850 protein-coding genes, 15 tRNA genes, 1 other RNA gene, 57 pseudogenes and 1 riboswitch (1 of these 924 only partly in view) are annotated in these 897,932 nt (G+C 60.9%); of the genes and pseudogenes, 433 read left to right on the forward strand and 490 right to left on the reverse strand.

All coding sequences use genetic code 11. From position 1 onward, the window contains the following. The 11 genes and pseudogenes from ACERZ8_RS13690 to ACERZ8_RS13740 all read right to left on the reverse strand — a co-directional run. Nucleotides 1-482, reverse strand: the 5' portion of a protein-coding gene (locus ACERZ8_RS13690) for a DNA repair protein (RefSeq protein WP_407592721.1). 271 nt of this gene lie to the left of the window's left edge; only the first 482 of its 753 coding nucleotides appear in the window; it begins with the start codon at nucleotides 480-482; its stop codon lies beyond the left edge, outside the window. 135 nt (nucleotides 483-617) lie between these two features. Continuing rightward, nucleotides 618-1,082 (reverse strand): paraquat-inducible protein A, encoded by a 465-nt coding sequence (locus ACERZ8_RS13695; protein ID WP_407592722.1) that lies wholly within the window; start codon nucleotides 1,080-1,082, stop codon nucleotides 618-620. 84 nt (nucleotides 1,083-1,166) lie between these two features. Continuing rightward, on the reverse strand, nucleotides 1,167-1,913 hold the full coding sequence (locus ACERZ8_RS13700; protein ID WP_407592723.1) for an ABC transporter ATP-binding protein: 747 nt from the start codon (nucleotides 1,911-1,913) through the stop codon (nucleotides 1,167-1,169). Nucleotides 1,914-1,982: 69 nt separating this feature from the next. After that, nucleotides 1,983-2,755: pseudogene (locus ACERZ8_RS13705) on the reverse strand (MlaE family ABC transporter permease). Next, nucleotides 2,752-3,785 (reverse strand): annotated as a pseudogene (gene alr / locus ACERZ8_RS13710) (alanine racemase). Before alr ends, ACERZ8_RS13705 begins: the two co-directional pseudogenes overlap by 4 nt. Before the next feature lie 78 nt (nucleotides 3,786-3,863). Further along, complete coding sequence (locus tag ACERZ8_RS13715; RefSeq protein WP_407592724.1) at nucleotides 3,864-4,661, reverse strand: DUF1194 domain-containing protein; 798 nt, start codon at nucleotides 4,659-4,661, stop codon at nucleotides 3,864-3,866. Nucleotides 4,662-4,802: 141 nt separating this feature from the next. Then, on the reverse strand, nucleotides 4,803-6,296 hold the full coding sequence (locus ACERZ8_RS13720) for a replicative DNA helicase (protein ID WP_407592725.1): 1,494 nt from the start codon (nucleotides 6,294-6,296) through the stop codon (nucleotides 4,803-4,805). Nucleotides 6,297-6,608: 312 nt separating this feature from the next. Beyond that, complete coding sequence (locus tag ACERZ8_RS13725; protein WP_407592726.1) at nucleotides 6,609-7,283, reverse strand: orotate phosphoribosyltransferase; 675 nt, start codon at nucleotides 7,281-7,283, stop codon at nucleotides 6,609-6,611. 81 nt (nucleotides 7,284-7,364) lie between these two features. Then, nucleotides 7,365-8,396: a dihydroorotase gene (gene pyrC, locus ACERZ8_RS13730; RefSeq protein WP_407592727.1), complete on the reverse strand. Its 1,032-nt coding sequence runs from the start codon at nucleotides 8,394-8,396 to the stop codon at nucleotides 7,365-7,367. 34 nt (nucleotides 8,397-8,430) lie between these two features. Further along, a complete protein-coding gene (locus tag ACERZ8_RS13735) occupies nucleotides 8,431-9,405 on the reverse strand; it encodes a phosphoadenosine phosphosulfate reductase (RefSeq protein WP_407592728.1) in 975 nt (324 codons plus the stop codon). 111 nt (nucleotides 9,406-9,516) lie between these two features. Further along, the gene (locus ACERZ8_RS13740; protein WP_407592729.1) at nucleotides 9,517-10,563 is read right to left on the reverse strand and encodes a glycosyltransferase family 2 protein; all 1,047 of its coding nucleotides are present in this window, start codon (nucleotides 10,561-10,563) and stop codon (nucleotides 9,517-9,519) included. A gap of 218 nt (nucleotides 10,564-10,781) precedes the next feature. Between ACERZ8_RS13740 and ACERZ8_RS13745 the strand changes: the two genes are divergently transcribed. Both ACERZ8_RS13745 and ACERZ8_RS13750 read left to right on the forward strand, forming a co-directional pair. Beyond that, a complete protein-coding gene (locus ACERZ8_RS13745) occupies nucleotides 10,782-11,690 on the forward strand; it encodes an AAA family ATPase (protein WP_407592730.1) in 909 nt (302 codons plus the stop codon). Between the two features lie 60 nt (nucleotides 11,691-11,750). Further along, nucleotides 11,751-13,004 carry a vWA domain-containing protein gene (locus ACERZ8_RS13750; protein ID WP_407592731.1) on the forward strand — a complete coding sequence of 418 codons (1,254 nt, stop codon included), beginning with the start codon at nucleotides 11,751-11,753 and terminating at the stop codon, nucleotides 13,002-13,004. Between the two features lie 57 nt (nucleotides 13,005-13,061). Here ACERZ8_RS13750 and purL read toward each other — a convergent pair whose 3' ends face one another. The 3 genes from purL to ACERZ8_RS13765 form a co-directional block, all read right to left on the reverse strand. Further along, nucleotides 13,062-15,221 carry a phosphoribosylformylglycinamidine synthase subunit PurL gene (purL, locus tag ACERZ8_RS13755; protein WP_407592732.1) on the reverse strand — a complete coding sequence of 720 codons (2,160 nt, stop codon included), beginning with the start codon at nucleotides 15,219-15,221 and terminating at the stop codon, nucleotides 13,062-13,064. A 232-nt stretch (nucleotides 15,222-15,453) separates the two neighbouring features. Then, nucleotides 15,454-15,855, reverse strand: coding sequence for a hypothetical protein (locus ACERZ8_RS13760; RefSeq protein WP_407592733.1), 402 nt, complete (start codon nucleotides 15,853-15,855; stop codon nucleotides 15,454-15,456). Between the two features lie 375 nt (nucleotides 15,856-16,230). Next, the gene (locus ACERZ8_RS13765; protein WP_407592734.1) at nucleotides 16,231-17,136 is read right to left on the reverse strand and encodes a LysR family transcriptional regulator; all 906 of its coding nucleotides are present in this window, start codon (nucleotides 17,134-17,136) and stop codon (nucleotides 16,231-16,233) included. A 170-nt stretch (nucleotides 17,137-17,306) separates the two neighbouring features. On the opposite strand from ACERZ8_RS13765, the gene ACERZ8_RS13770 reads away from it, so the two are divergent. The 10 genes and pseudogenes from ACERZ8_RS13770 (at nucleotide 17,307) to ACERZ8_RS13815 (ending at nucleotide 28,760) form a co-directional block, all read left to right on the forward strand. Further along, a complete protein-coding gene (locus ACERZ8_RS13770) occupies nucleotides 17,307-20,726 on the forward strand; it encodes an indolepyruvate ferredoxin oxidoreductase family protein (protein WP_407592735.1) in 3,420 nt (1,139 codons plus the stop codon). Between the two features lie 89 nt (nucleotides 20,727-20,815). Beyond that, nucleotides 20,816-21,697 carry a lysophospholipid acyltransferase family protein gene (locus ACERZ8_RS13775; protein WP_407592736.1) on the forward strand — a complete coding sequence of 294 codons (882 nt, stop codon included), beginning with the start codon at nucleotides 20,816-20,818 and terminating at the stop codon, nucleotides 21,695-21,697. An 18-nt stretch (nucleotides 21,698-21,715) separates the two neighbouring features. Continuing rightward, a pseudogene (locus tag ACERZ8_RS13780) lies at nucleotides 21,716-22,524 on the forward strand (glutamate racemase). Between the two features lie 27 nt (nucleotides 22,525-22,551). Further along, the gene (argC, locus tag ACERZ8_RS13785; RefSeq protein ID WP_407592737.1) at nucleotides 22,552-23,580 is read left to right on the forward strand and encodes an N-acetyl-gamma-glutamyl-phosphate reductase; all 1,029 of its coding nucleotides are present in this window, start codon (nucleotides 22,552-22,554) and stop codon (nucleotides 23,578-23,580) included. A 4-nt stretch (nucleotides 23,581-23,584) separates the two neighbouring features. Next, the gene (gene ccmE / locus ACERZ8_RS13790; protein WP_407592738.1) at nucleotides 23,585-24,028 is read left to right on the forward strand and encodes a cytochrome c maturation protein CcmE; all 444 of its coding nucleotides are present in this window, start codon (nucleotides 23,585-23,587) and stop codon (nucleotides 24,026-24,028) included. A gap of 81 nt (nucleotides 24,029-24,109) precedes the next feature. Next, nucleotides 24,110-24,721 (forward strand): holin-associated N-acetylmuramidase, encoded by a 612-nt coding sequence (locus ACERZ8_RS13795; RefSeq protein WP_407592739.1) that lies wholly within the window; start codon nucleotides 24,110-24,112, stop codon nucleotides 24,719-24,721. After that, nucleotides 24,712-25,284, forward strand: coding sequence for a holin family protein (locus tag ACERZ8_RS13800; protein WP_407592740.1), 573 nt, complete (start codon nucleotides 24,712-24,714; stop codon nucleotides 25,282-25,284). Before ACERZ8_RS13795 ends, ACERZ8_RS13800 begins: the two co-directional genes overlap by 10 nt. A 212-nt stretch (nucleotides 25,285-25,496) precedes the next feature. Beyond that, nucleotides 25,497-27,459, forward strand: a pseudogene (locus ACERZ8_RS13805) (heme lyase CcmF/NrfE family subunit). Continuing rightward, nucleotides 27,456-27,911 (forward strand): cytochrome c-type biogenesis protein, encoded by a 456-nt coding sequence (locus ACERZ8_RS13810; RefSeq protein ID WP_407592741.1) that lies wholly within the window; start codon nucleotides 27,456-27,458, stop codon nucleotides 27,909-27,911. The pseudogene ACERZ8_RS13805 and the gene ACERZ8_RS13810 overlap by 4 nt, the downstream one beginning before the upstream one ends. Nucleotides 27,912-27,983: 72 nt before the next feature. After that, entirely contained in the window at nucleotides 27,984-28,760 is a 777-nt protein-coding gene (locus ACERZ8_RS13815) for an enoyl-CoA hydratase-related protein (protein WP_407592742.1), read from the forward strand. Nucleotides 28,761-28,823: 63 nt separating this feature from the next. Here ACERZ8_RS13815 and ACERZ8_RS13820 read toward each other — a convergent pair whose 3' ends face one another. The 3 genes from ACERZ8_RS13820 to gltX form a co-directional block, all read right to left on the reverse strand. Next, nucleotides 28,824-30,689 carry a calcium-binding protein gene (locus ACERZ8_RS13820; protein WP_407592743.1) on the reverse strand — a complete coding sequence of 622 codons (1,866 nt, stop codon included), beginning with the start codon at nucleotides 30,687-30,689 and terminating at the stop codon, nucleotides 28,824-28,826. 177 nt (nucleotides 30,690-30,866) lie between these two features. After that, nucleotides 30,867-32,162: a citrate synthase gene (gene gltA, locus ACERZ8_RS13825; protein ID WP_407592744.1), complete on the reverse strand. Its 1,296-nt coding sequence runs from the start codon at nucleotides 32,160-32,162 to the stop codon at nucleotides 30,867-30,869. Between the two features lie 96 nt (nucleotides 32,163-32,258). Further along, complete coding sequence (gltX, locus tag ACERZ8_RS13830) at nucleotides 32,259-33,659, reverse strand: glutamate--tRNA ligase (protein WP_407592745.1); 1,401 nt, start codon at nucleotides 33,657-33,659, stop codon at nucleotides 32,259-32,261. A 210-nt stretch (nucleotides 33,660-33,869) separates the two neighbouring features. On the opposite strand from gltX, the pseudogene ACERZ8_RS13835 reads away from it, so the two are divergent. Further along, a pseudogene (locus tag ACERZ8_RS13835) lies at nucleotides 33,870-35,222 on the forward strand (ComEC/Rec2 family competence protein); the annotation flags it as partial. A gap of 654 nt (nucleotides 35,223-35,876) precedes the next feature. On the opposite strand, the pseudogene lexA reads toward ACERZ8_RS13835, so the two are convergent. From lexA to ACERZ8_RS13865, 6 genes and pseudogenes are all read right to left on the reverse strand, one after another. Next, nucleotides 35,877-36,577, reverse strand: a pseudogene (gene lexA / locus ACERZ8_RS13840) (transcriptional repressor LexA). An 81-nt stretch (nucleotides 36,578-36,658) separates the two neighbouring features. Next, complete coding sequence (locus tag ACERZ8_RS13845) at nucleotides 36,659-37,834, reverse strand: molybdopterin molybdotransferase MoeA (protein WP_407592746.1); 1,176 nt, start codon at nucleotides 37,832-37,834, stop codon at nucleotides 36,659-36,661. Next, the gene (moaC, locus tag ACERZ8_RS13850; protein ID WP_407592747.1) at nucleotides 37,831-38,304 is read right to left on the reverse strand and encodes a cyclic pyranopterin monophosphate synthase MoaC; all 474 of its coding nucleotides are present in this window, start codon (nucleotides 38,302-38,304) and stop codon (nucleotides 37,831-37,833) included. Before moaC ends, ACERZ8_RS13845 begins: the two co-directional genes overlap by 4 nt. Beyond that, entirely contained in the window at nucleotides 38,305-39,120 is an 816-nt protein-coding gene (trpC, locus tag ACERZ8_RS13855; RefSeq protein ID WP_407592748.1) for an indole-3-glycerol phosphate synthase TrpC, read from the reverse strand. A gap of 112 nt (nucleotides 39,121-39,232) precedes the next feature. Beyond that, on the reverse strand, nucleotides 39,233-40,252 hold the full coding sequence (gene trpD / locus ACERZ8_RS13860) for an anthranilate phosphoribosyltransferase (protein WP_407592749.1): 1,020 nt from the start codon (nucleotides 40,250-40,252) through the stop codon (nucleotides 39,233-39,235). After that, nucleotides 40,249-40,830: an anthranilate synthase component II gene (locus tag ACERZ8_RS13865; protein ID WP_407592750.1), complete on the reverse strand. Its 582-nt coding sequence runs from the start codon at nucleotides 40,828-40,830 to the stop codon at nucleotides 40,249-40,251. The genes trpD and ACERZ8_RS13865 overlap by 4 nt, the downstream gene beginning before the upstream one ends. Nucleotides 40,831-41,005: 175 nt before the next feature. Between ACERZ8_RS13865 and ACERZ8_RS13870 the strand changes: the two genes are divergently transcribed. Then, a complete protein-coding gene (locus ACERZ8_RS13870) occupies nucleotides 41,006-42,514 on the forward strand; it encodes a divergent polysaccharide deacetylase family protein (protein WP_407592751.1) in 1,509 nt (502 codons plus the stop codon). Nucleotides 42,515-42,517: 3 nt separating this feature from the next. On the opposite strand, the pseudogene ACERZ8_RS13875 reads toward ACERZ8_RS13870, so the two are convergent. The 6 genes and pseudogenes from ACERZ8_RS13875 to ACERZ8_RS13900 all read right to left on the reverse strand — a co-directional run bounded on the left by ACERZ8_RS13875 (nucleotide 42,518) and on the right by ACERZ8_RS13900 (nucleotide 49,495). Next, nucleotides 42,518-43,553 (reverse strand): annotated as a pseudogene (locus ACERZ8_RS13875) (succinylglutamate desuccinylase/aspartoacylase family protein). 111 nt (nucleotides 43,554-43,664) lie between these two features. Next, nucleotides 43,665-45,173, reverse strand: a complete 1,509-nt coding sequence (gene trpE, locus ACERZ8_RS13880; RefSeq protein WP_407592752.1) for an anthranilate synthase component I — start codon at nucleotides 45,171-45,173, stop codon at nucleotides 43,665-43,667. After that, the gene (locus ACERZ8_RS13885; RefSeq protein WP_407592753.1) at nucleotides 45,173-47,020 is read right to left on the reverse strand and encodes a peptidylprolyl isomerase; all 1,848 of its coding nucleotides are present in this window, start codon (nucleotides 47,018-47,020) and stop codon (nucleotides 45,173-45,175) included. Before ACERZ8_RS13885 ends, trpE begins: the two co-directional genes overlap by 1 nt. A gap of 80 nt (nucleotides 47,021-47,100) precedes the next feature. Then, a pseudogene (locus ACERZ8_RS13890) lies at nucleotides 47,101-48,275 on the reverse strand (aminotransferase). 78 nt (nucleotides 48,276-48,353) lie between these two features. After that, nucleotides 48,354-48,884 carry a xanthine phosphoribosyltransferase gene (gpt, locus tag ACERZ8_RS13895; RefSeq protein WP_407592754.1) on the reverse strand — a complete coding sequence of 177 codons (531 nt, stop codon included), beginning with the start codon at nucleotides 48,882-48,884 and terminating at the stop codon, nucleotides 48,354-48,356. Nucleotides 48,885-48,886: 2 nt separating this feature from the next. Beyond that, the gene (locus tag ACERZ8_RS13900; RefSeq protein ID WP_407592755.1) at nucleotides 48,887-49,495 is read right to left on the reverse strand and encodes a LysE family transporter; all 609 of its coding nucleotides are present in this window, start codon (nucleotides 49,493-49,495) and stop codon (nucleotides 48,887-48,889) included. A gap of 141 nt (nucleotides 49,496-49,636) precedes the next feature. Between ACERZ8_RS13900 and ACERZ8_RS13905 the strand changes: the two genes are divergently transcribed. Beyond that, nucleotides 49,637-50,341 (forward strand): hypothetical protein, encoded by a 705-nt coding sequence (locus tag ACERZ8_RS13905; protein ID WP_407592756.1) that lies wholly within the window; start codon nucleotides 49,637-49,639, stop codon nucleotides 50,339-50,341. Between the two features lie 25 nt (nucleotides 50,342-50,366). Here ACERZ8_RS13905 and fabI read toward each other — a convergent pair whose 3' ends face one another. Continuing rightward, nucleotides 50,367-51,173, reverse strand: coding sequence for an enoyl-ACP reductase FabI (gene fabI / locus ACERZ8_RS13910; protein ID WP_407592757.1), 807 nt, complete (start codon nucleotides 51,171-51,173; stop codon nucleotides 50,367-50,369). Nucleotides 51,174-51,310: 137 nt separating this feature from the next. Between fabI and pdxH the strand changes: the two genes are divergently transcribed. The 4 genes from pdxH to ACERZ8_RS13930 all read left to right on the forward strand — a co-directional run bounded on the left by pdxH (nucleotide 51,311) and on the right by ACERZ8_RS13930 (nucleotide 53,263). Continuing rightward, a complete protein-coding gene (pdxH, locus tag ACERZ8_RS13915) occupies nucleotides 51,311-51,916 on the forward strand; it encodes a pyridoxamine 5'-phosphate oxidase (RefSeq protein ID WP_407592758.1) in 606 nt (201 codons plus the stop codon). A gap of 117 nt (nucleotides 51,917-52,033) precedes the next feature. After that, on the forward strand, nucleotides 52,034-52,573 hold the full coding sequence (locus ACERZ8_RS13920; RefSeq protein WP_407592759.1) for a cold-shock protein: 540 nt from the start codon (nucleotides 52,034-52,036) through the stop codon (nucleotides 52,571-52,573). Next, nucleotides 52,566-53,063, forward strand: coding sequence for a DUF192 domain-containing protein (locus ACERZ8_RS13925; protein ID WP_407592760.1), 498 nt, complete (start codon nucleotides 52,566-52,568; stop codon nucleotides 53,061-53,063). The genes ACERZ8_RS13920 and ACERZ8_RS13925 overlap by 8 nt, the downstream gene beginning before the upstream one ends. A gap of 122 nt (nucleotides 53,064-53,185) precedes the next feature. Then, a tRNA-Pro gene (locus tag ACERZ8_RS13930) sits at nucleotides 53,186-53,263 on the forward strand. Nucleotides 53,264-53,312: 49 nt separating this feature from the next. Here the strand turns inward: ACERZ8_RS13930 and ACERZ8_RS13935 are convergent. Both ACERZ8_RS13935 and ACERZ8_RS13940 read right to left on the reverse strand, forming a co-directional pair. Then, nucleotides 53,313-53,624 carry a cupin domain-containing protein gene (locus tag ACERZ8_RS13935; RefSeq protein WP_407592761.1) on the reverse strand — a complete coding sequence of 104 codons (312 nt, stop codon included), beginning with the start codon at nucleotides 53,622-53,624 and terminating at the stop codon, nucleotides 53,313-53,315. Between the two features lie 19 nt (nucleotides 53,625-53,643). Continuing rightward, nucleotides 53,644-54,387, reverse strand: a complete 744-nt coding sequence (locus ACERZ8_RS13940) for an SDR family NAD(P)-dependent oxidoreductase (RefSeq protein ID WP_407592762.1) — start codon at nucleotides 54,385-54,387, stop codon at nucleotides 53,644-53,646. Nucleotides 54,388-54,570: 183 nt separating this feature from the next. On the opposite strand from ACERZ8_RS13940, the gene ACERZ8_RS13945 reads away from it, so the two are divergent. From ACERZ8_RS13945 to ACERZ8_RS13970, 6 genes are all read left to right on the forward strand, one after another. Further along, on the forward strand, nucleotides 54,571-55,020 hold the full coding sequence (locus ACERZ8_RS13945) for a GntR family transcriptional regulator (protein ID WP_407592763.1): 450 nt from the start codon (nucleotides 54,571-54,573) through the stop codon (nucleotides 55,018-55,020). Nucleotides 55,021-55,039: 19 nt separating this feature from the next. Further along, nucleotides 55,040-55,276 carry an FCD domain-containing protein gene (locus ACERZ8_RS13950; protein WP_407592765.1) on the forward strand — a complete coding sequence of 79 codons (237 nt, stop codon included), beginning with the start codon at nucleotides 55,040-55,042 and terminating at the stop codon, nucleotides 55,274-55,276. After that, a complete protein-coding gene (locus tag ACERZ8_RS13955; RefSeq protein ID WP_407592766.1) occupies nucleotides 55,273-55,788 on the forward strand; it encodes a redoxin domain-containing protein in 516 nt (171 codons plus the stop codon). The genes ACERZ8_RS13950 and ACERZ8_RS13955 overlap by 4 nt, the downstream gene beginning before the upstream one ends. A gap of 201 nt (nucleotides 55,789-55,989) precedes the next feature. Further along, the gene (locus ACERZ8_RS13960; protein ID WP_407592767.1) at nucleotides 55,990-56,970 is read left to right on the forward strand and encodes a TRAP transporter substrate-binding protein; all 981 of its coding nucleotides are present in this window, start codon (nucleotides 55,990-55,992) and stop codon (nucleotides 56,968-56,970) included. Between the two features lie 77 nt (nucleotides 56,971-57,047). After that, nucleotides 57,048-57,575 (forward strand): TRAP transporter small permease, encoded by a 528-nt coding sequence (locus ACERZ8_RS13965; protein WP_407592768.1) that lies wholly within the window; start codon nucleotides 57,048-57,050, stop codon nucleotides 57,573-57,575. A 9-nt stretch (nucleotides 57,576-57,584) separates the two neighbouring features. Beyond that, complete coding sequence (locus ACERZ8_RS13970) at nucleotides 57,585-58,868, forward strand: TRAP transporter large permease (RefSeq protein ID WP_407592769.1); 1,284 nt, start codon at nucleotides 57,585-57,587, stop codon at nucleotides 58,866-58,868. Between the two features lie 4 nt (nucleotides 58,869-58,872). Here the strand turns inward: ACERZ8_RS13970 and ACERZ8_RS13975 are convergent, their stop codons facing one another. Then, nucleotides 58,873-59,334: a hypothetical protein gene (locus ACERZ8_RS13975; protein WP_407592770.1), complete on the reverse strand. Its 462-nt coding sequence runs from the start codon at nucleotides 59,332-59,334 to the stop codon at nucleotides 58,873-58,875. A 542-nt stretch (nucleotides 59,335-59,876) separates the two neighbouring features. Here ACERZ8_RS13975 and ACERZ8_RS13980 point away from each other — a divergent pair. Continuing rightward, complete coding sequence (locus tag ACERZ8_RS13980; RefSeq protein WP_407592771.1) at nucleotides 59,877-63,545, forward strand: vitamin B12-dependent ribonucleotide reductase; 3,669 nt, start codon at nucleotides 59,877-59,879, stop codon at nucleotides 63,543-63,545. Nucleotides 63,546-63,948: 403 nt separating this feature from the next. Here the strand turns inward: ACERZ8_RS13980 and ACERZ8_RS13985 are convergent, their stop codons facing one another. Together ACERZ8_RS13985 and ACERZ8_RS13990 are read right to left on the reverse strand one after the other, a co-directional pair. Further along, the gene (locus tag ACERZ8_RS13985) at nucleotides 63,949-64,473 is read right to left on the reverse strand and encodes a hypothetical protein (RefSeq protein WP_407592772.1); all 525 of its coding nucleotides are present in this window, start codon (nucleotides 64,471-64,473) and stop codon (nucleotides 63,949-63,951) included. 70 nt (nucleotides 64,474-64,543) lie between these two features. Then, the gene (locus ACERZ8_RS13990; RefSeq protein ID WP_407592773.1) at nucleotides 64,544-65,197 is read right to left on the reverse strand and encodes an RNA polymerase sigma factor; all 654 of its coding nucleotides are present in this window, start codon (nucleotides 65,195-65,197) and stop codon (nucleotides 64,544-64,546) included. 58 nt (nucleotides 65,198-65,255) lie between these two features. Here ACERZ8_RS13990 and ACERZ8_RS13995 point away from each other — a divergent pair, with 58 nt between their 5' ends. Continuing rightward, a complete protein-coding gene (locus tag ACERZ8_RS13995; protein WP_407592774.1) occupies nucleotides 65,256-65,504 on the forward strand; it encodes an EF-hand domain-containing protein in 249 nt (82 codons plus the stop codon). Nucleotides 65,505-65,626: 122 nt separating this feature from the next. Here the strand turns inward: ACERZ8_RS13995 and ACERZ8_RS14000 are convergent. After that, nucleotides 65,627-67,175: pseudogene (locus ACERZ8_RS14000) on the reverse strand (trimethylamine methyltransferase family protein). Between the two features lie 384 nt (nucleotides 67,176-67,559). On the opposite strand from ACERZ8_RS14000, the gene ACERZ8_RS14005 reads away from it, so the two are divergent. Further along, nucleotides 67,560-68,156: an outer membrane protein gene (locus ACERZ8_RS14005; protein WP_407592775.1), complete on the forward strand. Its 597-nt coding sequence runs from the start codon at nucleotides 67,560-67,562 to the stop codon at nucleotides 68,154-68,156. A gap of 30 nt (nucleotides 68,157-68,186) precedes the next feature. On the opposite strand, the gene ACERZ8_RS14010 is transcribed toward ACERZ8_RS14005, so the two are convergent. From ACERZ8_RS14010 to ACERZ8_RS14020, 3 genes are all read right to left on the reverse strand, one after another. After that, nucleotides 68,187-68,996 (reverse strand): TPM domain-containing protein, encoded by an 810-nt coding sequence (locus tag ACERZ8_RS14010; protein ID WP_407592776.1) that lies wholly within the window; start codon nucleotides 68,994-68,996, stop codon nucleotides 68,187-68,189. Between the two features lie 90 nt (nucleotides 68,997-69,086). Beyond that, nucleotides 69,087-70,259, reverse strand: coding sequence for a pyridoxal phosphate-dependent aminotransferase (locus tag ACERZ8_RS14015; RefSeq protein ID WP_407592777.1), 1,173 nt, complete (start codon nucleotides 70,257-70,259; stop codon nucleotides 69,087-69,089). 119 nt (nucleotides 70,260-70,378) lie between these two features. Further along, on the reverse strand, nucleotides 70,379-70,735 hold the full coding sequence (locus ACERZ8_RS14020) for an MmcQ/YjbR family DNA-binding protein (protein WP_407592778.1): 357 nt from the start codon (nucleotides 70,733-70,735) through the stop codon (nucleotides 70,379-70,381). A gap of 201 nt (nucleotides 70,736-70,936) precedes the next feature. Between ACERZ8_RS14020 and cysS the strand changes: the two genes are divergently transcribed. From cysS to ACERZ8_RS14040, 4 genes are all read left to right on the forward strand, one after another. Beyond that, on the forward strand, nucleotides 70,937-72,379 hold the full coding sequence (gene cysS, locus ACERZ8_RS14025; RefSeq protein ID WP_407592779.1) for a cysteine--tRNA ligase: 1,443 nt from the start codon (nucleotides 70,937-70,939) through the stop codon (nucleotides 72,377-72,379). A gap of 270 nt (nucleotides 72,380-72,649) precedes the next feature. Then, nucleotides 72,650-74,266: a citramalate synthase gene (cimA, locus tag ACERZ8_RS14030; RefSeq protein ID WP_407592780.1), complete on the forward strand. Its 1,617-nt coding sequence runs from the start codon at nucleotides 72,650-72,652 to the stop codon at nucleotides 74,264-74,266. Then, nucleotides 74,263-74,991, forward strand: a complete 729-nt coding sequence (locus tag ACERZ8_RS14035) for a class I SAM-dependent methyltransferase (protein WP_407592781.1) — start codon at nucleotides 74,263-74,265, stop codon at nucleotides 74,989-74,991. Before cimA ends, ACERZ8_RS14035 begins: the two co-directional genes overlap by 4 nt. Next, nucleotides 74,988-75,755 carry a squalene/phytoene synthase family protein gene (locus ACERZ8_RS14040; protein WP_407592782.1) on the forward strand — a complete coding sequence of 256 codons (768 nt, stop codon included), beginning with the start codon at nucleotides 74,988-74,990 and terminating at the stop codon, nucleotides 75,753-75,755. Before ACERZ8_RS14035 ends, ACERZ8_RS14040 begins: the two co-directional genes overlap by 4 nt. On the opposite strand, the gene ACERZ8_RS14045 is transcribed toward ACERZ8_RS14040, so the two are convergent. Beyond that, a complete protein-coding gene (locus ACERZ8_RS14045; RefSeq protein ID WP_407592783.1) occupies nucleotides 75,752-76,975 on the reverse strand; it encodes an MFS transporter in 1,224 nt (407 codons plus the stop codon). The two genes, ACERZ8_RS14040 and ACERZ8_RS14045, sit on opposite strands and share 4 nt — an antisense overlap. 100 nt (nucleotides 76,976-77,075) lie before the next feature. Here ACERZ8_RS14045 and ACERZ8_RS14050 point away from each other — a divergent pair, with 100 nt between their 5' ends. The 5 genes and pseudogenes from ACERZ8_RS14050 (at nucleotide 77,076) to ACERZ8_RS14070 (ending at nucleotide 80,114) form a co-directional block, all read left to right on the forward strand. Continuing rightward, entirely contained in the window at nucleotides 77,076-77,768 is a 693-nt protein-coding gene (locus ACERZ8_RS14050; protein WP_407592784.1) for a precorrin-6A/cobalt-precorrin-6A reductase, read from the forward strand. Next, entirely contained in the window at nucleotides 77,765-78,397 is a 633-nt protein-coding gene (locus ACERZ8_RS14055; RefSeq protein ID WP_407592785.1) for a DNA-3-methyladenine glycosylase family protein, read from the forward strand. The genes ACERZ8_RS14050 and ACERZ8_RS14055 overlap by 4 nt, the downstream gene beginning before the upstream one ends. Then, nucleotides 78,394-78,798: a hypothetical protein gene (locus tag ACERZ8_RS14060; RefSeq protein ID WP_407592786.1), complete on the forward strand. Its 405-nt coding sequence runs from the start codon at nucleotides 78,394-78,396 to the stop codon at nucleotides 78,796-78,798. Before ACERZ8_RS14055 ends, ACERZ8_RS14060 begins: the two co-directional genes overlap by 4 nt. A 26-nt stretch (nucleotides 78,799-78,824) precedes the next feature. Then, nucleotides 78,825-79,489, forward strand: a pseudogene (locus ACERZ8_RS14065) (alpha/beta hydrolase). Between the two features lie 4 nt (nucleotides 79,490-79,493). Next, nucleotides 79,494-80,114 carry a hypothetical protein gene (locus ACERZ8_RS14070; RefSeq protein ID WP_407592787.1) on the forward strand — a complete coding sequence of 207 codons (621 nt, stop codon included), beginning with the start codon at nucleotides 79,494-79,496 and terminating at the stop codon, nucleotides 80,112-80,114. 21 nt (nucleotides 80,115-80,135) lie between these two features. On the opposite strand, the gene ACERZ8_RS14075 is transcribed toward ACERZ8_RS14070, so the two are convergent. Continuing rightward, nucleotides 80,136-80,801, reverse strand: coding sequence for a hypothetical protein (locus tag ACERZ8_RS14075; RefSeq protein WP_407592788.1), 666 nt, complete (start codon nucleotides 80,799-80,801; stop codon nucleotides 80,136-80,138). A 342-nt stretch (nucleotides 80,802-81,143) separates the two neighbouring features. On the opposite strand from ACERZ8_RS14075, the gene ACERZ8_RS14080 reads away from it, so the two are divergent. Further along, nucleotides 81,144-81,728 (forward strand): HNH endonuclease, encoded by a 585-nt coding sequence (locus ACERZ8_RS14080; protein ID WP_407594277.1) that lies wholly within the window; start codon nucleotides 81,144-81,146, stop codon nucleotides 81,726-81,728. Nucleotides 81,729-81,845: 117 nt separating this feature from the next. On the opposite strand, the gene ACERZ8_RS14085 is transcribed toward ACERZ8_RS14080, so the two are convergent. Together ACERZ8_RS14085 and xth are read right to left on the reverse strand one after the other, a co-directional pair. Next, nucleotides 81,846-82,307: a YHS domain-containing (seleno)protein gene (locus tag ACERZ8_RS14085; RefSeq protein WP_407592789.1), complete on the reverse strand. Its 462-nt coding sequence runs from the start codon at nucleotides 82,305-82,307 to the stop codon at nucleotides 81,846-81,848. 107 nt (nucleotides 82,308-82,414) lie between these two features. Beyond that, nucleotides 82,415-83,197 (reverse strand): exodeoxyribonuclease III, encoded by a 783-nt coding sequence (gene xth / locus ACERZ8_RS14090; protein WP_407592790.1) that lies wholly within the window; start codon nucleotides 83,195-83,197, stop codon nucleotides 82,415-82,417. Between the two features lie 350 nt (nucleotides 83,198-83,547). Between xth and ACERZ8_RS14095 the strand changes: the two genes are divergently transcribed. Continuing rightward, nucleotides 83,548-83,949, forward strand: a complete 402-nt coding sequence (locus ACERZ8_RS14095; RefSeq protein WP_407592791.1) for a hypothetical protein — start codon at nucleotides 83,548-83,550, stop codon at nucleotides 83,947-83,949. 49 nt (nucleotides 83,950-83,998) lie between these two features. Continuing rightward, complete coding sequence (locus ACERZ8_RS14100; protein ID WP_407592792.1) at nucleotides 83,999-85,063, forward strand: DUF6902 family protein; 1,065 nt, start codon at nucleotides 83,999-84,001, stop codon at nucleotides 85,061-85,063. A gap of 22 nt (nucleotides 85,064-85,085) precedes the next feature. On the opposite strand, the gene ACERZ8_RS14105 is transcribed toward ACERZ8_RS14100, so the two are convergent. Continuing rightward, nucleotides 85,086-85,409, reverse strand: a complete 324-nt coding sequence (locus ACERZ8_RS14105) for a HesB/IscA family protein (protein WP_407592793.1) — start codon at nucleotides 85,407-85,409, stop codon at nucleotides 85,086-85,088. 84 nt (nucleotides 85,410-85,493) lie between these two features. On the opposite strand from ACERZ8_RS14105, the gene ACERZ8_RS14110 reads away from it, so the two are divergent. The 8 genes from ACERZ8_RS14110 to ACERZ8_RS14145 all read left to right on the forward strand — a co-directional run bounded on the left by ACERZ8_RS14110 (nucleotide 85,494) and on the right by ACERZ8_RS14145 (nucleotide 93,724). Next, a complete protein-coding gene (locus tag ACERZ8_RS14110) occupies nucleotides 85,494-86,645 on the forward strand; it encodes a deoxyguanosinetriphosphate triphosphohydrolase (RefSeq protein ID WP_407592794.1) in 1,152 nt (383 codons plus the stop codon). Between the two features lie 54 nt (nucleotides 86,646-86,699). Continuing rightward, nucleotides 86,700-88,442 (forward strand): arginine--tRNA ligase, encoded by a 1,743-nt coding sequence (argS, locus tag ACERZ8_RS14115; RefSeq protein WP_407592795.1) that lies wholly within the window; start codon nucleotides 86,700-86,702, stop codon nucleotides 88,440-88,442. A gap of 206 nt (nucleotides 88,443-88,648) precedes the next feature. After that, on the forward strand, nucleotides 88,649-89,542 hold the full coding sequence (locus tag ACERZ8_RS14120; RefSeq protein WP_407592796.1) for an SPOR domain-containing protein: 894 nt from the start codon (nucleotides 88,649-88,651) through the stop codon (nucleotides 89,540-89,542). After that, nucleotides 89,539-90,543: a beta-N-acetylhexosaminidase gene (nagZ, locus tag ACERZ8_RS14125; RefSeq protein WP_407592797.1), complete on the forward strand. Its 1,005-nt coding sequence runs from the start codon at nucleotides 89,539-89,541 to the stop codon at nucleotides 90,541-90,543. The genes ACERZ8_RS14120 and nagZ overlap by 4 nt, the downstream gene beginning before the upstream one ends. Beyond that, a complete protein-coding gene (locus ACERZ8_RS14130; RefSeq protein WP_407592798.1) occupies nucleotides 90,536-91,339 on the forward strand; it encodes a segregation and condensation protein A in 804 nt (267 codons plus the stop codon). Before nagZ ends, ACERZ8_RS14130 begins: the two co-directional genes overlap by 8 nt. Then, the gene (gene scpB, locus ACERZ8_RS14135; protein ID WP_407592799.1) at nucleotides 91,314-91,979 is read left to right on the forward strand and encodes an SMC-Scp complex subunit ScpB; all 666 of its coding nucleotides are present in this window, start codon (nucleotides 91,314-91,316) and stop codon (nucleotides 91,977-91,979) included. The genes ACERZ8_RS14130 and scpB overlap by 26 nt, the downstream gene beginning before the upstream one ends. A gap of 60 nt (nucleotides 91,980-92,039) precedes the next feature. Next, entirely contained in the window at nucleotides 92,040-92,330 is a 291-nt protein-coding gene (locus ACERZ8_RS14140) for a hypothetical protein (RefSeq protein ID WP_407592800.1), read from the forward strand. A gap of 149 nt (nucleotides 92,331-92,479) precedes the next feature. After that, entirely contained in the window at nucleotides 92,480-93,724 is a 1,245-nt protein-coding gene (locus ACERZ8_RS14145; RefSeq protein ID WP_407592802.1) for a hypothetical protein, read from the forward strand. 1 nt (nucleotide 93,725) lies between these two features. On the opposite strand, the gene ACERZ8_RS14150 is transcribed toward ACERZ8_RS14145, so the two are convergent. From ACERZ8_RS14150 to ACERZ8_RS14185, 8 genes are all read right to left on the reverse strand, one after another. After that, complete coding sequence (locus ACERZ8_RS14150; protein ID WP_407592803.1) at nucleotides 93,726-94,805, reverse strand: 2'-deoxycytidine 5'-triphosphate deaminase; 1,080 nt, start codon at nucleotides 94,803-94,805, stop codon at nucleotides 93,726-93,728. Nucleotides 94,806-94,878: 73 nt separating this feature from the next. Next, a tRNA-Pro gene (locus tag ACERZ8_RS14155) sits at nucleotides 94,879-94,955 on the reverse strand. 67 nt (nucleotides 94,956-95,022) lie between these two features. Further along, nucleotides 95,023-96,105, reverse strand: coding sequence for a MerR family transcriptional regulator (locus tag ACERZ8_RS14160; protein ID WP_407592804.1), 1,083 nt, complete (start codon nucleotides 96,103-96,105; stop codon nucleotides 95,023-95,025). Between the two features lie 5 nt (nucleotides 96,106-96,110). Beyond that, on the reverse strand, nucleotides 96,111-96,413 hold the full coding sequence (ihfA, locus tag ACERZ8_RS14165; RefSeq protein ID WP_407592805.1) for an integration host factor subunit alpha: 303 nt from the start codon (nucleotides 96,411-96,413) through the stop codon (nucleotides 96,111-96,113). A gap of 132 nt (nucleotides 96,414-96,545) precedes the next feature. Then, a complete protein-coding gene (locus tag ACERZ8_RS14170; protein ID WP_407592806.1) occupies nucleotides 96,546-97,517 on the reverse strand; it encodes a beta-ketoacyl-ACP synthase III in 972 nt (323 codons plus the stop codon). Further along, nucleotides 97,514-98,605 carry a phosphate acyltransferase PlsX gene (gene plsX, locus ACERZ8_RS14175; RefSeq protein ID WP_407592807.1) on the reverse strand — a complete coding sequence of 364 codons (1,092 nt, stop codon included), beginning with the start codon at nucleotides 98,603-98,605 and terminating at the stop codon, nucleotides 97,514-97,516. The genes ACERZ8_RS14170 and plsX overlap by 4 nt, the downstream gene beginning before the upstream one ends. Nucleotides 98,606-98,644: 39 nt before the next feature. Then, complete coding sequence (gene rpmF, locus ACERZ8_RS14180; RefSeq protein ID WP_407592808.1) at nucleotides 98,645-98,851, reverse strand: 50S ribosomal protein L32; 207 nt, start codon at nucleotides 98,849-98,851, stop codon at nucleotides 98,645-98,647. A gap of 212 nt (nucleotides 98,852-99,063) precedes the next feature. Beyond that, the gene (locus ACERZ8_RS14185; protein WP_407592809.1) at nucleotides 99,064-99,621 is read right to left on the reverse strand and encodes a YceD family protein; all 558 of its coding nucleotides are present in this window, start codon (nucleotides 99,619-99,621) and stop codon (nucleotides 99,064-99,066) included. Between the two features lie 102 nt (nucleotides 99,622-99,723). Here ACERZ8_RS14185 and ACERZ8_RS14190 point away from each other — a divergent pair, with 102 nt between their 5' ends. The 4 genes from ACERZ8_RS14190 (at nucleotide 99,724) to ACERZ8_RS14205 (ending at nucleotide 103,855) form a co-directional block, all read left to right on the forward strand. Beyond that, entirely contained in the window at nucleotides 99,724-100,167 is a 444-nt protein-coding gene (locus ACERZ8_RS14190; protein WP_407592810.1) for an outer membrane protein assembly factor BamE, read from the forward strand. A gap of 67 nt (nucleotides 100,168-100,234) precedes the next feature. Next, a complete protein-coding gene (locus ACERZ8_RS14195; protein ID WP_407592811.1) occupies nucleotides 100,235-100,957 on the forward strand; it encodes a GNAT family N-acetyltransferase in 723 nt (240 codons plus the stop codon). A 133-nt stretch (nucleotides 100,958-101,090) separates the two neighbouring features. Further along, nucleotides 101,091-102,899: an ABC-F family ATP-binding cassette domain-containing protein gene (locus tag ACERZ8_RS14200; RefSeq protein WP_407592812.1), complete on the forward strand. Its 1,809-nt coding sequence runs from the start codon at nucleotides 101,091-101,093 to the stop codon at nucleotides 102,897-102,899. A gap of 35 nt (nucleotides 102,900-102,934) precedes the next feature. Continuing rightward, complete coding sequence (locus ACERZ8_RS14205; RefSeq protein ID WP_407592813.1) at nucleotides 102,935-103,855, forward strand: DUF5996 family protein; 921 nt, start codon at nucleotides 102,935-102,937, stop codon at nucleotides 103,853-103,855. On the opposite strand, the gene ACERZ8_RS14210 is transcribed toward ACERZ8_RS14205, so the two are convergent. The 4 genes from ACERZ8_RS14210 to mnmA all read right to left on the reverse strand — a co-directional run bounded on the left by ACERZ8_RS14210 (nucleotide 103,852) and on the right by mnmA (nucleotide 106,829). Continuing rightward, nucleotides 103,852-104,397, reverse strand: a complete 546-nt coding sequence (locus ACERZ8_RS14210; protein WP_407592814.1) for a sugar O-acetyltransferase — start codon at nucleotides 104,395-104,397, stop codon at nucleotides 103,852-103,854. The genes ACERZ8_RS14205 and ACERZ8_RS14210 overlap by 4 nt on opposite strands. Beyond that, nucleotides 104,394-104,843, reverse strand: a complete 450-nt coding sequence (locus ACERZ8_RS14215; RefSeq protein WP_407592816.1) for an MOSC domain-containing protein — start codon at nucleotides 104,841-104,843, stop codon at nucleotides 104,394-104,396. Before ACERZ8_RS14215 ends, ACERZ8_RS14210 begins: the two co-directional genes overlap by 4 nt. Before the next feature lie 19 nt (nucleotides 104,844-104,862). Then, the gene (locus ACERZ8_RS14220) at nucleotides 104,863-105,618 is read right to left on the reverse strand and encodes an SDR family NAD(P)-dependent oxidoreductase (protein WP_407592817.1); all 756 of its coding nucleotides are present in this window, start codon (nucleotides 105,616-105,618) and stop codon (nucleotides 104,863-104,865) included. 71 nt (nucleotides 105,619-105,689) lie between these two features. Further along, nucleotides 105,690-106,829, reverse strand: a complete 1,140-nt coding sequence (gene mnmA, locus ACERZ8_RS14225) for a tRNA 2-thiouridine(34) synthase MnmA (protein ID WP_407592819.1) — start codon at nucleotides 106,827-106,829, stop codon at nucleotides 105,690-105,692. A 124-nt stretch (nucleotides 106,830-106,953) separates the two neighbouring features. Between mnmA and sciP the strand changes: the two genes are divergently transcribed. From sciP to ACERZ8_RS14250, 5 genes are all read left to right on the forward strand, one after another. Then, on the forward strand, nucleotides 106,954-107,232 hold the full coding sequence (sciP, locus tag ACERZ8_RS14230) for a CtrA inhibitor SciP (protein ID WP_407594278.1): 279 nt from the start codon (nucleotides 106,954-106,956) through the stop codon (nucleotides 107,230-107,232). A gap of 95 nt (nucleotides 107,233-107,327) precedes the next feature. Next, entirely contained in the window at nucleotides 107,328-108,047 is a 720-nt protein-coding gene (gene ctrA / locus ACERZ8_RS14235) for a response regulator transcription factor CtrA (protein WP_407592820.1), read from the forward strand. 156 nt (nucleotides 108,048-108,203) lie between these two features. Beyond that, on the forward strand, nucleotides 108,204-110,453 hold the full coding sequence (gene ligA, locus ACERZ8_RS14240; protein WP_407592821.1) for an NAD-dependent DNA ligase LigA: 2,250 nt from the start codon (nucleotides 108,204-108,206) through the stop codon (nucleotides 110,451-110,453). After that, nucleotides 110,450-112,537, forward strand: a complete 2,088-nt coding sequence (gene recG / locus ACERZ8_RS14245; RefSeq protein WP_407592822.1) for an ATP-dependent DNA helicase RecG — start codon at nucleotides 110,450-110,452, stop codon at nucleotides 112,535-112,537. The genes ligA and recG overlap by 4 nt, the downstream gene beginning before the upstream one ends. Nucleotides 112,538-112,640: 103 nt before the next feature. After that, on the forward strand, nucleotides 112,641-112,769 hold the full coding sequence (locus tag ACERZ8_RS14250) for a hypothetical protein (RefSeq protein WP_407592823.1): 129 nt from the start codon (nucleotides 112,641-112,643) through the stop codon (nucleotides 112,767-112,769). A 190-nt stretch (nucleotides 112,770-112,959) separates the two neighbouring features. Here ACERZ8_RS14250 and ACERZ8_RS14255 read toward each other — a convergent pair whose 3' ends face one another. Further along, nucleotides 112,960-113,412, reverse strand: a complete 453-nt coding sequence (locus ACERZ8_RS14255; RefSeq protein WP_407592824.1) for an iron-sulfur cluster assembly scaffold protein — start codon at nucleotides 113,410-113,412, stop codon at nucleotides 112,960-112,962. A gap of 60 nt (nucleotides 113,413-113,472) precedes the next feature. Between ACERZ8_RS14255 and hisI the strand changes: the two genes are divergently transcribed. Further along, nucleotides 113,473-113,853, forward strand: a complete 381-nt coding sequence (gene hisI / locus ACERZ8_RS14260; protein ID WP_407592825.1) for a phosphoribosyl-AMP cyclohydrolase — start codon at nucleotides 113,473-113,475, stop codon at nucleotides 113,851-113,853. A 41-nt stretch (nucleotides 113,854-113,894) separates the two neighbouring features. Here hisI and gluQRS read toward each other — a convergent pair whose 3' ends face one another. Genes gluQRS through trmFO form a run of 3 tightly spaced genes read right to left on the reverse strand, consistent with a single transcriptional unit; the run spans nucleotide 113,895 to nucleotide 116,752 of the window. Beyond that, nucleotides 113,895-114,755, reverse strand: a complete 861-nt coding sequence (gene gluQRS, locus ACERZ8_RS14265; RefSeq protein WP_407592826.1) for a tRNA glutamyl-Q(34) synthetase GluQRS — start codon at nucleotides 114,753-114,755, stop codon at nucleotides 113,895-113,897. After that, the gene (locus ACERZ8_RS14270) at nucleotides 114,752-115,357 is read right to left on the reverse strand and encodes a class I SAM-dependent DNA methyltransferase (RefSeq protein WP_407592827.1); all 606 of its coding nucleotides are present in this window, start codon (nucleotides 115,355-115,357) and stop codon (nucleotides 114,752-114,754) included. Before ACERZ8_RS14270 ends, gluQRS begins: the two co-directional genes overlap by 4 nt. A 42-nt stretch (nucleotides 115,358-115,399) precedes the next feature. Continuing rightward, nucleotides 115,400-116,752, reverse strand: coding sequence for a methylenetetrahydrofolate--tRNA-(uracil(54)-C(5))-methyltransferase (FADH(2)-oxidizing) TrmFO (trmFO, locus tag ACERZ8_RS14275; RefSeq protein WP_407592828.1), 1,353 nt, complete (start codon nucleotides 116,750-116,752; stop codon nucleotides 115,400-115,402). A gap of 117 nt (nucleotides 116,753-116,869) precedes the next feature. Between trmFO and ACERZ8_RS14280 the strand changes: the two genes are divergently transcribed. Next, on the forward strand, nucleotides 116,870-117,025 hold the full coding sequence (locus ACERZ8_RS14280; protein ID WP_407592829.1) for a hypothetical protein: 156 nt from the start codon (nucleotides 116,870-116,872) through the stop codon (nucleotides 117,023-117,025). Nucleotides 117,026-117,258: 233 nt separating this feature from the next. Here ACERZ8_RS14280 and ACERZ8_RS14285 read toward each other — a convergent pair whose 3' ends face one another. Further along, a complete protein-coding gene (locus ACERZ8_RS14285; protein ID WP_407592830.1) occupies nucleotides 117,259-118,044 on the reverse strand; it encodes an enoyl-CoA hydratase in 786 nt (261 codons plus the stop codon). A gap of 57 nt (nucleotides 118,045-118,101) precedes the next feature. On the opposite strand from ACERZ8_RS14285, the gene ACERZ8_RS14290 reads away from it, so the two are divergent. Next, complete coding sequence (locus ACERZ8_RS14290; RefSeq protein ID WP_407592831.1) at nucleotides 118,102-118,539, forward strand: PaaI family thioesterase; 438 nt, start codon at nucleotides 118,102-118,104, stop codon at nucleotides 118,537-118,539. A gap of 60 nt (nucleotides 118,540-118,599) precedes the next feature. Here ACERZ8_RS14290 and ACERZ8_RS14295 read toward each other — a convergent pair whose 3' ends face one another. Next, nucleotides 118,600-118,833, reverse strand: a complete 234-nt coding sequence (locus ACERZ8_RS14295) for a DUF1127 domain-containing protein (RefSeq protein ID WP_407592832.1) — start codon at nucleotides 118,831-118,833, stop codon at nucleotides 118,600-118,602. A gap of 95 nt (nucleotides 118,834-118,928) precedes the next feature. Here ACERZ8_RS14295 and ACERZ8_RS14300 point away from each other — a divergent pair, with 95 nt between their 5' ends. Beyond that, a complete protein-coding gene (locus ACERZ8_RS14300) occupies nucleotides 118,929-120,344 on the forward strand; it encodes an aminotransferase-like domain-containing protein (RefSeq protein WP_407592833.1) in 1,416 nt (471 codons plus the stop codon). Here the strand turns inward: ACERZ8_RS14300 and ACERZ8_RS14305 are convergent. Together ACERZ8_RS14305 and ACERZ8_RS14310 are read right to left on the reverse strand one after the other, a co-directional pair. Then, nucleotides 120,341-121,387 carry a hypothetical protein gene (locus ACERZ8_RS14305; protein WP_407592834.1) on the reverse strand — a complete coding sequence of 349 codons (1,047 nt, stop codon included), beginning with the start codon at nucleotides 121,385-121,387 and terminating at the stop codon, nucleotides 120,341-120,343. The genes ACERZ8_RS14300 and ACERZ8_RS14305 overlap by 4 nt on opposite strands. After that, nucleotides 121,384-121,704 carry a hypothetical protein gene (locus ACERZ8_RS14310; RefSeq protein ID WP_407592835.1) on the reverse strand — a complete coding sequence of 107 codons (321 nt, stop codon included), beginning with the start codon at nucleotides 121,702-121,704 and terminating at the stop codon, nucleotides 121,384-121,386. Before ACERZ8_RS14310 ends, ACERZ8_RS14305 begins: the two co-directional genes overlap by 4 nt. Before the next feature lie 225 nt (nucleotides 121,705-121,929). Here ACERZ8_RS14310 and rplM point away from each other — a divergent pair, with 225 nt between their 5' ends. From rplM to ACERZ8_RS14325, 3 genes are all read left to right on the forward strand, one after another. Then, nucleotides 121,930-122,391 carry a 50S ribosomal protein L13 gene (rplM, locus tag ACERZ8_RS14315; RefSeq protein ID WP_407592836.1) on the forward strand — a complete coding sequence of 154 codons (462 nt, stop codon included), beginning with the start codon at nucleotides 121,930-121,932 and terminating at the stop codon, nucleotides 122,389-122,391. A 2-nt stretch (nucleotides 122,392-122,393) separates the two neighbouring features. After that, entirely contained in the window at nucleotides 122,394-122,882 is a 489-nt protein-coding gene (gene rpsI / locus ACERZ8_RS14320; RefSeq protein ID WP_407592837.1) for a 30S ribosomal protein S9, read from the forward strand. Between the two features lie 275 nt (nucleotides 122,883-123,157). After that, the gene (locus tag ACERZ8_RS14325; protein ID WP_407592838.1) at nucleotides 123,158-124,486 is read left to right on the forward strand and encodes a hypothetical protein; all 1,329 of its coding nucleotides are present in this window, start codon (nucleotides 123,158-123,160) and stop codon (nucleotides 124,484-124,486) included. A gap of 72 nt (nucleotides 124,487-124,558) precedes the next feature. Here the strand turns inward: ACERZ8_RS14325 and ACERZ8_RS14330 are convergent, their stop codons facing one another. From ACERZ8_RS14330 to ACERZ8_RS14380, 11 genes are all read right to left on the reverse strand, one after another. Further along, on the reverse strand, nucleotides 124,559-125,143 hold the full coding sequence (locus ACERZ8_RS14330; protein ID WP_407592839.1) for a hypothetical protein: 585 nt from the start codon (nucleotides 125,141-125,143) through the stop codon (nucleotides 124,559-124,561). 221 nt (nucleotides 125,144-125,364) lie between these two features. Continuing rightward, nucleotides 125,365-126,048 carry a hypothetical protein gene (locus ACERZ8_RS14335; RefSeq protein WP_407592840.1) on the reverse strand — a complete coding sequence of 228 codons (684 nt, stop codon included), beginning with the start codon at nucleotides 126,046-126,048 and terminating at the stop codon, nucleotides 125,365-125,367. A gap of 211 nt (nucleotides 126,049-126,259) precedes the next feature. Continuing rightward, nucleotides 126,260-126,877, reverse strand: a complete 618-nt coding sequence (locus ACERZ8_RS14340) for a TetR/AcrR family transcriptional regulator (RefSeq protein ID WP_407592841.1) — start codon at nucleotides 126,875-126,877, stop codon at nucleotides 126,260-126,262. After that, nucleotides 126,870-127,739, reverse strand: a complete 870-nt coding sequence (ppk2, locus tag ACERZ8_RS14345) for a polyphosphate kinase 2 (RefSeq protein ID WP_407592842.1) — start codon at nucleotides 127,737-127,739, stop codon at nucleotides 126,870-126,872. The genes ACERZ8_RS14340 and ppk2 (ACERZ8_RS14345) overlap by 8 nt, the downstream gene beginning before the upstream one ends. A 54-nt stretch (nucleotides 127,740-127,793) precedes the next feature. Further along, nucleotides 127,794-128,765 (reverse strand): alpha/beta fold hydrolase, encoded by a 972-nt coding sequence (locus tag ACERZ8_RS14350; RefSeq protein WP_407592843.1) that lies wholly within the window; start codon nucleotides 128,763-128,765, stop codon nucleotides 127,794-127,796. A 3-nt stretch (nucleotides 128,766-128,768) separates the two neighbouring features. Further along, nucleotides 128,769-129,716 (reverse strand): homoserine O-succinyltransferase, encoded by a 948-nt coding sequence (locus ACERZ8_RS14355; RefSeq protein ID WP_407592844.1) that lies wholly within the window; start codon nucleotides 129,714-129,716, stop codon nucleotides 128,769-128,771. Between the two features lie 44 nt (nucleotides 129,717-129,760). Further along, nucleotides 129,761-130,624, reverse strand: coding sequence for an ATPase (locus ACERZ8_RS14360; RefSeq protein ID WP_407592845.1), 864 nt, complete (start codon nucleotides 130,622-130,624; stop codon nucleotides 129,761-129,763). Nucleotides 130,625-130,682: 58 nt separating this feature from the next. Then, entirely contained in the window at nucleotides 130,683-131,594 is a 912-nt protein-coding gene (locus tag ACERZ8_RS14365; protein WP_407592846.1) for a DMT family transporter, read from the reverse strand. Nucleotides 131,595-131,705: 111 nt separating this feature from the next. Beyond that, complete coding sequence (locus ACERZ8_RS14370) at nucleotides 131,706-132,830, reverse strand: OmpP1/FadL family transporter (protein WP_407592847.1); 1,125 nt, start codon at nucleotides 132,828-132,830, stop codon at nucleotides 131,706-131,708. A 153-nt stretch (nucleotides 132,831-132,983) separates the two neighbouring features. Continuing rightward, nucleotides 132,984-133,877, reverse strand: coding sequence for a DMT family transporter (locus ACERZ8_RS14375; protein WP_407592848.1), 894 nt, complete (start codon nucleotides 133,875-133,877; stop codon nucleotides 132,984-132,986). Nucleotides 133,878-133,944: 67 nt separating this feature from the next. Beyond that, complete coding sequence (locus tag ACERZ8_RS14380; protein WP_407592849.1) at nucleotides 133,945-134,070, reverse strand: hypothetical protein; 126 nt, start codon at nucleotides 134,068-134,070, stop codon at nucleotides 133,945-133,947. Here ACERZ8_RS14380 and ACERZ8_RS14385 point away from each other — a divergent pair. Continuing rightward, nucleotides 134,069-134,257 (forward strand): hypothetical protein, encoded by a 189-nt coding sequence (locus tag ACERZ8_RS14385; RefSeq protein ID WP_407592850.1) that lies wholly within the window; start codon nucleotides 134,069-134,071, stop codon nucleotides 134,255-134,257. The genes ACERZ8_RS14380 and ACERZ8_RS14385 overlap by 2 nt on opposite strands. Nucleotides 134,258-134,292: 35 nt before the next feature. On the opposite strand, the gene guaA is transcribed toward ACERZ8_RS14385, so the two are convergent. Beyond that, nucleotides 134,293-135,867 (reverse strand): glutamine-hydrolyzing GMP synthase, encoded by a 1,575-nt coding sequence (gene guaA / locus ACERZ8_RS14390; protein ID WP_407592851.1) that lies wholly within the window; start codon nucleotides 135,865-135,867, stop codon nucleotides 134,293-134,295. 192 nt (nucleotides 135,868-136,059) lie between these two features. Here guaA and ACERZ8_RS14395 point away from each other — a divergent pair, with 192 nt between their 5' ends. Next, entirely contained in the window at nucleotides 136,060-137,607 is a 1,548-nt protein-coding gene (locus ACERZ8_RS14395; RefSeq protein ID WP_407592852.1) for a trimethylamine methyltransferase family protein, read from the forward strand. A 20-nt stretch (nucleotides 137,608-137,627) separates the two neighbouring features. Here ACERZ8_RS14395 and ACERZ8_RS14400 read toward each other — a convergent pair whose 3' ends face one another. Further along, a complete protein-coding gene (locus tag ACERZ8_RS14400) occupies nucleotides 137,628-137,696 on the reverse strand; it encodes a hypothetical protein (protein WP_407594279.1) in 69 nt (22 codons plus the stop codon). After that, entirely contained in the window at nucleotides 137,674-137,931 is a 258-nt protein-coding gene (locus tag ACERZ8_RS14405) for a DUF6477 family protein (protein WP_407592853.1), read from the reverse strand. The genes ACERZ8_RS14400 and ACERZ8_RS14405 overlap by 23 nt, the downstream gene beginning before the upstream one ends. A gap of 330 nt (nucleotides 137,932-138,261) precedes the next feature. On the opposite strand from ACERZ8_RS14405, the gene ACERZ8_RS14410 reads away from it, so the two are divergent. The 3 genes from ACERZ8_RS14410 (at nucleotide 138,262) to lipA (ending at nucleotide 141,113) form a co-directional block, all read left to right on the forward strand. Next, nucleotides 138,262-139,332 carry a DUF6456 domain-containing protein gene (locus tag ACERZ8_RS14410; protein WP_407594280.1) on the forward strand — a complete coding sequence of 357 codons (1,071 nt, stop codon included), beginning with the start codon at nucleotides 138,262-138,264 and terminating at the stop codon, nucleotides 139,330-139,332. A 270-nt stretch (nucleotides 139,333-139,602) separates the two neighbouring features. Then, nucleotides 139,603-140,064 carry a hypothetical protein gene (locus ACERZ8_RS14415; RefSeq protein ID WP_407592854.1) on the forward strand — a complete coding sequence of 154 codons (462 nt, stop codon included), beginning with the start codon at nucleotides 139,603-139,605 and terminating at the stop codon, nucleotides 140,062-140,064. A gap of 101 nt (nucleotides 140,065-140,165) precedes the next feature. Beyond that, nucleotides 140,166-141,113: a lipoyl synthase gene (lipA, locus tag ACERZ8_RS14420; protein ID WP_407592855.1), complete on the forward strand. Its 948-nt coding sequence runs from the start codon at nucleotides 140,166-140,168 to the stop codon at nucleotides 141,111-141,113. 4 nt (nucleotides 141,114-141,117) lie between these two features. Here the strand turns inward: lipA and ACERZ8_RS14425 are convergent, their stop codons facing one another. The 3 genes from ACERZ8_RS14425 to hpt all read right to left on the reverse strand — a co-directional run bounded on the left by ACERZ8_RS14425 (nucleotide 141,118) and on the right by hpt (nucleotide 143,118). Next, entirely contained in the window at nucleotides 141,118-141,843 is a 726-nt protein-coding gene (locus tag ACERZ8_RS14425) for a c-type cytochrome (protein WP_407592856.1), read from the reverse strand. A gap of 167 nt (nucleotides 141,844-142,010) precedes the next feature. Then, entirely contained in the window at nucleotides 142,011-142,484 is a 474-nt protein-coding gene (locus tag ACERZ8_RS14430; RefSeq protein ID WP_407592857.1) for a c-type cytochrome, read from the reverse strand. A 97-nt stretch (nucleotides 142,485-142,581) separates the two neighbouring features. Beyond that, nucleotides 142,582-143,118 (reverse strand): hypoxanthine phosphoribosyltransferase, encoded by a 537-nt coding sequence (hpt, locus tag ACERZ8_RS14435; protein ID WP_407592858.1) that lies wholly within the window; start codon nucleotides 143,116-143,118, stop codon nucleotides 142,582-142,584. 76 nt (nucleotides 143,119-143,194) lie between these two features. On the opposite strand from hpt, the gene ACERZ8_RS14440 reads away from it, so the two are divergent. After that, complete coding sequence (locus ACERZ8_RS14440) at nucleotides 143,195-143,638, forward strand: type II toxin-antitoxin system RatA family toxin (RefSeq protein ID WP_407592859.1); 444 nt, start codon at nucleotides 143,195-143,197, stop codon at nucleotides 143,636-143,638. Nucleotides 143,639-143,686: 48 nt separating this feature from the next. Beyond that, nucleotides 143,687-144,937 (forward strand): MmgE/PrpD family protein, encoded by a 1,251-nt coding sequence (locus ACERZ8_RS14445; protein WP_407594281.1) that lies wholly within the window; start codon nucleotides 143,687-143,689, stop codon nucleotides 144,935-144,937. Here the strand turns inward: ACERZ8_RS14445 and ACERZ8_RS14450 are convergent. Genes ACERZ8_RS14450 through ispD form a run of 4 tightly spaced genes read right to left on the reverse strand, consistent with a single transcriptional unit; the run spans nucleotide 144,911 to nucleotide 147,006 of the window. Then, the gene (locus tag ACERZ8_RS14450) at nucleotides 144,911-145,384 is read right to left on the reverse strand and encodes a CinA family protein (protein WP_407592860.1); all 474 of its coding nucleotides are present in this window, start codon (nucleotides 145,382-145,384) and stop codon (nucleotides 144,911-144,913) included. The two genes, ACERZ8_RS14445 and ACERZ8_RS14450, sit on opposite strands and share 27 nt — an antisense overlap. Further along, on the reverse strand, nucleotides 145,381-145,863 hold the full coding sequence (locus ACERZ8_RS14455) for a phosphatidylglycerophosphatase A family protein (RefSeq protein WP_407592861.1): 483 nt from the start codon (nucleotides 145,861-145,863) through the stop codon (nucleotides 145,381-145,383). The genes ACERZ8_RS14450 and ACERZ8_RS14455 overlap by 4 nt, the downstream gene beginning before the upstream one ends. A gap of 8 nt (nucleotides 145,864-145,871) precedes the next feature. Then, nucleotides 145,872-146,351: a 2-C-methyl-D-erythritol 2,4-cyclodiphosphate synthase gene (gene ispF, locus ACERZ8_RS14460; RefSeq protein WP_407592862.1), complete on the reverse strand. Its 480-nt coding sequence runs from the start codon at nucleotides 146,349-146,351 to the stop codon at nucleotides 145,872-145,874. Then, nucleotides 146,341-147,006: a 2-C-methyl-D-erythritol 4-phosphate cytidylyltransferase gene (ispD, locus tag ACERZ8_RS14465; protein ID WP_407592863.1), complete on the reverse strand. Its 666-nt coding sequence runs from the start codon at nucleotides 147,004-147,006 to the stop codon at nucleotides 146,341-146,343. Before ispD ends, ispF begins: the two co-directional genes overlap by 11 nt. A 179-nt stretch (nucleotides 147,007-147,185) precedes the next feature. Between ispD and dusB the strand changes: the two genes are divergently transcribed. The 5 genes and pseudogenes from dusB (at nucleotide 147,186) to ntrX (ending at nucleotide 154,372) form a co-directional block, all read left to right on the forward strand. Continuing rightward, nucleotides 147,186-148,172, forward strand: a complete 987-nt coding sequence (dusB, locus tag ACERZ8_RS14470) for a tRNA dihydrouridine synthase DusB (RefSeq protein WP_407592864.1) — start codon at nucleotides 147,186-147,188, stop codon at nucleotides 148,170-148,172. Continuing rightward, on the forward strand, nucleotides 148,169-149,254 hold the full coding sequence (locus ACERZ8_RS14475; RefSeq protein WP_407592865.1) for a two-component system sensor histidine kinase NtrB: 1,086 nt from the start codon (nucleotides 148,169-148,171) through the stop codon (nucleotides 149,252-149,254). The genes dusB and ACERZ8_RS14475 overlap by 4 nt, the downstream gene beginning before the upstream one ends. A 3-nt stretch (nucleotides 149,255-149,257) precedes the next feature. Next, nucleotides 149,258-150,618: pseudogene (locus ACERZ8_RS14480) on the forward strand (response regulator). 131 nt (nucleotides 150,619-150,749) lie between these two features. Next, a complete protein-coding gene (locus ACERZ8_RS14485; protein ID WP_407594282.1) occupies nucleotides 150,750-152,960 on the forward strand; it encodes a sensor histidine kinase NtrY-like in 2,211 nt (736 codons plus the stop codon). Continuing rightward, nucleotides 152,957-154,372 (forward strand): nitrogen assimilation response regulator NtrX, encoded by a 1,416-nt coding sequence (gene ntrX, locus ACERZ8_RS14490; RefSeq protein WP_407592866.1) that lies wholly within the window; start codon nucleotides 152,957-152,959, stop codon nucleotides 154,370-154,372. The genes ACERZ8_RS14485 and ntrX overlap by 4 nt, the downstream gene beginning before the upstream one ends. 13 nt (nucleotides 154,373-154,385) lie before the next feature. Here ntrX and ACERZ8_RS14495 read toward each other — a convergent pair whose 3' ends face one another. Both ACERZ8_RS14495 and ACERZ8_RS14500 read right to left on the reverse strand, forming a co-directional pair. Next, nucleotides 154,386-155,393, reverse strand: coding sequence for a nuclear transport factor 2 family protein (locus ACERZ8_RS14495; RefSeq protein WP_407592867.1), 1,008 nt, complete (start codon nucleotides 155,391-155,393; stop codon nucleotides 154,386-154,388). Between the two features lie 15 nt (nucleotides 155,394-155,408). After that, nucleotides 155,409-155,858 carry a hypothetical protein gene (locus ACERZ8_RS14500; protein WP_407592868.1) on the reverse strand — a complete coding sequence of 150 codons (450 nt, stop codon included), beginning with the start codon at nucleotides 155,856-155,858 and terminating at the stop codon, nucleotides 155,409-155,411. Nucleotides 155,859-156,007: 149 nt separating this feature from the next. Here ACERZ8_RS14500 and trkA point away from each other — a divergent pair, with 149 nt between their 5' ends. The 5 genes from trkA to ACERZ8_RS14525 all read left to right on the forward strand — a co-directional run bounded on the left by trkA (nucleotide 156,008) and on the right by ACERZ8_RS14525 (nucleotide 160,889). Next, nucleotides 156,008-157,384 (forward strand): Trk system potassium transporter TrkA, encoded by a 1,377-nt coding sequence (gene trkA / locus ACERZ8_RS14505; protein WP_407592869.1) that lies wholly within the window; start codon nucleotides 156,008-156,010, stop codon nucleotides 157,382-157,384. Beyond that, on the forward strand, nucleotides 157,384-158,931 hold the full coding sequence (locus ACERZ8_RS14510; RefSeq protein WP_407592870.1) for a TrkH family potassium uptake protein: 1,548 nt from the start codon (nucleotides 157,384-157,386) through the stop codon (nucleotides 158,929-158,931). Before trkA ends, ACERZ8_RS14510 begins: the two co-directional genes overlap by 1 nt. Before the next feature lie 127 nt (nucleotides 158,932-159,058). Then, nucleotides 159,059-159,298, forward strand: a complete 240-nt coding sequence (gene hfq / locus ACERZ8_RS14515) for an RNA chaperone Hfq (RefSeq protein WP_007119530.1) — start codon at nucleotides 159,059-159,061, stop codon at nucleotides 159,296-159,298. Then, nucleotides 159,295-160,569: a GTPase HflX gene (hflX, locus tag ACERZ8_RS14520; protein WP_407592871.1), complete on the forward strand. Its 1,275-nt coding sequence runs from the start codon at nucleotides 159,295-159,297 to the stop codon at nucleotides 160,567-160,569. The genes hfq and hflX overlap by 4 nt, the downstream gene beginning before the upstream one ends. 101 nt (nucleotides 160,570-160,670) lie before the next feature. Then, nucleotides 160,671-160,889, forward strand: coding sequence for a hypothetical protein (locus tag ACERZ8_RS14525; RefSeq protein ID WP_407592872.1), 219 nt, complete (start codon nucleotides 160,671-160,673; stop codon nucleotides 160,887-160,889). Nucleotides 160,890-160,923: 34 nt separating this feature from the next. On the opposite strand, the gene ACERZ8_RS14530 is transcribed toward ACERZ8_RS14525, so the two are convergent. Continuing rightward, complete coding sequence (locus tag ACERZ8_RS14530; protein WP_407592873.1) at nucleotides 160,924-161,469, reverse strand: rRNA large subunit pseudouridine synthase E; 546 nt, start codon at nucleotides 161,467-161,469, stop codon at nucleotides 160,924-160,926. Next, nucleotides 161,469-163,934: a penicillin acylase family protein gene (locus tag ACERZ8_RS14535; protein WP_407592874.1), complete on the reverse strand. Its 2,466-nt coding sequence runs from the start codon at nucleotides 163,932-163,934 to the stop codon at nucleotides 161,469-161,471. The genes ACERZ8_RS14530 and ACERZ8_RS14535 overlap by 1 nt, the downstream gene beginning before the upstream one ends. Before the next feature lie 98 nt (nucleotides 163,935-164,032). Here ACERZ8_RS14535 and ACERZ8_RS14540 point away from each other — a divergent pair. Further along, nucleotides 164,033-164,908, forward strand: a pseudogene (locus ACERZ8_RS14540) (NAD(P)-dependent oxidoreductase); the annotation flags it as partial. A 129-nt stretch (nucleotides 164,909-165,037) separates the two neighbouring features. Here ACERZ8_RS14540 and ACERZ8_RS14545 read toward each other — a convergent pair. The 3 genes from ACERZ8_RS14545 to hemB all read right to left on the reverse strand — a co-directional run bounded on the left by ACERZ8_RS14545 (nucleotide 165,038) and on the right by hemB (nucleotide 167,194). Further along, nucleotides 165,038-165,604, reverse strand: coding sequence for a lipid-binding SYLF domain-containing protein (locus ACERZ8_RS14545; RefSeq protein WP_407592875.1), 567 nt, complete (start codon nucleotides 165,602-165,604; stop codon nucleotides 165,038-165,040). 202 nt (nucleotides 165,605-165,806) lie between these two features. After that, complete coding sequence (locus ACERZ8_RS14550; RefSeq protein ID WP_407592876.1) at nucleotides 165,807-166,196, reverse strand: GFA family protein; 390 nt, start codon at nucleotides 166,194-166,196, stop codon at nucleotides 165,807-165,809. Continuing rightward, the gene (hemB, locus tag ACERZ8_RS14555) at nucleotides 166,193-167,194 is read right to left on the reverse strand and encodes a porphobilinogen synthase (protein ID WP_407592877.1); all 1,002 of its coding nucleotides are present in this window, start codon (nucleotides 167,192-167,194) and stop codon (nucleotides 166,193-166,195) included. Before hemB ends, ACERZ8_RS14550 begins: the two co-directional genes overlap by 4 nt. A gap of 140 nt (nucleotides 167,195-167,334) precedes the next feature. Here hemB and ACERZ8_RS14560 point away from each other — a divergent pair, with 140 nt between their 5' ends. Together ACERZ8_RS14560 and mfd are read left to right on the forward strand one after the other, a co-directional pair. Further along, nucleotides 167,335-167,862, forward strand: a complete 528-nt coding sequence (locus ACERZ8_RS14560; protein WP_407592878.1) for a component of SufBCD complex — start codon at nucleotides 167,335-167,337, stop codon at nucleotides 167,860-167,862. 59 nt (nucleotides 167,863-167,921) lie between these two features. Continuing rightward, a pseudogene (gene mfd / locus ACERZ8_RS14565) lies at nucleotides 167,922-171,379 on the forward strand (transcription-repair coupling factor). On the opposite strand, the gene ACERZ8_RS14570 reads toward mfd, so the two are convergent. The 3 genes and pseudogenes from ACERZ8_RS14570 to ACERZ8_RS14580 all read right to left on the reverse strand — a co-directional run bounded on the left by ACERZ8_RS14570 (nucleotide 171,376) and on the right by ACERZ8_RS14580 (nucleotide 174,896). Continuing rightward, nucleotides 171,376-172,590 (reverse strand): multidrug effflux MFS transporter, encoded by a 1,215-nt coding sequence (locus ACERZ8_RS14570; protein ID WP_407592879.1) that lies wholly within the window; start codon nucleotides 172,588-172,590, stop codon nucleotides 171,376-171,378. The pseudogene mfd and the gene ACERZ8_RS14570 overlap by 4 nt on opposite strands. A 125-nt stretch (nucleotides 172,591-172,715) precedes the next feature. After that, nucleotides 172,716-173,360: a DsbA family oxidoreductase gene (locus ACERZ8_RS14575; RefSeq protein ID WP_407594283.1), complete on the reverse strand. Its 645-nt coding sequence runs from the start codon at nucleotides 173,358-173,360 to the stop codon at nucleotides 172,716-172,718. A gap of 13 nt (nucleotides 173,361-173,373) precedes the next feature. Next, nucleotides 173,374-174,896 (reverse strand): annotated as a pseudogene (locus tag ACERZ8_RS14580) (class I adenylate-forming enzyme family protein). Nucleotides 174,897-174,961: 65 nt separating this feature from the next. Here ACERZ8_RS14580 and ACERZ8_RS14585 point away from each other — a divergent pair. Then, a complete protein-coding gene (locus ACERZ8_RS14585; protein WP_407592880.1) occupies nucleotides 174,962-175,585 on the forward strand; it encodes a helix-turn-helix domain-containing protein in 624 nt (207 codons plus the stop codon). A 4-nt stretch (nucleotides 175,586-175,589) separates the two neighbouring features. Here ACERZ8_RS14585 and ACERZ8_RS14590 read toward each other — a convergent pair whose 3' ends face one another. From ACERZ8_RS14590 to ACERZ8_RS14620, 7 genes are all read right to left on the reverse strand, one after another. Continuing rightward, on the reverse strand, nucleotides 175,590-175,811 hold the full coding sequence (locus tag ACERZ8_RS14590; protein ID WP_407592881.1) for a hypothetical protein: 222 nt from the start codon (nucleotides 175,809-175,811) through the stop codon (nucleotides 175,590-175,592). A gap of 125 nt (nucleotides 175,812-175,936) precedes the next feature. Then, nucleotides 175,937-176,587: an aquaporin gene (locus tag ACERZ8_RS14595; RefSeq protein ID WP_407592882.1), complete on the reverse strand. Its 651-nt coding sequence runs from the start codon at nucleotides 176,585-176,587 to the stop codon at nucleotides 175,937-175,939. A gap of 4 nt (nucleotides 176,588-176,591) precedes the next feature. Next, nucleotides 176,592-178,304, reverse strand: a complete 1,713-nt coding sequence (locus tag ACERZ8_RS14600; protein ID WP_407592883.1) for an extracellular solute-binding protein — start codon at nucleotides 178,302-178,304, stop codon at nucleotides 176,592-176,594. A gap of 454 nt (nucleotides 178,305-178,758) precedes the next feature. Then, a complete protein-coding gene (locus ACERZ8_RS14605; RefSeq protein WP_407592884.1) occupies nucleotides 178,759-179,508 on the reverse strand; it encodes a DUF502 domain-containing protein in 750 nt (249 codons plus the stop codon). An 84-nt stretch (nucleotides 179,509-179,592) separates the two neighbouring features. Continuing rightward, the gene (locus tag ACERZ8_RS14610) at nucleotides 179,593-180,513 is read right to left on the reverse strand and encodes a pseudouridine-5'-phosphate glycosidase (protein WP_407592885.1); all 921 of its coding nucleotides are present in this window, start codon (nucleotides 180,511-180,513) and stop codon (nucleotides 179,593-179,595) included. Further along, nucleotides 180,510-181,403 carry a PfkB family carbohydrate kinase gene (locus ACERZ8_RS14615; protein WP_407592886.1) on the reverse strand — a complete coding sequence of 298 codons (894 nt, stop codon included), beginning with the start codon at nucleotides 181,401-181,403 and terminating at the stop codon, nucleotides 180,510-180,512. Before ACERZ8_RS14615 ends, ACERZ8_RS14610 begins: the two co-directional genes overlap by 4 nt. Nucleotides 181,404-181,453: 50 nt before the next feature. Further along, entirely contained in the window at nucleotides 181,454-182,257 is an 804-nt protein-coding gene (locus tag ACERZ8_RS14620) for a DUF4198 domain-containing protein (protein WP_407592888.1), read from the reverse strand. Here ACERZ8_RS14620 and ACERZ8_RS14625 point away from each other — a divergent pair. Further along, nucleotides 182,256-183,449, forward strand: coding sequence for a HupE/UreJ family protein (locus ACERZ8_RS14625; protein ID WP_407592889.1), 1,194 nt, complete (start codon nucleotides 182,256-182,258; stop codon nucleotides 183,447-183,449). The two genes, ACERZ8_RS14620 and ACERZ8_RS14625, sit on opposite strands and share 2 nt — an antisense overlap. Nucleotides 183,450-183,454: 5 nt before the next feature. Here ACERZ8_RS14625 and ACERZ8_RS14630 read toward each other — a convergent pair whose 3' ends face one another. Further along, the gene (locus ACERZ8_RS14630) at nucleotides 183,455-184,081 is read right to left on the reverse strand and encodes a thiamine phosphate synthase (RefSeq protein WP_407592890.1); all 627 of its coding nucleotides are present in this window, start codon (nucleotides 184,079-184,081) and stop codon (nucleotides 183,455-183,457) included. Nucleotides 184,082-184,189: 108 nt separating this feature from the next. Here ACERZ8_RS14630 and ACERZ8_RS14635 point away from each other — a divergent pair, with 108 nt between their 5' ends. The 3 genes from ACERZ8_RS14635 to ACERZ8_RS14645 all read left to right on the forward strand — a co-directional run bounded on the left by ACERZ8_RS14635 (nucleotide 184,190) and on the right by ACERZ8_RS14645 (nucleotide 187,601). Continuing rightward, complete coding sequence (locus ACERZ8_RS14635; RefSeq protein ID WP_407592891.1) at nucleotides 184,190-184,918, forward strand: RNA methyltransferase; 729 nt, start codon at nucleotides 184,190-184,192, stop codon at nucleotides 184,916-184,918. Between the two features lie 62 nt (nucleotides 184,919-184,980). Then, on the forward strand, nucleotides 184,981-186,129 hold the full coding sequence (ctaA, locus tag ACERZ8_RS14640) for a heme A synthase (protein WP_407592892.1): 1,149 nt from the start codon (nucleotides 184,981-184,983) through the stop codon (nucleotides 186,127-186,129). Further along, nucleotides 186,126-187,601 (forward strand): carboxypeptidase M32, encoded by a 1,476-nt coding sequence (locus ACERZ8_RS14645; protein ID WP_407592893.1) that lies wholly within the window; start codon nucleotides 186,126-186,128, stop codon nucleotides 187,599-187,601. Before ctaA ends, ACERZ8_RS14645 begins: the two co-directional genes overlap by 4 nt. 68 nt (nucleotides 187,602-187,669) lie before the next feature. Here ACERZ8_RS14645 and gyrA read toward each other — a convergent pair. Beyond that, nucleotides 187,670-190,413, reverse strand: a pseudogene (gene gyrA, locus ACERZ8_RS14650) (DNA gyrase subunit A). A 190-nt stretch (nucleotides 190,414-190,603) separates the two neighbouring features. On the opposite strand from gyrA, the gene ACERZ8_RS14655 reads away from it, so the two are divergent. Next, on the forward strand, nucleotides 190,604-190,873 hold the full coding sequence (locus tag ACERZ8_RS14655) for an usg protein (protein ID WP_407592894.1): 270 nt from the start codon (nucleotides 190,604-190,606) through the stop codon (nucleotides 190,871-190,873). 24 nt (nucleotides 190,874-190,897) lie between these two features. Here the strand turns inward: ACERZ8_RS14655 and ACERZ8_RS14660 are convergent, their stop codons facing one another. Further along, a complete protein-coding gene (locus tag ACERZ8_RS14660; protein ID WP_407592895.1) occupies nucleotides 190,898-191,839 on the reverse strand; it encodes a radical SAM protein in 942 nt (313 codons plus the stop codon). A gap of 194 nt (nucleotides 191,840-192,033) precedes the next feature. On the opposite strand from ACERZ8_RS14660, the gene zwf reads away from it, so the two are divergent. The 6 genes from zwf (at nucleotide 192,034) to ACERZ8_RS14690 (ending at nucleotide 199,606) form a co-directional block, all read left to right on the forward strand. After that, nucleotides 192,034-193,485 (forward strand): glucose-6-phosphate dehydrogenase, encoded by a 1,452-nt coding sequence (gene zwf, locus ACERZ8_RS14665; protein WP_407592896.1) that lies wholly within the window; start codon nucleotides 192,034-192,036, stop codon nucleotides 193,483-193,485. Further along, complete coding sequence (gene pgl, locus ACERZ8_RS14670) at nucleotides 193,482-194,150, forward strand: 6-phosphogluconolactonase (protein ID WP_407592897.1); 669 nt, start codon at nucleotides 193,482-193,484, stop codon at nucleotides 194,148-194,150. Before zwf ends, pgl begins: the two co-directional genes overlap by 4 nt. 5 nt (nucleotides 194,151-194,155) lie before the next feature. Next, on the forward strand, nucleotides 194,156-195,727 hold the full coding sequence (pgi, locus tag ACERZ8_RS14675; RefSeq protein ID WP_407592898.1) for a glucose-6-phosphate isomerase: 1,572 nt from the start codon (nucleotides 194,156-194,158) through the stop codon (nucleotides 195,725-195,727). 292 nt (nucleotides 195,728-196,019) lie between these two features. Further along, nucleotides 196,020-197,402: a peroxidase family protein gene (locus ACERZ8_RS14680; protein ID WP_407592899.1), complete on the forward strand. Its 1,383-nt coding sequence runs from the start codon at nucleotides 196,020-196,022 to the stop codon at nucleotides 197,400-197,402. A gap of 152 nt (nucleotides 197,403-197,554) precedes the next feature. Further along, the gene (locus tag ACERZ8_RS14685; RefSeq protein ID WP_407592900.1) at nucleotides 197,555-199,174 is read left to right on the forward strand and encodes a long-chain-fatty-acid--CoA ligase; all 1,620 of its coding nucleotides are present in this window, start codon (nucleotides 197,555-197,557) and stop codon (nucleotides 199,172-199,174) included. Between the two features lie 51 nt (nucleotides 199,175-199,225). Beyond that, on the forward strand, nucleotides 199,226-199,606 hold the full coding sequence (locus tag ACERZ8_RS14690) for a VOC family protein (protein ID WP_407592901.1): 381 nt from the start codon (nucleotides 199,226-199,228) through the stop codon (nucleotides 199,604-199,606). A gap of 21 nt (nucleotides 199,607-199,627) precedes the next feature. Here the strand turns inward: ACERZ8_RS14690 and ACERZ8_RS14695 are convergent, their stop codons facing one another. From ACERZ8_RS14695 to speB (ACERZ8_RS14725), 7 genes are all read right to left on the reverse strand, one after another. Further along, a complete protein-coding gene (locus ACERZ8_RS14695) occupies nucleotides 199,628-199,864 on the reverse strand; it encodes a YdcH family protein (protein ID WP_407592902.1) in 237 nt (78 codons plus the stop codon). A gap of 9 nt (nucleotides 199,865-199,873) precedes the next feature. After that, on the reverse strand, nucleotides 199,874-200,770 hold the full coding sequence (ppk2, locus tag ACERZ8_RS14700) for a polyphosphate kinase 2 (protein WP_407592903.1): 897 nt from the start codon (nucleotides 200,768-200,770) through the stop codon (nucleotides 199,874-199,876). A gap of 146 nt (nucleotides 200,771-200,916) precedes the next feature. Continuing rightward, entirely contained in the window at nucleotides 200,917-202,827 is a 1,911-nt protein-coding gene (locus ACERZ8_RS14705; protein WP_407592904.1) for a PhoX family protein, read from the reverse strand. Between the two features lie 191 nt (nucleotides 202,828-203,018). Beyond that, nucleotides 203,019-203,092 (reverse strand) — tRNA-Gly (locus ACERZ8_RS14710). A 56-nt stretch (nucleotides 203,093-203,148) separates the two neighbouring features. Beyond that, nucleotides 203,149-203,991, reverse strand: a complete 843-nt coding sequence (locus ACERZ8_RS14715) for a class I SAM-dependent methyltransferase (RefSeq protein ID WP_407592905.1) — start codon at nucleotides 203,989-203,991, stop codon at nucleotides 203,149-203,151. Next, nucleotides 203,988-206,024: an ASKHA domain-containing protein gene (locus ACERZ8_RS14720; RefSeq protein WP_407592906.1), complete on the reverse strand. Its 2,037-nt coding sequence runs from the start codon at nucleotides 206,022-206,024 to the stop codon at nucleotides 203,988-203,990. Before ACERZ8_RS14720 ends, ACERZ8_RS14715 begins: the two co-directional genes overlap by 4 nt. A 249-nt stretch (nucleotides 206,025-206,273) precedes the next feature. Further along, on the reverse strand, nucleotides 206,274-207,227 hold the full coding sequence (gene speB, locus ACERZ8_RS14725) for an agmatinase (protein ID WP_407592907.1): 954 nt from the start codon (nucleotides 207,225-207,227) through the stop codon (nucleotides 206,274-206,276). A 192-nt stretch (nucleotides 207,228-207,419) separates the two neighbouring features. On the opposite strand from speB (ACERZ8_RS14725), the gene guaB reads away from it, so the two are divergent. The 3 genes and pseudogenes from guaB (at nucleotide 207,420) to ACERZ8_RS14740 (ending at nucleotide 212,540) form a co-directional block, all read left to right on the forward strand. After that, nucleotides 207,420-208,868 carry an IMP dehydrogenase gene (guaB, locus tag ACERZ8_RS14730; RefSeq protein ID WP_407592908.1) on the forward strand — a complete coding sequence of 483 codons (1,449 nt, stop codon included), beginning with the start codon at nucleotides 207,420-207,422 and terminating at the stop codon, nucleotides 208,866-208,868. 44 nt (nucleotides 208,869-208,912) lie between these two features. Then, nucleotides 208,913-210,067, forward strand: coding sequence for an RsmB/NOP family class I SAM-dependent RNA methyltransferase (locus tag ACERZ8_RS14735; protein ID WP_407592909.1), 1,155 nt, complete (start codon nucleotides 208,913-208,915; stop codon nucleotides 210,065-210,067). A 149-nt stretch (nucleotides 210,068-210,216) separates the two neighbouring features. Then, nucleotides 210,217-212,540, forward strand: a pseudogene (locus ACERZ8_RS14740) (ATP-binding protein). Nucleotides 212,541-212,559: 19 nt separating this feature from the next. Here the strand turns inward: ACERZ8_RS14740 and ACERZ8_RS14745 are convergent. Then, a complete protein-coding gene (locus ACERZ8_RS14745) occupies nucleotides 212,560-213,159 on the reverse strand; it encodes a gamma-glutamyl kinase (protein WP_407592910.1) in 600 nt (199 codons plus the stop codon). Nucleotides 213,160-213,357: 198 nt separating this feature from the next. On the opposite strand from ACERZ8_RS14745, the pseudogene recA reads away from it, so the two are divergent. From recA to ACERZ8_RS14760, 3 genes and pseudogenes are all read left to right on the forward strand, one after another. After that, nucleotides 213,358-214,444 (forward strand): annotated as a pseudogene (gene recA, locus ACERZ8_RS14750) (recombinase RecA). A gap of 164 nt (nucleotides 214,445-214,608) precedes the next feature. Beyond that, nucleotides 214,609-217,262 (forward strand): annotated as a pseudogene (gene alaS, locus ACERZ8_RS14755) (alanine--tRNA ligase). 1 nt (nucleotide 217,263) lies between these two features. Continuing rightward, nucleotides 217,264-217,551, forward strand: coding sequence for a DUF1330 domain-containing protein (locus ACERZ8_RS14760; RefSeq protein ID WP_407592911.1), 288 nt, complete (start codon nucleotides 217,264-217,266; stop codon nucleotides 217,549-217,551). A 43-nt stretch (nucleotides 217,552-217,594) separates the two neighbouring features. Here ACERZ8_RS14760 and typA read toward each other — a convergent pair whose 3' ends face one another. The 3 genes from typA to ACERZ8_RS14775 form a co-directional block, all read right to left on the reverse strand. Next, complete coding sequence (gene typA / locus ACERZ8_RS14765) at nucleotides 217,595-219,412, reverse strand: translational GTPase TypA (protein WP_407592912.1); 1,818 nt, start codon at nucleotides 219,410-219,412, stop codon at nucleotides 217,595-217,597. Nucleotides 219,413-219,519: 107 nt separating this feature from the next. Next, nucleotides 219,520-219,855 carry a DMT family transporter gene (locus ACERZ8_RS14770; RefSeq protein WP_407592913.1) on the reverse strand — a complete coding sequence of 112 codons (336 nt, stop codon included), beginning with the start codon at nucleotides 219,853-219,855 and terminating at the stop codon, nucleotides 219,520-219,522. Nucleotides 219,856-219,867: 12 nt separating this feature from the next. Next, complete coding sequence (locus ACERZ8_RS14775; RefSeq protein WP_407592914.1) at nucleotides 219,868-220,326, reverse strand: Lrp/AsnC family transcriptional regulator; 459 nt, start codon at nucleotides 220,324-220,326, stop codon at nucleotides 219,868-219,870. 118 nt (nucleotides 220,327-220,444) lie between these two features. On the opposite strand from ACERZ8_RS14775, the gene ACERZ8_RS14780 reads away from it, so the two are divergent. Beyond that, nucleotides 220,445-220,648, forward strand: a complete 204-nt coding sequence (locus ACERZ8_RS14780; RefSeq protein WP_407592915.1) for a DUF6356 family protein — start codon at nucleotides 220,445-220,447, stop codon at nucleotides 220,646-220,648. 37 nt (nucleotides 220,649-220,685) lie between these two features. Here ACERZ8_RS14780 and ACERZ8_RS14785 read toward each other — a convergent pair whose 3' ends face one another. Both ACERZ8_RS14785 and ACERZ8_RS14790 read right to left on the reverse strand, forming a co-directional pair. After that, nucleotides 220,686-221,462 (reverse strand): bestrophin-like domain, encoded by a 777-nt coding sequence (locus ACERZ8_RS14785; protein ID WP_407592916.1) that lies wholly within the window; start codon nucleotides 221,460-221,462, stop codon nucleotides 220,686-220,688. Nucleotides 221,463-221,566: 104 nt separating this feature from the next. Then, nucleotides 221,567-222,781, reverse strand: a complete 1,215-nt coding sequence (locus ACERZ8_RS14790; protein WP_407592917.1) for an NADP-dependent isocitrate dehydrogenase — start codon at nucleotides 222,779-222,781, stop codon at nucleotides 221,567-221,569. Nucleotides 222,782-223,270: 489 nt separating this feature from the next. Here ACERZ8_RS14790 and ACERZ8_RS14795 point away from each other — a divergent pair, with 489 nt between their 5' ends. Further along, entirely contained in the window at nucleotides 223,271-223,903 is a 633-nt protein-coding gene (locus ACERZ8_RS14795) for a VPLPA-CTERM sorting domain-containing protein (RefSeq protein ID WP_407592918.1), read from the forward strand. Between the two features lie 71 nt (nucleotides 223,904-223,974). Here the strand turns inward: ACERZ8_RS14795 and ACERZ8_RS14800 are convergent, their stop codons facing one another. After that, complete coding sequence (locus tag ACERZ8_RS14800; protein ID WP_407592919.1) at nucleotides 223,975-224,214, reverse strand: hypothetical protein; 240 nt, start codon at nucleotides 224,212-224,214, stop codon at nucleotides 223,975-223,977. Further along, on the reverse strand, nucleotides 224,214-224,867 hold the full coding sequence (locus tag ACERZ8_RS14805; protein ID WP_407592920.1) for an alpha/beta hydrolase: 654 nt from the start codon (nucleotides 224,865-224,867) through the stop codon (nucleotides 224,214-224,216). The genes ACERZ8_RS14800 and ACERZ8_RS14805 overlap by 1 nt, the downstream gene beginning before the upstream one ends. 161 nt (nucleotides 224,868-225,028) lie before the next feature. Here ACERZ8_RS14805 and iscR point away from each other — a divergent pair, with 161 nt between their 5' ends. The 11 genes from iscR (at nucleotide 225,029) to ACERZ8_RS14860 (ending at nucleotide 233,641) form a co-directional block, all read left to right on the forward strand. Then, nucleotides 225,029-225,490 (forward strand): Fe-S cluster assembly transcriptional regulator IscR, encoded by a 462-nt coding sequence (gene iscR, locus ACERZ8_RS14810; RefSeq protein ID WP_407592921.1) that lies wholly within the window; start codon nucleotides 225,029-225,031, stop codon nucleotides 225,488-225,490. Between the two features lie 63 nt (nucleotides 225,491-225,553). After that, nucleotides 225,554-226,732 carry a cysteine desulfurase family protein gene (locus tag ACERZ8_RS14815; protein ID WP_407592922.1) on the forward strand — a complete coding sequence of 393 codons (1,179 nt, stop codon included), beginning with the start codon at nucleotides 225,554-225,556 and terminating at the stop codon, nucleotides 226,730-226,732. A gap of 29 nt (nucleotides 226,733-226,761) precedes the next feature. Further along, complete coding sequence (gene sufB / locus ACERZ8_RS14820; protein ID WP_407592923.1) at nucleotides 226,762-228,288, forward strand: Fe-S cluster assembly protein SufB; 1,527 nt, start codon at nucleotides 226,762-226,764, stop codon at nucleotides 228,286-228,288. A gap of 3 nt (nucleotides 228,289-228,291) precedes the next feature. Continuing rightward, nucleotides 228,292-228,630 (forward strand): hypothetical protein, encoded by a 339-nt coding sequence (locus ACERZ8_RS14825; RefSeq protein ID WP_407592924.1) that lies wholly within the window; start codon nucleotides 228,292-228,294, stop codon nucleotides 228,628-228,630. Next, complete coding sequence (locus ACERZ8_RS14830) at nucleotides 228,627-228,905, forward strand: hypothetical protein (RefSeq protein WP_407592925.1); 279 nt, start codon at nucleotides 228,627-228,629, stop codon at nucleotides 228,903-228,905. Before ACERZ8_RS14825 ends, ACERZ8_RS14830 begins: the two co-directional genes overlap by 4 nt. Beyond that, on the forward strand, nucleotides 228,902-229,216 hold the full coding sequence (locus tag ACERZ8_RS14835; RefSeq protein ID WP_407592926.1) for a heavy metal-binding domain-containing protein: 315 nt from the start codon (nucleotides 228,902-228,904) through the stop codon (nucleotides 229,214-229,216). Before ACERZ8_RS14830 ends, ACERZ8_RS14835 begins: the two co-directional genes overlap by 4 nt. Nucleotides 229,217-229,286: 70 nt before the next feature. Continuing rightward, complete coding sequence (gene sufC, locus ACERZ8_RS14840; protein WP_407592927.1) at nucleotides 229,287-230,042, forward strand: Fe-S cluster assembly ATPase SufC; 756 nt, start codon at nucleotides 229,287-229,289, stop codon at nucleotides 230,040-230,042. Continuing rightward, nucleotides 230,042-231,322 carry a Fe-S cluster assembly protein SufD gene (gene sufD / locus ACERZ8_RS14845; RefSeq protein ID WP_407592928.1) on the forward strand — a complete coding sequence of 427 codons (1,281 nt, stop codon included), beginning with the start codon at nucleotides 230,042-230,044 and terminating at the stop codon, nucleotides 231,320-231,322. Before sufC ends, sufD begins: the two co-directional genes overlap by 1 nt. Before the next feature lie 6 nt (nucleotides 231,323-231,328). Continuing rightward, nucleotides 231,329-231,826: a YIP1 family protein gene (locus ACERZ8_RS14850; RefSeq protein WP_407592930.1), complete on the forward strand. Its 498-nt coding sequence runs from the start codon at nucleotides 231,329-231,331 to the stop codon at nucleotides 231,824-231,826. Continuing rightward, entirely contained in the window at nucleotides 231,823-232,428 is a 606-nt protein-coding gene (locus ACERZ8_RS14855) for a Yip1 family protein (RefSeq protein WP_407592931.1), read from the forward strand. The genes ACERZ8_RS14850 and ACERZ8_RS14855 overlap by 4 nt, the downstream gene beginning before the upstream one ends. Beyond that, nucleotides 232,421-233,641 carry a cysteine desulfurase gene (locus tag ACERZ8_RS14860; RefSeq protein WP_407592932.1) on the forward strand — a complete coding sequence of 407 codons (1,221 nt, stop codon included), beginning with the start codon at nucleotides 232,421-232,423 and terminating at the stop codon, nucleotides 233,639-233,641. Before ACERZ8_RS14855 ends, ACERZ8_RS14860 begins: the two co-directional genes overlap by 8 nt. 79 nt (nucleotides 233,642-233,720) lie before the next feature. On the opposite strand, the gene ACERZ8_RS14865 is transcribed toward ACERZ8_RS14860, so the two are convergent. From ACERZ8_RS14865 to ACERZ8_RS14880, 4 genes are all read right to left on the reverse strand, one after another. Continuing rightward, nucleotides 233,721-234,911, reverse strand: a complete 1,191-nt coding sequence (locus ACERZ8_RS14865) for a CaiB/BaiF CoA transferase family protein (protein WP_407592933.1) — start codon at nucleotides 234,909-234,911, stop codon at nucleotides 233,721-233,723. After that, nucleotides 234,911-236,419 (reverse strand): tripartite tricarboxylate transporter permease, encoded by a 1,509-nt coding sequence (locus ACERZ8_RS14870; protein WP_407592934.1) that lies wholly within the window; start codon nucleotides 236,417-236,419, stop codon nucleotides 234,911-234,913. The genes ACERZ8_RS14865 and ACERZ8_RS14870 overlap by 1 nt, the downstream gene beginning before the upstream one ends. A 17-nt stretch (nucleotides 236,420-236,436) precedes the next feature. Then, a complete protein-coding gene (locus ACERZ8_RS14875) occupies nucleotides 236,437-236,760 on the reverse strand; it encodes a tripartite tricarboxylate transporter TctB family protein (protein ID WP_407592935.1) in 324 nt (107 codons plus the stop codon). Nucleotides 236,761-236,894: 134 nt separating this feature from the next. After that, nucleotides 236,895-237,857 carry a Bug family tripartite tricarboxylate transporter substrate binding protein gene (locus ACERZ8_RS14880; protein ID WP_407592937.1) on the reverse strand — a complete coding sequence of 321 codons (963 nt, stop codon included), beginning with the start codon at nucleotides 237,855-237,857 and terminating at the stop codon, nucleotides 236,895-236,897. Nucleotides 237,858-237,982: 125 nt separating this feature from the next. Here ACERZ8_RS14880 and ACERZ8_RS14885 point away from each other — a divergent pair, with 125 nt between their 5' ends. Continuing rightward, nucleotides 237,983-238,864, forward strand: coding sequence for a LysR family transcriptional regulator (locus ACERZ8_RS14885; protein ID WP_407592938.1), 882 nt, complete (start codon nucleotides 237,983-237,985; stop codon nucleotides 238,862-238,864). Nucleotides 238,865-238,983: 119 nt separating this feature from the next. Here ACERZ8_RS14885 and ACERZ8_RS14890 read toward each other — a convergent pair whose 3' ends face one another. Next, nucleotides 238,984-239,799: a universal stress protein gene (locus tag ACERZ8_RS14890; protein WP_407592939.1), complete on the reverse strand. Its 816-nt coding sequence runs from the start codon at nucleotides 239,797-239,799 to the stop codon at nucleotides 238,984-238,986. 182 nt (nucleotides 239,800-239,981) lie between these two features. Here ACERZ8_RS14890 and ACERZ8_RS14895 point away from each other — a divergent pair, with 182 nt between their 5' ends. Further along, nucleotides 239,982-240,902: a DnaJ C-terminal domain-containing protein gene (locus ACERZ8_RS14895; RefSeq protein WP_407592940.1), complete on the forward strand. Its 921-nt coding sequence runs from the start codon at nucleotides 239,982-239,984 to the stop codon at nucleotides 240,900-240,902. A 3-nt stretch (nucleotides 240,903-240,905) separates the two neighbouring features. Beyond that, nucleotides 240,906-241,208 (forward strand): chaperone modulator CbpM, encoded by a 303-nt coding sequence (locus ACERZ8_RS14900; protein ID WP_407592941.1) that lies wholly within the window; start codon nucleotides 240,906-240,908, stop codon nucleotides 241,206-241,208. A gap of 49 nt (nucleotides 241,209-241,257) precedes the next feature. On the opposite strand, the gene arcC is transcribed toward ACERZ8_RS14900, so the two are convergent. Further along, the gene (gene arcC, locus ACERZ8_RS14905; protein WP_407592942.1) at nucleotides 241,258-242,163 is read right to left on the reverse strand and encodes a carbamate kinase; all 906 of its coding nucleotides are present in this window, start codon (nucleotides 242,161-242,163) and stop codon (nucleotides 241,258-241,260) included. Nucleotides 242,164-242,365: 202 nt separating this feature from the next. Next, complete coding sequence (locus tag ACERZ8_RS14910) at nucleotides 242,366-243,019, reverse strand: hypothetical protein (protein ID WP_407592943.1); 654 nt, start codon at nucleotides 243,017-243,019, stop codon at nucleotides 242,366-242,368. A 53-nt stretch (nucleotides 243,020-243,072) separates the two neighbouring features. Between ACERZ8_RS14910 and ACERZ8_RS14915 the strand changes: the two genes are divergently transcribed. After that, entirely contained in the window at nucleotides 243,073-243,780 is a 708-nt protein-coding gene (locus ACERZ8_RS14915) for an endonuclease/exonuclease/phosphatase family protein (RefSeq protein WP_407592944.1), read from the forward strand. Here the strand turns inward: ACERZ8_RS14915 and ACERZ8_RS14920 are convergent. Both ACERZ8_RS14920 and ACERZ8_RS14925 read right to left on the reverse strand, forming a co-directional pair. Further along, a complete protein-coding gene (locus tag ACERZ8_RS14920; RefSeq protein ID WP_407592945.1) occupies nucleotides 243,770-244,609 on the reverse strand; it encodes a universal stress protein in 840 nt (279 codons plus the stop codon). The two genes, ACERZ8_RS14915 and ACERZ8_RS14920, sit on opposite strands and share 11 nt — an antisense overlap. A 73-nt stretch (nucleotides 244,610-244,682) precedes the next feature. Further along, nucleotides 244,683-245,168 (reverse strand): Hsp20/alpha crystallin family protein, encoded by a 486-nt coding sequence (locus ACERZ8_RS14925; RefSeq protein WP_407592946.1) that lies wholly within the window; start codon nucleotides 245,166-245,168, stop codon nucleotides 244,683-244,685. Between the two features lie 146 nt (nucleotides 245,169-245,314). Here ACERZ8_RS14925 and ACERZ8_RS14930 point away from each other — a divergent pair, with 146 nt between their 5' ends. Both ACERZ8_RS14930 and ACERZ8_RS14935 read left to right on the forward strand, forming a co-directional pair. Then, complete coding sequence (locus ACERZ8_RS14930) at nucleotides 245,315-246,496, forward strand: bactofilin family protein (RefSeq protein ID WP_407592947.1); 1,182 nt, start codon at nucleotides 245,315-245,317, stop codon at nucleotides 246,494-246,496. Nucleotides 246,497-246,515: 19 nt separating this feature from the next. Beyond that, nucleotides 246,516-246,947, forward strand: a complete 432-nt coding sequence (locus ACERZ8_RS14935) for a DUF2267 domain-containing protein (RefSeq protein ID WP_407592948.1) — start codon at nucleotides 246,516-246,518, stop codon at nucleotides 246,945-246,947. A gap of 60 nt (nucleotides 246,948-247,007) precedes the next feature. Here the strand turns inward: ACERZ8_RS14935 and ACERZ8_RS14940 are convergent, their stop codons facing one another. Beyond that, nucleotides 247,008-247,682, reverse strand: coding sequence for a helix-turn-helix domain-containing protein (locus tag ACERZ8_RS14940; protein WP_407592949.1), 675 nt, complete (start codon nucleotides 247,680-247,682; stop codon nucleotides 247,008-247,010). A gap of 170 nt (nucleotides 247,683-247,852) precedes the next feature. On the opposite strand from ACERZ8_RS14940, the gene ACERZ8_RS14945 reads away from it, so the two are divergent. Both ACERZ8_RS14945 and ACERZ8_RS14950 read left to right on the forward strand, forming a co-directional pair. Continuing rightward, the gene (locus tag ACERZ8_RS14945; protein ID WP_407592950.1) at nucleotides 247,853-248,539 is read left to right on the forward strand and encodes a response regulator transcription factor; all 687 of its coding nucleotides are present in this window, start codon (nucleotides 247,853-247,855) and stop codon (nucleotides 248,537-248,539) included. Then, nucleotides 248,509-248,625, forward strand: coding sequence for a hypothetical protein (locus tag ACERZ8_RS14950; protein ID WP_407594284.1), 117 nt, complete (start codon nucleotides 248,509-248,511; stop codon nucleotides 248,623-248,625). The genes ACERZ8_RS14945 and ACERZ8_RS14950 overlap by 31 nt, the downstream gene beginning before the upstream one ends. Here the strand turns inward: ACERZ8_RS14950 and ACERZ8_RS14955 are convergent. Continuing rightward, nucleotides 248,592-249,308 carry a response regulator gene (locus ACERZ8_RS14955; protein ID WP_407592951.1) on the reverse strand — a complete coding sequence of 239 codons (717 nt, stop codon included), beginning with the start codon at nucleotides 249,306-249,308 and terminating at the stop codon, nucleotides 248,592-248,594. The two genes, ACERZ8_RS14950 and ACERZ8_RS14955, sit on opposite strands and share 34 nt — an antisense overlap. Beyond that, nucleotides 249,305-250,141 (reverse strand): two-component system sensor histidine kinase NtrB, encoded by an 837-nt coding sequence (locus ACERZ8_RS14960; protein ID WP_407592952.1) that lies wholly within the window; start codon nucleotides 250,139-250,141, stop codon nucleotides 249,305-249,307. The genes ACERZ8_RS14955 and ACERZ8_RS14960 overlap by 4 nt, the downstream gene beginning before the upstream one ends. Before the next feature lie 140 nt (nucleotides 250,142-250,281). Here ACERZ8_RS14960 and ACERZ8_RS14965 point away from each other — a divergent pair, with 140 nt between their 5' ends. Beyond that, nucleotides 250,282-250,938 (forward strand): universal stress protein, encoded by a 657-nt coding sequence (locus ACERZ8_RS14965; RefSeq protein WP_407592953.1) that lies wholly within the window; start codon nucleotides 250,282-250,284, stop codon nucleotides 250,936-250,938. 115 nt (nucleotides 250,939-251,053) lie between these two features. On the opposite strand, the gene ACERZ8_RS14970 is transcribed toward ACERZ8_RS14965, so the two are convergent. Both ACERZ8_RS14970 and ACERZ8_RS14975 read right to left on the reverse strand, forming a co-directional pair. Beyond that, nucleotides 251,054-252,205: a site-2 protease family protein gene (locus tag ACERZ8_RS14970; protein ID WP_407592954.1), complete on the reverse strand. Its 1,152-nt coding sequence runs from the start codon at nucleotides 252,203-252,205 to the stop codon at nucleotides 251,054-251,056. A gap of 68 nt (nucleotides 252,206-252,273) precedes the next feature. Further along, complete coding sequence (locus tag ACERZ8_RS14975) at nucleotides 252,274-252,990, reverse strand: VIT1/CCC1 transporter family protein (RefSeq protein WP_407592955.1); 717 nt, start codon at nucleotides 252,988-252,990, stop codon at nucleotides 252,274-252,276. A gap of 80 nt (nucleotides 252,991-253,070) precedes the next feature. On the opposite strand from ACERZ8_RS14975, the gene ACERZ8_RS14980 reads away from it, so the two are divergent. Next, the gene (locus ACERZ8_RS14980; RefSeq protein ID WP_407592956.1) at nucleotides 253,071-254,108 is read left to right on the forward strand and encodes a sodium:calcium antiporter; all 1,038 of its coding nucleotides are present in this window, start codon (nucleotides 253,071-253,073) and stop codon (nucleotides 254,106-254,108) included. On the opposite strand, the gene ACERZ8_RS14985 is transcribed toward ACERZ8_RS14980, so the two are convergent. After that, entirely contained in the window at nucleotides 254,093-256,729 is a 2,637-nt protein-coding gene (locus tag ACERZ8_RS14985) for a cation-translocating P-type ATPase (protein ID WP_407592957.1), read from the reverse strand. The genes ACERZ8_RS14980 and ACERZ8_RS14985 overlap by 16 nt on opposite strands. A gap of 73 nt (nucleotides 256,730-256,802) precedes the next feature. On the opposite strand from ACERZ8_RS14985, the gene ACERZ8_RS14990 reads away from it, so the two are divergent. Further along, a complete protein-coding gene (locus ACERZ8_RS14990; protein WP_407592958.1) occupies nucleotides 256,803-257,156 on the forward strand; it encodes a phasin family protein in 354 nt (117 codons plus the stop codon). Nucleotides 257,157-257,158: 2 nt separating this feature from the next. Here the strand turns inward: ACERZ8_RS14990 and ACERZ8_RS14995 are convergent, their stop codons facing one another. The 5 genes from ACERZ8_RS14995 to ACERZ8_RS15015 are packed head-to-tail and all read right to left on the reverse strand — an operon-like array spanning nucleotide 257,159 to nucleotide 263,660. Beyond that, nucleotides 257,159-258,802, reverse strand: a complete 1,644-nt coding sequence (locus ACERZ8_RS14995; RefSeq protein WP_407592959.1) for a PHA/PHB synthase family protein — start codon at nucleotides 258,800-258,802, stop codon at nucleotides 257,159-257,161. Next, nucleotides 258,799-260,010 (reverse strand): efflux RND transporter periplasmic adaptor subunit, encoded by a 1,212-nt coding sequence (locus ACERZ8_RS15000; RefSeq protein ID WP_407592960.1) that lies wholly within the window; start codon nucleotides 260,008-260,010, stop codon nucleotides 258,799-258,801. The genes ACERZ8_RS14995 and ACERZ8_RS15000 overlap by 4 nt, the downstream gene beginning before the upstream one ends. Nucleotides 260,011-260,013: 3 nt before the next feature. After that, nucleotides 260,014-262,377 (reverse strand): ABC transporter permease, encoded by a 2,364-nt coding sequence (locus tag ACERZ8_RS15005; protein ID WP_407592961.1) that lies wholly within the window; start codon nucleotides 262,375-262,377, stop codon nucleotides 260,014-260,016. A 5-nt stretch (nucleotides 262,378-262,382) separates the two neighbouring features. Next, on the reverse strand, nucleotides 262,383-263,090 hold the full coding sequence (locus tag ACERZ8_RS15010; protein WP_407592962.1) for an ABC transporter ATP-binding protein: 708 nt from the start codon (nucleotides 263,088-263,090) through the stop codon (nucleotides 262,383-262,385). Between the two features lie 57 nt (nucleotides 263,091-263,147). Next, nucleotides 263,148-263,660 carry a flavodoxin family protein gene (locus ACERZ8_RS15015; RefSeq protein ID WP_407592963.1) on the reverse strand — a complete coding sequence of 171 codons (513 nt, stop codon included), beginning with the start codon at nucleotides 263,658-263,660 and terminating at the stop codon, nucleotides 263,148-263,150. A gap of 113 nt (nucleotides 263,661-263,773) precedes the next feature. On the opposite strand from ACERZ8_RS15015, the gene ACERZ8_RS15020 reads away from it, so the two are divergent. The 4 genes from ACERZ8_RS15020 to ACERZ8_RS15035 all read left to right on the forward strand — a co-directional run bounded on the left by ACERZ8_RS15020 (nucleotide 263,774) and on the right by ACERZ8_RS15035 (nucleotide 265,625). After that, nucleotides 263,774-264,442, forward strand: a complete 669-nt coding sequence (locus ACERZ8_RS15020) for a Crp/Fnr family transcriptional regulator (protein WP_407592964.1) — start codon at nucleotides 263,774-263,776, stop codon at nucleotides 264,440-264,442. A gap of 85 nt (nucleotides 264,443-264,527) precedes the next feature. Beyond that, nucleotides 264,528-264,740 (forward strand): YgaP family membrane protein, encoded by a 213-nt coding sequence (locus tag ACERZ8_RS15025; protein ID WP_407592965.1) that lies wholly within the window; start codon nucleotides 264,528-264,530, stop codon nucleotides 264,738-264,740. A gap of 3 nt (nucleotides 264,741-264,743) precedes the next feature. Further along, complete coding sequence (locus tag ACERZ8_RS15030) at nucleotides 264,744-265,148, forward strand: YeeE/YedE family protein (RefSeq protein ID WP_407592966.1); 405 nt, start codon at nucleotides 264,744-264,746, stop codon at nucleotides 265,146-265,148. 30 nt (nucleotides 265,149-265,178) lie between these two features. Beyond that, nucleotides 265,179-265,625, forward strand: coding sequence for a DUF6691 family protein (locus ACERZ8_RS15035; protein ID WP_407592967.1), 447 nt, complete (start codon nucleotides 265,179-265,181; stop codon nucleotides 265,623-265,625). 91 nt (nucleotides 265,626-265,716) lie between these two features. On the opposite strand, the gene ACERZ8_RS15040 is transcribed toward ACERZ8_RS15035, so the two are convergent. The 4 genes from ACERZ8_RS15040 to ACERZ8_RS15055 all read right to left on the reverse strand — a co-directional run bounded on the left by ACERZ8_RS15040 (nucleotide 265,717) and on the right by ACERZ8_RS15055 (nucleotide 267,513). Beyond that, complete coding sequence (locus ACERZ8_RS15040) at nucleotides 265,717-266,130, reverse strand: c-type cytochrome (protein WP_407592968.1); 414 nt, start codon at nucleotides 266,128-266,130, stop codon at nucleotides 265,717-265,719. A 416-nt stretch (nucleotides 266,131-266,546) separates the two neighbouring features. Then, nucleotides 266,547-266,624, reverse strand: a tRNA-Arg gene (locus tag ACERZ8_RS15045). A 96-nt stretch (nucleotides 266,625-266,720) separates the two neighbouring features. After that, a complete protein-coding gene (locus ACERZ8_RS15050; protein ID WP_407592969.1) occupies nucleotides 266,721-267,290 on the reverse strand; it encodes a YcbK family protein in 570 nt (189 codons plus the stop codon). 1 nt (nucleotide 267,291) lies between these two features. Further along, nucleotides 267,292-267,513, reverse strand: a complete 222-nt coding sequence (locus ACERZ8_RS15055; protein WP_407592970.1) for a hypothetical protein — start codon at nucleotides 267,511-267,513, stop codon at nucleotides 267,292-267,294. A gap of 100 nt (nucleotides 267,514-267,613) precedes the next feature. On the opposite strand from ACERZ8_RS15055, the gene ACERZ8_RS15060 reads away from it, so the two are divergent. Genes ACERZ8_RS15060 through ACERZ8_RS15075 form a run of 4 tightly spaced genes read left to right on the forward strand, consistent with a single transcriptional unit; the run spans nucleotide 267,614 to nucleotide 271,852 of the window. Then, complete coding sequence (locus ACERZ8_RS15060) at nucleotides 267,614-269,221, forward strand: L,D-transpeptidase family protein (protein ID WP_407592971.1); 1,608 nt, start codon at nucleotides 267,614-267,616, stop codon at nucleotides 269,219-269,221. Between the two features lie 37 nt (nucleotides 269,222-269,258). Beyond that, nucleotides 269,259-270,350 carry a UDP-3-O-(3-hydroxymyristoyl)glucosamine N-acyltransferase gene (lpxD, locus tag ACERZ8_RS15065; protein ID WP_407592973.1) on the forward strand — a complete coding sequence of 364 codons (1,092 nt, stop codon included), beginning with the start codon at nucleotides 269,259-269,261 and terminating at the stop codon, nucleotides 270,348-270,350. Nucleotides 270,351-270,383: 33 nt separating this feature from the next. Next, entirely contained in the window at nucleotides 270,384-270,644 is a 261-nt protein-coding gene (locus tag ACERZ8_RS15070) for an acyl carrier protein (protein ID WP_407592974.1), read from the forward strand. Continuing rightward, nucleotides 270,644-271,852, forward strand: coding sequence for a beta-ketoacyl-[acyl-carrier-protein] synthase family protein (locus ACERZ8_RS15075; RefSeq protein ID WP_407592975.1), 1,209 nt, complete (start codon nucleotides 270,644-270,646; stop codon nucleotides 271,850-271,852). The genes ACERZ8_RS15070 and ACERZ8_RS15075 overlap by 1 nt, the downstream gene beginning before the upstream one ends. Before the next feature lie 59 nt (nucleotides 271,853-271,911). On the opposite strand, the gene ACERZ8_RS15080 is transcribed toward ACERZ8_RS15075, so the two are convergent. Together ACERZ8_RS15080 and ACERZ8_RS15085 are read right to left on the reverse strand one after the other, a co-directional pair. Next, nucleotides 271,912-272,520, reverse strand: coding sequence for an invasion associated locus B family protein (locus tag ACERZ8_RS15080; protein WP_407592976.1), 609 nt, complete (start codon nucleotides 272,518-272,520; stop codon nucleotides 271,912-271,914). An 82-nt stretch (nucleotides 272,521-272,602) separates the two neighbouring features. Beyond that, nucleotides 272,603-272,749 carry a hypothetical protein gene (locus tag ACERZ8_RS15085; protein ID WP_407592977.1) on the reverse strand — a complete coding sequence of 49 codons (147 nt, stop codon included), beginning with the start codon at nucleotides 272,747-272,749 and terminating at the stop codon, nucleotides 272,603-272,605. Between the two features lie 195 nt (nucleotides 272,750-272,944). Between ACERZ8_RS15085 and ACERZ8_RS15090 the strand changes: the two are divergent. The 4 genes and pseudogenes from ACERZ8_RS15090 (at nucleotide 272,945) to ACERZ8_RS15105 (ending at nucleotide 276,845) form a co-directional block, all read left to right on the forward strand. Continuing rightward, nucleotides 272,945-274,490 (forward strand): annotated as a pseudogene (locus tag ACERZ8_RS15090) (helicase HerA-like domain-containing protein). 263 nt (nucleotides 274,491-274,753) lie between these two features. Further along, nucleotides 274,754-275,122: an effector-associated constant component EACC1 gene (locus ACERZ8_RS15095; RefSeq protein WP_407592978.1), complete on the forward strand. Its 369-nt coding sequence runs from the start codon at nucleotides 274,754-274,756 to the stop codon at nucleotides 275,120-275,122. Then, nucleotides 275,122-276,429, forward strand: a complete 1,308-nt coding sequence (locus tag ACERZ8_RS15100) for a caspase family protein (protein WP_407592979.1) — start codon at nucleotides 275,122-275,124, stop codon at nucleotides 276,427-276,429. The genes ACERZ8_RS15095 and ACERZ8_RS15100 overlap by 1 nt, the downstream gene beginning before the upstream one ends. Further along, nucleotides 276,414-276,845: a hypothetical protein gene (locus ACERZ8_RS15105; RefSeq protein ID WP_407592980.1), complete on the forward strand. Its 432-nt coding sequence runs from the start codon at nucleotides 276,414-276,416 to the stop codon at nucleotides 276,843-276,845. The genes ACERZ8_RS15100 and ACERZ8_RS15105 overlap by 16 nt, the downstream gene beginning before the upstream one ends. Nucleotides 276,846-276,863: 18 nt before the next feature. Here the strand turns inward: ACERZ8_RS15105 and ACERZ8_RS15110 are convergent, their stop codons facing one another. The 5 genes from ACERZ8_RS15110 to ACERZ8_RS15130 form a co-directional block, all read right to left on the reverse strand. Continuing rightward, nucleotides 276,864-278,168 (reverse strand): ABC transporter permease subunit, encoded by a 1,305-nt coding sequence (locus tag ACERZ8_RS15110; RefSeq protein ID WP_407592981.1) that lies wholly within the window; start codon nucleotides 278,166-278,168, stop codon nucleotides 276,864-276,866. Further along, nucleotides 278,165-279,175 (reverse strand): branched-chain amino acid ABC transporter permease, encoded by a 1,011-nt coding sequence (locus ACERZ8_RS15115; RefSeq protein WP_407592982.1) that lies wholly within the window; start codon nucleotides 279,173-279,175, stop codon nucleotides 278,165-278,167. The genes ACERZ8_RS15110 and ACERZ8_RS15115 overlap by 4 nt, the downstream gene beginning before the upstream one ends. A 234-nt stretch (nucleotides 279,176-279,409) precedes the next feature. Then, nucleotides 279,410-280,297: an ABC transporter ATP-binding protein gene (locus ACERZ8_RS15120; RefSeq protein ID WP_407592983.1), complete on the reverse strand. Its 888-nt coding sequence runs from the start codon at nucleotides 280,295-280,297 to the stop codon at nucleotides 279,410-279,412. A gap of 96 nt (nucleotides 280,298-280,393) precedes the next feature. After that, entirely contained in the window at nucleotides 280,394-281,176 is a 783-nt protein-coding gene (locus ACERZ8_RS15125; protein WP_407592984.1) for an ABC transporter ATP-binding protein, read from the reverse strand. Between the two features lie 92 nt (nucleotides 281,177-281,268). Beyond that, on the reverse strand, nucleotides 281,269-282,468 hold the full coding sequence (locus ACERZ8_RS15130; RefSeq protein WP_407592985.1) for an ABC transporter substrate-binding protein: 1,200 nt from the start codon (nucleotides 282,466-282,468) through the stop codon (nucleotides 281,269-281,271). Nucleotides 282,469-282,643: 175 nt separating this feature from the next. On the opposite strand from ACERZ8_RS15130, the gene ACERZ8_RS15135 reads away from it, so the two are divergent. Further along, nucleotides 282,644-283,732 (forward strand): PQQ-dependent sugar dehydrogenase, encoded by a 1,089-nt coding sequence (locus tag ACERZ8_RS15135; protein ID WP_407592986.1) that lies wholly within the window; start codon nucleotides 282,644-282,646, stop codon nucleotides 283,730-283,732. Here ACERZ8_RS15135 and ACERZ8_RS15140 read toward each other — a convergent pair. From ACERZ8_RS15140 to ACERZ8_RS15160, 5 genes are all read right to left on the reverse strand, one after another. After that, nucleotides 283,729-285,396 (reverse strand): Dyp-type peroxidase, encoded by a 1,668-nt coding sequence (locus tag ACERZ8_RS15140; RefSeq protein WP_407592987.1) that lies wholly within the window; start codon nucleotides 285,394-285,396, stop codon nucleotides 283,729-283,731. The genes ACERZ8_RS15135 and ACERZ8_RS15140 overlap by 4 nt on opposite strands. 16 nt (nucleotides 285,397-285,412) lie before the next feature. Next, on the reverse strand, nucleotides 285,413-286,294 hold the full coding sequence (locus ACERZ8_RS15145) for a hypothetical protein (protein ID WP_407592988.1): 882 nt from the start codon (nucleotides 286,292-286,294) through the stop codon (nucleotides 285,413-285,415). A gap of 130 nt (nucleotides 286,295-286,424) precedes the next feature. After that, the gene (locus ACERZ8_RS15150; protein ID WP_407592989.1) at nucleotides 286,425-287,072 is read right to left on the reverse strand and encodes a CYTH domain-containing protein; all 648 of its coding nucleotides are present in this window, start codon (nucleotides 287,070-287,072) and stop codon (nucleotides 286,425-286,427) included. 143 nt (nucleotides 287,073-287,215) lie between these two features. After that, nucleotides 287,216-287,653 carry a potassium channel family protein gene (locus tag ACERZ8_RS15155; protein ID WP_407592990.1) on the reverse strand — a complete coding sequence of 146 codons (438 nt, stop codon included), beginning with the start codon at nucleotides 287,651-287,653 and terminating at the stop codon, nucleotides 287,216-287,218. Between the two features lie 195 nt (nucleotides 287,654-287,848). Beyond that, nucleotides 287,849-287,938, reverse strand: a tRNA-Ser gene (locus tag ACERZ8_RS15160). A 174-nt stretch (nucleotides 287,939-288,112) separates the two neighbouring features. Between ACERZ8_RS15160 and ACERZ8_RS15165 the strand changes: the two genes are divergently transcribed. From ACERZ8_RS15165 to ACERZ8_RS15210, 10 genes are all read left to right on the forward strand, one after another. Then, nucleotides 288,113-288,943, forward strand: coding sequence for a DUF2059 domain-containing protein (locus ACERZ8_RS15165; protein ID WP_407592991.1), 831 nt, complete (start codon nucleotides 288,113-288,115; stop codon nucleotides 288,941-288,943). Continuing rightward, nucleotides 288,943-289,719: a DUF2059 domain-containing protein gene (locus tag ACERZ8_RS15170; RefSeq protein ID WP_407592992.1), complete on the forward strand. Its 777-nt coding sequence runs from the start codon at nucleotides 288,943-288,945 to the stop codon at nucleotides 289,717-289,719. Before ACERZ8_RS15165 ends, ACERZ8_RS15170 begins: the two co-directional genes overlap by 1 nt. Before the next feature lie 196 nt (nucleotides 289,720-289,915). Beyond that, a complete protein-coding gene (locus ACERZ8_RS15175) occupies nucleotides 289,916-290,617 on the forward strand; it encodes a 50S ribosomal protein L21 (RefSeq protein ID WP_407592993.1) in 702 nt (233 codons plus the stop codon). 12 nt (nucleotides 290,618-290,629) lie between these two features. Beyond that, nucleotides 290,630-290,899, forward strand: a complete 270-nt coding sequence (rpmA, locus tag ACERZ8_RS15180) for a 50S ribosomal protein L27 (protein ID WP_025046312.1) — start codon at nucleotides 290,630-290,632, stop codon at nucleotides 290,897-290,899. Between the two features lie 86 nt (nucleotides 290,900-290,985). Next, nucleotides 290,986-291,531 carry a GNAT family N-acetyltransferase gene (locus ACERZ8_RS15185; protein WP_407592994.1) on the forward strand — a complete coding sequence of 182 codons (546 nt, stop codon included), beginning with the start codon at nucleotides 290,986-290,988 and terminating at the stop codon, nucleotides 291,529-291,531. After that, complete coding sequence (locus ACERZ8_RS15190) at nucleotides 291,528-292,130, forward strand: LysE family translocator (RefSeq protein ID WP_407592995.1); 603 nt, start codon at nucleotides 291,528-291,530, stop codon at nucleotides 292,128-292,130. Before ACERZ8_RS15185 ends, ACERZ8_RS15190 begins: the two co-directional genes overlap by 4 nt. A gap of 1 nt (nucleotide 292,131) precedes the next feature. Next, entirely contained in the window at nucleotides 292,132-292,668 is a 537-nt protein-coding gene (locus ACERZ8_RS15195) for a GNAT family N-acetyltransferase (RefSeq protein WP_407592997.1), read from the forward strand. Between the two features lie 40 nt (nucleotides 292,669-292,708). Then, on the forward strand, nucleotides 292,709-293,743 hold the full coding sequence (obgE, locus tag ACERZ8_RS15200) for a GTPase ObgE (RefSeq protein ID WP_407592998.1): 1,035 nt from the start codon (nucleotides 292,709-292,711) through the stop codon (nucleotides 293,741-293,743). Beyond that, entirely contained in the window at nucleotides 293,731-294,837 is a 1,107-nt protein-coding gene (proB, locus tag ACERZ8_RS15205) for a glutamate 5-kinase (RefSeq protein WP_407592999.1), read from the forward strand. The genes obgE and proB overlap by 13 nt, the downstream gene beginning before the upstream one ends. A gap of 72 nt (nucleotides 294,838-294,909) precedes the next feature. Next, nucleotides 294,910-296,175, forward strand: a complete 1,266-nt coding sequence (locus ACERZ8_RS15210; RefSeq protein ID WP_407593000.1) for a glutamate-5-semialdehyde dehydrogenase — start codon at nucleotides 294,910-294,912, stop codon at nucleotides 296,173-296,175. A gap of 59 nt (nucleotides 296,176-296,234) precedes the next feature. Here the strand turns inward: ACERZ8_RS15210 and ACERZ8_RS15215 are convergent, their stop codons facing one another. Further along, nucleotides 296,235-296,828 carry a histidine phosphotransferase family protein gene (locus tag ACERZ8_RS15215; RefSeq protein WP_407593001.1) on the reverse strand — a complete coding sequence of 198 codons (594 nt, stop codon included), beginning with the start codon at nucleotides 296,826-296,828 and terminating at the stop codon, nucleotides 296,235-296,237. A gap of 38 nt (nucleotides 296,829-296,866) precedes the next feature. Here ACERZ8_RS15215 and ACERZ8_RS15220 point away from each other — a divergent pair, with 38 nt between their 5' ends. From ACERZ8_RS15220 to pip, 7 genes are all read left to right on the forward strand, one after another. After that, nucleotides 296,867-297,049 (forward strand): DUF3553 domain-containing protein, encoded by a 183-nt coding sequence (locus ACERZ8_RS15220; RefSeq protein ID WP_407593002.1) that lies wholly within the window; start codon nucleotides 296,867-296,869, stop codon nucleotides 297,047-297,049. Between the two features lie 93 nt (nucleotides 297,050-297,142). Next, nucleotides 297,143-297,907, forward strand: coding sequence for a GNAT family N-acetyltransferase (locus ACERZ8_RS15225; protein ID WP_407593003.1), 765 nt, complete (start codon nucleotides 297,143-297,145; stop codon nucleotides 297,905-297,907). Then, nucleotides 297,904-298,725 carry a lysophospholipid acyltransferase family protein gene (locus ACERZ8_RS15230; RefSeq protein WP_407593004.1) on the forward strand — a complete coding sequence of 274 codons (822 nt, stop codon included), beginning with the start codon at nucleotides 297,904-297,906 and terminating at the stop codon, nucleotides 298,723-298,725. Before ACERZ8_RS15225 ends, ACERZ8_RS15230 begins: the two co-directional genes overlap by 4 nt. Before the next feature lie 142 nt (nucleotides 298,726-298,867). After that, nucleotides 298,868-300,001, forward strand: a complete 1,134-nt coding sequence (locus tag ACERZ8_RS15235; protein WP_407593005.1) for a carboxylate-amine ligase — start codon at nucleotides 298,868-298,870, stop codon at nucleotides 299,999-300,001. Nucleotides 300,002-300,218: 217 nt separating this feature from the next. Further along, a complete protein-coding gene (gene rpsB, locus ACERZ8_RS15240) occupies nucleotides 300,219-301,094 on the forward strand; it encodes a 30S ribosomal protein S2 (protein WP_407593006.1) in 876 nt (291 codons plus the stop codon). 80 nt (nucleotides 301,095-301,174) lie between these two features. Next, the gene (gene tsf / locus ACERZ8_RS15245) at nucleotides 301,175-302,050 is read left to right on the forward strand and encodes a translation elongation factor Ts (protein ID WP_407593008.1); all 876 of its coding nucleotides are present in this window, start codon (nucleotides 301,175-301,177) and stop codon (nucleotides 302,048-302,050) included. Between the two features lie 73 nt (nucleotides 302,051-302,123). Then, nucleotides 302,124-303,035 carry a prolyl aminopeptidase gene (gene pip / locus ACERZ8_RS15250; protein ID WP_407593009.1) on the forward strand — a complete coding sequence of 304 codons (912 nt, stop codon included), beginning with the start codon at nucleotides 302,124-302,126 and terminating at the stop codon, nucleotides 303,033-303,035. Between the two features lie 398 nt (nucleotides 303,036-303,433). Here the strand turns inward: pip and ACERZ8_RS15255 are convergent, their stop codons facing one another. The 5 genes and pseudogenes from ACERZ8_RS15255 to ACERZ8_RS15275 all read right to left on the reverse strand — a co-directional run bounded on the left by ACERZ8_RS15255 (nucleotide 303,434) and on the right by ACERZ8_RS15275 (nucleotide 306,776). Continuing rightward, a complete protein-coding gene (locus ACERZ8_RS15255; RefSeq protein ID WP_407593010.1) occupies nucleotides 303,434-304,045 on the reverse strand; it encodes a histidine phosphatase family protein in 612 nt (203 codons plus the stop codon). A gap of 3 nt (nucleotides 304,046-304,048) precedes the next feature. Next, nucleotides 304,049-304,777 carry a LuxR family transcriptional regulator gene (locus ACERZ8_RS15260; RefSeq protein ID WP_407594285.1) on the reverse strand — a complete coding sequence of 243 codons (729 nt, stop codon included), beginning with the start codon at nucleotides 304,775-304,777 and terminating at the stop codon, nucleotides 304,049-304,051. A gap of 17 nt (nucleotides 304,778-304,794) precedes the next feature. Beyond that, a pseudogene (aroQ, locus tag ACERZ8_RS15265) lies at nucleotides 304,795-305,239 on the reverse strand (type II 3-dehydroquinate dehydratase). Between the two features lie 62 nt (nucleotides 305,240-305,301). Then, nucleotides 305,302-305,775 (reverse strand): MaoC family dehydratase, encoded by a 474-nt coding sequence (locus ACERZ8_RS15270; protein WP_407593011.1) that lies wholly within the window; start codon nucleotides 305,773-305,775, stop codon nucleotides 305,302-305,304. Next, complete coding sequence (locus tag ACERZ8_RS15275; protein WP_407593012.1) at nucleotides 305,772-306,776, reverse strand: NADP-dependent oxidoreductase; 1,005 nt, start codon at nucleotides 306,774-306,776, stop codon at nucleotides 305,772-305,774. Before ACERZ8_RS15275 ends, ACERZ8_RS15270 begins: the two co-directional genes overlap by 4 nt. Before the next feature lie 25 nt (nucleotides 306,777-306,801). On the opposite strand from ACERZ8_RS15275, the gene ACERZ8_RS15280 reads away from it, so the two are divergent. Continuing rightward, nucleotides 306,802-307,464 carry a histidine phosphatase family protein gene (locus ACERZ8_RS15280; RefSeq protein WP_407593013.1) on the forward strand — a complete coding sequence of 221 codons (663 nt, stop codon included), beginning with the start codon at nucleotides 306,802-306,804 and terminating at the stop codon, nucleotides 307,462-307,464. Here the strand turns inward: ACERZ8_RS15280 and ACERZ8_RS15285 are convergent. After that, complete coding sequence (locus ACERZ8_RS15285) at nucleotides 307,461-308,456, reverse strand: NADPH:quinone oxidoreductase family protein (protein WP_407593014.1); 996 nt, start codon at nucleotides 308,454-308,456, stop codon at nucleotides 307,461-307,463. The two genes, ACERZ8_RS15280 and ACERZ8_RS15285, sit on opposite strands and share 4 nt — an antisense overlap. 138 nt (nucleotides 308,457-308,594) lie before the next feature. On the opposite strand from ACERZ8_RS15285, the gene ACERZ8_RS15290 reads away from it, so the two are divergent. From ACERZ8_RS15290 to ACERZ8_RS15320, 7 genes and pseudogenes are all read left to right on the forward strand, one after another. Continuing rightward, on the forward strand, nucleotides 308,595-309,419 hold the full coding sequence (locus tag ACERZ8_RS15290) for an SDR family NAD(P)-dependent oxidoreductase (protein ID WP_407593015.1): 825 nt from the start codon (nucleotides 308,595-308,597) through the stop codon (nucleotides 309,417-309,419). A gap of 4 nt (nucleotides 309,420-309,423) precedes the next feature. Next, complete coding sequence (locus ACERZ8_RS15295) at nucleotides 309,424-310,311, forward strand: SDR family NAD(P)-dependent oxidoreductase (protein WP_407593016.1); 888 nt, start codon at nucleotides 309,424-309,426, stop codon at nucleotides 310,309-310,311. Between the two features lie 92 nt (nucleotides 310,312-310,403). Beyond that, nucleotides 310,404-311,600 (forward strand): acetyl-CoA C-acyltransferase, encoded by a 1,197-nt coding sequence (locus ACERZ8_RS15300; protein WP_407593017.1) that lies wholly within the window; start codon nucleotides 310,404-310,406, stop codon nucleotides 311,598-311,600. Nucleotides 311,601-311,730: 130 nt separating this feature from the next. Beyond that, nucleotides 311,731-312,681 (forward strand): NAD(P)H-dependent flavin oxidoreductase, encoded by a 951-nt coding sequence (locus tag ACERZ8_RS15305; protein WP_407594286.1) that lies wholly within the window; start codon nucleotides 311,731-311,733, stop codon nucleotides 312,679-312,681. Beyond that, a pseudogene (locus ACERZ8_RS15310) lies at nucleotides 312,674-313,695 on the forward strand (phosphotransferase family protein). Before ACERZ8_RS15305 ends, ACERZ8_RS15310 begins: the two are co-directional and overlap by 8 nt. Nucleotides 313,696-313,704: 9 nt before the next feature. Continuing rightward, nucleotides 313,705-314,907: a serine hydrolase domain-containing protein gene (locus ACERZ8_RS15315; RefSeq protein WP_407594287.1), complete on the forward strand. Its 1,203-nt coding sequence runs from the start codon at nucleotides 313,705-313,707 to the stop codon at nucleotides 314,905-314,907. Between the two features lie 34 nt (nucleotides 314,908-314,941). Continuing rightward, the gene (locus ACERZ8_RS15320; RefSeq protein WP_407593018.1) at nucleotides 314,942-315,811 is read left to right on the forward strand and encodes an acyl-CoA thioesterase; all 870 of its coding nucleotides are present in this window, start codon (nucleotides 314,942-314,944) and stop codon (nucleotides 315,809-315,811) included. 52 nt (nucleotides 315,812-315,863) lie between these two features. Here the strand turns inward: ACERZ8_RS15320 and ACERZ8_RS15325 are convergent, their stop codons facing one another. Beyond that, the gene (locus ACERZ8_RS15325) at nucleotides 315,864-316,637 is read right to left on the reverse strand and encodes an SDR family oxidoreductase (protein ID WP_407593019.1); all 774 of its coding nucleotides are present in this window, start codon (nucleotides 316,635-316,637) and stop codon (nucleotides 315,864-315,866) included. A 94-nt stretch (nucleotides 316,638-316,731) separates the two neighbouring features. On the opposite strand from ACERZ8_RS15325, the gene ACERZ8_RS15330 reads away from it, so the two are divergent. Together ACERZ8_RS15330 and kynU are read left to right on the forward strand one after the other, a co-directional pair. Continuing rightward, nucleotides 316,732-317,571: a tryptophan 2,3-dioxygenase gene (locus ACERZ8_RS15330; protein WP_407594288.1), complete on the forward strand. Its 840-nt coding sequence runs from the start codon at nucleotides 316,732-316,734 to the stop codon at nucleotides 317,569-317,571. A 2-nt stretch (nucleotides 317,572-317,573) separates the two neighbouring features. Then, a complete protein-coding gene (gene kynU, locus ACERZ8_RS15335; protein WP_407593020.1) occupies nucleotides 317,574-318,767 on the forward strand; it encodes a kynureninase in 1,194 nt (397 codons plus the stop codon). 179 nt (nucleotides 318,768-318,946) lie between these two features. Here the strand turns inward: kynU and phoB are convergent, their stop codons facing one another. From phoB to ACERZ8_RS15395, 12 genes and pseudogenes are all read right to left on the reverse strand, one after another. After that, the gene (phoB, locus tag ACERZ8_RS15340) at nucleotides 318,947-319,636 is read right to left on the reverse strand and encodes a phosphate regulon transcriptional regulator PhoB (RefSeq protein ID WP_407593021.1); all 690 of its coding nucleotides are present in this window, start codon (nucleotides 319,634-319,636) and stop codon (nucleotides 318,947-318,949) included. A gap of 13 nt (nucleotides 319,637-319,649) precedes the next feature. Continuing rightward, on the reverse strand, nucleotides 319,650-320,351 hold the full coding sequence (phoU, locus tag ACERZ8_RS15345; RefSeq protein ID WP_407593022.1) for a phosphate signaling complex protein PhoU: 702 nt from the start codon (nucleotides 320,349-320,351) through the stop codon (nucleotides 319,650-319,652). Between the two features lie 11 nt (nucleotides 320,352-320,362). Then, the gene (gene pstB, locus ACERZ8_RS15350) at nucleotides 320,363-321,160 is read right to left on the reverse strand and encodes a phosphate ABC transporter ATP-binding protein PstB (RefSeq protein WP_407593023.1); all 798 of its coding nucleotides are present in this window, start codon (nucleotides 321,158-321,160) and stop codon (nucleotides 320,363-320,365) included. Nucleotides 321,161-321,171: 11 nt separating this feature from the next. Continuing rightward, nucleotides 321,172-322,497 (reverse strand): phosphate ABC transporter permease PstA, encoded by a 1,326-nt coding sequence (gene pstA, locus ACERZ8_RS15355; RefSeq protein WP_407593024.1) that lies wholly within the window; start codon nucleotides 322,495-322,497, stop codon nucleotides 321,172-321,174. Continuing rightward, nucleotides 322,497-323,969 (reverse strand): phosphate ABC transporter permease subunit PstC, encoded by a 1,473-nt coding sequence (pstC, locus tag ACERZ8_RS15360; protein WP_407593025.1) that lies wholly within the window; start codon nucleotides 323,967-323,969, stop codon nucleotides 322,497-322,499. Before pstC ends, pstA begins: the two co-directional genes overlap by 1 nt. A 109-nt stretch (nucleotides 323,970-324,078) precedes the next feature. Continuing rightward, on the reverse strand, nucleotides 324,079-325,119 hold the full coding sequence (locus ACERZ8_RS15365) for a substrate-binding domain-containing protein (RefSeq protein WP_407593026.1): 1,041 nt from the start codon (nucleotides 325,117-325,119) through the stop codon (nucleotides 324,079-324,081). Between the two features lie 130 nt (nucleotides 325,120-325,249). After that, the gene (locus tag ACERZ8_RS15370; protein ID WP_407593027.1) at nucleotides 325,250-326,311 is read right to left on the reverse strand and encodes a sensor histidine kinase; all 1,062 of its coding nucleotides are present in this window, start codon (nucleotides 326,309-326,311) and stop codon (nucleotides 325,250-325,252) included. A gap of 11 nt (nucleotides 326,312-326,322) precedes the next feature. Beyond that, nucleotides 326,323-327,482, reverse strand: a pseudogene (locus ACERZ8_RS15375) (trans-sulfuration enzyme family protein). Between the two features lie 23 nt (nucleotides 327,483-327,505). Next, the gene (locus ACERZ8_RS15380; RefSeq protein WP_407593028.1) at nucleotides 327,506-327,829 is read right to left on the reverse strand and encodes a hypothetical protein; all 324 of its coding nucleotides are present in this window, start codon (nucleotides 327,827-327,829) and stop codon (nucleotides 327,506-327,508) included. Beyond that, nucleotides 327,829-328,356, reverse strand: a complete 528-nt coding sequence (locus tag ACERZ8_RS15385) for a gamma carbonic anhydrase family protein (protein WP_407593029.1) — start codon at nucleotides 328,354-328,356, stop codon at nucleotides 327,829-327,831. The genes ACERZ8_RS15380 and ACERZ8_RS15385 overlap by 1 nt, the downstream gene beginning before the upstream one ends. Further along, a pseudogene (gene gmk, locus ACERZ8_RS15390) lies at nucleotides 328,353-329,005 on the reverse strand (guanylate kinase). Before gmk ends, ACERZ8_RS15385 begins: the two are co-directional and overlap by 4 nt. Nucleotides 329,006-329,008: 3 nt before the next feature. Further along, complete coding sequence (locus ACERZ8_RS15395) at nucleotides 329,009-329,887, reverse strand: YicC/YloC family endoribonuclease (protein WP_407594289.1); 879 nt, start codon at nucleotides 329,885-329,887, stop codon at nucleotides 329,009-329,011. A 245-nt stretch (nucleotides 329,888-330,132) separates the two neighbouring features. Here ACERZ8_RS15395 and ACERZ8_RS15400 point away from each other — a divergent pair, with 245 nt between their 5' ends. Continuing rightward, on the forward strand, nucleotides 330,133-330,834 hold the full coding sequence (locus ACERZ8_RS15400; protein ID WP_407593030.1) for a PAS domain-containing protein: 702 nt from the start codon (nucleotides 330,133-330,135) through the stop codon (nucleotides 330,832-330,834). A gap of 81 nt (nucleotides 330,835-330,915) precedes the next feature. Here the strand turns inward: ACERZ8_RS15400 and ACERZ8_RS15405 are convergent, their stop codons facing one another. Next, on the reverse strand, nucleotides 330,916-332,289 hold the full coding sequence (locus tag ACERZ8_RS15405) for a class II 3-deoxy-7-phosphoheptulonate synthase (protein ID WP_407593031.1): 1,374 nt from the start codon (nucleotides 332,287-332,289) through the stop codon (nucleotides 330,916-330,918). A gap of 183 nt (nucleotides 332,290-332,472) precedes the next feature. Here ACERZ8_RS15405 and ACERZ8_RS15410 point away from each other — a divergent pair, with 183 nt between their 5' ends. Together ACERZ8_RS15410 and ACERZ8_RS15415 are read left to right on the forward strand one after the other, a co-directional pair. After that, entirely contained in the window at nucleotides 332,473-333,477 is a 1,005-nt protein-coding gene (locus tag ACERZ8_RS15410) for a GlxA family transcriptional regulator (RefSeq protein WP_407593032.1), read from the forward strand. A 54-nt stretch (nucleotides 333,478-333,531) separates the two neighbouring features. Continuing rightward, nucleotides 333,532-333,732: a hypothetical protein gene (locus ACERZ8_RS15415; RefSeq protein ID WP_407593033.1), complete on the forward strand. Its 201-nt coding sequence runs from the start codon at nucleotides 333,532-333,534 to the stop codon at nucleotides 333,730-333,732. On the opposite strand, the gene ACERZ8_RS15420 is transcribed toward ACERZ8_RS15415, so the two are convergent. Together ACERZ8_RS15420 and ACERZ8_RS15425 are read right to left on the reverse strand one after the other, a co-directional pair. Continuing rightward, a complete protein-coding gene (locus ACERZ8_RS15420) occupies nucleotides 333,710-334,438 on the reverse strand; it encodes an RlmE family RNA methyltransferase (RefSeq protein ID WP_407594291.1) in 729 nt (242 codons plus the stop codon). The genes ACERZ8_RS15415 and ACERZ8_RS15420 overlap by 23 nt on opposite strands. A gap of 66 nt (nucleotides 334,439-334,504) precedes the next feature. Then, nucleotides 334,505-335,628, reverse strand: a pseudogene (locus tag ACERZ8_RS15425) (Ppx/GppA phosphatase family protein). A gap of 274 nt (nucleotides 335,629-335,902) precedes the next feature. Between ACERZ8_RS15425 and ACERZ8_RS15430 the strand changes: the two are divergent. From ACERZ8_RS15430 to ACERZ8_RS15475, 10 genes and pseudogenes are all read left to right on the forward strand, one after another. Further along, nucleotides 335,903-336,199, forward strand: a complete 297-nt coding sequence (locus ACERZ8_RS15430) for a virulence factor (protein WP_407593034.1) — start codon at nucleotides 335,903-335,905, stop codon at nucleotides 336,197-336,199. Between the two features lie 49 nt (nucleotides 336,200-336,248). Then, nucleotides 336,249-337,172, forward strand: coding sequence for a methylenetetrahydrofolate reductase (locus ACERZ8_RS15435; RefSeq protein WP_407593035.1), 924 nt, complete (start codon nucleotides 336,249-336,251; stop codon nucleotides 337,170-337,172). A gap of 255 nt (nucleotides 337,173-337,427) precedes the next feature. Beyond that, a complete protein-coding gene (locus tag ACERZ8_RS15440; protein ID WP_407593036.1) occupies nucleotides 337,428-338,507 on the forward strand; it encodes a methyltetrahydrofolate cobalamin methyltransferase in 1,080 nt (359 codons plus the stop codon). Nucleotides 338,508-338,710: 203 nt separating this feature from the next. Further along, entirely contained in the window at nucleotides 338,711-338,989 is a 279-nt protein-coding gene (locus ACERZ8_RS15445) for an STAS domain-containing protein (RefSeq protein WP_407593037.1), read from the forward strand. Next, the gene (locus ACERZ8_RS15450; RefSeq protein WP_407593038.1) at nucleotides 338,986-339,351 is read left to right on the forward strand and encodes a response regulator; all 366 of its coding nucleotides are present in this window, start codon (nucleotides 338,986-338,988) and stop codon (nucleotides 339,349-339,351) included. Before ACERZ8_RS15445 ends, ACERZ8_RS15450 begins: the two co-directional genes overlap by 4 nt. A 9-nt stretch (nucleotides 339,352-339,360) precedes the next feature. Then, nucleotides 339,361-341,517, forward strand: a complete 2,157-nt coding sequence (locus tag ACERZ8_RS15455) for a chemotaxis protein CheA (protein WP_407593039.1) — start codon at nucleotides 339,361-339,363, stop codon at nucleotides 341,515-341,517. 1 nt (nucleotide 341,518) lies between these two features. Beyond that, the gene (locus ACERZ8_RS15460) at nucleotides 341,519-341,983 is read left to right on the forward strand and encodes a chemotaxis protein CheW (protein ID WP_407594293.1); all 465 of its coding nucleotides are present in this window, start codon (nucleotides 341,519-341,521) and stop codon (nucleotides 341,981-341,983) included. Continuing rightward, the gene (locus ACERZ8_RS15465; protein WP_407593040.1) at nucleotides 341,983-342,867 is read left to right on the forward strand and encodes a CheR family methyltransferase; all 885 of its coding nucleotides are present in this window, start codon (nucleotides 341,983-341,985) and stop codon (nucleotides 342,865-342,867) included. The genes ACERZ8_RS15460 and ACERZ8_RS15465 overlap by 1 nt, the downstream gene beginning before the upstream one ends. Next, nucleotides 342,851-343,238: pseudogene (locus tag ACERZ8_RS15470) on the forward strand (response regulator). Before ACERZ8_RS15465 ends, ACERZ8_RS15470 begins: the two are co-directional and overlap by 17 nt. Further along, nucleotides 343,238-343,585, forward strand: coding sequence for a hypothetical protein (locus tag ACERZ8_RS15475; RefSeq protein ID WP_407593041.1), 348 nt, complete (start codon nucleotides 343,238-343,240; stop codon nucleotides 343,583-343,585). Before ACERZ8_RS15470 ends, ACERZ8_RS15475 begins: the two are co-directional and overlap by 1 nt. A gap of 36 nt (nucleotides 343,586-343,621) precedes the next feature. Here the strand turns inward: ACERZ8_RS15475 and ACERZ8_RS15480 are convergent, their stop codons facing one another. From ACERZ8_RS15480 to ACERZ8_RS15495, 4 genes are all read right to left on the reverse strand, one after another. Continuing rightward, nucleotides 343,622-344,134 (reverse strand): chemotaxis protein CheD, encoded by a 513-nt coding sequence (locus tag ACERZ8_RS15480; RefSeq protein WP_407593042.1) that lies wholly within the window; start codon nucleotides 344,132-344,134, stop codon nucleotides 343,622-343,624. Beyond that, nucleotides 344,131-345,174, reverse strand: a complete 1,044-nt coding sequence (gene cheB / locus ACERZ8_RS15485; RefSeq protein ID WP_407593043.1) for a chemotaxis-specific protein-glutamate methyltransferase CheB — start codon at nucleotides 345,172-345,174, stop codon at nucleotides 344,131-344,133. Before cheB ends, ACERZ8_RS15480 begins: the two co-directional genes overlap by 4 nt. Nucleotides 345,175-345,482: 308 nt before the next feature. Then, nucleotides 345,483-346,331 (reverse strand): hypothetical protein, encoded by an 849-nt coding sequence (locus ACERZ8_RS15490; RefSeq protein WP_407593044.1) that lies wholly within the window; start codon nucleotides 346,329-346,331, stop codon nucleotides 345,483-345,485. Nucleotides 346,332-346,501: 170 nt separating this feature from the next. Continuing rightward, nucleotides 346,502-347,314, reverse strand: coding sequence for a class I SAM-dependent methyltransferase (locus ACERZ8_RS15495; RefSeq protein ID WP_407593045.1), 813 nt, complete (start codon nucleotides 347,312-347,314; stop codon nucleotides 346,502-346,504). A 215-nt stretch (nucleotides 347,315-347,529) separates the two neighbouring features. Between ACERZ8_RS15495 and ACERZ8_RS15500 the strand changes: the two genes are divergently transcribed. Next, a complete protein-coding gene (locus ACERZ8_RS15500; protein WP_407593046.1) occupies nucleotides 347,530-349,329 on the forward strand; it encodes an NAD(P)-binding domain-containing protein in 1,800 nt (599 codons plus the stop codon). 100 nt (nucleotides 349,330-349,429) lie between these two features. Here the strand turns inward: ACERZ8_RS15500 and ACERZ8_RS15505 are convergent, their stop codons facing one another. After that, nucleotides 349,430-349,966: an AAA family ATPase gene (locus tag ACERZ8_RS15505; protein ID WP_407593047.1), complete on the reverse strand. Its 537-nt coding sequence runs from the start codon at nucleotides 349,964-349,966 to the stop codon at nucleotides 349,430-349,432. Then, entirely contained in the window at nucleotides 349,945-350,133 is a 189-nt protein-coding gene (locus ACERZ8_RS15510) for a hypothetical protein (RefSeq protein WP_407593048.1), read from the reverse strand. The genes ACERZ8_RS15505 and ACERZ8_RS15510 overlap by 22 nt, the downstream gene beginning before the upstream one ends. Between ACERZ8_RS15510 and ACERZ8_RS15515 the strand changes: the two genes are divergently transcribed. The 3 genes from ACERZ8_RS15515 (at nucleotide 350,132) to ACERZ8_RS15525 (ending at nucleotide 354,918) form a co-directional block, all read left to right on the forward strand. Continuing rightward, nucleotides 350,132-351,991: a putative bifunctional diguanylate cyclase/phosphodiesterase gene (locus ACERZ8_RS15515; RefSeq protein WP_407593049.1), complete on the forward strand. Its 1,860-nt coding sequence runs from the start codon at nucleotides 350,132-350,134 to the stop codon at nucleotides 351,989-351,991. The two genes, ACERZ8_RS15510 and ACERZ8_RS15515, sit on opposite strands and share 2 nt — an antisense overlap. 940 nt (nucleotides 351,992-352,931) lie before the next feature. Beyond that, nucleotides 352,932-353,720 carry a hypothetical protein gene (locus ACERZ8_RS15520; protein ID WP_407593050.1) on the forward strand — a complete coding sequence of 263 codons (789 nt, stop codon included), beginning with the start codon at nucleotides 352,932-352,934 and terminating at the stop codon, nucleotides 353,718-353,720. A gap of 16 nt (nucleotides 353,721-353,736) precedes the next feature. Next, nucleotides 353,737-354,918 carry an MFS transporter gene (locus ACERZ8_RS15525; protein ID WP_407593051.1) on the forward strand — a complete coding sequence of 394 codons (1,182 nt, stop codon included), beginning with the start codon at nucleotides 353,737-353,739 and terminating at the stop codon, nucleotides 354,916-354,918. Between the two features lie 56 nt (nucleotides 354,919-354,974). On the opposite strand, the gene ACERZ8_RS15530 is transcribed toward ACERZ8_RS15525, so the two are convergent. Then, a tRNA-Ser gene (locus ACERZ8_RS15530) sits at nucleotides 354,975-355,064 on the reverse strand. Nucleotides 355,065-355,236: 172 nt separating this feature from the next. Between ACERZ8_RS15530 and ACERZ8_RS15535 the strand changes: the two genes are divergently transcribed. Next, nucleotides 355,237-356,166, forward strand: a complete 930-nt coding sequence (locus tag ACERZ8_RS15535; RefSeq protein WP_407593053.1) for an MBL fold metallo-hydrolase — start codon at nucleotides 355,237-355,239, stop codon at nucleotides 356,164-356,166. Here the strand turns inward: ACERZ8_RS15535 and ACERZ8_RS15540 are convergent. The 11 genes from ACERZ8_RS15540 to ACERZ8_RS15590 all read right to left on the reverse strand — a co-directional run bounded on the left by ACERZ8_RS15540 (nucleotide 356,163) and on the right by ACERZ8_RS15590 (nucleotide 369,174). Then, nucleotides 356,163-356,882, reverse strand: coding sequence for an alanyl-tRNA editing protein (locus ACERZ8_RS15540; RefSeq protein ID WP_407593054.1), 720 nt, complete (start codon nucleotides 356,880-356,882; stop codon nucleotides 356,163-356,165). The two genes, ACERZ8_RS15535 and ACERZ8_RS15540, sit on opposite strands and share 4 nt — an antisense overlap. After that, nucleotides 356,879-359,296 carry a DUF3772 domain-containing protein gene (locus ACERZ8_RS15545; protein ID WP_407593055.1) on the reverse strand — a complete coding sequence of 806 codons (2,418 nt, stop codon included), beginning with the start codon at nucleotides 359,294-359,296 and terminating at the stop codon, nucleotides 356,879-356,881. Before ACERZ8_RS15545 ends, ACERZ8_RS15540 begins: the two co-directional genes overlap by 4 nt. Beyond that, nucleotides 359,296-360,324, reverse strand: coding sequence for a cysteine synthase A (locus ACERZ8_RS15550; protein ID WP_407593056.1), 1,029 nt, complete (start codon nucleotides 360,322-360,324; stop codon nucleotides 359,296-359,298). The genes ACERZ8_RS15545 and ACERZ8_RS15550 overlap by 1 nt, the downstream gene beginning before the upstream one ends. A 57-nt stretch (nucleotides 360,325-360,381) precedes the next feature. Beyond that, on the reverse strand, nucleotides 360,382-361,497 hold the full coding sequence (locus ACERZ8_RS15555) for an NUDIX domain-containing protein (protein WP_407593057.1): 1,116 nt from the start codon (nucleotides 361,495-361,497) through the stop codon (nucleotides 360,382-360,384). Between the two features lie 4 nt (nucleotides 361,498-361,501). Further along, on the reverse strand, nucleotides 361,502-361,942 hold the full coding sequence (locus tag ACERZ8_RS15560; RefSeq protein WP_407593058.1) for a TrgA family protein: 441 nt from the start codon (nucleotides 361,940-361,942) through the stop codon (nucleotides 361,502-361,504). Between the two features lie 20 nt (nucleotides 361,943-361,962). Then, nucleotides 361,963-363,171, reverse strand: a complete 1,209-nt coding sequence (locus ACERZ8_RS15565) for a class I SAM-dependent methyltransferase (RefSeq protein WP_407593059.1) — start codon at nucleotides 363,169-363,171, stop codon at nucleotides 361,963-361,965. Between the two features lie 177 nt (nucleotides 363,172-363,348). Then, the gene (locus ACERZ8_RS15570; protein ID WP_407593060.1) at nucleotides 363,349-364,767 is read right to left on the reverse strand and encodes a cryptochrome/photolyase family protein; all 1,419 of its coding nucleotides are present in this window, start codon (nucleotides 364,765-364,767) and stop codon (nucleotides 363,349-363,351) included. A gap of 77 nt (nucleotides 364,768-364,844) precedes the next feature. Then, on the reverse strand, nucleotides 364,845-366,071 hold the full coding sequence (locus ACERZ8_RS15575; protein ID WP_407593061.1) for an aminotransferase class V-fold PLP-dependent enzyme: 1,227 nt from the start codon (nucleotides 366,069-366,071) through the stop codon (nucleotides 364,845-364,847). 161 nt (nucleotides 366,072-366,232) lie between these two features. Then, nucleotides 366,233-366,541 (reverse strand): hypothetical protein, encoded by a 309-nt coding sequence (locus tag ACERZ8_RS15580; RefSeq protein WP_407593062.1) that lies wholly within the window; start codon nucleotides 366,539-366,541, stop codon nucleotides 366,233-366,235. Nucleotides 366,542-366,792: 251 nt separating this feature from the next. Next, nucleotides 366,793-368,487 carry a BCCT family transporter gene (locus ACERZ8_RS15585; RefSeq protein ID WP_407593064.1) on the reverse strand — a complete coding sequence of 565 codons (1,695 nt, stop codon included), beginning with the start codon at nucleotides 368,485-368,487 and terminating at the stop codon, nucleotides 366,793-366,795. Nucleotides 368,488-368,754: 267 nt separating this feature from the next. Then, entirely contained in the window at nucleotides 368,755-369,174 is a 420-nt protein-coding gene (locus ACERZ8_RS15590; protein ID WP_407593065.1) for an HIT family protein, read from the reverse strand. A 420-nt stretch (nucleotides 369,175-369,594) separates the two neighbouring features. On the opposite strand from ACERZ8_RS15590, the gene ACERZ8_RS15595 reads away from it, so the two are divergent. Further along, a complete protein-coding gene (locus tag ACERZ8_RS15595) occupies nucleotides 369,595-370,038 on the forward strand; it encodes a VPLPA-CTERM sorting domain-containing protein (RefSeq protein ID WP_407593066.1) in 444 nt (147 codons plus the stop codon). A gap of 30 nt (nucleotides 370,039-370,068) precedes the next feature. Here the strand turns inward: ACERZ8_RS15595 and acuI are convergent, their stop codons facing one another. The 5 genes and pseudogenes from acuI to ACERZ8_RS15620 all read right to left on the reverse strand — a co-directional run bounded on the left by acuI (nucleotide 370,069) and on the right by ACERZ8_RS15620 (nucleotide 374,244). Continuing rightward, complete coding sequence (gene acuI, locus ACERZ8_RS15600) at nucleotides 370,069-371,055, reverse strand: acryloyl-CoA reductase (protein WP_407593067.1); 987 nt, start codon at nucleotides 371,053-371,055, stop codon at nucleotides 370,069-370,071. Nucleotides 371,056-371,139: 84 nt separating this feature from the next. After that, nucleotides 371,140-372,242, reverse strand: a pseudogene (locus ACERZ8_RS15605) (dimethylsulfoniopropionate demethylase). After that, nucleotides 372,242-372,751: a DinB family protein gene (locus ACERZ8_RS15610; protein WP_407593068.1), complete on the reverse strand. Its 510-nt coding sequence runs from the start codon at nucleotides 372,749-372,751 to the stop codon at nucleotides 372,242-372,244. The pseudogene ACERZ8_RS15605 and the gene ACERZ8_RS15610 overlap by 1 nt, the downstream one beginning before the upstream one ends. Then, a pseudogene (locus tag ACERZ8_RS15615) lies at nucleotides 372,748-373,454 on the reverse strand (DUF1326 domain-containing protein). Before ACERZ8_RS15615 ends, ACERZ8_RS15610 begins: the two are co-directional and overlap by 4 nt. 1 nt (nucleotide 373,455) lies before the next feature. After that, entirely contained in the window at nucleotides 373,456-374,244 is a 789-nt protein-coding gene (locus ACERZ8_RS15620) for a DUF2182 domain-containing protein (RefSeq protein ID WP_407593069.1), read from the reverse strand. Nucleotides 374,245-374,313: 69 nt separating this feature from the next. On the opposite strand from ACERZ8_RS15620, the pseudogene ACERZ8_RS15625 reads away from it, so the two are divergent. The 3 genes and pseudogenes from ACERZ8_RS15625 (at nucleotide 374,314) to ACERZ8_RS15635 (ending at nucleotide 377,200) form a co-directional block, all read left to right on the forward strand. After that, nucleotides 374,314-375,068, forward strand: a pseudogene (locus ACERZ8_RS15625) (FadR/GntR family transcriptional regulator). 76 nt (nucleotides 375,069-375,144) lie between these two features. Continuing rightward, entirely contained in the window at nucleotides 375,145-376,545 is a 1,401-nt protein-coding gene (locus tag ACERZ8_RS15630) for a selenium-binding protein SBP56-related protein (RefSeq protein WP_407593070.1), read from the forward strand. Nucleotides 376,546-376,654: 109 nt separating this feature from the next. Next, nucleotides 376,655-377,200: a hypothetical protein gene (locus tag ACERZ8_RS15635; protein WP_407593071.1), complete on the forward strand. Its 546-nt coding sequence runs from the start codon at nucleotides 376,655-376,657 to the stop codon at nucleotides 377,198-377,200. A gap of 50 nt (nucleotides 377,201-377,250) precedes the next feature. On the opposite strand, the gene ACERZ8_RS15640 is transcribed toward ACERZ8_RS15635, so the two are convergent. Continuing rightward, the gene (locus ACERZ8_RS15640) at nucleotides 377,251-378,087 is read right to left on the reverse strand and encodes a nucleotidyltransferase domain-containing protein (protein WP_407593072.1); all 837 of its coding nucleotides are present in this window, start codon (nucleotides 378,085-378,087) and stop codon (nucleotides 377,251-377,253) included. Between the two features lie 134 nt (nucleotides 378,088-378,221). Between ACERZ8_RS15640 and ACERZ8_RS15645 the strand changes: the two genes are divergently transcribed. The 8 genes from ACERZ8_RS15645 (at nucleotide 378,222) to ACERZ8_RS15680 (ending at nucleotide 383,847) form a co-directional block, all read left to right on the forward strand. After that, nucleotides 378,222-378,671, forward strand: coding sequence for a universal stress protein (locus ACERZ8_RS15645; RefSeq protein ID WP_407593073.1), 450 nt, complete (start codon nucleotides 378,222-378,224; stop codon nucleotides 378,669-378,671). 92 nt (nucleotides 378,672-378,763) lie between these two features. Next, entirely contained in the window at nucleotides 378,764-379,114 is a 351-nt protein-coding gene (locus tag ACERZ8_RS15650; RefSeq protein WP_407593074.1) for a DUF4345 family protein, read from the forward strand. Nucleotides 379,115-379,257: 143 nt separating this feature from the next. Continuing rightward, nucleotides 379,258-379,608, forward strand: a transfer-messenger RNA (tmRNA) gene (ssrA, locus tag ACERZ8_RS15655). Between the two features lie 76 nt (nucleotides 379,609-379,684). Next, nucleotides 379,685-380,113, forward strand: a complete 429-nt coding sequence (locus ACERZ8_RS15660; RefSeq protein WP_407593075.1) for an ester cyclase — start codon at nucleotides 379,685-379,687, stop codon at nucleotides 380,111-380,113. A 219-nt stretch (nucleotides 380,114-380,332) separates the two neighbouring features. After that, a complete protein-coding gene (locus ACERZ8_RS15665; protein ID WP_407593076.1) occupies nucleotides 380,333-380,944 on the forward strand; it encodes a VPLPA-CTERM sorting domain-containing protein in 612 nt (203 codons plus the stop codon). Nucleotides 380,945-381,197: 253 nt separating this feature from the next. Then, nucleotides 381,198-382,013 carry a chromate resistance protein ChrB domain-containing protein gene (locus ACERZ8_RS15670; RefSeq protein ID WP_407593077.1) on the forward strand — a complete coding sequence of 272 codons (816 nt, stop codon included), beginning with the start codon at nucleotides 381,198-381,200 and terminating at the stop codon, nucleotides 382,011-382,013. After that, a complete protein-coding gene (gene chrA, locus ACERZ8_RS15675; protein WP_407593078.1) occupies nucleotides 382,010-383,263 on the forward strand; it encodes a chromate efflux transporter in 1,254 nt (417 codons plus the stop codon). The genes ACERZ8_RS15670 and chrA overlap by 4 nt, the downstream gene beginning before the upstream one ends. A 77-nt stretch (nucleotides 383,264-383,340) precedes the next feature. Further along, on the forward strand, nucleotides 383,341-383,847 hold the full coding sequence (locus ACERZ8_RS15680) for an SspB family protein (RefSeq protein ID WP_407593079.1): 507 nt from the start codon (nucleotides 383,341-383,343) through the stop codon (nucleotides 383,845-383,847). 18 nt (nucleotides 383,848-383,865) lie between these two features. Here the strand turns inward: ACERZ8_RS15680 and ACERZ8_RS15685 are convergent, their stop codons facing one another. Then, nucleotides 383,866-384,435 carry a hypothetical protein gene (locus ACERZ8_RS15685; RefSeq protein WP_407593080.1) on the reverse strand — a complete coding sequence of 190 codons (570 nt, stop codon included), beginning with the start codon at nucleotides 384,433-384,435 and terminating at the stop codon, nucleotides 383,866-383,868. A gap of 181 nt (nucleotides 384,436-384,616) precedes the next feature. Here ACERZ8_RS15685 and fumC point away from each other — a divergent pair, with 181 nt between their 5' ends. From fumC to ACERZ8_RS15700, 3 genes are read left to right on the forward strand one after another with little or no spacing between them, the layout of a single operon-like run. Continuing rightward, entirely contained in the window at nucleotides 384,617-386,008 is a 1,392-nt protein-coding gene (gene fumC / locus ACERZ8_RS15690) for a class II fumarate hydratase (protein WP_407593081.1), read from the forward strand. Further along, nucleotides 386,005-386,202, forward strand: a complete 198-nt coding sequence (locus ACERZ8_RS15695) for a DUF4169 family protein (protein WP_407593083.1) — start codon at nucleotides 386,005-386,007, stop codon at nucleotides 386,200-386,202. Before fumC ends, ACERZ8_RS15695 begins: the two co-directional genes overlap by 4 nt. Further along, on the forward strand, nucleotides 386,199-386,426 hold the full coding sequence (locus ACERZ8_RS15700; protein WP_407593084.1) for a ribbon-helix-helix domain-containing protein: 228 nt from the start codon (nucleotides 386,199-386,201) through the stop codon (nucleotides 386,424-386,426). Before ACERZ8_RS15695 ends, ACERZ8_RS15700 begins: the two co-directional genes overlap by 4 nt. Here the strand turns inward: ACERZ8_RS15700 and ACERZ8_RS15705 are convergent. Next, a complete protein-coding gene (locus ACERZ8_RS15705) occupies nucleotides 386,423-387,175 on the reverse strand; it encodes a cytochrome c biogenesis CcdA family protein (RefSeq protein WP_407593085.1) in 753 nt (250 codons plus the stop codon). The two genes, ACERZ8_RS15700 and ACERZ8_RS15705, sit on opposite strands and share 4 nt — an antisense overlap. Before the next feature lie 94 nt (nucleotides 387,176-387,269). Between ACERZ8_RS15705 and ACERZ8_RS15710 the strand changes: the two genes are divergently transcribed. Continuing rightward, nucleotides 387,270-387,497: a sulfurtransferase TusA family protein gene (locus ACERZ8_RS15710; RefSeq protein ID WP_407593086.1), complete on the forward strand. Its 228-nt coding sequence runs from the start codon at nucleotides 387,270-387,272 to the stop codon at nucleotides 387,495-387,497. Between the two features lie 42 nt (nucleotides 387,498-387,539). Here ACERZ8_RS15710 and ACERZ8_RS15715 read toward each other — a convergent pair whose 3' ends face one another. The 7 genes from ACERZ8_RS15715 to purC form a co-directional block, all read right to left on the reverse strand. Then, the gene (locus ACERZ8_RS15715; protein WP_407593087.1) at nucleotides 387,540-390,182 is read right to left on the reverse strand and encodes an Rne/Rng family ribonuclease; all 2,643 of its coding nucleotides are present in this window, start codon (nucleotides 390,180-390,182) and stop codon (nucleotides 387,540-387,542) included. A gap of 733 nt (nucleotides 390,183-390,915) precedes the next feature. Beyond that, nucleotides 390,916-391,722, reverse strand: a complete 807-nt coding sequence (locus tag ACERZ8_RS15720) for a hypothetical protein (protein ID WP_407593088.1) — start codon at nucleotides 391,720-391,722, stop codon at nucleotides 390,916-390,918. A gap of 3 nt (nucleotides 391,723-391,725) precedes the next feature. Then, nucleotides 391,726-393,060 (reverse strand): sigma-54-dependent transcriptional regulator, encoded by a 1,335-nt coding sequence (locus ACERZ8_RS15725; protein WP_407593089.1) that lies wholly within the window; start codon nucleotides 393,058-393,060, stop codon nucleotides 391,726-391,728. Between the two features lie 6 nt (nucleotides 393,061-393,066). Beyond that, complete coding sequence (locus ACERZ8_RS15730) at nucleotides 393,067-394,857, reverse strand: sensor histidine kinase (protein WP_407593090.1); 1,791 nt, start codon at nucleotides 394,855-394,857, stop codon at nucleotides 393,067-393,069. A gap of 36 nt (nucleotides 394,858-394,893) precedes the next feature. Then, on the reverse strand, nucleotides 394,894-395,562 hold the full coding sequence (gene purQ, locus ACERZ8_RS15735; RefSeq protein ID WP_407593092.1) for a phosphoribosylformylglycinamidine synthase subunit PurQ: 669 nt from the start codon (nucleotides 395,560-395,562) through the stop codon (nucleotides 394,894-394,896). Next, entirely contained in the window at nucleotides 395,559-395,789 is a 231-nt protein-coding gene (gene purS / locus ACERZ8_RS15740; protein ID WP_407593093.1) for a phosphoribosylformylglycinamidine synthase subunit PurS, read from the reverse strand. Before purS ends, purQ begins: the two co-directional genes overlap by 4 nt. 23 nt (nucleotides 395,790-395,812) lie before the next feature. Further along, on the reverse strand, nucleotides 395,813-396,574 hold the full coding sequence (gene purC, locus ACERZ8_RS15745; RefSeq protein ID WP_407593094.1) for a phosphoribosylaminoimidazolesuccinocarboxamide synthase: 762 nt from the start codon (nucleotides 396,572-396,574) through the stop codon (nucleotides 395,813-395,815). Between the two features lie 150 nt (nucleotides 396,575-396,724). On the opposite strand from purC, the gene ACERZ8_RS15750 reads away from it, so the two are divergent. Then, nucleotides 396,725-397,045, forward strand: coding sequence for a DUF1476 domain-containing protein (locus ACERZ8_RS15750; protein ID WP_407593096.1), 321 nt, complete (start codon nucleotides 396,725-396,727; stop codon nucleotides 397,043-397,045). A 222-nt stretch (nucleotides 397,046-397,267) separates the two neighbouring features. Beyond that, entirely contained in the window at nucleotides 397,268-398,284 is a 1,017-nt protein-coding gene (bmt, locus tag ACERZ8_RS15755; RefSeq protein WP_407593097.1) for a betaine--homocysteine S-methyltransferase, read from the forward strand. 4 nt (nucleotides 398,285-398,288) lie between these two features. Here the strand turns inward: bmt and ACERZ8_RS15760 are convergent, their stop codons facing one another. Further along, a complete protein-coding gene (locus ACERZ8_RS15760) occupies nucleotides 398,289-399,365 on the reverse strand; it encodes a PA0069 family radical SAM protein (RefSeq protein WP_407593098.1) in 1,077 nt (358 codons plus the stop codon). A gap of 200 nt (nucleotides 399,366-399,565) precedes the next feature. Here ACERZ8_RS15760 and ACERZ8_RS15765 point away from each other — a divergent pair, with 200 nt between their 5' ends. The 3 genes from ACERZ8_RS15765 to ACERZ8_RS15775 are packed head-to-tail and all read left to right on the forward strand — an operon-like array spanning nucleotide 399,566 to nucleotide 401,469. After that, nucleotides 399,566-400,267, forward strand: a complete 702-nt coding sequence (locus ACERZ8_RS15765) for a corrinoid protein (protein ID WP_407593099.1) — start codon at nucleotides 399,566-399,568, stop codon at nucleotides 400,265-400,267. Nucleotides 400,268-400,300: 33 nt separating this feature from the next. Continuing rightward, a complete protein-coding gene (locus tag ACERZ8_RS15770; RefSeq protein ID WP_407593101.1) occupies nucleotides 400,301-400,846 on the forward strand; it encodes a thioredoxin family protein in 546 nt (181 codons plus the stop codon). After that, nucleotides 400,837-401,469, forward strand: coding sequence for a DUF1638 domain-containing protein (locus ACERZ8_RS15775; protein WP_407593102.1), 633 nt, complete (start codon nucleotides 400,837-400,839; stop codon nucleotides 401,467-401,469). Before ACERZ8_RS15770 ends, ACERZ8_RS15775 begins: the two co-directional genes overlap by 10 nt. A gap of 78 nt (nucleotides 401,470-401,547) precedes the next feature. Here ACERZ8_RS15775 and ACERZ8_RS15780 read toward each other — a convergent pair whose 3' ends face one another. Continuing rightward, the gene (locus ACERZ8_RS15780) at nucleotides 401,548-401,952 is read right to left on the reverse strand and encodes a SufE family protein (protein ID WP_407593103.1); all 405 of its coding nucleotides are present in this window, start codon (nucleotides 401,950-401,952) and stop codon (nucleotides 401,548-401,550) included. 133 nt (nucleotides 401,953-402,085) lie between these two features. On the opposite strand from ACERZ8_RS15780, the gene ACERZ8_RS15785 reads away from it, so the two are divergent. Beyond that, nucleotides 402,086-402,619: a hypothetical protein gene (locus ACERZ8_RS15785; protein WP_407593104.1), complete on the forward strand. Its 534-nt coding sequence runs from the start codon at nucleotides 402,086-402,088 to the stop codon at nucleotides 402,617-402,619. A 15-nt stretch (nucleotides 402,620-402,634) separates the two neighbouring features. Here the strand turns inward: ACERZ8_RS15785 and rnd are convergent, their stop codons facing one another. The 4 genes from rnd to ACERZ8_RS15805 form a co-directional block, all read right to left on the reverse strand. Then, nucleotides 402,635-403,795 carry a ribonuclease D gene (rnd, locus tag ACERZ8_RS15790; protein ID WP_407593105.1) on the reverse strand — a complete coding sequence of 387 codons (1,161 nt, stop codon included), beginning with the start codon at nucleotides 403,793-403,795 and terminating at the stop codon, nucleotides 402,635-402,637. 75 nt (nucleotides 403,796-403,870) lie between these two features. Then, nucleotides 403,871-404,461, reverse strand: a complete 591-nt coding sequence (purN, locus tag ACERZ8_RS15795; RefSeq protein WP_407593106.1) for a phosphoribosylglycinamide formyltransferase — start codon at nucleotides 404,459-404,461, stop codon at nucleotides 403,871-403,873. Continuing rightward, entirely contained in the window at nucleotides 404,458-405,522 is a 1,065-nt protein-coding gene (gene purM, locus ACERZ8_RS15800; RefSeq protein WP_407593107.1) for a phosphoribosylformylglycinamidine cyclo-ligase, read from the reverse strand. Before purM ends, purN begins: the two co-directional genes overlap by 4 nt. Before the next feature lie 51 nt (nucleotides 405,523-405,573). Then, entirely contained in the window at nucleotides 405,574-406,014 is a 441-nt protein-coding gene (locus ACERZ8_RS15805; RefSeq protein WP_407593108.1) for an ABZJ_00895 family protein, read from the reverse strand. 112 nt (nucleotides 406,015-406,126) lie between these two features. On the opposite strand from ACERZ8_RS15805, the gene ACERZ8_RS15810 reads away from it, so the two are divergent. Then, a tRNA-Ile gene (locus ACERZ8_RS15810) sits at nucleotides 406,127-406,203 on the forward strand. A gap of 10 nt (nucleotides 406,204-406,213) precedes the next feature. On the opposite strand, the gene ACERZ8_RS15815 is transcribed toward ACERZ8_RS15810, so the two are convergent. The 3 genes and pseudogenes from ACERZ8_RS15815 to ACERZ8_RS15825 form a co-directional block, all read right to left on the reverse strand. Beyond that, entirely contained in the window at nucleotides 406,214-406,582 is a 369-nt protein-coding gene (locus tag ACERZ8_RS15815) for a GFA family protein (RefSeq protein ID WP_407593109.1), read from the reverse strand. Between the two features lie 8 nt (nucleotides 406,583-406,590). After that, a complete protein-coding gene (locus ACERZ8_RS15820) occupies nucleotides 406,591-407,040 on the reverse strand; it encodes a DUF4442 domain-containing protein (RefSeq protein ID WP_407593111.1) in 450 nt (149 codons plus the stop codon). Nucleotides 407,041-407,121: 81 nt separating this feature from the next. Next, nucleotides 407,122-408,440: pseudogene (locus ACERZ8_RS15825) on the reverse strand (ATP-binding protein). 56 nt (nucleotides 408,441-408,496) lie between these two features. Here ACERZ8_RS15825 and ACERZ8_RS15830 point away from each other — a divergent pair. Continuing rightward, a complete protein-coding gene (locus tag ACERZ8_RS15830; RefSeq protein WP_407593112.1) occupies nucleotides 408,497-409,399 on the forward strand; it encodes an MBL fold metallo-hydrolase in 903 nt (300 codons plus the stop codon). 81 nt (nucleotides 409,400-409,480) lie between these two features. After that, a tRNA-Asn gene (locus tag ACERZ8_RS15835) sits at nucleotides 409,481-409,555 on the forward strand. A 70-nt stretch (nucleotides 409,556-409,625) separates the two neighbouring features. Here ACERZ8_RS15835 and ACERZ8_RS15840 read toward each other — a convergent pair. Genes ACERZ8_RS15840 through ACERZ8_RS15865 form a run of 6 tightly spaced genes read right to left on the reverse strand, consistent with a single transcriptional unit; the run spans nucleotide 409,626 to nucleotide 414,555 of the window. Beyond that, nucleotides 409,626-409,874, reverse strand: a complete 249-nt coding sequence (locus ACERZ8_RS15840; protein ID WP_407593114.1) for an NnrT protein — start codon at nucleotides 409,872-409,874, stop codon at nucleotides 409,626-409,628. Continuing rightward, on the reverse strand, nucleotides 409,871-410,047 hold the full coding sequence (locus ACERZ8_RS15845) for a protein NnrT (protein WP_407593115.1): 177 nt from the start codon (nucleotides 410,045-410,047) through the stop codon (nucleotides 409,871-409,873). Before ACERZ8_RS15845 ends, ACERZ8_RS15840 begins: the two co-directional genes overlap by 4 nt. 1 nt (nucleotide 410,048) lies before the next feature. After that, nucleotides 410,049-411,938: a nitric oxide reductase activation protein NorD gene (locus ACERZ8_RS15850; RefSeq protein WP_407593116.1), complete on the reverse strand. Its 1,890-nt coding sequence runs from the start codon at nucleotides 411,936-411,938 to the stop codon at nucleotides 410,049-410,051. Between the two features lie 4 nt (nucleotides 411,939-411,942). Beyond that, a complete protein-coding gene (locus tag ACERZ8_RS15855; RefSeq protein WP_407593118.1) occupies nucleotides 411,943-412,737 on the reverse strand; it encodes a CbbQ/NirQ/NorQ/GpvN family protein in 795 nt (264 codons plus the stop codon). Nucleotides 412,738-412,740: 3 nt separating this feature from the next. After that, nucleotides 412,741-414,090 carry a cbb3-type cytochrome c oxidase subunit I gene (locus ACERZ8_RS15860; RefSeq protein ID WP_407593120.1) on the reverse strand — a complete coding sequence of 450 codons (1,350 nt, stop codon included), beginning with the start codon at nucleotides 414,088-414,090 and terminating at the stop codon, nucleotides 412,741-412,743. Between the two features lie 12 nt (nucleotides 414,091-414,102). Then, the gene (locus ACERZ8_RS15865; protein ID WP_407593121.1) at nucleotides 414,103-414,555 is read right to left on the reverse strand and encodes a c-type cytochrome; all 453 of its coding nucleotides are present in this window, start codon (nucleotides 414,553-414,555) and stop codon (nucleotides 414,103-414,105) included. A 124-nt stretch (nucleotides 414,556-414,679) separates the two neighbouring features. On the opposite strand from ACERZ8_RS15865, the gene ACERZ8_RS15870 reads away from it, so the two are divergent. After that, nucleotides 414,680-414,892 (forward strand): DUF1858 domain-containing protein, encoded by a 213-nt coding sequence (locus tag ACERZ8_RS15870; RefSeq protein WP_407593122.1) that lies wholly within the window; start codon nucleotides 414,680-414,682, stop codon nucleotides 414,890-414,892. A 6-nt stretch (nucleotides 414,893-414,898) separates the two neighbouring features. Here ACERZ8_RS15870 and ACERZ8_RS15875 read toward each other — a convergent pair whose 3' ends face one another. Beyond that, nucleotides 414,899-415,615, reverse strand: a complete 717-nt coding sequence (locus ACERZ8_RS15875) for a Crp/Fnr family transcriptional regulator (protein ID WP_407593123.1) — start codon at nucleotides 415,613-415,615, stop codon at nucleotides 414,899-414,901. Between the two features lie 158 nt (nucleotides 415,616-415,773). Here ACERZ8_RS15875 and ACERZ8_RS15880 point away from each other — a divergent pair, with 158 nt between their 5' ends. Genes ACERZ8_RS15880 through ACERZ8_RS15890 form a run of 3 tightly spaced genes read left to right on the forward strand, consistent with a single transcriptional unit; the run spans nucleotide 415,774 to nucleotide 418,250 of the window. Then, the gene (locus ACERZ8_RS15880; protein ID WP_407593124.1) at nucleotides 415,774-416,205 is read left to right on the forward strand and encodes a pseudoazurin; all 432 of its coding nucleotides are present in this window, start codon (nucleotides 415,774-415,776) and stop codon (nucleotides 416,203-416,205) included. Nucleotides 416,206-416,264: 59 nt separating this feature from the next. Then, entirely contained in the window at nucleotides 416,265-417,488 is a 1,224-nt protein-coding gene (gene nirK, locus ACERZ8_RS15885) for a copper-containing nitrite reductase (protein WP_407593125.1), read from the forward strand. An 18-nt stretch (nucleotides 417,489-417,506) separates the two neighbouring features. Further along, nucleotides 417,507-418,250: a formylglycine-generating enzyme family protein gene (locus ACERZ8_RS15890; RefSeq protein ID WP_407593126.1), complete on the forward strand. Its 744-nt coding sequence runs from the start codon at nucleotides 417,507-417,509 to the stop codon at nucleotides 418,248-418,250. 6 nt (nucleotides 418,251-418,256) lie between these two features. Here the strand turns inward: ACERZ8_RS15890 and ACERZ8_RS15895 are convergent, their stop codons facing one another. The 3 genes from ACERZ8_RS15895 to ACERZ8_RS15905 all read right to left on the reverse strand — a co-directional run bounded on the left by ACERZ8_RS15895 (nucleotide 418,257) and on the right by ACERZ8_RS15905 (nucleotide 422,560). After that, nucleotides 418,257-420,392 carry a TRAP transporter permease gene (locus ACERZ8_RS15895; RefSeq protein ID WP_407593127.1) on the reverse strand — a complete coding sequence of 712 codons (2,136 nt, stop codon included), beginning with the start codon at nucleotides 420,390-420,392 and terminating at the stop codon, nucleotides 418,257-418,259. A 94-nt stretch (nucleotides 420,393-420,486) separates the two neighbouring features. Further along, entirely contained in the window at nucleotides 420,487-421,479 is a 993-nt protein-coding gene (locus ACERZ8_RS15900) for a TAXI family TRAP transporter solute-binding subunit (RefSeq protein ID WP_407593128.1), read from the reverse strand. Between the two features lie 142 nt (nucleotides 421,480-421,621). Continuing rightward, a complete protein-coding gene (locus ACERZ8_RS15905; protein WP_407593129.1) occupies nucleotides 421,622-422,560 on the reverse strand; it encodes a hydrogen peroxide-inducible genes activator in 939 nt (312 codons plus the stop codon). Between the two features lie 117 nt (nucleotides 422,561-422,677). On the opposite strand from ACERZ8_RS15905, the gene ACERZ8_RS15910 reads away from it, so the two are divergent. From ACERZ8_RS15910 to ACERZ8_RS15925, 4 genes are all read left to right on the forward strand, one after another. Beyond that, the gene (locus ACERZ8_RS15910; protein ID WP_407593130.1) at nucleotides 422,678-424,192 is read left to right on the forward strand and encodes an isocitrate/isopropylmalate family dehydrogenase; all 1,515 of its coding nucleotides are present in this window, start codon (nucleotides 422,678-422,680) and stop codon (nucleotides 424,190-424,192) included. 2 nt (nucleotides 424,193-424,194) lie between these two features. After that, on the forward strand, nucleotides 424,195-424,428 hold the full coding sequence (locus ACERZ8_RS15915; RefSeq protein ID WP_407593131.1) for a DUF465 domain-containing protein: 234 nt from the start codon (nucleotides 424,195-424,197) through the stop codon (nucleotides 424,426-424,428). A 102-nt stretch (nucleotides 424,429-424,530) separates the two neighbouring features. After that, nucleotides 424,531-425,313 (forward strand): universal stress protein, encoded by a 783-nt coding sequence (locus tag ACERZ8_RS15920; protein ID WP_407593132.1) that lies wholly within the window; start codon nucleotides 424,531-424,533, stop codon nucleotides 425,311-425,313. 219 nt (nucleotides 425,314-425,532) lie between these two features. After that, nucleotides 425,533-426,165, forward strand: coding sequence for a VPLPA-CTERM sorting domain-containing protein (locus ACERZ8_RS15925; protein WP_407593133.1), 633 nt, complete (start codon nucleotides 425,533-425,535; stop codon nucleotides 426,163-426,165). Here the strand turns inward: ACERZ8_RS15925 and ACERZ8_RS15930 are convergent. Next, nucleotides 426,162-427,085, reverse strand: coding sequence for an aminotransferase class IV (locus ACERZ8_RS15930; RefSeq protein ID WP_407593134.1), 924 nt, complete (start codon nucleotides 427,083-427,085; stop codon nucleotides 426,162-426,164). The two genes, ACERZ8_RS15925 and ACERZ8_RS15930, sit on opposite strands and share 4 nt — an antisense overlap. Before the next feature lie 101 nt (nucleotides 427,086-427,186). Between ACERZ8_RS15930 and ACERZ8_RS15935 the strand changes: the two genes are divergently transcribed. From ACERZ8_RS15935 to ACERZ8_RS15945, 3 genes are all read left to right on the forward strand, one after another. Then, the gene (locus ACERZ8_RS15935) at nucleotides 427,187-428,113 is read left to right on the forward strand and encodes an aldose epimerase family protein (protein WP_407593135.1); all 927 of its coding nucleotides are present in this window, start codon (nucleotides 427,187-427,189) and stop codon (nucleotides 428,111-428,113) included. Between the two features lie 221 nt (nucleotides 428,114-428,334). Then, nucleotides 428,335-428,670 carry a TfoX/Sxy family protein gene (locus tag ACERZ8_RS15940; RefSeq protein WP_407593136.1) on the forward strand — a complete coding sequence of 112 codons (336 nt, stop codon included), beginning with the start codon at nucleotides 428,335-428,337 and terminating at the stop codon, nucleotides 428,668-428,670. A gap of 41 nt (nucleotides 428,671-428,711) precedes the next feature. Next, the gene (locus tag ACERZ8_RS15945; RefSeq protein WP_407593137.1) at nucleotides 428,712-428,891 is read left to right on the forward strand and encodes a YqaE/Pmp3 family membrane protein; all 180 of its coding nucleotides are present in this window, start codon (nucleotides 428,712-428,714) and stop codon (nucleotides 428,889-428,891) included. A gap of 76 nt (nucleotides 428,892-428,967) precedes the next feature. Here the strand turns inward: ACERZ8_RS15945 and ndk are convergent, their stop codons facing one another. Further along, entirely contained in the window at nucleotides 428,968-429,390 is a 423-nt protein-coding gene (gene ndk / locus ACERZ8_RS15950; RefSeq protein ID WP_407593138.1) for a nucleoside-diphosphate kinase, read from the reverse strand. 90 nt (nucleotides 429,391-429,480) lie between these two features. Continuing rightward, on the reverse strand, nucleotides 429,481-430,647 hold the full coding sequence (locus ACERZ8_RS15955) for a Bcr/CflA family efflux MFS transporter (protein ID WP_407593139.1): 1,167 nt from the start codon (nucleotides 430,645-430,647) through the stop codon (nucleotides 429,481-429,483). A gap of 42 nt (nucleotides 430,648-430,689) precedes the next feature. On the opposite strand from ACERZ8_RS15955, the pseudogene ACERZ8_RS15960 reads away from it, so the two are divergent. The 3 genes and pseudogenes from ACERZ8_RS15960 to ACERZ8_RS15970 all read left to right on the forward strand — a co-directional run bounded on the left by ACERZ8_RS15960 (nucleotide 430,690) and on the right by ACERZ8_RS15970 (nucleotide 433,857). Beyond that, nucleotides 430,690-432,533: pseudogene (locus tag ACERZ8_RS15960) on the forward strand (ABC-F family ATP-binding cassette domain-containing protein). Nucleotides 432,534-432,624: 91 nt separating this feature from the next. Beyond that, nucleotides 432,625-433,245 carry a MarC family protein gene (locus tag ACERZ8_RS15965; protein ID WP_407593140.1) on the forward strand — a complete coding sequence of 207 codons (621 nt, stop codon included), beginning with the start codon at nucleotides 432,625-432,627 and terminating at the stop codon, nucleotides 433,243-433,245. Nucleotides 433,246-433,275: 30 nt separating this feature from the next. Further along, entirely contained in the window at nucleotides 433,276-433,857 is a 582-nt protein-coding gene (locus ACERZ8_RS15970) for a retropepsin-like aspartic protease family protein (RefSeq protein ID WP_407593141.1), read from the forward strand. Nucleotides 433,858-433,885: 28 nt separating this feature from the next. Here the strand turns inward: ACERZ8_RS15970 and ACERZ8_RS15975 are convergent, their stop codons facing one another. Both ACERZ8_RS15975 and ACERZ8_RS15980 read right to left on the reverse strand, forming a co-directional pair. Next, nucleotides 433,886-434,341: a DNA polymerase III subunit chi gene (locus ACERZ8_RS15975; RefSeq protein WP_407593142.1), complete on the reverse strand. Its 456-nt coding sequence runs from the start codon at nucleotides 434,339-434,341 to the stop codon at nucleotides 433,886-433,888. 3 nt (nucleotides 434,342-434,344) lie between these two features. After that, nucleotides 434,345-435,813, reverse strand: a pseudogene (locus ACERZ8_RS15980) (leucyl aminopeptidase). A 165-nt stretch (nucleotides 435,814-435,978) separates the two neighbouring features. Here ACERZ8_RS15980 and lptF point away from each other — a divergent pair. Genes lptF through rsmA form a run of 7 tightly spaced genes read left to right on the forward strand, consistent with a single transcriptional unit; the run spans nucleotide 435,979 to nucleotide 443,413 of the window. Continuing rightward, nucleotides 435,979-437,103, forward strand: a complete 1,125-nt coding sequence (gene lptF / locus ACERZ8_RS15985) for an LPS export ABC transporter permease LptF (RefSeq protein WP_407593143.1) — start codon at nucleotides 435,979-435,981, stop codon at nucleotides 437,101-437,103. Next, on the forward strand, nucleotides 437,100-438,197 hold the full coding sequence (gene lptG, locus ACERZ8_RS15990; RefSeq protein WP_407593144.1) for an LPS export ABC transporter permease LptG: 1,098 nt from the start codon (nucleotides 437,100-437,102) through the stop codon (nucleotides 438,195-438,197). The genes lptF and lptG overlap by 4 nt, the downstream gene beginning before the upstream one ends. Nucleotides 438,198-438,251: 54 nt before the next feature. After that, nucleotides 438,252-440,372 (forward strand): LPS-assembly protein LptD, encoded by a 2,121-nt coding sequence (locus tag ACERZ8_RS15995; protein ID WP_407593145.1) that lies wholly within the window; start codon nucleotides 438,252-438,254, stop codon nucleotides 440,370-440,372. 59 nt (nucleotides 440,373-440,431) lie between these two features. Then, nucleotides 440,432-441,427: a peptidylprolyl isomerase gene (locus ACERZ8_RS16000; RefSeq protein WP_407593146.1), complete on the forward strand. Its 996-nt coding sequence runs from the start codon at nucleotides 440,432-440,434 to the stop codon at nucleotides 441,425-441,427. Next, nucleotides 441,382-441,612 (forward strand): hypothetical protein, encoded by a 231-nt coding sequence (locus ACERZ8_RS16005; RefSeq protein ID WP_407593147.1) that lies wholly within the window; start codon nucleotides 441,382-441,384, stop codon nucleotides 441,610-441,612. The genes ACERZ8_RS16000 and ACERZ8_RS16005 overlap by 46 nt, the downstream gene beginning before the upstream one ends. After that, on the forward strand, nucleotides 441,609-442,574 hold the full coding sequence (pdxA, locus tag ACERZ8_RS16010; RefSeq protein ID WP_407593149.1) for a 4-hydroxythreonine-4-phosphate dehydrogenase PdxA: 966 nt from the start codon (nucleotides 441,609-441,611) through the stop codon (nucleotides 442,572-442,574). The genes ACERZ8_RS16005 and pdxA overlap by 4 nt, the downstream gene beginning before the upstream one ends. Further along, complete coding sequence (gene rsmA / locus ACERZ8_RS16015) at nucleotides 442,571-443,413, forward strand: 16S rRNA (adenine(1518)-N(6)/adenine(1519)-N(6))-dimethyltransferase RsmA (protein ID WP_407593150.1); 843 nt, start codon at nucleotides 442,571-442,573, stop codon at nucleotides 443,411-443,413. Before pdxA ends, rsmA begins: the two co-directional genes overlap by 4 nt. A gap of 4 nt (nucleotides 443,414-443,417) precedes the next feature. Here the strand turns inward: rsmA and ACERZ8_RS16020 are convergent, their stop codons facing one another. From ACERZ8_RS16020 to prfA, 3 genes are all read right to left on the reverse strand, one after another. Next, nucleotides 443,418-443,996 carry a DUF4167 domain-containing protein gene (locus ACERZ8_RS16020; RefSeq protein ID WP_407593151.1) on the reverse strand — a complete coding sequence of 193 codons (579 nt, stop codon included), beginning with the start codon at nucleotides 443,994-443,996 and terminating at the stop codon, nucleotides 443,418-443,420. 200 nt (nucleotides 443,997-444,196) lie between these two features. Then, complete coding sequence (prmC, locus tag ACERZ8_RS16025) at nucleotides 444,197-445,030, reverse strand: peptide chain release factor N(5)-glutamine methyltransferase (protein WP_407593152.1); 834 nt, start codon at nucleotides 445,028-445,030, stop codon at nucleotides 444,197-444,199. Beyond that, on the reverse strand, nucleotides 445,027-446,076 hold the full coding sequence (gene prfA, locus ACERZ8_RS16030; protein WP_407593153.1) for a peptide chain release factor 1: 1,050 nt from the start codon (nucleotides 446,074-446,076) through the stop codon (nucleotides 445,027-445,029). The genes prmC and prfA overlap by 4 nt, the downstream gene beginning before the upstream one ends. Nucleotides 446,077-446,137: 61 nt before the next feature. Here prfA and ACERZ8_RS16035 point away from each other — a divergent pair, with 61 nt between their 5' ends. Continuing rightward, on the forward strand, nucleotides 446,138-446,425 hold the full coding sequence (locus tag ACERZ8_RS16035; protein WP_407593154.1) for a hypothetical protein: 288 nt from the start codon (nucleotides 446,138-446,140) through the stop codon (nucleotides 446,423-446,425). Here ACERZ8_RS16035 and ACERZ8_RS16040 read toward each other — a convergent pair. From ACERZ8_RS16040 to ACERZ8_RS16055, 4 genes and pseudogenes are all read right to left on the reverse strand, one after another. Further along, entirely contained in the window at nucleotides 446,366-446,779 is a 414-nt protein-coding gene (locus ACERZ8_RS16040; protein ID WP_407593155.1) for a DUF1499 domain-containing protein, read from the reverse strand. The two genes, ACERZ8_RS16035 and ACERZ8_RS16040, sit on opposite strands and share 60 nt — an antisense overlap. 33 nt (nucleotides 446,780-446,812) lie before the next feature. After that, nucleotides 446,813-447,759 (reverse strand): annotated as a pseudogene (gene speB, locus ACERZ8_RS16045) (agmatinase). Then, on the reverse strand, nucleotides 447,756-448,718 hold the full coding sequence (gene speB, locus ACERZ8_RS16050) for an agmatinase (RefSeq protein WP_407593156.1): 963 nt from the start codon (nucleotides 448,716-448,718) through the stop codon (nucleotides 447,756-447,758). Before speB (ACERZ8_RS16050) ends, speB (ACERZ8_RS16045) begins: the two are co-directional and overlap by 4 nt. 71 nt (nucleotides 448,719-448,789) lie before the next feature. Continuing rightward, nucleotides 448,790-449,953 (reverse strand): M20 aminoacylase family protein, encoded by a 1,164-nt coding sequence (locus ACERZ8_RS16055; RefSeq protein ID WP_407593157.1) that lies wholly within the window; start codon nucleotides 449,951-449,953, stop codon nucleotides 448,790-448,792. 63 nt (nucleotides 449,954-450,016) lie between these two features. Here ACERZ8_RS16055 and mazG point away from each other — a divergent pair, with 63 nt between their 5' ends. From mazG to ACERZ8_RS16080, 5 genes are all read left to right on the forward strand, one after another. Then, nucleotides 450,017-450,838, forward strand: a complete 822-nt coding sequence (gene mazG / locus ACERZ8_RS16060) for a nucleoside triphosphate pyrophosphohydrolase (RefSeq protein WP_407593158.1) — start codon at nucleotides 450,017-450,019, stop codon at nucleotides 450,836-450,838. A gap of 70 nt (nucleotides 450,839-450,908) precedes the next feature. Then, nucleotides 450,909-451,850, forward strand: a complete 942-nt coding sequence (locus tag ACERZ8_RS16065) for a nucleoside hydrolase (protein ID WP_407593159.1) — start codon at nucleotides 450,909-450,911, stop codon at nucleotides 451,848-451,850. Beyond that, nucleotides 451,847-452,356: a GrpB family protein gene (locus tag ACERZ8_RS16070; RefSeq protein WP_407593160.1), complete on the forward strand. Its 510-nt coding sequence runs from the start codon at nucleotides 451,847-451,849 to the stop codon at nucleotides 452,354-452,356. The genes ACERZ8_RS16065 and ACERZ8_RS16070 overlap by 4 nt, the downstream gene beginning before the upstream one ends. Next, on the forward strand, nucleotides 452,353-452,802 hold the full coding sequence (locus ACERZ8_RS16075; RefSeq protein WP_407593161.1) for a GNAT family N-acetyltransferase: 450 nt from the start codon (nucleotides 452,353-452,355) through the stop codon (nucleotides 452,800-452,802). Before ACERZ8_RS16070 ends, ACERZ8_RS16075 begins: the two co-directional genes overlap by 4 nt. A gap of 32 nt (nucleotides 452,803-452,834) precedes the next feature. Continuing rightward, nucleotides 452,835-454,226: a protein adenylyltransferase SelO gene (locus ACERZ8_RS16080; protein ID WP_407593162.1), complete on the forward strand. Its 1,392-nt coding sequence runs from the start codon at nucleotides 452,835-452,837 to the stop codon at nucleotides 454,224-454,226. On the opposite strand, the gene ACERZ8_RS16085 is transcribed toward ACERZ8_RS16080, so the two are convergent. Then, nucleotides 454,223-455,098, reverse strand: coding sequence for a DMT family transporter (locus ACERZ8_RS16085; RefSeq protein WP_407593163.1), 876 nt, complete (start codon nucleotides 455,096-455,098; stop codon nucleotides 454,223-454,225). The genes ACERZ8_RS16080 and ACERZ8_RS16085 overlap by 4 nt on opposite strands. 246 nt (nucleotides 455,099-455,344) lie before the next feature. On the opposite strand from ACERZ8_RS16085, the gene ACERZ8_RS16090 reads away from it, so the two are divergent. Next, on the forward strand, nucleotides 455,345-456,034 hold the full coding sequence (locus tag ACERZ8_RS16090) for a DUF533 domain-containing protein (protein WP_407593164.1): 690 nt from the start codon (nucleotides 455,345-455,347) through the stop codon (nucleotides 456,032-456,034). A 249-nt stretch (nucleotides 456,035-456,283) separates the two neighbouring features. Continuing rightward, nucleotides 456,284-456,874: a hypothetical protein gene (locus ACERZ8_RS16095; RefSeq protein WP_407593165.1), complete on the forward strand. Its 591-nt coding sequence runs from the start codon at nucleotides 456,284-456,286 to the stop codon at nucleotides 456,872-456,874. Between the two features lie 51 nt (nucleotides 456,875-456,925). Here the strand turns inward: ACERZ8_RS16095 and ACERZ8_RS16100 are convergent, their stop codons facing one another. Further along, on the reverse strand, nucleotides 456,926-458,212 hold the full coding sequence (locus tag ACERZ8_RS16100) for a DEAD/DEAH box helicase (protein WP_407593166.1): 1,287 nt from the start codon (nucleotides 458,210-458,212) through the stop codon (nucleotides 456,926-456,928). A gap of 90 nt (nucleotides 458,213-458,302) precedes the next feature. Here ACERZ8_RS16100 and ACERZ8_RS16105 point away from each other — a divergent pair, with 90 nt between their 5' ends. From ACERZ8_RS16105 to ACERZ8_RS16135, 7 genes are all read left to right on the forward strand, one after another. Next, nucleotides 458,303-458,722, forward strand: coding sequence for a Fur family transcriptional regulator (locus ACERZ8_RS16105; protein ID WP_407593167.1), 420 nt, complete (start codon nucleotides 458,303-458,305; stop codon nucleotides 458,720-458,722). 24 nt (nucleotides 458,723-458,746) lie between these two features. After that, nucleotides 458,747-459,439 carry an NYN domain-containing protein gene (locus ACERZ8_RS16110; protein WP_407593168.1) on the forward strand — a complete coding sequence of 231 codons (693 nt, stop codon included), beginning with the start codon at nucleotides 458,747-458,749 and terminating at the stop codon, nucleotides 459,437-459,439. Nucleotides 459,440-459,628: 189 nt separating this feature from the next. Next, nucleotides 459,629-460,903, forward strand: coding sequence for a phosphopyruvate hydratase (eno, locus tag ACERZ8_RS16115; protein ID WP_407593169.1), 1,275 nt, complete (start codon nucleotides 459,629-459,631; stop codon nucleotides 460,901-460,903). Further along, nucleotides 460,903-461,208: a hypothetical protein gene (locus ACERZ8_RS16120; protein WP_407593171.1), complete on the forward strand. Its 306-nt coding sequence runs from the start codon at nucleotides 460,903-460,905 to the stop codon at nucleotides 461,206-461,208. Before eno ends, ACERZ8_RS16120 begins: the two co-directional genes overlap by 1 nt. Next, complete coding sequence (locus ACERZ8_RS16125) at nucleotides 461,205-461,714, forward strand: GNAT family N-acetyltransferase (protein ID WP_407593172.1); 510 nt, start codon at nucleotides 461,205-461,207, stop codon at nucleotides 461,712-461,714. The genes ACERZ8_RS16120 and ACERZ8_RS16125 overlap by 4 nt, the downstream gene beginning before the upstream one ends. A 46-nt stretch (nucleotides 461,715-461,760) precedes the next feature. Next, nucleotides 461,761-462,177, forward strand: coding sequence for a cupin domain-containing protein (locus tag ACERZ8_RS16130; protein ID WP_407593173.1), 417 nt, complete (start codon nucleotides 461,761-461,763; stop codon nucleotides 462,175-462,177). Next, nucleotides 462,174-463,064, forward strand: a complete 891-nt coding sequence (locus tag ACERZ8_RS16135) for a fatty acid desaturase (protein WP_407593174.1) — start codon at nucleotides 462,174-462,176, stop codon at nucleotides 463,062-463,064. The genes ACERZ8_RS16130 and ACERZ8_RS16135 overlap by 4 nt, the downstream gene beginning before the upstream one ends. Here the strand turns inward: ACERZ8_RS16135 and ACERZ8_RS16140 are convergent. Next, a pseudogene (locus ACERZ8_RS16140) lies at nucleotides 463,030-464,153 on the reverse strand (anhydro-N-acetylmuramic acid kinase). The gene ACERZ8_RS16135 and the pseudogene ACERZ8_RS16140 overlap by 35 nt on opposite strands. Nucleotides 464,154-464,248: 95 nt before the next feature. Between ACERZ8_RS16140 and tyrS the strand changes: the two are divergent. Continuing rightward, complete coding sequence (tyrS, locus tag ACERZ8_RS16145) at nucleotides 464,249-465,490, forward strand: tyrosine--tRNA ligase (protein WP_407593175.1); 1,242 nt, start codon at nucleotides 464,249-464,251, stop codon at nucleotides 465,488-465,490. Nucleotides 465,491-465,562: 72 nt separating this feature from the next. Here tyrS and lpxB read toward each other — a convergent pair whose 3' ends face one another. The 13 genes and pseudogenes from lpxB to pyrH form a co-directional block, all read right to left on the reverse strand. Beyond that, nucleotides 465,563-466,717 (reverse strand): lipid-A-disaccharide synthase, encoded by a 1,155-nt coding sequence (lpxB, locus tag ACERZ8_RS16150; RefSeq protein WP_407594294.1) that lies wholly within the window; start codon nucleotides 466,715-466,717, stop codon nucleotides 465,563-465,565. Next, nucleotides 466,714-467,610: an LpxI family protein gene (locus tag ACERZ8_RS16155; RefSeq protein ID WP_407593176.1), complete on the reverse strand. Its 897-nt coding sequence runs from the start codon at nucleotides 467,608-467,610 to the stop codon at nucleotides 466,714-466,716. The genes lpxB and ACERZ8_RS16155 overlap by 4 nt, the downstream gene beginning before the upstream one ends. After that, nucleotides 467,610-468,397: pseudogene (gene lpxA, locus ACERZ8_RS16160) on the reverse strand (acyl-ACP--UDP-N-acetylglucosamine O-acyltransferase). Before lpxA ends, ACERZ8_RS16155 begins: the two are co-directional and overlap by 1 nt. After that, a complete protein-coding gene (fabZ, locus tag ACERZ8_RS16165) occupies nucleotides 468,394-468,858 on the reverse strand; it encodes a 3-hydroxyacyl-ACP dehydratase FabZ (protein ID WP_407593177.1) in 465 nt (154 codons plus the stop codon). Before fabZ ends, lpxA begins: the two are co-directional and overlap by 4 nt. Before the next feature lie 72 nt (nucleotides 468,859-468,930). Continuing rightward, a complete protein-coding gene (locus tag ACERZ8_RS16170; protein ID WP_407593178.1) occupies nucleotides 468,931-469,179 on the reverse strand; it encodes a hypothetical protein in 249 nt (82 codons plus the stop codon). Nucleotides 469,180-469,477: 298 nt separating this feature from the next. After that, a pseudogene (bamA, locus tag ACERZ8_RS16175) lies at nucleotides 469,478-471,816 on the reverse strand (outer membrane protein assembly factor BamA). Nucleotides 471,817-471,955: 139 nt separating this feature from the next. Continuing rightward, a complete protein-coding gene (locus ACERZ8_RS16180; protein WP_407593179.1) occupies nucleotides 471,956-472,081 on the reverse strand; it encodes a hypothetical protein in 126 nt (41 codons plus the stop codon). 97 nt (nucleotides 472,082-472,178) lie between these two features. Beyond that, nucleotides 472,179-473,528 carry an RIP metalloprotease RseP gene (rseP, locus tag ACERZ8_RS16185; protein ID WP_407593180.1) on the reverse strand — a complete coding sequence of 450 codons (1,350 nt, stop codon included), beginning with the start codon at nucleotides 473,526-473,528 and terminating at the stop codon, nucleotides 472,179-472,181. Between the two features lie 5 nt (nucleotides 473,529-473,533). Beyond that, a complete protein-coding gene (dxr, locus tag ACERZ8_RS16190; protein WP_407593181.1) occupies nucleotides 473,534-474,715 on the reverse strand; it encodes a 1-deoxy-D-xylulose-5-phosphate reductoisomerase in 1,182 nt (393 codons plus the stop codon). Beyond that, on the reverse strand, nucleotides 474,700-475,485 hold the full coding sequence (locus tag ACERZ8_RS16195) for a phosphatidate cytidylyltransferase (RefSeq protein ID WP_407593182.1): 786 nt from the start codon (nucleotides 475,483-475,485) through the stop codon (nucleotides 474,700-474,702). The genes dxr and ACERZ8_RS16195 overlap by 16 nt, the downstream gene beginning before the upstream one ends. Then, nucleotides 475,482-476,237, reverse strand: a complete 756-nt coding sequence (gene uppS, locus ACERZ8_RS16200) for a polyprenyl diphosphate synthase (RefSeq protein WP_407593183.1) — start codon at nucleotides 476,235-476,237, stop codon at nucleotides 475,482-475,484. The genes ACERZ8_RS16195 and uppS overlap by 4 nt, the downstream gene beginning before the upstream one ends. A gap of 107 nt (nucleotides 476,238-476,344) precedes the next feature. After that, nucleotides 476,345-476,908, reverse strand: coding sequence for a ribosome recycling factor (gene frr, locus ACERZ8_RS16205; protein WP_407593184.1), 564 nt, complete (start codon nucleotides 476,906-476,908; stop codon nucleotides 476,345-476,347). Between the two features lie 94 nt (nucleotides 476,909-477,002). Further along, entirely contained in the window at nucleotides 477,003-477,734 is a 732-nt protein-coding gene (pyrH, locus tag ACERZ8_RS16210; RefSeq protein ID WP_407593185.1) for a UMP kinase, read from the reverse strand. A 58-nt stretch (nucleotides 477,735-477,792) separates the two neighbouring features. On the opposite strand from pyrH, the gene miaA reads away from it, so the two are divergent. From miaA to ACERZ8_RS16245, 7 genes and pseudogenes are all read left to right on the forward strand, one after another. Further along, nucleotides 477,793-478,689, forward strand: coding sequence for a tRNA (adenosine(37)-N6)-dimethylallyltransferase MiaA (gene miaA / locus ACERZ8_RS16215; protein WP_407593186.1), 897 nt, complete (start codon nucleotides 477,793-477,795; stop codon nucleotides 478,687-478,689). Nucleotides 478,690-478,767: 78 nt separating this feature from the next. Continuing rightward, a complete protein-coding gene (locus ACERZ8_RS16220) occupies nucleotides 478,768-479,559 on the forward strand; it encodes a helix-turn-helix transcriptional regulator (protein ID WP_407593187.1) in 792 nt (263 codons plus the stop codon). Between the two features lie 356 nt (nucleotides 479,560-479,915). Next, entirely contained in the window at nucleotides 479,916-480,962 is a 1,047-nt protein-coding gene (locus tag ACERZ8_RS16225; RefSeq protein WP_407593188.1) for an ABC transporter permease, read from the forward strand. A 15-nt stretch (nucleotides 480,963-480,977) separates the two neighbouring features. Next, nucleotides 480,978-482,430: pseudogene (locus tag ACERZ8_RS16230) on the forward strand (ABC transporter permease). A 90-nt stretch (nucleotides 482,431-482,520) separates the two neighbouring features. Then, nucleotides 482,521-483,513: an ABC transporter ATP-binding protein gene (locus ACERZ8_RS16235; RefSeq protein ID WP_407593189.1), complete on the forward strand. Its 993-nt coding sequence runs from the start codon at nucleotides 482,521-482,523 to the stop codon at nucleotides 483,511-483,513. Beyond that, nucleotides 483,468-484,406: an ABC transporter ATP-binding protein gene (locus ACERZ8_RS16240; RefSeq protein WP_407593191.1), complete on the forward strand. Its 939-nt coding sequence runs from the start codon at nucleotides 483,468-483,470 to the stop codon at nucleotides 484,404-484,406. The genes ACERZ8_RS16235 and ACERZ8_RS16240 overlap by 46 nt, the downstream gene beginning before the upstream one ends. Then, nucleotides 484,399-484,611 (forward strand): oligopeptide/dipeptide ABC transporter ATP-binding protein, encoded by a 213-nt coding sequence (locus ACERZ8_RS16245; protein WP_407593192.1) that lies wholly within the window; start codon nucleotides 484,399-484,401, stop codon nucleotides 484,609-484,611. Before ACERZ8_RS16240 ends, ACERZ8_RS16245 begins: the two co-directional genes overlap by 8 nt. Before the next feature lie 12 nt (nucleotides 484,612-484,623). On the opposite strand, the gene ACERZ8_RS16250 is transcribed toward ACERZ8_RS16245, so the two are convergent. After that, entirely contained in the window at nucleotides 484,624-485,067 is a 444-nt protein-coding gene (locus ACERZ8_RS16250) for a hypothetical protein (protein WP_407593193.1), read from the reverse strand. Nucleotides 485,068-485,174: 107 nt separating this feature from the next. Beyond that, a complete protein-coding gene (locus tag ACERZ8_RS16255) occupies nucleotides 485,175-485,765 on the reverse strand; it encodes a lytic transglycosylase domain-containing protein (protein ID WP_455771652.1) in 591 nt (196 codons plus the stop codon). Nucleotides 485,766-485,934: 169 nt separating this feature from the next. Here ACERZ8_RS16255 and ssb point away from each other — a divergent pair, with 169 nt between their 5' ends. Next, nucleotides 485,935-486,426, forward strand: a complete 492-nt coding sequence (gene ssb / locus ACERZ8_RS16260; RefSeq protein WP_407593194.1) for a single-stranded DNA-binding protein — start codon at nucleotides 485,935-485,937, stop codon at nucleotides 486,424-486,426. Between the two features lie 84 nt (nucleotides 486,427-486,510). Here ssb and aroB read toward each other — a convergent pair whose 3' ends face one another. Continuing rightward, the gene (gene aroB, locus ACERZ8_RS16265) at nucleotides 486,511-487,623 is read right to left on the reverse strand and encodes a 3-dehydroquinate synthase (protein ID WP_407593195.1); all 1,113 of its coding nucleotides are present in this window, start codon (nucleotides 487,621-487,623) and stop codon (nucleotides 486,511-486,513) included. Further along, the gene (locus ACERZ8_RS16270; protein WP_407593196.1) at nucleotides 487,616-488,212 is read right to left on the reverse strand and encodes a shikimate kinase; all 597 of its coding nucleotides are present in this window, start codon (nucleotides 488,210-488,212) and stop codon (nucleotides 487,616-487,618) included. The genes aroB and ACERZ8_RS16270 overlap by 8 nt, the downstream gene beginning before the upstream one ends. Nucleotides 488,213-488,304: 92 nt before the next feature. Here ACERZ8_RS16270 and ACERZ8_RS16275 point away from each other — a divergent pair, with 92 nt between their 5' ends. From ACERZ8_RS16275 to ACERZ8_RS16290, 4 genes are all read left to right on the forward strand, one after another. Beyond that, the gene (locus ACERZ8_RS16275) at nucleotides 488,305-488,454 is read left to right on the forward strand and encodes a hypothetical protein (RefSeq protein ID WP_407593197.1); all 150 of its coding nucleotides are present in this window, start codon (nucleotides 488,305-488,307) and stop codon (nucleotides 488,452-488,454) included. Further along, nucleotides 488,444-489,982, forward strand: a complete 1,539-nt coding sequence (locus ACERZ8_RS16280; RefSeq protein WP_407593198.1) for a hypothetical protein — start codon at nucleotides 488,444-488,446, stop codon at nucleotides 489,980-489,982. Before ACERZ8_RS16275 ends, ACERZ8_RS16280 begins: the two co-directional genes overlap by 11 nt. Continuing rightward, on the forward strand, nucleotides 489,979-490,944 hold the full coding sequence (locus tag ACERZ8_RS16285; protein ID WP_407593199.1) for a site-specific tyrosine recombinase XerD: 966 nt from the start codon (nucleotides 489,979-489,981) through the stop codon (nucleotides 490,942-490,944). Before ACERZ8_RS16280 ends, ACERZ8_RS16285 begins: the two co-directional genes overlap by 4 nt. A 229-nt stretch (nucleotides 490,945-491,173) precedes the next feature. Beyond that, nucleotides 491,174-492,484, forward strand: coding sequence for an HlyC/CorC family transporter (locus tag ACERZ8_RS16290; protein WP_407593200.1), 1,311 nt, complete (start codon nucleotides 491,174-491,176; stop codon nucleotides 492,482-492,484). A gap of 4 nt (nucleotides 492,485-492,488) precedes the next feature. Here ACERZ8_RS16290 and ACERZ8_RS16295 read toward each other — a convergent pair whose 3' ends face one another. From ACERZ8_RS16295 to ACERZ8_RS16305, 3 genes are all read right to left on the reverse strand, one after another. Next, on the reverse strand, nucleotides 492,489-493,319 hold the full coding sequence (locus tag ACERZ8_RS16295; RefSeq protein WP_407593201.1) for a LytTR family DNA-binding domain-containing protein: 831 nt from the start codon (nucleotides 493,317-493,319) through the stop codon (nucleotides 492,489-492,491). A 138-nt stretch (nucleotides 493,320-493,457) separates the two neighbouring features. Then, nucleotides 493,458-495,878 carry a GcvT family protein gene (locus ACERZ8_RS16300; RefSeq protein WP_407593202.1) on the reverse strand — a complete coding sequence of 807 codons (2,421 nt, stop codon included), beginning with the start codon at nucleotides 495,876-495,878 and terminating at the stop codon, nucleotides 493,458-493,460. Between the two features lie 110 nt (nucleotides 495,879-495,988). Beyond that, nucleotides 495,989-497,275 (reverse strand): DUF2254 domain-containing protein, encoded by a 1,287-nt coding sequence (locus ACERZ8_RS16305; protein WP_407593204.1) that lies wholly within the window; start codon nucleotides 497,273-497,275, stop codon nucleotides 495,989-495,991. A 135-nt stretch (nucleotides 497,276-497,410) separates the two neighbouring features. Here ACERZ8_RS16305 and ACERZ8_RS16310 point away from each other — a divergent pair. Both ACERZ8_RS16310 and ACERZ8_RS16315 read left to right on the forward strand, forming a co-directional pair. Then, nucleotides 497,411-499,844: pseudogene (locus tag ACERZ8_RS16310) on the forward strand (GcvT family protein). Next, the gene (locus ACERZ8_RS16315) at nucleotides 499,841-500,443 is read left to right on the forward strand and encodes a nucleotidyltransferase family protein (RefSeq protein ID WP_407593205.1); all 603 of its coding nucleotides are present in this window, start codon (nucleotides 499,841-499,843) and stop codon (nucleotides 500,441-500,443) included. Before ACERZ8_RS16310 ends, ACERZ8_RS16315 begins: the two are co-directional and overlap by 4 nt. Here ACERZ8_RS16315 and ACERZ8_RS16320 read toward each other — a convergent pair. The 3 genes from ACERZ8_RS16320 to ACERZ8_RS16330 form a co-directional block, all read right to left on the reverse strand. Further along, complete coding sequence (locus tag ACERZ8_RS16320) at nucleotides 500,440-502,302, reverse strand: Hint domain-containing protein (protein WP_407593206.1); 1,863 nt, start codon at nucleotides 502,300-502,302, stop codon at nucleotides 500,440-500,442. The two genes, ACERZ8_RS16315 and ACERZ8_RS16320, sit on opposite strands and share 4 nt — an antisense overlap. Nucleotides 502,303-502,619: 317 nt before the next feature. Continuing rightward, a complete protein-coding gene (locus ACERZ8_RS16325) occupies nucleotides 502,620-505,643 on the reverse strand; it encodes a Hint domain-containing protein (protein ID WP_407593207.1) in 3,024 nt (1,007 codons plus the stop codon). Between the two features lie 925 nt (nucleotides 505,644-506,568). Beyond that, nucleotides 506,569-506,654 (reverse strand) — tRNA-Leu (locus ACERZ8_RS16330). A gap of 78 nt (nucleotides 506,655-506,732) precedes the next feature. Between ACERZ8_RS16330 and ACERZ8_RS16335 the strand changes: the two genes are divergently transcribed. Both ACERZ8_RS16335 and ACERZ8_RS16340 read left to right on the forward strand, forming a co-directional pair. Next, on the forward strand, nucleotides 506,733-507,413 hold the full coding sequence (locus tag ACERZ8_RS16335; protein ID WP_407593208.1) for an exopolysaccharide biosynthesis protein: 681 nt from the start codon (nucleotides 506,733-506,735) through the stop codon (nucleotides 507,411-507,413). Then, nucleotides 507,410-507,874: a disulfide bond formation protein B gene (locus ACERZ8_RS16340; RefSeq protein ID WP_407593209.1), complete on the forward strand. Its 465-nt coding sequence runs from the start codon at nucleotides 507,410-507,412 to the stop codon at nucleotides 507,872-507,874. Before ACERZ8_RS16335 ends, ACERZ8_RS16340 begins: the two co-directional genes overlap by 4 nt. On the opposite strand, the gene ACERZ8_RS16345 is transcribed toward ACERZ8_RS16340, so the two are convergent. After that, a complete protein-coding gene (locus ACERZ8_RS16345; RefSeq protein ID WP_407593210.1) occupies nucleotides 507,871-508,296 on the reverse strand; it encodes an Lrp/AsnC family transcriptional regulator in 426 nt (141 codons plus the stop codon). The two genes, ACERZ8_RS16340 and ACERZ8_RS16345, sit on opposite strands and share 4 nt — an antisense overlap. Nucleotides 508,297-508,400: 104 nt before the next feature. Here ACERZ8_RS16345 and rocF point away from each other — a divergent pair, with 104 nt between their 5' ends. Next, nucleotides 508,401-509,324 carry an arginase gene (gene rocF, locus ACERZ8_RS16350; protein WP_407593211.1) on the forward strand — a complete coding sequence of 308 codons (924 nt, stop codon included), beginning with the start codon at nucleotides 508,401-508,403 and terminating at the stop codon, nucleotides 509,322-509,324. A gap of 24 nt (nucleotides 509,325-509,348) precedes the next feature. Beyond that, entirely contained in the window at nucleotides 509,349-510,401 is a 1,053-nt protein-coding gene (locus ACERZ8_RS16355; RefSeq protein WP_407593212.1) for an ornithine cyclodeaminase, read from the forward strand. 141 nt (nucleotides 510,402-510,542) lie between these two features. Here the strand turns inward: ACERZ8_RS16355 and dksA are convergent, their stop codons facing one another. Further along, nucleotides 510,543-510,965 (reverse strand): RNA polymerase-binding protein DksA, encoded by a 423-nt coding sequence (dksA, locus tag ACERZ8_RS16360; RefSeq protein WP_407593214.1) that lies wholly within the window; start codon nucleotides 510,963-510,965, stop codon nucleotides 510,543-510,545. Nucleotides 510,966-511,148: 183 nt separating this feature from the next. Here dksA and ACERZ8_RS16365 point away from each other — a divergent pair, with 183 nt between their 5' ends. From ACERZ8_RS16365 to ACERZ8_RS16400, 8 genes are all read left to right on the forward strand, one after another. After that, a complete protein-coding gene (locus ACERZ8_RS16365; RefSeq protein ID WP_407593215.1) occupies nucleotides 511,149-511,988 on the forward strand; it encodes an AAA family ATPase in 840 nt (279 codons plus the stop codon). 95 nt (nucleotides 511,989-512,083) lie between these two features. Then, nucleotides 512,084-513,121 carry a Hint domain-containing protein gene (locus tag ACERZ8_RS16370; RefSeq protein WP_407593216.1) on the forward strand — a complete coding sequence of 346 codons (1,038 nt, stop codon included), beginning with the start codon at nucleotides 512,084-512,086 and terminating at the stop codon, nucleotides 513,119-513,121. A 187-nt stretch (nucleotides 513,122-513,308) separates the two neighbouring features. Next, the gene (locus ACERZ8_RS16375; RefSeq protein ID WP_407593218.1) at nucleotides 513,309-513,764 is read left to right on the forward strand and encodes a GNAT family N-acetyltransferase; all 456 of its coding nucleotides are present in this window, start codon (nucleotides 513,309-513,311) and stop codon (nucleotides 513,762-513,764) included. 5 nt (nucleotides 513,765-513,769) lie between these two features. Then, on the forward strand, nucleotides 513,770-515,128 hold the full coding sequence (locus ACERZ8_RS16380) for a DUF2927 domain-containing protein (protein WP_407593219.1): 1,359 nt from the start codon (nucleotides 513,770-513,772) through the stop codon (nucleotides 515,126-515,128). Nucleotides 515,129-515,162: 34 nt separating this feature from the next. Continuing rightward, entirely contained in the window at nucleotides 515,163-515,333 is a 171-nt protein-coding gene (locus ACERZ8_RS16385) for an apolipoprotein acyltransferase (RefSeq protein WP_407593220.1), read from the forward strand. Between the two features lies 1 nt (nucleotide 515,334). Next, nucleotides 515,335-516,522: a vWA domain-containing protein gene (locus ACERZ8_RS16390; RefSeq protein ID WP_407593221.1), complete on the forward strand. Its 1,188-nt coding sequence runs from the start codon at nucleotides 515,335-515,337 to the stop codon at nucleotides 516,520-516,522. A 39-nt stretch (nucleotides 516,523-516,561) separates the two neighbouring features. Next, nucleotides 516,562-517,725, forward strand: a complete 1,164-nt coding sequence (locus ACERZ8_RS16395) for a cytochrome P450 (RefSeq protein WP_407593222.1) — start codon at nucleotides 516,562-516,564, stop codon at nucleotides 517,723-517,725. A 24-nt stretch (nucleotides 517,726-517,749) separates the two neighbouring features. Continuing rightward, nucleotides 517,750-518,439, forward strand: coding sequence for a M48 family metalloprotease (locus tag ACERZ8_RS16400; protein WP_407593223.1), 690 nt, complete (start codon nucleotides 517,750-517,752; stop codon nucleotides 518,437-518,439). Here ACERZ8_RS16400 and ACERZ8_RS16405 read toward each other — a convergent pair. From ACERZ8_RS16405 to ACERZ8_RS16425, 5 genes are all read right to left on the reverse strand, one after another. Continuing rightward, on the reverse strand, nucleotides 518,436-518,984 hold the full coding sequence (locus ACERZ8_RS16405) for an RSP_2648 family PIN domain-containing protein (protein WP_407593224.1): 549 nt from the start codon (nucleotides 518,982-518,984) through the stop codon (nucleotides 518,436-518,438). The genes ACERZ8_RS16400 and ACERZ8_RS16405 overlap by 4 nt on opposite strands. Next, nucleotides 518,981-520,189, reverse strand: coding sequence for an RSP_2647 family RNA methyltransferase (locus ACERZ8_RS16410; protein WP_407593225.1), 1,209 nt, complete (start codon nucleotides 520,187-520,189; stop codon nucleotides 518,981-518,983). Before ACERZ8_RS16410 ends, ACERZ8_RS16405 begins: the two co-directional genes overlap by 4 nt. Before the next feature lie 39 nt (nucleotides 520,190-520,228). Next, entirely contained in the window at nucleotides 520,229-520,903 is a 675-nt protein-coding gene (locus tag ACERZ8_RS16415) for a DUF6778 family protein (RefSeq protein WP_407593226.1), read from the reverse strand. Between the two features lie 124 nt (nucleotides 520,904-521,027). Beyond that, nucleotides 521,028-521,306, reverse strand: coding sequence for a hypothetical protein (locus ACERZ8_RS16420; RefSeq protein WP_407593227.1), 279 nt, complete (start codon nucleotides 521,304-521,306; stop codon nucleotides 521,028-521,030). After that, complete coding sequence (locus ACERZ8_RS16425) at nucleotides 521,303-524,071, reverse strand: [protein-PII] uridylyltransferase family protein (RefSeq protein ID WP_407593228.1); 2,769 nt, start codon at nucleotides 524,069-524,071, stop codon at nucleotides 521,303-521,305. Before ACERZ8_RS16425 ends, ACERZ8_RS16420 begins: the two co-directional genes overlap by 4 nt. Before the next feature lie 78 nt (nucleotides 524,072-524,149). Between ACERZ8_RS16425 and ACERZ8_RS16430 the strand changes: the two genes are divergently transcribed. From ACERZ8_RS16430 to ACERZ8_RS16445, 4 genes are all read left to right on the forward strand, one after another. Further along, complete coding sequence (locus ACERZ8_RS16430; protein ID WP_407593229.1) at nucleotides 524,150-524,617, forward strand: YbaK/EbsC family protein; 468 nt, start codon at nucleotides 524,150-524,152, stop codon at nucleotides 524,615-524,617. A 137-nt stretch (nucleotides 524,618-524,754) separates the two neighbouring features. Next, nucleotides 524,755-525,162 (forward strand): DUF2852 domain-containing protein, encoded by a 408-nt coding sequence (locus tag ACERZ8_RS16435; protein WP_407593230.1) that lies wholly within the window; start codon nucleotides 524,755-524,757, stop codon nucleotides 525,160-525,162. A gap of 70 nt (nucleotides 525,163-525,232) precedes the next feature. Beyond that, nucleotides 525,233-525,667 carry an RDD family protein gene (locus ACERZ8_RS16440; protein WP_407593231.1) on the forward strand — a complete coding sequence of 145 codons (435 nt, stop codon included), beginning with the start codon at nucleotides 525,233-525,235 and terminating at the stop codon, nucleotides 525,665-525,667. 66 nt (nucleotides 525,668-525,733) lie between these two features. Then, entirely contained in the window at nucleotides 525,734-526,552 is an 819-nt protein-coding gene (locus ACERZ8_RS16445) for an arginyltransferase (RefSeq protein ID WP_407593232.1), read from the forward strand. A 463-nt stretch (nucleotides 526,553-527,015) separates the two neighbouring features. Here ACERZ8_RS16445 and ACERZ8_RS16450 read toward each other — a convergent pair whose 3' ends face one another. The 5 genes from ACERZ8_RS16450 to ACERZ8_RS16470 all read right to left on the reverse strand — a co-directional run bounded on the left by ACERZ8_RS16450 (nucleotide 527,016) and on the right by ACERZ8_RS16470 (nucleotide 532,663). Then, the gene (locus ACERZ8_RS16450) at nucleotides 527,016-527,168 is read right to left on the reverse strand and encodes a hypothetical protein (protein WP_407593233.1); all 153 of its coding nucleotides are present in this window, start codon (nucleotides 527,166-527,168) and stop codon (nucleotides 527,016-527,018) included. A gap of 135 nt (nucleotides 527,169-527,303) precedes the next feature. Beyond that, complete coding sequence (locus ACERZ8_RS16455) at nucleotides 527,304-527,807, reverse strand: CREC-EF hand family protein (RefSeq protein ID WP_407593234.1); 504 nt, start codon at nucleotides 527,805-527,807, stop codon at nucleotides 527,304-527,306. Between the two features lie 280 nt (nucleotides 527,808-528,087). Beyond that, complete coding sequence (locus tag ACERZ8_RS16460) at nucleotides 528,088-530,442, reverse strand: TRAP transporter large permease subunit (protein WP_407593235.1); 2,355 nt, start codon at nucleotides 530,440-530,442, stop codon at nucleotides 528,088-528,090. Between the two features lie 65 nt (nucleotides 530,443-530,507). After that, the gene (locus tag ACERZ8_RS16465) at nucleotides 530,508-531,464 is read right to left on the reverse strand and encodes a TRAP transporter small permease subunit (RefSeq protein WP_407593236.1); all 957 of its coding nucleotides are present in this window, start codon (nucleotides 531,462-531,464) and stop codon (nucleotides 530,508-530,510) included. Between the two features lie 113 nt (nucleotides 531,465-531,577). Continuing rightward, the gene (locus ACERZ8_RS16470) at nucleotides 531,578-532,663 is read right to left on the reverse strand and encodes a TRAP transporter substrate-binding protein (protein WP_407593237.1); all 1,086 of its coding nucleotides are present in this window, start codon (nucleotides 532,661-532,663) and stop codon (nucleotides 531,578-531,580) included. Nucleotides 532,664-532,916: 253 nt separating this feature from the next. On the opposite strand from ACERZ8_RS16470, the pseudogene ACERZ8_RS16475 reads away from it, so the two are divergent. The 6 genes and pseudogenes from ACERZ8_RS16475 to ilvN all read left to right on the forward strand — a co-directional run. Next, a pseudogene (locus ACERZ8_RS16475) lies at nucleotides 532,917-534,312 on the forward strand (cache domain-containing protein); the annotation flags it as partial. A 49-nt stretch (nucleotides 534,313-534,361) separates the two neighbouring features. Beyond that, a complete protein-coding gene (locus tag ACERZ8_RS16480) occupies nucleotides 534,362-535,021 on the forward strand; it encodes a response regulator transcription factor (RefSeq protein ID WP_407593238.1) in 660 nt (219 codons plus the stop codon). Nucleotides 535,022-535,079: 58 nt separating this feature from the next. Further along, entirely contained in the window at nucleotides 535,080-535,829 is a 750-nt protein-coding gene (locus ACERZ8_RS16485) for a methyl-accepting chemotaxis protein (protein WP_407593239.1), read from the forward strand. Nucleotides 535,830-536,137: 308 nt separating this feature from the next. Continuing rightward, a pseudogene (locus ACERZ8_RS16490) lies at nucleotides 536,138-537,888 on the forward strand (acetolactate synthase 3 large subunit). Beyond that, entirely contained in the window at nucleotides 537,885-538,484 is a 600-nt protein-coding gene (locus ACERZ8_RS16495; protein WP_407593240.1) for a hypothetical protein, read from the forward strand. The pseudogene ACERZ8_RS16490 and the gene ACERZ8_RS16495 overlap by 4 nt, the downstream one beginning before the upstream one ends. Beyond that, nucleotides 538,484-539,044 (forward strand): acetolactate synthase small subunit, encoded by a 561-nt coding sequence (gene ilvN / locus ACERZ8_RS16500; RefSeq protein ID WP_407593241.1) that lies wholly within the window; start codon nucleotides 538,484-538,486, stop codon nucleotides 539,042-539,044. Before ACERZ8_RS16495 ends, ilvN begins: the two co-directional genes overlap by 1 nt. On the opposite strand, the gene ACERZ8_RS16505 is transcribed toward ilvN, so the two are convergent. Beyond that, the gene (locus ACERZ8_RS16505; RefSeq protein ID WP_407593242.1) at nucleotides 539,041-539,838 is read right to left on the reverse strand and encodes a helix-turn-helix domain-containing protein; all 798 of its coding nucleotides are present in this window, start codon (nucleotides 539,836-539,838) and stop codon (nucleotides 539,041-539,043) included. The two genes, ilvN and ACERZ8_RS16505, sit on opposite strands and share 4 nt — an antisense overlap. A 300-nt stretch (nucleotides 539,839-540,138) precedes the next feature. Here ACERZ8_RS16505 and ACERZ8_RS16510 point away from each other — a divergent pair, with 300 nt between their 5' ends. From ACERZ8_RS16510 to ACERZ8_RS16520, 3 genes are all read left to right on the forward strand, one after another. Next, nucleotides 540,139-540,426 (forward strand): hypothetical protein, encoded by a 288-nt coding sequence (locus ACERZ8_RS16510; RefSeq protein ID WP_407593243.1) that lies wholly within the window; start codon nucleotides 540,139-540,141, stop codon nucleotides 540,424-540,426. Nucleotides 540,427-540,539: 113 nt separating this feature from the next. Next, nucleotides 540,540-541,694, forward strand: a complete 1,155-nt coding sequence (locus ACERZ8_RS16515) for an aromatic ring-hydroxylating oxygenase subunit alpha (protein ID WP_407593244.1) — start codon at nucleotides 540,540-540,542, stop codon at nucleotides 541,692-541,694. Beyond that, a complete protein-coding gene (locus ACERZ8_RS16520; RefSeq protein ID WP_407593245.1) occupies nucleotides 541,691-541,909 on the forward strand; it encodes a hypothetical protein in 219 nt (72 codons plus the stop codon). The genes ACERZ8_RS16515 and ACERZ8_RS16520 overlap by 4 nt, the downstream gene beginning before the upstream one ends. On the opposite strand, the gene ACERZ8_RS16525 is transcribed toward ACERZ8_RS16520, so the two are convergent. The 6 genes and pseudogenes from ACERZ8_RS16525 to ACERZ8_RS16550 form a co-directional block, all read right to left on the reverse strand. Continuing rightward, a complete protein-coding gene (locus ACERZ8_RS16525) occupies nucleotides 541,906-542,694 on the reverse strand; it encodes a DUF2189 domain-containing protein (RefSeq protein ID WP_407593246.1) in 789 nt (262 codons plus the stop codon). The genes ACERZ8_RS16520 and ACERZ8_RS16525 overlap by 4 nt on opposite strands. A 15-nt stretch (nucleotides 542,695-542,709) precedes the next feature. Beyond that, the gene (locus ACERZ8_RS16530; protein ID WP_407593247.1) at nucleotides 542,710-544,116 is read right to left on the reverse strand and encodes an amidase; all 1,407 of its coding nucleotides are present in this window, start codon (nucleotides 544,114-544,116) and stop codon (nucleotides 542,710-542,712) included. A gap of 90 nt (nucleotides 544,117-544,206) precedes the next feature. Beyond that, nucleotides 544,207-545,331, reverse strand: coding sequence for a peptide chain release factor 2 (prfB, locus tag ACERZ8_RS16535; protein ID WP_407593248.1), 1,125 nt, complete (start codon nucleotides 545,329-545,331; stop codon nucleotides 544,207-544,209). A 140-nt stretch (nucleotides 545,332-545,471) separates the two neighbouring features. Next, the gene (locus tag ACERZ8_RS16540; protein ID WP_407593249.1) at nucleotides 545,472-547,982 is read right to left on the reverse strand and encodes a penicillin-binding protein 1A; all 2,511 of its coding nucleotides are present in this window, start codon (nucleotides 547,980-547,982) and stop codon (nucleotides 545,472-545,474) included. Between the two features lie 108 nt (nucleotides 547,983-548,090). Continuing rightward, a pseudogene (locus ACERZ8_RS16545) lies at nucleotides 548,091-549,300 on the reverse strand (N-acetylmuramoyl-L-alanine amidase). Between the two features lie 57 nt (nucleotides 549,301-549,357). Continuing rightward, nucleotides 549,358-550,503 (reverse strand): pyridoxal phosphate-dependent aminotransferase, encoded by a 1,146-nt coding sequence (locus ACERZ8_RS16550; RefSeq protein ID WP_407593250.1) that lies wholly within the window; start codon nucleotides 550,501-550,503, stop codon nucleotides 549,358-549,360. Nucleotides 550,504-550,525: 22 nt separating this feature from the next. Between ACERZ8_RS16550 and ACERZ8_RS16555 the strand changes: the two genes are divergently transcribed. Together ACERZ8_RS16555 and ACERZ8_RS16560 are read left to right on the forward strand one after the other, a co-directional pair. After that, on the forward strand, nucleotides 550,526-551,860 hold the full coding sequence (locus ACERZ8_RS16555; protein WP_407593251.1) for a M48 family metalloprotease: 1,335 nt from the start codon (nucleotides 550,526-550,528) through the stop codon (nucleotides 551,858-551,860). A 3-nt stretch (nucleotides 551,861-551,863) separates the two neighbouring features. Beyond that, nucleotides 551,864-552,610 (forward strand): DsbA family protein, encoded by a 747-nt coding sequence (locus ACERZ8_RS16560; protein WP_407593252.1) that lies wholly within the window; start codon nucleotides 551,864-551,866, stop codon nucleotides 552,608-552,610. 2 nt (nucleotides 552,611-552,612) lie between these two features. Here the strand turns inward: ACERZ8_RS16560 and ACERZ8_RS16565 are convergent, their stop codons facing one another. The 4 genes from ACERZ8_RS16565 to hemA form a co-directional block, all read right to left on the reverse strand. Next, complete coding sequence (locus tag ACERZ8_RS16565) at nucleotides 552,613-552,948, reverse strand: hypothetical protein (protein ID WP_407593253.1); 336 nt, start codon at nucleotides 552,946-552,948, stop codon at nucleotides 552,613-552,615. 64 nt (nucleotides 552,949-553,012) lie between these two features. Next, on the reverse strand, nucleotides 553,013-554,146 hold the full coding sequence (ispG, locus tag ACERZ8_RS16570) for a flavodoxin-dependent (E)-4-hydroxy-3-methylbut-2-enyl-diphosphate synthase (RefSeq protein ID WP_407593254.1): 1,134 nt from the start codon (nucleotides 554,144-554,146) through the stop codon (nucleotides 553,013-553,015). Nucleotides 554,147-554,234: 88 nt separating this feature from the next. After that, the gene (locus ACERZ8_RS16575) at nucleotides 554,235-555,434 is read right to left on the reverse strand and encodes a helix-turn-helix domain-containing protein (RefSeq protein ID WP_407593255.1); all 1,200 of its coding nucleotides are present in this window, start codon (nucleotides 555,432-555,434) and stop codon (nucleotides 554,235-554,237) included. A 112-nt stretch (nucleotides 555,435-555,546) separates the two neighbouring features. Next, nucleotides 555,547-556,770, reverse strand: coding sequence for a 5-aminolevulinate synthase (hemA, locus tag ACERZ8_RS16580; protein ID WP_407593256.1), 1,224 nt, complete (start codon nucleotides 556,768-556,770; stop codon nucleotides 555,547-555,549). A 246-nt stretch (nucleotides 556,771-557,016) separates the two neighbouring features. Between hemA and ACERZ8_RS16585 the strand changes: the two genes are divergently transcribed. Both ACERZ8_RS16585 and ACERZ8_RS16590 read left to right on the forward strand, forming a co-directional pair. Next, on the forward strand, nucleotides 557,017-558,387 hold the full coding sequence (locus ACERZ8_RS16585; protein ID WP_407593257.1) for a M20/M25/M40 family metallo-hydrolase: 1,371 nt from the start codon (nucleotides 557,017-557,019) through the stop codon (nucleotides 558,385-558,387). Between the two features lie 89 nt (nucleotides 558,388-558,476). After that, nucleotides 558,477-559,334: an alpha/beta fold hydrolase gene (locus ACERZ8_RS16590; protein ID WP_407593258.1), complete on the forward strand. Its 858-nt coding sequence runs from the start codon at nucleotides 558,477-558,479 to the stop codon at nucleotides 559,332-559,334. Between the two features lie 60 nt (nucleotides 559,335-559,394). Here ACERZ8_RS16590 and ACERZ8_RS16595 read toward each other — a convergent pair. The 7 genes from ACERZ8_RS16595 to ACERZ8_RS16625 form a co-directional block, all read right to left on the reverse strand. Further along, nucleotides 559,395-559,471 (reverse strand) — tRNA-Asp (locus ACERZ8_RS16595). A gap of 137 nt (nucleotides 559,472-559,608) precedes the next feature. After that, entirely contained in the window at nucleotides 559,609-560,547 is a 939-nt protein-coding gene (locus ACERZ8_RS16600) for a pirin family protein (protein WP_407593260.1), read from the reverse strand. Nucleotides 560,548-560,640: 93 nt separating this feature from the next. Beyond that, a complete protein-coding gene (locus ACERZ8_RS16605; RefSeq protein WP_407593261.1) occupies nucleotides 560,641-560,892 on the reverse strand; it encodes a hypothetical protein in 252 nt (83 codons plus the stop codon). Nucleotides 560,893-560,987: 95 nt separating this feature from the next. Then, nucleotides 560,988-561,698 carry a LuxR family transcriptional regulator gene (locus tag ACERZ8_RS16610; RefSeq protein WP_407593263.1) on the reverse strand — a complete coding sequence of 237 codons (711 nt, stop codon included), beginning with the start codon at nucleotides 561,696-561,698 and terminating at the stop codon, nucleotides 560,988-560,990. 165 nt (nucleotides 561,699-561,863) lie between these two features. Continuing rightward, nucleotides 561,864-561,939, reverse strand: a tRNA-Val gene (locus ACERZ8_RS16615). 35 nt (nucleotides 561,940-561,974) lie between these two features. Next, nucleotides 561,975-562,556, reverse strand: a complete 582-nt coding sequence (locus ACERZ8_RS16620) for a histidine phosphatase family protein (protein ID WP_407593264.1) — start codon at nucleotides 562,554-562,556, stop codon at nucleotides 561,975-561,977. A gap of 9 nt (nucleotides 562,557-562,565) precedes the next feature. After that, on the reverse strand, nucleotides 562,566-563,366 hold the full coding sequence (locus ACERZ8_RS16625; protein ID WP_407593265.1) for a LysR family transcriptional regulator: 801 nt from the start codon (nucleotides 563,364-563,366) through the stop codon (nucleotides 562,566-562,568). 86 nt (nucleotides 563,367-563,452) lie between these two features. On the opposite strand from ACERZ8_RS16625, the gene ACERZ8_RS16630 reads away from it, so the two are divergent. Then, nucleotides 563,453-563,743 (forward strand): YciI family protein, encoded by a 291-nt coding sequence (locus ACERZ8_RS16630; RefSeq protein WP_407593266.1) that lies wholly within the window; start codon nucleotides 563,453-563,455, stop codon nucleotides 563,741-563,743. Nucleotides 563,744-563,874: 131 nt separating this feature from the next. Here ACERZ8_RS16630 and ACERZ8_RS16635 read toward each other — a convergent pair. The 3 genes from ACERZ8_RS16635 to lon form a co-directional block, all read right to left on the reverse strand. Further along, nucleotides 563,875-563,949, reverse strand: a tRNA-Val gene (locus tag ACERZ8_RS16635). Nucleotides 563,950-564,010: 61 nt separating this feature from the next. After that, nucleotides 564,011-564,457: an HU family DNA-binding protein gene (locus ACERZ8_RS16640; RefSeq protein WP_407593267.1), complete on the reverse strand. Its 447-nt coding sequence runs from the start codon at nucleotides 564,455-564,457 to the stop codon at nucleotides 564,011-564,013. Nucleotides 564,458-564,606: 149 nt separating this feature from the next. Then, entirely contained in the window at nucleotides 564,607-567,018 is a 2,412-nt protein-coding gene (lon, locus tag ACERZ8_RS16645; protein WP_407594296.1) for an endopeptidase La, read from the reverse strand. A gap of 595 nt (nucleotides 567,019-567,613) precedes the next feature. Here lon and ACERZ8_RS16650 point away from each other — a divergent pair. After that, nucleotides 567,614-568,294, forward strand: a complete 681-nt coding sequence (locus ACERZ8_RS16650) for a hypothetical protein (protein WP_407593268.1) — start codon at nucleotides 567,614-567,616, stop codon at nucleotides 568,292-568,294. Nucleotides 568,295-568,326: 32 nt separating this feature from the next. On the opposite strand, the pseudogene tgt reads toward ACERZ8_RS16650, so the two are convergent. After that, nucleotides 568,327-569,453 (reverse strand): annotated as a pseudogene (tgt, locus tag ACERZ8_RS16655) (tRNA guanosine(34) transglycosylase Tgt). A 213-nt stretch (nucleotides 569,454-569,666) separates the two neighbouring features. On the opposite strand from tgt, the gene ACERZ8_RS16660 reads away from it, so the two are divergent. The 4 genes from ACERZ8_RS16660 to ACERZ8_RS16675 all read left to right on the forward strand — a co-directional run bounded on the left by ACERZ8_RS16660 (nucleotide 569,667) and on the right by ACERZ8_RS16675 (nucleotide 573,627). Next, nucleotides 569,667-570,968, forward strand: a complete 1,302-nt coding sequence (locus tag ACERZ8_RS16660) for a pentapeptide repeat-containing protein (RefSeq protein WP_407593269.1) — start codon at nucleotides 569,667-569,669, stop codon at nucleotides 570,966-570,968. Further along, a complete protein-coding gene (locus tag ACERZ8_RS16665; RefSeq protein ID WP_407593270.1) occupies nucleotides 570,949-571,695 on the forward strand; it encodes a pentapeptide repeat-containing protein in 747 nt (248 codons plus the stop codon). The genes ACERZ8_RS16660 and ACERZ8_RS16665 overlap by 20 nt, the downstream gene beginning before the upstream one ends. A 64-nt stretch (nucleotides 571,696-571,759) precedes the next feature. Further along, on the forward strand, nucleotides 571,760-573,136 hold the full coding sequence (gene rimK, locus ACERZ8_RS16670) for a 30S ribosomal protein S6--L-glutamate ligase (RefSeq protein ID WP_407593271.1): 1,377 nt from the start codon (nucleotides 571,760-571,762) through the stop codon (nucleotides 573,134-573,136). A 128-nt stretch (nucleotides 573,137-573,264) separates the two neighbouring features. Next, entirely contained in the window at nucleotides 573,265-573,627 is a 363-nt protein-coding gene (locus ACERZ8_RS16675) for an SUF system Fe-S cluster assembly protein (RefSeq protein WP_407593272.1), read from the forward strand. A gap of 204 nt (nucleotides 573,628-573,831) precedes the next feature. On the opposite strand, the gene ACERZ8_RS16680 is transcribed toward ACERZ8_RS16675, so the two are convergent. Then, nucleotides 573,832-573,978 carry a hypothetical protein gene (locus ACERZ8_RS16680; protein ID WP_407593273.1) on the reverse strand — a complete coding sequence of 49 codons (147 nt, stop codon included), beginning with the start codon at nucleotides 573,976-573,978 and terminating at the stop codon, nucleotides 573,832-573,834. A gap of 83 nt (nucleotides 573,979-574,061) precedes the next feature. Between ACERZ8_RS16680 and ACERZ8_RS16685 the strand changes: the two genes are divergently transcribed. The 3 genes from ACERZ8_RS16685 to ACERZ8_RS16695 are packed head-to-tail and all read left to right on the forward strand — an operon-like array spanning nucleotide 574,062 to nucleotide 575,648. Next, nucleotides 574,062-575,015, forward strand: a complete 954-nt coding sequence (locus ACERZ8_RS16685; RefSeq protein WP_407593274.1) for a LysR family transcriptional regulator — start codon at nucleotides 574,062-574,064, stop codon at nucleotides 575,013-575,015. After that, nucleotides 574,946-575,323 carry a HesB/IscA family protein gene (locus tag ACERZ8_RS16690; RefSeq protein WP_407593276.1) on the forward strand — a complete coding sequence of 126 codons (378 nt, stop codon included), beginning with the start codon at nucleotides 574,946-574,948 and terminating at the stop codon, nucleotides 575,321-575,323. Before ACERZ8_RS16685 ends, ACERZ8_RS16690 begins: the two co-directional genes overlap by 70 nt. Nucleotide 575,324: 1 nt before the next feature. Beyond that, nucleotides 575,325-575,648, forward strand: coding sequence for a TfoX/Sxy family protein (locus ACERZ8_RS16695; protein ID WP_407593277.1), 324 nt, complete (start codon nucleotides 575,325-575,327; stop codon nucleotides 575,646-575,648). Here the strand turns inward: ACERZ8_RS16695 and ACERZ8_RS16700 are convergent. Both ACERZ8_RS16700 and ACERZ8_RS16705 read right to left on the reverse strand, forming a co-directional pair. Continuing rightward, on the reverse strand, nucleotides 575,645-575,863 hold the full coding sequence (locus ACERZ8_RS16700) for an isopenicillin N synthase family oxygenase (RefSeq protein WP_407593278.1): 219 nt from the start codon (nucleotides 575,861-575,863) through the stop codon (nucleotides 575,645-575,647). The two genes, ACERZ8_RS16695 and ACERZ8_RS16700, sit on opposite strands and share 4 nt — an antisense overlap. 395 nt (nucleotides 575,864-576,258) lie before the next feature. Further along, nucleotides 576,259-576,558 (reverse strand): annotated as a pseudogene (locus tag ACERZ8_RS16705) (2-oxoglutarate and iron-dependent oxygenase domain-containing protein); the annotation flags it as partial. A gap of 98 nt (nucleotides 576,559-576,656) precedes the next feature. Between ACERZ8_RS16705 and tpiA the strand changes: the two are divergent. Continuing rightward, nucleotides 576,657-577,403: a triose-phosphate isomerase gene (gene tpiA, locus ACERZ8_RS16710; RefSeq protein WP_407593279.1), complete on the forward strand. Its 747-nt coding sequence runs from the start codon at nucleotides 576,657-576,659 to the stop codon at nucleotides 577,401-577,403. An 89-nt stretch (nucleotides 577,404-577,492) separates the two neighbouring features. Here the strand turns inward: tpiA and ACERZ8_RS16715 are convergent, their stop codons facing one another. From ACERZ8_RS16715 to ACERZ8_RS16735, 5 genes are all read right to left on the reverse strand, one after another. After that, nucleotides 577,493-578,869 (reverse strand): TRAP transporter large permease, encoded by a 1,377-nt coding sequence (locus ACERZ8_RS16715; protein ID WP_407593280.1) that lies wholly within the window; start codon nucleotides 578,867-578,869, stop codon nucleotides 577,493-577,495. 3 nt (nucleotides 578,870-578,872) lie between these two features. Continuing rightward, nucleotides 578,873-579,553, reverse strand: coding sequence for a TRAP transporter small permease (locus ACERZ8_RS16720; RefSeq protein WP_407593282.1), 681 nt, complete (start codon nucleotides 579,551-579,553; stop codon nucleotides 578,873-578,875). Nucleotides 579,554-579,644: 91 nt separating this feature from the next. Beyond that, entirely contained in the window at nucleotides 579,645-580,646 is a 1,002-nt protein-coding gene (locus tag ACERZ8_RS16725; RefSeq protein ID WP_407593283.1) for a DctP family TRAP transporter solute-binding subunit, read from the reverse strand. Nucleotides 580,647-580,895: 249 nt separating this feature from the next. Further along, nucleotides 580,896-582,125 carry a sigma-54-dependent transcriptional regulator gene (locus ACERZ8_RS16730; protein ID WP_407593284.1) on the reverse strand — a complete coding sequence of 410 codons (1,230 nt, stop codon included), beginning with the start codon at nucleotides 582,123-582,125 and terminating at the stop codon, nucleotides 580,896-580,898. After that, complete coding sequence (locus tag ACERZ8_RS16735) at nucleotides 582,122-583,855, reverse strand: ATP-binding protein (protein ID WP_407593285.1); 1,734 nt, start codon at nucleotides 583,853-583,855, stop codon at nucleotides 582,122-582,124. The genes ACERZ8_RS16730 and ACERZ8_RS16735 overlap by 4 nt, the downstream gene beginning before the upstream one ends. Before the next feature lie 63 nt (nucleotides 583,856-583,918). Here ACERZ8_RS16735 and ACERZ8_RS16740 point away from each other — a divergent pair, with 63 nt between their 5' ends. Beyond that, nucleotides 583,919-585,094: a cytochrome P450 gene (locus tag ACERZ8_RS16740; RefSeq protein WP_407593287.1), complete on the forward strand. Its 1,176-nt coding sequence runs from the start codon at nucleotides 583,919-583,921 to the stop codon at nucleotides 585,092-585,094. Between the two features lie 221 nt (nucleotides 585,095-585,315). Here the strand turns inward: ACERZ8_RS16740 and ACERZ8_RS16745 are convergent, their stop codons facing one another. Further along, on the reverse strand, nucleotides 585,316-585,783 hold the full coding sequence (locus ACERZ8_RS16745) for an Lrp/AsnC family transcriptional regulator (protein WP_407593288.1): 468 nt from the start codon (nucleotides 585,781-585,783) through the stop codon (nucleotides 585,316-585,318). 143 nt (nucleotides 585,784-585,926) lie between these two features. Here ACERZ8_RS16745 and cysG point away from each other — a divergent pair, with 143 nt between their 5' ends. The 6 genes from cysG to ACERZ8_RS16775 all read left to right on the forward strand — a co-directional run bounded on the left by cysG (nucleotide 585,927) and on the right by ACERZ8_RS16775 (nucleotide 591,447). Next, nucleotides 585,927-587,333: a siroheme synthase CysG gene (gene cysG, locus ACERZ8_RS16750; protein ID WP_407594297.1), complete on the forward strand. Its 1,407-nt coding sequence runs from the start codon at nucleotides 585,927-585,929 to the stop codon at nucleotides 587,331-587,333. Then, entirely contained in the window at nucleotides 587,334-587,633 is a 300-nt protein-coding gene (locus tag ACERZ8_RS16755) for a DUF2849 domain-containing protein (RefSeq protein WP_407593290.1), read from the forward strand. Beyond that, on the forward strand, nucleotides 587,633-589,297 hold the full coding sequence (locus tag ACERZ8_RS16760; protein WP_407593291.1) for a nitrite/sulfite reductase: 1,665 nt from the start codon (nucleotides 587,633-587,635) through the stop codon (nucleotides 589,295-589,297). Before ACERZ8_RS16755 ends, ACERZ8_RS16760 begins: the two co-directional genes overlap by 1 nt. Before the next feature lie 66 nt (nucleotides 589,298-589,363). Next, the gene (locus ACERZ8_RS16765) at nucleotides 589,364-590,062 is read left to right on the forward strand and encodes a phosphoadenylyl-sulfate reductase (protein ID WP_407594298.1); all 699 of its coding nucleotides are present in this window, start codon (nucleotides 589,364-589,366) and stop codon (nucleotides 590,060-590,062) included. Continuing rightward, nucleotides 590,059-590,469, forward strand: a complete 411-nt coding sequence (locus ACERZ8_RS16770) for a DUF934 domain-containing protein (protein WP_407593292.1) — start codon at nucleotides 590,059-590,061, stop codon at nucleotides 590,467-590,469. The genes ACERZ8_RS16765 and ACERZ8_RS16770 overlap by 4 nt, the downstream gene beginning before the upstream one ends. A 126-nt stretch (nucleotides 590,470-590,595) precedes the next feature. Continuing rightward, nucleotides 590,596-591,447 carry a ferredoxin--NADP reductase gene (locus ACERZ8_RS16775; RefSeq protein WP_407593293.1) on the forward strand — a complete coding sequence of 284 codons (852 nt, stop codon included), beginning with the start codon at nucleotides 590,596-590,598 and terminating at the stop codon, nucleotides 591,445-591,447. Between the two features lie 99 nt (nucleotides 591,448-591,546). Here the strand turns inward: ACERZ8_RS16775 and ACERZ8_RS16780 are convergent, their stop codons facing one another. Next, complete coding sequence (locus tag ACERZ8_RS16780) at nucleotides 591,547-592,515, reverse strand: hypothetical protein (RefSeq protein ID WP_407593294.1); 969 nt, start codon at nucleotides 592,513-592,515, stop codon at nucleotides 591,547-591,549. 101 nt (nucleotides 592,516-592,616) lie between these two features. Here ACERZ8_RS16780 and infC point away from each other — a divergent pair, with 101 nt between their 5' ends. Beyond that, nucleotides 592,617-593,273 (forward strand): translation initiation factor IF-3, encoded by a 657-nt coding sequence (gene infC, locus ACERZ8_RS16785; RefSeq protein WP_455771653.1) that lies wholly within the window; start codon nucleotides 592,617-592,619, stop codon nucleotides 593,271-593,273. 65 nt (nucleotides 593,274-593,338) lie between these two features. Here the strand turns inward: infC and ACERZ8_RS16790 are convergent, their stop codons facing one another. The 6 genes and pseudogenes from ACERZ8_RS16790 to ACERZ8_RS16815 form a co-directional block, all read right to left on the reverse strand. Then, on the reverse strand, nucleotides 593,339-595,285 hold the full coding sequence (locus tag ACERZ8_RS16790; protein ID WP_407593295.1) for an OmpA family protein: 1,947 nt from the start codon (nucleotides 595,283-595,285) through the stop codon (nucleotides 593,339-593,341). Between the two features lie 133 nt (nucleotides 595,286-595,418). After that, nucleotides 595,419-596,207: an FAD binding domain-containing protein gene (locus ACERZ8_RS16795; RefSeq protein WP_407593296.1), complete on the reverse strand. Its 789-nt coding sequence runs from the start codon at nucleotides 596,205-596,207 to the stop codon at nucleotides 595,419-595,421. Between the two features lie 90 nt (nucleotides 596,208-596,297). Further along, a pseudogene (locus ACERZ8_RS16800) lies at nucleotides 596,298-598,660 on the reverse strand (xanthine dehydrogenase family protein molybdopterin-binding subunit). A gap of 87 nt (nucleotides 598,661-598,747) precedes the next feature. Beyond that, complete coding sequence (locus tag ACERZ8_RS16805; protein WP_407593297.1) at nucleotides 598,748-599,233, reverse strand: (2Fe-2S)-binding protein; 486 nt, start codon at nucleotides 599,231-599,233, stop codon at nucleotides 598,748-598,750. Between the two features lie 124 nt (nucleotides 599,234-599,357). Next, nucleotides 599,358-600,350 (reverse strand): molybdopterin-binding protein, encoded by a 993-nt coding sequence (locus ACERZ8_RS16810; RefSeq protein ID WP_407593299.1) that lies wholly within the window; start codon nucleotides 600,348-600,350, stop codon nucleotides 599,358-599,360. After that, entirely contained in the window at nucleotides 600,347-601,315 is a 969-nt protein-coding gene (locus ACERZ8_RS16815) for an XdhC family protein (protein WP_407593300.1), read from the reverse strand. Before ACERZ8_RS16815 ends, ACERZ8_RS16810 begins: the two co-directional genes overlap by 4 nt. A gap of 150 nt (nucleotides 601,316-601,465) precedes the next feature. Here ACERZ8_RS16815 and ACERZ8_RS16820 point away from each other — a divergent pair, with 150 nt between their 5' ends. The 3 genes from ACERZ8_RS16820 to grxD are packed head-to-tail and all read left to right on the forward strand — an operon-like array spanning nucleotide 601,466 to nucleotide 602,383. Next, nucleotides 601,466-601,705: a BolA/IbaG family iron-sulfur metabolism protein gene (locus ACERZ8_RS16820; RefSeq protein ID WP_407593301.1), complete on the forward strand. Its 240-nt coding sequence runs from the start codon at nucleotides 601,466-601,468 to the stop codon at nucleotides 601,703-601,705. Continuing rightward, nucleotides 601,705-602,019 (forward strand): hypothetical protein, encoded by a 315-nt coding sequence (locus ACERZ8_RS16825; protein ID WP_407593302.1) that lies wholly within the window; start codon nucleotides 601,705-601,707, stop codon nucleotides 602,017-602,019. Before ACERZ8_RS16820 ends, ACERZ8_RS16825 begins: the two co-directional genes overlap by 1 nt. A 1-nt stretch (nucleotide 602,020) precedes the next feature. Continuing rightward, a complete protein-coding gene (gene grxD / locus ACERZ8_RS16830; protein ID WP_407593303.1) occupies nucleotides 602,021-602,383 on the forward strand; it encodes a Grx4 family monothiol glutaredoxin in 363 nt (120 codons plus the stop codon). A gap of 45 nt (nucleotides 602,384-602,428) precedes the next feature. On the opposite strand, the gene ACERZ8_RS16835 is transcribed toward grxD, so the two are convergent. Next, entirely contained in the window at nucleotides 602,429-602,821 is a 393-nt protein-coding gene (locus ACERZ8_RS16835; RefSeq protein ID WP_407593304.1) for a cell division protein ZapA, read from the reverse strand. Beyond that, on the reverse strand, nucleotides 602,814-603,305 hold the full coding sequence (locus ACERZ8_RS16840; RefSeq protein WP_407593305.1) for a hypothetical protein: 492 nt from the start codon (nucleotides 603,303-603,305) through the stop codon (nucleotides 602,814-602,816). The genes ACERZ8_RS16835 and ACERZ8_RS16840 overlap by 8 nt, the downstream gene beginning before the upstream one ends. Nucleotides 603,306-603,586: 281 nt before the next feature. On the opposite strand from ACERZ8_RS16840, the gene tkt reads away from it, so the two are divergent. Continuing rightward, nucleotides 603,587-605,602: a transketolase gene (gene tkt, locus ACERZ8_RS16845; RefSeq protein ID WP_407594301.1), complete on the forward strand. Its 2,016-nt coding sequence runs from the start codon at nucleotides 603,587-603,589 to the stop codon at nucleotides 605,600-605,602. 84 nt (nucleotides 605,603-605,686) lie between these two features. Here the strand turns inward: tkt and ACERZ8_RS16850 are convergent, their stop codons facing one another. Then, nucleotides 605,687-606,319 (reverse strand): TetR/AcrR family transcriptional regulator, encoded by a 633-nt coding sequence (locus tag ACERZ8_RS16850; RefSeq protein ID WP_407593306.1) that lies wholly within the window; start codon nucleotides 606,317-606,319, stop codon nucleotides 605,687-605,689. 120 nt (nucleotides 606,320-606,439) lie between these two features. Then, nucleotides 606,440-607,396, reverse strand: coding sequence for a DUF808 domain-containing protein (locus tag ACERZ8_RS16855; protein WP_407593307.1), 957 nt, complete (start codon nucleotides 607,394-607,396; stop codon nucleotides 606,440-606,442). Between the two features lie 205 nt (nucleotides 607,397-607,601). Between ACERZ8_RS16855 and gap (ACERZ8_RS16860) the strand changes: the two genes are divergently transcribed. The 4 genes from gap (ACERZ8_RS16860) (at nucleotide 607,602) to ACERZ8_RS16875 (ending at nucleotide 611,100) form a co-directional block, all read left to right on the forward strand. Beyond that, nucleotides 607,602-608,603 (forward strand): type I glyceraldehyde-3-phosphate dehydrogenase, encoded by a 1,002-nt coding sequence (gene gap / locus ACERZ8_RS16860; RefSeq protein WP_407593308.1) that lies wholly within the window; start codon nucleotides 607,602-607,604, stop codon nucleotides 608,601-608,603. 64 nt (nucleotides 608,604-608,667) lie between these two features. After that, nucleotides 608,668-608,811 carry a hypothetical protein gene (locus tag ACERZ8_RS16865; RefSeq protein WP_407593309.1) on the forward strand — a complete coding sequence of 48 codons (144 nt, stop codon included), beginning with the start codon at nucleotides 608,668-608,670 and terminating at the stop codon, nucleotides 608,809-608,811. A gap of 133 nt (nucleotides 608,812-608,944) precedes the next feature. Continuing rightward, a complete protein-coding gene (gene gap, locus ACERZ8_RS16870) occupies nucleotides 608,945-609,949 on the forward strand; it encodes a type I glyceraldehyde-3-phosphate dehydrogenase (RefSeq protein WP_407593310.1) in 1,005 nt (334 codons plus the stop codon). A gap of 125 nt (nucleotides 609,950-610,074) precedes the next feature. After that, nucleotides 610,075-611,100 carry a nucleotidyltransferase family protein gene (locus ACERZ8_RS16875; RefSeq protein WP_407593311.1) on the forward strand — a complete coding sequence of 342 codons (1,026 nt, stop codon included), beginning with the start codon at nucleotides 610,075-610,077 and terminating at the stop codon, nucleotides 611,098-611,100. Here the strand turns inward: ACERZ8_RS16875 and coaD are convergent. Next, a complete protein-coding gene (gene coaD, locus ACERZ8_RS16880) occupies nucleotides 611,097-611,594 on the reverse strand; it encodes a pantetheine-phosphate adenylyltransferase (protein WP_407593312.1) in 498 nt (165 codons plus the stop codon). The genes ACERZ8_RS16875 and coaD overlap by 4 nt on opposite strands. A 144-nt stretch (nucleotides 611,595-611,738) precedes the next feature. Next, complete coding sequence (locus ACERZ8_RS16885; RefSeq protein WP_407593313.1) at nucleotides 611,739-612,173, reverse strand: CBS domain-containing protein; 435 nt, start codon at nucleotides 612,171-612,173, stop codon at nucleotides 611,739-611,741. Between the two features lie 400 nt (nucleotides 612,174-612,573). Here ACERZ8_RS16885 and ACERZ8_RS16890 point away from each other — a divergent pair, with 400 nt between their 5' ends. Continuing rightward, on the forward strand, nucleotides 612,574-614,073 hold the full coding sequence (locus tag ACERZ8_RS16890) for a CoA-acylating methylmalonate-semialdehyde dehydrogenase (RefSeq protein ID WP_407593314.1): 1,500 nt from the start codon (nucleotides 612,574-612,576) through the stop codon (nucleotides 614,071-614,073). Between the two features lie 75 nt (nucleotides 614,074-614,148). On the opposite strand, the gene ACERZ8_RS16895 is transcribed toward ACERZ8_RS16890, so the two are convergent. Continuing rightward, nucleotides 614,149-614,844 (reverse strand): VPLPA-CTERM sorting domain-containing protein, encoded by a 696-nt coding sequence (locus tag ACERZ8_RS16895; protein ID WP_407593315.1) that lies wholly within the window; start codon nucleotides 614,842-614,844, stop codon nucleotides 614,149-614,151. Between the two features lie 489 nt (nucleotides 614,845-615,333). On the opposite strand from ACERZ8_RS16895, the gene ACERZ8_RS16900 reads away from it, so the two are divergent. The 5 genes and pseudogenes from ACERZ8_RS16900 (at nucleotide 615,334) to ACERZ8_RS16920 (ending at nucleotide 620,053) form a co-directional block, all read left to right on the forward strand. Further along, nucleotides 615,334-616,476 (forward strand): acyl-CoA dehydrogenase family protein, encoded by a 1,143-nt coding sequence (locus ACERZ8_RS16900; protein ID WP_407593316.1) that lies wholly within the window; start codon nucleotides 615,334-615,336, stop codon nucleotides 616,474-616,476. Further along, nucleotides 616,473-616,823: a RidA family protein gene (locus ACERZ8_RS16905; RefSeq protein WP_407593317.1), complete on the forward strand. Its 351-nt coding sequence runs from the start codon at nucleotides 616,473-616,475 to the stop codon at nucleotides 616,821-616,823. The genes ACERZ8_RS16900 and ACERZ8_RS16905 overlap by 4 nt, the downstream gene beginning before the upstream one ends. After that, a pseudogene (locus ACERZ8_RS16910) lies at nucleotides 616,820-617,785 on the forward strand (enoyl-CoA hydratase/isomerase family protein); the annotation flags it as partial. The gene ACERZ8_RS16905 and the pseudogene ACERZ8_RS16910, both read left to right, overlap by 4 nt. Before the next feature lie 75 nt (nucleotides 617,786-617,860). After that, the gene (gene mmsB, locus ACERZ8_RS16915) at nucleotides 617,861-618,733 is read left to right on the forward strand and encodes a 3-hydroxyisobutyrate dehydrogenase (protein WP_407594302.1); all 873 of its coding nucleotides are present in this window, start codon (nucleotides 617,861-617,863) and stop codon (nucleotides 618,731-618,733) included. A gap of 63 nt (nucleotides 618,734-618,796) precedes the next feature. After that, nucleotides 618,797-620,053 (forward strand): sensor domain-containing phosphodiesterase, encoded by a 1,257-nt coding sequence (locus ACERZ8_RS16920; RefSeq protein WP_407593318.1) that lies wholly within the window; start codon nucleotides 618,797-618,799, stop codon nucleotides 620,051-620,053. Here the strand turns inward: ACERZ8_RS16920 and uvrA are convergent, their stop codons facing one another. From uvrA to ACERZ8_RS16960, 8 genes are all read right to left on the reverse strand, one after another. Beyond that, a complete protein-coding gene (uvrA, locus tag ACERZ8_RS16925) occupies nucleotides 620,054-622,936 on the reverse strand; it encodes an excinuclease ABC subunit UvrA (protein ID WP_407594303.1) in 2,883 nt (960 codons plus the stop codon). A 103-nt stretch (nucleotides 622,937-623,039) separates the two neighbouring features. Further along, nucleotides 623,040-624,194 (reverse strand): MFS transporter, encoded by a 1,155-nt coding sequence (locus tag ACERZ8_RS16930; protein ID WP_407593320.1) that lies wholly within the window; start codon nucleotides 624,192-624,194, stop codon nucleotides 623,040-623,042. Between the two features lie 62 nt (nucleotides 624,195-624,256). Next, nucleotides 624,257-624,886: a choice-of-anchor C family protein gene (locus ACERZ8_RS16935; protein WP_407593321.1), complete on the reverse strand. Its 630-nt coding sequence runs from the start codon at nucleotides 624,884-624,886 to the stop codon at nucleotides 624,257-624,259. A 75-nt stretch (nucleotides 624,887-624,961) separates the two neighbouring features. Further along, entirely contained in the window at nucleotides 624,962-626,359 is a 1,398-nt protein-coding gene (lpdA, locus tag ACERZ8_RS16940; RefSeq protein WP_407593322.1) for a dihydrolipoyl dehydrogenase, read from the reverse strand. 129 nt (nucleotides 626,360-626,488) lie between these two features. Next, nucleotides 626,489-627,067 (reverse strand): DUF924 family protein, encoded by a 579-nt coding sequence (locus tag ACERZ8_RS16945; protein WP_407593323.1) that lies wholly within the window; start codon nucleotides 627,065-627,067, stop codon nucleotides 626,489-626,491. Nucleotides 627,068-627,147: 80 nt separating this feature from the next. Further along, a complete protein-coding gene (locus ACERZ8_RS16950) occupies nucleotides 627,148-628,416 on the reverse strand; it encodes an MFS transporter (protein ID WP_407593324.1) in 1,269 nt (422 codons plus the stop codon). Between the two features lie 67 nt (nucleotides 628,417-628,483). Beyond that, nucleotides 628,484-629,569 carry a tRNA preQ1(34) S-adenosylmethionine ribosyltransferase-isomerase QueA gene (gene queA / locus ACERZ8_RS16955; RefSeq protein ID WP_407593325.1) on the reverse strand — a complete coding sequence of 362 codons (1,086 nt, stop codon included), beginning with the start codon at nucleotides 629,567-629,569 and terminating at the stop codon, nucleotides 628,484-628,486. A 21-nt stretch (nucleotides 629,570-629,590) separates the two neighbouring features. Beyond that, the gene (locus ACERZ8_RS16960; protein WP_407593326.1) at nucleotides 629,591-633,004 is read right to left on the reverse strand and encodes a YhdP family protein; all 3,414 of its coding nucleotides are present in this window, start codon (nucleotides 633,002-633,004) and stop codon (nucleotides 629,591-629,593) included. A gap of 73 nt (nucleotides 633,005-633,077) precedes the next feature. On the opposite strand from ACERZ8_RS16960, the gene bcp reads away from it, so the two are divergent. The 4 genes from bcp (at nucleotide 633,078) to ACERZ8_RS16980 (ending at nucleotide 636,341) form a co-directional block, all read left to right on the forward strand. After that, the gene (gene bcp, locus ACERZ8_RS16965) at nucleotides 633,078-633,539 is read left to right on the forward strand and encodes a thioredoxin-dependent thiol peroxidase (protein ID WP_407594304.1); all 462 of its coding nucleotides are present in this window, start codon (nucleotides 633,078-633,080) and stop codon (nucleotides 633,537-633,539) included. Continuing rightward, nucleotides 633,539-634,348 carry a ferritin-like domain-containing protein gene (locus ACERZ8_RS16970; protein WP_407593328.1) on the forward strand — a complete coding sequence of 270 codons (810 nt, stop codon included), beginning with the start codon at nucleotides 633,539-633,541 and terminating at the stop codon, nucleotides 634,346-634,348. Before bcp ends, ACERZ8_RS16970 begins: the two co-directional genes overlap by 1 nt. Before the next feature lie 174 nt (nucleotides 634,349-634,522). Further along, nucleotides 634,523-635,854, forward strand: coding sequence for a DUF5930 domain-containing protein (locus ACERZ8_RS16975; protein WP_407593329.1), 1,332 nt, complete (start codon nucleotides 634,523-634,525; stop codon nucleotides 635,852-635,854). After that, nucleotides 635,844-636,341 (forward strand): bactofilin family protein, encoded by a 498-nt coding sequence (locus ACERZ8_RS16980; RefSeq protein WP_407593330.1) that lies wholly within the window; start codon nucleotides 635,844-635,846, stop codon nucleotides 636,339-636,341. Before ACERZ8_RS16975 ends, ACERZ8_RS16980 begins: the two co-directional genes overlap by 11 nt. 72 nt (nucleotides 636,342-636,413) lie before the next feature. Here ACERZ8_RS16980 and ACERZ8_RS16985 read toward each other — a convergent pair whose 3' ends face one another. Together ACERZ8_RS16985 and ACERZ8_RS16990 are read right to left on the reverse strand one after the other, a co-directional pair. Further along, complete coding sequence (locus ACERZ8_RS16985; protein ID WP_407593331.1) at nucleotides 636,414-636,968, reverse strand: peptidylprolyl isomerase; 555 nt, start codon at nucleotides 636,966-636,968, stop codon at nucleotides 636,414-636,416. Further along, nucleotides 636,958-637,467, reverse strand: a complete 510-nt coding sequence (locus tag ACERZ8_RS16990; protein WP_407593332.1) for a peptidylprolyl isomerase — start codon at nucleotides 637,465-637,467, stop codon at nucleotides 636,958-636,960. Before ACERZ8_RS16990 ends, ACERZ8_RS16985 begins: the two co-directional genes overlap by 11 nt. A 127-nt stretch (nucleotides 637,468-637,594) precedes the next feature. Between ACERZ8_RS16990 and ACERZ8_RS16995 the strand changes: the two genes are divergently transcribed. The 7 genes from ACERZ8_RS16995 (at nucleotide 637,595) to ACERZ8_RS17025 (ending at nucleotide 644,141) form a co-directional block, all read left to right on the forward strand. Beyond that, complete coding sequence (locus ACERZ8_RS16995) at nucleotides 637,595-638,782, forward strand: phosphoglycerate kinase (protein WP_407593333.1); 1,188 nt, start codon at nucleotides 637,595-637,597, stop codon at nucleotides 638,780-638,782. An 80-nt stretch (nucleotides 638,783-638,862) separates the two neighbouring features. Further along, entirely contained in the window at nucleotides 638,863-639,639 is a 777-nt protein-coding gene (locus ACERZ8_RS17000; RefSeq protein ID WP_407593334.1) for an SDR family NAD(P)-dependent oxidoreductase, read from the forward strand. Nucleotides 639,640-639,733: 94 nt separating this feature from the next. Next, complete coding sequence (locus tag ACERZ8_RS17005) at nucleotides 639,734-640,033, forward strand: FtsB family cell division protein (RefSeq protein WP_407593335.1); 300 nt, start codon at nucleotides 639,734-639,736, stop codon at nucleotides 640,031-640,033. 124 nt (nucleotides 640,034-640,157) lie between these two features. Beyond that, on the forward strand, nucleotides 640,158-641,171 hold the full coding sequence (gene pdhA, locus ACERZ8_RS17010) for a pyruvate dehydrogenase (acetyl-transferring) E1 component subunit alpha (RefSeq protein ID WP_407593336.1): 1,014 nt from the start codon (nucleotides 640,158-640,160) through the stop codon (nucleotides 641,169-641,171). 15 nt (nucleotides 641,172-641,186) lie between these two features. Continuing rightward, nucleotides 641,187-642,569 carry a pyruvate dehydrogenase complex E1 component subunit beta gene (locus ACERZ8_RS17015; protein ID WP_407593337.1) on the forward strand — a complete coding sequence of 461 codons (1,383 nt, stop codon included), beginning with the start codon at nucleotides 641,187-641,189 and terminating at the stop codon, nucleotides 642,567-642,569. An 8-nt stretch (nucleotides 642,570-642,577) separates the two neighbouring features. Then, a complete protein-coding gene (locus tag ACERZ8_RS17020) occupies nucleotides 642,578-642,838 on the forward strand; it encodes a hypothetical protein (RefSeq protein WP_407593338.1) in 261 nt (86 codons plus the stop codon). Nucleotide 642,839: 1 nt separating this feature from the next. Then, nucleotides 642,840-644,141, forward strand: coding sequence for a pyruvate dehydrogenase complex dihydrolipoamide acetyltransferase (locus tag ACERZ8_RS17025; RefSeq protein WP_407593339.1), 1,302 nt, complete (start codon nucleotides 642,840-642,842; stop codon nucleotides 644,139-644,141). A 74-nt stretch (nucleotides 644,142-644,215) separates the two neighbouring features. Here the strand turns inward: ACERZ8_RS17025 and cysE are convergent, their stop codons facing one another. The 26 genes from cysE to fabD all read right to left on the reverse strand — a co-directional run bounded on the left by cysE (nucleotide 644,216) and on the right by fabD (nucleotide 665,927). After that, the gene (gene cysE, locus ACERZ8_RS17030; protein WP_407593340.1) at nucleotides 644,216-645,025 is read right to left on the reverse strand and encodes a serine O-acetyltransferase; all 810 of its coding nucleotides are present in this window, start codon (nucleotides 645,023-645,025) and stop codon (nucleotides 644,216-644,218) included. Between the two features lie 76 nt (nucleotides 645,026-645,101). Then, nucleotides 645,102-645,398: a DUF7742 family protein gene (locus ACERZ8_RS17035; protein WP_407593342.1), complete on the reverse strand. Its 297-nt coding sequence runs from the start codon at nucleotides 645,396-645,398 to the stop codon at nucleotides 645,102-645,104. After that, nucleotides 645,398-649,351: a baseplate multidomain protein megatron gene (locus ACERZ8_RS17040; protein ID WP_407593343.1), complete on the reverse strand. Its 3,954-nt coding sequence runs from the start codon at nucleotides 649,349-649,351 to the stop codon at nucleotides 645,398-645,400. The genes ACERZ8_RS17035 and ACERZ8_RS17040 overlap by 1 nt, the downstream gene beginning before the upstream one ends. Next, entirely contained in the window at nucleotides 649,351-649,800 is a 450-nt protein-coding gene (locus ACERZ8_RS17045) for an NlpC/P60 family protein (RefSeq protein WP_407593344.1), read from the reverse strand. Before ACERZ8_RS17045 ends, ACERZ8_RS17040 begins: the two co-directional genes overlap by 1 nt. After that, nucleotides 649,797-650,684, reverse strand: coding sequence for a DUF2163 domain-containing protein (locus tag ACERZ8_RS17050; protein ID WP_407593345.1), 888 nt, complete (start codon nucleotides 650,682-650,684; stop codon nucleotides 649,797-649,799). The genes ACERZ8_RS17045 and ACERZ8_RS17050 overlap by 4 nt, the downstream gene beginning before the upstream one ends. Next, nucleotides 650,684-651,316, reverse strand: coding sequence for a phage distal tail protein, Rcc01695 family (locus tag ACERZ8_RS17055; protein ID WP_407593346.1), 633 nt, complete (start codon nucleotides 651,314-651,316; stop codon nucleotides 650,684-650,686). The genes ACERZ8_RS17050 and ACERZ8_RS17055 overlap by 1 nt, the downstream gene beginning before the upstream one ends. Nucleotides 651,317-651,337: 21 nt before the next feature. Further along, nucleotides 651,338-652,000, reverse strand: a complete 663-nt coding sequence (locus ACERZ8_RS17060; protein ID WP_407593347.1) for a phage tail tape measure protein — start codon at nucleotides 651,998-652,000, stop codon at nucleotides 651,338-651,340. Between the two features lie 13 nt (nucleotides 652,001-652,013). After that, nucleotides 652,014-652,208 carry a rcc01693 family protein gene (locus ACERZ8_RS17065; RefSeq protein WP_407593348.1) on the reverse strand — a complete coding sequence of 65 codons (195 nt, stop codon included), beginning with the start codon at nucleotides 652,206-652,208 and terminating at the stop codon, nucleotides 652,014-652,016. Further along, nucleotides 652,205-652,522 carry a GTA-gp10 family protein gene (locus tag ACERZ8_RS17070; RefSeq protein WP_407593349.1) on the reverse strand — a complete coding sequence of 106 codons (318 nt, stop codon included), beginning with the start codon at nucleotides 652,520-652,522 and terminating at the stop codon, nucleotides 652,205-652,207. The genes ACERZ8_RS17065 and ACERZ8_RS17070 overlap by 4 nt, the downstream gene beginning before the upstream one ends. Next, nucleotides 652,523-652,942 (reverse strand): phage major tail protein, TP901-1 family, encoded by a 420-nt coding sequence (locus tag ACERZ8_RS17075; protein ID WP_407593350.1) that lies wholly within the window; start codon nucleotides 652,940-652,942, stop codon nucleotides 652,523-652,525. A 126-nt stretch (nucleotides 652,943-653,068) separates the two neighbouring features. Beyond that, complete coding sequence (locus ACERZ8_RS17080; protein ID WP_407593351.1) at nucleotides 653,069-653,479, reverse strand: DUF3168 domain-containing protein; 411 nt, start codon at nucleotides 653,477-653,479, stop codon at nucleotides 653,069-653,071. Then, nucleotides 653,476-653,814: a head-tail adaptor protein gene (locus tag ACERZ8_RS17085; protein ID WP_407593352.1), complete on the reverse strand. Its 339-nt coding sequence runs from the start codon at nucleotides 653,812-653,814 to the stop codon at nucleotides 653,476-653,478. Before ACERZ8_RS17085 ends, ACERZ8_RS17080 begins: the two co-directional genes overlap by 4 nt. Then, a complete protein-coding gene (locus ACERZ8_RS17090; protein WP_407593353.1) occupies nucleotides 653,811-654,407 on the reverse strand; it encodes a head-tail connector protein in 597 nt (198 codons plus the stop codon). Before ACERZ8_RS17090 ends, ACERZ8_RS17085 begins: the two co-directional genes overlap by 4 nt. 166 nt (nucleotides 654,408-654,573) lie before the next feature. After that, complete coding sequence (locus ACERZ8_RS17095; protein ID WP_407593354.1) at nucleotides 654,574-655,752, reverse strand: phage major capsid protein; 1,179 nt, start codon at nucleotides 655,750-655,752, stop codon at nucleotides 654,574-654,576. A gap of 39 nt (nucleotides 655,753-655,791) precedes the next feature. Continuing rightward, nucleotides 655,792-656,355, reverse strand: coding sequence for an HK97 family phage prohead protease (locus ACERZ8_RS17100; RefSeq protein WP_407594305.1), 564 nt, complete (start codon nucleotides 656,353-656,355; stop codon nucleotides 655,792-655,794). Between the two features lie 20 nt (nucleotides 656,356-656,375). Further along, the gene (locus ACERZ8_RS17105) at nucleotides 656,376-656,600 is read right to left on the reverse strand and encodes a GTA head formation protein, RCAP_rcc01685 family (RefSeq protein WP_407593355.1); all 225 of its coding nucleotides are present in this window, start codon (nucleotides 656,598-656,600) and stop codon (nucleotides 656,376-656,378) included. Next, on the reverse strand, nucleotides 656,593-657,780 hold the full coding sequence (locus ACERZ8_RS17110) for a phage portal protein (RefSeq protein WP_407593356.1): 1,188 nt from the start codon (nucleotides 657,778-657,780) through the stop codon (nucleotides 656,593-656,595). Before ACERZ8_RS17110 ends, ACERZ8_RS17105 begins: the two co-directional genes overlap by 8 nt. 153 nt (nucleotides 657,781-657,933) lie before the next feature. Then, on the reverse strand, nucleotides 657,934-659,295 hold the full coding sequence (locus ACERZ8_RS17115) for a DNA-packaging protein (RefSeq protein ID WP_455771659.1): 1,362 nt from the start codon (nucleotides 659,293-659,295) through the stop codon (nucleotides 657,934-657,936). After that, nucleotides 659,219-659,563, reverse strand: coding sequence for a hypothetical protein (locus tag ACERZ8_RS17120; protein WP_407593359.1), 345 nt, complete (start codon nucleotides 659,561-659,563; stop codon nucleotides 659,219-659,221). Before ACERZ8_RS17120 ends, ACERZ8_RS17115 begins: the two co-directional genes overlap by 77 nt. Nucleotides 659,564-659,871: 308 nt before the next feature. Continuing rightward, nucleotides 659,872-661,038: an endolytic transglycosylase MltG gene (gene mltG / locus ACERZ8_RS17125; RefSeq protein ID WP_407593360.1), complete on the reverse strand. Its 1,167-nt coding sequence runs from the start codon at nucleotides 661,036-661,038 to the stop codon at nucleotides 659,872-659,874. Next, the gene (gene fabF / locus ACERZ8_RS17130; RefSeq protein WP_407593361.1) at nucleotides 661,038-662,297 is read right to left on the reverse strand and encodes a beta-ketoacyl-ACP synthase II; all 1,260 of its coding nucleotides are present in this window, start codon (nucleotides 662,295-662,297) and stop codon (nucleotides 661,038-661,040) included. Before fabF ends, mltG begins: the two co-directional genes overlap by 1 nt. 327 nt (nucleotides 662,298-662,624) lie before the next feature. After that, nucleotides 662,625-663,161: a GNAT family N-acetyltransferase gene (locus tag ACERZ8_RS17135; RefSeq protein ID WP_407593362.1), complete on the reverse strand. Its 537-nt coding sequence runs from the start codon at nucleotides 663,159-663,161 to the stop codon at nucleotides 662,625-662,627. A 158-nt stretch (nucleotides 663,162-663,319) separates the two neighbouring features. Continuing rightward, complete coding sequence (locus ACERZ8_RS17140) at nucleotides 663,320-663,553, reverse strand: acyl carrier protein (RefSeq protein WP_407593363.1); 234 nt, start codon at nucleotides 663,551-663,553, stop codon at nucleotides 663,320-663,322. Between the two features lie 196 nt (nucleotides 663,554-663,749). Then, the gene (gene fabG, locus ACERZ8_RS17145) at nucleotides 663,750-664,487 is read right to left on the reverse strand and encodes a 3-oxoacyl-ACP reductase FabG (RefSeq protein WP_407593364.1); all 738 of its coding nucleotides are present in this window, start codon (nucleotides 664,485-664,487) and stop codon (nucleotides 663,750-663,752) included. A gap of 71 nt (nucleotides 664,488-664,558) precedes the next feature. Next, nucleotides 664,559-665,002 carry a hypothetical protein gene (locus ACERZ8_RS17150; protein ID WP_407593365.1) on the reverse strand — a complete coding sequence of 148 codons (444 nt, stop codon included), beginning with the start codon at nucleotides 665,000-665,002 and terminating at the stop codon, nucleotides 664,559-664,561. Next, a complete protein-coding gene (gene fabD, locus ACERZ8_RS17155; protein WP_407593366.1) occupies nucleotides 664,995-665,927 on the reverse strand; it encodes an ACP S-malonyltransferase in 933 nt (310 codons plus the stop codon). The genes ACERZ8_RS17150 and fabD overlap by 8 nt, the downstream gene beginning before the upstream one ends. Before the next feature lie 177 nt (nucleotides 665,928-666,104). Between fabD and ACERZ8_RS17160 the strand changes: the two genes are divergently transcribed. Continuing rightward, nucleotides 666,105-667,313 carry a cytochrome b/b6 domain-containing protein gene (locus tag ACERZ8_RS17160; protein ID WP_407593367.1) on the forward strand — a complete coding sequence of 403 codons (1,209 nt, stop codon included), beginning with the start codon at nucleotides 666,105-666,107 and terminating at the stop codon, nucleotides 667,311-667,313. Nucleotides 667,314-667,527: 214 nt separating this feature from the next. Here ACERZ8_RS17160 and ACERZ8_RS17165 read toward each other — a convergent pair whose 3' ends face one another. Together ACERZ8_RS17165 and ACERZ8_RS17170 are read right to left on the reverse strand one after the other, a co-directional pair. Beyond that, entirely contained in the window at nucleotides 667,528-668,106 is a 579-nt protein-coding gene (locus ACERZ8_RS17165; protein ID WP_407593368.1) for a YceI family protein, read from the reverse strand. A 138-nt stretch (nucleotides 668,107-668,244) separates the two neighbouring features. Next, nucleotides 668,245-668,730, reverse strand: coding sequence for a hypothetical protein (locus ACERZ8_RS17170; RefSeq protein ID WP_407593369.1), 486 nt, complete (start codon nucleotides 668,728-668,730; stop codon nucleotides 668,245-668,247). 278 nt (nucleotides 668,731-669,008) lie between these two features. Here ACERZ8_RS17170 and rpsF point away from each other — a divergent pair, with 278 nt between their 5' ends. The 4 genes and pseudogenes from rpsF (at nucleotide 669,009) to ACERZ8_RS17190 (ending at nucleotide 670,954) form a co-directional block, all read left to right on the forward strand. Beyond that, entirely contained in the window at nucleotides 669,009-669,371 is a 363-nt protein-coding gene (gene rpsF, locus ACERZ8_RS17175) for a 30S ribosomal protein S6 (protein WP_407593370.1), read from the forward strand. A gap of 18 nt (nucleotides 669,372-669,389) precedes the next feature. Then, complete coding sequence (gene rpsR, locus ACERZ8_RS17180; RefSeq protein ID WP_025061827.1) at nucleotides 669,390-669,617, forward strand: 30S ribosomal protein S18; 228 nt, start codon at nucleotides 669,390-669,392, stop codon at nucleotides 669,615-669,617. 12 nt (nucleotides 669,618-669,629) lie between these two features. Continuing rightward, nucleotides 669,630-670,277 carry a 50S ribosomal protein L9 gene (gene rplI, locus ACERZ8_RS17185; protein WP_407593371.1) on the forward strand — a complete coding sequence of 216 codons (648 nt, stop codon included), beginning with the start codon at nucleotides 669,630-669,632 and terminating at the stop codon, nucleotides 670,275-670,277. 198 nt (nucleotides 670,278-670,475) lie between these two features. After that, nucleotides 670,476-670,954, forward strand: a pseudogene (locus ACERZ8_RS17190) (DUF4329 domain-containing protein). Between the two features lie 411 nt (nucleotides 670,955-671,365). Here ACERZ8_RS17190 and tig read toward each other — a convergent pair. Then, complete coding sequence (tig, locus tag ACERZ8_RS17195; protein ID WP_407593372.1) at nucleotides 671,366-672,703, reverse strand: trigger factor; 1,338 nt, start codon at nucleotides 672,701-672,703, stop codon at nucleotides 671,366-671,368. Between the two features lie 345 nt (nucleotides 672,704-673,048). Here tig and ACERZ8_RS17200 point away from each other — a divergent pair, with 345 nt between their 5' ends. From ACERZ8_RS17200 to ACERZ8_RS17220, 5 genes are all read left to right on the forward strand, one after another. Further along, nucleotides 673,049-674,527, forward strand: coding sequence for a sensor histidine kinase (locus tag ACERZ8_RS17200; RefSeq protein ID WP_407593373.1), 1,479 nt, complete (start codon nucleotides 673,049-673,051; stop codon nucleotides 674,525-674,527). Then, entirely contained in the window at nucleotides 674,520-674,909 is a 390-nt protein-coding gene (locus ACERZ8_RS17205; RefSeq protein WP_407593374.1) for a response regulator, read from the forward strand. The genes ACERZ8_RS17200 and ACERZ8_RS17205 overlap by 8 nt, the downstream gene beginning before the upstream one ends. Before the next feature lie 70 nt (nucleotides 674,910-674,979). Next, nucleotides 674,980-678,264, forward strand: coding sequence for a chemotaxis protein CheB (locus ACERZ8_RS17210; RefSeq protein ID WP_407593375.1), 3,285 nt, complete (start codon nucleotides 674,980-674,982; stop codon nucleotides 678,262-678,264). 80 nt (nucleotides 678,265-678,344) lie between these two features. Then, the gene (locus tag ACERZ8_RS17215) at nucleotides 678,345-679,121 is read left to right on the forward strand and encodes a sensor histidine kinase (RefSeq protein ID WP_407593376.1); all 777 of its coding nucleotides are present in this window, start codon (nucleotides 678,345-678,347) and stop codon (nucleotides 679,119-679,121) included. Between the two features lie 108 nt (nucleotides 679,122-679,229). Further along, entirely contained in the window at nucleotides 679,230-679,622 is a 393-nt protein-coding gene (locus tag ACERZ8_RS17220; protein ID WP_407593377.1) for a response regulator, read from the forward strand. A 498-nt stretch (nucleotides 679,623-680,120) separates the two neighbouring features. Here the strand turns inward: ACERZ8_RS17220 and ACERZ8_RS17225 are convergent. From ACERZ8_RS17225 to ACERZ8_RS17245, 5 genes and pseudogenes are all read right to left on the reverse strand, one after another. Next, a pseudogene (locus ACERZ8_RS17225) lies at nucleotides 680,121-681,409 on the reverse strand (TRAP transporter large permease). Then, nucleotides 681,406-681,963, reverse strand: a complete 558-nt coding sequence (locus ACERZ8_RS17230; RefSeq protein WP_407593378.1) for a TRAP transporter small permease — start codon at nucleotides 681,961-681,963, stop codon at nucleotides 681,406-681,408. The pseudogene ACERZ8_RS17225 and the gene ACERZ8_RS17230 overlap by 4 nt, the downstream one beginning before the upstream one ends. An 81-nt stretch (nucleotides 681,964-682,044) precedes the next feature. Further along, nucleotides 682,045-683,052, reverse strand: a complete 1,008-nt coding sequence (gene dctP, locus ACERZ8_RS17235) for a TRAP transporter substrate-binding protein DctP (protein WP_407593380.1) — start codon at nucleotides 683,050-683,052, stop codon at nucleotides 682,045-682,047. A 337-nt stretch (nucleotides 683,053-683,389) separates the two neighbouring features. Beyond that, nucleotides 683,390-684,361 (reverse strand): histone deacetylase family protein, encoded by a 972-nt coding sequence (locus ACERZ8_RS17240; RefSeq protein WP_407593381.1) that lies wholly within the window; start codon nucleotides 684,359-684,361, stop codon nucleotides 683,390-683,392. A gap of 3 nt (nucleotides 684,362-684,364) precedes the next feature. After that, complete coding sequence (locus ACERZ8_RS17245) at nucleotides 684,365-686,629, reverse strand: aminotransferase class III-fold pyridoxal phosphate-dependent enzyme (RefSeq protein WP_407593382.1); 2,265 nt, start codon at nucleotides 686,627-686,629, stop codon at nucleotides 684,365-684,367. A gap of 125 nt (nucleotides 686,630-686,754) precedes the next feature. Here ACERZ8_RS17245 and ACERZ8_RS17250 point away from each other — a divergent pair, with 125 nt between their 5' ends. Then, a complete protein-coding gene (locus tag ACERZ8_RS17250) occupies nucleotides 686,755-687,585 on the forward strand; it encodes a carbon-nitrogen hydrolase family protein (protein ID WP_407593384.1) in 831 nt (276 codons plus the stop codon). Between the two features lie 31 nt (nucleotides 687,586-687,616). On the opposite strand, the gene ACERZ8_RS17255 is transcribed toward ACERZ8_RS17250, so the two are convergent. The 7 genes from ACERZ8_RS17255 to ACERZ8_RS17285 form a co-directional block, all read right to left on the reverse strand. Further along, entirely contained in the window at nucleotides 687,617-688,024 is a 408-nt protein-coding gene (locus ACERZ8_RS17255) for a universal stress protein (protein WP_407593385.1), read from the reverse strand. Between the two features lie 184 nt (nucleotides 688,025-688,208). Further along, a complete protein-coding gene (putA, locus tag ACERZ8_RS17260; protein WP_407593386.1) occupies nucleotides 688,209-691,847 on the reverse strand; it encodes a bifunctional proline dehydrogenase/L-glutamate gamma-semialdehyde dehydrogenase PutA in 3,639 nt (1,212 codons plus the stop codon). Nucleotides 691,848-692,352: 505 nt separating this feature from the next. Continuing rightward, nucleotides 692,353-692,790 (reverse strand): very short patch repair endonuclease, encoded by a 438-nt coding sequence (locus tag ACERZ8_RS17265; protein WP_407593387.1) that lies wholly within the window; start codon nucleotides 692,788-692,790, stop codon nucleotides 692,353-692,355. A gap of 80 nt (nucleotides 692,791-692,870) precedes the next feature. Further along, the gene (locus ACERZ8_RS17270) at nucleotides 692,871-693,737 is read right to left on the reverse strand and encodes a hypothetical protein (protein WP_407593388.1); all 867 of its coding nucleotides are present in this window, start codon (nucleotides 693,735-693,737) and stop codon (nucleotides 692,871-692,873) included. 171 nt (nucleotides 693,738-693,908) lie between these two features. Next, nucleotides 693,909-696,080 carry an ATP-binding protein gene (locus tag ACERZ8_RS17275; protein ID WP_407593389.1) on the reverse strand — a complete coding sequence of 724 codons (2,172 nt, stop codon included), beginning with the start codon at nucleotides 696,078-696,080 and terminating at the stop codon, nucleotides 693,909-693,911. Further along, nucleotides 696,077-697,027 carry a DNA cytosine methyltransferase gene (locus tag ACERZ8_RS17280; protein WP_407594306.1) on the reverse strand — a complete coding sequence of 317 codons (951 nt, stop codon included), beginning with the start codon at nucleotides 697,025-697,027 and terminating at the stop codon, nucleotides 696,077-696,079. Before ACERZ8_RS17280 ends, ACERZ8_RS17275 begins: the two co-directional genes overlap by 4 nt. Then, the gene (locus ACERZ8_RS17285) at nucleotides 697,024-697,317 is read right to left on the reverse strand and encodes a hypothetical protein (protein WP_407594307.1); all 294 of its coding nucleotides are present in this window, start codon (nucleotides 697,315-697,317) and stop codon (nucleotides 697,024-697,026) included. Before ACERZ8_RS17285 ends, ACERZ8_RS17280 begins: the two co-directional genes overlap by 4 nt. A gap of 505 nt (nucleotides 697,318-697,822) precedes the next feature. Here ACERZ8_RS17285 and ACERZ8_RS17290 point away from each other — a divergent pair. Then, a complete protein-coding gene (locus tag ACERZ8_RS17290; protein ID WP_407593390.1) occupies nucleotides 697,823-698,131 on the forward strand; it encodes a hypothetical protein in 309 nt (102 codons plus the stop codon). On the opposite strand, the gene ACERZ8_RS17295 is transcribed toward ACERZ8_RS17290, so the two are convergent. From ACERZ8_RS17295 to ACERZ8_RS17330, 8 genes are all read right to left on the reverse strand, one after another. Next, nucleotides 698,128-698,877 carry a hypothetical protein gene (locus ACERZ8_RS17295; RefSeq protein WP_407593391.1) on the reverse strand — a complete coding sequence of 250 codons (750 nt, stop codon included), beginning with the start codon at nucleotides 698,875-698,877 and terminating at the stop codon, nucleotides 698,128-698,130. The genes ACERZ8_RS17290 and ACERZ8_RS17295 overlap by 4 nt on opposite strands. After that, nucleotides 698,874-699,656, reverse strand: a complete 783-nt coding sequence (locus ACERZ8_RS17300) for a terminase large subunit domain-containing protein (protein WP_407593392.1) — start codon at nucleotides 699,654-699,656, stop codon at nucleotides 698,874-698,876. Before ACERZ8_RS17300 ends, ACERZ8_RS17295 begins: the two co-directional genes overlap by 4 nt. Continuing rightward, a complete protein-coding gene (locus ACERZ8_RS17305; protein WP_407593393.1) occupies nucleotides 699,640-700,224 on the reverse strand; it encodes a hypothetical protein in 585 nt (194 codons plus the stop codon). The genes ACERZ8_RS17300 and ACERZ8_RS17305 overlap by 17 nt, the downstream gene beginning before the upstream one ends. Further along, a complete protein-coding gene (locus ACERZ8_RS17310; protein ID WP_407593394.1) occupies nucleotides 700,221-700,583 on the reverse strand; it encodes a hypothetical protein in 363 nt (120 codons plus the stop codon). Before ACERZ8_RS17310 ends, ACERZ8_RS17305 begins: the two co-directional genes overlap by 4 nt. A 99-nt stretch (nucleotides 700,584-700,682) precedes the next feature. After that, nucleotides 700,683-701,309: a hypothetical protein gene (locus ACERZ8_RS17315; RefSeq protein ID WP_407593395.1), complete on the reverse strand. Its 627-nt coding sequence runs from the start codon at nucleotides 701,307-701,309 to the stop codon at nucleotides 700,683-700,685. Next, nucleotides 701,310-702,119 carry a DUF4055 domain-containing protein gene (locus ACERZ8_RS17320; protein ID WP_407593396.1) on the reverse strand — a complete coding sequence of 270 codons (810 nt, stop codon included), beginning with the start codon at nucleotides 702,117-702,119 and terminating at the stop codon, nucleotides 701,310-701,312. A gap of 6 nt (nucleotides 702,120-702,125) precedes the next feature. Beyond that, complete coding sequence (locus ACERZ8_RS17325) at nucleotides 702,126-702,695, reverse strand: hypothetical protein (protein ID WP_407593397.1); 570 nt, start codon at nucleotides 702,693-702,695, stop codon at nucleotides 702,126-702,128. After that, nucleotides 702,692-702,964: a hypothetical protein gene (locus tag ACERZ8_RS17330; protein ID WP_407593398.1), complete on the reverse strand. Its 273-nt coding sequence runs from the start codon at nucleotides 702,962-702,964 to the stop codon at nucleotides 702,692-702,694. The genes ACERZ8_RS17325 and ACERZ8_RS17330 overlap by 4 nt, the downstream gene beginning before the upstream one ends. 935 nt (nucleotides 702,965-703,899) lie before the next feature. Between ACERZ8_RS17330 and ACERZ8_RS17335 the strand changes: the two genes are divergently transcribed. Further along, the gene (locus tag ACERZ8_RS17335) at nucleotides 703,900-704,058 is read left to right on the forward strand and encodes a hypothetical protein (RefSeq protein ID WP_407593399.1); all 159 of its coding nucleotides are present in this window, start codon (nucleotides 703,900-703,902) and stop codon (nucleotides 704,056-704,058) included. Here ACERZ8_RS17335 and ACERZ8_RS17340 read toward each other — a convergent pair. The 5 genes from ACERZ8_RS17340 to ACERZ8_RS17360 form a co-directional block, all read right to left on the reverse strand. Continuing rightward, nucleotides 704,027-705,304, reverse strand: a complete 1,278-nt coding sequence (locus ACERZ8_RS17340) for a hypothetical protein (protein ID WP_407593400.1) — start codon at nucleotides 705,302-705,304, stop codon at nucleotides 704,027-704,029. The genes ACERZ8_RS17335 and ACERZ8_RS17340 overlap by 32 nt on opposite strands. After that, the gene (locus ACERZ8_RS17345) at nucleotides 705,304-705,462 is read right to left on the reverse strand and encodes a helix-turn-helix transcriptional regulator (protein WP_407593401.1); all 159 of its coding nucleotides are present in this window, start codon (nucleotides 705,460-705,462) and stop codon (nucleotides 705,304-705,306) included. The genes ACERZ8_RS17340 and ACERZ8_RS17345 overlap by 1 nt, the downstream gene beginning before the upstream one ends. A 284-nt stretch (nucleotides 705,463-705,746) precedes the next feature. Continuing rightward, nucleotides 705,747-706,988 carry a tyrosine-type recombinase/integrase gene (locus tag ACERZ8_RS17350; protein ID WP_407593402.1) on the reverse strand — a complete coding sequence of 414 codons (1,242 nt, stop codon included), beginning with the start codon at nucleotides 706,986-706,988 and terminating at the stop codon, nucleotides 705,747-705,749. 141 nt (nucleotides 706,989-707,129) lie between these two features. Beyond that, a tRNA-Thr gene (locus ACERZ8_RS17355) sits at nucleotides 707,130-707,205 on the reverse strand. Nucleotides 707,206-708,217: 1,012 nt separating this feature from the next. Further along, complete coding sequence (locus tag ACERZ8_RS17360) at nucleotides 708,218-708,559, reverse strand: GFA family protein (RefSeq protein WP_407594308.1); 342 nt, start codon at nucleotides 708,557-708,559, stop codon at nucleotides 708,218-708,220. Nucleotides 708,560-708,698: 139 nt separating this feature from the next. On the opposite strand from ACERZ8_RS17360, the gene ACERZ8_RS17365 reads away from it, so the two are divergent. Then, nucleotides 708,699-709,178: a winged helix-turn-helix transcriptional regulator gene (locus ACERZ8_RS17365; RefSeq protein WP_407593403.1), complete on the forward strand. Its 480-nt coding sequence runs from the start codon at nucleotides 708,699-708,701 to the stop codon at nucleotides 709,176-709,178. 13 nt (nucleotides 709,179-709,191) lie between these two features. Here the strand turns inward: ACERZ8_RS17365 and ACERZ8_RS17370 are convergent, their stop codons facing one another. Then, complete coding sequence (locus ACERZ8_RS17370; RefSeq protein ID WP_299376497.1) at nucleotides 709,192-709,455, reverse strand: DUF2312 domain-containing protein; 264 nt, start codon at nucleotides 709,453-709,455, stop codon at nucleotides 709,192-709,194. Nucleotides 709,456-709,568: 113 nt separating this feature from the next. On the opposite strand from ACERZ8_RS17370, the gene ACERZ8_RS17375 reads away from it, so the two are divergent. From ACERZ8_RS17375 to ACERZ8_RS17390, 4 genes are read left to right on the forward strand one after another with little or no spacing between them, the layout of a single operon-like run. Then, complete coding sequence (locus ACERZ8_RS17375) at nucleotides 709,569-709,811, forward strand: hypothetical protein (RefSeq protein ID WP_407593404.1); 243 nt, start codon at nucleotides 709,569-709,571, stop codon at nucleotides 709,809-709,811. Between the two features lie 14 nt (nucleotides 709,812-709,825). Continuing rightward, nucleotides 709,826-710,245 carry a YeeE/YedE family protein gene (locus ACERZ8_RS17380; protein ID WP_407593405.1) on the forward strand — a complete coding sequence of 140 codons (420 nt, stop codon included), beginning with the start codon at nucleotides 709,826-709,828 and terminating at the stop codon, nucleotides 710,243-710,245. Beyond that, nucleotides 710,245-710,676, forward strand: coding sequence for a DUF6691 family protein (locus tag ACERZ8_RS17385; protein WP_407593406.1), 432 nt, complete (start codon nucleotides 710,245-710,247; stop codon nucleotides 710,674-710,676). Before ACERZ8_RS17380 ends, ACERZ8_RS17385 begins: the two co-directional genes overlap by 1 nt. 10 nt (nucleotides 710,677-710,686) lie before the next feature. Continuing rightward, nucleotides 710,687-711,124, forward strand: a complete 438-nt coding sequence (locus ACERZ8_RS17390) for a TIGR01244 family sulfur transferase (RefSeq protein ID WP_407593407.1) — start codon at nucleotides 710,687-710,689, stop codon at nucleotides 711,122-711,124. Between the two features lie 16 nt (nucleotides 711,125-711,140). On the opposite strand, the gene ACERZ8_RS17395 is transcribed toward ACERZ8_RS17390, so the two are convergent. From ACERZ8_RS17395 to ACERZ8_RS17415, 5 genes and pseudogenes are all read right to left on the reverse strand, one after another. Beyond that, entirely contained in the window at nucleotides 711,141-712,376 is a 1,236-nt protein-coding gene (locus ACERZ8_RS17395; RefSeq protein ID WP_407593408.1) for a hypothetical protein, read from the reverse strand. 107 nt (nucleotides 712,377-712,483) lie between these two features. Further along, nucleotides 712,484-715,165, reverse strand: a pseudogene (locus ACERZ8_RS17400) (ATP-binding protein). Further along, entirely contained in the window at nucleotides 715,165-715,458 is a 294-nt protein-coding gene (locus ACERZ8_RS17405) for a hypothetical protein (RefSeq protein ID WP_407593409.1), read from the reverse strand. Before ACERZ8_RS17405 ends, ACERZ8_RS17400 begins: the two are co-directional and overlap by 1 nt. Continuing rightward, nucleotides 715,455-715,829, reverse strand: coding sequence for a response regulator transcription factor (locus ACERZ8_RS17410; RefSeq protein WP_407593410.1), 375 nt, complete (start codon nucleotides 715,827-715,829; stop codon nucleotides 715,455-715,457). Before ACERZ8_RS17410 ends, ACERZ8_RS17405 begins: the two co-directional genes overlap by 4 nt. Before the next feature lie 108 nt (nucleotides 715,830-715,937). Next, nucleotides 715,938-717,233, reverse strand: a complete 1,296-nt coding sequence (locus ACERZ8_RS17415; protein WP_407593411.1) for a short-chain fatty acyl-CoA regulator family protein — start codon at nucleotides 717,231-717,233, stop codon at nucleotides 715,938-715,940. 231 nt (nucleotides 717,234-717,464) lie between these two features. On the opposite strand from ACERZ8_RS17415, the gene ACERZ8_RS17420 reads away from it, so the two are divergent. The 8 genes from ACERZ8_RS17420 to aat all read left to right on the forward strand — a co-directional run bounded on the left by ACERZ8_RS17420 (nucleotide 717,465) and on the right by aat (nucleotide 725,629). Then, nucleotides 717,465-718,805, forward strand: coding sequence for a substrate-binding protein (locus ACERZ8_RS17420; RefSeq protein ID WP_407593412.1), 1,341 nt, complete (start codon nucleotides 717,465-717,467; stop codon nucleotides 718,803-718,805). A 103-nt stretch (nucleotides 718,806-718,908) separates the two neighbouring features. Further along, on the forward strand, nucleotides 718,909-719,940 hold the full coding sequence (locus tag ACERZ8_RS17425) for a branched-chain amino acid ABC transporter permease (RefSeq protein WP_407593413.1): 1,032 nt from the start codon (nucleotides 718,909-718,911) through the stop codon (nucleotides 719,938-719,940). Between the two features lie 6 nt (nucleotides 719,941-719,946). Further along, nucleotides 719,947-721,191: a branched-chain amino acid ABC transporter permease gene (locus tag ACERZ8_RS17430; RefSeq protein ID WP_407593415.1), complete on the forward strand. Its 1,245-nt coding sequence runs from the start codon at nucleotides 719,947-719,949 to the stop codon at nucleotides 721,189-721,191. Between the two features lie 12 nt (nucleotides 721,192-721,203). After that, nucleotides 721,204-721,968 (forward strand): ABC transporter ATP-binding protein, encoded by a 765-nt coding sequence (locus ACERZ8_RS17435; protein ID WP_407593416.1) that lies wholly within the window; start codon nucleotides 721,204-721,206, stop codon nucleotides 721,966-721,968. An 86-nt stretch (nucleotides 721,969-722,054) separates the two neighbouring features. Next, nucleotides 722,055-722,810: an ABC transporter ATP-binding protein gene (locus ACERZ8_RS17440; RefSeq protein ID WP_407593417.1), complete on the forward strand. Its 756-nt coding sequence runs from the start codon at nucleotides 722,055-722,057 to the stop codon at nucleotides 722,808-722,810. 228 nt (nucleotides 722,811-723,038) lie between these two features. Next, nucleotides 723,039-723,536, forward strand: a complete 498-nt coding sequence (accB, locus tag ACERZ8_RS17445) for an acetyl-CoA carboxylase biotin carboxyl carrier protein (protein ID WP_407593418.1) — start codon at nucleotides 723,039-723,041, stop codon at nucleotides 723,534-723,536. A gap of 10 nt (nucleotides 723,537-723,546) precedes the next feature. Then, nucleotides 723,547-724,893 carry an acetyl-CoA carboxylase biotin carboxylase subunit gene (gene accC / locus ACERZ8_RS17450; RefSeq protein WP_407593419.1) on the forward strand — a complete coding sequence of 449 codons (1,347 nt, stop codon included), beginning with the start codon at nucleotides 723,547-723,549 and terminating at the stop codon, nucleotides 724,891-724,893. Between the two features lie 94 nt (nucleotides 724,894-724,987). Beyond that, nucleotides 724,988-725,629: a leucyl/phenylalanyl-tRNA--protein transferase gene (gene aat / locus ACERZ8_RS17455; protein WP_407593420.1), complete on the forward strand. Its 642-nt coding sequence runs from the start codon at nucleotides 724,988-724,990 to the stop codon at nucleotides 725,627-725,629. On the opposite strand, the gene ACERZ8_RS17460 is transcribed toward aat, so the two are convergent. The 8 genes from ACERZ8_RS17460 to ACERZ8_RS17495 form a co-directional block, all read right to left on the reverse strand. Continuing rightward, nucleotides 725,593-725,952, reverse strand: a complete 360-nt coding sequence (locus tag ACERZ8_RS17460) for a DUF2155 domain-containing protein (protein ID WP_407593421.1) — start codon at nucleotides 725,950-725,952, stop codon at nucleotides 725,593-725,595. The two genes, aat and ACERZ8_RS17460, sit on opposite strands and share 37 nt — an antisense overlap. Continuing rightward, on the reverse strand, nucleotides 725,952-726,401 hold the full coding sequence (gene mlaD, locus ACERZ8_RS17465) for an outer membrane lipid asymmetry maintenance protein MlaD (RefSeq protein ID WP_407593422.1): 450 nt from the start codon (nucleotides 726,399-726,401) through the stop codon (nucleotides 725,952-725,954). The genes ACERZ8_RS17460 and mlaD overlap by 1 nt, the downstream gene beginning before the upstream one ends. A 13-nt stretch (nucleotides 726,402-726,414) precedes the next feature. Continuing rightward, a complete protein-coding gene (locus tag ACERZ8_RS17470; protein WP_407593423.1) occupies nucleotides 726,415-726,798 on the reverse strand; it encodes an NADH:ubiquinone oxidoreductase subunit NDUFA12 in 384 nt (127 codons plus the stop codon). Nucleotides 726,799-726,866: 68 nt separating this feature from the next. Further along, nucleotides 726,867-727,229 carry a Rid family hydrolase gene (locus tag ACERZ8_RS17475; protein WP_407593424.1) on the reverse strand — a complete coding sequence of 121 codons (363 nt, stop codon included), beginning with the start codon at nucleotides 727,227-727,229 and terminating at the stop codon, nucleotides 726,867-726,869. Nucleotides 727,230-727,298: 69 nt separating this feature from the next. Beyond that, on the reverse strand, nucleotides 727,299-727,745 hold the full coding sequence (locus ACERZ8_RS17480) for an SRPBCC domain-containing protein (protein WP_407593425.1): 447 nt from the start codon (nucleotides 727,743-727,745) through the stop codon (nucleotides 727,299-727,301). Next, nucleotides 727,742-728,086 carry an ArsR/SmtB family transcription factor gene (locus tag ACERZ8_RS17485; RefSeq protein WP_407593426.1) on the reverse strand — a complete coding sequence of 115 codons (345 nt, stop codon included), beginning with the start codon at nucleotides 728,084-728,086 and terminating at the stop codon, nucleotides 727,742-727,744. Before ACERZ8_RS17485 ends, ACERZ8_RS17480 begins: the two co-directional genes overlap by 4 nt. Before the next feature lie 125 nt (nucleotides 728,087-728,211). After that, nucleotides 728,212-729,477, reverse strand: a complete 1,266-nt coding sequence (gene clpX, locus ACERZ8_RS17490; RefSeq protein ID WP_407593427.1) for an ATP-dependent Clp protease ATP-binding subunit ClpX — start codon at nucleotides 729,475-729,477, stop codon at nucleotides 728,212-728,214. 185 nt (nucleotides 729,478-729,662) lie between these two features. Then, nucleotides 729,663-730,301: an ATP-dependent Clp protease proteolytic subunit gene (locus ACERZ8_RS17495; RefSeq protein WP_407594309.1), complete on the reverse strand. Its 639-nt coding sequence runs from the start codon at nucleotides 730,299-730,301 to the stop codon at nucleotides 729,663-729,665. A 132-nt stretch (nucleotides 730,302-730,433) separates the two neighbouring features. Here ACERZ8_RS17495 and ACERZ8_RS17500 point away from each other — a divergent pair, with 132 nt between their 5' ends. Then, nucleotides 730,434-731,663: an FAD-binding domain-containing protein gene (locus ACERZ8_RS17500; protein ID WP_407593429.1), complete on the forward strand. Its 1,230-nt coding sequence runs from the start codon at nucleotides 730,434-730,436 to the stop codon at nucleotides 731,661-731,663. A 4-nt stretch (nucleotides 731,664-731,667) separates the two neighbouring features. On the opposite strand, the gene ACERZ8_RS17505 is transcribed toward ACERZ8_RS17500, so the two are convergent. Continuing rightward, on the reverse strand, nucleotides 731,668-732,741 hold the full coding sequence (locus tag ACERZ8_RS17505) for a zinc ABC transporter substrate-binding protein (protein WP_407593430.1): 1,074 nt from the start codon (nucleotides 732,739-732,741) through the stop codon (nucleotides 731,668-731,670). Nucleotides 732,742-732,837: 96 nt separating this feature from the next. Here ACERZ8_RS17505 and ACERZ8_RS17510 point away from each other — a divergent pair, with 96 nt between their 5' ends. From ACERZ8_RS17510 to ACERZ8_RS17520, 3 genes are read left to right on the forward strand one after another with little or no spacing between them, the layout of a single operon-like run. Then, nucleotides 732,838-733,323, forward strand: a complete 486-nt coding sequence (locus ACERZ8_RS17510) for a transcriptional repressor (protein WP_407594310.1) — start codon at nucleotides 732,838-732,840, stop codon at nucleotides 733,321-733,323. After that, entirely contained in the window at nucleotides 733,314-734,054 is a 741-nt protein-coding gene (locus ACERZ8_RS17515) for an ATP-binding cassette domain-containing protein (protein WP_407593431.1), read from the forward strand. Before ACERZ8_RS17510 ends, ACERZ8_RS17515 begins: the two co-directional genes overlap by 10 nt. Further along, a complete protein-coding gene (locus tag ACERZ8_RS17520) occupies nucleotides 734,047-734,835 on the forward strand; it encodes a metal ABC transporter permease (RefSeq protein ID WP_407593432.1) in 789 nt (262 codons plus the stop codon). Before ACERZ8_RS17515 ends, ACERZ8_RS17520 begins: the two co-directional genes overlap by 8 nt. 7 nt (nucleotides 734,836-734,842) lie before the next feature. Here ACERZ8_RS17520 and ACERZ8_RS17525 read toward each other — a convergent pair whose 3' ends face one another. The 5 genes and pseudogenes from ACERZ8_RS17525 to ACERZ8_RS17545 all read right to left on the reverse strand — a co-directional run bounded on the left by ACERZ8_RS17525 (nucleotide 734,843) and on the right by ACERZ8_RS17545 (nucleotide 739,407). Next, a complete protein-coding gene (locus ACERZ8_RS17525; RefSeq protein ID WP_407593433.1) occupies nucleotides 734,843-735,532 on the reverse strand; it encodes an ABC transporter ATP-binding protein in 690 nt (229 codons plus the stop codon). Next, the gene (locus tag ACERZ8_RS17530; RefSeq protein WP_407593434.1) at nucleotides 735,529-736,281 is read right to left on the reverse strand and encodes an ABC transporter ATP-binding protein; all 753 of its coding nucleotides are present in this window, start codon (nucleotides 736,279-736,281) and stop codon (nucleotides 735,529-735,531) included. Before ACERZ8_RS17530 ends, ACERZ8_RS17525 begins: the two co-directional genes overlap by 4 nt. Further along, nucleotides 736,274-737,256 (reverse strand): annotated as a pseudogene (locus tag ACERZ8_RS17535) (branched-chain amino acid ABC transporter permease). Before ACERZ8_RS17535 ends, ACERZ8_RS17530 begins: the two are co-directional and overlap by 8 nt. After that, the gene (locus tag ACERZ8_RS17540; RefSeq protein ID WP_407593435.1) at nucleotides 737,253-738,173 is read right to left on the reverse strand and encodes a branched-chain amino acid ABC transporter permease; all 921 of its coding nucleotides are present in this window, start codon (nucleotides 738,171-738,173) and stop codon (nucleotides 737,253-737,255) included. The pseudogene ACERZ8_RS17535 and the gene ACERZ8_RS17540 overlap by 4 nt, the downstream one beginning before the upstream one ends. A gap of 88 nt (nucleotides 738,174-738,261) precedes the next feature. Next, entirely contained in the window at nucleotides 738,262-739,407 is a 1,146-nt protein-coding gene (locus ACERZ8_RS17545) for an ABC transporter substrate-binding protein (RefSeq protein ID WP_407593436.1), read from the reverse strand. A gap of 437 nt (nucleotides 739,408-739,844) precedes the next feature. Between ACERZ8_RS17545 and rpiB the strand changes: the two genes are divergently transcribed. From rpiB to gcvP, 5 genes and pseudogenes are all read left to right on the forward strand, one after another. After that, nucleotides 739,845-740,297 (forward strand): ribose 5-phosphate isomerase B, encoded by a 453-nt coding sequence (gene rpiB, locus ACERZ8_RS17550; protein WP_407593437.1) that lies wholly within the window; start codon nucleotides 739,845-739,847, stop codon nucleotides 740,295-740,297. Between the two features lie 696 nt (nucleotides 740,298-740,993). Next, nucleotides 740,994-742,878 (forward strand): annotated as a pseudogene (locus ACERZ8_RS17555) (methyl-accepting chemotaxis protein). 242 nt (nucleotides 742,879-743,120) lie between these two features. Further along, nucleotides 743,121-743,205, forward strand: a riboswitch (glycine riboswitch). 161 nt (nucleotides 743,206-743,366) lie between these two features. Continuing rightward, entirely contained in the window at nucleotides 743,367-744,491 is a 1,125-nt protein-coding gene (gene gcvT / locus ACERZ8_RS17560) for a glycine cleavage system aminomethyltransferase GcvT (RefSeq protein WP_407593438.1), read from the forward strand. A gap of 16 nt (nucleotides 744,492-744,507) precedes the next feature. Then, nucleotides 744,508-744,867: a glycine cleavage system protein GcvH gene (gene gcvH, locus ACERZ8_RS17565; protein WP_407593439.1), complete on the forward strand. Its 360-nt coding sequence runs from the start codon at nucleotides 744,508-744,510 to the stop codon at nucleotides 744,865-744,867. Between the two features lie 12 nt (nucleotides 744,868-744,879). After that, nucleotides 744,880-747,716: pseudogene (gene gcvP / locus ACERZ8_RS17570) on the forward strand (aminomethyl-transferring glycine dehydrogenase). Nucleotides 747,717-747,802: 86 nt separating this feature from the next. Here gcvP and ACERZ8_RS17575 read toward each other — a convergent pair. Both ACERZ8_RS17575 and ACERZ8_RS17580 read right to left on the reverse strand, forming a co-directional pair. Beyond that, nucleotides 747,803-750,334, reverse strand: a complete 2,532-nt coding sequence (locus ACERZ8_RS17575) for an ATP-binding protein (RefSeq protein WP_407593440.1) — start codon at nucleotides 750,332-750,334, stop codon at nucleotides 747,803-747,805. A gap of 43 nt (nucleotides 750,335-750,377) precedes the next feature. Beyond that, complete coding sequence (locus ACERZ8_RS17580) at nucleotides 750,378-750,872, reverse strand: molybdopterin-dependent oxidoreductase (protein WP_407593441.1); 495 nt, start codon at nucleotides 750,870-750,872, stop codon at nucleotides 750,378-750,380. Between the two features lie 156 nt (nucleotides 750,873-751,028). On the opposite strand from ACERZ8_RS17580, the gene ACERZ8_RS17585 reads away from it, so the two are divergent. Continuing rightward, nucleotides 751,029-751,646 carry a response regulator gene (locus ACERZ8_RS17585; RefSeq protein WP_407593442.1) on the forward strand — a complete coding sequence of 206 codons (618 nt, stop codon included), beginning with the start codon at nucleotides 751,029-751,031 and terminating at the stop codon, nucleotides 751,644-751,646. Nucleotides 751,647-751,753: 107 nt separating this feature from the next. Here ACERZ8_RS17585 and ACERZ8_RS17590 read toward each other — a convergent pair whose 3' ends face one another. The 8 genes and pseudogenes from ACERZ8_RS17590 to ACERZ8_RS17625 form a co-directional block, all read right to left on the reverse strand. Then, nucleotides 751,754-753,283, reverse strand: a complete 1,530-nt coding sequence (locus ACERZ8_RS17590) for a caspase family protein (RefSeq protein WP_407593443.1) — start codon at nucleotides 753,281-753,283, stop codon at nucleotides 751,754-751,756. A gap of 314 nt (nucleotides 753,284-753,597) precedes the next feature. Beyond that, nucleotides 753,598-754,761: an ABC transporter substrate-binding protein gene (locus ACERZ8_RS17595; protein WP_407593444.1), complete on the reverse strand. Its 1,164-nt coding sequence runs from the start codon at nucleotides 754,759-754,761 to the stop codon at nucleotides 753,598-753,600. 31 nt (nucleotides 754,762-754,792) lie between these two features. Then, nucleotides 754,793-756,672, reverse strand: a pseudogene (locus ACERZ8_RS17600) (AMP-dependent synthetase/ligase). A gap of 2 nt (nucleotides 756,673-756,674) precedes the next feature. After that, nucleotides 756,675-757,469 carry an ABC transporter ATP-binding protein gene (locus tag ACERZ8_RS17605; RefSeq protein ID WP_407593445.1) on the reverse strand — a complete coding sequence of 265 codons (795 nt, stop codon included), beginning with the start codon at nucleotides 757,467-757,469 and terminating at the stop codon, nucleotides 756,675-756,677. Next, a complete protein-coding gene (locus ACERZ8_RS17610; RefSeq protein ID WP_407593446.1) occupies nucleotides 757,466-758,257 on the reverse strand; it encodes an ABC transporter ATP-binding protein in 792 nt (263 codons plus the stop codon). Before ACERZ8_RS17610 ends, ACERZ8_RS17605 begins: the two co-directional genes overlap by 4 nt. Next, a complete protein-coding gene (locus ACERZ8_RS17615) occupies nucleotides 758,254-759,360 on the reverse strand; it encodes a branched-chain amino acid ABC transporter permease (RefSeq protein ID WP_407593447.1) in 1,107 nt (368 codons plus the stop codon). Before ACERZ8_RS17615 ends, ACERZ8_RS17610 begins: the two co-directional genes overlap by 4 nt. A gap of 2 nt (nucleotides 759,361-759,362) precedes the next feature. Beyond that, complete coding sequence (locus tag ACERZ8_RS17620) at nucleotides 759,363-760,238, reverse strand: branched-chain amino acid ABC transporter permease (RefSeq protein ID WP_407593448.1); 876 nt, start codon at nucleotides 760,236-760,238, stop codon at nucleotides 759,363-759,365. A gap of 244 nt (nucleotides 760,239-760,482) precedes the next feature. Further along, a tRNA-Ser gene (locus ACERZ8_RS17625) sits at nucleotides 760,483-760,572 on the reverse strand. 210 nt (nucleotides 760,573-760,782) lie between these two features. Here ACERZ8_RS17625 and ACERZ8_RS17630 point away from each other — a divergent pair. From ACERZ8_RS17630 to ACERZ8_RS17660, 7 genes and pseudogenes are all read left to right on the forward strand, one after another. Next, on the forward strand, nucleotides 760,783-761,679 hold the full coding sequence (locus ACERZ8_RS17630) for an SPOR domain-containing protein (protein WP_407593449.1): 897 nt from the start codon (nucleotides 760,783-760,785) through the stop codon (nucleotides 761,677-761,679). A gap of 25 nt (nucleotides 761,680-761,704) precedes the next feature. Next, nucleotides 761,705-762,870 (forward strand): annotated as a pseudogene (locus ACERZ8_RS17635) (D-alanyl-D-alanine carboxypeptidase family protein). After that, nucleotides 762,867-763,520, forward strand: coding sequence for a dTMP kinase (gene tmk, locus ACERZ8_RS17640; protein WP_407593450.1), 654 nt, complete (start codon nucleotides 762,867-762,869; stop codon nucleotides 763,518-763,520). Before ACERZ8_RS17635 ends, tmk begins: the two are co-directional and overlap by 4 nt. A gap of 107 nt (nucleotides 763,521-763,627) precedes the next feature. Next, nucleotides 763,628-764,743 (forward strand): DNA polymerase III subunit delta', encoded by a 1,116-nt coding sequence (locus ACERZ8_RS17645; RefSeq protein WP_407593451.1) that lies wholly within the window; start codon nucleotides 763,628-763,630, stop codon nucleotides 764,741-764,743. Further along, the gene (locus ACERZ8_RS17650; protein WP_407593452.1) at nucleotides 764,740-765,540 is read left to right on the forward strand and encodes a TatD family hydrolase; all 801 of its coding nucleotides are present in this window, start codon (nucleotides 764,740-764,742) and stop codon (nucleotides 765,538-765,540) included. Before ACERZ8_RS17645 ends, ACERZ8_RS17650 begins: the two co-directional genes overlap by 4 nt. Continuing rightward, nucleotides 765,537-766,340 (forward strand): MBL fold metallo-hydrolase, encoded by an 804-nt coding sequence (locus ACERZ8_RS17655; protein WP_407593453.1) that lies wholly within the window; start codon nucleotides 765,537-765,539, stop codon nucleotides 766,338-766,340. Before ACERZ8_RS17650 ends, ACERZ8_RS17655 begins: the two co-directional genes overlap by 4 nt. Before the next feature lie 72 nt (nucleotides 766,341-766,412). Continuing rightward, complete coding sequence (locus ACERZ8_RS17660; protein WP_407593454.1) at nucleotides 766,413-767,342, forward strand: AEC family transporter; 930 nt, start codon at nucleotides 766,413-766,415, stop codon at nucleotides 767,340-767,342. On the opposite strand, the gene ACERZ8_RS17665 is transcribed toward ACERZ8_RS17660, so the two are convergent. The 4 genes from ACERZ8_RS17665 to ACERZ8_RS17680 all read right to left on the reverse strand — a co-directional run bounded on the left by ACERZ8_RS17665 (nucleotide 767,308) and on the right by ACERZ8_RS17680 (nucleotide 771,885). Continuing rightward, nucleotides 767,308-768,207, reverse strand: coding sequence for a YihY/virulence factor BrkB family protein (locus ACERZ8_RS17665; RefSeq protein WP_407593455.1), 900 nt, complete (start codon nucleotides 768,205-768,207; stop codon nucleotides 767,308-767,310). The two genes, ACERZ8_RS17660 and ACERZ8_RS17665, sit on opposite strands and share 35 nt — an antisense overlap. A 152-nt stretch (nucleotides 768,208-768,359) precedes the next feature. Then, entirely contained in the window at nucleotides 768,360-769,031 is a 672-nt protein-coding gene (locus ACERZ8_RS17670; protein ID WP_407593456.1) for a biliverdin-producing heme oxygenase, read from the reverse strand. Then, on the reverse strand, nucleotides 769,028-771,574 hold the full coding sequence (locus ACERZ8_RS17675) for an HWE histidine kinase domain-containing protein (RefSeq protein ID WP_407593457.1): 2,547 nt from the start codon (nucleotides 771,572-771,574) through the stop codon (nucleotides 769,028-769,030). The genes ACERZ8_RS17670 and ACERZ8_RS17675 overlap by 4 nt, the downstream gene beginning before the upstream one ends. A 227-nt stretch (nucleotides 771,575-771,801) precedes the next feature. Next, nucleotides 771,802-771,885 (reverse strand) — tRNA-Leu (locus ACERZ8_RS17680). A gap of 149 nt (nucleotides 771,886-772,034) precedes the next feature. On the opposite strand from ACERZ8_RS17680, the gene ACERZ8_RS17685 reads away from it, so the two are divergent. Beyond that, nucleotides 772,035-772,535: a Hint domain-containing protein gene (locus tag ACERZ8_RS17685; protein ID WP_407593458.1), complete on the forward strand. Its 501-nt coding sequence runs from the start codon at nucleotides 772,035-772,037 to the stop codon at nucleotides 772,533-772,535. On the opposite strand, the pseudogene ACERZ8_RS17690 reads toward ACERZ8_RS17685, so the two are convergent. Continuing rightward, nucleotides 772,532-774,139: pseudogene (locus tag ACERZ8_RS17690) on the reverse strand (NAD(P)H-hydrate dehydratase). The gene ACERZ8_RS17685 and the pseudogene ACERZ8_RS17690 sit on opposite strands and share 4 nt — an antisense overlap. A gap of 174 nt (nucleotides 774,140-774,313) precedes the next feature. Between ACERZ8_RS17690 and ACERZ8_RS17695 the strand changes: the two are divergent. The 7 genes from ACERZ8_RS17695 to ACERZ8_RS17725 all read left to right on the forward strand — a co-directional run bounded on the left by ACERZ8_RS17695 (nucleotide 774,314) and on the right by ACERZ8_RS17725 (nucleotide 778,912). Then, a complete protein-coding gene (locus ACERZ8_RS17695) occupies nucleotides 774,314-774,652 on the forward strand; it encodes a P-II family nitrogen regulator (RefSeq protein WP_407593459.1) in 339 nt (112 codons plus the stop codon). Nucleotides 774,653-774,688: 36 nt separating this feature from the next. Next, nucleotides 774,689-776,092 (forward strand): type I glutamate--ammonia ligase, encoded by a 1,404-nt coding sequence (glnA, locus tag ACERZ8_RS17700; RefSeq protein ID WP_407593461.1) that lies wholly within the window; start codon nucleotides 774,689-774,691, stop codon nucleotides 776,090-776,092. Between the two features lie 148 nt (nucleotides 776,093-776,240). Continuing rightward, nucleotides 776,241-776,528 carry a hypothetical protein gene (locus tag ACERZ8_RS17705; protein WP_407593462.1) on the forward strand — a complete coding sequence of 96 codons (288 nt, stop codon included), beginning with the start codon at nucleotides 776,241-776,243 and terminating at the stop codon, nucleotides 776,526-776,528. Between the two features lie 32 nt (nucleotides 776,529-776,560). Beyond that, nucleotides 776,561-776,914 (forward strand): hypothetical protein, encoded by a 354-nt coding sequence (locus tag ACERZ8_RS17710; RefSeq protein ID WP_407593463.1) that lies wholly within the window; start codon nucleotides 776,561-776,563, stop codon nucleotides 776,912-776,914. A gap of 106 nt (nucleotides 776,915-777,020) precedes the next feature. Beyond that, nucleotides 777,021-777,818, forward strand: a complete 798-nt coding sequence (locus tag ACERZ8_RS17715; RefSeq protein ID WP_407593465.1) for a lytic murein transglycosylase — start codon at nucleotides 777,021-777,023, stop codon at nucleotides 777,816-777,818. 3 nt (nucleotides 777,819-777,821) lie between these two features. After that, a complete protein-coding gene (locus ACERZ8_RS17720; RefSeq protein WP_407593466.1) occupies nucleotides 777,822-778,250 on the forward strand; it encodes a hypothetical protein in 429 nt (142 codons plus the stop codon). A 218-nt stretch (nucleotides 778,251-778,468) separates the two neighbouring features. Beyond that, nucleotides 778,469-778,912, forward strand: a complete 444-nt coding sequence (locus ACERZ8_RS17725) for a glyoxalase superfamily protein (RefSeq protein ID WP_407593467.1) — start codon at nucleotides 778,469-778,471, stop codon at nucleotides 778,910-778,912. A gap of 6 nt (nucleotides 778,913-778,918) precedes the next feature. On the opposite strand, the gene ACERZ8_RS17730 is transcribed toward ACERZ8_RS17725, so the two are convergent. Both ACERZ8_RS17730 and ACERZ8_RS17735 read right to left on the reverse strand, forming a co-directional pair. Beyond that, a complete protein-coding gene (locus tag ACERZ8_RS17730) occupies nucleotides 778,919-779,668 on the reverse strand; it encodes a heme-dependent oxidative N-demethylase family protein (protein WP_407593468.1) in 750 nt (249 codons plus the stop codon). A gap of 42 nt (nucleotides 779,669-779,710) precedes the next feature. Then, nucleotides 779,711-780,823 (reverse strand): hypothetical protein, encoded by a 1,113-nt coding sequence (locus ACERZ8_RS17735; RefSeq protein ID WP_407593469.1) that lies wholly within the window; start codon nucleotides 780,821-780,823, stop codon nucleotides 779,711-779,713. Nucleotides 780,824-780,953: 130 nt separating this feature from the next. On the opposite strand from ACERZ8_RS17735, the gene dddP reads away from it, so the two are divergent. After that, the gene (gene dddP / locus ACERZ8_RS17740) at nucleotides 780,954-782,294 is read left to right on the forward strand and encodes a dimethylsulfonioproprionate lyase DddP (protein WP_407593470.1); all 1,341 of its coding nucleotides are present in this window, start codon (nucleotides 780,954-780,956) and stop codon (nucleotides 782,292-782,294) included. A gap of 446 nt (nucleotides 782,295-782,740) precedes the next feature. On the opposite strand, the gene ACERZ8_RS17745 is transcribed toward dddP, so the two are convergent. After that, complete coding sequence (locus ACERZ8_RS17745) at nucleotides 782,741-783,202, reverse strand: DUF4265 domain-containing protein (RefSeq protein WP_407593471.1); 462 nt, start codon at nucleotides 783,200-783,202, stop codon at nucleotides 782,741-782,743. A gap of 295 nt (nucleotides 783,203-783,497) precedes the next feature. Here ACERZ8_RS17745 and ACERZ8_RS17750 point away from each other — a divergent pair, with 295 nt between their 5' ends. The 3 genes from ACERZ8_RS17750 to ACERZ8_RS17760 all read left to right on the forward strand — a co-directional run bounded on the left by ACERZ8_RS17750 (nucleotide 783,498) and on the right by ACERZ8_RS17760 (nucleotide 787,216). Continuing rightward, nucleotides 783,498-783,722, forward strand: coding sequence for a hypothetical protein (locus ACERZ8_RS17750; RefSeq protein WP_407593472.1), 225 nt, complete (start codon nucleotides 783,498-783,500; stop codon nucleotides 783,720-783,722). 485 nt (nucleotides 783,723-784,207) lie between these two features. Beyond that, complete coding sequence (locus ACERZ8_RS17755; RefSeq protein ID WP_407593473.1) at nucleotides 784,208-785,860, forward strand: peptidoglycan-binding domain-containing protein; 1,653 nt, start codon at nucleotides 784,208-784,210, stop codon at nucleotides 785,858-785,860. A 144-nt stretch (nucleotides 785,861-786,004) separates the two neighbouring features. Then, nucleotides 786,005-787,216 (forward strand): bifunctional alpha/beta hydrolase/OsmC family protein, encoded by a 1,212-nt coding sequence (locus ACERZ8_RS17760; RefSeq protein ID WP_407593474.1) that lies wholly within the window; start codon nucleotides 786,005-786,007, stop codon nucleotides 787,214-787,216. A 177-nt stretch (nucleotides 787,217-787,393) separates the two neighbouring features. Here ACERZ8_RS17760 and ACERZ8_RS17765 read toward each other — a convergent pair whose 3' ends face one another. The 3 genes from ACERZ8_RS17765 to ACERZ8_RS17775 all read right to left on the reverse strand — a co-directional run bounded on the left by ACERZ8_RS17765 (nucleotide 787,394) and on the right by ACERZ8_RS17775 (nucleotide 788,808). Continuing rightward, entirely contained in the window at nucleotides 787,394-787,993 is a 600-nt protein-coding gene (locus tag ACERZ8_RS17765) for a biotin transporter BioY (RefSeq protein WP_407593475.1), read from the reverse strand. A gap of 79 nt (nucleotides 787,994-788,072) precedes the next feature. After that, on the reverse strand, nucleotides 788,073-788,486 hold the full coding sequence (locus ACERZ8_RS17770; RefSeq protein ID WP_407593476.1) for a DUF6314 family protein: 414 nt from the start codon (nucleotides 788,484-788,486) through the stop codon (nucleotides 788,073-788,075). Beyond that, complete coding sequence (locus ACERZ8_RS17775; protein ID WP_407593478.1) at nucleotides 788,476-788,808, reverse strand: hypothetical protein; 333 nt, start codon at nucleotides 788,806-788,808, stop codon at nucleotides 788,476-788,478. The genes ACERZ8_RS17770 and ACERZ8_RS17775 overlap by 11 nt, the downstream gene beginning before the upstream one ends. An 84-nt stretch (nucleotides 788,809-788,892) precedes the next feature. Here ACERZ8_RS17775 and purB point away from each other — a divergent pair, with 84 nt between their 5' ends. The 6 genes from purB (at nucleotide 788,893) to ACERZ8_RS17805 (ending at nucleotide 794,423) form a co-directional block, all read left to right on the forward strand. Beyond that, nucleotides 788,893-790,200 (forward strand): adenylosuccinate lyase, encoded by a 1,308-nt coding sequence (gene purB, locus ACERZ8_RS17780; protein WP_407593480.1) that lies wholly within the window; start codon nucleotides 788,893-788,895, stop codon nucleotides 790,198-790,200. A 123-nt stretch (nucleotides 790,201-790,323) separates the two neighbouring features. After that, nucleotides 790,324-790,488 (forward strand): hypothetical protein, encoded by a 165-nt coding sequence (locus tag ACERZ8_RS17785; RefSeq protein ID WP_407593481.1) that lies wholly within the window; start codon nucleotides 790,324-790,326, stop codon nucleotides 790,486-790,488. A 105-nt stretch (nucleotides 790,489-790,593) separates the two neighbouring features. Beyond that, entirely contained in the window at nucleotides 790,594-791,199 is a 606-nt protein-coding gene (locus ACERZ8_RS17790; RefSeq protein ID WP_407593482.1) for a tetratricopeptide repeat protein, read from the forward strand. 77 nt (nucleotides 791,200-791,276) lie between these two features. Then, complete coding sequence (locus ACERZ8_RS17795) at nucleotides 791,277-792,347, forward strand: flagellar motor switch protein FliG (RefSeq protein WP_407593483.1); 1,071 nt, start codon at nucleotides 791,277-791,279, stop codon at nucleotides 792,345-792,347. Nucleotides 792,348-792,507: 160 nt separating this feature from the next. Beyond that, a complete protein-coding gene (locus ACERZ8_RS17800) occupies nucleotides 792,508-793,485 on the forward strand; it encodes a DMT family transporter (protein ID WP_407593484.1) in 978 nt (325 codons plus the stop codon). A gap of 14 nt (nucleotides 793,486-793,499) precedes the next feature. Further along, nucleotides 793,500-794,423: a lysophospholipid acyltransferase family protein gene (locus ACERZ8_RS17805; protein ID WP_407593486.1), complete on the forward strand. Its 924-nt coding sequence runs from the start codon at nucleotides 793,500-793,502 to the stop codon at nucleotides 794,421-794,423. Here ACERZ8_RS17805 and ACERZ8_RS17810 read toward each other — a convergent pair. After that, complete coding sequence (locus ACERZ8_RS17810) at nucleotides 794,416-795,108, reverse strand: DUF1223 domain-containing protein (protein WP_407593487.1); 693 nt, start codon at nucleotides 795,106-795,108, stop codon at nucleotides 794,416-794,418. The two genes, ACERZ8_RS17805 and ACERZ8_RS17810, sit on opposite strands and share 8 nt — an antisense overlap. A 250-nt stretch (nucleotides 795,109-795,358) precedes the next feature. Here ACERZ8_RS17810 and acnA point away from each other — a divergent pair. The 3 genes and pseudogenes from acnA to ACERZ8_RS17825 all read left to right on the forward strand — a co-directional run bounded on the left by acnA (nucleotide 795,359) and on the right by ACERZ8_RS17825 (nucleotide 799,071). After that, nucleotides 795,359-798,047, forward strand: a pseudogene (acnA, locus tag ACERZ8_RS17815) (aconitate hydratase AcnA). Nucleotides 798,048-798,326: 279 nt separating this feature from the next. After that, nucleotides 798,327-798,551 (forward strand): YciI family protein, encoded by a 225-nt coding sequence (locus tag ACERZ8_RS17820; protein ID WP_407593488.1) that lies wholly within the window; start codon nucleotides 798,327-798,329, stop codon nucleotides 798,549-798,551. Nucleotides 798,552-798,621: 70 nt separating this feature from the next. After that, entirely contained in the window at nucleotides 798,622-799,071 is a 450-nt protein-coding gene (locus tag ACERZ8_RS17825; protein ID WP_407593489.1) for a VPLPA-CTERM sorting domain-containing protein, read from the forward strand. 50 nt (nucleotides 799,072-799,121) lie between these two features. Here ACERZ8_RS17825 and ACERZ8_RS17830 read toward each other — a convergent pair whose 3' ends face one another. The 10 genes from ACERZ8_RS17830 to yajC form a co-directional block, all read right to left on the reverse strand. After that, nucleotides 799,122-799,664 (reverse strand): DsbE family thiol:disulfide interchange protein, encoded by a 543-nt coding sequence (locus tag ACERZ8_RS17830; protein WP_407593491.1) that lies wholly within the window; start codon nucleotides 799,662-799,664, stop codon nucleotides 799,122-799,124. Continuing rightward, nucleotides 799,657-799,815: a heme exporter protein CcmD gene (gene ccmD / locus ACERZ8_RS17835; RefSeq protein ID WP_407593492.1), complete on the reverse strand. Its 159-nt coding sequence runs from the start codon at nucleotides 799,813-799,815 to the stop codon at nucleotides 799,657-799,659. Before ccmD ends, ACERZ8_RS17830 begins: the two co-directional genes overlap by 8 nt. Beyond that, on the reverse strand, nucleotides 799,812-800,555 hold the full coding sequence (locus ACERZ8_RS17840) for a heme ABC transporter permease (RefSeq protein ID WP_407593493.1): 744 nt from the start codon (nucleotides 800,553-800,555) through the stop codon (nucleotides 799,812-799,814). Before ACERZ8_RS17840 ends, ccmD begins: the two co-directional genes overlap by 4 nt. 47 nt (nucleotides 800,556-800,602) lie before the next feature. After that, entirely contained in the window at nucleotides 800,603-801,259 is a 657-nt protein-coding gene (gene ccmB / locus ACERZ8_RS17845) for a heme exporter protein CcmB (RefSeq protein WP_407593495.1), read from the reverse strand. After that, a complete protein-coding gene (ccmA, locus tag ACERZ8_RS17850) occupies nucleotides 801,256-801,870 on the reverse strand; it encodes a heme ABC exporter ATP-binding protein CcmA (RefSeq protein ID WP_407593496.1) in 615 nt (204 codons plus the stop codon). Before ccmA ends, ccmB begins: the two co-directional genes overlap by 4 nt. A gap of 111 nt (nucleotides 801,871-801,981) precedes the next feature. After that, the gene (locus tag ACERZ8_RS17855; RefSeq protein WP_407593497.1) at nucleotides 801,982-802,335 is read right to left on the reverse strand and encodes an Mth938-like domain-containing protein; all 354 of its coding nucleotides are present in this window, start codon (nucleotides 802,333-802,335) and stop codon (nucleotides 801,982-801,984) included. A 4-nt stretch (nucleotides 802,336-802,339) separates the two neighbouring features. Next, nucleotides 802,340-803,092 carry a TSUP family transporter gene (locus tag ACERZ8_RS17860; RefSeq protein WP_407593498.1) on the reverse strand — a complete coding sequence of 251 codons (753 nt, stop codon included), beginning with the start codon at nucleotides 803,090-803,092 and terminating at the stop codon, nucleotides 802,340-802,342. Next, nucleotides 803,085-804,053 carry a protein translocase subunit SecF gene (gene secF, locus ACERZ8_RS17865; protein ID WP_407593499.1) on the reverse strand — a complete coding sequence of 323 codons (969 nt, stop codon included), beginning with the start codon at nucleotides 804,051-804,053 and terminating at the stop codon, nucleotides 803,085-803,087. The genes ACERZ8_RS17860 and secF overlap by 8 nt, the downstream gene beginning before the upstream one ends. A 3-nt stretch (nucleotides 804,054-804,056) precedes the next feature. After that, a complete protein-coding gene (gene secD / locus ACERZ8_RS17870) occupies nucleotides 804,057-805,721 on the reverse strand; it encodes a protein translocase subunit SecD (protein ID WP_407593500.1) in 1,665 nt (554 codons plus the stop codon). Further along, nucleotides 805,721-805,999, reverse strand: a complete 279-nt coding sequence (gene yajC / locus ACERZ8_RS17875; RefSeq protein ID WP_407593501.1) for a preprotein translocase subunit YajC — start codon at nucleotides 805,997-805,999, stop codon at nucleotides 805,721-805,723. The genes secD and yajC overlap by 1 nt, the downstream gene beginning before the upstream one ends. A 163-nt stretch (nucleotides 806,000-806,162) precedes the next feature. Here yajC and ACERZ8_RS17880 point away from each other — a divergent pair, with 163 nt between their 5' ends. Beyond that, nucleotides 806,163-807,605, forward strand: coding sequence for a pentapeptide repeat-containing protein (locus ACERZ8_RS17880; RefSeq protein WP_407593502.1), 1,443 nt, complete (start codon nucleotides 806,163-806,165; stop codon nucleotides 807,603-807,605). Between the two features lie 135 nt (nucleotides 807,606-807,740). Further along, entirely contained in the window at nucleotides 807,741-809,033 is a 1,293-nt protein-coding gene (gene serS, locus ACERZ8_RS17885; protein WP_407594311.1) for a serine--tRNA ligase, read from the forward strand. Here the strand turns inward: serS and ACERZ8_RS17890 are convergent. Next, complete coding sequence (locus ACERZ8_RS17890) at nucleotides 809,030-810,106, reverse strand: DUF2235 domain-containing protein (protein WP_407593503.1); 1,077 nt, start codon at nucleotides 810,104-810,106, stop codon at nucleotides 809,030-809,032. The two genes, serS and ACERZ8_RS17890, sit on opposite strands and share 4 nt — an antisense overlap. 89 nt (nucleotides 810,107-810,195) lie before the next feature. Between ACERZ8_RS17890 and ACERZ8_RS17895 the strand changes: the two genes are divergently transcribed. Further along, a complete protein-coding gene (locus ACERZ8_RS17895; protein WP_407593504.1) occupies nucleotides 810,196-810,882 on the forward strand; it encodes a hypothetical protein in 687 nt (228 codons plus the stop codon). Here ACERZ8_RS17895 and der read toward each other — a convergent pair. The 3 genes from der to ACERZ8_RS17910 all read right to left on the reverse strand — a co-directional run bounded on the left by der (nucleotide 810,879) and on the right by ACERZ8_RS17910 (nucleotide 814,485). Next, on the reverse strand, nucleotides 810,879-812,336 hold the full coding sequence (gene der / locus ACERZ8_RS17900; RefSeq protein ID WP_407593506.1) for a ribosome biogenesis GTPase Der: 1,458 nt from the start codon (nucleotides 812,334-812,336) through the stop codon (nucleotides 810,879-810,881). The two genes, ACERZ8_RS17895 and der, sit on opposite strands and share 4 nt — an antisense overlap. A gap of 81 nt (nucleotides 812,337-812,417) precedes the next feature. Then, a complete protein-coding gene (locus tag ACERZ8_RS17905; RefSeq protein ID WP_407593508.1) occupies nucleotides 812,418-813,800 on the reverse strand; it encodes a PQQ-like beta-propeller repeat protein in 1,383 nt (460 codons plus the stop codon). A gap of 10 nt (nucleotides 813,801-813,810) precedes the next feature. Then, complete coding sequence (locus tag ACERZ8_RS17910) at nucleotides 813,811-814,485, reverse strand: tetratricopeptide repeat protein (protein ID WP_407593509.1); 675 nt, start codon at nucleotides 814,483-814,485, stop codon at nucleotides 813,811-813,813. A gap of 245 nt (nucleotides 814,486-814,730) precedes the next feature. On the opposite strand from ACERZ8_RS17910, the pseudogene ACERZ8_RS17915 reads away from it, so the two are divergent. Next, nucleotides 814,731-816,037: pseudogene (locus ACERZ8_RS17915) on the forward strand (efflux RND transporter periplasmic adaptor subunit). Next, nucleotides 816,034-819,927 carry an efflux RND transporter permease subunit gene (locus ACERZ8_RS17920; RefSeq protein WP_407593510.1) on the forward strand — a complete coding sequence of 1,298 codons (3,894 nt, stop codon included), beginning with the start codon at nucleotides 816,034-816,036 and terminating at the stop codon, nucleotides 819,925-819,927. The pseudogene ACERZ8_RS17915 and the gene ACERZ8_RS17920 overlap by 4 nt, the downstream one beginning before the upstream one ends. Nucleotides 819,928-820,041: 114 nt before the next feature. Here the strand turns inward: ACERZ8_RS17920 and ACERZ8_RS17925 are convergent, their stop codons facing one another. The 4 genes from ACERZ8_RS17925 to ACERZ8_RS17940 form a co-directional block, all read right to left on the reverse strand. After that, complete coding sequence (locus ACERZ8_RS17925; RefSeq protein WP_407593511.1) at nucleotides 820,042-821,634, reverse strand: N-acyl-D-amino-acid deacylase family protein; 1,593 nt, start codon at nucleotides 821,632-821,634, stop codon at nucleotides 820,042-820,044. Between the two features lie 22 nt (nucleotides 821,635-821,656). Then, nucleotides 821,657-822,946 carry a TRAP transporter large permease gene (locus tag ACERZ8_RS17930; RefSeq protein WP_407593512.1) on the reverse strand — a complete coding sequence of 430 codons (1,290 nt, stop codon included), beginning with the start codon at nucleotides 822,944-822,946 and terminating at the stop codon, nucleotides 821,657-821,659. Between the two features lie 3 nt (nucleotides 822,947-822,949). Further along, nucleotides 822,950-823,474 (reverse strand): TRAP transporter small permease, encoded by a 525-nt coding sequence (locus tag ACERZ8_RS17935; RefSeq protein ID WP_407593514.1) that lies wholly within the window; start codon nucleotides 823,472-823,474, stop codon nucleotides 822,950-822,952. 87 nt (nucleotides 823,475-823,561) lie between these two features. Next, entirely contained in the window at nucleotides 823,562-824,554 is a 993-nt protein-coding gene (locus ACERZ8_RS17940; protein ID WP_407593515.1) for a TRAP transporter substrate-binding protein, read from the reverse strand. Nucleotides 824,555-824,670: 116 nt separating this feature from the next. On the opposite strand from ACERZ8_RS17940, the gene ACERZ8_RS17945 reads away from it, so the two are divergent. After that, nucleotides 824,671-825,579, forward strand: coding sequence for a LysR substrate-binding domain-containing protein (locus ACERZ8_RS17945; RefSeq protein ID WP_407593516.1), 909 nt, complete (start codon nucleotides 824,671-824,673; stop codon nucleotides 825,577-825,579). A gap of 105 nt (nucleotides 825,580-825,684) precedes the next feature. Here ACERZ8_RS17945 and ACERZ8_RS17950 read toward each other — a convergent pair whose 3' ends face one another. Then, entirely contained in the window at nucleotides 825,685-827,541 is a 1,857-nt protein-coding gene (locus tag ACERZ8_RS17950) for an ABCB family ABC transporter ATP-binding protein/permease (RefSeq protein WP_407593517.1), read from the reverse strand. 69 nt (nucleotides 827,542-827,610) lie between these two features. Beyond that, nucleotides 827,611-829,014, reverse strand: a complete 1,404-nt coding sequence (locus tag ACERZ8_RS17955) for a LysM peptidoglycan-binding domain-containing protein (protein WP_407593518.1) — start codon at nucleotides 829,012-829,014, stop codon at nucleotides 827,611-827,613. Nucleotides 829,015-829,140: 126 nt separating this feature from the next. On the opposite strand from ACERZ8_RS17955, the gene ACERZ8_RS17960 reads away from it, so the two are divergent. Next, complete coding sequence (locus ACERZ8_RS17960) at nucleotides 829,141-829,680, forward strand: LOG family protein (protein ID WP_407593519.1); 540 nt, start codon at nucleotides 829,141-829,143, stop codon at nucleotides 829,678-829,680. An 80-nt stretch (nucleotides 829,681-829,760) separates the two neighbouring features. On the opposite strand, the gene ACERZ8_RS17965 is transcribed toward ACERZ8_RS17960, so the two are convergent. From ACERZ8_RS17965 to ACERZ8_RS17990, 6 genes are all read right to left on the reverse strand, one after another. Further along, complete coding sequence (locus tag ACERZ8_RS17965; protein WP_407593520.1) at nucleotides 829,761-830,360, reverse strand: superoxide dismutase; 600 nt, start codon at nucleotides 830,358-830,360, stop codon at nucleotides 829,761-829,763. A gap of 191 nt (nucleotides 830,361-830,551) precedes the next feature. Further along, a complete protein-coding gene (locus ACERZ8_RS17970) occupies nucleotides 830,552-831,127 on the reverse strand; it encodes a sarcosine oxidase subunit gamma (protein WP_407593521.1) in 576 nt (191 codons plus the stop codon). Continuing rightward, nucleotides 831,120-834,134 carry a sarcosine oxidase subunit alpha family protein gene (locus ACERZ8_RS17975; protein WP_407593522.1) on the reverse strand — a complete coding sequence of 1,005 codons (3,015 nt, stop codon included), beginning with the start codon at nucleotides 834,132-834,134 and terminating at the stop codon, nucleotides 831,120-831,122. Before ACERZ8_RS17975 ends, ACERZ8_RS17970 begins: the two co-directional genes overlap by 8 nt. Nucleotides 834,135-834,201: 67 nt before the next feature. After that, the gene (locus ACERZ8_RS17980; RefSeq protein ID WP_407593523.1) at nucleotides 834,202-834,531 is read right to left on the reverse strand and encodes a sarcosine oxidase subunit delta; all 330 of its coding nucleotides are present in this window, start codon (nucleotides 834,529-834,531) and stop codon (nucleotides 834,202-834,204) included. 87 nt (nucleotides 834,532-834,618) lie between these two features. Continuing rightward, entirely contained in the window at nucleotides 834,619-834,837 is a 219-nt protein-coding gene (locus ACERZ8_RS17985) for a hypothetical protein (RefSeq protein ID WP_407593524.1), read from the reverse strand. A 153-nt stretch (nucleotides 834,838-834,990) separates the two neighbouring features. Continuing rightward, nucleotides 834,991-835,188, reverse strand: coding sequence for a hypothetical protein (locus ACERZ8_RS17990; protein WP_407593525.1), 198 nt, complete (start codon nucleotides 835,186-835,188; stop codon nucleotides 834,991-834,993). Nucleotides 835,189-835,319: 131 nt separating this feature from the next. Here ACERZ8_RS17990 and ACERZ8_RS17995 point away from each other — a divergent pair, with 131 nt between their 5' ends. Then, on the forward strand, nucleotides 835,320-835,505 hold the full coding sequence (locus ACERZ8_RS17995) for a hypothetical protein (protein ID WP_407593526.1): 186 nt from the start codon (nucleotides 835,320-835,322) through the stop codon (nucleotides 835,503-835,505). 3 nt (nucleotides 835,506-835,508) lie between these two features. After that, the gene (locus ACERZ8_RS18000) at nucleotides 835,509-835,718 is read left to right on the forward strand and encodes a hypothetical protein (RefSeq protein ID WP_407593527.1); all 210 of its coding nucleotides are present in this window, start codon (nucleotides 835,509-835,511) and stop codon (nucleotides 835,716-835,718) included. On the opposite strand, the gene ACERZ8_RS18005 is transcribed toward ACERZ8_RS18000, so the two are convergent. Beyond that, nucleotides 835,715-836,959, reverse strand: a complete 1,245-nt coding sequence (locus ACERZ8_RS18005; RefSeq protein WP_407593528.1) for a sarcosine oxidase subunit beta family protein — start codon at nucleotides 836,957-836,959, stop codon at nucleotides 835,715-835,717. The genes ACERZ8_RS18000 and ACERZ8_RS18005 overlap by 4 nt on opposite strands. A gap of 231 nt (nucleotides 836,960-837,190) precedes the next feature. Between ACERZ8_RS18005 and ccmI the strand changes: the two genes are divergently transcribed. From ccmI to ACERZ8_RS18020, 3 genes are read left to right on the forward strand one after another with little or no spacing between them, the layout of a single operon-like run. Beyond that, complete coding sequence (gene ccmI, locus ACERZ8_RS18010) at nucleotides 837,191-838,408, forward strand: c-type cytochrome biogenesis protein CcmI (protein WP_407593529.1); 1,218 nt, start codon at nucleotides 837,191-837,193, stop codon at nucleotides 838,406-838,408. Further along, nucleotides 838,405-838,881 (forward strand): Holliday junction resolvase RuvX, encoded by a 477-nt coding sequence (gene ruvX, locus ACERZ8_RS18015; RefSeq protein ID WP_407593530.1) that lies wholly within the window; start codon nucleotides 838,405-838,407, stop codon nucleotides 838,879-838,881. The genes ccmI and ruvX overlap by 4 nt, the downstream gene beginning before the upstream one ends. Continuing rightward, the gene (locus ACERZ8_RS18020) at nucleotides 838,878-839,123 is read left to right on the forward strand and encodes a DUF1289 domain-containing protein (RefSeq protein WP_407593532.1); all 246 of its coding nucleotides are present in this window, start codon (nucleotides 838,878-838,880) and stop codon (nucleotides 839,121-839,123) included. The genes ruvX and ACERZ8_RS18020 overlap by 4 nt, the downstream gene beginning before the upstream one ends. A gap of 23 nt (nucleotides 839,124-839,146) precedes the next feature. On the opposite strand, the gene ACERZ8_RS18025 is transcribed toward ACERZ8_RS18020, so the two are convergent. From ACERZ8_RS18025 to ACERZ8_RS18090, 14 genes and pseudogenes are all read right to left on the reverse strand, one after another. Next, entirely contained in the window at nucleotides 839,147-840,040 is an 894-nt protein-coding gene (locus ACERZ8_RS18025; RefSeq protein ID WP_407593533.1) for a fructose bisphosphate aldolase, read from the reverse strand. A 78-nt stretch (nucleotides 840,041-840,118) separates the two neighbouring features. Next, nucleotides 840,119-841,464, reverse strand: a pseudogene (locus ACERZ8_RS18030) (cytochrome P450). Continuing rightward, the gene (locus ACERZ8_RS18035; RefSeq protein WP_407593534.1) at nucleotides 841,461-842,684 is read right to left on the reverse strand and encodes a hypothetical protein; all 1,224 of its coding nucleotides are present in this window, start codon (nucleotides 842,682-842,684) and stop codon (nucleotides 841,461-841,463) included. Before ACERZ8_RS18035 ends, ACERZ8_RS18030 begins: the two are co-directional and overlap by 4 nt. Before the next feature lie 70 nt (nucleotides 842,685-842,754). Beyond that, nucleotides 842,755-843,492 carry a hypothetical protein gene (locus ACERZ8_RS18040; protein ID WP_407593535.1) on the reverse strand — a complete coding sequence of 246 codons (738 nt, stop codon included), beginning with the start codon at nucleotides 843,490-843,492 and terminating at the stop codon, nucleotides 842,755-842,757. Beyond that, nucleotides 843,489-844,310, reverse strand: a complete 822-nt coding sequence (locus ACERZ8_RS18045) for a sulfite exporter TauE/SafE family protein (RefSeq protein WP_407593536.1) — start codon at nucleotides 844,308-844,310, stop codon at nucleotides 843,489-843,491. The genes ACERZ8_RS18040 and ACERZ8_RS18045 overlap by 4 nt, the downstream gene beginning before the upstream one ends. A gap of 31 nt (nucleotides 844,311-844,341) precedes the next feature. After that, the gene (dusA, locus tag ACERZ8_RS18050) at nucleotides 844,342-845,352 is read right to left on the reverse strand and encodes a tRNA dihydrouridine(20/20a) synthase DusA (RefSeq protein ID WP_407593537.1); all 1,011 of its coding nucleotides are present in this window, start codon (nucleotides 845,350-845,352) and stop codon (nucleotides 844,342-844,344) included. Nucleotides 845,353-845,549: 197 nt separating this feature from the next. Next, nucleotides 845,550-847,247, reverse strand: a complete 1,698-nt coding sequence (lhpI, locus tag ACERZ8_RS18055; protein WP_407593538.1) for a cis-3-hydroxy-L-proline dehydratase — start codon at nucleotides 847,245-847,247, stop codon at nucleotides 845,550-845,552. After that, a complete protein-coding gene (locus tag ACERZ8_RS18060; protein ID WP_407593539.1) occupies nucleotides 847,244-848,185 on the reverse strand; it encodes an ornithine cyclodeaminase family protein in 942 nt (313 codons plus the stop codon). The genes lhpI and ACERZ8_RS18060 overlap by 4 nt, the downstream gene beginning before the upstream one ends. 60 nt (nucleotides 848,186-848,245) lie before the next feature. Next, nucleotides 848,246-848,932, reverse strand: a complete 687-nt coding sequence (locus ACERZ8_RS18065) for a glutathione S-transferase family protein (RefSeq protein WP_407593540.1) — start codon at nucleotides 848,930-848,932, stop codon at nucleotides 848,246-848,248. Between the two features lie 25 nt (nucleotides 848,933-848,957). Then, a complete protein-coding gene (locus ACERZ8_RS18070) occupies nucleotides 848,958-849,695 on the reverse strand; it encodes an amino acid ABC transporter ATP-binding protein (RefSeq protein ID WP_407593541.1) in 738 nt (245 codons plus the stop codon). Then, on the reverse strand, nucleotides 849,646-850,359 hold the full coding sequence (locus ACERZ8_RS18075) for an amino acid ABC transporter permease (RefSeq protein ID WP_407593542.1): 714 nt from the start codon (nucleotides 850,357-850,359) through the stop codon (nucleotides 849,646-849,648). Before ACERZ8_RS18075 ends, ACERZ8_RS18070 begins: the two co-directional genes overlap by 50 nt. Further along, the gene (locus ACERZ8_RS18080) at nucleotides 850,359-851,036 is read right to left on the reverse strand and encodes an amino acid ABC transporter permease (protein ID WP_407593544.1); all 678 of its coding nucleotides are present in this window, start codon (nucleotides 851,034-851,036) and stop codon (nucleotides 850,359-850,361) included. Before ACERZ8_RS18080 ends, ACERZ8_RS18075 begins: the two co-directional genes overlap by 1 nt. Before the next feature lie 66 nt (nucleotides 851,037-851,102). Continuing rightward, nucleotides 851,103-851,912: a transporter substrate-binding domain-containing protein gene (locus ACERZ8_RS18085; protein ID WP_407593545.1), complete on the reverse strand. Its 810-nt coding sequence runs from the start codon at nucleotides 851,910-851,912 to the stop codon at nucleotides 851,103-851,105. 150 nt (nucleotides 851,913-852,062) lie between these two features. After that, entirely contained in the window at nucleotides 852,063-853,532 is a 1,470-nt protein-coding gene (locus tag ACERZ8_RS18090; RefSeq protein ID WP_407593546.1) for an aldo/keto reductase, read from the reverse strand. Nucleotides 853,533-853,618: 86 nt separating this feature from the next. On the opposite strand from ACERZ8_RS18090, the gene ACERZ8_RS18095 reads away from it, so the two are divergent. The 3 genes from ACERZ8_RS18095 to gcvPB all read left to right on the forward strand — a co-directional run bounded on the left by ACERZ8_RS18095 (nucleotide 853,619) and on the right by gcvPB (nucleotide 857,767). After that, on the forward strand, nucleotides 853,619-854,728 hold the full coding sequence (locus ACERZ8_RS18095) for an ATP-NAD kinase family protein (RefSeq protein ID WP_407593547.1): 1,110 nt from the start codon (nucleotides 853,619-853,621) through the stop codon (nucleotides 854,726-854,728). Nucleotides 854,729-854,804: 76 nt separating this feature from the next. After that, on the forward strand, nucleotides 854,805-856,211 hold the full coding sequence (gene gcvPA / locus ACERZ8_RS18100; protein WP_407593548.1) for an aminomethyl-transferring glycine dehydrogenase subunit GcvPA: 1,407 nt from the start codon (nucleotides 854,805-854,807) through the stop codon (nucleotides 856,209-856,211). After that, on the forward strand, nucleotides 856,208-857,767 hold the full coding sequence (gene gcvPB, locus ACERZ8_RS18105; RefSeq protein WP_407593550.1) for an aminomethyl-transferring glycine dehydrogenase subunit GcvPB: 1,560 nt from the start codon (nucleotides 856,208-856,210) through the stop codon (nucleotides 857,765-857,767). Before gcvPA ends, gcvPB begins: the two co-directional genes overlap by 4 nt. 18 nt (nucleotides 857,768-857,785) lie before the next feature. Here the strand turns inward: gcvPB and ACERZ8_RS18110 are convergent, their stop codons facing one another. Continuing rightward, nucleotides 857,786-858,922 (reverse strand): NAD(P)/FAD-dependent oxidoreductase, encoded by a 1,137-nt coding sequence (locus ACERZ8_RS18110; RefSeq protein ID WP_407593551.1) that lies wholly within the window; start codon nucleotides 858,920-858,922, stop codon nucleotides 857,786-857,788. Nucleotides 858,923-858,951: 29 nt separating this feature from the next. Here ACERZ8_RS18110 and ACERZ8_RS18115 point away from each other — a divergent pair, with 29 nt between their 5' ends. Further along, the gene (locus tag ACERZ8_RS18115) at nucleotides 858,952-859,902 is read left to right on the forward strand and encodes a dihydrodipicolinate synthase family protein (protein WP_407593552.1); all 951 of its coding nucleotides are present in this window, start codon (nucleotides 858,952-858,954) and stop codon (nucleotides 859,900-859,902) included. 16 nt (nucleotides 859,903-859,918) lie between these two features. Here ACERZ8_RS18115 and ACERZ8_RS18120 read toward each other — a convergent pair whose 3' ends face one another. Genes ACERZ8_RS18120 through ACERZ8_RS18130 form a run of 3 tightly spaced genes read right to left on the reverse strand, consistent with a single transcriptional unit; the run spans nucleotide 859,919 to nucleotide 861,794 of the window. Further along, a complete protein-coding gene (locus ACERZ8_RS18120) occupies nucleotides 859,919-860,692 on the reverse strand; it encodes an SDR family NAD(P)-dependent oxidoreductase (RefSeq protein ID WP_407593553.1) in 774 nt (257 codons plus the stop codon). A gap of 3 nt (nucleotides 860,693-860,695) precedes the next feature. After that, on the reverse strand, nucleotides 860,696-861,394 hold the full coding sequence (locus tag ACERZ8_RS18125; RefSeq protein WP_407593555.1) for an oxidoreductase: 699 nt from the start codon (nucleotides 861,392-861,394) through the stop codon (nucleotides 860,696-860,698). Then, nucleotides 861,363-861,794 carry an oxidoreductase gene (locus tag ACERZ8_RS18130; protein WP_407593556.1) on the reverse strand — a complete coding sequence of 144 codons (432 nt, stop codon included), beginning with the start codon at nucleotides 861,792-861,794 and terminating at the stop codon, nucleotides 861,363-861,365. The genes ACERZ8_RS18125 and ACERZ8_RS18130 overlap by 32 nt, the downstream gene beginning before the upstream one ends. Nucleotides 861,795-861,904: 110 nt before the next feature. On the opposite strand from ACERZ8_RS18130, the gene ACERZ8_RS18135 reads away from it, so the two are divergent. Continuing rightward, on the forward strand, nucleotides 861,905-862,744 hold the full coding sequence (locus ACERZ8_RS18135; protein ID WP_407593557.1) for a sugar phosphate isomerase/epimerase family protein: 840 nt from the start codon (nucleotides 861,905-861,907) through the stop codon (nucleotides 862,742-862,744). On the opposite strand, the gene ACERZ8_RS18140 is transcribed toward ACERZ8_RS18135, so the two are convergent. Next, the gene (locus tag ACERZ8_RS18140) at nucleotides 862,741-863,499 is read right to left on the reverse strand and encodes an SDR family NAD(P)-dependent oxidoreductase (RefSeq protein ID WP_407593558.1); all 759 of its coding nucleotides are present in this window, start codon (nucleotides 863,497-863,499) and stop codon (nucleotides 862,741-862,743) included. The genes ACERZ8_RS18135 and ACERZ8_RS18140 overlap by 4 nt on opposite strands. Before the next feature lie 89 nt (nucleotides 863,500-863,588). Between ACERZ8_RS18140 and ACERZ8_RS18145 the strand changes: the two genes are divergently transcribed. The 3 genes from ACERZ8_RS18145 to ACERZ8_RS18155 are packed head-to-tail and all read left to right on the forward strand — an operon-like array spanning nucleotide 863,589 to nucleotide 867,308. After that, nucleotides 863,589-864,533, forward strand: a complete 945-nt coding sequence (locus ACERZ8_RS18145; protein WP_407593560.1) for a 3-hydroxyacyl-CoA dehydrogenase NAD-binding domain-containing protein — start codon at nucleotides 863,589-863,591, stop codon at nucleotides 864,531-864,533. Continuing rightward, the gene (locus ACERZ8_RS18150; RefSeq protein WP_407593561.1) at nucleotides 864,530-866,197 is read left to right on the forward strand and encodes an FAD-dependent oxidoreductase; all 1,668 of its coding nucleotides are present in this window, start codon (nucleotides 864,530-864,532) and stop codon (nucleotides 866,195-866,197) included. Before ACERZ8_RS18145 ends, ACERZ8_RS18150 begins: the two co-directional genes overlap by 4 nt. Continuing rightward, nucleotides 866,184-867,308: an NAD(P)/FAD-dependent oxidoreductase gene (locus ACERZ8_RS18155; RefSeq protein WP_407593562.1), complete on the forward strand. Its 1,125-nt coding sequence runs from the start codon at nucleotides 866,184-866,186 to the stop codon at nucleotides 867,306-867,308. The genes ACERZ8_RS18150 and ACERZ8_RS18155 overlap by 14 nt, the downstream gene beginning before the upstream one ends. 3 nt (nucleotides 867,309-867,311) lie before the next feature. Here ACERZ8_RS18155 and ACERZ8_RS18160 read toward each other — a convergent pair whose 3' ends face one another. Continuing rightward, a complete protein-coding gene (locus ACERZ8_RS18160) occupies nucleotides 867,312-868,160 on the reverse strand; it encodes an IclR family transcriptional regulator domain-containing protein (RefSeq protein WP_407593563.1) in 849 nt (282 codons plus the stop codon). A gap of 214 nt (nucleotides 868,161-868,374) precedes the next feature. Between ACERZ8_RS18160 and ACERZ8_RS18165 the strand changes: the two genes are divergently transcribed. From ACERZ8_RS18165 to ACERZ8_RS18205, 9 genes are read left to right on the forward strand one after another with little or no spacing between them, the layout of a single operon-like run. Next, a complete protein-coding gene (locus ACERZ8_RS18165; protein WP_407593564.1) occupies nucleotides 868,375-869,709 on the forward strand; it encodes an ABC transporter substrate-binding protein in 1,335 nt (444 codons plus the stop codon). Nucleotides 869,710-869,765: 56 nt separating this feature from the next. Then, nucleotides 869,766-870,662, forward strand: coding sequence for a carbohydrate ABC transporter permease (locus tag ACERZ8_RS18170; RefSeq protein ID WP_407593565.1), 897 nt, complete (start codon nucleotides 869,766-869,768; stop codon nucleotides 870,660-870,662). Beyond that, on the forward strand, nucleotides 870,662-871,483 hold the full coding sequence (locus ACERZ8_RS18175; RefSeq protein WP_407593566.1) for a carbohydrate ABC transporter permease: 822 nt from the start codon (nucleotides 870,662-870,664) through the stop codon (nucleotides 871,481-871,483). The genes ACERZ8_RS18170 and ACERZ8_RS18175 overlap by 1 nt, the downstream gene beginning before the upstream one ends. A gap of 2 nt (nucleotides 871,484-871,485) precedes the next feature. After that, nucleotides 871,486-872,619 (forward strand): ABC transporter ATP-binding protein, encoded by a 1,134-nt coding sequence (locus ACERZ8_RS18180; protein WP_407593567.1) that lies wholly within the window; start codon nucleotides 871,486-871,488, stop codon nucleotides 872,617-872,619. After that, complete coding sequence (locus ACERZ8_RS18185) at nucleotides 872,616-873,569, forward strand: dihydrodipicolinate synthase family protein (protein ID WP_407593568.1); 954 nt, start codon at nucleotides 872,616-872,618, stop codon at nucleotides 873,567-873,569. Before ACERZ8_RS18180 ends, ACERZ8_RS18185 begins: the two co-directional genes overlap by 4 nt. Beyond that, a complete protein-coding gene (locus ACERZ8_RS18190) occupies nucleotides 873,560-874,342 on the forward strand; it encodes an SDR family oxidoreductase (protein WP_407593569.1) in 783 nt (260 codons plus the stop codon). Before ACERZ8_RS18185 ends, ACERZ8_RS18190 begins: the two co-directional genes overlap by 10 nt. Continuing rightward, complete coding sequence (locus ACERZ8_RS18195; RefSeq protein ID WP_407593570.1) at nucleotides 874,342-875,043, forward strand: SDR family NAD(P)-dependent oxidoreductase; 702 nt, start codon at nucleotides 874,342-874,344, stop codon at nucleotides 875,041-875,043. Before ACERZ8_RS18190 ends, ACERZ8_RS18195 begins: the two co-directional genes overlap by 1 nt. Then, the gene (locus tag ACERZ8_RS18200; protein WP_407593571.1) at nucleotides 875,040-876,422 is read left to right on the forward strand and encodes an aminotransferase class III-fold pyridoxal phosphate-dependent enzyme; all 1,383 of its coding nucleotides are present in this window, start codon (nucleotides 875,040-875,042) and stop codon (nucleotides 876,420-876,422) included. The genes ACERZ8_RS18195 and ACERZ8_RS18200 overlap by 4 nt, the downstream gene beginning before the upstream one ends. Further along, entirely contained in the window at nucleotides 876,419-877,312 is an 894-nt protein-coding gene (locus ACERZ8_RS18205; protein ID WP_407593572.1) for a polysaccharide deacetylase family protein, read from the forward strand. Before ACERZ8_RS18200 ends, ACERZ8_RS18205 begins: the two co-directional genes overlap by 4 nt. A 116-nt stretch (nucleotides 877,313-877,428) precedes the next feature. Here the strand turns inward: ACERZ8_RS18205 and htpG are convergent, their stop codons facing one another. The 3 genes from htpG to ACERZ8_RS18220 all read right to left on the reverse strand — a co-directional run bounded on the left by htpG (nucleotide 877,429) and on the right by ACERZ8_RS18220 (nucleotide 880,558). Beyond that, on the reverse strand, nucleotides 877,429-879,294 hold the full coding sequence (gene htpG, locus ACERZ8_RS18210; RefSeq protein WP_407593573.1) for a molecular chaperone HtpG: 1,866 nt from the start codon (nucleotides 879,292-879,294) through the stop codon (nucleotides 877,429-877,431). Nucleotides 879,295-879,470: 176 nt separating this feature from the next. Continuing rightward, a complete protein-coding gene (locus ACERZ8_RS18215; RefSeq protein ID WP_407593574.1) occupies nucleotides 879,471-880,424 on the reverse strand; it encodes an NAD(P)/FAD-dependent oxidoreductase in 954 nt (317 codons plus the stop codon). Next, nucleotides 880,349-880,558, reverse strand: a complete 210-nt coding sequence (locus ACERZ8_RS18220) for an FAD-dependent oxidoreductase (RefSeq protein WP_407594312.1) — start codon at nucleotides 880,556-880,558, stop codon at nucleotides 880,349-880,351. Before ACERZ8_RS18220 ends, ACERZ8_RS18215 begins: the two co-directional genes overlap by 76 nt. Before the next feature lie 182 nt (nucleotides 880,559-880,740). On the opposite strand from ACERZ8_RS18220, the gene ACERZ8_RS18225 reads away from it, so the two are divergent. From ACERZ8_RS18225 to ACERZ8_RS18255, 7 genes are read left to right on the forward strand one after another with little or no spacing between them, the layout of a single operon-like run. Then, complete coding sequence (locus tag ACERZ8_RS18225) at nucleotides 880,741-881,637, forward strand: MurR/RpiR family transcriptional regulator (protein WP_407593575.1); 897 nt, start codon at nucleotides 880,741-880,743, stop codon at nucleotides 881,635-881,637. 35 nt (nucleotides 881,638-881,672) lie between these two features. Continuing rightward, the gene (locus tag ACERZ8_RS18230; RefSeq protein ID WP_407593576.1) at nucleotides 881,673-883,253 is read left to right on the forward strand and encodes an ABC transporter substrate-binding protein; all 1,581 of its coding nucleotides are present in this window, start codon (nucleotides 881,673-881,675) and stop codon (nucleotides 883,251-883,253) included. A gap of 33 nt (nucleotides 883,254-883,286) precedes the next feature. Continuing rightward, nucleotides 883,287-884,216, forward strand: coding sequence for an ABC transporter permease (locus ACERZ8_RS18235; protein WP_407593577.1), 930 nt, complete (start codon nucleotides 883,287-883,289; stop codon nucleotides 884,214-884,216). Further along, nucleotides 884,213-885,094, forward strand: coding sequence for an ABC transporter permease (locus ACERZ8_RS18240; RefSeq protein ID WP_407593578.1), 882 nt, complete (start codon nucleotides 884,213-884,215; stop codon nucleotides 885,092-885,094). The genes ACERZ8_RS18235 and ACERZ8_RS18240 overlap by 4 nt, the downstream gene beginning before the upstream one ends. Continuing rightward, a complete protein-coding gene (locus tag ACERZ8_RS18245; RefSeq protein WP_407593579.1) occupies nucleotides 885,091-886,059 on the forward strand; it encodes an ABC transporter ATP-binding protein in 969 nt (322 codons plus the stop codon). The genes ACERZ8_RS18240 and ACERZ8_RS18245 overlap by 4 nt, the downstream gene beginning before the upstream one ends. Then, nucleotides 886,043-886,996, forward strand: a complete 954-nt coding sequence (locus ACERZ8_RS18250; protein ID WP_407593581.1) for an ABC transporter ATP-binding protein — start codon at nucleotides 886,043-886,045, stop codon at nucleotides 886,994-886,996. The genes ACERZ8_RS18245 and ACERZ8_RS18250 overlap by 17 nt, the downstream gene beginning before the upstream one ends. 17 nt (nucleotides 886,997-887,013) lie before the next feature. Continuing rightward, entirely contained in the window at nucleotides 887,014-888,522 is a 1,509-nt protein-coding gene (locus tag ACERZ8_RS18255; protein WP_407593582.1) for a M81 family metallopeptidase, read from the forward strand. A 132-nt stretch (nucleotides 888,523-888,654) separates the two neighbouring features. Here the strand turns inward: ACERZ8_RS18255 and ACERZ8_RS18260 are convergent, their stop codons facing one another. From ACERZ8_RS18260 to ACERZ8_RS18295, 8 genes are all read right to left on the reverse strand, one after another. Then, nucleotides 888,655-889,515, reverse strand: a complete 861-nt coding sequence (locus ACERZ8_RS18260) for a fumarylacetoacetate hydrolase family protein (protein WP_407593583.1) — start codon at nucleotides 889,513-889,515, stop codon at nucleotides 888,655-888,657. 25 nt (nucleotides 889,516-889,540) lie between these two features. Continuing rightward, nucleotides 889,541-890,251 (reverse strand): ThuA domain-containing protein, encoded by a 711-nt coding sequence (locus ACERZ8_RS18265; protein WP_407593584.1) that lies wholly within the window; start codon nucleotides 890,249-890,251, stop codon nucleotides 889,541-889,543. Further along, on the reverse strand, nucleotides 890,248-891,117 hold the full coding sequence (locus ACERZ8_RS18270; RefSeq protein ID WP_407593585.1) for an NAD(P)-dependent oxidoreductase: 870 nt from the start codon (nucleotides 891,115-891,117) through the stop codon (nucleotides 890,248-890,250). The genes ACERZ8_RS18265 and ACERZ8_RS18270 overlap by 4 nt, the downstream gene beginning before the upstream one ends. Continuing rightward, nucleotides 891,117-892,622 (reverse strand): sugar ABC transporter ATP-binding protein, encoded by a 1,506-nt coding sequence (locus tag ACERZ8_RS18275; protein ID WP_407593587.1) that lies wholly within the window; start codon nucleotides 892,620-892,622, stop codon nucleotides 891,117-891,119. The genes ACERZ8_RS18270 and ACERZ8_RS18275 overlap by 1 nt, the downstream gene beginning before the upstream one ends. Beyond that, nucleotides 892,619-893,620, reverse strand: a complete 1,002-nt coding sequence (locus ACERZ8_RS18280; protein WP_407593588.1) for an ABC transporter permease — start codon at nucleotides 893,618-893,620, stop codon at nucleotides 892,619-892,621. Before ACERZ8_RS18280 ends, ACERZ8_RS18275 begins: the two co-directional genes overlap by 4 nt. 9 nt (nucleotides 893,621-893,629) lie before the next feature. After that, the gene (locus tag ACERZ8_RS18285; protein ID WP_407593589.1) at nucleotides 893,630-894,604 is read right to left on the reverse strand and encodes an ABC transporter permease; all 975 of its coding nucleotides are present in this window, start codon (nucleotides 894,602-894,604) and stop codon (nucleotides 893,630-893,632) included. A 69-nt stretch (nucleotides 894,605-894,673) separates the two neighbouring features. Further along, a complete protein-coding gene (locus tag ACERZ8_RS18290) occupies nucleotides 894,674-895,471 on the reverse strand; it encodes an SDR family oxidoreductase (RefSeq protein ID WP_407593590.1) in 798 nt (265 codons plus the stop codon). An 83-nt stretch (nucleotides 895,472-895,554) separates the two neighbouring features. Next, on the reverse strand, nucleotides 895,555-896,520 hold the full coding sequence (locus tag ACERZ8_RS18295; RefSeq protein ID WP_407593591.1) for a sugar ABC transporter substrate-binding protein: 966 nt from the start codon (nucleotides 896,518-896,520) through the stop codon (nucleotides 895,555-895,557). A gap of 861 nt (nucleotides 896,521-897,381) precedes the next feature. On the opposite strand from ACERZ8_RS18295, the pseudogene ACERZ8_RS18300 reads away from it, so the two are divergent. Then, nucleotides 897,382-897,810 (forward strand): annotated as a pseudogene (locus tag ACERZ8_RS18300) (ABC transporter substrate-binding protein); the annotation flags it as partial. Nucleotides 897,811-897,932: the final 122 nt, after the last annotated feature.

Here is an 897,932-nt window from a genome sequence, read left to right on the forward strand (position 1 = left end):
TCGTCCGAATAGGCATCCGCCAGATCGCGGCTGATGTGGGACATCTTGGCCGCGAGATCGAGGATTTCGGGTTCGAGCCGCCCCAGATCGGGATGTTCGCGCATGAACCCGATCCGGTCACGCATGTCGTCAAAGGCATCTTCGGTGCGAAACACACCGTCCCGGTCTGCCGCATGTGCTGCGTGATAGGCGCGGGTGATGTCGTTGACGCCAATCTCAAAGCGGCGGTGAGAATCCTCAAGCCGCATCATCCGCCAGTTGGCAGGCAGGAAAAAGCACAAGGAAAGCGCGAAAATGGTTAGCGCAACTTGGGCATAAAGACCCGCGGCAGGGATCGCCGCCCCGTTCCATTCGAGCGGCAGCGTCACCCATGGCACGACGCCGAATGTGGCCAGACCCGTCATCACGATCAGGCAGAGCGCAAGGGCCGCAAACAGTATAAGTGACAGCCGCTGCATCAGTGCGATGCAAACACGCATCATGGATTTGAAATCGTTCACAAGCCTTCCCCCCAGAAGACGTTAACCAGTGTTAAGAGTACAGTCGCAACCTGTTGATCGGCAATGGAAAACCTGCGCGTGATGCGCGATGGGGCGGGTTTTCCGGGCAAGTGCCTGTCACATTGTTTCGGATTTGGCACCAATGCTGCCCATTTTGGCGGATTGTTCCGTGCGCCAACTGACCCAGAGCGAGACAAGGATACAGGCCGTGAACAGGTAAAGCCCCCAGGCGGTTTCGAGTCGCCCGACACCAACCCCCTTAGCCAGCGTGATGTAAAGCGCGATCAGGAAGACGTCGGCCATGGCCAGTTTGCCCAGAATACCGAGGGCCGGGTTGAGACGCGCACTGGCCACGTTCCAGTGGATCAGCGCCAATGTGACTGTTTTGAGCATCGGCGCGATCAGCGCAAACAGCGCGACCACGAGGGCAAGGAAGATGTCCGATTCCCAAAGCGCGCGCAGCCCGGTCATGACCGATATCTCGCTCAACCTGAAGAGCGGTAAAAGACCCGCGCGCATGAGCGGGGCAAACCACGACAGCGGGAAGAGAACCAGAAGGCTGAGGTTGATCCAGCGATGCATCTTTTGCCCTTTGTTTGGCGGTACGAGTGTGGTCGTTCGGGCGGCTCTGTTTGCCTATTGCAAATGCGCCCGCCCACCGACCCGTTAACGAACGGCCTCGATCGGCCCTGTCGCGCGCCCGTGAATGAACTGATCGACATAAGGGTCGCCCGCATCATCCATCTCGGACACCGGGCCTGTCCAGCGGATCTTGCCAGCGTGCAGCATGGCCACATGATCGGCGATGGTGCGTACCGAGGACATATCGTGGGTGATCGTCATCGTCGTGGCCCCCATTTCCGTGACGATTTCGCGGATCAGGTCGTTGATCACTCCTGCCATAATCGGGTCGAGCCCGGTTGTGGGCTCATCAAAGAAGATGATTTCGGGCTCTGCTGCGATGGCACGCGCAAGGCCAACGCGCTTTTGCATACCGCCCGAAAGTTCGGCCGGAAGCCTGTCAGCCACGTCCGCTGTCAGGCCGACGCGGCGCAGTTTTTCAATGGCGATCTCGCGGGCCTCGTCCTTGGGTCTGGCGAGCGCGCCGCGCAACAGCCGGAAGGAGACGTTCTGCCACACGGGCAGCGAGTCAAAGAGCGCGCCACCCTGAAACAACATGCCAAAACGGGCGAGGAAAGCATCCCGGTCCGCCTTGGTCACGTCGGTGCCATCGACGGTGATCGTGCCGCTTTCGGGGGTGACGAGACCCAGCACGGATTTGATGGCAACGGACTTGCCGGTGCCCGACCCGCCGATGATCACCATGGACTTGCCTTTTGCCACATGCAGGTTCACGCCGCGCAGCACGCGATTGTCGCCAAAGGATTTATGGACATTGTCGAGTGTGATCATAACGCAGCACCTTGTGCGGGCTGCGGGACCCTCCGGGGGAGTTTTTTCTGCGAGATGAAGCTGGGAGGGTCATACTGAAAAGAACACCCCTGTAAGCACGAAATTGGCGGCTAGGATCAGGACGGCGGCGGCCTCGACCGAGCCTTTGGTTGCCCGCCCGACCCCCTGCGCACCCCGGCCCGAATTCATACCGAAATAGCAGCCCATCAGCGCCGCAATGCATCCAAATACCGCCCCTTTGGCGAGGCTTGAGGTGATGTCGCGCAGTTCAAGGAAATCAACCGTATTCTCGATGTAGGCCGCGGCATTGAAGCCCAGCGTGCCTGTGGCCACGGCGTATCCGCCAAAGATACCGATCACATCGCCCACGGCCACAAGAAGCGGCACGACCAGCGTCGCGGCCAGCACGCGCGGGGCCGTGAGGTATTTCATCGGGTGGGTCGACAATGTGACCAGCGCGTCGATCTGTTCGGTGACTTTCATCGTCGCGATTTCGGCGGCGATGGAGGATGTGACGCGTGCGGCGATCATCAGTCCGACAAGGACGGGGCCAAGTTCACGCACCATGCCGATTGCGACGATCTGGGGCACAACGGCTTCGGCGTTGAATCGCGCACCTCCTGCGTAGATCTGCAATGCCAGCGCACCGCCTGTGAAGATGGCCGTGAGGCCGACCACGGGCAGCGACAGCCATCCGATATTCAGCAGGGCCAGCGCGAGTTCACGCGGGCAATAAGGGGGCGGATCATATGCGCGAGCGTCGCGCCGCCGAACATGCTGACGCGCCCGATGGCCGCAAGAATGCCAAGTGCAACACACCCAATGGCGGCGAGAAGCTTCATGTGATCAGGGTCCGCCTGTAGCGCGCGCCAAGCTGGGTCAGGATTTCGTAGCCGATGGTGCCTGCGGCCTCGGCCACGGTGTCGATGGATTGATGACGGCCCATCAATTGCAGCGATTGCGGCTCATCCTTCACGGCGCTGATATCGGCGGTGATCAGGTCCATGGACACGCGGCCCACAACCGGGCAGCGTTGATCGCCTGCATATAGCGCGGCCTTGCCGCCCATGGCGCGGATCAGCCCGTCCGCATAGCCACCCGATACGGTGGCAATGCGGCTGTCCTTTTCTGCCGTCCAGCCGTTGGCGTAGCCCACCGTTTCGCCCGCGGTGACATCACGGACCTGAATGACTGGCAGATCAAGCGTCACGACAGGCTCTGCATCCACGAAAGGCAGGCCACCGTAAAGACCCACACCGGGACGCGTCATGTCAAAGTGATAGTCCGCCCCGAACAACGTCCCCCCTGTGGCGGCGAGCGACCGGGGCACATCCAGCCCATCGGTCATGGCACGGAATTCACCAAGTTGATGCGCGTTCATGGGATGGTCGGGTTCATCCGCGCATGCCAGATGCGACATGATCAGGGCGGGGCCCTGGGCAATCGCGATATCGCGCACGGCGGACCATTCCGCAGGCTCCATCCCGAGGCGGTTCATGCCGGTGTCCAACTGGATGCCAAAAGCGGCACCAGGCAGTGCCTCGACATGGCGCAGCATCTGATCGACGGAGTTGAGCAGGGGGTCAGGATTGCATCGCGGATTTCCTGCGTGTCGCCGTCCATATGCCCGGAAAAGACATAGATGAGCGGGCCGTGACCAATGGCTGCGCGCAAGGACACGCCTTCGGAGGCGGTGGCGACGAAAAAGCTGCGCACACCTGCGCTGGCCAGCGCCCGCCCGACATGGGCAGCCCCCAGGCCATAGCCGTCCGCTTTGACCACCGCGCCTGTTTCGCAGTCGGCAAGGGCGTCCAATGCGCGCCAGTTGCGCACGACGGCACCAAGATCAATTGTGAGGGTTGCGGATGTCATGACCGCCTTGTTGGCATCCTGTATTGCAGCGTCAAGTGGCAATTGATCTGCCTGCGTGTCCGACAGAAGGTAGGCGGCCTAGGGGTAGGCAAACAGACTGCGGTTCTTTTCCCAGATCTTTTCGCCGATCAAGCAGTCATAGGGTTTGGGACTTTGCGTGCGCCAAAGACGCTCGCGCGGTGCCGGAAGGGCGGCAATCTCAAGCACCAGCTTGCGCCGCACGGCCTCTTCGAACTCGGCCCAGTCGGTGACTGGCAGCACGAAAGCGCCGGTGCCGCCAATCACGCAGGCGGTGTAATAGGCGTCGAGATCGTCGATGTTGTAGCGAGACGTGATTGAATCGTCCTGCGTCATCAGTGGCAAGCCATTGATCGTCATGCCGCGCGCGAGCACACGGTCGCGCGCCCGCGTCACCGGATCGCCCATGTTGTTGGGCCCGTCCCCTGACACGTCGATGACCCGGCGCAAGCCCTCAAATCCGTTGTCCTCTATCGATGCAGCGGCGAAATCGAGCGCGCCCGAGATGGATGTGCGGCGCAAAGCATCGTTGAAGTTGGCGGTGATTTGCCCGGCGATTTCAGCGGCATGATCCGGGCTTTCCAGCAGCGTCCAAGGAACGATTGTGCGCTGACTGTTGGCACCAGCCCATTCCACATAGGTGATCGCGATGCGCCCCAGCATACCGCCACCAATCGCGGCCTGCACTTCGTCGCTGGTCAGGGCCGCGGCATAGCCCCGGCGCTGTATTTCCAGCTCGAAGGGTTGCATGGACCGGCTGACATCAACGGCCAGAAACAGTTCCACGTCGACTTCGATCCGGTCCTCGGCATGCGAGGTGGTTGCCCAGAGAAAGGCCAGCAAAAGCAGAATGCGCATGGGTCCAGTGGGCCCAAAGACGTGCCATCTGTCCAGTCACAACTGGGTCATGCTGGGGTGTTGGGCCGCAACTGCCGCCTGTTTCGCCAAAGCAGGGTGCGGGATACCGCAGGACCGGGCCAACTGCGCTGTGCCTGCCGCTTAGAATCCGACGTCACCGCCGCCTTGCTGCTGCCAGGGCTGCACCAGATTGCCAAAGCGGGTGAACCGACCCTCGAAGGACAGATCGACCGATCCGATGGGGCCGTGGCGCTGCTTGCCAATGATGACCTCGGCCCGTCCATGCAGGCGCTCCATCTCTTCTTGCCATTTGGCCATGGCTTCCAGATCGTGATCACCGGGTTTTTCCCGCTCTTTGTAATACTCTTCGCGGAACACGAACATGACGACATCGGCGTCCTGCTCGATCGATCCCGATTCGCGCAGATCGCTGAGCTGCGGGCGTTTGTCCTCGCGGTTTTCGACCTGGCGTGACAGCTGGGACAGGGCGACAACGGGGATGTTGAGTTCCTTGGCGATGGCCTTGAGGCCCATGGAAATCTCGGCGATTTCCTGCACGCGGTTTTCGGCAACCCCGCGCACAAGTTGCAGATAGTCGACGATCAGCACATCCAGACCGTGGGTCCGTTTCAGGCGGCGGGCCCGGGCGGCAAGCTGGGCGATTGGAATGGCGGGCGTGTCATCGATGAACAGCGGGCAGGCTTCAAGCGCCTTGGCGGCATCGACGAAGCGGCGGAATTCGGCCTCTGTCATGTCGCCGCGCCGGATCTGTTCACTGGGCACTTCCGATGCTTCGGACAGGATACGGGCCGCAAGCTGTTCGGCGCTCATTTCAAGCGAGAAGAAGCCGACAACGCCGCCCTCGATGGACCCCTCGGTGCCGTCGGGTTTGATGCCTTTTTTGTAGGCCTTGGCGATGTTGAAGGCGATGTTCGTGGCCAGCGACGTCTTGCCCATGGATGGGCGGCCCGCAAGGATCAACAAGTCGGAGGAGTGCAAACCGCCAAGTTTCTTGTCCATGTCCGTGAGGCCGGTCGAGATGCCTGCAAGGCCGCCCTCGCGTTGATAGGCTGCGTTTGCGACATTAACAGCGTCCGTTACAGCCTTGAGAAAGCTCTGAAAACCACCCTCGGACGTGCCTTGCTCAGCCAGTTTGTAAAGCGCCTGTTCGGCCTCAACGATCTGTTCCTTTGGCTCACTTGCCACATCGACCTTGGCGGCCTTGGCTGAAATGTCGCGGCCCAGTTGGATCAGGTCACGGCGCACGGCGAGGTCATAGATGATTTGCGCATAATCGCGCACCGCGTACGCGCTGATGGCCGCACCCGCGAGACGGGCGAGGTAGGCGGGGCCTCCAAGTTCCTTGAGACCCTCGTCATCTTCCATGAACGCTTTGAGCGTCACGGGGCTGGCGAGGTTGTTCTTGGCAATCCGGGCAGACGAAATCTCGAAAATGCGGGCGTGGACCGGGTCATAGAAGTGATCGGGCCCGATGATGGCCGCCACACGGTCGTAAATGTCGTTGTTGGTCAGGATCGCGCCCAGAAGCTGTTGTTCAGCTTCGGTCGAGTGCGGCATGGTTTCGGCGTCCTGTACCGCCACACCTGTTGGATTGATCGCTGCGATCTCGTTCATGACCCCGGTCCCTGCTCGTTTTTTAGTGTCCCCGTTAACGCTGTGGGGTGTCACAGCGCTGCGCATCCGGCTATCTGGAAAAACCGGGGGCAACTCTGTGGACAAGTCTGTCCAGACGGAAACTCAGTTCAACATATAGTGTAGTTGATGGCCTGTGTCACCATATCACGCGCAGGTGATGTCATCGAGATCGTCTTATGCACAGACGGTCCACAGGCGGGATATCCACAGATTCCTTTCAACTGCCCACAGCTTGTTCACAGGGTGTCAGTCAGGCCTGACAGGTGCGCTCTATCCTGGGGGTAGACCCGGTCAGCTCCGGACGGATTGCCACCCGCGCGGATCGTTCAGGAACTCTTCGACGCCGCTGAGCGTATCTGTGTCGAACGCCTCGGCCGCGCGCGCTTCGGCCAGCACGTCCCACCATGTGCACAAGGAATGCAGGGTCACGCCGTGATCGCCCAGCGTCTTTTCAGTCTCCGGAAAGATGCCATAGTAGAAAATCACCGCCGTGTGCGCGCAGCGCGCCCCGGTCTCGCGGATCGCATCCACAAAGGACAGTTTGGATCCCCCGTCCGTCGTCAGATCCTCGACCAGCAGCACGCGCTGGCCTGCGGTCATGTCGCCCTCGATCCGGGCATTCTTGCCGTAGCCTTTGGGTTTCTTGCGCACATAGGTCATCGGCAGGCCCATCCGCTCGGCAACCAGTGCCGCGAAAGGGATGCCAGCCGTTTCACCACCCGCAATGTTGTCGAATGCCTCGAAACCGGCGTTGCGCATGACGGTGACGGTCAGGAAATCCATGAGGGTTGCGCGGATACGCGGATGGCTGATCAGTTTGCGACAATCGATATATGTCGGCGAGGGCAGGCCGGAGGCCAGTGTGAAAGGGTCTGCGGCGTTGAAGTGCACCGCCTTGATTTCCAGCAACATGCGCGCTGTCAGGCGCGCCATCTCTTCGGGGGTCGGGTAGCTTGTGGGGATCATGGCGCGTGGCTTTCGGACGTTAAGGCCGGTGGGTCGGGCAGGAGCCTCCGGCGGGAGTTTATCTGGCGAGATGAAGGGGGATCAGGTCACGCTCCAATGGAGAGGAAAACCGGGATCAAAGACGGTGACGGGCCCATCGTCGGTGTCGATATGGCCGGGCGTCTGCGTGGGCGTTTTCGTCAAGGTGAGCGTGTCCGTGTTCACCGGCAGGCCATAAAACGCTGGGCCGTTGCGCGAGGTGAACCTTTCGAGATTGTCGAGGGCGCCGTCATCTTCGAACACCTGGGCCAGGATCGCCATCGTGTTGGGTGCGGTGAAGCAGCCTGCACAGCCGCAGGGCAGCAGCTTGTTTGCATCGGTGTGCGGTGCGCTGTCTGTGCCAAGGAAAAATCGTGCGTCCCCACTGGTCGCCGCCTTGCGCAGCGCCAGCCGGTGACCTTCGCGCTTGGCAACAGGCAGGCAGTAATAGTGCGGCTTGATCCCTCCGGCGAGGATGTGGTTGCGGTTGATCACGAGGTGATGCGTCGTGATCGTGGCGCCAAGGCTGTCATCCTGCGCGTTCGCATAGTCCACCGCGTCGGATGTGGTGATATGTTCCATCACCACCCGCAGGCCCGGCGTGGCGCGGCGCAGCGGGTCCAGCACGCGGTCGATAAACACGGCCTCGCGGTCGAAAATGTCGACATCCGCATCGGTGACTTCGCCGTGCACGCAAAGCGGCAGGCCGATCTGGGCCATCCGCTCAAGCGTGGCGCGGATCTTGTCGAAATCCGCAACGCCGGAGGCGGAGTTCGTGGTCGCCCCGGCAGGGTAGAGTTTGACCGCCCGGACCAGACCGCTGGCATGAGCCGCCGCGACATCGTCGGGGTCGGTGTCTTCGGTCAGATAAAGCGTCATCAGCGGCTCGAACGCCATGCCGTCGGGCAGTGCCGCCATAATCCGGTCCCGGTAGGCCGCCGCCTGCGCCCCGGTCACGACTGGCGGTACAAGGTTGGGCATGATGATGGCACGGGCAAAATGTTGCGCTGTGTGGGGCAAAACGGCGCGCATCATCGCGCCGTCGCGCAAGTGCAGGTGCCAGTCATCGGGGCGGGCAATTGTGAGGCTGTTCATGCCCCGCGCGTTAGCACGGGTGGCGGCTGAGTTGCTAGTCCTCGCGGGCCTCTGTCTCTTCGATTTCCGCGTCCGGTTGCGCTGTGCCGCGCTGTGCCTCGATCTCGCCGAGGCGACGGCGGAAACGCGGTGCTTTCATCCGGGATGTGACATTGCGCGTCAGAAGGAAGGTCAACTCGGTCCGCTTGGCCCCGTCGAGCGTCGCCATCAGGCGGCGCAGATAGGGCAGGTAGGTGCGGCGCGCCCGGTAATGATGCGCAAATGCGTCTTCGTCGAGGGTGCCCGCCGCGGCATCCAGGATCAGCGGAGTGAGAATGCGCATCCGGATCAGATCACCCTGCAGCGCACCACCCATCCGGCGCATCCTGAGCGGGGTCGCACCCGCAGTGGCAAAGAGGGTGGCGTGCATCGCGTCAAGCTGCTCGGCCGGGTCATAGATGACCATCGCCTTGTCACACGCATCCAACATGTCAGGCGCATATCCATAGCGTTCTGTGAAATCGGTGCGGCGCATTTCGACGAAACGGGTGTCCCATTCGGCCATCCGCGCATCCAGCGTCGCCTGCGGCTGGATCGCCAGAACGCGCGCACCGGGCGATGCCACGGAAAAGGCGGCAGCCGCATAACCGCACGGGCCTGCGCCGTAAAACAGCACCGTCTCGAAGTCGTCAAAAAAGCCGTCGTCGATCAGACCGTCAAAATGCGCAATGACGTCCGGATCGCGAAACCACGTGTCGCCATCAGAGGCAATGCACAGATGTGACCAGTTTTCCTGACGCACGAATGTCCAGCCCAGCGGCTCGGCACTTGAGGACAGCGCGCGCATGCCCTGCACTGTCTCGAAACTGACCATGAGCGTATCGCCCCGGCGCACATGGGCTGCGAAGTGTTTTTTGCCAAGGGGCTCGAAATACCCGTGTTCCTGACTGATCGCTTCGATCTCGCTTTGCCATTCGTCTTTGGACAGATCGGCCAGATCCGGTTCGAACACTGTGTCTGCGTCCTGCATCGCAATACCTCATTTCCCCGCAGTTTCTCGCGCGGGTTTGTCCCCCGATAGATGGGCAATACGGCGAAAATAAGAAGACTTTGAGCGTGTATTGCGCCGGGGATCGCCGAGTCACATGGGAGAATGCTGCGCTTTTTGCGCAAATCCCATCAGGAATTGTGCGGCTTGTGGCGAGACAGGTTGCGCAGGCGGCGTCATCAACAGCCGTCCAAACAGGGCGCGAAACGGTTCCTGCAGCATCAACGTTTCAAACCGCGCCCTGCGCCAGGCCACCGCCCTGTCATGCAGGTTTGACAGCGTGGCATCGGCCCGCAGGTCGTTCAGGATCGCGTCGCGCGCCGCGTCATAGCGCCGGATCGACGTGTCCTCGACCGTGTTGAAATTCCGCTCGACCCAGTAATCCGCGCCGAGGGTCGTGTCGGTTCGGTTGACCCGGCCCCGGTCGGCCTTGACCACATAGCTTTCCATCGCGCCAAGGGGGTAGTGGTTGAGTTGCGCCAGCCCGTAATTGGGTTGGCCGAAGTTGGAAAACACCCGCTTGGTCTTGAACCTGTCATCAAGGCGGCGTCCATGACCATCAAACCAGACGGCCTTGTCCAGACGGGCGGCATCGAGGCTGCGCGGACGGTGAACACCGGGTTTGGCATACGTGCCGTCATTGGCATAAAGCGTCTTGAACATCGACGCGCGCCAGGGCCAGTGCAGGATATCGGGTGCGGCGTGATCAAAGATCTCCGTCACGGGCTGATCCTGATAGTGCACCTGCCCATTGTTGCCGAACAGCCGCCAGGTGAGCGTGATTGCGGTGGCGTCAGGCAGTGCGGCATGCAGGGCGGAAAACGTGCCATCCCCGGTGTGGATGTTGACGAATTCATCCACGTCCATGGTCAGGATCCAGTCCGCCGCGCGCACCACGTCCAGTTTCGACGCCTGTTTGAGCGCGGTGAACTGGATACCGGCCTTGTCATAGGGGCCGTCATTGCGCAGATGGGTCAGCCAGCCACGGGCGGCCAGATGATCCAGCATTGCATCGGTGCCGTCATCGCAGTCGTTCGAAAACACCACGAAGTGATCGACGCCTACGGCCCGGTGATGCGCCAGCCATTCCAGCAGGAACGCCGCTTCGTTGCGCATTGTCGTGATCACGACATGCGTCATGTACAGGCGGAAGGGCGCGGGAAGGGTGTCATGTTATGCCGCCTCTGCTGGGTTTCGCGTGCCAAAGCGGTCGAAACCTCGTTTTCCATGCTGAGCATTTTCAGCCCAAATCTTTGCCAAAGCATGACATTTCCACCGAATCGCGTCAACGCGCTGACAGGGCGGGGGCTTGACGCCCGCCCGGTGTGATGCAGGTTGGGGGCAAAGAAGGATCGCCCATGCACATCCCCACCTCTATCGACGCCGTTCAGGCCATGCTTGCCGATCAGGGCTATGTCTGTGACAGGGCGCTGGGCACGGTCGTGTTCCTGAGCCTCAAACTTGGACGGCCCCTGTTTCTGGAAGGCGAGGCTGGGGTGGGCAAGACCGAGATCGCCAAGGCGCTGAGTGCGGGCCTCGGCCGTCGTCTAATCCGGTTGCAATGCTACGAGGGGCTGGATGTGTCATCTGCCGTGTACGAATGGAACTTTCCCGCACAAATGGTCGCGATCCGTACCGCCGAAGCCGCAGGAGAGTCAGACCGTCAGGCACTGCAGGCAGAGTTGTTTTCCGACGACTTCCTGATCCGCCGCCCGCTGCTTGAGGCCATGCAGCCGGATGAAAACGGCGCGCCCGTACTTCTTATGGATGAACTTGACCGCACGGATGAACCGTTCGAAGCCTTCCTGCTCGAAGCGCTCAGCGATTTTCAGGTGACCATTCCCGAACTTGGCACGGTCAAAGCCCCTGAACCGCCCATCGTGATCGTGACCTCGAACCGCACACGCGAAGTTCACGATGCGCTCAAACGCAGGTGCCTTTATCATTGGGTCGACTACCCCGATTTTGAACGGGAAATGGACATTCTGACAGCCCGCGCGCCGCAAGCGGCAGACACGCTCAGCCGCGAAGTCGTCGCCTTCGTGCAAAGACTGCGCACAGAGGATCTGTTCAAAAAACCCGGCGTGGCCGAAACCATCGATTGGGCGAAATGTCTGCTCGCGCTCGATGTCATCACACTCAGCCCCGAGGTCATTGCGGACACGCTCGGTGCAATCCTGAAATATCAGGACGACATCCAGAAACTGCAGGGCTCAGAAGCCAAACGCATTCTGGACGAGGCCAGAGCCACTCTGGAACCTGCATGATCCAATTTCATCTCGCCAAGTAAACTCCGGGGGTCCGGGGCTGGCCCCCGGTTCTGACATATGCCTGAATACGCCCCACTGACATTGCCCGATGCGCCCAAACTGGCCGGCAACATCGCCCATTTTGCGCGCGCGCTCCGCCGGGCGGGCCTGCCCATCGGGCCGGGGCGTCTGATCGACGCGATCGAGGCGGTGAGCGTGGCCGGGTTCACAGAGCGGACAGATTTTTTCTGGACGCTGCATGCCTGTTTCGTGTCGCGCCCGGAACATCGGACGGTGTTTGCCGAGGTCTTTCGCCTCTATTGGCGCGATCCGCGCTATCTGGAGCATATGATGGCCGCCATGTTGCCCGCAGTGCGCGGCGTGCAGGAAGATCGCGGCGCGCAAGCTGCAGAAAAGCGCGCCGCCGAAGCGCTGCTGGATGGCGCAGGTGCCGACATTGATCTGCCCGAAGAGGACGCGGGCGAAACCCAGATCGAGATTGATGCCTCACTTACCACATCTGCGGAGGAAAAGCTGAAAACGCTCGATTTTGAGCAGATGAGCACCGCAGAGATGGCGCAGGCCAAGGCGATGCTCGCGCGGATGTCGCTGCCCATTGATCCCACGCCATCGCGCCGTGCCCGGATGGCTGCAAGGGGTCAGATCGATGCGGCCCGGACCTTGCGGGCGGCAATGCGTTTTGGTGGCGAAATGCGCGAATTGAAATGGAAGACGCCCAAGGTGCGCTATCCCAACCTTGTGGTGCTGTGCGATATCTCTGGCTCAATGAGCCAGTATTCGCGCGTTGTGCTGCATTTCCTGCACGCAGTCAGCAACGCCAAGGGGGCAGGCTGGGCGCGGGTGCATGCGTTCACCTTTGGCACGCGGTTGACCAACATCACCCGACATCTGGCGACCCGCGATGTGGATGCTGCCCTGCGCGCCGCCGGGGCAGAGGCGCAGGACTGGCAAGGCGGGACGCGGATTGGCGCGTGCCTTGAGGACTTCAACCGCGACTGGTCGCGCCGGGTGCTCGGGCAGGGGGCCGTGGTGCTGCTGATCACCGACGGGCTGGACCGCGATGACCCCGAAGCCTTGTCGCGTCAGATGCAGCGTTTGCATCTGTCCGCCCGCCGCCTGATCTGGATCAACCCCTTGCTGCGTTGGGATGAATTCGCCCCCAGGGCGCGCGGGATCGCCGCCATGCTGCCCCATGTGGACAGCTTTCGCGCTGGCCATTCGATTGCGTCGCTGGAGGAGTTGGCATCGGTCATCTCGCGCCGCGACGATGTTGGCGACCGGGACCGCCTGATGCGCATGTTGTCAGAATGAGCGCCTGCGGCGCGTTACAATTTTGATTTGGCGCTTCGGACTCACCAGCCCAAAGGTTTAGGCAAACGTGTCGGCGAAGGTGGTGCGGTAGATGCCGGACAATTCGCTCAGCGGAGCCGACGACTGGCCCATCCAGATTGTATCGCCTGCGAACTTGCCGACTGTTTGAATCGGCACGCCCGCCTGACCTGCCGCGATCATCAGCGCTTCGGCCTTGTCAAAGCTGCAGGCCACCAGATAGCGCGCCTGATCCTCGCCGAACAGGAACGCGGTGTCGCTGCTGTCAAGCACGACGCCGACGCCCGAGGCATCTGCCAGTTCAAAGGCCGCCAGCGCAAGCCCGCCGTCGCTGAGGTCGGTGCAGGCATTGATCAGGCTGTGATTGGCGCGGATGAAGTCGCCATTGCGTTTCTCCGCATCCAGATCGACATCCGGCGCGTCGCCTTCGGTGCGATTGAAAACCTCGGCCAGCAGGGCGGATTGGCCAAGATGACCAGCAGTTTCGCCGATCAGGATGGCCACATGCCCCTCGCGGACATCGCATCCGATCATGTCACCGGGATGTGCGATCAGGCCCACCGCCCCGATGGTCGGGGTCGGCAGGATCGCGGCCCCATCGGTTTCATTGTAAAGCGAGACGTTGCCCGACACGATGGGCATATCAAGCGCTGCGACCGCTTCGCCGATGCCTTGGATCGCGCCGACCAGTTGGCCCATGATCTCGGGTTTTTCGGGATTGCCGAAGTTGAGGTTGTCTGTGGTTGCCAAGGGTGTCGCCCCGGTGGCGGTCAGATTGCGATAGGCCTCGGCCACCGCCTGTTTGCCGCCCATGACCGGGTTGGCCTGCACATAACGCGGGGTCACGTCCGATGTGAAGGCAAGCGCCTTGTCGGTGCCGTGGACACGGATGATCCCGGCCCCGATGCCCGGCGTGCGCGCACTGTCGGCCATGACCATGGTATCATATTGCTCGAACACCCACGCCTTGGAGGCGTAGTTGGGGCAGCCGAGCAGCGCCTTAAGTCCGTCGATGGGATCGACATTGACCACGTCATCCATCGGCGCAGGCGCCGGGGTTGGCACCCAGGGGCGGTCATATTCGGGGGCGGTCGAGGCGAGTTTGGAGAGCGGCAGATCGGCCTTTGTCTCGCCGTTAAGCTGGATCAGGAACCGGTCTTCTGCGATGGTTTCGCCGACAATGGCAAAGTCGAGGTCCCATTTGTCGAACACGGCCTTGGCTTTGGCCTCAAGTTCGGGGCGCAGTACCATCAGCATGCGTTCCTGCGACTCGCTCAGCATCATCTCATAGGCCGTCATCGCGGTTTCGCGCACGGGTACGTTTTCCAGATCAAGGCGCACGCCAAGGCCGCCCTTGTCGCCCATTTCCACGGCAGAGCAGGTGAGGCCCGCGGCCCCCATGTCCTGAATGGAGATGACGGCACCCGTGGCCATCAGCTCCAGCGTCGCCTCCATCAGCCGCTTTTCGGTGAAGGGGTCGCCGACCTGAACGGTGGGGCGCTTGTCTTCGATTGTGTCGTCGAATTCAGCCGATGCCATGGTGGCCCCGCCCACACCGTCGCGCCCCGTCTTTGCGCCAAGGTAGACCACGGGCATGCTGACACCGGAGGCGGCGGAGTAGAAAATCTTGTCCGCATCGGCCAATCCGGCGGCAAAGGCGTTCACGAGGCAGTTGCCATTGTAGGCCGGATCAAAGCGCACTTCCCCGCCCACGCAAGGCACACCGAAGGCGTTGCCATAGCCGCCGACGCCTGCGACGACGCCGTGCACAAGCTGGCGAGTCTTGGGATGGTCGGGTTCGCCAAAGGACAGGGCGTTCATCGCCGCGATGGGGCGCGCGCCCATGGTGAACACATCGCGCAGAATGCCGCCCACGCCGGTGGCCGCGCCCTGATAGGGTTCGATGTAGCTGGGGTGGTTGTGGCTCTCCATCTTGAAGACCACGGCCTGACCGTCGCCGATGTCGACTACGCCTGCGTTCTCGCCCGGGCCACAGATCACTTGCGGGCCGTCCGTGGGCAGGGTGCGCAGCCATTTCTTGGAGGATTTGTAGGAACAATGCTCGTTCCACATCGCCGAAAAGATGCCGAGTTCGGTGAAGGTTGGGGTGCGCCCGATGATGTCGAGGATGCGGCCGTATTCGTCAGCGCTCAGCCCGTGGCTGGCGATCAGGTCTTGTGTGATGGCTGGTTCGGTCATTGGCCGCGATGTCCCCCTGCGCGTCTATTGGCGCGTCTCTTACTAGGGTCAGTGCGGATGGGAAAGGGAGGAGGAGGGAATGGAGCGCAATTTGCGATGATGACTGCAATTTGTGCGCTGTCAGTGTAAGCCCGATTGTCGTCCCGACCCTCACGTACGAAAAAGGGGCCGCCTTGCTTTGCGCAAAACGACCCCTCTGTGTTTCAGACTGCCAAACTACAGTCGCGTTTGATCAAAACTCGACTTTGTTCGGGCCGGCACCTTTGACGCCAACGGCTTTGTAAAGCTCATCTTCGTCCGCGTTCACGGCGATGATGCTGCCGACCACGGTCAGATTGTCAGCGTCGGTGATCAGCTCGATCGTGTCGCCGTCCAGACGCAGGCCTGCTGCCATGTCGATCACAATCGAGGCGCGGCCATCTTCGAGGAACTTGAACTCTTCGACTTCACCGAGTTCTTCACCATCGCGCATCACAACGGGGCTGCCGATTGTGGCGTCGATCTGGGCAACTTGCTGGCCAGCCAAGGTGTTGGTTGGATCATAGGTCACGTCCGACGGGTCAGTTTCAGCAAATGCCGGTGCCGCAATCAATGCGACGGCGGTGGAAGCGATCAGTGCAAACTTGCGTGTCATAACTCTTTCCTTTCGTTCATAGTCACAGTGCCCGAACAACACAGAAAAACGATTGGCGTTCCCAAAAAAGGTAAAAAAAGGCCAAAAAATCAATGAAACATTTTCGGGGGATTGTGCGTTTCGCGCGCCTGCCCGCACGCGCTCAAAAAGACGTGCGCTGCTTGCGTTGAGAGGCCCTGACGCGACGCGAAAACCGTCGCTTGCCGATGTGCGAAAAAAAGGCCGAGCGCGAAGCTCGGCCAAGTCCAACAGGGAGGTATGAAGATGGCGCGGGTGTGCGTTTTCTTCATGATGGTGAATTAGTCGTCGATCTGCCGCGTTTCAAGGCAGATTGTCTGCGCAAATCGGCATGGCCGCTATGCAAAGCGCGCATGGCTAGAGGTTTTCTTTTGCTCTCAGCGCCTTGCGGTATGCGGTGATCTCTTCCTGCACAAAATCCCGGAAGGCGGCGATGCGCTTGGATTGGCGTAATTCCTCCGGATAGGCCAGAAACACGGGTATATCCGCCGACTCGACTTCTGGCAGGATGTGAATCAGGCGCGCGTCTTCGGTGCTGACGTAATCCGGCAGAATCCCAAGGCCAAGATCCTGCAAAACGGCCTGCAGAACGCCGAAATAGTTGTTCACGGTCAGCAGGCTGCGCACTTCGTAGGTCAGCAGGTGCTGCACAAGGGTCGAACTGGCCCCGACTTGTGCGGCGTCCACGCTTTGGCAGATTAGACGATGGTGGATAAGGTCGTCCAGACTGTCTGGCATGCCGTTGGCATCCAGATAGGCCTGCGTTGCAAACACCTGCATCTTGACCGTCATCAATCGTTTGCGGATCAGATCGGCCTGGCTGGGTTCTTTCATGCGGATGGCCACATCGGCCTCGCGCATGGGCAGGTCCAGTACGCGTTCTTCAAGCATCAGATCGACACGCAGGTCGGGGTATTGCGCGTAAAGCTTGACCAGACGTGGTGCGAGCCAAAGCGTTCCAAACCCGATGGTGGTGGTCACGCGCAGATCGCCGAACACTTCCTCTTCGCTGTCGCGGATGCGGGCGGAGGCCGTGTCGAGGCGCTTGGTCATGGCGGAGGTTGCATCAAACAGCAACTCACCCTGTTCAGTCAGGATCAGGCCGCGTGCGTGGCGGTGAAACAGCGTGGCATTGAGCGATTCCTCAAGTCCGCGAATCTGGCGGGACACCGCCGACTGGCTGAGGTTCAGCTTGTCGCCCGCATGCGTCAGGCTGCCTGCGTCCGCGACCGCATGAAAAATACGTAACTTGTCCCAATCCATTTGCGTGCAATCCGTAAAGTTTGCGTGACACTACCTGAATTGATCCCATTTCACAGCACGTGAGCGAGGGGAACCGCCTGAATTGTGAAATTTGTGTATACAGGTCAGCAATAATGACCTATATTTGGGCGAAATATATGCAAGACTGATCGCGGCAGGGGAGGCCACGCATGAGCACGCAAAAGATTTCCTTGAACGATCGCTATGACTTGGACAAGAGCCCGGTGCTGCTGAACGGCACGCAGGCGCTGGTGCGGCTGATGCTGATGCAGAAGGCGCGCGATACGGCTGCGGGGCTGAACACCGCCGGTCTGGTCACCGGCTATCGCGGATCGCCGCTGGGTGCGGTCGATATGCACATGACCCGCGCGCTGAAACCGCTGGCGGCCCATGACATCACCTTTCAACCCGGCCTGAACGAAGATCTTGCCGCCACTGCCCTGTGGGGCAGTCAGCAGGCCGAATTGCGCGGCGAGGGGAAATATGACGGCGTCTTTGGCCTTTGGTACGGCAAGGGGCCGGGCGTTGACCGGTCGGGCGATGTGTTCAAGCACGCCAACATGGCCGGATCGTCGAAGAACGGCGGCGTTGTTGTCGCGATGGGGGATGATCACACCGGCGAATCCTCGACCGTGCTGCACCAGTCCGAATGGGCGCTGGTCGATGCCTACATGCCCGTCGTTTCGCCCGCTGGCGTGCAGGAGATTATGGATTACGGTCTTTATGCCTGGGCGCTCAGCCGCTTTTCCGGGACGTGGGTTGGTCTCAAGACAATGAAAGACACGGTCGAGGCGACGAGCGTGGTTGATGGCAATCCGCATCGCCTATCCTTTGTGCACCCTGAATTCGATATGCCCGACGGCGGTTTGAATATTCGCCTTGTGGATGACCCGACCGCGATGGAAGCCCGCGTAATCGACAAGAAGCGGTTCGCAGCCGAGGCGTTCTCGCGTGCCAACAACATGGACAAGCGGGTCTGGGGCAAGCCTGGGGCCAAGATCGGGTTCGTGGCGGCGGGTAAGAACTGGCTCGACCTCGTGCACGCGCTGTCGCTGCTCAACATCGATGAAAACGAGGCCGAGCGGCTGGGGATCACCACCTACAAGGTGGGTCAGACGTTCCCGCTGGATATGCAGGGATTTCACGACTGGGCCGAGGGCCTCGATCTGATTGTTGTTGTTGAAGAAAAGCGCAAGTTGATCGAAGTGCAGATCAAGGAGGCCATTTTTGACGACCGTCAGGGCCGCCGTGTCTATGGCTGGTACAAGGGTGGCGCGGGCGGTTTGCACCGGGATGAACTGTTCCCGACGCGCGGCGCGCTTGATCCGATCTGGATTGCGGAAAAGCTGGGCGAAATCCTGATCGAGGAAGACCGCGAAACAGATGGGATCAAGGCGGGGATGGCCACGCTGGACGCCGCACGCCGTTCTGATAATGCCGAGGATATTGCTGCCCGGCTTCCTTATTTCTGCTCGGGCTGTCCGCACAATTCCTCGACCAAGGTGCCGGATGGCAGTCGCGCCTATGCGGGCATCGGCTGTCATTACATGGTGCAGTGGATGGACCGCGAAACCATCGGCTACACCCATATGGGCGGCGAAGGGGCAAACTGGATCGGCGAGGCACCGTTTTCGAACCGCGAGCATGTGTTCCAGAACCTTGGGGACGGCACCTATAACCATTCCGGTGTGCAGGCGATCCGCGCGGCCCTCGCGGCAGGCACCACCATGACCTACAAGATCCTCTACAATGATGCGGTCGCGATGACGGGCGGGCAGGGCAACGATGGCGGTCTGGACGCCTACCGCATCGTGGACGAGGTCCGTGCCATGGGCTGTGAGCATGTGGCCGTGGTCTATGATGAGAAAGAGGATGTGGATGTGTCCCGCTTTCCCTCTGGCGTGCCGGTGCATGAACGTGCCGAATTGCAGACCGTGCAGGAACGGTTCGCGAAAACCGAAGGCGTCAGCGTTATCGTCTATGTCCAGACCTGTGCCGCTGAAAAACGGCGCCGCCGCAAACGCGGCACGTTCCCAGATATCGACAAACGGGTGTTCATCAACACGGACGTCTGCGAGGGCTGCGGGGATTGCGGGGTGCAATCGAATTGTGTGTCCATCGTGCCTGCCGAGACGGAATTTGGGCGCAAACGGGCGATTGATCAGTCCTCGTGCAACAAGGATTTCTCGTGCCTGAAAGGGTTCTGCCCGTCATTTGTGACGCTGGAAGGCGCGCAGGTGAAAAAGCAGGCGACAACCACGCTGGACTTGCCTGACCTGCCGATGCCCGATTTGCCGACGATCAACGGGACATGGAACGTGGTTATCACCGGCGTCGGGGGTACTGGCGTTGTCACCATCGGGGCCGTCATGGCACAGGCCGCACATATCGACGGCAAGGGCGCAGGCATGATGGAAATGGCGGGGCTGGCCCAAAAGGGCGGTGCTGTGCACATCCACTGCCGTCTGGCCAATGACCCGGACGACATCAGCGCCATACGGGTGGCGACGGGCGAGGCGGACGCATTGATCGGCGGCGATCTGGTGGTCAGCGCGGGGGCCAAGACGCTCGGTCTGACCTCCAAAGGGCGCACGGGCTGCGTCATCAACAGCCACGAGATCATCACCGGTGATTTCACCCGCAACACCGAATTTGCGCTGCCATCTGACCGGCTGGCCATGTCGCTTGAAGCGCGGATGCAGGGGCGGGTCGATATGTTCGATGCTTCTGAACTGGCGCGCGCGACGATGGGGGATTCGATCTTTTCCAACATGATGATCTTTGGGGCCGCGTGGCAGCGCGGTCTGGTGCCCTTGTCGTTGGACGCAATTCAGCAGGCGATTGAGCTGAATGGCGCTGCGGTCGAGCGCAACACGCGCGCCTTTGACATCGGGCGCTGGGCGGTGCTGCACCCCGACGAGTCGGCGCGCGTGGCTGCACCAAAGGTGGTGCAGATGCCCAAGACGCTGGAGGACAAGATCGCGTTCCGTGCCGACCACCTGGTGAAATACCAGGGCAGACGGCTGGCCAAACGCTTTCGCAAGCTGGTGGATGGCATCAGCGACGTGGCGGTGAAAGAGGCGGTGGCCAAGGGCTATCACAAGCTGCTCGCCTACAAGGACGAATACGAGGTCGCCCGCCTGCATCTGGAGACGGAAGCCAAGGCGCGCGAGCAGTTCGACGGGGATTTCAGCATGAAATTCCACCTCGCCCCGCCGATGCTGTCCAAGACGGGTCCGGATGGCCGCCCGGTGAAAAAGGAATATGGGGCCGGCATGATGCGCAACTTCCGCATTCTGGCGCGTCTCAAAGGGTTGCGGGGCACGCCGCTTGATCCATTCGGGCGCACATCAGAGCGCAAGATGGAGCGGGCGCTGATCAAGCAATATGAGGCTGACCTCGCCGATGTTTTGCCGAAACTGGACGACGGAACGCGCGACGCGATTGTCGCTCTGGCGGCTCTGCCGCTGGACATTCGCGGCTTTGGCCCGGTCAAGGAAGCCAATGAGGCAAGGGCGGCCAAGCGGCGCGAGGAGTTGCTGTCGGTGATCCGTTCGGGTGGCCCTGTGCAGGCACAGGCCGCCGAGTGATGGCGTCATCGGGCTGTCATTCTCTCTATGCAGACTGCGCTTGGCCCCTTACATAAGAGGCCACGTGCAACGGATCATGTAGAGACGCAATGCCCAACCCGGGACGGGAAATCACGCGCGAAATCAGCTATGCCCACTCGGCAGAGACGAAGGGTGGTCGCGCATTGATCCGTCTGCTTGAAAACACGACGGGCCGGTTGCGTCTGATCAAACGCGCGCAAGGCTACGAAGACGAAGTGGCGGCGGGCCGCGATTTCTGGACGGTCATGGTGGAACGCTATGGTCTGAGCCTTGATGTGGTGGGCGGCAGTCTGGACAACATCCCGCGCGACAAGCCCCTGATTTTGATCGCAAATCACCCCTATGGCATTCTAGATGGCCTAATGATGGGCCACATCCTTTCCACGGTACGCGGTGATTTCAAACTGATGGCGAATTCAGTCTTCAAAAAGGCCGAAGAGTTGAACCGCGTCCTGCTGCCGATCAGCTTTGACGACACCCGCGAGGCGATGGCGATGAACATCGAAACCCGCAAGGCGGCATTGCGCTATCTCGGTGATGGCGGTGCTATTGGTATCTTTCCCGGGGGGACGGTCAGTACGGCGGCGAAACCCTTTGCCAAGCCGATGGACCCGCGCTGGCGCGGGTTTACGGCGCGGATGGTGGCAAAATCTGACGCTACCGTCGTGCCGCTGTTTTTTGATGGCCACACCAGCCGCTTGTTCCAGATCGCGAGCCACATGCACAACACTTTGCGCCTTGGTCTGTTGATCAAGGAGTTCAAGAAACGCGTCGACACGCCGGTGCGGGCCGTGATCGGTGAACCCATTGAGCGCAAGGTGCTGGACCCGATGGCGCGCGATTCCAAACAGATGATGGAATTCCTCCGAAAAGCCACGTATGAGCTGAATCCGAACCCGGTGAAGATTTTTGATCTGGGGTATGAGTTCGAAGAGCGGCACCGCACCTGAGCCGCAGCAAGGCGCAACATGGCAGTTGGTATTTTCGATTCCGGTCTGGGTGGGCTGACGGTGCTGGACGCCGCGCAAAAGCGGCTGCCCGACGTTCCGTTCATCTACCTCGCTGACAGTGCAAATGCGCCTTATGGCGTGCGTACGGCGGACAATATCTTTGAACTGACCTGTGCCGCCGTTCAGCGCTTGTTTGATGCGGGGTGCGATCTGGTGATCCTCGCCTGCAACACCGCGTCGGCCGCGGCGCTCCGCCGGATGCAGGAATCCTGGGTGCCGGCGGACAAGCGTGTGCTGGGTGTGTTCGTCCCGATGATCGAGGCGCTGACGGAACGGCAGTGGGGTGACAATTCCCCCCGCGCGAAGTTGCCGTGCAGCACGTAGCCCTGTTTGCGACGCCCGCCACTGTCGCCAGCCGTGCCTTTCAGCGCGAGTTGGCCTTTCGCGCCATTGGTGTGGATGTCGAAGCACAGGCATGTGGTGGTGTTGTCGATGCCATTGAAGACGGCGACATGATCTTGGCCGACGCCCTTGTGCGCAGCCATGTGGACGCCCTGCGGCGCAAGATGCCGCAACCGCAGGCCGCCATTTTGGGCTGCACGCATTATCCGCTGATGGAAGACATCTTTCAGGCGGCCCTTGGGGACGACGTGTCGGTTTACAGTCAGGCGAACCTCGTCGGCGAAAGCCTTGCCGACTACCTGGAGCGGCATCCGGACAAGTTGGGATCGGGCACTTCTGCGTACCTCACGACAGGGGATCCCGCGCGTGTCAGCCAGCGCGCAACGCAGTTCTTGCGACGACAGATCACCTTTGACGCCGCCTGATCTGATCCCTTCTTCGAAAGACACGACATGACTTACTCCATCGCTATTCTGGGCGCTTCCGGCTACACGGGCGCTGAACTGATCCGGCTGATTGCCGGACATCCTTCCATTGAAATCAAGGCACTGGGTGCCTTTTCCAAAGCGGGCCAGACCGTCGCGCAAGTCTATCCGCATCTGCGCCATCTGGACCTGCCGCCCATGGTGCCGTTTTCGGACATCGACTGGGCCGGCATTGATCTGTGCTTTTGCGCGCTGCCCCACAAGACCAGCCAAGAGGTGATTTCGGGCCTGCCGCGCGATCTGAAGATCGTGGATCTAAGCGCGGATTTCCGGCTGCGTGATCCGGATGAGTACCAGAAGTGGTATGGCAATGCCCACAGCGCCGTCGAGATGCAGCGCGAAGCAGTTTACGGACTGACCGAATTTTATCGGGACGAGATCACAAATGCGCGGCTGGTCGCGGGCACCGGGTGTAATGCAGCCACGGGGCAGTTCGCGTTGCGGCCACTGATTGCGTCCGGTGTGATCGACATTGACGAGATTGTGCTCGACCTCAAGGCGGCGGTATCCGGCGCGGGGCGGGCGCTCAAGGAAAACCTGCTGCATGCGGAGTTGAGCGAGGGATACCACGCTTATGCGCTTGGCAGCACGCATCGCCATCAGGGCGAGTTTGATCAGGAATTTTCCAAAGTGGCCGGCAGGGACGTGCGCATCCAGTTTCAGCCCCATTTGATCCCGGCGAACCGCGGCATTCTGGGCACGGCCTATGTGCGTGGTGAGGCGCTGGCGGTGCACGAAACCCTTGTGGCGGCCTATGCAGACGAAGTGTTTGTCGAGGTCCTTCCGTTTGGCGAGGCCCCGAGCACGCGCCATATTCGCGGTTCGAATTTCTGCCATATCGGCGTGGCGGCGGATCGGTTGCCCGGACGCACGATCGTCGTTGCGGCCCTCGACAATCTCACCAAAGGGTCATCGGGGCAGGCGTTGCAAAACGCCAATCTGATGTTAGGTATTGAAGAGACCGAGGGGCTGATGATGGCCCCGCTTTTCCCGTGAGCCCATGAAGAGCCTCAAGAAACAGCGCCGCATTCAGATCATCGCCCTGGCCGCCGTCGCGTTGACGATTTCCACGGCGCTGATCGGCTATGCCATGCGCGACGGGATCAATTTCTTTCGCGCGCCAAGCCAGATCATGGCAGAACCCCCGGCCCCGACAGAGGTGTTTCGCATTGGTGGTTTGGTGGCTGAGGGGTCGCTGATCCGGGGGCAGGGCGAATCGATCCGCTTCGAGGTGACCGATGGCGGCGCGTCTGTTCCGGTCGTTTTCACCGGCGTGCTGCCCGACCTGTTTGAGGAAAATCAGGGCATGGTTGGCACGGGCCGTTACATTGACGGCGTCTTTGAAGCCTCTGAAATCCTTGCCAAACATGACGAGACCTACATGCCGTCCGAGGTTGTCGATGCGCTGAAAGAACAAGGCGTCTATCAGGATCCGAACGGCTAGCGCACGCTTGGCTTAACGCCCATTAACCATCTGAATGCAGAGTTTCCCGCGAACCGGACCTTGAGCCGAAGGGAAACTTGAATGCAAAGTGTCAGAGAGATTGCAAAAGAGATCGTGGACCGCGAAGGCGGCTACGTGAATGACCCGGATGATCCGGGCGGGGCCACGAATTTCGGGGTGACCATACACACGATGCGCCGCCTTGGCCTTGATCTGGACCGGGATGGTGATGTGGATGCGCGGGATGTGCGGCGCCTGACCCGCGCACAGGCCACGGATATTTTCGTCACACACTATTTCGAGCGTCCGTTGATTGCGGAACTGCCTGCTGCCCTGCATGCCACAGTGTTTGACATGTATGTCAACGCTGGCGGCAATGCGATCAAGATATTGCAGCGTCTGCTGACAGAGATGGGGCACCCGTGTCTGGTCGATGGTGCCTTGGGGCCAAACACGATCGCGGCCACACGTGCCGCCTATGCCGCAGCGCCCGGCCATCTGGTTGACGCCTACGGCATTGCGCGGCGCAACTACTATTTCCGCATCGCGGACCGTCGCCCTGCCAGCCGCAAATACGCCCGCACCCGCGCTGGCGGCAAAGGTGGCTGGATCAAACGGGCCGAAGAGTTCATCACGCCGCGCTTTCATCTGAGCCCGGCGCAGTTTCAGGAAAGGGTTGCGACATGGGGTTGATGGAACGGATGTTCGGATTGCTGTTTGGCAACGGCTCCAACGTGGTCAAGGACACGGTCGAAGTGTTTCGCGAAAACGCCGAGGCCGGATCAGCGCGCAGCCACGCGGTGCAGATGCAGGCCATGAAGGAATACGGGCAGGAATTCGTCGTGCCCCGTCAGGGCTGGTTTGATCAGTTCATGGATGGTGTGAACCGTCTGCCGCGCCCGGCGCTGGCCCTTGGCACGCTAGGTCTGTTCGTCTCGGCGATGGTCGAGCCCTTGTGGTTTGCTGAACGGATGCAAGGCATTGCGCTGGTCCCCGAGCCGCTGTGGTGGCTGTTGGGCGTCATCGTGTCCTTCTACTTTGGTGCGCGTCATCAGGTGAAGGCGCAACAGTTCCAGCGCGAGATCGTGGGCACCATGGCCCATGTCCCGCAGGTCATGCAGAACGTCGCCGCCTTGCGCAAATTGCGCAGCGACAGTGTGGGTGCAGCTAGTACGGGCAAGGACGTGCGTCTAGCAGCCGCAGCCCTGTCACCGGAGGCCAATTCGGCCCTTGAGGAATGGCGCCGCGCCGCCTGATTGGCACGCCAAATGACGCAGGTGGCGTTTGGGCTTGCAGCCCCGGCCTAGGCTTTGCCGGTCGCCCGCTAAAACACTCCGCCGGACTGTTTGAATGCCGCAGGCTCGCGCTGCGGCATTTTAAATAAGGGAAGGGCAGGATGGCAAAGCTGTGATCCTGCCCACACGTTTGTCGCATTGGCGGACGCGCGTGACTGGCCTATAACACGCTCATGATAACAGAGCTTGGTCACTTCGCCCTCATCCTCGCATTTCTAGTTGCGATCCTCCAGTGCCCTTGTGCCGATGTATGGGGCATGGCGGCGTGACGCGCGCCTGATGGCGATGGCGGAACCTGCTGCAAATGCACAGTTCCTGCTGATCGCCTTTTCCTTTGCCGCGCTGATGTATGCCTTTATCGTGTCGGACTTTTCCCTACGCCTTGTGGTGCTGAACAGTCATTCGGCCAAACCCATGCTCTACAAGATTTCGGGCACATGGGGGAACCACGAGGGATCGATGCTGCTATGGGTGCTGATCGTGGCCCTGTTTGGTGCGACGGCCGCGTGGTTCGGATCGAACTTGCCGCCGTCCCTGCGGGCGCGTGTACTGGCTGTGCAGGGGGCCATTGGCGTTGCGTTTCTGGCGTTCATCCTGTTCACCTCGAACCCGTTTGTCCGACTGGCGGTGCCACCCTTTGACGGGCAGGACCTGAACCCGCTGTTGCAGGACCCCGGTTTGGCCTTCCATCCGCCGTTTCTCTACCTTGGATATGTGGGCCTCAGCATGGCATTTTCCTTTGCCGTCGCCGCCCTGATCGAGGGGCGCGTGGATGCGGCGTGGGGGCGGTGGGTGCGACCCTGGACTTTGGCGGCTTGGGTCTTTTTGACCATCGGCATCGCGCTGGGATCGTGGTGGGCCTATTACGAACTTGGCTGGGGCGGGTTCTGGTTCTGGGACCCGGTTGAAAACGCGTCCTTCATGCCTTGGCTACTGGCCGCCGCCCTTGTCCATTCGGCCATCGTTGTGGAAAAGCGCGAAAGCCTGAAGGCATGGACGATCCTGCTGGCCATTCTGGCCTTTGGCTTTTCGCTGATCGGAACATTCATCGTGCGTTCGGGCCTGCTGACGTCGGTTCATGCTTTCGCCAATGATCCTGAACGCGGTGTGTTCATCCTGATGATCATGGGCTTTTTCATGGGCGGAGCGCTGATCCTGTTTGCGCTACGCGCAGGTACGATGGAGGCGCGCGGCGTCTTTGGTATGGTCAGTCGCGAAAGCGCGCTGGTGGCCAACAACGTGCTCTTGGCCGTGTCCTGTTTCGTGGTCTTCGTGGGCACTATGTGGCCGCTCGTGGCCGAGATGTTCTTTGATCGCAAACTGAGCGTGGGACCGCCGTTCTTCAACATGGCCTTCACGCCGTTCATGGTGGTTTTGGGCCTTATCCTGCCGGTGGGTGCGATGATGCCGTGGAAACGCGGGCAGATCGCGCGGGCCATGCGTCCCTTGCGCTATGTGTTTGTGCTGGCGCTGGCCTTTGCCGGCTTGGCTTGGGTTATGCAGACCGGGCGCAGCCTGATCGGCCCCATGGGTGCTTTCCTGGGCGCTTGGCTGGTTATGGGCGCGATGGTCGATCTGGCCAGCCGCACCGGGCAAAAGTTCAACGCGGGCCGTCTGCTGCGCCTGCCGCGGTCGGACTGGGGCAAGGCGGTGGCACATGGCGGTCTTGGCATCACCATGCTGGGGGTGGCGGGCCTGACCTCGTGGCAATCCGAGGATATCCGCGTTGCCCAGATCGGCGCACCCTTCGAGGTGGGTGGATACACTCTGACGCTGGACAAGGTGGAGGAGGGCGAAGGCCCCAACTACCTGTTCACTATGGGGTATCTGACACTGGCCAAGGATGGGCGCGAGATTGCGCAACTGCGCCCTGAAAAGCGGATTTATCCCGTGGCGCAGATGCCAACGACCGAGGCGGCGATTGACTATAACCTCGCGCGCGACGTCTACGTCGTGATTGGGGATGCGCAGAACAACGGGGGCTGGGCCGTGCGCACCTATATCAAACCGCTGACCAACTGGATCTGGATCGGCTGTGCGCTGATGGCACTGGGCGGGTTCCTGTCGCTGAGTGATCGGCGTTTCCGCGTGGCTGTTGGCGCGCGCAAGACCGCCAAAACGGTGCCAGCGGAATGAAACGGTTGGCCCTCGCCTTTTGGTTTGCGCTGGCCGGAATGGCCCTTGCGCTTGACCCAAGCGAAATGCTCGACGATCCGGCGCTCGAGGCGCGCGCGCGCGGCCTTGATCACGCCTTGCGCTGCGTGGTTTGCCAGTCGGAATCCGTGGCGTCGTCCAATGCGCAATGGGCCATCGACACACGGCGCGTGATCCGCGAACAGGTGGCGGCGGGGCAGTCGGATGATGCCATCGTCGACTTCTTTGTGGAACGCTATGGCGAGTTTGTTCTGATGACACCGCGTTCGTCCGGCTCCAACTGGCTGCTTTGGCTGGCGGGGCCGCTCATGTTCCTGCTGGCGGCGGGCATCGGGTTTGGCTATCTGCGCGGACGATCGAGCGCCCCTGTGGCGGGTGATGCCGCGCTTAGCGAAGACGAGGCCAAACGCCTGCGTGAAATTCTGGACGAGTAACGGCGCGTCGGGGCTGTTCTAAACTGATCGGTTTGATATGCATGTCCGCAGACCCAATGTGGAGAGACGGGCATGAAATACGAAACCCTGACATGTGCGATGGAAGATGGCGTGGCGCTGATCACGCTGAACCGTCCGGATGTGATGAATGCGCTGACAACCCAGATGCGGGCAGAGATTGACGTGGCCGTCACCCATGCGGGCAAGACGGCGCGCGTGGTTGTGCTGACCGGTGCGGGCCGTGCGTTTTGTTCAGGGCAGGACCTTGGGGATCGGGCCAATGCTGCTGACCTCAACCTCGAACGCACATTGCGCGATGAATACACGCCGATGCTCAATGCGATCATTGACTGCCCGGTGCCCACAATCGCGGCGGTGAACGGCGCGGCGGCCGGGGCAGGGGCCAACCTTGCGCTGGCCTGTGACGTGGTGATCGCGTCCGAAAGCGCGTATTTCCTGCAAGCCTTCACCCGGATCGGGCTGATCCCGGATGCGGGGGGCACCTATGTGATGCCGCGCGCGATGGGCATGGCCAAGGCGATGGGCGCAGCCCTGTTTGCGGACAAGATCACCGCACGTCAGGCGGATGAATGGGGCATGATCTGGGAGGCTGTCGCCGATGACGCCTTTGACGCCCATTGGCGCGGGCGGGCAGCACATCTTGCCCAAGGTCCGACAAAGGCGTTCGGGGCGGTCAAACGTGTGATCCGCGCAAGCTGGAACAACGATCTGGAAACCCAACTGACACTGGAAGCCTCCGAACAGGGGGATTGCGGGGAAAGCCGCGATTTCCGCGAGGGCGTGCTGGCCTTTGTGGAAAAGCGCAAACCGAAGTTCGAGGGGCGCTAGGGCCCCAACGAAAAAAGCGCCCCGGGGTCCGGGGCGCTTTGTTTCATGCGTGCCGTCTGGTGATCAGATGGCTGCGATTGGTGCCGGGTTGGGTTCAAACACCGATGTCGCTACCGACGCCTGTACCGTGATGTCACCGGCGCTGACCTTGCCAGCCCCGTCTGTCACGCGGCCCACAACGTCACCGTCCAGCAGGATCAGCGCATCCGCGCCATCGTCCGTCACGGTGACAACCGGGGCAGCGGCTGCGGGATCCAATGTCGGATCGATGATGACAACCACGTCTTCGGCGCTGTCAAAATCGGTGATCACTGCGGCCTCTGTTGCGCCTTCTGCAACGATGATGCCAAACGTGTCCTCACCGGAGCCGCCCGTGGCCGTGTCGCCCGCACCAAAGTAGAGGTCGTCCGAACCGTCCCCGCCGTCCAGCACATCTGCCGCACCATCATCGACCAGCGTGACGCCAGTGCCGATTTCGATGCTGACTGCGTCATTGATCGTGGCACCGCTGCGCAGTGCAGCCAACGCTGTCGTCGACAGCGGATCGGCCAGCAATTCGCCTGCGACCATCACGTCATTGTCGGCGCCACCGGTCAGCACATCCGCGCCAAGGCCACCTACGACCGTGTCGTCGCCCACGCCACCATCAACGGTGTCCTGCGCGTCGTTGCCATCGACCCAGTCATTGCCTTCGCCACCGGACAGATTGTCACCGCCGCCACGGCCCTGCATCAGGTCGTTGCCCGCATCGCCATTAAGCGCATCTGCGCCACCCTGACCCTGGACCACGTCAGCACCATCGCCTGCGTTCACGGTGTCGTCACCGCCACCGGCAATGATGTCGTCATCACCGCCAAGGCCATTGATGGTTTCGGCCTCGACACTGCCCTGCAGCGTTTCACCGGCGTCTGTGCCATCGATGGTCAGCTCGTTCTCTGGTGGGACAACTTCGGCCTCGGCCTGCACGATTTCCAGATCGCTTGCGGCCACGGCACCGGCGGCACCGATGATGCGCGCGACTTCTTCGCCGTCCACGCTGACCACGGCGTCGTCACCATCATCGGCAACTTCGATGGTCGCGTCCGCTGGTGTTGCATCCGACTGGAAGTAAAGGAACAGGGAATCGTCTGCAGCTACATAGTCTTCGATTGTGGCCGGGCCGTCTTCGCCCACTTGTGATGCGAAAATACCAAAGGCATCCGCGCCCGATCCACCCGTTGCGGAATCGCCTGCGCCAAACAACAGGTCGTCGTCGCCGTTGCCCCCGTCAAGCGTGTCAGCCGCACCGTCATCGGTGAATTCCTGATCGGATGGTTCTGTAATGATCTCTTCGATGGGGGTGCCGTCGCGTGCCGCGGCAAGCTGTTCATCGGTCAGGGGCGATCCCGGACCTTCGCCAGAGATCAGAAGGTCGTCACCGTTACGCCCTTCAATCTGGTCAGCACCTGCGCCACCGATGACAACGTCATCGCCCGCACCGCCACGCACCACATCGTCGCCGTCATTGCCATCGACCCAGTCATCGCCAGAGAAGCCCTGGACGGTATCATCGCCGCCACGGCCCTGCAGCGCGTCATTGCCTTCGTTGCCGATGATCAGATCAAACCCGGCATTGCCTTGCGCGATATCATCGCCCGCACCGCCTTCGATGGTGTCGTCTCCGGCGCCACCGAACAGGTCGTCATTGCCGCCCGCACCGGTAATCGTGTCGTTGCCGTCACCGCCATTGAGCGTGTCAGCAGCTTCGGTTCCGGGCAGGGTCAGGCCTGCAACCGGCTCTTGCCCGATCGGTGTTTCGCCTTCTGAGGGCGTTTCCTGTCCGGGCGGCGTTTCTTCCTCCGCCGCTGCAACAGGATCGTCGTCGTCGTCAAAAATATTGATCAAAAGTCCAATGCCCAGAAGGCCCAATAGCGCAATACCTATTTCCATGATTCCCAAACTCCAGCTAACACCAGAGGCATTAAGAGGGCACTGGCCTGATGCGGTCAAGCATCACTGCCTCATTGTTGCCACAGAAGAAACACAGTTCAGAATGCACCAATATTGAATAAAAAAACGCCCCGATGGCTCGGGGCGTTAACCATACCTGCAAAGGCGTGGGCCGACTCAGCGGCTTTCGATATCGATGTAGTCGCGCTGGCTTTCGCCCAGATACAACTGACGCGGGCGCCCGATCTTGTTCTGTGGATCGGCGATCATTTCCTTCCACTGCGAAATCCAGCCCACGGTGCGCGACAGCGCAAAGATCGGGGTGAACATGGATGTCGGGAAACCCATCGCCTCAAGGATCACACCGGAATAGAAGTCGACATTCGGGAACAGTTTCTTCTCGGCGAAGTACGGATCGGCGAGGGCGGCAGCCTCCAGTTCCTTGGCGACGGCCAGCACCGGGTTGTTTTCCACGCCCAGCAGTTCCAGCACTTCGTCGGCGGACTGTTTCATCACCGTCGCACGGGGGTCGAAGTTCTTGTAGACGCGGTGGCCAAAGCCCATCAGGCGGAACGGGTCGTTCTTGTCCTTGGCGCGGGCGATGAATTCGGGGATGCGGTCGGGTGTGCCGATTTCCTTGAGCATCTCAAGACAGGCCTGGTTCGCACCACCATGGGCCGGACCCCACAGGCAGGCAATGCCAGCGGCGATACAGGCAAACGGGTTGGCACCCGAAGACGAGGCGAGCCGCACGGTCGAGGTCGACGCGTTCTGCTCGTGATCGGCGTGGAGCGTAAAGATGCGGTCCATCGCACGGCTCAGGATCGGGTTGACCACGTAATCTTCGGCAGGCACCGCAAAGCACATGCGCAGGAAGTTCGAGGCAAAATCCAGATCGTTGCGCGGATATACGAAGGGCTGGCCGATGGAGTACTTGTAGGCCCACGCGGCGATGGTCGGCATCTTGGCGATCAGGCGATGGCTTGCGATTTCGCGCTGGCGTTCGTCTGCAATATCCGTGCTGTCATGATAGAAAGCCGACATCGCACCCACCACGCCCACCATGATCGCCATTGGGTGCGCATCGCGCCGGAACCCGCGGAAGAAATTCTGCATCTGCTCATGCAGCATCGTGTGCATGGTGATGTTATGCTCGAACTCTTCCAGCGCCTTGGCAGAGGGCAACTCTCCATACAAAAGCAGGTAGCAGACCTCGAGATAGTGCGACTTCTCAGCCAGTTGCCCGATGGGGTAGCCACGGTGCAGCAAAACGCCTTCGCCCCCGTCGATGAACGTGATGGTGCTGTCGCAACTCGCAGTCGAGGTGAAACCGGGATCATAGGTAAAGACGCCCGCCTGACCGTAGAGCTTGCGGATATCAAGGACATCCGGGCCCTCGGTGGGCGAATGGATCGGCAGGTCGTAAACGTCGTTGCCTATCGTCAGTTTCGCGGATTTCGGAGTGTCAGCCATCGGGTCGTTCCTTTCGTCGCAGGGCAGCGCAAGCCGCCTGGATCCCGGCAGATGCCGCGACCCAATCGTTAGGCTGCCGACGAAACGATACGCGTATCAGGCGGCAGCATCCTCTAGCCGGGCCAGGGTCGCATCGCGTCCCAGCACCAGCATCATGTCAAAAACCGAAGGCGTTACGGCCCGACCTGCAAGGGCCGCCCGAAGGGGGCCAGCGAGCTTGCCGAATTTTGTGTCCTGCGACGCAGCAAAGTCGTTCAGGACAGCCTCCAAACTGTCACGATCCCAAGTAACGCTTTGCAGGTGCGGCGTCAATTGCGTCAGTATACCACGGGATACCGTATCAAGCGCCTTGCTGGCCTTTTCGTCCGGCTGAATTGGCCGATCCGTCAGAATAAAGTGTGCTTTATCAATCATTTCGTCAAAGGTCTTTGATCTTTCCTTGACGAAAGGCATGGCTTTCAACAGGCCTGCAGATTGTTCATTTGTGAGCGCCGGACGGCCCGCCGCCTCCAGATATGCGGCGATTTCTTTCTGCAATGCAGCATCATCCGCCTGCGCCATGTGCTGTCCGCACAGGTTTTGCAGCTTTTTCAGATCGAACCGGGCCGGGCTTTTGCCAATTCCGTCAAGGTCGAACCACTCGCGCGCCTGTGCATCGGTGAAAAACTCGTCATCGCCGTGGCTCCACCCCAGCCGCGTCAGATAGTTGCGCATACCGGCGGCAGGGAACCCCATCGCCTGATACTCCTGCGCCCCAAGCGCGCCGTGCCGTTTGGACAGTTTCTTGCCGTCTTCGCCGTGGATCAGCGGAATATGGGCCCAGACCGGCACGTCCCATCCCATCGCGTCATAGATCATCATTTGCCGCGCGGCATTGTTGAGGTGATCATCGCCCCGGATCACGTGGGTCACGCCCATGTCGTGATCATCCACGACAACGGCCAGCATGTAGACCGGCGTGCCGTCCCCGCGCAGCAGCACCATGTCGTCCAACTGGTCGTTGCGGATCGTGACATCACCCTGCACCTGATCGCGGATCACGGTTTCACCACTTTGCGGCGCCTTGATACGCACGACAAATGGCGCGTCCGGGTGCGTTGACGGATCGGCGTCCCGCCATGGCGAGCGGAAAAGGGTCGAACGCCCTTCGGCTTTGGCTGCGTCCCGGAACTCTGCAATCTCGTCCTGCGTGGCGAAACATTTATAGGCCTTGCCCTCGGCCAGCAGCTGGTGCGCCACTTCGGCATGGCGGTCCGCGCGTTCAAACTGGCTGATCACCTCACCGTCGTAGTCGAGCCCAAGCCACGCCAGCCCGTCCAGAATGGCCTGCGTCGCCTCGCGCGTGGAGCGGGCGCGGTCGGTGTCCTCGATCCGCAGCAGAAAGGTACCTTTACGCCCACGCGCGTACAGCCAGTTGAACAGCGCCGTGCGCGCGCCGCCGATGTGCAGAAAGCCGGTGGGCGAGGGGGCAAAACGGGTGACGACAGCTTGGGACATGGGGGTGATGTTTACCTTTGTTTAACCATGACGGTTCTAACGTTGGCCTCCTGATACTCACCAAGGGCGACAGGGGCAAGCATGGGCCTGATGGGCCACTTCCGGCAGTCGATGTTGTTTCAGCGGGGCAGTCTTTTTGGCTGGTTGCCCGTGGGCATGGCCATGGGCATTGCGCTGTTTTTTGGCCTGACCTTTGAGCCGTCAGCGTGGATGCTGGTAGCTGTGGGGGCAGGCGGTGTGGCGCTGGCATGGCTGGCGTGGAAAAGCGACGAAAGCCTGTCGCCCGTGCCGGTGATCTTGCTGATGATCGCCATCGGGTTTCTGCTTGCGGCGTGGCGCGCGCATTCGGTCGCGGGCCCGGTGCTGTCCTGGCGCTATTACGGACCGGTCGAAGGGCGCATTGTCGGCATGGATCGCAGCGGGTCGGATGCGGTTCGCCTGACCCTTGACCGGGTCAAGCTGGACCGTGTGTCGCCAGCCAAAACGCCGCACCGTGTCCGCATTTCATTGCATGGGGACGCAACCCTTGGCGTGACGCCGGAACCGGGGCTGCGGGTCATGACCACCGCCCATGTCAGCCCGCCGGGCGGACCGGTCGAGCCGGGCGGGTTTGATTTTCAGCGCCACGCATGGTTCGCCGAACTGGGCGGCGTGGGCTATTCCCGCGTGCCGCTTATGGCCATTTCCGAGGCGGAATTCGATCTGCGCCAGGCTGTCTTTCGCATCCGCATGACCGCCTCGATGCGGGTGCGCGAGGTGCTGCCGGGCGATACAGGCGGCTTTGCGGCGGCTGTGACCACAGGGGATCGCAGCGGCATCAGTCAGGATGCGCTTGAGGATTTGCGCGCCTCGAACACGGCGCATCTTTTGGCGATCTCGGGCCTGCATATGGGCCTGTTGTCGGGGTTCGTGTTTTCGCTGTTGCGGCTGATCTTTGCGCTTATCCCTTATGTCGCGTTGCGCTGGCCGGCGCGCAAGATGGCCGCGGTCGGGGCGCTCATGGCGGCGTCCGTCTATCTGGCCCTGTCTGGGGGCAATGTCGCGACTGAGCGTGCGTTCATCATGGTCGCCGTCGCCCTGTGCGCGGTTCTTATCAACCGGCGCGCCTTTTCCCTGCGCGCAGTTGCGATTGCGGCGATGATCGTCCTTTTCCTGCGCCCCGAGGCGTTGATGGGCCCGGGATTCCAGATGTCCTTTGCGGCCACCACAGCGCTGGTGGCCGTGTTTGGCTGGATGCGCGACGGGCGGATCACTCTGGGGCCGAAATGGATACAGCCCGTGATGGCGGTGGTGATCTCCTCTGCCGTGGCGGGGTTGGCCACAGCACCGATCGGGGCTGCGCATTTCAACGCGGTGGCCCATTACGGGCTGATCGCGAACCTCGCCTCGGTGCCGCTCATGGGGATTCTGGTGATTCCAGCGGCGGTTCTGGCGCTGGTGCTGGCCCCGTTGGGCCTCGATTGGATTGGCCTGTGGGTCATGGGCTGGGGGCTGCGCTGGATTCTGTGGGTGGCCGATACCGTTGCCAATCTGGATGGCGCGCGCGGCTTCGTGGCCGGTCCAAACCCTTGGGTGCTGCCGGTCATGGCGCTTGGCGCGCTGTTTGTGATCCTGTGGCAGGGGCGGGGTCGCTTTGCGGGGCTGGCTGGCATCGCTCTGGCATTGGCGATGTGGCAATACGGGCAGCGCCCCGTGGCCCTGATTGCGGACACGGGCGGGCTGGTCGGAGTGATGACAGATGCGGGCCGCGCGCTCAGCCGTGAAAAAGGGGCAGGGTTTGTCGCGCGCAACTGGCTGGAGAATGACGGCGACGGCGTCGCGCAGGACACCGCAGCAGCGCGCTGGTCGGACGTCAAGACCGGCCCGTTTCGCCTGATCCACATAAGTGGCAAACGCGCCATCGCCGAGTTTCAGCGCTGCGGGCCGGGTGACATCGTGGTGATGAATGGCGAGCGCGATGCCACCTTGCCGCGCGACTGTATGGTCCTCGGACCCAAACAGTTACGCGCGACAGGCGCTGTGGCGCTGGTGGGCGAGGGGGGACTGCGCGGCTCGTCTCCGCCCGCGATCTGGGCGGGGATCGGATGTGGTCGGGCTGGTCGCGCTATCCGCGGGTCACGCTGGATTTGCCGGACATCGCCGATCAACTGGCCCGGAACTGACAAAAAGCGGACCATAAAGCCCGCCTTTCACAAAACAATCAGATCGACGGGACGATCAATAGGTGCGGATCAGACCCACCAGTTTGCCCTGAACTTTCACATGGCCCACCGGGAACACGCGGGTTTCATAGGCCGGGTTCGCGGCCTCCAGCGCAATGGTGTCGCCGCGCCGCTTGTAGCGTTTCAGTGTCGCCTCGTGGTCTTCGACAAGGGCCACGACGATATCGCCGTTTTCAGCCACCGAAGTTTCGCGGATCACCACGACGTCGCCGTCGTTGATCCCGGCTTCGATCATCGAATCGCCTTTGACTTCAAGGGCATAGTGATCGCCCTTGCCCGACAGCATCGCGCCGGGCACAGCCACGGAGTGGGACACTTCGGAAATGGCCGAGATTGGAACACCCGCCGCAATCCGGCCCATCACGGGCAGTTCGACCGCATGGGCGGCCTCGACACTCAGCGCAGAGGGTGGGGGCGGTACATCGGGGCGGTCGCCGTCGATCACGCGGGGGTAAAGCCGGTTGTGCTCGCTCCGCCCATGCTTTCGGGCAGCTTCACCACTTCGATGGCGCGGGCACGGTGCGCAAGGCGGCGGATGAACCCGCGTTCTTCCAGCGCCGTGATCAGGCGGTGGATGCCGGATTTGGAGCGCAGATCAAGCGCCTCTTTCATCTCGTCAAAACTGGGCGGTACGCCATCGCGCTGCACCCGTTTGTGGATGAACGCCAGTAGATCCAGCTGTTTCTTTGTAAGCATGCTCTGTCCTCCGAACCTGTGGTCACCATTTGGCAGTGGTTTGCATTTGTTCTACGGACGTTCCTGTTTTGTGTCAACTGTTCAGGATAACGGAACGACGTCCACCATATCGCCGTCACTCCGCGCGGGATCGTCTGGCGGGCGGACAATCAGCGCGTTGGAGCGGGCAAGCACGCTCAGAAGCGAGCTGTCCTGCGCACCGGCATCCGCGACGCGGCCATCCGCGATGCAGGCGCGCATGTAGTGCTCTCGCGGTCCGTTGTGTGGCAGTGTCCCACGCAGCGGCATCGTCACACGCGGCGCAGGCCTTTGCCCCAGTCCCAGCATCGCATTCAGCATCGGGGTCAGAAACACCGCCCCGCACACCATCGCGGACACCGGATTGCCGGGCAGGCCGACCATGGGCACGCCATTCAACCGCCCCGCCATCAGCGGTTTTCCAGGGCGCATCGCGACTTTGTAAAAAGACTGGTCCATCCCGAGATTGGCGGCCACCCGACCCACAAGGTCATGATCGCCAACCGAGGCACCGCCGATGGTCACGATCAGATCGGCACTGTGGGCAAGGCCGAAAACCGTGTGCAACGACGCTTCGGTGTCGCGCGCTATGGGCAGGATGTGCGGAGCAGCCCCGACCCGTTCCAGCATGGCCGCCAGCCCGTAGGTGTTGGAGGCGATGATCTGGTCTGGCCCCGGTTCTTCGCCCGGCACGACCAGTTCGTCTCCGGTCGAGATCAGGGCCACGACAGGGGCGCGCCGCACCGGGACGTCGGCGATGTTCATCGCCGCAACCAGGGCGATATCCCCGGGCGACAGGCGGCGGGGCGCATCAAGCTGCGTGCCTTCGGAGAAATCGACACCAGCGGGGCGGATGTTGTCCTTGGGGCCGGGATCGTCGGTGATGGAAATCATGTCGCCGGTGCGCGTGACATCCTCCTGGATCACCACCTTGTCGGCACCTTCGGGAATGGGCGCTCCGGTGAAGATGCGCACCGCCTGACCAGCCCGCAGCGTGCCGTCCCAGCGGTGCCCGGCGGCGGACTCGCCCACGACTTTGAACTGTGCGTGCAGATCGGCCTCGACGCTTTTGAGCGCATATCCATCCATCGACGAGGCCGCGAAGGGAGGTTGCGTGCGCCGTGCGGTGACCGGCGCTGCCAGCACGCGGCCCGATGCCGCGCGCAGCGGAACGGTTTCGACAGGCAGCAGATCAGCGAGCGCGAACAGATGATCGAGCGCCTGCGCGACGGTGATCATGGCGCCTCGTACCGGCCGGACTTGCCACCGTCTTTCAGAACGACGCGGAGGCCGCCGATTTCCATGCCTTTATCCACGGCCTTGGCCATGTCATAGACCGTCAGCGCGGCAGTCGAGGCGGCGGTCAGCGCCTCCATCTCGACGCCGGTCTGGCCGGTGGTCTTGACCGTTGCGGTGATGCGCAGACCGGGCAGGGTGGCGTCGGGTTCCAGATCAAGCGCCACCTTGGTGATGGGCAGCGGATGACATAGGGGGATCAGGTCGGAGGTGCGCTTGGCCCCCATGATGCCGGCCAGGCGTGCCACACCGATGACATCACCTTTCTTGGCGCGCCCTTTGGTAATGATTTCAAGGGTTTCAGGCCGCATCTTCACCCAAGCCTCGGCCACCGCGATACGGTCCGTCACGTCCTTTTCGGACACGTCGACCATATGGGCCGACCCTTGGGCATCAAAATGGGTGAGGGCCATCTACATGCCCCCGCCCGAGGTCAGGGGATTGGCCAGCAGCGTGCGCGTGGCAGCGGCGACATCGTCCTGCCGCATCAGGCTTTCGCCGATCAGGAACGTGCGTGCGCCATACATCGCAAGATCGGCGAGATCGGCGGGCGTGTTGAGCCCGCTTTCTGCAACGATCACCCTGTCGGCAGGCACGAGGCGCGACAGTTTCCGCGTGGTGTCGAGTGTCACGTCAAAAGTCTTAAGGTTGCGGTTGTTGATGCCCATGAGCGGGCTTTTGAGAGCGCAGGCGCGCTCCAACTCGGCCTCGTCATGCACTTCGATCAGCACATCCATGCCCCAGTCTGTCGCGGCCTGTTCCAGTTCCTGCGCCTGCGCGTCACTGACGCTGGCCATGATGATCAGGATACAGTCGGCATTGAGCGCGCGTGCTTCGGCCACCTGATAGGTGTCATACATGAAATCCTTGCGCAGCGCGGGCAGATCGCAGGCGGCGCGGGCCTTGGTCAAGAAATCCTTGGCGCCCTGAAAGCTGGGCGTGTCGGTCAGCACCGACAGACAGGTCGCACCGCCGTCTTCATAGGCTTTGGCGAGGGTGGCGGGATCAAAGTCTTCGCGGATCAACCCTTTGGACGGGCTGGCCTTTTTGATCTCGGCGATCAGGCCATAGGCCTCTCGGTTGGCCCGTTGCAGGGCAGCGGCAAAGGGGCGGACAGGATCGGCCTCGCGCGCTTCGGCCTCGACGGTCTCCAGCGGCTTGGCGGCCTTGTCGGCGGCCACTTCGTTTAGCTTGTAGGCCTTGATCCTGTCCAAAATCGTGTCAGTCATTTGTCAGCTCTCTTGGCCAGCGGTTAACCGGGGGCTAGCCCCGTCGTCCATTGTTCTTGAACCAATGGCGAATAATGGACAACCCCCGGGATTTTCCTAATCAGAGAAGGGACTAGGCCGCTTCCTGGGTGATGTCCGCTACTGCCTTGATCTTAGCCTTGGCAGCGCCGCTGTCGATACTCTCCTTGGCGAGGACAACGCCGTCGGACAGATCGACCACTTTTCCGGCGACCTTGAGGGCTGCGGCGGCGTTCAGCAGCACCGCGTCGCGATAGGCACCGGGTGCGCCATCGAGCAGAGCGCGGAAGGCGCGCGCATTGTCTTCGGGGGTGCCGCCAAGGATGTCCTCGAACGGATGCACGGGCAGGCCCGCATGTTCGGGATGCACTTCGAATTCGGTGACGATCCCGTTTTCCAGCCCGGCCACCCACGAGATGCCGCAAATGGTCAGCTCATCCGTGCCGTCCGAGCCGTGGACCAGCCATGCAGCTTCGGTGCCCAATTGCCCCAGCGTTTCGGCCATGGGGCGGATCAACCCGCGATTGAAGGCCCCGGTCAGTTGCCGTTTGACGCTGGCCGGGTTGGTCAGCGGGCCGAGGATGTTGAAGATTGTGCGTGTGCCCAGTTCGGCCCGCGTCGGCATGACATGCGCGATGGCAGGGTGGTGCATTGGTGCCATCATGAAGCCGATACCCGCACCCGCAAGTGAGGCTTCGACCACCGCCGGCCCCACCATCACGTTGATCCCCATCTGCGTCAGCGCATCTGCCGCACCGGATTTCGAGCTGAGATTGCGGTTGCCATGCTTGGCGACCGTCACGCCTGCGCCTGCAACCACAAAGGCCGTTGCCGTCGAGATGTTGAGCGTGCCCTTGCCGTCGCCACCTGTGCCCACGATGTCCATCGCATCCTCGGGCGCGCGCACCTTGTTGCATTTGGACCGCATCACGGCAGCAGCAGCGGCGAATTCGTCGACGGTTTCGCCGCGCGTGCGCAGGGCCATCAACAGACCGCCGATCTGGGACGGGGTCGCTTCGCCCTCGAACAGGATCTGGAATGCGGCCTCGGCCTGATCCCGTGTCAGGGGTCCATCGGCTGCGGCGTTGATCAGCGGTTTCAGCGCATCGCTCATGCCGGGACCCGCATCATGTCGGTGAAGTTCTTGAGCAGCGCGTGCCCGTGTTCCGAACGGATCGATTCAGGGTGAAACTGAACCCCGTGGATCGGCAGGCTGCGGTGAGCGAGCCCCATGATCGTGCCATCCTCGACCTCTGCGGTAATCTCAAGGCAATCTGGCAGGCTCTCGCGCTCAACGGTGAGCGAGTGATAGCGCGTCGCCTCGAACGGTGTGGGCAATCCGGCAAAAAGGCCCGTGCCGGAGTGATGCATCACCCCCATCTTGCCGTGCACAATGTCGGGCGCGCGGATCACTTTGCCGCCAAAAATCTGCCCGATGGTCTGGTGCCCAAGGCACACCCCCATCAGCGGCGTTTGGGTTTCGGCGGCGGCCGCCGTCAGCGCAAGGCAGATGCCCGCCTGATCCGGATCGCACGGCCCGGGCGACAAAAGGATGCCTGCCGGGCGCATCGCCATCGCCTCTTGCACGTCGATCGCATCGTTGCGGCGCACCACAACCTCTGTCCCAAGCTCGCCCAGGTAGTGCACGAGGTTGTAGGTAAAACTGTCGTAATTGTCGATCAGCAGCAGCATCGCAAAATCTCGTATTCCAAGGGGGGCCAATGGCCCCTATAGTCGCGGCCATACATGCTCAGGCTCGCGCGTCCGCGTCAAGAGGACGCCGCTGCCCGGGACACGAGGGACAGCAGACCGGCACGGCACATCGCAAAGCGGGGCCATGCGCGGACAGGACGTAAGGACAGACAACATGGCCAGAGGATTTCTGAGCGGCATAATCTGGGGCGGCGTGGTGAGCGTGATCGGAGCCGGTGCGGTGTCCGTGATCGCCGATGATCCGATTGCCCCGGTGGCCGGGGACACGGCCCCCAGCAGCGCAGCCGCCCCCGAAGCCGGTGAAGCCAGCACCGCCGAGGCCGTGACCGATGCCGATCTGGTCGTGGATGAGGCCGCCCCGCAAGTCACCTCGCCCGAGGCTGACACAGTTGCCGCCGCAACCGAGGCCGGGTCGGACACGCCCGTGGTGCCCGAAACAGGGCAGGCGGACGACCTCGCTGATCCGGCGGCCAGCACCGATGTGGGTGCTGTTGCCATTGACGATGTCGCCCCGGTCCAGCCTGCCGCCCCCGGTGGTGCACCAACAGCACCCGACGTTGAAACCGAACTGTCGATCTCGACCGATCCCGCACAGCCCGCCCCGCCAACAGTGCCTGACGCGCCGACCGCCTTTGCCGAAGAAGACAGCCCGCCACCCGATGCGCCCGTGGCCGAGGCCCCTGCGCCGCAGACACCAGAGATCGCGCAGGCCCCCGAAGCCAGTGAGGCTGACGCCCCCGCGCAGCCAGATGTCAGCGAGACGGCAGAGGCTCCGGCCCCGCCCGCTGCGCCCGAAACACCTGAGGAAGATGGCGCAGGCGAACAGATCGCAGCCTTGCCCAATGCCGCTGACCCCACACCGGATACAGGTCCGACCATCGGGACACCTGCCGGATCGCTTGTGGATCGCACGCCGGACGTGCCTGCCGAAGAGGAGGGCGCTGCCGCAGATGCCGCCCCGACAGACTCCCGTGCAATTGTTGCCTACTCCGTGCCCTTCGAGAACGCCGAAGAAAAGCCGCTCATGTCGATTGTCCTGATGGACAGCGGCGTTGATCTGACGGGCGGGTCTGTCGGTCTGGCCGCCTTGCAAAGTTTTCCCTATCCACTCAGCTTTGCCGTGGATGCAACACTGCCGGATGCGGCTGAGCGGATGGCGGAGTACCGCGCGCGCGGCTTTGAGGTGATGGCGCTGATGAACCTGCCGCAAGGGGCCACCGCCGGTGACGCCGAAGTGGCGCTGTCGGCTGCCCTTGATACCGTGCCCGAGGCGGTCGCGGTGATGGAAGGGCCCGGCACTGGTCTGCAAAGTAGCCGCGATGCCTCTGAACAGATCGCGCAGGCGGTGCTTGCGACGGGCCATGGCCTAGTTCTGCAATCCAAAGGGTTGAACACGACCCACAAGCTGGCCTTGCGCGACGGGGTGCCTGCGGGCCTGATCTTTCGCGACTTTGACAGTGCCGATCAGACCCCGTCGGTGATCCGGCGCTTTCTGGATCAGGCGGCGTTCCGCGCGGGACAGGAAGGCGGCGTGATCATGGTGGGCCGTCTGCGCCCCGACACGATTTCGGCGCTGCTGCTCTGGGGGCTTCAGGACCGGGCCGAACGTGTGGCGCTGGCCCCGATCTCGGCGGTGTTGACGGCGCTGGTACCAGCGCAATAGGCGTCAGATAATCTCGTCTTCGTCAAACAGCGGGTCGACTTCGAGCTGAGCGGTCAGGGCATCCACCGTATCCTCATTGGCGGTGGGGCTGAGTTCGGCGAGGTGAAAGACCGCATCGCCCTCATTCACGACAGGCAGCACCGCACGACCGATCAGAATACCGGGGCCGGGGGCAAGCAGTTCGGTTTCGACATCCCCCGCAGGGTCGGACACGGCGGCCAGCACGTCGCCCTTTTCCACGATCTCGCCCTCGGCCCGGAACGTGCGCAGCAAGCCCCACAGGCGCGCGCAACCAGGTCGAGGCGCGACAGATCAGCGATGGGGTGCGGGCCTTGGCGATGCCTTTGGCGGCGAGCATCGATTCATCCCGCATCACCCGCAGAATGCCCGCAACGCCCACGCGCACCGCAAATTCGTCAAAGCGTAAACCCTCACCCGCCTCATAAAGCAGAACCGGCGTGCCCCGTTCCGCCGCCTCACCGCGCAAGGATCTGTCGCGCAGGGGCGAGGTCAGGATCACAGGCGCACCAAAGGCACGCGCCATGCGGGCGGTGGTTGCATCGCGGGGGGTGACGCGGATTTGGGGCAGGTTGGTGCGATGCTCGGCAGCTGAATGCAGATCAATCCCGAAATCGCAGCGCAACACCACCTCGCGCAGAAAGATATAGGCGAGCCGCGATCCAAGCGATCCCGAGGCCGTGCCGGGAAAACACCGGTTGAGGTCGCGCCGGTCGGGCAAATAGCGCGAGCGTGCCAGAAAGCCGAAGCTGTTCACGACAGGCACCACCAGCAACGTGCCGCGCAGGTTGGCAAGTTGCGGCGTGCGCAGCAGACGGCGCACAATCTCGACTCCGATCACCTCATCGCCGTGCACGGCTGCACTGACAAACATGGTCGGGCCGGGACGCTTGCCGTGAATGACTTCGACATTGAGGCCGACCGCAGTGTGATCAGGCAGGGCAGAGACAGGCAAGGTGACACTGGCGCGCGTGCCGGGCGCAACGTCGACACCGGCAATGGAAAACGGCTCACGCGGCATGGCGCGCTCCAACCAATGGCGCAGCGCTCGACGCCGCCCGCTTCTCTGATTTGAAAACATCCCCGCCGGAGGATCGGACCGTCACAAACACCACCGTCAGCATCATCGTGCTCACCGATTGCCACCGCCAAAGCGCGCCGCATCTTCTGCGGCCCGCCGGATGGCGCCTGCTTTGTGCACAGTCTCCATGAACTCGGCCTCGGGGTCGCTGTCATAGACGACGCCGCCCCCGGCCTGAATATATAGCTTTTGGTCCTGCACAACGGCGGTGCGCAGCGCGATGCACATGTCCATGTCGCCGCCTGCGCTGAAATATCCAACGCCGCCGCCGTAGACGCCGCGCTTTTCCGGTTCCAGCTCGTCGATGATCTCCATCGCGCGGACTTTGGGCGCGCCAGACACAGTGCCGGCGGGCATACCGGCAAAGAACGCATCAAGTGCGTCCTTGCCCTCGGCCAGTTCGCCCACGACGTTGGACACGATATGCATCACATGGGAATAGCGCTCGACAATGAACTCTTCGGTCGGGCGCACGGTACCGATGCGCGCCACACGGCCCACATCGTTGCGGCCCAGATCCAGCAGCATCAGGTGCTCGGCCAGTTCCTTCTTGTCGGCCAGCAAGTCGGCCTCAAGCGCGTTGTCCTCTTCGGGCGTGGCGCCACGGGGGCGGGTGCCTGCAATCGGGCGAATGGTGACTTCGTTGCCAAACACCCGGACAAGAATTTCAGGGCTCGCGCCGATCACCTGAAAGCCGCCGAAGTTGAAATAGAACATGAAGGGCGACGGGTTCGTACGGCGCAAGGAACGGTAAAGCGCAAAAGGCGGCTCGTTGAACTCCTGCGTCCAGCGCTGCGCCGGTACCACCTGAAAGATATCGCCTGCCTTGATATAGTCGCGCGCCTTCTCGACCGCCTCCATATACCCGGACTTGGTGAAATTGCTGACCGGGTCCGCACCGGCACCGGCATCGCCCAGATTGCGCGTCTCGGACGGCATCGCACGTTCCAGATCGCGCACAGCGTCCATCACGCGTTCGGCGGCCTGCGCATAAGCGGCACGTGCCGTCTGGCCCTGACTGACCCAGGCGGGTGAGACGACGGTAACCTCACCTTTGACCCCGTCCAGCACCGCGATGACCGACGGGCGCAGCATGATCGCATCGGGCAAGCCCAGCACATCCGGGTTCACATCCGGCAAGTGTTCGACCAGCCGGATCATGTCATAGCCCAGATAGCCAAACAGCCCGGCGGCGGCCTGGGGCAGGTCGATGGGCAGGTCAATGCGGCTTTCCGCGATCAGGTCGCGCAACACATCCAGCGGGTTGCCGTCCACGCCTTCGAACGCATCCGCATCATAGCGGGCCTGCCGGTTGATCGCCGATGTCGCGCCCTGACAGCGCCAGATCAGATCCGGTTTCATCCCGATGATCGAATAGCGCCCGCGCACCTCGCCGCCGGTGACGGATTCCAGCACGAACGCATCCTTTTGCGCCCCCGTCAGTTTCAGCATCAGGGATACGGGCGTATCGAGATCGGCGGCCAGCCTTGTATAGACCACCTGATTGCGCCCCGCCGCGTATTCCGTGGCAAAGCTGTCGAAATCAGGAACGAGGGCCATCAGGGAAAGTTCACGTGGACCGCGTCCAGCGCCTGCTGGTTGATCTGCGGACCGGCGCGGGTCACCACATCCTCGCCAAAGAGGTTGAACAGTTCTGTCGCAACCGACTGGCCGATCTCTTCGCTCAACGCGCTGACTTCGGTGCGCACTTCGTCGTCGCTGTCCGAAATCGGGTTGATCGCATCCAGGCGCACGATCAGGACCGACCCAAAGCCTTGCACGATCTCCACATCGCCCACGTCCATGTCAAAGACCGCAGGCAGGAATGCAGGGGGCGTGCCCTGCACAAAGGCCGACCGGTCCAGATCGATCTCGACGATTGAATCAAGGCCCTGTTCAGCAAAACTCGCGCCACCTTCAAGGGCGGGCAGGACGGCCTCGGCCTGTGCGGTCAGGCGCTCTTCGGTTTGCGCGGCTTCCCAGTTGGCACGCACGTTCAGCGCAGCGTCTTCGTAAGGGGCCGGGCGGGGCGGCAGGATTTCTTCGAGGCGCATGGCAAAGATGCCGCCATCATCCAGCGACATGATCTCGGGAAAATCGTTCTCGGTCAGTCTTTGTGCCGCTTCCTGAAAGCCGTCATAGGCCGCGATGCTTTCGCCATTGGCGGGGAACCAGTCAATCGTGCCAAGGGCCATGTCCGTTTCGGCATCAAGCTCTTCGAGCGTGGCGCCACCGGCCAGCATGTCGTCGAATTCACTGGCAAGCACGGCCACCTGACGGCGGGCCGCATCGCGGGCAAGGCGGGCGCGCAGCATAACGGACGCTTCTTCAAAGGATGTGCTTTGGGCGGGCAGCACGCCGTTCACGCGGAACAAGGCCGGTCCAAGGGATGACGGCAGGGGGCCGACCACATCGCCCACTTCGGCGTTGAACACCGCCTCGCCGGCTGCGTCCAGTTCCAGACGGGACACATCGCCCAGATCGACATCCGACAGATCCAGCCCGCGCTCTTCAACCAGCGCCTCGAACGTAGTGCCGTTCACCTCAAGCTGCGCTGCGGCCTGATCGGCGGCAGCGGCATCGAGATAGACCAGACGTTCGACAAGGCGGCGTTCGGGCTGGTTGAACTCGTCCGCGCTCGCGTCATATTCGGCGCGCAGGGTCGCCTCGTCGATCTCCATGCTGTCCACGATCATGTCGGGCAGAAGGACGGCATAGGTGATCCGCTTGGTTTCGGGCAGTTCGTAATCGCCGAGGTTGGCCTCGTAATAGGCGCGCAAGGTCGCGTCATCCGGGGTCGGCAGCGGCTCGGCCAGATCGGACTGGCCCAGCCGCACCCACGTGAAATCACGGGTTTCGCCAAGGAACGACACCAGCGTGTTGGCATAGGTTTCCGGCATCGTGACGCCGGACATGATCGCACCCTGCAACAGCGAGCGGGCCACTTCCTCGCGCAACTGGGTTTCGAATTCGGCCTCGCTGGAGCCTGAATTCTGCAGAGCAAAACTGTAGGCGTCGCGATCAAAGTTGCCGTCAAGGCCGCGGAAGGCGGGGATGTTCAGGATTTCGTCACGCAGCGTCTCGTCGCCCACGCTCAGACCCATCTGGCTGGCCTCGTGATCCAGTGCGCGGGCCCGCACAAGACGCGCCAGAACCGCCTGATCCAGACCAATCGCCTGGGCTTGGGCAAAGGTCAGCTGGCTGCCGGTCTGGCGGCTCACCGCCTGGATTTCCTGTTGCAACGTGCGGGCATAGGTATCGATGTCGATATACTTGTCGCCGACGCTGCCCACGGTGCGGATGGTACCGCTGAGGTTGGTCGCGCCAAAGCCGCCAAGGCCAAGGATCAGAAGGCCCAAAAGGATCCAGACTGCGGTTTTCGAGAGTGAGTTTGAGCCCTTGGCCATGCGTGCCCTCTTTCGGGGTGAAATCCTGATTTGCGGTTGTCTATCGCTGCGCGCCCTGACGGGCAAGGGTGGTTGCGGCCTTAGAGATCGAGCGCGGACAGCCGGTGGTACAGCGCCTCGATCCCGCTTGCATCCAGATTGGCAAAGGCGATGCGCAACTGGCGCGCGCCCTCGGGCGCACCTTCGGGCCAGAACATGGTGCCGGGCAGGCACAGAATACCCGCTTCCTTCACCAGCAGCGGGGCCAGATCGGCGGAAGAGACGTCGAACGGATGCGCCATGTAGGCGAAATAAGCACCAAGGCCCAGCAACGCCCATCCCCCGGCTTCGAGTGCCGGAAAACCGGCCTCGATCGCGGCACGTCGGCCCAGAATTTCGGCCCGCTCGCCCGCGACCCACTGGCTGAGGTTTTCGACTCCCCAGAGGGCCGCATATTGCCCGATCTGACCGGGGCAGATGGCGACCGTATCAAGAAACTTTTCCGCCTCGGCCAGCCGCGCGGGGGACGAGATCAGCGCCCCGACCCGGTGCCCGGTGAGGCGGTACGCCTTGGAGAAGGAATAGAGGTGGATGAACGTCTCCTCCCAATCCTCCTGCTGGAACAGCGCGTGCGGTGCGCCGCTGCGGCTGTCAAAGTCGCGATAGGTCTCGTCCACGATCAGCGTGATGCCGCGCGCACGCGCCAACTCGTAAAACGCCAGCACCAGATCGGCGGGGTATTCGACACCTGCGGGATTGTTCGGGGTGACAAGGGCGATGGCGCGGGTGCGGGGTGTGATCAGGGCTGCGGCGGCCTCGACATCCGGCAACATGCCAGCACCCACGGCCAGCGGGACAGATACAACGCCCGTCATGTCGAGCCACATTTTATGGTTGAAATACCATGGGGTTGGCAGAATGACTTCATCCCCTTCCGCGCACAGCGTCGACAGTGCGGCGGCAAAGGCCTGATTGCAGCCCGAGGTGATGCAGACATGTTCGGCCCGCGTCTGAGCATCGTAATGGGCATTGATCTGCGTGCTCAACGCCGTGCGCAGGGCGGGCATTCCGAGGACGGGGCCATAAAGATGCGCATCGTCGCGTGTAAGGGCGGCGTCGGCCATGGCCTGCCGCAATGCTTGGGGGGCGGGTCGACCGGGGCGGCCTGGCTGACGTTGATCAGGGGGCGGTCCGCGCCGAACGTGACGCCATCAAGCCAGCGGCGCGCTTCCATCACCGGGGGCGGGAAGGTGGCGGCGGTGCGTGTGCTGGTCATATGGCAACTCCGGTGGCGGATGCCGGAGCCTCCGGCGGGGATTTTTCTAAATCAGAGAAGGGACGCGGTGTGTCCCGCTCAGTCCGTGCCGCGATAGGGTTCGACATATTGCAGCGCCATGTCCCACGGGAAAAAGATCCACGTGTCTTGGCTCACGCCGGTGATGAACGTGTCCACCTGCGGCTCGCCTGACGGTTTGGCATAGACGGTGGCGAAATGAGCGTTGGGATAAAGGCTGCGCACCAGTTCCAGCGTCTTGCCGCTGTCCACTAGATCATCGACGATCAGGATGCCGGTGCCGTCGCCCATCATCTCGGCTTGCGGCGCTTTCAGCACTTCGGCGTCGCGGCGCTGATCGGCCTTGCCGCCGCCCGAGTGATAGGATTTGACGCTGATCGTGTCGACTGTGCGAATGTCCAGCTCGCGCGCGACGATCATTGCCGGGGCCATGCCGCCCCGCGTGATGGCGACAACGGCGCGCCAGCCGCCCTCATCCGGGCCTTGCCCGTCCAGACGCCAAGCCAGAGCGCGGCTGTCGCGGTGCATCTGGTCCCAGCTGACGTGAAACCCTTTTTCGTGGGGCAGGCGGCTTTGGTCTTTGGCGGACATTTCTATTTCTCCAGGATCAGGCGCAGGCCGAGTGCGCCCAGCAGGGTGGCCGCAATGCGGTCAAGAACGGGTTTGAGGCTGACATAACCGCGCCGCACATGCGGTGTGCTGAGCGCGATGGCAAAAGCGGAGTAAAAGAGGAGTTCGAGCACCCAGTGATTGATCACGATTATGGCGATATCCAGCGGGGCGAGACCCTGGGGGAACACCACCAAGATGACGGCGGCGGCAAACAGCATTGACTTGGGATTGCCAAAGTTCAGCAGCATGCCCGACAGTATGGCACGGCCCTTTGGCATCGGGGCCTCGCCCAGTGCATCGCGCGCATGCCGCCATGTCTGGATCGCGATCCAGATCAGATACAGCGCACCGCCGATTTTCAGCGCCGTGTAAATCCAGGGGAACAAGGTGAAAACCGCCTCAAGACCCAGGAGCGCGGCCAGCGTCCACATCGCAGCCGCCGTGCCAAGCCCTATGCCCGTCAGCATGCCCGCGACCCGTCCCGAGGCCACCGTCGTCTTGATAAAATAGAGCAGCGCCGCACCGGGGGCCGCGATGGCCGCCATAAGAACCACGTTGAAGGCGATGAGGTCGGCGAGGGTCAGGCTCATGGCATGTGGTTCCTTTCTTGCGGTCTGATAGCGCAACGGCGCGGCGCAAGGAAGGGTGCACGTAGCTGTTACAACCTGTGTATATTTTGCGATCAGATGCCGTGCTAGCTCTGCACCATTGCATGTTTCAGGAGGTCAGACATGGCAACAGCATCCGACGACATGGTTGCACAGCTTTACACCCATGGCAAAGCGGCAAAAAGCAAGATGGGAACCCTCGCCGCGCACGTCAAAACCCACAAGAAAAGTCCGAATGCCCAGAAGATCGTGGATACCGGTGTGGCTTTTCGCAAGATCATGACGGAGGTGGAAAGGTTCCACGACGACATGCAGAAAAAGCCACCGGCTCTGCCCGAAGAAAGTGCTTACAAATCGATCCGCGCGGCCCTGACCAAGATCATTTCCGTGATCGTCAAACTGGAAAAGGCCATAGGCAAGGAAGAGGACGATCAAGACGACAATGATGTCGAGCCAGCGCCCGAGGCTGCGCCTGAGCCGGAGCCACAGTCCGGTGTGACCGAGGTCGAATGCTACAGCGCCGCCCGCAAGGAGTTGGTCGGTACCGACGCCAAGCTAGCCCAGGCACTTGTCCAGATCGCCACCGGGGTACCGGGGCGCACCGGACCCAAGGACAAGGATGTTCCCAAGTTCAATCACATTCACATCGGGGGAAATGCCAAAAACAACGTGCTGTTCCAGCCCAATACCCGCGTGGTTCTGGGGATAATCGATTTCCACATCGAAAAGAGCAACAACAAGCAGCAAAAGGAAGCGGTCAAGAAAGTCGCCGAACGTTCGGGTGCCAAAACGACCCTGAAAGTCGAGGGCAGTAAAGTCTCGACTTGATTATCGCTCCGAGACGCGCAAGGCCCTAGCCCTTGGCGATATCCGGCGCGTCCACTGCCTTCATGCCGACGACATGATAACCTGCATCCACGTGCAGGTTTTCACCTGTGGTGCCGCTGGACAGATCACTCAGCAGATACAGCGCGGATTTGCCCACGTCCTCGATGGTCACGTTGCGGCGCAGGGGCGAGTTGTACTCGTTCCACTTCATGATGTAGCGGAAATCGCCGATCCCGGAGGCGGCCAGCGTCTTGATCGGCCCTGCGCTGATCGCGTTCACGCGGATGCCGTCCTTGCCCAGATCCTCGGCGAGGTATTTGACCGACGCCTCAAGTGCTGCCTTGGCCACACCCATCACGTTATAATGCGGCATCACCTGCTCGGCTCCGTAATAGGTGAGGGTGACCGCGCTGGAACCGGGGTTCATCATTTTTTCGGCGCGCGCCATCACGGCCGTGAAGGAATAGACCGAAATATCCATGGTCATGGTGAAATTGTCGCGCGACGTGTCCACATAGCGCCCGCGCAGTTCGGACTTGTCGGAAAACCCGATGGCATGGACTAGAAAGTCCAGCCCGCCCCAGCGTTCTTTCAGATCAGCGAACAGCGCGTCCATCGACGCCTCGTCGCTCACATCGCAGGGCAGCACGATATCGCTGTCCAGCTGTGCGGCCAGCGGGTCCACGCGTTTCTTCAGCGCGTCGCCCTGATAGGAAAAGGCAAGTTCAGCGCCCGCGCCATGCAGCGCCTTTGCGATGCCCCATGCAATGGATTTGTCATTGGCCAGACCCATGATAAGGCCTCGTTTTCCCGCCATCAGGTCTGTTGCCATATCACTGCCCACCCGGTCCCTTGTTTCTTGCGATCAGCTTTAGGCCATTGCCTTATGCGCATCAAGAGAGCGCGATAAGGTTGATCCGGCGGCAGCGCAACGCTAGCTGGGGCACAAGCGGGACAAGGAGCGACAACATGGCCGACCGGGACGACAAATTTGCAGGCGACGATCCCTTTGCCATCATACGTCGCTGGATGGACGAGGCAGCGGCGAGCGAGATCAACGACCCCAACGCCATCGCCCTCAGTACGGTGGACGCAAGTGGTATGCCAAATGCGCGCATGGTGCTGCTCAAGGATGTCGAAGACGACGCATTCGTCTTTTACACCAACTACACCAGCGCCAAGGCGCGCGAAATTGACCAGGCGCAAAAGGCCGCCTTTGTGATGCACTGGAAGTCGTTGCGCCGTCAGGTGCGGGTGCGCGGCCATGTCGAAAAAGAGGATGGGCCGCAGGCGGATGCCTATTATGCGTCCCGCTCGCTGAAATCACGGCTGGGTGCCTGGGCATCCGATCAAAGTCAGCCGCTCGAGGGGCGCGCGACCTTGATGGCGAAGGTCGCAAAAGTGACAGCACAGCACGGAACGAACCCGGCGCGCCCGCCCTTCTGGGGCGGCTATCGCATCACACCGATCGAGATCGAATTCTGGGCCGATGGGGCGTTTCGCCTGCACGACAGGTTCCGCTGGAGTCGCGAAAATCCGGGCGCCCCATGGGATATTTCGCGCCTGAACCCCTGAATTTCATGCGACGTGAAATGCAAACCGCTGAAAAATAAATACTTTAACAGCTTGAAAATGGTGTGCGAAATAGAGCAAGTCTTAGGGTAAGGCACAAAATACACAGAAAGATGAGGCGTGTCAGAGTTTTTGGAACACCCTGACACCGTGTCAGGCACGGTGAAGTGGTTCGACCCGGTGAAAGGTTTCGGTTTCATCGTATCCGGCGACGACGGCCCTGACATCCTGCTACACGTCAATGTTTTGCGCAATTTTGGGCAGTCTTCCGTCGCGGACGGGGCCGAGGTGAACGTCCGGATTCAAAAGACGGATCGTGGTGTTCAGGCCATCGAAGTGCTCGCCATTCAGCCCCCCGCCCATGTCGACAGCGAACCCCTTGCAGACATCGCCGAACTGGACCGTGACGCCGTCGCCAATGCCCCGCTCGAACCCGGTCGCGTCAAATGGTTCGACAAGGGCAAGGGCTTTGGGTTTGCCAATGTATTCGGCGCACCCGAGGACGTGTTTTTGCATGTCGAAGTGCTGCGCCGCTCTGGCCTGTCCGATCTGGCCCCCGGCGAGGCGCTGGCCTTGCGTGTGATCGACGGAAAACGCGGTCGTATGGCCGCCGAAGTCCAGGCGTGGGAAGCGGCCATCACCAAGGGCGGCGATGACTGACGCAATCCGGTGTGTCCGTGCGTGGGTGTATCGGCTGGCCGTCGCCTGCCTCTGTGCCTTTTTCTTCTCATCCGCGACATGGGCGCAGTGCAGTGCGGAAACTGTCTGGGTCCGGGGTGAGTTCGGGCAGGCGCGGTTTTCCGTGGAAATCGCCGATGATGCCAGCGAGCGTGCAACGGGATTGATGAATCGCCCCACAATGCCCGCTGCGGCAGGCATGCTCTTTATCTATGAGCGGCCCAGCACCTTGTCGTTCTGGATGCGCAACACGTTGATCGAACTTGATATGCTGTTCGTTGATGCGACCGGTGTGATCCGCAACATCCATCACCGTGCCATTCCGCTGGATGAAAGCCCGATATACGGCGGCGATGATCTGACCCATGTGCTGGAAATCAACGGCGGTCTTGCCAAGACGCTCGGTATCAGCATTGGCGATCAACTGCGCCACCCCAGTTTTGCGCAGGCAGATGCGGCATGGCCGTGCTGACGGGTGCCGCGCCAGATGCGCGGTCATCGCGGATTTCAGGTGCCGTTGCGTGATTTAGGGTTTTTCGAACGCGCTATGGGTCTTTTCAAATCAGAAAACCACGTCTAAGAGGGGCGCACGGTCGGAGCGTGGCGCAGCCTGGTAGCGCACCTGTTTTGGGTACAGGGGGTCGGAGGTTCGAGATCCTCTCGCTCCGACCATTTTCCAAATCCCTGCACATTCGACGCATAGAGGCGGCAGTCTCGCGGCTTATAAAAAGTCGTCGCGCCGCGGGGTAAAGCAATCAACCAGCGTGCCCGGTTCCAGACAGACGCAGCCATGTTCCACGTCCGAGGCGACCACGAAACTGTCGCCCGGTCCCACTTCCCGCGTTGTGCCGCCGAGGGAAAAGCGAAAGCGCCCGCTTTCGACGTAAGTGGATTGCACATGCGGGTGATGATGCAGCGCCCCTTCCGCCCCAACGGCGGCAAAGCGGAAGGCCACCACCATCAGGTCCGGGTGATCCGACAGCACCTGCCGCGTGACGTTTTCGCCAGTGGATACAATTGGAAATTCAGCCATGGCCAATCCTTTCAAAGGGTCAGGAAAACAGCATCCCGCCATTGATGTCGATATTAGTGCCCGTCAGAAAGGCCGAGTCGTCACAGGCCAGAAACAGGATCAGGTTGGCAGTGTCGTCCGTGTTGCCCTGCCGTTTCAATGGGGCTGCGGCCTCGTATCCACGTCGCCCGGCATCGGGAGTATGGATATTGTGAAAATCAGTGTCGATCATGCCGGGGCAGAGCGCGTTCACACGGATGTCCGGCCCCAGTTCCTTGGACAGCGCCCGCGTCATCGTCATCACCGCGCCCTTGGACGTGGCATAGGCGACGGCACCGGGCCCGCCGCCATCACGCCCCGCCTGGCTTGCAAGGTTCACGATTGCGCCCGAAGTCATGTGCGCAAGCGTTGCCTTGATCATCAGAAATGTGCTGGTCAGGTTCAGATCCATCACCGCCGTCCAATGCTCCAACGGCATCTCGGCCACTTTCTTGCGTGCGATCAGGCCGCCTGCGTTGTTGACCAGCACATCGATGCCGCCGAATTCGTCCACAGTTCTGGACACAAGGGCATCGACATCTTCGGCCCGGGTCAGATCACCCTTCATCGCAAAGGCGCGCCCGCCTGCGGCCGTGATCTGTTCCACCGCGGCATCCGCACCGTCGCTGCTGGAAAAGTAGTTGATGGCGACATGCGCGCCCTCGGCGGCCAGTTTCAGTGCCGCAGCCAGCCCGATATCACGGCCACCGCCTGTGACGATGGCAGTTTTTCCTGTCAGTTTCATATGCTGATGCTCCTTGAATGCGCTGGTACTGGTATACTAGTCATTTAACTGGTATACCAGTGTCAACTGCTTCTGTGTCTCCGGATGCCGTGTTGCGCGGAAACGGGGCTGCTTAACGGCGTTCTGTTTTCGCAGGCGTTCAGGTAAGAAGCGCGACAATGACAAAAGCGGGGAGGTCGCAGAATGGCGCAAGCGACACATATCAGCGAGCGGCGCACAAGTGTCGATGACATCTTTGACTATCTCCATGACGAGATTTTGTCGCTGCGTCTGAGGCCCGGCGACAAGATTTCCGAAGCGGAGATCGCAGCACAGTTCGGCGTGTCGCGCCAGCCCGTGCGCGATGCGTTCAGCCGTCTGGCCACGCGCGATCTGCTGCTGATCCGTCCGCAGCGCGCAACCGAGGTCAAACGATTCTCGACCCGGGAAATCGTGAAATCCCGCTTTGTGCGCGCCGCCATCGAACAGGATGTGCTGCGCCGTGCGGCGAAGCATTGCGATGCGGCGGGCGCGGCAGACCTTGATGCCGCCATCGCCGATCAGGAACAGACCATCGACGATGACGATGTCGAGGCCTTCACCAGACTGGATTACGAATTTCACAAGACGCTGTGCCGAGATCGCACAAGTTGATTTCGCCTTTGACGTGATCATGGCCGAAAAGTCCAAAGTGGATCGCCTGTGCACGCTCAGCCTGTCCAAGGTCGACCGCGTGCCCGAACTGATCGATGATCACCGCGCCATTGCAGAGGCGGTCAAGGCACATGACGCCGAACAGGCCGTCGCCTGCGGCATGCGCCATCTGTCGCGGCTCGACCGCACCATCGAACAGATATCGGCCACCAATGCCAGCTACTTTGAACCCGAACCGGACCGGGAAACACCATGACCCAGACCAAACCCCGCGTCGGCGCGCCCGTCGGTGAAATGACCTGGCCGCTGACAAATGGCGGCACCGTGTCCGTGGGCGGGGCCAGAGATCGCTGGACCATGCTGTTTGTCTATCGCGGCAAACATTGCCCGCGCTGCAAGCGGTTCCTGAACAAGCTGGACGCGGCATTGCCCGCATGGACGGCCCAGATGGACGTGGTCGTGGTGTCCGCAGACACGCAAGACAAGGCGCAGGCCGACAAGGCCGAATTCGGGTGGGGGTTTGACCTTGCCTATGGGCTGAGCGAGGCGCAGATGCGCGACCTTGGCCTTTATGTCTCTGACCCGCTGTCTGAGGCAGAAACGACAGACAGGTTCGCCGAACCCGGCGCGTTTGGCATCAGGCCGGACGGTACCTTGATGCTTGTCGACATTTCGAACGGTCCCGCCGCGCGCCCCGACCTCGAAGAACTGCTGGACGGGATGACTTTCAACATCGAAAACAACCGCCCGGTGCGCGGCACGGCCTGACATCGCAACGTGCCCGGGCAGGGCGGCAAGGCCCGCGTGAATTGGCAGTTGACAAATCTAGTATACTAGTCTTCTTTTGGAATGAATAAAATGAGACGACACCCCGTCCGGGGCACCCCAGACCGGAGGATCTGCGTGCTTCACCGAACGGACGGGGCGGGGTCAAAACAGAGTTCAAAGCTCAAATTCAGGGAGGACATCATGTTCAACATATCTTACAAATCACTCGTGGGCGCCGTTGCGGTCACCGTACTGGGCACAGCCGCCTTTGCCGAAAACTGGCGGGGCTGGAACATTCACCCCGAGGGGTATCCAAACACTACGGCGATGGACGCCTTTGCCGCCGCACTTGAAGAAAAGACAGGCGGCGAAATCACCCTGCAGATGTTCCACGGCGGCACATTGGGCAGCCAGCCCGACGCGGTCGAACAGGTGCGCGCAGGCGCCCTTGAAATCGGCAACTTCAACCTTGGCCCCATCGGCCCGATTGTGCCTGCGGCCAACGTCGTGTCCTTGCCGTTCATCTTCAAAGATGTCCCGCACATGTTCCGCGTGCTCGAAGGTGAAGGCGGTGCCGCCATCGCAGCGGGCATGGCCGAAAAGGGCCTTGTGCCGCTGGCATGGTATGATGCAGGCGCACGGTCTTTCTATAACGGCGATCGTCCGATCAACACGCCCGCAGATGTGGTGGGTATGAAAGTGCGGGTCATGAACAACGACCTGTTCACCGGCATGATCAACGAAATGGGCGGCAACGCGTCACCAATGGCCTTTGCCGAGGTCTATCAGGCGCTGAAAACGGGCGTCGTGGACGGGGCAGAAAACAACTGGCCGTCCTACGAATCGACCGGGCACTTTGAAGTGGCGGGCTACTATTCGCTGTCCCAGCACCTGATCATCCCTGAATGCATCTGCATCAATGCGGACACCTATGCCGCACTGTCCGACGACATGAAGGCCGCAGTGACCGAAGCTGCACAGGAATCGGCCATCATGCAGCGCGATCTGTGGGCCCAGCGTGAGGCCGCAAGCCGCAAAGCGGTCGAAGAGGCAGGCGTGGTCGTGAACGAAGTGGCCGACAAGGCACCGTTCCAGGCCGCAATGGGTCCGGTCTACGAGGCATATTTCGAATCCAACCCGGACCTGCGTCCGCTGGTTGAGCTTATTCAGGCCACGGAATAACGCGTGACCTGAACTAAGACCAAGGCGTCCGGACCCGACTCCCAGGGCCCGGGCGCTTTTTTTGCCGGAGAGATCAGATGAGCGACGCACGCCCCGTCCCCCCAATGGTGCAAAGAATGACTGCCGTGCTGGACGGGATCGCATTTGTCTGCCGCATCCTCACAGGGGTGTCACTGGTCGTGCTGACGGTGATCTTTGGCTGGCTTGTCTTTGGCCGCTACGTGCTGAACGCCACGCCCACATGGGTGGAACAGGTGGCCTTGCTGCTGGTCATGCTGATCGCGTTTCTGGGGGCCGCCGTGGGCGTTCATGAACACACGCACCTGTCCGTCACCATGTTGCGCACCTCTGTGCCCATGCGCGTGCGCACGATCTTTGTCGTGATCACCGATCTGGCGATGGGCGGGTTTGGCGCGCTGATGCTGTGGTACGGCGCGCAACTGACCCTCTTCAAATGGGGCTCCCTCATCCCGCTCATTCAAGTGCCCGAAGGGTTGCGCTCGCTTCCGCTGACAGTGGGCGGCGCCTTGATCCTGCTCTTTTCCATTGGCCATCTCATCCGCCTGTATCTTGGGCTTGATGAGCGCCGCGACAGTATCGAGTAGGGGAGAGTTATGGGCCTGCTAGTCCTTCTTGGGGTTTTCGCGATGTGCGTGGCCATCGGCGCGCCCGTCGCCTTCGCGCTCGGGATCTCGGCCATCGCCGCCTTCTGGTTCGAAGGGCTGCCGCTGATGATCGGCTTCCAGCGGATCGTGTCGGGCATCAACGTCTTTGCCCTCATGGCGATCCCGTTCTTTATCTTTGCGGGCGAGCTGATGTTTCACGGCGGTATCGCCATGCGGCTGGTACGCTTTGCCCAAGCCGCGGTGGGGGCCGTGCGCGGCGGGTTGGGCATCGTGAACGTGTTCTCGTCCATGCTGTTCGGCGGCATCTCGGGCTCGGCCATTGCCGACATCTCGGCATTGGGCTCGATCCTTGTGCCGGTGATGAAGGAAAAAGGCTACGACGCCGATTATGCGGTGAACGTCACGGTCACATCATCCATTGCGGGCATCATCATCCCGCCCAGCCACAACATGATCATCTTTGCGATTGCGGCGGGGGGCGGCATCTCTATCTCCAAACTGTTCCTTGCGGGCGTCGTGCCCGGCATCCTGATGTGCCTGTGTCTGGCGGCCGCGGCCTACATCGTCGCGGTGAAACGGGGCTATGCGGCCGAAAAGTTTCCCGGCTGGACGGCGCTTGTGATTGCGTTCTTCGGGGCGATCCCGGGACTGCTCACCGCCGTGATCATCGTTGGCGGCGTGTTGTCGGGCGTGTTCACAGTGACCGAATCCGGGGCCTTCGGGGCGATCTACGCTTTCCTTGTGACATTGCTTGTCTACCGGTCGATCACATGGGCCAAGTTCCGCACCGCAGTCGCTCAATCCGTGCGCACCACGGCGATGGTCATGATCCTGATCGCCTGTGCCGGGGCATTTGCCTACATGCTCACCTTTTACCGGGTGCCCAACCTCACGGTCGCCTTCCTGACGGGCCTTACCGACAATCCGATCCTAATCCTGCTGATGATCAACGTGGCGCTTCTGGTGCTGGGCATGATCATGGACATGGCGGCCCTCATCCTGATCTGCACGCCGATCTTTCTGCCCGTGGCCAACACGCTGGGTGTCGATCCGTACCAGTTCGGGATGATCCTGCTGGTCAACCTTGGCCTTGGCTTGTGCACGCCGCCCGTGGGCTCGTGCCTGTTCGTAGGCTGTGCTGTGGGTAGGTTGCCGATGGAACAGGCGGTCAGGACCATCTGGCCGTTCTACATCGCGATTCTGCTGGCGCTGATGCTGATCACCTTTGTGCCTGCGATATCACTGACACTGCCGGCGCTTGTGGGCGGGTAACGCCCTAGCGCGCGTTTGCGGCCACGCCGCCGGTCGCGGCCAAGAGCTGATCCATAAGCTGATCCAGATCGCGTTGTTTGAAATAGATGCGGCGCGCATTGCCCGACTTCTGCACAACTTCGGCAAAATAGGACAGCTCGACCACGAACGCGTCCGCTTCGGCGTCCGTTTCCTTTTGGACCACCAGCGTGGGAGCCTGCAACGCGCCATCATATTGCAGCACAAGGAAGGCAGCCAGATCAGGCGGGGGCAGGATCCGGCATTGCACGACCGAGCGCGAGATCTGGCGGAATTCGTCACCGGGTGAGTCGCAGGACGAACGGAATGCCAGTTCCAGCGGCGCCGGTGTCTGGGCAAAAACGGCACGTCTGACGGGCAGGTCTTGGTCAGATGCGGCAATCGTCTCTACATATTGTGGTCCGCATGCCGCAAGGGCACCCAACAAAATCACTAAAATGGGTCGCATAAGGTGCCTCTTTCCGGGGATGGGTGACAGGAACACATTTTCCGCAGCGCGGCAAAAGCTTTCTACCTGAACGGGCGTTAACTGTGGATAACCTAAGGTGAAGCATCCACAATCCGGTCTAAGTCAGCCGATATCCTGATAAAATTCTGACCATGCCGGTGGAGCGTTTTTTGCTGTTTTCCGGGCCCGTTAACTTATTGAATCACATACGCTGCCGACCGGGTGAAACAGCTCCGATCGTCAAGGCAAAAGTTGTCAAAAAAGATTTAAAATATCGTTGACCTGAGGGGGTCAGATACGCCAGTTTGTGCGGGCCGGGTCACTCACCACAACATGTAGTGGTCAACGCTATGGGAGGGTGACCGGGCACGAGGGACAAATACGACCACCATTCTTCGGGGTGATCCCGGGGCGGATATTGTGCGCAGATCACTCTGACGCTCACCGGACTTCTTTGTCTTTTGTGTTTCGAACGCCACTGGGGCCCCCGCAACGTCGGGTGTGCCTGACCACAGACACCAGCTGAAGTAAGAGGCAGCGCGATGAAAATTGAAAGACAATTCACCACGGCCGGGCAGGACGCATATGCCGACCTGAATTTCGTCAAAACGGCATCCGAAATCCGCAATCCGGACGGCACCATCGTGTTCCGCCTCGACGAGGTCGAAGTGCCCGCGAAATGGAGCCAGGTGGCCAGCGACGTCATCGCGCAGAAATACTTCCGCAAGGCGGGCGTGCCCTCCAAGCTGCAAAAGGTGAAAGAGGCAGATGTGCCCGAGTTCCTGTGGCGCTCCGAAGCGGCCCCCGGTGCCGAAATGGGTGGCGAGACATCCTCCAAACAGGTGTTTGACCGTCTGGCAGGCGCATGGGCCTATTGGGGCTGGAAAGGTGGCTACTTCACCACCGAAGAAGACGCCAAAGCCTACTACGACGAAATGCGCCACATGCTGGCCACCCAGCGCGCCGCACCGAACTCGCCGCAGTGGTTCAACACTGGCCTGCACTGGGCCTACGGCATCGACGGCCCGGCCCAAGGTCACCACTATGTCGACTACAAGACCGGCAAGCTGACCAAATCCAAATCCTCTTACGAACACCCCCAGCCACATGCCTGCTTTATCCAGTCCGTGTCCGACGATCTGGTCAACGATGGCGGCATCATGGACCTTTGGGTGCGCGAAGCACGCCTGTTCAAATACGGCTCCGGCACCGGCACCAACTTCTCCTCCCTGCGCGGTGAGGGCGAAAAGCTCTCCGGCGGCGGTAAATCCTCCGGCCTCATGGGCTTTCTCAAGATCGGCGACCGCGCTGCAGGGGCGATCAAATCGGGCGGCACCACGCGCCGCGCGGCCAAGATGGTCATCGTCGATGCGGATCACCCGGACATCGAGGATTTCATCAACTGGAAGGTCATCGAAGAGCAGAAAGTGGCGTCCATCGTTGCCGGTTCCAAGATGCACGAGGAAAAACTCAACGGTCTTTTCGCCGCGATCAAGGCCTGGGACGGTGCAACCGAAGACGCCTATGATCCCAAGAAAAACAACGCTCTAAAGGATGCAATTAAAGCAGCCAAGCGCGTTGCGATCCCGGAAACCTACGTCAAGCGCGTGCTGGACTATGCGCGTCAGGGCCACACAAGCATCGAATTCCCGACATACGACACCGACTGGGATTCCGAGGCGTACAACTCCGTCTCCGGCCAGAACTCCAACAACTCCATCCGCGTCACCAACGCCTTCCTCACCGCCGTCGAAAAAGACGCCGATTGGCAGCTGATCAACCGCGTGAACGGTGAAGTCACCAAGACTGTCAAGGCGCGCGACCTCTGGGCGCAAGTCGGCCACGCCGCATGGGCCTGCGCCGATCCCGGCATCCAGTACCACGACACCGTCAACGACTGGCACACATGCCCCGAAGACGGCGCCATCCGCGGCTCAAACCCTTGTTCCGAATACATGTTCCTCGACGACACGGCCTGTAACCTTGCGTCCATGAACCTGCTGACCTTCCTCAAGGACGGCGTGTTCCAGGTCGAAGAGTACATGCACGCGGCCCGTCTGTGGACCGTCACGCTGGAAATCTCGGTGATGATGGCGCAGTTCCCCTCCAAGGAAATCGCGCAGCGGTCTTATGACTTCCGCACTTTGGGTCTGGGCTATGCCAATATCGGCGGCCTCTTGATGAACATGGGCCACGGCTATGACAGTGACGAAGGCCGCGCGCTCTGCGGCGCACTCACCGCGATCATGACCGGTGTGGCCTACGCAACCTCCGCCGAAATGGCAGGCGAGTTGGGCCCATTCCCCGGTTACAAGAAAAACGCCGACCACATGCTGCGGGTGATGAAAAACCACCGCACAGCGGCCTATGGGTCCACCGAAGGCTATGAAAAGCTGGCGGTGAAACCCGTCGCACTGGATCACGCCAATTGCCCCGACGCCCGCCTGATTGATCTGGCCATGTCCACATGGGACGAGGCGCTGAAACTGGGCGAGGCGCACGGCTACCGCAACGCGCAATCGACCGTGATCGCGCCCACCGGCACTATCGGCTTGGTCATGGACTGCGACACAACCGGGATCGAGCCTGACTTTGCGCTGGTGAAGTTCAAAAAGCTCGCAGGGGGCGGTTACTTCAAGATCATCAACCGCTCGGTGCCCGCCGCCCTTGAAAACCTCGGTTACGGCTCTGCCCAGATCGAGGAAATTGTCAGCTACGCGGTCGGTCACGGCTCAATCGGCAACAGCCCCGCGATCAACCACACGTCGCTTGCGGGTCACGGCTTTGGCGCCAACGAGTTGGCCAAGGTCGACGCCGCACTGGAAAGCGCCTTCGACATTCGCTTTGTCTTCAACCAGTGGACGCTGGGCGAGGAATTCTGCACAGGCGTGCTGGGCATCCCGCAGGAAAAGCTGAACGATCCAACCTTCGATCTGCTGAAATCCCTCGGCTTTTCCAAGGCTGACATTGACGCGGCCAACGATCACGTCTGCGGAACGATGACGCTGGAAGGCGCACCGCACCTGAAGGAAGAGCACTATCACATCTTCGATTGTGCCAACCCATGCGGCAAAAAAGGCAAGCGTTTCCTGAATGTTGACAGCCACATCACCATGATGGCCGCGGCACAGTCCTTCATCTCGGGCGCGATCTCCAAGACGATCAACATGCCCAACGATGCCACGATCGAGGATTGCCAGAAGGCCTATGAACTCAGCTGGTCGCTTGGGGTGAAGGCCAACGCGCTCTACCGTGACGGCTCCAAACTGTCCCAACCTCTGGCCGCCTCGCTGGTCGAGGATGATGAGGAGGCCGCAGAAACACTGGAAAGCGGCACACCGGTCGAAAAGGCTGCCGTTCTGGCCGAAAAGATTGTCGAGAAAGTCATCGTCAAAGAGATCATCAAATCGCACCGCGAAAAGATGCCTCAGCGCCGCAAGGGCTACACCCAAAAGGCCATCGTGGGCGGGCACAAGGTCTACCTGCGCACCGGTGAATACGAAGACGGCAATCTCGGCGAAATCTTCATCGACATGCACAAGGAAGGGGCGGGCTTCCGCGCCATGATGAACAACTTTGCCATCGCCGTGTCCGTTGGTCTGCAATACGGCGTGCCGCTTGAGGAATTCGTCGATGCCTTTACCTTCACCAAGTTCGAGCCCGCAGGCATGGTGCAGGGCAATGACAGCATCAAGAACGCCACGTCGATCCTCGACTACGTGTTCCGCGAACTGGCTGTCAGCTACCTCGACCGCACCGATCTGGCCCATGTGAAACCCGAAGGGGCAAGCTTTGACGACCTCGGCATGGGAGTTGAGGAAGGCGTGTCCAACGTCTCCGAACTTTCCGAAACGGCGGCGTCCAAGTCCCTGGAAGTGCTGAAACAAATCAGCTCGTCCGGTTACCTGCGCAAGCGTATGCCACAGGATCTGGTGGTCCTGCAGGGCGGCATGTCGGGTGACGTCGCCCTTGGCGATGCCGGAGCAGCCTTGCAGACGCTGGTACCCGAAGTGGCCGTCAGCGGCGGCATTGCTTCCGTAACCACCACCACGGCTGTGGCGTCCGGTTCGGTCAGCATGGATGCGCGCACCAAGGCCAAGATGCAGGGCTACGAAGGCGAAGCCTGCGGCGAATGCGGCAACTACACACTGGTGCGCAACGGCACCTGCATGAAGTGCAACACCTGCGGCGGAACGTCCGGGTGTAGCTAAAAGAATACGTGCCCCGGAAATGGGGCGCGAGGGGGCCGGGTCGGTCTAGGCTGATCCGACCCCCGACGAGACGGGTGGGGCGGTACGTTACGTCCCCCCACCTTTTCCGGGGCGGATGCGTTCGCTCCTGACGACGTTCAGGCCGCAGGCAAAAAAGTACCGGGCGGTTAACATATTGAGCCTGAACGGCGAAACTCAACGGAGGGCTCCGGTCCTCCGTTTTTTTCTTTTCGAGATATCTGGACGCTGACTCCGGGTTTGGCCGCGCCTAACCCTCTGTCAGGGGAGCGTGCGTTTGCTTTGCAAACACCCGCGGAACGGCGAAACTAACGGGGAGCGTTCGCGCTCCCCTTTTTTGTTTGAGACATCTGATGGCTGACTTGACCCGCAATCCTCAACACGGTTACGGCTTCGACCCCACCAAGTCCCGCAACTTTCGCGCGCGTGCGCGCACAGAAGCCGCCTGATCATTCTCCCCGGCAATCAGGGCGCGTTCCGCCGCTTGCCGGAACCCCTCGAATTCCAGACTGATTTTCACGAGCACATGCAGGCTCCACGCGCGCAGGAACGGGCGCGCATGGGTGCGCAATTTGTCGGCCCAGGCGAAGAATTCTGCCGTCTGCTCAGCATTGCAGGCCAGATGATCAAAGGACTGGCACAGATGCAGGTGTGCCTGCCACGACGACAGACGATCCAAATCGCCGGCGATGCGCGCCACAAGATGAGGGGGCACCGTCGTGCCATTCTCCACTTCGGCCTTCAATATCCATGTGGCACCCTCTGATATGAGGGGTCTGGCATCGAAACACAGCCCCACAACATCGTCGAGACAGCCCGGATGGCCGCGACAGGCCTGCATGGCTTGCGACAAAAGCGTTACGGCTTTGCCGTCATAGGCCTCGATATGCTGTTCAAGCTGTGACTGCATCTTCTGCCACCGTCATGGATCTCACCACGATAGCATCACATGACGCGCCTGTCCGCACGCGCGGGCGCGATCACTCGCTGTCCAGCTTGATCCGCAACCGTGCCCGGGCGCGGGCCAGACGGGACATCACCGTGCCCAGTGGCAGGCCCGTCGCCTTGGCCAGCGCGCGGGGCGAGGTTTCGCCCGCCACCACAAGGTCCATCAACTGCCGCTGTGGTTTGGACAGTTGCGCAATGGCCTCCAGCGTATCGGCGCAATCCAGTCGGATCAGCGCATCCGGTTCGATCACGGCGTGATCATCTTCCAACTCGTCCGTGGCCTGCACGCGCCAGCCGCGCCGGGCCCGGTTGGACAGGGTGCGCATTGCATAGGCGGACAGATCGTCGATGCTGCTGCCGTCCTTGAGGCGCTGGCACAGGCTCAGCAAGGTGTCCTGCACAAGATCCTCGGCCTCGGTCGGGCTGCGTGTCAGGCGGCGCGCACGGCGGGTCAGGATCGGGATCAGCGGCACAAGGCGGCGCGGGTTTACGTGTTTTGTTTCCATCATGGGCATAAGGTGGGGGCCAAACCTGCGGTTGAATAGCCCGGGGATTTTGGCCGATCCGCCCTTTGCCCCCTTTTTGGGCAATGGCCCGCCCATCACAGCAGCCCGGATCGGCAGGGCCTTGCGTGATCGGCCCGCCCGCACACCGACAGTGGATGCACAGACCGACAAACGGCTCATACTCTGTGAGGGCGCCACTCACGGTCCCTCGTAACGACAACCTAAATGGGAGTTACACATGATGAAATATGCGGCACTTACGGCCCTTGCGGCGCTTGCCTTTCCAGCACTGGCCATGGGCCAGAGCGCAGCGGAGCTGGATACAAACGGCGATGGTGTCCTGACCATCGACGAGGTGCAGGCGAGCTTCCCCGAGATCACGGCGGACTCGTTCGCGACCATGGATCTCAACGCCGATGGCGCGCTTGATGCCGACGAGATCACGGCCGCACAAGAGGCGGGATTGATGCCGGCAACGGACGGCTAAATCCAGTCACCTACACTTCCGACAGGCCCAGAGCCGTCGGAAAGGTGGGGGCGTGAGGCCCGGTCTCCCCCAGGGGCCGGGCCTCACTGCATTTGAGCCTCACTGCATTTGAAGGGCGCGGATCACGCAGGCCATTGCGGCAGATGAATGTTGAACCGCTGCCGAATGGACGCATCAAGGTCGGCTGCCAATGCAGCGGCGGGTTTGCTGGCCAAAATCTCTTCCTTGCGCGCAGTGGCCTGTTCGATCAGGTCCGGTTTGCCCAGTTCCACCCACTCCTTGGGCGAGGTGCGGCTGCCGAGGGTCGGATAGACACAATTGCTTTGCATCCCCGAGAGAGTCTGATCGGTGCCAAGGTAATGACCGGGCCCGTTCATGCACACATCCGCCATCTGATCCAGCGCCATGGTCTCGTCCGTCACTTCGATCCCGCGCACGCAGCGCAACGCCTGCCCGATGATGTCATCGCCCAGGATCAGGCTCTCGTGACAGAACCCCAGCAGCGAGGCGTGCATGCCTGCAGCTTCATAGACCATGTTCACACCCGACAATCCGGCGCTGAGGTTGGAACACATCTGCTCCCATCCGGCCTGCATATCGGGCAGCTTGCTGTCCGATGCCCCCGGCCGCGCCGCCGGGCAAGTCGTAATAGCGGTGCATCTGGCCACAGCCTGCCGTCAGCAGCGCCTGTTCGCCGGAGCCGATCGACATCGCCCCCGTGCGCAAATCCAGTCCAAAGGGCCATGTTCCAAAGATCGCAGGCGCACCGGGTTTGACCGCGTTGACATAGACAAGGCCCGCCAGACATTCGGCCGTCGCCTGCACGATTGCACCCGCGATGGTCGATGGCGCCGTGGCGCCCGACATGCCTGCCGACAACAGCAGCACGGGCATGCCCGCCTTGATACAGGCCTCCATCACCTCGCAGCTTTCCGAGGCGAATTTCATCGGCGGTACAACAAAACAGTTGGAATTCGACACGAAGGGGCGGGCGCGCCACTTGTCCTCACCGCCCGCAATCATGTGCAGCATCTCGATGGCCGGGCCGACGCTGCTCACATCCGTATAACTGGTGCCTATGTGCTTTGTGGTGCCGGACACGCAGGCATAGACAGAATTATACTCCATCTCGATCGTGTCGGTGATGTCGCGGCAGATCATTGGGCGCTGGAGAAAGTGTATATTGTCGAGGCAATCGGCAATGCGCGCCGCATCGTGCAGATCCTGTACTGTGCTCTCGCGGTAGTTGCGCCCATCGACTTCGACAAGGTTCACGGCGGCACCGGCCGTGCCGTAATGCACCTTTGATCCGGACAGATCGAGGTCATGGGCCGGGTCGCGCCCGTGCAGGGTCAGGGACCGGTTGGCGCGCGCAATCGTGTCCTCCACCAGTGCGCGGGGAAAGCGGATGCGCCCGTCATCGCCAAGGATCGCACCTGCGCCGACCAGATAATCGACGCCGCTGGGCGGGGCATCTGCAAGGCCGATGGTTTCCAGCGCGTCCAGTGCGGCGTGGTGGATCTGGTCCACCTGCACGGGCGTCAGCGGGTTATATGTGCCGCCTTCAAGGCCGGGACGGATCGGGCGCAGATGGTCGGCAAGCGGGGCGGCCCGGGCGGCGCGGCGCGCCGCACGTCCACCTGAGCGGGATTTTTGGGAAAGGTCGTTCATGGGGTCTGGTATCCGGATGGTGATGCAAGAGGGGGTGAGTGTGCCGCCTGTCGCTGCCGGTCGCCCGCGTGCGGCGCGCCCGCGCTCGGCCCCGATGGTGCGGATGACCAAAGCGATCTTGCTGCGACATGCCTGCACCCCAAGCCTCCCTGACCCGCGCGAAAAACATCCGATGTTTTCAGGATGATGCGCCGGTTTCTGCCTGTCTGTTCTGTTTGCGACCTGCCCTTGGCGGCGCTCCGCGCATGGTTTTGCGGGTGCAGGGCGGGGCTTTGCTCATCTGGCTAGGTTCACATTTTAGTGTCTGGAAATGCGCCTTTGGCTTGCACATCTGACGACGTGTGGCGTGTCACAACGCCGCTCACACTCAGACAGGAGCAGACAATGAAAACCTATTTCCTTCGCGCATCCGCCGCCGCGAGCCTTGCGGCGGTCACCGCAGTTCCGGCCTTTGCCGGTGCGCTTGATGCACCGGCGGCTGACCCACTGCCTCCCGCGCCTGCACCCGTACCGGTCGCCGCAACCGGTGGTGACTGGACCGGGCCCTATGCGGGTGTTCAGCTTGGCTATGGCGACGTGAACGGCACAGGCGCGGCTGACGGCGACGATTTCCTTTACGGTGTGCATGTCGGTTACGACTATGACTTTGGCACTTTCGTGCTTGGCGGTGAACTGGATTACGACTTTTCCGACATCGACCTCAACGGTGCGGCAACTGTCGACAGCGTGGCGCGGCTCAAACTGCGGGCGGGCTATGATTTCGGACGCACGCTGGGTTACGTGACCGCCGGTGTCGCCGAAGTAGACACGTCGCTGGGCTCCGAATCCGGTGAGTTTTACGGCATCGGTGTCGCCTACCAAATCAACGACAGCTACACTGTCGGTGCAGAGCTGCTGGAACACAACTTTGACGACATCAACGGCACCGGTGTGGATGCGGACGCAACCACGCTGACCGTGCGCGGATCGATCCGCTTCTGAGCACTGGGGCGGGGCGCGTGTCGCCCCGTCCTACCACCGCCCGGATGCGCCACCACCCCCCGAACGTCCACCACCAAACCCACCCGAACTGGTGGAACCTGTGCGGCGCGCCAGGGTGATCATGCTGACGTCATGATAATCGCAGGCCACGCACCAGACTGTGCGTTCGGCCCGCCCGGTCATATTGGTGGTCGCGCTTTGTACCGTCCGGCGTGACGCACGCAACGTGCCTTTGCGTCCGCATTTGGGGCAGGTGCGCAGGCGGATAAAGATGTCACTCACCCATCCACGCAACATGAACAACAGGATGATGCCACCAAACAGCGGCACAGTCTGCCACGGCAGGCTGGTGTTTTCGGGGGGCGCGGGGGCAGGTCGGCCTTCGACAAAGGGCAGGGCGATCCGCTCAATCACTGCTGCTGACCCAGCCTCTATGCCGCGCTGATAGTCTTCATCGCGGAACGAGGGCAGGAAATCCTCATCGACGATGCGCTGTGCCACATGGTTCCAATCCTGCCCAAAGCCTGCGCCCAACTCGATCCGCATCGCGCGATCCTCCGGCAGGACCAGCACCATAATGCCGTCGTTCCGGGTGGAATCGCCGATGCCCCAATGGTTGAACAGACCCGTCGCAAAGTCTTCGAGGGTGAGCCGCGGCGCATAGGCGTCCTGGCTCGGCAGCGTGACAACCGTCATCTCGATGCCGGTGTCCTGACGCAGCGTGACCAACCTGTCCTTCACCCGTTCGCGCTCTTCGTCGTCCACAAGAAGCCCGGCAAAGTCGTTGATGTCTGTACTGATGTAGTCCGGATATGTCTGGGCCCCCGCGTACAGGGGCACGCAGAAAAGGCAAAGGATCAGAACAATGCGGCGCAACATGAAAACAGCTCTCGGCAAATGCAGCCAGTCTAGCCGAAAACGGCCCGCCTGTCAGGTCGCGCGCGCCTCGGCAAAACGGCACAGGGTCGTCAGCGCCGCTTCAAAGGCCTGATCCTCAATCGTCATCGCCACCCGCAGATGCCCCGCCGCCGCCGCACCAAAGCTTTCGCCCGGCATCACCGCGATATGTTCGGCCTCCAAGAGCGCATCGGCAAAGTCATCCCCACTCATCCCCGTCGCGCGAATGTCCAGCATCAGGTACATCGCCCCCTGCGCCGGGATCAGGCCAACGGTGTTCTGCGCGCCGATCACCCGTTGCGCGATGGCACGGCGGCGGGCAAAGGGCGCGCCGATCTCCGCCTCGAACGGCGCACCCTGCGACAGGGCAAAGACGCTCGCATCCTGCACAAAACCCGGCACGCCATAGGTCGTGTGCGTGGCAAATGTGATCAGGTTGGCAATCGCCTCCTCCGGCCCGATCAGCCAGCCACAGCGCGACCCGGTCATCGCATGGCTTTTGGACATGGAGCCGACGACAAACGTACGCTCGGCCATATGAGGCAGGGCGCGCGGGCTGATGTGTTCGCCCTCCCAGACCTGGGAATCATAGACTTCGTCCGAGATCAGCCACAGATCATTGTCCGTGCACACCTGCGCAATCCCTTCGAGCGTCGCGCGGGAATAGACTGTGCCCGTCGGGTTGTTGGGCGAGTTGATCAGCAGGGAACGGGCGCCCTCAGCCGCCGCCGCGATGTCGGTCGCGCGGGGTTGAAAGGCATCTTCGGCGCGGGTCTGAATACTGCGCGGAATGGCCGACACGCCCCGGATCGTGCCGGGATAGGTCGCGTAATAGGGATCGATATACAGCGCCACATCGCCCGGATCGCAGGCGGCGGCATGGGCGGCAAACAAGGCCGACTGCCCGCCCGGCGTGATCAGCACATTGTCGCGGGTCGTTTTCACGCCCGTCCGCTCGGTTGTGCGCCTTGCCACCTGATCGCGCAGCGCATCCGTGCCCGGCACCATCGCATAGCCCGTATGCCCGCCCATGGCACTGCGGTGCATGTCCTGCAGGATCGGGGCCGCGGTGCGGATGTCGTGTTCGCCGATGGTCAATTCGGTCACGGGGATGCCGTCGGCAATCATCGCGCGCGCCTTCAGGAACAGATCCCAGCCGTCCGAACCGCCACCGGTCAGCGTCGTGATGCGTTGTGAAAGAGCCATGGCAGATTTTCCCTGATCGCTTTGGCGCAAGGGGGCAGAGGTGCGGGCCTATGTCAACCGGGCAGGGGACCAGCCCCCGTCCTTTCGGACTCGCCCCGGGACGTTTCAATCAACGAAGATCAGGGCGCATCCGGCCACGGCGCAAGGTCCGCGTGTACCTTCTTTGGCAAGGCGGCGCGGATGATGGCATAGGATGCATGGATACGGTCGCGCAATTCGTCCGCATCCTTGTCGCCAAACGGCACCCGCACCCAGGAGCGGTGAAAATACTTGGCCTTTTGCGCCGCACCGATTTCGATCAGGAACTGCGCCGCCTCGACGTCCGCGCATTTCACCGACACGCCGTCATTGGCCATGCCGATACAGGCAAACATCTTGTCGCCCACTTTCCAGGCATCAAGGCCCCCGTCATGGTGGCTTGCCCAATGTGCACCGGGCAGGGCGGCGCAGATGCTGTCGGTGATCTCGCGTGTCATAGGGTCATGGTGCACGCTCGGGCAGCCGCAAACAAGGCTTGACCCCTTTGCCTCCCCTGCGTTACCGATATGCTATGACCCGGACCACTTGCATCATTTGCTGCATTATCTGCTGAGACTTCTCAAGCGGGCCGGTTCTTTGTTTCCATGACTTCTCAGAATTGCTAGGCCCGCGCCAACCTTTTCGCGCGAGTACAGCCCATGACCATCACCCTTTATAACACCGCCACGCGCCGCAAAGAGCCGTTTGAACCGCTCGATCCCGAGAATGTGCGCATGTATGTCTGTGGCCCCACGGTCTATGACCGCGCGCATCTGGGCAATGCGCGGCCCGTACTGGTGTTTGATGTGCTTTATCGTTTGTTGCGGCACACTTACGGGGCGGATCACGTGACTTACGTGCGCAACTTCACGGATGTGGATGACAAGATCAACGCGACGGCCCTGGCGCGCAAAGAGGCAGGGGCCGCAGGCAGCATCGAAGATCTGGTGCGCGAACGCTCGGACGAGACCATCGCGTGGTATCGCGGCGACATGGACGCGCTTGGGGCGCTGCGCCCCACGCACGAGCCGCGTGCAACTGAATACATCGACCAGATGGTCGCGATGATCGCACAGCTCGTGGCGGACGGCTTTGCCTATGAAAAAGACGGCCATGTGCTGTTCCGTGTGCGCAAATATGCGAAGTACGGCGAGCTGTCAGGTCGGTCGGTCGACGACATGATCGCCGGTGCACGGGTCGAGGTCGCGCCCTACAAAGAAGACCCGATGGATTTCGTGTTGTGGAAACCATCAAGCGACGATCTGCCGGGCTGGGACAGCCCTTGGGGTCGCGGTCGTCCCGGCTGGCACATCGAATGCTCGGCCATGGCCTATGAACTGCTGGGCGACCGGTTCGACATACACGGCGGCGGCAACGATTTGCAGTTCCCCCACCACGAAAACGAGATCGCGCAAAGCAAATGCGCAGGCCACGGCTTTGCCAATGTCTGGATGCACAACGAAATGCTGCAGGTCGAGGGCAAGAAGATGTCCAAGAGCCTGGGGAATTTCTTTACCGTGCGGGAGTTGCTTGATCAGGGCTTTCTGGGTGAGGTTATTCGGTTTGTAATGCTTAGTACGCACTACCGCAAACCGATGGATTGGACTGCCGAAAAGGCAGACCGCGTCGAACGCAAACTCCTTGGGTGGTGGACCGAGATTTCGAGATATGCTGACCTTGGCTCGCTCGAAGACCTCACAGTGTCAAGTTCAGTCACTGAGGCTTTGTCGAATGACTTGAATACTCATTTGGCACTTTCAAAAATCGACGAAATGGCCAACAACGAAATCCTTGGGAATGAAAGATTCCGACAATTGGCAGTGGACTTAGAGTTCCTTGGGCTACTCAATGCCGATTTTGCAACTATGACCAGGTTTGGCTTTATCGACAGGAAATCCAGCATTGATGCCGATTTACAATTGTTATTGAACACTTGGATCGAAAAACGTGCAGACGCAAAACGGCGCAAAGAATTTGCGCGGGCTGATTATATCAGGGATGCGCTTCAAAAAGCTGGAGTATCTCTCAAGGACGAACCGAACGGGACGAGATGGGAGATAACAAAAGATTTTGATCCCTCCAAACTGGAGGCCCTCAAATGACTTTGGCACACCAACACCGCTGTCACGCCCGGGTTCATCCCGGGCCGCGCCCGACCCTCCCCCGGGAGGGCGCATGGGTGACGTCATGCGCCGAACGCGCGTACTAAGTGCAACCATCGCCTCGCCCCGCATGAGCCGTGTTTGCGCCCACCCAGGGTCGGGCGCGTCCCTCCGCGCACAGGCCGAAAAAGTGAACAGTGGGTTAAACCGCCTCTGTAACCCATTGAATTTCAACGGGCGCACTTCTGTCCCAGCATGGGACACCCCATCATGACCCGCGAACGCCTCTCTCTTTTTGACACCACCCTGCGTGACGGGCAGCAGACCCAAGGGGTGCAGTTCTCCCCCTCGGACAAACACCAGATCGCGACGGCCCTCGACACCCTCGGCGTGGATTACATCGAAGGTGGCTGGCCCGGTGCCAACCCCACAGACAGCGCCTTTTTCGAGGACGCCCCCAAAACCCGCGCCACCTTCACCGCCTTTGGGATGACCAAGCGGGCCGGGATCAGTGCTGAAAATGATGACGTGCTGGCCGCCGTTCTGAACGCGGGCACCCCCGCCATCTGCCTCGTTGGCAAGACCCACGAGTTCCACGTCAAGACCGCGCTGGGCATCTCTCTGGACGAAAACACCGCCAATATCGCCGCCAGCTTTGCCCATATCAAGGCGCAGGGGCGCGAGGCAATCTTTGACGCCGAACACTTCTTTGACGGGTTCAAATCCAACCCCGACTACGCGTTGCAGGCGATCCACGCCGCCCATGACGCGGGCGCGCGCTGGATCGCCCTGTGTGACACCAATGGCGGCACCTTGCCCGCCGATATCGGGCGCATCACCCGCGCCGTGATCGACAGTGGCATCCCCGGCGACCATCTGGGCATCCACACCCACAACGACACCGAAAACGCGGTGGCGGGGTCACTGGCGGCGGTGGACGCGGGCGCGCGCCAGATCCAGGGCACGCTCAACGGGCTGGGCGAACGCTGCGGCAATGCCAACCTGACGGCCCTGATCCCGATCCTGCTGCTCAAGGAACCCTATGCCAACCAATTCGAAACGGGTGTGAGCGTCGAAGCGCTGGCGGACCTGACCCGCACGTCGCGGATGCTGGACGACATCCTGAACCGGGTGTCCCTCAAACAGGCCGCATTTGTCGGCGCATCCGCCTTTGCGCACAAGGCCGGGCTGCATGCCAGCGCGATCCTGAAGGACCCGACCACTTACGAACACATAGACCCCGCCGCCGTCGGCAACGCGCGCATCATCCCGATGTCCAATCAGGCGGGGCAGTCCAACCTGCGCAAGCGGCTGACCGAGATGGGGCTGAAGGTTGCGCCGAAAGATCCCGCATTGGCCCGCATCCTTGATCAGATCAAGGCGCGCGAGGCGCAGGGCTACAGCTATGACGTGGCGCAGGCCTCGTTCGAATTGCTGGCGCGCAGCGAGTTGGGCCTGCTGCCCGACTTCTTCGAAGTCAAACGCTACCGGGTGACGATTGAGCGGCGCAAGAACAAGCGCAACCAGATGGTGTCGCTGTCCGAGGCGGTGGTCGTCGTCAAGGTAGACGGGAAAAAGATGCTGTCGGTGTCTGAATCCATGGACGAACACGGCACCGATCGCGGCCCCGTCAATGCGTTGTCCAAGGCGCTGGCCAAGGATCTGGGCCGCTATCAGGCCTATGTCGAGGACATAAGGCTGGTAGATTTCAAGGTCCGCATCACCCAAGGCGGAACCGAGGCCGTCACCCGCGTCATCATCGACAGCGAGGACAGCACCGGGCGGCGTTGGTCCACGGTGGGCGTGTCGGCCAACATAGTCGACGCGAGTTTCGAGGCACTGCTGGATGCGATCCGCTGGAAACTGGTGCAGGACGGCGTGACATGACCCCCGAGGAACGCGACGCCTTTTTCACTGTTCACCGCGATCTGCCGCGCGAAGGGCCGGGCGAGGCCGCGGATGTGCATTGGGCCGTCACTCAGCTGGGACTCGAAGGATCATTGGATGTGCTGGATGCCGCCTGTGGACCCGGCGCCGACACGCTGGTGCTGGCCGAGGCACTGCCCGAGGCATCCATTACGGCGATGGAAAAGACGCCCCATTTCGTGAGCGAAACCCGGGCACGCATTGCCCAACTGGGCCCGCGCGTCCGGGCGGTTGAGGGCGATATGGCACAGCCCGGTGGCCCATACGATCTGATCTGGTGTGCCGGCGCGCTCTATTTCCTTGGGGTCACCAGCGGATTGCAGGGCTGGCGTGACGCACTTAAACCCGGTGGCGCGGTGGTGTTTTCCGAACCTGTTCTGCTCAACACACCGCCTAATGATGCAGTGTGCGCCTTCTGGGAAGAATACCCGCAGATCACTGACCTTGCCGGGATCACAGCGCAGGTCACAGCCGCCGGGTATACCGGGCAGGCCCATCGCATGATTGTCGGCGCACCGTGGGAGGCATATTACACCCCGATGCAGGCGCGCATCGACATGCTGCGGACACAGTCGCCGGATGCGGTTTTGACCGCAGCGCTGGATGAAAACCAACGTGAGATTGACCGCTGGCGCGCGGCCCCGGATCAGGTCGCCTATGCGTTGCTGATCGTGACGCCTGAATGAGCCTGCCCGAGGCGATCATTCCCTGCGCAAGGATCGTCGAAAAGGGCGATCCGGATCGGTTCCGCACCGTCATGGCGGCCCCTGTTGCGGCACGGGCCGTTCTGTTTCCGCTTTATGCCCTCAACATCGAAATGTCGCGCACGCCGTGGGTCACGCAAGAGGCGATGATTGCCGAGATGCGCCTGCAGTGGTGGCGTGATGCGCTTGAGGAAATCAGGGACGGTGAGGCAGTGCGCAAGCACGAGGTCACGACGCCCCTGGCCGATGTGCTCAGCGCCGCTCAGGCCAGACGGCTGGACGAGAGTGCGGCGGCGCGGCGCTGGGATATCTACAAGGACGCGTTCGAGGATCAGGCGCATCTGGACGCCTATATTGATCAGACGGCGGGGCATCTGATGTGGACCGCGTGCGAAATGCTCGGCGCAGGGCCGGAGGCTGAGGGTGCGGTGCGCGATCTGGCCTTTGGAGCAGGTGTCGCTGCCTTCCTGCGGGCGGTGCCTGCGCTGGTCGATGCCAAACGTATTCCACTGCTCGATGGAACGGATGCGGGGGTGGTGGCCCTTGCACGGCGGGCCAAGGACCGCCTTACGCGACCAACCCTCGCAAAACCGGCGCGACCGGCGCTGTGGCCTGCGATTGGGGCTGCAAAAACGCTTGATCAGGTGATCCGGGATCCTGCTGCCGTGATCGAGGCGCGCCTTGATCCCGGCGTCACGCCGTTCCGCCTTGCGGCAACGGCGCTGACAGGCCGGCTTGTGCTTTAGGCTGTCGCGGTGCGGTTGCGCATGACCAGCCAGATCAGCGAGCCACCGGCCAGCACAAGAAACGGCACCATCGCGATATTGACCGCCGCCCAGCCCTCGACCGGGTCGCCGCCGATACAATTCATCAATCCGCCCGAAGCGAGCGAGGCAAGCGTAACCCCGCCAAAGACAATGAGATCGTTCATGCCTTGCATCCGGCCGCGTTCCTGCGGGGTGTGCGCCCCGGCCAGCATGGTGGTCGCGCCGATAAAACCAAAGTTCCAGCCCACGCCAAGCAGGAACAGCGCGCCGTAAAAGTTCATCAGATCAACGCCTTGCAGGGCGGCAATGCCCGCAACGCCGAGGATTGCAAGGCCCAGCCCCATGATCCGCTCGACCCCGAAGCGGGTGATCAGGTGGCCGGTAAAAAAGGACGGCGCAAACATGGCAAGCACATGCACCGTGACGACATTGGCCGCGTCCGGCTCGCCAAAGCCGCAGCCGACGACGGCCAGCGGTGTCGATGTCATCACGAGGTTCATCAGCGCGTAAGAGACGGCGGCACAGATCACCGCGACCATGATGCGCGGGCTGGCAAGCAATTCGCGCTTGCTGCGCCCCGGGCCATCCGTAGCCGAAGCTGGCGGCGGTTTGGGGATGTCGAGCAGCAGGAACAACAGCATGCCCACCACATTGAACCCCATCGCCCAATAGTAGATCGGGATATAGCGCCCGACGGTCGCATCGGCTGTGTTGGCTGTGACATAGGCCACGACCTGCGGGCCAATGATGGCCGACAGTAACCCGCCTGCCATGACATAGGAAATCGCCTTGGGGCGGAACGCGTCGGATGCGGTGTCGGCCGCGGCAAAGCGGTAAAACCCTTGCGCTGACATATAGATGCCGGTCATGTAGCTGCCCACAAGGAACAGCCAGAAACTGCTGATCGACAGGGCGTAGGCCCCGATGGCCGCCCCGATCAGACCGCCAAGCGCCCCGAGGAAAAAGCCGGTGCGCCGCCCGTAGCGCTGCATGACATTTGACAGCCACGGGGCCGTCGTCATCGAACCAAACACGATCAGCGAGATGGGCAGCGTGGCCAGACAGGCGAAAGGCGTGATTTGTTGCCCAGCAAGGCCCGCAACGACGAACATCATGGTGATCTGGCTGCCCAGAAACGCCTGGGCGGCGACCAGAACGGCCACGTTGCGCTTGGCGCGGGTATCGTCGATTTGGCTCATGCGCTCTGGTTAGCTTGGGTTCCTGATCGCCACAAGGACCGCATTGCCGCAGAGATGCACAGGCAATTGCGCATGTCGGGATTGGGGGTAGGGTGCGAGAATGAGCAATGCCCCCCTCATCGCCCTGCTTGCAGGTGCGCGCGAAACGCCGGAAGCCGCAGGGTGGCTGGCGCAGACGGTCGCGACGGGTGTCGTGATCTGGGCGCGCGGGGCGGATCGGGTCGATGTCGGCCTGCCGGAACGCGACGCGGTGCCAAAAGATGCAGCAGGCATTCTGGATGTGACCCATGCCTTTGACACCACAACCCGAAGCCATGCGAGGACCGAGGCACCGGGCGCAAGCTATGCCCGCATCTCCCGCGCGCCATGGGTGGCACAGGCGGGCGATCAGTGGACGCATGTAGACACCATTGAGGCGGCTGTGGACGCTCTGCCATCAGGGGCCCGTGTCTTTGCGGCGACGGGCCGGGCGAGCCTGCCGATTCTTGCCACGCATGACGGGCCTGTCTTTCTGCGCCAGTTGCGGCATCATGATCACCCGCCGGGCTATCAGAATTGCGCCTATGTCTTCGGGGCTGCCCCGTTTGATGCCGAGGGCGAGGCTGACCTTCTCACCCGCCTCAGGATCGACGTGGTGCTGGCCCGCAATATCGGTGGCGCGGGCAGCTTTCCGAAACTGGCGGCGGCGCGCAGGCTCGGATTGCCCGTGGTTCTGTTGCGCCCACCACCGGTGCCTGCGGGCGCGCAACTGCATGATGCGCAGGACGTGTCGGACTGGGTGAACAGTCTGTGAGCGTCGGGCGGATCATCAAGACAGAGGCCGATGTCGCCGAAGGGGCGGCGTGGCTGGCCACACGCGACCCCGCACTGGCGCGTGCGCTGGAACAGGCGGGGCCACTGCCGCTGCGGCGCAGACCAGACGGGTTTGCGGCCCTGTTCAATGCGATCATCGGCCAGCACGTGTCGACAGCTTCGGCAAGCGCGATCTGGGCACGGCTGGAAACCGGCGGGATGATCACCCCCGACGGTGTGATCGCTGCCGGAGAAGACGGTTTGCGCGCCGCGGGCCTCAGCCGCCAGAAAATCGCATACGCATTGGCGCTGGCCGAGGCGGGCATTGATTTTGACGCACTGCGCCATGCGCCCGATGGCGACGTGATTGCCACGCTCACCTCGGTCAAGGGCATCGGCGTCTGGACGGCGGAGATCTATGCAATGTTCGCCCTGGGCCGCGCCGATGTCTTTGCCCCGGGCGATCTGGCACTGCAGGAGGCGGCCCGCGTGATCTTTGATCTGGACGAACGGCCCAAGGAAAAGGCGCTGCGGGCCATGGCCGAAGACTGGAGCCCATGGCGGGCCGTTGCCGCGCGGCTGTTCTTCACTTACTACCGGGTGATCAAGGGGCGGGAGGGGACACAATGAAGCTGGGACGATTGCGCATAATAGGTTTCGTGGTTCTATTACTCTTCGCAGTACAGGCCGCACAGGCCCGGTTTGCCAGCCCGACCACCTGTACGGGTCAGATGGCCTTTGCCAATGACGATGGAACCAGCGAGGCCTATGCGCTTGACCTCAGACTGTCGTCCGACGGGTATCTGATCACCTCGACCAACATACAAACCGGCGAGGTGACGCGGGATGCAGGTGATTGCACACGCTATATCAGCGGAACTTGCCGCCACAGGATCGTCGTCGATGGCGCGCCGACGGGTGACTATTACAGCTTCGCTCTTCAACCGGTCACGGATGTCAGTTTTTCCTATACCGAGACTTGGAAAGACGGCTCCGTCGGGCGTACGGTCCTGACATGTCGGACAGACTGACAAACGCCTTTGGGGGGCACATAATAATGACACGCGTTTTGAAATCCGAAAGGCGGGAACCGCAGTCAGGAGAGTTGCGCTCAATCGTCGTGTTCCTGCACGGCTACGGGGCAAATGCCGCTGATCTGATGGGGCTGGCCGATCCGCTGGCCGAACACCTGCCTGACACGTTGTTCGTGGCCCCCAATGCGCCCGAGGAAATCCCGGGCTTTCCCGGCGGGTTCCAGTGGTTTCCGATCCCGTGGATTGATGGGTCCAGCGAGGAAGAGGCCGAGCGTGGGCTGATTGCGGCCAGTGCGGACCTCAACGCCTTTCTGGACGCCCTGATGGTGGACGAGGACGTGATGCCGGAACAGGTGGTGCTGTTCGGCTTTTCCCAAGGGACCATGATGGCCTTGCACGTGGCCCCGCGCCGCGAGGATGAAGTGGCCGGGATCGTCGCATTCTCGGGCCGGTTGCTGAATCCTGAAAGTCTCGCGGATGAAGTTGTCAGCCGCCCCCGATCCTGCTTTTGCATGGGGATCGCGATGATGTCGTCCCGCCCCAATCGCTGCCCGCCGCCGCCGAAGCCTTGCAGGGGGCGGGGTGGAAGGATGTCTATGCCCACGTGATGGAAGGCACCGCGCACGGGATTGCGCAGGACGGGCTGAGCGTCGCGCTTGCCTTCATGAGGGACAAACTGGGTCTGTAGAACCGTGAAGCTATTGGTGGCGATTGGAGTGTGTCTGTTCACGCTTTTGGGCGTGACCTTTCTGCTGACTCTGTCGCCCGGAAAACCTGCGCCAGTTGCGTCGGCACCAGTTTTGCAACCGCTTGATGACAAGCTGGGGCGCCCTTTCGTTATGTATGTGGATGGCGAAGTGTCACCGGCGTTTCGCGATGCGTTGCTGGCTTTGGATACATCCGTCGGGGCACTGGCGGATCAACCTGAGGTGCGCACGCTGCTTGATCTCGATGTCTATGTGATGCTGCGCGGCGCGTGGGAAGACTACCGCGCGATCAAGGATCATGATCTGGGCGCGCTGATCCGCCAGCAGGCTCAGAACAAGGGGGCCGATACTGGCTTTGCATGGTTCGAAGCAGCCCTGAACGCAGAAGGCGGCACAGCGCGGGATGTTCTGGTGATCCTTGCGTCCCGTGCCGGGCTGTCGGGCCTGTCGGATTTCTGCCTTGCCCTCACCGTGTACGATCTGGCGCGCTTTTCCGGCAACGGCCCCGCCTTTGTCGAGGCGACAGACGGGGACGGGTCACACTGGAAAGACTGTCAGGCGCAAGGGTGGACGCAGGTGGCGGACATGGCCTCGGGGCGCGGGTGATGCGCCCCGGAGTGGAGGCGATCAGCAGATCGCTTCAAAGCTCACGGGGCGGCGCGGGGCCACAACGACGCCGTTCTGTGCAGGATCGGCAATATGCGAGCGGATCCATGCCGCGTGAATGATAAAGCCGATGCTCGGTTCGGCCTTCATCAGCATCGCGGCATTGCGCCCGGACACGGTGCGTTTGCCAAACAGGCTCATGGCGGCCATCAGGGCTTTGAACATGGTCGGGCGGATCGGCACGCGGCGCGCATCCTCAAGCGTGACATCAAAGGCCACTGCGCCGCTGCGCAGATCCTCGGCCAGACGCTCGATATGGGCCCAGCGACGGTTCAGATCGGCCTGTGCCCCAAGGGCGACAGTCGCATGCTCGATCGCCTCGAACGGATCGGCGCACTGGGCGTGATAGACGGGTGCATCGCCTTCGGGCGCCACATACCAGAGCAGATCACCGGTGGTGGTGATGGCGCGGAACGCCGTCATGCCACCGCATTTGGACCGGATGGCGTGGGCGGGGTCGTACCACAGCGTGACCCATGTCCGGTCGACAAAGGTGAACGCGCTTGCATCTGCAATGGCGTCCTTTTCACCCTGCGACAATGCCTTGCGCTCGCCAGCCAGCTTTTGAAACAGGGCACCGGGACGCTGCGGAACAGGGGCAGGGGTGAGTGTTTGGTCGGCGGACATGATCGTGCTCCAGACTGCGAAACGGTGTCGTTGAATTGGCGGGCCCGCATTGGCCCTTTCGACTGTGCGAATATGTAATGAATGTGGGGGACGGCGCGCCCGACGTCGAGTGGTGTATTCCTTACCTTTGCGGGAGGAAACGCGCCAAGCTGACGCAGGGTGAGCCTTGGGGATAACCGTCACATGCCAGTCACATAGGCACCCTATACCGCCTGCGACATCCTGTGGTGATCTGAGGTCTTGCAGAACGATTTCCACAAGATATAGTCATGAAAACGGCTGGGGCGGGCTCCCCGCTCTGGTGCCATTTCGGCGGACGGGGCGAGAACGGGTACAGTGATGATGGACGGTGACTTCAGAACGGAATTCGTGCGCAGCCCGTCTGCGCTGAAACATCACCCCGCATTGGTGCTGAATGCGGATTATCGCCCGCTCAGTTACTATCCTTTGTCGCTTTGGCCCTGGCAGGAGGCGGTCAAGGCGGCCTGGCTTGACCGGGTCGATATCGTGGCCGAGTACGAAGAGGTCGTCCGATCCCCGAGTACCGAGATCAGGATACCATCGGTGGTTGTCCTCAAAGACTATGTCAAACCTCAAAAGCGCGTGGCCTTCACGCGCTTTAATTTATTTCTGAGGGACGAATTCCGCTGTCAGTATTGCGGGGCCAAGGGCGATCTGACCTTTGACCACGTTGTTCCGCGCGCCAGCGGCGGCGTGACAAGCTGGCAGAACGTGGTGGCGGCGTGCAGCCCCTGCAATCTGCGCAAGGGCTCCAAGGCACTGCACCGCACGGGCATGAACTTGCGCAAACCCCCACGCCAACCTGGTGCGGAAGAGTTGCGCAACATGGGCCGCAAGTTTCCCCCCAACCACCTGCACGACAGCTGGATGGATTTCCTGTACTGGGATGCGGAATTGCAGGCCTGAGGCGGTCAAAAAAATGACCGTATCCAGTGGCGCTGATCTGTTCACATGACATTTGGGCCACACAGTTGACCCGGTGGACTTGCGCCGCGCACTGAACCGCGGCGGCGCAAGAACATCCTACGCCTCAAGCACAGCAGGCCAGTTTGCATCCGCAGCTTTGATCCGGGCCGGAATGTCACGCTCCCACCGGCGCTGGATGCGGCGCGAGAAGTTGAGGTACAGCTTGCCATCCACGATCTTCCACGCCTCGGGAATGGTCGACGCGGTGTAGCCTTCGCTGACGGCCCAGGCGCAGTATCCGCCATATTGCGGCGCATAGGCAGCGGGATCGGCGGCGAACGCATCGCGGTTCGCGGCGTTTGCGAAGTGCCACGTGACGCCGTTCCAGTCATGCGAGAATTCGGGTGCCCCTTTAACCGGGATGGCGTCGCTGAAATAGGCAACGACGTCACTGCCATCCACGGCGATCCCGTCACTGGAATAAACTGGCGATGTGCTGGCACGGGCCTGGGTTGCGATCAGGGCCGCAACAGGGGCGGCAGCGGTGAGCGTCAGAAAGCGGCGGCGTGTGGGCATCATCAAGTCTCCGAAGTTGTGCGCTGTTCCGCCCAATATCGCCCCGGCTGCGCCACCCGCCAAGGGCCCCCACACAGATGTTATGGACCTGTTATCGCGGCCCCCCGGGCTCAGGCGGCGAGTTCAGCCCAGACCGGCACATGATCAGACGGCTTTTCCTCGCCGCGCACCTGTTTGTCGATCTGACAGTCGGTCATCATGTCGGCGCAGGCCGGTGACATCAGAAAGTGATCGATGCGGATGCCATCGTCGCGATTCCACGCACCTGCCTGATAGTCCCAGAACGAATAGTGGCCGGGGCCATGGGTGCGGGCACGAAAACCTTCGGTCAGACCCAGATTGATCAAGCGGCGATAGGCCGCGCGAGAATCAAGGCGGAACAGCGCATCCTCGCGCCATGCATCGGGTTTCTTGGCATCTTCGGCCTGCGGGATGATATTGTAGTCGCCCGCCATCAGAAACGGGGTCTCTTCGGCCAACAGGGCGATGGCACGTTGCCGCAGGCGTTCCATCCACGCCAGCTTGTAATCGTATTTCGGACCCGGGCAGGGGTTGCCATTGGGCAGGTACAATCCGCAGATGCGTATCGCCTCGCTTTCACCCACGACAGTGGCTTCGATATAGCGGGCCTGTTCGTCGCTCTCGTCCCCGGGCAGGCCGCGCGTGACATCCTCAAGCGGCAGTTTGGACAGGATGGCGACCCCATTGAACGACTTTTGCCCATGCGTCTCGACGTTATAGCCGCGTTCTTCGAACAGTTCGGTTGGGAAATTCTCGTCGATCGATTTGATTTCCTGCAGCAGCACGACATCCGGGTTGGCCGCATCCAGCCAGCGCGGCAAAGCCTCGATCCGGGCCTTGATCCCATTGATGTTGAACGTGGCAATTTTCATGACGCATCCCCCGAAATTCCGCGTGGTTCAGATTTGACCCAAGCATGCGCCAACTGCAAGTGCGACCTGCGCACGCTAAATTAACTATTCCTTAACCACTCGATCTCGTCCTATCTTGCCCCCGATGGCACGTGTTTTTGAATAAAACACAACAAAATCAGACTTGTGGATAAGATTTTTTTCACCGACCCGAGGCTTCGGGAAGTGGTGTCGAACCAGTCCTTTCTGTGGAATTCCTTATGTGGATAACTTGGCTCCAAATCGCCTTTTGCGTGTTTTTCTCTTTGCGAAAACACTTTTAACGAGCATTGCTAATTGCACCACAACCCAAAGATGAAAAGGACTTCACAATGACCGCTCAACGCAAAATCGCACTTACCCTGACCACTTCCGATCTTGGCACATTGCACAGCGGCGAGTCGGTCGAAATGTTCTCTTCCGGCAGTGTTGCGGCACAAACGGACGCGTTGCTGGGCGACGCTGTTTCCATGTTCTCTTCGGGCTCCGCACCGGTTGCGAGCAGCGACACCGCGACCGGGGATGCAATCGAAATGTTCTCGTCAGGGTCGGCCCCGACACGCGGCGACACGAGCGCTGGGGATGCAGTTCAGATGTTCTCGTCAGGCTCTGCGCCATTGGGCACGGCGACTGTCTGCGGCGATGCGACCGAGATGTTCTCGTCAGGTTCCGCTCCGGTCACAGGCAAAATCACCGAAGGCGCGGTGACGGGCCTGTTTTCCTCAGGCTCCTGACACGCGCTGCGGCGGGACGCTTCACTCACAGCTTTGAAAGAACACGCACATGTCGAATATCATTGCCCTGAACGCCCCGCCGCGCCGCCAACGTCTGTCCGAACGGACAGGCGCCTTGGTAGACTGTTTTGCCAGCCAGCGCCGCATCCCCGACGATGTGTTCTGGCTCAAGGAAAACGCCGAACTGCTCAACATTCTGGAATGCACCGGGCAAACGCTGTCTGACGATGATCTTGAGCCGCATCGCGCTTTTTACGACGCATTGCCCGAAAGGCTGGCCTTTTTCCCGCAATATTACCGGTTCCTGCTGTCCATCGGTCTCGACCTCGAAGACCTTGGGATGGAAGGGGCCGAGATGGAGCGTTTGTGCATGTGGGTCGCCATGCAAGGTCTGCCCGAGGCCGAGTTGAGCGATCTGCAACGCGCCGAAGCCCGCCGCCTTCTGGCGCGGCGCGGTGTTGCCACGCAGGCCGCGGATGCGGGTCTTGATGATCGCCTGCGCGCCTTCATCAACCGCCCTGCCACATTTGCGCTGCCCAACAAGAAGGCGGCGTACGAACTGACCCACATCGTCTTTTACCTGTCCGAATATGGCCGACGCGATCCGCAACTGGACGCGAATGCGCTGGTCAGCCTCGAATATGCAGGGCTTCTGGCGCATCTGGATCAGAACATGGATCTGCTGGCCGAAATCTGCGTCGCGATGCGTCAGGCGGGTCAGCGCCCAAGCGCGATCTGGGAGGACGCGGTGCGCACCAACCTGTCAGGGTTCGACGTGATCGCGGATGATCAGAACCCGCTGTCGGACCACTATCATGAATACCTGGTGTCGACATGGGCAATGGCGCATATCGGGGCGGATGACAGCGGCGCGGCCTTGCCCGTAGGGCGGTGCCTGTTCCGGCGGCCCGAACTTGCGGCGTCGGCCCTGCGTCCGATGTCGGCGGCTTTGATGTCGTTTGGACAGGCCCGCAGTGGCGATTGGGCACAGATGGAACATGGCCTCTTGGACATGATGGAAGAGGACGCCGCCAGCACCGTGCAGGCAACCGTCGCATCAAGCGCCGCGTACCCGGCGTTTTTCGAAGCATTTGCCCGCGCAATGACGCCCTGAAGGCGAGAACAGCGGGCCTAAATCACATTGAAAATGAGGTCCCGCACCCGCAGGAACTGCTGGCATTCGGGTTTTCGATCACAAACCGGGCGCCGATCAGCTCTTCGGAAAAATCGATGACTGCATTTGACAGGAACGGCAGGCTGACGGAATCCACGACGACTTTCTGTCCGGCCCCTTCAAGCACCAGGTCATCCTCTTTCGGGGTATCCAGCGCGATTTCGTATTGAAAGCCGGAACACCCGCCGCCCTCGACGGCCACGCGCAGGGCCTGACCCTCGTTGGCAGCACCGATTTCGGCAAGCCGTTCAAAGGCGCGGGGGGTAACGGTGGGGGGCAGTTGCATCTCAAACTCTCCGAAATGGCACGTTTAATCTTCGGCCTGTCTGCAATATATGAGCCCAAAGAACCGGCGACAAGGATAAGGCAGATGTCCGCGCCCTTTGCTTCTGATCCCGCCCGCGCCCGGGGACGGCGCTGGCCCGAGGATGAATCCCCTTTTCGGTCGTGTTTTCAGCGCGACCGGGACAGGATCATCCATGCCTCGGCCTTTCGCCGCCTCAAGCACAAGACGCAAGTGTTTGTCGAACATGAGGGCGATTATTTCCGCACCCGGCTGACCCACTCCATCGAAGTGGCGCAAGTGGCGCGCACCATTGCAGGCGCGCTTGGCCTGAACGAAGAGTTGACCGAAGCCGTCGCACTCGCCCACGATCTGGGCCACCCGCCGTTTGGGCACACGGGCGAGGATGCGTTGCAGGCGCTGATGACGCCCTATGGCGGGTTTGATCACAATGCGCAGGCGGTCAAGATCGTGACCCGGTTGGAATGCCACTACGCAGCTTTTGACGGGTTGAATCTCACCTGGGAAACCCTTGAAGGGATTGCGAAACATAACGGTCCAGTGACGGGCGATCTGCCCTTTGCGCTGGCTGAATACAACGCCGAACACGACCTGGAACTGGAGACACACGCCAGCGCGGAGGCGCAGGTTGCGGCCTTGTCCGACGACATCGCCTACAACAATCACGATTTGCACGATGGGCTGCGCGCGGGCCTGCTGGACGAGGCAGAAGTGGCCGCTTTGCCCATCGCGCGCGATGCCTATGCCGAGGTGGACGCGAAATACCCGGACCTCGACCCATTCCGGCGACGGCACGAGGCGCTGCGGCAGGTGTTCGGTGCAATGGTCAGTGATGTGATCATGACGTCGCGGCGCGTTCTGGCCGACAGTGGCGCACAATCGGTCGAAGATATCCGCCATCTGGGCCGCCCCGTCATCCGGTTTTCGGATGGGATGTGGGCCGATTTGCAGGTGATCCGCGCGTTTCTGTTCAAGAACATGTACCGCGCCCCGTCCGTGATGGCCAAACGCGAAAAGGTCACGCAGGTGGTCAACGACCTCTTTCCGGCCCTGCTGGCCAAACCGGAACTGCTGCCAGAACGCTGGCAGGGGGCGGTCGAACAGGCGGCAGGGGATGCAACCGCCCTGGCGCGTCTGACGGCCGATTACATCGCGGGCATGACGGATCGCTTTGCTTTGCAGGAACATGCTCGCCTGCTGGATCAAGGCGCGCCTTGACGCAAAGGGCATCTCTGATACACGCAAGCCTCACTGACCATGACAGGCGATCCAATGAACCTTTTTGCCGATATCCGCACCCTCGTATTGGGCACGCTGGACGGGATGACCAAAGCCGGGCAATTGCCCGAAGGGCTGGTATTTGACAACGTCACGGTCGAACCGCCACGCGACGCTGCACATGGGGATATGGCCACGAACGCAGCCATGGTTCTGGCCAAGCCCGCAGGCCTGAAACCGCGCGACATTGCCGAGGCGCTGGCGACCCGCCTGACGGACGATCCACGCATCACCAGCGCCGAAGTGGCAGGCCCGGGCTTTCTGAACCTGCGGCTGGCACCGGATTGCTGGCAGGGTGTTGTGGGTGCGGTTCTGGCGCAAGGCACGGCCTTTGGCCGCTCGGACCTTGGCAAGGGCAAGAAGGTCAATGTCGAATACGTCTCGGCCAACCCAACCGGGCCACTGCATGTGGGCCACACGCGCGGCGCGGTCTTTGGTGACGCACTGGCCTCGCTGCTGGATTACGCCGGGTTTGACGTCACCCGCGAATATTACATCAACGATGGCGGCGCGCAGGTCGATGTGCTCGCCCGTTCTGTCTACCTGCGTTATCTTGAGGCGCACGGGCAAGAGGTTGCCTTTCCCGATGGCACCTATCCCGGTGACTATCTGGTCGATGTCGGCGAAGCGCTGAAAGCCAAGGTGGGCGATGCCTTTGTGGACAAGGGCGAACAGTTCTGGCTGGACGAAGTGCGCGAATTTGCGACCGAAGCCATGATGGACCTGATCCGGGCCGATCTGGCGGCCCTTGGCGTCGAAATGGACCTCTTCTTTTCGGAAAAGTCGCTGTACGGCACGGGCCTGATCGAAGCCGCCATCGCGGATCTGAAGTCCAAGGACCTGATCTATGAAGGCACGCTGGAACCCCCCAAGGGCAAAGTGCCCGAGAATTGGGAGCCGCGCGAACAAACGCTGTTCAAATCCACCGAACATGGGGACGATGTGGATCGCCCCGTGATGAAATCGGATGGCGGCTGGACTTATTTCGCGCCCGACATTGCCTATCACTATGACAAAGTGCAGCGCGGCTATGATGCGTTGATCGACGTGTTTGGGGCCGATCACGGCGGATATGTCAAACGGATGAAGGCGGCTGTCAGCGCGCTTTCGGGGGGCACGGTGCCGCTCGACATCAAGCTGACGCAGTTGGTCAAGCTCTACAAGAACGGCGAGCCGTTCAAGATGTCGAAACGGGCAGGGACGTTCGTGACCCTGCGCGATGTAGTCGATCAGGTCGGGGCAGGGGCCACGCGGTTCCATATGCTGACCCGCAAGAATGACGCGCCGCTCGATTTTGATTTCGACAAGGTGCTGGAGCAAAGCCGCGAAAACCCGGTGTTTTACGTGCAATACGCCCATGCCCGCGTGGCGTCCGTGCTGCGCAAGGCGGCAGAGGCAGGCGTGGCCGTGGATGACGCGATACTGGCTGCGGCTGACCTGTCGCAGCTTGATCACGAGGCGGAACTGGCGCTGGCCGCGAAACTTGCCGAATGGCCCCGCCTGGTCGAAACGGCGGCACGCAGCAACGAACCGCACCGGATTGCCTTTTACCTCAATGATCTGGCCAGCGCGTTCCATGGGCTGTGGAACCGGGGCAATGATGTGCCCACCTTGCGCTTTGTGCAGGACGATGCGGGCATCACACAGGCAAAAATCGCCCTTGCGCGCGCCTGCGGCGTTGTAATTGCAGCAGGCCTTGGTATTCTTGGCGTCGAACCAGCCGAAGAGCTGCGTTAAGCCCCGTCAAAAGGGGCATCACAGGCACGATTTCCAAGCAGCGTCCAACCCATGGTCGCACCACAACCAGATGATCCGCGCGGGCATGTATCGGCGCGGGCAACGAGGCAGAGATGGCAGATATGCACTATACCCACAATATGGGTCATGTGGGGTATTCCACCCCTGAAAACACTTCAATTCCGCCCTCCAACCCTTTCAAAAAGATGGCAAATCTTGCTGGCGCCTTCACCTCTCTTGCGCTGATCGCAGGGGTCGGGATGTGGGGATACCAGTTGATCGTGCGCGATGTGTCCGGCATTCCCGTGGTGCGCGCCACCGAAGGTGAAATGCGCATCCGTCCCAGTGAACCGGGTGGCCAATTGGCCCAGAACACCGGTCTTGCCGTAAACGAGGTCGCCGCTGCAGGCGAAGCGACCGGACCCGTCGACAGCGTCACACTGGCCCCTCGCCCCGTCGATCTGACGGAGGAAGATCAGCCAATTACCGCTGAAACGGTGGCCCCTGTGCAACAACCCGCGCCACTCGACGTGGCCGCCAGCCTTGAAACTGCCCCCATCGATGTCGCGGCAGTTCTGCAAGAAGGCGAGATTGACGCCGTTGTGCGCCAGTTGACCCAAGGGATTGAAACCATCGACGCCCCGGCGGACGAATCCAAACCGGTGCTGGCCAGTGTCGCAATCCCGGCAGCGCCAGAACCCGTCGAGGCTGCACCCGTCATCACCGGACCCGGCCCAAAGCAATCCAGCCGCCCGCAATTGCGCCCCGCTACAGCTCCGGCGGTCGTCGTGCCGGCCGCGGCACCCGCCCCGGAAACGGTCAAGGATATCGACGCGGCCTCCATTCCCGCAGGCACGCGCCTGGTGCAGCTTGGGGCCTTTGATACGCCCGAAATCGCCCGCGCCCAGTGGGACAAAATGCAGGACCGCTTCGGCGACTACCTCAAGGGCAAGGACCGGATCGTGCAGACTGCGGAAAGCGGCGGGCGCACATTCTATCGCCTGCGCGCACACGGGTTTACGGACCTGAGCGACGCGCGCCGCTTCTGTTCGGCCCTTGTAGCCGAGGGCGCTGACTGTATCCCGGTCGTCACGCGGTGAGCTTTGGCGCCACGATCCTTGATGCCGACGGGCTGCGCCTGAGCAAGGACGAAGCCGCGTTCTTTCGCGAGGCCGACCCGTTCGGTTTCATCCTGTTCGCGCGCAACATTGCAACCGCCGATCAGGTCTATGGTTTGTGTTCACAACTGCGCGAGGCCGTAGGCCGCGAGGCCCCGATCACCATCGATCAGGAAGGTGGGCGGGTGCAACGCCTGCGTGGACCCAACTGGACGGAATGGGCAGCGCCGCTCGACTTTATCCAGATCGCAGGTGACGAGGCCGAACGCGCAATGTACCTGCGCTACAGGCACATAGCCCACGAACTTAAAGCACTGACCATCGATAGCAACTGCGCCCCGATGGTGGATCTGATCGTCAAGGACACCCACGAGTTCCTGCGCAACCGCTGTTACGGTACGTCGCCGGGCGATGTAGCGGCCCTTGGGCGCGCGGCGGCGGACGGGATGCTGGATGGCGGCGTCTTGCCCGTCCTCAAACACATCCCCGGGCATGGACGCACCGATCTTGACAGTCATTTCGATTTGCCGCGTGTGGATACGGAACTCGATGAGCTGAAAGAGACGGATTTCGTGCCGTTTCGCGCCCTCAATGACCTGCCCATGGGGATGACGGCGCATGTGGTCTACAGCGACATCGACGACGCGCCCGCAACTCTGTCACGGGACATGATGGGGCTGGTGCGCGAGGACATCGGCTTTGACGGGCTGATCATGACGGATGACATCGGTATGAAAGCGCTGAGCGGGACGATCCCGCAAATCGCGCGCGGCGCATTGGACGCAGGCTGTGACGTGATCCTGCATTGCAACGCGCCGCTTGCCGACCGCATTGCCTGTGCCAATGCCGCCGGACAGATGTCCGAGGCTGCACAAACCCGTGCAGAGGCCGCATTGGCCGCCCGTCGCACCCCTGATGACATTGACATTGCCGAGCTGACAGCGGAACTTGAGACGCTGTTGAGCGGGCGACCATATGGCTGACGACACATTCGAAGAAGACACGATGTCCGTGGCCGACCGCCTTGTGGCGGAGGCGCTGATCGTCGACGTCGATGGGTATGAGGGGCCGCTGGATCTGCTCTTGACCCTCAGCCGCACCCAAAAGGTCGATCTGCGCAAAATATCGGTGTTGCAACTGGCGCGCCAGTACCTCGCCTTTGTCGAAAAGGCAAAGGCGCTGCGTCTGGAACTCGCGGCAGATTACCTTGTGATGGCCGCATGGCTTGCTTTCCTGAAATCCCGCCTGCTCTTGCCTCCGGACCCGACCGAAGAGGGACCGAGTGGAGAGGAACTGGCCGCCCACCTCGCCTTTCAACTCGAACGCCTGCAGGCGATGCGCGATGCCGCCGCCAAGTTGATGGCGCGTGACCGGTTGGGCCGCGATTTCTTTGCGCGCGGCCAGTCCGAGATGGTGACGCGGGTGCGCAAGGTGACCTATTCGGCGACCCTGTTGGACCTGATGCAGGGCTATGCCCGCATCCGCACCCGCGACGAATTCCGCCCCTTTACTATGGACCGTGACGCGGTGTTCACCATGGAACAGGCGCTGGAACGGATGCGTGGGTTGATCGGTTTTGCCGGGGACTGGACCGACATCCTGTCCTATCTGCCCGAAGGGTGGGAGATGGACCCGGCCAAGCGCCGTTCGGCCACCGCCGCGACCTTTGCGGCCAGTCTGGAACTGGTCAAGGAAGGGCACCTCGAAATCCGCCAGACCGACACATTCGCGCCGATCCAGTTGCGCAAACGAGATGAACCCCGTGACAGAACCAGTTGAAGAAAAAGAAGAAAGCCTGTTCGAGGCGCCCCCGATGGCCGAACAGGAGCGCATGTGCGAGGCGATCCTGTTTGCCACGGCTGAACCCATCACCGTGCGCGAACTGGAAGCGCGGATGCCCCATGGCTGCGACCCTGCCGAGGCGCTTGTGTATCTGCGCAAACGCTATGAAGGGCGCGGCGTGCAGGTGATGAAGATCGGCGATGCGTGGGCCATTCGTACTGCCGCCGATCTTGGGTTCCTCATGCAGAAAGAAACGGTCGAGACCCGCAAGCTGTCGCGTGCCGCTATCGAGACCCTTGCCATCATCGCCTATCACCAGCCCGTCACCCGCGCCGAGATCGAAGAGATCAGGGGCGTGAGTGTCAGCCGGGGCACCGTCGATCAGCTGCTGGAACTGGAATGGATCCGGTTCGGGCGGCGCAAGATGACGCCGGGGCGGCCTGTGACATTCGTGGTCACGCAATCCTTCCTCGATCACTTTGGTCTTGAGAATGCGCGCGACCTGCCGGGTCTCAAGGAGTTGCGCGCCGCAGGTCTGCTTGAAAACCGGCCCGCACCGGGTCTGTCCATGGGCTCTGAAAGCGAAGATGAAAACGACGAAGAGGTCGAAGGGCAGACCGAGCTTTTTGAGGATTGACCTGAAAATCGCCGCATTCTGCCCTATATTGCGCTCAAAGCGTCAGGCGGGAGCAGTCTCATGAATGGCAATCAAATCATCAACATGATCATCCGTACGATCATGCGCAAAGCGATCAATGGCGGCATCAACGCGGGGATGAAACGCGTTGCAGGCGGGCGCAACAAGCAACCCGCGCCACCGCAACAGCCGCAAGCGGCCTATGCCCCACCGCCCGAGCCCACCCTGCAGGCAGCGCCTCCTGTACCAGAGCAAGAGCTTGGCCCGCATGAGGCCAAGATCCAGCGCAAACTGGCCGCCAAACGTGCCGCCCGCGCAGCAGAAGCCGCCGCACGGGCGGAGCGCAACTAGCACGTTTCAGGCAAAAACTGACCCAGCCGCGCAGTCCCGGAGGTGTCGCTGTTTGACACCATTGCGCCGGGGTCAGGAAATCCACCGTTGATCGCGCATAAGTAGTGGCCTAGCCTGAACCCATTGATTTAAGGATGGGAAATTGGGCCATGGCTGATCCGAAACTCGCAGTGCGCGCGTCATCTGTCTCGCTCGGGATCACGGTTATTCTGCTTTATGCAATATTCGTATCGATGGTGACCTTCGGATTTGGCACCTACATTTTCCGCACCACTTGGCAGTCCAACCCGCCCGTCGTCCTCGCCGATCTGGACGAGGCGGAGGTCGACACGGATATCGACAACAACGTCTTTCTGCTGCGCCGCGAAAAGGCGCTGGAAAACGACAAGCTGCTGGTTGCCGCCGAAATCCGGGAGTTGCGCCAGCAACTGGCCGACAACGAAGCGGCCGTCAAAGTCTCGTTTGGGCCTATTGCGCGTGAGCGCGAAGAGATGCGCCTGCTGGTCAATCGCACCATCCTTGACCTTCAGGACTATCAGTATGCGCTGATTGGGCTGGATCGGCTGAAATATGAAACGGTGCTCAATGACGAGTCATTGCAACCATTTGCCCGGCTGACAGAGTTGTTCAGTGTGCTGGACGCCGGGGTTGAAACGGCGGATATGGATGAAGAGGCGCGCGCGGCATATGTCGACATGAGCATTGCCGCCAAGGCCGCACTGCAAGAGGCGCTGAGCGAAGTGGAGGCCGCGAATGCAGCCTCGCACACGGTCCAGCAGGAAGGCGAGTTGATCGAGGAAAAGATCGCCGCCCGCGCGCAGCGCATTCGCATGAATGACGAACAAATCGCAGCCCTCAGACGTGTGATGCCGCTTGAATCCGTGATCCGCGCGCGGCTGTCGTCCCTGTCGTTGGATATGCCCATTGCGCCTGACCTGCTGCTGCGTCTGGTCAGCTTTCCAACCATCTTCCTGACGTTGATCGTGACCATCGCATCTGGCGCTTTGGGGACGGTCGTGGCCTTTTCACGCCGCTATTATTCCGCCAAAAGTTCAGAGGAGCTGACCTTGTCGCGCCTGTTCGTGAACGTGGGCGAGGGTATCGCGGCAGCCATCGCCATCTTCCTGTTTTCCGGCGCGGGCATGCTCGCGCTCACTCAAGGTGGCGGCGGGGCCGAGAACAATGTCGAGCTTAGCCCCTACACGGTGGCCTTTATCGCCTTTCTGTCGGGGTTCATGGCCGAGGATGCCTTTGCCTCGATCCAGGCGGCGGGCAAGCGGATATTCGCGACCGAAGAGCCAAATGGAAACACGAATGGGACGACAACTAACCTGCCGGCCGTGATCCCGGAGGGCGAGGACCTGCCAGCAACGACGGCACCGCCCAGCAGCTAGCCTAGCTGGGGGCGGCGAAATGTTTGCTGAGTTTCAGGCCCTGACCCTGATAGTTCGAGGCAATGCCCGCGCCATAAAGCTGTGCGGGACGCGCGGCCATGCGTTCATAGATCAACCGACCCACGATCTGCCCATGTTCCAGTACGAACGGCGCCTCGTGGCAGCGCACTTCGAGCACGCCGCGTGATCCAAGCCCGCCCGCGGCATCATGGCCAAAACCGGGGTCGAAAAAGCCTGCGTAATGCACACGGAACTCACCCACCATCGCCAGATAGGGGGCCATTTCCGCAGCATAGTCAGGCGGGATATGCACCGCCTCGCGGCTCACCAGAATGTAGAATGCACCGGGATCAAGGATAATGTGCCCGTCAGTGCTATGCACCTCTTCCCAGAACTCTGCCGGATCGTAATGTCCGATCCTGTCCAGATCGATCACGCCTGTGTGCGGTTTGGCGCGGTACCCGACAAGGGTGCTGCCGGGCAGGCGCAGATCGACGGAAAAGCCAAGGCCATCGTCGATGACCGCCTCGCCATCGACCAGCGGTGAAGCGTCGTGCAGAGTCCGCAACTCTGCATCGCTCAGCACCGCCTGGCCTGCGCGAAAGCGGATCTGGTTCAACCGCATGCCGGGGCGCACCAGTACCGAAAACGAGCGTGGGCAGATTTCGGCATAAAGCGGGCCGTCATAGCCCGGCACGATGCGATCAAACTCGGTGCCGCCATCGCAGATCGTGCGGGTGAGCAGATCAAGCCGCCCCGTCGAGCTTTTGGCGTTGGCCACCGCCTGCACATCTGCTGGCAAGGACAGGCGCTCCATCAGGGGCACGACATAGACGCACCCCTTTTCCAGCACAGCCCCATCATTGAGGTCCACGCGGTGCATCTCGAACTCTTCGAGCCGGTCGGCGACACTGCGCCCGTGACCCGCCAGAAACGAGGCGCGCACGCGGTAGGCGACCTGGCCAAGGCGCAGATCAAGGCTGGCGGGCTGGATTTGGGCAGGTGTCACCGCAGGACGGGCGGAAATCTGTCCGCGCGCGATCATCTCGCTCAGTTGGCTGTCTGCAAGTACACCTGTCATCCTGTCCTCCCTTGGTCATCGCATGTCAGAGCGGAAGAAAGGATAGGCCCCGTAGCGCTGGGGCGGGTGTTAATGGTCGGGCTAGCAGGACTCGAACCTGCGACCTTCCGTCCCCCAGACGGACGCGCTACCAGGCTGCGCCATAGCCCGACGTGAGGGGTGTCATACCCGATTTGTGCGTCGAGGCAAGGGTGAATGCGCACCGAATGTGGTCTCTTTAACGCGGATCGTGCCGGGCGCGGGCCATCTGATCCCTGAGGGCTGCCAATTGGGCCACAAGCGGGCGCAGCGCGTCACGTTGCGCCGGGGTCAGATTGCGCGCCATCACCGCCTTGGTCAGCACCGATGGCGCGATGTCGGCGGGGTCAATGTCCACATCATCCGGTGCATCCACAATGCGGGGGCGGGGTGCCGGGGTTGCTTCGACCTCGTCGGGTTCCGGCTCGGGCTCGGGTTCCTGCTCAGGCTCGGCCGCAGGTGCGCGGGAAAACATCGGCAGGCTGTCCTGTTCGGGTGCCGGATCAGCGTCAGGTTCGGTAAACGGTCCCGCCTCTTCCTCGGAGGCCTGCTCTGGCGCGCTTGTTTCAACATCAGCCGGGGCAGGGGCAGGTGGCGCCTCCTCCGGTTCAGGGGTGTCGTCCCACATCTCGGGGGCCGCCTGTGGCTCAGCAGCGCTGATTGGCTCTTCGGGTGCGTCCTGGGGCGGCGTCTCTTCGGCTTCCGCCTCCGCAGGCGCGGCATCCATCGGAGCAAAGTCGGGCGTCAGCGTCGGAACATCCTCGGCCCGTTCTTCGAGCGGTTGATCGGGTGCAGGCGCAGGTTCTGGGGCGCGCATGAAAGAGGGAAGGGGTGCCGCCTCGTCAGCAGGGGCCGGGGGCATTTCGGCCTCGGAAGGCGTGTCTTCCGGCGGCGTCTGGAAAGGAGCAGCCTCGACAGGTGCGGGCATTTCTTGTGTCGCCGGCATTTCGACGTCATCGCCGACGCGCGCGGCCAGATCGCTGTCCAGTTTGGCCGCCGTGTCATCGTCCAGTGGGGGCGACATGTCAGCGACATGTGCAACCCCTTCTTCGCGCAGGATTTTCTGTACACCCTTGATGGTCAGACCGTCGTCATGCAGCAACTTGCGGATGCCGCCCAGCAGCAACATGTCCGTGGGGCGATAATAGCGCCGCCCGCCTGCACGCTTGACCGGTTTTACCTGGGTGAACTTGCTTTCCCAAAACCGCAGGACGTGGCTTTGCACGCCCAACCAGTCTGCTACTTCCGAGATGGTGCGAAAGGCGTCTGCGGATTTTGCCATCTGATCTACGACTTGTTGCCGCTCGCAACGCGGTCTTTCATCAGATGCGAGGGGCGAAAGGTCAGAACCCGGCGCGGATAGATCGGCACTTCTTCGCCGGTTTTAGGGTTGCGGCCGACGCGGGCGGACTTGTCGCGCACCGAAAACGTACCGAACGAGGAAATCTTGACCTGCTCTCCACGCGCAAGGGCGTCGGACATGTGATCCAGGACGCTTTCTACAAGCTGCGCACTTTCATTACGCGACAGGCCAACCTCGCGAAATACCGCTTCGCTCAGGTCCATACGCGTCAAAGTCTTGTCAGTCATAATCACTCCCCTTTGGCAAAGCATAGTTTGAGGGGAAATTCCGAGGTCAATATCAATGGCTTGCGCAATGGCGGGAATCTGCAACCAAAACGGGTGTTTGTGGCGCATTGCACGATAATGCGCAAAATATGCTTACCAGCGCAGCACCACGGCCCCCCAGGCCAGCCCACCGCCGATGGCTTCGGTCACGATCAGGTCGCCGTCCTTGATCTGGCCACGGGCGCGGCCCACGGACAGGGCCAGCGGGATCGAGGCCGCAGATGTGTTGCCGTGATCCTGCACAGTCACCACCACACGCTCCATCGGGACACCCATTTTCTTGGCCGTACCCTGGATGATCCGGATGTTGGCCTGATGGGGGACGATCCAGTCGACATCGTCTGGACCTACGCCTGCGGCATCCATGGCCGTATGGGCGGTTGAGGCCAGTTTTTCGACTGCGTGGCGGAACACCTGATTGCCCTGCATCCGCAAGTAACCGCTGGTGCCGGTGCTGACGCCGCCATCCACATATAGCAGATCGCGCAGCCGCCCGTCGGAATTAAGATCGGTTGCCAGAATCCCGCGATCCTGTGCAGTGCCGTTGCCGGTCTTCGCCTCAAGCACAACGGCGCCCGCGCCGTCTCCGAACAGCACGCAGGTGCCCCGGTCGCTCCAGTCCATGATCTTGGAAAAGGTTTCGGCCCCGATGACAAGCGCGCGCTTGGCCTGGCCCGACACGAGCAACGCATTGGCGTTAGCCAGCGCATAGACAAAGCCCGCGCACACGGCCTGCACATCAAAGGCAAAGCCACGGGTCATGCCCAGTTGGGCCTGCACCATTGTGGCCGCGGACGGAAAGGTCAGATCGGCGGTCGAGGTCGCCAGCACGATCACATCGATGTCGTCTGCAACCAGTCCGGCATCGGCAAGGGCTGCCTTGGCGGCGGCGCAGGCCATGGATGATGTCGTGTCGTTTTCTGTGGCGAAATGGCGGCGTTCGATCCCCGAGCGGGATTTGATCCATTCGTCGGTGGTGTCCAGCGTGGCCTCGAACTCGGCGTTTTCAACTACGCGCGACGGCAGGTAGTGGCCCGTGCCACGGATCACGGCGCGGAGGGTCATGTGTCGCCCTTTTCGCCGGGTTGGGCGGCGGCGGCCACGCGTGCGGCCAGCTTGTCGCTAAAGCGCAGCTCGGCCAGTTGGGCGGCAAGGCGGATTGCGGACGATACACCCGTTGCATCTGCACTGCCGTGGGATTTCACGACCGTTCCGTTCAGGCCCAGAAACACACCGCCATTGTTGCGACGCGGATCGATCCGTTTGCGCAGACGGCGCATCGAGGTAAAGGCAAGCAGGTAGGCAAGTCGCGACAGGGGCGAGAATTTGAACGCTTCGCGCAGCAATTCCCCGATCAGGCTGGCCGTGCCTTCTCCTGTCTTGATTGCCACGTTGCCGGTAAAGCCATCGGTCACGATCACGTCCGCCACATTGCCGGGGATATCGCCACCCTCGACAAAGCCGACGAAATCGAAATCCGCCGCATCCGCGTGCTCGCCAATAAGCTCATAGGCTTCCTTCAATTCTGTGCGGCCCTTGTGCTCTTCGGTGCCGACATTCAGCAATCCGATGCGGGGGCGGGCCAGATCCATACCGTTGCGGGCATAGGATGCACCCATCAGCGCAAAGCGCAACAGGTCATCGGCATCCGCACGCACATCCGCGCCGACATCCAGCATCACGTTAAAGCCTTGCGGGTTGCGCGAGGGCCAGAGGACAGCGATGGCGGGGCGGTTGACGCCCGGCAGCTTGCGCAGGCGGATCATCGACAGGGCCATCAACGCGCCGGTATTGCCGCAACTGACGGCCACAGTCGCTTCGCCCGCGCGCACGGATTCGACAGTGGACCACATCGAAGTGTCCTTGCCGTTGCGCACGATGTGGCTGGGTTTGTCTTCCATGGTCACGACGCCGGTGGCGTCGCGAATCTCGCACCGTTCGGCCAGACCCTTGCGCCGCGCAACAAGACGCTCAAGCTCGTCCGCAGGTCCGTGCAGGATAAACCCGAGGTCGGGATTCTTTTTGGCCGAGATGGCACAGCCCGCCACAACGGCAGCGGGGCCCTGGTCCCCGCCCATTGTGTCGACAGAAAGTATGATTGGAAACGCAAGGGCGGCGTTCTTGTCGGCCTGTTCGGATATGGGGGCCGTCATGTGATGCTGTCTAGCTCTTCCGCCTGCGTTCAGCCCTGCTTATGCTGCGTCGTCTTCCAGATCAACTTCTTCGGTCAATGCGACGATCTCGTTGTCGTCATAGTGACCGCATGCCGCGCAAATGTGATGCGGGCGCTTCAGTTCACCGCAGTTGGGGCATTCGTTGGGATTCGCGGGCGTCAGGCTGTCGTGGGCGCGGCGGTTGTTGCGGCGCGATTTCGACACTTTGTTCTGTTGCACAGCCATTGGAATGGGCCTTTGAGTTTCGGGCAGAGCCGCGCGCAGTGGCGGGTGCGTGTTTCAACTTGCCCATGAGCGGGCACAAATTCGGTCGTCCAGTTTCGGGCGTGAGGTGCGTTTAGGCAATGGCCTTGCCCATGTCCAACCCAAAATGACGTGAGGGCGGCAAAATACGCATATCTTTTCCGCGCGCAAGCCGAAATTACGCACCGTTTTGTCTATTCCTTGGCGTCCTTGTCCAGCTGGGCCTTGAGGTGCGCCAGACCGGCAAAGGGACGCACCGCTTCGTCCGTGAGGGCCGTCTTGCCCGGTTCGGTCAGCACGGTTTCGCCCAAGGCGACGCCGGGTGCCCGCGGATAGTCGGGCACCGCAAGGCTGAGCGCTTCGATCAGGACGGCATCGGGGTCGATCCAGTCACCAAGGCGCTCGACCTCGTCATCATCGGGCATTTCCATTTCGGGAGCGTCAGTGTCATCCGCAAAGTCGCGCAGATATACCCGGCGCACCGGCACATCGATGCGCGTGTTGACCGGCTCCAGCGTGACACCACAGGGTTGCGTGACGCTTGCCCCCAATGTGCCTGTCAGAATCCAGTCCGCAGCCCCTTTCGCGCGCACCTCGCCCTGAAAACGGACTTTCCGCAGACCGGTCAGCTCAAGCATCTCTGCCATGGCGTCCATCGCCGCCCGATCAGGCACGATTGCAAAGCCGGTGCTTACGTTTTGCGCAAGGTCAGCGACCCGCAATGCGGATCCCGAGGGTCGTGTCTTGGACATCGCTTTTGCTTTCGTTTCTTGAACCGCAGGCAAACCTTGAGTAAGTCGAGATAAAAGTAGAGCGCCCCGCAAGCAAGGGGCGGCGCAAAAAAGGGGGCCGGTATGCGGACCTTTGCAGTTCTGACGCTCTTGGCGGTCTCGCTGGCGGTTGCCGGGTGTACGGCGACATTCCGCAATCACGGCTACATCCCGCCCGAAGAGGATTTGCAGGAACTGGTGGTCGGGATCGACACCCGCGCCAGTGTCGAGGATGTCGTGGGCTCTCCCACTGCCGGGGGCGTTCTGGAAGGCGGAAACTATTTTTACGTGCGCAGCACCGTCCGAACGTATGGCCCGCGCAGACCCCAAGTCGTGGACCGGCAGGTGCTGGCCATCTCCTTTGACGAGAACGGTGTGCTCAGCAATATCGAAAGCTTCGGGCTTGAGGATGGCCGCGTTGTGACATTGTCGCGCCGCGTCACGGACAGCAACATCACCAATGTCAGCTTCCTGCGCCAGCTTCTGGGCAATATCGGACGGATCGGCCCCGACTTTGGCGAAGGGTGATTTGTCACGCCGCTGTCATGATGTCGATGCACACCGCGCCTGAGCGCAATGCACCGGGGCTCAGGGCATGATCGGATTGAAAAAAGGGCGCTACCGCGCATCTCAGGCGAAAACGCCGCTGGACATCAGGTCGGCGCAGGCATTGCGCGCGCGCTGCTTTGGCCTTGACCAGGACACGGACATTTTCGACCCGCTTTGCACTCATGTGCTGATCCGGCGTGTTCAGGATGACGCATTGGTCTGTTGTTTTCGCATGATGCCCTTGTCAGGTGCCGAAATCGCCCGCAGCTATTCCGCGCAATATTACGAACTGGATGCACTCGCGGGCTATGCTGGCAAGATGGTCGAAATGGGCCGGTTCTGCGTGGATCCGCAGATCAACGACCCTGACATCCTGCGTATCGCATGGGGGGCGATGACGGCCTATGTGGATGAAAACGGTGTTGAACTGCTGTTTGGCTGTTCATCTTTTGCTGGCATCGAAACATCCGATTATCTGGATGCCTTTGCGATGCTCAAGGCGCGCCATCTTGCCCCCAAACGCTGGCTGCCACGGGTGAAGGCCCCGCATGTTTTTCGATTTGCTGCGCGGTTGCGCCGCACGCCGGATGCGAAAAAGGCGCAGATGGGCATGCCGCCCTTGCTGCGCACCTATCTGATGATGGGCGGCTGGGTCAGCGATCACGCGGTGGTGGATGATCAGATGAACACATTGCACGTGTTCACGGGGGTCGAGATCGGATCGATTCCCGCAGCGCGCAAACGGCTGTTGCGGGCAGTGCTGGGATAAGTTTTGCGGATCGGTGTGCCCGATCCGACCGGCCGTGGGCCGGCCCCCAGACCCCCGTGGTAGTTCTGGTCAGAACAAACGGGATGCGCCGCGGTCAGTTGACGCCGTCCGCCTGAGCCACTAGCTGGCGCACATGGCCCGTGTACCCCTGCTTCAACTCTCTGATATTTCGCTGACCTTCGGAGGCGATCCGGTGTTTGATGACCTGTCTCTGGTGGTCCAGCCGGGCGACCGTGTGGCGCTTGTCGGGCGCAACGGGTCAGGCAAATCCACGCTGATGAAGGTGATGGCCGGGCTGGTTGAGGCCGACACCGGCGAGGTGGTCGCAGGCCCCGGTGTTTCGGTCGGCTATATGGAGCAGGACCCGGATATGGCGGGCTTTGCCACATTGGGTGACTTTGCGATGCACGGGCTGGATGCGTCCGACCTTTATAAAGTTGAGCGCGCAGGCGAGGGCTTGAAATTCGACCCGGCGCGCCCCGTTTCGACGGCGTCCGGAGGGGAGCGCCGCCGCGCGGCACTGGCCCGCCTGATGGCAGAATCCCCTGATCTGATGCTGCTGGACGAGCCCACAAACCATCTCGACATTGAGGCGATTGGCTGGCTTGAGGCCGAATTGAAGGCGACCCGCGCCGGGTTTGTCCTGATCAGTCACGACCGCGCATTTCTACGTGCACTTGCCCGCGCAACCCTTTGGATCGACAGGGGAATGGTGCGTCGTCAGGAAAAGGGATTTGATGCGTTCGAGGCCTGGCGCGATGCCACATGGGATGAGGAAGACACCCAGCGCCACAAGCTCAACCGCAAGATCAAGGCCGAGGCCCGCTGGGCCGTCGAGGGCATTTCGGCGCGGCGCAAGCGCAACCAGGGCCGCGTGCGTGCCTTGCAGGAATTGCGCGCCGAACGCGCAGGCCAGATCAAGCGGCAGGGCACCGCCGCAATGGCGTTCGAACAGGGGCCAAAGTCGGGGCGCAAGGTGATCGAGGTGAAGGACGTCGCCAAGTCCTTTGGCGAAAAGACAATTGTCGAGCCGTTCACACTCACCATTCAGCGCGGGGATCGCATCGCCTTTGTCGGACCCAACGGCGTGGGCAAGACGACGTTGCTGAACATCCTGATCGGCCGCGATGCACCGGACTCCGGCACGGTGACCCTTGGCACCAACCTTGAAATTGCGCTGTTCGACCAGACCCGAGCGCAGCTTGATCCTGACATGACCCTGTGGGACAGCCTGACGGGTGACCCGGACATGCGCGTCAGCGGCAAGGCCGATCAGGTCATGGTGCGCGGCGCGCCCAAGCACGTGGTGGGGTACCTCAAGGAGTTTCTCTTTGACGAGGCACAGGCCCGTGCGCCCATCCGCTCACTCTCGGGCGGGGAAAAGGCGCGCCTGTTGCTGGCCAAGATCATGGCCAAACCGTCGAACCTCTTGGTGCTCGACGAGCCGACCAACGATCTGGACGTCGAAACGCTGGATCTGCTGCAGGATCTGATCGACCAATATGATGGCACCGTCATGCTGGTCAGCCACGACCGGGACTTTCTGGACCGCGTGACCGTGACCACCATCGCGATGGAGGGCGATGGCAAGGCCACTGTCTATGCGGGAGGCTGGAGCGATTATCAATCGCAGCGTCGCCCCAAATCGACCAAAGAAGAAGTTGCAAAAGCAAAGGCTTCCGGTGCGAAGTCAAAGCAGAAAGAGGCGCCCTCGACCTCCCTGACATTCACTGAAAAGCACCGCCTTGACGCGCTGCCTGCCGAGATGGAGCGACTGGAGGCCGAGATCGTCAAGCTGCAGGAACTGATGAGCGACCCGGACCTGTTCACCGAGAACCCGGTGAAGTTTCAGAAGGCGACGGATGCGCTGATCGAACGGCAGGCGCGTCTGGATGAGGCCGAAGAGGAATGGCTGAACCTTGAGGAAAAGGCGAGCGCCTGATTGCCTGCGCGTGCCAGCGTGTTAGGCTCGACCCCATGAAATGGCCTCAGCTTGATTACTCCGCCTGGAAAGACAGCGGCGACGCCCTGCATATGTGGGCGCAGATCGTGGGCAAGTTCCGCCTCGCCAACACGCCATGGCTCAACCATTCCTGGCACGCCACGCTTTATCCGGATGCGCGCGGGCTGACCACCGGGCTGATTCCCGGCGGGTGGGAAGTGCGCTTTGATTTCATCGATCACCGGCTGGTTGTGCTGGCGGCCAGTGGTGACAGCGCTGGGTTTGATCTCGCGCCGATGTCCGTGTCTGCCTTCAACGCGGCGTTCAAGGATCGCTTGCGCGCCGTCGGGGCACCGGACGTCTATCACGCCCGCCCAAACGAAGTACCGGACCCCGTCGCCTTTGCCCACCAGACGGAACCGGGGGCATACGATCGCGCCGCAGTGACAGCATGGTGGCAGGCCCTTGTCGCGATGCTGCCTTTGTTTCAGGAGTTTCGCACCGGATTTCTGGGCAAAGTCAGCCCGGTGCATTTGTTCTGGGGGTCGTTCGATCTGGCCGTGACCCGGTTTTCGGGGCGCGAGGCCCCTTTGCACCCCGGCGGCTTTCCCGCGTTGCCCGACACCATCACGCAAGAGGCCTATAGCCACGAGGTGTCCTCTGCCGGGTTCTGGGCGGGCGGCAACGGGGCGGAGGAGGCGATGTTTTACAGCTACGCCTATCCGGTGCCTGACGGCTTTGCCGATTTCCCTGCGGGGCCCGATGCGGCGCGGTTTGACACGGATCTGGGCGAGTTCCTGTTGCCTTACCGGGCGGTGGCTACGGCGGATGATCCGCGCGGGATGCTGCTTGAGTTTCTCAACGCCACCTATGTGGCGGCCGCAGAGGCGGGCAAGTGGGACCGCGCAAGCCTTGACTGTGAGATGGGCCGACCCGGCATACCCCGCAGCCTTTAGCGCGTTTTTGCCGGATTGCCGAAGACAGTGGTATCGCCCGCCACATCGCGCGTCACCACGCTGCCTGCCCCCACAATCGCGCGATCTCCGATGCTGACACCGGGCAGGATGATCGCGCCCGCACCGATCCAGACATTTTCACCCAAGGTGACGGGCAGGGCACGTTCGATCCCAGCGCGCCGCTTGACGGGATCGCGGTGGTGATCCGCACACAGAATCTGCGCGCCCGGACCGATCATCGTCCCATGCCCGATATGCACAGGCGCACTGTCAAGGATCACACAGCCAACGTTGAGGAACACCTCGTCCCCGAGGTGGATGTTGATCCCGTATGAGCAGTGAAACGGCGCTTCGATCAGGCAATTCTGCCCCGCACTGGCAAAAAGGGCGCGCAGTGGGGCGCTTAACGTGCGCCGTTCAGCCGGGGGCAGGTGATTATGTGCGTGAACGGCCTCAAGGGCGGTGACCCGCAACGCCTCAAGGCCGTCATCAAGGCAGCTATACCACGCACCCGCCGCCATCTTGTCCCGCTCGGTGGTCATGCCATATGGATCGCATCGCCGGGCCGTATCGTGCCACCTGTGATGATCCGACAGTTGAGGCCTGAGCGGTGTTCGAGCAGATCGCAGATCGCCTTTTTCGTGATCATGTCGATGTAGCGGCAGGGCGTGTTGAGCCGCCCGCCTTCCAACACCACGTCGCCCACCCGAAACCGCCGCCCGACCAGATGGTTCAGCGGCACGTCGCGGGTGGTGAGGTTGCGCCGGTGTTCAATCGCATCCAGCGTGATGTCATGATCGCGCGCCAGAGCCTCCAGCGTTTCGACCTCGATCAAGGTGACCTCGCGCACGTCTGGTTGGGCCGAATAAGTACCGGTGTCGATGCCCTTGGCATAGCGGTCTCCTTCGATCCCGACGCCTGCGATCAGGGTCGCCGCGCTTTGCTCCATCATCGGCGCGCGGGCCTCTGGTGTGGTATGGATGCTCAACAGCCTGCCTTGCCACATCTCAGCGCATCCTCAGCGCGCCGTCGAGGCGGATCACCTCGCCATTGAGATACCCCATTTCGACGATGAAACCTGCAAGCCGCGCGTATTCCTGCGGATCGCCAAGGCGGGCCGGGTTGGGCACATCGGCGGCCAATGCGGCCTGCACATCGTCCGGAAGACCCGCCAGCATCGGCGTTTTGAAGATGCCCGGCGCGATGGTCATCACCCGCACGCCCGTGCTTGCCAGATCGCGGGCCATGGGCAGGGTCATCCCTACGATCCCGCCCTTGGAGGCTGCATAGGCCGCTTGCCCCTTCTGCCCGTCAAAGGCGGCGATGGAGGCGGTGTTGATGATCACCCCGCGCGCGCCGTCCGGTTCGGGATCATTCGCGCCCATGGCCGCGGCCGCAAGGCGGGCGACATTGAAGCTGCCCACCAGATTGATGTCGATGGTTTTCTGAAAGGCGGGCAGGGGGTGGGGCCCGTCGCGGCCCACCGTTTTGATGCCAAGGGCAATGCCCGCACAGTTCACCGCCGCACTGATCCCGCCCATTTTCTCTGTGGCAAGGTCGATGGCCGCCTGAACCGACGCCTCGTCCGTCACATCCGTTTCGGCAAAATGGCCCCCGATCTCTGACGCCACCTGAGTGCCGCGCGCCGCATCGCGGTCAAGCAATGTCACCTGCGCGCCCTGTGCTGCAAAATAACGCGCGGTCGCCTCCCCCAGACCAGAGGCGCCACCCGTTACAATGGCTTTCGTTGTGTCGAGTTTCATAGGGCACCTGCCTGTTGCGCAAATCTGGCGTTCAGATAAGCGCAAGGGTCGGCGCGGGGCAAGGCGCGCCCTTACCCTTTGTGGATCCACCCGCCGCCATAGATGCGGCTTGTCTCGCGATCATAGAACACGCAGGCCTGCCCGGGGGACACGCCTGCCTCGGCCGCCGCCAGTTCAACAGTGGCTTCGGTTGCGCTGATCGGGCGAATCACTGCGTCCGTCGGGGGCCGGGTTGAACGGACCTTGACTGCCACATGCCATTCGGGGCGGGCATTGAAAGGTTCATCGCCCAGCCAGTTCACTTCGCGCACAGGAACGGTGCGGGTGGCCAGCATCTCTTTGGGCCCGACGATCACGTGTCGGGCGTCCGCATCCAGTTTGACCACGTAAAGCGGGTCCGCCAGACCGCCAATCCCAAGGCCGCGACGTTGCCCGATGGTGTAGTTGATCACACCGTCATGCTGCGCCAGCACGCGCCCTTCAGTGTCCACAATATCACCGGGGGCTGCCGCCTCGGGGCGCAGTTTGCGGATGACGGCGGCATAGTCACCGTTCGGCACGAAACAGATATCCTGACTGTCGGGCTTGTCCGCCACGCTCAGCCCGTATTTTGCGGCGAGCGCCCGGGTGTCATCCTTGGATGGCAGATGGCCCAGTGGAAAGCGCAGGTAATCGAGCTGGTCCGGCGTGGTCGAGAACAGGAAATAGCTCTGATCGCGGTTGGCGTCGGCGGCACCGTGCAACTCAGGGCCTGCATCACCCATCTTGCGCTGGATGTAGTGGCCGGTGGCCATGCAATCGGCCTCAAGGTCTTTGGCGGTCTCCAAGAGGTCTTTGAACTTGACCCGCTCATTGCAGCGGATGCAGGGCACCGGCGTGGCCCCGCCCAGGTAACTGTCGGCAAATTCGTCGATCACCGCATCCTTGAAAACATTCTCGTAATCAAGGACGTAGTGGGGAAAGCCCATCTCTTCGGCCACGCGGCGCGCGTCGTGAATGTCGATGCCTGCGCAGCACGCACCCTTCTTGGCAAGTGCGGCCCCATGATCGTAAAGCTGCAAGGTGACACCCACCACGTCATAGCCCTGCGCCTTCAACTCGGCAGCCACAACAGAACTGTCGACGCCGCCGGACATGGCGACGACCACACGTGTGTCGGCAGGGGCTTTTGCAAAGCCCAATGAGTTGAGCGGACCGGATTGGTCAAGCATGTCACGTCTCCTTGGGGGGTATCGGCGCATATATATGAAAATGCGAAATAGTCTCAAGGGCCGGTTTAACCCGCTATTAGGGCCGCAGACGCATGTTGCCTTCGAAGCAAACATGAGCAGTGCAATGTATTTGAAGAAAGTCGATGGACCCCGCGCGGTCACCTTGCCGGATGGCACAGTGCTGACACGGGCCGACTTGCCGCCTCCGACCACTCGCCGCTGGGTTGCATCGCGCAAAGCGGCGGTTGTGCGCGGGGTTCTCTACGGGTTGTTGTCGCAGTCTGACGCGCTTGATCGCTATTCCCTAAGCGAGGAAGAGTTTTTGGCGTGGGTGAAGGCCGTTTCCGACCATGGAGAGGACGCCCTGAAGGCGACTGCAGTGCAAAGGTATAGACAACTCTAGGTTGTTAATGTACAAAACCCACAGGAGTAACGTGTGGTTAACCTTTTGGGTTCACGTTTAGTTCGACACCGACACCCTTAGTGGAGACCGATTGAATGCGCGTGCTGCTTGTAGAAGACGACCCGACGACCTCCAAAAGCATTGAACTGATGCTGACCCATGCCAACCTCAATGTCTATGCGACCGATCTGGGGGAGGAAGGGATCGATCTTGCCAAGCTTTATGATTACGATTTGATCCTTTTGGACCTCGATCTGCCCGACATGAATGGTCACGAGGTGCTGCGCCAGTTGCGTCTGGCCCGGGTCGAGACGCCCATTCTGATCCTGTCGGGCGCGGATGACACCGAAAACAAGATCAAGGGTTTTGGCTTTGGGGCCGATGATTACCTGACCAAACCCTTCCACCGCGAGGAACTGGTGGCACGCATTCATGCCATCATCCGCCGCTCAAAAGGGCATTCGCAGTCCGTGATCGATACCGGGGCCGTCTCTGTCAATCTCGACGCCAAGACGGTGAGCGTGGACAACAAGGCAGTGCACCTGACGGGCAAGGAATACCAGATGCTCGAACTGTTGTCCTTGCGCAAGGGCACGACACTGACCAAGGAAATGTTCCTCAACCACCTCTATGGCGGCATGGACGAACCTGAACTCAAGATCATCGACGTGTTCATCTGTAAACTGCGTAAGAAGCTGAGTGTCGCAACCGGCGGCGAGAACTATATCGAGACAGTGTGGGGGCGCGGCTATGTGCTGCGCGATCCTGAACCGGCGCAGCAAACCGACGACACACGTCTGGCCGTCGGCGCCTGATCCGCCTCAAAGGTTAAGACTGGCCGACGCGGTTAACCACTGCGTCGGCCTTTTGCTGCCCGGACAAGCGGCTATCTCCTCCCAAAACCGCGATCAATGACTGGACCCGGCCTTCACACGCTTTTATCTCTTGGCGGGAAGTGATCGGGGACCGACGTGAGCGCAAACACACCCACCAGAGATTTGTCACAGGATGAGGCACAGGCTGAACTGGCGCGCCTCGCCGAGGTGCTGGCCAAGGCCAACCGTGCCTATCACACCAAGGACGCGCCCGAGATTTCAGATGCCGAGTATGACGCGCTCAAACGGCGCAATGCGGAGATCGAGGCGCGCTTTCCCCACCTCAAGCGCAGCGACAGCCCGTCCGAACAAGTCGGAGCAGCCCCGGCAGAAGGGTTTTCCAAAGTCACACATGCCGTGGCCATGCTGTCGCTTTCCAATGCGTTTGATGATGACGACGTCACCGAATTTGATGGCCGTATCCGCAAATACCTTGGCCTCGATGCCAAAGCACCGCTTGCCTACACGGCCGAGCCGAAAATTGACGGTCTGTCCCTGTCTCTGCGCTACGAAAACGGCGTGCTGGTGCAGGCCGCAACGCGGGGGGACGGCGCGGTTGGTGAAAACGTCACCGCAAATGCCCGCACGATCGATGACGTTCCGCACCGCCTTACGGACGCTCCGGATGTTCTGGAGGTGCGCGGCGAAGTCTACATGTCCCACCCCGATTTCGAAGCGCTGAACGCGCGCCAGGTGGAGGCGGGCCAGAATCCCTTTGCCAATCCGCGCAATGCGGCGGCGGGATCACTACGCCAACTCGACCCCTCCATCACCCGCGCGCGCCCTTTGCGCTTTTTCGCATATGCATGGGGTGCTCTGTCAGAGCCGCTGTCAGATACGCAAAACGGTGCCATCGCCCGTCTGGAACAGCTTGGTTTTCAGACCAATCCGTTGACCGAATTGTGTGACGGACCGGGTCAGATGATCGCCCATTATCGCCACATCGAACAGCAACGCGCCGCGCTCGGCTATGACATTGACGGTGTTGTCTACAAGGTGAACGACCTTGCCCTGCAGGGCCGCCTCGGCTTTCGCTCCACCACGCCGCGCTGGGCGATTGCCCACAAATTCCCCGCCGAACTCGCCTGGACGCGGCTGGAAGCCATCGACATTCAGGTGGGCCGCACCGGGGCACTGTCGCCCGTGGCGCGTCTCACTCCGGTGACGGTTGGGGGCGTTGTCGTGTCCAACGCCACGCTGCACAATGAAGATTACATCGCCGGGCGCGACAACACCGGTGCTGCGATCCGCGATGGCAAGGACATCCGCGTCGGCGACTGGGTGCAGGTCTATCGCGCAGGCGACGTGATCCCGAAAGTGGCTGATGTGGACCTGTCCAAACGCCCCGCCAATGCCGAGCGCTACACCTTTCCCAACCTGTGCCCCGAATGCGGATCGGACGCCATTCGCGAGGAAGGCGATGCCGTAGCGCGCTGCACCGGTGGCCTGATTTGCCCGGCACAAGCGGTTGAAAAGTTGAAACATTTTGTCAGCCGCGCCGCTTTTGACATCGAGGGTCTGGGCGCCAAACAGGTCGAGATGTTCTATGGCGATGAGCAGTTGGCGATCCGCGAACCCTCCGACATCTTCACCCTGCAGGCGCGCGATGCGGGCAATCTGACCAAGCTGGCCAACCGCGACGGCTGGGGCGACAAAAGCGCAGAGAACCTGTTTCAGGCCATCGCGGAAAAGCGCGATATACCGCTGAAACGGCTGATCTTTTCGCTGGGTATTCGCCATGTGGGCGAGGTGGTGGCCGCCGATCTCGCCCGCCATTTCGGCACGTGGGAGGCGCTGATTGACACGGTGGATCGTGCCGCACCTGCTGCCCAATGCCATTTGCAGGCCGATCAGGCCGAAGCTCAGGAAAGGATCGCCGCCCAGGCCGAAGGGCGCCGCGCCCGCATCAAACCCACCCGCGATGCGGTGTGGTCCGGGCTCGACCCCAAAGCCAAGTCGGCCTGGGACGCACTGACCGGCATCGACGGGATTGGCGCAACGGTCGCCGTCGCGCTGGTCACGACTTTCCAGCAAGAGGCGGAACGCGCGAGCATCGACCGCCTTGTCGCACACCTGACCATCGCCCCCGAAGACGCGCCCGCAGACACCGACAGCCCCGTGGCGGGCAAAACGGTGGTGTTCACCGGCACGCTTGAAAAGATGACCCGCGCCGAAGCCAAGGCGCGCGCCGAAAGCCTGGGCGCCAAAGTGTCGGGATCGGTCAGCGCCAAAACCGATTTGTTGGTGGCGGGCCCCGGTGCAGGGTCCAAGGCGAAAAAGGCCGCTGAGCTGGGCATCGAGACGCTGGACGAGGATGGCTGGCTGGACCTGATCGGCGCGTCATGAGCCGCCCTGAAATCCTGTTTCCGCTGTTTGCAGGTCTCGAAACGCTGGACGGGGTTGGCCCGAAGACCGCGCAGAACCTTGGCCATATGGGCATCGAGGCGCCGCGCGATCTGCTGTTCACGCTGCCCCACACTGGCATTGACCGCACGTTGCGCGACACGATTGATGGGGCAGTGCTGCCCGCCACGCTCACCGTGAAGATCAAAGTCGGCGCGCATCACGCCGCGCGCAGCCGTGGTGGCGCCTATCGCATCCATGTCGAGGACAGCGCGACCTCGTTCCAACTCGTCTTTTTCCATGGGCGCAGTGATTATCTGAACAAGGTTCTGCCCACGGGGTCTGAATGCGTTGTTTCGGGCCGGGTCGAGCTGTTTGATGGCATCGCCAACATGGTGCATCCCGATCATATCCTGCCTGTCGAAGACGCTGATGACATCCCGGGATACGAACCCGTTTACCCCCTGACTGGTGGTGTGACGCAAAAGACGATGTTCAAGGCGACGCGCGCTGCGCTGACGCGGCTGCCGGTGGTGGATGAATGGATCGATCCGAACCAGCTGGCGCAGGCCAAGTGGCCGGGGTTTGCAGATGCAATGATGCAGGCGCACAACCCGACCAGCCAGGGCGATCTTGCCGCGACAAGCGTGGCGCGCACCCGTCTGGCCTATGACGAGTTGTTGGCGCATCAACTGACGCTGGCCCTTGCACGCGCGTCGGAACGCCGCGTGGCCGGGCAGGTGACGCAAGGCACTGGCGCCTTGCAGGCCAAAGTGCGCGCCGATCTGCCCTATGCCGCCACTGGTGCGCAGGACCGCGCGATTGCCGAAATCGCCGCCGACATGGCGCGGCCTGCGCGCATGAACCGTTTGTTGCAGGGCGACGTGGGCGCGGGCAAGACGCTTGTGGCTTTCATGGCGCTGCTGATCGCGGTCGAGGCAGGCGGGCAGGGGGTGATGATGGCCCCGACTGAGATCCTCGCGCGCCAGCACCTGGAAGGCTTGCAACCCCTTGCCGAAAGCGCAGGCGTCGTGCTGGAAATTCTGACGGGCCGCGACAAGGGCGCGGAGCGGCGCGCCAAGCTGGCCGCCCTTGCGCGTGGTGACATCCAGATCCTTGTGGGCACCCATGCCGTGTTTCAGGACGACGTCGCGTTCCACGATCTGCGCCTCGGAATTGTGGACGAACAGCACCGCTTTGGCGTGCGCCAAAGGCTCGCGCTTGGCAAGAAAGGGGCCGCATCCGACGTGCTGGTGATGACGGCCACGCCGATCCCGCGCAGCCTCGCGCTTGCTCAATATGGCGACATGGACGTGTCGGTGCTGGATGAAAAGCCGCCTGGGCGCAAACCGATCAAGACAGCCCTGATGAGCACGCAGCGCATGGACGAGGTGGTTGCGCGCCTGCGAGCCGTGATGGACGAGGGGCGGCAATGCTACTGGGTGTGCCCGCTGGTCGAGGAAAGTGAGGCGGTCGATCTGACCGCCGCCGAAGAGCGCTTCAAACGCCTGCGCGCGGCGCTGGGTGAGGGGCGCGTCGGGCTGGTGCACGGGCAGATGCCTCCGGTGGAAAAGGATGTCGCCATGGCGCGCTTTCAGGCGGGCGAAACGGGCGTGCTGGTGTCCACGACCGTGATCGAGGTGGGTGTGAACGTGCCCAACGCCACCATCATGGTGATCGAGCGGGCCGAGACATTCGGGCTGGCGCAACTGCACCAGTTGCGGGGCCGTGTCGGGCGGGGCGAGGCGGCCTCGACCTGTTTGCTGATGTATCAGGCGCCCCTTTCAGAGACAGGGCAAAAACGGCTTGAAGTGCTGCGCGCGACCGAAGACGGGTTCGCGATTGCCGAAACCGATCTGCAGATGCGCGGGTACGGCGATCTGATCGGGACAGCACAATCGGGTGTGCCGCGGTTCCGCATCGCTGATCTGGACCGGCAGGGGGCATTGATGGCGATTGCCCAAAGCGATGCGCGCAAACTGCTGGCCGACGATCCCACTCTCGCCAGTGCGCGGGGGACGGCGGCGCGGGTGCTGTTGTGGCTTATGCGGCAGGACGAGGCGATCCGTTTGATTTCAGTTGGTTAGATCGGCCTATGCCAAAAAGTTCGCAAATGTTCTTAAAAAGTTCTTTACGAAGCGTTAAGGATATGAGAACAAAGGAGCAACTCCAGAGACGAAAGGCACCGACATGACCACGCTTCGCACACTCAAAGATGTCGCAACCCGCGCTGAGGCCACACTGCTTCAGGATATGCTGGGTGCAGGGGCATTGGCGGTGATGCTGGTGGTTGGGCTCTACCTGCCGTCTTTGATCTGAGTTTCTGCCTGCGATCTTGCTGTGATCCACCCACACGCCCGTCCCAATTGGCGTCCTCACACATCGGCTCTGCCTGCTGATACGTGACCCTGTTTGCCGCAGGGATCTGGATCCGTCCCCTGCAAGACACGCTTCACTTGCGCCGCCATCCTCCCCGGATGTGCGGCGTTTTTTTGCGGTTGTCGAATTGTCAGGCGCAGTCGGACTGAAGCGCCTGTTCCATGGCCTCTGCCGTAGCTTCGATGGCCAGCAGGATCGAAGCGTGCCGATTTTTGAAGTCGCGCGCAGGTTCGAGCACTTCGAACCCGTCAAAGGGCGCTGCGGGCACGTCGCCTTGCGATTTCAGCATGTCGCGCAACTCGTCCCGCGCGGTCTGAACTTCGGCCAGCGTGCGCCCGATGATCGCGTGCCCGGTGACGGCCGCCGCCGCCTGTCCCAGTGCGCACGCCTTGACGTCCTGCCCATAGGCCGCAATCCGCCCGTCCTCGACCCGCACATCGACGGTCACGGCAGAGCCACATAAGGGCGATCGTTTCTTGATCGTCGCATGCGCGTCCGTCAGCCGGTCGGTGTGCGGAATATCCGCCGCAAGCGCAAGAATGCGGGTGGAATAGAGTTTGATCAGGTCGGTATCGGCGGGCATGTCGCCTCCGGGCTCTGGTGTCGGTATCTTATCCGATCTACATAATCGGGTCCAAGCAAGATGCAAAAAGGTTTTGTCATGACCACCCCATTTGACCCCGCAACTCTGCGTTACAATGAGGCTGGGCTGGTGCCTGCCGTCGCGCAGGACGTCGACAGCGGCGAGGTGCTGATGATGGCATGGATGAACGCCGAGGCGGTGGAGCGGACCCTTGCGACAGGCCGCGTGACCTACTGGTCGCGCTCCCGCCGTGCCTTCTGGGTCAAGGGCGAGACATCCGGACATGTGCAGGACCTGGTGTCGCTGCGCGTCGATTGCGACCGTGATTGCCTGCTGATGCAGGTGCGCCAGACAGGGCCAGCCTGTCACACCGGGCGGCGGACGTGTTTTTACACCGAAGTTGAGGACGGCGCAGAGGTTGTGCTGATGGCGCCTGTCTAGCGGGCTGTCTGCCCCCCGGCTTCGCCTCCACCCGAGGACTATTAATCAGAGGAGGGGTGTAGCCCGACCATCTGGCGAATATCCTCCGGTGTTGCGCCGTCTTGTCGGTACTTGGCGATAGCACGTGCATCGTCGCGTTTCGCAAGGCGCTTGCTCGCATCATCGCGGATCAGCCGGTGATGGTGGTAGACAGGTGTGGGCAGTCCCAACAGTTTTTGCAGGAGTACGTGGATCTGCGTGGCCTCGGCCAGATCGATGCCGCGCACCACATGGGTGATGGATTGGGCCGCGTCATCAACGGTGACGGAAAGATGATAGGACGTGCCCATGTCGCGCCGGGCCAGAACGATGTCGCCGACTGTGTCCTGCATGTTTGTCGCTTTGACATGGTCGGGGTTCAAACCGGTTTCATTGTAGGCGATGGGAACTTTGATGTGGGCGAGTGCCGCCGCGATGTCGAGCCGCAACGCCTTGCCTTCTGGCCGCGCTCCCGTACGCGGGTGTTTGCTGCGACATGTGCCGGGATAGATCATCCCGTCAGGACCGTGGGTCGCAACCCCTTCCTGCGGGGCGTTGGCGGCTTCTTCTATATCCCGTCGAGAGCAATCGCATCGATATAGAAGTCCATTTTGCCACAATGTATCAAGTGCTTGCGTGTAGGTATTCATGTGATCTGATTGCCGCAATACCGGCGTCGACCAGTCGAGCCCGAGCCATGCGAGGTCGTCAAAAATCTGTTCTTCCCAATGGGCGCGGGCACGAGACTGATCAATGTCTTCGATCCGCAGCAGGAAGGTCCCGCCAGCCGCCCGCGCCATGTCATGGGCCAGCAGGGCCGAATAGGCGTGGCCCAGATGCAGCGGGCCTGTTGGAGAAGGGGCGAAACGCGTCGTGAATGTCACGCTTTTTCAAGCACGTAGACGTTGGATTTCAAGTTGATGCCGGGCAGATGGGGTCCGTGTTCCTTGAACAGCAATCGCGCGGCACCGCAATCGGTCCATTCGCAAATGCCCGCCTCGTTCGAGCGATCCTCAAGTGCATGGTCGTTGAAGGAGAACACCAGTTTGCCGTCCCGCGGCAGGGCTCGCATCAGAGTGTGCAGCACGGAAATTGGCGCTGCCCCGGCGCCGATTACGCCAATGGCGGCACACAAGCTGTAGTCCTTGCGCGGCAGATCACCGCCCGCTTCGATCTGATCGAGGTGGCGGTAGACCCCCTTGGTACGCGCCTCGGCCAGCATTTCGGCAGAAAGATCCACGCCGTCAATCACCTCGAATCCCGCCAGTTTGAGGGCAAGGCCGGAGAGGCCGGTGCCGCAGCCGAAATCCAGAACCGGAGCGCTTTGATCGGTCGTGTAGGATTTCAGCGCCTCGGCGCAGCGCCCTGGCGTTGCATAGCCGTTTTCGGCCACTTCCGCCTCGTAACTGTTTGCCCAGTCATCATAAAGTGCGCGTGTCGAGTCTGCGTCGCGTGCCTGATAGGCCTTGTCCAGAAACTTTGTCATGCGCCCAGTTTAGCGACCCCGACCCGCACGTCCAGTGGGGTGTCAGGCCGCTTGTGCCTGCGGGGCCAGCCAGCTTTGCCAATCGGCCTTGGCGCGATCCGTGTAAGCCTTGTAGCGGTCCTTGCGTCCGCGCCGCCCGCCTTTGAGCCCTTCGACCGGCGGGAACAGCCCGAAATTGACGTTCATCGGCTGGAACGTCTTGGCGTCGGCCCCGCCCGTGATGTGGGTGATCAGCGCGCCCATGGCCGTGGTCGCGGGTGGAACATCTAAGGTGCCGCCCAGAATTTCGGTCGCCGCCATGCGACCCGCAAGCAGACCCATGGCGGCGGATTCGACATACCCTTCGACCCCTGTGATCTGCCCGGCAAAGCGGACATTGGGCCGGGATTTCAGGCGCATGTCGGCGTGCAGCAAGGTTGGGGAGTTCAGGAAAGTGTTGCGATGAATGCCGCCCAAACGGGCAAAGCTGGCATTCTCAAGGCCGGGAATACGTTTGAATACATCTGTTTGCGCGCCGTACTTCATCTTGGACTGAAAGCCGACGATGTTGTAAAGCGTGCCCAGCTTGTTGTCGCGCCGCAGCTGCACCACCGCATGCGGTTTCACATCCGGTGCGTGCGGATTGGTCAGGCCCACAGGCTTCATCGGGCCAAAACGCAAAGTTTCGCGGCCGCGTTCGGCCATCACTTCGATGGGCAGGCAGCCGTCGAAGTATCCGGCCGTCTCGCCCTCCTTGAATTCGGTCTTGTCGGCGGCCAGCAGCGCGTCGATGAACGCCTCGTACTGGTCACGATCCATGGGGCAGTTGAGGTAGGCGGTGCGTTCTTCCTCGGTCTCGCCCTTGTCATAGCGCGACTGCATCCAAGCCTTGGACATGTCGATGCTGTCGAAATAAACGATGGGTGCGATGGCGTCGAAAAAGGCAAGCGCCTCGGCGCCGGTTTCGGCCGCAATCGCAGCGCCAAGGGATGAAGAGGTCAGCGGACCTGTGGCGATGATCCAGTGGCCATCCTCGGGCAGGGCGGTAATTTCGCCGTATGCGACGCTGATATTGGGGTGTGACGTCAACGCATCCGTCACCGACTGGGCAAAGGGATCGCGATCCACGGCCAGGGCCCCGCCGGCGGGCAGGCGATGCTTGTCCGCCGTCTGCATGATCAGTCCGTTAGCGGCGCGCATTTCCCAATGCAGCAGTCCGACCGCGTTTTGTTCGCTGTCATCGGACCGGAAGGAATTGGAGCACACCATTTCGCCCAAAAGGCCAGTCTGATGCGCGAACGTGCCTACTTTGGGGCGCATTTCGTGGATCACCACGGAAACGCCCATGTTGGCGGCTTGCCATGCAGCCTCGGACCCGGCCATGCCGCCGCCCACGATATGCAGTTTTTCGGTCATGGCGCGGATGTAGGGCAAAGAACGGTGGCGCGCAATGTGCACAGCATTGAGAGATATCAATTCGAGGTGCGAATCCCAGCCTATAAGGTCCGAATACCAAGACGTTCGGAGACTGAAATGACCTACATCAAATACGCCGTTGCCGTGATTGCACTGGTTTTCCTGCAAGCCTGTGAAAACCCGGAAACCTACCCCGTCTCTGGCGAGGATTGCGGCCCGAACGATCCGGTGCTGGATCTGAATGCGGAAGATTGCACGGTGCCGGGCGTCTGAGCGGCATCACGATCTGAGGGGGATTTTTGGGGTCGCCGCTGCGGGGATGGTCGGTCAGTGAGAGGCTGACCTGGAGGGACCTTCCGCCAGTCGGCGACCCAAAATCGTCTTCGGTGTTAAACCGTGTCCAATTTGTGCCTCATTTGCGCCCAAATTGATAGCGCTCTTTCGGGAACAATCGGGTGCCGTTTTGGAAACAACCTCCGGTTGGCCTTATTTCCATGGCCGAAACGCTATTGCGACCAGTCCGGAGGGCGCTTGTCGATAAAGGCAGCAATGCCTTCTTTGGTGTCGGGGTGCGCCATGTTGTCCACCATGACCTGCCCGGTATAGGTGTAAGCCTCGGCGACGGGCATCTGAATCTGGTTGTAAAACGCCTCTTTTCCGATCCGGACGGCGGACCCGAGCTTGGACGCGAGTTGTTCCGCCAGCGCCATCGCTTCATCCTCCAGATCATCGACGGGCACGGCGCGGTTGATCAGTCCGAGGGTCGCGGCACGCTCGGCTTCGATGAAGTCGCCCGTGGTCAGCATCTCAAAGGCCAGCTTGCGCGGAATATTGCGGGACAGGGCGACCATGGGGGTCGAACAGAACAGGCCGATATTGACGCCGTTGACGCCGAACCGGGTGCCGTGGGCGGCCACGGCCAGATCACACGTGGCAACCAACTGGCAGCCTGCTGCCGTTGCGACGCCGTGCACTTTGGCGATTACGGGCTGGGGCAGGGACTGGATGCGCGCCATCATCGCCGCACAGCGATCAAACAGGTCCTTGAAATAGGCCGCGCCACCATCGGCGTTCTGCCGCCCGGCGGTCATCTGTTTCAGATCGTGCCCGGCGCAAAACGCCTTGCCTGTACCCGACAGCACAACAGCCCGGACCGACCTGTCCTCGGCCACCTCATCAAGTGCGCCGTGCAGGGCCGCAATCATCTCGTCACTCAGCGCATTCAACCGCTCGGGCGCGTTCATCCGCAGATGTATCACGGCGCCTGTGACCTCACGTTCCAGAATTGTCATCTTGCCCTCCCGCCAATGTTGGGCAAACCCTAGGTCAATCAAGCACGGAGGGAAAGCATGGGGCTGATGATGGATGCCGCGGAAATGAACGCATTTCTGGGTCGGGTTTTTCTGGAGGTTGCCGGAGAGTTCCATGTCGAAGAAGTGAGCGAGACAGGCGTGGTGCTGCGCCTGTTGGTACAGGATCGCCACCTGCGCCCCGGGGGTACGGTTTCGGGCCCTGCGATGTTCGGGTTGGCGGATGTGACCGCCTATATGGTGACGCTGGCCCAGATCGGGCCGCGCGCGCTGGCCGTGACCACGAACTGTTCCATCGATTTCATGCGTAAGCCCGCAGCCGGGGTTGATCTGATCGCCCATGGGCGTCTGCTCAAGCTGGGCAAGCAGTTGTCGGTGTCAGATGTGCTGATCTATTCCGAAGGGATGGACAAACCTGTGGCGCGGGCCAGCCTGACCTATGCCATTCCGCCCCAAGGGGTTGACCTGAAAGACTAAAAAGACGGCCGGGATATACCCGGCCGCAAGGGAAGAGGTCTGGCGGAAGCCACGGGGATGTCACGCCCGCCAGAACACGCGCCGCGACTCGTAATAAGCCTCGGCGGGTGTCAGTCCCACATCGCGCAACTGATGATCGCTCAGTTGTTTGAGTGCCAGGCGCGTGCGCCGGCGTGTGGCCCATTTCGACATCACGACCGCGACGCGCACCGCGATCACCGATGCCGCAGGCATGCGGTTTTGCGCCGTGAGATAGGCGAGGTGGTCTGCGGGGGTCGTTGATACGTGTGTCATGGGAATCTCCTGTAATTGTATTGACACAATTTGGCATGTTTGCCATGAATAAAGGGTACAATAGGCGTGCGTAAGAAATCTATGGAAACATTGTAATGGATACAATTTGGCGCGAGAACCTGCTCGAAACGGCGGGCCCGAAATACAAGGCGGTTATGCAGGCGATCCGTGACAAGATCGCGACAGAGGCGCTGATGCCGGGCGAAAAACTGCCCCCCGTCCGCGATCTGGCATGGAAGCTGGGGATCACGCCGGGAACTGTGGCGCGCGCCTACACTTTGCTGACCGACGACGGCACGCTGGTCGCAGAGGTTGGTCGCGGCACCTTTGTGGCAACGCCCGACACCAAGGCACCCTTGTGGGTCGACATCCCACTTGAGGTCGATTCCACCACCCACAATTCGGACTACCAGTCCTATCAGGTGAACCTGTTTTCGCCGCACCTGCCGAATGTCGGGCAGGCCCCGCTGATCCGCACGCTATTGGCCGAAGTGGCCGCCGATCCGCCGTCGGGCATGATGCATTATCCTACACGTGCAGGCGCGCGTCCGGCCCGCGAGGCCGCGTTGCAGTGGTTGTCGAGCGCGCCACTCGGCTCCATCAGCGAACAGGACATTCAACTGGCCCATGGTGGACAGAACGCGATTCTGTTGATCCTGCAGGCCCTGTTGCGCGGACGCAGACCTGCCGTGCTGGTCGAGGAGCTGGCCTATCCCGGCTTTCGCCGTGCTGCCGAATTGCTGCGCGCTGATGTGATCCCCGTCGCGATGGACGCTGACGGTGTGATGCCCGACGCGCTTGAGGCTGCGATCAAGGCCAATGATGCGCAGATTTTCTGCACCTCGCCCGAGGTGCACAACCCGACCTGCGGCTTTACCCCGGAAAGCAGGCGCGCGGAAATTGTCGAGGTGATCCGCCGCCACGACCTGCAAATCCTTGAAGACGACTGTTACCGCCTTGGGGCCGCGCAGGCGGCCAGCTACCGGATGCTCGCGCCCGAGCGCAGTTGGTACATTTCATCGATCTCGAAATCCGTCACGCCCGCGCTGCGTATCGGCATAGCGGTGGCCCCCAAGGATAAAGCGGCGACGCTGCGACGCACTGCGGAGTATTCGTTTTTTGGCCTTGCGACTCCTATGACCGATCTGGCCGCACGGTTGCTGATCCATCCCGATTTGCCTGCCATCATGACACGCGCGCGCGACGAGATTGGCGATTATGTGCGCGCGGCCGTCAATGTGCTTGGGGGCTATGATCTGGAATGGCGCACCGACGTGCCGTTCCTGTGGTTGCGCCTGCCCGAAGGGTGGCGCGCGGGGGCCTTTGTTCAGGCGGCAGAGGCGCAGGGCGTGCGCATCCGCGCCGCCGAGGAATATGCCTGCCGCGAGGCGCGCGCGCCCCATGCGGTGCGCTTTGCGGTCAATGCAGGCGTCGGGCTTGAAAGCTTTGAGGCCGCAATTTTGCGCCTGCGCGACCTGCTCGACAATCCGACGGAATCCATCGGGGTCTAAAGCAGCCCGACCGCCCCCCAGACCAGTCCCGTCACCACGGCAATGCTCGACAACAGCGCCGAATAGCCCAACAGCTTTTTCATCGAAAACGGGCGTTCGCCAAAGGTGCGGCCCTGCATCCCGCAGACCACCACTTTGTGCGCTGCCCCATCATAGGTGTAGTGCAAGATCCACACCGGCAGCAGGATGCGGCGGTAATGGATGCCGGTCGTGTCCGTGTGATAGCCAATGTCGTGCACACGCGATTTGTTGATGTCGCGCTTGATCTTGTTGCGGATCAGCAGCGCCTTGTCGTCGGCATTGGCGGCCAGCCCTTCGGCCACGCTTTGGTGGTGCTGTTCAGCGGCGAACCCGGCGACATAGCCCGCGCGGTAAGGGCGCAGGCGCTGGGGATCAAAGTCGTGCAGGATGCCATCGCGGATCAGCGGGGTGACATGGGGCGAGGCGGGCACCAGCAGATCGTCAAAGCGGATGCGTATGTTGCCCCTGACCCTTTTGGTATAATTGCGCTTGTTGCGCCGGACCGTGTACTTGGCCCAGTAATCCACGGCCTCCTGACTGTCGAAGGTCCAGAACGGCACATAAATCCCGGCCACGCGGGCCTTGGCCACCACGCCATAAAGATCGTTGGGTGCCGCCAGCCGTTTCCTGACCCATGCAAGGGCAAAGGCCTGCGCATCCTGCTGCGGCACACGGTATGGGATAAGCGCCATAGGGGCAAAGCCGCGATCCGCCTTTTTCAGCACCACAGGCCCGTCGCAATAGGCACAGGCCGAACTGAGGGATTGGGCAACAAAGGTGACCGTCCCGCCGCAAGTCTGGCAGGACAGCACCTGACCTTCGAAGGTGATGGGCGCCTCGTCCAAAGGGGCGTCAGGGTCAAAGGGAAACTCCGCCCACGCCTCTGAATCGTCCTCACGCTCCAACCGCCGCACAGTGCCGCAACTGCTGCAATTCAGCGCCTGCACGGCCGGGTCGTACAGACACTGCCCGGCGCAGCTTTTGCATTGCAGCTCGGACTGGATGGCGGTGACGTCGATCAACTGTCCTGACCCATGATGGCCATGCCGATTTCCAGCAGCACCCGCAACCGCAGCCAGGATCGATCCACAGCTCCCCCGAAATCACCCGAAACGGACCAGTCCCCGATGATGGTGGCGGCAAACCACGTGGTCATCAGCCAGAACGCGACAATCGACCAGCCCGCAATGCTGCGCAACCACCCGGTCGAGCCTTGTTTCAACTCGTGCTTGGCCTCGTAGACGGTGATCAGCTTGCGGACCGATCCAATACCGCCAATCGTCGCCACAGCGATCAGAGCAATGGTGGCAAGGGCAGGGGCGGCAAGGGAAAGCAACATGAAACAGGCGTCAGCGTCAGGGCAAATGTGATCTGTGCCAACCAGTGTGCCAGACAGGCCGGTAATGCAAGGGGCAGGGTGGTGATTTTGATGGGGTAAAATAATACCTTAATTGCAAGCATCTGTTTTTGCATGATTTATAGTCGTATATGGCCGTTGACGCGGCATTGCAGCGCCCGTATACCCGCCCAATCTGAAATTCGAGCCCCCCAAGGGATGCGACACATGAAAACCTATACCGCAACACCTGCGGACATCGACAAGAAATGGATCCTCATCGACGCCGAAGGCGTGGTGCTGGGCCGTCTTGCCTCGATCGTCGCCATGCGCCTGCGTGGCAAGCACAAACCGTCCTTTACGCCTCACATGGACTGCGGTGACAATGTCATCGTGATCAATGCTGACAAGATCCAGTTGACCGGCAACAAGCGTCAGGAAAGCCATTACTGGCACACCGGCCACCCCGGCGGGATCAAGAGCCGCACCAAGGAACAGATCCTTGAAGGCGCGCACCCCGAGCGTGTCGTGACCCTCGCGGTCAAGCGCATGCTGCCCGGCAATAAGCTGAGCCGTCAGATCATGACCAACCTGCGGGTCTACGCAGGCGGCGAACACCCCCACACGGCGCAAGAGCCCGAAGTTCTGGACGTCGCGTCCATGAACAAGAAAAACACGCGGAGCGCATGAGCATGGCTGACGAAATCAACACACTCGAAGACCTGCAGGCCGTGGCTGGCGACGCCGCCCCGGCAGAGGTCGAAATGGTGCACCGTGAGCCTGTCCGCGACGAGCTGGGCCGGTCCTATGCCACAGGCAAGCGCAAGGATGCGGTCGCCCGCGTCTGGATCAAGCCCGGGTCGGGCAAGGTCACCGTGAACGGCAAAGAGATGAACGAGTATTTTGCACGCCCCGTGCTGCAGATGATCCTCGCGCAGCCCTTTACCGTTGCGGGCGTCGAAGGCCAGTTTGACGTGGTTGCCACCGTCAAGGGTGGCGGTCTGTCCGGTCAGGCCGGTGCGGTCAAGCACGGCGTGTCCAAGGCGCTGCAACTTTACGATCCGTCCTTGCGTGGTGCTCTGAAAGCTGCTGGCTTCCTCACCCGCGACAGCCGTGTGGTCGAACGTAAGAAATACGGTAAAGCCAAGGCGCGTAAGAGCTTCCAGTTCTCCAAACGCTAAGCCAACCTTCAGGCAAAATAATTCAAACACAGGCACTTGCAGGAAACTGCGAGTGCTTTTTTGCCACTTTTGCTTCGTCTGTGTACCCGTACGGTCGGGTATACCTGACTTGGTGCTGATTTTTCTTGAAACACATCGCTGATCCGACAAACCATTGCGCGCAATAACGGCGGAATGGCTGAAAACGGCGTGTGCCTGTTTCCGGTCAGGGGGCGCATTTGCGTCCCGCCTGCTTTGACGATTTTGAATAGATATATGTAGCGGAGAACAGCTTTATGTGGATCGTTTACAAGACCAAGCCCGGCGACACGATGGACACCATCATTGCCAAGCACAAGATCAGGGATCCGGGCACCGTGCTGGTCCACAAGGCGAACAAGAAGATTTACAAGGACCTCAAGGCGGGCAAGGAACTGCCCAAGAACACGCCCGTCACCATTCCTGATCCCAAGGGCAAGCTGTTCAAGGTGCCAACGCCGGGCGGCGACGTCTGCATGGATGAAAAGACCTTCAAATCCTACTGCAAAGGTGTCGATCAGCGCATGGACGATGCGATGTTCCAGCTCAAACAGCGCCACACCTACGCAACGGGGCGGCATGACGCGCAACTCAAGATCAACAAGGATCAGTGGTTCGTGGCCGCCTGCATTGATATGGTCAACCGCGTCCCGGAACCCAAAAGCCGCAAAAAGGCGGAATCGGCGTTCAAGACTGCGGAAAAGGCCTGTAAATCACGCAATTACAAAGCCTTCGAGAAGGCCGTTGAACCGGCCAATATCGCCATTGCCACCTACAAGAACGAAGTGCTGCGCTGGATCGACGGGATCATCAACGGTGGTGAAAGCTCGATCAAGGTGCTCGAAGGTGTGAAATCCGTGGGCATGGTGGCAGGCTCCGTGGCGGCCACGACGATCCTGGCCCCGGTCAGCGTGCCGGCCATCCTTATCACCGGCGCGGCAGTGGGTGGTGGCATGTCACTGGCCTATAACGGTGCAGATGCGCTGGGGCGCGAAACCGCCGGGACAAAGCAAAAGGCCGCGTCCGAAATCGTCAAGGACGCGATGGGCGGTGCTCTGGGCGGTGCCCTCGGGGCCGGGATGGGCAAGCTGTTCATGAAATTTGCCGGACCGCATCTTGTGGGCACAGCCTCCAACAGTCGCTTTTTGGGCAACCAGGTGAACCGCATCCTGTCCAAGGCGCCGATCAACCTCAAGGAACTTTATGCCGCCGAAGTGAAAGCGGTGGTCAAACGGCTGGGTATTTCCAGCACCGACGCCTTGCTGGCGGCACGGCCCGTGATCATGAAACAGGCCCTCGTCAAATTCATGACACGCGTCACGATCGGTTCGTTGAACAAGTATTTCAGCACGGGCGGAGAGATGATCGACTTTGCGCTCGACTGGCTGAAAAGCGATCCCAAGCGCGCCAATGGCAAAGACCCGTCAAAGGCGGCCAAGTCATTTGCCAACGACTTCATGAACTCCAAAAGCGTGGATGGAGTCGTGGACGGCATCCTGAAGGACAACCAAAAGAAACTGGCGGCCATCCTGCGCGAAGAAGTCAAAGCCGCCGCGATTTCCGAGATGAAGAAAGAACGCGCCTGATTCCTGCGAGGGCAGTGGACATGAACTGCCGGACCTGGGGTTGCGAGGCCAAGATCAGGTCCGGGGCGCGCCTCAGGGCTGGTATTCGAGGCAGAGGCTGCCTGTCCGCCGCTTCTCCATCTTGGTGTGGATCTTTTCGCTGAAGGCGCGCGCGCCATCGGTCATTCGCTTCATCTCGTCCAGATGCATCGTTTCAAGGCGCATCTTCCAGCGCCGGACAAAGGCGTCCGCTTCGCGCGCTTCCAGCTCAATCGATTTCTTGAGGTCGGGATATTTCTCGCGGTCAAGGGCGCGGCGGTATTGCCGGACACTGCGCGTGAGCGCGCGTTTGAAAAGCTTCACATGCTTGTTCTCGTGAACCACCAGATGTTTGTAGCACTTGGATGTTTTGTCCACGCCCCGAAAGACGCGCATGGTGGTTTTGGCCTCGATCCGCACGCTCAGTTGCCGGATCGCCAGTTTCACCATGCCCGTTTCCAGATTCGCTTCGTTCAGCCAATCTATGTCGATCATCGGAGCGTTCACTTCGAGTTGTGCATTCCCGAACACCACATCGCTGGGGTCGCGTTTGAACCTCTGCATCGTGCTCCAGGATTCGGGTTTCAAGCTGTTGTCCGCCCGAAAATCGAGCGTTACGACCACGTTCGTTCCTGCCATGTCAAATGTCTTTCGCTAAAATACAAACCGCCCAAGGGCGGGTGCATCAGAACATAGCAAAAAATTCGATGGGCTTGCGAAAAAGCGGTTCTGCGCACCGCGAGCGGCGGATTTGCACCGGTCGGCGCGCGGTCAGCGCCATTTGAAACACAAGAATTCAGACCTGGCGGGCACATGGTGCGCCCGCCCGGCATGGATGGATCAAGCGGAAGGTGCCGTGATCAGGCGGCGTTTGCGCTCGCCGACTTGCGGCGGCGCGTGTGCAGCCCTGCCGCGCCCAGCAAGGCCAGTCCAGACACAAGGCCCCAGGCACCTGCTGGCAAAGGAACTGCGGGCGGTGTCGCCACCTGCACCACGTTGAAGGTCATGGTGTAGTCGAGCCCTTCCACGCACTGCGCATTCACCCCCGGGTTCGCCGGAACATACGTTTGGGCGCAACTGGTTTTGCCATCGAAAAGGCTGCTGTAAATCCCGGGTCCGCGCGCTTCAAAGGCCGGTGCGACGTAACTTTTTGGCGTGAAGAAAGCATCAATCCCATCAAGCAAGAAGATGGTTGGTGTTTCGTCGCTTTCTTCAACTGTCCAGATGGGCGTCGTGCCTGGTGCAAAAGTGTTTTGCTCAAGGTACCCTGGAGGCAAATTGAAAATGCTCGGTGCCGGCACGCCGAGAAGATTTGTCGCCCATTCAAGGCTCGCGCTCACCAACTCGAACCCTTCAAGAATTTCAATCAAGAACACATCTGCCGTATCTGTCGGGGCGTTGACGGAACCGGTGAACGTATTCGCTCCCGCGCCCAGTTGGAACAAGCCAACCTGCTCAAGACCGCCAAGTGTATCGAAATCACCGCCGGGCAGGCCGCCCTGTGGCGAGATAGTGGCTTCGTCAAAACTGCCGTTATAGGGCACCAGTTCTGGCAGGGATGGGGTCGTGGCGGCAGAGGCAATGCCTGCCGATGCGGCCAGCGCAATGAGTGGTATACAAAGCTTCATTATCAAGTTCTCCCAAAGAATTCTTTCCAGTCGGGCAACCGACCAATAATACTTTTACTTATATATCTGATTTTAAATATTTTTCCAACTGCGACAAAGACGACCAGTCATTTGCGGCTGAATTGTCTCAGCCGTCCGGTTCAATCAGCCCCAGACCCCGCAGATAAATCCCGATCCCCGATTCCAGCAGATCCTCGGGTGGAAAGGGCGAGGCGCGACCGGGTGAGTTGCGCGCGAACAGCTCGACGACCCCGTGGCTCATCGCCCAGATGTGGGCTGAAAACATCGACGCGGGCGGGCGTTTGTCCTCGGGGATGTGTTTGGAGAGATCTCCTGCGGCCTTTTCCAGAACCGCATTGGCCCGGTTGGCCACATCCGCCAGTTCCGGCGTGCGGTTGACGGAAATCCCGGATTCAAACATCGCGATATAATGGCCTGGAAACCGGCGTGCAAAGGCAAGGTAAGCCCGCCCCGTGGCCTCGAATGCCGACAAGGCCGAGGGTTGGCCGGATTGATAGGCATGCTCCATCAAATCAGCAAAGATGCCATAGCCCTGCCGCGCACATTCCGCGATCAGATCCTCGCGCCCTTCATAGTGGCGATAGACAGCGGCCGGGGTCACGCCCGCCTGCTTGGCCGCCTCGGACAGAGTAAAGCCTGTCGGGCCTTTCTGCTCGATCAGCTCAAGGGCCGCGTCAGTCAGGGCCTGACGCAGATTGCCGTGATGATAGCCGCGTTTAGGCATCCCAGATGTCCGGACCACCACAGATGTGTTTGTCTATCTTCCCAATGGCTTGCGCGTCTTTGTTCGTGTAGTCCAACCCGTGCAGGACAGTGCGGATCGCATTCAGGCGCGCGCGTTTCTTGTCATCCGAGCGCACGATGGTCCAAGGGGCGTGTTCGGTATGGGTCAGATTTAGCGTTTCGCGGATCGCATCTGTGTAGGCGTCCCATTTTTGCAGGCCTTCGACATCGATCCAGCTCAGTTTCCACTGTTTCAGCGGATCACGCTCGCGCGCCATAATCCGGCGCAACTGTTCGGCGCGACACACGTTCAGCCAGAATTTGAAGACGTAGATACCGTCATTGACCAGCATCTGCTCGAACGGGTTCACTTGCGTGAAAAAATGCTCGCGCTCGGCGGGTTCGCAAAAGTTGAACACATGTTCGACGACACCGCGATTGTACCAGCTGCGATCAAAGAAGGTCAGTTCAGCTCCGCTTGGCAACTGCCTGATATAGCGTTGGAAATACCATTCGGATGCTTCGGTCTCGGTGGGTTTGGAAAGGGCGACGACGCGCGCGCCACGCGGGTTGAGATGTTCGGTGAAGCGCTTGATCGTGCCGCCCTTGCCTGCTGCATCGCGCCCTTCGAACACACAGGCGATGCGGGTACCGGTCGCGTTGACCCAGTCCTGCATCTTGACCAGTTCGATCTGCAGCGCGTCCATTTCTTCCTCGTAGGCCTTACGCTTCATGCGTTCGGGATGCGGATACGTCGGCGTGAGGATATCCTTCTTGTCGGCGCTGGCGATCTTGTCGCGCACGTCGTCCGGTGCGCCCGTCTCGAAGAATTCGGTGATGGCGCCGTCAAAGGGAAGGGTCATGGGGGTCCCGATCAAGTTACTGCTCTTAACATGCAATATGGGGGAGGTTGACGCCTAACGCAAACCCGCGCGGCGCGCGACACGGTCAATCGCGGCAATCACATCGTCGGGGTTGGTGTGCTGCGGCATGTGTCCGATGCCCGGCAAGACGGTGACATTGGCCCCTTTGATCTGACCCGGCACCTTGGCCGAATGCACCTCAAGCGGCACGATGGTGTCCGCATCCCCGTGCACAATCTCGACCGGGACAGTGATGTCGCCATATCGCGCTGACATTTCAACGACGTAAGGGCGCAGCCAGTTCACCTGCCGTGCATTGGCGCGCAAGGAATGTCGGCGCAGTGACAGGGCCGCACCCACGTGATCCAGATAGCCTTCGGGTGCGGATTGCGGCTCAAAAATGCTTTCCAGCGTGGTTTCGATATAGGTCTGCGGCACAAAGGCCGACAGGATTGGCACGGCGAGCGCGCCGCCCCATGCCGACCCGTTCAGCCGATAGGTCCAGCCCAGATCGCCCGGCCACGGGTTCGCGACCCCGGCAACGGACACAAACCCCGCCAGATCGTCAAATTCAAGCGCCCAGGCGTAACCAACGATGCCGCCAAAGGAATGGCCAACGATGATCGGGTTGCTGACCCCCACCTTATCCGTTGCCGCCTTGAGCAGGCGGGCCTGATCATGCGGGGATGCATGGGCGGTCGACCATGCCTGTTTGTGGGCCGGGTCAATCTGTTCGGTCCAGCCAAGGCCGGGGCGATCCAGCAAAGTCACGCGGTAGCGATCCTTGAGCCGATCCGCAAAGGCAAAGCTGAAATCCCGCGTGCTGCCCGATGCGCCGTGCAGCAGAACCAAATCAGGGCCTTCGCCCATCTGTTCGACATGAACGGTCACGCCGTCAACGTCGATCAATTGCCCGGTTGGGGGGTAATTCTGTGCGGCCTCACGGTCGCGTTTCAGTGCGAACATCTGCACCACAGCAACAGTCACGACCAGCACGCCCAGCAGAAAAAACAACGCTGTCTTCATACTTTACCCCCGCAGATCGGTGCGGTCCTGACCGATCCGGTCCATTTCATACGGGGTGGTCAGATAGACCTCGGACAGCCAGTTTCCATAAAGAAGATGCGCGTGGCTGCGCCAGCGGTTGAGCGGGGGCTTGCTGGCGTCGTTGTCGGGGAAATAGCCCACGGGCATTGCGATCTTTGCGCCCTGCACCTGAACAGAGGCCAGATCGCGGTCATATTCCTGTTTCAGCGTGTCGCTGTCATATTCAAAGTGGTTCAGGATGTAGAGCGCGCGGTGATCCGGGTCTTCGATCAGGCACGGGCCGGTGTCGTCCGAGCCAAGCAATATCGGCAGGCCCGCCGCTTCGACCTCGGGCGCGCGCACTTCGGTCCAGCGGCTGACAGGGATCACGCAATCATCTGAAAACCCGCGCAGATAGGGGGAGGCAGGCGCGAGATTGGCATGCCGATAGGTGCCGAACAGCTTTTCCCCCAGCACATGTTTGGGCACACCGTGAAAATGGTGCAGCATCGCCATGCCACCCCAGCAGACCCCGAATGTCGAATGCACGTTGGTCTGGGTCCAGTCCATGACCTCGCAAAGTTCGTCCCAATAGCTGACATCCTCGTAATCCAGATGTTCGATGGGCGCGCCAGTGATGATCAGCCCGTCGAATTTCTGGTCTTTCACCTCGGAGAAAGGGCGGTAAAAGCTCTCCATGTGCTCGGCGGCGGTGTTCTTGGTCTCGTGATCAGACATGCGGATCAGTGACAGTTCGATTTGCAGCGGTGTCGCCCCGATGAGGCGCGCAAACTGCGTCTCGGTCTGGATCTTCTTGGGCATCAGGTTCAAGAGCGCGATCTTGAGCGGGCGAATGTCCTGATGCGCCGCCAGTTCGTCATCCATCACCATCACGCCCTCTTGGGTGAGGACAGAATAGGCGGGCAGGGTGCGGGGCAGTTTCAGGGGCATAGGGTCTTTCCGGTCGCGTTGGCGCGTGAAGGGTGCAGATAGCCTCAGGCCATGCGACGCTCAAGGGCCTTGGCCACCAGATCGACAAAATCCGCTTCACCTTTGAGAGAGGCGACTTCGTCCGCCGTCACCGTGACCCCCCAGCGTGCCATCGCCTCGTATCGGGGCTGGCGATGGGCCAGCGCGCGCGCATAGGTCCAGCGCACAAAGGTATCCGGGTTGACCTTGTCTTCGGCAAGGCCGGTTTCAGCAAGATAGGCCTGCCAGCAGTCCAGCAGGAATTCGGGCTGGTAAGCCATCGGTTTGGGCGCCTTGTCAAAGCGCGCGATTAGGGCCTGGGTGTGCGCGTCGCTCCCTTTGATCCAGATCGGCAGGCAGGTGGCGCTGAGCGTGGTCATCAGCGGATCGTTGTCGTCCTGCGGTTCGACCCATTCACAGATCGACCCGCCGGTGTCGCAGATGAAATGCGGATAGCCATAAAGCGCCTGACCCCGTTCGGCGAAATAGAGGGTGTCGTTGAGGGCCGAAAGCTCGGATTGGCGGAACTGTTCCTGACGGCGGCGGTATTCGGCGATGGGCAGGCCACCCTGTTCAGGATCGCCGGGTTTGCCGAGATAGGTCGAGACGGGCGAGAGATTGTCGAATGTGATATTGGAGCCGATATAGATGCTGTCCGACATCAAAAGCGACCGCAGAAAGGGCACTTTCATCGCTTCGGCCTTGGCATTGTCGGCGATCAACTCGCCCATATACCGCGTGCCAATGCGGTAATCGATGGAGTAGTGGAACCAGCTTCCGCTTGCACGCACGATGGAGGACATATGGGTCTTACCCAGACCGGACATACCATAGACCAGCACGCGCTTGTGCGTGGCCCCGCGCCAGTGATCGGCGTCGCGATAAAGCATGATGGTGGTCCCTGTCTTCGTCCCTCGCTTCGTGTCCTAGCCGCGCGCATCATGCTGGTCAACGTCTGCGCCGCAGCCACGCCCAGATGCGTCCGTCAAGGATGCCAAGGCCAAGTGCGAGCAGGGCAAAACCCGCGAAAGCGTTCGGGCTGAGCGCCTCGCCGCGCACGATAGCGCCAAGCGTGATGGCCACAGGCGGGATCAGCAGGGTGACCAACATCAGGTTGCCTGACCCGGCCACCGCCAGCACGCGGTAGTAAAGCAGATAGGCCCCGGCCGTTGCGATCAGGGCATAGTACCCGATGGCGCCAAGTGTCGCGGGGGCCAGATCAAGGGTGATGGGCCCGTCAACGATCCAGGCCAGCGGTAGAGTGATCAGGGTCGATCCGGTCAGCATGCCTGCCGCAGCAACCTGCGGGGCCAGACCGGCAAGGAAGTACCGCGCCCAGACGGCCGCAAACGCGTAAGACAGGGTGCCTGCGATGATGGCGAGTTGGGCAAGGCTGCGGATGTCAAAGTTGCGAAAGTTGTCCAGACCTATGGCTGTGGCGACGCCAAAGAACCCCAGTGACACCCCAACGGCTTTGCGTGTGGTCATCCGTTCGTCCGCAAGGAACAGTGCGGCCACGATCACGCCGAAAATGGCCGTTGCCGCATTGAAGATCGAGGTGAGGCCGGTTTCGATGTGCAACTGTCCCCAGGCCATCAGGCCAAACGGGATCACATTGTTCAAAAGGCCCATGCCAAGAAAGCCGATCCAGACGCGTGGATCACGGGGCAGAGGCAGACGCATGACGGCGACAACTCCCCAAAGGACAAGCATGGCCCATCCGGTGCGGTGCGCGACCGAGGTCAGCGGCGTGATCTCGTCCAGCGCGATGCGGATGGCAAGGAACGAGCCACCCCAGATCGTGCCCAGCAGGATCATCTCGGCCCACGCCCGGCCCGTCATCGTCTTTTGCAAAGTCATGGGGGATCAATGGCAGCGCGCGATGCAGTGTGCCACCCGAATGTTGCGCAATGAAAAACCCCGCCCGGGTAAGGGGCGGGGCTTGATCGTTAACGCACAGAAACTGTGGGTTTAGAAGTTGTAGCCAATCTTTACACCAAACGCGATGGCGTGGTTGTCTTGAAAGACACCGCCCGGGACCGCCGCGCCAACGCGTGTCTGCGCGTTGCCGATGTCGACATATCGGATACCGGTTGTGATCTTCGTTTTGCCCTGCGTGTAGACTGCGGACAACCCGAGGCTAAGCAGGCCATCCGTCGGGCCGAGGTTGCCTGTGGGCGAACCTGTGGTTTCCTCGTAGCTGATTGCGCCGGCAATGGACCACTGTTCGTTCAATCGACGACCAACACCCAACGTCCATGTGATGCGGTCATCATCAAAAAAGACCAGAGGCGAGCCGACCAAAGCAACGTATTGCTGCGGCGCGATTTCGAACGAAGACCAGTCGACCCAGCGAACAGACCCGAAGAGCAATGTGTCCTGAGCGATGCCGGTCTGGAAGTCCAACGTCAGCGACTGCGGTGTTTCAATCTCGGTCGACGAGGGAACGCCCAGCCCCTGAACAGTGTTCTCGACCGTGTCGAGATCATGTTTGATCGAGGACTGGTAGGTCAGCGAAACACGCAAGGCAATGTCGGGAATCTCGTAGGACGCCCCGAGCAGATAACCCGCGGCGCCATCGCTGGACGCGCTCGCCTCATAAGGGGTGCCAGCCAATGGGCCCACCGCAGCTGTTACGAAGGGCACGAACGCGTTCGCGGAGATAACCTGGTAGCGCAGGCCGCCGTAGACGCTGAACTGGTTGGGAAATTTGTATCTGAGGGTCGCACTCAGAGCGTTGGAATCAAAAGCGGCCGTTGACCCTTGCGCGAAGTAACCGGTGGCAGCCGGGTAATCGACATCCGCGCCATAGGGCTGGTCGTAGATCAGTGCGTAAGACAGTTGCTCATTGATGTCCGCTTTGTAGGCGAAACCAAACTGGTCGTAGCTTGGCGTAAGGTCGCCCGATTGTGCGCCGGGCGTGACCAGACCGCCGACACCGGAGGTGCTCGGACTGACCGTTGCATAGCTGAATTCAAGATAGCGGCCCGTTTCGAAGAGCGGTGCCACCGATTGGTTCGTGCGCTCGATTCCTGCCGCCGAAGCTGCCGTCGCGCCCATCAGTATGGCAGACGTCGCCAGTAAATACGTTTTCATTTTTACTTCCTCCCAAAGCGCGCGAATAACGGATGAGTGTGCGCGTTGGGTATAGATAAGCGATTTTCAAGGGGTAAGCGTCAATAATGACCCTAGGGCACAGTCCCGCTTATGACGGAGCGTCATATTTTTGTGACATTGGGGTCACAGCAGTCACGTCCGGCGCGTCTCGACCCAGAGGTTAATGTAATTGCCTGCGAAAATGATGGCCGCGCCAACAAAGACCCAGATATCAATGGTTTCGTTGTAGGCGAGCATCCCGATGACCGCGATTGTGGGCAAGCGGATGAAGTCAATGGGTACCACGACTGTGGCAGGCGCGATCGCAAGGGCGTTGGTCAGGCAATAATGTGCCAGCAGCCCGGCACAGCCGATCAGGAAGACCCAAGGGGCAGTTTGTGCGTCCGGCAGCGCGATATCGCCGTCCCAGCCCGCCATGATCACCCCCATGACCAGTTGCATGACCGTCAGCCAGAACAGGATCGACGTGATTCCCTCGTTCCGTGTCAGCCGTTTGGTCAGCATGATGGTCAGCGCAAAGAAAATGGCCGACGAGGCGGCGGTGATCACCCCGGCGTTCAGGCCCGCCATGTCGGGACGGGCCACAATCAGAATACCGATGAACCCCATGATGGCCGCCAGACCACGCACAAGGGTCAGCCGTTCTCCCAGAACCAACGGGCTGAGCACGATCACCCATATGGGTGAAGTGAATTCGAGCGCAAAAACCTGGGCCAACGGGATGACGGTCACTGCGTAAAACCACAGGTTCTGACCAGTGAAATGGGCGAGGTTGCGCACCAGATGCGTGCCGATGCGTGCCGTCTGGATCGTGCGCCACGCGCCGGTTGCGCCCGCCAGCGCGCATACGATGATCACGCCGACAACGCTGCGGTACATCATGATCTCGAATGTATCGAGGCTGGATGACACTTCGCGCCCGGCCACGGCCATGCTTGAGAAGGATGCAATGGACCCGGTCATCCAAAGGGCGGCCTTGAGAATATGGCCGTTGTTCTCGGTGGTCGCGCCGGGCTGTTGTGTCATCGCATCCGTCCTGTTCGCAAACATCGCGAACCGGTGCATCCGTCGCCGTCAGACTGTGCGATGAGGCTTAGAAAACTGCAACTGCAACGGCGAACACACACAGCAATCCGCCAACAGTTGTCGCCCAGAATGTCTCGGGCAGTTGATAGGTGCGTTTGCTGCCAAAACAGGCGTGGCACACATCGTCGGCCATGCGCATTTTATGGCCGCAGGACTGGCACCTGAAAATTCTGATCGCCATCTTTGGACGCTTTCGTCATTTGAACTCAATCACCGCCTTTCGGCAGTTGCGGGGAGTTGAAACGGGTAAGCGCGGCGCGTTCAAGACCGCCCTCTACCGGTGCGAGAACAATCGAAAATTTTTTCTCAAAGATGGTTAATTTGGCTGTGAAATGAGCAGTCTGCGCACGGCAGACTACTCCCATTCAATCGTACCGGGAGGTTTCGAGGTGATGTCATATGTCACCCGGTTGATGCCCGGCACTTCGTTGATAATCCGCGTCGCCGTTTCGCCCAGAAATTCGTGCGTGAACGGGTAGTAATCCGCCGTCATCCCGTCGACCGATGTCACCGCGCGCAAAGCGCAGGCATAATCATAGGTCCGCCCGTCGCCCATCACGCCCACTGTGCGCACCGGCAGGATCGCGACAAAGGCCTGCCAGATGTCGTCATAAAGACCATGCTTGCGGATCTGATCGATGTAGACGGCATCCGCCTCGCGCAGGATTTCCAGTTTCGGGCGCGTGATTTCGCCGGGGCAGCGGATGGCAAGGCCGGGACCGGGGAAGGGGTGGCGTCCGATAAAGCTGGCGGGCAGGCCCAACTCGCGACCCAATGCGCGCACTTCATCCTTGAACAGCTCTCGCAGCGGTTCGACCAGTTTCAGCCCCATCTTTTCAGGCAGGCCGCCGACGTTGTGGTGGCTTTTGATGGTGACAGAGGGACCTCCGGAAAACGAAACCGATTCGATCACGTCCGGATAGAGCGTGCCTTGCGCCAGAAACTCGGCCCCCTCGATCTGATCGGCGTATTTCTGGAACACGTCAATGAACAGACGCCCGATGATCTTGCGTTTGGTCTCCGGGTCGGACACGCCGTCAAGTTCACCGAGAAACAGATCAGCCTCGTCCGCATGGATCACCGACAGGTTCATGTTGTCGCGGAACATGCCGACCACTTCGGCGGCCTCGTCCTTGCGCAGCAATCCATGGTCAACAAAGACACAAGTAAGCTGGTCGCCGACGGCTTCGTGGATCAGCGCGGCAGCGACAGAGCTGTCGACCCCGCCGGAAAGGGCGCAGATGACGTTCTTGTCGCCGACCTCATCCCGAATCTTCTGGATCGCCTCTTCGCGGTAGGCACCCATGGTCCAGTCGCCCTTGAACCCGGCGATGCGCACGAAATTCTCGTAGAGTTTGGCGCCGCGCGGCGTGTGGTGCACTTCGGGATGGAACTGCACCGCATAAAAGTGGCGCGCTGTGTCTGCGGTGACGGCATAGGGCGCGTTGGGGGAGGTGCCGTAGACGGCGAATCCGTCCGCCAGTTTGGACACGTGATCGCCGTGGCTCATCCACACCTGTTCGCGGCCCGTGTCGAACCACCCATCCAGCAGGTCCAGAGTGCCCGCCGGGGTCACAAAGGCGCGTCCGAACTCGGCTGTGCCGCCACCGCCCGAAATCTTGCCGCCCAGCACTTCGCCGCCCAGTTGCTGCATCATGACCTGCTGGCCATAGCAGATGCCAAGGATCGGCAGGCCAAGGTCAAAGATACCGTCGGGCGCACGGGGCGATCCGGGGCGGGTGACGCTGTCAGGCCCGCCCGACAGGATGATGGCGCGCGGGGCCATGTCCGTCACAAAATCCATCGTCACGTTCTGATAGGGGTGGATTTCGCAATAGACGTTCAACTCGCGCAGACGCCGCGCGATAAGCTGCGTTACCTGGCTGCCGAAGTCGATGATGAGAAGGCGGTCGTGAATCTGGTCTGTCATGCATGTGCAATAGGCGTGGCCAGCGACACTGGCAAGCGCCGGACCGGGGCGCGGCCCCGGACGCCGGGATTTTTTTCAATCAGAGAAGAGGGATGTCGCTTTTTTCCCTCTTGCGGCGCTTATTGCGCGTCTGGCGGGATGGGATCGGGTAAGCCCATGTGCACCGGGTGGGAATGTATAAGGGGATCAGCCATGGCAGACGCAAGCGCACCAACCAGACGCGCCCGTGGTGGTGGCGGTGCGGCCCGCCGTGCGGCGCGCAGTGCCGTGTCATTCGAGACCGCGCGCTTTATCGAGCGCAACATCCCCAATTACGAAGTGCTGACCGAAGAAGCGCTTGAAGTGATCGAGCACAACGCCGAGACGATTCTTGAAGAGATTGGTGTCAACTTCCCCGACAACCCTGCCGCGCTCAAGCGCTGGGCGGATGCGGGTGCGGATATTGACGGCGAGCGGGTGCGTATCCCGCGCGGGCTGGCGCGCCAACTGTGTGCCACAGCCCCCTCCAGCTATACCCAGCATGCCCGCAATCCCGACCGCAATGTGGTGGTCGGTGGCAAGAACCTTGTGCTGGCCCCGGTCTATGGTCCGCCTTTCGTGCGCGATGCCGCGGGCGGGCGGCGCTACGCCACGATGGAGGATTTCCGCAATTTCGTGAAGCTGGGCTATATGTCCAAGTGGCTGCACCATTCTGGCGGCACCGTGTGTGAACCGACGGATGTGGCCGTGAACAAGCGCCATCTCGATATGCTGCACGCCCATATGACACTGAGCGACAAGCCCTACATGGGATCGGTCACCGAACCCAGTCGCGCGCGCGATTCTGTCGAGATGTCAGAGATTCTGTTCGGCAAAGAGTTTGTCGCCGAGAACACGGTGATGACCTCGCTGATCAACATCAACTCGCCCATGACATTCGACGACGTGATGATGGGCGCGCTTGAGGTCTATGCAGAGGCGGGACAGGCCTGCATCATCTCGCCCTTTATCGTCGGCGGAGCGATGGCGCCGGTGTCTGTTGCGGGCACGCTGACGCAGGTGCTGGCCGAAGTGCTGGCGGGCATCGCCTATTCGCAACTGTGCAAGGCAGGCGCGCCGGTGATCATGGGGGCTTTTGTCACGTCGATCGACATGAATTCAGGCGCGCCCACCTTTGGCACACCCGAAGCTGCGCACATCACCTATGGCGCTGGGCAGCTTGCGCGCCGTCTGGGTCTGCCTTTCCGCTCGGCCGGGTCGTTTTGCGGCTCGAAACTGCCGGATGCACAGGCGGCCTACGAGACGGCGAATTCATTGAACATGGGCCTGTTGGCGGGCGTGAACTTCATGTTGCACGCCTGTGGCTGGCTTGAGGGTGGATTGGTGAGCAGCTACGAAAAATTCGTGATGGACGCGGATCAGCTTGGCACCCTGCATCATCTGGCAGCGGGCGTTCAGATCGATGAAAACGCACAAGCGATGGATGCGATCCGCGAAGTTGGCCCGGGTGGTCACTATCTGGGCTGTGCGCACACGCAGGCGAATTTCAAGGAAGCGTTCTGGAAGTCGGACATCCTCGACTACAAACCGTTCGAGACATGGGCGGACGAGGGTGCGCGCGACACCCAAGCGCTCGCAACCGAGCGGGTTGCCAAGATGCTGAGTGATTATCAGCAACCCACGATCGATCCCGCCACGCGCGAGGCGTTGGACGCCTTTGTCGCGCAGAAGAAGGCGGCGGAGCCAGACAGCTTTATGTAAGCGCTGACCCCTGAGCGGGGTCAGGCAGCGGGCGTGTCGACCTGAGCTGCACGCAGAATGCGGCTTTCACCGACAATTGCGATCAGCACATCGATGTGACGCAACAGGCTGTAGGACGAGATCTTCGCCCAGACGCAGCGCGTTCAATTCGCCCTCGACTTCCATAAGGCGCATCAGCGCGTTGCCATGGCGCGGCAGATGACCATAGCCGAGAATGCGCGGCAGATGTGCGGCGCGGCGGTAATCCTCGGCCCCGATTCGGGCTGCGCGGATCAGTAAACGTGGGCGGTGCAGTGCGTTCAACATAGACAGAATATCTTGCATTTTCCGGTACTCCTTTGGTCCGTGCCGGCCCGATCCCCATCACGCTGGCCTCATCACCATGGCACAACCCTAACGGGTGTTGCGTGGCTGCGAATGCGGCCGTGCGTTCGTTTAGCAACTGTTTATCTTTTAGAAACAATGCTGCGTATACCGACGAATATTAACGAACGGGTAACCAATGCACCTCTAGGTTGTGTGGATAAGCGTGTGGACAAGTGGGCATCAAGACCCCGCCATGCCGACAAAGAGGACGGAACAGCGACAGATGCGCCTTACAGATGGATCACCCCCGTACTCACGGGATTGCCGGCTTGGGTGCCGGATGCAGCGATGCACTACCTCGCCCATACAGAAGCCGGTTTGCCGATCCGCGAACTGGCCCGCAAATCGGGCTGTCACGCATCGACCGTTTTGCGTCAGATCCGCAGATACGAGACGCGCCGCGACGATCCTCTGATCGACGCGGTCTTGCGCAAATTGGGTGCGCGCGTGGTTCACAAGACATCGTCGGCTGCAACTGAGCAACAGAAGGAATGCGATCCGATGCAATTTGCGATCAAGGATCAAGGCCCCGACACACCGACACTGACACGGGATGCGCGCCGCATCCTGCGCCGTCTTTGCGAGACGGGTGCGGTGTTGGCCGTTGCGGTCGATATGGAAAAAGCGGTCGTGGTGCGCGACGGCATCACCGGCACCAGCACCAGAACGGCCGTCGTCGACCGCAAGGTCGCCGAAGCCATGGCGCTGCAGGACTGGATCAGCGCGGATGTGACCGGGCGGATCACGCGCTACAAGATCACGGCTGCCGGGCGCACCGCCCTTGCCGAGATGATGGAGGGCGAAGAGCAAAACCCGCCCGGACTCGCCGAAGCGCCTGCGGATTTCGCCGATCAGCATCGTGTCTGGGGCGAGCGCACAGTGCGCGACAACGAGACGGGTCAGCCGCGCAAGGTGCGCTACAACCTCGCCGAATCGCCGCTGACCGCCCTTGCACGCCGCCGTGACAAGGACGGCACTGTTTTCCTGAGCGACGATCTGGTCAGTGCGGGCGAACGTCTGCGCGAGGATTTCGAGCTGGCCCAGATGGGGCCGCGCGTCGCCCAAAACTGGGATCGCTTCCTGACCGCTGGCGGGCGGGGCAGCTTCAACATGGACAGCGGCGTTGGCAACGGCCCCGAGCGTGCGCGCGCACGGGTTGCCCATGCGCTCAAGGATCTGGGACCGGGCCTGTCGGACGTGGTGCTGCGCTGCTGTTGCTATCTTGAAGGGCTTGAGGCCGCCGAAAAGAAGCTCGGCTGGTCCGCGCGGTCCGGCAAGATCGTGCTGCGCATCGCGTTGATGCGGCTGAAACAACACTATGACGAAACGACCGGACCGGGTGGCGGCCTGATCGGCTGACCTGACCCCGATGTCCAAAAGAATGGCGCTGTGATCCCTCCCTCGCAGCGCCATTTTTTGTGCAAGATGTCGCTTGGTATTGAGGTGTGTCATTTGCCTGTTGGGCCAACGCGGTATGTAAAGGACATCCTTGCCCGGCTTTGGGCGTCATCGGTTGTTCGCATGCGTCACGTGTTCAAAACTGCGTTTCTCACTCTCACGACAACTCTGGTCCTGGCTGGACCCGGCACAGCGAACGGGCAATGGTCCGCATTCGGTGCGTTGGGCACCATGACGACCAACACCTGGCACGAAGCCATCACACCCGGCCAGACCGATCTGGCAGGTTCCAGCATATTGGCTGCTGGCGTCGGTTGGGACCGCCCCATCGGGACCAGCCGCTTTCGCTTTGGTATCGAGGCGGTTCTTTTGGGCCATACGGGACGTCAGGATCTTTTTGAACTCAGTGTGCCTCTCACGCTGCGATATGAAACGCTCAGAGACCGGGGCCTCACATCGCTCGCCGCCGGTCTGGGACTGTCTTATGCGTCCAAGATCCCGCAAGTGGAAATCGATCGCAGCGGGAATTCTCAGCGTCTGTTTGTGCATTGGATGGCCGAGCTTGAATTCGCCACGAGGCGACCAGACGTCACCGGATTTTTCAGGATGCATCACCGCTCGGACGGCTATGGCCTGTTTGAGGTCGACTCCGGATCGACGGGTCTGCTTGTCGGGGTGCGCCAAGCGTTTTGAGCGGTTGTGTCACAAGCATAGCGGCTTTGCGCCGCGTGGTGTTCATCTCTGCCCGACCTATGTTAGAAGCAGTTTAACGCTAAACCAAATGGCAGTCCCTCATGCGCGATCTGAAAATTCCCGAACAGCGCCACCCTGAAAAGGCGCGCCGCCCGGACAACCCGCAACCCAAGAAACCCAATTGGATTCGGGTGAAGGCGCCCGGCGGTGAGGGATACGCCGAAACCGCGCGCATCATGCGCGAGAACAAACTGGTCACGGTCTGCGAAGAGGCCGGATGCCCCAATGTCGGCGAATGCTGGAGCCAAGGCCACGCCACCATGATGATCATGGGCGAGGTTTGCACCCGCGCCTGCACGTTCTGCAACATCGCCACCGGCAAGCCGCCCGAGGATCTGGATGCGTTCGAACCGGGGCGCGTCGCGCACGCGGTGGAAAAACTGGGGTTGAACCATGTGGTCATCACATCAGTGGATCGGGATGACATTGAGGATGGCGGGGCCGATCACTTTGCCCAGACGATCCGCGCCATTCGGCATCGCAGCCCGAACACGACCATTGAGATCCTCACACCCGACTTTATTCGCTGTGATCCCAAAGTGTTGGAGGTCGTAGTTGAAGCGCGCCCAGACGTATTCAACCACAATCTGGAAACGGTGCCCGGCCTTTATCCCGAGGTGCGGCCCGGTGCCCGCTATTTCCATTCCTTGCGCCTGTTGCAGCGGGTCAAGGAACTGGACCCGTCGATGTTCACCAAGTCGGGCATTATGGTCGGCCTTGGCGAAGATCGCCAATCCGTCATTCAGGTGATGGAGGACATGCGCGCCGCTGACATCGATTTCCTGACCATCGGGCAGTACCTGCAGCCCACGCCCAAACACCACCGCGTGGACCGGTTCGTGCATCCCGACGAATTCGCCTCTTACGAAAAGGCGGCTTATGGCAAAGGGTTCCTGATGGTGTCGGCCACGCCGCTCACGCGGTCATCCTACCATGCAGGCGATGATTTCGCCCGTCTGCGCGCCGCACGGCAGGCCAAGCTGGCCTGAGGCTTCAAGGCACGGCGGGCAAGGCTTTGACGTAAGCTGCAATCGCTTCGCGGTCGGCGCGTGGCAACTGGCTCAGGTTTTCGACGACTTCGGCCATCTCGCCCCCCGCACTGTCATATTCCGGCGTGAAGCCCGAGGTGAAGTATTCGACCAGATCGCCTTCGCTCCAATCCAGTGCGGCGGGTGTGATGTTGGGTATCTTGCCCTTGCCGGACGGATTGGGCGCACCCGCCATCCACGCGCTCCGGTCCAACCCGCCGACCGCATTGCGCGGGGTGTGGCATTCGGCGCAATGGGCCAACCCTTCGGCCAGATAACGCCCGCGTTCAAGCACGGGCGATCCTGCCTCAAGCACAAATTGTTCAGGCACAAAGGCCAGTTTCCACAGTCCAAGCCCGCGCCGGATGTTGAAGGGAAAGCCGACATCGTGGGGAAGGGACGGCGTCGCGTCCGCTGGCAGCGTCTGCATATAGGCAAACAGATCGGCCAGATCGCCCGGGGTCATGTGCTGGTAGGCCGCATAGGGAAAAGCAGGGTAATAGTGTTTGCCCGTCGGTGACACGCCAAGGGTGACGGCGCTGGCAAACTCTTCGACGCTCCACCCGCCGATACCTGCCGTGGCATCAGATGAGATGTTGGGCGCATAAAATGTGCCAAAGTCGCTGGGGAAGGCGAGGCCACCGGCCAGAACCGGGGGCCTTCGGCTTCGGTCTCCGGTGCGACATGGCACGAGGCACAGCCCGCCGCGGCGAATACCAAAGCACCCGCCTCGGGATCAGCCGCTTCGCCCGTGACAAACCCGTCCGGCAAAGAGGCCGGGCGGGTCAGATACAGGCCCAAGGCCACCCCAAGCAGGACAAGGGCGGCGAATGTACGGGCAATCAAGCGCATATGGGATCAGTTGCGCGGGCCGCGATAGGCTTTGTGGCAGTCCCCGCAGGATTTGCCGACGGGGCCCATGGCCGCACGCAGCGACTCCAGATCAGTGCCCGCTGCTGTCACCATCGCTGCGGCCGCTGTTTCCAGCGCCATGGCACTTTCCTCAAAACCGGCGGCATCCGACCAGATTTCGGGCTTGGCACGCGATCCCTCGATGGCGCCCTGTTCGGAGCCTTCGATCCAGAACACGATCCGGTTCATCGACGCAGCAGCCGCAAGGTTTTCCGCCGCCGCCGTCGCAATCGCGGCGTCGTAAGGGGCCTCGCCCTTCGCCATCGCGCCCAGCAGACCTGTGTGATAGCCGATTGTGCTCATGCTCGCCTTGCGCGCTTGCACGGCCCCCTCAAGGGCTTTGGTGTGACCGTCGGCGAGGGCGGTAAAGGCCACAGCGGTGGCGGCGAGAGTTGTGAGGGTGAGACCGAAAAGACGCATTTGAATGACGCTCCTGATTGGGGTGTGACAAAGTGTAGCGTGTTTCGGCGTGCCATTCCGGTCACGATTGCGAGAGATGTGCGGCGTCGGCGGGGCCTCAGGTAAACCGGACCTTGCCGATAAAGGGCAGATTGCGGTTGCGCTGCGCAAAGTCGATGCCGTAGCCCACGACAAATTCATCCGGAATCTCGAACCCGATCCAGTCGGCGCTGACATCGACCTCGCGGCGGCTGGGTTTGTCGAGCAGGGCAATCGTGCGCAGCTTGGCCGGATCGCGCCCCTTGAGCAGGCGGATCACGTGGCTCATGGTGTATCCTGTGTCGACGATATCCTCGACCACCAGCACATCGCGACCTTCAATTGTGCCGCGCAAGTCTTTGAGAATACGGACTTCCCGGCTTGATTCCATCCCGTCTCCGTAAGACGAGGTTTCAAGGAAATCGACCTCGATGGGCAAGTCCAGCTCGCGCACAAGATCGGCGATGAAGACGAATGACCCGCGCAACAGACCCACAACCACCAGCTTGTCGGTGCCCGCGAATTCGGTCTGAATCGCGGCGCACAGATCCTCGATCCGGGCGGCAATGGCCTTGGCCGAAATCATCTGGTCTATGACATATGGCCGCTCTGACATGGTGATCCCCTTGATTTCGCGTCTCAATCGCGACACATCGCATTGGCAACATATCACCGAGGTCCTGTCTAACCCGATGCCCACGCATTCCGAAACCCGGCTTTTGCCCTACACGCCTGAACAGATGTACGCGCTGGTGGCGGATGTGCCGTCTTATCCCGAATTCCTGCCGTGGTGTGCGGCAGCGCGCGTGCGCACCGTAACCCCCAAGGGCGACAGCGAAGTGATGGAGGCCGATCTGGTCATCAGCTTCAAAGTGTTCCGCGAACGCTTTGGCAGCCGCGTGGTGCTGTGGCCGGATCAGCACAAGATCGACACCGAATATCTGGACGGCCCGTTTCGCTACATGAAATCCAACTGGGCCTTCAGCCCCGCCGAAGGGGGATGCGAAGTGTCGTTTTTCGTGGACTTCGAGTTCAAGAACGCGATCCTGCAGGGCATCATCGGTGTTGTATTCAACGAAGCGATGCAGCGGATCGTGCGTGCCTTTGAGCGGCGGGCGGCGGCGCTTTACGGATAGGGTGGGATTCTGGGCTGACCGGCCCTCCGGGGGAGTTTATTGGGCGAGATGAAGCAGGGGATCACCGCGTTGCTGCTGGACTATGCGCTGGCAGAGCCGCCCGAAGATGTGCGCGATGTGATGCGCCTGTCGGTGCTGGACTGGGCGGCCTGCGGCATCGCCGGACAGGCGGAGGGCGCATTTGCCAACTGGGCGTTGGGGCTGGTGAGTGACGGCGCATCCACGCGATTTGACGGACGCACCAGCGAGGCGGCGCAGGCGGCACTGGTCAACGGAACGCTGTCCCATGCGCTTGATTATGATGACACGCATTTTGCCCATATCGGGCACCCGTCGGTCGTTGTGGTCTCGGCCGCGCTGGCCGTGGCCGAGACACGCAGAGCCAGTATGGCGCAGATGGTCGATGCGGCCCTGATTGGGGCAGAAGCGTCGGCGGCTGTCGGTTTGTGGCTGGGGCGCGCGCACTATCAGGTGGGTTATCACCAGACGGCCACTGCGGGGGCCTTTGGCGCGACAGTGGCCGCGGCCCGTTTGATCGGGCTTGATCCGGCGCAGTTGCGCCATGCCCTTGGGCTGTGTGCGACGATGGCATCGGGGGTGAAGTGCCAGTTCGGCACCATGGGCAAACCGCTGAATGCGGGGCTGGCGGCGCGCACCGGGGTCGAGGCCGCGACCTGGGCTGCGGATGGCATGCGTTCTGCAATGGACGGTCTGGCAGGTCCTTTGGGCTTTGGAGAGACGCATCATGGCGCAGGCCAAGTGCCCGGAGTTGCGTGGCGTATGGGTGATGTCAGTCACAAGTTCCATGCCTGCTGTCACGGTCTGCACGCCACGCTGGAGGCGGTGCGCGGGCTGGACTTGGGCGCGGCAGATGCCATCACGGTGCACACTCATCCCCGCTGGATGAGCGTCTGCAATCAACCTGCCCCCGCCACCGGGTTGGCTGCGAAATTCTCATATGCCCATGTGCTGGCGATGGTGGCTCATGAGCATGACACCGGCGACATTGCGGCCTTCAGCGATGCGTATGCTTTGGACCCCGCACTGGTCGCGTTTCGGGACCGGGTGCGCGTAGTGCCCGATGAAGGCTTAAGCGAGATGCAGGCGCGGGTTGAGGTGGATGGTGAGACCTTTAACCACGATCTGAGCGCGGCGCTTTCGATCGAGGCGCGCAGGGCGCGTTTGCTGGACAAGGCCCGCGCGCTGGTCGGGGATCGGGCGGACAGGTTGTGGCAGGCCATTGAGGGCGACGACCTGACAGGGTTCACGCGTCTACTTGGTCCGCATCCGGGCCAGTAGCAGATCAAGCGCGTGATCGCGCGCGGCGTCGCGCACCCTTGCCCGTCCCAAAGCGCCGAATTCGATCGTTTCGCTTGTGATACCGCCGGCATCGGCGAGGCCAAAACACACACGCCCTTCGGGTTTGAACTCGGATCCGCCGGGCCCCGCAATGCCGGTGATCGACACGGCCAGATCGGCGCCGGAATGTGTGAGCGCACCGCGCGCCATCTCGATTGCGACCTCTTCACTCACAGCACCATGCGCGGTCAGGGTCGCAGGCAACACGCCCAGCATCTCAATCTTGGCGCGATTGGTGTAAGTGACAAAGCCGCGTTCCACCACCGCCGAAGACCCCGGGATGTCGGTGAGGGCGGCGGCAACCATGCCGCCTGTGCAGCTTTCCGCGGTTGCGATCATGATGCCTTGATCTTTTGCGAGATCAAGGACTTGTTTGGCGCGGCTCATCCCATCAGCACCCCATGTGCGAGGGCCGCGAGGGCCAGTACGCCGATGGCTGCAAAGACGCCCGCGATCACGTCATCCAACATCACACCCAGCGCGTCGCCACGCCGGTCTGCCGTGCCGACCCAGAGCGGTTTCCAGATGTCGAACAGGCGAAACAGCACAAAGGCCGCGATCCAGCCGGGCCACATGGCGAGGATATCGATACCGCGATCCCACGCCGCATAGCTGAGCGGCAGCAAAGCGATCCATTGCCCCACAACTTCGTCCACGACAATTTCAGAGGGGTCGTGATCTGTTTGTCCATCCGTCAAGACCCGTGTCGCCCACCATCCCTTTGCAAAGGTAGCGATCAGCGCGACAAGCAACAGGGGGAAACCGCCCAGCAGGTGCAAAACCCAGGCCATCGGCAGCGCCACCGCCGATCCCCATGTGCCGGGGGCAGGGCGCAAATAACCCACGCCGCATACCGTCGCGATCATCCGCGCAATCACGGGCGCACCAGTGCGGCGGTGGCGATGCAGGCGATGCCTTCGCCCCGACCGGTAAAGCCCAGCCGCTCGGATGTTGTGGCCTTGATCGATATGCGACCCTCGTCAACGCGCAGGATGTCGGCCATGACGGCGCGCATCCGTGCTGCATGCGGTCCGACCTTTGGAAATTCACAGATCAACGTGCAGTCGATGTTGGATATCTCGAACCCCATGTCGCGGGCGAGATCGGCGGCATGGGTCAGGAAAATATGGCTTTCCGCCCCTTTCCATTGTGGATCGGACGGCGGGAAATGCTGGCCGATATCGCCTTGTGCCAGTGCGCCATAGATCGCATCCGTCACGGTGTGCATGCCCACATCTGCATCCGAGTGTCCGACAAGTCCGTGGGAATGCGGGATGGCGACCCCGCACAGGGTGACATGATTGCCCGGCCCAAAGGCGTGCACGTCGAACCCGTTGCCCAGTCTAATGTCCATCGCGCCCCCGGAGTATGCGTTCTGCCCGTGCAAAATCTTCGGGCAGGGTGATTTTCAGATTGTCCTCGTCGCCGGGCACGATTGCAACCTCAAGGCCAAAGGCGCGTGCAACTTCGACATCATCTGCCGCACCGCCGGCATGGGCGTCATGGGCCGCGATTATGGACTTGAGATCAAAGCCTTGTGGCGTTTGCGCGCGGTAAAGGCCTCTGCGGTCCTGTGTGCCTGTGACGCGGTTGTCCTTGCCCGTCCAAAGCGCATCCGTGACGGCAAGCGCGGGGGCGGCCCCCGTTGTCGTGGCAAGTGCGTCGATCACGCGGGAGATCAGGGCGTGGGTGATCATGGGGCGGGCGACGTCGTGGATCAGGACCTGCGTTGCGTCGTCGACCATCCGCAGCCCATTCCTGACGGATGCCGCACGCTCCGGCCCGCCAGCGACAACCTGCGTCCGCGCATCCAGATAGGCATCTGCGCGCATCATGTCGTCGGGGTGCAGCACAACCACGATCTGCGCGATGTCAGGGTGGCTTTGAAAGGCGGCGAGCGTGTGGGCCAGCACCGGTTTGCCGCACAGCGCTTGCCACTGTTTTGGCTCGGCACCCCCGGCGCGTACTCCGCGCCCGGCGGCCACGATCACCGCTGCCGTTTTTGTCATGTCAGGCACACCCGTTTCATGGCGAAATCTCTAGGCTGTCCTCTGCGTGCTGTCCATGCCTGTCAAAAAGCGCCCAAATAATGTGCATGTGCGCTAAGTGTTGGCAGCGAATGGCTTTGCTTGGATTGAGAATGCGCCCGCTCTGCTATAGCTCAAGGTGACCGCACAAGGATTAGGCAATGCCCACGGCCCTTGGCCCTCTCGATATGACCCCGCCTGTGATGCTGGCCCCGATGGCCGGGATCACGGATTTGCCGTTCCGCACCCTTGTGTCGCGGTTCGGCGCGGGCATGGTCGTGTCCGAAATGGTGGCAAGCCACGATATGCTAAATGCGCGCCCCGGCAGCCGCGAAAAGGCCGAACTGGGCCTTGGGGCGGCGGGCACAGCCGTGCAGCTTGCAGGGCGCGAGGCTGCGCCGATGGCCGAAGCGGCAAAGATGGTGGCCGGGCAGGGCGCGCAGGTGATCGACATCAACATGGGCTGTCCCGCCAAGAAGGTCACCCAAGGCTATTCCGGGTCGGCCCTGATGCGCGATCCTGACCACGCGCTGACCCTGATCGAAGCGGTGGTGCGCGCGGTGGATGTGCCTGTGACGCTGAAAACCCGGCTCGGTTGGGATGACGGGATGCTGAACGCGCCTGAAATCGCGGCACGGGCCGAGGCGGCGGGCATCAGACAGATCGTGATCCATGGACGCACGCGCTGCCAGTTCTACAAAGGCCGGGCCGACTGGGCCGCTATTCGTGCGGTGAAGAAGGCCGTCAGAATCCCCGTGATCGCAAATGGCGACATCACTGACGGCGCAACAGCGGCTGAAGCGTTGCAAATGTCCGGTGCCGATGGCGTCATGATCGGGCGCGGGGCGCAGGGCCGCCCATGGATATTGGCCGAGGTGGCGCATGCGCTTTATGGCACACCCGCACCCGACATCCCCAAGGGCGCGGATTTTGCCGATATGGTGATGGGGCATTACACCGACATGCTGTCCTTTTACGGTGAGGTGCTTGGGCTGCGCGTGGCGCGCAAGCATCTGGGGTGGTTCATGGACACCGCTGGCACTTCGGGCGCGGTTCGCCGCGGCGTGTTGACCACAAAGTCACCCGACGCCACGCTGAAACTGCTGCCGGAGGCCTTGCGCGCCAACGCAGGTCAGGTCGCCGCATGACCGGGATTGGCGATCTTTGGGCCTCGCTGCCCGTGCCGACCATCGTGATCGGACCGGGGGACGAGATTGTCGATATCAACTCGGCCGCCGAAGGGTTCTTTAACGCCTCGGTCAAGACCATGCGCGGACTGCCCCTGTGGGACCAGCTGGCCGTGGATGCCCCGCTCGAAGAAAGCCTTGCACGGGCGCGCAAGAACGGCACGCCGCTGTTTGTGAATGACGTGGATGTCGGCAACGGCCAGCGCGCGCCGCTGCAATGCGCGCTGCAGATTGCGCCGCTTGCCGGTGCGCCGGACCACATGCTGCTGATGATTTCCCCGCGCGAACTCGCCGGGCGCATGACCCAAAGCAATTCGGTCAAATCGGCGGCCAAATCCGCCATCGGCATGGCCGAGATGCTGGCGCATGAAATCAAGAACCCGCTGGCCGGTATCACCGGCGCTGCCCAGCTTCTCAGCATGAACCTTGGCGCAGAAGACCTTGAACTCACTGACCTTATTGTCGAGGAATCCCGCCGCATCGTGAAGCTGTTGGAACAGGTCGAACAGTTTGGCAACCTCTCGCCTCCTGATTTCCGCCCCGTGAACATCCACGATGTGCTGGACCGTGCGCGCCGCTCGGCTTTGCTCGGGTTCGGCGCGCATATGGAGATTATCGAGGATTACGACCCCTCGCTGCCGCTGGCCCATGGCGATCCGGATCAATTGCTGCAGGTTGTGCTCAACCTGCTCAAGAACGCCTCCGAAGCTGCTGGGGACAGCGGCAAAATCCGCCTGCACAGCTATTTCGAACATTCGTTCCGATTGCGCCGGGCCGACGGCAGTGGCCAGTCGCTGCCCTTGCAGATCGAGATCATCGACGATGGCCCGGGCCTGCCCGAAGGCATTGCCGCCGACATCTTTGACCCCTTCGTGTCGGGCAAGGAAAACGGCACGGGCCTTGGCCTCGCGCTGGTATCAAAGATCATTTCCGATCACGGGGGCTGGATTTCCGTCACCTCCGTGCCCGGGCGCACCGTATTCCGCCTGTCCCTGCCGCGCGCGCCCAAACCCGACACCCCTGAAATCGCTCAAGAGGACTGACCCATGGATGGAACTGTACTTGTCGCCGATGACGATCGCACGATCCGCACTGTTCTGACGCAGGCCCTGACGCGGGCAGGGTGCAAGGTGCACGCGACGTCCTCGCTGACCACGCTGATGCGCTGGGTGTCCGAAGGCAAAGGCGACGTGGTGATTTCGGACGTGATGATGCCCGATGGAAACGGGCTCGAAATGCTGCCCAAGATCAGTCAGGACCGCCCCGGGCTGCCCGTGATCGTTATATCGGCGCAAAACACCATCATGACGGCCATTCAGGCGGCAGAGGCAGAAGCCTATGACTATCTGCCCAAGCCGTTTGATCTGCCGGACCTGATGAAGCGCACCGCCAAGGCACTGGAACTCAAAGCCCACAACCCGGCGCGCGCGACAGAGGACGAGCGCCCTGACGAGTTGCCATTGGTTGGCCGCACTGCGATCATGCAGGCGCTATACCGCGTTGTGGCGCGGGTCATGAACACGGATCTGCCGGTGCTGATCTGGGGCGAAAGCGGAACGGGCAAGTCCCTGATCGCGCGGGCCATTCATGACTTTCAGACCGCCGATCGCTGCCCTTCGTCACCGCCACCTCGGCTGATCTGCAAGACCTCGAAGGGCCAGCGCGGGTGCTTGCGCGGGTCAAGGGCGGCACTTTGCTGATCGATGAAATCGGCGACATTCCCGAAGAATTGCAGGCCCGCATCGTGCGCATGATGGACACGCCGGGGGATTACACGCCGCGTTTTCTGGCGACCAGCCAATCTGATCTGACCGCCGCGATGGAGGCGGGCCGGGTGCGCAAGGACCTGTATTACCGCCTGTCAGGGGCGACGCTGAACGTGCCTGCGCTGCGGGAGCGTGTGGACGACATACCCTTGCTCGCCGATCATTTTCTGGTGCGCAGTGAAAAGTCGGGGCAGGCCCCGCGCGTGTTATCCGAAGCGGCGGCAGAGATTTTCCGCACCTATTCCTGGCCCGGCAACGTGCGCCAGTTGGAAAACGCCGTGCGCCGGCTGGGGCTGACCAGCCGCGCCGTTGAAATCACCGCCTCCGAAGTCGAACAGGTGCTGGGCAGTCAGCCCGAACTGGAGCCGATCCGCTCGGCAGGTGACACGGAAAAGCTGGGGGCAAGCGTGGCGCGCCACCTCAAACGCTATTTCGATCTGCACGGCAACATGCTGCCGCCGCCGGGGCTTTATCAGCGGATTCTGCGCGAAGTGGAAATTCCGCTGATCGAAATCGCGCTGGATGCAACGGGTGGAAATCAGGCCAAATGTGCCGATTTGCTTGGGATCAACCGCAATACCCTGCGCAAGAAAATCACCGATCTCGATATAGAGGTGACACGCCGCCGCAAATTGATGTAATACTGCCACACAACCCGTGGCATTCGCGCCTCAAACGTGCGGAAGATCACTGGATTTAGCGGTTTAGGCGCTGATGCGCCACATCATCGAGGTTATGCCACGTGGCATCCGGGACACGTACCAGCTTGTGGTTGACGGTTAACCGTCTCTATCGCCGCAAGCGCGTTCGCAATGCTGCGACCCTTGGCCTTGTGGTGCTGGGGCCGGTCCTGGCGCTTGTCACATATCTTGTTCTTGGCCCGCTGGATCAGGGATCGAGCGCGCTGGCGCTGCGCCTCGTTCTGCTGGCCGACCTTGTCTATGTTCTGGTTGTCGCCGCCCTTGTCCTGTCGCAGATCGCCCGCCTGATTGCTGCACGTCGTGCCAAATCCGCAGGTTCCCGGCTGCACCTGCGTTTGACGGGGGTCTTTGCGCTGTTGGCGCTGATCCCGACGGTGACGGTGGCGGTATTTGCAGGCCTCACGGTCAATATCGGGCTTGAGGGCTGGTTTTCGGACCGGGTGAGCCGTGTGGTCAGCGCGTCGCTCGCCGCAGCGCAAGCCTATGAAACCGAACAGCGCGAAGACCTGATGACTGATGCACGCGCCCTTGCGCGCTACATCGACACGGTGCGTGGCGCGCAGGTGGTGGGCGACCGCGAAGTGCTGAGCGACGGGCAAGTACAGGTGCAGCGTGGCCTGCGCGAGGCCTATCTGATCGACGGCACGGGCGAGATGCGGGCACGTGGCAATCGCTCCTATCTCTTTGATTTTGAACGCCCCTCTGCCGAGGATATCGAAGCGGCCATCGAGACCGGCGGCACGGTTATTCAGGACTGGCCCAACAATGAATTCCGGGCACTTGTGCCGATGGCGAGCTATGTGGACCGGCTGTTGTATGTCAGCCGCGAGGTGGACGGCGAAATCCTGTCGCTGCTGGATGAAACACAGGAAACCGTGCGCCTTTACCAGCAACTTGAAAACGAACGGGGCAAGGTGCTGTTCCAATACGGCATTTTGTACCTTGGTTTTGCGGTCATCCTGATCCTCGCTGCGATCTGGTTGGGCCTGTGGTTTGCCGAACGTCTGTCAGGGCCGGTGGGCCGTCTGACAGGTGCCGCACAGCGGGTCGGCGCGGGCGATCTGGATGTGCAGGTGCGCGAGGAAACAGGCGACGACGAAATCGCCATGCTCAGCCGCTATTTCAACCAGATGACCAAACAGCTCAAGGCGCAGCGCACCACCTTGCTGGAAAACACCAAGCAGATCGAACGCCGTGGGCGGCTTTTTGACTCGGTGCTTGGTTCGGTCACATCGGGCGTGGTCGGCGTGGATGCCAAGGGGCGCGTGACCTTCGTCAACAAGTCGGGCGCGCGCCTGCTCGACTGGCAGGAAGATCGCGGATCGGTGCCGCTGGCGGTGGCCGTCCCGGAATTTGCCGCCTTGTTCGCACTGCTGCGCGCCAGCAACCTTGAGGTGGCACAGGACGAGGTCAAAGTGACCCGCTCGGGGCGGCTCGAAAACCTGCTGGTGCGGATTGCCAAGCGGCGGCGGGATGATGGGCGGCTAGAGGGGTATGTGGTCGCCTTTGATGACGTGACCGACCTGCTGAGCGCGCAGCGCATGGCCGCCTGGGGCGACGTGGCCCGCCGTATTGCGCACGAGATCAAGAACCCGCTGACCCCCATCCAGTTGAGCGCGGAACGCATCAAGCGCAAATTTTCACCCAAGCTGGGCGAGGACAGCGACAGTCTGGAACAGATGACAGATGTGATCGTGCGCCAGACTGGTGATCTGCGCCGGATCGTGGATGAGTTTTCGAAATTCGCACGCATGCCTGAACCCGACCGTCAGAACCAGGATCTGGTGTCCATCGTGCGCGACGCAGTTGTGTTGCAGCAGTCCGGGCAACCCGACGTTCAGATCACCGCAGACCTGCCATCCGAACCTATCCTCGCCAATGTCGATGCGACCATGCTGTCTCAGGCCCTGACCAACCTGATCAAGAACGCAGGCGAAGCGATTGAAACCCTGTACAAAAAGGGCAAAGCGCCGGAGGGGCACGTCCGCCGGATCGAAGTGTCCGTGACCAGTGCCGCGCTGGGGGCATGCATCACCATTTCGGACAACGGCATCGGCCTGCCCGAAGACCGTGCGCGCCTGTTTGAACCCTACGTGACCACACGCGACGAGGGCACCGGCCTTGGCCTGCCCATCGTCAAGAAAATTATCGAAGAACACGGGGGCACCTTGACCCTCGATGATGCGGAGCCCTTTGCGGGCCAAACCCATTCCGGGGCCATGGCGGTGGTGACACTGCCCGTGGATGCCCCGGCACATGTTGAGCAGGAGCAGGCGGTATGAGCGATATTCTGATCGTTGACGATGAACGCGACATTCGGGAACTGATCTCGGATATTCTTGAGGATGAGGGCTATGCCACGCGGTTGGCGGGCAATTCGGACGATGCGATGGCGGCCATCAACGCCGAAGCACCGGCGCTGATGATCCTCGATATCTGGCTCAAGGACAGCCAGATGGACGGCATCGACATCCTCAAGACGGTCAAACGCGACAACCCTGATGTGCCGGTGGTGATTATTTCGGGCCACGGCAATATCGAAATCGCGGTCGCTGCGATCAAGCAGGGGGCGTACGATTTCATCGAAAAACCCTTTAATATCGATCAGTTGCTGGTGGTGATCCGCCGTGCGATGGAAACATCTCGGCTGCGGCGCGAAAATTCGAGCCTGCGCCGTCCCGAGGCGTCCCAGTCCAAGATGGTCGGGGCCTCTGCCAGCTTTCGGGGTCTCATCTCGCAACTCGACAAGGTCACCAAGTCCAATGGCCGCGTCATGCTGTCCGGCCCTGCCGGTTCGGGCAAGGAACTGGCCGCGCGCTACATTCACGCCAAATCCAACCGGGCGCAGGCCCCGTTTGTCACGGTGAACTGCGCAGGGGTCGAACCGGAGAATATGGAAGACGTCCTGTTCGGGCGCGAGACCGCAGAACGCGGTCTGGAAAAAGGGTTGCTTGAACAGGCCCATGGCGGGGTTGTCTATTTTGACGAAGTGGCGGACATGCCCATCGGCACCCAATCCAAGATCCTGCGCGTGCTTGTTGATCAGCAATTTACGCGGGTAGGGGGCACGGACAAGGTGCGCGTCGATCTGCGTGTGATTTCATCCACAAACCGCGATCTGGAACAAGCCATCGCGGCAGGGACCTTCCGGCAGGAACTCTACCACCGTCTGAATGTCGTCCCGATCTCGGTCCCCAGCCTTGAGGAACGGCGTGAAGACATCCCGACACTCGCCGCCCATTTCATCGAGGAATGCAATACCGCGCAGGGCCTGCCCAAGCGCGACCTGAGCGATGATGCAGCGGCCTTGCTGCAAACCATGGTCTGGCCCGGCAACGTCCGCCAGCTCAAGAACATGGTGGAACGGGTGCTGATCCTCGGCGATGGCACCGGACCGATCGAGGCGCGTGAACTGCCCGGATCGGAAGAACCCGCAGGCGAGGAGGGCCGCGTGGTCCTGTCGGGCGCGCTCGCCACTTTGCCCCTGCGCGAAGCGCGCGAGGCGTTTGAGCGTGAATACCTGCTGACCCAGATCAACCGGTTTGGCGGCAACATCAGCCGCACGGCGAATTTTGTGGGGATGGAGCGCTCCGCCCTGCACCGCAAGCTCAAATCTTTGGGTGTCGTCACCTCATCCAAGGCAGGCGCGCGTGTGGCGCATCTGGATGAAGAAGAGGATGCGCAGGCAGGCTAAGGAAGAAGGCCCCTCAGCGTGCCCGGACGTCCAGTTGCGCCAGCACGTCGAGGCCCTGCATGTTCAGGAAATGTAGCATATCGATGAAAATCCAGTTCTCGGCCAGCTTGTCCCCGTCCCGGCGATAGATATCGACGACGCGCATGTCGGCGTGTCTGCTCGAAGGGGGCAGGCCCATATAGGGGCCTGAACACTCCATCGTCAGGTTCGCCCAGCCAAAGAACCCGCCATAGGCCCCTTCGGCAAAGCGCGCGATATGCCCGTTGTACTTGCGCGCGCCAAGCTGTGTACGGAACGGGCGCTGGTGCTGTTCGATGTAGCGGTCGATGGTAAAGGTTGCCCCGATGCCTGTCGGTCCCCACCAGACAAAGTCCTCGTGCCAGTTTTCCGCCAGTTCTTCGTGCGGAGTAGGCGGGTTTTCAGCGCTGTTGGCGTGGTTGATCGATCCGATCATCCGCTCGACCAGTGCCAGCGTCCTTGCGCTTTCGTCCGGGTCCTGATCGCCGCGCAGCAGCCCGTCATGGGTCCTTGGGCCAGGTTGGACCAGTTGCGCGGCTGTCATGTTCGGCAGCGGATATTGTCCCACTTGCGCCATCAGGTGCAGCAGGTCCACAAACAGCGCCTGTTCGGTGATCTGGTCCCCGTCGACGCGGCTGAATTCGGCGTAGCGGACCATGACGATCTTGCCCGTGGGCTGAATACCCAGAAAGGGCGCGTCAAACAACGCCATGAAATGACCCATGGAGGTCACCCATGTGCCGCCCGCCTCTAGGTGGTTATGCCCGGCAAAAAAGATATCCTCGCGCCGCTGTACATGTGCCATGGCGTGCAGGAATGGGGTCCAGAACGTGGCGGCAATCGCCTCCGGCCCTGTCTGGACGTGAAAGGGATGCATCCCGCGCCACGTGGCCTCGGGGCTCAGATGCTGGCCAAGGGCTGTGGCCACAGTGTCGTGGGTGGCACCGGCCATCGCAGCATGATGGGCCTGCACGCAGGCTTTGGCACGGGAAAGATCTGTCATTGAATTATCCTTGGGTCACGATCCGCAGGCCACCCTCTGTGCGGATGGCACAGCTGTTGGCATTGAGACTGGGCAAGACGGGCGAAGGGCCGGGGGTGCTGCCTGTGCAACACCTTGGCGGCAGGCGGGCAGTTCGACCGGGCGGTAGCCGCGATCCGCCATGCACAGCGCCTTGACCCGCTTGCGCAAATCCGCGTTCACATCGACGGTGTAGATGTCGCCGGGCACCCAATACCCGCCTCTGTTGTAGCATTGGCCTGCCGCATCACAGACCCGGTGCGGCACAAAGCGCGGCGCACCCTGACGCGTCTGGTTGGCCACTGGTGCTTCGCGCAGGGCCTGCACGTCACAGCGGGTGTCGTCACGCATCAACTGCGCGGCGCTGACCCCTTCGGCGTAATAGGTCGACACCGGCAGACAGCCGGACAGCGACAAAAGGGCAAAGGCGAAACAGATCGTGCGCATAACAGGACTCTGACCCATGCCTGCGCCATTTACAATTGGGATTCGTGGAAATTTGCACACGTGTGCAACCGTTGACCGGGCACGCCCTCTCTGTCATGCAAAAGGCGTGAAATGGGCCGCACTTGCGCGCCCAAACGCCGAGGGCATGTATGAAGGTCATTATCTGCGGGGCAGGACAGGTCGGCTGGCAGATCGCCCGCCATCTGTCGGGCGAGCGCAACGATGTCACCGTGGTGGACAGTGATCAGGACCTTGTGCGCCGCGCCACGGATACGCTGGATGTGCAGGGGGTTGCAGGCTTTGCCAGCTACCCGGATGTGCTGGACCGGGCCGGTGCGCGCGATGCGGACATGATCATCGCCGCCACCTATTCGGACGAGGTAAACATGGTCACTTGCCAGGTGGCCCATTCGGTCTTTGGCATCAACCGCAAGATTGCGCGGCTGCGCTCTCAGGCCTATCTGACGGCGATCTATTCCGACCTGTTCCGCCGCGATCACATGCCCATCGATGTGGTGATCAGCCCCGAACGCGAGGTCGCCGCCGCCGCCCTGCAACGTCTGAGCGCGCCTGCCGCCTTTGACACCGAACTGTTCATCGACGAGCAGGCGCAACTGCTGGGCATTTCGCTGGACGAAGACTGCCCCGTTCTGAACACGCCCCTGCGCCAGTTGACCGATCTGTTTTCTACCTTACGCGTGGTTGTTGTCGGTGTGCGCCGCGAAGGCACATTGTTCGCCCCCGAGGCGGGTGATCACCTGCTGGCAGGCGATGACGCCTATATCTTTGCCCATGTCGATGACGTGCCGCGCACCATGGAAGTCTTTGGCAAGACGATGACCAAGCAGGAACGTCTTGTGGTTGTCGGGGGCGGCAATGTGGGTCTGGCCGTCGCCCGCGCGCTGGAAAAACGCACCAACCGCGTGCGCACCAAGATGATCGAGCGCAACCGCCGCTGCGCAGAACTTGCCGCCGAAGCGCTTGAGCGCACCATTGTGCTCCACGGCGATGGGCTGGACGTGGCGCTTTTGAACGAGGCGGGCGTGTCCCGGGCCGACGCGATGCTGGCGGTAACAGATGATGACAAGACGAACATGCTGGCGGCCGTGCGCGCCAAGGCCGAAGGCTGCCCCTATGCCATCGCGCTGATCAATGACCCCACGCTGGTGCCGATGATGGGGCCCCTGGGCATTGACGCCTACATCAACCCGCGCGCCACCACGGTGTCGTCGATCCTGCGTCACATCCGCCATGGTCGGGTGCGCGCGGTCTATTCCATCGGGGACGCGGATGCCGAGGTGATCGAAGCCGAAGTGTTGTCGACCTCGCCCATGGCCGGCAAGAAGATCAACGAGATCGACTTTCCCGAAGGTGTCCTTGTCGGGTCGGTCCGCAAGGGTGAAAAAGTCATCCGACCGGTCGGCAGGACCCGCATTGACGAAGGCGATGTCATCGCCCTGTTTGCCCTGGCCAAGGATGTGCCCGAGGTGGAGCGCCTGATGCAGGTCTCTATCGACTTTTTCTGATGCAACTGCACGTCAAAGAGACATCGCGCTTTGCCGTCAGCCTGTTGCGGTTGCCACTGTTTCTGCTGCTTGTGGGTGTCTTTTCGGCGGCGATGCTGGTGCCTGCGGTCTATGGCGGGGTTGCGCGCGATCTGGAGGCGGCGCGCGCCTTTCTCTACACCGCCATTCTGGGTCTCACCGCCTTTGCGATGATTGGGCTCGCCCATGCCGGGCGCGACCCGCGTCATGGCTCGCTCGGGCCACTCATGTCGCTGCTCTGCGCCTTTGTGTTTCTGCCGGTGCTGCTGGCGATCCCGTTCTACGAGGGGCTGGGAACCACCACCTTTCTGAACGCCTATGTCGAAATGGTCAGTGCCATCACCACCACCGGGGCGACAATCTTTGACGATCCCGAACGGCTGAACGGCACCTTGCATCTGTGGCGCGCGCTGGTGGCGTGGATGGGCGGGTTGCTGATGTGGATTGCGGCCTCGGCCATCCTTGCACCGCTGAACCTTGGCGGGTTCGAAGTGACGGCGCGGGCCGAACCGGGGCGCACGCAGCCTCGTGACACCAGCATGGCCGCCCCCGAAGTGCGCGTGCGGATATCCAAGGTCAGCGCTGTGCTGATCCCGATCTATGTCGGACTGACTCTTTTGTTGTGGATACTGCTGGCCGTGGGCGGCGATCGCGGCCTTGTCCCGCTGTGCCACGCCATGTCGATCATGGCGACGTCCGGCATTTCGCCGGTCGGGGGGCTGACAGGCACAGGCTCCGGCATCGCTGGCGAAGCGGTCATGCTGCTTTTTATGCTGTTTGCCCTGTCGCGGCTGACGTTTTCGACCGACACGGTGACGTCGGATACCGGCGGGATCAGCAAGGACCCAGAATTTCGCATCGGCATCGCGTTGGTCATTATCGTGCCCACGGTGCTGTTCGTGCGCCATTTTCTCGGCGCGGTCGATGCCAGCGCCGAAGACGATCTAGTCGGGGCAGGGCGCGCCCTGTGGGGTAGCGCATTTACGGTGCTCTCGTTCCTGACCACCACCGGGTTCACATCGGCCAACTGGGGCGATGCGCAAGCGTGGTCCGGGCTGACGACACCGGGTCTGCTGCTGATGGGCCTTGCGGTGATTGGCGGCGGTGTGGCGACAACGGCGGGCGGGGTCAAACTGCTGCGGGTCTTTGCGCTTTACCTCAACGGGCTGCGCGAGATGGAGCGCCTTGTCCATCCTTCATCCGTGAGCGGTGGCAATCCGATGGGGCGGCGTCTGCAAAAGGGTGGGGCGTTCATAGCATGGATATTTTTCATGCTGTTTGCGCTGTCTCTTGCGTTTCTGACCATCGCGCTGACGGCCACCGGTGTGCCGTTCGAAACCAGCCTCGTCATCGTTGTCGCGGGCCTTTCGACCACGGGACCACTGCTGGAGGTTGCGTCGGGCACGCCCATTGCGCTGGCCGAACTGGGCGGGACAGCCAAGGGCATATTTGTCGCCGCCATGGTTCTGGGTCGCCTTGAGATGCTGGCCATCATCGCCCTTTTGACACCGGATTTGTGGCGCGGTTAGGCGGACTCGTGCAACAGGTCCGTAACGGACTGATTTTTGGGGTGGAATCTTCTGAAACCCCACGACATACTCAGGGCTTGAGGGACGGTCTGATCCGCAGGCCAGGCAAGAAAAAGGGCGACCCGAAATGGCTTCGGACAGACAGAATTTGCAGGACGCATTCCTGAATCACGTGCGCAAGACCAAGGTGCCCGTGACGATTTTCCTGATAAATGGCGTGAAATTGCAAGGCGTTATCACGTGGTTTGACAACTTCTGCGTGTTATTGCGCCGCGATGGTCAAAGCCAGCTTGTCTACAAGCACGCGATCTCAACCATCATGCCAAGCCAGCCCATCAGCTTGTATGAGGGCGAAGACGCCTCTTGAGCGAAACCGCGCCTGATGTCACCCGCGCGTGGGTGATCCACCCTGAAATCAAATCCGATCCGGACCGGCGCGAGGCCTCTCTCGCGCTGGCCGAGGCTGTTTCGCTGGCCCATGCCTTGCCGGAACTCGACGTGGTCGGGTCCGAAATCGTGCGCCTGCCGCGCCCGCAGGCGGGGCTGCTGTTCGGTTCGGGCAAGATCGACGAACTGGCCACCCGCCTGCATGACGAAGAGGTGGAGCTGGTTCTGGTCGATGGCCCTGTGACCCCCGTGCAGCAGCGCAATCTGGAAAAGGCGTGGAAGGTCAAATTGCTCGACCGCACTGGCCTGATCCTCGAAATCTTCTCTGACCGTGCCGCCACCCGCGAGGGTGTGTTGCAGGTCGAAATGGCGGCACTCAGCTATCAGCGCACGCGGCTGGTGCGGGCCTGGACTCACCTTGAACGGCAGCGCGGCGGGCTTGGTTTTGTCGGTGGCCCCGGCGAGACGCAGATCGAGGCGGACCGCCGCGCCATTGACACGCAACTGGTCCGCTTGCGCCGTCAACTGGACAAGGTGGTCAAGACGCGCAGCCTGCACCGCGCTGCCCGCGCCAAGGTCCCGTACCCGATTGTCGCCCTTGTCGGCTACACCAACGCTGGAAAATCCACGCTGTTCAATCGCCTGACGGGGGCAGAGGTGATGGCCAAGGACATGCTGTTCGCCACGCTTGATCCAACTATGCGGCGGGTTGAACTCGACTCAGGCCCCGAGGTAATCCTGTCGGACACGGTTGGTTTCATCTCTGACCTGCCCACCGAACTGGTCGCCTCCTTCCGCGCCACGCTGGAGGAAGTGCTGGCGGCAAACATCATCGTCCATGTCCGCGACATCTCGCACCCCGAAACCGAAGCGCAGGCCGAGGATGTGGCCGCCATTCTGGCAGATCTGGGGGTCGGAGAAGATCGCGCGCAGATCGAGGTCTGGAACAAGCTTGACGCACTGGATCAGGACGCCGCCGATGCCACTCGCGCGCGGGCCGAACGCGAGAACAACGTATTCGCCATCTCGGCGTTGACGGGCGAGGGGATCGAGGCACTGCTGGATCAGGTGGCCGAGACGTTGCAAGCTAGCGTCACAACCGAAACACTGATGCTGCCCTTTGCCGAAGGGCGCAAGCGGGCCTGGCTGTTCGAACAGGACGTGGTCGAGGACGAACGGCAGGGCGAGGACGGCTTCGAATTCGATGTCCGCTGGAGTGCTATTCAGAAGGCGCGGTTCGAGGGGCTTTAATTGCGGACCATCGTGTATGCTGATGCGAAGGGCCGCTTCGAGCCCATTGTGCCCAACTGTTGATCATGAGAAAATTTCCTTTGTGAGTACGGAGGTCGCAAATGGAAGACTTGGCAATGGCAGTCGCGATCGCCGTCAAATACATCGACAGTCGCTCCGCAGAAGAAGACTTAGATAATGACATCAGAGCATTAGAGGACTTGGCGGTGCATTTGCAATCTGCTGGTCCCGAATACCAACTCGCAGTATCCTTGGCACTTAGGAAGATTGGTTCGGAAGACTTAATCGAGGCAATAGGGCTTGTCGTGGACGACTGCTAAGTCCCGCAGAGCGGACGTTCGCCAGCCTCTACTGTCACGCTTCCCGCCAGTTCCCCGGTTTCAACCCCTCCAGCGACCAGACCCCAATCTCCGCCCGGATCAGGCGCAGGGTCGGGAAACCCACATGCGCTGTCATGCGCCGCACCTGCCGGTTGCGCCCCTCTTTGATGGTCAGTTCCAGCCAGCTGTCGGGCACCGATTTGCGCACGCGGATCGGGGGGTCGCGCTGCCACAACCCGTTTGGTTCAGGGATGGCGCGGGCCTTTGCGCGACGGGTGGGGCCGTCCTTCAGGGTTACACCGTTGGCAAGCGCGTCGACAGCATCTGAGGTGATTGTGCCTTCGACCTGCACCCAATAGGTCTTGGCCGCCTTGAATTTCGGATCGGCGATACGCGCCTGCAATGCCCCATCGCTTGTCAGCACCATCAACCCCTCGCTGTCGCGGTCCAGTCGCCCCGCCGGGTAGACGCCGGGCAGGTCGATATAGTGCGACAAGGTCGGGCGCTTTGAGCCTTCGGTGCCCTTGTCGGTGAATTGCGACAGTACCCCGAACGGTTTGTTGAACAGGATGGTGGGCATTACCGCAGCGGTTCAAGGCGCGTCACACCGACCGCCGCGGCGCGCGCCAGACCCTCGTCCAGTGACATCGGGATGTATTCGCCGCGCCGCCAGAGTTGCGCCAGATCGTCATAGTGGCGCGACAGGAAATGCCCCGACTGGCCCGTGGAAATGATGAAGACCGAGCTGTTGGGGTCCGCAAAATCATAGACTCCGCGATAGCCAGCGCCATGCACATTACGGAACGGGTTTTGTCCGGTGCCACGCGTCAAGCCACGTTGCAGGGTATTATCACCCCCGGAGGTCGATTGGCGGATGTTGACGAAGTGTTTGAGGACCGGCACCTCGCCCAGCACCTGATGATCGTGGGTGGCCTGATGCGCATCGCCCCAGCGCAAGGATTCAAGCTGGCTGCCCCAAGTCTCGTTGATCCAGATCAGTGCGTCGTCCAGCGCAAGGCGGGCCATGTCGGCGCAGGTTTCGACTGGGGCGGACTGGCGCACATCGCACCAGATCCCGGCCCCCTCCACATCGCGAAAGGCGCGTTCGATGAACAGCGGCTCGGGATGGGTGAGGGCGTCGGCAAGCGGGCCCAGCTCGTCCCGCACCATACGGTCCTGCAGGGCGCGCAGCCACGCGGCATAGATCAGCGGTTCGGGCCAGTGTTCGTTCATCTCGCCGTTCCATTCGGCGAGCAGGGCCAGCGCGCGCTGGCGTTGCCGTTCGGGCGTGCCTGCGGGTGCAGCCTCGCCCGTGAACCACAATTCGGCCCCCATGAACGGCAGCAGGGTGCGCGCGGTGAGCGAAACGGTATCAAGCTGCGCCTCGATGAAACTGTCGCGCGTGTGCACCTCGCGCGCCTGCATCAGACGCCGCCAGCGTTGAACGCGCTGCGTGTCGCCCCAGAGGAAGCTGATATGGTTGGGAAAGGGGCGGTCGATGGTCTTGTTGTTGGTGTTGCCCAGAATGCCACCCACCGGCGCGACAAATCCGGGGTTCGAGCTGTAGGCCATGCGGCCCTGCCAGCGGTTTTCGGGCCGTGCGCCCAGCGACGGCATCCGCCCCTGGCTGTTATGCGCATCATCGCGGCGGGGCACGGCACCGATGGTTTTCAGCGCCACCGATGTGCGGTCCACCAGTGTCAGGTTCTGGGCCGGGGCGATGTAGCCTTCACCAGCGGCAATTGCCTCAGCCACGCTTTGCGCCATCATCACGCCCATACCGGCCTGCACCGACGTGTCGCGCGGGCTGAGCACCGTCCAGCTGAGCGCTGCCACATGGCCGGGCGGCGTCACCGTGTCGAGGTTGCGGAAACTGCCGGGCAGGATCGGGCCGTTGTCGCTCCAGCGCAGGGTCAGGGTGACGGGGTCTGCATCCTTGATCTGCAGAATGGAATCGCGCCGCTCGAATTCCTTGAAACCGTCGGGCGTGCGGTATTGTTCCGGGTTGTCGGGATTCAGTTCTTCGATCAGCACGTCCTGATCGTCGACATATGCGGTGGTCAGACCCCAGCCCAGATTGTCCGAGCGACCCGTGAGAACAACGGGCATCCCCGGGATTGTCCCCCCGATCACACCGCCGCTGCTGAGTTCGAGGCGCGCCAGATACCAAACAGCCGGGGCGGAAAAGCCCAAGTGCGGATCATTGGCCAGCAATGTGCCACCCGAGGCTGACCGGGACGCCGCCGCAGCCCAGGCATTCGACGCCCCGGCAAACCCGCGCGGCCGGAACGGAGAGAGCGGGTGTGGATCATCACTCAGGGCCGCAAAGCTGGGCAGCGCACCGGGCACGAGGCTTGCATATTCCGGCAGGCTTGCCACACCGGGGCCGGGCACATCCGGAAGGATGTCGGCCAGGCGGGCCGGGTCATCCAGCGCCAGCGACATGCGGGCGCGCAGCACCTCTTCGCTCATGTGGCTCGACAGTTGCAGGCCCATCAGCTTGGCAATGGCCAGCGTGTCGGCGGGTCGCCACGGGGCAAGGGCGGTTTTGAACAGGAACATCTCGGGCGCACCACGCCCCAGCGCTTCGGCGTTGATCTGATCAAGGCGGGCGTTGACCCCGGCCGCATAGGCTTCGAGGGCCGCAAGCGTTTCGGGGTCCTGTGCCTCGACCGATTGCACCGACAGGCGGTAGATATCGAGGCGGCGGATAAAGCTATCCACATCCACGGTCGCAGTGCCGAACAATTCGCTCAGACGGCCCTGTGCGGTGCGCCGCAGCATCATCATCTGCCACAGTCGGTCTTGCGCATGGGCAAACCCCAGCCCGTGAAAGACATCCCTGTCCGTCGCCGCAAAGATATGGGGCACATTGGCATTGTCGCGCACGATTTCGATCGTGTCGCTGATCCCCGGCACCCGCACGATGGCGTCATAATTGGGCAGGGACCGCGAGGCGAGGAAGTAGACAAGGCTGATGCCAACGACAGCCAGAACGATCAGCACAGCCGTCAGACGGACAAGCCACTGAAACACCACTGCCATCTCGTACCCCCTTGCATGCACGTTGACCCTTGGGCCACGACTGTTAGGTAGGCTCATGAAAAAGCGCAAGCGGGGCTTGGCGCAAATCGCAGGGGAATAACATGGCAAAGCTGGCATTTCTGGGACTGGGCGTGATGGGTGCGCCGATGGCGGGGCATCTGCAGAAGGCAGGGCATGAGGTGACGGTCTATAACCGGACAGCGACCAAGGCCGAGGATTGGGTCAAGGCCCATGGCGGGGCAATGGCGACAACGCCGCGTGACGCCGCCGCCGGGGCGGAATTCGTGATGTCCTGCGTCGGCAATGACGACGATCTGCGCGCGGTCTGTCTGGGCGATGCGGGTGCGTTTGCGGGCATGGACACAGGGGCTGTGTTTGTCGATCACACCACGGTGTCCGCACAGGTCACGGCAGAGTTGTACAGTGCAGCGGATGCGGACCAGATCAGTTTCGTGGATGCGCCGATTTCCGGCGGGCAGGCGGGGGCCGAGAACGGTGCGCTGTCGATCATGTGCGGGGGCGATGAAGGGGCCTATGCCCGCGCCGAGCCGATCATGAATGTCTATGCCAAGCTCTGCCGTCGCATCGGGGCCAGTGGCACCGGTCAGATGACCAAGATGTGCAATCAGATCGCCATTGCAGGCCTTGTTCAGGGCCTGTCAGAAGCGCTGCATTTCGCCGAGAAGGCGGGCCTTGATGGCCGCGCGGTCGTCGAGGTGATCTCGCAAGGGGCCGCCGGGTCATGGCAGATGGCGAACCGCTACGAGACGATGCTGGATGATCATTTCGATCACGGCTTTGCGGTGGACTGGATGCGCAAGGATCTGGGCATTTGCCTTGATACAGCGGACGAAAACGGGGCAAGCCTGCCGGTTACGGCGCTGGTCGATCAGTTTTACAAGGACGTGCAAAAACTGGGCGGCGGGCGCTGGGACACATCAAGCCTGATCAAGCGCCTGCGCGCGATGGGGTGAGCCCCGGTCCGCGTCAGCGGCAAAGGCTCCTGCGGAGCGTTTGAGGGGCGAACGGGCGGCGCCCCGGGGCATATCGGTGGGCGGCACTGTTTGCCTGACGGCAAAGGCGCCCGCCCACCGACCCGATGACTAAGGAATGATGCGCGTGTACTTGGTGCCTTCCAACGTGGCCCCAAGCCGCAGGCCTGCGCGTGCAAACACCGCTGCAAGCACAGGCGACAATGTTGTCGTCGTGTCTGCCGCCACGCTGTCGCCTTTGTCCGAAATCACGTATTCCAGATCGGCCCCTGCCGCCCAGCCGGGCGAGCGGCGGAAGTCCATCAGCGCCTCGTTGGTCATGAAGAACAGCACATGCGCAAACTGTTGCGCGCCGATCTGCAGACCGCCCGAGCCTTTGACGACCGAGTAGTAATCGACCGTGGCCCCGTTCACCTGCAACGCACCGCGCCCATAGGCCCCGCCAAGGCCAAGCCCGGCCTCGGTCACCAGCGGCATGACCAGCATGCCATCGGCCTTTTGTGCCAGTGAACGCGTGTTAGGGTAGCTGCGATACATCTCTTCCAGCGTGGCGTTGACGCGCGCGTCGATGGTAACGCTGCCGCGACTGCCGATCCCGTTGCCGCAGGCCGCCAGCGCTGCCGTAGATGCCAATGTGCCCAGCGTGAAGACACGCCGCGACATACCTGAATGTGTCATGTTTGAACCGCCTGTATTGCTCAAGAGTTGCGCGGTTTGCCCACGCTTGGCGCGACCATACGCCGATTGACGGGGACTGTCACGTCTTTGCGCCTGTTTGGCGGGTTTTTGCTGGCGTTTGAAGTTGGGTATTGTCACGGGGCTCTGCCCCGCCTCCTGCCGCGACTCCCGGGAGTTTTTGAAATCAGAGAAGCAGGCGAGTTCAACCGTCAGGCGTGATGTCCGCGCCGGGGATGTGCCGGATGGGCAGGTTCGCGGGGTCCAGTCCTTCAAGGCAGCGCAGGTTGATGGCCCAGCCATCGAATTCCGTGACACCGGCGGCGCGTTCGGTGCGGCTTGGCGCACTTGGGCGGCGAAAGGGCAGGATGCCGCAACGCGGGCAGAAGTAGTCCTTGGCTGTATGTGAGCCCCACGTATAGAGCGTGAGGTCGGACAGGGGTGTTTCGATGGTTAGTGCGTCATCGGGCACTCGAAAGATAAGCGTGCCGCGTTTGTGGCAGATGCTGCAATTACAGACGCGCGCGTGATCAATGTCCGCTGTCACCGAAAACCGGACAAACCCACAGTGGCAACTGCCCGAATACCGCGTCACGCGCCATTCAGCAGCCGCGCTGCCGCGGGGGCAAAATAGGTGAGGATGCCGTCACACCCGGCCCGTTTGAAGGCCATAAGACTTTCCAGCATCACCCGGTCCTCGTCAATCCAACCCTGCTGTGCGGCGGCCTTGATCATCGAGTACTCGCCCGACACCTGGTAGGCAAAGGTGGGTGCGCCGAACGTGTCGCGGGCGCGGCGGCAGATGTCGAGGTAGGGCAGGCCGGGTTTGACCATGATCATGTCCGCCCCTTCGGCCAGATCGCGTTCAATCAGCCGCATGGCTTCGTCCGAATTGCCGGGGTCCATCTGGTAGGTTTTCTTGTCCCCCGTCAGCGCACCACTTGCCCCCACCGCATCGCGAAAGGGCCCATAGAACGCACTGGCGTATTTGGCCGCATAGCTGAGGATCATGACGTTCTGGTGCCCTGCACCCTCAAGAGCGCTGCGCATCGCCCCGATCCGACCGTCCATCATGTCGGACGGGCCGATAATATCCGCGCCCGCCTCGGCCTGAGACAGTGTCATCTTGACCAAAGCCTCGATCGTGCGGTCATTCACGATCTCGCCGTCTTCGACGAATCCGTCATGGCCGTTGATGTTGTAAGTATCGAGCGCCACATCGGTCATGATCGCGATCTCGGGCACGGCGGCCTTGATCGCGCGAATGGCGCGGTTCGCATGGTTGTCCGGATCCCATGCGCCTGCGCAGTCCTCGGTCCGCTCTTCGATCCCGGTATAGGGAAAAATGCAGATCGCGGGGATGCCGAGATCAGCCGCCTCGCGCGCGGCCTCGACCACCTTGTCGACCGAGCGGCGAAAGACGCCAGGCATCGAAGGAATGGGTTCTTCGATCCCCTCGCCGCTACGCACAAAAACCGGCCAGATGAAATCATCCACGCTCAGCGTGTTCTGGCGCACAAGGCCCCGGATCGCGGGGGTCGCGCGGGTGCGGCGCAGACGGGTGGCGGGAAAGGGAGCTTGGGTCGGGCGCATGGATCTGTCCAGTTTGGTTGACAGCGTATGGGTCGCATGGATTTAAACGCTTGCCAAGTCTAGGCATCGCGTCCCGTGCGCGTTAAGAGGGTCGCCAATCACAAGCGGGCGCAGCCCGTGACAGGCAAGCAAGGCGACGCGTGGACTGGCACGAAACCATCTTTGAACTCATCGACATGCGCTCGTTCTCGAACCTTTGGTTCTGGATCGCGTTGGCTGTTGTGTGGTCGACCGCAAGCCATTGGGTGCTGGGCGTGCCTTACGACATGGTGGCACGCGCGCGGCGCTATGGCGGGCAGGCTTCAGACGATCTGGATGACCTTGTGCGCATCAACACCAACCGGCTGTTGTTCATCGGTCGTGTCTCCGGCCTCTGGCTGCTGGGCTTTACCTGTTTCATCCTGACTGGGCTTGCGCTGCTTGGCTTCGTCTACCGGATCGAATTTGCGCAGGCCGTTTTTCTGCTGGGCTTTCCCATGTCGATGGTCGCCGCGCTGAACCTGTCCACCGCACGCCTGATCCAGTCCGAAGCGGCGCAGGGCGAGTTGCTGTGGAAGCGCCTCAGCCGCCACCGCACTTATGTGCAGGCCATCGGGATGGTGTCGATTTTCGTCACCGCCCTGTGGGGAATGTATCAAAACATGTCCGTTGGCCCGTTCGGCAGTTGACAGAGCGGGGCATTGCGCCAATTGAAGGCCCTCGTTTCCCATGAACCCCGCAAGAGCGTATGAGCCAGCCAGATCACATCACCGTTTCAGGCGCGCCAGAAGGGTTTGACGCCAAGCTGATCCTCGATGAGGTGGCAGCGCGCGGGCCTGTCATGCACATCGCGCGCGATGACAAGCGGCTGGCGGCGATGCAAAGCGCGCTGCGCTTCTTTGCGCCCGATATGCCCGTGCTCGTGTTTCCCGGCTGGGATTGCCTGCCTTATGACCGGGTGTCGCCCAATGCCGATATTTCGGCGCAGCGCATGGCCACATTGGCGGCTCTGGTGCACGGGATGCCAAAACAGTTTGTGCTGCTGACCACGATCAATGCAGCCAGCCAACGCGTGCCTGCGCGCGACCTGCTGCGCGAGGCCGCGTTTTCGGCGCGTGTTGGGGCCCGTGTGGACGAGGCGGCCTTGCGCAACTTCCTCGTGCGTATGGGCTTTGTGCAAAGCCCGACGGTGATGGAGCCCGGAGATTATGCAGTGCGCGGCGGGATCATCGACATCTACCCGCCGGGTGATCTGGGGCCGGTGCGCCTTGATCTGTTTGGCGATGTGCTGGACGGCGCGCGGCGCTTTGACCCGATCACGCAGCGCACCACGGAAAAGCTGGAACTGGTCGAACTGGCTCCCGTTTCCGAGGTGATCCTCGATGAGGCGGCCGTGACGCGGTTCCGCCAATCCTACCGGCTGGAATTCGGGGCGGCGGGTACCGATGATCCGCTTTATGAGGCGATCAGCGCCGGGCGCAAGCACCAGGGGGCCGAACACTGGCTGGCGTTCTTCCACGACCGGCTTGAGACGCTGTTTGACTACGTTCCCGGCGCAAGCGTGTCGCTGGATGAACAGGTGACCCCGACCCGGCTGGCGCGGTGGGACAGCATTGCCGATCAGTACGAAACGCGGCGCTTGGCGATGGCGCACCGCTCAAAGATGGATTCCGTCTATAAACCCGCACCACCCGAGGGTCTGTATCTGGACGATGCGGCCTGGGAGGCAGCGGTTGCAGAGGCGCGCGTGTTGCAATTCAGCGCGTTGCCGCAAGCGACCGGCCTTGGGGTTACAGATGCGGGCGGGCGGATCGGGCGCAACTTTTCGCCCGAACGCCAACAGGAATCCCTCAGCCTTTTCGGTGCGTTGGCGACACATATTAAAGCGAAAATGGATGCTGGGCCTGTGGTTGTCGCCAGCTATTCGGATGGTGCGCGCGAACGTCTGACCGGGCTGATCGAGGATGAGGGGCTGGCCGAGGTGATCCCCATCACCGACGCCACCCGCATCGGCAAGCGCGGGCTGCATCTGGTGGTCTGGGCGCTGGAACACGGGTTCGAAGCACCGGGTCTGACTGTGATCTCCGAACAGGATGTGCTGGGTGACCGCCTGATCCGCGCGCCCAAGCGCAAGCGGCGGGCCGAAAATTTCCTGACCGAGACGCAATCGCTGACCCCCGGCGATCTGGTTGTGCATGTCGATCACGGGATCGGGCGCTATCAGGGCATGGAGGTGGTGACCGCGGCAGGCGCCGCACACGAATGTCTGCTGCTGGAATATGCCGAAAATTCAAAGCTCTACCTGCCGGTCGAGAATATCGAACTGCTGTCCAAATACGGCCATGAAGAGGGTCTGCTGGATCGTCTGGGCGGCGGGGCGTGGCAGAGCAAGAAGGCAAAGCTCAAGGAACGCATCCGCGAGATGGCGGACAAGCTGATCCGCATCGCAGCAGAGCGGGCCTTGCGCAAAGCGCCCGTGCTGGAACCGCCACCGGGCATGTGGGACGCATTTTCGGCGCGCTTTCCCTATGACGAGACGGACGACCAGCTGACCGCCATTGGGGCCGTGATCGAGGACCTCACCAGCGGCGCGCCGATGGATCGGCTGATCTGCGGCGATGTGGGCTTTGGTAAGACCGAAGTGGCGATGCGCGCCGCCTTTGTTGCGGCCATGTCGGGCGTGCAGGTGGCGGTGATCGCGCCCACGACCCTGCTGGCGCGCCAGCACTACAAAAGCTTTGCAGAACGCTTTCGCGGCTTTCCCATCAATGTCCGGCAGCTCAGCCGCTTTGTCAGCGCCAAGGATTCAGCCGATGCGCGCGATGCCATGGCCAAGGGCACGGCGGATATCGTGGTCGGCACGCATGCGCTGCTTGCCAAGGGTGTGAAGTTCATGAACCTCGGCCTGCTTGTCATTGATGAGGAACAAAAATTCGGCGTCACGCACAAGGAACGTCTGAAGCAGATGCGCAGTGATGTGCACGTGCTGACCCTGACCGCGACCCCGATCCCGCGCACGCTGCAACTGTCGCTGACGGGCGTGCGTGACCTCAGCATCATCGGCACGCCGCCGGTCGACCGGCTGGCGATCCGCACCTATGTGTCCGAATTCGACACTGTCACCATCCGCGAGGCTCTGCTGCGCGAACACTATCGCGGTGGGCAGTCGTTTTATGTGGTGCCGCGCATCTCTGATCTGCCCGAGATAGAGGCGTTTTTGAAAGAACAGCTGCCCGAACTCACATACGTGATCGCGCACGGGCAGATGGCCGCCGGTGAACTCGATGATCGTATGAACGCGTTTTACGATGGAAAATACGACGTGTTGCTGGCGACGACGATTGTTGAAAGCGGCCTCGACATTCCCACCGCCAACACGATGATCGTGCACCGGGCTGACATGTTCGGTCTTGCGCAACTCTACCAGATCCGGGGGCGGGTTGGGCGTTCGAAAACCCGCGCCTACGCGTATCTCACCACCAAACCGCGCGCGAAACTGACGGCCACGGCGGAAAAAGGCTGCGCGTGCTGGGCAGTCTCGACACGCTTGGGGCAGGCTTTACGTTGGCGTCCCAGGACCTCGATATTCGCGGGGCGGGCAACCTGCTGGGCGAGGAACAGTCCGGCCAGATGCGCGATGTGGGTTTTGAGTTGTACCAGTCGATGCTGGAAGAGGCGATTGCCAAGATCAAGGCCGGCGAGATGGAAGGCCTGAGCGCTGCGGACGATCAGTGGGCGCCTCAGATCAATCTTGGCGTGCCGGTTCTGATCCCCGAAGCTTATGTGCCTGATTTGGATGTGCGACTGGGATTGTACCGCCGTCTCAGTGGGTTGAGCACCAAAGTTGAACTGGAAGGCTTTGCCGCTGAGTTGATCGACCGCTTTGGCGCGCTGCCCAAGGAAGTGAACACCCTGATGCTGGTCGTGCGCATCAAGGCAATGTGCAAACGCGCCGGAATTGCCAAGCTGGATGGCGGGCCGAAGGGCGCGACGATCCAGTTCCACAATGACAAGTTTGCCTCTCCCGAGGGGCTGGTGGAGTTCATTCAGGACCAACGCGGGCTGGCCAAGGTCAAGGACAACAAGATTGTCGTGCGCCGCGACTGGAAGAAAGACAGCGACAAGATCAAAGGGGCCTTTGCCATCGCGCGCGATCTGGCGGAAAAGGTGATCGAAGTGAAAAAGAAGAAAAAGGCGCGGGCCTAGGCCGTCTCTGCCGCCTCGGCGCGCCGCATGTACTGCATCAGGACAGACGCCAGTGCGCTGGCCACCATGACCGTCGCCACAAGTGCGATGGGCGTGCCATCAAACAGCAACCCGATGGGCGAGGCGAGCGCACCACCGATGACTGTCGAAACCGCCCCGATCACCGAGGCTGCCATGCCCGCGATGTGGCCCATAGGCTCCATCGCGATGGCGTTGAGGTTGGCCACCGTCAGCCCGCCCTGAAACATCACACCCCACAGCCAGATGATGAACAGCGGGAACAGATAGGGCAGGTCGGCCAGCATCCACCCCACAAACAGCGCAGACACCACCACCTGCGCCCCAAGCGCCCATGTCACCAGCCTGCGCATGCCAAACCGGCCCACGATGGCTGCGTTCAGCAGGCTGGACACGCCCGAAGACACGGCGACAGCCCCGAACCAAAGCGGAAAGCTCTCTTCGCGTCCAAAGGACACATCGAAGATCGGCTGCACCATGGTCAGCACCGAAAACAGCATCATAAGCATCAGGGTCTGCACGAAAATCGACAGGCGTACCGTTCGGTTTGCAAACATCTGGCGCACCGCATCCAGCATCAGAGGCACGCGCAGGGGACGGCGCGCCGAGACCGGGAGCGTTTCGCTGATCCGCAGGGAAAACCAGATGAACAGTAAAACGCCAAAGGCGAGAAACGCCGCGAAAATCGCGCGCCATCCAAAGGCATCGGCAATCAACGCGCCGATCAGCGGGGCCACCCCGGGCACAAGCAAAAAGACCACCATTGTCAGCGACATGATGCTTGCCATGGCCCGCCCGCTGTAGAGATCGCGGATGATTGCGGCCGACACGACCCGCGGCCCCGCCGCACCCAGACCCTGCAACACCCGGGCCGCCAGCATCGTTTCAAGCGTCGGCGCGATCCAGCTGAGGATGGCCCCAAGTGCGTAGACGGCAAGGCCCATGTAAACGACGGGTTTGCGCCCATAGGCATCAGACAAGGGCCCTGTGAAAAACGTGCCCGCACCCATGCCGATCACAAAGAAGGTCATGACCAAAGCGGCCTGCGCCACGCCAAGCGGGGCGATGTCGGCGGAAATGTCGGGCAGGGCAGGCATCATCGCGTCGATGGAAAACGCAATGGTTGCGAACATCATCGCCATCAGGGCGATGAATTCCATTTTGCTCAGGTTCTGGCCCTTGGGAGTGGTCACGACCCATCCGCTCCGGAATCACTTAGACGCTAATCTGCGTCACTTTGCGGAGCGTATATCCCATGTGCAACGACCATTGGTTGAAAATTTGACCATTTAGGCAATTTCAGGTTGTTGACGTAGGGTCAAGCAACTCCGGCGCGCAATTCGTCGATCACTTTTGCCCAAAGTTCGGGCGGTTGGGCACCCGGTACCGCATGTTTGCCCCCGACGATAAACGTCGGCACCGAATTGATCCCCATTTTCCGGCTGTGGGCATCGCGCGCGGCGATGTCGTCGCGGTCCGCATCCGACGCCAGAAGGCGGCTCACCACGGCGGCGTCCATCTCGATACCATCGGCAATATCGGCCAGCACTTCGTGATCGCCGATGTCGCGGGCCTCGACGAAATAGGCTTTGAACAGGGAGGACACGGCGGCGGTTTGCTTGCCTTCGATGCCCGCCCAGTGGATCAGCCGGTGTGCGTCCAGCGTGTTGGGGGTGCGTTTCATCCCCTCGAAATCGATTTTGAGGCCCGCTTTTTCGGCGTTTTCCACCACGGGCGCATAGGCGCGCACGGCGCCTTCCTTGCCGCCGAACTTGCCCTCAAGATAGGCGCGCCGGTCCATGCCTTCGGCTGGCATGTCGGGGTTCAGCTGGAAAGGATGCCATTCAATCAGGAACGGGTGGTCGGGATGGGCGGCCAATGCACGATCCAGGTGGGCCTTGCCGATATAGCACCACGGGCAGATCGGGTCAGACATGATGTCGAGTTTGATGGGGCCGTTCATGTCGTTGGTCATGTCAGTGGGCTTTCGTGGTTTTGGGCCAGAACAGGTGCAGGCGGCGTCGCAGTATCTTGCCATTTGTACCGGTCGGCATCTGTGCGATCCGGATATAGGCGCGCGGTTGTTTGTACTGCGCAAGGTTCGCATCGACATAAGCGCGCAAGGCCGCTTCGTCCAGTGGGGCGGGGCTTGTGTAAAAGGCGACGATCACGCGCACGCCGGGTTTGACCTCGACTTCGGCGGCCCCGGCGGCGGTAATGCCGGGTGCGGATGCAACCACGGTTTCGACTTCGATGGGCGAGACGCGGTAGCCGCCTGCGTTCATCATATCGTCGTTGCGTCCAAGATAGCGGATCTGCCCGTCGTCCTCCATCTGCCCCATGTCGCCGGTCAGAAACCAGTCGGCCTGAAACTTGGCCTGTGTTTCGTCCGGGTGGCTGAGATAGCCGAGCATCAGGCCCGGGTCGCTGCGATGAATGGCGATGACACCGGGCACGCCGCGCGGCACCGGGCCGTCCTCACACAGAATGGCGATACGCCGCCCCGGCTGTGCCCGGCCAAGCGCGTCCGCATCGCAGGGTGCGTTCGGACTGGATGAAATAAAGGTTGAGCATTCCGACATGCCGTAGGCCTCAAAGATCGGCGTGCCCGTCGCCGTTGCCCATGCGGCCTGCGTTACTGGGGAAGTTTTTCACCGGCACTGAGGCCATGCCGCAAGTGTGCCAAGGGCGGCAGGTCGCGGCGGTTCAGCATCTGGCGATAGACTCCCGGTGCCGCGGCAAAGACTGTGGCCTTGTGCCAGGCCATCAATGCGCCGAGATCCTCGGGCCTGGTGCCAGCGGCAGGTATCAGCGCCGTGGCCCCGACGCTCCACGGATCCATCAGCCCTGTGCCCAGTGTGTAGGTCCAGTTGAATGCGCCTGCATGCATCAGCACATCGCTTTCACCCAACCCGTACCATCCCTGATGCATCATCTGGCGCGCCCAGATCGCGCGGTGGGCATGGGCCACGGCGCGCGGGGCACCGGACGTGCCTGAGGTGTAGATGACATAGCCAAGCCGTTCCGGATCACCCATGTCCCAAGGGGCCGGGGGCAGGGCGCGCATCGCACGCAAGGTGGCAAGGCCGACCTCGGGCGCGCCGTGGGCCGAGGCGACGGCAGGGTCACGCAGGATAAGGCGTGGCCGCATCTCAGCCACGATGCGCGCGACTTCTGTGGTGGTAAGGGCCGCCGATGTGGGTATCGGCACCAGCCCGACAGCCAGCGCCCCCAGATAGGCGATGGGAAAATCGATAGAGTTTCCAAGCCGCAGCAAAATGCGGTCGCCGGGCAGGCACCCGGCCTGCAAAAACCCGGCACCCGTGCCGCGCACAGCCGCCGACAACGCGGCATAAGTCAGCCGCTCGGCGTGATGATCCGAAACCACCGACACCGCGACTTTGTCCGGGACTGCATCGGCGCGCGCCAGCACGTGGGCCGCCATATTGAAGGGGCTTGGACAGGGCGGGAAAGGCGTGGTGTCATCAACGCTTAACATATCCTAGCGCTACGGTGTGGCGCGCGACGTTGCAAGCGTGACGGCGCGGTTCTATAGAAAGCGTCATGACTGGAAAAGACCCCAAATCCCTGATCGAGATCGCCCGCTCCACTGGCGGCGATGAAATGCCCGAACCCCTTGATCTGGGCGCGCGGGTGCGCGAGTTGCGCAAGGCGCGCGACTGGACGCTGGAACAGGCGGCCGGGCAGGCGGGGCTGGCCCGCTCAACCCTGTCCAAGATCGAAAACGGTCAGATGTCACCCACTTATGAGGCCCTGAAGAAACTGGCCGTGGGCCTCGAAATCTCGGTGCCGCAATTGTTCACGCCCCCGGAAAAGGGGCAGATCAACGGGCGCATGGTGCTGACCCGGTCGGGCGAGGGAAATGCGCAAGCCACAGTGACCTACGAGCACGAGTTGCTGGCCGAAACGCTGACCAAAAAGCAGATGCTGCCCTATCGCGCGCGTGTGCGTGCCCGCTCGATGGACGAGTTTGACGGGTGGGTGCGCCATGATGGCGAAGAATTCCTGTACGTCCTCACAGGCGTGATCCGGCTTTACACTGAATTTTACGAACCGGTTGAGATGCGGCGCGGCGACAGTGCCTATTACGACGCGACGATGGGTCACAACGTCGTATCCGTCAGCGACGAAGATGCGCTGATCCTGTGGGTGACATCGCTGGCCTAGGTGGTCAGGCCGAGTGACGCGCGCCTTCCAAGTGGCGATTCAGGTAGGCGTCGAAAGCATCCTGCGCTTCTTTCAGCGACATGTCATGCGTGGCCGCAAGGTAGCTTTCAAAGCGGTCCTGGTCGGCCTTGAGAAACGGCATCGCACTTGGCTCAAGCCTGGGAAACTCATTGCACAGCGCGCGATAACTCTCTGCCCAGTTCTGGGTCAGGTCATTCCAGTTCATGTTTACCCCCGTCAGCGATGGTCCGGTCCTTGCAAAAGGAACCCGACACACAACGCGGCCCATCTGGCCAGCGTCGGACATCCACCCCACGCAAATAGTATTGCAATTGGCACACCGATCAAGCGTCAGGGGCGAAAAAACGATTTAAACAACCTGTGCGCGAAAATGGCCGCGATGATCTGTGCGATGACAAATGCCGGGATATGTCCGGGGTAAATGCCTGCAAACGTGTCCGAAAATCCGCGTGCAATCGTGACGGCCGGGTTCGCAAAACTGGTCGAGGCGGTGAACCAGTAGGCCCCGGTGATGTAGAGGGCCACGAGGGTGGGCACAGTCTCGGGCCGCGATCTGAGCCCACCGAAGATGACAAAGAGCAGGCCGAGCGTGGCGAGGATCTCGCTCCACCATTGCGCCAGACCGCTGCGGTGCAGCGTGGTTGAGGTCTGCAGGATCGGCAAATCGAACATGGCATGGGTTGCCCAGACCCCGATCAGGCCGCCCGCGATCTGGGCGGCGACATAGCCAAGGGCGATCCCGCGCGTCATGTCACCGCGCAGATAAAAGGCCAGTGTCACCGCCGGGTTGAAATGCGCCCCCGAGATCGGCCCAAGCACCGTGATGATTATGTAGAGCATACAGCCCGTCGCAATCGCATTGGCCAGCAGCGTGATGGCAGCGTTCCCGTCGGCAAGGCTGACCCCCATGATGCCCGAGCCGATCACGCTGATCAGCAACATGGCGGTGCCGACCCCTTCAGCAATCAGTCTTTGGCGCATGCGCTTACTCTTCGTACCACCAGAATTGCGGCATCCAGTCCGGCCCGTCGCCATAGATCGGGATGGTTTCGGGGTATTTCATCTCGTCGATATGCGCGATGCGCCCCGTGGTAAACTGCCAGAATGGAACGACGTAGCGGCCCGCAATCAGCAACCGATCCAGCGCGCGGGTGGCCGACAGGCTTTCTTCGGCGGTGCGCGCTGTCAGCATCGCGCTGATCATCGCGTCAATCGCCGGATCCTTGGCCCCCATCAGGTTGGGCGTGCCATCCTGATCTGCAGCCTCAGAGCCCCAGTAAAAATACTGCTCATTTCCGGGGCTCAGCGACATGGCGCGGCGGTGATATGTCATGTCGAAGTCGAACGTGGTGGTGCGGGCGGTGAACTGCGCGCCATCGACAAGTTCGGTTTTGACGTCGATGCCCATTTGACTGAGCGCTTGGGTGTACAGATCGGCAATGGCGCGATCTTCGGTACGTTGTTGATCGAGCAGGATGGTGAATTGCATGGCCTGACCATCGGCGTTGCGCAACTTGCCGTCTTGCGTGGTCCACCCGGCCTCTTTCATCAGGCCCAGTGCGCGCCGCAGACCCTGCCGGTTGCGCAGGGTGCCATCGCTTACGGGCAGGGCGTACCCTTCCATCACGCCGGGCAGCAGACGCCCGTTGAACGGCGCAAGCAGGGCGGCCACCTCACCCTTGGCAGGCCCGGGTTCCATGGCCAGCGGCGAGTTCGAGAAGTACGAGGTGATGCGTGGCTGCGCGCCGCCTGTGAGCGTGTCGTTGATATATTCGAAGTTGAATGCGGTGATCAGCGCCTCGCGTACGCGCCAATCGTCAAAGGGCGCGCGCCGGGTATTCATCACGAACCCGGTGATGCCCGATGGTTTCTGGTGCTTGATCTCGGATTTGATCACGTCGCCGGACTGGGCGCGGGGGAAATCATACTGGCTGGACCATGTTTCGGCGTTGAATTCGCGGATGGCGGACACGTTGCCTGACTTGAACGCCTCGAACACCACATCGCCGTCGCCGTAAAAATCGATGGTGATCTGATCGAAGTTGAAGGTGCCGCGCATGAACGGCAGATCCTTGCCCCAATAGTCCGGGTTGCGGGTCAAAACGACATTGCGCGCCGCCTCAAAGTCGCTGATCACATACGCTCCGCTGCCGATGGGAATGTCCGCAAGGGCGGCATCTGAGAATGACTTGCCCTCCCACTGTGCCTTTTGCAGGATCGGACGCATGCCCGCCAGCAGGGCCAATTCCCGGTTTTCCGTGTTGAAGGTAAAACGCACGGTGGCAGGGCCGACCTGTTCCAGACTTTCGATCTGTGTCCAGAGCGAACGGTAGCGCCCGTGCCCCTCGGTGCCGAGGGTTTCGTAGGACCAAATCACATCTTCGACGGTGACTGGGGTTCCGTCAGAGAATCGGGCCTCGGGGCGCAGGGTGAATTCGACCCAGGACCGGTCCTCGGGCACCTCAATCGATTCGGCGAGCAGACCATAAAGGGCAAAGGGTTCGTTCCGGTTGCGGCCCATCAGGCTTTCATGGGTCAGAAAGCGGAGCTGCCAGGGCACGTTCCCCTTCTGGATGTAGGGATTGAGCGAATCAAAGCTGCCGGTGTTTGCCAGCGTGATGGCGCCGCCCTTGGGGGCATCGGGATTTGCGTGGGGCAGCGACACAAAATCGGGTGGCAGGGCAGGGGTGCCATACATAGCTATGCCATGTTGTGGCTCTGCTTGTGTCTGTAACGGACCTGACACAAAGGTTAACAGAATCGCGCTGAATGCAGCCAAACGCGCGCCTCTAAATTGGAAATAATCCCGCCCCATATCGTCAACAATCCTCAATCGCCCTTGTTTTGTTAACAATAGCGGGCGTCGGACCTTTACGCATTATCAAACTTTTAGCTTGGACTCTTTCGGCGCAATTGCTTATAACAGGGTCACTGCTCGATAGGTTTCTTGCCTGTATGAAACCTGCCTCAATAACTTAACGCCAGCTTCGTGCTGGCGTTTTTTTTTGGCCATGAGGTGCGATATGATGCGCCTTGGCGTCAGCAGGTTAAGATTCAACCTGCAAGACTGTTACCGACCGACTGCGGTCCCGTCGCGGTTGTCGCCAGTGGTTCTATGACAGTTGACAAAACAGGGCACTCAGACCCCGCAATCACTTCTTCGGCGGTTCAGTCGGGTCCTTGCCGTTGGGATAGACCAGCCCTGCCGAGATCACCAGTTTGGCCGCGTCCTCGACGCTCATGTCCAGTTCGATCACGTCCGTGGCCGGAAAGAACAGCAAGAAGCCCGATGTCGGGTTGGGTGTCGTCGGCACGAATACGCTGAGCATCGGATCGCCCGAGTTGCCCCGTTCGGCAACCTCGCCCTTGGTGGTGGTCGAGACAAAGCCGATGGCCCAGATGCCCTTGCGGGGATATTCGATCAGGCACGCCTTTTCAAATGAGCGTTCGGACTGCGCAAACACCGTCTCGGAAATCTGCTTGATCCCGGAATAGATCGAGCGGACAACGGGCGTGCGTTCCACGAGGCTTTCGGCCCAACGGATCAGGGACCGTCCAATGTACCCTTTGGCGATCCACCCGATAAAGATGGTGAACATCAGGAAGACGATCACACCGACGCCGCGCACGTTCACATTCACCCAGTCGGGGTTTGGAATGCGCACGCCGTCTTCCATGACGAAGCGTGGATTGTTCAGCCAGTAGTTCACAATTGAATCGGGCTGCCAGACATTTGGCACCAACGGCCAGACGAACCCGTCAATCCAGCCGATGACCGTCCAGATCAGCCAGATGGTCAGGCCCACGGGCGCGATGACCACAAGCCCGGTCAGGAACGACGCACGCAAGCGGGCAAACAAACCGGGGCGCCGGGGTCGTTCTGGATCGAAGGGGGTATTCATGTGCATCCCGCAGCTTGGTCGAGCGATAGGTAGGGGATGGTGCTGCGCACTACAATGGCTCCGCCCCGGCTTTGTGCCCTAAGGTCAGGCATTTGGGCCTTGATTGCTCAAATGCTTGGCAATTTCTGCCGCCAGTTGAGCGTTGTGACGGACAAGGGCGATGTTGGCGGCCAGCGAGCGCCCCTCGGTCAGCTCGAAAATGCGCTGCAGCAGATAGGGTGTGACCCCCTTGCCGGTGATTGAGTGGGTTTGGGCATCGCGCGTCGCTTGTGCGATGATCGGGGCCAGGGTCGCGCGGTCAATCTCTGCCTCTGCGGGGATCGGATTGGCCACCAGTTGCCCGCCCGGAATGCCAAGCGTGCGGCGCATGGCATGTGCCTGCGCAATCGCGTCGGCACTGTCCATACGCAGCGGTGCCTTGATCCCGGCGCTGCGCGACCAGAAGGCGGGCATGTCGTCCTGCCCGAACGCGATGACGGGCACGCCCTGGGTTTCCAGCACTTCCAGTGTCTTGGGGATGTCGAGGATAGCCTTGGCCCCCGCGGCAACGACCGTGACCGGCGTCTGGGCCAGTTCCAGCAGATCGGCAGAGATATCGAATGTCCCCTCGGCACCCTTGTGCACGCCGCCGATCCCGCCGGTCGCAAAAACGTCGATGCTCGCGATGCGCGCGGCGATCATGGTGGCGGCCACAGTTGTGGCCCCGGTGCCGCCCGTCGCCATGCAGGCGGCCATATCGGCGCGGCTCAGCTTGGCCACTTTCTTGGCTTGGGCGAGAGTTTCAAGCTGATCGTCCGTCAGTCCGACGTGAAGTGTGCCATCGAGCACAGCCATGGTCGCCGGTTCGGCCCCGGCGCTGCGCACGTCCGCTTCAACCTCTCGCGCCACGTCCAGGTTCTGGGGATAGGGCATCCCGTGGGTGATGATCGTGCTTTCCAGAGCGACGATGGGCGTCCCATTGGCGCGGGCTGCTGCGACGGCGGGTGAGAGGGTGAACTGGGTCATTCCGGGCCTTGTCCTGATACATAAGTGGCAGCGGCATCGAGGGCGGCGCGCAAGGCGTCATCCCGTCCCGCGCCGCGCAATTCTGCCGCGATATGGGCGGCCATGAACGTATCACCCGCCCCCGTCACCCGAGTGACAAGGACTTGAGGCGGCGTGGCGCTGATCACGTCATCGGCGGTGGCTTCGCTTGCTGTCCCGCCACCATTGGTGACCAGAACCCGTGCCGCACCGCGGGTGATCAGTTCATGTGCTGCACTCATGGAATTGTCGAAATGCGCCTGACACAGCAGCCCGGCCTCTTCGAGGTTCACGTAAAGCGTGCCGCGCCCATGGGTCAGAAACGGGGCCAACCGGCGCGCCTTGCCGGGTGAGGCGGGGGCAACGCGCAGGTCGGCCTGGGCCAGCAATGGGCTTGTGGCCATCTCGTTCAGCAACTCGACCGTCAAGTTGCCGTCGAGGGCCACGGGCCCGGTATAGGGGGCCTCGGGCGTTGCGAGGGTGCCGTCCTTGAGGGGCTGCAAGATCTTGGCGCCTGCATTTTCCAGCGAATGTGCATCTGCGATGGCGGCAATCAATCCGTTCGCCCCTTCGACAGCCATGTACCTGTCGGTCGGCAGATCCTCTGAGCGGTAGACTGTGTCGGTGATCATGCCGCGCGCGGTGCAGGCTGCAACCAGTTCATCGCCCTCGGCGTCGCGCCCGATGGCGGTCAGCAGGGCAGGCGTCAGGCCAAAGCGGGCGCAGGTCATCGCGATGTTCATCGCCACCCCGCCGGGCAGACGGCTGATGCGCCCCGGCACGTCCGAACCAAGTTGCATGGCCAGCGGCGCGCGGCCAATCACGTCCCACAGGACCGAACCGATGCACAGAATGTCAGCAGGTTTGCTCATACATGCCTGTCTGCCCCGCGACCGGGAAAGAGACAAGGGGACACGGGGGCCTATCGAGCAGGCACGGCAAAGGTCAGCGCGGCCCAGAACGTATCCCAGACGGCTGCATCGTCGTTCAGGATCGGCTCCAACGCCACGGCGTCGAAGAGATAGGTGTGGGCGGGGCGCACTGGAATGGTCGCAAAACCAGACTTGTCCGTCCGGTGCAGGGTGACCACGACCTCGCCCGACGGTGGGCGGTCAAACACTTCGACCTGTGCATTTGTGCGTGGTTGTCCCTTATACAGCAGTTGCACATGCATCTGACCGTCAAATCCCGCCGCATATGGGTTGGTGATGGCCACGAACTCGGTCTTCAACCCAAGGGCCCGGTCAAGGCCCGCGCCGCTGCCCACACCAATCAGCGCCTTGGCGTGGCGGGTATATCGCTCTTTGAAGGGCGGGGCGGGGAACCCGTTGGCCGCATGGCGCGCCGCCATGTCTGGGAAATCCTTGTGATCGGCGAATTTCTGAAACTTTTCCCACTCCCGGTACGTCACAAAAGAAGGCGTGGTTTCGTGTACCACGGACACCAGCCCATCCAGCGGGGCGGGGACGTTCAGTGCCGGGCGATCCCCCATCCGCCCCTGAACCGGACGCAATGTGTCGCCCTGAACCACATCGAACCGCGTGAAGCTGCGGGTAAAATAGGACAATGTCGTGCCCTCAAAGTTTTGGCCGTTTTTCAGATTGCCGACGATTTGGGCACCCGGCGCCACTTGATAGGGGTCCGCTTCGATCCAGAATTCATGAGCGGTTGCACAACTGGCGTAAATCGCGCACCAAACACCAACAATCAAACGGGAAAATACCATGGAGTCCGCCTTGCTTAAACTGTGTCGAAAGCTGCGCCTTTGGGGTGTGATGTCAAGTCTGTGCGCGCTGGTTTGGGCCAATATGGCCGGCGCTCACGAAGTTGTGCCTACCATCGCCGACCTCACTGCGGGCGACGGCGCGGTGCGGGTCGAGATGCGCGTGAACATCGAGGCCCAGCTTTCGGGCATTGATCTGGACGAGGTGGATGACACCGACAATGCGGAAAACGCAAGCGATTACGATGCGTTGCGCGCGCTTTCTAATGCAGAAGTCGCGGATCGTGCGGCATCTTTGATAACAACATGGAATAGCGCGCCCTTGCTGAGCGCGGATGGCACGGCGTTCCCATTGACCCTGGACAGTGTTGTCGTGCCGAACGTGACGGATGGCGAATTGCCGCGCATCTCTGACATCGTGATGACCGGCGCGCTGCCTGACGGTGCGACCAGCATCACGGTGGCATGGCCGGATGGTGCGGGCGATCTGGTTGTGCGTCAGCAAGGCGTCGAAGAACCGTTCACCGGGCTGGTCTCGGGCGGCACCACGTCTGGGCCGATCTCTCTGACCGGCGGGGATGCCGCGACCGGGTGGCAGGCTTTTGCTGAGTACATTCCCGTCGGTTTTGACCACATCCTGCCCAAGGGCCTTGATCACATCCTGTTTGTCCTTGGGCTGTTCTTCTTGTCCACACGGCTTGGTCCGCTGCTCTGGCAGGTGTCGGCCTTTACGCTGGCGCATACGGTCACGCTGGCGCTTGGCGCGCTTGGGCTTGTCAATGTGCCTGGCAGCATTGTCGAGCCGCTGATCGCCGCCTCGATTGTCTATGTGGCGGTCGAAAACATCTTTGCGCGCGGGTTGAACCCGTGGCGACCGGTTGTCGTGTTCGGGTTCGGGCTGCTCCACGGGCTTGGATTTGCCTCGGTTCTGGGCGACTTCGGTCTGCCAGAGGGGCAGTTCATTCCGGCCCTCATCGGGTTTAACGTGGGGGTTGAGCTGGGCCAACTGGCCGTGATCGCCATGGCGGCCATCGCGCTGTGGCTGGGATGCCGTGCGGCGACGCTTGCGCGCCTGACCGGGGTCGAGGAGCTGGTGGCCGAATACCCGGTCATGTTCCGCGCCTGGTCGATGACCGGTTCGCTGATCATCGCGGTTGTCGCAATCTACTGGGTGATTGAACGCACGCTGCTTTAGGCGGTCTAGCGCAAGGGTGCTGTCAGCGCGCCAAGGGCGGCGACGGCATCCTCCGTGTTCCAGATCTCTTCCCCGATCCCGAAAAAGTCGGTGATCGGAGCGAGGTGTTCGACCGCGGCCAGCGTCAGCCCGCCTTCGGCGACCACCGGTACTTCGACCACATCGGACCACCACTGGAAAAGGTCATCATCCGCCGCTTCGGTGTCACCGATGCCGGTGACCGGGCCAAAGGCGATGTAATCCGCGCCTGCCTCACCCGCCGACAGCCCGTCATGGCGCGACGTGCCGCAAAAGCTGCCGACGATGGCATCCGGGCCAAGGGCCTTACGTGCATCGCGCACCGATTTCTTGGCGCTCGACAGGTGAACTCCGTCCAGTCCCAGACGCTCGGCCAGACCGGCGTGATCGGCCACGACAATGGCCACGTCCCGCGTATGGGCGACGGCGCGGCATACATCGGCGGCACGCGCAATGCGGTCTTCATCGTGGCTGGCCAGGGCAAGGCGAATACAGGCGATGTCATGGGCATCAAGCACGGCCGCCAACTGGTCGGGAAATGTCGACAAATCGAACATGGGCGGGGTCAACAGATACAGTTGCGGCTGCTCGGGGCCTTGCTCGGGCTCACTCATCTGGGTCGTCCTTTTGCTTTGGCCGTGCTTTAGCGGATCACGAGGTGAAAGCAAATGCCGGATCGGTAGGGGATTGAGGGCCCGCACCGCTTAGGCTAGAGCCGCGCCATGACACCGACCTTTGTGCTGACGCGGCCCCAGATGGGCGAGAATATCGGGGCTGCGGCCCGTGCGATGCTGAATTTCGGTGTGGACCGGATGCGCATCGTTGATCCGCGCGATGGCTGGCCGAACCCGGCGGCTGTTGCAATGGCAAGTGGTGCGGGGCGGGTGCTGGACGCGGCCAGCCTGCACGAGGATCTTGCGGGCGCATTGGGCGATTGTTCTTACGTCTACGCCACCACCGCACGCCAGCGCGACCTGACCAAAGAGGTGCTGAGCCCCGAAGAGGCGATGCGCGATGCCGCCCGCCGTATGGGCGAGGGTCAGCATGTTGCGGTGATGTTTGGCCCGGAACGGGCAGGGTTGGAGAATGAGGATATCGCGCAGGCCAATGCGCTGATCTCGGTTCCCGTAAACCCGGAATTCCCGTCGCTGAACCTTGCCCAATGCGTATTGCTGGTGGGCTACGAATGGATGCGCGCAGCAGGCGATGTGACGTCCCAAACGACAGAAATGGCGGGCACCGAGTGGGCCACTGGCGACGAGGTTGAACATCTGGCGCGCCATTTCGAAGAGCGGCTGGAGGACGCCGGCTTTTTCTTTCCCGACCACAAGGCGGCCAGCATGAAGGTCAACCTGCGCAATATGTGGAGCCGGATGCCCCTGACCCGCGCCGATGTGCAGACGTTGCATGGCATGCTGCGTCAGATGGTCCGCTGGGCACAGCGCCGCTGACGCTGGACGTCTGGCTGGGCCGGGCCTAGGTTGCGCATCGACGACAGATCACGAGGGCCTGAATGGCAAAGAACCGCAGCATTTTCGAAGAAGTCCAGACCACCGAAAAACCGGTCGCCGAAGTTGGCGTGATCGACCGGGGCCGGGGCGGTGCACGCGGGGCGATCCGTGTGTGGTTGATGATGCTGTTCACGCTGGTCGTGGTAATGATCGCTGTGGGTGGCCTGACACGGCTGACCGATAGCGGCCTTTCGATCACCGAATGGCGCCCCTTCACCGGGGCGATCCCGCCGATGAATGCTGCCGACTGGGAGTCGGAATTTGCCAAATATCAGGCCATCGACGAATTCCGCATCCAGAACCAATGGATGGAACTGTCTGATTTCAAGGTGATTTACTGGTGGGAATGGGGCCATCGCCAGTTGGGCCGGGTGATTGGCGTGGTCTGGGCCATCGGGTTTTTGTGGTTTCTTGTGCGCCGCAAGATCCCGACAGGTTGGACACCTCGCCTGCTGGGCCTCGGCGTTCTGGGCGGCGTGCAGGGTGCCATCGGCTGGTGGATGGTCGCCAGCGGCGTGACCTCTGGCGAAGGCATGGTCGATGTGGCGAGCTACCGTCTGGCCACCCATCTGGGCCTTGCCTTTGTCATCCTCGGGTTCATCGCATGGTACATCTATATGCTGGGCCGATCCGAACGGAACTTGATGCAGGCGCGGCGCAGCAAAGAGGGCAAGCTGTTCGGCATGTCCACGGGCCTCATGCATTTTGCCTTTCTCCAGATCCTTCTGGGTGCACTGGTGGCCGGCATTGACGCCGGGCGCAGCTATACCGACTGGCCGCTGATGGGCGGGCAGGTCTTTCCCGCCTCTGCCTTCACGTTTGAGCCATGGTGGCGCAACCTGTTTGAAAGCCCGGGGCTGGTGCAGTTCATTCACCGCGTTTCGGGCTATCTGCTTGCGATCTATGCGGTGGTGGTCTGGCTGCGCGGGCGCAAATCGGCGCATCCCAACACACGTTTTGCATTCAACGCTGTGATGGCGGCAATGGCGTTGCAGATCGTCATTGGCATTGTGACCGTCCTTTACGGTGCCCCGTGGCAAGTCGCGATCCTGCACCAATTCCTGGCCGTGATCCTGTGGGCGCTGATCCTGCGCGCACGGTTCCTGGCCGCCTATCCGCTTGCAACGTCGCTCAGGGGGAACACCGCATGACTGCTTATGATGACTTGATGGCCTATGACCATGACACGCAGGCCCTCGCACAGATCGCGGGGCGGTTGGGCTGGGATCAGGAAACGGTGATGCCGCGCGGCGCCGCACCACAACGGGCCGAAGAGATGGCGGCACTGGAAAGCGTGCTGCACGCCCGCCGCACCGATCCGCGTGTGGGCGACTGGCTGGCCGCGCTGGATGGCGTGTCCCTTGACCCGGTTGCTGCGGCGAACGTGCGCGAAATCACCCGCAGCTATGAACGCGCCAGCAAGGTGCCTGCGAAACTGGCCGCGACATTGGCGCGCGTGACCTCGGCGGCGCAGGGCAAATGGGCGGACGCACGAGCAGGCGATGACTATGCTGCATTCGCCCCCGTCCTGTCCGAAGTTATCGACCTCAAGCGCGAGGAAGGCGCGGCACTGGCGGCAGGCGGCGACGTCTATGACGCGATGCTGGCCGATTACGAGCCCGGCACAACGGCCGCCGACCTTCAGGGGATGTTCGGCGCACTACGCCCGGCGCTGTCTGAGTTGCGCACTGCAATCCTTGAACAACCCAAGCCACAGGGCGTCACCGGCGCGTTCGACGAAGCCGCGCAACTGAAGCTGAGCGCGCTGCTGGCGCAGACCTTTGGCTACAACACCGATCATGGGCGCATCGACAAGGCAGTGCATCCGTTCTCGTCCGGCTCAGGCCTTGATGTGCGGATCACGACCCGCACGAACCTGCACGATCCGTTCAACTGTTTCTACTCGACCATCCACGAGGTCGGGCACGCCTGCTATGAACAGAACATCGACACCGACTATCTTTTGACGCCGTTGGGTCAGGGCGTGTCGATGGGTGTCCACGAAAGCCAAAGCCGCATTTACGAAAACCAGATCGGGCGCAGCCGGGCCTTCACCGGGTGGTTGTTTGGGCAGATGCGGGATGCATTCGGCGACTTTGGCATAGACAGCGAAGAGGCGTTCTGTGCCGCCGTCAACCGGGTCTCGAACGGCTATATCCGCACCGAGGCGGACGAAGTGCAATACAACCTGCACGTCCTGCTGCGTTTTGATCTTGAACGCGCCCTGATGGCAGGGGATCTGCAGGTGGGCGATCTTGAAGCGGCGTGGAATGACCGGTTCGAGGCGGATTTTGGCTACAAGGTCGACAAGGCGTCGAACGGCGTTTTGCAGGATGTGCATTGGTCGGTCGGCCTGTTCGGATACTTCCCCACCTATTCGCTGGGCAATGTGTATGCCGGGTGCCTGCACGACGCGCTGCGATCAGCGGTGCCGGATCTGGATGCACAATTGAGCGTAGGCGATACATCGGCGGCGACGGGCTGGTTGCAGCAGAACCTGCAGCGGCACGGTGGGCTTTATGAACCGCGTGAAGTGATTGAACGGGCGAGTGGGCAGGTGCCCGGACCAGAGCCGTTGCTGGCTTACCTGCGGGCCAAGTTTTCGGACATCTACGCGCTCTGATCCGGCGTTCGCAGGTCGTATCGGATGCTGGGGTGCTGCCACAGGCGAAGAGGTTTCGCCTGTCGCAGTTACGATTCTGCCTCTGCCTCTTCGTCACCCTGATCGGCGATCCACGCGACGCTGACCACTTCCTCGCCCTTGCCCGTATCGAACACCTTGACCCCGCCTGCACTCCGCGAACGGAAACTGATGCCTTCGATCGGCACCCGGATCGACTGGCCCTTGGAGGTGGCGAGCATGATCTGATCGTCCATTTCGACCGGGAAAGAGGCGACGATCTGACCACCGCGCATCGCCTTGTCCATGGCCGTGACCCCAAGGCCACCGCGTCCGCGCACGGGATAATCGTGGGACGAGGACAGCTTGCCCGAGCCTTTGGAGGTGATGGTCAGGATCAGGTTTTCCGCCGCCGACATTTCGGCATAGCGCGCCTGATCGATGGTCGCGTTGGCATCCGCCTCTTCTTCATCCGATACTTCAACATCGTCCGCCAAACCTGCAACAGCCCTACGCATTTTCAGATAGGCCGAGCGTTCATCACTGGTCGCATCAAAGTGACGGATGATCGACATCGACACCACCTTGTCTGTCCCGGACAGCTTGATCCCGCGCACCCCGACAGAGCTGCGCGAATTGAAAACCCGCACGTCTGTTGCCGGGAAGCGGATGGCGCGCCCCGAATTGGTGACGAGCATCACATCGTCATCATTCGAGGCGATGCGCGCATTGATCAGAGTTGTTTCTGCATGCTCGTCCTCGAACTTCATCGCGATCTTGCCGTTGCGCATGACATTGGTGAAATCACTCAGCTTGTTGCGGCGCACAGTGCCTGCAGAGGTCGCAAAAACGACCTGCAAATCATCCCAGTCTTTTTCATCGCGATCCACCGGCATGATGGCGGCAATGGATACGCCCGTCGGAATGGGCAGGATGTTGACGATGGCCTTGCCTTTGGAGGTCCGCCCCCCTGCGGCAAACGCCAGGTCTTGAGCTTGTAGACCATGCCGTCGGTGGTAAAGAACAACAGTTGCGTGTGGGTGTTGGCGACAAAGAGAGTGGTGATCACGTCCTCTTCCTTCGTCGCCATACCGCTCACGCCCTTGCCGCCGCGTTTCTGGCTGCGGAAGTCGGCCAGCGGTGTGCGTTTGATGTACCCGCCGGAGGTTACGGTCACGACCATGTCCTCACGCTCGATCAGGTCCTCATCTTCCATGTCGCCAGACCAGTCGACGATCTCTGTGCGACGGGGCACAGCAAAAAGCTCTTTGGTTTCCGTCAGTTCAGCGGCGATGATGCCCATGATCCGCTCGCGCGAGCCAAGGATTTCAAGGTATTCCTTGATTTTGCCTGCCAGCTCTTCCAGCTCGTCCGTGACTTCCTTGACCCCGATTTGGGTGAGGCGCTGCAAGCGCAACTCAAGGATCGCGCGGGCTTGGGTTTCGGACAGATTATATGTGCCATCCTCGTTCGCCGTGTGGGTTGGATCGTCGATCAGGGCGATATAGGGCAGGATGTCGCGGGCGGGCCAGCGGCGTTCCATCAGCTTGGCGCGCGCTTCGGCTGCATCCGCCGATTGACGGATCGTCGCGACCACTTCGTCGATATTGGTGACCGCCACGGCCAGACCGCACAGGATATGGCTGCGCTCGCGGGCCTTGCGCAATTCAAATGCAGTGCGTCGTGCAACGACTTCCTCGCGGAAATCAATGAACGACGTCAAAAAGCGGCGCAGCGTGAGTTGTTCTGGCCGACCGCCATTCAGGGCCAGCATGTTGCATCCGAAATAGACCTGCATCGGCGTAAAGCGGAACAGTTGGTTCAGGACCACTTCGGCGGTCGCATCGCGTTTGAGTTCCACAACCACGCGCACGCCATTGCGGTCGGATTCGTCCTGCACATGCGCAATGCCTTCGATTTTCTTGTCGCGCGCCGCTTCGGCGATGCGTTCGATCATTGTGGCCTTGTTCACCTGATAGGGAATCTCATCAATAACAATGGCATATCGGTCTTTCCTCAACTCCTCGACGCGGGTTTTGGAGCGTATGATGACGCTGCCGCGCCCCTCAAGATACGCCTTTCGCGCACCCGACCGGCCCAACATGATGCCACCCGTGGGAAAGTCGGGGCCGGGGATGTAGTCAATCAACTGCTCAGAGGACAGGTCCGGGTCTTCGATCAGGGCCAGTGTCGCATCGACAACTTCGCCGAGATTGTGCGGCGGGATGTTTGTCGCCATGCCGACGGCAATGCCGCCCGCGCCATTGACCAGCATGTTGGGAAAGCGGGCGGGCAGGACGGTCGGTTCGCGGTCCTTGCCGTCGTAATTGTCCTGAAAATCGACAGTGTCCTTGTCGATATCGGCCAGCAGGTAACCGGCAACCTTGGCCATGCGCACTTCGGTATAGCGCATCGCCGCCGGGTTATCGCCGTCCATCGATCCGAAATTGCCCTGCGGGTCCAGCAGGGGCACGGACATGGAGAAATCCTGCGCCATGCGCACAAGAGCATCATAGATCGCGCTGTCGCCATGGGGGTGGTATTTGCCCATCGCATCCGACACCGGGCGCACCGATTTGCGGTAGGGTTTGTCGAACGTATTGCCCGCCTCGTGCATCCCGTAAAGGATGCGCCTGTGCACAGGTTTCAGGCCATCACGCAGATCGGGGATCGCGCGGCTGACGATGACGGACATCGCATAATCCAGATAGGACGTGCGCATCTCGTGTTCGATGGTGACGGACGGACCTTCATAGCTGGGCCGCTCCGGTGTCATTTCATCATCGTTTTCAGGGGGTTGTGGCGTATCGTTCACGAAAGTCTGCCCGTTCCTAGCGTCGCTCTATATCTTGCGTCAAACTCTATCAGAAACCACAGATAAGGTGCAACGTCTCAAGCTGCCCGCTGTTAGCAGTCGGCGTATCAGGCTGCTAGATCGCTGTTTTTGTTGATTATTAATCTTTGTCGGGCTCAAATAAGGTGCGCGCAACAAAAAGAGGTCAAAAATGGAGCAGAGCGAAACCGAACTGATGCTGAAAGGCTACGGGCTGACGACGGCTGAATTTTTCTATCGGATGCCGGATTACACTCATGTGCTGAACACCTTTGTCTGGCAGGATTACGACATCGCCCCGGACCATCCACGCCTGTTCTCGTTCATCGATTTCTGGAAGGCCGAGATTGAGGGCCGTCTGCATTCGGTGCGGTTTACCCATCGCAAAATGCTGTCATCGGGTGAATGGCGCCACGTGACCGGAGAGTTTCCGGTGCACTAATGCGCAACCAACAGGCGTCCGACCTCAGGCCGAACAGGACGCCCCGCCCAGCACACAGAACTTGGCACAATGAGGGTGGTTGAGGGACACATCGCGCTCGGCCTCTTCCAGCGTCGCGCCCAGTTCGAACTGCGGATCATAGGGCAGCAATGTGCAGGCCAGCACGGCGGGGCGCGCCGCGCCCTTGCGTTTGACCACCATGCGCGATGATGAACACATGACCGCCTCGGGATGTTTGTTCAAGATTGACCAGCATTCGGTTGTGATTTCAGGCACTTCGACGCTTTCATCCATTTCGGGAAACAGCACCGTTTCGCCTGGATTAAACGCATCGATCTGCCACCCTTTCGCGGCAAAAAGGGCCGCATAGCCTTCCCGCGCCTCGGCCTCGCTTTCAGCCATTTCGATGCGCCCGGCCACGGCCATGCGCGCACCGACAGAGGCCAGCCAAGCCATGCCGCGGATCGTTTTGTCGAACGCACCCACGCCACGCTCCGCATCGTGCACTGCGGCGGCGTGATGATCGAGGCTGACGCGGAAGGTGATCTTGGCACCATAGCGCGTGACAAGATCCGCGATGCTTGCCTGCACAGTAGGCCGCATCATCGGGGCCATCGCATTGGTCAGCACCAGCACGTCGTAGCCACGCGCGAGGCTGCGCTCCAGCATCTCGACACAGGCCGGGTTCATGAATGGCTCACCACCCGTAAAGGCGATCTCGCGCACCTTCCAGTCGCGCGTTTCAAGCTGGTCGAGATAGTCGCTCACCTCATCCGCGCTGATATAGACCAGCGCGTCATTGGTGGGTGAGCTTTCGATATAGCAATTGGTGCAGGTGATGTTGCACAGGGTGCCGGTGTTGAACCACAGCGTCTCGGGATGGGTCAGGGATACCTTGGCGCGGGCCTCGCCTTTGGCCGTCAGGTTGGGGTCTTCGAATTTGCCAAGATTGGCGAGGTCTTTCATCTTTGGCGTCCTCGTGTCGCAGTCGCATTTGCGAAACAGTCCTACGGTCTGATGTCGCGCGGGGAAAGGCCAGTCCTGACGGAGTGACAGCTTTGTGATACGCATTGAGGCATCAAGGTCGCACTGCACGTTTGGCCGTTGAGTACCCTGTTGAATCTGATAGTGTTTGCGCAAACATTTTAGGAGCATGAACCATGGTGTCGCGCGTCATTCCGGTCGAACCGTTTGATCTGGTGATCTTCGGGGGCACGGGCGATCTCGCCCGTCGCAAGATCTTGCCGGGCCTGTTCCGCCGTTTTTGCGCCGGGCAGATGCCGCCCGATGCGGCGATCACCGGGGCTGCACGCAGCGATATGAGCGAGGATGAATACCGCGATTTCGTGCGCGATGCGATCCATGAGTTCGGTGGTGAGCAAAACCACGACGAGGACAAGCTGTCGGCCTTCCTTGAATGCCTGCACTATGTGCCCATCGATGCGCGCGGCGAAAACGGCTGGCGCGAGCTTGCCGGTTTGATGCGCAAAGGCATGGTGCATGCCTTTTACTTCTCCGTCGCGCCGGGGCTGTTCGGCGATTTGGCTGAGCGTCTGAACCAGCACGGCCTTACGGACGAGGACAGCCGCATCGTTGTCGAAAAACCCTTTGGGCGCGATCTTGCCTCGGCCAAAGAGCTCAACCGCGATCTGGCCGCCTATTTCGATGAGGGCCAGATTTACCGCATCGATCATTATCTGGGCAAGGAAACGGTGCAGAACCTGATGGCCGTGCGCTTTGGCAATATGCTGTTCGAACCGCTCTGGAACAGCCAGTATGTCGATCACATCCAGATCACCGTGGCCGAAACCGTCGGCGTGGGTGGACGTGGCGAATATTATGACAAGTCCGGCGCAATGCGCGACATGGTGCAGAACCACCTGATGCAGTTGCTGTGTCTGATCGCGATGGAACCCCCCAGCAAGTTCGACCCCGATGCGGTGCGCGACGAAAAGTTGAAGGTGATCCGCGCTCTTGACGACGTGGAGCCCCATCACATCGTGCGCGGTCAGTATGATGCGGGTGACGAAGGGCCCAGCTTTCGCGAAGAAGTCGGCGATCCGCGCACCCGCACAGAAAGCTACATCGCCATGAAGGTCGGCGTCAGCAACTGGCGGTGGGCGGGCACGCCGTTCTATTTGCGCACCGGCAAGCGCCTCAAGGCGCGGTGCAGCGAGATTGTTGTCGTGTTCAAGGCGCTCAATCACTCGATCTTTGGCGAGCAGGAGGATCACCGCAATGTGTTATCGATCCGCCTGCAACCCAACGAGGGGATGACGCTGGGCGTAACCATCAAGGAACCCGGCCCCGGCGGGATGCGCCTGATCGACGTGCCGCTGGATATGTCCTTTGCCGAAGCACTGGGGAAGGATGGCAGCGACCAGACCGACGCCTATGAGCGCCTGATCATGGACGTGATCCGCGGCAACCAGACCCTGTTCATGCGCGGCGACGAAGTCGAGGCGGCATGGGCCTGGACCGATCCCATCATCGACGGCTGGGACACGCGCGGCGATGTGCCCAAAATCTACGACAGTGGCAGTGAAGGACCCGTTGACGCGGTCCAGCTTCTTGCCCGCGACACCCGTGTTTGGCGAAAGGTGGCCTCATGAAGATCCAGGAATATCCCGACCGCGAAATGCTTGCCATGGGGCTGGCAGACGTTCTGGCCAGCGAGTTGAAAAACTGTCTCTTGATCCACCCTTGGGCGTCCTTTGTGGTGCCGGGTGGCACGACACCGGGTCCGATCTTTGACAGCCTCTGTGCAGCCTCGGTCGATTGGGACCGGGTGCATGTGATGCTGAGTGATGAGCGCTGGGTGCCCGAAGATCATGAACGGTCCAATGCGAAACTGCTCAAGGATCATCTGTTTGTCGACCGTGCGGCCGATGCCAGATTCATTCCGTTCCATGTGGATGGAGAAACCCCGGAAAGTGCGGCCCCCGGCCTGTCGGAAAAGCTGGCCGAAGAGATGCCGATTTCCCTGCTTTTGCTGGGCATGGGGGCTGACATGCACACGGCATCCCTTTTTCCGGGGGCCGATGGCCTCGCAGATATGCTGGCCGATGACGCCCCCCTTGTTGTGCCCGTATCGGTCGAGGGGCAGGAACCCAGGATTTCCTTCTCCGGACCGGCCCTTGCGGGAGCGATGGCCAAGCATCTGGTGATCTACGGCCATGAGAAACGCGGGGCCCTCGAAGCGGCGCAATCGTTGTCGCCGACAGAGGCCCCGATCAAAGTGGTCATGGACGGGTTGACCGTTCATTGGGCGGAGTAAGCACCATGTGGAATGACCTGAAGGCCAAAGCCGATCAGATTGGCGACCGTCACATCCTTGATCTGTTCGACGACGCGCGGGCCGATGATTTCGCGGTTCAGACGCAGTTCATGCGCTTTGACTATGCCAAGACGAATATCGATGCCGCAACGCGCGACGGATTGCTTGCATTGGCGGACAGGGCAGGGGTCGCGGCCCGTCGTGATGCGATGTTTGCAGGTGAAAAGATCAACGAGACCGAGGGGCGCGCAGTGCTGCACACCGCATTGCGCAACCTTGATGGCGGCCCCGTCATGGTGGACGGGCAGGACGTCATGCCGGGTGTGCTGGAAACGCTCGACCGAATGGCCGCCTATGCGGACGAGGTGCGTGCCAGCGCGATCACCGACGTGGTCAATATCGGCATCGGTGGGTCCGACCTTGGACCGGCCATGGCCGTGCAGGCCCTGTCACCTTACCGCGATGGTCCGCGCTGTCATTTTGTGTCCAACGTGGATGGGGCCCATATCGCGGATGTGTTGCGTGAACTCGACGCCAAAACGACGCTGGTGATCGTCGCCTCCAAAACCTTCACCACGATCGAGACGATGACCAATGCGCGCACGGCGCGGGCTTGGATGAAAGACAATGGCGGCGATCCGGGCACGCAATTCTGTGCGCTTTCCACATCCGAAGAAAAGACGGCAGATTTCGGGATCCCTGCATCCCGCGTTTTCGGGTTCGAGGATTGGGTTGGCGGGCGTTATTCCATGTGGGGGCCTATTGGCCTGTCGCTGATGCTGGCCATCGGCCCCAAGGGGTTCCGTGCCTTCCTGCGCGGCGGGCAAGAGATGGACCGCCATTTCTGTGCCGCTGAAGGCACCGAAAACATGCCGCTGATGCTTGCCCTTGTGGGCATCTGGCACCGGCAGGTGCTGGGCCATGCGACGCGCGCCGTGCTGCCCTATGACCAGCGGCTGGGCCAACTGCCCGCCTATCTGCAACAGCTTGAGATGGAATCAAACGGCAAGTCCGTGGATATGGACGGCAATCCGCTGCCCGTCGACAGCGGCCCCGTGGTTTGGGGCGCACCGGGCACAAACGGACAGCACGCCTTTTACCAGTTGATCCATCAGGGCACGTCCGTCATCCCGTGCGAATTCATGGTGGCCGCGACGGGGCACGAGGACGATCTGAAACATCACCACGACCTGCTGGTCGCCAACTGTTTCGCCCAGTCCGAGGCGTTGCTTAGGGGCCGTGACCTTGATGAAGCGCGCAGCAAGGTTGTCGGAAAATTCGACGGGGCGGAGCTGGAGCGGCAGGCCGCTCACCGCGTCTTTGCGGGCAATCGCCCCTCGACCACTCTGATTTATCCCATGCTTGATCCATTCACGCTGGGCCAGATCATCGCGCTTTACGAACATCGGGTGTTCGTCGAGGGCGTGATCCTTGGCATCAATTCCTACGATCAGTGGGGTGTTGAGCTGGGCAAGGAACTGGCCACCGCATTGCAGCCTGTGATTGAGGGTGCCGCAAGCGCCGAGGACAAGGACGGATCGACTCTGCGCGCTTGTCGATTACCTGCATACCCATAGAAAGTAGGCGTTTTCCACCAGCAGAAAGCGGAGCATACGGCAGCGATTATTCGCCGGCGTATGCTCACCTATGGGGGAATACCTGACCTAACCCCCGGTTGTGCCAACTGTTTTTCGCGTCCTAAGGTTGCAACAGGCGACGTGTATTTTTCGCCTGTACATTCATTTAGCAACTGGAGGCCTGATTATGGCTGGAACTCAACATGGGCTCACGCGGCTCGATCAACTCGTAAAAACTTGTATTCACGGCAACGGGCCTGCACGCCCCTTTGCCCAAACCCTTGGGCGGCTCATGCCCGCCAACCCGGTGCGGATTTCCAACATCACCCACGCGGATGTCATCGCAGCCCTTGATGAACTCTCTCAAGGCATGGGCGTGAACGAAAACACGGACGGGCCTGCGGATGCGGGCATGACCTTCTTTGGTCAGTTCGTCGATCACGATATCACCCTTGATGCCACATCCGCTCTTGGCACCCGGATCGATCCGGCAACTATCCCCAACATCCGCACACCCTCGCTTGATCTGGACTGTGTGTATGGGGCAGGCCCCGAGGCGTCCTCGCATCTTTACGGGGCAGGTGATGCCGAACAATTTCTGGTGTTTGGCCGCAAGGACAACCCCCGGGATCTGGCGCGTACCTGTGCAGGCAAGGCGCTGATCGGTGATTTCCGCAATGACGAGAACATCATTGTCGCACAGGTCCAGGCGATTTTCATCGAGTTGCACAACCTGCTCATGTCCAAGCGCGTCGAAGGCGGATCAGAGGCCGACGACATCAAGGCCTGCGCCCATGACGGCATCGACAAGCACATCTGGCATGATCACGTCAGCCCCAAGCTGAGCAATTTCGAAGAAGTCCGCCGGTTCATCCGCCTCCACTATCAGTGGATGGTGTGGTGTGAATTGCTGCCTGCCTTTGTCGAACAGGACTGCCTTGACTGGGCGTTGAACGATCCGAGCCCCTTTGGCTGGGATGCACCCGTGATGCCGGTCGAATTCACCGGGGCCGGGTACCGGTTCGGGCACGCCACGACACAGCACCAATATGCGCTGACCGATGGCGGTGATCCCAAAGGGCTGTTTGCGCTGCCCGGCTTTGGCCCGCGCCCCGTGGATGGCAACATCGACATGGCCATGTGGTTTGGCATGAACGGCGACGTGACCGCGCAAAAGGCGCGGCCCGTGGGCCCGCATCTGGGTCTGCCGTTGCTTAACCTGCCCTTTGTGCATGGCGAAATCGAGCTGGCGGATATCGAAGAAACGCTGACTCTCGACCAATCCCGCAACCTGGCCCTGCGCAACATGGTGCGCGACCGCTATACCTACCAACTGGCCAGCGGCCAGCAACTGGCGGCCAAGCTGGGCACCAAGACGGTGCCTGTGCCCGATGTCCTGAAACACAAGGGGTTCACCAAGACGCCGCTGTGGTTCTACTGCCTGCAAGAGGCGGAGGCCCATGGGCAAGGCAAGCTGACAGGGGCAGGGGGACGACTGGTGGCGTCCGTCTTTGCCAACCTGCTCAAGCGCGACCCGACCACCTTCCTGCACATCCCGCATTTCAAACCGTGGCACGGGTTCAAAGGGCAGCCAAGCGTGATGGCAGGCATCATCGCCTATATCGACGCCAACCGCGCCCATATGAAGCATGTCGAAGACCTGCAATGCGGCTGAAACCTCTCGTAAGGCGGAGTTGACCCCGCCCTGCGGTGCCCGTGCAAACCGACATCAGGCTTGCATGGGCGCACGCACGTTGGCAGGGTTCCCCACAATGGGGAGCAGACAACGCGTCCCTTCAAAAAACATAAAGACAGGGAGGCGCCGCGATGCTGGGCCAGATGATGAATTTCCCCCTCACGATTGGCTCGCTGGTGGATCATGCCGCACGGTTTCACGGCGAGACCGCAATCGTGTCAGTCAACACGCTTGGCGGCACGGAAACGACCAATTGGGGGCACATCGGAGCCAACGCACATCGCCTTGGCGACGCTCTGACGCAGCTTGGTCTCGATCCCCAGACGCGCTGTGCCACCATCGCTTGGAACAATCGCCGCCATCTCGAAATCTACTTTGGTGTTTCGGGCGCAGGCTTTGTCTGCCACACCATCAATCCGCGCCTGTTCCCCGAACAACTTGTCTACATCATCACCCATGCCGATGACCGGGTGCTATTCATCGACAAAAGCTTTGTGCCGCTGGTCAAGGCGATCCGCGACCAGATCCCGTGTGTCGAACATATCGTTCTGATGGGCGGCCCGGATGCCGACGCCGCTGCCGAGCTTGAGGGCCTGACATTCTACGACGACCTCATCGCCACCGGCTCTCCGGATTTCGCGTGGCCCGAGTTCGATGAAAACACCGCCTCCTCGCTGTGCTACACCTCTGGCACGACCGGCAATCCCAAGGGGGTTCTCTATTCCCACCGCACCACGGTGCTGCATGCGCTGGCCAGCAACGCGCCGGACTGCATCGGCTTTTCCGCGCGCGACGTGGTGCTGCCCGTGGTGCCGATGTTCCACGTCAACGCATGGGGCACGCCATATGCCTGTGCACAGGTTGGGGCGCAACTGGTGTTGCCGGGGCCGGGCCTTGACGGCCCATCACTCGTGGCGCTGATCGACACGCACCGTGTCAACATCGCATTGGGCGTGCCGACCATCTGGTTGGGCCTTCTGGGCGAGGCCAAGGCTTCGGGCTCGCAACTGGAAAGCCTCACGCGCACTGTCGTAGGCGGATCGGCCTGCCCACCGTCCATGATGGCCGCCTTTCGCGAAGAATACGGGGTCGAGGTGATCCATGCCTGGGGCATGACCGAAATGTCGCCCCTTGGCACCACGAACCAGTTGCTGACCAAACATGCCGATCTGCCGACCGAAGAACAGCACGCCTTGCGCGAGAAACAGGGCCGCCCCCCATGGGGCGTTGATCTTAAAATCGTCGATCCGGATGGCAAGGAGCTGCCCAATGATGGCGAGACGCAAGGCGATCTGATGGTGCGCGGGCACTGGATTCTCGATGCCTATTTCCGCACCACTGCCGAAGACACGTTGACCGACGGCTGGTTTCACACCGGCGACGTCGCCACGCTGGATGCGGACGGATATCTGTCGATCAAGGACCGCTCCAAGGACATCATCAAATCCGGGGGCGAGTGGATTTCCTCGGTCGATCTGGAAAACATCGCCATTTCACATCCCGCGCTGGCTGATGCCGCCGTGATCGGTGCCCGCCATGACAAGTGGGATGAACGGCCGGTGCTAATCGCTGTAGCCGCCACCGGTCAAAACCCGACCGAAGCCGACGTGCTGAGCATCTTTGAGGACAAGATCGCCCGATGGCAGGTGCCAGACAAGGTTGTGTTCACGGATGTGCTGCCACGCAATGCGACGGGCAAAGTGCTAAAGCGTAACCTGCGGGACGCGTTTGGGGACGTGTTGATGGGATAGGCGGTGCGCCTTGCGTAACTGGTTAACGGCACAAGCTGTGGAGCGCACAGGATGATTGATCACATCACAATCGGAGTGAGCGATTTCGACCGATCCACGGCCTTCTACGATCAGGCCCTTGCTCCGTTGGGCGTCAGTCGTATGTTCGACGTTCCAGAAGAACACACCGACGGCGTGAAAGTGACGGGCTATGGCGATGATCGCCCATGGTTCTGGCTGGCTGAGGAACATGCCACACGCGGACTGATGCACATTGCTTTTCAGGCCAAGCGACAGGCGGACGTGGATGCGTTTCACGCCGCTGCGTTGCGGGCAGGTGGGGCAGACAACGGTGTGCCTGGCCTTCGCCCGCACTATCATGCGGATTACTACGCCGCCTTTGTTCTGGATCCTGACGGGCACAACATCGAGGCGGTGTGCCACGCACGGTGAGGTAACACACCCGGCTGCGCCTTACCCCTTCAGCATCCCGAAAATCTCGTCCTTCAGCCGCATGCGCGTGCGCCGCATCTCTGTCAGGTGCTCGTCCGAGGTTGGCTCGATGTCGGTCTCGGCGCGGTGCACATCGCGGTTGATGTCGTGATAGGCGTCCGCCAGCCGCGCAAAATGCGCATCCGCTTGGCGCAACTCGGAAATCTTGTCCGCATATTCGGGGAAATCACTGGTCAGTTCGTGGGGTGTGTGGGTCATCGTGGTCTTTCAGCTGCGGCGGTTGCCGGGGTGAAGGGCGCGGGCAAGGATGTGTTCGGATTGGTGCACCAGAACGTCTGCATGATGCACAAGCAGATCGTCGGGCGGCTGCACCACCGACAGATCCTTGTCCGGATAGTTCAACGAGAAAAGGAAATGGCGCATGCAGTTCAGGCGCGCCCGTTTCTTGTCGTTGGAGCGGATGATCGTCCAGGGTGCGTCGGCGGTGTTCGTGTAAAAGAACATCGCTTCCTTGGCTTCGGTGTAATCGTCCCATTTGTTGAGGCTGGCGCGGTCAATCGGCGACAGCTTCCATTGTTTGAGCGGATCGGTCTTGCGCGCATCAAAGCGGCGTTTCTGTTCGTCCCGCGTGACCGAGAACCAGTATTTGTACAGCCGGGTTCCGCTCCGGGTCAGCATTCGCTCGAATTCGGGTGTCTGGCGCATGAACTCAAGGTATTCGTTGGGCTCGCAAAAGTTCATCACCCGCTCAACGCCTGCGCGGTTGTACCACGACCGGTCGTACAGAACGATTTCACCGGCTGTGGGCAGGTGTTTGATATAACGCTGGAAAAACCACTGGCCGCGTTCTTCTTCGGTGGGCTTGTTCAGGGCCACAACGCGCGCCGCGCGCGGGTTGAGATGTTCGGTGAAGCGCTTGATCGTTCCACCTTTGCCCGCGGCATCCCGCCCCTCAAACAGCAGGACAAAGCGCTGGCCGGTGTCTTGTATCCAGTGTTGGGCTTTCAGCAATTCGACCTGAAGGGCGGCCTTTTGCATTTCGTATTCGCTGCGCCCCATCCGGTCATCATACGGGTAAGACCCTTGTTCAAACGCGGCAACCTGCGCGGACAGGGTCGATGGGCTGGGCTCGGTATATGTGGCGGTGTTGACAGTGTCGTTCATGTGCCCTCCTTGCGGTGTTCGAGGGCTGTCATGAAGTCATGGGGACCGGCGCGCCTTGATATGTGTCAAACACTGGCAAAAACCTCTGGCACGAGGCAAAACGGGCACAGCTAATTGTGCCCGTTTTCGAGATTTTCGGGTCGAACTCAGCCGACCAAAGCACCGTCCACCCGCTTGACTGCGATGATGGCCGAACGCGCGAGCGAGCCGCCATGATCCGGCCAGTCGCCACCATCATCGCCCGGGTGCTGGATACCGACAAACATGGTCCGACGATCCGAAGACCACGTCAGGCCGGTGACCTCTGATCCGGTGGGCCCGGTCAGGAAGCGGCGGATTTCACCGGTGACCGGATCGCCTGCCAGCATCTGGTTGTTGCCCATGCCTTCGAACTCGTCTTCGTTGCTGTCATTGCCGTCCGTCTGGATCCACATGATGCCCGTGGTGTCGAACTGCATCCCGTCAGGCGAATTGAACATGTTGCCGGCGTTGATGTTGGCCGATCCCTGGTAGGGGCCTTCCTGATTGGTCGGGTTCCCGGCCATCACGTAGAGGTCCCATTCGAACGTGTTCGATGCGTGGTTGTCACCTGACGGGCGCCAGCGCACGATCTGTCCATAATTGTTGACCTCGCGCGGATTGGGGCCGTTGGCCGGGGTCGGATCACCGCCCGCATTGGGTTTGACACCCCGATTGCGGTTGTTGGTGAGGCAGCAATAGCCCTCAACCGCCGTGGGGTTCACCGCGATCCATTCGGGGCGATCCATGGTCGTCGCGCCCAGTTCCGAGGCGGCCATACGGCTGAAGATGGCGATTTCCGCTTCGGACATGCCTGTGGCGGACGGCGTCAGCGCGACCCATTCCCCCGACATATCCGCGTTGAAGCGGGCCACATGCAACTGGCCCTCGCTCAGCAGGGTCGAGGTGTCGCCGCCGGGGACGTATTTGTCACGGCTGAGCCATTTGTACATGAACTCGCCCCGCTCATCATCGCCCATGTAGACGACGACACGGCCATCCGGGGCCAGCGCGTAGGCGGCGTTCTCGTGCTTGAACCGCCCAAGGGCCGTGTGTTTGACGGGCGTGCTGTCCGGGTTCGCCGGGTCGATTTCCACGATATAGCCTGCGCGGTGCGGCTCGTTCGGGTTTTTGGAGATGTCAAAGCGCGGATCAAACCCGTGGTAGTTGTAGCGGTTCGTGTCGACCTCCATGTTCACGCCATAGCGGCTGAACCCGGCGACATGGACATCGTCGAGGGCGGGTTCTTCGGTTGTGCCGAAGTAGCCGTTAAAGTTTTCTTCGCAGGTCAAATAAGTGCCCCAGGGCGTGCGACCCGAACCACAGTTGTTGAACGTCCCCAACGACTGCGTGCCCGACGGATCGGCCTCGGTCTTGAGCAGGTCGTGCCCGGCGGCAGGGCCGTCAATGACCATGGGCGTGTTGTGGTGGATGCGTCGGTTGAACGGGCTGTCCACGACAACTTCCCACCCGTTTTCGCCTTCGGTGATTTCCATCACACTGACGCCCTGAAAGTTTTGCAGGCGCAGCACATCCTCGGCTGACGTCGGCATGCCGTCTTCGGTCTCGGCCAAATTCAGCTTGGGATTCACATATTCGCTGTTCACAACCAGCAACTCGTGATTGCCGACCTTGAACAGTTCCATCCCGTCGGTGTTTTCACCAAACACTCGGTCGGACCCTGCGGTGGGCACGCCAGTTGCGGGATCAAAGGCAGGTGCGTCGGAAAACAGCGGATCGCCCCAGCGCACCAGAACGTCCCACGTGTAGCCTTCGGGCACGTGCACGGTGTTGTCTGTCTGCACCGGCAGCTGTTCAAAGGCAAAGCGGTCGGACTGACCGGCGATCGCGGTCGTACCCTTGAGCATCGATGTGCCCATCACTGCCGCCCCGGATCCAAAGGCCAGAACGCCGCCCATGAAGCCGCGGCGGGAAATGGCCTCTTCGACCACCGCGTCAAAACCCTGAACTTCCGGGCGGGGAAAATTCATTTCGTCCCAGTCGTCGGGCGATATGGCGTGTTGTTGGATATCTTTCATGATCGGCTCCAGTCCTTGATGGTCTATCTGGGTTTGGCAGACGCGAATGATGCGTTGACCTATTGGCTACCGGGTCAACTCAAAAATTTTGTGACAAATCGCGGATCATGCACAGGAATATGATTCAACCAGAGGTATATAGGCGTGGATGCGCCTATTGGTCGTATGCGCGGGACGCGGTGCGCAAAGAGTGGAGCGGGTAACGAGAATCGAACTCGTAACTAAAGCTTGGGAAGCTGCCGTGATACCTTTTCACCATACCCGCCGCTGCTGGCCGGGATAGGCACGCCTGTGCGCGTCGTCAAGCAGATTTGGTGAAAGCTAGGATGCAGTGCGCGCGCGGTAGAGGTTGATCAGAGCCGGTATTTCGATACCTGCGCTGCCCTCGAATTTTGCAAAACGCGCCATCAGGGCGTCAACAAGGCGCGCGCGATCCTCGTGGCTGGCTTCGAATTGGCGCAAGGCCCGTTCGGCAGGGCCAATCGTACATAACAGCTCAGCCACAGCGCGCAAATCCCCGGGCGGTGTGAGGTGCACGCCGTGTTCCTCACAGGTGACATCCGTCAGCCCGGCATCCGTCAGCATCGGGATCACGCGCGCACTGTCTTCAAAGGCGAACGGGCCGGGCAGGGTGCGGTCGGTTTTCTCCATCGGGCCAAACACATCCTTGGCCGCGGCGGCGGCCTGCATGAAATAGGGGTTTTGTGGTGCAGCACCCCATGCGGCAAATGTGAGTGGTGCGCGAGGCACCAGAGCACGGGCGATGTTGGCAAAGGCGGCTGTCGTGTCCGCAAAGAACATCACGCCAAAGCGCGAGATCATCGCATCGTAACTGCCAGCTTCAAAGGAATGGATTTGTGCGTCGGCCTTAAGCCCAGATGTGTTTGGATGGTCCTGCAGGCGTGTGCGGGCCAAGGCCAGCATGGTGTCCGATATATCAAGGCCAGTCACATGGCCTTTAGGTCCGACGGCTTTTGCGGCCTGCGCCACACTGGCCCCGGTGCCACTGCCTATATCCAACACGCGGGCACCTGCGGGCAGGGCTGCTTGGGTCAGAACCAGATCAAGGACCGGTTGCAACAGCGTATCCATCTGCGCCTGAGTGGCCACCCATTTGTCGCCCGCGTCACCTGTCCAGAACTCTTCCTGGTCCGCATTGCTCATGCCCGCCGCCTTCTGCGTCGCCCGCCTGACGTGTCCCCGCCGGAGTTGAAGCTGACATCCGGCAGCGTCACGATGGAGTTGAGGATCGGGAAAGGATCAGCCGAATTGGGGATGGCCGAAGCATTGACGAAATGCTCCTGAAAACGCGGCTCGATTGCGGTTTCGACCTTGTGGATGCGGTGCACGGTCTGTTCGATCTCAAGGCGGGCATCGCGGTTCAGCAAGGCAATCCGCGCGCCCGTGCCTGCGGCATTCCCTGCGGATGTGACCTTTTCGAGGGGGGCATCGGGTATCATGCCCAGCACCATCGCATGTTTTGGCGAGATATGCGCACCAAAGGCCCCCGCAAGCACCACCCGGTCGACAGTATCGACGCCGAACTTGTCCATCAAAAGCCGCGCACCGGAATAAAGCGCCGCCTTGGCCATCTGGATGGCGCGGATATCCGGGTTGGTGATGGTGATCCTTGGCCCGCCATGGGCTGATCCATCATGTAGCACATAGGCATGGGTGCGTCCGTCGGTGATCGAACGGGCACTGCCGGTTTGTTCTGCGCTGCCAATCAACCCCGATGCATCCAGCAGCCCGGCAAGGCGCATCTCGGCGATGGCCTCGATGATACCCGATCCGCAAATGCCCGTGATCCCCGACGCGGCGGCAGCCGCGGTGAACCCGTCCTCGTCCGACCAGGCATCGACCCCGATGATGCGAAAGCGCGGTTCCTTGGTGACAGGGTCAATCTCGACCCGCTCAATGGCCCCGGGGGCGGCACGCTGACCGGCGGTGATTTGCGCGCCTTCAAAGGCGGGGCCGGTGGGCGAGGAACAGGCAAGCACCTTTTCGGTGTTGCCCAGTAGGATTTCAGCATTCGTGCCCACATCGACAACCAGCACGAGGTCTTCGGATTTGTCGGGCGCCTCGCTCAGCGCCACGGCGGCGGCATCCGCACCCACATGCCCCGCGATGCAAGGCAGCAGATAGACGCGGGCCGAGGGGTGGATGTTCAGCCCCAGATCGTCCGCCCGCAACCGGATGGACCCGGACGTGGCCAGCGCAAACGGGGCCTGACCCAGCTCAAACGGATCAATGCCCAGAAACAGGTGGTGCATCACCGGGTTGCACACAAAAACCGCATCCACGATCAATCGCTTGTCGACGCCGCCTTCGGTCGCAATCTGGGTGATCAACGCGGTCATGCCCTCGCGCACAGCTTGGGTCATCTCCTGCGCGCCACCTGCGTTCATCATCCCGTAGCTGACGCGGCTCATGAGATCCTCGCCAAAGCGGATCTGCGGGTTCATGATGCCCGAGGAGGCGACAACTTCGCCCGACAGCAGATCACACAGGTGGCCCGCAATGGTTGTCGAGCCAAGGTCGACGGCGATGCCATAGACGGTGCCTTCGTAATAGCCCGGCCAGATGTGCATGATGCGCGGTGCGTTTTCTTCGTCCCCGAGATGGATCGCGACGGTGACCTTCCAGTCTCCCTTGCGCAAGACCGGTTGCAGCGCCTGCAGGATGTGCAGATCGGCATGGACGTTCTCGATCCCCCATTCGGTCTCGATCGCCAGCACAAGCCGTTCCAGATCGCCCGAAGGTTCGTGCATGTCGGGCTCTTCCACTTCGACATAGCACAGCTTGGTCGAGGGGTTGATCGTGATATCGCGCGCTTCCGCCCGCTTGCGCACGACCTGTTTGTGCACCTGGCTTTCGGGCGGGACGTCGATGACGACATCCCGCTGCACCGTGGCCTGACAGCCCAAGCGGCGGCCTTCGATCAAGCCGCGTTTGGATTTGTAGCGCTCTTCAACCGCGTTCCAGTCCGACAGCGCGTCCGCCGCGACCGTCACACCATGTTTGGCAAAATCACCCAGCCCCGGCGTGATCTGGCATTTGCTGCAGATGCCGCGCCCGCCGCAGACTGAATCCAGATCGACACCAAGCTGGCGCGCCGCCGTCAGGATCGGGGTGCCGACCGGGAAATGCCCGCGCTTGCCCGATGGGGTAAAGACGATCAAAGGATCAGTGCTCATGTCAGACCTCGGTCGTGAGTGTTGCAGTGCAGCATAGGCACAGAATAAGAAAGGAAAAGCCGTGATGCGACCTGCATGCGCATCACCGCGTCACTTTCTCTTTTGGCTCCTGACTGATCGGCCCTCCGGGGGGAGTTTTTCCTGGCGAGATGAAGCAAGGGCGTGATCCCATTCATCTCGCCGGATAAACTCCGGGGGGCCCGAAGGGCGGGGGCTGGCCCCCTCCGACAACAGACACCTATTGCGCGCTCACGTACCACGCGCGTGAAAGACAAAGCCGAGCAGGTTCATCAGCACCTGTGCGGCCAGAATGGCGGTGCTGCCCGTCGGGTCATAATCCGGTGCAACCTCAACCAGATCGATGCCGACGATGTCATGGCGTCGTGCAACCATCTTCAACATCTCAAGCACCTCATAGTAAAGAAACCCGCCATGGCTGGGGGTGCCGGTGCCGGGCGCGATAGAGGGGCAAAAGGCGTCAATGTCGATGGTGATATAGACACGTGCGCCGTCGGGGATATACCGGATCACGCCGCGCGGCCCCAGATCGCGGGCCTGGCGCACCGAAATGATGTCTGACCCCATGGCACGCGCATCTTCGTAGCCTTCACGCGCGGTTGAACTCACATTGCGGATACCCACCTGCGTAAGACCGGTGACATGGTCCTGCTCTGCTGCACGTCGCATCGGGTTGCCATGGCCATGGCGCACGCCGTGGCGCTCATCCACAAAATCCAGATGCGCGTCGATCTGCAGGACGTGAATATCGCCCTGGTCGTCAAAGGCGCGGATGCACGGGATGTTGATCGAATGATCACCCCCGATGGTGACGGGCAGTGCACCTGCGGCAAGGGCCGCGCGCACCCCTGCCTCAATGTTGCGGTGCGATCCGGTTGTGTCCGTGTGGATGATGTCGGCATCGCCCATGTCCACGATCCGCACGGTATTGGGCAGATAGGTCGCGTCATCCTCGTGATCATAGGCCCCGCCATGCCCGAAACTGAACAGGGTCGAGGCCTCGCGCACCGCGCGCGGGCCGAAACGCGCCCCCGGACGCCACTGTGTGCCTGCATCGAATGGCGCGCCCAGCACGGCCACATCCGCATCCAGACTGTCCCAATCCTCGACGTAAGGGCGCTTGCCAAAGGTGGAAATGCCCACAAAGGGCAGGTTCAAACGGCCCGTGTCATAGGTGTTTGCCATCGCTTCTGTCCGTCCTTCGCTCGCGCTGCCGCACTATGTCTGACGCACCCGCGCCGCCTTGAAAAGCCATTCAACCGCACGCCCCGGTGCGAACCCGGCCGACGCGCAGGAAAACGGCGCAGCACCTCTTTCCATTCCTGTCGCTGCATGACATACGAAATCGTCAAACGAACCCTCCCCAAGGAGACCCCCATGGAGATTCGCGAGGCGCTTACCTTTGATGATGTTCTGCTTGTGCCAGCCGCATCCAGCGTGCTGCCGAGCACCGCTGACACCCGCACAAAGGTCACCCGCGCCATCGCGCTGAACATACCGCTGCTCAGCTCTGCCATGGACACGGTGACCGAAGGCCGCATGGCCATCGCCATGGCGCAGGCAGGCGGCATGGGCGTGGTTCACCGCAACCTTGATATCGATGCCCAGGCCCGTGAAATCCGCCGCGTCAAGCGGTTTGAATCCGGCATTGTCTATAACCCGATCACGCTGCGCCCTGATCAAACTCTGGCGGATGCGAAGGCCTTGCAGGAACGCTACCGCGTCACCGGCTTTCCGGTGGTTGATGAAAAGGGCCGTGTCCTTGGCATCGTGACCAACCGAGACATGCGTTTTGCCAGTGATGATGCGACGCCCGTGTCGGTCATGATGACATCCGACAAGCTGGCCGTTCTGCATGAACCCGCAGACCGCGAAGAGGCGATCAGCCTGATGAAGGCCCGCCGCATCGAAAAGCTGCTGATCACGGATGGCAATGGTAAACTCACCGGTTTGCTGACGTTGAAAGACACCGAACAGGCGGTGCTGAACCCGACGGCCTGCAAGGATCTGCTGGGCCGTTTGCGCGTTGCTGCGGCCTCGACCGTTGGCGATGCGGGGTTTGAGCGGGCCGAAGCGCTGGTGGATGCCGGGGTCGACATGATCGTGATCGACACCGCCCATGGCCATTCCGAAGGTGTGGCCGCTGCGGTGCGTCGCGCAAAGGGGCTGTCGAACGAAGTGCAGATCGTGGCTGGCAACGTCGCCACGGGTGCTGCGACGCGCGCGTTGATCGATGCGGGTGCTGATGCTGTCAAAGTCGGCATTGGCCCCGGTTCCATCTGCACGACCCGCATGGTGGCGGGTGTGGGCGTGCCGCAACTGACCGCCATCATGGATTGCGCGGCCGCTGCGGGTGACGTTCCGATCATTGCCGATGGCGGCATCAAGTTCTCGGGTGACTTTGCCAAGGCCATCGCCGCTGGCGCCTCTTGCGCCATGGTGGGCAGCATGATCGCGGGCACGGATGAATCGCCGGGCGAGGTCATCCTTTATCAGGGCCGCAGCTTCAAATCCTATCGCGGTATGGGCAGTCTTGGCGCGATGGCGCGCGGCTCTGCAGACCGGTACTTTCAGGCTGACGCTGCCAGCGACAAGCTGGTGCCCGAAGGGATCGAGGGCCAGGTGCCCTACAAGGGTTCAGCGGCGGCCGTGGTTCACCAGCTGTTGGGCGGATTGCGAGCGGCTATGGGTTACACGGGCTGCGCGACGGTCGACGAGATGCGCAAGAACTGTGAATTCGTCAAAATTACAGGTGCGGGCCTCAAGGAAAGCCATGTGCATGACGTTCAGATCACGCGGGAATCCCCGAATTATCGGGTCATGTGACTTTTCAATATGTTGCACGTCATTCTTAATGCGGTCTTGAGCTTGTGACACCCGGTGCGCGCATCGCAGCAGCGATAGAAATCCTTGATCACATTCAGTCGGGTCAACCTGCCGAGCAGGCGCTGACGCGCTGGGCGCGTGGCAGCCGCTTTGCAGGGTCTGGGGATCGTGCCGCGATCCGTGACTACGTCTATGACGCGTTGCGCCATTGGCGCAGCGATGCGTGTCGCGGCGGTGGTGTGACCGGGCGGGCACGGATGATCGGCCGCCTGCGCGCGCAAGAGGCGGACCTTGCCGCTTTGTTCAATGGTGTCGGTCATGCCCCATCTGCGCTGAGCGACGCAGAAAACACCGGCGGCGTGCCCGAAGCCGAGGGCGACATCTGGGACATGCCAGACTGGCTGATCGCAGTGTTCAAGGCGTCTTTGGGTGCGCAGGCTAAGGGCACAGCGTTGGCCCTGACCGGCCGTGCGCCCGTGACAGTGCGTGTGAACACGACCAAGGCCGATGTGACGACTGCACAGGCGCAATTGTTGTCCGAAGGCGTTGAAACAATGCCCAATCCACGCGCCGATACCGCATTGACAGTCACTGCGGGACCGCGCCGATTGCGCAACGCGGCGAGCTATCTGAATGGACTGGTCGAGCTTCAGGATGCAGCCAGTCAGGCGGCCATTGCGGGGATTGATGGGGCGGGCACCGCGCTTGATTTCTGTGCCGGTGGGGGTGGCAAGGCGCTCGCTCTGGCCGCGGCGGGGTGGCACGTGACAGCCCATGACACCGACCCGGCCCGCATGCGCGATTTGCCCGCACGCGCGCTGCGCGGTGGCCACCACATTGCGTTGTACGCCCCGGACGACATTGCCAATGCGGGCCAGTTCGATCTGGTCCTTTGCGATGCACCCTGTTCCGGTTCGGGCACATGGCGGCGCACGCCCGAGGCCAAGTGGGCATTGACGCAGGATCGCCTCGACGCGCTGATCGAATTGCAAGCGCAAGTGCTTGAGGCCGCAATATCGCATGTGGCGGAGGGGGGCAGACTGGTCTATGCAACCTGTTCGCTGCTGCAAGGCGAGAATGAAGGGCAGGTCGATGCGTTTCTGGCCGCCCATTCCGGCTGGCGTGTGACGCAGGTACAGCACTGGCCAGTCGATACATGGGGTGACGGTTTTTTCGCAGCGCATCTCGCGCGCAACTGATCTTGCGACAAATCTCGCCTTGCAACCTAAAGTTTAAAGACATTCCTTTAAGTTGTGCTACAGTCGATCCGGCGCGGGTCATTTTTGCGCTGGGTTTAAGGGCTAGTTAACCGTTTTCACTGCAAAACAGGGGGAACGAATCGGCAGGAATGAGGTGTTCGGTGACTGACAGCGCGCTTTCCCAAAGCAGGCTTTCGCAGGTGGCACAGGCTGGGTCATATCGGACACTTGGATTGGTGGGCGGTGCCGTTCTGTTCGCGGCACTGGCATTTCTTGCACCACAACCGCTGATCCAGCTTGGTCTTGCGGCCGCGTCGCTTGCGCTTTTGGGCCTCGGGCTCGCCGTGGCACTGTCGGCGCGCAACGCACGATCGCGCAAAGACATGGCGATGGAGGCGATTGCCTCATTCATTGAAAAAGACGGCTCTCCGAGTTTTGTATGTACGTCGGATGGCGAGGTGGTGCGCGCCAACGCAGCCGCCCGCAAGATGTTTTCAACCCGGCGGGGGAAACCCTTGCCGGAACACTGCGCAACACATTCGCCAACCCGGGCGGCATCATCTTTCGCCTGAAATCTGCGGCCGAATCCGAGGATGGGGCAGCACGCGAGGATATCGTGACGCGCAAGGGCTACATGCGCCTCGCAGTCCATTCCTTGGACTCCGACCGCCTGTTGTGGCGGCTTGAGGCGGTTGCCGATACGGGGCAGGGCCGTGGGTCTGAGGGGCCAAGCCTACCGATGGTCATGATCGGGCGCACCGGGGCCGTTCTATATATGAACGAGGGGGCGCGCAGCCTGATTGGTTCAAGATCAAAATCGCTTGATGCGATTTTCGATGACATGCCGCCAAACTACGGTGCCACCAATCAGATCACCACGTCGAACGGGCACATGAATGTGCTGGCCACCAAGGTGGATGCGGGGGCAGGGCGCACTGCGATCTACCTGCTGCCACCCGGTGACGCAGCGCAAGATGCAAGCCCATCGACATGGTCCTCTTTCGAGGATCTTCCCGTGCCGCTGGTTCGGTTTTCCCCGGATGGAGAAGTGCGCAAATTCAACAAAAAGGGTGCCGATCTGATCGGGCCCGACCTTGCTGAAGGCGTCCATATCTCGACGCTTATGGAAGGGCTTGGGCGCCCGATTGCGGATTGGCTGGACGAAACCGTTTCGGGCCGTGCTGTTCAGCAATCGGAATTTCTGCGCCTCAAGCGCACCGACAAAGAGATGTTCGTGCAAGTGGCACTGAACCGCATGACGGATCAGGACGAAACGTCGATCGTGGCTGTTCTGGCCGACGCGACCGAGTTGAAAACCCTTGAGGCGCAGTTTGTTCAAAGCCAGAAAATGCAGGCGATTGGCCAGTTGGCGGGCGGTGTTGCCCATGATTTCAACAATCTGCTCACGGCGATTTCCGGGCATTGCGATTTGCTGCTGCTGCGCCATGACCAGGGGGATCCGGACTACAGTGACCTGGTGCAGATCAACCAGAATGCTAATCGGGCGGCTGCTTTGGTCGGTCAGTTGTTGGCCTTCTCACGCAAACAGACCCTGCGGCCCGAAGAGTTGGACTTGCGCGACACCATGTCTGACCTCACCCATCTTCTGAACCGGTTGGTGGGCGAAAAGGTCCGCCTGTCGCTGTCGCATGACCCGGTCCTGAAACCGATTCGTGCCGACAAGCGCCAGTTGGAACAGGTGCTGATGAATCTTGTTGTGAATGCGCGCGACGCCATGCCCGACGGCGGTGAAATCGAGATTGAAACCGAATGCATCACTCTGAAAGAGCCTTTGGAGCGCGATCGCGTGACTGTTCCCGTCGGCGACTATGTGTGCCTGCGCGTCATAGATGCGGGCATGGGGATTCCGGCGGACAAACTGCAAAAGGTGTTTGAGCCATTCTATACCACCAAACGGACTGGAGAGGGCACGGGCCTGGGGCTGTCGACGGCCTACGGGATCGTCAAACAAACGGGCGGTTTTATCTTTGTGGACAGCACGTTGGGGGAGGGGACGTGCTTCTCCATCATGTTCCCGGTGCTGGAACGCAACGCCTCGGCCCCAGTCAAGGCCCCCAAGGTCGAAGCCAAGGTCGAACCCAAACATGGGGACGGTGTGATTCTGCTGGTCGAAGATGAAGCGCCCGTGCGTGCCTTTGCCAGCCGCGCCCTGCGCCTGCGCGGATACACAGTGCTCGAGGCTGAAAGCGCCGAAGCCGCGCTCAAGACGCTGGAAGACGAAAGCCTGAGTGTCGATCTGTTTGTCACGGATGTGGTCATGCCGGGCAAGGACGGGCCCAGTTGGGTGCGCGAAGCCTTGAAAGAACGCCCCGAAGTGCGGGTGGTTTTCGTCTCCGGCTATGCCGAGGACCGGCTGAACAATCAGCAGGACAGCATCCCGAACTCCGTTTTCCTGCCCAAGCCCTTTTCGTTGAACGATCTGGCTGAAACGGTGCATCGGCAATTGCACTGACTCCGGTCGCCCAGGCGATTCATTCCTGTGGGATGCTCTCGTAAAGAGCATATTCCTCGCCAAACTTGCGCCGGTAGCGTTGTTCCACGTCCTTGCTCAGGTTCAACGGCATGTCGGGCGACACGTTGCTGCGTTCCAGCTCAAAACTGACCCCCAGCCGTTCCGTCAGGAACCGCTGCAGGCGCGGCTGATCCTCGTAGCGGAACAGATGCGTTACACCCGTCCCGTTGGGTTGAGTCTCCAGGAACTTGAACTGGCTGCCCACATCCGCAAATCCGGGCTTTTTCCCTTTCATGTAGGCCAGCACAAAATCGTCAAAGCTGATCCCATGCGTGGCGTTTTCCTTGCCTTGCATGAAAGGGCGCTGGCGATAACGCCACCAACTGCCCAGCCAGCTAACGGGCTCGCGCATCACCGCCATCACCTCAAGATTGACATCGCACACCTTGGCAAACATCGGCCGCACGAACCGGTTATAGCGATAGACAGGGGCGTGTTTCAGCATCGGCGGTTCCGAAATCACCAGATCCGCATGATCGCGCAGCGCCGCTTCATAGGCGGTTGTGCCGGTTTTTGGCACCGACAAGAAGGCCAGTTTTGCTTTGTAAAACACCAACACTGCCCGCGCCTTCTCTATTTTTCGCCAAATCGGCTTTGTTCGTAAACTACTCTTTAACCACTGGCGGCAAAAGGTGGGTGCAGAGAATTTTATTGAAATGTTCCCCTTTTGACCCCATAAGGAACGCAAGGGGAACATCGAAGCAGTTGCGGCAATGATTGCCGCCCCCCAACGGGTATGACACAAGGGAACAAACACATGGCAACGGCAGACCTTTTGACAATGACAGACAAAAAATCGGCAGACAAACAAAAGGCGCTGGACAGTGCCCTTTCCCAGATCGAACGCCAGTTCGGCAAGGGCTCAATCATGAAATTGGGCGACAAGGGCGCGGTGATGGACATCACCGCCAGTTCGACCGGTTCGCTGGGGCTTGATATCGCCCTTGGCATCGGCGGTCTGCCCATGGGGCGGATTGTCGAGATCTATGGCCCTGAATCTTCGGGCAAAACCACGTTGACCCTGCATTGCGTGGCCGAACAGCAAAAGTCTGGCGGGGTTTGCGCCTTTGTGGATGCCGAGCATGCGCTGGACCCGCAATACGCCAAAAAGCTGGGCGTGAACCTGGATGAGTTGCTGATCTCGCAGCCCGACACGGGCGAGCAGGCGCTTGAAATCACCGATACGCTGGTGCGTTCCGGTGCGGTGAACATGGTGGTCGTCGATCTCGGTGGCCGCCCTTACACCCAAATCCGAGCTTGAAGGCGACATGGGCGACAGCAGCGTTGGTGTGCAGGCGCGCCTGATGAGCCAGGCAATGCGCAAGCTGACCGGTTCGATCAGCCGCTCCAACTGCATGGTCATTTTCATCAACCAGATCAGGATGAAGATCGGCGTCATGTTCGGCAGCCCCGAAACAACGACCGGTGGCAATGCGCTTAAATTCTACTCCTCTGTCCGCCTCGACATTCGCCGCATCGGTGCCCTGAAGGACCGCGACGAAGTTGTCGGCAACGCGACCCGCGTCAAAGTGGTCAAGAACAAGGTGGCACCGCCCTTCAAACAGGTCGAATTCGACATCATGTACGGCGAAGGTATCTCGAAAATGGGCGAGCTGCTCGACCTTGGCGTCAAGGCGGGCGTGGTCGAAAAGTCGGGTTCGTGGTTCAGCTATGGTGACGAACGCATCGGGCAGGGCCGCGAAAACGCCAAATCCTTCCTCAAGGAAAACAGCCGCATCGCCATCGAGATCGAGGATAAGATACGCGCAGCCCACGGCCTTGATTTCGACATGGCCGAGAATGAAAAAGTCGAAGTCGAAGACGACGACATTCTCGAAGCATGACAGTCGGGCGTGGGGGTGGCCCGGAACACCCCTGACGCATCAGACGTGATGCGGACAATACTCGGGACGGGGTGGTACGACGGTGCCACCCTGTTTCGTTTGTGGACAGTCCGCGCGCGCAGGGCTATGTCATGGCGACCATCCAGACGCCCGGGGTTTCCGCCATGCCATCGCTCAACGATATCCGCTCGACCTTTCTGAATTACTTTGAAAAACAGGGACATGCGGTGGTTCCCTCCAGCCCATTGGTGCCGCGCAACGACCCCACACTGATGTTCGTCAACTCGGGCATGGTGCAGTTCAAGAACCTGTTCACCGGCGTGGAAAAGCGCGACTACCAACGCGCCACCAGTTCGCAGAAATGTGTGCGCGCGGGCGGCAAACACAACGATCTGGACAATGTCGGCTACACCGCGCGCCACCACACGTTTTTCGAAATGCTGGGCAACTTCAGCTTTGGCGATTACTTCAAAACCGAGGCGATCCCCTTTGCGTGGAACCTGATCACGGGCGAATTCGGGATCCCAAAGGATCGCCTCTATGTCACGATTTACCACACCGACGACGAAGCGTTCGACATCTGGAAGAAAGTGGGCGTTCCCGAAGATCGCATCATCCGCATCGCGACATCTGACAATTTTTGGCAAATGGGACCGACCGGCCCCTGCGGTCCGTGCACCGAGATTTTCTATGATCACGGAGACCATATCTGGGGCGGGCCGCCGGGCAGTCCCGAAGAAGACGGTGACCGGTTTATCGAGATCTGGAACATCGTTTTCATGCAGAACGAGCAGTTCGAAGATGGATCCATGGTCGATCTGGACATGCAGTCGATCGACACCGGCATGGGGTTGGAACGGATCGGCGCGCTGCTGCAGGGCAGCCATGACAACTATGATACCGATCTGTTCAAATCGCTGATCGAGGCGTCGGCGGATGTGACCAATGTTGATCCCTACGGCGATCAGAACGTGCATCACCGGGTGATTGCGGATCATTTGCGCTCGACCTCGTTCCTGATTGCGGATGGCGTGATGCCGTCCAATGACGGGCGCGGTTACGTGTTGCGCCGGATCATGCGCCGCGCGATGCGCCATGCCCATCTGCTGGGGGCCAAAGACCCTGTGATGTACCGCCTTGTGCCCACGCTGGTCCGCCAAATGGGCGCGGCATATCCCGAGTTGGGCCAGGCGCAGGCGCTGATCACCGAAACTCTGGAAGCCGAAGAAGTGCGCTTCAAGCAAACGCTGGACCGTGGCCTCAAGCTGCTGGACGACGAAGTCGCCGGGTTGTCCGAGGGGGCCGATCTGCCGGGTGCGGCTGCTTTCAAGCTTTATGACACTTACGGTTTTCCACTCGATCTGACGCAGGATGCGTTGCGCGAACAGGGGCGCGGCGTCGACACGGACGGCTTTGATGCGGCCATGGCCGAACAAAAGGCCAAGGCGCGCGCGGCATGGTCGGGATCGGGCGAGGCGGCGGATGCAACGGTGTGGTTCGACGTGGCCGAGGCACATGGCGCGACGGAGTTTCTGGGCTATGACGCCGAGACAGCCGAAGGCCAGATCGTCGGCCTTGTGATGGACGGTGCGCAGGCAGACAGCGCTGCAATTGGTGCACAGGTGCAAATCGCCCTGAACCAGACCCCGTTCTACGCGGAAAGCGGCGGGCAGGTTGGCGATACGGGCCTTTTGCGCACGGAAAGCGGCGAAGCGCAAATCACTGACACGCGCAAGGCGGCGGATGTGTTCATACACGTCGCAAAAGTCATAAAAGGTAGCATTTCCAAGGGTGAAGCGGCTGTTCTTGAAGTCGATCATGCGCGCCGGACAACCATCCGGGCCAATCACTCGGCCACGCACCTGCTGCACGAGGCGTTGCGCGGGGAGTTGGGGGATCACGTGGCGCAGCGCGGTTCGCTCAATGCGCCGGATCGTTTGCGCTTTGATTTCAGCCACGGCAAAGCGCTCAGCCTTGCCGAACTGGAAAAGGTCGAAGCCGAGGTCAACGCCTACATCCGCCAGAACGCGGTCGTCGAAACCCGTATCATGACGCCGGATGATGCGCGCGCGCTTGGGGCGCAGGCGCTTTTTGGTGAGAAATACGGGGACGAGGTGCGTGTGGTGTCGATGGGCGCGCAACCAGGTTCGGGTAAAGGCACGAATGGGGACACGTATTCCCTTGAACTGTGCGGGGGCACGCATGTGCGCCAGACCGGCGATATCGGCGCCTTTGTCACGTTGGGCGACAGCGCATCAAGTGCAGGCGTGCGCCGGATCGAGGCACTGACGGGCGAGGCAGCGATGGCCTATCTGCGCGGGCAGGATCACCTGCTGGCACAGGCCGCACTTGAGTTGAAAGCGCAGGCGCAGGACGTACCTGCGCGGGTGAAATCACTGCTGGACGAACGCAAGGCTTTGGCCGGCGAAGTGGCGCAACTGCGCCGTGAACTGGCGATGTCGGGCGGAGGTCAAGCCAGCCCGGATGCCGAACAGGTGAATGGCACGGCCTTTCTGGCGCAGGTCCTCAACGGTGTGACGGGCAAGGATCTGCCCGCCCTCATTGACGAACACAAATCCCGCATTGCAAGCGGCGCGATCTTGCTGATCGCCGAAAGTGACGGCAAGGTGGCCGTGGCCGCCGGGGTCACGGACGACAAGACAGACACGCTCAGCGCCGTCGATCTGGTCAAGGCCGCCGTGGTCGAACTGGGCGGCAAAGGGGCGGAGGCCGCCCCGACTTGGCGCAAGGCGGAGCGCGGGACATCGGCAATGCCGACGCCGCCATCGCAGCCGCCAAGGCCGTATTGGGAGGATAGAATGCCAGCACTCTGGATCGCACATGTCACCGTCACGGATGACGAGGCTTATGCCAAATATGCAAAAGGCGCAGGCGTCGCCATCGCGGAACATGGCGGGACATTCATTGCCCGCGGTGGTCGCTACGTGCAACTTGAGGGCAAGGACCGCCCGCGCAATGTGGTGGCGAAATTCCCTGACGTGGAAACAGCCGAACGCTGCTATCACTCGGATGCCTATCAGGCAGCACTTGAGCACGCCCGCGGCGCATCGGAGCGTGAACTGCTGATCGTCGAGACCACGGAATAGGTCTTCTTCTGACCGAAATCGGGAACGGGTTCCCAGTCCGTCCTCAGGACGCGCGCGCCATGCGTTTGCGTTCGTGCGGGTCCAGAAAGCGTTTGCGTAACCGGATCGCGTTGGGCGTGACCTCGACCAACTCGTCATCGTCGATATAGGCAATCGCTTCTTCAAGGCTCATCGTGATCGGCGTCGTCAGCCGCACGGCCTCATCCGTGCCCGAAGCCCGCACGTTGGTCAGTTTCTTGCCTTTGAGCGGGTTCACTTCGAGATCGTTTTCGCGGCTGTGCTCGCCGATGATCATGCCGGTATAGACGTCGGCCTGCGCGCCGATGAACATGCGGCCCCGCTCTTCGAGGTTCCAGAGCGCAAAGGCGACGGATTGGCCGTTTTCCATCGAGATCAACACGCCTGCGCGCCGTCCGGGGATCGGCCCCTTGTGCGGTGCCCATTCATGAAACACGCGGTTCAGCACGCCGGTACCGCGCGTGTCCGTCAGGAATTCCCCGTGATAGCCGATCAGGCCCCGCGACGGCACATGTGCGATGATGCGCGTCTTGCCCGCACCTGCGGGTTTCATTTCCACCAGATTGCCGCGCCGCACGCCGGTCAGCTTTTCAATGACCGCGCCCGAGTATTCGTCGTCTACGTCAATTGTCGCTTCTTCGATGGGTTCGTGGCGCGCGCCGTCAATCTCCTGAAAAAGCACCTGCGGGCGCGAGATGGACAATTCGAACCCTTCGCGGCGCATGTTTTCGATCAACACACCCATCTGCAATTCGCCGCGCCCGGCGACTTCGAACGCGTCTCCGCCTGGGGTGTCGCTGATCTTGATTGCGACATTGCTTTCGGCTTCTTTCATCAAGCGGTCACGGATCACGCGGGACTGGACTTTCTTGCCGTCACGGCCCGCCAGCGGGCTGTCATTGATGCCGAAGGTCACGGTGATGGTGGGCGGATCGATGGGCTGGGCGGGCAGGGCCTCGGACACGGACGTTGCCACGATGGAATCCGCCACGGTGGCCTTGGACATGCCGGCGAGGCTGACGATGTCGCCCGCTTCGGCCAGATCAATGGGCTGCTGGCCCAACCCGCGAAAGGCGAGGATCTTGGTGCAGCGGAAGTTTTCGATCAGGGTGCCGTCGCGCGACAGCGCCTTGACGGTTTCGCCTGCTTTCAAAGTGCCGGATTCGACCCGGCCCGTCAGAATACGCCCGATGAACGGGTCCGCCCCAAGGGTTGTCGCCAGCATCCGGAAGGGTTCATCACGCGCCTCGATTTGCGCCGGGGCGGGGACGTGTTTCAGCACCAGCTCGAACAGGGCGCTCAGATCCTTGCGCGGTCCATCCAACTCCATATCCGCCCAACCGCTGCGGCCAGAGGCGTACATGTGCGGAAAATCCAACTGGTCATCATCGGCCCCGAGGTTGGCAAAAAGATCAAAGCATTCGTCCAGCGCCCGGTCAGGTTCGGCGTCGGGCTTGTCGACCTTGTTCAGCACCACGATGGGGCGCAGACCCAGCGCCAGCGCCTTGGAGGTCACGAATTTCGTTTGCGGCATCGGCCCTTCGGCGGCATCGACCAGCAGAACCACGCCATCTACCATGGACAGGATGCGCTCAACTTCTCCGCCGAAATCGGCGTGGCCGGGCGTGTCCACGATGTTGATGCGGTGGCCTTGCCATTCCACGGATGTCGCCTTGGCCAGAATGGTGATCCCGCGCTCGCGCTCCAGATCGTTGCTGTCCATGGCGCGTTCTGTGGTCGCCTGGTTCTCGCGATAGGTGCCCGACTGTTTCAGCAGTTCGTCCACCAGCGTGGTTTTGCCGTGGTCAACGTGGGCGATGATGGCGATGTTGCGCAGATCCATTTCGGGCCTCTTTCAAGCGGAAAAGCCCCGGGTGCGGGGCTGCTCGTGCGCGCCATATCGTGCCGCGTTGCAGAAAGAAAGGTCTGTTGTGGCCAAGTGCTGTGGCGTCAGTGTGTCGCGGTGTTGGAAAAGAGCTGAATGACCACGATCCCGCCGATGATCATGCCCAGCCCAAGGACGGCCGCAAGGTCCAGCACCTGCCCGAACACGGCAAAACCGATCAGCGCGATCAGCACAATGCCAAGACCCGACCACAGCGCATAGGCGATGCCGACGGGGATGTATTTGAGCGCAATGCCGAGGAAATAGAACGCAACTCCGTAGGCGATCACCACCATTACGGTTGGCCCGACTCTGGTGAACTGGTTGCTCGCCTGCAGCGCCGTGGTGCCGATGGTTTCTGCGGCTACCGCCACGATCAGATAGATGTAGTGCAACGGCATGGGGGCGTCCTTTCAAAGGGGCAGGGCGGTGCTGTCCTTGATCTCTTCCATCACGAAACTTGCCGCGACATCGGCGATGGGCACAAGGTGAATAAGCTGCTGATACAACGCATCATACCCCGCCATATCGCGCACCCGCGCGCGGATCAGGTAATCAAGGTCACCCGTCATCCGGTAGACGCTGAGGATGCCGGGGATGGTGCGCGTCGCCTTGTTGAACTTTGCCTGCCAGTCGGGGTCGTGGCTGTGCGTGCGCACCTGCATGAACACCATGAGGCCGAGGTCCACCGCCTTGGGGTCCACCAGTGCGACACGCCCTGTGATCACGCCTGCATGTTCCATCGCGCGGATGCGGCGCCAACAGGCATTGCGGCTAAGGCCAATGGTGTCGCCCAAGGATTCTAGCGATTGCCCCGCGTCGCGTTGCAATTCGTTGAGGATTCGGGCGTCTGTTTGGTCAAAATGCTCCATGATTAAAGATTACGTGGGATAATCTATACGCGCAATCGCGAAATGGGTTGGTTTTTGGGAGCCTGTCCCCTCCAAAAGCCAGCATATTGTCCTCACACCGCACAAGAAGGGCCATGCCATGATCGACCGCGTTTTCCTGAACCATCCCCGCCATGTGAACGAATCTTATGCCGAACACGCGGTCTTTGCCTCCGGCTTTGCCCTGCGCCTGTTTCTCGCCGGGGGTGCGGCGCTGGTCCATGCGGTGATCCCGTGCCTGTTCGAAAAGACAGCCAGCCGGATGATCGCGCAGATGTATGCGCGCACGTCCAACCGGGGCTAGGTCGCTAAACAGGAGATCAGCCGCGCATGGATTGGGGCTAGCCCTGCGCGGCCAGCATCGCGTCATAGACTTCGACAAGCGGCGTTTGGTCGATTTCGATCAATCCACGCCGTGGCCTGTCCAGATCGATGATGATGAACACAAGCACCACAATCAGCGCCATCATCGCATAGGCCGGAACGCCGGGCCGCGTGTTGGCCTGGCTTGCGGTAAAGCCCATGATCACCGCAAGCACCATGAACGTGCCGAACATCAGGAACAGGACCAGTTCGGGCACATGCCGGTTCACCGCCGCATCGCGTGCAGCCAGCGCGTCGATCATATCGTTCAGACTGGTGACGAAACTGTTGACGACAGGTGACTTTTCGGCGCGCGCCACTTCGCTGGCGATCCGCCAGACTTCGTCGAAGGTTGCGTTGGCCTTGGCAATCAGCGCATCGCGAGCCTCGATTTCAGAGGCGGCGACTTCGACGGCCTCAACGCGGGAGGCCGTGTAGCCGCGCAGCAGCACCTGGGCTGCGCCTTGTGCGCCTTCGGGCAGCAGGCTGGTGCGCAGCCATGCGGTGCCAATGGCGTTTGCCTCGGCAACCACATGGCCCGACCGGTCGTCATGGCGCGCGAGGGCCAGTGAAAAGGTGAAACCCAGCAGCAGCGCCAGCAGACCTGTCAGCGCGCCCTGCACGGTGTTGGATTGGGCGCGGGTCTGATCGTCCGCGCGTCCTTCGGTCCGGTCCAGCGCATGGCCCACGGCCAGTGCAATCAGCATGCCAGCCAGCAACAGCAGCGCGATAATGGGGGTGGGAATGTCGTACATCAGTTCTCTTTGCATCGCTTCGGGTCCTGCCACCTGTGGTTCGTCCGGCCAGTGGCAACAAAAAAAGGCGGCCCGTCAAGGCCGCCTTTGCGAGTGTTTCCTGATCAGCCCGCGAGGGCTTTGTTCAGGTTTTCGTCAATCTTTTCAAGGAAGCCCATGGTGGTGAGCCATTTCTGGTCGGGGCCGACCAGCAGGGCCAGATCCTTGGTCATGTCACCACTTTCAACGGTTTCCACGATCACCTTTTCCAGCGTGGTCGCAAAGGCCATCAGGGCGGTATTGTCGTCCAGCTTGGCACGGTGCTTGAGCCCGCCGGTCCACGCATAGATCGATGCGATCGAGTTGGTCGAGGTTTCCTCGCCCTTCTGGTGCTGGCGATAGTGGCGGGTGACGGTGCCGTGGGCCGCTTCGGCCTCGACCGTCTTGCCATCGGGCGTCATCAGAACGGAGGTCATCAGACCAAGCGAGCCAAAACCCTGCGCCACGGTGTCGGACTGCACGTCGCCATCGTAGTTCTTGCAGGCCCAGACATAGCCGCCATTCCACTTCATCGCACAGGCGACCATGTCGTCGATCAGGCGGTGTTCATAGGTGATGCCAGCCTCTTTGAACTTGTCGGCAAACTCGGTCTCGTAAATGTGCTGGAACAGCTCAAGAAAGCGACCATCATATTGCTTGAGGATCGTGTTCTTGGTCGACAGGTACACCGGCCAGCCCAGGTTGAGGCCGTAGTTCATCGAAGCGCGTGCAAAGTCGATGATCGACTGGTCGAGGTTGTACATCGCCATGGTGACACCGGCGCCGGGGGCGTCAAACACCTCTTTTTCGATCTCGGTGCCGTCATCGCCGACGAACTTGATGGTCAGCTTGCCCTTGCCGGGGAATTTGAAGTCGGTCGCGCGGTACTGATCGCCAAAGGCATGGCGCCCCACAACGATGGGCTTGGTCCATCCGGGCACAAGGCGGGGCACGTTTTTGCAGATGATAGGCTGGCGAAAGATCACGCCGCCCAGAATGTTGCGGATCGTGCCATTGGGGCTGCGCCACATCTGTTTGAGGCCGAATTCCTCGACCCGTGCCTCATCCGGGGTGATGGTCGCGCATTTGACAGCAACGCCCACCTCTTTGGTCTTTTCGGCGGAGTCGATGGTGATCTGATCATTGGTGTCGTCGCGGGCCTGAATACCCAGATCGTAGTAGAGCAGATCGATGTCGAGATAGGGCAGGATCAATTTCTTCTTGATGAAGTCCCAGATGATCCGTGTCATCTCGTCTCCGTCCATCTCGACGATGGGGTTGTCTACCTTGATCTTGGTCATGTTGGCGTCCCTTTCGGCTGCAGTCGATTTGGCGTTCGCTTAGCGTGTCTGGCGCGGTTTGAAAAGCCGTATACTGTTGTATACCGAATTTGCCGCAGGGATGCAGGGCGCCGATTGGCGGGCAGGGCGCGTGTTCGCATCTGTGTGCAGAGCAACTGGACGGATCGCTTGTGCCGCATCGACCTGCGCGGCAAGTCACCTAGCATGCTCTTTCTATGGTGCAGTCAGGACGGATTGAGAGTGGGTTGGACGTATCCGCGTGGGTCACATCGATTCGTACGCGCCGGACAGCGTGATGTGCTTTGACAAGCCAGCGACACGGGCCTGACACAGTCTGAACACAGTCTCCAAACTCCTGCCACAAAGGCGTATCTTTCAGGTCGCACCTTTCCCGGAAAACCGACTTTATGCTTAATCCCGTCTTAACGCGTTGACGCGCAGCCCGTGTTTTGACGATGCTGTCTTCGGGGCACAGATATGGAGTACGTGATGAGTTTCTTCACAAAGTCCGTATGCGCCCTTTCGGTCGCTGCGGCATTCATGGCAGCCCCCGCCGTTGCGTCGGTCGTGTCTGCAGATTTCCGTGGGGAGTTTGACCTGCCGGACGCAAGTTTCAGCGCTGGGGCGCGCGTTCTGGAGAACCTCGGCGTGACGCTTGGTGCGGGTGCCGAACTCGACGAAGGCGATGAAATCAGCAACCCAAGCGACTGGATGGGCGGAGTTGAGGCTGATCTGTCCTCCGAAGGCCTGTTGACGCTGACTGGCCGGAACGCAGGGGGCCTGGGCGGCGATTTTGATTTCGCCAGCATCATGGTGTCCAACATTCAATTCAGCCATGGACGTGAAATCATCGGCTTCACGCAAATCGGCGGCGCAAGCATCTATGCCAGCGGGAGCGCCACGCCGTTTCCAACGATCCGGTTCGGATCGGATTTCTTCTCGATTTCCATCGATACAACGGGAACCGGCAGCATCTCCGACTTTGTCTTTGCAGAAGGCGGCACTGCGCAATTCCAGTTTGAATTGTCGCCAATGGTGGTGCCATTGCCCGCAGGCGGCCTGCTGCTTGGCACAGCGCTCTTGGGCTTTGGCCTGGCGCGACGCAAAACGTCTCACTCCTGAGGACGACCTGGTAACGATTTTGGACCGCGCGGCGATGACTTCGCTGCGCGGTTTTTACGTGCGAAGTCGGATTATTCGGCTGACTTTGACGCTTCGTGCGTCTTGAGCTTTTGCGCAAGGAACTTGCGGCCTGCATCATTGGCCATTCGCGTGCGGATCGCTGTCAGAAACGCCTCTTCCAGCGTTTGTGACGACGCGCCGAGTACATCGCCCACCTGCATGAACAGTCGGTCATCACCGATCTCGTTCTGCACGGCCAGGCATTCCTCGGCCAGCTTGTTGGCCATTTCGATGACAACGGGATCGGCCATTACCGCGACGTCTCTGTCAGGCGACGTTTGACGTAGTCGGTCGTGTGATCGATCAGCGTGTCCATGTGGGGCTGTTCAAAGAAATGGCCGGCACCCTCCACCTCTGTGTGAGTGATGGTGATGCCCTTCTGCTCGTGCAACTTGTTCACCAGCCCGACTGTATCTGCCGGCGGTGCGACGCGGTCGGCGGAGCCGTTGATGATCAGCCCCGAAGAGGGGCAGGGCGCGAGGAACGAAAAGTCGTACATGTTGGCCGGGGGCGAGACGCTGATGAACCCCGTAATCTCGGGGCGGCGCATCAGCAACTGCATCCCGATCCATGCGCCAAAGCTGAACCCTGCGACCCAGCAGTGTTTGGAGTTGTTGTTCATCGACTGCAAATAGTCGAGCGCAGAGGCTGCGTCGCTCAACTCGCCGATGCCCTGATCATATTCGCCCTGCGAGCGTCCGACGCCGCGGAAGTTGAACCGCAACACGGTAAAGCCCATGTTGAAGAAGGCATAGTGCAGCGCATGCACCACCTTGTGATTCATCGTTCCGCCGAATTGCGGGTGCGGATGCAGGACGATGGCGATTGGCGCGTCACGTTCTTTTTGGGGGTGATAGCGGCCTTCGAGGCGGCCTTCGGGTCCGGGAAAAATGACCTCGGGCATGGGGGTATCTGTCCTGTTTCGTCTTTTTGGCCATCCGATTTCTTGACGAAATTTCTCGGGTACCTTAGAACGGTTCTAATTTCATGGGCAGGTTTGCGTTCCTGCAGTGAAAGAGCATGTATGGCCTTCGGGCGCGCACGTCAATTGGGGGCGTTTGTCTAATGAAACTGTCGACCAAAGGGCGCTATGCGATGGTGGCGCTGAGCGACATCGCGCTGCAACCCGCCGACAAGCTGGTCAGCCTTGGCGATATCTCTGCCCGCCAGGACATTTCGCTGCCCTATCTTGAGCAGTTGTTCGTGAAACTGCGCCGCGCCGAGCTTGTGGCGTCGGTGCGCGGGCCCGGCGGCGGATACCGGCTGACCCGTGCGGCATCAGAAATCCGAGTGTCCGATATCCTCGCGGCTGTCGATGAAAAGGTCGACGCGATGCACAAGGGGGCAGGGGCATCGGGTGCGGCCTCCGGGTCAAAGGCGCAATCGCTGACCAACCGGCTTTGGGAAGGGCTGTCGGCCCATGTCTATGTCTTTTTGCACCAGACCCGCCTGTCCGATGTGATCGAGAACGAGCTTGCCCCCTGTCCGGCGGTGCCCAACCTGATGGCCGTGGTCGATGAAAGCTGATGTCGGCTGGGGGCCAGCCCCCAACCCCCCGGAGTTTATCTGGCGAGATGAAGGAGGGATCGTGTGAGCCGGGTCTATCTGGATCACAATGCGACCACGCCCCTGCGGCCTGAAGCCCGCGAGGCGATGCTTGCGGCCATGGACGTGGTGGGCAATCCGTCCTCGGTTCATGCCGAGGGGCGCGCGGCCAAGATGCTGGTGGAGCGTGCACGCGCGCAGGTGGCGGAGCTGGTCGAGTGCAAGCCGACACAGGTGGTTTTCACCGGGTCGGCGACCGAGGCGGCAGCATTGGCCGTGGCGCAGAAAGATCGGCATGGCGGGCGATTTGCTGCGTTGCCGACCGAGCATGATTGTTTTCTGGACTGGAGCGAGGCGGATTTGCCGTCGCTGTTCGATCCGCAAGGTGCCTTGAATGCGGCGGGAGCAACTGAGTTCTGCAACTGGATTGTGCGGGGCGTCGGCGATGCGCACAGCACCGAACGCGCGCCCGTCGCATTGGTCGCCATGTCGGCTGCCAACAGTGAAACCGGTGTCATGTTGCCCGATGCCCGCGTGGCGTCCAATACGAACATCAATGCGTTGCGCGCGGGCACCGTGCCCTATTCGGTTGTATGCGACATCACTCAGATGGCCGGAAAAGTGCCTGTGGCGTACGACGGCGACAAGCGCCCGGCCTACATGATCCTGTCAGCCCACAAGCTGGGCGGGCCAAAGGGTGTCGGCGCGCTGATCAATTTCACCGCTGATGACCCAGCGCCGATGCTGCGCGGTGGTGGGCAGGAGATGGGGCGGCGGTCAGGTACGGAGAATGTGATTGGAGTTGCCGGATTTGGCGCGGCGGCCGAGGCGGCGCACCGCGACGTGATGAGCGGCAAATGGGCCGAAATCGAGAAACTTAGAAATATTCTAGAAAGTGCTCTTGAGGCTTCCTCAAATACGACTATTTTTGTCGGGAAGGATGCGCCGCGCCTGCCCAACACGACATGTTTCGCCACGCCCGGGTGGAAAGGCGAGACGCAAGTGATGCAGATGGACCTGGCCGGGTTTGCGATTTCGGCGGGCTCTGCCTGTTCCAGTGGCAAGGTCAAGGCCAGCCGGGTGCTGACGGCGATGGGTCTGGGTGATGTGGCGGCCAATGCGGTCCGGGTGTCGCTTGGGCTTGAGACAACAGAAGACGATGTGACGCGCTTTGCCGAGGCTTGGGCGCAAAAGTTGAAGAAACACGAGGCGCGGGCGGCCTGAGGGTCGTTTTGCAGAGGGGAATGTCTGATATGGACAATGCAGTAGATGAAGTTGTCGTCAAAGAGGGTGTCGATCAGGACACCGTCGATGCGGTCCGCGAAGTCGGTGGCGCCTATAAGTACGGCTGGTCCACCGATATCGAGATGGACTATGCCCCCAAGGGCCTCAGCCCGGACATCGTCAAGCTGATATCCGAGAAAAACGAAGAACCTGAATGGATGCTGGAGTGGCGTCTGGCGGCATATGAGCGCTGGTTGACCAAGGAAGAGCCCAAATGGGCGATGGTCGACTATCCCGAGATCGATTTTCAGGACCAGTATTACTATGCCCGTCCCAAATCGATGGAGGTCAAGCCCAAGTCGCTGGACGAGGTGGACCCCAAGCTGTTGGAAACATACGCGAAACTTGGCATTCCGCTGAAAGAGCAGATGATTTTGGCCGGTGTCGAAGGCGCCGAGGAGCTGACTGACGCGCCGCGCAAAGTGGCCGTGGATGCGGTGTTTGACTCCGTTTCAGTCGGCACGACCTTTCAGGCCGAGTTGAAAAAGGCGGGCGTGATCTTCTGTTCGATTTCTGAGGCGATCAAGGATCACCCGGAACTGGTCAAGAAATATCTTGGTTCAGTCGTGCCCGTTTCGGACAACTATTATGCAACGCTGAATTCCGCCGTGTTTTCAGATGGTTCGTTTGTCTACGTGCCCCCCGGTGTGCGCTGCCCGATGGAGCTGTCGACCTATTTCCGCATCAATGCGGAGAACACGGGCCAGTTCGAACGTACGCTGATCATCGCGGACAAGGGATCGTACGTCAGCTATCTTGAGGGCTGCACCGCACCGCAGCGTGACATTGCTCAACTGCATGCCGCCGTTGTCGAGATCATCATCGAGGAAGACGCCGAGGTGAAATACTCGACCGTTCAGAACTGGTATCCCGGGGATGAGAACGGCAAGGGTGGCATCTACAACTTTGTCACCAAACGCGCCGATTGCCGGGGTGATCGCGCCAAGGTGATGTGGACGCAGGTCGAAACCGGGTCTGCGGTCACATGGAAATACCCGTCCTGCATTCTGCGCGGCAACGACACGCAGGGCGAGTTTTACTCCATCGCCATCGCCAACAATATGCAGCAGGCCGATACCGGCACCAAGATGATCCATCTGGGCAAGAACACGAAGTCGCGGATTGTGTCCAAGGGCATCAGTGCGGGCAGGGCTCAAAACACCTATCGCGGCCTTGTCTCGATGCACCCCAAGGCCAAGAATTCGCGCAACTATACGCAATGCGACAGCTTGCTGATTGGTGACAAATGCGGGGCGCATACAGTGCCGTATATTGAGGTCAAGAACAACTCCTCCCGCGTCGAACACGAGGCGACGACATCCAAGGTGGATGACGATCAGATGTTCTATTGCCGCTCGCGCGGTATGGACGAGGAAGAGGCGGTGGCCCTCGTGGTGAATGGCTTCTGCAAGGACGTGTTGCAGGCACTGCCGATGGAATTTGCCATGGAAGCACAACAGCTTGTGGCGATCTCGCTTGAGGGGTCGGTGGGCTGATCCATGATGAGCGACGAGGACAACAGCACGGTCGGGCAAACCTTTGACCACGCAAACGCCGTTCAGTCAGCCAACCTGAGCGAAGGCAGGACCCAAAGCGTGGCGGGGCGCATGTTCGTGGCGGTCACTGCCGGATTCTTCTTTGGCTACATGCTTGGGATGGTTGTCGCGCCGGACGTCGCCATCGCTATGGCGCTTGGATGCGCGATGACGTTTGGGGCAATCTCCGTTGCGATCATGCTGTTCAGACCTGCGCCTCCCGACGAATATGCAAGCGGCTTTGCCCGCTCCGAAGAAGAGGTGCGCCAGGCCCTTGCCGACATCGAGGCGCGCAAGAAGTGACCCACGCCCTGTTTCCCGACAATGACCCGTCCGAGCGGCGCAAGATCAAGCGGCCCAGGATGTCGGATGCCGATGGCACGCGCGAAGGTGGGCTGACCTTTGTCATCGTGTTTATCGTCGGATTTGTCGTGGCGACCGTGGCGCATCCGGCGGCGCTGACCTCGTTCTGGGTCTGGTTCTTTTTGTTGCTCATGTGCGTGGCCGTTGCGGTGGGCGTGCAGCGCGGCGTCGCGCACCTTTATGGCTATGTCGAGGACGGAGACGACGAGGAATGATCCTGACCACCACCAATTCTGTCGAGGGCTACAAGATCACCGACTACAAAGGAATCGTTGTGGGCGAGGCGATCATGGGCGCCAACGTGGTGCGCGATTTCTTTGCCGGGATCACGGATATCATCGGGGGCCGCTCGGGCGCATATGAATCGAAACTGCAGGATGCGCGCGACACGGCCATGGCTGAACTGGAACAGCGCGCAGCCCATGTTGGCGCGAATGCCGTGGTCGGCATCGATCTGGATTACGAAGTGGTGGGGGACAGCATGCTGATGGTGTCCGTTTCGGGCACAGCCGTGGTGCTGGCCTAAACCTGCCGAAAAAGAACACTGCCGCCCGTCTGGTCGGCCTTGAAAAAATGAAGAACAAGGAACAACGCACATGCTGACGATCAAAGACCTGCACGTGAAGCTGGAAGAAGAAGACAAGCAAATCCTCAAAGGTGTCGATCTGACTGTCGAGGCGGGGAAGGTGCACGCGATCATGGGCCCCAACGGGTCGGGCAAGTCGACGCTGTCTTATGTTCTGTCGGGTCGCGAGGGCTACGAGGTGACAGGCGGCACGGCCCATCTCGAAGATGTCGATCTGCTTGAACTGGAGCCCGAAGAGCGCGCCGCTGCTGGCCTGTTCCTTGCCTTCCAATACCCGGTCGAAATCCCCGGTGTCGGCAACATGACCTTTTTGCGCACCGCCGTGAACGCACAGCGCAAGGCCCGCGGCGAAGAAGAGATGTCGGCCGCCGACTTCCTCAAAGTCATCCGCGCCCGCGCCAAGGAATTGCAGATCGATGCGGATATGCTCAAGCGCCCCGTCAATGTCGGCTTCTCCGGTGGTGAGAAAAAGCGCAACGAAATCCTGCAGATGGCGATGCTGGAACCAAAAATGTGCATTCTGGACGAAACCGATTCCGGTCTGGACGTCGATGCGATGAAGCTGGTGGCGACAGGCGTGAACAAGCTGCGTTCGGAAGGGCGGGGTTTTCTGGTGATCACCCACTATCAGCGTCTGCTCGATCACATCAAACCTGACGTGGTGCACATCATGGCCGATGGGCGCATCGTGAAGACCGGTGGTCCCGAGCTGGCGCTTGAGGTCGAAAACAACGGCTACGGCGATATTCTGGCCGAGGTGGCGTAATGGCGGCCCCAGCAGCGAAACCCGATCTGACCGAGGCGCGCATCGCGAACCTGACCCTGCCCAAAGGTGGCTGGTCAGAGGCGGCGCGCACCGAAGCACTTGCGCGCCTGCGCAGCACAGGTCTGCCCCAGCGGCGCGATGAGTATTGGAAATTCACGCGTCCCGACCTGCTGACCCAGGCGGATGCACCGGGTGCGGCCGTGTTTCATGCGGACGAGGCCCCGATTTTCGGAGGGACTGACGCGCTGCGCATCGTGTTTGATGATGGCGTGTTCAACGCAGAAGCGTCCGATGATCTGGCGCTTGATCATGTGAAGATCGACCGTCTGGCAGACACGGATGCCGATATTCACTGGGCCAAGGGCGTCTATGGCGTGCTTGAAACCGCTGGGCAAACGCCGGTGGCGCGGCCCCTTGCGGCGCTCAACACCGCCTTTGCGACCGACGGCGTGCTGATCCACGTGACGGGTGCCGTGCCGAAACCGATCCACTTTGTCTACAACCACGCGGACGAGATGTCGGATGCCATTCTGCACCACGTGATCAAGCTGGATGCTGGTGCGGATGTGACCATTCTGGAAAACGGACCCGCAGCGTCACGCTTCAACAAGGTGATGGAAGTGGACATCGCGGACGGCGCGGCGTTCCACCATGTGCGGGCGCAAGGTCGTGATCATGAACGGCTGGCGGCAACGCATATCTTTGCGCGTCTCGGCACGGAATCTACCTTCAAATCCTTTACGCTCACTGTGAACGGGCGGCTGACGCGCAATGATTGCATCATTGAGCTGACCGGTGATGACGCCATTGCCCATGTGGCAGGTGCCTGTGTCGGGGACGGGGATTTCCACCACGATGACACGGTGTTCGTCACCCATGATGCTGAACGCTGCGAAAGCCGTCAGGTGTTCAAGAAGGTGCTGCGCAACGGGGCCGTGGGCGTGTTTCAGGGCAAAATCCTCGTCAAGGCAGGTGCGCAAAAAACGGACGGCTACCAGATCAGCCAGTCGCTGCTCTTGGATGACGACGCGCAATTCCTCGCCAAGCCCGAGCTGGAAATCTATGCCGACGACGTGGTCTGCTCGCACGGATCGACCTCGGGTGCCATCGATGATGAGGCGCTGTTCTACCTGCGCTCGCGCGGTGTGCCTGCGGCCATTGCCACAGATTTGCTGACGCTCGCTTTTCTCGCCGAAGCGGTGGAGGAAATCGAGGACGAAGGTCTGCGCGAAGTTATGGTCGAGCGTCTTGCGGGATGGCTTGAGCGGCACAGAGCGTAACCCTGCATGGCAATCACGCGCAACATCACCGCAACCTATCGCGGTCCAGGTCGTGTTGTGGCCCGCATCCTTGACGGGCCGCGGCGCGAGGATTCTGTGCTCTATTTCCTGATCGCTGCCTGTGTCGTGATCTTTATCGCGCAAACACCCTATCAGTCGCGCGAGGCGCATCTGGACGACTCCGTGCCGTTTCAGGCGCGCCTTTACTGGTCTGCCTTCTTGTGGATATTCCTGTTTCCGCTTCTGATGTACGGCGTTGCGGGCCTTGTCTGGCTGGTCAGCCGGGTCATGCCGCGCGCGCCTTCGGGTTACGAAATCCGGGTGGCGCTGTTCTGGGCGCTGTTGGCATCAACGCCGATTGTGCTGCTCTTGGGACTTACGGCAGGCATGGTTGGGCCGGGACCGGCCCTCCAGGCCGTTGCCCTCTTGTGGTGTGCGGTGTTTCTGTGGTTCTGGGTGGCGGGCACCCTCGCAGCGCGCAACACCGAAAGGTCCAAATCATGACATCGTGGCCGCAACTTGCCGTTGATACGCTGCGCGATCCCAAGGGAACGGCCGAACAGATCATGGGCTGGAACCTTGATCGCGGCGTTCTTTACATGGCGCTGTTCGCGGTTGCTGCTGTGAACACGCTGCTGGCCTCGGCCCCGATTGTGCTGTCGCCCGGCGGAGTCGATGCCGCCGCACGCGCCGCCTTGCCGATCCTGACCCTACTTGAACGCCCCATCATGTTCTTTGCCATCGTCGCGGGCACGCTGGTGATCATGATTCAGGCGCTGTTCTGGGCCGGACGCGCGATGGGCGGCGTGGGCGAGATGACGGACATGATGGCGCTGGTCATCTGGCTGCAAGCGCTGCGCGCCGCCGCGCAGGCCGTCATCCTCGTCGTCGGATTGATCGCGCCCCTTTTTGCCAGTCTGGTGGCGCTGGGGCTGCAACTTGTCGCGTTCTGGCTGTTCTTGCATTTCATCAGCGCGGCCATGCGCTTTGACTCGCTTTTGCGCGCCTTTGGCTTGCTGATCGCGGTGGCAACGGGCCTGTTCATCGGATTGATGCTGATCCTGACCATGACGGGTTTTTCTGCAGGGGGACTGGGCAGTGTATGACGTAGACAAAATTCGCAGTGACTTCCCCATCCTGTCACGGGAAGTGAATGGTAAGCCATTGGTTTACCTTGACAATGGGGCATCCGCGCAAAAGCCGCAGGTGGTGATTGACGCCATTTCCAAGGCCTATTCCGAGGAATATGCCAATGTCCATCGTGGCCTGCATTTCCTGTCCAATCTCGCCACAGACAACTACGAATCCGTGCGGGGCAAGATCGCGCGCTTCCTCAATGCATGCAGCGAGGACGAGATCATTTTCAACTCCGGCACCACCGAAGGCATCAACATGGTCGCCTATGGCTGGGCCATGCCGCGGATGCAGGCGGGGGACGAGGTTGTGCTGTCCGTCATGGAACACCACGCCAACATCGTGCCTTGGCATTTCCTGCGCGAACGGCAGGGCGTTGTGCTGAAATGGGTCGACGTGGACAGCACCGGGGCACTTGACCCGCAGGCCGTCATCGACGCCATCGGCCCCAACACGAAACTGGTCGCCGTCACCCATATGTCCAACGTGCTGGGCACCAAGGTCGACATCAAGGCGATCTGCGAGGGCGCCCATGCCAAGGGCGTGCCCGTTCTGGTCGACGGATCACAGGCAGCCGTGCACATGCCAGTCGACGTGCAGGATCTGGATGCCGATTTCTACGCGATCACAGGTCATAAATTGTACGGCCCGTCGGGTTCCGGCGCGATCTATGTGAAATCTGAGCGGATGGCCGAAATGCGCCCCTTCATTGGGGGCGGTGACATGATCAAGGAAGTCAGCAAGGACGGCGTCATCTACAATGACGGCCCGATGAAGTTCGAGGCGGGCACGCCCGGTATCGTGCAGATGATCGGCATGGGGGTCGCCATCGACTACATGCTGTCCCACGGGATGGAGGCGATTGCAGCGCATGAAGACACGTTGCGTGACTACACGGTTGAACGTCTCGCGGGGCTGAACTGGCTTCAGGTGCAGGGCACGACACCGGACAAAGGCGCGATCTTTTCCTTCACGCTGGACGGGGCAGGGCACGCCCACGACATTTCGACCATCCTTGACAAAAAGGGGGTCGCGGTGCGGGCAGGTCAGCATTGTGTCGGGCCGCTGATGGAGCATATGGGGCTGACGGCGACCTGCCGCGCCTCGTTCGGCATGTACAACACCAAGGCCGAGGTCGATGTGCTGGTCGACGCGCTTGAACTGGCGCACGACTTGTTTGCGTAAGGGTGAACTGCTGGTATGGAGTTGCAGTCGGCAGCCGCCTAAAAGGGCGCATGGCATTCAGAGGTCTTTCAACGTGAGGTCATTCGGATTGTTCGATGATTCTACTGGACAGCATGGCGTCCACGTCAGCGTCGTCAAATCCAAGTTCACGCAAAATGGACCGTGTGTCTGCGCCCAATTGTCGTGGCGCTGCGTCTGACCTGGTCACCTCAGTCTTGAACGGCAAACCGACGAACCCTGAGGGACCTCGGGTTGCAAAGGCCCGGTCTGTCGCAGCAGGCAGTTCAAGCGCTTGCGCCAGACTGCGCAAACGTGCGCAAGGGACACCGGCTTCCAGCAAAACATCCTCCCAGACTTGCGCGGTTTTTGTCAGCAGCAGGGCGGTCAGATCGTCGGCAAGGGCGCGTTTGTTCTGCGCGCGCGCGGCCGGAGTAGCAAACCTGGGATCGCTCAGCCAGTTTGACCGCCCGATTGCCACGGCCAGTGCGCGGAACTGCGGATCCTCATTGACGCCAAGGCTCAGGTGCCCCTCTGCGCAAGGGAACGTGCCCGAAGAAGGCGATCTGCTGTTGGCCGCGTTGCCGCGCGGCTGCGGTTCGGTTCCGGTCAACTGGTAGTCGGTGATCGTCGAACTCATCAACGCAAAAGCGGTTTCCAACATCGACACATCGACAAAAGCGCCTTCACCGGTCTGGCCACGCGCCATCAGCGCCGACATGACCCCCAGCGCCCCGGCCAACCCGGTGGCGTAGTCGATGATGGGTGCGCCTGTGCGGATCGGGCCGGTGTCTTTTGTGCCGGTCAGGGCCATCAGGCCGCTGATCGCCTGAATATTCACGTCATAGGCGGGAGAACCTGACATTGCATTTTTACGCCCGTATCCCGTCATCGCGCAGTGGACGAGGCGCGGATTGATGTCGCGCGTGTGGCACTCTGTCAGCTTCAGCCGCTCAAGCGTGGCAGGGCGGTGGTTCTCAACCAGTACATCGGCACTGCGCAGAAGGCGTTCGAAAACCGCGCGACCTGTTGGCGTTTCCAGATCAACCGCAAGCGATTGTTTGCCCGCCCCTTGGGTGAGGAAAGCCGTGCTCATCCCTTGCGCCGCGCGGGCGGTGTCGCTGCCACCCCGGTGGCGCATCGCATCGCCGCGTCCGGGGCGTTCGACCTTGATCACTTCGGCGCCCAACTGCCCGAGATAATAGGCGCAGGCCGGGCCCGCCAGCACGTGGGTCCAGTCGATCACGCGTATGCCTTGCAGCGGCGCGACCATCACGCGTCCCTCAAGGCGACGGCGCGCGCCTGCTTGTTGACGCTGCGGATGCGCGCAAACATCGCGGCGATCCCGATCAGCAGAAACACCAGCGCGATGGGGCGGGTGACGAAAATCATCAAACCGTTGTCGCTCAGCAGCAGCGCCTGGCGAAACGCCTCTTCCGCGCCGCCTGCCAACACGAAGGAGATCACGAACGCCGCGGGGTTGAAATCAAGCTTGCGCATGGCCCATCCGGCAAAGCCTGCGGCCACCATGACGTAGACATCAAACAGATTGCCGCGCGATGTGTAGGCCGCGACAAAGGAGGTCAGGAAAATGATCGGGTACAGCACTTGCGTCGGAATGCGCATGATGAACCGGCCCACATAGGCCGCACCAAAATAGCCGATCACGCCATACATGACGATGCCGATCAGCCCGCAGGCAAAGAGTGAAAAGACCAGATCGCGGCTGGTCAGAAACAGCGTCGGGCCGATCTGGATGCCGTGGATCAGGAACACGCCAATCAGGATCGCCCCGATGGTCGAGCCGGGGATGCCAAGCGTCAGCAACGGGGCCATCGACGGTCCGCTGACGGCATTGTTCGCCGCCTCCGGTGCTGCCACGCCCTCCAACGCGCCCTGTCCCCAGGCATCGGGGTTTTTGGCCCGGCGTTTGCCTTCGCCGTAGGCGACAAAGGCCGCAATGGCAGAGCCGAGACCGGGCAACATGCCGATAAAGGCGCCTATGAACGAGGACCGGATGACATGCGGCATACAAGGCCTGTATTCGGCCCAAGTCAGGCCATTGCGGGCCGCATCGCTGTCGCCCGTCGGCATCATCTTGGCCTTGACGCCACGCTCTTCGATCTGGGTAAACACCTCGCCCAGAACAAAAATACCGATCATCAGGGGCACCAGCGAAATGCCGTTGGTCAGATCAAAACTGCCAAAGGTAAAGCGTTCGGTCGAACTGATCGGATCAAGGCCGATCATCGCGACCAAGACTCCCAGCGCCGCAGATGCAAGGCCCCGCGTCACCGATTTGCCAATCACCGACCCGATCACGATGAAGGCGGCGAAGTAGACGGCGAACAGTTCGGGCGGGCCAAGTTTCAGGGCGATGGCTGCGATCCATGCCACGCCGATGATCAGCAGGACCTCTCCGGTGAAATCACCGATCACGGACGAGATCGTGGCAACCTTCATCGCCTTTCCGGCCTTGCCTTGTCGCGCCAGTGGATAGCCATCAAGCTGTGTCGCTGCGGACGCCGCCGTGCCCGGCGTGTTGAACAGGATTGCGGCGATTGACCCGCCATAACGCCCTGATTTGCCGATCACATACAGAAAGGCGAGCGCGGGCAGAGGCTCCATATAGAAGGTGAGCGGCAGCAGCATTGCGATGGCGGCAGACGCTGTCAGGCCGGGAATGGCCCCGACAATCATCCCCACAATCGCGGCAAGGAACACCCAGCCCAGCAAAACCGGGTCGCTCAGAACTGTGGCAAGGCCCGCAAAGATATCCACGCCTCAGTACCCCCCGATCACGTCAAGCAGATCGAACCAGCGGCCCAGGGAGGGAAGACGCCCAAGGCAACAAAGAACACGCCGTGATAGAGGGCGGGGCACAACACCGCTGCCGCACACAGGCCAATCGGATTGCGCACGCCAAAGATGACAAGCGCCAAAGGCGCGGCCACAGCGGTGCTGAGCAAGTAACCCACGACTGAAATGGACCAGACATATGCGACAGACAAAAGCAAAAGTGCCAGAATGGCGGGCAGGTGCCGTCGGTCGGACAGTTGGGATGGCCTTGCGCCCCAAAGCTCTGCGACCCCCAACACCACCAGCGAAATGGACCCTGCCAACGGGAAAAATCGTGCCCCCAGCGTCCGTATTGATCCAGCCCGATGCCCATGCTTGTGACGGTGGCGCCGATCCCGATCAGGATCAGCGCCACGCCGACGGCACGCGAGGCGGGAGCGGCCTGCGTTGACACGTCTTAGCCCTGCGACTTCAGCGCATCGATCACCGGTTGGGTTTCTTCCTGCATCTGGCGCAGCCGTGCTTCGGTGTCCGCGCCGTTCAGGAACGCAGGCACGTTTCCGCGTTCCAGCATCAGGGCGGCGAATTGATCAGTTTCGGTGATTGCCTTCAATGCGGCTTCCATGCCGGTGATGATCTCGGCGTCTGTGCCCTTGGGTGCAAAGAAGACAATGGGCGAGGACACCGCGACATAGTCAAAGCCCAGCTCTGCCAAGGTCGGCACATCATCGCGCACCGCATCGCGTTCCGGGGCGGCCAGCGCGAGGACACGCAATTCGTTTTCAAAACCTGCGGCTTGCTGGATGCCGACAAAGGCGAAATCGACCTGCTCGCCAATCACGGCAGCGCGTGTGGGTCCGCCGCCCTTGAACGGCACATCCTGCGCTTCAAGATCATTACGGTTGAGGAAACTTTGCCCGGCGACCTGATGGAATCCACCGCGCCCGTTATGCGCCCAACGCAGCGATCCGGGGTTGGCCTTGGCCGCGTCGACCAGATCCTGCACCGACTGGAACGGGCTGTTGGCAGGCACGATGACTGCCGGTGTCAGGTTGCCGATCTGTGCGATGATTTCAAAGCTGTCGAACGGGTTCACATCCGTGTCACGCAACATCGAGGTCAGCAAGAACGACCCCGCCGATGTCACCATGACGGTGTTGCCGTCGGGCCGGGCGGCGGCAGCTTCGGTCGCACCGGTGATGCCGGAAGAACCGGGCTTGTTCACGATCACCAGCGGCACCGGCAGGATGCCATCCGCAGATGCCGCCGCTGCACGCGCCAGGGCGTCGGTGCCACCACCTGCCGAATAGGGCAAGATCGCATTGATCGGGCGGCGCGGGGCCCATTCGGCCAATGCCGGACCGGCGACCAGAACGGCAGAGGCTGACACGCCTGCCTTGATAAAATCACGTCTTTTCATGATGTCCTCCCACAGACGTCGGCACTGTATTTTTGCGCGCCGAAAATGTTGTTGCTGGACCCTAGCAAACAGCGCATCGTATAAAAAACGCAATTATCGCATCTATAATTCGAAAAATCAGAACCATGAACATCCGATCCCTGCGCATCTTTGTCTATGTCATGGAAGAGGGCACGCTTGCGCGTGCAGCCGAGCGCATGCATCTCAGCCAATCCGCGGCCAGCCGTCAGCTTGTCCTGCTGGAGCAGGAATTTGATGTCACACTGTTCAGCCGTGCGCAAAAGCGCCTGATACCAACGCCGGAAGCGGAAAAATTTTATCCCGAAGCGCTGAGCCTATTGGCGCAGATTGATGAGTTGCCGGGTGTGTTCGGCCAGATGCGCAAGGATGTGCGCCCGCCACTGCGGATCGTTTCACAGACCCGGATTGCAAATGGGCTGGTGCTGCCGTCGATTGCAGAATTCACCACCGCCCATCCCGACCAGCCCGTGAAGCTGGAGATCATGCTGCGCCGCGATCTTGCGCGCAGGATCATGCACCAGAAGTTTGATGTCTGCGTCTCCGCACTGCCTTTGCCCGTGGAAAAGCTTGAGCCGATCCCGCTGGGCGCTGCAACACTGTGCATCGCCGTGGCGCGCAATCATCCATTGGCCGCGCGACCGGTTCTTGGGCCGCGCGACCTTGGCAATGTGCCCTATATCGCCTTGGATGAAACGACCGTGCTGCGCCGCCTGATCGACCGCGAAGTTTTGGGCCTGCCGAAACCGGCATGTGAAGTGTCCGTGGGCAACGCAGCCTATCGGCTGGTGCATCAGGGCCTTGGGTTTGCGTTCGCTGATCCTGTGTCGCTTGACCCTGAATTGGCGGACGGCATTGCCCTTGTTCCATGGGAGCGGAAATTGACCATCGATTTCGGGTATTTCGTCGCCGGGCGAAAGGAAACAGAACACGCGTCTCATACGCTGGGGCGGATCTTGCAGCGGCAGTTCCGGTTGAAATCCGGGTAGACCGACCCCGTTATCGACCGCGTCATTGATGTTTGGCGATTTACGAATTCATTTCTTTGTTCTGTTGAAAAAAGTGTGAGTTTGTGGCTGTGCCGCCCCGTAGCGACATCCACAGGCTGTCAATGCGCCATGAGGACAGGGAAATCGGTTTGCTCGAACATCGACCGCGTCGTTCCGCCCAGAACGGTCTGTATCATGCGCGCATGGCCATAGGCGCCCAGAACGATCAGATCGGCACCCATTTCTTTGGCACGCTCAAGGATACAGTCCGCGATGGGGCGTCCTCCGCTGGGGAATTGTGACACTGTGACCGGGCATCCGTGATGGCTGAGCCACGCGGCAAGGTCCGCGCCGGGGTTTTGCCCGTTGCGATCCGGCGTCATGACAGGGTCGATGCATCCGATCACAACTTCGCTTGCCTCCCTGAGATACGGCAATGCGGCATGAACCGCGCCAGATGCGGCCTCGCTGCTGTCCCAGGCGACAAAGACGCGGCCTTTGGCCTCTGCATTGGCATTGATCTGGAAACCGATTGGGGAATGGAACAGGATGCCTGACACCGCTTCGCGCAAAAGCTCCGGAGTGTCGCGCAAGTTGTCGGCAAAGATCGCCTCATCACTGACACGGGCGCAGCGTGCGACATGATGCTTGGCATCGTTTATCGCCGTCAGTGTTCCCTGCACCTCTCCGGAGGCGTTGCTTTGTGCCAGCAGTTTCTCCACGCCATTCACGCGCGCTTTTTGGGTCTCGCGCGTCTGTGCCACCGTCTCTTGCCAGTTGTCGGGGATGTTCATGCCACCATAGGGCGGAACCCCGTAGGCATACATGGGCAGGGCCGGAGCGGCGTCCAGAAGCAGGCACCGCAGCCGATGGTCATCCCTGGCCGCCATGTCTGCCATCGCCGAGATGTCGGCATCTGATGTGTCGGTGTTCATTACGAAAAGAAGGGTGCGACAGTTCATATCAGCTCCGTTTTCAGATTGGCCCGGCATGCTGTCGGGACGATTTGGGCGAGACTGGCACAGGTCAACCGCCCAAAGACTGACAAAGATCAACCGGGCGCTGCCCCGATCATGCCACGTCTGGCACGCGGTTGTTTGCTGCGAATGAGGGTCGGATGGAATTCAAGGATTATTACGCAATTCTGGGTGTCGCGAAGGACGCCGATGCGAAGGCCATCAAGACTGCCTTTCGCAAGGCTGCGCGAAAGTATCATCCCGACATCAACGCAAGCGCGGAGGCCGAGGCCAAGTTCAAGGATGTGAATGAAGCGTTTGAGGTGCTGAAAGATCCCGAACGCCGTGCGGCATATGATCAACTCGGGCAAGAGGCCAAGGCCCGACAAGGGCAGTACCAGCCACCGCCCGGTTGGGATCAGGGCTATTCCTTTTCCGACAGTGACGGGCAGGGCCGGGAAGCGTTCAGCGATTTCTTTGAAACACTGTTCCGACGCGGCGCGGGCCCCGGCGAAGGTATGGGGCGGGCCTATGCCGAAGACAGCCACGCGCGTCTCGAAATCTCTATTGAGGATGCGTATCGAGGTGCCGAAAAACAACTGAATTTGCGCGTGCCTGTCCTTGGCCCGGATGGGCAGGTCACCTTGCAAGAGCGTGTCATTTCTGTGCGCGTGCCCAAGGGCATCAGTGCCGGACAGCACATCAGATTGGCCGGGCAGGGCGGGCCTTCCGGTGCGGGTGATTTGTTCCTGGAGGTCAGTTTTGCCGCGCACCCGGTATTCCGGCCGGATGGCAAGGATTTGCACCTCGACCTGCCCATAGCGCCTTGGGAGGCTGCCTTGGGCGGCCACGTGGTTATGCCGACCCCGGACGGAAAAGTTGATCTGCGCATACCCCGGAACGCGCGGTCCGGGCAGAAAATGCGCCTGCGCGGCAAGGGCCTGCCCGGCCATCCCGCAGGCGACATCTACGCCACCCTCAAAATCATCAACCCAAAGGTGGAGACAGAAGAGGCACGCGCGTTTTTTGAGCGTATGGCCAAAGAGATGCCCTTCGATCCGCGTGCTCAATTAGGAGGCTGAACCATGAAGAAAACACGGACGCGAAGCGACATTGTAGATGCACTATCGCTGCGGGATTTATGCCGGTTCTGCGAGGCGGACGAAGCGTGGGTGGTCGAACTGGTGGATCACGGGGTGCTGACCCCTGTCGGCAGTCAACGCACGCACTGGCAATTCACCGGCATGAACATTGTGCGGGCCAAAAAGGCGCGGCGATTGAACCGCGATCTGGGGATCAACACTGCCGGAGTGGCGCTGGCGCTTGAGTTGCTGGAGGAGCGTGACGCGATGCGTCGCCGGTTGGCGAGGTTTGAGGCCCAAAGCTGATGGGTATGACCCTTGGCGTGGGTTTCACCTGTTAAAACCTACGGCGTGCCTAACTGTCTTTAGCTGTCTCACTGACCCGTGTGCCCGTCGTACCTTGGACGAGGGCCATGCAGTCAGCCAGCCGTCCGATCGCTGCGAACCGCCCACCGGAGCGTGCGAAATTGCAGGCGGCCTCGACCTTTGGTCCCATGGACCCGGCGGGAAATGACTTGGTGGTAAGCTCATCCGGGGTCGCGTGGCGTATCAGGGATTGTTCGGGTGTTCCCCAATCATCGAAAACGCCTTCGACATCCGTCAGCATCAGAAACGCATCTGCGTTCAACGCATGTGCCAGAAATCCGCTTGCGTGATCCTTGTCGATCACCGCTTCGACCCCGATCATGGTGCCATCCGGTTTTTGAACAACCGGGATGCCACCGCCGCCTGCGCAAATGACAATCACATTCTGGTCGAGCAACAGATTGATAACATCCAGTTCGAGGATACGTTTTGGGCGCGGCGACGGCACTGTGCGGCGAAAATGCGCGCCGTCTTGCCCAATGGTCCAGCCGCGTTCCGCGCTGAGCTTGGCCGCGTCCGCCTCGGTGTAAACGGGGCCGATGAACTTGGTCGGGGCCAGAAATGCGGGATCGTCTGCGTCTACCTCGATCTGGGTCAGCAGCGTCGCGTAATGCGCATCCGGCGCGTAGGCGTTGTCCAGTTCCTGTTGCAGCACATATCCGATCATCCCGTCGGTTTCCGCGCCCAGAACGTCCAGCGGGAAAGGGCCGCTTTGCAGCGCCAGATAACCGACCTGAGGACCGTTGCCATGCGTGATCACCACTTCATGCCCCGCCTCCAGCAGATGTGCGAGGGATTGGGCCGCGATGCGAATGCTGGCGCGCTGGCCTTCGGCAGTGAGTGTCTCACCCCGTTTTGAAAGGGCATTTCCGCCCAAGGCGACGACAATACGCATTCAGGCCTCCGATGTTGTGAGCGAAACGGCCAGTGGGGAATGCGTGGCATCCCGCCCTTGCTTGGAGGCTGTCATCAGCTCACGGGTTCGAAGGGTAGCGTCCATTGGATATTCCTGCTTTGCGAATTGCGTTCACGCAACGAGCATCAGGTGAAACAACAGCGCCGCGATTGAGATTGGTCAATCACAGCCCGGAATGGCCTCACTTTTTCAAACGATGCTTGTACTTCCGGTACAGGCGCTGGTTCAACTGGATGAACTGGGACAGGCCGCGGCCAAGCAGGCCGGAATAGCTTTGACGCTGATAGAAATAGCCTGTGATGCTCGCCATCAGACCCCCAAGTGCGTTGACGATAAGATCGCCCATTGTATCGTCCAGTCCCGACTTTTGCATGTTTAATCCAAAGGTCTGGTCCATGGCGAATTCAAAGATCTCCCATGTCGCACCGACTGTCATCGCAACGCAAAAGCTCATGAATGCGATGGCAGACGGGGGTGCGGCAAACCGATCGCCCTCAAACAGCATGAAGACAAACAGAAATCCGGTCAGGCCAAATCCAATCGCTGAAAGCCCGTGCAGCGCCACATCCCACCACCAGACACGTTCATAAAAATCAAAGGCTTCGCCCAGAAAGATCGACGCGAAAAAGAACAGCGTTGTGAACAGCAAAAAAGGCAAGGGGAGGGTCAGTGACCAGCGCGCCGCCAGAAGTGGCGGCACCAAGGACAGGCCGAGAGTGGCGATGCTGACAAATGCAAGGGACCACCGCGTCAGGCCAAGGGCGATGAGGCCCGTCAGCAAGAGCATCGCCCATATCACCAGCATAGTGCCGCTGCTGTCTTTGATCAGTTTCATCGCGAATTCTGTGCCTTTGCGTTCATATCCCGCGCCGTTGACCCTATATAGCAATGATGGAAGGCCAACTCATACGTATCGCGAGCTACAATATCCGAAAGGCCCGCGGGCTTGACCAAAAACGCAATCCCGAACGGGTTCTGGATGTGATCAATGGCCTAGGGGCTGATGTCGTTGTTCTGCAAGAGGCAGATCGGCGATTGGGGCAGCGGCCAACTGTCTTGCCGCGCGATATGATTGCCAAGGAAACCGATTTCAAGTTGGTCGATGTGTCAAAGAACGGCCCCGGCATCGGTTGGCACGGCAACGCCGTTCTGGTGCGCAAAGAGCTGGCAGTGGACAATGTTGAAACGCTGGAACTGCCGGGTTTGGAGCCTCGTGGCGCAATCCGCCTGACCTTGTCCGTCGGCGAGGGGATGACCCTTGTGGCCACCCATCTGGGTCTGCGGCGTCGGGACCGGCGTGCGCAATTGCGCACCCTTAACGAGACGACCAGTCTGGATCGACACTGCGTCATTGCGGGTGATTTCAACGAATGGTCGCGCACGCGTGGCTTTGAGCCGCTGGAGGGCAGGTTCGAGACCCACAGCCCGGGCCGATCCTTTCATTCCAGACGCCCCGTTGCGGCACTGGACCGTTTTGCAGTGACCCAAGACATTGCGCTGCAAGGTGCAGGCGTCGAAGAAGGGCCGCTTGCCAAGGTTGCATCGGACCATCTGCCAATATGGTCCGACATTCATGTGCCTGCCGCTACTTGCTGAACAAGACAGGGGTTTTCTGGTCTTTCAGCAGTGCGTAAGTTGTCGCGCCAATCACAAAGTCATAGGCCTTTGAATGCCCAAAAGCGCCCGTGACGACCAGATCAGCGCCCTTTTCGAACGCCACCGTGCTCAACACGTCTGCGATGCTGTCGCCTGCGGGGTCCCGGTGCTCAAGCGTGGGCTTGAGGCCATGGCGGGCAAACATCTCTGTCATATCCAGGGCGTCCGTATCCTTGAGCGCATCTTTGACACCCGCCGCGACGCGCAGGACGGTCAATTCCGCGCCCGGGTCGGCCAGAGCGATCAAATCATGTGCTGCGCGCGCCGCTTCGCGGGTATCACTCCAGCCTAAGACGATGTTCTGGCCCAGTTCGGGACCATCGCAGTTCAGGGGTACGATGATCACAGGCCGACCGCTTTCGCGGATCACGCGGGTTTGCGCATGACGCTGGTCAAACCGATCACTGTTTTTGTCCTCGTGCGCCATTATGACCAGATCAGCAGCCCGCGCGCTTTCTATCATCCGCTCGACGGCGGACTGCGCTTCGGCGCGGACAAGGCGGAACTCGCTCACAAAGTCTTCGTTTTCCGTCAGGCGAGTGAAAATTGCCTTGATCGCCTCGGATTCTTCTTTCTGGCTTTCGTTGAACGCGGCAAATGCAGGTTCCGGGATGTGCATGGCGATCCCGGGATACACCAGCAATGCCTCGACAGTGTGCAATCCGATCAGGTGAGCACCATGTTTTCGGGCCAAAGGAACTGCGACTTTCAGCAGTGTTTCGGCATGCTCCGGTGTCGTCAGGCAGACCAGAATTGTTTTTGGTCTCATGGTGTCGCTCCTCTTTGGTGATCTTGGACCTGCAAAGGGTCCGGGGCAGGGCGCAAATTGCGCCCTGCGATGTTCAGGTTTTCTTGATGTCGATCTTTTGGACCGCCGCCTTGGCCGCGGCGGGTTTGGCGATGTGCAGTTTGAGAATGCCGTCAGCAAATTCGGCATCAACGGTGCCTTCCTCGGGGGTGAAGCCCAGCGGAATCTGGCGACGGAAACTGCCATAGCGGCGTTCAACAAGGTGAAAGCTGTCCTGCTCTGACTCATGCTCGGCGCTTTTCTCGCCTTTGAGGATCAGCGTCTGGCCTGAGACGCTCACCTCAAGGTCTTCTTCCTTGACGCCGGGAACCTCTGCGCTGATGCCGAACCCATCATCAGTTTCGACGACATCAATGGCGGGAAAGGCTGTTTCGGAAGACGCCTGCCGCGCGTCATCATCGAGCATCGGAAAACCGGATCTGAACTGATCCAAAAGCCTGTTCATCTCCTTCTGGAAGGACGGAAAAAACGCATGGCTCATCGCATCTTCGCGCGACTGGGGCAGGGATGGGCGTGACATTTCAAGTCTCCTTTCAAGATGCCTGACACCGTTCGTGTCCCCTCCAAATTACCAATCTGATCGAACCTGCGATTGATCCCCGTCAATCGGTACGGCCCGCGATCTCGTAACCTGAGGCAACTCAAATTGCTGCAAGGAGCATTGCGATGTTCAAGGTTTCACGGGCTGTTATCTTTGCCGTCATTGTCGGTCTGGCTGGTGGAGCGTCGGCTGATTCCACTTCGGTGACGCATGGTGGCGACACATATGTCGCGGGCCAGCAGGTCAATGAGGCGGTCAGTTCAAATGGGGACACTTTTGTTGCCGGGCGCACGATAGATGCGCGCGGGACCACGGCGGGTGATCTGCATGTGTCCGGGTTTGACCTTTCGATCAGCACGGACACTGCGCAGGACCTTTATGCGGCGGGCGCGACCGTCGTCGCACGCGGTGCTGTCGGCGAAGACCTGACGGCCGCCGGGTTTTCGGTGCGGACCGAAAAGGCGTCGGTCACCGACGGCAACGTGCGGATTTTCGCAAATTCCGTCACGATAGAAGGCCCGGTTGAAGGGGCCTTGATGGTGACGGGGCGTGACGTGATCCTGAATGCCCCGATCAGTGGGGATGCCCGCATTGTCGCGCAAACGCTGACCTTTGGCCCTGATGCGGTGGTCAATGGCACGATCACCTATTCCACCAAGGAAAAAGTGGCCGTGCCCGAACGCGTGGCGCTTGAAGAACGGGTGACCTTCGTTGCGCATTCCGGTCGGCGTGTGTGGGACGAATGGGACAAGATTGGAAAAGAGATACCGATTTTGCCGACATTTGCGTCGATGGCGTTCAGCTTTGTGATTTCGCTGCTGTTCTTCCTTGTGCTGGGGGCACTGATGCTGGCCTTCATGCCCAAACGGCTTGCCCGGCTGCGCCGTGGCATCGCCGCCGCGCCCGGTCAGACAATCCTTTTGGGTGTCATCGGTCTGTCAATTCTGTTTGGCATGCTGCCGATCATTGCGCTGACCATCGTGGGGTTGCCGTTTGTACCCATCGTGGTCCTCGCCCTTATCGTGGTGTGGACGTTTGGATACGCCTTGGGCGCATACGGTGTCGCAATGCGCATCTGGTCAGGATTTGGCGGTGCGGATGATCCAAGCACAGCGGCCCGCCTGCTGGTGTTTGCAGCGGCCATCATCGGTGTGGCGCTGCTGAACTTCATTCCCTTTGTCGGGTGGGTTGCGAATTACACGTTGGTTCTGCTGGGGGTCGGCGCGATGACCCGGGCATTTTTCCACTGGATCATCGGGAATCCTGACGTCGCATTCGACGTCGACATGAAACCTATCCAAGACTGAACGCGGAAGGGAAAAGACAATGTCAGCGCAAGGATTGGAAGTGATCGATCATAGCGTGCATCTGGCGCATGAATGGATCAAAGAACTGGCAGGACGATTGGACTGGTCGTCAAAACGCAGCACCTTGCGGCTTTTGCGCGTCACGCTGCACCATGTCCGCGATCATCTGCTGATCGACGAACTGGCACAGCTCTCGGCTCAAATGCCGGTGCTGATCCGCGGGTTCCTGTTTGAGGGATGGGTGCCGAAAAACACCCCGATCAAAGAAAGACACGCCGCAGAGTTCATCGCCTTTGTCGACAGTCAAATGGCGGATTGCGAGGAATATCGTGGGCGCGAAGACATTAAATCCGTGTTTGATCTGCTGAACGCGCGTGTGAGCGCCGGAGAGGTCGAAGACATACGTGCCAGCCTGCCCGAAGAACTGCGCGGGCTTTGGAGCGCGCCGTAAACCGGAAAAGGGGCCACAGCTTCGACAGCGTGGCCCCTTGATTGCAGCGGTGATGCGGGATCAGTCCTGGTCGCCCACGGACAAGCTCAGCAAAGCCGCCGGTTTCTGAACGATGATCGTATGCGTGTTGTCGATGGCGATGATCGCGGCCTTGCGCAACTGGGTAAATGTCCGGCTGACAGTCTCGGTTGTCAGGCCAAGGAAATCGGCGATGTCTGACCGACTCATCGGCAAGGTGACCTGTCGAAATGCCCCAAGGTCTTCGCCCACACGTTCCGTCAGCACACACAGGAACGAAGCCAGTTTTTCAGTGGCAGATTTTCGCCCAAGCATCATGAAGTGATCCTGCATGGCGCTGATTTCGCGCAGCGCGGCCTGCAACAGTGCGGCATGCAGGGCCGGATCGCCTTCGCCGTTTTCCAGATGTGCCAGGCGGAACGGTTGCAACCGGGTATCCGTAAGGGTTTCGCAATCCGTGTGGTGCAGGCCATCCGCAGGAAACCCAATGATATCGCCGGGATAGCCGAAGGCGATAACCTGTCTGCGACCATCCGCCAACATGCGTGTCAATCGAACAACGCCACTCGTGACCTGGTACAACCACTCGACCTCGTCCCCTTCAAAAAAGAGAAACTGACCGGGTTTCAGCCGCGTCTCGGCGATTTTGCATGAGGCACCGATCAGAAAACCCGGCGCACCTTCGCGCATTTCTGGATTTGGAATTGTGACGTACATAGTGCGAGCCCCCATTATGATTGGGGGCAACTTGAACGGGATATGTAATCTGACGTATGGTTGGACGTCTGCGTTTTGTATCAAATTGTAATCGCCGCAGCCGGTCTTTGAGGCCATGCCTCAGTCCAGCGTGTATCGATCAAAAAAGCGCATGAGGGAAAAAGGGCCGCATGACGGACCAGACCATTCTTGTTGTCGATGACGATCCAAAGATCAGAACGCTGCTGCGCAATGTTCTTGAGGATGATGGATTCGCCGTGCATGCAGCGGAAACCCGTTCCGAAGTTCTGGCGGCGTTGTCGACGCAAAGCATTGATCTGATCACGCTGGACATCAATCTGGCAAAAGACAACGGCGTGGATCTTGCCCGCGAGATACGTCAAAACTCGCAAGTGTCGATCATTATGGTCACGGGAAAAGATGATGTGATCGACCGGGTGGTGGGGCTTGAGGTCGGGGCCGACGACTACATAACCAAGCCGTTCCACCTGCGCGAAGTACTGGCGCGCGTTCGGACTGTGTTGCGCCGCTCAAGCGGTGCCCGCGTGCATCAGCATGTCTCGACAGTTGCGGCGCCGCCCGGTACGGAAGACAGCCCGAGATACAGCTTTGATGGTATGATCGCGACGCCGAACCGGTTGGAGCTGCTGGATCGGACTGGAGCCGATTGTGCCCTGACCAGCGGCGATTTCAAGCTGCTGTCCGTCTTTCTTGAACGCCCCAAACATGTGCTGTCGCGCGATCAGCTCATGGATTTGACAGGGGAATTGAGTGGAGCCCGCTGGATCGCACCATCGACAATCAGGTTGCGCGTCTGCGCAAAAAGATCGAGCGCGATCCATCGAACCCGAAACTGATCAAGACCGTGCGCGGCATCGGCTACATGCTCGCATGCGATGTAAAGCGGTGTCAGCCGTCCGCATCGCCCGCCAAAAGTGCATGAAGCCGCTGAGCGAGGTCGGACTGTCGATAGGGTTTGTGCAGGATGTCCTGCGGTGCGCCGTTGGCCATCGCTTTCGTCACCACATCGCTGGCATAGCCCGATGTCAGCAACACCTTCAGGTTTGGAAATTCCTGCGAGATTTTTGCAGCGAGATCATAACCATTCAGAGTTCCCGGCATCACCAGGTCGGAAAAGACCAGATCGACCTCGACCCCGTCTTTGAGCATTCGATATGCCTGATCCGCACTCTCCGCTTCCAGCGTGTTGAAGCCGAGGTCGCGGATACGTTCAATCGAAAGGTGGCGTACTCTGGCATTGTCCTCGACGACAAGAACTGTTTCACCGCGCCCCCTTGGAGTAATGCCGCTGCTGGCATGTCCTGACAGCGCCAGATCGGCGCTGCGCAGGTGTCTTACGGCCGGAAAGTAGAGACCAAAACTGGTTCCATGACCCAACTCGCTGTAAAGGGTCACGTGGCCACCCGATTGCCGCACGAAACCGTAGACCATCGCAAGGCCAAGACCCGTGCCGCCGCTTTTCGATTTTGTGGTGAAAAAGGGTTCGAACGCGCGCCTTTGCGCCTCCATGCTCATCCCTGCACCGTCGTCACTGACCGACAGGCGCACATAGTCACCCGGTTCCATATCGGTTTCCTGAGCCATGTAGCTGTCGTCGATCGTCACGTTCGTGATGGAAAACAACAGCTCCCCCCGGTTCCCATCGCATCGCGTGCGTTCAGTGCAAGGTTCATCAACGTGGATTGCAATTGCACCGGATCAACCATCACCGGGTCCACCTCTGCTGCGAAATCAGTCTTGATCCTGAAGGGGGAGCCCAGCGTTCGTTTCAGAAGTTTCAGTGTTTCGGAACACAACAACCGCAAGTCGGATATCACGGGCTTGAGGTCGCTGCGCCGGGCAAACACCATCAGGCGCGTGGTCAATTCCGCGCCCAATTCCGCAGATTCAAGCGCATCCTTGATCAAAGGCAGTTGGCGGGGTCCGGCGCCGCGCATTTCAAGCAATTCCAGGTTGCCCGTGATGATGGTCAGCAGGTTGTTGAAATCATGCGCGATGCCCCCTGTCATCTGCCCGATCGCATCCAGCCTTTGTGACCGGGCCAGGGCGGCCTCTGTTGCCTTGCGGTGGGTCAGATCGTGCAGAATGGCGACGAACAGCTTTTGGCCAGCAGCCGCGGCTTTGCCCACCGAGATGTGCATCGGGAAAACGGTGCCGTCTTTGCGCTTTCCTTCAACATCGCGACCCAGCCCGATAATCCGCGTCTCACCGGTTTTCACGTGATGCGCCATAAACCCGTCATGCAACGCGGCCAACGCGTCCGGCATCAGCATGTTGACGCTTTGTCCAAGCAGCTCTTGCGCAGAAAACTGGAACATCTCTGCAGCGGCGGCATTCACTTGCAGAACGTGACCGGTCTGATCTGAAACGATAATCGCATCGACTGCCGCCTCCATGATGGCGGTCAGAATGGCGCTGTCCTCAGGCGAGTCGGTCATGGTCACTCCCTCTTTTGGTAACCTGCCAAGCGGTGCGCGGAACGTGCAAGCCTCAATTGATTTGCATCAACGGGTGAGGGCACGGATTTGAGACAGTTCGCGCACGAAACAGTGGATATCAAGATGAAACGGGTAGTGGCATGGATTGGTTTTGCGACCGCCTGGTCGGCGAGGGCACTTGCACAACATGGGCAAGCCAATGGGCCGGTTCATGCCAGTGGGCAAAACTGGGTTGTGCCTGCAAAATTTGCCAAGAAACCTCTCAGATCACCAACTGGATGCCGTTAGGGCCCCCTTGGACAGTTGATCGCCAGACCGTACCAACCGCGCAGGCCAGAGAAGGAAAAGCAATGTTCAGACGCATAATCGTGGGGCTCGATGGCTCGGAGAAATCGAAGAAGGGAGCCCGCGTCGCGTACGATCTTTCGAAAGTGTATTCGGGAAAGGTCACGCTGGTTCATGTGCCCCACACGGAAACGGCGGCTTATGTTAACAGCCTGCTGCCTGACTATTACGCGGGCCTCGCCACCCCCGGTTTTCACGACATTGATTTGGCAGGGCAAAAGGTACTGGACGAGGCACTAGAGATGGCGGCAGACGTCGGTTTTGACGCTGTCAAAACGCACATGCCGCACGGGGATGCCGCGAGCGAAATCCTTTTGCATGCGGATGAGATTGGCGCCGATCTGATAATCACCGGACGTCGTGGGCTTGGACGCATTTCGAGTGCGGTGTTGGGCAGCACAACCCAACAGATCAATCACCTCGCCAAATGTGCGTGCCTGTCGATCGTGTAATGACCATTTTCGGCTGATTGCCGATGCATTGGGCCGAGGGCGCACCGACCAAAATCCCCAACCACATTTTTGTCGTTTCAGACACCGCAACGGTCCTGGCGCGCACCCGATAGCGTCACGGATGTATGGCACTCGGAGGCACATGGGGCGTCTTTTCGCTGGACCTCAAATGCCGGGTGAGATCGGACAGCGTGATCACCCCCAGCAGATCATGGCCAGACACCACCATGAATTTGCGCCGACCCGTTTTGGAAATTCTGTCCAGCACGTCCTGCACCGGCAGGTCAGCGCCAATCATGGCATCCGGTATAAGGCCGACAAATACATCCCCGACGCGGGTGTTGGCCCAGTTTTCACGATCAATTTTGGACAGGACGGAGGAATCGATGTGGCCCAACAAGACGTCGCTTTCCATGACCGGCACAAAGGAGACGTGGCGTTGCAGCATGATCTGGTTCACGAATTCAGACAGGGTCATCTCGGGGCCGACGATGATCGGATTGTGGGTCATCAGCGCATCGACGGTTTGATTGGCAAAGGCGGCCTTTGCAAGTTGCTGTGCATAGCTGGCCCGCGCCGCAACGAGGAGAAATCCGCCAATCATCATTTGCCAGAGACCGGACACGATCATCCCACGAAACAAGGCGACGACCCCAAGCCCCATCAAGGCATACCCCAAAAACGAACCCGACCGTGACGCCAAGCGGGTTGCATCGGCCACGTCGCCTGATCGTGACCAAAGCACTGCGCGCAAGACGCGCCCGCCATCGAGTGGGAAGGCCGGCAGCAGGTTGAACAGGGCCAGTACCAGATTGATGAGCGCGAGATATGAGACGATTTCTACAGATGCCGCAGGAAAGCCGGACCAGACCAGCATCTGCTCCAACGTCCAGAACACAACCGCGAGGCAAATGGACATGGCGGGACCGGCAACAGCGATCCAGAATTCAGCGCGAGCCGAGGCTGGTTCTGTGTCAAGTTCGGCCACGCCACCAAACAGGAACAATGTGATGCTCTTGATCGAGACACCCAGATGGCGCGCCACCACCGAATGGGCCAGTTCATGCAGAAGCAGCGAGGCAAACAGGCCCAGCATCGCAACGATGGCCATTACGAAATAGACGCCGCCGTCTGCTCCGGGCAGTTTTTCGGGGAAAAACTGCTGGGACAGGCTCCACGTGATCAGAGCGGCGATGAGCACCCAACTGGGATCAACCTTTATGTCGAAATCGTAGATCGAAAAAAGCTTGACGGAGTTTTCAAACATAACAGCCTCACCGTTGAGAAAACTCTAGCAGGGCAGGATCGGTTGCAATTGACATGGCTCAAACTGCATCAGCCGCCGTGAAACAAGCGGCCCACTGAAAAGGCAAGGAGTGCGGCAACACCGCCGATCAGCAGCGTCTCGATGCCGGACCACCACCATTTTGCGAGGGACCAACGGCTCTTGCCCGTTCCGATCAGGAAGAACGTCAAAAGCGTTGCAAAAGCCGAAATCGTGAAAGCACCGTCCAGCTGCAGTAGGAAGGGCAGAAGCGGGATCGCGCCTGCCAGAAGGAACGCCCCAAAGGTCGCCAGTGCTGCGCGCATGGGCTCGGGTTCAATGCGCGACAGGCCATACTCATCCGTCAACATCAGCCCGATCCAGTTCGTTTTGCTTTGGGCGATGTCCGATGTGGCCTCTTCAAGCACGTGACCTGACAGACCGCGCAGCCGCAGAATTTGGCGCAACTCTTCCAGTTCGCCGTCGCGATGTTCCTCGATATGGCGTTCTTCGACTTTGATGATGCGCTTTCGGTCGTCAAGTTCGGCCTTGGTGCCCGAATAGTTGCTTGCTGCCATCGAGAACCCATCCGCGATGATATTGGCCGTGCCAAGCGCCACGACAATCCCGTGAGACAAACCCGCCCCCTCGACCCCGGCGACAATGGCAAAGGTGGTGACCGCCCCATCTATGCCGCCGTAAATCATGTCCTTGAGGTGCCCGGCCTTCTGACCGGCTGAAAGGCGTTGGGTGATCTCTGCGGGGCTGTGTCCGTGTTCACGTGTCATTGGTGGACTGTGCAAGTCAGGCCTGCACGACAGTTGAGTAATATCAAGTGGGGATGCGATCGCCTTGGTATGCGGGCAGCATGCAGATTCCAGAAACCACGCTGTTCCAAAGCGCGCTGATCTTCCTGTTGTGTGCCGCAGCCGTCTGGATCGCGGGGGCGCGGCTCGCTTATGTGGCGGACGCATTGGCGGATCGTTTCAAACTGGCCAAATCGCTGGTGGGTCTTCTGTTGCTGTCGCTGGCGACCTCATTGCCCGAAGTGGCCACAACGCTCACCGCAGCAGTGGGGCAGGCACGTGATCTTGTGCTGAACAACCTGTTCGGGGGCATCGCCTTGCAGACCGCCATTTTGGCCATGTCGGATTTCTGGGCGCGCGGGCCCATCACGAACTATCCGCGCAAGGCCAACCACGCGCTTGAGGCCACGTTGCTGGTGTTCCTGCTGGCGGTCGCATTGATCATCACAAACCTGGGCGAGACCATTGTCATCGCTGGCGTGGGGCTGGGCAGTGTCTTTATTGCCGTCTTCTATGTCGGTGCGATCTGGCTGCTGCGCAAATATGATGACAGCAGCGATTGGGTGCCCGTGGATTTGCCCGATCCCGATCCACTGGCCTTTCCGGCACCGACCGGGCTCACGCACTCCTCCAACACGGCCATGATCTGGCAAGCGATAGGCGCGAGCCTGGCGATTTGGATCTTTGGGCTGTTTCTGGTGCTGTCGGCAGCGCAGATCGCCGAGCAATCCGGCCTTGGCAACAGCTTCATCGGCGTCACCCTTTTGGCGGCGGCCACGGCTTTGCCCGAACTCACCACCAGTATCGCGGCAGTGCGCATCGGGGCCTATACGATGGCTATATCCAACATTTTCGGCAGCAACTTGATCATGCTCGTGCTGGTTTTCCCGGCAGACATCCTGTTTCGCGGCGGCCCAATTCTGCAGCAGACGTCACAGACGGTGAGCCTTGCACTATCTTTTGGGCTGGCGGTGACGGCGATCTTTCTCATTGGCCTGATTGTGCGGCGCAAACCCAAGGTGGGGGCCTTCGGACTGGATTCGATCCTCGTGCTGCTGACCTTTCTCGCCAGCCTTGCGGCCTATTACTTTGCCCGCTGATTGTGCGGATTGAGCGTTTTCATCACCTCAGGCACGATGATGATCGGCACTGCGAACAAAGCAATCAGCCCCCATTCGTCAAGGCCAAGCGGCACCGCATGCAGCATCAGTTGCAGTGGCGCCCAATAGACGGCAAGAACCTGTGCCCCAAGCGTCAGGGCCAATGCCCCCAACAAAAATGGATTGCTGAACCAGCCGATCCGCCACCCGGGCAAACGCAACGACCGGAAGGCAAAGACGCTGACTTTTTCGAACACCACCATGGCGGTAAAGGCTGTGGTTCTGGCCAATTCCACACCCTGATCCATGAGGTGGAAGAATATCCACAAGCTCGACAGACCGGTATATGTCCCAAGCACGATGATGGTCACGACCCCGCCGATGCCCAGAATCGCCGTGTCCTTGCGGCGCGGCGGCCATCGCATCTGGTCTGGCTCGGATTTTTCCAGACCAAGAGCGACGGCGGTAACGCCATCGGTCACAAGGTTCATCCACAGGATTTGAGTGGCGAGAAAGACCAACGGGCCACCGATGGCGATATTCACCACAAGCGCGATCACCTCTCCGGCGTTTGAGGACAGCAGGTAGCGTACAAATTTCTGCACATTGGCAAACTGACGCCGACCCTCGGCGATTGCGCGCACGATGGTGGCAAAGTTGTCATCAAGCAGCACGAGGTCAGAGGCGTCGCGTGCCACATCCGTGCCCCGAATGCCCATCGACACACCGATGTCAGCCTGCCGGAGGGCAGGGGCGTCGTTCACACCATCCCCCGTCATGGCAACGATCTGCTCCTGCGCCTGCAGTGCCGACACGATGCGCATCTTTTGCTCGGGCTTTGTGCGGGCAAACAACACGTCGCCCTGCAACACCAAGATCAAAGCGGCGTCATCCAGTTCTTCCAGATCATGCCCAGTCAACGCATGCGCCACGTCCAGTGACAGTTGCGTGGCAATGGCACTGGCTGTGATGGGGCTGTCACCCGTGATCATGATGACCCGGATGCCCGCCATTCGTGCCATCGCGATGGCATCGCGCACTTCGGGTCGGGGCGGATCGATCAGCCCGGTCAGACCCAGAAAGGTCATGGCCTCTTCGCCGATCTGATGGTCCGGGGCCGCACGGCTGGCCAGTGCAATGATCCGCAGACCGTCTTGCGCCAGATGGGTGTAGGCCTCTGTGATGCGTGCCCGGTCGAAATCGGTCAGTGGGCGGACACCGTCGCGCGTCAGGACCTGCGTGCAAATCTCCAGCACCTGTTCGGGCGCGCCCTTGGTCAGCACCTCGGCACCATCACCGGCGTCATAAAGAACACTCATGCGCTTGCGCGCGCTGCTGAAGGGGATTTCAGCCAGCAGCCCGCGTTCATTGGGCAGCGCGCACCAGCCCTTGTAGCCCAGTGTGATCAAGGCGCCCTCTGTCGGGGCACCAACCATTGTCCAGCTGTCGCCGTCCTGAACCAGTTGGGCATGGCTGCAATAAAGGCCAGCTTTCAACACCGCGGCGAGGACCGGGTCGTCTTCCGCTCGCACCCGCACCCCGTCAAATTCGATATGGCCCGCCGGGTCATAGCCCGTACCCGTCACATCATAATGCCGATCCAGCGTCCAGACATGGGTGACGGTCATCTTGTTTTCGGTCAGTGTCCCGGTCTTGTCGGTGCAGATGACAGATGCAGCGCCCAGCGTCTCGACAGCCTGCAACCGACGGGCCAATGCGTTCTGACGCACCATCGCAGTGGCCCCGAGTGCGAGCGTGATGGTCACCACCGCGGGAAGGCCCTCGGGCACCATTGCGACGGACAAGGACAAGCCCGTCATGACCATTTCAGAGAGATCCCGGCCAAGCGCAAGACCAAGCACCGTCACCCCCAACGCCACAAGCAGGGCTGCAATACCAAGCTGGAACGCAAGGCCGCTGAGCTTGTTCTGAAGGTTGGTTGTCTTGGGGCCGACAGACACTGTCAGGCGCGCAATCTTTCCGAACTCAGTGGCGGCGCCAATTGCACTCACGCGCGCCTCAGCGCGGCCCTGCGTGACGGACGTGCCTGCATAGACGTTGCAATTGGCTGTGTCGGTTCCCTTCGACACAGCCACGGATTCGCCTGTCAGCACGCTTTCATCGATGGCCAGTTCTGCTGCGCGGATCACATGGGCGTCGGCTGCCACTTTGGCGCCGGGTGCCAGCACCAGAACGTCGCCCGGTACGATCTCGCGGGCCGGAATGACCTGTTCCTGCCCGTCTCGCAAAACCATCGCTTGCGGGGACATCAGTTTGCGCAAGGCAGTCAGGGCGGTTTCGGCTTTCCACTCCTGAACAAAACCCAGACCCGCGTTCAGCACAACCACGAGACCAATCGTGCCTGCGTCCATCGTTTCGCCCAGTGCCAGTGCGACACCTGCGGCTGCGATCAGGATCAGCACCAGAAAACTTGAAAACTGGCGCAGCAGAACCCGCCAGGGTCCGGTCTGTTTCATGGCTGGCAATTCATTCCAGCCGTGCTTTTGGCGTGCCTCAAGCACTTGGCGTGAGGTCAATCCTTTTTGCGCGTCCTGGGGCACCTGCGCGACCTCACATTGCGAAACCTGCTTTCGTATCCGCCACACAGCGCCTCGCCGCATTGAGCAATATCAATGGCCCGCGATTCTGACGCCCTAGAGTTCCGCCATATCAGCGCATATCGGAGGACCAGAAATGGCCAGCAAATCACCGAGACAAGATGATAGAAGTCCGTCAACTGCCGAACCGTTCAACGCCTTTGTTCATCTGCAGGAAGCGGGGTTGGGCAACATGATGGGCCTCAGCACCGCGTGGGTCGAAGCCCTCAGCGACATGGGTGCGGAAGTCGCCAGCTTTGTGGCTGAACGCATCAAGGAAGATGTCAAAACCCAACATCAAATCCTGCACTGCAAAAACGTGACGGACCTGCAGCACATACAGGGTCAGTTTATCCAAAAGGCGATGGAGCAGTATCAGGTCGAAACCGGCAAGCTGCTCAAGATGAGCACGGACGCCTTTGCACCCCCTGAGGACGACAAGACGGACTGAGGTTATTCCAACACGTAGCGCCCCGGCGCTGCGTCAAGCGGCTTAACGAGTGATGGGCGGACGTCTTGAGGGCGCCCGCTGTTGTTTTTGAGCCACTTGGACCAATGTTGCCACCACGATCCGGAGTGCGGATCGTGGCTGTCCAACCAAGCCGGTGCCGTGGTATGCGCATCGCCTTCGTCCTTGTGCCCGCAACGGTAATGGCGGCCCTTGTGCCTAGGCTCTGACAGGATTCCGCCATTGTGCCCGCCATTTGTCAGCACGAAAGTCACGTCAGTGTCCGTGAGCAGCGATATGCGATAGACCGACGTCCACGGGGATACGTGATCGGTTTCGGTCGCCACACAATAGATATCGCTGCGAATGTCGCTCAGGGCCACAGCAGAGCCGTCGACTTTGAACCGCCCTTTCGCCAGATCATTCTTCAGAAACAGGCTGCGCAGATATTCGCTGTGCATCCGGGCCGGCATACGCGTTGCATCGGCATTCCATGCCAGCAGCGGATTGTCCGGTGTGCGCTCGCCAAGAAGATAGTGGCGAATGACACGACTCCAGATCAGATCGTTGGACCGCAAAAGCTGAAAGGCTCCGGCCATTTGGTCTGATCGCAGATACCCATGGGTCGCCATGATGTCTTCGAGGAAGGCAACCTGACTTTCATTGATGAACAGGCCCAGTTCGCCCGGTTCGGAAAAATCGACCTGAGCAGCCAGCAGGCTGATACTGGCGAGACAGTCATCCCCGTCCCGGGCCAATGCCGCCGCAACAATGGCAAGAAGGGTCCCGCCAAGGCAATATCCGGTCGCATGAAGGCGTGCATGGCCCATGTCCTGAATTTTGGCGATGGCGGCCCGGACGCCCAGATCAATGTAGTCCTGCATCGCAAGGTCGGCGTCCCCGGCATCAGGATTTTTCCACGACAGGACAAAGACTTCGAACCCCTGATCCCTGAGATAAGCGACGAGCGACCGCTCAGCGGTCAGATCAAGGATGTAGTATTTCATGATCCAGGCGGGCACGATCAGGATGGGCTCGGGATGTATTTTTTCGGTGGTCGGGTGATACCGGATCATCTCGACCAGCCGGTTGCGCATCACGACATCGCCGGGTGTTGTCGCAAGCTCTTTGCCGATGGTGAACTGTTCGGACCGGCGGGGCTGTTTTGTCAGCAGGCGGTTGAAATCCTCGAGCCAGTAGTGCGCGCCGCGCATCAGGTTTTGCCCACCCTCGCTGGCCGTCCGGTTCTGCACAACCGGGTTCGTGACCGCAAAGTTGGCCGGGGACACCATATCGAGCCATTGGCGTGCGGCAAAGTTCACGGTTCGGGCATGTTTGGGATCAACGCCGGGCAAATCAGTCGTTGCGGCCTGCCACCAGTCCTGCATTGCCAGAAAACTTTGCGCCATGACGTTGTAAGGATAGGCCGCCCATGCCGGATCCTGAAACCGCGGGTCGTCTCGCTGTGTTTGCGACGTGGCGTCGGTGAGGGCGCGTTGCATCAGCTCAGATTGCTTTTCCGGAGAACCAATCAGGTGCAACCACCAATCAACGTATGCCGTGGCAAGAGCGGCGGGTGAAATACCCCCCGTCAATCGACCAAGGGCTGCGTGCCATTGGGTGTCCAATCCCTGCGAGGTGCGTTTCATAATGCGGACCTTTCGACCAAAGCGGTCCCGGGACCAATCGCATCGCTCGGATGCATGATGACCCTGTCCTCCACCTCCAGACCGTCCAGCACCTGAACCATTCTGTCATTGCGGCGGCCAAGCACCACGACGCGACGCTCGGCGACACCATTGTCAGCCACAAAGACCGCCCAGTCGGCGCCAGTTCGAAACGCGGCACTCAGGGGGATTTGCAAGGTGTCGTCTGCGCGCCACTCGACGATGCGCAGGAAGACGGAAAACCCGTCGCCCAGATTTGGGCGGTGTGCATCTTCGCTGTTTAGTGTGAAATACGCGTCCACCCGTTGCTCTTCGATGCCAAGGGCCGAAACCTTGGTCCGTGCCTTTGGGTCGATCCTGTCCAATCGCGCTTCAAACACTGCGTCTCCGCCCCAGCGCTCGACATAGGCGCGCGCGCCGGGGATCAAGCGCACGGCGTCATTGGACAATATGTCCGCCACAATCTCCAATTGCCCGGGATCGCCAATGGTCACGAGGGGCGCGCCGATGGGCACGGGGCGCTCACTTATGGCGGCCACCGACAACACAACCCCATCTGCCGGAGCGAGGACGTCGACACAGCAACCATCGGCAATTGTCATCCCGTCGCCCGGGGCAAGCAGAGTGGCACGAGCCCGTTCAATCGCACCGTTTGACATCTCGATGCGCGCTTGCGCGGCTTCGATTGTCGCGTTGGCCACTGCAAGCCGTTGACTGTCATCTTCCAGCCGCGTGACAGAGGCCACGCCGCGTTCCACCAATGCCTGCGTGCGGTCAAATTGGGATTGCGCAAATTTGTGGGTTTCCTGTGCCTGTTTCAGATCGGCCTCGGCCACGTTCCGTGCCGCCAAGGCCTCCTGCAGGGCGGCTTCTGCCTGAAGCTGGGCGCGCGCATCCAAAAGGCCCGATGAGGAGGGGCGCACGATCGCGACAACCGTTTCGCCTGCGCGCACCTGATCCCCTTCCTCGACAGGCGATCGCATCGCAGTTCCTGCGATTGGGGATGACACCTCGAACAGATCGCGCACCTGGGTCTGGCCATCCGCATTGACGGTAATTTCCAGCGGCCCGCGCGTGACGGCGGCAAGATCAACGGGCACGGGATCAACGCGAAAGCTCACATAGGACAAACCCGCGATCAATGCAGCACCCAGCCCGATGAGGGTCAATGTCCGGGTTGAATAGGCCATGGGTCACTCCCTTGTTTTCATGACGGACACAAGGTCCAGCCGGTCCAGCCGCCGTCGCACGATCAAGACCGATGCCAACGCTGCGCTCAGCACGATGATGGTTGCAGTTGTGAATGTTGCGGGTCGCAGCACCAGCGGTATGGCGTAGAGATCGCTGGTGAATGCCTGGGTCATCAACTGTGCGATCCCGGTTCCGATAAGCCAGCCAAAGGGCTGCGCGATCAGGGCAAGCAACATCATTTCACCCATCAGGATGTATGAAACCTCGCCCCGCCCAAAGCCAAGGATGCGCAGGCTCGCCAGCTCGCGCGCGCGTTCGGACAGTTGGATGCGGGCGGCGTTGTAGGTGACACCGATGGTGATGAGCACGGCGACGGTTATGTAAATCGAGTTCATCACGACGACGTTTTGTTCAACCGTGTCCTGAAACGAACGCAGGTTTTCGTTCATTTCGATGATACCGGACACTTCCGGAACAGCCTTGATTGCAGCATGCAGTGCGCCGGTCTGTTGACTGTCCAGCGTGACGTTCACCGTCGAGATCCGTGGCGCCTGACGAAAAAGTGCATTCATGAACTCAAAATCCATGTAGGCACCGAGGCCAAAATACTGCTCGACCACCTGCGATACGCGTACCTCAATCGTCTCGCGCCGACCCGTGAGGAATTCAACCTCGATGCTGTCGCTGGGCAGCACATCAAGGTGATCTGCCAGCCGTTCAGACAGGACAATCCCGCCGGGCGGGACATTCAAGACCTGCCGGTCTGCATCAAGAACGCGGCTCAGATCATTGCCTGGGCGTCGCGCCTCGACCGCCACACGCTTGCTCAGATGACCACGGCGCAGGATGGCCGCCTGATACTGTTGGCTTTCCGCCTGCAGCACTCCCGGCAGATTGCGCGCATCTTCGAGTGCTGCTTCGGGAACATCCTCGGCAAACAACAGCATCGCGTCCTGTCGATTTGTCTGGTGAAACGCAAGATCGACGATCTCATCAAGGGCATCGTTGATGAATGTCGCCGCAATGACCGAGGCCACGGCCAAGGCCAGACCAAGCGACGTGAGCAGACTGCGCAATGGCCAGCGCAGCAAAGACCGCAGGATCATCACAGTGGACTGCGTCAGACGCAAACGTGCCATCATCTCGTCAATCAGCGAGTGTTTGAAACGCGGCGGGGCAGGGGGCTGCATCGCGATGGCGGGTGCAAGGTTGGCGGCCTTCAAAGCGGCCTGCAACGCGCCTAGGCTGGTTGTTGCCAGACCGGCCAGACCCGCCGCCGCATAGACCCAGTAGGACACGCGGAATATCACATAGGGAAAATCGAAAAATTCGGCGTATTGCCGTGCAAGGGCATTGGCGAGGAAGGTGCCCGCGATCCAGCCCACGGCAACGCCAACCACCGCGATCAGCCCCGCCAGCATCAGGTAGTGCAGACAGATTTCCGTGTTCGAATAGCCAATGGCCTTGAGCAGACCGATCTCGCTGCGCTCCAGCGCGACGATCCGGCTCATCACCATGCTGACCAGAAACCCGGCAATGCCGAAAAAGATCGGCGGCAATACCATCGCCATGCCCTTGAGTTCGTTCAACTGGGCGTCCAGAAACGCATGCGATGTCTGATCTGCGCGATCATAGGCACCGAGGCCACCATACGGTTCCAGCAAGGTATCGAGCCTTTCGATGGCCGGTTCGGCTCGTGTTCCAGTCGCAAGCGCGAGGGAGATGTCATTGAATGCGCCGGTCATGTCAAAGGCGGCCGCGGCAGCACGGGTCGACATCCAGATGATCCCAAAACCCGCATTGTCTGGCATCAAGGCACCGGGCCCGATCGTATAGACAAATTCGGGCGACAGGACTGTGCCCACAACGACCAACTGCCGCTTTCGACCCCTGAGATTGGCGCTAAAGCTGTCGCCCAGGTCAAAACCGTTGGCTTCGGCAAAGGGGGCATTCACGACAACTTCGTCCGTGTCCTCGGGGTCCGGAAACCGGCCTGACACAAGCAGGGGGACGTTCAGGACAGGATCTGCGGTTTCAGGATAGGACAGAATGTGACCCACGGCCGTCCGTGTACGGCCGGGAATGTCGAGAATGGCGGCGCCCGTAATACGGGCCTCGATACTCAGCACGCCGTCGATGCGCGCAATTTCAGGGAGCAGCGAGACGGGCGCGCGGTTTGTCTGGGCAAACACGTCTGCAAACCTGTTGCGCTCGTAATAGGCGTCCTGTGTCTCGGACAGTGCCTTGTACATGCCGACGGATGTGAGCAGGACGGCAACCCCGCAGGCCAGAACAAGGGCGATTGCGACGGCTTGCAACCACAGGCGCTGGAAGTCTCGCAACAGCTTTCTGTCAATGGCCTGCATATGCGTCACCACACAATTTCGGATGGGGCAAGGCGTTGCTCGTTCACGCGCACTTCGTTGATCTTTCCGTCCTGAAAAAAGATCACGCGATGGGCCATGCGCTGAATCTCGGCATTGTGGGTGATGACCACGGTGGTCGTGCCGAACCGTTCGTTGATGTCGCGCAATACTTCGAGAACCTGCACGCCCGTGGTGCTGTCGAGCGCGCCCGTTGGTTCGTCACACAACAGGATCTGCGGGCGTTTGGCGATCGCGCGGGCAATCGCGACGCGCTGTTGCTCTCCGCCCGACATCTCGGACGGGAAATGATCCATCCGGTTTTTCAATCCCACCAAAGACAGTGCTTCGGTGGCTGGCATCGGGTCGGGTGCAACGTCGGTCACAAGTTGCACATTCTCGCGCGCTGTCAGACTGGGCACCAGATTGTAGAATTGAAACACAAACCCGACGTGATCGCGCCGATACCGGGTCAGACCGCGATCCGACATGTCTGTCAGTTCTGTCTTTTTGAACCAGACACGACCATCTGTTGCGTGATCAAGGCCACCAAGGATGTTGAGCAAGGTCGATTTCCCGCTGCCCGATGGGCCAAGCAGGACAGTCAGTTCCCCCTCGAACAACTCCAGATCCACCCCGGCAAGGGCAAACACCTTCACCTCGCCGGTTTCATAGACTTTCGTGATCCCTTGGGTTTTGAATACGATCTCGGGCAATGCACGCTCCTGTCGGCGCAAATCTACTGATGGGAAGAGGGCCGGGATTGATCGATCTCAATTGGACTGGGCCATTAATTCCGCACGCTCCAGATCGCTCACAAAGGCGGCAATTGCATCGTCTTCTTTGCCGGTGCCCTCATCTGCGTTCGACAAGGACTGGACGGCCGTAAACGAACGCCCCAAATCCTTTTCGGCAACATCAAAGGCCTTTTGTGCGGGCGAATGATCAGCGCTGGTCAGGAAAAGCCCGACAGTTTGAGGCAAAGGCAGACCAGCACGCAAGTAAGTCCGCAATGGCGTCGCGGGATACGATGTCCAGACCGGACCACAAAGTATAAGACGATCATAGCCTGCCACTTCTGGCAGAGGGTGTGACCCCGGCATGTCGCGTTGTCGGAGGCTGTCAAACCCGGCGCGCGCAAATCCCCAAATAGGTCGGCTATAAGCGGGTGCTTGAATTTCCTGCAATTCACCATCCAGGACCTCACGCAACCGCTCGGCCAGACGCTTTGAATGTCCCGACCGTGAATAAAAGACGATGCCAGTGCGCGACGTTTTGACTTCCATGTGAAACCCCTCTCTGCAACGCCCTTGTTTTGACGCAATGTGCAGAGCGGACGTTGACAAAGATCAATGCCCCGCCGCGCCTGCATTGTAGGGTCACAAAAAAGGAAGCGATCATGCCAGTGATGACCTCATGGAGAGAACAGTTTCCCGGCTTGTCCGGTCTTTCTCCGACGGTGTCCGAACTGCTGGACAAGCGGGCGCATTCCGTTCACGTGAACAAGAACAGCGTGATTTTCGGCCCCGGCAAACCCGCTGAAAACCTGCTGTTGCTGGTGTCGGGAACGGTGCGCGTTCAACAGCTTTCAGAGGCCGGGCGCGAGATCGTTCTTTACCGGGTGCACGCGGGCGAAAGTTGCGTTCTGACAACTGCCTGCCTTCTGGCGTTCGAGGATTATTCGGCCGAAGGGATCGCCGAAACGGATGTCGAGGCCGTATTGATCCCGCGCGATGCGTTTGATGAGATGATGGGTTCGTCCAAGGCCTTCCGCGCCTTTGTGTTCGAGGCCTATTCCAAACGCATCACCGAGCTTTTCCTTGTGATTGAGGAGATTGCGTTCAAACGCATGGACATCCGCGTGGCGCAAAAGTTGATCGCGCTGAGTGGCACTGACAGCACCCTGCACCTGACCCACCAGCAGCTTGCGGTTGAGCTTGGCACGGCGCGCGAAGTGATCTCGCGGCAGTTGAAAGAGTTCGAGCGGCGCGGCTGGCTGACTCTGAGCAGAGGCGAGATCAATTTGCGCGATGCCGCTGCGATCACGCGTCTGGCTCAATCCCCCTGACGCGTTCCTGTCCAATGTGACTTAATCACCGACGTCCCGTTCCTGATCTGACATTCCAACCACATCAAGCATGAAAGGAAAGCAAATGACTGCCAATGTAGGAACCCCCGACCGCCTGTTGAGGGCCATCTTGGGGCTGGTGCTGATCGTTGCACCTTTGCTGAACATGCCTGCCATCTGGTCCAGCCCGGTGCTGGCTTATGGCAGTATGGGCGTCGGTCTGGTTCTCGTCCTCACGGCGCTTTTCCGGTTTTGCCCACTCTATCGTGTACTCGGGCTTTCCACGTGCAGGCTTTGATCCATGGTCACTGAGTTCACTCCTGTCGCGTCACTTGCTGGCGGGGTTCTCATCGGTCTTGCGGCCGTTGGTTTGATGTTGCTGCGCGGCCGCATTCTGGGGGCTACGGGCATCCTTGCAGGCGCGCTTCTGCCTGCCAGCCGCTATGACTGGACATGGCGGATGGCGCTGTTGCTTGGCATGTTTCTGGGGCCGTGGGTCTATTTTATGGCGGCGGGCGTTCTGCCCACGATCACCGTGCCTGCATCGACACCCCTCCTGATATTCGGCGGCGTTCTGGTTGGTATCGGCGTGACTCTGGGCAGTGGCTGCACATCCGGGCACGGCGTTTGCGGCATGGCGCGTCTGTCGCCACGTTCATTCGCTGCGACCGGAACATTCATGCTGACCACCGCGCTCACGGTCTAGGCCGTGCGCCATATCTGGGGAGTGTAGAACATGCGCACAGTGCTTACGTTTGTGATTGGCGTGGTGTTTGGCACCGGGATCGTGCTGTCCGGCATGGCCAACCCGGCGAAAGTGATCAACTTCTTTGACATCGCGGGCACGTGGGATCCCAGCCTTGCCTTTGTGATGGGCGGGGCGGTCATAACCACGTTCCTGGGCTATCGATTGGTTCTGCGTCGTCCTGCACCCGTCTTTGAGGCCGCGTTCGACATACCGTCAAACCGCAAGCTCGACATGCGCCTGATTGGCGGGGCAGCCATTTTCGGTGTCGGGTGGGGCATTGCCGGTTTCTGTCCCGGCGGCGCTTTGCCCGCCTTGGGGACGCTGAACAGTGACGTGATCACCTTTGTCGCTGCTTTGGTGGCGGGCGTGCTTGGAACCCGGTTTGTGTTGGAGCGTCTGGCCGCGCGTCGGCATTCGGAAGAACCTGCGACGTGAGCGCAGGCCACACGCTGCACGTGGACAAGGATTGGGGCGTGGCGGATAACTTGCCCGCGTCATCAGTGCGGATGTCTGAGCGTCCGATGCGCTACCTCTGGATCGCTTCAAGGTAATCCAGCAGCGCCTCGAAGTCGGTTTCCAAAACCTCGCCATCCGCGCCACCCTCGGGATAAACATGTCGAAGACCGACGCGGGCAAAGTCCGGCATGGCGGCATCCGGGTCATCTTTTTCCAAAACACCCATCACAAACCTGCGCACAAATTCCCTTGGAAATTGTCCGTCGTTGCGTTGTCGCAAGCCCGTCAGATCCGGCGCCGCAACGCCCAAGCCAAGGGAGGCGCTCCCGGCGCCTTCGCCAACCGCACCATGACATGCCGCACATTCCTTGGCATAGACAAACTGCCCACGATCCACACTTCGGCTCTTGTCATCGCTCGCCTCATTGCACGCTGTGAGGCCGCCCGCGCAAATAGATAAGCTGAGCAAAAGGCGGAACGTCATATCTGGCTCTCCTCGGTATGTGGGTCAGGTTGATTTTCATCTGCTGACAACGTTGTTTGCTTCTGACGGCAAGTTCGCACAGATGGAACATGCAGTGATTGACGTGCATCAATGCGAAAAACGAAATAAAACCAAAGCGTTGTCTGGACAGATGTCGATTACCCGGGCCGAAACGTAAAGTGCCACCAACAGTCTCAGTCGATACATCGTGGATCAAAGCACTGTTTCTCAGCCTAAGTCTGCAGATCAGTGCCAAGACCGATGATTTTACAGTCAAACTCATTTCCGCGACCTCATGCGAATGAGTACTGGGACAACCGGGAGAAAGAAGGGCCATGTGAGAGATCCTTCAACGACATCGACAAACGTAAAGTAGCCGCCTAAGGCCATCGTTTCAAAGCGTCAAAATAGTGAAATGGCGGACCCTAGAGGATCTCGAACCTCTGGCCTCTGCCTTCGGAGGGCAGCGCTCTATCCAGCTGAGCTAAGGGTCCAGTAGGGGTCGTATAGCCAGCGGCTTGTACCACCGCAATTGATAAAACACCGAAAGGGAATTGTTGCGGGCCAAGGTCGGGATGTGGTCGACGGCCTTAGCCGCCCCAGGTACGCACGACGCCACAGTCCATATGCACGAAATTGGAGCCGGAGTACTTGCCGACACCGCCACCACGGCAGGCAGCCGCCGCGCGGGCCATCTGGCCGACTGAACGGGTGGACAGGCGCAGATCGGCGGCCTGACCTTTCATGTGCAGGGAATTCTTGGCCACACCACGGCTGCGCGAGCGCAGCATGGCGTTGGTTTGCGGGCTGCGATAGCCCGACAGAAGCATGTAGGGTTCGTTCACATCCAGCAGGTTATGAGCAGCGGCCATGATGTCGATATTGCGCAAATCCATCGAGATCACCTGATTGGTGCGCCAGTCTCGCATGAAGTGATTCACTTCCTTCACCGCGTCCTTGATGTAATCGCCCTCGATCCAGTAGATCATGTCGATCCGCTCACCGGTGCGGCCCGAATACATGCGCAAACGGCGAATGTCGCCCGATCCGCGCAGAAATCCTGCCGCCTTCGAAAATGTCGGTGCTGCTGTGATGGTGGTTGCTGCGAATGCGCCAAGCACGGCCCGGCGGGTCATGCCCGAAGAGTTTGTATTTGTCATATCACTGCGCCGTCCCGTACGCCTGCTTGCCTGCCGCCCATGATGTTACACGGGCCGTTTTTTTCATCTCATCCCCAGATGCCATTGGTTTATGACATAGCTCGATCTGTTTACCAAGCTCTGAATTTCCGTGCAAATTCTTCGCAAGCCATTTTGGCGGGAATTTGCGCAAATTCTGATCATTGTGGTCAGAGCGCACCTGACCGATGCAATGGCGCATCATGGCGGGTTAGATTGTGCGGAAAACCCATATGTGATTGGACAGTTGCCCGCGTGGTTTGGGATAAGCGACGCCAACTTTCAAAGTGATTTCGAGGTGCGATATGACTGCTGCTTTTTCCCGTCGATGGATGTTTGTGCTGAGCCTTGCGTTGGGCATGATATTTGCGGGATTGCCTCAGAGTGCGCAGGCGCAGGTCACTGCGTTCAAACAGGCCGTGGCCGAAGCGGCGGCGCGTGATGCGGATATCGCCGCCTTCTACAAGGCCAACGGCTACAAGAGCCTGTGGACCGGTCGGTCGGGGCGCGAACGTCAACGGCGCAACGCTTTGTTTTCGGCCCTGTCCAAGGCTGGAAATCACGGCTTGCCGACTGCGCGCTATGATGCGGGCGGGCTACAGGCCAAAATGAAAGCAGCCAAAACCGAACGCGACCGGGGTCTGGTCGAGGTCGAAATCAGCCGCACCTTCCTGCAATACTCGCGCGATCTGCAAACCGGTGTGCTGGTGCCCAGCCGTGTGAACCGTGCCATCGTCCGTCAGGTCCCGTACCGGGATCGCACGTCCTACCTCGTCAACTTTTCGAAATCCTCGCCCAATGGATTCTTCAAGGCACTGGCGCCCAAAACCACGGAATACAACGCCCTGATGAAAGAAAAGCTGCGGATGGAGCGGCTGCTGGCAAAGGGCGGATGGGGTGCGAAAGTGCCTGCCAACTCTCTGAAGCCGGGACAGTCGGGGGCTGCTGTCGTGGCGATGCGCAATCGTCTGATCGCGATGGGATTCCTCAAGCGGACCAACACGCAGACCTATGACGCGGCCGTTCAGTCGGCGGTACAACAGTTCCAGTTGGCCAATGGCCTCGCCGCTGACGGCGTTGCAGGTGCGGGCACCATGAAAGAGCTGAACAAGGGCGTTCAGGATCGTTTGCAATCCATCATCGTTGCGATGGAGCGTGAGCGCTGGGTCAACCAGGAACGCGGCAAGCGCCATGTGCTCGTCAACATCCCCGACTTTACGGCCAAGATCGTGGACAACGGCAAAGTGACCTTTTCGACCCGCTCGGTTGTGGGGGCCAACAAGGAAGACCGCCCGACAGTCGAATTCTCGGATGTGATGGAATTCATGGTCGTGAACCCAAGCTGGTATGTGCCGCGCTCGATCGTGGTGGGTGAATACCTGCCCGCGCTCAAGCGCAATCCCAATGCAGTGCGCCATATCGAAATCACAGACAGCCGCGGGCGTAAGGTGAACCGGGCGGCGGCGAATTTTGCCCAGTACACGGAAAAATCCTTTCCCTATGCGATGCGTCAGCCGCCGAGCAAAGGCAACGCGCTTGGCCTCGTCAAGTTCATGTTCCCCAATCCCTACAACATCTATCTGCATGACACGCCCGCCAAGAACCTTTTTGGACGTGAATCGCGGGCCTACAGCCACGGCTGTGTGCGGCTGGCAGATCCTTTCGACTTTGCCTATGCGCTGCTGGCCAAGCAGACCGGCGATCCCGAAGGGTATTTCAAATCGGTGCTGGCCACGGGCCGAGAAACCCGCGTGGATCTGAAAAGCCCGGTGCCGGTGCACATCATCTACCGCACCGCGTTCACCACGCCCAAGGGTCACACCCAGTATCGCCGCGACATCTATGGCCGCGACGCGCAAATCTGGAACGCCTTGTCCAAGGCAGGGGTGGCCCTGCGCGCCGTTCAGGGATAAGCCTTCGCCCGACAGCTTTTGCGGCCGGGGGATTTTCATGCGCTACACCGTTGCAGAGATTGCCGCCGCCATTGGCGCGGAGGCAGTCGGTGACACCACGCTTGTGATTTCCGCACTGGCCGAGCCCGCGTCGGCGCAGTCCGGCGATCTGGCGATGGCAAGCACCGCCAAATACGCCGAAGCGCTCAGTGCTGGGGATGCAAAGGCTGCGATGCTTTGGGCCGGTGCCGACTGGCAAGCACTTGGGCTGAGGGCCGCGATCCTGCCGCAACGCCCGCGCTATGCGATGTCGCATCTGACCACGATGATGGATCCCGGACAGGGGTTCGGGGCTGGCATCCACCCAAGCGCCAGCATCGATCCGACAGCACAGATCGCTTCTGACGTCAGTATCGGGCCCGGCACCGTCATCGGCCCCGGGGCACATGTCGGTGCGGGATCGACGATCGGCCCGATGTGTTTCGTCGGGTGGAAGGCGACCCTGGGCGAGGGGGCCTATCTGCGCGAACAGGTCAGCATTGGCGCGGGTATCCGGATCGGGGCCCGCTTTAATGCCCAACCCGGTGCGCGCATCGGCGGTGACGGATTTTCCTTTGTCACGCCGGAAAAAAGCGGGGTCGAGGCGGCCCGCGAAAGCCTTGGCGATCAGGGCGAAACCCAAGACCAAAGCTGGGCACGGATCGCAAGCCTTGGCGGGGCCGAGATCGGGGATGACGTCGAGGTTGGTGCAAATTCGACCATCGACAACGGCACCATCCGCGCGACGCGGATCGGGGACCGCACCAAGATCGATAACCTTGTGCAGATCGGACACAACGTAACGATTGGCGAGGACGTTCTGGTCTGTGCGCAGGCAGGCGTTGCCGGGTCCTCCGTGATCGGCAACTTCGTGGTGCTCGGCGGACAGGTGGGCATTGCGGACAACCTGATCATCGGTGACCGGGTCGTGGTGGGTGCCGCCAGCGTCGTGCTGTCCTCTGTCGCTGCGGGCAAGGTGATGCTGGGCTATCCCGCGACCGAAATGAAAACCCAGATCAACAGCTACAAGGCGCTGCGGCGTTTGCCGCGCTACGTGGCCGACATCGCCGCGTTGAAGAAAGCGGTTTTCAAGCCGGGTTCCAGTGACTAAATCAACGCCACGTTGCGCGAAAAAGGTGAAACCATGAGCGTTCAGGACAAGGTCATCGAAATCATCGCCGAACAGGCCGTTCTGGAACCGGGCGATGTTACGCTGGACAGCACGCTTGAAGACCTGGGCATCGATTCCCTTGGCCTTGTGGAAAGCATTTTTGCCATCGAGGAAGAGTTCGACATCTCGGTCCCCTTCAACGCCAATGATCCCTCCGAAAGCGACTTTGATATCTCCAACGTCGCCTCGATCATCGCGGGCATTCAAAAGCTGATCGCGGAACAGAAGGCCTGATGCACCGCGTTGTCATCACCGGGGCTGGCACGGTCAACGCGCTGGGTCACGATGTGCCTGACACGCTTGAGGCCATGCGCGAGGGCCGTTGCGGGATCGGCGCGCTGGATTTTCAGGACGTTGAACGTCTGTCCATCCAGATCGGCGGCCAGGTGCGCGGGTTTGAGGCCGACGGGCGCTACAACCGCCAGCAGATGAGCCTTTATGACCGCTTTACCCAGTTCACACTGGCCGCTGCGAAAGAGGCGATTGATCAGGCGGGTCTGACCTTTTCCGGCGATCTGGCGGCCAAATCCGGCGTTGTCCTCGGCACCGCCGGGGGTGGGGTCAGCACGTGGGATGCCAATTACCGCTCCGTCTATGAAGAGGGCAAGAACCGTGTTCATCCCTTTGTTGTGCCCAAGCTGATGAACAACGCCGCTGCCTCTCATGTGAGTATGGAGCATAACCTTAAGGGCCCGTCTTTCACGGTTTCGACGGCCTGTGCTTCGTCCAACCACGCCATGGCGCAGGCATTCCAGATGGTGCGGACGGGGATGGCCCCGGCGATGGTCACCGGCGGGTCGGAATCCATGCTCTGTTTTGGCGGCGTCAAAGCGTGGGAAGGCTTGCGCGTGATGTCCAAGGACGTATGCCGCCCGTTCTCGGCCAACCGCAACGGTATGGTGCAGGGCGAGGGTGCGGGTGTCTTTGTCTTTGAAGAATACGAACACGCACGCAGGCGGGGTGCGGACATCCTGTGTGAAGTGATCGGCTTTGCCATGTCCTCGGACGCCAGCGACATCGTCATGCCATCCAAAAACGGGGCCGCACGGGCGATGGCAGGCGCGCTTGCGGATGCAAAGATAAATGGCGAGCAGGTCGGCTATATCAACGCCCACGGCACCGGCACGGCGGCCAATGACAAGACGGAATGCGCGGCCGTGGCCGATGTGTTCGGCCCGCACGCGGACAAGCTGATGATCTCCTCCACCAAATCGATGCACGGTCACCTGATCGGCGGGACCGGGGCCGTCGAATTGCTGGCCTGCATCATGGCGCTGCGCGACGGGGTTGTCGCACCCACCATCGGTTACGAAGAACCTGATCCCGAATGCGCACTTGACGTGGTCCCGAACGAGGCGCGCGAGGCGGACGTGCAGGTCGCCTTGTCCAACGCCTTTGCGTTCGGGGGGATGAACGCGGTGCTGGCGCTGCGCAAGGTATGAAAAAACCGCCCCTTTGTGCGGGGCGGTTTGGCATTACTCAGAAAAATCAGTGATCGGGATCAGTTGGCGTTGATCGTTGTCTTGTTGTAGCTCGCCGTGAAGCCCGACAGCGACATGGTCAACTCGACCTTCTGATCGGGTGCCAGTGCGGGCACGATGGTCAGGGTCGCGGCATTGCCTGCACGGAAGGCTGCAATTTCCTCGGCAACAAGGCCGACACGGGAATAGCAGCCGATCGTGTTGCAGAACGAAAACGGATAGCGGCGGGCCGCGTTGCTGTCGACCTGCATGGTCAACTGCTGGGGCAGGGAGGTTTCGAGCGGCACGACAATCGTGGCCCCGGCCACCGCGCGCCCACCTTCGGGCAGACGGAAGATCGAGATTTCGGCGACAGGCGTGCCCTCGCTGTCAGACATAAGCTGGTACATCTGGCATGGTTCTTCCACACCCTCTTCGGCCTTGATGCAGCGCACAGCCCAGTCGCCGTTGGTTTCGGCGGTATAGGTCTGGCCCACCTGGGGCGCGCTTGCGTCTTCGCCAAGGCTCAGCTGGTCTTCGATGCTGGGTGCGGGCGTTTCGGATTCGGGTGTTTCGGTCTCTGTCTCTTGTGCCAGAAGGGCGGCAGGCAAAAGACATGCCGTGGTCACTGCAATCAAAAAAGTGCGCATGTTTGTTCCGGTTCAGTTGCGTATCAAGGCGGTTGCTAGCACGCCGGAACGGCGGTGTCAGGGGCAAAGCGCAAAGTTTTGATCACAGCTTGGCATGGTCCGGTTTCACCATGGCCAAAAACGCAAAAAAGGAGGCGGTAACGCCCCCTTCTTCGATTGTTTTTTTACTCCCCGTCGGACTGGCCGACTTATTGTCGCGGACGTTACGAGAGCCGTCGGCATTGGTCAACAGCTATTCTTTGTCACTTCTGTGGACAGGCGGCGCTTGGCCCAAAAAAAGGCCGCGCACAAGGCGCGGCCAGTCTGACAGGGAGGAAGTGTTCCGCGCCAGGAGGACAGTAGGCGGGAACAAAAACACTATGGCACCCAAGTGTTAACTTTGTATGGTCCCTCCGATGGAGCCCATGGACAAAAGGTTAACAACGTGAGCGCACAACTCTTTATCGGCGGCGGCGGGCCGGACTACGGCGAAGCTCAGGGACTGTCCCTTGGATATGCCAACCGCCATGGGCTGATCGCCGGGGCCACGGGCACCGGCAAGACGGTCACATTGCAGATTCTGGCCGAAGGGTTTTCGAATGCGGGCGTCCCTGTGTTCCTGTCCGACGTCAAGGGTGACCTGTCCGGCCTCGCCAAGTCCGGCACCCCGGATCACAAGTTGCACGGCCCCTTCACCAGCCGGGCCGAAAAGATCGGTTTTGCCGATTACAGCTATCACGCCTGCCCGGTGACGTTCTGGGATCTGTTCGGCGATCAGGGCCACCCGGTGCGCACGACCGTCTCGGAAATGGGCCCGCTTTTGCTGGCGCGCCTGCTTGAGCTGACCGAGGCGCAGGAAGGCATCCTGAACATCGCCTTCCGCCTTGCGGATGAGGAAGGCATGCCGCTCCTCGGACCTCAAGGATCTGCAGGCCCTGCTGGTCTGGATCGGCGAGAACGCCAAATCGCTGTCCTTACGCTATGGAAACGTCTCTGGCGCGTCGATTGGTGCGATCCAGCGCCGTCTGCTGGTCTTGGAAAACCAAGGCGGGGCAGGGCTGTTTGGCGAACCCGCTCTGGAACTTTCAGACCTCATGCGCACGGATGCAAATGGCAAGGGGCGCATCAATATACTGGCGTCTGACAAGCTGATGAATGCGCCGGGCCTCTATGCCACTTTCCTGCTCTGGCTGCTGTCTGAGCTGTTCGAGGAACTGCCCGAGGTGGGTGATCCGGAAAAACCCAAACTGGTTTTTTTCTTTGACGAGGCGCACCTTCTGTTTGACGACGCGCCCAAGGCGCTGGTGGACAAGGTCGAACAGGTCGCGCGCCTGATCCGCTCCAAGGGGGTGGGGGTGTACTTCATCACCCAGAACCCGTCAGACGTGCCCGAGGATATTCTTGGCCAGCTTGGCAACCGTATCCAGCACGCCTTGCGGGCCTTTACGGCCAAGGACCGCAAGCAGTTGAAACTCGCCGCTGAAACCTACCGCGAAAACCCTCGCTTTTCGACCGAAGAGGCGATCCGCGAGGTGGGTGTGGGCGAGGCGGTGACGTCGATGTTGCTGAAAAAAGGGATACCGGGCATTGTAGAGCGCACGCTGATCCGCCCACCATCCTCGCAACTCGGTCCTATCACGACAGCCGAGCGTGCAGAATTCCTCGCTGCAAGCGATATGGCCGGGAAATATGACAAAACGCTCGACCGGGTGTCGGCCTTCGAGATGCTCAAGACCCGCGCTGAAAAGGCCGCCGCAGAGGCCGCCAAGGCCGAGGAAGAAGCCGAAGAGGCGGACACCCCGTCCTTGCGTGAATTCAACGCGGCACGGCGGTATTCGGGCAAGGGCGTCACCCGATCAACCTCGCGGCCCAAACGGGTCAATCCGAGCTTTGGCGAAGCGATGACCAAGATGGTGGTCAAGGAACTGACCGGCACAACCGGGCGCCGCATGGTGCGCGGTATTCTGGGCGGGCTGTTCAAGGGACGCTGAGGGGCGTCCCACGCTGGGACAGGGCGCGCCTCTTGGTTTTTCAATGGGTTACAGAGGCGAATTCAGGAATTGTTAACGAATGCCATGCGCGGCGTCGTCGGGTGCGATGTGCCGCGCGCGCGTCTTTCGCGCGGACAGACGGCGCCCAAAGACGGATGCTGCGTGTCATCACGGTCAGAGTGTTCAAGGCGCGGTGATTGTGTTGACCCTGTTACCTGAACGCGCCTATTCTTCTCTCATTCCGAGAATCCCAAGGTATTTTTATGATGACACAAATCGCACTGACCCTGCATTCAGACGGCTTATCCGACAGCGCGACCCAAGCGCGTTTGCGCCAGCTTGCGCGCGAAATCGAGGCGCGCAGTGATGCCAAAACCGAACTTGCGCGTGGCGATGCAACACCCGGCACCAAAGGGGATGCGGTCACAATCGGCACGCTGTTGATGACGCTGATGACCAGCGGAGCGGCGGTCGCTGCACTCAACGTGCTGAAGAGTTGGGTGGAAAAGGACAAAACCATTTCCTTTTCGCTTAAACGCTCTGACGGAACGGAGATCAGCGTGAATGCCAGCAACATGGAGGACGCGGAGAAGCTGGTCGCAGATCTGGGCGGTGAGGCCGGAGAGGGCTGATGGAAGAGCGGCGGGTCGCCTTGCTGTTTGGCAACAAAGCCTACGAAAACGAAGACTTTGCACCCCTGCAATCCCCACATGCGGACGTGGATGCGCTGGCGGCCGTGTTGAAGGACCCGGAGCGCGGCGGTTTTCATGATGTGAAGGTGTTCAAGGATGCCAACCGTCTCGACATTCTGCGCAACCTGACCAAATCGCTGCGCAAAAAAAACCGCGATGATCTGTTGCTTGTCTACTTTTCCGGCCACGGGCAGACGGATGACCACGGCGATCTGTACCTTGCATCCGTCGAGGCGGAAAAGGAATTGTTGACGGCCACCGCCGTCGATGCGCGGCACGTGGCGCAGGAAATCGGTCGGGCAGACAAGGGCAAGACCGTGCTTGTGCTGGATTGCTGTCACGCTGGCGCGTTCCCGTCACACTTCAAGTCCGGCGATGGGTTGCAGGCCAAGGCGGATGCCTATGCGGACGGCGCGGGGTGCTATGTGCTGATGGCCTGCGACGAGTTCGAACTGGCCCATGATGGCCGCGGCGAGTCGCTGAGTCTGCTGACCCACCATATCGTCGAAGGCTTGCAGGGCGCGGCGGACACGGATCAGGATGGTTTCATCACGGTCAACGAATTGTCGGACTATCTGGATCGTGCATTGCGCAAGGGCGGCAAACAACGGTTCACCCAAAGTGGGCACAATCAGCGCGGATCTGTTCTGCTGGGACGGTCGGGGATCGAACCGCTCAAGCTGACGCTGGCGAAGGCCGAAGAACAGGTTTTTGCCTGGCGGCGCAGCGATGCGATCACGCTGGAGCGGGCCAATGAAGTGCTTGGATTTCTGGCTGAGAAACCGGATCCGAAAGTTGCTGAAACAGCACCGCGGTTCGAGTTGATCCAGCGCGCGGCGGACGGGACAGTCGGGTCGGGCGAATTTCTTGAGTTGTGGCGCGACAGCGCGCCGGTTGTTGTCGCTCCGGAACCAGAGCCGGAACCAGACCCAGAGCCAGAGCCAACCGCAGAGCCGGAGCCAGCCCCTGAAGCAGTCTTGGAAGAGCCTGCGCCAGAACCGACAGTTGAACCGGAACCAGCACCTGCGCAAAAACCCAAACCCGCGACACGTAAACCGGCGACGCGCACGCGCAAGACCGCAACACCAAAGGCGGCAAGCGCGGCAAAGGCGACAGGAACAAAAGACGCGGACAAAGGTGCGGACACATCCGCCAAACCCGAACCTGCGGCAAAGAAGCAAAGAGCATCTTCCAAAAAGCGCAAGCCGCACAGACAGGTTCCGCCCCAAACTTGTTCTTCGAATTGATCCTTGGGCTTGGGATCTTGGCGGCCTTTTTGGTTGTCGGTGGTGTTTTGCTGTCATACGCAGTGCGCGTGTTGGTGGGACGGCTGCCGGACTTGTTCTACGGGTTCGGCCAGCCCGGGTTTGTCGTTTTGGGCCTTGCTCTCGTGCTGTGCGTCATTGTCCCGATCATTATCTTCGCCGTGATGGGTGAAGTTCACGATTTCGATGATGTCCTGCTGTTTGGAGGCATAAGTCTGGTTACTTTGTTTCCCGCTTGCCTTGGGTTTCTGTGGTTTTTGGATACAGAACCGTTTTGCGTTATAAGCCTGTCCTGGTACGATCTGACCTACATGGTGTCGCAGGATGAAAACCCCCGGACCGATGGTGCGCGGACATATCTGATAGAGCAATGCATGGGCCCGGAACACCGCTTGTGAAATAGTCTGCGGGTACCTTTATCGCTCGGGGATCAAGCCCCGCGGACTGAACCGCAACACCAGCAGCAGCACCAGACCCATGGTCAGCAGCCGCATGTGGGCCGCCGAATCCAGCAGATGGTCGCGCAGCCAGTAGCCTTCGGCCATGCCAGCGGTGACAAGGTTCATGAGGCCCAGCCCGATGGGTTCGACCATCACCCACAGCCACCAGATCAGGAATCCGCCCAGCACCGACCCCAGGTTGTTGCCCGACCCGCCCACAATCACCATCACCCAGACGAGGAAGGTAAAGCGCAGAGGCTGGTAGCTGCCCGGCGTCAACTGACCGTCGAGTGTTGTCATCATCGCACCCGCAATGCCGCAGATGGCCGAGCCGAGCACGAAGACCTGCAAGTGGCGCGCGGTGACGTCCTTGCCCATGGCTTCGGCGGCGACTTCGTTGTCGCGGATGGCGCGCATCATGCGCCCCCAGGGGGAATGCAGTGCGCGTTGGGCCAGCAGGAAGAGCCCGATCAGCACGGCTGCGAACAGACCGGCATAGATCAGCTTGACCCACAGGGTCGAGGCGGTGACCGGGTCCAGACCCATGCCCGCGACACGTTCCACAAAGGCGGGGTCATTCTGCAGGTCGATCTCGTAAGGGGCCGGGCGGGGCAGGCCGACGACGTTCTTGACGCCGCGCGCCAGCCAGTCTTCGTTCTTCATCACGGCGATGATGATTTCCGCGATGCCGAGAGTTGCAATTGCAAGGTAGTCGCTGCGCAAGCCTAGGGCCGTCTTGCCAATGATCCACGCGGCCCCCGCGGCCAGCAATCCGCCCACCGGCCAAGCGATCAGCACCGGCAGGCCAAGGCCGCCGAGATAGCCCGCATTGGCCGGATTGATCGCCTCGACCGCCGCCACGCCGCCGTCAAACACGGCGCGGTAGACAAAAAAGCCCACGATCAGGATCGCGATCATGCCGATGGCGCGCAAGCGGCCTTTTGGCAACGTGCTGTAGGCGAGGATTGCGCCGACGATTGTGGCCGCGCCCAGCACCAATGCCAGCACGACGCGCGCACCGCCCGCAGCCCATGCCTCGCCTTCAGGGGGCATCGACACCAGCACAGTGGCCAGCCCGCCCAAGGCGACAAAGCCCATGATCCCCACATTGAACAGGCCCGCAAACCCCCATTGCAGGTTCACTCCCAGCGCCATGATCGCGCTGATCAGGCCAAAGTTCAGCACGAACAGGGCCGAGTTCCAGCTTTGGATAAAGCCGGTGGCGATGATCAGGAAAGCGACCATGCCGAAATAAGCGATATTGCGTATGGTGTCGGTCATACCGATTTCCCCGCGAACAGGCCCGTGGGCCGGAAAAGCAGCACGATCAGCAGGATGACAAAGCTGACGGCGAATTTGTAGTCGGTAGAGAGGAGTTGCGCGAGCCCGTCGGGGGCGAGGCTGTCGGGCAGGGCGTATCCTGCGACCTTTTTCCAGGCATAGGTGATCATGACTTCGGAAAAGGCGATGGTGAACCCGCCTGCGATGGCCCCGATGGGGCTGCCAAGACCGCCCACGATGGCGGCGGCAAAGATCGGCAGCAGCAGTTGGAAATAGACAAAGGGTTTGAAGGATTTATCGAGACCGTAGAGCACGCCTGCGATGGTCGCGAGCGCCGCCACGATCAGCCATGTGACCATCACCACGCGTTCGGGGTTGATGCCGGAGAGGAGTGCGAGGTCTTCGTTGTCCGAATAGGCGCGCATGGACTTGCCCGTCCGCGTGCGGTTGAGAAAATAGAACAGGGCCGCCACCACGATGATCGCCGTCACCACCGTGATCCCTTGGGTCGTCTTGATTGCCAACCCTTCGTCGAGCCCCGTCATCGCCTTGAAAGTGCGCACCGACACGATAAAGCGTTCGCCATCGGCAAAGCGCTGGTCGTTTGGGCCGATGATGAAACGCACAAGGCCGTTCATGATGAACATCACACCAAGCGAGACGATGACAAAGATCACCGGCTTGGCCTTTTGCTGGCGGTAGAACCTGTAGACGGCGCGATCCGTGAACAGCATGAGGCCCGCACAGACGGCAATGCCAAAGGGCAGGGCAAGAAGGGCGGTGGGCAAAGGCCCTGCGCTGATACCGATGGCCTGAAAACCCCATGTGATCAGGATGGTGGCCATGGTGCCAAAGGCCATCGTGTCGCCATGGGCGAAGTTGGAAAACCGCAGGATGCCGTAGATCAGCGTCACCCCAAGCGCGCCGAGAGCGAGTTGCGAGCCATAGGCGATGGCGGGGATCAGGACGAAGTTGGAAAGGGCCACGAAGGCGTTGAGGAGGTCCATTAGAAATCCCCCTCGCTGCATGCTTGAAAACGAATACTGTTCACCATATCTTGTAGATCATTAACCAGCCTGCGCAAGATGTGCGGCTTTCGCGAAATTTCGCGGAGCCCACTTCTTTTGGCCTCCGCAATACAAGGAGGCAAAGCTATGTCTGTATCCATCTTTGAATTGGTTGAAAATCTAACGCTGCCGGAATGCCTGTACCTGGCTAAGAAGTTGGCAAAGTTGGTCCGCCTATTGTGGAAGATTGGACGCGTTAGGAAATTGCTGTGCGCATTTGTTCTCGCTAGTTGGTTCATCCTCACCCCCCAGAAAACTCTTGCGCACGTCCGGATCGGCCAGCAATTCCTTGCCCGTCCCTGTAAACGCATTGCGGCCCTGCACCAGCACGAACCCCTTGTCGGCAATCTCCAGCGCTTGGCGCGCGTTCTGCTCCACCATCAGGATCGGAATGCCGGTGCGCGCGACCTCGATGATCCGATCAAACAGCTCGTCCATCACGATGGGGCTGACACCGGCGGTCGGTTCGTCCAGCATCAGCACCTTGGGCTGGGTCATCAGCGCACGGCCCACGGCAACCTGCTGGCGCTGGCCGCCCGACAACTCGCCTGCCGCCTGCAAACGCTTCTCCTTCAGGATCGGAAACAGGTCATAGACCTGCGCCATTGTCCCACGAAAATCGTCGCGCCGGATAAAGGCGCCCATCTCAAGGTTCTCTTCCACGGTCATTGAGGTAAAGATGTTCGAGGTCTGCGGCACAAAGCCCATGCCCTTGGCCACCCGGTCTTGCGGAGAGAGGTCGGTGATGTCCTCGCCGTCAAGGCGCACCGAGCCCTGTCGCACGTCCAGCATCCCGAACACCGCCTTCATCGCCGTGGATTTGCCCGCGCCGTTGGGCCCGACAATCACGGCAATCTCGCCCGGGTTCACCGCGATGGTGCAATCATGCAGAATGTCCGGGCCTTGGCCATAACCACCAGTCATGGTGTCGCCGATCAGGAACGCCTCTGACGTGTTCATGGCCGCCTTGGTGCCCGGTGAAGGCTGTGCGCTGCCCGCGCCCTTAGGGTTTGCGATGGACGCATCCTTATTGCCGCGATCCTCTTGATAGGGATTGCTCATGTCACATTCCCCTGCTTCATCTCGCTGAATAAACTCCGGGGGTGCGGGGGCTGGCCCCCGCGTCGGTCGGATTGGCGCAGCCAATTCGAAACAAAATCATGCGCCCACCTTGTCCTTGTTCTTGAGGCCCGTGCCCAGATAGGCCTCGATCACCTGCTCATTGGCCTTGATCTCGGCCAAGGTGCCTTCGGCCAGCACATGCCCTTCGGCCATGCAGATCACGGGGTCGCAAATTTTGCCGATGAAATCCATGTCATGCTCGATCACCACGAACGTATAGTTCCGCTCGGCATTGAGCCGCAGGATCGCATCGCCGATAGTGTTAAGCAGGGTGCGGTTCACGCCCGCGCCCACCTCATCGAGAAACACGATCTTGGCGTCCACCATCATGGTGCGCCCCAGTTCCAGCAGCTTTTTCTGCCCGCCCGACACCTGGCCCGCTTTGTGATCGGCCAGATGTTCGATGGTCAGGAATTCGAGCACTTCGTCGGCTTTGGCGGCCAGTGCGCGTTCCTCGTCCGCGATGCGTTTGCGCCCGAACCACGTGTTCCACAGCGTCTCGCCCGATTGCGCGCCGGGCACCATCATCAGATTCTCGCGGCAACTCATCGACGAAAACTCGTGCGCGATCTGGAAAGTGCGCAACAGGCCCTTGTGAAACAGAGTGTGCGGCGCAAGGCCGGTGATGTCCTCTCCGTCCATGGTGACGCGCCCGGACGTCGGTGGAAGAACGCCGGCGATCACGTTGAAAAGGGTGGTTTTCCCCGCACCGTTGGGTCCGATCAAGCCGGTGATTGAACCGGGTTCGATGCGCAGACTTGCCCCGTCCACAGCGTGAAAGCCGCCAAAATGCTTGTGAAGGTCGTCAACGACGATCATTTTTATCCCCGTGCCACTTTAAGAGTGATCTTCAAGATATTGAAACAGCCCGAGGATTGCGCCCCGGGCTGTCTGGTCAGGTCAATTCCGGCTTAGCGGAACTTGGCTGTGGTGATTTCGCCGCCTTCGACAACGATCTGGCGATAGTTGCCTGCGGATTCACCGGCTCCGATCAGTTCGACCGCTGTGGCACCCACATAGTCGATGTCGCCGCCATCCTTGAGGATTTGCAGCGCTTTGGCCAATTCGCCGGGGAAGATCTGTTCGCCCGGTGCGTTGGCCACGTCCATCACGTGCTCTTTATAGTCGTTGCTGTCCTTGGAGCCTGCCGCCTGCATGGCCAGCATCATCAGCGCCGCCGCATCGTAGGATTCAGGTGTGAAGGGCGATGTGGCGTCAAAGGCGCCGTCCACGAGGGTCGCAAAGATGGATGCCCCTTCGCTGTTGGTGCCGGGGTGTTGCCCGGTGGAGCCGTCGATCTCGTCGCCAAAGTTCTCTTCGAGCTTGTCGCTGATCATGCCATCGGGGAAGTGGAACGTGTCGAACGCACCGGAATCAAGCGCGGCGCGCACGATGCCCGAACCGCCCTGGTCCACATATCCTGCAACCACCAGACGGTCACCGCCCGCCGATGCCAGCGCGCCGACTTCTGCCGAATAGTCGGCTTTGCCATCTTCGTGCGCTGCGTTGATGGTGACGGTGCCGCCCGCTTCTTCGAATGCGGCCTGGAATGCGTCTGCAAGACCCTTACCGTAGTCGTTGTTGGTGTAGGTGACGGCGACAGTTTCAATGCCTTCTTCCATCAACACCTGTGTCATGACCACACCCTGACGCGCGTCAGACGGGGCTGTGCGGAAGAACAAGCCGTTGTCTTCGTTGTCATTGTGGCTGAGGCCCGGCGATGTGGCCGAAGGTGAAATCATCACGACACCGTTGGCCACGGCCACGTTGTTCAGGATCGCGCCGGTCACACCGGAACAGTCTGCGCCCATGATGCCATCGACCTGATCAGAGGTCACCAGCCGTTCAGCCGCCGCCGTTGCCGCGCCCGCATCGATGCAGGTGGAATCCGCACGCACCGAAGTCACCGTCGCCCCGTCCAGCAGCAGGCCGCTGTCGGTAACTTCTTTCATCGCCAGTTCGGCCCCGTCCGCCATGGACGGTGTCAGCGATTCAATCGGGCCGGTGAACCCGAGGATCACACCGATCTTCACTTCGGTTGCGTGGCCGTCCGCATAAGCAGAGCCTGCCATAAGTGCCGTGGCCGCTGTAGCCATCATCAATTTCTTCATTTTTGTATCTCCCTTATTGGAACTGTCGTTCTGGGGCAGGACGTTACGTGGGGCGTGTCAAAAAGAAAAGTAGGTTACTGCAAGCCTTTGCGGCCAATCGCCCTGTAAATCCATCAAAACCGGCACATATGAACCAGAATGACGTTACGCAAACCGGCTCGATTTCGGAGGCCCCATGAAACACCCGTTGATTCTGACGCTGGCCATGCTGGCAGCACCCGCCCACGCCCTGGACGCCCAGCGTGGCCCTGTCACCGTGACGCCGGTGGCCACCGGGCTGGACGCGCCCTGGGGCGTGGCACCTTTGCCCGATGGCAGCCTGCTGGTCACGGAACGCGACGGCGCGCTGCAACTGATCCGTGATGGTGCCGCGTCGGTGGTGCGTGGCACGCCGCGGGTGGCTGCACGCGGGCAGGGCGGTTTGCTGGACATCACGCTGGCGCGGGATTTCGCGACGTCCCGCACCCTGTTTCTGACCTATTCCAAACCGCAGGGCCGTGGTGCGGGCACCGCGCTGGCGGCGGCTGAACTCAGCCTTGATGGCACACGCCTTGAAAACCTGCGCGACCTGTTCGAAAGCGCACCGGGCGGCAGCGGTGGCCGCCATTTCGGCAGCCGTGTGGTCGAAGCGGCGGATGGCACGCTGTTTGTGACCATCGGTGATCGGGGTGATCGCCCGTCGGCGCAGGACCGCATGTTGCACAATGGCTCGATCGTGCGTGTGAACCGGGATGGCACAGTGCCCGGTGACAACCCGTTTGTCGGACAATCCGGAGTGCTGCCCGAAATCTGGTCCTATGGCCATCGCAATCCGCAAGGTGCCGGGTTTGATGCGCGCGGCACGCTTTGGACAGCGGAACATGGCGCGCGCGGCGGAGACGAGGTGAATCGGATCGAGAAGGGCGCGAATTTCGGCTGGCCGGTCATTTCCTACGGCGTGCACTATTCGGGCGGCAAGATCGGCGAAGGCCAGAGCAAGCCGGGGATGGAGCAACCGGCCTTTTACTGGGATCCCTCCATCGCGCCCTCGGGGCTGATGGTCTATCAGGGCGATATGTTTCCCGAATGGAAGGGCGATATGTTCGTCGGCTCGCTCAAATTCTCGTACATCTCACGGCTGGACGTGAACGGAGACACGGCGCGCGAGGTCGAGCAGTTGGAAAGTGATGAAACCCTGCGCGTGCGCGATATTGTCGAGGATGCGGATGGCAGCATCCTGTTTATCTCTGTCGGCAATGGCACGGTTTATCGCATGACCCGTTAAGTCGGGTCGACCACGCCCATGGCGATCAGGCGCAGTGCGGTCATCGACGGGATAAAGAAATATTCACCGCCCCGGCATTCCACGAACGTCCTGAGTTTGCTCATGATATAGGGTGGTTTGCCCGTCTTGGGATCGGACGGAATGGTGAACCGCGTATGCGTGCGGTGTTCGCCCAGCATTGGGCAGGTGTTGTTGCCCTGATGAAAATCCAGCCCGTATTGCACCCATTGTTGCTGCACGAATTCGAACTGGCGAAACAGGCTGGCTCCGATGATCATCATGGTAACGCCCTGTTCGGTGTCGTCGGTGTTCCTGGCCGGGTCTGATCCGCCATAGGGCAGCCCCCGGCGCAGCACACGGCGGCGTTTGTTCAGCGCATGTGTGGCGTTCTTGTTGGGGTAGGGGGTTCCATCATCATCCACACCCGGTGTGTTGAGCGGGTCAAGATAGTCGCGTGTGTTCATGCGGCGAATATGCGCGCCGCCGGGCACTTTGTAACCGGGCATGTCATCGGCGTAGCGGAAATTGGATGACGCGGGGGAGCGCAGGTATTTTGTCTGGTTTTCCAGTGCTTTGATGGGGTCCGGATCGTCAAATCCGTGTTCCGACCGAAATGCCTGCCAGTCCGCATAAGTGGACACCACCGCCAGCGGCACCCCATCCGACCAGCGCCCGCACATCTTGGCGCGCAGCACTTCGGAGGCTTCGTCCTCAGGGATGTCCATGACGGCGGCAAAGGTTTTTGTTTCCTCTGCCAGCACCTCTTCGAACCTGCTCACATATTCATGCAGTTTGCGATAAGCCATGAAAGTGCCGTTCTGCGAAAACTCGGGTGGCATGGCGGCGGGGGGCAATTCCTGGCTTTCGTCCGGGTGGCCAAGAATGAATTCGCCAGTCTGGATCGGCACCCATTTGCCGTTCACCCGCTTGCCCCGCCCGATGACGGCGGTTTGCATGTCCGCGGCGCGGTACTGCCCGTCAAAGACCGGATCGCCGATGCCGTCGGCAAAGCCGAAATGTTCCTTGGGGGTGGGCAATTCGATGTCGCCGTGGGTGTCGAACACGGCGTTTGCCTCTTGGAAATCCGCCGTGCCATCCTTGCCGATGCCCGACAGCATCCGCACGCCCCCGTTTGAAGCGGCACACAGATCGCGCAGCCACTTGGTGCGCTCTTCCAGTGCATCCACGGGGTCGGCCTTGCCTACCGTCTTTAGCTGCGCATTCAGCGATACCCAGATGTGGACGTCATCCGCACCGCCCGCACCGGGCGCGCGGTTCTTGCGCCAGATCGGGTCCCAATGGGCGTCCCAGTCCGGGTCATCCTCGGCCACTTTGGTGGTGTCACGATCCCCCAGAACAAAGGCGCGGCTTTTCATGCCTTCGGCAAACTCGTCCGGCATCCCCTTGAGCGTGCGAGCGGGCACCTCAAGCTGCCAGAGGCCAAAGAAGGAAAAGCCGATGTTGACTGTGCAGTCCGGTTTTTCCGCCTCTTCGGGCCAGCGCGCGGCGGTGGTGACTTGCGCGCGCACGGCATCGACGAATTTGCGCCCCTCGGCCGGGGTTTTGATGTTGAAAAAGAAATAGCGGGCAAAGGGAAAGGAAAAGCGGCCATAGGCGCGTACCACGTTGCCCTGAATATCGTGAAGGTTGAGTGTGCGGGCCATTGTCAGAACCTCGTGCTCATGGGGCGCCTATTACGCCGGGGTCTTGGGTCGGGCCGTTGCGGTCGCGCGGTTTGTGTTGGTCCAAAAACGCGCCGAACTGTGCGTGCAGTACGGCGTCGCTGGCCCCTTGCGTGTCGACCACGAAATCCGAAAATTTGCGCTGCATATAGAGCGCCTTGAGCACCGAGGGCAGATCGTCATAAGTGCCGGGCGGCAACGGCTTTTCGCCATTCTTGATCGCGTAGATCACGGCAATCGCTGCGGCGATTCCCGTCACCACTGCCCCGAGGACCAGCGCGACAAGAGGGCTGGTGCCGATCACCGGCATCTCGGTCGCACCTAGGATGGCCAGCAGCAGGGCAAGCAGGGTGAACACCAGTGGCAGACCCACGGCGGCCAGCAGCAATTTCACCGGCAGGCGGTGGAACGTCGGCAGTTTCAGGTAATAGTCGTGGAACGGCATGGTCGTTTCCACATGACAGCGATCAAGGTAGTTCGCGAAATCATCTGCCGTTTCGACCCCGTCAAAGCCGACGCAGTTCACGTAGACCTCGCGCAACTCGTCCTCCATCGTGTTCCAGAGGGTGCGGGCGTAAGACGCGCGCACGCGTTTCTGGGCCTCTGGCGTCAGGTCGCTGGGCAGGGGCGCGCCGTCTTCCTCGACTGCGTCAATGTCGGCGCAGAAGACAAGGTAAGAGGTGTTGAGCCTGTCGACCTCCTGGATCGTAGCAGGATCATCCCCGGTGACAGAGGCCGACAATGCGTTCTTACCGACGCGGCCATTGTAGACGACGTCATTCAGCACGAACATGCGCGCCAGATGCGTGCGCCGGTTGCGCGCAAAGGGGCTGTTCACGCCGATCTTTTCCGTCGCGGGTGATTGCAGCGCCGTTGGCATCTTGGCGAGCGCGATGCGGACGTCTTGCGTGAACGAAGTGTGCTTGTGCCCCCCGCGCCGCTGTCACGGATCGGGGCGAATGTGGTCAGAAAGATATGGCCGCTGTCGAGGTCTGGCATCGCGTTCCCCCTCAGTCCGACGAACCGGCGATGTAATCGCCGCGGTTAAGATCGGCGCGCTCGGTGCTCAGGCTTGCCACGGGGCCGAACCCCACATCGCCAAAGCCCGATTGCACGCGGGCAAGGGCGGCTCTGTAGGTCCTGGCAAACTCTTCGGGGCTTTGGACGCGATGCGCTTCTTCCAGTTCCAGCAAGGCGTCATAAGTGCGCAGCGATGTCTTGATGTCACGCTGTGCCGCACCCGGCGTGGCATTGTAATAGTAGTCGGTGCTGATCTGGTTGTGGGTGATGTAGGTCTTGAACGGGGACACCGGGATCGACAGAGGGTATTTCGTGGCCGAGAACCAGAACAGGTTCAGACCGTTCGGGATGCCGTCGGAAAAGGCGTCGATATACTGATCCCACGTCCCGTTGAAATTGGAACAGAACAGCATGTAGTCATTGTCGATGCGCTGCCTGCCCTGACCCAGATCGGGCCAGTCGTCAGGCTTGATGATGACCCAGCGCGCAAAATGGATCAGCGACAGTCCGAGCAGGCCAAACAGCCGTTCCGGCATCCCGCGCGCCGCCATGAACAGCAAACGGTTGATCCACGTGATCCGGGGATTGCTGGGGGTCACCACGTTCATGGCATAGGCTTTGCCTGCAATATTCGTCATGCCTCACCTCGGCGCAAAAACTTGAACTCAATAGAGGTCAAATACCACGACTGGTTGAATTTGTTAACGATTAAGGTGCGGTATGGGGGAATTCCTGACCCTTGGTCGAGATTGGCCTGCAAAATGACCGCCGGGGCGCGCGGCTAGGGTTTCGCTTTCATCGACGGGAACAGCGCACTCAGCAGGCTGATCAGAAACGCGGTGCTGATCCCGAAGGTCAGCAGGCCGGTCACAGCCGCGAATGTCGCAAAAATGCGCAGCCCTTCGCCCAGAACCAGATCGCCATAGCCAAGCGTGGTGTAGGTCACCATCGCGAAATAAAAGCTCTCAGGAAAGGTCGTCAGGGCCTCGCTGAGCAGAAAGACAAGCGCCCATGTCCAGACCTGCACCGTATGGGCCAGCAAAATGACAAGAACACCAAGGCCAAGCACAAGCGCGCGGCGCATGGTGCGCCCGATGCCCGAAACCTTCAGGGCCAGACCCTTCACCAGTGGAATCGCACTTGCAATGATCGCAACGTGCAGCAGGGCACATCCTGTCAGCAACGCGCTGCCAAAGAGAATTTGCAAGGTCGGTGTCATGCGGCGCCTCTGCGGTTCGGACTTTTTCGATGCCCGCATCATCGCGGCACCTGCCCATATGAGCGGATCAGCGTCCGGATGGAAATAGTCCAACGCGCAGATGATCAAGGTCGCAATCGTGTGGGTGAGGGTGGCACGCTATGGTGCGGTACAGGCGCGCTGACGCAGCCGGTTGTGTTAGCTCAATAGGGAGTATGGCGGAGAGACAGGGATTCGAACCCTGGGTGGGCTTGCACCCACAACGGTTTTCGAGACCGCCCCGTTCGACCACTCCGGCACCTCTCCGCGGGGGTCTGGTGCGCCCAGTTAGAGGCTGGCGCGCGCAAGAGCAAGGCACTTTTCGCCGGATTTGCCGCACACGCTAAATTTGGTGGACGCCGCGCGCAAATCGCATACCCTTGGACGCAACTTGGACTGACCGGGCCGTTTGTGCCTGTCTGATGCGAAAAAGGAATTCCAATGCGTGCAGTTCGCTTGTGTCTGGCCACCACCATCATGCTTGTTCTTGCGTTGCCGGGCGTGGCGCTTGCCGCGGACCGCGCCAAGCTGCAGGATTTTCTGGAAGTGACCGGTTTTGACGTCGCCCTTGAAAGCATCCGGCTGTCGGCCAGTTCGGCCCCCGACATGCTGGGCCTTGAGGCCGAGGATTTCGGGTCGGAGTGGACGCGTCTTACGAACGAGGTGTTTGCCACTGACGTGATGCACGATCTCGCCCTCGACCTGCTTGAAAAGACGCTGAGTGATGATCTGCTGACCCATGCGGCAGATTTTTACGACACGGACCTCGGGCAGCGTCTGGTCGTTGCCGAAAACGCATCGCACATGAAGGAAGAGAGCGATCTGAAAGAAGAAAGCGGGGCTGCGATTGTCGCAGGCCTTGCGCAACTGGACAGCCCGCGCCTCACGTATCTTGAGCGCATGAACGCCGCCTCGGACAGTGCGGGCACTGCTGTGCGCGCCATTCAGGAAGTCCAGGTGCGCTTTTTGATGGCGGCCGTCGGTGCGGGTGTGATCCAGTTGCAATTGGAAGAACCCGAGTTGCGCGCGCTGCTGAGCGCGGATGAAGACGCCATGAAGGCGGAAATCGAGGCGGGCGCACTGATCGGTTCCGCCTATACCTATCAGGCCTTTTCGGACGCCGAGGTGCTGGAATATGCCAAAGCCCTTGAGCACCCCAAGATGCGCAAGGTCTATGATCTGATGAACGCCGTGCAATACGAGATCATGGCCAACCGGTTCGAGGCGCTGGCCGTTGCCATGCAGCGCCTGCAACCCAGTCAGGAACTCTGATGGGCATCCGCGCCGCCACCCTTGCGCTGATCCTCAGTGCCTCGAACGCGCTTGCCAGCCCGGAAACCGACCGGCTGGTGGATGCGCTTGGCATCCCGGCGCTGATCGCTGCGTTTTCGATCGAGGGGATGGAGAATGGCGCGTCGATCAACGATGGTTTTCTGAACGGGCAGGGGGGCAGTGTCTGGGCTGAAACGGTGCGCCGCCTTTACGATCCCGCCCGGCTAGAGGAAGAAGTGCGCAGCGCCTTTGCCGCGACGCTCGACGATCAGACGGCCGCGCAGGCGCTGTTGTTCTTTGAAAGTGACCTCGGCACGCGGATCGTCGATCTGGAGGTGCAGGCGCGCAACGCGATGCTGAACGACGACCTCGAAGAAGCCGCCAAATCCGCGCCGTCCGCCGCCAGTGCATCGATCACGGAATTCCTTGAAATCCGCAACCTGGTTGAACGCAACGCGGATGCGGCGATGGCGGCCCAGGTGGCGTTTTTTGCGGGCATGGCGGAAACCTCGAACCAGAACGATCCGCTGCCTGACACCGAAGCGCAGCGCGCATTGATATTGGCCGAGACCGAACGCTGGTTGCGGGGGTATTACGCGCTCGCGCAGTCTCCGCTCAGCGCGGATGATGTGGCGATCTATACTGCATTCTGGGAGACCGAAGTGGCTACGGCGCTGGATGACGCGCTGTTTGATGCCTTCGGAAACAGCTATGCGACCTTGTCGTTCGGGTTGGGGCAGGCAGCCGGTCGCCTGTTGCCGCAGAATGATCTCTGATCGGCGCCCGAACGCCTCTTGACTTGATCCCGTGATCCGCACATAAGCCCGCATCTGCAGCCTGCACATCGCGGGCTGCTTTTTGATTTACATGACGCCCCACATGGGCGCGCTGTTCGAGGCGGACCCCGACAAAGGGGTGCACAAACACCGGGCGACCGGGGCCACAGGACGCGGCAGACAAAGGAAGACAACCATGTTCGCGGTTCTCAAAACCGGCGGCAAACAGTACAAAGTTCAATCGGGCGACACGCTCCGCGTTGAAAAACTGGCCGCAAATGCAGGTGACAAAGTCCAATTCAACGAAGTGCTGATGATCGGTGGCGACACACCGCAGGTCGGTTCGCCCGTTGTGAAGGACGCTGGCGTTCAGGCCGAAGTCATCGAACAGATCAAAGGCCCCAAGACGATCAACTTCGTCAAGCGTCGCCGGAAGCACTCTTCCAAGCGCACCAAGGGCCACCGCCAGCAACTGACGCTGGTGCGTGTGACAGACATCCTGGCATCGGGCGCTGCGGCCTCCGGTATCATGGCGGCTGAAAACGGCGCCGGGTTCGTCAAGGACGTGCCTGCCGTGACAAAGCCTGCCAAGAAAGCCAAGGCACCCGCCGCAGACGCATCTGCCGCACCCAAGGCCGAAGCCAAAGCCGCCAAGGCCGAAGCGAAGAAAGCAGCGCCCGCCAAGGCCGCCGCTTCTGACGCTGACGACCTCAAGCAGCTGTCCGGCGTCGGACCCGCACTTGAAAAGAAACTGCACGCCGCTGGCGTGACCACGTTTGCACAGATCGCAGCATGGACCCCCGAGGACGTTGCTGCTATGGACGAGAAACTGTCGTTCAAAGGCCGGATCGAGCGTGAAGGCTGGATCGCACAGGCCGCTGACATGGCAAAAGGCTAAGGAGAGACACCAATGGCACATAAAAAAGCAGGCGGTTCATCCCGGAACGGGCGCGACTCAGCAGGTCGTCGCCTTGGCGTCAAGAAGTATGGCGGCGAAGCTGTCATTCCCGGCAACATCATCGTGCGCCAGCGCGGCACCAAGTTCTGGCCAGCAGAGGGTGTAGGTATGGGCAAGGATCACACGATCTTCGCAACCGTTGACGGATCCGTCACCTTCCACAAGGGCCTCAAGAACCGCACATTCATTTCGGTTCTCCCGGTCGCGGAGGCCGCTGAGTAAGCCGCTCCAACGGGTTTTGATAAAATTCGAAGGGATCGGCGGAACCGCCGGTCCCTTTTTCATTTTTCAAGCAGCGAGGCCACAGCATGGCCGACCAACACAAACCGGTTCTGCAAGGCGACACTGTCACCTTGCGCGATGCGACACCGCTGGATGTGCAACCGCGCTTTGCCCTTGGCAACACGCCTGAGATTCATGCCATGTTCGGGGCCGATCCGGCAGCCGTGCGCGACATCACGCCCGAAGCGGCAGACGCGTGGGTGCAGTCGCATATCGACGACCCCCATTCGTGGATCATCGAGGCGAATGGCGCGCTGATCGGCGGTATCCGGCTTTACGGGATCAACTATTCCGACCAGCGCGCTCAGCTTGCCATCGGCATCATCGACCCCAAGGCGCTTGGCAAGGGACTGGGCACGCAAGCCATGCAACTGCTCGCCGCCCACGCCTTTGACACGATGGGCTTGCACCGGCTGGGCTGCCGGGTGCTTGATTTCAACGCCCGCGCCATTGCCGCTTATGAAAAGGTCGGCTTTGTGGTCGAGGGGCGCGAGCGCGAGTCCGCACTGATCGCAGGGGAATGGCACGACGATCTGATCCTTGGCCTCTTGGATCGGGATCTGAACAGATGAGCGTTGCGGCCACAACCTTTGCCGTGTTCGCGGCCAGTCAGGTCGGCACACCGGGTCCCGCCAACATGGCGCTGCTGGCCACGGGCGCGCGGTTTGGATTTCGCGCCGCCTTGCCGTTTGTGGCAGGCGTGGCCCTTGGCAAGCAACTTGTGATCTGGCCCGTGGGCTTTGGCCTGATGCAACTGGCCGACAGCGCGCCATGGGTGTTCGAAACGCTCAAATGGATCTCGGCGGCCTATATCATCTGGCTTGCGTGGAAAGTCGCAAACCTGCGGCTCGGCCCCTCGGATCACGCCGCAAAGGCCCCCGGATTTGCCGCCGGGCTGATCGTGCACCCGCTGAACCCCAAGGCATGGGCGATGATCGTCGCTGGCTTTACCGGCTTTGTCGCGCCCGGCACCGATCCGCTGATCGCCACCGCCACAATCGCTGCGATCCTGTTGGCCACACAGGTGCTGCTGCACCCGCTCTGGACACTTGCCGGTGACCGGATCGCGCGCACCCTCGCAGGGACACGCGCGGAACCCTATTTAATGTACACCCTTGCGGGTCTGACCGTCGCGTCGGTCCTGTTTGTTCTGTTCGGAGGAGGAACATAACATGGAGATGGAGAAAATTGTGACCCAGCCCTTGATCGAGACCGAGCGCTTTAGCCTACGCCCCTTGCGCAAGTCCGATATGGGTTTGATCGAGATGTATTGGTCGGACGTGCGGGTCGCGCATATGACCACATCCATTCCGCACCCCGTTCCCCCCGGCATGACCGAGGCCTTCGTGACCCGCGCCATGGCGGACAACCGGGACGAGGACGTCTGGGCGATGGACGGCCACAAATCCGGTGGGGCCGAGGTCATGGGATTGATCTCGCTTGAACGTATGGACCGCAACCAGTCCGAAGTTGGCTATTGGGTGGCCCCACCGTTCTGGAACACTGGGTTGGCATCCGACGCGGTACAGGCGCTGGTCGAAGCGAACCCGATGAAGAACGCGGCGATGTTCGCGTCAGTCTTTCAGGACAATCCGGCCTCGGCCCGCGTCCTGACCCATTGCGGGTTCAAATATCTCGGGGACGCCGAAAGCTTTTGCGTGGCCCGTGACACAACCGTGCCGACCTGGACCTATAGCCACAAACTCTGAACCCGTTCCCGACGGGCGCAAATTGCACTAGGACGACCACATGAAGTTCCTCGATCTCGCCAAGGTCTACATTCGCTCAGGCGCGGGCGGCAACGGGTGCATCTCGTTCCGCCGCGAAAAGTATATCGAATATGGCGGCCCCGATGGCGGGGATGGCGGGGCCGGTGGTTCGGTCTGGGCCGAGGCGGTTGATGGGCTGAACACGCTGATCGATTTCCGCTATCAGCAACACTTTTTCGCCAAGAACGGGCAGGGCGGCATGGGGCGCCAGCGCACCGGCAAGGATGGCGATGACATTGTGCTGCGCGTGCCTGTTGGCACCGAGATCCTGGACGAAGATCAGGAAACGGTGATCGCGGACATGACTGAACTTGGTCAGCGTATCGAACTGGCCAAGGGCGGCAATGGCGGCTGGGGCAACCTGCATTTCAAATCGGCCACGAACCAGGCGCCGCGCCGTGCAAATCCCGGTCAGGACGCTGTTGAACGCACCCTTTGGCTGCGCCTCAAACTGATTGCGGATGTTGGCCTGCTGGGCCTGCCCAACGCGGGCAAATCGACCTTTCTGGCCACCACATCCAATGCACGGCCCAAGATCGCGGACTATCCCTTTACCACGCTGCACCCCAACTTGGGCGTCGTTGGCGTGGACAACGTGGAATTCGTCGTCGCGGACATCCCCGGCCTGATCGAAGGAGCGTCCGAAGGGCGCGGACTGGGCGATCTGTTTCTGGGCCATGTCGAACGCTGTGCGGTGCTGTTGCACCTGATTGACGGGACATCAGACACGGTTGCCGAAGATTATCAGACCATCATCACCGAACTCGAAGCCTATGGCGGCGATCTGGCCGACAAACCGCGGATCACAGTGCTGAGCAAGATCGATGCGCTGGATGAAGAAGAACGCACAAGTGCCCTGAAAGAATTGGAAAAAGCGTCTGGCGGTCCGGTAATGGCAATGTCTAGCGTCGCCCGCGACGGCGTCACAGAGGTGCTGCGCGCGTTGCGGGCCCAGATCGATGACGACCGCATCCGCCAGCGCCCCGTGGCCGAGGCAGAACCATGGCGTCCCTGACAGACGCCAGACGGCTGGTCGTCAAGATCGGCTCGGCCTTGCTGGTGGATCGGACTACGGGTGCCTTGCGCAAGGACTGGTTGCAGGGGTTGGCGCAGGACGTCGCCTGGCTGAAAGGCGCAGGCGTGCAGGTTGTGCTGGTCTCGTCGGGCTCGATTGCATTGGGGCGCGGCGTGCTTGGCCTGCCGGCTGCGGATCTTGCGCTGGAACAGTCTCAGGCCGCTGCAGCCGTGGGACAAATCCGCCTTGCCCGCGCTTATGAAGAGGCGATGGACCCCCACGGCATCACCACGGCGCAGGTTCTCATGACGCTGGAAGACAGCCGCGATCGGCGCCGCTATCTCAACTCGCGCGCGACGCTTGAACAGTTGATCAAGCTCGGTGCCCTGCCCATCGTCAACGAAAACGACACGGTGGCCACGGACGAAATCCGTTTTGGCGACAATGATCGGCTGGCCGCCCAGATCGCTGCGACCATCGGCGCGGACCAGCTTGTGCTGCTATCGGACGTCGATGGATTTTACAGCGCCAACCCCGCTGATGATCCAAACGCAAAACGCTACGACGTGATCGACACCATCACACCCGAGATCGAGGCGCAGGCGGGTGACGCAGGTTCGGGACTGTCCAAGGGTGGTATGAAAACCAAACTGATGGCGGCCAAGACGGCGACGTCGGCAGGCTGCGCGATGGCGATCTGTCACGGTGTGGCCGCGCGCCCCCTGACTGCGCTCGAACATGGCGCGAACGCCACGTGGTTCACCGCCACGCTTGATCCGCAAGCCGCGCGCAAGCGTTGGATCGGCGCGATGAAGCCCCGCGGGACTGTGACGCTTGATGCGGGCGCTGCACGCGCTTTGTCAAAGGGAAACAGCCTGCTACCGGCGGGAGTTCATGCAGTCAGCGGGTCTTTCGGGCGCGGCGATCCGGTCGCGATTCACGGCCCCGACGGCCATCAGCTTGGCCTTGGGCTCAGCCGTTATACGGCGGAAGAAACCACAACCATCAAGGGCCATCAAAGCCACGAGATTGAAACGCTGCTGGGCTATCCGGGCCGGGCCGCGCTGATCCACCGGGATGATATGGCGCTTTGACCTTCGCTTGAGTATACATACGACCGCCGGGCGGCATGAACCCTGCCGCTCCGTCCTCAGAGGATGCACGACATGAAAGATTTCGCCGACATTCCCAGCCTCATGGCGGACATCGGTACGCGCGCCAAAGCAGCGGCTACGACGCTTGCGATGGCCAGTGCAGAGCGTAAGCATGCCGCCCTGATTTCGGCCGCCGAGCATGTCTGGGCCAGCCGCCAGGACATCATCGATGCCAACGCCAAGGATATGGAGTTTGGCCGCGACAAGGGGCTTTCGGACGCCATGATGGACCGTCTGCGCCTTGATGAAAGCCGCATTCAGGGTATTGTCGATGGCCTGCGCGCCGTGGCCGAACAGGCTGATCCGGTGGGCGAGGTCATTGCCGACTGGACTCAACCGACCGGCCTACACATCCAGCGCGTGCGCACGCCCCTTGGCGTGATCGGCGTGATCTATGAAAGCCGCCCCAACGTGACGGCGGATGCAGGTGCGCTATGCCTCAAGGCGGGCAATGCGGTGATCCTGCGGGGCGGGTCGGAAAGTTTCCATTCGTCAGGCGCCATCCATGCCTGCCTGCAACAAGGACTACGCGACGCAGGTCTGCCAGAGGACGCAATTCAACTGGTACCGACCCGTGACCGTGAGGCGGTCAGCGAAATGCTGGTCATGACCGACACGATTGACGTGATTGTGCCGCGTGGGGGCAAGGGCCTTGTGGGCCTTGTCCAGCGCGAGGCGCGCGTGCCTGTCTTTGCCCATCTCGAAGGGATCGTGCACATCTATATCGACAAGGCGGCAGATGCTGAAAAAGTCCTCAAGGTTGTGCTGAACGCCAAGACGCGGCGCACCGGGATTTGCGGGGCGGCGGAATGTCTGCTGATTCACAAGGATGTGGCGAGCACCATCGGGCGCGGTGTGGTCAGCGCGTTGATCGATGCGGGAGTGCGTGTGCATGCCGATGTCGCTTTGCAAACGATCAATGGCGTGATGGCCGCGACGGATGACGACTGGGGGCGCGAATACCTCGACATGGACATCGCGGCGCGCGTGGTGCCTGATCTTGAGGCGGCGATGGATCATATCCGCACCTATGGCTCTAATCACACCGACTGCATCCTGACCGAAGATACAGAGGTAGCCTCTGCGTTTCTGAACGGCCTCGACAGCGCGATCCTGATGCACAACACCTCGACGCAATTTGCTGATGGGGGCGAATTCGGGATGGGGGCCGAGATCGGGATTGCCACGGGCAAGATGCACGCACGCGGCCCGGTCGGGGCCGCGCAACTGACCAGTTTCAAATATCTGGTACGTGGTGACGGGACTGTGCGCGCCTGAGGTGTTTAAGGCAGTGACGCAAGTCATTGACCTTGAACAGTTCTCGGGTTTGAGCGGCCCTAGAAGCCGATCGTCAGTTTGTCATCCGCAATCTGGTAGCTGATTTTGCGTTTGGCGTCGCTGGCCACAGCGGGAAGCAGTCCAAACTGAACTTGCGCGGGCGCAAGCGTTTCAAGCTCGGCCCCGGTCAGGACCGCCCACAGGGCCGGGTTCGCATTGGATTTGGGTGAATGCCCCGAAATGGTCCATTTCCCCGTATCGCAGCTTACCTCAATTCGTCCGCCATAGGGCATGCTGGTTTCAAGGCACTGGATCGCCAGAAACACCATGCGCACCGCCCAGCGGGGTTGATCGTCCATCGGGCCATAGGCCACCGTCAGACGCCCGCCGCCCGTCATGTCGCGCAGGATGGTGATCACTTCGGAGCGGCCCATCGGCTGGTCCGAGGCCGCGCCATAGGCGATGCGGAAAAACCGGATGCGCGCGCTCGCGTTCTCGACACTTTCGGTGATCAGCTCAATCTCTGGGCCTTCGCGATCATCTGACATGCCCAGAAGTTCAAGACCGTTGTTGATGGCCCCAATCGGCGATATCAGGTCGTGACAGATGCGGCTGCCGATCAACGCGGCGAGGTTTACGTTACTCTGGTCCATACGCGGCCCCGCAAGAATACCCGCACGAAAGGCAGGTCATGGAAAATTTGAACGCCATTCTGGCTCCTGGCATGTTGGTGCGCCATCCCGACTATGCGGAATGGGGTATTGGTCAGGTCCAAAGCAACATCGCAGGCCGCATCACTGTCAATTTCCCGGACGCGGGCAAAGTGGTGATTGACGGTGCGCGCATCGCGCTTGAACCCGTGTTTGATGCCTGAACATTCTTTCTGAATTCTTAACGTGATACAACCGCAGGTGGCAACCCATCCCTCTCTTTGCCTTTATGCGCGTCCGGCGTTACACCGCGCGCAATGACACTGACCCACGAGCCTGACTTTCGCGTCTGTCTTGCACGCGATGCTGACGATCTGCTGGCGGCACAGGCGCTGCGATATGCCGTTTTCGTCGAGGAACTGGGCGGGGGCGGCGCGCTTGTCGATCACGAAGCGCGGCTTGAGAAAGACCGGTTCGATCCGTTCTTTGACCATCTTATCCTTTTTGATGATGCCGCAGAGGCCCGCGTTGTCGGCGTGTACCGCATGTTGCAAAGCGAACATGCGCAGGCGGCCGGTGCGTATTATTCCGAAGACGAATACGATCTGTCACCGCTGAAGGCCACCAAGCGCCGTCTGCTCGAACTTGGGCGGTCCTGCGTGCATGTCGATTACCGCGGTGGCCCGGCGATGTTTCACCTGTGGAACGGGCTGGCCGCTTACGTGGCCGAACACCATATCGACATCATGTTCGGCGTGGCCTCGTTCCACGGTACGGACGTCACCCACCTGGCCGAACCGCTGTCATTGCTGCACCACCGCCACCTTGCGCCCGAAGCGCTGCGGGTGCGCGCCAAGCCGCCCCATGGCGCGCCCATGAACCTGATCCCTGAACCCCAGATCAACCGCCGCGCGGCGATGGTGCAGATGCCAGCGCTGATCAAGGCCTATCTGCGCCTGGGTGGCGTCGTGGGCGATGGGGCCTATATCGACCATAGTTTCAACACCACAGATGTGTGTCTGGTCATGGATACCGACGCGATGTCCGAACGGCAAAAACGCATATACGGTGCCGCCTCATGAGCGCGACCTGGGACGGCGAAGAGCCACCCGCGACGTTCAGCCCCGGAATTCTGGGGTGGCTGCGCATTCTTGTGCGCGGCACGGCCATTGTGCTGATCATTGCCTGCGGTCTGGCGATCCTGCTGCCATTGCGCCTGATCGAACGGCCTGTCCATGGCATGTTCCGTCCCTGGACCCCGCACATCACCCGGATCGTGTGCCGCTTATCGCTTATGTGCATGGGGCTGACGCTTGAGCGGCGCGGCACGCCCATGCGCACGCCAGGCGCACTTGTCGCCAATCATTCAAGCTGGCTCGATATCTTTGCGCTGAATGCCAGCGGAGTGGTCTATTTCGTGTCGAAATCCGAGGTCGCAGGCTGGCCCGGAATCGGCTTTCTGGCGCGCAGCACGGGCACGTTGTTCATCGCGCGCGACCGGCGCGAGGCGCGCGCGCAAAACCGCGCCTTTGAAACCCGCCTGCTTGCCGGACAGCGCCTGTTGTTCTTTCCCGAGGGCACCAGCACGGACGGCTTGCGGGTGCTGCCTTTCAAATCGACCCTGTTCGAAGCGTTTTTTGCCCCGGATCTGCGCACCGCCCTGTCGATCCAGCCGGTGTCGGTGACCTATCATGCACCACACGGGGCGGATCAGCGCACATATGGGTGGTGGGGTGACATGGACTTTGCCCCGCACCTGTTGCGGACACTGGCACTGGCCCGGCAGGGCCGGGTGGTTGTGGCCTATCACGACCCCATTCGCGTCGCGGACATGCCCGATCGCAAGGCACTGGCGGCTGCTGCCGAGGCTGCGGTGCGGACAGGGCACGAACTGGCCTGAGTGCCGCACATGCGCCCTGGCCCTTCATCGGGTGACAAGGCCTGTTTATTCACTTAGCCTGATAAATCAGGTCGATATGGCGGGTTCTGCCCGGACGCTCTGACCGCAACAGAAACGAATTCGCCCGTTCGGAGAGCAACCCATGGCCCATGTTTCCCCAACTTTCACACTTGGTGTCGAAGAAGAATACCTGATTGTCGATGCCGAAACGCTTGACCTTGTGGCCGCCCCCGATGCGCTGATGGATGGATGCATCAACCATCTCGGTGAAAAGGTCAGCCCGGAATTCCTGCGCTGTCAGGTCGAAGTGGGCACTGGTGTGTGCGTGACAGTCGCCGAAGCGCGCGAAGATCTGTCCCACCTCAGACGCACGGTCAAAAAAGTGTGCAACGAATTCGGGCTTGAGCCCATTGCCGCCTCGACCCATCCGTTTGCCGCTTGGCAAAAGCAGAAATTCACCGAAAAGGAACGCTATCAGGAGCTGGAGCGCGACCTTGCCGGCGTGGCCCGCCGGATGCTGATCTGCGGGATGCACGTGCATGTGGGGATCGATGACGATGATCTGCGAGTCGATCTGCTGAACCAGTTTTCGTACTTCGTACCGCACCTGCTGGCCCTGTCCACCTCGTCCCCTTTCTGGGAGGGGCGTCAGACGGGTCTGCACTCCTACAGGCTCAGCGTGTTTGACAACCTGCCACGCACCGGCCTGCCCCCGGTCTTTTCCAGCTTTTCCGAATACAACCGGTCGGTCCAGACGATCATTGATGCGGAAATCGTCGAGGATGCGAGCAAGTTGTGGTGGGATGTGCGCCCCTCGGCGCGCTTCCCGACGCTCGAGTCGCGCATTTGCGATGTAATGCCCCGGATCAGCCATACCATCGCGCTGACCGCGCTGACCCAAAGCATCTTTCGGATGCTCTATGAACTGCGTCGCAAGAACCAGCGGTGGCGTCTTTATGAACGGTTCCTGATCGAGGAAAACCGCTGGCGCGCGCAACGCTATGGACCCACGCAGGGGCTGATCGATTTCGGCATCGGGCAGATCGTCCCGTTTGAAGAGATCCTTGACGAACTCATCGACCTTGTCACACCGCACGCAAGCGAGCTTGGGTGTCTGGCCGAGGTGCAAAGCACACGCAGCATCCTGCGCGAAGGCACCAGTTCGCAACGACAGGCCGAGGTGTACGAAAAAGCGACCGAGAACGGTGCGGACCAGGACGAGGCACTGAAAGAGGTCGTAAGCTCGCTCGTGACGGAGTTCAGTCAGGGCCTCTGACACGGGCTGCATTTGCGCTGGGATGCACCTGTCGGCACGCTGGCGGCAAACTCCCCCTTGCCAAGCGCGCGCCACTCCCCTAAAGCCCCCTCATTCAATCCGCAGGCGGGTTACGGGCCAATGGGGGAGACATCCCCAAAGGTCCACCGGTTGGCAAGTCCTCAAGAATGGGCGCGCTGATACCCCGCCGAGGCGAAAACCGGAAAAGGAAACGCACATGGCTCTTCCCGAGTTCACCATGCGCCAGCTGCTTGAAGCAGGCGTACACTTTGGTCACCAGACGCAGCGCTGGAACCCCCGCATGGGCCCGTTCATCTACGGCGCACGCAACGGCATCCACATTATGGACCTCACGCAGACTGTTCCAATGCTGGACCAGGCCCTGCAGGCCATCCGCGACACCGTTGCCAAAAACGGCCGCGTTCTGTTTGTCGGCACCAAGCGTCAGGCCGCACAGCCCATCGCCGAAGCCGCTGAGAAATGCGCACAGTATTACATGAACCACCGCTGGCTCGGTGGCACGCTGACCAACTGGCAGACCGTGTCCCAGTCGATCAACCGCCTGAAGTCCATCGACGAGCAGGCCGAGATCGGTTTTGAGGGCCTCACCAAGAAAGAGCGTCTGGGCATGGAACGTGACCAGGGCAAACTGCAGGCCAGCCTCGGCGGTATCCGCGAAATGGGCGGCCGCCCTGACCTGATCTTTGTCATCGACGTGAAAAAAGAAGCACTGGCCGTCGCCGAAGCCAACAAGCTGGGCATCCCGGTTGTGGCCGTGGTCGACACCAACTGCTCGCCCGATGGTGTGGATTACATCATCCCCGGCAACGACGACGCGGCCCGTGCCATCTCGCTTTACTGCGATCTGGCCAGCCGCGCAGCACTTGACGGTATGACCGCTCAACTGGGCGCTGCCGGTGTGGACCTTGGCGCGATGGAAGAGGCTCCTGTCGAAGAGGCCGTGGCCGCGCCAAGCACAGGCGTCGAAGTGGGCGCTGCCTCCACCGAGACCGTGTCCGATGACACGATTTCCAAGGACGGCCCACTGGATCTGGAATCCACACAAGAGACCGTCGCCAAAGCCGAAAGCTGAGGCCTGCGCGTCACGAACCTGACACAGCGGTCGGTGTATGCACCGGCCGCAATCCACTCATATTTTGAGGAGAGCCAAAGATGGCAATCACAGCAGCAATGGTCAAAGAACTGCGCGATTCGACGGGCGCAGGCATGATGGACGCCAAAAAGGCGCTGACCGAGAATGATGGCGATATGGAAGCAGCGGTTGATTGGCTGCGCACCAAGGGTCTGGCCAAGGCCGCCAAGAAATCCGGCCGCACCGCCGCCGAGGGCCTTGTGGCTGTCGTCGTGGACGGTGGCACGGGCGTGGCTGTCGAAGTGAACTCGGAAACCGATTTCGTCGGCAAGAACGCTGAATTCCAGCAAATGGTTGCGGGCATCGCATCGGTCGCACTTGGCGCGGATGATGTCGAAGGCCTGAAAGCGGCTGACATGGGCGGCAAGACTGTCGCGGACGTTGTGACCGACAAGATCGCCACCATCGGCGAGAACATGAGCGTGCGTCGCATGGCCAAGTTGTCGGGTGGCACGGTCGTCTCTTACGTCCACAACGCAGCCGCGCCCGGTATGGGCAAGATCGGCGTGCTGGTGGCCATGGATGGCGGCGACGAAGCGTTCGGCAAGCAGGTTGCGATGCACATCGCGGCTGTGAACCCCGCCTCGCTGTCCGAAGCTGATCTGGACGCCGCTGTCGTCGAGAAGGAAAAGCAGGTCCAGATGGACATCGCCCGCGAAAGCGGCAAGCCCGAAGCGGTGATCGAAAAGATGATCGTGGGCCGGATGAAAAAGTACATGTCCGAAGTGACGTTGCTGAACCAGTCCTTTGTGGTGAACCCCGACCTGACCGTGGCCAAGGCCGCCGAAGAAGCGGGCGCGACCATCACTGGCTTTGCCCGTCTGGAAGTGGGCGAAGGCATCGAAGTGGAAAAAGAAGACTTTGCCGCCGAAGTGGCCAAAGTCGGCAAGTCGTAAGACGCCCCCTTGCTTTTTGAGTGAAACGGCGTGCCCTTGGGGGTGCGCCGTTTTTCATTTCAGGGAGGGTTTTATGCTGGACGTTGGCCACGGGCACCGCATCCATATCGAACAGGCCGGGCAGGGTGTGGACGCCCTTGTTCTGCATGGCGGCCCCGGATCGGGGTGCCGTGCGGGTCACTATGACCTGTTTGATCTGACCCGTTACCGGGTGACGCTGATGGATCAGCGCGGCTGTGGGCGCAGTACGCCACTGGCCTCTGACACGCTGGCGGCCCTTGATCACAACACGACTGCCGATCTGATCGCCGATATCGAGGCGGTGCGCATCCATTACGGGGTAGAGGCATGGGTGCTGTTTGGCGGTTCATGGGGCTCGACGCTCGCCATGGCCTATGCCCAGAGCCATCCTACCCGCGTGCGCGCCATGGTACTGGCCGGGGTTGCAACAACGGCGGCACGCGATCTGCAATGGCTTTACGGTGATGTGAGCGCGATGTTCCCCGAGGCCTATGCAGATTTCTGTGAACAGGTGCCGGATGTGGACCCGGACCCGACACAGACACCCAAACGGATCGCCGCCTATCGCGCACTGTTGCGCGATCCGGCCACGGCGCAAGACGCGGCGGATGCGTGGTGTGCGTGGGAGTGCGGGATTTTTGGAGGCTCGATCCATGATCCGGGGTCGCGCTTTGGCGATCCCGCGTTTCGTCTCGGCTTTGCCCGGATCGTCACCCACTACTTTGCCCACGGCGCGTGGTTCGAAGAGGATCAGTTGCTTCGGCAGGTCCACAAGATGGCGCATATTCCCTGCACTATGATCCACAGCCGGTTTGATCCAAGCTGTCCGCTGCGGGGGCCGTGGGAGTTGGCCAACGTTTGGCCCAAGGCAGAGCTTCGCATTCTCGGGGGCACGACGCATTCCGCCCTTGATGACAAGATGCGCGACCACATTCGCGCGGCGACAGATGCGCTCAAATTTTAGGATTGGCAGGACCGTCAGGCGGAGTTTCACTTTGGGACTGAAACTCCGCCCTTCGAGGTCACGCCCGTCAGCCACGGGGATGAGACAACAGGCGCTTTGAAATCCGACCCACCTGCGGATCAATACGCAGGTGAGCCGGCTCCGGTTAGACCGGTCGGAAAAGAGAGCCCTTGAAATTCCAAAGGATCCTTTCCGTTGCTCCCTGGCTAAAGCCACCACTCACGGAACATCTGTAGAATGGCCTATTAACCCGCAATTAAGAAAGTCCGGGATTCCTTACCCAAGGGTCAAAAATTGCTTTTGACGCCACGGCGCGTGAAATTTCGTAACTTTGCTATCGCATTGCGTGTTCGGAAAGTGCAAAAATCTACCGATGCGGGAATTGCTGTTCTGCGATTCTAATCGCCTGAGTTGAAGAGCGACTCCATTGGCCTCCACCCCGAATCTGGCACAAGCGTCGCGCGGGCATAGGTGATCACGTTGCCACCACCGCCCGGACCCTGATCATGATCGCGACTGATCGGCAGGCCGGCTTGTGCACAATAAAGCAGCGTGCCGACCGCGCCGTGTCCCACGACCAGCACATCACCTTGTGGGGCCATATCCGCAATCCGGAGCAAGCAGGCGGTGATGCGGGCCTGCGCATCCACGGCCCGTTCCCAGCCGCGTGTCGACACTTCGGGATCGGCAAAGAAAGCATCGGCCATCTTCTCAAACTCCGCGCCGGGCAGATAGCCGGTGGCGCTGCGGTCATTTTCGTAACTTTCGTCGATCACGGTGCAGTCACAGCCAAGGGCCGCCGCAAGGGGCAGGGCAGTGTCGCGCGCTTTGCGCTCGCGGCTGGTGAAGACGGATATTGTGCCTGCCAGCGCGCCCTTGGCCACGGCATCGGCCAGTGCTGCGACCCGCGCAGTTCCGACATCGTTCAGGCCCCAGTCGGGCACAGGCACAGCGGGATCGATCAAGACCTGCGGATGGCTGAGATAGCGCAACACTGCCCGACGCGTCATGGATTACGCTTCGAGGATGAACATCTGATTGGCAAAAGCCGCCTTGAGCACGGCCTGCGCGGTCGTTTCAACCGCCAGCGCCTCGCGTGCAAGGCGCAGATGCTTTTCAACAGTGGCGGAGGTCAGCCCCATGATGATGGCAATATCCTGCATCGTCTTGCCATCCCCGACCCATTCCAGCGCCTCGCGCTGCCGTTTGGTGAGCGAGCGATTGGGGGCCGTATAGGGCAGGGTGAGGATCTTGAGGTGGGCGACATTGTTCAGCAGGTGGATGTCGGACCCATGCTCGGCCCAGACGGCGTCAATGTCATCCTGGCTCATCCCCTTGCGCGCGGTCAGCGCAATCGCCCCCTTGGAACGGGCAGAGACGGATTTGAAACTGATCGTGTACCCGGCCGTCACGCCCATCGAGTAGTTGAATTCCAGCACGCGTTGTTCGGCGGGGGTCAACGTCTTGCTGGATTGCATCTGTGCCAGGATTCCCCAACTGCACGCGCCTTCGTTGTGCAGGGCCCAGTTGACCATGGGGGCGTGCACATAATGCTGCTCGCCCATGAAGACGTCGGAATAGTCGCGGTTGTGATTGGTCAGGATGATGAAATCTTCGGGATCGCCCAGCGAGTTGCCGGAGCGGTAGCGGGTAAAGCCATAGATCAGCCGGTCAAAGCCATATTCGTCCATCTTGCGGGTGTGCAGTTCCCACAACTCTTCGATGGTCTGGCAGTTTGACATACGGTGCAGAAAGCTTTTCACACAGATCCCCCCAAATGTCCGATCATGGCATCCAGAGCCAGAGTATACCCACGCGCGCCAAAGCCGCAAATCATACCCACGGCGACCGGCGCAATCAGGCTGACGTGGCGAAAGGATCTCGCGGGCGTGGATGTTGGACAGGTGCAGCTCGATCACCGGCATCTCGGTGCCCGCAATCGCGTCATGCAGTGCAATGGACGTGTGCGTGTAGGCTCCGGCATTCAGTACAATGCCGTCAAAGGTGCCCTTGCTGGCGTGGATCGCATCAACAAGTGCCCCTTCGTGGTTGGACTGACGGCAGGTGACATGGATGCCACGGGTCTCTCCATGGGCCACGCACATCGCCTCGACATCGGCGAGGGTCGTGTGGCCATAAATTTCGGGCTGGCGGGTGCCAAGCAAGTTCAGGTTGGGCCCGTTCAGAACAAGGACAGATGACATGGGAAATACCTTTGAATTGCAATGGTGTTAGCGGTTCTGCATGTGCTCTGTCCAGTCTGCGGTTACTTCGGGTCGTCAAAGACGGCCAATCCAAGCCAATCTGCCACAAGGGCGGGTGTGTCCTGCCCGTCGATTTCGATGGTCAGTTCGGTGCGCCGCATCAGCTCGGTCGGTTTGCGCATGGTGACATCGCTCAGCGTAAACCGCCCGCGCAGCCGGTTGCCCGGACGCACCGGTGACAGGAACCGCAAGCGATCAAAGCCATAGTTGATCCCCATCACCTGTCCCGGCAGCATCGGGAAACAGTCATAGGCAAAGCGGCTGGCCAGACTGAGGGTCAGAAACCCGTGCGCGATGGTGCCGCCAAAGGGCGTTTCGTGTGCCGCACGATCAGGATCGATGTGAATCCACTGATCGTCCCGAGTCGTTTCGGCAAACTGGTCGATCATCTTCTGATCGACCGCGATCCAGTTTGACACGCCGACTTCCTGGCCGATCTGCGCGCTGAGCGCGGCGTGGGTCTCTGCAATGCTCATGTCGGGTCCGGGCCGACGCGCACCATCCGCTTGCCCCGGTTTTCGCCGTTCAGCAGACCGATCAGGGCTTGGGGCGCATTTTCAAGGCCCTCAACGACGTCTTCGGTCACCTTGATCTGACCAGCACGGACCCAGGCCTGCAAGGCGCGCATCGCCTTGGCATCGTCGCGGGCAAAGTCCATCACGATGAACCCTTCCATCCGCAACCGCTTGACCACCACGACGCCCGGCAGGTTGCGTGGCCCGGTGGGGGTGTCGGTGTCATACTGGCTGATCGCGCCGCAACACACGACACGGCCCCGTTCATTCATCAACCCCAGAACGGTTTCCAGCACTGTGCCACCCACATTGTCGAAATACACATCCACCCCGTCCGGGCAGGCGGCGCGCAGGGCCTTGAACATGCCCGTGCTGCGATAATCGATGCAGTCGTCAAAGCCCAATTCATCCCGCACAAAGGCACATTTTTCGGCCCCGCCCGCGATGCCGACAACGCGGCACCCCAGCGCCTTCCCGATCTGACCGACATATCCACCAACCGACCCCGCAGCGGCAGAGACAACGATGGTTTCACCCGCCAGCGGTTGCCCGACCTGCATAAGCCCATGAAAGGCGGTTTTGCCCGCGATGCCATAGACGCTCAGCAGGTGGGTCAACGGCTGCACAGGCGGCAGTTTCTGGACCTTGTGGGCCGGGCGGACCACATGGTCGGCCCACACCACTTCGGCGGCCACCACGTCCCCTTTGGACAGGCGGGGCGATGCGCTTTCAACCACTTCGCAGATCGCATAGGTCGGCATCGCATCCCCGGCCTGCACCGCCGCGCGGTAGGTGGCCCCCTTCATCCACGACCGGTTGGCGGCATCGATGCTCATCAGCACTGTGCGCAGCAACACCTCGCCCTGCGCCGGGGCGGGCATCGGTGCCTCGGTCAGTTCAAAGTGGTGCGGCCCCAGCGCGCCTTCGGGCACGGTGGTGAGGATGATCTGGCGGTTGGTCAATGGGATGCTCCGACGTATAGGGGGTATGGAAACAGAATACCGCCAACCCCGCTATGCGCCACCCCCCGGGGCGGCAGACCTGATCCTGATCCGACACGGAGAAAGCGCACCGGCCCGCGCCGATGTCAATTTCCCGATGAAGGACGGGCATGGCGATCCGGCCCTGCACCCGGCCGGCGAGATACAGGCCGTCGCCGTTGCCCAACGCCTGAAGAATGAAGCCTTTGCAGCGATTTACGCGACAAAGCTGACCCGGACGCACCAGACCGCAGCCCCCTTGGCTGCGCATCTTGGGATGGAGGTGCGCGAAAACCCGGACTTGCACGAGGTTCATCTGGGCGACTGGGACGGTGGTCTTTACCGGATCAAGGCGGCGACGGGCGATCCGGTCTATCAGCGCGTTGTGGCCGAACAGGATTGGTCCGCCATTCCGGGGGCCGAGTCGCGGGATGCGTTTTTCGGCCGGGTGCGGCGGGGCCTGTTGCAGATCGCCACCGACCACGCGGACGAAACAGTCGCAGTGTTTGTGCATGGCGGTGTGATCGGCGCCGCGCTTGCCATGGCAACGGGCTCAGAGCCCTTTGCCTTTCTTGGCGCGGCCAACGGATCGATCAGCCGTCTGGTGATCCAGGGCGAACGTATGGTGGTACGCGGTTTCAACGAAACCCGACACCTTGATCATCTTTAGGGCGCGTTCAGCACGACCTTGCCCAACAACTTGCGATCCGCGATGAGGGTCAGCGCCTGCGCGGCATCCTGCATCGCAAAGCTGGCCGAGATACGTGGTTTGATCAGACCTTCGTCATACATATCAAACAATTCACCCATATTCTTCACGTGGCTCGCAGGATCACGATAGATCGACGCGCCCCAGAACACCCCGACGATCTGGCAGGATTTGAGCAAGGTCAGGTTCAGCGGGATGGCCGGAATGCCTGCCGGGAACCCCACGACGAGGAACCGCCCGCCCCACGCCATCGACCGGATCACCGGTTCTGCGTAATCACCCCCCACGGCGTCATAGGCGACATCGACGCCGTTCGGACCCGCGGCCTTCTTGATCTCGCCCGACAGCGCCTTTTGTGCGTCCCGGTCCAGAGTGCGCGGGTAGATGATGGTGGCATCTGCGCCCAGGTCCTTGCAAAACGCCGCCTTGTCCTGCGAACTGACCGCAGCAATCACGCGCGCGCCTGAGGCCTTGCCAAGCTCAATCGCGGCAGCGCCCACACCGCCCGCCGCGCCAAGGATCAAAAGCGTCTCCCCTGATCGCAATTCTGCTCTGTTTTTCAAAGCGTAATGTGACGTTCCGTATGTGAATACGAAACAGGCGGCTTCATCGAACGGCATCGCCTCCGGCATTCTGAGGCAGGCGGCGGCAGGCACGCAGATCTGGGTCGCAAACCCGCCAAAGCCTGTCATGGCGATCACTCGGTCTCCGATGCTCAGCCCCTCAACCCCGTCACCCAGCGCGTCGACCACACCGGCCACTTCACCGCCCGGCGCAAAGGGGCGCGGCGGTTTCACCTGATAAAGGTCGCGGATGATCAGCGTGTCGGGGAAATTCACGCCCGCCGCTTTGACGGCAATCCGCACTTCACCCTTTTTCGGCTGCGGATCGGGCAGTTCGCTCCACTCCAGCGTCTCCGGACCGCCGGTGTCCTTGCTCAGCATCGCGTGCATATCGTGATCCTCCCCCCGTGACGTGACGGCAAGGGTGCACTACACCTGCCATAGCAGGCAACGTGACCAAGGCAGGCGCAACTGTAAAGCGGCACACTGCGCGACGTTGCGACATCGCAACTCAGGAAGGACTGAAGAATGGACCCGAACACGTTGTTTTCATTGACAGACAAGGTGGCGCTGGTCACCGGCGGCGCAACCGGCATCGGGCGGATGGCTGCCACCGGATTGATGATGGCGGGCGCGCGTGTGCTGATCGCCAGCCGCAAGGGCGATGCCTGCGCTGCGGTGGCAGACGAGCTTAACGCAATGGATGGTCCCGGCACGGTCGAGGGATTTGCCGGGGATGTCGGGTCTGAGGCCGGGATTGACGCGCTTGCCAAGGAGGTGCACGCCCGCACGGACATGCTGCACATCCTGATGAACAATTCCGGTGTTTCCTGGGGCGCGCCGCTGGGCCAGTTTCCCCACGCGGCCTGGGAAAAGGTGATGAACGTCAATGTCGCGGGCCTGTTTCACCTGACACAAGTGCTGTTGCCGACGCTGATCACGTCGGCGACGCCCGATGATCCGGCCCGCGTCGTCAATGTCGGCTCTGTCATGGGCGAAGCACCGCTGGGGGACGGGGCCTACAGCTATGCCGCGTCCAAGGCAGCGGTGCTGCACATGACCAAGATCATGGCCAAGGAGCTTGCCCCCCACCATATCACCGTCAATGCGCTGGCCCCGGGGCCCTTCGTCAGCAAGATGACGGCCTTTGCCACAGCCGATGAGGGCACCCGCGCCAAGGTGGGCGAGGACGTGCCACTGGGCCGCGTGGGCCGGGAAGAAGACATTGCAGGCTGCATGCAGTTCCTCTGCGGCATGGGCGGGTCGTACCTTACGGGCGCGGTGCTGCCGGTGTCAGGTGGCGTTCAGGTGATGAGCGGGCCAAACCTGTTCCGCGCCGCATTGGAAGGGTAGGGACGTGATCACCTTTCAGGATCGCGTTGCCATTGTCACCGGCGCCGGGGCGGGCCTTGGGCGCTGTCATGCTCTGGGTCTGGCACAGCGCGGGGCGCGGGTCGTTGTCAACGACGTCGGAGATGGCGGCATCGCTGTGGTCGAGGAAATCGAGGCTGCCGGCGGGCAGGCCATGGTACACGGCGCGGATGTGTCCAACGCCATCGAGGTCGCGGATATGGTGGCCCAGACCATGGAACGCTGGGGTCGTATCGACTGCCTTGTGAACAACGCAGGCATCCTGCGGGACAAGACATTTGCCAAGATGGACATGGAGGATTTTCGCCGCGTCATCGACGTGCACCTGATGGGCAGCGCCAATTGCTGCCACGCTGTCTGGCCGATCATGCGGGCGCAAGGCTATGGGCGGATCGTCCTGACGGCGTCCGGCTCCGGTCTTTACGGCAATTTCGGACAGGCCAATTACGGTGCAGCCAAGGCGGCGATGGTCGGGCTGATGAACGTCCTGCACCTCGAAGGCGCGCGGGACGATATCCGGATCAACACACTTGCACCCACAGCGGCCACGGCCATGACCGAAGGACTGTTGCCGGAGGCCGCCCTTGCTCTGCTCAAACCCGAAACGATCACGCCGGGTGTGCTGTTCCTCCTGAGCGAAGACGTACCCAGCCGCACCATCCTGTCAGCCGGGGCAGGCACTTTTGCCGTCACCCGTATCACCGAAACTCTGGGCGCATTGATCGAGGGCGACGTCACACCCGAAGAGGTCGCAGCCAATTGGGACACCATCACCGATGCAGCCGGTGCAGAAGCGCTCGAAAATGCCTTTGCCCAGACCCGCAAATACGCCTTACGCGCTGCCCGCGCCAAAGGGGTCGCCCTTGACTGGTAGACGCTGATCCCGCTTCATCTCGCCAGATAAACTCCGGGGTCCGGGGCAGCGCCCCGGCTCCTGATCACTGAACCAAAAAGGACACCACCAATATGCGCGACGCCGTCATCGTCTCTACCGCCCGCACGCCGATCGGCAAAGCCTATCGCGGGGCGTTCAATGCGACACCGCCGCAGACGCTGGCCGGGCACGCCATTGCCCATGCCGTAGACTGCGCGGGGCTGGACGGGGCCGAGGTTCAGGACGTTGTGCTGGGCGCGGCACTGCAGCAGGGCCATCAGGCCAGCAACATCGCGCGGCAGGCGGCGATCCGGGCGGGTCTGCCGGTCAGTGTGGCGGGCATGTCGCTCGACCGCCAATGCGCCAGCGGCATGATGGCCATCGCCGCCGCCAGCAAGCAGGTGATCCATGACGGCATGGATGTCGTGGTGGGCGGCGGTGTCGAATCCGTGTCGATGGTGCAAACACCCGAGATGCGCGCCCACGCCGATCCCTGGCTGAAAGCGCACAAGCCCGAGATTTACATGAGCATGCTGGAAACCGCCGAGACGGTTGCCGCACGCTATGGCGTGAGCCGCGAAACGCAGGATCGTTATGCAGTGCAGTCCCAGGAACGCACAGCCGCGGCGCAGGAGGCGGGGAGGTTTGATAACGAGATTGTGCCGCTGACCACGGTGATGAAATTACAGGATCGTGAGACGAAAGCGATCTCGGAACAGGAGGTGACGCTGGACAAGGACGAGGGCAACCGTCCGGGCACGACCTATGAGAACGTTGCGGGCCTCAAGCCCGTGTTCCGGGACGGCATTCACATCGAAGAAGGCGGGTTCATCACCGCAGGGAACGCATCGCAACTCAGCGATGGTGCCTCGGCGGCTGTGGTGATGGAGGCCACTTTGGCCGAGAAAAAGGGCCTTTCACCTTTGGGCCGCTGCATGGGGGTCTGGGCAGCTGGGTGCGAGCCGGACGAGATGGGCATCGGACCTGTCTTTGCGGTCCCGCCGTTGCTCGCTGCGCATGGGCTGTCGATGGACGATATCGGGCTTTGGGAATTGAACGAGGCTTTTGCGGTGCAGGTGATTTATTCCCGCGACACACTTGGCATTCCCGATGAGCTGTTGAACGTCAACGGCGGTGCGATTTCGATCGGACACCCTTATGGGATGTCGGGCGCGCGCATGGTTGGTCATGCGCTGATCGAGGGCAAGCGGCGCGGCGTGCGCTATGTCGTCTGCACGATGTGCGTGGGTGGCGGCATGGGCGCGGCCGGCCTGTTCGAGGTGCTGTGAGCGTGGCGTGCGCGGCACGTGTCGGAGCCTCCGGCGGAGATTTTTTTAAATCAGAGAAGGATGGACCGTGGCGCGAGACTTGACAGCTGAGAGGCAATTGCCCAAGGCCTTGCAGGGGCTGCGCATTCCGATGATCGCCGCACCCTTGTTCATCATTTCGGTGCCCGAACTGGTCATTGCGCAATGCAAGGCGGGCATTGTCGGCTCGTTTCCTGCGCTGAACGCGCGCGAAGGCGAGGGCGATCCGCCCTTGCTCGATGCATGGCTCACACAGATCAGCGAGGAACTGGACCGCCACAATCAGGCCAATCCGGACAGGCCCGCCGCACCCTTTGCGGTCAACCAGATCGTACATCGTTCGAACACGCGGCTGGAGCGTGATCTGGAGATTTGTGCCCGTCACAAGGTGCCGATCTGGATCACCAGTCTGGGCGCGCGCGTCGAGGTGAACGAGGCGGCCCATTCCTGCGGCGGCGTCGTGCTGCATGACATCATCAACAACACCTTCGCCAAAAAGGCGATTGCCAAGGGGGCGGACGGGCTGGTCGCTGTCGCCGCAGGGGCGGGTGGCCACGCGGGTCAGCAATCGCCTTTTGCACTGATGGCTGAAATCAGGGAATGGTTTGAGGGCCCTGTTGCCTTGTCCGGGGCCATCGCCACTGGTCAGGCCCTGTTGGCGGCACGCGCGATGGGGGCCGATTTCGGCTATGTCGGCTCGCCATTTATCGCAACGCAAGAGGCCAACGCGCAAAGCGACTACAAACAGATGATCGTCGAAAGCGGGGCCGAGGACATCATCTATTCATCGCTGTTTACCGGGGTCTGGGGCAACTACCTGCGCGGGTCCGTCGAAAACGCGGGCATGGACCCGGACAACCTGCCCGAGGCCGACAGCAGTTCCATGAACTTTTCCTCCGGCTCATCCAAGCCCAAGGCGTGGAAGACGATCTGGGGGTCGGGGCAGGGGATTGGCGCGATCAAATCCGTCGGCCCCGCCGGGGCTATCGTCGACCGCATGTCAGACGAATACGCCGCAGCGGGCGCGCGACTGGCGGGGGAGTTCGGAGGCGACGATGACTGAGACACAGACCCTCGATACCAAAGCCGTCGCCGCCTATCTGCGCGATCACTTGCCGGGTTTTGATGGCCCCATCACTGCGCAAAAGTTTGAAGGTGGCCAGTCCAACCCCACGTTTCTGCTGAAAACCGGCGCGGGCAACTATGTACTGCGCCGCAAACCACCGGGCCAGTTGCTGAAATCGGCCCATGCCGTGGACCGGGAGTTCCGCGTCCAGCGTGCCCTTTACGGCAGCGATGTGCCCGTCGCCCGGATGCATGTGCTGTGCGAAGACGCAAGCGTGATCGGCTCGGACTTTTACGTGATGGATCACGTCGCGGGGCGCAATTTCAATGAACCGCTGATGAAAGACGTTTCGGCGCAGGACCGCGCCGCCGTGATCGATGACATGAACCGGGTTCTGGCCGCCCTGCACACCGTCGACATCGACGCTGTTGGCCTGTCCGATTATGGGCCGCCGGGGCATTACCTTGAGCGGCAGGTGGCGCGCTGGTCCAAGCAGTACCGCGCCTCTGAAACCCAAAGCATCGCGGATATGGATACGCTGATGCAGCGCCTTGTCGACGAAATGCCCCCTGATGACGGGCAGCGCACTTTGGTGCATGGCGATTACCGCATCGACAACATGATCTTTGAGGCCGAAGGCACGCGCTGCCTTGCCGTGCTGGATTGGGAGTTGAGCACCATCGGTCACCCCTTTGCCGATCTTGCCTCGGTCATCATGCAGTGGCAATTGCCCCCGGAAACCAGGGGCGGGGGCTGATGGGGGTAGAGCGCGCACCGCTGGGCCTACCCTCGGATGCCGCGTTCATCGCTGCCTATTGTGAACGCCGTGGCCTGCCGCCGATCGACAATTTTGGTTACTACCTCGGCTTTTGCTTTTTCCGGATGGCGGCGATCATTCAGGGGGTGTTGCGCCGGGCGCTGGATGGCAACGCCTCCAACCCGGAACGGGCACGCCAGTTGGGCACCTTTGTGCCGGTCTTTGCCGCGAATGGCTTGAAAGCGCTGGATTAAATCATGGCGATGACGCTGGACAAAGACCGGTTGGAGCGGGTGCGCGGATGGGCGCAGCGCTATGTGGATGCGCGCACGTTTGCGGGCCTGTCGGTGCTGATCCTGCAGGACGGGGACGAGGTGTTCTTTGATGCGCGTGGGTTGCGCGATCTGGAAAGCGAAGCGCCGTTTGAGCGGGACACGGTTGTGCGTCTTTATTCGATGACGAAACCGATCACGTCGCTTGCGCTCATGACACTGGTGGAGGAGGGGCACCTGCATCTTGACGCTCCCCTGTCCCGGTTTTTGCCGGAGTTTGCAGCGCCCCAAGCGCTGATCCCGGGTGCCTCGCATCTTGATCAGGTCGCCCCTTGCGCAGTGCCGACACTGCATCAACTGCTGACGCATCGATCCGGCCTCAGTTATGCGTTCAACCCCGGTCTTGTGCCTGCCGAGATGGCTGCGCGTGATCTGACCTTCGCGCCGCGCGCGGGCACACTCGCTGAAGGGTGTCGTCGGCTGGCAGAGCTGCCGCTGGCCTTTGCGCCGGGTACGCGCTGGGAATATTCGGTCGGGATCGATGTGATCGGCCGCGTGATCGAGGTGGTCACCGGACAGTCACTGGCAGAAGTGTTTCAACAGCGCATTTTCGACCCCCTCGGGATGAGCGAGACCGGATTTGTCGTCGCCGAAAACCAGGCGGATCGGTTTGCGACCCTGTACACGCCGCTGCCCGGTGATGCGATGGACCTCAATGCCACGGCCACAGAGGGCGACAGTTTGCGCTTTGTCGACGGGCCATCAGGCTCGCCATTTCTTGACCCCACATGCCTCAGCGGCGGTGGTGGTTTGGTCGGAACCATCGACGACTACGCGCGCTTTGCCGAAGCCATGCGACGGGGCGGGCAGGGGATCGTGTCGCGCGCCACGGCGGCGTTTATGATGCGCAACCATCTGCCCGGCGACATCGCCGCGCTTGGCCCGTCGAGTTTCGCGGAACAACCGATGCGCGGCGTCGGGTTCGGGATCGGGGGTGCTGTTGTGCTCAATGCCGGTATCAGCGGCGTGCCGGGGTCGGTCGGGGACTTCAGTTGGGGCGGCATGGCCTCGACCTTCTTCTGGATTGATCCGGTGCATGACCTCACGACAGTGATGTTCACCCAGCTCAGCCCATCCTCGGCCACGCCCGCACGGGCCGAACTTAAGGCGCTGGTGCACGGCGCATTGATGTGACAGGCAGAACACGTGCCAACCCCGGAGTGAACCGATGACAGACGCCCATCAGACCCTGCTTGACCTGCTCAGCCTTGAAACGCTCGAAGTCGATCTGTTCCGCGGCACAGGGCAGGGGGGCGAGACATCAACGCGCATTTTTGGCGGGCAGGTGATCGGTCAGGCGCTGGCCGCGGCCTACGAAACGGTCGAGGATCGGCTGTGCCACAGCCTGCATGCCTATTTCATCCGACCCGGCGATCCCGAAATCCCGGTGATCTACCAGGTGGACCGCGCGCGCGACGGCGGTAGCTTTACCACCCGCCGGGTGGTCGCGATCCAGCATGGGCGGCAAATCCTGAACATGTCGGCTTCGTTCCACGTCGTGGAAGAAGGCTGGACGCATCAGCACCCTATGCCCGAGGTCGAGGGGCCAGATGGCCTCGCCGACCGGGACACACTGCGCGCTGCCGCCGTGGATAAAATCCCCGAACAATATCACGAAGAATTCCTGCGCCCGCGTCCTATCGACATCCGCGAGGTTGCCCCGCGCGACTTTTTCACGCCCGAACCCGCGGACGATGTGAACCACCTGTGGTTCCGCATGTCGGCGGCGCGCGGGATCAGCCCGGCCTTGCAGCACTGCCTGCTGGCCTACGCCTCTGACATGAATCTGCTTGGATCGTCGTTGCGCCCGCATGGACAGACGTGGTTCACCGGCAAGGTCATGTCGGCAAGCCTCGATCACGCGATCTGGTTTCACGGGCCTGCCAGTTTCTGCGACTGGCACCTTTACACGATGGACAGCCCATGGTCCGGCGGCGGGCGCGGCTTCAATCGCGGCATGATCTATGACCGCAACGGCACCCTGATCGCCTCTGTCGCGCAAGAAGGGTTGATCCGCCCGATCAGACCCAAGACGTGATCCACCTTCATCTCGCCAGTTAAACTCCGGGGTCCGGGGCAGAGCCCCGGTATTAAGGCCCTTTGCCGCCATAGACCCGGTTCAACTTGCGCATGCCCCCGATCCAGCGGTCATAATCGGCCGTTTTGTGGCGCATATAGTCCAGCACGCCGGGATGGGGCAGCACCAGAAAGGTCTCGGCCCGGATGGCCTCCACACAGGCCGCTGCGATCTCCTCGGGCTCCAGCATGCCGTCGATGGAGGCCACGCCATCCTCGAACCCGTCAGTCATCGCCGTGCGCACCGCTTGCGGGCACAGCACCGACACCTTGATCCCGTCATCGCCATGCGTCATCGCGAGCCACTCGGCCAAACCGACGGCGGCGTGTTTGGTCACCCCATAGGGGGCCGACCCGATCTGATTGAGCAGACCGGCAGCCGAGGCCGTGTTCAGCAGATAGCCACCACCGCGCGCGATCATGCGGGGCACGACGTGACGCGCAGCCCAGACATGGGCCATCACGTTGATGTCCCAGAGGCGCTGCCAGTCTTCATCCGCAGCCTCGGCACCGCCACCGGCGAAAACGCCGGCATTGGAGCAGAACAGATCAATGGGGCCCAGGGTGTCTTCCACCTCGGCGATCATGGCCGCGATTTCATCTTCGGATGACACATCAACTGTAAAGGCCAAGCCGTTGATTTCGCGTGCGACTGCCTTTGCGCCATCGCCATCACGATCCACGCAGGCAATGGCCTTGGCCCCTTGGGCCGCAAAGGCGTAAACAAGCGCGCGGCCGATCCCGTGCGCGGCACCTGTCACGACGATGATCTTGTCTGCGAGGTCCATGGCTCCTCCGGTTCTGTGCTGCTGCGAGTGTAGCCTCGCAATGTCCGCAATCAAAGGATACATCAGGCAGACATCTGGAATGGAGGGGACCACCGTGACGGACAAGGCCTACGACCCCGAACGCGATGGGGCCAAAATGCACTTCAAGGACGCGATGTCCTATGGCGACTACCTGTCGCTCGACGGACTGCTCGACAAACAGCACCCCATCAGTACCGCCCATGATGAATTGCTGTTCATCATCCAGCACCAGACCAGCGAATTGTGGATGAAACTGGCGATCCACGAGATGAACGCGGCCCGCAATGCGCTGGTGTCCGGCGACATGAGCCACATGTTCAAAATGCTGGCGCGGGTGGCCCGTATTTTCGAGCAACTCAACAGCGCATGGGACGTGCTGCGCACCATGACGCCGGCCGATTACACGACTTTTCGCGAGACGTTGGGGCCGTCTTCGGGCTTTCAATCGCATCAGTACCGGATGATCGAATACATGCTGGGCAATCGGAACCCGAACATGCTGAAACCTCATGCCCATGTGCCCGAACTCCATGCTGTGCTGGCTGGCGAGTTGGCGCGGCCCAGCCTTTATGACGAGGTGGTGCGCTATCTGTATGTCACCATCGACGGGCCGGGGGCAGGGGTGCCCGATCCTCAACTGGACACGCCGCACGCCCCCAATCCCGACATTCAGGCCAAGTGGAAACGGGTCTATGAAAACGTGGACACCTATTGGAAGCTGTACGAGCTTGGGGAAAAGCTGGTGGACCTTGAGGATTACTTTCGCCGCTGGCGCTTTAACCACGTGACCACCGTCGAACGCATCATCGGGTTCAAGCGCGGCACGGGCGGAACATCAGGCGTGTCCTACCTGCGCCGTATGCTCGACGTCGAGCTGTTTCCCGAGTTGTGGCATCTAAGAGGAGAGTTGTGAGCATGGGTGTAGCACTGCCGAGAAAAGAGATGTTCGATATCCCCGAGGGGGTCATCTACCTCGATGGGAATTCGCTGGGTGTGTTGCCAATAGGGGCCGCCGAACGCGCCACCGAGGTGATCCGCGACGAATGGGGCGGGCAGTTGATCAAGGCGTGGAACACTGCCGGTTGGATGGCTCTGCCCACGGAAGTGGGCGATAGAATTGCCGGGTTGATCGGTGCACCCGCCGGGTCCGTGGCCACGGGTGACACGCTGTCAATCAAGGTCTATCAGGCGCTGGCCGCCGCGTTGAAAATGCGTCCCAACCGCCGGGTGATCCTGTCGGACAATGGCAACTTTCCAAGCGATCTTTACATGGCCGAGGGGCTGATCAAGACCATCGACAAGGGCTATGCGCTGCGCACGCCCGCGCCCGAGGATGTGCTTGCCGAGATCACCGAAGAGGTCGCCGTGGTCATGCTGACGCAGGTCGATTACCGCACGGGCCGCATGCATGACATGGACGCGATCACGCGCGCCGCGCACGCCGCCGGGGCCGTGATGATCTGGGATCTGGCGCATAGTGCAGGGGCCGTGCCCGTGGACATCAGCGCCTGCAACGCTGAATTCGCGGTCGGATGCACCTACAAATACCTCAATGGCGGTCCCGGCGCGCCGGCCTTCATCTATGCGCGCCCCGACATCACACTTGACCTTGAACCGGCCTTGTCCGGCTGGCTGGGTCACGCCGCACCTTTCGCCATGGAGCAGGCGTACAGGCCCGCCATGTCCACGGAACGGTTGCGGGTTGGCACACCGTCCATCGTGCAGCTTTCGATCCTGCAAGAAGCATTGAAAGTGTGGGAAGGGGTGGACATGGCCGATCTGCGCGCCGCGTCGATCGCATTGTCCGAAACCTTCATCCACGAGGTCGAGGCACGCTGTCCGACACTGACGCTGGCCTCACCACGCGACGCAGCACGGCGCGGCTCGCAAGTGTCCTTTGCGTTCGAACACGGCTATCCCGCGATGCAGGCACTGATCGCGCGCGGTGTGATCGGCGATTTCCGCGCGCCCAACATCATGCGGTTCGGGTTCACGCCACTGTATCTGGACCAGGCAGAGATCGTGCGCGCAGCCGAGGTCATCGAAGACGTGATCAACAATGAGGTCTGGCGTGACCCGAAATATCACGCGCGCTCACGGGTGACCTGATGACAGGGGGCGAAGCGGATCTCGCATGTCGTTGGGTTTGGTGTGCGCAGTCCAGATGTGCATCTGAAAGTCTTATAATCCACATTATGTGAATTAAGTGATGATACGAATACCGCGATAGACGATTGAAAACAGACCCTTGCGCACCTTTTCTAATGTAACGCGTATCTGTTCCATGTTCACCCTAGTGCATACCCAGCACCGCGCACCGTGCGTACAGGATCGCTGCCGCCGTAATGTGTCAGTGCTTTGCGCAGCCGTCCGATATGGACGTCCACCGTGCGCGTGTCGACGTAGATGTCGCGCCCCCACACCCGGTCCAGCAGTTGTTCGCGGCTCCAGACCCGTCCCGGTTTTTCCATGAACGTGCTCAGCAGACGAAATTCCGTTGGACCCAGCTTTAACTCGTCCGGGCCGCGCGTCACCTTGTGGCTTTCACCGTCCAGCACGATGTCCTCGAATTCGACGCGCTGACCCACGGTCGAGGGTCGCACGCGACGCAACTGGCTGCGCACACGCGCCATCAACTCGATCACCGAATACGGCTTGACCACATAGTCATCAGCGCCGGTTTCCAACCCGCGGACCTTGTCGACTTCTTCGGTGCGTGCCGACAGCATGATCACCGGAATGCCGCGGGTTTCGGGCCTGATCTTGATCCGGCGGCACACTTCGATGCCCGACAGGTTCGGCATCATCCAGTCCAGCACGATGATGTCTGGCGCTTCTTCGTTGATCAGCAACAGCGCCTCTTCACCGTTTTCGGCGCGCGAGACGGCAAAACCTTCGGCTTCAAGGTTATAGGCCAGCACCTCGCGCTGTGCCGGTTCGTCTTCTACGACCAGAACGCGGGGCTGATCTGGTGACATTGTCAGGTACTCCTCAGGCTGGCAGCGACGTCTTGTCGGCCTTGTTGCGCGCCTCGTCCGGGATGGTTCCGGTCACAAGATACACAACCTGTTCGGCGATGGATGTGACGTGATCGCCCATGCGTTCGACGTTCTTGGCGATGAAATGCAGATGCATGCAGGCCGTGATGTTGCGCGGATCTTCCATCATGAAGGTCAGGAATTCGCGGAACAAGGCGTTGTACATCTGATCGACCTCGATGTCGCGGTCGATGACATCCTGCGCCAGTTCCGCGTCGCGTGATACATAGGCATCAAGCGCATCCTTCAGCATCCGCTCGACCTCTTTCGCCATGCGGCGCAGCGCGCTTGCACTGTCGTTCACGGGCGCCATCTGCGACAGAACGCTGGTGCGCTTGGCCAGGTTTTTCGCGTAGTCTCCAATACGTTCCAGGTTGGCGCTCACCTTGATCACGGACAGCACCAGACGCAGATCGATGGCCGTAGGCGCGCGCAATGCGATGACGCGGGCCGCCTCTTCGTTGATGGTCTCTTCGAGCGCGTCGATGGCCTTGTCAGCCTTGCGCACGGTTTCGGCGCGTTCCTCGTCGCGGGTTTCAAGGCTAATCGCGGCCTCAAGGATCGCGTTTTCCACCAGTCCGCCCATCTTCATGATCTGGGCCTGGATCGCTTCGAGATCGCGGTCAAAGGCCGATGCGATGTGTTGGTCTTGCATGTCTGCTCTCCTTAGCCGATCCGGCCGGTGATGTAGCTTTCGGTGCGGGGATCTTCGGGATTGGTGAAAATCGTCCCCGTCTCGCCGTATTCCACCAGATTGCCCAGATGGAAGAACGCGGTTTTCTGACTGACGCGCGCGGCCTGCTGCATGGAGTGCGTGACGATCACGACCGAGTAGTTCTTGCGCAACTCATCAATCAGTTCCTCGACCTGCGCGGTGGCAATCGGGTCAAGCGCAGAGCAGGGTTCGTCCATCAGCAGCACTTCGGGTTCGGTGGCCACGGCGCGTGCGATGCACAGGCGCTGTTGCTGGCCGCCGGACAGGCCGGTGCCGGGGGCGTTCAGGCGGTCCTTGACCTCATCCCAGATCGCACCGCGACGCAGGGATTTTTCAACGATATCATCGAGTTCCGCCTTGTTTCTCGCAAGCCCGTGTATGCGCGGACCGTAAGCGACGTTGTCATAGATCGATTTTGGAAACGGGTTGGGCTTTTGGAACACCATGCCGACCTTGGCGCGCAACTGCACCGGATCGACGCGCGGATCATAGATGTCCTGATCGTCGATCCGGATGTCCCCTTCGATGCGACACACATCAATTGTGTCGTTCATCCTGTTGATACAACGCAGGAAAGTGGACTTGCCACAGCCCGAGGGGCCGATGAACGCCGTCACGGTCTTGTCCTCGATGTCGACGCTCACGTCCTTGATGGCGTGGTTGGTGCCATAATAGACCTGTACGTCCCGGGCCGCGATCTTGACCTCTTTTGTGTCCACGTCTCTCTCCGCAATTCTCATGTCATTCATTGGTCGGCCCCCTACCAGCGGCGTTCAAAGCGGCGCCGCAGAATAACGGCGATGGCATTCATGGTGATCAGGAATAGCAGCAAAATGATGATGCCACCCCACGCTTTTTCATAAAATCCGGGATCGGCGCGGCTGGCCCATGTATAGATCTGTGCGGGCATGGCCGAGTTGGCGTCGGTGAAGCCTGACAGGAACCCTTCGGGATATTCGCGCGCCACAAATCCGACCATGCCGATCAGCAGCAACGGGGCGGTTTCGCCCAGTGCCTGCGCCAGTCCGATGATAGTGCCGGTGAGGATACCCGGCATCGCCAGCGGAAGCACGTGGTGGAACACCGACTGCATCTTGGACGCCCCTACCCCAAGTGCCGCATCCCGGATCGATGGTGGCACAGCTGCCAGCGAGGCGCGCGTCGAGATGATGATCGTCGGCAACGTCATAAGCGTCAGCACAAGCCCCCCGACCAGTGGTGCCGATTGGGGCAACCCCGCAAACTGGATAAAGACTGCAAGGCCGAGGATACCGAACACGATGGACGGCACTGCGGCGAGGTTGGAAATGTTCACTTCGATCAGGTCCGTCCAGCGGTTCTTGGGGGCGAATTCCTCAAGATAGATCGAGGCGGCGACCCCGATGGGCAGCGACAGGAACAGCACCACCAGCATCATGAAGAACGAGCCAATCACCGAGGCCCCGAGCCCCGCACCGCCGGGGTTGTCCACGCCCGAATCCGTGCCGGTGATGAAATTCCAGTTGAAAGCGCCGTGGATGATCCCCGCATCGTGCAGCGCATCCACAAGATCGAGGTCCGCAGTCATCAAAAAGCGGCTGTCCACGATGTTCTCGCGGGTGACACGGCCGTTGAAATACCCATCGACGCGGGATGAGGCCGCCAGTTCAAACGCGACAGGCGTGCCAACGCGATCCGGGTTTTCAAGGAAATAGCTGCGGATCGTGCCGCCGGGCTTGCCGACGATGCGTTCAATGGCCTTGCCGTCGAATTCAACCTCAAATCCGCGCTCTTCCAACTGGCTTTGCAGCGCGTTGACAAAGATGTTCTGGTACTCGCCGGTCTTGAGCATCTTGGACTCGGCGGTTTCGAACTGTTCCTGGGTCAGGGTGAATTCGATGTCCAGCACCGTCTGCGTGAAGGCGGGAATGCCCGAGCGCAGGATCGAGGCGAACAGGAACACGAGAAACAAGAGGCCAATACCGATGGCCGCCATGCCATAAAAACGGAACCGTTTTTCAGCGGCATTGCGTTTGCGGGTGCGCGCGTCGGTGGCGATCAGCCCGGATTTGGGGGCAGCGGCGGGGGTCATGCTTGCATCCGTCATCAGTCATACTGCTCCCGATATTTGCGCACGATGTAGAGGGCGAACACGTTCAATCCGAGCGTGAGCACGAAGAGCGTCATGCCAAGCGCGAAGGCAACCAGCGCCTCGGGCGAGGCAAAGTCCGCATCGCCTGTCAACTGGCTCACGATCTTGGCGGTGATGGTTGTCATCGCCTCGAACGGGTTCAGTGACAGGCGGGCGGCGGCCCCTGCCCCCAGCACTACGATCATCGTCTCGCCGATGGCACGGCTGGCGGCCAGCAGGATCGCGCCCACGATGCCCGGCAGGGCCGCTGGCAGGATCACCTGGCGGATGGTTTCGGACTGTGTGGCCCCAAGGCCGTATGATCCGTCGCGCATCGCCTGCGGCACTGCGTTGATGATGTCATCAGACAGCGAGGACACAAACGGGATCAGCATGATGCCCATCACAAGGCCTGCGGTCATCACCGCCGTTCCGCCTGACATCCAGCCCACCGTGTCCTTGCCGAACACCGACACCAGCAACGGGCCGACAGTCAGCAGGGCAAAGAGACCGTAGACGATTGTGGGGATCCCGGCGAGGATTTCGATAAGCGGTTTGGCCACACCACGCACCTTCGGACCTGCATATTCCGACAGGTAGATCGCCGAAAACAGCCCGATGGGCACGGCCACCAACAACGCGATGATCGAGATATAGAATGTGCCCCAAAGCAGCGGCAGCACCCCAAGGTCCGACGCCCCGCCCCGGCCCGAAAAACTGGGTGCCCAGTTGGTGCCAAAGAAGAAATCGGCCGCCGGATACAGCTTGAAGAACTCTATCGTGTTGAAAAGCAGTGCGAAAACGATGCCGATGGTGGTCAGGATCGCGACAGAGGCGGCCAGCATCAGGAGCGCCAGAATGCCGCGTTCCACCGTGTTGCGCGCCCTGAAATCGGCCGTCGAGCGGGAATAGGCGAACGCGATGCCGCCAAGGGTGATCAGCAGGGCCACGGCTGTCATCAGGTTGGCACCGGTTGTATTGAGCGCGCGGTAGCTTTGTGCGGCGCGCAGCACATCCGGGCCGACATCCGAGCCCAGGGCGACGCCGACGTCACCCAGAATGGCGCGGACATCCGTGTCGCCGGTGTCCAGCGCGCGCACCTGATCAAGGCTCATCGCGCCTTGTTCGATCGCTGTGTCGAGGCCGTCGGCGACGCGGCGCACATCGCTCATCACCAGGCCAAGCGAGCTGCCTTCGGACACGACGCTGTCCGGCAGCATTGCAAGCACCCGCGCGTTGACGAAATAGGGTTGGGCGAGCAGCCAGATCAGCAAGACACCCGCCGCCGGGACAACCGCCCACATGGCGACGTTGGAACCATAATAGCTGGGCAGCGAATGCAGGTTGCGCGCATCACCGCCCGCACTTGCCAGTGCCCGTCTGCGCCCAAGGACATACCCGGTGGCAGCCAGCGCCAGAATGATGAGAACGAGCCAGGTGAACGGCATATCGGCTCCGATGATGATCGTGAGGGTTGGCAGAGGCCCCAGCAGCGGGGCGTCGGTTCAGGGTGTGAGGATGGCGCATGGCGCCACCCCCGGTCGTGTCAGGCGCGGATCAGCTTCCGCCGCCCATGGTCGCTTCGGAGGCAACCGCTTCTTGTGTGGCAGACAGGTCAGGGTCCGCAACGAGGCCGTAGGCCGCCAGCGGTCCATCGGGGCCCGCCACTTCGTCCGCGACGAAGAAGGATGCGAATTCCTTGAGGCCGGGGATCACGCCGATATGCGCTTTCTTCACGTAGAAGAACAAGGGGCGCGACACGGGGTATTCGCCGGTCGAGATGGTCTCGGTCGAGGGTGCGATGCCGCCCATCGTGGCCACTTTCAGCTTGTCGGTATTGTTCTCGTAGAACGCCAGACCGAACACGCCGATGCCATTGGGGTTGGCGTCGATACGGGCGAGCGTTTCGGTGTAATCCCCGTCAATGTCGACCGACGCGCCATCCTGGCGGACGTCGATGCAGGCATCTTCGGCGTCATCTTCGGACATGCCCGCGGCCATCATCGCTTCCATGGCGCCGGTGGCTTCGCAGCCTTCCAGAAGCACCTTGTCTTCGAAGACTTCGCGTGTGCCGTGCTTGGTGCCGGGAATGAAGGCCACAATGTCAGAGGCAGGCAGGTCGCTGTTGAAATCTGCCCACTGCTGGTGCGGGTTGTCGACGATTTCGCCGTCGACCAGCACTTTGGACCCCAGCGCGTTGAAGATGTCTGCAGGTTCAAAGGCAGTGTAGGCCGGACCGTCGATCTGGCTTGCAAACACGATGCCGTCATAGCCGATGCGCACTTCGATGATGTCGGTCACGCCAGCGGCGGCACAGGCTGCGATCTCTTTTTCACGGATGGCACGTGAAGCGTTTGCGATGTCGATGGTGTTTTCGCCCACGCCCTCGCAAAAGCGCTTGAGGCCCGAAGACGATCCACCCGATTCGACAACCGGTGTCGGGAAGTCAAAGTTTTCACCAAAGGCTTCGGCGACAATCGACGCATAGGGCAGCACGGTGGACGATCCGGCGATTTGAACCTGATCGCGTGCCATGGCAGCGGTTGTTGCCATGGCGCTGATCGCCAAAGCCGACGTGGTGAGTTTCACAAAGGACATGAATGTCTCCTGTTTGATCAATATGACTGATCCCCCCCATGGGAATCTTGTGGCCCGTTTAAGGACCGGCCAATATGCTTTTGTGACAGTTGCGTAACAGTTTTATGACAGTCGGTTCGGGACGCTGCCGTTAGTCGGAATTTTCCTGAACCGGCAGGATGACCGTAAAGGTCGCGCCCTGCCCCAATACACTTTCCACGCGCAACCTGCCGCGATGACGGTTGATGATGTGTTTGACGATGGCTAGCCCCAGACCCGTCCCGCCAAGGGCGCGGCTGCGGTGATCGTCGGCGCGGTAAAACCGCTCGGTCAGGCGCGGTAGGTGGACCGGATCGATGCCGGGGCCATAGTCGATGATCTGCACCCGCGCTCCGGGTGCGCGCAAGGCTGGTTCGCGTGCACTGACCGTCAGGCGCAGCGTCACCCGCCCGCCGCTGCCGCCATATTTGATCGCGTTCTCGATAAGGTTGGTAAAGACCTGCTTGAGCTGATCTGCATCGCCGTTCATGGCCACGGGCTGATCGGGAAACTCAGTCTCAACCGTCACGCCTGCATCATCCGCCAACTGGCGCAAGGTGCGCAGGGTCGAGTGCAGCACATCATTCAGTGCCACCGTTTCGGTCGGGCGTACCCGCTCGTCACCCTCGACCCGGTTCAACGACATCAGGTCCCCGACAAGGCGGTTCATCCGCTCGGCCTCGTCCTGCATGATGTCAAGAAAGCGCGCCGCCGCCGCATGATCCGCACGTGCAGGGCCACGCAGGGTTTCGATAAAGCCCATGAGCGCTGTCAGCGGCGTGCGCAGCTCGTGGCTGACATTGGCCACGAAATCCCGGCGCATTTGCCCGGCCTGTTCCAGTTGTGTGATGTCCTCGAATGACAGGATCACAGCGCCTGCCTCGCCAAGGCCCAGACCCTGAACCGCGCGGCAACTGACCCGAAACGTGGTGTCCTGCGCCCCGTCATTGCTAAGATACCTTGTGGTGCGCGGTGCGCCGTCGCTCAGCGTGGCCTCGATTGCGTCGAGCAACGCAGGCTGGCGCAGCATGGTGACATAATTGCGTCCCCGCGCCTGCTGACCGATCAGCGTCAGCGCCTCGATGTTGGCGGCGATGATACGCTCGGCACCGTCAATGGCGAGGCTGGGCAGCGGGATGGCGGACAGCACGGCGTCAAGGATGTCATCGCCCATCTGCGCCCCTTTCAGCCGGTTGCGGCCTGCACTGCGGCTGTGAACACGTCACACAGTGCGGCGGGGTCTTCAAGACCGACGGAGACGCGAAAGAAGCCCTCGGACATGCCGAGTTCGGCGCGTTTTTCCGCACTCAGCGCGCGGTGCGAGGATGACGCAGGGTGCGAGATCGTGGTGCCCACATCCCCCAGCGTCGGGGCAAAGCTGAGGCCTTCGGCCCCCGCGCCAACGCATTGGCCGCGGCCCTGTCGCCGTCAATCTCGAAACTGACCATGTTGCAATACTGGCCCTTCAGCAACGCCTCGGCCCGGTGGTGGTCGGGATGGTCATGGCGTGCGGGGTAGATCACACGCTTGACGCCCGGCAGGCTGCCAAGGTGTTCGGCCAAGATCGCCGCCGTGGATTGCGCCCGATCAAAGCGCAGATCGAAAGACAGCATGCCCCGTTCGGCAAGCCAGCAGTCAAACGGGCTGGGCGACATGCCCGCCGTCACCGTGAACACGCGCAAACGGTCGTTCAGGTCCTTGTCAGCGGCCGACACATAGCCGAGCATCACATCCGAATGCCCTGCGAGCAGCTTGGTCACAGAATGGATGACAATATCTGCGCCATGATCGTAGGCACGGAAGGCGCGCGGGGTGGTAAATGTGTTGTCGACCACCAGCAGGATGCCAGTTTCCTTGGCCAGCGCGGACAGGCCGAGAATGTCGGCGACGCGCAAGGTGGGGTTAGACACCACCTCGACCAGGATCATCCGGGTTTCGGGGCGGATGGCGGCGCGCACGGCCTCCACATCGCCGGGATCGACCATGGACGTAGCGATGCCCAGACGCGGCAAATCCTCGGACATCATGCGCAAGGACCGGCCGTAAAGCTGGTTACCCCCGATCACGTGATCCCCGGACTTGGTAAGGCCCAGCAGCACGGCAGAGACCGCGGCCATGCCCGATGACACCATCACCCCCATATGCGGCGCGCCCTCCATCGCGTCGATGGTGCGCGCAACCACGTCGGCATTGGGATGCCCTTCGCGGCTGTAGGTGTAGCCGTGCAGGCCCCCTTCGTATTGCGCATCGAGCATGTCGGGCGTGTCGCTGGCATAGACGACGGAGGGCGACAAAGGTGTGGCGACAGGGCGCGACGCACTTTCGGGCAGCGGCACAGGCCGCATGATCGATCCACGGTCGTTCTTGGTCATTCCAGAAACTCCGTATGGTAATTCGGGGTGCTGAAGGTGATGTCGATGCTCATCCAGCAGGGGCGCGGCAGACGGGCCGAGATGGCGGCGACCACATCCCGTTGCAGCGCGGCGACGAACTGGGCGTCGCGATGCGGCTTGGCCAGCAGTGAAAGCGTGGCCTTGAAATGCGTGTGCAGGAAGTGTGGGGCGGGATAGGCGCGCCCCTTGGTGTCACCGGACTCTGCATCATGCGAAAGGATGATCGCCTCGACCTCTGACAGGATCGCGGGCACGTCGATGTCCAGATCGCCGGAATAGTGCAACTCGCAATGGGGCATCAACCAGCCACTACCGTCATCGTATCGCGAAAACGGCGCATGTTTTCCTGATAGTGCAGGGCCGAGGCGCGCAGACCCTCAATGGCAGCGGCGTCCAGTTCCCGCACCACCTTGCCCGGCATCCCCATGACCAGTGATCCGTCGGGAATTTCCTTGCCTTCGGTGATCAGCGCCCCTGCCCCGATCAGGCAATTCTTGCCGATCCTCGCGCCATTCAGCACGGTGGCTCCCATGCCGATCAGGGAATTGTCGCCAATCGTGCAGCCGTGCAGCATGACCTTGTGGCCGATGGTGCAGCCCGCCCCGATGGTCAGCGGAAAGCCGAGATCAATATGCATGACGCAGTTTTCCTGCACGTTGGAGCCTTCGCCGATGCTAATTTCCTCGTGATCCGCACGGATTGTACAGCCAAACCAGACACTTGCGGCACGTTCCAGAACCACTTTTCCGATCAGGTTGGCATCTGGAGCGACCCATGTGTCGTCAGCAATCTGTGGCGCATCATCGCCAAGGGCATAGAGTGTCATTTCAACTCCTCAAACTGGGTCTGCAGGGTGCGCACATGGTCGGTGAGGCCGGGCTGTTGCAGGCGGCGCAGGCGCGTTGCCTCGATGATGGTTTTCAACTGCTCTTCGGTCTGGTCCAGGTCGTCATTGACCAGCACATAATCATACCCACCCCAATGGCTGATCTCGTCCCAGCTTTTGAGCATCCGGCGCGCGATGGTGTCGGCATCGTCCTGCGCGCGGGTCTCAAGGCGGCGGCGCAACTCGGCAATCGATGGGGGCAGGATAAAGATCGACAGCGTGTGCTGGCCCAGCGACGAATTCGTGATCTGCTGTGCGCCCTGCCAGTCGATGTCGAAAAGCACGTCGCGCCCCTGTTCGATGGCGGCCTGCACAGGCCCTTGGGTGATCCATAGAAGTTGCCGAACACATGCGCATGTTCCAGCATCTCGCCGTCATTCACCTGCGATTTGAACTCCGCCTCGGGGATGAAGTGATAATGTTCGCCGTCCACTTCGCCCGGTCGGGGCGCGCGGGTCGTGGCCGAGACTGAAAAGGCCAGATCGGTGTCCCAGCCGCGCAACCGGCGTGCCAGTGTCGACTTGCCCGCGCCCGAAGGAGAAGACAGGATAATCAGTAGCCCGCGGCGTTTCGTCTGGGTGGTCGTCATTGCCTATTCCACGTTCTGCACTTGCTCGCGCATCTGGTCGATCAGCGCCTTAAGGGCGAGGCCCACGCGGGTCAGATCGGCATTTTGCGCTTTGGAACACAAGGTGTTGGCCTCGCGGTTGAATTCCTGCATCAGGAAGTCGAGCTTGCGGCCCACTGCCCCACCCTCGCCCAGCAAAGCGCGCGCGGCGTCCACATGGGTGTGCAGGCGGTCGATTTCCTCTGTCACGTCGGCCTTGACGGCCAGCAGGGCCAATTCCTGTGCCACGCGGTCCGGATCGGCCCCGTCCGTGTTGTCGAGCACGCGGGCAAGGTTGTCTTTCAGCGTTGCTGCGACCTCGTCCTTGCGCGCCTCGGCGAGTGCGGCGGCCTCTTGGGTCAGGCTGGCGACGGTGTCGAGTTGGCCTTGCAGCACGCCAAGCAGCGCAGTTCCTTCGCTTTGGCGCATGGCGTCAAAGGCATCCAGCAGCGCGGGCAGTTCGGCCACAAGGGCTGCACGCAGCGGGGCGGTATCATCCTGCGCCACACCCTGCTCTAACACGCCACGCATCATCGCGATATCGCTGGCGCGCGACGGGGCCAGCGACAGGCCCTGCTCCATCGCCTCCGCTTCGATCTCCAGCAGCGATTGCACCGTGGCTTTCATCTGCGTTGTGTTCAGCGTGACGGCGGCGACGGCATCATCGCGCGACACGCGGCAGGACAGTGTCACATTGCCGCGATGTGCACGCGCCAGAACGAGGGGGCGGATCGCAGCCTCAAGGCCGTCCACCCAATCGGGCACGCGCAAGCGCACATCCAGACCCTTGCCATTGACGGACCGAATATCCCAGGACCAGCGAAACGGGTCCATCGCGCCCGTCCCGGCGGCAAAACCGGTCATCGAACGCACGCCCTGCGGGCCCGGATGTGCCTGTGTCGTGCTCGGATCTGTGTCTTTGCTCATGCAAACGCGTTTAGGGGGTCCGCAGGATCGGGGCAAGCCAAAGAAGGGCCGCGGACACGCCCCCGGAAGTTAACCATTTGTTAGTATTTCACTCCGGATTTCGCCTCCATTTGATACATATTCGCCTCAGAAACGGCAAAGCCTTGCGGTGATTGCATCGGAATTGGGACCAAGAGACGCAGATGATGGACAAATCAGACCATAGCCCCCACAATATCCTCAAGATGACAGAGTTTCGTGCAGAAGTTGGGTATTCCGCTATTTCCCAGGTTGAGGCCTATTGGGAAGGCTTGCGTGGTGCGCGCCTTATGCCCAAGCGGTCCGAGATCGATCCGCGCGGCATCGAATCCGCTTTGGAGCACACATTTGTGCTGGAACGGATTGCGCCCGGGATGGCCCGTATTCGCATCGCCGGAAGCCACCTCAGCGACCTGATGGGCATGGAAGTGCGCGGGATGCCGCTTACGTCCCTGATCACGCCACCGTGCCGCCGTCAGATTAACGATCTGCTTGAGGATGTGTGCCAGCGACCCGCCGTGTGCGAGATGCGCCTGAACGCGGAAATCAGCGTGACCAAGCCGCAGCTTGATGGCCGTTTGCTGCTGATGCCCCTCAAAAGCGACCTGGGCGATGTCAGCCGCATTCTGGGCTGTCTCGTGGCCCAGGGGGATATCGGTCACACGCCGCGCCGCTTTGACGTGGTTGGTGCCAAGATACGCTCGATCACTGCGCCATCCACATTGCCCATCGCGCAAAAGTCGACACCCAAGACGCTGGACGCACCTGCGCAGGCCAAAGGGTTTGCAGAACCCGAACGCGCGTTCAAATCACACGCGCCGCGCCCCGACGTGCCCTACCTTAGGGTGGTCAAGACAGACGACTGACTCCACACCGAATGCTTCAGACATGAAAAAAGCGCGGGAGGCGATGTGTCCCCCGCGCTTTTTCATGTGATATGTCATGCCTCAACCGGCGGCGCGGGCCCCGTTGCGCGCGGTGCGCAGGTTTGACAGCTCTTCAGCCACGAGGAACGCCAGCTCCAGCGATTGCGACGCATTCAGACGCGGATCGCAGGCCGTGTGATACCGATCACTCAGGTCTTCATCGGTGACCGCACGCACGCCGCCGGTGCATTCGGTCACGTCCTGCCCGGTCATCTCGAAATGAACACCGCCGGGGATCGTGCCCTCGGCCGCGTGCACGCCAAAGAACTCGCGCACTTCGCGCAGCACTGAATCAAAGGGCCGTGTCTTGTAGCCAGAGGACGACTTGATCGTGTTGCCATGCATCGGATCGCAGACCCATGTGACATTGGCCCCTTCCTCGCGCACCGTGTTGATCAGGCGCGGCAAGTGTTCGCTGACCGATCCGGCCCCAAAGCGTGCGATCAGGGTCAGGCGACCGGCCTCGTTTTCTGGGTTCAGCTTGGCCATCAGCGCCTTGAGGTCATCTGTGGTCATCGTCGGGCCGCATTTCAGACCGATGGGGTTCTGAACGCCACTTGCGAAATGCACATGCGCGCCGTCGGGCTGGCGGGTGCGATCCCCGATCCAGATCATATGGCCGGACCCGGCCAGCCACTTGCCGGTGGTCGAGTCGATCCGCGTCAGCGCCTCTTCATATTCCAACAGCAGGGATTCGTGGCTGGTGTAAAATTCCACACTCGAAAACTCGTGCGTGGTGTCGCCGTCGATCCCGGCAGCGGCCATGAAATCGATCGTGTCCTGAATACGGTTGGCAATTTCGAGGTATTTCTCGGCCTCGCCACCTTCGGCAAAGCCGAGCGTCCACGAATGGACGCGGTGCATGTCCGCAAAACCACCGGTCGAAAAGGCGCGCAGCAGGTTAAGCGTGCCGGCGGCCTGGGTATAAGCCTGCAACATGCGGGTCGGGTCGGGAATGCGCGATTCAGGTGTGAAGGCCAGATCGTTGATGATGTCCCCCCGGTAGCTGGGCAGTTCCACGCCGTTCACGGTTTCGGTCGGGGCCGAGCGCGGTTTGGCGAATTGCCCGGCCATGCGGCCCAGCTTGATCACCGGAACCTTGGCACCGAATGTCAGCACCATCGCCATCTGCAACATCACCTTGAACGTGTCGCGGATGCCATCCGCACTGAACTGGTCAAAGGCCTCGGCGCAATCGCCGCCCTGCAACAGGAACGCATCCCCGCGCGAGGCATCGGCGAGATGTGTTTTGAGGCGACGTGCTTCGCCCGCAAAGACCAGTGGCGGATATTTCGACAGCTGCGCCTCGACCGCATTCAGGGCCGCCGCATCAGTGTAATCGGGCATCTGTATCCGGGGCAGTGTGCGCCAGTCAGATTTTGTCCAATTGCTCATCGTCTCTCTCCGCAAAAATGTTGGCGTTAACGCCGCCGCAGTCCTCTATACAAAAGCCGTGCACGAGTGACCATATCACAAATGCGGCCTCTTGACGTGGCGTATGGCCCATGCTCAAGGTGCGCGTCACCAAAAAGAGCGGCATGTCACAAGACACCGCCGCCAGCTTAGGATCCCGTCGCGATGACGATCACGCGCCCTGCCACCCGGACACACCCAGACGGGGACCAACCCAAGCGTTTTGTTTTCGTGCTGCTGAACAATTTCACCCTGCTCTGCTTCTCTGCCGCGCTGGAAAGCCTGCGCATCGCGAACCGCATGGCGGAAAAGGACCTTTATAGTTGGCGCATCATCGGTGAAGGCGGCGACGTGGCCTATTGTTCTGCCGGAACCGGCTTCAAGCTGGACGGCGATCTGGACGAGATCGGGCGCGATGACACGATCATGATCTGTGGCGGCATTGACGTGCAGGCCGCCACCACCAAACGCCTGCTCGGCTGGCTGCGCCGCGAGGCCCGCAAGGGCCCGCCCGTGGCTGGGCTGTGCACCGCCGCCTACACCCTGGCCAAGGCCGGTCTGCTGGACGGCAAGCGCGCAACGATCCACTGGGAAAATCAGGACAGCTTTACCGAAGAGTTTCCCGAGGTCGAATTGACCAAGTCGGTCTTTGTCGTCGATGAAAAGCGCCTGACGACAGCCGGAGGCACCTCGTCCATCGACCTGATGCTCAAGCTGATTGCGGACGACAATGATGAACAACTGGCCAATGCAGTGGCCGATCAGCTGATCTATTCCTCGATCCGCACCGATCAGGACACGCAGCGCCTGTCCGTGCCCACCCGCATCGGTGTGCGCCATCCCAAGCTGAGCCAGGTCATCCAGATCATGGAACAGAACATCGAAGAGCCGATCAGCCCGTCGATCCTCGCCAAGGATGTGGGCATGTCCACGCGCCAGCTTGAGCGGCTGTTCCGCCGCTATCTGAACCGCTCGCCCAAGCGCTATTACATGGAACTGCGTCTGCAAAAGGCCCGCAACCTGCTGATGCAAACGGATATGAGCGTGATCAACGTGGCCCTTGCCTGCGGCTTTGCCTCGCCCTCGCATTTCTCCAAATGCTACCGCGCGCATTACGACACGACGCCCTACCGCGAACGCGGCACGCACGCGGCACGTCTGTCTATCTGAATTCGGTCACATTGCGTCCCTTTGCCTGCCCGATTTGGCAGCTATCGCGGCGCAATGACATTGTCTGATCCGAAAACCCCGCGCCACATGCGCCTGTTCGAGTTGATGCGCCAGCAGGACGTTGCCGTGTCCCGTGCATCACGGGCCAAGGCCCTGCCCGCTCGCCGTCTTGGCCCGGCGGAGTTGGAACAGGTAAAGCTGACCGCGCTGCGCTCGTTTCCGGCACCCCGGCTTACGCGTTCGGATCGGCCCTGAACCCTGTCGCGACCACGAACTTTTCCGAACTGTCCGCACGTGAGGCTGGCGGTTTGACGTTGGCGACCTTGGCAAAGCGTTGTTTGAGCAGCTTTTGCAAGCCGCCCTCGGCCCCGCCCGCCAGCGTTTTGGCGACAAAGGTGCCGCCCTCTTCCAAAACGTCAAAGGCGAAATAGGCCGCCGCCTCGCACAGCGCGATGATGCGCAGGTGGTCGGTTTGCTTGTGCCCAGAGGAAGAGGCGGCCATATCCGACATCACAACATCGGCCTTGCCGCCCAGCCAGTCCTTGACCTTGAGGTCGGCGTCGTCCTCCATGAAATCAAGCTGATACAGCTCGCAGCCCGCGATGGGTTCCATTTCCTGCAGGTCGATCCCCAGAATGGTGCCTTGGGCCTTGCCCGATTTTTCGGCCAGCACGTTGCAGCGCTTTACCGCCACCTGACACCAGCCGCCCGGAGCCGCGCCCAGATCGACAATGCGCGCGCCCGGAACCAGAAAGCGGAATTTTTCGTCCAGTTCCAGTATCTTGTAAGCCGCGCGCCCGCGATAGCCTTCGGCCTGCGCGCGTTTGACATACGGGTCGTTCAACTGGCGCTGCAACCAGCGAGTCGAGGACAGCTTGCGCCCGCGCGCGGACTTGACCTTGACCTTGAGATCGCGCTGCCCGCGCCCGGATGTGTTCTTGCCTGATGGGGTCTTGGCCACGTCAGCCACCTTCTTTGTCTGTTCAGATGGCATTTAAGCGATCCGTGCGCCAATTGCACGGGGGGCTTAAACCGACTGATCGTCCAGCACGCCATCCGCGCTCATCTGGGCGTATAGCAGCCCCTCGCGCAGGCCCCGGTCGGCCACCGACAGACGATCTGTGGGCCAACAGCGCATCAGGGCCTGCAGGATTGCAGCACCGGACATGATCAGGGCGTGGCGGTCCGACCCGATGCGCGGATCAGCGCGCCGCCCGCCCGGACCCATATGCAGGTACGAGCGGATGACCGCATCGATCTGCTCGGAACTCATCCTCAGCCCGTCCACTTTGGTGCGGTCATAGCGTCTGAGCCCTAAATGCGAGGCCGCCACAGTCGTGACCGTGCCAGACGTGCCGACGATCTGGAACCGCTCGGTCGGTTCGGTGGCGTGATAGGGGGAAAAGCTGGACAGGTTTTCCTCGAAAAACCAGCTCATCAGCGCAAAACGGGCTGCGTCATCATCGACGTCGTTGAACTGTTCACGCAATGTCGCAACGCCAAGTGGCACACTGATCCAGTCCACCACACGGGCCTCGGGCACTTCGCTGACGGCGCGAATAAAGCCCGAATGCAACCGCATGATCGCCTGTGGGCGGTCCTTTTGGGCACGCTGGCCAGATCGATCCACACCAGCTCGGTCGATCCGCCGCCGATGTCGACGACCAGCAGGTTTTCCGTCTTGGGACTGACCAGCGGGGCGCAGGAAATCACGGCCAGACGGGCCTCTTCCTCGGGTTCGATGATGTCCAGACGCAGGCCCGTTTCGCGGTGCACCCGTTCGATGAACTCCGATGCGTTGACGGCCCTGCGACAGGCCTCGGTCGCGACCAATCGCATCCGGCGCACATTGTGGCGCTTCAGTTTTTGCTGACAGATGCGCAGCGCCTGCACGGTGCGCGACATGGACCCGCGCGACAGCTTGCCCGAGCGTTCAAGACCAAGGCCAAGCTGAACGGATTTGGAGAAACTGTCGACAACGTGAAACCCCGCGCCTCGCGGCTCGGCGATCAACATTCGACAACTGTTCGTGCCCAGATCCAGCGCGGCATAAAGCTCGGGCGATCCGGGGGCACGCGGTACGGGCTGACCCCCCTGGTAAGAGGGCCTTTGATGTGTCGCGCCCGCACCTTGGGGACGCTTTGGCGCCATCTTTCGCGCCTTTCAAATCGAGTTGACGCAACGATAGGTCGTGGATCGATTTCGCGCAAGTGGCTTGCACGGATTGAACGGCTTGCCGGACCTCTTAGGTCATAAAGAGTATGAATTTTTTGACGTTTACCGACCCGTCCATTTGCGCGAACACATGGGCGGGCGATGCCCTCATCACAGCGCCAAGTCGCAACAGTCGCTGCACTTGTCGAAAACAAGCCGTATTGGCGGGCACGTGTGCCTTATCAGAGATCAACTGGAACGGAGGAATCAGATGCCTGATGTCACAATCGTTTACTGGCGCGATATCCCGGCGCAGGTCATCGTGGGCAAAGGCCGTCGCGGTTCCAAACGCCAATTGGCTGAACGCTTTGAACAGGCCATCGACCGGGCGGCCATGAAGGTGAACGCCAAGGATGCCGACGCATACCTTGCCGAATGGCGCAAGGCCGACCCCTACCCCATGGACGGGGAACCGGGCGAGATCGCAGAGGCCGAGGCCGTGCGCCTTGAGACGGAATATGACAGCGCCCGCATCAAGGCGCTGATCGACAACGAAGGGTGGGCCTGAGGCCCAAGGCGAAGGATCGGGCCGGCGGTCCGGATTGAGGAGACGTGAAATGGCATTGCTGAACTTCAAGAAAGTCGAGGGGCCCGTTGCCGGCACTCTCAGCCCAGAGGTCGAATCCTTTTTGCAGGGCTATTCCATCGAGGTGATGCCGCGCACCGCTGAAAAGGTCGAGGATTTCCGCGCCCTGCTGCCCCGCGGCACCCGCGTCTACATCGCCCATATCGAAGGCACACCTATCGAGGACATGGTCGCGACCGCCAAGCGCCTCAATGCGGAAGGATTCCCGGTCATGCCCCACTTTCCCGCGCGCATCATCAAGGACAAGGCGACCCTGACAGACTGGATCGCGCGCTATCAGGGCGAAGCGAATGTCGATCAGGCCCTGCTGCTCGCAGGTGGCGTCGACAAACCTTACGGCGATTTCCACAGCTCGATGCAGCTTTTGGAAACCGGTGCCTTTGATGCTGCCGGGTTCAAACACCTGCATGTGGCCGGTCACCCCGAGGGAAACAAGGATATTGATCCCGATGGCGGCATGAAGAACGTCGATGAAGCCCTTCATTGGAAACAGAAATTCTCTGAATCGACGGACGCCAAGATGGCCATCGCCACGCAGTTCGCCTTTGAGGCGGCACCGATCATTGCATGGGCCGACAGTCTGAAGGCTGCGGGCATCGACTTGCCCATCCATATCGGCATTGCCGGCCCGGCCAAGCTGCAAACCATGATAAAATTCGCCATTGCCTGCGGTGTCGGTGCGTCCATGCGTGTGCTGCAGCGCCGTGCCAAGGACGTGACCAAACTGCTGACCCCGTTTGAGCCGACCGAAGTGATTTCTGACCTCGCCGCCCACAAGGCCGCCAACCCGGATTTCAACATCGCACAAGTCCACTTCTTTCCGTTGGGCGGGATCAAGACGAATGCCCATTGGGCGATTGAGAACGGTGGATCAGCGGCGGTGCCTGTTGGTTAAGCGCCGACAGGCCGCCACTGCGAACGGGCCGGGTATTTTCATGCCGCGGATCGCATCTGCACAGGATGTTCCGCGCGCCCTACCCGGCTACGTTTCAGTCCAGGACCGGGTCGCAAAGCGCCCTGCCCTCATCATCTTCATGAACACAATCCGGGCTGACGTCGCCGCAGCACCCGGCTATGTCGCATGTACGCCGCCCGTGCGCACCGCTCGCGCGTAGGGTCCGGCGAAACCGGCCAAGGGAGAGCCCATTACATGACCCGCACCGTCATTGAATCCAAGACCAAGACCGCCATTATCGGCTTTGACCAGCCGTTCTGCGTCATTGGCGAGCGCATCAACCCCACAGGCCGTAAGATCCTGAACGAAGAGCTGGAGCGCGGCGATTATTCCCGCGTCGAAGCCGACGCGCTGGCACAGGTTGCTGCGGGCGCCAACGTGCTCGATATCAACTCGGGCGCAGTGTTTTCCGGCAAGATGGCCGAAGACCCGCGCTATGCCGACAACAACTTTGTCGAGCCGACTCTGATGACCGAACTGGTCAGCCGCGTACAGGCCATCGTCGATGTGCCACTTTGCATCGACAGTTCGGTGCCCGGCGCGCTTGAAAACGGCCTTGCCGCCGCCGAGGGGCGTCCCCTGCTTAACTCGGTCACGGGCGAGGAAGAGCGTCTGGAACTGGTCCTGCCGCTGGTCAACAAATACAACGTGCCCGTGGTCGCGATTTCCAACGATGACACCGGCATTTCCGAAGACCCCGATGTGCGCTTTGCCGTCGCCAAAAAGATTGTGGAGCGCGCCGCCGATTTCGGCATTCCCGCTCATGATATCGTCGTCGATCCGCTGGTCATGCCGATTGGTGCGATGGGCACGGCGGGCTTGCAGGTCTTTACTCTCGTGCGGCGTCTGCGCGAGGAATTGGGGGTCAACACGACGTGTGGGGCGTCCAACATCTCGTTCGGGTTGCCCAACCGTCATGGCATCAACAACGCCTTCCTGCCGATGGCAATGACCGCCGGTATGACGTCGGCCATCATGAACCCTGTTGCCTTGCCAGTCGGTGCCACCAAGATCGCGGAAAAGCGGGCCGAAGTGGCCGCTGCCGGGATCGTCCTGCCCGACGACATGGATGACGAAACATTTGTGCAGATGTTCGGCCTCGGCTCCACCCTGCCCCGCGCGGGCAAGGAGATGGAGGCGATCCGCGCCGCCAACTTCCTGACGAACAACGACGAAGGCGGCGGCAACTGGATCAAGTTCAACCGCGTGGCCCCCAAGGCAGGTCAGGAAAGCCGTGGACGTGCGGGCCGCTCGGGCGGGCGTCGCCGCGCCTGACGTCACGCTGATGCCTGAGCATGAAACCCGCGCTGTCAGTCAGCGCGGGTTTTTTTGTTGCGCGCTTCAGGCCTCGGATCGCTGCCGGATATGTGATTCCGGTAACGCTGTCTTAACGCAGCGTCCGCTACACAAGCGGCGAATTGAGCAGCCATGAGGGTCATCATGACACGACACATTCCCGACATCTTCAGCGGTGCGCGATGACAGAGGCGCTGGTATTGCCCGCGCGGCTGGACGCGACTGAACTCGGGGCGTTTGCCCCGCGCCTGGTGGATGCCTGCAAGGGCGGTGCGCTGCACCTTGATGCAAGCGATGTGACGCACCTTGGCGCGCTTGGCACGCAGTTGATTATCTCGGCGGCGCGCGAACAACGCAGCCGGGGTGGGACATTGGAATTTTCGGCGATCAGCGAGCGCGCTGTGAACCAACTGGCCATGATGGGCCTGACCCCTCAACAGCTTTCGGAAGGTGCCCCATGAGCCTCGAAGTCCTAGCCGTAGATGACAGCCGCACGATGCGCGACATGATCCGCTTCGCCCTCGAACCTGCCGGATTCACCGTGCATACCGCAGATGATGGTGTGCATGGCACCGAAGTGCTGAGCGGGATTGCACCGGATGTCATCATCACGGACATCAACATGCCCCGGATGGACGGGTTTGGATTCATCGATGCCGTGCGCGAGCATGACAGGTACCGCTCGACCCCGATTCTTGTCCTGACCACCGAAGCCGCCCCAGAACTCAAACAGCGCGCGCGTGCGGCGGGCGCAACCGGTTGGATCGTGAAACCCTTTGACCCTGTGAAACTGGTCAAGGCGCTGCAAATGGTCGCCGGATAGGATCACAGGATGGCCAAACCCGACCCAATGGAGGAAATTCGAGCCTCGTTTTTCATCGAATGTGAAGAATTGCTCGAAGCCACGCAGGATGGTTTGCAACAGTTGGACGATGGCAGCGCCAACGGCGAAACCATCAACGTGGTCTTTCGTGCCGTACATTCGATCAAAGGGGGTGCCGGGGCCTTCGGGCTGAAGGCATTGGTGCGTTTTGCCCATACGTACGAAACGACGCTGGAAGCGGTCCGCAACGGATCGCTGAGCGTTCAACCGGCGCTGATCAAACTGTTTTTTCGCGCAACAGACCACCTGTCCGATCTTGTTCGCGCCGCGCGGGATGACACCGATGTGCCTCAGGAAATCGGTGATGCGCTTTTGCTGGAACTGGAACAGCACCTAGGCGACACTGACGAAGAAGATGCGGCGGGACCGGACATTGATTTCCAACCGCTCGGGCTCAGCCTTGATCTGGATATCGAGGACGCGGACGAGCCATCGACTGTGCCGACATACCGCATCTTTTTCAGCCCCGATTCCGAGATGTTCGAAAGCGGCAATGACGCCTACCCGATCCTAAGCGCCCTGGCGGCCCTCGGAGAGGCGCAGGTCGCCTGCGACACGTCCAAAGTACCGGATCTCAAAAGTCTCGTGCCGGAAACGTCGTACTTGTCGTGGGATGTTGAGGTTCTTGCGGATGTCGATGAGGCAGAAATCGCCTCGATGTTCGAGTTTGTCGAAGGGCTCTGCACCTATCGCATTTCGCGCTGTCACGAGGCGGATATTGACAGTGACCCGATTGATCACGCTGGCGATCCTGTCCATAAGCCGGACGCTCCGCCCGCTGAAGATACTGAGGCACCAAGCCTTGCCAACGGCGACGGTGCGCCAGACAACGGTTCAATGGCTCCGGCCAGTGAGCTCACACAAACCGCTCCGGACCGCAGCGCCACGCAGGGACAAAGTGCCGCCAAATCCGTTGTGCGTGTCGATCTGGACAGGATCGAACGACTGGTCAATCTCGTTGGCGAACTGGTCATCAATCAGGCCATGCTGGCGCAAAGCCTGCAAAGCTCCGGCTTGTCGCCACATTCGGACGCCATGAACGGCCTCGAAGAATTCCAACGACTGACGCGCGATATTCAGGACAGTGTGATGATGATCCGCGCGCAGCCGGTCAAATCGCTGTTCCAGCGCATGTCACGCATTGTGCGCGAGGCATCAGCCGCAGTGGACAAGGACGTGCGTCTGGTTTGCGAGGGCGAAAACACCGAAGTGGACAAGACGGTCATCGAACGTCTTGCGGACCCGCTGACGCATATGATCAGAAACGCCGTGGATCATGGGCTTGAAAGCACGGCAGATCGCGTGGCCGTGGGCAAACCACCGGGCGGAACCGTGCGCTTGAGTGCGGCACACCGATCGGGCCGGGTCGTGATCGATGTGTCCGATGATGGCGGCGGGATAAACCGTGCACGGGTTCAACAGATCGCAATTGAGAAGGGTCTGATACCCGCAGATGCGGCTTTGTCGGACACAGAGATCGACAACCTGCTGTTCTTACCGGGATTTTCCACTGCGGACACAGTGTCCGACTTGTCTGGACGCGGTGTCGGCATGGATGTGGTGCGCACGTCCATTCAATCGCTTGGCGGGCGCATTTCCATCACCTCTGTCCCCACGAAAGGTACCGTTTTTTCGATCTCTCTGCCACTGACCCTCGCCGTGCTTGACGGCATGGTTGTCGATGTCGCCGGCGAAACTCTGGTTCTGCCCCTCAACATGGTCGCCGAGACGATGACCGTGACCGATGAAACGCTCGACAGCATTCAGCCGGGCGTCCATGTCGTGCGCGTGCGGACCGGCTTCGTACCACTGTTCGATCTCGGGTACCTGCTGGGCTATCGCGACAAGAAAGACAGCTATGTGGACTCCGTTGCATTGCTGATTTCTCACGAGGACGGAAGCCTCGGCGCGCTCGTTGTGGATGACATCCAGGATCAACGCCAGGTCGTCATCAAAGGCCTTGATGACACGTTCCACCGCGCGCCTGGCATTGCTGCTGCGACCATTCTGGGCGACGGGCAGATCGCCCTCATTCTCGACCCTTCAGACATCATTTCGAAAGCGAACGAAATGAGTGCAACTGTTCCTCAAAAACTGGAAGCCTGAAATGTCCGACGACACACCAACCGACGCCGATACTGTAGAACTTCTGACTTTTCGCCTCAGCGATCAGGAGTATTCGCTGGATATTATGTGTGTGCGTGAAATCAGAAGCTGGACACGGGCCACGCCAATGCCGCATGCGCCCAGTTTCATGCGCGGCGTGATTAATCTGCGCGGGACTGTTTTGCCGGTTATGGATCTTGCCGAACGGCTGGGCCTTCCCTGCCGTGAACACACCGAGCGGAACGTTATCATCGTGGTAAAGCATGGTGAGGCGATGTCAGGTTTGCTTGTCGATGCGGTGTCCGACATTGTAACTGTCCAAAAGGCCGACCTGCAGCCTCCGCCGGATGCGACCAGCCAGACTGCGCCTGCGGTTATCCGTTCACTGACCTTGATTGACGACCGCATGATCCGCGTTCTCGACCTGCCCAACGTGGTGGCATTTGGTCAAAGCGAAGCGGCTTGATGGCGCGTTTCGACACTGAAACGACACTTGAGCGCGGCGCGTTTGACGCGATCGCCTCGTTGGCGCATCGGGAATTTGGCCTGCATATTGCGCCCGAAAAAATGAAAATGGTGCAGTCACGGTTGAGGCACCGGTTGAGCGAGCTCCGGCTGGCGACGTTTGACGCATACTCCGATCTGGTGTGTTCCGAAAAAGGCGCGGAAGAAAGAAGGAGTATGATCTCGGCGCTGACAACGAACGTCTCGCATTTCTTTCGCGAACCGCACCATTTTGCGCTTTTGTCGAAAACCATTCTTCACGGACTTCGGACAAGGATAGACGGCGGCGAACCTATCCGGATTTGGTCCGCGGGCTGTTCGAACGGGCAAGAACCCTATTCGATTGCCATGCATCTGCTGCGCGAAGAGCCTCTGATCGCCAATGCCGATTTCAAGATCCTGGCAACTGACATCGATCCCAAAGTCATCTCCTTTGCGAAAAACGGTGCCTACGATCAAAACCTGCTGAACGGAGTCACGCCCGAAAACAAATCGAAGTTCATGCAGGCAGATGGTGACTTGCTGCGCGTCACCGAACACCTCAAGACCCTGGTCTCCTTTCGGGAACTTAATCTGCTGGCCGAATGGCCGATGCGCCGCCAATTCGATGCCATTTTTTGCCGCAATGTCGTGATCTACTTTGACCAGCAGACGCAAGAACGGCTTTGGCCGCGGTTCAAAAAAGTGCTCAAGCCCGGCGGGCTTTTGTTTCTGGGGCATTCCGAACGTATTTCAACCCCGACCCAATTTGGTTTCAAAACAGTAGGTACGACCGCCTACCAAAAGGACGATGGCGCAGCGCAGCCATCACTCTTGTCTGGAGGACAGTATGGCACTTCGCGATAAAATTCGGATCATGGTCGTTGATGATATGTCCACCAGCCGCGGTATCATCACGCAAGCATTGGATCTCGTTTGGCGTGCGCCATGTGTCAACTGCCGAAGATGGCGCGAATGCGTTGCAGGTTCTCGCGCGCGCACCCGTGCACCTCGTCATTTCGGACTACAACATGCCCAATATGGATGGGCTGAAATTGCTGCACAATTTGCGCAGCGGTGCGAAGACCAAAGGCATCGGTTTCATCCTGATCACGGGTCGTGCCGAGCAACAAATCATTGACTATGGTCGGAAACTGGGGATGAACAACTATCTCAAGAAACCATTCGAGCCCAATGATATGCGCAAATGTATCGAGTCGGTTGTGGGGCCTTTGTAATGCAGGCCGAACCGGTTGCTGATGTCAGTGACGCACAAATTCTTGAAAAAATTTCGCAACATCTGCTGACATTGGCCGAGGACACGGCACTTGTGGGTAAAAGAGTGTCAGAGCTGACCGGAAGTGTTTCGACATCGCTCTCTCCATCCGCGATCCGGGATCTGCAAAAGCTTGACAACTTGCATCAATCGCTTTGCGATCTTGCACATCTGAGTGCGGCCCTTGCAGGACCCGGCGCGCACCGGGCGCAGGCGTTCGAACATCTGAAACTCACGGCCACGCGGACCCTTCTGGAAGTCAATGCAAGCGAGCGCCCTGTGGCGCATGGCACCATCGACTTCTTCTGATCCGAAACGCTGCCTGGCAGCGCGGGACGTGCGTACCTAAAATAATTCCAATCCCTGACCAGAGGCGGCAGGTGCGTCTACTTCCACAAGGTTGGCGCGCGTATTTGTCACCTTTTGCAACGCACGGCCCGTTGCAGGCCAAAACCGTAAATTTCGGGCCTGCGTTCCGCCGAAAGACTTTGTGCTGAGCACGATACCTTCCTGAGCGAGAAAATGTTCGGTGAATTCGACGTTTTCCTGGCCGATGTCGGACAGGCCTTCGATCATGCGCGCGCCACCGAAAGCCTTGGCTTTCAACCGCTCGCGCACAGCGCCTTGTTTGAGCAGATCATTGATCAACACTTCCATGGCGCGCAGCCCGGACAAGGTGCGGGCCTGATTTCCGGAACTGGGGCGCGCCAACAACATGTGGTTCATCCCGCCTATTCCCACCTGCGCATCCCACAGACAGACGGACACGCAGGACCCGAGAAGTGTCGTGATCACGAGATCAGGGTCCGAGCCGGTTGCGAACTGACCCTGCGTGATATGTATGCGCTTTTCGCTCATCTGCTCGCCATGTTCAGCGTGGATGAACGCATGCGCGCCAGTATCAAACTGCCAATGTCTTCTATGGCGGCCTCATCTTCGGACGCGTTCAGGGATAGTGCAACGCCCGGCATGCCATACACTACGCAGCTTTCCTTTGATTGTCCGAGTGTCCGCGCGCCCATGCGGCGCAGGGTCAGCATCCCCTTCGCCCCGTCGTTGCCGAGGCCAGTCAAAAGGACCGCGCCAACCTTGCGCGCCCACGGCGCGGCCGAGGCAAACAGCGCATCGACCGAGGGGCAATAGGGTTGATCATATTGTCGCGCGATTTCTTGGACGTGCCACGCCCCGCTGTGCCAGACGACGCAAGTCTGGCGATCCAGTGATGGCGCAAGGCGCACATGGCCCGGTTTAAGGCGCATCCCGTCACTCGAAAACCCGACATCGTGTGCCCCGATCCGGTCAAGTCGGCGCACGAAACTTTGCAGGTATTGCTGCGGCATATGCTGGGCGATGACGATGGGTGGAATTTTCTGGTCATCCAGGCTGCCCAGCATGGTTTCAATGGCTGCGACCCCGCCAGTGGAAGCGCCCACCAACAGGATTTTGTCCGACAACTCGTCGATTTCGACAATTGCCTTGGGCGCGGACAGTCTTTGCCTGGACGCGGTGGCAAAGATGTGATCGCAAAGCGTTTTCATCACCTCCGACGTGGGAAACTGCGGTTTTGAAATGCAGTCAACCGCGCCGATCGCAATGGCCCGTTCGGCGAGAGAACCGTTGCGTGAAATTTCACTGGACAGCATCAGGACGGGCATCGGACGGAGCCGCATGAGATGCGTCAAAAATTCGAGGCCGTTCATGCCGGGCATCTCGATATCGAGGGTCAGCACGTCCGGTTTTGCGGCCTTGATGATTTCGCGCGCCTCTTGCGCTGAAGCGGCCATGCCGACGATTTCCAGCCGTGCATCCTGTGCGATCACGCTGCTGAGCCAGCGTCGCATTGTCAGCGAGTCGTCAACAACCACGACTCGGACGGGATGGGCTGGCTTGGGTGGCATCACGCGTGAACCTCACGCGTTTCCGTGACGGGATGTGGCCTTGCCTCTGGCCAAGGTTTAACCACAGCCCTCACACACAAACTACGTCACGACCGAACCTATGGTTCGTGCAGCCACTCACCCAGAGAACGGGCGATATCATATGCATGTTTGTTGAGGAAAAGGCCATCAAATGACACTACGCAAGCAAGCGTGAACACGCGATTAATTCGCAAGCTTTAACGGCGAAGGGTGGTCTTGTGCCGGGCGCGCGGGATCGTTTGGGAACCGCGCATGCCCGGTTTGCAAAACTGTTCAACTCGCGCGCATCACCCTGCCCAATGTGGCCTATCGAGTTCTGCGATCACATCATTGAAAGCGGTGACGTCAAACTGCGCAGCGGTATCAAAATGCTTGCTCGCTGCCGCAAGCGCGTTGCACTGGGCAATGGCGCTCGCGACCTTGTCTTCATCGCGATGATCGCGCCACGTGTCCCACTCAGACACTTCGCGTTTTGTCAGGGCCAGAACGTCTCTGGCAAGGCTCACGCGTACAAACCAGAAACCCTTGGACTCGCCCTGCCCGAAATCTTGAAGTGCCCCATGATCATTGCCAAATCGTTCCCAGACTTGCCATGAAAACAAGAACTGATCCCTTGGCATATCCGTGTGATCGAAGTAAATGGACAGATGGTGCTGGTGTTCGTGGTCCAGCTGCGCATCGACCGTCTTCCATGCTTGCGCCGTGTCGTCCCGGTACTCACAAATCCAATGATCTTCGAAGGTTGGCGGGTGAAAGTAATGTGAAAATCCGCAACGCACCCGTGCTGCAATCTGGTGATGGCGCAATATCGAACAGGTCATCAGGGCAAAGTCCCGGCATGTTCGCACGGCGCGTTCGTGCACGGGTCGTGCGGTCGTGAGGGGTGTCTCGCCAAAACGCGTGACCGCTGGCAGTCTTTCCGAGATCGGCAACGTCGCGCGGGATGCGTCCGCGATGCCGGTTGGTGGATCAGGATACAAATGCGCACCGAAATAGTCGTGCAACAGCAAACCCTGCACTGTCGATGCGATTGCGCGGATGTCGCGCGGGATCGCATCAAAGGCGCCGGCGAACCTGCCGGGATCACTCCACTCTCCATGGTGACGGTAGAACTCTGCGGCGCTCTGCGTGTTCATTTGGGGTTTTGACGTGACACCCGTCACCCTAGTCCGGAACGCTGGCTTGCGCCAGGATTGGTCTGCTCAAAAAGGGATCATCGATTACGTTTCGCAGGATCGGCAACTGGCCAAACGGGCAAGCAGTGCCTATGACCTGCAAGGCTGACATGCATCCAAGAACACTACGGTCATTCAGGTTTCCGAAGATGCCAGACCTGTTCTACGGGATAGCTTTTGGCCCAGTCCGCCGGAATGGCGGCGCGCGTGCCCATCTGGTCTTCGGGGGCATAAAGCTCCTGGTACTTTGTGACGGCAAAACCGATGTCGGCGAACAGGTCCATCCAAGACGAGATCGTCAGATTGAAACACACGCCCGTCGGCTCGAAGGCGACTTTGGTCCAGTCTGCCCCCCACATCTCGCGATAGGGTCGATGCAGCGTCCATTCGGCAGGAGAGCCGTCAACGGGTGAGCAGATCAGGGACAGCGGGTGGTTGCCCAGAAAGACCAGACGCCCGCCCGGGCGCAGCAGCCGCCATGCTTCGCGCAGCCACTTGTCCGGCGCGCACCAGATCGATGCCCCGTATTCCGAGATTGCAAAATCAAAGGATGCATCAGGCAGTCCGGTCGCTTCGGCGTTGCCTTCCAGAAAGGTGATGTCGGCGCCATGCTCTTTGGCGATGGCACGTGCCGTGGCCAATTGTTCGCGGGAGATGTCGATTGCCGTGACCTGCGCGCTGCGACGGTCCATCCAACCCGACACATACCCCGTGCCGCAGCCGAGTTCGATGGCCTCCAACCCCGTCATATCCTCGGGCAGCAGGTGCAACTCCGCCTCGGTGTTCCCCCAGGTCCCCCAAACCGGGGCTTCCAGCGCCCAGTGGTTTTTCGCAAAATCCACCCAATTGGCTGCGTCTGCATTCCAGGCATCCTTGTTGATGGAAAGGTAATTGGGTGTCATTGCCGCCTCCTCTTCGATCTTGAGTGGGGCTTGTCCTATCACAGTTGCCCCCTCAAAAGCACGATTGCAAAACTGTCAGTTGGCCAAGCCCTTCGCGGCCACATCAAAAGAGGCGACATCACGCGTCACGATCCGAAGTGGTCCACGACGCTGGCCTCGGCGCGGTCACGCGCGTCTCCCAGAATTATGTTTACCTAACGTAACTTTTGCTGATCTTCTAAGGGGCGAGGAATCAAGATCAATGACGGGAGGACACTATGCTCGATACGACCCTATCCACCGAGACGCAGAATTTTCTGGACGAATTCGGGGCCGCGCTTCAGCAGGGCGACGTCAAGAAAGCGTCCGCGATGTTTCTGGACGATTGCTATTGGCGTGACCTCGTCACCTTTACGTGGAACCTGAAAACAGTCGAAGGCAGGGATCAGGTCGAGGACATGCTGACCCAACAACTCGCCCAGACCAAACCTACCGGCTGGGTGCTTGCCGAGGGCGAAACCCCGACAGAAGACGGCGGCGTCGTCACGGCGTGGATCGAGTTTGAAACGGCCGTTGCGCGCGGCTATGGGATGGTTCGCCTCAAGGACGGCAAGATCTGGACGTTGCTGACAACCATGGTCGAGCTGAAGGGCCACGAGGAGCCAAAAGGGTTTGATCGCCCGCTGGGGGCCAAACACGGTGCCTCCAAGGATCATGCCACGTGGAAAGAGGAACGCGAGAATGAACTGGCCAATCTGGGCTATGCAGAACAGCCCTATTGCGTGATCATCGGCGGCGGACAGGGCGGCATCGCGCTGGGTGCACGGCTGCGCCAGTTGGGCGTGCCGACCATCATCGTCGAAAAGAATGACAAGCCCGGTGACAGTTGGCGCAAGCGGTACAAATCGCTCTGCCTGCACGATCCCGTCTGGTACGACCACCTGCCCTACATCAAGTTCCCCGAGAACTGGCCGGTCTTTTCCCCCAAGGACAAGATCGGTGACTGGCTTGAGATGTATACAAAGGTGATGGAGCTGAACTACTGGACCCGCACCACCGCCAAATCCGCAGAATATGACGAGGCCAGCGGCGAATGGACCGTTGTGGTGGACCGCGACGGCGAAGAGGTCGTGCTGCGCCCCAAGCAACTGGTGATGGCCACAGGCATGTCCGGCAAGAAGCGCATGCCCGACTTTCCCGGAATGGATACGTTCAAGGGTGTGCAGCAGCATTCGTCCGAACATGACGGGCCGGACAAGTGGGCGGGCAAGAAGGTGGTCGTGGTCGGGTCCAACAACTCCGCCCATGATATCTGCGCAGCCCTATGGGAAAACGATGCCGATGTGACGATGCTGCAGCGCTCCTCCACCCATATCGTGCGCTCTGAAACCCTGATGGATGTCGGATTGGGTGCGCTTTATTCCGAACAGGCCGTGCGCGACGGCATGACCACCGAAAAGGCCGACCTGATTTTCGCCTCCCTGCCCTACCGCATCCTGCACGAGTTCCAGATACCAGCTTATGAGGAAATGAAACGCCGCGATGCGGATTTCTACAAAGGGCTGGAGGATGCCGGGTTCTGGCTGGACTGGGGCGATGACGAATCCGGGCTGTTCATGAAGTACCTGCGCCGTGGGTCGGGCTATTACATCGATGTTGGTGCAAGTCAGTTGATCATTGATGGCAAGATCAAGCTCAAACGCGGACAGGTGACGGCCCTTGATGAAACGGGTGTCATTCTGGATGACGGATCACATCTGGACGCAGATCTTGTCGTCTATGCCACCGGTTACAATTCGATGAATGGCTGGGTCGCCGATCTGATGGGTCAGGAGACGGCGAACAAGTTGGGCAAGGTCTGGGGCCTGGGTTCGGACACCACCAAGGATCCCGGCCCATGGGAAGGGGAACAGCGCAACATGTGGAAGCCCACGCAAGTGCCTGCCCTGTGGATGCATGGCGGCAATTTGCACCAGTCCCGGCACTATTCGCAATTCCTCGCCCTGCAGCTTAAGGCGCGGATGGAAGGGTTGGACACACCCGTCTACGGGCTTCAAGAGGTGCATCACCTGAATTGATTTGCCAAGCGGCATTCGCGCATGTCTGTGCGGATGCCGATCGGGGCGTTGGGGGCAATCTTGCGCAGCGTGTCTGGGGGCCTTGCAGTCCTCGACCGCATCACGCAATACCCAACGTGTTGAGAACAAACGCCACTCGCTCCTGCACGGGCGCTTTGGGCAATTCACAGCAGTCATACCCCAATTCGGAAAACGCGCGCGTCAGGCGCTGATACTCTGCCGTTGCATCATCGAAACTGTGTCTGCGTGCGTGGTCCGTGACAAAAATCTCCGGCCAAGGCGGGGCCAGAAAGACAGGTTGCGCGTAGTGGCGTGTGTCGCCAAGCAGGGAACGATACGAGGCACCCCCGGCAAACTCGCAGGCGACGGCGGCGTCGATCAACCCTCTGTCAAAGAACACAAAACCCTTCAGGTTGTCAGCCGCAGCAAGATCAGCTTGCGCCATGTCGATTGCACGCCGCGCAAATTCATGCAGGTCGACCCACGGCAGCGCCTTGCCATTTCCGCGCATCTCGCCATCCACAATGCGGCGGCCCGGTTCGGGCACAATCGGGTACGCAAGCGCGCCAAATGCGGTCAGCAAGGTCGATTTGCCGCCCCCCGAGCAGCCGGATATCAGTACCTTTTTGGCCGCCACGGTGGTTGTCTTTTTGCTTCGATCTTCACCGCAATAGGCAAATTTCGCAGCATTTTCAGCCTCATTGCTTTCATTTTTCCACAAAGAAAAACCCCATCTGTTTCCACTTTAACGGTTTCTATCGCCCCGGCGCCTATGAAAACTGCATTGGCAAGCAGGACCAACATGATACCGCCCGAGATTTTCAATCAAATCGATGACAAGTGTACCGAAGGTCTCGCACTTGCCTCGGCCAGTGCAGATGACGGGGCGGTCATGGAACTGCAGTGGTGCAACAAGGCATTTGTGAAGATCACCGGGTACAGCGCCGCCGAGGCCGTAGGGCAGCGCGGCACGATCCTGATCGGTGCGGATCTTGAACAGGACGTGCACCTTTACATCATCGAAAAACTGATGGGTTGGGAAAACTTTTCGACCGAAGCGATGAACAATCGCAAGAATGGCGACAGTTACTGGCAGCGGATGACCTGGACCCACCTGTCCGATCCAACGACGGGCGATCACTGGTGGCTTTGTTCGATCATTGATCTGGGCAACCGACCGTCCGGACCTTCGGTCGATGTCCTGCCGCTTGCCGCACCGGTGGAGGCTGAAAGCTATGCCAAAGCGATCGACAAGGTGCAGCGTTTGGAGAAGGAGAATGCGCGGCTTTACGATCTGGCAAAATCCGTGGCCAAGGACGCAAACGAGGACGCGCTGACCGGTCTTTCCAATCGCCGCCACTTCGAGGTCGAGGTGAAAACCTGGATCGAGGATTTGAAGCGGCACAAAAAGGAATTTGCGGTCCTTTACATCGATCTCGACCGCTTCAAATTCGTCAACGACACGCTGGGGCACGATGCGGGCGACAGATTGCTGGTTTCGGTGGCCAACATGCTGCGCGAACTCACGGACGACTGCGATCTGGTGGCCCGTCTGGGTGGGGATGAATTCGCGATCCTGCGCCCTTTGGGGGACAGCGCGTTGCAGATCAGCAGCCTTGCGGACGAGATTGTGTCGCGGATGCAGATGCCGTTCATGTGTGACGGAAAATCAACGGCCTGCAGCACCAGCGTGGGCGTGGCGATTGCCAAATCGAACATGCAGGATCCCGAGAGGATTGTCGCGGATGCTGATGAAGCGCTGTATCACGCCAAGGATCACGGCAAGGGGCGCTGGTCATTTTTCACTCAAGAGATGCACGCGAAATCCGTCGCCACCAAGATACTGGCCTCGGACCTGCTGCTGGCCTGCGAACGACAGGAGTTCGTGCCCTATTTCCAGCCTCTGATTGATGCGCAGACCGGGATGATCGCCTCTGCCGAGACATTGGTGCGGTGGGCGCATCCGACCCGGGGCATACTTGCACCGGCGGCGTTTCTGGACACGGCTGGCAACATGGGCATCCTCAAGCGGATCGACGAGATCATGTTTGCCTGCCTGAAAGACGCCTTGTCCAGTTTTGACACAGCGGGCGTAAATCTGCCTCGGCTGGCGGTGAATGTGTCAGCGGCGCGGTTGGCAGACCCCACTTTCATTCATGACATCCGCAGCTCAGGCATTCCTGCACAGCGGTTGACCATCGAAATTCTGGAATCAGTTTACCTTGATCGTATCGGCGAGGTTGTTCGGTGGACAATTGACGAACTCGACGAATTGGGCGTGACCATCGCTTTGGACGATTTCGGCACCGGACACGCCTCGGTGCGCGGCCTGCTGGAAATTCGGCCCTCCATCCTGAAAATCGACCGTCAGTTCATTCAGCCCATCGTTGAGGAGGCAAGCACACGGCCGCTCGTCGCCTCAATCGTCGGCATCGGCAAAAGCCTCGGGATGCGCATCGTTGCTGAAGGCGTCGAAACCGAAGAACACGCGCGGATCGTTCGCGAGATGGGCTGCGACTACTTGCAGGGTTATCACTTCGGCAAGCCCATGTGTCTGGAGGATTTGCGCAGTCTGCTTGTTGAAAAAGAGGGCATGTTCTGGCCCGAAGCCTCTTTGGTTGGGCCGGTTCAGTCATGGTATGGCGCTGATCAGGCGAGTTGATGCGCATGGCACGACGGTTGGGTTTTCGCTGGCCCTGTTCACACTCAATGCTCTGGTTCGTGTTGACCATGTCAGAACGACGCTCAACGATACGTCTACGCCGACACGGTGATTGCGAGAACGACAGCGCGGTTCAGCGCTTCGTCCTGTGACGCAGTGGGCGTTTTGGCGCCGCACACCTGCTTTCGCCCCGGTCCAACCTCGTACACACACGGCAGGTAGGCACCCTCGGCAATGGCCGTCGCGCAAGGGACCCAGCGGCCCCCCGGCCCTTCCACTGCCCTGCCGACACGCACGTTGATGGCGCCCGAAGGAAGGGGCGACACGTGTGAAAGTGTGTTTAATATCTGCTCGTAACTCATGGCCCGCCTCTTGATCTGACGTCAATATCCATGAACGAATTGACCAAATTTGGGCGTGTTTCGAAGCCACGCCCGGAAGGTGCCGCAATTGTCGCGCGCGATCAGTTTGGGTGGTTGGAAAAGGAGCGCTGTTGCTGAGATTTTCTTGCGGCGACTTTGAAAAAAATGTTCAACGACAGAAGGTTAGCTACAGCGCGGGATCGAGATAATTCTATTTGAATTCAATGAACGCTTCCGCAATTTGACACAATCAGAAGTCGAAAACACCGGAGGCATTCGGAAACCGAGCCAGGAAAATTCACATACACTCCGGGCCTTGCCTCACCATCACCTCCAGATCAAAAAACGTCACCGATCACAACATGCCACTGTGTTCGCATTCAAAGTTCCAGAACACTAACCCGCCAGCTGTTACTCCCCGCCCCGCTCCAACTGACCAGTCCACAAACCGCAGCATGTTTTTCCGGAAAAGGTTACCAGAATGGGCCGCTGCCGGGGGCACGGTAACCATCCGTTAACCATTCGATGGGTAAGCCGATCTCAGTGGTTGTTCGAAGCTGTATCGGGAAGTCGTCAACATGGGCCTTCGACCAAGTCGTCTGTTTGAACTGGTCACACAGTTTTCGGGTATCCTTCGGGATCTGGAAAACATGGGCATACGGATCAAGGTCGGTGACGATTTTCTGGAGTATCGCACCCATCGCAACCAACAGGCAGACCGCGGGCCGATCTATCCGATGTTCGATGTGTCGCAGTCCTATGTGGATCACAGCAACGGATTCTGGATTTGCGGGTTCGGCCCCGATGGCGAAGTGATGCATACGCAAGCCATGCGCCTGCTTGACCTGACCGATATGTCTCTGGCGACGCATTTGCAGCTGCACCGCCACAAATACATCACGCCGGATTCAACGCCTGACCCGGATCAGACCTTTTTCACCGGACCCGAAGCGCTGAAGACCATCACCGGAAAAGTCGGATACCAAGGCGATTTTTGGCTACGTGCCAAAGGCCTTGCAGGACCGCGTAGCCAGGGGGCAACAGCGCTTCTGTCCCATCTTTTGCTTGAGATGACAGTGATCGCCTTTGATCCTGCATTTGTGTTCGCGTTTGTGCCAAAACAACTGGCGGCCAAGGGCGCGCATCTGCGTTACGGTTACACCCATTGCGAAGCGGGGCGCTGGATTGGGCCAGACCAGCAAATCACCGACGAAGACCACCTGATCTGGATGAGCGCCAAGGACTTGGCGGCCTCGTTTGCACAAACGTCTCAAAACCATCAACGCGCCGACAGGCCTGTCGCCGAGCGTGCCGAACCAGTGTCCGCCGTGCACCTCGCTGGGTTGAACCCAGCGGCAAATGCCTGATCCGCACCATCTGACCATGAGAGCGAACGAAGCAAAACTGCGCGCTCGTCATCCCGCCAGCGTGCTCGCGCGCGCGGCGGTGTTCGGGCCCGTGGCCGCACATGTCGCCTTTGTGATGGAATTAACGCTGGTGCCCCTGCTACTGCCGACGATGCGTGACCAGTTCGGGCTGACGCTTGGCGAGTTAGCCTGGGTGTTCAATGCCTACAGCATCGCGGTCACCATCGGCGTGCTGGTGGCTGGCGTGTTCGGGGACACCCACAACACCATCAGGGTCTTCTGGTTTGGCGTGCTTGCGTTCTTCCTTGGCTCGGTCATGCTCGCCGTTTCGGTCAATGCCGAGATGCTGATTATGGGCCGGATATTGCAGGGTCTTGGTGCGGGCGTGTTTTCGCCCTTGGTGCCGGTTCTACTGACGCGGATGGCACCTGACAAACCGGGGCGGATGCTTATTTTGTGGGGCAGCATTGCGGGTTACGTCGCCGCATTTGCACCTCTTGCCTATAGCAGCACCCTTGGCGCGGCGAACTGGAACGTCGCGTTCATTTTCATTGCCGCCATCGCGGCGTTTTCATTGTTTTTGCTAAGCTGCACACCAGCGCCCGTTGCAAACGACCACAGGCAAACCCAAAAGCCCGAATACCTCGCGATTTTCCGCGCTGGAAACCTGTGGCTGACGCTGGCCTATGTGTTCATCACCTACGGTGCGATCACTTACTATCTGTTCCGGCTTCCGCTCTGGCTGTCGGACACGGGGATCGAAGCAAGCAGCATCGGGTTGGTTCTGTCGACACTATGGCTCACATTCTCCGGTCTCAGCACGCTTTTGCGCAACAAGGTCGATCAACATCACGTGCGCACGATCATGTTTGCGGCACCCCTACTGATCGCTGTTGGCCTGCTTTTGTCATACAATACCAACACGATTTTGCTCTTGGGCTCCGCAGTGCTGGTCGGATCAGGATTGGCGTGCAGCAACGCGCCATCAACACAGTTCATCCTGCGACACGCGCCAAAGGGCCTGAGCGCCGTGTCGACAAGTCTGGACATCACTCTCGCAAGGCTGGGCGGGATTGTGACAGTGGCGGCCCTTGCGGAAGCGGGCATTTCAGTTGCTGGCCCAGTGATCTGTGCTGCGTGTCTGATCGGGGCGTTCATGACCTTTTCGATATGTCGGCAACCTGTGGACAGCGCCTGACATTAGGTGAGGCGCACATGTCGACGCACATCAACTCAGACCAAAAATGTGGGGTATGGCGGACAGACAGGGATTCGAACCCTGGAGACGGTCTCCCGCCTACACACTTTCCAGGCGTGCGCCTTCGACCACTCGGCCACCTGTCCGTGCGCGCGGTTTACCCAATTCTACCCGCGGAACGCAAGCGGGTTGACGAAAGAATGTGAGTACCGCACCCTTTCCACCATTCCGAGTGCCAAACATGCCCGCGATCACACCGATCTGCCGCTGTTTCGCACCGCTTGCATGAAAGGATACCGCATGAATCGTCGTGAATTTTTGAGCACCAGCGCCCTGGCTTCGGTGGCCGTCGCCGGGACGTCCCTGCCTGTCGCTGCCGACGCGCATGCAAGCCCGATGCCTGTTGTGCAGACCCACATGGTCGGGGCCGCGAAGGTCACGGCAATCTCTGACGGTTTCCTGCCCATCGGCCCCGAGGCGTTGCAAGGCGTTGACGCCGAAACATATGCCGCCCGCCTGGCCGAGGCGCATATCAAGACCGAACAGCATTTGACCGGCGTGAATGCCTACCTGATCGAAACGGGTGACGCGACGGTGCTGGTCGATGCGGGCACGGGCACCGTGATGGGGCCGACCCTCGGCGCGCTTGGGGCGAGCCTGGCTGCGATGGGCACGGACCCGGCCAGCATCACGCATCTGGTGGCCACGCACCTGCATCCCGATCACGTGGGCGGTGTTCTGGTGGATGGACAAAACGTATTCACGGGCGCGGAACTGGTTGTGTCCGGGGATGATGTCGCCTTCTGGACGAATGAAGAGATCGCAGCGGGCGCGCCTGACGGGTTCAAACCGTTCTTCGAACTCGCCACGGGCGTCGTCCAAAGCTTTGGCGATCGCTTGCGCGAAGTGTCTGGCGAGGCATCTATCGGTGCGGGTCTGACGGCCATGCCGATGCCCGGGCACACGCCGGGCCATATGGGCGTCATGCTGGAAAGCGAGGGCGATCAATTGCTGCTGTGGGGTGACATCCTGCACGTCCCACCAGTGCAATTGGCGGATCCGGCGGTGACCATCGCCTTTGATGCGGATGCCGATGCGGCGCGTGCGACGCGTGCGAGCGTTCTGGATATGGTGGCAACGGACGGGCTGGCCGTCGCAGGGGCGCATATCTCGTTCCCGGGGATCGGTTATATCGAAAAGGCAGGCAGCGGATATCGCTGGACGGCGGCGCCCTACCCTTACGGTTAATCGTCGAGATGCAGGTAGATGCGGCGGTTCATCCGCCCCTTCTTTTCGATCTTGCCGATGCGCAGGGTGCCTATCTCGCCTGTCCGGGCGACATGGGTGCCGCCGCAGGGTTGCAGATCGATGGTGTCCGTGCCTGACCCGATGCGCACCAGCCTGATCTGACCGGCCCCGCGCGGGGGCTGGACGGACAGAGTTTTGACCATACCGGGGTTGGCCTCCAGTTCGGCCGAGGTGATCCACTCTTCGCTCACGGGCATGTCGGCGGTGACATGGGCGTTCAGCGTTGCCTCAAGCGCGTCGCGGTCTTCGGGTGCGTCGGCCATGTCAAAGTCCAGTCGCCCCCGCTCTGCCCCGATTGAGCCACCTGTCACCCCAAAGGGCACAACCACCGACAGCAGATGCAAGGCGGTGTGCATCCGCATGTGGCCATAGCGGCGACCCCAATCCAACGCCTGATCGACGCGTGCGCCGACCGGCGGCAACGCACGCGGTTCGGCTGGCACAAGGATAACCTCCTCACCCTGCCCCTTGATCGCGGTTGCGATGGTCAGGCTGGCATCATCCCAGCGCAATACGCCGTTGTCACCCGGCTGACCGCCGCCCGTCGGATAGAACAGCGGCGCATCCAGAATGATCCCACCCTCTGGCGTGTGGCCGGTCACGTGCGCCTCGGCGCGGCGCAAATAGGCGTCCTTGCGGAACAGCAATTCTGTCATCGCCCGTCTCCATCGGTGTCGGCGTTGTCCTGCGGGTCAATGTCCGGTTCGATCTCGGGCACGTCCGTTTTGGCCTCTTGAGCGTCGGGTGCCGAGTCTTTCGTCTCGGGCCGGGGCTGCAAGACTTCGGGGTTTCGCAGCCACACATCGCGCTGCGCAAACGGAATTTCGATCCCCTCTTCGGCAAAGCGCGCAGCGATCTGGTGGTTCAGCTCGTTTTTGACGACGATCATCCAGTTCACGTCCCGCAGGATCATCCGGATTTCGAAATCAAGGCTGTCCGCACCAAACCCTGCAAACAGGATCATCGGCGGCGGGTTCATCAGGGCCATGGGATGGGCTTCGGCCAGTTCGCGCAGGATGCTTTCGACACGGCGGGTATCGGTGCCATAGGCGACGCCCACCGGTATGATCACGCGGCCCACCGTATTGCCACGGGTGTAGTTGGTGACTGTCCCCGAAATCAGATCGGCATTGGGCACGATGACGTCCGTACGGTCAAAGGTTTCGATCCGGGTCGAGCGGACCGAGATCGAGCGCACATATCCCATCTGTCCACCGACTTCGATCCAGTCGCCTTCGGCGATGGGGCGTTCAATCAGCAGGATGATGCCCGAAACGAAATTGGACACGATAGTCTGCAGGCCGAACCCGATACCGACTGACAAGGCACCGGCGACAATCGCAAGGCTCGACAAGTCGATCCCGGCGGCGGTGATCGAGATCAGTGCTGCAAGGAAGATACCGACATAGCCAAGGCCCGACACAATCGCCACCTGCCCGCCCGGGTCCAGCCGCGTTTTGGGCAGCACCGACACCTTGAGTGCGTTTTGTGCAGCACGCGTCAGGCCGTAGCCGATGGCAAAGACGATGATCAGGGTAAAGAAGTTGCCCGGAGAGATCGTCATCTCGCCGATGGTCAGACCGGTGCGCACACGCGCCCAAAGCTCGGTCATGTCGGTGATGCGCGCGCCCCAGATCAGCGGCAGAACCAGCAGCGCAAGCAGCACAATCACAAAGCCCGCCAAGGTCGGGATCAGGCTGTCCTCGGCCCCCTCGGACGGGCGCAACGCCGCATAGATGTCCCGCGCCAACCCTTGCAACAGGCGCGTGGTACCCAAGAGGGCCAGCGTCACGATGGACGGATAAATCAGGAACTTAGCCGCATTACTGTAACCGAAGGTGGCCAGAAGCGGGGCGACAAGGCCGATCAAAATCACGCCCTTGCCGGTCAGCGAGATCAGTCTGTCATAAAGTTCACGGTCGGGCGTGCCCTCGTCCGAGGACTCCTCGCGCACCCGGCGCAACAACCACCCCACCCGGATCAGCAAAAGCCCAGCGGCGATAATCAGCGGATAGTGCAGAACCGCGTCCGCTGCGCGCTCGTAACGGTCAAACTCCGATATCCGGTCCAGCAGAAAGTACAGCGCAAGCACGAGGCCAAGAAAGAAGACGTAGACCCGCGCCTCGACCCGGCGTTTCGCAGGCAGGCGGGTTGGCGCGCGCACATGATCGTCGCGCGGAAACACGCGGCTGGCCAGCCACAGCGAATAGAACAGCACAAAACCCATCGGCTCAAGCGCCTCAAGGATCACCTCGCCGCGCGGGCCGAACATGCTCGTCGCGCCAACCGCGCGCACAATGGCCAGCAGGCCCAGCATCGGCAGCACGATCTGCCCCAGTGACACGACAAAGCCTGCAACATCCCCGGTGGCGCGTGCCCCGTTGCTTTGAATCCGCACGGCCAGCCATTCCGACCAGTATCGCGCGCGCGTCACGAGGATGAAGCCGATGGCCAGCAGGACGATGACCAGCGGGAGGTTGTCCCGCGCCTGTTCGCGCTGCGTGGGGTTGTGCCACGCCTGTTGGGTACCTGCGATTGCGGCGGCGACCGAGTTGCCCACGGCGCGCAGCGCACCGGGCCAGTTGACTGGATTGATCGGCCAGGGGCCTGCATCGAGCAGCGCCTCGGCCTGACGTTCGCGAATGATGCGGTCGATTTCAGTGATGATCCCGTTCGTGCGCGAGATCGACTCTTCGGCGGTGCGCCGTGGGGTGGTCAATCGTTCGATCTGGGCATTGAGTTCAGCACGCCGCTGGGCGATTTCGGGGGCTTCCTCGGCCCCTTCCTCGGGTGCTGGGCCAAGGGCGGCGACCTGCTCGCGCAAGGTGGCGATGCGGCTGTCATTGGCCGTCAGTTGGGTCTGGAATTGCTGGCGCCAGTCGGCGATCTGGGCGCGCAATTCCTCCAGCGCCTGATCCGAGGCGCGCGCGGCATCCACCGCCGCTTCGGCCCGTGTGGCGACGGACTGCCATTCGTCGTAATCAGGTGCCGTGGCCTGCGCCAGCGCCAGCCCCGCCCACAAGGCCAGGGCGATGGCCGCAAGGACCGGCCGGAACACAGCGCGGCGCATCAAACGTCCTCGAAAACGCCGGGAATGCTTGCAGGGGCGCGGTCCAGCCACTCGGGGACCGGCAACCCTTTTCCCTTGAGGAAATCGGGGTTGAACAGCTTGGACTGATAGCGCGTGCCAAAGTCACACAGGATCGTCACGATGGTGTGCCCCGGGCCCAGATCGCGTGCCAGTCGCATCGCCCCGGCGATGTTCACACCTGTGGAGCCACCCATGCACAGCCCCTCATCGGCCATCAGATCAAAGACGATTTCACACGCCTCGGTATCTGGCACGCGGTAGACCATGTCGGGCGTAAACCCTTCGAGATTGGCGGTGATCCGCCCCTGCCCGATACCTTCGGTGATGGAATTGCCCGGGTTCTCTTCGCCGGTATAGATTTTGAAAAGGCCCGCGCCTTCGGGATCGGTCAGTGCAATCTTGACACCTTTGGGCTGCAACACCTCGGCCACGCCCGCCAAAGTGCCGCCTGATCCGACTGCACAGGTAAATCCGTCGACCTTGCCGTCTGTCTGTTCCCAGATTTCAGGGCCTGTGGTGTCGATATGCGCCTGCCGATTGGCGACATTGTCGAACTGGTTCGCCCAGATCGCACCATGCGGCTCCGTTTCGTTAAGTTTGTCCGCTAAACGGCTGGAGTATTTGATATAATTGTTGATGTTGGCATAGGGCTTGGCAGGGACCTGCACCAGTTCCGCGCCCGCAAGGCGCAGCATGTCCTTCTTTTCCTGACTTTGGGTTTCCGGGATCACGATCACCGTTTTGAACCCCATGGACGCCCCCACCAGTGCCAGACCGATGCCTGTGTTTCCCGCCGTCCCTTCCACGATTGTCCCGCCGGGGCGCAAATCGCCCGCCGCCACCGCATGTTTGATGATCGACAGTGCCGCGCGGTCCTTGACCGACTGGCCGGGGTTCATGAATTCCGCCTTACCCAGAATGGTGCACCCGGTCAGTTCGCTGGCCTTGCGCAGTTTTATGAGGGGGGTGTTTCCAACGGCAGCAGCCAGATCGGGAGCAAAGCGCATGAGCGGCGTTCCTTTTGCGTGGTGTCGATCAAGGTGTAGCGGGCGCGCGGGGCGACCTCAACCCGCCACATCTGCGCGCAAGCGCGTCCGGTGATGCGCCAGCCAGTAGGTCAACAGCGTCAGCGGCGCATTTGCTGTACGTCGCGCCTCGGCCAGTTCCAGCAGCGCGTCAAAGGACATCACATGCGTGCGGATGTCTTCGCCTTCGCTGGTCTTGCCACAGATGCGCGGCGCCGTCTCGGGCAGATCGCACAAGCCGACAAACAGATTGAAGAATTCGGTTGTCGCACCGGGCGACGCATAGCACTCACCGACCTCTTCAAGGCGATGCAGGGTCAGGCCCGCCTCTTCCTCTGCTTCGCGCCGCGCGGTGTCAGCCGCCGTTTCGCCCGGATCGATCAGACCGGCCACGGGTTCCATTTGCCAGACCACGGGATCGTGACGCCCGATTGGCCCCATCCGCAACTGTTCGACCAGCAAGATGCGATCACGCACAGGATCATAGGGCAGAACGATTGCGGCATCGCTCGACACAAAGATTGATCGATCCAGGACCTTGGACGTCCCCCCGTCAAAGGTTTCGTGGCGCAATTGCACCTCGTCGAAGCCGAAAAAGGCCGTGTGGGCGCGCTGCCGGTTCAGAATATCGACATTTCCCTTCAGGACTCCGGCCCCGTGCCGCCCGTTCTGGGCCAGCACCCGGCTCCATGCGCGCTTGCGGATCTGGGGAAAGCGGGTGGCGATCACGTCGCGCGGCAAGGTGCCAAAGCCCGCCATGACTTCTTCGGCGGCAGCGACGCTCATCGCGGCCCAATGCGTTTCCCAGTCTGCGAAATCCCACGGCGCATCCATCGCCCGCACATCGGGGGTCGGCAAAAAAACGTCCGCCTCGGTCCCGTCGGCGAGCGTCAGCCGTTCCAGGTCGTAACCAAACCCGCCTTCGTAGTAATCAAGGCGTGCAATGTCGCGATCAGACAGACCCCGCACGACAACGCCTTGGGTCGAGGCCCCTTTGGATGGCGTCAGCACGGGGTACGGGCCATCCCGCGCGCTTAAGGCAATGTGGTCCGGCAAAACGGCGGGATCAAAATCTAGCTGATCCGCTGACTGGCCCATGACGCATTCAAGCAGCGGCAAATGGCGCAATGTGCCGTAAAAGAACAGGGTTTTCATGGGGCTATCGCCAGGTGCGCCACGCGAACTCGGCTGCAAGTCCCACAATCATTCCGCCCACCAGCAAGGTGGCCCAGATCGGAATGGTCGACATCAGCAAGGCCCATTCCGCACCAATCTCAAAGATGGCCACCAGCGCTTCGAATGCGCCGTCATAGCGGTTCTTCATCGCGATGCGCACCATCTCGTTGCAGGACTGGATAAAAAGCCCCCAGAACACAAGCACCACAGGTGCTGTGAGCCCGACATTGATGGCTGATATGGTGCTGCGCCCCGCGCGGCTTCCGATCACCATCCAGCCCACCAGTGCCCCGACCACCACATTGACCTGCACGAACCAGCCAAAATTTGTGTCTTCTTCAAACAGGGGCATGATCATGAACGAAACGACAAAGGCCAGCACCGCCATGCCGAATGCGGCCACCAGTTTGGCTGCGTCAGGCATCGTGCAATTCCTTCATATTTCTATCCGGGTCGTTTGATCGTGATCTGCGTTACGTCACAGTTGGCACTTTCAAAGGTCGCAGCACAAGATGTCAGATAAAAATTCCACATCCGCCGGAACCGGTCGTCAAAGCCCATTTCTGCGATCTGGTCCCACTTTTCGTTGAATGTTTCATGCCAGCGGCGCAGCGTGATGTTGTAGCTGGCCCCGAATTCGACCGAGCGTTCGATGCCCAGACCAGCCTTGACGATCTGGGCCCGCAACGCTTTGGGGCTGGGCAGCATACCACCAGGAAAGATGTATTTCTGGATGAAATCCACACCGCGATTATAGACGTCCCAGCGGCTGTCCTGCACCGTGATGATCTGCAGTGTTGCGTTCTTGCCGGGCTTGAGCCTTTCGCGCACAGTTTCGAAATAGGTCGGCCAGTATTTCTGGCCGACGGCTTCGAACATCTCGATGCTGGCGATTCCATCATAGACCCCGCGTTCATCGCGGTAATCCTGCAGCTTGAAATCGACTGATCCTGAAAGACCTGCCTTTTCAATGCGTTCCTGGGCGTATTTAAACTGCTCTTCGCTGATGGTCAGCCCCGTGACCTTTAACCCGCGTTCACGTGCGGCGTACTCCGCAAATCCGCCCCAGCCACAGCCGATTTCAAGGATGTGATCGCCGGGCTGTGCGCCCATCTGGTCGACCATGCTCGCATATTTTGCGATCTGCGCTGCCTCGTGATTTTCCTGCCCCGTCTCGAACAGGGCGCTGGAATAGGTCATCGTGTCGTCCAGCCACAGCCCGTAGAACTCGTTGCCGAGGTCGTAGTGGTAGCTGATGTTCTTGCGCGCCTGCTCGCGGTGGTTGCGTTGCAGCCAGAACCGGAACTTCTCAAACTGGCGCACCAGACCCATGCCGGGAAAGCCGTCATAGATGGCTTCATTGTCGGCGTGCACCCAATCCATGAAGGCCTGCAGATCCGGCGTGCTCCACCATTCATCAAGGTAGGCGTCGCAAAATCCAAGGTCCCCTTCGCGGATCAGGCGGGCAAACAAGTCGTCATTGTGGATGTGAACTTCGGCGACGGGACCGGGATTCGGCCCCTCAGCCCGAAAGTGCCGCCCATCCGGCAGAACAAAATCGACGCGGCCCGTGTTCATACCGCTGAGCATGCCAAAGGCGCGGCCAAAGTAGCGGGGCAGATTTTGCTCGCCGTCCGTTGTGGTCCTGATCATGCGCTCTCCCGTTCGCAATTGCCGCACGCTAGCCAGACAGAAACGGGCGCGCAACAGGCTGCACGGTTCTGTGACGTAAAGGCACGTGTTTTGAGGCGATTAAGTCTCATTTCGCCCAAGAAAGAGCGGCGTTTTTTGCAGCATTTAGCGCAAAGCACACGGTGATGACACCGCATCTCAAAAGCCCCGGTTTTCGTAGGCCCCAAGCGCGCGTTTGCGCCCTTCGTCGGCGGGCACAATCGGATCAGGGTACGTATCGTCCGGTGACATGTTCCAGCGCCGTGGCATGGCGTCGAAATAGCTCAGCGCATCTTTGTGCGGGTTGCTGCGCCCTTCCGCGATCCATCGGTTCACGTAGTCGCGGTTCTTGTCGAATTTGTCGAGCTGCGTGACCGGGTTGAACACACGGAAATAGGGTGTCGCGTCCGGGCCTGATCCGGCCGACCATTGCCAGCCCATTGCATTGCTCGCCGGATCCCAGTCGATCAGGCAATCCTCGAACCACGCCTGACCGATCTTCCAGTGACACAGCAGATGCTTGGTGAGGTAGCTTGCCACGATCATCCGACCCCGGTTGTGCATCCGGCCCGTTACGTACATCTCGCGCAAGGACGCATCGACAAAACGGATACCGGTGCGCCCCTGTTTCCACGCTTTGACTTCGGCCTTGCGCTCATCCTCGTTCCAGGGGAACGCGTCCCAGTCTTCTTTCCAGTTCTGGTCCAGAATGCGCGGTGTGTGGTGCATCAGGTGATAGGCAAATTCGCGCCAGACCAGTTCCTTTAGAAACGTCTCGGCCCCGCGTTTGCCTTCGTGGCGCGCGCGCATACCTGCATGCCAGCACTGATGCGGGCTGATTTCGCCAAGCGCGAGGTTTTCTGACAGACCAGATGTGCCATCTGTCGCGGGCAAGTCGCGCCCCTCGTCATACTGAGCGACTTTGTGGGCGATAAATGCACCGAGGCGCGATTGCGCCGCTTGCTCTCCGAGTCGGACATGGGGGCGCACGATGGCAGCGCCCCGGTTCATGGCCGCCCCAAGCGCCCAGTCGTTCAACTCATCGCTCTTTGGCCATGTGTCGGGCGCCGGGATGCGGCCCGGGGCGGACAATGGTGCGTCGACATCCCGATCCTTCACCGCTCGCCACATCGGCGTGTAAACCTTGTAATAGCCGCCCGTCTTGGTCTCGACAGTCCACGGTTCGAACATCAGATGCCCGCCAAAGCTGCGCGCCTCGATGCCCTGCTCTTTCAAAGTGGCCTTGATGTCGGTGTCACGCGCCACTGCTGCCGGATCATACAAGCGTGACCAGTAGACGGCCCCGGCCCCGGTTTCCTTGATGAGGGCCTGCAGGACGTCGCTGGCAGTGCCGGAACGCAAGATGAGCCGGCTGCCCGCCGCGCCCAGTGTTTCGGCCAGATGCGCCACGCCCAGACCCCAACGCCACTTTGGCGCAGCCCCGAGGGCATCGACTGTGTCGTCGCGGATCACAATGGGAATGACGGGCCGCCCGGCCTCGCAGGCCGCGGACAGGGCCGGATGGTCGCTGACGCGCAAGTCGCGGCGATACCACAGAATGATCGGGGATGTGCTCACTGCCTGTTATCCTTTTCTTAACAGGACTTACGTAGCGCGCACGCCGACGGATCAAGCACGAGCCAAAGAACGTACCGTCACAGAACCGTGTCGAGCGCTGTGAGCAGCTGATCAATCTCGGCGTCGCTGGTATAATGGGTGAAGCTGAGGCGCAGGACGCCGCGTGCCGCGTCCACGCCCATCGCCTCAAGCGCGCGCTGCGCGTAGAAATCGCCGCCCCCCGTCATGATCCCGTGTTCCGCCAGAGTTGCAGCAACCGGCAACGGGTCACGCCCCAGATCAAGCGCCACCGTGGGCGCACGCACCGTTGCATCCGTGGGGCCAATAACTCGCAGATCATTGCGGTCCTTCAGTGCTTCCATCACGCGGGTCAGTGCGACCTCTTCTCGGGCGCGCATCAGGTCATGCACCACCTGCCCCCGCTCGGTCGGATCGCCGGTACCGTCCGGCACGTGATGGGCATAAAGCGCATCCACATAATCCGCCATGCCCGCGCAAGCCGCCACCTGTGCGTGATCCGGTCCTGCAGGGGTGAACCGTTTGTAAAGCGTGTCGCCGTTGAAAAAGTGCCCCTGATTCGGCAGCAATTCCCCAAGGGTGCGGCGCATGACCATGAGGCCCTGATGCGGCCCGTAGGTCTTGTAGGCGGAAAACAGGTAGATGTCGGGGCCCAATGCGCCCACATTTGGAAATCCGTGCGGGGCGTAGGATACACCGTCCACGCATGTAAATGCACCTGCCGCATGGGCAAGTGCCGTGATCTCGGTCACCGAATTGATCTCTCCCACCACGTTCGAGCAATGGGGAAAACAGACCAGCCGTACGGAGTCGTCGAGCAGGTCTTCAAGCGCGGCAGGGTCCAGATGCCCGGTGCCGGCATCAACCTTCCACTCGCGCACCTCAATGCCGCGGTCGGCCAAACGACGCCACGGCCCGGTATTGGCCTCGTGATCCTGATTGGTGACAATGATGGCTTCACCCGGCTGCATCATCTGGCCGAAGGCCTGCGCCAGCACATAGGTGTTTTGCGTGGTCGAGGGGCCAAAGCTTAGCTCGTCCTCATCCACACCAAGGATGGCGGACATGCGCGTGCGGGCCTCGTCCATCTCTTCGCCGCCCAGACGAGAGGCGGCATAATCGGAATAGGGTTGCACCTTGCGCTGGGTGTAAAAGCGGGTCAGCCGGTCAATGACCTGACCACAGGCATAGCTGCCCCCGGCATTTTCGAAAAATGCCTGCCCCTCCAGTGACGGCTCGGCAAAGGCCGGAAATTGTGCGCGGACAAATTCGAGATCGAGGGGCATGTCGGATGGCCTTTACCAGTGATTGGCAAAGACTAGGGAAATGGTAGGGAACTGCAAGATCGCCTGCACCATCTTGCGGCCCTGCCCTCACGACAAAGCGCGCCCTGTGAGGGGCACGCATGTTGTGTCGATGCGGCGCACTGTGCGCCTGGTCGGATGTCTTAGCGGAAGACGCCGACGTGGTATTCAGGTTGCAGCGCAATGGCAGGTGTCGGTGCGAACGAGATGATGGAGGTGCGCGCCTGAGCCACGAAAGACGGCATCGTGTAGACCGTAAAGGCACAGGACGCAGCAGCGCCATTGCGTGCGGCTTGCAAGGACCACGCATTGGCCTGCCCGGATGTGCTCGGTGCGTAAACGCAGCCATTGCTGAGTTGAATGTTGGACTTGCTTACCGGCTCGTAGTCTGAACCGGCGCTGGCCGCGGTTGCAGCCAGGCAAAGGCTGGCGGTGATCATAAGTGAGCGCATGAAACGTGTCCCATCTTCAGGTTGAATTGTTGTCTGGGACTAACGCTACTGGGCGAGTACGTTCACATATTGACCCAATTGCGAAACTTGTGGGGCAAACGTGGCCGTACGGAGAAGGTGGAAATTGGCTGCCTGTTTCGGCGGCACCGCCCTGTTGGTGCCGGAAATCAGCCTCTGGCACGAAAAAGGCCCCGACCAATCTGGCAGGGGCCTATTTTAGTTTTCAGGACGTGTCTTGAACCAAGACGCCGTTATTCGGCAGGTGACAACCCGTTGCCGGTCGCACCTTCAATCTCGGAATGCACGGCTGGCACCCCGGCGGCCTCGCGGCGGCTGTCGTTGAAGATCGCCTTGACCAGCGAGATACACATCAGCACCATCACCACTGAGAACGGCAGCGCGCCGATCACCATGGCTGTCTGGATGGCCGATGTGCCCCCCGAAATCAGCAGACCCGCAACCACAAGGCCCAGGGCCGCACCCCAAAACAGGATGTGTGGACGCGCCTTGGGGCCCTCATCACCAGCCGCGTTGATCGTGTTCACAATCAGAACGGCCGAGTCAGCAGAGGTGACAAGGAAGGTCATCAGCAGAATCACGATCAGCATCGCCATGCCCCAAGCCAGCGCCTCGGCAATCGGTGCCAGCATGAATTCGGTCATGGCAAAGATCTTGTCGCCATTGGCCGCATCAAAGATCACGCCGTTCGCGCCACCGTTGAGTTCCAGATCGATGGCTGTGCCACCGGCCCAAGCGAACCAGACAAAGCACATGATCGACGGCACGATCATCGCGCCCAGCACAAATTCGCGAATGCTGCGCCCACGCGAAATCCGCGCAAGGAACAGGCCCACGAAGGGTGCAAACGCGATCCACCATGCCCAGTAGAACACCGGCCACCAGCCCTGCCACTGTGTCAGCAGGAAGGATTCAGACCCTTCAACGCCGTCCGAGGACCAGACGTTAAAGCTCATCTGCGGCAAGGCGATCAGGTAATCCCAGATCCCGACGATAAAGGCCGAAGCCCCAAAGAACGTCGCCCCGAAGATGATGAAGAAGCCAAGCAGCACGATGGAGAGCACCATGTTGATGTTGGACAGCCACTTGATGCCCTTGCCCACACCGGACAGCGCCGAGATGGTCGAGGCCCCCATGATGACCAGCAAGGCCACGATGATACCGACGAAGGTTGCCCCGCCCTCTGCATCCACCAGACCCCCGATGCCGATCCGGGTCAGACCCGCAACGAACTGCTCGACACCAAAGCCCAGCGTTTGCGCCACACCAAGGATGGTCGCAACCACGGCAACGATGTCGATGAGATGACCCAGTGGGCCGGACAGCGACTTGCCAAACAGCGGCGTCATCGCCGACCGGATGGTCAGCGGCAGTCCACGCCGATAGCTGAAGAACGCAAGGCTGAGGCCCGCAACGGCGTAACACGCCCATGCGCCAAGTCCCCAGTGCAGGAACGACCATTTATAGGCCATGCGCACGTTGTCCGCGGCCCCGCCTGTGGTGATGCCTTGGATGGTTTCGGGATTGGACCCGAAATGCGCGACCGGTTCGGCCACGGCCCATGTCAGCATGCCAACGCCGATACCGGCGCCGAACATCATGGAAAACCATGAGAAATTGGAAAACTCAGGCCCCTCGCCCGGTTGCCCGAGGTTCAGCTTGCCCGCTGCTGGCCAAAGCGCGAGGCCAAAACAGACGATGATGAAGAATGCGACGACCCAGATGTACCACGCGGCGAAATTCGCAAGGATGACGCTGTTCAGCCCGCCCAGGACGTTGCCCGACTGTGTCGGCCAGAAGATGCACCAGACCACGAGGATGCTGATGATGATTTTACTGATGACGGTGACGTTGACGCTAAAGCCGCGATAAAAGCCGTTATCCGCGGTCTTGATCGGCAACTCCGTCAGCGGAGGTTCGATGGCCATATGTTATGTTCCCTGTCAGTTATTTTTTTATGACCGCCATAACATCACGATACGCGTCGAACGCGAAACGTTAATTGCTCAAAATCGCGGCGAAAATGGCCGGGAATGCGTCGTTTTGGCTGCGTTCTTGAAATTTTGCTTGGATTCTTCAGATTCGCGGCGGGTCTGCCGCGTATCGGAAACATGATCCCTCAATGACGTGACAGGTCGCCGTGCTTTGCGCGGCCAAAAAATCTCGTCCACACAACGCCGCACACGGTGTTTTCGTCAATCAAGGGCGGCTGCAATCGCCTCGGCATGGCGCTTGATCGCATCCATGTCGCCCATTTGTCCGGGTGCGCGCATTGCCACCCCTGTGTGGCGCGGATGGATGTGGAAATGCAGGTGAAACACCTCTTGCCCGCCTGCGGTCTCGTTGAATTGCTGCAGCGTGATCCCATCGGCCTCAAACGCCGCCTTGGCCGCGTTCGCCACCTTTTTCACCGTGGCCATCACAGATGCCAGTTGCGCGTCCGTTGCGTCCAGCACATTGCGGCATGGCGTTTTGGGGATCACGAGGCAGTGGCCGTCGGTGCGCGGCATGATGTCCATGAAACACAAGGTGTCGTCGTCTTCGTACACTTTGAACGACGGGATTTCCCCGCGCAGGATTTTGGCAAAGATGTTCTGGTCGTCATAGGCGGTCATGGCGCGGCTCCTTAGGTCCTGTACGCCTGAGTTACCCACAAATGACCGGTGCCGACAATGGTCGGATCGACGGTTTGGATGCGACATGGGCGTGGGCGCAAACCTATGCGCGCACGCTTTACCGAAACCCTTTACAAAGCTGCCCAACGACATAGAATAGATGCGCTTTTAGGCAAAACCATTTTTATGAGAGGTCTTTCATGCGCTTTCTTAGCTCTGTGGCCTGCGCCACCCTTCTGACCGCCGGCGCATTGCACGCCGAAACCTTTACCTACAACTTTACCGCCAATGCACCGGTGTACCAGTTCTCTGATGGTTCCGAGGATTCTCTGGCGGATGACGTCTTTGCGCTTTACGGCCCCGGTGGATCGCTGAGCGAAATGACCGGAACGATCACCTTCGACGATCTCGATTGTGTCGATGGAGGCCGGTTTCAACGTCTATGCGCCAACCGTGTTTACCGTCGATGGCCTCGACCTGAGCGGTCTCTGGCCGGGCCTCGAAACCCGTGCCGGAGGGACGGGGAATGATTTTATCGGCACCCTGTCAAACGTGACCAGTACAACTCCGATGGACGCGCTCGACCTGATCCTGCAGGACAGTGACAACACAGCCTTTGGCGGATCAGACCCGTCGTTCGGAGACATCGACCTGTCGGATTTCGAAACCGCTATCCTGCTGTTTTACAATCCGCGCCTTGATGCATCCAATCCGAACCGGGCGTTCTCTTTGGACCGTGTCGATCTCACGATCACGTCGCTGACATTGCAGCCCGTTCCGCTCCCTGCTGGGCTGCCGATGCTGCTGGCCGGTCTGGGCGCCTTGGTCGTGTTGCGGCGGTCACGCAAGGAAAAGGTGGCCTGAAGGCCGACCTGACCTTGCGCGGTTCGCCGATCAGCCGTTGACGTCCACGACCACGCGACCCTTGACCTGGCCCTTCAGGATATCCGCTCCTAGCTTCGGCAGGTCCGACAGGGTCGCGGGCTGGATCATCGCCTCAAGCTTGTCCATCGGCAAATCCTTGGAGATGCGCTCCCACGCGCGCACCCGATTGTCGTAAGGTTGCATGACGGAATCAATCCCGAGCAGGTTCACCCCGCGCAGCAGGAACGGGATGACCGTGGCTGGCAGGCCTGCGCCTCCGGCAAGGCCAACGGCTGCAACACTTGCCCCGTATTCCATCTGGCCGAGCACCCGCGCCAGCATTGCGCCGCCCACCGCGTCGACGCAGCCGCCCCATGTCTCGCCCTCAAGCGGACGCTTGGTGGTTTCGTTGATCTCTTCGCGCGCGACGATCTGGGTGGCCCCCAGCGAGGTGAGGTAATCCGCCGTTTCCGGGCGGCCCGTGACACCAGCGACCTTGTAGCCCAGATTGGCAAGGATCGCCGTCGCAACCGATCCGACACCGCCCGCGGCCCCCGTGACCAGCACCGGGCCCGCCTTGATCCCGTGATCCTCCAGCGCCATTACGGCCAGCATCGCAGTGAACCCGGCTGTGCCGACGGCCATCGCCTGCCGCGTGTCCAGTCCGCTTGGCAACGGCACCAGCCAGTCAGCCTTGACCCGCGCCTTTTGGGCATAACCGCCCCAATGGGCCTCACCCACACGCCAGCCGGTCAGCACAACCTTGTCGCCCGCCTTGTAACGGTCATCGTCCGAAGCTTCGACAGTGCCCGCAAAATCAATGCCCGGCACATGGGGGTACTTGCGCACCAGCCCACCACCGGGGCCGATGCACAGACCATCCTTGTAGTTCACGGTGGAGTATTCGACAGCGACCGTCACCTCACCGGCGGGCAGATCGTCGAGACCCAATTGCGTCACCGCAGCCGAGGTCTTGCCGCTCTCTTCGTCCTTGTTCACCACCAGTGCATCAAACATATCGCTCTCCATCTGAGGGGAAGGTCCCCAAGTTTCTTCTGACTAAAATTCCATGGGGCCCGGGGTGACACCCCGGTCCTGCCCTCACAACCAGAACCCGTCCTGCACAGTTGCCCTGCGCATACCATCGGGGGTGTCGACTTCCAATGGAGTTCCGGGATCCCAATGGGTCATGCGCACCATTCCGATCGACACATTGGTCTGAAAATCCGGGGACCACGCGGCACTTGTCACCTGCCCGACCCGTTTGCCGCCGCCGTAAATGGGCCAGGTCCGGTCGCTCGATCCAACGGGGTCACCATGGATCGAAATCGGGCGGATTTCCTGCACCGGCCCTTCCTTGGTCACGCGCAGCAACGCATCGCGCCCGATACAGCCGATGGCCGTCTGGGTGTCGCAAAACCGGCCCAGACCACATTCGTGGGGCGTGTTGTCGTCGGTCATGTCATTGCCGTAAGACAGCAACCCTGCCTCGATCCGCTCAATCGCATTGGGGCAGCCTGCGCGCACGTTCAAATCCTCTCCGGCGGCAAACAGCGCGTTCCAGAGGGGCATGCCGATCTCTGTGCCGTCCACGTAAATCTCGAACCCGCCCTGCTTGGAATAGCCCGAGCGCGCGATGGCCAGATCGCGGCCCTCGAACTGGAACATGTCGAACTTGAAAAAGCGGATGTCGCGCACACGGTCGCCAAACACGCGGGCCATCAGATCGTCGGCCTTGGGCCCTTGAATGGCAAGCGGCGAGACGTCGGGTTCATCCACCAGCACATCCAGACGGAACCCCTGCGCGATGCCCTTGACCCACAACAGCAGATCGGAATCGGCAATCGAAATCCACCAGCGATCCTCGCTGAGTTTCACGGCGACGGGATCGTTCAGCATGCCGCCCGTCTCGTCCACGATGGGCACGTAGTAACACTGCCCGGGCAGCATCCGGCGCAGATCGCGCGGGGTCAGCATCTGCATCAGACGGCCCGCATCAGGCCGCGCAGCTCCACCTGTCGCTCGACGGCCACGTCCCAGACCTGCACATGGTCCTTGAGGTGGCGGTAATCTGCCTCGACGCTTTCAAACATCGTGGGCAGTAACATGCGGTTGTAGACGGTGTAGGATTTTACACCGGCCGCCTCGACCCCGTCAGAAAACGGCGTGCGACGCAAACGGCGCGAAGGGGAAATGAGGGCCATCACTCATCCTCTGGCATAAAGACCATGTCGGTGACCGGGGCCTGTAACCCGGCCGCGGTCATCATCGCGTGCACCTGGCCACGGTGGTGGATCTGGTGGTTGAACATATGGACCACGCAGGTCTCGAGCGGTTGGCGGAAATCGCGGTTCATCGTGCCGGAATGCCACGACAGGCGCCGTTTCAGATCGAGGCTGCGCAGCGTGTCCGCCCACATCCGCATCGCCCCGTCCAAACGGAAACGCTCCGCACTCCAGACAGCGAAGGTGGGCGTAAAGGTCAGGTGTTCGGACGGCGGGACTGCCGGTGCAGGTACGCGGTCGTGAAACCGGCTCATCCACAGGGTATCGCCCCACAGCAGATGGTTGAGCGTGCCCATGATCGAGCCAAAGAAGGCCCCGCGGTCCGCGCGCAGCACATCGTCATCCACGCCCGTCAGCGCTTCGGTGATCTGACGGTTCTGCCACGCGTTGTAGCGGGCCATTTGGCGGACATACCCGGCTTCGATCAAGGTTTGGGGCCTTTCCAATCAATCGGGCAAATCTCTGCAGATTTGCCGCCAAAGTCCCAGATGCGCCCGTAATCGCGCACCCGGCTTTTGGTGCCGCGCGCGGCGATGATGTCGGGACCCATCCAGTATTTCGAGTTGGTGATCATCACCGGGTGATCGGGCGTGGCCCCATCGATCATCTCGATCTCGCCCTGGATCTTGCGCCCGATATAGAGGCCGCGTTTCTTGCCATCGCGCACGATTTCGACCTTTTCACGCTCGGCCCCCACGATGTCGCTGACCAGCAGCGTGAACAGGCCGGTCGTGCCTCCTGCCGCGCCGGAAAAGATTTGCAGGATACCGTTATAGGCTTTGCCGCTTGCCCGCTCATCCACATAGGCCGCGACGCGCCAGCCGCCCTCCCCCATGCGGCCCGGAATGTCGACCATCAGCCCGATATTGAGGCCTGACAGGTCCTCGCCCTCAAAGTGGCCTTCGTCGATCGCAATCGCCATCCACGCGTGGCAGTGCCCTTCGGTGGGGGGTGCGCGCCAAGGGACACGACACAAGGGCAGAACACCTCGCACGAGCAGTTCAGGAACAATTCGCCCTTGATCGCCCATTCGGTCGGACGCATCTGGCGCCGCCCGGGATTGGGCATGCGGCTGTCGATGCGCTGACTGACGGGCAGCTTGTCCGCGTCGGGGCGTTTTTTCACGGCCATCTCATAGTCCTCCGAAGTAAGGTGTGACCAAAACGGCCAGACCGGCGGCGATCAGGATCGCCCCCATTGGTTTTGTCACGGCATGCCCGATTTGGGGTAGTTTTTCGAGCACCATGAACAATGTGGCAAGGCCCATCCACGCAAGGCTCATCACCCCGCCGACAAAGCCGAGCGCCATGAACCCCCAGCAACACCCGACACAGAATGCGCCAAGGCCAAGGCCCATGCGCAGCCCGCCCGCCAAACCGGTGCGCCAGTGGCCGAGAAAATACATCATGGGGCTATGGCACACGCCATGGCAGATTTCCTTTGCTCGGGTGAATTGGAACAGACCAACGACAAGCAGAAGAATGCCCGCAAATGTGGTGGTCTTTGCAATGCCGAGCATGTCGATAACGCCGCCATAAAGCAAGGCCAGTTGTACGCCCGAGATCAGGGCCGCAAAACCGACCCACACGAAAAGATATCCGCCGATCACGCCAAGCCACCCTGCCCGCGTGCCGTTGGCCGACACCATCAGGTCTTCGTAACTGCGCAAGGTGGGGACCAGCGTGGGCAGCATCATCGCCGCCATCATGATCGCCCACATCCAGAACAGAGGCCCGAAATTGGCCATTGGCATATACATCGGCATCCGGGGGTCCATCGCGGCCATTCGTGCGCCCATCTCGCCCGGGCGTCCCAGCAGGTCGAGGTCCATGTCCATCGACATGGAATACATCACCCACCACGCTGCCAGAATGGCGCCAAAGAACCCCAGCCAAAGGGTTGAGCGGACAAGATGCGACATAAGCCCTCCCAAAGCGTATGCGACTCAAAGCTTGCCAGATTAAATGTCAGACATTAATATGTATGACAAATGAAAATTGATCCCAACAGCCCCAAAGACCTCTCGGCCCAGATTGCCACGGCCATTCGCGACGCCATCATCGCGGGTGATCTGATCGTGGATCAGCGCCTGCCCTCTGAGGCGGAACTGGCCGATCATTTCGACGTCTCGCGCCCCACGGTGCGCGAAGCGCTCAAGCGTCTGGCCGCCCAATCCCTGATCCGCACCCAGCGTGGCGCAACCGGGGGCGCTTTCGTGAACCGTTTGCGTTTCGAAGAGGCCTATGACCAGCAGGTCACAACCTCTACCTTGTTGCTGAGTATGAACGCGGTCAGCTTCGATGTCGCCTGCGAGGCCCGCTATGCGCTGGAACGCGCCTGCGCGCCCTGTCTGCTGCGCGGCGCACACCCGATCAACTGGCCACGATGCGCGCAGAAATTCACCGCCAAAGCCAGCCCGACCTGTCGGACGAGGCGTTTTGCGCCTCTGACGTGACGCTGCACCGCGCTTTGGTGGACGGTGCGGGCAACAAGGTGCTGTCCTACCAGCTGGCCGGTGCGGTCGAAGCCATGCAGCCGCTGATGAACATGATCACCTTCACGGCCCGTTCACGTGAGGCAATCGTCGCCCTGCACACAGAACTCGCCGACGCGTTGACAGCCAAGGATGCGGCCCAGACGGATGCAACTCTTGTCAAACTTGAATCCTACACTCGGGAATTGGCGCAAAGCGTCGTCATGGCCCGTGCCAAACGAACCACAAAGAAGGAGCGCAAAACCGCCTGACCCCGCATGCCGCGTTGCATTGTGAACGTCAAAAGGGGTCCGGAACCGACACTCAGCATACGTCAGGGAGGACGATATGAATTTAAGACCAGACCCCACATTCCACCCCTCACCCAAGATGGCCATGGAGGCCCCGGTTGAAACACTCGCGTTTACGCTGATGCTCAGCCCCGATGGAACCAAGCCCGACGGCCTTGCCGTTGTTGACGTGGACCCCAATTCCGACACCTACGGCCAGATCGTGAATTCGCTGTTCGTGCCAAATCTGGGTGACGAGTTTCACCATTTCGGCTGGAACGCCTGTTCGTCATCCCTGTCGCCGCTGACTGGCCACGCCTTTCTTGAACGGCGCTATCTGATCATTCCTGGCATCCGGTCCTCGCGCATCTACATCATCGACGTCAAGGACCCGATGGACCTCAAGATCCACAAGACGATCGAGCCCGAAGAGTTGATGGCCAAAACGGGCTATTCCCGCCCCCACACCATCCATTGCGGGCCCGAAGGCATCTATGTCTCGACCCTTGGTGGCGGTGGCAAGGATGGCACAGACGGCCCTCCCGGCATCTTCATCATGGATTGCCAGACGTTCGAGATTCAGGGCCGCTACGAGATGGATCGTGGCATTCAGGACAAGCATTACGATTTCTGGTGGAACCTGCCGCGCGACTACATGGTGTCCTCAGAATGGGGCCTGCCGCCGCAATTTGAAAACGGTGTGGTGGCCGAAGACCTTTTGTCCAACAAATACGGCCACACCATCCACTTCTGGGATTTGCGCGCGCGCAAGGTGGTCAAGTCGCTGGATCTTGGCGAAAATCACCAAATGGCGCTGGAAATCCGCCCTGCCCACGATCCGGTCAAAGAATACGGGTTCTGCGGTGTGGTGGTCGACACCACCAACCTGCAAGGCGCGATCTTTACCTGGTGGCGGGACGACAATGGCGAATGGCAGGCCAAGAAAACAATCACCATTGATCCTGTCCCGGCCGAGGCCGACGACCTGCCGGACCTGCTGAAAGGCTTTGGCGCAGTACCGCCGCTGGTCACCGACATCGACCTGAGCCTTGACGACAAGTATCTTTATGTTGCGTGCTGGGGACTGGGCGAGATGCACCAATACGATGTGTCCGATCCAATGAACCCGGTCCTTGCGGGCAAGGTCGAGATTGGCGGCATCGTCAAAAAGACCAAGCATCCGAACGGCAAGGACTTTGGCTATGGGCCGCAAATGGTCGAGATCAGTCGCGATGGCAAACGGGTCTACTGGACCAACTCGCTCTATTCCACATGGGACGACCAGTTCTACCCCGGTGACCGGGGTGCGGCGATGGTGATGGCCAATGTGGGCGAAAACGGCGGGCTGACGCTGGACGAAAAGTTCTGGACCAAGTTCCCCGAAGGCTATCGCAGCCACCAGATCCGACTGGAGGGCGGCGACTGTTCGACGGACAGTTTCTGCTATCCGTCCGTCTAGATGGACCTGACGACCGCGGCGGGCCTCTGGCTCGCCGTGATCCTTTCCGGCCTTTACCACGGGCTGAACCCTGGCATGGGCTGGCCGCTTGCCGTGTCCTCGGCCCTTTTTGAGCGGCGGCGTTCAGCGCTCTGGCCTCGCGCTTGGCGCGCTCAGCCTTGGGCATTTTGCGGCCATGCTGGGCATTTTGCTGCCCTTTTCCATGATGACGCTGCTGATTGATTATGCCCGTGAAATCCGCATCGGCGCAGGTTTGGTCGTGATCGGCATGGGCCTCTACCTTGCCATCACCCGCCGCCATCCGCGCTTCCTCGCGCGTGTTCCACCGCACCGCCTCGCCTTGTGGTCCTTTCTGGTTGCTCTGGCGCATGGAGCGGCCTTGATGCTGGTGCCGATATATCTGGGCCTGTGCGCCATCGAAGAACTGGATGCGGGCCACCGCGCCGCCTCGGCGCTGATGGCGACAACTGCGCTGGCCCTCGGGGTCGCGGTGCTGCACACCGTTGCGATGATGGGATCTGGCGGCGCGCTGGCCTATGCAGTGCACCGCTGGCTGGGCCTGCAATTCCTGTCGCGCAGCTGGTTTGATCTGGAACTGATCTGGGCACTGAGCCTGATCGTGGTCGGAATTGTGGGCGTCTGGACGGCGCTTTAGTCGCCACCCGACAAAGGCCCCAATTCGACACAAACCTAGGCTGACACGCCTCACCCCCGTGCGTATGGGCAGTCTATCCCAAGAGTCTCGTTCAGCCGCGCCCACGTCACCTCTTCGAACTGTTCGGGCCAGTCCACACCCAAATCCGCTGCCCGCTTGCGTGCAAGAGGCAGGAATGCGCGCGCATAGGCCAGATGCGCGTCGATCATTGCATCGCGGGTTGGCACCGGGGGTGGCAGCGACACCAGCACATCCTTTTGCTCTTGGGTAATCAGCCGGTTGAGATGCAGCACGCCGCCCCGGTTTGGCGCGCCCGTTTCCTCGATCATCAACTCGACCAACGCATTGCGCAGATGGAACACACCCAACACCCCGTTGATGTACTCTTCCCGCCCCGCGGCCAGATGGAGCAGGCCAAGAATACGGATGAACTCCTCGATCTGGTATTTGAATTTCCTGGGGTTGGGCGGGGCTGGCGCGTGCTTTTCGTCAAGCCCCGCATATACCCCCTTGTGATCAAACAGCGGCTTTAACCCCGCCTGACTGTGATGGCCCATCTGCTCCGGTTTCAGGATGATCACATCGGTGCGCGTCCAGTCAGCGGTGATCGCATTGATCAGCACGGGCACAGTGGTGCGGTCCCACCACAGCACGATGTCACCCGTTTGGGCCACCGCGTCGCGCCACAGTGCCGCGACATCATCGCTCGCCCCTGCCCTTGCGACCATCACAAAGTCGATGTCGCTATAGGCATCCGCAAGGCCCGTGGCGTGACTGCCGCTGAGAAACAGCGCCTCGATCCCTGCCGCATCCACAAGGGCGTCCGAGATGGTTTTGATCGTCGCTTCGTGGTTCATTTCGGGGTTCGTCATAGCGATGTCAGTCATCGAAAAACCTAGGGCGCGCAGGTGAAAAAGCGAAATGGCGCGCGGTTTTAGTCCCGCACCTGACGTTGATCCACATCAAGGCCATGCGGTGCACGCCCCCCTATCGTGGTCTCAACTGCAATAAGGGAGGATGAATGATGTTTAACGCAATCGTGGTCGGGCTGGATGGCTCTCAAACATCGGAAAAAGCGTTGCGGCTGGCCTGTGATCTGGCCGGAAAATACGGCTCTGCCCTTCACCTTGTGCACACACCGCAGCCCAAGACTGTTGCCTTCGCCCTTGGCGCGGTGGCGGGCTATCACACTGCCACGACCATGCCGCACGCGGATGAGGTGCAGGCGGCAGGCGACAAAATCCTGTCTGCGGGGGCGGCCATTGCCGCCGAAACCGGTCAAGACGTCACATCCACACATCAGCAACTTGGAGACGCCGCCGATGTCATCATCGCATATGCCAATGGATGCGGGGCCGATCTGATCGTGACAGGCAGACGCGGGCTGGGGTCGGTGGGCGCATTGGTGCAGGGCAGCACAACGCAACGGGTCAATCACCTCGCCACCTGCGCCTGCCTTTCGGTCGTCTGATCCGCCAGGGTTGCGGTTCGTGGCGAGGTGTCAGGCGGGCATCTGCACAAGCATCCTTGCCGGTATGTGCTGCGCGGGCTAGCTCACCCCTCATGATAGATATCCTGAACGTGATCGCCGCCCTGTTGACCATCGGCTTTGGCCTTTTTGGCTTTGTGGCGCCGCGCTATACGGCCTCCGCGCTCGATTTGGCACCCACGGCCAGCACCATGGGGCTGAGCGAGATGCGCGCGAGCGTGGGGGGCCTGTTTGTTGCCGCAGGCGCGGCCGCGATCTGGTTGGACGCGCCCCTCGCTTATGCCATGATCGGCTTTGCCTTTGCAGGGGCCGCGGCGGGCCGTGTCGTGTCGCTGGTGTTCGACAAACCGCCCGTGCGCAAGGTTCTGGTGTTCGGCGGGATCGAAGTGGCCCTGTCCGCATGGTTTCTGTGGGCTAACCTCTGACAGAAGGCATGACGGGACGGATTCTTTCATGCTCCAAATCAGGTAAAATGAGGAATTTCTACAGTTTATCATGGGCTTGCAGGGCGACATTAAAGTTTCCGAAGGCACGCCTGGTACTAAAAAACTTTCACCAAACACTCCCACAGATTGCATCACGCGCACCGGCGGCCTATATATCAATCGTCCTTCGGGACTATGGACATAAACGCGCTCGTAATAAGCGGATCGGACCCGGGGGCGGTACCCGGCGACTCCACCAAACATCCTTTCATTTGAGGGATCATGGGGTCGAAATAGGATCGACGGACGTCTAAAGGAGTTTGCTTTGTCTCGGCTGTCTGCCACCGTTACCGGCGAAACATGTACAATTGCAAATGACAATCGTGCTCCGATGGCAGTAGCAGCGTAAGCTGTTCCTAACATCGAAAATTAAGTCCTTGCGCTTTGCAGCGTAAGGCGGGGTTCGCAGGCACCTGGCAACAGAAGCCTGCACTTCATCCTCCTTGAGCCTTTCTTAAACTCCTGTCGGTATCGTGCTGCACACGCACAGTGACAGAGGTGAGCGCCGCAATGCCGCACAAGATCCGGACCTTGCAGACCTATTTTGAAGAGATCTGGATAAAGGGCAATCTCGACATGTTGCCCAAGCTGCTTTCGCCCAATGCGCGCACGCGGGGAATCATGGGGGATATGCCCTTTGATCCCGATGAACTGTCCGAACTGGTTTCGATGGCGCACGCGCTGTTCCGCCCTGTGTCAGTGTCCTTTCCGGTGCTGATCGAACAGGACGACTGGCTGTCGGCCCTTGTCGAAATCACGAGTGTGGCCAAACATTCCAACAAGCCCATCCAGGTGTCGAACCAGATGCTGGTGCGCTTTGACGATGAACGCATGGTCGAAATACACAGCAACGTGGATGCGCTGAACCTGTTCGAACAACTTGGCCTGCTGCCGGACAATGCAATGGCTGTGATGCTGGGCGGCACGCCGCTGCGATAACTGCGGCGCATTCCAAAATGGCACTGAACAGGCGCCCAAAGCGCTGCGATTGTGCACGGTTTGCAAGCATTACTGCCACATGACAGCTATTGTTTTGCAAGGCCGAAGCAACACCGCAGCAAGATTTCTCAATTCAATCATAAATTGTTGATTGTGAGGCTGTGTCGCACTACTCATGATCGCAGAAATTCCGACTTGGGCACATTTAGCGAGGACACTATGAGCATTTTGAAGACACTTGGCCTTTCGATCGTCATTTCCGGTGTGGCAAGCCTTGCCTCCGCTGCGACGTTTTACTCTGATCTTGCTTCATTTCAGGCGGCGACAACCACGACCGTTGAAAGCTTTGAAGATCCTTATGCACTGCAACCATCATTCACCTTTGCGGACTTCACGATATCCGAGACAAACGGCGCTGTGAACCAAATCGGCGCGGGCACACCGCCGTTCTCATCGACAGGCGTCGTGTCAGGCACGGGAAACGCGCTTTATGAGGACAACGGCGCGTCGCTGTTGAACTTCAACGGCTTTTCGTCCGCCTTCACTGCCTTTGGTCTCTGGATGACGTCGACGGTCGCCACAACAGTGACGGTGTCGGGGTCGGCGGCCAGCACATTTGACCTTGTCGCCAACACGCCGCAATTCTTTGGTGTGACCGACATCGGTGGCCTTTCCAGCGTGATTTTCAGCGCCAGCGGTTCGCCCTCACTCGTCATCGTGGATGACGTCTATACCGGTACCGTCAGCGCGATCCCCCTGCCTGCGGGTGGTATCCTTTTGCTCGCGGGTCTTGGTGGCCTTGCAGCCTTGCGTCGTCGCAAAAAATCATAACGCGCCGATCAGGTGCTGTGCAGGCGGCTTCGGGCAACCGGGGCCGCTTTTTCCATTGAAGCAACAGGACTTTGCACTGCGTTCTTGTCGAAAAATGGTGCTGGGATGGGCCCTGCGCCTGATCATTTCCCGCACCCACACCCCCTTGACTTCGACGCCAAAGCAAAGATGCTCAAACCATGGGGTAGACGCGAACACCCCGTGAGGCGCCAGCCCAACGTTCGCATGTTTCCAATGCAAAGGATGCATGCTCATGGCTGCCCCAAACGAAATTACCTGCTCCCAACTTTTGCGTCTGATCGGCACGGCAGATGCGCCTGCGATTATTGATATTTCCATCGATCCCGACTTTGCCGATGACCCGTTTCTGATCCCCGGCTCGGTGCGCCACCCTCATACCGACCTTGCTGGTCTCAAGGCCCGATTGGGTGGGCGACACGCGGTGATCACCTGTCAGCGCGGCATCAAGCTGTCGCAAGGCCTGGTGGCGCGGCTGCGTGCGGACGGGTTCAGCGCCGAATATCTCAAGGGCGGGATGTATGCGTGGCGCGAAATGAAAGACATGATGCGCGTGCCCGCCGCCGCCCTGCCCGATCCGGTGGACGGCGCCACGCTTTGGGTGACTCGCCACCGCCCCAAGATCGACCGGATTGCCTGTCCCTGGCTGATCCGCCGATTTGTCGATGCGCAGGCCCGGTTTCTGTTTGTCTCGCCTGGCGAAGTGATGGGCGTGGCCGATCGCTATGGCGCGACCCCTTTTGATGTCGAGGACGTGTTCTGGAGCCATCGCGGAAGCCGCTGTACGTTCGACACGATGCTCGACGAATTTGCACTGCACTCCCCGGCCCTTGACCGGCTGGCAACCGTCATTCGCGCCGCAGACACCAACCGCCACGATCTTGCCCCCGAGGCGGCAGGCCTGCTGGCCATGTCGGTGGGTTTGTCACGTCAATACCGCGATGATCAGGACCAGTTGCAGGCTGGTCTGCCCATGTACGACGCGCTTTACCGATGGGCGCGTGATGGCGCGGACGAAGGCCATGACTGGCCGACGGGGCGCGGGCAATGACCGCCCCCAGCTTTCCAGACCTGTTCCGGGTCTTTGGGCGCATCGGTCTGCTGTCATTTGGCGGGCCCGCGGCCCAGATCGCGCTGATGCACGACGCTCTTGTCACCGGCCAGAAATGGTTGAGCGAACAGCAATTCCTGCGCGCACTGTCCTTGTGCATGTTGCTGCCAGGTCCCGAGGCGATGCAACTGGCGACCTATGCAGGCTGGCGGTTGCGCGGCACGCTTGGCGGGCTTTTGGCGGGGCTGTTGTTTGTGGTGCCGGGGGCGGTCATCATTCTTGCGCTGGCCCTGCTTTACATCCGGTTTGGGGACGTCCCATTGGTGCAGGCCGCATTCCTCGGCATCAAGGCCGCTGTCATCGTGGTTGTCCTGCAGGCCCTGCTGCGCCTCGGACAAAAGGCGCTGACCGACCGGGCCGCTTGGGGGCTGGCCGGGATCGGTTTTGTTGCCCTGTTTGTCTTTGGTCTGCCTTTTCCAGCCGTTGTCATCGCCGCAGGCCTCTATGGGTATCTTACGGCTGATTTGACGTCTGCCGCCGCGCCACCTGCCCCGGCCCGTGCGCGCACCGGCCGGATTGTCATGATCTGGGGCAGTTTGTGGGCCGCACCGGTGATTGTGTTGTGGATCGGCGCACAGGATTTCCTGCTGCAAATCGGGCTGTTCTTTTCGAAACTGGCGGTTGTCACCTTTGGCGGCGCTTACGCAGTACTGGCCTACATGACGCAAGAGGTCGTGCAGGACCACGGCTGGATCACGACCCCGCAGATGATTGATGCGCTCGGGCTGGCGGAAACCACGCCCGGCCCGCTTATTCTGGTGACGGAGTTCGTGGCACTGCTGGCCGGGTTCGCTCAGGGCGGGCTTGGGATGGCACTGGCGGCGGGGGCGCTGGCGCTGTGGGTGACGTTCGTGCCCTGTTTCCTTTGGATTTTTGCGGCAGGCCCATACCTTGATCACATTGCGGCGCGCCCGCGCCTGTCGGCGGCCCTTGGGCGGATCACCGCTGCGGTGGTCGGTGTGATCCTGAACCTGTCGATCTGGTTCGCGCTGCATGTGTTTTTTGCGCAGGTCGGCACCGCACCCGGACTTGCCCTGCCCCTGCCAGACTGGACCACGCTCAATATCTGGGCGGTTGTGCTGACCCTCATCGCCATGGGCTTGATGCTTGTGGCCAAAGTGAAACTCCTGCCCACGCTGGCTGTGATGGCGGTGGCGGGATGCGCAATTTCCCTGTCCGGTCTCACTTAATGCACGCTTTACCGCTACCGCCTCTTTTCACCGCGCGGATTTGGGATATGCTGGGGTTGTGAAGTGCGAGGACTGCCATGAGCCGCAGCATTGATTACGGCAACCTGATGCATGAGGCCATGCGTGGCCTTATCCGCAAAGTATTGACCGACGTTGCCGAGCGCGGATTGCCTGGATCGCACCATTTTTTCATCACTTTCGACACCAGCCACCCGGATGCCGAGCTCGCCGATTGGCTGAGCGACCGCTATCCCGGCGAAATGACCGTGGTGATGCAGCACTGGTATGACAAGCTGGACGTGGGAGAAGACGGGTTTGCGGTCACGCTGAATTTCGGCGACGCACCTGAACCGCTTTATGTCCCTTACGATGCCATCAAGACCTTTGTGGACCCGTCCGTGGAATTTGGCCTGCGCTTTGAAACGCAGGACGAGGAAGACGGCAGCGACGGGGCCACGGCCACGTCGCCCGACATCCTGCCGCGTCCGCCATCAGCCAAGCCAAAACCGGTCACGGATGAAGATGATGGCGATGCCCCCGCAAAGGATGCGGAAATCGTGTCACTGGACAGTTTCAGAAAGTAATTGCGGACGACCTAAGCGTCACTCGCGGGCCAGAAACGTCTCGACCGCGCGTTGAATCTGGCCGTCTCGAATGGTCTGGAATCGCAGATCAAGACCACCATCCGCAAGCGTGCGGTCATATTGCTGCATGCTGTAGCCCCCGTCGGCCCCGACAAACAGGGAATAGACGGTAAGGGTATCACCCACTATGCGCGCCCAGACATAGGGTTCGCCTTTCATCGGATCAAGCTGGACCTCGTGGCCAAACACGTTCTTGCGCTGCGCGGCGGAAAACACGGCATCCCGGTCGCTGCCCACAAAGTCAACTTCGTAGGATTTTTCGCGCACTTTCCCGTCTGCGCGATAGGTCACCGAAGTCCACTGGACCCGAAACCCGTCCTTTGTTGCCGAAATTTCAACGCTCATGTCGCGCGGGATCGTGCTGCCATCGAGTGCCTGCACTTCGGCCGATCCGCTATAGGTGCCGATAAACGCCGAGGCATCCGCGCGCGCCATCCCGACAAAGAGGGCGCAAGCCGCAGACAACGCAAACAGCGCGGTAACCAACGGATGCAGAACGGGTCTTATGGCGGTGCGGGCGGCTGGCATGATCGAGTCTCCCTGATAAGCGCACTGATTTCAATATAGTGCGGGATCGGGCAACTTTCACCACCCATTGTTTGATATCATCATCACGAACCCGATGGCCACGACCAGTATGCTTGTCTGCGCCAGCCCCGCCCGGTAAACGCAGAGGCAAGACATACGAATTGCAGCAAGGAGCCGCCCGATGGCCGACACCCGCACCGAATCCGACAGCTTTGGACCGCTCGAAGTTCCTGCCGACAAGTATTGGGGCGCACAGACTCAGCGCTCGATCATGAATTTCCCCATCGGCTGGGAAAAACAGCCTGTCGCCATCGTGCGCGCGCTGGGGGTGATCAAGCAGGCCTGCGCGATGCAGAACAAAGCGCAGGGCGATCTGGACGCGACGCTGGCGGATGCGATCATCGCCGCCGCCGCCGAAGTGGTCGCGGGCAAGTTTGACGACAACTTCCCCCTTGTGGTCTGGCAGACCGGATCGGGCACGCAATCCAACATGAACGCCAACGAGGTGATCGCGAACCGTGCCATCGAAACCCTTGGCGGCGTGATCGGGTCGAAAGACCCGGTGCACCCCAACGATCACTGCAACATGGGCCAATCCTCCAACGACACATTCCCGACGGCCATGCACATCTCGACTGCAATGACTGCCCATCAGGTATTGCTGCCGGGGCTGGAAAAGCTGCACGCCGCCCTTGAGGCCAAGGTCACGGCCTTTGACGGCATCATCAAGATCGGGCGCACCCACACGCAGGATGCCACCCCTTTGACGCTGTCACAGGAATTTGGCGGCTACGCCCATCAGGTCGCCATGGGCATTCAGCGGGTCAAGGACGCGCTGGGGCGCATCTATGAACTGGCGCAAGGCGGCACTGCCGTGGGCACGGGCCTTAACACCAAACATGGCTGGGCCGAGGCTGTGGCCGCCCATATGGCCGACATCACAGGCCTGCCCTTTGTCACGGCCCCCAACAAATTCGAAGCACTCGCGGCCCATGACGCGATGGTCGAGATGTCGGGTGCTTTGAAAACCGTCTCTGCCTCGCTGTTCAAGATCGCCAACGATATCCGCCTGCTTGGCTCTGGCCCGCGCTGCGGTCTGGGCGAATTGGTTCTGCCGGAAAACGAACCCGGCAGTTCGATCATGCCGGGCAAGGTGAACCCGACCCAATGCGAAGCACTCACCCAGGTCTGTGCGCACGTGATGGGCAATGATGCGGCCGTGGGTTTTGCCGGGTCGCAGGGGCACTTTGAATTGAATGTCTACAAACCCATGATGGCCTATAACGTGCTGCAATCCATGCAGCTTTTGGGAGATGCGGCATCCGCCTTTACCGACAATCTTGTGGTCGGCCTTGATGCGGACCGGGTGCGGATCGACAAGCTGATGCGCGAATCCCTGATGCTGGTCACGGCCCTCGCCCCCGAAATCGGCTATGACAACGCCACCAAGGTCGCCAAGACTGCGCACAAGAACGGCACGACACTGCTGGAGGAGGCCATCGCCTTGGGCTTCGTCGATGAAGAAACGTTCAACCGCGTGGTGCGCCCGGAAAACATGATCGGCCCCAAGTGAGCGACAGCCCCGTCAATCTCAACAAAGTGCGCAAGGCGCGCGCGCGTGCCGCAGACAAGGCGCAGGCCGAGGCCAACGCAGTGGCCTTTGGACGCAGCAAGGCAGAAAAGCGCAAAGCGCAGGCGGAAAAGGAGCGCACAATCCGGCTGCTTGATGGCAAGGCATTGCGCGACCGGGGTGAAGATGAGGCATGAGCGCGCGCCCGCAAAAGCATTCCCTGACGTTGAAGGGTCATCGCACCAGCGTGTCGCTGGAGCCTGAGTTCTGGCGCGCGTTCCGCGATATCGCTGCCGAAGAAGGCAAGCCAATCAACGCATTGGCGAGCGATATTGATGCAAATCGTGGTGCGGATGTGGGGCTGGCCTCGGCCATTCGTGTGTTTGTCCTGAAACGGTTGACTGCGCGGGCCGCCGATTAGCCGAACGTCGCGAGCACCGGGAACTGTTCAAGCAGCCAGAAGGAAAAGCGGGTGAACAGCCCAAACAGCATCGCCGCTCCCACCAGCAACAACAGCCCGCCCATCACCTTTTCGATCACACCCATATAGGGTTTGATCCGGTTCATGACGCCCATCGCCCGGCTCATGAACATCGCCGCAAGCAGAAACGGAATGCCCAGACCTGCCGCGTAGACACCCAGCAGGAATGTGCCACGCGTCACCGACGCCTCGGAGGCGGCAAGCGTGAGGATCGCACCCAGTTGCGGGCCGATGCAGGGTGTCCAGCCAAAGGCAAAGGCAAGGCCCAGAATGTAGGCCCCAAAGGACGACCCGCCGTGATCGCCCGCCTCCATCCGCGCCTCTTGATCGAGGAACGGGATGCGAAACACGCCCAGAAAATGCAGGCCAAAGATCATGATGATCGCGCCGGAAATCTGCGAAAACAGCACCTGGTTCATCAGGAAAAACGCGCCAAAGGCCGATGCGGCAAAGCCGAGGAACAGGAACACGGTGCTCAGGCCAAGGACAAAGAACAGCGCCGTGATCGTGGCGCGGTTGCGCCCCGAACGCCCTTCGGACATCTCGGACACGCTCATCCCCGACATATAGGCCAGATACGGTGGCACAATCGGCAGCACGCAGGGGCTCAGAAAGCTGATGATGCCCGCAAGCAGCGCGATGCTCATGGCGGGCAGAAGGCTTGCGTCGATGATGTCGATTCCGAACATAATGCCACCCCTATCCCGGCGTGTTCCCCGCGTCACGCCCCTGCGTGGTCACATGTCTGTGGACAGGCTGAAACATCGCCCCTAAGTGCAGGGTATGGACGACGCATATCACCTTGATGCAACGGGGCTGCTTTGCCCTCTGCCCGTGCTTAAAGCGCGCAAGCGCTTGCAGGCCATTGGGTCGGGCGAGGTCCTGACCGTGCAGGCTGACGATCCGGCGGCCATCGTCGATGTCCCGCATTTTTGCACCGAGGCCGGGCATACGCTGATCTCAAGCGATCTTGCAGGCGACGTGCAGACATATGTGATCCGCAAGGGCTAGGCCCTTGACGAAAAAGGGCGCCCCATCGGAGCGCCCCTGATCTCACTTACCCAGCGACCACCAGCCGCGTTTTTTCGGCTTGGGCGGCTCATCTTCGACCACCGTGTCCGCGCCGGCGCCGACAGGCTCGGGTGCGGGTGGTTCCGGCGTTGGCTCCGGCGCTGCAGGTGCGGCCTCTTCCGGTGCTGCGGCCACGGGGGCCTCTTCGGCAGCAGGTGCCTCTTGCGCAGCGGCCTTGGGTGCGCGTTTGCGCGTCCTCTTTGGCTTGGGCGCGGGTTCCGCCTCGGCCTCGGCTTCGGGGGCTTCGGTGGGGGCTGGCGCGGCGTCCGCAGGTTCAGCCGGGGCTGCCTGATCTTCAACCGGTGCCGCCTCTTCCGTCTTGGGCTTGCCAGACGATTTAGAACGCCGCGTGCGCGTTGGCTTCTTCTTGGGCGCGGGCGCGTCGCCCTCGCCTTCCGGAGCTGCTTCGGGCGCATCAGCGGTGGCGTCCGGAGTTGCCTCAGACGCTTCGGTGCTGTCGGCATCGCTGTTGGAGTCGTCAGACCCGTTGTTGTCCTGACCATTGCCCTTGCCGCGACCACGACGACGCCGACGGCGGCGACGCTTGGGCTTTTGCTCGCCGTCATCCTGTGCCGGTTCGCTGACCGGTGCAGACCCTGCGGCGGCGGGTGCCTCGTCTTCGACCACTTCTGCATCGTCCTCGTCGACCTGATCCATCAGCGATGTATCGACCGAGACGACAGCCGTCTCGACCGCTTTGACCACGCGGGTCGCAGTCTTGAACTTCTCAAGCGTGAAATCCGGGCTGATCAGATGCGGCTCACCTTCGATGCGCACGGACAGGCCATAGCGCGCCTCGATCTGGGCGATGTGTTCGCGCTTCTGGTTCATCAGGAAGTTGGCGATGCCAACGGGTGCCTTGACCAGCACCTCGCGCGACCGGCGACGCGTGCCTTCCTCTTCGATCTGGCGCAGGATGGACAGGGCCAGGTTGTCGTCCGAACGGATCAGACCGGTGCCGTGACAGGCCGAACAGGGCTGTGTCGTGGCCTCGATCATGCCGGGACGCAGGCGCTGGCGCGACATCTCCATCAGGCCAAAACCCGAAATGCGACCCACCTGAATGCGGGCACGATCCGTTTTCAGCTTGTCCTTCATCCGCTTTTCGACGGCGGCGTTGTTCTTGCGCTCGTCCATGTCGATAAAGTCGATGACGATCAGGCCCGCAAGGTCACGCAGACGCAACTGGCGGGCGACTTCTTCGGCAGCCTCAAGGTTGGTCTTGAGGGCGGTGTCCTCGATCGACCCTTCCTTGGTGGAGCGGCCGGAGTTCACGTCGATCGCCACAAGCGCCTCGGTGATGCCGATCACGATGTAACCACCGGATTTCAGCTGCACGGTCGGGTTGAACATGCCCCCAAGGTACGTTTCCACCTGATAGCGCGCGAACAGCGGCAGGCTTTCGGTGTAGAGCTTCACGTTCTTGGCATGGGACGGCATGATCATTTTCATGAAGTCCTTGGCGGTGCGATAGCCCCGCTCGCCTTCCACGAACACCTCGTCAATGTCGCGATTGTAAAGGTCGCGGATCGAGCGTTTGATCAGGTCGCCTTCTTCGTAGATCTTGGCCGGAGCGATGGATTTCAGCGTCAACTCGCGGATCTGTTCCCACAGGCGTTGCAGGTATTCGTAGTCGCGCTTGATCTCGGCTTTGGTGCGTTGGGCACCGGCGGTGCGCACGATCAGGCCCGCGCCTGTTGGCACGTCGATTTCGTTCGCGATCTCTTTCAGCTTCTTGCGGTCGGCGGCGTTGGTGATCTTGCGGGAAATGCCGCCGCCACGGGCAGTGTTGGGCATCAGCACGCAATAACGGCCGGCAAGAGACAGGTAGGTGGTCAGGGCCGCGCCCTTGTTGCCGCGCTCTTCCTTGACGACCTGCACCAGCAGGATTTGCCGCACTTTGACGACTTCCTGGATCTTGTAACGCTTGGGGCGGGGTTTGCGCGCCGGACGAATGTCTTCGCTGTCGTCATCATCGGCGACGGATTCGATGCTGTCGTCCTTGGAGGCCGCATCGGGCCCCTTCTTGACGTCATCCTCGTCCTCGTCGTCATCCTCGGATGTCGCGTCTGTCACGTCATCTGTGTCGTCCTCGGCCTCATCCGCAGCAGGCGTTTCCACCGGGGTTTCGGCCACAGTCTCCATGGGCGATGCCGCTTCGTCCGCTGGCACTTCGGCCTCGGTCTCGCCGTCGGTCTCAAGATCGATGGTCTCCATGCCGTCGATCTCTTGGGTCGCCTTGGCATCCTTGTCCTTGGCCGCGGCACTGCGCGAGCGCGAACGGCGCTTGGGCTTGGGTTTATCCTCGGCTTCGTCGCGGGCCTTCTGGGCCTCAACATACGCGCGCTCTTCCTCCATCAGCGCCTGACGGTCGGCGACGGGGATCTGATAGTAATCGGGGTGGATTTCCGAAAAGGCGAGGAAGCCATGACGGTTGCCGCCATAGTCCACAAACGCCGCCTGAAGCGACGGTTCGACCCGTGTTACTTTTGCAAGATAGATGTTGCCAGCAAGCTGGCGTTTGTTCTCGGATTCAAAGTCAAACTCCTCGACCTTGTTTCCGTCAACCACCACAACGCGTGTCTCTTCCGCGTGGGTGGCATCGATAAGCATTTTCTTAGCCATGTAAGTCCATTGCACAATCGCGCGAAACTGCCACCCGGGGGTGCCAACGATCGCGAATTGTGTCTTGTCTGGGCGATGTGCGGCACGCGGCAGCCGTGACCCCAAGGGCCTTCTGCTGGAACTCTCAATGTTCTCGCGCGTGTCATCGCGGTTCTTCTCCGACGCAAATCACCCCTCGGGGCGCTGCATCCGTTCATTAGCTGCACCAGACCTGCGTCTGCGTCAGCATCTCGTGGCCCCTTTCAGGGCCCAATCGGTCTGTCAAAACGTCCGTGGGTCTGGCCCGACACAACATCCATAACAGCGAAACTCGTATCCGGGGCGACGCGAAACAGCGTCGGAACCCCGTAGACGTAGATAAAGGGAATGAGAACGAAAAGACAATGGGAAATCTGAGGCGCGCACCCGGATGGGCGCGTAATAGTTTCCCGTTATGCGTGTGGGTGCATGTTTTTGATGCACACCTGTGCGTCGCGCGGTGCGCGGCGTTAAGAGCCGACGGGGTCACAGGATTTCAAAGGCTTTGCCCTGTTTCATCCGTTTGATCAGATCGGTCAGCTTGGCCAGAATGTCTTCGACAGTGCTTGGGTACTTCCCCATTGCCTACGACGTTCAAACCACGTCTCCCTTCCAATCGCTGGAGCCGGACGCAATCATGCGCGCCGTCTTGGACCATTAAGGCGTCAGGAATCGGTTTTTTCGATAGAAATGCTCGGTTTTTGGCGATGCGCCGTCACATGTCCCGACGGCAGCGGTCGCGCTTCTGCTCGGACAGGTTGGCACAGAACAGATCCAGCTGGATGTCGCGCTGCGTGGCGTAATCGGCGGCGCTATAGACCTGACGCACCATTGGATTGAAGGGCCACGCATAGTAGCTTTTGGAGGCATAGGGCAGCAGCATCGTGATGCGCGCTGTGCTCAGATCGAACGCCGCCGGATCGCTGACGTCGACGATCATGTAGTCCACCCCAAACCCGTTTGGCAGGCTGTCGGTTGCGGGATGGGTGATCGTGTCGAGGATGGCGCGCGCGGGGCCGCGAAAATGCGACAGCATCAGATAGTCCGCCGCGACCCGCGTGCCCGGCGGCGTTTCGACAGTCTTGCGGTCCTTGTATTCGCCCGGCGCGGGCACGTGTTCGAAAAACCGCAGATCGGCAAAGTCGACGGGTCCGGCGGCCAGCGCAGTCGCCATTTCTTCGCGGTTGTACAATCCGAAACTGCCTGCCGGTTCGCTGAACCTGTGAATGGCTGTGTGGGGCGTGCGCACTGTGTCGTCGCTGACAAAGACTTTGCCATCGATGGGCACACTGTCGGGCAGGATTGCGAGGGACCAGTTCGCCTCGGCCTGCAACCGGGCGCGCTGGTATTCGACCAGCGGCACCAGCACAAAGCCTGCGATCCAGATCAGCGCCAGTGGCCAGACCCAGAACCGCAACCCCTTGCGCCACAACCAGAACCCCAGCAGCGGCACAAGCAGGTAGAGCAGGTAAAACAGCCCGCCCATGATGAAATGCCGTGCAATACCGGCCCCGATATCCATGGCCTAGAGGTAGTCGGACCTTTGCAGCCCGTACTTGGCCATCTTTTCGTTCAGGGTCCGGCGTGGCAGGCACAATTCGTCCATGACAGAGGCGATGGACCCTTTGTGGCGGCGCATCGTGTTGTCGATCAGCATCCGCTCGAATGCCTCGACATATTCCTTAAGGGGCTTGCCCTCGGTTGTCATGACGGGCTGCATTTCCTCGTGATCGTTCATCAGCAGGGACGCGATTGATCCAGTCCCCCGGCGCGCCTGCAACACGGCGCGTTCGGCGATGTTGATCAACTGGCGCACGTTCCCCGGCCACGGGGCCTGCAACAGTTGTGCCGCCTCTTGTGCGGATACTTTGGGGGCATCGCAGCCATATTCGTCCGAGAATTGATCGCTGAGCCGCGTAAACAGGGTCAGGATATCCTCGCCGCGCTGGCGCAGCGGAGGCACGGTGATCTTGAGCGCGGCCAGACGGTAATAAAGGTCCGGGCGCAGCGCATCCTCGCAGGTGCGCCCCGCTTCTTGCAGGTTGCTGATCCCAACGATGCGGGTCTCGGCAGGCGTGCCCTGTTCGTTGATGATGCTTAGCAGACGGGCCTGCAGGCTCTCGCTCAGCGCTTCGATGTCTTCCAGCACAAGGGTGCCGCCGCGCGCCTCTTCGATGGCGGGCAGTTGCGCGTCTTCGGGATTCATCGGGCCAAACAGACGCTTGGCCAGCGCCTCTTCCTCCCAGGCTGAACAACTGATCAGGACAAATCGTTTGCCCGCCCGGCTGCCTACCGCGTGCAGGGCATGAGCCACCAACGTCTTGCCCGTGCCCGTCTCGCCATCGATCAGCACGTGGCCGTCCGCTTGCCCCAGATCGAGGATATCCTCACGCAGACGCTCCATCACCGGGCTTTGACCGATCAGCTTTTTCATCAACTGGCCGCCATCCGACAACTCGCGGCGCAGGGCGCGGTTGTCCATAGTCAGGCGACGCTGGCCCGTGGCCTTCTTGGCCAGTTGGGACATGCGATCCGGGTTGAACGGCTTTTCAAGAAAGTCGAACGCACCCACGCGCATCGCCTCGACGGCCATCGGCACATCGCCGTGGCCGGTGATCATGATCACAGGCAGGGCACTGTCATTGCCCATCAGCTTTTTGAGGAACTGCATGCCGTCCATACCGGGCATCTTGATGTCCGAGATGACAATGCCTGGGTATTCGGGGCCAAGCACTTTCAGCGCGTCCTCAGCACTGGCAAAGGTTTCGGTGTCATATCCTGACAGCGCCAGCCACTGGCTGATGGACTGACGCATGTCCTGCTCGTCATCGACAATGGCAATTTTCATCGCTTGGGTCATCTGAACTTACTCCGCCGCTTCTACTTTCTGGTCGTCGTCTTCGTCGTCTGTCTGTTCGCCCAGCACGGGCAACTGCATCTCAAAGACGGCACCACCGGACTGGCCGTTGCGCGCTGTTAACCGCCCGCCCAGATCGTTGACAATGCCCGATGAGATGGCAAGCCCCAAGCCCACGCCGTCGCCGGGCTGCTTGGTGGTGTAAAAAGGTTCGAACAGGGCATCGAGATCGGCAATGCCCGGGCCATTGTCACGCACGGTCAGGGTCGCGGTTTCACCGGCCGACAGGATGATGTCGACTTGCGGCGCGCGCACCGTCTTGGTCGCATCGATGGCATTGCGCAGCAGGTTGACCATGACCTGTTCAATGCGCAGGCGATCCCCCATCACTTCGACCGGGTCCGGGGGCAGCACGCGGTTGATCTGGACCCGGCGCTGACGCAGTTGCGGCTCCATCATCGACAGGCTCGAGGCAAGCGCATCGGCCATATCCACAGGGCTTAACGCATCCTGACCCTTGCGCGCATAGGATTTGAGCTGGCGTGTGATTGCCCCCATTCGCTCGATCAGATCGTCAATGCGGCCAAAGCTGACCAGCGCCTCGTCCGGTCGGTTGCGGCGCAACAAAAGGCGCGCACCCGCAAGGTAGGTTTTCATCGCCGCAAGGGGCTGGTTCAGCTCGTGACTGACGGCCGCTGACATCTCGCCAAGGGCGGCGAGTTTGGACGATTGTTCAAGGGTTTGCTCGGCCACGGCAAGGTCTTCCTGCACCCGTTTGCGCTCGGCGACTTCCCGCTGCAACTGCGCATTCAGATGGCGAAGCTCTGCCGACTCGCGCGCAGACAGGGCCAGCCGCGAGGCGGAACGGCGGCTGAGCGCATAAAATGCCAGCGCCAGCAGAATGGCGAATCCCATGATCTCGATGGCAAGAACGCCGTTCACCCGCTCACGCACCGACTCGTAGGTGGTGAAAGAAGTCATGCGCCAGCCACGGAAGGGAATGCGGTTTTCCAGACGCATCACCGCCTCGCCCTGAATGTAGGCATCCGCAGGCAGAGCCGTCCAATCCGCAGTGGCGCGGATCGCGCGCTCAATCGCGCTTTGCGGGGTCTGGCGTTCCAGCGCGTCTTCCTCGGTGCGTCCCCTCCAGCGCGGTTCGGTGGCAAGGATGATCTGGCCCACACTGTCGGTCACAAAGACGGCAGCCGAGATCCCGGCCCAAGCCCGTTCGAACTTCTGCAGATCGACCTCGACCGCGATGACGCCCAGTACGTCGCCGCCCGCCATGATCTTGCGGGAATAGGTGAACGAAAAACCGCCCGCCTCACGCTCGGTTGTCGTGAACACGGTGCCGGCGGCGCGCAAAGCATCGACAAAATACAGGTCCGCGCTGTGATTGGTGCCCAGGCGATTGCGGTCCGTGGCGGCCACCGCGCGCCCGTCGATATCCAGCAGCAGCAGGTTGGCCGCACCGATTTCTTCAACGAACGAGATCAGGCGCTGGGTGGATTGCTGATAGTCGGCGGAATTCAACGCCCCGATCAGCGTCGGGTCGCGCGCCAGCAATTGCGGCACAATGGCGTTCTGGCGCAGCTCGCTCAGCAGGTTGCCGGAATATAGCGCAAGCCGCAGTTCCGCGCGGTTCTTGGTGGTTTCGGTAAAGCGGTCGGTCAGCAAGCGATTGGTAAAGAAAACCGTGGCCACAGCCGCCACTGTCAGCACCACAAGTGCGGCGCGCACACGCCAGCCAATGATGCGCGGGGCGTGTCTTATGTTTGCGATCTGCGAGAACGGACCCATGGGCGCAGCATAGGCGCGCGCGCCCTGCCCCTCAAGTCACGCCGTGGTCAGTTGACCGGCCACTGCGCGAAACAACGCCTGTCCATCCGTGCCGCCGTGGCCCGAATCCGCCGCCCGTTCGGGGTGGGGCATCATGCCCAACACGCGTCGGTTGTGCGAAAGGATGCCCGCGATGTCCCCCATCGACCCGTTCGGGTTGTCCGTATAGCGGAAGGCGATGCGATCCTCGGCGCGCAGGGCGTCCATCGTTGCATCATCCGCAAAATAGTTGCCATCGTGATGGGCAATGGGAATGTCGACGACGTCACCTGCATTGTACCCTTCGGTATAGATGGATTGCGAGGTTTCGACCTTCAGCCCAACTGTCTTGCAGATGTATTTGAGGCCCGCATTGCGCAACAGCGCACCGGGCAGGATGCCGGTTTCGGTCAGCACCTGAAAGCCGTTGCAAATGCCCAGCACATAGCCGCCGCGTTCTGCATGGGATTTGACGGCCCGGCAGATCGGCGAATTGGCCGCAATGGCCCCGCAGCGCAGATAGTCACCAAAGGAAAAGCCGCCCGGCACGCCGACAATATCGATGCCATCCGGTAGGTCAGTGTCCTTGTGCCAGACCATCTGCACATCCGCCCCCGCGGCGCGAAAGGCCACCGCAAGGTCGCGATCACAGTTGGACCCGGGAAAGACGACAACAGCCGCCTTCATGACAGATCGACCCGGTAGCTTTCGATCACCGTATTGGCCAGCAGCTTTTCGCACATCGCGTTCACGTCCGCCTCGGATGTACCATCGGCCAGATCAAGCTCGATCACCTTGCCCTGACGCACGCCGCTTACCCCCTCAAAGCCAAGGGCACCAAGCGCGTGGCGTACGGCTTCGCCTTGCGGGTCCAGAACGCCGTTTTTCAGCATCACATGCACAGTTGCTTTCATGTCCGCTCCTATTTCTTTGGCGCTCAGTTGATCAGTGTGGGTTTGGTGATGGGCGAGGATGTCTTGGGCATCACACCCAGACGGCGCGCGACTTCGGTATAGGCATCTGTCAGATTGCCCAGATCGCGGCGGAACACGTCCTTGTCGAGCTTTTGGCCCGTTTCGATGTCCCATAAGCGGCAGCTGTCCGGGCTGATCTCGTCCGCCACGATCAGGCGCATGAAATCACCGTCATAGACGCGGCCGACCTCGATCTTGAAATCGACCAGACGGATGCCGACGGCCATCATCACGCCGCTCAGGAAATCGTTGACGCGCAGAGCAAGGCTGAGGATGTCGTCCATGTCCTGCTGACTGGCCCAGCCGAAGGCGGCGATATGTTCCTCGGTCACCAGCGGATCGCCCAGGGCGTCGTCCTTGTAGCAATATTCGACAATGGGCCGGGGCAATTGCGTGCCCTCTTCGATGCCCAAACGCTGGCTCATGGTGCCGGCGGCATAGTTGCGCACGATCACTTCCAAAGGCACGATTTCCACCTGGCGGACCAGTTGTTCGCGCATGTTCAGCCGTTTGATGAAATGCGTCGGCACCCCGATTTGCGCGAGGCCTGTCATGAAAAACTCGCTCAGGCGGTTGTTCAGAACACCCTTGCCGTCGATCACTTCTTTTTTCTGAGCGTTGAAGGCGGTGGCGTCGTCCTTGAAATACTGAACAATCGTGCCCGGCTCGGGACCTTCATAAAGGATCTTGGCCTTGCCTTCGTAAATCTTTTTGCGTCGCGCCATGGGCGTCCTTTCCCTCGGGGCGGCAGGGTGAGTCTGCCGCGCCTCGCGTCCTCATAAGCGTATCGATGAAGTGCCGCAAGCAAAGGGGTTGCATGGCGCGCCCGCCCCCCGCATATCTTAAGACAACAACTGATCCCACGGAGTAGGCCCATGAGCACCTTTGACGACCGCGAAAACGCCTTTGAAAACAAATATGCCCATGACGCAGAAATGCTGTTCAAGGCGGAAGCTCGACGCAACAAGCTGCTGGGCCTGTGGGCGGCCGGACTGATGGGCAAATCCGCAGAGGATGCGGCGGAGTATGCCAAGGAAGTGGTTGCCGCGGATTTCGAAGAGGCCGGGGACGAAGACGTCTACCGCAAGGTGTCTGGCGATCTGGGCGATCTGGCGGACGAAACCACAATCCGCTCCACCATGGTGGCGCTTATGGCCGAGGCCAAATCGCAAGTGATGAGCGAAGTCGAGGAATAACAAAGAAATACAGAGCACAACTGATGTTCTGAGAAAGCGCGTGGACCCTGTGTTCGCGCGCTTTTCTTTTGTCTTTGCACTTTGCCTGCCCGCGCCTCTGCCGGGACGCAAAGACCGCCAATACAAACGCGCCTCATTAAGGAGATGAATATTATGAAGTTTCTTCAATCACGCGCCTGTGAGATGTGGGGCACCTGACACGCGCGCGCGAGGAGTTTACATATGACCAACCCATTCTCCGACCTTCTGGCCGAAAAGGGCACGTTGCTGGCCGATGGTGCCACCGGCACGAACCTGTTCGAAATGGGATTGATGGCCGGTGACGCGCCCGAGCTTTGGAATGAAACCGCACCCGAAAAGATCACGACCCTTTACAAAGGGGCTGTGGATGCGGGCAGCGATGTGTTTCTCACCAACTCGTTCGGGGCGAACGCCTCGCGCCTGAAGCTGCATGATGCAGGCCACCGTGCCTTTGAATTGAGCAAGCTGGCCGCCGAAATCGGACGCGATGTCGCCGACAGCGCAGGCCGCCGCGTAATCGTTGCCGGATCAGTTGGCCCAACGGGCGACATCATGGAACCGGTCGGCACCCTGTCCCACGCCGATGCGGTCGAGATGTTTCACGAAACCGCGGCGGGCCTGAAAGCAGGCGGCGCCGACATAGGCTGGGTCGAGACGATTTCGGCCCCCGAAGAATTCACCGCAGCCGCCGAAGGGTTCGCGCTGGCCGACCTGCCTTGGGTTGGCACGATGAGCTTTGATACCGCCGGGCGCACCATGATGGGTGTGACCAGCACCGACATGGCCAAGCTGGTCGCGGGTCTGCCCAACCCGCCACTGGCCTTCGGGGCCAATTGCGGCACAGGCGCATCGGACCTGCTGCGCACGCTGCTGGGCTTTGCCGCCACCGGCACCGAGATCCCGTTGATCGCCAAGGGCAATGCGGGCATTCCGAAATACCATGACGGCCATATCCACTATGACGGCACACCCGAGTTGATGGCCGATTACGCCGCCCTTGCCCGCGACTGTGGCGCATCAATCATCGGCGGATGCTGCGGAACGACCCCTGCCCATCTGCGCATGATGCGCACAGCGCTCGACACCCGGCCAAAAGCTGCGGCGCCAACACTGGATGCCATCGTTGCGGCCCTTGGCGCGTTCACCTCGGCAGGCGACGGCACGGGTGATGACACGGCACCGACGCGCAAGCGGCGTGGCAACCGGCGCGTCGCCTGAGGGGTCAGAACAGGCTCAGCTGTGCGCTTGGCCGCACCGGGGGCTGAAACAGATCGACACGCATCGGCGGGGCCGAGGATTTGAGCCCCAACCGCTTGATTGCGACGGCAAAGCGTGCCGCGACCATCTCGGCATAGGCCCCCTCGCCCCGCATCCGGTGGCCCCAGCGTGCGTCGTACTCCTTGCCGCCGTGCATCTCGCGCAGCCGCGCCATGATACGCCCCGAACGGTCTGGAAAATGCATCGCCAACCAGTCCCGCCACAGCCCTGAGACCTCTTGCGGCAGGCGCAACATAATCCAGGACGCTGTGCGCGCACCTGCCCTTTTGCCTTGTGCCAGAATGTCTTCCAATTCGGGGTCCGTCAGCGCGGGCACCATGGGCGAGGCCATCACGCGCACGGGCACGCCTGCCGCGCTGAGCCTCTGTATCATCTGCAAGCGACGGTTCGGGGATGGTGCACGGGGTTCCATCAACCGCGACAGGGTCGCATCCATTGTCGTGAGTGAAATCCCGACCCGCAACAGCCCGCGCCGCGCCATACGGCCCAGAATATCAAGATCACGTTCGATAAGCGCCCCCTTGGTGACGATGGCGACGGGGTGACCGCACTCCTCCAGCACCTCAAGGCAGGCGCGCATGATCCCACGCTCTTTCTCGATGGGCTGGTAGGGATCGGTGTTCGTGCCGATGGCGATAGGCGCAACTTTGTAAGAGCGCCTCGCCAACTCTGCACGCAGCACATCCGGCGCATCGGGCCGGGCCACCAGCTTCGTCTCGAAATCGAGCCCCGGCGACAGGCCCAGATAGGCGTGGCTGGGCCGGGCAAAACAATAGACGCAGCCATGTTCGCACCCCCGATAGGGGTTGATCGCACGATCAAAGGGCAAGTCGGGCGAGCGATTGTACGAAATGATCGAACGCGGGCGCTCAATGCTCACTTCGGTGCGCAGGGTCGGCAGGGCCTCGTCCACATCCCAGCCGTCATCCACACCATGCCGGGTGACGTTGTCAAAACGGCTGACGCTGTTGGTCAACGCCCCGCGTCCTTTCGGCTGTTTCGTCTGCAGATCGGGTTTCATGGTTAAAACTTAGAACAAATAAGGAACACATGCCAGAAAAGAGTTGAAAATCAGTCACACACTTGTGTCCATTAACGCGCGCGTCGCGCCTGATCCAAGGCATGTCGCAATCCGGACAGTGGCCCTGCGGCATTCTGACCGATAAGATGTAAAAGCGAAGGCGGGCCCGCGCCCGACATCTCAAGGCTCAAGGAAAGACCATGTCAGACGAAGACGAAATCATCCTGTCCGAACTCGACGACGAAGAGCTTGTCCAACAGATGTTCGACGATCTCTACGACGGTCTGCGCGAAGAGATCGAAGAAGGCGTGAACATCCTGCTGGAACGCGGCTGGGCCCCTTACGATATTCTGACCAAAGCGCTGGTGGGTGGCATGACCATCGTGGGCGCGGATTTCCGCGACGGGATCCTGTTCGTGCCCGAAGTGCTGCTGGCCGCCAACGCGATGAAGGGTGGCATGGCGATCCTCAAACCCCTGCTTGCCGAAACCGGTGCGCCGCGCGTCGGCAAGATGGTGATCGGCACAGTCAAGGGCGACATCCACGACATCGGCAAGAACCTCGTGTCCATGATGATGGAAGGTGCGGGTTTCGAAGTGGTCGATCTGGGCATCAACAACGCCGTTGAAAAATACCTTGATGCGATCGAGGCCGAAGGGCCAGATATCCTCGGTATGTCCGCCCTGCTCACCACCACGATGCCCTATATGAAGGTGGTGATCGACACGATGGTCGAAAAAGGTATCCGGGACGACTACATTGTTCTGGTCGGCGGTGCCCCTCTGAACGAGGAATTCGGCAAGGCCATTGGCGCGGACGCCTATTGCCGCGATGCCGCTGTGGCGGTGGAAACGGCCAAGGAATTCGTGGCGCGCAAACACAACCAGATGGCGGCCGGATAACTTCGGCCCCCAAAGGCCCGAGGAGACGGACACATGCTGCGAGACACGCCCCTGTGCGATTTCGGCTGGGCCGCGCCTGCGTTCGAGCTGCCCGACGCCCATGGCAAACTGCATCGATCCGCCGACCATCTGACCTCAAAGGGTCTGCTGATCGCCTTCATCTGCAATCATTGCCCTTACGTGATCGCCATTGCCGAGCGGCTAGCGGCGGATGCGCAGATTCTGCAGGACGAAGGGATCGGTGTGCTGGCCATCATGTCCAATGATTACGACAGCTATCCAGCCGATGCGCCCGACCGTATGATCGCCTTTGCCGAAACGCACAATTTCCCCTTTCCTTACCTTATCGACGCGGATCAGAGCGTGGCCCGCTCTTACGATGCCATCTGCACGCCTGACTTCTTTGGCCTCAATGGCGCGGGGCAGTTGCAGTATCGCGGGCGGCTGGATGATGCACGCATGGGCGATGCGACGAACCGCACGCCCGAACTGGTGAACGCGATGCGCGACATTGCAGCAACCGGTCAGGGGCCGCAGGATCAGGTTGCCAGCATGGGCTGCTCGATCAAATGGCGCTGAGCGACACAACACTGACCGAACAAGGACTGGATGCCACGGGCACAGGACGCATCCTGCTGATCGCCTGCGGTGCGTTGGCACGCGAAATCCTCGACCTCAAGGCGCTCAACGGCTGGGACCATATGGACCTCACCTGCCTGCCCGCCAAGCTGCACCTCTATCCCGAAAAGATCACCGAAGAAGTCCGTAAGGCGGTTGCCAAACACCAGGGCGCTTATGCGACTATTTTCGTGGTGTATGCCGATTGCGGCACAGGTGGGTTGCTGCAAGCGGCCTGCGACGAGATGGGGGTTCAGATGGTCGCAGGCCCGCATTGCTATAGCTTTTTCGAAGGAAATGAACGATTTGCGCACCACAGTGAAAGTGAATTCACGGCCTTCTATCTTACCGATTTCCTCGTGCGCCAGTTCGAAGCGTTCATCCTCAAACCGATGGGGCTGGACCGTCACCCCGAACTTCGCGACATGTATTTCGGCAATTATGAAAAGCTGGTCTATCAGGCCCAGACCGACGATCCGGCGCTGACCGAAAAGGCAAAACAAGCCGCCGACCAACTCGGCCTCGCCTTTGAACGTCGATTCACTGGCTATGGCGATCTGAAAACCACGCTCGCCCGTCTCTGACTTGAAAAATCCCGGGGGTTTTGGGGGCCGCGCCCCATTCACAAAATCAAATCGCGTCGCCGCAAGGCGGCCTTTGGATCACCCGGCGGCCACAGCGCGCACGCGTTCGATCATGGCGCGCAACCCGTTGGAGCGCTGCGCTGACAAATGATCGTTCAGACCAAGGCGCGTCATCTCGGCCCGCGCATCCACATCCAGAACGGCTTTGGCGTCCAAGCCATTGTAAAGACGCCGTAAAAGAGCGATCAGGCCTTTGACGATCATCGCGTCGCTGTCGCCGTCAAAGTGAAACCGGCCATCCTCGACCGTCGCATGCAACCACACCTGGCTCGCGCAGCCCTCGACCTTGGTCGCAGGCACTTTAAGCGCCTCATCCAGCGGCTCCATCGCCTTGCCCTGCTCGATCACATAGCGATAGCGATCTTCCCAGTCCTCAAGGAACTCGAAATCCTCCACAACCTCTTCGAATGCAGCGCTTGCCATTTGACCCTCATGCCATCTTCCGTGGTCCGAGACGTAGGCGCTGCACCTGCAAAGGTCCAGTGCGGCAATGGGCGCTTTTCAAGCGGGGCGACATCCGTTACCAAAAGAGCCAAGAAAAACACGCGAGCAGACAATGCGCCTTTTGACGACAACAGTTTTGATTGCAACGCTTTCCCTCAGCGCGTGCGGCGCAATCCGGGACAGCCGGGTCAACCCGTTCAACTGGTTTGGAAACAGCCGGTCCGAACCAATCGAACAGGACACGCGCGCGCAGACGAACCCGCTGATCCCGGTGAACGACCGTGGCGGGCTGTTCCGCTCGGCCCGCAACCAGATCGAAGAATACCGTGGCCGTCCGGTTGATCAGGTCAGCGGACTGGTCATTGAACGCGTGCCGGGCGGTGCGATTGTGCGCGCCACGGGCATCTCGGCCTATGATGGACCGTTCAGCGTGCGATTGACCCCGGCCAACGACGATGCCGAACCTGTGGACGGCGTGCTGACCTACAGGCTTGAGGCCGAGCGCCCGCGCGATCTGCGCCGCACCACGTCAACGCGTGTGCGCACGGTGACCGCCGCCGTCAGTCTCAGTGATCGGGAATTGCGCGATGTGCGCGTGATCCGGGTCGAAGGCGAACGCAACGCTCAAACGACAACTCGCCGCTAGGCAACCCGCGCTTACTCAGTCCAATGCAATAATGCGGATGTCCGCGCCGTCGGCTGTCAGCGCCACGCGCCCCTCGCACAACCGCAAGGCGTCTTCGCCAAAGACCTCGGAACGCCATCCCTTGAGGGCGGCCACATCCCGCACCCCTGCCGCCAGTTCATCCAGATCGGAGGCTGTCGCAATCAGTTTTGCCGCCACGCCCGCACTTTCCGTCTTGGCCTTCAAAAGCACGCGCAGCAGATCGGCCAAAGCCGGGTTCACCTGCAGCTTTTCGCGGCTGCGATCCGGTTTGGGCTGCTTTTCGGGGGCCATCGCAACACCGCGCGCAACCGCCGCCAGAATGCCGTCAGCAATGTCGCCCTTGCGCGCCTCTCGCAGCAACAGACGCGAGCGGCCAAGGTCTTCGAGCGACTTGGGCTTGTTGCTGGCCAGTTCGACAAGCGCATCATCCTTGTAGACCCGGTTGCGGGGGATATTGCGGCTTTGGGCATGGCTTTCGCGGAATGCGGCCAGTTCCTGCACCACGGCCAGAAATTTCGAGGATGAGGTGCGTGTCTTCACCCGCTTCCAGGCGTTGCGTGGATCGATGATGTAGGTCTCCGGGGTAAGCAGAGTCTGCAACTCTTCGGACACCCAGCGCGCGCGCCCGCTGTCTTCCAGCTTGGCGGCCAGAAATTCGTAGATCTGGCGCAAATGCGTGACATCGGCCAGCGCGTATGTCTTTTGGGCATCCGTCAGCGGACGGCGCGACCAGTCTGTAAAACGCGAGGTCTTGTCCAGCGGTTGCCGCGCGATCTTGCGCACCAGCGTCTCATAGCCGACCTGTTCACCAAAGCCGCAGACCATGGCCGCGACCTGCGTGTCAAACAGGGGTTCGGGAAACACCTGCGCATCGACATAGAAGATTTCGAGGTCCTGCCGGGCGGCATGGAACACCTTGACCACGGACGTGTCGCGAAACAGATCGTATAGCGGCTCAAGCGACAGCCCGCCCGACAGCGGGTCCACCAGAACGGCATTGTCATCCGTGGTACCCGGCATCGCCAGCTGTATCAGGCACAGTTTGGAGTAATAGGTGCGCTCTCGCAAAAACTCAGTATCGACCGTGATGTACGCGTGGTTGGCCGCCTCTTTGCAATATGCGGTGAGGTCGTCGGTCGTTGTTATTGTTTTCATACGCGAACTTCTTGGCTTTTGCGGTGCTCGGCACCGTGTGATCTGAGGGACGCTATAGCAATCGACGGGGCGTTGCTAGAGCGTGAGGGGCGTGGTGTTCCCGGCGGCGAACCGGCGCAGGGTGGCCGGGTAAAGGCGATGTTCCTGCACCAGCACACGCGCCGCCAGTGTCTGAGGCGTGTCGCCCGGTTCAATTGCAATACGCGCCTGTCCGAGGATCGGGCCGTCATCCAGCGCCGGGGTGACCAGATGCACGGTGCATCCGTGTTCCGTATCGCCCGCATCAAGCGCACGGGCGTGGGTGTTGAGGCCCTTGTATTTCGGCAGCAAGGACGGGTGAATGTTCAGCATCCGGCCCTGCCACGGCGCGACAAAGCCTCCCGTCAGAACCCGCATGAACCCCGCAAGGCAAATGATATCCAGATCGTAAGGCGCCAGCGCGTCCGTAATTGCTGCCTCGAAACTCGCGCGATCCGCACCATAGGGCCGGTGATCGATCACTTCGGTCGCGATGCCCTGCGTACGCGCCCACGCGATCCCGCCCGCTCTTTCGTTGTTCGATAGAACCACGCTGGGCCGTGCCGGGTGATCGCCCTGCATATCCTCGACCAGCGCGCGCATGTTGGACCCGCCGCCAGAGACGAAGATGCCAACCCGTTTGCTCACCAAAGCGCGCCTGAATAGCGCACGCCTTGCCCCGTACCGATCTGGCCAAGGGTCACAACCGTTTGTCCCTCGTCCGTCAGCGCGGCTGTAACGTCAGCGACAGCGTCCGGGCTGACGACCACGACCATGCCGATGCCTGCGTTGAAGGTCTTGAGCATTTCTGATTGTTCCATCCCACCGGTTTCGGCCAACCACCGGAACACTGGCGGCAAGTCCCATGCCCCAAGGTCGACCGTGGCCCCAAGGCCGTCCGGCAGGACACGTGGCAGGTTTTCGGTCAAACCGCCGCCCGTGATATGGGCAAACCCATGCACACCGCCTGCGCGGATCGCGGCCAATGCCGCTTTGACGTAAAGGCGCGTGGGCGTCAGCAACGCCGCGCCCAGACTGCCCTCGCCCCACGGACAGGCATCAGCCCATCCAAGGCCCGACGCCTCGACAATCCGGCGCACCAGCGAATAGCCGTTGGAATGCACCCCGTCCGAGGCAAGGCCCAGCAGCACGTCGCCCGCGCTCACGTTCGAAGGCAGGTCGGTGCCACGCTCCATCGCGCCGACGGCAAAGCCTGCAAGGTCGAAATCGCCTGCCGGATACATGCCCGGCATCTCTGCCGTTTCGCCTCCGATCAGGGCACAGCCTGAGGCGCTGCACCCTTTCGCGATCCCTTCGATGATGCGTGCGGCCTGATCAAGCTCCAGCTTTCCAGTGGCGAAGTAGTCGAGGAAAAACAAGGGTTCAGCGCCTTGGCACACCAGATCGTTCACGCACATCGCCACCAGGTCAATGCCGACGCCGTCCACGTTGCCGGTGTCGATAGCGATGCGCAGCTTGGTGCCCACGCCGTCAGTGGCGGCAACCAGCACAGGGTCAGTGAACCCTGCGGCCTTGAGATCAAACAACCCGCCAAAACCACCGAGGCCCGAGGCGACGCCTGCGCGTTTGGTGGCCGCGGCCGCAGGCTTGATCCGCTCGACAAGCGCATTGCCCGCGTCGATATCCACGCCCGCCTGGGCGTAGGTCATTCCGTTCTTGCCGGGTTCGGCCATGTCATGCTCCGTCATCACAGTGCGCACCCCCTACCAAGGAGGTTCCGCGCCGTCCATGGCCGCTGTTCAGCGGCGCGTTCTTTCTTGCCGCTTCATCTCGCTGCGCGCCCCCATTCCAAGGAAAAAGCGACCCACCAGCAGGTAAAGCCCCATGACGCCCACAAGGATCAAAAGCATGCCGACAAATCCCACCTGCGCAAGAACGACGCCGATGTTGAACCCGGATAGAGCGGAAAAGCCCATCAGGATCAGCAGACCCAGCCCGAAGTTGATCATCGTGAAGATCGGGGCCAGCCGCCACATCCGTGGCTTGTCCAGCAATGTGCCGGTCTTGCGCACATAGGTTCCGCCCGCATCCATCGCAGGCACGATGATCGAGGCGATGCCCATACCTGCACCCGCATCAACACCCGCCAGCACATCAAGGGCCAAACTGATCAGGATCAGGGCCACGAAAGTGATCAGGGTGACCACCGTGTAGCGTTTCAATATCTGGGCATCTGTCATTGCGGTGTCTCACGTTTCTTGTCCGTGCTGTGCGTAACCTGCACAGGCCCCTGCGGCAAGCACGCCAATCGCTTGACCTTTGACGCCGCTCTGGCTAGCCAAGCGTCATGGCGGGCCTGTAGCTCAATTGGTTAGAGCAGAGCGCTCATAACGCTTTGGTTGCGGGTTCAAGTCCTGCCGGGCCTACCATATCCCCGCCTCAGTCGCGATTGCGCGCGTAACAGGTTGTGCCTGCGAACGGCGGCAACCATTCCGCGCGGCGGATGCACCACAATTCGTAGGTTGGCACGAGGTCGTGCGGCGGATCGAGCGCGCCCAGATGGACTTCGATTTCGCCTTCGCTGCGCGCATAGACCGGGCTGCCGCAGTGCCGACAAAAGGCGCGTCCCTCATAGCTGCGCACGGCCCCGGTGACCTGCACGGCTGCGTCCTCGAACACGGCGGCGGCATAAAAGGCAGCGCCGTGGTGTCTGCGGCAATCCAGACAGTGGCAAATGCCGACACGTCTGGGCGCACCTGTCGCAACAAGGCGGACCTCGCCGCATTGACACCCGCCAGCATAGGTCATTGCGCGCCTTACCCTGCCTTCTTCACGTGCCAGTCCACAGTCATGCTCACCACCGTGTCGCCCTCGGCGTCGCGGATGTCCACGTCGACCGCAAAGGCGACCTTGCCCACGTCTTTCAATGTGGCCAGCAATTCGGAGCCTGGCACGCTGGTCCGGGCGGTGGCGGTCAGACGGCCCTTGGCGATCTTGACGTATTTGATCTGTGCGCCTGCCGCGACGGGGCGCACTTCCAATAGCACAGGTGCCAGCGCCCCGCCCAATGCGCCGCCCGATGCGGCCTCTCCCAGCGTGAACATCGCACCCGCATGTTGCGAAGCGATGTGGTTGCTGGTTTCGGTACGCTGATCCAGCGCTGCTGTGGCCACGCCGTCGCCGATTTCAATCAACTCGATGCCCACATGGGCGGCAAAGGGAATGGTTTTTTCCATATGGTGCTTGATCATGTCGTATGGGGTCATGCGGCGTGCTCCTTGATCTATTTTTTATTGGCTAGGGGCCTTTGCGCGTCTCGGGCAAGCGTGCCGTTGCGGAACGCCGGATCAGCGTGCAATCACGATGTCCGCCCGCAGCCCCCCAGTTTTTCGCTTCGCCCAAGGCGCAATACGCCGCCATGGGCGCGGGCGATGTCCGTCGCAATGGCAAGGCCGAGGCCCACGCCCGATCCCTGATCCTGATTTCGGGACGCATCAAGGCGCACAAACGGGCGCTGCGCGTCCGCGCGGCTTTCCTCTGGTATACCCGGGCCTGCATCCTCGACCCGGAAACGCAATGATTTGTCGCTGACCCGGACCGACACTTCGGCACGCCGTCCATAGCGCACCGCATTGGCGATCAGATTGTCGATGGCACGGCGCATTGCGGCCACGCGCAAGGTGACAGTGCCCTCGCCTTCGACCTCTGCCATTGCCACGGGCAAGCCGCCCCGCTCCGCGTCCTCAACCAACGCGCGGACCAAAGCAATCGGGTCAACCTCTTCCGGTTCGCCCTCGCTTTCGCCTTTTGCAAAGCTGAGGAAGGCGTCGATCATCTCCTGCATATCGTCCACATCGCGTTCCAGCGGGATGCGATCCTCGTCCTCCAGCATCGACAGGGCAAGGCGCATGCGCGTCAGCGGGGTGCGCAGATCGTGGCTGACCCCGGACAGCATCAGGGTGCGTGTTTCGATCTGGCGTTCGATCCGCGCCCGCATGTCCACAAAGGCAGTGCCCGCGGCCCGCACCTCGGCGGCGCCTGCGGGCGTATAGGGAATGGCATTGCCCCGCCCGAACGCCTCGGCGGCATTGGCCAGCCGTTTGATCGGACGCAACTGATTGCGCATGTAGATGAAGGCGATGATGGTGATCAGAACGCCGAAAAACACCATGTTGACCAACAGTTGATGGGGCGCTGCGGCAGACACGCGGCGTCGGTCAAACTGCATCGCGATGGGCCCGGGATCTGTGTCCAGCACAAGGCGCACAATGCGGTCATTGGACAGGTCGACAACAGCGACCTGCGGTATCTGTTCCCGGATATTCTGGTTTATCACGATGCCGGAAAAGTCGTACCAGACGCGCCGATCCGGCAAGGCAAGTGCGCTTTGATCCACGGGCTCTACGGTGATGTCGAGCGGCCCAATCACATCTGCCGCCCGCGCATCGAGATTGTCCAGCGTGTCGGCCCCTTCGATCACGGACAGCACAAGGCGTACTTCGCGCGCGGCGGCGTTGCTCATCTGCCGTGTGACATCCTCAAAATGGTCCGATACAAACACCACCGACACGACAAGCTGCACAAATATGACAGGCAGCGCCAGAATCAGCGCCGCACGGGCATAGATGCCTCTGGGCATGTACTGTTTGAGCCACTGAAAGAACATGCGCGCAACCTAGCGTGCAGCGCGCATGACTTAAAGGAACAAGACCGCCGATGCAGATGGACAATTTCGACCCGCCCATCGGCATCGCCGAAGTCTTGGAACCCGGGCTGCGCCGCATCGTCGCCCCCAATCCGTCGCCCATGACCTATCGCGGCACAAACACCTATCTGGTCGGTCACAGCGACCTGGCGGTCATCGACCCCGGCCCGGACACTCCATCACATCTGGAGGCGGTCCTGCATGCCGTTGAGCCCACGCAAAAGATCAGCCACATCGTCGTGACGCACAGCCATCTCGACCACTCTCCGCTCGCTCGGCCTTTGGCCGAAGCCACGGGCGCACCGGTGCTGGCCTTTGGCCCATCGGATGCGGGGCGCAGTGCCGTGATGGCGCAGCTTGTGGCAGCAGGTATGAGCGGGGGTGGCGAGGGAATCGACCACGGGTTTGAGCCCGACATCATCCTGTCAGATGGCGCTAGCATTGCGGGCGCGGATTGGGAGCTGTCGGCGATCCACACCCCTGGACATCTGGGCAATCACATCTGCCTTGGCTGGAACGATGTGTGCCTGACCGGGGATCACGTCATGGGATGGGCCAGTTCGCTGGTCTCACCTCCGGACGGGGATCTCACCGATTTCATGTTGTCGTGCGACCGTCTCGCGCAGCAAAAGTGGCGGACGTTCTTTCCCGGCCACGGCGCACCAATCGCAGAGCCCAACGCACGTCTCGACTGGCTGATCGCGCATCGCATATCGCGCGAAGTGGCTATTCTGAGCGCCCTTGACGCAGGCCCCGCAACCGCTGCCGCCATCGCGCGCTCCGTCTACACGGACACACCTGCCGCGTTGCTGCCCGCCGCAACGCGCAATGTCTTGGCGCATCTCATTGACTTGATGGGAAAATCTCAGACGCGTGCGCTCGGCGCACTCACTGCGGACACCACGTTCGAGCGGACGTGATGCGGGTCGCACTTTTTTAGCGCCGAGCCTTGCAAACCCTCTAGACGACAGGAATCCGCCTTGCTATACGGCGCGAACCGTTCCGGCGTAGCTCAGCGGTAGAGCAGTTGACTGTTAATCAATTGGTCGTAGGTTCGATCCCTACCGCCGGAGCCATTTCTCCAAAAAGAAATACCCGATCAGCGACACCGCATTACGGCTGCTGGTCACTCCCCTAAACCAAATCTCACCGCGGCGCGTTTTCGCAACTGCCATCGGCGACATGCATCAAGTGGCGTATGTGTCGGGCAAAATACCATGTGGCGGGTGCGCCGATGACGCAGCCCAATCCGATGGACCATGCCGTCGATGCAACCGGTCCGCCAAGCCAGCTGAAAATCAGGGAGGCAAAGAATACGTTTACCGCCGCCGCCCCTGCCCCGAACGGGTAAAGTACCAGTGCAATCTGTGTGGTGGACCATCCGCCCGCGCTCATCGACGGGACACCAGACGCTGCACGACCACCATTGCAGCGATCAAGGCAAGGCAGGCCAGGCCATACCACAGCTCGGCCGTGGCGGACTGCGCTTGGGGGATGGGCCTGTCGAACCCTTCTGCGAAAGCGGGTGATGCCATCAGGGCAGTGCAGAAACAGATCAGTGGGCGCATGTCAGCTCTCCTGTGTGAGTGTCCGGTAGATGTCGGGCAATGCGCGGGTCAGCCGCGCGGGGCTTGGCAACAATGTGAAACCGCCGCGCCCGAAGATGCGGGCGAACCAGTCCTGTCCGTCTTCGTTGATGATGATGCCATGCAGGCTTTGGCCCATGTTACGGGCGTGGCGCACCGCCATGTGACTGTCTTCGATGCCATACTGGCCTTCGTAGTGATCCAGATCGTTGGGTTTGCCATCTGTCAGAACGATCAGCAACCGACGTGCACTGGGTTCATCAGCCAGTTGCGCACTGACATGTCGGATCGCGGCCCCCAGACGGGTGTAGTGGCCGGGTTTCAACGCGCCGATATTGGCTGTGATGTCTTGCGACATGGGTGTGTCAAACCCCTTGCACCGCGTCAGGAACACCCGATCGCGGCGCAGTGAGGAAAAGCCCCAGATGGCGAGGCGATCGCCTGCCGCATCGATGCCTCCGGCCAGGGCCGCCATCGCCTCACGCGCGACGGCAATAACCGATGTGTCACCAATGGCCGCTTCGGTCGAGCGTGACGTGTCGATCAGGAACGCCACTGACAGATCCCGTTCAACCTGCCGTGCCGATTGCCAGATGCGGTCGGACCCGCGCCCGGTGGCCGCCAGATCAGCACGGGCGGTCAGCAGCGCATCAAGGTCCAGTTCGGACCCGTCGACCTGACGCGTCTGCAGGATGCGGCGGGGACGCAGGGCGTCGAATTGGCGACGCACTTCGCGCATCCGGCGCGTGTTCGGCACAAATGGTGTCGTACCGGGTTGCGCCGGCGTGTCGAGCACACGGCAGTGATCCGCCAGATAGCTGCGGCTGCGGTGGTTCCATTCCGGATAAGTGTGTTCAGCGGCAAGGGCCTCGTGATCGGCATCAGCAGGCGACAGATCAAGATGCAGGCGCAGGCGCGTCGCCGCCTTGCGATCAGGTTTGGACAGTATGATTTCGTCCTGATCCTCGGCCGCCTTCTGCGCGTTTTCGTCGTCGTCATCGTCGATGCTGCGGTTGAAGTTCATCGACTCGACCCATGACAGGATCGATTCAAAGCGGTGGATGATAAAGCTGTCCTTGCGCCCCTGCTGGTCCTGATCCTTGCGCGTGCCGGGCTTTCGGCTGGCGCGCGCGGCGTTCGGGGGTGCAGATGCGGTTTCGGGGGCATCGTCTGTTGCAGCCGCGCCAGACCCGGGCTTTGCAAAGCGTAACCAGATCGGGACTGGCGCAAAGGGCATGTAACCGTGAGGTTTCGGGCCAGACGTCAGCTGCGGTGATCCCCCGACAAGTTGGGTGCGAACGGCTTCCTCGATTGCGGCCTCATGGGCGGGGCGCAAAACATCGGTGCGTGCAGACAGGCACAGGCCGGCCATTTGGGCATAGGACTGTTGCAATCCGGGGCATGTGGCCCAGGCCGCGTGCATTGCCTGCGCATTGATTTGGATCTGTGCGTGGTCGTGGTCGTGGTCGGGTCCGTCCTCTGTCCCGTCAAGCAGCGACAGATCCGCCTTGGCCGCCAATGCTGTCAGCCAGAAATATGCGGCTCGGTTCAAAATCGGGTCAGGAAAGGCCGCGATGACGGGCGGCAGCGCAAGGCGTTCGCCATCAAAACGCGCCAGCCATTCACGATCCCGATCTGAACCAAGCCTGCGGCGCAGCGCACGCCGGTGCTGCACCACGGTGGCTGCGGCCTCAGTCAACTCGACACCCGGCGCGCCGCCCAAAGAGCGGAAAAGAACGGCAAGGCTTGGTTTCACGGATGCCAGCGCGATGGCCGCCTCCAGATAGATCACGTCGGCCCCGATGCCGCTGGCCAGATCATGCCAGAGATTTCCGACAGTCTCTTCGGGCTCCATCAGATCAAGTAGGCGCATCGGATTATCCGTAGACGGTCGCGACCAGATCGCGCAGCGATTGCTGAACGTCCGGTTCGTCGCTGAGGGGTTCGATGATCGCCGCCTCCAGCGCCTGATCGACGCCCATGCCGCCCGCCATCAGGGTCGCCGCATAGATCAAAAGGCGGGTCGACACGCCTTCCTCAAGGTCCATGCCAGACAGGCGCCGTATGTATCCCGCAAGGCGCACCAGCGGCTTGGCGCGCGCGGCATCAAGACCGCTTTCGCTGTTGAGGACGGCCAATTCGGTTTCGGGGTCGGGAAAGTCGAAGGTGATCGACAGGAACCGCTGCCGCGTGGACGGTTTGAGGCGTTTCAGCACATTCTGGTAACCCGGGTTGTAACTGGCCACGAGCATGAAGTCCTTGGGCGCGCGCAGTTCCTCTCCGGTCCGGTCAATCATCAGTGTCCGCCGTGTGTCGGTCAGCGGATGCAGCACGACTGTCACGTCTTTGCGCGCCTCGACCACTTCGTCGAGATAGCAGATACCGCCCGTCCGCGCCGCGCGGGTCAGCGGCCCGTCGACCCACACCGTTTCACCACCTTTCAGCAGGTAGCGCCCGATCAGGTCGGCCGCGGACAGGTCGTCATGGCAGGCGACGGTAAACAGTGGCTTGCCCAGTTGGGCCGCCATATGTTCGACAAACCGTGTTTTGCCGCAGCCGGTCGGCCCCTTCAGAAGAAGGGGCAAACCGTTGTCATGGGCCGATCTGAACAGCGCGCACTCGCGCCCTGTGGGCTGGTAGAACGGCACGGCTGGTGTGGTTGCGATGTTCATCACCTACTCTCCCGGAACCGACGTGGCAGGACCGGGCGTGATCACCTCGGTCTTGCGATCGACCAGCGTGGAATAGATGAACAAGAGCGCGCCGATCACCACCGCAAAGCCCGCGCCAAAGCGCATGAGATAGAAGATCGACAGGCTTTCCTGTACCTCCATGTAGTAATCGCCAACCACCCGCTGCATATGCGTCTGAATGGTGCCCGCAAAGGTCAGCACAAAGGTCATGAAAGCCATACCCCCCGTCATCAGCCAGAACGATGCCATGTTGAGCACTTGGTTATAGGGCGCGCGTTCCCGCAGCATCGGCATGGCATAGGTGAACACCGCAAGGTTCAGCGCGACATAAGCGCCATAAAATGCAAGGTGCCCGTGCGCGGCGGTGATCTGCGTGCCGTGGCTGTAGAAATTCACCCCGTGCAGCGTGTGCAGGAAGCCCCAGACCCCCGCGCCAAAGAAGGCGACTGTGCTGGACCCCAGCGACCATAACAGGGCGGCCTTGTTGGGATGGTTCTTGCGCCCCTTCCAGACCATGACAAAGGCGAAGGACATCATCAGGAAGAACGGGATCACCTCGAAGGTCGAAAAGATCGAACCGACCCACTGCCAATAGCCCGGCAAACCGATCCAGTAGAAATGGTGCCCGGTGCCGAGGATGCCCGAGAACAAGGCCGTGGCCACGATGACATAAAGCCATTTTTCCACCACTTCACGATCCACACCCGTCAATTTCAGCAGGAGAAACGCAAGGATCGCCGCCATCACCAGTTCCCACGTCGCCTCCACCCACAGGTGGACGACAAACCACCAGTACATCTTGTCCAGAGACAGGTTGTCAGGGTTGATGAACGCAAAGACCCACAACAGCGACAACAGCCACAGACCCATCAGCAGTACATTGGTGATGGCCGTTTTCTTGCCTGCCAGCACGGTCATCGACACGTTGAACAAAAAGATCAGCGCCGCGACCAGAATGCCGAACTTGACCCACAGGGGCTGTTCCAGAAATTCGCGCCCGCCATGGATGCCGACAAGGTACGACCCCACCGCACCCAGCGTTCCGACCGGCAGGATGATCAATTGCAGATAGGCCAGTTTGGTCGAATAGATTTCGCGCTCTGATTCCTCGGGGATGAGGAAATAGGCGGCACCGAAAAAGCCCAGCAGCAGCCAGACGATCAGCGCATTGGTGTGGATCATGCGGATGACGTTGAAGGGCAGCAGTTCTGACAGAAAGTTGGGCGAGACATACATCCAGCCCGCCAGCAACCCGCCCAGCACCTGAACGGCGAACAGTGCCATGGCCGCCACGATGTACCAGTACGCCACTTTTTGAGATTGATATTTCATGGGTGTGCCTCCTTAGCCTGCGTCGTTGGGCGGCCAGCCCTGCGTGTCTGTCTGATCAGCCCACCGCAGGAATTCGGCGAGGCCACGAATGTCTTCATCGCTCAACTCGTACCGGGGCATCTGGCGGCGACCTTCGACCCCGCTGGGCTGGCCTTCGATCCAGCCCTTGAGGACTTCGAACGCGTCTTCGGGGCTGTCCAGAACACCCCAGCGCGTCATCACATTGCCGACCTCGGGGGCGAAATAGGCCCCTTCCCCGTGCAGGCTGTGACAGTTGATGCACGAATGCTTTTCCCACACGTGCTTGCCGTGGCGCACCGCGTCACTCAGCTCCATGCCGGCGGTCGAGGTCCGAACGACATACCTGTGCGAATGCACGGTCATCCCCACAAAGACGACGACAAAGAAAATCGAGCCTCCGTAGAAGATGTTGCGCGCCCGCGATTTCGTGAGGAATTCAGCCATACCTGGGGCCTCCTTTGACTTCGGGATGACCTTATTTCTAGGGGGCGTCCGCTGCCGGAGTTTGTGCTGGCACAATGTTCTGCGCGATTGGCTGGCTAGACTGCTTTAAAAAACAGGAGGCACCATGCCTTGCCCCAAGATCACTGATCCGGATCTTTCGCTTGAAGATTTGATGGCCGAGTGGCCGCAGACCGTGTCAGTCTTCTTGCGCCACAATATGCTGTGTGTGGGATGCATCATCGCGCCGTTTCACACTGTCACGGATGCCTGCCGGGAATACCATCTGAACCAGGACGCGTTCATGTACGAACTGCTGGATGCCGCCCGTCTGGTGTGATGCGGCTCAGCCTTGGCTGAGCACGACCAGAGCATGGGCATCACGGACTGTGATCCGCTTGCGTTTGCTGTGCACCAGCCCCTGCTTTTCCCAGCCCGACAAAAGGCGGCTGACTGTGTGCAGGGTGGTTGCTGTCAGTTCCGACAAATCCTGCCGGGTGATGGGAAAGTCGATTTCGATCCCATCGGCGACCTTGCGGCCAGTCTGGTTGATCAGGCGCAGCAAGGCGTTTGCGACGCGTTGTTCGACCTGTTGCGTTGCCATCTCGACAATGCGGCTTTGCATCTCGCCCAGCCGGTCGCCGACGGTCTTGTAGGTTTCGGTCGCGAACCCATCATAGTCTGCGACGAAACTGGTCCACAGACGCGCGGGCCAGCTCAGCGCCAGAACCTCGCTCGCAGCAATTGCAGTGGCAGGATAGGTGTCTTTGCCCAATGCGGTGGCAATGCCGATCAATTGCCCGGCTGGCACATGCAAGGCAGTCACCTGCTCGCCCGTTTCGGTGATGCGCATCACCCGAACATAGCCATCCAGCAACATGTAGAACCGATCTGCGGGCGCCCCTTCCTCGAACACTGCGATCCCGGGTTCGATCCGTTTCGCGCTGGCCTGATCAAGGATCGTGCGGATCTGGCGCGCCTCAAGTTTTGAGAACGGAGGCAGATGGGTCAGCAGGCTTTCATCAAGCCGCGGAAAGATCTTGCGCGTGGCCGGGGCATTCATGCCGTCCAACCTGCCACATCGCACCCCGTAAAGCCATGGTGGCAATCACAGCGCACCGGCCCGCTTTCTCGCATCTCTTTGCGCCAGCACAAACTGGGCCGGCCAGAAAAGCCTAGCCTTTTGCACAAGACAAAAAGTGATCGGAAAGGAAGAACAAAATGATCCGCACACTCGCAACCGGCATCGCGCTTGCCACCCTTCTGGGGGGCGCCGCATTTGCCGAAACCATCGAAGTCCAGATGCTCAACAAAGGCAGTGACGGAGAACGGATGGTTTTTGAACCCGCCTTCGTTCAGGCCGCGCCCGGCGACACCATCAAGTTTCTGGCCAGCGACAAGGGCCACAATGCCGAAATCAACAAGGGCATGATGCCTGACGGCGCCGAAGCGTTCAAAGGCAAGATCAACGAAGAGATCGAAGTCACGCTGGATGTCGAAGGTGTCTACGGCGTCATCTGCAAGCCGCATTTCGCCATGGGCATGGTGATGACCATCGCCGTGGGCGACGTGCAGGCCCCCGACGATTTTCTGGAAGGCCGCGTGCCCAAACGCGCCAAAGAACGCTTTGAGGCGCAATTGAACAACCTGTGAATTTCTTAGGCGGATGCGCCCTGCGTCCGCCCGCACCAAAATACCGAATGGAGGATACTATGACCAAATTCATCAATCCCGGACTTGCCAAGACCAGCCGCCGCAATGTTTTGCGCGGATCGGTTCTTGCCGGAGCGGCCGCGATGGCCGGGGCCAGTGCTGGTGCCGCTACACCGCGCGCACCTGCCAGGTTCGACAAGATCAACGCCGCATCCGCCAAGCTCTACAAGGCCGCTGGTGAGCAGACTGCAGAATCCGATGCCAAGCCTGCGGATCTGTCGGGCTATATCCGCGTGAAACAGGAACTGGTCGCCCCGCCCTTTGCGCCTGTGCATGAGCAGGTTGCAACAGGTGGTCCCAAGATTATCGAAATCACCATGGAAACCACCGAAAAGCTGATGGTGGTGGACGAGGACACAGGCGCCGAAGTCTGGGCGCTGACCTACAACGGTTCGGTCCCCGGCCCGCTGATCATCTGCCACGAAGGCGACATGGTGGAGCTGACCCTGCGCAACCCTGTGGACAGCGTGATGGAGCATAACATCGACTTTCACGCCTCGACCGGGGCGCTGGGCGGCGGAGGTCTGACCCACGTCTATCCGGGCGAGGAAACCGTGCTGCGCTGGAAAGCGACCAAGCCGGGCTGCTTTACCTATCACTGTGCCCCCGGTGGCGCGATGATTCCCTACCACGTCTGCCATGGCATGAACGGGGCCATCATGGTCCTGCCCCGCGATGGTCTGAAGGATCGGGACGGCAACTCGCTGCGCTATGACTCCATCGCCTATATCGGCGAGCAGGACTATTATTTGCCCAAGGACGAAAACGGCGATTACAAGACCTACGAGGCCGCCGGTGACGACTATGCAGACAGCATTGATGCGATGCGCACGCTGGTGCCGACCCATCAGGTCTTTAACGGTGCCGTCGGCGCGTTGATCGGCGAGAATGCCCTGAAGGCCAAAGTGGGTGAGACGGTTCTGATGGTGCACAATTCGTGCAATGTCGACAGCCGTCCGCACCTGATCGGCGGGCATGGCAACTATGTCTGGGAAACCTCGTTCACCGATCCGGCCCTGACCGGGGTCGAGACATGGTTCGTGCGCGGCGGATGTGCTGCGGCCGCGCTGTATACGTTCGAGCAGCCGGGGGTCTATGCCTACGTCAACCACAACCTGATCATCGGCGTTCTGCTGGGGGCGACTGCGCATTTCGTGGTCGACGGACAGTGGGACAACGAGTTGATGGAACAGGTCGTCGCCCCGCGTGAATTCGCAACCTGATCTGCAAAGGACACGCACATGACCGCCGCCACGCGTTTCACGAAATCCAAACTGGCCGCAACGGGCCTGATCGGTTTCGGCGTGGCGGCGGCCGCTATCTGGGTCGCGCTGTCCGGGCGCGGCCCTGACCGTTCCTACCTGCCGGACATGACGAACGCCCCCATCGTCCTGTCGGATGGCCGCGCGATCTATGTGCAGCGCTTTGAAGTCACGATTGCCGAATGGAACATCTGTGTCGCCGAAGGGGCGTGCGCCCTGCCCTTGCGCGCCCGTCCCGATCAGGATGCGACCATCACACCCGCAACCGGGCTCAGCTACGTAGACGTGCGCCAATATGTCGACTGGATCAATGACAAGACCGGCCAAAACTTCCGCCTGCCCACAGCCACGGAATGGGCCGAGATGGCAGCCCCGATATTGCCGGACGAACCTGATCCGATCTTTACCGATCCGGCGCTCAGCTGGGCGTCGACCTATCTGATCGAGGGCAACGCGACGCGTGCATTAAAGCCGCAAGGCAGCTTTTCCACGTCTCCGCACGGCGTTGCGGATCTGGACGGCAGCGTCTGGGAATGGACGCAGGACTGCTATGCAGGTTCGGCACAAAACACAGACCCGGCGCGTTGCCCTGCCTTTTTCGTCGGAGGAGAGCATATCGCGGCCATGTCCTATCTGGTGCGCGACCCTGCGCGGGGCGGCTGTGCGGTTGGCTCACCCCCTGCGCATCTCGGGATGCGATTGGTGTCTGACACGCCGCTTTGAGCGCTGTCAGGTGGGATTGAGCCGTCCCTGCCAGCGCCCGTAGAACAGCAACGACGCCGCAATGGCCACGCCCAGCAGGTCGGTGCGCCAATCGCCTGAAATCATGCAGACGGCCCCAACCAGCAGCGACACCCGTACAAACGGACCTGCCGGGCCGACCAGCCAGCCCTGCACTGCGCCTGCCAGCACGTAGACGCCGACAAGGGCTGTCACCAGATTGCGCGCGCTTTCGTACCACGGGGCCTCCATCAGCAGGCCGGGGCTGTAAAAGAACATGAACGGCACGATGAAGGCGGCCAGACCGACCTTGAAACTGGTGACAGAGGTGCGCATCGGTTCGGCCCCTGCAATCGCCGCGCCCGCATAAGCGGCAAGTGCCACGGGCGGAGTGATGGCCGAGACAACGGCGAAATAAAAGACAAAGAAGTGCGCAACCAGCGGGGCGATCCCGATCTCGATCAGACCCGGTGCGACGACGGATGCAGCAACGGCATAGGCGGCAGTGGTGGGCATCCCCATACCCAGAACCACCGTGATCATCATCGCAAAGACCAGCGCGAGGATCTTGCTTTGCTCGGCCAGATTGAACAGCAGACCGGAAAAGCGTGCGCCCACTCCGGTCAGTGAAATCACCCCGACAATCAGGCCCGCGCAGGCACACACGATGATGATCTGGATCGACATCTGTCCACCGTTGCCCAGGGCCTCGTAGATCTGACGTGGCCCCATGCGGTAAGGTGTCAGCCAACTGACCACCGCGGCAGCAGCAATGGCGAGGGTGCCGGCACGGATCACCGAATACCCCATGAACAGCGCACCGATCAGGATCAGGATGGGCAGAAAGAGGTAAGCCTGTCGCGCCAGATCGGCGAGCTTGGGCAACTCGTCCGAGCGCAGGCCGCGCATGCCCGTGCGGCTCGCCTCGAAATCGACCATGAAGTAGATCGAGGCAAAATAGAGGATCGCCGGGATCAGCGCTGCGATCACGATATCGGTGTAGGCGATGCCCGTGATCTCGGCCATGATAAAGGCCCCGGCGCCCATGATCGGCGGCATGATCTGCCCCCCGGTCGAGGCTGCAGCCTCAATCGCGCCTGCCGATTGGGGCCGGTAGCCCACCTTTTTCATCAGCGGAATGGTCAGCGAGCCGGTGGACACGACATTGCCAGCCGATGTGCCGTTGATCATGCCCATGAGGCCTGAGGCAAAGACCGACACCTTGGCCGGGCCACCCCGCGACCGCCCCGCCGCCGCAAAGGCGAAGTTGACAAAATAGTCGCCCACTTTGGACGTTTGCAGGAAGGCAGCAAAGACGATGAACAGGATGATATAGGTCGAGGACACCGCCGTTGTGGGTCCAAGAACCCCGTTGTCGGTGAAGATGTAGGTGAAAAAGCGTTTGGCGTCATAGCCTTTGTGCTCAAGAAATCCGGGCATCCAAGGGCCGAGGAAAGCATAGGCGATGAAGGTCGCGGCAATGATCACCAAGGCCAGTCCGGCGACCCGGCGCGTCAGCTCGGTGATCAGCACCACGATGGCAAAGGCGGCCCACGCGTTGTTTGGATCGGCAAAGGGTGTCCCGGCGCGCAGGCGCAGCGACAGCGTGTCGAGGCTGAACAGGACAAATCCGCAACTTGCGATCGTTGCGATGATCAGCGCGATGTCGGTCAGCGGGATCTGGCCCCGCCGCCCGCCTGATATCCAGCCCGTCAGCACGGCCAGAACCGTCCCGGCGGCAAGGCTCCATCCGAACACCGTAAGGGTCCAAGCAGGCGGTGCCGCCGTCCCCGGTTCGAAGGTCACGATAGCGGCGCCGAAAGATGCCAGCGCAATGGTCACGGACAGCAGGGACAAGCCACCCAACCATAGCGTCGCACGCGCAAGGCGCGGCTGCTCGGGGCGGTTCTTTTGCAACGACAGGGCGGCATCCATGCCAAAGCCCAGGATAAGCGCCCCGGCGATGTGCAGGATGCGGAATGTCCACGTTTCAAGCGGGGCGATGTTCAGAACGTAAAGGTGCCAGGCACTGTAAAGCGCGCAGCACAGAAACGCGATCCGCGTCAGATAACTCGTGTCAGCCGCGTCCGGAGCCGAAGACGTGGTCGGCCCACCCACGGTGTCCACTGTGCGCTGGTCGGTCATGATCGCGTCTCACTTGCCTTGGAAACGGAGTGCGCACCCCGATGGGACGTGGCACAATGGGGTGCGCGGTTTGTTTGGATCGACCTCTCGCGGTCTAGCCCTGCAACTCGGCAGGAATCTCAAATCCGTTTTCGCTGAACCAGCGCACCGCACCGGGGTGCCATGGCAGGAAAGTGTTCTTGTCAAAGTTCTCCGGCAGGGTTTCCATCGCCGCCTTGTGGATTTCCAGCATCTTTGGATTGTTCTCCATCACTGTGGCGACGACTTCGTAAACAAAACTTTCAGGCAGATCGGCGTGGGCAATAGCGAAATTCCACATCGCAACGCTCAGGTGGTCCTCTTCCAGCGACGGGTATGTTCCGGCGGGGATCGTGAATTCGGCCACGGGCTGTGCGTCGATGATCGCGGCCTGTTCTTCAGGCGTGAAGCCGAAATAGATCACGCTGGTTTGTGCATCGAGCTGGCTGAAGGCCGGATAGGGCAAACCAGCGGCCCATGTGTAAACGTCGATCAAACCGTCCTGAAGTTGCCCGGCCAGATCAGCCGCGCCGCCGTTGCGGAATTCGACATCCTTGCCCAACCCTTCGAGGATGCGGGGCCAGTATGTGCCTGGTGTCCCGCCTGCCGGGCCAACCCCGACTACAGCACCGTCCGGGATATCCGCAAAGCTTGTGATGCCCGAGCTTTCAAGGGTTATGGCGTGAAAGCCTGTCTGGTACATAGGGAAAATCGCGCGGATCTTGTCATGCTTCAAGCCCGGAGCGAGCGCGCTGTTGCCGTTGACCGCGTCAAATGCTGGGCCAAGCGTGACCATGCCCATGTCCAGATCGCCGGTCTGCACCAGTGCCGCATTCTGCACAGGGCCGCCGGTGACTTCGGTGCCGCCCGGAATACCAAGCGTTTCGGAGACAAGGCCCGTCCATCCCGCACCATAGACGAAATACGTGCCCCCCTGGCTGGCAGTTCCGACCGAAAAGCTGTTGGGCCAGTCGCTGCGGTCCTGTGCCAACGCCATCGTGGCGGACAGGCCGACAACAGCACTGGCGGCAAGTGTTTTGAGCGATTTGAGCGGATAGTCACGGATCATGGAAACCTCCTGTTTTGTGCGCTTTCTGACGGAACGCCGCGATCAACAAGAGGTGGTGCGAGGGGCGATTGGTTTCTCTAAAGGTTTTGATATGAATTTTCTATCAGTGCGTGAACATGCCAAAACGCATCCCGCGCGGCCCTCACCCGATGATGACAGGAAGTGGGCCTGATTGCAGGTTCTGGCGCACCGACTGGATGATCGCGTTGCTCAACCTCTCGAACATCACCGGGCTTGCGCCGTCACGCCACACCAGCCCGATGGACCGCATGATCTTGTTGCCCTTGAAGGGGACCATGGTGACGTTGCTGCGCCGACCCTCGATCTCCGAGCGGGCATAAAGGCGGGGCAGAAACGCCACCCCCATGCCCATCCCGACCATCTGGCGCAGCGCATCAAGGCTGGTGCCCTCATAATCGCGCGACAGCAAGGCGCCGTGCTGATGACAAATCGCCGTGATCTGTGAATGCAGCGTATAGGCGGGGCCAAGGGACAGGACATTGAGCCCGGCCAGATCGCTTTCCGATAGCGCGGCCTGCCCCGCAAGCGCGTGATCTGACGGCACGGCCAGCAGCAAGGGTTCACGGAACAGGCGGCGCGAGGTGAGGTTTGCACCGGCCTCGGGAAGTTGCGTCAGCATCAGGTCCAGATTGCCGCCCAGCAACTCGTCGCGCAGATCGCGCGGCGCGCTTTCCCGGATATACAGCCGCAGATCGGGATAGGTCGCGTGCAATTGCTCGACCACGTAAGGTAAGAGATAGGGGCCGATCGTGGGTGTGGTCCCTAGGCGAATTGTGCCCGCCAACCCGGTCTTGAGCGTTCCGGACAGATCCACAATCGCGCGCACCTCATCAACGGCGCGTTGCGCGCGGCTCAAAACCTCGCGCCCTTCCGGGGTCAGTGTGACAGGCCCACGCCCCCGTTCGAACAACCGCAGGCCCAGCAACTCTTCGAGGTTGCCGATCTGCAGACTCAGCGAGGGCTGGCTGATTCCGACCTTTTCCGCGGCTTTGCGAAAATGACGGGTTTCTGACAGCGCAATCAGATAGCGCAATTGCCGCAAGCTGGGAGAGGGGTGCATGTCACTGATCCGTTCATAGGGCATTCCTATCGAATGTTATCATCCGATTGTATTTATTGTGTGTCCGCCATCCTTTATTTTCAACCTATCGGAAGGGAAATTCAGGGAGAAACTGAAATGCTCGACACACGCCACGATGTCTCACCTCACCACAGTCATGCTCAGGATCATCGCGTTCCCGTCGTTCTCATTTCAGGGGACGGCATCGGCCCCGAAGTCGCCGATGCCGCCACATCCGTTCTGTCTGCGACCTTCAAAGGGTTCGAATGGATCGAGGCCGAAGCAGGCGCGGCACTGATGGAACGGGGCGTGGCCAGCGGAGTGCCCAAGGCCACGCTTGACGAGATCGAGCGCACGGGGCTGGTCCTCAAAGGACCCCTTGCCACACCCATCGGCCATGGTGGCAAAAGCGCGAATGTCACCTTGCGCAAACTGTACGAGTTGTATGGAAATGTACGCCCGATCAAACCAATGCCGGGCCTTGGCGGTCCGTTTGCGGATCGTGACATCAACTTTGTCGTTGTCCGCGAGAATGTCGAAGACCTGTATGCCGGCATTGAGCACATGCAGACGCCTGATGTCGCCCAATGCCTGAAACTGATCACGCGCAAAGGGTCTGAAAAGATCGCGCGCCTCGCCTTTGCGCTGGCCCGGGCCGAACACCGCACAAGCCTGTGTGCCGTCACCAAGGCCAACATCATGAAGCTGACCGAAGGGCTGTTCAAAGATGTGGTCGAGACAACAGCGCGGGAGTTTCCGGAGCTCGATCTGGATCACATGCTGGTCGACAACTGCGCACAGCAGATGGTCATGCGACCCGAACAATTCGAGGTGATCGTGACCACCAACATGAACGGCGACATCCTTAGCGATCTTGGCGCCGGTCTGATCGGCGGGCTGGGTCTGACGCCCAGTGCCAATGTCGGCGACGATGTCGCGATCTTTGAGGCGGTGCATGGCTCTGCCCCTGATATCGCGGGCAGGAACGTGGCCAACCCGACCGCACTGATCCGTTCGGGCATCATGATGCTGCGCCATATCGGCGAGGGCGGGGCTGCGCAGCGCCTCGAACGTGCACTGGAGGATGTGTATCGCGCGGGCACCGCGCTGACGCCAGATGTAGCGTACGACGGGATCGGCGTGTCCACCGACGCCTTCCGTGACGCGGTTCTTGAGGCGCTGGAGCGCGTGCCGGAAACGGGCGGAACTGCGCGCGAGAAACCCGGCTTTGGTGCCGTGACGCGCCCTGTGAAACGCGCCAGACCGCGCCAACGGGTGTTTGATGGTGCTGATGTCTTTGTCGAATGGCACGGCGATGCGGCCCATCTGGCCAAAGTCATCCAGACCGTGTTGATCGACACGCCGTTCAGCCTGTCAATGATTTCGAACCGCGGAACGCTGGTGTGGCCGACCATCGTGGGCTGCCCGGACACCGTAGAACACTGGCGCTGTCGCCTGCTGGTGTCGCCCGACGCCATGTCCGCGGAAAAGCACTTGCCGGACGTGCTGGCCAAGCTGCCCGACAGCGTGCGCTGGATGCATGTTGAAAAGCTTGAAACCTGCGACGGCGGGCCCGGATATTCCATGGCCCAAGGCCAATCCTGCCCCCAGCCCAAACGAAGGAGACCCTGACAATGCCAAATCGCAAAACACCATCCCCCAAAAGCCTCAGAACCCGCCAGGAGGCGCTGGCCGAGATCAAATCACGCCTCGAAACCCGCATCCATGACGAACATCGCAGACCCCTGCCCGACATCTCGCGCCTCAGCCACCTCAAGCGTCTGAAATTGCGTACCAAGGACGAGATTTCATCCATCCAGGCCCTGATGCGCGCGCTGGATCGCTGTCAGCGACACCTCGCAAGCTAGGCGCAGCGGCCTGTTCTGTCTGGGAGTGGAATGGGCCGAAAATTTGGAACACCGCAGGGCAAGGACAGCGCAGACCTGTCTTTCCTGCGCAGGAGGAACTTGATGGACCAAATCATGGTCGCAACCGACCTGTCTGACCGCTCAGAACAGGCGGTGCAGCGCGCCGTTGCGCTTGCAAGCGCTTTTGGGGCCAGGTTGGCGGTGCACTCGGTGATCGACAGCGCCTTGCCGAACGACATCGCCAAAGACGTTCAGGCAAAGGCCGAAAAAGCCATCGAGGCACAGGTGTCGCGCTTTCGAAAGAGCGGTGATCTCAACTGCGAGATCGTTGTCGAGATCGGTGATGCCGTCGAGGCCATCAGCCAGCATGCCCGCCAGTCCGGTGCGGATCTATTGGTTCTGGGGGTCCATCGCCATCGCGCCTTCCTTGACCAGATGCGGGAAACGACAATGGAACGGCTCATGCGGATGTGCCATTTGCCCGTCCTTTTGGTGAAAGGCCCGGCGGACGATCCCTATGGGCACGTTCTGTGCGGGCTCGATTTCTCGCGGGCCTGCGCCTCGGCTATCGGGAAGACGCGCAAAATCGCGCCCGATGCCCGTCTGTCCCTGTTTCACGCTTACGAGACGTCGTTCCTTGAGGAATCCAAACTGGAATTCGACACGTGGCGGGCCGTGCACGGTTTGCGCAGCGACCTGCCCGAGCCGACCTATTTCGAAGGCAGCGCGGCGGACGCCATAGACACGATCATGATAGAGCAGAACATCGACCTGCTGGCGATCGGCAGGCATACTCGCACCAGTCTGGGTCAGCTTTTTCTGGGCAGTGTCACCGCGGGCCTGATCCGCAGACCGCCATGCGATATTCTGGTGACGAAGGGGTAAGGCGCTCGGACCAAGAAGCCTGATAAACGGGGTATCTGCATCTTGTCATCAGACCGTTGACCCCTCTCATCCCCCATTTTCCCGCGATTGCTGCAGTTCGGCCCAACGCGCGACATAGTTTGGCCCTGAACCCCGAATATTGGTTAACGCCTGATATTCTGCGTTCCCTGCCGACTCTGCGTCGCACGGGGTGCGCTGCTGCAACAAAGGAAGACACACTTGTTTTCGAAACTGAACAAAGCACTGGTTCTGGCGACCGCTTTGACCCTCACGGCGGCTGCCGCGCAGGCTGTGACTGTGCAAGCCGTGGCCTATGGCAGGGCCGACCTTGACGCACTTGCGCGGATCGCGAACCCAACGGCGACGTCCACAAGCCTGCGCTCACGCGCCCGTGCGGGTGTATACGAGGGTGTGACACGCAACTTGCGCCGGACCTATCGCACACCATGGCGCGCAGCCTCGCGCCCGGTCCGCCGCTCTGCGACGTTCACGGCAGTGCGGGCTGCGACGGCTCGCTACGAATTCGGTGCGGATCAGGCCGGTCTGTCCCTGTTGTGGGGCAGCACGGGACGGCGCGACCGCTTGTCCCTGTTCAACGACGGCGTGCTGGTGACCCGGATCATTCCGGGTGTCGCCAACCCGGGGTCTGAAACCGTGCCCCGTGGCGGCGGTGGCACATATTTCGTCACTGTGTCGGATGTGCTGTTTGACGAAATCCGCATTTCGAACAACCGTGGTGCCTTTGAATTTGCGAACTTGCAGGTTGTGCCCGCCGTGCCCCTGCCCGCAGGTGGCGTGCTGTTGCTTACAGCACTTGGCGGCATTGCCCTGATGCGGCGCAAAAGGGCCTAAGAACTGCGATCCGCCTCGATCAGCTTTTTGTAGGCGGCGCGCAGGCGCAGGAACACCGGGCCTGCTTTGCCACCGCCAATCTCGCGTCCGTCAATCTCGAACACCGGGGTCTGTGCCCCGAATGTGCCGGTCAGGAACGCCTCGTCCGCGCTGTAAGTGTCGACCAGCGAATAGTTGCGTTCGAACACCGCAATGCCTTCGGCGCGGCACAGGTCGATCACCTTCTGGCGCGTGATCCCGTTCATGCAGTAATCCCCCGTCGAGGTCCAAACCGCGCCCTTTTTGACAACAAAGAAGTTGCACGCGTTGGTCGTATTCACAAATCCGAACGGGTCCAGCATCAACGCCTCGTCCGCCCCGGCCCGGATCGCGTGGTTGAGCGCGATGATACAGTTCAGCTTGGAATGCGAATTCAGCTTTGCGTCCTGCGTCAGCGGCAGGCCGCGATGGTGCGGCACCGTGTGCAGCCGAATGCCGCGCGTGATCACGCTTTCGTCCGGTTTGGAGTGTTCGGCGATGATCACAACGGTCGAACCGAACAGGCTGAGATGCGGATGCTGGAATGGTTTGGACTTGCGCCCGCGCGTGACCATCAGCCGGATATGGACGTCCGTGTGCATTTCGTTGGCCTGCAGCGTGTCCCGAACTGCCTGTTTCAAGGCGGCGCGGTCCATCCCAATGTCGATTTCGGTGTAGGCGGACGCCTCGAACAACCGGTCCAGATGGGCGTCGAAAAAGGCGATATGCCCGTCATACAGGCGCAGCCCTTCCCAGATCCCGTCCCCCAGCATGAAGCCGGAATCATAGACCGACACCACTGCCTCGGCGCGCGGCACGATCTGTCCGTCCACATAGATCAGGATGTTGTCGTTGCGCGTGTCCGCAGCAGCATCGTGGGTGGAAACATGGGTGTCCTGCATATGCGGCTCTCCTCGGGGGTTTGGCGCATGAAGGCGCTCCGCCCCCCACCCGTCAAGGACAAAGGCTGGCGCCCGGCCCGAGGCCCTGACATGTTCGCGTCATGACTGACGAAATCACATTGTCCTCTGACGCTCTGACCGCGCGTTTTTCTGCACATGGGGCACGGCTTGAGATGCTGCGCCTCGTCGATGGGCCGTCGCTGGTCCTGCATGCGGATGCGGCGGACCACCCCACATGGCGCAGCGTTTATCCTGGGGCGATTGTCGGGCCAGTTGCCAATCGCGTGACCGGTGGCCGCGTTCGTCTGGGCGGGCACATCTATCAGATGCCGTGCAATGAAAACAGTATCACGGCCTTGCACAGTGGCCCAAATGGCCTCGACCAGCGGGTGTGGGAGGTGAAAGGCCAAACGCAGAATGCCTTGCACCTGCAATTGACGCTTGCGGACGGGGATGGCGGGCTGCCCGGGAACCGGACCATTGACGTGCGCTATGTGCTTGACGGAGCAACGCTGTCCCTGACGATTGCTGCCGACACTGACGCGCCGACCCCGATCAACATCGCTCACCACCCCTATTGGCGTTTGGGCGATGCATCTGCCCATCTGCTGCAAGTCGACGCCACGCACTACCTGCCCGTCGATGCGCGCAATGTCCCAACCGGAGAGATCGCGGCGGTCGCAGGCACGGTATTCGATCACACCAGCCCGAAACCGCTTGATCCGGATATCGATCACAATTTCTGCGTGAGGCGGAATCGCCGTGAAAATCCACGGCACGTGGCGACCCTGACGGGTGCGGATGGTCTGGCGGTGGATATCGAAAGCACCGAACCGGGCTTGCAGGTCTATGCCGGGGCCTACCTGCCGACACTTGCCGGGACGGACATAACACCGCTGGCGGGTGTCGCAATGGAACCGCAAGGCTGGCCCGATGCGGTGAACCACGACGCCTTTCCAAGTATCCTGTGCGCACCCGACACACCATACAGGCAGATCACCCGCTATCGTATCCGGCGCGCCACATAATGACCCAATCGCTGCCCTGCCCTCGGCAAGACTGTCTGCTTGAATGATCGGGCCGTCGCTTTTGGCGGTGATCATCAAAAGGCCAAGGATATGCCAGCCCCGCCCCGCACACCACCACCTGCCCCGCAGCCAACGAAAAAGCCGAAACCACAGCCGATCATCACGGATTACGCGAGCCTCTGACGGGTGACAGACGGGCCCTGCCGCACTAATATCGCGCCATGGGTACACCCGTTTCCACGATCCGCAATTTAGGTCCCGCGATGGATGCGGCCTGCGCCAAGGCCGGAATCCCCGACGCAGAAACCCTGCGCGCCCTTGGGCCCGATGCGGCCTATGCCCGCCTTTTGCAATCGGGCACGAACCCGCACTTCATCGGCTATTACGTGTTGGTCATGGGCCTGCAGGGCCGCCCCTGGAACGATTGCAAGGGGGAAGAGAAAAAGGCCCTCCGCGTTCGTTTCGATGCGATCAAGGCCGAAAGTTTTGACACCGGACGTTCGGAATTCGAACGCACACTGAACGAGATCGGAGTCATTGCACGCACCAGCGGGTAACACTATCTCGGACTCACGCCGCTTTGGACCGGAGGGATATCGTGAAACTGCTTTTGATCATTATAGCACTGATCCTGCCCCCGGTGGCCGTCGCCATATTGCTGGGTTTTGGCAAGCAGTTCTGGCTGAACGTCCTTCTGACCCTGCTGTTTTTCCTTCCCGGCACAGTCCACGCAATCTGGATCGTTTCGGTCCACGCACACCGCCGGGCCGCACGCTAGGTACGGAAACCCAGACAAAAAAACGGCGCACCGATCAGGATGCGCTGTCTCTTTTCCGTCAGATCAAGTGGGTGGCTTAACCCACCAGCTCCAGACCCGAGAAGAAATATGCGATTTCGACAGCCGCCGTTTCAGGTGCGTCCGATCCGTGGACCGAGTTTTCGCCAACGCTTTCGGCAAATTCGGCGCGGATCGTGCCGGGGGCTGCATCTGCGGGGTTGGTGGCGCCCATCACTTCGCGGTTTTTGGCAATGGCACCTTCGCCTTCAAGAACCTGGCACACGATCGGGGCGGATGCCATGAACTCGCACAACTCGTCATAGAACGGGCGTTCGGCGTGGACGGCATAGAACTCACCAGCTTGTGCCTTGGTCAGGTGAATTCGTTTTTGCGCAACGATGCGCAGGCCAGCCTCTTCGAACTTGGCGTTGATCGCACCGGTCAGGTTGCGGCGGGTTGCATCGGGTTTGATGATGGAAAAGGTGCGCTCAAGGGCCATGGGTTTACTCCGGTCAGCTGCGCCCGGGACCGTCCCGCGCGCGAAATTCATCGGCCCACTATCATGGGGTTTTGACGTTGGAAAGCCCTGTCAGTCATGCTCCCATGCGCGTGCGACCAGTGCAGCCAACAAGGCCACACCCGAGACGACCAGCATCAGCAAAAGCAGCGCCTGCGGGGTGGTTGATGTGCTCAGAACGGCTGTAGCCGCCCAACTGAGGGCTGCGCCAAGCCCAAGCGCCACAGCCCCGTTGATCCCAGCCGCGCTGCCCGCCAGATCCGGGCGCACCGACAGGGCTCCGGCGCTGGCATTGGCCGTGGACAGACCGTTCCCGATGCCGACCGTGACCGTGCCAAGAAACAGCGGCAGCACATTTCCGCCCCCCGACAGGAAGTAGACCAACGCAGTCCCCAACCCAATCATGGGCAAGACACGCCCCACCACGATCAACATTTGCGCCCCCACACGCCGCACCAACCGCGCCGACAGCCCGGCCCCGACCACAAAGCCACCGGTGGTCGAGCCAAGCGCGATGCCGATCTGTGCCGGGCCAAGGCCGAACACGTCTGCCGCGACGAAAGGCGCGCCGGTCAGAAACACAAAAAACGCACCCACGCCAAACGCGTGGATGCAGACATAGGCCCAAAAGAGCCGCGCACGCAGCAGGCCTGCAATGGGCAGGCGCTGCGCGGGTTGCGTGGCGTGCGTCTCGCCCACATCGCGCAGACACCACAGCAGCAACCCCGCCCCAAGGACACTGTAGGTCACAAAGACAGACCGCCAGCCAAAGGCGCTGTCCAGCAGGCCTCCGATCATGGGGGCAAGCATCGGGGCCACCGCCATGGCCGAGGCGATAAAGGACAGCTTGGCCGCCGCCTCGCGCCGCTCATAAAGGTCGCGCACAATGGCAGAGCTCAGAATGCTGCCCCCCACGGCAACGGCCTGACAGGTGCGCCCGATCAGGAACAGCGTGGCGTTCTGCGCCAGCAGGCACACCAAGGAGGCACCGACGTAAAAGGCCAGCACCCCAAGGACCACGGGGCGCCGCCCGATCCGGTCCGAAAGCGCCCCCAGCACCAGCAGCAGGAAGGCCGCGGCCAGCATATAAAGCGAGATAGCGCGTCCCATCACCACCTCGGACACGCCAAAGTCCGCGCGCATGGACGGCAGCGCTGGAAGAAACATGTTCATCGTCAGAACAGACATCGCCGTCATCAAAACAAGCGTGAACAGATGAGGGGGCGATTTGGTCATCATGCGGGGCTAGCACGCACCGCACCCCTCTGCTAGAGCGCGGGCATGTTGCGCATTTCCGATATCTCCTACGCCGTCGCTGGCCGCCCGTTGTTCGAGGCGGCAAGTGCTGTCATCCCCGAGGGCCACAAGGTCGGCCTTGTCGGGCGCAATGGCACGGGCAAAACCACGCTGTTCCGCCTGATCCGGGGCGAACTGGCGCTTGAGGGCGGCGATATCTCACTCCCGTCCGGCGCGCGCATCGGTGGTGTGGCCCAAGAGGTGCCCGCCTCCGCCACCTCCCTGCTCGACACCGTTCTGGCCGCGGACACGGAACGCGCCGAATTGCTGGCCGACACCAGCGAAGACCCCACGCGCATTGCCGAAATCCAGACGCGCCTGACCGACATCGACGCGTGGAGTGCGGAGGCGCGCGCGGCCACGATCCTCAAGGGCCTCGGCTTTGATGACGCAGAACAACTCATGCCCTGTTCCGATTTCTCGGGCGGTTGGCGGATGCGTGTGGCACTTGCGGCCGTGCTGTTTGCGCAGCCTGACCTTCTGCTGCTGGACGAACCTACCAACTATCTCGACCTCGAAGGGGCGTTGTGGCTGGAAAGCTACCTCGCCAAATACCCCCACACCGTGGTGATCATCAGCCACGACCGGGGTCTCTTGAACCGGGCCGTGGGCGCGATCCTGCATCTCGAAGACCGCAAACTGACCTACTATTCCGGCCCCTACGATCAGTTTGCGCGCCAACGCGCTGAACGGCTGGCCAATGCCGCTGCGATGGCCAAGAAACAGGACGCCCGCCGCGCGCATCTGCAATCTTACGTGGATCGCTTCCGCTACAAGGCCGACAAGGCGCGCCAGGCCCAATCGCGGCTCAAGGCGCTGTCCAAGATGACGCCGATCACCACCCCGCAAGAGGCCGGCCTCAAACGCTTCGACTTCCCCAATCCCGAAGAATTGTCGCCCCCCATCATCCATCTGGACGGGGCCAGCACGGGTTATGGCGAGACAACCGTACTCTCCAAACTGAACCTGCGCATCGATCAGGACGACCGCATCGCGCTTTTGGGCAAGAACGGTATGGGCAAATCCACCCTGTCCAAATTCCTGTCCGACCGTCTGCCCGCCTTGTCCGGCAAATTCACCAAATCGAGCAAGTTGCGCATCGGCTACTTCGCCCAACATCAGGTGGACGAGTTGTTCATCGACGAGACCCCGCTGGACCACTTGCGCCGCGAGCGCCCCAAGGAAGGGCCGGCACGCTGGCGCGCACGGCTCTCTGGTTTCGGCCTCATGGCGGATCAGGCTGAAACTGTCGTGGGCAAGCTGTCAGGGGGCAAAAGGCGCGCCTGTCGCTGCTGCTTGCCACGCTCGATGCCCCGCACATGCTGATCCTGGATGAGCCGACAAACCACCTCGACATCGAATCCCGCGAAGCACTCGTTGAGGCCCTCACCGCCTATACCGGCGCTGTGATCCTCGTCAGCCACGACATGCACCTGCTCGAACTGGTGGCCGACCGGCTCTGGCTGGTCTCCAACGGCACCGTGAAACCGTACGAGGATGATCTTGAGGCCTATCGTAAGATGCTGCTGGCTGACGGCAAACCCGCCAAACCCGCGCCAGACAAACCCAAACCCAAGCGCCCGGGCCGCGACGCCATCCTCACCCTGAAATCCGAAGCCCGCAAATCCGAAGCGCGGGTGGAAAAGCTGAACGAAATGCGCGACAAGCTGGCCAAGAAACTGGCCGACCCGCAGCTATACGAAGATGCCAAGGTCGGTGAAATGGAAGTCTGGCAAAAGAAATACGCCGAGGTGATGGAGGCGCTGGAACGCGCCGAAACGCTGTGGATGAAAGACCTCGAAAAACTCGAAACGGCGCAGTCCGCCTGACCCTTTTCTTCACCGGAAATACCACTGGCTTTTGGGCAGAGCTCCAATAACACATGTCATGCGCCGTCAGGCGCTCCTTTGGAAAACAGCAATGATCGACACGGCATTCCTTATCACTGCGTTTGTGACCATGTTCGTGGTGATCGATCCCATTGGTCTGGCGCCCCTGTTTGTGGCCCTGACCCAAGGGGTGCCCGAATTCCAGCGCCGCCGCATCGCTTTTCGCGCCTGCGCCATCGGCATGGCGATCCTGATCGCGTTCGCGCTTTTTGGCGAGGCGGTGCTGGGCTTCATTGGCATTTCCATGCCCGCGTTCCGGGTCGCGGGCGGCATCCTGTTGTTCCTGACCGCGCTCGACATGCTGTTCGAGCGGCGCACCAAGCGCCGTGAAGACCAAACCGAGGAAGATCACAACGACCCGTCCGTCTTCCCCCTCGCCATTCCGCTGATCGCAGGGCCCGGTGCGATCGCATCCGTGATCCTGCTGACCGGTCAGAAACCGGGGGTCGAGGGGCTTGCCCTCGTGCTGGCCATCACCGCACTGGTGCTGGGCCTTTGCATGATCCTGTTTCTGGCCTCCAACCTGCTGGAACGCGCCCTTGGCAAGACGGGGATCACGGTGGTGACCCGCCTGCTGGGGATGCTGCTGGCCGCGCTTTCAGTCCAGTTCGTGCTTGAAGGTCTCAGCAATTTCGCCCCACTTACTGGCTGACATGGCGCGCGCGGACCCTATATTGAACCCATGAGCAGCGACAACATTGCACAACTGGTGTATCTCGGTGCCCTCGCCCTCGTGTTGGGTGGGGCCTTCCTTCTGACGTCCAAACTCAAGCTCAGCCAGACCCTGCAAATGGCCGCCATCTGGGCGCTGATCTTTGTCGGGGCAATTGCGGTAGTAGGGTTGTGGGGTGACATTCAGGATGACCTTTATCCCACGCAGGCCCGTTTTGATGACACCGGTACTATCACCATCCCGCGCAGCCGCGATGGCCATTATTACCTGACCCTCGACATCAACGGCGCGCCCATCGACTTTATCGTCGATACCGGTGCCACTGATATAGTGCTCAACCAGGCGGATGCGGCACTTGCCGGGCTTGACCCGGAAAACCTTGTCTTTCTGGGCCGCGCCGCAACGGCAAATGGCGAAGTGCGCACAGCTTCCGTCCGGCTGGACACCGTGGAAATCGGGCCGCATACGGACACGAATGTGCCTGCTGTCGTGAATGACGGAGAGTTGTGGCAATCCCTGCTCGGCATGGGATATCTGCAGAACTGGGGCCGGATCGAGATTGTCGGCAACGAAATGCGCCTCAGCCGCTAGGTGTGGTGGGCAATCTGCCCACCATGGCTCAAGTCTGCGCCTTCATCTCCCACTTACCGCTTTCTTCCGACCAGTATTGCGCAGAGGCCCCCGCCTCCTTCAGTGCCTTCCACTGGCCGCGCGCCACGGTAAGCGCGTCGGCGTCATTGCCGTCAAACAGCACGCAGACCCGTTTCAGCTCAGCCACTTCCTCGGCGCTCACCACGGCCCCATCCACGCTCATCACGCAAACTGCACCGTTGTCCGCCGCACCCGTCGTCAGCAAGACGGGCTGGTCCGCATCCTGATCCCCGCCAGCCAGACCATGGGGCAAAAACCCGTCTTCGGCCCCTAGCCACAGCCGTTCGTCCAGCCATGCGAGGCGTGCGCCATCTGTGCCACGTACCGCCACGCGCCATCCAGCACCCAATGCCTTGCCGAGCAGCATCGCCAGCGTCTCTTCCAGTGGACGTCGGGTGAGGTGGTAGAAATAGGCAACGCCCATTCACTAGCCCTCGTAACTATCTGCAACCAAACGATTAAGCGCCATCACACCCCAGCCCGTTGCGCCTGCGGGGGCGAGGGATGTCGCGGATTTGACCGACGCAACCCCGGCGATGTCCAAGTGAATCCAGGGCATATCTTCCTTGACGAACCGCTTGAGGAACTGCGCCGCTGTGACAGACCCCGCAGCCCGCCCACCGATGTTCTTCATATCCGCAATCCGGCTTTTCAGCAGGTCGTCATAGGCTTGGCCCAAAGGCATCCGCCACGCACCTTCGCCTTCGGCCTCGGCCGCCTTGAGGAAAGACTTGCAGAACGCATCGTCATTGGAAAAGACACCCGCATTCTCGTGCCCCAGCCCGATGATGATCGCGCCCGTCAGGGTCGCCAGATCAATCATGCCTGCAGGTTTGAACCGCTCTTGCGCGTACCACATCACATCGCACAGGACGAGGCGGCCTTCGGCGTCAGTGTTGATCACCTCGACCGTGTCCCCCTTCATCGAGGTGATGACGTCGCCGGGGCGCACCGCGTTGCCCGATGGCATATTTTCCACCAACCCGACAAGGCCGACGACATTGGCCTTGGCCTTGCGCAGCGCCAACGCGCGCATGGTGCCCGCCACGACCCCGGCACCTCCCATGTCCATCGTCATGTCCTCCATGCCCGCGCCGGGTTTGAGGCTGATCCCGCCGGTGTCAAACACCACACCCTTGCCAACCAGCGCGAGCGGGCGGCATCCTTTTTGCCGCCTTTCCAGTGCATCACGACGACCTTGCTGGGGCTGTCAGATCCCTGCCCGACGCACAGCAGCGTGCGCATGCCCAGCTTTTCCAACTCGGCCTCTTCCAGCACTTCGACCTCAAGGCCCAGCGATTTCATCTCGACCAGACGGTCGGCAAATTCGGTGGTGGTCAGCACGTTGGCCGGTTCATTGGTCAGATCGCGGGTCATGAATGCACCTTCGGCAATCGCCATGAGCGGGGTAGCATCGGCACTGGCATCATCGGGGTTGGCACACATCACCGTGACGCTGGTGTCGTGCACTTCCGCGTCGCTTTTGTGAGCGGAAAACTCATAATCCCGCATCACCAGACCAAATCCGATCTCGGCCACGCGGCGCACACCGTCTGCGGCCAGCAGCATCGCCTTGCCCTTACGCAACTTTGCCAGCGTCGCGCCTGCCTTGCGCGCCTCGGCCACGGACGGATTGCGCGGCAGACACAGGATGTCCAGCGCCTCTGCCTTCATGCCAACGGGCCATGCGAATGTTGTGACCTGCCCCATCTTGACCTTTTCGTACCCTTCGGAGGCGACAAAGCGCGCAATCGCACCCTTGGTCAGCCGATTGGCGCGCCGCGCGGCCTGCCCCATCTTGCCATCCGGTGCCACGATAACGGCAACGCGCCCGGTCTGATCCGCAATGGCATCAAGGTCAGTTTCGACAAAGGAAAGAGGCGTGAGGGCAGTCATGGCGTGCTCCGAAGGTTCGATTTGTGCACAGAGGTAACGCGCAAGGGGCGGCCTGACCAGCACACAAACATGCGATTAAGAGTTTTCCCGGCCAGCGCCATACGGTAGCTTGCGGGCAAAGCGCATATGCGCACAACAAGAACAGGCACCATTCCGGAGGGCTCCTTGGTCAGATTTGACCGATATATGCTGTCGCAACTGATGTGGCTGTTTGGCTTCTTCGCCCTGGTTCTGGTGGCCGTGTTCTGGATCAACCGGGCCGTTCGGCTGTTTGACCGGCTGATCGGGGATGGCCAGACGGCGCTGGTGTTCCTTGAGTTTTCCGCGCTTGGCCTGCCCCGCTTGATTGCCACCGTGCTGCCAATTGCGACCTTTGCGGCTGCGATCTATGTCACCAATCGGCTCAACAATGAAAGTGAGCTGACAGTGATGATGTCGACGGGGTCATCGCCGTGGCGCATGGCGCGGCCCGTGGCCGTCTTTGGCCTGATCTCGGCGCTCATGATGTCGCTGCTGTTGCATCTGCTGGTCCCCATCGCCACCGAGCAACTGGATGAACGCGAAGTCGAGATTTCCCAGAACATCACGTCCCGTTTGCTGACCGAAGGCGAATTCCTGAGCCCCGCACCGGGGGTCACCTTTTACAGCCGCACCGTCGGCCAGGACGGCGTGCTGCACGATGTGTTCCTGTCGGACCGGCGCGGCACGGAAGAGCGGATGATCTACACGGCCGCCGAGGCCTATCTTGTGCGCAACGGTGAGGGCACGTCGCTGATCATGGTCGACGGATTGGCCCAACGTCTCACAAATGACAGCCTGAGCCTTTCAACCGCCAAGTTTCGCGACTTTTCCTTTGATATCACCACGCTGATCAGGACAGACCCGCAAATTTCGACCCGGATCGTGCATATGACCAGCGATCAGTTGCTAACCGACTGGGCCGGAATCGCAGAACGCCTGAACACCAGCGAAGGGGCCGTGGCCGAAGAGTTGCATGGCCGCTTTGCACGCGCTGCCTTTTGCCTTGTCACCGCCCTGATCGGTTTTGCCACCTTGCTGGTGGGCGGGTATTCCCGCTTTGGCGTGCGACGCGAGATCGTGATCGCCTTTCTGGTGCTCATAGCACTGGATGGCATGCGCGGCAGCCTGTCGGGGCCGGTGCTGGCAAATGCCGGTCTGTGGCCGATTATGTATACCCCAGCGGTCCTGGGCGGCGTGATCGTGTGTGGGCTGTTATGGCGCGCTTCGGGCGGTCGGGTGTTCCGGCGCAGATTGCGAGGGGCGACATGATCCTACACCTCTACTTCGCGCGCCGCTTCGCACTTTCCTTGCTGGTGATCACTGCCGTGTTGACAGCGCTGGTCTTGCTGGTGGACCTCATCGATCAGACCCGGAAATTCTCCGAATTCGAAGTCGGACTGGCGAAACTGGTCGGTCTGTCCCTGCTGAATGTGCCCGAGACGCTGAACCAGATCCTGCCGCTGATCATGATCCTTGGCACGGTCAGCCTGTTTCTGGCACTGGCCCGGTCGTCTGAACTGGTGGTCACGCGGGCCGCGGGCCGCTCGGCAATGCGTGCCCTTGCGGCACCGATCTTTGTCGCCGTGATTGTCGGTGTGTTTGCCACAACAACCCTTGGACCCATCGTGGCGGCGACATCGAAACGCTATGCCACTTTGGCTGACGGATACAGGTCGGGGGGGATATCGGCGCTGTCGGTTTCCGAAGACGGGTTGTGGCTGCGTCAGGGTGGGTCATCCGGGCAGACAGTGATCCGCGCGGCCCGCTCGAACGCGGATGCCTCGGTGCTGTATGATGTGACCTTTGTCGCCTATGCGCGCGATGGTGGCCCGGCGCGGCGGATCGAGGCGGGCAGCGCCGCACTTCAGGACGGCGCATGGTCACTGCGGCAGGCCAAGGTCTGGACACTGGCCACGGGTATCAACCCCGAAGCCAATGCAGTCGTGCACGACATGCTGCGCGTCGAATCCACCCTTACGCTGGATCGCATACGCGAGACTCTTGGCACCCCCACGGGTGTGTCGATCTGGGATATGAACGAGTTCATCGCCCAACTGGAACAGGCCGGATTTTCGGCCCGCAAACACGAAGTGTGGTTGCAGTCACAACTGGCGCGCCCCCTGTTTCTGGTGGCCATGGTTCTTGTTGCCGCAGCGTTCACGATGCGCCATACCCGATTTGGGGGAACTGGCACGGCAGTGCTGGCAGCGGTGTTGTTGGGGTTCAGTTTGTATTTCATTCGCAGTTTCGCGCAAATCCTCGGTGAAAACGGGCAGATACCCGTACTCTTATCCGCGTGGGCTGCGCCATTGGCGGCGGTGCTCTTGGGCCTTGGCCTGCTGCTACGGACTGAAGATGGGTAGCGTGCACCATCTCTTAGGGCGCTGGATCAGCCTGTTTGCCCTGATCCTTTCCCTGTGCTGCACGGCGGCGCAGGCCCGGGACATTCCCCCAATGCCCCTGCGGTGCTGGTGGCCGATGACATCCAGATCACGCAGGACCGTCGCCTGATCGCGACAGGCAATGTCGAGGCGTTTCAGGGCCAGACACGGCTGACGGCACAAGCGATTACCTATGATCCGGACACAGGCAGCCTGACATTGACGGGCCCGATCACACTCGATGACGGCGACGGTGTCAGAATTCTGGCCGATCAGGCCGAGCTGAGCCGCGACATGCAAAACGGTTTGCTACTGGGCGCGCGTCTGGTGCTGAACGAACAGTTGCAACTGGCGGCGGTGCAGTTGAACCGCGTGAACGGGCGCTACACGCAGCTTTACAAGACTGTTGTGACGTCGTGCACGATCTGTGCTGACGATCCGCGCCCGCCACTCTGGCAGATCCGCGCCAAACGCGTGGTGCACGATCAGGCAGCCCAACAGCTTTACTTTGACGAGGCGCAGCTGCGCATCCGCAATGTGCCGATCCTGTACCTGCCCCGTCTGCGACTGCCCGACCCGACGCAAAAGCGCGCAACCGGCTTCCTGATCCCTGAAATACGCTCGGATCTGCGCCTTGGGACCGGCATCAAGGTGCCCTATTTCATCCGGTTGAACGAGCGGCGGGACCTGACCCTGACGCCCTACCTGTCCAACAACACCCGCACGCTCGAATTCCGCTATCGCGAAGCGTTCCGGCGCGGGCGGATCGCCATCGAGGGCGCGGTCTCGGATGACGATCTGCAACCCGATGACAGCCGGGGATACCTGTTTGCAGCCGGGCGCTTTGATCTCAATCGCGATTTCCGGCTGCAATTCGATATCGAGGCCGTATCGGACGACGCGTATCTCGCCGATTATGACTACTTTGGCCGCGACCGGCTCGACAGCCAGATCCAGATCAGCCGGGCGCGCCGCGACGAATTCATCCGCCTGTCCTACATCAACTTCAAATCCCTGCGCGACGATGAAGACGACGATGTGTTGCCCTCGGACGTGGTCGAGGCACTTTACGAGCGGCGTTTCTTCCCACGCGCCTTCGGCGGTGAAATCCGGCTGTCGAGTGAAGCACACGCGCATCAACGGACCTCAAACCTCGACTTTGACGCCAATATGGACGGCGTCGTGGATGGCCGGGACGTGCTGCGTTTCAATGTGGAGGCCGAATGGCTGCGGACCTTCCAGTTGGGTGGATTGCAGGCGCAGACTCGTCTGGGGATTGTCGGTGGCGCCTATCAGATCACCGATGATGCGACATCGCCCGACAATGACAGCGAACTGTCGCCCACAGCGGCCCTTGTCCTGCGCTACCCGCTGGTCAAACGCGGCGCGGGCAAGACGCGTCATGTGCTTGAACCCATCGTGCAACTGGCCTGGATCGGCGGTGACGGGCTGAGTGTGCCGAACGAGGAAAGCACGCGGGTGGAGTTTGACGAGGGGAACCTGCTCAGCCTGTCCCGTTTCCCTTCCCTTGACCGGCGTGAACGTGGCTGGTCGGCGGCCATTGGCGCGACGTGGTCCCGCATCGATCCGGACGGCTGGTCATTCAGCGTCACAGGCGCGCAGATTTTGCGGCAGGATGCGCAGCCCGACTTGCCGGTCAGCTCCGGTCTGTCCGGCACCAATTCCGATTTCCTGCTGGCGGGGCAAATGCGCCTTGCCGGTGGGCTGGCGGTGTCGGGGCGCACCCTTTTTGACGAGCGCTTTGACGTGACCAAGGCCGAGTTGCGCGGCGACTGGAGCAACAACCGACTGGATGTGGGCGGCAGCTACATCTGGATCGACGAGGACCCCGCCATCGACCAATTCGCACCTATTGGCGAAATCACCTTTGACGGGGCCTACCGGATCGACCGATTCTGGACGGCCAGCCTGGATATGCGCTACGACATCGAAGAAGGACGGGCAGCAACCGCGGCCGCGGGGCTCACTTACGAAAACGAATGTGTGCGTGTCGGTGTATCGGTCAATCGCAGCTTTGCGGACTCGACAACTATTGAGCCCTCCACCAGTCTGGGGTTAACAGTGTCCTTGCGCGGGTTTTCGGCCAATACGGGCGAGCGCATCGAGGTACGATCATGCGGAAAGCAGGCGAAATGAGCAGTAAGACACGAGCAAGATCAATCGCGCGGACATGCGCAGCGGCAGCAGTGGCTTTGATGACGGCCTTTGTGCCGGCGCAGGCGCAAAACCTGTTTGCACCCGTGGCACAGGTCGACGATTCCCTGATAACCGAATTCGAGGTGCAGCAGCGCATCCGCTTTTTGCAGATTCTTGGTGCGCGCGGGGGCACACGCGACGAAGTCATCAAGGAACTGGTGCGTGACCGTCTGCGCACCTCGGCCACTGAACAGGTCGGCATCACCCTCAGCTCGGATCAATTGCAGGACGGGCTGACCGAATTCGCTGCCCGCGCTGAGTTGTCCGCCGAAGAGTTTGTGGCCAACCTGGAACGCGCCGGTGTCGCGCGGGAAACCTTTCGGGATTTCATCGCGATCCAGTTGATCTGGCGCGATTATATCCGCGCCCGCTTTGGCGCTCGGGTGCAGATCAGCGACCGCGAGATTGATCGCGCCGTGGCAGGCGCCACAGCCAACAGCGGAATCGAAGTGCTGGTGTCCGAAATTATCATCCCCGCCCCGCCCGGACGCACGGAACAGGTGCTGGCGCAGGCCGAACAGATCGCCCAATCCACCTCCGAAGCCGAGTTTTCCAGCTTCGCGCGCCGCTTTTCCGCAACCGCGTCACGCGGGGCCGGTGGCCGTTTGCCCTGGACACCACTGAGTGAATTGCCGCCCGTGCTGCGCCCGCTGCTGCTGGCCCTTGGTCCGGGCGAAGTCACATCGCCCTTGCCCATTCCCAACGCCGTCGCCCTGTTCCAGTTGCGCGACATCCGCGAAACAGACGCGCCCGAGCGTCAGTATTCGGCCATCGAATACGCTGCCTACTACATTGCCGGGGGCGCACGCCCGAAGCCCTTGGCCGGGCCCGCGCGATTGCGGCACAGGTGGATCGCTGCGATGACCTGTACGGAATCGCCCAAGGGGAGCCGGAAACCAACCTTGATCGCGGTAGCCTGCCGCCCGCCGAAATCCCCACCGACATCGCCATGGAATTGTCGAAGCTCGATCCCGGCGAAACCTCGACGGCATTGACGCGCTCAAACGGCCAGACCCTTGTTCTGCTGATGCTGTGCGGGCGCACGCCGGTGCTGGAAGAGGATCAGGAAATCGACCGCGATTCCATCTCTGCACAGTTGCGCAACCAGCGCCTGAATGCCTTTTCCGAGAATCTGCTGGAGCAATTGGCAGCAGAGGCGACAATCACCGTCTTCGAATGAGCGCGCCGCTGATCGCCATCAGTTGTGGCGAACCGGCAGGGGTTGGCCCCGAAATTGCTGCCAAGGCGTGGGCCGCACTGCGCGATGACATTTCGATGCTCTGGATCGGCGATCCGCGCCATTTGCCCGAGGGCACGCCCGTGTCAGAGATCAGCGCACCCCAACAGGCCGCGTCGTTGTGCGGTGATGCCCTACCCGTGCTGCGTCATGACTTTGCCGCACCTGTCCGTCCCGGCGTGCCTGATCTGCAAAATGCAAGCGGCGTCATCGACGTGATCGCGCGCGCTGTCGATCTTGCGCGTTCGGGTGCGGTGTCGGCCATCTGCACGGCCCCCATCCACAAGAAAGTGCTGATTGACGGGGCGGGATTCGCCTATCCCGGCCACACCGAATATCTTGAGGCGCTGACAGATGCGCCGCGTGCCGTGATGATGCTGGCCAGCGATGCGCTGCGGGTCATACCGACCACGATCCACATCGCGCTTGAGGATGTGCCGGGCGCGCTGACCCCAGACCTATTGCGCCACACAATCGAGATTGCGGCCCACGACCTGAAGGCACAGTTTGGCATCCCCGCCCCGCGCCTTGTCGTGGCGGGCCTCAACCCGCACGCGGGCGAAGGCGGTGCGATGGGGCGGCAGGAACTTGACTGGATCGCGCCGTTGGTGGCCGACATGGCGGCCGAGGGGCTGGACATCACCGGACCTTGGCCGGGCGACACGCTGTTTCACGCAAGCGCCCGCAGCCGCTATGACGCGGCCATCTGCATGTATCACGATCAGGCCCTGATCCCGATCAAGACGCTGGATTTCGACCGCGGTGTGAATGTCACGCTGGGCCTGCCGATCATCCGCACCTCGCCCGATCATGGCACGGCCTTTGACATCGCCGGACAGGGCGTCGCCAATCCAACCAGCATGATCGAAGCCATGCGCTTGGCCGCCCGCATGGCCACTTCATGAGCGCCATCGACGACCTGCCCCCTTTGCGTCAGGTGATTGCCGATCACGGGCTGAGTGCGCGTAAATCGCTGGGCCAGAACTTTTTGCTCGACCTCAACCTGACGGCCAAGATTGCCCGGCAAGCGGGTGATCTCAGCGGAACGGACGTGCTGGAAATCGGCCCCGGCCCGGGTGGGCTGACGCGCGGGCTGCTGGCCGAAGGTGCGCGCCGGGTGCTGGCCATCGAAAAGGATGCGCGCTGTTTGCCCGCGCTGGCCGAGATTTCCGCGCGCTATCCGGGGCAGTTGCAGATCGTTGAAGGCGATGCGCTTGAGATTGATCCGCTGGTCCATCTGACGCCGCCCATCCGGGTTGCGGCCAACCTGCCCTACAACGTGGGCACCGAATTGCTGGTGCGCTGGCTGACGCCGCCCACATGGCCGCCCTACTGGCAGTCGCTGACCCTGATGTTTCAGCGTGAAGTGGCAGAGCGTATCGTGGCGCAACCGGGCTCCAAAGCCTATGGGCGGCTCGCTGTGCTGGCCCAATGGCGGTGCGAGGCGCGCATCGCGATGTCGCTGCCACCCGAGGCGTTTACACCCCCGCCCAAAGTCTCAAGCGCAGTAGTGCACCTGACCGCTCTGCCCGCCCCGAAATTCGAGGCCGAACCAGAGGTGTTGAGCCGCGTTGTGGCCATGGCCTTCAACCAGCGCCGCAAAATGCTGCGCGCGGCCCTTAAAGGGCTGGGACCTGATGTCGAGGATCGGCTGAGAACGGCAGGTATCAAACCGACCGAACGGGCCGAGCAGGTATCGCTGGAAGGGTTTTGTGCCCTGGCGCGGGCCGTGGCCGCGCCCTAGGCGATCACTCTGCCGCTTCGGGTGCAGACCCTTTGTCTGGGGCCGGTTCAGACGGCGCATCGGCATCTACATTGGGTTTGTTGCGCGGCTTGCGGCTGCGCGGAGGTTTCGGCTTGGGCTGGCTTTCGGGGGTTTCGACAAGATTGCTGTCGGCCCCTGCATCCATTACATCCGGTTGCGGCGCGTGGGCCGGATCGGATTGCTGCTCGCCCGCGCTGTCCTGACGCTGCGCATTGCGCTCGCGGTCACGTTCGGCCTGGCGATCACGCTCGGCCTGACGCTCGCGGTTCTGGCGCTCCTGCTCTTCGCGGCGGGCGTCGATTTCGCGCTGCGCCTCGCTCAGCAGACGCAGGTAGTGTTCGGCGTGCTGCTGAAAGTTTTCGGTGGCGACCCGGTCGCCTGACAGTTGCGCATCGCGCGCAAGCTGGTTGTACTTGTCGATGATCTGCTGGGGCGTGCCGCGCACTTTGCCCTCGGGACCTGAACTGTCAAAGACGCGGTTGACGACGTTGCCACCGCCACCGCTGTTGTTATTGCGGTTGCGACTGTTCTTGGACCGTGACCGTGATCTCGAAGATTTCATGGAGTTATATTCCGCTCTTGGCGTGTCTTTTCTGGATCAGCCGCAGTGCGTGTCAGCACCAGTTCACAATGTCTCGGCGATCTTGTGGATGGACGCCCGCACAATGCGCGGCCAGTGGCCAAGGCGTCTGTGTTATGAATAAGCATGGGAATGGGGCCACGACAAGGGCAAAAGGCAGTTTTTAGGCATTTTTGAACGGCTCACGCTGGATTCCGCGCAACCACGACACGCGGTCGCCCATCCAGATCAGGCAGAATCTGCACATTGCCCCAGCCTTCGTCTTCGAAAATCGCGCGCACGTCGTCGCCCTGCGTGGCCCCGAATTCGCAAATCACACGGCCCTGCGGTGTCAAATAGCTGCCCGCAAGCGCTGCGATCTCGCGGTAGGCTGACAATCCGTCGCCTTCGTCCGTCAGCGCCATGCGGGGTTCGTGATCGCGCAGTTCCGGCGCAACTTCGTCCATCTCGAAGGCGGCGAGATAGGGCGGATTGGCCACGATCAGGTCAAAACGCCCCTCCACGGGGTCAAACCAGCTGCCGTTCAACACCTCTGCCCGCGCGGCCACCTCGTGCTTAACCGCATTGGCGCTGGCTTGCAGGCAGGCCGCTTCGCTCAGATCGACACCGACGCCGCGCGCCTCGTCGCGTTCGGCCAGCAGCGTCACCAGAAGGCACCCCGACCCCGTGCCCAGATCAAGCACACGGTTGAAATCCTCGGCCAGTGCGGCCTCGATCAAGGTTTCGCTTTCGGGGCGCGGGTCGAGCACGTCGGCACTGACCGCAAAGCTGCGCCCATAAAAGCCACGCTTGCCAATCAGGTGGCTGACAGGCACCCGCACGGCGCGCAGCGCGATCAGGTTGTCATAGCGTTCGGCGATGTCGGGCGCGATGTCCTCGGGCGCAATCAGGGTGACACGGGCGGCGTCGACCTGTGCGGCATGGGCCAGCAGCACACGCGCATCCCGCGCCGGGTCCGGCACACCGGCGGCGCGCAGGCGCGCCGTGGCCGCCACCATCGCCTCGGCCGCCGTCATGTGCCCATCTCGGCCATCTGGCGGGCTTGCGCATCGGCTCTCAGCGCATCGATCACCTCGTCCAGATCACCCTGCATCACCTGATCGAGTTTGTAGAGCGTGAGGTTGATGCGATGATCCGTCATACGCCCCTGCGGAAAGTTGTAGGTACGAATACGTTCAGAGCGATCGCCCGACCCCACCTGTGCCGCCCGGTTGGCTGAGCGTTCGCTGTCCACACGGCCCCGTTCCAGATCATAAAGGCGTGCCCGCAGCACCTGCATCGCCTTGTCGCGGTTGCGGTGCTGGGATTTTTCGCTGCTGGTCACCACCAGACCCGTGGGCAGGTGCGTGATGCGCACAGCGGAGTCCGTTGTATTGACGTGCTGGCCACCGGCCCCGGACGAGCGCATCGTATCGATACGGATGTCGTTGGGGCTGATCTCGATATCGACCTCTTCGGCCTCGGGCAGCACGGCGACCGTGGCGGCAGACGTGTGGATGCGCCCGCCGCTTTCGGTGCTGGGCACCCGTTGGACACGGTGCACGCCGGATTCGTATTTCATGCGGGCAAACACATCCTTGCCTGTGATGTGGGCGACGACTTCCTTGATCCCGCCAAGCTCCGTTGCCTGTTCCTCGATGATGTCGACACCCCAGCCGTGGGCCTCGGCATAACGCATGTACATGCGCAGCAGGTCCCCGGCGAACAACGCCGCCTCGTCCCCGCCCGTGCCGGGGCGTATTTCCAGCATGGCGGGGCGCGAGTCGGCGGCATCCCGGGGCAGCAGCGCGATTTGCAGCGCGGCCTCGGCTGCGGGCAGTGCCGATGTCAGGCGCTGCATCTCTTCCTGCGCCAGTTCCGCCATGTCGGCATCACCCAGCATGGCCTTTGCATCGTCAATGCCGTGGATGAGGCCGATATATTCATCGATCTGATCCACAACCGGCTTTAGATCGGAGTATTCCTTGGCCAACGCCGCAATATCGCCCGACCCATCGGACATCGCCGCCTCAAGATATTGAAAGCGGTCTCTGATCTGAAAAAGTCTGTCCTGCGGGATCATGGGGCGGGTGTGCGACAAGGTTGCACTTTGGTCAAGGGGCGCACTGTGCTATGTTACGGGTATGACACGTGTTATCCTTCTTTCCCTGCTCATGGCCAGCCCTGCGGTGGCCGATGTCACCTCGCCATCCGGTAAGACGGTTGAATGTTATTGCACCGACAAGCAGCGCAACCGTGTGGAACTGGGCGAAACCGTATGTCTTCAGGTCGACGGACGTATGTTCATGGCCCAGTGCCAGATGTCGCTGAACGTCCCCATGTGGCGTGAAGTGCAGAAAGGCTGCCTCAGCTCATCCATCGAGAGTGGCAAGGACATCACCGAGCCGGGCGGCGTTTACCCCAAGATCTGAGTTGCCGAAACGCAACCGTCCAAACAGTTTGATCACGCCGTCCGCGTACTCAACCGTGGTGTAGTCGGGAAACCCCCACAGCTTTGATCGCGTCACGTAGGTTATGCGGCCCTCGGCGATGGACCCGGCCAATACTTCGGTGCGCGGCAAGGCCCGCATTGCTTCGTCAAGCTGTTCAAATGTACTTGCATCGCCTTCGATCACGCGGATCGCACCACCTTTCAGCGTCACATTCTCCTCAGCCGTGATGGACTGGTGCCAGCGTGCCACATCGGTAGGGGCTAAGCGCACATAGGCAGCAGCCAAAATGATGCAAAAAACAATAAAAAGAGCGACATACATAGCGATCTTCATCCTTACCTCTCTGCCTCTGGTCCATGTACCGCCTCAGCGGTATGCCACACCCGGCAGGATGCACAACAACTCGTAAAGCAGGTTCGCGCCTGTCAGCGCTGTGTTGCCTGTCGTGTCATAGGGGGTGAGACTTCGACCAGATCGCAGCCCACAACCTTCAACCCACGCAGCGCGCGGATCAGTTGCAGGGCCTGCGGTGTCGTCAACCCGCCAATTTCTGGCGTGCCCGTTCCGGGGGCATAGGCCGGGTCCAGACTGTCGATGTCATAGGTGATGTAGGTCGGCACATCGCCAATGTCGCGCCGGATCTCACCGCCAAGCGTGCTCAGATCGCGGCCCCACAGCTCATGCGCCGGAAACTGCTGAAAGCCCCATCCGGCAGCTTCGGTGAAATCCTCGGCCGAGTAGCCAGAGCCCCGCAAACCCACCTGATAGGTCTTTGAGGGCTGGATCAGCCCTTCCTCATGGGCGCGGCGGAACACCGTACCATGGGTTTCACGTTCGCCGAACATGTCGTCGTTCACATCCGCATGGGCGTCCACATGGATCACGGCAACAGGCCCGTGGCGTTTGGCGATGCTGCGCAGGATCGCCAATGTAATCGAATGGTCCCCGCCAATGGCGACGGGGATCGCATCATACTGCAGGATCGCGTCATAACTTTCGGATATGATGCGCAAACTGTCTGCCAGCGAAAACGTGTTGATGGCCAGATCGCCGATATCCGCCACTTGCAGGCTGTCAAAGGGGGCGGCCCCCGTGGCAAGGTTGTAGGGACGGATCATCGCGGATTCATTGCGCACCTGCTTCGGACCAAACCGCGTGCCGGAGCGCCACGAGGTCCCGATATCCATCGGAACCCCCAGCACGGCCACATCCAGTTTGTGCAACTCGTTGCTGGCAGGCAGACGCATGAAGGTGCCGGGGCCGGAAAAGCGCGCCAGATCGTTGCCGCTGATCGGCTGGTTCTTCGGGCTCACCCGCGCATCCTCCACCCCAGAAGCTGGCAAATCTCGACTGCCACATGGGCCCCGGCAATGGCTGTGGCCCCGGTTGTGTCAAAGGGGGGCGACACCTCGACAATGTCACCACCCTGAATGTTGATGCCCGCAAGGCCGCGCATCAGAGCCGCAGCTTGCGCCGAACTCAAGCCACCCCAGACCGGCGTGCCCGTCCCGGGGGCAAAGGCCGGATCAAGCCCGTCGATATCAAAACTGAGATAACAGGGGCGATCCCCGACGATCTCGCGCGCGCGCGCCGCTGCCGCCTCTGGCCCGATGCGGTGAAATTCTGGGGCGTCGATGATGTTGACGCCCAACGTGTCCTCATTGGTGGTGCGAATACCGATCTGGACGGAGGTCGCCGGATCAACGATGCCGGACTTCACCGCCTTGTAAAACATGGTGCCGTGATCGACCCGTGCCATGTCATCATCTGGCCAGGTGTCAGAATGGGCATCGATATGAACCAGCGACATCGGGCCGAATTTTTCGGCATAGGCCTTGAGGATAGGGAACGAGATGTAGTGATCCCCGCCCAAGACAACACTCGCCGCACCCGCCGCCAAAATCCCGCGAATATGATCAGTTAGCCCATCGGGAAAGGCAGGCACATTGGCATAGTCAAAGGCCAGATCGCCGTAATCGACAATCACCCGCTCGCTCATCACATCAAACGGCCAGCCATAGGGCGCGTCCGGGGCCTGCAGTGTCGATGCCTCGCGGATTGCCCGTGGCCCCAGCCGGGTGCCGGGCCGGTTTGTCACCGCCTGATCGAACGGCACACCGGTCACCGCAATATCCACGCCGGTCAGATCCTTTGTGTAACGACGGCGCAGGAACGACGTCGCCCCGCCAAAGGTCAGCTCGAACGACGGCCCCCTCGGATCGTCGCGGGTAAACGCATGATCCATCTGCGTCTTTGCATCTTCCAGTGCCATATTGCGCACCGTCCCTTCTTTTCTGATTTCAAAACCCGGGGTAAGGCCCAAAGGGCCGAGGGCCAGAGCCTCTAACGCACGGGCTGCGCCGTCTCGACAAGGCGGGCAAGGAACGACGCCCCGATCGGCGCAATCTCATCGTTGAAGTTGTATTTCGGGTGATGCACCCCGGCCCCGTCACCCTGCCCCAGCATCAGGTAGGCTCCGGGTCGAGCCTCCAACATATAAGAAAAGTCCTCGGCCCCCATTACGGGTTCCACGTCCGCTTCGACCCCGGCGTCGCCTGCAACCTCGGCGGCGACCTTCGCGGCAAAACCGGCCTTGGACATGTCGTTGACCGTGGGGGGATAGCCGAACTCGATCTCCAACTTCGCCTCGCAGCCATAGGCGGCAGCGGTCCCTGCCACCACCTCTTCCATACGGCGCACGACCATGGCCTGCACCTCCTTGTCGAAGGTGCGGATGGTGCCGTTAAGGTAGGCCGTTTCCGGGATCACGTTGTCTGTTGTGCCGGTGTGAATTTGTGTGGCCGAAATGACCAGTTGATCCAGTGGCCTGTGATTGCGGCTGACGATGGTTTGCAGGCCAGTGACAATGGCACAGGCCGCCACAACCGGATCGACCGTGTCATGGGGGCGTGCGGCGTGCCCGCCCTTGCCGGTCACAGTGATGTGGAATGTATCGGCTGCCGCCATGATCGGACCGGCGCGGGTGTGGAATTTGCCGAAATCCTTACCGGGCGCGTTGTGGATCGCGTAAACCTGCGCAATGTCGAACGTGTCCATGATGCCCTGCTGCACCATGACTTCGCCGCCACCCCCGGCCTCTTCCGCCGGTTGAAAGATCAGCGCGACCTTGCCTGCGAAATTACGCGTCTCGGCCAGATATTTTGCAGCACCCAGCAGCATTGCCGTGTGCCCGTCATGGCCGCAGGCATGCATCTGCCCCGGATGGGTCGAGGCATAAGCGACCCCGGTTTCCTCGGTGATCGGCAGCGCGTCGAAATCCGCGCGCAGCCCGATGGTCGGCCCGTCGCCCTTGCCTTCGATGATCGCCACAATGCCGGTCTGTGCAATCCTGTCATGGATCGCATCCACCCCGATCTCTTCCAGCCGCGCCTTGATAAAGGCCGACGTCTTGGGGCAATCGAATGACAGTTCGGGGATCGTGTGCAGATGCTGACGCCACGCGGTCATTTCGGGGCCGAGATCGCCGATGCGGTTGATGATTGCCATGGGTGGACTCCTATCGCCGAGATACGTCAGATGGCAGCAAATCCGAAACCCGAAAGGCTTGCAATGGCTGACGATCTGATAAACGACCAAACTGCCGGGATCGAGCGGCTTTTGGAGATCATGCGCCGTCTGCGCGACCCGGAAACGGGCTGTCCGTGGGATATCGAGCAGACATTCCAGACCATTGCCCCCTACACGATCGAGGAAGCCTATGAGGTTGCCGACGCCATAGAACGGCAGGATTGGCCCGAGCTTGAGGGCGAATTGGGCGATTTGCTGCTGCAATCGGTCTATCACACCGCCATCGGGGAGGAGGCCGGGTATTTCACGTTTCAATCCGTCGTCACCAACATCTCTGACAAGATGGTGGCGCGCCATCCGCATGTTTTTGGGGACGAAAGCCGCGACAAGTCTGCCGAACAGCAAACCCGCGACTGGGAAGCGATCAAGGCAGCTGAGCGTGACGGAAAAGCGCAAAAGGGGACGTTAGACGGGATAGCGATGAACCTCCCGGCCCTGCTGCGGGCGCTCAAGCTGCAAAAGCGGGCCGCCCGTGTCGGCTTTGACTGGCCGGATGTGTCCCACGTGCTGGACAAGATCGTCGAGGAAGCAGGCGAGCTGGTCGAGGCGCGCGACAGCATGGGGCACGAACAGATGGTCGATGAAATGGGCGATCTGCTGTTCGTTATGGCCAATCTGGCCCGCCATCTCGACATCGACCCCGAAGAGGCGTTGCGACGCACCAACGCCAAGTTCACCCGCCGCTTTGGCGCCATCGAGACAGCTCTTGCTGCACGCGGGAAACGGCCCGAAGACAGCACACTCGAAGAGATGGATGCGCTGTGGAACGAGGTCAAAACCTCTGAAAAGGCGCAAAAATCATAGGCAGGTCCACCCGCGCTGGACACGGGCCGGCATCGCATTACCCTAACGCAGTCCGGGCAGGAGAAAACACATGACAGCACGCAAGATCATCATCGATACCGACCCCGGGCAAGACGATGCGGTCGCGATACTGCTTGCCCTGGCCAGCCCCGAAGAGATCGACGTGCTTGGCATCACGGCGGTGGCAGGCAATGTTCCGCTTGATCTGACGTCTAGGAATGCGCGCATTATCTGCGAGTTGGCGGGCAAAGTTGATGTTCCGATTTATGCCGGATGTGATCGCCCCCTCGGGCGCGATCTGGTCACCGCAGAGCACGTGCATGGCAAGACCGGCCTTGATGGCCCGGACCTGCCCGACCCGACCATGCCGCTGCAAGACGGCCACGCGGTCGATTACATCATCGAGACCGTGCGCAATGCCGATCCCCGCACGATCAGCCTGTGCCCGCTTGGCCCGCTCACAAACATTGCGACCGCATTGCAAAAGGCCCCGGACATTGCCGAGCGCATCCAGCAGATCGTCCTGATGGGTGGCGCGTATTTCGAAGTGGGGAACATCACCCCCACGGCGGAATTCAACATCTACGTCGACCCGCAAGCCGCTGATATTGTGTTTAGAAGCGGGATAGACATCGTGGTGATGCCGCTGGACGTCACCCACAAGGCGCTGGTCACGAAACAGCGCAACGACGCCTTTCGTGCGCTCGACACTCCCGTCGGCATTGCCGTGGCCCAGATGACCGACTTCTTTGAGCGCTTCGACAAGGAAAAATACGGCTCTGCCGGGGCGCCGCTGCACGATCCCTGCGTCACTGCCTACCTGATCCGCCCCGACCTGTTCACCGGACGGCGCGTCAATGTCGAGATCGAGACCCAGTCCGAACTTACAATGGGCATGACTGTCGCCGACTGGTGGGGCGTGACGGAACGTGCACCAAACGCGCTGTTCATCGGCGATCTGGATGCGGACGGATTCTTTGCACTGTTAACGGAACGACTGGCGCGCCTGTGACCCTGCTGGTCGCTTATGACGACACCTGGCCTGAGCAGGCGGACACCGAGGCGCGGCGCTGGCACGCACATGTCGGCGGGATCGTCACGGTGCACCATATCGGCTCTACCGCCATTCCGGGTCTGCCCGCCAAGCCGATCATCGACCTCATTCCCGTCTTTGAAGACGAGGCCGCCGCGGATGCGGCACGCGCGACCGTCGAGGCCATGGGTTTTGAATGGATGGGGCCATTCGGGCTTGCCGGGCGACGCTATTGCCGCCGCTCAGACCCCGACAGCGGGAAACGGCTGATCCAAGCCCATGCCTATGTGCAGGGACACGCAGATATTCGCCGTCACCTCGCCTTTCGTGATGCCTTGCGCGCCAACGCGGCCTTGCGGGTTGCTTACGCCTCTGTCAAAGCCGCCTGTGCGGCCCGTCATCCCGAAGGCGGGGCCGCATACGGGGATTGCAAGTCCGACTGGATTTCCAAGACCGAAGCCAGAGCATTGGAGCGTGACAGATGAGTGCCGTCCTGACCCTCGCCACAAAGGATCACTTTGATCGGCTGTTGCCGCTGGTTGCGTCCTTTCATGACGAGGCCGGGATCACCCTGACGGATGCGCAACGCGAGGCCGCGATTGCGCCGCTTCTGGATGGCTCCCCGCATGGGGCCGCCTACCTGATCGGTCCACCGCGTGCGCCCATTGGCTACATCGTTGTGTCCTTTGGCTGGTCGCTGGAATTTGGCGGCATGGACGGGTTCGTTGACGAACTGTTCGTCCGCCCCGGTGTGCGCAAGCGTGGGATCGCCAGCGAAGTGCTGATCGCCCTGCCCCGCGCCCTGTCCGGCGTCGGCCTCAAGGCGCTGCATCTCGAAGTCAGCACCCAGAACAAAAGCGCCCAAAAGCTCTACAGGCGCGCAGGGTTCGGTTTGCGCGACGGCTACCACCTGATGACGCGCACCTTCTAGGAAATCCGCCCCGTCCGGCTTATGTGTGGGGCATGACAGTGCACATCCCCTTCGACAACAGCTATGCCACCCTTCCCGGCGCGTTCTACACGCGCCTTGATCCAACGCCTGTATCCGCGCCGAACATGCTGGCGTGGAATGACGCCCTAGCCACCGAGTTGGGGATCGCAAAGCCAGACGCACAGGTTTTTGCCGGAAACACCGTGCCCGACGGGGCCGCACCCCTTGCCCAGCTTTATGCGGGCCATCAGTTCGGAACCTACAATCCGCAACTGGGCGACGGGCGCGCCATCCTGCTGGGCGAAGTCATCGACACCTGCGGCGTGCGGCGCGACATCCAGTTGAAAGGATCTGGCCCGACCCCCTATTCCCGCATGGGCGACGGGCGGGCGTGGCTGGGCCCGGTTTTGCGCGAATACGTGGTGAGCGAGGCCATGCACGCCCTTGGCATCCCCACCACGCGGGCCCTTGCGGCAGTGGCCACGGGCGATCCGGTTTACCGCGAACAGGGCGCGTTGCCCGGTGCGGTGCTGACCCGCGTGGCCGCCAGCCATCTGCGAGTCGGCACCTTCCAGATCTTTGCCCATCGCGGCCATATCGACGAATTGCGCACGCTGACCGATTACGCCACTGCGCGCCACTGGCCAGATCCGGATGGCCCCATGGGTCTGCTGGCGGCGGTCTGTGCAGCACAGGCCGAACTGGTGGCGGCGTGGATGTCTGTCGGCTTTATCCACGGTGTGATGAACACCGACAACTGCACCATTTCGGGTGAAACCATCGACTATGGCCCCTGTGCCTTCATGGATGCCTATTCCGAGGGGCGCGTGTTTTCCTCCATCGACCAGATGGGGCGCTATGCCTTTGGCAACCAGCCCAGGATTGCGGTGTGGAACATGGCGCAACTGGCCACGGCACTGATCCAGCTGTTCGAGGACAAGGACAAGGCGGTTGAAGAGGCCACCGCAATCGTCCACGCGATGCCGGGCCAGTTGCAGGCCGCATGGCTGCGCCGGTTCGGGGCCAAGATCGGGTTGACGGATGCGAGCGCTGAGGATCAGCCGCTGATCGAGGATTTGCTGGCATTGATGCAGACGCAAGGGACCGATTTCACCAACACATTCGCAGCGCTCAGGACCGATACGGCGCGCGATCAGTTCACCGACCGCGACGCCTTTGATCAATGGGCGACACGCTGGCAGGCATGCAACCCCGACACAGACCTGATGGCCACCACCAACCCGCAGATCATCCCCCGCAACCACCGGATCGAAGCGATGATCGAGGCTGCGGTAGCGGATGACATGGCGCCGTTCGAACGGCTGATGGGCGCGCTATCGCAACCTTACGAAGTCACTGACGCCAACCTGCACCGCCCCCCGACCGCGCAGGAAATCGTACCTGCCACCTTCTGCGGCACCTAAGGTCTGTTGATCAGCACAAGGCCTGCGGCAACCAGCCCAAGGGCCAGCCAGATGCTCAGCCCGATCTGTTCGCCAAGGATCAGCCAGCCCAGAAGCACCGAAAACACCGGCGACAGAAAGCTGAAAGAGGCCACGCCGGAAGCCGGATAGATCTTGAGCAACCAGAACCAGAACAAGAAACCGAAGCTGGCAATGGCGATGATCTGATAGATCAGGCCTGCGATGTGGATTGGCTGCAGATCGCGGATCAGGTCGCCAAAGAACAGCGAGGCGACCAGCAACAGCGGGGCCGAAATCAGCAATTGCCAGACCAGTTGCTGTTCTGCCGGTGCCGCGCTGAGCGGGGTTACGCGCACAGCAAGCGCAATGCCCGCCCAGCAGATGCCCGCTCCGACAGCGCATAGATCGCCCAAAAGGCTCGCCTGCCCTGTGCTGCGATCCGCCAGCGCCAGAACCACACCGCCCATCGCGATTGCCATGCCCGCCAGCCGCTTGGCCGACAGGCGTTCACCGGGCAACAGCACGTGGCTGGCAAGGGCCAGCCAGATCGGCATCGCATAAAACAGGATCGATGCGCGTGAGACCGTGGTGAGGTCGAGTGCATTGAAAAGCAGAATGAATTCAACAGCAAAGAGAGTTCCTGCCAGAACACCACCCGGCACGCTTGCGCGCGGCAGGCGCAGGGGAATGCCGCGCGCCTTCATCCAGATCACCAGCACCATTCCCGCCCCGACGGATCGGAGCGCGGCCATGAACACAGGCTGAAAGCCACCGTTTGACACCTTCACCACCACCTGGTTGAGCGCGAGGTTGAGTGCAAAGGCCGTCAAGGCCACGGCGCCGATCAGATCGATATGGGTTCTGCGCTTCATCGGCGCACTTGGCGCGGGCTTTTCAAGCGATGTCAATTCCTTGCAAACATTCCCCGCTGACCCTGCAGCGTTTTGTGCAAAGGTTCCCGGGTTATGATTCTTGAGAAAAAACTGAGGGGGACCCCATGAGCTTGATGAAAACACTGGCCAAAGTGGCCATTGGCGTGGCCGTGGCCAAGGGCGCGAGTTCTATGATAAAAACCGCAGCGGTGCGCAGACGGCGGGGGCGCTGGCGGCCTCGGCGGGTTGCTGGGCGGGCTTGCGGGCGGCGGTCAAACAGGTGGCGCGGGCGGTCTTCAGGACATGCTGGGCGGTCTGATGGGCGGCGCACAGGGCGGCAGCGGTGGCGCTGGCGGCCTTGGGGGTCTGCTGGAAAGCCTGGGCGGCGCACGCGGTTCGGGCGGCGGATTGCAGGATATGCTGGGCGGCCTTGCAGGCAGTGCGGGTGCCGGTGGCCTGCTCGGCGCGCTTGGCGGCGCGATGGGCAACCGGCCTGCGTCGAACAATGCGAGCTTTGGCGAAGTCCTGAATTCCTCTTTCGAGCAAACGCCGCAAGAGGCGATAGAACCCACAGCCGATCAGGAGGCCGCAGCCGCCCTGATGCTGCGCGCGATGATCCAGGCGGCGAAGTCCGATGGCAAGCTGGACGACGGCGAACAGGAAAAACTGATGGGCCAACTGGGCGGCGACATCGATGCCGAAGAGGCCGCATTCGTACGCGCCGAAATGCAGCGCCCGGTCGATGTGAACGCATTGGTCGCAGACGTGCCCCGGGGCCTTGGCCCGCAGGTCTACGCAATGTCGCTGCTGGCCATCGACCTCGACAGTCAGGCCGAGGCGCAGTACCTGCACTCGCTTGCCCAAGGCTTGGGGATGGATGCAGGCACCGTCAACGATGTGCACGCCCAGCTTGGGGTGCCGTCGCTTTATACCTGAGGGCAAAATTGCAGGATTTGCCAAGACAGACCGGGGGCCGCAAACGCTGTGCGGTCCCTTCTGTCATGTGACCGGGACTTGCCCGGCAGAGATCAAATTGATGATCTACAACCCTCATTTCCGTACAGGTCCGACGGGGAGAGCTGGCACAAATCGATGACTTGATCTGGATGTCGATCACGGCAACCCTTGTGCGGGCCGTTCAGTGAACTGTCGGGCGGCGCTTTCATTTGCTTGGAGGGTTCCGCCGTGGCCGGGAAAACAAAGATCAGCATTGATGTGAGTTTCAACAAATCCATTCAGCTCAAGCATGTCGCGGGCAGCGCGTTGCAAAAGGAAAAGGACGGCCAGAAAACAAAGAGAACACTTGGCGTGACCAAACCCAAAGTCGAGTTTTCGCAACCCGTCCTGCATTGGGACGAGGTGAGCGACCCGATCAACAAGACCATAACCCTTGCGATCAAGGAAGTGACCGCGAGGGTCACCTTCAGCGCCCGCATCTGGATCGACAAGAGGATCGACAAGAAATGCGAGTGCTACGCACATGTGTTTGATCACGAAAAGCGACATGCGAAAATCTGGCAAGCGGGTGTCAAAAAATACTCAAGCGCGATCCAGAAGGCGGTCGAGGACGCGACGCTGCCCAAAATGGACGCACCCGAAGAGATGAAAGAGTCAAAGGCCAAGGCCTTCCGCACCGATGCGTTCAAGCGGATCGACATAGCGTTCAACGAGGCCGTGATCAAATACGGCAAGAAGATCAGTGCGGAGTCGAAAAAGATCCACACGTCGTCCGAACTCAAGAAAACCAACAACCTCTGCGAGGAGTATCTGCTTTGACCTGAGGCCGGTCCGGACCTTGCGCTTTAACCCAACTGGCTAAGGCGCATGTCAGGCTTTGGGTTTTGGTTTGCGTCTGCGCCGATTGCCGGGTTTGGCGCCACCGGGGGCACCGCCGCCGGGACGACCACCCCCACCGCCACCGCCGGGGCGACCACGGCCCCTGCCTCGTCCGCCACCGCTTGGTTTCTTCTTTGCGTCTGGGTCATCCACGGGCTCCCAAGGGCGTCCTGAGGCCACGGGAATGGCCGTCTTCAGCACCTTCTGGATGTCCTTCAACTGATCCATCTCGTCCGGTGCGCAGAATGCAATCGCAGCACCATCTTTGCCTGCGCGCGCAGTGCGCCCGATGCGGTGCACATAGGCTTCGGGCACGTTGGGCAGATCGAAATTGTAGACGTGTTTCACGTCCGGAATGTCGAGGCCGCGGGCGGCCACGTCCGTCGCCACCATCACCTTGACTTCACTTGCCTTGAAGGCGGCAAGGGCACGGTCGCGCTGGCCCTGCCGCTTGTCACCATGAATGGCTGCGACGGCAAAACCCTTTTTCTCGACTGCGCGGGCCAGACGATCCGCTCCGTGTTTGGTGCGGGTAAAGACCAGCGCGCGTTCGTCCTTGTGCTCGGACATCAACTCGATCAGCAGCGCGGTTTTTTCCGCCTTGGCGATAAAGTGGATGGCTTGCGTCACCTTGTCAGCGGCCTTCCCGGGGGGCGACACTTCGACCCGGATTGGGCTGCGCAGATAGCTGCCAGCGATCTCGGCCATCTGCTTGGGCATCGTGGCCGAAAACAGCATGGTCTGGCGGTCCTCGCCCATCATCGACGCGATCTTGCGCAGGTCGTGGACAAAGCCGAGGTCAAGCATCTGGTCCGCCTCGTCCAGCACCAGAAAACCGGTCTGGTCCAGACGCACGGCGCGCCGATCCACAAGGTCAAGCAACCGGCCGGGGGTTGCGACAAGGATGTCGACGCCCTTGGACAGCCGCTGAATTTGCGGGTTGATCGACACGCCGCCGACCACGATCTGAACTTTCATCGCTGTCAGGTCGCGCAACACATGCGCGATCTGACCAGCCAGTTCGCGTGTTGGCGCCAGGATCAGACCGCGCGCGGTCTTGGGGGCGGCCTTGCCCCCTTCCTCCATCAGACGGGCGATAAGGGGGATGCCAAAGGCGGCTGTCTTGCCGGTGCCTGTCTGGGCAAGGCCCATCACATCCCGCCCGTTCATCGCGTGGGGGATCGCCTGTGCCTGGATCGGGGTGGGGTCCGTCAGACCCATCTCTGCCACACGGGCGCGCAGCGCCTCGGGCAGGTTCATCATGTCAAAATCACTCATGGCCCCCCTTGGACCCATCCCATGATGGCGTCAACCGCAATTGGGCCTAGCGAATTGTGCAAGCGGCAAACCTTCGCTAAACCAGCGGCCATGAGCGCCAAACGCCCCTCCATCACCGCCCGCAGCGAGGCCATGGGTCTGCGCATGACGCAACCCCGTCGTGTGATTGCCGAAGTCCTGCAGGATTCGGATGACCACCCGGATGTCGAGGAACTCTACAATCGTGCAAGCGCCGTGGATGCCGGGATTTCCATCGCAACAGTCTATCGCACCGTCAAACTGTTCGAAGAGGCGGGCATTCTCGACAAGCTGGAATTCGGCGACGGGCGCGCCCGCTACGAAGATGCAGAGCGCGAACACCACGATCACCTCATCGACATGAATTCTGGCGAGGTGATCGAGTTTGTCGATGAAGAGATCGAAGCGTTGCAGGAAAAGATTGCCCAGAAGCTGGGATATGAGTTGCGCGGCCACCGCCTTGAACTGTACGGCGTCCCGAAAAAGCGCTGACAGCGCGAATATAAAGGAACACCCGTGACTGACCGAGACCGCCCTCTGCTGGCCGTATTGATTGATGCTGACAACGTGCCCGCGAAATTTGCCGAACCGATCCTGCGCGAGGTGACGGCGATTGGTGAGCCTGCCCTACGCCGCGTCTATGGTGATTGGACGTCGGGTCGCCTGAACGCGTGGTCCACCCGCATTCTGGAACTGGGGCTGGTCGCGCATCAGGACACCTCCAACACCACCGGCAAGAATGCCTCCGACATCGGCCTTGTGATCGACGCGATGGACATCCTTCATGGCGGGCGCTTTGACGGCTTTGTCATCGTCTCGTCCGACAGCGATTTCACCGCACTGGCCAACCGCCTGCGCGAAGAAGGGTTGATGGTCATCGGGGTCGGCGAATCCAAGGCGCCGGAGTCCCTGCGCAATGTCTGCAACCGGTTCATCCTGATTGAAAACCTGCTGGACGAACCCGAACCCGCCGCCTCGCGCCCTGCCCCGAAATCCGCCCTGCCACTGATCGAGGCGGCGATGGACAAGATCCAGCAGGATGACGACTGGTACGCTCTGGGCCCCATCGGGCAAGCCATCCAGAACGCGCATCCCGACTTTGACACCCGCACTTACGGCCATCGCAAACTGTCGGCCCTCGTCGAATCGATCAAAGGGGTCGAGACGCGCAAGCAAGGCAACCAGTTGATGATGCGCCTGAAACGGTAGCCGCACACTGCGCGGGGCTGCCACCCTGACCCGCGTTACCTGTGGCCATCATCACGGCCTCAGGTCTGTTCACACTGTGCTAGGCGCACGCGCCGAATTCGCCCATGCGGGCCTGACCCCCTTTTGTTAGCGCCCCCATCGCGCTAGACGCTAGGGAAAGCAAATGCCCAAACCACCGGAGACGTCCTCATGAGCACCATCATCGACATCCATGCCCGCGAAATCCTCGACAGCCGGGGCAATCCCACGGTCGAGGTCGACGTGACACTCGAAGATGGCACAATGGGCCGCGCCGCTGTCCCCTCGGGCGCGTCGACAGGCGCATATGAGGCGGTCGAGCGCCGCGATGGCGACAAGAGCCGCTATATGGGCAAAGGCGTGCGCGATGCTGTTGCCGCGGTGAATGGCGAAATCGCCGAGGCGCTGGTGGGCATCGATGCGACTGAACAGGTCGAAATTGATTACGTGATGATCGAACTCGACGGCACCCCGAACAAGGCCCGCCTTGGTGCAAACGCCATTCTCGGCGTGTCGCTGGCCGTGGCAAAGGCCGCAGCGGATTATACCCAGCAGCCCCTTTTCCGTTATGTTGGAGGCACATCCGCCCGCGTGTTGCCCGTGCCGATGATGAACATCATCAATGGCGGCGAACATGCCGACAACCCCATCGACATCCAGGAGTTCATGATCATGCCCGTCGCTGCGGACAACATCCGCGAGGCCGTGCGCATGGGATCCGAAGTCTTCCACACGCTGAAAAAGGAATTGTCCGCCGCAGGGCTGGCGACAGGCATCGGGGATGAGGGCGGCTTTGCCCCCAACATCAACTCCACCCGCGAAGCACTTGATTTCATTCTGAAGTCCATCGAGAAAGCCGGATACACGCCGGGCGAGGAAATCTACCTCGCGCTCGATTGTGCGGCCACGGAATATTACAAGGACGGCAAATACGTTCTGTCCGGCGAGGGCAAAACCCTGACATCCGAAGAGAATGCTGCCTATCTCGCCGCGCTGGTCGATGACTATCCCATCATCTCGATCGAAGACGGTATGGGCGAAGATGACTGGGACGGCTGGAAAACACTGATGGACACAATCGGCGACCGTGTGCAGTTGGTCGGCGACGATCTGTTCGTGACCAACCCCGAGCGGCTGGCCATGGGTATCGAGAAGGGCTGCGCCAACTCCATGCTCGTTAAAGTCAATCAAATCGGCAGCTTGACGGAAACTCTTAAAGCAGTCGACATGGCCCACCGTGCGCGTTTCACCAATGTTATGAGCCATCGGTCGGGAGAGACCGAGGATGCAACCATCGCGGACCTCGCCGTCGCCACGAACTGTGGACAGATCAAGACCGGGTCGCTGTCCCGCTCGGACCGGCTGGCCAAGTACAACCAGTTGATCCGGATCGAAGAGATGCTGGGCGAGAGCGCGGAATATGCCGGGCGTTCCATCCTGAAGTGATGCGCGCGGCGATCCTCGCGTTGGGGCTGGCGGTCATGGCAGCCCCGCTTGCCGCCCAAACCGGCCCTCAGACCTGCGCGCGGATGAAATCCGAAGACCGTCTTGGGCCGCTCAGCGAGGCGCAGTGCCAATGCAACTATTCCGTTGCCAATCAGGTGTTGGACGCTGACATTCGCGCCCTGCTTTTTGATGCGTGGTACTCTGGCAATGACAACATGGCCAAGGTCGAACAGCTTCGGCCCCGCCACCGCGTGCGGCGCGAAATGCTGCAACTGCGCGACGCAATAAAGAAGTATTGTTCATGACTGTCACCATCCGCCGTGCCACCGCATCTGACAACGACGAGATCGCCCGCCTCTGCTGGGCCTATCGTGCGCTGCTGGTCGAACGCTCCAAGGGCCTGCCGCCCGTTGTCGATGCGTACTATGCCACGGACAGTTACGGCGCGATGATTGCTGACCTGCCTCGCATCCATGCGCGGCCCAAGGGCGACATCCTGCTGGCGATGCTGGAGGGAAACGTGGTCGGGTGCGCGATGTATTATCCGCTCAAAACCCCCGGCGACACCGAGATCAAGCGCGTGTTTGTCGACCCCGTGGCCCGTGGCACAGGGGCCGGGCGTGCGTTGATGGAGGCGGCGATACAAGGCGCGCACACCGACGGCTATACCCGCGCGGTACTGGACACGATTGCACCCTTGCGCGAGGCCATCACGTTGTACGAACGCCTCGGCTTTCGCCCATGTGCCCCGTTTTACGACCCCGATCCGGACTTTGCTCCGCACTTGCGCTTCTTTGAACACCCGTTGTGATCGACCCCGTCTTGCGCCGTTTCCCGGCCCGCCCTAGCCTTGGGACATGACCGCACAACAGATCATCGAGACGCTGGGCCTGCGCCCCCATCCCGAAGGCGGGCACTACCGACAGACTTGGGTGGCCACGAATGACGGGCGTCCCAGCGGCACATGTATCTATTTCCTGCTGGCGGAGGGTGAGGCCAGTCACTGGCACAAGGTCGATGCGACCGAGATCTGGCTTTATCACGCGGGTGCGCCGCTGATCCTGTCGCTGAGCGCGGATGAACTCGGACCCGCTGTCGACCATCTGTTGACCCCGGACGTTGAACAAGGTGCGCCGCAGATCATCGTGCCCGAACACCATTGGCAGGCCGCGCGCAGCACAGGCGCGTACACGCTGGTCAGTTGCACCGTTTCACCCGGATTTCAGTTCGAGGGGTTCACCCTTGCCCCGCCCGGTTTCGACATCCCGCGATGACCCACAAGGATGTGCTTGCCGCCCTGCCCGCCGAGACAAAGGCCGCGTTGACGCAGACGGACACGCGGCGCGGTTTGCGGCATTTGGCAGGGTATCTGGCGGCATTGGTCCTGACGGGCAGTTACATCATGTTGCAGGGTCCGCTTTGGGGGCTAGCGCTGCTGCCACACGGCATCCTTCTGGTATTCTTGTTCACGCTCAGCCACGAATGCACCCACGCCACCCCGTTCAGTCAAAACTGGATCAACACTGTGATCGGGCATGCCATCGCGCCGGTGCTGGTTCTGCCCTTTGTCTGGTTTCGATACTTCCACCTCGCCCATCATCGCCACACGAACGATCCCGAACATGATCCGGAACTGGAAGGAGGCGGGCGACCGACCACGTGGCCCGATTACCTGCGGTATCTGAGCGGCTGGGGATACTGGAGCAGCAACGTCCGGGTCCTGTTGCGCAACGCATTCGGGACAATTGACGCGTCTTACCTGCCGGAGCGCAAACATCACGCCATGCGCATCGAGGCGCGGGTGATCCTTGCCGTTTATGTTCTCGCCGCCCTGTCCCTGATCTGGTCGCCACTGCTCATCTGGCTCTGGCTGGTGCCTGTGCTGATCGGTCAGCCCGTCCTGCGTCTGTATCTGTTGGCCGAGCATGGACATTGCCCGCCCGTGGCCGACATGCTGGAAAACACGCGCACCACGCTGACGACGGGCACTGTGCGCTGGCTGGCGTGGAACATGCCTTATCACGCTGAACACCACAGCTTTCCCTCGGTGCCGTTTCACCGGCTGCCGGAGCTGCACGCGCATCTTGCACCGCACCTCAAATCCGTATCCGACGGCTATACTGAGTTCACGTCCCGCTATGCGCGGGAGTTGGGGCGCTGAACGTGCCACCGCCAACCGCCGCGCGCACGCCTGTCGTGCCCGGGCAGGATGTGGGCAGCCCACGCGCCACACGCACAGCGAGGTAGGCAAAGGCCTGCGCCTCAAGCATGTCGCCGTTCAGTCCAACTGCCTCGACCGGGTGCACGGGGCAATCGAGCGACACCTCAAGCATCTTCATCAGCACCGGGTTGTGGCGACCACCCCCGGTGACCAGCACTTGGCCCGGCGGGCGTGGACAGTGCTGCATCGCCTCGGCCACGCCTGCCGCACACATGGCCGTCAAGGTGGCGGCGGCATCGGCATCGTTGAGTTCATTGACCAGCGTCACCATCTCTGCAAAATCGTTGCGGTCCAGCGACTTGGGCGGCATCCGGGCAAAGAAGGGCTCGGCCAGGAACAGCTCCAGCGCGCCGTCTTCCACCGTGCCTTTCGCTGCGAGTGACCCGTCCTTGTCGAATGGCACACCGCGCCGCGCCTGCATCAGATCGTTGAGTGGCGCATTGGCCGGACCTGTGTCAAAGGCCAGCAAGGCGCCCTCGACCTCCGGTCTTGCAAACCCCGGATCAACCCAGGTGATGTTGCCCACACCCCCGAGATTCAGAAAGGCGACCGGTTCCGTCGCGCCCATCCACTGCGCGCAGGCAAAGTGAAAGAACGGGCGAGCGGCGCGCCCTCCCCGCCCAGCTCCACATCGGCCGAGCGGAAATCCCAGACCACGGGCACGCCAAGGGTGTCGGCCAATGCGGCCCCGTCCCCCAGTTGCAATGTGCCCTGATTGCGCGGGGCATGGGCCACGGTCTGGCCATGAAATCCAACCAGATCGATCTGCTCGAACCGGCCCAACAGCGCCGCGTGGGCTGCCATCACGATGTCCGTCGCAGGCGCCAGCGTCGCACCGCTCCAGTGACCAAGGGCGGCGCGCAATGCGGTCTGTTCATTGTCCGAATAGCTGTAATAATCATGCGGTCCAAAGCCGGTGATTGTCACGCCGTCTGTCTCAAGCACCGCCGCATCAACCCCGTCCAGCGACGTGCCGGACATGGCCCCCAAAGCACGGATCACCACCCCTTTTTGTCTGACCTTATCCATGGTCTTTTCCTTTGCCCATCGGCCCCTTATAGACTGCGCGACGCCTCGCACTCCCTTTCACAAAGACTGCGGCAGCCACGCCGCAAGGACAAGCCATGACCTATTCGCCCCGATCCGATTTCCTGCACGTGATGCAATCGCGCGGGTTTCTGGCCGACTGCACAGATTTGCAGGGGCTGGATGAAACGCTGCTCAAGGGCGCGCAATCGGCCTATATCGGCTTTGATGCGACCGCACAGTCGCTGCATGTGGGATCACTGATCCAGATCATGATGCTGCGCTGGTTCCAGAACACCGGGCACAACCCGATCACATTGATGGGCGGCGGAACGACCAAGGTGGGCGATCCGTCATTCCGCGCGGACGAACGTCCACTGCTGGATGCAGCCGCCATTGATGCCAACATCGCGGGCATCAAAAAGGTGTTCTCGGCCTATCTGAACTACGGGTCCGGCGCGCAGATGCTCAACAATGCCGAGTGGCTAGATGATCTGAACTACCTCGACTTCCTGCGCGACATTGGGCGGCATTTTTCGATCAACCGGATGCTTTCGTTTGAAAGTGTGAAATCCCGGCTGGATCGCGAACAGTCCCTGTCCTTCCTCGAATTCAACTACATGATCCTGCAAGCCTATGATTTCATGGAGCTTCACCGCCGCTACGGCTGTATCCTGCAGATGGGGGGCAGCGATCAGTGGGGCAATATCGTGAACGGCATTGATCTGACGCGGCGGGTGATTGATGGCGAGGTTTATGGCCTGACCTCGCCCTTGCTGACCACTTCTGATGGCAAGAAAATGGGCAAATCCCAATCCGGTGCCGTCTGGCTGAACCCCGAGATGCTCTCGCCTTACGAATTCTGGCAGTTCTGGCGGAACACGACGGATGCGGATGTGGGGCGGTTCCTCAAGCTTTACACCGAGCTGCCGCTGGATGAATGCGACCGCCTTGGTGCCCTTGAAGGCGCCGAGATCAACGAAGCCAAAGGGCGATTGGCCACAGAAGTGACGACATTGCTGCATGGTGCTGAGGCTGCGGCGGCTGCGGCGGACACGGCGCGCGAAGTGTTCGAAAAAGGCGGCGTGGGGGATGATCTGCCCACGCTTTCCTTGAGCGCAGGTGATATCGGGGATGGCATGTCCATCGTGCAGCTTATCGTGAAATCCGGCTTGGCCGGGTCCGGCAAGGAAGCCAAGCGGCTGATTGCCGAAGGTGGGGCGAGAATGAATGACGCACCGCTGACCAACGCGGGCCTTATGATCGATGCTGATGCGCTGAGTACCCCAATCAAGCTGTCAGCGGGCAAAAAGCGCCACGCCCTCGTGCAACTGGATTGACGCATCGTTTCGGTAAGGCCGAAGCGAACTGCAAACAAAAAATGGAATGCGCTTGAAAGGCGCGCTTTTGGATTACAGCCGGTCCAGCACCGCCCGTGCCGCCCTGATCCCCGGGTCTTCTCCACCTCGACCCAGCAGGTCCATCGTCTGCTCCATGGCCGCGGCTTGCGTCGAGGGATCGGCAAGCAAGCCTTCCATCGCCGCCAGCACAGCGTCCGCCTTGAAATCAAAGCCGATGATTTCGGGCACCACATCGCTGTCGGTCACCAGATTGACCAGACAGGTCCGTTTGGTGGTCAGCATCCGCCCGATGATCACGCGGCTGATCCAGTTGAGGTCAAAGGCACTGACCATCGGTGTGCCTGCCGCCGCGAGTTCCAGCGCGACCGTGCCCGATGTGGCCAATGCGACATCGGCGGCTGCAAAGGCTGCGCGTTTCTGTGCCAGACCATCCTCGATCGACATGCCCCGGGACTCGATCACCGTGGCGTTGACGGGCCATGTTGCAACCAGCGCCTGCACGGCGTCTGCCACGGACGGTGCTGCGGGCACGATCATGCGCATGTCAGGGCGCGTCGCGGCGAGTTTACCCAGCACCTCGCCAAAAACCGGGCCCATGCGCGCCACCTCGCCCCTGCGCGATCCGGGCAGGACCAGAACCAGCGGATCGGCTGCCTCTAGCCCGTATGTCGCGCGGAACGCGGCTTGCGCCTCCGGCGTCGCGCGGGGTGCGCCGGCTGCGGGATGTCCGACAAAGTCGCAGTCCATCCCCTCTGCCTCCATATACGGAGGTTCGAACGGGAACAGCGCCAGCACTTGATCGATCATCTGCGCCATCTTTTTGGCCCGCCCCGGACGCCACGCCCAGACTGTCGGGGCCACGTAGTGCACGGTGCGGATGTCGCTTTGCGCCTTGACCAGTTTCGCGACGCGCAGGCAGAAATCGGGGCTGTCGATGGTGATCAGAACGTCAGGCTTTGTCTCGATCACCGCATTGGCCGTCTCTGCGATGCGACGTTTGAGATGGAAATACTTGGGCAGGATTTCGGCGATGCCCATCAGGCTCAGTTCGGACATGTCAAACTGGCTGCGCAGCCCCTCGCCCTGCATCAAAGGCCCGCCAACCCCGGCGCACTGCACACCGGGGGACAGGTGCTTCAATCCGGCCATGAGGGCTGCGCCAAGCGCGTCACCCGACGGCTCCCCCGCCACCAGAAAAACCTTCAGCGCACCCACAGGAACATCCCCATTTCGTTCAGAATGGCCGTGACCTGAGGTTGATCCAGCACCATAACGCCACCCGCCGCAATGACGATCCCGTCAAGCCCGGCTTCAGCGGCCCGCATCGCGGTATCAGGTCCGATGGTGGGCAGGTCCACGCGCCGGTCCTGCCCCGGTTTCGGAGCCTTGAACAGCACGCCGCCCTCGGCATGGGCGCGGGCCTCGGCCACAGGCCCCGACAACCAGTCGGCTGCGTCCTGCAGTGCATCACCGACTGCATCCATCAATGACGTGAACGGATCGCCGCCGCCCAGTGTTGGAGCATCGTAAGTGCCCGCAAGATCGCGCAGCATCGCGTCTGTCCCGCGTGCGTCTTCTCGTGCGATCACCGCATCGCCCCGGATCACGCACGCCTGTCCCAGATCGCGCGCCGCCTGTTCCGCGCGCACCTGATCGGCCAGCAGGGCTTGCTTCTGCACTTCCGGGGGCAAGGTGCCGCGCGTCAGTACACCGGGTTCGGGCAGCAATTGCGGCGCCAACTCATCGGCTCCGCGCACGACAAACCCGGCATTTTCGAAAATACCGACAATGGCGCGCAACGCGCTGTCCTCACCGCCTGCAACGGCTGCGGCCAAAACAGGCACCAAGGGGGCTGTCGGCGCATCAATCTCGCCTTGGTCAATGACCGGGCGCGTGACGCTGCCGCAAAAGCAGACCTCTTGCACGCCGCGGGCAGCAAGCGTGTCGAGAAAACTGCCCAGATGTTCGATGCGGAAAGAGATGTCGACAGCCAGACCATCCGGAATATGGCCCTCTAGGCTGGCAATCAGCGGCATGTCGTCTTGCGTCCGCGCCACCGCAGCGGGCAAGGCCCCGCGCCCGGCGATCAGTGCCAGCATCAGCGCGGCGTCAGGAACGACCGGTCACTGTCGCCCATGACGAATGCCACGATTTCGCGGACGTAATCGCTTTCGGTTTCCTTGCCCAGACGTTCGGCTCGGTCATGAAAGGTGCCTTCGCCCTGTGCCAGCATCTGAAAAGCCGCGCGCAGGGCGGTGATATCCGCACGTTCCACACCGCGCCGTTTCAACCCAACAAGGTTGAGACCGTCCAATTCGCCGCGCGGCGCCTGCACAAGGCCATATGGGATCACGTCATTGGTCACCATTGTGACCGCGCCGATAATTGCCCCACGCCCGATCCGCACGAACTGGTGGATGCCTGACAGACCACCGATGATCACATCGTCTTCGAGGATGCAGTGCCCCGCCACAGCCGCAGAATTCACCACGATCACGCGATCCCCGATATGGGCATCATGGGCAATGTGGCACCCGGCCATGAAGAGACCGTCATCGCCGATCTTGGTCACCCCCCGCCCCCTTCGGTGCCACCGTTCATCGTGACATGTTCGCGGATGCGGTTGCGCTTGCCGATCACCAGATGGCTGGCCTCGCCCTTGAATTTGAGGTCTTGAGGCACTTCCCCGATCACGGCAAAGGCATAGATGGTCGTGCCCGCGCCAATTTCGGTATGGCCCGTGATCACCACGTGGCTTTTCAAAACAACGTCGGGGCCAATCACCACATCCGGGCCGATCACACAGAACGGCCCGACCTGAGCTGTTTGGTCAATCTGCGCGCCGTCTTCGATCACGGCGGAGGGGTGGATGTTGGGTGTACTCATGCTGCGGGCAAATCCATCATCGCGGTGAATTCGGCCTCACAGGCCATTTCGCCATCCACTTCAGCCACCCCTGCGAATTTCCAGACTTTGCCACCGGGCTTGCCACGGGTGGTTTCAAGTTTCAGCTCAAGTACATCGCCGGGCACGACCATGCGGCGGAACTTGCATTTGTCGATGGCCATGAAATAGACCAGCATGTTTTTGTCCGCCATATCCAGCGCGGTGCCGACCATGACGGCAGCAGTCTGTGCCATCGCCTCGATAATCGTCACGCCCGGCATGATGGGTTTGCCCGGGAAATGGCCCTGAAAATGCGGCTCGTTCATCGTGACATTCTTGATGCCCGTGGCGTTTTGGTAACCGTCAATATCCACCACCTTGTCGACCAGCAGGAACGGGTAGCGATGGGGCAGGATGCGTTGGATCAGCGCAATATCGGCGGTCTTCAGGTCGGTCGACATCTATGATCAGGCCTTCGTGTCAGGGAGTTGTCCGATGTGCCTATCAAGGCGGGCGCGTTGTCGCAAGCGCGGCTAGTCGGCGGCAGGCTCCGTGCCATCTTTCAACACGGCATCAATCTGCTTGATCGCAGTGTCTGTAATATCGATGGCATTGGCGCTGATAAAGACGCTGCGCTGCTCAAGCACCACGGCAGCCCCGGCCTCGCGCATGATCCGTTCCAGCACCGGAATGGCGGCGGTCAGGAAACGATCACGGTTGTTCTCAAGCTGGGCGGCGATTTCGCGGCTTTTGGATTCTCTTTCGCGGCGAATGGACTGCACGCGGGCGTCGAACGCATCGGCAAGGGCGCGGAATTCTTCGGCCGACAGCGAGATCGCGCTGTGCAGTCAGTGCGCTTTCTTCCTGTTCCAGTTGCAGTTCCAGCGCCCGGTTTTCTTCAGCCAATGCGTTGGTCTGCGCCTCGATCTCTTGCAGCACACGTTGCCCGAAGGCGCTGCCGCGATAAAGGCGGTCACTGTCGATTGTCAGGATCGGGCTGCGGACGTCCTGCGCGTATGTGGCGTCCGCCCCCAAAAGGGCGATCGCCAGACACAGCCACCGAAGCCACGTCCGCATCCGTCAGAACGTGGTTGAAATGGTCAGGTCGAACGTCTGCTCTTCGTCAAAGTCTTCTTTCTTGATCGCATTCGAAAAGTTCAGGCGCAGTGGGCCGATGGCCGTGTCCCAAAAGATCGAAAAGCCGACGACATGGCGGAACGATCCGCCCTCGCCCACGACATTGCCGCCGGTGAGGTTCACATCGCTCAGATCCCAAAGGTTGCCGACGTCGTAGAACACACCGCCACGAATACCCAGTTCATCGGGCAGACCCAGCGGGAATTCCGCCTCAAACCGGGCCGCGATGTAGATATTGCCGCCCAGCGGGTCGGGACTGCCGGGGGCGCTCAGATCGCGCGGACCGATGCCGGCAGGTTCAAAGCCGCGCAAAATACGCGGGCCGACAGTGAACCGGTCGACGGTCCGGTTTGTACCACCGCTCCAGGACAGCAGGCCGCCCTCAAGCGTGGCACGCAGGGTCACATCGTTGTTGAACGCCAGCCGTTGACCAACGATCTTTGCCGTCGTGCGGATATACTCGGAATCGCCGCCCAGCGTGGCGAAGTCCTGACCGAATTCGAACAGCCACCCCGCATCCGGGTTCAGACCACCGGTACGAGAATCGTAGGTGTAGGTGTAACCGATGGACGAGGCACTTTGCCCGCCCACATTGATCTCGTTCTGCACCACTGCTCCGTTTTCGGACGGATCGCGCGCCAGCATCTCGTTTTCCGAGAAGGAATAGCGCACGCTCAGCCGCCCGCGTTCGCTGACGGGGAAGGTCAGGCTGGGACGGAACTGAAAGGCTTCGGTGTCGAAGTTGGCAAAGCTCGAGTCGCTTTCGCTGTAGCGCAGGTTCAGGCCAAACGCGACGTCCCGCCCGAGAAAGGCAGGTTCCACAAAGCGGATGCCGTATTCCTGGCTTTCCTCAGCCGAGGAAAAGTCAAAGCCAAGGGTCTGTCCACGGCCCAGGAAGTTGCGTTCCGTAAAGCTGACAACAAGGCCAAAGCCATCATCCGCCGAGAACGCGCCACCAAAGTTCAGCGACCCGGTAGGTTTTTCCTCAAGATCGACGTCGACGACAACCTGATCTGGCCGCGATCCTTCGCGCGCATTCACATTGGACGCGGCAAAGAAATCCAGTGCGCGGATACGTTCAGCCGAGTCGCGAATTTCACGCGGATTGAACGGATCCCCTTCGGCAATACGGAACTGGCGCCGCACAACGCGGTCCAGCGTGGTTGTGTTGCCCTCGATATCGATACGCTCAACGAACACCCGTGGTCCACGGGTCAGCACCAGTTCGACATCCAGAGTCAGTGCGCGGTCGTTGCGCGTCACGCGCGGCTCGACCCGCAGGAAATCAACACCGTCGCGCAGGCCCTGACGCTCGAGGCGTGTGATCTCTTCGTCCACGAGGGTTGGGGAATAGACGACACCGGGGCGCGCCTTGACGAGACTTTGATAGAAATCCACGTCGATTTCGCGCAGATCGCTTGTCACTGTGACTTCGCCAAACTTGAATTGCTGGCCTTCCTGCACATTGAACACAAGGAAAAATCCGTCACGTTCTTCTGTCAGTTGGGCGTTGGTGCTGAGGGTGCGGAAATCGACGTAACCACGGGAGAAATAGAAGTCGCGCAGCACTTGTTTGTCAAATTCGATCCGGTCCTCGACCAGGGTGTCGGTGCGGATCAGCGTGCGGAAGAGGCCCGCCTGCTTGGTCTGGAGAACACGGCGCAGACGGCGGTCGGAATAGACGCGGTTGCCGACAAAGCTCAGGCGCTCGATCTCGACCACGTCACCTTCGAAAATTTCGAACACCAGATCGACGCGGTTGTCGGTGCGGCGGATGATGCGAGGGTGACCCGCGCTGCGATCCGGCCCTGAACGCTATAGGCTTCGGCAATGCCGCTTGCATCGCGTTCGACCTGTGCGGGGTTCAGAACGCGTCGTTCCTGGCTTTGGATGATTTCGCCAAGGGCGTCATCGTCAACACGGCGATTCCCCTCAAAGGAGATGCGGTTGATCGTGGGCAATTCGACAACTGTGATGCGCAAGGTCGATCCTTGCGGTTCGACCCGCACAGTTTCGAACAATCCGCTGGTCTGGAGGTTCTGCAAGGCGTCGTTGACCTGACCCGCCGTGACCGTCTGGCCGGGGGCGATTCCTGCCCGCGTCAGGATTGCAGCGTCCCCGATACGGGTGTTGCCGTCCACGACGATGGTGCTGAACCGGAAATTCTGTGCCTCGGCCGGGGCGCTAAACCCTGCCCAACCCACTGAAACCAGTGTAATAATCAATAATGCTCGAAGGGCTCGTCGAAGGCCGGTTTCAGCCGTTGATTTTGCGCCGCTCATCCCCAGTCCCATGGTGTTCCCCACGTGTTCAGACATCTTGTGTCAAAGTGAGTAACGGCATTGCGAGACGTTGTCAAAAGCACAAAACCCGCGACGTTGCGCGGGTGTGCCTACTACATCTGTGGATAAGTCTGAAAAATCAGAGGCTGCCGAGCCATGCGCCAGCCGCCAGCGCAAAGGCCAGCGTCGCGCCATAGAGAACGCGATCCCAGTTCAGCGTCATGATCAGGCTCAGGCCGCGATATCCGCTTTGAATCGTTTGCATTGGTCCATCCTTTTCCTGAACGAACAGATAGCGCGCGATTGCGGCGCGAAATTGGACCGAATGTGGCGAAATCTGGGCACCTGCCCGGAAAATGCTGTCAGGGGCAGAATATGTCGTTGCCAAGGGCAAAAACCATCAGCGACAGCACCAGCGCCAGCCCCACCGCCATCAATATCCGCAATGCCCCGTCGCTGGGCGGTTTGCCGGTCACCGCCTCGTAGGCATAAAACACAAGATGCCCGCCATCGAGCGCAGGGATCGGGAAAAGGTTCAGCAACCCGACCGCCGTGGACAGAACAGCGATGAACCAAATGAAGCTCTCAAGCCCCTGACTTGCCATTGTGCCCGACACTTGCGCGATGCCGATGGGCCCGGACAGGTTACAGGTGCTGATCGACCCGGTGATCATATAGCCTAGGCCCGAGATCGACCCGGAAATGATGCGCCATGTCTGCGCCACGCCCGCTGTGATCGCTTCGCCGATGCCGGGCGCTTCAGTGGCAGGCTCAAAAGCGTTGCCGCTGGCGATGCCGATGCGCCACTGGGTCGCAAATCCGCCCTCGGGCTGGGGTTCGTCCACGCGCTTGGGGGTCAATACCTTTTGGCTGAGGGCGCCATCGCGCCAGACCGTCAGGTCCAGATTGCGCCCGTCCGAGCCTTCCACCGCTTCCTTGATTTGTCCGAAGGCAAAAATCGGATTTCCATCGACGGCCGTAATCACGTCACCGCGTTCCAGATCGGCGGCGACCGCAGCACTTTGCGGGCTGACACCACTGACCAGCGGCGGACGCAGATAGGGGCCTACAACGACACGCTGGGCTCCGTCACGTTCGACCGTGTATTCGAGCAGCGGCTTTTGCGGCAGCGCATTCATGAATTCGCCATAGGCTACATCATTGATGCTGGGCACCTCGGCCCCTTCAATGGCAAGGACCACGTCACCTGATTGCAATTCCTGCACTTCGGCAGGCAGCGGGCGCAGTTCGCCGACCGTCAGCGGGTCGCGGATCACGCCGTTGGAATAGCCGACAAGGGCAAAAACCATGATCGACAGGGCAAAGTTGAACACAGGGCCCGCCGCCACCGTTGCCGCGCGCGCCCAAAGCGGGGCGCCGTGCATCGTGCGGCGCAGGGCGGCGGGGTCGTCAGCCGCCTGCTCCATCGCGGCCTCGTCCTTGCCGGACGCGGCATTCGCATCGCCTGCAAACTTCACATAGCCACCGAACGGCAGGGCTGCGATCTGCCAGCGGGTGCCGCGCTTGTCCATCCGGCTCCACAATACCGGGCCAAAGCCGATGGAAAACACATCCGCCTGAATGCCCGACCAGCGCCCCACGATGTAGTGGCCATATTCATGGATCGCGACGATCACGCTGAGCGCGACCACGAAAAAGAAAATGGTCCACGCCGTGCCGCCAAAGGCGGAGATAAAGGCCGAAATATCCAAGGGTGTTATCCTGTTGTCTGCTCTATGGCGCGGGTTGCGGCTTGTCTCGCCATGTGGTCCGCATTCATCACGTTATCAAGGGTCATTTGGGCATCAATATGGCTGGGGTCCAGCGAATTGAGTACTTGATCCACCACTTCTGCCATCTGTGGAAAGCGCAGATGTCCTGCTATAAACCCATCAAGGGCCGTTTCCTTGGCCGCGTTGAACACGGCCCCCGCCAGTCCGCGCCGCTCCATCACTTCGCGGGCAAGGCGCAGGGCGGGCCAGCGTTTCTCGTCTGGCGGGCGGAACGTCAGCGCGCCAATGGCCGCCAGATCCAGCCGTTCGACCGGCAGCGCGCGCCTGTCCGGCCAGTGCAGCGCATAACCGATCGCATGGCGCATATCCGGTGGCCCCACATGAGCCATCAGCGCGCCATCCCTGAAGCCAACCATCGCGTGTATCATTGACTCGGGGTGTACGAGGACTTCGATCTGGGCAGGTGAAACACCAAAATATTCCCGCGTTTCAATCAGTTCCAGCGCTTTGTTGAACATGGAGGCGGAGTCGATTGTGATCCGCTGCCCCATGTCCCAGTTGGGATGGCTCGACGCCTGATCAAGCGTTGCATTGGCAAGATCGTCCAAGGGCCAGTCGCGAAACGCGCCGCCAGACGCGGTGATAATGATCCGCTCGACCGCGTTCATGTCCTCGCCCACCAGCGCCTGAAAGACGGCGGAGTGTTCGCTGTCCACGGGCAACAGGCGCGCGCCGTTTTGTTTTGCGGTGCGCAGAATCAATTCGCCTGCACAGACAAGCGATTCCTTGTTGGCAAGGGCCAGCGTCGCGCCCTGTTCCAGCGCGCAGATGCCCGGTTGCAACCCGGCCGCCCCCACAATCGCGGACATCACCCAATCCACGGGGCGTTGTGCGGCCTCGATCAACGCGCCCTGCCCTGCGGCGGCCTCGATCCCTGATCCGGCAAGGGCGGCGCGTAACTCCTCCAACCGGCCTTCATTTGCGGTGACAGCGATGTCAGCGTTCAGCCTGATGGCGTCGGCGGCAAGCTGTTCGATATTGGACGCTCCGGTCAGGGCCACAACGTCATAGGCCTCCGCGTCGCGGGCGATCAGGTCGATGGTGTTCTGCCCGATCGACCCCGTTGCACCAAAGATCGACACCCGGCGCGTCACAGGGCGAGCCATGGAAAGCCAAAGACCAACTCGATGACCAGAAACGCAAGGGACGCGCCCAGCATACCGTCAAAACGGTCCAGCACGCCGCCGTGGCCCGGGATCAGTCTGGAGGAATCCTTGACCCCCATTTTGCGCTTGATCGCGCTTTCGGCGATGTCCCCCATCTGGCTGGCAAAGGACAGCACGATAGAAGCAAGCAGCACTGCGCCCCAAACACCTGAATTGATTGCAAAAAGTCCACCCACAATGGCGGCACAGACCCAGCCCGCCGCCGTTCCGGACCACGTTTTTTTCGGGCTCACCCGGGGCCAGAATTTCGGACCGCCCAACATGCGCCCCGCAAAGTACCCGGCCACGTCCGTGACCACCACGATCAGCACCAGCCAGACAAGCCAGGCAAAGCCCAGATCATCGCGCACATGCATCATGCCGTAGCTTGCGGCCATCACCAGCACCGTGAAGCTGCCAAAAAGAATGCGATGACTTTTGAGCTGTGTGGCCCCCACGAATGCAGGCGCGATGAGCAATGGTGCGGCAAACAGAAGCGGAAGATAGACAGCCATCAAAACGGCGAGCGCCGCCACACCGCCCAACTGAATGGCCAATCGCGGAGCATCGGGTGCAAGCATCCGCGTCAGTTCCCAGATCATCAGCCCGCAGACGATGCCAACGACGAAATGGAACACATCGCCGCCCACCCAGATCGCCCAGACACCGACCACAACCATCAGCGCGCCGGACCCCATGCGCACCGCAAGGTCGGACCAGCGCTCGCTCATGAGTTGACGCCCCCGAACCGACGCTCACGCCCGCCATAGCCGGCACAAAGCGACGTGAATTCTTCGCGCCCGAAGTCGGGCCAGAGCGTGTCGATGAATTCGTATTCCGAATAAGCTGACTGCCAAAGCAGAAAGTTTGAGATACGGGCCTCACCACTTGTGCGGATCACAAGGTCGGGATCCGGTAGAACGTAAGTATCTAGGTACTTTGGCAGCGTTTCCTCATCCACGTTTTCGGGCAACAGCTTACCATCCGCCACGTCCTGCGCCAGCCGCTTGGTGGCGCGTGCCACCTCGTCGCGGCCACCATAGTTCAGCGCGATGGTGAGGTTCACAACCGAATTGCCCGCCGTCAACTCTTCGAGTTCGTTCATCAGATCGATCAGCTTGGCATCAAGCCGGACCCGATCCCCGATGAACCGCACACGCACGCCAAAATGCTGCAAGGCGCGCGCCTCTTTGATGATGTAGCGGCGAAACAGGTTCATGAGACCTGCGACCTCGACCTGCGTGCGTTTCCAGTTTTCGGTCGAGAAGGCAAAGATCGTCAGGTATTTGACGCCGATGTCCGGGCAGGTTTCGACCACCTCGCGCACGCGACGCGCGCCCGCATGGTGTCCAAACAGGCGCGGGCGACCCCGCTGCGTCGCCCAGCGGCCATTGCCATCCATGATGATGGCGACGTGGCGCGGGCCTGTATGCGGGGTATGTTTGATGTGGTTGTCCTTGGTTGGGATGGTGGGGGTGGCCATTTGGGTCGGCGTGGTGCCCTTTTGAGACGGGGCTGTCGCCCATTTGTCCGGGGCTGCGCCCTTTAAAAGGCCGAAAAGGTCCCCCGGACCTTTTCAAAACTGGCCTTTTAAACCTGCATGATCTCAGTTTGCTTGGTTTCAAGGGCCGCATCCACGGCCTTGATATACGTGTCGGTCATCTCCTGCACTTCGGCTTCCCACAGCTTTTGGTCGTCTTCGGACATGCCATCGGCCTTGCCCTTCTTGATCTGGTCCATCCCGTCGCGGCGCACGTTGCGCACAGATACGCGGGCGTTTTCGGCGTATGATCCCGCCACCTTGCTCAACTCGCGACGGCGCTCTTCGTTCAATTCGGGAATGGGCAGCATGATGATGGTGCCGTTGAGCTGCGGGTTGATCCCCAGCCCGCTTTCGCGGATCGCCTTTTCAACCTTGCCCACAAGGCCCTTGTCCCAGACGTTGATGGTCACCATCCGCGGTTCGGGCACATTCACGGTGCCGACCTGGTTGATCGGGGTCATGGAACCATAGGCATCCACCATCACAGGCTCCAGCATCGAAGCTGACGCGCGGCCTGTGCGCAGTGAGGCAAATTCGGTTTTGAGATTGGCCATCGCTCCGTCCATGCGGCGCTGAAGGTCGTCTGTGTCGAGCATGAAGTCGTCTGACATCGCATTCCCCGTATTCTTCGCGTGGCCTTTTCGGCCGATTGGTGTCGGGTATAGATCAAGGTTCAGGCAAAATGCCAGCACCAGTTATGCCGGGCTAGCCCTGAACGCGGGTAAACGTGCCTTTGCCCTCAAGGATCGATTTGAACCCGCCGGGGGTGTCCAGCGGGAAGACGATCAGCGGCAGGTTATTGTCGCGTGCCAGGGCAATCGCGCTGGCATCCATGACGGCAAGACGTTTTTGCAGGACCTCGTCATAGGTGATCGTGTCATAGCGCACAGCGTCGGCGTGTTTCTGCGGGTCCTTGTCGTAAACTCCGTCGACACCGTTCTTGCCCATGAAAATCGCTTCGCAGGACATCTCATTGGCGCGCAGCGTCGCGGCCGTATCGGTTGTGAAATACGGGTTGCCCGTTCCGGCTGCAAAGATGCAGACCCGCTTTTTCTCGAGGTGACGCACAGCGCGGCGGCGAATGTAGGGTTCGGCCACTTCGTTCATGGTGATGGCACTGATCACCCGGGTAAAGACCCCGACCCCTTCGAGGGCCGATTGCATCGCCAACGCGTTCATGACCGTGGCGAGCATGCCCATGTAATCCGCGGTCGTGCGCTCCATCCCCTGGGCGGAGCCTTGAAGCCCGCGAAAGACGTTGCCGCCCCCGATGACCATGCAAATTTCGACGCCCATGTCGTGCACCGCCTTCACTTCGCGTGCGATCCGTTCGACTGTTGGCGGGTGCAGACCGTACCCCTGATCGCCCATCAGCGCCTCGCCGGAAATTTTCAACATTACCCGTTTGAAGGTGGCTCTGGTGTCGGTGTCGGTCATGGCGTGCCCCTGCTCTTTCAATTGCCGCGCAACCTGTCCTAAAAGCGTGCAGGTTTCAATGGACGACACGAGCATGATCCGCGACCTGATCGCCACCCTGCCCCCTGATCTGCCTGTACTGATCGCCGGACCCACCGCGTCGGGCAAATCCGCCCTCGCGCTGGCCATCGCAGAGGCGCAAGGCGGGGTGATCGTGAATGCCGATGCCAGTCAGGTTTATGAGTGCTGGCGCGTGCTGACAGCGCGCCCATCGGTCGAGGAAGAGGCACGTGCGCCGCACCACCTTTATGGGCATCAGCCCTATGACGCGCCCTATTCGACCGGTCACTGGCTGCGCGAGGTTCTGCCTATTCTTGACGGTGCGCGTCCGATCATTGTGGGCGGCACCGGGCTCTACTTTGCCGCGCTGACCGAGGGGTTGGCGCATATCCCCGAAACAAAGCCCGAGATTCGCGCCGCTGGGGATGCGATGGAGCTGGCCGAGATGGCGGCCGCTCTGGATCCTGAAACCGCATCCCGCATCGACATGGCCAACCGCGCCCGGGTGCAGCGCGCATGGGAAGTGGAGCACAGCACCGGGCGCTCTCTGGCGACGTGGCAGGACGACACGGCTCCGCCGACCTTGGCCACTGATGCCTTCCGAGGCATCGTTCTGGACAGCCCGAAGGACTGGCTGACCCCCCGGATCGAGACCCGGTTCGACCAGATGTTGCAGGGCGGCGCGCTGGATGAAGCACGGAATATGCAGGATCGATTTGATCTGAACCTGCCCTCTTGCCGGGCCATCGGTGCAAAGGAAGCGATGGGCGTGATCAACGGCACCCTCAGCCACGAACAGGCCGTGACATCAGCCGTGATTGCAACGCGCCAATATGCAAAACGGCAGCGCACATGGTTTCGCGCCCGTATGGCAGGCTGGCATTGGATCGACGCCCCCGGCCTTGCAGGCGATTGACATTATTTGCTATATTTGTACAGCAAGCCCACCGCTTGGTCCCGACAAATTGCCAGTTTCGAACAAATCGAGCATGCCATGTCTCTGCCGCCCATTCGGGTCACACCCCTTTCCCAACTGACGGGCGCACAGGACTGGCGGTTGTCGCTGGCCCATGATCGTGAGGCCCATCTGCTGATCTGGATCACGCGTGGTCAGGGGCGCATGTTGCTGAACGGCACGCGGCGGGGCGTGGGCACGCACAACGCGATTTCGATCCCCGCCCACACGCTGTTTTCGCTTGAACTGGGGCGGCAGGGCATGGGCCTTGTGGCCGTGATCCCGGATGGCACGCCCGTGCGCCTGCCCAGCGGGCCGCGCCATTTGCGGGTGCGGGACGTGACTGCGATCAGCGAAATGACCGGTCTGTTCGAGGCCGCCCAACGCGAGGATGCCGCGGCGCGGGAACTGGCGCAGGACGCGCTGGATGCCCATATCGCGCTGATGTCGGTGTGGCTGCGCCGCCAGATCGCGCTGCCCGACAACCTGCCTGTCCCGATGAACGCGGCGGCTCGTCTCAGTGCGGCCTTCTGTCAGCGCATCACCCAGTTCTACACAACCGGCATGAACATGGCCGACCACGCGGCGGCGCTGAATGTCACGCCGACGCACCTGACACGGGCCTGCAAGGCGGCAACCGGGCGCACGGCGGCGGATTTGCTGACGGAACGGGTGCTTTATGCCGCGCGGATCGCCCTCAGTGAATCGGACGTCGCGATCCAGGACATCGCGCGCCATCTCGGTTTTGGATCGCCCGCCTATTTCACCCGCTTCATCCAGCAACACACCGCCAGAACCCCCACCGCATTGCGCCAATCCGCAAAGCGCTGAGCCACCCGGCCGCGCGTCCGGATTTCAGACCGATCCGGGTGCATGTCGCAAACGGGATGGTTTTATGTCGCAATTGTTCACTAATTCTGCGACACGCCCCGTTGACCTGCGCCTGGTTCTGTTGCCTCATGCGGGCAGGGAAACAAAAAAGTAACCGACGCCTGCCCGAAATGACCCGCTGCACTGCACGCGGATCGCCGGGCAAACCGGTACAGGGGAAAAACCAAAGACACGGAAAACCGCACGTCACACTGCTTTGGGTCTTTCGGACCACCAACGGCGAGGCGCTTTGAATGCCGCCCGCACTCCATCACCGGCAGCAAAGACTGCCTTCAGCCACCAACAGGGGCGATTTTATGGGACTATTCATCCTGAGACGACTAGGCGTGATGTTGCTGACCGCAATATGCCTGACCTTTCTCGTCTTTTTCCTGACCAACCTTTACCCGAACCTCGAAAAACTGGCCAAAACCCAAGGCAACTTCCGCATGTCGGACGCGGCCGTGAGCAGCTGGCTGGGCAATCGGGGCTATCTGGACAACACATTCGTCAAATACGGGCGCTGGCTGGGCGTGGCACCGGGCTGGGTCACCGAAGGGGCCGACGGCGCCGTGACGGGCCAGTGTTTCGAAGAAGGCACGCCAGAGGGGGATCGCCCGACATTTTGCGGCATCCTGCAGGGCGACTGGGGATATTCGCTGGTCTTCAAGGATGAGGTCAGCAGCATTGTCGCCGTCAGGCTGGCCGCGACGGGCAAGCTCATGGGCTTTGTCCTGCTTGTCATGGTGCCGATGGCGCTGATTGTCGGCGTGCTGGCGGGGATGCGCGAGGGATCGGGGCTTGATCGATCGCTCTCGACCTTCTCGATCGCGACCACGGCGACGCCGGAATATGTGTCGGGCGTCATCTTTATCGCGGTCTTTGCGAGTTCGGCCTTTGGCCTCAAGTGGTTCAAGGGGTCGGCGACGCAAGCCATCGAAAACGCGACTTTTGAGAACTTTACCCTGCCTGTGATCACCATCGCGCTTTACGGCATGGGCTATATCGCTCGGATGACGCGAGCCTCGATGACCGAGGTGATGACGGCGCAATATATCCGAACCGCACGGCTCAAGGGCGTGAGTTTCGGCAACATCGTCATGAAACACGCGTTGCGCAACGCGCTGATTGCGCCCTTTACCGTGATCATGTTGCAGATCCCGTGGCTCTTGAACGGTGTGGTGATCGTCGAGACCCTGTTCAACTACAAGGGTTTTGGCTGGTTGCTGGTGCAGGCAGCCTCCAACAACGACATCGAACTTCTTCTGGCCGTCTCGGTCGTCTCTGTGGTCGTGGTTCTGATCACGCAGCTGATATCGGATATCGGCTACGTGTTCCTGAACCCACGCATCCGCATTTCTTAAGGGAGGGCCAGGATCATGGAACCTTTGACGTGGACAGGCACCCTTGGCACCTTTCTTGACCCGGTGCTTTATGCGGTTTCGGCCATCTTCCTGATTGCGGTGGCGGCACAGATCGTGCTGAGCATCGCATCAGGCAGCACGCGGGTGGTGACCAACCCCGACGGCACGCTCAGCTCTTCAAGTGGCGCCTACGGCATGGCGGCAGCGGCGACACGCTGGATCGGGATGGCCCTTCTGGGCATCGTTCTGATCTATCTTGTGGTCGGCGCATTTGCAGGCCCGACATTCGCCGGGATCATCGGCGGGATGAGCCAGCAGCTTGTGCCGGTCTGGATCGCGCTGATCGTGACCTTTGTGGTGTCGATCAAGTTCAAACGAAAGCTGGGCCTTTACGGCAAGCTGTTTGATCTCGACTGTTGGCATGATCGGCTTTGCGCTGGTGATGTTCTGGATCTTTGCAGGCATCATGGCCGGAGTGTTCGATCTGATCACCACCCATGACAGCCTCAGCCAGGTGTCGGGGATGAAGAACAAGCTGCCCGGCACACCGTTGAATGGTGCCGAGGACGGCGAATACGCCTGGTATCTGCTGGGCGGTGACAACCTTGCGCGCGACGTGTTTTCCCGCCTGTTCAAAGGCGCGTGGGTCGTGGTGCAGATCGCACCGCTGGCCACGCTGTTCGCCTTCATGGTCGGCATCACGCTGGGCTTGCCAGCGGGCTACTATGGCGGACGTCTGGACACAGTGTTGTCGTTCCTTGCAAACCTGATCCTCGCCTTTCCGGTCATCTTGCTGTTCTACCTGCTGGTTACGCCCGAGATCGTCGCGACAGGCATTCCCAACTACATGGCAACGGTGCTGTTTGTCTTTCCGCTGGTGTTCGTGGGGGTTCTGCTGAACTCGCGCTACTACACGCAGCCGAGCTTTCGCACGCCATTGTTGATCGTGGTGCTGGGTGTGCTGGGGTGGATTTACCTTCAGTTGATTTCGAATGCAGGTACGAAGGTGGCGATCCTGCCCGAGTTCCTTGATCTGTTCGACATCGAAGGGGGCATTCTGGTGGTGTTCGTGTCGGTTGTGTTCGTGAACGCGCCCACCGTGTTTCGGATCGTGCGCGGCCTCGCGCTTGACATCAAGACGCGGGATTATGTGGCTGCCGCCCAGACCCGTGGCGAGGGCCCGTGGTACATCATGCTGTGGGAGATCCTGCCCAACGCCCGTGGCCCGCTGATCGTCGATTTCTGTCTGCGCATCGGCTACACCACCATCCTTCTGGGCACATTGGGCTTTTTCGGTCTGGGACTGGAAAGCGAGTCGCCCGATTGGGGCACCACGATCAACGCGGGCCGCCGCCTGTTGTCGATCTATCCGCACGCGGCCATCGCCCCTGCCCTGTCCTTGCTGACACTGGTGCTGGGTCTGAACCTGCTGGCGGATGGTCTGCGCGAGGAAAGCCTCAAGGATTGATGCAAGCGCGGGACCGGGGGCCAGCCCCGGACCCCCGGAGTTTACTTGGCAAGATGAAGAGGGATCATCTCTTTACGGCCAGAGGAGAAAATGACGATGGCGAAACAGGATTACGATGGACCGATCCTTGAGATTGACAGGCTGAGCATTTCCTTTTTCACGCGGTTGCGGGAAATCCCGGCTGTGATGGATTTTTCCGTGACGGTGCAGCCGGGCGAGGCTGTCGGTCTGGTCGGTGAATCCGGCTGTGGCAAATCCACGGTCGCCCTTGGGGTCATGCAGGATCTGGGCAAGAACGGACGCATCGTAGGCGGCTCGATCAAGTTCAAGGGCCGCGATCTGCAAGAGATGAGCGCCGAAGAGTTGCGCGATATTCGCGGATCAGAGATCGCGATGATCTATCAGGAACCGATGGCAAGCCTGAACCCGGCGATGAAAATCGGCAAGCAGTTGATGGAAGTGCCGATGATCCACGCGGGCATGAATGAAAAGGACGCTTATGCGCGCGCCCTGCAGGTGGTCACGGATGTGAAGCTGCCTGACCCCAAGCGCATCCTGAACGCGTTCCCCCACCAGCTTTCGGGCGGTCAGCAGCAGCGTATCGTGATCGCGATGGCGCTGATGTCTGAACCCTCTTTGCTCATCCTTGATGAACCCACAACCGCGCTTGATGTAACGGTCGAGGCGGCCGTGGTCGAACTGGTCAAGGATCTGGGCAAGAAATACGGCACTTCGATGCTGTTCATTTCCCACAACCTTGGCCTTGTGCTGGAAACCTGTGACCGCATCTGCGTGATGTATTCCGGTGAGGCCGTGGAACGCGGCAGCATTGAGCAGGTGTTTGACGACATGCAGCACCCCTATACCCAAGCCCTGTTCCGCTCGATCCCGCTGCCCGGGGCTGACAAGAATGCGAGCCCGCTGGTGGCGATCCCTGGCAACTTCCCCTGCCCCATGAACGCCCGCCGGGCTGCAACTTTGGCCCGCGTTGTGACTATTTCGAGGCCGGGCGCTGTGATGCGGACAAGCACATCTACATGGCCCCTGCAAACGAAGATGGCAGCCACGAATCCCGCTGCCTGAGGTTCAAGGAGATCGACTGGAACGCGCCACTGGAGCTGGCAGACGTCAAGACCAAGGGAGACGTCGGAGACGTTGTTCTGAAGATGGACAACCTCAAGAAATATTACGAAGTGGCAGCGTCGGCCCTGTTCTCGTCAGGTGAAAAAAAGGTGGTCAAAGCCAACGAGACCCTCAGCTTTGAGGCCCGGGAATCCGAAACGCTGGCCATTGTAGGCGAATCCGGCTGCGGCAAGTCGACATTCGCCAAAGTGCTGATGGGTCTGGAAACCGCGACCGAGGGCACAATCACCCTTGGCAACAAGCAAATTCAGGACATCCCGATCGAAGACCGCGACACACAGACCGTCGCGGACGTTCAAATGGTGTTCCAGAACCCGTTTGATACGCTGAACCCGTCCATGACCGTCGGCCGCCAGATCGTGCGCGCCCTTGAAATCTTCAAGGTCGGCAACAACGAGGCTGAGCGCTGGCAGCGCATGCTCGAACTGCTCGATCTGGTGAAACTGCCCCGTGCCTTTGCCACGCGGATGCCGCGCCAACTGTCGGGTGGGCAGAAGCAGCGTGTGGGGATTGCCCGCGCCTTTGCCGGGGATGCCAAGATCGTGGTGGCGGATGAACCTGTCTCGGCGCTCGACGTGTCGGTGCAGGCCGCTGTCACCGACCTGCTGATGGAAATCCAGCGCGAGCATAAAACGACGCTGCTGTTCATCAGCCACGATCTGTCCATCGTCCGCTACCTCAGCGACCGGGTTATGGTCATGTATCTGGGCCATGTGGTCGAGCTGGGCAGCACCGATCAGGTGTTCTCGCCCCCTACCACCCCTACACCGAGGCGCTGCTCTCGGCCGTCCCCATCGCCGACACCAAGGTGCAAAAAAGCACATCGTGCTTGAGGGTGATATCCCGTCGGCGATGAACCCGCCATCGGGCTGCCCGTTCCAGACGCGTTGCCGCTGGAAATCGGAAGTGCCCGGCGGCTTGTGTGAACGCGAAGTGCCGCCAGTGCGCCATCTGGCCGAAGGCCATCAGGTCAAATGCCATCTCGCCGATGACATTCTGGCCCGCATGGAGCCTGTGATCAAAATCGCTGCGGAATGACGGCGCGCACCCTTAGGCGGGTGCGGCCGTGAGGATGTAGTAATAGGTTTCGATGTCGGTGTAGTTCGCACCGATCACACCGGCGACATAGCCGATCCAGAACTGCCACGCGCGCGGGTTGCTGCGCGCGAAAATCTGGCTCATCACAAAGCCGATGGGCGCGATGGCGACTCCTGCGATAAAGGCGGCGGTCAGATAATCCGCCATGATCAACTCATAAAGCGTCGTGGTGTTCAGCGTGACCATGAACAACAGGCCGACATTCATCGCAAACAGGATGCCCGCTGTACCACCTGCGAGACCGCCAGCCGCCAGCATATCCAGATGGAATATCCGCTTTTTGCCGGATTTGTTGACCAGCCCGCGGCCCCTGACGACCACGTCTGATGCATTCATGGTGCGCCCCGAATTGATGCGCGCCACCCGTTCGTCGAATGTCGATTGTCCCGCTTTCATGTCCTTACTCACTCACCGCTGCACAATGCAACTTGGACTAGAGCGCGCGTCCGTGGCGAGACTGTGGCGAAAGCGGTACGATTTGTGGGACGACACCCGGTGTGGGTTCAGCTGCCCCAGATCACGCGCACATAGTTGCGTGTTTCGCGATATGGCGGGACGCCTTTGTGCTTTTTCACGGCACCCGGCCCTGCGTTGTAGGCGGCAAGTGCCAGACGCCAGCTGCCAAAGGTCAGGTACTGCTGCTTGAGGTATTTCGCACCGCCTTCGAGGTTCTCGTAAGGGTCCTTGCGATCCACCCCAAGGCTGCGCGCCGTGGCGGGCATAAGTTGGGCCAGACCATAGGCCCCTTTGTGTGATCGCGCGGTGGCATTCCAGCCTGATTCCTGCTGCACCAGACGCAGGAACAGATCGACAGGCACACCGTGGCGGCGCGCGGCATCCTTGGCAACGGCCAGATAGGGGCCGTTATATTTGCCGCGATATTTCGGGGTATCCGTGTCCCATTTGGTTGGCGTCACCACTTTGGGCGGCTGCAGTCGGACCGAATTGCTGTATTGCTTGGCCGCGCGGGTATCGAGCACTTTGGTCTGTGAATTGAACAGCGCGGTGCGATTGCGCGACGACAGCGTTTGCGCCAGCCCTGCCTCTGCCACCAGAGCCAGAACAATGGCCCCTGCACATGCTGCCCGTATCACAGTCCCACACCCCAGTTGACGGCTTCATCGCCACTGGCCGCACTATATACGGATTTTTCGGCATTGATCTACCCTCTGTGGTTTCACGCGGTATTAACCATGTGTAGGCTAGCGACAAAGTGAATGCGGGCACAGGATCATCGCGCCACCAAGGACAAGGGAAAAGAATATGGCAGGATCGGTTAACAAGGTCATTCTGATCGGCAATCTGGGGCGCGATCCCGAGGTGCGGACGTTCCAGAACGGCGGCAAAGTGTGCAACCTGCGCATCGCCACTTCCGAGACGTGGAAAGATCGCAACACGGGCGAGCGCAAGGAACGGACCGAATGGCATTCCGTCGCCATCTTTTCCGAGCCGTTGGCGCGGGTGGCCGAGCAATACCTGAAAAAAGGGTCCAAAGTGTATATCGAGGGCCAGCTTGAGACCCGCAAATGGCAGGACCAGTCCGGTCAGGACCGCTACAGCACCGAAGTGGTGCTGCGCCCTTACCGCTCAGAACTGACGATGCTGGATGGCCGCGATGGCGGTGGCGGTGGCGGCAGCTTTAGTGGCGGTGGCGGCGGTGCTGACCAGATGGGATATGATGACCGTGGCGGCGGCGGTGGCGGCGGGTCTAGCCCAGCCCCTAGTCGCGATCTGGATGATGAAATCCCGTTCTAAGGCCGCATAAAGCGAAGATTCAGAGGGCTGGAGACCAACACGGTTACCAGCCCTTTTGTTTGGCCGGTCAGCTACGCTGTAGTGTCAGTTGGCCGCCAAAGCGTCTTCCAGCACACTCAGCACCACATCGCCCGGCACATCCGACGTTACAAATGCCTCGCCGATGCCGCGTGCCAGAACGAAATTCAGCGTTCCGGCCACGACTTTCTTGTCCTGTCCCATCAGCTCCAGCAGCGCCTCCGCCCCCGGCAGATCGCCGGGAATATCGCGCAGATCGGTCTTCATCCCCATGGCCTTCAGATGCGCGCGCACGCGGCTGGGGTCTTCCTGACTGCACAAGCCAAGGCGCGCGGACAGCTCAAACGCCAGTCCACAGCCAATCGCGACCCCCTCACCATGCAGCAACCGGTCAGAATATCCCGTGGCCGCCTCAAGCGCGTGGCAAAACGTGTGCCCGAGGTTCAACAGTGCCCGCTCGCCCTGTTCGGTCTCATCGCGCGTGACAATTTCGGCCTTCATCTCGACGGATCGGCGCACTGCCGCGACCCTCAAGGCCATGTCACCTGCAGCCATGGCCGGTGCATTTGCCTCAAGCCATTCAAAGAACACGGCATCGCCAAGTAGGCCGTATTTCATGACCTCGCCGTAGCCTGCCAGAAAATCGCGCGTGGTCAGGGTGGACAGAACATCCGTATCGGCCAGCACGAGGCTTGGTTGGTGAAAGGCCCCGGCAAGGTTCTTGCCCTGCGCCGTGTTGATGCCCGTCTTGCCCCCGACCGAGCTGTCGACCTGCGACAACAGCGATGTCGGCACCTGAACAAAGCGCACGCCGCGCCGCAGAACGGCGCAGGCAAAGCCGACCAGATCGCCGATCACTCCGCCGCCCATGGCCACAACCACATCGCGCCGCTCGATCTTTTGATCCAGCAGCCATTCGGTGACCTGCCCAAGATGCGCCCAGCTTTTGGTGGCCTCGCCGGGGGGAAGCTCCAGAACGACGGTGTCGATGCCCGCGCTGCCCAATCCGGCCTTCAGCGCCTCAAGATGCAAGGATGCTACCCGCGTTTCGGTGACAACGGCGACACGCGGGCGTGGCAAGAACGGCGCGATCAGGCCCCCGGATTCCGCGATCAGGCCAGGGCCGATCAGCACATCATAGGCGCGCGCGCCAAGCGGCACATGCACGGTTTCACGCATCAAGTTTCTCCAGAATATCGGGGCGTTCGGTGATCATGGTTGCAATCACCCGGTTGACCATCTCGTCAATCGAGAGGTCGGGCAAGGATTTCACGGTCACATCCGCCAGCGCATAGAGCGGCACGCGTGCCGCGTAGATTTCGGCCAGTGTGGCGCGTGGATCAGGCGTGCGCAGCAAGGGGCGCGTGTCCTTGTGACGCACACGCTGCCACAGCAGATCAAGGTCGGCGTTCAACCAGACGGAAACGCCGCGTTCCGAAATGATGTCGCGGTTTTCCTGCGCCAGAAACGCGCCCCCACCGGTGGACAGCACACCGCGTTCGGTGTCCAGAAGGCGCGCAATCACCTGCGTTTCCTTGGTGCGGAAAAACGGCTCTCCGTCGCGCTCGAAAATCTCTGGCACCGTCCGGCTTGCGGCGGCCTCGATCTCGGCATCGCTGTCCAGAAATGGCACGCCCAGCCGTTGCGCAAGGGCACGGCCCACAGCGGTTTTCCCGGCCCCCATCATCCCCACCATCACGATGGTCTTTTTCAAATGGTACTGCGCCTTGAGCTGTGATTTTGACTGATATTGCTGTTTTTCGCTCATTACGCTGTCAATGACGTGATTTTCGGAAAAAGGCCATATATGCTTTGCGGCAAAACAAGAATTCGCTCAAACGTCATCGAGGCAGTACATCCATGGGCCGACTCTTCAAGCTGTTGATCTTTCTTGCGATCATCGGGTTCATCGGACTCGTGGGCTATGCCTATGTGGGCGAGTATTTCGGTGCCAACTTCTCGCCCCCTCAAAACGAGGTGCGCGTGCCCGTGACCCTCGATGCCGAATAGCGCGCGATCCATCCTGTGTCTGGCCGCGGTGATCGCAGCCATGGGCGCACAGGCCCAGGAGCAGGCCTCCGCCCCGCTGAGCGTCATCGACTGGCTGGACGAACAGGCGCTGCAACCCACCGCTTTGCCGCTGGATGAACCGGATGTGGCCGCCTCTGGCACAGTGCCGCAGGTCACCGTGCGCCCGCTTGGCACCGCGGCGCCCAAACGGGTCGGACTGGCCCCGCCGGATGTGACCGGGCTGCCCGATACGCTTTGGTCCGGCAGCAATGCATCAACCCTTGCCCGCGCGATTGCCGACATGCCGGATCTGCGCCTGCCCGCGCTGCAATCGCTGTTCTTTACCGTCCTTCTGGCCGAGGCGCAGCCGCCCAAGGGCAGCACCACTGCCTTTGATCTGGCCCGCATTGACGCCCTTGTCGCCCTCGGGGCACTTGATCCGGCCCTTGCGCTGATGGAACAGGCCGGGCCAGACGCATCGCCCGCCCATTTTGCACGCTACATGGACATGTCGCTGCTGGCGGATGCGCCGGTGCGGGCCTGCGCGATGTTGCGCGCCCGTCCCGCCCTTTCGCCAGGCAAGGCCGAAGAGGTGTTTTGCACCGCCCGCGCCGGTGATTGGAGCACGGCCGCCCTACAACTTGGGACCGCGCGGGTGCTGGGGCTGATCGAGCCGTCGGTGACCGACGCACTGGAACGGTTCCTTGATCCGGACTTGTTTGAGGGCGAACCGCCCCTGCCGGTCCCCACCCGCCACAGCGCCCTGATGTTCCGCCTGTTCGAGGCGAACGGCACCCCGATCCCGACGCGCAGCTGGCCCGTGGTCTATGCCAATGCGGATCTGTCCGACACGGCAGGCTGGAAGGCCCAGATCGAAGCAGCAGAGCGTCTGGCGCGCACTGGCGCCGTGCCGGACAACCGTCTGCTGGGCCTTTACACCCAACGTCGCCCAGCCGCGTCGGGCGGAGTCTGGGACCGGGTTGCGGCCCTGCAACGGTTTGAGACAGCCCTTGGCACCGGCAGCCCTGCGGCGGTTTCAAAGACATTGCCAACCGCGTGGCGCGCGATGCAACAGGCCCGGCTGAGCGTGCCATTCGCATCTCTGTTCGCCGATGACCTCGCAAAAATGACGCTCAGCGGCGCGACGGCGGACATCGCCTTTGAGGTGATGTTGTTGTCCCCCAATTACGAGCGTGCGGCACAACTGTTCCCGACCCGTGCACTGCGCCGCCTCGAACTGGCCGCCGTTGCGGCAGGCGAAGTGCGATCGGGGCTGAACGCTCAGGGCACGTCGCAAGCCATTCTCGCCGCATTTGACGATGCCGAACCAGACCCGCGCATCATCATCCGCGCGCAAGGCGGGGCATTGGGGGCCGCGCTGCTCGACACACTCGCACTGACGCTTGAAGGGGCCGAAGGCGATGTGTCCCGCCTGACGACCGGGCTTGCCACCCTGCGCGCTTTGGGGCTGGAAGACGTCGCACGCCGCACGGCCCTGCAGGTCATGTTGCTGGAGGACGGGCAATGAGCAGCACGTGGATTTCCACATTTCTTGAGGCGCAGGCGGCAGAGCTTGGGGCCGCACGCAACACCCTTCTGGCCTATGGCCGTGACCTGATCGACGCGCAGGGATGGCTGGAACGTCAGAACACCGATTTTGCCGCAGCCACCCAAGCTGACATTGAGGGCTACCTGATCCATTGCGATGCGCAGGGTCTGGCCAAATCAACCCGCGCGCGTCGCCTGTCGGCGCTGAAACAACTGTTTCGCTTTGCGTTCGAAGAAGGGTGGCGGGCCGAAAACCCGGCCATTCAGATCGCAAGCCCGGGACAGGACACGCGCCTGCCCAAGACGCTGGACGAGGCCGAGGTGGACCGTTTGCTGGATGCCGCACGCAACTACGGGCGGAATGCGAACGACCGCGCGCGCGACACCTGCCTGATGGAGCTTTTGTACGCCACTGGCATGCGCGTGACCGAACTGGTCAGCCTGCCGGTCAGCTCCGCGCGCGGCGATCCGCAAATGCTGTTGATCCTCGGCAAGGGTGGTAAGGAACGCATGGTTCCGCTCTCGCCCCCGGCCCGCGCGGCGCTTGCAGCGTGGATCAAGGTGCGTGACGACGTCGAAAAGGCAGCGCAGGCCAAAGGCGCGCAGCCCTCACGGTTTCTGTTCCCGTCGCGCGGGGTGCTAGGCCACCTGACGCGCCACTGGTTTTATGCACGCATCAAGGCGCTCGCGGCGTTTGGCAAAGTGGCTCCGGACAAGGTGACGCCGCACACGCTGCGCCACGCCTTTGCCACGCACCTGCTGGCCGGGGGTGCGGATTTGCGTGCGATCCAGACGATGCTGGGCCATGCCGATGTCGCGACCACTGAAATCTATACCCATGTTGTGGACGAACGCCTGACCCAACTGGTGCTGGATCATCATCCCCTCGCAAGGGACGACACGCGCAAGGCAGGCGGCAAAACCTCTTCGGACGGCCAGTGATCGCTGAGCAAGCCGTCGTGATACCGAGGCAGCGACCCTATCGAAGGCAGTTCCGTCTGAAACATTGGCCTGCGCGCAGCCCAAACATGACTTCCCGCGGTATTGGGGCCAGATTGTGTGTCGTTGGGGCGCGCTTGTGCCAAAGTCATTGTGCCGCATGTGCGTGATCCCTTGAATGCACCGCCCCGCGCCCCCATAACCCTGACCTGACCAAAGGATAAAATCACGAATGGACGACCCTACCACTGTTTACGATGCTGCGTTCTGGACCACCGCCGGGGTGATCCTGTTTCTGCTGGTGCTGTCGGGGTTCTTTTCCGGGTCTGAAACCGCGCTGACCGCCGCCTCGCGGGGCAAGTTGCGCACGCAAGCCGACAAGGGGTCGGGCGGCGCGCAGCGGGCGTTGGACATCACCGAAGACAACGAGCGCCTGATCGGTTCGGTCCTCTTGGGCAACAACCTTGTGAACATCCTTGCGGCCTCGCTTGCCACCAGCCTCTTCACCCGCGCCTTCGGTGAAAGCGGCGTGGCGCTGGCCACACTTGTGATGACCCTGCTGGTGCTGATCTTTGCAGAAGTGCTGCCCAAGACCTATGCGATCACCAATTCGGAAAGTGCCGCCTCGATGGTGTCGCGCCCGATTTCGCTGGTGGTCACAGTATTTTCGCCCGTCGTGGCCGCCGTGCGCCTGCTGGTGCGCGGCCTGTTGCGTCTGTTCGGTCTGCAGGTCGATCCCGACAGCCACATCATGGCCGTGCGCGAAGAGATCGCAGGCGCGCTGCAACTGGGTCACTCCGAAGGGGTGGTCGAAAAGGAAGACCGGGACCGTATCCTGGGCGCACTTGATCTGGGCGACCGCACGGTCGAGGAAATCATGCTGCACCGTTCGGGCATCGAAATGATCAATGCCGACGATGAACCGCAGACCATCCTGGAACAATGCCTCAAGTCCAGTCACACCCGCCTGCCCGTCTATCAGGACGAACAGGAAAACATCATCGGCGTGATCCATGCCAAGGATCTGCTGCGCGCGATGTATGATGTGGTGGGTGGACCGGACGGGGATGCCAGCGCGCTTCGGTCGTTCGACATCTCGGCTGTTGCGATGCCCCCATACTTTGTGCCCGAAACGACGACGCTTGACGAACAGATGCGCCAGTTCCTGCGCATCCGTAGCCATTTTGCACTGGTCGTGGACGAATACGGCACCTTGCAGGGCCTCATCACGCTCGAAGACATTCTGGAAGAGATCGTCGGTGAGATTACGGACGAATTCGACCCCGACGGCGACCTGCCCGTGATCCAAAGCGAGGACGGGCACTATCTGGTGGACGGCGCGACCACGATCCGCGACCTGAACCGGGCGACCGACTGGAACCTGCCCGATGACGAGGCCAACACAATCGCCGGTCTTGTCATCCACGAGGCTCAGATGATTCCGACGGTTGGTCAGGTGTTCAGCTATCACGGCTTCCGATTTGAAGTGCGCGAACGGGACGGTAACCGGATCACAGTGCTGCGCATCAACGCATTGGAGTGATCCGTCAGGCGGCCTCGCCCGTTTCGTCGCGCACGCGCAGCCAGTCGCGCACATCCTCAAGCCGCCCTCGCGCCACAGGCACCTTGTCACCGCAGACAAGCCCCAGTTTGGCACCGTTCAGCTTGGCCGCCTTGCCTTGGGCCACCCAGTGCGAGCGGTGCGTCTGAATGCCATCCTGCGGGGTGACCTGTTCCAGAAAGGTGGACATGCGCTCGCGGATGGTTTCGATACCGCTTTCCATATGCACTTCAAGATAGTGTTCCGCGGCCTTCACCCGACCGATCTCGGCCAGCGCGAAACTGCGCCCCGCCAGCGTGATCGTACGGCGCGACGGCGTCGTTTGGTTGCGCAACCGTTGCGCCGGGATCAGCCACAACAGGGCCAGCGTTTCAAAGGCGTGAGCCACCAGAATGTTGCGCACATTCATCTGCCACGTCATTATTCCCAGCGGGGGGCGCCACGGTTCAAACAGCAGGCTCAGCACCGCGCCGGCGATATAGGTCGAGGCCAGCACAAGAGGTGCGGACAAAAAGATCAGCGGGATCGCCTTGCCAAACAGGCGATGCCACATCTTGCCGGTCACCTTGGAATACAGATCCGACGTCAGCATGTAGATGAAAAGTGCGACGAACCAGAACGCCATGCGCAGGCCAAAGCTGTCAAATTGCGGCAGCGTGACTGGATGCCCCGTCGACATGATGAAAAACCCGACCGCGATCAGAACCCACATCTGCCACGAACGATAAAGCTCATGCATTTCGCGTAGCGTGAAATGCACCATGCTGCCATTCGAGACGTAGACGTGCACTTTGTGATCAAGGTTCTTGGCGAACATATTTCGAATCTAACATGTGACGCCAACTAGAGTAAATGTTCCACGACGGCCTGACGGGGGTGCGGTGAAACGATCAATCGGTATCAGTTACAGGCCTGAAACGATGAGTCCATATCGCCTGACCGCGCCCCACCATCCCTATCCGCGCAGGCGCGTTCCGTCCGCATCAAAGGGCGGTGCGTCAAGTATTGTTGCCTTATGCGGGCGTCCCAACACCATCACATCGACCTGTTCCCCCGGTCCGACGTCTTTGACGTAGGCCAGCGCAAGGCTCATCCCCACGGAATATCCATAGGCCCCGGACGTCACCCGGCCCACGCCCTTATTACCGAAAAAGATTGGCTCGCCTCCCGTTGCATCCGCGCCTGACGCATCCGTATCTGCCGCGTCAAGTTGCAAAAGCACCAGTGATTCGCGCTTAGATTGAACCATGACATCGCGCGCTGCGGCCTTGTTCAGAAAATCCTTGTCCATCTTGATCAGCCGGTCGAGGCCGACTTCCTGCGGCCAGTATTCCGGGCTGTATTCGCGGCTCCACGACCCGTATCCTTTTTCAATGCGCAGGCTCATCAGCGCGCGACTGCCCACCGGGCCGATCCCCATGTCGCGCCCCGCCTCGATCAGTGCGGCATAAAGCTGCGCCTGATGTTCGGTGGCGCAGTGCAGCTCCCACCCCAGATCGCCGGTGAACGACACCCGCAGCGCCAGCACCTCGATCCCGGCGAGGTCAATGCGCGCAGAGCGCATGAACGGGAAATCGGCATTGGCAAGCGAGGCATTGGTCATGCGCTGCAGCATCGCCCGACTGTCCGGACCGGCCACGTTGAACCCGCACATCGCTTCGGTCTGGCTGGCAAAGGTCGTCCCCTCGGGCAACGGCACCTGTTTGAAAAACCGCTGGTGATAGCGTTCCGCCATCCCCGACCCGATGATCCAGAATTCGTCTTCGGCGAGCCGTGTGACGGTGAAATCCCCTGCAATGCCACCGCGCTTGCTGATCAACGGCGTGAGGCACGACCGCCCGACAGCGCGCGGCATCCGGTTGGCAAAGACAGCATTCAGCCAATCCTCGGCCCCCGGCCCCTTGCAGACGTATTTGGCAAAGTTCGAGATATCGATGACGCCGCCCGTCTTGCGCAGCATCCGGCATTCCGCGCCCACAGGCTCCCACCAGTTTTGCCGGGTGAAGCCGTCAGTGTCCTCGACCCCCGGTTGATCGGCAAACCACAGGGGGTGTTCCCAGCCATAGTTCAGCCCCATGACCGCGCCCATCTCGCGCTGCAAATCGTAAGCGGGGCGCTTGCGCACCGGACGGCCTGCACTGCGTTCCTCATTCGGGAAGTGGATTTTGAAACGGTTGGCATATTGATCGCCGACACGCGCCTTGGTGAAGGCCTTGGATGCCCATCTGCCGTAGCGTGCCATGTCCCAGGCAAACATGTCGTATTTCGTCTCGCCCTCGATGATCCATTGCGCGGCCAGCAGACCCATGCCGCCCGATTGGGAAAAACCCGGGATGATGCCGTTGCAGCAGAAATAGCCGGTCAATTCCGGCACCGGACCAAACAGCACGTTGCTGTCCGGTGACCAGATCATCGGCCCGTTGATCACCCGTTTGATCCCAGCGGTGCCCACGACCGGCACGCGGTCGATGGCGCGCATCATGTTGTCCTCGATCCGCTCCAGATCGTCGGCAAACAGCTCGTGCCCGAATTCCTGCGGCGTGCCGTCTTCGGCCCAAAGCCGGTAGTCTTTCTCATAAGCCCCGACGAGCAGCCCCTGCCCCTCCTGACGCAGATAATACTCGCCATCGCGGTCCGCCACCGACGGCAACCGGCGGTCCATCGCCGCAATCTCGGCAATGGTTTCGGTGACAAAATACTGGTGTTCGGTGGGTTGCAAGGGCAACTGGACTCCGGCCATCGCCGCCACTTCACGGCCCCACAGGCCTGCGGCATTCACCACCCAAGGCGTCGCGATATCACCCTGTTCTGTGCGCACGATCCAAGTGCCATCGGGCTGCTGTTCGGTGCCGGTGACGGGGCAGAACCGGATGATTTCGGCCCCATTCGCGCGCGCGCCCGCCGCATAGGCGTTCGTGACGCCCGACGGGTCCACGTTACCACCGTCCGGTTCCCACATGATGCAACGGATGCCGTCGAAATCGACCAGTGGGTGCAGGCGTTCCGCCTCTGTGCGGTTCACCTCGAAAAAGTTCATGTCATAGAGTTTTGCCTTGGCTGCCTGCAGTCGCAGTTGATGTTCGCGCGCCTCGGTCTGTGCGAGATAGAGCGATCCGGGCTGAAACACGCCGCAGCCCTGCCCGGTTTCCTGCTCCAGCTCTTTATAAAGACCCATCGTATAATGCTGAATCCGGCTGATGTTGGTGCTGTCGTGCAGCCCGTGAATGTTGGCCGCTGCGTGCCAGGTGGAGCCGGATGTCAGCTCGTCCCGTTCCAGCAGAACCACGTCGGACCAGCCGAGTTTCGTGAGGTGATAGAGGATCGAACAACCGATGACGCCGCCGCCGATCACGACAGCCTGTGCGTGGGTGCGCATGTCTTTTTTCCGCCCTTGCCTTATGTGCTGCAACGCAAACTGCGCCCCGCCGACGGAAGGCGATAGCCCGCCCGCGACATTGCGCGTCGTTTAACCACCAGCAGGTGGGATTAGTCGCGCAGGCGTTGTGCCGTCTTGGAAAGCAACCGATCCCGGTCCGGCGCCCATGTGATCGCCTCAAGTGCGCGGTCCAGAAATTCGCGGCCCAACTCACCGGCCGCTTTTTGCAGGCCCTCGTCAGGATGTTCCATCAGCCCGGCAAGGCAGCGTTGCAGTCGCTGTTGCACTTCGACCTCGCCTGCGCCGTCCCGGGCAATGCCACTATAGGCATCCATGATCAGATCGAACGGATCGATGGGCCTCACCCGCAGCCGGTCATATTGGGGGTCGGCGTCACTCGCCGTTTCATCCTTGTAGAGCGACAGAATACGCGCCGAGCGGTTCAACACATCTATGGCGGTGCCGGGGTCATTCACACCCGGCGACAGCGCCTTGCTGCCAATTTCGGACATCACCAGCAGGCCAAAGCGCGGGTCCTGATCATAGGTGCGCACGTCGCCCAGAACGGTCAGGCTGCGCACCTCTTCCTCAAACGCGTCCCGGTCCTCAACCTCGCCATCGACCCACACGACGGGCTCGTGCAGAAATACAAAGCTGCCGATGCCACTGCTGAGATAGAGCGTCACACCCGCTTTTTCCGCCTGTTCCTGCAAGGCTTCGGGATAGATGTGCTGAACATACCCACTTTGCTTGGCGCGGATCGGCGTGGCGCTGTCGGGCACGGTGCCATCCCACGCCTTGGCGCCCAGACACGGGGTTTCCAGCCGTTCGCGGAACTGGGTGCAGGTGATATCCTCGACCTGGCGGGTGGTGTGGATCAGGCTGCCAAGGGTCTGCAAATGCAGCACCCAGCGGATGATTGACCAGACAACATAGGCCAGCACCAGAACCGTGACCCAGAACAGAACCAGCGCGCGGTCGTCCACATAGATACCCGTTTCGCGCAGGATGATGGCGAGCAGCGCAAAGACATAAGCCCCGATAAACGCCGCCAGCGTGTTTTGCGTCACGCTGTCCTGCATGATCAACTGATGCACCCGTGGCGTCCACTGGGACGAGGAGGATCGATAAACACTGACCATCACGGTCAAGGAAAACGTGGTGACGGCAAGCATCGCGTTGGCGATGATGTTCAGCAGCCGGTCCGCCGAGGCACCGGGCACAGATTGCGCCATCTTGTCCGGCACCATCACCTCGATCATCTGGGTGAAGCCAAGGGCGACAAAGGCAAGCAGCCCCATCAACGCCACCCGCACATACAGCTTGCGCCAGTAATAGCGGGCCAATTGCAACAGGGTTCGCGGCAGGCTGCGCAGCAAATCGAAGTCTTTTGTCATGTCAGCGCTCTTCCCGGCTCCCGATTGGCATTCGCGACACGTTATGTCGCTTGCCGTCGCTCAACGGCCCGTATCTGGGAAATACAGTGGCGCTGAGTGCAAGAAATGACCAGCACAATAGTCATGAGGTCCCATATGAAAACCACCACCCGGGTCGCTGTTATCGGCGGCGGCGTTGTCGGCGCATCTGTGCTTTACCATCTGACCAAACTGGGGTGGTCGGACGTCATGTTGCTGGAACGCTCTGAACTCACCTCGGGGTCCACATGGCACGCGGCGGGCGGTTTCCACACCCTCAACGGCGACACCAACATGGCGGCCCTGCAGGGCTATACCATCCGTCTTTACAAGGAGTTGGAAGAGATCACCGGCATGTCCTGCGGTTTGCACCATGTCGGTGGCGTGACGTTGGCAGAGGATCAGGACCGGTTCGACATGCTGCTGGCCGAGCGGGCCAAGCATGAGATTCATGGGGCTTGAGACCGAGATCGTGACCCCCGAAGAGATCAAGAAGATCGCGCCCGTCACCAATGTGACCGGCATCATCGGTGGGCTTTATGACCCGCTTGATGGGCACCTTGACCCCTCCGGGACCACCCACGCCTATGCCCGCGCGGCCCGCATGGGCGGGGCAACGATCGAAACCCACACGATGGTCACCGAAACGAACCAGCGCGCCGATGGCACGTGGGATGTTGTGACCGATAAGGGCACGATCCACGCCGAACATGTGGTGAATGCCGGTGGTCTTTGGGCGCGCGAAGTCGGCGCCATGGCGGGCGTCTACTTCCCCCTACACCCGATGGAACATCAGTATCTGGTGACCGAAGAGGTGCCACTGATCGCCGAGATGATGAAAGACGGGCACGAGCACCCGCATGTGATGGACCCGGCGGGCGAAAGTTACCTGCGCCAAGAGGGCAAGGGCCTGTGCATCGGGTTCTACGAGCAGAAATGCCGCCCCTGGGCCGTTGACGGTACGGCATGGTCCTTTGGGCAGGACCTGTTGCAGGACGATTTCGACAAGATCGAGGATTCCATTGCCTTTGCCTACAACCGCTTTCCCGATCTGGAACGCGCAGGGGTGAAAAACGTGATCCATGGCCCCTTCACCTTTGCCCCGGACGGCAATCCACTGGTCGGCCCCGTGCCCGGCATGCGCAACTATTGGGCGGCCTGCGGTGTGATGGCAGGTTTTTCCCAAGGCGGCGGCGTAGGCCTGATGCTGGCGCAATGGATGGTCGAGGGCGAAACCGAACGCGACACGTTCGCGATGGACGTCGCACGCTTTGGCGACTGGATCAGCCCGGGCTACACGCTGCCCAAGGTGATCGAGAACTATCAAAAACGCTTTTCCGTGGCCTACCCGAACGAGGAACTGCCCGCCGCACGGCCCAACCGCACCACACCAATGTATGACATTTTCAGCGAAATGGGCGCGGTCTGGGGTCAGCAATTCGGGCTGGAAGTGCCCAACTACTTTGCCCAAGTCGACGAACCGACATACGAAATCCCGTCTTTCCGCCGCTCGGACGCCTTTGATGCAACCGGGCGCGAGGTGCGCGCCGTGCGCAATGCTGTTGGCATCAACGAAGTGCACAATTTCGGCAAATACCGCGTCACGGGTCCGCGTGCACGCGCGTGGTTGGACCGTGTTATGGCAGGTCGCGTTCCGCAAAAGGGGCGCATTTCGCTCACCCCCATGCTCAGCCCCAAGGGCAAGCTGATCGGGGATTTCACCATGTCCTGCCTGGGCGAAGAAGACTTTCAGCTTACCGCATCCTACGGGGCACAGGCCTTTCACATGCGGCACTTCCTCAACGAGGTCGAGGATGGCATGGCCATCGAAAACATCTCAGACGCACGCACCGGGTTCCAGATCGCCGGGCCAAAGGCGCGCGATGTGCTGCAGGCCTGCACCCGCACCGACATATCGCAGATGAAGTTTCTGGATGTGTGGCAGATCACCGTGGGCATGACCGACTGCATTGTGCAGCGGGTCAGCTATACCGGCGATCTCGGCTTTGAAATCTATTGCGACCCGATGGCCCAACGCCAGCTTTGGCGCAGCTTGTGGGAGGCCGGGCAACCCCATGACATGACCCCGTTCGGGATGCGCGCGATGATGTCCCTGCGCCTCGACAAGTTCTTTGGCGGCTGGCTGTTGGAATTTGGCCCAGACTACACAGCGGCCGAAACAGGGCTGGACCGTTTCATTTCGTGGAAAAAGAACGTGGCCTTCATTGGGCGCGACGCGGCCGAGGCCGACCGCGCCAAGGGGCCAGAGCGCAAGCTGTGCGCCTTTATCGTGGAGGCGACGGATGCAGATGTGCAGGCCTATGAGCCGATCTGGCTGGATGGGTCAGTTGTCGGGTTCTGCACGTCGGGTGGGTATTCGCATCACGCCCAGGTCTCTGTCGCGCAAGGGTTTCTGCCGGTTGAACGGATCACGGAGGGTCTGGAGGTCGAGATCGAAATCCTTGGCCAGATGTGCAAGGCCCGCCTTGTGACAATTCCGCTCTTTGATGCGGATGGTGCCCGGATGCGGGGTGATATAACGCGCCCATGATGCCTGTCCTGATCCTCGCCGCCGGCGCGTCCACCCGCATGGGGGGGACGGACAAACTGCTGCTTGAGGTGGATGGTGAAGCGCTGGTGCGGCGTCAGGCCCGCATCGCGCTGGCTGTCAGTGACGATGTACGCATCGCCCTGCCCCCGCGCCCGCATCCGCGCTATGACGTGGTCGCGGACCTGCCCGTCCGTACAATAGAAGTCGCGCAGGCCGCCGAAGGCATGAATGCGAGCCTGCGCACCCTGTTTGGCACACTTGAACCCGGCGTGACGCGTGCAATGCTGCTGCTAGGCGATCTGCCGGACCTGACGGAAGATGACCTGCGCGCTGTGATTGATGCCTCGGTGGCACACCCGGACGCGCTGATCTGGCGCGCAGCCACGACGGATGGCACGGGCGGGCATCCGATGATCTTTGCCGCCCCCTTGTTTGCCGCGTTCCAAGACCTTGTCGGAGACGGCGGGGGGCAATCGGTTGTCGCCAGAGCAGGCGATGCCGTGCACCTTGTGCGCCTCGACGATGACCGGGCACGCAATGATCTCGACACGCCCGAAGACTGGGCGGCGTGGCGCGCGGCCCGTGCGTCAAAGACTTAGCGCAGGCGATCCACGATGACAGCCGCCTCGTGCCGCTTGAGCGACAGGCGCGCAGCACCATAGGCATCCAGCCCTTCCGGCGTGTTGAGTTCGGGGAACAGCGCCAGCACTTCGTCACGCTGGTCCGATCCGATCCCGTGCAACGCATCATCGCCCGGCTGAAAGCTTTCGGACCACGCACCATTGGCCAGAACGACCTCGTGTTGATCAAACATCAGGTGCATGTAGCTGACGGTGCTTGTGTGCACGGCATCCACGCCATCAAGGCCGGTCAGGTGCTTGGCGGCCACCAGCACTTCGCGTTCGTCAAACATGACGGCAGCCACGTCCGACGTCAGCAACATCCGGTGCTGCGGAGAGACGAGCATGTCACGCTCAGGCAACCCTTTGCCAAGCGCACCCTGCCGGATCAGAATCGGCTGGTATTGCGGATTGAACTGCATCTCTTGCGGGCTCAGATCGCGCCGACCTACCCAGCGCAGCGGCTGCACACCATTGTCGCGGGTGAACACCTTGTCACCGGCATTCAGGTTTTCCACGGCCACTTCACCGCGTTGCGTCGCGATACGGGTGCCGGGAGTGAAACAGATGATCCGCTCGATCTCGGAAAACTCGACCCGGCGGGCGACATTGCCGTTGCTGTCCAGCAGTTCGATCACTCCGGACTCAGGGCCGGATGGGATGACATTGGCATCCACACCGGACAGATCGATCACATCGATATCCAGCCCGTCGAGGTCTTCGCCACCGACGATGGTGTGATTGCCCAGCCCATCGATGGAGAACAGGTCAGAATCCGCCCCGCCCTCGGCAAAGTCATTGTCAGGACCAAGGATCAACTCGTCTTCGCCGTCGCCGCCTGACATGCTGTCATCGCCCTGCCCGCCGGTCAGAATGTCACTGCCAGCGCCCCCCAAAAGGGTGTCCTGACCCTGACCGCCCTCCAGCGTATCATCGCCTTCACCGCCTTCGATGCTGTCATTGCCCTGACCGCCAAGCAGGCTGTCATCGCCCCCCTGGCCAAAGATCAGATCCTGCCCGCTGCCGCCTTCGATCGTGTCATCGCCCGCCTCGATGGGGGTGACGACGGCGTCATCAATCAGATCGCCGGAAAAGGAAAACCCGGAATTGGTGGTACGCGATTCAAGGGTGAATTCGATGAATTCGCGGTTTTCGAACGAGGCGGAAAACCACGCGTCCTGATCAGATGGATTGTTCTGTTCGGTGCCCGCCGCGGTGACAGTGCCAGTGCCAGTGGTGACGGCCAGCGACGTATCCGAATTGGTGGCAAAGGCCGTAAACCCGGCGGTGTTGAAGGTGACCGATTCCTGATCGCCCACGCTGTTGCGGTCCAGATCGTTGACCGTGGCCGTCGAATTCAGCGCGACCGGGGTGCCCGTGGTCGCATTCGGGCTGTCGGGGATGAAAAACTCCATCCGGAAACTGGCCGTATCGCCAGCGCCATTGCCGTTCATCAGGATTTCGGCGCCAGTCGGGCCGGACAGATCGACAGTCAGGTTGGGATCGGATTTAGACACCAGCACGATGCGGGCTGACACTTGTGTGCCGTCTTCCAACTGCGCGACATTGCGATAGACTGCGGTATCGTCCGGTTGATTGTTTGAACTGTTCGGTGTGACGCGGTTGCCGTTCGCAATCACAAGCGGAGATGCGTCATTGCCCGGGGCCGTGCCATCGCCCACATCCCCAAACAGGGTGTCGTTGCCGCCGCCGCCCAGAATACTGTCGTCACCGCCTTCACCAGACACCAGATCCGCACCATTGCCGGCATTGATCGTGTCGTCTTCGTTCGTGCCCTGAAGGGTGTCGTTGTTGGACGTTCCGTTGATTACGGCCATGGCAGCTGCCTCACTTGAAAAGTAACAATGGACCGCGTCATGCCATCCCCCAACGGATCAACACGGCTCTGCCCGAATTAATTCATTATTCGGACAAATTCAGGGGGAATTTTACACCTTTGGTAAACCAAACTGCCGGAATGGGCGGTTTGGTGCTGCATTGCAGCACCATACGCTGCCGTAATAGAAACAATCGGCTACATTCTATTGCATTGAACACAAAAAACGGGCGCAGCCCCCTGCCCCGTTTTTCGCGTTCCGCGCGAATCACGCGCGGAATGCTGCACATATTGGTGTGGTGATCGCCTGGCTGGTCCTTACAGCGTCAGCAACTTGGCCTCGTGCTTTTTCAGGCTGCGCCGCGCCGCGGTATAGGCCCTAATCCCGATCTCCGTTTCCAGTTCGGGGAACAGTTCGAGGATTTCGGCCCGGGTTCCGTCGCCCATCGACGCAAGTGTCTGATCGCCCGGCTGAAAGCTTTCAGTCCATGCGCCATCCGACAGGATCACTTCGTGCTGGTCGAACATCACGTGGATATACGTTGTGTGCGACACATCCACGACGTCGATGCCTTCCATATCCGTCAGATGCTTGGCAGCCACCAGCACTTCGGCTTCATCGAAATACAGCGCTGTCTTGTCGCTTGCCATCAACACGCGGTGCTGAGGAGAGACGAGCATGTCGCGCTCGGGCAGACCTTTGCCCAAGGCACCCTGACGGATGAGGACGGGACGCAGGTGCGCGGCACGGCTCAACTCGTTCCCGCTCATGTCCCGGGTGCCGATCCAGCGGATTTCCTGAATGCCGTTGTCACGGGTGATGACCCGGTCGCCCACTTTCAGGTCCTGCACAAGACGTTCGCCACTGGCCGTCGCGATCATGGTGCCGGGGGTGAAACAAGGAATGATGTCCTCGATCTCGGTAAAGGTCAGAGTGCCCGCGTCGTTGCCGTCGCTGTCAAAGTAGTTGATCTGACCGTCAAAACCGTTGCCGTTGGAATCCGGACCGGTGATGTCGATGGTGAACGATCCGCCCTCGGGGGTCGAGCCGCGCAGATCGAGCACGTCAAAGTCTTCGCCCGTGGTCACTTCGGACCCGCCATCGACCACGTCGCCGGGGTTCACGTTGATGAACAGGTCTTCATCCGCGCCGCCGGACAATTCATCGTTGCCGATGCCGCCGTCGATGGTGTCCTGTCCGTCGCCGCCCATGACAGTGTCGTCGCCCTGACCGCCGCGCAACGAGTCATCGCCCGTGCCGCCATCGATCAGGTCGTCGTCGATCTCGCCATCTATGGTGTCGTTGCCTTCCTCACCGAACAGCACGTCATCGTCGTCCGCGCCAAAGATGACGTCGTCACCCTCGCCGCCGAACACGGTGTCCAGGCCATTGTCGGGGCGCAGGTCAGGACCAAACCCATTTGCGTTGGATCCATCATCTTCGATGTTGAGGATATCGAGGCCCAGATCGGGATCGTTCCCGGCATAGATCGTGTCATTGCCGTCACCGCCTTCGATGACGTCACTGCCTTCACCACCCACAATGCGGTCCGCACCGTCATCGCCGGAAATCTCGTCATCATCGATGCCGCCATCGATCACGTCGTCGCCCGTGCCACCTACGATAGTGTCGGCGTCATCGCCGGTCGAAATGGTATCGTTGCCCGCACCGCCATCGACAAAGTCACGGTCGTTTTCTGTCGCGGGCGTCCCTTCCTCTCCGGGGAACAGACCGGGATAGCCCTTGTCCACCAGGAAGTTGTCCGCAGGATCGCCAGCAATGATTTCGTCTGCGCCGTCACCACCCAGAATGCTGTCCGAGCCACGGCCACCCTCGATCACATCGTCGTCGTCGCCGCCGTCGATGGTGTCATCACCTTCGCCGCCGCTCAGGCTGTCTTGGTCGTCGCCACCCTTGATGACGTCGTCGCCGTCTTCGCCAAAGATCGTGTCATCGCCTTCGCCGCCTTCAAGCGTGTCATTGCCAGCGATACCGCCGTCAACAACCGGGGCGTCGAAATAGACATCCGTGATGTTGATGCCGGAGTTGTCGCTGCCGTTTTGATCATGTTCGATCACGATCCGCGACACTGGGCCCGGGATGCTGACCAACAGCGAAAATTCGGGCGCCGTGTCGGGCAGATAGCCTTCGTTGCTGTCGGCCGTGTCGTTGCCCGGCACACCGTCCGTGTCCTTGAGCGTCAGGCGGCTGCCGCCCTCAAGGTTCACGACGATTGGATTGCCGTCCGCGTCAAAGGCGGAGACTGTGACCACGCCATCGCCATCGATGTCGTTGATGCGGAACGACACGTCTTCGACCGGGGCCGAGAAATCGAGGCGGTAATCCGCGTCGTTGCCCTTGCCGTTCAGAATGCTGCTGAGCGAGCTGTTGGCGTCGGGATCGGTGCCATCATCATCAATATTCGCGACATTCTGGGTGTTGTCGGCGAATTCGGTGTCGGCAGACCCGGTTTCCTGCAGGATCGAGAACGTGACATCCACATTGCCGGTGTTCTGGGTAAAGCCGGACAGATCTTCGCCATCATCCACCCCTGCCAGATCCCATTCAAAGCTTTCGCGGGTCGTGGCACCGGCACCGGGACCGGCATAGTTGCCGTCGCCAAAGATTAGGTCGTCGCCTGCGCCGCCTTCGACGCTGTCACTGCCCGACCCGGCATAGACGTCATCATCGCCTGCGCCGGATTTGATGGTGTCATCCCCACCGAATGCATCAACGATGTCGTCATCGGGGCCTTCGCCCGGCAGCACGGCATCGCCCGCATCAATCCGGTCACCGTCGGGATCATCCAGATATCCGGCGTCAATCAGGTTGCCTTCGTTGTTGCCCTCGACCACACCGTCGCCGGGCGCGTCATCAAAGACCAGATTGTCGATTGCGCCCGACCCGTTCAGCGTGACATCCATGCGCGCCACACCGGCCACATCAAGATCCTGAATGAGCTGACCGTTGTTTTCCGTGCAATCGATGTGGACGGTCTTGATAACATGCCCGTTGGCGTCAAAGAACTTGACCGACGCGCCTTCTTCGATGTCGAGGAAGGTCAGGCGGTTGATGTCGGCCAGCGCATCAAATTTGAAGCGGAACGTGCCGCCGGATGCGTTGTCATCGGGGTCGTGGCGGTCGCCATCCTCGGAAATGATCAGCGCCTTGCCAAGGTTGGTGGTCTTCAGATCGCTGTCACCACCCGTGGGGTGCGCCGTGTTGAAGATCATCGCCTTGCCGGACCCCCCGGTCGCAGACACTTTGAAACCATCTCCGGCATATTCGTTGTCGACAACTGTTCCGGTGGAAAGATTATTGAAATCAATAAATTTTGTCATGCTCGGTTACTCCTAGGCGGTGTTGCGGACGGCGCAAACGGCGCCCGAAAACGTATCAAAGTGAAAAGATGGACGGGCCGTTTTTACGGCGTCACAGGTCAGACCTCTGGGGTGTCTGCTGTGCGGTGCGTCTTGCGACGGCTGGTACATTCGAACGTCTCCATCATTCACTTACTCGTCACCCCGAGAAACGATGCGCCAAGGTCCGGGCGACCGGCACTCGTGCTCCTAACTGACAGGAAAATGATATGCGTCCGACGCAGACAGAGCGTCAGCCAAGCCGACGCTTTCCGAAAGCACACACTGATAACAACAGCGCCGCGAACACACATTTCCCGTACCAATCGGCACGTTCAGTGCGGTCGCCCCCGTGACCTAACAATCATCGCCCCCCAGTTGGGCACACCTGTCTTACGAAGTGGATTGAGGCAAACAAAGGGAAAAATGTCCGAAAAACTTCAGCATTTCGTTAGCGTATGGTTTGGCTTTCACACCGTTCCGTGAACAATACGCAACCGTGGGTAGCAATAATCCTCCTACGCTTCTAGCGCAGATAGGCGAAAATCTGCGCAAGGCCCAAATTTCCAAGGGTTTACGCAAAATGCCTCTTGTGGCGGCACACAACCGCACGTTTTCCGAAATGGAAACAATCAAACGGGCTCGTATTGTGGCAAAATCCGCCCGATTTTGCGTCCAACCTGTTCACGGACGCGCACCAATAGCCAAATTCGGGGGCAATTGACCCCGCACAGGGGGTCAGACTGCCACAATCGACGAATCGTTTGACCTGAAATGCGGCGCAAATGTGCCGTTCGGACACAGATGGTGGCATTTGCGTGGCCCCATGCGATGCGCGCAAGGGTGCGGCCCAAAACGGCGCACCCGACTGACGTCGCCGTTGTCCGATTTCGTCAGTTTGAGAGGCTGGTACCCAAGGCCGGACTCGAACCGGCACGCCCGCAAAGGCGGGGGATTTTGAATCCCCTGCGTCTACCATTCCGCCACTTGGGCCTCGACTCTCCCTACACCGTGATTTTGTCGTGGGCAAGCGGCCCTCACGTCTTGGCGACGACATTTTATCTGCGGTGCATGTCGACCACTGGAACACCCAGAGATGATTTGATACGCGAGGCCAACATCTCAGGAGATTTCAACATCATGGCGCCGTTGATGCAGGATATGGCGATCTCGGACCGGCTCTCGCAGCTGGTCGAAGACGCCGATGGCAAGGTCGTCACGTTAGGCTGGATCTTGGAGCAGTTGCACGAACGCGCCTTTGGTCTTTTCCTGCTGATCCTGGCGCTGCCCTGCTGCATTCCCTTTCTTTATGGCTTGCCGCAGATCGTCGCCCTGCCCCTTATGTTTGTATCAGGCCAAATCCTGCTCGGTCGCCGCGTCCCGTGGTTGCCCGGCAAGCTCAGCGCGCGCACTGTCTCGGGCGAAGGGCTCGACAGCCTGTCTCGCCGCTCCGGCCCATGGTTGAAGCGCATCGAAGCGGTGAGCCGTCCGCGCCTGTCCGCGCTGACCCAGCCCCCCACGGACCGGATCGTCGGCCTTGCCCTTGTCCTGTTCAGCGCGTCGATCCTGGTACCCCTGCCGGGGACGAACACCGTGCCCGGCTTTGCCGTTGTGATCGTCGCCATGGGCCTTTTGCAGCGCGACGGTTTATTGGTCATTCTGGGCGCGGCACTTGGGACGGCATGGATCGGAACGCTCATTCTTGCCGGGGCGACGCTGGCGAGCCTGATCAAGACCTGGATTGGCTTATGACCCTGACACGACGACACCTTGTGACCTGTGCCGCCCTTGGCTCTGCCCTGCTACTGGCCGGTGCATTTGCCTTTCAGCATCTGGGCGGGCTGGCCCCGTGCAAGATGTGCATCTGGCAGCGCTATCCCCATGTCGCAGCCATTGCACTGGGCGCGCTTGCCTTTTTCGTCCCGCTGCCTGCCCTGCTGGCCCTTGGCGCGCTGGCAGCGCTGATCACCGCAGGCATCGGTGGCTATCACGTGGGCGTCGAACAGGGCTGGTGGGAAGGGCCGACAAGTTGTTCGTCCGCACCCATCGGCAACCTGGACCCCGATGCACTTTTTGACCAGATCATGGCCGCCCCGTTGGTGCGCTGTGACGAGATTGCATGGCAACTGGCGGGTCTGAGCATGGCCGGCTGGAACATGGTGATTTCGCTGGCGCTTGCCGGTCTGTGGCTGGCAGCGCTGCGGGCGCGTTAGGCCGACTTGCGCGTCGATAACAGCAACGACGTTTCAGACGACATCACCCCTTCAAGCGCCCTGATCCGGAACAGCACCGCATCAAAGCGTTCCAGCGTATCCGTTCCGATTTCCACGATCACATCCCAGCGCCCATTGGTGGAATACACGTGGCGCACTTCGGACATGCCCGTAAGCTGGCGAATGATCCGCTCCGTTCCGCGCCCCTCGATTCCGATCATCATCAGGCCCCGCACCGGATCTCGCAATGTGTCCTCGCGCAGCACCACGCTGAACCCGACAATTTCGCCGCGACTGCGCAGCTTTTCGATCCGGGTGCGCACCGTGGTGCGTGACAATCCCAATGTGGCCGACAAATCAGACAAAGATGCGCGCGCGTCATGGCGCAAGGCCGAGATCAGTTTTGCGTCCGTTTCGTCCATATTGCATTCCGTTTTGTCGATATAGCTTCCGATACGGCCAATTTGATCGCTTGTCCACGCATCACTTCGGGCAGACATTCCTGCCAGAACGACAGGAGAGCATGATGACACCTCAAAATATCCAACTTATCGGCGTGCCCATGGACAGCGGCAAAAAGCGACGTGGCTGCCTGATGGGCCCGGATGCCTATCGCACTGCTGGTCTGGCCGACGCCCTGCGCAGTCTGGGCCATGAGGTCGCGGATATGGGCAATGTCGCACCCGGTTTATTTGACGCGACACCACATCCCCACCTGCATGCTTTGGGCGAAACCATCGCCTGGACCGAAGCGCTGTCAGCGGCATCCACGTCTGCCTGCGCCGATGCCCTCCCAATCTTTATGGGCGGCGATCATGCCCTCGCCCTTGGCACCGTGCATGGGGCCGCCGCGCACGCTGCGGCGCAAGGGCGCCCGCTTTTCGTTCTGTGGCTTGATGCCCATACCGACTATCACACACCGCAATCCACCGATTCCGGCAACCTGCACGGCACGCCCATGGGCTATCTCACCGGGCGCGATGGGTTTGACGGATTTCCTGCCGTACCACACCCGATCCCGCACGCACAGATTGCCATGCTTGGCCTGCGCTCGGTCGATGCGCAGGAACGCGCGGCACTAGAGGAAACGGATGTCACCTATATCGACATGCGCCACATTGACGAACATGGCATCGCCAAACCGCTTTCTGCCTTTCTTGCGCGGGCTGCCAAGGAAAACGCGATGCTGCATGTCTCGCTTGACGTGGATTTCCTTGACCCCTCTGTCGCCCCTGCCGTGGGCACAACTGTGCCGGGCGGTGCAACCATGCGCGAAGGGCATCTTGTGATGGAAATGATCTGCGACAGCGGCCTGCTTACCTCGCTGGATCTGGTCGAGCTGAACCCGTTTCTGGATGAGCGTGGACGCACGGCGCAGGCCATGGTCGATCTGACTGCATCCGCCTTTGGGCGGCGCATCTTTGACCGGCCCACCCGCGCCTATTCCTGATTTCGCTGCACAAAGGACAGTCCCATGACCCAACTCGCCCCGTCGGACAAAGCGCTTGTTCCCTTCGTTTCCGTCGACCACATGATGCAACTGATCCACCATATCGGCATGGCCGAGATGCTGCGTGGGCTGGCGCGTTACATCGAAGCCGATTTCAAACGCTGGGAGCTGTTCGACAAAACGCCCCGCGTGGCGAGCCATTCGGCCGAAGGGGTGATCGAGCTGATGCCGACGTCGGACGGCGAAACCTATGGGTTCAAATACGTGAACGGCCATCCCAAGAACACCGCGGATGGCTTGCAGACGGTCACGGCCTTTGGCCTGCTGGCAGATGTGGACACAGGCTATCCCGTGCTGTTGACGGAAATGACGCTGCTCACGGCCCTGCGCACCGCTGCCACCTCGGCGCTTGTAGCACGAACCCTCGCGCCCAAGGGCGCGACCACCATGGCGATGATCGGCAATGGCGCGCAGTCCGAATTTCAAAGCCTTGCGATGATGGCCATCGCCGGGATCACCCATGTGCGCCTTTATGACATCGACGCTGCTGCGACAGAGAAATGCGCGCGCAATCTGGCCGGAACGGGCCTTGTTGTGACACAGTGCAAAAGTGCGGAAGAGGCCATCGAGGGCGCGCACATCCTGACCACCTGCACGGCGGACAAGGCCTATGCCACGATCTTGACCGACAACATGGTGGGCGCAGGCGTGCACATCAACGCCATCGGCGGGGACTGTCCGGGCAAGACGGAAATCGCACCGGGCATCCTGCAACGCGGCGACATCTTTGTGGAATATCCACCGCAGACCCGGGTCGAGGGCGACATCCAGCAGCTTGATCCCGATCATCCGGTGACTGAAATCTGGCAGGTGATCGCGGGCCAGGTGGACGGGCGCACATCTGACAAACAGATCACGATCTTTGACAGCGTCGGCTTTGCGATCGAGGATTTTTCCGCCCTGCGCTATGTGCGCGACAGCATTGAGGGGACGGAATTCTTTCACCCGCTCGATCTGCTGGCGGACCCGGATGATCCGCGGGACCTCATGGGCATGGTGATGCGTTCACAGGGGTGATAAAATGAAAAAGGCGCACCGACAGGTGCGCCTTACGGGTGACTTACTGCTTTAGTGCCCTACGGATCAGGGGCGTGGCTGGTCGCTTTGCGGTGCAAAGCAACCCTTGCCACCGTTTGAATTCACCTGCGTGAATTCAAACTAATCGTCTCGATGTACCTTCTCACGCCGTTCGTGCTTTTCCTGTGCCTCAAGGCTCATGGTCGCGATGGGCCGCGCATCCAGACGCTTCAGCGAAATCGGCTCGCCCGTGACCGAGCAATATCCGTATTCGCCCTCGTCGATGCGGCGCAGGGCGGCGTCGATCTTGGACACCAGCTTGCGCTGACGGTCGCGGGTGCGCAGTTCCAGCGCGCGGTCTGTCTCTTCACTGGCGCGGTCGGCGACATCCGGAATGTTGCGTGTGCCGTCCTGCAATCCTTCGATGGTGTCACGGCTGCCTGCCAGCAACTCGGCGCGCCATCCCAACAGCTTGCGACGGAAATATTCGACCTGCCGCTCGTTCATGAACGGCTCGCTCTCGGCTGGGCGATAATCGTCCGGTAAAAATGTCTCTTGTTTCATTTGCTTCCCCTCAACTCGACTGACGTTGGCCATATGCGGTTCCCTGAGGTCTCCAGTTCACTGCCCCACCAGCTCCCTGCCGCTGCATCTATCCGAGGCAAAAGCGATTGTCACTACCCATTCCCATGACAAGTTCGCTAAAAGCGGTGCGATGAACAAATCAGTGCAACAGGGTGAACTCACATGAAATTCCAAGGCACCGACGCCTATGTCGCCACGGACGACCTGACCATCGCGGTGAATGCCGCTGTCACCCTTGAAAGGCCCCTGCTGGTCAAGGGCGAACCGGGCACGGGCAAGACCGAACTGGCCAAGCAGGTGGCGCGCTCACTGGGGCTGCGTCTGATCGAATGGAACATCAAATCGACCACGCGCGCGCAACAGGGTCTGTACGAATATGACGCCGTCAGCCGATTGCGCGACAGCCAGCTTGGCGAAGACAAAGTGCACGATGTCGCCAACTACATAAAAAAGGGCAAGCTGTGGGAGGCGTTCGAAGCGGACGAGAAAGTCGTGCTGCTGATCGACGAGATCGACAAGGCCGATATCGAATTTCCCAACGACCTTTTGCAAGAGCTCGATAAGATGGAGTTCTTTGTCTACGAGACCGGCGAGACCATTCAGGCCCGCCATCGCCCCGTCGTCATCATCACCTCGAACAATGAAAAGGAACTGCCCGACGCGTTCCTGCGCCGCTGTTTCTTTCACTACATCCAGTTCCCGGACATGGACACGATGAAACAGATCGTGGCCGTGCATCACCCGGACATCAAACAGGCGCTGCTGACCACTGCCCTCACCCAGTTCTTTGAAATCCGCGACCAACAGGGATTGAAGAAAAAACCATCGACCTCCGAAGTGCTTGATTGGCTCAAACTGTTGCTGGCCGAGGACATGAGCCCCGAAGACCTGAAACAAGGTGGTGCCAGTGCCCTACCCAAACTGCATGGGGCGCTGTTGAAAAACGAGCAGGACGTGCATCTGTTCGAACGGCTGGCATTCATGGCGCGGGGTCAGCGTTAGCGCAGGCAGTTCATTTCAATCTTAGGTAAAAAGCTGAATGCGCTCACCTCCCCTTAAGTGCGCATCACGCAAGGTCCCGTCCGGGAGTTTGCGCCATGACCATAACCTATTACGGGCTCGACAACGAATTTGCCGCCTCGACCGGCGACAATGTCGACACAACAGAAAACAGTTCGACCTTTGACAACCCGCCTCAAGGGTCCAAGGATCTGGTGATCACCAGCAATGCGGATGACGATGATCCGCGCGTGTTTGAACTTGGCGACACTTATGACGTCAGTTGGGGCGGTCAGGGTGGTGGTGGTTCGATCACCGATGCGGTGGTCGTACGATCCGACCTTGCCCCCAATGGCGAGGGCGGAATCATCGTGTTCGAAGGGGTCGATGAAAACGGCGATCCCGCGCAGATCATCTGGACACCGGGATTTGACCTCGAAGGGTGGTATTCCGACAATTACAACCCGTCGATGGAGCCGCAATTCTACACCGAAGACACGGACCCGGCCTACACCCATGCCTATGTGTGTTTTGTGGCAGGAACGCTGATCGACACGGATGCGGGTGCGGTACCTGTCGAACGATTGCGCGCGAATGACCGGGTGCTGACGCTGGATGATGGTCCACAACCCGTGATCTGGGTGGGCCAGCGCGATTGCATCGGATTTCGCGCGGACGCGCCCATCACCTTCGCCACAGGCAGCATCGGCAACACACTGCCGCTGGCGGTCTCAGCGCAACACCGCATCCTGATCCGCTCGCCTCAACTGGAACTGCACTTTGCCAGCCACGAGGTGCTGGCCCCTGCCAAGGCCTTTGTCGGCCTGCCCGGCGTGCGTCAAACGGCCCGCCCCACCGTAACTTATGTGCATGTCCTGCTGCGCAAACACCACGTGATCCGCGCCAATGGCGCATGGTGTGAAAGCCTGCATCTCGGCGATGCCAGCACCGAATTGTTGCAGGCTGTACCAACCTTTTCGACGGCTTTGCAGAAAGAAGGATTGCAGCACAGGGTAACCCATACCGCACGGCCCGTTTTGCGCACGCGAGAGGCATCACATTTCCTGGCAAGGTACGGTGCGCAAACCTGTTTTGATGCGGCAGCCAAGACTGAAACGATGCAGGCCTGTGCATAGGCCCAATCAAGGCACGCCCCGACACTGAACACGGGGTTTTTAGGTCACATCCACCTGCCGCCACGGCCAACAAGGGCAACCTGTGGATAAAATGTCTTTCTTTTGCCTGAAATGCTCCATAACCTGTCCTTGATGAGAGGTGAAAACACCCGCATCCAATATGCTAAAAGGCAGGCAGGCAGTATAAATGACCGGTTCAGACGCACTCGAAGTGCGCCCAATCTCTTTGTCGGATCGCGCGCAATGGGGCGATCTGTGGACGGCCTATCTCGCGTTCTATGAAACGTCGCGTCCCAAAACCCTCTTTGACACCTATTTCGAACGGCTGCTGGGCGATGACCCACAGGATTTTCATGGCCTTGTCGCCGTGCAGGATGGCAAGCTTGTCGGCCTTGCGCATTACCTGTTCCACCGTCACGGCTGGCGCGTCGAAAACGTCTGCTATCTGCAGGACCTTTATGCCGATCCGTCCGTGCGCAGACAGGGCGTTGGCCGCAAGCTGATCGAAGCCGTCTACGGCGCCGCCGACGCTGCCGGATGTCCGGCAGTCTATTGGCTGACACAGGATTTCAACACCGAGGCCCGCAAGCTTTACGACCGCATCGGGAAACTTTCCCCCTTCATCAAGTATGATCGGGGATGAACATGATGCGCCGTTTTGTTCTGCCGCTTGTCCTTGCGCTCAATGCCTGCGTGCCCGTCACGCCCGGTGACACACCGACCCGCGCCCTGCCCCAGGCCAGCGACCTACCCCCGATGAAGACCTTTGGCGCGCCGCAGCCCGGATCGCCGATTCGGTCCAACAACGATCTGGCGCTCGACTTTATTGAGTTGAGCTTTCAACTGGAATCGGGGCGCGACCTGCCGGTCTTTACCCGCTTTGAAGGGCCCATTTCGGTGCGTGTCACCGGGGCGCCGCCCGCCTCCCTTGGCACGGACCTGCGCCGCCTGATGCACCGTTTGCGGGACGAGGCCGGGATCGACATTTTTGAAGCCGCCCCCGGCAACAACGCCAACATCACCATTCAGGCTGTCAGCCGCGCGCAGATCTGCCGCGCCCTGCCCCATGCCGCCTGTTTCGTGGTGCCCAACATCACCGATATCTCGCAATATCGCCCCAACCGCCGCAGCGCGCGCACCAGCTGGTCCAACCTGCGCACCCGCCAGCAACTCGCCATCTTCCTGCCCAATGACGCCAGCCCCCAAGAGGTGCGGGACTGCCTGCACGAAGAACTGGCGCAGGCCATCGGCCCGCTCAACGACCTTTATCGCCTGCCCGACAGCGTCTTTAACGACGACAACGTGCACACGGTTCTGACTGGCTTCGACATGATGATCCTGCGCGCCTATTACGCGCCGGAACTGCGCTCTGGCATGACGCGCGGACAGGTCGCGGCCAAGCTGCCCGGCATTCTGGCCCGCATCAATCCGGGCGGAGAAGACCTGCCCGCCCAGTTTGCAACCCGCACGCCGCGCGCCTGGAGCCATGCGGTCCAGACTGCCCTCGGCCCCGGTGCCGCCCCCGCCCAACGCCGTGAAGCGGCTGCAAAAGCGCTGGAAATCGCCCGCGCAATGGGTTGGAAAGATCACCGCCGCGCCTTTGCGCACTATGCCAATGGCCGTCTGTTACTCGCCTCTGACCCGCAAGCCGCCCAGACGCATTTCCGCGCCGCAGACCAGTATTACGCCGCAACCAAGGGTGCCCGCCTGCACCGCGCCTATGTGGCGACGCAGCTGGCCGCCTATGCGATTACGCGTGGGGATGGCGACAGTGCGTCAGTGCTGCTGGCCCCCCATATCGATCAGGCCGCGCGCAACGAAAACGCCGCACTGCTGTCGACATTGCTGTTGCTGCGCGCCGAAGCGCTGGACCTGCAAGGCCGCTCTGCCGAGGCACGCACAGTCAGGCTGGACAGCATCGGATGGGCACGCTACGGATTTGGCCCAGACTGGGCGGTCCGGGCCAAGCTGCGGGAAATCTCTTCACTCAATCCGCTGAATGGTTGAACTTGCCGCCCCAACGTATTGAGAGGCAAGGCAAATGATAGTCATCGCTGCCGCTGTAAGCGGCGCGCTTATTGGCGGTTACACAGCGCACAAGCGTGACGGCAACCGGCTGGACATCGCACAATATGCGACCGGGTACGCGCTCGCCTTTGTGGTGGTCGGCCTGATCATCACTGTGCTGATTGACCGCATCTTGTCGGCCTGAGATGTTTCTGCCCTTTTTCGAACATCTGCGAAAAGGCGGCGTGCCGGTATCGCTGCGCGAATTCCTCGCCTTTCTCGAAGCGATGAAGGCGGGGCTTGCGACCTACGATGTCGAGGCGTTTTATTACCTCGCCCGCACGGCAATGGTAAAAGACGAACGCAACATCGACAAATTCGACCGCGCCTTTGCCGCCGCATTCGAAGGGCTCGAACAAATCAGCATCGAACAGGTGCTTGAGGCTGTGGATATCCCGCAGGACTGGCTTGAGAAACTGGCCGAAAAACATCTGAGCGAAGAAGAGCGGGCTGAGATCGAAGCTTTAGGAGGCTTCGACAAGCTCATGGAAACGCTCAAAAAACGGCTTGAGGAGCAAAAGGGCCGCCATCAGGGTGGCAACAAGTGGGTCGGCACAGCGGGCACCTCACCTTTCGGTGCCTATGGCTACAACCCCGAAGGCGTGCGGATCGGACAGGACAAATCCCGGCATCAGCGGGCCGTCAAGGTCTGGGACAAGCGTGAATTCAAGAACTTGGACGACACAGTTGAACTGGGTACGCGCAACATCAAGGTGGCCCTGAAGCGTTTGCGCCGCTGGGCCCGCGACGGGGCCGCCGAAGAACTGGACCTCAACGGCACCATCCGCGCGACCGCCGAACACGGATACCTTGACGTCCAAACCCGCCCCGAGCGGCGCAATGCCGTCAAGGTCCTGCTGTTCTTTGACATTGGCGGGTCGATGGACCCCCATGTGAAGATCGTGGAAGAGTTGTTTTCCGCCGCGAAATCCGAATTCAAGCACTGCGAACACTTCTATTTCCACAACTGCCTTTATGAAGGCGTGTGGCGCGACAATCGTCGCCGCTGGGATGCGCAGATCCCAACCCACGAAGTGCTGCGTACCTATGGCCCTGATTACAAATGTATTTTTGTGGGTGACGCCAGCATGTCCCCTTACGAAATCGCCTATCCCGGTGGTGCGAACGAACACTGGAATGCCGAAGCCGGACAGGTCTGGCTGGCCCGCGCGCGTGATCAGTGGGCGTCAAACCTTTGGATCAACCCGGTGCCCGAGAAATACTGGGGCTACACCCATTCGATCCAGATGATCCAAGAGATTTTTGGCCCCGAGGCGATGGTGCCAATGACCCTTGAAGGGCTCAGCCGCGGGATGAAGACGCTGACGCGATAAGGCTTTTTGGTTACAAATCCCCGCTTTAGGATGAAGCGCATGTCAGATGCGCCCACCGTTCACATCGATCCCGCCGCCTTCCATGCCGACCCCTATCCGGCCCTGGCGGAGATGCGCGCGCAAACGCCTGTCTGTTTTGTCCCCGAACTTGGCGCGACCCTATTCACGCGCCGCGATGACGTCTTTCGCGAGGAAAAGCGGATCGATCTGTTTTCCAGCCATCAACCCGACGGCCTGCTGACGCGCGTGATGGGCGCCAACATGATGCGCAAGGATGGCGATGCCCACATGATCGAGCGGCGCGCGCTATTCCCTGCCCTCAGCCCGCGCACGGTGCGCGATGTGCTCAGCCCCCGGTTTCGCGACATCGTGCAGGGGCATATCGATCGGATCAAACCCCTCGGGGCCTGCGATCTGGTGACTGACTACGCGATGCCCGTGGCAGCCGATGCGCTGCGGATCATGACCGGCCTGATCAACATGGAAGCGGCAGAGATGGACGCCGCAAGTCAGGCGATGCTCGACACAGCGGCCAATTATCAAGGCGACCCGGAGGTTGACGCGCGCGGCTTCGCCTATGCCGACCGCGTGCTGGCTCTGATCAAAGACCGCCTGCCCGCGTTGCGCGCCGCGCCCGATCTGTCGATCATCTCGGTGCTCGATCAGGCCGGCCTGACCCTTGATCAGATTGCGGGCAACGTGCGCGTCATCATCGGCGGCGGACAGAACGAACCGCGCGATGCGATTGCAGGCACCATCTGGGCCTTGCTGCACCACTCGGATCAACGCGTGCTGATCGCGGCGGGTACCGCCACTTGGGAGGATGCCTTTGGCGAATATGTCCGCCTTGTCGCGCCCATCGGTATGTCGCCGCGCCGGGTGGCGCGCGATGACACCGCCTGCAATGTCGCCTTCGCGCAGGACGAATTGATCTTTTTCATGTTCGGTTCGGCCTGCAGGGATGAGGCGCATTTCGAAGCACCCGACCGCTTTGACATCACGCGCGATACTGGCCCTGCCATTCCCTTTGGCGCGGGGCCGCATTTCTGCGCCGGGGCCGCGGCATCGAGAACGCTGATCGCGGGCCACGCGGTGCCGATGGTGTTCGAGCAGTTGGAGGGATTGGAACTTAATGGCGATGTGCCATTCGCGGGCTGGGCCTTTCGCGGGCCAACTTCGTGCCCGGTGCGCTGGAAAACCTGACCCGCGCGCCCCATATCATCAGACATGATCAAGTTCGCACCCATCCTGCTGGCCATCGTCTATGGCCTTGTCATGTACCGCTTTTCCGTCTGGCGCACATCGCGCGCACTGGACGAGCAGTCAACCGAGCTTGCCGACCCGATGCTGCGTCAGATGTGTGACCAACTGGCAGGTGCGCTCGATCTGGACCGGATCAAGGTGCATATCTATGAAATCGAGCCTGTGAACGGTCTTGCCGCCCCCGATGGGCGCATTTTCATCACCCGCGGGTTTTACAACCAGTTCCGCAAGGGCGCTGTCTCGGCCTCGGAAATGGCGAGTGTGATTGCGCATGAGTTGGGCCACGTCGCCCTTGGTCACAGCCGCCGTAGGATGATCGACTTTTCCGGCCAGAACGCGATGCGCGCGGCCCTGGCCATGGTGCTGTCCCGTTTTATCCCTGGCCTTGGGGTATGGATCGCGAACGGGCTGACCACGCTGCTCGCCGCCCGCTTGTCCCGGCAGGACGAATACGAGGCTGACGCCTATGCCGCCGCACTTTTGACCAAGGCCGGGATCGGCATCGCGCCGCAGATTTCCTTGTTTGAAAAGCTCGAAGACCTCACCAAGACGCGTGGCGGCGCGGCCCCGGCATGGCTGCTGAGCCACCCCAAGACGGGTGAGCGGATCAAAGCGCTGCAGGCCCTTGAAGCCAAGTGGCAGGTGACGCCCTAGTCCAGCCGCTCGACGGCTTTGCCAAAGCGTGGCAGGCGCGCCTTTTTCATCAGGCTGCGCAGGGTCCAGTCTTCGCCTGACAAGCGGCGCGCTTCTGCCAACACTGCATGGGCGACGGGCGCGACAAGGTCAGGGTTCGCCTCGGCACACCCTTGCAGGTAGCTGTCCGGATCAACCCGGTGCAACCCTTCCTCGCTCAGCACATTGCGGGGAAAATCCTTAGCATTCACGGTCATGATCGCATCCGACGACCCGGCAATGGCTGCGGCCAGCACATGCACGTCGTTGGGGTCCGGCAGCCACAGGCGGTTTTCCATCTCGGGCGGATAAGCCACTTCGGCCCCGGGCCACGAGGCCTGCAGCATCGCGATCTCTCCCCGCGCCTGCGCCTCACCTTGCGGGCCCAGCTTGGCGGCGGCACGCGCCCATTCCTCAAGGATACGCGGGCTCCATTGCGGGGTGAACAGGCCAGTGCGCGCCACGCCCAGCACCACTTCGCGCATGACGGTGGGATAAAGAACGCAGGCGTCGATGAGTATCCTCATAGGCGGAAAAACAGCGCCTTGAGATAGCCGCTTTCGGCCAGTTGTGGCAGCAACGGGTGGTCCGGCCCGGCAAAGCCTGTGCGGATCAGCGCAGGTGAGCGCCCTGCCCGTCCGATGCCGCGCACGCAGGCGCTCCGGAATTTTTCGAGGTCGGCGGCGTGGCTACAACTGCACAGCGCAAGGATGCCGTTCGGGGCCACCAGCGACGCGGACAGCCGCGCAATCCGCTCATAAGCGCGCAGGCCCGCATCCAGCGCCGGTTTGGCCGGAGCAAAGGCGGGCGGATCGCAAATCACCAGATCAAACTCTGCGCTCTCTTCGCCCAAGGCCGTCAACACGTCAAACGCATCGCCCTGCCGTGCTTCGAACCGGTCAGACGCGCCCATGGCCGCCGCCCCTTGGGTCGCCAGATCAAGGGCCGGGGCGGAACCATCGACACAGAGTGCGGATGTGGCACCACCCGCCAAGGCCGCCAGCCCAAAGCCACCCACATGGGAAAACATGTCGAGCACCCGGGCACCCTGCGCGAGATCAGCGGCAAAGGCGTGATTGGGGCGCTGGTCATAAAACAGGCCCGTCTTCTGCCCGCCCGTGACGTCCGCCATGTAGGTCGCACCATTCATCGGCACCGGGATCGGTCCTTCAAGCGCCGCGCCGTGCAATACGTCGCTGACATCATCGAGGCCCTCAAGGCTCCGCGTACGGCCGCCTGCATTTTTGAGAACAGTGCGCGCGCCCGTCACGGCCATTGCCGCCTCAGCCAGCATGTCGATGCGTGCATCGGCCCATGCGGCATTGGGCTGGATCACCAGCACGTCGCCAAAACGGTCGATGACGACACCGGGCAGCCCGTCAGCCTCTGCATGGATCAGGCGGTAAAACGGGGCATCAAACAGGCGATTCCGCAAGGACAAGGCCCGCGCAAGGCGGAGCGCGAACCAGTCGGTGTCGACATTGGCCTGCACATCCATATCGATGACACGGGCGATGATTTTTGAGGCCGGGTTGACCGCCACCAGCGCCATCGGATTGCGGTGTTCGTCCTGCAACTCCGCGATCGTGCCGGGGGCCAGCGCCTTGGTGCGCCGGTCCGTCACAACCTCGTTGGCATAGGCCCAGGGAAAACCATGGCGAATGCGGCGCGGGTCCATCTTGGGACGCAGGCGAATTACGGGGCGGTCAGATGCAAGTGAGGGCGCTGTCATAGCGCCCGTCCTTAGTGTGTTCGACTGACCGGCGAAAGGTCAGAGTTGGTTCATCGCCTGAATGAGACCGAGTTTGGGGTTCTTGAACCCGTGCGGCGTGGTCAGTTCCTGGCGGATCGCCTCGGCCAGCATGTTGGTGATGCGCACCTTCTGGGTTTCCCCGCGCGCTTCGGCCTCCAGCGCCTGACGACCACCAAAGGCATGCAGGTCCGCGCGAATGCGACGGGCTTCACCCAGTGGCGCCCCTGTCTTGGCATGGCGCAAGGTCAGGACAAAGTTGATGTTGTGCACGCCGCCGGTCGTATAGCGGGCCCGTTCTGTCAGCGCGTGAAAGCGGGTGACTTCGATATCCATGAAAACAGGTGTGGCACCGTCAAGCGCTTCTGTCCCCTTGTTCATCGCCTCGTAAAAGATCGCACCGATCTGGGCATGGCGGTCCCCGATGGGGTCCCCGCGCCACACGATGTCAGTCGATGGCAGATAGCCGTTGGATTCAGACACCCGCAGGGAACGCGGCACGCGCACGGTGATGTTTTCGACCCGCACGTCGGTGTTATATGCGCCGAGTTGTGCGGCATCGATCTGCCCGCCAGCTTCGGTCAGGGCGAGTGCCGGACCTTCGAACGGCGCATTGCGCGACGGTGCGGTTGTCTGAGCGCAGGCAGACACGAGGGCTGCTGATGCGAGCAATAGGACCAACTTGAAATGTTTCATTCTGTCTCTCCGTCCTGCGCGGTTTGGCCCGCGCATATCCTTTAAGTCCCGATCAAAGTGCCGTCGGACTTGGGCGGAATTGAGACAATTTTAGTTCAATTGAGGGATTGTTTCGCGGCAGCCGTCATTGTGGCCGGGTGCGGCTGCGCCACCCGCCGCGCCGTTTCGGGCGCGCCACTTGAGTGCGCCCTTCGCGCAGGACGTCGGTCATGGGATGGCTGTCATGTGCATCGCCATATTGCGCCAACAGCACGTCAATCGCGGCAACCGGCGTCAACGCATCCGGCAGGCTGAGCGCCCAGTCCAGAAAGATGGTGCGGCATTCGGATTTGGTGATCCCCTCGATGCGATAGGCCTCGTAGATCAGGCCCTTGGGATCATGGCTGTCGCCCTTTGCGATCATGGCGCGTCGGTTCGGCTCGACGCCCGCGCGATGCCCGCCTCTATGATGTCGCTTGACGCCTTATGTGCCGTCTCAAGCATCGCTTCTGCCTCGTCCATGTCCGTCGCACCTGTTGAGCGCATCAAAACAGCCGCCCCTCTTGATCCTACATCCTCCGGGCGGACCGGTGCTGTGCTGAGCAATCGCGCGGCCATCTGAACCCGCCACAGCATGGCATAGTTTTCACCCAGGGCCTGCGCCTCTGCGTCACTTATCAGCCCGGCAGCGACGCAGCCCAAAAGCCCCCCGGCCACATCGCGCGGGGCCCCGTCAAACAGCAATGTGCCGGTCTGGGAAAACAGCTCGATGTCCTGCATCCGTCCGGGGCCGATCTTGGCATCCCACAGGCTTGTGGGCGCTTTGGCGCTGGCGATGCGCGCCCGCATCTCCGACAGTTCCGTCATCACCTTGGCCATATCGCGCGGACGGCTCAGCACTTCGCGGCGCAAGCGCGCGATATCGCTGCCCAGATCGTCCGGCCCCGCAATGACCGAGGCGCGCACAAGCGCCAGATGCTCCCACAACCATGCCTCGTTCTGCTGATAGCCCTGAAAAGACGCCCAACTGGTCGCCACCGGCCCCTGATTGCCCGAAGGGCGCAGGCGCATGTCGGCCTCATAAAGCCGCCCCTGAGCCGTCTGTGCTGTGATGGCCGTGATCATCGCCTGGGTCAGGCGCGCGTAATAGGTGCGCACCGGCAACGGCTTTTTCCCGTCGGAATACTCGTCCGAGCCCGGATCGTAGATGACAATCACGTCCAGATCGGAATGCGGGGTCAGCACGCCTGCGCCAAGGCTGCCCATACCAAGGATGACCGCGCCGCGCCCCGGTGGCGGACCATGGCGCTGCGCGAACTGCGCCTGCACCACGGGCCACAGCGCACCAAGGGCGGCGCTCGCCAGATCCGCATATTGCGCGCCCGCCTCGTCCGCCGAACTGAGCGCGCGCAAATGGTGCACACCAATGCGGAAATGCCAGTCCTTGGCCCATGCCCGGATCGCATCCAGCCTCGCCTCATAGTCCGTCTCAGCCTCCATACGCGCCTGCGCGTCGGCTTCGAGCGTTGCGCGCCCGGGCCAGTCGGCAAAGAAACTGCCCCCGATCACTGCATCGAGCACAGAGGCGTTGCGCGACAGGTAGCGGGCCAGCGCAGGCGACGTGCTGACGATGTCGACAAGCAGGTCGATCAGTTGCGGGTTGGCCTCGAACAGGGAAAACAGCTGCACACCGGCGGGCAACCCGGCAAGGAAGCTGTCAAAGGCGGCCAGTGCCTCATGCGGCTTGCCCGCAGCACCCAGTTGGCTCAGCAACACCGGCTCAATCCGTTCAAACAGCGCCGCACCCCGTTCGGAGCGCAATGCGGGATAGCTGCGCCAGCGTGCGCGCATGCTCGGCTCAATCTCGACCTGTGAGGGCGCAGGCCCTGTGCTGCTGGGGGCAAAGAACCCTTCGGTTTCAGTATGGACTGCGGACAGCCGCTCGATCAGCTCTCCTTCAAGCTGGGCGCGGTCGGTGTCCATCATCGCTGCAAGCCGGTCGAATTCTTCGTCCGTGGCAGGCAGAGTGTGGGTCTGGGCATCGCGCATCATCTGGACCCGGTGTTCCACTGTGCGCGCAAAACGATAATGATCGCCGAGTGCGGCCGCCACCCCCGGTTCGATCCATCCCTTGTCCGCAAGGCGATCCAGCCCGTCACAGGTGCCCCGCACCCGCAGATCAGGATCGCGCCCGCCCGAAATCAACTGGCGGGTCTGGGTGAAGAATTCGATCTCGCGGATGCCGCCGCGCCCCAGTTTCATGTTGTGCCCGTGCAGCGTGATCGGCCCGCCCGTGCCTTTGTGCTGGCGAATGGCAAGGCGCATGTTGTGGGCGTCCTGCACCGCGGCAAAGTCGAGATGGCGACGCCATACGAACGGGCGCAGATCACTCAGAAACCGCTTGCCCGCCACGACATCCCCCGCACATGGACGCGCCTTGATGTAGGCTGCACGCTCCCACGTGCGCCCAAGGCTTTCGTAGTATCGCATGGCCGCACCGGTCGACAGAACCACGGGTGTCACGGCCGGATCGGGACGCAGCCGCAGATCGGTGCGAAAGACATAGCCATCCCCAGTCAGATCGCTCAGGGCCGACGACATATCCTGCACCGCCCGCACGCAGGCCTTGCGGATCAGCGCGTGATCGGCAGGGGCGTGACGGGTTTCGTCAAAGAGGCAGATCAGGTCGATATCCGAGGAATAGTTCAGCTCGCCCGCGCCCATCTTGCCCATGGCCAGCACGAACAGGCCCGGATCAGTGTCCGGCAGTTTGCCACGCTGCACCTGATGGGCGATGGCCGCACGCAAAGCCGTCTCGCACGCCATATCGGCAAGGTCACTCAGCGCACCAGTCACCTGTTCCAGCGTCCACGCTCCACCCAGATCGGCAAGCCCGGCGAGCAGCGCCACACGGCGCTTGGCCCGCCGCAACGCGGGTTTGATGGCGTCCATGTCCCCCTCGGGCGGGATCAGCACGTCGCGCATGGCCGCATCCGTGTCCTCCAGCGCTTGTGGCAACCACGCAGCCTCTTGTCCGATCAATCCGGCCAGATACGGGCTGCACGCCGCCGCACCGGATACAAGGTCGCGCAGTGGCGGCGACAGATCCGGCAGAGCGGCGAGAGCCTCTTGCCCCCGGGCGGGGTCAAAGGGGCGCGGGGCGCGGGTAAGGTGGTCTTGCAGACGCATGGGCGTACCATCAACAGGGGCGATGGGCGGCGTCAATGGCTCTTGCACCCGTTGCATACACGCGGCACCTATGTGGTCATGAGCAAAAGCCTGAAACGCGTCCGCGCCGCTCTTGAGGCCGCAGGGATCGACACCGAAATCCGCGAAACACCGCTGGCGCGTACGGCGGCCGACGCCGCTGCGGCCATTGGCTGCGACATCGACCAGATCGCAAAATCCATCATCTTTCGCGGTGATGACGGCGGCAAAGCGATCCTGTTCATCACGGCGGGCAGCAATCAGGTCGATGCCGCCAAAGCCACCGAACTGGCGGGTGAACCGCTAGGCAAAGCAGACGCAGCCCTGATCCGGGCCCAGACCGGCTTTGCCATCGGGGGCGTGGCACCGGTCGGGCATATCTCGCCCATTGTTGCGTTTTTCGACTCGCGATTGCAGGATTTCGACACGATTTGGGCGGCTGCGGGGACACCACACCATGTTTTCCGCGCCTTCCCGGCTGATTTGGTGAAAATTTCCAGCGCGCAAGTCGCTGATTTCACGTCGTAATCCGAATATATGTAAAAAACCTTCACATTAGGACTTGCGCGGGGGGCCACAAACCCCAATCTAGGTAATGTGAAACACATTCACATACACCAAACAGTCACCGGGGCAGCACACCCCCATCCGCGAAAGGTTTGAAAATGGCAACCATGTCCACCACAGCCCCGTCCACGCAAAGCGGCGGAAGCTGGTTTTCCAAGACCGAACGCTGGCTTGACGACAAGGGCAAAGGTGCCTGGATCGCGGCCATGGTTCTCGGCTTCATCTTCTTCTGGCCTGTTGGCCTCGCCCTTCTGTTCTACATGATCTGGAACAAACGCATGTTTTCAAAATCCTGCACCTCGCGCCGCATGAGTTCGACGATGACCACCATGCGTCCCACCGGCAACGCGGCCTTTGACGCCTACAAGTCAGACACGTTGCGCCGCCTTGAGGATGAGCAGCACAATTTCGAGGCCTTCCTTGAGCGTCTGCGCGAAGCCAAGGACAAATCCGAGTTCGACCAGTTCATGGACGAACGCGCCAAGGCGGCAAAGTCCGAAGACTGAGCCAACCAGACCGACCACCCGGCCCCCGCCACAATGGGGGCCGTTTCTCGTGACAGGACCCCGGATACCAATGCAGCTTGCCGACCCCCTCACCCAGCCACAATTCTACCGCGATGTGACGGCCAAAAGATTCATGGCCTGGATCATAGACACGATCATTATCGCTCTTTTCAGCCTGCTGATCGTGCCCTTTACCGCCTTCGTGGCGCTGTTCTTTTTCTTTGCGCTCATGGCGGTGGTCAGCTTTGCCTACCGGGTGATCACTCTGACAACCGGATCAGCGACGTGGGGTATGCGCCTTATGGCCATCGAGATTCGCGCAAGCTCCGGTGCGCGCCTCGATCTGGGTCAGGCCTTCCTGCATACACTCGGCTACACGGTCAGTTGGGCCGTCGCGCCGTTGCAACTGATCTCCGTTGTTTTGATGGCCACATCGAATCGCGGACAGGGTTTGACGGACATGGCGATGGGCACAGCCGCCCTCAACCGCAAAGCACAGGCCTAGGCCCACACGTTACACTTGCCTCATCGGCCAGCATTGGTATCATTCGCCCAGCCACTCGGGAATTCCATGCGCCACACGCTTCCTCTTGCCCCGCAGTTCTATGTGACTGCGCCACAACCCTGCCCATATCTGGACGGGCGGATGGAGCGTAAGCTGTTCACAGCCCTCCAGGGGGACAATGCGGACAAGCTGAATGATAGCCTCAGCCAGCAGGGGTTCCGGCGCTCGCAAAACGTCCTATACCGACCATCTTGCGCGGAATGCTCTGCTTGCCTCTCGGCCCGCATTGATGTGTCCGCCTTTTCCCCAAGTAAAAGCCAGCGGCGCACCAACAACCGCAACGCCGATATTGACCGGCGCGCGACATCGCCCTGGGCGACCGAGGATCAGTACGACCTGTTCCGAACCTATCTCGACAGCCGTCATGCGGATGGCGGCATGGCTGACATGGACGTGTTCGAATTCGCCGCAATGATCGAGGAAACCCCGATCCGCAGCCGGGTGATCGAGTACACCGAAAAAGACAGCCGCAAGCTGGTTGGGGTCAGCCTGACAGACGTGCTCTCGGACGGGCTGAGCATGGTCTACAGCTTTTATGCGCCCGATGCGCCGCAGCGCTCGCTCGGCACCTACATGATCCTTGATCATGTGCGGATCGCGCGCGAGGCGAACCTGCCTTATGTCTACCTCGGCTACTGGGTGCAGGGCAGTCAGAAGATGGGCTACAAATCCAACTTTTCCGGGCTCGAAGTCTATCTGGGCGGCAGCTGGCAAAAGATGAAAGACCCCAAGAATTTCAAGCCCAACACCCACCCCCTGTCGACCGATCCGATTGCCGAGCAGGTCGCAAATATCTCCCTGCCCGACACCCGGCCCACGCGCTGAGGATTTGGGGTGTCCCAGCGTGGGACAGGACCCGCATACGCAAAATCAATGGGTTACAGAGACGGATTAGGAAGTCTGTTAAGGTTCTGCTCACGATGTGGAGTGGTCGAATGTCGCTGAGATACGTGGATCGCGCCGTCGGTTGACATGAGCTGCGAAGGGTCGTTCCAAGCCCATTGCGGCGGTGCTGTGCCGGTCCATTGCCAGTCCGCAGGGTGGCGACGATACACCGTTTCCCGGGCAGTTTATGGATCAAGGTTATCGCTTCGCTGCCCCGTCGCGCCAAGCGGAGCCATATCGCCAGCCCGATCGGGCGGACTGGCGATAGATCGGCGCCTACGGCTTGAGGCCGATCCGGGTACTTAGATTTGGTAGTGTAGCGTAAGGCAGCTTGAAGCGGCTGATGCGGCACAGTTCGTGAACGACCCCTTTTGCCTTTACTTAGTTTTGCGGCAACTTGCACTCATCGCGGATCAGGAAAACTAAACTTGTCTTTGCTATTTCGAAGAGCTGCCTCGGCGACTTTATGCGCTTCTTCAATCACCTCTTGTTCCTTTGCTGAGAATACCCCATCGCCGTCTGTATCAGCGGCCAGAAGGGCCGCAAATACGGGCATTGTAAACTCCTCGAAATCGACTTGAAGATCTCGAATTCGTATCGAATACCGAGAAAAAGGGCGGGCCCCAGGATTTCGTATTGTTCAACAACTGCCGAAGGTCCTCAACCGGGGTAAAACTGTCCCCCTGCGCCTCTATGTCCGCATCAGGGTCGGCGCCAACCCGGTCGCGCAGGCTCTTTGTTCTTTTTGCAAGCAACTGCTGAAAACGGTCTTCAACGACAAGCCGAGACCGCGATTCATCATAAGCAGTGCTTGCGGAAACCCATGTTTTTGGGAAAGGCTTACTTCCAGCTCGTTCTGTGTCGCGACACCATCTTGGTTTAAGTCATACTTGGCAAAGTCGGTTGTCCTTGAATAGTTCACCCTGGCGACAAATGACCTGATGTAATCCAAAGTGTCATCCGCGCTGACAACTCCATCCTGGTTGGACTGCACACGGAAGAAATAGGCGACAACGTGTCGGGAAGCCAATTCGACACCGGCTTGATCGTTCAGGGCAGTGGTATCCTTCACGGCTCGCCCGACATAATAATCATTTGCCAGGTCGATTGGCTGTTGCGCTGGCAGAACCGTTGGCCAGATCAAAAGAATTGCGGATAGGAAACGTCTAACAGGCATTTTCGGCATTTTGGACATAGGTGATCAAGGCGGCCATGTTCGGGTTGTTCATCCTGTTACTGGTGATCTGTGTCATGAATTGGGCAGCTTAAAGCGACCAAAGCGGATATTGACGTACAGCACAGAAAAGGCAGCTTCGTCCCGCGTTGCGGTCTTTTTCATGTGCTACGTACACCCTTCTCATCGGACGCCGCATCGGTCGTTCTGCTGGCTCTGAACGCCCGCTGCCGCTGTGCCAATCAATAGATGGAACAAGGGCGGCCCGATGGGCCGCCCTTTCCTTTGGATCAGACCGACTTTAGTTCGGGATCAGGTCCGGGATAATTGTCACGATACCCGGGAAGGTCCACAACAGCGCAAGCCCGGCCACCTGGATGAACACGAACGGAATGATGCCGCGATAGATGTGGCCTGTGGTGACTTCCTTGGGCGCCACGCCCCGCAGATAGAACAGCGCAAAGCCAAAAGGTGGGGTCAGGAACGAGGTCTGCAGGTTCACCGCGATCATGATCGTCACCCATTTGGGATCAAACGTGCCACCATAGATCACCGGCCCCACAATCGGGATCACGATGTAGATGATCTCGAGGAAATCGAGCACAAAGCCCAGCACGAACAGCACCAGCATCACGATCAGGAAGACGGTGAATTCGTTGTCAAAGGATTTGAGGAACTGCTGGATGTAATGCTCTCCCCCGAAGGAGATCACCACGAGGTTCAACAGTTGCGAGCCGATCAGAATGGTGAAGACCATCGACGTGACCTTGGCCGTCTCGCGCACAACAGGCGACAGGATGCCGTTGGCATAGAGGATCCAGCAGCTGAACAGCAGACCGAAGAGCGCATAGAGATAGGCGGCATAAGCCACGAAGAAGGCAATCCAGCTTTGTGCTGTCACGGTGTCCTGATTGATCCGCAGATCAAAGTTCACGCCCACGAGGATACAGATGATGATCGCCAGCGTGGACCAGATGATCACCTTGGGGCTGCGATCCAGATCCTTGAGCTTGCGGTAGGCCGCCAGCATGATCGCCCCGCCCGCCCCGAGGGCCGCGGCCGGTGTCGGGTTGGTGATCCCGCCCAGGATCGAGCCGAGCACCGCCACAATCAGGATCAGCGGTGGGAAGACCACGCGGATCAATTCATTGCTCGCGCAGCGTTTCGTCGCCTCGACCACGCCATACATGATCAGCGCAAACGGGATCGCCATCACGAACACGTAGTAGCCGGCGGAGTTCAGTGGCCCGACAAGGGCGATGTCCACCAGCAGCGCCAGCACGACGCCGATGCCGCCAATCAGCAGCGGTTGCGGGTCTGCACTGGGTGTGATGCCCCGCGCCGTTGTCAGGATCAGCCCGAGGATGATCAGCAGGATCGCGGTGCCCGTGCCGATGGGCGCTGCATTTTCGACCAGCTCGTCGAGTGCGGTGACCAGTTCCTCTTCGCTCAGACGCTCGGACTGTTGCAAGCCGCCGGAGTCGGCGATGGCCGATTGTTCGGCGATGGCCGTGTCCCATGCCTCTTGCCCGTGCAGGTCGATCATCGCGGCCTGACAGTCCGCGCTCACATTGGTGCGCAAGGACGCCGCTTCGCCGATGTCGGAGAAGGAGGAGATGGTGGTTGACTGGCTGCCAACCACGTTCAGCGTGCCCAAGAGGATGGTGCCCACAACGATCAGGATGGGCGCGCCAAGGAACCATGTGAACGCTTCGGACCGGGTGATGGGTTCGGCGTTGGTCGATCCCATTTCGACCGCAGGGGCTTTTTCAGGGTTCAGCAGCGCGTAGCCAAAGGCATAAAGCGCATAGAGCAGCGCCAGCAGGATGCCCGGCAGCAGGGCCGCCTGAAACAGCGTGCCGACCGACAGCACCGCAGGTTCGCCCAAATATGTCAGCGCGTCGGTACAGCCCAGCGATTGCGCGCGGGCCTCTTGTGCCGATGAGTAGAGGTCACCGGCCAGCGTCCCCAGCAGAACGATCACGATGGAGGGCGGGATGATCTGCCCCAATGTGCCCGAGGCCGCGATGACCCCGGTGGAGAGTTCCGGCGAATAGTTGTTGCGCAGCATGGTCGGCAGGGCCAGCAGCCCCATCGTCACCACGGTCGCGCCGACGATGCCGGTGGAGGCGGCAAGGAACGCGCCCACAACCACGATGGACACGGCCAGACCGCCCGGCAGCGGGCCAAAGACGCGCGCCATGGTGGTCAGCAGGTCGTTGGCGATTTTGGAGCGTTCGAGCGTGATGCCCATCAGGACGAACATCAGAACGGCCAGCAGCGTCTCGATCGACTGGCCCGCCAGCACCCGTTCGTTCATCCGGTTCACAACAAAGGACACGTTGCGGTCCAGCGCGACTTCCCAGCCCGACGGGAACACCGGTTCGGCGATGCGTGCGAGATCGGGGTAACTGAAGACCGAGATGGCGTCAGGTTTTATCCCGCTGTTCACGAGGTCGCGGTAGGCCTGGCTCGACTGGTCAATCGCCTGGTGGATCAGCAGCCCCGCACTGTCGAGTGCTGCGATGATCCCGAACGAGATCACCCCTGCCCCGGCGATGGCAAAGGCCACCGGAAACCCGGATAGGATGCCCCCAAAGAGGCATACAAAGACGATGATCAGGCCGACCTCTACGCCATCAAGTCCAAACAACATTGCTTACCGTCCCCGTCTTGTTTTCGTTGCGCCCCGCCTGTGTGTGCGGGCCGCACTTCGAAATATCAGTGTACGCCCTCATAGGCTTCTTCGCCGTCGCCGAGCGTGTCGCGATCCAGGTACTTGCCTTCGCTGTCTTCGCCCTCTTTCCACTCAAGATACGAGCGCATGAAGAAGGCGACGCCGTGAATGAAGACGAGCCCCGCAAATGCCACGAGCAGGATCTTGAACAGGAAATAGCCGTTGAACCCGTTCGGGCTGAACCCGATGGTCTCGACGCTCCAGCGTACGGCGCGCGCAGTGCGCAACAGCCGTTCCAGATCATAGCTGGCCGCCGGGTTCGGCGTGATCAGGTGGCGCCACAGGAAATACCAGCCATAAAGCCAGATCAGCACTGCGGTCGGCACCATGAATATCATTGACCCGATCATGTCGATCACCCGCTTGGCCCGGTGGCTAACGGCGGAGTAGATCAGATCGACCCGCACGTGGCCGCCCTGTACAAAGGTGTAGGTGACACACAGGCACACGACCATGGCATTATAGAGTTTGAGTTCCTCGGCGAACCACGAGATGTCGAATTGCAGCGGAATACCGAACCCGAACGAGATGTCGGGCCGCGTGAAAATCCGCTGCATGAACACGATGATGATCTGTTGCAGCACCATCAAAAGGCCCGCCCAAGCAAAGAGCCGCCCCACCCCGTTGGCCAGCCCTTCGAGCACGCGCACGCAGCCCCACATGAACGCGTTGCGCCACATGCCAAAGCCCACGACGGTGATGATGATCGCAAGGACACAGAAGAAGAATTCGGTTGAGCCGCCGTAATAGACGAACCGCATCAGCGATTCCTTGTCTTCGGCGGTGTTGGCCCATGTCAGCCAGTCCAGCCAGCTTGCCGGATGCGTGATGGCGTAGGCCAGGTTGTAAAACCCGAGGGCGAGGCTTTGTACAAACCAGATCAGGCCATCAAAAAAAGCCGCAAAGAAGCCGCCTGCTTCAGCGCCGTTCTCATTTTCCATGATTTTGCCCCTCCACGGTTTGCCCGACTATGGCGTGCGAACCGATCCCCGTCATCAGTCAAATGACGGGGGCCCTGAAAATGGGCCCCCGACTTCTATCGCTTGGGTGTGGCTTAGCCGCCCAGAACGCGCACGCGCTGTTCGACATAGTAGCCGTCGGATTTGTTGATCCAGCTGGCGGATGTCGCAAGGCTTTCCTCGAAGGAGGCGCGTGTCTTGGCGAACAGTTCGTCGCCCATGTTCTCGTCCATGACCTCGGCAGAGGCGGCACCGAACGCATCCCAGACGTCGTCGCTGAACTGCAGCGTTTTCACGCCCTGCTGTTGCAGGCGGGCCAGAGCGGCACCGTTGTTGGCAAGCGTTTCGGAGAGCTGGAAGTAGGTGGTCGCACGCGATGCACCCTGCAGGATCGCCTGATGCTGTGGCGTCAGGTCGTTCCAGACATCAAGGTTGACGTTGGCGGCCAGCGCCGACCCCGGCTCGTGGAAACCAGCGGTGTAGTAGACTTTGGCCACTTCCTGGAAGCCGGCGCGTTCGTCGGCCATCGGGCCAACCCACTCCAGACCGTCCAGAGCACCCGAAGACAGCGCTTGGTACAGTTCACCACCAGGGATGTTCTGAACGGAGGCGCCCAGTTTGCCCAGCACTTTGCCGCCCAGACCGGGCATACGGAATTTCAGACCGTTGAAGTCGTCAGCAGAGTTGATTTCGTTGCGGAACCAGCCACCGGACTGCGAACCGGAGTTACCCGCCAGCAGACCTTTGAGGTTGAAGATTTCACCGAGTTCATCGTGCAGTTCCTGACCGCCGCCATGCTCGTACCAGTTTGTCACCTCTTGCGCGGTGCCACCGAATGGCACGGCTGTGTAGTAGGCGTAAGCCGGGTGCTGACCGATGAAGTAGTAGTCGGCCGAGTGATACATGTCCGCCTGACCGGAGGACACGGCGTCGAACACTTCGAACGCGCCGACCAGTTCGCCGGGGGCTTTCTTGTCGATGGTCAGCTGACCGTCGGACATGGCGTTGACGAAATCGACAAGGTAGCTTGCCGCGTCATCCAGAACCGCAAAGCCGCGGGGCCAGGATGTGACCATTGTCAGGGTCCGGTTGCCTTGCGCATAGGCCGGTGCGGCCAGCGTTGTTGCAGCGGCAGCCGTGCCGCCCATTGCAGACGTCTTTAGAAAAGAACGACGATCCATAGAGATACTCCTCCCAAATATGTTGAACGTACCCCCGCGTGTCTGTGCAAAGGCCGTTTCGAGTGGCGCTACACTAGCGAGGGCGTCTGGATTGAAAATACCTAGTACTGCGTAGAAAGGGCGCAAAAGCCCATTTCTGGTAAGAATTCTGCACCAATTTCAGGCAGTTTGTTGACCGATACGATCCTGTTAGCGCGACCATCCCGGCGGCAACCCCTTTGATTCTGCCCGACTTTCGTCGTATCGCAATGGGGTGAAACCGTTGTTTTCTGCCCTGCGCCTCACATATGCGCAAAAGCTGGCCCTTGTGGCCGCGATCCCGCTTGTTCTGGCGGTCGCCGCAATTGCCGCTCTTGTGGGCACGCAGGCGCGCGGTCTGGCCGAGCGCGAGATACAAGCCCTCGAAAACCAGCTGATTGAGGCCAAGAAGCGCGAATTGCGCAACTACGTGACGCAGGCCCGCAACGGGTTCTACTTTATCTACGGCTCTGCCGCGCCCGATGATCAGGTTGCCAAGGATCAGGTCGCCCAAATCCTGTCGGCCATGATCTACGGCGATGAAGGGTTCTTTTTCGTCTATGATTATGACGGCACCAATCTGGTCAGCCCGCGCCAGACCGACATGATCAACCTCAATCATCTGGACCTCACCGACAGTCAGGGCACGCCCGTGGTCGCCGAACTGATCGAGATTGCGCGACAGGGCGATGGCTACCTCACCCACCTGTGGCCCAAGCCCTCGAACGGGCAAGAGGCCGAGATGATCACCTATGTCACCTCGTTCCCGTCCTGGCGGTGGGCCGTGGGCACGGGCGTGTTCATTGATGACGTTCTGACCTCCGTCGCCGCTGCCCGCGCCGATGTCGAAGCACGGGTGCAGCGCACGTTCTACTATATCTCCGGCATCACGCTGGCCGCCCTGCTGCTGGTCTTTGCCTCGGGGATGGCGCTGAATTTCCGCGAACGCCGCCTTGCCGATGCCAAGCTGAAAAAGCTGACCCAGCGCGTGCTGGATGCACAGGAAGAAGAACGCGGCCGCGTGGCACGCGAATTGCATGACGGGATCAGCCAGATCCTTGTCGGCGTGCGCTATGCGCTCGACAGTGCGCGCCGCCGTCTGGAAAAGGGCCATGGTGATGCCGAAACGCCTCTGAAACAGGGGATCGAGAACCTTGGCACCGCCATTTCCGAAGTCCGCCGCATCAGCCGTGACCTGCGCCCCGGTGTGCTGGACGATCTGGGCCTCGGTCCGGCCCTCAAGGCGCTGGTTGAGGATTTCGGGCAGCGCACCGGGATCGAGGTCGAGTTCAACACGGTCGTCTTCCGCAACCGGCTGGATTCAGGACTCCAAGATCGCCCTGTATCGCATCGCCCAGGAGGCACTGACCAATATCGAGCGCCACGCGGATGCCAGCCAGGTGTCCGTTGATCTGCGCGGGCACAAGCGCGGGGCGACCTTGCGCATATCGGACAATGGTGTCGGCCTTGACCGCACCCGCCGTCAGCGTGCCAACGGCATCGGGCTGCGCAACATGGCCGAACGGGTCGAGCAACTTGACGGGCAGTTTCGCATCCTGTCCACCGCCGCTGGATCGGGTGGTGGCACCGTGATCGAAGTCAGCGTGCCCCTGTCCCACCTGCTGCCCCCGAACCCGCACGACCTGACCCTGCCACCCCCGACAAGGAGCGCGCCCGCGCATGACGACCAGTACCCCTGCCCCCCAAACCCGCGTTGTGATTGTCGACGACCACCCGATGGTCGCCCAAGGCATCCAGTCCGTTCTGGAGGATCACGAGGGGTTACATGTTGTGGGCACCTTGGGCACCGGGCGCGCCGTGATCGAACAGCTTGATGCGCTGGACCCGGACGTGATCCTGATGGATCTGAACATGCCCGGCATGGGCGGGCTGACCGCCACCGAACTTGTGCTGGAAAAGCGCCCCGGCACGCGTGTGCTGATCCTGTCGATGCATGACAGCCCGGAATACATTTCCACGGCACTCAGCCACGGGGCCATGGGCTACATCCTCAAGGATGTCCCCACAGATGAAATCGCCGAAGCCATCGAGGCGGTGATGCGCGGTGAGCGTTACCTGTGCACTGGCGCCAAGGGCGCGATCACGCCGCGCAGCGCCGATGTGCCCGGTGCCCTGACGGGGCGCGAACAGACCATTCTGTTGAATTTGGCCCAGGGCCTGTCGAACAAGGATGTGGCCACCGCGCTCGATATCTCTGTCCGCACGGTCGAAACCCACCGCAAGAACATCAAGCGCAAGCTGGGCATCTCGTCGACGGCGGGCCTGACCCGCTATGCGCTGGAACACGGGGTGTTGCAGGGCACGGGAAACGCGCTTTGACACAACACGGATAACGGTTTCTTTACGCGCACGGGCGTAGGGTTGCGCCATGACACATATGCCCCGCATTGACACCGCTTCGCACGATGACACCGCTGCCCTTTTTGCGCAGCGGCGTGCCGCCATTGATCTGATCGCCACCACGCGGGCCAAAACCATTCGCGCAGCGCTTTTTGCGACATATCTCTTTCGCCCGCACCCGACGCACCCCGAAGATGAGGAAACACGCGATGGCTGGCGCGCGGTTCTGCAGGAACAGTGCGATGACATGGAACGGCTGTGCACCATTCTGACGGGGCGCGATCCGCAAAATGAACTGCCAAGGGAAGTGTGCGCATGGATCTGTGAACATAGCGCCAATCACCCCGAAGCGGCCAAAGCCTTTGCGCGCACCCGTGATCTGACAGTGAATATGATGCGCGCGGTCGAGGCTGACAATCAGACCGAACTCGGGCGCGCCCTCGAAGCGCACAAAGCCTATGGGCGCAGCGGTTTCTTTCAGCGGGTCACGGATTTTTGCGACGGTCTGTGGGCGCATCTGGACGAAAAGCGCCATCAGGAGGTTCTGGCAGCGCAGGCAACGGCGCGGGCAATATCGAAGACTTTGGCCCGGCTGGAGCATATCGGCAAACACGTGCGCCTTGTCTCGCTCAACGCCTCGGTCGAGGCTTCGCGCGTTGGTGATGCCGGGCGGGGTCTGGGCGTAATCGCCGTCGAATTCAAAACCCTCGCTGAAGAGATCCAGCATCTTGCCGTGACAGCCAGAGACGACATTCGCAAAATGGCGACCGGGACAAAAACCGGCTAAAGCCTGGCATAAGGCCCCTCCAATTTACGGTTCTTGCGATCCGCGCAACGCAAACGCAATATAGTGTCGCATTTTTCTGCGTCAGAGACACTTTTTTCAGGCGTTTGCCTGTTGACGCCCATTTTTACCCCGCATAATGTCCGCCCAAGCAGAGAAAGGGCCACTTGGTCAATGACACCTCTTGTCGTCATCGTTGGACACATGCGCATGGGCCGGTAACGGAACTCCAGAACGAACCCCATGCGCCTCCGAAACCCGGGGGCTTTTTTTTGCTTGAACGAAACTGAACTGCGCGGAGCAAGAGCGGTATGACACGTCAAATGACCGGAGCCAAAATGGTTGTCCAAGCCCTGATAGATCAGGGTGTGGACACAGTATTCGGATATCCCGGGGGGCCGTGCTACCCATCTATGACGAGGTTTTTCAGCAGAACTCGATCCGCCACATCCTTGTGCGCCATGAACAGGGTGCCGTGCACGCCGCCGAAGGCTACGCGCGCGCCACCGGCAAGCCCGGCGTGTGCCTTGTGACCTCGGGGCCCGGTGCCACCAATGCGGTGACAGGTTTGACGGACGCGCTGATGGACAGCATCCCGATCATCGTGCTGACGGGCCAGGTGCCCACCTTCATGATCGGTTCGGACGCCTTTCAGGAGGCCGATACTGTCGGCATCACCCGCCCCTGCACGAAACACAACTGGCTGGTGAAAGAGACCGACAAGCTGTCGGGCGTGTTGCACGAGGCCTTTCACGTGGCCACTGCGGGTCGCCCCGGCCCGGTGCTGGTGGACATTCCCAAAGACGTGCAGTTCGCGACCGGCACATACGAGCCCAAGAGACCGTCGACCTCGCATTACAAACCGCAGGTCAAGGGCGACATGGAGGCGATAACCGAACTGGTGGCCGCCTTGGAAACCGCCAAGCGCCCGATTTTCTACACCGGCGGCGGCGTGATCAATTCAGGCCCCGCGGCCAGCCAGTTGTTGCGCGAACTGGTGGAGGGCACCGGTTTTCCGATCACGTCGACCCTGATGGGTCTGGGCAGCTATCCGGCAAGCGGAGAAAAGTGGATCGGAATGCTGGGCATGCACGGTCTTTACGAGGCGAACATGGCGATGCACGACTGCGATCTGATGATCAACATCGGGGCGCGGTTCGACGACCGGATCACGGGCCGGATCGATGCGTTCAGCCCAAAGTCAAAAAAGGCGCATATCGACATTGACCCCTCTTCGATCAACAAGGTGATCAAGGCCGACATCCCGATTGTGGGTGACGTCGCCCATGTCCTCGAAGACATCCTGAAAGTCTGGAAATCGCGCGGGCGCAAGACAAATGCAGCGGCGGTTGAGAAATGGTGGGCCCAGATCGACACGTGGCGCACTGTCGACTGCCTCAAGTTCGAACAGAAGGGCAAGGTGATCAAACCGCAATACGCCCTGTCCCGTCTTGAGGCGCTGACCAAGGATCACGACCGCTACATCTGCACCGAAGTGGGCCAGCACCAGATGTGGGCGGCGCAATATCTGAACTTTGAAGACCCCAACCGCTGGATGACTTCCGGGGGTCTGGGCACGATGGGCTATGGTTTTCCCGCCTCCATCGGGGTGCAGATGGGCCATCCGGACGCGCTGGTGATCAACGTGGCCGGTGAGGCGTCGTGGCTGATGAACATGCAGGAACTGGGCACGGCGATGCAGTTCAATCTGCCCGTCAAACAGTTCATCCTGAACAACGAACGGCTGGGTATGGTGCGCCAGTGGCAGGAGTTGTTGCATGGTGAGCGGTATTCCCATTCCTGGTCCGAAAGCCTGCCCGATTTCGTGAAGCTGGCCGAGGCCTTCGGAGCCAAGGGCATCCTGTGTTCCGACCCGGATGATCTGGACGACGCGATCATGGAGATGATCAACCACGACGGCCCGGTATTGTTCGACTGTCTGGTGGAAAAGCACGAAAACTGCTTTCCCATGATCCCGTCGGGCAAGGCGCATAACGAGATGTTGCTGGGCGAAGCGGAGACGCAGGGGGTCATTGATGCCAAGGGGAGTGTGTTGGTGTGACACCTGAAGCTACGGCAGCATTTTTGGCAACACTCGTCGCGGTTGCCACTTTCTGGATCGACTACCGTTCAAAGCGCAGGGAAGAGATGCGCCAGATTTCGACCAAAGATAGAGACGAAACGCGCGACAGTCGGCTTAGGGGCTTGGAAGAGCGTAGGCGCCAAGTAAATCAAGCTCTCGAAGATCGGCGGTTTGAGCATGCCCAAAAACTGCAAGCTACTGAGCGTCTAACCGACTGGGCGCGTCGGGCAACACAAGAATTGTCTTTGGCAGATCACATTTTGAATTGCTCATTGGTTGGCCAGCATCAAACACACACCTTTAAGGATCGCGTTGAGATAGCCGCACGGTTATCAGGGCTTGTCGACGAGGGTCGCTGGCTTTTTAGAAATCATCATCAGGACAAGTTTGGCGAAGCAAAACCGAAGCTGAACAAGGGATTTAGAGACAATCGGTTGGACGCGCTTGTAAAAACCTATGCGCTTCTACTGGGGAAAGAAGCGGTTGATCCAATGTCTCAGCGGAAGGACTTTGCTTACAAAGTGCAGCAACTTTCAATTCCACTGTCAGAACAAGTGTTAAAGGAAATGGGATAATGTCAGCCCTAAAACTCAAAAAAGGCTCTACCAGCCATTCCGCCTATAACCTGCGCCCCACCTTTTCGGACGTGGTGGAGAAGCACACGCTTGCGGTGTTGGTCGAAAACGAACCTGGTGTGCTGGCCCGTGTCATCGGCCTGTTTTCCGGGCGTGGTTACAACATCGAAAGCCTGACCGTGGCCGAGGTCGATCATCAGGGGCACCTCAGCCGCATCACCATTGTCACCACCGGCACGCCGCAGGTGATCGAGCAGATCAAGGCGCAGCTGGGGCGCATCGTATCCGTCCACAAGGTCAATGACCTCACCGTTGAGGGGCCTTCGGTCGAGCGGGAACTGGCGATGTTCAAGGTGACCGGCAAGGGCGATCAACGGGTCGAGGCCTTGCGTCTCGCGGACATCTTTCGCGCCAATGTGGTGGACAGCACGCTGGAAAGCTTTGTCTTTGAAATCACCGGCGCGCCGGAAAAGATTGACGCGTTTGCCGACCTGATGCGCCCCCTTGGCCTCGCCGAAGTGGCCCGCACCGGCGTGGCCGCCCTGCCCCGCGGCGATTAACGGAACGGCACGTCGGGCTGCAAAAGTCGCTGGTGAAAGGGCAAGAGGTCGTCAATCTGGCAATAGCCTGCTTGTTTCCCGGCCGCCTTGGCTTTGCCGATCCCCGTGCCGAGGTGTTCGTAGACCACGCGCACGACACGGTCGGTTTCCGCAGCTTCGCGTACGGTGCGCGCCACATAGCCGACCCAATAGTTGTTTTCGAATGACGTGACCCGGCTGAGGAAATTGAACGACGCCGTCATCGCGTCCTTGCGCGAGATCAGCGCTGCGATCCCGTCTTCCTGGCGCAATACGAGGCCGCGAAACTCGCGCGCGGTGCGGTCCATGCCCAGCCCCTGTGCCTCCATCGCGGCGCGCGCTTCGTAGCCGCGGATAAATGTGGACTGCCCTTCGCGAAACACCCGCACCAGCCCGCTGACAAACTGATCGCGTGCCAGAAAACTGCGGCGTGAAAAGCGGTAAAATCCGGACGGAAACAAAGATTCCTGAACTGCGCCGACGCCGCCGCCGACGAAATCGCGCAGGAACCCACCAGTCAGGGGGTCACTGCCGCGCCCGATATTGTCGACCGGTTCCAGCAACACGCGCGCGTCCACATTGAAGAAGGCGCAGATCCGGGCCAGCACATCCGGTCGGGGGAAGCTTTCGCCCGACAGGTACCGGTTGAACTGTGTGCGGTTGATGCCCAACTGGCGGGACAATTCCGAGATCGACGGATAGGGTTGCGCGAGAATCCGCAGATTTGCGCCGAACATACTGCGCAATTCCGCCGGTGATCTGCGCGTTTCCGCCATGTGAGTCCCTTTTCGCTTTTTTGCGTATAGTATGCGGACAGCCGGTGATTGACGCTCGTTACGACACTGACCTCCGCGAAGTGACGCCAAGTAGCGTCGCCTCTGACGCGAAAAGCAATCAGAAGATACTCCCATGGACACAAAAAGCAAGCGCCCGTTCCGGAGTTAGCCGTATCCCAAACACCCAAAAATAGGTTTGATAGGGCAAGACCAACTTTGGGTGGAATAATGATCGGTATAGTACTGTGGAGAGATTCAGCTGATCAGAAGGCTGTCATCTGGTGCGAGGATCAAGGTGATTTGGCCTATCTGTCAGGTGGTAAGAACGTCGCTGTTGCCGACGTCTTTTTCGAGGTTGGCGATGTCGTTGAATTTGACGTGCAGACATCGCGCAATATGCGCCTTGCACTGAACCCGCGTCGGGTCGAACAAAGAAACTCAGGCACAACACTCACGGACGGCTTGCGTTCTGTTCCGGTGATGCAGGATCACATCGTTACCAACACGGCCAAGGTCATTCCCTTCCGTGTTGATCACGGCCCGCGCGTCGCTGCCGCCAAGACAGAGCAGCACAAACTGCACGGCTGAGCCCTTCGCGACCCTTTGCGGTGTCGGGGATGGAAAAGTCTGGTCGAAAACGCACATGTGTCCGTGTGCCCTCTCGCTATGCTGGTTGAAACAGCATTCGGGAGGCATTTGTCATGCAACACACAGATCTGAGCGCGGTGCGCCAACCGATCACCTCGGCCCGTGGCCTGCCCAATGCGCATTACATTGACGAAAAGGTCTTTGAAGAAGAACGCGCCGCCCTGCTGATGTCGGGCTGGTCCGGTCTGGCCGTCAGCGCGGATGTTCCCGAGCCCGGCGATGCCCTGCCCCTTACCTTTCTCGACATGCCCCTGTTGCTGGTGCGGGATCGTGCCGGTCAGGTCCGGGTTTTTCACAACATCTGCCGGCACCGTGGCATGATCCTTGTCGACGCACCGCGCAAGATCGAAGGGGCCATTCGCTGCCCCTATCACAGTTGGTGCTATTCGACCGAAGGCCGCCTTGTGTCGACCCCCCATGTGGGTGGTCCGGGTCAAAACACCGCCGATGGCATTGATCGCGACCTGCTGGGCCTGATCGAAGTGCGCAGTCACATCTGGCTTGGTGTTGTGTGGATCAACCTGTCGGGCGATGCCCCCGCTTTTGAAGAGGCCAATGCCGATCTGCTGGCGCGCTGGTCCGAGTTTGACAAACCCCTTTATCACGGCGGTGCGGACAGCACATTTCAGTTGGCGGTGAACTGCAACTGGAAGCTGGCGGTCGAGAATTACTGCGAAAGCTATCACCTGCCCTGGGTCCATCCGGGCCTGAACAGCTACTCCCGTCTGGAAGATCATTACCACATCGAACAGCCCGGGTGTTTCTCCGGTCAGGGCACGCTTGTTTACCGCCAGTTGACGGGTGCGGATGGCGCAACCTTTCCCGATTTCGAGGGGCTGAGCGACAAGTGGGACACTGCGTCGGAATACATCACCGCCTATCCCAACGTGCTGCTGGGTGTGCACCGCGATCATGCGTTCGCCATCATCCTTACCCCGCAAAGCCCCGGCAAAACGGTCGAGCATGTGCATCTGTTTTACGCCCGCCCCGACACCGATCCGGATTTGCGCGCAAAAAATACCGCGCAGTGGAAAACCGTGTTCGAGGAAGACATCTTTGTCGTTGAGGGCATGCAGCGCGGGCGTCATGCGCCGGGATTTGATGGCGGGCGCTTTTCCCCGGCGATGGATGGGCCGACCCATCTGTTCCACGACTGGGTGGCCGGGCGTGTCGCCGCGCATCGCGCACAGGCTCAGGCGGCACAATGACCGATCTGGATGCGCGGCTGCTGGCTGCGCATGCGGCAGGCGACCGCGCCGTCCTTGTCACCTTGTACCAGTGGGCAGCAGATGCGGCGGAAACTGACACGGCGCGCGGGTTCTACCTGACCCATGCCCATGTTTTTGCAATGGAAATCGATCATCCCGACACCGCATGCCTGCGTGCGGCACTGATCGACATGGGCCGCGAAACCCCGCTTTAGCGTGCGCCTGCCGCCATCTGTGCATAAACGTGCCACGACGCATGGCCCAGCCATGGCAGGATCACCAGCAAGCCCAGCAGCCCTGGCAGCATCGCCAGAGCCAGCAACACCACGATCACGAACGCCCAGGTGATCATCTCGCGCGGATGGCGGCGGACATGGCCGACGCTGGTCAGGATCGCCGTCATGTAATCCACCTCGCGCGCCAGCAGCAGCGGCAGGCCCAGCACGCACATCGCAAAAAACAGGAAGGCGAACAGCCCACCCACGACAGTGCCAAGCGCCATCATCATCAATCCGTCCTGGCTCAGAAACACATCCAGCGATGTGGTGACGTTGACCATCGGCTTCAGTCCCAGAAACAGCGCAAAGATCATGTGTCCGAGGAAGAACCAGAACAACAGCCCCACCACCATCAACATCGACAGCCACGGGATCTGCCGTCCCCGTTCGATCCGCAGACGGTGCAGGACGGCCCCCAGCGACGCGGGTTCCCCCGCCCCGATCCGGCGCGACACTTCATATGTGCCAAGGGCGCACAGGGGGGCCACCAGCGGAAAGCCGAAGACGGCGAGGATCAGCCAGAATGTGTGCCCGGCCCACAGGGTCAGGCCCAGCAATGTCCAACCGGCCAGCACGGCCGCAGCCCCCGCGATCAGGCCAAAACCCGGGCGCGCCCGGAAATCATCCCAGCCCATGCGCAGCGCGCGGGCCACGAACCCGTCGGGCGGCGCATGAAACGGTGGCACGCCTGCGGGCAGGTCGGGATAAGGGTTGGTTTGCATCCTCGAAAGTCCCCCTCAGAAAATTGGTGGCCTGCGCCCGGGCCAGTCGGTGGCCTGATGCCACGCCTCGGCCAGCCTCAGCAGCCTTGCGTCACTGCCACGCGGCCCAATCAGTTGCAGCCCCATGGGCAGATCGTGCGGACCGCCAAAGCCTGCGGGCACGCAGACCGCTGGCAACCCGATCAGGCTGGCGGGCACCACCACCTCCATCCATCTATGATACGTGTCCATGCCCTGCCCCGCAATCTCGGGCGGGAAATCGAGGGTCACGTCAAAGGGCCACATCTGCGCGCTTGGCAGGGCAAGCACGTCGTAGTGGTCAAACAACGCCACCGCCGTCTTAAACCAGTCCGACCGGATGACGCTGGCGCGGTGCACATCCATGGCCGACAGGGCGAGACCCCGTTCGATTTCCCAGAGTGCCGTGTCTTTCAGCTGGTCCCGTTGCGCGGGATCGGCATGCAGTGGTGCGAGCCCGCCAGCCACGGACCAGCTGCGCAGGGTGATCCATGCCTCCCACAAGGCATCGCGCAAAAATGGTGCAGCCAGCGGCCCGACCCTGACGCCAAGATCGCCCATCTGTTCAAGGGCCGTGCCACACAGATCCAGCACCCCCGGCTCCATCGCGAGGCTGCCGCCCCAATCCCCCAGCCAGCCGATGCGCATACCCTCAGCCCCGCCTTCGATCTGGGGCAGGCTTGGGGCCTGTGCGACCCCGTGCGGCTGGCGCGGATCAGGCCCCGCCATCGTGTCCAGCACGGCGGCAAGATCGCGCGGGGTGCGCGCCATCGGTCCGTTTGTTGCCAGTTGATGCAGGAAACTGTCGCCCACCGGTTCCGACGGCACCAGCCCCCAACTGGGGCGCATCCCGTAGACGTTGTTCCACCCCGCCGGATTGCGCAGGCTGCCCATCATGTCCGACCCATCGGCAAGTGACACCATCCCGCAAGCCAGCGCCACCCCGGCCCCGCCGGACGATCCCCCGGCGCTGCGATCAGCATCGTAAGGATTGCGCGTTGCCCCGAAGACCGGGTTGATGCTGTGCGAACCCAGCCCGAATTCGGGCGTATTGGTCTTGCCGATGACTATGGCACCTGCGGCGCGCAGGCGGGCGATGTGGATGTCATCCGTTCCGGCAATCGTGCCTGCAAACAGGGGTGACCCCATGGAGGTGGGCAATCCGGCGGCGTTGGCAAGATCCTTGACCGCCAGCGGGATGCCATGCAGCCACCCGGCCTTGGGGGCCGCATCTGCCGCCGCCGCTTCGGCCATCAGGGCGTCTGCGTCTCGCAGGGACACGATGGCATTCACCGTTCCGTTCACCGCGTCGATGCGCGCCAGCGTCGCCGCCATCACGTCCTGAGCCGTGATCTCGCCTGCATCCATGCGTGCCCGCAAGGCCAATGCACCCGCTTCGATCATGTGACGTCCCCCGTTCCTTCCTGCGCAGCGTCAACGCTTTGACGGGCAAGATCAAGGGACGGTCGTTGATGCTGAGGTGTTTCGAAGGGCTTAGTCGCCCTGCGCCTCAGCCCGGCTTTTGCCCGACACATCGAGCGCAAGGGTTGCAGCCATGAACCCATCCAGATCACCGTCCAGCACACCTTTGGTGTCAGAGGTCTCAAAATTGGTCCGCAGGTCTTTGACCATCTGGTAGGGTTGCAGCACGTAGGACCGGATCTGGTTGCCCCAGCCCGCATCGCCCTTGTTCTCATGCATCTCGTTCACGGCGGCGTTGCGGCGATCCAGCTCCATCTGGTAGAGGCGCGATTTCAGCGCTTTCATCGCGATGTCACGGTTCTGGTGCTGGGATTTCTCGGAACTGGTGACGACGATGCCTGTGGGCGCGTGGGTGATGCGCACCGCCGAATCCGTGGTGTTCACGTGCTGCCCGCCCGCCCCGGAGGACCGGTAGGTGTCGATGCGGATGTCGGCCGGGTTCACCTCGATCTCGATATTGTCGTCCACAACCGGATAGACGCCGACGGATGTGAACGATGTGTGCCGCTTGGCAGCAGAATCGAACGGGCTGATGCGCACAAGGCGGTGCACGCCGGATTCGGATTTCAGCCAGCCATAGGCGTTCTGCCCGCTGATCTTGTAAGTGGCGGACTTGATCCCAGCCTCTTCGCCCGCGCTTTCGGACTGCAATTCGACCTTGTAGCCTTTCTTTTCCGCCCAGCGAACGTACATGCGGGCAAGCATCGCGGCCCAGTCGCAGGACTCGGTGCCGCCAGCACCCGAATTGATCTCAAGGAAGGTGTCATTGCCATCGGCCTCGCCGTCCAGCAGCGCTTCCAGTTCCTTTTGGGCGGCGAGTGTGGCCAGCGCCTTCAATGCGGCTTCGGCCTCGGCGACGACTTCGGCGTCCTCTTCCATTTCACCCAGCTCGATCAGCTCGATATTGTCGGCCATGTCCTGGGAAATGCGGCCATGCACCTCCAGCGCGTCAACCAGCATCTGGCGATCGCGCATCAGCTTTTGCGCAGCCTCAGGATTGTCCCACAGGTTGGGGTCCTCGACGCGCGCATTGAATTCCTCAAGACGATGCTGGGCCGTGTCGATGTCCAGACGCTGCGCCAACAGGTCCACCGATTTCTCGATCTCGGCCACGATGTTCTGAATTTCGGCGCGCATCTCTTATCCCTCGTCTCGCAGAGCCACGAGATAGCCCAAGCCCCCGCGCGCCACAAGCATCCTTCATCTCGCCAGAAAAACTCCGGGGGACGCGCGCATGCGCGGGGGCTGGCCCCCTCTGACCTTGCCTGCCTGCGGTGTCAGTAAAGCCCGCCAGAACTCAGCGATCCAAAGCTGGCCTTGGGTCCGACGACCGCCTTGCGCCCGGTCGAGGTGGTCACCTGCCGTCCACCCGCTGCGGCCTCTTCGAACAGCGGCAGGTCAGCACCCATCGCAAATCCGCCATCAAATGCGAGACCAAAGATCGGGTCTTCGCCCTCCCGGAAATACTCGGCTACAACATTGGGGCCACTCGCATCATCACTGAGACGTGCGCCGGTAAAACGGTCGATCTTGATGAAATATCCGCCCGGAGGAACGTCGAACGCACCACCGCCGTATTTCTTGATCGCCTCGCTCATGAAGGCCTGAAAGACCGGGCCGCACATGCCCCCGCCAGAGGCACCGCGCCCAAGGCTGCGAGGCTGGTCATAGCCGATATAGCACCCGGCGGCGATGTTGCTGGAAAAGCCGATGAACCACACGTCCTTGGCGTCATTTGTCGTGCCCGTCTTGCCCGCGATTGGCACAGGCAGGTTCACTGACCGCGACGCGGTTCCGCGCTGCACAACGCCTTCCATCATCGATGTCAGCTGATAGGCCGTGATCGGGTCCATGATCTGTGCGCGGTTGGACACGATGCGCGGGCCAAGGCCCGCATCGAGGCTGGCAAGTTGCGTGCAATCATTGCACGTACGTTCGTCATGGCGATAAACGGTGCGCCCGTAGCGGTCCTGCACCCGGTCCACCAAGGTGGGCTGCACCCGCTCACCGCCATTGGCGAACATCGCATAGGCCGACACCATCTGGTACAACGTCGTTTCCTCGGACCCCAGCGAGTTGGCCAGAAACGGCGACATGTTGTCGTAGACCCCAAACCGCTCGGCATAAGAGGCCACGGTTTCCATTCCCACCTCTTCGGCCAGCCGGATGGTCATCAGGTTGCGCGAACGTTCGATGCCGGTGCGCAAGGGTGTCGGGCCGTAAAACTGGTTGGACGAGTTGCGCGGCCGCCACAGGCCCTGTGGCGTGTTGATCTCGATCGGGGCGTCGACCACGATGGTCGCGGGCGTATAGCCACTGTCGAGTGCGGCCGCATAGACAAATGGCTTGAACGAGGACCCTGGCTGCCGTTTGGCCTGCGTCGCACGGTTGAACACCGAATGCTGATAGCTGAACCCGCCCTGCATCGCGATCACGCGGCCGGTATCGACATCCATCGCGACAAAGCCGCCTTGCGCCTCGGGCACTTGCCGCAGGGTCCAGCGGATGAACGACCTGTCGCTGTCAGCGGTCATTGCGCGCACATGCACGACGTCGCCCACTTCGAAATTGTCGACAAAGCTGCCCTTGACCCACTTGATGTCTTCGCGGGGCACGATTGGTTCCGGTTCACCCTCGACCCAGCCTTCGATGCCAAGGCGCAGCGTCTGATCGCCAACCTCAAGCACCACGGCGGGCCGCCAGACGCCATCCTGATCGATGTCGCGCGCGACCTTGATGCCCGGCAGCACCTCGGCCCAGTTTTCTAGCTGATCCGCTTCGATCTTTTTGCCCGTGCCGCGCCATGTGCCCCGGCCCCGATCATAGGCTTCGAGCTGCTGGCGCAAGGCACGCGCGGCAACAGGCTGCATTTCGGCGTCGATGGTCGCGCGCACCGTGTACCCACCGGTGAAAAATTCGCCCTCGCCAAAGTCCTGGCTGAGCTGGCGCCGGATTTCATCCGTGAAGTAGTCGCGCGGCGGCAAATCACCCTTGAAGCTGTCAAAATCGCCGTTCTGGACCGAGCGCAGCGGCATGTTGCGCTCTTCCTCATATGTCACCTCATCAAGATATCCGTTTTCCATCATCTCCTTGAGGACAAAATTCCGGCGCGCCATGAGCCGGTCCTTGCGCCGCACCGGGTGATAATCCGACGGGGCCTTGGGCAGTGAGGCAAGGAACGCCGCCTCATGCGGGGCCAGTTCATTAAGGTTCTTGTTGAAATAGGTCTGGCTGGCTGCCGCGACCCCATAAGAATTCTGGCCAAGGAAAATCTCGTTCAGGTACAGCTCAAGGATCTTTTCCTTGCTCAGCGCCCCCTCGACCCGGGCGGCGAGGATGATTTCCTTGATCTTGCGTTCGGCCTGACGGTCGCCGGACAGAAGAAAGTTCTTCATCACCTGCTGCGTGATGGTCGAGGCCCCGCGCACATCCGCGCCGCGTGTGCGCACCGCATCATAGGCCGCAGCCCCGATGCCGCGCAGATCGTAGCCCTCGTGGGTGTAGAAATTCTTGTCTTCGGCGCTGATGAAGGCCTGTTTGATCATCGGCGGGATTGTGTCGGCAGGTGCAAACAGGCGGCGTTCCTGCGCGAATTCGTCGATGATCCGCCCCTCGCCTGAATAGATGCGGCTGATCGTGGCGGGCTGGTACTGCGCAAGGCTTTCGTGGCTGGGCAGGTCGCGCCCGTACATCCAGAACACCGCACCGACGGACAGCGCGACCATGGCAATCCCCATGGTGAGTGTCGTGAAAATCCCGCCGAAGAAGGACAAAATGAACCGAAGCATGACCGCTCGCACCTGTATTTGGTAAGGTTGCTTTATGTGGCCATCATAGGCGAGGCGCGCAAGGGCGTCAAAAGCCAACTGGGGCACGATCCCGCCGATGTGAACGCCCTATTGTCGCACCAGAGGCTGGCGCGCGAGGTCACTGTCCCGCCATGCCAGAATGCCTGTGGCCAGCGCCTCGACCATGACCGCGCGCCAGATCGGATCGCGCAGGTTCGCAAGGTCGCGATTGTCCGACAGAAAGCCCACTTCGACCAGCACCGACGGGATGTCCGCGCTTTTGAGCACGGAAAACGATGCCTCGCGCCTAGGCCGCTTGTTCATCGGACCCCCTGCCGCGCCCATGCTGTCAATCAGCGCCGTGGCCAGATCATGCGTGCGCGGCATCGTCTCGACGCGCGCAAGATCCATAAGGACGGAAGCCACCTGATCGTCCGTGCCGCTCAGGTCCACGCCTGCGATGATGTCGGACCGGTCATGCTGCGCCGCCAATTGGGCCGAGGCCGCATCTGACGCCTCATCCGAAAGGGTGTAGACGGTCGCCCCGCGCGCCTGTCCTTCGCTGAGCGAGATCCGCGTGAAGGGACACAAACGCGTCCGCCCCGACCTGATGGGCGAGCGCGACGCGCCCCGTGAGGGACACAAATACATCGCGGTCGCGGGTCAGCACCACCTCGACCCCGCCCGCCCGACGCAGCGCGTCCCGCAAGGCCAGCGCGATGCCCAGCATCAGTTCCTTTTCCGTCGTCGTGTCCCGCACCGCGCCGGGGTCGACACCGCCATGGCCGGGATCAAGCACAAGAACAAAGCTGTCATCGTCGAGGGCGGGCGGCGGAGCGGCGGCCTGCACGGCCCAATCCGGGTTCACGGGCGCACCGGCGCGCGCGGCAAATGCCTCGGGCGCGACAGCCTCAAGCGCAATCTTGAGGGTCGCGCGCCCGGAGGCTGTGTCCACAGGCATTGAAATCTCGACAGGCAGCATCGGTTCGGCCAGATCAGCCACCAACCGGGACCATCCCGGTTTGAACGTGCCAAAGCGCAGGCCAGAGATGCGATCCGTCCCTTCAAGCAGTGCATCGGCGCTCACGCCTGCAAAATCGACCTCGCGAAAATCGGCGACAAGGCGGGCCGGTTCATCGAGCACAAAGACGCGAAATGGCACGCCTTGGCTAAGCGCCAGGGTCAGCGTCGTCCCACCCAGCCAGCCGTCTTCGACTGTGCTGGACTGCATATCGACGCGCGCAAGACCCGACAGGTCCTGCGCCGTGGCTGACACCGCCACGATCCACATCATGAGTGCTGCTAGAACTGCCCGCATCGTTTCCGCCCGCTTTTTTGCCCAGCATAGTCCATGGCACAGCAAACGGGAATCCCCCTATCGGCGCTCACCCATGAATTCCGTCAGACGGCGCAGCCCTTCGGCGATATCTTCGGTTTTGCGGGCATAGGAAAAGCGCAACGTGGTGTGGCCGCGCACCGGATCAAAGTCGAGTCCGGGCGTCACCGCAACCCCGGCCTGTTCCAGTATCTCGGCCGCAAAGGCACGGGAATCTGTCGTGATATCAGACACATCCGCATAGACGTAAAAGGCCCCATCAGGTGGCGCGATACGCGCAAACCCGGCCTTGGGCAACCCATCCAGCATCAGCGCGCGATTGGCGCGGTAGACATCCATGTTCGCGTGCAATTCGTCGGTCGCATCCATCGCGGCAAGGGCGGCCACCTGGGACGCATGCGGCGCGCAAATGAACATGTTCTGGGCGATCCGCTCAACGACGCGCACATGATCCTCGGGCACGACCATCCAGCCGACGCGCCAGCCGGTCATGGAGAAATACTTGGAAAACGAGTTGATCACGTAGACATCGTCACTGATCTCAAGCGCGCTGACCGCCTTGGCCTCATATTCGATGCCGTGGTAAATTTCGTCACTGATAAAGCTGGTGCCAGCGTCCGCGCAGGCCCCGATCAGCGCGGACATGGATGCGTGATCCAGCATCGTACCTGTGGGATTGGCGGGCGAAGCGACTAGCAGCCCCGCAAGGTCCATCCCGGCAAAATCCGCAGGCACCGGTTGCAGGCGGTTTGCGTCGGCAGTCGGAAGATCGACGGCCTCGAACCCAAGCCCGCGCAGGATCTGGCGGTAACTCGGATAGCCTGGCGCGCCGATCCCAACACGATCCCCGCTGTCAAAAAGGGCGTTGAAGGCAAGGATGAAACCGCCCGAAGCGCCAGAGGTCACGATCACGCGGTCGGGGTTCAGATCGACATTGTACCATTCTCCATAAAGACGCGCGATGCGGGCGCGCAGCGCGGGCAACCCAAGGGCGACCGTATAGCCCAGCGGCCCCGCCGCCATCGCTTCACTCAATGCGCGGATCGCCGCTTGTGGGGCGCCTGTGCCCGGCTGGCCGACTTCCATGTGGATAATATGGCGGCCCGCTGCTTCGGCCGCGCGTGCCGCCTCCATGACATCCATCACGATAAAGGGATCGACGTCACTGCGTCTTGAGGTTCGCATGGGCTCTCCTATGATCAGCGCCATGACCTTTCATCCTGTCGCGCGGCTCGCGTCAATCATGATCCTGACATTCGCGCTGGCGTTGCCTGCGCGGGCGGTGTCGCTGTTGCGCGATGCCGATCTGGAATACGCACTGGCCCAGGTGGCCACGCCTGTGCTGAAGGCGGCGGGGCTGAGCGCGTCGCGCACCAAGATTCTGGTTGTCGATGACGGCACATTGAATGCGTTCGTGATCGGCAATGATGCGATCTATATCCATTCGGGCCTGATCGGGCGGATGGAAAATGCCGCCATGTTGCAGGCGGTGATCGCGCACGAGGCCGCCCACATCGCAAACGGCCATATCACGCGGCGCATGACCAATATGGGCAATGCGCGCACCGCTGCGGGCCTTGGCATGGCGCTGGCCGTGATTGCGGCGGCCGCGGGTGGCGGCGAAGCGGCAGGCGCGATTGCCGTCGGCACCCAAAGTGCGGCAATGCGCGCCTTTCTCACCCACACCCGGGCCGAGGAAAGCTCGGCAGATCAGTCCGGCGCGCGGTACTTGCGCAGCGCGGGCATCCCGTTGTCGGGCATGCTGGACGTGTTTCGCCTGTTTCGCGGGCAGGAAGTGTTGTCGGCAGCCCGGCAGGACCCTTACGTGCGTTCCCACCCGCTCAGCCGCGACCGCCTGCGTGCCATCGAAGGCTATGCAGCGGCCTATGGCGACCTCAGATCGGCAGATTCGGGCAAATGGGAGTATTGGTTTGCGCGCGCCAAGGGCAAGCTGACCGCCTATCAGCGCCGCCCAAGCTGGACGCTCAACCGGCTGGGCGAGTCAGGCTATGCAGATGTTGCCCTGATGCGCGAGGCGATGGCCCGCCACCAGAATTCACAGACCCGCCGGGCGCTCGCCGCCATCGACAAGGCCATCGCCATGCGGCCAAGCGATCCGTTCTATTACGACCTCAAGGGCCAGATCCTGATGGAAACACGCCAGTTCGCCGCAGCAGCCAACGCCCATGGGCGCGCGGTGCAATTGCGCCCGCGTGACGGGCTGTTGCAGGCCGGATACGGGCGCGCCCTTCTGGCCAGCGGCAATGTGAACGCCGCCCTGCCCGCGCTGGAACGCGCCCGCTCCATCGACTTTCGCGACGGCTCCATGCTGCGCGATCTGTCGGTCGCGTACGCGCGCACCGGCAACAAAGGCATGGCGTCGCTGGTCACAGCAGAGCGCTATGCGCTGCGTGGCAGTCTTGAAGATGCCGGAATTCACGCCAAACGCGCCACGGGCCTGCTCCCCGAAGGCTCTGGCCCTTGGCAACGGGCGCATGATGTGCTCCTTGCCTCAGAACGTGCTGCAAAGAGAAAGAGATAGCCCATGTTTCGCACCCTCGCCGCCACCAGTGTTATGGCCCTCAGCCTCGCCCTGCCTGCGCACGCCCTTGATTTGAGCGCGATGACAGACGAAGAACGCGCGATTTTTCGTGAAGAAGTCCGCGCTTACCTCATGGACAATCCGCAAGTGATCATGGACGCGGTTGCCGTTCTGGAACAGCGCGAACAGGCCGCACAAGCGCAAGCCGATCAGAGCCTTGTGAGCGACAATGCGGACGAGATTTTCAACGACGGCTACAGCTTTGTCGGGGGCAACCCGGACGGGGATATCACGCTGGTCGAATTCCTCGACTATCGCTGCGGGTATTGCAAACGCGCCCATGGTGAAGTGGCCAAGCTGCTGGAAACAGACGGAAACATCCGCCTTGTGGTCAAGGAGTTCCCGATCCTGGGTGAACAGTCCCTCCTGGCCTCGCGCTTTGCCGTGGCCGCCAAGCAGATCGCGGGCGACGAGGCCTACAAAGCGCTGAACGACGCGCTGATGGCGATGAATTCAGACGTGAACATCCGCGCGCTCAAACGCATGGCATCGACCTTTGGTCTGGACGCCGACGCGATCGAGGCCCGCATGGACAGCGAAGAGGTCACGGACGAAATCCGCCGCACCCGCGCGCTGGCCCAACGCCTGCAGATCACCGGGACACCCACATTCGTGCTGCAGGACGAATTGCTGCGCGGCTATCTGCCTTACGATCAGATGCAGGCGCTGGTTGACGAAAAACGCGGCTAGGGTCACGGCCCGATATCGCGGCCATGCGCGTGATACTGTGCCAACGCCGCGTCCCAATCGGGCGGCACTTCGGCTTCGTACCCGTACACCCGGCCTGTCGCAAAACTGGAAAACCGGCGCATCGCATATGCATGTCGCGCCGAGCGCAGGTAGGCCAGCATATCCGCGCGGCTGTCCCAGACGGTCAATGTGTGATGCACCCGGCCAATCCGCCTGACGGCGGAATGGATGTTGCCTTTGGCGTTTTGCGCGTCTTTGAATGTTGGCACGGCATGGCGCCAGAACACGGGCATAAGCCACCAGCGTTTGACGCGCAGGCCGGTGATGGACACATACATCAGACAAGGCCCCGTGCGGTCATACCGACAAGCCTGGCCTGTGACGATGCACGTGTTCGCGACATCATTCGGCGGCTTGAACGTCCGTCGCTGCAGCCGCGTCAATCTCCGCCGCCTTCTTCTCGACCTGCTCGACGATATGCTCAACCATCTCGTCGTTGTTCAGCTTGTGGCTTTGCTTGCCCGCCAGATAGACCATGCCGTGCCCAGCCCCGCCGCCGGTGAAACCAACATCCGTCATCAGCGCCTCGCCGGGGCCATTGACCACGCAGCCGATGATCGACAGCGACATGGGCGTCTTGATATGGGCCAGCCGCTCTTCCAGCGTCTCCACCGTCTTGATCACGTTGAAGCCTTGGCGCGCGCAGGACGGGCACGAGATGATGTTCACACCGCGATGGCGCAGGCCGAGCGATTTCAGGATCTCATATCCCACTTTCACCTCTTCGACCGGGTCGGCGGACAGGGACACGCGGATCGTGTCGCCGATGCCCATCCACAACAGTTGGCCAAGGCCGATGGCGGATTTGATCGTGCCCGAGGTCAGCCCACCCGCCTCGGTTATCCCGAGGTGAATGGGCGCATCCGTGGCATCGGCAAGCTGCTGGTAGGCAGCGGCGGCCATGAACACGTCTGATGCTTTGCAGCTGATCTTGAACTCGTGAAAATCGTTGTCCTGCAATATCTTGATGTGGTCGAGACCGGATTCCACCATCGCATCCGGGGTCGGCTCGCCATATTTGTCGAGCAGGTGTTTTTCGAGGGACCCGGCATTCACGCCGATGCGGATCGAACAGTTGTGATCGCGCGCGGCCTTGATGACCTCTTTCACCCGTTTTTCGTCACCGATATTGCCCGGGTTGATGCGCAGGCAGGCGGCACCCGCCTCTGCCGCTTCGATCCCGCGTTTGTAATGAAAATGGATGTCCGCGACCAAGGGAACCGGGCTCTGGCGCACGATTTCTTTCATTGCCTTGGCGCTGTCCACATCCGGAACCGAGACGCGCACGATATCCGCCCCCGCCTCTGCCGCCGCCTGCACCTGGGCAATCGTCGCCTTGGCATCCGTGGTCAGGGTGTTGGTCATCGTCTGAACGGTAATCGGTGCATCGCCCCCGACCGGCACATTGCCCACCATGATCTGACGGCTTTTGCGGCGATAGATGTTGCGCCACGGGCGGATGTGATTGAGTGACATGTCAGCGGCCTTTGGGACGGAGGGCGTTGTCAACCAAGATAGACATCTGCACAGCGCCCGGCAATGGCCGCCACGTGGCTTAGGTCAGTTATTCGGAAGGTTGGGACACCGCGGCGGCCCTGGCCTCGGCATAGCGCACAAGGCCTTCGTCCGTGGACACTTCGACCGGCAAGTAGGTTTCCTGCAAGCCTGCGATCTCAAGGGGCAGGTTTGAGGTCACGGAGCCGGTTTCACCCACGGGGCCGTAGAATTTGTCGTTCATCGCAAAGTAGATCGCGCCACTTTCGCCAGTGCGCAATGTGGGCGGTTCTTCGGTCAGCGGCGCTTCCCATGTGTCGCCTGCCTGCATCGTCGCCTCGAAGATGACGGTCCCGTCGGCGGCGCGGACGCGCACCCATGACGGGCGGACCGCAACCATGGTCAGGGCCGGCGTTGGCGCTTCGACAACTTGCGGAATCGAGGCACCGACAAAGGGGCTGGTGTCGACCACACCGGCGATCTGCGGTCTGTCGGGCTGCGGTTCCGCGAACGTGCCCACATCACGCAGATCAAGGGTCGCGATAGGGGCGTCGCGCGCCACAAGCACAGGAACATCCAGGGCTTGCGGGCGGTAAAGGCGGTCCAGCACATCCGCGCGTGGCGTTTCGATGTCAGGGCCAAGCACCGATTCGACGGGTGCGGCACCATTCAGCGGATCAAGATCGGACAGCACGACCGGCGTCTGATCAACCGGCGCAACCTGAACGCGCTGCACTTCCTGCAGGATCGAATAGCCGCCGTATCCAAGCCCACCGATCAGGGCGAGCAGCACAAAGGTCGACCCGATGGCGCGCGGTTCGATACGCGACCACATGGCCTCACCCGCCGGAACAAACGGTGTCGCAGGCGCGGAGAATATGTCGCCCGCCGGGCGGCGGCTCATCCGCTCTTCGCGGCTGGATTTCTTGACCACTGACGCCTTAGCATCCATGCCATGTGCGACGGCAAACCCGCTTTCGTCGCAGAACGCCGCAAAGGCGCGGTCCGGGTCCATGTTCAGATAGCGAGCATAGGATCGCACATATCCGGCGATGAAACCGGGCGTGTCAAAGGCGTCGGGATCACAGGATTCGATGGCTGCGATGTAGCTGGCCTTGATCCTCAGTTCGCGTTGCACATCGAGCAGGGATTTGCCCATCGTGGCGCGTTCGCCGCGCATGATATCGCCAAGGCGCAACTCGAAATCGTCAAAACCTTTCGGCTCTGCGTTTTCTGTGTTTTCAGTGATGACGGATTTGCGCCCGATCATGCTGCTGCCCCAAAATTTGTCGTGTTGAACGAACCTGTCCCCTCGATTCGTCTCACGCCTGTTGTTTAACACAGTTTAACACATGGCAACGGCAATTGCGAATATTGATGAACTATCCAACACTCTCGGCGCGATTCAGCGCACAATGTGACCACAGCTCATCCATCGCCTGAACAAGCGTGTCCATCTCTTTTGGACCATGCACAGGCGACGGAGTAAACCGCAGCCGCTCTGTCCCGCGCGGCACCGTCGGAAAGTTGATCGGCTGCACGTAAATACCGTGGTTTTCCAGCAGCATATCGCTCAGAATCTTGGTGTGTACAGGGTTGCCGACCATGACTGGCACGATGTGGCTGCCATGGTCGATAATGGGCAATCCCATCCCCTTGAGACGCAGTTTGAGCGCCTTGGCCTGTGCCTGGTGGTCCGCACGCAGATTTTCGGCCGTTTTCAGGAATGCGACAGAGGCAGCAGCCCCGGCGGCCACAGCCGGTGGCAATGAGGTAGTAAAGATGAAGCCCGGCGCATAAGACCTTATCGCGTCACACATTTTTTCGGATGCGGCAATGTATCCGCCCATCACGCCATAGGCTTTGGCCAGCGTGCCATTGATGATATCGATCCGGTCCATAAGCCCGTCACGTTCGGCCACACCGGCCCCGCGCGGGCCGTACATGCCAACGGCGTGCACCTCGTCAATATAGGTTAACGCGCCGTACGCGTCGGCAAGGTCACAAATCTCTTTAATGGGCCCGAAATCGCCGTCCATCGAATAGATCGATTCAAAGGCGATCACCTTTGGCGCATCCGGATCGTCCGCCGCCATCAGTTCGCGCAGGTGTTCAACGTCGTTGTGACGGAACACGCGCTTGGCACCGCCATTGCGGCGCACCCCTTCGATCATCGAGGCGTGGTTCAGCGCATCGGAATAAATAATGAGGCCTGGAAACAGCTTGGGCAGCGTACTTAAAGTCGCGTCATTGGCGATATAGGCACTGGTGAACAAAAGGGCCGCTTCCTTGGCGTGCAGATCGGCAAGTTCCGCCTCAAGACGCTTGTGATAGACCGTGGTGCCCGAGATGTTGCGCGTCCCACCCGACCCTGCTCCGGTGGCGTCAATCGCCTCGTGCATGGCCTGCAGAACAATCGGGTTCTGACCCATGCCCAGATAGTCATTGCCGCACCAGACGGTGATGGGCGCGCGGCGTCCATCCGGACGCGTCCAAACGGCATGTGGAAACTGGCCCTTCTGACGCTCAATATCGATGAACGTCCGGTAACGTCCCTCATCGTGAAGGCGTTGCAGGGCGTCGTCCAATTTGGCTGTGTAATCCACAGGAAAGGCTCCATCTTGGTCTTGGGTCGTCATGACGCGAACGCGCGCCACCCATTTCTTAGAATGGATATAGACTGCGATATGCACCTTCAATGCTAATCAAACGCGCGTCATGTCGCAGGTCCGTTATTCCTGACCCCCATGTCCCATGCAGGTGCGGTGGCGGCATTGACCCAAATCAAATCGCGCCTCTGGACACCGCGGTCTGCCCGGCTACTCTCGGCCCATCATCCAACAGGAGCCGCCATGACCCTCGACGCCGTCCTCGCCCGCATCGATGCCGATCTGCCGCAAGCCACAGACCGCCTTCTGGACCTGCTGCGCATCCCCTCCATCTCCACTGATCCTGCATTCAAGGCCGATTGCGACACCGCCGCCGACTGGTTGGTGGCCGATCTGCAAAGCCTTGGAATCAAGGCGGAAAAGCGGCCCACGCCCGGACATCCGATGGTTGTGGGGCACGTAGACGGCGACGGGCCGCACCTGCTGTTTTACGGCCACTATGATGTGCAACCCGTGGACCCGCTTGAGCTCTGGGACCGCGATCCGTTCGACCCCGAAGTGCAGGACACAGCGTCAGGCAAAGTCATTCGCGGGCGCGGATCGTCAGATGACAAGGGCCAGCTGATGACCTTTGTCGAAGCGTGCCGCGCGTGGAAGGCCGAACATGGCAGCCTGCCCTGTCGCATCACCTTCTTTTTCGAGGGCGAGGAAGAATCCGGCTCCCCCTCGCTGGTTCCCTTCATGAAAGAGAACGCGGAAGAGCTGAAATCCGACCTCGCCCTGATCTGCGACACCGGCCTGTTCGAATCCCGCGTGCCTGCCATCGTGACCATGCTGCGCGGACTGCTGGGCGAGGAAATCACGATCACCGCACCGGACAAGGATTTGCATTCGGGCATGTATGGCGGTGTCGCGATGAACCCGATCCGCGTGCTGACCCGTATTCTGGCCTCGCTGCATGATGACGAGGGGCGCATCACCGTGCCCGGTTTCTATGATGGTGTTCCTGAACTGCCGGACGAAATTCGCCAGCAATGGCAGGGGCTTGCCTTTGATCACGCCAAGTTCCTTGGGGATGTGGACCTGTCAGTACCCGCAGGCGAAACCGACCGCACCCCGATCGAGATGATCTGGTCGCGCCCCACCTGCGAAGTGAACGGCATCTGGGGTGGCTATACTGGCGCGGGCTTCAAGACGGTGCTGCCAAGCAAAGCAAGTGCCAAGGTGTCTTTTCGCCTTGTTGGCGATCAGGACCCTCATGTGATCCGCGACAACTTTCGCAAAATGGTGCAGGATGCCTTGCCCGCCGATTGCAAAGTCAGCTTTTCAGAACATGGCGCAGGCCCGGCCTCGATCACCGAAACGAGCGACCCGGCCTTTGAAAAGGCGCGCGTTGCCCTGAGTGACGAGTGGCAGATTCCGGCGGCCTATGTGGGCTGCGGCGGTTCGATCCCCATTGCGGGCTATTTCCAGAATATCCTCGGCACAACGCCGATGCTGGTCGGGTTCGGGCGTGATGATGACCAAATCCACTCGCCCAACGAAAAATATGATCTGGAAAGCTTTCACAAGGGCATCCGCAGCTGGGCGCGTATTCTCGATGCACTGACCTAGAGGGAGCGTCGCCCCCCTTTCTCTGATTTGAAAAACCCTGGGGGGTGTGAGCGCTGGCCCCCACCCGACACCAGCCATGAAAGACACCGATGGCCCAGTTCACTACACCTGACGGCATCACGATTGCATATGATCAAACAGGCAGCGGTCCGCCTGTTCTGTTGTTGCACGGCTTTCCCCAAACCCGCGCAATGTGGCACGCTATTGCGCCAGTGTTGGCACGCGACTTCACCGTGATCACCGCCGATCTACGCGGCTATGGCGACAGTACCAAACCGTCCGGAATGGAGGACATGAGCTTTCGCGCAATGGCCCGCGATCAGGTCACGCTGATGCAACATCTGGGGTTTGGTCAGTTTCACCTTGTGGGCCACGACCGTGGGGGACGGACGGCCCATCGCCTTGCCCTCGACCATCACACGGCCTTGCTGTCCCTGACGCTCATGGACATTGTGCCCACCCATCTGCTGCTTGATGATCTGAGCAAGGAGGTTGCGCGCGCCTATTATCACTGGTTCTTCCTGGCCCAACCTGCGCCCTTTCCCGAAACGCTGATCGGGCATGACCCGGATGCCTATTTCGAGTCCTGCCTTGCGGGTTGGGGCGGCGGGATGGACGGGTTTGCAGCGGATGCGCTGGCCGCCTACCGCGCGGCGTGGCGCAAACCCGACTGCATCGCATCGATGTGCAACGACTATCGCGCGGCCATTGATGTGGATTTTGGCCTTGATGCAGCCGATCTTGGGCGGTGCATCGACACACCTGCCCTTGTCCTTTTTGGCGCAGACGGGGTCATGGGGCGCGCCTATGATGTGCCCGCCACCTGGGGCGCGCGCTTGTCCAATATGCAAAGCGCTGCGCTGCCCGGCGGGCATTTCTTTCCCGACACGCATCCCAAAGAGACGGCAGAGGCGTTGCACCGCTTTCTCACCAGCATCACCGCTTGAACACCGACGCATACATGAAAAAACCGCCCCTCGTGAAAGGGGCGGTTTTTGTCGCAGCAGTGGCGCGGTTGACGGGGCTCGAACCCGCGACCCCCGGCGTGACAGGCCGGTACTCTAACCAACTGAGCTACAACCGCCCGCTGCGTTCTGGCGTATTATGGCGCGGGCCCGTCCTCGTCAAGCAGGGTTTTACGCCAAATGTGCGATTTCCTGTGATTGCGCCAGAGCGCCCGACATCTGTGCGTTAAGCGGCTGCGCAAATTGCCCTCGGACCCTAGCGATCCGGCAGCGGAATGAACTCATCCTCATCGCCCGGTGGCAATCTGAACCGCCCATGCGCCCAGTCGCCTGCGCGCCACGCCTCTTTGGCGGCCTCAATGCGTTCCTTGGACGAGGCCACGAAATTCCACCAGATGTGGCGCGATCCTTCGAGCGTGGCACCGCCCAGCATCATCAGGCGCGCCCCTGCATCCCCCGCCGTCACTGATATTGAATCACCGGGGCGGAACACCATCATCTGCCCCGCCTCGTACGGTTCGCCCGCGACGGTGATCGACCCGTCCACCACGTAAATCCCGCGATCTTCATGGTTGTCGGGCAAGGGGATCGAGGCCCCCGCCTCAAGCACCGCATCTGCATAAAACATCTCGGAAAAAGTCTGGACCGGCGCGCGTTCGCCCCAGGCATCGCCAAGGATCAGGCGCACCTCTTTGCCCTCGCCCTGCAGAAACGGCAGATCGGCCTTGGCGGCATGCTGGAAATCCGCCGGATCGTCCTCTGCATCCTTGGGCAGCGCGACCCATGTCTGGATGCCGAACAGGTTGTGCGGCTTGGCCCGGATCTCGCCATCGGTGCGTTCGGAATGGGTGATGCCATGCCCCGCGACCATCCAGTTCACCGCCCCCGGTTCGATCCACTGATCGGTGCCCAGAGAATCGCGGTGATGGATCTTGCCCTTGTAGAGATACGTGACCGTGGCCAGACCGATATGGGGATGCGGGCGCACGTCGATACCGGTACCCGTTACAAACTCGGCCGGGCCCATCTGGTCGAAAAAGATGAACGGGCCCACCATCTGGCGTTTTGGCGCGGGCAAGGCGCGGCGCACCTCAAAACCGCCCAGATCGCGCGCACGCGGTACAATCACGGTTTCAATGGCATCCACCGCATCGCCTTTGGGGCAATCGGGATCAAGGGCTGGGTTCCAACTCATCTCGGGGCTCCGGGGTCTGGCTGTTTCGGGAACAGCCTAGAGCAGGAGACCGGGAACGCAAACCGGTGTCTGCGCGCGCGCTGTGCGCAAATGTCAGCGCTTGCGCGCGGTCACCCGCAACTCAGCCGCCGTGCGCTCAAGGTCCGCGGCCAGCAGGATCAGGCGGGCCACGTGGCGGGGTTCTTCCATGCGGGCCAGCTCGTAGGCGGCGTATTCCAGCACTTCGGACGCCGCGGCAAGCGCGGCACTGGTGCGAAAGGCGCGGGGCATATCGTTGAGATGATCGATCAGGGACTGGATGCGACCTTCGAGATAGGCGTCGCGGTTGGAAACAACATCGGACATGATAAGGCTACTTTTCATTGCAAAAGATGCGCCAGACCTACCCGGCGCGCCTGTGCAGCGTCATGTCACGTGCTTACGTGACACCGCGGGATGGCTCACGGCACGATCAGCCCTGCGCCCACCCCTTGTATGGCCGCCGTGGTCCGGTCCGCCACGCCCAGCTTGACAAAGATGCGCCGCACCAGCGTGTCGACGGTGTGTGGAGACAGCTCAAGAATGTCGGCGATGATGGCGTTCGACTTGCCCCGCGCGATCCAGCGCAGGATTTGCCGCTCACGCGGAGACAGCCCGCCCCGTGGCGTCTCGGGCGGGTTCAGTTCGCAATACTTCATGTGACCGGCCTGCGCGATGATCTGAAAGTCGAGCACAAGCGCGGGCGATGGCATGTCCTGCGGGCGCGCCACCCCAAGCCCGACATAACCATTGCGCAGACCTGGCCCAAAGACCTGAAAGGCAAATCCCTCGCCCACACCGGCATCGTGCATTGTGATCAAGTAGGCCTTTTGTTCAGGCGACAGCCGCATCAGGTGCCCGACATCCGACCACTCGAACGGACGCGTCACACTTTGGGCCAACTCGGTGATCGGATCGACCAGAAACAGTTTCCGTTCGATGTACTGACACACCCAATCGCGCGAAAATCCGTCGGTATTGACCGTCACACTCTGAGGGGCCTGCAGATCGGCGGATAGGTGGTGATAGCTGACCTTGTCGATCCCGTGGGCGTGATAATAGTCGAGCATCAGCTGCCACAGGGCCATGCTGCTGGTCTGCTCCTGAATGTCGCTCACAACGGATAACGTCATTGGCCCCACACACTTGACCGAGCCACCCTAGCACAGTTCCACGCGCGCATTCGGGAAATTGAACAGGCTTTCGTTTGGTGTTGCGCCGGAACACTATTGGAGGCGGACGACGGTCGGGCCAACCGCTAAGCACAACATCAAATGGAGGGCGAGCCAGTCAAGCAATGGTGGGTCGTGAGAGGCTCGAACTCCCGACATCTTCGGTGTAAACGAAGCGCTCTACCAACTGAGCTAACGACCCGCTGCGCGTCTCTTAGCGCAAGGCAATGCCCAGCTTCAAGCCCCTTCGGACAGGCAGGTCTGAACACCGCCCGAAAGGTGGTAAACGATGCCCTGCCCGCCCGGCAATTCAGTAAATGCAGCCGGTTCGAGGCCAAGGGCATGACAGCGCAACATGCGCGAGGTGATGCCGTGGGTGACAATGACGCTCGGGCCGGTCAGGTCATCTAGGAACGCGCCGGTGCGCTCATACAGGGCCGCGATCCCCTCTCCCCCCGGGGCGTGATCATACCAGTTCAAATCCATTTCCGTTTCAAACAGATGCGGTGCGGCGGCGACGATGTCGCGGCGATGCAGACCGGTCCATTCCCCCATGGTGATCTCGCTCAGTCGCGGATCGGTGCGCAGGTCTTCGGCGCGCTCCCCCATCGCAATCCGTGCAGTTACGGCCGAGCGCCCTTGCGGGCTGGTCCATGCCTGCCAGCCGTCGATGCCAAAGCGGGTCAAGATCCGCTGTTGCGCACTGGCCTGCGCGCGCCCCGTGGCCGTCAGGGGGCTGTCCATCTCGCCCTGCATGCGGCCAGCCAGATTCCATTCGGTTTCGCCGTGGCGCAGGATCAATAGGTCAGGATAGGTCATGGCCACCGCTTACGAGCACAGGTGGCGCACCACAAGAGGCAGAAAGCCACGCGTAATCGCCGCAACGCCCGCACTTTTGCCGGTGCGTGGGTGGGTCAGCACCCAAAGGGGCCGCGTGCGCGGCGCAGTGTCATTCTGCGTAAGTGGCCCTGACAGACAGCGCGGCACCCATGCCTGCCCCAGCCCGGCCCGCACCGCCGCGACAACGGCGCCCTGATCAGACAGGCGCGTTGCAGGCGCATCCGATCCCCAGCCCGCCTGTGGCAGATGCGCCATCTCGGGCACGTAGCCGACCCAGTGCGGCCCCTGCCCGGCCAGCACAAAGGGCACATCGCACAGTTTGCGAATGACGACGTCGCCATGGGCTTCGGGCCGGGCAAAGCGCAGGGCGATATCGGCCTCTCCGTGCATCAGGCTCAGACTGTCGTGACGGCCCAGAACGGACAGGGACAGGTCCGGCACCTGATCCCGCCATTGCGCCCACAGCGGAATGATCGCCGCCTCGACAAGCCAGGGCACAACTGTGAGACGGACCTGCCCCCTTGGCCCATGCGGTTGCTCAAGTGCGGCGCTCGCTTGCGCGGCGGCGTCCATCATGTCGCTGACATAGCGCAACAATGTCGCGCCCTCTTCGGTCAACCCGGCGTTCAGGCCACGCCACAACACATGGCCCGTTTCAGCCTCAAGCCGCCGCATCCGCCGCGCAATCGTGGTCTCATGCTGATCCAGCGCCTGGGCCGCACCTGCGAAACTGCCCGCCTTGGCCACCGCGTGAAACATGCGCAGATCGTCCCAGTTCTGATTCTGCATTTTTGCAACTCAGCCCTGCATGGCTGTCCATATATCCTGCGTTAGCGCAACGGTATCACTGCCCCACACAAAAACAAGGAGATCACATGCCCTACCTCATTCTGTTTCAGGACGCGCCCGGCCATGATCACATTCGCGGTGAAAAGATGCCCGATCATCTGGCCTTTTTGTCCGATCACGCGGGCGCAATCCGTGCGGCGGGGCCATTGTTTGACGGTGACGCGGGCGCTGGCGGCGCGTGGCTGGTGGACGTGGAGGACGCAGACGCAGCCTGGCAATTGATCAAGACCGACCCCTTCTGGCCAACCGGATTGCGGCAATCCGTTCAGGTGCTGCGCTGGCATCAGGTGTTTGCGGACGGTCAGGTAGTGCGCTGACGGCCAACCAATCAGCTTTCGCCGGGAACAAGAGATTTGAATTCCTGACCCAGACTGGCTGCGCAGCAGACGGGCGTCGGTCAGGCAGTCCGCTCAGCGCGACTTCGCAATCAAATCAAACTGAGGGGCTATGGTGGGTGATAAGAGATTTGAACTCCTGACATCTTCGATGTGAACGAAGCGCTCTACCACTGAGCTAATCACCCAAAGCCCGGGCGTCTTAGCCGCCCCGGCGGGCGCTGGCAAGAGGTACAGCGCCCGAAAATTTCATTCTGCCGCTGTAGGCGGGGCCGCCGTGTCGCCCATGTCCTTTGGATCGGGATTGGCGTCTTCGCTTGGCAAATCCTGTGATTGACGGATCCGGGCGATCATCACCTTGCCGTTTGGCTTCTTCTTTTCGCGGTTTACCTTGATCTTGCCCATGGGCTGCAGGTTCAACTCGCGACTGTCTTGCAATGCAGCCCCCAGCACCGCCAGCGTCGCCTCGACAATCGGTTTGACGTCCTTCTTTTTCATCCCCGATTTGGCGACGACGGCATTGACCAGTTCGGGTTTGCGCATCATCGGCCCTAGCACCACCGCCTTGGGCGGGTCAACCACCGTGGCGGGCGCGGCAGGTTCGGGAGTGGGCGCGGATTTTGCCTTGGCTGGCGTGCTTTTGCGCCGGGTCGTGGTGGATTTGGGTTTGCTTGTCTTACCAGTCGAAGATGCCATGACGTGCCTCGTTATTTTTCTATCCCCCCCGCTTACGGAATTTCTGGTTAAAAATCTATGTCATTGCGTGTCGGTTGAGAGTTTGGGCGACGAACGCAAAACGCCCCGGGGATTATCCGGGGCGTTTGCAGTTGCCAGTCTTTATATGATCAGTGCGCCGTGGCGCCCGCACCGCTGTCCTTGGCAGAGGTTGCGGCCGCGGCAGCCGCCGCTTCTTCCGCCGCCTCGTCCCATTCGATGGCATCCGGTTTGGATGTCAGGGCGCGGTTCAAAACGTCGCGAACATGAGTAACGGGGATGATTTCCAGCCCCTCCTTTACGTTGTCCGGAATCTCGGCGAGATCCTTTTCGTTTTCTTCCGGGATCAGCACAGTTTTGATGCCACCGCGCAAAGCGGCCAGCAGTTTCTCTTTGAGGCCGCCAATCGGCATCGCATTGCCGCGCAAGCTGACTTCGCCCGTCATGGCGATATCGCGGCGCACCGGGATGCCCGTCAGAACCGACACGATGGACGTGACCATGGCCAGACCCGCGCTTGGCCCATCTTTGGGCGTCGCGCCGTCGGGCACATGGACGTGGATATCCAGTTTGTCGAACTGCGTTGGTTTCACCCCAATCTCGGGACTGATTGAGCGTACAAAACTGGCCGCCGCATCGATGGATTCCTTCATCACATCGCCGAGCTTGCCGGTTGTCTTCATCCGCCCCTTGCCGGGCAGCTTGAGCGCCTCGATATGCAGCAGATCACCGCCCACGGACGTCCAGGCCAGACCGGTCACCACACCGATCTGATCCGCCTGTTCGGCCAGACCATAGCGATGCTTGCGTACTCCAAGAAAGTCCGAGATATTTTCGGAGGTTACAACGACTTCCTCAACCTCTTTCTTAACGATCTTGGTCAGTGATTTGCGCGCCACCTTGGCAATCTCGCGCTCAAGGTTCCGCACGCCAGCCTCGCGGGTGTAGTAGCGGATAATGTCGCTCAGCGCGTCATCGGTCAGCTGGAACTCGGACTTTTTCAGGCCGTGGTTCTTGATCTGTTTGCTGATGAGGTGCTGCTTGGCAATCTCGCGTTTTTCGTCCTCGGTGTAGCCTGCAAGCGGAATGATCTCCATCCGATCCAGCAACGGTCCGGGCATGTTGTAGCTGTTGGACGTTGTCAGGAACATCACGTTGCTGAGGTCATATTCGACCTCAAGATAGTGATCGACAAAGGTCGAGTTCTGTTCCGGGTCAAGCACCTCAAGCATGGCAGAGGCCGGGTCACCCCGGAAGTCCTGCCCCATCTTGTCGATTTCGTCGAGCAGGATCAGCGGGTTGGTCGTTTTGGCCTTTTTCAGCGCCTGAATGATCTTGCCGGGCATGGAGCCGATATAGGTGCGACGGTGACCACGAATTTCGGATTCGTCACGCACACCACCAAGCGAGATGCGGATAAACTCGCGCCCCGTTGCCTTGGCCACGGATTTGCCAAGCGAGGTTTTACCCACACCGGGAGGGCCGACCAAACACATGATCGGGCCTTTCATCTTTTTGGAGCGTTGCTGCACCGCAAGGTATTCGACGATGCGTTCCTTCACCTTTTCAAGACCATAGTGGTCGTTGTCGAGGATCTTTTCAGCGCGACCAAGGTCCTTTTTCACGCGGGATTTCACGCCCCACGGGATCGACAGCATCCAGTCGAGATAGTTGCGCACGACCGTGGCCTCAGCGCTCATCGGCGACATGTTCTTGAGCTTTTTAAGCTCGGCATCCGCCTTTTCGCGGGCCTCTTTGCTCAGCTTTGTCTCGGCAACCTTGGCTTCGAGTTCGGCGACTTCGTTCTTGCCGTCCTCGCCATCGCCCAGTTCGTTCTGGATCGCCTTCATCTGTTCGTTGAGGTAATATTCGCGCTGCGTCTTCTCCATCTGGGATTTCACGCGCGTCTTGATCTTTTTCTCGACCTGCAAGACCGACAATTCGCCCTGCATCAGCCCATAGACCTTTTCCAGCCGCTCACTGATCGACAGCGTTTCCAGCAGGTCCTGCTTTTGATCAACCTCGATGCCCAGATGGCCCGCCACGAGGTCCGCCAGCTTGGCCGGTTCGGAGGTTTCACCAACGGCAGACAGCGCCTCTTCGGGGATGTTTTTCTTGACCTTGGAATAGCGTTCGAACTCTTCGGCGACCGAGCGCAGCAACGCTTCGGTCGTGGCCATGTCGCCCGGCATTTCGGTCAGATACTCAGCACGGGCCTCGAAAAAGTTATCATTTTCAAGGTATTCGGTGATGCGCACCCGCGCTTGCCCCTCGACAAGCACCTTGACGGTGCCATCGGGCAGTTTCAGCAGTTGCAGCACATTGGCCAGCACACCCGCCTTGTAGATGCCATCAGATTCGGGATCGTCGATGGAGGGGTCGATCTGGCTCGACAGCAGGATCTGCTTGTCATCGGCCATCACCTCTTCGAGTGCGCGCACCGATTTGTCACGGCCCACGAACAGCGGCACGATCATGTGGGGGAAGACCACGATATCGCGCAGCGGCAGCACCGGATAAGAGGCGTTGAGTGGCTCTTGCATGCGTTTCATTCCTTTTGAGTGGCAAGACGGCAAGGTCCCGCGCGGCGGCAACCTTAATGCGTCTCCTATTTCGTGTCAGGACTGCTTGATCTGTGGCTTAACGGCCCCGGTTTCAAGGGTCAGTGTGACCTGCCCACGCACCGGGTGCAATGGGATGGAACGGATTGTTGAGATAAAAACACCACTCTCTATGGGGTGTCGCACCATCGTTTACGCCAAATGTGGGTCAAAATGCGGTGATCGCCCTCATGACGGCAAGCGCGGTTCGAACGGGACGCGGTGTTTGAACCGGCATGGCTGCGACTCAGGTCAGGGTTGCGGGGGATAACAACCCTGACCTGGTGCCGGTCACACCAGGGTCAGGACCGCCAGCAACGATGCGAAAAACCAGATCGCAGAAAACAGAACCAATGGCATGGCGGACCCTTCCCAGTCAGGTGACTACACAGAACGTAGGCATGCGCGCATCAAACTGCGATGGGGGAATTCCTTACCTTTGCTGCCGTTTGGACGGCATAAAGCGTGTATGCACCGTCGGACGCAGCCACATTCGGGCAAAAATGGCCTTGGGGCGGCTGAACGGGCTATGCCCGGCATGTGTCTGGCCACACGACATGAGCGCAAGCGCGCCAAGCGCGATAAGCATCAAGGGCAGACCCGCAGGCAATGGCACGCTGTAGGGCGCCGCCGCCTGACCGCCGCCAATGCCGGAAAAACCACCCGCGGCGCGGACAACCTCACGCACAAACTCGACCCGGAAGGTACCCTTGCCGAGCACAGTCAGGCGGTACACCTGCCCAACACCGAAAGATGTTCGCAGAACAAAGGTCAGATCGAGCGGATAGTCACCCCAAACAGCCTCGAAAGCCGTTTGGATGAAACCACCCCTGTTGTGAGCCCAACCGACTGGGCGGATGCGACCAACCACACTCGTGAATGCAGCCGTAGTCGAAGGGACCATCATCGTATGACGCAGAAAGGGGCGATCAAGGGACATATCCGCGTCAGGATTCAACAGATCAAACCCGAACTGCGTGACCATGAAAGCGGTCAGAAAGGGTTCGCCCCCGGTGCCACCCTGACCCGGATCCTGACCATCAATGAATGTGGTCGCGACCGCAGGGCCAGCCAGCCCGAGGGCGAAAACGGCGCAAAGGACGAAATATTTAACAAGTGCCATGATGCGAAAGGTCCTTTGAGCCGCAAGACTGGCAGGGATATGCAGCATGTGCCGCGCCTGCCTGTGCAAAGGACCATTCGCGATAATGGTAAATAAAGGGTTGAGGCGTGATCGCACGCCCCCGCGTATCAGATCGGGTCTATATCGCCCCTCTCGCGCCCTGCATGGAACGCGGCCTGCCAGTCGGCAAAGCGGCCCGCCGCAATCGCGGCCCGCATCCCCGCCATCAGGTCCTGATAGTAATGCAGGTTGTGCCATGTCAGCAGCATCGAAGAGATGATCTCCTGAGAGCGGAACACATGGTGCAGGTAGGCGCGGGAATAACCGCGACAGGCGGGACAGCTGCAGTCTTCATCCAGAGGGCGCGGATCGTTCTGGTGCCGCGCGTTCTTGATGTTGAGCACGCCGTGGCGGGTGAACACCTGCCCGGTGCGCCCGGATCGCGACGGCAGTACACAATCCATCGTGTCGATCCCGCGCGCGACGGCCCCCACGATGTCATCGGGTTTACCCACCCCCATCAGATAGCGCGGCTTGTCCTTGGGCAGTTGTTCGGGCGCATAGTCGAGGCAGCCGAACATCGCCTCCTGCCCCTCGCCCACGGCCAGACCACCCACCGCGTAACCCTCAAACCCGATATCCGTCAGCGCATCGGCGCTTTGCTTGCGCAGGTCTTCCTCAAGCCCGCCTTGCTGGATGCCGAACAGGGCGTGGCCGGGGCGATCCCCGAAGGCCGCGCGGCTGCGCGCCGCCCACCGCATCGACAGTTCCATCGACTGCGCGATCCGGTCGCGGTCAGCAGGCAGCGCGGGGCATTCATCGAAACACATGACGATGTCCGAGCCAAGCAGCGCCTGAATCTCCATCGAGCGCTCGGGACTGAGCGTATGTTTCGACCCATCGATATGCGATTTGAAGGTCACACCCTCTTCGGTCAGCTTGCGCAGGGAGGCCAGACTCATCACCTGAAAGCCACCTGAATCCGTCAGGATCGGACGGTCCCAGTTCATGAATGTGTGCAGGCCCCCAAGGGCGTCGATCCGCTCTGCCGTGGGGCGCAGCATGAGGTGGTAGGTGTTGCCCAGCAGGATGTCCGCACCGGTCTCGCGCACCGAACCGGGCAGCATGGCCTTGACCGTGGCGGCGGTGCCCACGGGCATGAAGGCGGGGGTGCGGATGTCGCCGCGGGGGTCGAGATCACACCGGTCCGCGCACGCCCGTCGGTGCCCTGCAGATCAAAGGAAAAGCCAGCCATATCGCCCTCGCCGCCTGAAAGAAGGTCCTCATACCGCCCTGCCCGCCCCGTGCCAAGCGGTTCGGACTGTCCCACGCTGGGACAGGCCTGCGGCGACGTAAAATCAATGGGTTACAGAGGAGGATTTACTATTTGTTAGGATTTGGCGACTTGACCGGAATCGTACACGCCGCTCATACTCGCCTGAATTGAACCCGAAAAAGTATATTTTGCATGTCCGGCCCTTCTTCTGACATCGACCGTATCAACGCCCTGATCCAGAATGCCCGTACAACGTGGTTTGCACTACTGGCCGCGCTGGTCTTTGTGGGGGTGACACTGCTGTCGGTCGAACCGATCGACTTTTACGGCGTTGGGCGCGCCACGGACTTGCCGCTGGTCGGGGTTACAGTGCCCACCAGCCTGTTCTTTTACGCAGCCCCGGTACTGACGGTCGCGATCTATGGCTATTTCCACCTTTACCTGATCCGTCTGTGGGACGAGTTGTCCATCGCCCCGGCACGGATCAACGGGCGCAGGCTGGGTACCGCCATCGCACCCTGGCTGATCGCAGACAGTGCGCTGTTTTTGCGGCGTCTGTGGCGCAACGACTATTCGACCGAGCCGCGCTCGCTGGAAGTGCCGTCGGTTTTTTGGAACATCATGTTCGCATGGGCCGCGGGGCCGATTGTGCTGAGTTACCTATGGTTGAAGTCGCTGCCAGCGCGGGATCTGTGGATGTCAGGGATCGCGGCGGCCATGATCGTCTTCTCCCTGATCTTTTTCATGGGATCGGCCGCCATGCTGTTCTTGCGGATGCGCGACGAACCAAAGGACAAACCACGCGAGTTGCGCGCAACAGCGCTGTGGACAGGGCTGATCTGGGTCATTTTTAGCATGGGGATCGCGTCAGAAACCTGGCATCGCACACATCCGGCCGGAAAAAACCCAGCGCGTCTGGTCCTGACCGGAGAACAGATCACCGCCCGCCCGGAAGGCTGGCTGCCGCCGCAGATCGCGCGGGCAGAGGCGCGGGTGGCGTGGTGCACGCTGCACGGCCATGACTGCGCGGCGCTGTCGGAGGTTCAGGAAAGCCGGTTTGAGAGAGATGACTGGGAGGTACGCCGCAAGCGTGCGGTGGATGACCTGGAAAAACCTACGTTTTTGAATCCACTCCGATTTGACGACTTGCGAGCCCAAATTGAAGAAGAGACTGGGCGGGAGGGTTGGACTGACATATCCGAATTGGTATCGCTTAACACCTTTGCTGAGGCAGTAGACCGAAAGACCCGAAGCGCCCCCGATTTTCGGGAGGCAGACCTGCGCGACAGCTTTTTTGCTGGTGCCAATCTGATTGGCGCGAGATTTGTCGGCGCGAGCGCTGGCAGCGCAGATTTTGAACGCGCGCAATTGGATTTTGCAAACTTGTCAGGGCGGTATAAACCGAGATCGGTTTCAACTTCGCAATACACACCGGGATACAGACTTCTCGAGCGTCGTTCTAAACGGCGCATCAATGCAGCTTACAAACCTTAAATGGGCCTATCTAGCCGGAGCCCAGATGCAAGGGGCAAATCTCTTCATGGCTCAAATGCAGGAGGCTGACCTCCTTGGTGCACGGATGCAGGGGGCTGTACTTCAATCCGCACAAATGCAAGGCGCGGACCTGTCTAGGGCAAGACTAGCGCGAGCGAACTTCACAGGCGCAGAGATGCGGCGGGCAGACCTTAGTTTCGCAGATTTACAGGGGGCAGACTTTTTCTTTGCTGAAATGCAGGGCGTGGACCTACGCTTTGCAAATATGCCGGGTGTGAACCTTGAATATGCGGTGATGGAGGGTGCTGATTTGAGCTTCTCACGTTCTGTTGGTTCGAAAGACAAACCCGTTTCTATGGAGAGCACTTCACTGAATTCGACGACGAATGATGCGGGCGCACTGAGGTTCGCGGACCTGACTGCCGCCACATGGGATGAGGAGACGGATTTTCGAAATGTGTTCCTCGACGCTTCGGTTACTGTGCCGAGCGCGTTTCGAATTCGCATGGGCGACCCTTGTCAGTGGGTTGACAGTGAATTGTCTGACGCAGAATTCTATTCACTTTGGCACTGGTGGATAGTGGCATCGGGAAACGGCTTTTTCTGGCGATATCGGTTTCAACCCGACAATGTCGACGTCACGCCACCCACCCCCGAACGCCTTGCCGAACTTGGCCTGACCGATTGCGAACCGGATCAACCCTTTGGGCCGATGCCCGAGGACTGACGTTGTCGCAAGGAGCGTGCCGCGCTAAGTGTGCACCCCACGCCAGCACCAAAGGACGCGCCCCATGGACACACTCAATTTCGGCTGGGAGGAATGGGTCGCCCTGCCCGACCTTGGCCTGCCTGCCCTCAAGGCCAAGATCGACACGGGCGCGCGCACTTCGGCGCTGCATGCGCACAATATCGAAGTGTTCGGGCCGTCCGCCAAGCCCAAGGTGCGCTTCAACGTCTACCCCGTTGCGGGCAAGGACAATGTGGATATCACCTGCTCTGCCCCGATCAAGGACCGGCGCGATGTGACCTCGTCCAATGGCGAGACCGAGCGGCGTTACGTGATCGAAACCAAGCTGGAGGTCGGCGGGCAAAGCTGGCCCATCGAGGTGACGCTGACCGATCGCTCCTCCATGTCGGCGCGGATGCTGCTGGGCCGTCAGGCGCTGGCCGATCACATCACCATCATGGCCTCGGAAAAGCGTCTGCAACCCGATCTGGACTATGACGTCTATCACTCGGCCGCGATGCGCAAATCCGCCCCGAAACGCGCCCTGCGCATCGCGGTGCTGAGCCGGGAGGACAATTATTCCACCCGCCGTCTGGTCGAGGTTGGCGAGGCGCGCGGCCACACGGTCGAGGTGATCGACACGACACGCTGCTACATGGCGATCAACGCGATGGCCCCCGAAGTGCATTATGATGGCAAGCGCCTGCCCCGCTATGACGCGGTGATCCCGCGCATCGGGGCGACGATCACGGCCTATGGCACTGCCGTCATCCGCCAGTTCGAGACGACGGGCACCTACTGCGTGAATGGCAGCGCCGGGATCACGGCGAGCCGGGACAAGCTGCATGCCCACCAGATCCTTGCAGGCAAAAAAATCGGGATGCCCACCACCGCCTTTGCCGCCTCGCCGCGGGACACCGCCAATATTCTCGGGCTGGTGGGGTCGGCCCCCGTGATCGTCAAACTGCTGGAAAGCACGCAAGGCAAGGGTGTTGTGCTGGCCGAAACCAAGAAGGCCGCCGAGTCCGTGATCGACGCCTTTCGGGGCCTGCGCGCCAATTTCCTGGTGCAGGATTTCGTGAAGGAAGCCGCCGGAGAAGACATCCGCTGCTTGGTCGTCGATGGCAAAGTCGTTGCCTCGATGAAGCGCACCGGGGCGGAGGGCGATTTCCGCTCGAACCTGCACCGTGGGGGGTCGGCGAAATCGGTGCGCATCACCCGCGAAGAACGCGAAACCGCCGTGCGCGCGGCGCGCGCCTTTGGGTTGGGCACGTCGGGCGTCGACCTGCTGCGCTCCGAAACCGGGCCGAAAGTGCTGGAGGTGAACTCATCCCCGGGCTTTGAGGGGATCGAGAAGGCGACTGGCAAGGACATCGTGGGCCTTGTCTATGACATGGTCGAGGCGCGGGTGCGGCCCACGGCGGTGCGGCGTCGGAAGTAGGTCGCGCCCGTTCTATGACTTGAAGCCACAGCGTTGAGGGCCACATCGGTGTCGGGCATGCGCCCTCGCCTCTTTACCCCCTGCACCACAAACCCTATATAAACGCTCAGGAACACTGTGAGGGTCTCATGAACCAACCCAATGAACGACTGGAAGGCACGCCGCTGATCAAGCCGTCGTCTACCGATCATCCGTTGCATGAGGCCATTGTCGAGGCATGTCGGTCGGTCTATGACCCCGAAATTCCGGTGAACATCTACGAACTCGGGTTGATCTATACCATTGAGATCAATGATGAAAACGAGGTGCAGATCGTGATGTCGCTGACTGCTCCGGGCTGCCCTGTGGCGGGTGAGATGCCGGGCTGGGTGGCCGATGCGGTCGAACCGCTGCCGGGTGTCAAACAGGTCAATGTCGATCTGACATGGGAACCGCCCTGGGGGATGGAGATGATGTCGGACGAGGCGCGCCTTGAACTTGGGTTCATGTGAGCGCAGCGCGGCTGTCTTCATCAAACTGTCACGCAGACCGTAAAAGACTGTCATAGATCGACGGTACTCGTTATGGCGCAGCTCTGCCCGAGTGGAGGCTTGGTCGCGCTTTGCAGCCGACCATACCCTGTACCCATTACCCCGCGCCTTCGCCGGGCCAGATCAAGGGCCGCCCCATCCCCGGCGGCCCTTTTTCGTGCTGATTCACAACCTGCGCAGCACCCACATCAGCATGCGCCGACGCCGTTGTTTGCGTTTGCGAATTTGATCTGCGACTTTCATTTCTGCAAACAGGGACTGCTCCCTGGCATAAAGGCTGTTCATTTCCAGTGATTTATAGGGGTGTCTCATGGGATCTCCTTTCACTCTGACCCCAATGTGGCAGGGCATGTCCATGATTGTCAGACCCCATTTTCACGCCTACACTTGCAGTTATGCAAATCACCGACTGGACAGATTTTGGACTCTTCGCCGCTGTGGCGCGCGCAGGCTCGCTGGCAGGGGCTGCGCGGGAAACGGGACTGAGCCAGGCCACGCTGTCGCGGCGCATGACGGCACTGGAACAGCGCACCGGGCGCCGACTGTTTTTGCACGGCGCAAGCGGGTACACCCCGACCGCCGAAGGGCGCGCCCTGCTGGAACGGGCCAAGAAAATGGAGGCCGCTGCGCGCGACATCGCCCATTGGACGGCTGAACAATCCGGCCCGCCGCGCGTGCGCATTTCCGCCGGAACCTGGACCTGTGAAAATCTGGCCGTCCGATTGATGGAATTCTGGTCGCCAAAGGCCAGCTGGACCCCGGAATTTGTCAGCTGCAACCGCGAACTGGACATTGAGCGGCGCGAGGTCGACATCGGTGTACGCAACCGCCGCCCCACCCATCCGTGGCTGGCCGGTCGGCGCACCGGCACTGTGACCCACGCCGCCTATGCGGTGAGCGCCGATGTAACGGGCTGGATCGGCCCCAGCGACGACACCGCCACCCTGCCGTCCGAGGCGTGGACCGTTGCCCATCACGGCGCCGATATGGTTGCGGTATCCAATGAACCGTCCATCCGCATGTCTCTTGCGCGCAGCGGCGTGGGGCGTGTGGTGTTGCCCACCTTTGCGGGCGATGCGGTCCCCGATCTTGTGCGTGTGTCAGACATCATCGACGCACTCACGGCCGAGGAATGGCTGGTCTGCCATCAGGACACCCGCCACGATCCGGCCATCCGCGCCGCACTTGACGCTTTGGCCGCAGCGCTTCCGGGGGGCAGACCTTGCGCGCACCCGCCCGAACCCCTACTTTGGATGCAGGTTAGCAACAGGCAAACACCATGTTTTCGATCCCCGGCAAACAGGCCGTCAGCATCACCGACCGCGCCGCCGCGCATATCCATCGACTGATGGAAAAAGAGGGCCATTCCGGCCTGCGCATCGGCGTGAAAAAGGGCGGGTGCGCGGGCATGGAATACACCATGGAATATGTCGACACGCCCGATCCAAACGACGAAGTCGTCGAACAGGATGGCGCACGTGTGCTGATCGCCCCAATGGCGCAGATGTTCCTGTTTGGCACCGAAATCGACTATGAAACGTCGCTGCTGGAATCCGGGTTCAAGTTCAACAATCCCAATGTCAGCGACGCCTGCGGTTGTGGCGAATCCATCAGCTTCAAGGATGTCGACGAACTGAGCGCAGAGCGCAGCGCCTGACATGGCGCTCACGGAGGAAGAGATCGCCTTTGCCGTCGATCTCTTTTCCGATCTTGGATCAATTACGACCCGTAAGATGTTTGGTGGCCTCGGAATTTACCACGAGGGCGTGATCTTTGCCGTGATGCTGTCGGATGGGCGCACCATGCTCAAAGGTCAGGGCGAGATGCAGGCGCGCTTTGACGCGATGGGGATGGAACGCTGGGTCTACCAGCGCGAGGGCAAGCCGCCCGGCGCGATGCCGTACTGGAGCCTGCCCGACAGCGCGCTTGATGACCCAAGCGAGGCGGTCGATCTGGCGCGCGAAGCCCTGCGCCACCTTTAGGTCGGTGTCTTTTCCTTGTTCTGAAGGTGCACGTAAGTCTCGCGGAACCGCGCACTCAGATGATCACCTGCCAGCATGGCGGATTGCCCTGCCGGGGCGACATTGGTGTCATAGGAGGGGTTGAAGAACAGCGGCACCGATATCCGTTCGTCGTCGCCACCAACCACGCGGTGCGGCGTCGCCTTGACCACGCCGTCGGTCCAGAAGTCCAGCATTTCGCCAAAGTTGATGATGAACTCACCCGGTGGCGCAGACAGTGGGATCCACCCCCACCCCGTTTCCTGACCTCAAGTCCGGGTGAGCCGTCCGTGGCCAAGAGCGTGAGACAGCCGTAATCGGTGTGCGTCGCAATCCCGAAATCCCGCTTGCCCGCCCATGCCGGGCGCGCCGGATAGAAATTGCCCCGAAGCAGCGCCATGGGCGTGTCAAACGCGCGTTCAAAGTGATCCGCATCCATCCCGAGGCTGCGCGCAATGGCCCGCAACAAATCAAGCGACACGGCACAGGCATCCACGTAATAGGCGGTGATCACACCGCGAAACACATCGTCATCAGGCCAGAGGTTGGGGGCATAAAACGTCTTTTCCGCAAGCGGGTGGGAACGGGGCAATTCGTACCCGACATCAAAGAACTGCTTGTAGTCGGGGTTGGCGTCCGGATCGACCTGCTCTGACCCCGCAGCGCCCCACCCCCGGTTCGACCCGGTCTTGGCCATGTCGAGCATGCTCTTGTAGGCTTCGGGGCGTTTGAAAAACGTCCGGTACACTTCGATTGTCTCGATGACGCGGGGCCCACTCAGCGCCGTGTTGAACACAGTTGCAAAGCCAACGCCGGTGGCGGCAGCGCGCAAGGCGTCAAGGCTGGCCGCATCTCCGTCTGCCAATGCGGCTGCATCAATCCGTGGGATCATGTCCAAATCGTCTCTCCTTGCCAGGTGCGGCAGCCCTAGCGCAGGCAGTACCGCGATGCTAGGTCCATAAGAACAGATCGAAACAACGGAGCGGATATATGGCGCGGACACTGGCAGCGGGCAACTGGAAGATGAACGGCGATGCGGGCCTGATGGACGAGCTGGCCACGCTGGCCGCACATCAGGGCGAGGATGGCCCGGACGTGCTGATCTGCCCCCCTGCCACGATGCTTGCGCAAGCGGTCGCTGCCACCAAAGACAGCCGCGTCGCCGTCGGCGGGCAGGATTGTCATGCCGCGGCCTCGGGTGCGCATACAGGCGATGTCTCGGCAGCCATGATCAGGGACACAGGGGCCAGCGCGGTCATTGTCGGGCATTCCGAACGGCGCGCGGATCATCACGAAAGCAATGCCGACATCCGCGCCAAGGCCCAAGCCGCGTGGGCCGCAGGCCTTTTGCCCATCCTGTGCATTGGCGAAAGCGAAGCCGAGCGCATGGGGCCCGACACGCTCGACATCATCGCGGCACAGCTTGACGCTTCGGTTCCGGACGGCGCCACGGGCGAGACGCTGGTGATCGCCTATGAACCGATCTGGGCCATCGGCACAGGCCGGGTGCCGACACTTGAGCAGATCGTGGAAACCCATGACATGATCCGCGCGCGCCTCGTGGCCCGCTTTGGCGATGAAGGCGACAAAATCCGCATCCTTTATGGCGGATCGGTCAAACCCACCAATGCCGCCGAAATCTTCACCGCTAAAAACGTCGACGGCGCATTGGTGGGTGGCGCATCGCTCAAGGCATCGGACTTTCAGCCCATCATCGACGCACTCGCCGCCGCCTGATCCTCTTCATCTCGCCAGATAAACTCCGGGGGGTGAGGCCATAGGCCGAGGGGGCAGCGCCCCCCTTGCCCCGCACGCCGCAGGCGAAATCAGTTCACGATGATCTCCGGCCCCATCATCAGCGTCGGCAACCATGTCGAGATGATCGGGATATAGGTCACCATGATCAGGAACACGAAGAGTACGGCGGTGAAGGGCAGCGCGGCACGCACCACCGACATCATCGGCATGTTTGCCACGCCGGAGGTTACGAACAGGTTCAGACCCACCGGCGGCGTGATCATCCCGATCTCCATGTTCACCACCATGATGATACCCAGATGGATCGGATCGATCCCCAGTTCGATGGCGATGGGGAACACGAGGGGTGCCACGATGACAAGCAAGCCTGACGGCTCCATGAACTGACCACCGATCAGCAGGATCACGTTCACGATGATCAGGAAGGTGATCGGGCCAAAGCCCACATCGGTCATGATCCCGACGATCTTTTGCGGGATCTGCTCATCCGTCAGCACGTGTTTCAGGATCAGGGCGTTGGCGATGATGAACATCAGCGTCACGGTCAGCTTGCCTGCATCAAACAGCGCATTCTTGGTATCGCGGTGGAAAAACGCGGTGACCAGCGCCCAGGGTTTGGACATCAGCGAATGGTTCGCCTCCCCCTCGGGCGTCTTGAGCGGGCCCATGTCCCGATAGACAAAGACCGAGATCAGGAAAGCGTAAACCGCCGCAACCGCGGCCGCCTCGGTCGGGGTAAAGATGCCGCCATAGATACCGCCAAGAATGATCACGATCAGGAACAGCCCGCCCGATGCGGCAAGGCCCGATTTCCACACTTCACCCCAGCCCAGCCAGTCACCTTTCGGCAGATTGCGCACGCGGGCGATGACATAGATGGTGATCATCAGCATGGATCCGGCCATCAGGCCCGGGATCACACCGGCCAGAAACATCCGTCCCACAGAGACGTCCGTTGCGGAGGCATAGACAACCATCACGATGGAGGGTGGGATCAGAATGCCAAGGGTCCCTGCGTTGGCGATGACGCCTGCGGCAAAATCCTTGGTATAGCCGACCTGCCGCATGCCCGCGATCACGATGGAGCCGATGGCGACCACGGTGGCCGGGCTTGACCCCGACAGGGCCGCAAACATCATACAGGCCACAACACCCGCGATGGCCAGACCACCGGGATAGTGCCCCACGAGGGCGATGGAGAACCGGATGATCCGCCGTGCCACCCCGCCCGTCGACATGAAGGTCGAGGCAAGGATGAAGAACGGGATCGCCAGCAGCGTGTAGTGTCCGGCCATCGCCTGAAACAGCGTCTGCGCAATCGAGGCCAGCGACGTGTCGCTCAGCACCAGCAGGAACAGGATCGAGGACATGCCAAGCGACACAGCTATCGGCACGCCAATCAGCATCAACCCGACGACGAGGGCAAAAAGAATTGCAACTTCCATGATTTAGGCGCCTTCGTTCATGTGTTTGACGGCCTCGACCTCTTCTTCGGCCTCGTGGCTGACGATCAGGCTTTGCGCCTCTCCGGTGGCGATGCGGACTGTGGCCTGGATCACCCGGAACAACAGCAGCGCCATGCCAACCGGCAGGGCCGCATATGGAATGAAGCGGGGCATTTTCTCGTAAGTTTCGCCCTCGTTCATGATCGGCTCGATAAAGCGCAACCATTCCAGCATCGGCACTTCGAGCACTTCGTACCACGCCTGATCGCGGGTTGGCGTGAAGCCTGTCGGGAACCAGCGCCCGGACGTCACGTCAAAGCCCGCAAAAGGTGCCCAGTAATCCCACGCGCCTTTCATCAGCAGCATCGCGTAAAACAGGCAAACGGCTGCGGCGATCAGCGCAAGGATGCGGCGCACGGGCGGGGAAAACAGGTTGATGACCGCATCCACGCCCAGATGGGCCGTGACCTTGACCGCATAAGAGGCCCCGAACAGAACCAGCCAGGCAAAAAGGAAACTCACCGCCTCCAGACCCCAGGTGAGGCCGGTCTGATAGCCATAGCGCAACACGACGTTGATAAAGGTCAGGATCGTCATGGCGGCGAGGATCAGCGCGATGGCTGTCTCTTCGATCTCGTTCACGACGCGGCCAAGGGCCGTTTTCGGCTTGTAGCTGGATGACATGGGGCTCCCCTCCCATAGTGCGCGCATTGGCGGCACAAGGTTGCCCGACCCCCGCAATGGGGATCGGGCGGTGTTTCAGATCACAGGTTGATCAGAAGCCGGCGTTGATCGCCTGGGCTGCATCGATGTTGTCCTGGCCTACATCGTCCACGAACTGCGACCAGACGGGTTTCATCGCATCGACCCAGATCTGGCGGGTGTCAGCATCCAGTGTCCGCACTTCGCCGCCTGCTTCGATGATCGAGGCCTTGGCTGCGTCGTTCACGCTGGAGGATTCCGCGTTACGTGCAACGGTGACTTCTTCGAGGATGGTGGCGAGCTGGTCGCGCACGTCCGCATCAAGGCTGTCCCACCAGTCGGTGGAAGTCACGACCATGTAGTCGATGATGCCGTGGTTGGTTTCTGTGATGCCGTCCTGCACCTCAAAGAACTTCTGGCCCCAGATGTTGGACCATGTGTTTTCCTGACCGTCGACAACGCCGGTTTGCAGCGCGCCGTAGACTTCGGAGAACGCCATGGGCTGCGGGCTGACGCCAATCGCTTCCATCTGCGCCTTGATCACATCCGAAGGCTGCACGCGGAATTTGAGGCCAGCGGCGTCCGTGGGCAGGTTCAGCGGCTTGTTGGCCGACATCTGCTTCATCCCGTTGTGCCAGAATTCGAGGCCCAGCAGACCGCGACGCGTCATCGACGCTTTCATCGCTTCGCCGGACTCGGATTTCTGAAACGCATCCACAGCCGCGATGTTCTTGAACATGAAGGGCAGATCGAAAATGCGAAACACTTTGGTGAACTGCTCGAATTTCGACAGGGACGGTGCAGCCATCTGAACGTCGCCTTGCAGCAGCGCCTCAAGCACCTGGTCATCGTTATAAAGGGTCGAGTTCGGGAAGACTTCGACGCAGGCCTTGCCGTTCATTTCGTCGTTCACACGTTGCTGGAACAGCGACGCGGCGATCCCCTTGGGGTGCTTGTCGGTGTTGGTCACGTGGCTGAACTTGATAACGATCTCGCCATCGTCGCAAGCAGCGGCAACAGCGCCAGCGCTTACAGTCAGGGCCAATGCCGTTGCGGCAGCGGTCATGAATTTCATCAGGGTCTCCTCCCAGAGATTATGTTTGCATTGCTGCGCCACGCGCACAGTGCGCGGCGTCCCGTTTATATGATCAAGTTTTTGTCAGCGTGCCAAAGGATGATTTTTGGAGGGGTATGGCGCGGCAGGTAAACTGAGCGTTTTCAATGCATTGCTGGCATGTCTTCAGAGTATTTTCGCGCGCGCATGGGTGATCTGCGCGGAATTTCGCACGTGTGCAGCCAATAGTGTGCGGATTTCCGCACAGTGTTAGCGTCGGTAATCCTCTGCCCGAATCCCGTGACGCGCCAGTTTGTCATAGAAGGTTTTGCGCGGCAGTTTCAGCGCCTTCGCCGCCTCGCTGGCCTGACCGTTCTGCCGCCCCAGAGCCGCGATCAGCAACGACCGTTCGACCCGCGCCATCTGTTCGGCCAACCCGAGGGCCGAGGTTTTGAACCCGTCTTCGGGCATCCCCAGCACAAAGCGCATGGCCGCACTCATCAGGGATCGCGCGTTTCCGGGCCAGTCCTGCGCCATCAGGGCGGCGGCCTGATCGGGGCCGACTTCGGGCACGACCAGCCCTGCCTGTTCGGCGGCTTGCGCGACATAGTGGCGGAACAGCACCGGGATATCCTCGGGCCGTTCACTTAAGGACGGGATGCGCACGGGCATCACCTCAAGGCGGTAATAGAGATCACCGTTCAGCGCGCCCTCTTCCACTGCGGCGCGCAGATCGCGCGTGCTGCCCGCCAGAAGGCGCGCCGGGCGTCCTTCCTCAAGCCCCTCAAGCAAGGTCAACTGGCTGGCGGCGGGCAGATGCGACACCTCGTCCAGAAACAGGCTGCCCCCGGCTGCGGCCTCAAGCGCCTCGGCCAGATCATGCGGGCCCAGATCGGCGGCGGCCCGCTTCACGAACGGCGCTTTTGAGCGCAAAGAGCTGAGGTGGATCACCTCGGCCACTTTGGAAATGCCTGTGCCCGGTGCGCCGGTGATCAGCACTTCGGTTTCGAGCGTGGCGACACGGCGCACGCGGGCGCGCAAGCCTTCGGCTGCATCAGATTGCCCAAACAGCATCCGCGCCGCCGGATCACCGCTTTCCACCAGATCGCGCAGGCGGCGGTTTTCCAGCACCAGCGCTCGGGTCTTGAGGGCACGTTCAAGAACAGTCAGCAAGTCACGGGGCGCACACGGTTTTTCGAGAAACCCAAAGGCCCCGTCGCGCATCGCCTGCACGGCCATCGGGATATCGCCCTCACCCGTCAGCAGGATCACCGGCAAGTCCTCATCCACTTTGCGGGCATGGGCCAGCAGGTGAAAGCCATCCCGCCCCGGCATCCTGATGTCGGACAGGATCACCCCGTCGAAATCAGCGGCGATGTGATCCTTGGCCACAACGAAGGACCCGGCCGTCAGGGGTTGCAGATCCGCCAGTTCGAGGGTCTGCGCCAGTGCCTCGCGCACCGCCGCATCGTCATCGACGACCAGCACACGCGCGCTCATGCTGCGGCCTCTTGTGCCCATGGGGTCAGGGCCACCACGAATTGCGCGCCCTGCGCCGTGTTGCGCCCCCGGATGTCGCCGCCAAAGCTTTGCACGATGCCATAAGAGATCGACAGGCCCAGCCCCATGCCTTCGGAAGTGCCGACTTCTTTCGTGGAATAGAACGGATCAAAGATCTGTTCGGGTGCGGCGATGCCCGGGCCGGTATCCTCGACCGTGACCACGGGGCCATCCAAGGTGATGCGCAATGCGCGCTCATCACATCCGGCCATCGCATCCACCGCGTTCGAGATCAGATTGACAAAAACCTGGCCCAACCGCACCTCGCCCCCCGACACCCACACAGGGGTACTGGGCGGACTAAATTCCAGCGTCACATCCTCGCGCCGTATCCGAGGCGTCGTGAGTTCAACTGCGCTTTGCAGCACCTCGACCAGATCGACGCGGGCTGCCGGTTCGCTTTCCTGCCGGGCAAAGGCGCGCAGGTTCTTGATGATGCGCCCCATGCGCCGCGCCATGTCCGAAATGCGGTTGAGGTTTTCGCCCGCGCGCGCGGGTTTGTCCCGATCCAGAAAGGCCACCGCGTTCTCGGCAAAAGTCTGGATCGCCATCAGCGGCTGGTTCAATTCATGGGCCAGCCCCGCACTCATCTGCCCCAGCGCGCTCAGCTTGCCTGCGCGCACCAGATCGGCCTGCGCCTGTTTCAGCGCCGTTTGCGCCGCTTCGCGCACCTCCGCCTCGCGGCGCAATTCGGTGTTGGAGGCCAGAAGCGCCGCCGTGCGCTCAGCCACACGCGCCTCAAGCTGGGCATTGGCCTCGGCCAGCGTGCGCCGCCGCTCGGTCGCAAGGAACAACAGCGCCCCGAAGGCAAGGCACAGCCCCGCAACCGCCGCCGCCTGCAGGGTCGCAAGCCGCCGGGCGGGAGAGACATCGACCAGCGCCTCGCCCGTCATGCCGATCACCGGCAAGGGGCGCACAAGATGCAGCGCGTTTTGCGGCAGATACGGCCCCCAGCCCATCTGCCAAACCTCGTGTTTGCCCACCATGTAGCTGTCAAAGGGCAACGCAGGCCCGTCCGCGGGCACAAGGCCCGGTGCATCCTCGGGGCGTTCCCAGAATACGATTTCGGACCGGTTGGTGATGAACACCTGGTCGGCGGCATTGGTGAAGAACACGGCCGGATTGGACCCGACCCAATCAAGCTCAATCCCCGCAAGGTTCGCGGTGACAACCACCGCCCCCAACACCTGCGAGCGTGCATCAAACACAGGCGCGGCATAGGCAAAGACGCGGTCGCCTTCATCGGTGCGCCCATTGCCCCAGCCAAGCGCGCCATGGGCCGCGCGGCGCACCAGCGGGGCGGTGGGAATGCTGTCGGCATCCGGGCGGGCGCGCCCGAGAGTGACGCCCGTGACATCCGTCAGGCGGATGTCTTCGGCGGCTGCCTTGTCCGCGATGTCGAGCAGCAGGGCATCGATATCGCCTGCGTCCGCCCCGGTAAGAGCGGCGCGCGCCTGCGGGTGTCCGGCCACCAGCACGGCTAGTTCGCGGTAGCGCTGCAATTGCCCGGTCAGGCGGTCGCTGGCCAGTGCCAGATCCGCCCGCCCCTGCCGTGCCAGCTGGTCCAGCGCCTGAAAATAGCCATAGCGCCACACGCCTGTTGCCGCCGCCGCCACCAGCGCCACAAAACCCAGCACCACCACAGTGCGTCTGAGAAACCCGTCTACCATCGCTGCACTCTATGCCTGCCCTTCCCCCTTGCCAAGGCGGTGCGCGCCTGAGACATCTGGGCCATGCTGATCCAATCCCCGCACGACCCCGCGTTCATCCAAGACCCTTATGCGCTTTACGATCAGGCGCGCGCGCAGGGGCCGGTGGTGTTCTGGCAGGACTACGGGATGCTGGCGGCCTTTGATCACGCCACGGTTCATGCGCTGTTGCGCGACAAACGGCTGGGCCGCGCTGTGCCGGATGACAAGCGCAAACCTGTGCCGGACCACCTCGCGGCCTTTGATCTAGTCGAGCGGCATTCGCTTCTGGAACTCGAACCCCCTGCCCACACCCGTCTGCGCCGCCTTGTGCTGCACGCGTTCACGTCGCGCCGGATTGCAGGGCTGGCGCCGGACATCCACGCCATCTGCGATGACCTTCTCGGCGATTTGCCGGACGGTGCATTCGATCTGATCCCGGCCTATTGCCAGCTTGTGCCCGTGCGCGTGATTGCGCGTTTGCTGGGCGTGCCAGAGGCGATGGCCCCGGACCTGCTGCGCTGGTCGTCGGCAATGGTCGCGATGTATCAGGCAGGGCGCACCCGCACGATCGAGGAGGCCGCCAACACGGCGGCGGCTGAATTCACCGATTTCCTGCGCGGCTATATTGAAGGGCGCCGCAGCGCCCCGGGCGACGATCTGATCAGCGAGTTGATTGCCGCGCAGGACGGCGCGCAACGGTTAAGCCCGGACGAGATGATCGGCACCGTGATCCTGCTGCTCAATGCAGGGCACGAGGCGACGGTGCACAGCCTTGGCAATGCCGTCAAATGCCTGATTGAAACAGGCACGACAGATGCGCTTGGGCCCGCCCGGATCGAGGGCACAGTCGAGGAATTGCTGCGCTTTACCCCACCGCTGCACATGTTCACGCGCTATGCCTATGAGCGGGTCGAAGTGGGCGGGCATGTGATGGAGCCGGGAGACGAGATCGCCCTGATGCTGGGGGCGGCAGGGCGCGATCCTGCTGTCTTTGCCGATCCGCACCAATTTGATCCCGACCGCAAGAAACCTGCGCATCTGGCCTTTGGCGGGGGCCTGCATTTCTGCGTCGGCGCCCCTCTGGCGCGGCTCGAAATGCAGATCGCCCTGCCTGCCCTCTTCGCCCATGCGCCCGATCTGAGGATCACAAAAGAACCAATGTTCTCAGACAGCTACCACTTCCACAAACTCGACGCACTGATCGTGTCGCAAACGTGAGTCGGGACCGGGTCCAGGATCGCGCAGCGACGGCGCTTGCGCCGCATGTCCTTGACGCGGGCGCGACTCGCATCACCCTCGAACAGGTCTGTTTAAGACGCAACGCGCCTTGAACGGCCTCTCAGCAAAACATCCCTAAGGCCCCAACCGGCGCTGCGTCAGCAATATGGCGTCGCCGCGCAGATTTCAGAACAAACAATGCGCGGTAGCGCTCCTTTTGATCACGTCTCCAAAGGCAGCATCGCCGAAGACTTGATCTCTTCCATCGACAAAAGCGCGGTCACATTGAACACACGCACCTCCGAGATCAGCGCCTGGTAAAACGCGTCATAAGCACGCGCGTTTTTCACCCGCACCTTGAGGATATAGTCGATGTCACCTGCCAACCGGTGTGCCTCCTGCACTTCGGCGCGGTCGCGCAGGGCTTTCAAAAACCGCGCCTGCCAATCAGCCTCATGTTCCGACGTGCGGATCAGGACAAAGAAACACGCCTCAAATCCCAGCGCCTCGGCGTCCAGAAACACAGTCTGCTGACCGATCACACCCGCCTCTTTCAGCTTGCGGATGCGATTCCACACCGGCGTCTTTGAGGACCCCACAGCCTTGGCAATTTCGTCAAGCGACTGGCTCGCATCGCGCTGCATCTCGGCCAGAATTTTGCGATCCACGTCATCTATGCGAACGGCCATTCCATTCTCTCCTGTATTCCCGGACGGGTGTTCCGGCTGCGCAGGCAAACAGAACAATCATCCTTATCTACGCCTGCATATGGCGACATTCCAGAACAATGTTCTATATTGAAGACAGGAAACAGCCACCCGAGGGCAAAGCCATGAACCACTTTCCGATCTTTCTGAACACCGCCGGGCGGCGGATTGTGCTGTCGGGTGGCGGCGATGCCGCGTTGGCCAAATTGCGGTTGCTTATGAAAACCACGGCCAATCTGACTGTCTTTGCACCCGATGCCGCACCTGAAATCGAAAGCTGGGCCAAGGCAGGCAAGCTGACCCTGATCCGCCGCGCGATGGAGCCGGGGGATGCGATGTGCGCCGCTCTGTTTTACGCCGCCGACGAGGACGAGGCCGAGGACACGCGCACCGCCGCCATCGCCCATGCAGATGGCGCGCTCGTCAATATCGTGGACAACCTCGCCGACAGCCAGTTCATCACCCCGGCCATTGTTGATCGCGACCCCGTCACCATCGCCATCGGCACCGAAGGGGCCGCGCCCGTGCTCGCCCGCGCTATCAAGGCCGATCTGGAAGAAAAACTGAGCCCCTCGCTCGGCACCCTCGCGCGCGTCGGCAAAGCCTTCCGCCGCGCTGCTGACGCCCTGCCCTTTGGCCGTGCGCGCCGCGATTTCTGGCGCGATTACTATTTCAACGCCGGCCCCAAGGCGATTGCCGACGGGGTCGAGGCCGTGCAGCCCGCGCTCGACGCGCTGCTGGCTGATCACCTAATGAAGGACACCCGCAAGGGTCACGTCGCCTTTGTCGGCGCAGGGCCCGGCGATCCCGAACTGCTGACCCTCAAGGCCCGCAAGGCGCTCGATGAGGCGGATGTGGTGATCTACGACCGCCTGATCTCCCCCGAGATCCTCGAACTCGCCCGGCGCGAGGCGACCATGATCGATGTGGGCAAAGAGGCCTTTGGCCCCTCCACCCCACAAGAGGTGATCAACGATCTGATTGTCGAACATGGACAGAAAGGCGCGCAGGTTGTGCGTCTGAAATCGGGCGATGCCACTGTCTTTGGCCGTCTGGACGAAGAAATCGACGCTGTGACAGCCGCCAATCTCGACTGGCACATCGTGCCCGGCATCACCTCCGCTTCGGCCGCCGTCGCCTCTATCGGCCAGTCCCTGACCAAGCGAGGGCGCAACACTTCCGTGCGCTTCCTGACGGGCCACGACATGAAAGGGTTCGCCGCCCATGACTGGGCGAGCCTCGCCAAGGAGGGCGAAGTCGCCGCCATCTACATGGGCAAGAAATCTGCCCGCTTCATTCAGGGCCGCTTGTTGATGCACGGCATTGATCCGGCCACCCCCGTCACAGTGATCGAAAACGCATCCCGCGCCGACCAGCGCGTTCTGTCCACCACCGTGGCCGAGATGGAGCCGACAATCAGCGATGCGGGCCTCACCGGCCCTGCCCTCACCTTCATCGGTCTTGCCCCGCGCAATGCCGTGGCCGCCATCCCCGACCTCACCATCCCGCAACACGCGCAGGAGGCACGATAAATGTCCAAGCCGTTCACCCCCAAAGTCGTCACCGCCAATCACCTTCTTGCAGGCGACGTGATCTACCAGACCGCAACCGGCTGGACCCGTGATCTGGCCGAGGCCGAAGTGCTGACCGATGAGGCCGACGCCGATCTGCGCCTGATCGAAGCCAGCCAGCAGGTTGACGAAGTGGTTGGCGCCTATCTGGCCGACGTCAAAGTCGAAAATGACACCCCGCAACCCGTTCATTTCCGTGAGGATTTCCGTGCCACCGGTCCGTCCAACTACGCCCATGGCAAACAAGTGGAGCTGCGCTGATGTATAGCTATTCCGAATTCGACACTGCGTTCCTGGCGCAGCGCAACGCACAGTTCCGCGCCCAGGTCGAACGCCGCATCTCGGGCGCGCTGACCGAGGATGAATTCAAACCCCTGCGCCTGATGAACGGCCTCTATCTGCAACTGCACGCCTATATGCTGCGGGTTGCGATCCCCTATGGCACGCTCAATTCTGCCAAGATGCGCAAGCTCGCCGATCTGGCCGAACGCTGGGACAAGGGCTATGGCCATTTCACCACGCGCCAGAACATCCAGTACAACTGGCCCGAGCTGAAAGACGTGCCTGACATGCTGGACGCGCTGGCCGAGGTGGGGATGCACGCCATCCAGACTTCCGGCAACACGATCCGCAACGTGACCGCAGACCATTTCGCCGGGGCCGCGGCGGATGAAATCGCCGATCCGCGCCCGGTGGCAGAATTGCTGCGCCAGTGGTCCACCGATCACCCCGAATTCCAGTTCATGCCGCGCAAGTTCAAGATTGCGATCACAGGCTCGCCCAATGACCGCGCCGTGACAAAGGCGCATGACATTGGCCTGCGCATGGTGGAACACGACGGTACGCCAGGGTTCGAAGTGATCGTGGGTGGTGGCCTTGGCCGCACACCCATGATCGGCAAGGTGATCAATGATTTTCTCCCGCAGGCGGACCTGCTCCCTTACCTTGAGGCTATCGTGTCGGTCTGGAACCAGATCGGGCGGCGCGACAACAAGTACAAGGCGCGCATCAAGATCACTGTGCACGAGCACGGCATCGACGAAATCCGCCGTCTGGTCGAGGCGCGGTTCGAACAGACCCGCAAGGCCTTCACCGGCGTGGATCAGCAGATGCTGCACGAGATCGAAGCGCATTTTGCCGCCCCCGCATTCCGCGACGGCGACACGGCGGCCTACGATCACGCACGCCAGCACTATCCCGCCTTCCGCAGCTGGTCCGACACCAACCTTACCGCGCACAAACACCCCGATCATGCCATCGTGACCATCAGCCTCAAGGCCCATGGGGCCACGCCCGGCGATGCCTCTGCCGCGCAGATGCGCCTGATCGCGGGGTTGGCAGAACGCTACGGATACGATGAAATCCGCATCAGCCACGAACAGAACGTGATCCTGCCCCATGTCCACAAGGCGGATCTGCCTTCGATCTATTCCGCGCTGCGCGCCGAAGGGCTGGGCACCGCCAATGTGGGTCTGATCAGCGATATCATCGCCTGTCCCGGAATGGACTATTGCGCGCTGGCCACGGCCCGCTCTATTCCCGTCGCGCAAGAGATTGCGACCGCCTTTGACGATCTCAAGCGCGAGCACGACATCGGCAAGCTGAAAATCAAGATATCGGGCTGCATCAACGCCTGCGGGCACCACCATGTGGGCCATATCGGCATCCTTGGCCTCGACCGGGCGGGCGTGGAAAACTACCAGATCACGCTGGGCGGCGATCACACCGAGGCGGCCAAGGTCGGCGACCGGGTTGGCCCCGGCTTTTCCGCGGACGAGATTGTGCCAGCGGTGGAACGGATCGTGGACACCTACCTTGATCTGCGCAGCGATGCTGAGGAGGCGTTCATTGACACCTACAAGCGCATTGGCCTCGCCCCGTTCAAGGCCGCCCTCTACCCCGAAACACGGGTGGCGGCAGAGTAGGATCCCATGGTTCATCTCGCCCAGAAAACTCTCCCCGAAGGGCCCGCCCGCCCCGACGCCGACGTGATGGTCGGCGCGCTGAACGCGCGTTTGACCCATCACGGCGCCACGGACGTGCTGCGCGCCGCCTTTGTGGCAGTGCCGGACATCGCGCTGGTGTCCAGCTTTGGCGCGGAATCGGTGGTGCTGCTGCATCTCGCAGCGATGGCAAAGCGGGACGTGCCGGTGATCTTTATCGACACCGAGATGTTGTTTGCCGAAACGCTGGTCTACCAGCAGGAGGTGGCCGAACGGTTGCGCCTGCGCAATGTGACGATCATCCGGGCAGATGACGTGGCCCGCGCTGATCCGGACGGCACGCTGCACCAACGCGACACGGATGCGTGCTGTGCCTTGCGCAAAACGCAGCCTCTGCAAACAGCACTGGCCCCCTATTCAGGCTGGATCACCGGGCGCAAACGCTATCAGTCCGGCAGCCGTGCCACGCTCGACTTTTTCGAGGTGGAGGCCGGCACAGGCCGGATCAAGGTCAACCCGCTGGCCCGCTGGGCGCGTGCGGACATCGTCGAGTATATGGACGAAAACCGCCTGCCCCGGCATCCGCTTGTGGCGCAGGGCTATCCCAGCATCGGCTGTGCCCCCTGCACCTCACCGGTGGCGGAAGGCGAAGATGCACGCGCAGGGCGCTGGCGGGATCAGGACAAAGACGAATGCGGCATCCATTTTGTGAATGGCAAAATGGTCCGAACAGGAGCAAAGACATGACAATTCTCGTGACAGATCAGGGCTTTGGCCCCGACAGGTGGGATCGCGGCTATACGCCACTGGGCGAATGCGCCAATGATGCGGTCGCGCTGGACGTGCCCAGCGACGCCGACCCCGATACGATCCCGCTCAGTGCGGACATCATCCGCGTGGATTTCCCCAGCTTTGCCGACGGGCGCGGGTTCACCATTGCCCGGATGCTGCGCCTGCGCGGGTATCGCGGGCGGCTGCGCGCCCATGGTCATGTGATTTCCGATCAATACGCGATGGCGCGGCGCGCAGGCTTTGATGAGGTCGAAATCAGTCAGGCCCTCGCTGCCCGTCAGCCCGAGGACCAGTGGCAATTCCGCGCCGACTGGCAGGACCATGACTATCAGGCCCGGCTGCGTGGTGCGTCCAATTACTAACTGCACTTCCGGGGTGTCTATCCCCTGATCCAGATCAAGGTGGCGCAGGCTGCGTCACCTTATCCCTCACCCAGAATTCACTTTCTTAATGGAGCGGTGCAGGTGTAAACCCGCGCTGACACTGACATGACAGAAGCTAGCCCCGTGAACCAAGCGACCGCCCAAAAGGCCACCCCGACCCTGCCTGACGCCCAGATCGTGACGCAGGTGCAGCACTATACCGACCGCCTGTTTTCCTTCCGCGTGACGCGCCCTGCCTCATTGCGGTTCCGGTCGGGCGAGTTCGTGATGATTGGCCTGATGGGTGAACCCCATCCCGAGACCGGCAAGGTCAAACCGCTGCTGCGCGCGTACTCCATCGCCTCCCCAAGCTGGGGCGAGGAACTGGAATTCTATTCCATCAAGGTGCCTGACGGTCCGCTGACCTCGCGCCTGCAACACATCAAACCGGGGGACGAGATTATCCTGCGCCCCAAACCCGTGGGCACGCTGGTCCACGACGCCCTGCTGCCGGGCAAACGCCTGTGGTTCTTCGCCACCGGCACCGGCTTTGCCCCTTTTGCCTCGCTGCTGCGCGAGCCGCAAACCTACGAGGATTACGACGAGATCATCATTACCCATACCTGCCGCGAAGTCGGCGAGCTGACCTATGGCGCGCAGTTGATCGAAGACCTGAAGTCAGACGAGTTGCTGAACGAAGTGATCGGCGAAGGGTTCTGGAAAAAGATCAAATACTATCCCACCACCACCCGCGAAGAGAGCCCCAAGATGGGCCGCATCACCGACCTGATGAAATCGGGTGAAGTCTTTGCCGATCTGGGGGTTGAGCCGTTGAACCCCGAGACCGACCGCGCGATGATCTGCGGCAACCTCGCCTTCAACCTCGAACTCAAGGAGATGTTTGAAGGTTACGGGCTGGAGGAAGGCGCAAATTCCAAACCCGCCCATTACGTGGTGGAAAAGGCGTTTCTGGACTAGTCGGAAACCCCAGGTCAGGCGGGCGTTCACCCCGCCGCACAAAAAAAGGGCCGCGCCCGGATATGGGTCGCGGCCTTTTCTATTAATGGTCTGGGTGGATCAGAGACCCATCGCCTCTTTCACACGATCCAGCAATTCCGACAGCAGTTCAGGATTGTCCTGTGCCTGCTGCAAGCCTGCTTTCAGCGAGGTCTTGGTCAGCGCATCAAGATCGGAGCCGTCGATCATTTCACTCACCTTGTCGAACTCGAACCCGTCGACCGTCAACAATTCTTCTGTCGCTGTCGCATCTGCGACTGCTTCAGTACCGGCTGTTGCAGTGTCTGCGGCTTCGTCCACGGCGGCAGCGGTTGTGTCGGTCGCTGTGTCTGTTGCTGCTTCGGCGGCTTCAGTTGTTGCCTCCGCCGCTTCGGTCGCGGTGTCTGCGACAGCGTCGGCTGTGGCGTCAGCAGCTTCTGTTGTCGCCTCAACGGCATCTTCGGTTGCCTCGACCGCTTCGTTTGTCACATCGGCCGTTGCTTCGGCCACATCAGTTGCGGCTTCGTTTGTCGCCTCAACGGCTTCGGCGGCTGCGTTACCAGTGGCATCTGCTGCTTCGGTGGCAGTCTCAGTGGTCGCGTCGACCACATCAGAGGCCACGTCACTTGCAGCGTCCGCCGCGTCAGATGCGGTGTCGGTCACAGCGTCAACTGCATCGCTTGCTGCGTCCGCCGTTGCGTCGGCGGCGTCACTGGCCGCATCGCCCGTGCTTTCCAGCAGCGATTGTGCCGTATCCGTGGCGCTGTCAACTGCATCGCCCACTGTTTCAACTGCGCTTTCAGCAGCTTCGCTGACCGCATCAGCCGTTTCCTCGGCGGCTTCTGTCGCGGCCTCAACGGCCTCGGTCACAGCGCCTTCTGTGGCTTGAACGGCATCGCCTGCCGCTTCGCTGGCACTTTCCAGCGCTTCGGGTGCGTTCACGGCATCGGCGGCTTCGGTGATCGCCTCCTGCGGTGTCTGGCCTGAGTAGAGCAGGTATGCGCCTCCTGCGACGACGACAGCCACAACAATCCAGATGAGATTCTTCATGTCTTTTCCTCTTTTAGACGGCTGCGTGCAAAACGCCCGCGCTCTGTCATTGGTTCCCGGCTGTCAGATGAGCGCCCAAAAGGAAAGGTTCAAGGGGGAAAATGTCAGATTTCGGCGCAGGATGGCTTATTTCGTGGGTTGAAGAAAGCAATGCGGACAGCTACGTTCTGGCCTCGAAATTCTGCAACAATTCAAGGACAACTATCATCGCTCGCAGACCCCACAACGCGCCGCCGCAACGCGACACCGGCCCCCGCGTCAACGACAAGATCCGCGCCCCCGAAATCCGCCTGATCGGCGCAGATGGCGAAAATGCCGGTGTTGTCAGCCCCGAACGCGCCATGGAAATGGCCGAAGATGCGGGCCTTGATCTGGTCGAGATTTCCCCGAACGCTTCGCCGCCCGTGTGCAAGATCATGGATTTCGGCAAGTTCAAATACGAGACCCAGAAGCGTGAGGCCGAGGCCCGCAAAAAGCAGAAGATCATCGAGATCAAAGAGGTCAAGTTCCGCCCGAACACTGACACCAACGATTACGATGTCAAAATGCGCAACGTGTTCAAGTTTCTGGAAAACGGCGACAAGGTAAAGATCACCCTGCGGTTCCGTGGCCGCGAGATGGCGCACCAGAACCTGGGCCGCGAGCTGCTGGAACGTGTCGCCGAGGACACCAAGGAACATGGCAAGGTCGAGAACTTTCCCAAGATGGAAGGCCGCCAGATGGTCATGCTGATCGGCCCGATGCCGCAAAAAGGCTGATCTGCCCCGCTGTAGATGAAAAAGAGCGCCCTTGCAGGCGCTCTTTTGCGTTTTCAGGGCGACGTTCAGCGCAGCAGCGACGTGATATTGCGCACAACAGCGCGTCGGTTGGCTTGCTCCGCCCCTTGCGTCTGAATCTTCAACGCACTTTCGCCGTAGCCTTGCGTGATCAGGTTCTCAGGCGGCACGTCGAAATATTCCGTCATCGCCAGTGCGACCGTTTCCGCACGACGATCCGACAGGGCAAGGTTGTAGGAATCGCGCCCGACGGCATCCGTGTGCCCCTCGATCAGAAAGACAGCCTCGGGCGTGGTTTCGATCACGCCTGCAATCGCACGACCCAACGCCACCAGTTCTTCGGCCTGATCGGGTGAAATCGCGGCTGACCCGCTGGCAAAGGTCACGGCATCCAGCTCGATCGCCGGAGCCAGTTCGCGTACCGATTTCAACCCGCGGATCTGCGCGAGGGAAAAGTTGCGCCCCACATCGCTTTGCGCCTGCTGTTGCAGCGCGATCCGCAGGGCCAGTTCATCATCGATGTTGACGCGAGGCTGCTCGGGGGCCGGCTGTGGCAGCACAGACACCTGCACAGGATCAAAGTCGACCGTGTCGTCGATCAGCGTGACTTCGGACCCATCCGGATACACCACGAACCGTTGCAGCACCCGCCCATCGGCTGCCGCAATGGTCACGATGCGGTTGCCATTGGGCCGTGTCACGATTGTCCGGGTCGAGCCATCGTTGAAGGTTTCTGTGCGCACGTCCGATCCGGGGCGACGCAGCAGTTCATTGTCGTTTTTCAACACGCGCAACCCGTCGTCGCCTTCGACAACGACCCGGTCGCCGCTGTTGGACACAACCCGGTCACCGTTCTTGAGGACCGAACCGACCACCACAGCACCCAAGCCAAGCAGCAGCGCCTTTTCGAACTTGCTGAGGCCATCATCGCCAGAGGCCTGCGCCTGCGGTGTGAACTCCTCGTTGCTGGCGCGGCTGGTATCTTCGGTCACGGCTTCGGTTTCGACGTCGGCCACTTCCGCTTCGGCGCTGACGGCGGCGGATTCAGCGGCCTCAGCCTGCCGCTCCGCTTGCCGCTCGGCCTGTTGTTCCTCGGCCTGAAGCTGTTCTTCTTCAGTCAGCACGGGCGGGGCGGTTTCCGCTTCGGCTGTTTCGGACGTGCCGCTTTCTTCAGTTGTGGTTTCAGATGTCGCTGTTTCAGTCTCGGCGGCTTCGGCCTCGGACGTCGCGGCGGTATCTGCAGTGGAGTCCGCCTCTGTCTCAACAGGCGTTTCAGCGGCAGCAGTGGCGTCCGCGTTGGTTTCCGCCTCTGGTGCGGGCGTCACCTCTTCGGCTGTCTCGGCCTGTTCAATCTCTCCGGCTTCTTCCACCTGCTCGACGTCGCCAGCTTCTTCGGCGGCCAGTCTTTCGGCTTCCGCAGCCTCCTCTGCCGCTACCCGCTCCGCCTCAGCAGCAGCGGCGTCTGCTTCCTCTGCCGCCAGTCTCTCAGCCTCAGCAGCCTCCTCAGCAGCCACACGCTCCGCCTCAGCGGCGGCAGCAGCCTCTGCTTCCTCAGCCGCCAATCTCTCAGCTTCAGCAGCTTCCTCAGCGGCCACACGTTCCGCCTCAGCGGCGGCAGCAGCCTCCGCTTCCTCAGCGGCCAGTCTCTCAGCCTCGGCAGCTTCCTCAGCAGCCACACGTTCCGCCTCAGCGGCGGCAGCAGCCTCCGCCTCTTCAGCCGCCAATCTCTCAGCCTCAGCAGCTTCCTCAGCAGCCACACGTTCCGCTTCAGCGGCAGCAGCGGCCTCCGCTTCCTCAGCGGCAAGGCGCTCAGCTTCAGCAGCCGCGGCTGCCTCTTCCTCCAGCTTCTTGCGCAGCAGCTCTTCTTCGCTCGGCGCTGCGACCTCAGCCTCTGCTTCAGTTGTGGTATCTGTGCTTTGGGCAAATGCCCCGTGCGGCATGGCGAGCGCGGCGCTGAGCGCTATGATGGCTGTGTTGTTCAGAAAGCGATTCATGGTTTTAGTCCTCCAACCGAAATGACGGCGCATCACTAACGTGCGGCGCGACCGGCGGGTTCCATGTAAGCGTTGCGACAACGAAAAAAGCCCCGCACCCGGCGGGGCTTTCTTCACGACTGTGAAATGGGCGCTATTCCGCCGCAGCGACCGCGCGTTTGGTCATAACTCCGCACAAGTGCGCGCGGTATGCGCCGGTGCCATGCAGATCAGAGATCATGTCGTCCCCGCTCAGGGACAGCCCGTCGATCGCTTCGGCTGCGAAATTCGCCGACAATGCCGCCTCGGCCTCGGCCCAGCGGAACACGCCGTCATTCGAGGCACCGGTGATCGCCACGCGCACGCCATCCGCATACTTCGCCACGAAAACCCCAACCAGCGCAAAGCGCGAGGCCGGTTGCACGAACTTTTGATAGTTGGCCTTTTCCGGCACGGGAAAGCGAACTTCGGTCACGATCTCGCCCTCGTCCAGTGCGGTGGTGAACATGCCCTGAAAATAGTCATCCGCCGCGATTTCGCGCGCGTTGGTCACGATAGTCGCACCCGATCCAAGGGCCGCCGCCGGATAGCAGGCAGAGGGGTCGTTGTTGGCCAGCGAGCCCCCGATCGTGCCACGATTGCGCACTGCCGGATCACCGATATGTGCCGCGGTTGCGGCCAGCGCAGGATAGGCACCCGCCTCTGCTGCAACAGTCGCATGGGTGGTTGCCCCGCCGATACAGACAGCACCGTCATCGCCCGTGCACACGCCCTGCATCTCGGCAATGTTCTTGAGGCTGACAAGGGTCGATGGGCTGGCAAGGCGCTGTTTCAGCGTGGGGATCAGGGTTTGCCCGCCCCCCAGTGCCTGTGCATCCTCAGCGCCAAGGGCCGCAACTGCATCCGCCACCGACTCTGGTTTTTCAAATTCGAAGTTGTACATCTTCAGTCCTTTCTCCCGGCAGGATGATCCATCTTCATCTCGCCAGATAAACTCCGGGGTCTGGGGCAGCGCCCCAGTCCCACATTTCCGTTAGCCGTTCATCGCCGCCCACACCCGGTCGGGTGACAAAGGCATGTCGATATGGGTCACGTTCTTGCCCGCCGATTGCAGCGCATCGACCACCGCATTGACCACCGAAGGCGGAGAGCCGATAGCCCCCGCCTCGCCACAGCCCTTGACCCCCAGCGGGTTGTGCGTGCACGGCGTCTGGCAGGAGTGATCGACCGCGAACATCGGCAGATCATCCGCGCGCGGCATCGCGTAATCCATGTAGGATGCGCTCAGCAACTGGCCGTTTTCATCGTAGGAACAGTTTTCCAGCAGCGCCTGCCCGATCCCCTGGGCCAGACCGCCATGCACCTGCCCGGTCACGATCATCGGGTTGATGATGTTGCCGAAATCATCCGCCGCACAGAACCGTTCGATGCTGACTTTGCCAGTGTCAGGATCCACTTCAACTTCGCAGGCATAAGCCCCTGAGGGGTATGTGAAGTTTGCCGGATCGTAGAACGCCGTTTCCTCCAACCCCGGTTCAATATCCTCAAGCGGGTAGTTGTGCGGCACGTACGCGGCCAGCGTCACATCCCCCAGGCCACGGACTTGTCCGTGCCCGCGACAGAGAATGCACCGTCCTTGAGCTCAATATCGGCCTCGGAGGCTTCGAGCAGGTGGGAGGCGATCTTTTTGGCCTTCGCGATGATCTTTTCCGTGGCCCGCACCATGGCCGACCCGCCCACCGCGATGGAGCGTGAGCCATAGGTGCCCATGCCCATCGGCGTCTTGGCGGTGTCGCCATGCACGATTTCGATCATGTTCTCGTCGATGCCGATCATGTCGGCAACCACCTGGGCAAAGGATGTTTCGTGCCCCTGCCCGTGGCTGTGACTGCCGGTCATCACGACCAGTCCGCCGGTGGCGTTGACCCGCACAGTGGCGGACTCATAAAGCCCCGCACGTGCCCCCAACTGTCCGACAAGGTTGGAGGGCGCGATGCCGCAGGCCTCGATATAGCAGTTGACGCCAAGGCCGCGCAGCTTGCCGTTCTTCTCGCTCTCGGCCCGGCGTGCTGCGAAACCGGCGAAATCGCCCATCTCTTCCAGCTTGTCCATCGTGGCGTGATAATCCCCTGTGTCATATTCGACGGCCACGGGTGTGGCATAGGGGAATTCGGTGATGAAGTTCTGGCGGCGCAGCGCGATGGGATCGACCCCCAACTCACGTGCGGCCTTGTCCACGACCCGCTCAAGCTGAAACGTCGCCTCGGGACGGCCCGCCCCGCGATATGCGTCCACCGGGACGGTGTTGGTGAACACCGCCTTCACGTTTACATAGATCAGCGGCGTCTTGTAATTGCCGGCCATCAGCGTGCCATGCAGCCACGTGGGTACGGAGGGCGCAAAGGTCGACAGATACGCCCCCATATTCGCGTGGGTTTCCGTACGCACTGCGGTAAAGTTGTTGTCGCCGTCCAGCGCCAGTTCGATCTTGGTGACGTGGTCACGACCGTGCGCATCCGAAATGAACGCCTCTGAACGGCTCGACGTCCATTTGACGGGCCGGTTGCAGGCCTTCGCCGCAAAGGTGCAGAACGCCTCTTCCTGGTAGTGGAAAATCTTGGTGCCAAACCCGCCGCCCACGTCCGGCGCCACAACGCGCAGCTTGTGTTCGGGGATGCCAAGGACAAACGCGCCCATTAGCAGGCGGATCACATGCGGGTTCTGCGAGGTGGTATAAAGGGTGCTGTCATCGGTGCCGCGGGCATAATCGCCCACCGCCACGCGCGGCTCCATCGGGTTGGCGACCAGACGGTTGTTGACCAGTTCGAGCGACGTCACATGCGCAGCCTCTTCAAAGGCCTTGTTCACCGCATCCTTGTTCTCTTCGACAAAGCCCCAGTCATAGCAAAGGTTGTCGTTGAGATCGTCGTGAACCTTGGTTGCACCGCTTTCCAGAGCCGCCTTCATGTCCACCACGGCCGGAAGTTCGGCAATGTCGAGCTCGATCGCCTCGGCGGCATCGCGCGCCTGTTCGGCTGTTTCGGCGACGACGGCCGCGATGGGTTCACCGACATGGCGCACTTTGCCCTGGGCCAGGATCGGGTGGGCCGGTTCCTGCATGGGCTGGCCATGCTTGTCGGTCACCTGCCAGCCGCAGGGCATACCGCCCACGCCTTCGAAATCGGTGCCTGTAAAGATACGGACGACCCCCGGCATGCCGGATGCGGCGGATGTATCCACGCTGTTGATGGCCCCGTGGGCCATGTCCGAGCGCAGGAAATGCACATAGGCCTGACCGTGAATGTTGATATCGTCGGTATAATTGCCGGCCCCTGTCAGAAACCGTACGTCCTCGCGCCGCTTGCTGCTGGCGCCGATGCCTCCGTCTTTTGGCATGTTTTTCTCCCTGTTGGCGCGGCAAGCGGGTCCGCCTGCCTGCTGACTGTCGACCCGAAAGGATATCCGGGCCGAGGAATGTTCGTGTTATTCCGCCGCGATGGCGCTGACATCCTGACCGGAGGCCGCCATGATCGCCTTGACGATGTTGTGGTAGCCCGTGCAGCGGCACATGTTCCCTTCGAGGTAGGCGCGCACTTCGGTCTCGCTGGGTTTGGGGTTCTCTTTCAGCAGTGCGGCTGCCGACATCACCATGCCCGGCGTGCAGAATCCGCATTGCAGGCCGTGATGATCCTGAAATGCCTGCTGGATCACGTTCAGCGATCCGTCCGCATTGGCCTGTCCTTCGATGGTGGCGACGTCCGCGCCATCGGCCTCAGCCGCCAGCATTGTGCAGGCTTTCACCGCCAGACCGTCCACATGCACTACGCAGGCCCCGCATTGCGAGGTGTCGCACCCCACATGCGTTCCCGTCAAATTCAGCTGCTCACGCAGGAAAGACGACAACAGCGTGCGCCCCTCCACTTCGCCAGACGCAGCTTTTCCGTTCACAGTCATTGTGACCTGTGCCATGACATCCTCCCTTTTGGCGTTCTTGTTTGGATGCGAGTTAAGCACGCCACCCGCCCCTTGAGAACAGAAAATTTCGCCCGCGGCGCGAAATCGCAAGATCGTGCAAGGTGTTATGGCCGCTCTGTCAGGTGGCGCGGGGTCGGGGCCGGGTCGGGATTTCCTTGAGCAGACCGCCCACGCCCATGGCCGAAATCTCGGCCTGCCCCAGCGGGATGCCGCAAATCAGACGCTCAAGCACCCAATCCGCCCCATTCAGCGCAGGCGAGCGCGCGCAGCCCGGAAGGCCGATGACGGGTTTGTCGCCAAAGTCCCCGATGAACAGCAGGTTGCCGGGATCGACCGGCATGCCAAAGACGCTGACACGGCCCCCCGCTGCGCGCAGCCCTTCGGGTGCGACGTCAATCACATCCGACGTGGCCGAGGCCGTGAGGATAAAGACAACTTCTCCTTCGGCTCGTGCAATCGCCTCTGCCAAGGGGTCCACTTTGTGCGGAACGACCACGCGAGGGCCTAGGCTAAGGCCCATGCGATCAAGCCGCCCCACAAGTGCGGCGCGCCCCTTGTCGCCCGGCACCCCGTCTCCCACTTGCGTTTCGATCAGCGTCGCGGTGCCAAAGCGCGGAGCTTCGACCGACAAGGCCCTTGGAGCAGCCGCGCAGGCTTGTGTCAGATGTGCCTCGGGCACGGCATAGGAAATGATCTTGATCGTGGCGACCATCGTGCGGTCCTCGACCCGGTGGAACGGGGCGACAGTGGCAAGTGTGATCATCGGATCGACTGTGTTGAGCGTGGTGACCGCATCAACGTCGATACGCACAACCCCCGGCCCTGTTGCATATAGGTTCACGCGCCCCGCCCCGGCTGGCGCGATGCGCAACCCCTGCCCCTCGGGGTCCGGCACAAGGGCGTGGGCCAGCGCTGTGGCGGCGGCGTCTTCCTCGACATCCCCTGCCTCAAGTCGCGCGACAACCAGCGTGTCGTGCCCTTGCGCGGCAAGGTCGGTCACGTGAGCCTGTGTCAGCTTGGTCCCTTTGGGCACCCGACCGGCGGCGGACATAATCGAATGGGCCAAAACCGCACCCGCCGCCTGCGCCACCGGGACCGGGCCAAAGATCATTCCGGCCTCCGCAGGGCCTGTACCATCTGGGCAAGGATCGACACGGCAATCTCGGGCGGACTGGCCGCCCCGATATCAAGGCCGACGGGGCCGCGAATGCGCGCAATCTGTTCGGGGTCAAACCCGGCCTCGCGCAGTCGCTCCACCCGCTTGGCGTGGGTGCGGGTGGACCCGAGCGCGCCGATATAGAACGCGTCCGATTTAAGCGCGATATGCAGAGCCGGATCGTCCAGCTTGGGATCATGGGTCAGCAACACCAAGGCCGTGCGCGCATCCATGCCCACCTGCGCCAACGCCACGTCCGGCCAGTCATCCAGCAGCGTTTCGCCTGGAAAGCGCGCTTCGGAGCCGAAGGCGGCGCGTGGGTCGATAATGATCGGATCATAGCCCGCAATCCGCGCCATGGGCACGAGGGCCTGCGCGATGTGCACAGCGCCCACGATCGCCAGACGCAGGGGCGGGTTGTGGATGGCGACAAAGGTGCGCCCGTCGTCCTCCACCCCAGTGCGATCGCTGGCAAAGCGCGCGGCGTGCCCGTCATGATCGACACGGCGTTCCCAGCTTTGCAGATCGACCACATAGGCGGCGGCCTTGCGCGCGGCCCGGGCGGCCACAAGGGTGTCGAGCAGATCGACAGGCATGGCCGCGCCTACGGGTTCGACCAGCACCTTGATCGTGCCACCACAGGCCAGCCCGACGGCAAAGGCATCGCCGTCGCTCACCCCGTATTCCAGCAGACGCGGCGTGCCGTCCTCCAGGGCCTCCATCGCCTCGACAACCACAGCGCCCTCGACGCAGCCGCCCGAGACAGAGCCCATCATCTCGCCCGATCCCGACACGACCATCTGCGCGCCCGCCCGGCGCGGGGCGCTGCCCCAGATCTGCACGACCGTGGCAAGGGCCGCACCCTGCCCACTTTTGACCCAGGCCAGGGCCTGTTCCGGTGCCGTTTCAACCGAATCCATCACGCGCGTCGCCTTTGCTGGTCTGGGGCGTGCGCAGGGTGACCTGCGCGCCCATGCATATGTAACCCCGCGCGGGAACATCCGCAAACGCTTGCACCCCCCGCCTGCCGCCCTAAATCTGAAACAACAGCAGATCGGAGAATGCACCCCATGCCCATGCAAGCCCAGGAAATCGAGGATCTGATCCGCGAGAGTTTCCCAAGTGCCAAGATCACGATCACAGACCTTGCGGGCGACGGGAACCACTATTCCGCCGAGGTGATCGATGCGTCATTCGCAGGCATGAACCGGGTCCAGCAACACCGCGCTGTGACCAAGGCGCTCAAGGGCAAAATGGATGGCAGCCACGGCGAGTTGCACGCGCTGGCCCTCACGACGAAAGCGCCCTGATGGGCCTCCTGTCCCTCCTCTCTGCGCCGTTTCGGCGTGGCCCCCGCCGCCCGATGGCGACGCGCCAGCCGGGCCGGGACGAGATGGGACAGATGCGCGATGTGCCTCTGGGCATGGAGGCCACCGATCTTGACCTGGTCGACCGCGTGAACCGGCGCAACGATGCGCTGGAACGCACAAGTGCTGTGGCCAGCCGGAGACGCGGGACCAAAGGCAGCTTTACCGCCGCCGCCAGCACCAAAGTCGATGCGATGCCCGAAGACGAAACCTATGCGGCGCGCTATCACCGCGCCTTCAACGAGAAAGATGACTGACATGAGCGATGCAAACGCACGGATTTCCGAAACGATCAAAGCCAATGACGTGGTGCTTTACATGAAAGGCACCAAGTCCATGCCGCAATGCGGCTTTTCCAGCCGCGTGGCTGGTGTTCTCAACTACATGGGCGTCGAATTTGCGGATGTGAACGTGCTGGCGGATGAAGAAATCCGGTCCGGCATCAAGGAATTCTCGGACTGGCCGACCATCCCGCAGCTTTACGTCAAGGGCGAGTTCGTGGGCGGATGCGACATCATCACCGAGATGACGCTGTCGGGCGAGCTGGACACGTTGTTTTCCGAAAACGGCGTGAGTTTCGATCAGGACGCCGCCGACAAGATCCGCGAAGCCAACGGCTGAGCATCAGGGGTGATGGGGCGCAGACACGCTGCGCCCTGATACCTTTCAGGTGGTCTTTTCCTCGACATCTGCGGCCAGCGCCTCGGCGCGCGCGGCCAGTTCGGCGAGTGTTTCGGTCACTTCTCTTGGCACGACCGGCACTTCGATCCGTTCGGGTTCGGGCGCGCCAAGTGTGCGCAGACCCTCCAGTTCGGCCTCGCGCTCGGCAAGCGAGGCTTCGACCTCGCGCATGCGGTCCTCCACACTTGCCGTCTTGTCGGCCAGCAGCAGCCCCGCCATCAACAGCATCCGCGCCTCCGGCATGCGCCCGGCCTGATCGGCCAGCACTTGTGCTTCGTCATCCAGCATTTTGGCGGCGGCGTGCAGATAGCTTTCTTCGCCATCCTGACAGGCCACGTCAAAATTGCGCCCGCCAATGGAAATGGTCACTTCAGGCATCCGTGTTCTCCTCGCCCTGCACCTCGATCTGGTCCAGCAGCGGAGCCAGCGCCCCGATGATGCTGGAGGCTTCGGCCACATCGGCGGCGCGTGCGGCGCGCAGGCCTTCAAGCTCGGCCATCATCGCCTTGTTGATCAGGTGCGGCTCGCCCACCCCTTCCTCGTTCGCAGTGCGCAGGGCCGCGTTGGACTGGCGCAACTGGTCATTGGCCTTGCGCAAGCGCTGCAATTCAAGGTCCATCGCCGCCACACGAGTCTGTACGGCTTCGGATGCGGCCTTGGCCTCGGCCAGTGCTTCGTCCTGACGGTCTGCCATCTTGCGGACCCGCTCGGTCAATTGGGCGTTGGCGATCTTTTCGTCGTCCAGTTCCGCCTGCAATGCGGCGGTGTCGGCCCCTTGCGCGCTGCCCAGACTGCCCATGCCGGCTGCAATCCGGTCCATGGCTGAGGTCAGCCGCTGCTGTAATGCGTCAATCTCGCTCATCGCGATGCCTGTCTCCCTTTCGTCCCGGTCTGTGGCTCCGGGTGTCTGTCTGGTCCCGGTTCAGAGGCGAGATCGCTGCGCCGTCCGGTTGCCTGTCAGTTTATCCAATGCTTTTTGGAAATGCGCCCCCCTTTGCGATCAACCACTTGCGGGTCGGCATTGAAGTGTCACATGCACCTGCGCGCAGATCCGCCTGCCGGGGGTGGCGTTACAGCGCCTTGATCTTTGCCCCTTGCCTGATATTGAGCGCAAAACCTCATGATCCAAAGGACATCGCAATCGTGGACCTGACTGCCCTTCGCACCGCCCATCCCGACCATTGGTCCAAAGCCACCGCCATCCGCGCCCTGACGCTGGATGCCGTTGCTGCGGCAAATTCCGGCCACTCCGGCATGCCCATGGGGATGGCGGATGTTGCGACGGTCCTGTTCGAGAAACATCTCAAGTTCGATGCCTCTGCCCCGAACTGGCCGGACCGTGACCGGTTCATCCTGTCTGCGGGTCATGGGTCGATGCTGCTTTATTCGCTGCTGCACCTGACAGGCTATTCCGACATGACGCTGGAGCAGATCAAGAATTTCCGCCAGTGGGGGTCGATCACCGCTGGCCACCCGGAATACGGGCACGCCGCTGGGATCGAGACAACCACCGGCCCCTTGGGTCAGGGCATCGCCAATTCCGTCGGTTTCGCCATGGCCGAGGAGTCCCTGCGCGCCCATTACGGCAAGAAGATCGTCGATCACTATACCTATGTCATCGCCGGTGACGGCTGCCTGATGGAAGGCGTGAGCCAGGAGGCGATCACCCTTGCCGGTCGCCACCGTCTGGGCAAGCTGATCGTGTTCTGGGACAACAACAACATCACCATCGACGGCCCCGTGACCCTCGCCGACACCACCGATCAGCCCCAGCGCTTCAAATCCGCAGGCTGGGCCGTGATCGAGGTTGACGGGCATGACCCCGATGCCATCGATGCCGCCATCACCAAGGCCAAGAAACAGAACAAGCCCACCATGATCGCCTGCAAGACCCACATCGCGTTGGGCCACGCCGCACAGGACACGTCCAAAGGGCACGGCGCGCTGACGAACAGTGACCAGAATGCGGCGGCCAAGGCAGCCTATGGCTGGACAACGGGGCCCTTTGACGTTCCCAACGAGGTGAAATCCGCATGGGAGGCCATCGGGTCACGCGGTGCCGCCGCCCGCGCCGAATGGGAAGAACGCTTTGCCTCTGTCTCGGGGCGCAAACAGGCGGAATTCAACCGTGTGATGGCCCGCGAAGTGCCCAAGAAGCTGTCGGCGACCGTCAAGGCGTTCAAGAAACAGATGACGGAAAGCGCGCCCAAGCTGGCGACGCGCGCAGCGTCCGAAAAGGCGCTGGAAGTGCTGAACCCGGTGCTGAGCGAGACCATCGGCGGTTCGGCGGACCTCACGGGGTCCAATAACACCAAGACGTCCGATCTGGGCGTGTTCGATGTGGACAACCGCAGCGGGCGCTATGTCTATTTCGGCATTCGCGAACACGGCATGGCGGCGGCCATGAACGGCATGGTGCTGCACGGCGGCATCCGCGCCTATGGCGGCACGTTCATGTGTTTCACCGACTATGCCCGCCCCGCCATGCGTCTGGCGGCGTTGATGAAAATCCCGACCACCTTCGTGATGACCCATGACAGCATCGGTCTGGGCGAAGACGGCCCCACGCACCAACCGGTCGAGCATCTGGCGATCAGCCGTGCAACACCGAACACCAACGTGTTCCGCCCTGCGGACGCGGTTGAGACGGCAGAGGCGTGGGAACTGGCGTTTTCATCGACTGAGACCCCATCCGTGCTGTCCCTGACCCGTCAGGGTCTGCCCACGGTGCGCGCCGAGCACAAGTTGAAGAACCTCACAGCCCAAGGCGCCTACGTTCTGGCCGAAGCAGAGGGCAAACGTCAGGTCATCCTGATCGCGACAGGGTCGGAAGTGTCCGTCGCTTTGGAGGCGCGCGATATGTTGCAGGAGTCCGGCATCGGGTGCCGGGTGGTTTCGATGCCCTGCATGGAACTGTTTGCAGCACAGGACGAAGCCTATCGCCGCAAGGTTCTGCCCGCCGGTGCCGTACGCATCGGGATCGAGGCAGCCGTGCGTCAGGGCTGGGACCAGTGGCTGCTGGGTGAACGTGGCAATGCCAAGAAGGCGGACTTCGTCGGCATGGACGATTTCGGGGCGTCAGCGCCTGCGAATGTGCTGTTCGAAAAGTACGGGATCACAGCCGCAAACGTGGTCGAGAAGGCCAAAGCGCTGCTCTAAGCATCTCTTTCAAAAAAGAAAGGCCCCTGCATCACGCGGGGGCCTTTTTCATTGAAGATACGGGCGCCAAGGCACCCCATCCGTTCATCCATCTCGCGCCCATGGGCGGTCAACCACGGGTTTGCGCGCCGTGTCACTGACATAAGACGCAATCAGGCGGTCAATCGCGGCCCGTGTCAGGCGCGAATGGTCCGTGGAATAGCCAAGGCTCGCCACAAAGCTCCAATGCGCGTGCATCATCGAGACAAAGAGGTAGGACAGTTCCTCGCAGGAATGCCCGTCAAGTTCGGGATAGGTGATGGCCAGTTCGTGCACGATGACTTGGCCGAGGGTCTTGTACTGATCGCACAACCGGTCTTTCAGCGCGTCCGATCCGACAGCATAGGCGAGCAGTGAATCATAGGCCTCCAGATTGTCGGGCATCGGATGGCCGTCGGCGAGATCGAAAAAGAAGTCGAGGAAGAAGCCAAGGCGCTTGACCTCGCTGACCTTGACGATGCCCGCCACAAGCAAGTCGCGATATCCATTGCCAAGGAAATCGCACAGCGCGACGATCAGCATATCCAGATCAGCGTAATAGTAGCGGACCAGTTGGCGCGACAGCCCCGCCTCGGCGGCGATGGCCTCAAAGGACAGGGCCTGAATGCCGTTGTCTTTGATCAGCCGGGTGGCGGCGTGCAGGATCTGGGTGGTCTTGTCGTTCGTCTGGTCATTCATGGTGCGGTTCCGAAGTCGGGGTCGCGCAGCAAATTAGCAGGCGACCGGGCGAAATAAAGCCCCCTTGCTGCTTTCGCTGCGCCAGAACATACGGGACAGTTTGCGCGCCGTCACGATCCGTCAGACCGGTTTTGGAGCAACGGCCCGCCAGATCGGCGTGATCACCTTTTCCCCCACAGGGATCAGAAGGAAGCCAACGACGAGGCCCAGAATACCATCAATCGTGGCCTTTGTCGCCCATTCCAAAAAGCCTGACCCGGCTCCTACAGCCTTGCCGATGCCATAAATCAGTTCTTCGGGGCCGTGCCAGCCCATCTCGGCCAGCCCGTGCACGATGATCGACCCGCCGACCCACAGCATTGCAGCCGTGCCAACGATGGTGAGCATTTTCATGAAACCCGGCATCACCTTGACGATCCCACGCCCCAAGGCACGGGTCAGACCCAAACGGCCGTTCGCGGCAAGCGACAGGCCCACATCATCCGCCTTCACGATCAGCGCGACAGAGCCATAGACCGCCACGGTGATCATCACGGCCACTGTTGCGAGCGTCGCGGCCTCGAACCAGAAATTGCTTTCGGGAATGGCGGCCAGCGAGATGGTCATGATCTCGGCAGACAGGATGAAGTCGGTCTTGATCGCCCCTGCCGCCTTTTGCTCTTCAAGATGTGCGGGGTCCTGCACTTCGGTCTCTTTGCCCGGATAGTCATCGTGGCCATGCCCCCAGCCCAGCACATGGGCGACTTTTTCCGCCCCCTCGAAACACAAATAGGCCCCGCCCAGCATCAAAAGGGGCGCAATGGCCCAGGGCGCAAAATTGGCGAGCAACAGACCAACCGGCAACAGGAACACCAGCTTGTTCTTGAGCGAACCCTTGGTGATGCGCCAGATGATGGGCAATTCACGTTCGGCCGCGAAGCCTTGCACATATTTCGGGGTCACAGCGGCATCGTCGATCACGGCACCTGCGGCTTTGGCCCCGGCCTTGGCCGCCTGCCCGACTACATCATCGACGCTCGCGGCTGCCACTTTGGCGATTCCCGCGACATCGTCCAACAGCGCCAAAAGTCCACTCATACCGCCCGCTCCTGCATCATGATCCTAAGTTAGCGCATAACATGCGACAAAGGTTCCGTACACTGTTAGCGCCAACTGCATACGGTTGCATACGTTTATCGCTAACATGCTGTTTTCCAGTCACTTTCACCCTTCCCACATAGAACCAGCGCGGCTAACAAAAGCGCGGGTGATTTGGGTTTTGTGACAAAAGGGACAACCGGAAATGACGATCAAAGTTGGTATCAACGGATTTGGCCGCATTGGCCGCTGCACCCTGTCCCATATCGCGACATCCCTGCGCAACGACATCGATGTGGTCGCCATCAACGCGACTGGTCCGCTGGAAACCTCGGCGCACCTGATGCGCTACGACAGCATCCACGGGCGCTTTCCCGGCACGATCACGGTGTCAAATGACGCGATGGATCTGGGTCGTGGCCCGATCCGGATGATGTCGACCTATGACATGAACGACCTCGACTGGACCGGCGTGGACGTGGTGCTGGAATGCACGGGCAAGTTCAATGACGGGCACAAGGCTGCCGCACATATGGCACGTGGCGCGCGCAAGGTGCTGCTGTCCGCGCCCGGCAAGAACGTCGACAAGACAGTCGTGTTCGGCGTGAACCACCGCGACATCGCCGCCAATGACCGGATGATTTCGAACGGGTCCTGCACCACAAACTGCCTCGCCCCACTGGCCAAAGTGCTGGACGAGGCGTTCGGGATCGAGGGTGGGATCATGACCACCATCCACAGCTATACGGGCGATCAGCCCACGCTGGACCGCCGCCACGACGACCTTTACCGCGCACGTGCGGCGGCCATGGCGATGATCCCGACATCGACCGGGGCGGCGAAGGCGCTGGGCGAGGTTCTGCCCAACCTCGCAGGCAAACTGGACGGCACAGCGATACGCGTGCCCACCCCCAATGTCAGCGCGGTCGATCTGACCTTTACCGCCGGGCGCGATGTCACGGTCGAACAGGTCAACGCCGCCGTGGCCGAGGCCGCAAACGGTGAAATGGGCCGCGTGCTGGCCTATGATGACGAGGCCAAAGTGTCGGTCGATTTCAACCACACCGAACACTCAAGCATCTTTGCGCCCGAACAGACCAAGGTGATGGGCAAGCGCCTTGTGCGTGTGCTGGCCTGGTATGACAACGAATGGGCGTTTTCGGTGCGCATGGCTGACGTGGCCGTGGCGATGGGTCGGCTTGGCTGATCACTTGCGTGATGCGGGCGGGGCTGGCACAAGACCGCCAACACTTCTCAACCTCCCGGACCATATGACCAATCGCGGCGCTGTTATCCTTGGCCTTCTGATCATCGGCGCGATTGCGCTGGACGTGATGATCTATGGATCGGAACACCTGGTTTTTCTGGGAAAGAAGTTCACCGACATGCTGGAATGGATGGCATTCTGGCGCTAGGCGGCACCCGCGCCAGCGCCCTGCCCGGTTGACATTGCGGGCCTTTTGCTTTTGTTAGCGGTAACGGCGCTTGGCCCCTTTGGGTCGCGCGTTTCAGACTGAACCTGACATCAATCAGCAGACGGGAAAGACAATGGCCATCAAAGTTGCAATCAATGGATTTGGCCGCATCGGCCGCAATGTGCTGCGTGCGATCGTGGAAAGCGGGCGGACGGATATCGAAGTGGTCGCGATCAACGATCTGGGTCCGGTCGAGACCAACGCACACCTGTTGCAATACGATTCCGTGCATGGACGCTTTCCCGTTCAGGTCAAGACGGGCGCTGACAGCATCGATGTGGGTGGTGGCCCGATCAAGGTTTCCGCGGAACGCAACCCGGCCGACCTGCCGTGGGCCCATGTGGACATCGTTCTGGAATGCACCGGCATATTCACCTCGAAGGAGGCGTGTCAGGCCCACCTCGAAAACGGCTCCAGCCGGGTTCTGATTTCGGCCCCCGGCAAGGATGCGGACAAGACCATCGTCTACGGTGTGAACCACGACGCACTGACGGGCGACGATATTGTCGTCTCGAACGCCTCCTGCACCACAAACTGCCTGGCCCCTGTCGCCCACGTGCTGAACAACGACATCGGGATCGTCAAAGGATTCATGACCACGATCCACAGCTACACCGGCGATCAGCCGACGCTGGATACGATGCACAAAGACCTATACCGCGCGCGCGCCGCAGCCCTGTCGATGATCCCCACCTCGACCGGCGCGGCCAAGGCCGTGGGTCTGGTGCTGCCGGAACTGGCGGGCAAGCTGGACGGTGTCGCAATTCGCGTCCCCACCCCCAACGTGTCCGTAGTCGATCTGACATTCGAGGCATCGCGTGCCACATCCGTGGAAGAGATCAACGAGGCCATCAAGGTTGCGGCCAATAATGGCCCGCTCAAAGGTGTGCTTGGGTTTACAGATGCGCCACTGGTCAGCTCGGATTTCAATCACGATCCGCATTCAAGCATCTTTGCGACCGACCAGACCAAGGTGATGGACGGCACGATGTGCCGCATCCTGACGTGGTATGACAACGAATGGGGCTTTTCCAACCGCATGGGCGACACGGCAGTTGCGATGGGCAAGTTCCTGTAAACCCCCTGTAACAATGACAAATTCGGGCGCCCTAGTGGCGCCCTTTTTGTTTCAATCACTGTGTGCATCACTGAATTCTTTGCTGCACACTTGCTTTATGTGCAGCAAAGTTTTATTTGATGCACATGGCCATCCTCTCCCATTCCCGTGCCGCACAGGTCGCCTATCAGGACTTGCTGCACCTGCATCTTGACGAACGCGCCTCGGCACTGATCGGCACGCTTGAGACGCGCACGCGCAACGGGCGGACGTATCTCTACGACAAGTTCCGCATCGGCACGCAGATGCAAAGCCGCTATCTCGGCGAAAACACCCCGGAGCTGCGCGCACGGCTGGACCGCGCCGTGGCCCTCAAGGCCGACAGCGATGCACGGCGCAAGACAATGGCGCGTCTGGCGCGCACCCTGCGGGCCGAAGGGTTCATCGCCACCGACCGCGACACCGGATCGATGCTGGCGGCCTTTGCGCGCGCAGGCATGTTTCGACTGGGCGGCACCCTGATCGGCACGGCCGCCTACGCGCTATATCAGGGCGAGTTGGGTGTGCGCTTTGACACCGACGAACTGGCGCAAACCGGTGACATCGATTTCGCGAGCTTTGAGCGGCTGTCCGTCGCGCTGGATGACGAGATCGAAGAGACGCCGGGAGAGATCCTGAGCGCGCTCAAATTCGACGCCGTACCCGGCGTGTTCGACAGTCAGGTCTGGAAATGGCGGCAAAGCAGCGGCGCGGGCATGGTCGAATTTCTGACCCCGGCCTTTGGTGATGAAACGGTTAAGCCCCTGCCCGCGCTGGGCGTCAGCGCGCAGGGTCTGAACTACCTCAACTACCTGATTGCAGATCCGATCCACGCCCTTGCGCTTTATCGCTCGGGCATTCTGGTTCAGGTACCCCGGCCTGAAAAATACGCAATCCACAAGCTGATCGTGGCAGACCGACGCCGCGAAGGGCCGGATCAGGCCAAGGCCCGCAAGGACCGCGCCCAGGCCGCATTTCTGGTGTCGGTACTGGCCGAGGATCGCCCCGACGATCTGGCAGAGGCCTATGCAGACGCTCTGGACCGCGGGCCGCGCTGGCGCCACCGGATCGCGGCCAGCCTCAGCAGGTTGCCTGAGACAGCCGCACAGCTCGACGCATTGAGTGGACGTTAGTCGCTGGAAAACCGGCGTTTCAGCGCGTCATTGACCAGCGGGGTCACGAACTGGCTCACGTCTCCGCCAAGGCGCGCGATTTCCTTGACCAGTTTCGACGCAATCGCCTGATGTTCGGCCTCGGCCATCAAGAACACCGTTTCGATGCTGTCGTTGAGGCGACGGTTCATGCCGACCATCTGGAATTCATACTCAAAGTCCGCCACCGCACGTAGGCCACGCACGATGATCTGCGCGCCGACATCGGCGGCGCAATCGATCAGCAGATTTTCAAAGGGATGGGCAATGATTTCCGTGCCGGTCTGTTCGCTCAGGATGGCGCATTCCGCCTCGATCATGGCCACACGCTCTTCGAGGGAAAACAAGGGCCCCTTGTCACGGTTGATCGCAACGCCGATCACCAACCGATCCACCATGGGGCTTGCACGACGGATGATATCAATATGCCCCAGCGTGATGGGATCGAATGTGCCGGGGTAAAGGGCGATGCGCATATGGCGCCTCCGTCAGTCGTATTGACCGCACTGCACCATTAACGGGCGCGTATTGCAAGCAGGCTCAATGGGCCGTGAAAAGGCCATTTGGCCGGGCCATCTGTTATGAACCTCTGGGCAATCATTCTATCATGACCCTCCGGGTCAATGGCCCATGATCATGCCTTGCAACGCATCCTTTTCCATCGCCAGTTCGGTCAAGCGGGCCTTTACCGCGTCGCCCAGCGTGATCAACCCGACCAATTGCCCATCCTGCAACACGGGCATGTGGCGGAACCGTCCGTCAGTCATCTTTTGCAGCACGGAATCCGCACTGTCATCGCGCCCGCAGGTCACCAGTTTGGATGTCATGTAGGTGTCGACCCGGTCGTTCAGGATCGCCCCGCCCCGTTGGGACAGCATCCGCACAATGTCCCGTTCGGACAGGATCCCGTCGGCCCGCTGCCCGTCTTTTGAAATCACCACGGTCCCGATCTTGCGCTCGGCCAGAATGTTCACCGCCTCGGACACCAGCGCGCTCGGTTGGACAGTGACCACCGCATCATCGGATTTCGACTTGAGAATCTGGTGCACAAGCATGGTGAGGTCCTTCCATTTACGACTGCATGGCCCAAGCGTCGGGCGCAACGCGGTCTTCTGTCAAGTGCGCAATGCGGGCGTGGCCGTGTCGGCGCGGATACGCGCCGGGGTGAGGTGCAACCATTGCGGGTTGGTTTGCCGATATGTTTGCACCTGCAAAGCCATGATTTTAATCAACTAATCAGCGGCAGACCATTCTCGTGCACTTGACCGCGCGACCGAACCGTACTGACCAGTTCATACAGAGCCCCAACGCGCCAAATCGCCCAGTTGCCCCTTTTACCCGGGATTTTGCGGCGCTATCGTGCACAGCAACGCAAATGATGCGTGTCGCGCGCACCGATGGGGCCGCGGCCCATACCAAACCGATCCGCGCACACCGCGCGTCACAGGAGACCCCATGCAAGACCTCACGCACTATATCGACGGCGCCCATGTCGCTGGCACTTCGGGCCGCTTTGCGGATGTGATGAACCCGGCCACGGGCGAAGTGCAGGGCCGCGTGCCGCTTGCCTCGGAGGCCGAAGTGGCCCACGCCGTCGATGTCGCCGCACGGGCGCAGCCTGCATGGGCCGCCGTGAACCCGCAACGCCGCGCGCGCGTGATGATGAAGTTCGTGGACCTTCTGAACCGCGATATGGACAAACTGGCCGAAGCGCTCAGCCGCGAACACGGCAAGACGCTGCCGGATGCGGCAGGCGACGTGCAGCGAGGTCTTGAGGTGGTCGAATATTGCATCGGCGCACCCCACCTGCTGAAGGGCGAATACACCGACAGTGCAGGTCCCGGGATCGACATGTATTCCATGCGCCAGGCGCTGGGTGTGACCGCCGGGATCACCCCGTTCAACTTCCCCGCCATGATCCCGATGTGGATGTTTGCCCCGGCCATCGCATGCGGCAACGCCTTCATCCTCAAACCGTCCGAACGTGATCCATCCGTGCCGTTGATGCTGGCGGAACTGATGGAAGAGGCCGGCCTGCCCAAAGGCGTGCTGCAGGTCGTGAACGGTGACAAGGAAGCGGTGGATGCGATCCTGCACCACCCTGTCATTCAGTCCATCGGCTTTGTCGGATCGACCCCGATCGCGGAATATATCTATGGCACCGGCTGTGCGAACGGCAAACGCGTGCAGTGCTTTGGCGGCGCCAAGAACCACATGATCGTCATGCCCGATGCGGACATGGATCAGGCGGCAGACGCGCTGATCGGTGCCGGATACGGTGCTGCAGGCGAACGCTGCATGGCGATCTCGGTCGCGGTGCCCGTGGGAGATGAAACTGCCGACCGCTTGATCGAAAAACTGGTGCCGCGCATCGAAAAGCTCAAAGTCGGGCCCTACACCGCGGGCAAGGACGTCGATTACGGCCCGGTGGTCACGGCCGCGGCCAAGGCCAATATCGAACGGCTGGTGCAGACCGGCATCGATCAGGGCGCCAAGCTGGTTGTGGATGGGCGCAACTTTAACCTTCAGGGATATGAGGACGGCTTTTTCGTCGGCCCGCACCTTTTTGATCACGTGACCAAGGACATGGACATCTACCGCCAGGAAATCTTTGGGCCCGTTCTGTCGACTGTTCGTGCCCAAAGCTACGAAGAGGCGATTGGCCTCGCGATGGACCATGAATACGGCAATGGGACCGCGATCTTTACCCGCGATGGCGATGCCGCGCGCGACTTTGCCAACCGGATCAACGTCGGCATGGTGGGCATCAACGTGCCGATCCCGGTGCCGCTGGCCTACCACACCTTCGGCGGTTGGAAAAAATCCGTCTTTGGCGATCTGAATCAGCACGGGCCGGATGCGTTCAAATTCTACACCCGCACCAAGACGGTCACGGCACGCTGGCCCAGCGGCATCAAAGAGGGTGGCGAGTTTTCGATCCCTGTCATGGAGTAACGCAGCGGACCATCATCAACAAAAAAGGGGGAGCGGTTGGACCGCTCCCCCTTTTCGTACCTGTATTCGAAATCGTTACCCAGATGTTGTCTTGCGGCGGCGCATCGCTGTCAGACCGCCAAGCGCCCCGATCAGCAACAGACCTGTGGCGGGCAATGGAACGGGCGATGTGTCTTCGCCATTGTCAAAGGACACCGTGATGCTGTTGATCTTGAACGAGTCCCCTCTGTGATCCGCACCGATGCCGAACACGGAGGCCGTCAGTTTCTGAGGCGTCGTCAGTGCGGATTGGCCCAGATCGCCACCCTCGTTGTCATAGGTGCCATCGGTGGTCGACAACGGCAGGATGGCCAGATCGGAAAAATACGTTGTGGGCGAAGTCGACAGGGTCGACGCATAGGCCCCCAGTTCGAAGTCATCCGCAGCGCTGACGTAGCTGAAAGTAACGGATTCCAGGGTCACAGTCTGGCCAAAATCAAAAATGATGATCTCGTCCGGCCCGCCACCGTCAACCTGGTGGTTTTCGCTGGTGCTGCCGATCAGGCGCGCACCCAGACCGGTGGACCAGCGGCCCACATTCCGTGCGTTTCCAAGAACGCCCTGATTGTGTTCCCACGCCGTCACAACCAAACCAAAGCTGTCGCCAAAGTTGCTGTAGGACAGCGCAGTGCCGCCCGAGCCGAACAGACCAATGGTTTCAGTCGTCGTGGCCGCCTGCACGGACCCGGCAACACATAGCGCAAATGCGCAAACACTCGTTAAACGTTTCATACTTCGCCCTCCAAAGGCGTATTCTGGTTTTTGTTACTGCCGCCAGATCAGTCTCACCCCGCTCTGATCGGCAAATAATCGCCTAGCCGTTCTATACATCAGGACGGATGCGGACCGAAAGGTGGCGTGACTTGGAAATGCCACATTTTTACCATGATTGTGCAGGTTTACGCACCAGTCTGGCGATCGGGCAACAATTGTCACAGACGATTTCTACCAGCGATGGAATGCCGGAACTCAGGCGCGAAAAGCTATGCACACAAGCGCCACAATTCAGCGCTTGCAGGACTCACCTGGCCGCAGAATCGTTCTGACGCACCGGAGTGCTTTTTCATCGATGCACCGTATCCCCATCCGGATGCCGGATCGGTGTCAGGGCCATGTCACCGCAACACGGCGCCCGCGCCCTGCTTGTCGCCCCGCCCAAGTGATTGGGGTGTTCCATTCCAACATGAACGTGCCATATTCCAGCCAAAACCCGGAGGAAGCATGGATTTCGCACTGACAGAGGAACAGGTCTCGATCTTCGACATGGCCTATGCGTTCGGGCAGGACCAGATCGCCCCTCATGCCCGCACATGGGAGGCCGAGGGGACTATCCCGAAGGACCTGTGGCCCGAGGTCGGCGCACTTGGTTTCGCATCACTCTATGTCTCCGAAGACGCAGGTGGCGCGGGTCTCAGCCGCCTTGACGCCACGCTGGTGTTCGAGGCCCTCAGCATGGCCTGCCCCTCTGTCGCCGCCTTCCTGTCGATCCACAACATGTGCGCCAAGATGATCGACACGTTTGCCGACGACGATCTCAAGGCGCGCGTCATGCCCGGTGTCCTCAGCATGAACACGGTGCTGAGCTATTGTCTGACCGAACCCGGCAGCGGATCGGATGCCGCCGCCCTGCGCACCCGGGCCGAGCGCACCAACGAAGGCTATGTGCTGAACGGCACCAAGGCGTTCATCTCGGGCGGGGGATATTCCGATGCCTATGTCTGCATGGTGCGCACGGGCGAAGATGGACCCAAGGGCGTGTCGACTGTCTACGTCGAAGACGGGACCGAAGGGCTGTCTTTTGGCGGATTGGAGGACAAAATGGGCTGGCGCAGCCAACCCACGGCACAGGTCCAGTTCGACAATTGCAACATTTCAAGCGGGAGTCTGATCGGAGAAGAGGGTCAGGGTTTCAAATATGCGATGATGGGGCTGGATGGGGGACGTCTGAACATCGCCGCCTGTTCGCTGGGGGCCGCGCAAACAGCAATCAACAGCACGCTGGCCTATATGGGTGAGCGCAAGGCGTTCGGCCAACCCATCGACCAGTTCCAGGGCCTGCAATGGCGGCTCGCGGATATGGAAATCGAATTGCAGGCGGCGCGCACTTTTTTGCGCCAGGCCGCATGGAAGCTGGACACGCAGCAGCCCGATGCGACCAAGTTCTGCGCCATGGCCAAGAAGTTTGTCACGGAGACGGGCAGCAAGGTCGTCGATCAGTGTCTGCAACTGCACGGCGGCTACGGCTACCTCGCCGATTACGGCATCGAAAAGCTGGTGCGCGATCTGCGGGTGCATCAGATCCTCGAAGGCACCAACGAGATCATGCGCGTGATCGTGGCGCGTGACATGTTGAAGAACAGATGAGCGATATCACCCGGTTCGACACCGGTGCACGCATGAGCCAGGCCGTCGTCCACGGCAGCACCGTCTATTTGGCGGGGCAATGTGGCAGTGCCTTTAAACCCATCGCGGATCAGACCCGCGAGGCTTTGGTCCGGATCGAGGACCTGTTGGAGCGTGCGGGATCAGACAAGACCCGCCTGTTAAGCGTTACGATCTGGCTGGCTGACATCGCGGATTACGACGTGGTGAACGCCGTCTGGGATGCATGGATCGCACCCGGCACGGCCCCCGCCCGCGCCTGTTGCCAAGCGCCATTGGGCGGTCAAGGATACGGCATGGAAATCATTTGCACGGCGGCCCTGTCATGACCGACATCTCCATCCGCATCACCGGGCGCGCGGGCCGGATCACTTTACAGCGCCCGCAAGCGCTCAACGCGATGACCTACGAAATGTGCACAGCCATCGAGCGCGCCTTTGATGCATGGCACGACGACGATGCGGTCGATCTGGTGGTGCTGGACGCCGAGGGGGATCGCGCCTTTTGTTCCGGCGGCGACATTGCCGAACTCTACGCCACCGGCACAGCGGGCGATTTCGCCTATGGCCAGAAATTCTGGGCCGATGAATACCGGCTGAATCACAAGATTTTCCACTTTCCAAAGCCCGTCGTCAGCTTCCTGCAAGGCTTTACCATGGGCGGCGGTGTCGGCATTGGCTGTCACGGGTCCCTCCGGATCGTGGGCGATACATCGCAGATCGCGATGCCCGAATGCGGCATCGGGTTGGTCCCGGATGTGGGCGGGTCGCTTATGCTCGCGCTCGCCCCGGGCCGCATGGGCGAATATCTGGGCACGACGGCGGCGCGGATGAATGCGGGGGATGCGATTTTCGCAGGGTTTGCAGACCTTTACATCCCCGAAGGCCAGTGGCCCGCCCTGATCGCGCAGCTTGAGGCGACCTGCGATCCGGCGTGCGTCGAGAGGGCATCAAAGCCCCCTGCCCCCGGCCCGATCGAGGCTGCGATGCCAGACATCGACCGCCATTTTCATGGCGCGTCCTTGGGTGATGTTCTGACCACCCTGCGCGCCGATGACAGCGACTTTGCCCACGATACGCTCCAGGCGATGGGCCGCAACAGCCCCTTGTCTATGGCCTGCACGATTGAGGCTTTGCACAGGTTGCGCGGCCCCTCCCTTACCCTGGAAAAGGCGCTGGATCTGGAATACTGTTTTACCGCCCGCGCGATGGAGCATGGCGATTTCCTCGAAGGGATACGTGCGGCCATCATCGACAAGGATCGCACGCCCAAATGGCAGTATGCGGACGGGAACGTGCCGGCGACCGCAGTCAGCAAGATGCTGATGCCGCTCGGGAAAAACGCACTCAAACTCGGAGGAACGGGCATGAAGATCGGATTTATCGGCCTTGGCAACATGGGCGCACCCATGGCGGCCAACCTCGCCGCGGCCGGTCACGACGTGACGGGTTTCGACGTTGCGGGCACCACGGCCAAGGGCGTGACTGCAGTCTCTGGCGCAACAGACGCCGCCAACGGCGCGGACGTCGTGATCACCATGCTGCCCAACGGTGACATCCTGCGAAACGTCGCGGCAGAGATCATCGAGGCGATGCGCACCGGATCCACCCTGATCGACTGTTCGACCGTCGACGTCGACAGCGCGCGCGCCGTGGCGGCTCAGGCCGATGCGGCGGGCATCCTGTTCGTGGACGCCCCTGTTTCGGGTGGCATCGGCGGGGCGGCGGGTGGAACGCTGACCTTCATGGCAGGCGGCACGGCAGACGCTTTTGCCAGCGCCAAGCCCCTGTTCGACATCATGGGCCAAAAGTCCGTCCATTGCGGCGAGGCCGGTGCCGGACAAGCGGCCAAGATCTGCAACAACATGATCCTAGGTGCCACAATGATCGCCACATGCGAGGCTTTTGCACTGGCCGACAAACTGGGGCTGGAGCGGCAGAAGATGTTCGATGTTGTCAGCACATCCTCGGGGTTCAGTTGGTCGATGAACACCTACTGCCCGGCCCCTGGTGTGGGGCCAAACAGCCCTGCCGACAACGACTACACACCGGGCTTTGCCGCCGAATTGATGCTGAAGGATCTGGGACTTAGCCAGCAAGCCGCCGAAGGCGTGAACGCCGATACACCGATGGGCGCGCGGGCACTTGAATTGTACAAAACCTTTGTCGAAGACGAGGACGGGCGCGGCAAGGATTTCAGCGCGATGCTGCCCCGCTTTGTCGCCCGACATCGCAGTTGACAGCACTTCTTTAACGCCTCTGGCTGATCCTGCGCATCATCACAATGATTCGGAGCGGCGCAGATGCCACCACCACAGTCCATGGACGACGCGCGTTTGCTGGCCGCAGCCCAAAAGCTGGACCTGATCGCGGATGACACCATCGACGCGTCCTTGCGATTTGTGCGCGAACACCTCGGGATGGAGGTCGCGTACCTGTCCGAATTCGTGGATGACAACTTGGTGTTTCGCGCCGTAGACGCCCCCGGATTCGAAGAAGTGGTTGCAGTGGGTAACAAGATGCCTCTGGATGCCGTCTATTGCCGCCACATTCTTGAGGGTCGGCTGCCCGAACTCATTCCCGACACCAGTATTGAGCCCTTGTGTCAGACCATCGACATCACCCATGCCGTCCCGATCAAAAGCCATGTCAGCATTCCGATCAGGCGGTCTGACGGGACGACTTATGGCATGTTCTGCTGCCTCAGCCGCAGCACCCGCGCCGATCTGAACCTGCGCGATCTTGAGGTGATGCGGGCCTTTGCCACGATTTCGGCCGAGCAGGTCAACAGCCGGCTGTCCACGCACAGCGCGTCGATGATGTTGCGCACCCGAACGGTTGAGATGATCGAAAGCAAGGCGTTCGATATCGTCTACCAGCCCATCATGGATGCCCGTTCGCGCCGCCCAAAAGGGTTTGAGTCGCTCTGCCGTTTCCGCTCTGACCCCTACCGAACCCCCGATGTCTGGATTGACGAGGCGCGGCAGGCTGGCCTGCAGAAAGAGATGGAGGTCTGCCTGATTGCCCAAGCGCTTGAGGCGCTCAACCATCTGCCGGACGACATCTACATTTCGGTCAATTCTTCACCCGACACCGTAGCGTCGGGCGCGCTTGCAGACGTGTTCATGCCATGGCCTGCGGAACGGATCGTGTTGGAAGTCACGGAACATTCCATGGTCGCGGATTACGACGTGTTGCTCGCCGAACTAGACAAGCTGCGGTTTCGCGGTGTCCGTCTCGCGATTGATGACGCGGGTGCGGGCTATGCCGGATTGCAGCACATCGTCCGCCTGCATCCCGACATCATCAAACTCGACATCTCGCTGACCGCGCAGATCGACACCAGTGTCGTGCGCCGATCCCTGGGTGCCGCGCTGGTCAGTTTTGCCCGCGAAATCGGGGCCTGCATCGTAGCCGAGGGCATCGAGACCGGAGAAGAGCTTGATACCCTTACCGGCCTTGGCGTGCCACTGGCCCAAGGCTATTTCCTCGGGCGGCCCAGCAGCCTGAAGGACGCGGTCGCCTGGTTTGCCAAGGATGGGGATCAGGCCACCGCCTGACTACTCAGCGGCAACTTTGCGGGGCGCCAGCATCGGCTTGAGGTAGTGACCGGTATGGCTGTCCTCGACCTCGGCCACGGCTTCGGGCGTACCTGTCGCGACGACCCTTCCGCCGCCATCGCCACCTTCGGGCCCGATATCGATGATCCAGTCGGCGGTCTTCACCACATCCAGATTGTGTTCGATCACGATCACGGAATTGCCCTGATCCACCAACTCATGCAGCACTTCAAGCAGCTTGCGCACGTCCTCGAAATGCAGACCTGTTGTCGGTTCATCCAGAATATACAGCGTCCGCCCGGTCGAGCGTTTGCTGAGTTCCTTTGACAGTTTGACCCGCTGCGCCTCGCCTCCCGACAGGGTCGTGGCCTGTTGACCGACCTTGATATAGCCAAGGCCAACCCGCATCAGCGCATCCATCTTTTCACGGATGCTCGGCACCGCCTGGAAAAACCCCTGCGCGTCTTCGACGGTCATGTTCAGCACGTCCGCGATGGACTTGCCCTTGAACTTGATTTCAAGCGTTTCACGGTTGTAGCGCGCGCCCTTGCAGGTCTCGCATTCGACGTAGACGTCCGGCAAAAAGTGCATCTCGATCTTGATGACACCGTCGCCCTGACATGCCTCGCAGCGTCCACCCTTGACGTTGAACGAAAAACGCCCCGGCTTGTAGCCGCGCGCCTTGGACTCGGGCAGCCCGGCAAACCAGTCGCGGATCGGGGTGAAGGCGCCCGTATATGTCGCCGGGTTCGAGCGTGGCGTGCGCCCGATCGGGCGCTGGTCGATATCGATGACCTTGTCCAGATGCTCAAGCCCCTTGATCGTCTCGCAGGGCGCAGGTGTCTGGCGTGCGCCGTTGAGGCGCATCGAGGCCGTCTTAAACAGCGTTTCGATGGTCAACGTGGACTTGCCCCCACCTGAAACGCCCGTGACGCAGACAAACTTGCCCAACGGAAAATCGACAGTGACATTTTGCAAGTTGTTGCCCGTGGCCTTGACCACCGTCACCTTCTTGTTGCCCTTCTTGCCCTTGCGCCGCGTCGCGGGCACCGGGATTTCGCGCTTGCCGGACAGGTAGTCGCCTGTGATTGAGCCGCTGGCGGTGACCTCAGCCGGGGTGCCGTGGGCCACAACTTCGCCGCCATGCACACCCGCGCCGGGGCCGATGTCAAAGACGTAATCCGCCTCGCGGATCGCTTCCTCATCATGTTCGACCACAATCACGGTGTTGCCCTGATCGCGCAGGTTCTTGAGGGTACCAAGAAGGCGGTCATTATCGCGTTGATGCAGGCCAATCGACGGCTCATCCAGCACGTAGAGCACACCCGTCAGGCCCGAGCCGATCTGGCTGGCGAGACGGATGCGCTGGCTTTCTCCGCCAGAAAGCGTGCCACTTGAACGTGACAGCGTAAGGTATTCCAATCCCACGTTATTCAGGAACCCAAGCCGTTCGCGGATTTCCTTAAGGATCGCCCGCGCAATCTCGTTTCTCTGCACCGTCAGATAATCCGGCACCGCGGAACACCACTCATAAGCCTCGCGGATCGACATCTGCACGACTTGCCCGGCGTGCAGCAACTTGTCCGCATCATCGCCTGGGCCAATCTTGACCGCCAACGCCTCTGGGCGCAGGCGATAGCCGCCACAGGCCCCGCAAGGCCGGTTGTTCTGGTAACGCTCAAACTCCTCGCGAATCCAGTTCGAATCCGTCTCGCGATAGCGGCGTTCCATGTTGGGGATCACCCCTTCGAACACGCGCGTCACCTGATAGACACGGCCGCCTTCATCATAGCGGAACGGAATTTCCTCGTCGCCTGAACCATAAAGGAACACCTGCTGCACAAAGGCGGGCAGATCCTTCCACTTGGTCTGCTGGTCGAACTCGTAATGCTTGGCCAGCGCTTCGATGGTTTGCAGAAAGTATGGCGACTTGCCCTTGCGCCACGGGGCCAGCGCACCGTCATAGATTTTGAGGTTCTGATCCGGCACCACAAGGCGTTCGTCAAAGAACAGCTCGGCCCCCAGACCGTCACAGGACGGGCAGGCGCCGAACGGTGCGTTGAAGGAAAACAGGCGCGGCTCAATCTCGGGGATGGTGAAACCGCTGACCGGGCAGGCAAATTTCTCCGAGAACGTCATGCGTTCGGGGTCGCCTTCAGCGGGCGCTGTTTCCAAGATCGCGATGCCATCGGCCAGATCAAGCGCGGTGCGCAACGAGTCCGCCAGACGCGTTTCAAGCCCCTCCCGCACCACGATGCGGTCGACGACGACGTCGATGTCATGGCGGAATTTCTTGTCGAGCGTGGGCGGTTCATCGAGTTCATAGAACGTGCCATCGACCTTGACCCGCTGAAAGCCCTGCTTGCGCAACTCAATGAATTCCTTGCGGTATTCACCTTTACGATCACGGATGATGGGGGCGAGCAGATAGGCGCGTGTGCCCTCTTCCATGCCCATCACGCGGTCCACCATGTCCTGCACCTGCTGGGCTTCAATGGGTTTGCCGGTCTCGGGGGAATAGGGCGTGCCGACGCGCGCGAACAGCAGGCGCATATAGTCATAGATTTCGGTGACTGTGCCAACAGTCGAACGGGGGTTCTTGGACGTTGTCTTTTGCTCAATCGAAATCGCGGGCGACAGACCGGTGATGTGATCCACATCCGGTTTCTGCATCATGTCGAGGAACTGGCGCGCATAGGCCGACAGCGATTCTACATAGCGCCGCTGCCCCTCGGCATAGATCGTATCAAAGGCCAGCGACGACTTGCCCGAACCCGAAAGCCCAGTAATCACAACCAGTTGGTCGCGAGGAATATCGACGTCGATGGATTTGAGGTTATGCTCGCGCGCGCCGCGCACCTCGATGTTCTTTTGCTCGGCCATGATCAGCCCCCCGGTTAACACTTTGTACATAGGCCAGTGGTGCGGATGCGCCAATGAAAAAATGAGAACATGTCGTGAACATGTATGTTGCTGCCGTTTGCTGTCAGTGGCGTCGCCGCGCGGCCATCCACGCGTGCATCAAAAAGCCGCCCGACAACACGATCATCGCCGTCCAGATCATGCCCGCATATCCCGCAACGCCCAGAATCATCAGCAAGGCCGGTGTCCCGATGGTGTTGCCCAGATTGCCCGTCTGCGCCAGCGCGCCATAGGCCTGCGCCTGCGTGCTGGCAGTTGCATTCAACTGCGGAATGGCAGCGAAACTCGCCCCCTGCACCAGCCCCAGGGCCCCGGCCAGGGCAAGGCACGCGGCAGGGTCGCCCGGCACCAGCAGCAGCCACAAGAGTGCGGCCACGCAGGAGGCAAAGCCCACCTGGATCAATTGCACCGCCGTGATGATCCGCAGCGCGGCCACCCCCAGGGTCATGGACACAGCGATGGACACCAACGGCATCGCGCCCAGCACCCATGCCCGCCATTCGGGCGCGATATAGGGCGGCAGCACCGTCAAGATCGCCAGAAAACAGAAGGTGTAGAACAACCACCCTGCCCCCGGCGCGGCAATGCGGGGCGAGCGGTAGATGGTCACGTGATCGGCAAGAATACCGCGCAGCGACAAGGAGCCCTCGACCTTTTCTTCGATGGGGCGCAGGGTTGCTGTCAGCACGACGGCGAACACCGCCATCCAGACCCCATGCGCCACGAACAGGGCCGACACGCCATAGGCGTCCACCAACGGCAGGCCCAGGGCGACAAGCAGGGTGAAGGCCACGCCAAAAAACGTGCTCCACAAGGTCAGTGTCAGCCCGGTGTGGCGCGCCGCACTGATCTGGGCGATCAGCGTTGGCGCCGCCACCACGATTGCCAAGTGCGACAGGCCCTCGATCATGCGGCTGGCGAGCATCAGCGGCAGCGCAGGCAGGGTGGCCTGAAACAGCGACATGGCCGCCCCGACCCAAAGCGCCCACAGCATCGCGCGCCGATAGCGGATGCGCGCCACCACCAGACCGGCCACGACACCCAGAAGGATGCCGACAAAGCCGACAAGCGACACGATGAACCCAAGGGCAGTGCCCGCATCCGGATAGACCGCGCCCAGACGGTCAAAGATCACACTGATCTTTGCATATTGCCCGGCGGCCCCAAGGCCCGCACCCCACAGGATGAAAACAAGGATGAAATTGGTGCGCTCGGACATGACCTCCGGCTACGCAAAGCGTGCCGGAGCTTCAAGCGAAGAGTTCGGATCAGATGGTCGGCTCAGCCCTGTTGGCGCCTGCGACGCAGTGCCGCCAGCCCAACAAGGCCGCCGACCAGCATCAGCCCGCCGGCCGGAAGTGGTACAGGCGCGATGGACGGTGCGATGGACACGTCGTCAACAGCGGCTCCATAGGCGGACCCGCCGGTTGTCGAGGCAAATGTCAGAACCTCAGAGGTCGCGGCAGCTGTGAAAGTGAACGTGTTCAGTTCCCAAACGCCGGTCTCGGCATTCCCGCCGGACATATCAAAGGTGTACCCGGCGGTGTTGGCGCCGACACTCACGTCCATGGATTTGACAGGTGGCGGGCCGTCAGGATTGCCCGACATGTAAAAGCTGATCGTATAGGACGTGCCCACGATCAGGTCGGTGATCGTCTGGAAAATCGACCCGACGGCAGACCCGTCGAGGTCAACCGCCTGGCTGCCCTCTTGCGCAATCCACAACGTGTCGACAACGTCCACTGACCCGGAACCGACGGTCCAGCCTGTGATGGCGGTGGAGCCCGAAACAAAAGTAGCGAAGGCACCGGTCACATCCGGGTCCTCAAAACTGCCGTTCACGATTGTCGCGGCAGACGCCATTTGTGCGGCACCCAGGCCCAGCACAGCGGAAACGATCAAAGACTTCATCAACTCACCTCTTTCAACATTTGCACGTGGATAGCAGCCCGCTACGCGTCCCGCCACACACGTTTGGCGCGAAGCCTACATGTGGATCACGCGGTCATAGGCGTCGAGCACGGATTCGTGCATCATTTCCGACAATGTCGGATGCGGGAAGACGGTGTGCATCAGGTCTTCTTCGGTGGTTTCGAGCGCTTGGCCCACCACATAGCCCTGGATCAGTTCGGTGACTTCGGCCCCGATCATGTGGGCACCCAGCAATTCGCCAGTTTTGGCGTCGAACACAGTCTTGATCATTCCCTCGGGCTCGCCGAGTGCAATTGCCTTGCCATTGCCGATGAACGGGAATTTGCCGACCTTGACGGTGTAGCCCGCCTCTTTCGCCTTGGCTTCGGACAGGCCAACGGACGCGACCTGCGGGTGGCAATAGGTGCAGCCCGCGATCGAGTTCGGTTTGATCGGGTGCACGTTATTCTTGCCCGCGATCAATTCGGCCACCATCGTGCCCTCGTGGCTGGCCTTGTGTGCCAGCCACGGCGCGCCCGCGATGTCGCCGATGGCATAAAGACCTTCGACACCGGTGCGGCAATATTCGTCCGTCACCACATGGGTGCGGTCGATTTTCACGCCCAAAGCTTCAAGGCCAAGGTTTTCGACATTCCCGACGATGCCCACGGCGGAAATCACCGTGTCAAAGTCGTGCTTTTCGACCTTGCCACCTACTTCGATATGGGCCGTGACCTTGCCCTTGGCGCGGTCAAGCTGCTTGACCATCGCCTTTTGCATGATCTTCATGCCCTGCTTTTCAAAGCTCTTCTTGGCGAAGGCAGAAATCTCTTCATCCTCGACGGGCAGAACGCGGTCCATCACTTCGACGACAGTCGTGTCGGCGCCCAATGTGTTGTAAAAACTGGCAAATTCGATGCCGATGGCGCCCGATCCGATGACCAGCAGCTTTTTTGGCATGCGTTTGGGCGTCAGGGCCGCCTTGTAGGTCCAGACCAGATCGCCGTCCGCTTCCAGCCCCGGCAATTCACGCGCACGCGCGCCGGTGGCAAGGATGATCGCCTTGGCCGTGACTTCTTCGGTGCCCTTGTCGGTCTTGACCGACACTTTGCCTTTGGCGGGGATCGTCCCCTCGCCCATGATCACGGTCACCTTGTTCTTTTTCAGCAAATGGCCGATGCCACCAGACAATTGCCCGGCGACCTGACGCGAGCGTTTGACCACCGCGTCCAGATCATAATCGACATTGTCGGCCTTCAGCCCGAATTCTTTGGCGCGGTGCATGAGGTGAAACACTTCGGACGACCGCAGCATCGCCTTGGTCGGAATGCAGCCCCAGTTAAGGCAGATGCCACCCAGATGCTCGCGTTCCACAACGCAGGTGCTAAGGCCCAGTTGAGCGGCACGAATGGCCGCCACATAGCCGCCGGGGCCCGATCCAACCACCACAACGTCAAAGGATTTCGCTGCCATATCATTGTCCTCGCCAAGCTCGTGTCCGAATTAGTTTACCGTTAAACCAATTCGCACGCGACCTCAACGCGACATTGCGCGACACTTCGGCATCAGCGCCCTAAGGCGCCGACACTTGTGATGTCATGATCAGGCTGCGGCGGCCTGTTCGAACTGGCGCAGGATCGAACCATACCCACCATTGTCGAGAAACGCCTGCTCGGCCGCAGTGGATTTGCGCCCCAGACATGCGTTGCGGTGCGGAAAGCGGCCAAACTGGCGGATCACTTCGCGATGCGCACGGGCATGAAGAAGGAACGTCGCATCGCCTATCCGCTCGCAGATCAGCCGCACGGCCCGATCCTGATCGCTTAGATTTTCGGAGTGTTCGAGCGGCATATAGAAAAAGACCCGCGCCGGTGGATCGACACGCAAATCCCAGCCCTTGGCAATCGCGGACTTGGCCGCGGCCAGTGCTGCGCCGTCCATCGCGAACGCCTGGTCCTGTCCCCGGAACATGTTGCGCGACAATTGATCGGTGAGGATCGTGTAGGCCAGCGCCCCGTTGGGATAGGTCAGCCAAAGCGCATACCGGCCTTCGGTCACGCCCTGCCACGCATCGCCAAAGCGCACGCGGATCATTTCGTCGAATTTTTCGTCATTCTGGAACCATTGCGCGGGACTGCACTCGTCCAACCAAAACCGCAATATATCGTCCGGACCTACCATGGTTTTCACTCCTGTTCCCATGCCCCGTGGTTAAATCGTTACACAGTTCCTTTTTGCGCGCCCAATCACGAAATACAACATTATGCAGCTTTATCGTCATCGTCTGCGGCAAGATCTGCCTGAATGGCGTATTCTTGTGCAATTTCCATGGACAAGGGCGTCGCGTAACCCTGCCCCATGGCGACATACGCCCCTGTATCCTCGACCGACCGCGCACCCCGCCGCGCGGCGCGATAGCTGCCATAGGATGCAAGGATGACAAACAGCACTGCGGTGAACATGTAGAACGCCGCAGGACCCGCGTTTTCCATCCACGCCCCGACGATCAGTGGGCCGAAAACTGCGCCCAGCCCGTTGATGAAAACCATGCCCCCCGAGGCCGCCGCCATATCCTCGTGTTCGAGGAAGTCGTTGGTGTGCGCGATCAGCAGCGAATAAAGCGGATTTGACATGCCCCCCACCACGAATGCGGTGATCAGCAGCATTGTGAAGTTTGGCCCAAAGAAGAAACCCACAAGCGATCCGACGGCACCGATGGCGGATACGATAATGATCAGCACGCGCCGGTCCATCCGATCCGAAATCCAGCCGATGGGATATTGCAGGACAACAGAGCCCACAAAGAAGGTCGCCACAAAGGTCGAAATCTGTGCCACGCTCAACCCCACTTGCGCGCCATAGACCGACGACATCCCGAACTGCGCCGAAAACACGCCGCCCAGCATGAACATCCCGAAACACCCAAGCGGCGATTTGCCTGCCAGCGTGCGCAGCGTCATCGGTTTGGTTGTGTCAAAGGCCGGTGTGGGGCTGATCGACAGCAGGATCGGCGTGATCGCAATCGACACCAGCACGGACGGAATCACAAACAGCACAAAGCCCGATGGGTCTGCCGTCAGCAGCAGCGCCTGGCTGGCCACGATGCCGAGTGTCTGCACGATCATGTACAGTGACAGCGCCTTGCCCCGGTTCGAATTGTCAGCAGCATTGTTCAGCCAGCTTTCCGCCGTCACGTAGACGGCTGAAAACCCGAACCCGATCACGACCCGCCCGATTGCCCAGACCCACGGGTTGGCAAATGTCGGGTAAAGCAGGATCACGGCAGAAATGATCGAGGCAAGGGCCGCAAACACCCGCACATGCCCGACCCGTTTGATCATCCCCGGCGCCATGCGGCTGCCGCCCAGAAATCCCGCAAAATAGGCCGACATAACGATCGACATCTCAAGCGTGGTGAAGCCTTCGATCTCTCCCCGGATGCCCAGCAATGTGCCCTGCATCCCGTTGCCCACCATCAGCAGGCACATACCCAACAACAGCGCCCACGCGCTTCTGAGGACTTGCAACATGGCCGCGATCTCCTGATGAGGTGCCTTTGTCCAGTGCCCTGACACGGGGCATGTGGCACGTCGCTCTTTAATACGACGCTGATGTGTCGGTTTTGTCGCCCTTGCCTGCGGGCAAAAGCAGTGATGCGTCACCGTAAGAGAAGAAGCGATAACGTGATGTCACCGCATGTTCATAGATGCGCCGCACCCGGTCCTGCCCCATCAAAGCGGCGACAAGCATCATGAGCGTCGACTTGGGCAGGTGAAAATTCGTCATCAGCCCATCTGTCACACGGAAGGTGAAGCCGGGGTAAATGAAGATGTCCGTCTCCCCTTCCCAAGCCGCGATACCGCCGTCGCGCGCCATTGTTTCGATCAGGCGCAGCGCGGTGGTGCCCACCGGAATGACCCGCGCGCCGCGCGCTTTCGCAGCAGTGATGTCGGTCGCGGCCTGCGCGCTGACCTGCCCCCATTCGGCGTGCATCTTGTGGGTCGTGACGTCCTCCACCTTGACGGGCAGAAACGTGCCCGCACCCACATGCAAGGTGACATAGGTCATCTCGACCCCACGCGCCCGCAACGCCGCCAGCAACGCATCATCGAAATGCAGCGAGGCCGTCGGGGCCGCCACCGCCCCGCTGTTGCGCGCCCATATGGTTTGATAATCTACCTTGTCCTGCGCATCCGCCGGTCGTTTTGCCGCGATGTAAGGGGGCAGCGGCATGGCACCGGCCTTGGCCAGGGCGGCGTCAAAATCATCGCCCGTCAGGTTGAAGCGCAGATGCCCCTGCCCGTCGCCTGTGCCCGCCAGGGTGGCCGACAGATCGGGGGAAAAGACGACAACTTCGCCCAGCTTTACCTTTTTCAACGGCTTGACGAGGGCCGACCATGTGCCATCGCTGCGTGGCTCCAGCAGCGTGACCTCGATCCGGGCTGTCGTGTCACCCTGGGCCGAGGTTCGCGCGCGGGTGCCGAACAGGCGCGCGGGGATCACGCGCGTGTCGTTCAGCACCAGCAGATCACCGGGGTTCAACCAGTCCACAAGGTCCGTGACGTGCTGATCACGGATCGTATCACCCTCTGCCACCAGCAGGCGCGCAGAAGAGCGTGGAACCGCAGGCCGCGTCGCGATCAGGTCGTCGGGCAGGTCAAAATCGAAGTCGCTGAGTTTCATGCGCGCGCTCTATCGCGAGGACTAGCGGCTGTCACGCGCTTCTTGGGCCTCGCGCAGGCGACGCTGCGCATTCGTCTCAACCGGAGCTTCCGGGGCAAATGCCTCGGGGCTGGCCGCAGTGGCCGGACCGTCCCCGACGTCCGGTAATTTGGGTGCAGGCGCACGAAAAATCTCGCGGAACATGCCCGGCGTGAGCGCGGACAGCGGATTGACCTGCACCTGCGGGTTGGTGGCCGGTCCGCGCAGCACATAGTTGAACCCGATCAACCCCTCGCCCTTGCGGGTCAGGATACTGCCGATGCCGTTGACCAGAAACAGCGGGGAAATGACGCCCTGCATGTCCAGAACGGATCGCGTTACATCATAGGTGCCATACATCGACAGGCCCATGGACGGGCCCACCGCGCTGGCCTCGGTGAGTGCCATAGTGGATGGTGTCAACCGGAACGCCGCCTCGACCTCCTGAAAGTGGATGCCGCTGCCGCGCATCTGATCCAGCAACCCGACGACACTGACTGCATTCAGCAGGGCGGCGATGGCAGGTGCATCCTGAATACGCGTTTCCGCGATCTTGAGGGTCCCGTCAAAGCTCGCCGCGCCAACAGGGAGCAGCGTCAAGGACAACGATCCACCCCGCGCCTGCTTTAGGATTCCTGCCGAGGCCGCGACCCCGCCCGCATCATCCGACGTCACGCGGATGGCACTGCGCCCGTTTTGCGGCAGAACCTGCCCGCGAATGGGGGTGCCGTTGTTGATGCTCGCCTGAAATTCGCCGTCCAGCCCGCGGGCCATGTTGAACTGACCGCGCAGCCCCGTCAGACGGATGGTGTCGGTGATACGCAACTGATCCAGCGCGAGGCTGAGCGGACCACCGCCCTGCGCGCCACCCGTGCCTGCACCGGCACCGCCAAAGTCGGCGCGCCGCAAATCCAGCGTGCCGCCACGCACGACCACGCCGGGGGCTGCACCCGCACCGCGTCCGACCAGATCAACAGGCGCATCCAGCCATTGCCCCACCTGCACGCGGTCAAAGCGCGCCCGCTCAAGCCCGCCGCCGGGGCGCAATGTGATCGCCCCCTGTGCCCGCAACCCCGGCGCATCCAGCACCAGCCGGTCCACGCGCGGCGTTTGTCCCAACCGCCCCGCGAGGGACAGTGTCGCTGGTGTGCGCGCCGCCTTGCTCCATCCCAAGGGCGGAGACGACAGACGGATGCCGCGCAGATCGGACGTCAGTTGAAAAGACGGTGGCGTATCGCCGACAGGCAGACCGACCGTGATGGTGCCCGTGCCCTGCCCGCTGACCAGCCCGGCAGGCAGACCAAGGCGAAAGGCATCAATGGTGCGCTCGGACAGCTCGATCGTTCCGGTCACGGTGCTGGCCTGCGGCCCCTTGCCAATGGGTTGCGCCCATGTTGCATCAAAGGGCACGCCGTCCAATGTGCCGGGCCCCGACACCTCGACGCCTTCATTGGTGGCCACGATGTCCAGCGCACTGGCCGCCAGTTTGCGCCCTTCGATCAATGTGGTGGTCAGCACATCCCGCGCGGTTGCTGTTGCGTTGAACACCATCTCATCCGGTTGCAACCCTTTGCGCAGAGGCAGGGCCAGTGTGCCCGTCACCTGCAAGCGCCCGTCTGCCAGATTTGGCAACAGGTTCGCCTTTTCCAGTACGTTCAGCGGCGGCAGGTCCAGCATGGCCAGCGCCCCCGTGATCGTCCCGCTGCTCTGGACGCGCACGACCGCCGGCGTGCCCTCCTTGGCGCTCACATCCGGGATGATGAAGGATGATCCGCCAACCTCGACAATACCGCCCTGTGGTGCTGTGACTTGTCCTGCGTCCATGGTGACCACGAACCGGTTGTCAAACAGGCTGGCGGTGCCGCGCGCGCCGGACACGGGCGGCAAGGTGTTGGCATAGCGCACATGCGCATCGTCGTAGTCAAAGCTGAGATAAGCCGTCGGCGGCACCCCGGGGCGTCCGCGCAACACGACATCCAGATCGCTGAGCGTGCCACCCAACAGATTGGCGTCAAGCCATGTGCGTGTCTTGGGCACCAGCCCCTCGGGCCAAAGCGCAAGCAGCCGTTCGGGCGACAGGCCGTCCATCTGCCCGTCCACCCCATAACTCCATCCGTCCGGACCGGCCTCAAGCACGCCGCGCGCCAAAAGCGTCTGGCCCTGATCCTGAAACAGCCCCTGCCCCACATCCAGACGAAACGGATCAAGTCCGAGGCGAAAGTCCATTTCGGCCGCATCAAAGCTGACAGCTTCGTCATAAAGGTTGGCTGGATTGGCCGTCAGCGTGCTTGAGCGGAACTGGCCCACAAGGGTGTCGAGTTGGCCCGCCTCGGTGAGGCCCAGCACGGTCTGCCCCTCGATCCGGCCCGTGATCCACGCGCTGTCGACCGATAATTCGTCAAAGGTCAGGACGCGCGCGCCGGGGTCATAGGTAAAATAGCTGCGCGCCGAATTGAACGGCACGGGCCGGGTCGCATCGGTGGGCTGGATCACACCTGCGGCAATCGTCAGGGTGGCATTGAGCGGCGCAAGCCGCCCGTCCGCCGTCACGCCTGAGCGCACCGCCCCCGAAATCGGCGCGCGCAGCACGTCGAGCCACGCAAAGGGCGGTGCGAGTGTTGCGATGTCACCAGCATCCACATCTCGGATCGCAGCACCGAAAGTTGCGGCGACGTCGCCAAGGCGGCTTTCGTAACTGACGGCAAGCGTTGCGACCCCCTGCCCGCCGCTGAGCAGCGCCAGATCGGAGGTGATGCGCACCGCCTCTTCATCACGGGCGAGCCGCATCCGACCGCCATCCACGGTCCACGCCCTATCCGAACGCACGTCCTCGACCCGCAGGGTCAGGGACTGCACATCGACCGTGTGCAATGCCGCCAGCGCTGGCCGGGTCAGAATCCCGTCAATCTGTTCGATCAACTCCGGCAGCGTGGCAGCCTGCCGTTCAGGGGCAGACAGGTCAAGCCCGCCGGACAAAACCACCGACCCATCGGCCTGACGGCGCAGCTTGGCAAAAATCCCGCTCACCGCGATCTCGGTCGGGCGCAACTCGCCGCGCAGCAAATCCTGCAGGGACAGACCGGCGCGCATCTCGGCAAAGGCCGCGATTTCTGCCCCGGAGTCCGTGATCAGTTGCACATTTGTCATGCGCACCTGCGGGCGGGTGGACTCCTCGACCACAAGGTCGAGCGCATCAAAACGTAAAGTCGCTGTGCCAAGCGCGTCTGCCGCGCGCGTCTCGATCTCCGCCCGCACCCAGTCAGGCGCTGACACAGGCCGCCCCATCAGCACATAAAGCACAACACCCAGCATCGCCGTCACCGTCAGGGTGACCAGCAGACTGCCGATCCTGTGGCGTTTCCACAGGCTTTGGCGGCGCTTTGGCGGCGCGGGTGTCGGGGCGTCGGTGCTGCTCATGCCTTTATTCTTGTCTGACCTGACCTATCATGCCAGTCACATCTTTCACATGCCCGACGAAAAGGCCAAATACATGCTCGATATCGCGACACCCGCCCCCGATTTCACGTTGCCGGACGCCAATGGTGACGATGTGACCCTGTCTGCCCTGCAAGGCGGCCCGGTGGTTCTGTACTTTTATCCGCGCGACGACACGCCGGGCTGCACCAAGGAATCCATCGCCTTTTCAGAGCATCTGGACGCCTTTGAAGCCGCAGGCGCAAAAGTCTATGGCATCTCGAAGGACAGCGTCGCCAGCCACGCCAAATTCGCCACCAAGCGCGAGCTGACCGTGCCGCTTTTGTCAGACGAAAACGGGACAGTGTGCGAGGACTATGGCGTGTGGAAGGAAAAGAATATGTACGGCAAGAAATACATGGGGATCGAGCGCACGACCTATCTGATCGATGCCAACGGGCACATCGCGATGGTCTGGCCCAAGGTCAAAGTGCCGAACCATGCCGAGGCTGTTCTGGCCGCTGTTCAGGCGCTGTGATGCAGCCTCTTGCGCAGATGGCCGACGCTGTGCTGCGCAGTGCAGATGGGCGGGAAAAGACGGCGCTGTCACGCAGCCTGGCCGCTGAATGGCAGGCTGCCCGCAAGGATGGCGCGCGGCCCGACATTGGGCGCGCTGATCCGCCGATGCACCCGGCGCGCCCCGCGCAGCCCGAACTTCTGAGCCCACGTGACGTGCCGCGTCGCCGACCCGGCAGCCCCGAGGGGCGGATCGCGCTGCTGCATGCCGTCGCTCATATCGAGCTCAATGCCGTCGATATGCACTGGGACATCATTGCACGCTTTGCGGATGTGGAGATGCCGATCGGGTTTTATGACGACTGGGTCAAGGCAGCAGACGAAGAGTCCAAGCATTTCAACCTGATGTGCGATTGCCTTGAAGCGTTGGGGAGCCATTATGGCGCCCTGCCAGCCCACGCAGGCATGTGGCGCGCCGCAGAAAACACGGCAGACGATTTTATGGGGCGTCTCGCAGTTGTACCCATGGTGCTTGAGGCGCGCGGCCTGGATGTCACACCGGGGATGATCGACGTGTTTCGCAAGGCCAAGGCAGATCAGGCCGTCGCCGCGCTTGAGACGATCTACAGCGAAGAGGTCGCCCATGTCGCCTATGGATCGAAGTGGTTCCACTTTCTGTGTGGACGTCACGAGATGGATCCGAAGGACGCATTTCACGCGCTGGTGCAGCGATATTTCCACAGCCCGCTCAAGCCGCCCTTCAACGAGGAAAAGCGCGCCGAGGCGGGTTTGCCACCTGACTTTTATTGGCCCCTCGCCGTAGCGGACTGATCCGTATGGATTTTTATGAGCGGATTTCCGCCGATATGTCACAATTCACTACGAGTTTTGCCCACGTAAAAGGATGCCCCTTGCCGCAACAAGCCCACCACTTTATGCACAGGCCCTAAGACACCGGGTTGGGGGACGTGAGTGTCGGGATTGGGACGGGACAAGGAACACGCAGTGCGGACACGCATCGGCATCAAAGTGCACGGGTTACTGGAACACTATTTTCCGGAACGACGCGTCTTCCTTAAATCTGACAATGACACACGTTTCATAAGGCTGCGGCCATCCACGCAATTGCTGGCATTCGCCGGCAGTTCGTTCGTGGTGGCATGGGCCATTGTTGCAACGGCCATCCTGCTGATGGACAGCATTGGCGCAGGCAATTTCCGCGAACAGGCGAAACGTGATCAGCGCACCTATCAGTCGCGCCTGAACGACTTGTCCGGCCAACGTGACAGCCGCGCCGAAGAGGCGCTGGCCGCACAGGAACGGTTCAATGCGGCACTTGCGCAGATTTCCGTGATGCAGACCGAATTGCTGGCATCCGAAACGCGGCGACGCGAGTTGGAAACCGGTATCGAAGTCATTCAGGCCACCTTGCGCGGCACCATGAAAGACCGCGAACAGGCGCGCGAGCAACTGGCCAACCTCGAAACCCAGATCGAAACCGAAGGGGTGACGAGCACGACATCCACGGGCGGCGCAAATGCGCCGATGGATTTCGTCGCCGAGGCGCTGGCCCGAACCGCCGCTGAGCGGGATCAGGTTGTCGAGGACGCACAGGATGCGCTGCTTGCCGCCGATGCGATGGCCACCGAAATCGCGCTGATGAAGGAACAGAACGACCAGATCTTCCGCCAGCTGGAAGAGGCGATGACCGTTTCTGTTGCCCCGCTCGACAAGATGTTCCGCGCCGCCGGTATGCCCACAGAGCGTATCATCGAGCAGGTCCGTCAGGGGTATTCCGGTCAGGGCGGCCCCCTCACCCCGCTGAGCTTTTCGACCCGCGGAGAAGAGCCAAGCCCCGACACATTGCGTGCCAACCGCCTGTTAAACCAGATGGATACGCTGAACCTCTACCGGATCGCCGCGCAAAAAGCGCCCTTTGCGACGCCGGTGAAATCGTCCTTCCGCTTCACCTCTTCCTTCGGGTTCCGCCGCGATCCCAAAACCGGCGGGCGGCGCATGCACAATGGCGTGGATTTCGCCGCCTCCCTTGGCACCCCGCTTTATGCGACAGCCGATGGTGTGGTGACGCATTCGGGCTGGTTGTCGGGCTACGGGCGACTGGTCAAGATCCAGCACGAATTCGGGATCGAAACCCGCTATGCGCACCTGTCCCGACTTAACGTTAAAGTTGGTCAAAGGGTCTCGCGCGGGGATCGGATTGGTGATATGGGAGCCTCTGGACGGGTTACAGGCGTGCACCTGCACTACGAAGTGCGCGTTGGCGGCAAGGCCGTGAACCCGATGATCTATATCAAGGCAGCGAACGATGTTTTCTAAAAGCAAAATCAACGAACCCGGCCCCAGTGCGGACACAACCAAGCCTGCGGCCACACCCGCAAGCCCGGCGCCAGCAGCGCCGAAATCCAGCGAGTTCAAGGCCAGCGCCCCCAAGGCCAAGCCCCCCGCCTCGATCCTGTCGGCGGATTTGCACATCACTGGCAACATGAAGACAACCGGCGACATCAATGTCGAAGGCACCGTCGAAGGCGACATTCGTGCCCACCTGCTGACCATCGGCGAAAGCGCCACGATCAAGGGCGAAGTCATTGCGGATGACGTTGTCGTCAATGGCCGCATCGTTGGCCGCGTGCGTGGTCTGAAGGTGCGTCTGACGTCGACCGCGCGGGTCGAGGGTGACATCATCCACAAGACCATCGCAATCGAATCCGGTGCCCATTTCGAAGGCTCCGTGCAGCGTCAGGATGATCCGCTGAATTCCGGTGGCAAGGGCGCGCGCCCAACACCCGGTGCCAAGAGCGACTGAGCCGTTCTGCAAGACAAAAAAGGGGCGCTGCATCTGATGTGCAGCGCCCTTTTTTGTTTGTCTTCCAGTCTCTTATTCAGTGACGCTCACATCTGACATCAGGTCCGGGGCACCGGTGATCGCGCCTGAACGGGGGTGGCCCCGCTTGATCGCGTCCAGCACATCAAGACCGGACGTAACCGTGCCCACAACCGTGTATTGACCATCCAGAAACGGCCCCGGCGCGAACATGATAAAGAACTGGCTGTTGGCACTGTCGGGATCCTGGGAGCGCGCCATGCCGACCACACCGCGATCAAAGGTGATCTCGGAAAACTCGGCTGGCAGATTGCCAAGGTCCGACCCACCCCGCCCGGCCATGCGCGCATCATAGCCATCGATCTGGCCAAACTGCACATCGCCCGTCTGCGCCATGAACCCGTCGATCACACGGTGAAAGACGACGCCATTATAAGCGCCCGCCTCGGCCAGTGTGGTGATGCGGGCGACGTGCCCCGGTGCGACATCCTCAAGCAGATCGATAGAGATCACGCCGCTTGCTTCACCCGAAACGGTGATGTCGATGCCTGTGGCGAGCGCGGGGGTCGCGGCCAACAGTGCGATCAGTGCCGCGCTTTTACGCAACATCAGACGCCACCTTGACGCTGATCATGCGGTCCGGCTCCGCTGGCGGCTCACCGCGTGCGATGGCGTCCACATGCTCCATCCCGTCCACGACCTGTCCGTAAACGGTGTACTGGCCGTTCAGGAAATCATTGTCCTTGAAATTGATAAAAAACTGGCTGTTGGCGCTGTCGGGGTTGGACGAACGTGCCGCACCCAGCGATCCGCGCGCATGGGGGATTTTCGAGAATTCCGCGGGCACATCCGGCTTGTCCGACCCGCCTGTTCCGGCCATGCGGATGTTGAACCCGTCTTCCATGTCACCGTGCTGCACATCACCCGTCTGTGCCATGAACCCGTCAATCACGCGGTGAAAGGCGACGTTGTCATATTCCCCGGCGCGGGCCAGGTCCTTCATCCGCTCGACATGCTGGGGGGCGACGTCGGGCATCAGCGCGATGGTGACAGTGCCCCCCTTGAGTTCCATCAGGATCGTGTTTTCGGGGTCTTTGATCTCGGCCATATTTGCCTCTTTCCTCGGAGTTATTTGCCCACTTACCTAAGCCGCACAGGCGCAAGGGACAAGTCGTGCATTGACGCGTCGCGCAATTGTCGCGATGCAAGGACGAAACGCTGGACAGGAGGCTGAGATGGGCTGGAAAACGCTGGATGATATGGACCTTTCGCGCAAACGGGTGCTGACGCGGGTGGACATCAACGTGCCCGTCGAAGACGGCCGCGTGACCGACGCCACCCGGATCGAACGCATCGCGCCGACGATCAATGACATCCGCGCCCAAGGTGGCAGCCCTGTCCTGCTCGCCCATTTTGGCCGTCCCAAGGGCAAACCCGTTCCCGAAATGTCGCTTGCGCCCCTCGTCCCTGCCCTTGAGGCTGCGTTTGGCTGCCCTGTCACCTTTGTTGAGCGCCCAAGCCGCGACGTTATTGATGCCCAGCCGCAGGATGCCGTGATCCTTGTCGAAAACACCCGCTTCAGCCCGATGGAAGAGGCCAATGATCCAAAGATGGCGCAGTTCCTCGCCTCGCTGGGTGATGTCTTTTGCAATGATGCGTTTTCGGCCGCGCACCGCGCCCATGCCTCGACCACCGGTGTCGCGCATCTGCTGCCTTCTTGTGCGGGGCGTCTGATGCAGGCGGAACTGAGCGCGCTTGAGGCGGCCCTGTCGAACCCGCAACGCCCTGTCGGCGCGGTGGTGGGCGGGGCCAAAGTGTCAACCAAGCTGGATCTGCTGATGAACCTAGTCGAAAAGATCGACGTGCTGGTGATCGGCGGCGGCATGGCCAACACGTTTCTGGCGGCACAGGGCGCCCACCTTGGCGCATCGCTGCAAGAGGCGGACCTGCACGACACCGCACGCGACATCATGGCCAAGGCGGCGCAATCGGGCTGCCGCATCGTGCTGCCCGCGGACGGGCGCGTCGCGCGCGCATTCAAAGCCGGAGCACCCTATGACACCGTGTCCCTTGATGCCGAAACCCGGCTTGAGGACGACCAGATGGTGCTGGATGCAGGCGACGATGCGGTGTCGGCCATCGTGTCGGAATTCGCGACCCTCAAGACGCTGATCTGGAACGGACCACTGGGCGCTTTCGAAATCGCCCCCTTTGACACCGCCACTGTCGCGGCCGCACGCGCGGCGGCCGACCTGACGACATCGGGCCAACTGGTCACCGTCGCTGGCGGCGGGGATACGGTCGCGGCCCTCAATCAGGCCGGAGTTGCTGAAAACTTCACCTATATCTCCACTGCGGGGGGTGCTTTTCTTGAGTGGATGGAGGGCAAGGAGTTGCCGGGCGTCGCCGCGCTGATGCAATAATGAGGCTGACACATTGCCGCGATGCCGTCGGGCCTTACCTGATTGTGCAACGTACAGCTTGATTTGAGGGGGAATTCGACATGGCAAACTGGACACTGATCACCGGCGCATCCGAAGGATTGGGGGTCGAGTTTGCCCACATCGCCGCCAAGGAAAAGCGCAATGTGATCCTGGCGGCGCGATCCAAGGACAAGCTGGAAAAAGTGGCCGAGCGGGTCCGCGCGCTGGGTGTCGAAGCCGTCGTGATCCCCGCCGATCTGTCGGAGACGGGCGAAGTGGATCGTCTGTGGAAAGAGGCCACCAAGGGGCGCAGCGTCGATGTGCTGGTCAACAATGCGGGTCTTGGATCGAACGGGTCATTTGCCGACGAGGCGACCTGGGAGCGCGAGATGAGTTCGATCAACGTCAACATGCTGGCCCTCACCCGCCTGATGAAACTGGCGATCCCCCATATGAAAGGTCTGGACAAGGGGCGTATCCTGAACGTCGCATCGATTGCGGGCTTTTCGCCCGGTCCGGGCATGGCGGTCTATTGCGCCACCAAAGCCTATGTGCTGTCCCTGTCCGAAGCGGTGGGCAATGAGTTGAGCGGCACCAACGTAACCGTCACTGCCCTGTGTCCGGGCACGACGGCGACGAACTTTTTCGAAGATGCCAAGATGACCGATGCCAAATTGCTGGAGTTCGCCAAACCCATGGATCCCGCCATCGTCGCCGAGGCCGGGTGGCTTCAGGCGCGCATCGGCAAGCCCGTCGTGGTGCCCGGAGCCATGAACAAGCTGATCACCGTTTTGCCCCGGTTCGTGCCGCGCAGCCTCACAACCCTGCTGAACGGCAAAATAATGAATGAACACTAGGGCTTTAGGCCCGAAAAAGGATTCACAACGCGCCCCGTCTGTGCCATAGTGCGTGCAGCCATCCAGAAAGAGATGGCACCAGAAGGCAGCAGAAATGACCCGCACCGCACGTCCCGCATTGGGCACAGTCATATTTTTCGCCGTCGCGTTCGCGCTCGGGATTTACTTCACATTTGCTGCCGTGCAGGGCGATTACGGACTGTTTCGCCGCGCCGAAATCGACGCCGAAGCCCGCGATCTGGCCGCACAACTGATGGCCGTTCAGTTCGAGGTGGCCGAGATGGAAAACCTGACCCGCCGCCTGTCGGATGACTACCTTGATCTTGATCTGCTCGATGAACAGGCCCGCAGCGTGCTGGGCATGTTGCGCAGCGACGAAATCGTCATCCGCTAAAACCCCGCACTCTCAACACCTTACGCGCCGCTTTCCGTTGCGGCATATTCGCACTCGCCCCCGCGCGCAGATCCTGTAAGCAATAGTTTAACGCTAAACTATATTCTCTATCTGGAGGGCACCCATGGCCGCGCGCAAAGCCACGAAGAAACCGAATGTGTCAGCGGAGGAGCTCAAAGCCTATTATCGCGACATGCTTTTGATCCGCCGCTTTGAGGAAAAGGCGGGCCAGCTTTACGGCATGGGTTTGATCGGCGGGTTCTGCCACCTCTATATCGGGCAGGAAGCGGTTGTTGTCGGCTTGGAAGCGGCGGCCAAGGAAGGCGACAAGCGCATCACATCCTACCGCGATCACGGCCATATGCTGGCCTGTGGCATGGATCCCAACGGTGTCATGGCCGAACTGACAGGCCGCGAGGGCGGCTATTCCAAGGGCAAAGGCGGGAGCATGCACATGTTCTCGAAAGAAAAACACTTTTATGGCGGCCACGGCATCGTGGCGGCACAGGTGCCCCTTGGGGCCGGCCTTGCGTTCTCGGACATGTACAAGGGCAACGACAACGTCACCTTCACCTACTTTGGCGACGGCGCGGCCAACCAGGGCCAGGTCTACGAGGCCTATAACATGGCCGAGTTGTGGATGCTGCCGGTCGTGTTTGTCATTGAAAACAACCAATACGCCATGGGCACCTCGACCAAGCGGTCGACCAAATCCCCCAGCTACTGGGAACGCGGTGCGGCTTACGGCATTCCGGGCGAAGAAGTGGATGGGATGGACGTGCTGGCGGTCAAGGCCGCAGGGCAAAAGGCGGTCGAACACTGCCGGGCAGGCAAAGGCCCCTACATCCTCGAGATCAAGACGTATCGCTACCGCGGCCACTCCATGTCGGACCCGGCCAAGTACCGCACCCGCGAAGAAGTCCAGAAAATGCGCGACGAACGCGACCCGATCGAAGCGGTCCGTTCCATGCTGCTGACTGGTAAACACGCGAGCGAAGATGACCTCAAGGCCATCGACAAGGAGATTAAGGAAGTGGTCAACGCCTCTGCCGAATTCGCCAAGGAAAGCCCCGAGCCCGCGCTCGAAGAGCTTTGGACAGACATTTATGCCGACGACGCGGCACCGCAGAACGCGTGAGATAGGAGAGACATCATGGCAACCGAAATTCTCATGCCCGCCCTCTCTCCGACCATGGAAGAAGGCACATTGGCCAAGTGGATGGTGAAGGAAGGCGACACCGTCTCGTCAGGGGACATCATGGCCGAGATCGAAACCGACAAGGCGACGATGGAATTCGAGGCCGTCGATGAAGGCATCATCGGCAAGATCCTGATCGAAGAAGGCACCGAAGGCGTCAAGGTCAACACCGCCATCGCGATCCTGATCGAAGAAGGCGAAAGCGTGGACGATGTGCAGGCCTCTTCCGCCCCTGCCCCCGCCGCGCTCAGCGGGGATGAGGGCAAGGCGGCGTCGCCAGACACCGCCTCGACCCCGGCCAGCGTCCCGGCCGCGCCCAAGGCGGACACCAGCCCCGATTGGCCCGAAGGCACGGCGATGAAACAGCAGACCGTGCGCGAAGCGCTGCGCGACGGCATGGCCGAAGAAATGCGGCGTGACGACACCGTGTTCCTGATGGGCGAAGAAGTGGCCGAGTATCAGGGTGCCTACAAGATTTCCCAAGGGATGCTGGATGAATTCGGCCCCAAGCGCGTGATGGACACACCCATCACCGAACACGGCTTTGCCGGGATCGGGGTTGGCGCGGCCTTTGGCGGCCTGCGCCCGATTGTCGAATTCATGACCTTCAACTTCGCCATGCAGGCGATTGACCACATCATCAACTCGGCGGCCAAGACGCTGTACATGTCCGGCGGTCAGATGGGCGCGCCCATGGTGTTCCGTGGCCCCAACGGTGCAGCGGCACGCGTCGGTGCCCAGCACAGCCAGGACTATGCCGCGTGGTACATGCAGATCCCGGGCCTCAAGGTCGTGATGCCCTATTCGGCGTCGGACTATAAGGGCCTGATGAAAACCGCGATCCGCGACCCCAACCCGATCATCTTCCTTGAGAACGAGATCCTATATGGGCGCACCTTCGACGTGCCGGACATCGACGACTATACTGTTCCCTTCGGCAAGGCGCGCATCTGGCGCGAAGGCGACGATGCCACCATCGTTTCCTTCGGGATCGGGATGCAATACGCACTGGCCGCCGCCGAAAAACTGGCCGAGGACGGGATCAACTGCGACGTGATCGACCTGCGCACCCTGCGCCCGATGGACACGGCGACCGTTCTGAATTCCGTGATGAAAACCAACCGCTGTGTCACAGTCGAAGAAGGCTGGCCGCAGGGGTCCGTCGGCAACTACATCAGCTCGGTGATCATGCAGGAAGCGTTCGATTACCTCGATGCGCCGGTGATCAACTGCACGGGCAAGGACGTGCCGATGCCCTATGCCGCCAATCTTGAAAAACACGCGCTGCTGACAACGGACGAAGTCATCGACGCCGTCAAACAAGTCACGTACCGCTAGGGGTTGGCATGGAGATCAGAGGCCGCGATCCCGCCACCGAATGCTACCGGGTCGATCTGACGGTCGACGGGCGCACCGTAACGGCCCTCGTGCCGGAGCGGCTGGCGTCGGGGCCGCGCCTTTTTGGTGCGCGTCCGTCGCATCAACAGGCCTATGTCTGGATGGCGCAAGAAAAGAACGGGATCGAGGCCGCGATCACCCAACTGGCCCGCGGCGGAACACGCCTCAAGGCCCCGTTTGACCAAATAATACTGACCGAGGATCGCTAACATGCCTACAGAAATTCTCATGCCCGCCCTGTCACCCACGATGGAGGAAGGCACGCTCGCCAAGTGGTTGGTCAAGGAGGGGGATACGGTTGCGTCCGGCGATCTTCTGGCCGAGATTGAAACCGACAAGGCCACGATGGAATTCGAGGCCGTGGACGAAGGCACGATTGGCAAGATCCTCATCGCCGAAGGCACCGAAGGGGTGAAGGTCAACACCGCCATCGCCGTTCTGCTCGAAGACGGCGAGAGTGCAGATGACATCGGCGCATCGTCAGCGCCCAAGGAGCCCGACGCAACCCCCGCCCCTGCCGCCGCTGCCCCGGCAGGAGACAGCGCGCCCGCCGCAACCCCTGCCCCGGCCGCACCAAAGTCGGGCGATGGCACGCGCGTGTTTGCCTCACCGCTTGCCCGGCGGATCGCAGGGCAAAAAGGGCTCGATCTCAGCGCCATCAAGGGCTCGGGCCCGCATGGTCGGATCGTCAAGGCAGATGTCGAAAAGGCCGAAGCTGCACCAGCAGCCAAAGAGTCGCCCGCAGCAGCATCTGCTGCGCCAGCCGCCGCGGCCCCATCGGGTCCATCAGCAGACGCGGTTGCGCGCATGTACGAGGGTCGCGAGTACGAGGAAATCAAGCTCGATGGGATGCGCAAGACAATCGCCGCCCGCCTGACCGAAGCCAAACAAACCGTGCCGCATTTCTACCTGCGCCGCGACATCCAACTCGACGCGCTGCTGGAATTCCGTGGCACGTTGAACGGCCAACTGGCAGAACGCGGTGTAAAGCTGTCAGTCAATGATTTCATTATCAAGGCCTGCGCCATTGCTCTGCAACAAGTGCCGGATGCCAATGCCGTCTGGGCCGGTGACCGGATGCTGAAGCTGACCCCCTCGGACGTGGCCGTCGCGGTCGCCATCGAAGGCGGTCTGTTCACGCCCGTCCTTCAGGACGCGCACCAAAAATCACTCTCCGCACTGTCGGCTGAGATGAAAGACCTCGCCACGCGCGCCCGCGACCGCAAACTCGCACCGCATGAATACCAGGGCGGCAGTTTCGCGATCTCCAATCTCGGCATGTTCGGCATCGACAATTTCGACGCGGTGATCAACCCGCCCCATGGCGCCATTCTGGCTGTCGGTGCGGGCGTCAAGAAACCGGTTGTGGGCAAGGATGGCGAGGTGGGCGTGGCAACGGTTATGTCCGTCACCCTCTCCGTGGATCACCGGGTGATCGACGGCGCACTTGGGGCGCAACTGCTCAACGCGATTAAGGAAAACCTGGAAAATCCGCTGGCGATGCTGGCGTAACAGACCTGCAAAAATGCAAAAAAGGCCGGAGCGTGCGCTCCGGCCTTTCTCGTTTCAAATATCAAACGCGGTGACTACTGATCTTTGCCCAGCATATGGTTCATCGACACCGCCGGCTGATCACAACCCGCTTCGCCCACGATCCGCGCGGGGATACCCGCAACTGTTTTGCAGGGCGGCACTTCTTCCAGCACCACGGACCCGGCAGCAATCCGGCTGCAATTGCCAACGCGAATGTTGCCCAAAACTTTCGCACCCGCCCCGATCAGAACACCGTCACCGATCTTGGGATGCCGGTCTTCCTCTTCCTTGCCGGTTCCGCCCAAGGTGACGGAGTGCAGCATGGAAACATCGTTGCCGACGACGGCTGTTTCACCAATCACAATGGAATGGGCATGGTCGATCATGATGCCCTTGCCGATGGAAGCCGCCGGGTGAATGTCCGCACCAAAGATTTCCGAAACCCGCATCTGGAAGAAATAGGCAAGGTCATAATGCCCTTCGGTCCACAAAAAGTGGCCGACACGGTAGGCTTGGATGGCCTGATAACCCTTGAAGTAAAGGATCGGTTGAACCAGCCGGTGGCACGCAGGGTCACGCTCGTAAACAGCAATCAGATCAGCCCGCGCGGCATCCACCAGTTCGGGCGATTTCTGATACGCTTCCTCGACGATCTCGCGCACGACAACCATCGACATCTCGTTCGACGCCAGCTTGGCCGCGATGCGATAGGACAGCGCCTTTTCAATCGACTTGTGGTGCAGGATACAGGCGTGGACAAACCCGCCAATCAGCGGTTCGTCGACAACTGCTTGACGCGCTTCGTCATTGATCTGTTCCCAAAGAGGGTCAATCGCAGTGATATTCGTTTTGAGATAAGCCATAACGCATCCTTTCCGGATCTGCATACCTCAAGTAAGTCGTTTCTTCCAAACGCAAACCTGTGATGCACATCATCTCTCAACGCGATCGGTCGGCCTGTCCACGATAAACCAATGCCAGCAATAGCAAAATCAGCGCATGGGCAAAATCCGGATCGCAGATTGTCCGCTCATCCGCCATGCCCGCATGCCGCGCCGCAGCGGCCAAAGTGCCGTCACCAAACTCCGGATGCCGCGCACCGCTGCTCTGCCGCACTGCATCGGCTATCTCGGCCGCGGCGACCAAACGCCGTGCCATTGCGACACGCGACTCCGGGGCGACGGCCAATACAGCACGACCTGCGCATAGCAGATCAGAAGCCAGAACCGGCCGCATCAGGCAGCTACAGTCAGCGCGGCAAACGGACCCGGGCCATACCGGGCCGAGTTCTGCGCCACTTTAACCTCAAAATCACCGGTCAACCCGTCTGCAATTTGCAAAGCTGCATCATAAATCCAACTTGGGGTGCTCACGACAGTCTCTCGCACCACGGCACTGCCATCCATGACCCGCACCGTGTAGCTTTCGGTTTCTTCGGCCAATGGAACATCCGGAAGATCCCAGTCATGCCCATCCAGCCGTGTGCGACGTATCCAGGATATGTCCAGATCACCTCCTGAACTCACAGCGCGCAAATGCGCCGGGCGATACGGTCTGAGCCCATTGCCATCAAAGGCATGCACAAACTCCTCATAGGACGGATCATCATAACTCCGCCGCGCGGGACCAACGCGATAGGTCTGCGCGACACGGCGCAAGTTGCGGGCAAGGTCGATCTGTGAGGGCGCGCCGTTCAAAACGACAAAAAACGATCCCTCCGGCCAAATCGCAGGACCGACCGCATCACTGCCAAGCTGATCGCGCAAACGGTGGCTGAGCAAATAGCGTCCCGGCGCGATCAACTCAGCATCACGAAACTGAAAAAGCTCCCAATTGTTGGGGGTCCCGTCGCCAATCGCAACCAGGTTCGAACCATTCAAAAGGGCCGCATCCGACGTCGACTCCAGCGTCCCGTGGATCATCTCGACTTCGAGGGCCGATCCGACATCGATGACACCAGCCCGCGCGCGCGCCAAAGGCGTCTTTGTAAAGCCCATGCTGGAGCGCGCAGAGACGATGGAATTCAGCAAGAACCCCGTATCGGTGGGCGACTGATAGACGGCCACACTGCCCGGCCACGGCGCGCCGGACACAGCCACATGGGGCGCGTGCTCAACCTCTTCGCCGCTCATCAATGGCAGATCCAGAAAGACCGACGTCAAAGGCACGGGCGGCACAAATTCCCGCACGCCCGCGAGCTCGTCTGACAGGTCGGACGGAACATACACCTCTGGCTCGATCCGTACCGCTTCCAGAATCTGCATCTCACCATGCTCAACACGATCCACACGATAAAGGCCCGGGCCTTCCGCCTGATCCGGTGCGACTTCGATGACGTCCCCCGCACCGACGCCAAGCAAAGATGGCGGCAGGGCAAGGCGCACGGTCTCACGCGATATCCGCGCTTCGGAGAGCCAGCGTTCAGCAATCTGGCGGCCTTCGGGACGGGTCAACGCCATCGGCAAATCAGTTGTCGAAACCGAATGTGTCGCATCATCTGCCAATATGGCTTCTTCCGACAGAATGTCGAAATTGCCGTCCGTCTGCACAAAGCGCAAACGAACACGGCCTGCCAGATCAGCCTCGGATTCGCGGGATTGCTCAAGACGGCCTTCAAGGTCTGAACTGACGGCAAAGGTTTCGGATGCCAGCGTTGTCGCATCCAGACCGGAACGCATCACGAATTTCAGAACACCATCGCGCTCAATCGCATCAAAGGCATAGCGCAGCATCAATGGCTGCAACGCACTGCGTACTGACGATACATCCTCGACCAGATAGCCACGCACATAGCCATGCAAACCGGATGTATCATAAGCACTCAGCCCAGCACGCTCGCACAGTTCCCCCACGACCGAAGCCAGGGTGCGCGCAGACGTCCGGCCGTTGATCCAATGCCCGCGCGGATAGTTCTCACCATCGCTCCAGACACTCAGCGCATTGGGAAAGAATGGATAGGGCCGCGCATCCCACGCCCAGACATAGGCGCGGGTCATGTCGACCATCGCGCCTTCGTATTCCGTGGCCTGCGGATTGTTGGCGGGATCGGACCAAAACGAATGCATTGCACGCAGATACTGCTTCTGGATCAGATCATCGCGCGCGCCATTCGAGTATTTGGGCAAGCTGCTTTCAGAAGATTTCTGATCCAGAAACTTGTTCGGCTCGTTTGTGCCCTTGTCGACAGCAGCGCAGCCCAGCTCGGTAAACCAGACTGGCTTCGAACCCGGCTGCCAAGCCGTTGCGATTCCTGATCGAACCCCATTCACCCTTTCATAATGCGCATTCTTCCACCAGTTCCGGATGTCCTTGAACCGGAACACCCATGGCTCTTCATGGGCCCCATCGGTGATGGGTGTCCGGATCTGCGCGACGCTGGCCTCAGGTGAGTGATAGTACCAATCATAACCCTCACCACCCGCGATGTTGGCACGCAGATAGTCGAGGTTGTAAATGCTGCCCCAGCCCGCATCGGCATGATCCTGCCCCTCGCGCCAGTCAGACAGCGGCATGTAATTGTCGATACCGATGAAATCGATATTCGCATCCGCCCACAAAGGGTCCAGATGAAAATAGCGGTCGCCCGTCCCGTCCTGTGGCTGGTAACCGAAATACTCCGTCCAATCCGCCGCGTAGGAAATCTTGGTATCAGGGCCAAGAATGGCGCGCACTTCGCCCGCCAGTTCGCGCAGCTTCTGGACAAAGGCAAAGCTGTTGCCAGCACCACGAATTTGGGTCAGCCCGCGCAGTTCAGAACCGATGCAAAAGGCCTCAACCCCGCCCGCAACAGCACACAGGGCAGCATAATGCAGAATGAAGCGGGACAAGGACCATTCTCCGGTCCCGGTGTATTGCACAACGGTGGACGAGTGCGCGCCGCCGGAAACGAACTGGAAATCACTGGCCTTGGCCATACCAAAAAAAGTGGCCACTTCGTCATCAGCGGCCGCAGTCCCATCTGGTGATCCATCCACACCCGGTGCAACCGACAGCGTGATCCGACCGCGCCACGGCAAATGCGGCTGCGTGCCAGTTGGATCATATGGATCAGGCAGCATGTTGCCTTCCGGCTGGTCCATCAAAATGAAGGGATAAAACATCACAGCCTTGCCAGCCGCGTTCATCGCCTGAATGGCCTCGACCACCGATGCGTCCGACGGCGTACCGCCATAAACCGGGCGCTCATCGATTTCGGCGATCTTGTCTGCTCCGGCGCGATCCACGCCGGACACGACCCAAGGCATGTTTTCGCCCTCAATGTCCTTGCGTTCGACCTTGGGCTTCAACTGACACTGCCCACAGCGCAAATCATTCCCGAACCACGACACGATCAGGGACGCGGCCTCGCAGTTGGGCAACTCTTGTCCCAGACCATCAAGGGAAACTGTAAAGTCAGTCTGCCCTGCAGGGGTGTTGACGTTCGCACTCCAACGTCCACGGGCGGCATTGACGTAGTTCACCGGCGTGGTGGCGAGGGCATATTCGCCGGTGCCAGGCATAAGGGCCACGGCGCGCACAGCCCGTGTCATTTCCTCGGCCGCATCGTCCTGCTCAGGCTGTTCCGGGCGCACCACTTCGAACGACAATTGGGGCACGCGATTGCCGAAATCCGCCAGCGGCAGGTTTTCGATGACCACATAGGCCGTTCCGCGATAGGCGGGCACCAGACCCTGCCCTTCAACAGCCTCCATCAGCGGATCAGGCAGTTGATCCTGCGACCCAGTATATACGCGCATATTGAGATCATTGACCGGGATCTCTTCACCATCCGCCCAGACACGGCCAATATGGGTGATCTCACCTTCGCAGACCGCCAGCGCAAGGCTCACCGAATAGCTGTAAGTCCGGGTTTCCGGCGTTTTGGGCGCGCCGCCGCCTTTGCCACCGCCGCCACCACTGGTCGTCACGGTTTCAAGAAAATCGGACGACCAGATCACCTGACCACCAAGGCGCATGCGGCCATAAAGCTGGGAAATGGCAGACCCTTCGCCTGAATTGGTCAGACGGAACCGGTCCACCTTGCCATGTTCGACAACGTCGGACCCCTGCCCCATGAGGCGTTGATCAATGACCCGGCCAAGCGTGGCACCCACAGCACGACCAATCGCGACCGAGGACAAGCCCAGAAACGTCCCGCCAAGCGAGCCACCAATAGCCGCACCTGCGGCGGAAAGTACAACAGTCGCCATCAGCAGACCTCCTCGGTCGGAAATTCAAATCGGGCCACGATACGCCGCGCCCAAGGGGCACTCAGCGGACTCTCGACCACACCATGGCCGCTATAGGCGTGCACAAACGCGGCACTAGCCCCGATCCCGGACTGAATGCCCAGATGCTTGGCGACAGCGCCCGCGCGCATGCGAAACAGGATCACGTCACCAACGGCGGCATGATCGACGGGTTTCGGGTTCAAATGGCGCAGCGCCGCTGCCCACAAAAGCTCTTCGCCCTGTGGTTCGGACCAGTCCATTGTATAGGCAGGCGGGCGCTCAGGCTCGGACCCGATCACGCCGCGCCACACGCCACGCACAAGACCGAGGCAATCACAGCCCGCGCCCTTGGCCGCCTGTTGGTGAATATATGGTGTCCCGATCCACGCACGCGCTTCGGAGACGATGGCGTCGCGGCCCCCGCTCATCGCAGGCTGCCGCCGGCATTGGCCCCGGCACCATTGGGATAGGCCATGACCCAATCATCACCCGGCAAATCCGGAAAACCCTGAAAGTTCAGCAAGTTGTTGAACTTCAAGCGACATGTGTCAAAGCGTTTGTCACAGCCCACGGTCAGACGAACAACATCACCGTCCACCAGACCACCGCGAATAGGCTCCCAAAGCTCAATCCGGCGCACATCCCCATCAAGCGTGTCACGCTTGATCATGCCCCAAAGACCCGCGCTCTTTCCGGTCAGGACATCCAGACGCCCGCGCTGGAACCAGCCCGGATCAAACCCGTTCAGAACATCCCACTCAAAAACACGCCCGTCGATCATGCGATCAGCTGCGCCGGAGTGCCGATATCCGGGCTGAGTCACGTCAAACTGGCAGGCGCCATCGCCCAGCACCGCAGTGCAAGGCTTTTGATAAATCCGACCCAATGGACGGTTCAACGCCTCGGTCAATCCGCGCAGCTCGGCATGAAACGCCCCCCCGGCACGGCGGATTTCACCGATCGTGCCGCGAAACTGCAACCACCGGGTATCAGGTTCAGCCCAGTTCACAAGCCATGCGCGCACATCCGCACCGTCAAACCGACCCGCCTCAATGTCATCTTCGCGCACCGATGCATCCGACAAAGCGCCCAGGGCTTCGGTGTTGTCCACGCTCAGACCGGTCGATTGTGCCAACGCAGATGCCGTCAGACCCGAATCCGCACGAAAGGTGACATCACCAAAGGACAACTCACAATCGTGATCCGTGAACCCAAACGATGTGCCATCCTTGCGCGTGATCGCCCAGGCACGGCACAAAGTGGTCAGGCCCGATGCCGCATGGGCCAGAAACTCTTCGCTTTGCCCACTCATTATACACGCACCTCGACGATTGGCACGTTCGGCACGCTGCCCGCCTGAAAACTGGCCACCGACGTCTGGATCTGATCCGTGTCAAAGCGCACAGGCACATCAAATTCGAAACCGGCGGTAATTTCCACATCACGCTCAGGTGGGTGCTGGAAGGTGATCAAACCGGTGGTCAGATCGACTTCGTAATCGACCCCTTCCTTCATTTCGTCCCGCCCCAAACCGACACGGACCGTGCCGGACACCGGCTTGGTGATCGGGCGGGCATAGTCATGCGGCCCCGAACGGTAAGTCTTGAGCAACGGGAAAACGCCCTTGACACCGTCGCCCATCGCAATGGTTTGGTCGTCGTACTGCGTCGTGCCGCTGGCATTGGCGGATTTGAAATCCGACCAGTCTTTCCAACGAAACCCATGCATCTGGCCCATCCGCGCCTCGAAAAATGCGATCAGCGTCTCGACATCGTCAAGCGAGCGCATGCCAAGCCCCGCGTCATAGCGGCGACGCGAATGCGCCCAGGGCGTGTTGCGTTCCTCGAACCCATTGGCCAGCGTCACCACTTCCGTGCGACGCTCAGGACCCCCGACCGAGCCAAAGCTCAAGGACGCGGGAAAGCGAACCTCGTGAAAATTCATGTGTCTAGCTCCCCTACAGAGTTAACGATTGCGATTGGCACGCCCCAGGGCGCGGTTCATCTGGGCGGCGATCTGGTTTTGCGAACGGGCAAATCCCTGCACATCCGGCGTTGTGATGTTCATCACGACCGATGTGGAGGCACCGCCCCCACCGCGCACGCCCAGCTTGCCATCGGGGCCACGTGCCAGCGGCATGATGGCTTCCGGGCCCGCTTCACCCATGACACCCATCCCACCTCGCATCCCGAACGGCGTGGTCGAACTCACGATCCCGCCCGAGGCAAAGGGCATGACCCTGCCTTGCGAAAAGGGCGCACCATCGGCAAAGGGCAGGATGCCCTGAACAAGGCCGCCAACACCCGACGCCAGCAAACCGCCGACGTGATCCGTCACGGGCTTGATGGCGGCATTATAGGTGGCGTTGATCATCGAATTGGCCACTGTATCCAGCGCATCCGACAGGCTCAGACCATCAAAGACCAAACCGTCAAAGGCTTTGCGCAAACCGCGCGACATGCCCTTTTCCAGCGTGGCAACATCCTTGTTGGTGGCGGACAGGCTTTCACGCATCCGGCGCAATTCACTGTCAAAACTGGTGACCATAACGGATGTGGAATCGAGTGTCTGACGCAATCCGTCAGTGTTCTCTTCCAGCGCCTCGATCTCGTCCTTGTAATCGCTCATCGTACAGTCCCCTCTATGATTGGGCCGCGTCAGGCCATGCGGCCATCAACGCCTCCAGCCCGTCGCTCAGCAGCGGGGCGGACTGCCCCGGATCGCCCAGCATCACTTGCAATTCGGCAGGGGTCAGGCCCCAGAACGCATCTGGCGTCAGGCGCAACCCTTGCATCCCGGCCCGCATCAAGGCGGGCCAGTCCAAGCCATCCGTCATGCTCCGGGCACCACGAAGGCGCGGGCAATCAGTTCGGCAGCAGCGCGGGCCGCAGCCATTGGCCCGCCCTCAATCTCCGCATGATCGAGGTCAGCGGCGACCTCAGCACAGCCACCGCCCAGCAAACCCGCCTTCAACAACGCCAGAACATCTGCGCTTGAAAACCGGCTCTGCTCGAACCGCTCGACCAAAGACACGAGCGACGGCTCAGCCAATGCGGCCTCAAGCCCTGCCAACGCGCCCAAGGTCAGTCGCATCACGCGCGGGTGACCATCGATGACCAGCGTCACCTCTCCCCTCCAAGGATTGGTCATCTACGCAACCAGCGCCGTAAAGCTGAGGGCACCGGCAGAGGCCAATGACACCTCATAGGTCGCCTCGCCATTGTGGCTGCCGCTGTACTCCAGCGCGGTGACCTGAAACGGGCCCTCGACAATGCCAAAATCGGGAATGATCACCTGAAAATCCGGCGTCTCGCCGTCAAAGAAGATCTGGCGCGCACGTTCGTCCGTGCTTTCGTCCTTGAACACGCCCGAGCCAGAGATGTTGGCCGACCGGACACCTGCCCCCGACAACAGCTCACGCCACCCGCCCTGGCTTTCAAGGCTCGTCACATCGACCGCCTCGGCATTGAAACTCACACGCGTGGCGCGCAGGCCCGCAATCGTCTCGAACTGCCCGTCCGAGGTCATGTCGACCTTGATCAGCAGGTCTTTTCCGTTCTGAGCACCCATTGGTTTTCTCCGTTTGAAAATATCAGGTTGTGGCGTTTGTCAAAAACCCGAACCGCAAATCCCCGCCGCGCTGAGCGCCTTGGGGACACGTGCGATGCGTGATTTCGGTCGTGGTTCTGCAGACGCCTAGTTGTCTTCGACACGTGCGCGGAATGTCAGGTCGATGCGTCGGCCCGTGCCTTTTTCGATCTTGAACGCACGCGCGCGTTGAAACCGAAGCGACACCAACCGGCCCCGCGTCAGGGTCAGGTCCGCCGCGTGCAGCGCGTCGGTGACAGCACCGGCGGCCTCTTTGGCCGCACGAAACCCGGGCACATCTGTAACGACAGAGATGACAAAACGGTGGGCACTGCCCGATCCGGTCTTGTCATCCTCGGCGCGCACAGTTTCAGGCCCCAGACTGACGTAAAGACCCGGCAAAACACCGCTGGGAAGCGCGTCATAGACCGCATCACCAACAGCCGCGACAACGCCGGGGTCGGTCGAAATCGCAGCGAATACAGCACTCTGAAGCGCGGCAGAAACAGCATAGCTCATACCACCACCTCTTCATCAGCCATACAGGTCAGGTACCGCCCCGCCGGATCAGCCTCGGCAACCGAGCGGATGTGAAACACGCGGGCCCCGTCACGAAACCGCTGCTCGGGCACCGGACGTTCTGGATGGCCCACCGGGGCACCCCGCACCGTGACGGCATAACGCACTGTGGACACGGCCGCGGCGGCGACTTGCGTCTCGCGCCCTGTCCGGGCCTTCAGCTCAGCCCAGAGAACACCCATCGGGACCCAGGCCTGCTGGTATCCGCCCGCCCCATCCGGGACGCGCGCGGGGCTCTCCAAGGTCAGACGCCGGTTCAGACGCGGCACCCTCATGTCGCAATCCCGCCCAGACGCATGACACGGTAGCGCTCGATCAGGCTCGTGACACCAAAGGGCATGCAGCCCTCACTCAGCGTGGTTTCATGGCGGAACTCGTAATAGTGCGACGCCAGCAGCATCACAGCCTGCGCCAGATCTGCAGGAATCTCGTCCCAAACGGCCGAGAATCCGGCCCGAAAGGCGATCTCGACGGCACCAGCCTCCGGGATGGAAGGCAGCGCATGGGCAACCGAACGAACACGCGGCTGATGACCATCGCGCTCCAGCCAGTAAAGGCCCGTATCCAGTTCGGTGCGCGCACCCGTGCGATCAACTGCCGTCATCATCGTCACAGCACGCACCGGGGCCACAGGCAACACCTGCGCACCAGCATCCCGCCACGACGTAACAGCCAGCACAAAGTCTCTTTCCAACAAAACCTTGCCGGTTCGCGCCTCGACCGCCGCGACAGCAGCGCGCAAAAAGCCAGTCAAAACCGGGTCCTGTACGTCATCCTGGTCAAAACCACTGCCCAGACGCAGATGCGCCTTGAATTTCTCGACCGGCAGGGCACCGTCAGGCACCGTGGTCTCTTCGATCAACATCATGGAATATCTCCAAGAAAATCCTGCCCCTCAGCTCCTTTGGCCCGGGCGCGCGCCAGTCCGCATTGCTCGGACGGAGGGGAGCAGCTAGACAATACGGCGCACTTCCAGCACGCACCCGGAGACCGGGGTCAGGCTTGCGCCCTTCCCCGGCCATCCGCTCAGGCCCTTAGGCCGTCGCGAATTTCAGCAGTTTGATCGCAGCAAAATCGCTCACATCGCCGCCCACGCGCTTGGTCGCATAGAACAGGACATGAGGTTTCGCGCTGAAGGGATCGCGCAGAATGCGCAGATCAGGGCGTTCGGCCACGGTGTAACCGGCAGCGAAATCACCAAAGGCGATGGAATCGGCACCTGTTGTGGCATCCGGCATGTCTTCGGCGATCAGAACAGGATAGCCCATCAGCACAGCAGGCTGACCCGCGGCCAGGCCGTCTGTCCACAGGAAACGACCGTCATTGTCCTTCAGCTTGCGCACCAGACCAGCGGTTTTGCTGTTCATCACAAAGGATGCGTTGGCACGGTAGGTCGCACCCAACGCGTAGACCAGTTCAATGATCGACTCTGCGGTGACAGAACCGTCAGCACCCGTAGGCACATAACCAAGGTTGCCCCAGGTCCAGACGTCATTGTCCACGCTTGTGTGCGCCAGAAAGCCCTTGGGCTTGTCGACGCCGTCACCATTGATGAACGACGCCGCTTCGGCACGAGAGAACTTGTCCGCGATGCGACCCGCAAGCCAGCCCTCAATGTCAAAGGCAGAATCATCCAGCAGACGCTGTGATGCCTTGGGCAGGGCCGAAAGCTCGTGCAGCGGGATGGTGATACGATCAATCGTCGGCGTGTCGGTTTCCGTCAGGTTCGACGTCTCGGTCGCCCAACCGGACCCGATGTCACCGTGATCGACCAGAACGTCATAGGAGGTCGCCTCGACATTCACCACCGACGCGATGGAGCGGATGGATGCGGTGGCGTTCAGCACCGAATTCACGCTCTCGGATGTGGCCGGATCGACAAGGTACCCGCCGTCCGAATTCACGGCAGTCGATAGGGATTTGCCGTCCAGTTCAAGGCCGCGCAGGCCATCGTCGTCGCCCGAACGCACATAGGCGTTGAACGCCTTCTGATGAGGGGCGCCTTGGTCAACACCACCAGCCAGAGGCGGGCGTGCAGCAGTCATATTTTTCCGATCCAGCATGGTCAATCGCTCTTCTGTTTGTTGAAGTTTGGTTTGAAGGTCGGCTTGAAAGCCTTTGAATTCAGTGACAAAGCCCGTCATGGCTTCGGCCACTTCCTGGGCGGGGGACAAACCTTCCCCGGCCCGAGCCTTGATCTCGGTCTTGCTCATCAGCATGTCCTTGATTTGTGAAAGGTAAGGCTAAGCGCGTCAGCGCCGCGCCAGGCTCGCGCGGGCACCCCGAAGGGCCGCCGCCATCTCACGCAACATCGCGTCCTCATCCGAACGCATCTCGTCGGATTTGGCCGCCACACGCGCACTGGGAAGCATCGGAAAAGTCACAAGCGACACTTCCCAAAGCTCCAGTTCGGTCAAGAGCCGCTGGCCCTTGTCATTCTTTGTCGCCTTCACCGTACGGTAGCCGATGGAAAGCCCGTCAATCGCACCTGCGGCAATCAGCTCGGCGGCTTCGCGCCCCTTGGCGACTTCCGGCAGCAGACGGCCCTTGACCCACAGGCCCTTGGCGTCCTCACGCACCTCGTCCCACACGCCGATGGGATGGGCCGGATCATGCTGCCACAGCATCTTGATGCTGCGATCCTCGGCCGCGATGGCTTTCAACGAAGTGCCGTAGGCCCCCTTGCTCACCACATCACCACCCTGATCACAGGCCCCGAACAGGCTGGCATAGCCTTCGATCACGTGGCCCGCCTGAACGGTGATACCGTCCCCAAAGCGGGCAAATTTCGTCTCCAGACCAGTCTCTGCCTGCATCATCTCACTCCTTGGAAAACTCATTGCGGGATCGCTGCCATAATGGATTGCAACCCGGTGCCAAGCACGGCGGCAACAACGCCGTAGACAGTCAGCCACAGGCGCTTTTCCAGCCGCTCTAGCAGCTCTTCGAGCCGATCAAGCCGCCGCACCAGGTTGTTGAAATGCACCTCGGTCAACCGTTCATGCGCCTCAAGACGCAACCCAGGTGCACAGGCAAATCGTTCATAAGCCGGCTCATCCATCCGACCCCTCCACCGCCAATGCCGGCAGCCCCAGCAACCGGCGTTTTTCGGCTTCAGTCAGAAAATCGGCTCCTGCAACGCGGGCCCATTGGGCGTCGCGCTCTGCAGACAAAGCAGGCACCTGATCCAGATCAGGGGTCAACACCACATCATCACCCGTATGCGCGCCCAGCCACTCGGCCAGCGCCGCAGCAACACGAGTGGCCAATGGCAACACCGTCAGGCGGTAAAAAGCGCGATTGGCCTCCTGATAATTGGCATATGTCGCGTCACCCTGAATGCCCAGCAACATGGGCGGCACCCCGAAGGCCAGCGCGATGTCACGCGCCGCAGCATCCTTGGTCTTCTGGAATTCCATATCCGAAGGCGAAAACCCCATCGGCTTCCAGTCAAGCCCTCCCTCCAGCAGCATCGGCCGGCCCGCATTGCGCGCTCCGGCATGGTTGCTCTCGATCTCGCTGACGAGACGCTCGTATTGATCCCCACTCAACTGGCTCTGCCCGTCCTGCCCACGATAGACGATCGCACCCGAGGGGCGCGCCGCATTATCGAGCAGGGACTTGGACCAGCGCGTCGCCGCGGTGTGCACATCCAGTGCCATGGCAGCGGCCTGCATCGGGCTAAAGCCGTAGTGATCGTCCTGCGGATGAAAGGATTTAACGTGGCAGATCGGGCTGACAGGCCCGCTGGCATCAAAGCGATGGGTCTTGCCCCCGACCGCGTATTCATAAGCCACCGGCCAGCCATCAGCACCCGGAACCACCGACATCCGGTCAGAACGCAGCACATGCAGTTCCAGCGGCGCACCGCTCTCACCGGCAACGGCCTCGACATAGGCATTGCCCGACAGCAAAAGCTGAGCGTAAAGCGCCTCCAGCAACTCCGCACGGCCCTGCCCGGGATTGGGGCGCTTCATCAGGCCAAGGATAGGGTGTGCTTCAAAACGCTGCGCCCCGTCCTGCAACACCAGCGGCAAGGCAGCCGCCGCTTCTGCGATCAGCTTGACGGATCGAAACCCGACCGGATTGCCCGAAAACCCCGACCGGGTCAGCGACACAGCATCGCGCGGGCTCCACGCAACGCGGCCCCCCGTCTGCCAGGCCACAACCTTGCCGGTCGCACTCGCCTTTTGCTCGGGCACATCCACTGCGGCCCGGCTGCGAAAGAAATCAAACACCATATCTCGGCTCTCCTATCCGTCAGGCCGCAAAGCCCGCCATTTTTAAAGAAAAAGGGCGCCCGCCTCACCAGCGTCGCCCTCATGTGAAGGGAATATCCCCTGCTTCATCTCGCCAGATAAACTCCCCCCGGAGGGGAAGAACCCGCCCGCACCCTACCGTCCGAGCAGACGCACACCGGGTCGCCGGTACTCCCGCGCGGGCTCAATGATCAATTCGTGGAGTGCCCAGACCAGCGCATCAACGCGGTCCGGCGATCCGTCACCGACATAACCGCGGCGGGTCATCTGAACCATCTGGTCCTCAAGGGCCGTCAGGCCCGCGGCGTGGCTGACGCGGCCCTGCTCGTAAAGGGCGGCAATCGGCTCGGCCCGCACCGATTTGCGGTGGCTCGCATGAACCGCCTTGTAAGGGACCATCGGATCCACCTGACGGATCAGTTCGGCGACCATCTGGCCACCCTGATTGACTTCAGCCACAAGGCGGTCCGCCTGATATGTGTCAACGGCCGCAACGGCCGCTGCCGCCCATTGCGCGGGGCTTGCACCCTGGACCGAGGCGTCGTGGATCACGTGGGCCGTCCACTCATGGGGCGGGCCCTGCATCTGTGCGCCGACCACGACGATCCCGCATTCGTCCGCGCTTTTTCCGCTGGTGATCGCCGGATCGACACCGACGACAATGCGGTCAAACTCCATAGGCGTGGCCGTGTGGCTCGCCTCCAGCATCTCGCTGGTCCACAACGCCCCTTCAGCATCGCTCAACAGCACACCGTCCAGTTCCTGACGGCCCAGCCGCGTCCCGGCATAACGCTCGCGCACCTCTTCCAGAAACGAGCCTGCCAGATTGGCGGCATTCGCCTCCGTAGGGGCATGGGTCACGACAGTCGACGGAGACTGCAACAGCGCCTTCAGCACGCCCACATTGCGCGGTGTGGTGGTGACACAAACCTGAGGCTTCTCACCCAGCCGCAGCGCGAACTGCAACATATCCCACGTGGCTTCCGCCTTTTTCCACTTGGCCATCTCATCAACCCAGGCAGCATCAAATTGCGGCCCCCTGAGCCCCTCGGGGTCAAAGGCGGTGTGCACGCTCGCCTCGGCGCCGTTGGGCCAGACCAGACGCTTGCGTCCGGCATGCCATGCCGGACGGCGGTCGGGCGGCGAACAGGACAGAATGCCGCTGTCACCGAAAATCATCACTTCACGAACCTGATCAATGGTTTCGCCAACCAGTGCCACGCGGCGGGCACGGCCCTCATCAAACGGCGTGGACCCTTCCACCATCGACCGGACCCATTCGGACCCGGCGCGGGTCTTGCCCGCACCACGCCCCCCCATGATGACCCAGGTGCGCCAATCGCCCTCGGGGGGCAACTGGTGTTCCATCGCCCAGAATTCGAACAAAAAAGGGAGGGCGCACAAAGCGCCCTCTCCCAACTCACTCAGAAACTCTTCTTGAACTTGCACAGGTGCGGAGGCGACCAAGCGCGCACCGTACCTCAACTCCGGCAGCATCAAGGTCGAGGGCATAGCCCCCTTGCGCGATGCGGCTTCTTTTTTGTCTGACTTCTGCAAGTGTCGTCTCCAACTTCTGGCAACTCACAAGCACATTGCTCAAGTTCGATCCCTTGGATCTGAGCTCTGTGTCCTTGACGTCCTCCCCCGCTTCGACCCTTTCTTTGAGGGTCTGAAACTCGCGGCGTAGATCGCTGAGCGAGTCGTGGACCGAAAGCAAAAGCTCATCGGTCCGGGCTTCTTCAAGCCCCGGGGTGATAAGTGTCATGTGTGCATAACCTCTCATGCGTTGGGGTTCCCCCGCACGAGCAAAATAGAAAAAGCGACCCCGGATCACTCCGATGGTCGCTTACCCACTTTTCCTAGCTTGTCACAAGTTATACGTGTAACCGTTCGCAGAGTCAAGCGAAATGATCCTCCCGGCGTGCGGCCCAGCGCACGCACGGATTAACAAATCCTTTATTTTTCATATATCTAGAGGTCAGAAACGGCGCAACCCATTGAAACCGTTACACAACCCAAACGTGTGCGCCGGGTAGTCGTTGTCACCGCACTTCACTCAACGCGGGCAGCACCCTACCCGCCATCCGTCTCGCTGGCGCGCTCTGCTTCGATCTCACGCCAGCGCGCAACATTCTGGTTATGCTCCTCCAGCGTCTCGGCAAAGGCATGACCGCCGGTCCCATCGGCCACAAAGAACACGTAAGGCGTTTCTGCCGGTTGGGCCGCAGCCATCAGGCTTGCACGCCCCGGATTGGCAATCGGTGTCGGCGGCAAGCCTTCGATCACATAGGTGTTCCAGGGCGTCGCCGCGCGCAGTTCGGACCGGCGCAAACCGCGGCCCAGCACACCCTGCCCCTTGGTGATGCCGTAGATGACAGTCGGGTCGGTTTGCAAACGCATCCCACGGTTCAAGCGGTTTACGAACACAGACGCGACCTGCTCACGTTCTTCGGCAACGCCGGTCTCTTTTTCGATGATCGACGCAAGGGTCAACAACTCTTCGGGGCTTTCCAGCGGCAGATCGGGGTCGCGCGATTCCCATGCGGCAGACACCCACAACTCCTGCTGCTCGGCCATTTGGGCCAGTACATCCGCACGCGCGTCGCCGGTGCGCACCTCATAGCTGTCCGGGGCCAGCGCACCTTCGGGCGGGATTTCTTCGACCGCGCCGCGCAGCACATCCATCCCGCGCAAGGCCGTCACAACCTGCCAGCTTGTCACCCCTTCCGCCAACGCGATGCGATAGCGGGTGTCCTGCGCTTCTTTGACTTCGTTATACTCCTCTGGCGTGTCCTCCACACCGGGCTGAAACTCCACCACTTCGACAAAGCGGTTGGTGGCCGGGTCCAGCTCGCGCACCTGCGCGCTCAACCGGTTCACACCGATGCGATAGACGACTTCGGTGCCACAGGTGCTGGCACCGCCACGGGTGACAACATCCACGATCTCTTCCATGGACGCCCCTGGTTCGATCAGCCAGCTGCCCGCCTTCAACTCCGCGGTCTTGCCTGCATAATCCGCACCCATCCGAAAGATTGACGCGCTGGTGACGGCCCCCTCTTCCTCCAGATTGCGGCTCACCCGGCGAAAATTCGTACCACGCTCGACCTGCACGCAAATGGCATCGGCCAGCGGGCCCGGGCCCTCATACTGCCCCCGCCCCCACAGGATCACACCGCCCAGCACAAACAGGGCCACAATCAGAAACGTCATCGCGTTGGACGCGATTGACCGCCACATCAGCTGACTTTCCCAAAGATGACACTGGCATTCGTGCCGCCAAAGCCAAAGCTGTTGGACAGGGCATAATCGACCTTGCGCTCACGCTTGGCATTGGGGGCCAGGTCAATCGGCGTCTCAACCGCCGGATTGTCCAGATTGATCGTCGGCGGGCAAACCTGATCCCGGATCGACAGAATGGAGAAGATCGCCTCAATGGCACCCGCAGCCCCCAGCAAGTGACCCGTCGCCGACTTGGTCGAAGACATGGTGACGTCGCCCGCATGATCACCCAGCATCCGCTGCACCGCCCCCAGTTCGATCGTATCGGCCATCGTCGATGTGCCATGGGCGTTGATATAGTCGATGTCTGACGGCTCAAGACCCGCATTGCGCAAAGCCGCGCGCATCGAGCGCTCACCACCTTCGCCATCCTCGGACGGTGCGGTGATGTGATAGGCATCGCCTGACAGACCATAGCCGCACACCTCGGCATAGATCCTCGCACCGCGCGCCTTGGCGTGCTCGTATTCCTCAAGCACGACAATCCCCGCGCCCTCACCCATGACAAACCCGTCCCGGTCCGCATCATAGGGGCGGCTGGCCTTCTTTGGGTCATCCGCGCGTTTGGTGGACAGCGCCTTGCACGCGTTGAAACCTGCGATCCCGATCTTGCAGATCGCAGCCTCCGCACCACCGGCCACCATCACGTCGGCATCGCCCAGCATGATCAGACGGGCCGCATCGCCAATGGCATGGGCCCCGGTCGAACAGGCCGTGACAACCGAATGGTTGGGGCCCTTGAACTGATAGCGGATGCTGACCTGCCCTGAAATCAGGTTGATCAGCGCGCCCGGCACAAAGAACGGGCTGACGCGGCGCGGGCCTTTCTCTTCCATCATCACGGCCGTGTTGGCGATGGAATTCAGACCACCAATGCCCGATCCGATCAGCACGCCGGTGCGCTCGCGGTCTTCCTTTCCTTCAGGCATCCATCCTGCATCCTCGACCGCCTGCTGGGCAGCCGCCATGCCAAACATGATAAACGTGTCGACCTTGCGCTGTTCTTTCGGCTCCATATAGGCGTCACCGTTGAACGTGCCGTCCGATCCGTCGCCCAAAGGGACCTCGCAGGCATAGGTGGTGGCCAATCCTTCGGGATCAAACCCGGTGATCGGCCCCGCCCCTGACTGCCCGTCAAGAATACGCGACCACGAGGCTTCTACCCCATCACCCAGCGGAGTCACCAGACCCAATCCCGTCACAACCACTCTGCGCATCTGCTCATGCCCTCTCAATTGTCTTGCCGCCTCATACCGCGCCGCATGGCCCCTGTTCAAGCCCCGGCACTGCGAGGGCCTTTCGCTTCGGAGCCACCCTTGCTGCGACAAGGGACGGCAGAGCGACAGGCACAGGTCAAGGCAAATCGCCGAGGGACCCCGACAGGGGAGACGGCTATTTGCCTTGGGCTGGGCATGGCACTCTGCCAGACCGGGCGCGGCACAGGTGGGGGCGGCGCGAAAGGTCTTTCGCTTGGGTGAACCCGCAGCGCCAAATTCATAATGGAATGCGCCGCAAGGCGCTCAATTTGATCACACCCGCCATGCTCACACCTGCGGCGGGGATTTGCGGTAAAACAGGCGCACCGGGCTGTCGCCATCCTCCACATCGCGCAAGGGAACATAGCCCAGACGCTCGGCCAGATGCAGCGACGCCTCATGTTCGGGGTGAATCATACACCCCAAGGGGCCGGTTATCACGCGATCAAACCAGTCATGGGCGGCGCAGACCACTTCGGTGCCAAGGCCCTTGCCCTGTGCGTCGGGCACCAGCACCCAGCCTGCCTCGGGAAAGGCATCGAAATCTTCCCCCAACCCGCGCGCACCAAAGAAAAATCCGGCCTGCCCCACCATCGCCTTGCTGGCATGATCCTCAATCGCCCACTGGCCAAAGCCTGTAACCTGCCAATGGCCCGCATTGCGCAGAAAGGCGTTCCATGATGTGTCACGGCTGCGCGGCGTACCGCCGATATAGCGCACAACTTCGGGCATCGCCCAGATCTCGGCGAAGCGGTCAAAGTCACTGGCACGCATCGCACGCAAGGTGGCGCGCGCCGTGTTGATTGTCGGCACATGTCTGCTCATGGATGGTGTCCTGCCCCATCTCTTTGTCGTTTTTTCAACTCTTGCGGGTCAAGGCGGCGAAACGCAAGTCACAGATGGGACAGGCACAAAAAAACGGCGCCCTTCCGCAACCGAAAGAGCGCCGTTTTGCTCAAACCCCGAGGGTCTGAAAAACTGGCTTAGGACGCTTTGGAGATGAATCCCACTGCGTCGCCAAATGTCTGGATGGTTTCAGCAGCGTCATCGGGGATTTCGATACCGAACTCCTCCTCGAATGCCATCACCAGTTCCACGGTGTCCAGGCTGTCTGCACCCAGGTCGTCGATGAAGCTGGCGTTTTCGGTGACTTTGTCCTCGTCCACACCCAGGTGTTCCACAACGATCTTCTTCACGCGGTCGGCGATGTCGCTCATATGATTGTCCTCGTTCTGCCGGGGCGAAATGTTGCGCCCCATATGGTGTCCCCATGTGTAAGGGGCTCTGGTCTTTGCCCCCAGGGGGCGGTGAAAGCCTTGCTTGATGTGCAACCCGCACACGAAACATCGACGTCGAATTCTGCGCCCCCTTTAGCACAAACCAAACGGATGGCAATACTTGAGGCGATCAGGCCTACAACATGGCCATACCACCGTTCACGTGCAAGGTGGTACCGTTAACATATCCGGCCTCGGGGCTTGCAAGGTACAGGACCGCACTGGCGATTTCTTCTGGCGTGCCCATGCGTCCGGTTGGAATTTGTCCCATGATTGCAGTCTTTTGGTCGTCCGTCAGGCTGTCCGTCATCGCCGTTTCGATAAAGCCCGGTGCAACTGCATTTACCGTGATGCCCCGGCTTGCCACTTCGTAGGCAAGGCTCTTTGACATGCCGATCATACCCGCCTTTGAGGCTGCATAGTTCGCCTGACCGGGATTCCCCGTGGCCCCCACCACGGAACTGATATTGACGATCCGGCCCCAGCGCGCCTTCATCATGCCCCGGATCACACCCTTGCAAAGCTTGAAGGTCGAGGTGAGGTTCACATTCAGCACAGCGGCCCATTCCTCGTCCGACATGCGCATGAACAGGTTGTCGCGCGTGATGCCTGCATTGTTGACCAGAATGTCGACCGATCCCATTGCCTCCGCCGCCTGCTTCGGCAGGGCCGCGACCGCGTCACCGTCGCTGAGGTTGCAGGGCAGCACATGCGCGCGCGCGCCAAGCTCGCCCGCCAGCGCCTCAAGCGGGTCCACCCGCGTCCCGCTCAATCCCACTGTTGCACCCGCACCGTGCAAGGTGCGCGCAATATCCGCCCCGATGCCACCCGACGCCCCGGTCACCAGCGCGCATTTTCCCGTCAGATCAAACATGTCCGTCCCTCAGTTTTTTGTCCGTTGTCCCAGCCCTGCCACGCCGACTTGCCGCGTGCAAGTCGCCAGGCCTAGTGCAAACTGTCCGTCACATCGATGCTGACATCCGTGACGTTCAGCGCCGCATCCCGCGCGATAAATCGGTAAACCTCCCGCGCCCACGTGCCACGCGTCAACCCGCGCGCGTGAATATCGTCCGTAAGCGAGCGGTAAATGCCCGGCAGATTGTCGAGCGGGCCCAACACGCGCTGGCACAGTGCATTGCCCCCGGGTGCATCGAACATCTCAAAGCCCTCAATGGGCTGAAACAGGGGCACGCCGATGCGCACCTCCATCTCGTCGCCGTCAATCCGGTAAAGCGCCACCTGCGGTCCGGCATAGAATACCGAGGCCCTGTCCAACGCATCATCCAGGCGCTCAAACAGCACCGGGATCAACTGCATCCGCGTGATCATCGGAATGGTGCGGACAATGCCGCCCATCTTCATCGGCTCGATCTGGATCAGATCAGCCATCGCGTGCGGCCACAACATCGTCAGGTGTGCCCACCGGGCGGGTCGCCACGTCACGATCGATCCGGCGGATCATGCCAGACAGAGCCTTACCCGCCCCGATCTCCCACATCTCGGTCACGCCCTGCCCCGCCATCCAGGCCACACTTTCGCGCCAGCGCACCGACCCCGTGACCTGTTCGACCAGCATGTCACGCAAAGCCGCCGGATCAGAACAGCCCGAGGCCTGCACATTGGGCACAACTGTCACGGCAGGTGCCTTCATTTCAACGCCTGCAAGTGCGTCGGCCATAACACCCGCCGCAGGCTCCATCAGCGCACAATGGAACGGGGCGGATACGGGCAGCAGCATCGCCCGTTTCGCGCCCTTGCCCTTGGCGATCTCGCAGGCCCGTTCAACGGCCGCTTTGTGGCCGGATACGACAACCTGACCCGGATCGTTGTCATTTGCCGCCTGACAGACCTCGCCTTGTGCCGCTTCGGCTGCCACTTCGGTCACGGCCTCGAAATCAAGGCCGAGCACCGCCGCCATGGCCCCAACGCCCACGGGCACCGCTTCTTGCATGGCCTTGCCGCGGGTGCGCAACAGGCGCGCCGCATCGGCAATGCTCAGCGTGCCTGCGGCACAAAGGGCCGAATATTCCCCAAGGCTGTGACCCGCCACAAAGGACGCGCGCTCAATGCCGATCCCTTCGGCCTCTAGGGCACGCATCGCCGCCATGGATGTGGCCATCAGCGCTGGCTGGGCATTCTGCGTCAGCGTCAGGGCCTCGATATCGCCGTCCCAGATGAGCGTACTCAGCGCCTCGCCCAGGGCCGCGTCCACCTCGTCAAAAACGGCGCGCGCCGCCGGATAGGCGTCGGCCAGTGCGCGGCCCATCCCGATGGTCTGCGCCCCCTGCCCCGGAAATACGAATGCGATGCTCATCTGATGCCCCTCCCAGTTTTTTGTTCGTGCCTGTTGGTGTAATTGGGTCGATCCGCCCAGACAAGCACCGCCTGCACGACATCTGTGCACGAATTCGCAGTTGCAACCAGAGCGATGTGCATAACATTAGAGGCCAACGTGTTACCCACAGGACCAACCTGAACGGAGTCCCTACCTATGCCGCTGACCAACACCGCTGACCGCTTCGGTTCCGTGTCCAAGACATTCCACTGGCTCACCGCATTGGGGATCATCGCGCTGATGCCACTTGGGCTGATCGCGAACAAAATGCCCTACGAGACGTCCGAGCAACTGGCTGACAAGGCGTGGATGTTCTCGCTGCACAAGACAGTTGGCGTCGCGGTATTCTTCATTGCCTTGGCGCGGATCATCTGGGCGCTCACCCAGCCCAAGCCCGGCCTGCTGCATCCGGAGCGCAAAATCGAAACGCTGGCAGCGGAAACCGTACACTGGCTGCTTTACGGCTCGCTTGTGGTGGTGCCGCTGTCAGGCTGGATACACCACGCCGCCACTACGGGCTTTGCACCGATCTGGTGGCCGTTTGGACAAAACCTGCCCCTGGTGCCCAAATCCGAAGCCGTCGCATCAATCTTTGCCGGGGCGCATTGGGTGCTGACCAAGGTGCTGGGCATCGCGTTGCTGCTGCACATCGCCGGGGCACTGAAACACCACGTGATCGACAAGGACGCCACGTTGCGGCGCATGTGGTTTGGCCAGACCGAGGTGCCAACCACGACACAGGGACACAGCCATGCCCGCCCCCTGACCGTGGCCATTGCCCTCTGGGCCGTTGCGCTGTCAGTCGGTGCCGCACTCGGGGCCTATGCCCCCCATTCCGGGCCCACAACCGGCGCTGCACTGGAAGAGGTCCAATCGGACTGGCAAGTGCAGGAAGGCACGCTGTCAATCACAGTCACGCAACTCGGCTCGGAGGTAACCGGCACCTTCGCCGATTGGACGGCCGCAATCAGCTTTGATGAAACGGTCGAGGAAAGAACAGCAGGCAATGTCGACGTTACTGTCAGCATCGGCTCCCTCACGCTCGGCTCGGTCACCGGTCAGGCCATGGGCCCGGATTACTTCAATGCCGAGGCTTTCCCGACCGCTACATATGTCGCTGAGATCGTGTCGGTCGTAGACGGCTATGAGGCGCAGGGCACCCTGACGATCAAGGATCAGTCCATCCCGCTGACCCTGCCCTTCGGCCTGTCCATAGATGGCGACACTGCATGGATGATCGCAAATGTGACGCTGGACCGGCGCAGCTTTGGGATCGGGGACAACATGGCCGATGAAAGCAGTCTCAAGTTCAATGTCGGCGTCAGCGTCGAACTGATGGCCACGCGCAACAGCGAAGGCGACTAGGACCGCAGCCCGCGGCTTTCGCGACACGGGCCTCCCCAACCACCTTTTCTGAAAAAAATCCCCGCCGGAGACACAGTCTCAGGGCCGTCTGAAAAGGCGGCCCTGAATAAAATCGTGTCGCGCGCCAGCGCGTCCGTGCTGACAGCCCCCGAACACGGAAAAGGGCCGCGCAGTGTCCTGCGCGACCCTCAAAGGCTTGTATGAGTGGCCCGGCTTACTCGGCCTGGAACGCCTCAATTGAAATTTCGACCACCACTTCGTCGCTCACAGCCGGCGCAAATGCGCCAAGGCCAAAATCGGACCGCAGAATGGTGGTCGTGGCATCAAAGCCCGCAGTTGGTGTGCCTTGGTTCGGTCCGAACGGATAGGGCTGCACCTGGTTCAGGGTGGCATCCAGAACAACGGATTTTGTCGTATCATTCATGGTCAGATCACCGGTGATCAGGGCCGTGTTGTCACCCGTCACCTCGATGGCGGTGGATGTGAAGGTGATCACATCCTCATCCATCGCATCAAAGAAATCGGCAGACATGAAATGGGCTTCGCGCTGTTCCCAACCGGTGAACATCGACTTTGTCGGCATCGAAACGCTGACGCTGGAATTGGCGGGATTGGCCTGATCAAAGGTGATCTCGCCTTCAAAACCCGAAAACATGCCGGTCGTGGTCGAAAAGCCGAGGTGGTTGTAGGAAAAGACCACCTGGCTGTGGCTGGGATCAAGGTTGAACGTATCTGCGGCCAAGGCGGCTGTCGCAGATGTCGACAGGGCAGCAGCGATAAGAAGTGATTTCATGATGTGAGCTCCACGGAAGTTTGATGTGCGTGGAGAATGAGATGATATCACAGGCAATCGATGCAACTGCACACGGCTCAACAGACCCTGCGCGCTGCTGAACAGCACGCGGGTCGCATAAAATCGGACTTTAAGGTGTTAGATCTTGCCTGCGTCGCGCAGGGCGGCCATCAGGCTGCGGCGCAGATTGGGGTCGCTCATCGCCACTTCGGCAACCAGCGCGCCGTCCATGGTCCACAAACGCGCCATGTTGCCATGGATCTCGGCGGGGCCAAGATCGGCAATCGCCGTGCGGCTGACCAGATCACGTGCGCCGCGTTTGCCGCGCACAAGGCGGACTTCACGGCGTACCGTGTCGATTTCGATCTTAACGGTGCGCCGGGCACGCCCCGCCTGCATGATCGCAAGACCGGCAAACCCAAGGGCCACGGACACGCCCAACTTGAACAGCGCAAGGTCGGCCTCAAAGGACATGCCGGGCATTACCCACAATCCAATCGCAGACAACACCAGTGCAACACCGCCCAGCCGCTGCGCACCGCGCGTCATCCAGCGCATCCCATCCACCATGCGGGGCGTTTCGGCAATGTCATTTGTCGTCGAGATATCTGTGATGGCAGTCATAGCGTGGTCTCTCCCAGTGTCTTAATTCTTTGTTAACGACACCTTCCTGCCCAAACTGGACCAAATTGCGGCACCGGTTTGGAAAAGGTAAGACGGGCCGGAAGCCTGCGAACACGTGGCCGCACCGGTCGGCGCAGTTCTGCCTTGCCATGCGCCCCCGACCCTCTTATACGGCGCCATCCCTGCAAATACCTTTTGCCGCGCAGTCTCTCGTGATCGTCCGCAGGGTCCAATGGATCGGTCTATGAAATGCGCCTTGATAGAAGTGGAGCACGTCCATGCCTCTTTATGAGCATGTGATGATCGCCCGTCAGGACCTGAGCAACACTCAGGCCGAGGGCCTCATCGAACATTTTGGAACAGTTTTGGCCGACAATGGTGGCACCCTCGTGGAAAACGAGTACTGGGGCGTCAAAACCATGGCCTACAAGATCAACAAGAACCGCAAGGGCCACTACGCCTTCATGCGCACAGATGCCCCTGCCCCTGCCGTGCAGGAAATGGAGCGTCTGATGCGCCTGCATGACGACGTCATGCGCGTTCTGACGATCAAGGTCGACGAGCACCAGTCAGGTCCGTCCGTCCAGATGCAAAAGCGCGATGAGCGCGAAGGCCGTGGCGACCGCCGCGAGCGCCGCTAAGAGAGAGGGAGCTAAACCATGGCAACGAAACCATTTTTCCGCCGTCGTAAAGTCTGCCCCTTCTCGGGCGACAACGCACCTGCGATCGACTACAAGGACACACGTCTGCTGCAGCGCTACATTTCCGAGCGTGGCAAGATCGTACCCAGCCGCATCACCGCCGTCTCGGCCAAGAAGCAACGCGAACTGGCCCGTGCCATCAAACGCGCCCGCTTCCTCGCCCTGCTGCCCTACGCCGTGAAGTAAGGAGTCTCTGATATGCAAGTTATCCTTCTCGAACGTGTGGCCAAGCTGGGCCAGATGGGCGACGTCGTCGACGTCAAACCCGGTTATGCACGCAACTACCTGCTGCTGCAGGGCAAGGCGCTGACCGCGTCCAAAGCCAATATCGAACATTTTGAAACCCAGAAGGCGCAGCTTGAGGCCAACAACCTCGAAAGCAAGAAAGAAGCCGAAAGCCTGGGCAACAAATTGAACGGTCAGCAGTTCGTCGTGATTCGTCAGGCCTCTGACGGCGGCAACCTCTACGGCTCTGTCACCACCCGTGACGTGGCCGACGTGGCCACTGCCGAAGGCTTCACGCTGGATCGCAAACAGGTCGTCATACCCCGTCCGATCAAGGAACTGGGCTTGCACGACGTCGATGTCACCCTGCACCCCGAGGTCGAAGTCACCGTTCAGCTGAACGTGGCCCGCTCGGCAGAAGAAGCTGAGTTGCAGGCCTCCGGCAAATCGATCCAGGAACTGGCCGCCGAAGAAGAGGCCGCGGCCGAATTCGAAATCCAGGAATTGTTCGACGATATCGGTGCCGCTGCATCCGAGGACGAAGATCTGGCCGAAACCGCAGGCATCGACACCGATGCAAGCGAAGGCGACAGCGAGACCGAGGAAGACAGCAAGGCCTGAAGCGCCTTTCTTTTCCGTGCGAAAATCAGCCGCGCCCCTTTGGAGGCGCGGCTTTTTTTGTTCCTACAGGCCAGTCGGGCAAAGCGAATTGACTTGCGCTCTTTGCCCCGTCAAAGCTGCGCCATGCGTTTGATATCCGCCCTCACCGTCCTGTTCCTGCTGGCCGCATGCGTGCTCGAAGACCTCGAGTCGATGGAAATGGCCCCGCGTGCCGTGCCGCAGAACGAAACCGAAATCGCCTTTGTCAGCCGCCTGTTCAACGACATTCAGGAACGCTCCATCGCCGAGGATCGCGAATATTGCGGGTTGTTGGGCATTGATGAATTCGGCACCTACGTCGCCACAGAACCCCGGCGCGGACGGACGGCAACCTGCCTGCCCCCCACCCTGACGCTGCGGATTTCGTGGTGCTTGCCTCCTATCACACCCACGGATCGTTCAACCTTGAATATTTCAACGAGGTGCCGTCATTCGACGACATGCGCACGGATATCGAGGATGGCACCGACGGCTATATCGCCACACCCGGCGGGCGGTTGTGGTATGTCGATGCGCGCGGACGCATCGCGCGCCAGATCTGCGGGCTGAACTGTCTGATCCCCGATCCCGCACATCGCGATGATCCCGACTATCCCGTGCAGCAGACCTATACCCTGGATGATCTGCGGGAGTTTTGACGGCGAACCACACGCAGGAGCGCCTGAAGGAAACCCATTCAACGCGATGAGAACGAATTGCGCGCAAACGGCAAGGTCTCCAAGGGTCAAGTCATCCTGGAAAGCCCGCTGACCCCCAGTCGCCTCGGCAACGTCACGACGCTCATTGAAGGTGCGCAAACTTGTGAAGTCGAAGACTGTATGGCGAATGAGGGCATGAATGCCTCATGAGTTTGCTCGGAAGGTGAATGGGGTTTATCCGCGACGAAGTTCAGTATTGCGTCAGAAACCCGACACCGGATGGCACCGGATCAGAGGGTCAGATGCCGGGCATCGACGGCAACTGACCAAGCCCGCATCGCAAGCCCGACCCACAAAAAAAGGCCGCGCCCGGTAGGGCACGGCCAGAAAAGCAAGAACGGGAGACGCTGATCAGCTGTCGTCTTCTTCCAACGCCTCGACGGCCTTTTTCAGATCGTCCGAGCTGACTTCTTTTTCGGTCACGGTCGCGTTTTCCACGATGTAATCGACAACCTTGTCTTCAAACAGCGGGGCGCGCAGTTGCTGTTGCATCTGCTGGTTTTGTTGCACGAATTCAAAGAACTGGCGTTCCTGACCTGGGTATTGACGCGCTTGCGTCATGATCGCCTGGCTCATCTCGGCATCGGTCACTTCGACTTCGGCCTTCTGGCCCATTTCGGCCAGAAGAAGGCCTAGGCGCACGCGGCGTTCGGCCAGTTCTTTGTGCTCGTCCGTCGCCTCGATGTCGGGGTGGTCGTGCCCTTCGACGTCCGGGTTGTCCTCGTGCCAAAGCTGATGCGCGATCTGCTTGGCTTCTGCTTCCACGAGGCTCGGGGGCAGATCAAAGCTGACGGCAGTGTCGAGCTGGTCCAGCAGCGAACGCTTCATCACCGCACGGGCGGCCCCGGCATATTCGCCTTCCAACTGCTCGGCGATGCGGGACTTGAGGCCCGCGAGGTCTTCGGCTCCGTATTTCTTGGCCAACTCGTCGTTGATCTCGGCGGCGACGGGTTCTTTCACTTCCTTGATGGAACAGTCGAACACAGCCTCTTTTCCGGCCAGGTGTTCAGCCTGATAATCCTCGGGGAAAGAAACAGTTACAGCCTTTTCTTCATCCGCTTTCACGCCGACAAGCTGCTCTTCGAAACCGGGGATGAACTGACCCGATCCCAGCACCAGCGCGTGACCTTCGGCGGAGCCGCCTTCGAACACTTCACCATCGACCTTGCCGACAAAATCGAACACGACCTGATCACCGTCCTTGGCTTTGGAGCCTTTCTTGCGGGCTTTGAAATCCTGCGCGTTCTCGGCAAGCGATGTGAGCGTTTCGTTGATGGATTCGTCATCGGCCTTGACCACCAGACGCTCCAGCTTGAGCGCCTTCATGTCGACATCCGGAATAGCGGGCAGTGCCTCGTAGGACATCTCGACATTGACGTCGTCGCCCTCTTTCCAGTCCTCGTTGGTCATCTTGACTTCGGGCTGCATCGCGGGGCGATCGCCCGAGGCCTCGAAATGCTCGGACATGGCGCCATCAATGCTTTCCTGCATGACTTCGCCCATCAGACGCTGGCCAAACTGCTTTTTCAGCAGCGCCATGGGCACCTTGCCCTTGCGAAAACCCTTCATCTCAACGCCGGGCTGGGCTTCGACCAGCTTTTCGTTGACCTTTTCGTCCAGTTCGGCGGCGGTCACTGTGATGGCGTACCCGCGTTTCAGACCTTCGTTCAGCGTCTCGGTGACCTGCATGTGTGCTCCCATAGCAAATGGGCCCCGGCTCAGGGGCGTATCGGAATTTCGCGCCCTTCTATGCAGCACAAAGGCGGGGTGCAAGGGGATAGGAAGGCCGATGCCAAAAAGGCACGCAGGTTCCGGCGTGAACAGCGCGATTACGCGCTGTGGTTGCATGTGCGCCAGCGCATTCCTAGGCTGGGTTAACTCAAATTTAAACTCGCTCCCGTCAAGGTCATCCATGTTTTATGACCGCCCACACACCCTGACCCGCGCCATCGTACCGGAGTCACGCCGCTTGGCCCGCCCGGGCGCGCCGCATGGCCGATGTGTCTTTGGGCCAAAACAACGAATTGTTCCGATATGATTTCCCGCCTGTTGCGCAACCGACTGGGCGTGCGCCTTGTCGTTATCTCGCTTTTGATCGGATCGGTCCTGTCCGTGTTCTCGACCGGCGTGCAGTTGCTGGCGAGCTATCAAAGCCAGAAGGATGACGCGACCGAAGTGCTTGACCAGATCGATCAGGCGCTGACGGAAACGCTGGAATTTGCGCTCTGGACGCTGGATTTCGAACAGATCGACGTCATCCTGGACGGAATCGCGGCCAACGAGGCGGTCAGCTACCTCGATCTGACCAGTGTGACGGGCGATCGCTGGCAACGGGGCACGCCGGTCGAAGAGCCTGTGTCCCAGATCTATGACCTCGTGCATGACAGACCCGGCAGTGCCCAGCAGCTGTTGGGCACCCTGCGGGTCCACCTGTCACTGGACGCGGTTGTGTCCCGCGTCTGGGAACAGTTCTGGATCACCCTGATCACCAATCTGGCCAAAGCCTATATTGCCGCCCTCGCCCTGCTTTACGTGGCGCATGTGTTGATCACGCGGCACCTGCGCAACATCGCGACCTATGTGGCGGATACCGACGTGCATGACGGAACGGCCGATCTGAAACTGGAACGCCCGTCGCGTCAGTATCAGGATGACCTGGACAGCATCGTGCTTGCGATCCGTAATTTTGAAAACCGGGCCCGCGAGGCCTTTGGCCTGCTGCAACGCGAAGTGCAGGACCGCATCAAAAGCGAAAGCGAGGCCCGCGAGGCGCTGTCTGTCCGTTCGAGCTTCATCGGCACGATGAGCCATGAAGTCCGCACGCCGCTCAATGCCATTCTCGGGTTTCTGCACCTCATCGAAACCAATGAGGATGTTCCCGAAAAGCAGCGCCATTATGCACATGTTGCCACCAAGGCTGCACAGCAGCTGCATCACCAGCTGACCAACGTCCTCGAAGTGTCGCGGCTGGATTCCAATGCCGTCACGATCATCCGCCGCGCCACCGATCTGCGCCGACTGGCCGAGCAATGGCGCGACACCACCGAGGCAACGGTCCATTTTCACCAGAAGGCGATCAAGGTCACGCTCGACCTCGATCCCGATCTGGACGAGGCCTACAACCTTGATGGCCCCCGCCTCACTCAGATCGTCACCAACCTGACGGACAATGCGGCCAAGTTCACTGCTTCGGGTGAAATTCGCATTTCCGTTCGGTGTGTCCCGCAGTCCAGGGATGGCGAGGACACGCATGGGTTGGAAATTTGCGTGGCCGATACGGGCGAGGGAATCGAGAAATACCAGGTTCAAAACGTCTTCGAACGGTTCACGCAAAGCGATGCCGGGTTGAAGCGGGCCCATGGTGGCAGCGGTCTTGGCCTGACGATCAGCCGCGAGATGTCCGAACTGATGGGTGCGGAACTCACCCTCGATGCGAAGGAAAGGGATGGTTTCTCGACCCGTTTCTTGATAACCCTCGGTTGTAACGTGAGATTGGGTGCGCACGATGACTGATCGAAAGAAAGTTTTGTTGGTCGAAGACGACGAATTCACGCGTTTCATGATGAAGGAAATCATCGGGACGCTGGGGGTTGATGTCACACTGGCCAAGGATGGCAAGGAAGGGTGCGATACGCTGCGGGACGAACCGGACGTGTATGGCCTTGTCCTGATGGACCTGCACATGCCCGGCATGTCTGGCATCGATGCAACTGACCACATACGCGGACTGGAAAAAGACCCGCCGCGCCAGGTGCCGATCATCGCGGTGACCGCAGACGTGAATTATCACGATGATGCGCGCGTCGAACAGTTGGGCATGAACGGGTATGCCAGCAAACCCGTGTCGCCCGGTCACCTGATGCGGCTGATCGACCGCTACTGCACAGCCGCCTGATCCGCCGAGCAAGGCCGCCTGCGTATGCACCTCTTTGCATCCCCCCATAAGGACGATTCCGCTGAACGATTTGCCATCCTCTGACGCTCCCGCACCGGAACAGGCTGACGCAGATGAAAACGATCTGCCGCGTGTCATCGGTATTGCGGCCTCCGCGGGCGGGCTTGAGGCGCTGTCCCTGCTTGCCCAGAACCTGCCGAAATTCGCCAATGCCGTTTATGTGGTCGCACAGCACATGTCGCCGACCCACAAAAGCGTTCTGTCGACCCTGATTGCCCGCGAAACCCAATTGCAGGTCCGCGAGCTTGAGCCCGAAACGGTGCCCGAGGTCGACACCATCTACATCACCCCGCCCAATACGGATGTGACGCTGGAAAACGGCGTGCTGCGCCTGCGCAATCCGGCGGGGCACGCGGCCTCGCCCAAACCCTCGGCAGACCGCTTGTTCAAAAGCATTGCGGCGGAATGCGGCGAGCGGTGCATGGGGATTGTCCTGTCGGGCACCGGGTCGGACGGCAGCTATGGCATTCAGGCCATCCGCGAGGCCGGCGGCATCACCATCGCGCAAGACCCCGCAACGGCCAAATATGACGGCATGCCCACATCGGCGACCGAAACCGGCTGTGTCGACCTGACCATGTCGCCCGAGCAGATCGGCACCCATCTGGAAAAGATCCTCGCCCGCCCGCGTGACTTTGACGGGTTGCGCACGCTTGAGGACAACCCGAACCCGCTGAGCGAGTTGTTCGGCATTCTGCTGGCCCGCACCCAGGTCGATTTTGCGGACTACAAGGAAAACACGGTCAACCGCCGCATCGCGCGCCGTATGACCGCGCTCGATATCGACGACTATGATGGATATGTCGATTACTGCCGCACCAATGTCAGCGAAGTCGATGCGCTCCATCGCTACCTGCTGATCTCGGTGACCCGCTTTTTCCGCGACCCCGACCAGTTCGATTCCCTGGAGAAAGAGCTGCGGATCAGCCTTGAAAATCGCGGCGATGGGCCAATCCGGGTCTGGGTTGTCGGTTGCGCGACGGGCGAAGAGGCCTATTCCATTGCCATTACACTGGCCGAAATTCTGGGCGGCATCCACGAGCTTGCCAAACAGAATGTGCAGGTCTTTGCCACGGATATCGACCAGAACGCCGTCGAAATCGCGCGGCGCGGGATTTACCCGATCTCGGCTGCGCAGGACATCCCGCCCGAATTGCTTGAAGGGTATTTCGTCGTGGGCGACACCGAGTTGAAGGTCCGCCCTGAACTGCGCGCCATCACGCTGTTTTCACATCACAATATCTTTCAGGACCCGCCCTTCATCAATGTCGATCTGGTTAGCATCCGCAACCTGCTGATCTATTTCAACCTCGCACTGCAGGAACGTGTGCTCAGCCGTCTGCACTATGCCATGGCCAAGGGCGCGCTGCTGTTTCTTGGCACCTCCGAGACTGTGGGTGAGATGGGCGTGTTCTTTGAAGGGCGTCAGGGCGCGGACAAGGTCTTTGTCAAGCGCCGTGGCATGTCCGGTGAATTGTCGATTGATCCTTCCAACCGCATCTACCAGCGCAAATTGCGCGGCTCGGACCGGGGACCAGCCGCCACGACCGGCGAGGTGCTTGAGGAAAAGTCAGAAAAGTCGCTGGCGCGCGTTGTTGCGCCCAACGGGATGATCTGTACCCGCAACGGCAATATCATCGAGGTGCTGGGCGATCTCAGCCCGTTCATGGAAATCCGCGCCGGGGCCTCGACTGCGCTGAACCTCAAGATGCTGATCGAACCGCTGCGGGTCGAGGCCGGCAGCCTCATTGCAGTGGCGCTACGCAACGGCGCGCGCCGGTCCGGGCGCTGGCATTCCGTGTCGCTGCCCGTGGGCAACCGCGTGCAGATGCAAGTCTATCCCTATTCCGGCTCCAAAGGTGGAGAGACCCATTGCCTTGTCGCTATCGACGCCCGGTTCGAGGACGAACAGGAGGTCAAGGCCGAGGACATCTCGGACGAGGAACACCGCGCCTACGTGATCCGGATCGAGCACGAGATCCGTGCAACGCAGGAAGCGCTGCAGCAAACCATCGAAGAGTTGCAGACCGCCAACGAGGAACTGCAATCCGCCAACGAAGAGCTGCAATCCACCAACGAGGAATTCCAGGCCACCAACGAAGAGCTGGAGACCAGCAACGAGGAACTACAATCCAGCAATGAAGAGTTGATGACCGTCAACGAAGAGTTGCAGATCAGCTCTGCCGAACGTCAGGCGCTGGCCTCTGAACTTGAAGCGACAATGACTTCGGCGCCTTACGCCGTTGCGCTGGCCGATCAGGCCCTGATGGTGCGCCGCCTGTCGCGCGTGGCGATGGACATGTTCGGGCTGACCAACCTGCCCCCCACCGGCATCCACCTCAGCCAGTGTCATTTGCCCGTGGGCTTCCCTGCCCTTGCCCCGATTGCCAACACGGTGTTGCGGGTGCAAGAGGTCCGGCGCATGCCGATCCTGTCGCGCGGCCACTATTTCTGGCTGGTGATGTCACCGGTCCATGACCACCACAACAAGCTGATCGGCCTGTCGATCACGGTCACCCAGCATGACAGCGAACCCCTGTCGCGCGTCGTACAGATGATGAGCGATATCGGGCACGTCGCGCACTGGTCCTACAACCTCGACACCAAAGAGCTGTTCTGGTCACCCGAAATGTTCGCCATCTATGGCCGCGCCGAGACCGGCCCTGTGCCCACATGGGATGACACGATCGACATGATCCACCCCGAGGATCGCCAGCGTATCATCGACGCCCACGACAAGCTGATCGAAGAAGGTGGCAGCATCCGGATCGAGCAGCGCGTGTTTGATGCCATCGGCCACATCGTTGCGGTGAGTGGGAAGACCACGCTGATCCACAATTCAGACGGCAACGCCGTACAATTGATCGGGGTGATCTGGGATTCTGCGAACGAGAACGAAAGAAACGTGCACCTTGCCAACCTCCAGTCCGTTCAGGACGATCTTGGCATCGGCTTTTTCTCGTTCGATGTGGAAAACAACACGCCGCGCTGGAACACGTCGATGTATCAGCTTTTGGGGTATGACACGGACAACCACATGCCGTCGGTGGAAAGCCTGTTGCAAAAGGTCGATGTGGGGATGCGCGAACAGGTCAGCGCCCATTTCCGCAAAGCGCTTGAGCATGGAGAGCCGTTCGATGTGAACCTCGTTCTGTGCGGGCCGAATGACTCGCGGGTGGAATGTGAATGCAAGGCACAGGTCCGCCGCCGCGCTGACAAGAAAGTGTCCCACATTTTCGGGAGCCTGCGTCAGATCGCTGAACATGAGGCCCCCCCTGTCGCGCTGACCCATTGACGCGTTAAGCCCGCGTTCATCTTCCTGCACCACAGTGTCGCGGCAACGTGGCATCATGCGTTGCCTTGTCAGGGGGCGTGATGGCCACTTCCGCAAATGCGCAGATGTCAGACCCGGTTGCGGGCAGACCCGCTGACGCCCCGGCGCGCCCGGATGATCCCCCTGCGGCACACGCGCTGCACGAGGCCCTGATCGCCCAAGGTGCCATTGCCCATGTCACCGCCCACGATCTGCGCACCCCCTTAAACACGATGACCGGGCTTGTGCATCTGCTGAAGTCTCAGTTTGCCAATGACCTGCCCGATAAAGCCTTGGAATACATTGACTATATGGGGCGCAGCGTCGCGCAGCTGGAGGGGCTGACCGCCGCCTTTCTGGAACACACGCGGGGTCTGGCCACCGCAGCAAACCTTCGACCCGTCGATATGCGCCGCTGCATCGATGCCGTTCTGCAAGCACAGCACGTCGATATGCCTAACGAACACATTATCATCTCGGGGCCCTCGTGGACGCAGATGGCGGATCCGGACCTGTTGCATCTGCTCATGATGCATCTTTTGCGCAACGCAGGACAGCACGCGCACCCGCTGAGAAAGCTGGTTGTGTCGATCACCCTCGCGCCTGATGCGCAGACCGCTCATACCCTTTGCATCGCGGATACGGGCACTGGTTTCGATCCGGGCGCGGGACATGCGATGTTTCTACCCGTGCTGCCTGAACCAGCGACAAACACTGCCGCGCGCCTTGGCCTGGCCATCTGCAAAGAGGTGTGCCGCCGCCACGGCTGGCAGATCAGCGCACAGTCCGACGGCAGCACCGGTGCGATGTTCAAGATCGCTTTCCCACCCCAGGATTGACCGGTTTTGTTTCGCATTTGACACGGATCGGCGTCATATGAATTCGGGTTTTAAGGGGTTCTTCAACGTCGCCTGTTATTGCGTTTCCAACCACTGGTGGAGAATGCAATGGCGGATGTTTTACTGCTCGAAGATGACCCCGGATTGCAATTCGTGTTGCGTGAGGCGTTGAGTGGTGAAGGCCACGTGGTGTACGTGGCCTCCGACAATGAGTCCGCCATGAACGTGCTGCGGCGCAGGACGCCGGATGTCCTGTTGCTGGACCTCATGATCGGTGGCGGTTTGTCCACCGATGTTGCCAACTATGCCGTTTATTCAGCGCCAAGCGCTGCGGTCATTTTCATGACAGGCAGCGGCCTGTTCCCCAAAGGGGAGTTGTTCGGGATGAGCAGGAACGCCCGCTGGGTGCTGCGCAAGCCCGTGGATATCGGTGAGTTGACCACGATGATTTCGCATGTGACCAGCGATGAGGTTGCACAGTCTCTGGTACATTCCCGCTGAAGAAACCGTGCGTGCCGGATGGTCTTCTGAGCATCGGCACAAAAGTCTGGAGCGCACCTGTTTTCGAAGCCGCTGCGCGGTGGTTCCACTCTCGGCAACACACGCTCTGAGTGAGGAACACGACCGCCCTTGGGCCGGCCTCCAAACGCCTGCCACCGCCCACCGCGTCATGCAATCCGTGCAGGGCACGTATGCAACAGCAGATGGTGGTCAAAGACCTTGAGGCTGTCTATCTGCGAATTATCGATCCCGCCTATTTTCAGGAGAATAACCATGGCACGGATTCTACGCGACACTTTGAGCATTGCGACATTCGTTGCCGTCACAACGCTGTTCATCGGCTTTCATTCCTGGGCTTTCGTCCAGTAAAACCGGTGGCTTCGCACCACTGAATGACCCCGGACATTTCAACACCAGCCGTGCGCGTCAGCCCACGGCCCCTGCAACGAAAAAAGCGCCCCGTCACCGGGGCGCTTTTTTGGTTTTACAAGAGATCGATCAGCCGAGCAGCAGATTTGGCAACCACAGTGCCAGTTGTGGCACGAAGGTCGTCAGCATCAGCGTTGGCAGCCATGCAAACGCAATGAACACCAATGTGGGCCACAGCATCCGCGCCACGGGCGTGTCACAGACCTGCGCCCCGAGATAAAGCAGCGGAGCCGTAGGTGGCGTGATGTTCGCCATGCCCAGATTTACGCCAATGACGGCTGCGAAATGGATCGGGTCCATACCCACGCTTTGCGCGATGGGCAGCAGGATCGGTGTCGCCAGAAGCAGACCCGAAATGTCATCCATCAGCATCCCGATCAGGATCATGACGATGTTGATCATCAACAGGATCACGATTGGATTTTCCGACACGGAATAGACCATATCCTTGGCCAGTTGTGGCGCGCCCTGGGCGATCAGGTTGTCCGACACGATCAAAACCATGAAGATCATCACCATGACGACACCGATGGTCACACCTGACGTGCAGATCGTGTCCGCCAGCGTGCGCCATGTGAGGCCCCGATAAAAGTAGATCGCAATCGGAATCGCGTAGACCACGGCGATGCCTGCCGCCTCTGTCGGCGTCATGATGCCGCCATAGATGCCGCCAAGAATGATCACCGGCATCATCAGCGCCGGCCCGGCCAGACGCCCTTGGCGGGCAAAGGTCGGGATGAACGGGGTCGGGCGATCCTTGAGCTGGATGTTGTCATGTTTGCGCAGCATGAACTGGTTGGTGATGATCAGCAGTGTGATCAGAATAAACGCCGGAATGACCGTGGAGAGAAAGCATTTCAGCACGTGCTGCTGTGCCACCCAGCCATAAAGGATGTGCGACGCACTGGGCGGAATCAGCAGGCCAAGCGGGCTGGCACAGACGATCAGCGCCGCCGATTGCCCGCCCGGGTAATTTGCCCGTTTGAGGTGCGGCATCATGATGCCGCCGATGCAGGTCAACGTCGCATTCGCACTGCCCGAGATGGAGCCGAAGACCCCGCAGGCCAGCACGCCAGCGGCACTCAGGCCCCCTTGATATGGCCGATGAACATCTCGGCCAGCGACACAAGGGGCGCTGCGATCTTGCCCTTTTCCATGATGCCACCGGCGATCATGAACAGCGGGATCGCAAGCAGAACCAGCGAACGGATGCCCGTGGCGCCCGTGGGCAGATAGCCCGTGATGGACTGGTCACCGACGATGGCGATAAAGACCAGCACGGCCCCAAAGGCCACATAGACGCTGACGCCCAGCAGCAACATCAGGCAGACGATAAGTAGACTTCCGGTAATAATCACTGGGCGGCTCCCTGTGCGTCATCAGACTTGAGCGGCAAGCCAAGGCCCTGTCGGATATGAACGTAAAGATAAGCGGCCGAGAACATCGACATGAAGCCAAAGGCGATCATGATCGCGATCCGCCACGACACGAAGGGAATGCGCAGCACAGGTGTGGCGCGCAGACGTGGAAAGGAAAAGTCGTCCAGCAGCGACACATAGCACGCGTAGACGATGAACAGGCTCACGAACAGCTCGATCGCCAAGACGATGAACCCGCGCCACCAGATCAGCTTGGGGTTCTGCAGCACGATGCCGAGGATGTCGGCGTTGATGTGCATCTTGCGTTCGGATGCGAGCACGGCACCGGCAAAGAAGCCGACAATGCTGATGGCCAACAGCCATTCTTCGTAGGCGAACAGGTCGCCCCCAAATCCGTAGCGGATTACCACCACCGCGCCAAAGGTGAACGCCATCAGAAAACCGGAAAACGTCACGATCAGCTTCATGGCGATCAGCATCCAGTTCATCGGCGCGCCAATCACTCGGGGCAATTCATCGGTAATGTTTGCCATGTCCCCCCTCACATAATTTTTTGCTTTTGGAGTATCAAATGAAAGGGCCGGCGATGTGCCGGCCCTTTGTGGTGGTCTGGATCAGGAGTCGCCGCCTGCCAGCAGACGGTCGATGATATCCTGACCGACGCTGTCCGCCATCATGGGCCAGATTTCCTCGCGCACACGTGCAGCGAACTTGGCCTGATCTTCGGCGTTCAGCTCAAGGATCGTGTAGCCGCTTTCGATCAGCTTTTGGCCAAACGCATCATCGTTTTCGCGGTTGTAGGCAAAGAAGTCGTCCGACGCCTTGGTCAGGGCCGTATCAAGGGCTGCGCGCTGCTCGTCGCTCAGCTTGGACATGGAACGCTCGGAGCCGTAATAGGTCGTGAGTTCCGAGATCGAGTTGTACTGAACAAAGTGCGTGCCCACATCGGACTGCGCAAAGATCGAATATGTCGCAGTCTTGGTGCAGCAAATGGCACCGTCCACAATGCCGGACTGGATCGCGGGGAAGATATCGCCCCATGCCATTGTCGTCGCCTGGAAGCCCAGCGTTTCGACCATGGATTTCACGATATTGGACGACCAGACACGGATGTTCATGCCCTTGTCGTCAAACGTGTTCCAGTTGGTCGGCTCTTTGGTCGCCACAACGCCAACAAACCCTTCGGGGTTCTGGGCAAAGACGTGCACGCCGTACTCGTCCGTGATCTCTTGCAGGATTTTGTTATACTCGGAATCCATGTTCCGCATGATCGAATCCATGTCATCCCAACCGCCAACGAGGAAGGGCATCGACAGGAATTCAAGGCGCGGGTCGGTGTCGGCATAGATAAAGGCCGCCGCCAGGTCGATGTTGCCGCGCGCGACGTCTTCAAACAGCGCTTCGCCCGAGCCGAGCTGGTTGGCGGGGAAGATTTCAATCGTCAGACCGACATCGGCTGCCGCAACATCCGCTGCGACCTGCTCCATCATTTTCGTACCCTGATGGTCAATCGGGAAAACGCCTGCGAACCGCAGCTTGACGTCGTCGGCGAATGCCGTTGTCGACATCAGGGCAGTGACTGCCCCCAGTGCCAACGCATTTGTGATCTTTTTGAATTTCATTGAAGACTCTCCCGGTTGGTTTGTCCCGTTACGTTCGAGACTGATTACCGGTGCAGCGTCACACGTACACATCGGCGTGACTAGGAATTTTTCTGCGTTTGCAAGGTGCGTTACATCATCCGCTTGATTTTTAAGCAAAATTTGTGCTCGAAGGTGACAAGGTGTGGGTTCGACGCCGCGTGATTGTGCATGTTTACCAACATGTTCCGACAACATCTGCCGGTTGTGCCCTGTCTTGCCGCGGTGAGTCTGTGACCGGGTGTGGACAGGTGTGGTGCCCTATACGGAACCGTCTGCAAACCCCGTCAGAAACGCGTGCAGATTATCACCCAAAGCGTCACATACATACCCCCTCCTGCACGATGACTGTCGGCAGGCCGAGCGTGGCCAGTGTTTGCCCGATCCGGCCAAAGCCGGCGGTCGAGACGGACAGACCGCCAAACGGGTCTCCTTCATAGGCATCAAGGCCAAGGGCGATCACAACGGCACCCGGCGCGAAGGCGCGGATGTGGGTCAGCCCGTTCGCAAGCCCTTGCAGAAATCCATCATCACCCGTTCCCCGGGGCAGCGGGATATTGAGGTTGTACCCCTGCCCGGCCGCTTCGCCGACCTCGTGGGCGTGCCCCCAGAAGAACGGGTAAAACCGCGCGGGATCGGCATGGATCGACAGGGTAAAGACGTCGCTGCGTTGATAGAAGATGCCTTGCGTGCCGTTGCCATGGTGCAGATCGACGTCGATGATCGCGACCCGGTTGTGACGGGCGCGCAGGTATTGCGCCGCGATGGCAGAGTTGTTGAGATAGCAAAAGCCCCCCGCAAGGTCCGAAAAACAGTGATGCCCCGGCGGGCGGCACAGGGCATAGGCCGCCGGCGCGCCCGCCGCTACCGCTTTGGCCGCTGACACCGCGCAATTGGCGGACCAGCGCGCCGCCTCCCATGTATCGGCGCCGATGGGGCAGGACATATCGGTGATGTGAAACCCCGCCTGCGCCACCACTGACAGTGGATAGCTGGCCGTGCGGGTGTCGGGATGTATGTTCGGGAAAATCTCGGGCGTGGCGTCCGGAATTCGGCGCCACCGGCTGTGCGCCGTGGACAGGAATTTCAGGTATCTTGGCGCATGCACGGCGGCAATCGGGCCCTGCCCGTGATCCTCTGGTGGCAGCACCTCGTGCCCGCCTTGCGCAATGCCGGACAACAGGCGCACCATACGCTCGGGTATCTCGGGGTTGGGCTGCATGATCCCGTTCACCAGAAACCCGCTTGGGTTATGCAGGCTTTGACGGTCCTGATCCACAAACACCTTCATCGCTCAGAACCCCACCTTGTCAGCGCCCTTGAGGGCCAGCATCGCGCGCGCCTCGTCCGGAGTTGCGATCTGATGACCCAGCGTTTCCAGAACAGTGCGGATCTTGGTGACTTGCTGGGCATTGCTGACGGCCAGTTCGCCGGGGGCAATCATCAGGCTGTCTTCTAGACCGACGCGCACATTGCCGCCAAGGATCACGCCCATCGTGCCCAGTGGCATTTGCTGGCGACCCGCAGCCAGAACTGAAAACTGATAGCTGTCGCCCAGCAGCCGATCTGCCGTGTCCTTCATGTACATCAGACTGTGCGGGCTGGCGTCGATTCCGCCCAGAACCCCCATGACAAATTGCAGAAAGATCGGGGCCTTGATCCGCTTCTGGCGCAGATAGAACGCCACTGTCTGAATGTGCCCGACATCGTAGCATTCAAACTCAAAGCGCGCGCCGCCCGCGTCCCCCAGCATCCGAAACACGGTTTCGATGTCTTGAAAGGTGTTCTTGAACACCACGTCGCGGGTGTTTTCTAGGAACGGTTCCTCCCATGCGTGGGTCCAGTCGGAATAGCGGTCCTTCATCGGGAACAGACCGAAATTGATTGATCCCATGTTCAGCGAACACATCTCGGGCGCGAGTTCTGCGGGGGCGGACAGGCGTTGTTCAATGCTCATCTGCGAACTGCCCCCCGTGGTGAGGTTGATCACCGCATCCGTGGCGTCCCTGATCCGGGGCAGGAACTGGCGAAAGACACCGATGTCGGAACTTGGCTGCCCCGTTTCGGGGTCGCGTGCGTGCAGGTGCAGGATGGAAGCGCCCGCCTCTGCCGCCTCGATCGCCGAGGCCGCGATTTGGTCGGGCGTTACAGGCAAATGCGGGCTCATGGTCGGTGTATGGATCGAACCTGTTACCGCGCAGGTCAGAATGATCTTGCGTGCCATGTTCAGGCCTTCCAACCCGCAGTCGCGGGCCAGGACGCGCAGACTGTCATCAAGAATGTTCAGAATGTCCCCGATCTGGGGTTCGGTGACAATCATCGGCGGGCAGACAAGGAAATGATCGCCCTCCACCCCGCCCCGCGTGCGCCGTGAATAGGTGATCAGGTTGCGCTCGTAACAAATCTCGACAAACCGCTCGAAGGCGCGCAGTTCCTTTGGCAGCGGGGCCATGGTGTCGCGGTCCGACACCAGTTCGAACGCGGTGAGCAATCCCTTGCCACGCACATCCCCGATGAAGCGGTGACGCGCCATCAAATCGTGCAAGCCTGCCATCAACACATCGCCCATCGCGCGCGTGTTGCTTAGCAACTCCATCCGGTCGATTTCGACCAGCACGGCGAGGCCCGCCGAACAGGCCAGTGGATTGCCCGCATAGGTGTGCCCATGGGCAAAGCCGCCCGCATCGAGCACCGTTTCCACCATGCCCTCATCCGCGATCATCGCGCCAAGAGGGACGTAGCCCGCGCCAAACCCTTTGGAGACGGCAACCAGATCGGGCCGGATATTCCAGTGCTCGGAGGCCATGAACCTGCCGGTGCGACCAACGCCCGACATGACTTCGTCCATGATCAAGAGAATGCCGAATTCATCGCAAATCTCGCGGATGCGCGCATAATAGCTGTCGGGCGCGACAAGGGCCCCGGTGGAGGCACCGCCCACCGGTTCCATCGCGAAGGCCAGCACGGTGTCGGACCCCTGTTCGATGATCTCGCCCCGCAGCATCTCGGCGTATTTGAGGCCACGGTCATGATCCGTCAGGTTGTCCCGGTCCAGATAGCAGGTGGGGGCCGGGATCTTGGGCATCGCCTTGTACATCGGGCCAAAGGCGTCCGTCAGCGGGCCATACCCGGTTAGCGCCAGCGCGCCCAAAGTCGATCCGTGATAGGACGGAAAGCGCGAAATCACTTTCCAGCGGCTGCCCTGCCCGGCTGCCACGGCCCATTGGCGTGCGAACTTGATGCAGGATTCCATCGCCTCGGACCCGCCGGACACAAAGAACACCTTGTTCAGCCCCTCGGGCATACGCTGTGCAATCGCGGCCGCGAGGTCTTCGGCGGGTTTGTTTTCGAAATGCAGCCGATAAGCAAACGTCGCGCTGTCCATCTGCGCCTTCATCGCGGCCAGAACGCGGGGGTTGGAATGGCCGATATTGCTGACCATCGCACCAGAGGAGCCGTCAATATAGCGTTGACCGTTCTTGCCCCAGATATAGACACCTTCGGCGCGCTCGACCTCGGGGCGGCGCTGTCGGCTTTGGTAAAACAGGTTGGATGTCATTGTGTTGTTCTTTCCGCGCGCGCGGCGCGTCCGTGGTCCCTGCCCCCAAGCTTGTGCTTGTTCTTGCCCCAGCGCAAATGGATAGTGCACCGCAATGACTGCCGCCAAGGGATCGGAGCCGGACCATGCCGTCAAAGAATACGCTGACCGTGCTGGCCTGCCAGATCGACATACCCGAAACGCCAAGTGCGTCCGCGCGCGATCAACACCTGTCCGACACGGCGGCGAAGGTGCGCGCGCATCTGAGCGAAAAGCGCGCCGATCTGGTGGTGTTTCCGGAACTGATCAGCATCGATTATTCGCGCGCTGCGTTTGATCACCTTGATAAGATTGCCGAACCTTTGGACGGTGCATCGTTTCAGACATGGCGCGCGGTGGCCGTCGAACATGGCGTGCACATCGCCTATGGGTTTGCGCGGCGCGGCGCGCGTGGCACTTATATCTCGATGGGCGTTATCACCCCCGAAGGCAGGCTTGCCGGGCATTACGACAAGCTGCACATGTGCCAATACGGCGCGTCGATGGAAAAGGAGTACTTTGAGCGCGGCGCGCACATATTTACGTTCAAGGTCAACGGCTTCACCCTGTCCCCGATCATTTGCTACGACATCCGCATTCCCGAACTGTGTCGCGTGCTGACGCTGAAACACGGGGTCGATGTGGTGCTGCATTGCGGCGCCTATTACCGCGATGAGTCCTTTGAGACATGGCACGCCTTTGCGACGACGCGGGCGATGGAAAACCAGATCTATCTGCTGTCGCTGAACCGGGCCGGACCCACGTGGGGCAATTCGGTGTTCTGTCGTCCGTGGATGGATGAGAAAATTCCGCCCGAACGGTTTCCGGATACGGAGGAGGCTTTTTCTTACCTAAGCTTAAGCAAGGCAGAGCTGTCCGCCGCACGTACGGACTACACGTTCCTTAAGGACCGGCTGGCCGATTACGAGGCGCTGTGAGGGCGTACCGCGCCGTCCGACTGCACACGGATCAGCGGATCACATGTACCGCGCATTTGGCCAGATGCACCACCCGGTTCGCTGTCGATCCGATAAAGAATGCCTCAAGCCGGGTCGCATGTGAGGCCAGAATAATGCAGTCCACGTCGTGATCGTTGGCGTAGTTGATGATGGTCTGACCCGCATGGCCTGATACCAGTTCCGCAGACGCGCCTGGCAAGTCTGCGGCGATGTGCTCAAGTGCCTGTTGCGTGTCGATCCGGCGTTGCGCCACCACGTTGTCGGGGATTTGGCCCATCACATATCCGGGGATGGTTTCCATGACGTGCATCACGGTGAATTTTGCACCGTCGTCACCAAGCTGTTTGGCCACATCCATGGCGTTCTGGATGTCCTCGGTATGTCCAGGCACGATGGGCAGCAGGATGTTCTTGTACATGTCACGGTCCGCCTTTGGTTATTTCTGATTGTCCCATCCACTCTATATCGCGCGCCGATCAGCACCTTGATCTGTATCAACAGCCCCATGGCGCGGAACGAGAAAGGCAGCGCCCCATATCGGGACGCTGCCTTGAATTGCCCGAGGATGGCGCAGTCAGGAGGACGATGCCAGCAGGCTCGCATTACCCCCGGCGGCGGTTGTGTCGATGCAAAGATGGCGTTCGATCACGTAGCGCTCGGGGCAGATGGCCTCGGTCACGAGCGGAATGATCGCGCCGTCCTGTTCCGACAGCGCCATGCGCAGAGCGCGCGTCCAGTCCGAGCGGCCCACCGCACTCACCACGGCAAACCCGTCCATGGTTTTCAGCGTGTCCGGCGACACCGTGCCGTCCATGCCAGCCACAGGTGCGCCCGCTGCGCGCAGCGCGTCGATCACGCCTTGTGCGCCCGGTACCACCACCACTGCGCCGCACCCCGCACCCAAAGCCCTGAACCGCCTGCGCCATCGCCAGTTCCGGCGTGGGGCCAAGGCACAGCACATTGCCACGCGGATAGACACGCAGGCGATTGCTCTCCCCTGTCGGTCCGGGCAGCGTTTGAGGTGACATATCGAAGGCGGCGGTTTCAGACAGTGCCTTGCGCACGATCCCCTTGCGGCTGCTCAGAGCCGAGCGGAGCGTCGTGATCTGATCGCTTCGCGCCGCCCAATTGCGCGCATCGATGGAGCCAAGCGCCTTGGCCAGCGCTGCGGCGTCGACGTCACTGCCGTCGGGCGCTTGTACCTCGTCCACTTTACCAACCCGCCGAAAGCGCGTCAGGTACAGTGGCCCGCCCGCCTTTGGCCCGGTGCCTGACATGCCTTCACCGCCAAAGGGCTGACTGCCCACAATCGCCCCGATCTGGTTGCGGTTCACATAGGCGTTGCCCACCTGAATCCGCTCGACAATCTGTTCGACCCTGTCGTCGATCCGCGTGTGCAGGCCAAAGGTCAGCCCATAGCCGCGGTCATTGATGTCATCGACGATCTTGTCGATGTCCTTGGCCTTGAACGTGGCGACATGCAGAACGGGGCCAAAGATCTCGCGCTCCATATCCTTGATCCCGCCGACATTTACGATGGCGGGGGTCACATAGGTGCCGCCGTCCGGGGCGGGCAGCGTCTTGACCAGACTGCCCGCGTTCCGGTGCTGGTCGATATAGGCCATGATCTCTTTCTGCGCATCGGCATCGATCACGGGCGACACATCTACATCCGTGCGCCATGGATCGCCGATCACCAGCGCATCCAAAGCACCAGACAGCATGTGCATCAGCTTGTCGTGTACATCCTGCTGCACGTAAAGCAGCCGCAGCGCCGAACAGCGTTGCCCGGCGGATTGGAACGATGAAATCAGGATATCGCGAACCGCCTGTTCCGGCAGCGCGGTCGAGTCCACGATCATCGCGTTGAGGCCGCCGGTTTCCGCGATCAGGACCGCGTCCGGATCAGCATTCCTGGCCAGCGCCTTGTGGATGATCTGCGCAACTTCGGTCGAACCTGTAAAACAAACGCCCGCAATGCGCGGATCGCTGGTGAGCGGCCCACCGACAGTGGGGCCGTCACCCGGCAAGAGTTGCAGCGCCGCCTCGGGCAACCCGGCCTCGCGCATCAATTCAACGGCGCGGCAGGCGATCATCGGTGTCTGTTCCGCAGGCTTCGCAATCACGGCGTTGCCTACGGCAAGGGCCGCCGCGATCTGGCCCGTGAAGATCGCAAGGGGGAAGTTCCACGGGCTGATACAGACAAAGATGCCGCGCGCACTGCCCGGATCCTCTTCGTCGAGGCGTTCGGCCTCGTTGGCGTAATAGCGCAGGAAATCAACGGCTTCGCGCACCTCGGCAATACCGTCCAGAATGGTCTTGCCCGCCTCGCGTGTCGTGATCGACGTCAGTTCGGCGATGTGCTCCTCGTACAGATCGGCAAGCCTGCGCAAGACATCTGCACGCTCTGCCACGGGCCGCACGGACCAGTCCTTGAACCCCGCCCCGGCGGCGACAAGGGCGGCTTCGACGTCGTCTGCCGACGCTTCGCGCACCTTGCCGACAACGCGCGTGCTGTCGGCTGGTGAAACAAGATCGCGCAGCTTGCCATTGGACGGCGGGTTGCCGGCGACCATCGGGCCCGCCTCCCACGTGGTATCTGCAAAATCCTCGCGCGCCGCCAGCAGCGGCAGAATGGAGGCCGGTTCATTGATCCGGAACCCTTTTGAGTTCGGGCGGTCCGGCGCAAACAACTCGGCAGGCTGGCGAATGCCGGGATTGGCAATCGCACCGTCCAGCTTGCGCATTTCTGCCACCGGGTCCGCCGAAATCGCCTCGGCCGGGATGTCGGGATCGACGATCTGGTTCACGAACGACGAATTCGCCCCGTTTTCGAGCAACCGTCGCACCAGATAGGCCAACAGATCCTGATGCGCACCGACCGGCGCATAGATACGGCAGCGTGTGCCTTCGGACTGTTTGACGATGTCGTGCAGGGATTCACCCATGCCATGCAGGCGCTGGAATTCGAAACTGTCCTTTCGATTGCCCGCCATGGCGGTGACGGCAGCGCAGGTATGCGCGTTATGTGTGGCAAATTGCGGATAGATCCGATCGCGCCGGTCCATCAGCATCTGCGCGCAGGCCATATAGCTGACATCGGTGTTGTTCTTGCGTGTAAAGACCGGGAACCGTTCGACGCCCAGTTCCTGCGCGACCTTGATTTCAGTGTCCCAATAGGCACCTTTGACGAGGCGCACCATGATCTTTCGGTCATAGCGTTCGGCCATATCGTAGAGCGCCTCGATCACCGGTGCGGCGCGACGGCCATAGGCCTGAACGACAACACCGAACCCGTCCCATCCCGCCAGCGCCGGGTCAGACAGCATCGCCTCGATCACATCAAGGGACAGATCCAGTCGGTCCTGCTCTTCGGCGTCAATGTTGAACCCGATATTGGCTGTTGCGGCCTGTTTGGCCAGATCCAGCGCACGCGGCACCAGTTCGGACATCACAGTCTCGCGGTGCGTGTATTCATAGCGCGGATGCAGGGCCGACAGCTTGACCGATATGCCGGGGCTGGAACGCACATCACCTTTCGATTGCTTGGCGATTGCCGTGATCGCCTTGGCATAGGCGTTTTGATAGCGCACCGCGTCTTCGTCCGTGCGCGCGGCCTCGCCCAGCATGTCATAGGAATAAGTATAGCCCTTCTTCTCAAGCTCGCGGGCGTTCTTGATCCCTTCCTCGATGGTCTGGCCAAGCACGAACTGGCGACCAAGGATTTTCATCGATTGGCCAACGGCGTTGCGCACCACAGGCTCGCCCAACCGCTTGACCAGACCGCGCAACGCACGCGCGGGCCCCTTGGGATCATCATCCAGAACCTTGCCCGTCAGCATCAGCGCCCATGTGGATGCGTTGACCAGCGACGATGCGGAATGCCCCAGATGCGCGCCCCAGTTCGACGGCGCCACCTTGTCCTCGATCAGATCGTCGATGGTTTCAGCGTCCGGCACCCGCAACAATGCCTCGGCCAGACACATCAGGCCAACGCCTTCGGCCGTGGACAGCCCGTATTCGGCCAGAAACGCCTCCATCATCGACGGCGACGTTTCCTTGCGCACCCGTTTGACATATTGCGCGCCCGCCGCCGCAGCCTTGGCACGATCCTCATCCGACAGCTTGATGCGCTTAATCAGCGACGTGATCAATTCGCCCTCTTCCGAGAAGTAGTTGTCCCGAATCCGCGCGCGCATTGGATTTTCATGAGTCCGGGCGGCGTTTGTGGCCTTGGTCATGTCGTTGATCTCCCTCGGTTGTGTATTTTTGTCTGTTCATCGGGGTCGCAATCCGCAGCCCGGCGCCTGTCGCGCACCTGATCCGCCATCCAACGACCATCGGCGAGCCAGCGCATGTTTGCAACAGAATGCTGTTTTGCGCTGTTTTTTGGGTGACGGCGTTTGCGTGCGTGTCTGCTGTTGTGTCGATCAGACCGATGTCACTGCACCGCGCAGTGTGTGTGCAGAGAACTGGCATTTCCACGCTCAACGCTCCAGAAAACCGTTCTGTCCAGCCGTGATGTTGCGATGAACGACCGCATGGCTGGCCATCACAGTCATGCCCCATGACGGTTCAAATTATAAAAACGATGAAATGGTGCCCCCACACGGACTCGAACCGCGGACCTACTGATTACAAATGCCTTGGGCTGGCGACTAACCACATTGATAAGCAAGCATAAATCGAAGTGCGTATTTGGCGTTACAAAGATGTCACAAGGATCGTTAGCTTAAGGGCTTCCGGCTAATTCACTGTTTCCAGGAACTTTCTAAGCTGGCTCGCCAAAGCGCCCGTGTTTTTAGTCTCGCATTCCCACACAATCTCAGTCGCCCAACCAGCGTCATGAAGTGACTGCAGATTGCGCCGATCACGATCCATGTTTTGTAAAAACTTCTTTCGCCAGAACTCTTCCCGAGATTTCGGTGTAGTCGTATGCTTACATCCTGGGTGTCGGTGCCAAAAACAACCATGAACAAATATAGCCTTCATACGCGGTCTAAACACTATGTCAGGCTTTCCAGGAAGCTCAGGCGCGTGAAGACGATATCTATAACCCATGGAGTGTAGAAGTCTGCGAACGATCATTTCGGGTTGAGTATCCTTACCACGTATGCGTGACATATTCCACGACCGCTGCGCCGAAACTAAGCTCAATTTGGAAAGCGCTTTGCCGTCAGGCATGATTGCCCCCAGAATAGGTGTTCTTGGATTCTGTCAACTAATACTACTTGGCTGGTTGGGGCGTACTATCCAATAAGTTACTACTCCGCATGGCTAAGCGTTGGTTGCCCCTGTCTCCCATAATAGGCCGAAAACCGAGAAACAATATCCTTGGTAAATGCCGGTGAAATTTGAAGGTACGGTGCATCAAACTCTGCATCGAATTGGTCTTTCGGGATAGAGCTCAAGAACTCGAAATCAAGAAAGCCCCCGTCAAAAAACTCCGTCGTGGGTAGCGCATGATAGGAGGACTTCTTGTTACCAGCCAAATTAGTTCGCAGGCTCTTCCGACCGGCGGCATTCTGCTTCTCCTGAGGAAGCTGGGCCGCACACTCATCAAATGAAGCAATCTTGCAAAGTAAGATTTTTCTGGCGTTGAAGGAACCGTTGTCACGAACGGTCAGATCGCAGAGCGGATCCATGACCGCGAAAAAATCACCATTTGCCTTTGAACGCGCAACACTCCCCGTTCGAAGTGCTTTATCTAGAGGTGGAAAAATGTAAAACTCTTCAGGCACACAGCTTTCTTCATCTAGGTCAACTATGTGAACCAGATGGTTCAAAACATGCCGCATCAGGGCTTTTTCTGATTTCTCCGCATCACTCTGTCCATATTTTTTCCAAACCTCCTTCTGACTGAGAATGTTGCTTTTGTAGACTCTACCTAACAGTTCCTCGAGGAGGCCTCGTCCTCCCATAATTTTGGTTAGGCCCGAAGCGTGTACTAGTCTAAAATCATCCAAGATGTCGTCGTGACTGGTGTCCTTCGTTTTGACTTCGATATGGACAAACTGATGGTCAGCAGCATCGGGAGTACCAGTAAAGACCACCACTGGGATACGAACATTCTTCTCTTCCAGCACCTTCAAAAACTCGTTGCCCTCTCCACCGGCGGCTCCAAGCTTCATATCAACTACGGCACCGTCAAAGCTGCCATCTATCTTTTCCAGCGCTTCGGCGAGAGTTCGGACAAGCTACAACCTCAAATGAAGTGTTGTTCTGATGGTTGTATCTTTCAACGCTTTGAACGAAACCTTGGCGATCTCCCTCATCGTCTTCAACAAGCAATAACTTAATACTCAAGTTGCATCTCCATCTGCCGGTTGAAGTCTGAAATAGGCCCCTTCGTCAGATTCCAGTACGTTCAGCTCGAGATTATTTCGTGAAGCCGCCTCTCCGGCGATTGCCAAGCCCAAACCCGTGCCGTCCCGTTTAGTTGAGAATTCGGGATCAAATATTACTTCCGAAGCGATTAACGTTTTGTCGATTCCAGGGCCGCTGTCGCGATAATCAATGAAAACGAGCTTGTCTTTCTCAACCTCAAATCTGAGTAATATGGACGGATTCGAAACACTCTTCTCTTTCATCCAATAAAGGCTGTTATCGACCAAGTTTGTGAATATGGCATAGAAGTCTTGCTGCCAGCCAAGGAATTTGAAGTCGCTTGGTCCGTCAACCATAACTGTTACACCTTGGTCCGCTAGAGTGTTTTCGAACACATTCAACGCGCCCTGCAAGACGTCCGCTAGTTTGAATTCACGCGTGTCAGCCCGCTTTCCTGCGGCAAGCGGGTCTAATCTACTAAACAACTGAGCAAAAACATCAGCATTCTGCCCTAATTCTTGGGCAATCGGTATGATTTTCGCCAGGTTTTCCGACGTGGGCTCATTGTCGAATACTGCTCCCCAGTACTCTAGGTTAGGGACTTGGTTTTTGAAGAAATTGAGCGGGCGTCTACCCTCGTGCAGAACAACATTTACTATCTTCCCGAGAGTTGCTTGCCCCTGATAGACAGCCACGGTCTGCCGAATGCTTTCAGCTGCCCTGTTCTTATCTGCGATGTCTCGAGAGAGTATCTCAGAAATCTCTTTCGTGACTTTGGCGTCTATCCCAGAACGTTCAAGTCTCTGGACGATGTCCACTCGAACATGATCGTCCGTGAAGAGCTTTCGGAGCTGTTTTTCTACACGGGACTTCGGTTTTCCTAGCTCTAGCGAACGTCTCAGTGCGAAGCGCCGTTTCTCCAATTCAGAAATTACTTCCTGAGTGAGATGAATAAGTCGAGTATAAGCCGCATTCTCTTTCAATCCATCACGTGCGCTTTTTTCAACTAGACCAGATTTTTCTTCTGCCTCTATATGAACAAAGCCGATCACCTGGTTGCTGCCAATTTTGCGCGACGGATTTTGGATTCTTTGCTGATTAAGCTTCAACCAATCAAACTGCGCGTCACCAAGGGGTCTAATTCTGAATCCATTGCGATAAACCCCAACACCATTGTTAAAATTGAGCAACTGACGCGCAGCCAAGTTTCCAAGATAATTTCCTTCCTTGTCTTTGAGGCCTCTCTTGATGATCTGCTCAATGTCGTCTTTGTCGCGATCGTACACGCGGATATCAAAATGCAACTTGCCGCAGGACTTCTCAAACAGGTGTGAAAAATCTACCAAAAAATCCTCATCAACGGAGTTTTCAATTTTCTGCGTTGAATACTTCAGCACACCTGCGCCATTCTCGTCGACCGATCCAGAGATCATATAGTCGTAGAACTCAAGTATCGGAAAAGACTCTATGACTTCGTCTGTGTCCTGAACCCCTTCGAATCCAGATACTCGCAACCTAATATCGAATTTTTCTTGTTTTAACTCGATCCCCGAAACTGCAGCGGCAGGAGGTGTCAACTTGCGAAGTTCGTATTTCAGCCTGCGAAATTGTGCCTCATCCCACTCCTCGAAACCGATCTCTCCACCAGAAATCGTTAGCACGGTACCGGAGCCCTTAGACGTGTCATCTGTGTCTATCAGAAGCTCTACTTGGTCTAGGTAACTTGCTTGCTCAAACGTCTCCCACTGCACGTAAACCGATGTTGTTTTGCCGGAACTAGTTGTCGTTTCAAGTAGAAGGTCCTCGCCCAGTATGGACGCTGCAAATCTACCTACTCCCTTTCGACCTTGAAGAACGCGGCCGCTCGGGCTTACTTTCCGCTTTAACTTGTCGTCCGTCGAAGGGACCATCCATCTTTCAACGACGTCCTGGCGGGACATACCATGTCCGCCGTCAGAAATTACGATTTTGTACCGCTTGTCTTCATTCGAAGCACTGAAGTCGAGCTGCACGTATTCTGAGTCAGCATCAAAGGCGTTCTTTACTAATTCAACCACCGCAGCATATGGGTCTTGAATCAGATCGCGACCGATTGTCAGAATGTGCCGACCGGCCGGTCGGATGGAAAACACGCCCTCGTCGCTCATGACCAACCCTCCAACAAACTTTTTGCAATTCGCTCGGCCAGAAGAACTGGCACCGCATTTCCAATCTGTTTAAAGGCCGAGGTTCTGCTTGGTTTTCCACTTGTACTCTCGAAGAAATAGTCATCCGGGAAGGTTTGAAGCCGCGCAGCCTCGCGCGGAGTCAGTGACCTGTTCTGAGAATTATCTGGGTGGATGTAGTAATTTCCATCCTTTGCTATATGAGCAACCACCGTATGCGATGCTGACAGGTTGGCCGCAACAACCTTAAAGCGATCTAGAAATGAACTTCGGTTCCTATGGGTCTTCAGTGTTTCAGGCAGATCGTTGTAGCTAAGACGCTCCTTCTTCCTGTCCCATCTGTTGACCACCTTTTTGAATATTTTGAGGTCCCGTGGGTTGTGGGGTCGCGCTTCGTGCCAAGTGATACTGCCAGTCTCAGAGAGCAGACCAGCTTCCGTCAACCAACGGCTAGGAGGCCTTTTTAGTGTAGTGCTCAACGGCACTCCTTTTTCCCGCTCGTAGTGATGGCAGGTCACCAATCGCATCCTGAACAAGGAAATCAGTTGATTTTTTTCCAATTCTGGGAAGAATCCATCTGATTTTCCTTCACTGCCTACAAGAATTATTCTCTTGCGCTTCTGGGGAATTCCATAATTTTCGGCAGAGAGAACTTGATATTCAACCGAGTATCCAAGCTCTTCAAAAAGGGAAATCATCATGTCAAGATAACGCGTGCCGTCAGCTTCGCGTGCAGTCAGTAATCCAACAACATTTTCGAAGATGAAAAACTTCGGCCTGTATCGTTTTAGAAATTCCGCGTAGTAAACGAAAAGGTAATTCCGTTTATCGCCGACCATCTTGAGTTCAGAACGTGCGCGCCCTACAAGTGAATAAGCTTGGCATGGAGGGCCTCCTACAATTAGGTCAAGTTTCCGCTCACCAATCAGGGCATCGAGTCGAGAAAAATCTTCGTCAAACCCTCCTTGCCAATCGTGGCGTTGATAACGGAGCCTGGTTCAGATCTGAAAGCCGAATTATAGAGTTCATGTCTGCTGAGTTGGCCTGACAGATAAGCTGTGTAAGGTTCGAGATCGCCACGCGCCTTCAGAATGTGGAACGCCTCTCTGGTTTGAAGGGTGTATGCTGCTCCGGAATCGGATCCTACATGAGCGATAGGCTGGCAACCCGCGCGAACAAAGCCTTCGGAAAGGCCGCCAGCACCTGCGAATAAGTCAATAAAATTGGGTGTACTGCTCTTTTTTTGTCGCTAAATCAAACATGAAGGGCGGCGAGTTCACTTGTGCTGGGCTAGCGTTACCTCCCCGAGGGCGCCAATGTCTGCTGATTTGATACTCGAAACCGTTGTCAAGCGCCATGAAAGATTTGTCTGACGGGAACGTTCAATCTGCCTGTTTTGATTTGGCGTTCCTCTGTCCCAAGGACTTCGATGCCCCCGGTCGCACACGGAGTCTCGTAGGAGATTCGCTACCAATCTCGTGCGCCCACTTTGCCCCCAAGATCCCTTGACCACGCACAGCACCGCGTAAAAACAGGGTCGCTCGTCGATCTCAAGGTACATCGACCCAGGCGGTTGCACCAAGTTCAATGAGAATCGCGACAAACTGACAGCTCTTAGTCGCCAGTCCTCAATTGCGCGGGTCACACTGCCGTGCGAACGATTGTTTCTTGTCAAAGTCCTGCCGAATTTCTGTGGGACATGGTGTCAAATCAGAGGAGCAGAAATGGTACGGCCATCAACTTCACTTGAACGCCAATTTGCCGAAGAGCTAACAGAAACAAATAGGAAGTCGGCAAAGCTTGGATACTTTTCGCCTGAGTTTGACGCTATGCTGAAAATACATGGCGGCGTGAATACAGCAACTAGGCTTGTGGGTGCTGGAACGATTCAGAGCGGCATGCGCAAAGTTTGTGAACTCGGGCATCCAGAACTGACGACTGAGGCCGTGATGCTCCGGCCGGAGTTCCAATCTCTGTTCTCAAGGTCTGAACTGGAATGCGCGCGTTGGCGCTTGAAACAAATGGGATTCTAGTCGGTAAGAAGTCCAAAGGCATTGCGCTTCACGCCCATCCAACCAGGGGTGTGCTGCCCGGCCACCGACGATCCGCCTAGGTGTGTGGATGACAGGTATGCGAGTGCGCAGGCAATGGCGCGGTCGGCGTGATGCCCCTTGCCGCCGCCTTGCAATGTGAGATTGCCTGACGAGGTGCTGGCGAGTTCAAAGCTGGCGATCTCATTCAACAAGTCCTGCTTGCCTTCGAGATTGTGCGCGATGGTCAACGCTTGGGTCTCAAGGCCGACGGCCAGGTTTTCCAAAAGGAGCGTTTTCGCGACAGTGACGTTCTTGCCCTTCTGAGACAGCGACGCGCCCGCCGTCATGACAACGGCATGGTGTTCGATCCCGGCGAGATCGAGCGTGGAACTGAATGGCGCGCCCAGACCCGACGCATCAATAGCCAAAGCCCAGTGCGGGATTTGATGCAGGCGTTTGGCGAGGTGATCCGCAAGGTCGGTATAGCTATAAAGCTGGATGGTCTCCTGGAACACAACGGTACGGCGGCGTTCGCCCAAGCGCTGCTCAAATCCGCGACCTGAGAACTCAGGGTAACACTCGTCGCGGATGGCAACGATGGCGCTCGGGTCGTTGCGCCCGAGGTCCATGCCGACGTGGTGCTTCATCCAGCCATAGACAGTGGTGTTGGCTGCTGCCGGATCAGCATTTGACGGCAGGCTGACGCGCCCGTCTTTGTGGAAGTGATATGCGGGTGGTGGGGTCATGCAAGCTCCAGGGCGTTGACGTTCTCGTTGCTTGTGCGTTCGAGCGTATCCCAGGATACGAGGGGTGCGCCGGAGCCGATGAACTCACACAGGTGTTCGCGCCGGAACGTCGTGTCAGACATCGTTGCCTTGTCAAACGCGACCTGCGCACGGCGGCGCGGAATGTCGATTGACCGGGCTGTGATACGCCGGACGCGCTTCCCAGAAATCCAGGTATCGTAGAAATACCCCTGGCGCATGTTCGGTGTGGACAGCAGGAAGATGCGCCCTGTCTCCTTGCGCATCGGAAAGAAGGCAGTCAGCGCGTCGTCGTCCAGAAAGCACGCCTCATCGGCCAGGATTGTGTCTGCCGTCATCCCACGCGCCTGATCCGTTGCAGGCACAACGACGATCCGCCCGCCGTGCGATGGGTGCGCTTCCAACTCGGTCTGCGTCTGGCGCACGATGGGTGGGCAAAAAGGATCGGTGTTCTTAAATTCCAAAATGCGCCGGAACAGTTCCGTCGATTGGCGCAGTGACGGGGCCGTCAGGATCACCGTCTTTCCGATGCTAAAGTCATTGTAAGCAAGGCAGCCACAGGTTGTCGATTTTCCAGATTGCCGCCCGCACAGAGCCTGAACCAGTCGGTCTTCTTCGTTGATTGCAGGGTCTGTGCGGAGCAGCTCCACTTGCCAATCGTCAGGTTCACCCACGGCCAGTCGAAAACGCTCAACCGGATCGAGGCTGACGGTCAGCCCTTGCAGAAAGGAATGCAGGTGTGGATCAGTTGAGGGCTGCATTGACCACCTTTGGCGGCGGGATCACCTGGAGCGTGCGCATTTCTTCCAGGAAGTCCTGTTTGGCGTCTGGGTGGCGTTCCAGGACGGTCAGGATGAGTTTGCGCAGTTGGATGAACTGCGGCGACTCGTTCAGGTTCAAATGAACGTCCATCCGCTTGTTCAGCTTGCCGTGCAGGTCGGCCAGAGACATGAGGCTCTGACGCAGTTCCTTAAGCGCACCCAGGGCAAGCACGCGATCTTCGTCGCCCTTCGCATCTACAAGCAGCGTTTTCAGTTCGCGCAAAACCCATTTCAGGTCTTTGTCCGTGTCCTCGCCAAACTGGTCAACAATCTCGGCCTGCGAGACCATATCCTTGACCTTCGCCTCCCCCATCGCCGATGCGATGATGGCAAGGCGTTCTTCTTCTGACACGCGAGACATGTACCGGCCAATGGTGGTCGCGTTGAGTTTGAGCTTCTTCGCCACCTCCGTCTGGGTCATACGCCCAAGCACGATGTCTCGGACAATCTTGTCTCGCCGTGCCTGGGGCAGCATGTCGATCTTTGACTGCGAACCGCGCTGCATCATGACGCGACGATCTCGAGTCCAACGCCCTCCTTTTCGGCCAGCGCGCGCGCCTCGCGATATGCTTTGACGTTGCGTGCATCTTCGCGCGAGATTTTGATGGCGTCACCAGGCTTGCGCGCGACGAACTTGCCATCGGCGTCGAGCCGTTCGCGCATATCCCGGTCTGCCGACTGAAGGAGAGCAGTCAGGCCGTCCGACTTCTGCTTTGCGAGCTTGTCCAGGAGTTCGTCGTTCTTTTTCACGACGCCTGCAATCTGCGTTTCGACCTGTTCGGTGAGTTGGGGGATGATCGCCTCTGCGATCTTGGGGGCCAGTGCCGCAATCAGGGCTTCGGCTTGATCGTCGTTATCGTCTGCCATTTCAGGTTCCTCAAGTGAGGCGGGCTCGACCAAAACCCGCCTCGTTCTAAGGAACTTGACGGCAGGCCTAACCCGCAATCTGTGATCAATGATTGGACGCTATCCGGTGGCTGCCACAACCGCAGTTTCAGGTGCCAACGTGTATCTGTGGCGGTCGTCCTGGATCAGCCTGCCCGCAGCCAATCCCCGGCGAAGGACTTCACGGATTTTCGCATCAGACACGTCACCGTTGGTCGCGATAATCAGGTCTTTGAAAGTGCGCGGTTGATCCAGGAGTTTGTGGACGATGGGCAGCACATCGCTGTACTTGGTGGTCTTGTTGCGGGGCTTTGGGGGTTTGGGAGGGGTGGGATCGGGTTTGGGAGGCGTTGGGCGCTGCAATGCCTTGTGCTTCTCCCAAAGCTCCCGAGCGTGCGGAAGGTGAGACTTCAGGAGTTCAAGGCCTTCGCCGTCCATATGCAGGTCGTCGCCTTCAAGCAGCATGATGATGCGCCGCCGCAAGGCATCTGGATCGACGCCCGCCATGTGGCAGATGTCACGCCTCGACTGTGCCCACGTGCCTGAAGGCGACGTGAAGAACGCAAAAGAGTCATTTCTGGCTAACACGAGGTCTTGATTCTGGACCTTTGCTTCCGTGAACAGGTCTTGAAACGCGCGCCAAAGGACGGCCTGCATCAGACGTTGTTCCGGGGAATGCCGGTCGGGCGGCAATGTGGAGTCGAACATTTAGGCGGCGGGGCCAGTGAATGGCAGGACTGTGGAATCCGTCTCGATCATGTCCCTTTCGTCATCCAGGGCGCGGTTCACATCCATCAATTCACCCTTTTTGAGATTCATCAGATAGGTGTCGTGGGAAATCGCACCGGCCTGGTACGCCTTCGTCAGCGCAGTCAGCGTTGCAGGGTCCATCTGTGCCGTGATGAAGTCACGGTGCAGGCAGTAGGTGACGTCTTCGGAGGTTCCGGGTTGCGTCCACTCAGCCGCGAGCCGGAGGAGGCGGGTGATACCGGCTTCGACCATGCTGACGCTGCTGTGGAGCAAGGACAGTTCGGAGCGGTGGCGCAGCTTGGCCGTGTCCGATGTTTCATTCCGGCCTTTGCCGTCATAGACCATGCGCGCGCCCAAGGTCGCCATCTGGGCCGACAGATCGTCCAGCGCGGTCTTTTGGGCGGCGATGCCAGCGCCCGAGAATTCGAGCATCCCGGCTTGAGCTCCCTCGGGCAAAATCCAGAATGCACCGGCACCCACGGTCTGCGGCTTATTCGCCTCTGTGATTGCGCCCGCAACCCAGGGCGTCGGTTGTGACGTGAGGAACAGAGACCAGAAGTAGTCTGCCGCAACGCGATAGTGCGCCAGGTTGACGTTCACAAGGTCGAGGAACGGCGGCTTTTCCACGTCTGCTTTCAGGTTGTAGGGACTGACGATGACCGCCGGAATTTCAAACAGGGGCGCGCCATTGACCGTTGGTGTGGTGGGCGCATGAACTTCGACTTCCTCGACCTGGCTGGAGCCGTCACCGCGTGATGCGCGTTTCACGTGCAGTCAGCGGATTGTGTAGGCAGGTTCCAGGGTCAGCAGGAGATGTTGCTCAACGCCGCTGTCTTCGAGGTCTTCATTGTCCTCATGCAGGCGCAGATATGTCAGGCGCTGCTTGCCATCGACCAGTTGTTCTTTCCAGTCCAGAATGCTCTCTGCGTTAAAGCTGGAAATGAATGGCGCGGAGGCAGGCGCGGCTCCCTCTTGGGGATAGTCGAGGACCAGAGCGTACCGGCCCAGGGACATGACTTCTCTGAGCGTGTCTTCAACGAGGACCGCGAGGCTGTTGCCCTCGAAGCTGGCCGCATCACGCATCGGTTCAATGAGCGGGGGCAGTTCCAGGATTGCCTCGTTGCGCGTGACCGCACCGACCATGCCGCGCAAGGTCCGCTCGGCCACCGCGTAGAAACTGGTGCCCATGAGATAGCGCGTGTACTGCCGGGTCGACATTCCGTCGGGACGCGGCAGATAGATTTCGCCCTGGCCTTTCAGCCGGTCTTCGCCCGCGATGCAGTCGCGGATTTTATTGTAGGCCGCACGGTGTTCCTGATAAGTGCGATGCTGAATTTTGGTCAATTGACATACCTCTTGGCGAGATGTTTCCAGGAAATGTCGAACCAGGTTGAATTGGCCGCGACACGGACCTGGACACCAGTCGGGATTTGATCCGCAATCACTCCGTCCACTTCCACACGGGGTTGATTCCAGGGTGCGACAAAAGCCGCGCGGATAATGGTGTCCAGGGTGTCGGGTGCGAGTGGCACGTCGAGGTGCCAACGGGTTGCGTGGGTTTCGCCCAGGAGGCGTGACCCATGGGGTGTTTCTTGCAGGTCGAAATTTTGCACTTTGGTGTTCCTCAGAGTGTGTCCGTGGGCCGCAGAAAGACAGAGGATGCCACCTCCGTGCGCACCAGCCACGGACAGGTTTGCGCGCGTGACGACGTTAAGTGGATTGGGCGGGGTGGTTTAACCGGAGAATGAGGTAGCGCAGAGCGCGTCAGAGACGGGCGTTTCAGGGTCGCTGGTGCCGATGTGGGGGCGATGGGCGGAGACGTGCGGAGATGCGCAGCAGATCGAGCGAGAGCGGCGTGGTGATGGGGTTGGGGGTATTTGGAAAGTTGTGATCTGCTAAATGTCCCTGGGGCCCGCTGCATGGCGTCAGAGAAAGGGGTGGTCGGTCATTACCTGGGCGCAGCCTTGTAATTACCACGGCGTTACAAGGGCGTGGGTGGTGATTGTGCTGCAAGTTCAATGCGTTGAGGCCGTAGACCCACTGATTACGCATCAGTTTGCCCGGTAGAATTGTGCGGAGATGCGGATGTCTGCCGGGAGACAGGGACATGTGTGCGGAGATGTGTACCACAAGATCAGATGACAGCACACTCTTACGCGTGCGCACGCGCGAGCTTGAACCAAACCGACCGAATAGATCATTCAGTTTGCACGCGGTGCTGCACTCACCAATCTTGTATCGTTGACAATCTTGCACCCCATGATGCGCACTGCCCACGTGTCAAACCACTTGCTATCTTGAACAGTTTGCACGTGATGCACGAATATCGCGATCTTGCTGCTTATTCTTCTGTGCAACAACAACTCTGTCTTACACCACTGTTGTCGTTTTACGCGCGCGCACACCAGCGCACGCGATGTGCGCACGCGCGATGCAACAGCAGCGTACCGCAAAACCCATAACTCAGTTATTCCCACCTGCCTTCATGGTCGCAGCATCGCCACCCTGGATGATAAAAACCACATACCCGACGATATGGAGACACATCATGAAAAAAGCCCGACTGATCCGCCGCCTGCGCACCAACCACATCACCACTCCGACCCTCGTGTCACAATGGCTGCGTGACCGTGCTGACCCGCACTTGCGGCGGGCCATCATGGATGAGCTTTTCCCTACTGTGGACGCCTACGCAGACGCCGCCTAAACGCCATACGCTGACGAGCAACCTCGCGCTGCTCGTCAGCAGCCGCCTCCACATCAACGCGGCCCAAGCACGCCTCGAACGCATCTTCCGCACATGACCGTGGCACGCCATCAGGGAAGGCTTGCTTATTGAAGCGACTACCATACTCGTTCTCGGCCCAGGACTCTTTCTGGTTTTCCCAGATTTGCGCAATGAACTCATCTTTGACCAGCATCAGTTCATCACGCGTCTTGTGCTTGCGCTCAACGCCGGTCTCGAACAGATCACGTTCATCTGCTGTAGGCACACGCCATTCTGGTTCATCATTGCGATGCTTTGGAATGCGCACTTGAGCGAACGGCTCGACATCTTCAGCCTGATACTGCTGGCCATCCCAATAGAAGCAGACACGATGTTTGACCTGCCATGTCGTGTGGTCGGAATATTCAGGCGTGTGCTTGAACTCGTCAAACTCGATGCCTTCAAACTCGGGGCCATTCCAAGGCTCTACAGGCTCTGAGAAATGCTCCGTGTCCACAACAGGCGATGGCCGCGAGTACGTCAGGCACGCCTTCTCGACATTGGGCAACGTCAGCACTGCATCTGCCAAGGCGTAGGCAAGCCCGATCTCATCTTCTGACCGTCCATACAAACCTGGATTGCCGACACGGCGACGGAATGGCTTTGCGCCTGACCACTTACCCGCTTCATGCTGAGCCAGTTCCATGCCCTCAAACAGACGAATTTCACCATCCTCAACAATCCAATGCTGAAACTCCGGTTCAAAGTCTGCCTGGTATGCACGAGCAAGTGCCTGGTCAGTTTTGTACTGATCACATGCCGCCTTAAGTGCATCACGCCACTGTGTGAGGCGCTGCTGGGTCAGTTCGAGGTCGTCGCCGTCGAGAGGATGTGTCTTGATGCGCTCGAACCGCGACCATGACAACGGTGGCTTCAAGGTCTTGAACCACCACGACAGGGGCGCATAGTCAGTAAGATTGTCGAGGGTCTCAGGCGGTTCGCACCACTCCCAGGGATCATCGCGCATCTCGTCAAACAGTGTATCGAAAGCGTTTGCGACATTGGACGGAATCGGCATCCCCGTCAGGGCGCGCGACACAGTGCTCTTGTGAATGGGGCCTGTGATGCCATCAAGACGCTGCCAATGCTGCAAGAACCAAGCCTCAACACGACGGTTTTGGCCCAGGATGAACTGCTTCATTGCGTCGCCATCATCAAAAACGCTGGTATCTGCTTTCTGTGCCATTACTGCTGCTCCCTCATCCATGCGATAAGGTCGTCACGCACATAACGAACGATGGCGCGACTGGGCTGTGAATACGGAGGGCCGCATCCATCTTTACGCCAGCGAAAAAGCGTTTCGTCGGTCACGCCGATAAGCGTCGCCGCTTCCTTGGGGGTCATGATTGCGGGGGATTTGAGCGTGCCATTTCTGCACGCAGGTCAGCCAGCTGCTGACCGATTTGGTCAATAGTCATATCAGTTCCTTAGTGTTGGAACCCACATGACCGCACGGTCTCCTGCTCCTGATCGGTCGAGGCACAGCCTCAGTCGTCGCTCACACATGCGGCCTACTACGCTCGGTCAGGTCACTACGCCCGAGGAAGGAGGCTAATGATACAAGGCTAAGTACACTCATGTTTCAATGCAACGTCATTGGAAGGTAACTACCCGAAACAATCTGTTTCCTAAGCGCGGGCCTCCAGCAGCGAAACCACGTTCGACTCGCCACCAATGCGGCTCTTGATCGCTCCCGCTATCGCATCTGCTGCCCGCTTCTGCTCATCCCAACTTGGTTCACCATAATGCCCAAGCATACGCAAATCGTTGTCGGTCATTGTCTGCTGCGAAAGCCACCTATGAACATGACGCGGAGCAACCTCACGTGCGACGGTCATCCACAGGTGACGAAGATCACCCGGCTTTGTCAGTGGCAGTTTGTCCGGCACGTCCAGGTGGCCGCGTTTGTCACAACGCAACACGCGCGACGGGAATACCCAATCGCAATCTTCATAGCGAATGCCATGCAGGCGTTTAAACAGGCTGACCACGTCGTCCGCGAGAACGATGGTACGCTCAACCTCCTGACGCTTGAGCCTGTCGAACCGGACAACACCGGCTTCAAGATCAACCTGGTCCCACGTCAATGCGCGGAGCCCACGACCCCGGAAACCTGTGTACCAAGTGATCTGCCAGCACAGACGGATATGCTCATTTGGGATAGCTTCGATCTCGTCCCAGCGATCCGACCAAGGCACCTGCATATCGAGTTTGCCGGTCTCGACGCGTGACCGCATCTTGGTGCCTTCCAAGAGAGACGGGATTGGCAATGCGAGGGCACAAAGCTTGTTGATGAAGCGGACCGTTGCACCGGCCACTGTAGCCGCGACATGGGCAGCGTTTGGGCGCGTGACTTGCACAGCATTCAGATACTGATTGATCTCAAGGATCGGCAACTCGTCCACATGCACGTCTGCCCACTGCGCCAGATGCTTGTTGAATGTCGCGCGGTAGTCTTTGGCCGTCGTTTCCATCATGCGCGCTTTGCCCGACTGCCTGCTTGTCGTGCGGTGTTCGATGAACTGTTCCAGCGCCTCGCGGAACGCCGGCAGCGCGTTGGCCTGTTCAATGACCTCCTGCGCCTGGGCCTCGGTCTTGTTCATTACGTCTCCCGACGCAATGCCATGCGCGACGACGCCGAGTTGTCCTTTCGCCCATTTGCAGTGCGTCACTTTTGGCGACCATTGGCCGAGTTTGACCGCGCGCACTTTATTTGCCGTCGGGTCCCACTTGTTGACGTACCAGGTTTTGACGCCTGTCTTCGTCACGCATAAGCGCAAGCCTTTGTGGGCCGTGTCAGTGAACCAGGTTGTCTTAACAGGCGTCGGAATCGCGCCAACACTGGCGTCGGTGAACTTGATCTTGGGCATATTCGGTTTCCTTGTAATGGCCTTAGCGTTACAAGGTTCACGTTACGTTCTAACACCAATCAAACCCAACCACAGATTGCACAGCCACCTGATTTAACTCAGGAAAATCGTTTAAGACCTGGTGTTTGACTGGTGTTTAAATGGTGCCCCCACACGGACTCGAACCGCGGACCTACTGATTACAAATCAGTTGCTCTACCAGCTGAGCTATAGGGGCATTGCGGCGTTTCTCTAATCGCAAGCGAACAGGGTGGCAAGATCAAATATGCATGTCACGCAGAGGTTTTATCCCGCGACAATTCCATTATAGCTAACCTTTCAAACAACTCACAGATGTTCGAGGCACCGCACGATGCAACTGGTCCTGCATGCAGGCGCACACTTTACCGAAGAAGATCGCCTTTTGCGATGTCTGCTGCGCAATGCCGAAGCGTTTTCGAACCGGGGCGTCGTCGTGCCGGGGCCCGGCAAATACCGTACATTGCTCAAGGAAACGGTGGCCGCCCTGCAGGATGCACCCCCTGCGCCGGACGCGCGCGATGTGCTGTTCGATCTGATCCTCGAAGAGGAAAACGCCGATCGCGTGATCCTCAGCCACATGTTCCTTTTTGGCGCGCCGCGTGCCTGTGTGCGCGAGGGCATGATCTACGAATCCGGGCCCGAGCGCGTGGCGCAACTGGCCGCCCTGTTTCAGCATGACGAATTTGAACTGTTTCTGGCCTTGCGCAATCCCGGCACGCTGCTTCCGGCCATGTTCGGCCGTGCGCCCCAAGAGGATATGGACAGTTTCCTGCGCGGGTTCAGCCCCTTTGCCATCAAGTGGTCCGACACGATCGGCGCCATTCGCGCCGCCGCCCCGACTGTCAAAATCACCGCTTGGTGCTTTGAAGACATGCCGATGATCTGGTCCGAGGTCATTCGCGAGATGGCAGGGCTTGAGCACGGCGAAGAGATCATCGGCGAGTTCGATCTGCTGCACGACATCATGTCAAAAGAAGGCATGACACGGTTCGAAGCCTACCTCGCCGCCCATCCCAACATGACCGAGATGCAGAAACGGCGGGTCATTTCCGCCTTCCTCGACAAATTCGCCATCGAGGACGCCATCGAAGAGGAAGTGAACGCGCCGGGCTGGACGGATCACGACATCGACACGCTGACCGAGATCTATGAAGAAGACATGCTGGCCGTCTCGCGCATCCCCGGTGTCACCTTCATCGCGCCCCTGATCAGCGTTGCGGCGGGAACGCCTCGAACACGCGCACGCCGTCGGGCACGGAATGAAACGGCTGCGCCTGCGCATGGCACAAGGCCACGCGCGGTGAAAAATGTGACACATCATCCAGTGATCCGACTTTCAGCACCAGATCGGACTGATCCTGTCGCTGCGTGACAATCTGCGTCCCGCATTGGCCGCAGAAAAACCGCGTGACGGCGTTTTCTAGATCCGGGCGCATGTAGGATCGCGGTGTCCCGTCCGTCCAGACGAACGCCTTTGCATCCACCAGTTCAAAATAATGCGGCCCCCCGCCCCCGACACGCTGGCACGCCGCACAGTGACACTGACCCATCAGATGCGGCGGACCGGCCCGGTAGCGCAAAGCGCCGCAATAACAGCCGCCCGTGCGCGTCGCGTTTTCTGTGGTCTGGTCAGACACGGCGCGCTACCCTTTCCTTACGCGTGACCCAATGGTAGCAAGCTGAGTTCATATGTCAAACCCAGACACCCACCGCAAAAGCCCGGTGCCCGTCGATCAATGCGGCGCGGCACTGGCGCTGGATGTGCTGCCCGACCGTTGGACCTGGTTGATCCTGCGAGAGTTGTTTTACGGTGTGTCACGCTTTGCGGATATTCAGGCCGACATCGCCATTCCCAAATCGGTCCTGTCCGGTCGTCTCACCCGAATCGTCGAAAACGGGCTGGCGCAAAAAATGCCGTATCGCGATGGTGCGGCCCGCACGCGATATGACTATCGGCTGACGCCCAAGGGGGCGGCGCTGATCCCGGTCATTCTTGCGCTGATGCAATGGGGTGATGCCCATCTCAAGGGCGGCAAACCCGCGCTTGCCCTCAGCGACGTCGAAACGGGCGAACATTTGTCCGTCGCGCTTGTGCCTGAAGGGCGCGGCCTGCCCCTAAGGCGCGTGACCTACGAACCGATCTGGGATCGCCCGGAAAACAAGGTCTAGCGAAACCGCCGCCTCAGCCCATGCCAAGCGCTTCCTTGTACATTTCCAGCACCGCTTCTTCTTCGGCGATGTCGTCCTTGTCGCGCTTGCGCAGGGCGATCACCTTGCGCATGACCTTGGTGTCATAGCCGCGGGCCTTGGCCTCTGCCATGACTTCCTTTTGCTGGTCGGCAAGGTCTTTCTTCTCCATGTCCAGCCGTTCGATGCGTTCGATGAACTGGCGCAATTCATCGGCGGTGACGCGGTAGCTTTCGGCATTGGTGGCGGTGTCGGACATGTGCAGGCTCCTGCGGCTGGTTCGCTTGGTGCGCTTCGATAGCGGGGGGCGTGCGGGCTGCAAGGGGCAAGCGCGGCTTGCCAACGCCGAAACACTCGGGTAGCCCGCCTGTCATGGAAAACACGACCGGAACGACCATTTTCGACGCTTTGATCTGGGCTGGCACGGCACTGTCGCTGCTGGGCCTCGCCGGGCTTGTCTGGTGTATCCTGAAAGTCTGGCGCGCGCGGCGCGCAGGGCTAGAGGATGCGGAAATGCGCGCGGTAATGGCGCGGGTTCTGCCCCTGAACCTCGGGGCATTGTTCGTGTCCGTGATCGGGTTGATGCTGGTGGTGGTTGGTATCTTTCTGGGCTGACGAAAGGCGAAGCGATGGAAATTGCGTGGCTTTACGGTCTGTTGGGCGGGCTGCTGATCGGGACGGGCGGCGCAGTTCTGCTGCTGGGCGCGGGCCGGATCATGGGGGCGAGCGGCATTGTCGGCGGGCTGGTGGACGGCACCGGCACGGATCGCGCAGCCACGTTCGCCTTTCTCGCCGGCCTGATTGGTGCCCCTGCCCTGCTGAGCCTTGCGGGATGGGCCGTTGCCACCCAAGCCACCTCGCAGATCTGGATGCTGATCCTAGCCGGAATGGCCGTCGGGATTGGCACACGCTTTGCCAACGGGTGCACATCGGGCCACGGGGTGTGCGGGCTGTCACGGTTTTCGCTGCGCGGGCTTGTTGCGACCCTGTTTTACATCGGCGCAGGTGTAATCACGGTGACGCTGTTGCGGATCGGCCTGGGCCTGTGATGCGCGCATTCGTATCCTTGATCAGTGGCGCGCTCTTCGGCGCGGGCCTGCACATTTCCGGCATGACCGACACGACGCGGGTGCGCGGTTTCCTTGACCTTGCAGGCGCGTGGGATCCGACGCTTGCCTTTGTCATGGGCGGGGCGATCCTGCCGATGCTGGGCGCGTGGCGTCTGACACGGGGGCGCGCACCGCTGGTCGGCGGGACGTTTCCAGCTCAACCGAAACAGACAATCACGCGGTCGCTCATGATCGGCTCGATCCTCTTTGGGATCGGTTGGGGGCTGGTGGGCCTGTGCCCCGGTCCGGCAGTTGCATCCATCAGCTACGGGGGCTGGCAAGGGGCCGTGTTCCTCGTGGCGATGCTGGCGGGCATGTGGGCGGTGCCGCCCCTGCGACGCGCGCTGGACAGACACCGCGCACCGGCCTAATCCTAGGCACATGGATATTCGCGAAATCACGCCAAACTACTTTGCCGCCCCACAGCTTGATCCGGCCGATATGGGCGACATCAAGGCGGCTGGCATCACAACGGTGATCTGCAACCGACCGGACGCAGAAGTGCCACCCGCCTTTCAGGCCGACAGCATCGAGGCCGCCGCCCGCGCTGCAGGCCTCAACTTTGTGCGATTGCCGCTGACGCACCAGACCATGACGCCGCCGAATGTGGCCGCGCAAATGGAACATCTGAAATCCTCGGACGGCCCTGTTCTCGCCTATTGCGCGTCGGGTACGCGGTCGACCGTCATCTGGTGTCTCGGGCAAGCCGGGGAGATGGCGACGGATGACATTCTGGAGGCCGCACGCGCGGCAGGTTATGATCTCGGCAACATGCGCCCGACGCTGGATGCCATCGCCAACGCCAAAGGGTCTGCGTAAGCCGCGTTGGCTGCGCCTAACTTGCGGCCTTCATCTCAAGATCGGGCAGTTCGGACAGATCCGGCAAATCATCCAGATCAGGAAGAGATTCGAGATCGGGCAAATCGTCGAGGTCAGGCAGATCGTCCGTCACAGGGAACGGAATGTCGGAGTCATCCTCGTCACGGTTGTCGACCTTTTCGGCGGTCCCGGAGCGTCTTTCTTCGACCGGTGAAAGCGCCTGCATGGCATCTTCCAGCTCATCATCGCTCACATCCACCTCGCGCGGCAGGGTCGAACGGCGGCCCGTTGCGGTCAGCACCTCGACTTCGGGCATATCGACCAGCGCCTGATCGCTTTCACGGCGCAGCGGCTGGGAGGCATGGGATGGCGGGCGGAGCGGTTTCACAGCACGCACACCATCCACGTGACCAACCACTCCGCGACCCAGAACGCGGCCAGTTGCCGTGATGATCTGGACGTTGGGAAACGCGCCGGGCGTCAGGGCCAGCGTGTCCCCCACTTTCAATCCGTTAAGCTTTTTCAAAGACAGGCTGAGCTGGCAGACAATCATGCGCAGATCCGCGTTCAGCCCCATCACCAGCTTGGCCATATCGGGCACTTTGGAATCCGGAGCAGAGGCACCATCGGCATCCGGGTCCTCACGCTGATCCGCGCGCGCCTCAAGCGTTGGCAGGATCAACGTCATCTCGCCCTGCCTCGCACCGCGGGCGATATCGAGCGTCAGCTTGATCGACACATAGTCGTCGGCGTCCAGCGCCAGCGCCATGGTGCGTGCATCCTGGGCCTTGGCCCCGAACTGGAACCCTTCGATCAGGTCCCGGTCTTCGGGTTCGTCCAGTATCGGGGCAACGCGCGCAAACAGAGTGTCGATCAGCGGAGCGCAAATCGCTGCATCCGTGCGGGTCATGGGCCGTTCGGGATCACTTGCGCTATTCACGCTGCCAACGGTCTGCTGCTGGATCAGCGCGCCGACAAGCACCGGTTCGACAATCGCAGCCCCCGTGCATCCCCCCGGGCCGTCCAGCAGTAACAGCAGCGCGCCGTCGGGCAGACCATCCTCAATCCCGTCCCCGGCAATGGACTGCACAGACGTACTGAGCACGGCCATGGGCAGACCCATCAACTGGTCCGCCACCTTGGCCATCGTCACGCGCAGCGCCTTTTGCAACGTCATGGCCTTGGCCTTGCGCTGCTCGCGTGCGGTGGCGGCAATCCGCGCCAATACAGTCTGTGTTTCGGTTTCGCCCATATCCTCCGACCCAAGGTTCGGCCTGCATATACTCCGGCACAGTTACGCAGGATTGGTTACCAACCGCTTTAGATCAGGCACAAAATCAGAAATGTAGCGCAGGTGATTTACTGGGCGGCCATGGCGGCACGGCGCGGCAGATGCACAACAAATGTGTTGCCTTCATCGGCGGGGACATGGGTGACGTCGCCGCCCAGACGGGCCATGATCTCGCGACAGATGGCCAGCCCAAGACCCGCGCCCGATCCGTCCTGATCCCCGATGCGCGCGAATTTCTCAAAGATCAGGCTGCGCGCCGAGTCCGGAATCGGCGTACCGTTGTCGGCAAAGGACACCGAAAGGTCAGGGCCATCCGCGTGCACGGAAATGACCAGTTCCGGGTTTTCCGCATCGCAGTATTTCTGAGCATTGGTGATCAGGTTGATGAACACCTGCCCGAGCCGGTCAAGATCGGTGGTCAGCACCACCGCTTCGTCCACGCGCCGTCGCCGGATTTCGATCTTGCGGGTGCTGCCGGCTTGGGCTGTAAGGATCGCCTTTTCCAACAGATCGGACAATCTGCCCGCCTCGTATCGCAACGACACCTGCCCGTTTTCCAGAACGCTGAGGTCGAGAAGATCGTCCAGCAACCGGGTCAGCCGGATCGCCTCGCCATGGATGATCGAGGCATAGCGCGTCTTTTCCACCTGCCCCATGCCTTCGGTGTCGCGCAAAATTTCAGAGAACGAGCGGATCGACGTCATCGGCGTGCGCAATTCATGGCTGATCTGGGACAGAAACGCATCCTTTTGCACCGACAGCGCTGTCAGCTTTTCGTTGGCTTCGCGCAATTTGCCTGCCGTGCGCGTCAACTCGCGCGATTTGGCCTCAAGCTGGTTTGAGTATTCGAGGATTTGCGCGGATCTCGTCCGCGACCGCCATCAGGTCCTGCACCGACACGGACGCGCCACCCACAAGCTGGCTGATCATTGCGTGGGCCGTGGCCGCCCCGACCGAGGCGGCGAGTTCGCGTTCAAGGCTTTGCAGGAACGCCTGATTGGGTTCGGGCAGCGACCCGTCCAGCCCCTGCCGCGCGGCCTCGGCCCGGAACAGCGACTGCGCCTCGTCCGCGCCAAGGATGCGTTGGGTCATCACCATCAGGTCTTCTGAGGTGGCGCGCGCCGCCTCCCATCCCCGCGCCTGGGTGGAGTGATCAAAGACGTTGACGAATTGCGCGCCCTGCAACCGCTCAAGCGGTCCTGGAAAGGTGACAAGCGACACAGCGACAAAAGCGGCCATGTTGAGGGTAAGCGACCAGGCCACTGCGTGCACGGTCGGATCGATCCCCTCGATCCCGAACAATGCATGAGGGCGCAGCCAGCCAAACCCGAACAGCCCGTTGTCAAAGATGCCTGCCGACAGGACCACGCCGGGGCCAAAGCTGGGCAAGAGCGAACAGAACACCCAGATGGCGAAACCGACCACCAGACCGGCCAGCGCCCCCCAGCGGGTCGCCCCACGCCAAAAGATGCCGCCAAACATCGCCGGCAGGAATTGCGCCACGCCTACGAAAGAGATGAGCCCGATGGCCGCAAGCGCCGCCCCGCCCCCGAGACCCGGTAGTACAGATACCCGAGCCCAATGATCAGCAGGATCGAGGCGCGCCGTGCCAGGATCACCACGTTGCGCACATCGCCAGACACCTGCGCCCCTTCGGCCCGCGCATTCAGCCAGACCGGCATGACCACGTGGTTCGACACCATCGTGGACAAGGCAAGCGTCGCGACGATCACCATGGACGTGGCCGATGAAAAACCGCCCAAAAAACTGAGCGTGGCCAGACCCACCTGCCCTTCGGCAAGCGGCACGGTGAGGACAAACAAGTCCGGGTTGGTGCCCGCAGGCATCAGATCAAGGCCGATCACCGCAATGGGCACCACGAACAGGCTCATCAGCATGAGGTAAAGCGGGAAGGCCCAACTTGCGATCTGCAGGTGACGCTCGTCCTCGTTTTCGACCACCATGACCTGAAACATGCGCGGCAGGGCCAGAAAGGCAGCCGCCGACAGCGCCGTAAGGGCGACCCAGCGGCTGCGGTCCATGTCCCACTCGCCAATGGGCGAGGAATCGATCCGCTCCATCATCGGCCCGATACCGCCTGCAATGCCCCAGACCACAAAGATGCCGACGGCCAAGAGGGCAATCAGCTTGACCACCGCCTCAACCGCGATGGCGATCACCACACCGTCATGGCGTTCATTGGCGTTGAGGTTTCGCGTGCCGAAGAGGACCGTGAAGATGGCCAGACCAAAGGCAACCCAGAAGGCGGCGACGATCTGGTTCACTTCGCCACCTGCGTCCGGTTCGGAAAAGATGGACAGCGACAGCGTGACCGACTGCAATTGCAGGGCGATGTAGGGGGTCACCCCGATCACCGCCATAATCGTGACCACGATGGCCAGCAGGTTCGATTTGCCATAGCGCGACGAAATCAGGTCAGCGACGGAGGTGGCCCGCTGCACCCGGCCCACCCGCACCAGCTTGCGCAGTGCCCACCACCAGCCGATCATCACGAGGCTGGGACCAAGGTAGATGGTCACGAACTCCATCCCCGAACGCGCGGCATATCCCACAGCGCCGTAAAACGTCCAGGCCGTGCAGTAGATCGACAGGGACAGCGTGTAGACCAGTGGAGAACGCAGCCACGACCCCTTCCCGCGCGCCGCAGCACGTTCGGCGAAAAAGGCAATCGCAAACAGAAAGGTGACGTAGATCAGGCTGACGCCGACCAGCATGTTGAGGGACGCCATCAGGGGCCCTCGGTGTCCGCGTCCTCGCCCATCTCGGGACCAGACCGTAAAAACCACCACAGCGAAAGCGCCGCCGCGATCAGCGTCACCCACACGACAAAGACGTAGATGACAGCAGTAGACATCGCCATCTTGTCCGCCACCGCCGGACCATCCGCTGTCGTCGGCCAGAACACGGGCAGCATCCACAAAAAGATACCAAGGATCGGCAAAAGACGCAGCGCATCCATCATGCGGCGGCGACGATAGCTGCGTCGCTCAAGGAAAACCGGAGTGAGGCCGGGTTCGCTCATTGCGCCAACTGCACCAGATCGCGCACCGCCGTGACAACTTCGAGATTGGAGAACGGTTTGGTCATGAACCGGCTGACCCCGGCCTTTTCGGCCTGTTCGCGGTCACGGGCCTGGCCACGCGCGGTCAGCATCAGCACCGGCAAAGCCTGGAAATCAGGATCGGCGCGCAATTCGGTGAGGATATCAAGCCCGCTTTTGCCCGGCAGCATGTGATCGAGCACCACGAGGTCGGGGCGCACGGCACGGATGGTGTCAAGCGCTGTGGCGCCGTCCGAATGCGTGTCGACCTGCCACCCCTCACGGCTGAGGATAAAGCGGATTGCCTCGATGATATTGACCTCGTCCTCGACGAGCAGAACATGCTTGCCCATTTTGCGGTGCCTCCCCTACGCACCGTCGCCGCAGGCCGTCTGTTTCGCAGATGCCCATCAACGATGCCCCCTGACTATGTGCCGTTTTGATCAGCCTGTCAAAACGCCTCAGAACCCGTCGCTGAGGATCGAAGGTTCGCGCCGCCCCTCGCATTTGGCGACAGGACAGATCCGGCAGGCCGGGCCTACAGCAAACGGTGGCGGGTCGCCTTCTTTGGCGGGTTCGGCCACCGGCACGATCAGCATTGTGGATTGCATCAAAGGCGGGGCGTTCAGCGCCACATGACCCGTGGTTTCCGTCGCGGCGTAACAGTCAAACATCGCATCCGCCCGCCCCGGCATCTGCACCCGTTGATAAAGGACCTGACCCGGCCCCCCAAGCGCCTGAAACAGCGGCCAGAGGGGGCAAGCGGTGCCATAGCGAGGGATAGTGAACCCCTCGACACCTTTGCGGAACAGGAGGCTCCCGGCGCGGTCCGCCACGACAAGACCCAGGCCAAGGTCGGGCACCGAGGCCAGTCGGCGCAGGATGCAAGGTACGCTGGTTGCAAACCGTGCGGCCAAGGCGGGCGGGTTGAGGCCGGTATCTTCGACCGCTGCGCGCAAGTCGGGCAGTGCGACCTGCGCGCTGTCGGCCATCATCCGTTCCAGAACCCCACGCGCGATATGCCGCGCAGGTACCGAGGTCAGCTCGGGTGCCTCTGAAATGATCTGGGCGATGTCGGCCTCGCCTGCCTCAAGAGTGGCAAAGCCATAGTCATGGGCCTCCAGAAAGGCCTCGACATCTTCCTGCGGGGTGCCGCTGATCGCGGCCTCGCCGGTTTCTGCATCGAGGAAACCTACGAGGGTCTTGGAGCTTTCGGCCAGGCGTCGGCTGTCGGCATCAAGGTTGGTGTGGAACCGGTCCAGCCAGTCGCGCGACAGTTCCTTGTCTTCGGCAAGGATGGACGCGGTCGAGCGGATGGAGGCGGCCGTCGACAGCACCTCGTGCACGGATGCGGCCACTTCGGGGTCATGGGTCAGCCGGTCGCTCAGCACTTCGACTGTTCGCTCCAGCGAGGCCAGCTTGCGATGGGACAGCGCCAGCGCATCTGCCCAGCCCGGAAAACGGCCCGCGAAATCCTCGGCCCTGTCCAGTTCGGCGGTTGCCATCGCAGTGCCACTGCCCGCTTCTCGCAACGTGGCGACCAGCGCCGCCTCGGCCCCTGTGGTCAGTGCAGACACCTCGACACCCAAGGCTCCGGCGATGTCAAGCAGCAGCTTTCCGCCGATTCTGCGGCGGTTGTGTTCAATCAGATTGAGGTAGGAGGCAGAGATGCCAATCTGGCGCGCAAGGGCGGACTGTTTGGTACCCGCCATGACCCTGCGATCCCGTATCCGTGTGCCTGTGAGGGCTTCGCGCATGGCGCTCTCCGCATGGTTTCGTGTTCTATTTCAACGCGTTTCTGCGGTGCAACATAAGACAATTTACAAAAAGCACCGTACCCTTGTGTATATATTTACAAAATAGTCGTGAAAAACAAGGGGTTTATTGCGCGCTTTTCACAACTCGGGTCATAAAGTATTTGCACATCTACGTGCCGCGCGTCCCACGACACAGTGGGGCGAAGCGTTTTTACAACTGGGAGGATTTTCATGTCCAAAACGAACCTGACACGTCGTGGTCTGATCAAGACCGGCGCAGTCGCCGGCGCAGCAGGCCTGACGCTGCCAACATATCTGCGCGCGGATGGCCATACGGGCTTTACCAATGCGCCCACAGGCAGCAGCGTCACGCTGGGCTTCAACGTGCCACAATCCGGCCCCTACGCGGATGAAGGTGCGGACGAACTGCGCGCCTATGAACTTGCTGTCGAGCACCTGAACGGTGGCGGCGACGGCGGCCTGATGAATACATTCTCGTCCAAAGCCCTGCAGGGCAACGGCATCCTCGGCAAGAAGGTCGAGTACGTCACGGGCGACACACAAACCAAATCCGACGCCGCGCGCGCTTCTGCCCGCTCGATGATCGAAAAAGACGGCGCCGTGATGATCACGGGCGGCTCGTCCTCGGGTGTGGCCGTGGCCGTGCAATCGCTCTGCCAAGAGGCGGGCGTTATCTTCATGGCGGGTCTGACCCACTCCAACGACACGACCGGCAAGGACAAGAAGGCAAACGGTTTCCGTCACTTCTTCAACTCCTACATGACCGGTGCAGCCCTCGCGCCCGTTCTGGCCAACAACTACGGCACGGACCGCAAGGCCTATCACCTGACCGCGGACTACAACTGGGGCTACACCACCGAAGAAGCGGTGCGGACCTCGACCGAAGCCATGGGTTGGGAAACTGTCGGCACCGTTCTGACGCCGCTGACACAGACCGACTTCTCGTCCTACATCACGCCTGTTCTGCAGTCGGATGCGGACGTGCTGGTTCTGAACCACTACGGCGGCAACATGGTGAACTCGCTCACCAACGCGGTTCAGTTCGGCCTGCGCGACCGTGTCGCAAACGGCAAGAACTTCGAGATCGTTGTTCCGCTCTATTCGCGCCTGATGGCGAAAGGTGCCGGTGCAAACGTGAAAGGCATCTTCGGGTCCACAAACTGGCACTGGTCGCTGCAGGACGAAGGCTCCAAAGCGTTCGTGCAATCGTTTGGCACCAAGTACGGCTTCCCGCCCAGCCAGGCGGCGCACACCTGCTACGTTCAGGCCCTGCTTTATGCAGATGCCGTGGAACGGGCCGGGTCGTTCAACCCATGTGCGGTTGGCGAAGCGCTCAAGGACTTCGAATTCGACGGCATGGGCAACGGCCCGACGCTCTATCGTGGCGAAGACCACCAGTGCTTCAAAGACGTGCTGGTCGTGAAGGGTAAAGAGAACCCGACTTCCGAATTCGACCTTCTGGAGATCGTCGAAATCACGCCTGTCAGCCAGGTGACGTATGACGCGTCGATCTTTGGCGGCGACCTGGGCACATGTAACCCCGGCGCATAAGCGTTGATCACCAAATCATAAGGGTGGGCAATTTGCCCACCCTACCTTGCCCCGTGCCGCTGGCGCGCTCTGGCAGCAAACGTTCCAACCAAAGGTCAGGCCGATGGAAGCGATCATCCTACAAATTCTCAATGGACTCGATAAAGGCTCTGCCTATGCGCTGATTGCGCTGGGGCTGACGCTGATTTTCGGCACGCTGGGCGTTGTGAACTTCGCCCACGGGGCGCTTTTCATGATTGGTGCCTTCTGCGCCGTCACGCTCAGCCGCATCATTTCGATCAGCCATACGGTCGTGGACGACACCCAGACCGACTTCCTCGGGAATCCGCTAAAAGTGGAGGTGCCGTATGTCTATGACTGGTTTGGACAGGCCACGGGGGATGTCATAATCGACTGGGCCGTGCCGCTGTCGATCCTGTTCGCCATTCCGGTCATGATCGGGATCGGTGTCCTGATGGAACGGGGCCTGATCAAGCATTTTTACCACCGCCCACACGCCGACCAGATCCTGGTGACCTTCGGCCTTGCCATCGTTCTTCAGGAAATCATCAAGTACTACTACGGGGCCAACCCGATCCCCACACCTGCCCCGTCGGCCTTTACAGGCTCGTTTGATTTTGGCGCTATCATGGGCTTTGAGCCCGGCCAGATCATCTATCCCTACTGGCGCATCATCTACTTCATGTTTGCGGCTGTGATCATTGGCGGTGTGTTTGCGTTCCTGCAATTCACCACCTTCGGGATGGTCGTGCGCGCCGGGATGGCGGATCGCGAAACCGTGCAGCTGCTGGGCATCAACATCGACAAGCGGTTCACCCTGATGTTCGGGATTGCCGCGGCTGTCGCAGGTCTGGCGGGTGTGATGTACACGCCCATCAACTCGCCGAACTACCACATGGGCATGGACTTTCTTGTTCTGAGCTTCGTCGTGGTTGTTGTCGGCGGCATGGGGTCACTGCCCGGTGCCGTTCTGGCCGGCTTCCTGCTGGGCATCGTCGAAAGCTTTGCCTCAATGAGCCAGGTTCTCGATATCCTGCCCGGCATCAACCAGATCATCATCTATCTGGTCGCAATCATCATTCTGCTCACCCGCCCCCGGGGCCTTATGGGCCGCAAAGGCGTGATGGAGGACTAATCAGCCATGCTTGGACTTAACAAAAGAGACGCTTATCTGCTGCTGTTCGTCACAGCGCTGACCATGCTGGCGCCGTTTATCCTGAACCCGTTTCCCGAAGGATCAGCCCTGGCGCAGTTCAACGCGGGCTATCCTGACCTGATGCAGCGTTTTGTCATCTTTGGCGTGTTTGCCATCGGGTTCAACATCCTGTTCGGCCTGACCGGCTATCTCAGTTTTGGCCACGCAGCCTTTCTGGGTGTCGGGTCTTACGCGGCGATGTGGATGTTCAAGCTGTTCGGTATGAACGTCCTGCCCGCACTGGGTCTTGCCATCGTGACATCGGGGCTGTTTGCCGTGCTGATCGGTTACATCAGTCTGCGCCGCTCGGGCATCTACTTTTCGATCCTCACGCTTGCCTTTGCCATGATGTCCTACGCGCTTGCCTATTCCGTGCTTGCCACGGACATGGACGGTCCGGACCGTCAGGGGCTTTTGCAAAAAGGGCTGACAGGCGGCGAAACCGGTCTGCAACTGACACTTCAGGATCCTCGCATCTTTGGCGAGCAAAGTGCCGGAACGGGCAACATCCCCGTGCCGAACCTGTTCGGTCTTGAAATGCGCGCGGCCACGGAACTCAATGTCGGCGACTGGGTCTTTACCTTCTCGGCGGGCTACTATTTTGCGGCGCTGGTCATGTTGCTGTCGTTTTACGTGTCGATCCGCATCTTCCGCTCGCCCTTTGGCATGATGCTGCGGGCGATCAAATCAAACCAGCAACGCCTCAATTACACAGGGTTGAATGCCAAACCCTACATGCTGACGGCGTTTGTCGTGTCGGGCATGTATGCCGGGCTCGCGGGTGGATTGATGGCCTCGATGGATCCGCTTGCAGGACCGGAACGCATGTTCTGGACGGCATCCGGTGAAGTGGTGTTGATGACCATTCTGGGCGGTGTCGGGACACTGATTGGCCCGGTGCTTGGGGCCGGTGCGATCAAGTACATGGAAAACATCCTGTCCAAGATCAACTCGGATATTCTGCACACCTGGTTTGCCTTCCTGCCCGACGGGCTTGAGGATTTTGTCATCACCCTGATCTACCCGTTTATCGGAAAGGGCTGGCATCTGACGCTGGGTCTGATCTTTATGCTGGTCGTCATCTTCCTGCCTGGCGGGCTGGTCGAGGGCGGACAACGGATCGCCGGCCTTTTCAAGCGCAAGAAGCCCAGTTCGGACACGCCGGACGGCAAAACCACACCTGCGGAATAAGGGAGAACGACCATGGGTATTCTCGAAGTCAAAAACGTAGGCAAACGGTTCGGCGGGCTTCAGGCGCTGGGGGACGTGAACCTGAGCGTGGCTGAAAACACCGTCCACGCCATCATCGGCCCCAACGGGGCGGGTAAATCCACCCTGCTGAATGTGCTGGTGGGCAAGCTGATCCCCGACACCGGATCGGTCATGTTTGACGGCAAGTCTGTGCTGGGGCGCAAGCCGTACGAGATTTGCCAGATGGGCATTTCGCGCGTGTTCCAGACACCGGAAATCTTTGGCGATCTGTCAGTCATGGAAAACATGCTGATCCCCTGCTTTGCCAAGCGGGATGGGGCGTTCACGGCCAACGGATTCATGAATCTGTTCAAGGATCGCGAGATGGTCGAACGCGCAGAAAGCGTGCTGGAAGACATGAACATGATCGACAAGCGCCACATGCACGCCGCCTCGATGTCGCGCGGCGACAAACGGCGTCTTGAGATCGGCATGTGCCTCAGCCAGGAACCCCGTCTGCTGCTGCTGGACGAACCGACAGCGGGCATGGCGCGGGCCGACACCAACAACACGATCGACCTGCTCAAACAGATCAAGGAAGACCGCGACATCACCATCGCGATCATCGAACACGACATGCACGTGGTGTTCAGCCTTGCCGAACGGATCACCGTGCTGGCGCAAGGCACGCCACTGGTCGAAGACACGCCCGACAAGATCAAGGGCCACCCCAAGGTGCGCGAAGCCTATCTGGGCGAAACGCAGGACGCCGCTTGAGGCTGGGCACAGTGCCCACCCTACACGAACTCTGCCGTAGGATGGGCCATCTGCCCATCACAGCGACAAGACATGAGGACTGACACATGAACGTCAAACCCGACTTTTCCAAAGGCGTCAGCCACGCCCAGACCGCCCCCGCCTTTCTGTCCGTCTGGGACATGCACGCCTATTACGGCGAAAGCTATATCGTGCAGGGCATCAGCTTTAACGTCCACGAGGGCGAAATCCTTGCCCTGCTGGGGCGCAACGGAGCGGGCAAGACATCGACCCTGCGCTCCATCGCGCGCATTGGCGATCCGCAGGTGACTCACGGCGAAATCTGGCTGGATCACCAGCCGCTCCACAAGATGAAGAGCCACGAGGCCTCGCAGGCCGGTCTGGGCCTTGTGCCCGAAGATCGCCGCATCATTCCCGGCCTCACAGTGGAGGAAAATCTGAAACTGGCCCAGATCGCACCGCCCATCGGCTGGTCGATTGAACGGCTTTACAACCTGTTCCCGCGTCTGGGCGAACGCCGGACCCAAGAAGGCACCACATTGTCGGGCGGCGAACAGCAGATGCTTGCCATTGCCCGCGCGCTGGCCCGCGACATCAAGGTGTTGCTGCTCGATGAACCCTACGAGGGTCTTGCTCCCGTTATCGTGGACGAGATCGAAAAGACGCTGAGCATCATCAAGGAACAGGGGATCACCACGATCCTTGTGGAACAGAACGCCGTGCGCGCGCTGCAGCTGGCCGACCGGGCCGTGATTCTCGACACCGGCGGAATCGTGTTTGACGGCACAGCCTCCGAAGTGCTCGAAAACGAGGAATTGCGGGCCGAATACCTCGCCATCTGACCCCGCAGACCCCGATCCAGGACGCAAACAATCAGAGCGGAGCCGGTGGCTTCGCTCTTTTCGTATAGGGCTTTGGCGCAGAAAACCGGGCCTTGCGCGCAGTCGCGATTGCCACACGATGCCCTTGCGTCACAGCGGTGCTTTCCACTGCCCCTTTGGCCCGTTATAAGCGTCGCGATGCAAGGTGCGGGTCACCCCGTCGCCGATGCCACAGGGTTGAGGACAAGAATGAGCAACAAGAACCAGGACGCAGACGTCGCCTTTATTCAGGCGCTTGCAGAACTGCTGCGCGAGAACGATCTGACAGAACTTCAGGTCAAACGGGAATACGGTGAAGATGACAGCCTGAACGTGCGTGTATCGCGCCACTCGGGCCAGCAGATCGCCATGCAGGCCGCCCCCGCACCTGCCGCAGCCCCCGCACCGAGTGCTGCTGCCGCATCGGTCCCAGCGGCACAGGCCGCACCCGCCGCCGCAGACCCTGCCGAAGATCCGGGCGCTGTGCCCTCGCCCATGGTCGGCACCGTTTATATGCAGGCCGAACCGGGCGCGCCCGCCTTCATCAAGGTCGGGCAGGAAGTCTCCGAAGGCGACACGCTGCTGATCGTCGAGGCGATGAAAACCATGAACCACATCCCTGCCCCGCGCGCAGGCACCGTCAAACGCATCCTTGTGGACGACGGGGCGGCGGTCGAATTTGGCGCACCTCTGGTCATCCTCGAATAAGGAGGGACCGATGTTCAAGAAAATCCTGATTGCCAACCGTGGCGAAATCGCGCTGCGCGTCATCCGTGCCGCGCGCGAAATGGGCATTGCCAGTGTGGCTGTGCACTCGACCGCGGATGCGGACGCCATGCATGTGCGCATGGCCGACGAATCCGTCTGCATTGGCCCGCCCTCGTCAGCGCAATCCTACCTGTCTTTCCCGGCCATCATCTCGGCCTGCGAAATCACCGGGGCCGAGGCGATCCACCCCGGCTATGGATTCCTGTCGGAAAACGCGCAATTCGTGCAGATCGTCGAAGATCACGGCCTGACCTTTATCGGGCCGACCGCCGAACACATCCGCATCATGGGCGACAAGATCACCGCCAAGGACACGATGAAGGCGCTTGGCGTACCGTGCGTGCCCGGATCAGATGGCGGTGTGGCCACGCTGGACGAAGCCAAGGCGCTGGGTGAAGAGATGGGGTATCCCGTCATCATCAAGGCAACCGCAGGTGGCGGCGGGCGCGGCATGAAAGTGGCCCAGAACGCGTCCGAGATGGAGCGTGCCTTCATGACGGCGCGCTCTGAATCCAAGGCCGCGTTTGGCAATGACGAAGTCTATATCGAAAAGTATCTAACCACGCCGCGCCACATCGAAATCCAGGTCTTTGGCGACGGCAAGGGGCGTGCTGTGCATCTGGGCGAGCGGGACTGCTCGCTCCAGCGGCGCCACCAGAAGGTGCTGGAAGAGGCCCCCGGCCCCGCGATCAGTGCCGAAGAACGTGCCAAGATCGGCAAGGTTTGTGCCGATGCCGTGGCGCAGATCAACTATATCGGCGCGGGCACAATCGAATTCCTCTACGAAAAGGGCGAATTCTTCTTCATCGAAATGAACACGCGCCTGCAGGTCGAACACCCGGTCACCGAGGCGATCTTTGGTGTCGATCTGGTCCGCGAACAGATCCGCGTCGCCTCTGGCATGGATATGACATTCCAGCAGGACGAACTGGTCATCAACGGTCATTCGATCGAAGTGCGCCTGAACGCCGAAAAGCTGCCGAACTTCTCGCCCTCACCCGGTCGGATCACGCAATACCACGCGCCCGGCGGCCTTGGCGTGCGGATGGATTCCGCCCTTTATGACGGCTATCGCATCCCGCCCTATTACGACAGCCTGATCGGCAAACTGATTGTGCACGGGCGCGACCGGACCGAGGCGCTGGCACGGCTGGATCGGGCCTTGGGCGAGTTGATCATTGACGGCGTGGACACCACCATCCCCCTGTTCCACGAGTTGCTTGCCGAACAGGACATCCACACCGGCAACTACAACATCCACTGGCTTGAACGCTGGCTGGAAACGCATATCGGGTGAGGCGCGGCCCCATTCAGCACGCAAGGGTTGGTGTGCTTGCGGTCACGCCGTATCATCCGGCCCATCGCCAACCCGAACACAGACACGAGGGGCCATGACGGACAGCGCGTTGACGCCTGACCTGTTGTTGCACGGATATGCATCCGGCATCTTTCCGATGGCCGAGTCGCGCGATGATCCCGACATTTTCTGGGTCGATCCACGCATGCGGGGCGTGTTGCCGCTGGACGGGCTGCACATCTCGCGCTCGCTTGCGCGGGCGATGCGGCGCAGTGACTGGACGGTGCGCCTGGACACCGATTTTGCAGGTGTCGTGGACGGCTGCGCGGACCGGGCAGACACGTGGATCAACGCGGAAATCTATTCGCTTTACGGTGATCTTCATCACAGCGGCTTTGCCCACTCGGTCGAAATTTGGGATGAAAACCAAATGGTTGGCGGCGTGTATGGGGTCACGCTTGGGGCTGCGTTCTTTGGGGAGAGCATGTTTTCGCGCCGCACGAATGCCTCAAAAATGGCGCTGGCCGCGGCGGTCGATCATCTGGTGCAAACCGGGTTTGTGCTGTTCGACACGCAATTCCTCACGCCACATCTGGCCACACTTGGGGCCATCGAAATCACCCGCGCCGCCTATCGCAGACAGTTGGCCGAAGCGCTGGAACAGAATGGGCAGTTTGGCAGCATAGCGCCGCCAACGCTTCAGGACGTGGTGCAGCGCATGACCCAGATGTCATAACGCGCATGTTCCATCGCGCTGAGCGCCGGAGCAGAGGCGATCATCCATCCCGAAAACACCACGCCTTCGCGCCCCGTTTCGGTGATTTGCAAGCCCGCATAAGCATTCCCCGACGGGTTGCCAGCCGGATAGCGGCACTCGGTCAGCGTGATGTTGAGGCGTTCAAACTGCACGGTGCGTCCGGCAGGCAATTCGATGTCGACCACATTGCCGCTGATCTTATCGAGCCCGCGCAGCACTGCGCCCGATGCCGTTTCCGTCTCTTCCTGAGCCGACAGGCCGGTCGCCAGCAACAGCGCAAGCGCAAACAGGGCGCGCGCCATCACTGGCTGTCCCCGGACACGAATTTCAGCAACAGCGAAATCAGGCTGACCGCGCCTTGAGTGTCGGTGATCTCATCACCAGCGGCGAAGTAGAACGGTGATCCGCCGGGAACGATTTCAACGAAATTGCCGCCCAGCAGCCCTTCGGAACTGATGATGATCGCGCTGTCATCGGGCACCTGCGTTACGCTGCGCAACGAAACAACCGTGTCCGCGCGATAGGTCTCGGGGTTCAGCTCGACATCCGTGACAGTGCCCACTTTGACGCCTGCAAGGCGCACATCAGTGCCCACGTTCACGCCCTCAAGGCTGCGAAAGCTGGCCGTAAGGGGGTACGTGTCGCTGGTGCCTGTGCCAAGGCCCGCGACCTGCGCGCCATAGACCGCAAAACCGATGGCAGCCGCAAGAACGACGCCGCCAACCAGGACTTCGGTGGTGTTTTCCGCCATGTCCGGGGGTGCCTTATTCGGGCGTCCAGGCTTCGTAGTCGGCCCGGTCCGCAGGTTTCGCACGCCGGATCGAGCCCGCGGGCGCATAGGCCAGCGCGGTGCCCGTCAGGTTGGGCTGGTGCGGTTTTTCCCAATCCTTGCGCGGCAGCGGCTTGTCCGTGGGCGGCTCGTCCCAGGTGCGGTGCAGCCAACCGTGCCACTCGGGATCGACGCGGCTTGCCTCGACATCGCCATTGTAAATCACCCAGCGTTTTGAATCGTCCGCATTCTTGTAAAACACGTTGCCCTGCGCATCTTCGCCCACCTTGACGCCCTTGCGCCACGTGAACAGTTGCGTGTTCAGCGTTTGCCCGTCCCACCATGTGACCGCGCGCAGCAGAGTGTTGAAAATGCCCATCGTTTGCCTCCGACAATTGCTTACGTCTATGCCGCATCACCGCGCCCTCGTCCAGAGGACAAGGTGGCTCAGGTCGGCAGGATTGCGGTCACTTCGATCTCGATGCGGTCTTCGGGCGTGATCAGGCCGCATTCCGTGACTGTCGCGGCAGGCGGGTTGTCGCCAAAGGCTGCGCGCAGCATGGGCCAGCAGGGTTCGAATTCGTTGATGTCGGGTAGCATGTAGCTGACGCGCACCACGTGGGCAAAGTCGGTGCCGGCCTCTTTCAATGCAGCACCAATGATTTCGAGGGCCGAGGCGCATTGTTCCGTCGCCGTTGTGCCATGGCCCACAGTGCCCGCCACATGCACCCAGTCGCCTGCGACAACGGCGCGGCAATACCCGACTTTCGGTTCGTATTCACCACCGGAGGAGATGCGTTTGATCGTCATGACTCACCTTTTCGCTGTGATCTTGCGCATCGGGCACAGATTTAGCGCAAAGGTCAATTGCCCACGACGTCAGACGTGGCGCGCAAGACTGTCCAGCGAATGCGTCCAGCCGCCCTCAAATTCGCCCATCATTTCCGACCCGGCAAAGTTGACGATCTGCACATGCGCCTGCACCGCCGTGCCCGAACCCTCGGGCGACAGTTCAAACGTGGCAAGGCTCACGCCCAGCGTCTCGCCCTCTGCGCTCAGCGTTTCGGCATAGACCAGCCGCGTTGGCGCCTCCATCACGATCCAGTCGGTTGCCACATCCACATAAGGGTTTTCGCGGGGGCCCACGCGCGAGATCTCGCGCACGCCGGGGGCGGCATCGGGCTGGTTTTCGATGATCACAACGCTGTCCGCGTCGGGCGGCCCCCACGCCATGCGGTCCGCCGCCGAGGTCAGCGCCTGAAAGACGCGGGCGGGATCGGCCGTCATGGTGCGGGTGAATTCCAGCGTTCCGATGTCTGTGGTCATATCTTTTTCTCCGTATCCACTGCGTCAAGATGTGCGGCCAGCCGATCCATGGCCCCGCCCCAGCGCATCGCCTCTTGCGCCAGCCAGTCCTGCACGGGGCGCAACGCGCGCGGGTGCAGGTGGCAGGTGCGCACCCTCCCTTTTTTTCGGGTTGCGATCACGCCCGTCCGTTCAAGTTTGTCGATGTGTTTCAGAAAGCTCGGCAAGGCCATGTCGTGATGTTCAGCAAGGACAGACACAGTCTTTGGCCCAGTGCCAAGCGTCTGAATGACCGCGCGGCGCGTGGGGTCAGCCAGAGCGGCAAAAAGGGGCGTGAGATCATCCTGAATTTCGTTAGCCATATGGCTAACTAACGCGTCGCATGTGTTCGATCAATGCAAAACTTACCCAAATGGCTAAGTTTTATGCCAACGCAAAGAAAAAGCAGGCCTGAGCCTGCTTTTCTATGTTTCAGAGATGGGTCGCCCTACCCGGCCGATGCAGGCTCTTTTTCCGCCTCGGCATGGATCATCAGCGGTGCCGCATCCGAGGTCACAGCCTCTTCGTTCACGACCACTTCACTGACGGACTCAAGCCCCGGCAGATCGAACATCGTGTCGAGCAGGATATCTTCGAGGATTGAGCGCAAGCCGCGTGCACCTGTCTTGCGTTCAATCGCCCGCTTGGCAATGGCACTCAGCGCATCATCGGTAAAGGTCAGTTGCGTGTCTTCCAGCTCGAACAGGCGCTGGTACTGTTTGACCAGCGCGTTCTTGGGCTGGGTCAGGATGGTGACAAGCGCGTCCTCGTCCAGATCTTCCAGCGTCGCCAGTACAGGCAGACGACCGACGAATTCCGGGATCAGACCGAATTTCAGCAGATCTTCGGGCTCAAGCTCGGTGAAAATCTCGCCCACGCCGCGCGCATCATTGTCGCGTACATCCGCACCAAAGCCCATGGCCGAGCCCTTGCCGCGCTGCGCGATGATCTTGTCGAGACCTGCAAAGGCACCGCCGCAGATGAACAGGATGTTGGTCGTGTCCACCTGCAGGAATTCCTGCTGGGGATGCTTGCGCCCGCCCTGCGGCGGAACCGAAGCCACGGTGCCTTCCATCAGCTTCAAGAGCGCCTGTTGTACACCCTCGCCCGACACATCGCGGGTGATGGAGGGATTTTCGGACTTGCGCGTGATCTTGTCGACCTCGTCGATATAGACGATGCCGCGTTGGGCGCGTTCGACATTGTATTCCGAACTCTGCAGCAGTTTCAGAATGATGTTTTCGACGTCCTCGCCCACATAACCCGCCTCGGTCAGCGTGGTCGCGTCGGCCATGGTGAACGGCACGTCAAGAATGCGCGCCAGTGTCTGGGCCAGCAGTGTCTTGCCGCAGCCCGTGGGGCCGATGAGCAGGATGTTGGATTTTGCCAGTTCGATATCCCCGCCCTTCTGGGCGTGGTTGAGGCGCTTGTAGTGGTTGTGCACGGCGACCGAAAGCACACGTTTGGCCGTGGCCTGCCCGATCACGTAATCGTCCAGCACGCCGCAGATGTCGCGCGGGGTCGGCACACCATCGGTGGATTTCAGGCCGGACGCCTTTGTTTCCTCGCGGATGATGTCCATGCACAGCTCGACACACTCATCACAGATGAAAACGGTCGGGCCCGCAATCAGCTTGCGCACCTCATGCTGGCTTTTGCCGCAAAAGCTGCAATAGAGGGTGTTTTTGCTGTCGCCGCCCGAATTCGTGGCCATGTCGCGTCCTTCCCGGCAGATGCCGCAGTCTTTTGGAACCGGATCGAAATCCGGTATGTGCCCCGCTTGCGCCAGCTTAGGCCAGCCCCGCGGGGTCCACAATCGTCTTTTTCCCTTGTGAGGGCCTGCGCGAGCCTCAAAATGTCGCGCCTGCCCGGCCTTTGTTCAAAGCCTGTGCGAGCGCCTTAACTGTCGTCGTCATCCTTGGCGCGGTTTTCGACGATTTCGTCGATATGGCCCCATTCTTTGGCTTCTTCCGGGGTCATCCATGAATCGCGGTCCAGCGCCTGCTGAACAGTGTCGTAATCCTGACCCGAGTGTTTGACATAAAGCTGATACAGACGCTCGCGGGTCCGCTCGATATGGCGCGCCGAAATCAGGATGTCGGCGGCCATCCCTTGCGACCCACCCGAGGGCTGGTGCACCATCATTTCGGAGTTGGGCAGGGCAAAGCGCATCCCCGGCTCGCCGCCGATGGCGATCACGGAGCCCATGGAGGCCGCCATGCCGCAGATCAGGGTCGACACCTTGGGTTTAATGTACTGCATCGTGTCATAGATCGACAGGCCGGACGTCACCACGCCACCGGGCGAATTGACGTACATGCTGATTTCCTTGGAGGGATTTTCCGCCTCAAGATGCAGCAACTGGGCCACGACCAGCTGCGACATGCCGTCATGCACCGGACCGTTCACGAAAATGATCCGCTCCTTCAGCAGGCGGGAAAAGATATCATAGGCCCGCTCGCCCCGGCTGGTCTGTTCCACAACCATGGGCACCAGGTTGTTGGTAATATGAGCAAATTGTTCGATGGGATCACGCATGGGTTCTGCCTCGTCAAAGTGTTGCGAGACCATACCCGCAAACATCTTACCCGAGGTCTTAGTATCGGTGCCGGGGGCTGCAAGACCACCCGACCGCTTGAAGTGGCTTTCGATGCGGCTAGCTGAGGCGTCATGAAGGATGCCCTGACCCGTTTCCCGCCGACCCGCACTGCCGCCCTTGAGCGGTTGCAGCGCTTTGTGCCCCATGCCGGGCGCGACTATGCTGCGCGACGCAATTATGATCTGGGGCGGGATGGCCATGTTGGTGTGTCGACCCTCTCGCCCTATCTGCGCGCCCGTCTGATCACCGAGGCAGAGGTCCTTGAGGCCGTCCTTGGCCGTCACAGCGCGTCGGCGGCGCAAAAGTTCATTCAGGAAGTGTTCTGGCGCACCTATTGGAAGGGCTGGCTGGAATTGCGCCCGGGCGTGTGGGACCAGTATCAGACCTCTCTGAAACGGTGTCTGGACGATGTGCAGACCCAGTCGGGCCTGCGCGAAAGGTGGGAAGCCGCCTGCAAGGGCGAGACCGAGATCGACTGTTTCAACGCATGGGCGCAGGAACTGGTCGACACCGGCTACATGCACAACCACGCGCGCATGTGGTTCGCCTCGATCTGGGTTTTCACGCTGCGGCTGCCGTGGGAGTTGGGCGCGGATTTCTTTCTGCGGCATCTGCTGGATGGCGATCCGGCCTCCAACACGCTGAGCTGGCGCTGGGTGGCGGGGATACAGACACCGGGCAAGACCTATCTGGCACGCACCTCCAACATCTCGAAATATACCGAAGGGCGGTTTGCCCCCAAATGGCAACTGGCGGGCGAAGCAATTGCGCTTGACGGCCCGCCCAAGCCCGACATCACACCTTTGGCTGATCTTGCAGCACCAGACCTCGCAGCCCGCACCGGTCTGATCCTGCACAAAGACGACCTGAGCCCCGGCTTTCTACTGGATCAGGGGATCGCACCGGCTGCGACGGCCGTTGTGTCGGCGCGTGCGCGTCTGTCACCCCTGACCGTCGCCCCGCATGTCACTGAATTTGCGGCCCAAGCCGCCCATGACACTGTAGCGCGGTTCGGGGCGCGATTGGGGGCCATGTCGCACCCCGACGCAACGGCGCAGGCCCTTTGCGCGTGGGCGAACGCCGCCGGGCTGGAACAGATCGCAACCCCCTACGCACCCGTCGGCCCCGCCGCCGCGCTTGTGCACGCATTGTCCCGGCGCGAGGGCGCACCGCCGGTCCGGCAGGTGCGGCGTGACTATGACAGCGCGGCGTGGCCGCACGCAACACACGGGTTTTTCCGCTTCAAGGATAAGATACCAAAGCTGCTGGGCCAGATGCGTGGTCTGACACCAGCAGATTAGGGCATTATTTCAAGCAGTTGGTCAGGGACGTCGCCATATTCGCAAGCAACTGGCCGTACAGTTCCGGCCCAGGTGTCAGGGTGGCACCAATGGGGTCAATCTCGCCCAGTTGGGTCGCACCAAGCGCATCCAGAATGGCCGGATTGAATTGCGGCTCTGTCAGCGCACAGACGGCCCCCAGAGACGCGATTTCAGAACGCAATTCGGACAGCCGCGCGGCACTGGGTGCGGCCGCATCACCGGCGGACACAGCGCCCGCCGCCTCAAGTCCAAAGCGGTGTTCGAAATAGTGATAGGCGTCGTGGAACACGACAAAGGGGCGGCCTTTGACCGAGGCAATTTGTGCTTCAATATCGCCTTTCAGTGAATTGATATTGTTTGAAAAGATTGTGGCGTTCGCCGCATAGGTGTCGGCATTCTCCGGATCCAGATCCGCGAGTTGCGCGGCAATCACGCCAGCCCAGATCATCGCGTTGTCCGGGTCGAGCCAGGCATGCGGGTCGCCGCCCTCATGTGCGTCATGGTCGTGCGCATCGGCGTGATCTTCGTCATGGGCCTTGTCCGCGTCATGGTCATGCGCTTCTGCATGGTCGTGCGCGTGATCCTCGGCGTGGTCGTCTGCCTTGTCCTCATGTGCGTGGTCGTCTGCATGATCCTCATGCGTGTCGTCATGCGCGTCATGTGCATCGTCATGCCCGTGTTCATCCCCATGATCGTGATCATGCGCGGCAAATGTTGCGCCCTCACGTATGTCCAGCAGCTGCGTCTGCGGCAGGGTGAGCAATTCCAGAACCACAGCGTCGCCTGCAAGGCTCTCCACCGGCCCTTCCATCCATGGGGCAAGGCCATGCCCCATCCAGACCACCAGATCGGCTCGGTCAAGCGTTGCCGCCTCGGACGGGCGCATTGAATATCCGTGCGGGGACGCACCGGGCGGTACAATCAACGCAGGCTGACCCAGATCGCCCATGACGGCCGCCACGATGGAATGCACCGGCGCAATATCGACCGCAACGCGCGGCACATCCGCGACCGCGCCTGTCCCAATAATTCCAAGACCCAAAGCCAGATACCGCATGTACACTCCTGCCAGATTGATGATTCTTCTACTTGCTAAATGTTATGGTATAACATATCAATCCCGAACGCGACGCAGAAAGACCAGACCCCGCACATGTCCGCCATCGGCTTTCATTCTCATGACCACGCGCAGTGCGTGCGCACGACACTTGCGCGGGCCGAAGCGTATTGTGTTGAGAACAAACTGAAATTCACGCCCATCCGTCGACGCGCGCTTGAAATCCTGCTGGCAGAGCATCGCGCGCTGGGAGCGTATGACCTGCTGGCCGTTCTTGCAAAGGAAGGGTTGGGCACGGCCCCGCCTGTCGCCTACCGCGCGCTTGATTTCCTTACCTCTGCCGGGTTTGCGCACAAGATCGAAGGGCTGAACGCCTATATCGCCTGTGCCCATCTGGGCCAGGATCACGCGCCCGCCTTCTTGATCTGCACAAGCTGCAAATCCGTGGCCGAGGCCGAAACCGACGCAACCCAGGGCCGCCTGGGTGATGTCGCGCGCGCCACTGGGTTCACCATCAGCCACACCGTCATCGAAGCGCTTGGCCTGTGCCCGCAATGCCAGCCGGACCCGCCATGCGCCTGATCACCGCCACAGGACTGACCCTGCAGCAAGCCGGAAAAACGGTGATGCGCGATGTCGACATGCACATCGATCGCGGCGAGATCGTAACGCTGGTCGGGCCGAACGGATCGGGAAAATCAACTCTTATCAAGGGCTTGATTGGCGCAATTAAACCACTGCAGGGCACTGTGGATACTGTGCGCGGTCTGCGCATCGGATATGTTCCGCAAAGCCTGCATATGGACGGCTTGCTGCCGCTCACGGTGCGGCGATTCCTGTGCCTGCCCATTCGTCACGAGGCCGACGCAATGGCTCGCGCGCTCAGCGAAGCAGGCGTACCCGATCTGGCCGAAGCGCAGATGCGCACCTTGTCGGGGGGCCAGTTTCAGCGCGTCATGCTGGCCCGCGCCCTGCTGATGTCGCCGGACCTGCTGATCCTCGATGAGGCGACACAAGGGCTGGACCAGCCGGGTGCCGCGGATTTTTATCGCAAGATCGACCATGTCCGCACCCACCTCAACTGCGCTGTCCTGATGGTCAGCCACGATTTGCACGTGGTCATGGCCGCCTCGGACCGGGTGTTGTGCCTGAACGGCCATGTCTGCTGCGAAGGCACGCCAGAGGTGGTGCAGGACGCGCCCGAATACCGCGCCCTGTTCGGCACCGGCGCACAAGGCGCATTCGCGATCTACCGCCATCAACACGATCACGATCATCACCACCACGACGAACACGAGCACGACCATGCTTGATGATTTCATGGTACGCGCAGGTCTGGCCGGTATCGGCACCGCACTTGCGGCCGCCCCTTTGGGCTGTTTCGTGGTGTGGCGGCGGATGGCCTATTTCGGCGATGCAACTGCCCATGCGGCCCTGCTGGGCGTTGCGCTGTCGCTCGCCTTTCAGGGGCCGATCATGCTGGGTGTGCTGGCGACGGCCCTGATCATGGCGCTGATGGTCCAAGGGCTGTCGGGGCGCGGACTGGCCGAAGACACGTTGCTGGGCGTGCTGGCCCATGCCGCCCTTGCCATTGGTCTGGTTGCTGTGTCGTTCCTGTCAGGCGCACGGATGGACCTCATGGGCTATCTTTTTGGCGATATCCTTGCGGTCACGGTTTTCGACCTTGGCCTCATCTGGGCCGGTGCGGCAGCGGTCATCGGCCTTCTGGCCTGGCGCTGGCAACGCCTGCTGACGGCCACGCTGAACCCCGATCTTGCGCAAGCCAGCGGCATATCTTCGCGCGCAGAGCAGATGGTGCTGACGATCGCGCTGGCTTTGACCGTCGCTGTCGCGATCAAGGCGGTCGGGGCACTGCTGATCGGCGCACTGCTGATCATCCCGCCGGCCGCCGCACGCCCGCTTGCGCGCACGCCCGAGGCGATGGCGCTGATCACCGCCGCCATCGGGTCGGGCGCTGCAATTGCGGGTCTTGGGTCGTCTTTCCAGTTCGACACGCCGACGGGCCCCACAATCGTCTGTGTCGCCGCAGCTCTGTTCTGTCTGACGGCCATTGCCGGTCGTTTGCGCGCCTGACGCCCACTCAGACGCTCAGATAGGTGTCGGCCACTGTCCCATCCAGTGCATCCAGCGATCCGTCCCACACGGATCGCCCGCGTTCGATGATCACCGCGCGATCCGCCATCCGGCGCAATTCAGCCAGCGACTTGTCGACCACCAGCAGGGCAAGGCCGGTCTCGGTCTTGAGGCGTGTCAGCGCGGCCCAGATTTCCTGCCGGACCACGGGGGCCAGCCCCTCGGTCGCCTCGTCCAGCACCAGCAGGCGCGGATTTGTCATCAGCGCGCGCCCGATGGCCAGCATCTGCTGCTCGCCCCCCGACAGGCTGTGCGCGCCCTGATCGCGCCGTTCGGCAAGACGCGGAAACAAGGCCGCAACGCCATCGAAATCCCACAGGCCGGGGCGCGCGGCGGCGATCAGGTTCTCAAACACTGTGAGGTTCGGAAAACAGCGCCGCCCCTCGGGCACCAGCCCGATACCGGCACGCGCGGCCCGGTGCGGCGGCACATGCGCCATGTCCTGCCCGTCAAAGCGCACATCGCCGCCAGAGTGCCGCAACAGGCGACACAGCACCTTGATCGTCGTGGATTTGCCCATCCCGTTGCGCCCCATCAGCGCGACAACCTCGCCCTCGCCCACAGTCAGATCGACGCCGAACAGCGCCTGCGACGGTCCATAGGCCGCCTCGATCCCGCGCATCTCAAGCAAGCTCACGGCATCTCCTCACCCAGATAGGCAGCGCGCACATCACGGTTGGCGCGGATGTCTTCTGCTGTGCCGGTGGCGATGATCTGGCCATAGACCAGCACTGAAATCCGGTCAGCCAGCGCAAAAACAGCGTCCATATCATGTTCGACCAGCAGGATCGGCGCGTCGCGGCGCAAACTGTCCAGAAAGGCAGTCATGCGTTTTGACCCTTCCCCGCCCAGCCCCGCCATCGGTTCATCCATCAGGAACGCTTTGGGTTCCAGCGTCAACGCCACGGCCACTTCCAGCAAGCGGCGCTGCCCGTGGCTGAGGTCTGCGGTGCGCTTTGCGGCATGTTCCATAAGGCCGACGCGCTCGAGTGCCGCTTCGGCCCGGGCGCGCAACTCGGCATCCCGCATCACCGGCTTGAAGAACCGCCAGACCGACCCGCCTGCCCCAAGCGCGCCCAGAACGGCGTTTTGCAGAACAGAAAACTCCATTGCCAGTGCGCTGATCTGAAAGGTGCGCCCCAGCCCTGCCTGCGCGCGCGCCGCCGTGCCCAGCGGTGTCACATCCGCACCTGCAAAGACGATCTGCCCGGCATCCGGTGACAGCCCGCCAGCGACCTGCGCGATCAGCGTGGATTTGCCCGCCCCGTTGGGCCCGATCAGCGCGTGGATTTCGCCGGGGTTTAATGTCAGGCTCACGTTGTCGGTGGCCCTCAGCGCACCAAAGCTCTTGCGCAGCCCTTTGATATCCAGCAGCGCCTCAGTCATCCGCCACCTCGCGGCCGGCCAGCGATCCGATCAGACCACCCCGGGCAAAAAGCACCACCAACAGCAGGATCGCCCCGACATAGATCAGCCAGAACTCACTGACACCACTGAGCGTGTGTTCTAGCAACACGAACAGGCATGCCCCCGCAACCGGGCCGAACAGCCGCCCGATGCCGCCCAGAACCACGAAGACGATGAATTCGCCCGACATCTGCCAACTGAACATGGTGGGCGAGACAAAGCGGTTGAGATCGGCAAAGAGCGCGCCCGCCAGCCCCGTCACAGCGCCGGAGATCACGAAGGCCACAAGGCGCAGACGGAACGGAGACAGGCCGACGGTTTCAACACGCGCCGGGTTCTGGCGCGCTGCGCTCAGCGCCATGCCAAAGGGGATCGGGCAATCCGGCTCATCCCCCAGAGAACGAGGCTAAGCAGGGCAAAGACGAGGGCAAAAAACTGGATCGGCTCCAGCGTGTTGAGCCCCGGAAAGGCGTTGCGTACATAGATGCTGAGGCCGTCTTCGCCCCCGTAGGCGGGCCAGGAAATCGAGAAATAGTAGAACATCTGCCCGAAGGCCAGCGTGATCATGATGAAGTAGACGCCCGAGGTGCGCAAAGACAGCAAACCGATGATCAGCGCGGCAAGGGCACTGCTGAGGATGGCCACCAGCCATATCACCGGCATGGACTTGGTGCCTTCGATCACGATCCATCCGTCATAGAGTGGTGCATAGCTTTGGGCGTGGCTGGCAAGGATGCCCATTGCATAGCCCCCCAACCCGAAGAATACCGCGTGCCCAAGGCTGACCAGACCACCCAGCCCAAGGGCAAGGTTGAGCCCCACCGCCGCGAGCGCAAGGATCGCGGCGCGTGTGGCCAGAGTGATGGTGAACGGTTCGTCCATAATCAGTGCCGCCACGGCCAGCAGCGGAAGTGCGAGGAACACGGCTGTGTTGATCGCCCCCTCGCGCGTCATGGTGCGGCCCCGTAAAGGCCCGTGGGGCGGTAGATCAGGACAACGGCCATCAGGATGTAGATCGCCATGGATGCCAAAGCGGAGCCGATTGAGGTGGCGGTGGACGCATCGAGAAATACACCGAAGGCCAGCGGCAGCAGCACACCGCCCAGCGTGTCCGTCAGCCCGACCAGCAGGGCACCCACCAGCGCGCCCTTGATCGACCCGATCCCGCCGATGACGATCACGACAAAGGCGAGGATCAGCACCGGTTCGCCCATGCCCACCTGCACGGACTGGATTGCACCGACAAGTGCACCTGCAAGCCCTGCGAGTGCGGCCCCAAGCGCAAAGACAATCGTGTAAAGTCGCGAGATATCAACGCCCAAGGCCCCGATCATTTCGCGGTCGCTTTCACCGGCGCGGATCTGGATGCCGATGCGCGTGCGCGCGATCAGCAGGAACAGACCCACCGCAACCGCAAGCCCCACGGCGATGATCAGCAGCCGATAGGCCGGATATTGAATGCCGCCGGGCAGCGTGACGGGGCCTGCAAAGGCCGATGGAACGTCCAGGTACAGCGGGAACGAACCAAAGAGCCACCGCGTCCCTTCAGAAAAGATCAGGATCAGTGCGAAGGTGGCCAGCACCTGATCAAGGTGGTCGCGGTCATAGAGCCGCCGGATTACCGTCACCTCGACGATCGCACCCGCAGCGGCGGCGGCAGCAAGGCTCGCCATCAACGCCAGCACAAATGACCCCGTTGCGCCCGCGACGGCGGCGGCGGCAAAGGCCCCGATCATGTAGAGTGAACCATGGGCCAGATTGATCAGGCCCATGACCCCGAAAATCAGCGTCAGACCAGCGGCCATCAGGAACAACATGATCCCCGATTGCAGCCCGTTCAACACCTGCTCGATCAGCAAAAGGGTGGTCATCTACCCCTGCCCTGCCGCGCACACTTACCCGGCAGGCCCTTGACAAAATTGAGGAAACTGTCCCGGCACCGAGGCCGGGACACATGGCTTACATCTTGCAGTCAGCGCCGTAGACATCCGTGTGGTTTGTCGCGGCCACGCCGATCACCTTGTTGGTGACGATGTCGCCTTCCTTGACCACTTCGCGCATATAGACGGTCTGGATCGGGTGGTGGTTGTCGCCAAAGGCAAATTCACCACGCACCGACTGGAAATCGGCCTCTTTCAATGCCGCCCGGAACGCATCGGCGTCGGACACATCCGCCTTGGCAGCGGCGGACACCAGCAACAGGCCAGTGTCATAGCCCTGCGCTGCGTAAAGTGATGGCAGGCGCCCGTATTCCGCCTGAAACGCTTCGACGAATTCGGCGTTGCCCGGCACGTCGAGGTCCTTGGACCAGTGCGCGGTGTTCTTGACCCCAAGGGCCGCCTCGCCAATCGCGCCGAGAATGCCCTGATCAAAGCTGAACGCCGGGCCCGCGACGGGTTTGTCCACGCCCGAACCTGCATATTGCTTCATAAAGGAGATCCCCATGCCACCGGGCAGGAAGAAATAGACCTGATCGGCGTCACTGGCGCGGATCTGCGCGATTTCAGCGGCGTAGTCGGTCTGGCCCAGTGTGGTATAGACTTCCTCGGTCACCTCGCCTTTGAAAAAGCGTTTGAACCCGGCCATCATGTCCTGACCCGCAGGATAGTTGGGGGCCATCAGGAACACTTTACCGACGCCCTCATTGCTCAGATAGGCGCCTGCTGCTTCGGAAAACGCGTCATTCTGCCAGCTGACGTTGAAATAGTTCGGGCTGCACCCGCGCCCGGCCAGTGCCGAGGGTCCTGCATTCGGGCTGAGGTAAAATTTGTCCTGCGCCGTGGCCGACGGGACAACCGCCATCGCGAGGTTTGACCAGATGATGCCCGTCAGCACGTCAACCTTTTCAGACTGGATCAGCTTGTCGGCGAGGCCAACGGCAATGTCGGGCTTGCGTTGATCGTCCTCAATCACCGTTTCGATCATGTCGTTGCCCTTGGTCGCCAGCAAAAAGCCATCGCGCACGTCAATGCCAAGCCCCGCACCGCCGCCCGAAAGCGTGGTGATCATACCCACTTTGACCTTGCCGCCATGCCCGTCCGCGACTGCAAACGAACCCATCGCGGCCATACAGACCGCCGTTGCCACCATATGTTTGATGCGCATTATTCACTCCCTGATTGTATCGGTGCATTCGCCCCGGTTTTCTGGGGCCATCAAGCACTTATCCCGTCCCGTCCTGTCAAGCCGATTGGGTGGAATGCGGTGCAATACGGGCGCGTTTTCCGGATTGGGGCTTGGGTGAGTGATCGGTTTTCACATCTCATGTGTAGCTTGAGGTATGTATGATAAATTCATGATAATTCTTCATAAATAAGTTATCCACAGTCACCATTGCAAGAGTATCGCCGCCTTCGAACCCGCTCGATACTCGCTTCACGCAATAAAATGCAGCCTCTCGGCACGCATGGCTTGCGTCATCCTCGGCCTACTCCCTCACCCGGCAATCAGTCCGCAGCACGAAGGTCATACATCTGGTCTCTCGTCCCCGCCCCGGTTAAGACCTGCTTCCAATCGCACACCAGACCGGGACACAGACCACCATGACACCCAATACGCGCGTCGTTTTGTCGAGCGATCACGCCGCCATCGCTTTGCGTCAGACCATCGCAACCCATATCTCCGGCCTTGGATGGGAGGTTGAGGATATCGGACCGACAACGCCGGAAAGCACGCATTACCCCGAACACGGGCGCGCGGCAGCCCTGCGGGTTGCATCGGGCGATTGTGGATTGGGCATTGTCCTGTGCGGCACAGGTCAGGGCATCATGATGGCCGCCAACAAGGTGCAGGGTATCCGTTGCGGTGTGTGTTCTGACACGTTTTCGGCCCGCATGATCCGCCAGCACAACAATGCCAACATGCTCGCGCTTGGCGCGCGCGTTGTGGGCGAAGGGCTGGCCATAGAAATCGTCGATGCGTTCCTTGCGTCGAAATTCGAGGGCGGACGCCATGCAACCCGCGTCGATATGATTGAGCCCGTCGCTGGGGACTGAACACCCCGGTTTTGCACAACTGCGCGTCTGATGTGAGCAATTTGCAACTTCTTAAGGAGGCCATGGAATTCTGCGCCCGCCAGAATCACCAAGGATCCTCAGATGGGCGAACCCAAAATGCGTGCCAGTGGAAACCCCATTGCGTCCGTGCATTCGATTTTCTTCAAGTGCATTGTTTTGCTGGTGGTTTTCTGTGCGCTGATCGTCGGTGTGCTGACGTTCAAATCGCTGCAGGCGTCAAACGCATTGGCAACGGACATGGTTCTGGAATTCGGCGACGAAATCGTGGCCCATCTCGCTGAACATATTGCGCCTATCGTTCAGGCGCAGGATGCCGAGGCCGTGGCCGAAGTCATGTACACCACTGAAAAATCCATGAATCGCGGTACCGCAGGGGTCGTCGTGCTGGACCGCGACGGTGCAATCCTGATGGAAAAAATGCGTGACGGAAATTCGTCCCGCATGATGCGTGCCATTGCCCAAGAGGTTCTGGCAGACGGCCAGACGCGCACCAATGTCGACAGGTTGATCATAGCGCACCCCATCCTGTTTGGTCCCGACCAGGATGTGGTTGGCGTTGTCGCGGGCGATTGGCAGACCGACGTGTTTTCCGCCGCTGTGCTGGACGCAAAACGCGAAGCACTGCAGATGGCGCTTGTCCTGGCAGTGGTTATGCTGGTGTTGGCGGCCCTGATGATGAACCGCATTCTGGCAAAGCCCATGTTGGCCATCGCAACCGCGACAAAAAGAATTGCCGCCGGTGATTTCGACCACCAGATTCCCGAATTCAAATCCGGCAATGAGTTTCATGCCGTTTCGGTTGCCTTGACTGCGTTCCGGGAACAGCTAGCCGATTCCGCAGCGGCGCACACAGATGCGGCCATGAAAAGCACCGCGTTGGATTGCGGGTCGGCCAGCATCATGATTGCCGATGCCGACTTCAAAATCGTCTATGCCTCCACTGCCGTCATAAACCTTTTGACCCGGCACAAAGACGTCGTCAGGTCGCGCATCCCGGCCTTTGACCCGAACACGATCATCGGTCAATCCATTGACATCTTTCACAAAAACCCGGACATGCAACGCAAGATGTTGGGGGCGTTGGGCGCAAATGGTCATGACGCCAGCCTTGAGATGGACGACGTCACGCTCGAACTCAAAATCTCGCGTATCGACAGCGACGAGGGAGAACGCATTGGATATGTGGTTGAATGGGATAACGTCTCCGAAGAGCGGTTGAACGCGGCCGTTCTGCAGTCACTCCACGAAAATCAGGCACGCGCAGAGTTCGGGGCGGATGGACAACTCATGGACGCAAATGAGGCGTTTTACACACTTGCCGGACTGGACCCCGACGCACTGGATTGCCGGTTCGCTGATACGGTTTTTGTCGACGACGCTCCGGCCGATCCGTCAGTCGCGATGTTTGGTGAAATCAAAATCGAAGGCAAGACGGGGGCCACGTCATATCTGCTGGGTGGCCTCGGCCCGGTGCATTTCAGCAATGGTGATCTCAAACGCACAGTACTGATCGCCGCGGACGTCACACAGAAACACAATGAAAAAGCGGCGATAGAACGCGAAAGGACTCGCCTGCAATCCGAGCAGAATTCCATGATCGAGGCGTTGAGCGCGTCGCTTGCCGCGCTGGCAGACGGCGACCTTGGCGTCCGGATCAACGACGCGTTTGCGGGTTCGAACGACCGTATCCGGCAGGATTTCAACACGGCGATCACACGCCTCGACGAAGCAATCGGGTCCGTCGTGGCCGGGACAGACAAAATCCAGTCGGAAGTCGCAGGCGTGACCAACAGCGCCATAGAATTGAGCCGACGCACGGAAAGCCAGGCAGCAACCCTTGAAGAAACCGCAGCCGCCGTGTCGCAAATCAGCGCGTCCGTCAAAAGCTCGGCCGAGGGCGCGCAAAGTGCCAATGACATCGTGAGCACGGCCCGGGAAAACGCGACAGCCTCGGGCAAGGTTGTTCACGAAGCTGTTGCGGCCATGGACGACATCTCGAAAAGTTCGACCGAGATCCAGTCCATCGTGAAAGTCATCGACGATATCGCCTTTCAAACCAACCTTCTTGCTTTGAATGCAGGCGTTGAAGCAGCACGCGCTGGCGATGCAGGACGCGGATTTGCTGTGGTCGCATCAGAGGTGCGCGCCCTTGCCCAACGGTCCTCAGAGGCCGCCAGTGAGATCGGGACTCTCCATCGCGTCGTCAACCCAAAGCGTTGACCTCGGTTCCAAGCTGGTTGGGGATGCGGGCAACGCTCTGGAGCAGATCATCGCGTCGGTGTCCGACATCTCGCACCATGTCTCGCACATCGCAGAGGCCACGCAGGAACAGTCCGCCAGCGTGGGTGAGATCAACACTGCGATGGGCCAACTGGATCAGGTGACGCAGGAAAACGCAGCCATGTTCCAGGAAACCACAGCCGCGTCGCAAAATCTGACGCGCGTGGTGGAGGACCTGACCCTGCAGATACAACGGTTTTCGACCCGACCTCCGCCGTCCGAGAATGAAACCTTCGAGCAGACTGAGGCGGAAGAGACCGTCTTGGCGCGGTCTGCATAGCCTGATGTGAACGGGGCGTAGACAGTCCGCGTATTCGTTGTCGGCCTTGCCGGTCGTTACGGGCCGCAAACAAGCCCCACATTTGAGCCTCAGTCACGCACACTGACCAGCGCAAATGCTCAAAACCCAACGCTGGCTCCGACCAAACCACGCAGTTCACTTCGCCATACCAGTCATCGTGAAGACCCCCATGCGAGATACTCCTTGCCATCCCGATGGTGTTTCCGATACGAAACTCGGGACGCTTGACGTTGGGAGAACCAGATCACTGGTGCCGAAGGAGCAACTGCCTCGGAAACTCTCAGGCCACAGGACCAACGCAAAGCCACAAGACTCTGGAGAGTGATGCCCAGCGCATCCGCCGAAGGGATAATGATCTCAGGCACGCAGGACAGAGGAGGCACCGACGCGCAGACACTTGTCTGCGTCTGATATGGTGCCGCTTGATTTCACGCAAATCTCGTCGGCTAGGCAGAAGGCGATGGGATATGTCCGACCTCAAGCAAACTCCGCTGCATGCGTTGCACATGACCCTTGGGGCCAGGATGGTGCCCTTTGCCGGGTATGAGATGCCGGTCCAATACGCGCTTGGCGTGCTGAAGGAACACCTCCATACGCGTGCGAAGGCCGGGCTGTTTGATGTCAGTCACATGGGACAGGTGATCGTGGGCGGCCCGACATATGAAGCGGCGGCACAGGCCCTTGAAACGCTGATCCCGGTCGACGTCCTGGGACTGGGCGAGAACCGGCAGCGCTATGGGTTTTTCACCAACGAGGATGGCGGTATCGAAGACGATTTGATGCTGGCCAACCGCGGTGACCACGTATTTGTTGTGGTCAATGCCGCCTGCAAGGACGCCGATATCGCAAATATGAAGGCGGCGCTGGAACCTGATGTGAGGGTAACGGAACTGACCGATCGCGCGCTGCTGGCCCTGCAGGGGCCTGCTGCCGAAACGGTTCTGGCCACGCTTGATCCGCGCGCAGCGGACATGCGTTTCATGGATGTGGCCACACTTGAGTTGGGCGGGACAGAAGCCTGGGTGTCGCGGTCGGGGTATACAGGCGAGGATGGGTACGAGATTTCCGTGCCTGCGAACCAAGCCGAAGCGCTCGCCCGAACCTTTCTGGCGCACCGTGATGTCGAAGCCATTGGTCTGGGGGCGCGCGACTCGCTGCGCCTTGAGGCCGGGCTGTGCCTTTACGGGCAGGACATGGATGCTGGCCTGAACCCGGTCGAGGCGTCACTGGCTTGGGCGATCCAGAAGGTCCGGCGCGCCGATGGGCCCCGATCAGGTGGTTTTCCCGGCGCTGACACGATCCTGAGCGCCCTGACAAACGGCGTGGATCGCCACCGTGTCGGGCTGCGACCCGAGGGCCGCGCGCCGATGCGGCAGGCCGTGCCCCTGTTTGAAACCGAAGACGGTGGTGCGCAGATCGGCTTTGTGACTTCGGGCGGCTTTGGCCCGACAGTCGACGGGCCGGTTGCCATGGGCATTGTGGCCGACGGCCTGCACCTGCCGGGAACCGTTCTTTATGGCGAGTTGCGCGGCAAGCGCCAACCGGTGACGGTTGTGAAACTGCCGTTCGTTGCGGCCAACTTCAAAAGATAACCAAAGAGGAAAACCCATGAAATACACAGAAGAACACGAATGGCTGCGCGCCGACGGGGATGCTTATGTTGTGGGCATCACCGAACATGCCACCACCCAGCTTGGTGATCTGGTCTTTGTCGAACTGCCCGAAGTCGGCACAGTGGTCAGCAAGGACGACGAAATTGTTGTGATCGAAAGCGTGAAGGCGGCATCGGACATCATGGCACCGGTCGATGGCGAAATCACCGAAGTGAACACCGACCTTGCCGACGATCCAAGCCTCGCTAACAGCGACCCGCTGGGCAAGGGCTGGTTTTTCAAGATCAAGCCGTCCGATGCCTCCCAACTCGACGGCATGATGGACGAAACCGCCTATAACGCGCTGATCGGCTGAGGAACGCACACCATGACTTTCAAACCCACCGACTACCTGCCTTACGATTTTGCGAACCGCCGCCATATTGGGCCGTCGCCCGCCGAAATGGACGAGATGCTGGACGTGGTGGGTGCGAAAGACCTTGATGCGCTGATCGACGACACGATCCCGGCGGGCATCCGTCAAAAAGAGCCGCTCGATTTCGGCAAGGCCAAGTCCGAACGCGAATTGCTGCACCACATGCGCGTGACCGCGTCCAAGAACAAGGTGCTGACCTCGCTCATCGGCCGGGGCTATCACGGGACGGTCACGCCGCCCGCGATCCAGCGCAATATCCTAGAAAACCCCGCGTGGTATACCGCCTACACCCCCTATCAGCCGGAGATCAGCCAAGGGCGGCTTGAGGCGCTGTTGAATTTCCAGACGATGGTGTCGGATCTGACGGGTCTTGAGATTGCAAATGCGTCGCTGCTGGACGAGGCGACCGCATGCGCGGAGGCGATGACCATGGCGCAGCGCATTTCCAAGGCGAAAGTGACCGGCTTTTTCATCGATGAAAACTGTCACCCCCAGAACATCGCCGTGATGCAGACGCGTGCCGCACCGCTTGGCATCGACATCGTCATCGGCGATCCGCGCGACCTGGATGCCGGCGCCGTCTTTGGCGCGATTTTCCAATATCCCGGCACATATGGGCATATCCGGGATTTCACCGATGAAATCGCCAAACTGCACGAGAACAAGGCAATTGGCATTGTCTCGGCAGACCCGCTGTCGCTGACCCTGCTGAAAGAACCGGGCGCAATGGGGGCCGATATTGCCGTTGGCACAACCCAGCGCTTTGGGGTGCCCATTGGCTATGGCGGCCCGCACGCGGCCTATATGGCGACCAAGGCCAATTACGCGCGCAACATGCCGGGACGCATTGTCGGCGTGTCCGTCGACACCCATGGCAACCGCGCCTACCGGTTGTCCCTGCAAACGCGCGAACAGCATATCCGCCGGGAAAAGGCGACGTCGAATGTGTGTACCGCACAGGCGCTGCTGGCCGTGATGGCGGGATTTTATGGCGTGTTTCACGGCCCAGACGGCCTCAGGGCCATTGCGCAGCGCATCCATCGCAAAACCGCCCGTCTGGCCGAAGGTCTGAAACAGGCGGGCTTTGACGTGCGTCCGGCCACGTTCTTTGACACGATCACGGTGGATGTGGGACCGCTGCAATCGGCGGTGATCAAATCGGCGGTGGACGAAGGCGTCAATCTGCGCGCCATCGGCACCACGGGCATCGGCATCACGCTGGATGAACGCACGCGCCCGGCCACCATCGAGAAAGTCTGGCGCGCCTTCGGGGTCGAGCGGCAGGACAAGGACTATACCCCCCATTACAACATGCCGGAAAAGCTGATCCGCACGTCCGATTTCATGACGCACCCGATTTTCCACATGAACCGGGCCGAGACGGAAATGATGCGCTATATGCGCAGGCTGGCCGACCGCGATCTTGCGCTGGACCGCGCGATGATCCCGCTGGGGTCGTGCACGATGAAGCTGAATTCCGCCGCCGAGATGATGCCGGTCAGCTGGCGCGAGTTTTCGCTGCTCCACCCCTATTGCCCCAAGGAACAGGCCGCTGGCTATATCGAGATGATTGATGATCTGTCGGCCAAACTGTGTGACATCACAGGCTATGACGCGATTTCAATGCAGCCCAATTCGGGTGCACAGGGCGAATATGCGGGCCTTCTGACCATCGCAAGCTGGCATCGTGCGCAAGGTCAGGGCCACCGCAACATCTGCCTGATCCCGATGAGCGCGCATGGCACAAACCCCGCCTCGGCGCAGATGGTCGGCTGGAAAGTCGTTGCCGTGAAATCGGCGGGCAATGGCGATATCGACGTGGACGATTTCAAAGCCAAGGTGGACGAACATCGCGACAACCTTGCCGGTTGCATGATCACCTACCCCTCGACCCACGGCGTGTTCGAAGAAACGGTGATCGAGGTCTGCAAGATCACGCATGAGGCAGGCGGTCAGGTCTATATCGACGGGGCCAACATGAACGCGATGGTCGGCCTTAGCCGTCCGGGCGATCTGGGCGGCGATGTCAGCCACCTGAACCTGCACAAGACGTTCTGCATCCCCCATGGCGGGGGTGGGCCCGGCATGGGCCCCATCGGCGTCAAGGCGCACCTGACCGAGCACCTGCCGGGCGATCCGAACGGTGGCACGGGTGCTGTAAGTGCCGCCGCGTTCGGCTCCCTTCCCTGTTGCCAATATCCTGGGCCTATTGCCTGATGATGGGCGGCGATGGTCTGACGCAGGCCACGCGAGTTGCAATCCTGAACGCCAATTACATCGCCAAACGGCTCGAAGGAGCGTTCGATGTTTTGTACAAAGGGCCGACGGGCCGGGTGGCGCATGAATGCATCATCGACACGCGCCCCTTTGCCGACAGCGCGCACATCACCGTCGATGACATCGCCAAACGTCTGGCCGATTGCGGCTTTCACGCGCCCACAATGTCATGGCCCGTCGCGGGGACGTTGATGATCGAACCGACAGAATCCGAGACAAAGGCCGAGTTGGACCGGTTCTGCGACGCGATGCTGGGCATACGCGCTGAAATCAAGGCGATTGAAGACGGCGACATGGACCCCGACAACAACCCGCTCAAGAACGCACCCCACACGATGGAGGATCTGGTGCGGGATTGGGACCGCCCCTACAGCCGCGAAAGCGCATGTTTCCCGAACGGGTCATTCCGGGTCGACAAATACTGGCCGCCCGTCAACCGTGTCGACAATGTCTGGGGCGACAGAAACCTGTCCTGCACCTGCCCGCCGATGGAGGATTACGCGAAACCGTAGGCGCTCGCATTTGGTGTGATTGGATTATCATGGGCCCCTAGGCGTTGTCGTCGTCGAAGCCTATTTTTCCAAATCCTACAGTGTTCTCAGGGGTTTCCGACGACCTGCCTCAACGCGGCATCAAAGGCACTGCGCGCATCATGCGCCGCAGTGTCAAGCTGTGCCGCCCATGTCTCCGCATCCAACAAAGCGTCATTGCGCGCCTCCTCTTCGAGTGCGGCAAGCGAGGTTTCCAGATCATATTGCCCCAGAAGGGATGCGGCACCCTTGGCCTTGTGTGCAGCTTCGGCGATCACCGCGCTGTCCTGCATGGTCATACCGGTCCGCAAATCCGCTGTGAAAGCGGCGAGTTCAGACAGAAACCTGTCCGCCGTTGACGCCACCCGGTCACGTCCCAGCAGCTCGACCATTTCTGCCAGTGCGTCAGGGGGCCGCTCGGTGTCGGCCTTGGGCCATTCGTCCAGAGTGACATCGGCAAAGACGGTGCGCAGCGCGTCAAGGCGGATCGGCTTGGTGTGGAACCTGTTCATGCCCGAGGCCACAGCCATTTCGCGGTATTCCTCACGCCCATGCGCCGTCAGTCCGACGATATGTGTCTGGGCATTCGCACCATTACCGCTGCGCAATCTGCGTGTCGCTTCGATCCCGTCCATGACAGGCATGCTGATGTCCATAAAGATCACGTCGAAGCGCTGATCGCGCCCCTTGTCGATGCAATCGGCGCCGTTCACCGCCTGATGCACGCTGTGGCCCATCGTGCTCAGCATGTCGCTCAATACGTGGCGGTTGATGCTGTTGTCTTCGACGATCAGTACGTCGCACGGCCGCATCGGCGTCGGTTGTGTGTCCGTCGTCATCGTATCAGTCACCGCTCCGCCACGCTCAAGCGGCAGCGAAAGGACAAATACAGACCCGTTCCCCTCAGCACTTTTGAGGGACACATCCCCATCCATCGCTCGCGCGATGCGGCGCGAGATCGACAGGCCAAGCCCGTCCCCACGCGCCTGTCGCCCTTCGCTTCGGGCCAGAGCAAAGAAATCTGCAAACACCTGCTCATGCTGATCAGGTGGAATGCCGATTCCGGTGTCGATCACCTCAAACCTCAGCGACGATGTTTCCGGCCCATGATCCCCGCTGACATGCAGGGCGATCCCACCCGTTTCGGTGAATTTGATCGCATTGCCGATCAGGTTGGTCAGAATCTGTCGAATACGTCCGGCATCCCCGTGGTAATGTCCGCGCGCGTTCTGCTCGATCTCCAACGCAAGCGTCAGGTTTTTTTCCCGCGCCAGCGGATCGAACACGTCAACCAGCCCCTGTATCAGATCCACAAGATCAAAGTCCTGCATCGTCAGTTGCAACTCGCCCGTTTCAATCCGCGTGATGTCCAGCGCTTCGTTCACATGTTCCAACAGGATCTCGCTGGATGATGTCGCGATCTGGGCATAGCGCGCCTGCTGGTCATCCAGCTTGGTGGTTTTGAGCAGATCGAGCACACCCAGAATGCCGTTCAGCGGGCTGCGCATCTCGTGGCTCATCACGGTCAGGAACCGCGACTTTGCCTTGTCCGTCTGTTCAGCACGGTCGCGGGCCTCGATCAGTTTCTGTTCGTTGGATTTGCGGGCAGAGATGTCGCGGATATAGGCGATGAACCTGGTCTCGTCGCCGTCCTGCGTCGTCGTGATGTTCATCTCGACCGGAAATTCGTCGCCGTTTTTGCGTTGTGCGGACATTTCGAACCGGCCTGCATCGACGAAGTGTCGTGTACCGGTTTCCAGATACCGTTTCACGCCCCTGGTGTGTGCGGCGCGCATCCGGTGCGGAATGAACGTGTCTTCCATCTTTTGCCCGACAATCTCATCGCGCCGCCAGCCAAAGACACGTTCAGCCGAGGCGTTGAAACCGACGATGCGCCCGGTCGCCTCCGCCGTCACAATCGCATCCAGTGACGCCGCAACGGTCGATGACAACTGTGCGGAAGACGCCGAAAGTGCTGCATCCCGGCGCGCTGCGCGTTGCAAAAGCCGATCCAGGAACAGCATCAGGATCGCCATCAGGACCAAAAGCGCAATTGCAATCCCGCCCGTTCGCGCCAATTGGCTTGCAAACTGGGCACGCCGCGCCTCTGACTGCGCAGCCCCAAGGCTGACACCCAACAGCGCGATGTCGCGCGCGTGCGGACGCACATCGTGCACAAGCTGGTGCATTTGATCGAGGGCCTCACCGCGCAGCGGACCGGGCGCATCAGACAGGGCCACGGCCGCCCGTGCAAAGGTGTTAAGCGGCGCGATCATGTCTGCGGCTTGCGCGTTGCCCTCGAAAATCTCTGCCGCACGGCCCGAATTGATGATGTTCAGCCGGCTGAGCGCAATGTCGACGCGCAACTGCACTTCGTCGTCCGGGAACCGCCCGGTGGCCATCTGCTCGATCAGCATCGCATCGAGGTTTGCGAATTCGGTGTCGATCTGCGAGATGCTCCATTGCATGTTGTCCTGCGCTGCAGCGGACAGCCCGCGCAGTTGCGACAGCAGGTTCGTCACCATGATCGCCAACAAAAAAATGAGCAGGCAAATGCCTGCCATCACCGTCATACGGTAGCGGTTCAATCCGAGCTTCACGCGTGACCTCCTTGCTGGGATCACGTTACGCATATGTCTCGGTTCAATCCACGACCTTCAACCGGTTCAGTTGCCAGATGCTGAACGCATGTATCGTTTCAGTCCGGTATTTGGGGTCATGATCGTATGGGAAAACAATCCAATACGGCCCCTTGTCCCGCACCGATATCGGTTCGCCGTTCATACGGGTGGCGATGATCGGAACAGTATCTTCGATAGTGGCCATGGGGATCGCGACCTTGTAGTCGTTCAAGGCCACCATTTCGACGGCGCTCCCCTTTTTGTTGGCCCTTGCCAGCACTGCCTTTAGCGGCACGCCGGAAAACGTGACATCGCCATCCGTCCAGATGGTGGTGGTGGTAAAAGTCACCTGTGCCATCGCATCCAGTTCGGCAAGGCTGAGCGTGAGGGTGTCGGATTCAGAGGCCGACGCCGTGATTTGCAGATCCATGTTGGACTGCGCAAGCACTGGGGAATGCCAGTTGATCAACAGCGCCAAAACGATGGTGAACGCCCGTGAGTGGTGAATTCGAGCCATGTTTGGTTCTCCAAATCCGACACAAATAGGTTTAAATCAGTTGTTCATATCGGTCTTCCGGGCATTGGCATAGGCACCTGTACCAAAGTATAGGTTTGCCACGTCTTCGCGCGGTTTTCCGGTTGTGAATATGGACAGAGTGGGAAAGCTGCTGACATGCCCAAAATCCTGATCGCCGACGACCATGATCTGGTCCGTGACACCATCGCCGCATATCTGGAAAGCGTTGATGATTTCGACGTCCGGACTGCCGCCGATCTGGACAGCGCATTGGAGGCCATGCGCGGCGGCGATCCAATCGATCTGCTCATTCTCGATTACAACATGCCGGGCATGGATGGGCTGAACGGCCTTGATCGTGCGCGCATGGCCTATCCGGGCACGCGGGTGGTCCTGATGTCTGGTGTGGCGAACCGCGATGTCGCCAGCACGGCAATGAAGCATGGTGCAGACGGGTTCATTCCCAAATCCCTCACTGCTGTATCACTTGTGAACGCGATCAAGTTGGTGCTGTCGGGCGAACGTTACTTTCCATTCGACTATGGGATATCCGACACGGGCGCTGCACCTTCGGGTGCCTTTGCGACCCTGACCGTTCGTGAAAAACAGACGCTTGAGCAGTTGTGCATCGGTCTGTCGAACAAGGAGATCGCCCGGAATCTGGGCGTGCGGGAAGTGACGGTCAAACTGCACGTGAAGAATGTTTTGTCCAAGCTCAGTGTCTCGAATCGCACCCAAGCGGCGCTGCTGGCCAAGGAAAAACACTTCTTTTGATCGCAGGGGGCGCACGGTTGCGCGCTTGTCGGGACAGGTATCGTCAAACTGCGGCGCGTTGAAACATGTCTGTGCCGTCACTCAGAAACCGAGCAAGAGGTTCAGCATCAATTCTTGCGTGCAGAGACGCGACAGCCATTCGATATCCGCGCACTCAGGGAACGACCGTCCTGCGACAGCGTGCCGGTCGCTGTGTTCTGAATCCAGCCATAGTCTTCGGTGGCCGAATAACTGCGTCCGTTCAGTGTACCGCGCACCGTGGCAGCGCCCGCAGTACCGCTGATTGAGCCTGTGAACGCCGTCCCTCCTGCCGAACGATACACCGTCGATCCGTTCGCCTTGATCCCAAGCGGGCATTGCGCATACCAACTCCACGTGCCGACCATGGAATAGCGCGGCGTGTCGGGCACCGGCTTGGGCGAGGCGCCAGGCGTTGGGGGGCTCACCGCTGCGGGTGTGGCAGGCGCCGGTCGCGCCTTGCAGATCGTTCCTGAATGCCGCTCGATGGCCTGCAATGCGTGCGCCGTGCCCAGATCATCAGCCCCCAGCCCGGTATCGGTTGCAGACAAAAAGCGGCGGAAAGCCATGCGGGTCCGTGGCCCCATCACGCCGTCGGGCACGCCTGCATCGCAGCCCAGCGCGTTCAAGCTCGATTGCGTCTGGCGCAGGACCTCGCGGCTGTCGGCGGGTGTTGTATCGGGTTCCGGCGCCGGACGCTCAGACGCAGTCGGGGTTGGTTCCGCCGGTTCGTCGCCTGCAAGGTCATCGCGCAATTGCATGGCCATCTGCACCGTGAATTCGTCGCTGCGCGCGCCGTAGCGTTCGATGAACGCGCTGTAGGCCTCGCGAGTGCCTATGGATCGTGCCAGCTCGAAATCCGCACGGATGGCGTCTGTCGCTGGTGCTGCCGTGACGGTTTGCCGGGCGACAGAGCCGTCATTGCCCCCTGCCGGGATGAAATAGAACTGGCCCAGAAGCTCATCGTAATATGCCGGGAATTGCTCGTGCCCGACGGTGCGCGCCAGATCACGCACGTCGCGGCGCAGACCGGACATCATATCGCGCAACTCGACCCCCGGCACTTGCAAGCGGGGCAGCAGCATCCGCGTAAACACCGAATTTTCCGCCGGGTCGTCGTTTGACAGACGGTCCAGTGCCGTCTGGCCTGCACCGGCTGAAAAGATCACGAACGTACCTTCGGGCGCGTTGATGCGCCCAAGGCCCCGCGTGCCACCGATGGAACGGCCCGTGGACCCTTTGAACGGGTTGTCCCGACAGGCATCGATTATGGCCAAAGTGGTGCGTGCCCCCGTCGCCCGGATGCGATCCAGCAGGCCGGACAGCGCAATGGATTCGGATTTGATAAAGTCCTTCTCGCCGCGCGCGGGCGCAGCAATATCCGTCGGCAAAAGGTAGTTCTCGCCATCAATCTCGACCCCGTGGCCTGCGTAAAACACCACCGCCGTATCGCCGGGATCAAGCTGGCCGGTGAATTCGGAAATCCGCATATTCATGTCGCGCCTTGCTGCGTCCAGAACAGTGGTGACCACAAACCCTTTGGACGCCAGAGCCTCCGACACGGCCGTCGCATCGGCGCGCGCCTTTTGCAGATCATCGACCTCGGCATAGAGAATCATTGCCGATCACCAGCGCCAGACGCTTTTCGGCGTGGGCAAATAAGGGTGTGAGGATCAGGGCGAGACACAGGAAGATAATGCGCATGACAGAATGGTAGCAACCGGCGCGCGCGTGGGAAAGTAGGGAAATCCGACGGTTGCGTATGCCGTGTCAAACCACGCGCGGTCCGCTGCATGGGGTCAGTGTCGAACCAGCCCGTCACACATCACCGGGCGAAACGCCTCAGATCGGTTTGCACTCAGACAAAGGGCCTGCACGCCGACAGACGCACAGGCCCTTTGCTGTCAATACATCCGGTCCAAACCCGCGCGCATTACTGGCGCGCAATTTCCACCCAGTTGCCGTCCTTGATGACGGAAATCACAACTTCATCCGCGCCCTGATGGTCGGTCGCGGAATAGGTCACCGTGTTGCCGGACACCACATCCTCGTAATTCAGGCTTTCCATACCTGCCTGAAACGTCTTGGCGTCCAGATCGGGGCCGGCTGCCTCAAGCGCCTTGACCAATGTGACGGCTGCGGAATGTCCAAGCAATGCGCCGGTGCCGGGCAGTTCTTCGCCCGTGGCTTCGGTATAGCGTTTGAAGAACTTCTGCACTTCCGGCTGGTCCATACGCGACAGCAAATCCGCCCAACCGGCGGCGGCATACATGCCTTCGGTCACACCGCCCGGCACTTTCGCCATGACCGTGTGGAACCCTGCGGACGAGTTAAGGAAGGACATATCCGTCAACCCCAGCTTTTTGGCCGTGCCGGACACCGTGATCGCCTGCCGGACGCCCAGCGCCAAGGTGACGATGTCGCAGCCATCCGCGCTCAGCTTTTGCAGCGCACCGACAAAATCGGCATCGTCAGGCTTGTGCGTGGTCTCGGACACAAATGTGAGGCCTTCCGTCTCGGCGGCGATGGATTCAGCGCCTTCCTTGATGTCTTTGCCAAAGTCCGTGGGCAGGTACATCGCGCAAACCGTGTCTGCGCCCTTTTGCTCGGCCAGATAGGTCACACCGATGCGGATCTGATCATAGTAGGTCGCGGTGCCCGCATAATGCAGCGGGTGGAACGGCTCGGCCATCTGGCGCGCGGCCGACAGGGGCGAGACGTTGGGCACGTTCTTGGCGTCCTGCAACTTGAAGGCGGCGATGTTCATCGGCGTGCCAAGCGAGAGCAGCATCGCAAAGACCTTGTCGCCATTGATCAGCTTGTTCATGCCCTGAATGGCCTTGGGCATCTGGTAGGCGTGATCCTCGACCACAAAGCGGATCTTGCGCCCGTGGATGCCGCCCGCCTCGTTCACCTCGTCAAAGACAAGTTGTGCAGCCTTGGTCGCTGGCGCGCCGAATGCGGCAAAGGGGCCGGAGAGGTCATTGTTGGACCCGATCAGCACCTCGGTGTCGGTGATGCCCTGTTCTGCGAACCCCGGTGCCGCCGCAATCGTGGCCGCCAGCGCAGTGGCTGCCAGTTTGGTAAATCGTTTCATGTCTCTTCTCCCTCTTCGTTGTTTCCCGATTTCAGTACATCTGCTGGATCAGCGCGTCGTGTTTCGTCTCAACAAAGCTGCGCTTGAGCTTCATCGTCGGTGTGAGTTCATCGTCATCTGCCGTCAGCAACACGTCAATCAGGCGGAAATCCTTGATCTGTTCGACGCGCGCGAAATCCTTATTGACCGCGTCAATGGTGTCGCGGATCAAATCCTGCACTTCCTGTGCCGCACAAAGGGACGCATAGTTCGAGAACGGCACGCGACGGTCCTGCGCGAATTTTTCGACATTTTCCTGATCGATCATCACAAGGCAGGTCAGAAACTTGCGCTTGTCCCCGATCACCACGACGTCCGAGATATAGGGCGAGAATTTCAGCTTGTTCTCGATCTCGGCAGGGGTGACGTTCTTGCCCCCTGCGGTGATGATGATGTCCTTGAGCCGCCCCGTGATTTTCAAAAACCCTGATTGTCGAGCGTGCCGACATCACCGGTGCGCAGCCATCCGTCCTCTGAAATGGTTTCAGCTGTCTTGGCCGGGTTGTTCCAGTAGCCCTGGAACACGTTGCCGGCCTTGTATTGCACTTCGCCTTCCGCGCTGATGCGCAATTGCGCGCCCGGAAGGGCCGGACCAACAGTGCCCACCTTGTTGTTGGTGTTGCTGTTGATCGACATCACGCCTGAGCTTTCGGTCATGCCGTACCCTTCGAGCACGGGCACGCCGATGGCATGGTACCACTGCAAAAGGTCGGGCGAGATGGGCGCGGCGCCGGACCCGCCCCGCCGCAGGCGATCCATGCCGATCATGCGGCGCAGGTTGCGCAGCACAATCATATCCCAAAGCGCATAAGCCAGTCGCGTGCCAAGCGGCACAGGCCGGTCGTCGGCCAAAGAGGCAGCGCGTGACGCACCGGCCTTCAGCGCCATGCCATAGGCCCATCTTTGGACGCCCGTGGCATCACCAACACGGATTGTGACCTGCGAATAGATCTTTTCCCAGACGCGCGGCACTGCAACAAAGGTCTGCGGGCTGATCTCTTGCAGGTTGTCAAAGATCGTCTCGGGGCTTTCGGCGAAATTGACCGTCGAGGCCGCGGCAATGGGCGCGTTGACTGAAAACACCCGTTCCAGAATGTGACAGAGCGGCAGAAAACACAGCTGATCATCGGTGTCGAAGGTCGGTGCGTCACGCAGACCGGCGGACACGGAAAACATCAGGTTCCCATGGCTTATCATCGCGCCCTTGGGCTTGCCCGTCGTGCCGGATGTATAGACCAGAATGGCCGTGTCATCGGGGGTCGTCGCATCAATGGAGGCCTCAAACGCGTCCTTGTGCGCCGCGTCGTAGGCCGCGCCAATCTCGTAAAGCTCGTCCAGAAAGATGATCTGCGGATCGGAAAACCCGTGCAACCCGTCGCGGTCGATCACGATCACCTTGGTCAGACCGGGCATCCGGTCGCGCACCTGCAGAAACTTGTCCAACTGCTCATCATTCTCGACGATCAGAAACCGGCTGTCGGAATCGTTGACGAGGTATTCAAGTTGCACCGCCGTGTCGGTGGTATAGACGCCGGAACAAATGCCACCGACGCACTGCACGCCCATGTCGGTGTACATCCATTCCTTGCAGTCTTCGGACAGGATCGACACCACCTCGCCCCGCTTCAGGCCCAACGACACGAGACCCAGGCCAAGCTGCCGCGCGCGGGTGAAATAATCGTCCCATGAATAGGACCGCCAGATGCCCAATGTCTTTTCGCGCATCGCGGTCCGCTCGCCCAGCGCAATGCAGCGCATACGGAACAGTTTGGGCGTCGTGTCCGCCCCGTCAATCAGGAACGGACCCTGGGACAAATCAGCATTGATCATCATCCCGTGAACTTGTTCCTGAGGGGGGTGCGGGTTCATCATGCCTACCGCCACGTCTTACGCTGTTTCCAGCGGCGTTGACCGCGCTGGTTTTCGTCCTGACTGACACCAAGATAGAATTCCTGAATGTCCTTTGAGGCGGCCAGCACCTCGGCCCGGTCGTCCATCACGATGCGGCCCAACTCCATCACATAGCCATAGTCCGCCGCATCCAGCGCGACCTTGGCGTTCTGTTCCACCAGCATCATTGTCACCTTCTGCTCGGTATTGAGGCGCACGATGATCTCGAAAATCTCCTGCGTTAGCAGCGGCGACAACCCAAGGCTGGGTTCATCCAACAGCATCAGGCGGGGTTGCGACATCAGCCCGCGCCCGATGGCCAGCATCTGCTGCTGCCCGCCCGACAGGGTGCCTGCGCGTTGCGCGCGCCGATCCTTGAGGATGGGAAAGTAGGAATAGACCATGTCCTCGTCCGCGGCGATGTCGCCCCGATCCGTGCGGGTATAAGCGCCCATCGCGATGTTTTCGGCCACGCTCATCAGCGGGAAAATCTCTCGCCCCTCGGGCACGTGCACGATGCCGCGCCGCACGATGGCGTCCGGTTCGCTGCCCTGAATTTCACTCCCTTGCATCCGTACGGTGCCCTTTTCGGGGTCCATCACCCCCGAAATCGTCTTGAGCAGCGTGGTCTTGCCCGCACCGTTGGCCCCGAGCACAGTCACGATCTGCCCCTTGCGCACCGTCAGGCTGACGCCGCGAATGGCCATGATCGGGCCATAGTAGCTTTCCAGATTCTCGATCTGCAAAACGATGTCCGCAGGGTTGGTGTCCGTGGTCATGCGCGCGATGTCCCCGTCTTGGAAATCTCGCCAGTGCCGAGGTAGGCCGCGATCACATCCGGGTGCGATTGCACTTCTGCCGCAGTGCCCGTGGCCAGTTCCTTGCCATCCGACAGCGCCATGACACGGTTCGACACGGCCGACACCAACCCCATGTCATGTTCGACCATCATCACCGAAATGCCCATCTGAGTCTGGATGTCCTCGATCCAGAAGGCCATATCCTGCGTTTCCTCGACCGACAGGCCAGAGGCGGGTTCATCCAGCAGCAAAAGCCGCGGTTCAGAGGCAAGCGCACGGCCCAGTTCAACCACTTTGCGCACCCCATAAGGCAGGCCCCCGATCATCTTGTCGCGGTAGGGCTGCAGGTTCAGGAAATCCATGACCTCCTCCACTGCTTTGCGATGGCGCACCTCTTCGCGGTAGGCTTTCGGGGAAAAGACGATGTTCGACAACAGCCCAGTCTGGCGATGACGATGGCGGCCCACCAGCAGGTTCTGAAGCACGGTAGCCTGTTCAAACAGCTCGATGTTCTGGAAAGTGCGCGCAATGCCAAAACCGGGCACCTGATCGGCATTGCATTGCAGCAGGTCATGCCCGTCAAATCGGATCGACCCCGCTGCCGGATCGTAAAAGCGCGACACAAGATTGAAGACAGTGGATTTGCCCGCCCCGTTGGGTCCGACCAGCGCGAACACCTCGCCTTCGTTGACCGACAGCGACACGTTGTCGACGGCAACCAGCCCGCCAAAGCGCAGCGTGACGCTGTCTATGTCCAGCAGGCTCATTGGACCCGATCCGTCTTGAGGTAGGATTTCTGCCGCTTGAACATGTCCTTGCGATAGAACGGGAACAGTTCGAAATACGTCCGGATCTTGAGCCAGCGGCCATAGAGCCCCATCGGCTCGAACAGGATGAAACAGACGAGAATGAAGGCAAACAGCGCACTTTCTAGGCCGGGCACGTTGATGTTCACGTCAAATGTCGTGGCAAGAAAAGACCGCCCATTGGCAATGGCCACGGGAATGATGCCCACCACGATCGCGCCAAAGAATGCGCCGGGGATGAACCCGAGGCCCCCGATCACGATCATCAGCAGCAAGGTGATGGACATGACCAGATCGAAGGTTTCATTGGTCACATAGCCCGCCGAATGCCCGAACAGCGCGCCCGCCAGCCCCGCCGCCGTGGCCGACAGGAAAAACGAGGTTGCCTTGGTTCGCGTCAGGTTGATGCCCATGGCGCGCGCCGAAATCTCGCTGTCGCGGATCGCGGTGAAACTGCGCCCCGTGGGCGTGCGCAAGAGATTGCGGTAGAACCAGACCAGCAGAATGGCGACGAACAGGACGAGGTAGTAGAATTTATAGGGGGTAGAATACCGATTGATCTCGATCCCGAAGATGTTGATGTCAGGCACCGCCGCACCGGCGATGCCGCCCGTCCAGGGTTCGGCCATCACCACGAAATCCCCCGTCAGGATCGACATCGCAAGCGTCGCAAGTGCCAGATAAACCCCGTGCAGGCGCAGGACAGGCAAGGCGATCAGCGTGCCAAAGAAACCGGCAATCAGCCCGGACAGCGGAAAGGCGACAATCCACGGCACCCCTGCCCCCAAAAGGTTGATGTTCACGTAACAGCCCATCGCCATGAAGGTCGCATGCCCAAGGCTGGGCAAGCCGGTATGCCCGGTCAGCAGCATCAGCCCCATGCCCGCAATGGCCAGGATCAGCACACCGGTGATTTCACCCAGCAGATACGCATCCCCAATCGCGACAAAATAGAGCGGCGTCGCCAGAACCAACAGCAACAAAAGCGCGTACCAAACGGCCTGCGCGCGATGTTTGAACAGGCGGATGTCGGCGTCATATGAGGTTTTGAGGACAAAGCGCATCTTCAGACCTTCTTGCTGAGTGTCTGGGAAAAGATGCCGCCGGGGCGAAAGATCAGGATCAGCAGCAGGATCGCGTAAGGCGCAATCTGGCTTATGCCGGGCGGGCCGTAGCGCGAGGCCAGCGGTTCGACCAGGCCGATGATCAGCCCGCCCAGAAGCGCGCCGGGCAGCGAACCAAAGCCCCCGATGGCGGCGGCCGCAAATGCCTTGATGCCCAGCAACCCGGTCGACGGATCAATCGCGCCTTTGGAGGCAAAGAGGATGCCCGCAACTGCCGCCACCATCCCCGAAAGACCCCAGACCAGGCTGTGCACACGTTTGACCGGAATGCCCATGTAATAGGCCGCAAGCTGGTTTTGCGAGGCGGCCTGCATGGCCAGCCCCACCTTGGTGCGCGAAAAGAACAGGTAGAACACAAGGGTCAGGATCGCTGTCACCGCCACGATCAAGACCTCGTCCACCCCCAGAACCAGACCGCCCGCGCGCACGTCCTGCCCCGCATATGGCGTTTCCAGCGACGTGGGTTCATGGCTCCAGGTTGCGCCTGCGAAAAACCGGATGATAAAGCCCATGGCGATGGTCAGGATGACAATCGACGTCTGGGACTGGCCAAACATATGGCGCAGGATGCCCCAGTTGAACAGATAGCCAAAGGCGCCCATCACAAGGATCGACAAGGGCACGGCCAGCCAGAAATCGAGCCCCATATATTCGTGATTGGTAAAGCCGATGCAGACAAAGGCCCCCAGCATCATGAAATCGCCCTGGGCGAAATTCACAGCCTCGGTCGCCTTGTAGATCAACACAAAGCCAAGCGCGATCAGGCCATAGACACAGCCGTTGGCAAGGCCACTGATGATCAGCTGCAAAAAGTCCATGGCGCTCTCCTCCCAAAGAGCAACTATGCGACGGTATCCCGTTATCCGTGCAGATCGCAACTGGCTTGATGCCGGGCTGTCAGACCTTGCCTCGTCGGCAAGCGATACTCGACAGATGCGCGGCACGCCCGCCAGAGCGCGACGATGGCCTCCTCATTCAAGCAAAGAGCGGCAGCGGATGGCACACCGCACGTGATCCAGCGACGCGCCAGCCAGAATGTCGGAATAGGGTATTCTGTGAGGGTGGCGGAGGCTCAGGGATTCGAACCCTGGGGACGCTCTCACGCCCAACGGTTTTCAAGACCGCCGCATTCGACCACTCTGCCAAACCTCCGGTGGTTCCCCTTTAGGCACGCGCGCGCGATTCGGCAAATGTGGCGCAGCACGGGGAAAATTGCCGAATTGTCGCGCCCGTGCTTTTCAGAACGCTCCATTGGCGCTATGGTGCCATCAGAAACCCGCCAGACGGGGCAAAACAACGTGCCGAAAACGGCATCGGCCAAAACATGGCCACACGAGGCAACAGCAGGCAAGGATTTGGTCCATGAGCAGACCCATCACCCGTTCCACTCTCCGCAACAGTGTTTTTCTGACAATGGCTTTGGGCCTTTTGGCCGGCTGTGACGAAAGCGGACAATTCGTGGCCATGCAGGCCTTTAAGCCCAACACCCAGACCGAAGGCACGCCCGAACCCGGTGCTCCGATCAAGACGGTCGAACGGGACGTCGAAGCCCCGGACGTGTTTTCCGCAAACGAGGCCGGGCTTTGGGATGGCCGCCCCTCGCTTGGCGGGGTGTGGGTGGCACATCCCGATGTGACAGAGCCCGAACGCGTGATCATCCGCAACAGCGACAACGACAAGTTCGTCGTCGGGGCCCTCTTCCGCCGCGAACGCGATATTCCCGGGCCCCGCCTCCAGATCAGTTCGGATGCGGCCGAAGCGCTTGGCATGCTCGCCGGTGCCCCGGCCGAGCTGAACGTGACCGCCCTGCGCAAGGAAGAAGTGTCGGTCGAACCCGAGGTTGCACCGCTTGAGACCGAGGCAGTTGCCGCCCCGGCAGAAATCACCGCCACACCGCTTGATCCGATCGAAAGCGCGGCGGCCGCCATCGACGCCCCCGCCCCGGTCATCCAGCCCGCAGCCGCAGCAACGCCCGAACCCATACCTGTCGCCGCTGCGGCCCCGGCCCGCGCCGCAACGTCAGGTTTGTCCAAACCGTTCATCCAGATCGGCATCTTCTCGGTCGAGGCCAACGCCACGCGCACTGCCAAGCAGATGCGCAGCGCCGGGATCATCCCGACTGTCAAAACCTTTGACCGCGATGGCAAACCGTTCTGGCGCGTTGTTGTCGGCCCAGCGGCCACATCCGATGAACGCAGCGACCTGCTGGCCAAAATCAAAACCGAAGGGTTCACAGACGCCTACGCCGTGAGCAACTGACCCCGCTTCAAGGAGAGTTCGACCATTGATCCGCATTCTTGCTGCCGCCGCCCTGGCCGTTCACACAAGCGCACTGTCGGTTGCGGCCTTTGATACGCGCGCCTCTGCCGCCTATGTGATCGACCACACGACGGGCACGGTTCTGCTGAACAAGAATGCGGACGAACCGCTCCCCCGCCTCGATGTCCAAGCTGATGACGCTTTACATGGCGTTCGAGGCGATTGAGCGCGGCCAGTTGTCCATGACGGACGAATTGGTCGTATCGGCCCATGCCAACAGTTTTGGCGGCTCGACCCTGTTTCTGAAAACTGGGGAACGGGTGTCGGTCGAAGACCTGGTGCGTGGCATCATCGTCCTGTCGGGCAACGACGCCTGCGTGGTCATCGCCGAAGCGCTCAGCCCCGATGGCACCGAAGGCGGCTTTGCCCGCCTGATGACGCGGCGTGCGCAGGAAATGGGCATGACCAATTCGACCTTTGCCAATTCCAGCGGCTGGCCCGCTGCGGGGCATCTGATGTCGATGCGCGATCTGGGCCTGCTGGCACAACGCCTGTTGACCGATTTTCCCGAATATTATCCGATGTTTGCGGAAACCGAGTTCCTGTTCGATGCCAACAGATCCGCAAACCGCTACAACCGCAATCCCCTGCTCAAACTTGGGATCGGCGCGGACGGGCTGAAAACCGGCCACACGCAAGAGGCGGGGTATGGCTTGGCGGGATCTGCCAAACAGGGCGACCGCCGTGTGGTGTTCGTGCTGTCGGGCATGGAAACCGCCGCCGCACGTGCCCAGGAGATCCGAGGCGATCGTGAACTGGTCCTTCCGCCAGTTCGCGCAGCGCACCCTTGCCACATCGGGCCAGCGGCTGGCCGTCGCCGAAGTCTGGGAAGGGGCCGAGCCACAAGTCGGACTGGTCCCGTCCGAAGATATCAGCGTGCTGTTGCCCGTACTGTCGGGCAGGAATGTCGAGGCCGAAGTGGTCTATACCGGCCCCATTCAAGCGCCCATTGCCGCCGGTACCCCGCTGGCCGAACTGGTGTTGCAACCCGAAGGTCTGCCAGAACAACGCTTTGATCTTGTTGCCGAATCCGACGTGGCCCATGGGGGTTTTCTGGCAAAAATCTCGACGGCAGCGCTGTCCCTGATCCAGACAGTGCGCGCTGAACCTGCCGCGGAAGATGGCGTGTGACAGCCCAAGGGCACTTTATCAGCTTTGAAGGCATCGACGGGTCCGGCAAGTCAACACAGGCCCGGTTGCTGGCCGATCACCTGCGCGCTCAAGGCCATGATGTCGTCCTGACACGCGAACCCGGCGGCAGCCCGGGGGCCGAAGAAATCCGAGCGCTCGTCTTGCAGGGCGATCCGGATCGCTGGTCTGCCGAAACCGAACTTCTCCTTTTCACGGCGGCGCGGCGCGATCATATGGAGCGCCTGATTGCGCCGTCTCTGGCGGCAGGCAAAATCGTGATCTGCGACCGCTTTGCCGACAGCACACGCATGTATCAGGGCCTCAGCCGGGGCGATCTGCGCGCCACCGTCGATGCGCTGCACGAATTGATGATCGGGCGTGAACCTGACCTCACCATTCTGATCGACATGGACCCCGGTGAGGGCCTCGCCCGTGCCAAGGGACGGCAAGGCAGCGAAGAGCGGTTCGAAGACTTCGGCGCCGATCTGCAAGCCGCCATGCGCGCCGGGTTTTTGTCACTGGCCGAGGAATTCGCCGCGCGGTTCCGTGTGATCGGTGGCGCAGACGAAGTCGACACCATCGCCGCCAATGTACAGGACACCGTCGCCGCCTTTCTGGCAGACCGATCCGATGCAGCCAGTCTTCTCTGATTTCGAAAATCCCGGGAGGCGCCGCACAGCGGCGGGGGCAACCCCCTCAATGAACACACGCGCAACGGCCATTCCCCCTGCCCCGCACCAATGCTACATCCACAATCATGGCTGATGACACACCTGATCCCACCCGTGTTGCGGGCGCACCGCATCCACGCGAAACGCCGCACCTCATCGGTCAGGACGCGGCGCAATCGGCCTTTCTGGATGCGTTTAACGCGGGCCGCCTGCATCACGCATGGCTGATCACCGGACCGCGCGGCGTGGGCAAGGCCACGCTGGCATGGCGCATCGCGCGCTTTTTGCTCGCCACGCCCGATCCCGACCCGGATGATATGTTCGGCGCACCGGTACCCGACACGCTCGACATCGCGCCAGATCATCCCATCGCGCGCCGGATCGAGGCCGGGGCCGAACCGGGTCTCAAATCCGTGCACCGCACCGAGAACGAAAAGACCAAGCGGATGCGCGATCAGATCGTGGTCGACGACATCCGCGACATGGCCTCCTTCTTTCAGCTTTCCGCCACCGACGGCGGGCGGCGCGTTGTGATTATCGATGCCGCGGACGATATGAACGTGAACGCCGCCAATGCGCTCCTCAAGATGCTCGAAGAACCCCCTGCGCGCACCACGCTGCTGCTGATCTGCCATCAGCCCAGTCGCCTCTTGCCCACGATACGCTCGCGTTGCCGCACGTTGCGGCTTGGCGTGCTGGACGGCGATCAGATGGCGCAGGCCATGGCGCAGGCCGGCGTTGATCCCGGTGCGGACAGCGCCGCCTTGGCCGAACTCAGCGCAGGGTCCGTGGGCGAAGCGTTGCGCCTTGCCTTGCTTGACGGGTTGAAACTCTACACCGACCTGATCGCGCTGATGGGGACGATGCCCAATCTCGACCGCGCCCGCGCGCTTGCACTTGCCGACTCTGCCGGTGCACGCGGGGCCGATGCCAAGCTCGATCTGCTCTACACGCTGATTGACATCGCGCTGTCGCGGCTGTCCCGCACAGGTGCAGGCCACCCCCCATCTGTCGAGGCCGCCAATGGCGAAGCGGCCACCTTTGCCCGCCTCGCCGCGCAGCCCGCAACGGCGCGCGCATGGGCAGAAACAGCACAAACCGCTCTGGAACGCGCACGCCACGGGCGCGCGGTGAACCTTGACCCCGGCGCGCTGGTGCTTGACACCCTGTTCAAACTCTCAGACACGGCCAACCCAAGATGATACCCCCTATCACCGACAGCCACTGTCACCTCGATTTCCCCGATTTCGAAGGGCAACTGGACCAGATCGTCGCCAATGCAGCCAAGGCCGGGGTGACCCGCATGGTGACCATCTGCACCAAGCTGCGTCTTGAACCCCAGGTCCGCGCCATTGCAGACACCCACGCCCCGGTTTTCTACGCCGCCGGGACACATCCGATGAGTGCGGCAGACGAACCACTGGCCAGTACGGACGGGTTGATCAAACTGGCTGAGCATCCCAAATTCGTCGGCATCGGCGAGACGGGGCTTGACTATCACTACACCTCGGAAAGCGCTGATATCCAACAAAAATCCCTGCGCATCCACATTGACGCTGCGCGCCAGACAGGGCTGCCCCTGATCATCCACGCGCGCGCCGCAGACGACGATATGGCGCGCATCCTTAGCGAAGAATACGCAAACGGCGCCTACGCCTGCGTCATGCACTGCTTTTCGTCCGGTGCATCCCTCGCCCGCTCAGCACTTGACCTTGGCTTCTACCTCTCCATGTCCGGCATCGCGACATTCCCCAAAAGCCAGGATTTGCGCGACATCTTTGCCGCCGCCCCGGTGGACCGCATCCTTGTCGAAACCGACGCGCCCTACCTTGCGCCACCACCCCACAGGGGCAGGCGGAACGAACCCGCCTATACCGCCCACACCGCGCGCAAAGGGGCCGAAGTCTTTGACATGGACTACGCTGATTTCGCCGCACAAACCCAAAAGAACTTCGACCGCTTGTTCTCCAAAGCGGCTGCGTACACAGTCGCCCCATGAGTGATACACTGACTTTCACCATTCTGGGCTGCGGCTCTTCGGGCGGCGTGCCGCGCCTGGGCGGTCACTGGGGCGCGTGCGACCCGGACAATCCGAAAAACCGCCGCCAGCGCTGTTCGCTGCTGGTGCAGCGACAGGGGCCCAATGGCACGACGACCGTTCTGATCGACACGTCACCGGACCTGCGCAACCAGTTGCTGGCAGCCGAGGTCGGACGGCTCGACGGTGTCATCTACACCCACGCCCACGCAGACCACGTGCACGGCATCGACGATCTGCGGATGATCGTGTTCAACATGCGCAACCGGCTTCAGGTCTGGGCGGACGGCCCGACGCAAGACGCGCTGCTCAACCGGTTCGGCTATGTGTTCGCGCAGCCCAAGGGCTCGCCCTACCCGCCGATCCTCGACCTCAATACCATTGACGGGGCCACCATCATCGACGGCCCCGGCGGTCCGATCACGTTCGAACCTTTCGAAGTGGGTCACGGCAGCATGGAAGCCCTCGGGTTTCGCATCGCAAACCTTGCCTACCTGCCGGACGTGGCCGAGATCCCCGAGGCTGCCTGGAGCGCCCTGCAGAACCTCGACATCTGGATCGTTGACGCGCTGCGGCGCGACCCGCACCCGACGCACAGCCATCTGGCCAACACGCTCGACTGGATCGCCGATGTGAAACCGGGGCGCGCGATCCTGACCAACATGCATATCGATCTGGACTATGACACCGTCCACGCAGAAACCCCCGACCATATCGAGCCCGCCTATGACGGTATGCGGCTCACCCTTCCCGCCCTCTGATCCACCTTCATCTCGCCAGATAAACTCCCGCCGGAGGCTCCCGCACTCCCGGCCCACACCAAGGCCTGAGCCATGCAAGCCCTCCTCGACGTCATCCTGCCCGTCTTTCTGGTGATCGGGTTTGGTTACGCTGCAGTCTGGCGCGGGTTCTTCCCGACCTCCGGGGTGGACGCGCTGATGAAGTTCTCCCAGCATTTCGCCATTCCGTGCTTGCTGTTTTCGGCCATTGCCGATCTCGACCTTTCGGTCAGCCTGAACCCACTGCTCCTGCTCAGTTTTTACGCCGGGGCAACGGCGGGCTTTTTCCTTGGCCTCTTTGGCGCGCGGTTCCTGTTCAAACGTGATTGGGAGGACAGCGTCGCCATCGGCTTTTGCTGCCTGTTTTCCAACTCGGTCCTGTTGGGGCTGGCGATCAATGAACGCGCCTATGGCCCCGATGCGCTGGCCGGAGCCTATTCGATCATCGCCTTCCATTCACCGTTTTGCTACGGGCTTGGGATCACGGCAATGGAGATTGCGCGCAACCGTGGGCAATCTCCCCTGAAGATGGCCCGGGGCATTGCGCGGGCGATGTTCCGCAATGTGCTTGTGCTGGCCATTGCGGCGGGGTTCGTGGTGAACCTGCTGGGCATCACCTTGCCGGATGTGTTGCGCGACGGGCTTGATCTGGTGATCCGCGCTGCTTTGCCTACAGCATTGTTCGCCCTTGGCGGGGTGCTGATCCAGTACAAACCCGAAGGCGATGCGCGCGTGATTTTGATGATCTGCGCTGTGTCGCTGCTGGTGCATCCGGCGATCACCTGGGCGCTGGGGACCACACTTGCGGTGCCGGCAGGCATCTTCAACACCGGCGTGCTGACTGCGGCCATGGCACCGGGCGTGAACGGCTATATCTTTGCCAACATGTACGGGCGGGCACGGCGGGTTGCGGCATCGTCCGTTCTTGTGGCGACCGCGGCGTCAGTGATCACGGCGTGGATGTGGCTGATGGTTCTGGGATAGACAGTTTGGCGCGGCGCGCGCGGGCCAGTTCCGCATTAAGTGCACCACCCAGCAACACCAGATAGGCGCTGATGAACAGCCACATCAACATAACGATCACCGCCCCGATTGACCCGTAAACCTCGTTGTAGGTGCCGAAATTGCGCAGGTAGATCGAAAAACCAACCGATGCCGCAACCCAGCCGACGGATGCAAACACCGCCCCCGGTGAGATCAGTTTGGGCCGCCGCCCCGTCAGGTTAGGCCCCAGACGATAAATCAGCGCAAACCCGGCCAGCAACACGCCAACCCCGACAACCCAGCGCACAACTTCGATCCCGAAACCGGCCCAGGGCCCGAGCGGCACAAAGGCAAGGATCACAGGCAGGATCACGATACAGGCCATCGCCACCAGCAGCACTCCGATCAGGCTGCCTGTCAGCATCAGCGCGCGGATGTATTGCGAGAGGCCCGTCCGGTTGGGCGCGTCATAAATGGCGTTGAGGCCACGCATCAGCGCGGCCACCCCTGCCCGCGACGACCAGAACGCAAAGGCAAAGGACAGAACTGACGCCCAGCCCAGTGTCAGGCCATCTGTTGTGGACAATTTGCTGAGCTGTGCGGCAAGCAGACGATAGACGTCTCCGGGAATGACTGCGCGAAACTCTTCAAGCTGCGCCAGCGCAAGACCCGGATCACCGACAATGCCCCAAAGGGCGATGGTCGCGGCCAGACCCGGAAAGATCGCAAGGATCGCGTAGAATGCCACACCCGCGGCAATCAACCCAAGGTTCTTTTCATCCATCAGGCGGAACACATGCCGCCCCGCGCGCCACCACAAAGCGGCATCTTTTGGTGTGGTTGAAGTTGTGACGGGCTCGCTCATTGGGGGCGCATTCTTCTTAATCTGATGTGACATGAGCATAGCGCCCGCAGCCTGCGCAGCAAATGCAGCGCGCACGAGACGGGCGTTTCATGTGACGCGCGGTGCAAAAATCTCTCAAAGGACTGCCGCGCGAGGTGCGGGTCTTGGAGGTGTCAGGATTTGTGCGCAGCCCCTGTCACGTTCAAACTCGGCAAAGCAGACACGCCCCACTGTGCACCATTCATCCCCATTTGCGGCACCTCCAACGCTGCCTTTTTCGGCGTTACAGCGTTCCCGGCATCAGAGGTGCGCGCGACATCCCACATGCAGGAAAAGGCCCGTGTCGCACCGGCCTCGATCTGACGACGATTTGCCTCCGATTGGCCCGCCGCATCCAGTGTTGCCAACAGTTCAGCCCATCGCCCTTTGTCCATCGCCAGACGCACAAAAGCATGAGGATGATCCGGAAGCGCCCTTGCGACATTCGCCCGGAACGTATTGCGCCCGAACGAGGCGCCATGCGCAACATAAAGCGCACCAAGGCATTCCAGATCACTGTCAATCTCAAGGTCAGGGCATGCCACGGGCGGATCATTCAGATCAATCGACAACGCATCGCATTCAGCTTGAACCGAGAACCCAGCGTGAGCCCCGCACAGGACACGTTTGCGCTCAACCGCATGGTAGAACGCGGTAAAGACGCTGAGGGCCGCATTGTAGCTCGACACACTCAGGCCGGGCGCAGTCAACTGGCGCAACACCGGCGCCCTGTGCAGCGCGTCGTGCACATCCCGCGTCACCCGCTGCAGATGCCGACGCACGTCGATGTTGTCAGTATCACTCACATTCCGATGTCCCTGAGGGCCTGTTCAAGTGAGGCGCGGCGCAACGGTTTCTGGATGACGGGAACGCCGGGAAACTGGTCTTGCGACACACCATCCACGCCGTAGCCGGTCACGAAAACGAAAGGCGTGCCCAGTTCTTTCAAGTGGCGCGCAATGCCCAAAGATGTCTCTCCCCCAGACAGATTGACGTCGAGGACGGCAAAGTCTGGACGCTCGGCCTTGATCGCGGCCATCCCGTCCTGCACCGTCATGCTGGTCCGTATCGTCACAAAGCCGACGTCGTTCAGGATGCGCAGCGTGTCCATCGAAATGACAAAACTGTCTTCGACCAGAAGGCATCCGACATCCGCGCGGGCCTCATACTCCGCCAGTTCGGACGCGCCATCGCCAGATGCCTCAACGGACGCCCCGGTTTGATGCCCAAAGGAGCGCAAACCGCTCAACAAATCCTCGGGCAACACCATGTTCACAAAAAGCCCGGTTTCGCGGTAGTCGATCTCGATCGACCCTTTCAGCTCGTTCGGTACGGCATTGTTGACCAGTCGGGTGCCAAACCCCTTGCGTTTTGGCGTCGCAACCCTCGGCCCGCCCGTTTCGGTCCAGCGCAGTGCAAGCCCGTCCGCGCATGGCTCCAATTCAATTGTCAGACGCCCACCCGGTTCGGACAGCGCGCCATATTTGGCCGCGTTGGTCATCAACTCGTGCAGGACAAGGGCAAAGATCGGTGCCACATCGGGGCGCAGGCCCACATCATCACCGCGGATGCGGATGCGCTCCCCACCATCGCTGTGCGGTTCCGCCTCTAGTTTCAGAATGGTGCGGATGCTGACATAGGCTTCGGGCTTTTCCACCGCCAGGCTGTGCGCGTTGGCCACCGCCACGATGCGATCTTCGAGCGTGACAATGAAGTCGTCAATCGTGTCGGATGTGGACTGCGACTGGCGCGACAGGGACCGGATCAGCGTCAGGATGTTGCGGACTCTGTGGTTCAACTCGTCGATCAGCATCTTCTGCTGGCGCGTCGTCTTCTTGATCAACGCTTCGCGTTCGGCACTGACAAGGATCGACCACACTTCACCGGCAATCTGGTGTTCCTCGGCCGTCCACGGGATCGAACTGCCGCGCACGGTTTCCTTGTATTCCGCGAACGACCCGCGCGGTTGCAATCTGGCATCTGCGCCCTGCCCCTCGATGGTCTTTTGCGGCGCGCCCGCCCATTTCGTCACCAACTCGCGATCACGGCGAAAGAACGCAACAAAGCTGTTTTCGGCCATGAAGGTGATGTGAAGCCCGGCGATCTCGTCACCGACCATGTCGACCAATTCGGGGTTATCGGCACCCAATGCGGATGTATGGAACGTGTCAGGGCAGCTCACGCCAAATTGCATAAGCTGTTCGAGCCGGTCGGGCGGTGGCACAAGGCCATGGGACTGAACGCTGCCTTCCTTGACCAGCACCGCACCGTCAGCGCGCATCGCGTCACACAGCCGGGTCAACAATTGCTTGCTCAAGAGTGTCTCTGTCTCTTCACCCGCAGCACTTTCGGTCAATTCCCGGCGCACTGTGTCCGCCTCGTAGAGCCGGGTCAGGCGTTCGCGCTGCAGCATCGTATCCAGCGTCAGACCAAAGAAACGGACAAAGTTGCGGCACACCTCGCGCACCGTCTGATCCGGCACCCTTGCGGTCGGGTGATGCATCGAAATCATGCCCCATAACTGACCCGAAACAACCACGTTGAGTGTGAAACTGGCCCCTGATCCCATGTTCTCAAGATACCGGATATGGACCGGCGACACGCCTCTGAGATGCGAAAAGGTCATGTCCAGAGGCGCCGCATCGTCGTTGCCCGCATGGATCGGTACCGAGGGCGACAGTACATCCGCGATATACCTGAACGGCGTCTTGCGCATGATGTCGCGCGCCTGCTGGGGGATGTCCCATGCGGGAAAGTTCAGCCCAAGATAGGGTTCCAGCGGTCCGGTCAGGGCCTCGGCCTGGATCTTTCCGTTTCCGTCGCCATCAAATTCGTAAACCATCACCCGATCAAAGCCGGTGAGAACCTGCAGCAGGCGCACGCTTTTCTCAAACAAAGTCGCCGTGTTGTCCACGTTTTGCAGTTGCGACGTGAGGAACGCCAGTTGGTGCACGGCCTTGCCGGTTACGACCTGCATGCTCTCGATCGGTTCGAATTCAAAAATGGTGGCAGGCCCGGCCGCAGAGGCCCCTGCGATCAGAGTGCGCCCATTCAGTTCAAAGGAGTCAACGGGTCGCGTTTCCTGCATCAGGAACGGTGGCAGCAGGCTGTTGACCAGATCGTGCCGCAGACCTTCTGGGAACACGTCGTAAATGCTTTGGTTCAGCGCCGTTGCGTGCGGAACGCCGGTGATTTGTTCAAGATTGGCACTGGCATGGGTCAGAGTCAGGGTTTCGTTATCCACCGCCACGATAGCGCCGTTGCCCTGAATAAAGCTAGGGATATGAACGGGTTCCGATGCGCAGTTGGCCAAAGCCGCATCAATATCGCCGGCGCTCGTGTCGTTCATTGGAATGCTCCTTCGCTGCGCCGTCGAGATGTCCATTTTACTATTCGCAGTGCATTAACCAACTATGAAATTTGTAGAGCCCGCGCGTTTCAGGTCCACTTGCGTGTCGAATTCCGCCTGAGGCTAGGGAAACTTTGCTACGGGAAAACCGGTGTGCTCAAAAAACGGGCAGAGATGAGCCCGTGCCATTCTCACACCCGGTTTTAGCAAACATTCATTTCCTGGATTGGTGCGGGTGAAGGGACTCGAACCCCCACGCCAAAGGCGCCAGAACCTAAATCTGGTGCGTCTACCAATTCCGCCACACCCGCACGCACGCTGCCTTAGCAAAGCCAGACGAGGGAGGCGAGAGGTATTCGCGCACCAGTTCGCCAGAATTTGCGCGGTATCGGGCGACTTTAAAGAAATATTGAGGTATCACATTCTTAACCTAGAGGCAGGTTGTAACAAGAGAGACGCCATGAAACCGAATACGGTCGGGCGCGAATTGAGCGGGCGGATGCCCCCTTTGCGCACAGAGATATGCCATGTCGGACTTGTGTCCGGCACACTCATTTTGACAGCTGACGGCGAAATTCCGGTCGAGTATCTCTCGCCCGGGGATCGCATTATCACCCGCAATGCAGGGCTTGTGGCGCTCAACGCCGTGGAAAGCGTGCGTGCCAGCGAAGAGGCGGTGAAGATCGCCGCTGGGTCGCTGGGTGATACGAAACCCACGCATAACGTGATCATCCCCGCCGCCCAGATGGTGCTGGTGCGCGATTGGCGGGCCAAGGCGTTGCGCGGGGCGGCGCAGGCGGTAATGCCCGCCGGATGCCTGATCGATGACGAATACATCACCGCCCTCGGCGTGCGTGACATGACGCTGGTGCGGCTGGGCTTTGACGCCCCATACGTCGTCTATGCCGATGGGCTTGAACTGTCTGTGCCTGCGATGAACGCAGCAAGCGTCCCGGCCTAGGCTTCCAAAGCGCGCAACACCTGCGGCAGGACTTCGGGCAAATCCTCGGCAATGAGGCCGGGCCCGAACGTGCGTGCGCATTCCACGTGCAGCCACGCAGCGGTTTCAGCCGCAGTCATCGGATCGAAGCCGCGGGCCAGCAGGCCGGTGATGAAACCCGCCAGCACGTCCCCTGCCCCGGCAGTGGCGAGCCAGGGGGCCTCGCGATCGTAGACAGCAGCATGGATTGAACAGCGCCCATCTGGGTGTGCGATCACGGTATCGGGGCCCTTGAACAGAACAACCGCGCCTGATCGCGCGGCAGCCTCCCGCGTTGCATCGACCTTGGAATAGGCAGGGCCGCGATCCGGCATCGCCGCCAGCTTTTCCGCGATGTCCGGAAACAGCCGCGCAAACTCGCCGCCATGGGGGGTCAGCACGGCATATTCGTTCAACGCCGCCATCCGCGCAGGGTCAGCAGCAATCAGCGTGAGCGCATCCGCATCAAACACCACACGGCGCGTAAGGCGCAGGTGTCCTGCGCCCAGCACGGTATCCACAAGTGCTGCGGCATGATCATCCAAACCCAGACCGGGCCCGAGGCACAGCGCGTTGATCCGGTCGTCCTCCAAAACGGCGTCCAGCGCATCCGCATCCGCGACCCGTTTCAACATCAATGCGGTGATGTGTGTCGCCACCTCTATCTGTGCCGACGGGGGGACACCAAGCGTCACCAGCCCTGCCCCGATCCGCAACGCACCGCGGGCTGCAAGCCGTGCAGCACCCGTGCGCCCCGGACCACCCGACAGGATCAGCGCGTGGCCATGGTCGAACTTGTTGCCGTCCGGTTTGGACAGACTTGGCAACGTGTCGCGCGAAATTTGCCTTGGATCAGAAATTTCGAACCTCCGGAAAGCGTACATCGGGCGGAGTAAAACCGCTCATAAGCCGATATCCACGACCGCCACTTTTGTGTCCAGAAAATGAGGCAAGGTGTGAATGGGTTTATGGCAATGAAACGTGACCGCAAGGTCCGAGGGCAAAGGGCGCTCGGCCAGATGTTCCCCTGTATCTGCATCATATCCCGTGGGCAGGTCGACCGAGACGAAAACCGGCGCTGTGCCTCCGCCACGACCGTCAAACCATGCATCTGTCATCGCGTTAACCGGGGCGACCACATTGTCCATCGGGGCGCGTTGTCCGATCCCGAACAGTGCGTCAATGACCGGAACAAGGGGGTCTGCACCGCCCGCCAGATGATCCAGACCGCGCATCAGATATGACTCTGTCAGCGGCGCAACCTCTGCACTCTCGCACCACCGCTCGTAATTCGCCTTTGCATCCGGCGGCAGCTTGTCGGCGTCACCCAACAGGAACACGTGCACCTCCCACCCACAGTCCTTCAACAACCGCGCCACCACAAAGCCATCGCCGCCATTGTTGCCCGGTCCACAGAGCACCAGCGCGCGGTGTGCGCCGACCGCAAGCTCCGGCCATTCCTCCAGCACCGCCTTGACCACACCGGCCCCGGCACGCTCCATCAACTCGAGGCCGGTCACAGTGCCGGACTGGATTGCGGCCTGTTCGATGGCCCGCATCTGGGCCGCTGTCAGCAGGTCTGTCACGCGCAAATCACCAAAGTTTTCATTTTGCTCATTTTTTGTGCGCATCGCCCATTCGGCGGGCGCACATCTCACAATCGCACAATATCCTGCACAATCTGTACCCCATCCCATGGACGTTCCAAACCGGGAAATGGTCCACCCGATCCACATGATATGGCAATGGGAGGCCACCGCGTGAAAAAGATCGAAGCCGTCATCAAGCCCTTCAAGCTTGACGAAGTCAAAGAGGCTCTGCAAGAGGTCGGTGTGCAAGGGCTCTCAGTCATCGAAGTCAAAGGGTTCGGGCGTCAAAAAGGTCATACCGAGCTGTACCGTGGCGCGGAATACGTGGTCGACTTCCTTCCCAAGGTGAAAGTCGAAGTGGTGTTGGACGACGATCAGGTCGACGCCGCCATCGCAGCCATCGTGGACGCAGCCAAGACCGAGAAAATCGGTGACGGCAAGATCTTCGTCACCCCCGTCGAACAAACCATCCGCATCCGCACCGGCGAAACCGGCTCGGACGCACTTTAATTCTCTACACCTTAAGACAGGAAGGATTTACCGCTTATGGCAAACCCCGTTCTCGACCTCATCAAGGAAGAAGACGCTGAATACGTCGACATCCGTTTCACCGACCCGCGTGGCAAGCTGCAGCACGTGACCGTCATGGCCGATCAGGTCGACGAGGACTTCCTTGAAGAAGGGTTCATGTTCGACGGCTCGTCCATCGCTGGCTGGAAATCCATCGAAGCCTCAGACATGAAGCTGATGCCCGATCAGGACAGCGCCTATGTCGATCCGTTCTACGCGGAAAAGACGATCTGTGTGCACTGCTCGATCGTTGAGCCTGACACTGGTGAAGCCTATGACCGCGACCCGCGCGGCACCGCCGAAAAGGCCGAAGCCTATCTGAAAGCCTCCGGCATTGGTGATGTGGCCTATATGGGCCCCGAGGCCGAGTTTTTCCTGTTCGACGATGTGCGTTATTCCAACAGTATCAACAAGGTATCCTACGAAGTTGATGCAACGGATGCATCCTGGAACACCGACACAGAATACGAAATGGGCAACATGGGCCACCGTCCCGGCGTCAAGGGCGGCTATTTCCCCGTGAACCCAACGGACGAGTCCCAGGACCTGCGGTCCGAGATGCTGAGCACCATGAAACGCCTCGGCATGAAGGTCGACAAGCACCACCACGAAGTGGCGTCCTGTCAGCACGAGCTGGGCCTGATCTTCGGCTCGGTCACCAAACAGGGTGACGAGCTGCAAAAGTACAAATACGTGATCCACAACGTGGCTGCCGCCTACGGCAAGTCGGCCACCTTCATGCCCAAGCCCATCGCGGGCGACAACGGCACTGGCATGCACGTGAACATGTCGATCTGGAAAGATGGCAAGCCCCTGTTTGCAGGCGACAAATACGCCGATCTGTCGGACGAGGCCCTGTGGTTCATCGGCGGCATCCTGAAGCATGCCAAGGCGCTCAACGCCTTCACCAACCCCTCGACCAACAGCTACAAGCGTCTGATCCCCGGCTTTGAGGCCCCCGTGCTGCGCGCCTATTCGGCCCGCAACCGCTCGGGCTGCGTGCGTATCCCATGGACCGACTCGCCCAAGGCCAAGCGGGTCGAGGCGCGGTTCCCCGATCCATCCGCCAACCCCTACCTGTGCTTTGCCGCACTGCTGATGGCGGGTCTTGACGGGATCAAGAACAAGATCGATCCCGGCGAGCCATCCGACAAGGACCTTTACGACCTGCCACCAGAAGAGCTGGCCGGCATCCCAACGGTCTGCGGTTCCTTGCGCGAAGCGATGGAAGAGCTGGAAAAAGACATGGACTTCCTGCTGGCCGGTGACGTGTTCACCAAGGACCAGATCGACGGCTATATCGAGCTGAAGATGGAAGAAATCACAACCTACGAACATACACCGCACCCGGTTGAGTTCGGCATGTATTACAGCTGCTGATCCTCCCTGGCAGCTGAACTTGAAAGGGCACCTCCCTCGGGGTGCCCTTTTTTGTGACCGCTCCGTCGCGCCGCCTTGGCAGGGTCAAAAAACGGCCATCATCTTGCGTTAACCACGATCCGTTACGCGCAGAAACGGGCCCATGCAGATGGAATCGATCAGTGAATTCGAACGGAGGCTCAAGCTTATCCAGTCCCGCACGCGGGTGCGGGCGCAGCGTGTCTATGTCCCCTCCGAAGACGATGTGCGCCGCACAGCCCCGACACCCCGCCCCGGCTGGCCGATGCCGATCATCGCCACGGTTGTTGGCGTTGTTCTGCTGGCCGGTCTGATCGCCGTTGCGGGTGACGACATCGCGCGCCTGATGTCCGCGCCGGACGAGGCGCAGCGTGTCAGCCTTCTGACCCCGGACATCACCCATCCAATCCCAAACTGACGCGCAGTATTAAAGGCAGCGGAGGGTCGAGCATGGCAGGAAACACCGAATTCGAACAACGCCTCGCGCGCATCCGAGCAAGCGAGGCGACAAATGCACCGCGCTCCGAAGTGCCGAAGACGCCGACATTGCGCCCGGCCTCAAGGCCCGCGATGCGCTGGCACCTCCTGTCTGCCGTGCTGGGCCTTGCCCTGATGGCGGGGGCCGTTGGCTATGTCTGGGACGACATCGCGATGCTGTTTCCCAAATCCGACAACGGCCGCCAGGTTTCCTTTCTGGAATCCGCCCTGCACGACACCATGAGCGAAGATGAGATCGAACGGATGAACAGCGACCCGGATCTTGAGGGCATGACGCGGATGCAAAAGATGATCCTCAGCCACTAAGTCCAGCCCGCGCCAAGTGGCACAAGCACGCGCACCCAGCCCGCGCGGACTTTCCCAATCCCGTCCAAATCCGCTAGGCTGTGCAAAACGGTGATGGAGTGCGGGTATGATGTTCAAATCCATAAGTGCAATTGCGGCCTGTCTGGCCTTTGCCGGTGCGGCCCATGCGGCCAGTTGCGGCAATACCAGTGCAGGCTTTGAAGCATGGAAACCCGAATTCGCCAAAGAGGCCAAACGCGCAGGCGTGAAGTCCGCAGGCCTTCAGGCACTGGCACAGGCGAGTTACGCGACGCGCACCATCGCCGCTGATCGCAACCAGAAATCCTTTCGCTATTCGCTGCCCAAGTTCATGCAAATCCGCGGCGCTGATACGATTGTGGCCCAAGGGCGCAAGCGCAAGGCACGCAGCCCCGATTTCTACGCCGCACTTGAACGCCAATATGGCGTGCCTGCAGGCGTGCTGATCGCCATTCACGGCATGGAAACGGCCTTTGGCGGATTTATGGGTGACAGTTCGGTTGTCTCGGCCATCGTCACGCTCACCTATGATTGCCGCCGTTCCGAATTTTTTGCGCCGCACGCCATCGGCGCGCTGAAACTGGTCGATCAGGGCGCGATCACTGGGGCCACCAAAGGCGCCAAACATGGCGAGTTGGGCCACACCCAGTTCCTGCCCGGCAATGCGCTGACCTATGGGATCGATGCAAATGGCGACGGGCGGGTGGATTTCTACAACCAGACTGACGCGCTGGCCTCGACCGCCAATTTCCTGCGCCAGAAGGGGTGGAAACCGGGCCAAGGCTATCAGGAAGGCCAGCCCAACTTTGCCGTGATCAAGCAGTGGAACGCGGCAACCGTCTATCAGCAGGCGATCGCGATCATGGCCGCGCGCATCGACGGTTAGGGCATGTACCACGCCCGTCCCGGCATCAAAGACGATGCCGAAAAACGCTGGGCGCTGCCGGATCGGGCGTTTTTTGCACACGGGGCCTGCCACATTCTGGCGGGCGTGTTTCTGCGCACAGCGCCACGCCCCGGCTTTCGCGCCGAACGCATTGTCCCAAACGGCACCTATCCCGGCAACCACATCTATGTGACCGACGGGCATGTTGCCTTTGATTATCGCGGATATGTCGCGCGTGACCGCCTTCTGGCGTGGTTCAGGCAGGGCTGGGGCACGCGCGTTCCCGGCTGGTCCGGCACACTCGAAGCGGTGCGCTTTGACCTTTTGGACACCGGCGCCCTCAACGCGCGAAAGATGCGCGGCCCGGATCAGTACCTGCATGACCCGATCCCAAGAGCCCGCGCCTTTCTTGCCACCAAACGGCACGGCTGACACGCGCAACCCGTCTATGATTGAAAAGTCCCAAGCAGGCTGGCCCCCTCACAACACTTGCCAACCGCGCGCCATGCGCTTAAAGCGCAACACATAGGGTTCAGGCCCCTGCCCTGCGCATATGGTGAAGCCTGACAGTCCGGTCCCATTTTGATCGCAAGCCCCGGCAATGCGCAGACCCGAACGGCACCTGTCGCGATCATGTACAGGAGACGGATATGGATATCCCCCTTCCCTCGCGCGCGGCCCTCAAGGCTCAGGCCAAACGGCTGCGCTCAAAACTCAATCACGCAGGCACGCCCTGCACGCATTCGCAAGCGCTGGAGGCCGTGGCCCACCAGTGGGGTGCGCGTGACTGGAACACGTTGCACGCCCGCGCACAGGATATGCCGCAGCCCGGATATCATGCCGGTCAGCGCATCACCGGGCGCTACCTTGGCCACCGCTTTTCCGGGCACATCAAGGCGGTCAGCCGCCTTGCCTCTGCACAGCACCGCCTAACCTTGCGGTTTGACACGGCGATTGATGTTGTGCGCTCTGACCAGTTTTCGGCCCTGCGTCAGCAGGTCAATTGCGTGGTCGATGGCACCGGGCGCAGTGCGCGCAAGACGTCTGATGGTGTCCCGCACGTGGTGCTCGATGACGCGTGGGCCGGTGGCTAGGGCGCGTCAGACCAAATCGGGCACATCGGCGCGCGCCAGCACGTAAGTGTGAATGGCAAAGATCACGGCCTGACTGTCCGGCAGACGCAACAGCGTCTGCCGTTCGCTGCGATAATAGGGGCCGGTGGCTTGCCCCGCCCCCACACGGCGCGGCTCGTGCGCTGAGCGTGGCTGGAACAGTTCGGGGTCCTGATACCAAAGCTGATTGAACCGCCACAGCGGGCGACCCACCTGAATCCCATCAAACAACCGCTGCACGCGGCGCGCCAGATCGTTGGTATATTCATCGACGGGCACGTGAATATCCGTCAGCGGACGGCCCGCCTTTTCACTCAACCGCCATGAGGCGGGAAAGCATAGCACCGCCCCCGTCAGCACATGCTGGTCCCCGCGCTTTTCCATGATCACAAAGTCGTTCTGAAAGATGCGACCAAGCGCTTCGAGCGGTGGCATGTTGGCCAAGTCCACAGATCGCCCATCCGGGCATGTCACAATCGATCCCGCACTCTCGAACCCCAGTGCGGGCGCTGCATCCATCGCCGTCGACAGCAACTCGTCCGCCGCAGGCAAGGCCGCCGGGTCGAGGTAGACGACCTCCTCAAACCGCGCATCCAGCAACGCCACCCGCCGCGCCATCTGTGCGCCATAGGCCTCGTCGATGCGAAGCCACGGCCCGCGTTCCGGCTGAATGCCCGGCAGGGCACGCGTGATGTGCATATCGTCTGGCAGGCTGCGCTGAAGGATGGGATTGTCCATGGCGCTGTGTCTGCCACTGCGTGCGCGCGTTATCCAGACAGATTATGCCCCGAGGGCAAAGGCGCATGCGGCGTCTTCCTGCATCGCCCGCACAACCTGTTTGACGTGCAAAGGTCCGGCGGCGATCAGGTGCCTTGCGATCTCGTCCGGTGTCGTCTTGTCCGCATGCCCGGTTGCCCAGTCGTGCCACGCGGTGGAGTGGCGCAGATGTGCGCCGCTGTCGGGCAAATCAGCCGTCCCGCCTTCGGCATGGAATGCCAGATCGTCGCCCATATCCGCGCCAAACAGGCGTGCGCCGACGTGATGCGCCAGCAGTGCCGCCGTCACGATGGCCGCTGAAAAGGTGTATTCGTTGACCAACACGGCACACCGCCCGCCCTTCCAGTGCCCGCGCAGCCAAGTGATCAACGGCAGCATCTTGAGGAAACTGCCGCCCGGATTGCCGCGCAGATCGACCACCACATTGGCCGTCGGATCATCTGCCATCGCCGCAACACCCTGTACGACATCCGCCGCATCAAGGGCTGCAAGATCACCAATCCGCCACCACCAAAGCCCGCGGCGCATCGCCAGTACAGCCCCGTCCGGCAGGCCGAAATCATCCACGCCCGGAACCAGTGCACCGGTTTCCCCAAAGGGATAAAGCGGCAGGGCCGGGACATCGTCTTTCGATGAATAGCGGCGCTCCGCCCCCGTCACAAGACGGTAGCGAATGTCCGGCCCAGTGCCGCACCCCGCATGGCGCAGCGCGGCAGGCCAGCCCAGCATCAGTCCCGACAGCACGCGCCGCCGCGCGACGTTCCCCGCCAACACAGGATCCCATGCCGCAAGAACGTGGGCGCATGGCAGCCCATCCACCGTCAAAATGCGCGTCGCCCGGGTGCCTTCCACCAATGCGGGGTGCCCATCGCGCATCACGATACGCTGCGGGATCACAGATACAGCAGTGTTTGGCATCACCCGGCTGTGCCCGTTGCCAGCCAGCGCAACCACGCCCATCCCCGCCAGCAGAAACCTGTCGCGGTCCCCGTGCTGCGCTTCGCAGCGCAAGTGGTTCAACGCGGCCTCACGCTCCGGCATGGGCACGCGGTCAAAGGCCGGATCGCCACCGCGCACCTCCGTTTCAATCACCGCAATGTCATCTGCAAAATTCATATCCGCACAGTGGCCCACCCGGGCACCTGCGTGCAACAGCTTGCAAAAACGACGCCAGATCAGGTCGCAAATCGACAAACACCCGCGAAAAAACGCGCCCAAGCTGGACCAAAGACAGATAGGTCCCGCCATGAACCAGCATTACCGCGAAGCACGCAAAATCGATCCCAGCCGTGGTGCCACCCTTGGGGACGGCACGCCGAACGATGCAGACCGGATCGAAATCGGCCCCACCCAGCTGGCCTTTGCTGAATGGGAGGCTGCCGGGCTGACCCTGCCCAACCTTCAAAAGATGCGCGAATACCGTTGGAAACGCCTGACCCAACACGTGGTCGACCGGGACTATGGCGGGGTGTTGATGTTCGACCCACTCAACATCCGCTACGCCACCGACAGCACCAACATGCAGCTTTGGAACACGCACAATCCGTTCCGCGCCGTGTTGGTCTGCGCGGATGGCCATATGGTGATCTGGGACTACAAGAACGCGCCGTTCCTCTCCAGCTTCAACCCGCTGGTGCGCGAGGTGCGCTCGGGTGCGTCGATGTTCTACTTCTCGGCCGGGGACAAACCTGACCGGGTCGCCGACCCTCTGGCGGGCGAAATCCGCGACCTGATCGCCGAACATGGCGGGGGCAACATGCGCCTGGCCGTGGACAAGATCATGCTGCACGGCGCGCGCGCCCTTGAAAGTGTCGGGTTTGAGATCATGGACGGCGAGGAAGTGACCGAACACGCCCGCTCGATCAAGGGCGCGGACGAGATCCTTGCCATGCGCTGCGCCAACCACGCCTGCGAAACCACCGTGCGGAAGATGGAGGAGTTTGCCCGCGCCAATGTCGGGGACGGCAAGACCTGCGAGGATGACATCTGGGCCGTGCTGCACGCCGAGAACATCAAGCGCGGCGGTGAGTGGATCGAGACCCGCCTTCTGGCCTCCGGCCCCCGCACGAACCCGTGGTTTCAGGAATGCGGCGGGCGGGTGTGCCAGCAGAATGAAATCATCTCGTTCGATACCGATCTCATCGGGGCCTACGGCATCTGCATCGATATCTCGCGCAGCTGGTGGATCGGCGACCAGAAACCGCGCCCCGACATGATCTATGCGATGCAGCACGCGGTCGAGCATATTCAGACCAATATGCAGATGATCAAACCCGGCGTGATGATCCCGGAATTGACGGCGAACTGCCATCGCCTTGATGACAAGTATCAGGAGCTGAAATACGGCTGCCTCATGCACGGGGTCGGCCTGTGCGATGAATGGCCGCTGGTGGCCTACCCGGACAAGGCCGTGCCGGGGGCCTTCGATCATCCGCTGCAGGCGGGGATGGTGCTCTGTGTCGAGGCCTCGGTTGGTGAGGTGGGGGGCGATTTCTCGATCAAGCTTGAGGATCAGGTTCTGGTCACCGAGGACGGGTTTGAGAACCTCACGACCTATCCGTTTGATGCCGCCCTGATGGGGGGCTAGCAAGGTCGGGTTTTGGCGTGTCCCAGCGTGGGACATGTGGCGCGCCTATATCTTTCAATGGGTTACAGAGGCGTTTTAACCATTTGTTCATTTCTGGCGCGTGTGTCTGGCGCGGGTTCTTGCCGCTCCGTGCAGGCTTGGACGCGCTTGTCGGTTTTGAAACGGAGCCGCAAAACAGCGCGCTTTGACAGCTTGTGTGAACGTCGCGCGCACTTTGGCCAGATCACCGGCCAAGGGGCGGAGGCAGATCATTTGCGGACACATGGACAAATGGCGAAAGAAACCGTGTGTGTATGGCCTGCGCCTTTGGCCTGTTGCCAGTTTGGTCGTACATTGGTGGTTGCGCAGCGAATGGCCGCTTCGCAAGCCCATTGTGACCGATGCTGCGGGATACACGCATGGCTGCTTCATTGCGAAGTCATGCGCACAGTCAATCCAAGTTGTTGTCACAAATGACTGCCGTGGCCTTCCTCGAAATCCCATGCGCCCTGTTGCTCTCCGTGTTCCAAAAACGCATACGCCATTTGGATGTCCACGTTCTCGGGAACGTCTACGGCGTACAGTTGGTAACCAAAGTCTCCGTGCTCGTATGAGCATCCAAGGCGTTCGAGTGGTTCCCAACATTTGGCAAACAGAACTGGCTTATGCTTCTTCTGCAAAACAAGAATTCGGTATGTGGAATGCCCGGATTTTAGACCGAAGCCGACAACCTTTATTCGGCCTTCAATCAGGCTCGTCTTAACAGTGTCCCCGAAGCTGATGCCCTTTGCAAAGAACGGCGAATTCTCAAGCTGGTAGACCCCGGAACCAAGGTTGGTTGCCCAAACACTTTCGGTTGAAAAACCATGCCAGGTCTTTGAACCGAGATCAAATATGACCTTCTGCATTTCATTGTCTGTTGCCTTCATCTGCGTACACTAGGTCGCGCACAGCGTTGAGTCACTACCGTGGCCGACCCCTAAAGAGGTCATTGGTGCAGCCGAAGCGAAATGGCGCTTACTCCCGCGTAGTCGCCGTTGGCAGGTTCTTTTGGAAACCCAACCCGGCATTGAAATCTGCTCCAACGCAAGCCGTGCCATCGACAGCCCGTGGGGTGGCGATCCCACTTAGCCGCTGGCGCGCTTTATGGCTGACAAATACATCTTCCCGTTCAGCTGTTTGCCGAGGGTGTCGAGATCGCCATCCCGTCGGGACGGGCTGTCGATGGCCCGGCGCCTTCGGCTTGATTCCGGGCTGGGTGGTCTGATGTTCGAACGGCAGCTTCGTTCCGATAGTCGCCATTGGCGTATTCTTTTTGAAACCCAACTCCGCATTGAAATCTGCGCCATCGCAAGCCGTGCCATCGACAGCCCGTGGGGTGGCGATCCGACCGAACCGCTACTGCGCTTTATGGCTGCCATGCGCATCTTCCCGATCAGCAGGTTGTGACGGGTGTCATATCGCCATCCCGTCATGCCAAAGGCATGCCCGACCTGTTTTTCGCGCACCTCCGGTGCGACGGAACGGGCTGGCCCCTCTCGGCAGATTTGGCCTCGGCCAAATCGCCTGCCGGGCAATGGATTGCCCGGCGCCTTCGGCTTGAGTCCGGGCTGGGTGGTGCTTGGTTCGGGCGGTCGATCTGTACCGTCAACCTGAACCGAAGCTCTGTTGCATCGAATGATGGGCAGATTGCCCATCTTATTCGGCACTCACCGGACGCGTGCGGTTTGAGACCGGCGCGCGGGTGCGTCGGTGAACCGCGGCGGCCCGCATCCCCTGCACCGCCCCCGAACGGACCATACCTTCCGGTATACCTTACCTTTGTCTTTTTCGGATTTGACCTTAGAGTGCATCCTCAAGTCCAAACGCATTTTGCGAACGGATCCGGTTGCATTCCACCGCGCCCGGGTCGCCCCGATTTAGGAGACACGCATTTGAGCCTCGCCATATCCGCCCCTGTCGGGGACAAGAACCGCATCACCATCGCCGACAAGAAGGGCCAGAAGTTCAAGCCGGTGGCGAACAAGCCCGAAGACGTGAAGATGGTGCAGCTTTTTCTGATCGCCAATGGCTACAAGGTGCCCCTTGATGGCAAGGCCAGTGCCGCGATGATCAAGGCGATCCGCGCCTTTCAGAAATCCGCATGTGGATTCAAGAAACCCGATGGTATCATCGATCCCGGCGGCAAAAGCTGGAAAGCGGGCTTTGGCAAGCTGAAGGCGAAACACGAGGCCAACCTCAAGGAACTCGCCAACCGGGTCGAGATCACCGAGAACGGCAAGGTCAAACACATCACCATCAAGGAATTCGAAAAGCGTCAGGCCGAAATGCTGCGCAAGTTTTCGAACCGCGCGGACGGGCTGATCGGACAGGCCGAATGCTGGGAGGATTTCGCCAAGGACGCCGAAAAGACCATGCAGGGTGCGGACGGCTTTATGATGCAGATGACGGAATTTACCGTCCGCTGGGCCAACAAGACGGCCGAGCCGCCCTGGAACGCCATCCTCAATGCCCGCAGCGAGGCCAAGTTCCTGAAATCCCTGACCACCCATTCCAAGCCGAACTGGGAAAAGATCAGCGCGCAGGAAACCAAGGCCGTGAAGGCTCACAATGCGGGCAAGAAGGCGTTCAAGAAGTATATCGATGCGCGCATCGGCACCGCGGGCGCCTTTGCAGGTTCGCTGGAGATCGTGCGCGACACCTCGTTCACCGTGGTCGAGGTCTATGTCACCGCCCAGATCGTGATCCAGTCCAAGGGCAAGATCAAACCCTACGAGGCCCAGATCCTCGCCGCCACCTCTGTCGAGGGCATCAAGTCCAGCGCAGGCCAGGTGGGCGAAGTTCTGGCAGGCAACAACGTCACCTTTGAGGGGGCCGCCAAGAAGGTTGCGCTGGACATGTTCTTTGCCGGGGCCGGTGCGGCCATCACCGGCAAGCTGGGCCCTGCCATGGCCAAGAAGTTTGCAGGTGATTTTTCGGTGCAACTGTTTTCGAAACTCGGCACCAACAAGATCCCCAAGGAAGCCATCGACAAGCTGATCACCAACTTTCTGAAGTCCGGGGCCGGTCAGGCGTACATGGAGAATATGGCCAAGGAGACCTTCATGCTCCTCAAGACCGGCATCGAAAAGGGCAAGGTCACCGGCAAGGATTTTCAGGACGCGTTTTTCAAGGCGGCCACGGCGGGTCTGCTGAAAGGTGGCATCGGCAAATCCATTTCAAAGTTCAACAGCGAACGGCCCATGCGCACGAGCCTTGTGGTTGGCAAGCTGGTCCATTCCAAATACCTCAAGGGCGCGCCGGACATGCTGCGCAAGCTGTACCCGGATGAGGACAACCTGACCAAGATCCTCGTCAAACACGGGCCTGATATTGCCCAGAACATCTCGGAAAAAATCAGCGGCAAGGTGACCGAGACGGCCGTTCTGAAGACCGTCGACATGGCGAGCGGCACCGAGAACGAAAAGCAACTGGGCAAAATGTACGAGGCCGAGTTGCGCAAATCCAAGGCGCTGCATGACGAATTGGATGCGCTGATGAAGTCTGAAGTCGGCAAATACTACAAAAAGCTGGAAAAGGCGAAGTAGAGCAGGCCCCGGGGCACGTGTGAACGGCTGACACCGCGCCTGTGCGTGCGGTGCTGATCCAACACATCCCCGTCACCCATATTACACCCCCCTTCACAGCAGGCCCGCCACCCCCATCCTTGGGCCAACGCGAAGGATACCGACATGCCAACTGAACGCATCACATTCGATGGCCACGCAGGCACGCTGGACGCCCGCCTTGATCTGCCCGATGGGCCGCATCTGGCCACGGCCGTCTTTGCCCACTGCTTTACCTGCGGCAAGGATATCCCCGCTGCCCGCCGGATTGCGGCGCGCCTGACAACGCTGGGCATTGCGGTCCTGCGCTTTGACTTTACTGGCCTCGGGCACAGCGACGGTGAATTTGCCAACACCTCCTTTACCTCGAACGTGCAGGACCTTGCGCGCGCGGTGGACTACCTCGAAACGCGGGGCATGCCGCCTGCCCTGATGATCGGCCATTCGCTGGGCGGTGCTGCGGTGCTGAGGGCCACAGCGGACCTGCCCCAGATCAAGGCCGTGGCGACCCTGGGTGCCCCGTTTGATCCGGGCCACGTCACGCACAACTTTGCCGATGCCCTGCCCGAAATTGCCGCCAAGGGCGCGGCCGAAGTGTCCCTTGGCGGGCGTCCGTTCCGCATCGGGCAGTCCTTTGTCGAAGATGTCTCCGGCACCGCCCTCGCCCCGGCGATTGCGAAACTGAATGCGGCGCTCATGGTGCTGCACGCGCCCGGTGATGCCATCGTCGGGATCGACAATGCCAGCCAGATCTTTCTGGCCGCCAAACATCCCAAAAGCTTTGTGACGCTGGATGACGCCGATCACCTGATCACGCGGGCCGAACATGCTGAATATGCCGCTGACATCATCGCTACATGGGCCAAGAAATACCTCGCCCTGAAACCACCTGCCCCGCCCATCGGCGCGCCGGAAGGGATCGTGCGCAGTTCCGAAGCGGACCCGAACGGCTATTTGCAGGACATCACCCATGGCACGCGCCACCATATCCTCGCGGATGAGCCGCGCGCCTATGGCGGCACCAACCAGGGCCTGTCCCCTTACGGGCTGCTCAGCGCCGGGCTTGCCGCCTGCACCTCGATGACGATCCGCATGTATGCACGGCGCAAGGGCTGGCCCCTTGAGCACGTGTCAGTCGACGTGAGCCACAACAAAGTGCACGCACAGGATGCCGACACTGGCAGCGGTGACAAGATTGATGAGTGGAAACGGCGCATCGCCCTGCGCGGCCAGTTGGATGGCGAGCAACGCGCACGCCTGCTCGAAATTGCCGACAGATGCCCGGTGCACCGCACGTTGGAGCAAAGCTCAACCGTGATCACCGAACTCGCGCCCTGAGCCACGAGACGCCCCGCCCCGCTTGCCTGATTTGAAAAAACCCTCCCCACAGGGCCGATCCGCCAAACGCGCAGCACATACCCCTTGCGAGAACGCCCAATACACAGCCCAAAATGAAATGAGGCGCGCAAGCCCGGCAGGGCCTGCGCGCCTCTCAATCAGATAACGCGGGTTGGATCAGCCGCGTGCGCGGCCCACCAGTGCCCAGACAGCGGGCAGAACAAGGGCTGCCAGCGCCAATTTCAGCGCATCACCAATCAGGAACGGTGTCAGACCCCATGCAAGGATCGGCTTGTCCCAGCCATAAAGCTGACCGAGCCACAACAGGCCCGGCACATAGATCAGCACCGTGCCGATCAGCATCGCCAGCGCCATCCAGAGCACCGAGCGATCCCAGCCGCGCTGCGCCAGTGCGCCGAGTGCCAGCGTGGCCAGCACATAGCCCACCAGGTAACCGCCCGTGCCGCCCATCATATATGTAAGCCCCGCAGCCTCGGCCGACGATCCGGCAAAGATATCAAAGCCAAGCGCGCCGATGATCATGTAGGCAAGGATCGTCACCAGACCCAGACGCGCGCCATAGGCGGCCCCGATGGTCAGAACCGCAAAGGTGCCCATGGTGATCGGCACCGGCCACATCGGCACTTTGATCTTGGCCGCGACAGCCAGAACAAGGACACCCACCAGCACCAGAACCACTTGCTTGACGCGCAGGGCCGTGCCCTCATCCGCGCCAAGAACGTCGCTCAGCACTCTGTTATTCCACGTTTTTTCCATGAACTCTCGCCTTGTGATGTGAAAACCTTGGCCAGTTGTGCCAAGGCGGCAGGGTTTCTGCAAGTGCAAAGGGCGCCCGTCAGGCCGGTGCGGCGCGTGTATAGTGGCTGATCATCGCGTAGGCCTTGCGTGGCCCGCGCACGTCATAGCGCACCGTGAATGCGGGCCAGTCGGCAAAGTCATAGGTCACCAGATAAGTGTCAGGATCGCAGAAATGCGTGGCCTGCCCCCCGGCAGCTGGCACCACATGAAAGTCGCGCCCATCCTCGAAACGCACCGACAGGTCATCGCCCCACAGGTACCGCCGCTCTGCCGTCATCGGCGCTGCCCCCTCCAGTCGCAGAATGCCGCTCTCGCTGTATTCCGCCCCGCCCTGCACTGCGCGCCATGTTGCCTGCCCGGCAAAGGACGCAGGCGGCCCCGAGGCCGGGATGATCTGCCGTGTGATCTCCCAATCTCCCAGAAAATCGGACAGGCTGCGCTCAGTCGGCATAGGTGGCTTCGGTGATGTCATCAGCGTCCCCGACAAAGCGCAGGGCTGCGTCCGCACGCTCCAACCCATAGCAGGCCCACAAATCCGAAGGCGGCCATTGGCTGCAATATTGATCATCCTCGATCCGCCAGTTTCCCCAACTGTCACGTCCGTTCGTCGTATACAGCGTCTTGCCCGATGCGCGGAACTCCTGCGTTGCGTTCGCATAGACCAGCTTTTGCCCCTCAAGGGCCGCGCGTATCTCCGCTCCGGACAACGCAACCCAGTCGGCTGCGGCACTTTCGGGCGCACAAAGCGCGAGGATCAGGGCAAAGCGTCTCATGACCATAGCCTTATCTTGTCGTTCCAGCATGCGCAGTCTAAGAGCGCCGGGACATATCCGACAGTCAAGAAAAAGGTGCCCGACATGATCCCACGCTATTCCCGCCCCGACATGGTCGCGATCTGGGAGCCGGCCACCAAGTTCCGCATCTGGTTCGAGATCGAGGCCCATGCCTGCGATGCCATGGCCGATCTGGGTGTGATCCCGCGCGAAAATGCCCAAGCGGTGTGGAAGGCCAAGGACGTGGAATTCGATGTTGCCCGCATTGACGAGATCGAGGCGGTGACCAAACACGATGTCATCGCCTTTCTCACCCATCTGGCCGAACATGTCGGATCGGACGAGGCCCGCTTTGTCCATCAGGGCATGACGTCTTCGGATGTGCTCGACACCTGTTTCAACGTGCAGCTGACCCGCGCCGCCGATCTGCTGGTGGCGGACATCGAAGGGCTGCTCGCCGCCCTCAAACGCCGCGCACTTGAGCATAAGGATACGGTGCGCATCGGGCGCAGCCATGGCATTCACGCCGAACCCAGCACGATGGGCCTGACATTCGCGCGCTTTTATGCCGAGATGGATCGCAACCTGTCGCGCATGCGCGATGCGCGCGCCGAGATTGCCACCGGCGCGATCAGCGGTGCGGTTGGTACATTCGCCAATATCGATCCGGCAGTCGAGGAACATGTCTGCGACAAGCTGGGTCTGGTGCCCGAGCCGATCTCAACCCAAGTCATCCCGCGCGACCGTCATGCGGCCTTTTTCGCCACTTTGGGCGTTGTTGCATCCAGCATCGAAAACATCGCGACCGAAATCCGCCACATGCAGCGCACCGAAGTGCTTGAGGGGGCCGAGTTCTTCTCCATGGGCCAGAAGGGCTCAAGCGCGATGCCGCACAAGAAGAACCCGGTGCTGACCGAGAACCTGACCGGCCTTGCGCGCATGGTGCGCAGCGCCGTGATCCCGGCGATGGAGAATGTCGCCCTGTGGCACGAGCGTGATATTTCCCATTCCAGCGTCGAGCGGATGATCGGCCCCGATGCGACCATCACACTTGATTTCGCGCTGTCCCGCCTGACCGGTGTGATCGACAAGATGCTGATTTTCCCTGAAAACATGCTCGACAACATGAACAAATTCCCGGGGCTGGTGATGAGCCAACGGGTGCTGCTGGCCCTGACCCAGGCCGGGGTCAGCCGCGAGGACGCCTATACTTACGTGCAGCGCAATGCGCTGAAAGTGTGGGAACACCGGACCGATTTCAAAGAGGAATTGCTGGCCGATGCGGATGTGCTGGCCGCCCTCAGCGCCGACGAGATCGAGGAGAAATTCGACCTCGGCTATCATACCAAGCACGTGGATACGATTTTTGCACGCGTCTTTGGCGAGGAGTGAGGCCGCCAAAACGCCTGTAAAACATGCGCAATGGGTGCGCCATACTGCGCCTGCGCCACAAATCGTTTTGATCGGCGCGCGATCTGCCCTACCCTTACGTCACCTGAACATAGGAGACGACTGATGACGACCAAGACATGTTTTATGGCTCTTGCCCTCACCCTCGCCCCCGCTTTGGCGTTCGCCGAAGGCTGCAATTATGGCAAATACGATCAGCAGGCCATGTCCTGTGCGGCCGGAACCACCTATGACGCCAGCACAAAAACCTGCCTGCCGACCACCAGCTAAGACAGACACGTCAGCATATCACGGTTTCGTGATCGCATAAATCAGGGGCGCGCGGGGTTACCCCGTTACAATCAACCAAGCGCGTCCAATTTCGGAGACCTGACCATGCTACGTACCCTGATCCTGACCACTGCCATCGCTCTGCCCCTTGCCCTGCCCACAACCGGCTTTGCCGCAGGCGGCGAAAGCGAAGTGAAGCCGAAGAAAACCGAAACCACGCAGAACTGCCTTCAGGCCCGCCAGTGGGATCCGGAGATCAAGAAATACGTGCGCTTTTCGCAGCCTGTGAACGGCGTGTGGGATGCAGACATCCGCAAATGCGTGCGCCCCGACAAGACCTCGCATCTGGACAGCGACACGCTTTACAAGGCCATTCGTGAACTGGCCTATGCGGGCCGCTACGGCGAAGCGATCGAGGTGCTGGACCAGATGCCCGATCAGCTTGACGACCGTGTGCTGACCTATCGCGGCTTTACCGCGCGCAAACTGGGCGATCTGCAACAGGCCGATCTGTATTACGAGCAGGCGCTGACCGTGAACCCCGACAACATTCTGGCGCGTTCCTATATGGGTCAGGGCAAACTGGCCGCAGGTGACAAGGTTGCCGCAATGACGCAGTTGCGTGAAATCCAGGCGCGTGGCGGCGCGGGCACATGGGCCGAGGCGTCATTGCGTCAGGCGATCCAGTCGGGCGAAACCTACAACTATTGATCCCTGCCCCGGTCATTGGTTGAGAGTTTTTCAACCATTGCCTGCCAGAACTGTGCCAAACAGCTTCAAGGCGGGTCATGACTGAACTGGTACCTATGACCGCCGCCCCTGCTTTGATGCAATCGGGCGGCGGCTCTTCTTTAACGACCGCGAAACTCAGCCGCCGGGCCAAGGCGGCCATTGTCGTGCGTTTGTTGCTGAACGAGGGCGCCGATATTCCGCTTGAGGATCTTCCCGACGAATTGCAGGCCCATCTGACCAAGGCGATGGGATCGATGCGGATGGTCGACCGCGATACGCTGAAGGCCGTTGTCGCCGAATTCGCAGAAGAGGTGGAGCGGATCGGTCTGAGCTTTCCCGGCGGGATGGCGGGCGCGCTGAGTGCGCTTGACGGCAAGATCAGCCCGCACACCGCCGCGCGCCTGCGCAAAGAGGCGGGTGTGCGGGAAAGCGGCAATCCATGGGCCCGCATCAAGACGATGGACAACGATCTGCTGGTGCCCGTGCTTGAAAACGAAAGTGTCGAGATTGCTGCCGTCATGCTGTCCAAGCTGGATGTGAGCAAGGCCGCGGCACTGCTGGGCAAACTGCCCGGCCCGCGCGCGCGCCAGATCACCTATGCCGTGTCCAAGACCAACGCTGTCAGCCCCGAGGCGGTGGAACGGATTGGCCTGTCGCTGGCGGCGCAACTGGACGCGCGCCCGGTCAAGGCCTTTGATGACGGTCCGGTCGAACGCGTGGGCGCGATCCTCAATTCGACCACGTCGATGACGCGTGACGATGTGCTTGCGGGTCTTGATGAATCCGACGAGGGGTTTGCCAATGCCGTGCGCAAGGCGATCTTTACCTTTGCCAACATTCCCGACCGTATTGCGCCGCGGGATGTGCCCCGCATTCTGCGCGATATTGAACAGAGCGATCTGGTCACGGCCCTTGCCGGTGCGGGCAATATGGGGCTGGAACGGACAGTTGAGTTCATCCTCGAAAACATGTCCGCGCGCCTTGCCGACCAGCTGCGCGAAGAGGTGGCAGAGGCCGGAACGCCCAAACCCGCCGATGCCGATGCGGCGATGTCCGCCGTGGTCACAACCATTCGCGCGATGGAATCTGCGGGCGATTTGATGCTGGTCAGCCCGGATGAAGGGTAGCGGATCGGGCTGCCGCGTTGCACAACGGCACAGTTATGTGCCCGCTGTGGTCTCTGGTGGTAAACTGCGACGCCGTTGGGTGCTGTAGTGTTGTTTCGGTTCACACAGGACGAGCGGTGACAGTGGTATGCCTGCCGTCTGATCCATCGCGCAGGCGCTGATGCGCGACACTGTCACGGATCGGATGCCTGCACGTGGCCCCCCCACCGCATTTCCCCTGACAACCCGCATTCCCTTCGCCGCGCAAACCCCCTATGGCACCATCATGAGCCACGCCACACCTCCTCCCACCCGCTCCATTCTGCTCGCGGTTGCGGCGATCTTTTGCTTTGGGCTGATGGATGTCGCGGTCAAGGCGGTGAGCCCGATGACCGGCACGATCCCGGCCCTTTGGGCGCGCTATGCCGGGCAGATGATCATCGTGATCCTGCTGGTTGCGCCGCGCCTGCGCCACGTGGTCCGCAGCCAGTATCCCAAACTGCAGATCACCCGGTCGGTCCTGTTGATGATGGCCACCTTCTTCTTTTTCCTCGCGCTGGGACAGATCGGTCTGGCCGAGGCGACGGCCATCATCATGGTGAACCCGCTGCTGATCACACTGGGCGGTGCGTTGTTTCTGGGCGAGGCGTTGGGGCCGCGCCGCATCTTTGCAATCGTGCTGGCCCTAGTCGGGGCGCTGATCGTGATCCGCCCGGGAACGGACGTGTTCCAACCGGCCAGCATTCTGCCCCTGCTGGCTGCCTTCTGTTTCTCGAGCTATACCCTGATCACACGGCGGCTGGGGCCGGACGAAGATGTCTGGACCTCGCTGTTTTACACCGGTCTGGTGGGCGCCGTGATCCTGACGGCAATCGTCCCGTTCCACGTGCCGCCGCTGAACGGTGCAAGCATCGCCTTGTTGTTCATGGTCGGCGCGGCAGGCACGGCCGGTCAGTTGATGCTGATCCGCGCCCTGTCCATGGCCGAGGCGGGGCTGCTGGCCCCGTTCAACTATGCCGGCATCGTCTTTGCCGTCATCTGGGGGCTGGTCCTGTTTGGCGAAGTGCCCGATGCGCTGACCCTGCTGGGCGCGCTTGTGATCGCTGGGGCGGGGATTTATGTCTGGCACCGAGAGGCGCGCGCACCCCGCACGCGCTGACATCAAGGGCGCGCATGCGGCACGAAGCAGACGACATTCCGGCGCTGACCAAGGCGGGCTATATCGCAACGAACGCCGTTGCGCGCGCCTTTATCAATGCGGCACTGGCCCTGCCCTATCGCTGGCGCGTGCCCTTTCTGGGATGGGTGATGGCCCACGTGATCGGGCCTGCCGCCGGGTTCCTGAAGCGCGCCGAAGGCCATGTCGCCTTTGCCATGCCCCACCTGCCCCACGCCGAACACCGCCGCATCGCGCGCGAAAGCCTGAACAATACAGGACGCACCCTGATCGAGAACTATTCAACCAAGGATCTGCTGGCCCGCCAGAAAGGGGCCGCGGTGTCGGGGGGCGGTTTTGAGCATCTGCAACAGGCGGTGGAGCGCGGCCAGCCCGTCATCATGGTGACCGGGCACTTTGGCAATTACGAGGCGGTGCGCGCCGCCCTGCTGGGGGCCGGGTTTGATGTCGGCGGGCTTTATCGCGATATGTCCAACCCCTATTTCAACGAGCATTACGCCCGCACCATGCACGACCTCGGCGGTCCCGTCTTTGCCCAAGGGCGCAAGGGCACGGCGGGCTTCGTGCGCCACCTCAAGGCGGGCGGCCAACTGGTGTTGCTGTTTGACCAACACGTCTTTGACGCGCCTGTTCTGGAATTTCTGGGCCATCCTGCCCGCACGGCTGTGTCCGCAGCCGAACTGGCCGTGCGCTACAACGCGCTGCTGATCCCGTTTTACGGCATTCGCGCTGCGGATGGCCTTTCGTTTGACTGCGTGATGGAAGAACCCATTCCGCATTCTGATCCGCTGACTATGACGCAGGCGATGAATGACAGTATCGGTGCGCGCATCCGCGCCCATCCCGGTCAGTGGCTGTGGGTGGCGCGCCGCTGGCGCACGCAAGGTTACGAACAGGGCCCGGTGTCAGACCCTACCTGATCTGCACGGCTGCAAGGATCGCACCGTGCCGCCCGTCCTGCACCATGACGACCACGGGGATGTCTCCGGCGGCCTGTGCTTCAAGCTCAAGCTCGGTCACGCCATCCCATTCCTGCAGGATTTTCCAGTCTTCGGTGACATTTGCATAGGTCAGCGTGTGCCCGGCATTTTCGCCGCGCGTGATCCGGGCCGTCCGTTCAGGCTGGTAGCGCAGCATGTGGATCAGCATGTCCGCATTCTGTTGCGTGCTTGTGGCAACGATCCGCACCTTATCGCCCGCACGTGTCGCCGTCAGCGCGACAGGCGAGGTGCGTGCGCTGTGATCGGCAATCGCCTTGGACAGATCCATCGGGCGTGCGCCGACAATGTCCGTGGTGCCGTTGATGATCATCTGCGGGGTGTAGACCGACCGCCGCCCGGCCTCTGCCGCATACCCGCGCTGGCGATCCGAATTGGCCGGATCGGCAAATTCGTCTTTCCAGCCGATATAGTCCCAGTAATCCACGTGCAGCGCGAGCGCGATCACGTCATCCCGTTTGGCCAGTTCGTGCATCAGCTTGTCCGCCGGTGGGCAGGACGAACAGCCCTGCGAGGTGAACAGCTCCACAACTACCGGGGATTGTGCCGAGGCAGGTGCCGCAACCGCACCTAAGACGGCAAAGACCAGAGGGATCAGATATTTCATAAAGGGCAGCCCGGGTTTTTTGTTTGTCACACTTAGCGGTGTCTGACCCACATACGAAAGCCCATGCGATTTCGCCAATCAATGTTTGTTGAGCGTATGTGACAGTACAATCTTTCGAACTTGCCGCACTTTCGGTACACCATGGTATACAAAATCGTCGCAGATGGCTCAATTCCAGTTGAACCAATGCCCCGCTTGAGGCATGAGGTGACCAAACTGCCCCCCGCCGCCGCAAGGAAAGGATTCCCCCATGCCCATCACAGTTGGCCACGACAGCTCCAAGACGCGCAAGACGCTTACCGCTGGATCACAGTCCGTTGACTACTATTCCATCCCCGCCGCGACCGAGGCCGGGCTTGGCGACTTTTCCAAACTGCCCGCCGCCCTGAAGGTGGTGCTGGAAAACATGCTGCGCTTCGAGGACGGCAAGACCGTCAGCGTCGACGACATCAAGGCATTTGCCGAATGGGCCGACAAAGGCGGCCAGAACCCGCGCGAGATCGCTTATCGCCCTGCCCGCGTGCTGCTGCAGGATTTCACCGGCGTGCCTGCGGTTGTGGACCTTGCGGCCATGCGCGACGCCATCGTCTCCCTTGGCGGTGATGCGGAGCAGATCAACCCGCTGAACCCTGTCGATCTGGTTATCGACCACTCGGTCATGATCGACGAATTCGGCAACCCGCGCGCCTTCCAGATGAATGTGGATCGCGAATACGAGCGCAATATGGAGCGCTATACCTTCCTCAAGTGGGGCCAGAACGCGTTCAACAACTTTCGCGTCGTGCCCCCCGGCACCGGCATCTGCCACCAGGTGAACCTTGAATACCTGGCCCAGACCGTCTGGACCGACACGGATCAGAACGGCACCGAGGTCGCATACCCCGACACGCTGGTCGGCACGGACTCGCACACCACCATGGTCAACGGCGCGGCCGTTCTGGGCTGGGGCGTTGGCGGGATCGAGGCCGAGGCCGCAATGCTGGGCCAGCCCATTTCGATGCTGATCCCCGAAGTTGTCGGGTTCGAATTGACCGGCACCATGATGGAAGGCACCACCGGGACCGACCTTGTGCTGAAAGTGGTTGAGATGCTGCGTGAAAAGGGCGTCGTCAGCAAATTCGTGGAATTTTATGGTGAGGGTCTGAACCGTCTGCCGCTCGCGGATCGTGCGACAATCGCCAACATGGCCCCTGAATACGGCGCCACCTGTGGCTTCTTCCCCATCGACAATGAAACCCTGCGCTACTTGCGCAACACAGGCCGGGATGAGGACCGCATCGCGCTGGTCGAAGCCTATGCCAAGGAAAACGGCATGTGGCGCGGCGATGATTACGCCCCTGTCTACACCGACACCCTTCACCTTGATATGGGCACCATCGTGCCTGCGATCTCGGGCCCCAAACGCCCGCAGGATTTCGTGGCGCTGACAGATGCCAAGGCCGCGTTCAAGCGCGAGATGGAAGAGACCTTCAAGCGCCCCATGGGCAAGCAGGTGCCTGTCGAGGGTGAAGATTACACCATGGAATCCGGCAAGGTCGTGATCGCCTCGATCACGTCGTGCACCAACACCTCGAACCCTTACGTGATGATCGGGGCCGGCTTGGTGGCGCGCAAGGCCGCCGCCCTTGGTCTGGATCGCAAGCCGTGGGTCAAGACATCGCTTGCGCCCGGAAGCCGAGGTTGTGTCGGCCTATCTTGAGGCTGCCGAATTGCAGGACGATCTGGACAAGATTGGCTTCAACCTTGTTGGTTATGGCTGCACCACCTGCATCGGTAACTCCGGCCCGCTTCAACCCGAGATCAGCAAGGCGATCAGCGATGGCGACCTAGTTGCCACCGCCGTTCTGTCCGGCAACCGCAACTTTGAAGGGCGGATTTCGCCGGACGTGCGCGCCAACTACCTCGCTTCGCCCCCGCTTGTGGTGGCCTATGCGCTGGCGGGCACGCTGGACATTGATCTGTCGTCCGAGCCGCTGGGTCAGGACAAGGACGGCAATGACGTCTACCTGAAAGACATCTGGCCATCGACGCAGGAGATCGCGGAACTGGTAGAGGCGACCGTGACCCGCGATGCCTTCCAGGAGAAATATGCAGAAGTCTTCACCGGTGACGAGAAATGGCAGGGCGTCGAGACCACGGACGAGCTGACCTATGACTGGCCGCCCACCAGTACGTATGTGCAAAACCCGCCCTATTTCCAGGGCATGGGGGCCGAACCGGGCACGATCAGCAATATCGAGGGGGCCAAAGTGCTCGCGATCCTCGGTGACATGATCACGACCGACCACATCTCGCCCGCCGGGTCGTTCAAGGAAAGCACGCCCGCAGGTCAGTATCTGATGGACCGTCAGGTCGCCCCGCGCGAATTCAACTCTTACGGGTCGCGCCGTGGCAACCACGAGATCATGATGCGCGGCACCTTTGCCAACATCCGCATCAAGAACGAGATGCTGGATGGGGTTGAAGGCGGCTATACCAAGGGTCCGGACGGCGAACAGACCTCGATCTATGATGCGGCCATGGCGCATCAGGACAACGGCACCCCGCTGGTGATCTTTGGCGGTGAGCAATACGGCGCCGGATCATCCCGCGACTGGGCGGCCAAGGGCACGGCCCTGCTGGGTGTGAAGGCGGTCATCGCCGAAAGCTTTGAGCGTATCCACCGTTCGAACCTTGTGGGCATGGGTGTAATTCCGTTCGAATTCACCAATGGGGACACCCGCAAATCGCTGGGTCTGACGGGCGAGGAAACCGTTTCGATTTCCGGGCTCGACACGATCAAGCCGCTGGAGGTTGTGCCCTGCACGATCACGATGGGCGATGGATCAACCAAGGACATCCAGCTGAAATGCCGGATCGATACGGCGATCGAGATCGAATACATCGAACATGGCGGCGTGCTGCATTACGTGCTGCGCAACCTCGCGCAGGCGGCCTGATACAGGACGAGCCCAGTCTTTCGAAAATCACGCGAAAAACCCGCTTCTGGCGGGTTTTTTGATGCGAATCGTATGGGTCGCGCGCCCGATTCGAACCGCATTTCACAGCAACAATTGCCGGGCACTGCGGCCTTTGACCCGCCAAGGGTGAACAATTCACACGCGACGCGGGAATTATTTCAGCCTCTGGTTTCATGTGAATTGAATCGTGGCGAAATTTAGACATAAGCGATGCCACATGATAAATTAACGAACTGTTAATCTTATTGGGTGTGTTCCGTGAAACGTATTCTTCTTTCTGCCGTCACTTGTGCTGTGATGGGTTCTGCCGCCTCTGCGGCCACTTATGTGCTCGACTTCGATGCTGATCCGAACAATGCGGCCGAAGTCGCCAGCCTCGACAGTTCGGCCACGCAAGCCATTTCCAGCCCCCGCGACTTTACCGACGCCGGCGTGACCTGGCGCGTCGAGATCCAGCGGTGGCGCAGGCGTTGGCCTGTTTGACACAACCTGCAGCTACGGCTTTGGCACCAATGGTTGTGCCGGTGACGCCGACCTTGAAGTGTTCAACCAGATGAATGCCGACGGCGTGGCGGGCAACGTGCTGATCCAGCAGGAGGCGGGCAATCCCGGTCGCCCCGACGATGATGCCAACACCAGTTTTCTGACCCTGACCCTGCTGAGCGACATCACGCTGGAATGGACGGGCGCGTCGTCGCTGGATGACGGCTACTACCTGTTCAACTTCGGCGCACAGCTGCTGGGCACAATCGACAACGGCAATGGCAGCGCCTTTGACAATACGACGGGCTCGGTCGATTTCGCATCGACCGCCCTGCTGAGCCAGAACGACACGATCACCGTATTCTTTCAGCGCAGCGCAACCGACACCCGTGGCGCATCGGGTGCGGTCGACAATTTCCGGTTCAACGTGGTGCCAGCGGTGCCCGTTCCGGCGAGCCTGCCCTTGCTCGTGGGTGGCATCGGTCTGATGGCGTTCATGCGCCGTCGCCGCAAAGCATAGATTAAAGATTTTTCAGCACGCAGCGCGCCCGGGCATTAAGTGTCCGGGCGTTATTTTTGCGCCTGCGCCTCTTCCAGCGCGGGCACAAAGCGCTGCTGGTAATCCGACCCCACCAGCGGCCCGATATAGCGGAACAGCACAGTGCCGTCGCGGCCCAGAATGAACGTCTCTGGCGGGGCTGTCACACCCCAGTCAATGGCCGAGCGGCCCGCAGGATCAAAGGCGACACCGACAAATGGATTGCCGTCCTCGTCCAGATATTTCGTTGCTGCACTTTCGGTGTCGCGAAAATTCACCCCGATGATCGGCACCCCCGCGGCGGCCATTTCCAGCAATTTGGGATGTTCCGCACGGCAGGGCGGGCACCACGAGGCCCAGAAATTTACCAGCGTGACTTCTCCGCTGGCGAGCATGTCGGGCGTGACACCGGGCAGATCGCCCAGCGTGTCTTCGGTCAGCGCAGGTGCCGGACCGCCCAGACGGGTCGAAGGCAATTCATTGGGATTGTCACGAAACATGCCCACGGCGGCCAGCGCCACGAACCCGGCAAAGATGCCGATGGGGGCCAGCATGAGGGGCGACAGTTTAGCCATTGCGCCCGGTCCGTTTCTCGACCTCGGTCATCTGCGCGCGCACGCGTCGCCCGCGCCACAGGCTAAGCCCCACGATGGCGACCAGCAGCACAATCGACACCGCATAGGCCGACAGGACAGCATCCGCGTATTTTCCCAGATCAGGCATCATACCCCCTGCTCCACCCCGCGCCCTTCGCGCGCGATCAGCGCCCGCGTGCGCCGCACACGGATTTCCGTGCCCGTGCGATAAAGCACAAGCGCGAGAAACAGCAGCACAAAGCCCGCGATGCACACCAGCAGCGGCTGGTAAAACACATCCGCCACATTCTCTTCCTTGTCCAAGGAAAGCGACGCCCCCTGATGCAACCCCTGGTTCCAGAAATTCACCGCATAGCGGCTGAGCACCGCAAACACAGTGCCTACCAGACACAGGATCGAGGTCAAATCGGCACCCGTGTCCGGGTCCTCAATGGCCTCCCACAGGGCGATGTAACCAAGGTAGAACAGGAACAGGATCAGGAACGAGGTCAGGCGCGGATCCCAGGCCCACCATGTGCCCCACATCGGCTGGCCCCAGATCGCGCCGGTGAACAGCGCAATCAGGGTCATCACCACACCCACGGGTGCAGCGGCCTTGGCCGCAAGGGCGGACACGTGATGGCGCCGCACGATCCAGATCAGCGAGGCGACCAGCATCATGAACCACGCGTTGATCGCCATCAGCGCACTTGGCACATGCAGGTAAATGATCTTGACGGTGGAGCCTTGCCGGAAGTCATCCGGGGTGAAGAAAAAGCCCCAGATCAGGCCGACCACAAGGCAAATGCCCGACGACCACCACAGCCACGGCATGACCCGTTCGCTTAAGGCCAAGAACTTGACCGGGTTGGCATATTCCCACAACGACATGTGTCCTGCTTACGTCCTCGTGTGCCCCATCTCAATCAAAATGCGCGTTATCTGAGGTTCACGCGCAGCACGGCCCCTGCGGCAAAAGGCATCAACGCCAGAACCGCGCCCGTGATCCCTGCGAGAAACAGCAAAGGGGTCGCCGGATCAAGGTCTTGGGCAGCGCGCCGCGCGGCCTCCGCCCCAAAGATCAGCGTGGGCACATAGAGCGGCAGGACCAGCAGCGACATCAGCAGCCCGCCCCGCTTGATCCCCACGGTCAGCGCTGCGCCAAAGGCCCCGATCATCGATAATGCGGGGGTGCCAAGGGCAAGGCTGATCACCAGCACACCGTACCCGGCGGGCGCAAGGTTGAGCAACACGCCCAGCATCGGGGCCGCCAGCACCAGCGGCAGGCCCGTCGTGACCCAGTGGGCTGCGGCCTTGACTGCAATCACCCCTTCCAGCGGTAGGGGCGAGGTTGCCAGCAGGTCCAGCGCCCCGTCTTCGAAATCCACCGCCAGCAGGCGATCCAGTGACAACAGGCACGCCAGGAGCGCGCCCAGCCACAGCACGCCCGGTGCGATGCGGGACAGCAGATCAGAGGATGGACCGACTGAAAACGGCACGAGCACCACGACAATCAGGAAAAATGCAAGCCCAAGGCCAAAACCGCCCCCGGCGCGCAGGGCAAGGGCCAGATCGCGCAAGAACAGCGCCCTCACAGGAACGCCTCGTCCGCGGCGGCAACGTCAAGCGCGTGGGCGCGGTAGGGTGTGACATCCAGCACATCCGCCTCAAGCCCCAGATCGATATGCGTGGCGATCAGGGCGGCACCCCCGGCCGCCATATGCGCGCGCACCGCGTCCGCGAACAGGGCCACCGATGCCGTATCCAGCGACACCGTCGGTTCATCCAGCACCCAAAGCGGACGGCCTGTCACCATCAGGCGGGCAAGGCCAAGGCGGCGTTTCTGACCGGCAGAGAGTTGACCGGCGCGCCGGTCTGTCAGGCCTTCAAGATCAAAGGCGCGCAAGGCCGGATCAATGTCGCGCTGCCCGAAGACAGCGGCCCAGAACCGCAGGTTCTCAGCCACGCTCAGCGCCGCCTTCAACCCATCGGCATGGGCGGCATAGGCCACCTGGTCTTCGCCGCCCTGCACCCGGCCACCCATGGGCGGCTGCAGACCCGCAACAGTGCGCAGCAGCGTCGTCTTGCCCGATCCGTTTGGTCCGCGCAGCACCAGCGTCTGCCCGGCATGCAGGTCAAAGGATACACCGGCCAATACCGGCACACCCCCACGGCCCACAACCAGATCGGTGACTTGCAACTCCATGATCCATGGCTAACCGATTGAGAGGCCTGTCAAAAGCCCCTGCTCCTTCATCTCGCCAAATAAACTCCGGGGGAGGCGCGGATGCGCCGGGGGCTGGCCCCCGACCCGGTCTCAGACAGGCAGCATCGCCAGGGCAACGCGCCGTCCCTCGCTCAGCAGCACGTTATAGGTGCGGGCCGCCGACGGCGATGACATGACTTCGACGCCGATCCCGGCAGAGTCCAACTGTTCGCGCAGACTGGCAGGGATATGCGCGATTTCGGCGCCTGTGCCGACAAACAGCACATCGACAACGCCCGACAGGGCCAGCAGCGCATCGACATCCTCAAACCCGCCCCAGGGTCCGGTGCTGGCAGGACCGGTCAGAACGCCGCCCTCGATCACCTCGCCGCCGATGCGAAAGAACCCGGGCCCATAGCCCTCGACCGGTTTGGCGTCAGTAAATGTGATCTCGTTCAGGCGCATGGGCTCAACTCCAGACTGGCAGCCCGACAATAGCCGAAGCCGCAATCACGATATAGGCCACCATGCGGAAAAGTCGCTCGGCAGAGGGATCAAACAACTTGGCCCCCAGCACATTGGCGCACATGTAAAGTGGCACGCAGAGCAAGCCCACCGTGATCGCAAGGACATCCAGCAGGCCCGCCGCGATGAAGATCACGATCATCAGCAAATCGATGCCCAGCAGATACAGCAGGAAATTCGCGCGGATCACGGCAATGGGCAGCGCACTTGCCATGTACAGCATGATGACCGGTGGCCCGGGCACACCCGCGATCCCGCCCAGAAATCCCCCCACCGATCCAACCCCGACAACGCCAGACGGACGCAGGGTGCCGCCATAGCGCCATCCGCTCATCACCAGTGCGAGCAGCACCAGAACGATCACAGACACCGACCAGCCGAAAATCGCAGGGTCCAGCATCGACAAGCCCCAGAGGCCCAGCGGCAAACCCACTGCCGCCCCGGCAAGCAGCATCAGCGCCTCGCGCGGGGCGCCTGTGCGCAAGGCCGAGCGCAGATTGGGCAGCGGCCCCCAGAATTCCACCACGGTCAGAAAGGCGAGCGCCGCAAACGGATCCAGAACCGACGATGCAGCAGGCATGATGATCAGGGCAGAGCCGAAGCCCGTGAACCCGCGCACCAGCCCCGCTGCCGTGATCGCCCCGACCAACCACCACAGCCCCGGCAAGGCCAGGGCTGTGACGATCAGATCAGGCATCTATGTTGGCGTATTGGTTGCCCGCATTCGCATCGGGCTTGTCCCAGTTGCGCTTGACCCCCAGCCACAACAGGATGGTCGAGGCGACAAAGACGGAACTGTAGGTCCCCACGATCACACCCCAGATCATCGCAAAGACAAACCCCCGGATCACGTCGCCGCCCAGCACATAAAGCGAAATCAGCGCCAAGAGCGTGGTGACCGAGGTCATCAGAGTCCGGCTGAGCGTCTCGTTGATCGAGATGTTGAGCACTTCGTTCAACGGCCGTTTCTTGTATTTGCGCAGGTTTTCCCGCACCCGGTCGAACACGACCACCGTGTCGTTCAGCGAATAGCCCACGATGGTGAGCAAGGCCGCGATGATGGCCAGATCAAACTTGATCTGAAGTTCGGAAAAGACACCGATGGTCAGGATCACGTCATGAACAAGGGCCGCCACGGCCCCCAACGCAAACTGCCACTCGAACCGCAGCCAGATGTAGATCAACACCGCCGCAATAGCGAGGACGACAGCCAGCGCCGCCGTCTGGATCAACTCGCCCGAGACTTTGGGGCCCACGGATTCGACCGACACGAACTTGATATCCGGCACCGCCTCGGCAAGTGCTGCCTCGACTGCAAAGATGGTTTCGGGCGTCACCGCCTCTTGCCCGTCCTGCGCCTGAATGCGTACCATGGCCACGTTCTGATCCGCATCAAAGGTGGGGTCGAACACTTCGGTGATCGAAATATCCCCCAGCTCAAGCGGCGTCATCGCGTCGCGGTAAATCCCGATGTCGATGGGCTGGGTGCTTTCGGTCCGGATCGTCGTCCCGCCCCGGAAATCAATCCCGAAGTTCAGGCCCTGAATGGCAAAGGACACAAAGCCGATCACCACCATCAGCGCCGAAATCCCAAGCCACAGTTTCCAGCGGGAAAAGAAGTCGAACGACGTGTCTTGTCTGATAAGTTTCAGGCGCATCTGTCAGACCTCGATCGTTTTCGGGCGGCGGCGTTCAAACCACATCACCAAGAGCAGGCGGGTCACAAAGATCGCCGTGAACACGGACGTCATGATGCCCAGACCCAGCGTGATCGCGAACCCGCGCACCGGCCCCGACCCCATGGCAAACAGGATCACGGCGGTGATGAACGTGGTGATGTTGGCATCCAGAATGGCCGACAGCGCCTTTTCATAGCCCAGCTCAATCGCGCGCGCAGGCCCGCGTGCCGATTTCAACTCTTCGCGGATACGCTCGAAAATCAACACGTTGGCGTCCACCGCCATACCCACCGTCAGAACGATGCCCGCAATCCCCGGTAGGGTCAGCGTGGCCCCGATCAGGCTGAGCAGGCCAAAGATCAGCCCGATGTTCACAATCAGCGCGATATTCGCAAAAATCCCGAACAGCCCGTAGCTGAGAAACATGAACACAAGCACAGCCGTAAAGGCGACCATCGTGGCCACCTTGCCAGCGTCGATACTGTCCTGCCCCAGTTCCGGGCCGATGGTGCGTTCCTCAAGAAATGTCAGTTCCGCAGGCAAGGCCCCAGCGCGCAGCAAGACTGCGAGATTGGTGGATTCCTCGACATCGAAATTACCGGTGATGATGCCAGACCCGCCGGGAATATGGCTTTGGATCACCGGCGCGCTGACCACCTCGTCATCCAGCACAATGGCAAAGGGCGAGCCGATATTCTCGGCCGTATAGTCGCCAAAGCGGCGCGCGCCGGACGTGTTGAACCGAAAGGACACCGCCGGATTGCCGTTCTGATCGAAGGACGGCTGAGCATCCACCAGATCCTCGCCCGTGACCACGGGCGCGCTTTCCACGATGTAAAACTGCCCCGGCTCGTCCAGCGACGGCGCCATCTTGTTGCCCACGCCGGGTGCCTGATTGGCATCCGAGGTGCGGCTGACCACCGGGTTGAAGGTCAGTTGTGCCGTGGTGCCGATGATCGCCTTGAGTTCCGCAGCCGAGCCGATGCCCGGCACCTGGATCAGAATACGCTGCGCACCCTGACGCTGAATCGTCGGCTCGCGGGTGCCCACCTCGTCAATCCGGCGGCGCACGATTTCAAGGGATTGCTGCACGGTGCGCTCATCACTGGCAAGCTTTTCGGCATCCGACAGGGTGACAACCAGAACGTCCGCGCCTTCGTTGCGCACCTCTATGTCATTCGCGCCGACCCCGGTGAGGGTCTGCACCGGCTGGGCCAGCGCACGCACGACCTCAAGCGCGCGTGGCATCCCCGCAGGTTCGGAGATTCTAATGCGCAATTCATCCTCGGGCGATTGCTGCAGGCGGATGGTGCCGATGGTGGCGCGTTCGGGGCGCAGCGCGTCGCGAATTTCAGGCCAGCTTGCCTGCATGCGCGCGGCATACACATCCTCGACCTGCACTTCGGCCAGCAGATGGGCCCCGCCGCGCAAATCAAGACCAAGGTTTACGAGGCTGGATGGCATCCATGTGGGCCACTGCGCCAGCGCCGTTTGATTTTCAGGCGTATCCGCCCCCAATTCAATGGCTTGCGCGGCGTCGTTATGCCCCTCCACACGGGTGTAAAACCCGTTTGGCAGCGCCAATATCAGACCAAGGGCGACGGTCGCCCAGATCAGAACCCGTTTCCAACCCTCGATCTGCAGCATTACTTGGCAGGCTCGGTCTTGGACAGGACGTGGGCGATGGTGTTCTGCACGACGCGCACTTTGACGCCCTCGGCCAACTCGACCTCGATCTCATTGTCATCCTTGACCTTGGTGACCTTGCCGATGAGGCCGCCCTGGGTCACCACCTGATCGCCGCGGCGCAGGGCCGAGACCATGGCCGCATGTTCCTTGACCTTCTTTTGCTGCGGGCGGATCAGCAGGAAATACATGATCCCGAAGATGAGGATCAGGGGGATAAACTGGCCAAAGGCTTCCATAGGTGTCGCGTCCTTGTTCCTTGGGGCCCAGGCAGGCCCGTCGCAAAGTTTGGCATTACCTATTGTTGGCGCGCAGCTTGCGCAAGGAGGAAAGGGGCACGAGGCCACGCTTTGCCGCAGGAAAGGGGTTTGCAACGACGTCCTCCGGCGTCACGATAAAGCCATGGAGAGCACGACGATCACCCTGCCCGTTCCGTCCGGCCTTGTCTGGGGCTTTGCAACGCTAGCCGGCATCGCCATTGCCTCCTGGATCGTCGTCCTGACCCTGCCCGAAAAGGGTGGCAACCCCGCCGCCGCCCTGCGCGACAGGCTGGGCATGGAAAAGCTGCCTGTGGCCGCCTTCCTCACCGTCGCCGCGCTGTGGAGCGCGATTGCCCTCATCCTGTTCTCCGGTCTTTTCGGGCTGGTGGTGGATGTGTTGGGCGACATGGCCCCCGCGCCGGGGGCAACCGAGGCAGTCTGGGATTTCCGGTTCAAACTGATCCAGATCACCGCGCTGACGACGGTACTGGGGGCCGTGATCGCACTGCCCATCACCATGTCACGCCTGCGACTGCAGACCGAGGCGAACCTGACGGGAAATGAAGCGCTGTTCAACGACAAGATCAATGCAGCCACCGAAGGGCTCTATGCGAGACGGCAAGTCACCGAATGGAGAGAATACAATAGCCATCAGGTCTGGCAGGATGACATCGTGCAGCGTTGTGCCGCCATCGACCGTCTCGAAGGGCTGGCGGACGAAAACACATCCGAAATTCCCAGAATCGCCAGGTTGCTGTCCGTCTATGTCCGCGAACTCAGCGTCGAATTGCCCGCGCAACTGCCACCGGAAGGCGCAACCACCTTACACCTCAAGGACTGGGTCGCTTCTTTGCCCCAGCCGCGCTCTGATATGGAAAAAGCGGCGCAAACGCTTGGCCTGCTCAATCCGGTCAACCTCGACACATTGGGCGACGAAATCGACCTGCGTGGGGCAAACCTGCAATGCTGTGACCTGCAATCGCTCAATTTCGACAGAGCGCGCCTTGCGGGCACCCATCTGGAAGGCGCGGCACTGAAACATACGAGCCTCGTTCAGGCAGACCTGTCACAAGCATCTCTGACCGGGGCCGACCTTTGGTATGCGCAACTACGACTGGCAAACCTGGAAGGTGCGCAATTGCAGATGGCTGACCTCACCAATGTGGCGTTGCATCGCGCTGATCTGCGGCGCGCCCAAATGCAGGGAACGAATCTCTGGGGTGCTCAGTTGCAAGAGGCAAATCTGCGCGATGCGCAACTACAGGGGACCGATCTGTGGGGTGCGCAGTTGCAGGGTGCAAACCTCTGGGAGGCGCAGTTTGACGATAAAAGCTCGCTCGGGTCTGCCTCGCTGAGTGGAACGGCACTGAGAGACATTGATTTCACCGACATTCCGCAAATCGGCGGCCATATCGAGCAGGTATTCGGAGATGCATCCGTCACCTTGCCGAACGGGGTGACGCCGGACTCTGACAATTGGCCCGAGCATTGGTCAAAAGAGAAGCTGGGACTCAATGACTTCCTCACGCAATGGCGCGCCTTCCAAGCCACCCTGCCCCTCGATTGGGGCGACCCCGATCGTTAACAACCCTTACCCCGGCTGCACGGTAGAGGTGTATGGAGGGTGCATGCAGAGTGACACACTGTTTGCCCCCTTTTCGCGGTCCCTCAGATCGGGCATATGGGCCTCACTTCACGTTCTCTGACCCCGAGGTCCATCATGCACGACATCCGCGCTATCCGCGAAAACCCCGCAGCCTTCGACGCCGCCCTTGCGCGCCGTGGGGACGCGCCGGTGTCGTCCAACCTTCTGGCCCTTGATGAAAAACGCCGTGCCTGCATTCTGGCCGCCGAAACTGCGCAGGCTGAACAGAACAAGGCCTCGAAGGAGGTCGGCGCGGCGAAGGGCCGTGGGGACGAAACAGAATTCGAGCGCCTGCGTGCGCTGGTTGCTGAAAAGAAGAACGAAATCAGCAAGATGCAGGACGAGGCAAAAGCGCTTGATGCGCAGCTGACCGACGCGCTGGCCTATATCCCCAACCTGCCCGCAGATGACGTGCCCGATGGTGCGGACGAGGATGACAACGTCGAAGTCACCCGCTGGGGCACGCCACAAACCTTTGATTTCACACCCAAAGAGCATTTCGAGATTGCAGGCGTCGCCGCGCATATGGACTTTGAGACCGCCGCTAAGACCTCTGGCAGCCGCTTTGTTATGCTCAAGGGCGCCGTCGCCCGCATCCACCGCGCGCTGGCGCAATTCATGATCGACACCCATGTGGATCAGAACGATCTGACCGAGGTGAATTCCCCCGTTCTGGTGCGCGACGACGCGATGTACGGCACGGACAAGCTGCCGAAATTCGGCGAAGAGAGCTATCAGACCCGCGAGGGCATGTGGCTGGTCCCGACCTCCGAAGTGCCGCTGACCTACTCGGTTGCGGGCGACGTGCTGGACGCAAGCCGACTGCCCATCCGTCTCACCGCGCACACGCTGTGTTTCCGCTCCGAAGCCGGTAGCGCGGGTCGTGACACCGCTGGCATGCTGCGCCAGCACCAGTTCGAAAAAGTCGAGATGGTGTCGGTGACCCACCCGGATGACAGCGACGCTGAACAGAAACGTATGTTAAGATGTGCCGAGAACCTTCTGGAAACGCTTGGAATTCCTTATCGCACCGTGATCCTGTGCACTGGCGACATGGGGTTTGGCGCGCGCCGCACCTATGATATCGAGGCGTGGCTGCCGGGACAGGACGCCTATCGCGAGATCAGCTCGGTTTCCACCACCGGCGACTTTCAGGCGCGACGTATGAACGCCCGGTTCAAACCCGCCGACGGGGGCAAGCCGCAATTCGTGCACACGCTGAACGGGTCCGGCCTTGCGGTGGGGCGCTGCCTGATCGCAGTGCTGGAAAACGGTCAGCAGGCGGATGGATCGGTGCAATTGCCCGCAGCCCTTTCCCCATATCTTGGGGGCAAGACGGTGCTGGGCGCTGACGGAACGCTGGCCTAGATGCGCAGGGAGCCGGGGCGATAATCGCTGCGCCCCTTCTTTCTTTCATGGACTGAGGAATGGATTTCCCAAGGCGCGACAGGGCCTTGGCGCCATTTCTTCAACAAAGACCATTTGTAGGCAATCGCAGGTGCGTCCACCAGCGGATCAGGATCGCTGGGCGGAAATTTCTCGCCCGGTTTCAGCGTCAACCGCCCCGCACCCTGCACCACCCAATCGAGCGCAATCATCGACAGCGGCTGTTCCGCGCCCGACCCACCCACGATGCTGTGGTTGCCCACGAACCAAAGCTGCTGATAGGCGCGCAGCGGGCCGGTGTCGCCATCGTTCAGCCCGTCGTCGCCATCCAGATTGTCCCATTTGGCAGGCTTGTAGAGCACGCGCCGTTCATCCAGCGCCAGGGCATGGCGGGCCGATTGCACAAGGCTCGACAAGGCCATGTCGTGAAATTTGTACTGCCGGTTCCACATCGAAGCGACCGGGCCCAGCAGCGACGGCGGAATGCCCCGCGCGCCCACCGTGTCCCAGACCCCCAGATAGGCGATTTCCACCAGACGCGATGTGTCATTGCGCCACTCCAAATCCGTGACGGATGTGGCAAATCGCGGCGACATCGCACGCCGCGCTTCGCGGATATGGGGCGCGTCGGGATGGTTGCGCTGACCGCGCTGGCGATAAAGTTCGAATGCCTTGTTGACCCCCTCGGTGCTGGTGTCGCTGATGATCCCGCATTTGCGGATCATACCCGCAAGCGAGCGCGCCGTAAAAGCGCCGCGCGAAAAGCCGAACAGATAAATCTCGTCCCCCGGCTGATAGGCTTGTGCGAGGAACTGGTAGGCCTGTTTGACCTTGGCATCGAGGCCCCAGCCGAATACCCCTCCGCCATATCGGTTCAGGAACTTCTTGATAGGTCCGTCAAAGCGCACATCGGTGCCGATCCCCGGAAAATAGGCCGCCACCTGCCCTTTGGCGGGATCGCTGACAAGGGCGCGCTGCATTTTGTGCACGCTCGTCGGCTCTTGAATATCCGGCGAATTCCATGTTCCGTCGCAAAAGATCGCAATCCGTGTCATCGGGGTCCAAGTCCTTGAAATGCAGCCAAAAGCATTAGGTAATGACCAACGTTCGCGCACCTGCTGAAATTTGTAAACGGTGGAATACCATGCCCGCACTTGTCCTTTTGTTTGCACTGGCCTTTGCGGCCTCACCCTTGTGGGTGCCCGGCTTTGGCGGCTTTGACGCCGATCAGTTCCCCGTTCCGCAGGTTGACCCACCCGTGCAGCCCAAAGGCTATGCCTTTGCGATCTGGGGCGTGATTTACCTGTGGCTGATCGTCGGGGCCGGGTTTGGCGCATGGAAACGCTGGAGCGATCCGGACTGGGCCGCGATGCGCCTGCCCCTGATTCTGTCTTTGGCCGTCGGTTCGGCTTGGCTGCCCGTGGCTGTGCGCAGCCCGGTCTGGGCCACGGTGCTTATCTGGGTGATGTTGCTGACTGCCCTCTGGGCCCTGTGGCGTGCGCCGCGCAAGGATGCGTGGGCGGCGGCCTGGCCTGTGGGCCTATATGCCGGGTGGCTCAGTGCGGCGAGTTGCGTTGCCATCGGATTGCTGCTGGCAGGCTACGGCGTGACCGGCCAGGAGCTTGCCGCGTGGCTTATGGTCGGCGTGGCCATCGCACTGGCATGGGCGGTGCAATGGACGCTCGGACACGCGCCCACTTATGGCGTGGCCGTGATCTGGGCGCTGATCGCCGTTGCTGTGCAAAATGATTTCAGCAGCGTCGGGCTGCTGGCCATGGCCGGGGCTGCGTCGCTCATTTCCCCAACGCTGCGGGCCGCACGCGGCACCTAGCCGCGCCGCCCATCCGTATGTTTGCGCAGTTTTGACGGCGGTGCCTTTTTGCGTCCCTTATAAGGGTTGGCGTCGTTCTGGCCGCGCATATAGATGCGGATCGGCGTGCCCGGCATGTCAAAGTCGAGCCGTAACCCGTTGACCAGATAGCGATTATAGCTTTCGGGCATCTTGTCAGGATGGCTGCACATCACCACGAAACCGGGGGGCCGTGTCTTGGCCTGGGTCATGTAGCGCAGCTTGATCCGCTTGCCTTGCGGCGCGGGGGGCGGATGTGCCTCAAGCATGCCGGTCAGCCAGCGGTTCAGTTGCGCCGTGCTGACACGGCGGTTCCAGACCTCATACGCGCGCAAGATCGCGTCATGCAGACGGTCCATGCCACGCCCTGTCTTGGCAGACACAGTGATCAGCGGCGCGCCCTTGAGCTGCGGCAACAACCGCTCGAAGCTTTCCTTGAGGTCGCGCAGTTTGGCCTGCTTGTCCTCTTCCACGTCCCACTTGTTGATGGCAACCACCACCGCGCGGCCCTCGCGTTCGGCCAGATCGGCGATGCGCAGATCCTGCTGCTCAAACGGGATGGCCGCGTCCAGCAGCACCACAACCACTTCGGCGAATTTCACCGCGCGCAGTCCGTCGCCAACGCTGAGTTTTTCCAGCTTTTCCTGCACCTTGGCCTTTTTGCGCATGCCTGCGGTGTCAAAGATGCGCATGGGCGTGCCGTTCCAGTCGGTGCGCAGGGATATCGCATCGCGGGTGATTCCGGCCTCGGGGCCGGTCAGCAGCCGTTCATCGCCGACAATCTGGTTGATCAGTGTCGATTTGCCCGCATTGGGGCGACCGACCACGGCGACCTGCAAGGGCTTGGCATTGGTGGGCTGCGGGACGGCATCGGGGTCGTCGTCTTCTTCGTCCAGATCGACATCAACCTCGGGGGCTTCGCTGCGCGCCTTTTCGGCGTACAGATCGGCAATGGGTTGAAGCTGGGTATAGAGGTCATTCAGCCCTTCACCATGCTCGGCAGACAGGCGGATCGGCTCGCCCAGCCCAAGGTTATAGGCCTCAAGCACGCCAGCATCCGCCGCCGCTCCCTCGCCCTTGTTGGCGGCCAGCAGCACATGGGCGGACCGTTTGCGCAGGATTTCGGCGAAAATCTCGTCTGTCGGGGTCACCCCGACGCGGGCATCGATCATAAATAGGCAGACATCGGCCATATCCACGGCCCGCTCTGTCAGGCGACGCATGCGCCCCTGCAGGCTGTCATCAGTAGCCTCCTCCAATCCCGCCGTGTCGATCACGGTGAATTTGAGATCGGCCAGACGTGCGGCCCCTTCGCGCAGATCGCGCGTCACACCCGGCTGGTCATCGACCAGCGCAAGGCGCTTGCCCACAAGGCGGTTGAACAGGGTCGATTTGCCCACATTGGGGCGGCCGACGATGGCGAGGGTCAGGGTCATGGGTTTGGTCCGAACAAGATCGAAACGCGCACATAGACCATATGCGCGCCCGCGAAAAGGACTGAAAATCGTGCGGTGCGTTTAGCGGTAGGCGACCAGTTGACCCTTGCGCGTCACCAGATAGAGGGTCTGGCCCGCCACAACCGGCGCTGTCGAGGCACCCGAGGGGATGACCGCCGTGCCTGTCAGCCCGCCCGAAACGGGATCAAAGCTGCGCAGCACGCCATCGGACGAAGCCACGATGATACGCCCGCCCGCAAGGATGGGGCCGTGATGGGCAAAAATCTCGGATTGGCGATTGGGTTTGTTGGCCACGTAGTTGGGCAGTTCGACGCCCCAGATGCGGGTGCCATCACTTGCGTCAAGGCGCAGCAATTCATTGCGGTCACTGACCAGAAAGACGCTGCCGCCCACCGGAAGGACAGTATCAACCGCCCCCTCATTCGCCGTCCAGATGCGCCCGCCGCTGCCTGCGGAGACGGCCACTGTGCGCCCAGATTGGTTACCGGCATAGATCACGCCATCGGCTGCGATGGGGCGGCCCGTCACGTCATCGACCTTGGACAGGGCGCGGCCCCTGCGCTCGCCGAGAACCGAGGCGTCCCAGCGGCGCAACCCGCCTTGGCGGAACACGGCCTGCATCTCGCCCGAGCCGAAGGAAAACACGGTCAGCCCGTCCACCACGATAGGCGCAGGCGCGCCCAGCACGTTCGTGGGGCTTTCGGAGGCAGAGACTTGCCATTCCACGCGTCCGTTTGTCTTGTTCAGCGCCCAGCCGGTGTCGTCCCCGGCCATCACGTAAACCAGATCGCCAAACACGGTCGGACGCCCGGAACCCGTCGCCTCAAGGCTTTGCACCCAGATTGTGCGCCCGGTCGACGCCTCAAGCGCTGTGAGCGCGCCAAAGCCGCTGGAGATGTAAAGCACGTCGCCGTCCACGGCGAGGCCACCGCCTGTCGCATCGCCGTCATCCGCACCGTCGGGCAGAATATCACGCTGCCACAGAACGGCGCCGGAGGTCGACACGGCGGTTACGGTCGTTTGCGCATCCAGCGTAAAGATGCGCCCCCCCGCCACCACGGGGTCGGCCACGATGCGGTGCTTGCGGTCGTCCCCGGCCCCGATATTGACGGCAAAGACCTGCGTGAGATTTGCGTTCAGACGCGGGTGATCGGTGCGGAAACTCTGGGTGCCAAAACTTTGTGCTGCTTCGGCATTGGCGACTTGCGCGGGCAACGAGATGTCGCGGGCCGCGTTGGATACGGCAACGGCCTCTTCCTCGCCGACGGCGCGGGATTGGGTCAGTACGGATTCGACCGCCTCGCGTTGACCCGGCAGGATCACCTGACGTTCCTGACAGGCGCTCAGCACAGTCAGGCTGACAAGGCCAAGGCCGATCAGTGCCCCCTTGGGCACGAAACGCTGCAGTTTGAACTGTCTCGCTGCGATGCCGCCCTGTGTCATGCCTGTGCCCTTATCCTTCATCGGCGGTCTCGGTGGCCTGTGGCGCGCCGCCCAAGGCTACCATTGCCTGTAGGGCACGACGTTGCAAGCCTGAGGTCACTTCGGCATCGTCCATGATCGCCTGAAACTTGGTCAGGGCCGCGTCCGTATCGCCTGCTTCGATGTCCAGCAGGGCCAGTTGTTCCTCGGCCAGAAGGCGCAGGCGGACACCGGGCACCGCGAGGGATTCAAACCCCGCACGGCGTTGATCCATGTCCATGCTGTCCGATTGCAGAACAAGCGCCTTGAAGGACGCCACCTGCCGGTAGATCAGTGGCACGTCGGCATTGCCCGAGACGGCCTGCAGCGTCTGCGCGGCCTCTTCGGTCTGACCTGCTTCGGCCTGCGCACCGGCAGTCAGAAAGGCAAGAACTGCATCGCCCTGCGGTGTTTTGGCAGACACGTCGGCAAGCGCCCCGGCCCGCGCCACTTCGTCATTGCGCGACAACGCATCCAGCATCGCATCGCCCAGCGCTTCCGCCTTGGCGATTTCCTGCGCCTGACGGTATTCATTGTAGCCCGCCGCGCCCACGATTGCGATGATGGCAAGGGCCGCGATCCAGCCATACTTGCGCAGATAGCCGTAAAGGCGGTCGCGCCGCACCTCTTCGTTGACTTCATCGATAAAGCTGTCGGTGTCGCTCACGCCCCGCGCTCCCCAGATTTCCGGCGCGTTATGCCCACGCCCGCCTCGTTTTCGCGCTCCTCTTAACGCGCCCGCGCGCCCAAGCCAATAGCGACAAGGACATGTGCCGTGACCAGCATTTGAGCAGCATTGCGAAATCTGATGAAAAAAAGTAATCTGAACTGGTTAGTTTAGTCGTAAAAGCCCATATAGCACATGAATCGCGCATCAAGATATGCGCAGGATGATCGTGACGGAGAGCAAGAATGCGGGTTGTATCCTTTATCCTGGCCATTTTGGTCGCAACGGGTCTGTACCTTTGGGTGATCGAGCGTGACGCGACGCGTGCCTTCATCGCCGAACAGACCGGTGGTGCCGCCACGGATGCGCAAGAGACCGACGCCGAAGCTTTGGCTGAAGCCGAGGCCGCCGAAGCCGAACTGCTGGACGCAGATGCGCTGATCAAAGTGGTTGCGCGCAAATCGATCGCCCGCGAGATCGACAGCGCCGTGATCCTGCGCGGCCAGACCGAGGCGATGCGTCAGGTCGATGTGCGTGCCGAAACGTCCTCCACAGTGGTCTCTCCGCCTCTGCGCAAGGGCGCGTTCATCGAGGAAAACCAGCTTTTGTGCGAACTTTCGCCGGGCACCCGCGACTCGGCCCTGAACGAGGCGCGTGCCGGTCTTGCCGAAGCCATCGCAAGCAAGCTGGAGGCCGAAAGCCGCATTCCCGAGGCCCAGTCCCGCGTGGTTGAGGCACAGGCCCGCATTGACGAAGCGCTGGTCAACCAGAATGCAGCACGCCGCCTGAGCGAGGGCGGGTTTGCCGCGGAAACCCGTGTCAAAAGCGCGGACGCAAGCCTTGCCGCGGCCGAGGCCGCATATGAGGCTGCCAAGTCCGGTGTGACCGCGGCCACATCCGGTATGCAATCGGCAGATGCGCGCATCGAAAGTGCCGCCGCCGCCGTGGCCACCGCGGAAAAGGAGCTGGAGCGTCTGGAAATCCGTGCGCCCTTTGCCGGTCTGCTGGAAAGCGACACGGCAGAACTGGGCAGTCTTTTGCAGCCCGGTGATCTGTGCGCCACGGTGATCCAGCTTGATCCGATAAAACTGGTCGCCTTTGTCCCGGAAACCGAAGTGAGCCGTGTCAGCGTCGGCGCGACGGCCCGGGCCGAACTGGCGGCGGGCGCCACGGACATCAGCGGCAAAGTCACTTTCCTGTCCCGCTCTTCCGATCCGACCACGCGCACCTTCCGCGTGGAAATCGAAGTGCCAAATGGCGAACTGGCGATCCGCGACGGACAAACCGCGGAAATCCTGATCGCAGCACCCGGGTCCAAGGCGCACCTGCTGCCCCCTCTGCACTCACGCTGAATGCGGACGGGCAACTGGGCCTGCGCACCCTTGATGCGGACAGCGTGGTGGTCTTTGTGCCCGTGCAGGTCCTGCGCGACACCACGCAAGGCGTGTGGCTGACCGGCCTTCCGGACGAAGCGGACGTGATTGTCGTCGGTCAGGAATTCGTGACCGCAGGTGTGAAAGTCGCCCCAACCTTTCAGGAGCAAACCCAATGACCGGTATCGTCGACTGGGCCGCGTCCCGTGCGCGGATGGTTCTTGCCTTTATCTTCCTGTCCCTGTCCGTCGGCACGCTGGCCTATATCAGCCTGCCCAAGGAAGGTGAGCCGGACATCGAAATCCCGACTCTCGTGATCTCGGTTCCTTTCCCCGGCATTTCGGCGGCGGATTCCGAGACGTTGCTGGTCAAGCCGATGGAAACCGAACTCGCGGACCTTGATGGGCTGGACCGGATGACCTCGACCGCCGCCGAAGGCTATGCCAACGTGGTTCTGGAATTCGAATTCGGCTGGAACAAGACCCAAGTGATGGCCGATGTGCGCGACGCCATGGATGGCGCCGAGGCTGAATTCCCCGCCGGTTTCGAACAATACACGCTGGATGAGTTCAACTTTTCCGAATTCCCGATCATCATCGTGAACCTGTCAGGCCCGGTGCCCGAACGCACAATCACCCGCGTTGCCAAGGAGTTGCAGGACGATCTGGAAGCGATGGATGCGGTGCTGGAGGCCAGCATCGTCGGCAGCCGCGACGAGATGGTCGAGGTGGTCATCGACCCCTTGCGCCTTGAGGCCTACAACGTCACCGCCGGCGAATTGATCACCGTGGTGCAGAACAACAACCAGTTGATCGCCGCCGGTGAGATCGAGACCGATCAGGGCTCATTTGCGGTCAAGATTCCGTCCTCTTTTGACGAAGTCAGCGACATCTATAACCTGCCCGTCAAGACCAACGGGGACCGTGTTGTCACCCTTGGCGATCTGGCGCAGATCAACCTGACATTTGAGGATCGCCTGTCCACAGCCCGGTTTAACGGCAATGACACGGTCGCCTTGCAGGTGGTCAAGCGCAAGGGATTCAACCTGATCGACACGGCAACAGCCGTGAAGGAACTGGTCGATGAGCGTGCGGATGAATGGCCCGACGGGCTGAAGGCCGCTGTCGATGTCGGCACGTCCAATGACCAAAGCCGCGAGGTCGCTTCGATGGTGGCCCAGCTTCAGGGCTCGGTCTTTACCGCCATCGCGCTGGTCATGATCGTCTCCCTTGCCGCGCTTGGCCCGCGTGCCTCGCTGCTGGTCGGCTTTGCGATCCCGACGTCGTTCCTGTTGTGTTTCGTGCTGCTGGCGATCATGGGCATTTCGATTTCCAACATCGTCATGTTCGGGCTGATCCTGTCCGTGGGGATGCTGGTGGACGGGGCCATCGTGGTCGTCGAATACGCGGACAAACGGCAACAAGAGGGCGCGGGGCCGATGCAATCCTATGTGGATGCGGCCAAGCGGATGTTCTGGCCGGTCGTGTCCTCGACCGCGACAACGCTCTGTGCCTTCCTGCCGATGCTGTTCTGGCCTGGTGTGCCGGGTGAGTTCATGGGAATGCTGCCGGTCACGCTGATCTTCGTTCTGTCGGCGTCGCTGATCGTGGCGTTGATCTATCTGCCCGTGATGGGTGGTGTGTTGGGGCGGTTGACCAGCACCATATCCTCGCAAAGCAGCAAGATTGCGCGCCTGCCAATCCTTGCGCATTTGATGCTGTTTGTGCTGGCGGCCCTCATGCTTGTCGGGCTTGGCGCGCTGCCGGTCCTGCAGGGCTTTATCGCCGCTGAATTCGCCGTCATGGATCAGCAGGACACAGTTGGGTCTGTCTTGCCCACGTTCCTCACGGTTTTTGCCTACGCGATTGGCATCGTGACAGTTGTCGGGATCGCACTCAGCGGGCTGGGGCTGGCTTTCATCTCGGCGAGCGCCCTGTTCGTCCGGCTGGGCTGGGCGGGTCGCTGGGCGGGGCGGCGGATGTTCGGATCAGGCAATGGACGGGTCAAATCGGGCTATCAACGCTCCGGCTTTGGCTATTTCATACAAGGGATCGTGGGTAATCCGCTGATGCCAATCGTCATGCTGGCCGCCGTCTTTGTCTTTGTCGGCACCACGCTGATCTACTTCATCAACAACAACCGTGGCGTTGAATTCTTTGTCGAGACAGAGGCCGAACAGGCCATCGTCTACGTGCTGGCGCGCGGCAACTTGTCACTAGAAGAAAAGGATATTCTGCTGCGTCAGGCCGAAAGCGTGGTGAACGACCACCCTGGTATCCGCAGTGCCTTTGCCTTTGCAGGCAGCGGCGGGTTGAACGCGAACACAGGCGGGGCCGGATCACCGAAAGACGCCATTGGCCAGATCCAGCTGGAAACCATCCCGTGGGAAGAACGCCCCGAAGCAACCGAGCCGTGGTTCACCCTACCCTTCGTAAATTACACCGTCATGCGCGAGATCAAGGCCAACGAGTTTGACGGCGACACGGTGATGAACGAGCTGACAGAAGAGCTTGCTCAGATCCCGGGCATCCGGACCGAGGTGCTGAACCTCGCCCAGGGTCCGGCCAGCGGCAAACCCGTACATTTGCGGATCAAGGGCAACAACTGGGACGACCTGATGAACGCGGCGGGCATTGCGCGCGCCGAATTCGAAGTCACCCCCGGTCTGGTCAAAATCGAAGACACGCGCCCCCTGCCCGGCATCGACTGGCAGATCGACGTGGATGTCGAAAAGGCGGGGCGCTTTGGCGCAGATGTCGCCACGGTGGGCGCCATGGTGCAACTGGTCACGCGCGGTCTGCTGCTCGACACGATGCGGGTCGACACCTCGGACGAGGAAATCGAAATCCGCGTGCGCCTGCCCGAAGAAGACAGGGTGCTTTCCACCCTCGACACGCTCAAGGTGCGCACCGGTGACGGGCTTGTGCCCCTTGCCAACTTCATCTCGCGCACGCCGGTGTCTGAACTGGCCCAGATCAACCGGGTCGATCAGGTCCGCTATTTCGATGTGAAATCGGACGTAATCGACGGGCTGCAAAAGCTGGTCTTGACCGAGACTGTGGACGGCGCGGATGTCGACGTGTTGGCTGCCATGCTGCGCCCATCGCCCAGCGGCACCATCACTGTCGAAGACGGCACAACCTATGCTGTGCTGTCCATGGGCGAGGCGGGCCGCGGCCTTGATCTGCAGGCCGCACTGGATGCAGGCGATCTGCGCCTGCTGCCGGTCAACCCGACGGAGCGGATTGCGGAGCTGACCAAGTGGCTGGACACTGCGCCCTTCGCAAGCGGGATCGAGTCCGAATGGACCGGTGATCAGGAAGATCAGGCCGAATCCGGTGCGTTCCTGATGCAGGCCTTTGCAGGCGCCCTGGGTCTGATGTTCATCATCCTGCTGGCGCAGTTCAACAGCGTCTACAACGCGGTGCTGGTGCTGGGTGCGGTGGTTCTGTCGACCTCTGGCGTGCTGATCGGAATGCTGGTCATGGAACAGCCCTTTTCGATCATCATGACGGGCACGGGCATCGTCGCCCTTGCGGGTATCGTGGTGAACAACAACATCGTGCTGATCGACACCTATCAGGAATACGAACGCTACATGCCCCGGATCGAAGCGGTCATTCGCACTGCTCAGGACCGCATCCGCCCTGTGCTGCTGACGACCATCACGACGATGGCGGGCCTTGCCCCGATGATGTTCGGCCTCAGCCTCGATTTCGGTGGTGGAGGCTATACTGTCGACAGCCCCACGGCCCTGTGGTGGAAGCAGTTGGCGACGGCCGTCGTCTTTGGCCTTGGCATCGCGACGGTCCTGACACTGGTCGTGACACCATCGCTGCTGGCGATGCGGGTCTGGGTCGTGACCTATGCCATGTGGCTCAGCCAGCTTCTGGCCAAGCTGTCACTGGGACGCGCAAGCGTCGCCGCCCGCGACTGGTCGCTGTCACGCCAGACCAGCAAGATGCAGTCGCGCGAGTTGGTGTGGGACTTTGACGATGAGGCTGATCGGGAGGTGAAACAGCCCGAACTGCCATTTGCCAACACGCCGCCTTTGAAAGCTGCGGAGTAAGTCCACCGGGGCGCAGTCGCGAATGCGGTGCGCCCCGGGTTCTGAGGGGACCACAGTCCAACCTTTGCCCGGCTGTCCTGCTGGGGTGTCACAGCATCCCAGCCGACAACGTGTCTAATTTGACCGCAGCACACGGCCTCCGCTGTCTTCGGTACGCGCCCCGTCCAGCATCGAAAACACGCCGTTGACCATCACATGGGCAATGCCGGTTGCGAAACGGCGCGGTTCGTCGACGTCGCAATGGCTTTCTACGTGTTCGGCGTCAAAGACGGTGATGTCGGCCCACGCGTTCTTTTTCAGCACGCCGCGATCCGTCACACCCAGACGCGATGCGGGCAGTGACGTCAGGCGGCGCACACCTTCCTGCAATGAAATCACGCTGTGATCGCGGACATAGTGCTGCAGGAAACGCGCCGCCCAGCCGTAGCCCGACAGTGACCCGATATGGTGCTTCAGACAGCCTTCGGGCGCCAGCGCCAGCGTGTCGGATATGATTGCGCAATCGGGTTGTGAAATGGCCAGCCGGATCTGGTCTTCGGAAAAGCTTTGCGAGGTCCACATCAGGTGGGCCATGTTCTCACCCTCCTCGATCAGCAGATCGAAGGCCGCGTCGTAGGGATCAACGCCGCGGCGGCGTCCAATCTCGGCAAAGGTCAAGCCGACAAGGTCGGGGTTCTGGCCCGACTGCATCAGCACGATCCGGTCCCAGCCGTCATCCAGCACAAGACGCCACATGGGGCGGCGGTTGGCCTTGATCTTCGCCCGCGTGGCCTTGTCCTTGAGGCGCGCGGTGACTGCCTCTACCCCGCCCTCCTGCGCCCATTGCGGCATGATCGCCATCACGCGGGTGTGCGACCAGTCATGCGGGATCACGTCATAGGCGATGTCGCAGCCGTGGGAATTTGCGCTGTCGACCAGTTCAATCGCATGTTCCATCGCCCAGTCCGGCGCGCCATGCTTGGGTTGGATATGGCTGATCTGCAGTCGCGCGCCCGCAGCACGCGCGCAGGAGATCGCCTCACCAAACCCGATGTCGTAATGCACATCGCGGTTGCGCACATGGGTGGCATAGAGCACGTCGTGCTTGGCAGCGACGCTCACCAGTTCGGTGATCTGATCCGGAGAGGCGAGACTGCCCGGCCAGTATTCAAGCCCGGTGGAAAAGCCGTAGGCCCCCTGATCGATGCTTTCCTCGACAAGGTCCTTCATCTGGTCCAACTCGTCATCATCTGCAGGCCGCAGCGCATCGCCCAGAACGGCGCGATGCACCGTGCCATGGCCCACAAAGGCCGCGACATTCACGCCAAGCTGCATCTTGTCCAAATGGTCGAGGTAGTCGCCAAAACTGTTCCAGTCGATGTCGACCATGCCTTCGGTAAAGCCGGGCGACATGATCTTGGCGTCTTCCAGTCGGCGCGCGGGTGCGGAGGAAAACCCGCATTGGCCGATCACCTCGGTCGTGACCCCCTGATGCACCTGACTTTGGGCGCGCCCGTCCGCCATCAGCGTGAAATCCGAATGCGTGTGCAGATCGATAAAACCGGGGGCAACGGCCAGCCCGGCCAATGCGATGCGGCGATCCGCCTCTGCACTGCTCAGATCGCCAATCTCGACGATACGACCGTCCCGGATGCCGATGTCGGCCTGCACCGGATCAGCGCCTGTGCCGTCATAGACCGTTCCGCCAGAGAGAATTGTGTCGAGCATGAGAGCCTCCGTTAATGTGGGGTCAGCGGGCCGGACCATAGACAAGGTCGGGCAGCCACGTGACGAAGTCCGGGAAGAAAATCAGCGCCAGCAGACCGATGCAGTAGGCGATGATGAAGGGCAGCACCGCGACCGACACCGCCTCGATCGTGATGTTCGAGATGCGCGCAGCCACGTTCAGATTGCCCCCCAGCGGCGGGGTCAGGAAACCGATCTCGCACGTAATCACGGTGAAGACGCCAAACATCACCGGGTCGATCCCAAGCGATGTCACCAGTGGCAGGAACACAGCCGTGAACAGGATGATCTGCGCAAGGCTTTCCATGAAGGTGCCGATGATGATGTAGAAGATGCCGATTAGAATAAGGACAATCACCGGATTGGTGGTGATGTTGGTGATCGCGGATTCGACAGCCGCTGGCACATCGTAAAAGGCCGAAAGCTGCCCGAAGGCGAGGGTCGGCGTAAGCAGGATCAGCAGACCAGTCATCAGGGCGGTAAAGCGCAGCGCCTCGATGATCTTGCGCGCGTTGAGTTCGCGGTGGATCACAAGGCCGATGAACAGCGCATAGAACACGGCGACTGACGCAGCCTCGGTCGGTGTGAATGCACCCGAATAGATGCCGCCCAGGATCAGGACAGGGGCACCGATGGCCCATTTTCCGTCCCATGCCGCCTTGCGCGCAGGCCCCCACGAAAACGGCACGCCTGAACCGCCATATCCCCGGCGGCGCGCGATGATGTAGACGGTGATCATCAGCAATGCGGTGATCAGGAAACCGGGCAGAAAGCCCGCCAGAAACAGCCGCGGGATCGAGGTTTCGGACACCAGACCGTAAATGATCATGAGGTTTGAGGGCGGGATCAGGCTCCCGAGCGCCCCGGCTGCTGCCGCGATGGCGGCGGCAAAGGGGGTCTTGTAGCCATCCTTTTCCATCGCCGGAATGGTGATCGACCCGATGGCGGCGGTTGTGGCAGGCCCCGAGCCCGACAGCGCGGCAAACAGCATACAGGCAAACACGGTCACAAGGCCAAGGCTGCCGCGATAGGCCCCGACAAGGGAGGTGGCGACCCCGATCAGCCGCGCGCCCATGCCGCCCGTCTCCATCAGCCGTCCGGCCAGCACAAACAGCGGGATGGTCAGCAGCGGAAAGGGCGTCAGTGAGGTGTATCCCGTCTGGGCCATCAGCGTGTAGGGGATGTCGATCAGGAACAGCGCCAGAAAGGTTGTGAGGCCCACGGCGGCAAACAGCGGTGCGCCGATCAGGGTCAGACCGGTGAACACGATGGCAAGAAGAAGAAGGTCACTCATGGATCAGATCTCTTCCGGATCTTCGTGTTCGGCGCGCATGCCCGGAATGCCGATCCGGCCCTTGGCCGCCCAGATCACATAGACCTGCAGCAATCGCGCGAGGATCAGCGCATAGCCGATCACAAGGATCGATTGCGGATAGAATTCATCGATCCCAAGACTGGGCGTGCGGGATGTGTAGCGGGCCAGAACGCCCAGATATTCCCACGACACGATCAACATCATGACGCAGTAAGCGCCTGCGCAGGCATCGGCGATCAGCACGAAAACCAGGGTGATCTTGCGCGGAAACAGCATGATCCCGGCCATGATGCGGATGTGAAACCGTTCGCGCACGCACAAAGACGCGCCCATATAGACTGCCCAGACCATGCCGATGGCCGCGACTTCCTCACTCCATTGCAAGGCGGTCGCAAAGACGTATCGCATGATGACCTGAAGAAAGACCGCAGTGGCCACGACACCAAGGGCGAGGCAGCAGAACACTTCCTCGAAATGCGCTTCGAGCAGGGCGAGGGCGCGTCGCATGGGTGCGTCTCCGGTCAGATTTCAGGGGGTTTGCGGTGGCATGGCGCGCGAATTCAGGTCCGCGCCATACCCAGAGGCATTCAGAGGTTACTCTGCCGCAGCGCTGATCCGCTCAAGCAGTTCTACGAAATCCGCGCCACGCTCTTCGGCAAACCTCTGCTGCACGGTTTTGGCCGCAGCGATAAAGTCGGCGCGGTCAGGCCGTGTCATCGACATACCACCTTCGCTCGACAACCATCCGCGAACGCTTTCGATCTGGCTGATCATGTGCTCGGTGTGGAACTGACCAGCTTCGGTTGCGGCACGCTCCACAGCGGCACGCTGGTCATCGCTCAGGCCGCTCATGAAACGGTCAGAGGCGAACATGGGCGCAAATCCGGCAAAGTGATCCAGCACGGTCAGATAGGGCGCGAATTCATAGAATTTCATTTCCTGAATGACGTTTGTGCCGTTGTCGCCCCCGTCAATGGTTCCGGTCTGCAACGCGGTGGGCGTTTCGGACCAGGCGAGTGGTACGGGTTCTGCGCCGAAGGCTTCAAACGTGGCCAGCATCACCTCGTTCTTGGGCACACGGATTTTCAGCCCATCCATGTCGGCCATCGTCTCAATCGGGCGTTCGGAATTGAAAAAGTCACGATAGCTGGGGCCACCAAAGCTGAGCAGGTGCACGCCCGTATCGGCCTGCAGCTTTTCCTTGATGTAGGCACCCACCGGGCCTTCGGCGACGGCGACCTGATGTTCAGTGCTTTGGAACGTGTAGGGCAGCACGAACACATCCATCAGCGACCAGTGCGGCGAGACGTTGTTCTGGCTGACGAAATAGCCGTCGACTGTGCCAAGCTGCATGGCCTTGAACGCGTCGTCTTCGGACGCGATTTGCCCGCAGCAGCGCAGTTTCACCTCGACAGAGCCGTCGGTGTACTCCTCGACCAGTTCCTTGAACTTTGTCGCAAAAACTCCGTAATCGCTTTCCAGCGGAGTGGACCAGCCCAGATTCATCGTGGCGTCCTGTGCCCATGCAGGGGCGCTGATCGCCGTGGCAAGCAGTGCGGCGAGGGCTGTTCTGTTGGCTTTGTTCATAATTCTGACTCCCTGAATGAATTTCTTAACCAAGCTTACGGCTTCCCAATTGATCTGGATAATGTAAACTTTAGCGGGGCGTGATGCCTTTTGGGCATCACTTGAGGGGGTGCGCCATGCAGATGAAAACGGGCCTACGCCGCTTGCGCTATTTCCACAAAGTCGCCGAAACGCTGAATTTTCGGCGTGCTGCGGCAGAGTTGAATATCACGCAGCCTGCGCTCAGCCGCGCAATTACGCTTTTGGAACAGGATCTTGGGGTTACCCTCTTTGACCGCTCAAACGCCAAAGTGTCGCTGAGCAGCGCCGGACGGACATTCGTTGTGGAATGCGACCGGGTCCTCAGCACCCTCAATCACGCAGTCGAAGAGACGCGGCGCGTGGCGCGCGGCGAAATCGGGTCATTGGCCATCGGGTACACCGACACGGCCATCGCCGGTGTGATTCCCGATATCATTGAAACCTTTCGCCAGTCCGTGCCCGGCGTCACCATCCTTTTGCGGCAGGTGCCGACCTGCGACCAGGTCCAGATGCTGCGCAGCGGTCAACTGGACGTTGGCCTGATGACCGGCCCGACGGATCACGCCATGTTTTCCACCGTGCCGGTGCAGCAGGACCGCCTTGTTGCGCTGGTGCCTAAGGGTCACAAATTTGCCAATCGCGGCAGCCTACGTTTGTGCGAACTGGCCCCCGAACCCTTTGTGCTGGGTGATCCGAACGATTGGGTGGTCTACAATCAGAAGCTGATGCAGATCTGCGAACGCGCGGGCTTTGCCCCCCGGATCGTTCAGACCGCGCCCGAGGTTCAGGCCATCATCGGGCTGGTCAGTTGCGGGCTGGGCGTGACGGTCATGCCCGAAAGCCACGCGATGTTTCCCAACACCCGCACGGTCGCATTGACCATCGAAGACCCGATTGATCCGATGCTGACCGAAGCCGTCTGGATCGAAGGGCGCGACCACCCTGCCCTTGCGCGTTTTGCAGCGCACCTGTCCAGTTACGACCTGAACGCTGCGCGCGACTGAAGCGGTTCCCTGTGGACAGGCTCAGAGGCACACCAGTCCGTCGGCGATGGGCAGTCAGAACACTCTCCAACGTGGCCGCTCAAACCGATCCGGTCGCGCGATTGCTCAAACCTCTTCATCCGCCTGCTGGCGCTGCCACAACTGCGCATAGCGCCCGTCTTTGGCCAACAACGCTTCATGCGTCCCCGTCTCAACCACCGCGCCGTCTTCCAGCACCACGATCCGGTCGGCTTCGGCCACGGTGCTCAGGCGGTGCGCGATTGTCAGCACGGTGCGCCCTTCCCCGGCGGCGTTGAGCGCGTCCTTGATGTCCTGCTCGGTTTCGGTGTCCAGAGCGCTTGTCGCCTCGTCCAGCAGCAGGATCGGCGGGTTTTTCAGCAAGGTGCGCGCGATGCCGACGCGCTGTTTCTCGCCCCCGGAGAGCTTGAGGCCCCGTTCACCCACGGTGGTTTCATAGCCGTCCGGCAAACGCTCGATAAAGTCGTGGATCTGGGCGGCCCCGGCTGCGGCCTCAATTTCGGCCTGGCTTGCCCCGTCGCGGCCATAGGCGATGTTGTAGCGGATCGTGTCGTTGAACAGCACCGTGTCCTGCGGCACCACGCCGATGGCGGCATGCAGGCTTTCCTGGGTCACCTCGCGCACGTCCTGCCCGTCGATGCGCAGCGCGCCCTGCCCCACATCGTAAAAGCGGAACAGAAGCCGCCCGATGGTCGATTTGCCCGACCCGGTGGAGCCGACGATGGCGATCTGCTGGCCCGGTTCTGCCACAAGGCTGACACCCTTAAGGATCGCGCGATTGGGATCATAGCCGAAATGCACGTCGTCCAGTTCCACGCGCCCGCCCGTGACGTTGAGCGGTGGCGCGTTCGGTGCGTCCTTTACCTCAGCCGGTTGTTCGAGCAGATCGAACATCTCGCCCATATCGACCAGTGCCTGCCGGATCTCGCGGTAGACTGTGCCAAGGAAGTTCAGCGGCATGGTGATCTGGATCATGTAAGCGTTGACCATCACGAAATCGCCCACCGTCAGGGTTCCGTTCTGCACGCCAACAGCGGCCAGCACCATGACGCCCACAAGACCTGCGGTGATGATCACGGATTGGCCAAAGTTCAGGAAGGCGAGCGAATAGCTGGTCTTGAGGGCTGCAACCTCGTAGCCCTCCATCGCGCTGTCATAACGCGACGCTTCGCGCCGTTCCGCGCCGAAATACTTGACCGTTTCATAGTTGAGCAGACTGTCGATCGCCTTTTGATTGGCGTCCGTGTCCTGATCGTTCATCACCTTGCGCAGTTTGACCCGCCATTCGGTGACCGCAAAGGTGAACCAGACATAAAGGCCGATGGTGACGGCCACGATCAGCAGGTACCACGCGTCAAACAGGATGGTCAGCACCACCCCGATCATCAGCAGTTCCAGCACCAGCGGGCCAATGGAAAACAGCAGGAACCGCAGAAGGAATTCGACCCCTTTGACCCCGCGTTCAATGATGCGGGACAGGCCCCCGGTCTTGCGTGTAATGTGATAGCGCATCGACAGGCGGTGAATATGCTCGAATGTCTGCAGGGCCAGCATCCGCAACGCGCGTTGCGCCACGCGGGCAAAAATCGCGTCACGCAACTGCTGAAAGCCGACATTCATCAGGCGGGCCACACCATAGGCGATGGTTAGCCCCACTGCCCCCAGCGCCAGTGCCGACACCCCCTCGCCAGCCAGCGCGTCCACCGCGTCGCGGTAGATGATGGGGGTATAGACAGACACGACCTTGGACAGCACCAGCGCGATCATCGCCAGCACGACACGCTTTTTGACCCACGGCATGTCGTCGGGCCACAAAAAGGGTGCGACCTTGCGAATGGTGCGGATGCCCGAGGCGCGCTCGGCCTCTTCCACGCGCTTGTCCGGACCCGGTTGCGGCGCGGCGTATGTGTCCGTGTTGGAAGGTGCGGTGGTGTCAGAAGGCATAAAGGCGGCGTCCCAGGTTCTCAGACGCTCTTACCTAGATCAGCCATGCGGGATGTGCCAGTGCCGTGCTCAATTTGGCAGGGCAAATACCTGTCCGGGAAAGATCAGATCGGGGTCGCGGATACGGTCGCGGTTCGCCTCGAACACCTCGACATACAGCAACCCTTCGCCGTAGCGGTCGCGCGCAATGGCCCAGAGCGTATTGCCCGTCTGCACGGTGATCTGCGTGGCGGCAGCAGCCCCGTCGGTTTGGGTCAGAACATCAGGATCTTCGCGGCGAAATGGCGTTTCAACCCGGCTGGTCACGCGGCCTTCTGCATCCAACTCGTCGACCCGCAATGTGTAAACGCCAGTGTCGATCTGAGGCAGCGCGCCGCTCCACGCTCCGGTCTCATCCACGTCCAGATCGGTGATGGGGCGGTTATTGACGTAGACGCGCACCACCTCGGCCTCGCTTTGCGCACGCCCGGCAAGCTGGACGTCACCGGTTTGCGAATAGCTGATCGTGTCGAGTTCGATATTGTCCAGCGCTTCGGGCCGCCCGGCGTTGAGCACCTGAACACCTTCAGGCGTGGATTTGAGGACGGTGACCGCCTGCGGGGTTGAGGAGGCGGGTTCGGCCGCTTCGGGGCCAGTGTCCTGCAGTGCAGCGGTCTCGACCGGTTCCGGCGTTTCGGTGGCTGGTGCAGGCGCCGGTGTCGCATCGGCTTGTGCCGTTGTTTGCTCAGGCACTTCGGGGATGGCGGCGGGTTCCGGCGGTGAAGGCGGCTCAGCTTTTGCCACCTCGGCAACCTGATCCGGCACTGTGACGCTGTCCGCCGGTATCTGCTGTTCGGGAACAGCCGCCTCTGTCGGTGCCGCGGGCGCACTTGTGGCCACTGGCGGACTGGTTTCCGGGTCGGCGGCAAGTGCTACAACATCCTCGGCCTTGTCCGTTTCGACCTCTGCGGTGGCCTCAACCGTCTCAACATCCTCAGCCGCAGGGGCGGGTTGGGCGAGTGGGGCCAGAATGACCTCGTCGAGCGATGAAATCTCATCCTCACCCACACGCTGAACCACGGTCAGCACCTGTGCGTTTGGGTTTGGGGCAAGAATGGTGATGGCGGCAAAGCTGCCGCCGGGATCGGTGGTGACGGACGTGTTCTTGGCCCCGTCAAGCATCACCGACACTTCGCTGCCCGGTGCCGCGCGACCCGCGATAATGGTCAGCCCGTCAGCCTCCAGACGCACCTCGTCGATGGAAGGGGGCGCGGCAGCAGGGGGTTCTGGCGTGACTTCAGGTGTTTGCGGTGCGGGTTCGGGGGTGGCCTCGGGCGCAATGGCCGCTTCGACCACAGCGTCTGTGCCGGGGTCGGATGCATCGCCTGCCCTGTTGAAATTCAGCCAAAACGCAATTCCGACGACCCCGGCAGCCACTGCGACTGCGCCCAGAAGGGCCCCGTTTGTCCCGGCAAAGCCCGAGAGTTTTGACATTTTTCCCAACTCCTGCGCCCAGTACGGGCCAGTTTCGTTGCGCCTGCATACCAGCGCGGATTAGAACGGTCAAAACACAGCTGTATCAGTCGATCACTTTCATCCCTCATTTCAGGAACTGTTGCCATGGCCCCACTGTCTGTTTGCGTTTATTGTGGATCGCGGCCCGGCGCCGACCCTGCCTATGCGGCTGATGCAACGCGGCTGGGACATGGGATTGCCGAAAATGGCTGGCGACTGGTCTACGGGGCGGGCGATGTCGGGCTGATGGGCGCTGTGGCGCGGGCCGCGCAGGATGGCGGGGGCGACACGTTCGGCGTGATCCCGAAACATCTTGTGGAATGGGAAGTCGGCAAGGTGGACCTGACCCGCTATGTGGTCACCGAAACCATGCACGAACGCAAGAAAGTCATGTTCATGAACTGTGACGCGGTGGCGGTGCTGCCCGGTGGTGCGGGGTCGCTGGACGAGGTGTTCGAAGTGCTGACATGGCGGCAGTTGGGCCTGCACGAAAAACCCGTGGTTCTGGTCAATACGAACGGGTACTGGAACCCGCTTCTGGCGCTGCTCGCACATGTGGTCGAGAGTGGCTTTGCCGATGCAAGCCTGCTTGACTACTACACCGTCGCGGATGATGCCGACGCGGCCTTGAGTGCGTTGGGCTAGCTTTCAAACAAAACAACGCCCCGAACGGGGCGCTGCTATGTTCCGGAATGCGCGTTGCATTCCAGTAATATGCCGACCGCTTACATGCGGCTTGCCACGTTTTCCCAGTTCACCAGATTGTCGAGGAAGTTCGACAGGTAGTCGGGGCGCTTGTTGCGGAAGTCGATGTAGTAGGAATGCTCCCACACGTCGCAGCCCAGAAGGGCCGTTTGCCCAAAGCACACGGGGTTCACGCCGTTTTCGGTCTTGGTGACCTTCAGGCTGCCATCGCTGTCCTTGACCAGCCACGCCCAGCCCGATCCGAACTGACCCGCGCCTGCGGCTTTGAAGTCATCCTTGAACTTGTCGACCGAGCCAAAGCTTTCTGTGATCGCCTTTTCCAGCTCGCCCGGCATTGCACTGTCGCCCGGCCCCATCATTTCCCAGAACTGGTTGTGGTTCCAGAGCTGGCTGATGTTGTTGAAGATGCCGTTCTGGGCCACGGCAGAGGCGTCATAGGTGCCCTTGATGATCTCTTCGAGAGACTTGCCCGCCCATTCTGTGCCCTCAATCGCCTTGTTGCCGTTGGTGACATAGGCGTTGTGGTGCAGGTCGTGGTGGTATTCCAGCGTTTCGGCGGACATGCCTTTGGACGCCAGCGCGTCATGCGCATATGGAAGGTCAGGAAGTTCAAAAGCCATGTGTGGGCCCCCTTTTCGTATTGCTTGGTCTGACTGACAGATTGGTCAGTTGAGAGCAAGGTCAAGGGATCATCTGGATCTGCGGCATCTGATTTCGGCGGTTCGCGGCCGTGATTTGTACGGATTGTCCCATGTCATGACTGGAATTCGAGGATGTGCATCGCTGCATGTCGGGCGCAGACCCTTGTCATTTAGCGATCAAAGTAGCCAACACCACTCCCGTTTTGCGCCGCCACCTTGAGGATATCGAACATATACTGCGCGTCCGAGCGGAAACAGATCACATGAAAGGCCTCGTCCTCGGGCATCCAGAAGGCGGCAGGCACCTGCGCCATCCTTGTGCGGCGGAACATACCCGGACCGAAGGCGGACACGCGGAAATCGACGGGCGACAGTTTGGCCATCGCGTCGCGGGCACCTTTGCCCGCCACGCGGAACATCGCCCGTGCGTCCGACACATCGACGGCCAGACCGTGGGTGTCCCCAAGGGCGCCGCGCATATTGTCCAGCGTCGGCGCAACAGCGTCATAGGGGCACAGGACCAGTAATTCGTCCGGCGACATCCAGCATATGCCTTTGTCGCCTTCGCAATTGGCGGTGCCCTGTGCGGGCATCTTCATGCCCGTCGCACCCGTCGCCGCCTTGATCAACCCGCGCGATTTGAGGTCACCCCGCAGGGTGATCATGCCTTGCAACGGGGCCTCTGTCACAGTGGCGATCCCGTCTGTCCATGTGGCCCCGCTGAGGGCGCTTACAGCCTTAGACATTCTGCTTTTCCCCCTCTGGGTCGTAGAACACCGGGCTGACGATCTTTGCGGTGTAGGCTTTGCCATCCGTTCCCGGGAATGTCAGCGTCTCGCCCATGCGATCAGGTCCGTTCAGGACCAGCCCCATGGCGATGCCCTTGCCCAGATTGGGCGATTGGTAGGTCGAGGTCACCCGCCCCTGCACATGGCGCTGCCCGTTGTCATTGCGCCCTTCGGCCACGGCGTAAGCCCCGTCCGGCAGAACCGAACCGTCGTTGGTTTCCAGCCCCACCAACTGCCAGCGGGTCGGGTCAGTCATGTGGGTGCGCAGATGCCCGCGCTTGCCCAGATAGTCGTCCTTTTTCTTCGACAATGCCCAGTGCAGCCCGAGGTCCTGCGGAATGACAGTGCCGTCGGTCTCGTCCCCGATCATGATAAAGCCTTTTTCGGCGCGCAGGATGTGCAGCGCCTCGGTGCCATAGGGCATGACGCCAAGTGCTTCGCCCACAACCATCAGCGCATCCCAAAAGGCTTGGCCTTTGGACGCCTTCACGGCGATCTCGTAGCTTAGCTCGCCCGAGAATGAGATGCGATAAACCCGCGCCTCGAACCCACCCAGGGTGCCGTCAGCCCATTCCATGAACCCCAGCGCGTCTTTGGACACGTCCATGCCGCCAAGCGCCTCAAGGGCTGCGCGCGCGTTCGGACCAACAACAGCGATCTGGGCATATTGCTCGGTCACGTTGGCCACATAGACCTGCCAATCCCACCATTCGGTCTGGAGCCATTCCTCCATATGGCCATGGATACGCTCGGCCCCGCCGGTTGTCGTGTGACATAGGAACGTGTCGTCATTGATGCGCGCCACGACACCGTCATCAATCAGAAAGCCGTTTTCATCGCACATCAGCCCATAGCGGCATTTGCCCGGTTTCAGGGTGCTCATCATGTTGGTGTAAAGCATGTCGAGGAACTTGCCTGCGTCCGGGCCCTTGACCACAAGTTTGCCAAGGGTCGAGGCATCGAGCAAACCAAGGTTCTCCCGCACATTCTTTGTTTCGCGCATGACGGCGTCGTGCACGCTCTCGCCGCTGCGCACATAGGCGTAAGGGCGGCGCCACTGGCCGACGGGTTCGAAATCGGCCCCATGTTCCACGTGCCAGTCATGCATCGGCGTGCGCCGGATGGGCTGGAACACGTCGCCGCGCGCCTCGCCCCCGATCGCGCCCATGGAAATCGGCGTATAGGGCGGGCGGAACGTCGTTGTGCCGGTCTGCGGAATAGGTTGATCAAGCGCATCAGAAAGGATCGCCAGTCCGTTGATATTGCTCAGCTTCCCCTGATCTGTCGCCATGCCCAGCGTGGTGTAACGTTTGGCATGTTCAACCGACTCGAACCCCTCTTGGGCGGCAAGCTGAACGTCGGACACTTTGACGTCGTTCTGATAGTCCAGCCATGCCTTGGATCGCAGCGCAACGCCCGCGCCCTGCGGCATCAGCCAGACCGGGGCCATCGGGGCTTCGGTCACGCTGTCCGCATCCGGGGCCTTCAGCTTTGCAGGCGCGAAGCCTGCGGCCTTGGCGGCGGCCTGCCCCTTGGCGTGCGCATCGCCCATGATTTCCTGCAACCCGAAATGGCCATTCGCTGACCCGGCGGGGCTGACAAAGGCCGTGCCGTCCGCACCCGTCGGCGCTTTATCCACATCCGGGCGGAACATGGCGAACGCAGTGTCCCAAAGCAGCTTGCCCCCGCAATGGGACCACAGGTGCACAACCGGCGACCACCCACCGGACATGGCGACCGTATCGCATGCGATCTCTTCAAGAACCGCGCCCTCGCCCGCCTGCGCGCACACGGCCACGCCCGTGACCCGTTTGCCGCCCAGCACCTTGGCGACGCCGTGGCCCATCATGATCCTGATGCCCGCCTCTTTCGCTTCGGCCATCAGCGGGCTGTCCATCGGCAGCACCCGCGCATCGAGGATCGCGGGCACCGTCAACCCAGCCTGCACGAGAGCCAAAGCGGTTCGGTACGCATCGTCGTTATTCGTCACGACAACTGTGCGATCCCCGGGGCTGACGCCGTAATTGACCACGTAATCGCGCACCGCCGAGGCCAGCATGACCCCCGGAACATCGTTGCCCGCAAAGCTGAGAGGGCGTTCCAGCGCGCCCGTGGCCGTGATGACGTGCCCCGCGCGGATGCGCCACAACCGGTGGCGCGGCCCGGGCGCGTCGGGCGCATGATCGCGCAGACGCTCGTATCCAAGGACATAACCGTGGTCGTATACCCCGGCCCCCATAGTGCGCGGCCGCAGCGTGACATTCGGCATGTCCGACAGATCGGACAGCAGTTCGTCCACCACCTTATCCACAGGCGTGTCGCCGACAGTGCCGCCATCGACCTGCGCGCGGCCACCCCAATGGGCCGTCTGTTCCAGCACCAGCACATCTGCCCCGCCTGCCGCGGCGGCCTTGGCAGCGGTCAGGCCCGCAATGCCGCCCCCCACAACCAGCACGTCACAATATGCGTAAAAGTGCTCGTAGGTGTCCGCATCACGGTCTTTTGGTGCCTGCCCAAGACCGGCAGCCTGCCGGATAAAGGGTTCATAGACATGTTTCCACAGCGGGCGCGGATGGATGAACATCTTGTAGTAGAAACCTGCGGGCATGAAGCGCGCGAGCTTGGCATTGATCGCGCCCACATCGAATTCGAGGCTTGGCCAGTGGTTCTGACTGGTTGCTTGCAGACCATCGAACAGTTCGGTCGTCGTTGCGCGCTGGTTGGGCTCGAACGTGCCGTCGCTGCCAAGGTTCACCAGTGCGTTGGGCTCTTCCACACCGCTGGCGACAATGCCGCGAGGGCGGTGGTACTTGAACGAACGCCCGACCAGCATCTGGTCGTTGGCCAGCAGGGCCGAGGCGAGCGTGTCCCCTTCGAACCCCTTGAGTTGCTTGCCATTAAAGGTAAAGCGTTTTGGCGCGTCCTTGTTCAAAAGGCGCCCGCCTGTGGCCAGTCTTGTGCTCATGATTTTGCCTCATCACGGCGGCAGGCGTCACAGCCTCCGGCGGGAAGTTGATTGGAACAGAGAAAGATCATGAAAGCTCCCTCCACGACCAGCCAGGGCGCTTTTGCGAAATGGTGTCACACAGCTCTTTTGGGGGCTCCAGCGTCTGCGCCGGGTAGGTGCCAAAGATCTCCAGCGTCATCGTACAGCGCGCAGCATGAAACCACTTGCCGCAGCCATAGGCGTGCCGCCAGCGCTCAAAATGCACACCCTTGGGGTTTTCGCGCATGAACAGGTAGTTCTCGAAATCCGCATCGCTCGAACCGGGCCCAAAGCGTTTCAGATGCGCTTCGCCACCGGCGTGAAATTCGGTTTCCTCACCCGTCTGTCCGCAGCAGGGGCATGTCAGGATCAGCATATGTGCACTCCTTTCGGGGTGGCGGACGCAAAAAAGGCGGACGCCATAAGACGCCCGCCAGTTGCGGTTTGGGGAAATTTTATTGGTTTATTCGGTTGGCACCGGCGCTGTTTCAAGCGTTGGGGCAACAGCACCTTCGCCTGCCGGTGTGATGGCGCTTTCGCCCGGGGTTCCGTCCCCGCCTGCAAAGGATCCGACAAGGGCGAGCAGTGCAACGACCGCCACGATGATCGCGAACGCGATAAGCAGCCCGCGACCGCTGGTGCCGTCGCTGCGGTGAATGGTGTGATTTGTATGGTCTGACATGATGGTGACTCCTGTCTGTGAGCCCTCATCAGAACAGGTTTGCACATGGGCACAATGTCAGTACGCAAAGCAAAGCCGTTCCGGCTGCGATTGGCCGAAACGGCATGTTTTGCCCGGCTGCGTCCCGCCGGATGGGTCATCAAAAGGGGGTGATCAGCCGCCGCTGACGCTTTCAGCCGCTTTTTCGACAGCCGTGTCCGCCCCTTCGATGGAAATTGTGAGGTTTTCGGACCCGTCACCGCCGATGAAAACGGCATATCCCAGGACCGCCACAACGACGACAAGCGCCCCAACGATGAACCCAAGTGCTGTGTTGCCGCCGGATGATTGTGTGGTGTTTTGATCGGCCATGTTATTTCTCCGTCTGTAGTGTTGTCTGCGGCATAAACACATTCAGACGGCAGATGGTTCCCAGGTCGCCCTTGGCAGGCACCCCGCCCCTGCGCTAGGTTCGTGTCAACCCAAGTTGACAGGAGCGTGTCATGAGCAAGGAAATGGCGGCCATTCTGGTCTTTGGAGCGATTATGGTGGGCGCGATCATCATGTTTGTGCTGGAACAGCGCGCTGCGGCCCGCCGCAAGGCCGCGCGTGGCGGGCGCGAGGTCGATGTCAGCAACCTGATCGCCTTTGGCAGCGCTGCCGGTGAGGGCAAGAAGACGCACGACTAGCCGATGGAATGGTTGGCCATTCTGATTGCAGCTTTTGCGCTGCTTGGCGTGTTGCTGGCGATACGCGAGCGGCGCACCGGGCGTGGCAGCATTCTGGATGAGCGCAACCAAACCGGGCAGACCGAAGCCGACCGCGAACGCATCCGGGCCGAGAGCGCCACGATTACGCGGCACGGATGCGGACATGCGGGGGACGATAACGCCACACATTAGTGCGCCACCCCTGCCGCTACGCTTTCGTCGATGAACTTGCCCGCGCGGAACCGGTCGAGCGAGAATTCGTCTGTGAGCGGCGAGTGCCCCTTGGCCATCAGCTCGGCCATGGCCCAACCGGACCCCGGGATCGCCTTGAACCCGCCGGTGCCCCAGCCGCAGTTGATAAACACGCCCTCAACCGGGGTCTTGGACAGGATGGGCGAACGATCCCCCGTCACATCCACGATCCCGCCCCATTGGCGCAGCATCTTGAGGCGTGAGATCATCGGGAATGTCTCGATCAGCGCGCGCACCGTTTCCTCGATATGATGGAACGACCCGCGCTGGGTATAGTTGTTGTAGCCGTCCGTGCCGCCGCCGATGACCATCTCGCCCTTGTCGGACTGGCTCATGTAGCCATGCACGGTGTTGGCCATTACCACCACGTCCATGCAGGGCTTGATCGGCTCGGATACCAGCGCCTGCAGGGCGACGGATTCGATGGGCAGACGGAAGCCCGCCATATTCGCCACATCGCCCGAATGGCCCGCAACCACGATACCCAGTTTGGCGCAGTCGATAGGCCCTTTGGAGGTGTCGACGCCCACAACCTTGTCGCCCTCGCGGCGGATCGCGGTGACTTCGCACTTCTGGATCACGTCCATGCCCATGTCCGAACAGGCCCGCGCATAGCCCCAGGCCACGGCATCATGGCGCGCCGTGCCACCACGCGCCTGCCACAAACCACCCAGAACGGGATAGCGCGGGCCGTCGATATTGATGATCGGCACCAGTTCCTTGACCCTGTCGGGGCCGATGAATTCGGTTGTCACGCCTTGCAGCGCATTGGCATGGGCCGTGCGCTGATAGCCGCGCACTTCGTGATGGGTCTGGGCCAGCATAATCACGCCACGGGGACTGAACATGACGTTGTAATTCAAATCCTGGCTCATCGTCTCGTAGAGGCTGCGCGACTTTTCATAGATCGCCGCCGACGGGTCCTGCAGGTAATTGCTGCGGATGATGGTGGTGTTGCGGCCTGTGTTGCCACCACCCAGCCAGCCTTTTTCAAGGATGGCGACGTTGGTGATGCCGTAATTCTTGCCAAGGTGATAGGCGGTGGCCAGGCCGTGCCCCCCTGCCCCGATGATGATGACATCGTATTTGGCTTTCGGCTCGGGTGCGCGCCATGCGCGTTCCCACCCTGTGTGATAACGTGCGGCTTCGCGTGCGATGGCAAAGGCGGAATATCGTTTCATGGGGCGCATCGCTCCGACACTGGAATCGAGGAAAGGTCCTTGGCGTTGTAATGGCCGCTGCGGCAAAGAAAAAGGCCAGCGAGCGCGGCACTTTTTGTCACTAATGCGACACGCGCGCGCGCCAGTGTGGCGCTGTCCTGTGCGACCCTTCGGCGTACGGGCCGCTTTGTCTCTTTTTCTTGGGCGAGCCAGTGGTTACATGGGCTGGGGCTGAGTGAGGAAAAGGGCCACATGCTGTTCTGGATCATAACGGGATGTTTGACACTTTTGGTGGTGGCAACGCTGATCCGTGCGCTGGTGCGGGGCGGGCAGGATGCACGCCCGGCGGCGGCCTATGATCTGGATGTCTATCGCGATCAGCTGAAAGAAGTGGAGCGCGATCTGGAGCGCGGTGTGATCACGCCAGCAGACGGGGAACGCGCGCTGACAGAGGTGTCGCGCCGTATTCTGGCCGCTGACGCAGCGCTGCAACGCGCCAACGACCGTACGACACGCGGACGCAGCGGCCCCATCATCGCGGCCCTCACCGCCGTCGCCCTGATTGGCGGAACATTCGCGATCTATCTGCAACTTGGCGCGCCCGGATACGGTGATCTGGCCCTTGCCGACCGCATCGAAGCGGCCCAGATCCTGCGCGCAGAACGGCCCAGCCAGGACACCGCCGAAGCCAGCGTGCCGCCAAGTCCGCCCGTTGATGCAGCGCCCGACTATGTCGCGCTGGTGGAACGGCTGCGCGAGGCGGTTGCGACGCGCCCCGATGATCTGCAGGGCCTTACCCTGCTCAGCCAGTCCGAGGCCCGGCTTGGCAACTACGCGGCAGCCCATGCCGCCAAGGCCCGCGTGATTGAATTGAAAGGGGGCGCGGCGACCGCGCAGGATTTTTCCGAATACGCCGACCTCATGATCCTCGCAGCGGGTGGCTATGTCTCTCCGCAAGCCGAACAAGTGCTGGAGCGGACATTGGCGATGGACCCGCGTGACGGGGCGGCGCGCTATTATTACGGGTTGATGATGGCGCAGACCGGACGCCCGGACACGGCCTTGCGCCTTTGGGATCAGTTGCTGCGCGAAGGCCCCGAGGACGCGCCGTGGATCGCCCCGATTGATGCGCAGATGGATGACATGGCCATGCGCGCAGGGGTGGATTACGCCCGCCCTTCCATCGGCGCGGGGCGCGGCCCGACGCAGGACCAGATCGACGCCGCCTCCGAAATGAGCCCGGCCGAGCAGATGGAAATGATCCAAGGCATGGTGGCAGGCCTCAGCGACCGACTGGCCACCGAAGGCGGGCCGGTCGAGGATTGGGCGCAACTGATCTCGGCCCTTGGCGTGTTGGGCGAGAGGGACCAGGCCAAGGCCATCTTTGAAAACGCGATGGAGGTGTTTGGCGATGATCTGACGGCTGTCGACATCCTCAACCGCACCGCAGATCGTGTCGGGCTGCAATGATTACTGATGACATGCACGCATTTGCGTCCGCCCTGCCCCCGATGCGGGCGCTCATGGGCCTCGATCTGGGCGACAAGACCATCGGCGTGGCCGTGTCCGACACATTCGGGTCGGTCGCCACCCCGCTTGAAACGCTACGGCGCAAGAAATTCGGTGTGGATGCGGCGCGGTTGCAAACGCTGATGGCCGAGCGCAACGTGGGCGGCCTCGTTCTTGGCCTGCCGCGCAACATGGACGGGTCCGAAGGGCCGCGCTGCCAATCCACCCGGGCTTTTGCGCGCAACTTTGCCCAGCTTTGGGACGGGCCAGTGACGTTCTGGGATGAACGGCTGAGCACGGTGGCCGCAGAAAAGGCGCTGCTTGAGGCGGATACGACCCGCAAACGTCGCGCAGAGGTTATTGATCACGTCGCCGCAGGCTATATCCTGCAAGGGCTGCTGGATCGGCTGGCAGTGATAAAGAGGCAGGCATGAGCGACACTGTTCCAAGCAATCTTGTGTGGAAACGCAACGAGATCGAAAGCCCCTGTGTGCAGATCTGCGTGATCCATCCCGAAACGCGCCTGTGCGCGGGATGTGCCCGCTCGATCGACGAGATTGGCGCATGGAGCCGGATGAGCGCCGAAGCGCGCAGTGCGATCATGGCCGAATTGCCCACCCGCCAGGCCGCACCCACAACCCGCCGAGGCGGACGCAATGCGCGGCTCAAGCGGTAGGGTTTGACCCCGTTAAAGCCGTCTCAGGTGATGGATGCCGTGTGGATCATCGCGATGTTGCGCCCCAGGGCGTCCTCGAACTCTGCATCACTCATGTCGCGCTGCAACCCTTCGGTCAGCGCGCGGCTGAAACTGGCGATCATCTTGTGGTTTTTGGCAAGGCGCGCGCTGGCATCGACCGTTGAATAACCGCCCGACAGTGCAACGACCCGCACCACGCGCGGATGGTCAGCCAGCGCGTCGTACAGACCGGGCTGTTCCGGCAGGGTCAGTTTCAGCATGATGTCCTGCCCTGCGCCCAGCGTTTCGGTCTGGGCCATCAATGCATCCGCCAGCATCGCCTCGGCCTCGGCCTTGGTCGCGGAGTGGATGTTCACCTCGGGCTCGATGATCGGGACCATGCCGGCCGCAATCACCTCGTGGGCCACATCAAACTGGTTGGCCACGATGGATTTGATGCCTGCGGCGTTCGCAGCGTTGATGACTGAGCGTTCCTTGGTGCCGTAAACGCCCATGCCCTTGGCCTCGGCCAAAGTCGCGGCAAGCCCCGGAATGGGCTTGAGCAGTTGCACATCGTCATTCTCGTCCCGCAGGCCCTTGTCGATCTTGAGGAACGGGACAACGCCGCGCTTTTCCCACAGATATGACGGCACGGCCTGACCCTCGACGGCCTCGCCCAAAGTCTTTTCGAACAGGATCGCGCCGATCACCTTGGCGCTGGTAAAGTCCGGTGCCGACATGATGCGCGCCCGCATCTTCTGGATTTCGGCGAACATCGCGTCTTCGCCGTCGTAGTCATTGGAATCCACCCCATAAAGCGTCAGCGCCTTGGGCGTAGAGCCGCCCGACTGGTCGAGCGCCGCGATGAACCCCGCACCCTTTTCCATCTGGTCGCGCATCTTGGCAAAATCGGGCATTGGTCTCTCCGGGGTCTGGTTTGGTTCAGGTGACACCTAAACCATTAAAAGCCTTGCGTTAATCCCGGCAAGCCCATGTTAGCGCTGCCGTTTGCGCAAATTCAGCCATATCCCGTCGCGCGCACGCACCGTGAGATGTGCCACGGGCACCGGATCACGCCCCTCGATGGCTTCGACCTCGTAATCGCGCAACAGGCGGGCCAGAATCAGCACGCCTTCGACCATGGCAAACCCCGCGCCCGTGCAGACCCGCGCGCCGGACGAAAACGGGATGTAGGCATCGCGCTGGCAGGATTTGCCGTTCTCGGTGTGCCAGCGGCCGGGATCGAAATCGTCCGGGCGGTCCCACAGCCGTTCATGACGATGCAGATGCCAGGGGCTGATCACCAACTGGCTGCCCTGATCCGCGTCGCGGTCGCGAAAGCGTTCATCCCGCACCGTTTCACGCACCATCATCGGCACCGGCGGGTAAAGCCGCAGGGTTTCGCGGAACACGTCGCGGGTGACACCCAGCTTGGACATCACGGCAAAATCGCATGTCTCAAGCGCCTGTGCCTCTTGTGCGACCTTGTCCTGCCACTCGGGATAAAGCGCCATGAGATAAAGCGCCCATGCCAGTGCAGACGCGCTTGTCTCGTGTCCCGCAAGGAAAAAGATAGCGACCTGATCCACCATCTCTTCGGGGCTGAATGTCTCACCCGTGACGGGATCGGTGGTGGTCATGATCTTGGTCGCAAGATCATTGGGGGCGGTGCCTGCGGCAATATCCTCGGCCCGTTCGGCGACCAGTGTGCGGATCAGGTTGCGGATACGTGCAGCACTCGCCTTGGTCTGGCGGCGAAACATGCGCGGCATCCAGCGGGGCAGCGGCACAAAGGCGGCGATGTTCAGGATCGGCTGGCTGCGCTGATAGGTTCGGAATTCCTCGAACACCGCAGCGGCCAATTCGTTTTCAATCGGGATCGAAAACAGCGTGCGAAAGATAACATCCGCCGCCGCATGGCTGGTCTGCGCCTCGATCTCGCTCACCCCTTCGCTGAGGCGCCCCGCCGCCGCTTCGGACGCGGCCCACATCGCCGGGAAGGTTTCGCGCAACCGCCCCCCTCAAACGCCGGATCGATGATGCGCCGCTGCCGTTTCCACGTCTCGCCATTTGTCAGGAACACCGAATTGCCCAAGAGCGGGCGCAGCCCTTCGCCGATACGGTCGGATTTCGGGAAGTCATCGGGCCGGTCCTTGAGCACGGTTTTGACCAGTTCGGGCTGGTTCATCAGGAAACTGCGAAAGAATGGCGTGCGAAATTCGGCCATCCACGCGCGATAAAGGCGCGCGGGCTGGGCCGACAGAATGTCAGCGCGGAACAGCTGCATATAGCGCCACAGCGATACACGGTCCGGGCGGCTGGCGGGCTTGGGCGGCCTCATGCGGCAATCGAGGTATATTTGGACACCGGCACATCGATGCGCGATTTTGACGGCGGGCGGTCGGCATAGCGATCCGCCAGCGTCACCGGCCCCGCTGTGATCTGGAAGTAGTCGTAGTCAAGCGGGCGATCAAATGCGCACAGGTACTGAAAATGCAACCGGAAGAACCGCCAGCGCAATTCGGCCCAGCGCTCGGGGCTGAGGCTTTTGGTGAACTGTGCCGAAAAAACCAGCGGCCAGCGTTTCGTGTCCGGGGCCACGCCGGACACAGACACCGGATCACACAGCGCAAAGGCGCAGCCATCGCCGGGGGCTGTCACATCGACCCAGGTCAGCTCTTCCCGGTCAGACAGAAAGCGTAAGTCGGCGCGCAAGCGGTGCGCGTCGGGCAGGAATGACACCATCGGCACCACCTGTCCCAGCGACAGGAAGGACAGTGCCGGGCCCCCTTTGGGCATATTTTGAGCCCGGATCAGATCGGCCAGGATCGACACTGCCAGATGCGCGCCGGACGAATGGCCGACAACCAGCACTTCGTCAACGTCCTCGTGCAAGGCCGCGGCAATGCTGCGTTGAAATTCGGCCATCCGCGCCTCCAGTGGCGCGGGGTTGGCACCGTTCGAGGCGGCGGAATAGGCGTAGTCGTGCATGAGGTAATAGGCAAAGAACTTGCCATCCTTGGCCTTGAACCAGCGCAACAGCGCAACAAAGGCGACGGCACCGATGGCTGCCCCGATCCATGCGCCGAAGATGCCGAGCACCCCGGCCCCGATGCGCCACGCGCCCCACCACACCAGTGCTGCGATCAGCAATTGCACCAGCAACATGCCCACGGGATAAAGCGCTGCAATCACCGGTCCCTTGCGCAGGCGCATCAGGCGGCGCAACGCGCCCGTGGTGATGTAGGTCCATGCCGTGCGCACCAGTTGCGCATAGGTCGCCGGGATTGAGGTTGCCATGCTGTCGCGCACGATGTCGGACCAGACCAGCACATCCACATCTGCATGTACCTGCGCATCGTCCATCCGCGCATCGACCTGCCAGCCGTAATGCCCGCCCGATGGTCCGGGTTTCAGCGCAATCTCATAGCCCGAAATCGCCGCCTGCGCCGCGCCCTCCTTGCGGTAAAGCTCGCGGTAGCGCCGGGGGTGAATCGGATCGTAACCGGGGATGTAGAACACCCGGCGGCGACTTACGGTGTGTGGATGCGACCTGCTCATACCTGCACCTCTGGTTGGGCGCACTCTAGCGGTATTCTTGGGCCAAAGTAAGGCGCAGTTGCAGGCGCGCTCAGGCGGCGAGCCAATCACGCGGGTCGCTGAATTCAGGGCGGAAGAACGCGATCATGCGCCCCTCACCCATTGGCCCGTCCCACGGGGCTGTGCCGTGCAGCGCAAAGCGGTGGATCAGAAAGGACTGTCCGGGGTTCGCGTGGATCGCAACGGGCTCGCAGGTGTCAAAAACAGTGCTACGGGCGGCGTGATAGGCCTCGGTCACATCGACGTCCCTAATGGGGCGCGTGCCAATGGCCTTGACCAGTGCCGTCTGCATTATCACATGGCTGCCCGGCCACACGACCGTGGGTGACGCCGGTTGCGCGTTCAGGGGCAATCCGAGGATATAGGCATGAAATTCCCGCGCAAATCGACGCCGCCCTGGCCCTTCGGGCAATAGGCCATCCACATGGGCGGCCGCGCGCGTGATGCGGTAACGGTGGTTGGCCTCGCTCTGATCAGGATCACGCCTGGGATAACCGGGATAGATGATGGACAATTGCCCTGCGTGCAAAGGCACCTGCGGGACGTGATATTGCCACGGACCGCGCAGGGGCACTCCCCCGATGTCACCCTCCGGCCCGTTGGGCAGGGCGTCGACACCGACAAACCATGTCTCGCCATGGCGCAGGTTCTGGGCGCGGATGACGGGGTCTTTTGCCACCTGAATGCCTGCGCGATGCGCCGCATTTGCCCACGCAACAACGCGTGGGTCGAAATCAAATAGTTCATAGCCGTCGCGCGCAAGGCTCACCCCAGAACGGCCTTGCGCAGCATGTTGAGCGCAACCAGCACCAGAAACACCGCAAACACGCGCTTGAGCGGCCCGGGATCCATCGCGTGGGCCAGCTTTACCCCCCAGGGGGCCGTGATCAGGGTCATCGCGATGATCACGACAAAGGCGATCAGGTTCACCGCCCCCAGCGTGTAGGGCGGCACCGGACCGGACATTGCCACCAGCACGAAGCCGATGACAGCAGGCACCGCGATCAACACGCCAAAACCCGCAGCCGTGGCCACCGCGCGGTGAATTGGCACGCCAAAAAGGCTCATCAGCGGAACCCCGAAACTGCCGCCGCCAATGCCCATCAACACAGACAGAAAACCCATGGCAGGTGACAGGGCGGCACGCCCCACCCCTGTCGGCATCGCCTGCCCCAGCCGCCAGTCTTTGCGCCCGAACCCCATGTAAAGGCCCACGATCAGCGCCAGAATGCCAAAGATGGCCTGCAGCGTGGTCGAGCGCAGTTGCGCAACAACAAACATCCCCAGCACCGCGCCGATGACGATCCCGGGCGCCCATGTGCGCAGGATATCCCAGTCGACCGCGCCCTTTTTGTTATGGCTCATCACCGACCGGATCGAGGTGACGATGATCGTGGCCAGCGACGTGGCCAGACACATCTGCATCAAGTCCGGCCCTTCATAGCCAAGTGTCTGGAAGGCATAGAAAAACGCCGGAACCAGAACAATACCACCGCCCACACCCAAAAGCCCGGCAAGCACCCCTGCAAAAGCGCCGATCACGGCCAGAAGGGCCAGCATCTGAAGAACGAGAGAGATGTCAGGCATGGTGCAGTCTCTTGTGAAAGGTCCGCGCCTGCTACACCGCTTTGGCCTGCGGGGCCAGAGCGTGCACACACTCAAGGGCGGCCTCGACCAGTTCCGGGCCCGCACCGGGCTGTGTCGCCCCTTCGCTGAGCGTGCGCCGCCATCCGCGTGCACCGGGACGCCCCGCAAACAGGCCCAGCATATGGCGGGTGATCTGGTGCAGGCGGCCCCCGTTGCTCAGATGCGCTTCGATATAGGGCAGCATCGCGGCAACCGCCGCCTCGGCACTTGTATCAGGGCCAGCGCCGAAAATGCGCCGGTCGGCCTGGGACAGGATATCTGCGGGCTGGTGATAGGCCGCACGCCCGATCATGACGCCATCAAGGCCTGCTTCGAGCATGGCCTCGGCCTGATCCAGCGTTTCGATGCCGCCATTGATCGAGATGTGCAGATTGGGAAACAGCCCCTTCATCCGCATGACCAGATCGTAATCAAGCGGCGGGATGTCCCTGTTTTCCTTGGGGCTGAGGCCCTGCAACCATGCTTTGCGTGCGTGGATCGTGACCCGCTCGCACCCGGCGGCAACGATACGGGCGAGGAACTCGGGCAGCACGGTTTCCGGGTCCTGTTCATCGACACCGATGCGGCATTTGACGGTGACGGGCACATCAACGGCGTTGCGCATCGCGGCCACACACTCCGCCACCCGCGCTCCGTCCCGCATCAGGACGGCGCCAAAGGTGCCCGACTGAACACGATCCGACGGGCAGCCGCAATTGAGGTTGATCTCGTCATACCCAGCCTGTGCCCCAAGCAGGGCCGCGTGGCGAAGTTCCACGGGATCAGAGCCGCCAAGTTGCAACGCCACGGGATGTTCGCATGGATGGTGATCCAGCAAATGCATCGCCCCGCCCCGCACCAACGCGGGCGCTGTCACCATTTCGGTGTAAAGGAGCGCATGCCGGCTGAGTTGCCGGTGCAGAAACCGGCAGTGCCGATCTGTCCAGTCCATCATCGGGGCGATGGACAATCGCGCTGCAGCAGTGACTGCGTTGTAGGGCATTCTCACATCTCCTATGGTCCGTCATTTAGTCTTCGGGACCATGCGGGACACTTACTGCACAGGAAATGGGGTGGTCCACCCCTTCTGGGTTGCCAAACAAACGAGTGCATCGGCTACGCTGTCGTCTCCGACAGGGTCGCCCGTGCGCTTTGTGCGACCAAGTGGGAAAACACCGCCCCGTTCGTGACAGCGACTGCCTACACCTCGTGCAAAAGCCAGTCCGGAAGGCCCGCCTTTGCGCTGCCTGTGATCGCCGCACGCGCACAGTCTGCCAGCCCGCCGAACCGCACGTCACGACCTGTCAAGCCTTTGGCGTAATGCGCATATTTTCCGGAATTCGTCATGAGTATCTTTGCGTCCGGTGGAAACACAGGCTCCGTGATCGAGCACCAACAGATATCCGCGATGATCCGAACGTCAGCATCATGCAGGCGCTCTACGATCCCTTCGGCATTGGCAGCGGAAAGCACGTTGCGTCCGACCGTCACAATCGTGTCCGTGCGGCACTTTTGACCCTCAAGCAGATCTGCGAATTTCCGGCATTCCACCAGCGACGCATGCGGGCTGCCAATGGCAACCAGATCGACCCGTCCGTCAGCCTTGTTGAAATCACGCCAGACCACGCCAAGATCAGTTGGCGTTATGACGCTCTGTACATGACCATCGCGTGGCGCAAGCCCACCTTCTGGCGTGTGCCCGCGCAAATGAATGAGGGGGGCCGCCGACGTTGTGCCAAAGGCTGCACATAACGCTTTCAGGTCATCTTCGCTGGGTCGGGCCTTTTCAAGACCTGTAAGCAAGGGGACAGCATTGGGCGATCTGACCCCCGCCAGCCACCCCAGCATGGGCCATAGGGCATCCTCATACGTTTCTGGCAGAGTGACGACGATGACGTGTTCGGGCAGGCGATTGTCGTCCAGATAGACGCCGGTATTCGGTGCACGTCCGGTCATGGCGATAAACAGGTCGAGGTAATCGGGATGTTTGACGGTGCGCGCACCAATCACGGAATTCGCATAAATCACGGCATTTGATTCCGACCAGCCGATCATTTCACCCAGTACAGGCACTTCCTCCAACAGGTAGGGTGCGCAGGTGAAGGTCGGGCGTGCGCCCATTTTCACATAGGCATCTGCAAGGCGGCTGGCCTTGTTGCCAAAGGTCGGTACAACACCTTGGGATTGCCAGTTCTCCCGATCCACGGAGATCGCGTTTATCGTGGTTGGAATACGGGTTCTGGCCCCCATCTGGTGCATCTTTTCCGCGAAATCCAGATTGGCGTCATGGGCCAGAATACACCCGTCGATATGCCCGCGCTCCACGTCAATCAGACCCTGCGCGCCTTGAGCGGTGGCCATGCGGCACAGGATGTTCATCGCGACGGCAAGCGCGTCGCCCTCGTGCCCATCGAGCATACGGCGATCCATGTCGCTGAGTGCGAGCATATCCGGGTGCAATTTTTCCAAGGGAATTGAATGGCTTCCAAAGCGAAGCGTGTCGGTGGTGATTGTCGCATGTGACGCGCCCGCCAGATCGTCATAGATCGCCTCGGTGCACCGCAAGACAACGACCCGCGCCGCAAAAAGCTGCTCTGCGATCATCGCGCCAAGTGTCAGAATGCTTTCTTCTTCGCGAAACACCAGCGCCGCGGGGGCGTGCCCATCACGTGCAAGTTGCAGCAACACGCCGCTGCCGCTGCATGAACCGCGTGACGTGGGCATCAGGACGATGCGGCCTGCAAGCGAAGCACCTTGATTGGGATGATGTGCGTCGATGATCACCCCGGTGTCCGGATCGACCCCGCCCCAAAAGCTGAGCCCTTCGTCGCAGGCGAGCACTTCTGCATCTGCATGGCCCGGCACCATGGCGGTCGCGGTGGGTATGTCCAAAGTCATGCGCTGTCCCCAACCGCTTTGATGATGTAGTCACCGATCATCAGATCCAGATGCGCACCGCCACCGTTCTTGAAGATGGTGATCTGGTCATCCGATATGCGTCCCGGATGGTCCTTGCCGATCAAGTCATAGAACTCCACTTGGACGTCCGATTGGCTGATCACGCCCGCCGCAAGGGGGATCATCAATTCGCAAATGTGATGCAGGGTCGTGTCCCGGCTGTCCACAAATATCGCACCTTTGGAGATCAGGGCATCATCCGCCTCGCGCATGTCCGCCTTGAACGCGCCGATCAGATCGACATGGGTGCTTGGCGATATCCATTCGCCCTTCAGGACGGGCTCGCGCGTCATCGTTGCGCAACTGATGATGTCAGCGGATGCGGCAGACTCGGCCAAATCACGCGACACGACGATGTCCGCGCCCGGATTACGGAAATCATCCACGATCTGCTGCGCTTGTTCGAGGCGCCGTGCCCAGATTGCGATCTGTTCGACCCCCGGAATCACTTCGAGGTAGGCATGGACCAGCGCCTGCGCAATCACCCCTGCACCCACGATCAGAACGCGTTTGCTGTCCGGACGCGCCAGCATTTTAACGCCTAGAAGGGAGTCGCTGACTGTCTTGATCTTGGTCACTAGGCGACTGTCGATCATGGCCCTGAGACAGCCGCTGTCCGGCTCAAAAACCATCATCGCGCCTTGGGTGGTTGGCAATTGCCGGGTTGCGTTGTCCCGCACAACCGTGACCGCCTTGACCGAATAGCCCAGCCCGTCGATATACGCGGCCCGGTTCAGCAAGGTGGCATCCGATGGCCCGAGGAAAACATCTGCGACCTCGGCTTTGGGGCGCAGGTGCCCTGCGCGCAGGGCTTCGATGGCTTTTTCCCATGATATCAAGCCGATGGCGCTGTCGTGGCTGATATAGGTCTGCGTCATGGCCCGTCTCTTTTCATTGTTACGCCATTGCACCGGAAGATGCAGCGCACGCCCTGAGTCTCAGACGACATCGGGCGCAAATATCTGAGGGTAAAGGTTGCGCATCGCGGTCTCGTCCATCTCGGTCTGAAAGGCATGATTTGCGGACAGCGCGTGCGCGCGCACAGCAGCTGGTCGCGCGTCAAGTTCGTCCAGTAAGCGCTTGATATTCTTGAACCGATCAAACGCATCCGGTTCTTCGAGGACAAAGGGGATGCGCGGCGCCCATCCCCAGACAGCCATATCCACAATCGTATAGATGTCGCCCATCATGTATCGCCGCCCCTCAAGGCGATCCTCGATGATCTGCCAATGGCGGTTGGTTTCAAAGTGATAGCGCTTGATCGCGTAGGGCAGTTTTTCCGGCGCCATGTTGCGAAAATGAAAGGCCTGCCCGGAATAGGGGCCGACGCCGGTCGCTATGAACATCAGCCATGATAACATCTCGCCCCGCTGTTTGGGCTGGGGCAGAAACTTGCCTGTCTTTTCCGCAAGATAAAGCAGGATGGCATTGCTATCAAAGACGGTCGTATCGCCGTCCCTTATCGCAGGCACCTTGGCGTTGGGATTGATGGCGCGATAGCCTGCGCTGTGCTGATCGCCGCGCTTGGTGTCAATCGGGACAGGGGTGTAGTCCAGACCACTTTCTTCCAGAAACAGGCTGACCTTGAGCGGGTTGGGGGCTGCGTTGAAAAAGTATTCGATCATGGCGATGCCCTTTGGCGATGCTGGTTCAGTGGCGCAGGATTTTCGAGAAGAAGTCGCGCGCGCGGTCCGTCCTGGGGGTGTCAAACAACTCGGCCGGTGTGCCTGCTTCGATGATCTGGCCTGCGTCCATAAAGACGACTTTGTCCGCCACCTCCCGCACAAACGCCATTTCGTGGCTGACAATGACCATGGTCATCCCCTCGTCCGCCAGCTTGCGAATGGCATCAAGCACTTCGTTCACCAGTTCAGGGTCCAGCGCCGACGTGACCTCGTCCAGCAACAGGATCTGCGGTTTGAGAGCGAGCGCACGCGCCAGTGCCACGCGCTGTTGCTGACCACCGGACAGTTGGTCGGAATAGGCGTCCGCCTTGTCCGACAGCCCGACAAGGCCAAGCAGCCTGCGCGCTTCGGTCATCACCTCGGCCTTGTCCCATTTCTTGATCTTCAGCGGGGCCAGCGTGAGGTTCTGCATCACGGTCATGTTCTGGAACAGGTTGTACTGCTGAAACACCACGGCCATCCGGTCACGGGCGGCGCGCACCTCTTTGGCAGAGGAATAGTTCATCGTCTCACCAGCGATATCGACCCCGCCGCCCGTGATCGGTGTCAGGCCCATCAGCGCGCGCAGAACTGTCGATTTGCCCGACCCCGAAGGCCCGACAAGGGCCGCTATCTCGCCCTTTTCAATCGAAAAGTTGATCCCCTTGAGAACCTCAAGTGAACCATATTTTGCGCGAACGTCTTTGACCGCGAGGTGTGGCAAGGCGTTTCTCCAGATATTGGCCGAGCATGCTCAGCGGGAACGACATGAGGAAATAGCAAAGGGCAATTGTTCCGAACACCAGAATGCCGGAATAACCCTGATTGTTCAGCTCTTTACCGCGGAATGTTAATTCAAACACACCGACCTGACTGACCAGTGCTGTGTCTTTGATGAAACTGACGGCAAAGGCGATGGCGGGCGGCACAATGACCGGCCAGGCCTGGGGCAGAACGATGCGCAGGTTGGTCTGCAGCCGTGACAGGTTCATCGCCTGCGCCGCTTCGACCTGGGCCTGCGGAACACTTTCCAACCCGCCCCGGATGATATCGGCCGTGTAGGCCACCGCGTACAGGCAGATCGCAATCACCGCGATGGTGAAAAGCGAGGCATTCGGCGTCACGGTCTGGATGAAGAACAACACCAGATAGACCACGACAATGAACGGAATGCGGCGAAACACCTCGACATAGAGGATGCAGATCAACCGCAAGGGCATCGCCCATAGGCCCGGCGTCTGGCGCAAATAGACCAGCACAAAGGCCAATCCAAACCCGATCAGACAGCCCATCAGCGTCATGGCCAGCGTGAGGCCTGCGGATTCGAGCAGCAGGATCATGTTGGGGCCCGAGAAAAAGCGCGGGATCTGTTCGAGAATACGCTCCATCAGAAGATCCTCGCTTTGACGCGGAAGGCCCACCGACCCAGCAGGGCCAGACCGATTGAGGCGACGAACGTCAGAACGACATACATGCAGGCAACAACCGTGAAGTATTCAAGCCAGCGATAGTTGACGCTGGACAGGTTGATCGCCTGCCCCGTCAATTCATCCACTCCGATCAAGGCCCCGACGGATGTGCCCATGACCAAGACCACAATGAAAAAGTTGGCAAGTGCGGGGTAAATCGACTTGGCGATGTGCGGCACGATGATGTAGCGCACCTGCTGAAAGGGCGACATGCCAAGGGTCTGGCCCGCTTCGATCTCGGTGATGCGCACCGACAAGAAACCCGCACGAAGGATCAGCGTCAGATACGCGCCTGCGTTCAGGGTCAGGCCGATAAGAAGGCACGCCTCGTTCGACCAGCGCACGCCCACTTCGGGCAGTCCGAAATAAAGAAAGTAAATCTGGATCAGCGCAGGCGTGTTGGTGATGAACACCACATAGGAGTCGACCAGAAACCGAACAGGCCACGGCGCGTAGGTCTTGAGTGCCGCACAGATCAACCCGATGAGCGCACCGCCACCAAACGCGATGCAGCCCAACTGAAATGTCAGCCAGGCCCCTTCGAGCAATGCCGGGAAATTGTCCCAGACGACGCCGAACTGAAAATTGTAATTCATATGTGCTTAAGCATGGAAAACGCCCCGGCCATATTTCATAGGACCGGGGCGCTTCACATCATTCAATCAAAAATAGGGATCGGGATCGACGGTGCGCAACATCGGCGCGCCGTAATGCTTTTCCCAGGTCTCGTTGATCATGCCCGAAGAGTGCAGGTTATAAAGCGCGATGTTCAGCACTTCGGTCAGGTTTTCGTTGCCCTGGCTCACGCCGATGGCGCAATAGGCGACGAAGATCGGGTTTTCGACCACACGCCATTGCACATCAGGATAGTTCTCGGTGAAGGCCATGAAAAAGTCGATGTTTTCGACAATGGCGTCCGCCCGTCCCTGCCCCACAAGGCGCACCGTGTCGGCAAGCGTGTCGACAAGCTCGACCTCGACATTGGGCATGTTCTCACCGATCCAGTCGACGGTCCAGTTGCCGCGCATGTTGGCCAGTGTGACGCCTTCCTTGTTGAAATCCTGCCAGCTGCTGCCCTCGACACTGTCGGTGGTCAACACGGCCAGCACTTCGGTGTGAAGCGGCACTGTGTAGTCGATCAGCTTGGCACGCTCGGTGTTGCGCGTCAGGGCACCCAGCGAGATGTCGATGCGATCAGAGACCAGAAACGGCACGCGCTGCGGTGTTTCCGTCGGCACCCATTCGACCTCGACGCCGATGGCCGCCGCAAGCGCATTGCCCACGTCGATGTCAAAGCCGACCCACTCACCTGCATCGTTTCGCGTGCTCATGTTGGGGAAATTCGGGTTTATCCCGATGCGCAGTTTTCCGTCTGACAGGATTTCATCAAGGCTTTTTGCGTCTACAGCGGTAAAGGTGGCTGCCGCCATTGCGAATGCAGCAATGCCCGCGAGGAACTTTCTTTTCATCATGTTTCGTACTCCCGTGTTGGTTGGCCCGCACCAGGGCTTTGGCCAAAGAACCAAGGTCTTCGTCCAAATTGTGCGCAAAACGAACTTTTGTGCGCATTCAGCGTCGGAGACATTTGCCTTTGAGTCAATACCTCATGAATTTTGACGCAGTCAGGCGGGTGAAACTTCGGCTTCTGCCTCGATTTCGACGGCATAGGGCCCGATCAACTGGATGCCGCCGACCAACGTATTGGCCGGCAGCACATCCCCGAAATAGCGCGCATGCACACGCGACACCGCTTCCCAGTCGTCAGCGTTGCGCAGATAGATGCGGGTTCGAACCACGTCTTCGGCCACACCTCCCAGCGATCCGATTGCCGCCAGGATCTTGTCCATGATGTAAACGGCCTGCCCTTCCACATCGTCCGCGCAAACCGGTTTACCATGGGGGTCGGTGGCTGTCGTTCCGCTGACCCGGATGCAGTTTCCAGTGCGATGGGCGCGTGCAAATCCTGCCTTTTCTTCCCAGATCGACCCGCTCAGCGCACGGATTCTTTCGGGCCGCGCGGGTGCTGCGACAACGTCAAAGACCGGCGGCAACGCGTCCAGATGATCGCTCAGATCGCCCGAAGCCGTCAGGAAAGGGGCCTTGCGATATTCGTCGCCGCAATCACCGGGGATGTTGTCGAGTTGATCTGTCGCCGCCTTGATCGCATCGCGATCCTCGTCATCGAAGTGCAGCGAAAGGGCGTTCAGATTGTCCTGCCGATGCTCGGCTTCACCCAGCCGTGCGCCAATGATCGTCGCCCGCACCGCGTCGTGATCCAGAACCCATGCCGAGGCGACATTCGACACCGATACGCCGTGCTTGTCCGCGACGCCGTTCAGGACGCCCATCAGGTCCTGAAACGGTTTCCATCCGCCATTTGCGCCGATGAAGCGCTTGTATTTCATGCGGCTCCAGTCCGGGATGTCCGTCGGTTCATCCGCCCCCACCCAGCGTTTGGACAAGAAGCCGCCGCACAGCGTCCCAAAGGCAAGGATCGCCACATTGTTGGCGCTGGCCACCTCGGATAAATCGCGTGCGGCGCGGCGGTCGAGCAGGGAAAAGCAGATCTGGTTCGACGCGATCTCGATCCCGTGCTGGATGAGCATACGCAGATGCGCGGCGTCAAAGTTGGTCAACCCGATCTCGCGGATCATCCCCTCTTCACGCAGGCGCATCAGGTGTTCAAATGCATCAAGGTATTCGGGCGACTGGTATTGCCACCAGTGAAATTGCATCACGTCGACGCAATCGACCTGCAGGCGGTCCAGCGCAGTTTCCACACCCTGACGCACGACATCTGCCGACATTGGACCGGGCGCAGGGCACCACTTGGTCAGAAGTGTCGGCGGCGCCTCGCCCGCCTCTGTCATCGCCTTGCGCACCATGCCCGCCACAATCTCTGCGCTGCCATAGTGATCGGCCATATCGAACGTATCAAAGCCCGAGCGGGCGTAAGCCAGCAGCGCCTCAGCCGCCTTGTCCAGATCAAACGGTTTTCCATCCCGCTCCTGATCCGCCATTTGCCACAAACCGGTGATCAGCCGACGGATCGGCACGTCGCGGCCAATGGTAGTGCGGTCGGGGTGTTCCATGCGCAGTCCTGCTCCGTTTTTTTAGATTTGAACAATTGTTCGCAATTGCCGTTGCAAACACAACTGCTAACTGGCCAAATGCAGCGATGCGTATCGGACTGGTGGTCAATCCATTTGCCGGGCTTGGCGGTGCCGTCGGCCTCAAGGGCACTGACGGGCCAGACACGGTTGCCGAAGCGTTGCGGCGCGGTGCCGAGGCCAAAGCGGGTCCGCGCGCGCGGCTTGCCCTGAGCAGATTGGCAGACCGCGTTCCGGGCGCCACCATCATGCTTGCCCCGGGAGAGTTGGGTGCAGATTGGGCGCGTGATCTGGATCTCAACGCCAAGATTCTGGCAGGTGTACCCCAGTCCGGCACGGCGCGCGACACCAAGGAGGCGGTACGCGCCATGGGTGCCCTTGACGTGATCGTCTTTGCAGGCGGCGATGGCACCGCGCGCGATGTGGCCAGTGTGGCCGGTGGTGCCGCCCTTCTTGGAATCCCCTGTGGCGTAAAGATGCATTCGGGCGTCTTTGCAGTCGCAACGCAGTCGGCCGGTGCAATGATGGCCGATTTGATCACATCGCCAGAACGCACCGACTGGATGGACGACGCCGAGATCATGGACATCGACGAAGAGGCTCTGCGCCGCGGCATTCTCGCGCCGCGTCTTTACGGATACGCGCGCGTCCCGACGTCACGCACCCTCATGCAAGCCGCCAAGGGCGGACCGCGGCAAGACGCAGCCTCCGCACTGTCGAGCGCGGCGCGCGAGGTCGTGGCAGGCATGGCTGAGGACACGCTCTACATCATCGGCCCCGGCACCAGCGCGGGGGCTGTTATGACTGCGGCGGGTCACAGTGCGACGCCTTTGGGCGTGGATGCAATGTTGAACCGACAACTCGTGGCGTGGGACGCGGACGACGCAACCTTGCAGGACCTGGCCTCAGGTCGCGATGTGCGCGTTGTTCTGGGCGTTACCGGGCAGCAGGGCTTCTTGCTGGGCAGAGGCAATCAGCAGATCGGCCCCGCCCTGATCGCAAAGGCGGGCCGCGATGGCCTCATCATTCTGGCCACCGAAAGCAAGCTGGCGGCCTTGGCGCATCCACGTTTGCTGGTCGACACAGGCGACCCCGTTCTGGACGCTAAACTGTCAGGATTCGTACGCGTCGCAACCGGGGCCAATCGCGAGATGATGATGCGCATCGCTTCTGGTTGATTAGCATTGTGCGATATGCGAACATTTGTGCACTGATGAAATCACAGCGATCACTCAGACACTGAGGAGACCCAAGATGACCGACACGACCCGCGCACATCCGTGGATGGCAAACTCGGCCCCCGGCGCGATCAAGGCGATGCTGGACGAGATCGGGGCCAAGTCCGTCGCAGACGTGTTCGAGCAGATCCCGCAGGATCATTTCCGCACCACCCCTCTGGACCTGCCGCCCACGCTGTCATCAGAGATCGAACTAAAGCGGTACCTCGTGTCCAAGCTGAAAAAGAACGGGGATTGCGAAGCCAATCTGAGCTTTCTGGGGGCCGGTGTCTGGCAGCATCACGTGCCTGCCATCGTTGATGAAATCGTTGGCCGCACCGAATTCGCAACGAATGTCTGGGGCAGCTACCAGTCCGATCATGGGCGCAATCAGGCATGGTTCGAATTTTCCTCGCAGCTTGGCGCCTTGCTCAACCTCGATGTGGTGCAACTGCCGGTCTATTCCTGGGGTTGCGCAATCGGGCATGCGGTTCGCATGGCACAGCGCATCACGGGCCGCTCAAAAGTCATCGTGTCGCAACTGTCCGATCCTGAGCGTCTGTCGGTCCTGCGGACCTACTGCCAGCCCAGCGCGATGGAGAGCCATATCGAAGTCGTCCTTGTCGCAGTCGACCCGACCACCGGGCGCATCGACCTTAACGATCTGCACTCCAAGCTGGGCGATGACGTGGCCGCCGTCTATTTCGAAAACCCCGCCTATCTTGGCACGATTGAGGCCGAGGCCGCAGAGATCGCCCGGCTGACGCGGGCCGCAGGGGCGGAAACCATCGTCGGGGTCGACCCAGTATCGCTGGGTATTATGACGGGACCGGGTGATTACGGCGCGGACATCGTCACAGGGCCAGTACAGCCATTGGGCGTGCACATGCAGTGCGGTGGCGGCGTCGGCGGCTTTATCGCGTCGCGGGACGAGGAAAAATACGTTCTGGAATACAACGGATTTCTTGTGTCCATCGTGGAAACGCTGGAACCGGGTCAGGTCGGCTTTGGCCTGGCCTGCCCGCACCAGAACTCCTATGGATCGCGTGAAGACGGCAAAGACTGGACGGGCAATTCCACCTACCTTTGGGCCATCGCGGGCGCAGTTTACATGAGCCTTCTTGGCCCCGAGGGGTTTCGGGAACTTGGCACGCTGATCGTCAGTCGCGCACGGTACGCAGCCAAACTGCTGGGCGATGTGCCGGGCGTCAAGGTCGTCTGGCCCGACACGACCTTCAAGGAGTTCGTCGTGAACTTTGATGACACCGGAAAGACGGTGGCCGAGATCAACGATCTGCTGCGGGCCCGCAACATCTTTGGCGGCAAGGACGTATCGGGCGAGGACAACGCACTTGGCCAGTCCGCGCTGTATTGTGTGACCGAAGTGCATACAGCCGCCGACATCCGAGCGCTCGCCGATACGCTCAAGGAGGTTTTGTCATGACCCGCATTCCCGAATTCCGCGCGGCCAAATGGAACGAACCCGTGGTGATGGAGATGGGGCGCTCCGGCGCGCGCGGGCAGTTATTCCCCACGCCCGAAGACGAAGTAACCCAGACAGTCGGCACCGATCTAATCCCCGGCGGCATGGCCCGCACGGATCGCCCCGATCTGCCCGAAATCACCGAGTTCGAAGTCCAGAGGCACTACCTCCACCTCAGCCAGATGACGCTGGGGATGATGGGCATCAGCCTCTTTGGCACCTGCACGATGAAGTACAACTCGAAGACCGCCGAATACGCGACGCTGCACCCCGAACTGGCCGAGGTGCACCCCTATCAGCACCCCGATACCTTGCAGGGTGTGCTTGAAATCATTCACGACTTTGATGGCATCCTGCGCAGCCTGTCCGGCATGGATCAGTTCATCTTCCAGGCGGGCGGCGGGGCGGATGCGGCCTATACCATGACGGCGGTCGCGCGCGCCTATTGGCAGGATCGCGGCATGCTGGGCCAGCGCACCGAAATGGTGACGTCTGTGCAGGCGCATCCGTGCAATCCGGCCACGGCAGCAGCGGCAGGCTTCAAGGTCGTGAACCTTCCGCTGGAAGAAAACGGCTACCCCTCGCTTGACGCACTGAAGGCCGCCGTCAGCGACAAGACGGCCCTCATCATGATCAACAATCCCGATGACATGGGCATCTACAACCCCGAGATCAAAGAATGGGTGAAGGTGGCCAAGGAAGCAGGCGCGCTGTGCTTTTATGATCATGCCAACTTCAACGGCGTGATGGGCAAGCTGTCGGCGCGCGAGCTGGGCTTTGATGCCTGCATGTTCATGCTGCACAAAACTTTCGGCGCGCCCAAGGCGGGTGGTGGTCCGGCGGTGGGCGCTTATGGCTGCACTGACGAACTGGCCCCCTACCTGCCCTGTCCGGTCGTGGTGAAAGATGGGGATCGCTATGTCCTAGACGAGGATCGCCCGAAATCCGCAGGCAAGGTGCGCGAATTCTGGGGGAACGTGCCGCAGGTTGTGAAAGCCTATGCGTGGTCGCGTGCGATGGGCGCTGACGGCATCGAACTCGCCTCCGACATCTCGGTTGTTGCGAACAATTACATGGACAAGAAACTGGGCGAGATTCCAGGCCTAAAGATATCCAACCCGTCCATTGACGTGCACCGCATGGAAATGACGCGCTGGTCGCTGGGGCCCCTGACCGAAGAGACGGGCGTGACCACAGTCGATTTTGCCAACCGCATGGCCGACTACGGCATCGACCCATACTGGATGAGCCACGAGCCCTGGATCGTCGCCGAACCGTTCACGCCGGAGGCGGGCGAGTTGTGGTCCAAGGAGGATATCGACACGTGGATCGGGGTCATCGCGCAAATCGCGGACGAGGCGCGCACGGACCCCGAAATGGTCAAGACCGCACCCCACAACCAGGCCATCGCGCAGGTCAAGGGGGACGCTTTTGAGGACCCGGCCAAATGGGCGATGACGTGGCGTGCCTACCAACGTAAGATTTTGGGTGAGACCAAGGCAAAAGGCGTGGCCTGAGCGATGGGCGGGTTGGTGTCAGTCCGCCAATACGGAAATGCCGCCCAGATCAATGGCGGGGGCATGGCCCAAAACCTGATCGGCAATCACACGGGCGGTCATCGGCCCGGCGGTGAAGCCGACCCATGGGAAAAGTGCGAGGTAGAAACCGGGAATGCCCGGCGCTTGCCCAATGATGGGGCGCCAGTCGGGCGTGCCGTTCACCCACGCCGTCCAGCTTCGGATCGTGCGCGCCTGCGCCAGACGCGGCACCACACCTGCGGCCATTGCCATATTGCCCGAAAAATTGACCGGGTTGGTCGCCAGCCCCCCGTGGCTGCGCACATCCGCAGACCAGCCACCGCCAATGATGCAGCCCCCGTTCGCGGCCTGTTTCAAAGACAGCTTTCCAGCCGCCGAATAGACAAGGTGCGGGATCAGCGGGGCAATCGGCTCGGTCACCGTAACCTGCAGGGGAAAGCCACCAAGGTCGATCTGCATCCCAAGCATCGCGGCAATCTTTGCGGCCTTAGCCCCTGCCGCGTTGACGACCGTGTCAGCCTGAAAGCTACCGTTTGGGGTGGTCACAACAAACGCCCCTGCCCGTCCCTCAAGCCCCATCACCGGCGCATCAGCGTGCAGGGTCGCGCCCGCGGCCTCAGCCGCACGGGCAATGGCGGGCGTGGCGCGCAGCGGGTTGGCTTTGCCCTCCCCGGCGCAAAAGCCGCCGCCGATCGCCTTGTCGGAGAGATAGGGCGCAATCGCTCGCAGGGCGTCGCGATCCAGAATCTGCGTCTCGATCCCGACGCTGGCTTCGATCCGTGCCTTCGCTTCGATCAGGCGCATCTGGTCCGGGTCGCGGGCAACGACGATGCCACCGCCCAGCCTGACGTCAAGGTCCTCACCCACCTCGGCCCCAAGGCCCTGCCACATCGCAATCGATGCCTCCAGAAACCGCAATGTGGGCGCATAGGCGCGCGCCCAGTCTTCACCGTATTTCGCAAATTCGGGATACTGGATCTGCAGGTGGAGGGACCCGGCATTCGCGCCCGACGCCTGCGCGCCCAGATCACCTGCCTCCAGCAAGACCACACGCGCGCCTTCGCGGGCCAGATGCCATGCGGTCATGAGGCCGACGATACCCCCGCCAATCACCACGACATCCACGCGGGTCATGCAGCACCTCTCTTGGAAAGGACCACAGGATGAGACCCACCTATTCCGGCAGCCACACCGTCACTGTCACGCCGTTCACGCCGGGCGGCGCAGAAATCGATTACGAGGCCTGGGAAGGGTTCCTTGACTGGCAGGTCAGCTGTGGTGTCCCGGGTGTGATCATCCTTGGGACCACCGGCGAATTCCTGACCATCAGCGACGCGGAACGCACTGCCTTCGTCAAACACACTGTCAACTACGTCAACGGACGGATGGTTGTCTGGGTCGGAACCATGAATGCCTACACTCCCAACGCAGTGCGCTATTCCAAGGAAGCCGAAGACCTCGGGGCCGACGGGCTGATGATCATTCCGCCCTATTACTACACACCGACCGATGACGAGATTTTTGAATATTACCGCGCTATCTGCGACGCGCAGGACTTGCAGATCATGCTCTACAACAACCCCTTCACGTCGAACGTGGATATGTCGGCCAAGCTGGTTGGCCGTCTCGCCAAAAGCTTTGAGCAAATTCGCTACATCAAGGAAGCCTCGCAACGCATTGAACGGATACATGATATTCTGGTAGAGAGCGAAGGTCACATGATCCCCTGGGCCGGACAAAGTATTCTGCAGAGTTACAAGATGGGTGCCAAGGGATACGTGAATCCTTACGGCAACTACATCCCGCGCGCCTCGGTCAAGTTTGTGGAATGGGCCGAACAGGAACGCTGGGACGACGTTTGGGCGGTCCAGTCTGTGATCGCCAAGTTCGACTCCATCATAACGGACGGCCATCCGCTTTATGGGCATCAATGCTATTCGAAGGCGCTGGCGGCGGCGGCGGGGCATCCTGTCGGGGATGTGCGCGCGCCGATCACCACATTTGAAAGCCTCGGGGACGAAGGGCGCGAGCGTGTCGCGAGGATGGTGCCGCTGATGCAAGAGCTCGACAGCATCGTCGATGAGATAGAGGCTCGCGCCGTCGCGGCCGAATAGGCTCATCTGTTCCAGCTCATCGGATATAGGCCGCACCGTTCAAATCAATCGTGGCGCCCGTCAGATGCCGCGCCCGGCCTTCGGCCAGAAAAACCGCCATCTCTGCAATATCCGATGGCGGCACCCATTCCCCCATCGGCAGGGTGGCCGTCACCGCCGCCTCTCCGCCGGTTTTGGCGGCACTGTCGACGGACATCTGGGTGCGCACCACACCCGGCGCGATGACATAGGCCAGAATGCCTTTGGCCGCATAGTTCCGGGCCACTGTTTTTGTCGCCGCCGCGATGGCCGCCTTGGATGCGGCATAAGAGATCGCACCGGGATTGGACGTGCCACGCGTTGTCACCCAACTGCCGATGGCGATCACGGAGCCGCCTGTCTCTGCCTGCAACCAGCCGCGCACCGCGTGGCGCAGCAATCGCGCAGGTGCGTGGACATTGACAGCCATGGAGCGCGTCCACGCCTCGTCCCACGCCTCGATCGGGTCTTCGATCCCGCCGGCCTGCCGCATGATGCCCGCATTGTTGACGAGCACGTCAATCTGACCGTCGGCGGCCTCGACCGCATCTGCCCAAAACGCGTCCACTGCGTCCATGTCTGCAAAATCGGCCTGCAACAGCGTCACCTGCTCCGGTTTGGCCGCGGCAGTCGCCGCCTCAACTCCCGCACGATCACCGCCATAGTGGGCGATGACAGTCGCACCCGCATCGATCATCGCGGCAGCCGTCGCAGCACCAATGCCCTTTGACGCACCGGTGACTATGACAGTTTTTCCCGTAAGTGATTCCATGGCCTATTTCCTCGTCACAAACGGTGTCGTGCGCAGTTTCGGATTGCACCGCGCATAAGGTGCGGGCAGTGTAATTTCCTCGTCCAGAGCGACCGCGGCATTCCAGGTCCACCGGGGATCCCATAACATGCCACGGGCGAGTGCGACCATGTCCGCCTGTCCGGTACTCAGGATCGTTTCGGCCTGAACAGGGTCGGTGATCTGCCCTACAGCCATTGTCGCCATCCCGGCTTCTGCGCGGATCCGGGCCGAAAAATCGACCTGATAACCCGGCCCGACCGTGATCTGTTGCGCCTGATCCAATCCGCCGGACGTGACATCCACCATGTCGCAGCCCAAGTCTTTGAGGTTACGGCAGAAATCAATCGATTGATCGATGTTCCATGCCCCTTCGATCCAGTCGGTAGCCGACAGGCGCACCATCACCGGCTTTTCAGCAGGAAAGGCATCGCGGACGGCTTTGAACACTTCTAGCGGGTAGCGCATGCGCCCCTCAGGGCTGCCGCCATATGCGTCGTTTCGGGTGTTGGTGATCGGGGACAGGAACTGATGCAGCAGGTATCCGTGCGCGATATGCAACTGGATGATGTCGAACCCGGCACGGTCCGCACGGTGCGTTGCCTGAACAAAGGCCTGCTTGATACGCTCAAGGTCCGCCGCATCCATCGGATCAGGCGCGGGCCATCCGGGAAGGTAGGGCACCGCTGATGGTGCCGGGGGTGCCACGCCCCTTGCCCTCGATCATGCCACCGCCAAGCCATGGCTCAATTGTGCTGCCCTTGCGACCGGCATGGCCAAGCTGAATGCCGACGGCCATGTCGCCCACAGATTTCATAAACGACACGATGCGCGCGAACGCAGCCTCGGTGGCGTCGTCATATAGACCGGTGCAGCCCAGGGTGATCCGCCCTTCGGGCTCGACCCCGGTCGCCTCGGTAAAGATCAAACCCGAACCGGACAACGCAAATTGCCCAAGATGCACCATGTGCCAATCCTGCGGCACGCCGTCGATGGCGGAATACTGGCACATGGGGGCAACGGTGATCCTGTTGGGAATCGTCAGGCCGCGCAGCGTGATGGGCGAAAAGAGCGTACTGGCCATCTGGCCTCCTTCATTTCGGATTGCCCCACGAATTCGTGCGGTATAGAAACATTTGTGCGTAGATTGAACATATCGACGCAGCCTGACAAGTGGAAAGGGATCCCATCCAGATGACCAAGCTCGAAGTCGCAGCCAGCACGTTTCCGTTTCTTTACTCTCATGATGGTCTGGGGGCCATGAAACATCTGCAAAGCCTTGGCTATGATATGTTCGAGCTGATGGTCTTTCCGCCGCACTGCTGGCCGCGTGAAATGTCGGCTGCGCAACGCAAGGAATACAAGGCGTGGCTGGATGGCGAGGGCCTTCGCATCACCTCTTTCTGTTATCCGCTTTTGGATAACAATCCCAATGGCGTCGACAAGCTGATGCGCGAATACACGCTGGATCGCTACCGTGAAGCGATTGATTTTGCAGCCGAATTGTCCTGCCCTTACGTGGTCGCCATCCCGGGCCCCGTCAACAGCCTGATCAATCCGCCGCACCAGTGGATGCTGGATTGGTTTGTCGAAGGTATGAAATCACTGGTCGAACATGCCAAGGGCACCGGGGTCGAATTGTTGCTGGAAAATGTGCCATTCACCTACCTGCCCACGGCTCAGGATATGGTGGACACCGCAAATCTGATCGGCCCCGAGATCGGCATCAATTACGATATATGCAACGGTGCCTTCATAAAAGAAGACCCCGCCGCCGCGATCCGGATGCTGGGGGACAAGCTCAAGAACGTGCACATCTCGGACAGCGGATACGAGGAATTTGTGCATACCCGGCTAGGCACCGGCATTGTCGAACCTGCCCCCGTCTTCGAAGCACTTGCCGACATCGGCTATCCGGGTGCGACAGTTCTTGAGATCATCACGGACGCACTGCAACCCGGCGCCGATCCGGACAGTGACATCAAGGCCAGCCACAAGATTCTGGCGGATGCGGGCTGGAACCCATTGCCTTAGGCAAGGCCCGCTTCGACCGGAAGCACCGTGCCGGTCATTCCGCCTGACGCGTCAGATGCAAGGAAATGTGCCGCGTTGGCCACATCCTGTGGCGTGGCCATGCGCCCCAGCGCGGTTTCTGCCGTCATCGCCTGAATGACGTCGTCCGGGTTCGCTCCACCAGCCGCGTGACGGTCAGAGATCCGCCCCAGCAGCGCCTCTGTTGCGATGGGCCCGGGTGCGAGGGCGTTGACGCGGATGCCGCTTGGCCCAAGATCAAGGGCGGCGGCGCGGGTGATGCCAATGGCCGCATGTTTGGAGGCGGTGTAAAGAACCTGCTTCGGATGTGCGCGAAAGCCGTTGATCGAGGCCATGACCACAATCGATGCGCAGCTTGAGTGCGTCATGACGGGCGCGAATGCACCGATGCTTGCCGCAACGCCCCATGTGTTGATCGCCATGACACGCTGCCACTCGGCACCGTCCACGTCACTCAGCCCGCGCCATGGCGGAACGACTCCGGCATTGGCAACAAGGACATCAACAGAATCAAGGCTTTCAGCGATGTCTTTCAAGTGATCTTTGGCATCCAGCGCGCCAACGTCACAAGCGGCAAAACCCATGCCTTCTGTTGCTGTGTCCCGGGCCGTTTCCAGATCGACGACCGTGACGGTGGCCCCTGCAGCAGCCAGTCGCAGCGCGATGGCACGCCCCAGTCCTGACGCCCCTCCGGTCACAACCGCGTTTCTGTTGGCGAGGTCTTGCGGCAAAGCCATGGTCTGTGTTCCTTCTTGCGGGGCGCTATGTCTGGCGTATATTCGTACTTTTGTTCGCCATGCGCACCATGGCAAGGGAAAGGTTCAGTTTGAGCAGCGAGACACATAGCCGGGTCGCCATCCTGGGCGCGGGTTTCATCGGTATATCCTTTGCTGCCGTCTTGGCGGACAACGGCTGGCATGTGACGTTGATCGAACCCGATCCACACCACCAGCAGTCTGCCAAGGATGGCCTGACACATCAGCAGGACGGGATTGCATTGGCCGGCCTCGACAATGGGCGCGGCGGGACAGTTGAGATCACCGGCGCCGATGAAACGGCCCTGAAGCAGGCCGCACTGGTGATCGAATGCGGGCCTGAAAACCTCGAAATCAAGCAGGACATCTTTGCCCACCTGTTGTCCGCAACCGGGCTTGAAACCATTCTTGTCACGGCCTCATCCGCCATTGCGATGTCGCAGATCGTACCTGACCCTGCGCGGCAAAGCCGCTGTCTGGTCGCCCATCCGGTCAACCCACCCGCGGTGCTGCGCCTGATCGAGCTGTGCCCGGCACCCGGCACATCGCCTGCCGTTACTGATCGCGCCGCGACCCTGTTTGCCGAGGCCGGGTTTGAGCCGGTCACCCTTGCCCGCGAAATCGAAGGTTTCCTGTTGAACCGCCTGCAAGGCGCGGTGCTGCGCGAAGCGTACCGGTTGGTGGACGATGGCATCGCAGAGCCGGATGACATCGACCGCGTCATGCGTCTTGGCCTTGGTCCCCGATGGGCCTTGTCGGGGCCGTTTGAGACGTCGGAACTGAACACTCCCGGCGGAATACCCGCCCATGCGGCCCGGATGGGCCCGGCGTACAAACGCATGGGTGAGCAGCGCGGCGAGACGGTCGATTGGTCCGCCGCCCTTGTGGCACAGGTCACGGCGGCGCGAGAGGCGGCACGTGGCGAACAATCCATTCCGGATCGCGCGGCCTGGCGCACCACTGCGGTTGCCAAGCTCGTTGGGTTTCGCGACCGGTTGATGCGGGGCGATATATGAGCCAGGACAGCTTTCACTTTGACGGTGACCCCGTTCCGTTTCGCAAAGGACAATCCGTGGCCGCCGCATTGAGCGAGGCCGGGAAACGGGCGCTGCGCGAAACCGCCAAAGGGGCTAGCCGGGGCATGTTTTGCGGCATGGGTGTCTGTCAGGATTGCCTTGTCACAGTTGATGGCGTGCCAAACCAGCGCGCCTGCATGACGCCTGCGACACCGGGTCAGACGCTGGAGACCCAGATCGCATTCCCGGTGCTGGAGGACACGCCCGTCGCACCAGAAAACACCGCCGCGCGCATTTTGACCCCCGATGTCGCCATCATCGGCGGCGGTGCGGGTGGCCTTTCGGCGGCCATCGCGGCACGACAGGCGGGCGCCAGCGTCGTGGTACTGGACGAACGCAAGGTTGCGGGTGGCCAATACTATAAACAGTCCGCTGACCAAGTGCCTCTGGATGCCCAGCAACGCGAAGGTGCCGCGCTGCTCAAGCGAGCGCAGGACAGTGGCGCGGAAATCCTTGGCGCGGTCGAAATCTGGGGGGCGTTCGACGGTCCGCTCTTTCTGGCTGATCGTGCGGGTGCTGCACTGATCGTGCGGCCCAAGACAGCCATCGTCGCGACCGGTGCCTATGAGCGGCCCTGCATGGTGCCCGGGTGGACGCTGCCGGGGGTGATGACGACCGGCGCTGCCCAGACGTTGTGGCGCAGTTACCGGACGCTGCCGGGCAAACGCGTCGCCGTCTGTGGGTCGGGCCCGCTGAACGCGCAGGTGGCGCTAGAACTGGCGAGGGGAGGTGCCGAGGTGGTGATGATCGCCGAGGCCGCGCCGCCCCCATGGCGATTTCCCCGGCATGCCTTTGGGGCCCTCGCGGCTGATCCCGGGCTGGTCTTCAAGGGACTGGGCATGATGCGGGATCTGAAACAACTTGGCATTCCACTGCGCCACCAAACGACGCTGCAACGTGTGGACGCCGAAGGCGAACACTTGCGCGCCACGTTCAAAACGGGGTCTGGTGCGCAGATTACGGAAGGTGTCGACGTCGTGTGCATGAACAACGGGTTTGAGCCGCAAAACGAAGTCCTGCGGCTTTTGGGGGCACGGATGCGTTACGATCCGGCCTTTGGGCACCTCAGGTGCGACAGGGACGCGGGGATGGAAACCAGCGTGCCGGGTATCTTCGCCATCGGGGATTGCGCGGGGCTTGGGGGCGCTCCGGCGGCACGGGTCGAAGGCGCAATTGCAGGGCGCGTTGCGGCCGCGCGCGCAGGCTTTGGCGACGGCTACGATCTGTTCGCCCTGCAGCGCCGCCTTGCCCGCCACCGCCGCTTTCAATCCCACCTTTGGCACATGCATGACGTCAGCCCAAAAGGCCCTGACAAGGCGTCGCGCGACACCATCATTTGCCGCTGCGAAGAAATCACCTTGGGCGAAATTCTGGATGGCCTTGAAACTAGACCGGGTCATGTCGGCACGTTGAAACGCGCCACCCGCGTCGGGATGGGACGCTGTCAGGGGCGCTATTGCGGCCCCGTCGCAACCCGATTGGTATCGCAGGCCACGGGCAAGGCGATCGATGACCTGAGCAACTTTGCACCGCGTGTCCCGATCAAACCCGTCTCTATCGCGGCGATCCTTGCAGCGCAGGAGGCGCTGGATGATCCCGACTGACATCCTCATCATCGGTGGCGGCATCGTCGGTCAGGTCACAGCCATCGAACTTGCACAGGCCGGTGCGCAGGTCACTGTTGTCGATGCAGGGATCAACGCGGGCTCCACCGCCAATGCAGGCAGCCTGCATGTGCAGATGCAAAGCCGTTTCATGCGGCTTTATCCCGATCAGGTTCCCGATATCGAAGCCGCCTTGCCGCTTTATTGCGAGGCCGCCGAAGAATGGGTGCGCCTAGATGCGGCCTATGGGTCGTTCGAGTTGGTGCGCAAAGGCGGTCTGATGCTGGCCGAAGACAACTCGCAACTGGCATTTCTTGAAAAAAAGGCCGCGCGCGAGGCTAAAAAGGGCGTGTCTGTCGAAATGCTGGACCGGCCTGCGCTGGAACGCATCGCACCGTGGCTAGGGCCACAGATTGTCGGGGCCGAACTGTGCCGGAACGAGGGCAAGGTCAATCCGCTGGTGGCCAACCTGCGGCTGCGCGCCGTCGCGGATGCGCTGGGTGTGCGGTTTGAACAAGATCACATCTGCAGCCTGTCCGTCGGCCACCGGGTCGAGGCCATTGGCCAGAACAAAACCTACCGGGCTGACCGTGTGGTCGTGGCCGCAGCTTGGGGTGCAGGCGCGCTGGTGCAGGGTCTTGGCGTGATGATCCCGTCCGTCGCAGAACCCTTGCACATGAATATCACCGAGGCCTGTTCGGCGCGGATCAGCCAGCTTGTCCAGCATGCCGAACGCTCGATCACGCTCAAGCAGTTCAATTCCGGCCAGATCGTGATCGGCGGGGGCTGGTCGGCCTGCGACCGGGGCGCGCACCAGGTGCCCGCAGTCGACCCGCTTTCGCTTTTGGGAAATGTCTCGCTTGCGGCGCGGCTTGTGCCGACACTTGGTCATGTGCGCATCATCCGGACATGGGCAGGCATGAACACAACGATGGACGGGGCGTCGGTGATCGGCCCCCTGCCCGGCTGCGACAAGGTGGTGATGGCCGTGCCCGGCGATGCGGGTTACACCCTCGGGCCGCTGGTCGCCAAGCTGGCTGCCTCCTGCATTCTGGGCCAGCCCGACCACAGTATGATCGAGCGATACAGTCCGGCCAGATTCTCGGCCTGAGGCTTAACCGATCAACGCTCTGGAAATGTTGGAGACTGTTGCCTGCAGCTTTGGCAGCACCTCGGCGACCATTTCATCAGGCGTCATGCGCAAGGTGGGCACGCCGACGTTGATCGCCCCGACAAGGGCGCCGGAATGTGTCCTCACCGGCGCAGAAATAGACATCAGACCGATTTCCAGTTCCTGATCTACCATGGACCAGCCCTGATCGCGCACCTGTTCAAGCACCTTTTTGAATTCGGCCCGATCCACCACCGTTTTTTCGGTCAGCTTGGTCAGTTCGATATCGCGCAGCATGGCGGGCCAGTTTTCCTTGGGCTGTGCGGCAAGCAGCACGCGCCCGTTCGCGGTGCAATGGGCCGGAAAACGAGAGCCAACTGAAATCCCCACACTGATCACGCGGTGGTATTGGGCGCCCGAGACGTAAACCACATCATGGTTGTCCAGCACGGCGGCAGACACGCTTTCGCGGACATCTTCGGACAAATGATCAATGAACGGCTTTGCAACGTCCCACACACCTTTGGATGACAGAACCGAATGCCCCAATTCCAGAACCAGCGGTGTAAGGTCAAAAAGCTTGCCATCCGCAACCGCATAGCCCTCGTGCACAAGCGTCAACAGGATGCGGCGCGCGCCAGCACGGGTGTGGCCGGTTTCTGCCGCAACCTGGCTGAGCGTCATCTTGCGACCCGTACGGTTGAAGGCACGCAGCACCTCAAGCCCGCGACCAAGCGAGCTGACATAATCGCGCGGGTTCATTCCGCTCGCTTCGGAGTCATCAGCACGGTCAGGTTCTGCGGTCATGAGGCCCGCTGACGCGATTGGTTTTTCGGGCTTCTTTTTGGTCAAGGTCTGATCCTGCACTACTGATGATTTCCTCGGTTCCCGCCTCAAAGCACGGGCGAATACTGCACGCCACAGCAAACGCGCATGCTCTTACGCGCATAAAGCGAGTATTGCAAAAACTCGGTGCGTAAAAAAGCACCTTGCGCGACTCAACGGTTCAGGTGTTTAGTGAACAAACGTGCGCTATGCGAACATTAACGCTCAGGGGAGATGCAAAATGAAAAATCCATCAATGATCGGCAAAGGGATTTCGCGACGTGGCGCGCTCCAGGGCTTTGCTGCCGCCACGGCCGTGGCTGCGATGCCAATCCGTGCGTCGGCGCAGGACATCACCTTGCGCTGGTGGTCGCCGCAGGGCGCGCCAGCCCAGGTCGATGCCTACATGGCGCAGATCGCCGCATTCGAAGCGGCAAACCCCGGCATCAAAGTCGCATTCGAAACAACCTCCGACGAAGGCTACGCACCACAGCTTGCGGCCGCATTCTCATCCGGTGAAGTGCCAGATATCGTCACCCACCTGCCCTCTTTCGCCATTCAGTCCTACTATGCCAACGGTCTCGTTGAACCCTTCAACGATGTGATCGAGGCCGTGGGGGCCGACGACTACTATCCCGGCGCAAATGACGTCTTCAAAGCGGCTGACGGCAATTATGTCGGCACCGGCATCGGCAACTCTGCCGCCAACATGCTGTGGCTGCGCAAGGATTTGATGGAAGAAGCCGGCATTTCTGCCGCCCCCAGAACATGGGACGAATTGCGCGGCGCCTGTCAGGCCATGCAGAAGAACGGCATCTATGGCGCGCCCCTGCCCTATGGGCGCAATTCGATGACCACGCTGATTTTTGTCGGCGTGATCCATCAGGCCGGCGGACAGGTTTTTGATACCGATCTGAACGTCGCGCTCGACAGTCAGGCGACCCGTGACGCACTTGAATTCTATGCGTCCATGCGCGAGTTGTGCCCGCCCGGAGCCACGAACTACAGCTGGGGTGAAGCGATCACGGCCTTTGTCTCGGGCGCCACCGCAACCGGCATTTACACAGGCCGCGTCCTTGGCAACGTCAATGCGCAAAACCCACCCATCGCCGACAGCGTCACCTGCGTGACCTACCCGACGAAGTCCGCAGATATTCCGGCCTGGACATTCAATGATTTCCCCAGCGTCTTCATTCCGAAACAGTCCAAAAACATCGACGCGGCAAAGGCTTTTGCAGCGTCCCTGTTCAACCCGGATGGGTATATCCAGCAATTGCACGCCGCCCCCGGCCACGTGCTGCCGGTGCTGAAATCCATCAACGAAAATCCGGCCTATCAGTCCAACGAGATCATCCAGAAATACCCAGCCGAGGTGGAACTGATGTCTCAGGCCGCCGCTGGCGGATTCAATCTGGGCTATGAAAGTGCAAACCACCCCTCAAACGAAAAGGCGGGCGAGGTTGTCGGGTCCGGCGTGATCGCGGATATGGTGCAGCGCGTGGTGCTGAATGGTGAAAGTGCCGATCAGGTGATCGGTGAGACCACAACAGCCATCGAAGCCATCATGAACGGTTAATGCTGTATCGGGTTGGGCGGCCTGCCGACGAGCCGCCCAACCCACAGCGCTAGAGTATGGCAAAGCAACAACAGACAGTTCTGGAGCGCCAGTATTCCAGGCTCGGTCTTCTTCTGATCGCGCCGACGGTCCTGGTGTTTTGCGCGGTGATCGTCTATCCGCTGGTGTCCGCCATCTATCTGTCGCTGTTCAAAATCTTCACGCCGACCCTTGAAGGCACTTGGGTCGGCTTGGACAACTATCGTGTTCTGCTGGCCAAAGGCGAATTCTGGACGTCCCTTCGGGCCAACCTGATCTGGACGGTGGGCACGCTGACACTTCAGATCATTTTCGGCGTCGGCATGGCGCTTGTCCTGCATCAGAACATCTGGTTCCGCAGCCTTGCACGATCATTGATCCTGTTTCCCTATTTCATCTCGACTGTCGTTGCGGTGCTGGTCTGGAAATGGCTGTTCAATGATCTTTACGGCATCCTGAACCACCTGATGATCAGCGCGGGGTTGATCGATTTTCCGATCGATTACCTTGGCACGATGCCCAACGCGATGATTTCGGTCATCCTTGTCGGGGCGTGGAAATACTTCCCCTTTGTCGTCATCGCCGTACTGGCCCGCCTGCAATCCATACCTGATCAGCTTTACGAGGCCGCGCGGATTGACGGTGCCGGACCGATTGCGCGGTTTTTCGACGTCACCCTGCCCCAACTGCGCGAAGTGCTGGTGGTCATCATCATGTTGCGCGCCATCTGGGACTTCAAGGAATTCGATCTGATCTTCCTGCTCACAGGCGGCGGGCCTGTTACGTCAACGCAGACATTGCCGCTTGTCGTCTACAAAGAAGCCTTTGCCCTCAATCAGATGGGAATGGCGGCGGCCTATGCGGTGATCATGATGCTCATCATGCTGGTGTTCATGATCCTCTACATGCGCCGCACCAGATCGGAGGGCTCGTAATGCTACGCAAAATCGCCTTCAATCTCTTTGCCTGGTCCATCGTTCTGATGGTCGCATTTCCGTTGTTCTGGATGCTGGTCACGTCGGTCAAACCGCAGTTTGAACTGTTCCGGCGTCCACCCACCATCCTGCCCGAGACATGGACGTTCGAGCATTACTGGAAGCTGCTGAGCGACACCAATTTCCTCGGCTACTTCTGGAACTCGGTGATCCTGTCCACAACGACGACATTCGTGGTGGTCGCCATCGCGACCCTTGGCGCTTACAGCCTTGTGCGCTTTCGCTACCGTGGCCGCGAGTCTCTGGCGTTCCTTGTTCTGTTCACCTACCTGCTGCCGTCCGTTGTGCTGATCCTGCCGCTTTACCTGATGCTGGTGCAGCTTGGGCTGTCCAACACGATCACCTCGCTGGTCATTGCCTATACGACCTTCGCGCTGCCTTATGCGCTGTGGCTGTTGCGCTCTTTCATGGCGGGCATCCCCGAGGATCTGGAATCCGCGGCACTGGTCGATGGCGCCTCGCGTCTCGGTGCCTTCTGGGACATCATCCTGCCGCAGCTCTTGCCCGGCATCATATCCACGGCGCTCTTTACCTTCATCCTGTCGTGGAACGAATATCTTTACGCGCTGGTACTGGTGAACTCCGACGATGCGCGCCCGCTGACAACGGGCGTGATGAACATGCTGATCTCGTCCTTCAATATCGAATGGTCGCTGTTGATGGCCGCATCCGTCATGATGAGCGTGCCTCTCATCATCGTCTTCGCCTTCCTGCAAAGCTATCTGACCCGCGGCTTTGGCGCCGGTGGAGTGAAAGGATAATCATGGCCGATGTGGTCTTGACCAACGTGAACAAGAAATTCGGAACCTTCACGGCGGTGGAGGATCTGAACCTCGACATTGGGCAGGGCGAATTCATCTCGCTGCTCGGTCCGTCCGGTTGCGGCAAGACAACGACATTGCGGATGCTTGCCGGTCTGGAATTCCCGACATCCGGTGAAATCCGCATTGGAGAGCGTGTCGTCAACGATCTGCCACCCGGTGACCGCGACATTGCGATGGTGTTTCAATCCTACGCGCTTTATCCACACATGTCCGTCGGTCAGAACATCGCCTATCCGCTGAAAAAGCGCCGGGTGCCAAAGCCTGAGCGTGCGGAGTTGGTGGCAAAGACAGCTGAAATGCTGCAACTGACCCCCCTTCTGCATCGCAAGCCCAAGGAACTGTCGGGCGGGCAGCAGCAGCGCGTGGCCCTTGGCCGGGCACTGGTGCGCGACCCAAAAGTCTTTTTGCTGGACGAACCGCTTTCGAATCTGGACGCAAAGCTGCGCGGATACATGCGCGCGGAATTGATCGAACTGCACCAGCGTCTTGGGCGCACCATGGTCTATGTGACTCATGACCAGCTTGAGGCGATGACCATGTCGGATCGCATCGCCGTGATGGAGGGCGGAAAGCTGCAGCAATTTGCCCAGCCCCAAGAGGTGTATCGCGCACCGGCGAACCGGTTTGTCGCCAGTTTCATCGGCACGCCGGGGATGAACATCGTCGACGGTGCATTGCGCGAGGAAAGTGGCCAGTGGGTTTTCGATGCCCCGGGTTTCTCTGTTAATGCGGGCGACCTTGGCTCTGATGCACGGCCCGGTCCCGCGGCCATGGGCATCCGCCCCGAGGGCCTGACCATCGGATCAGGACCCATTCAGGGCACGATCCAACTGGTCGAACAGACCGGCCATGAGAACATCACAGTGGTGCGCCTTGATGATGATTTGCGCATGACCGGTCGCACGGCCCCCGATCAGATCTGGCGCATGGGCGAGCCTGTCCAGTTCAGCATCGACGCGCATCAGGCGCACTTCTTTGCCGAAGGTCCAAACGGAAAACGCCTCAACCGCGGCGTTCCGAAAACCGGCGCATCCCCTGCCAACCGCACACCCTCAAAGGAGGCGACATCGTGAACCGTAACTCTGTCGACTGGTCGGGACCGATGCCCGCAACCACCACACCTTTCACATCTGACAGGCAGATCGACGAAGGCTCCTTTGTTGCCAACCTGTCGCGGCTTTTTGATGCAGGGGCGACCGGGATGGTGGTCGCGGGATGCACAGGTGAATTCTGGGCGCTGTCGATGGAAGAGCGTGTCACACTGGCCAAACTCGCAGTTGACGCCTCAAAAGGACGCGGGCCAGTGATCGTTGGCACTGGCGCCATCTGCGAACAGGACGTCATCGACCAGATTACCGCCGCCAAAGATATGGGCGCCGACGGTGTGCTGGTCATGCCGCCTTATTTTGCCCGCGTGACGGATGCGGAGATTTTGGCTCATTTCAAGGCGATTTCAGAACGCTCGGTCTTGCCCATCGTGTTGTACAACATCCCCGGAAATGCCGGTAACGCAATCAGCCCGGACCTTGCCGATCAACTTGCCGATCTCGATATGGTCGTCGCGATCAAGGAATCGAGTGGCGACTGGAACAACTTTCAGGCCACCCTGAACCGGGTCAATGACCGCATCCGCGTGTTTTGCGGGCCCTCTTCGATATTTGGCGTGCCCGCCACGCTTGCCGGTGCGGATGGGCTGATCGACTGTTTTCCGAATGTCTGGGCCCCCGGCTGCCTTGATCTGTGGACCAAGACGAAATCCGGCGACATGGATGCGGCGTGGGCATTGCAAAAGACAGGCATCGCGCTGACCGAACTGTTTACGACCGGCGGACGGACCCTTTATCCTGCGACGAAGGCGGTGATGAACCATCTCGATCTGCCGGGGGGCGGCCATATGCGCCCGCCCTACCGTGATCTTGAAGGCGAACCGCTGGAAAGCCTCATCGCAGCGCTGCAAGACCTGACCGCGGCCCCCGCTGCGGCGCAAAATACACAGAGCGAAGGAACGCACGAATGGACCTAGGACTGAAGGGCAAACGTGCCATTGTGACAGCCGCCAGTCGCGGCCTTGGATACGCAACCGCACGCTCGCTTGCGGGCGAAGGCGTCAACGTGACGATGAATGCGCGCAGCGAAGAGGCGTTGAGCGAAGCCGCTGACAAAATCCGCGCTGAGACCGGTGTCGAGGTCAAAACCGTTGCTGCGGATTTCACCGAAAAAGACGGGCGCGCCGCCATACTGGACGCAGCGGGCGAGGTCGATATCCTCGTCTCCAACCCTGGTGTGCGTCAAGTTCCGACCCCTTGGGAAGAGATCACGCCCGAGGATTGGCGGTATTGGCTTGAGGCGCATTTCCTGTCCACGGTCGAGATGATTCAGGCCGTCGCCCCGGGCATGAAAACACGTAAATTCGGGCGCATCGTCAATATGTCAGTGAGCTTTATCAAATTTCCGCAACTCGGGTTCGCGCACAGCCATGCCGCCCGCCTTGCCCTGTCAGGGGCCACGGCTGCGATGACGCGTGATCTGATCGGGCACAACGTCACGATCAACACGGTCTGCCCCGGGCTTTTTGACACGGATGCGCTGCACACCAATCTGCATGGCCATGCCAAGCGGGGCAACACCACCTACGAGGCTATTGTTCAGGACCGCAAAGACACCTGCCCCGCCGGTCGGTTTGCTGACCCCAAGGAATGTGGCGATCTGATTGCATTCCTGTGCTCTGCGCAGGCCGGGTTCATGTCGGGCCAGAACATCGTCAATGACGGCGGCGTTTATCAGGGCCTGTTCTGATGGCCAAAGTCGCGATGGTCTCCGGCGCGGGCCGCGGCCTGGGTGCTGCCATCGCCGACAGGCTTTTGGCCGACGGCTGGTCCCTGTCGCTGGGACTGCGCGATGCCACGCAAGCCGAACGGTTTGACGTCGATGCAGAGCGCCTGCTGGTCAGTAATTTTGACGCAACCGACCCCGCCACTGCTGACGCTTGGGTGCAGGCGACAACCGACCGTTTCGGCAAGATCGACGCATTGGTCAACAACGCGGGTATCCTGCGCATGGTGGATTTCGAAAAGGGCAGCGAGGATGACCTCGACGATCTCTGGGCGATCAACGTCAAAGCCCCTTTTCGCCTGATCCGCGCAGCCCTGCCGCATCTGAAAGCCACGGGCACAGGGCGCGTCGTCAACATTGCCTCGACCGATGCCAAACGGTTCCGGGCGGGCACATCCATCGGCTATTCGATGGCCAAGCACGCGCTGTTGGTGATGACGCAAGCGGTGCGTCAGGCCGGGTGGGACGATGGGGTGCGCGCAACGGCACTGTGCCCCGGGGCCATTGACACCGATCTGATTGCGGACTTGCCGGGTGTTACGCCCAAAGCAGATCGCCTGACGCCCGAAACTGTCGCCGCTATGGTCGCCTTCATCCTCGCTTTGCCAAATCAGGCAAGCGTGCCAGAATTCATCGCAAACACGCGACTGGAGTCCCTGATATGAGCCTGAACCAACACATCAATGACGAACTCGCCGCGTGGGATCGGGACAATCTGATGCACCCGACGACGCATGTGGCAAATCACGCGCGCGGCGATGCACCGGGCCGCATCATGACCGGTGGCGACGGCGTCTATGTCACCGACCGCGATGGCAACCGGATGCTTGACGGATTTGCAGCGCTCTATTGCGTCAATGCAGGGTACGGGCGCACCGAAATTGCCGATGCCATGTCCAAACAAGCGCATGAAATGGCCTATTTCCATTCCTATGCGGGCCATGGCAACGAACCTGCAATCCGTCTGGCAAAGATGGTGATGGACCGCGCACCCGATCACATGGCACGGGTCTATTTCGGGCTGTCGGGGTCAGATGCGAACGAAAGCAACGTCAAATATGCGTGGCACTATCACATCCTGCGCGGCCAGCCGGAAAAGAAGAAGATCATCAGCCGTTGGCGCGGCTATCACGGCTCCGGTCTTGTGTCGGGCTCGCTGACGGGGCTTGAAGGGTATCACGCGCGCTTCCACCTGCCCCTGCCCGGATTCCTGCACACAGAAACCCCGCACTATCTGCACCGCCCAGACATGGACATGTCCGAGGCCGATTACCTTGATCATTTGATCACAGCGCTCGAAACCATGATCGAACGCGAAGGCCCTGACACGATTGCGGCCTTTATCGGTGAGCCGATCATGGGCACCGGCGGCATCATACCGCCACCTGAGGGTTACTGGGCGCGCGTGCAGGAGGTTCTGAACCGGCATCACATCCTGCTTATTGCCGACGAGGTCGTGACAGGTTTCGGACGCATGGGGCAGATGTTCGGATCGACTTATTATGGGCTAAAACCCGACTTTATGACGATCGCCAAGGGGCTGACATCGGCATACGCCCCTCTTTCCGGATCGATCCTGTCGGACCGCGTGTTCAATGTTCTGAGCGAAGGCAGTGATGATCACGGCGTGCTGTGCCACGGCTGGACCTATTCCGCGCACCCGGTTTCGGCGGCGGCCGGTGTCGCAAACCTCACGCTGATCGATGACTTGGGTCTTGTCGCACAAGCGGGCGAAAACGGCCCCTACCTCAAGAAACGGCTGCAAGAGGCAGTTGGCGATCACCCCAATGTTGCCGAAGTGCGAGGCGACGGGCTTTTGGCCGCTGTTGAGTTGATGAAGAATCCGGCCACGCGCACCTTGTTTCCGACCATGAGTGTGGCCCCCAAAGTGGCCGAGGCGATGCTCAGACGTGGTGTGATCTCGCGGGCCATGCCCGAAGGCGACATCATGGGCTTTGCCCCGCCGCTGTCGATCACCCGTGACGAAATCGATATCATCGCGGATGCCCTCAGGGACGCATTGCACGAAGTTCTGGGGTCGTGAACCCGGACAGACCGTGGGACACGCCAGAGGCCGAGTGGCGCGCGGATGTGAACCGTGTGCGCGCTGGCAAGCCGCTGAAGCCGGCGCGATGGCCGGGCGGTGCACGATGTGCGTTCGCACTGTCATTTGATTGCGATCACGAGACCTTTGAACTGGGCACAGGCCAAGCGGCCATCGGGCGCATGGCGTGGGGCGAGTTCGGGCGGCGTACCGGCGTTCCGCGCATCCTTGAAACCCTCGCGCGACACGATGTGAACGCCAGCTTTTTTGTGCCCGCCGTGGCAGGGTTGATCGCACCGGACGCGTTGAAGCCGATCACAGCCGCGGGCCACGAAATCGGTGTGCATGGCTGGATACATGAGAATACGTCCCTTTTGACCCGCGATGTCGAAGAAGACCTGATGCTGCGCGCCCGCGACGCACTCCGCGACATGACCGGTCAGGAGCCTGTTGGACATCGCGCCGCAAACTGGGATCTGAGCGCGCACACAATCGACCTCGTCGCCAAGCTGGGCTTTGCCTATGACAGCTCGATGATGGCGGATGACAGTTGCTATGAACTGTTGTCGTATGGTGCCCCGACCGGGCTTGTCGAAATCCCGGTGGATTGGGTGCGAGACGACGCGGTCTACCTACTGTTCAACCGCAACCCTGCCACCCGACCGTGGACGCCGCCCGACGCGGTCTTTGATATCTTTCGGCGCGAATTTGATGGGGCATATGACGAAGGCGGGCTGTGCCAATTGGTCATGCATCCTTTCGTGATCGGGTACCGATCGCGCATCTGGATTCTGGATCAGCTTATCGAGCATGCGCGCGCCAAGGGCGATGTCTGGTTCCCGACACACGCCGAATTGGCGGCATGGGTGACAAATCCCGCCGCCTACTGATGTCGAGCGTGACTATGGCCGAGCCAACGCATCATCACGTTTGGATATCCGAGGCCGGGGACAAGCGGGGCTGACATGCAGATCAGCCACCCCGCACTGTCGCGCAGTCGCCGCCTTTATCCGGAAAAAGCGCGCGCCATGACACTGCCCAATCGTCGCGCAAACTCGGACGGGTCGGCTGGGATTTCTCCTTCGAGGATGCGCGCCTGATCCAGCAGCAAATGTGCGGCGTCTTTCAGCAGGTCATCCGCACTGGCTGCGTCTGAGGCGCTACGCTCTGCCAGCGTTGTGATCAGCGCATGGCCGGGGTTGAGTTCAAGCACACGCGGCATACCTTGCGCGAGTTGCCCGTGGCGCTTGAGCAGGCGTTCCAGATTGACGTCCATATCGCCATCGTCGGCGATCAGGCAAACCGGGCTGTCGGTCAGACGTTTCGAGGGGCGCACATCCTTGACCTCTTCGCCAAGCTCCACCTTTATCGCAGCGATGAGTGCGGAAAGGTCAGCCTCGTCTGCCTTGTCCTCTTTTTCTTTCTGTTCGTCGGTTTCAACCTGATCCAGATCCGCGGCACCCCGCGTGATGGATTTTAGCGGCTTTCCATCATGTTCGGTGATGTGCTGCAGCCAGAATTCGTCCACGTGGTCTGACAAAAGCAGCACTTCGACGCCCTTGGCTTTGAACCCTTCCAGATGCGGCGACTTGGCCAGTTTGGCAGCGTCCTCGCCCGCGATGTAGAATATCGCCTCTTGGCCTGTCTTCATGCGCGACACGTATTCGCTCAGGCTGGTCAGACCGTCCGCGCCGCTCGAGGCGAAACGGCAAACGTCGAGAATGCGATCACGCAAAGCGGCATCTTCGACCAGACCCTCCTTGAGCACAGCACCAAAATTGCCCCAGAAGGTAGCATACTCATCCGGCGCTTTGGTCGCCTTTTTCTTGAGTTCACTCAAAACCTTCTTGGAAATCGATGTCTTGATCTTGGCAAGCTGCGGGTCGGTCTGCAGCATCTCGCGCGACACGTTCAGCGACAAATCCTGACTGTCCACCACGCCGCGCAAAAAGCGCAAGTAGGCAGGCATCAGGTCTGTCGTGGTGTCCGTGATATAGACGCGGTTCACATACAACTTCACGTGGCTTTTGCGTTCGGGTTCAAAAAGATCAAAGGGTTGCACCGATGGCACGAAAAGCAAACTCGTGTGATTGAGCGTGCCTTCGACCTTGTTGTGGATCACGTGCCAAGGCGCGTCATAGGCATGGGAGGCGTGGCGATAGAACTCTGTGTACTGCGTCTTTGTGATCTCCTTGGCCGGGCGCGTCCACAGCGCCTCGGCCGCGTTCAGGGTGTCATCGCCAAGTTTGATTGGAAAGCTGACATGCTCCGAATAGGTCTTGATGATGTGACGGATGCGCGCCTGGTCTGCGAATTCCTTGGCATCCTTTTTCAGGTGCAAAGTGACGGTGGTTCCGTTTGTGTCCCGTTCGGCAGGGGCAATCGTGAAGGCGCCCTTTCCGTCTGACTGCCAAAGCCACGCCTCGGTCTCGCCCGCCTTGCGCGTCAGCACATCCACTTGCGCGGCCACCATAAACGCCGAATAAAAGCCGACACCAAACTGACCGATCAAGCCGACTTGGTCTTTTTCATCCGCCTTGATCGCTTCGATAAATGCGCTGGTTCCGGACTTGGCGATAGTGCCCAGGGTTTCCAGAAGATCGGCGTGATTCATGCCAATCCCGTTGTCGGATATCGACAGCGTCTTGGCCTTTGAATTGATATCAAGGCTGATCTCGAAACTCTGCGACGGCGTAAGGCTGGCATCGGTCAGGGCCGCATAACGCAGCTTGTCACAGGCATCCGATGCGTTCGACACAAGCTCACGCAGAAACACCTCGCGGTTGGAGTACAGCGATCCTGCCACGATCTCCAACAGTTGACCGACTTCCGTCTGGAAGGAAAACGTTTCTTTCTCAAGAGTATCCGTCATGACGCTCACCTCATGTTTTGAAACCGATGCGCTGATTTAGGACGCCGCATCGCGGGATTCAACTCTTTGGTCTTTTGCCCGGAGCCTTCCGCATAGAGTACCACCTTGTCAGGGTTGAATTCGAGATTTCGCGGTCAGAGGGCACCACGACTGGTGATTGAGCAATTGCTAGGGGACTACTCGGGAACCGAAATGCTTTGCCGGGTCGGCGCAATCGCCTCGACGTCAAAGCTGACCTGACTGGTCAATCGCTTCAGTGCAATCTCTGCTGCACATTTGGCGAGCGCAGGCGCCATCATGATCCCATAGCCCCCCTGAGCGGCAAGCCAGAGGAAGTTTGGAACGTCGCTGTCAAAGCCCACAACCGGGGCCTCATCCGCCACGAAACTGCGCAAGCCAGCCCAAGAATGCGAAATCCGGCGCACCGGGATCAGCGTTTCGGTTTCGATCCAATGGGCAAGATGCGCGATGTCGAGTTCTTCGGGCCGCACGTCTTGCGCTGTGGTTGGTGTCGCGTCACCGGGCGAGGCCATCAGCTTGCCCGCATCGGGTTTGATATAGGCGCCGGAAGCTGCAAAATCGACGGCGGGGCTGGCGGCGAGGTTCAGCCCGTCCGGCGCGTCGATGATGATGCCCGTGCGGCGCATAGGCACCAAACCGATGCGCTGTGCCCCGGCGAGGATTCCGATCTCTTCTGCCCAGGCCCCTGCTGCGTTGATGATGGTTTTCGCGCGGTAGGTTTGCTGTTTGGTCTTGACCTCCCAGACCCCTGCCTGGTGCACCAGACTAATCACGGCCTCTCCAGTCGTGATGGTGCCGCCACGCTGTCGGATGCCTTTGAGATACCCCTGATGCATGCCAGAGACGTTGATATCCATTACATTCGCCTCGTACACCGCGCCAAAGATCCGGTCCGGCCTGAGGTAAGGGGCCATGGCCAGCGCCTCTTGCGTCGTGATCTCAACCACGTCTTCGTCGGTTTCAGACAGGGCCAGAAGGGCGGGAAGCTGATCGACGCTGTCCGCATCGGCCACGGTCAATGCGCCGCGCGGGGTCAGAAGGGGCGTCTCGCAAAAACCGTCCGGGGGTGACGCAAAAAAGGGCGCGCTGGCGGCGTTGATCTGGCGCACGACAGCGCCGCCGTAGTTCCGGGTAAAAGCGCAGCGGATCGGCCTGTGCTGTGATAGCCAGGCGACGTCTCGGCCTCCAGAACAAGAACCGAGCCTGCATCGGCCAGCTCATAGGCCACTGACGCACCGGAAATGCCCCCCCGATCACGAGAAAATCATAGATCATGTTGATTGGGCCTTTTCCTGTGCGCACCGCCTTCGCGACGGGCCGATGCACTACAGGGCGCTTAATATCTCCGATTTGCAAGAAAAACTAATTTTATTGACTCTGTGTAAGTTTTCTTTCTTACTTGCCTCAACTGACCGGGAATCTTTCATGTCCAAGCCCTTGCGCGATCGCCTGACAGAGGCGCTGCAAACCGCCTCCAAGGCGGATCGTGCGCTTGCCAATTACATGCTGTCGGACATGGGCACCCTGCCCTTTGAGACGGCGGCGAGCCTTGCTGCCAAGGTCGAGGTCAGCGAACCGACCGTGGGCCGGTTTTGCCGCTCCATCGGCTATGACGGGTTCAAGGACCTCAAGAAAAACCTCAAGAACGATATGGGCGATCAGCCGTGGCTGATCGGTGACCGGCTGCGCGATCTGCAGGATCGCACCAGGGCCGGAGAGGATCAGCTGACGCGCGGGCTTGAGCTGGAAATGGCTGCACTCGTCGCCGTCTACGAGGCCGCACACACACCGGACTGGCAGCGCGCCGTGACACGATTGGCCACAGCCAAACAAGTGTTTGCCGCAGGTTTTCAGACCGAACGCGGCATGGCGCAGATCTTTGTCAATCAATTGCAATACATTCGCGAAGGTGTGCACCTGATGGATCTGGCCAGCGGCAACTTTGCCGAGCTGTTGGCGATGGACGGTGATGACGCGGCCCTCGTGATCTTCGAAGCGCGCCGCTATTCACGCCACGCCCAGATGCTGGCCGAAGACGCCAAGGCCGCAGGCATCCCGGTCACACTGATTACCGACCCCTATTGCGATTGGGGCCACACCGTATCGGACGAGATGTTCGTGGTGCCCACGGCGGTCAACCTGTTCTGGGAATCGACTGCGCAGATGGCCAGCCTGGCCAATCTGCTGGTCAACGGCGTGTTCCTCGAACTTGGCCCCGAGGTCGAGGCCCGAATGAACAAATTCGCCCAACTTTACGGACGCTTCACCGGCCATGTCGGCGACGCTGCCCATCCGCGCGCGGAGGGCCGCCGCACCACCTAAGTCTGCAAAAACATAAAAAATTAGGGAAATCTGCCATGCGATATTCGACCAAGACCCAACTTATGACAGGATCGGCTATCGTAGCAGCCAGTCTTTTGCTGTCGTCCAATGCGATGGCGCAGGACGTGACAATCGCGTTTTCTGCCAGTGAACTGGGCGCGACCGCCTACAATCCGGTAGCGGCAAGCAACCTCAACACCGCCACATCGCTGATCTATGACCGGTTGGTGGAACAGGATGCCGATCAATCCTATCACCCGCATCTGGCGACATCGTGGGAAGAAACGCCCGATGGCATGGCCTGGACCTTTAGCCTGCTCGAAGGCGTCACGTTCCATGATGACACACCGTTCAACGCGGAAGCCGTCCAGACCTGGATCGCAAGCTACGCGGGCACCGAAAACGAATATCTGGTAGAGGCCATTGGATCAGTCGACGTCATCGACGATCTGACCGTGCGCTTTAACATGGATCGCCCCGAGCCGAACCTGCTTTACAACCTCGCCAGCGCGTTCATGGGCATCCCTTCCCCCATGGCCTATGCCGCATTGGGCGAGGATTTTGGCGTGACATCGGCGGTGGGCACCGGGCCATATGAGTTGCAGAGCTTTGAAATCGGGCTCGAAACCGTTCTTGTGCGCAACGAGGATTACACCTGGGGTTCCGATCTGTCTGAAAACACCGGCCCCGGCCATATAGAGACGTTCACCTTCCGCGAGATTCCCGACCAGTCAACGGCCTTTCTGGAACTGCGCACGGGCGGTATTGACCTGCTGTTGGGCGTGCCAACCGATTTCCTGAAAATCCTGGAGGCCGAGGCGAATATCGAGGTGATCCAGATGCCCGGCACCGGGATCAGCTATATGCCGATCAACGTAACCGCGCCGCCTTTTGACGATATTCTCGTGCGTCAGGCCACTGGTATGGCAATCGATCAGGATTCCATTGTGGCGGCAGTGTATGGCGGTGTCGGAGCGCCTGCGCGCAACTTCCTGATCTCTTCCCTGCCGGAGGCTGATGTCGATCCATCGCTCAACGTCATGTATGACCCGGCCCGCGCGGGCGAACTGCTTGACGAAGCGGGCTGGATGCTGGGCGATGATGGCGTGCGCAGCAAGGATGGCGAGCGCCTGTCGGTTGACCTTTTCACCGCCAACAGCACCGAGTTCACCCGGCTGACACAAGTTGTGCAGGCGCAATTGTCCGAGATCGGGATGGAGGCGACCATCACCGTCTTTGACAGCTCGACCATCCGCGACGAATACCGCCGCAATGCGCACCAGCTTGCGGTGCGGGCCTATGACTGGAACAACTCGGACATCCTCGACTGGTTCTTCAGTGGCAATCGTCTGGGCTATCCCAATGTGTCGATGTGGGAAGACGCGGAAGGCCAGCGCCTGAACGACGTGGCGATGACCGAAAGCGCGACTGCGGCCGAGCGGATCGCGAACTTCACCGCCTATCACGAATACGTTCTGAGCCAGCACCTCTTTGTGCCGATCTACCAGCCGACCCAGAACATCGCGTTCAATGCCGAAGCGATCAGCGTGCCCGATCCTGTGCGCGGCTCTCGGTTCCGCGGGCAGTCCTTCATGGACATTCAAGTCGCCGAATAAGCCTCTGAACTCTAGAAGAAAGGTGGCACCGGGATGATCCTCAGATACACGTTCCAACGTTTGCTGATGCTGATCCCGGTGTCATTCTCGATCTCGGTGGTGATCTTCATGATCGTCTACCTGCTGCCGGGTGATCCCATCGACAACCTGTTGCGGGTGGGCTCATCCGAAGAGGATCGGGCCGAATTGGTGGCGCGCTACGGGCTCGACCGGAATCTGATCGTCCAGTACTTTGTCTGGATCGGCAACATGTTCCAGGGCGAATTCGGCCAGGCCATCGTGCTGCGCCGCCCGGTCGCCGATCTGGTGGCACAGAACCTGCCCTACAGCCTGACCCTTGGCGGGCTCGCCTTCCTCTTTTCCTCAACCGTCGGCATGGCCCTTGGCACGATTTCCGCAATCGTACGCCACCCGGTGCTGGATCGGCTGATGCGCGGTTTCATCCTTCTGGGATCGACCGTGCCCGGCTTTTGGCTCGCACTTTTGCTGATCCTGTTCTTCTCCGTCAATCTGGGCTGGTTCCCGGTGTCCGGCGCAGGCGGGTGGAAATCCCTTGTGCTTCCTGTGCTGACCATCGGTTTTGGCGGCGTGGCACTGGTCGCACGCGTCACGCGGGTCGCCCTGCTGGATGCACAGCGAGAAGACTTCGTGATGCTGCTCCATGCCAAAGGGCTTGCGTCCAGTACTATCCTGTTCCGTCACCTGATGCCCCACGCCCTTTTGCCCGTGGTCACGATTCTGGCCCTGCGGATCGGCTGGATCCTGGGCGGGGCCGTCACAGTCGAATTTGTCTTTGGCCGTCCGGGCCTTGGCTCACTGCTGATCCGCGCGCTTGGCCAACGCGACTACCCGGTTGTGCAGGCCTGTTTGCTGATGCTGGCGCTGGCCGTCATGCTTGGCACGCTCATCGGTGATGTGGCTCAAGCCTCCATGGATCCCCGTATTCGAGAGAAGAAATCATGAGAGTTCCAACAATGGCCAGCCGTTCGCTGGATGCCTTTGCGCGGATGAGTATCGGGCGTGCCTTTGCCTCGGGGATCGGTATGATTGCGGGGGGTTTCCTGGTCGTGCTGGTACTGGTGGCGATCTTTGCACCGTGGATTGCGCCCTTCGATTATGCCGCGCAGAACCTGATGAACGCGAATGCCGCGCCGGGCTGGCCGCATCTGCTGGGCACCGACGAATTCGGGCGCGACGTGCTGTCCCGGGTCATCTACGGCGCACGCACGTCCCTGTCGGTCAGCGCCACAGCCATCGCGATTTCGATGGCTGCAGGCATGACCCTTGGCGCGGCAGCGGGCTATTTCGGAGGTTTCTTTGAACGCGCGGTGATGACGGTGGTGGACCTCACCTGGTCTTTTCCGGACATCCTGATCGCGCTCATTTTTGTGGCTATTATCGGCCCGGGCCTGACGTCGACCACCTTTGCGATCGCCATCGCCTATCTGGCACAGTTCACCCGCCTGACCCGCGCCCAGATCGTGCGCCTGAAACGCGAGACGTTCATCGAGGCGACAATCAACCTTGGTGCAAAACCCTCCCACATCCTGCTCAAACACCTGATGCCCAATGCCATCGCGCCGGTGATCGTGGTCGGTATGCTGGCCATTGGCGACGGCATCGTGCTGGAGGCGACGCTTGGCTTCTTCGGCCTCGGCGCGCAGCCGCCCACCCCAAGCTGGGGCGCGATGATGTCGTCAGGCACGGCGCAGCTGTTCCTCAGCCCGTGGGTCATCATCTTTCCGGGCGTAGCTGTCGCAGTCACCGTCATTGCTGTGAACCTCTTCGGAGACGAGCTGATCCGTGCGCTCGACATCCGCGACCGGCTGAGGGGGGCATGAGCATGCTCAGCGTCCGCGATCTGGGTGTGGCCTTTGGCGCTGTGCAACCGCTTTCGGGGGTCAGCTTTGACGTGGGCAAGGGCGAGACGCTGGGGATCGTGGGCGAGAGCGGGTCTGGCAAATCACTGACGGCGATGAGCGTGATGGGCCTTCTGCCGCTCAGCGGTGGGCGCATCACCGGCGGCACAGTCGAGTTCGACGGACAGGACCTGACAAAGCTGCCAGAACGCGCCTATCGCAAACTTCGTGGCGGGCGGATCGGGCTGATTACGCAGAACCCGATGACATCGCTCGACCCGCTGAAAAAAATCGGCCCGCAGGTGGATGACGTCGCCAAGCTGCATCTTGGCCTCGACGCAACAAAGGCGCGTGCCCGGACCGAAGAAATCCTCGGCACGCTCCGCATCCCTGAACCCGCGCTGATCTGCGACCGCTATCCCCACCAGATGTCGGGCGGCATGAAACAGCGGATCGTCATCGCCATGGCGCTGGCCGCCGACCCCGACGTATTGATTGCGGATGAGCCGACGACGGCGCTGGATGTGACAGTGCAGGCGCAGATCATCCGCCTGCTCGACGATCTGGTCAAAGAACGCGATCTGGCGCTGGTGCTGATCACCCATGACATGAGCGTCGTGGCCCAGACCTGCGACAAGGTGGTGGTCATGTATGCCGGGCGCGCGGTGGAACACGGGCCGGTCGAGGAAATCTTTGACCGCCCGCGCCACCCCTACACCCAGGCGTTGATCGCCTGCATCCCGCGCGGGCTGGATGAGGCCACACGCCTGACCGGCATCGAAGGGACGGTGCCCACGGTCGTGAACTACCCCGATGGCTGCCCGTTCCATCCGCGCTGTCCACGGGCCGAGGCGATCTGCGCCACCGATCCGCCGGATTTCTCGGTGCATGGCGACAGTGCTGCCGCCTGCCATTTTGCGGAGGTTGCCCATGCCGAACCTGCTTGAAGTCCGCGACCTGTCCAAACGCTTCACCTCTGCAGGCGGCCCGTTCCGCAAGGCGCGCTCCATGCACGCAGTCAACGGTGTCTCATTCGATCTGCCCGAGGGCCGGGTGATCGGCGTTGTGGGGGAGTCCGGGTGCGGAAAGTCCACGCTCGCCCGCCTAATCCTGCGCCTGATCGAACCCTCAGGCGGCGCGGTAAACTTCGACGGTGACGACCTGCTGGCGAAATCGCCGTCTCAGATGCGCAAGTTGCGCGCCCGGATGCAGATGGTGTTTCAGGACCCCTACTCCGCCATCGATCCGCGCTACACCCTGACGCGCGCCGTATCAGAACCGTTTGAAGTGCAGAATGTGACGCCGGACAAACCCATGGCCGAGGAAGTGGCCGAGTTGTTGGGGATGGTCGGGCTGAACCCCGGCCTTGCCACCAGCTACCCGCATCAGATTTCGGGCGGGCAGAAACAGCGCGTTGGTATCGCGCGGGCCCTGGCCTTGCGACCATCGCTGCTGGTGCTGGATGAACCCACCGCCTCGCTTGATGTTTCCGTACAGGCACAGATCATCGGCCTGTTGGAAGACCTACGCACGGATCTTGGCCTGACCTACCTGTTCATCTCTCATGACCTCAGCCTCGTGAAATATTTCTGCGACGAGATCCTCGTGATGTATCTCGGCCGCGTGGTCGAGGCCCTGCCCGACACCGCCGCACCGGCGCGGCACCCTTACACAAGAACCCTGATGGAAAGCACGTTCGAACCGGACCCGAAAAAGCGTCGCCTGATTGCGCCGCTGGAGGGCGAAGTTCCAAGCCCGTTCGACCTGCCACCCGGTTGCGCTTTTGCAGACCGCTGCCCCAACGCAAGCGCGCTGTGCCGAACGCAAACGCCCGCGTTGTCTTCCGAGACGGGCCACGCCGTCGCCTGCCACCACCCGATCTGACCAAGAAGGACAAAGACTTGGGGTTCAACATACTTTCCGCCGAAATCTCTCACGAAACCAACACGTTCAACATACGCCCCACTGACCTGCAAGCCTTTCGGGACCGCTACCTGCTGGATGGGCCTGCGGCCATTGGCGCGAAGGGTGACAAGAACACCGAACTGGCCGGGCTGCTGGATGTGGGCCGTGCCTATGACTGGGATGTCATCCATGTGATCAGCGCCGCCGCAGGACCGGGCGGGCGTGTGACGCGGGAGGCGTTTGAAACACTGCTCGTCCCGCTGCTCGACGCTGCCGCGCGCGGAGGATGGGACGGTGTCTTTCTTATCCTGCACGGCGCGATGGTGAGCGCAGATCACGACGACGGAGAAGGGGAAATCCTGCGCCGTCTGCGGGCCGTTGTCGGCCCGGACCTGCCTGTGGCCGTTACCCTTGATCCCCATGCCAATGTCACCACCGCAATGTGTGATCTGGCGCAAATCCTCGTGTCGTTTACGACCTATCCGCATGTGGATGTCCGCGCCACGGGTCGTCGCACGGCGGAACTACTCCACAGGACTATGACAGGCGACATCCGCCCGCGCACCCTGCGCACCCACCGGCCCATGCTGGAAGAGGCCAATGGTGGGCGCACCGATATTGGGCCGATGATCGACCGGCACGCCATGGCCCGTGCTTTCGAGGCGCGCAAAGGCGTCTATGCGATCAGCATCAATGGCGCGTTTCCCTGCGCCGATGTCGCCGAGGTCGGGCCCACCGTCCTGATCGTCGGTGAGGGCCCGGACGCGCCCTTGGTCGCCATGGCCGATGAATTGGCCGACGACATCTGGGCGCGCCGCAATGAGGTTCTGAACCACTATCTGACCGCGACGGAAGCCGGTGAAATCGCCCTGTCCTGGCGACCCGGCAGTGGCCCCTTGGTGATCGCCGATTATGCCGACAATCCAGGATCGGGCGCTTATGGGGACGCCCCCGCGCTGTTGGACGCACTTCTGAAGGCAGGTGTTCAGGATGCCTGTTTCGGCCCGCTGATCGACGCAGAGGCCGCGACCACGTTGCAAGATGCAGCGCTTGGCGAGGACGTGACCCTTGCCATCGGCGGCAAGACCGCGCCCGAATTTGGCGGCGGGCCACTGACGGTCACCGGCACCGTGATGTGGCGCGGCGAAGGGCGCGTTGTCGGCGACGGCCCGATCCTTGGCGGACAAGAACGCAGTTTCGGGCCAACCGCAGTGCTGCGCGTGGCGGGCATCGACGTGCTGATCGTCTCCATCGCGCACCAGATGCTTGATTTGCAACAATTCCGCACTTTCGGGATCGACCCTGCGTCGAAATCCGTTGTTGCCTTGAAATCCATGCAGCATTTCCGCGCCGCCTTTGCGCCGAGTGCCGGGCGGATCATCGTCTGTGACACCGGGGCTTTGTGCACAACGCGGTACGACTTGTTGCCCTATCGGAACGTGCCCAGGCCTATCTTTCCGCTGGACGCTCACACCGAGGTCCGAGCGGAGCAAATGTCGGATTGAGAACCGGGCAGAGGGTTGGAAATCATCACGGACGATGCAGATGCCGAACGGTGTTGCCGGCCAAAGGCCATCACCCGGCATCGCAATGTTGATACGCGCTGCGCCCTTTCAGCCTGACCAGGCCAAATGCCCCTATTCCGGCGCGGCCAACACATGTGAGGTCTGCACGCCAAGGCCAGTGATCCCAAGTGTCACGACCTCACCACCCCGCAGATACCGTGGCGGCGACTGCCCCATGCCAACGCCGGGCGGTGTGCCGGTCGAGATGATGTCGCCTGACTGCAGGCTCATGAACCTGCTGCAATAAGAGACAAGATGCGGCACCTTGTAGATCAGTGTGGCGGTCGAGCCGGACTGCATCCGCTCGCCATCCACGTCCAGCCACATGTCCAGATCATCGACATCCGCGATCTCGTCCCGTGTGACCAGCCACGGGCCCGTGGGACCGAACGTGTCGCAGCCCTTGCCCTTGTCCCACGTCCCCGCGCGATCCAGCTGGAATTCCCGCTCGGAGACATCGTTGATGACACAAAAACCCGCGACATGGCCCATCGCGTCAGCCTCGTCGATATAGACCCCCGGTTCCCCAATCACGACGCCCAGTTCAACTTCCCAATCCGTCTTGAGCGAATTGCGCGGGATCTGGATCGGATCGTTCGGGCCGACAACAGCCGAAGTCCACTTGTTGAAAATCACAGGCTCCGGCGGGACGGGCATGTTCGCCTCTTCGGCGTGATCGGCGTAGTTGAGGCCGATGCAGATGAACTTGCCGATCCCACCGACGCAGGGCCCAAGGCGCAGATCCTGTTGCGGGACACCATCGACCAGTGGCAGCGCGTCGACATCCGCGTCGCGCAAACCATCAAGGCCAGAGGCGCGCAGCGTGTCACCCCCGATGTCGGCCACAAGTCCAGAAAGGTCGCGCACCCGGCCCGATCCATCAATCACGCCCGGTTTTTCGGCTCCCGGTGTGCCGTACCGTACAAGTTTCATACGCTGTCCTTCTTTGCGGATGGGATCATTCTGACGCGCCCGCAGCCGCCCAAAGACTGCCGCGGCGCATGATTTCGGTGACTTGCGGCACTTTCAGATCGTCCAGTTCGTGCCCGATGGAGCAGTAAAAGATGCGCCCCTTGTCCCAGCGTCGTTTCCACACAACAGGGATCACGGTGCCCTCGATCCACCACAGGTGGTCCCCTGAAAACGTCGTGGTTGCCAGCACCTCGTTCGAGGGGTCGACCAGCATGTAATATTGCTCGGATGTCAGACGGAAGCTCTTGATATCCTTAACGATGGGATCGTCCGGCTTGCAGATTGTCACGTCGTAGTCGATGTAATCCTCGCGCGGCTGGAGGTTGTCGGGCCAGCCCGGTGGATGGGCCACGAACTGTCCACCGATGAGAAAATGATAGGTCGGGCGATCCCGAAAGGCATCGCCCATATGCCCGTGCCAACCGGCCAGCCCGCAACCATCTCCGATCAGCTTGAGCAAGCCGTCTTCCTGCTGCTTGGTCATGTTGCCGAACTCTTCGCGATGGCCGGAGCGGGCCGAAGACCAGATCGGCGTGATCAGGCTGACATCTGCCATATCCTGCGGGCGTTCCAGCGGCTCCATCGTGTCATAGACATCAACCTCGAACCCGTTTTCCTGCAGCAGGTCCTTGTACCAGTCTGCAAATGAAGTTGGGGCGTGGCCTTCCCAGCCTCCGACAAAAAGCGCTGCTTTCATGGCGTTTCCTTCCGCATGTAATCGAGAATGGACGCCATATCGCGCGCACCGTAACCGCGTGCATCGGCGTTGCGAAGCTGTGCCAGCGTTTCGGCCCCTTGCGGGAAGGCGACGCCCAATTGGGCCGCCAGCGCCGCCGTCACCTCCATGTCCTTGCGGGCAAGGGCGACGGTAAAGGTGACGTCGTTGTTCGCCTCATCGAGATAGAGCGGGCGGCGATACTTCAGCATAGGCGCGGCGGCGGCACTGTTTTCGACAACATCAAAGGCAAGCGACGGAGCTATGCCCGCAGCCTCGGTCAAGGTCAGCGCCTCTGACACCGTCTGGTTCAGGCCGTGAATGATCGCGTTGACCGCCAGCTTCATCACCGCCCCTGCCCCGTAAGCCCCCAGAAAGATGGTCTGTTTGCCCAAGGCATCGAAGACAGGCACAAGCGGTGCCCCGGCCTCTTCGGTACATCCGGCCATGATCAGCAGTTGCGCGTCGCTCGCGGCCTGCGTCGCACCGGACACCGGCGCGTCGATCAGCGTGACACCGGGAGGAGCTGCGCGGGCCAGCGCGTGGATGTGATCCGGGCTCATCGTGCCCATTTCGACCACATGGCGCGCGCCCTTGGCCGCGAACAGGCCGTCATCCCCCATGTGCACAGCGTCCGAGGCCATGTCGTCGGCGAGCATCGTGACAATCACGTCACTGACCTCGGCCAATGCACGCGGGGTCGTTGCGACAGCGCACCCAATCTGGTCGGCAAGGACGTGCGCCTTGTCTGAGCTGCGGTTCCAGACGGTCACTGCGAACCCTGCATCGACAAGGTTGCGCGCCATCGGCACACCCATACGTCCCAGTCCGGCCAGGCCGACCCGCATCAGGCTGCTTGTCCCGGTGTGATGCCGGAAATGGCCTGGATGAGGTTGTCCTCTGTCACCTCCTCAGAGGTGAAGGTGCGCATGATTTTGCCGGAATACATGGCCACGATGCGGTCGGCGACATGCAGCACCTCGGGCATTTCCGAACTGATCACCATCACCGCGTAGCCTTGCGCGGCCAGTTCGCGCAACAGCTTGTGGATTTCAGATTTGCTGCCCACGTCGATGCCGCGAGTGGGTTCGTCCACGATCAGCACATTGGGGTGCATCGACAGCCATTTGCCGATGACGATCTTTTGCTGGTTCCCGCCCGACAGGTTGCCCACCTGCTGACGCCAACCGGGCGTGCGGATGTCCAGCCGGTCGCGGTACTGATCAAAGATCGCAATCTCGGCCCCCTCGGCCACAAACGGCCCGGCCTTGAGGTCGTCGATCTGCGGCAGGGTCATGTTGTCCCGGCAGTTCATGCCCAGAACCAGTCCCTGCCCTTTGCGATCCTCGGGCACCAGCGATATGCCGCGCGCAATGGCATCGGCGGGCGAGTGAATGCGGACTTCTTCGCCATTCAGCAGGATTTGGCCTGCGGAGGGATCGCGCAAACCAAAGAGCGTCTCGGCAATCTCCGTCCGGCCCGCACCAACAAGACCGTAAAAGCCCACAACCTCACCCCGGCGCACCTCGAAACTGACATCTGAATAGAGCTTGCCACAGCTCAGCCCACGCACCTCAAGCGCCACATCGCCCAATTCGTGGTGGGACGCATTGCGCGACAGATCAAGCTTGCGCCCGATCATCATCTGGGTCACCGATTCCTCGTCCGTATGTGCGGTTTCGACCGTGCCCTGATACTGACCGTCGCGCAGAATGCTGATGCGATCGGTCATTTTGAAAATCTCTTCCATCCGGTGCGAGATGTAGACAATGCCCACGCCCGAGGCCCTGAGATCAGAGATGACGTCAAACAGGACAACCTTTTCCGCGTCAGTCAGCGATGCGGTGGGTTCATCGAAAATCACCGCCTTGGCATCAACCGTCAGGGCACGCGCGATTTCGACCATTTGCTGGTTGGCAATGGACAGATCACCAACGCGCGTTGTGGCATCAAACCCGACATTCAGCTTTTTGAGGATCGCGTTGGTCTGATCGGCCAGCTTGGCCCAATCCACACGACCGAGGCTTTTGCGCGGCAGTTCGCCCAGATAGATATTCTCGGCCACGCTCAACTCTTCCGCAAGGCTCAGTTCCTGGTGGATAAAGACGATGCCTTTGGCCTTGGCCTCAAGCGGGCCGGCCATCACCACCTTTTCATCCCCCATGTAGATGTGGCCGCCATCGGGCTGGTGGATGCCCCCCAGCACCTTCATCAGGGTGGATTTGCCCGCCCCGTTTTCGCCCATCAGGGCATGGACTTCGCCCGGCATGACGGCGAATGACACGCCATCGAGCGCACGCACGCCGGGAAAGGTTTTGACGATATCTTCGAGGCGCAGAACCGGGTCAGTCATAGCTTCAACTCCTCTTTTCCTTTGACGTTCAACTGGCGATCGAGAATGAGCACGGCGATCAGGATAAGACCGATCACAAGGTTCACAGTGGACGTGTCCGCGCCGATATGGCCCAGACCCTTGCGCAGAAGCTGAATGGCAATGACACCACCAAAGGTGCCGATGGCACTGCCCGCCCCACCGGTGATCTTGGTGCCGCCAAGGACGACGGCGGTGATCACCCACAGCTCGTAAAGCTGGCCGTCATTCGGGTTGACCGAACCGCTTTCGGAATAGAAAACCACCGCCGACAAGGCAGCAAGGAACCCGATGATCGCAAAGTTGATCATCATGTGCGGCCCGACGCGAATACCTGCGTTCACTGCCGCCTCGCGGTTATCCCCAATCGCATAGGCATTGCGGCCATGCACCGTTTTGGTCAGCAGAAACCAGATGGCCACGGTCACCGCCAGCAGGAACCATGATGCCGTGGCAAGGCCCAGAAATTCGGCCTCGGCAAAGTCGACCAGCGTCCAGTTGAGGTGGCTCGTGGGCTGTTCGCCATTGAACATGAACACAATGCCACGGTAGCCCAGCATCGCCCCCAGCGTAACGATGAAGGCATCAACCCCCGTCTTCCACACGATAAACCCGTTGAGCGCGCCAAGGGCCGTGCCGACTGCCAGCGCCAGCACCCACGCCACCGGGATCACCCAGTCGCCAAGACCGGCAAAGATCGGCCATGTCATACTGTCCAGCAATACGATGGCGGCGATGGCAAAGGTCGCCCCGACGCTTAGGTCAATATTGCCGTTGACCATGACGATGGTCATGCCCATCGCAATGATGCCGATGGGGGCCGACTGTTTCAGCAACAGCAGCATGTTTTCCCAATCCATAAAGGCTTTGTCGGACAGGGACAGGAATTCGCCCGCAATGCTGAAAAAGATCAGTTCCAGAACGACAAAGCCCCAGATTGCGCCGCTTTTCAGCGCTTTGGAAAATGCACCCGGTTTCATGTTTCCCCCTCACGCGATCGGCGACCACAGCTTGCCGCGTTTGGCCGCGATATCGAGCCAGACAGCAAGGATGATGATGACCCACGTCACAACGAACTGGACGTAGAATTGCAGACCGATCAGCAGCAATCCGTTCTGGATAAAGCCAAGGATCAACACGCCGATCACCGTCTTGAAAATCGTGCCCGACCCACCCAGCAGCGATGCACCCCCAAGGATGACAGCGGCGAGCACTTCCAGCTCCAACCCCTGTCCCACTGTGTTTTGCGATCCCAACGAGCGGCTGGCCTGAATGAGCCCTGCGGTGGCTACGCAAGCCGCCGACATGATGTAGCACAGGAACACCGTACGGGCGCGTCTGATGCCCGAGAATGTCGCGGCCGTCCCGTTGCCGCCGACGGCATAGACCTTGCGCCCGAAACTCGTCTTGGACAGCACAAGGCCCAGAAGGGCCGCGAGCGCTATGAACAGCAGGATGGGCACCGGGATGCCCAACGCGCTGCCCTGCCCGAATACGCTGAACCACGTGCCTTCCTTGTCAGCGATATCCATGTTCTTGCCACCTGAATAGGTGAGCGTCAGGCCGTGGATGGCCGACAGCATCCCCAACGTCACAATCAGCGAATTGAGCTTGAGATACCCCACCAACAGGCCGATCAGCGCGCCAAGGGCGATGGTCATGGCAAACATCGCCGGGATGGCAAGGGCCGGGCCGATCTTGTCATGCAGATCCAGCACCACGATTGTCGAAAAGGACATCATCGACCCGACAGACAGATCAAGATTGCCGCTGATCACGACAAAAGTCACACCAAGGGCCATGACCCCCAGGATCGCAGACGACCGCACGACGCTCAGAATGTTGTCGGGCGTCAGGAACTTGGGGTTCGCAATGGTAAAGCCGATCAGGAACGCGACAAAGGCAATCAGGATCCCCTGTTTTGCCAGAATGGTTCCGATCTTTTGACTTGTCAGTGTGGCCATGATCCCCTCCCTAGGGTCAGTGACGTCGTGAATTCTGCCTGCCCGGCAACGCCGCGTGGGTATGTCCCGTCAGACCAGCGTCATGCCGCCGTCGATCATGACGATCTGACCGGTCATGTAGTCGCTGTCTTTCGAGGCAAGGAACGTCGTCGTGCCGGTAATGTCCAAAGGCGTCGCCACGCGCCCTTTCAGTATTTCTGACGAGAACTCCTCCATCGCCTGACCGGGACGTTCCGAGGCGCCGATGGCCATGAGGTCCTGATCGACTTGTTCCCACATTTCTGTTGCTACCACACCGGGGGCAAACCCGGTCACGGTTATGTTGTGCTTGGCCAGGTCGCGGGCCCCTGATTGCGTCAGGGATACGACAGCGAATTTCGACGCACAGTACGGTGCCACATTGTCAAAGCCCTGACGACTGGCGATGGACGCGGTGTTGATAATCTTGCCGCCCGTGCCTTGGGCGATCATCTGGCGGGCGGCTTCCTGCATGCCGATCATACAGCCCAACCCGTTGACACCCATGATGAAATTCCAGTTGTCTTCGGTCACGTCCATGAAATTCATCGGCTTGTTGACGCCCGCATTGTTGAATTTCACGTCCAGCCGACCAAAGGTTTCGACAGTGTGGGCGATCATGGCTGCGACCTGTTCGCGCTGCGTTACGTCAACAGGGTGGGACATCACCATACCGGCCTGACCGTTCAGACGGCTGCGATTGGCCTCGGCCACTTCGGCGGCCTTGTCACCGTTGATGTCGGCAAAGCAGACCTTGGCGCCTTCGTTCAGCAGTGCCTCGCAGATGGCGCGCCCGATGCCCTGGGCCGCACCTGTGACGATGCAGACGCGTTCGGATACACGTCCCATACCCCGTCCCCTTCAAAGATCAGATGTGCGTAAAGGATTGCGGGACAGGTGGAAAATCCCCTGCCCCGCAGCCGGGAGAAGCCTTAGAAGACAGGCTTGGTAAACTCGCCCATGTTGTCCTGCGTGATCTTCGGTGTGTCGAAGTAGTTCAGGAACGGCAGGTCTTCGCCATTGAGCGCGTCGATGGCTGTTTTCAATGCGGCTTTGGCGTCATCCACGGGCGATTGATAAATCGAACCCCAGTATTCGCCCGCGGCCATCGCCTCGTAACCCACAGCAAAGTTGGTGGCTCCGACAAAGATGATGCCTTCGCGCCCTGCGGCTTTGGCCGCGTTCAGCGCGCCCACGCCCATGTTGTCATCTCCGGAGTAAACGCCGTCGATGTCGTCGTATTTGACTAGGAACGCTTCCATTACCTGCTGCGATTTTTCGCGGTTCCAGTCACCGGGTTGCGTGTCGACGATTGTGACGTTCGGGCAGACTTCCGGCAGGCGATCCTCGAACCCGCTGGCACGCTCAATTGCGGTGGTGTAGCCGGGCTGGCCGGTGATGTGTACAACCTGCGCCTCGTTCTCGATGCCCATGTCCTTGAACTTGTCGCACATGATCTCGGCAGAGCGGGCACCTTGGGTGACGTTGTCAGGGCCAGAGAAGGATTTCACGAAATCAAAGCCAGCCTCGGCAATGTTGGAATTGGTGACGATTACCGGAATGTCCGCCTGATGCGCCTTGCGCACGGCAGGAATAACGGCCTCGCCGTTGGTCGGCCAGATGATGATTGCGTCGACTTCCTGCTGGATCAGATCTTCCATCTGGGCGATCTGGCGGGCGACGTCACCCCCGGCGTCAAGTACGACGACTTCAACCTTGTCGTTGGCCTCGGCGGCCTCGATGAACGCTTTTTCATATGTCGTCTGATAGCTGTCGACACCCACGTTGTTCTGAGTGATCCCGATCTTCATGGTGCCATGCCCGTCTGCAAACGCAGCACCGGCGACCGACACGGCCGCTGTCGCAACAGTGGCCGAAAGAATGGTGCGAAGTGTCATCTTGGTTCCCTCCCAAAGAAATCTTTTCGATCTCGGTTAAAGCGATCCCCCCTCCATACGGGGAATCATTGTCCATTGGACTGCAAGGATGATGCAAACTTGATCCGGACCCAGCCCCCTGAATTATATCCGTTTCGGACATAAAAATATCCGTTTTGGATATTTTGGCGATATGTTTCGTGCAGGCAACTTCTCAGACTGCGAGGGCAATCACCGATGGGCAAATCAGATTCGTCCAAAATGGACAATTCGGAAAAACGGCGTGCGAAAAACTCAACGCCGCCGAAACGAAAGACCAAAGCGGCTTACATGAACGCGATGAGCGGAGACACCATGGCCCGGTTCGTGCCCCCCAAGGCCAAGACCGAGATGCTGCAGATCATCGCCTTTCTCGAAGAGTTGGGCGACGAGATCGAAGATATGGTCGATCTGTCCGCGCCCAATCCCAACCTGCGCATGGCGCAATTGCTGATGCGGGGCCATCTTGAGGGGCGCGTGATCACTGCAACCGCCCTGATCGGGGCCAGCCGCGTGCCCTACGCCACCGCCAACCGTCGCCTCAAAGAGATGATCGAGGCCGGGCTGATCGAACAGCGTCCGCGCACCAAGACCGGCAAAAGCTTCTCCATGCATCCGAGTGAAATGCTGCTGGAACACTGGGCGCAACTGTCAAGCCGCGTGGCCCGGCTGGCCGCCACCCGGTTCGGCGGGGATGAGACACTGGGCGAAAGCGAGGACTACTATTTCGGTGGCTCATATCTGAGTGCCAAGTCGATCCCGCCCCTGCAGGTTCTCAGCAATCCGATCAAACTGCCCGGTGGCCTGCGCGTGCTGGTGCACGGTGATCCGACATTCATGGTCATGGATAAGCTCAAGCGCCAGTTCGAACAATCCATCGGCGCACATATCCATCAACGCGCCTTTTCCATCGACCGTCTTTACGAAGAAACCCTGCGCAACGCCGATCGTAAGGCCAGCCGCTATGACATTATCGCAGTTGACTTGCCCTGGGTGGGTGATTTCGCCGAACGCGGCATTCTGATGCCTCTGGACGAGGTGATGGACTTTGCAAGCGTGGACGCGGCAGATTTTCACACTGCAGGGTGGAATGCTGCGCATTGGGGTGGCAAACCTTATGGCCTGCCCTCGCAGACCACACCCGAGCTGCTGTTTTACCGCAAGGATTTGTTCGCGCAGGCGGGACTGAACCCACCGGCCACCACGGATGCGCTGCTTGCCGCAGCAAAGGCATTGCACGACCCTGTGCACGGCCAGTACGGCATCGCATGGAATGCGGCACGGGGCACGGCCCTTGGCCACACTGTGCTGATGACACTGGCGGACTTTGGTCGACCGATCCTTGATCTGCCCCCCATCGCAGGCGGGTTTGAAACGCGGCATCTGGCCGACCG

The sequence above is a fragment of the Tateyamaria armeniaca genome (genome assembly GCF_045797845.1).
Taxonomy (GTDB): domain Bacteria; phylum Pseudomonadota; class Alphaproteobacteria; order Rhodobacterales; family Rhodobacteraceae; genus Tateyamaria; species Tateyamaria armeniaca.

Excerpts from the sequence above, each read along its gene's own strand:
- ACERZ8_RS14395 (WP_407592852.1), top strand. The coding sequence starts at position 136,060 with ATGGCAGACGCAAGCGCACCAACCAGACGCGCCCGTGGTGGTGGCGGT.
- ACERZ8_RS14360 (WP_407592845.1), bottom strand. The coding sequence starts at position 130,624 with ATGCTTTATCGCGACGCCGATCACTGGCGCGGGGCCACGCACAAGCGC.
- ACERZ8_RS14890 (WP_407592939.1), bottom strand. The coding sequence starts at position 239,799 with ATGAACACCGACACATCAGATGCCGACATCTCGGCGATGGCAGACATG.
- dxr (WP_407593181.1), bottom strand. The coding sequence starts at position 474,715 with ATGGCTCGCCCTGTGACGCGCCGGGTGTCGATCTTTGGTGCAACGGGG.
- ACERZ8_RS16805 (WP_407593297.1), bottom strand. The coding sequence starts at position 599,233 with ATGGCACAGGTCACAATGACTGTGAACGGAAAAGCTGCGTCTGGCGAA.
- ACERZ8_RS17405 (WP_407593409.1), bottom strand. The coding sequence starts at position 715,458 with ATGAGCGAACCCGGCCTCACTCCGGTTTTCCTTGAGCGACGCAGCTAT.
- ACERZ8_RS13950 (WP_407592765.1), top strand. The coding sequence starts at position 55,040 with ATGGCCGAAAAGTCCAAAGTGGATCGCCTGTGCACGCTCAGCCTGTCC.
- ACERZ8_RS16575 (WP_407593255.1), bottom strand. The coding sequence starts at position 555,434 with ATGATCGGGCGCAAATCCGTCATCACTGAAAACACAGAAAACGCAGAG.
- ACERZ8_RS14985 (WP_407592957.1), bottom strand. The coding sequence starts at position 256,729 with ATGCGGCGAGGCGCTGTGTGGCGGATACGAAAGCAGGTTTCGCAATGT.
- recG (WP_407592822.1), top strand. The coding sequence starts at position 110,450 with ATGAGCCGCCCTGAAATCCTGTTTCCGCTGTTTGCAGGTCTCGAAACG.
- ACERZ8_RS18235 (WP_407593577.1), top strand. The coding sequence starts at position 883,287 with ATGATCCTCAGATACACGTTCCAACGTTTGCTGATGCTGATCCCGGTG.
- ACERZ8_RS17585 (WP_407593442.1), top strand. The coding sequence starts at position 751,029 with ATGCCCAAAATCCTGATCGCCGACGACCATGATCTGGTCCGTGACACC.
- ACERZ8_RS18245 (WP_407593579.1), top strand. The coding sequence starts at position 885,091 with ATGAGCATGCTCAGCGTCCGCGATCTGGGTGTGGCCTTTGGCGCTGTG.
- frr (WP_407593184.1), bottom strand. The coding sequence starts at position 476,908 with ATGTCAGACGACTTCATGCTCGACACAGACGACCTTCAGCGCCGCATG.
- ACERZ8_RS15380 (WP_407593028.1), bottom strand. The coding sequence starts at position 327,829 with ATGCCCCATTGCGAGTTGCACTATTCCGGCGATCTGGACATCGACGTG.
- ACERZ8_RS17795 (WP_407593483.1), top strand. The coding sequence starts at position 791,277 with ATGACTGAACTGGTACCTATGACCGCCGCCCCTGCTTTGATGCAATCG.
- ACERZ8_RS15520 (WP_407593050.1), top strand. The coding sequence starts at position 352,932 with ATGGGCCTTCGACCAAGTCGTCTGTTTGAACTGGTCACACAGTTTTCG.
- ACERZ8_RS14585 (WP_407592880.1), top strand. The coding sequence starts at position 174,962 with ATGACTGGAAAAGACCCCAAATCCCTGATCGAGATCGCCCGCTCCACT.
- rpiB (WP_407593437.1), top strand. The coding sequence starts at position 739,845 with ATGACACCCAATACGCGCGTCGTTTTGTCGAGCGATCACGCCGCCATC.
- ACERZ8_RS14190 (WP_407592810.1), top strand. The coding sequence starts at position 99,724 with ATGCGGACCTTTGCAGTTCTGACGCTCTTGGCGGTCTCGCTGGCGGTT.
- ACERZ8_RS14185 (WP_407592809.1), bottom strand. The coding sequence starts at position 99,621 with ATGTCCAAGACACGACCCTCGGGATCCGCATTGCGGGTCGCTGACCTT.
- ACERZ8_RS16935 (WP_407593321.1), bottom strand. The coding sequence starts at position 624,886 with ATGAAGTCTTTGATCGTTTCCGCTGTGCTGGGCCTGGGTGCCGCACAA.
- ACERZ8_RS14780 (WP_407592915.1), top strand. The coding sequence starts at position 220,445 with ATGATCGACCGCGTTTTCCTGAACCATCCCCGCCATGTGAACGAATCT.
- ACERZ8_RS13800 (WP_407592740.1), top strand. The coding sequence starts at position 24,712 with ATGGGGTTGATGGAACGGATGTTCGGATTGCTGTTTGGCAACGGCTCC.
- ACERZ8_RS14415 (WP_407592854.1), top strand. The coding sequence starts at position 139,603 with ATGACGACCAACACCTGGCACGAAGCCATCACACCCGGCCAGACCGAT.
- ACERZ8_RS15850 (WP_407593116.1), bottom strand. The coding sequence starts at position 411,938 with ATGCGCCTACTTGATCTGATGGAGCCCGAAGAGACTGTCGGAAATCTC.
- ACERZ8_RS15490 (WP_407593044.1), bottom strand. The coding sequence starts at position 346,331 with ATGAACACGCAGAGCGCCGCAGAGTTCTACCGTCACCATGGAGAGTGG.
- ACERZ8_RS15440 (WP_407593036.1), top strand. The coding sequence starts at position 337,428 with ATGACCCGCACCGTCATTGAATCCAAGACCAAGACCGCCATTATCGGC.
- ACERZ8_RS15630 (WP_407593070.1), top strand. The coding sequence starts at position 375,145 with ATGAATTTAAGACCAGACCCCACATTCCACCCCTCACCCAAGATGGCC.
- ACERZ8_RS16405 (WP_407593224.1), bottom strand. The coding sequence starts at position 518,984 with ATGAGGATACTCATCGACGCCTGCGTTCTTTATCCCACCGTCATGCGC.
- ACERZ8_RS17710 (WP_407593463.1), top strand. The coding sequence starts at position 776,561 with ATGGCAGGAAACACCGAATTCGAACAACGCCTCGCGCGCATCCGAGCA.
- ACERZ8_RS18075 (WP_407593542.1), bottom strand. The coding sequence starts at position 850,359 with ATGGAGCGTATTCTCGAACAGATCCCGCGCTTTTTCTCGGGCCCCAAC.
- ACERZ8_RS16675 (WP_407593272.1), top strand. The coding sequence starts at position 573,265 with ATGAACCAACCCAATGAACGACTGGAAGGCACGCCGCTGATCAAGCCG.
- ACERZ8_RS14800 (WP_407592919.1), bottom strand. The coding sequence starts at position 224,214 with ATGGCCGATCCCGTTGTCATCGAAATGGCCAACAAGCTGGCCGAGGAA.
- ACERZ8_RS17090 (WP_407593353.1), bottom strand. The coding sequence starts at position 654,407 with ATGATGTTGATCGAAGAGACCACGGTGCCTGACGGTGCCCTGCCGGTC.
- ACERZ8_RS17715 (WP_407593465.1), top strand. The coding sequence starts at position 777,021 with ATGATGTTCAAATCCATAAGTGCAATTGCGGCCTGTCTGGCCTTTGCC.
- rpsB (WP_407593006.1), top strand. The coding sequence starts at position 300,219 with ATGGCTCTTCCCGAGTTCACCATGCGCCAGCTGCTTGAAGCAGGCGTA.
- ACERZ8_RS15705 (WP_407593085.1), bottom strand. The coding sequence starts at position 387,175 with ATGTTCGGAATCGACATCATCGACGCAAGCCTTCTGCCCGCCATGAGC.
- ACERZ8_RS14200 (WP_407592812.1), top strand. The coding sequence starts at position 101,091 with ATGGCCCGTGTACCCCTGCTTCAACTCTCTGATATTTCGCTGACCTTC.
- ACERZ8_RS17000 (WP_407593334.1), top strand. The coding sequence starts at position 638,863 with ATGGCAAACTGGACACTGATCACCGGCGCATCCGAAGGATTGGGGGTC.
- lpxD (WP_407592973.1), top strand. The coding sequence starts at position 269,259 with ATGCGCTACACCGTTGCAGAGATTGCCGCCGCCATTGGCGCGGAGGCA.
- ACERZ8_RS17005 (WP_407593335.1), top strand. The coding sequence starts at position 639,734 with ATGACCCGCACCGCACGTCCCGCATTGGGCACAGTCATATTTTTCGCC.
- ACERZ8_RS16985 (WP_407593331.1), bottom strand. The coding sequence starts at position 636,968 with ATGTTGCGTAAAAGCGCGGCACTGATCGCACTGTTGGCCGCGACCCCC.
- ACERZ8_RS17375 (WP_407593404.1), top strand. The coding sequence starts at position 709,569 with ATGGAAAACACGACCGGAACGACCATTTTCGACGCTTTGATCTGGGCT.
- hfq (WP_007119530.1), top strand. The coding sequence starts at position 159,059 with ATGGCTTCGGACAGACAGAATTTGCAGGACGCATTCCTGAATCACGTG.
- fabI (WP_407592757.1), bottom strand. The coding sequence starts at position 51,173 with ATGGCAACAGACCTGATGGCGGGAAAACGAGGCCTTATCATGGGTCTG.
- ACERZ8_RS18180 (WP_407593567.1), top strand. The coding sequence starts at position 871,486 with ATGGCCGATGTGGTCTTGACCAACGTGAACAAGAAATTCGGAACCTTC.
- ACERZ8_RS16125 (WP_407593172.1), top strand. The coding sequence starts at position 461,205 with ATGACTGTCACCATCCGCCGTGCCACCGCATCTGACAACGACGAGATC.
- ACERZ8_RS18000 (WP_407593527.1), top strand. The coding sequence starts at position 835,509 with ATGGAATGGTTGGCCATTCTGATTGCAGCTTTTGCGCTGCTTGGCGTG.
- rplI (WP_407593371.1), top strand. The coding sequence starts at position 669,630 with ATGCAAGTTATCCTTCTCGAACGTGTGGCCAAGCTGGGCCAGATGGGC.
- hisI (WP_407592825.1), top strand. The coding sequence starts at position 113,473 with ATGCAAAAAGGTTTTGTCATGACCACCCCATTTGACCCCGCAACTCTG.
- ACERZ8_RS17245 (WP_407593382.1), bottom strand. The coding sequence starts at position 686,629 with ATGACATCCAACCTGTTTTACCAAAGCCGACAGCGCCGCCCCGAGGTC.
- ACERZ8_RS14205 (WP_407592813.1), top strand. The coding sequence starts at position 102,935 with ATGAAATGGCCTCAGCTTGATTACTCCGCCTGGAAAGACAGCGGCGAC.
- ACERZ8_RS15730 (WP_407593090.1), bottom strand. The coding sequence starts at position 394,857 with ATGGGTCCGTTCTCGCAGATCGCAAACATAAGACACGCCCCGCGCATC.
- ACERZ8_RS16890 (WP_407593314.1), top strand. The coding sequence starts at position 612,574 with ATGCAAGACCTCACGCACTATATCGACGGCGCCCATGTCGCTGGCACT.
- ACERZ8_RS17070 (WP_407593349.1), bottom strand. The coding sequence starts at position 652,522 with ATGACCAATCCTTGGAGGGGAGAGGTGACGCTGGTCATCGATGGTCAC.
- ACERZ8_RS16275 (WP_407593197.1), top strand. The coding sequence starts at position 488,305 with ATGGGCCGACTCTTCAAGCTGTTGATCTTTCTTGCGATCATCGGGTTC.
- ACERZ8_RS14645 (WP_407592893.1), top strand. The coding sequence starts at position 186,126 with ATGACTGCTTATGATGACTTGATGGCCTATGACCATGACACGCAGGCC.
- ACERZ8_RS15590 (WP_407593065.1), bottom strand. The coding sequence starts at position 369,174 with ATGACCGCCTATGACGACCAGAACATCTTTGCCAAAATCCTGCGCGGG.
- ACERZ8_RS15650 (WP_407593074.1), top strand. The coding sequence starts at position 378,764 with ATGATAGATATCCTGAACGTGATCGCCGCCCTGTTGACCATCGGCTTT.
- ACERZ8_RS18250 (WP_407593581.1), top strand. The coding sequence starts at position 886,043 with ATGCCGAACCTGCTTGAAGTCCGCGACCTGTCCAAACGCTTCACCTCT.
- ACERZ8_RS17120 (WP_407593359.1), bottom strand. The coding sequence starts at position 659,563 with ATGACACTTATCACCCCGGGGCTTGAAGAAGCCCGGACCGATGAGCTT.
- ACERZ8_RS16285 (WP_407593199.1), top strand. The coding sequence starts at position 489,979 with ATGAGCAGCACGTGGATTTCCACATTTCTTGAGGCGCAGGCGGCAGAG.
- ACERZ8_RS15195 (WP_407592997.1), top strand. The coding sequence starts at position 292,132 with ATGGAGATGGAGAAAATTGTGACCCAGCCCTTGATCGAGACCGAGCGC.
- ACERZ8_RS16875 (WP_407593311.1), top strand. The coding sequence starts at position 610,075 with ATGGCCATCCTCTCCCATTCCCGTGCCGCACAGGTCGCCTATCAGGAC.
- ACERZ8_RS17760 (WP_407593474.1), top strand. The coding sequence starts at position 786,005 with ATGCCAACTGAACGCATCACATTCGATGGCCACGCAGGCACGCTGGAC.
- ACERZ8_RS15920 (WP_407593132.1), top strand. The coding sequence starts at position 424,531 with ATGGACCAAATCATGGTCGCAACCGACCTGTCTGACCGCTCAGAACAG.
- ACERZ8_RS15465 (WP_407593040.1), top strand. The coding sequence starts at position 341,983 with ATGGCGCGTTTCGACACTGAAACGACACTTGAGCGCGGCGCGTTTGAC.
- ACERZ8_RS16835 (WP_407593304.1), bottom strand. The coding sequence starts at position 602,821 with ATGCCTGAAGTGACCATTTCCATTGGCGGGCGCAATTTTGACGTGGCC.
- ACERZ8_RS14790 (WP_407592917.1), bottom strand. The coding sequence starts at position 222,781 with ATGACCAAGATCAAGGTAGACAACCCCATCGTCGAGATGGACGGAGAC.
- ACERZ8_RS14885 (WP_407592938.1), top strand. The coding sequence starts at position 237,983 with ATGAACATCCGATCCCTGCGCATCTTTGTCTATGTCATGGAAGAGGGC.
- ACERZ8_RS15215 (WP_407593001.1), bottom strand. The coding sequence starts at position 296,828 with ATGGACCAGAGTAACGTAAACCTCGCCGCGTTGATCGGCAGCCGCATC.
- ACERZ8_RS15955 (WP_407593139.1), bottom strand. The coding sequence starts at position 430,647 with ATGATGACCAAATCGCCCCCTCATCTGTTCACGCTTGTTTTGATGACG.
- ACERZ8_RS17805 (WP_407593486.1), top strand. The coding sequence starts at position 793,500 with ATGCGGCACGAAGCAGACGACATTCCGGCGCTGACCAAGGCGGGCTAT.
- ACERZ8_RS17255 (WP_407593385.1), bottom strand. The coding sequence starts at position 688,024 with ATGTACAAGAACATCCTGCTGCCCATCGTGCCTGGACATACCGAGGAC.
- ACERZ8_RS15080 (WP_407592976.1), bottom strand. The coding sequence starts at position 272,520 with ATGCGCACTTTTTTGATTGCAGTGACCACGGCATGTCTTTTGCCTGCC.
- ACERZ8_RS17630 (WP_407593449.1), top strand. The coding sequence starts at position 760,783 with ATGAGCAGACCCATCACCCGTTCCACTCTCCGCAACAGTGTTTTTCTG.
- ACERZ8_RS14920 (WP_407592945.1), bottom strand. The coding sequence starts at position 244,609 with ATGAGACCAAAAACAATTCTGGTCTGCCTGACGACACCGGAGCATGCC.
- ACERZ8_RS16730 (WP_407593284.1), bottom strand. The coding sequence starts at position 582,125 with ATGAGCGCGCGTGTGCTGGTCGTCGATGACGATGCGGCGGTGCGCGAG.
- fumC (WP_407593081.1), top strand. The coding sequence starts at position 384,617 with ATGGCCGACACCCGCACCGAATCCGACAGCTTTGGACCGCTCGAAGTT.
- lhpI (WP_407593538.1), bottom strand. The coding sequence starts at position 847,247 with ATGACTTTGGACATACCCACCGCGACCGCCATGGTGCCGGGCCATGCA.
- ACERZ8_RS14440 (WP_407592859.1), top strand. The coding sequence starts at position 143,195 with ATGCCCACGCATTCCGAAACCCGGCTTTTGCCCTACACGCCTGAACAG.
- ACERZ8_RS14350 (WP_407592843.1), bottom strand. The coding sequence starts at position 128,765 with ATGAAGACAGCGTTGTTTTTTCTGCTGGGCGTGCTGGTCGTGACTGTT.
- ACERZ8_RS13815 (WP_407592742.1), top strand. The coding sequence starts at position 27,984 with ATGAAATACGAAACCCTGACATGTGCGATGGAAGATGGCGTGGCGCTG.
- ACERZ8_RS16290 (WP_407593200.1), top strand. The coding sequence starts at position 491,174 with ATGGACGACCCTACCACTGTTTACGATGCTGCGTTCTGGACCACCGCC.
- ACERZ8_RS15475 (WP_407593041.1), top strand. The coding sequence starts at position 343,238 with ATGCAGGCCGAACCGGTTGCTGATGTCAGTGACGCACAAATTCTTGAA.
- lon (WP_407594296.1), bottom strand. The coding sequence starts at position 567,018 with ATGCAAGAGCCACTCAACGCCTCTTATCCGGTGCTGCCGCTGCGCGAT.
- ACERZ8_RS17930 (WP_407593512.1), bottom strand. The coding sequence starts at position 822,946 with ATGAGTGACCTTCTTCTTCTTGCCATCGTGTTCACCGGTCTGACCCTG.
- ACERZ8_RS17785 (WP_407593481.1), top strand. The coding sequence starts at position 790,324 with ATGACGACCAAGACATGTTTTATGGCTCTTGCCCTCACCCTCGCCCCC.
- ACERZ8_RS14635 (WP_407592891.1), top strand. The coding sequence starts at position 184,190 with ATGACACCGACCTTTGTGCTGACGCGGCCCCAGATGGGCGAGAATATC.
- ACERZ8_RS15255 (WP_407593010.1), bottom strand. The coding sequence starts at position 304,045 with ATGACGCGTCGGGCAGTGTTGCGCTATCTCAGCCATCCGCAGGTCTTG.
- ACERZ8_RS18290 (WP_407593590.1), bottom strand. The coding sequence starts at position 895,471 with ATGGGACGTGTATCCGAACGCGTCTGCATCGTCACAGGTGCGGCCCAG.
- ACERZ8_RS14785 (WP_407592916.1), bottom strand. The coding sequence starts at position 221,462 with ATGTACGACATTCCCACCCCCATTATCGCGCTGCTGTTGCTGGCTGGC.
- ACERZ8_RS17975 (WP_407593522.1), bottom strand. The coding sequence starts at position 834,134 with ATGAGCACAAGACTGGCCACAGGCGGGCGCCTTTTGAACAAGGACGCG.
- dksA (WP_407593214.1), bottom strand. The coding sequence starts at position 510,965 with ATGAAACAAGAGACATTTTTACCGGACGATTATCGCCCAGCCGAGAGC.
- ACERZ8_RS16930 (WP_407593320.1), bottom strand. The coding sequence starts at position 624,194 with ATGTCCGAGCGCACCAATTTCATCCTTGTTTTCATCCTGTGGGGTGCG.
- ACERZ8_RS18200 (WP_407593571.1), top strand. The coding sequence starts at position 875,040 with ATGAGCCTGAACCAACACATCAATGACGAACTCGCCGCGTGGGATCGG.
- ACERZ8_RS16075 (WP_407593161.1), top strand. The coding sequence starts at position 452,353 with ATGAGTGCCGTCCTGACCCTCGCCACAAAGGATCACTTTGATCGGCTG.
- rpsR (WP_025061827.1), top strand. The coding sequence starts at position 669,390 with ATGGCAACGAAACCATTTTTCCGCCGTCGTAAAGTCTGCCCCTTCTCG.
- ACERZ8_RS14120 (WP_407592796.1), top strand. The coding sequence starts at position 88,649 with ATGGCAAATCTTGCTGGCGCCTTCACCTCTCTTGCGCTGATCGCAGGG.
- ACERZ8_RS15820 (WP_407593111.1), bottom strand. The coding sequence starts at position 407,040 with ATGACCCCATACGACATGATCAAGCACCATATGGAAAAAACCATTCCC.
- ACERZ8_RS18240 (WP_407593578.1), top strand. The coding sequence starts at position 884,213 with ATGAGAGTTCCAACAATGGCCAGCCGTTCGCTGGATGCCTTTGCGCGG.
- ACERZ8_RS17765 (WP_407593475.1), bottom strand. The coding sequence starts at position 787,993 with ATGGAAAAAACGTGGAATAACAGAGTGCTGAGCGACGTTCTTGGCGCG.
- ACERZ8_RS17750 (WP_407593472.1), top strand. The coding sequence starts at position 783,498 with ATGGCCCGGCGCCTTCGGCTTGATTCCGGGCTGGGTGGTCTGATGTTC.
- bcp (WP_407594304.1), top strand. The coding sequence starts at position 633,078 with ATGCTCGATATCGCGACACCCGCCCCCGATTTCACGTTGCCGGACGCC.
- ACERZ8_RS13820 (WP_407592743.1), bottom strand. The coding sequence starts at position 30,689 with ATGGAAATAGGTATTGCGCTATTGGGCCTTCTGGGCATTGGACTTTTG.
- ACERZ8_RS17230 (WP_407593378.1), bottom strand. The coding sequence starts at position 681,963 with ATGGCAAACATTACCGATGAATTGCCCCGAGTGATTGGCGCGCCGATG.
- ACERZ8_RS16815 (WP_407593300.1), bottom strand. The coding sequence starts at position 601,315 with ATGGATTCGGTTGAAACGGCACCGGAACAGGCCCTGGCCTGGGTCAAA.
- ACERZ8_RS18260 (WP_407593583.1), bottom strand. The coding sequence starts at position 889,515 with ATGAAACTTGTACGGTACGGCACACCGGGAGCCGAAAAACCGGGCGTG.
- ACERZ8_RS14340 (WP_407592841.1), bottom strand. The coding sequence starts at position 126,877 with ATGCCTAAACGCGGCTATCATCACGGCAATCTGCGTCAGGCCCTGACT.
- ACERZ8_RS18170 (WP_407593565.1), top strand. The coding sequence starts at position 869,766 with ATGGCAAAGCAACAACAGACAGTTCTGGAGCGCCAGTATTCCAGGCTC.
- ACERZ8_RS18035 (WP_407593534.1), bottom strand. The coding sequence starts at position 842,684 with ATGAGCAGGTCGCATCCACACACCGTAAGTCGCCGCCGGGTGTTCTAC.
- ACERZ8_RS16900 (WP_407593316.1), top strand. The coding sequence starts at position 615,334 with ATGGATTTCGCACTGACAGAGGAACAGGTCTCGATCTTCGACATGGCC.
- ACERZ8_RS14095 (WP_407592791.1), top strand. The coding sequence starts at position 83,548 with ATGACCGCTCAACGCAAAATCGCACTTACCCTGACCACTTCCGATCTT.
- ACERZ8_RS16430 (WP_407593229.1), top strand. The coding sequence starts at position 524,150 with ATGAGCAAAAGCCTGAAACGCGTCCGCGCCGCTCTTGAGGCCGCAGGG.
- hemB (WP_407592877.1), bottom strand. The coding sequence starts at position 167,194 with ATGCGCCCGACCCAAGCTCCCTTTCCCGCCACCCGTCTGCGCCGCACC.
- ACERZ8_RS17970 (WP_407593521.1), bottom strand. The coding sequence starts at position 831,127 with ATGTCTAAGGCTGTAAGCGCCCTCAGCGGGGCCACATGGACAGACGGG.
- coaD (WP_407593312.1), bottom strand. The coding sequence starts at position 611,594 with ATGCGCATCGCCCTTTACCCCGGCACATTCGATCCCATCACGCTGGGG.
- ACERZ8_RS16250 (WP_407593193.1), bottom strand. The coding sequence starts at position 485,067 with ATGAAAGCGGGACAATCGACATTCGACGAACGGGTGGCGCGCATCAAT.
- ppk2 (WP_407592903.1), bottom strand. The coding sequence starts at position 200,770 with ATGAACGACACTGTCAACACCGCCACATATACCGAGCCCAGCCCATCG.
- ACERZ8_RS16530 (WP_407593247.1), bottom strand. The coding sequence starts at position 544,116 with ATGATCGAAGCGGGTGCATTGGCCTTGCGGGCACGCATGGATGCAGGC.
- ACERZ8_RS15685 (WP_407593080.1), bottom strand. The coding sequence starts at position 384,435 with ATGCCAGCCGCCCGCACCGCCATAAGACCCGTTCTGCATCCGTTGGTT.
- ACERZ8_RS17520 (WP_407593432.1), top strand. The coding sequence starts at position 734,047 with ATGCTTGATGATTTCATGGTACGCGCAGGTCTGGCCGGTATCGGCACC.
- phoU (WP_407593022.1), bottom strand. The coding sequence starts at position 320,351 with ATGCAAGACCAACACATCGCATCGGCCTTTGACCGCGATCTCGAAGCG.
- ACERZ8_RS17150 (WP_407593365.1), bottom strand. The coding sequence starts at position 665,002 with ATGGCTGATCTGATCCAGATCGAGCCGATGAAGATGGGCGGCATTGTC.
- ACERZ8_RS14970 (WP_407592954.1), bottom strand. The coding sequence starts at position 252,205 with ATGTTTGAAAACTCCGTCAAGCTTTTTTCGATCTACGATTTCGACATA.
- ACERZ8_RS15640 (WP_407593072.1), bottom strand. The coding sequence starts at position 378,087 with ATGACTGACATCGCTATGACGAACCCCGAAATGAACCACGAAGCGACG.
- ACERZ8_RS17730 (WP_407593468.1), bottom strand. The coding sequence starts at position 779,668 with ATGGACAATCCCATCCTTCAGCGCAGCCTGCCAGACGATATGCACATC.
- ACERZ8_RS14015 (WP_407592777.1), bottom strand. The coding sequence starts at position 70,259 with ATGGCTCTTTCACAACGCATCACGACGCTGACCGGTGGCGGTTCGGAC.
- ACERZ8_RS17345 (WP_407593401.1), bottom strand. The coding sequence starts at position 705,462 with ATGACCCCCAAGGAAGCGGCGACGCTTATCGGCGTGACCGACGAAACG.
- pstA (WP_407593024.1), bottom strand. The coding sequence starts at position 322,497 with ATGACGGATGCAAGCATGACCCCCGCCGCTGCCCCCAAATCCGGGCTG.
- ACERZ8_RS15365 (WP_407593026.1), bottom strand. The coding sequence starts at position 325,119 with ATGTCCTTTGTGAAACTCACCACGTCGGCTTTGGCGATCAGCGCCATG.
- ACERZ8_RS13980 (WP_407592771.1), top strand. The coding sequence starts at position 59,877 with ATGAAAATTGAAAGACAATTCACCACGGCCGGGCAGGACGCATATGCC.
- ACERZ8_RS15545 (WP_407593055.1), bottom strand. The coding sequence starts at position 359,296 with ATGCGCCGCGCTGTGTTCCGGCCGGTCCTTGCGGCCATCGCCCTGGCC.
- ACERZ8_RS18165 (WP_407593564.1), top strand. The coding sequence starts at position 868,375 with ATGAAAAATCCATCAATGATCGGCAAAGGGATTTCGCGACGTGGCGCG.
- ACERZ8_RS17855 (WP_407593497.1), bottom strand. The coding sequence starts at position 802,335 with ATGCGCCTGAACGAGATCACATTTACTGACGCCAAACCGGTCGAGGGC.
- ACERZ8_RS16605 (WP_407593261.1), bottom strand. The coding sequence starts at position 560,892 with ATGTCCGATGTTGTTTCCAACCGCGACGCCTATCTCGAAGGTCGCATC.
- ACERZ8_RS14680 (WP_407592899.1), top strand. The coding sequence starts at position 196,020 with ATGCCCGCCAACCCGGTGCGGATTTCCAACATCACCCACGCGGATGTC.
- ACERZ8_RS13770 (WP_407592735.1), top strand. The coding sequence starts at position 17,307 with ATGAGCACGCAAAAGATTTCCTTGAACGATCGCTATGACTTGGACAAG.
- ruvX (WP_407593530.1), top strand. The coding sequence starts at position 838,405 with ATGATTACTGATGACATGCACGCATTTGCGTCCGCCCTGCCCCCGATG.
- ACERZ8_RS14020 (WP_407592778.1), bottom strand. The coding sequence starts at position 70,735 with ATGACACGCGAGATCACCGACAGCATCTGCGCCGCCCTGCCCGGTGCA.
- sufC (WP_407592927.1), top strand. The coding sequence starts at position 229,287 with ATGCTGACGATCAAAGACCTGCACGTGAAGCTGGAAGAAGAAGACAAG.
- ACERZ8_RS17350 (WP_407593402.1), bottom strand. The coding sequence starts at position 706,988 with ATGCCCAAGATCAAGTTCACCGACGCCAGTGTTGGCGCGATTCCGACG.
- ACERZ8_RS14310 (WP_407592835.1), bottom strand. The coding sequence starts at position 121,704 with ATGTTGCTTTCCCTTGCCGCCCCTGCCCTTGCCACCATTGCTCTGATC.
- ACERZ8_RS17380 (WP_407593405.1), top strand. The coding sequence starts at position 709,826 with ATGGAAATTGCGTGGCTTTACGGTCTGTTGGGCGGGCTGCTGATCGGG.
- ACERZ8_RS17020 (WP_407593338.1), top strand. The coding sequence starts at position 642,578 with ATGGAGATCAGAGGCCGCGATCCCGCCACCGAATGCTACCGGGTCGAT.
- rocF (WP_407593211.1), top strand. The coding sequence starts at position 508,401 with ATGACACCTCAAAATATCCAACTTATCGGCGTGCCCATGGACAGCGGC.
- purS (WP_407593093.1), bottom strand. The coding sequence starts at position 395,789 with ATGAAAGCAACTGTGCATGTGATGCTGAAAAACGGCGTTCTGGACCCG.
- ACERZ8_RS15410 (WP_407593032.1), top strand. The coding sequence starts at position 332,473 with ATGACGATCACGCGCCCTGCCACCCGGACACACCCAGACGGGGACCAA.
- ACERZ8_RS16180 (WP_407593179.1), bottom strand. The coding sequence starts at position 472,081 with ATGCAAACGATTCAAAGCGGATATCGCGGCCTGAGCCTGATCATGACG.
- trkA (WP_407592869.1), top strand. The coding sequence starts at position 156,008 with ATGAAGGTCATTATCTGCGGGGCAGGACAGGTCGGCTGGCAGATCGCC.
- pyrC (WP_407592727.1), bottom strand. The coding sequence starts at position 8,396 with ATGAACAGCCTCACAATTGCCCGCCCCGATGACTGGCACCTGCACTTG.
- ACERZ8_RS14500 (WP_407592868.1), bottom strand. The coding sequence starts at position 155,858 with ATGCGCACGATCTGTTTCGCCTTTGCCCTTTTGTCGCTGTCCGGCTGT.
- ACERZ8_RS16040 (WP_407593155.1), bottom strand. The coding sequence starts at position 446,779 with ATGAAGATCGCTATGTATGTCGCTCTTTTTATTGTTTTTTGCATCATT.
- ACERZ8_RS16550 (WP_407593250.1), bottom strand. The coding sequence starts at position 550,503 with ATGCGAACCTCAAGACGCAGTGACGTCGATCCCTTTATCGTGATGGAT.
- ACERZ8_RS17460 (WP_407593421.1), bottom strand. The coding sequence starts at position 725,952 with ATGGCGCGCGCCCTGTTTGCGCTTGCGCTGTTGCTGGCGACCGGCCTG.
- speB (WP_407593156.1), bottom strand. The coding sequence starts at position 448,718 with ATGGCACTGGAAGATGCAAAGACGCAGATGGATCATGCGTTTACCCGC.
- ACERZ8_RS16980 (WP_407593330.1), top strand. The coding sequence starts at position 635,844 with ATGTTTTCTAAAAGCAAAATCAACGAACCCGGCCCCAGTGCGGACACA.
- ACERZ8_RS16810 (WP_407593299.1), bottom strand. The coding sequence starts at position 600,350 with ATGATCTTTGGCCCGGTCCCGGTGGCGCAGGCGGCGGGTGCGGTTTTG.
- ACERZ8_RS17645 (WP_407593451.1), top strand. The coding sequence starts at position 763,628 with ATGGCTGATGACACACCTGATCCCACCCGTGTTGCGGGCGCACCGCAT.
- ACERZ8_RS15700 (WP_407593084.1), top strand. The coding sequence starts at position 386,199 with ATGAGCGCGCGCCCGCAAAAGCATTCCCTGACGTTGAAGGGTCATCGC.
- ACERZ8_RS16195 (WP_407593182.1), bottom strand. The coding sequence starts at position 475,485 with ATGAGCGAGCGCTGGTCCGACCTTGCGGTGCGCATGGGGTCCGGCGCG.
- ACERZ8_RS16240 (WP_407593191.1), top strand. The coding sequence starts at position 483,468 with ATGGCCCCTGCAAACGAAGATGGCAGCCACGAATCCCGCTGCCTGAGG.
- ACERZ8_RS13720 (WP_407592725.1), bottom strand. The coding sequence starts at position 6,296 with ATGAACGAGATCGCAGCGATCAATCCAACAGGTGTGGCGGTACAGGAC.
- ACERZ8_RS16220 (WP_407593187.1), top strand. The coding sequence starts at position 478,768 with ATGTCTCTGCCGCCCATTCGGGTCACACCCCTTTCCCAACTGACGGGC.
- ACERZ8_RS14590 (WP_407592881.1), bottom strand. The coding sequence starts at position 175,811 with ATGAACTGGAATGACCTGACCCAGAACTGGGCAGAGAGTTATCGCGCG.
- ACERZ8_RS17905 (WP_407593508.1), bottom strand. The coding sequence starts at position 813,800 with ATGACACAGGGCGGCATCGCAGCGAGACAGTTCAAACTGCAGCGTTTC.
- htpG (WP_407593573.1), bottom strand. The coding sequence starts at position 879,294 with ATGACGGATACTCTTGAGAAAGAAACGTTTTCCTTCCAGACGGAAGTC.
- ACERZ8_RS15770 (WP_407593101.1), top strand. The coding sequence starts at position 400,301 with ATGCTGCGAGACACGCCCCTGTGCGATTTCGGCTGGGCCGCGCCTGCG.
- ACERZ8_RS15165 (WP_407592991.1), top strand. The coding sequence starts at position 288,113 with ATGCGTGCAGTTCGCTTGTGTCTGGCCACCACCATCATGCTTGTTCTT.
- ACERZ8_RS16760 (WP_407593291.1), top strand. The coding sequence starts at position 587,633 with ATGTATAGCTATTCCGAATTCGACACTGCGTTCCTGGCGCAGCGCAAC.
- ACERZ8_RS13900 (WP_407592755.1), bottom strand. The coding sequence starts at position 49,495 with ATGAGCCTGACCCTCGCCGACCTCATCGCCTTCAACGTGGTTCTTATG.
- ACERZ8_RS14130 (WP_407592798.1), top strand. The coding sequence starts at position 90,536 with ATGGCTGACGACACATTCGAAGAAGACACGATGTCCGTGGCCGACCGC.
- aroB (WP_407593195.1), bottom strand. The coding sequence starts at position 487,623 with ATGCGTGAAACCGTGCATGTGCCGCTTGGCGCGCGCGCCTATGATGTG.
- prfA (WP_407593153.1), bottom strand. The coding sequence starts at position 446,076 with ATGATCCCGCAGGACAGACTTTTTCAGATCAGAGACCGCTTTCAATAT.
- ACERZ8_RS17080 (WP_407593351.1), bottom strand. The coding sequence starts at position 653,479 with ATGAGCTATGCTGTTTCTGCCGCGCTTCAGAGTGCTGTATTCGCTGCG.
- ACERZ8_RS17060 (WP_407593347.1), bottom strand. The coding sequence starts at position 652,000 with ATGAGCGATTACAAGGACGAGATCGAGGCGCTGGAAGAGAACACTGAC.
- ACERZ8_RS17605 (WP_407593445.1), bottom strand. The coding sequence starts at position 757,469 with ATGACCACGGACACCAACCCTGCGGACATCGTTTTGCAGATCGAGAAT.
- ACERZ8_RS17055 (WP_407593346.1), bottom strand. The coding sequence starts at position 651,316 with ATGAATTTTCACGAGGTTCGCTTTCCCGCGTCCTTGAGCTTTGGCTCG.
- ACERZ8_RS17610 (WP_407593446.1), bottom strand. The coding sequence starts at position 758,257 with ATGAGCCTGCTGGACATAGACAGCGTCACGCTGCGCTTTGGCGGGCTG.
- ACERZ8_RS16885 (WP_407593313.1), bottom strand. The coding sequence starts at position 612,173 with ATGCTTGTGCACCAGATTCTCAAGTCGAAATCCGATGATGCGGTGGTC.
- purM (WP_407593107.1), bottom strand. The coding sequence starts at position 405,522 with ATGACGGAGCATGACATGGCCGAACCCGGCAAGAACGGAATGACCTAC.
- ACERZ8_RS18110 (WP_407593551.1), bottom strand. The coding sequence starts at position 858,922 with ATGACCCGCGTGGATGTCGTGGTGATTGGCGGGGGTATCGTCGGCCTC.
- serS (WP_407594311.1), top strand. The coding sequence starts at position 807,741 with ATGCACGACATCCGCGCTATCCGCGAAAACCCCGCAGCCTTCGACGCC.
- ACERZ8_RS17890 (WP_407593503.1), bottom strand. The coding sequence starts at position 810,106 with ATGACACGGATTGCGATCTTTTGCGACGGAACATGGAATTCGCCGGAT.
- ACERZ8_RS17620 (WP_407593448.1), bottom strand. The coding sequence starts at position 760,238 with ATGGACTTTTTGCAGCTGATCATCAGTGGCCTTGCCAACGGCTGTGTC.
- ACERZ8_RS13970 (WP_407592769.1), top strand. The coding sequence starts at position 57,585 with ATGGGCCTGCTAGTCCTTCTTGGGGTTTTCGCGATGTGCGTGGCCATC.
- mnmA (WP_407592819.1), bottom strand. The coding sequence starts at position 106,829 with ATGCTTGACCAATCCGGTCCGCTCAACTCATTGGGCTTTGCAAAAGCC.
- ACERZ8_RS15710 (WP_407593086.1), top strand. The coding sequence starts at position 387,270 with ATGGACGACGCATATCACCTTGATGCAACGGGGCTGCTTTGCCCTCTG.
- ACERZ8_RS18045 (WP_407593536.1), bottom strand. The coding sequence starts at position 844,310 with ATGCCTGACATCTCTCTCGTTCTTCAGATGCTGGCCCTTCTGGCCGTG.
- ACERZ8_RS16745 (WP_407593288.1), bottom strand. The coding sequence starts at position 585,783 with ATGGCCGTTCGCATAGATGACGTGGATCGCAAAATTCTGGCCGAGATG.
- cheB (WP_407593043.1), bottom strand. The coding sequence starts at position 345,174 with ATGCCACCCAAGCCAGCCCATCCCGTCCGAGTCGTGGTTGTTGACGAC.
- ACERZ8_RS16400 (WP_407593223.1), top strand. The coding sequence starts at position 517,750 with ATGATCAAGTTCGCACCCATCCTGCTGGCCATCGTCTATGGCCTTGTC.
- ACERZ8_RS15025 (WP_407592965.1), top strand. The coding sequence starts at position 264,528 with ATGACTGCCAATGTAGGAACCCCCGACCGCCTGTTGAGGGCCATCTTG.
- ACERZ8_RS17775 (WP_407593478.1), bottom strand. The coding sequence starts at position 788,808 with ATGAGACGCTTTGCCCTGATCCTCGCGCTTTGTGCGCCCGAAAGTGCC.
- ACERZ8_RS16280 (WP_407593198.1), top strand. The coding sequence starts at position 488,444 with ATGCCGAATAGCGCGCGATCCATCCTGTGTCTGGCCGCGGTGATCGCA.
- ACERZ8_RS14375 (WP_407592848.1), bottom strand. The coding sequence starts at position 133,877 with ATGACACAACAGCCCGGCGCGACCACCGAGAACAACGGCCATATTCTC.
- ACERZ8_RS16155 (WP_407593176.1), bottom strand. The coding sequence starts at position 467,610 with ATGCTGGCACTGATCGCCGGGCGCGGGGCCTTGCCCGCTGCGGTGGCG.
- guaA (WP_407592851.1), bottom strand. The coding sequence starts at position 135,867 with ATGACAGACCAGATTCACGACCGCCTTCTCATCATCGACTTCGGCAGC.
- ACERZ8_RS16585 (WP_407593257.1), top strand. The coding sequence starts at position 557,017 with ATGACCCTCGACGCCGTCCTCGCCCGCATCGATGCCGATCTGCCGCAA.
- ACERZ8_RS17390 (WP_407593407.1), top strand. The coding sequence starts at position 710,687 with ATGGATATTCGCGAAATCACGCCAAACTACTTTGCCGCCCCACAGCTT.
- tyrS (WP_407593175.1), top strand. The coding sequence starts at position 464,249 with ATGACCTATTCGCCCCGATCCGATTTCCTGCACGTGATGCAATCGCGC.
- ACERZ8_RS17135 (WP_407593362.1), bottom strand. The coding sequence starts at position 663,161 with ATGAGCAGACATGTGCCGACAATCAACACGGCGCGCGCCACCTTGCGT.
- ACERZ8_RS15450 (WP_407593038.1), top strand. The coding sequence starts at position 338,986 with ATGAGCCTCGAAGTCCTAGCCGTAGATGACAGCCGCACGATGCGCGAC.
- ACERZ8_RS13965 (WP_407592768.1), top strand. The coding sequence starts at position 57,048 with ATGAGCGACGCACGCCCCGTCCCCCCAATGGTGCAAAGAATGACTGCC.
- ACERZ8_RS14660 (WP_407592895.1), bottom strand. The coding sequence starts at position 191,839 with ATGAAAGACCTCGCCAATCTTGGCAAATTCGAAGACCCCAACCTGACG.
- ACERZ8_RS13985 (WP_407592772.1), bottom strand. The coding sequence starts at position 64,473 with ATGCAGTCACAGCTTGAACAGCATATCGAGGCCTATGACGGCAAAGCC.
- ACERZ8_RS15095 (WP_407592978.1), top strand. The coding sequence starts at position 274,754 with ATGATGACACAAATCGCACTGACCCTGCATTCAGACGGCTTATCCGAC.
- ACERZ8_RS17160 (WP_407593367.1), top strand. The coding sequence starts at position 666,105 with ATGCCGCTGACCAACACCGCTGACCGCTTCGGTTCCGTGTCCAAGACA.
- ACERZ8_RS17955 (WP_407593518.1), bottom strand. The coding sequence starts at position 829,014 with ATGTCAAAACTCTCGGGCTTTGCCGGGACAAACGGGGCCCTTCTGGGC.
- ACERZ8_RS16305 (WP_407593204.1), bottom strand. The coding sequence starts at position 497,275 with ATGACAAAAGACTTCGATTTGCTGCGCAGCCTGCCGCGAACCCTGTTG.
- ACERZ8_RS14295 (WP_407592832.1), bottom strand. The coding sequence starts at position 118,833 with ATGACACACGTATCAACGACCCCCGCAGACCACCTCGCCTATCTCACG.
- nirK (WP_407593125.1), top strand. The coding sequence starts at position 416,265 with ATGACCAAATTCATCAATCCCGGACTTGCCAAGACCAGCCGCCGCAAT.
- ACERZ8_RS17315 (WP_407593395.1), bottom strand. The coding sequence starts at position 701,309 with ATGTTCGACTCCACATTGCCGCCCGACCGGCATTCCCCGGAACAACGT.
- ihfA (WP_407592805.1), bottom strand. The coding sequence starts at position 96,413 with ATGACTGACAAGACTTTGACGCGTATGGACCTGAGCGAAGCGGTATTT.
- ACERZ8_RS14935 (WP_407592948.1), top strand. The coding sequence starts at position 246,516 with ATGTCAGCGCAAGGATTGGAAGTGATCGATCATAGCGTGCATCTGGCG.
- obgE (WP_407592998.1), top strand. The coding sequence starts at position 292,709 with ATGAAGTTCCTCGATCTCGCCAAGGTCTACATTCGCTCAGGCGCGGGC.
- gcvPA (WP_407593548.1), top strand. The coding sequence starts at position 854,805 with ATGACCGACACGACCCGCGCACATCCGTGGATGGCAAACTCGGCCCCC.
- ACERZ8_RS17385 (WP_407593406.1), top strand. The coding sequence starts at position 710,245 with ATGCGCGCATTCGTATCCTTGATCAGTGGCGCGCTCTTCGGCGCGGGC.
- ACERZ8_RS18270 (WP_407593585.1), bottom strand. The coding sequence starts at position 891,117 with ATGCGGGTCGGCCTGGCCGGACTGGGACGTATGGGTGTGCCGATGGCG.
- ACERZ8_RS15765 (WP_407593099.1), top strand. The coding sequence starts at position 399,566 with ATGTCAGACGAAGACGAAATCATCCTGTCCGAACTCGACGACGAAGAG.
- ACERZ8_RS17370 (WP_299376497.1), bottom strand. The coding sequence starts at position 709,455 with ATGTCCGACACCGCCACCAATGCCGAAAGCTACCGCGTCACCGCCGAT.
- gpt (WP_407592754.1), bottom strand. The coding sequence starts at position 48,884 with ATGTCCGCCAAAGACCAAAGCCGCCTGCCCCACGAAAAAGGGTTTCAC.
- ACERZ8_RS17470 (WP_407593423.1), bottom strand. The coding sequence starts at position 726,798 with ATGGGCATTTTCAACACTCTGCTGCGCGCGGTCACATGGTGGGACGGG.
- ACERZ8_RS16315 (WP_407593205.1), top strand. The coding sequence starts at position 499,841 with ATGATGCCTGTCCTGATCCTCGCCGCCGGCGCGTCCACCCGCATGGGG.
- ACERZ8_RS14760 (WP_407592911.1), top strand. The coding sequence starts at position 217,264 with ATGCCAGCACTCTGGATCGCACATGTCACCGTCACGGATGACGAGGCT.
- ACERZ8_RS16590 (WP_407593258.1), top strand. The coding sequence starts at position 558,477 with ATGGCCCAGTTCACTACACCTGACGGCATCACGATTGCATATGATCAA.
- ACERZ8_RS18005 (WP_407593528.1), bottom strand. The coding sequence starts at position 836,959 with ATGAAACGATATTCCGCCTTTGCCATCGCACGCGAAGCCGCACGTTAT.
- ACERZ8_RS14100 (WP_407592792.1), top strand. The coding sequence starts at position 83,999 with ATGTCGAATATCATTGCCCTGAACGCCCCGCCGCGCCGCCAACGTCTG.
- ACERZ8_RS14975 (WP_407592955.1), bottom strand. The coding sequence starts at position 252,990 with ATGACACGTGAACACGGACACAGCCCCGCAGAGATCACCCAACGCCTT.
- ACERZ8_RS15405 (WP_407593031.1), bottom strand. The coding sequence starts at position 332,289 with ATGAGCAATTGGACAAAATCTGACTGGCGCACACTGCCCCGGATACAG.
- ACERZ8_RS17250 (WP_407593384.1), top strand. The coding sequence starts at position 686,755 with ATGCCGTCAAAGAATACGCTGACCGTGCTGGCCTGCCAGATCGACATA.
- purL (WP_407592732.1), bottom strand. The coding sequence starts at position 15,221 with ATGACCGAACCAGCCATCACACAAGACCTGATCGCCAGCCACGGGCTG.
- ACERZ8_RS17435 (WP_407593416.1), top strand. The coding sequence starts at position 721,204 with ATGGGTATTCTCGAAGTCAAAAACGTAGGCAAACGGTTCGGCGGGCTT.
- ACERZ8_RS18150 (WP_407593561.1), top strand. The coding sequence starts at position 864,530 with ATGAGCCAGGACAGCTTTCACTTTGACGGTGACCCCGTTCCGTTTCGC.
- mltG (WP_407593360.1), bottom strand. The coding sequence starts at position 661,038 with ATGTGGCGGTCAATCGCGTCCAACGCGATGACGTTTCTGATTGTGGCC.
- ctrA (WP_407592820.1), top strand. The coding sequence starts at position 107,328 with ATGCGCGTGCTGCTTGTAGAAGACGACCCGACGACCTCCAAAAGCATT.
- ACERZ8_RS14220 (WP_407592817.1), bottom strand. The coding sequence starts at position 105,618 with ATGAAACTCGACACAACGAAAGCCATTGTAACGGGTGGCGCCTCTGGT.
- ACERZ8_RS13905 (WP_407592756.1), top strand. The coding sequence starts at position 49,637 with ATGGCAACAGCATCCGACGACATGGTTGCACAGCTTTACACCCATGGC.
- ACERZ8_RS14075 (WP_407592788.1), bottom strand. The coding sequence starts at position 80,801 with ATGTCCGCCGACCAAACACTCACCCCTGCCCCTGTTCCGCAGCGTCCC.
- rpsI (WP_407592837.1), top strand. The coding sequence starts at position 122,394 with ATGGCTGACGAAATCAACACACTCGAAGACCTGCAGGCCGTGGCTGGC.
- ACERZ8_RS17720 (WP_407593466.1), top strand. The coding sequence starts at position 777,822 with ATGTACCACGCCCGTCCCGGCATCAAAGACGATGCCGAAAAACGCTGG.
- ACERZ8_RS14110 (WP_407592794.1), top strand. The coding sequence starts at position 85,494 with ATGTCCGCGCCCTTTGCTTCTGATCCCGCCCGCGCCCGGGGACGGCGC.
- ACERZ8_RS15325 (WP_407593019.1), bottom strand. The coding sequence starts at position 316,637 with ATGGACCTCGCAGACAAGATCATCGTCGTGACAGGTGCCGCGCACGGG.
- ACERZ8_RS15150 (WP_407592989.1), bottom strand. The coding sequence starts at position 287,072 with ATGACGAATATTGCAGGCAAAGCCTATGCCATGAACGTGGTGACCCCC.
- ACERZ8_RS17880 (WP_407593502.1), top strand. The coding sequence starts at position 806,163 with ATGGAGAGCACGACGATCACCCTGCCCGTTCCGTCCGGCCTTGTCTGG.
- ACERZ8_RS16565 (WP_407593253.1), bottom strand. The coding sequence starts at position 552,948 with ATGTATGTGTCCATCACCGGCCTGCGCGTCAAACGCTGGTGGCTTATG.
- ACERZ8_RS15935 (WP_407593135.1), top strand. The coding sequence starts at position 427,187 with ATGACTGACGAAATCACATTGTCCTCTGACGCTCTGACCGCGCGTTTT.
- ACERZ8_RS14630 (WP_407592890.1), bottom strand. The coding sequence starts at position 184,081 with ATGAGTGAGCCCGAGCAAGGCCCCGAGCAGCCGCAACTGTATCTGTTG.
- ACERZ8_RS14965 (WP_407592953.1), top strand. The coding sequence starts at position 250,282 with ATGGATTGGTTTTGCGACCGCCTGGTCGGCGAGGGCACTTGCACAACA.
- ACERZ8_RS17095 (WP_407593354.1), bottom strand. The coding sequence starts at position 655,752 with ATGAGCAAGACCGAGATCAAGGCTCGGGCCGGGGAAGGTTTGTCCCCC.
- ACERZ8_RS16335 (WP_407593208.1), top strand. The coding sequence starts at position 506,733 with ATGTCGACCACTGGAACACCCAGAGATGATTTGATACGCGAGGCCAAC.
- ACERZ8_RS17240 (WP_407593381.1), bottom strand. The coding sequence starts at position 684,361 with ATGAAGGTGTTTGTGGATCAGGACCGTCAAAGCCTGCATAACCCAAGC.
- ACERZ8_RS16650 (WP_407593268.1), top strand. The coding sequence starts at position 567,614 with ATGTGTCTGGCCACACGACATGAGCGCAAGCGCGCCAAGCGCGATAAG.
- ACERZ8_RS16355 (WP_407593212.1), top strand. The coding sequence starts at position 509,349 with ATGACCCAACTCGCCCCGTCGGACAAAGCGCTTGTTCCCTTCGTTTCC.
- ACERZ8_RS15575 (WP_407593061.1), bottom strand. The coding sequence starts at position 366,071 with ATGCCCCTCGATCTCGAATTTGTCCGCGCACAATTTCCGGCCTTTGCC.
- ACERZ8_RS14060 (WP_407592786.1), top strand. The coding sequence starts at position 78,394 with ATGAAGCTGGGACGATTGCGCATAATAGGTTTCGTGGTTCTATTACTC.
- ACERZ8_RS14365 (WP_407592846.1), bottom strand. The coding sequence starts at position 131,594 with ATGACTTTGCAAAAGACGATGACGGGCCGGGCGTGGGCCGAGATGATC.
- ACERZ8_RS13735 (WP_407592728.1), bottom strand. The coding sequence starts at position 9,405 with ATGCAGGACGCAGACACAGTGTTCGAACCGGATCTGGCCGATCTGTCC.
- ACERZ8_RS14285 (WP_407592830.1), bottom strand. The coding sequence starts at position 118,044 with ATGACAATTCTGGAACGTGAGGTCACAGGCGCCGTGATACATCTGCGG.
- ACERZ8_RS15370 (WP_407593027.1), bottom strand. The coding sequence starts at position 326,311 with ATGGGCGATGACATCCTTGACGCCGTGCTGTCCGCCATCCCGCTGCCC.
- ACERZ8_RS16380 (WP_407593219.1), top strand. The coding sequence starts at position 513,770 with ATGCGCCGTTTTGTTCTGCCGCTTGTCCTTGCGCTCAATGCCTGCGTG.
- lptG (WP_407593144.1), top strand. The coding sequence starts at position 437,100 with ATGATCCTACACCTCTACTTCGCGCGCCGCTTCGCACTTTCCTTGCTG.
- ACERZ8_RS16120 (WP_407593171.1), top strand. The coding sequence starts at position 460,903 with ATGCGCGCGGCGATCCTCGCGTTGGGGCTGGCGGTCATGGCAGCCCCG.
- ACERZ8_RS15060 (WP_407592971.1), top strand. The coding sequence starts at position 267,614 with ATGACTGCTGCTTTTTCCCGTCGATGGATGTTTGTGCTGAGCCTTGCG.
- ACERZ8_RS16080 (WP_407593162.1), top strand. The coding sequence starts at position 452,835 with ATGACAGTGCACATCCCCTTCGACAACAGCTATGCCACCCTTCCCGGC.
- ACERZ8_RS17340 (WP_407593400.1), bottom strand. The coding sequence starts at position 705,304 with ATGGCACAGAAAGCAGATACCAGCGTTTTTGATGATGGCGACGCAATG.
- ACERZ8_RS14945 (WP_407592950.1), top strand. The coding sequence starts at position 247,853 with ATGACGGACCAGACCATTCTTGTTGTCGATGACGATCCAAAGATCAGA.
- ACERZ8_RS16625 (WP_407593265.1), bottom strand. The coding sequence starts at position 563,366 with ATGCAGAATCAGAACTGGGACGATCTGCGCATGTTTCACGCGGTGGCC.
- dusA (WP_407593537.1), bottom strand. The coding sequence starts at position 845,352 with ATGCCCTACAACGCAGTCACTGCTGCAGCGCGATTGTCCATCGCCCCG.
- ACERZ8_RS18190 (WP_407593569.1), top strand. The coding sequence starts at position 873,560 with ATGGACCTAGGACTGAAGGGCAAACGTGCCATTGTGACAGCCGCCAGT.
- ssb (WP_407593194.1), top strand. The coding sequence starts at position 485,935 with ATGGCAGGATCGGTTAACAAGGTCATTCTGATCGGCAATCTGGGGCGC.
- ACERZ8_RS14080 (WP_407594277.1), top strand. The coding sequence starts at position 81,144 with ATGGACGGTGACTTCAGAACGGAATTCGTGCGCAGCCCGTCTGCGCTG.
- ACERZ8_RS15435 (WP_407593035.1), top strand. The coding sequence starts at position 336,249 with ATGGCATTGCTGAACTTCAAGAAAGTCGAGGGGCCCGTTGCCGGCACT.
- ACERZ8_RS15510 (WP_407593048.1), bottom strand. The coding sequence starts at position 350,133 with ATGTTGGTCCTGCTTGCCAATGCAGTTTTCATAGGCGCCGGGGCGATA.
- uppS (WP_407593183.1), bottom strand. The coding sequence starts at position 476,237 with ATGGCCACCCCCACCATCCCAACCAAGGACAACCACATCAAACATACC.
- ACERZ8_RS15290 (WP_407593015.1), top strand. The coding sequence starts at position 308,595 with ATGGACCCGAACACGTTGTTTTCATTGACAGACAAGGTGGCGCTGGTC.
- ACERZ8_RS17935 (WP_407593514.1), bottom strand. The coding sequence starts at position 823,474 with ATGCGACGCGCCCTCGCCCTGCTCGAAGCGCATTTCGAGGAAGTGTTC.
- ACERZ8_RS13935 (WP_407592761.1), bottom strand. The coding sequence starts at position 53,624 with ATGGCTGAATTTCCAATTGTATCCACTGGCGAAAACGTCACGCGGCAG.
- infC (WP_455771653.1), top strand. The coding sequence starts at position 592,617 with ATGTCAGATTTCGGCGCAGGATGGCTTATTTCGTGGGTTGAAGAAAGC.
- ACERZ8_RS14280 (WP_407592829.1), top strand. The coding sequence starts at position 116,870 with ATGACCTACATCAAATACGCCGTTGCCGTGATTGCACTGGTTTTCCTG.
- ACERZ8_RS16905 (WP_407593317.1), top strand. The coding sequence starts at position 616,473 with ATGAGCGATATCACCCGGTTCGACACCGGTGCACGCATGAGCCAGGCC.
- gap (WP_407593310.1), top strand. The coding sequence starts at position 608,945 with ATGGCCATCAAAGTTGCAATCAATGGATTTGGCCGCATCGGCCGCAAT.
- eno (WP_407593169.1), top strand. The coding sequence starts at position 459,629 with ATGAGCACCATCATCGACATCCATGCCCGCGAAATCCTCGACAGCCGG.
- ACERZ8_RS14825 (WP_407592924.1), top strand. The coding sequence starts at position 228,292 with ATGATGAGCGACGAGGACAACAGCACGGTCGGGCAAACCTTTGACCAC.
- ACERZ8_RS15075 (WP_407592975.1), top strand. The coding sequence starts at position 270,644 with ATGCACCGCGTTGTCATCACCGGGGCTGGCACGGTCAACGCGCTGGGT.
- ACERZ8_RS17770 (WP_407593476.1), bottom strand. The coding sequence starts at position 788,486 with ATGCCGACTGAGCGCAGCCTGTCCGATTTTCTGGGAGATTGGGAGATC.
- ACERZ8_RS15875 (WP_407593123.1), bottom strand. The coding sequence starts at position 415,615 with ATGAATGCCCCGGCCACGCGCAAGATCTTTCCGCGGCTTGATGAAAGC.
- ACERZ8_RS17100 (WP_407594305.1), bottom strand. The coding sequence starts at position 656,355 with ATGCAGGCAGAGACTGGTCTGGAGACGAAATTTGCCCGCTTTGGGGAC.
- ACERZ8_RS14915 (WP_407592944.1), top strand. The coding sequence starts at position 243,073 with ATGATGGAAGGCCAACTCATACGTATCGCGAGCTACAATATCCGAAAG.
- ACERZ8_RS16450 (WP_407593233.1), bottom strand. The coding sequence starts at position 527,168 with ATGCCCGTATTTGCGGCCCTTCTGGCCGCTGATACAGACGGCGATGGG.
- ACERZ8_RS18230 (WP_407593576.1), top strand. The coding sequence starts at position 881,673 with ATGCGATATTCGACCAAGACCCAACTTATGACAGGATCGGCTATCGTA.
- ACERZ8_RS15035 (WP_407592967.1), top strand. The coding sequence starts at position 265,179 with ATGCGCACAGTGCTTACGTTTGTGATTGGCGTGGTGTTTGGCACCGGG.
- ACERZ8_RS15815 (WP_407593109.1), bottom strand. The coding sequence starts at position 406,582 with ATGACCTATGCTGGCGGGTGTCAATGCGGCGAGGTCCGCCTTGTTGCG.
- putA (WP_407593386.1), bottom strand. The coding sequence starts at position 691,847 with ATGACCAAGGCCACAAACGCCGCCCGGACTCATGAAAATCCAATGCGC.
- ACERZ8_RS15015 (WP_407592963.1), bottom strand. The coding sequence starts at position 263,660 with ATGGAAGTCAAAACGTCGCGCACTGGCATCGTCTTTTATTCACGGTCG.
- ACERZ8_RS15725 (WP_407593089.1), bottom strand. The coding sequence starts at position 393,060 with ATGACCCAAGCGATGAAAATTGCCATTGTCGATGACGAGCAGGACATG.
- ccmA (WP_407593496.1), bottom strand. The coding sequence starts at position 801,870 with ATGGAGTTGCAAGTCACCGATCTGGTTGTGGGCCGTGGGGGTGTGCCG.
- ACERZ8_RS17065 (WP_407593348.1), bottom strand. The coding sequence starts at position 652,208 with ATGACGGATGGCTTGGACTGGCCCGCCTTGATGCGGGCCGGGATGCAA.
- ACERZ8_RS16130 (WP_407593173.1), top strand. The coding sequence starts at position 461,761 with ATGACCGCACAACAGATCATCGAGACGCTGGGCCTGCGCCCCCATCCC.
- ACERZ8_RS16135 (WP_407593174.1), top strand. The coding sequence starts at position 462,174 with ATGACCCACAAGGATGTGCTTGCCGCCCTGCCCGCCGAGACAAAGGCC.
- ACERZ8_RS14290 (WP_407592831.1), top strand. The coding sequence starts at position 118,102 with ATGGGGCTGATGATGGATGCCGCGGAAATGAACGCATTTCTGGGTCGG.
- ACERZ8_RS14045 (WP_407592783.1), bottom strand. The coding sequence starts at position 76,975 with ATGAGCCAAATCGACGATACCCGCGCCAAGCGCAACGTGGCCGTTCTG.
- ACERZ8_RS14695 (WP_407592902.1), bottom strand. The coding sequence starts at position 199,864 with ATGACCCACACACCCCACGAACTGACCAGTGATTTCCCCGAATATGCG.
- ACERZ8_RS15680 (WP_407593079.1), top strand. The coding sequence starts at position 383,341 with ATGAGCCGCAGCATTGATTACGGCAACCTGATGCATGAGGCCATGCGT.
- ACERZ8_RS17800 (WP_407593484.1), top strand. The coding sequence starts at position 792,508 with ATGCGCGACACTGTCACGGATCGGATGCCTGCACGTGGCCCCCCCACC.
- iscR (WP_407592921.1), top strand. The coding sequence starts at position 225,029 with ATGAAACTGTCGACCAAAGGGCGCTATGCGATGGTGGCGCTGAGCGAC.
- ACERZ8_RS16895 (WP_407593315.1), bottom strand. The coding sequence starts at position 614,844 with ATGAAACGTTTAACGAGTGTTTGCGCATTTGCGCTATGTGTTGCCGGG.
- ACERZ8_RS15430 (WP_407593034.1), top strand. The coding sequence starts at position 335,903 with ATGCCTGATGTCACAATCGTTTACTGGCGCGATATCCCGGCGCAGGTC.
- ACERZ8_RS15895 (WP_407593127.1), bottom strand. The coding sequence starts at position 420,392 with ATGACCGACCAGCGCACAGTGGACACCGTGGGTGGGCCGACCACGTCT.
- ACERZ8_RS17725 (WP_407593467.1), top strand. The coding sequence starts at position 778,469 with ATGGATATCCCCCTTCCCTCGCGCGCGGCCCTCAAGGCTCAGGCCAAA.
- ACERZ8_RS18155 (WP_407593562.1), top strand. The coding sequence starts at position 866,184 with ATGATCCCGACTGACATCCTCATCATCGGTGGCGGCATCGTCGGTCAG.
- ACERZ8_RS16375 (WP_407593218.1), top strand. The coding sequence starts at position 513,309 with ATGACCGGTTCAGACGCACTCGAAGTGCGCCCAATCTCTTTGTCGGAT.
- ACERZ8_RS16005 (WP_407593147.1), top strand. The coding sequence starts at position 441,382 with ATGGAATTGTCGAAGCTCGATCCCGGCGAAACCTCGACGGCATTGACG.
- ACERZ8_RS14330 (WP_407592839.1), bottom strand. The coding sequence starts at position 125,143 with ATGGCAGGAACGAACGTGGTCGTAACGCTCGATTTTCGGGCGGACAAC.
- ACERZ8_RS16480 (WP_407593238.1), top strand. The coding sequence starts at position 534,362 with ATGACGACCAGTACCCCTGCCCCCCAAACCCGCGTTGTGATTGTCGAC.
- ACERZ8_RS16850 (WP_407593306.1), bottom strand. The coding sequence starts at position 606,319 with ATGAATGACCAGACGAACGACAAGACCACCCAGATCCTGCACGCCGCC.
- ACERZ8_RS15540 (WP_407593054.1), bottom strand. The coding sequence starts at position 356,882 with ATGACAGAATTGCTGTTCCGCAAGGACGCCTATTTGCGCCGCGCCGAG.
- sufD (WP_407592928.1), top strand. The coding sequence starts at position 230,042 with ATGGCGGCCCCAGCAGCGAAACCCGATCTGACCGAGGCGCGCATCGCG.
- ACERZ8_RS17495 (WP_407594309.1), bottom strand. The coding sequence starts at position 730,301 with ATGCGTGATCCCATCGAACAATTTGCTCATATTACCAACAACCTGGTG.
- gltX (WP_407592745.1), bottom strand. The coding sequence starts at position 33,659 with ATGTCCCAAGCTGTCGTCACCCGTTTTGCCCCCTCGCCCACCGGCTTT.
- ACERZ8_RS14620 (WP_407592888.1), bottom strand. The coding sequence starts at position 182,257 with ATGGTATTTTCCCGTTTGATTGTTGGTGTTTGGTGCGCGATTTACGCC.
- ACERZ8_RS14705 (WP_407592904.1), bottom strand. The coding sequence starts at position 202,827 with ATGAAAGATATCCAACAACACGCCATATCGCCCGACGACTGGGACGAA.
- ACERZ8_RS18225 (WP_407593575.1), top strand. The coding sequence starts at position 880,741 with ATGTCCAAGCCCTTGCGCGATCGCCTGACAGAGGCGCTGCAAACCGCC.
- ACERZ8_RS17675 (WP_407593457.1), bottom strand. The coding sequence starts at position 771,574 with ATGAACGACACGAGCGCCGGCGATATTGATGCGGCTTTGGCCAACTGC.
- ACERZ8_RS14525 (WP_407592872.1), top strand. The coding sequence starts at position 160,671 with ATGGAAGACTTGGCAATGGCAGTCGCGATCGCCGTCAAATACATCGAC.
- rimK (WP_407593271.1), top strand. The coding sequence starts at position 571,760 with ATGGACACACTCAATTTCGGCTGGGAGGAATGGGTCGCCCTGCCCGAC.
- ACERZ8_RS13725 (WP_407592726.1), bottom strand. The coding sequence starts at position 7,283 with ATGATCCCCACAAGCTACCCGACCCCCGAAGAGATGGCGCGCCTGACA.
- dddP (WP_407593470.1), top strand. The coding sequence starts at position 780,954 with ATGAACCAGCATTACCGCGAAGCACGCAAAATCGATCCCAGCCGTGGT.
- ACERZ8_RS15280 (WP_407593013.1), top strand. The coding sequence starts at position 306,802 with ATGGAAACAGAATACCGCCAACCCCGCTATGCGCCACCCCCCGGGGCG.
- ACERZ8_RS17510 (WP_407594310.1), top strand. The coding sequence starts at position 732,838 with ATGTCCGCCATCGGCTTTCATTCTCATGACCACGCGCAGTGCGTGCGC.
- mmsB (WP_407594302.1), top strand. The coding sequence starts at position 617,861 with ATGAAGATCGGATTTATCGGCCTTGGCAACATGGGCGCACCCATGGCG.
- ACERZ8_RS15855 (WP_407593118.1), bottom strand. The coding sequence starts at position 412,737 with ATGAACATCGCAACCACACCAGCCGTGCCGTTCTACCAGCCCACAGGG.
- ACERZ8_RS14300 (WP_407592833.1), top strand. The coding sequence starts at position 118,929 with ATGGATACAATTTGGCGCGAGAACCTGCTCGAAACGGCGGGCCCGAAA.
- ACERZ8_RS15905 (WP_407593129.1), bottom strand. The coding sequence starts at position 422,560 with ATGCACCCCTCTCCCAGCTTGCGGCAATTGCGCTATCTGATTGCGCTG.
- ACERZ8_RS16415 (WP_407593226.1), bottom strand. The coding sequence starts at position 520,903 with ATGAAACATTTCAAGTTGGTCCTATTGCTCGCATCAGCAGCCCTCGTG.
- ACERZ8_RS14450 (WP_407592860.1), bottom strand. The coding sequence starts at position 145,384 with ATGAGCCGCGCCAAACAAGTCCTTGATCTCGCAAAAGATCAAGGCATC.
- xth (WP_407592790.1), bottom strand. The coding sequence starts at position 83,197 with ATGAAAATTGCCACGTTCAACATCAATGGGATCAAGGCCCGGATCGAG.
- mazG (WP_407593158.1), top strand. The coding sequence starts at position 450,017 with ATGGCTGACGATCTGATAAACGACCAAACTGCCGGGATCGAGCGGCTT.
- ACERZ8_RS17940 (WP_407593515.1), bottom strand. The coding sequence starts at position 824,554 with ATGAACAAAGCCAACAGAACAGCCCTCGCCGCACTGCTTGCCACGGCG.
- ACERZ8_RS16320 (WP_407593206.1), bottom strand. The coding sequence starts at position 502,302 with ATGGCCGTAATCAACGGAACGTCCAACAACGACACCCTTCAGGGCACG.
- ACERZ8_RS17425 (WP_407593413.1), top strand. The coding sequence starts at position 718,909 with ATGGAAGCGATCATCCTACAAATTCTCAATGGACTCGATAAAGGCTCT.
- ACERZ8_RS15135 (WP_407592986.1), top strand. The coding sequence starts at position 282,644 with ATGAAACACCCGTTGATTCTGACGCTGGCCATGCTGGCAGCACCCGCC.
- ACERZ8_RS17660 (WP_407593454.1), top strand. The coding sequence starts at position 766,413 with ATGCAAGCCCTCCTCGACGTCATCCTGCCCGTCTTTCTGGTGATCGGG.
- ACERZ8_RS15480 (WP_407593042.1), bottom strand. The coding sequence starts at position 344,134 with ATGAGCGAAAAGCGCATACATATCACGCAGGGTCAGTTCGCAACCGGC.
- ACERZ8_RS17590 (WP_407593443.1), bottom strand. The coding sequence starts at position 753,283 with ATGATTCTCTATGCCGAGGTCGATGATCTGCAAAAGGCGCGCGCCGAT.
- ACERZ8_RS17040 (WP_407593343.1), bottom strand. The coding sequence starts at position 649,351 with ATGGCGACTGTTGTACTTTCCGCCGCAGGTGCGGCTATTGGTGGCTCG.
- fabG (WP_407593364.1), bottom strand. The coding sequence starts at position 664,487 with ATGTTTGATCTGACGGGAAAATGCGCGCTGGTGACCGGGGCGTCGGGT.
- ACERZ8_RS15930 (WP_407593134.1), bottom strand. The coding sequence starts at position 427,085 with ATGCAGGACACCCATGTTTCCACCCACGATGCTGCTGCGGACACGCGC.
- ACERZ8_RS16035 (WP_407593154.1), top strand. The coding sequence starts at position 446,138 with ATGACACGTGTTATCCTTCTTTCCCTGCTCATGGCCAGCCCTGCGGTG.
- rsmA (WP_407593150.1), top strand. The coding sequence starts at position 442,571 with ATGAGCGCCATCGACGACCTGCCCCCTTTGCGTCAGGTGATTGCCGAT.
- ACERZ8_RS14545 (WP_407592875.1), bottom strand. The coding sequence starts at position 165,604 with ATGACACATTCAGGTATGTCGCGGCGTGTCTTCACGCTGGGCACATTG.
- hpt (WP_407592858.1), bottom strand. The coding sequence starts at position 143,118 with ATGTCAGAGCGGCCATATGTCATAGACCAGATGATTTCGGCCAAGGCC.
- ACERZ8_RS17995 (WP_407593526.1), top strand. The coding sequence starts at position 835,320 with ATGAGCAAGGAAATGGCGGCCATTCTGGTCTTTGGAGCGATTATGGTG.
- ACERZ8_RS15840 (WP_407593114.1), bottom strand. The coding sequence starts at position 409,874 with ATGAGCGCGGGCGGATGGTCCACCACACAGATTGCACTGGTACTTTAC.
- ACERZ8_RS14250 (WP_407592823.1), top strand. The coding sequence starts at position 112,641 with ATGACCACGCTTCGCACACTCAAAGATGTCGCAACCCGCGCTGAGGCC.
- ACERZ8_RS16385 (WP_407593220.1), top strand. The coding sequence starts at position 515,163 with ATGATAGTCATCGCTGCCGCTGTAAGCGGCGCGCTTATTGGCGGTTAC.
- ACERZ8_RS17045 (WP_407593344.1), bottom strand. The coding sequence starts at position 649,800 with ATGAGCGGGGGCCGCGACGCCATCGTCTCCGAAGCGCGTGCGTGGATC.
- ACERZ8_RS17920 (WP_407593510.1), top strand. The coding sequence starts at position 816,034 with ATGACCGGTATCGTCGACTGGGCCGCGTCCCGTGCGCGGATGGTTCTT.
- ACERZ8_RS17430 (WP_407593415.1), top strand. The coding sequence starts at position 719,947 with ATGCTTGGACTTAACAAAAGAGACGCTTATCTGCTGCTGTTCGTCACA.
- ACERZ8_RS15385 (WP_407593029.1), bottom strand. The coding sequence starts at position 328,356 with ATGACACTCTATGCCCTTGGCGATGATGCGCCACAGATTGCTGACGAC.
- ACERZ8_RS15005 (WP_407592961.1), bottom strand. The coding sequence starts at position 262,377 with ATGCAGGCCATTGACAGAAAGCTGTTGCGAGACTTCCAGCGCCTGTGG.
- ACERZ8_RS15750 (WP_407593096.1), top strand. The coding sequence starts at position 396,725 with ATGAGCACCTTTGACGACCGCGAAAACGCCTTTGAAAACAAATATGCC.
- ACERZ8_RS13745 (WP_407592730.1), top strand. The coding sequence starts at position 10,782 with ATGCACATCCCCACCTCTATCGACGCCGTTCAGGCCATGCTTGCCGAT.
- ACERZ8_RS14865 (WP_407592933.1), bottom strand. The coding sequence starts at position 234,911 with ATGGTCGCGCCGCTGCAAGGCATACGCGTGATCGACTGGACCCACGTG.
- ACERZ8_RS14605 (WP_407592884.1), bottom strand. The coding sequence starts at position 179,508 with ATGAATACCCCCTTCGATCCAGAACGACCCCGGCGCCCCGGTTTGTTT.
- ACERZ8_RS14720 (WP_407592906.1), bottom strand. The coding sequence starts at position 206,024 with ATGAGCACTGATCCTTTGATCGTCTTTACCCCATCGGGCAAGCGCGGG.
- ACERZ8_RS16920 (WP_407593318.1), top strand. The coding sequence starts at position 618,797 with ATGCCACCACCACAGTCCATGGACGACGCGCGTTTGCTGGCCGCAGCC.
- ACERZ8_RS14085 (WP_407592789.1), bottom strand. The coding sequence starts at position 82,307 with ATGATGCCCACACGCCGCCGCTTTCTGACGCTCACCGCTGCCGCCCCT.
- ACERZ8_RS16295 (WP_407593201.1), bottom strand. The coding sequence starts at position 493,319 with ATGTTCGCCAAGAACCTTGATCACAAAGTGCACGTCTACGTCTCGAAT.
- ACERZ8_RS16365 (WP_407593215.1), top strand. The coding sequence starts at position 511,149 with ATGAAATTCCAAGGCACCGACGCCTATGTCGCCACGGACGACCTGACC.
- ccmI (WP_407593529.1), top strand. The coding sequence starts at position 837,191 with ATGCTGTTCTGGATCATAACGGGATGTTTGACACTTTTGGTGGTGGCA.
- ndk (WP_407593138.1), bottom strand. The coding sequence starts at position 429,390 with ATGGCCCTTGAGCGCACCTTTTCCATCATCAAACCCGATGCAACCCGC.
- proB (WP_407592999.1), top strand. The coding sequence starts at position 293,731 with ATGGCGTCCCTGACAGACGCCAGACGGCTGGTCGTCAAGATCGGCTCG.
- ACERZ8_RS16630 (WP_407593266.1), top strand. The coding sequence starts at position 563,453 with ATGCCCTACCTCATTCTGTTTCAGGACGCGCCCGGCCATGATCACATT.
- ACERZ8_RS17415 (WP_407593411.1), bottom strand. The coding sequence starts at position 717,233 with ATGCGCGAAGCCCTCACAGGCACACGGATACGGGATCGCAGGGTCATG.
- ACERZ8_RS15210 (WP_407593000.1), top strand. The coding sequence starts at position 294,910 with ATGAAAGATTTCGCCGACATTCCCAGCCTCATGGCGGACATCGGTACG.
- ACERZ8_RS18265 (WP_407593584.1), bottom strand. The coding sequence starts at position 890,251 with ATGAAAGCAGCGCTTTTTGTCGGAGGCTGGGAAGGCCACGCCCCAACT.
- ACERZ8_RS14145 (WP_407592802.1), top strand. The coding sequence starts at position 92,480 with ATGGCTGATCCGAAACTCGCAGTGCGCGCGTCATCTGTCTCGCTCGGG.
- ACERZ8_RS14930 (WP_407592947.1), top strand. The coding sequence starts at position 245,315 with ATGTTCAAGGTTTCACGGGCTGTTATCTTTGCCGTCATTGTCGGTCTG.
- pyrH (WP_407593185.1), bottom strand. The coding sequence starts at position 477,734 with ATGACCGACACCGACACCAGAGCCACCTTCAAACGGGTAATGTTGAAA.
- ACERZ8_RS17360 (WP_407594308.1), bottom strand. The coding sequence starts at position 708,559 with ATGGGTCAGTGTCACTGTGCGGCGTGCCAGCGTGTCGGGGGCGGGGGG.
- ACERZ8_RS14770 (WP_407592913.1), bottom strand. The coding sequence starts at position 219,855 with ATGCCGTTGCACTACATCTATCTGATCGTGGCGGTAGCCGCAGAAACC.
- clpX (WP_407593427.1), bottom strand. The coding sequence starts at position 729,477 with ATGGCCACGAATTCGGGCGGCGACAGCAAAAACACCCTCTATTGCAGC.
- ACERZ8_RS17015 (WP_407593337.1), top strand. The coding sequence starts at position 641,187 with ATGGCAACCGAAATTCTCATGCCCGCCCTCTCTCCGACCATGGAAGAA.
- ACERZ8_RS16945 (WP_407593323.1), bottom strand. The coding sequence starts at position 627,067 with ATGGTAGGTCCGGACGATATATTGCGGTTTTGGTTGGACGAGTGCAGT.
- ACERZ8_RS17790 (WP_407593482.1), top strand. The coding sequence starts at position 790,594 with ATGCTACGTACCCTGATCCTGACCACTGCCATCGCTCTGCCCCTTGCC.
- ACERZ8_RS15030 (WP_407592966.1), top strand. The coding sequence starts at position 264,744 with ATGGTCACTGAGTTCACTCCTGTCGCGTCACTTGCTGGCGGGGTTCTC.
- ACERZ8_RS17335 (WP_407593399.1), top strand. The coding sequence starts at position 703,900 with ATGAAAAAAGCCCGACTGATCCGCCGCCTGCGCACCAACCACATCACC.
- prmC (WP_407593152.1), bottom strand. The coding sequence starts at position 445,030 with ATGACGGCGGCCGAGGCGATGGTGGCGGCCACGGCGCGCCTGCGCGCC.
- ACERZ8_RS15120 (WP_407592983.1), bottom strand. The coding sequence starts at position 280,297 with ATGAGCAATCCCTATCAAGAGGATCGCGGCAATAAGGATGCGTCCATC.
- ACERZ8_RS16715 (WP_407593280.1), bottom strand. The coding sequence starts at position 578,869 with ATGGAAGTTGCAATTCTTTTTGCCCTCGTCGTCGGGTTGATGCTGATT.
- ACERZ8_RS14880 (WP_407592937.1), bottom strand. The coding sequence starts at position 237,857 with ATGAAAAGACGTGATTTTATCAAGGCAGGCGTGTCAGCCTCTGCCGTT.
- ACERZ8_RS13765 (WP_407592734.1), bottom strand. The coding sequence starts at position 17,136 with ATGGATTGGGACAAGTTACGTATTTTTCATGCGGTCGCGGACGCAGGC.
- ACERZ8_RS15555 (WP_407593057.1), bottom strand. The coding sequence starts at position 361,497 with ATGAAAACCCTGTTCTTTTACGGCACATTGCGCCATTTGCCGCTGCTT.
- ACERZ8_RS15000 (WP_407592960.1), bottom strand. The coding sequence starts at position 260,010 with ATGGCCTATTCAACCCGGACATTGACCCTCATCGGGCTGGGTGCTGCA.
- ACERZ8_RS17485 (WP_407593426.1), bottom strand. The coding sequence starts at position 728,086 with ATGGCTAACGAAATTCAGGATGATCTCACGCCCCTTTTTGCCGCTCTG.
- ACERZ8_RS17200 (WP_407593373.1), top strand. The coding sequence starts at position 673,049 with ATGATTTCCCGCCTGTTGCGCAACCGACTGGGCGTGCGCCTTGTCGTT.
- ACERZ8_RS13750 (WP_407592731.1), top strand. The coding sequence starts at position 11,751 with ATGCCTGAATACGCCCCACTGACATTGCCCGATGCGCCCAAACTGGCC.
- ACERZ8_RS15780 (WP_407593103.1), bottom strand. The coding sequence starts at position 401,952 with ATGGCAAGCGCTGCATTCGAAGAGGTTGTGGAGGATTTCGAGTTCCTT.
- secF (WP_407593499.1), bottom strand. The coding sequence starts at position 804,053 with ATGCGCCTGAAACTTATCAGACAAGACACGTCGTTCGACTTCTTTTCC.
- ACERZ8_RS15785 (WP_407593104.1), top strand. The coding sequence starts at position 402,086 with ATGCGCCTTTTGACGACAACAGTTTTGATTGCAACGCTTTCCCTCAGC.
- ACERZ8_RS17420 (WP_407593412.1), top strand. The coding sequence starts at position 717,465 with ATGTCCAAAACGAACCTGACACGTCGTGGTCTGATCAAGACCGGCGCA.
- ACERZ8_RS17965 (WP_407593520.1), bottom strand. The coding sequence starts at position 830,360 with ATGGCTTTTGAACTTCCTGACCTTCCATATGCGCATGACGCGCTGGCG.
- ACERZ8_RS14445 (WP_407594281.1), top strand. The coding sequence starts at position 143,687 with ATGAAGCAGGGGATCACCGCGTTGCTGCTGGACTATGCGCTGGCAGAG.
- ACERZ8_RS16505 (WP_407593242.1), bottom strand. The coding sequence starts at position 539,838 with ATGGCGGAAACGCGCAGATCACCGGCGGAATTGCGCAGTATGTTCGGC.
- ACERZ8_RS17500 (WP_407593429.1), top strand. The coding sequence starts at position 730,434 with ATGAAGGATGCCCTGACCCGTTTCCCGCCGACCCGCACTGCCGCCCTT.
- ACERZ8_RS17980 (WP_407593523.1), bottom strand. The coding sequence starts at position 834,531 with ATGCTGATCCTGACATGCCCCTGCTGCGGACAGACGGGTGAGGAAACC.
- ccmE (WP_407592738.1), top strand. The coding sequence starts at position 23,585 with ATGAAGAGCCTCAAGAAACAGCGCCGCATTCAGATCATCGCCCTGGCC.
- ACERZ8_RS15860 (WP_407593120.1), bottom strand. The coding sequence starts at position 414,090 with ATGAAATATCAATCTCAAAAAGTGGCGTACTGGTACATCGTGGCGGCC.
- ACERZ8_RS15320 (WP_407593018.1), top strand. The coding sequence starts at position 314,942 with ATGACAGACGCCCATCAGACCCTGCTTGACCTGCTCAGCCTTGAAACG.
- typA (WP_407592912.1), bottom strand. The coding sequence starts at position 219,412 with ATGGATCTGCGCAACATCGCCATCATCGCCCACGTTGACCACGGCAAA.
- ACERZ8_RS14405 (WP_407592853.1), bottom strand. The coding sequence starts at position 137,931 with ATGCAAGATATTCTGTCTATGTTGAACGCACTGCACCGCCCACGTTTA.
- ACERZ8_RS15445 (WP_407593037.1), top strand. The coding sequence starts at position 338,711 with ATGACAGAGGCGCTGGTATTGCCCGCGCGGCTGGACGCGACTGAACTC.
- ACERZ8_RS16755 (WP_407593290.1), top strand. The coding sequence starts at position 587,334 with ATGTCCAAGCCGTTCACCCCCAAAGTCGTCACCGCCAATCACCTTCTT.
- ACERZ8_RS17840 (WP_407593493.1), bottom strand. The coding sequence starts at position 800,555 with ATGTCGTTGTGGGAATATGCCAACCCGGTCAAGTTCTTGGCCTTAAGC.
- ACERZ8_RS14960 (WP_407592952.1), bottom strand. The coding sequence starts at position 250,141 with ATGACCGACTCGCCTGAGGACAGCGCCATTCTGACCGCCATCATGGAG.
- ACERZ8_RS15300 (WP_407593017.1), top strand. The coding sequence starts at position 310,404 with ATGCGCGACGCCGTCATCGTCTCTACCGCCCGCACGCCGATCGGCAAA.
- ACERZ8_RS15720 (WP_407593088.1), bottom strand. The coding sequence starts at position 391,722 with ATGGATATCGGGGCCGGTATTGCACGGCATTTCATCATGGGCGGGCTG.
- ACERZ8_RS17985 (WP_407593524.1), bottom strand. The coding sequence starts at position 834,837 with ATGTCAGACCATACAAATCACACCATTCACCGCAGCGACGGCACCAGC.
- ACERZ8_RS17220 (WP_407593377.1), top strand. The coding sequence starts at position 679,230 with ATGGCGGATGTTTTACTGCTCGAAGATGACCCCGGATTGCAATTCGTG.
- ACERZ8_RS17655 (WP_407593453.1), top strand. The coding sequence starts at position 765,537 with ATGAGTGATACACTGACTTTCACCATTCTGGGCTGCGGCTCTTCGGGC.
- ACERZ8_RS15965 (WP_407593140.1), top strand. The coding sequence starts at position 432,625 with ATGATCGACACGGCATTCCTTATCACTGCGTTTGTGACCATGTTCGTG.
- purQ (WP_407593092.1), bottom strand. The coding sequence starts at position 395,562 with ATGAAGGCGGCTGTTGTCGTCTTTCCCGGGTCCAACTGTGATCGCGAC.
- ctaA (WP_407592892.1), top strand. The coding sequence starts at position 184,981 with ATGGCAAAGAACCGCAGCATTTTCGAAGAAGTCCAGACCACCGAAAAA.
- ACERZ8_RS15130 (WP_407592985.1), bottom strand. The coding sequence starts at position 282,468 with ATGAAGAAATTGATGATGGCTACAGCGGCCACGGCACTTATGGCAGGC.
- ACERZ8_RS16735 (WP_407593285.1), bottom strand. The coding sequence starts at position 583,855 with ATGGTAGACGGGTTTCTCAGACGCACTGTGGTGGTGCTGGGTTTTGTG.
- rpsF (WP_407593370.1), top strand. The coding sequence starts at position 669,009 with ATGCCTCTTTATGAGCATGTGATGATCGCCCGTCAGGACCTGAGCAAC.
- ACERZ8_RS16465 (WP_407593236.1), bottom strand. The coding sequence starts at position 531,464 with ATGGAAAATGAGAACGGCGCTGAAGCAGGCGGCTTCTTTGCGGCTTTT.
- tsf (WP_407593008.1), top strand. The coding sequence starts at position 301,175 with ATGGCAATCACAGCAGCAATGGTCAAAGAACTGCGCGATTCGACGGGC.
- cimA (WP_407592780.1), top strand. The coding sequence starts at position 72,650 with ATGACCCGCGAACGCCTCTCTCTTTTTGACACCACCCTGCGTGACGGG.
- ACERZ8_RS15915 (WP_407593131.1), top strand. The coding sequence starts at position 424,195 with ATGCCAAATCGCAAAACACCATCCCCCAAAAGCCTCAGAACCCGCCAG.
- ACERZ8_RS17140 (WP_407593363.1), bottom strand. The coding sequence starts at position 663,553 with ATGAGCGACATCGCCGACCGCGTGAAGAAGATCGTTGTGGAACACCTG.
- ACERZ8_RS15715 (WP_407593087.1), bottom strand. The coding sequence starts at position 390,182 with ATGGCTAAGAAAATGCTTATCGATGCCACCCACGCGGAAGAGACACGC.
- ACERZ8_RS15175 (WP_407592993.1), top strand. The coding sequence starts at position 289,916 with ATGTTCGCGGTTCTCAAAACCGGCGGCAAACAGTACAAAGTTCAATCG.
- ACERZ8_RS17215 (WP_407593376.1), top strand. The coding sequence starts at position 678,345 with ATGGCCACTTCCGCAAATGCGCAGATGTCAGACCCGGTTGCGGGCAGA.
- lipA (WP_407592855.1), top strand. The coding sequence starts at position 140,166 with ATGCGCGATCTGAAAATTCCCGAACAGCGCCACCCTGAAAAGGCGCGC.
- ACERZ8_RS14150 (WP_407592803.1), bottom strand. The coding sequence starts at position 94,805 with ATGACAGGTGTACTTGCAGACAGCCAACTGAGCGAGATGATCGCGCGC.
- ACERZ8_RS14410 (WP_407594280.1), top strand. The coding sequence starts at position 138,262 with ATGCACTACCTCGCCCATACAGAAGCCGGTTTGCCGATCCGCGAACTG.
- ACERZ8_RS14595 (WP_407592882.1), bottom strand. The coding sequence starts at position 176,587 with ATGCGCCAAAGACTGATTGCTGAAGGGGTCGGCACCGCCATGTTGCTG.
- rnd (WP_407593105.1), bottom strand. The coding sequence starts at position 403,795 with ATGAAAACAATAACAACGACCGACGACCTCACCGCATATTGCAAAGAG.
- tpiA (WP_407593279.1), top strand. The coding sequence starts at position 576,657 with ATGGCGCGGACACTGGCAGCGGGCAACTGGAAGATGAACGGCGATGCG.
- ntrX (WP_407592866.1), top strand. The coding sequence starts at position 152,957 with ATGAGCGATATTCTGATCGTTGACGATGAACGCGACATTCGGGAACTG.
- ACERZ8_RS16270 (WP_407593196.1), bottom strand. The coding sequence starts at position 488,212 with ATGAGCGAAAAACAGCAATATCAGTCAAAATCACAGCTCAAGGCGCAG.
- ACERZ8_RS18130 (WP_407593556.1), bottom strand. The coding sequence starts at position 861,794 with ATGGCCAGTACGCTCTTTTCGCCCATCACGCTGCGCGGCCTGACGATT.
- ACERZ8_RS14575 (WP_407594283.1), bottom strand. The coding sequence starts at position 173,360 with ATGAACGGCCCCATCAAACTCGACATCATGTCTGACCCGATCTGCCCG.
- ACERZ8_RS16950 (WP_407593324.1), bottom strand. The coding sequence starts at position 628,416 with ATGTTGCAAGTCCTCAGAAGCGCGTGGGCGCTGTTGTTGGGTATGTGC.
- ACERZ8_RS14475 (WP_407592865.1), top strand. The coding sequence starts at position 148,169 with ATGACCGGGATTGGCGATCTTTGGGCCTCGCTGCCCGTGCCGACCATC.
- rpmF (WP_407592808.1), bottom strand. The coding sequence starts at position 98,851 with ATGGCTGTGCAACAGAACAAAGTGTCGAAATCGCGCCGCAACAACCGC.
- ACERZ8_RS16770 (WP_407593292.1), top strand. The coding sequence starts at position 590,059 with ATGACAATTCTCGTGACAGATCAGGGCTTTGGCCCCGACAGGTGGGAT.
- ACERZ8_RS15260 (WP_407594285.1), bottom strand. The coding sequence starts at position 304,777 with ATGTCAAACTGCCAGACCATCGAAGAGTTGTGGGAACTGCACACCCGC.
- ACERZ8_RS15170 (WP_407592992.1), top strand. The coding sequence starts at position 288,943 with ATGGGCATCCGCGCCGCCACCCTTGCGCTGATCCTCAGTGCCTCGAAC.
- secD (WP_407593500.1), bottom strand. The coding sequence starts at position 805,721 with ATGCTGCAGATCGAGGGTTGGAAACGGGTTCTGATCTGGGCGACCGTC.
- ACERZ8_RS17945 (WP_407593516.1), top strand. The coding sequence starts at position 824,671 with ATGCAGATGAAAACGGGCCTACGCCGCTTGCGCTATTTCCACAAAGTC.
- ACERZ8_RS13795 (WP_407592739.1), top strand. The coding sequence starts at position 24,110 with ATGCAAAGTGTCAGAGAGATTGCAAAAGAGATCGTGGACCGCGAAGGC.
- ACERZ8_RS18140 (WP_407593558.1), bottom strand. The coding sequence starts at position 863,499 with ATGGCTTTGCCGCAAGACCTCGCCAACAGAAACGCGGTTGTGACCGGA.
- ACERZ8_RS16065 (WP_407593159.1), top strand. The coding sequence starts at position 450,909 with ATGACAGCACGCAAGATCATCATCGATACCGACCCCGGGCAAGACGAT.
- ACERZ8_RS17270 (WP_407593388.1), bottom strand. The coding sequence starts at position 693,737 with ATGAAGCTTGGAGCCGCCGGTGGAGAGGGCAACGAGTTTTTGAAGGTG.
- ACERZ8_RS13990 (WP_407592773.1), bottom strand. The coding sequence starts at position 65,197 with ATGAGCCGTTTGTCGGTCTGTGCATCCACTGTCGGTGTGCGGGCGGGC.
- ACERZ8_RS14805 (WP_407592920.1), bottom strand. The coding sequence starts at position 224,867 with ATGCCCGAGGTCATTTTTCCCGGACCCGAAGGCCGCCTCGAAGGCCGC.
- ACERZ8_RS16695 (WP_407593277.1), top strand. The coding sequence starts at position 575,325 with ATGGCGCTCACGGAGGAAGAGATCGCCTTTGCCGTCGATCTCTTTTCC.
- ACERZ8_RS15910 (WP_407593130.1), top strand. The coding sequence starts at position 422,678 with ATGCTCGACACACGCCACGATGTCTCACCTCACCACAGTCATGCTCAG.
- ACERZ8_RS13845 (WP_407592746.1), bottom strand. The coding sequence starts at position 37,834 with ATGATCACCGTCGCGCAGGCGCTCGATCATCTGTTCGCGCTCGCTGAT.
- ACERZ8_RS15100 (WP_407592979.1), top strand. The coding sequence starts at position 275,122 with ATGGAAGAGCGGCGGGTCGCCTTGCTGTTTGGCAACAAAGCCTACGAA.
- ACERZ8_RS16560 (WP_407593252.1), top strand. The coding sequence starts at position 551,864 with ATGTTTCGCACCCTCGCCGCCACCAGTGTTATGGCCCTCAGCCTCGCC.
- ACERZ8_RS15395 (WP_407594289.1), bottom strand. The coding sequence starts at position 329,887 with ATGACCGGTTTTGCCGCCGGGACGGGCGCGATGGACCCGTTTCGCTGG.
- ACERZ8_RS16840 (WP_407593305.1), bottom strand. The coding sequence starts at position 603,305 with ATGAGCGAGATTGACGCATTACAGCAGCGGCTGACCTCAGCCATGGAC.
- phoB (WP_407593021.1), bottom strand. The coding sequence starts at position 319,636 with ATGTCACCAGATCAGCCCCGCGTTCTGGTCGTAGAAGACGAACCGGCA.
- ACERZ8_RS16765 (WP_407594298.1), top strand. The coding sequence starts at position 589,364 with ATGGTCGGCGCGCTGAACGCGCGTTTGACCCATCACGGCGCCACGGAC.
- ACERZ8_RS14990 (WP_407592958.1), top strand. The coding sequence starts at position 256,803 with ATGGCCAGCAAATCACCGAGACAAGATGATAGAAGTCCGTCAACTGCC.
- ACERZ8_RS13810 (WP_407592741.1), top strand. The coding sequence starts at position 27,456 with ATGAAACGGTTGGCCCTCGCCTTTTGGTTTGCGCTGGCCGGAATGGCC.
- trpD (WP_407592749.1), bottom strand. The coding sequence starts at position 40,252 with ATGAGCGATGCGCTGAAACCGCTGATCAACGCCGCAGCCGATGGACCC.
- ACERZ8_RS16795 (WP_407593296.1), bottom strand. The coding sequence starts at position 596,207 with ATGTACAACTTCGAATTTGAAAAACCAGAGTCGGTGGCGGATGCAGTT.
- ACERZ8_RS16470 (WP_407593237.1), bottom strand. The coding sequence starts at position 532,663 with ATGGATCGTCGTTCTTTTCTAAAGACGTCTGCAATGGGCGGCACGGCT.
- ACERZ8_RS15870 (WP_407593122.1), top strand. The coding sequence starts at position 414,680 with ATGCCTTGCCCCAAGATCACTGATCCGGATCTTTCGCTTGAAGATTTG.
- ACERZ8_RS16725 (WP_407593283.1), bottom strand. The coding sequence starts at position 580,646 with ATGAAATTCATGACCGCTGCCGCAACGGCATTGGCCCTGACTGTAAGC.
- ACERZ8_RS15285 (WP_407593014.1), bottom strand. The coding sequence starts at position 308,456 with ATGCACGCGATGCTGAGCAAGGACACCGGCGGTCCGGAGACGCTGGAG.
- ACERZ8_RS14895 (WP_407592940.1), top strand. The coding sequence starts at position 239,982 with ATGGAATTCAAGGATTATTACGCAATTCTGGGTGTCGCGAAGGACGCC.
- ACERZ8_RS14925 (WP_407592946.1), bottom strand. The coding sequence starts at position 245,168 with ATGTCACGCCCATCCCTGCCCCAGTCGCGCGAAGATGCGATGAGCCAT.
- ACERZ8_RS14980 (WP_407592956.1), top strand. The coding sequence starts at position 253,071 with ATGCAGATTCCAGAAACCACGCTGTTCCAAAGCGCGCTGATCTTCCTG.
- ACERZ8_RS16610 (WP_407593263.1), bottom strand. The coding sequence starts at position 561,698 with ATGACGTTATCCGTTGTGAGCGACATTCAGGAGCAGACCAGCAGCATG.
- ACERZ8_RS14510 (WP_407592870.1), top strand. The coding sequence starts at position 157,384 with ATGCAACTGCACGTCAAAGAGACATCGCGCTTTGCCGTCAGCCTGTTG.
- ACERZ8_RS16370 (WP_407593216.1), top strand. The coding sequence starts at position 512,084 with ATGACCATAACCTATTACGGGCTCGACAACGAATTTGCCGCCTCGACC.
- chrA (WP_407593078.1), top strand. The coding sequence starts at position 382,010 with ATGACCGCCCCCAGCTTTCCAGACCTGTTCCGGGTCTTTGGGCGCATC.
- scpB (WP_407592799.1), top strand. The coding sequence starts at position 91,314 with ATGAACCCCGTGACAGAACCAGTTGAAGAAAAAGAAGAAAGCCTGTTC.
- ACERZ8_RS16085 (WP_407593163.1), bottom strand. The coding sequence starts at position 455,098 with ATGAAGCGCAGAACCCATATCGATCTGATCGGCGCCGTGGCCTTGACG.
- ACERZ8_RS16520 (WP_407593245.1), top strand. The coding sequence starts at position 541,691 with ATGACCGATCTGGATGCGCGGCTGCTGGCTGCGCATGCGGCAGGCGAC.
- ACERZ8_RS18085 (WP_407593545.1), bottom strand. The coding sequence starts at position 851,912 with ATGATGAAAAGAAAGTTCCTCGCGGGCATTGCTGCATTCGCAATGGCG.
- ACERZ8_RS14385 (WP_407592850.1), top strand. The coding sequence starts at position 134,069 with ATGCGCATTTTATGGCCGCAGGACTGGCACCTGAAAATTCTGATCGCC.
- ACERZ8_RS15620 (WP_407593069.1), bottom strand. The coding sequence starts at position 374,244 with ATGTCGCATCTTGTCCGCTCAACCCTTTGGCTGGGGTTCTTTGGCGCC.
- pdhA (WP_407593336.1), top strand. The coding sequence starts at position 640,158 with ATGGCCGCGCGCAAAGCCACGAAGAAACCGAATGTGTCAGCGGAGGAG.
- ACERZ8_RS13940 (WP_407592762.1), bottom strand. The coding sequence starts at position 54,387 with ATGAAACTGACAGGAAAAACTGCCATCGTCACAGGCGGTGGCCGTGAT.
- fabZ (WP_407593177.1), bottom strand. The coding sequence starts at position 468,858 with ATGTCGACCGACCTGAAGACCGCCGATATTGCGCTGATCCAACGCATC.
- rplM (WP_407592836.1), top strand. The coding sequence starts at position 121,930 with ATGAAAACCTATACCGCAACACCTGCGGACATCGACAAGAAATGGATC.
- ACERZ8_RS14625 (WP_407592889.1), top strand. The coding sequence starts at position 182,256 with ATGGAGTCCGCCTTGCTTAAACTGTGTCGAAAGCTGCGCCTTTGGGGT.
- ACERZ8_RS15525 (WP_407593051.1), top strand. The coding sequence starts at position 353,737 with ATGAGAGCGAACGAAGCAAAACTGCGCGCTCGTCATCCCGCCAGCGTG.
- gcvT (WP_407593438.1), top strand. The coding sequence starts at position 743,367 with ATGTCCGACCTCAAGCAAACTCCGCTGCATGCGTTGCACATGACCCTT.
- ACERZ8_RS17395 (WP_407593408.1), bottom strand. The coding sequence starts at position 712,376 with ATGGGCGAAACCGAAACACAGACTGTATTGGCGCGGATTGCCGCCACC.
- ACERZ8_RS16420 (WP_407593227.1), bottom strand. The coding sequence starts at position 521,306 with ATGATCGCAAAGGGCGACAGCCATGATCCCAAGGGCCTGATCTACGAG.
- ACERZ8_RS13775 (WP_407592736.1), top strand. The coding sequence starts at position 20,816 with ATGCCCAACCCGGGACGGGAAATCACGCGCGAAATCAGCTATGCCCAC.
- ACERZ8_RS14040 (WP_407592782.1), top strand. The coding sequence starts at position 74,988 with ATGAGCCTGCCCGAGGCGATCATTCCCTGCGCAAGGATCGTCGAAAAG.
- ACERZ8_RS15595 (WP_407593066.1), top strand. The coding sequence starts at position 369,595 with ATGGAGGCCGGTTTCAACGTCTATGCGCCAACCGTGTTTACCGTCGAT.
- dusB (WP_407592864.1), top strand. The coding sequence starts at position 147,186 with ATGCCCACGGCCCTTGGCCCTCTCGATATGACCCCGCCTGTGATGCTG.
- ACERZ8_RS17085 (WP_407593352.1), bottom strand. The coding sequence starts at position 653,814 with ATGAGGGTGCCGCGTCTGAACCGGCGTCTGACCTTGGAGAGCCCCGCG.
- ACERZ8_RS14530 (WP_407592873.1), bottom strand. The coding sequence starts at position 161,469 with ATGCCCACCATCCTGTTCAACAAACCGTTCGGGGTACTGTCGCAATTC.
- ACERZ8_RS16440 (WP_407593231.1), top strand. The coding sequence starts at position 525,233 with ATGCAGCTTGCCGACCCCCTCACCCAGCCACAATTCTACCGCGATGTG.
- ACERZ8_RS15900 (WP_407593128.1), bottom strand. The coding sequence starts at position 421,479 with ATGATCCGTGACTATCCGCTCAAATCGCTCAAAACACTTGCCGCCAGT.
- ACERZ8_RS14355 (WP_407592844.1), bottom strand. The coding sequence starts at position 129,716 with ATGCCCCTGAAACTGCCCCGCACCCTGCCCGCCTATTCTGTCCTCACC.
- ACERZ8_RS17705 (WP_407593462.1), top strand. The coding sequence starts at position 776,241 with ATGGAATCGATCAGTGAATTCGAACGGAGGCTCAAGCTTATCCAGTCC.
- ACERZ8_RS13925 (WP_407592760.1), top strand. The coding sequence starts at position 52,566 with ATGACTGACGCAATCCGGTGTGTCCGTGCGTGGGTGTATCGGCTGGCC.
- ACERZ8_RS14195 (WP_407592811.1), top strand. The coding sequence starts at position 100,235 with ATGATCGGATTGAAAAAAGGGCGCTACCGCGCATCTCAGGCGAAAACG.
- ACERZ8_RS14140 (WP_407592800.1), top strand. The coding sequence starts at position 92,040 with ATGAATGGCAATCAAATCATCAACATGATCATCCGTACGATCATGCGC.
- ACERZ8_RS18080 (WP_407593544.1), bottom strand. The coding sequence starts at position 851,036 with ATGAATTACAATTTTCAGTTCGGCGTCGTCTGGGACAATTTCCCGGCA.
- ACERZ8_RS13975 (WP_407592770.1), bottom strand. The coding sequence starts at position 59,334 with ATGCGACCCATTTTAGTGATTTTGTTGGGTGCCCTTGCGGCATGCGGA.
- ACERZ8_RS18025 (WP_407593533.1), bottom strand. The coding sequence starts at position 840,040 with ATGCCCGATTTTGCCAAGATGCGCGACCAGATGGAAAAGGGTGCGGGG.
- ACERZ8_RS18295 (WP_407593591.1), bottom strand. The coding sequence starts at position 896,520 with ATGACACTTCGCACCATTCTTTCGGCCACTGTTGCGACAGCGGCCGTG.
- ACERZ8_RS18115 (WP_407593552.1), top strand. The coding sequence starts at position 858,952 with ATGAGACCCACCTATTCCGGCAGCCACACCGTCACTGTCACGCCGTTC.
- ACERZ8_RS15660 (WP_407593075.1), top strand. The coding sequence starts at position 379,685 with ATGCCGCACAAGATCCGGACCTTGCAGACCTATTTTGAAGAGATCTGG.
- ACERZ8_RS13740 (WP_407592729.1), bottom strand. The coding sequence starts at position 10,563 with ATGACGCATGTCGTGATCACGACAATGCGCAACGAAGCGGCGTTCCTG.
- ACERZ8_RS15580 (WP_407593062.1), bottom strand. The coding sequence starts at position 366,541 with ATGCGCTCACTTATGATCACCGCCAGCCTTTGCCTGGCTGCAACCGCG.
- ACERZ8_RS15845 (WP_407593115.1), bottom strand. The coding sequence starts at position 410,047 with ATGCGCCCACTGATCTGTTTCTGCACTGCCCTGATGGCATCACCCGCT.
- ACERZ8_RS17830 (WP_407593491.1), bottom strand. The coding sequence starts at position 799,664 with ATGGCTAAACTGTCGCCCCTCATGCTGGCCCCCATCGGCATCTTTGCC.
- moaC (WP_407592747.1), bottom strand. The coding sequence starts at position 38,304 with ATGGCCCTCACCCATTTTGATGCCCAAGGGTCGGCCCATATGGTCGAC.
- ACERZ8_RS16970 (WP_407593328.1), top strand. The coding sequence starts at position 633,539 with ATGCAGCCTCTTGCGCAGATGGCCGACGCTGTGCTGCGCAGTGCAGAT.
- ACERZ8_RS17105 (WP_407593355.1), bottom strand. The coding sequence starts at position 656,600 with ATGGATGAGCCGGCTTATGAACGATTTGCCTGTGCACCTGGGTTGCGT.
- kynU (WP_407593020.1), top strand. The coding sequence starts at position 317,574 with ATGGGTGTAGCACTGCCGAGAAAAGAGATGTTCGATATCCCCGAGGGG.
- ccmD (WP_407593492.1), bottom strand. The coding sequence starts at position 799,815 with ATGATGCCTGATCTGGGAAAATACGCGGATGCTGTCCTGTCGGCCTAT.
- ACERZ8_RS16775 (WP_407593293.1), top strand. The coding sequence starts at position 590,596 with ATGACAGAAGCTAGCCCCGTGAACCAAGCGACCGCCCAAAAGGCCACC.
- purC (WP_407593094.1), bottom strand. The coding sequence starts at position 396,574 with ATGGCGCGACGCAAAAAGATTTACGAAGGCAAGGCCAAGATCCTTTAT.
- ACERZ8_RS15115 (WP_407592982.1), bottom strand. The coding sequence starts at position 279,175 with ATGGACCTCCTCAACGCCTTCGTGGCCCTTTCCAACTTCGTCCTGATC.
- ACERZ8_RS15270 (WP_407593011.1), bottom strand. The coding sequence starts at position 305,775 with ATGAGCATTGCAGAGACCCACGCCGCGCTCAGCGCGCAGATCGGCCAG.
- pip (WP_407593009.1), top strand. The coding sequence starts at position 302,124 with ATGCTGGACGTTGGCCACGGGCACCGCATCCATATCGAACAGGCCGGG.
- ACERZ8_RS14105 (WP_407592793.1), bottom strand. The coding sequence starts at position 85,409 with ATGCAACTGCCCCCCACCGTTACCCCCCGCGCCTTTGAACGGCTTGCC.
- ilvN (WP_407593241.1), top strand. The coding sequence starts at position 538,484 with ATGTCAGCCCTAAAACTCAAAAAAGGCTCTACCAGCCATTCCGCCTAT.
- ACERZ8_RS17580 (WP_407593441.1), bottom strand. The coding sequence starts at position 750,872 with ATGGCTCGAATTCACCACTCACGGGCGTTCACCATCGTTTTGGCGCTG.
- gcvH (WP_407593439.1), top strand. The coding sequence starts at position 744,508 with ATGAAATACACAGAAGAACACGAATGGCTGCGCGCCGACGGGGATGCT.
- ACERZ8_RS16390 (WP_407593221.1), top strand. The coding sequence starts at position 515,335 with ATGTTTCTGCCCTTTTTCGAACATCTGCGAAAAGGCGGCGTGCCGGTA.
- ACERZ8_RS16600 (WP_407593260.1), bottom strand. The coding sequence starts at position 560,547 with ATGAGTTGGAACCCAGCCCTTGATCCCGATTGCCCCAAAGGCGATGCG.
- ACERZ8_RS14455 (WP_407592861.1), bottom strand. The coding sequence starts at position 145,863 with ATGATCGCGACGGTATGCGGCGTGGGTTATTTGCGCCCTGCCCCCGGC.
- fabD (WP_407593366.1), bottom strand. The coding sequence starts at position 665,927 with ATGAGCATCGCATTCGTATTTCCGGGGCAGGGGGCGCAGACCATCGGG.
- arcC (WP_407592942.1), bottom strand. The coding sequence starts at position 242,163 with ATGCGTATTGTCGTCGCCTTGGGCGGAAATGCCCTTTCAAAACGGGGT.
- ACERZ8_RS16055 (WP_407593157.1), bottom strand. The coding sequence starts at position 449,953 with ATGGCAATCATCAACCGCATCGGCGATCTCGGCCCCGAAATGACCGCG.
- ACERZ8_RS18090 (WP_407593546.1), bottom strand. The coding sequence starts at position 853,532 with ATGGAACACCCCGACCGCACTACCATTGGCCGCGACGTGCCGATCCGT.
- ACERZ8_RS14685 (WP_407592900.1), top strand. The coding sequence starts at position 197,555 with ATGCTGGGCCAGATGATGAATTTCCCCCTCACGATTGGCTCGCTGGTG.
- ACERZ8_RS17300 (WP_407593392.1), bottom strand. The coding sequence starts at position 699,656 with ATGCAGCCCTCAACTGATCCACACCTGCATTCCTTTCTGCAAGGGCTG.
- trmFO (WP_407592828.1), bottom strand. The coding sequence starts at position 116,752 with ATGACCGAAAAACTGCATATCGTGGGCGGCGGCATGGCCGGGTCCGAG.
- ACERZ8_RS18285 (WP_407593589.1), bottom strand. The coding sequence starts at position 894,604 with ATGGCCACACTGACAAGTCAAAAGATCGGAACCATTCTGGCAAAACAG.
- ACERZ8_RS17265 (WP_407593387.1), bottom strand. The coding sequence starts at position 692,790 with ATGCCTGACGGCAAAGCGCTTTCCAAATTGAGCTTAGTTTCGGCGCAG.
- sciP (WP_407594278.1), top strand. The coding sequence starts at position 106,954 with ATGTATTTGAAGAAAGTCGATGGACCCCGCGCGGTCACCTTGCCGGAT.
- speB (WP_407592907.1), bottom strand. The coding sequence starts at position 207,227 with ATGGCAAACACCTATGACACGGGCCGTTTGAACCTGCCCTTTGTGGGC.
- ACERZ8_RS17825 (WP_407593489.1), top strand. The coding sequence starts at position 798,622 with ATGAATGCCGACGGCGTGGCGGGCAACGTGCTGATCCAGCAGGAGGCG.
- ACERZ8_RS17810 (WP_407593487.1), bottom strand. The coding sequence starts at position 795,108 with ATGAAATATCTGATCCCTCTGGTCTTTGCCGTCTTAGGTGCGGTTGCG.
- ACERZ8_RS16960 (WP_407593326.1), bottom strand. The coding sequence starts at position 633,004 with ATGAGCAGCACCGACGCCCCGACACCCGCGCCGCCAAAGCGCCGCCAA.
- ACERZ8_RS16515 (WP_407593244.1), top strand. The coding sequence starts at position 540,540 with ATGCAACACACAGATCTGAGCGCGGTGCGCCAACCGATCACCTCGGCC.
- tig (WP_407593372.1), bottom strand. The coding sequence starts at position 672,703 with ATGCAGGTCACCGAGACGCTGAACGAAGGTCTGAAACGCGGGTACGCC.
- ACERZ8_RS17305 (WP_407593393.1), bottom strand. The coding sequence starts at position 700,224 with ATGATGCAGCGCGGTTCGCAGTCAAAGATCGACATGCTGCCCCAGGCA.
- ACERZ8_RS16460 (WP_407593235.1), bottom strand. The coding sequence starts at position 530,442 with ATGTTGTTTGGACTTGATGGCGTAGAGGTCGGCCTGATCATCGTCTTT.
- ACERZ8_RS16680 (WP_407593273.1), bottom strand. The coding sequence starts at position 573,978 with ATGAGACACCCCTATAAATCACTGGAAATGAACAGCCTTTATGCCAGG.
- uvrA (WP_407594303.1), bottom strand. The coding sequence starts at position 622,936 with ATGGCCGAGCAAAAGAACATCGAGGTGCGCGGCGCGCGCGAGCATAAC.
- ACERZ8_RS17950 (WP_407593517.1), bottom strand. The coding sequence starts at position 827,541 with ATGCCTTCTGACACCACCGCACCTTCCAACACGGACACATACGCCGCG.
- pstC (WP_407593025.1), bottom strand. The coding sequence starts at position 323,969 with ATGCCGTTCACCTGGCTCGTTCTCATCATTCTGGCGCTGGCTGCCACC.
- ACERZ8_RS15455 (WP_407593039.1), top strand. The coding sequence starts at position 339,361 with ATGGCCAAACCCGACCCAATGGAGGAAATTCGAGCCTCGTTTTTCATC.
- ACERZ8_RS17115 (WP_455771659.1), bottom strand. The coding sequence starts at position 659,295 with ATGCTGCCGGAGTTGAGGTACGGTGCGCGCTTGGTCGCCTCCGCACCT.
- ACERZ8_RS14835 (WP_407592926.1), top strand. The coding sequence starts at position 228,902 with ATGATCCTGACCACCACCAATTCTGTCGAGGGCTACAAGATCACCGAC.
- ACERZ8_RS15970 (WP_407593141.1), top strand. The coding sequence starts at position 433,276 with ATGAGCAGCGACAACATTGCACAACTGGTGTATCTCGGTGCCCTCGCC.
- ACERZ8_RS13870 (WP_407592751.1), top strand. The coding sequence starts at position 41,006 with ATGGCCAGAGGATTTCTGAGCGGCATAATCTGGGGCGGCGTGGTGAGC.
- ACERZ8_RS16640 (WP_407593267.1), bottom strand. The coding sequence starts at position 564,457 with ATGGCATCTTCGACTGGTAAGACAAGCAAACCCAAATCCACCACGACC.
- ACERZ8_RS16395 (WP_407593222.1), top strand. The coding sequence starts at position 516,562 with ATGTCAGATGCGCCCACCGTTCACATCGATCCCGCCGCCTTCCATGCC.
- ACERZ8_RS17170 (WP_407593369.1), bottom strand. The coding sequence starts at position 668,730 with ATGACTGCCATCACAGATATCTCGACGACAAATGACATTGCCGAAACG.
- ACERZ8_RS15110 (WP_407592981.1), bottom strand. The coding sequence starts at position 278,168 with ATGACCGACACCATACGCAATATCGCTTATTTCGGCATGGTCGCTTTC.
- ACERZ8_RS16855 (WP_407593307.1), bottom strand. The coding sequence starts at position 607,396 with ATGAGTGGACTTTTGGCGCTGTTGGACGATGTCGCGGGAATCGCCAAA.
- cysE (WP_407593340.1), bottom strand. The coding sequence starts at position 645,025 with ATGGCTTATCTCAAAACGAATATCACTGCGATTGACCCTCTTTGGGAA.
- ACERZ8_RS16425 (WP_407593228.1), bottom strand. The coding sequence starts at position 524,071 with ATGCGTCTGCAAGACCACCTTACCCGCGCCCCGCGCCCCTTTGACCCC.
- ACERZ8_RS14850 (WP_407592930.1), top strand. The coding sequence starts at position 231,329 with ATGGCAATCACGCGCAACATCACCGCAACCTATCGCGGTCCAGGTCGT.
- fabF (WP_407593361.1), bottom strand. The coding sequence starts at position 662,297 with ATGCGCAGAGTGGTTGTGACGGGATTGGGTCTGGTGACTCCGCTGGGT.
- ACERZ8_RS16665 (WP_407593270.1), top strand. The coding sequence starts at position 570,949 with ATGCAGCTTACAAACCTTAAATGGGCCTATCTAGCCGGAGCCCAGATG.
- ACERZ8_RS14255 (WP_407592824.1), bottom strand. The coding sequence starts at position 113,412 with ATGCCCGCCGATACCGACCTGATCAAACTCTATTCCACCCGCATTCTT.
- ACERZ8_RS17050 (WP_407593345.1), bottom strand. The coding sequence starts at position 650,684 with ATGAGTGGGCAAAGCGAAGAGTTTCTGGCCCATGCGGCATCGGGCCTG.
- yajC (WP_407593501.1), bottom strand. The coding sequence starts at position 805,999 with ATGGAAGCCTTTGGCCAGTTTATCCCCCTGATCCTCATCTTCGGGATC.
- ACERZ8_RS15055 (WP_407592970.1), bottom strand. The coding sequence starts at position 267,513 with ATGATGCGCCATTGCATCGGTCAGGTGCGCTCTGACCACAATGATCAG.
- ACERZ8_RS17545 (WP_407593436.1), bottom strand. The coding sequence starts at position 739,407 with ATGCGCATCAAACATATGGTGGCAACGGCGGTCTGTATGGCCGCGATG.
- ACERZ8_RS17310 (WP_407593394.1), bottom strand. The coding sequence starts at position 700,583 with ATGGCAGACGATAACGACGATCAAGCCGAAGCCCTGATTGCGGCACTG.
- ACERZ8_RS15040 (WP_407592968.1), bottom strand. The coding sequence starts at position 266,130 with ATGACGTTCCGCCTTTTGCTCAGCTTATCTATTTGCGCGGGCGGCCTC.
- ACERZ8_RS15670 (WP_407593077.1), top strand. The coding sequence starts at position 381,198 with ATGGCTGCCCCAAACGAAATTACCTGCTCCCAACTTTTGCGTCTGATC.
- ACERZ8_RS16300 (WP_407593202.1), bottom strand. The coding sequence starts at position 495,878 with ATGCGCACCCACGCACAGGCTGTCGTGATCGGCGGCGGCGTCATCGGT.
- ACERZ8_RS15975 (WP_407593142.1), bottom strand. The coding sequence starts at position 434,341 with ATGGGCGTTGCCTATTTCTACCACCTCACCCGACGTCCACTGGAAGAG.
- ACERZ8_RS17275 (WP_407593389.1), bottom strand. The coding sequence starts at position 696,080 with ATGAGCGACGAGGGCGTGTTTTCCATCCGACCGGCCGGTCGGCACATT.
- ACERZ8_RS17925 (WP_407593511.1), bottom strand. The coding sequence starts at position 821,634 with ATGCTCGACACAATTCTCTCTGGCGGAACGGTCTATGACGGCACAGGC.
- pgi (WP_407592898.1), top strand. The coding sequence starts at position 194,156 with ATGTGGAATGACCTGAAGGCCAAAGCCGATCAGATTGGCGACCGTCAC.
- plsX (WP_407592807.1), bottom strand. The coding sequence starts at position 98,605 with ATGACGGCCCCCATATCCGAACAGGCCGACAAGAACGCCGCCCTTGCG.
- ACERZ8_RS14995 (WP_407592959.1), bottom strand. The coding sequence starts at position 258,802 with ATGAAACGCACCTCGCAGGGATTGGACACCCAATGGCACGCAGCCCTT.
- rpmA (WP_025046312.1), top strand. The coding sequence starts at position 290,630 with ATGGCACATAAAAAAGCAGGCGGTTCATCCCGGAACGGGCGCGACTCA.
- ACERZ8_RS15220 (WP_407593002.1), top strand. The coding sequence starts at position 296,867 with ATGGAAAATTTGAACGCCATTCTGGCTCCTGGCATGTTGGTGCGCCAT.
- ACERZ8_RS16720 (WP_407593282.1), bottom strand. The coding sequence starts at position 579,553 with ATGTCATCCAGCTACAAGCCGAAAACGGCCCTTGGCCGCGTCGTGAAC.
- ACERZ8_RS15125 (WP_407592984.1), bottom strand. The coding sequence starts at position 281,176 with ATGATCGTCGTTGACGACCTTCACAAGCATTTTGGCGGCTTTCACGCT.
- accB (WP_407593418.1), top strand. The coding sequence starts at position 723,039 with ATGAGCAACAAGAACCAGGACGCAGACGTCGCCTTTATTCAGGCGCTT.
- ACERZ8_RS15070 (WP_407592974.1), top strand. The coding sequence starts at position 270,384 with ATGAGCGTTCAGGACAAGGTCATCGAAATCATCGCCGAACAGGCCGTT.
- pstB (WP_407593023.1), bottom strand. The coding sequence starts at position 321,160 with ATGAATGACATGAGAATTGCGGAGAGAGACGTGGACACAAAAGAGGTC.
- gltA (WP_407592744.1), bottom strand. The coding sequence starts at position 32,162 with ATGGCTGACACTCCGAAATCCGCGAAACTGACGATAGGCAACGACGTT.
- ACERZ8_RS17745 (WP_407593471.1), bottom strand. The coding sequence starts at position 783,202 with ATGAAGGCAACAGACAATGAAATGCAGAAGGTCATATTTGATCTCGGT.
- ACERZ8_RS17595 (WP_407593444.1), bottom strand. The coding sequence starts at position 754,761 with ATGAAACGATTTACCAAACTGGCAGCCACTGCGCTGGCGGCCACGATT.
- ACERZ8_RS16020 (WP_407593151.1), bottom strand. The coding sequence starts at position 443,996 with ATGAAATCTTCGAGATCACGGTCACGGTCCAAGAACAGTCGCAACCGC.
- ACERZ8_RS14610 (WP_407592885.1), bottom strand. The coding sequence starts at position 180,513 with ATGACCCAGTTCACCCTCTCACCCGCCGTCGCAGCAGCCCGCGCCAAT.
- ACERZ8_RS15830 (WP_407593112.1), top strand. The coding sequence starts at position 408,497 with ATGGACAATTTCGACCCGCCCATCGGCATCGCCGAAGTCTTGGAACCC.
- ACERZ8_RS17895 (WP_407593504.1), top strand. The coding sequence starts at position 810,196 with ATGCCCGCACTTGTCCTTTTGTTTGCACTGGCCTTTGCGGCCTCACCC.
- ACERZ8_RS13960 (WP_407592767.1), top strand. The coding sequence starts at position 55,990 with ATGTTCAACATATCTTACAAATCACTCGTGGGCGCCGTTGCGGTCACC.
- ACERZ8_RS15515 (WP_407593049.1), top strand. The coding sequence starts at position 350,132 with ATGATACCGCCCGAGATTTTCAATCAAATCGATGACAAGTGTACCGAA.
- ACERZ8_RS15305 (WP_407594286.1), top strand. The coding sequence starts at position 311,731 with ATGATCGCCGCACCCTTGTTCATCATTTCGGTGCCCGAACTGGTCATT.
- ACERZ8_RS17505 (WP_407593430.1), bottom strand. The coding sequence starts at position 732,741 with ATGCGGTATCTGGCTTTGGGTCTTGGAATTATTGGGACAGGCGCGGTC.
- aat (WP_407593420.1), top strand. The coding sequence starts at position 724,988 with ATGACGGACAGCGCGTTGACGCCTGACCTGTTGTTGCACGGATATGCA.
- ACERZ8_RS14430 (WP_407592857.1), bottom strand. The coding sequence starts at position 142,484 with ATGCGTCTTTTCGGTCTCACCCTCACAACTCTCGCCGCCACCGCTGTG.
- ACERZ8_RS16865 (WP_407593309.1), top strand. The coding sequence starts at position 608,668 with ATGACCAATCGCGGCGCTGTTATCCTTGGCCTTCTGATCATCGGCGCG.
- ACERZ8_RS14910 (WP_407592943.1), bottom strand. The coding sequence starts at position 243,019 with ATGAAACTGATCAAAGACAGCAGCGGCACTATGCTGGTGATATGGGCG.
- ACERZ8_RS18195 (WP_407593570.1), top strand. The coding sequence starts at position 874,342 with ATGGCCAAAGTCGCGATGGTCTCCGGCGCGGGCCGCGGCCTGGGTGCT.
- ACERZ8_RS17475 (WP_407593424.1), bottom strand. The coding sequence starts at position 727,229 with ATGACGATCAAACGCATCTCCTCCGGTGGTGAATACGAACCGAAAGTC.
- ACERZ8_RS13695 (WP_407592722.1), bottom strand. The coding sequence starts at position 1,082 with ATGCATCGCTGGATCAACCTCAGCCTTCTGGTTCTCTTCCCGCTGTCG.
- ppk2 (WP_407592842.1), bottom strand. The coding sequence starts at position 127,739 with ATGACCCTTCCCTTTGACGGCGCCATCACCGAATTCTTCGAGACGGGC.
- ACERZ8_RS13995 (WP_407592774.1), top strand. The coding sequence starts at position 65,256 with ATGATGAAATATGCGGCACTTACGGCCCTTGCGGCGCTTGCCTTTCCA.
- ACERZ8_RS16995 (WP_407593333.1), top strand. The coding sequence starts at position 637,595 with ATGGGCTGGAAAACGCTGGATGATATGGACCTTTCGCGCAAACGGGTG.
- ACERZ8_RS16820 (WP_407593301.1), top strand. The coding sequence starts at position 601,466 with ATGCCCATGCAAGCCCAGGAAATCGAGGATCTGATCCGCGAGAGTTTC.
- queA (WP_407593325.1), bottom strand. The coding sequence starts at position 629,569 with ATGAAACTCAGCGACTTCGATTTTGACCTGCCCGACGACCTGATCGCG.
- ACERZ8_RS18065 (WP_407593540.1), bottom strand. The coding sequence starts at position 848,932 with ATGATCGAATACTTTTTCAACGCAGCCCCCAACCCGCTCAAGGTCAGC.
- trpE (WP_407592752.1), bottom strand. The coding sequence starts at position 45,173 with ATGGCCCTCGTTCCTGATTTCGACAGCTTTGCCACGGAATACGCGGCG.
- miaA (WP_407593186.1), top strand. The coding sequence starts at position 477,793 with ATGGACGACACGAGCATGATCCGCGACCTGATCGCCACCCTGCCCCCT.
- ACERZ8_RS16340 (WP_407593209.1), top strand. The coding sequence starts at position 507,410 with ATGACCCTGACACGACGACACCTTGTGACCTGTGCCGCCCTTGGCTCT.
- ACERZ8_RS18060 (WP_407593539.1), bottom strand. The coding sequence starts at position 848,185 with ATGACGCAGACCTATATCAGCCACGACAGCGCCATCGGCTTGATATCA.
- ACERZ8_RS17365 (WP_407593403.1), top strand. The coding sequence starts at position 708,699 with ATGTCAAACCCAGACACCCACCGCAAAAGCCCGGTGCCCGTCGATCAA.
- ACERZ8_RS14380 (WP_407592849.1), bottom strand. The coding sequence starts at position 134,070 with ATGGCCGACGATGTGTGCCACGCCTGTTTTGGCAGCAAACGCACCTAT.
- ACERZ8_RS15565 (WP_407593059.1), bottom strand. The coding sequence starts at position 363,171 with ATGATCAGGACCACAACGGACGGCGAGCAAAATCTGCCCCGCTACTTT.
- ispF (WP_407592862.1), bottom strand. The coding sequence starts at position 146,351 with ATGGACATTAGACTGGGCAACGGGTTCGACGTGCACGCCTTTGGGCCG.
- ACERZ8_RS13760 (WP_407592733.1), bottom strand. The coding sequence starts at position 15,855 with ATGACACGCAAGTTTGCACTGATCGCTTCCACCGCCGTCGCATTGATT.
- ACERZ8_RS13700 (WP_407592723.1), bottom strand. The coding sequence starts at position 1,913 with ATGATCACACTCGACAATGTCCATAAATCCTTTGGCGACAATCGCGTG.
- ACERZ8_RS15315 (WP_407594287.1), top strand. The coding sequence starts at position 313,705 with ATGACGCTGGACAAAGACCGGTTGGAGCGGGTGCGCGGATGGGCGCAG.
- gcvPB (WP_407593550.1), top strand. The coding sequence starts at position 856,208 with ATGACCCGCATTCCCGAATTCCGCGCGGCCAAATGGAACGAACCCGTG.
- ACERZ8_RS17205 (WP_407593374.1), top strand. The coding sequence starts at position 674,520 with ATGACTGATCGAAAGAAAGTTTTGTTGGTCGAAGACGACGAATTCACG.
- pdxA (WP_407593149.1), top strand. The coding sequence starts at position 441,609 with ATGAGCGCGCCGCTGATCGCCATCAGTTGTGGCGAACCGGCAGGGGTT.
- der (WP_407593506.1), bottom strand. The coding sequence starts at position 812,336 with ATGACCCTGACCCTCGCCATCGTCGGCCGCCCCAATGTGGGCAAATCG.
- ACERZ8_RS17410 (WP_407593410.1), bottom strand. The coding sequence starts at position 715,829 with ATGGGCAAGCATGTTCTGCTCGTCGAGGACGAGGTCAATATCATCGAG.
- ACERZ8_RS13715 (WP_407592724.1), bottom strand. The coding sequence starts at position 4,661 with ATGCGCATTCTGCTTTTGCTGGCCTTTCTCTGGGCAACCACCTCGCAT.
- ACERZ8_RS13945 (WP_407592763.1), top strand. The coding sequence starts at position 54,571 with ATGGCGCAAGCGACACATATCAGCGAGCGGCGCACAAGTGTCGATGAC.
- ACERZ8_RS14495 (WP_407592867.1), bottom strand. The coding sequence starts at position 155,393 with ATGACAGATCTTTCCCGTGCCAAAGCCTGCGTGCAGGCCCATCATGCT.
- ACERZ8_RS16740 (WP_407593287.1), top strand. The coding sequence starts at position 583,919 with ATGCTGATCCAATCCCCGCACGACCCCGCGTTCATCCAAGACCCTTAT.
- ACERZ8_RS16990 (WP_407593332.1), bottom strand. The coding sequence starts at position 637,467 with ATGGCCGAGATCAAAGACCCCGAAAACACGATCCTGATGGAACTCAAG.
- ACERZ8_RS14655 (WP_407592894.1), top strand. The coding sequence starts at position 190,604 with ATGGAGCAGAGCGAAACCGAACTGATGCTGAAAGGCTACGGGCTGACG.
- ACERZ8_RS14370 (WP_407592847.1), bottom strand. The coding sequence starts at position 132,830 with ATGAAAACGTATTTACTGGCGACGTCTGCCATACTGATGGGCGCGACG.
- ACERZ8_RS15585 (WP_407593064.1), bottom strand. The coding sequence starts at position 368,487 with ATGGCCATCGAACCTCCGCTGACGGAGTTGCCGATCAAGACCGCGGAT.
- ACERZ8_RS16825 (WP_407593302.1), top strand. The coding sequence starts at position 601,705 with ATGGGCCTCCTGTCCCTCCTCTCTGCGCCGTTTCGGCGTGGCCCCCGC.
- zwf (WP_407592896.1), top strand. The coding sequence starts at position 192,034 with ATGGTGTCGCGCGTCATTCCGGTCGAACCGTTTGATCTGGTGATCTTC.
- mlaD (WP_407593422.1), bottom strand. The coding sequence starts at position 726,401 with ATGGCGGAAAACACCACCGAAGTCCTGGTTGGCGGCGTCGTTCTTGCG.
- ACERZ8_RS14715 (WP_407592905.1), bottom strand. The coding sequence starts at position 203,991 with ATGAGCAATGCGGACCAGGAAGAGTTCTGGACAGGTGACGCGGGCGAC.
- ACERZ8_RS15865 (WP_407593121.1), bottom strand. The coding sequence starts at position 414,555 with ATGGCTGAATTCCTCACGAAATCGCGGGCGCGCAACATCTTCTACGGA.
- ACERZ8_RS14160 (WP_407592804.1), bottom strand. The coding sequence starts at position 96,105 with ATGGCAAAATCCGCAGACGCCTTTCGCACCATCTCGGAAGTAGCAGAC.
- ACERZ8_RS14005 (WP_407592775.1), top strand. The coding sequence starts at position 67,560 with ATGAAAACCTATTTCCTTCGCGCATCCGCCGCCGCGAGCCTTGCGGCG.
- ACERZ8_RS16790 (WP_407593295.1), bottom strand. The coding sequence starts at position 595,285 with ATGAATCGCTTTCTGAACAACACAGCCATCATAGCGCTCAGCGCCGCG.
- ACERZ8_RS15890 (WP_407593126.1), top strand. The coding sequence starts at position 417,507 with ATGACCGCCGCCACGCGTTTCACGAAATCCAAACTGGCCGCAACGGGC.
- ACERZ8_RS15760 (WP_407593098.1), bottom strand. The coding sequence starts at position 399,365 with ATGAAACCCGATCTGCAGACGAAACAGCCGAAAGGACGCGGGGCGTTG.
- prfB (WP_407593248.1), bottom strand. The coding sequence starts at position 545,331 with ATGCGCGCCGAAATTCAGAACATCGTGGCCGAGATCGAGAAATCGGTG.
- pgl (WP_407592897.1), top strand. The coding sequence starts at position 193,482 with ATGAAGATCCAGGAATATCCCGACCGCGAAATGCTTGCCATGGGGCTG.
- sufB (WP_407592923.1), top strand. The coding sequence starts at position 226,762 with ATGGACAATGCAGTAGATGAAGTTGTCGTCAAAGAGGGTGTCGATCAG.
- ACERZ8_RS14035 (WP_407592781.1), top strand. The coding sequence starts at position 74,263 with ATGACCCCCGAGGAACGCGACGCCTTTTTCACTGTTCACCGCGATCTG.
- guaB (WP_407592908.1), top strand. The coding sequence starts at position 207,420 with ATGGAGATTCGCGAGGCGCTTACCTTTGATGATGTTCTGCTTGTGCCA.
- ACERZ8_RS15400 (WP_407593030.1), top strand. The coding sequence starts at position 330,133 with ATGATGGACAAATCAGACCATAGCCCCCACAATATCCTCAAGATGACA.
- ACERZ8_RS17990 (WP_407593525.1), bottom strand. The coding sequence starts at position 835,188 with ATGGCCGATCAAAACACCACACAATCATCCGGCGGCAACACAGCACTT.
- ispG (WP_407593254.1), bottom strand. The coding sequence starts at position 554,146 with ATGTCACTCAATCACATCCGCCCGTGGCGCAACATCTATCGCCGCAAA.
- cysS (WP_407592779.1), top strand. The coding sequence starts at position 70,937 with ATGACCATCACCCTTTATAACACCGCCACGCGCCGCAAAGAGCCGTTT.
- glnA (WP_407593461.1), top strand. The coding sequence starts at position 774,689 with ATGGCAAACCCCGTTCTCGACCTCATCAAGGAAGAAGACGCTGAATAC.
- ACERZ8_RS16000 (WP_407593146.1), top strand. The coding sequence starts at position 440,432 with ATGACGGCCTTTGTGCCGGCGCAGGCGCAAAACCTGTTTGCACCCGTG.
- ACERZ8_RS15645 (WP_407593073.1), top strand. The coding sequence starts at position 378,222 with ATGATGTTTAACGCAATCGTGGTCGGGCTGGATGGCTCTCAAACATCG.
- ACERZ8_RS15145 (WP_407592988.1), bottom strand. The coding sequence starts at position 286,294 with ATGCCAACGGCGCTGCAATCACCCGCGACGGAAAAGATCGGCGTGAAC.
- ACERZ8_RS16435 (WP_407593230.1), top strand. The coding sequence starts at position 524,755 with ATGGCAACCATGTCCACCACAGCCCCGTCCACGCAAAGCGGCGGAAGC.
- acuI (WP_407593067.1), bottom strand. The coding sequence starts at position 371,055 with ATGTTTGATGCACTGGTGGTGAACAAGGACGAAGAGAGCGGCAAGACC.
- ACERZ8_RS15665 (WP_407593076.1), top strand. The coding sequence starts at position 380,333 with ATGAGCATTTTGAAGACACTTGGCCTTTCGATCGTCATTTCCGGTGTG.
- argS (WP_407592795.1), top strand. The coding sequence starts at position 86,700 with ATGAACCTTTTTGCCGATATCCGCACCCTCGTATTGGGCACGCTGGAC.
- ACERZ8_RS17075 (WP_407593350.1), bottom strand. The coding sequence starts at position 652,942 with ATGGGTGCTCAGAACGGAAAAGACCTGCTGATCAAGGTCGACATGACC.
- ACERZ8_RS16620 (WP_407593264.1), bottom strand. The coding sequence starts at position 562,556 with ATGACCTATCCTGACCTATTGATCCTGCGCCACGGCGAAACCGAATGG.
- ACERZ8_RS15880 (WP_407593124.1), top strand. The coding sequence starts at position 415,774 with ATGATCCGCACACTCGCAACCGGCATCGCGCTTGCCACCCTTCTGGGG.
- ACERZ8_RS17440 (WP_407593417.1), top strand. The coding sequence starts at position 722,055 with ATGAACGTCAAACCCGACTTTTCCAAAGGCGTCAGCCACGCCCAGACC.
- bmt (WP_407593097.1), top strand. The coding sequence starts at position 397,268 with ATGACCAACCCATTCTCCGACCTTCTGGCCGAAAAGGGCACGTTGCTG.
- ACERZ8_RS18095 (WP_407593547.1), top strand. The coding sequence starts at position 853,619 with ATGCGTATCGGACTGGTGGTCAATCCATTTGCCGGGCTTGGCGGTGCC.
- ACERZ8_RS17035 (WP_407593342.1), bottom strand. The coding sequence starts at position 645,398 with ATGCGGCCGGTTCTGGCTTCTGATCTGCTATGCGCAGGTCGTGCTGTA.
- ACERZ8_RS16410 (WP_407593225.1), bottom strand. The coding sequence starts at position 520,189 with ATGACAGCGCCCTCACTTGCATCTGACCGCCCCGTAATTCGCCTGCGT.
- ACERZ8_RS14795 (WP_407592918.1), top strand. The coding sequence starts at position 223,271 with ATGAGTTTCTTCACAAAGTCCGTATGCGCCCTTTCGGTCGCTGCGGCA.
- ACERZ8_RS14600 (WP_407592883.1), bottom strand. The coding sequence starts at position 178,304 with ATGTATGGCACCCCTGCCCTGCCACCCGATTTTGTGTCGCTGCCCCAC.
- ACERZ8_RS15155 (WP_407592990.1), bottom strand. The coding sequence starts at position 287,653 with ATGACACCGACCTTGCAAATTCTCTTTGGCAGCGCGTTGCTGACAGGA.
- ACERZ8_RS17650 (WP_407593452.1), top strand. The coding sequence starts at position 764,740 with ATGATACCCCCTATCACCGACAGCCACTGTCACCTCGATTTCCCCGAT.
- ACERZ8_RS17515 (WP_407593431.1), top strand. The coding sequence starts at position 733,314 with ATGCGCCTGATCACCGCCACAGGACTGACCCTGCAGCAAGCCGGAAAA.
- ACERZ8_RS13885 (WP_407592753.1), bottom strand. The coding sequence starts at position 47,020 with ATGGCCAAGGGCTCAAACTCACTCTCGAAAACCGCAGTCTGGATCCTT.
- cysG (WP_407594297.1), top strand. The coding sequence starts at position 585,927 with ATGAACCACTTTCCGATCTTTCTGAACACCGCCGGGCGGCGGATTGTG.
- ACERZ8_RS17165 (WP_407593368.1), bottom strand. The coding sequence starts at position 668,106 with ATGAAATCACTTCTTATCGCTGCTGCCCTGTCGACATCTGCGACAGCC.
- ACERZ8_RS14535 (WP_407592874.1), bottom strand. The coding sequence starts at position 163,934 with ATGGCAGTGGTGTTTCAGTGGCTTGTCCGTCTGACGGCTGTGCTGATC.
- ACERZ8_RS18175 (WP_407593566.1), top strand. The coding sequence starts at position 870,662 with ATGCTACGCAAAATCGCCTTCAATCTCTTTGCCTGGTCCATCGTTCTG.
- ACERZ8_RS15500 (WP_407593046.1), top strand. The coding sequence starts at position 347,530 with ATGCTCGATACGACCCTATCCACCGAGACGCAGAATTTTCTGGACGAA.
- ACERZ8_RS17735 (WP_407593469.1), bottom strand. The coding sequence starts at position 780,823 with ATGAATTTTGCAGATGACATTGCGGTGATTGAAACGGAGGTGCGCGGT.
- trpC (WP_407592748.1), bottom strand. The coding sequence starts at position 39,120 with ATGACTGACACGATTTTGGACAGGATCAAGGCCTACAAGCTAAACGAA.
- ACERZ8_RS13955 (WP_407592766.1), top strand. The coding sequence starts at position 55,273 with ATGACCCAGACCAAACCCCGCGTCGGCGCGCCCGTCGGTGAAATGACC.
- ACERZ8_RS17685 (WP_407593458.1), top strand. The coding sequence starts at position 772,035 with ATGAAACCGAATACGGTCGGGCGCGAATTGAGCGGGCGGATGCCCCCT.
- ACERZ8_RS18275 (WP_407593587.1), bottom strand. The coding sequence starts at position 892,622 with ATGACTGACCCGGTTCTGCGCCTCGAAGATATCGTCAAAACCTTTCCC.
- ACERZ8_RS15775 (WP_407593102.1), top strand. The coding sequence starts at position 400,837 with ATGGCGCTGAGCGACACAACACTGACCGAACAAGGACTGGATGCCACG.
- ACERZ8_RS16105 (WP_407593167.1), top strand. The coding sequence starts at position 458,303 with ATGAGCGCCAAACGCCCCTCCATCACCGCCCGCAGCGAGGCCATGGGT.
- ACERZ8_RS15020 (WP_407592964.1), top strand. The coding sequence starts at position 263,774 with ATGCCAGTGATGACCTCATGGAGAGAACAGTTTCCCGGCTTGTCCGGT.
- ACERZ8_RS16700 (WP_407593278.1), bottom strand. The coding sequence starts at position 575,863 with ATGCTGGACTTCTGGACCGACGGCGTGGTCAAGGCGACGCCGCACCGC.
- ACERZ8_RS15550 (WP_407593056.1), bottom strand. The coding sequence starts at position 360,324 with ATGCGCTTTGCTCCCGATCTGGCTGCTGCCGTTGGAAACACCCCCCTC.
- accC (WP_407593419.1), top strand. The coding sequence starts at position 723,547 with ATGTTCAAGAAAATCCTGATTGCCAACCGTGGCGAAATCGCGCTGCGC.
- ACERZ8_RS17960 (WP_407593519.1), top strand. The coding sequence starts at position 829,141 with ATGGCCCCACTGTCTGTTTGCGTTTATTGTGGATCGCGGCCCGGCGCC.
- ACERZ8_RS15940 (WP_407593136.1), top strand. The coding sequence starts at position 428,335 with ATGGGTACACCCGTTTCCACGATCCGCAATTTAGGTCCCGCGATGGAT.
- ACERZ8_RS16525 (WP_407593246.1), bottom strand. The coding sequence starts at position 542,694 with ATGCAAACCAACCCTTATCCCGACCTGCCCGCAGGCGTGCCACCGTTT.
- ACERZ8_RS15235 (WP_407593005.1), top strand. The coding sequence starts at position 298,868 with ATGGCCCATGTTTCCCCAACTTTCACACTTGGTGTCGAAGAAGAATAC.
- ACERZ8_RS16445 (WP_407593232.1), top strand. The coding sequence starts at position 525,734 with ATGCGCCACACGCTTCCTCTTGCCCCGCAGTTCTATGTGACTGCGCCA.
- ACERZ8_RS15190 (WP_407592995.1), top strand. The coding sequence starts at position 291,528 with ATGAGCGTTGCGGCCACAACCTTTGCCGTGTTCGCGGCCAGTCAGGTC.
- ACERZ8_RS16345 (WP_407593210.1), bottom strand. The coding sequence starts at position 508,296 with ATGGACGAAACGGACGCAAAACTGATCTCGGCCTTGCGCCATGACGCG.
- ACERZ8_RS14325 (WP_407592838.1), top strand. The coding sequence starts at position 123,158 with ATGTGGATCGTTTACAAGACCAAGCCCGGCGACACGATGGACACCATC.
- ACERZ8_RS15805 (WP_407593108.1), bottom strand. The coding sequence starts at position 406,014 with ATGACAGATGCCCAGATATTGAAACGCTACACGGTGGTCACCCTGATC.
- ACERZ8_RS15415 (WP_407593033.1), top strand. The coding sequence starts at position 333,532 with ATGACATTGTCTGATCCGAAAACCCCGCGCCACATGCGCCTGTTCGAG.
- lpdA (WP_407593322.1), bottom strand. The coding sequence starts at position 626,359 with ATGGCAGCGAAATCCTTTGACGTTGTGGTGGTTGGATCGGGCCCCGGC.
- grxD (WP_407593303.1), top strand. The coding sequence starts at position 602,021 with ATGAGCGATGCAAACGCACGGATTTCCGAAACGATCAAAGCCAATGAC.
- ACERZ8_RS18120 (WP_407593553.1), bottom strand. The coding sequence starts at position 860,692 with ATGGAATCACTTACGGGAAAAACTGTCATAGTCACCGGTGCGTCAAAG.
- dctP (WP_407593380.1), bottom strand. The coding sequence starts at position 683,052 with ATGAAATTCAAAAAGATCACAAATGCGTTGGCACTGGGGGCAGTCACT.
- ACERZ8_RS15460 (WP_407594293.1), top strand. The coding sequence starts at position 341,519 with ATGTCCGACGACACACCAACCGACGCCGATACTGTAGAACTTCTGACT.
- ispD (WP_407592863.1), bottom strand. The coding sequence starts at position 147,006 with ATGACAAAAACGGCAGCGGTGATCGTGGCCGCCGGGCGCGGAGTACGC.
- ACERZ8_RS15185 (WP_407592994.1), top strand. The coding sequence starts at position 290,986 with ATGGCCGACCAACACAAACCGGTTCTGCAAGGCGACACTGTCACCTTG.
- ACERZ8_RS16555 (WP_407593251.1), top strand. The coding sequence starts at position 550,526 with ATGACCTTTCATCCTGTCGCGCGGCTCGCGTCAATCATGATCCTGACA.
- ACERZ8_RS14170 (WP_407592806.1), bottom strand. The coding sequence starts at position 97,517 with ATGACCCTCCGCGCCGTGATCCGTGGCACGGGCCACTACCTGCCGTCG.
- ACERZ8_RS14900 (WP_407592941.1), top strand. The coding sequence starts at position 240,906 with ATGAAGAAAACACGGACGCGAAGCGACATTGTAGATGCACTATCGCTG.
- ACERZ8_RS18020 (WP_407593532.1), top strand. The coding sequence starts at position 838,878 with ATGAGCGACACTGTTCCAAGCAATCTTGTGTGGAAACGCAACGAGATC.
- ACERZ8_RS15225 (WP_407593003.1), top strand. The coding sequence starts at position 297,143 with ATGACACTGACCCACGAGCCTGACTTTCGCGTCTGTCTTGCACGCGAT.
- pdxH (WP_407592758.1), top strand. The coding sequence starts at position 51,311 with ATGGCCGACCGGGACGACAAATTTGCAGGCGACGATCCCTTTGCCATC.
- ACERZ8_RS17295 (WP_407593391.1), bottom strand. The coding sequence starts at position 698,877 with ATGACCCCACCACCCGCATATCACTTCCACAAAGACGGGCGCGTCAGC.
- ACERZ8_RS15560 (WP_407593058.1), bottom strand. The coding sequence starts at position 361,942 with ATGCCTGACGCAGCCAAACTGGTGGCCGCATTCGGCATGGCGGTGCTG.
- ACERZ8_RS13865 (WP_407592750.1), bottom strand. The coding sequence starts at position 40,830 with ATGCTGCTGCTGATCGACAATTACGACAGTTTTACCTACAACCTCGTG.
- ACERZ8_RS17540 (WP_407593435.1), bottom strand. The coding sequence starts at position 738,173 with ATGACCACCCTTTTGCTGATCGAGCAGGTGTTGAACGGGCTGCAATCG.
- ACERZ8_RS16685 (WP_407593274.1), top strand. The coding sequence starts at position 574,062 with ATGCAAATCACCGACTGGACAGATTTTGGACTCTTCGCCGCTGTGGCG.
- ACERZ8_RS17025 (WP_407593339.1), top strand. The coding sequence starts at position 642,840 with ATGCCTACAGAAATTCTCATGCCCGCCCTGTCACCCACGATGGAGGAA.
- ACERZ8_RS17665 (WP_407593455.1), bottom strand. The coding sequence starts at position 768,207 with ATGAGCGAGCCCGTCACAACTTCAACCACACCAAAAGATGCCGCTTTG.
- ACERZ8_RS17860 (WP_407593498.1), bottom strand. The coding sequence starts at position 803,092 with ATGCCTGATCTGATCGTCACAGCCCTGGCCTTGCCGGGGCTGTGGTGG.
- ACERZ8_RS14775 (WP_407592914.1), bottom strand. The coding sequence starts at position 220,326 with ATGGAGCATTTTGACCAAACAGACGCCCGAATCCTCAACGAATTGCAA.
- ACERZ8_RS14210 (WP_407592814.1), bottom strand. The coding sequence starts at position 104,397 with ATGACCACCGAGCGGGACAAGATGGCGGCGGGTGCGTGGTATAGCTGC.
- ACERZ8_RS14615 (WP_407592886.1), bottom strand. The coding sequence starts at position 181,403 with ATGAGCAAACCTGCTGACATTCTGTGCATCGGTTCGGTCCTGTGGGAC.
- ACERZ8_RS14270 (WP_407592827.1), bottom strand. The coding sequence starts at position 115,357 with ATGACAAAGTTTCTGGACAAGGCCTATCAGGCACGCGACGCAGACTCG.
- ACERZ8_RS15050 (WP_407592969.1), bottom strand. The coding sequence starts at position 267,290 with ATGACAAATACAAACTCTTCGGGCATGACCCGCCGGGCCGTGCTTGGC.
- ACERZ8_RS18280 (WP_407593588.1), bottom strand. The coding sequence starts at position 893,620 with ATGAAACCGGGTGCATTTTCCAAAGCGCTGAAAAGCGGCGCAATCTGG.
- argC (WP_407592737.1), top strand. The coding sequence starts at position 22,552 with ATGACTTACTCCATCGCTATTCTGGGCGCTTCCGGCTACACGGGCGCT.
- ACERZ8_RS14690 (WP_407592901.1), top strand. The coding sequence starts at position 199,226 with ATGATTGATCACATCACAATCGGAGTGAGCGATTTCGACCGATCCACG.
- ACERZ8_RS16235 (WP_407593189.1), top strand. The coding sequence starts at position 482,521 with ATGACGATGGCGAAACAGGATTACGATGGACCGATCCTTGAGATTGAC.
- ACERZ8_RS17530 (WP_407593434.1), bottom strand. The coding sequence starts at position 736,281 with ATGACTGAGGCGCTGCTGGATATCAAAGGGCTGCGCAAGAGCTTTGGT.
- ACERZ8_RS14940 (WP_407592949.1), bottom strand. The coding sequence starts at position 247,682 with ATGTACGTCACAATTCCAAATCCAGAAATGCGCGAAGGTGCGCCGGGT.
- ACERZ8_RS17290 (WP_407593390.1), top strand. The coding sequence starts at position 697,823 with ATGGTACGGCCATCAACTTCACTTGAACGCCAATTTGCCGAAGAGCTA.
- ACERZ8_RS14050 (WP_407592784.1), top strand. The coding sequence starts at position 77,076 with ATGAGCAATGCCCCCCTCATCGCCCTGCTTGCAGGTGCGCGCGAAACG.
- ACERZ8_RS16690 (WP_407593276.1), top strand. The coding sequence starts at position 574,946 with ATGTTTTCGATCCCCGGCAAACAGGCCGTCAGCATCACCGACCGCGCC.
- purB (WP_407593480.1), top strand. The coding sequence starts at position 788,893 with ATGATCCCACGCTATTCCCGCCCCGACATGGTCGCGATCTGGGAGCCG.
- ACERZ8_RS16660 (WP_407593269.1), top strand. The coding sequence starts at position 569,667 with ATGTCCGGCCCTTCTTCTGACATCGACCGTATCAACGCCCTGATCCAG.
- gap (WP_407593308.1), top strand. The coding sequence starts at position 607,602 with ATGACGATCAAAGTTGGTATCAACGGATTTGGCCGCATTGGCCGCTGC.
- ACERZ8_RS16325 (WP_407593207.1), bottom strand. The coding sequence starts at position 505,643 with ATGACAAAATTTATTGATTTCAATAATCTTTCCACCGGAACAGTTGTC.
- ACERZ8_RS15140 (WP_407592987.1), bottom strand. The coding sequence starts at position 285,396 with ATGGCCCGCACACTCAACCTTCACGATATTCAGGGCAACGTGGTACGC.
- ACERZ8_RS16540 (WP_407593249.1), bottom strand. The coding sequence starts at position 547,982 with ATGCTTCGGTTCATTTTGTCCTTCTTCGGCGGGATTTTCACGACACTC.
- ACERZ8_RS17615 (WP_407593447.1), bottom strand. The coding sequence starts at position 759,360 with ATGCGCTTTGTCCTCAAAACCTCATATGACGCCGACATCCGCCTGTTC.
- ACERZ8_RS17480 (WP_407593425.1), bottom strand. The coding sequence starts at position 727,745 with ATGACCACAGACATCGGAACGCTGGAATTCACCCGCACCATGACGGCC.
- ACERZ8_RS16485 (WP_407593239.1), top strand. The coding sequence starts at position 535,080 with ATGCCCCGCATTGACACCGCTTCGCACGATGACACCGCTGCCCTTTTT.
- ACERZ8_RS14855 (WP_407592931.1), top strand. The coding sequence starts at position 231,823 with ATGACATCGTGGCCGCAACTTGCCGTTGATACGCTGCGCGATCCCAAG.
- ACERZ8_RS16455 (WP_407593234.1), bottom strand. The coding sequence starts at position 527,807 with ATGTCCAAAATGCCGAAAATGCCTGTTAGACGTTTCCTATCCGCAATT.
- ACERZ8_RS16225 (WP_407593188.1), top strand. The coding sequence starts at position 479,916 with ATGGGACTATTCATCCTGAGACGACTAGGCGTGATGTTGCTGACCGCA.
- ACERZ8_RS16100 (WP_407593166.1), bottom strand. The coding sequence starts at position 458,212 with ATGAGTGATTTTGACATGATGAACCTGCCCGAGGCGCTGCGCGCCCGT.
- ACERZ8_RS16780 (WP_407593294.1), bottom strand. The coding sequence starts at position 592,515 with ATGAAGAATCTCATCTGGATTGTTGTGGCTGTCGTCGTCGCAGGAGGC.
- ACERZ8_RS18135 (WP_407593557.1), top strand. The coding sequence starts at position 861,905 with ATGACCAAGCTCGAAGTCGCAGCCAGCACGTTTCCGTTTCTTTACTCT.
- ACERZ8_RS17110 (WP_407593356.1), bottom strand. The coding sequence starts at position 657,780 with ATGGTGTTTGATTTCTTTCGCAGCCGGGCCGCAGTGGATGTGCCCGAG.
- ACERZ8_RS15230 (WP_407593004.1), top strand. The coding sequence starts at position 297,904 with ATGAGCGCGACCTGGGACGGCGAAGAGCCACCCGCGACGTTCAGCCCC.